This window comes from Amycolatopsis sp. NBC_00438 (assembly GCF_036026695.1).
Lineage (GTDB): Bacteria > Actinomycetota > Actinomycetes > Mycobacteriales > Pseudonocardiaceae > Amycolatopsis.
In genome coordinates, this window is sequence record NZ_CP107923.1 from 3805845 (window position 1) to 4728590 (window position 922746).

The 922746-nt window shown below is 72.1% G+C and carries 772 protein-coding genes, 2 tRNA genes and 13 pseudogenes (2 of these 787 running past the window's edge); 355 read left to right on the plus strand and 432 right to left on the minus strand.

All coding sequences use genetic code 11. The features are described from left to right. On the plus strand, nucleotides 1-238 hold the 3' portion of the coding sequence (locus OG494_RS16885; RefSeq protein WP_328456742.1) for a hypothetical protein. The gene continues 44 nt to the left of window position 1, outside the view; 238 of the gene's 282 nt are visible here — the last part of the coding sequence; its start codon lies off the left edge, out of view; the stop codon is at nucleotides 236-238. Nucleotides 239-441: 203 nt separating this feature from the next. On the opposite strand, the gene OG494_RS16890 is transcribed toward OG494_RS16885, so the two are convergent. The 3 genes from OG494_RS16890 to OG494_RS16900 are packed head-to-tail and all read right to left on the minus strand — an operon-like array spanning nucleotide 442 to nucleotide 2970. Further along, nucleotides 442-888, minus strand: coding sequence for a GNAT family N-acetyltransferase (locus tag OG494_RS16890; RefSeq protein WP_328456744.1), 447 nt, complete (start codon nucleotides 886-888; stop codon nucleotides 442-444). A gap of 1 nt (nucleotide 889) precedes the next feature. Then, nucleotides 890-1894, minus strand: a complete 1005-nt coding sequence (gene ligD, locus OG494_RS16895; protein WP_328456746.1) for a non-homologous end-joining DNA ligase — start codon at nucleotides 1892-1894, stop codon at nucleotides 890-892. Then, nucleotides 1891-2970 (minus strand): ATP-dependent DNA ligase, encoded by a 1080-nt coding sequence (locus tag OG494_RS16900; protein WP_328456748.1) that lies wholly within the window; start codon nucleotides 2968-2970, stop codon nucleotides 1891-1893. Before OG494_RS16900 ends, ligD begins: the two co-directional genes overlap by 4 nt. A 73-nt stretch (nucleotides 2971-3043) precedes the next feature. Between OG494_RS16900 and OG494_RS16905 the strand changes: the two genes are divergently transcribed. Continuing rightward, the gene (locus tag OG494_RS16905; protein WP_328456750.1) at nucleotides 3044-3550 is read left to right on the plus strand and encodes a DinB family protein; all 507 of its coding nucleotides are present in this window, start codon (nucleotides 3044-3046) and stop codon (nucleotides 3548-3550) included. Further along, a complete protein-coding gene (locus OG494_RS16910) occupies nucleotides 3550-4500 on the plus strand; it encodes a squalene cyclase (protein WP_328456752.1) in 951 nt (316 codons plus the stop codon). Before OG494_RS16905 ends, OG494_RS16910 begins: the two co-directional genes overlap by 1 nt. A gap of 48 nt (nucleotides 4501-4548) precedes the next feature. Here OG494_RS16910 and OG494_RS16915 read toward each other — a convergent pair whose 3' ends face one another. Beyond that, a complete protein-coding gene (locus OG494_RS16915; RefSeq protein WP_328456753.1) occupies nucleotides 4549-5709 on the minus strand; it encodes a DUF1015 family protein in 1161 nt (386 codons plus the stop codon). A 125-nt stretch (nucleotides 5710-5834) separates the two neighbouring features. Here OG494_RS16915 and OG494_RS16920 point away from each other — a divergent pair, with 125 nt between their 5' ends. After that, the gene (locus OG494_RS16920; protein ID WP_328456754.1) at nucleotides 5835-7349 is read left to right on the plus strand and encodes an MDR family MFS transporter; all 1515 of its coding nucleotides are present in this window, start codon (nucleotides 5835-5837) and stop codon (nucleotides 7347-7349) included. A 174-nt stretch (nucleotides 7350-7523) separates the two neighbouring features. Here OG494_RS16920 and OG494_RS16925 read toward each other — a convergent pair whose 3' ends face one another. Together OG494_RS16925 and OG494_RS16930 are read right to left on the minus strand one after the other, a co-directional pair. Then, entirely contained in the window at nucleotides 7524-8444 is a 921-nt protein-coding gene (locus OG494_RS16925; RefSeq protein WP_328456756.1) for a TIGR03854 family LLM class F420-dependent oxidoreductase, read from the minus strand. A gap of 63 nt (nucleotides 8445-8507) precedes the next feature. Continuing rightward, a complete protein-coding gene (locus OG494_RS16930; RefSeq protein ID WP_328456758.1) occupies nucleotides 8508-8951 on the minus strand; it encodes a MarR family winged helix-turn-helix transcriptional regulator in 444 nt (147 codons plus the stop codon). Nucleotides 8952-9066: 115 nt separating this feature from the next. Between OG494_RS16930 and OG494_RS16935 the strand changes: the two genes are divergently transcribed. From OG494_RS16935 to OG494_RS48375, 3 genes are all read left to right on the plus strand, one after another. Beyond that, on the plus strand, nucleotides 9067-9459 hold the full coding sequence (locus OG494_RS16935; protein WP_328456760.1) for a DUF5313 domain-containing protein: 393 nt from the start codon (nucleotides 9067-9069) through the stop codon (nucleotides 9457-9459). 16 nt (nucleotides 9460-9475) lie between these two features. Continuing rightward, nucleotides 9476-10414, plus strand: a complete 939-nt coding sequence (locus tag OG494_RS16940; protein WP_328456762.1) for an RluA family pseudouridine synthase — start codon at nucleotides 9476-9478, stop codon at nucleotides 10412-10414. A 249-nt stretch (nucleotides 10415-10663) separates the two neighbouring features. Then, entirely contained in the window at nucleotides 10664-11224 is a 561-nt protein-coding gene (locus OG494_RS48375; RefSeq protein ID WP_442874422.1) for a 3-deoxy-7-phosphoheptulonate synthase, read from the plus strand. Between the two features lie 191 nt (nucleotides 11225-11415). Here the strand turns inward: OG494_RS48375 and OG494_RS16945 are convergent, their stop codons facing one another. Further along, nucleotides 11416-12300: a LysR family transcriptional regulator gene (locus tag OG494_RS16945; RefSeq protein ID WP_328456764.1), complete on the minus strand. Its 885-nt coding sequence runs from the start codon at nucleotides 12298-12300 to the stop codon at nucleotides 11416-11418. 95 nt (nucleotides 12301-12395) lie between these two features. Between OG494_RS16945 and OG494_RS16950 the strand changes: the two genes are divergently transcribed. Continuing rightward, on the plus strand, nucleotides 12396-13229 hold the full coding sequence (locus tag OG494_RS16950) for an EamA family transporter (protein WP_328456766.1): 834 nt from the start codon (nucleotides 12396-12398) through the stop codon (nucleotides 13227-13229). 75 nt (nucleotides 13230-13304) lie between these two features. Next, complete coding sequence (locus tag OG494_RS16955) at nucleotides 13305-14573, plus strand: alpha/beta fold hydrolase (RefSeq protein ID WP_328456768.1); 1269 nt, start codon at nucleotides 13305-13307, stop codon at nucleotides 14571-14573. A 164-nt stretch (nucleotides 14574-14737) separates the two neighbouring features. Here the strand turns inward: OG494_RS16955 and OG494_RS16960 are convergent, their stop codons facing one another. Continuing rightward, nucleotides 14738-15442, minus strand: a complete 705-nt coding sequence (locus OG494_RS16960; protein WP_328456770.1) for a TetR family transcriptional regulator — start codon at nucleotides 15440-15442, stop codon at nucleotides 14738-14740. A gap of 74 nt (nucleotides 15443-15516) precedes the next feature. Between OG494_RS16960 and OG494_RS16965 the strand changes: the two genes are divergently transcribed. Further along, entirely contained in the window at nucleotides 15517-16983 is a 1467-nt protein-coding gene (locus OG494_RS16965) for an FAD-dependent oxidoreductase (RefSeq protein ID WP_328456772.1), read from the plus strand. A 32-nt stretch (nucleotides 16984-17015) separates the two neighbouring features. Beyond that, entirely contained in the window at nucleotides 17016-17465 is a 450-nt protein-coding gene (locus OG494_RS16970) for a DUF6640 family protein (RefSeq protein WP_328456774.1), read from the plus strand. 737 nt (nucleotides 17466-18202) lie between these two features. Here the strand turns inward: OG494_RS16970 and OG494_RS16975 are convergent. Beyond that, on the minus strand, nucleotides 18203-18409 hold the full coding sequence (locus OG494_RS16975; protein ID WP_328456776.1) for a hypothetical protein: 207 nt from the start codon (nucleotides 18407-18409) through the stop codon (nucleotides 18203-18205). A 17-nt stretch (nucleotides 18410-18426) separates the two neighbouring features. On the opposite strand from OG494_RS16975, the gene OG494_RS16980 reads away from it, so the two are divergent. Continuing rightward, nucleotides 18427-18966, plus strand: coding sequence for a YceI family protein (locus OG494_RS16980; protein ID WP_328456778.1), 540 nt, complete (start codon nucleotides 18427-18429; stop codon nucleotides 18964-18966). A 190-nt stretch (nucleotides 18967-19156) separates the two neighbouring features. Here OG494_RS16980 and OG494_RS16985 read toward each other — a convergent pair whose 3' ends face one another. The 5 genes from OG494_RS16985 to OG494_RS17005 all read right to left on the minus strand — a co-directional run bounded on the left by OG494_RS16985 (nucleotide 19157) and on the right by OG494_RS17005 (nucleotide 23321). Further along, nucleotides 19157-19765, minus strand: coding sequence for an MEDS domain-containing protein (locus OG494_RS16985; RefSeq protein ID WP_328456780.1), 609 nt, complete (start codon nucleotides 19763-19765; stop codon nucleotides 19157-19159). Continuing rightward, a complete protein-coding gene (locus OG494_RS16990; RefSeq protein ID WP_328456782.1) occupies nucleotides 19762-20385 on the minus strand; it encodes an MEDS domain-containing protein in 624 nt (207 codons plus the stop codon). The genes OG494_RS16985 and OG494_RS16990 overlap by 4 nt, the downstream gene beginning before the upstream one ends. Before the next feature lie 13 nt (nucleotides 20386-20398). Continuing rightward, nucleotides 20399-22090, minus strand: coding sequence for a PucR family transcriptional regulator (locus tag OG494_RS16995; protein ID WP_328456784.1), 1692 nt, complete (start codon nucleotides 22088-22090; stop codon nucleotides 20399-20401). Between the two features lie 394 nt (nucleotides 22091-22484). Further along, a complete protein-coding gene (locus OG494_RS17000; RefSeq protein WP_328456786.1) occupies nucleotides 22485-22814 on the minus strand; it encodes a helix-turn-helix domain-containing protein in 330 nt (109 codons plus the stop codon). 30 nt (nucleotides 22815-22844) lie between these two features. Next, a complete protein-coding gene (locus OG494_RS17005) occupies nucleotides 22845-23321 on the minus strand; it encodes a MarR family winged helix-turn-helix transcriptional regulator (RefSeq protein ID WP_328456788.1) in 477 nt (158 codons plus the stop codon). Between the two features lie 45 nt (nucleotides 23322-23366). Between OG494_RS17005 and OG494_RS17010 the strand changes: the two genes are divergently transcribed. Next, the gene (locus OG494_RS17010) at nucleotides 23367-24263 is read left to right on the plus strand and encodes an alpha/beta hydrolase (RefSeq protein WP_328456790.1); all 897 of its coding nucleotides are present in this window, start codon (nucleotides 23367-23369) and stop codon (nucleotides 24261-24263) included. Between the two features lie 247 nt (nucleotides 24264-24510). Here OG494_RS17010 and OG494_RS17015 read toward each other — a convergent pair whose 3' ends face one another. Continuing rightward, complete coding sequence (locus tag OG494_RS17015) at nucleotides 24511-25113, minus strand: hypothetical protein (RefSeq protein WP_442874423.1); 603 nt, start codon at nucleotides 25111-25113, stop codon at nucleotides 24511-24513. Between the two features lie 217 nt (nucleotides 25114-25330). Between OG494_RS17015 and OG494_RS17020 the strand changes: the two genes are divergently transcribed. The 3 genes from OG494_RS17020 to OG494_RS17030 all read left to right on the plus strand — a co-directional run bounded on the left by OG494_RS17020 (nucleotide 25331) and on the right by OG494_RS17030 (nucleotide 27827). Further along, nucleotides 25331-25906 carry a dihydrofolate reductase family protein gene (locus OG494_RS17020; RefSeq protein ID WP_328456792.1) on the plus strand — a complete coding sequence of 192 codons (576 nt, stop codon included), beginning with the start codon at nucleotides 25331-25333 and terminating at the stop codon, nucleotides 25904-25906. Between the two features lie 34 nt (nucleotides 25907-25940). After that, nucleotides 25941-26567: an alpha-ketoglutarate-dependent dioxygenase AlkB gene (locus tag OG494_RS17025; protein WP_328456794.1), complete on the plus strand. Its 627-nt coding sequence runs from the start codon at nucleotides 25941-25943 to the stop codon at nucleotides 26565-26567. A gap of 303 nt (nucleotides 26568-26870) precedes the next feature. After that, entirely contained in the window at nucleotides 26871-27827 is a 957-nt protein-coding gene (locus tag OG494_RS17030; protein WP_328456797.1) for a DUF1152 domain-containing protein, read from the plus strand. Between the two features lie 3 nt (nucleotides 27828-27830). On the opposite strand, the gene OG494_RS17035 is transcribed toward OG494_RS17030, so the two are convergent. Further along, a complete protein-coding gene (locus OG494_RS17035) occupies nucleotides 27831-29108 on the minus strand; it encodes a cytochrome P450 (RefSeq protein WP_328456799.1) in 1278 nt (425 codons plus the stop codon). A 204-nt stretch (nucleotides 29109-29312) separates the two neighbouring features. Between OG494_RS17035 and OG494_RS17040 the strand changes: the two genes are divergently transcribed. Next, entirely contained in the window at nucleotides 29313-30101 is a 789-nt protein-coding gene (locus OG494_RS17040) for a class I SAM-dependent methyltransferase (protein ID WP_328456801.1), read from the plus strand. A gap of 3 nt (nucleotides 30102-30104) precedes the next feature. Here the strand turns inward: OG494_RS17040 and OG494_RS17045 are convergent, their stop codons facing one another. Beyond that, on the minus strand, nucleotides 30105-31766 hold the full coding sequence (locus tag OG494_RS17045; protein ID WP_328458957.1) for a peptide-N4-asparagine amidase: 1662 nt from the start codon (nucleotides 31764-31766) through the stop codon (nucleotides 30105-30107). A 133-nt stretch (nucleotides 31767-31899) separates the two neighbouring features. Here OG494_RS17045 and OG494_RS17050 point away from each other — a divergent pair, with 133 nt between their 5' ends. Beyond that, the gene (locus OG494_RS17050) at nucleotides 31900-32895 is read left to right on the plus strand and encodes a LacI family DNA-binding transcriptional regulator (protein WP_328456803.1); all 996 of its coding nucleotides are present in this window, start codon (nucleotides 31900-31902) and stop codon (nucleotides 32893-32895) included. Between the two features lies 1 nt (nucleotide 32896). Here the strand turns inward: OG494_RS17050 and OG494_RS17055 are convergent, their stop codons facing one another. Further along, nucleotides 32897-33739 carry a 1-aminocyclopropane-1-carboxylate deaminase/D-cysteine desulfhydrase gene (locus OG494_RS17055; protein ID WP_328456805.1) on the minus strand — a complete coding sequence of 281 codons (843 nt, stop codon included), beginning with the start codon at nucleotides 33737-33739 and terminating at the stop codon, nucleotides 32897-32899. A gap of 62 nt (nucleotides 33740-33801) precedes the next feature. On the opposite strand from OG494_RS17055, the gene OG494_RS17060 reads away from it, so the two are divergent. Both OG494_RS17060 and OG494_RS17065 read left to right on the plus strand, forming a co-directional pair. Beyond that, entirely contained in the window at nucleotides 33802-35010 is a 1209-nt protein-coding gene (locus tag OG494_RS17060) for an MFS transporter (RefSeq protein WP_328456807.1), read from the plus strand. Continuing rightward, nucleotides 35010-35411 carry a DUF4279 domain-containing protein gene (locus tag OG494_RS17065; protein ID WP_328456809.1) on the plus strand — a complete coding sequence of 134 codons (402 nt, stop codon included), beginning with the start codon at nucleotides 35010-35012 and terminating at the stop codon, nucleotides 35409-35411. Before OG494_RS17060 ends, OG494_RS17065 begins: the two co-directional genes overlap by 1 nt. A gap of 110 nt (nucleotides 35412-35521) precedes the next feature. On the opposite strand, the gene OG494_RS17070 is transcribed toward OG494_RS17065, so the two are convergent. Genes OG494_RS17070 through OG494_RS17080 form a run of 3 tightly spaced genes read right to left on the minus strand, consistent with a single transcriptional unit; the run spans nucleotide 35522 to nucleotide 40745 of the window. Further along, on the minus strand, nucleotides 35522-36415 hold the full coding sequence (locus tag OG494_RS17070) for an ROK family protein (RefSeq protein WP_328456811.1): 894 nt from the start codon (nucleotides 36413-36415) through the stop codon (nucleotides 35522-35524). Then, nucleotides 36412-39306, minus strand: coding sequence for a glycosyl hydrolase 2 galactose-binding domain-containing protein (locus OG494_RS17075; protein WP_328456813.1), 2895 nt, complete (start codon nucleotides 39304-39306; stop codon nucleotides 36412-36414). The genes OG494_RS17070 and OG494_RS17075 overlap by 4 nt, the downstream gene beginning before the upstream one ends. Continuing rightward, nucleotides 39303-40745 (minus strand): APC family permease, encoded by a 1443-nt coding sequence (locus OG494_RS17080; protein WP_328456815.1) that lies wholly within the window; start codon nucleotides 40743-40745, stop codon nucleotides 39303-39305. Before OG494_RS17080 ends, OG494_RS17075 begins: the two co-directional genes overlap by 4 nt. 147 nt (nucleotides 40746-40892) lie before the next feature. Here OG494_RS17080 and OG494_RS17085 point away from each other — a divergent pair, with 147 nt between their 5' ends. Further along, on the plus strand, nucleotides 40893-42065 hold the full coding sequence (locus tag OG494_RS17085; RefSeq protein WP_328458958.1) for an ROK family transcriptional regulator: 1173 nt from the start codon (nucleotides 40893-40895) through the stop codon (nucleotides 42063-42065). Nucleotides 42066-43080: 1015 nt separating this feature from the next. Here the strand turns inward: OG494_RS17085 and OG494_RS17090 are convergent. Further along, nucleotides 43081-43311, minus strand: a complete 231-nt coding sequence (locus OG494_RS17090) for a hypothetical protein (protein ID WP_328456817.1) — start codon at nucleotides 43309-43311, stop codon at nucleotides 43081-43083. 123 nt (nucleotides 43312-43434) lie between these two features. Between OG494_RS17090 and OG494_RS17095 the strand changes: the two genes are divergently transcribed. From OG494_RS17095 to OG494_RS17110, 4 genes are read left to right on the plus strand one after another with little or no spacing between them, the layout of a single operon-like run. Then, nucleotides 43435-44250 carry a class I SAM-dependent methyltransferase gene (locus OG494_RS17095; RefSeq protein WP_328456819.1) on the plus strand — a complete coding sequence of 272 codons (816 nt, stop codon included), beginning with the start codon at nucleotides 43435-43437 and terminating at the stop codon, nucleotides 44248-44250. A 48-nt stretch (nucleotides 44251-44298) separates the two neighbouring features. Beyond that, nucleotides 44299-45783, plus strand: coding sequence for an MFS transporter (locus tag OG494_RS17100; RefSeq protein ID WP_328456821.1), 1485 nt, complete (start codon nucleotides 44299-44301; stop codon nucleotides 45781-45783). Nucleotides 45784-45785: 2 nt separating this feature from the next. Further along, nucleotides 45786-46343, plus strand: a complete 558-nt coding sequence (locus tag OG494_RS17105) for a TetR/AcrR family transcriptional regulator (RefSeq protein ID WP_328456823.1) — start codon at nucleotides 45786-45788, stop codon at nucleotides 46341-46343. 21 nt (nucleotides 46344-46364) lie between these two features. Beyond that, entirely contained in the window at nucleotides 46365-46850 is a 486-nt protein-coding gene (locus OG494_RS17110) for a DUF3592 domain-containing protein (protein WP_328456825.1), read from the plus strand. On the opposite strand, the gene OG494_RS17115 is transcribed toward OG494_RS17110, so the two are convergent. Beyond that, entirely contained in the window at nucleotides 46847-47644 is a 798-nt protein-coding gene (locus OG494_RS17115; protein ID WP_328456827.1) for an FkbM family methyltransferase, read from the minus strand. The genes OG494_RS17110 and OG494_RS17115 overlap by 4 nt on opposite strands. 173 nt (nucleotides 47645-47817) lie before the next feature. Between OG494_RS17115 and OG494_RS17120 the strand changes: the two genes are divergently transcribed. Further along, nucleotides 47818-48903, plus strand: a complete 1086-nt coding sequence (locus OG494_RS17120; RefSeq protein ID WP_328456829.1) for a DUF2235 domain-containing protein — start codon at nucleotides 47818-47820, stop codon at nucleotides 48901-48903. Here OG494_RS17120 and mftD read toward each other — a convergent pair whose 3' ends face one another. The 4 genes from mftD to mftE are packed head-to-tail and all read right to left on the minus strand — an operon-like array spanning nucleotide 48904 to nucleotide 53015. Then, on the minus strand, nucleotides 48904-50079 hold the full coding sequence (mftD, locus tag OG494_RS17125) for a pre-mycofactocin synthase MftD (RefSeq protein WP_328456831.1): 1176 nt from the start codon (nucleotides 50077-50079) through the stop codon (nucleotides 48904-48906). It lies immediately after the preceding gene. Beyond that, nucleotides 50076-51506 (minus strand): mycofactocin biosynthesis glycosyltransferase MftF, encoded by a 1431-nt coding sequence (mftF, locus tag OG494_RS17130; RefSeq protein ID WP_328456833.1) that lies wholly within the window; start codon nucleotides 51504-51506, stop codon nucleotides 50076-50078. The genes mftD and mftF overlap by 4 nt, the downstream gene beginning before the upstream one ends. Beyond that, the gene (locus tag OG494_RS17135) at nucleotides 51503-52288 is read right to left on the minus strand and encodes a mycofactocin-coupled SDR family oxidoreductase (RefSeq protein ID WP_328456834.1); all 786 of its coding nucleotides are present in this window, start codon (nucleotides 52286-52288) and stop codon (nucleotides 51503-51505) included. Before OG494_RS17135 ends, mftF begins: the two co-directional genes overlap by 4 nt. Nucleotides 52289-52325: 37 nt before the next feature. Continuing rightward, complete coding sequence (mftE, locus tag OG494_RS17140; RefSeq protein ID WP_328456835.1) at nucleotides 52326-53015, minus strand: mycofactocin biosynthesis peptidyl-dipeptidase MftE; 690 nt, start codon at nucleotides 53013-53015, stop codon at nucleotides 52326-52328. A 95-nt stretch (nucleotides 53016-53110) separates the two neighbouring features. Here mftE and mftR point away from each other — a divergent pair, with 95 nt between their 5' ends. Further along, the gene (gene mftR / locus OG494_RS17145; RefSeq protein ID WP_328456836.1) at nucleotides 53111-53740 is read left to right on the plus strand and encodes a mycofactocin system transcriptional regulator; all 630 of its coding nucleotides are present in this window, start codon (nucleotides 53111-53113) and stop codon (nucleotides 53738-53740) included. Here mftR and OG494_RS17150 read toward each other — a convergent pair. After that, entirely contained in the window at nucleotides 53726-54400 is a 675-nt protein-coding gene (locus OG494_RS17150) for a GntR family transcriptional regulator (RefSeq protein WP_328456837.1), read from the minus strand. The genes mftR and OG494_RS17150 overlap by 15 nt on opposite strands. A gap of 56 nt (nucleotides 54401-54456) precedes the next feature. Beyond that, nucleotides 54457-55050, minus strand: a complete 594-nt coding sequence (locus tag OG494_RS17155; protein ID WP_328456839.1) for a hypothetical protein — start codon at nucleotides 55048-55050, stop codon at nucleotides 54457-54459. Between the two features lie 290 nt (nucleotides 55051-55340). On the opposite strand from OG494_RS17155, the gene OG494_RS17160 reads away from it, so the two are divergent. From OG494_RS17160 to OG494_RS17205, 10 genes are all read left to right on the plus strand, one after another. Then, on the plus strand, nucleotides 55341-56300 hold the full coding sequence (locus OG494_RS17160) for an ArsR/SmtB family transcription factor (RefSeq protein ID WP_328456841.1): 960 nt from the start codon (nucleotides 55341-55343) through the stop codon (nucleotides 56298-56300). Nucleotides 56301-56349: 49 nt separating this feature from the next. Beyond that, nucleotides 56350-57366 (plus strand): Lrp/AsnC family transcriptional regulator, encoded by a 1017-nt coding sequence (locus tag OG494_RS17165; RefSeq protein ID WP_328456843.1) that lies wholly within the window; start codon nucleotides 56350-56352, stop codon nucleotides 57364-57366. After that, a complete protein-coding gene (locus tag OG494_RS17170; protein WP_328456845.1) occupies nucleotides 57363-58250 on the plus strand; it encodes a polysaccharide deacetylase family protein in 888 nt (295 codons plus the stop codon). Before OG494_RS17165 ends, OG494_RS17170 begins: the two co-directional genes overlap by 4 nt. Next, nucleotides 58247-59536, plus strand: coding sequence for an MFS transporter (locus tag OG494_RS17175; RefSeq protein WP_328456847.1), 1290 nt, complete (start codon nucleotides 58247-58249; stop codon nucleotides 59534-59536). The genes OG494_RS17170 and OG494_RS17175 overlap by 4 nt, the downstream gene beginning before the upstream one ends. After that, nucleotides 59536-60315: an SDR family NAD(P)-dependent oxidoreductase gene (locus OG494_RS17180; RefSeq protein ID WP_328456849.1), complete on the plus strand. Its 780-nt coding sequence runs from the start codon at nucleotides 59536-59538 to the stop codon at nucleotides 60313-60315. The genes OG494_RS17175 and OG494_RS17180 overlap by 1 nt, the downstream gene beginning before the upstream one ends. Further along, nucleotides 60308-61294 carry a ketopantoate reductase family protein gene (locus OG494_RS17185; protein WP_328456851.1) on the plus strand — a complete coding sequence of 329 codons (987 nt, stop codon included), beginning with the start codon at nucleotides 60308-60310 and terminating at the stop codon, nucleotides 61292-61294. The genes OG494_RS17180 and OG494_RS17185 overlap by 8 nt, the downstream gene beginning before the upstream one ends. Beyond that, entirely contained in the window at nucleotides 61291-62460 is a 1170-nt protein-coding gene (locus OG494_RS17190; protein WP_328456853.1) for a M20 family metallopeptidase, read from the plus strand. Before OG494_RS17185 ends, OG494_RS17190 begins: the two co-directional genes overlap by 4 nt. 21 nt (nucleotides 62461-62481) lie before the next feature. Then, a tRNA-Pro gene (locus OG494_RS17195) sits at nucleotides 62482-62556 on the plus strand. 9 nt (nucleotides 62557-62565) lie between these two features. Further along, a tRNA-Asn gene (locus OG494_RS17200) sits at nucleotides 62566-62638 on the plus strand. 25 nt (nucleotides 62639-62663) lie between these two features. After that, entirely contained in the window at nucleotides 62664-64940 is a 2277-nt protein-coding gene (locus tag OG494_RS17205; protein ID WP_328456855.1) for a hypothetical protein, read from the plus strand. Nucleotides 64941-65034: 94 nt separating this feature from the next. Here the strand turns inward: OG494_RS17205 and OG494_RS17210 are convergent, their stop codons facing one another. From OG494_RS17210 to OG494_RS17290, 17 genes and pseudogenes are all read right to left on the minus strand, one after another. Then, the gene (locus tag OG494_RS17210; protein ID WP_328456857.1) at nucleotides 65035-65541 is read right to left on the minus strand and encodes a type VII secretion system-associated protein; all 507 of its coding nucleotides are present in this window, start codon (nucleotides 65539-65541) and stop codon (nucleotides 65035-65037) included. Further along, nucleotides 65531-78652: a hypothetical protein gene (locus tag OG494_RS17215; RefSeq protein ID WP_328456859.1), complete on the minus strand. Its 13122-nt coding sequence runs from the start codon at nucleotides 78650-78652 to the stop codon at nucleotides 65531-65533. Before OG494_RS17215 ends, OG494_RS17210 begins: the two co-directional genes overlap by 11 nt. A 3417-nt stretch (nucleotides 78653-82069) precedes the next feature. Next, a pseudogene (locus OG494_RS48380) lies at nucleotides 82070-82408 on the minus strand (WXG100-like domain-containing protein); the annotation flags it as partial. Nucleotides 82409-82427: 19 nt separating this feature from the next. Then, nucleotides 82428-82799 (minus strand): hypothetical protein, encoded by a 372-nt coding sequence (locus tag OG494_RS17225; RefSeq protein ID WP_328456863.1) that lies wholly within the window; start codon nucleotides 82797-82799, stop codon nucleotides 82428-82430. Then, entirely contained in the window at nucleotides 82792-83193 is a 402-nt protein-coding gene (locus OG494_RS17230; RefSeq protein WP_328456865.1) for a YbaB/EbfC family nucleoid-associated protein, read from the minus strand. Before OG494_RS17230 ends, OG494_RS17225 begins: the two co-directional genes overlap by 8 nt. Before the next feature lie 10 nt (nucleotides 83194-83203). Then, complete coding sequence (locus OG494_RS17235) at nucleotides 83204-86242, minus strand: right-handed parallel beta-helix repeat-containing protein (RefSeq protein WP_328456868.1); 3039 nt, start codon at nucleotides 86240-86242, stop codon at nucleotides 83204-83206. A 16-nt stretch (nucleotides 86243-86258) separates the two neighbouring features. Next, nucleotides 86259-89981: a hypothetical protein gene (locus OG494_RS17240; protein WP_328456870.1), complete on the minus strand. Its 3723-nt coding sequence runs from the start codon at nucleotides 89979-89981 to the stop codon at nucleotides 86259-86261. Between the two features lie 13 nt (nucleotides 89982-89994). After that, the gene (locus OG494_RS17245; RefSeq protein ID WP_247050436.1) at nucleotides 89995-90237 is read right to left on the minus strand and encodes a type VII secretion protein EccB; all 243 of its coding nucleotides are present in this window, start codon (nucleotides 90235-90237) and stop codon (nucleotides 89995-89997) included. A gap of 23 nt (nucleotides 90238-90260) precedes the next feature. Then, nucleotides 90261-91640: a type VII secretion integral membrane protein EccD gene (eccD, locus tag OG494_RS17250; RefSeq protein ID WP_328458959.1), complete on the minus strand. Its 1380-nt coding sequence runs from the start codon at nucleotides 91638-91640 to the stop codon at nucleotides 90261-90263. A gap of 5 nt (nucleotides 91641-91645) precedes the next feature. Then, on the minus strand, nucleotides 91646-95659 hold the full coding sequence (gene eccCa / locus OG494_RS17255; protein ID WP_328456878.1) for a type VII secretion protein EccCa: 4014 nt from the start codon (nucleotides 95657-95659) through the stop codon (nucleotides 91646-91648). Further along, the gene (locus tag OG494_RS17260) at nucleotides 95656-99258 is read right to left on the minus strand and encodes a hypothetical protein (RefSeq protein ID WP_328456880.1); all 3603 of its coding nucleotides are present in this window, start codon (nucleotides 99256-99258) and stop codon (nucleotides 95656-95658) included. Before OG494_RS17260 ends, eccCa begins: the two co-directional genes overlap by 4 nt. Before the next feature lie 57 nt (nucleotides 99259-99315). Continuing rightward, a complete protein-coding gene (locus OG494_RS17265; protein ID WP_328456882.1) occupies nucleotides 99316-99882 on the minus strand; it encodes a hypothetical protein in 567 nt (188 codons plus the stop codon). Between the two features lie 91 nt (nucleotides 99883-99973). Next, nucleotides 99974-100273, minus strand: coding sequence for a WXG100 family type VII secretion target (locus OG494_RS17270; RefSeq protein WP_247050428.1), 300 nt, complete (start codon nucleotides 100271-100273; stop codon nucleotides 99974-99976). 31 nt (nucleotides 100274-100304) lie between these two features. Beyond that, the gene (locus OG494_RS17275; RefSeq protein WP_247050426.1) at nucleotides 100305-100637 is read right to left on the minus strand and encodes a WXG100 family type VII secretion target; all 333 of its coding nucleotides are present in this window, start codon (nucleotides 100635-100637) and stop codon (nucleotides 100305-100307) included. Between the two features lie 547 nt (nucleotides 100638-101184). Continuing rightward, a complete protein-coding gene (locus OG494_RS17280) occupies nucleotides 101185-102672 on the minus strand; it encodes an FAD-dependent oxidoreductase (protein WP_328456885.1) in 1488 nt (495 codons plus the stop codon). A 19-nt stretch (nucleotides 102673-102691) separates the two neighbouring features. After that, nucleotides 102692-103600, minus strand: a complete 909-nt coding sequence (locus OG494_RS17285; RefSeq protein ID WP_328456887.1) for an AurF N-oxygenase family protein — start codon at nucleotides 103598-103600, stop codon at nucleotides 102692-102694. 84 nt (nucleotides 103601-103684) lie between these two features. Next, nucleotides 103685-104449, minus strand: coding sequence for an AraC family transcriptional regulator (locus tag OG494_RS17290; protein ID WP_328456889.1), 765 nt, complete (start codon nucleotides 104447-104449; stop codon nucleotides 103685-103687). Between the two features lie 87 nt (nucleotides 104450-104536). Here OG494_RS17290 and OG494_RS17295 point away from each other — a divergent pair, with 87 nt between their 5' ends. Further along, nucleotides 104537-105277 (plus strand): sulfite exporter TauE/SafE family protein, encoded by a 741-nt coding sequence (locus OG494_RS17295; protein WP_328456891.1) that lies wholly within the window; start codon nucleotides 104537-104539, stop codon nucleotides 105275-105277. Nucleotides 105278-105386: 109 nt separating this feature from the next. Next, a complete protein-coding gene (locus tag OG494_RS17300) occupies nucleotides 105387-106940 on the plus strand; it encodes an adenylate/guanylate cyclase domain-containing protein (protein WP_328456893.1) in 1554 nt (517 codons plus the stop codon). A 117-nt stretch (nucleotides 106941-107057) separates the two neighbouring features. Here OG494_RS17300 and OG494_RS17305 read toward each other — a convergent pair whose 3' ends face one another. Further along, on the minus strand, nucleotides 107058-108587 hold the full coding sequence (locus tag OG494_RS17305; protein WP_328456894.1) for an FAD-dependent monooxygenase: 1530 nt from the start codon (nucleotides 108585-108587) through the stop codon (nucleotides 107058-107060). Between the two features lie 89 nt (nucleotides 108588-108676). Here OG494_RS17305 and OG494_RS17310 point away from each other — a divergent pair, with 89 nt between their 5' ends. Continuing rightward, nucleotides 108677-109396, plus strand: coding sequence for a TetR/AcrR family transcriptional regulator (locus OG494_RS17310; RefSeq protein ID WP_328456896.1), 720 nt, complete (start codon nucleotides 108677-108679; stop codon nucleotides 109394-109396). 3 nt (nucleotides 109397-109399) lie between these two features. Here OG494_RS17310 and OG494_RS17315 read toward each other — a convergent pair whose 3' ends face one another. Further along, the gene (locus OG494_RS17315) at nucleotides 109400-110029 is read right to left on the minus strand and encodes a TetR/AcrR family transcriptional regulator (protein WP_328456898.1); all 630 of its coding nucleotides are present in this window, start codon (nucleotides 110027-110029) and stop codon (nucleotides 109400-109402) included. 76 nt (nucleotides 110030-110105) lie between these two features. Between OG494_RS17315 and OG494_RS17320 the strand changes: the two genes are divergently transcribed. Further along, a complete protein-coding gene (locus OG494_RS17320; RefSeq protein ID WP_328456900.1) occupies nucleotides 110106-110459 on the plus strand; it encodes a hypothetical protein in 354 nt (117 codons plus the stop codon). Between the two features lie 24 nt (nucleotides 110460-110483). Here OG494_RS17320 and OG494_RS17325 read toward each other — a convergent pair whose 3' ends face one another. Beyond that, the gene (locus OG494_RS17325) at nucleotides 110484-112739 is read right to left on the minus strand and encodes an RCC1 domain-containing protein (protein ID WP_328456902.1); all 2256 of its coding nucleotides are present in this window, start codon (nucleotides 112737-112739) and stop codon (nucleotides 110484-110486) included. Nucleotides 112740-112972: 233 nt separating this feature from the next. On the opposite strand from OG494_RS17325, the gene OG494_RS17330 reads away from it, so the two are divergent. Further along, a complete protein-coding gene (locus tag OG494_RS17330; RefSeq protein ID WP_328456904.1) occupies nucleotides 112973-113482 on the plus strand; it encodes a SigE family RNA polymerase sigma factor in 510 nt (169 codons plus the stop codon). Beyond that, nucleotides 113479-114480 (plus strand): hypothetical protein, encoded by a 1002-nt coding sequence (locus OG494_RS17335; RefSeq protein WP_328456906.1) that lies wholly within the window; start codon nucleotides 113479-113481, stop codon nucleotides 114478-114480. Before OG494_RS17330 ends, OG494_RS17335 begins: the two co-directional genes overlap by 4 nt. Nucleotides 114481-114483: 3 nt before the next feature. On the opposite strand, the gene OG494_RS17340 is transcribed toward OG494_RS17335, so the two are convergent. After that, nucleotides 114484-115473: a TerC/Alx family metal homeostasis membrane protein gene (locus OG494_RS17340; RefSeq protein ID WP_328456908.1), complete on the minus strand. Its 990-nt coding sequence runs from the start codon at nucleotides 115471-115473 to the stop codon at nucleotides 114484-114486. A gap of 139 nt (nucleotides 115474-115612) precedes the next feature. On the opposite strand from OG494_RS17340, the gene OG494_RS17345 reads away from it, so the two are divergent. Beyond that, nucleotides 115613-116410 carry an SAM-dependent methyltransferase gene (locus OG494_RS17345; RefSeq protein WP_328456910.1) on the plus strand — a complete coding sequence of 266 codons (798 nt, stop codon included), beginning with the start codon at nucleotides 115613-115615 and terminating at the stop codon, nucleotides 116408-116410. Here the strand turns inward: OG494_RS17345 and OG494_RS17350 are convergent. Together OG494_RS17350 and OG494_RS17355 are read right to left on the minus strand one after the other, a co-directional pair. Then, nucleotides 116407-117393, minus strand: coding sequence for a YihY/virulence factor BrkB family protein (locus OG494_RS17350; RefSeq protein WP_328456912.1), 987 nt, complete (start codon nucleotides 117391-117393; stop codon nucleotides 116407-116409). The genes OG494_RS17345 and OG494_RS17350 overlap by 4 nt on opposite strands. Nucleotides 117394-117457: 64 nt before the next feature. Further along, nucleotides 117458-117859 (minus strand): winged helix-turn-helix transcriptional regulator, encoded by a 402-nt coding sequence (locus OG494_RS17355; RefSeq protein WP_328456913.1) that lies wholly within the window; start codon nucleotides 117857-117859, stop codon nucleotides 117458-117460. A 116-nt stretch (nucleotides 117860-117975) separates the two neighbouring features. On the opposite strand from OG494_RS17355, the gene OG494_RS17360 reads away from it, so the two are divergent. Then, the gene (locus OG494_RS17360; protein WP_328456914.1) at nucleotides 117976-118830 is read left to right on the plus strand and encodes an SDR family oxidoreductase; all 855 of its coding nucleotides are present in this window, start codon (nucleotides 117976-117978) and stop codon (nucleotides 118828-118830) included. Nucleotides 118831-118872: 42 nt separating this feature from the next. On the opposite strand, the gene OG494_RS17365 is transcribed toward OG494_RS17360, so the two are convergent. Next, nucleotides 118873-120447, minus strand: coding sequence for a succinic semialdehyde dehydrogenase (locus tag OG494_RS17365; protein ID WP_328456915.1), 1575 nt, complete (start codon nucleotides 120445-120447; stop codon nucleotides 118873-118875). Nucleotides 120448-120461: 14 nt separating this feature from the next. Then, nucleotides 120462-122090, minus strand: a complete 1629-nt coding sequence (locus OG494_RS17370; protein ID WP_328456916.1) for a GMC family oxidoreductase — start codon at nucleotides 122088-122090, stop codon at nucleotides 120462-120464. A gap of 629 nt (nucleotides 122091-122719) precedes the next feature. Here OG494_RS17370 and OG494_RS17375 point away from each other — a divergent pair. After that, nucleotides 122720-123763, plus strand: a complete 1044-nt coding sequence (locus OG494_RS17375; protein ID WP_328456917.1) for a pyridoxal-phosphate dependent enzyme — start codon at nucleotides 122720-122722, stop codon at nucleotides 123761-123763. A gap of 21 nt (nucleotides 123764-123784) precedes the next feature. Here the strand turns inward: OG494_RS17375 and OG494_RS17380 are convergent, their stop codons facing one another. From OG494_RS17380 to OG494_RS17400, 5 genes are read right to left on the minus strand one after another with little or no spacing between them, the layout of a single operon-like run. Continuing rightward, nucleotides 123785-125104, minus strand: coding sequence for a hypothetical protein (locus tag OG494_RS17380; RefSeq protein ID WP_328456920.1), 1320 nt, complete (start codon nucleotides 125102-125104; stop codon nucleotides 123785-123787). Next, nucleotides 125101-126108, minus strand: a complete 1008-nt coding sequence (locus OG494_RS17385; RefSeq protein WP_328456922.1) for an ATP-grasp domain-containing protein — start codon at nucleotides 126106-126108, stop codon at nucleotides 125101-125103. The genes OG494_RS17380 and OG494_RS17385 overlap by 4 nt, the downstream gene beginning before the upstream one ends. A gap of 25 nt (nucleotides 126109-126133) precedes the next feature. Then, nucleotides 126134-127288 carry an ATP-grasp domain-containing protein gene (locus OG494_RS17390; RefSeq protein WP_328456924.1) on the minus strand — a complete coding sequence of 385 codons (1155 nt, stop codon included), beginning with the start codon at nucleotides 127286-127288 and terminating at the stop codon, nucleotides 126134-126136. Beyond that, the gene (locus OG494_RS17395) at nucleotides 127281-128456 is read right to left on the minus strand and encodes an MFS transporter (RefSeq protein WP_328456926.1); all 1176 of its coding nucleotides are present in this window, start codon (nucleotides 128454-128456) and stop codon (nucleotides 127281-127283) included. The genes OG494_RS17390 and OG494_RS17395 overlap by 8 nt, the downstream gene beginning before the upstream one ends. Further along, on the minus strand, nucleotides 128453-129631 hold the full coding sequence (locus tag OG494_RS17400; RefSeq protein ID WP_328456928.1) for an ATP-grasp domain-containing protein: 1179 nt from the start codon (nucleotides 129629-129631) through the stop codon (nucleotides 128453-128455). Before OG494_RS17400 ends, OG494_RS17395 begins: the two co-directional genes overlap by 4 nt. 187 nt (nucleotides 129632-129818) lie before the next feature. On the opposite strand from OG494_RS17400, the gene OG494_RS17405 reads away from it, so the two are divergent. Further along, nucleotides 129819-130436 carry a hypothetical protein gene (locus OG494_RS17405; RefSeq protein ID WP_328456930.1) on the plus strand — a complete coding sequence of 206 codons (618 nt, stop codon included), beginning with the start codon at nucleotides 129819-129821 and terminating at the stop codon, nucleotides 130434-130436. On the opposite strand, the gene OG494_RS17410 is transcribed toward OG494_RS17405, so the two are convergent. Beyond that, nucleotides 130426-131679 (minus strand): MFS transporter, encoded by a 1254-nt coding sequence (locus tag OG494_RS17410; protein WP_328456932.1) that lies wholly within the window; start codon nucleotides 131677-131679, stop codon nucleotides 130426-130428. The genes OG494_RS17405 and OG494_RS17410 overlap by 11 nt on opposite strands. Before the next feature lie 52 nt (nucleotides 131680-131731). On the opposite strand from OG494_RS17410, the gene OG494_RS17415 reads away from it, so the two are divergent. Next, a complete protein-coding gene (locus tag OG494_RS17415) occupies nucleotides 131732-132457 on the plus strand; it encodes an AraC family transcriptional regulator (RefSeq protein ID WP_328456934.1) in 726 nt (241 codons plus the stop codon). 3 nt (nucleotides 132458-132460) lie between these two features. On the opposite strand, the gene OG494_RS17420 is transcribed toward OG494_RS17415, so the two are convergent. Next, nucleotides 132461-133357: an SDR family oxidoreductase gene (locus OG494_RS17420; RefSeq protein ID WP_328456936.1), complete on the minus strand. Its 897-nt coding sequence runs from the start codon at nucleotides 133355-133357 to the stop codon at nucleotides 132461-132463. 104 nt (nucleotides 133358-133461) lie between these two features. Between OG494_RS17420 and OG494_RS17425 the strand changes: the two genes are divergently transcribed. After that, complete coding sequence (locus OG494_RS17425) at nucleotides 133462-134046, plus strand: TetR family transcriptional regulator (RefSeq protein ID WP_328456938.1); 585 nt, start codon at nucleotides 133462-133464, stop codon at nucleotides 134044-134046. A 4-nt stretch (nucleotides 134047-134050) separates the two neighbouring features. Here OG494_RS17425 and OG494_RS17430 read toward each other — a convergent pair whose 3' ends face one another. After that, on the minus strand, nucleotides 134051-134716 hold the full coding sequence (locus OG494_RS17430) for a TetR/AcrR family transcriptional regulator (protein ID WP_328456940.1): 666 nt from the start codon (nucleotides 134714-134716) through the stop codon (nucleotides 134051-134053). A gap of 133 nt (nucleotides 134717-134849) precedes the next feature. Here OG494_RS17430 and OG494_RS17435 point away from each other — a divergent pair, with 133 nt between their 5' ends. The 7 genes from OG494_RS17435 to OG494_RS17465 all read left to right on the plus strand — a co-directional run bounded on the left by OG494_RS17435 (nucleotide 134850) and on the right by OG494_RS17465 (nucleotide 141844). Next, entirely contained in the window at nucleotides 134850-135758 is a 909-nt protein-coding gene (locus OG494_RS17435) for an SDR family NAD(P)-dependent oxidoreductase (protein WP_328456942.1), read from the plus strand. A gap of 110 nt (nucleotides 135759-135868) precedes the next feature. Further along, the gene (locus OG494_RS17440) at nucleotides 135869-136171 is read left to right on the plus strand and encodes a hypothetical protein (RefSeq protein WP_328456944.1); all 303 of its coding nucleotides are present in this window, start codon (nucleotides 135869-135871) and stop codon (nucleotides 136169-136171) included. A gap of 501 nt (nucleotides 136172-136672) precedes the next feature. Further along, a complete protein-coding gene (locus tag OG494_RS17445; protein WP_328456946.1) occupies nucleotides 136673-137065 on the plus strand; it encodes a nuclear transport factor 2 family protein in 393 nt (130 codons plus the stop codon). A 39-nt stretch (nucleotides 137066-137104) separates the two neighbouring features. After that, nucleotides 137105-137680 (plus strand): PadR family transcriptional regulator, encoded by a 576-nt coding sequence (locus OG494_RS17450; RefSeq protein WP_328456948.1) that lies wholly within the window; start codon nucleotides 137105-137107, stop codon nucleotides 137678-137680. A gap of 925 nt (nucleotides 137681-138605) precedes the next feature. After that, nucleotides 138606-139169, plus strand: a complete 564-nt coding sequence (locus OG494_RS17455; RefSeq protein ID WP_328456951.1) for a TetR/AcrR family transcriptional regulator — start codon at nucleotides 138606-138608, stop codon at nucleotides 139167-139169. 16 nt (nucleotides 139170-139185) lie between these two features. Further along, complete coding sequence (locus OG494_RS17460) at nucleotides 139186-139920, plus strand: (R)-mandelonitrile lyase (protein WP_328456953.1); 735 nt, start codon at nucleotides 139186-139188, stop codon at nucleotides 139918-139920. Between the two features lie 79 nt (nucleotides 139921-139999). Continuing rightward, complete coding sequence (locus tag OG494_RS17465; protein ID WP_328458960.1) at nucleotides 140000-141844, plus strand: glycoside hydrolase family 5 protein; 1845 nt, start codon at nucleotides 140000-140002, stop codon at nucleotides 141842-141844. 28 nt (nucleotides 141845-141872) lie between these two features. On the opposite strand, the gene OG494_RS17470 is transcribed toward OG494_RS17465, so the two are convergent. Continuing rightward, a complete protein-coding gene (locus OG494_RS17470) occupies nucleotides 141873-143078 on the minus strand; it encodes a glycosyltransferase (RefSeq protein WP_328456955.1) in 1206 nt (401 codons plus the stop codon). Between the two features lie 178 nt (nucleotides 143079-143256). Between OG494_RS17470 and OG494_RS17475 the strand changes: the two genes are divergently transcribed. From OG494_RS17475 to OG494_RS17495, 5 genes and pseudogenes are all read left to right on the plus strand, one after another. Then, nucleotides 143257-143961, plus strand: a complete 705-nt coding sequence (locus OG494_RS17475; protein ID WP_328456957.1) for a hypothetical protein — start codon at nucleotides 143257-143259, stop codon at nucleotides 143959-143961. A gap of 121 nt (nucleotides 143962-144082) precedes the next feature. Next, entirely contained in the window at nucleotides 144083-144772 is a 690-nt protein-coding gene (locus tag OG494_RS17480; protein WP_328456959.1) for a response regulator transcription factor, read from the plus strand. Beyond that, the gene (locus OG494_RS17485; RefSeq protein WP_328456961.1) at nucleotides 144769-145020 is read left to right on the plus strand and encodes a hypothetical protein; all 252 of its coding nucleotides are present in this window, start codon (nucleotides 144769-144771) and stop codon (nucleotides 145018-145020) included. Before OG494_RS17480 ends, OG494_RS17485 begins: the two co-directional genes overlap by 4 nt. 16 nt (nucleotides 145021-145036) lie before the next feature. Beyond that, a complete protein-coding gene (locus OG494_RS17490) occupies nucleotides 145037-145486 on the plus strand; it encodes a hypothetical protein (protein WP_328456963.1) in 450 nt (149 codons plus the stop codon). Nucleotides 145487-145561: 75 nt separating this feature from the next. Continuing rightward, nucleotides 145562-145741: pseudogene (locus tag OG494_RS17495) on the plus strand (zinc-binding dehydrogenase); the annotation flags it as partial. Between the two features lie 73 nt (nucleotides 145742-145814). Here the strand turns inward: OG494_RS17495 and OG494_RS17500 are convergent. After that, nucleotides 145815-146387 carry a TetR/AcrR family transcriptional regulator gene (locus OG494_RS17500; RefSeq protein WP_328456965.1) on the minus strand — a complete coding sequence of 191 codons (573 nt, stop codon included), beginning with the start codon at nucleotides 146385-146387 and terminating at the stop codon, nucleotides 145815-145817. Nucleotides 146388-146465: 78 nt separating this feature from the next. On the opposite strand from OG494_RS17500, the gene OG494_RS17505 reads away from it, so the two are divergent. The 3 genes from OG494_RS17505 to OG494_RS17515 are packed head-to-tail and all read left to right on the plus strand — an operon-like array spanning nucleotide 146466 to nucleotide 148714. Beyond that, the gene (locus OG494_RS17505; protein ID WP_328456967.1) at nucleotides 146466-147083 is read left to right on the plus strand and encodes an NAD(P)-dependent oxidoreductase; all 618 of its coding nucleotides are present in this window, start codon (nucleotides 146466-146468) and stop codon (nucleotides 147081-147083) included. Next, on the plus strand, nucleotides 147080-147988 hold the full coding sequence (locus OG494_RS17510) for an SDR family NAD(P)-dependent oxidoreductase (RefSeq protein ID WP_328456969.1): 909 nt from the start codon (nucleotides 147080-147082) through the stop codon (nucleotides 147986-147988). The genes OG494_RS17505 and OG494_RS17510 overlap by 4 nt, the downstream gene beginning before the upstream one ends. Before the next feature lie 30 nt (nucleotides 147989-148018). Beyond that, complete coding sequence (locus tag OG494_RS17515) at nucleotides 148019-148714, plus strand: hypothetical protein (RefSeq protein ID WP_328456971.1); 696 nt, start codon at nucleotides 148019-148021, stop codon at nucleotides 148712-148714. Here the strand turns inward: OG494_RS17515 and OG494_RS17520 are convergent. The 7 genes from OG494_RS17520 to OG494_RS17550 form a co-directional block, all read right to left on the minus strand. Next, nucleotides 148681-148974 carry a hypothetical protein gene (locus OG494_RS17520; protein ID WP_328456973.1) on the minus strand — a complete coding sequence of 98 codons (294 nt, stop codon included), beginning with the start codon at nucleotides 148972-148974 and terminating at the stop codon, nucleotides 148681-148683. The genes OG494_RS17515 and OG494_RS17520 overlap by 34 nt on opposite strands. Beyond that, nucleotides 148971-151103 carry a DUF6351 family protein gene (locus OG494_RS17525; protein ID WP_328456975.1) on the minus strand — a complete coding sequence of 711 codons (2133 nt, stop codon included), beginning with the start codon at nucleotides 151101-151103 and terminating at the stop codon, nucleotides 148971-148973. Before OG494_RS17525 ends, OG494_RS17520 begins: the two co-directional genes overlap by 4 nt. A gap of 203 nt (nucleotides 151104-151306) precedes the next feature. Next, nucleotides 151307-151435 (minus strand): hypothetical protein, encoded by a 129-nt coding sequence (locus OG494_RS17530; protein WP_328456976.1) that lies wholly within the window; start codon nucleotides 151433-151435, stop codon nucleotides 151307-151309. 31 nt (nucleotides 151436-151466) lie between these two features. Next, nucleotides 151467-151883: an alpha/beta hydrolase fold domain-containing protein gene (locus tag OG494_RS17535; protein WP_328456977.1), complete on the minus strand. Its 417-nt coding sequence runs from the start codon at nucleotides 151881-151883 to the stop codon at nucleotides 151467-151469. Nucleotides 151884-152098: 215 nt separating this feature from the next. Then, nucleotides 152099-152788, minus strand: a complete 690-nt coding sequence (locus tag OG494_RS17540; protein WP_328456979.1) for a M15 family metallopeptidase — start codon at nucleotides 152786-152788, stop codon at nucleotides 152099-152101. A 187-nt stretch (nucleotides 152789-152975) separates the two neighbouring features. Continuing rightward, nucleotides 152976-153917: an NADP-dependent oxidoreductase gene (locus OG494_RS17545; protein ID WP_328456981.1), complete on the minus strand. Its 942-nt coding sequence runs from the start codon at nucleotides 153915-153917 to the stop codon at nucleotides 152976-152978. Nucleotides 153918-154067: 150 nt separating this feature from the next. Next, entirely contained in the window at nucleotides 154068-154934 is an 867-nt protein-coding gene (locus OG494_RS17550; protein WP_328456983.1) for a helix-turn-helix domain-containing protein, read from the minus strand. 72 nt (nucleotides 154935-155006) lie between these two features. Here OG494_RS17550 and OG494_RS17555 point away from each other — a divergent pair, with 72 nt between their 5' ends. The 3 genes from OG494_RS17555 to OG494_RS17565 all read left to right on the plus strand — a co-directional run bounded on the left by OG494_RS17555 (nucleotide 155007) and on the right by OG494_RS17565 (nucleotide 157443). Continuing rightward, complete coding sequence (locus tag OG494_RS17555; protein WP_328456985.1) at nucleotides 155007-155507, plus strand: MarR family winged helix-turn-helix transcriptional regulator; 501 nt, start codon at nucleotides 155007-155009, stop codon at nucleotides 155505-155507. 77 nt (nucleotides 155508-155584) lie between these two features. After that, on the plus strand, nucleotides 155585-156409 hold the full coding sequence (locus OG494_RS17560) for a DUF72 domain-containing protein (protein WP_328458961.1): 825 nt from the start codon (nucleotides 155585-155587) through the stop codon (nucleotides 156407-156409). 101 nt (nucleotides 156410-156510) lie between these two features. Further along, a complete protein-coding gene (locus OG494_RS17565; protein WP_328456987.1) occupies nucleotides 156511-157443 on the plus strand; it encodes a DUF3592 domain-containing protein in 933 nt (310 codons plus the stop codon). A gap of 34 nt (nucleotides 157444-157477) precedes the next feature. On the opposite strand, the gene OG494_RS17570 is transcribed toward OG494_RS17565, so the two are convergent. After that, complete coding sequence (locus OG494_RS17570; protein ID WP_328456989.1) at nucleotides 157478-157987, minus strand: hypothetical protein; 510 nt, start codon at nucleotides 157985-157987, stop codon at nucleotides 157478-157480. Between the two features lie 109 nt (nucleotides 157988-158096). Here OG494_RS17570 and OG494_RS17575 point away from each other — a divergent pair, with 109 nt between their 5' ends. Then, nucleotides 158097-158672 carry a dihydrofolate reductase family protein gene (locus tag OG494_RS17575; RefSeq protein WP_328456991.1) on the plus strand — a complete coding sequence of 192 codons (576 nt, stop codon included), beginning with the start codon at nucleotides 158097-158099 and terminating at the stop codon, nucleotides 158670-158672. Nucleotides 158673-158696: 24 nt separating this feature from the next. Here the strand turns inward: OG494_RS17575 and OG494_RS17580 are convergent, their stop codons facing one another. Next, nucleotides 158697-159704: an RNA polymerase subunit sigma-70 gene (locus OG494_RS17580; protein WP_328456993.1), complete on the minus strand. Its 1008-nt coding sequence runs from the start codon at nucleotides 159702-159704 to the stop codon at nucleotides 158697-158699. 150 nt (nucleotides 159705-159854) lie between these two features. Between OG494_RS17580 and OG494_RS17585 the strand changes: the two genes are divergently transcribed. Further along, complete coding sequence (locus OG494_RS17585) at nucleotides 159855-160415, plus strand: phosphoribosyltransferase family protein (RefSeq protein ID WP_328456995.1); 561 nt, start codon at nucleotides 159855-159857, stop codon at nucleotides 160413-160415. A 465-nt stretch (nucleotides 160416-160880) separates the two neighbouring features. Continuing rightward, nucleotides 160881-162440, plus strand: a complete 1560-nt coding sequence (locus OG494_RS17590; RefSeq protein WP_328456997.1) for an alpha/beta hydrolase — start codon at nucleotides 160881-160883, stop codon at nucleotides 162438-162440. 197 nt (nucleotides 162441-162637) lie between these two features. On the opposite strand, the gene OG494_RS17595 is transcribed toward OG494_RS17590, so the two are convergent. The 14 genes from OG494_RS17595 to OG494_RS17660 form a co-directional block, all read right to left on the minus strand. Beyond that, nucleotides 162638-164461 (minus strand): cupredoxin domain-containing protein, encoded by a 1824-nt coding sequence (locus OG494_RS17595; RefSeq protein WP_328456999.1) that lies wholly within the window; start codon nucleotides 164459-164461, stop codon nucleotides 162638-162640. A gap of 57 nt (nucleotides 164462-164518) precedes the next feature. After that, the gene (locus OG494_RS17600; protein WP_328457001.1) at nucleotides 164519-168481 is read right to left on the minus strand and encodes a ThuA domain-containing protein; all 3963 of its coding nucleotides are present in this window, start codon (nucleotides 168479-168481) and stop codon (nucleotides 164519-164521) included. Next, the gene (locus tag OG494_RS17605) at nucleotides 168478-169434 is read right to left on the minus strand and encodes a multicopper oxidase domain-containing protein (protein WP_328457003.1); all 957 of its coding nucleotides are present in this window, start codon (nucleotides 169432-169434) and stop codon (nucleotides 168478-168480) included. Before OG494_RS17605 ends, OG494_RS17600 begins: the two co-directional genes overlap by 4 nt. A 39-nt stretch (nucleotides 169435-169473) precedes the next feature. Next, nucleotides 169474-170328 (minus strand): sugar phosphate isomerase/epimerase family protein, encoded by an 855-nt coding sequence (locus tag OG494_RS17610; RefSeq protein ID WP_328457005.1) that lies wholly within the window; start codon nucleotides 170326-170328, stop codon nucleotides 169474-169476. A gap of 41 nt (nucleotides 170329-170369) precedes the next feature. Beyond that, nucleotides 170370-171512, minus strand: coding sequence for a Gfo/Idh/MocA family protein (locus tag OG494_RS17615; RefSeq protein WP_328457007.1), 1143 nt, complete (start codon nucleotides 171510-171512; stop codon nucleotides 170370-170372). Between the two features lie 29 nt (nucleotides 171513-171541). Beyond that, nucleotides 171542-172597 (minus strand): substrate-binding domain-containing protein, encoded by a 1056-nt coding sequence (locus OG494_RS17620; RefSeq protein WP_328457009.1) that lies wholly within the window; start codon nucleotides 172595-172597, stop codon nucleotides 171542-171544. A 24-nt stretch (nucleotides 172598-172621) separates the two neighbouring features. Next, on the minus strand, nucleotides 172622-173620 hold the full coding sequence (locus OG494_RS17625) for an ABC transporter permease (RefSeq protein ID WP_328457011.1): 999 nt from the start codon (nucleotides 173618-173620) through the stop codon (nucleotides 172622-172624). Next, nucleotides 173617-175119, minus strand: a complete 1503-nt coding sequence (locus OG494_RS17630) for a sugar ABC transporter ATP-binding protein (protein ID WP_328457013.1) — start codon at nucleotides 175117-175119, stop codon at nucleotides 173617-173619. The genes OG494_RS17625 and OG494_RS17630 overlap by 4 nt, the downstream gene beginning before the upstream one ends. Next, nucleotides 175116-176315, minus strand: coding sequence for an ROK family transcriptional regulator (locus tag OG494_RS17635; protein WP_328457015.1), 1200 nt, complete (start codon nucleotides 176313-176315; stop codon nucleotides 175116-175118). The genes OG494_RS17630 and OG494_RS17635 overlap by 4 nt, the downstream gene beginning before the upstream one ends. A gap of 526 nt (nucleotides 176316-176841) precedes the next feature. Beyond that, nucleotides 176842-178014, minus strand: coding sequence for an ROK family transcriptional regulator (locus tag OG494_RS17640; RefSeq protein WP_328458962.1), 1173 nt, complete (start codon nucleotides 178012-178014; stop codon nucleotides 176842-176844). A 150-nt stretch (nucleotides 178015-178164) separates the two neighbouring features. Then, nucleotides 178165-178938, minus strand: coding sequence for a maleylpyruvate isomerase family mycothiol-dependent enzyme (locus tag OG494_RS17645; protein WP_328457017.1), 774 nt, complete (start codon nucleotides 178936-178938; stop codon nucleotides 178165-178167). A gap of 99 nt (nucleotides 178939-179037) precedes the next feature. Continuing rightward, complete coding sequence (locus OG494_RS17650) at nucleotides 179038-181863, minus strand: PQQ-dependent sugar dehydrogenase (RefSeq protein WP_328457019.1); 2826 nt, start codon at nucleotides 181861-181863, stop codon at nucleotides 179038-179040. 256 nt (nucleotides 181864-182119) lie between these two features. Beyond that, the gene (locus OG494_RS17655; RefSeq protein ID WP_328457021.1) at nucleotides 182120-182497 is read right to left on the minus strand and encodes an effector-associated constant component EACC1; all 378 of its coding nucleotides are present in this window, start codon (nucleotides 182495-182497) and stop codon (nucleotides 182120-182122) included. Nucleotides 182498-182506: 9 nt separating this feature from the next. Next, complete coding sequence (locus tag OG494_RS17660) at nucleotides 182507-185983, minus strand: caspase, EACC1-associated type (protein WP_328457023.1); 3477 nt, start codon at nucleotides 185981-185983, stop codon at nucleotides 182507-182509. A gap of 316 nt (nucleotides 185984-186299) precedes the next feature. Here OG494_RS17660 and OG494_RS17665 point away from each other — a divergent pair. From OG494_RS17665 to OG494_RS17675, 3 genes and pseudogenes are all read left to right on the plus strand, one after another. After that, nucleotides 186300-186821, plus strand: a pseudogene (locus OG494_RS17665) (FAD-dependent monooxygenase); the annotation flags it as partial. A 94-nt stretch (nucleotides 186822-186915) separates the two neighbouring features. Then, nucleotides 186916-187449, plus strand: coding sequence for an FAD-dependent monooxygenase (locus OG494_RS17670; protein WP_328457025.1), 534 nt, complete (start codon nucleotides 186916-186918; stop codon nucleotides 187447-187449). A gap of 15 nt (nucleotides 187450-187464) precedes the next feature. Then, a complete protein-coding gene (locus OG494_RS17675) occupies nucleotides 187465-189120 on the plus strand; it encodes a methyltransferase (RefSeq protein ID WP_328457027.1) in 1656 nt (551 codons plus the stop codon). 363 nt (nucleotides 189121-189483) lie between these two features. Here the strand turns inward: OG494_RS17675 and OG494_RS17680 are convergent, their stop codons facing one another. Beyond that, a complete protein-coding gene (locus tag OG494_RS17680) occupies nucleotides 189484-190089 on the minus strand; it encodes a TetR/AcrR family transcriptional regulator (RefSeq protein ID WP_328457029.1) in 606 nt (201 codons plus the stop codon). A gap of 472 nt (nucleotides 190090-190561) precedes the next feature. Between OG494_RS17680 and OG494_RS17685 the strand changes: the two genes are divergently transcribed. From OG494_RS17685 to OG494_RS17695, 3 genes and pseudogenes are all read left to right on the plus strand, one after another. Further along, on the plus strand, nucleotides 190562-191482 hold the full coding sequence (locus OG494_RS17685) for an SDR family NAD(P)-dependent oxidoreductase (protein ID WP_328457031.1): 921 nt from the start codon (nucleotides 190562-190564) through the stop codon (nucleotides 191480-191482). A 114-nt stretch (nucleotides 191483-191596) separates the two neighbouring features. Continuing rightward, nucleotides 191597-192097 (plus strand): annotated as a pseudogene (locus OG494_RS17690) (hypothetical protein); the annotation flags it as partial. A gap of 103 nt (nucleotides 192098-192200) precedes the next feature. Continuing rightward, on the plus strand, nucleotides 192201-192371 hold the full coding sequence (locus tag OG494_RS17695) for a hypothetical protein (RefSeq protein ID WP_328457034.1): 171 nt from the start codon (nucleotides 192201-192203) through the stop codon (nucleotides 192369-192371). Between the two features lie 102 nt (nucleotides 192372-192473). Here OG494_RS17695 and OG494_RS17700 read toward each other — a convergent pair whose 3' ends face one another. After that, on the minus strand, nucleotides 192474-192611 hold the full coding sequence (locus OG494_RS17700; protein ID WP_328457036.1) for a hypothetical protein: 138 nt from the start codon (nucleotides 192609-192611) through the stop codon (nucleotides 192474-192476). A 161-nt stretch (nucleotides 192612-192772) separates the two neighbouring features. On the opposite strand from OG494_RS17700, the gene OG494_RS17705 reads away from it, so the two are divergent. The 4 genes from OG494_RS17705 to OG494_RS17720 are packed head-to-tail and all read left to right on the plus strand — an operon-like array spanning nucleotide 192773 to nucleotide 196172. After that, a complete protein-coding gene (locus OG494_RS17705; RefSeq protein WP_328457037.1) occupies nucleotides 192773-193168 on the plus strand; it encodes a GntR family transcriptional regulator in 396 nt (131 codons plus the stop codon). After that, the gene (locus OG494_RS17710; RefSeq protein ID WP_328457039.1) at nucleotides 193165-194046 is read left to right on the plus strand and encodes an ABC transporter ATP-binding protein; all 882 of its coding nucleotides are present in this window, start codon (nucleotides 193165-193167) and stop codon (nucleotides 194044-194046) included. The genes OG494_RS17705 and OG494_RS17710 overlap by 4 nt, the downstream gene beginning before the upstream one ends. After that, complete coding sequence (locus OG494_RS17715) at nucleotides 194043-195032, plus strand: transporter (RefSeq protein WP_328457041.1); 990 nt, start codon at nucleotides 194043-194045, stop codon at nucleotides 195030-195032. The genes OG494_RS17710 and OG494_RS17715 overlap by 4 nt, the downstream gene beginning before the upstream one ends. A 21-nt stretch (nucleotides 195033-195053) precedes the next feature. Then, nucleotides 195054-196172 (plus strand): alpha/beta hydrolase family protein, encoded by a 1119-nt coding sequence (locus OG494_RS17720; protein ID WP_328457043.1) that lies wholly within the window; start codon nucleotides 195054-195056, stop codon nucleotides 196170-196172. Between the two features lie 51 nt (nucleotides 196173-196223). Here OG494_RS17720 and OG494_RS17725 read toward each other — a convergent pair whose 3' ends face one another. From OG494_RS17725 to OG494_RS17745, 5 genes are all read right to left on the minus strand, one after another. Beyond that, complete coding sequence (locus OG494_RS17725; RefSeq protein WP_328457045.1) at nucleotides 196224-200756, minus strand: RHS repeat-associated core domain-containing protein; 4533 nt, start codon at nucleotides 200754-200756, stop codon at nucleotides 196224-196226. A 349-nt stretch (nucleotides 200757-201105) separates the two neighbouring features. Then, nucleotides 201106-201705, minus strand: coding sequence for a TetR/AcrR family transcriptional regulator (locus OG494_RS17730; RefSeq protein ID WP_328457047.1), 600 nt, complete (start codon nucleotides 201703-201705; stop codon nucleotides 201106-201108). A 27-nt stretch (nucleotides 201706-201732) separates the two neighbouring features. After that, complete coding sequence (locus OG494_RS17735; protein ID WP_328457049.1) at nucleotides 201733-202806, minus strand: hypothetical protein; 1074 nt, start codon at nucleotides 202804-202806, stop codon at nucleotides 201733-201735. Then, nucleotides 202803-204272: a hypothetical protein gene (locus OG494_RS17740; RefSeq protein ID WP_328457051.1), complete on the minus strand. Its 1470-nt coding sequence runs from the start codon at nucleotides 204270-204272 to the stop codon at nucleotides 202803-202805. Before OG494_RS17740 ends, OG494_RS17735 begins: the two co-directional genes overlap by 4 nt. A 66-nt stretch (nucleotides 204273-204338) precedes the next feature. After that, the gene (locus tag OG494_RS17745) at nucleotides 204339-205208 is read right to left on the minus strand and encodes an alpha/beta fold hydrolase (protein ID WP_328457054.1); all 870 of its coding nucleotides are present in this window, start codon (nucleotides 205206-205208) and stop codon (nucleotides 204339-204341) included. 90 nt (nucleotides 205209-205298) lie between these two features. On the opposite strand from OG494_RS17745, the gene OG494_RS17750 reads away from it, so the two are divergent. The 3 genes and pseudogenes from OG494_RS17750 (at nucleotide 205299) to OG494_RS17760 (ending at nucleotide 206839) form a co-directional block, all read left to right on the plus strand. After that, the gene (locus OG494_RS17750; RefSeq protein WP_328457056.1) at nucleotides 205299-205751 is read left to right on the plus strand and encodes a MarR family winged helix-turn-helix transcriptional regulator; all 453 of its coding nucleotides are present in this window, start codon (nucleotides 205299-205301) and stop codon (nucleotides 205749-205751) included. Between the two features lies 1 nt (nucleotide 205752). After that, a pseudogene (locus tag OG494_RS17755) lies at nucleotides 205753-205836 on the plus strand (UDP-N-acetylglucosamine acyltransferase); the annotation flags it as partial. Between the two features lie 187 nt (nucleotides 205837-206023). Continuing rightward, nucleotides 206024-206839, plus strand: a complete 816-nt coding sequence (locus OG494_RS17760) for an IclR family transcriptional regulator (RefSeq protein WP_328457058.1) — start codon at nucleotides 206024-206026, stop codon at nucleotides 206837-206839. Nucleotides 206840-206862: 23 nt separating this feature from the next. Here the strand turns inward: OG494_RS17760 and OG494_RS17765 are convergent, their stop codons facing one another. Genes OG494_RS17765 through OG494_RS17805 form a run of 9 tightly spaced genes read right to left on the minus strand, consistent with a single transcriptional unit; the run spans nucleotide 206863 to nucleotide 216414 of the window. Further along, nucleotides 206863-208332, minus strand: coding sequence for a dihydroorotase (locus OG494_RS17765; RefSeq protein ID WP_328457060.1), 1470 nt, complete (start codon nucleotides 208330-208332; stop codon nucleotides 206863-206865). Nucleotides 208333-208340: 8 nt separating this feature from the next. Continuing rightward, the gene (locus OG494_RS17770) at nucleotides 208341-209720 is read right to left on the minus strand and encodes an FAD-dependent oxidoreductase (RefSeq protein WP_328457062.1); all 1380 of its coding nucleotides are present in this window, start codon (nucleotides 209718-209720) and stop codon (nucleotides 208341-208343) included. Then, entirely contained in the window at nucleotides 209717-210352 is a 636-nt protein-coding gene (locus tag OG494_RS17775; protein WP_328457064.1) for an aspartate/glutamate racemase family protein, read from the minus strand. The genes OG494_RS17770 and OG494_RS17775 overlap by 4 nt, the downstream gene beginning before the upstream one ends. Then, nucleotides 210352-211701, minus strand: a complete 1350-nt coding sequence (locus OG494_RS17780; RefSeq protein WP_328457066.1) for an MmgE/PrpD family protein — start codon at nucleotides 211699-211701, stop codon at nucleotides 210352-210354. The genes OG494_RS17775 and OG494_RS17780 overlap by 1 nt, the downstream gene beginning before the upstream one ends. Then, nucleotides 211698-212399 (minus strand): ABC transporter ATP-binding protein, encoded by a 702-nt coding sequence (locus OG494_RS17785; RefSeq protein ID WP_328457068.1) that lies wholly within the window; start codon nucleotides 212397-212399, stop codon nucleotides 211698-211700. The genes OG494_RS17780 and OG494_RS17785 overlap by 4 nt, the downstream gene beginning before the upstream one ends. Continuing rightward, the gene (locus OG494_RS17790) at nucleotides 212386-213120 is read right to left on the minus strand and encodes an ABC transporter ATP-binding protein (protein ID WP_328457069.1); all 735 of its coding nucleotides are present in this window, start codon (nucleotides 213118-213120) and stop codon (nucleotides 212386-212388) included. Before OG494_RS17790 ends, OG494_RS17785 begins: the two co-directional genes overlap by 14 nt. Beyond that, the gene (locus OG494_RS17795) at nucleotides 213117-214163 is read right to left on the minus strand and encodes a branched-chain amino acid ABC transporter permease (protein ID WP_328457071.1); all 1047 of its coding nucleotides are present in this window, start codon (nucleotides 214161-214163) and stop codon (nucleotides 213117-213119) included. Before OG494_RS17795 ends, OG494_RS17790 begins: the two co-directional genes overlap by 4 nt. After that, on the minus strand, nucleotides 214160-215173 hold the full coding sequence (locus tag OG494_RS17800) for a branched-chain amino acid ABC transporter permease (RefSeq protein WP_328457073.1): 1014 nt from the start codon (nucleotides 215171-215173) through the stop codon (nucleotides 214160-214162). The genes OG494_RS17795 and OG494_RS17800 overlap by 4 nt, the downstream gene beginning before the upstream one ends. Beyond that, nucleotides 215170-216414 carry an ABC transporter substrate-binding protein gene (locus OG494_RS17805; protein WP_328457075.1) on the minus strand — a complete coding sequence of 415 codons (1245 nt, stop codon included), beginning with the start codon at nucleotides 216412-216414 and terminating at the stop codon, nucleotides 215170-215172. Before OG494_RS17805 ends, OG494_RS17800 begins: the two co-directional genes overlap by 4 nt. Nucleotides 216415-216660: 246 nt before the next feature. Between OG494_RS17805 and OG494_RS17810 the strand changes: the two genes are divergently transcribed. The 4 genes from OG494_RS17810 to OG494_RS17825 are packed head-to-tail and all read left to right on the plus strand — an operon-like array spanning nucleotide 216661 to nucleotide 220881. Continuing rightward, nucleotides 216661-217848 (plus strand): CaiB/BaiF CoA transferase family protein, encoded by a 1188-nt coding sequence (locus OG494_RS17810; protein ID WP_328457077.1) that lies wholly within the window; start codon nucleotides 216661-216663, stop codon nucleotides 217846-217848. Next, nucleotides 217845-218663, plus strand: a complete 819-nt coding sequence (locus OG494_RS17815) for an HpcH/HpaI aldolase/citrate lyase family protein (RefSeq protein WP_328457079.1) — start codon at nucleotides 217845-217847, stop codon at nucleotides 218661-218663. Before OG494_RS17810 ends, OG494_RS17815 begins: the two co-directional genes overlap by 4 nt. Beyond that, nucleotides 218660-219481 carry a cyclase family protein gene (locus OG494_RS17820; RefSeq protein WP_328457081.1) on the plus strand — a complete coding sequence of 274 codons (822 nt, stop codon included), beginning with the start codon at nucleotides 218660-218662 and terminating at the stop codon, nucleotides 219479-219481. The genes OG494_RS17815 and OG494_RS17820 overlap by 4 nt, the downstream gene beginning before the upstream one ends. Beyond that, nucleotides 219478-220881, plus strand: a complete 1404-nt coding sequence (locus OG494_RS17825) for an MmgE/PrpD family protein (RefSeq protein ID WP_328457083.1) — start codon at nucleotides 219478-219480, stop codon at nucleotides 220879-220881. Before OG494_RS17820 ends, OG494_RS17825 begins: the two co-directional genes overlap by 4 nt. A gap of 58 nt (nucleotides 220882-220939) precedes the next feature. Here OG494_RS17825 and OG494_RS17830 read toward each other — a convergent pair whose 3' ends face one another. Further along, nucleotides 220940-221962, minus strand: a complete 1023-nt coding sequence (locus OG494_RS17830; RefSeq protein WP_328457085.1) for an LLM class flavin-dependent oxidoreductase — start codon at nucleotides 221960-221962, stop codon at nucleotides 220940-220942. Between the two features lie 54 nt (nucleotides 221963-222016). Here OG494_RS17830 and OG494_RS17835 point away from each other — a divergent pair, with 54 nt between their 5' ends. Then, on the plus strand, nucleotides 222017-222409 hold the full coding sequence (locus OG494_RS17835; RefSeq protein ID WP_328457087.1) for a nuclear transport factor 2 family protein: 393 nt from the start codon (nucleotides 222017-222019) through the stop codon (nucleotides 222407-222409). Here the strand turns inward: OG494_RS17835 and OG494_RS17840 are convergent. Beyond that, the gene (locus OG494_RS17840; protein ID WP_328457089.1) at nucleotides 222368-222982 is read right to left on the minus strand and encodes a helix-turn-helix domain-containing protein; all 615 of its coding nucleotides are present in this window, start codon (nucleotides 222980-222982) and stop codon (nucleotides 222368-222370) included. The genes OG494_RS17835 and OG494_RS17840 overlap by 42 nt on opposite strands. 67 nt (nucleotides 222983-223049) lie before the next feature. Here OG494_RS17840 and OG494_RS17845 point away from each other — a divergent pair, with 67 nt between their 5' ends. From OG494_RS17845 to OG494_RS17855, 3 genes are all read left to right on the plus strand, one after another. Further along, entirely contained in the window at nucleotides 223050-223619 is a 570-nt protein-coding gene (locus OG494_RS17845) for a class I SAM-dependent methyltransferase (protein ID WP_328457091.1), read from the plus strand. After that, nucleotides 223616-224074 carry a DinB family protein gene (locus OG494_RS17850; RefSeq protein WP_328457093.1) on the plus strand — a complete coding sequence of 153 codons (459 nt, stop codon included), beginning with the start codon at nucleotides 223616-223618 and terminating at the stop codon, nucleotides 224072-224074. Before OG494_RS17845 ends, OG494_RS17850 begins: the two co-directional genes overlap by 4 nt. 87 nt (nucleotides 224075-224161) lie before the next feature. Next, nucleotides 224162-225514, plus strand: a complete 1353-nt coding sequence (locus OG494_RS17855; protein ID WP_328457095.1) for an alpha/beta hydrolase — start codon at nucleotides 224162-224164, stop codon at nucleotides 225512-225514. A gap of 4 nt (nucleotides 225515-225518) precedes the next feature. On the opposite strand, the gene OG494_RS17860 is transcribed toward OG494_RS17855, so the two are convergent. Further along, complete coding sequence (locus tag OG494_RS17860) at nucleotides 225519-225884, minus strand: MerR family transcriptional regulator (protein WP_328457097.1); 366 nt, start codon at nucleotides 225882-225884, stop codon at nucleotides 225519-225521. A gap of 105 nt (nucleotides 225885-225989) precedes the next feature. Here OG494_RS17860 and OG494_RS17865 point away from each other — a divergent pair, with 105 nt between their 5' ends. Beyond that, nucleotides 225990-227090 carry an oxidoreductase gene (locus OG494_RS17865; protein WP_328457099.1) on the plus strand — a complete coding sequence of 367 codons (1101 nt, stop codon included), beginning with the start codon at nucleotides 225990-225992 and terminating at the stop codon, nucleotides 227088-227090. Here OG494_RS17865 and OG494_RS17870 read toward each other — a convergent pair. The 3 genes from OG494_RS17870 to OG494_RS17880 all read right to left on the minus strand — a co-directional run bounded on the left by OG494_RS17870 (nucleotide 227087) and on the right by OG494_RS17880 (nucleotide 228589). Continuing rightward, a complete protein-coding gene (locus OG494_RS17870; protein WP_328457101.1) occupies nucleotides 227087-227266 on the minus strand; it encodes a hypothetical protein in 180 nt (59 codons plus the stop codon). The genes OG494_RS17865 and OG494_RS17870 overlap by 4 nt on opposite strands. Before the next feature lie 70 nt (nucleotides 227267-227336). Continuing rightward, nucleotides 227337-227552: a hypothetical protein gene (locus OG494_RS17875; RefSeq protein ID WP_328457103.1), complete on the minus strand. Its 216-nt coding sequence runs from the start codon at nucleotides 227550-227552 to the stop codon at nucleotides 227337-227339. A 197-nt stretch (nucleotides 227553-227749) separates the two neighbouring features. Continuing rightward, the gene (locus tag OG494_RS17880; protein ID WP_328457105.1) at nucleotides 227750-228589 is read right to left on the minus strand and encodes an LLM class F420-dependent oxidoreductase; all 840 of its coding nucleotides are present in this window, start codon (nucleotides 228587-228589) and stop codon (nucleotides 227750-227752) included. A gap of 118 nt (nucleotides 228590-228707) precedes the next feature. On the opposite strand from OG494_RS17880, the gene OG494_RS17885 reads away from it, so the two are divergent. After that, entirely contained in the window at nucleotides 228708-230288 is a 1581-nt protein-coding gene (locus OG494_RS17885; RefSeq protein WP_328457107.1) for an SMI1/KNR4 family protein, read from the plus strand. A gap of 11 nt (nucleotides 230289-230299) precedes the next feature. Next, nucleotides 230300-230434: a hypothetical protein gene (locus tag OG494_RS17890; RefSeq protein WP_328457109.1), complete on the plus strand. Its 135-nt coding sequence runs from the start codon at nucleotides 230300-230302 to the stop codon at nucleotides 230432-230434. 28 nt (nucleotides 230435-230462) lie between these two features. Here the strand turns inward: OG494_RS17890 and OG494_RS17895 are convergent, their stop codons facing one another. From OG494_RS17895 to OG494_RS17905, 3 genes are all read right to left on the minus strand, one after another. Then, nucleotides 230463-231269 (minus strand): polysaccharide lyase family 7 protein, encoded by an 807-nt coding sequence (locus OG494_RS17895; protein WP_328457110.1) that lies wholly within the window; start codon nucleotides 231267-231269, stop codon nucleotides 230463-230465. 178 nt (nucleotides 231270-231447) lie between these two features. After that, a complete protein-coding gene (locus tag OG494_RS17900; protein ID WP_328457112.1) occupies nucleotides 231448-232053 on the minus strand; it encodes a GNAT family N-acetyltransferase in 606 nt (201 codons plus the stop codon). Further along, nucleotides 232050-235376, minus strand: a complete 3327-nt coding sequence (locus OG494_RS17905; protein WP_328457114.1) for an error-prone DNA polymerase — start codon at nucleotides 235374-235376, stop codon at nucleotides 232050-232052. The genes OG494_RS17900 and OG494_RS17905 overlap by 4 nt, the downstream gene beginning before the upstream one ends. A gap of 328 nt (nucleotides 235377-235704) precedes the next feature. Between OG494_RS17905 and crcB the strand changes: the two genes are divergently transcribed. Continuing rightward, nucleotides 235705-236178: a fluoride efflux transporter CrcB gene (gene crcB, locus OG494_RS17910; protein ID WP_328457116.1), complete on the plus strand. Its 474-nt coding sequence runs from the start codon at nucleotides 235705-235707 to the stop codon at nucleotides 236176-236178. Next, nucleotides 236175-236549, plus strand: coding sequence for a fluoride efflux transporter FluC (locus OG494_RS17915; RefSeq protein ID WP_328457118.1), 375 nt, complete (start codon nucleotides 236175-236177; stop codon nucleotides 236547-236549). The genes crcB and OG494_RS17915 overlap by 4 nt, the downstream gene beginning before the upstream one ends. Nucleotides 236550-236579: 30 nt before the next feature. Here OG494_RS17915 and OG494_RS17920 read toward each other — a convergent pair whose 3' ends face one another. The 10 genes and pseudogenes from OG494_RS17920 to OG494_RS17965 form a co-directional block, all read right to left on the minus strand. After that, nucleotides 236580-238142, minus strand: coding sequence for a DNA polymerase Y family protein (locus OG494_RS17920; RefSeq protein ID WP_328457120.1), 1563 nt, complete (start codon nucleotides 238140-238142; stop codon nucleotides 236580-236582). 744 nt (nucleotides 238143-238886) lie between these two features. Beyond that, the gene (locus OG494_RS17925) at nucleotides 238887-239585 is read right to left on the minus strand and encodes a hypothetical protein (protein ID WP_328457122.1); all 699 of its coding nucleotides are present in this window, start codon (nucleotides 239583-239585) and stop codon (nucleotides 238887-238889) included. 118 nt (nucleotides 239586-239703) lie between these two features. Further along, nucleotides 239704-245685 (minus strand): annotated as a pseudogene (locus tag OG494_RS17930) (type I polyketide synthase); the annotation flags it as partial. Between the two features lies 1 nt (nucleotide 245686). After that, complete coding sequence (locus OG494_RS17935) at nucleotides 245687-255775, minus strand: SDR family NAD(P)-dependent oxidoreductase (RefSeq protein WP_328457124.1); 10089 nt, start codon at nucleotides 255773-255775, stop codon at nucleotides 245687-245689. A gap of 7 nt (nucleotides 255776-255782) precedes the next feature. Beyond that, nucleotides 255783-273812 (minus strand): SDR family NAD(P)-dependent oxidoreductase, encoded by an 18030-nt coding sequence (locus OG494_RS17940; RefSeq protein ID WP_328457126.1) that lies wholly within the window; start codon nucleotides 273810-273812, stop codon nucleotides 255783-255785. A gap of 107 nt (nucleotides 273813-273919) precedes the next feature. Next, the gene (locus tag OG494_RS17945; RefSeq protein ID WP_328457128.1) at nucleotides 273920-274468 is read right to left on the minus strand and encodes a cysteine hydrolase family protein; all 549 of its coding nucleotides are present in this window, start codon (nucleotides 274466-274468) and stop codon (nucleotides 273920-273922) included. A 30-nt stretch (nucleotides 274469-274498) separates the two neighbouring features. Further along, complete coding sequence (locus tag OG494_RS17950; protein WP_328457130.1) at nucleotides 274499-275884, minus strand: MFS transporter; 1386 nt, start codon at nucleotides 275882-275884, stop codon at nucleotides 274499-274501. 7 nt (nucleotides 275885-275891) lie between these two features. Continuing rightward, on the minus strand, nucleotides 275892-276332 hold the full coding sequence (locus tag OG494_RS17955; protein ID WP_328457132.1) for a MarR family winged helix-turn-helix transcriptional regulator: 441 nt from the start codon (nucleotides 276330-276332) through the stop codon (nucleotides 275892-275894). Between the two features lie 70 nt (nucleotides 276333-276402). Then, nucleotides 276403-278628 (minus strand): glycoside hydrolase family 3 N-terminal domain-containing protein, encoded by a 2226-nt coding sequence (locus tag OG494_RS17960; protein ID WP_328457134.1) that lies wholly within the window; start codon nucleotides 278626-278628, stop codon nucleotides 276403-276405. A 139-nt stretch (nucleotides 278629-278767) separates the two neighbouring features. Beyond that, a complete protein-coding gene (locus OG494_RS17965) occupies nucleotides 278768-279898 on the minus strand; it encodes a cytochrome P450 (protein WP_328457136.1) in 1131 nt (376 codons plus the stop codon). A 265-nt stretch (nucleotides 279899-280163) separates the two neighbouring features. Between OG494_RS17965 and OG494_RS17970 the strand changes: the two genes are divergently transcribed. Further along, nucleotides 280164-282101, plus strand: a complete 1938-nt coding sequence (locus tag OG494_RS17970) for a glycosyltransferase family 39 protein (RefSeq protein ID WP_328457138.1) — start codon at nucleotides 280164-280166, stop codon at nucleotides 282099-282101. 57 nt (nucleotides 282102-282158) lie between these two features. Here the strand turns inward: OG494_RS17970 and OG494_RS17975 are convergent, their stop codons facing one another. The 3 genes from OG494_RS17975 to OG494_RS17985 all read right to left on the minus strand — a co-directional run bounded on the left by OG494_RS17975 (nucleotide 282159) and on the right by OG494_RS17985 (nucleotide 285858). Then, on the minus strand, nucleotides 282159-283523 hold the full coding sequence (locus OG494_RS17975; RefSeq protein WP_328457140.1) for an NAD-dependent succinate-semialdehyde dehydrogenase: 1365 nt from the start codon (nucleotides 283521-283523) through the stop codon (nucleotides 282159-282161). A 150-nt stretch (nucleotides 283524-283673) separates the two neighbouring features. Beyond that, nucleotides 283674-284072: an STAS domain-containing protein gene (locus OG494_RS17980; protein WP_328457142.1), complete on the minus strand. Its 399-nt coding sequence runs from the start codon at nucleotides 284070-284072 to the stop codon at nucleotides 283674-283676. A gap of 160 nt (nucleotides 284073-284232) precedes the next feature. Further along, entirely contained in the window at nucleotides 284233-285858 is a 1626-nt protein-coding gene (locus OG494_RS17985) for a GAF domain-containing sensor histidine kinase (protein ID WP_328457144.1), read from the minus strand. Nucleotides 285859-286024: 166 nt separating this feature from the next. Between OG494_RS17985 and OG494_RS17990 the strand changes: the two genes are divergently transcribed. Then, on the plus strand, nucleotides 286025-286924 hold the full coding sequence (locus OG494_RS17990) for a hypothetical protein (RefSeq protein ID WP_328457146.1): 900 nt from the start codon (nucleotides 286025-286027) through the stop codon (nucleotides 286922-286924). Here the strand turns inward: OG494_RS17990 and OG494_RS17995 are convergent. Further along, nucleotides 286884-287564 (minus strand): response regulator transcription factor, encoded by a 681-nt coding sequence (locus tag OG494_RS17995; protein ID WP_328457148.1) that lies wholly within the window; start codon nucleotides 287562-287564, stop codon nucleotides 286884-286886. The genes OG494_RS17990 and OG494_RS17995 overlap by 41 nt on opposite strands. A gap of 92 nt (nucleotides 287565-287656) precedes the next feature. On the opposite strand from OG494_RS17995, the gene OG494_RS18000 reads away from it, so the two are divergent. Both OG494_RS18000 and OG494_RS18005 read left to right on the plus strand, forming a co-directional pair. Then, complete coding sequence (locus OG494_RS18000; RefSeq protein ID WP_328457151.1) at nucleotides 287657-288331, plus strand: BON domain-containing protein; 675 nt, start codon at nucleotides 287657-287659, stop codon at nucleotides 288329-288331. A gap of 142 nt (nucleotides 288332-288473) precedes the next feature. After that, nucleotides 288474-288986, plus strand: coding sequence for a GNAT family N-acetyltransferase (locus OG494_RS18005; RefSeq protein ID WP_328457153.1), 513 nt, complete (start codon nucleotides 288474-288476; stop codon nucleotides 288984-288986). A gap of 11 nt (nucleotides 288987-288997) precedes the next feature. Here the strand turns inward: OG494_RS18005 and OG494_RS18010 are convergent, their stop codons facing one another. After that, the gene (locus OG494_RS18010; RefSeq protein ID WP_328457155.1) at nucleotides 288998-289162 is read right to left on the minus strand and encodes a hypothetical protein; all 165 of its coding nucleotides are present in this window, start codon (nucleotides 289160-289162) and stop codon (nucleotides 288998-289000) included. 18 nt (nucleotides 289163-289180) lie between these two features. On the opposite strand from OG494_RS18010, the gene OG494_RS18015 reads away from it, so the two are divergent. Beyond that, nucleotides 289181-289825, plus strand: a complete 645-nt coding sequence (locus tag OG494_RS18015) for a hypothetical protein (protein WP_328457157.1) — start codon at nucleotides 289181-289183, stop codon at nucleotides 289823-289825. Between the two features lie 129 nt (nucleotides 289826-289954). On the opposite strand, the gene OG494_RS18020 is transcribed toward OG494_RS18015, so the two are convergent. Both OG494_RS18020 and OG494_RS18025 read right to left on the minus strand, forming a co-directional pair. Then, on the minus strand, nucleotides 289955-290611 hold the full coding sequence (locus OG494_RS18020; protein WP_328457159.1) for a phosphoribosyltransferase: 657 nt from the start codon (nucleotides 290609-290611) through the stop codon (nucleotides 289955-289957). A gap of 125 nt (nucleotides 290612-290736) precedes the next feature. Beyond that, complete coding sequence (locus OG494_RS18025) at nucleotides 290737-291351, minus strand: hypothetical protein (RefSeq protein ID WP_328458963.1); 615 nt, start codon at nucleotides 291349-291351, stop codon at nucleotides 290737-290739. Between the two features lie 294 nt (nucleotides 291352-291645). Here OG494_RS18025 and OG494_RS18030 point away from each other — a divergent pair, with 294 nt between their 5' ends. Continuing rightward, a complete protein-coding gene (locus tag OG494_RS18030) occupies nucleotides 291646-291978 on the plus strand; it encodes a hypothetical protein (RefSeq protein ID WP_328457162.1) in 333 nt (110 codons plus the stop codon). A gap of 139 nt (nucleotides 291979-292117) precedes the next feature. After that, nucleotides 292118-292360 (plus strand): hypothetical protein, encoded by a 243-nt coding sequence (locus OG494_RS18035; protein ID WP_328457164.1) that lies wholly within the window; start codon nucleotides 292118-292120, stop codon nucleotides 292358-292360. A 6-nt stretch (nucleotides 292361-292366) separates the two neighbouring features. Here OG494_RS18035 and OG494_RS18040 read toward each other — a convergent pair whose 3' ends face one another. The 3 genes from OG494_RS18040 to OG494_RS18050 all read right to left on the minus strand — a co-directional run bounded on the left by OG494_RS18040 (nucleotide 292367) and on the right by OG494_RS18050 (nucleotide 295220). Continuing rightward, entirely contained in the window at nucleotides 292367-292870 is a 504-nt protein-coding gene (locus OG494_RS18040) for an STAS domain-containing protein (RefSeq protein WP_328457166.1), read from the minus strand. Between the two features lie 264 nt (nucleotides 292871-293134). Then, nucleotides 293135-294292 (minus strand): carboxylate-amine ligase, encoded by a 1158-nt coding sequence (locus OG494_RS18045; protein WP_328457169.1) that lies wholly within the window; start codon nucleotides 294290-294292, stop codon nucleotides 293135-293137. Nucleotides 294293-294485: 193 nt separating this feature from the next. Continuing rightward, nucleotides 294486-295220: an iron-containing redox enzyme family protein gene (locus OG494_RS18050; RefSeq protein ID WP_442874430.1), complete on the minus strand. Its 735-nt coding sequence runs from the start codon at nucleotides 295218-295220 to the stop codon at nucleotides 294486-294488. On the opposite strand from OG494_RS18050, the gene OG494_RS18055 reads away from it, so the two are divergent. From OG494_RS18055 to OG494_RS18070, 4 genes are all read left to right on the plus strand, one after another. Further along, on the plus strand, nucleotides 295219-296205 hold the full coding sequence (locus OG494_RS18055; RefSeq protein ID WP_442874431.1) for an AI-2E family transporter: 987 nt from the start codon (nucleotides 295219-295221) through the stop codon (nucleotides 296203-296205). The two genes, OG494_RS18050 and OG494_RS18055, sit on opposite strands and share 2 nt — an antisense overlap. Nucleotides 296206-296383: 178 nt before the next feature. Beyond that, nucleotides 296384-296644 (plus strand): hypothetical protein, encoded by a 261-nt coding sequence (locus OG494_RS18060; protein ID WP_328457175.1) that lies wholly within the window; start codon nucleotides 296384-296386, stop codon nucleotides 296642-296644. Nucleotides 296645-296673: 29 nt separating this feature from the next. After that, nucleotides 296674-296877, plus strand: a complete 204-nt coding sequence (locus OG494_RS18065) for a helix-turn-helix domain-containing protein (RefSeq protein ID WP_328458964.1) — start codon at nucleotides 296674-296676, stop codon at nucleotides 296875-296877. A 128-nt stretch (nucleotides 296878-297005) separates the two neighbouring features. Beyond that, entirely contained in the window at nucleotides 297006-297554 is a 549-nt protein-coding gene (locus OG494_RS18070) for a YceI family protein (protein ID WP_328457177.1), read from the plus strand. A gap of 124 nt (nucleotides 297555-297678) precedes the next feature. Here the strand turns inward: OG494_RS18070 and OG494_RS18075 are convergent, their stop codons facing one another. The 6 genes from OG494_RS18075 to OG494_RS18100 all read right to left on the minus strand — a co-directional run bounded on the left by OG494_RS18075 (nucleotide 297679) and on the right by OG494_RS18100 (nucleotide 303953). Next, on the minus strand, nucleotides 297679-297972 hold the full coding sequence (locus OG494_RS18075) for a 2-oxoglutarate and iron-dependent oxygenase domain-containing protein (protein WP_328458965.1): 294 nt from the start codon (nucleotides 297970-297972) through the stop codon (nucleotides 297679-297681). A gap of 93 nt (nucleotides 297973-298065) precedes the next feature. Continuing rightward, a complete protein-coding gene (locus tag OG494_RS18080; RefSeq protein ID WP_328457179.1) occupies nucleotides 298066-299775 on the minus strand; it encodes an ABC transporter ATP-binding protein in 1710 nt (569 codons plus the stop codon). Next, complete coding sequence (locus tag OG494_RS18085) at nucleotides 299772-301454, minus strand: ABC transporter substrate-binding protein (RefSeq protein ID WP_328457181.1); 1683 nt, start codon at nucleotides 301452-301454, stop codon at nucleotides 299772-299774. Before OG494_RS18085 ends, OG494_RS18080 begins: the two co-directional genes overlap by 4 nt. Before the next feature lie 10 nt (nucleotides 301455-301464). Continuing rightward, a complete protein-coding gene (locus OG494_RS18090; RefSeq protein WP_328457183.1) occupies nucleotides 301465-302460 on the minus strand; it encodes an ABC transporter permease in 996 nt (331 codons plus the stop codon). Next, a complete protein-coding gene (locus OG494_RS18095) occupies nucleotides 302460-303401 on the minus strand; it encodes an ABC transporter permease (protein ID WP_328457185.1) in 942 nt (313 codons plus the stop codon). The genes OG494_RS18090 and OG494_RS18095 overlap by 1 nt, the downstream gene beginning before the upstream one ends. 261 nt (nucleotides 303402-303662) lie before the next feature. After that, entirely contained in the window at nucleotides 303663-303953 is a 291-nt protein-coding gene (locus OG494_RS18100) for a helix-turn-helix domain-containing protein (protein ID WP_328457187.1), read from the minus strand. Nucleotides 303954-304250: 297 nt separating this feature from the next. Between OG494_RS18100 and OG494_RS18105 the strand changes: the two genes are divergently transcribed. After that, nucleotides 304251-304652 carry an ATP-binding protein gene (locus OG494_RS18105; protein ID WP_328457189.1) on the plus strand — a complete coding sequence of 134 codons (402 nt, stop codon included), beginning with the start codon at nucleotides 304251-304253 and terminating at the stop codon, nucleotides 304650-304652. Nucleotides 304653-304676: 24 nt separating this feature from the next. On the opposite strand, the gene OG494_RS18110 is transcribed toward OG494_RS18105, so the two are convergent. Next, nucleotides 304677-305519 (minus strand): TIGR03620 family F420-dependent LLM class oxidoreductase, encoded by an 843-nt coding sequence (locus OG494_RS18110; protein ID WP_328457191.1) that lies wholly within the window; start codon nucleotides 305517-305519, stop codon nucleotides 304677-304679. Between the two features lie 94 nt (nucleotides 305520-305613). On the opposite strand from OG494_RS18110, the gene OG494_RS18115 reads away from it, so the two are divergent. Further along, nucleotides 305614-306486: a LysR family transcriptional regulator gene (locus OG494_RS18115; RefSeq protein WP_328457193.1), complete on the plus strand. Its 873-nt coding sequence runs from the start codon at nucleotides 305614-305616 to the stop codon at nucleotides 306484-306486. 7 nt (nucleotides 306487-306493) lie between these two features. Here OG494_RS18115 and OG494_RS18120 read toward each other — a convergent pair whose 3' ends face one another. The 4 genes from OG494_RS18120 to OG494_RS18135 form a co-directional block, all read right to left on the minus strand. Next, nucleotides 306494-306988, minus strand: a complete 495-nt coding sequence (locus OG494_RS18120) for a polyketide cyclase (RefSeq protein WP_328457195.1) — start codon at nucleotides 306986-306988, stop codon at nucleotides 306494-306496. 90 nt (nucleotides 306989-307078) lie between these two features. Then, nucleotides 307079-307216 (minus strand): hypothetical protein, encoded by a 138-nt coding sequence (locus OG494_RS18125; RefSeq protein ID WP_328457197.1) that lies wholly within the window; start codon nucleotides 307214-307216, stop codon nucleotides 307079-307081. Continuing rightward, nucleotides 307210-307656, minus strand: coding sequence for a hypothetical protein (locus tag OG494_RS18130; RefSeq protein ID WP_328457199.1), 447 nt, complete (start codon nucleotides 307654-307656; stop codon nucleotides 307210-307212). The genes OG494_RS18125 and OG494_RS18130 overlap by 7 nt, the downstream gene beginning before the upstream one ends. A gap of 104 nt (nucleotides 307657-307760) precedes the next feature. Next, nucleotides 307761-308342, minus strand: a complete 582-nt coding sequence (locus OG494_RS18135; protein WP_328457201.1) for a TetR/AcrR family transcriptional regulator — start codon at nucleotides 308340-308342, stop codon at nucleotides 307761-307763. Between the two features lie 78 nt (nucleotides 308343-308420). On the opposite strand from OG494_RS18135, the gene OG494_RS18140 reads away from it, so the two are divergent. Together OG494_RS18140 and OG494_RS18145 are read left to right on the plus strand one after the other, a co-directional pair. Further along, the gene (locus tag OG494_RS18140; RefSeq protein ID WP_328457203.1) at nucleotides 308421-309326 is read left to right on the plus strand and encodes an aldo/keto reductase; all 906 of its coding nucleotides are present in this window, start codon (nucleotides 308421-308423) and stop codon (nucleotides 309324-309326) included. Nucleotides 309327-309412: 86 nt separating this feature from the next. Further along, complete coding sequence (locus OG494_RS18145) at nucleotides 309413-309805, plus strand: hypothetical protein (protein ID WP_328457205.1); 393 nt, start codon at nucleotides 309413-309415, stop codon at nucleotides 309803-309805. A gap of 35 nt (nucleotides 309806-309840) precedes the next feature. Here OG494_RS18145 and OG494_RS18150 read toward each other — a convergent pair whose 3' ends face one another. Beyond that, nucleotides 309841-310533: a TetR/AcrR family transcriptional regulator gene (locus OG494_RS18150; RefSeq protein WP_328457207.1), complete on the minus strand. Its 693-nt coding sequence runs from the start codon at nucleotides 310531-310533 to the stop codon at nucleotides 309841-309843. 75 nt (nucleotides 310534-310608) lie between these two features. On the opposite strand from OG494_RS18150, the gene OG494_RS18155 reads away from it, so the two are divergent. Continuing rightward, nucleotides 310609-311943, plus strand: a complete 1335-nt coding sequence (locus tag OG494_RS18155; protein ID WP_328457209.1) for an MFS transporter — start codon at nucleotides 310609-310611, stop codon at nucleotides 311941-311943. Next, nucleotides 311940-312758: an SGNH/GDSL hydrolase family protein gene (locus OG494_RS18160; protein WP_328457211.1), complete on the plus strand. Its 819-nt coding sequence runs from the start codon at nucleotides 311940-311942 to the stop codon at nucleotides 312756-312758. The genes OG494_RS18155 and OG494_RS18160 overlap by 4 nt, the downstream gene beginning before the upstream one ends. On the opposite strand, the gene OG494_RS18165 is transcribed toward OG494_RS18160, so the two are convergent. Together OG494_RS18165 and OG494_RS18170 are read right to left on the minus strand one after the other, a co-directional pair. Further along, the gene (locus OG494_RS18165; protein ID WP_328457213.1) at nucleotides 312755-313219 is read right to left on the minus strand and encodes a hypothetical protein; all 465 of its coding nucleotides are present in this window, start codon (nucleotides 313217-313219) and stop codon (nucleotides 312755-312757) included. The genes OG494_RS18160 and OG494_RS18165 overlap by 4 nt on opposite strands. Continuing rightward, nucleotides 313216-314460: an MFS transporter gene (locus OG494_RS18170; protein WP_328457215.1), complete on the minus strand. Its 1245-nt coding sequence runs from the start codon at nucleotides 314458-314460 to the stop codon at nucleotides 313216-313218. The genes OG494_RS18165 and OG494_RS18170 overlap by 4 nt, the downstream gene beginning before the upstream one ends. Nucleotides 314461-314519: 59 nt before the next feature. Between OG494_RS18170 and OG494_RS18175 the strand changes: the two genes are divergently transcribed. Then, the gene (locus tag OG494_RS18175; RefSeq protein WP_328457217.1) at nucleotides 314520-315659 is read left to right on the plus strand and encodes an ROK family transcriptional regulator; all 1140 of its coding nucleotides are present in this window, start codon (nucleotides 314520-314522) and stop codon (nucleotides 315657-315659) included. 6 nt (nucleotides 315660-315665) lie between these two features. Here the strand turns inward: OG494_RS18175 and OG494_RS18180 are convergent, their stop codons facing one another. Then, the gene (locus tag OG494_RS18180; RefSeq protein WP_328457219.1) at nucleotides 315666-316160 is read right to left on the minus strand and encodes a GNAT family N-acetyltransferase; all 495 of its coding nucleotides are present in this window, start codon (nucleotides 316158-316160) and stop codon (nucleotides 315666-315668) included. 48 nt (nucleotides 316161-316208) lie between these two features. Between OG494_RS18180 and OG494_RS18185 the strand changes: the two genes are divergently transcribed. Further along, nucleotides 316209-317039, plus strand: a complete 831-nt coding sequence (locus OG494_RS18185) for a helix-turn-helix domain-containing protein (RefSeq protein ID WP_328457221.1) — start codon at nucleotides 316209-316211, stop codon at nucleotides 317037-317039. Between the two features lie 64 nt (nucleotides 317040-317103). Continuing rightward, nucleotides 317104-317736: a dihydrofolate reductase family protein gene (locus tag OG494_RS18190; RefSeq protein ID WP_328457223.1), complete on the plus strand. Its 633-nt coding sequence runs from the start codon at nucleotides 317104-317106 to the stop codon at nucleotides 317734-317736. Here OG494_RS18190 and OG494_RS18195 read toward each other — a convergent pair. After that, nucleotides 317716-320592 (minus strand): AfsR/SARP family transcriptional regulator, encoded by a 2877-nt coding sequence (locus tag OG494_RS18195; protein ID WP_328457224.1) that lies wholly within the window; start codon nucleotides 320590-320592, stop codon nucleotides 317716-317718. The genes OG494_RS18190 and OG494_RS18195 overlap by 21 nt on opposite strands. A 204-nt stretch (nucleotides 320593-320796) precedes the next feature. Between OG494_RS18195 and OG494_RS18200 the strand changes: the two genes are divergently transcribed. After that, nucleotides 320797-321573, plus strand: a complete 777-nt coding sequence (locus tag OG494_RS18200; RefSeq protein ID WP_328457226.1) for an oxidoreductase — start codon at nucleotides 320797-320799, stop codon at nucleotides 321571-321573. Between the two features lie 12 nt (nucleotides 321574-321585). Here the strand turns inward: OG494_RS18200 and OG494_RS18205 are convergent, their stop codons facing one another. Together OG494_RS18205 and OG494_RS18210 are read right to left on the minus strand one after the other, a co-directional pair. After that, nucleotides 321586-322476: a LysR family transcriptional regulator gene (locus tag OG494_RS18205; protein ID WP_328457228.1), complete on the minus strand. Its 891-nt coding sequence runs from the start codon at nucleotides 322474-322476 to the stop codon at nucleotides 321586-321588. Next, nucleotides 322473-323087 (minus strand): TetR/AcrR family transcriptional regulator, encoded by a 615-nt coding sequence (locus OG494_RS18210; RefSeq protein ID WP_328457230.1) that lies wholly within the window; start codon nucleotides 323085-323087, stop codon nucleotides 322473-322475. Before OG494_RS18210 ends, OG494_RS18205 begins: the two co-directional genes overlap by 4 nt. Before the next feature lie 90 nt (nucleotides 323088-323177). Here OG494_RS18210 and OG494_RS18215 point away from each other — a divergent pair, with 90 nt between their 5' ends. The 4 genes from OG494_RS18215 (at nucleotide 323178) to OG494_RS18230 (ending at nucleotide 326929) form a co-directional block, all read left to right on the plus strand. After that, nucleotides 323178-323915, plus strand: a complete 738-nt coding sequence (locus OG494_RS18215; RefSeq protein ID WP_328457232.1) for an SDR family NAD(P)-dependent oxidoreductase — start codon at nucleotides 323178-323180, stop codon at nucleotides 323913-323915. Then, nucleotides 323912-324772, plus strand: coding sequence for an alpha/beta fold hydrolase (locus tag OG494_RS18220; RefSeq protein ID WP_328457234.1), 861 nt, complete (start codon nucleotides 323912-323914; stop codon nucleotides 324770-324772). The genes OG494_RS18215 and OG494_RS18220 overlap by 4 nt, the downstream gene beginning before the upstream one ends. 91 nt (nucleotides 324773-324863) lie before the next feature. Continuing rightward, nucleotides 324864-325409: an NAD-dependent epimerase/dehydratase family protein gene (locus OG494_RS18225; RefSeq protein WP_328457236.1), complete on the plus strand. Its 546-nt coding sequence runs from the start codon at nucleotides 324864-324866 to the stop codon at nucleotides 325407-325409. A gap of 269 nt (nucleotides 325410-325678) precedes the next feature. Next, on the plus strand, nucleotides 325679-326929 hold the full coding sequence (locus tag OG494_RS18230) for an MFS transporter (protein WP_328457238.1): 1251 nt from the start codon (nucleotides 325679-325681) through the stop codon (nucleotides 326927-326929). Nucleotides 326930-327050: 121 nt separating this feature from the next. Here the strand turns inward: OG494_RS18230 and OG494_RS18235 are convergent, their stop codons facing one another. From OG494_RS18235 to OG494_RS18255, 5 genes are all read right to left on the minus strand, one after another. Further along, nucleotides 327051-329882 carry a helix-turn-helix transcriptional regulator gene (locus OG494_RS18235; RefSeq protein ID WP_328457240.1) on the minus strand — a complete coding sequence of 944 codons (2832 nt, stop codon included), beginning with the start codon at nucleotides 329880-329882 and terminating at the stop codon, nucleotides 327051-327053. A gap of 766 nt (nucleotides 329883-330648) precedes the next feature. Beyond that, nucleotides 330649-331212 (minus strand): YbhB/YbcL family Raf kinase inhibitor-like protein, encoded by a 564-nt coding sequence (locus OG494_RS18240; RefSeq protein WP_328457242.1) that lies wholly within the window; start codon nucleotides 331210-331212, stop codon nucleotides 330649-330651. Then, nucleotides 331209-333455, minus strand: coding sequence for an isochorismatase family protein (locus tag OG494_RS18245; protein ID WP_328457244.1), 2247 nt, complete (start codon nucleotides 333453-333455; stop codon nucleotides 331209-331211). Before OG494_RS18245 ends, OG494_RS18240 begins: the two co-directional genes overlap by 4 nt. Before the next feature lie 29 nt (nucleotides 333456-333484). After that, nucleotides 333485-333925, minus strand: coding sequence for a MarR family winged helix-turn-helix transcriptional regulator (locus tag OG494_RS18250; protein WP_328457245.1), 441 nt, complete (start codon nucleotides 333923-333925; stop codon nucleotides 333485-333487). A gap of 105 nt (nucleotides 333926-334030) precedes the next feature. Then, complete coding sequence (locus OG494_RS18255; RefSeq protein WP_328457246.1) at nucleotides 334031-334570, minus strand: helix-turn-helix domain-containing protein; 540 nt, start codon at nucleotides 334568-334570, stop codon at nucleotides 334031-334033. A 77-nt stretch (nucleotides 334571-334647) separates the two neighbouring features. Between OG494_RS18255 and OG494_RS18260 the strand changes: the two genes are divergently transcribed. From OG494_RS18260 to OG494_RS18270, 3 genes are all read left to right on the plus strand, one after another. After that, nucleotides 334648-335556 (plus strand): alpha/beta hydrolase family protein, encoded by a 909-nt coding sequence (locus OG494_RS18260; RefSeq protein ID WP_328457247.1) that lies wholly within the window; start codon nucleotides 334648-334650, stop codon nucleotides 335554-335556. Between the two features lie 58 nt (nucleotides 335557-335614). Further along, nucleotides 335615-336427: a type II CAAX endopeptidase family protein gene (locus tag OG494_RS18265; RefSeq protein ID WP_328457248.1), complete on the plus strand. Its 813-nt coding sequence runs from the start codon at nucleotides 335615-335617 to the stop codon at nucleotides 336425-336427. 151 nt (nucleotides 336428-336578) lie between these two features. Beyond that, complete coding sequence (locus tag OG494_RS18270) at nucleotides 336579-339761, plus strand: family 78 glycoside hydrolase catalytic domain (protein WP_328457250.1); 3183 nt, start codon at nucleotides 336579-336581, stop codon at nucleotides 339759-339761. Between the two features lie 184 nt (nucleotides 339762-339945). Here the strand turns inward: OG494_RS18270 and OG494_RS18275 are convergent, their stop codons facing one another. The 9 genes from OG494_RS18275 to OG494_RS18315 form a co-directional block, all read right to left on the minus strand. Beyond that, nucleotides 339946-340314 (minus strand): STAS domain-containing protein, encoded by a 369-nt coding sequence (locus OG494_RS18275; RefSeq protein WP_328457252.1) that lies wholly within the window; start codon nucleotides 340312-340314, stop codon nucleotides 339946-339948. A 350-nt stretch (nucleotides 340315-340664) separates the two neighbouring features. Further along, on the minus strand, nucleotides 340665-341930 hold the full coding sequence (locus OG494_RS18280; protein WP_328457254.1) for a sialidase family protein: 1266 nt from the start codon (nucleotides 341928-341930) through the stop codon (nucleotides 340665-340667). A gap of 58 nt (nucleotides 341931-341988) precedes the next feature. Next, entirely contained in the window at nucleotides 341989-342864 is an 876-nt protein-coding gene (locus OG494_RS18285; protein ID WP_328457256.1) for an alpha/beta fold hydrolase, read from the minus strand. 104 nt (nucleotides 342865-342968) lie between these two features. Next, nucleotides 342969-345878 (minus strand): glycosyl hydrolase, encoded by a 2910-nt coding sequence (locus OG494_RS18290; RefSeq protein ID WP_328457258.1) that lies wholly within the window; start codon nucleotides 345876-345878, stop codon nucleotides 342969-342971. Further along, nucleotides 345875-349216 carry a glycosyl hydrolase gene (locus OG494_RS18295; protein ID WP_328457260.1) on the minus strand — a complete coding sequence of 1114 codons (3342 nt, stop codon included), beginning with the start codon at nucleotides 349214-349216 and terminating at the stop codon, nucleotides 345875-345877. Before OG494_RS18295 ends, OG494_RS18290 begins: the two co-directional genes overlap by 4 nt. Nucleotides 349217-349227: 11 nt before the next feature. Then, nucleotides 349228-349350, minus strand: coding sequence for a hypothetical protein (locus OG494_RS18300; protein ID WP_328457261.1), 123 nt, complete (start codon nucleotides 349348-349350; stop codon nucleotides 349228-349230). Nucleotides 349351-349492: 142 nt separating this feature from the next. After that, complete coding sequence (locus OG494_RS18305; protein WP_328457262.1) at nucleotides 349493-350107, minus strand: LutC/YkgG family protein; 615 nt, start codon at nucleotides 350105-350107, stop codon at nucleotides 349493-349495. A 46-nt stretch (nucleotides 350108-350153) separates the two neighbouring features. Next, the gene (locus OG494_RS18310) at nucleotides 350154-351593 is read right to left on the minus strand and encodes a lactate utilization protein B (protein WP_328458966.1); all 1440 of its coding nucleotides are present in this window, start codon (nucleotides 351591-351593) and stop codon (nucleotides 350154-350156) included. A 67-nt stretch (nucleotides 351594-351660) separates the two neighbouring features. Continuing rightward, nucleotides 351661-352386, minus strand: a complete 726-nt coding sequence (locus OG494_RS18315; protein ID WP_328457263.1) for a (Fe-S)-binding protein — start codon at nucleotides 352384-352386, stop codon at nucleotides 351661-351663. Nucleotides 352387-352819: 433 nt separating this feature from the next. Here OG494_RS18315 and OG494_RS18320 point away from each other — a divergent pair, with 433 nt between their 5' ends. Continuing rightward, nucleotides 352820-354424, plus strand: coding sequence for a beta-1,3-glucanase family protein (locus OG494_RS18320; RefSeq protein WP_328457264.1), 1605 nt, complete (start codon nucleotides 352820-352822; stop codon nucleotides 354422-354424). A gap of 127 nt (nucleotides 354425-354551) precedes the next feature. Here OG494_RS18320 and OG494_RS18325 read toward each other — a convergent pair whose 3' ends face one another. From OG494_RS18325 to OG494_RS18340, 4 genes are all read right to left on the minus strand, one after another. Further along, a complete protein-coding gene (locus OG494_RS18325; protein ID WP_328457265.1) occupies nucleotides 354552-355208 on the minus strand; it encodes a hypothetical protein in 657 nt (218 codons plus the stop codon). Nucleotides 355209-355246: 38 nt separating this feature from the next. After that, complete coding sequence (locus OG494_RS18330) at nucleotides 355247-355621, minus strand: hypothetical protein (RefSeq protein WP_328457266.1); 375 nt, start codon at nucleotides 355619-355621, stop codon at nucleotides 355247-355249. 62 nt (nucleotides 355622-355683) lie between these two features. Beyond that, nucleotides 355684-356052 carry a roadblock/LC7 domain-containing protein gene (locus tag OG494_RS18335; protein WP_328457267.1) on the minus strand — a complete coding sequence of 123 codons (369 nt, stop codon included), beginning with the start codon at nucleotides 356050-356052 and terminating at the stop codon, nucleotides 355684-355686. Between the two features lie 360 nt (nucleotides 356053-356412). Continuing rightward, complete coding sequence (locus tag OG494_RS18340) at nucleotides 356413-358860, minus strand: DUF7617 domain-containing protein (protein ID WP_328457268.1); 2448 nt, start codon at nucleotides 358858-358860, stop codon at nucleotides 356413-356415. A gap of 352 nt (nucleotides 358861-359212) precedes the next feature. Between OG494_RS18340 and OG494_RS18345 the strand changes: the two genes are divergently transcribed. Further along, nucleotides 359213-359977, plus strand: coding sequence for a dienelactone hydrolase family protein (locus tag OG494_RS18345; protein WP_328457269.1), 765 nt, complete (start codon nucleotides 359213-359215; stop codon nucleotides 359975-359977). A 26-nt stretch (nucleotides 359978-360003) separates the two neighbouring features. Here OG494_RS18345 and OG494_RS18350 read toward each other — a convergent pair whose 3' ends face one another. Continuing rightward, on the minus strand, nucleotides 360004-360921 hold the full coding sequence (locus OG494_RS18350; protein ID WP_328458967.1) for an NADP-dependent oxidoreductase: 918 nt from the start codon (nucleotides 360919-360921) through the stop codon (nucleotides 360004-360006). Nucleotides 360922-361041: 120 nt separating this feature from the next. Here OG494_RS18350 and OG494_RS18355 point away from each other — a divergent pair, with 120 nt between their 5' ends. After that, nucleotides 361042-361896 (plus strand): helix-turn-helix transcriptional regulator, encoded by an 855-nt coding sequence (locus OG494_RS18355; protein ID WP_328457270.1) that lies wholly within the window; start codon nucleotides 361042-361044, stop codon nucleotides 361894-361896. A gap of 750 nt (nucleotides 361897-362646) precedes the next feature. Here OG494_RS18355 and OG494_RS18360 read toward each other — a convergent pair. Then, on the minus strand, nucleotides 362647-362946 hold the full coding sequence (locus OG494_RS18360; protein WP_328457271.1) for a hypothetical protein: 300 nt from the start codon (nucleotides 362944-362946) through the stop codon (nucleotides 362647-362649). Beyond that, on the minus strand, nucleotides 362939-363274 hold the full coding sequence (locus OG494_RS18365; protein ID WP_328457272.1) for a DUF3253 domain-containing protein: 336 nt from the start codon (nucleotides 363272-363274) through the stop codon (nucleotides 362939-362941). The genes OG494_RS18360 and OG494_RS18365 overlap by 8 nt, the downstream gene beginning before the upstream one ends. 93 nt (nucleotides 363275-363367) lie before the next feature. On the opposite strand from OG494_RS18365, the gene OG494_RS18370 reads away from it, so the two are divergent. From OG494_RS18370 to OG494_RS18380, 3 genes are all read left to right on the plus strand, one after another. Continuing rightward, the gene (locus OG494_RS18370; RefSeq protein ID WP_328457273.1) at nucleotides 363368-364441 is read left to right on the plus strand and encodes a LacI family DNA-binding transcriptional regulator; all 1074 of its coding nucleotides are present in this window, start codon (nucleotides 363368-363370) and stop codon (nucleotides 364439-364441) included. 156 nt (nucleotides 364442-364597) lie between these two features. Then, nucleotides 364598-365701 (plus strand): DUF5005 domain-containing protein, encoded by a 1104-nt coding sequence (locus OG494_RS18375; protein WP_328457274.1) that lies wholly within the window; start codon nucleotides 364598-364600, stop codon nucleotides 365699-365701. Between the two features lie 12 nt (nucleotides 365702-365713). Beyond that, nucleotides 365714-369307, plus strand: coding sequence for a discoidin domain-containing protein (locus tag OG494_RS18380; protein WP_328457275.1), 3594 nt, complete (start codon nucleotides 365714-365716; stop codon nucleotides 369305-369307). Here the strand turns inward: OG494_RS18380 and OG494_RS18385 are convergent. Further along, a complete protein-coding gene (locus OG494_RS18385; RefSeq protein WP_328457276.1) occupies nucleotides 369236-369763 on the minus strand; it encodes a MarR family winged helix-turn-helix transcriptional regulator in 528 nt (175 codons plus the stop codon). The genes OG494_RS18380 and OG494_RS18385 overlap by 72 nt on opposite strands. A 57-nt stretch (nucleotides 369764-369820) precedes the next feature. On the opposite strand from OG494_RS18385, the gene OG494_RS18390 reads away from it, so the two are divergent. Continuing rightward, the gene (locus OG494_RS18390) at nucleotides 369821-370753 is read left to right on the plus strand and encodes an amidohydrolase family protein (protein ID WP_328457277.1); all 933 of its coding nucleotides are present in this window, start codon (nucleotides 369821-369823) and stop codon (nucleotides 370751-370753) included. Between the two features lie 3 nt (nucleotides 370754-370756). Here the strand turns inward: OG494_RS18390 and OG494_RS18395 are convergent, their stop codons facing one another. Further along, a complete protein-coding gene (locus OG494_RS18395) occupies nucleotides 370757-371716 on the minus strand; it encodes a GlxA family transcriptional regulator (protein WP_328457278.1) in 960 nt (319 codons plus the stop codon). A 70-nt stretch (nucleotides 371717-371786) separates the two neighbouring features. Between OG494_RS18395 and OG494_RS48385 the strand changes: the two genes are divergently transcribed. From OG494_RS48385 to OG494_RS18410, 3 genes are all read left to right on the plus strand, one after another. Continuing rightward, nucleotides 371787-372701: an HD domain-containing protein gene (locus tag OG494_RS48385; protein ID WP_442874432.1), complete on the plus strand. Its 915-nt coding sequence runs from the start codon at nucleotides 371787-371789 to the stop codon at nucleotides 372699-372701. Nucleotides 372702-372860: 159 nt separating this feature from the next. Further along, nucleotides 372861-373202, plus strand: a complete 342-nt coding sequence (locus OG494_RS18405; RefSeq protein ID WP_328457282.1) for a nuclear transport factor 2 family protein — start codon at nucleotides 372861-372863, stop codon at nucleotides 373200-373202. A 50-nt stretch (nucleotides 373203-373252) separates the two neighbouring features. Beyond that, complete coding sequence (locus OG494_RS18410; RefSeq protein WP_328457284.1) at nucleotides 373253-376108, plus strand: AfsR/SARP family transcriptional regulator; 2856 nt, start codon at nucleotides 373253-373255, stop codon at nucleotides 376106-376108. Nucleotides 376109-376179: 71 nt separating this feature from the next. Here OG494_RS18410 and OG494_RS18415 read toward each other — a convergent pair whose 3' ends face one another. After that, nucleotides 376180-376401 (minus strand): hypothetical protein, encoded by a 222-nt coding sequence (locus OG494_RS18415; RefSeq protein WP_328457286.1) that lies wholly within the window; start codon nucleotides 376399-376401, stop codon nucleotides 376180-376182. Nucleotides 376402-376580: 179 nt separating this feature from the next. Here OG494_RS18415 and OG494_RS18420 point away from each other — a divergent pair, with 179 nt between their 5' ends. After that, entirely contained in the window at nucleotides 376581-377861 is a 1281-nt protein-coding gene (locus OG494_RS18420) for a helix-turn-helix domain-containing protein (protein WP_442874433.1), read from the plus strand. A 45-nt stretch (nucleotides 377862-377906) separates the two neighbouring features. Here OG494_RS18420 and OG494_RS18425 read toward each other — a convergent pair whose 3' ends face one another. The 12 genes from OG494_RS18425 to OG494_RS18480 all read right to left on the minus strand — a co-directional run bounded on the left by OG494_RS18425 (nucleotide 377907) and on the right by OG494_RS18480 (nucleotide 406444). Further along, complete coding sequence (locus OG494_RS18425) at nucleotides 377907-389411, minus strand: non-ribosomal peptide synthetase (protein WP_328457288.1); 11505 nt, start codon at nucleotides 389409-389411, stop codon at nucleotides 377907-377909. 11 nt (nucleotides 389412-389422) lie between these two features. Next, entirely contained in the window at nucleotides 389423-390634 is a 1212-nt protein-coding gene (locus tag OG494_RS18430; RefSeq protein WP_328457290.1) for an MFS transporter, read from the minus strand. 21 nt (nucleotides 390635-390655) lie between these two features. Beyond that, nucleotides 390656-391828 (minus strand): cytochrome P450, encoded by a 1173-nt coding sequence (locus tag OG494_RS18435; RefSeq protein ID WP_328457292.1) that lies wholly within the window; start codon nucleotides 391826-391828, stop codon nucleotides 390656-390658. A 127-nt stretch (nucleotides 391829-391955) separates the two neighbouring features. Further along, a complete protein-coding gene (locus OG494_RS18440) occupies nucleotides 391956-392699 on the minus strand; it encodes a thioesterase II family protein (RefSeq protein WP_328457294.1) in 744 nt (247 codons plus the stop codon). Between the two features lie 5 nt (nucleotides 392700-392704). Then, a complete protein-coding gene (locus OG494_RS18445; RefSeq protein ID WP_328457296.1) occupies nucleotides 392705-392971 on the minus strand; it encodes a phosphopantetheine-binding protein in 267 nt (88 codons plus the stop codon). Nucleotide 392972: 1 nt separating this feature from the next. After that, a complete protein-coding gene (locus tag OG494_RS18450; RefSeq protein ID WP_328457298.1) occupies nucleotides 392973-393167 on the minus strand; it encodes an MbtH family protein in 195 nt (64 codons plus the stop codon). 18 nt (nucleotides 393168-393185) lie between these two features. After that, the gene (locus OG494_RS18455) at nucleotides 393186-397496 is read right to left on the minus strand and encodes an amino acid adenylation domain-containing protein (RefSeq protein ID WP_328457300.1); all 4311 of its coding nucleotides are present in this window, start codon (nucleotides 397494-397496) and stop codon (nucleotides 393186-393188) included. Beyond that, complete coding sequence (locus OG494_RS18460; RefSeq protein ID WP_328457302.1) at nucleotides 397493-402292, minus strand: non-ribosomal peptide synthetase; 4800 nt, start codon at nucleotides 402290-402292, stop codon at nucleotides 397493-397495. Before OG494_RS18460 ends, OG494_RS18455 begins: the two co-directional genes overlap by 4 nt. Before the next feature lie 162 nt (nucleotides 402293-402454). Further along, a complete protein-coding gene (locus OG494_RS18465) occupies nucleotides 402455-403777 on the minus strand; it encodes a glutamate synthase-related protein (protein WP_328457304.1) in 1323 nt (440 codons plus the stop codon). Continuing rightward, nucleotides 403774-404769 (minus strand): asparagine synthetase A, encoded by a 996-nt coding sequence (locus OG494_RS18470; protein WP_328457306.1) that lies wholly within the window; start codon nucleotides 404767-404769, stop codon nucleotides 403774-403776. Before OG494_RS18470 ends, OG494_RS18465 begins: the two co-directional genes overlap by 4 nt. Continuing rightward, nucleotides 404766-406031, minus strand: a complete 1266-nt coding sequence (locus OG494_RS18475) for a methylaspartate mutase (RefSeq protein ID WP_328457308.1) — start codon at nucleotides 406029-406031, stop codon at nucleotides 404766-404768. The genes OG494_RS18470 and OG494_RS18475 overlap by 4 nt, the downstream gene beginning before the upstream one ends. Then, the gene (locus OG494_RS18480) at nucleotides 406028-406444 is read right to left on the minus strand and encodes a cobalamin B12-binding domain-containing protein (protein ID WP_328457310.1); all 417 of its coding nucleotides are present in this window, start codon (nucleotides 406442-406444) and stop codon (nucleotides 406028-406030) included. The genes OG494_RS18475 and OG494_RS18480 overlap by 4 nt, the downstream gene beginning before the upstream one ends. A gap of 206 nt (nucleotides 406445-406650) precedes the next feature. On the opposite strand from OG494_RS18480, the gene OG494_RS18485 reads away from it, so the two are divergent. From OG494_RS18485 to OG494_RS18495, 3 genes are read left to right on the plus strand one after another with little or no spacing between them, the layout of a single operon-like run. Further along, on the plus strand, nucleotides 406651-407679 hold the full coding sequence (locus OG494_RS18485; protein WP_328457312.1) for a TauD/TfdA family dioxygenase: 1029 nt from the start codon (nucleotides 406651-406653) through the stop codon (nucleotides 407677-407679). Continuing rightward, on the plus strand, nucleotides 407679-409331 hold the full coding sequence (locus tag OG494_RS18490; RefSeq protein WP_328457314.1) for a non-ribosomal peptide synthetase: 1653 nt from the start codon (nucleotides 407679-407681) through the stop codon (nucleotides 409329-409331). The genes OG494_RS18485 and OG494_RS18490 overlap by 1 nt, the downstream gene beginning before the upstream one ends. Before the next feature lie 13 nt (nucleotides 409332-409344). Continuing rightward, nucleotides 409345-410112, plus strand: a complete 768-nt coding sequence (locus OG494_RS18495; RefSeq protein WP_328457316.1) for a thioesterase II family protein — start codon at nucleotides 409345-409347, stop codon at nucleotides 410110-410112. Nucleotides 410113-410149: 37 nt separating this feature from the next. Here OG494_RS18495 and OG494_RS18500 read toward each other — a convergent pair whose 3' ends face one another. Further along, nucleotides 410150-410998: a phosphatase PAP2 family protein gene (locus OG494_RS18500; protein WP_328457318.1), complete on the minus strand. Its 849-nt coding sequence runs from the start codon at nucleotides 410996-410998 to the stop codon at nucleotides 410150-410152. Between the two features lie 88 nt (nucleotides 410999-411086). On the opposite strand from OG494_RS18500, the gene OG494_RS18505 reads away from it, so the two are divergent. From OG494_RS18505 to OG494_RS18525, 5 genes are all read left to right on the plus strand, one after another. Further along, complete coding sequence (locus tag OG494_RS18505) at nucleotides 411087-412715, plus strand: FAD-dependent monooxygenase (RefSeq protein ID WP_328457320.1); 1629 nt, start codon at nucleotides 411087-411089, stop codon at nucleotides 412713-412715. Nucleotides 412716-412794: 79 nt separating this feature from the next. Next, the gene (locus OG494_RS18510) at nucleotides 412795-413232 is read left to right on the plus strand and encodes an ATP-binding protein (RefSeq protein WP_328457322.1); all 438 of its coding nucleotides are present in this window, start codon (nucleotides 412795-412797) and stop codon (nucleotides 413230-413232) included. Between the two features lie 145 nt (nucleotides 413233-413377). After that, a complete protein-coding gene (locus OG494_RS18515; protein ID WP_328457324.1) occupies nucleotides 413378-415156 on the plus strand; it encodes a serine/threonine-protein kinase in 1779 nt (592 codons plus the stop codon). Nucleotides 415157-415260: 104 nt separating this feature from the next. Then, nucleotides 415261-416454, plus strand: a complete 1194-nt coding sequence (locus tag OG494_RS18520) for a right-handed parallel beta-helix repeat-containing protein (RefSeq protein ID WP_328457326.1) — start codon at nucleotides 415261-415263, stop codon at nucleotides 416452-416454. 2 nt (nucleotides 416455-416456) lie between these two features. Beyond that, on the plus strand, nucleotides 416457-417245 hold the full coding sequence (locus OG494_RS18525; RefSeq protein WP_328457328.1) for an FHA domain-containing protein: 789 nt from the start codon (nucleotides 416457-416459) through the stop codon (nucleotides 417243-417245). Nucleotides 417246-417284: 39 nt separating this feature from the next. On the opposite strand, the pseudogene OG494_RS18530 reads toward OG494_RS18525, so the two are convergent. From OG494_RS18530 to OG494_RS18555, 6 genes and pseudogenes are all read right to left on the minus strand, one after another. Further along, nucleotides 417285-417401 (minus strand): annotated as a pseudogene (locus OG494_RS18530) (ABC transporter ATP-binding protein); the annotation flags it as partial. A gap of 42 nt (nucleotides 417402-417443) precedes the next feature. Beyond that, the gene (locus OG494_RS18535) at nucleotides 417444-418439 is read right to left on the minus strand and encodes an inorganic phosphate transporter (RefSeq protein WP_328457330.1); all 996 of its coding nucleotides are present in this window, start codon (nucleotides 418437-418439) and stop codon (nucleotides 417444-417446) included. Beyond that, nucleotides 418439-419053, minus strand: coding sequence for a DUF47 domain-containing protein (locus tag OG494_RS18540; protein WP_328457332.1), 615 nt, complete (start codon nucleotides 419051-419053; stop codon nucleotides 418439-418441). The genes OG494_RS18535 and OG494_RS18540 overlap by 1 nt, the downstream gene beginning before the upstream one ends. 114 nt (nucleotides 419054-419167) lie before the next feature. Then, nucleotides 419168-419812, minus strand: coding sequence for a phosphate signaling complex PhoU family protein (locus OG494_RS18545; RefSeq protein WP_328457334.1), 645 nt, complete (start codon nucleotides 419810-419812; stop codon nucleotides 419168-419170). A gap of 11 nt (nucleotides 419813-419823) precedes the next feature. After that, a complete protein-coding gene (locus OG494_RS18550; protein WP_328457336.1) occupies nucleotides 419824-420789 on the minus strand; it encodes a threonine ammonia-lyase in 966 nt (321 codons plus the stop codon). Continuing rightward, nucleotides 420789-421811 (minus strand): LacI family DNA-binding transcriptional regulator, encoded by a 1023-nt coding sequence (locus OG494_RS18555; RefSeq protein WP_328457338.1) that lies wholly within the window; start codon nucleotides 421809-421811, stop codon nucleotides 420789-420791. The genes OG494_RS18550 and OG494_RS18555 overlap by 1 nt, the downstream gene beginning before the upstream one ends. Before the next feature lie 219 nt (nucleotides 421812-422030). Here OG494_RS18555 and OG494_RS18560 point away from each other — a divergent pair, with 219 nt between their 5' ends. Genes OG494_RS18560 through OG494_RS18585 form a run of 6 tightly spaced genes read left to right on the plus strand, consistent with a single transcriptional unit; the run spans nucleotide 422031 to nucleotide 429736 of the window. Then, on the plus strand, nucleotides 422031-423680 hold the full coding sequence (locus tag OG494_RS18560) for an ABC transporter substrate-binding protein (RefSeq protein WP_328457340.1): 1650 nt from the start codon (nucleotides 422031-422033) through the stop codon (nucleotides 423678-423680). Beyond that, a complete protein-coding gene (locus OG494_RS18565) occupies nucleotides 423680-424678 on the plus strand; it encodes an ABC transporter permease (RefSeq protein ID WP_328457342.1) in 999 nt (332 codons plus the stop codon). The genes OG494_RS18560 and OG494_RS18565 overlap by 1 nt, the downstream gene beginning before the upstream one ends. After that, the gene (locus OG494_RS18570) at nucleotides 424675-425571 is read left to right on the plus strand and encodes an ABC transporter permease (protein ID WP_328457344.1); all 897 of its coding nucleotides are present in this window, start codon (nucleotides 424675-424677) and stop codon (nucleotides 425569-425571) included. Before OG494_RS18565 ends, OG494_RS18570 begins: the two co-directional genes overlap by 4 nt. Then, complete coding sequence (locus OG494_RS18575; protein ID WP_328457346.1) at nucleotides 425568-426554, plus strand: ABC transporter ATP-binding protein; 987 nt, start codon at nucleotides 425568-425570, stop codon at nucleotides 426552-426554. Before OG494_RS18570 ends, OG494_RS18575 begins: the two co-directional genes overlap by 4 nt. Next, complete coding sequence (locus OG494_RS18580) at nucleotides 426551-427300, plus strand: ABC transporter ATP-binding protein (protein WP_328457348.1); 750 nt, start codon at nucleotides 426551-426553, stop codon at nucleotides 427298-427300. Before OG494_RS18575 ends, OG494_RS18580 begins: the two co-directional genes overlap by 4 nt. A 30-nt stretch (nucleotides 427301-427330) precedes the next feature. After that, nucleotides 427331-429736 carry a glycoside hydrolase family 2 protein gene (locus OG494_RS18585; protein ID WP_328457350.1) on the plus strand — a complete coding sequence of 802 codons (2406 nt, stop codon included), beginning with the start codon at nucleotides 427331-427333 and terminating at the stop codon, nucleotides 429734-429736. A 3-nt stretch (nucleotides 429737-429739) separates the two neighbouring features. On the opposite strand, the gene OG494_RS18590 is transcribed toward OG494_RS18585, so the two are convergent. Beyond that, nucleotides 429740-430129 carry a hypothetical protein gene (locus OG494_RS18590; protein WP_328457352.1) on the minus strand — a complete coding sequence of 130 codons (390 nt, stop codon included), beginning with the start codon at nucleotides 430127-430129 and terminating at the stop codon, nucleotides 429740-429742. Nucleotides 430130-430357: 228 nt separating this feature from the next. On the opposite strand from OG494_RS18590, the gene OG494_RS18595 reads away from it, so the two are divergent. After that, the gene (locus tag OG494_RS18595) at nucleotides 430358-431089 is read left to right on the plus strand and encodes an alpha/beta hydrolase (protein ID WP_328457354.1); all 732 of its coding nucleotides are present in this window, start codon (nucleotides 430358-430360) and stop codon (nucleotides 431087-431089) included. Between the two features lie 45 nt (nucleotides 431090-431134). Here OG494_RS18595 and OG494_RS18600 read toward each other — a convergent pair whose 3' ends face one another. Further along, nucleotides 431135-432124, minus strand: coding sequence for a glycoside hydrolase family 26 protein (locus OG494_RS18600; protein WP_328457356.1), 990 nt, complete (start codon nucleotides 432122-432124; stop codon nucleotides 431135-431137). Between the two features lie 194 nt (nucleotides 432125-432318). Between OG494_RS18600 and OG494_RS18605 the strand changes: the two genes are divergently transcribed. From OG494_RS18605 to OG494_RS18620, 4 genes are all read left to right on the plus strand, one after another. Next, on the plus strand, nucleotides 432319-433629 hold the full coding sequence (locus OG494_RS18605) for an RICIN domain-containing protein (RefSeq protein WP_328457358.1): 1311 nt from the start codon (nucleotides 432319-432321) through the stop codon (nucleotides 433627-433629). 34 nt (nucleotides 433630-433663) lie between these two features. Beyond that, the gene (locus tag OG494_RS18610) at nucleotides 433664-434293 is read left to right on the plus strand and encodes a helix-turn-helix transcriptional regulator (protein ID WP_328457360.1); all 630 of its coding nucleotides are present in this window, start codon (nucleotides 433664-433666) and stop codon (nucleotides 434291-434293) included. Further along, nucleotides 434277-435404 (plus strand): aminotransferase class I/II-fold pyridoxal phosphate-dependent enzyme, encoded by a 1128-nt coding sequence (locus tag OG494_RS18615; RefSeq protein ID WP_328457362.1) that lies wholly within the window; start codon nucleotides 434277-434279, stop codon nucleotides 435402-435404. The genes OG494_RS18610 and OG494_RS18615 overlap by 17 nt, the downstream gene beginning before the upstream one ends. A 400-nt stretch (nucleotides 435405-435804) precedes the next feature. Beyond that, entirely contained in the window at nucleotides 435805-437484 is a 1680-nt protein-coding gene (locus OG494_RS18620; RefSeq protein WP_328457364.1) for a hypothetical protein, read from the plus strand. A gap of 7 nt (nucleotides 437485-437491) precedes the next feature. Here OG494_RS18620 and OG494_RS18625 read toward each other — a convergent pair whose 3' ends face one another. Beyond that, entirely contained in the window at nucleotides 437492-438421 is a 930-nt protein-coding gene (locus OG494_RS18625; protein ID WP_328457366.1) for an SDR family oxidoreductase, read from the minus strand. Between the two features lie 124 nt (nucleotides 438422-438545). Between OG494_RS18625 and OG494_RS18630 the strand changes: the two genes are divergently transcribed. Beyond that, the gene (locus OG494_RS18630; protein ID WP_328457368.1) at nucleotides 438546-439109 is read left to right on the plus strand and encodes a TetR family transcriptional regulator; all 564 of its coding nucleotides are present in this window, start codon (nucleotides 438546-438548) and stop codon (nucleotides 439107-439109) included. Here OG494_RS18630 and OG494_RS18635 read toward each other — a convergent pair. Together OG494_RS18635 and OG494_RS18640 are read right to left on the minus strand one after the other, a co-directional pair. Then, entirely contained in the window at nucleotides 439103-439396 is a 294-nt protein-coding gene (locus OG494_RS18635; RefSeq protein ID WP_328457370.1) for an STAS domain-containing protein, read from the minus strand. The genes OG494_RS18630 and OG494_RS18635 overlap by 7 nt on opposite strands. Further along, entirely contained in the window at nucleotides 439396-443481 is a 4086-nt protein-coding gene (locus tag OG494_RS18640) for a SpoIIE family protein phosphatase (protein WP_328457372.1), read from the minus strand. Before OG494_RS18640 ends, OG494_RS18635 begins: the two co-directional genes overlap by 1 nt. A 163-nt stretch (nucleotides 443482-443644) precedes the next feature. Between OG494_RS18640 and OG494_RS18645 the strand changes: the two genes are divergently transcribed. Beyond that, nucleotides 443645-444862 (plus strand): SGNH/GDSL hydrolase family protein, encoded by a 1218-nt coding sequence (locus OG494_RS18645; protein WP_328457374.1) that lies wholly within the window; start codon nucleotides 443645-443647, stop codon nucleotides 444860-444862. 4 nt (nucleotides 444863-444866) lie between these two features. Here the strand turns inward: OG494_RS18645 and OG494_RS18650 are convergent, their stop codons facing one another. Both OG494_RS18650 and OG494_RS18655 read right to left on the minus strand, forming a co-directional pair. Then, nucleotides 444867-447473, minus strand: a complete 2607-nt coding sequence (locus tag OG494_RS18650) for a hypothetical protein (protein WP_328457376.1) — start codon at nucleotides 447471-447473, stop codon at nucleotides 444867-444869. Between the two features lie 214 nt (nucleotides 447474-447687). Continuing rightward, the gene (locus OG494_RS18655) at nucleotides 447688-448068 is read right to left on the minus strand and encodes an ATP-binding protein (RefSeq protein WP_328457378.1); all 381 of its coding nucleotides are present in this window, start codon (nucleotides 448066-448068) and stop codon (nucleotides 447688-447690) included. A 189-nt stretch (nucleotides 448069-448257) separates the two neighbouring features. On the opposite strand from OG494_RS18655, the pseudogene OG494_RS18660 reads away from it, so the two are divergent. Further along, nucleotides 448258-448539: pseudogene (locus tag OG494_RS18660) on the plus strand (DUF6292 family protein); the annotation flags it as partial. Nucleotides 448540-448612: 73 nt separating this feature from the next. On the opposite strand, the gene OG494_RS18665 reads toward OG494_RS18660, so the two are convergent. Next, nucleotides 448613-449617 (minus strand): DMT family transporter, encoded by a 1005-nt coding sequence (locus OG494_RS18665; RefSeq protein WP_328457380.1) that lies wholly within the window; start codon nucleotides 449615-449617, stop codon nucleotides 448613-448615. 35 nt (nucleotides 449618-449652) lie between these two features. On the opposite strand from OG494_RS18665, the gene OG494_RS18670 reads away from it, so the two are divergent. Together OG494_RS18670 and OG494_RS18675 are read left to right on the plus strand one after the other, a co-directional pair. Continuing rightward, the gene (locus OG494_RS18670) at nucleotides 449653-450225 is read left to right on the plus strand and encodes a TetR/AcrR family transcriptional regulator (protein ID WP_328457382.1); all 573 of its coding nucleotides are present in this window, start codon (nucleotides 449653-449655) and stop codon (nucleotides 450223-450225) included. An 81-nt stretch (nucleotides 450226-450306) separates the two neighbouring features. Next, the gene (locus tag OG494_RS18675) at nucleotides 450307-451245 is read left to right on the plus strand and encodes a PfkB family carbohydrate kinase (RefSeq protein ID WP_328457384.1); all 939 of its coding nucleotides are present in this window, start codon (nucleotides 450307-450309) and stop codon (nucleotides 451243-451245) included. Nucleotides 451246-452026: 781 nt separating this feature from the next. Here OG494_RS18675 and OG494_RS18680 read toward each other — a convergent pair. Together OG494_RS18680 and OG494_RS18685 are read right to left on the minus strand one after the other, a co-directional pair. Beyond that, nucleotides 452027-452410, minus strand: coding sequence for a VOC family protein (locus OG494_RS18680; protein ID WP_328457386.1), 384 nt, complete (start codon nucleotides 452408-452410; stop codon nucleotides 452027-452029). 32 nt (nucleotides 452411-452442) lie between these two features. Continuing rightward, complete coding sequence (locus OG494_RS18685; protein ID WP_328457388.1) at nucleotides 452443-453408, minus strand: TIGR03557 family F420-dependent LLM class oxidoreductase; 966 nt, start codon at nucleotides 453406-453408, stop codon at nucleotides 452443-452445. 155 nt (nucleotides 453409-453563) lie between these two features. Here OG494_RS18685 and OG494_RS18690 point away from each other — a divergent pair, with 155 nt between their 5' ends. After that, nucleotides 453564-453716, plus strand: a complete 153-nt coding sequence (locus OG494_RS18690) for a hypothetical protein (RefSeq protein WP_328457391.1) — start codon at nucleotides 453564-453566, stop codon at nucleotides 453714-453716. A gap of 2 nt (nucleotides 453717-453718) precedes the next feature. On the opposite strand, the gene OG494_RS18695 is transcribed toward OG494_RS18690, so the two are convergent. Genes OG494_RS18695 through OG494_RS18710 form a run of 4 tightly spaced genes read right to left on the minus strand, consistent with a single transcriptional unit; the run spans nucleotide 453719 to nucleotide 457635 of the window. Next, complete coding sequence (locus OG494_RS18695) at nucleotides 453719-454048, minus strand: DUF4387 domain-containing protein (RefSeq protein WP_328457393.1); 330 nt, start codon at nucleotides 454046-454048, stop codon at nucleotides 453719-453721. After that, nucleotides 454041-455417, minus strand: coding sequence for an acyclic terpene utilization AtuA family protein (locus OG494_RS18700; RefSeq protein ID WP_328457395.1), 1377 nt, complete (start codon nucleotides 455415-455417; stop codon nucleotides 454041-454043). The genes OG494_RS18695 and OG494_RS18700 overlap by 8 nt, the downstream gene beginning before the upstream one ends. Further along, a complete protein-coding gene (locus OG494_RS18705; protein WP_328457397.1) occupies nucleotides 455414-456358 on the minus strand; it encodes an NAD(P)-dependent oxidoreductase in 945 nt (314 codons plus the stop codon). Before OG494_RS18705 ends, OG494_RS18700 begins: the two co-directional genes overlap by 4 nt. Next, the gene (locus OG494_RS18710) at nucleotides 456355-457635 is read right to left on the minus strand and encodes an MFS transporter (protein ID WP_328457399.1); all 1281 of its coding nucleotides are present in this window, start codon (nucleotides 457633-457635) and stop codon (nucleotides 456355-456357) included. Before OG494_RS18710 ends, OG494_RS18705 begins: the two co-directional genes overlap by 4 nt. A 122-nt stretch (nucleotides 457636-457757) precedes the next feature. Here OG494_RS18710 and OG494_RS18715 point away from each other — a divergent pair, with 122 nt between their 5' ends. Beyond that, the gene (locus OG494_RS18715) at nucleotides 457758-458489 is read left to right on the plus strand and encodes a GntR family transcriptional regulator (protein ID WP_328457401.1); all 732 of its coding nucleotides are present in this window, start codon (nucleotides 457758-457760) and stop codon (nucleotides 458487-458489) included. Nucleotides 458490-458925: 436 nt separating this feature from the next. Further along, nucleotides 458926-459330 carry a histone-like nucleoid-structuring protein Lsr2 gene (locus OG494_RS18720; protein WP_328457403.1) on the plus strand — a complete coding sequence of 135 codons (405 nt, stop codon included), beginning with the start codon at nucleotides 458926-458928 and terminating at the stop codon, nucleotides 459328-459330. A 118-nt stretch (nucleotides 459331-459448) separates the two neighbouring features. Here OG494_RS18720 and OG494_RS18725 read toward each other — a convergent pair whose 3' ends face one another. The 4 genes from OG494_RS18725 to OG494_RS18740 form a co-directional block, all read right to left on the minus strand. Continuing rightward, on the minus strand, nucleotides 459449-460720 hold the full coding sequence (locus tag OG494_RS18725; RefSeq protein ID WP_328457405.1) for an MFS transporter: 1272 nt from the start codon (nucleotides 460718-460720) through the stop codon (nucleotides 459449-459451). Continuing rightward, nucleotides 460717-461067, minus strand: coding sequence for a VOC family protein (locus OG494_RS18730; protein WP_328457407.1), 351 nt, complete (start codon nucleotides 461065-461067; stop codon nucleotides 460717-460719). The genes OG494_RS18725 and OG494_RS18730 overlap by 4 nt, the downstream gene beginning before the upstream one ends. Next, a complete protein-coding gene (locus tag OG494_RS18735; RefSeq protein WP_328457409.1) occupies nucleotides 461064-461219 on the minus strand; it encodes a CopG family transcriptional regulator in 156 nt (51 codons plus the stop codon). The genes OG494_RS18730 and OG494_RS18735 overlap by 4 nt, the downstream gene beginning before the upstream one ends. Before the next feature lie 370 nt (nucleotides 461220-461589). Then, complete coding sequence (locus tag OG494_RS18740; protein WP_328457411.1) at nucleotides 461590-462519, minus strand: SDR family NAD(P)-dependent oxidoreductase; 930 nt, start codon at nucleotides 462517-462519, stop codon at nucleotides 461590-461592. Between the two features lie 108 nt (nucleotides 462520-462627). Here OG494_RS18740 and OG494_RS18745 point away from each other — a divergent pair, with 108 nt between their 5' ends. Together OG494_RS18745 and OG494_RS18750 are read left to right on the plus strand one after the other, a co-directional pair. After that, nucleotides 462628-463293, plus strand: coding sequence for a TetR/AcrR family transcriptional regulator (locus OG494_RS18745; protein WP_328457413.1), 666 nt, complete (start codon nucleotides 462628-462630; stop codon nucleotides 463291-463293). 416 nt (nucleotides 463294-463709) lie between these two features. Continuing rightward, nucleotides 463710-464720, plus strand: coding sequence for an ABC transporter substrate-binding protein (locus tag OG494_RS18750; protein ID WP_328458969.1), 1011 nt, complete (start codon nucleotides 463710-463712; stop codon nucleotides 464718-464720). 148 nt (nucleotides 464721-464868) lie between these two features. Here OG494_RS18750 and OG494_RS18755 read toward each other — a convergent pair whose 3' ends face one another. Continuing rightward, nucleotides 464869-465648 carry a class I SAM-dependent methyltransferase gene (locus OG494_RS18755; RefSeq protein WP_328457415.1) on the minus strand — a complete coding sequence of 260 codons (780 nt, stop codon included), beginning with the start codon at nucleotides 465646-465648 and terminating at the stop codon, nucleotides 464869-464871. Between the two features lie 628 nt (nucleotides 465649-466276). Between OG494_RS18755 and OG494_RS18760 the strand changes: the two genes are divergently transcribed. The 4 genes from OG494_RS18760 (at nucleotide 466277) to OG494_RS18775 (ending at nucleotide 470483) form a co-directional block, all read left to right on the plus strand. Next, nucleotides 466277-468019 (plus strand): non-ribosomal peptide synthetase, encoded by a 1743-nt coding sequence (locus OG494_RS18760; protein WP_328457417.1) that lies wholly within the window; start codon nucleotides 466277-466279, stop codon nucleotides 468017-468019. Beyond that, on the plus strand, nucleotides 468016-468723 hold the full coding sequence (locus OG494_RS18765; protein ID WP_328457419.1) for a thioesterase II family protein: 708 nt from the start codon (nucleotides 468016-468018) through the stop codon (nucleotides 468721-468723). Before OG494_RS18760 ends, OG494_RS18765 begins: the two co-directional genes overlap by 4 nt. Then, nucleotides 468723-469904, plus strand: coding sequence for a cytochrome P450 (locus OG494_RS18770; RefSeq protein WP_328458970.1), 1182 nt, complete (start codon nucleotides 468723-468725; stop codon nucleotides 469902-469904). The genes OG494_RS18765 and OG494_RS18770 overlap by 1 nt, the downstream gene beginning before the upstream one ends. Before the next feature lie 123 nt (nucleotides 469905-470027). Continuing rightward, nucleotides 470028-470483 carry a hypothetical protein gene (locus OG494_RS18775; RefSeq protein ID WP_328457421.1) on the plus strand — a complete coding sequence of 152 codons (456 nt, stop codon included), beginning with the start codon at nucleotides 470028-470030 and terminating at the stop codon, nucleotides 470481-470483. 129 nt (nucleotides 470484-470612) lie between these two features. Here the strand turns inward: OG494_RS18775 and OG494_RS18780 are convergent, their stop codons facing one another. The 8 genes from OG494_RS18780 to OG494_RS18815 all read right to left on the minus strand — a co-directional run bounded on the left by OG494_RS18780 (nucleotide 470613) and on the right by OG494_RS18815 (nucleotide 478669). Then, the gene (locus OG494_RS18780) at nucleotides 470613-472883 is read right to left on the minus strand and encodes an FtsX-like permease family protein (protein WP_328457423.1); all 2271 of its coding nucleotides are present in this window, start codon (nucleotides 472881-472883) and stop codon (nucleotides 470613-470615) included. Continuing rightward, entirely contained in the window at nucleotides 472880-473560 is a 681-nt protein-coding gene (locus OG494_RS18785) for an ABC transporter ATP-binding protein (protein WP_328457425.1), read from the minus strand. Before OG494_RS18785 ends, OG494_RS18780 begins: the two co-directional genes overlap by 4 nt. Continuing rightward, nucleotides 473557-474078 carry a PadR family transcriptional regulator gene (locus tag OG494_RS18790; protein WP_328457427.1) on the minus strand — a complete coding sequence of 174 codons (522 nt, stop codon included), beginning with the start codon at nucleotides 474076-474078 and terminating at the stop codon, nucleotides 473557-473559. Before OG494_RS18790 ends, OG494_RS18785 begins: the two co-directional genes overlap by 4 nt. A gap of 34 nt (nucleotides 474079-474112) precedes the next feature. Further along, nucleotides 474113-474316, minus strand: coding sequence for a hypothetical protein (locus OG494_RS18795; RefSeq protein ID WP_328457429.1), 204 nt, complete (start codon nucleotides 474314-474316; stop codon nucleotides 474113-474115). Nucleotides 474317-474515: 199 nt separating this feature from the next. Beyond that, nucleotides 474516-475283 (minus strand): MHYT domain-containing protein, encoded by a 768-nt coding sequence (locus OG494_RS18800; protein ID WP_328457431.1) that lies wholly within the window; start codon nucleotides 475281-475283, stop codon nucleotides 474516-474518. Nucleotides 475284-475314: 31 nt separating this feature from the next. Further along, the gene (locus tag OG494_RS18805; RefSeq protein ID WP_328457433.1) at nucleotides 475315-475704 is read right to left on the minus strand and encodes a DUF742 domain-containing protein; all 390 of its coding nucleotides are present in this window, start codon (nucleotides 475702-475704) and stop codon (nucleotides 475315-475317) included. Then, entirely contained in the window at nucleotides 475701-476207 is a 507-nt protein-coding gene (locus OG494_RS18810; RefSeq protein WP_328458971.1) for a roadblock/LC7 domain-containing protein, read from the minus strand. The genes OG494_RS18805 and OG494_RS18810 overlap by 4 nt, the downstream gene beginning before the upstream one ends. 5 nt (nucleotides 476208-476212) lie before the next feature. Continuing rightward, on the minus strand, nucleotides 476213-478669 hold the full coding sequence (locus OG494_RS18815; RefSeq protein WP_328457435.1) for a sensor histidine kinase: 2457 nt from the start codon (nucleotides 478667-478669) through the stop codon (nucleotides 476213-476215). Between the two features lie 610 nt (nucleotides 478670-479279). Between OG494_RS18815 and OG494_RS18820 the strand changes: the two genes are divergently transcribed. Both OG494_RS18820 and OG494_RS18825 read left to right on the plus strand, forming a co-directional pair. Then, on the plus strand, nucleotides 479280-480155 hold the full coding sequence (locus OG494_RS18820; RefSeq protein ID WP_328457437.1) for an SAM-dependent methyltransferase: 876 nt from the start codon (nucleotides 479280-479282) through the stop codon (nucleotides 480153-480155). Between the two features lie 168 nt (nucleotides 480156-480323). Then, the gene (locus tag OG494_RS18825; RefSeq protein ID WP_328457439.1) at nucleotides 480324-482003 is read left to right on the plus strand and encodes an SIR2 family protein; all 1680 of its coding nucleotides are present in this window, start codon (nucleotides 480324-480326) and stop codon (nucleotides 482001-482003) included. A 1-nt stretch (nucleotide 482004) separates the two neighbouring features. Here OG494_RS18825 and OG494_RS18830 read toward each other — a convergent pair whose 3' ends face one another. The 6 genes from OG494_RS18830 to OG494_RS18855 form a co-directional block, all read right to left on the minus strand. Beyond that, complete coding sequence (locus OG494_RS18830) at nucleotides 482005-482163, minus strand: hypothetical protein (protein WP_328457441.1); 159 nt, start codon at nucleotides 482161-482163, stop codon at nucleotides 482005-482007. 233 nt (nucleotides 482164-482396) lie between these two features. Further along, nucleotides 482397-483221 (minus strand): DUF3592 domain-containing protein, encoded by an 825-nt coding sequence (locus OG494_RS18835; protein WP_328457442.1) that lies wholly within the window; start codon nucleotides 483219-483221, stop codon nucleotides 482397-482399. Nucleotides 483222-483230: 9 nt separating this feature from the next. Further along, nucleotides 483231-483758, minus strand: a complete 528-nt coding sequence (locus tag OG494_RS18840) for a hypothetical protein (RefSeq protein ID WP_328457443.1) — start codon at nucleotides 483756-483758, stop codon at nucleotides 483231-483233. A gap of 53 nt (nucleotides 483759-483811) precedes the next feature. Then, nucleotides 483812-487810, minus strand: a complete 3999-nt coding sequence (locus OG494_RS18845; protein WP_328457445.1) for a hypothetical protein — start codon at nucleotides 487808-487810, stop codon at nucleotides 483812-483814. 1 nt (nucleotide 487811) lies between these two features. After that, entirely contained in the window at nucleotides 487812-488828 is a 1017-nt protein-coding gene (locus OG494_RS18850) for a hypothetical protein (protein WP_328457447.1), read from the minus strand. After that, entirely contained in the window at nucleotides 488825-490957 is a 2133-nt protein-coding gene (locus OG494_RS18855; protein WP_328457449.1) for a hypothetical protein, read from the minus strand. Before OG494_RS18855 ends, OG494_RS18850 begins: the two co-directional genes overlap by 4 nt. 55 nt (nucleotides 490958-491012) lie before the next feature. Between OG494_RS18855 and OG494_RS18860 the strand changes: the two genes are divergently transcribed. The 4 genes from OG494_RS18860 (at nucleotide 491013) to OG494_RS18875 (ending at nucleotide 496876) form a co-directional block, all read left to right on the plus strand. Continuing rightward, nucleotides 491013-492290, plus strand: a complete 1278-nt coding sequence (locus OG494_RS18860; RefSeq protein ID WP_328457451.1) for a low temperature requirement protein A — start codon at nucleotides 491013-491015, stop codon at nucleotides 492288-492290. An 858-nt stretch (nucleotides 492291-493148) separates the two neighbouring features. Beyond that, nucleotides 493149-494732 (plus strand): AMP-binding protein, encoded by a 1584-nt coding sequence (locus tag OG494_RS18865; RefSeq protein ID WP_328457453.1) that lies wholly within the window; start codon nucleotides 493149-493151, stop codon nucleotides 494730-494732. Between the two features lie 447 nt (nucleotides 494733-495179). Further along, complete coding sequence (locus OG494_RS18870; protein ID WP_328457455.1) at nucleotides 495180-496274, plus strand: J domain-containing protein; 1095 nt, start codon at nucleotides 495180-495182, stop codon at nucleotides 496272-496274. Then, on the plus strand, nucleotides 496271-496876 hold the full coding sequence (locus tag OG494_RS18875) for a LysE family translocator (RefSeq protein WP_328457457.1): 606 nt from the start codon (nucleotides 496271-496273) through the stop codon (nucleotides 496874-496876). Before OG494_RS18870 ends, OG494_RS18875 begins: the two co-directional genes overlap by 4 nt. Nucleotides 496877-496932: 56 nt before the next feature. On the opposite strand, the gene OG494_RS18880 is transcribed toward OG494_RS18875, so the two are convergent. After that, nucleotides 496933-499392 carry a M14 family zinc carboxypeptidase gene (locus tag OG494_RS18880; RefSeq protein ID WP_328458972.1) on the minus strand — a complete coding sequence of 820 codons (2460 nt, stop codon included), beginning with the start codon at nucleotides 499390-499392 and terminating at the stop codon, nucleotides 496933-496935. A 210-nt stretch (nucleotides 499393-499602) separates the two neighbouring features. Here OG494_RS18880 and OG494_RS18885 point away from each other — a divergent pair, with 210 nt between their 5' ends. The 3 genes from OG494_RS18885 (at nucleotide 499603) to OG494_RS18895 (ending at nucleotide 501440) form a co-directional block, all read left to right on the plus strand. Continuing rightward, nucleotides 499603-500256, plus strand: a complete 654-nt coding sequence (locus tag OG494_RS18885) for a DUF998 domain-containing protein (protein ID WP_328457459.1) — start codon at nucleotides 499603-499605, stop codon at nucleotides 500254-500256. Between the two features lie 108 nt (nucleotides 500257-500364). Then, a complete protein-coding gene (locus tag OG494_RS18890) occupies nucleotides 500365-501045 on the plus strand; it encodes a hypothetical protein (protein WP_328457461.1) in 681 nt (226 codons plus the stop codon). After that, nucleotides 501042-501440, plus strand: a complete 399-nt coding sequence (locus OG494_RS18895; protein ID WP_328457463.1) for a hypothetical protein — start codon at nucleotides 501042-501044, stop codon at nucleotides 501438-501440. Before OG494_RS18890 ends, OG494_RS18895 begins: the two co-directional genes overlap by 4 nt. 3 nt (nucleotides 501441-501443) lie before the next feature. On the opposite strand, the gene OG494_RS18900 is transcribed toward OG494_RS18895, so the two are convergent. The 7 genes from OG494_RS18900 to OG494_RS18930 all read right to left on the minus strand — a co-directional run bounded on the left by OG494_RS18900 (nucleotide 501444) and on the right by OG494_RS18930 (nucleotide 509426). Next, entirely contained in the window at nucleotides 501444-502097 is a 654-nt protein-coding gene (locus OG494_RS18900; protein ID WP_326951492.1) for a GTP pyrophosphokinase, read from the minus strand. 146 nt (nucleotides 502098-502243) lie between these two features. After that, entirely contained in the window at nucleotides 502244-503647 is a 1404-nt protein-coding gene (locus OG494_RS18905; RefSeq protein ID WP_328457465.1) for a hypothetical protein, read from the minus strand. Nucleotides 503648-503771: 124 nt separating this feature from the next. Then, complete coding sequence (locus tag OG494_RS18910) at nucleotides 503772-504374, minus strand: TetR/AcrR family transcriptional regulator (RefSeq protein WP_328457467.1); 603 nt, start codon at nucleotides 504372-504374, stop codon at nucleotides 503772-503774. Between the two features lie 316 nt (nucleotides 504375-504690). Next, nucleotides 504691-505563: an LLM class F420-dependent oxidoreductase gene (locus OG494_RS18915; protein WP_328457469.1), complete on the minus strand. Its 873-nt coding sequence runs from the start codon at nucleotides 505561-505563 to the stop codon at nucleotides 504691-504693. A 78-nt stretch (nucleotides 505564-505641) separates the two neighbouring features. Then, a complete protein-coding gene (locus OG494_RS18920) occupies nucleotides 505642-506775 on the minus strand; it encodes an adenosylhomocysteinase (RefSeq protein WP_328457471.1) in 1134 nt (377 codons plus the stop codon). Between the two features lie 149 nt (nucleotides 506776-506924). Continuing rightward, nucleotides 506925-508238 (minus strand): alpha/beta hydrolase, encoded by a 1314-nt coding sequence (locus tag OG494_RS18925; RefSeq protein ID WP_328457474.1) that lies wholly within the window; start codon nucleotides 508236-508238, stop codon nucleotides 506925-506927. Between the two features lie 180 nt (nucleotides 508239-508418). Then, entirely contained in the window at nucleotides 508419-509426 is a 1008-nt protein-coding gene (locus tag OG494_RS18930) for a hypothetical protein (protein ID WP_328457476.1), read from the minus strand. 70 nt (nucleotides 509427-509496) lie between these two features. Here OG494_RS18930 and OG494_RS18935 point away from each other — a divergent pair, with 70 nt between their 5' ends. Further along, the gene (locus OG494_RS18935) at nucleotides 509497-510093 is read left to right on the plus strand and encodes a TetR/AcrR family transcriptional regulator (protein ID WP_328457478.1); all 597 of its coding nucleotides are present in this window, start codon (nucleotides 509497-509499) and stop codon (nucleotides 510091-510093) included. Here the strand turns inward: OG494_RS18935 and OG494_RS18940 are convergent. Continuing rightward, nucleotides 510054-510848: a helix-turn-helix transcriptional regulator gene (locus OG494_RS18940; protein WP_328457480.1), complete on the minus strand. Its 795-nt coding sequence runs from the start codon at nucleotides 510846-510848 to the stop codon at nucleotides 510054-510056. The genes OG494_RS18935 and OG494_RS18940 overlap by 40 nt on opposite strands. A gap of 82 nt (nucleotides 510849-510930) precedes the next feature. Between OG494_RS18940 and OG494_RS18945 the strand changes: the two genes are divergently transcribed. From OG494_RS18945 to OG494_RS18970, 6 genes are all read left to right on the plus strand, one after another. Then, entirely contained in the window at nucleotides 510931-512004 is a 1074-nt protein-coding gene (locus OG494_RS18945) for a zinc-binding alcohol dehydrogenase family protein (protein ID WP_328457482.1), read from the plus strand. Nucleotides 512005-512192: 188 nt separating this feature from the next. Further along, nucleotides 512193-512405 carry a hypothetical protein gene (locus OG494_RS18950; RefSeq protein WP_328457484.1) on the plus strand — a complete coding sequence of 71 codons (213 nt, stop codon included), beginning with the start codon at nucleotides 512193-512195 and terminating at the stop codon, nucleotides 512403-512405. Nucleotides 512406-512467: 62 nt separating this feature from the next. After that, nucleotides 512468-513025 carry a PadR family transcriptional regulator gene (locus OG494_RS18955; RefSeq protein ID WP_326948185.1) on the plus strand — a complete coding sequence of 186 codons (558 nt, stop codon included), beginning with the start codon at nucleotides 512468-512470 and terminating at the stop codon, nucleotides 513023-513025. Continuing rightward, nucleotides 513022-514341 (plus strand): NAD(P)/FAD-dependent oxidoreductase, encoded by a 1320-nt coding sequence (locus tag OG494_RS18960; protein ID WP_328457497.1) that lies wholly within the window; start codon nucleotides 513022-513024, stop codon nucleotides 514339-514341. Before OG494_RS18955 ends, OG494_RS18960 begins: the two co-directional genes overlap by 4 nt. A gap of 126 nt (nucleotides 514342-514467) precedes the next feature. After that, on the plus strand, nucleotides 514468-515775 hold the full coding sequence (locus OG494_RS18965) for a lipase family protein (RefSeq protein WP_328457499.1): 1308 nt from the start codon (nucleotides 514468-514470) through the stop codon (nucleotides 515773-515775). A gap of 50 nt (nucleotides 515776-515825) precedes the next feature. Next, complete coding sequence (locus tag OG494_RS18970) at nucleotides 515826-516470, plus strand: TetR/AcrR family transcriptional regulator (RefSeq protein ID WP_328457501.1); 645 nt, start codon at nucleotides 515826-515828, stop codon at nucleotides 516468-516470. On the opposite strand, the gene OG494_RS18975 is transcribed toward OG494_RS18970, so the two are convergent. Next, nucleotides 516460-517332, minus strand: coding sequence for a LysR family transcriptional regulator (locus OG494_RS18975; protein ID WP_328457503.1), 873 nt, complete (start codon nucleotides 517330-517332; stop codon nucleotides 516460-516462). The two genes, OG494_RS18970 and OG494_RS18975, sit on opposite strands and share 11 nt — an antisense overlap. A gap of 102 nt (nucleotides 517333-517434) precedes the next feature. Here OG494_RS18975 and OG494_RS18980 point away from each other — a divergent pair, with 102 nt between their 5' ends. Continuing rightward, nucleotides 517435-518334, plus strand: coding sequence for a TIGR03620 family F420-dependent LLM class oxidoreductase (locus OG494_RS18980; protein WP_328457505.1), 900 nt, complete (start codon nucleotides 517435-517437; stop codon nucleotides 518332-518334). 40 nt (nucleotides 518335-518374) lie between these two features. Here OG494_RS18980 and katG read toward each other — a convergent pair whose 3' ends face one another. The 3 genes from katG to OG494_RS18995 all read right to left on the minus strand — a co-directional run bounded on the left by katG (nucleotide 518375) and on the right by OG494_RS18995 (nucleotide 521600). Beyond that, nucleotides 518375-520594 carry a catalase/peroxidase HPI gene (katG, locus tag OG494_RS18985; RefSeq protein ID WP_328457507.1) on the minus strand — a complete coding sequence of 740 codons (2220 nt, stop codon included), beginning with the start codon at nucleotides 520592-520594 and terminating at the stop codon, nucleotides 518375-518377. A 28-nt stretch (nucleotides 520595-520622) separates the two neighbouring features. Then, entirely contained in the window at nucleotides 520623-521045 is a 423-nt protein-coding gene (locus OG494_RS18990; RefSeq protein WP_328457509.1) for a Fur family transcriptional regulator, read from the minus strand. A gap of 75 nt (nucleotides 521046-521120) precedes the next feature. Continuing rightward, nucleotides 521121-521600: a pyridoxamine 5'-phosphate oxidase family protein gene (locus OG494_RS18995; RefSeq protein ID WP_328457511.1), complete on the minus strand. Its 480-nt coding sequence runs from the start codon at nucleotides 521598-521600 to the stop codon at nucleotides 521121-521123. Nucleotides 521601-521724: 124 nt separating this feature from the next. On the opposite strand from OG494_RS18995, the gene OG494_RS19000 reads away from it, so the two are divergent. After that, complete coding sequence (locus OG494_RS19000; RefSeq protein ID WP_328457513.1) at nucleotides 521725-522060, plus strand: hypothetical protein; 336 nt, start codon at nucleotides 521725-521727, stop codon at nucleotides 522058-522060. Continuing rightward, a complete protein-coding gene (locus OG494_RS19005) occupies nucleotides 522060-522194 on the plus strand; it encodes a hypothetical protein (protein ID WP_328457515.1) in 135 nt (44 codons plus the stop codon). The genes OG494_RS19000 and OG494_RS19005 overlap by 1 nt, the downstream gene beginning before the upstream one ends. 90 nt (nucleotides 522195-522284) lie before the next feature. Here OG494_RS19005 and OG494_RS19010 read toward each other — a convergent pair whose 3' ends face one another. Further along, nucleotides 522285-523103: an IclR family transcriptional regulator gene (locus OG494_RS19010; protein WP_328457518.1), complete on the minus strand. Its 819-nt coding sequence runs from the start codon at nucleotides 523101-523103 to the stop codon at nucleotides 522285-522287. 95 nt (nucleotides 523104-523198) lie between these two features. Between OG494_RS19010 and OG494_RS19015 the strand changes: the two genes are divergently transcribed. From OG494_RS19015 to OG494_RS19035, 5 genes and pseudogenes are all read left to right on the plus strand, one after another. Beyond that, nucleotides 523199-524308: a mandelate racemase/muconate lactonizing enzyme family protein gene (locus tag OG494_RS19015; protein WP_328457520.1), complete on the plus strand. Its 1110-nt coding sequence runs from the start codon at nucleotides 523199-523201 to the stop codon at nucleotides 524306-524308. Further along, nucleotides 524296-525801, plus strand: a complete 1506-nt coding sequence (locus tag OG494_RS19020; protein WP_328457522.1) for an aldehyde dehydrogenase family protein — start codon at nucleotides 524296-524298, stop codon at nucleotides 525799-525801. The genes OG494_RS19015 and OG494_RS19020 overlap by 13 nt, the downstream gene beginning before the upstream one ends. Before the next feature lies 1 nt (nucleotide 525802). Then, a complete protein-coding gene (locus OG494_RS19025) occupies nucleotides 525803-526948 on the plus strand; it encodes an iron-containing alcohol dehydrogenase family protein (RefSeq protein ID WP_328457523.1) in 1146 nt (381 codons plus the stop codon). A gap of 30 nt (nucleotides 526949-526978) precedes the next feature. Then, nucleotides 526979-527299 (plus strand): annotated as a pseudogene (locus OG494_RS19030) (siderophore-interacting protein); the annotation flags it as partial. 96 nt (nucleotides 527300-527395) lie between these two features. Beyond that, entirely contained in the window at nucleotides 527396-527698 is a 303-nt protein-coding gene (locus tag OG494_RS19035) for a siderophore-interacting protein (protein WP_328458973.1), read from the plus strand. On the opposite strand, the gene OG494_RS19040 is transcribed toward OG494_RS19035, so the two are convergent. From OG494_RS19040 to OG494_RS19055, 4 genes are all read right to left on the minus strand, one after another. Next, a complete protein-coding gene (locus OG494_RS19040) occupies nucleotides 527667-528113 on the minus strand; it encodes a VOC family protein (protein ID WP_328457524.1) in 447 nt (148 codons plus the stop codon). The genes OG494_RS19035 and OG494_RS19040 overlap by 32 nt on opposite strands. 42 nt (nucleotides 528114-528155) lie before the next feature. Beyond that, nucleotides 528156-528872 carry an SDR family oxidoreductase gene (locus OG494_RS19045; protein WP_328457525.1) on the minus strand — a complete coding sequence of 239 codons (717 nt, stop codon included), beginning with the start codon at nucleotides 528870-528872 and terminating at the stop codon, nucleotides 528156-528158. An 11-nt stretch (nucleotides 528873-528883) separates the two neighbouring features. Continuing rightward, on the minus strand, nucleotides 528884-529021 hold the full coding sequence (locus OG494_RS19050; protein WP_328457527.1) for a hypothetical protein: 138 nt from the start codon (nucleotides 529019-529021) through the stop codon (nucleotides 528884-528886). Between the two features lie 348 nt (nucleotides 529022-529369). Next, entirely contained in the window at nucleotides 529370-530257 is an 888-nt protein-coding gene (locus OG494_RS19055) for a DUF427 domain-containing protein (protein WP_328457529.1), read from the minus strand. A gap of 102 nt (nucleotides 530258-530359) precedes the next feature. Here OG494_RS19055 and OG494_RS19060 point away from each other — a divergent pair, with 102 nt between their 5' ends. The 4 genes from OG494_RS19060 (at nucleotide 530360) to OG494_RS19075 (ending at nucleotide 534153) form a co-directional block, all read left to right on the plus strand. After that, on the plus strand, nucleotides 530360-530863 hold the full coding sequence (locus OG494_RS19060; RefSeq protein ID WP_328457531.1) for a CGNR zinc finger domain-containing protein: 504 nt from the start codon (nucleotides 530360-530362) through the stop codon (nucleotides 530861-530863). A 4-nt stretch (nucleotides 530864-530867) separates the two neighbouring features. Further along, the gene (locus OG494_RS19065) at nucleotides 530868-532595 is read left to right on the plus strand and encodes an MOSC and FAD-binding oxidoreductase domain-containing protein (protein ID WP_328457533.1); all 1728 of its coding nucleotides are present in this window, start codon (nucleotides 530868-530870) and stop codon (nucleotides 532593-532595) included. 44 nt (nucleotides 532596-532639) lie between these two features. Then, a complete protein-coding gene (locus OG494_RS19070) occupies nucleotides 532640-533101 on the plus strand; it encodes an SRPBCC family protein (RefSeq protein ID WP_328457535.1) in 462 nt (153 codons plus the stop codon). Between the two features lie 86 nt (nucleotides 533102-533187). Then, nucleotides 533188-534153: a LysR family transcriptional regulator gene (locus OG494_RS19075; protein ID WP_328457537.1), complete on the plus strand. Its 966-nt coding sequence runs from the start codon at nucleotides 533188-533190 to the stop codon at nucleotides 534151-534153. Between the two features lie 2 nt (nucleotides 534154-534155). Here OG494_RS19075 and OG494_RS19080 read toward each other — a convergent pair whose 3' ends face one another. Further along, nucleotides 534156-535061: a carbohydrate-binding protein gene (locus OG494_RS19080; RefSeq protein WP_328457539.1), complete on the minus strand. Its 906-nt coding sequence runs from the start codon at nucleotides 535059-535061 to the stop codon at nucleotides 534156-534158. Nucleotides 535062-535419: 358 nt separating this feature from the next. Between OG494_RS19080 and OG494_RS19085 the strand changes: the two genes are divergently transcribed. Further along, complete coding sequence (locus OG494_RS19085) at nucleotides 535420-535908, plus strand: beta-class carbonic anhydrase (RefSeq protein ID WP_328457541.1); 489 nt, start codon at nucleotides 535420-535422, stop codon at nucleotides 535906-535908. Between the two features lie 2 nt (nucleotides 535909-535910). On the opposite strand, the gene OG494_RS19090 is transcribed toward OG494_RS19085, so the two are convergent. After that, nucleotides 535911-536297, minus strand: a complete 387-nt coding sequence (locus tag OG494_RS19090; protein WP_328457543.1) for a DoxX family protein — start codon at nucleotides 536295-536297, stop codon at nucleotides 535911-535913. Between the two features lie 221 nt (nucleotides 536298-536518). Between OG494_RS19090 and OG494_RS19095 the strand changes: the two genes are divergently transcribed. Next, entirely contained in the window at nucleotides 536519-537262 is a 744-nt protein-coding gene (locus OG494_RS19095; protein WP_326948162.1) for a hypothetical protein, read from the plus strand. Nucleotides 537263-537314: 52 nt separating this feature from the next. Here the strand turns inward: OG494_RS19095 and OG494_RS19100 are convergent. Further along, nucleotides 537315-537955: pseudogene (locus tag OG494_RS19100) on the minus strand (Gfo/Idh/MocA family protein); the annotation flags it as partial. A gap of 437 nt (nucleotides 537956-538392) precedes the next feature. Between OG494_RS19100 and OG494_RS19105 the strand changes: the two are divergent. Further along, complete coding sequence (locus tag OG494_RS19105; protein WP_328457546.1) at nucleotides 538393-539646, plus strand: cation:proton antiporter domain-containing protein; 1254 nt, start codon at nucleotides 538393-538395, stop codon at nucleotides 539644-539646. A 39-nt stretch (nucleotides 539647-539685) separates the two neighbouring features. Then, entirely contained in the window at nucleotides 539686-540090 is a 405-nt protein-coding gene (locus OG494_RS19110) for a hypothetical protein (RefSeq protein WP_328457548.1), read from the plus strand. A gap of 1 nt (nucleotide 540091) precedes the next feature. Here the strand turns inward: OG494_RS19110 and OG494_RS19115 are convergent, their stop codons facing one another. After that, complete coding sequence (locus OG494_RS19115) at nucleotides 540092-541195, minus strand: FUSC family protein (protein WP_328457550.1); 1104 nt, start codon at nucleotides 541193-541195, stop codon at nucleotides 540092-540094. A gap of 67 nt (nucleotides 541196-541262) precedes the next feature. Between OG494_RS19115 and OG494_RS19120 the strand changes: the two genes are divergently transcribed. From OG494_RS19120 to OG494_RS19135, 4 genes are all read left to right on the plus strand, one after another. Further along, complete coding sequence (locus OG494_RS19120; protein WP_328457552.1) at nucleotides 541263-542264, plus strand: acyl-CoA dehydrogenase family protein; 1002 nt, start codon at nucleotides 541263-541265, stop codon at nucleotides 542262-542264. Next, on the plus strand, nucleotides 542261-543529 hold the full coding sequence (locus tag OG494_RS19125; RefSeq protein WP_328457554.1) for a bifunctional PIG-L family deacetylase/class I SAM-dependent methyltransferase: 1269 nt from the start codon (nucleotides 542261-542263) through the stop codon (nucleotides 543527-543529). Before OG494_RS19120 ends, OG494_RS19125 begins: the two co-directional genes overlap by 4 nt. Beyond that, nucleotides 543526-544233, plus strand: a complete 708-nt coding sequence (locus OG494_RS19130; RefSeq protein WP_328457556.1) for a glycosyltransferase — start codon at nucleotides 543526-543528, stop codon at nucleotides 544231-544233. Before OG494_RS19125 ends, OG494_RS19130 begins: the two co-directional genes overlap by 4 nt. 137 nt (nucleotides 544234-544370) lie before the next feature. After that, nucleotides 544371-545540 (plus strand): NAD(P)/FAD-dependent oxidoreductase, encoded by a 1170-nt coding sequence (locus OG494_RS19135; RefSeq protein WP_328457559.1) that lies wholly within the window; start codon nucleotides 544371-544373, stop codon nucleotides 545538-545540. Between the two features lie 53 nt (nucleotides 545541-545593). On the opposite strand, the gene OG494_RS19140 is transcribed toward OG494_RS19135, so the two are convergent. From OG494_RS19140 to OG494_RS19150, 3 genes are read right to left on the minus strand one after another with little or no spacing between them, the layout of a single operon-like run. After that, a complete protein-coding gene (locus OG494_RS19140) occupies nucleotides 545594-546226 on the minus strand; it encodes a DUF5947 family protein (protein ID WP_328457561.1) in 633 nt (210 codons plus the stop codon). Then, the gene (locus OG494_RS19145) at nucleotides 546223-546723 is read right to left on the minus strand and encodes a NifU family protein (protein WP_328457563.1); all 501 of its coding nucleotides are present in this window, start codon (nucleotides 546721-546723) and stop codon (nucleotides 546223-546225) included. The genes OG494_RS19140 and OG494_RS19145 overlap by 4 nt, the downstream gene beginning before the upstream one ends. Before the next feature lie 5 nt (nucleotides 546724-546728). Next, on the minus strand, nucleotides 546729-547799 hold the full coding sequence (locus OG494_RS19150) for a hydrogenase expression protein HypE (protein ID WP_328457565.1): 1071 nt from the start codon (nucleotides 547797-547799) through the stop codon (nucleotides 546729-546731). A gap of 424 nt (nucleotides 547800-548223) precedes the next feature. On the opposite strand from OG494_RS19150, the gene OG494_RS19155 reads away from it, so the two are divergent. Continuing rightward, nucleotides 548224-548541 (plus strand): helix-turn-helix domain-containing protein, encoded by a 318-nt coding sequence (locus OG494_RS19155; protein ID WP_328457567.1) that lies wholly within the window; start codon nucleotides 548224-548226, stop codon nucleotides 548539-548541. Between the two features lie 24 nt (nucleotides 548542-548565). Here OG494_RS19155 and OG494_RS19160 read toward each other — a convergent pair whose 3' ends face one another. Together OG494_RS19160 and OG494_RS19165 are read right to left on the minus strand one after the other, a co-directional pair. After that, complete coding sequence (locus tag OG494_RS19160) at nucleotides 548566-549516, minus strand: MEDS domain-containing protein (RefSeq protein WP_328457569.1); 951 nt, start codon at nucleotides 549514-549516, stop codon at nucleotides 548566-548568. Nucleotides 549517-549927: 411 nt separating this feature from the next. Then, nucleotides 549928-551406, minus strand: a complete 1479-nt coding sequence (locus OG494_RS19165) for an FAD-dependent oxidoreductase (protein ID WP_328457571.1) — start codon at nucleotides 551404-551406, stop codon at nucleotides 549928-549930. A 91-nt stretch (nucleotides 551407-551497) separates the two neighbouring features. Between OG494_RS19165 and OG494_RS19170 the strand changes: the two genes are divergently transcribed. Next, entirely contained in the window at nucleotides 551498-552106 is a 609-nt protein-coding gene (locus OG494_RS19170) for a TetR/AcrR family transcriptional regulator (protein WP_328457573.1), read from the plus strand. A 24-nt stretch (nucleotides 552107-552130) separates the two neighbouring features. Here OG494_RS19170 and OG494_RS19175 read toward each other — a convergent pair whose 3' ends face one another. After that, complete coding sequence (locus OG494_RS19175) at nucleotides 552131-553003, minus strand: SDR family NAD(P)-dependent oxidoreductase (protein ID WP_328457575.1); 873 nt, start codon at nucleotides 553001-553003, stop codon at nucleotides 552131-552133. 50 nt (nucleotides 553004-553053) lie between these two features. Here OG494_RS19175 and OG494_RS19180 point away from each other — a divergent pair, with 50 nt between their 5' ends. Continuing rightward, nucleotides 553054-553635, plus strand: coding sequence for a TetR/AcrR family transcriptional regulator (locus OG494_RS19180; protein WP_328457578.1), 582 nt, complete (start codon nucleotides 553054-553056; stop codon nucleotides 553633-553635). Between the two features lie 423 nt (nucleotides 553636-554058). Here the strand turns inward: OG494_RS19180 and OG494_RS19185 are convergent, their stop codons facing one another. Next, a complete protein-coding gene (locus tag OG494_RS19185; protein ID WP_328457580.1) occupies nucleotides 554059-554823 on the minus strand; it encodes a hypothetical protein in 765 nt (254 codons plus the stop codon). Nucleotides 554824-555090: 267 nt separating this feature from the next. Here OG494_RS19185 and OG494_RS48390 point away from each other — a divergent pair, with 267 nt between their 5' ends. From OG494_RS48390 to OG494_RS19220, 8 genes are all read left to right on the plus strand, one after another. Then, a complete protein-coding gene (locus OG494_RS48390) occupies nucleotides 555091-555216 on the plus strand; it encodes a tryptorubin family RiPP precursor (protein ID WP_442874436.1) in 126 nt (41 codons plus the stop codon). Nucleotides 555217-555291: 75 nt separating this feature from the next. Next, nucleotides 555292-556332 (plus strand): cytochrome P450, encoded by a 1041-nt coding sequence (locus OG494_RS19190; RefSeq protein ID WP_328457582.1) that lies wholly within the window; start codon nucleotides 555292-555294, stop codon nucleotides 556330-556332. An 88-nt stretch (nucleotides 556333-556420) separates the two neighbouring features. Further along, nucleotides 556421-557905 carry an acyl-CoA synthetase gene (locus OG494_RS19195; RefSeq protein ID WP_328457584.1) on the plus strand — a complete coding sequence of 495 codons (1485 nt, stop codon included), beginning with the start codon at nucleotides 556421-556423 and terminating at the stop codon, nucleotides 557903-557905. Next, nucleotides 557902-558669, plus strand: a complete 768-nt coding sequence (locus OG494_RS19200; protein ID WP_328457586.1) for a crotonase/enoyl-CoA hydratase family protein — start codon at nucleotides 557902-557904, stop codon at nucleotides 558667-558669. The genes OG494_RS19195 and OG494_RS19200 overlap by 4 nt, the downstream gene beginning before the upstream one ends. Further along, complete coding sequence (locus OG494_RS19205; RefSeq protein WP_328457588.1) at nucleotides 558666-560591, plus strand: acetoacetate--CoA ligase; 1926 nt, start codon at nucleotides 558666-558668, stop codon at nucleotides 560589-560591. Before OG494_RS19200 ends, OG494_RS19205 begins: the two co-directional genes overlap by 4 nt. Beyond that, a complete protein-coding gene (locus OG494_RS19210; RefSeq protein ID WP_328457590.1) occupies nucleotides 560588-561481 on the plus strand; it encodes a 3-hydroxyacyl-CoA dehydrogenase NAD-binding domain-containing protein in 894 nt (297 codons plus the stop codon). The genes OG494_RS19205 and OG494_RS19210 overlap by 4 nt, the downstream gene beginning before the upstream one ends. 28 nt (nucleotides 561482-561509) lie before the next feature. Further along, on the plus strand, nucleotides 561510-562376 hold the full coding sequence (gene couO / locus OG494_RS19215; RefSeq protein WP_328457592.1) for a 4-hydroxyphenyl-beta-ketoacyl-CoA hydrolase: 867 nt from the start codon (nucleotides 561510-561512) through the stop codon (nucleotides 562374-562376). Between the two features lie 4 nt (nucleotides 562377-562380). Next, nucleotides 562381-562854, plus strand: a complete 474-nt coding sequence (locus OG494_RS19220; RefSeq protein ID WP_328457594.1) for a GNAT family N-acetyltransferase — start codon at nucleotides 562381-562383, stop codon at nucleotides 562852-562854. On the opposite strand, the gene OG494_RS19225 is transcribed toward OG494_RS19220, so the two are convergent. After that, the gene (locus OG494_RS19225) at nucleotides 562851-563858 is read right to left on the minus strand and encodes a zinc-dependent alcohol dehydrogenase (protein ID WP_328458974.1); all 1008 of its coding nucleotides are present in this window, start codon (nucleotides 563856-563858) and stop codon (nucleotides 562851-562853) included. The two genes, OG494_RS19220 and OG494_RS19225, sit on opposite strands and share 4 nt — an antisense overlap. A gap of 54 nt (nucleotides 563859-563912) precedes the next feature. Beyond that, nucleotides 563913-564323, minus strand: coding sequence for an STAS domain-containing protein (locus OG494_RS19230; protein WP_328457596.1), 411 nt, complete (start codon nucleotides 564321-564323; stop codon nucleotides 563913-563915). Nucleotides 564324-564841: 518 nt separating this feature from the next. Here OG494_RS19230 and OG494_RS19235 point away from each other — a divergent pair. Then, the gene (locus tag OG494_RS19235) at nucleotides 564842-565552 is read left to right on the plus strand and encodes an HAD family hydrolase (RefSeq protein ID WP_328457599.1); all 711 of its coding nucleotides are present in this window, start codon (nucleotides 564842-564844) and stop codon (nucleotides 565550-565552) included. Here the strand turns inward: OG494_RS19235 and OG494_RS19240 are convergent. Together OG494_RS19240 and OG494_RS19245 are read right to left on the minus strand one after the other, a co-directional pair. Further along, complete coding sequence (locus OG494_RS19240) at nucleotides 565549-566157, minus strand: ATP-binding cassette domain-containing protein (RefSeq protein WP_442874484.1); 609 nt, start codon at nucleotides 566155-566157, stop codon at nucleotides 565549-565551. The two genes, OG494_RS19235 and OG494_RS19240, sit on opposite strands and share 4 nt — an antisense overlap. Nucleotides 566158-566187: 30 nt before the next feature. After that, nucleotides 566188-567021, minus strand: coding sequence for a helix-turn-helix transcriptional regulator (locus tag OG494_RS19245; protein ID WP_328457603.1), 834 nt, complete (start codon nucleotides 567019-567021; stop codon nucleotides 566188-566190). A gap of 124 nt (nucleotides 567022-567145) precedes the next feature. Between OG494_RS19245 and OG494_RS19250 the strand changes: the two genes are divergently transcribed. Both OG494_RS19250 and OG494_RS19255 read left to right on the plus strand, forming a co-directional pair. Then, entirely contained in the window at nucleotides 567146-568042 is an 897-nt protein-coding gene (locus OG494_RS19250) for an MBL fold metallo-hydrolase (RefSeq protein ID WP_328457605.1), read from the plus strand. 11 nt (nucleotides 568043-568053) lie between these two features. After that, on the plus strand, nucleotides 568054-569463 hold the full coding sequence (locus OG494_RS19255; protein WP_328457607.1) for a carboxylesterase/lipase family protein: 1410 nt from the start codon (nucleotides 568054-568056) through the stop codon (nucleotides 569461-569463). Here the strand turns inward: OG494_RS19255 and OG494_RS19260 are convergent. After that, nucleotides 569405-570343 carry a hypothetical protein gene (locus OG494_RS19260; RefSeq protein ID WP_328457609.1) on the minus strand — a complete coding sequence of 313 codons (939 nt, stop codon included), beginning with the start codon at nucleotides 570341-570343 and terminating at the stop codon, nucleotides 569405-569407. The genes OG494_RS19255 and OG494_RS19260 overlap by 59 nt on opposite strands. Nucleotides 570344-570528: 185 nt before the next feature. Between OG494_RS19260 and OG494_RS19265 the strand changes: the two genes are divergently transcribed. The 5 genes from OG494_RS19265 to OG494_RS19285 all read left to right on the plus strand — a co-directional run bounded on the left by OG494_RS19265 (nucleotide 570529) and on the right by OG494_RS19285 (nucleotide 584543). Next, a complete protein-coding gene (locus tag OG494_RS19265) occupies nucleotides 570529-571290 on the plus strand; it encodes a S1 family peptidase (RefSeq protein WP_328457611.1) in 762 nt (253 codons plus the stop codon). 182 nt (nucleotides 571291-571472) lie between these two features. Further along, on the plus strand, nucleotides 571473-571760 hold the full coding sequence (locus OG494_RS19270; protein ID WP_328457613.1) for a hypothetical protein: 288 nt from the start codon (nucleotides 571473-571475) through the stop codon (nucleotides 571758-571760). 177 nt (nucleotides 571761-571937) lie between these two features. Next, nucleotides 571938-573767, plus strand: coding sequence for a PQQ-dependent sugar dehydrogenase (locus OG494_RS19275; RefSeq protein ID WP_328457615.1), 1830 nt, complete (start codon nucleotides 571938-571940; stop codon nucleotides 573765-573767). A gap of 490 nt (nucleotides 573768-574257) precedes the next feature. Then, nucleotides 574258-578340: a LamG-like jellyroll fold domain-containing protein gene (locus OG494_RS19280; RefSeq protein WP_328457617.1), complete on the plus strand. Its 4083-nt coding sequence runs from the start codon at nucleotides 574258-574260 to the stop codon at nucleotides 578338-578340. Between the two features lie 11 nt (nucleotides 578341-578351). Then, a complete protein-coding gene (locus OG494_RS19285; RefSeq protein WP_328457619.1) occupies nucleotides 578352-584543 on the plus strand; it encodes an RHS repeat-associated core domain-containing protein in 6192 nt (2063 codons plus the stop codon). Between the two features lie 67 nt (nucleotides 584544-584610). Here OG494_RS19285 and OG494_RS19290 read toward each other — a convergent pair whose 3' ends face one another. The 4 genes from OG494_RS19290 to OG494_RS19305 are packed head-to-tail and all read right to left on the minus strand — an operon-like array spanning nucleotide 584611 to nucleotide 587776. Further along, nucleotides 584611-585546, minus strand: a complete 936-nt coding sequence (locus OG494_RS19290) for a 2,3-dihydroxyphenylpropionate 1,2-dioxygenase (protein ID WP_328457621.1) — start codon at nucleotides 585544-585546, stop codon at nucleotides 584611-584613. After that, on the minus strand, nucleotides 585546-586472 hold the full coding sequence (locus tag OG494_RS19295; RefSeq protein ID WP_328457623.1) for an alpha/beta fold hydrolase: 927 nt from the start codon (nucleotides 586470-586472) through the stop codon (nucleotides 585546-585548). Before OG494_RS19295 ends, OG494_RS19290 begins: the two co-directional genes overlap by 1 nt. Continuing rightward, the gene (locus tag OG494_RS19300; protein WP_328457625.1) at nucleotides 586469-586963 is read right to left on the minus strand and encodes a cupin domain-containing protein; all 495 of its coding nucleotides are present in this window, start codon (nucleotides 586961-586963) and stop codon (nucleotides 586469-586471) included. Before OG494_RS19300 ends, OG494_RS19295 begins: the two co-directional genes overlap by 4 nt. 27 nt (nucleotides 586964-586990) lie before the next feature. Beyond that, complete coding sequence (locus tag OG494_RS19305; protein ID WP_328457627.1) at nucleotides 586991-587776, minus strand: SDR family oxidoreductase; 786 nt, start codon at nucleotides 587774-587776, stop codon at nucleotides 586991-586993. Between the two features lie 41 nt (nucleotides 587777-587817). Here OG494_RS19305 and OG494_RS19310 point away from each other — a divergent pair, with 41 nt between their 5' ends. The 6 genes from OG494_RS19310 (at nucleotide 587818) to OG494_RS19335 (ending at nucleotide 592614) form a co-directional block, all read left to right on the plus strand. Continuing rightward, nucleotides 587818-588636, plus strand: a complete 819-nt coding sequence (locus OG494_RS19310) for an IclR family transcriptional regulator (protein ID WP_328457629.1) — start codon at nucleotides 587818-587820, stop codon at nucleotides 588634-588636. A 100-nt stretch (nucleotides 588637-588736) separates the two neighbouring features. Then, a complete protein-coding gene (locus OG494_RS19315; protein WP_328457631.1) occupies nucleotides 588737-590221 on the plus strand; it encodes a flavin-containing monooxygenase in 1485 nt (494 codons plus the stop codon). A gap of 9 nt (nucleotides 590222-590230) precedes the next feature. After that, nucleotides 590231-590686 carry a cupin domain-containing protein gene (locus OG494_RS19320; protein WP_328457633.1) on the plus strand — a complete coding sequence of 152 codons (456 nt, stop codon included), beginning with the start codon at nucleotides 590231-590233 and terminating at the stop codon, nucleotides 590684-590686. Next, nucleotides 590683-591045: a nuclear transport factor 2 family protein gene (locus tag OG494_RS19325; protein WP_328457635.1), complete on the plus strand. Its 363-nt coding sequence runs from the start codon at nucleotides 590683-590685 to the stop codon at nucleotides 591043-591045. The genes OG494_RS19320 and OG494_RS19325 overlap by 4 nt, the downstream gene beginning before the upstream one ends. A 107-nt stretch (nucleotides 591046-591152) precedes the next feature. Then, nucleotides 591153-591743, plus strand: a complete 591-nt coding sequence (locus OG494_RS19330) for an RNA polymerase sigma factor (protein ID WP_328457637.1) — start codon at nucleotides 591153-591155, stop codon at nucleotides 591741-591743. Beyond that, a complete protein-coding gene (locus OG494_RS19335; RefSeq protein WP_328457639.1) occupies nucleotides 591736-592614 on the plus strand; it encodes a CU044_5270 family protein in 879 nt (292 codons plus the stop codon). Before OG494_RS19330 ends, OG494_RS19335 begins: the two co-directional genes overlap by 8 nt. Before the next feature lie 65 nt (nucleotides 592615-592679). Here OG494_RS19335 and OG494_RS19340 read toward each other — a convergent pair whose 3' ends face one another. Next, nucleotides 592680-593372, minus strand: a complete 693-nt coding sequence (locus tag OG494_RS19340) for a siderophore-interacting protein (protein ID WP_328457641.1) — start codon at nucleotides 593370-593372, stop codon at nucleotides 592680-592682. 160 nt (nucleotides 593373-593532) lie between these two features. Between OG494_RS19340 and OG494_RS19345 the strand changes: the two genes are divergently transcribed. From OG494_RS19345 to OG494_RS19360, 4 genes are all read left to right on the plus strand, one after another. Next, nucleotides 593533-594699 carry a hypothetical protein gene (locus OG494_RS19345; RefSeq protein WP_328457643.1) on the plus strand — a complete coding sequence of 389 codons (1167 nt, stop codon included), beginning with the start codon at nucleotides 593533-593535 and terminating at the stop codon, nucleotides 594697-594699. A gap of 48 nt (nucleotides 594700-594747) precedes the next feature. Next, the gene (locus OG494_RS19350) at nucleotides 594748-595074 is read left to right on the plus strand and encodes a hypothetical protein (RefSeq protein WP_328457645.1); all 327 of its coding nucleotides are present in this window, start codon (nucleotides 594748-594750) and stop codon (nucleotides 595072-595074) included. Nucleotides 595075-595116: 42 nt separating this feature from the next. Then, nucleotides 595117-595296, plus strand: a complete 180-nt coding sequence (locus OG494_RS19355) for a hypothetical protein (protein ID WP_328457647.1) — start codon at nucleotides 595117-595119, stop codon at nucleotides 595294-595296. Nucleotides 595297-595375: 79 nt separating this feature from the next. Continuing rightward, nucleotides 595376-595549 carry a hypothetical protein gene (locus OG494_RS19360; RefSeq protein ID WP_328457649.1) on the plus strand — a complete coding sequence of 58 codons (174 nt, stop codon included), beginning with the start codon at nucleotides 595376-595378 and terminating at the stop codon, nucleotides 595547-595549. 26 nt (nucleotides 595550-595575) lie between these two features. Here OG494_RS19360 and OG494_RS19365 read toward each other — a convergent pair whose 3' ends face one another. Then, on the minus strand, nucleotides 595576-596751 hold the full coding sequence (locus OG494_RS19365; protein ID WP_328457651.1) for a GAF domain-containing protein: 1176 nt from the start codon (nucleotides 596749-596751) through the stop codon (nucleotides 595576-595578). Nucleotides 596752-596895: 144 nt separating this feature from the next. On the opposite strand from OG494_RS19365, the gene OG494_RS19370 reads away from it, so the two are divergent. From OG494_RS19370 to OG494_RS19380, 3 genes are read left to right on the plus strand one after another with little or no spacing between them, the layout of a single operon-like run. Then, a complete protein-coding gene (locus tag OG494_RS19370) occupies nucleotides 596896-598713 on the plus strand; it encodes a flavin-containing monooxygenase (RefSeq protein WP_328457653.1) in 1818 nt (605 codons plus the stop codon). 31 nt (nucleotides 598714-598744) lie between these two features. Continuing rightward, nucleotides 598745-599302, plus strand: coding sequence for a sigma-70 family RNA polymerase sigma factor (locus tag OG494_RS19375; RefSeq protein ID WP_328457655.1), 558 nt, complete (start codon nucleotides 598745-598747; stop codon nucleotides 599300-599302). A 9-nt stretch (nucleotides 599303-599311) separates the two neighbouring features. Then, complete coding sequence (locus OG494_RS19380; RefSeq protein ID WP_328457657.1) at nucleotides 599312-599545, plus strand: hypothetical protein; 234 nt, start codon at nucleotides 599312-599314, stop codon at nucleotides 599543-599545. Between the two features lie 42 nt (nucleotides 599546-599587). Here the strand turns inward: OG494_RS19380 and OG494_RS19385 are convergent, their stop codons facing one another. Then, nucleotides 599588-600268, minus strand: coding sequence for a DUF5134 domain-containing protein (locus OG494_RS19385; protein WP_328457659.1), 681 nt, complete (start codon nucleotides 600266-600268; stop codon nucleotides 599588-599590). 147 nt (nucleotides 600269-600415) lie between these two features. Here OG494_RS19385 and OG494_RS19390 point away from each other — a divergent pair, with 147 nt between their 5' ends. After that, nucleotides 600416-601252, plus strand: a complete 837-nt coding sequence (locus tag OG494_RS19390; protein ID WP_328457661.1) for an SAM-dependent methyltransferase — start codon at nucleotides 600416-600418, stop codon at nucleotides 601250-601252. On the opposite strand, the gene OG494_RS19395 is transcribed toward OG494_RS19390, so the two are convergent. Next, nucleotides 601253-601966 carry a GNAT family N-acetyltransferase gene (locus OG494_RS19395; RefSeq protein WP_328457663.1) on the minus strand — a complete coding sequence of 238 codons (714 nt, stop codon included), beginning with the start codon at nucleotides 601964-601966 and terminating at the stop codon, nucleotides 601253-601255. It lies immediately after the preceding gene. A gap of 97 nt (nucleotides 601967-602063) precedes the next feature. Between OG494_RS19395 and OG494_RS19400 the strand changes: the two genes are divergently transcribed. Continuing rightward, nucleotides 602064-602234 carry a hypothetical protein gene (locus OG494_RS19400; protein WP_328457665.1) on the plus strand — a complete coding sequence of 57 codons (171 nt, stop codon included), beginning with the start codon at nucleotides 602064-602066 and terminating at the stop codon, nucleotides 602232-602234. 187 nt (nucleotides 602235-602421) lie between these two features. Here OG494_RS19400 and OG494_RS19405 read toward each other — a convergent pair whose 3' ends face one another. Continuing rightward, complete coding sequence (locus OG494_RS19405) at nucleotides 602422-603216, minus strand: SigB/SigF/SigG family RNA polymerase sigma factor (protein ID WP_328458975.1); 795 nt, start codon at nucleotides 603214-603216, stop codon at nucleotides 602422-602424. Between the two features lie 322 nt (nucleotides 603217-603538). Between OG494_RS19405 and OG494_RS19410 the strand changes: the two genes are divergently transcribed. Both OG494_RS19410 and OG494_RS19415 read left to right on the plus strand, forming a co-directional pair. Further along, the gene (locus tag OG494_RS19410; protein WP_328457667.1) at nucleotides 603539-604288 is read left to right on the plus strand and encodes a GAF and ANTAR domain-containing protein; all 750 of its coding nucleotides are present in this window, start codon (nucleotides 603539-603541) and stop codon (nucleotides 604286-604288) included. A gap of 106 nt (nucleotides 604289-604394) precedes the next feature. Further along, nucleotides 604395-604862: a hypothetical protein gene (locus OG494_RS19415; protein WP_328457669.1), complete on the plus strand. Its 468-nt coding sequence runs from the start codon at nucleotides 604395-604397 to the stop codon at nucleotides 604860-604862. Nucleotides 604863-604884: 22 nt separating this feature from the next. Here the strand turns inward: OG494_RS19415 and OG494_RS19420 are convergent, their stop codons facing one another. Further along, nucleotides 604885-605541, minus strand: coding sequence for an FG-GAP repeat domain-containing protein (locus OG494_RS19420; protein ID WP_328457671.1), 657 nt, complete (start codon nucleotides 605539-605541; stop codon nucleotides 604885-604887). A 130-nt stretch (nucleotides 605542-605671) separates the two neighbouring features. Further along, nucleotides 605672-606250 carry a TetR/AcrR family transcriptional regulator gene (locus OG494_RS19425; RefSeq protein ID WP_328457673.1) on the minus strand — a complete coding sequence of 193 codons (579 nt, stop codon included), beginning with the start codon at nucleotides 606248-606250 and terminating at the stop codon, nucleotides 605672-605674. Between the two features lie 86 nt (nucleotides 606251-606336). Here OG494_RS19425 and OG494_RS19430 point away from each other — a divergent pair, with 86 nt between their 5' ends. Both OG494_RS19430 and OG494_RS19435 read left to right on the plus strand, forming a co-directional pair. Then, nucleotides 606337-607218, plus strand: coding sequence for an SDR family oxidoreductase (locus OG494_RS19430; RefSeq protein WP_328457675.1), 882 nt, complete (start codon nucleotides 606337-606339; stop codon nucleotides 607216-607218). A 489-nt stretch (nucleotides 607219-607707) separates the two neighbouring features. Continuing rightward, nucleotides 607708-608628, plus strand: a complete 921-nt coding sequence (locus OG494_RS19435) for an aminoglycoside phosphotransferase family protein (RefSeq protein ID WP_328457677.1) — start codon at nucleotides 607708-607710, stop codon at nucleotides 608626-608628. A 20-nt stretch (nucleotides 608629-608648) separates the two neighbouring features. Here the strand turns inward: OG494_RS19435 and OG494_RS19440 are convergent, their stop codons facing one another. The 7 genes from OG494_RS19440 to OG494_RS19470 form a co-directional block, all read right to left on the minus strand. Then, a complete protein-coding gene (locus OG494_RS19440; RefSeq protein ID WP_328457679.1) occupies nucleotides 608649-609482 on the minus strand; it encodes an SAM-dependent methyltransferase in 834 nt (277 codons plus the stop codon). Nucleotides 609483-609627: 145 nt separating this feature from the next. Further along, the gene (locus tag OG494_RS19445) at nucleotides 609628-610800 is read right to left on the minus strand and encodes a 4-hydroxybenzoate 3-monooxygenase (protein WP_328457681.1); all 1173 of its coding nucleotides are present in this window, start codon (nucleotides 610798-610800) and stop codon (nucleotides 609628-609630) included. Nucleotides 610801-610876: 76 nt separating this feature from the next. Beyond that, the gene (locus OG494_RS19450) at nucleotides 610877-611653 is read right to left on the minus strand and encodes a helix-turn-helix domain-containing protein (RefSeq protein WP_328457683.1); all 777 of its coding nucleotides are present in this window, start codon (nucleotides 611651-611653) and stop codon (nucleotides 610877-610879) included. Nucleotides 611654-611664: 11 nt separating this feature from the next. Continuing rightward, on the minus strand, nucleotides 611665-612054 hold the full coding sequence (locus tag OG494_RS19455) for a hypothetical protein (RefSeq protein ID WP_328457685.1): 390 nt from the start codon (nucleotides 612052-612054) through the stop codon (nucleotides 611665-611667). A 556-nt stretch (nucleotides 612055-612610) separates the two neighbouring features. Continuing rightward, nucleotides 612611-612871: a hypothetical protein gene (locus OG494_RS19460; RefSeq protein WP_328457687.1), complete on the minus strand. Its 261-nt coding sequence runs from the start codon at nucleotides 612869-612871 to the stop codon at nucleotides 612611-612613. Between the two features lie 221 nt (nucleotides 612872-613092). Continuing rightward, on the minus strand, nucleotides 613093-613281 hold the full coding sequence (locus tag OG494_RS19465) for a hypothetical protein (protein ID WP_328457689.1): 189 nt from the start codon (nucleotides 613279-613281) through the stop codon (nucleotides 613093-613095). A 61-nt stretch (nucleotides 613282-613342) separates the two neighbouring features. Further along, nucleotides 613343-616141, minus strand: a complete 2799-nt coding sequence (locus OG494_RS19470) for a glycoside hydrolase family 2 protein (protein WP_328457691.1) — start codon at nucleotides 616139-616141, stop codon at nucleotides 613343-613345. 169 nt (nucleotides 616142-616310) lie between these two features. Between OG494_RS19470 and OG494_RS19475 the strand changes: the two genes are divergently transcribed. After that, the gene (locus OG494_RS19475) at nucleotides 616311-618389 is read left to right on the plus strand and encodes a PQQ-dependent sugar dehydrogenase (RefSeq protein WP_328457693.1); all 2079 of its coding nucleotides are present in this window, start codon (nucleotides 616311-616313) and stop codon (nucleotides 618387-618389) included. Between the two features lie 73 nt (nucleotides 618390-618462). Beyond that, nucleotides 618463-619677, plus strand: a complete 1215-nt coding sequence (locus OG494_RS19480; RefSeq protein ID WP_328457695.1) for a cytochrome P450 — start codon at nucleotides 618463-618465, stop codon at nucleotides 619675-619677. A 120-nt stretch (nucleotides 619678-619797) separates the two neighbouring features. On the opposite strand, the gene OG494_RS19485 is transcribed toward OG494_RS19480, so the two are convergent. From OG494_RS19485 to OG494_RS19505, 5 genes are all read right to left on the minus strand, one after another. Next, entirely contained in the window at nucleotides 619798-621057 is a 1260-nt protein-coding gene (locus OG494_RS19485) for a cytochrome P450 (protein WP_328457696.1), read from the minus strand. Then, nucleotides 621054-621662: a GTP-binding protein gene (locus OG494_RS19490; protein ID WP_442874439.1), complete on the minus strand. Its 609-nt coding sequence runs from the start codon at nucleotides 621660-621662 to the stop codon at nucleotides 621054-621056. Before OG494_RS19490 ends, OG494_RS19485 begins: the two co-directional genes overlap by 4 nt. Continuing rightward, nucleotides 621643-622002 carry a DUF742 domain-containing protein gene (locus OG494_RS19495; RefSeq protein WP_328457698.1) on the minus strand — a complete coding sequence of 120 codons (360 nt, stop codon included), beginning with the start codon at nucleotides 622000-622002 and terminating at the stop codon, nucleotides 621643-621645. Before OG494_RS19495 ends, OG494_RS19490 begins: the two co-directional genes overlap by 20 nt. Further along, nucleotides 621999-622418, minus strand: a complete 420-nt coding sequence (locus OG494_RS19500; protein WP_247049526.1) for a roadblock/LC7 domain-containing protein — start codon at nucleotides 622416-622418, stop codon at nucleotides 621999-622001. The genes OG494_RS19495 and OG494_RS19500 overlap by 4 nt, the downstream gene beginning before the upstream one ends. A gap of 75 nt (nucleotides 622419-622493) precedes the next feature. Further along, nucleotides 622494-623858 carry a sensor histidine kinase gene (locus OG494_RS19505; RefSeq protein ID WP_442874440.1) on the minus strand — a complete coding sequence of 455 codons (1365 nt, stop codon included), beginning with the start codon at nucleotides 623856-623858 and terminating at the stop codon, nucleotides 622494-622496. A gap of 392 nt (nucleotides 623859-624250) precedes the next feature. Here OG494_RS19505 and OG494_RS19510 point away from each other — a divergent pair, with 392 nt between their 5' ends. Then, complete coding sequence (locus OG494_RS19510; RefSeq protein ID WP_328457700.1) at nucleotides 624251-625387, plus strand: FAD-dependent oxidoreductase; 1137 nt, start codon at nucleotides 624251-624253, stop codon at nucleotides 625385-625387. A 42-nt stretch (nucleotides 625388-625429) separates the two neighbouring features. After that, on the plus strand, nucleotides 625430-628465 hold the full coding sequence (locus OG494_RS19515; protein ID WP_328457702.1) for a BTAD domain-containing putative transcriptional regulator: 3036 nt from the start codon (nucleotides 625430-625432) through the stop codon (nucleotides 628463-628465). An 18-nt stretch (nucleotides 628466-628483) separates the two neighbouring features. On the opposite strand, the gene OG494_RS19520 is transcribed toward OG494_RS19515, so the two are convergent. From OG494_RS19520 to OG494_RS19585, 14 genes are all read right to left on the minus strand, one after another. Further along, nucleotides 628484-629254, minus strand: coding sequence for a maleylpyruvate isomerase family mycothiol-dependent enzyme (locus OG494_RS19520; protein WP_328457704.1), 771 nt, complete (start codon nucleotides 629252-629254; stop codon nucleotides 628484-628486). Nucleotides 629255-629324: 70 nt separating this feature from the next. Then, entirely contained in the window at nucleotides 629325-630371 is a 1047-nt protein-coding gene (locus tag OG494_RS19525; RefSeq protein ID WP_328457706.1) for a radical SAM protein, read from the minus strand. Nucleotides 630372-630441: 70 nt separating this feature from the next. Next, nucleotides 630442-630975 (minus strand): flavin reductase family protein, encoded by a 534-nt coding sequence (locus OG494_RS19530; protein ID WP_328457708.1) that lies wholly within the window; start codon nucleotides 630973-630975, stop codon nucleotides 630442-630444. Between the two features lie 52 nt (nucleotides 630976-631027). Next, entirely contained in the window at nucleotides 631028-632383 is a 1356-nt protein-coding gene (locus OG494_RS19535; protein WP_328457710.1) for an FAD-binding oxidoreductase, read from the minus strand. Further along, nucleotides 632380-632730: a hypothetical protein gene (locus OG494_RS19540; protein ID WP_328457712.1), complete on the minus strand. Its 351-nt coding sequence runs from the start codon at nucleotides 632728-632730 to the stop codon at nucleotides 632380-632382. Before OG494_RS19540 ends, OG494_RS19535 begins: the two co-directional genes overlap by 4 nt. Next, nucleotides 632727-634028 (minus strand): ATP-grasp domain-containing protein, encoded by a 1302-nt coding sequence (locus OG494_RS19545; RefSeq protein ID WP_328457714.1) that lies wholly within the window; start codon nucleotides 634026-634028, stop codon nucleotides 632727-632729. Before OG494_RS19545 ends, OG494_RS19540 begins: the two co-directional genes overlap by 4 nt. Before the next feature lie 56 nt (nucleotides 634029-634084). After that, nucleotides 634085-635737 (minus strand): FAD-dependent oxidoreductase, encoded by a 1653-nt coding sequence (locus tag OG494_RS19550; protein ID WP_328457715.1) that lies wholly within the window; start codon nucleotides 635735-635737, stop codon nucleotides 634085-634087. Further along, nucleotides 635734-637281, minus strand: coding sequence for a class I tRNA ligase family protein (locus OG494_RS19555; protein WP_328457717.1), 1548 nt, complete (start codon nucleotides 637279-637281; stop codon nucleotides 635734-635736). Before OG494_RS19555 ends, OG494_RS19550 begins: the two co-directional genes overlap by 4 nt. Then, nucleotides 637278-637649, minus strand: a complete 372-nt coding sequence (locus tag OG494_RS19560) for a cupin domain-containing protein (protein ID WP_328457719.1) — start codon at nucleotides 637647-637649, stop codon at nucleotides 637278-637280. Before OG494_RS19560 ends, OG494_RS19555 begins: the two co-directional genes overlap by 4 nt. Continuing rightward, nucleotides 637646-639001 (minus strand): SidA/IucD/PvdA family monooxygenase, encoded by a 1356-nt coding sequence (locus tag OG494_RS19565; RefSeq protein ID WP_328457721.1) that lies wholly within the window; start codon nucleotides 638999-639001, stop codon nucleotides 637646-637648. Before OG494_RS19565 ends, OG494_RS19560 begins: the two co-directional genes overlap by 4 nt. Nucleotides 639002-639062: 61 nt before the next feature. Next, nucleotides 639063-640730 (minus strand): peptide ABC transporter substrate-binding protein, encoded by a 1668-nt coding sequence (locus OG494_RS19570; RefSeq protein WP_328457723.1) that lies wholly within the window; start codon nucleotides 640728-640730, stop codon nucleotides 639063-639065. Nucleotides 640731-640767: 37 nt separating this feature from the next. After that, on the minus strand, nucleotides 640768-641979 hold the full coding sequence (locus OG494_RS19575; RefSeq protein ID WP_328457725.1) for an acyl-CoA dehydrogenase family protein: 1212 nt from the start codon (nucleotides 641977-641979) through the stop codon (nucleotides 640768-640770). A gap of 209 nt (nucleotides 641980-642188) precedes the next feature. Further along, nucleotides 642189-643019, minus strand: a complete 831-nt coding sequence (locus OG494_RS19580; RefSeq protein WP_328457727.1) for an isocitrate lyase/PEP mutase family protein — start codon at nucleotides 643017-643019, stop codon at nucleotides 642189-642191. A 106-nt stretch (nucleotides 643020-643125) separates the two neighbouring features. Beyond that, nucleotides 643126-644508 carry an AlkA N-terminal domain-containing protein gene (locus tag OG494_RS19585; RefSeq protein ID WP_328457728.1) on the minus strand — a complete coding sequence of 461 codons (1383 nt, stop codon included), beginning with the start codon at nucleotides 644506-644508 and terminating at the stop codon, nucleotides 643126-643128. Between the two features lie 192 nt (nucleotides 644509-644700). Between OG494_RS19585 and OG494_RS19590 the strand changes: the two genes are divergently transcribed. The 6 genes from OG494_RS19590 to OG494_RS19615 all read left to right on the plus strand — a co-directional run bounded on the left by OG494_RS19590 (nucleotide 644701) and on the right by OG494_RS19615 (nucleotide 650309). Next, the gene (locus tag OG494_RS19590; protein WP_328457729.1) at nucleotides 644701-644985 is read left to right on the plus strand and encodes a putative quinol monooxygenase; all 285 of its coding nucleotides are present in this window, start codon (nucleotides 644701-644703) and stop codon (nucleotides 644983-644985) included. 244 nt (nucleotides 644986-645229) lie between these two features. After that, complete coding sequence (locus OG494_RS19595) at nucleotides 645230-646459, plus strand: MFS transporter (protein WP_328457730.1); 1230 nt, start codon at nucleotides 645230-645232, stop codon at nucleotides 646457-646459. A gap of 205 nt (nucleotides 646460-646664) precedes the next feature. Beyond that, a complete protein-coding gene (locus tag OG494_RS19600) occupies nucleotides 646665-647990 on the plus strand; it encodes a helix-turn-helix domain-containing protein (RefSeq protein WP_328457732.1) in 1326 nt (441 codons plus the stop codon). 483 nt (nucleotides 647991-648473) lie between these two features. Beyond that, complete coding sequence (locus OG494_RS19605) at nucleotides 648474-648956, plus strand: hypothetical protein (protein WP_328457734.1); 483 nt, start codon at nucleotides 648474-648476, stop codon at nucleotides 648954-648956. A 197-nt stretch (nucleotides 648957-649153) separates the two neighbouring features. Then, the gene (locus tag OG494_RS19610) at nucleotides 649154-649294 is read left to right on the plus strand and encodes a hypothetical protein (protein WP_247049491.1); all 141 of its coding nucleotides are present in this window, start codon (nucleotides 649154-649156) and stop codon (nucleotides 649292-649294) included. Nucleotides 649295-649457: 163 nt separating this feature from the next. Then, nucleotides 649458-650309 carry a dimethylarginine dimethylaminohydrolase family protein gene (locus tag OG494_RS19615; RefSeq protein WP_328457736.1) on the plus strand — a complete coding sequence of 284 codons (852 nt, stop codon included), beginning with the start codon at nucleotides 649458-649460 and terminating at the stop codon, nucleotides 650307-650309. Nucleotides 650310-650351: 42 nt separating this feature from the next. Here OG494_RS19615 and OG494_RS19620 read toward each other — a convergent pair whose 3' ends face one another. From OG494_RS19620 to OG494_RS19635, 4 genes are read right to left on the minus strand one after another with little or no spacing between them, the layout of a single operon-like run. Beyond that, on the minus strand, nucleotides 650352-651518 hold the full coding sequence (locus tag OG494_RS19620) for an NAD(P)/FAD-dependent oxidoreductase (protein ID WP_328457738.1): 1167 nt from the start codon (nucleotides 651516-651518) through the stop codon (nucleotides 650352-650354). A gap of 1 nt (nucleotide 651519) precedes the next feature. Continuing rightward, complete coding sequence (locus OG494_RS19625) at nucleotides 651520-652296, minus strand: amino acid ABC transporter ATP-binding protein (RefSeq protein WP_328457740.1); 777 nt, start codon at nucleotides 652294-652296, stop codon at nucleotides 651520-651522. Beyond that, the gene (locus OG494_RS19630; RefSeq protein ID WP_328457742.1) at nucleotides 652293-653204 is read right to left on the minus strand and encodes an amino acid ABC transporter permease; all 912 of its coding nucleotides are present in this window, start codon (nucleotides 653202-653204) and stop codon (nucleotides 652293-652295) included. The genes OG494_RS19625 and OG494_RS19630 overlap by 4 nt, the downstream gene beginning before the upstream one ends. Nucleotides 653205-653206: 2 nt before the next feature. Then, nucleotides 653207-654103: an ABC transporter substrate-binding protein gene (locus OG494_RS19635; protein WP_328457744.1), complete on the minus strand. Its 897-nt coding sequence runs from the start codon at nucleotides 654101-654103 to the stop codon at nucleotides 653207-653209. An 89-nt stretch (nucleotides 654104-654192) separates the two neighbouring features. Between OG494_RS19635 and OG494_RS19640 the strand changes: the two genes are divergently transcribed. From OG494_RS19640 to OG494_RS19665, 6 genes are all read left to right on the plus strand, one after another. Continuing rightward, nucleotides 654193-655122, plus strand: coding sequence for a MurR/RpiR family transcriptional regulator (locus OG494_RS19640; protein ID WP_328457746.1), 930 nt, complete (start codon nucleotides 654193-654195; stop codon nucleotides 655120-655122). A 327-nt stretch (nucleotides 655123-655449) separates the two neighbouring features. After that, nucleotides 655450-656466 carry an ABC transporter substrate-binding protein gene (locus OG494_RS19645; protein ID WP_328457748.1) on the plus strand — a complete coding sequence of 339 codons (1017 nt, stop codon included), beginning with the start codon at nucleotides 655450-655452 and terminating at the stop codon, nucleotides 656464-656466. A gap of 316 nt (nucleotides 656467-656782) precedes the next feature. Next, nucleotides 656783-657289 carry a SigE family RNA polymerase sigma factor gene (locus OG494_RS19650; protein ID WP_328457750.1) on the plus strand — a complete coding sequence of 169 codons (507 nt, stop codon included), beginning with the start codon at nucleotides 656783-656785 and terminating at the stop codon, nucleotides 657287-657289. Then, the gene (locus OG494_RS19655; RefSeq protein ID WP_328457752.1) at nucleotides 657286-658500 is read left to right on the plus strand and encodes a hypothetical protein; all 1215 of its coding nucleotides are present in this window, start codon (nucleotides 657286-657288) and stop codon (nucleotides 658498-658500) included. Before OG494_RS19650 ends, OG494_RS19655 begins: the two co-directional genes overlap by 4 nt. A gap of 367 nt (nucleotides 658501-658867) precedes the next feature. Continuing rightward, nucleotides 658868-659614, plus strand: coding sequence for an ANTAR domain-containing response regulator (locus OG494_RS19660; protein WP_328457754.1), 747 nt, complete (start codon nucleotides 658868-658870; stop codon nucleotides 659612-659614). Nucleotides 659615-659901: 287 nt separating this feature from the next. Further along, nucleotides 659902-660312 (plus strand): STAS domain-containing protein, encoded by a 411-nt coding sequence (locus OG494_RS19665; protein WP_328457756.1) that lies wholly within the window; start codon nucleotides 659902-659904, stop codon nucleotides 660310-660312. Between the two features lie 256 nt (nucleotides 660313-660568). Here the strand turns inward: OG494_RS19665 and OG494_RS19670 are convergent, their stop codons facing one another. The 4 genes from OG494_RS19670 to OG494_RS19685 form a co-directional block, all read right to left on the minus strand. Then, nucleotides 660569-661069 carry a hypothetical protein gene (locus OG494_RS19670; RefSeq protein ID WP_328457758.1) on the minus strand — a complete coding sequence of 167 codons (501 nt, stop codon included), beginning with the start codon at nucleotides 661067-661069 and terminating at the stop codon, nucleotides 660569-660571. A gap of 49 nt (nucleotides 661070-661118) precedes the next feature. Continuing rightward, complete coding sequence (locus OG494_RS19675) at nucleotides 661119-661463, minus strand: STAS domain-containing protein (RefSeq protein WP_328457760.1); 345 nt, start codon at nucleotides 661461-661463, stop codon at nucleotides 661119-661121. A 126-nt stretch (nucleotides 661464-661589) separates the two neighbouring features. Continuing rightward, nucleotides 661590-662000: a response regulator gene (locus tag OG494_RS19680; protein ID WP_328457762.1), complete on the minus strand. Its 411-nt coding sequence runs from the start codon at nucleotides 661998-662000 to the stop codon at nucleotides 661590-661592. Then, nucleotides 661997-663724, minus strand: a complete 1728-nt coding sequence (locus OG494_RS19685; RefSeq protein WP_328457765.1) for a PP2C family protein-serine/threonine phosphatase — start codon at nucleotides 663722-663724, stop codon at nucleotides 661997-661999. The genes OG494_RS19680 and OG494_RS19685 overlap by 4 nt, the downstream gene beginning before the upstream one ends. Nucleotides 663725-663832: 108 nt before the next feature. Between OG494_RS19685 and OG494_RS19690 the strand changes: the two genes are divergently transcribed. After that, the gene (locus OG494_RS19690) at nucleotides 663833-666124 is read left to right on the plus strand and encodes an ATP-binding protein (RefSeq protein WP_328457767.1); all 2292 of its coding nucleotides are present in this window, start codon (nucleotides 663833-663835) and stop codon (nucleotides 666122-666124) included. Between the two features lie 171 nt (nucleotides 666125-666295). On the opposite strand, the gene OG494_RS19695 is transcribed toward OG494_RS19690, so the two are convergent. From OG494_RS19695 to OG494_RS19710, 4 genes are all read right to left on the minus strand, one after another. Beyond that, the gene (locus OG494_RS19695) at nucleotides 666296-666841 is read right to left on the minus strand and encodes an EF-hand domain-containing protein (RefSeq protein WP_328457769.1); all 546 of its coding nucleotides are present in this window, start codon (nucleotides 666839-666841) and stop codon (nucleotides 666296-666298) included. 359 nt (nucleotides 666842-667200) lie between these two features. Further along, nucleotides 667201-667788: an Rv1733c family protein gene (locus OG494_RS19700; RefSeq protein ID WP_328457771.1), complete on the minus strand. Its 588-nt coding sequence runs from the start codon at nucleotides 667786-667788 to the stop codon at nucleotides 667201-667203. A 139-nt stretch (nucleotides 667789-667927) separates the two neighbouring features. Continuing rightward, nucleotides 667928-668905, minus strand: a complete 978-nt coding sequence (locus OG494_RS19705; RefSeq protein WP_328457773.1) for an Acg family FMN-binding oxidoreductase — start codon at nucleotides 668903-668905, stop codon at nucleotides 667928-667930. 27 nt (nucleotides 668906-668932) lie between these two features. Beyond that, nucleotides 668933-669394, minus strand: a complete 462-nt coding sequence (locus tag OG494_RS19710; protein WP_328457775.1) for a DUF6292 family protein — start codon at nucleotides 669392-669394, stop codon at nucleotides 668933-668935. A 114-nt stretch (nucleotides 669395-669508) separates the two neighbouring features. Here OG494_RS19710 and OG494_RS19715 point away from each other — a divergent pair, with 114 nt between their 5' ends. The 5 genes from OG494_RS19715 to OG494_RS19735 all read left to right on the plus strand — a co-directional run bounded on the left by OG494_RS19715 (nucleotide 669509) and on the right by OG494_RS19735 (nucleotide 674052). Next, nucleotides 669509-669643, plus strand: a complete 135-nt coding sequence (locus OG494_RS19715; RefSeq protein ID WP_328457777.1) for a hypothetical protein — start codon at nucleotides 669509-669511, stop codon at nucleotides 669641-669643. A gap of 66 nt (nucleotides 669644-669709) precedes the next feature. Then, entirely contained in the window at nucleotides 669710-671266 is a 1557-nt protein-coding gene (locus OG494_RS19720) for a bifunctional aminoglycoside phosphotransferase/ATP-binding protein (protein ID WP_328457779.1), read from the plus strand. Beyond that, entirely contained in the window at nucleotides 671266-672285 is a 1020-nt protein-coding gene (locus OG494_RS19725; RefSeq protein ID WP_328458978.1) for an Acg family FMN-binding oxidoreductase, read from the plus strand. Before OG494_RS19720 ends, OG494_RS19725 begins: the two co-directional genes overlap by 1 nt. Before the next feature lie 13 nt (nucleotides 672286-672298). Next, on the plus strand, nucleotides 672299-672538 hold the full coding sequence (locus OG494_RS19730) for an SHOCT domain-containing protein (RefSeq protein WP_328457781.1): 240 nt from the start codon (nucleotides 672299-672301) through the stop codon (nucleotides 672536-672538). A 149-nt stretch (nucleotides 672539-672687) separates the two neighbouring features. After that, the gene (locus OG494_RS19735) at nucleotides 672688-674052 is read left to right on the plus strand and encodes a wax ester/triacylglycerol synthase family O-acyltransferase (RefSeq protein WP_328457782.1); all 1365 of its coding nucleotides are present in this window, start codon (nucleotides 672688-672690) and stop codon (nucleotides 674050-674052) included. 6 nt (nucleotides 674053-674058) lie between these two features. On the opposite strand, the gene OG494_RS19740 is transcribed toward OG494_RS19735, so the two are convergent. Both OG494_RS19740 and OG494_RS19745 read right to left on the minus strand, forming a co-directional pair. Continuing rightward, a complete protein-coding gene (locus tag OG494_RS19740; RefSeq protein WP_328457784.1) occupies nucleotides 674059-675570 on the minus strand; it encodes a WS/DGAT domain-containing protein in 1512 nt (503 codons plus the stop codon). A gap of 2 nt (nucleotides 675571-675572) precedes the next feature. Further along, nucleotides 675573-675821, minus strand: a complete 249-nt coding sequence (locus OG494_RS19745) for a hypothetical protein (protein WP_328457786.1) — start codon at nucleotides 675819-675821, stop codon at nucleotides 675573-675575. A 157-nt stretch (nucleotides 675822-675978) separates the two neighbouring features. Here OG494_RS19745 and gap point away from each other — a divergent pair, with 157 nt between their 5' ends. From gap to OG494_RS19765, 4 genes are all read left to right on the plus strand, one after another. After that, complete coding sequence (gene gap, locus OG494_RS19750) at nucleotides 675979-676992, plus strand: type I glyceraldehyde-3-phosphate dehydrogenase (protein ID WP_328457788.1); 1014 nt, start codon at nucleotides 675979-675981, stop codon at nucleotides 676990-676992. A gap of 109 nt (nucleotides 676993-677101) precedes the next feature. After that, nucleotides 677102-677560: a PLD nuclease N-terminal domain-containing protein gene (locus tag OG494_RS19755; RefSeq protein WP_328457790.1), complete on the plus strand. Its 459-nt coding sequence runs from the start codon at nucleotides 677102-677104 to the stop codon at nucleotides 677558-677560. 274 nt (nucleotides 677561-677834) lie between these two features. Further along, on the plus strand, nucleotides 677835-678428 hold the full coding sequence (locus tag OG494_RS19760; protein ID WP_328457792.1) for a DoxX family membrane protein: 594 nt from the start codon (nucleotides 677835-677837) through the stop codon (nucleotides 678426-678428). A 73-nt stretch (nucleotides 678429-678501) separates the two neighbouring features. Next, the gene (locus tag OG494_RS19765) at nucleotides 678502-679539 is read left to right on the plus strand and encodes a zinc-dependent alcohol dehydrogenase family protein (RefSeq protein ID WP_328457794.1); all 1038 of its coding nucleotides are present in this window, start codon (nucleotides 678502-678504) and stop codon (nucleotides 679537-679539) included. Between the two features lie 58 nt (nucleotides 679540-679597). Here the strand turns inward: OG494_RS19765 and OG494_RS19770 are convergent, their stop codons facing one another. The 3 genes from OG494_RS19770 to OG494_RS19780 are packed head-to-tail and all read right to left on the minus strand — an operon-like array spanning nucleotide 679598 to nucleotide 681439. Further along, nucleotides 679598-680290, minus strand: a complete 693-nt coding sequence (locus OG494_RS19770; RefSeq protein ID WP_328457796.1) for a CBS domain-containing protein — start codon at nucleotides 680288-680290, stop codon at nucleotides 679598-679600. 11 nt (nucleotides 680291-680301) lie between these two features. Then, nucleotides 680302-680817: a universal stress protein gene (locus tag OG494_RS19775; RefSeq protein WP_328457797.1), complete on the minus strand. Its 516-nt coding sequence runs from the start codon at nucleotides 680815-680817 to the stop codon at nucleotides 680302-680304. Nucleotides 680818-680839: 22 nt separating this feature from the next. Then, nucleotides 680840-681439: an Rv1733c family protein gene (locus OG494_RS19780; protein WP_328457799.1), complete on the minus strand. Its 600-nt coding sequence runs from the start codon at nucleotides 681437-681439 to the stop codon at nucleotides 680840-680842. Nucleotides 681440-681649: 210 nt separating this feature from the next. Here OG494_RS19780 and OG494_RS19785 point away from each other — a divergent pair, with 210 nt between their 5' ends. After that, nucleotides 681650-682057 (plus strand): CBS domain-containing protein, encoded by a 408-nt coding sequence (locus OG494_RS19785; RefSeq protein ID WP_328457801.1) that lies wholly within the window; start codon nucleotides 681650-681652, stop codon nucleotides 682055-682057. 38 nt (nucleotides 682058-682095) lie between these two features. Here OG494_RS19785 and OG494_RS19790 read toward each other — a convergent pair whose 3' ends face one another. Next, the gene (locus tag OG494_RS19790) at nucleotides 682096-683082 is read right to left on the minus strand and encodes an Acg family FMN-binding oxidoreductase (protein WP_328457803.1); all 987 of its coding nucleotides are present in this window, start codon (nucleotides 683080-683082) and stop codon (nucleotides 682096-682098) included. Nucleotides 683083-683189: 107 nt separating this feature from the next. After that, complete coding sequence (locus OG494_RS19795) at nucleotides 683190-683708, minus strand: MBL fold metallo-hydrolase RNA specificity domain-containing protein (protein WP_328457805.1); 519 nt, start codon at nucleotides 683706-683708, stop codon at nucleotides 683190-683192. 667 nt (nucleotides 683709-684375) lie between these two features. On the opposite strand from OG494_RS19795, the gene OG494_RS19800 reads away from it, so the two are divergent. Next, on the plus strand, nucleotides 684376-684831 hold the full coding sequence (locus OG494_RS19800) for a universal stress protein (protein WP_328457807.1): 456 nt from the start codon (nucleotides 684376-684378) through the stop codon (nucleotides 684829-684831). 97 nt (nucleotides 684832-684928) lie between these two features. Here the strand turns inward: OG494_RS19800 and OG494_RS19805 are convergent, their stop codons facing one another. From OG494_RS19805 to OG494_RS19835, 7 genes are all read right to left on the minus strand, one after another. Then, nucleotides 684929-685648, minus strand: a complete 720-nt coding sequence (locus OG494_RS19805) for a G1 family glutamic endopeptidase (protein WP_328457809.1) — start codon at nucleotides 685646-685648, stop codon at nucleotides 684929-684931. A 181-nt stretch (nucleotides 685649-685829) separates the two neighbouring features. Continuing rightward, nucleotides 685830-688502: a cation-translocating P-type ATPase gene (locus tag OG494_RS19810; RefSeq protein WP_328457811.1), complete on the minus strand. Its 2673-nt coding sequence runs from the start codon at nucleotides 688500-688502 to the stop codon at nucleotides 685830-685832. Between the two features lie 2 nt (nucleotides 688503-688504). Next, complete coding sequence (locus OG494_RS19815) at nucleotides 688505-689233, minus strand: hypothetical protein (RefSeq protein ID WP_328457813.1); 729 nt, start codon at nucleotides 689231-689233, stop codon at nucleotides 688505-688507. Then, entirely contained in the window at nucleotides 689230-689613 is a 384-nt protein-coding gene (locus OG494_RS19820; RefSeq protein ID WP_328457815.1) for a hypothetical protein, read from the minus strand. Before OG494_RS19820 ends, OG494_RS19815 begins: the two co-directional genes overlap by 4 nt. 3 nt (nucleotides 689614-689616) lie before the next feature. Next, nucleotides 689617-690702 (minus strand): acetate/propionate family kinase, encoded by a 1086-nt coding sequence (locus tag OG494_RS19825; protein ID WP_328457817.1) that lies wholly within the window; start codon nucleotides 690700-690702, stop codon nucleotides 689617-689619. Between the two features lie 17 nt (nucleotides 690703-690719). After that, on the minus strand, nucleotides 690720-693350 hold the full coding sequence (locus OG494_RS19830; RefSeq protein ID WP_328457819.1) for a GNAT family N-acetyltransferase: 2631 nt from the start codon (nucleotides 693348-693350) through the stop codon (nucleotides 690720-690722). Nucleotides 693351-693419: 69 nt separating this feature from the next. After that, nucleotides 693420-693827, minus strand: a complete 408-nt coding sequence (locus OG494_RS19835) for an Hsp20/alpha crystallin family protein (protein WP_328457821.1) — start codon at nucleotides 693825-693827, stop codon at nucleotides 693420-693422. A 190-nt stretch (nucleotides 693828-694017) separates the two neighbouring features. Here OG494_RS19835 and OG494_RS19840 point away from each other — a divergent pair, with 190 nt between their 5' ends. After that, a complete protein-coding gene (locus OG494_RS19840; RefSeq protein ID WP_328457823.1) occupies nucleotides 694018-694272 on the plus strand; it encodes a dsRBD fold-containing protein in 255 nt (84 codons plus the stop codon). A 5-nt stretch (nucleotides 694273-694277) separates the two neighbouring features. Here the strand turns inward: OG494_RS19840 and OG494_RS19845 are convergent, their stop codons facing one another. Beyond that, nucleotides 694278-695966 (minus strand): GAF domain-containing protein, encoded by a 1689-nt coding sequence (locus OG494_RS19845; RefSeq protein ID WP_328458979.1) that lies wholly within the window; start codon nucleotides 695964-695966, stop codon nucleotides 694278-694280. 176 nt (nucleotides 695967-696142) lie between these two features. Between OG494_RS19845 and OG494_RS19850 the strand changes: the two genes are divergently transcribed. Continuing rightward, the gene (locus OG494_RS19850) at nucleotides 696143-697132 is read left to right on the plus strand and encodes an Acg family FMN-binding oxidoreductase (RefSeq protein ID WP_328457825.1); all 990 of its coding nucleotides are present in this window, start codon (nucleotides 696143-696145) and stop codon (nucleotides 697130-697132) included. Here OG494_RS19850 and OG494_RS19855 read toward each other — a convergent pair. Further along, nucleotides 697129-697767: a response regulator transcription factor gene (locus OG494_RS19855; RefSeq protein ID WP_328457827.1), complete on the minus strand. Its 639-nt coding sequence runs from the start codon at nucleotides 697765-697767 to the stop codon at nucleotides 697129-697131. The genes OG494_RS19850 and OG494_RS19855 overlap by 4 nt on opposite strands. Nucleotides 697768-697987: 220 nt before the next feature. On the opposite strand from OG494_RS19855, the gene OG494_RS19860 reads away from it, so the two are divergent. The 3 genes from OG494_RS19860 to cydD are packed head-to-tail and all read left to right on the plus strand — an operon-like array spanning nucleotide 697988 to nucleotide 703788. Then, on the plus strand, nucleotides 697988-699388 hold the full coding sequence (locus OG494_RS19860; protein ID WP_328457828.1) for a cytochrome ubiquinol oxidase subunit I: 1401 nt from the start codon (nucleotides 697988-697990) through the stop codon (nucleotides 699386-699388). Nucleotides 699389-699403: 15 nt separating this feature from the next. Then, the gene (gene cydB, locus OG494_RS19865; RefSeq protein ID WP_328457829.1) at nucleotides 699404-700423 is read left to right on the plus strand and encodes a cytochrome d ubiquinol oxidase subunit II; all 1020 of its coding nucleotides are present in this window, start codon (nucleotides 699404-699406) and stop codon (nucleotides 700421-700423) included. Further along, nucleotides 700420-703788, plus strand: coding sequence for a thiol reductant ABC exporter subunit CydD (gene cydD, locus OG494_RS19870; RefSeq protein WP_328457830.1), 3369 nt, complete (start codon nucleotides 700420-700422; stop codon nucleotides 703786-703788). The genes cydB and cydD overlap by 4 nt, the downstream gene beginning before the upstream one ends. A 197-nt stretch (nucleotides 703789-703985) precedes the next feature. Here the strand turns inward: cydD and OG494_RS19875 are convergent, their stop codons facing one another. The 6 genes from OG494_RS19875 to OG494_RS19900 form a co-directional block, all read right to left on the minus strand. Beyond that, nucleotides 703986-705698 carry a sensor histidine kinase gene (locus tag OG494_RS19875; RefSeq protein ID WP_328457831.1) on the minus strand — a complete coding sequence of 571 codons (1713 nt, stop codon included), beginning with the start codon at nucleotides 705696-705698 and terminating at the stop codon, nucleotides 703986-703988. A 68-nt stretch (nucleotides 705699-705766) separates the two neighbouring features. Beyond that, the gene (locus OG494_RS19880; protein WP_328457833.1) at nucleotides 705767-706987 is read right to left on the minus strand and encodes a GNAT family N-acetyltransferase; all 1221 of its coding nucleotides are present in this window, start codon (nucleotides 706985-706987) and stop codon (nucleotides 705767-705769) included. Continuing rightward, complete coding sequence (locus OG494_RS19885; protein ID WP_328457836.1) at nucleotides 706984-707322, minus strand: ArsR/SmtB family transcription factor; 339 nt, start codon at nucleotides 707320-707322, stop codon at nucleotides 706984-706986. Before OG494_RS19885 ends, OG494_RS19880 begins: the two co-directional genes overlap by 4 nt. 28 nt (nucleotides 707323-707350) lie before the next feature. Further along, on the minus strand, nucleotides 707351-707758 hold the full coding sequence (locus OG494_RS19890) for an arsenate reductase ArsC (RefSeq protein ID WP_328457838.1): 408 nt from the start codon (nucleotides 707756-707758) through the stop codon (nucleotides 707351-707353). After that, complete coding sequence (gene arsB, locus OG494_RS19895; RefSeq protein WP_328457840.1) at nucleotides 707755-708804, minus strand: ACR3 family arsenite efflux transporter; 1050 nt, start codon at nucleotides 708802-708804, stop codon at nucleotides 707755-707757. Before arsB ends, OG494_RS19890 begins: the two co-directional genes overlap by 4 nt. Beyond that, a complete protein-coding gene (locus tag OG494_RS19900; RefSeq protein ID WP_328457842.1) occupies nucleotides 708801-709163 on the minus strand; it encodes a metalloregulator ArsR/SmtB family transcription factor in 363 nt (120 codons plus the stop codon). Before OG494_RS19900 ends, arsB begins: the two co-directional genes overlap by 4 nt. An 83-nt stretch (nucleotides 709164-709246) precedes the next feature. Here OG494_RS19900 and OG494_RS19905 point away from each other — a divergent pair, with 83 nt between their 5' ends. Then, nucleotides 709247-709708: an ArsI/CadI family heavy metal resistance metalloenzyme gene (locus tag OG494_RS19905; protein WP_328457844.1), complete on the plus strand. Its 462-nt coding sequence runs from the start codon at nucleotides 709247-709249 to the stop codon at nucleotides 709706-709708. A 55-nt stretch (nucleotides 709709-709763) separates the two neighbouring features. Here OG494_RS19905 and OG494_RS19910 read toward each other — a convergent pair whose 3' ends face one another. The 10 genes from OG494_RS19910 to OG494_RS19955 all read right to left on the minus strand — a co-directional run bounded on the left by OG494_RS19910 (nucleotide 709764) and on the right by OG494_RS19955 (nucleotide 719092). Further along, nucleotides 709764-712124 carry a phosphoketolase family protein gene (locus OG494_RS19910; RefSeq protein ID WP_328457846.1) on the minus strand — a complete coding sequence of 787 codons (2361 nt, stop codon included), beginning with the start codon at nucleotides 712122-712124 and terminating at the stop codon, nucleotides 709764-709766. Continuing rightward, complete coding sequence (locus OG494_RS19915; protein ID WP_328457848.1) at nucleotides 712121-713026, minus strand: universal stress protein; 906 nt, start codon at nucleotides 713024-713026, stop codon at nucleotides 712121-712123. Before OG494_RS19915 ends, OG494_RS19910 begins: the two co-directional genes overlap by 4 nt. Then, nucleotides 713023-713634: a CBS domain-containing protein gene (locus OG494_RS19920; protein ID WP_328457850.1), complete on the minus strand. Its 612-nt coding sequence runs from the start codon at nucleotides 713632-713634 to the stop codon at nucleotides 713023-713025. The genes OG494_RS19915 and OG494_RS19920 overlap by 4 nt, the downstream gene beginning before the upstream one ends. A 469-nt stretch (nucleotides 713635-714103) precedes the next feature. Beyond that, on the minus strand, nucleotides 714104-714511 hold the full coding sequence (locus tag OG494_RS19925; protein ID WP_328457852.1) for a hypothetical protein: 408 nt from the start codon (nucleotides 714509-714511) through the stop codon (nucleotides 714104-714106). Next, nucleotides 714508-715419, minus strand: coding sequence for a universal stress protein (locus OG494_RS19930; protein ID WP_328457854.1), 912 nt, complete (start codon nucleotides 715417-715419; stop codon nucleotides 714508-714510). The genes OG494_RS19925 and OG494_RS19930 overlap by 4 nt, the downstream gene beginning before the upstream one ends. After that, nucleotides 715403-715681, minus strand: coding sequence for a DUF1918 domain-containing protein (locus tag OG494_RS19935; RefSeq protein ID WP_328457857.1), 279 nt, complete (start codon nucleotides 715679-715681; stop codon nucleotides 715403-715405). The genes OG494_RS19930 and OG494_RS19935 overlap by 17 nt, the downstream gene beginning before the upstream one ends. A 12-nt stretch (nucleotides 715682-715693) precedes the next feature. Then, entirely contained in the window at nucleotides 715694-717103 is a 1410-nt protein-coding gene (locus tag OG494_RS19940) for a DUF4389 domain-containing protein (RefSeq protein ID WP_328457859.1), read from the minus strand. Beyond that, the gene (locus tag OG494_RS19945) at nucleotides 717100-717624 is read right to left on the minus strand and encodes a flavodoxin domain-containing protein (protein WP_328457860.1); all 525 of its coding nucleotides are present in this window, start codon (nucleotides 717622-717624) and stop codon (nucleotides 717100-717102) included. The genes OG494_RS19940 and OG494_RS19945 overlap by 4 nt, the downstream gene beginning before the upstream one ends. Before the next feature lie 32 nt (nucleotides 717625-717656). Then, entirely contained in the window at nucleotides 717657-718268 is a 612-nt protein-coding gene (locus OG494_RS19950) for a CBS domain-containing protein (RefSeq protein ID WP_328457862.1), read from the minus strand. 14 nt (nucleotides 718269-718282) lie between these two features. Next, complete coding sequence (locus tag OG494_RS19955; protein WP_328457864.1) at nucleotides 718283-719092, minus strand: universal stress protein; 810 nt, start codon at nucleotides 719090-719092, stop codon at nucleotides 718283-718285. Between the two features lie 154 nt (nucleotides 719093-719246). Here OG494_RS19955 and OG494_RS19960 point away from each other — a divergent pair, with 154 nt between their 5' ends. Beyond that, nucleotides 719247-719864 carry a hypothetical protein gene (locus OG494_RS19960; protein WP_328457866.1) on the plus strand — a complete coding sequence of 206 codons (618 nt, stop codon included), beginning with the start codon at nucleotides 719247-719249 and terminating at the stop codon, nucleotides 719862-719864. On the opposite strand, the gene OG494_RS19965 is transcribed toward OG494_RS19960, so the two are convergent. The 4 genes from OG494_RS19965 to OG494_RS19980 form a co-directional block, all read right to left on the minus strand. Further along, nucleotides 719855-720046, minus strand: coding sequence for a hypothetical protein (locus tag OG494_RS19965; protein WP_328457868.1), 192 nt, complete (start codon nucleotides 720044-720046; stop codon nucleotides 719855-719857). The two genes, OG494_RS19960 and OG494_RS19965, sit on opposite strands and share 10 nt — an antisense overlap. Further along, entirely contained in the window at nucleotides 720039-720872 is an 834-nt protein-coding gene (gene ppk2 / locus OG494_RS19970; RefSeq protein ID WP_328457870.1) for a polyphosphate kinase 2, read from the minus strand. The genes OG494_RS19965 and ppk2 overlap by 8 nt, the downstream gene beginning before the upstream one ends. A gap of 97 nt (nucleotides 720873-720969) precedes the next feature. Beyond that, nucleotides 720970-723249: a heavy metal translocating P-type ATPase gene (locus OG494_RS19975; RefSeq protein WP_328457872.1), complete on the minus strand. Its 2280-nt coding sequence runs from the start codon at nucleotides 723247-723249 to the stop codon at nucleotides 720970-720972. Further along, nucleotides 723239-723679, minus strand: a complete 441-nt coding sequence (locus OG494_RS19980) for a DUF2267 domain-containing protein (RefSeq protein ID WP_328457874.1) — start codon at nucleotides 723677-723679, stop codon at nucleotides 723239-723241. The genes OG494_RS19975 and OG494_RS19980 overlap by 11 nt, the downstream gene beginning before the upstream one ends. Before the next feature lie 165 nt (nucleotides 723680-723844). On the opposite strand from OG494_RS19980, the gene OG494_RS19985 reads away from it, so the two are divergent. Next, nucleotides 723845-724852, plus strand: coding sequence for an Acg family FMN-binding oxidoreductase (locus OG494_RS19985; RefSeq protein ID WP_328457876.1), 1008 nt, complete (start codon nucleotides 723845-723847; stop codon nucleotides 724850-724852). Between the two features lie 243 nt (nucleotides 724853-725095). Continuing rightward, nucleotides 725096-725335 carry a DUF2188 domain-containing protein gene (locus OG494_RS19990; RefSeq protein WP_328457878.1) on the plus strand — a complete coding sequence of 80 codons (240 nt, stop codon included), beginning with the start codon at nucleotides 725096-725098 and terminating at the stop codon, nucleotides 725333-725335. Between the two features lie 84 nt (nucleotides 725336-725419). Here the strand turns inward: OG494_RS19990 and OG494_RS19995 are convergent, their stop codons facing one another. Then, nucleotides 725420-726049, minus strand: a complete 630-nt coding sequence (locus tag OG494_RS19995) for a CBS domain-containing protein (protein ID WP_328457880.1) — start codon at nucleotides 726047-726049, stop codon at nucleotides 725420-725422. A 2-nt stretch (nucleotides 726050-726051) separates the two neighbouring features. Next, nucleotides 726052-726936, minus strand: a complete 885-nt coding sequence (locus tag OG494_RS20000) for a universal stress protein (RefSeq protein ID WP_328457882.1) — start codon at nucleotides 726934-726936, stop codon at nucleotides 726052-726054. 445 nt (nucleotides 726937-727381) lie between these two features. Between OG494_RS20000 and OG494_RS20005 the strand changes: the two genes are divergently transcribed. Together OG494_RS20005 and OG494_RS20010 are read left to right on the plus strand one after the other, a co-directional pair. Beyond that, the gene (locus tag OG494_RS20005; RefSeq protein WP_328457884.1) at nucleotides 727382-728242 is read left to right on the plus strand and encodes a universal stress protein; all 861 of its coding nucleotides are present in this window, start codon (nucleotides 727382-727384) and stop codon (nucleotides 728240-728242) included. A gap of 218 nt (nucleotides 728243-728460) precedes the next feature. After that, the gene (locus OG494_RS20010; RefSeq protein ID WP_328457886.1) at nucleotides 728461-728706 is read left to right on the plus strand and encodes a hypothetical protein; all 246 of its coding nucleotides are present in this window, start codon (nucleotides 728461-728463) and stop codon (nucleotides 728704-728706) included. Here the strand turns inward: OG494_RS20010 and OG494_RS20015 are convergent. Genes OG494_RS20015 through OG494_RS20025 form a run of 3 tightly spaced genes read right to left on the minus strand, consistent with a single transcriptional unit; the run spans nucleotide 728666 to nucleotide 732764 of the window. Next, nucleotides 728666-731281 (minus strand): cation-translocating P-type ATPase, encoded by a 2616-nt coding sequence (locus tag OG494_RS20015; RefSeq protein WP_328457888.1) that lies wholly within the window; start codon nucleotides 731279-731281, stop codon nucleotides 728666-728668. The two genes, OG494_RS20010 and OG494_RS20015, sit on opposite strands and share 41 nt — an antisense overlap. After that, complete coding sequence (locus OG494_RS20020) at nucleotides 731278-732378, minus strand: carboxylate-amine ligase (protein ID WP_328457891.1); 1101 nt, start codon at nucleotides 732376-732378, stop codon at nucleotides 731278-731280. Before OG494_RS20020 ends, OG494_RS20015 begins: the two co-directional genes overlap by 4 nt. Before the next feature lie 23 nt (nucleotides 732379-732401). Then, complete coding sequence (locus OG494_RS20025) at nucleotides 732402-732764, minus strand: hypothetical protein (RefSeq protein ID WP_328457893.1); 363 nt, start codon at nucleotides 732762-732764, stop codon at nucleotides 732402-732404. 185 nt (nucleotides 732765-732949) lie between these two features. On the opposite strand from OG494_RS20025, the gene OG494_RS20030 reads away from it, so the two are divergent. Next, entirely contained in the window at nucleotides 732950-733309 is a 360-nt protein-coding gene (locus OG494_RS20030; RefSeq protein WP_328457895.1) for a spore germination protein GerW family protein, read from the plus strand. Between the two features lie 5 nt (nucleotides 733310-733314). Here the strand turns inward: OG494_RS20030 and OG494_RS20035 are convergent, their stop codons facing one another. Then, nucleotides 733315-733818, minus strand: coding sequence for a MarR family winged helix-turn-helix transcriptional regulator (locus OG494_RS20035; protein ID WP_328457897.1), 504 nt, complete (start codon nucleotides 733816-733818; stop codon nucleotides 733315-733317). A gap of 439 nt (nucleotides 733819-734257) precedes the next feature. Here OG494_RS20035 and OG494_RS20040 point away from each other — a divergent pair, with 439 nt between their 5' ends. Then, complete coding sequence (locus OG494_RS20040) at nucleotides 734258-734509, plus strand: hypothetical protein (RefSeq protein ID WP_328457899.1); 252 nt, start codon at nucleotides 734258-734260, stop codon at nucleotides 734507-734509. Here OG494_RS20040 and OG494_RS20045 read toward each other — a convergent pair. The 3 genes from OG494_RS20045 to OG494_RS20055 all read right to left on the minus strand — a co-directional run bounded on the left by OG494_RS20045 (nucleotide 734481) and on the right by OG494_RS20055 (nucleotide 736443). Beyond that, nucleotides 734481-734681 carry a hypothetical protein gene (locus OG494_RS20045; RefSeq protein WP_328457901.1) on the minus strand — a complete coding sequence of 67 codons (201 nt, stop codon included), beginning with the start codon at nucleotides 734679-734681 and terminating at the stop codon, nucleotides 734481-734483. The genes OG494_RS20040 and OG494_RS20045 overlap by 29 nt on opposite strands. Before the next feature lie 112 nt (nucleotides 734682-734793). Then, entirely contained in the window at nucleotides 734794-735468 is a 675-nt protein-coding gene (locus tag OG494_RS20050) for a hypothetical protein (RefSeq protein ID WP_328457902.1), read from the minus strand. A 588-nt stretch (nucleotides 735469-736056) separates the two neighbouring features. Then, nucleotides 736057-736443 carry a hypothetical protein gene (locus tag OG494_RS20055; protein WP_328457904.1) on the minus strand — a complete coding sequence of 129 codons (387 nt, stop codon included), beginning with the start codon at nucleotides 736441-736443 and terminating at the stop codon, nucleotides 736057-736059. A gap of 165 nt (nucleotides 736444-736608) precedes the next feature. On the opposite strand from OG494_RS20055, the gene OG494_RS20060 reads away from it, so the two are divergent. Beyond that, entirely contained in the window at nucleotides 736609-736851 is a 243-nt protein-coding gene (locus OG494_RS20060; RefSeq protein WP_328457905.1) for a hypothetical protein, read from the plus strand. A gap of 141 nt (nucleotides 736852-736992) precedes the next feature. On the opposite strand, the gene OG494_RS20065 is transcribed toward OG494_RS20060, so the two are convergent. Then, a complete protein-coding gene (locus tag OG494_RS20065) occupies nucleotides 736993-737868 on the minus strand; it encodes a slipin family protein (protein ID WP_328457907.1) in 876 nt (291 codons plus the stop codon). A 580-nt stretch (nucleotides 737869-738448) separates the two neighbouring features. On the opposite strand from OG494_RS20065, the gene OG494_RS20070 reads away from it, so the two are divergent. Continuing rightward, nucleotides 738449-739009, plus strand: coding sequence for a hypothetical protein (locus tag OG494_RS20070; protein ID WP_328457909.1), 561 nt, complete (start codon nucleotides 738449-738451; stop codon nucleotides 739007-739009). Between the two features lie 121 nt (nucleotides 739010-739130). Here OG494_RS20070 and OG494_RS20075 read toward each other — a convergent pair whose 3' ends face one another. Further along, nucleotides 739131-740891, minus strand: a complete 1761-nt coding sequence (locus OG494_RS20075) for a sensor histidine kinase (RefSeq protein WP_328457911.1) — start codon at nucleotides 740889-740891, stop codon at nucleotides 739131-739133. Between the two features lie 610 nt (nucleotides 740892-741501). Here OG494_RS20075 and OG494_RS20080 point away from each other — a divergent pair. From OG494_RS20080 to OG494_RS20130, 11 genes are all read left to right on the plus strand, one after another. Further along, a complete protein-coding gene (locus tag OG494_RS20080) occupies nucleotides 741502-742128 on the plus strand; it encodes a hypothetical protein (protein WP_328457913.1) in 627 nt (208 codons plus the stop codon). A gap of 178 nt (nucleotides 742129-742306) precedes the next feature. Beyond that, entirely contained in the window at nucleotides 742307-744982 is a 2676-nt protein-coding gene (gene mgtA, locus OG494_RS20085) for a magnesium-translocating P-type ATPase (protein WP_328457915.1), read from the plus strand. Between the two features lie 25 nt (nucleotides 744983-745007). Then, nucleotides 745008-746108, plus strand: a complete 1101-nt coding sequence (gene nagA / locus OG494_RS20090; protein WP_328457917.1) for an N-acetylglucosamine-6-phosphate deacetylase — start codon at nucleotides 745008-745010, stop codon at nucleotides 746106-746108. A 283-nt stretch (nucleotides 746109-746391) separates the two neighbouring features. After that, a complete protein-coding gene (locus tag OG494_RS20095; protein WP_328457919.1) occupies nucleotides 746392-747081 on the plus strand; it encodes a response regulator transcription factor in 690 nt (229 codons plus the stop codon). Beyond that, on the plus strand, nucleotides 747078-748454 hold the full coding sequence (locus tag OG494_RS20100; RefSeq protein WP_328457921.1) for a HAMP domain-containing sensor histidine kinase: 1377 nt from the start codon (nucleotides 747078-747080) through the stop codon (nucleotides 748452-748454). The genes OG494_RS20095 and OG494_RS20100 overlap by 4 nt, the downstream gene beginning before the upstream one ends. Nucleotides 748455-748505: 51 nt before the next feature. Further along, nucleotides 748506-749897 carry a ferredoxin reductase family protein gene (locus OG494_RS20105; RefSeq protein ID WP_328457923.1) on the plus strand — a complete coding sequence of 464 codons (1392 nt, stop codon included), beginning with the start codon at nucleotides 748506-748508 and terminating at the stop codon, nucleotides 749895-749897. A gap of 13 nt (nucleotides 749898-749910) precedes the next feature. Further along, a complete protein-coding gene (locus OG494_RS20110; RefSeq protein ID WP_328457925.1) occupies nucleotides 749911-750354 on the plus strand; it encodes an FMN-binding protein in 444 nt (147 codons plus the stop codon). Between the two features lie 41 nt (nucleotides 750355-750395). After that, nucleotides 750396-751094 (plus strand): FAD:protein FMN transferase, encoded by a 699-nt coding sequence (locus OG494_RS20115; RefSeq protein ID WP_328457927.1) that lies wholly within the window; start codon nucleotides 750396-750398, stop codon nucleotides 751092-751094. A gap of 48 nt (nucleotides 751095-751142) precedes the next feature. Beyond that, on the plus strand, nucleotides 751143-751712 hold the full coding sequence (locus tag OG494_RS20120; RefSeq protein WP_328457929.1) for a hypothetical protein: 570 nt from the start codon (nucleotides 751143-751145) through the stop codon (nucleotides 751710-751712). A gap of 369 nt (nucleotides 751713-752081) precedes the next feature. Next, nucleotides 752082-752492, plus strand: coding sequence for an ArsR/SmtB family transcription factor (locus tag OG494_RS20125; RefSeq protein ID WP_328457931.1), 411 nt, complete (start codon nucleotides 752082-752084; stop codon nucleotides 752490-752492). Next, nucleotides 752489-754150: a SulP family inorganic anion transporter gene (locus tag OG494_RS20130; RefSeq protein ID WP_328457933.1), complete on the plus strand. Its 1662-nt coding sequence runs from the start codon at nucleotides 752489-752491 to the stop codon at nucleotides 754148-754150. Before OG494_RS20125 ends, OG494_RS20130 begins: the two co-directional genes overlap by 4 nt. Nucleotides 754151-754180: 30 nt before the next feature. On the opposite strand, the gene OG494_RS20135 is transcribed toward OG494_RS20130, so the two are convergent. Then, on the minus strand, nucleotides 754181-754801 hold the full coding sequence (locus OG494_RS20135; protein WP_328457935.1) for a hypothetical protein: 621 nt from the start codon (nucleotides 754799-754801) through the stop codon (nucleotides 754181-754183). 259 nt (nucleotides 754802-755060) lie between these two features. On the opposite strand from OG494_RS20135, the gene OG494_RS20140 reads away from it, so the two are divergent. Next, nucleotides 755061-756728: a CotH kinase family protein gene (locus OG494_RS20140; protein WP_328457937.1), complete on the plus strand. Its 1668-nt coding sequence runs from the start codon at nucleotides 755061-755063 to the stop codon at nucleotides 756726-756728. On the opposite strand, the gene OG494_RS20145 is transcribed toward OG494_RS20140, so the two are convergent. Further along, nucleotides 756729-757670 carry a DUF3616 domain-containing protein gene (locus OG494_RS20145; RefSeq protein WP_328457939.1) on the minus strand — a complete coding sequence of 314 codons (942 nt, stop codon included), beginning with the start codon at nucleotides 757668-757670 and terminating at the stop codon, nucleotides 756729-756731. Nucleotides 757671-757787: 117 nt separating this feature from the next. On the opposite strand from OG494_RS20145, the gene OG494_RS20150 reads away from it, so the two are divergent. Both OG494_RS20150 and OG494_RS20155 read left to right on the plus strand, forming a co-directional pair. After that, nucleotides 757788-758279, plus strand: coding sequence for a hypothetical protein (locus OG494_RS20150; protein WP_328457941.1), 492 nt, complete (start codon nucleotides 757788-757790; stop codon nucleotides 758277-758279). Next, a complete protein-coding gene (locus OG494_RS20155; RefSeq protein WP_328457943.1) occupies nucleotides 758276-761116 on the plus strand; it encodes a M48 family metalloprotease in 2841 nt (946 codons plus the stop codon). Before OG494_RS20150 ends, OG494_RS20155 begins: the two co-directional genes overlap by 4 nt. 60 nt (nucleotides 761117-761176) lie before the next feature. Here OG494_RS20155 and OG494_RS20160 read toward each other — a convergent pair whose 3' ends face one another. Further along, nucleotides 761177-762115, minus strand: a complete 939-nt coding sequence (locus OG494_RS20160) for an alpha/beta fold hydrolase (RefSeq protein ID WP_328457945.1) — start codon at nucleotides 762113-762115, stop codon at nucleotides 761177-761179. Between the two features lie 83 nt (nucleotides 762116-762198). Here OG494_RS20160 and OG494_RS20165 point away from each other — a divergent pair, with 83 nt between their 5' ends. Next, nucleotides 762199-762786, plus strand: coding sequence for a TetR/AcrR family transcriptional regulator (locus OG494_RS20165; RefSeq protein WP_328457947.1), 588 nt, complete (start codon nucleotides 762199-762201; stop codon nucleotides 762784-762786). A gap of 217 nt (nucleotides 762787-763003) precedes the next feature. Here the strand turns inward: OG494_RS20165 and OG494_RS20170 are convergent, their stop codons facing one another. The 5 genes from OG494_RS20170 to OG494_RS20190 all read right to left on the minus strand — a co-directional run bounded on the left by OG494_RS20170 (nucleotide 763004) and on the right by OG494_RS20190 (nucleotide 767988). Beyond that, entirely contained in the window at nucleotides 763004-763864 is an 861-nt protein-coding gene (locus OG494_RS20170) for an FAS1-like dehydratase domain-containing protein (RefSeq protein ID WP_328457949.1), read from the minus strand. Further along, nucleotides 763861-765015 (minus strand): acyl-CoA dehydrogenase family protein, encoded by a 1155-nt coding sequence (locus OG494_RS20175; RefSeq protein WP_328457951.1) that lies wholly within the window; start codon nucleotides 765013-765015, stop codon nucleotides 763861-763863. Before OG494_RS20175 ends, OG494_RS20170 begins: the two co-directional genes overlap by 4 nt. A gap of 23 nt (nucleotides 765016-765038) precedes the next feature. Continuing rightward, complete coding sequence (locus OG494_RS20180) at nucleotides 765039-765191, minus strand: hypothetical protein (protein ID WP_328457952.1); 153 nt, start codon at nucleotides 765189-765191, stop codon at nucleotides 765039-765041. A gap of 125 nt (nucleotides 765192-765316) precedes the next feature. Then, nucleotides 765317-766690, minus strand: coding sequence for an alpha/beta hydrolase (locus tag OG494_RS20185; protein WP_328457954.1), 1374 nt, complete (start codon nucleotides 766688-766690; stop codon nucleotides 765317-765319). Next, nucleotides 766687-767988 carry an MFS transporter gene (locus OG494_RS20190; protein WP_328457956.1) on the minus strand — a complete coding sequence of 434 codons (1302 nt, stop codon included), beginning with the start codon at nucleotides 767986-767988 and terminating at the stop codon, nucleotides 766687-766689. The genes OG494_RS20185 and OG494_RS20190 overlap by 4 nt, the downstream gene beginning before the upstream one ends. Before the next feature lie 119 nt (nucleotides 767989-768107). Between OG494_RS20190 and OG494_RS20195 the strand changes: the two genes are divergently transcribed. Beyond that, nucleotides 768108-768965, plus strand: coding sequence for a PaaX family transcriptional regulator (locus OG494_RS20195; RefSeq protein WP_328457958.1), 858 nt, complete (start codon nucleotides 768108-768110; stop codon nucleotides 768963-768965). A 111-nt stretch (nucleotides 768966-769076) separates the two neighbouring features. On the opposite strand, the gene OG494_RS20200 is transcribed toward OG494_RS20195, so the two are convergent. Further along, nucleotides 769077-770369, minus strand: coding sequence for an MFS transporter (locus OG494_RS20200; protein ID WP_328457959.1), 1293 nt, complete (start codon nucleotides 770367-770369; stop codon nucleotides 769077-769079). A gap of 186 nt (nucleotides 770370-770555) precedes the next feature. Next, nucleotides 770556-771329 carry a hypothetical protein gene (locus OG494_RS20205; protein WP_328457961.1) on the minus strand — a complete coding sequence of 258 codons (774 nt, stop codon included), beginning with the start codon at nucleotides 771327-771329 and terminating at the stop codon, nucleotides 770556-770558. 413 nt (nucleotides 771330-771742) lie between these two features. Between OG494_RS20205 and OG494_RS20210 the strand changes: the two genes are divergently transcribed. From OG494_RS20210 to OG494_RS20220, 3 genes are read left to right on the plus strand one after another with little or no spacing between them, the layout of a single operon-like run. Further along, nucleotides 771743-772660 (plus strand): hypothetical protein, encoded by a 918-nt coding sequence (locus tag OG494_RS20210; protein WP_328457963.1) that lies wholly within the window; start codon nucleotides 771743-771745, stop codon nucleotides 772658-772660. A 5-nt stretch (nucleotides 772661-772665) separates the two neighbouring features. Next, on the plus strand, nucleotides 772666-775623 hold the full coding sequence (locus tag OG494_RS20215; protein ID WP_328457965.1) for a hypothetical protein: 2958 nt from the start codon (nucleotides 772666-772668) through the stop codon (nucleotides 775621-775623). After that, a complete protein-coding gene (locus tag OG494_RS20220; protein ID WP_328457967.1) occupies nucleotides 775620-779177 on the plus strand; it encodes a hypothetical protein in 3558 nt (1185 codons plus the stop codon). Before OG494_RS20215 ends, OG494_RS20220 begins: the two co-directional genes overlap by 4 nt. Before the next feature lie 6 nt (nucleotides 779178-779183). Here OG494_RS20220 and OG494_RS20225 read toward each other — a convergent pair whose 3' ends face one another. From OG494_RS20225 to OG494_RS20235, 3 genes are read right to left on the minus strand one after another with little or no spacing between them, the layout of a single operon-like run. Next, nucleotides 779184-779915: a response regulator transcription factor gene (locus tag OG494_RS20225; protein WP_328457969.1), complete on the minus strand. Its 732-nt coding sequence runs from the start codon at nucleotides 779913-779915 to the stop codon at nucleotides 779184-779186. Continuing rightward, nucleotides 779909-781720, minus strand: a complete 1812-nt coding sequence (locus OG494_RS20230; RefSeq protein WP_328457970.1) for a sensor histidine kinase — start codon at nucleotides 781718-781720, stop codon at nucleotides 779909-779911. The genes OG494_RS20225 and OG494_RS20230 overlap by 7 nt, the downstream gene beginning before the upstream one ends. A gap of 10 nt (nucleotides 781721-781730) precedes the next feature. Further along, nucleotides 781731-782084, minus strand: coding sequence for a response regulator transcription factor (locus OG494_RS20235; protein WP_328457971.1), 354 nt, complete (start codon nucleotides 782082-782084; stop codon nucleotides 781731-781733). Nucleotides 782085-782244: 160 nt separating this feature from the next. Here OG494_RS20235 and OG494_RS20240 point away from each other — a divergent pair, with 160 nt between their 5' ends. Further along, nucleotides 782245-783372, plus strand: coding sequence for a phage tail tip lysozyme (locus tag OG494_RS20240; RefSeq protein WP_328457973.1), 1128 nt, complete (start codon nucleotides 782245-782247; stop codon nucleotides 783370-783372). A 265-nt stretch (nucleotides 783373-783637) separates the two neighbouring features. On the opposite strand, the gene OG494_RS20245 is transcribed toward OG494_RS20240, so the two are convergent. Together OG494_RS20245 and OG494_RS20250 are read right to left on the minus strand one after the other, a co-directional pair. Continuing rightward, entirely contained in the window at nucleotides 783638-784141 is a 504-nt protein-coding gene (locus OG494_RS20245; RefSeq protein WP_328457975.1) for a VOC family protein, read from the minus strand. A gap of 264 nt (nucleotides 784142-784405) precedes the next feature. After that, nucleotides 784406-785185, minus strand: coding sequence for a FadR/GntR family transcriptional regulator (locus OG494_RS20250; RefSeq protein WP_328457977.1), 780 nt, complete (start codon nucleotides 785183-785185; stop codon nucleotides 784406-784408). A 221-nt stretch (nucleotides 785186-785406) separates the two neighbouring features. On the opposite strand from OG494_RS20250, the gene OG494_RS20255 reads away from it, so the two are divergent. The 5 genes from OG494_RS20255 to OG494_RS20275 are packed head-to-tail and all read left to right on the plus strand — an operon-like array spanning nucleotide 785407 to nucleotide 791435. Then, complete coding sequence (locus OG494_RS20255; RefSeq protein WP_328457979.1) at nucleotides 785407-786768, plus strand: ABC transporter substrate-binding protein; 1362 nt, start codon at nucleotides 785407-785409, stop codon at nucleotides 786766-786768. Then, nucleotides 786765-787661, plus strand: a complete 897-nt coding sequence (locus tag OG494_RS20260) for a carbohydrate ABC transporter permease (RefSeq protein ID WP_328457981.1) — start codon at nucleotides 786765-786767, stop codon at nucleotides 787659-787661. Before OG494_RS20255 ends, OG494_RS20260 begins: the two co-directional genes overlap by 4 nt. After that, nucleotides 787651-788592 (plus strand): carbohydrate ABC transporter permease, encoded by a 942-nt coding sequence (locus OG494_RS20265; protein WP_328457984.1) that lies wholly within the window; start codon nucleotides 787651-787653, stop codon nucleotides 788590-788592. The genes OG494_RS20260 and OG494_RS20265 overlap by 11 nt, the downstream gene beginning before the upstream one ends. Nucleotides 788593-788610: 18 nt before the next feature. Then, a complete protein-coding gene (locus OG494_RS20270) occupies nucleotides 788611-790515 on the plus strand; it encodes a hypothetical protein (RefSeq protein ID WP_328457986.1) in 1905 nt (634 codons plus the stop codon). 26 nt (nucleotides 790516-790541) lie between these two features. After that, a complete protein-coding gene (locus OG494_RS20275) occupies nucleotides 790542-791435 on the plus strand; it encodes an amidohydrolase family protein (protein WP_328457988.1) in 894 nt (297 codons plus the stop codon). Nucleotides 791436-791455: 20 nt separating this feature from the next. Here OG494_RS20275 and OG494_RS20280 read toward each other — a convergent pair whose 3' ends face one another. The 4 genes from OG494_RS20280 to OG494_RS20295 all read right to left on the minus strand — a co-directional run bounded on the left by OG494_RS20280 (nucleotide 791456) and on the right by OG494_RS20295 (nucleotide 798770). After that, a complete protein-coding gene (locus OG494_RS20280) occupies nucleotides 791456-792715 on the minus strand; it encodes an endo-1,4-beta-xylanase (protein WP_328458980.1) in 1260 nt (419 codons plus the stop codon). Between the two features lie 184 nt (nucleotides 792716-792899). Beyond that, the gene (locus tag OG494_RS20285) at nucleotides 792900-794360 is read right to left on the minus strand and encodes an arabinofuranosidase catalytic domain-containing protein (RefSeq protein WP_328457990.1); all 1461 of its coding nucleotides are present in this window, start codon (nucleotides 794358-794360) and stop codon (nucleotides 792900-792902) included. A gap of 31 nt (nucleotides 794361-794391) precedes the next feature. After that, the gene (locus OG494_RS20290) at nucleotides 794392-796740 is read right to left on the minus strand and encodes a ricin-type beta-trefoil lectin domain protein (RefSeq protein ID WP_328457992.1); all 2349 of its coding nucleotides are present in this window, start codon (nucleotides 796738-796740) and stop codon (nucleotides 794392-794394) included. 62 nt (nucleotides 796741-796802) lie between these two features. After that, nucleotides 796803-798770 (minus strand): alpha-L-fucosidase, encoded by a 1968-nt coding sequence (locus tag OG494_RS20295; RefSeq protein ID WP_328457994.1) that lies wholly within the window; start codon nucleotides 798768-798770, stop codon nucleotides 796803-796805. 248 nt (nucleotides 798771-799018) lie between these two features. Between OG494_RS20295 and OG494_RS20300 the strand changes: the two genes are divergently transcribed. Both OG494_RS20300 and OG494_RS20305 read left to right on the plus strand, forming a co-directional pair. Beyond that, on the plus strand, nucleotides 799019-800407 hold the full coding sequence (locus tag OG494_RS20300; RefSeq protein WP_328457996.1) for a glycoside hydrolase family 43 protein: 1389 nt from the start codon (nucleotides 799019-799021) through the stop codon (nucleotides 800405-800407). A 32-nt stretch (nucleotides 800408-800439) separates the two neighbouring features. Further along, nucleotides 800440-802074 (plus strand): glycoside hydrolase family 27 protein, encoded by a 1635-nt coding sequence (locus tag OG494_RS20305; RefSeq protein WP_328457998.1) that lies wholly within the window; start codon nucleotides 800440-800442, stop codon nucleotides 802072-802074. A 92-nt stretch (nucleotides 802075-802166) separates the two neighbouring features. On the opposite strand, the pseudogene OG494_RS20310 reads toward OG494_RS20305, so the two are convergent. The 8 genes and pseudogenes from OG494_RS20310 to OG494_RS20345 all read right to left on the minus strand — a co-directional run. After that, nucleotides 802167-802858, minus strand: a pseudogene (locus OG494_RS20310) (IS30 family transposase); the annotation flags it as partial. Between the two features lie 263 nt (nucleotides 802859-803121). Continuing rightward, nucleotides 803122-804579 (minus strand): arabinofuranosidase catalytic domain-containing protein, encoded by a 1458-nt coding sequence (locus OG494_RS20315; protein ID WP_442874442.1) that lies wholly within the window; start codon nucleotides 804577-804579, stop codon nucleotides 803122-803124. Between the two features lie 62 nt (nucleotides 804580-804641). Next, entirely contained in the window at nucleotides 804642-805661 is a 1020-nt protein-coding gene (locus OG494_RS20320; protein WP_328458000.1) for a LacI family DNA-binding transcriptional regulator, read from the minus strand. A 67-nt stretch (nucleotides 805662-805728) separates the two neighbouring features. Beyond that, on the minus strand, nucleotides 805729-807084 hold the full coding sequence (locus OG494_RS20325; protein WP_328458002.1) for an RICIN domain-containing protein: 1356 nt from the start codon (nucleotides 807082-807084) through the stop codon (nucleotides 805729-805731). Between the two features lie 17 nt (nucleotides 807085-807101). Further along, nucleotides 807102-808430, minus strand: a complete 1329-nt coding sequence (locus OG494_RS20330) for an extracellular catalytic domain type 1 short-chain-length polyhydroxyalkanoate depolymerase (protein WP_328458004.1) — start codon at nucleotides 808428-808430, stop codon at nucleotides 807102-807104. After that, a complete protein-coding gene (locus OG494_RS20335) occupies nucleotides 808427-811288 on the minus strand; it encodes a PQQ-dependent sugar dehydrogenase (protein ID WP_328458006.1) in 2862 nt (953 codons plus the stop codon). The genes OG494_RS20330 and OG494_RS20335 overlap by 4 nt, the downstream gene beginning before the upstream one ends. Nucleotides 811289-811320: 32 nt before the next feature. Beyond that, on the minus strand, nucleotides 811321-812505 hold the full coding sequence (locus tag OG494_RS20340) for a ThuA domain-containing protein (RefSeq protein WP_328458008.1): 1185 nt from the start codon (nucleotides 812503-812505) through the stop codon (nucleotides 811321-811323). Between the two features lie 227 nt (nucleotides 812506-812732). Continuing rightward, a complete protein-coding gene (locus OG494_RS20345; protein ID WP_328458010.1) occupies nucleotides 812733-813476 on the minus strand; it encodes a FadR/GntR family transcriptional regulator in 744 nt (247 codons plus the stop codon). A 258-nt stretch (nucleotides 813477-813734) separates the two neighbouring features. Between OG494_RS20345 and OG494_RS48395 the strand changes: the two genes are divergently transcribed. Together OG494_RS48395 and OG494_RS20355 are read left to right on the plus strand one after the other, a co-directional pair. Then, nucleotides 813735-816104 carry an RICIN domain-containing protein gene (locus OG494_RS48395; protein ID WP_442874443.1) on the plus strand — a complete coding sequence of 790 codons (2370 nt, stop codon included), beginning with the start codon at nucleotides 813735-813737 and terminating at the stop codon, nucleotides 816102-816104. Nucleotides 816105-816121: 17 nt separating this feature from the next. Beyond that, nucleotides 816122-817204: an RICIN domain-containing protein gene (locus OG494_RS20355; protein WP_328458012.1), complete on the plus strand. Its 1083-nt coding sequence runs from the start codon at nucleotides 816122-816124 to the stop codon at nucleotides 817202-817204. Nucleotides 817205-817616: 412 nt separating this feature from the next. Here the strand turns inward: OG494_RS20355 and OG494_RS20360 are convergent, their stop codons facing one another. Beyond that, complete coding sequence (locus tag OG494_RS20360; protein ID WP_328458014.1) at nucleotides 817617-820493, minus strand: glycoside hydrolase family 9 protein; 2877 nt, start codon at nucleotides 820491-820493, stop codon at nucleotides 817617-817619. 231 nt (nucleotides 820494-820724) lie between these two features. On the opposite strand from OG494_RS20360, the gene OG494_RS20365 reads away from it, so the two are divergent. From OG494_RS20365 to OG494_RS20385, 5 genes are all read left to right on the plus strand, one after another. Beyond that, a complete protein-coding gene (locus tag OG494_RS20365) occupies nucleotides 820725-821477 on the plus strand; it encodes a GH12 family glycosyl hydrolase domain-containing protein (protein ID WP_328458016.1) in 753 nt (250 codons plus the stop codon). 107 nt (nucleotides 821478-821584) lie between these two features. Beyond that, entirely contained in the window at nucleotides 821585-822955 is a 1371-nt protein-coding gene (locus OG494_RS20370) for an endo-1,4-beta-xylanase (protein WP_328458018.1), read from the plus strand. Nucleotides 822956-823079: 124 nt separating this feature from the next. After that, entirely contained in the window at nucleotides 823080-823433 is a 354-nt protein-coding gene (locus OG494_RS20375) for a RidA family protein (protein WP_328458020.1), read from the plus strand. Beyond that, complete coding sequence (locus OG494_RS20380) at nucleotides 823426-824079, plus strand: helix-turn-helix transcriptional regulator (protein ID WP_328458022.1); 654 nt, start codon at nucleotides 823426-823428, stop codon at nucleotides 824077-824079. The genes OG494_RS20375 and OG494_RS20380 overlap by 8 nt, the downstream gene beginning before the upstream one ends. Continuing rightward, nucleotides 824076-825035, plus strand: coding sequence for a pyridoxal-phosphate dependent enzyme (locus OG494_RS20385; RefSeq protein WP_328458024.1), 960 nt, complete (start codon nucleotides 824076-824078; stop codon nucleotides 825033-825035). The genes OG494_RS20380 and OG494_RS20385 overlap by 4 nt, the downstream gene beginning before the upstream one ends. A 496-nt stretch (nucleotides 825036-825531) precedes the next feature. On the opposite strand, the gene OG494_RS20390 is transcribed toward OG494_RS20385, so the two are convergent. Continuing rightward, nucleotides 825532-825879, minus strand: a complete 348-nt coding sequence (locus OG494_RS20390; protein ID WP_328458026.1) for a putative quinol monooxygenase — start codon at nucleotides 825877-825879, stop codon at nucleotides 825532-825534. Between the two features lie 127 nt (nucleotides 825880-826006). Between OG494_RS20390 and OG494_RS20395 the strand changes: the two genes are divergently transcribed. Beyond that, nucleotides 826007-826927, plus strand: a complete 921-nt coding sequence (locus OG494_RS20395; protein WP_328458028.1) for an AraC family transcriptional regulator — start codon at nucleotides 826007-826009, stop codon at nucleotides 826925-826927. A gap of 139 nt (nucleotides 826928-827066) precedes the next feature. Here the strand turns inward: OG494_RS20395 and OG494_RS20400 are convergent, their stop codons facing one another. After that, complete coding sequence (locus OG494_RS20400; protein ID WP_328458030.1) at nucleotides 827067-832799, minus strand: RHS repeat-associated core domain-containing protein; 5733 nt, start codon at nucleotides 832797-832799, stop codon at nucleotides 827067-827069. A gap of 482 nt (nucleotides 832800-833281) precedes the next feature. Between OG494_RS20400 and OG494_RS48400 the strand changes: the two are divergent. From OG494_RS48400 to OG494_RS20435, 8 genes and pseudogenes are all read left to right on the plus strand, one after another. Then, a pseudogene (locus tag OG494_RS48400) lies at nucleotides 833282-833386 on the plus strand (restriction endonuclease); the annotation flags it as partial. A gap of 286 nt (nucleotides 833387-833672) precedes the next feature. Further along, on the plus strand, nucleotides 833673-834434 hold the full coding sequence (gene fabG / locus OG494_RS20405; protein WP_328458032.1) for a 3-oxoacyl-ACP reductase FabG: 762 nt from the start codon (nucleotides 833673-833675) through the stop codon (nucleotides 834432-834434). 5 nt (nucleotides 834435-834439) lie between these two features. Next, the gene (locus tag OG494_RS20410; RefSeq protein ID WP_328458034.1) at nucleotides 834440-834892 is read left to right on the plus strand and encodes a MaoC family dehydratase; all 453 of its coding nucleotides are present in this window, start codon (nucleotides 834440-834442) and stop codon (nucleotides 834890-834892) included. Between the two features lie 157 nt (nucleotides 834893-835049). Then, complete coding sequence (locus OG494_RS20415) at nucleotides 835050-836072, plus strand: phosphotransferase family protein (protein ID WP_328458036.1); 1023 nt, start codon at nucleotides 835050-835052, stop codon at nucleotides 836070-836072. Beyond that, nucleotides 836072-837295: an acyl-CoA dehydrogenase family protein gene (locus OG494_RS20420; RefSeq protein ID WP_328458038.1), complete on the plus strand. Its 1224-nt coding sequence runs from the start codon at nucleotides 836072-836074 to the stop codon at nucleotides 837293-837295. Before OG494_RS20415 ends, OG494_RS20420 begins: the two co-directional genes overlap by 1 nt. Further along, nucleotides 837292-838476 carry an acyl-CoA dehydrogenase family protein gene (locus OG494_RS20425; RefSeq protein WP_328458040.1) on the plus strand — a complete coding sequence of 395 codons (1185 nt, stop codon included), beginning with the start codon at nucleotides 837292-837294 and terminating at the stop codon, nucleotides 838474-838476. The genes OG494_RS20420 and OG494_RS20425 overlap by 4 nt, the downstream gene beginning before the upstream one ends. Then, the gene (locus OG494_RS20430; RefSeq protein ID WP_328458042.1) at nucleotides 838473-839576 is read left to right on the plus strand and encodes an acyl-CoA dehydrogenase family protein; all 1104 of its coding nucleotides are present in this window, start codon (nucleotides 838473-838475) and stop codon (nucleotides 839574-839576) included. The genes OG494_RS20425 and OG494_RS20430 overlap by 4 nt, the downstream gene beginning before the upstream one ends. Before the next feature lie 524 nt (nucleotides 839577-840100). Continuing rightward, on the plus strand, nucleotides 840101-840988 hold the full coding sequence (locus OG494_RS20435) for an alpha/beta fold hydrolase (protein WP_328458044.1): 888 nt from the start codon (nucleotides 840101-840103) through the stop codon (nucleotides 840986-840988). Here OG494_RS20435 and OG494_RS20440 read toward each other — a convergent pair. Next, complete coding sequence (locus OG494_RS20440; protein ID WP_328458046.1) at nucleotides 840985-842685, minus strand: hypothetical protein; 1701 nt, start codon at nucleotides 842683-842685, stop codon at nucleotides 840985-840987. The genes OG494_RS20435 and OG494_RS20440 overlap by 4 nt on opposite strands. A gap of 61 nt (nucleotides 842686-842746) precedes the next feature. Here OG494_RS20440 and OG494_RS20445 point away from each other — a divergent pair, with 61 nt between their 5' ends. After that, the gene (locus OG494_RS20445; protein WP_328458047.1) at nucleotides 842747-843436 is read left to right on the plus strand and encodes a hypothetical protein; all 690 of its coding nucleotides are present in this window, start codon (nucleotides 842747-842749) and stop codon (nucleotides 843434-843436) included. Here the strand turns inward: OG494_RS20445 and OG494_RS20450 are convergent. The 3 genes from OG494_RS20450 to OG494_RS20460 are packed head-to-tail and all read right to left on the minus strand — an operon-like array spanning nucleotide 843394 to nucleotide 846681. Continuing rightward, nucleotides 843394-844017, minus strand: coding sequence for a TetR/AcrR family transcriptional regulator (locus OG494_RS20450; protein WP_328458049.1), 624 nt, complete (start codon nucleotides 844015-844017; stop codon nucleotides 843394-843396). The genes OG494_RS20445 and OG494_RS20450 overlap by 43 nt on opposite strands. A 55-nt stretch (nucleotides 844018-844072) precedes the next feature. Beyond that, the gene (locus OG494_RS20455; RefSeq protein ID WP_328458051.1) at nucleotides 844073-845041 is read right to left on the minus strand and encodes a phosphotriesterase family protein; all 969 of its coding nucleotides are present in this window, start codon (nucleotides 845039-845041) and stop codon (nucleotides 844073-844075) included. Further along, nucleotides 845041-846681: an AMP-binding protein gene (locus OG494_RS20460; RefSeq protein WP_328458053.1), complete on the minus strand. Its 1641-nt coding sequence runs from the start codon at nucleotides 846679-846681 to the stop codon at nucleotides 845041-845043. The genes OG494_RS20455 and OG494_RS20460 overlap by 1 nt, the downstream gene beginning before the upstream one ends. 275 nt (nucleotides 846682-846956) lie before the next feature. Here OG494_RS20460 and OG494_RS20465 point away from each other — a divergent pair, with 275 nt between their 5' ends. Then, a complete protein-coding gene (locus OG494_RS20465) occupies nucleotides 846957-847739 on the plus strand; it encodes a hypothetical protein (protein WP_328458055.1) in 783 nt (260 codons plus the stop codon). Between the two features lie 11 nt (nucleotides 847740-847750). On the opposite strand, the gene OG494_RS20470 is transcribed toward OG494_RS20465, so the two are convergent. Further along, nucleotides 847751-850807, minus strand: coding sequence for a glycoside hydrolase family 2 TIM barrel-domain containing protein (locus tag OG494_RS20470; RefSeq protein WP_328458057.1), 3057 nt, complete (start codon nucleotides 850805-850807; stop codon nucleotides 847751-847753). Between the two features lie 149 nt (nucleotides 850808-850956). Between OG494_RS20470 and OG494_RS20475 the strand changes: the two genes are divergently transcribed. Further along, the gene (locus OG494_RS20475) at nucleotides 850957-851760 is read left to right on the plus strand and encodes an enoyl-CoA hydratase-related protein (protein WP_328458059.1); all 804 of its coding nucleotides are present in this window, start codon (nucleotides 850957-850959) and stop codon (nucleotides 851758-851760) included. 149 nt (nucleotides 851761-851909) lie between these two features. On the opposite strand, the gene OG494_RS20480 is transcribed toward OG494_RS20475, so the two are convergent. Next, nucleotides 851910-854570 (minus strand): lectin, encoded by a 2661-nt coding sequence (locus OG494_RS20480; RefSeq protein ID WP_328458060.1) that lies wholly within the window; start codon nucleotides 854568-854570, stop codon nucleotides 851910-851912. A 191-nt stretch (nucleotides 854571-854761) separates the two neighbouring features. On the opposite strand from OG494_RS20480, the gene OG494_RS20485 reads away from it, so the two are divergent. Beyond that, nucleotides 854762-855283, plus strand: a complete 522-nt coding sequence (locus tag OG494_RS20485) for a dihydrofolate reductase family protein (protein WP_328458061.1) — start codon at nucleotides 854762-854764, stop codon at nucleotides 855281-855283. Between the two features lie 73 nt (nucleotides 855284-855356). Here the strand turns inward: OG494_RS20485 and OG494_RS20490 are convergent, their stop codons facing one another. The 4 genes from OG494_RS20490 to OG494_RS20505 form a co-directional block, all read right to left on the minus strand. Beyond that, complete coding sequence (locus OG494_RS20490; RefSeq protein ID WP_328458063.1) at nucleotides 855357-856904, minus strand: acyl-CoA carboxylase subunit beta; 1548 nt, start codon at nucleotides 856902-856904, stop codon at nucleotides 855357-855359. Next, nucleotides 856901-857671: an SDR family oxidoreductase gene (locus OG494_RS20495; protein ID WP_328458065.1), complete on the minus strand. Its 771-nt coding sequence runs from the start codon at nucleotides 857669-857671 to the stop codon at nucleotides 856901-856903. The genes OG494_RS20490 and OG494_RS20495 overlap by 4 nt, the downstream gene beginning before the upstream one ends. Then, complete coding sequence (locus OG494_RS20500; protein ID WP_328458067.1) at nucleotides 857668-858420, minus strand: SDR family oxidoreductase; 753 nt, start codon at nucleotides 858418-858420, stop codon at nucleotides 857668-857670. Before OG494_RS20500 ends, OG494_RS20495 begins: the two co-directional genes overlap by 4 nt. Before the next feature lie 112 nt (nucleotides 858421-858532). Continuing rightward, nucleotides 858533-858832, minus strand: coding sequence for an EthD family reductase (locus tag OG494_RS20505; protein WP_328458069.1), 300 nt, complete (start codon nucleotides 858830-858832; stop codon nucleotides 858533-858535). Between the two features lie 560 nt (nucleotides 858833-859392). Between OG494_RS20505 and OG494_RS20510 the strand changes: the two genes are divergently transcribed. Further along, nucleotides 859393-860004, plus strand: a complete 612-nt coding sequence (locus OG494_RS20510; protein ID WP_328458071.1) for a helix-turn-helix transcriptional regulator — start codon at nucleotides 859393-859395, stop codon at nucleotides 860002-860004. 154 nt (nucleotides 860005-860158) lie between these two features. Here OG494_RS20510 and OG494_RS20515 read toward each other — a convergent pair whose 3' ends face one another. The 8 genes from OG494_RS20515 to OG494_RS20550 all read right to left on the minus strand — a co-directional run bounded on the left by OG494_RS20515 (nucleotide 860159) and on the right by OG494_RS20550 (nucleotide 867223). Next, on the minus strand, nucleotides 860159-860344 hold the full coding sequence (locus OG494_RS20515; RefSeq protein ID WP_328458073.1) for a hypothetical protein: 186 nt from the start codon (nucleotides 860342-860344) through the stop codon (nucleotides 860159-860161). A 99-nt stretch (nucleotides 860345-860443) separates the two neighbouring features. Further along, on the minus strand, nucleotides 860444-861427 hold the full coding sequence (yjfF, locus tag OG494_RS20520; protein WP_328458075.1) for a galactofuranose ABC transporter, permease protein YjfF: 984 nt from the start codon (nucleotides 861425-861427) through the stop codon (nucleotides 860444-860446). Next, nucleotides 861424-862479, minus strand: coding sequence for an ABC transporter permease (locus tag OG494_RS20525; protein WP_328458077.1), 1056 nt, complete (start codon nucleotides 862477-862479; stop codon nucleotides 861424-861426). The genes yjfF and OG494_RS20525 overlap by 4 nt, the downstream gene beginning before the upstream one ends. Further along, nucleotides 862476-863990, minus strand: a complete 1515-nt coding sequence (locus OG494_RS20530) for a sugar ABC transporter ATP-binding protein (protein ID WP_328458079.1) — start codon at nucleotides 863988-863990, stop codon at nucleotides 862476-862478. Before OG494_RS20530 ends, OG494_RS20525 begins: the two co-directional genes overlap by 4 nt. An 11-nt stretch (nucleotides 863991-864001) precedes the next feature. Beyond that, on the minus strand, nucleotides 864002-864994 hold the full coding sequence (locus OG494_RS20535) for an ABC transporter substrate-binding protein (protein ID WP_328458081.1): 993 nt from the start codon (nucleotides 864992-864994) through the stop codon (nucleotides 864002-864004). Nucleotides 864995-865298: 304 nt separating this feature from the next. Then, nucleotides 865299-865874, minus strand: a complete 576-nt coding sequence (locus OG494_RS20540; RefSeq protein WP_328458083.1) for a hypothetical protein — start codon at nucleotides 865872-865874, stop codon at nucleotides 865299-865301. Nucleotides 865875-866163: 289 nt separating this feature from the next. Continuing rightward, a complete protein-coding gene (locus OG494_RS20545) occupies nucleotides 866164-866361 on the minus strand; it encodes a hypothetical protein (protein WP_328458085.1) in 198 nt (65 codons plus the stop codon). Between the two features lie 28 nt (nucleotides 866362-866389). Continuing rightward, on the minus strand, nucleotides 866390-867223 hold the full coding sequence (locus OG494_RS20550; RefSeq protein ID WP_328458086.1) for a transporter substrate-binding domain-containing protein: 834 nt from the start codon (nucleotides 867221-867223) through the stop codon (nucleotides 866390-866392). Nucleotides 867224-867793: 570 nt separating this feature from the next. On the opposite strand from OG494_RS20550, the gene OG494_RS20555 reads away from it, so the two are divergent. The 4 genes from OG494_RS20555 (at nucleotide 867794) to OG494_RS20570 (ending at nucleotide 873728) form a co-directional block, all read left to right on the plus strand. Beyond that, entirely contained in the window at nucleotides 867794-869170 is a 1377-nt protein-coding gene (locus tag OG494_RS20555) for an endo-1,4-beta-xylanase (protein ID WP_328458087.1), read from the plus strand. Nucleotides 869171-869328: 158 nt separating this feature from the next. Next, the gene (locus OG494_RS20560; RefSeq protein ID WP_328458089.1) at nucleotides 869329-869643 is read left to right on the plus strand and encodes a hypothetical protein; all 315 of its coding nucleotides are present in this window, start codon (nucleotides 869329-869331) and stop codon (nucleotides 869641-869643) included. 716 nt (nucleotides 869644-870359) lie between these two features. After that, nucleotides 870360-871802 carry a non-reducing end alpha-L-arabinofuranosidase family hydrolase gene (locus tag OG494_RS20565; RefSeq protein ID WP_328458091.1) on the plus strand — a complete coding sequence of 481 codons (1443 nt, stop codon included), beginning with the start codon at nucleotides 870360-870362 and terminating at the stop codon, nucleotides 871800-871802. A gap of 471 nt (nucleotides 871803-872273) precedes the next feature. Next, complete coding sequence (locus tag OG494_RS20570) at nucleotides 872274-873728, plus strand: glycoside hydrolase family 6 protein (protein WP_328458093.1); 1455 nt, start codon at nucleotides 872274-872276, stop codon at nucleotides 873726-873728. A 147-nt stretch (nucleotides 873729-873875) separates the two neighbouring features. Here the strand turns inward: OG494_RS20570 and OG494_RS20575 are convergent, their stop codons facing one another. The 3 genes from OG494_RS20575 to OG494_RS20585 all read right to left on the minus strand — a co-directional run bounded on the left by OG494_RS20575 (nucleotide 873876) and on the right by OG494_RS20585 (nucleotide 875516). Further along, nucleotides 873876-874199, minus strand: a complete 324-nt coding sequence (locus OG494_RS20575) for a hypothetical protein (RefSeq protein WP_328458095.1) — start codon at nucleotides 874197-874199, stop codon at nucleotides 873876-873878. Nucleotides 874200-874395: 196 nt separating this feature from the next. Continuing rightward, complete coding sequence (locus tag OG494_RS20580) at nucleotides 874396-875148, minus strand: alpha/beta fold hydrolase (protein ID WP_328458097.1); 753 nt, start codon at nucleotides 875146-875148, stop codon at nucleotides 874396-874398. After that, entirely contained in the window at nucleotides 875148-875516 is a 369-nt protein-coding gene (locus OG494_RS20585; RefSeq protein WP_328458099.1) for a DUF1330 domain-containing protein, read from the minus strand. Before OG494_RS20585 ends, OG494_RS20580 begins: the two co-directional genes overlap by 1 nt. 83 nt (nucleotides 875517-875599) lie before the next feature. Here OG494_RS20585 and OG494_RS20590 point away from each other — a divergent pair, with 83 nt between their 5' ends. Continuing rightward, a complete protein-coding gene (locus OG494_RS20590) occupies nucleotides 875600-876202 on the plus strand; it encodes a TetR/AcrR family transcriptional regulator (RefSeq protein ID WP_328458101.1) in 603 nt (200 codons plus the stop codon). Nucleotides 876203-876304: 102 nt separating this feature from the next. On the opposite strand, the gene OG494_RS20595 is transcribed toward OG494_RS20590, so the two are convergent. After that, nucleotides 876305-877063: a PIG-L deacetylase family protein gene (locus OG494_RS20595; RefSeq protein ID WP_328458103.1), complete on the minus strand. Its 759-nt coding sequence runs from the start codon at nucleotides 877061-877063 to the stop codon at nucleotides 876305-876307. A 658-nt stretch (nucleotides 877064-877721) separates the two neighbouring features. Here OG494_RS20595 and OG494_RS20600 point away from each other — a divergent pair. Further along, complete coding sequence (locus OG494_RS20600) at nucleotides 877722-878228, plus strand: hypothetical protein (protein ID WP_328458105.1); 507 nt, start codon at nucleotides 877722-877724, stop codon at nucleotides 878226-878228. 289 nt (nucleotides 878229-878517) lie between these two features. Here OG494_RS20600 and OG494_RS20605 read toward each other — a convergent pair whose 3' ends face one another. Continuing rightward, complete coding sequence (locus tag OG494_RS20605) at nucleotides 878518-878811, minus strand: DUF1330 domain-containing protein (protein WP_328458106.1); 294 nt, start codon at nucleotides 878809-878811, stop codon at nucleotides 878518-878520. A gap of 226 nt (nucleotides 878812-879037) precedes the next feature. Then, nucleotides 879038-879487, minus strand: coding sequence for a MarR family winged helix-turn-helix transcriptional regulator (locus OG494_RS20610; RefSeq protein ID WP_328458108.1), 450 nt, complete (start codon nucleotides 879485-879487; stop codon nucleotides 879038-879040). A 91-nt stretch (nucleotides 879488-879578) separates the two neighbouring features. On the opposite strand from OG494_RS20610, the gene OG494_RS20615 reads away from it, so the two are divergent. Further along, nucleotides 879579-880793: an amidohydrolase family protein gene (locus tag OG494_RS20615; RefSeq protein ID WP_328458110.1), complete on the plus strand. Its 1215-nt coding sequence runs from the start codon at nucleotides 879579-879581 to the stop codon at nucleotides 880791-880793. A 423-nt stretch (nucleotides 880794-881216) separates the two neighbouring features. Here the strand turns inward: OG494_RS20615 and OG494_RS20620 are convergent, their stop codons facing one another. The 3 genes from OG494_RS20620 to OG494_RS20630 form a co-directional block, all read right to left on the minus strand. Next, nucleotides 881217-883205, minus strand: coding sequence for a serine/threonine protein kinase (locus OG494_RS20620; RefSeq protein WP_442874485.1), 1989 nt, complete (start codon nucleotides 883203-883205; stop codon nucleotides 881217-881219). 763 nt (nucleotides 883206-883968) lie between these two features. Next, nucleotides 883969-884592 (minus strand): hypothetical protein, encoded by a 624-nt coding sequence (locus OG494_RS20625; RefSeq protein WP_328458114.1) that lies wholly within the window; start codon nucleotides 884590-884592, stop codon nucleotides 883969-883971. An 861-nt stretch (nucleotides 884593-885453) separates the two neighbouring features. Further along, nucleotides 885454-885774, minus strand: coding sequence for an IS3 family transposase (locus tag OG494_RS20630; RefSeq protein WP_328458116.1), 321 nt, complete (start codon nucleotides 885772-885774; stop codon nucleotides 885454-885456). Nucleotides 885775-885995: 221 nt separating this feature from the next. On the opposite strand from OG494_RS20630, the gene OG494_RS20635 reads away from it, so the two are divergent. Beyond that, nucleotides 885996-887636, plus strand: coding sequence for a serine/threonine-protein kinase (locus OG494_RS20635; protein ID WP_328458118.1), 1641 nt, complete (start codon nucleotides 885996-885998; stop codon nucleotides 887634-887636). Between the two features lie 197 nt (nucleotides 887637-887833). Here OG494_RS20635 and OG494_RS20640 read toward each other — a convergent pair whose 3' ends face one another. The 4 genes from OG494_RS20640 to OG494_RS20655 form a co-directional block, all read right to left on the minus strand. Next, the gene (locus OG494_RS20640; protein WP_328458120.1) at nucleotides 887834-888739 is read right to left on the minus strand and encodes a hypothetical protein; all 906 of its coding nucleotides are present in this window, start codon (nucleotides 888737-888739) and stop codon (nucleotides 887834-887836) included. Then, nucleotides 888711-889340, minus strand: coding sequence for a hypothetical protein (locus OG494_RS20645; protein WP_328458122.1), 630 nt, complete (start codon nucleotides 889338-889340; stop codon nucleotides 888711-888713). The genes OG494_RS20640 and OG494_RS20645 overlap by 29 nt, the downstream gene beginning before the upstream one ends. A gap of 324 nt (nucleotides 889341-889664) precedes the next feature. Further along, the gene (locus tag OG494_RS20650; RefSeq protein WP_328458124.1) at nucleotides 889665-890612 is read right to left on the minus strand and encodes an SMP-30/gluconolactonase/LRE family protein; all 948 of its coding nucleotides are present in this window, start codon (nucleotides 890610-890612) and stop codon (nucleotides 889665-889667) included. A 41-nt stretch (nucleotides 890613-890653) separates the two neighbouring features. Then, entirely contained in the window at nucleotides 890654-891514 is an 861-nt protein-coding gene (locus tag OG494_RS20655) for an SDR family oxidoreductase (RefSeq protein WP_328458126.1), read from the minus strand. A 127-nt stretch (nucleotides 891515-891641) separates the two neighbouring features. On the opposite strand from OG494_RS20655, the gene OG494_RS20660 reads away from it, so the two are divergent. Next, nucleotides 891642-892046 (plus strand): winged helix-turn-helix transcriptional regulator, encoded by a 405-nt coding sequence (locus OG494_RS20660; RefSeq protein WP_328458128.1) that lies wholly within the window; start codon nucleotides 891642-891644, stop codon nucleotides 892044-892046. Between the two features lie 183 nt (nucleotides 892047-892229). On the opposite strand, the gene OG494_RS20665 is transcribed toward OG494_RS20660, so the two are convergent. Continuing rightward, nucleotides 892230-893495 (minus strand): FAD-dependent oxidoreductase, encoded by a 1266-nt coding sequence (locus OG494_RS20665; protein WP_328458129.1) that lies wholly within the window; start codon nucleotides 893493-893495, stop codon nucleotides 892230-892232. Nucleotides 893496-894010: 515 nt separating this feature from the next. Here OG494_RS20665 and OG494_RS20670 point away from each other — a divergent pair. Next, entirely contained in the window at nucleotides 894011-894736 is a 726-nt protein-coding gene (locus OG494_RS20670; RefSeq protein WP_328458131.1) for an MIP/aquaporin family protein, read from the plus strand. A 573-nt stretch (nucleotides 894737-895309) separates the two neighbouring features. Here the strand turns inward: OG494_RS20670 and OG494_RS20675 are convergent. Then, complete coding sequence (locus OG494_RS20675; RefSeq protein ID WP_328458132.1) at nucleotides 895310-896173, minus strand: CPBP family intramembrane glutamic endopeptidase; 864 nt, start codon at nucleotides 896171-896173, stop codon at nucleotides 895310-895312. Between the two features lie 399 nt (nucleotides 896174-896572). On the opposite strand from OG494_RS20675, the gene OG494_RS20680 reads away from it, so the two are divergent. Then, on the plus strand, nucleotides 896573-897475 hold the full coding sequence (locus tag OG494_RS20680) for an alpha/beta hydrolase (protein WP_328458134.1): 903 nt from the start codon (nucleotides 896573-896575) through the stop codon (nucleotides 897473-897475). A gap of 75 nt (nucleotides 897476-897550) precedes the next feature. Here the strand turns inward: OG494_RS20680 and OG494_RS20685 are convergent, their stop codons facing one another. Then, nucleotides 897551-898999, minus strand: a complete 1449-nt coding sequence (locus tag OG494_RS20685) for a carboxylesterase/lipase family protein (protein ID WP_328458136.1) — start codon at nucleotides 898997-898999, stop codon at nucleotides 897551-897553. A gap of 79 nt (nucleotides 899000-899078) precedes the next feature. After that, complete coding sequence (locus OG494_RS20690) at nucleotides 899079-900143, minus strand: hypothetical protein (RefSeq protein ID WP_328458138.1); 1065 nt, start codon at nucleotides 900141-900143, stop codon at nucleotides 899079-899081. Nucleotides 900144-900695: 552 nt separating this feature from the next. On the opposite strand from OG494_RS20690, the gene OG494_RS20695 reads away from it, so the two are divergent. From OG494_RS20695 to OG494_RS20710, 4 genes are all read left to right on the plus strand, one after another. Further along, nucleotides 900696-901118 (plus strand): organic hydroperoxide resistance protein, encoded by a 423-nt coding sequence (locus OG494_RS20695; protein WP_328458140.1) that lies wholly within the window; start codon nucleotides 900696-900698, stop codon nucleotides 901116-901118. Nucleotides 901119-901155: 37 nt separating this feature from the next. Then, a complete protein-coding gene (locus tag OG494_RS20700; protein ID WP_328458142.1) occupies nucleotides 901156-902052 on the plus strand; it encodes an MBL fold metallo-hydrolase in 897 nt (298 codons plus the stop codon). An 86-nt stretch (nucleotides 902053-902138) separates the two neighbouring features. Continuing rightward, nucleotides 902139-903056: a helix-turn-helix transcriptional regulator gene (locus OG494_RS20705; RefSeq protein WP_328458143.1), complete on the plus strand. Its 918-nt coding sequence runs from the start codon at nucleotides 902139-902141 to the stop codon at nucleotides 903054-903056. 283 nt (nucleotides 903057-903339) lie between these two features. Then, nucleotides 903340-903669, plus strand: a complete 330-nt coding sequence (locus OG494_RS20710) for an antibiotic biosynthesis monooxygenase family protein (protein WP_328458145.1) — start codon at nucleotides 903340-903342, stop codon at nucleotides 903667-903669. On the opposite strand, the gene OG494_RS20715 is transcribed toward OG494_RS20710, so the two are convergent. Beyond that, nucleotides 903654-904538, minus strand: a complete 885-nt coding sequence (locus tag OG494_RS20715; RefSeq protein WP_328458147.1) for a helix-turn-helix transcriptional regulator — start codon at nucleotides 904536-904538, stop codon at nucleotides 903654-903656. The two genes, OG494_RS20710 and OG494_RS20715, sit on opposite strands and share 16 nt — an antisense overlap. Before the next feature lie 478 nt (nucleotides 904539-905016). On the opposite strand from OG494_RS20715, the gene OG494_RS20720 reads away from it, so the two are divergent. Together OG494_RS20720 and OG494_RS20725 are read left to right on the plus strand one after the other, a co-directional pair. Further along, complete coding sequence (locus tag OG494_RS20720; protein WP_328458149.1) at nucleotides 905017-905625, plus strand: TetR/AcrR family transcriptional regulator; 609 nt, start codon at nucleotides 905017-905019, stop codon at nucleotides 905623-905625. Nucleotides 905626-905720: 95 nt separating this feature from the next. Beyond that, the gene (locus OG494_RS20725; protein ID WP_328458151.1) at nucleotides 905721-906929 is read left to right on the plus strand and encodes a cytochrome P450; all 1209 of its coding nucleotides are present in this window, start codon (nucleotides 905721-905723) and stop codon (nucleotides 906927-906929) included. Nucleotides 906930-907043: 114 nt separating this feature from the next. Here the strand turns inward: OG494_RS20725 and OG494_RS20730 are convergent, their stop codons facing one another. Further along, nucleotides 907044-907304, minus strand: coding sequence for a hypothetical protein (locus OG494_RS20730; RefSeq protein ID WP_328458153.1), 261 nt, complete (start codon nucleotides 907302-907304; stop codon nucleotides 907044-907046). A 206-nt stretch (nucleotides 907305-907510) separates the two neighbouring features. Between OG494_RS20730 and OG494_RS20735 the strand changes: the two genes are divergently transcribed. Together OG494_RS20735 and OG494_RS20740 are read left to right on the plus strand one after the other, a co-directional pair. Further along, entirely contained in the window at nucleotides 907511-907960 is a 450-nt protein-coding gene (locus tag OG494_RS20735) for a hypothetical protein (RefSeq protein ID WP_328458155.1), read from the plus strand. Then, on the plus strand, nucleotides 907957-908907 hold the full coding sequence (locus OG494_RS20740; RefSeq protein ID WP_328458157.1) for a LysR family transcriptional regulator: 951 nt from the start codon (nucleotides 907957-907959) through the stop codon (nucleotides 908905-908907). The genes OG494_RS20735 and OG494_RS20740 overlap by 4 nt, the downstream gene beginning before the upstream one ends. Before the next feature lie 136 nt (nucleotides 908908-909043). Here OG494_RS20740 and OG494_RS20745 read toward each other — a convergent pair whose 3' ends face one another. The 6 genes and pseudogenes from OG494_RS20745 to OG494_RS20770 form a co-directional block, all read right to left on the minus strand. Further along, nucleotides 909044-910540 carry a class II fumarate hydratase gene (locus OG494_RS20745; RefSeq protein ID WP_328458159.1) on the minus strand — a complete coding sequence of 499 codons (1497 nt, stop codon included), beginning with the start codon at nucleotides 910538-910540 and terminating at the stop codon, nucleotides 909044-909046. Next, nucleotides 910540-912207: an NAD-dependent malic enzyme gene (locus OG494_RS20750; protein WP_328458161.1), complete on the minus strand. Its 1668-nt coding sequence runs from the start codon at nucleotides 912205-912207 to the stop codon at nucleotides 910540-910542. Before OG494_RS20750 ends, OG494_RS20745 begins: the two co-directional genes overlap by 1 nt. A 173-nt stretch (nucleotides 912208-912380) precedes the next feature. Further along, complete coding sequence (locus OG494_RS20755) at nucleotides 912381-913289, minus strand: SDR family oxidoreductase (protein WP_328458163.1); 909 nt, start codon at nucleotides 913287-913289, stop codon at nucleotides 912381-912383. 511 nt (nucleotides 913290-913800) lie between these two features. Then, nucleotides 913801-914026 (minus strand): annotated as a pseudogene (locus OG494_RS20760) (transposase family protein); the annotation flags it as partial. A gap of 182 nt (nucleotides 914027-914208) precedes the next feature. Beyond that, nucleotides 914209-914955: an SDR family oxidoreductase gene (locus tag OG494_RS20765; protein ID WP_328458165.1), complete on the minus strand. Its 747-nt coding sequence runs from the start codon at nucleotides 914953-914955 to the stop codon at nucleotides 914209-914211. A gap of 59 nt (nucleotides 914956-915014) precedes the next feature. Further along, nucleotides 915015-915938, minus strand: a complete 924-nt coding sequence (locus OG494_RS20770) for an SDR family NAD(P)-dependent oxidoreductase (protein ID WP_328458167.1) — start codon at nucleotides 915936-915938, stop codon at nucleotides 915015-915017. A gap of 162 nt (nucleotides 915939-916100) precedes the next feature. On the opposite strand from OG494_RS20770, the gene OG494_RS20775 reads away from it, so the two are divergent. The 3 genes from OG494_RS20775 (at nucleotide 916101) to OG494_RS20785 (ending at nucleotide 918981) form a co-directional block, all read left to right on the plus strand. Continuing rightward, nucleotides 916101-916718 carry a TetR/AcrR family transcriptional regulator gene (locus tag OG494_RS20775; RefSeq protein WP_328458169.1) on the plus strand — a complete coding sequence of 206 codons (618 nt, stop codon included), beginning with the start codon at nucleotides 916101-916103 and terminating at the stop codon, nucleotides 916716-916718. Between the two features lie 237 nt (nucleotides 916719-916955). Next, entirely contained in the window at nucleotides 916956-917363 is a 408-nt protein-coding gene (locus OG494_RS20780) for a RidA family protein (protein WP_328458171.1), read from the plus strand. Between the two features lie 382 nt (nucleotides 917364-917745). Then, nucleotides 917746-918981 carry a hypothetical protein gene (locus tag OG494_RS20785; RefSeq protein ID WP_328458173.1) on the plus strand — a complete coding sequence of 412 codons (1236 nt, stop codon included), beginning with the start codon at nucleotides 917746-917748 and terminating at the stop codon, nucleotides 918979-918981. Between the two features lie 209 nt (nucleotides 918982-919190). On the opposite strand, the gene OG494_RS20790 is transcribed toward OG494_RS20785, so the two are convergent. The 3 genes from OG494_RS20790 to OG494_RS20800 all read right to left on the minus strand — a co-directional run. Continuing rightward, entirely contained in the window at nucleotides 919191-920672 is a 1482-nt protein-coding gene (locus OG494_RS20790) for an MFS transporter (protein WP_328458175.1), read from the minus strand. Nucleotides 920673-920747: 75 nt separating this feature from the next. Then, nucleotides 920748-921596, minus strand: coding sequence for an SAM-dependent methyltransferase (locus OG494_RS20795; RefSeq protein ID WP_328458177.1), 849 nt, complete (start codon nucleotides 921594-921596; stop codon nucleotides 920748-920750). Nucleotides 921597-921688: 92 nt separating this feature from the next. Then, on the minus strand, nucleotides 921689-922746 hold the 3' portion of the coding sequence (locus tag OG494_RS20800) for a cytochrome P450 (RefSeq protein ID WP_328458178.1). Its footprint extends 151 nt past the window's final position; the window shows 1058 of its 1209 coding nt (coding positions 152-1209); the start codon falls outside the window, past its right edge; it ends in the stop codon at nucleotides 921689-921691.

Here is a 922746-nt window from a genome sequence, read left to right on the forward strand (position 1 = left end):
CGTGCTGCCCGAAGAAATCCCCCTGGCCCACCTGATGACCCGCTCTGGCGACCTCCGCTACCGCCGGTCCGCGTGCGGCGAGCGCGAGTCGCGCAGCTGGAAGCCGGTCGACATGGCGACATCCGAGGCCGCACCCTGCCCGGCGTGCGTGGCGACACTGCCCGCTCCCCCGGCCGGCTTCCGAGTCGCCCCGGACGGCGCCGACCGCGGCCAGCTCAGCCTCGAGCTGGAGATCTAGCCGCTACCCGGCAAACTGCACCCCGATCCACTGCCCGTGTCGGTCCTTCCGGGCAGCGTGTTGGCCGTTGACGAGCGGCTTGTCGTTCGTGAACAGCGACCATGATCACCGGAACGGCCAGCACGGCGTTGCCGGACACCACTCAGCCGCACGAGGTCCGCCGACGAGACACCCGCGTCCTGTTCAACGGCCCGTATCGGCGGCTACACCAGCGGCTTCTCGAAGCAGACCGACTCCGGGTCCCCCTCGTGCGGCGGGAAGTTCGGCACCCGCCGGTAGCCCGCGCGCTCGTACAGCCGCCTCGCCGCCGGCTGGCGGCGCCCCGTCTCCAGCCGGATGCGGGCCGCGCCTGCTTCGCGGGCCAGGCGCTCGGACTCCGTCACCAGCTCGCCCGACACTCCCGAACCGCGGGCGTCCGGCGCGACGAACATCCGCTTCAGCTCGTACACGCCCGGTTCGACCGGCTCCAGCGCGCAGCAGCCGATCGCCCGCTCGCCGTCCCACGCGAGCAGGTAGCGGGTTCCCGGCCGCAGGGGCGGCGGCTGGGCGTCCACCGGCAGGTCGTAGACCACCACCAGCTCCGCCGTCATCGCGGTGATGAGCGCGATCAGCAGTCCGTCGTCGGGCGCGCACTCCGCGACGGTCGTCAAGTCAGGCCTTCTTCGCCCGGCTCGGCGCGACGCGCGGCGGCTCGTTCGGCATCTTCGGGTAGACCGGCGGCCACGGCGCGTCCATCAGCCCGCCGGCCATGTCGGCTTCCGACATCGCCAGCAGCGGCTCGATCGACTGCGGCCGCTCCCCCGCGCCGGCCCACGGGTCGCCGCGCTCGGCCAGGCGGGCCGGCACCGTGCTCAGCGTGAACGTGTCGGGCTCGACGCCGGCCAGCTCGTCCCACGCGATCGGGGTCGACACCTGGCCGCCGACGCGGGGGCGCACGCACCACGTGCCGAACACGGTCTTGTGCGGCGCGTTCTGGTTGAAGTCGACGAACACGCGCGAGCCGCGTTCCTCCTTCCACCACTGCGCGGTGATCTTCGAGGGGTGCCGCCGTTCCAGCGCCCGCGCCAGCGCGACCGCCGCGGCCCGCACCTGGAAGCTGTCCCAGCGCGGCTCCAGCAGGACGTACAGGTGCAGGCCGCGCGAGCCGGACGTCTTGAGGTGGCCTTCGATGCCGAGCTCACCCAGGAACTCCCTGGTCAGCAGCGCGGCCTCGCACAGGTCCCCGAAGCCGATGCCCGGCGACGGGTCGAGGTCGACACGCAGTTCGTCGGCGACCTCGGGCGTGTCCGCGCGGTACGGCCACACGTGGAAGCCGAGGCAGCCGAGGTTCACCGCCCAGAGGATGTGCGCCAGATCCTTCGCGACCAGGGCGTCGCTCGTGGTGCCGTTCGGTGTCGACACCACCGTGGTGGACAGCCACGGCGGTGCGCCCTGGGGCACGCGTTTCTGGAACCAGTTCTTGCCGCCCGCGCCGTCCGGGTAGCGCTCCAGCAGCAGCGGGCGCCCGCCGAGCCGGGCCAGCAGCGGGCCGGCGACCGCGCGGTAGTACTCGACGAGGTCGAGCTTCGTCTCGCCGCGCTCGGGGAAGTAGACCTTGTCCGGGCTGCTGATCTTCACCTCGACGCCGTCGACGTCCAGCAGTACCGCGCCGCTCATCGCGCCTCCCCGAACAGCTTGGCGAGCTCGGCGGGCGGTGCTTCGTCGAGCTGGGCGTACGTGCAGGACTCCGGGGTGCGGTCGGGCCGGAACCGGACCAGCCGCCCGCCGTGGCGGAAGCGCCCGCCCTGCAGGTGCTCGTAGCGCACCTCGGCCACCCACTCGGTGCGCAGCGGCTCCCAGGCGAGATCCTTGCCGGGCGCCCAGCGGCTGTTCGCGCCCGGCTGGCGGCCCGGCTGGGGCTCGTACTCGGCCCAGGAGCGCCAGGGATGGCCCTCCAGCGCGTTCTCCCGCAGCGGCGCCAGCTCCTCGACCAGCTCCGCCCGCCGCGCCTTCGTGAAGCTGCTGGCCACGCCGACGTGGTGCAGCACGCCTTCGTCGTCGTACAGGCCCAGCAGCAGCGAGCCGACGCCGACGCCGTCCTTGTGCCAGCGGAACCCGGTCACGACGCAGTCCGCGGTGCGCTCGTGCTTGACCTTCCACATGACGCGCTTGTCCTGCTCGTACGGCTGATCGGCGGGCTTGGCCATCACGCCGTCGAAGCCCGCGCCCTCGAACCGGGTGAACCAGTCTTCGGCCTGGTCCGGGTCCTCGCTCAGCGGAGTCAGGTGGACGCGCTGCATCCCTTCGGCGTCGGTCCGCAGGACACTCTCGAGCTGCTTGCGGCGTTCGCGGAACGGCTCGCCCGTGAGATCGGTGTCACCGAGGGCGAGCAGGTCGAACGCGACGAAGCTGGCCGGCGTCTCCTCCGCGAGCTTCCGCACCCGCGAGGCCGCCGGGTGCAGCCGCAGCTGCAGCACCTCGAAGTCGAGGCCGGCCGGGGTGACCAGGACGATCTCGCCGTCGACCACGCACCTCGGCGGCAACGCCGCGGCCAGCAGCTCCACCAGCTCCGGGAAGTACCGGGTGAGCGGGCGATCGTTGCGGGAACCGAGCTCGATCTCGGCACCGTCGCGGAACACGACGCACCGGAAGCCGTCCCACTTGGGCTCGTAGAGCAGGCCCGGCGTGCGCGGCACGTCGTGCACGGCTTTCGCGAGCATCGGCCGCACGGGCGGCATCACGGGCAAGTCCACCGCGCGAGCTTAAAACACGGGTACGACACTTCTTTTGAAAAACGACACAGCCGGGCGTGATACACACGTCCTCGTGACCACCGAACGCCCCGAACCGCCCCTGGTCGGGGGCGAGCGCGAAATGCTGCGCACGTTCCTCGACTTCCACCGCGCCACCCTCGCCATGAAGTGCGACGGACTGTCCGACGAGGACTTGCGCCGCGCCTCCAGCCCACCCTCGACGCTGTCCCTGCTCGGCCTGGTCCGGCACATGGCCGAGGTCGAGCGCACCTGGTTCCGGCGGGTGATCGACGCCGAGGACGTCCCGCTGCGGTGGTCGCCCGACGGCGACTTCCAGGCGGCCTACGACGCGAGCGCCTCGACTCGCGCGGAGGCGTTCGACGCGTGGCAGGCCGAAGTGGAGCACTCGCGCAAGATCGAAGAGGCCGCCGAGTCCCTGGACGTCACCGGGTACCAGGCGCGCTGGGGTGAGCACGTCTCGCTGCGGCTGGTGATGCTCCACATGATCCACGAGTACGCCCGGCACAACGGCCACGCGGACTTCCTCCGCGAAGCCATCGACGGCGTCACGGGCGCCTGATGGACGTACTCGCCTGGCTGTGCGACGCCGATCCGGCCCTGCGCTGGCAGGTCGAGCGCGACCTGCTGGGCGAGCCGCCGCCGGTGTGGGAGGCGACCCGCGCCCGCGTGGCGGCCGAGGGTTTCGGCGCGCGGCTGCGGGAAAAGCAGGACCCGGACGGCCAGTGGGCCGGCGGCGCGTTCTTCCCCGCGGACTTCGACTTCGCGAGCATGAAGACGGCCGGCCAGCCGTGGACGGCGACGACGTGGGTGCTCAACGATCTGAGGGAGTGGGGCCTCGACGCCGCCGCCCTGCGCGGGACGGCGGAGCTGCTCGCCGAGAACTCCCGGTGGGAGTACGAAAATCTGCCGTACTGGGACGGCGAGGTCGACTGCTGCATCAACGCGTGGACTCTCATGAACGGCCGGTGGCTCGGCGCGGACGTCGCCGGGATCGCCGGCTGGTTCGTCGAGCACCGGCTGCCGGACGGCGGCTGGAACTGCGAGTGGGTCGAAGGTTCGACGCGCTCGTCCGTCCACTCGACACTCAACTCGCTCAAGGGCCTGCTGGCGTGGGACACGGCGACCGGCGGCTCACCGGCGACCCGCTCGGCCCGCCGAGCCGGTGAGGAATACCTGCTGGAACGCGGTCTCTTCCGGCGGCTCTCGACCGGTGAGCCGGTGCTGCCGGAGGTGGGCAGCTTTTCGTACCCGTTCCGCTGGCAGTACAACGTGCTCAACGCGGCCGAGTACTTCCGCCTCGCGTCCCTGCTCGACGGCACGCGCCCGGACCCGCGCATGGCGGAGGCGATCGAGCTGATCCGCGCGGCCCGGCAGCCGGACGGCACGTGGCTCCAGGGCCGCCGGCTCCCGGGCCGGGTGTGGTACGAGGTCGACGTCCCGGAAGGCGAGCCGTCGAAGTGGCTGACGCTGTCCGGTACCCGCGTCCTGGCCTGGTGGGACGGGTCGTGAGTGGTCAGGGCGGTTAGAACCGCCCGGACCACTCACGACCACCGGCGGTCAGAGCGCCGCCAGCACCAGGCCACTGCGCGGCTTCGGCGTGAAGTACGTGGCTTTGCGGGGCATCCGGCGGCCCGCCGCGTGCACCGCCAGGACGTCGGCGTAGGCGACCGGGGCGAGCAGGACCACCGCGTCCGCGCCGGCCGGGACCGGGCGGCCGGCCGGGAGCGGCTGGACGTGGGGGCCGTCCGGGTCGATGTCGAGCGCCTCGGCGAACAGGACGCGCTCGACGATCTCGTGGTCGATCACCGGGCCCGGCCAGGCCTGCTTCGGCAGCGGGACCCGCAGCACCGCCGAGCCCGCCCGGACCACCACCTCGCCCCGCACCGGGACCGCGTGGTCGTCGTAGCGGACGTCGAGGCCGGCGGCGGACCAGCGCGACACCAGATCCTCCGGGCCGAAGCCGGTGCCGGTCAGCACCCGGTTGATGGCGCCGATCCGCAGCTGCGGGCCCGCGGTGACCAGCGCGAGGAGCGCGCTGTGGCCGGCCGCCGCGGCCGCGGCCACGCGGTGGTTGCCGTCGGCGACCAGCAGGTCGGCGCCCGCGACGGCGGCCAGCAGCCGGTCCTGCAGCGGCCCGGCGGGCACCACCCACAGGTCGTGCCGGCGGCCGGCGGCGTCCGAAGTGGACAGATCGGGCAGGCCGAGGCCGGCGCAGGCGCGTTCGACCTGCTCGGTCAGCAGGTCGCCGTCCACGGCCGGCACGAGCAGCGCGGCGCTGGTCGCGCAGCCCAGCCCGGCCAGCACGGCGGCCCGCTCGGCGACGACGTCCGGGTAGACGTCCTCGGTGTGGCGCACCCGCGCGGTGCCGTCGTCGGTCACCGCCGCCGGGTCGACCAGGCAGAGCAGGCCGAGCGCGACGCCGTCCGGACCTTCGATCCGGTAGGGCGCGACGAACTGCCGCACCGGGCGGTAGAAGCGCTTGCGGAGCCGTTCGAGCACGGCGCGCGCGATCGGGACGGCGGCGGCCAGGTCCAGCCCGCGGGCCAGCGCCGCCGGCGTGCGATCGGGGTGCTGCACGGCCAGCAGGCCGTCCGCGGCGCCAGGGGCGGCCAGCGCGGCGGTCACGCGGTCGGGCTCGGCGAACTCGTCGACGTCGGGGCCGGGGACGGTGTCGCGGACCACCCAGCCCTGCTCGATCGGTCGGATCCACTCGCTCATCCGACCCATCATCCGCGAAGAAGACTGTGACGGAAATTCACTGGGGTGCGGACCACCGCGATGGAATGCTTAGGACTGCAAAGCAGTTGACTCCGGTCATGGCCACCCCGAGGAGCACGCCACCGATGACGACCCCGGCCCCCACCAGCGTGAAAGGGGTCGGCTTCCGGTCCGAACGCGGCCCGGTGCTGATCGCCGTCATGCTCAGCACGGCGCTGGTCGCGCTGGACAGCACGATCATCGCGACCGCGGTGCCCTCGGTCGTGCGCGACCTCGGCGGGTTCTCGCAGTTCCCGTGGCTGTTCTCGGTCTACCTGCTGACCCAGGCGGTCACCGTCCCGCTCTACGGCAAGTTCGCCGACGTGCTGGGCCGGCGTCCGGTGATGTTCTTCGGGATCGCGGCGTTCCTGGTCGGCTCGGTGCTCTGCGGGGCCGCGTGGAGCATGCCGGTGCTGATCGCCGCCCGCGCGGTGCAGGGCATCGGCGCGGGCGCGATCCAGCCGATGTCGATGACGGTCATCGGCGACCTCTACACGGTGGAGGAACGCGCACGGGTGCAGGGCTACGTCGCGAGCGTGTGGGGCGTCGCGTCGGTCGTCGGGCCGACGCTCGGCGGTGTCTTCGCGGAGTACCTGGACTGGCGCTGGATCTTCTTCATCAACCTGCCGCTCGGCGCGATCGCCGCGCTGATGCTGCACCGGAACTTCGCCGAGCGCGTCGAGCGCAAGGCGCACAAGGTCGACTACACGGGCGCGGGGCTGCTCACGATCGGCTGCTCGCTGGTGATCCTCGGCCTGCTCGAAGGCGGCGTCGCGTGGGGCTGGGGTTCGCTGCCGAGCGTGGCGATCTTCGTGGTCGGCGCGCTGCTGCTGGTGGCGTTCGTCCTGGTGGAGAAGCGCGTCGCGGAGCCGGTGCTGCCGCTGTGGGTGTTCACCCGGCGCGTCCTGGTGGGCGGCAACCTGGTGGCGGTGGTCGTCGGCGCGGTGTTGATGGGCTTGACGTCGTACCTGCCGACGTACGCCCAGGGCGTCCTGGGCGCGGGCGCGCTGGTGGCGGGGTTCGCGGTGGCGGCGCTGACGGTCGGCTGGCCGCTGTCGGCGTCCTTGGCGGGCAAGATCTACCTGAAGATCGGCTTCCGCGACACGGCGCTGATCGGCAGCGCGTTCGTCATCGCGGGCGGAGTGCTGGTGGCGATGCTGAGCGCGACGTCATCGATCTGGGCGGCGGCGTTCGCGGCGTTCGTCCTGGGTATCGGCCTGGGCCTGTCATCGAGCCCGACGCTGGTGGCGGTCCAATCGGTGGTCGGCTGGGACCGGCGTGGCGTGGTGACGGGCACGAACCTGTTCAGCCGGTCACTGGGCAGCGCGGTGGGAGCGGCGGTGTTCGGGGCGATCGCGAACGCGACTTTGGCGTCGCGGTTCGCATCGCCGCCGGCGGAGGTGGCGGGGAAGCTGCCGCCGTCGGTGGACGCGACGAGCCTGGTGCTGGGGAGCCACGAGGACACCCCGGTGACGAGGTTCGTGCGTGGGGCTTTGGCGGACGCCACGCACTACGTGTTCATCGGGCTGCTGGCCGTGGCGGCGCTTTCGGTGGTGGCGCTGCTGCTCATGCCGCGGAAGACGGAGCAGCTGGAGTTCTAGTTCCTCAGCGCGATCTTCGGTGACGTCATCGGTGTGACCGGGACACTCCTGGGCACCTGGGCAGAGCAGTACAGCGTGGCGCCGACGCCGACGAAGCCGCCGAGGCCAGGTCGGCGTGCTGGCTCGCGTACACCCCCCGCATCGTCTTGCAGAAAGGCATGCGCTCGAGTTTGATCAAGTAGCGGACTGGGGAAACCGGGGCCAGCTGGAGTTCTGGTTCTGCAGCGGCACCAGTTCGCTCTGGAACTTCTCCAGGAACTCCTCGAAATCGCCGTGCCCCGGCCGGATCACGAACTTCGACAGCCCCGCCTCGATGTGCTGCTCCACCAGCCGCCGCGCCTCCGGCCAGCTCGTCGCGATCAGGTCCGTCACCGGTACCCCGGGACGACGGCGGGCGGCCATGGACGTCAGCGCGTCGGGGAGGCCCTTGTCCGCCACCACCAGGCTCAACCCGAAGTGGTCCTCCTCGATCTCGCGCCCGGCCTCCGACGCCGCCCGCTGGATGGCCAGACGAGCCGCGAGGGACTCCGATGGCGTGTGGAAGCTGCCCAGCCACCCATCGGCGAGCCGGCCCACCCGGGCCAAGGCCGCCGGGGCGGTTCCGCCCAGCCAGACGTCCAGGGGCTTCGCCGGGCGTGGGCCGAGCGTGGCGCCCGAAACCTGGAAGAACTCGCCCTCGAACGACACGTCGTCCTCGTCGAGCAGACGCCGGAGCAGGACCAGTGACTCGTCGAACACCGCCGCGCGGCGGCCCTCCGGGACCGGGAAGAGGTCGTGCTCCGCGGTTCGGGCCGGGCGCAGGCCGAACACCGGGAGGACCCTCTTCGGGGCCAGGCCGGCCAGCGTCAGCAGCTGCTTGGCGACCAGGACCGGGTGGCGGCCCGGGAGGATCGCGACGCCCGTGCCGACCTTCAGTTTCGACGTCCTCGCCAAGGCGTGGGCCATGCCGATCATCGGGTCGACTTCCGGTGAGTAGACCAGCTCCGACAGCCACAGCGAGTCGACGCCCGCCGCCTCCAGGCGTTCCGCCAGCCCGGCGAACTCCGCGGGTCCGGACCCCTGCGCCGGCGCCACACCCAGCCTGATCTTCAGCACACTGCCCCCTAGCTCGACTGAAGAGCACAACGCGCCGGGACGTCGGGGGCATTCCGCCGAGGCTCAGGCGGTGGCGGCGATGACGCGGCTCAGCGCCGCGTGCAGGGCCTCCAGCTCGGCCACGTCCATGCCGAGCGTCTCGACCACGCGGTACGGGATCTTCTCCGCCTCGGCCCGCAGCGCGCGGCCCTTGGCCGTGAGCTCGACCGTCAGCTGACGCTCGTCCGTCCGGCTGCGGGCGCGCGTGACGTACCCGAGCGCCTCCAGCCGCTTGAGCAGCGGGGACAGCGTCGCCGGCTCGTGGCGCAGCGACGTGCCGAGGTCCTTGACCGATCGCGGCGAGCGCTCCCACAGGGCCAGCATCACCAGGTACTGCGGGTGGGTCAGCCCGTGCGGCTCCAGCAGCGGCCGGTAGATCGCGATCACGCTGCGCGAAGCCACCGACAGCGCGAAACACACCTGCCGGTCCAGCTTCAGCGGGTCCTCCCCCAGGTCGATCTCGGGCACCGACACCTCCAGACGTCGTCGCGAGGCAGCCTACCGTGTCCTCCGCGACACTAATGATTAGTGCACTAACGATTAGTGTACGCTGCAATCAGGACGACAGAGAAGGAGAGCCGACATGGAGCGACCCGGGATCCTGCGCTGGTTCGGCTACGCCGTGGGCGTGCGGCTGCCCGACCGCTACGCGGACTGGGTGCTGCACGACGCGACCTCGAAGCACTGGCGGGCCCGGTACGTGCTCGAGCGGTCGACCGGCATCGTGCCGCTGTGCCTCGTCTGGCTGCTGCTGCCCGGCCCGATCGGGCTCCGGCTCTCGCTGGTCCTGATGGCGGCGCTGGTCGCGTACTTCTACTCCTGCGCGTACATGGAGGAGAGCATCGAGCACCGGCTCGGCCGGCACGGCTTCCCGCACAACACCGGCCGCCGCACCCGCGCCGAAGCGGCCGAGGCCGCCAACGCCGAGGCCACCGCCCGGTACATCGCGCGCTACCGGACGTCCCAGGACGGTTAGTTAGAGTCGGGGCACGATGAGACGCAAGCTCCGGCCCCCGATCCCGCCCCGCCACGGCCTCGACCCCGCCCGGCTGAAACTGCCCGCCGAGGGCGACTGGCCGACCCTGCTGGCCCACCTCGTCGACCGGCTGCCGCGGGAGACGCCGGACCGCATCGAGCAGATGCTGCGCGAAGAACGCATCCACGGCCTAGACGGCCCGCTGGGCGTCGACACGCCGTTCGAGCCCGGCTCGTTCATCTGGTTCCACCGCGATCTGCCCGTCGAGGTGCCGGTGCCGTTCACCATCGACGTCGTGCACCGCGACGAGCACCTGCTGGTCGTCGACAAGCCGCACTTCCTGGCCACCATCCCGCGCGGCAAGCACATCCTCGAGACGACGCTGGTGCGCCTGCGCCGTGACCTCGACCTGCCGCAGCTGATCCCCGCGCACCGGCTGGACCGTGTCACCGCCGGGCTCGTGATGTTCGTGATCACCCCGGAGCTGCGCGGCAAGTACCAGACGCTGTTCCGGGATCGCAAGGTGCACAAGGAATACGAAGCGATCGCGCCGTACGACCCGGCGCTGGAGCTGCCGCGGACCGTGCGGAGCCGGATCCTCAAGGAACGCGGGGTGCTCGCCGCGCGGGAGGTCCCGGGCGAGCCGAACGCCGAGACGTACGTCGAGCTGCTCGACCATCGCGACGGGCTGGGCCGCTACCGGCTCGCGCCGTCGACCGGCCGCACGCACCAGCTGCGCGTGCACCTCAGCGGCCTCGGCATCCCGATCCTCGGCGACGACTTCTACCCCGACCTGGTCGAGAACCCGCTCGACGACTTCACGAAGCCGTTGCAGCTGCTCGCGAAGGTGCTCGATTTCGACGACCCGGTGACCGGCGAGCACCGCCGGTTCACCAGCAGCCGTCGGCTGACCGCCTGGGACGACCTGGACGCGTGGGCGGCACCCCCGGCGTGAACCGGGGGCGCCGAACCCGCTACTTGCGCCAGGACTCAGGACATCGGCCCCCTGCCGCTCCTGTGCGCACACGGCCCACCATGTCCGAGGAGGGCGCTCGCCGGCGGCCCGGCTCCTGGCGGGCCGCACCGACCGCGATGCAACCCAGGTGGCCCGGGAGGTACGACCTGGCGACGATAGCGCGGGACCTCGGCGAGGCCCCCGACCTCGGCGCCGCCACCGAAATCGAGACGCCGGCCGACGGCACGCATGGCGCAACTGCACGAACTCCGGGCCGGGTTGACCGGAAGCCGGGTGCCGGCGGTGGTGATCGGGCGGATCGCCGGTCAATACGCCATACCGAGGTCAGCGGCGTCCCGGCTACTGGTCCGCGGGTCGGGCGTGACGGAAATCGCCGGCTACCGCGGAGACATCGTCAACGACGTATCCCCCGATCCGCTCTCGCGGACGCCCGACCCCCGGTGTCTGCTCCGCGCGTACCACCACGCGGCGGCGACCATGTCGCTGCTGCGAGCGCACGCAGTGGGGCACCCTGGTGTGCGCACAGGCGTTTTCACGTCGCACGAAGCGCTGCTCCTCCGGTACGAAGAGCCACTGACCCGGCTCCGAGGCGGCACGTCGCTCAACACGGGAACCCGCCTGCCCTGGGTCGGCTGGCGGACCGCGGAGCCGTCCGGCGGACACATAGAGCACCTCTCGGGAATCGGAAACCCCGTGGCGGTCAAGGTATCCGCCGGAACAAGCCCGGTCGACGCTCGCCGGCATCTGCCGCCGTCTCGGCCCCGACCGGCCTGCACCTCGAGGCCGTGACCGAGTGCGTCGGCGGCCCGGACCTGGTCGAGGTCGGGCTTCGGCGGCGATGCGGTCTCGGTGTCGAGTGCAGCCGCGCCTTTCGTGAGGACGAGCGCGCCGATCAGCCATTGCCGGGCGTTCCCGCTGCCGATGAAGAAGCAGCAGCCGTCGCCGGCAAGTTTCTGCATGTTCGCACCGCACTCGATCGGTCATGTGCGGTAAAGGTCGGTAAGAAGCTCGAGCACGGTGCGGGTGGCCGGGTGGGGGTCGTCGCGCCACCAGGCCAGTCGTACGTCGACCGGTTCGGCGTCGCGCACCGGCCGGTAGACGATGCCGGGCCTCGGATAGTGGTCGACGACGGACTGCGCCGTGACCCCCACGCAGCGGCCGGTGCCGATGATCGTGAGCCAGTCTTCGATGTCGCGGCTCTCCTGCGTCGCGGGGCGCGCGTTCGCGGGCCACAAATCCGCGGTTGTCGTTCCGGTGCGCTGGTCGACGAGCAGGACCCGGCTGCTGAGATCGGCCAGGTGCACCGAGCGACGCCGCGCCAAGGGGTCGGAGGCGGCCAGCGCGCACCAGCGTGGTTCCTGTCCGACGACAGCGCTCTCGAAGCGACGGTCCTCCAGTGGCCTGCGCAGAACCGCGAGCTCCGCGGTGCCCTCGGCCAGGCCGGCGCTCGGTGTGTTGAGGCGAAGCAGGTGCAGAAGCGTTTCCGGGTGCGCTTCCCGCCACCGGTCCTGAAAGGCGAGTGTGAGCCGGCCGAGTGCCGACCAGGCGTGGCCGATGCGCAGTTCGGCGTGGTCCGACGTCGCTTCCCGCACCAGATTCTCGACCTCGGTCAGCACACGCCGGGCGTGCGCCACGACGCGGAGTCCGATCGCCGTCGGCGAGGTTTCGCGGGACGTACGTCGCAGCAGCCGGACACCGAGGCGCTTCTCGAGCGCCGCGAGTGTGCGGGAGACCGCCGCCTGTGAGACGCCGAGCGCGATCGCGGCGTCGGTGAACGTGCCCTCGTCGACGATCGCGACGAGGCAGCGCAGCTGGCGCAGCTCGACATCCATAACCAAATCGTATAGCCGGCGCGTTGCATGCATTTTGCACACGGTTCACTGCGGCGCAGGATCGATGCGTGCAAGCAGAACCCGACCGCCCGGCAGACCGCGCCGTCTTGCCCGCGAAGCCTCGCGCCGTGCCCAAAGCCGGGGTCTACATGATGCTCACCAGCGGTCTTTCGACCCAGCTCGGCGCCGCGATCGGGTCGCTGGCCTTCCCGGTGCTCGGCCCGGTCGGCGTCGTCGCGGTCCGCCAGTGCGTCGCGGCGGCGGTGCTGCTCATCCTCGGTCGGCCTCGCCTGCGGTCCTTCACGCGGCGCCAGTGGGGGCCGGTGCTGCTGCTCGCGGTGGTCTTCGGTGTGGTGAACCTGTCGCTCTACACCGCGATCGATCGGATCGGTCTCGGCCTGGCGGTGACCTTGGAGTTCCTCGGTCCCCTCACGATTGCGCTGGCCGGCTCCCGCAGGCGGGTGGACCTGGGCTGCGCCGTACTTGCCGTGGCGGGAGTGGTCGTACTGATGCGTCCTCGCCCTACCTCCGATTACCTCGGCATGGGGCTCGCTCTGCTCGCCGCCGCCTGCTGGGCCGCTTACATCCTTCTCAACCGTTCCATCGGGCAGCGCATCCCCGGGGCGCAGGGCACGGCCGCCGCGGTGGGGCTGTCCGCGTTGGTCTACCTGCCCATCGGAGCCGTCGTCGTGGTGCACCACGTGCCTTCCGCCGGCGTGGCCGGTGCGGCTGTCGCGGCCGGGATCCTGTCCTCCGCATTGCCGTTCCTCGCGGACCTGTTCACGCTGCGCCGCGTTCCCGCTGAGGCGTTCGGGTTGTTCATGAGCGTCAACCCGGTGTTCGCCGCCGCAATGGGTGCGCTCGTTCTGAGACAGAATCTCGACGTGGCCGCGTGGTTGGGCATCGTGGCGGTCGTCGCGGCCAACGTCATCAGCGTCCTCGCGAAGCCGAGGCACAAGTGACGCCGCGACAGTGCACAAAGCAGGGCGGAAACGGCGCCGTACCCCGATCACTCCATTGCCACAAAGGAGCTTTCCATGCCCGGTGTCACGCTGACCGATCATTTCTTCTCCGTTCCCCTCGACCATGATCGGCCGGAGGGCGAGCACATCGAGATCTACGCGCGCGAGGTGGTGGCCACCGGACGCGAGCGCGAACGGCTGCCCTGGCTGCTGTTCTTGCAAGGCGGCCCCGGCATGCTGCCGCCGCGCCCGGTCGGCCGGGACTCCTGGCTGGACCGCGCCCTCGACGACTACCGCGTCCTCCTGCTCGACCAGCGCGGCACGGGCCGCTCCAGCCCGATCACCCGGCAAACGCTCCCGGCCCGTGGCGAGCCCGCCGCGCAGGCCGACTACCTCACCCACTTCCGCGCCGACGCCATCGTCCGCGACGCCGAACTGATCAGGCACGAACTGACCGGCGAACCCTGGTCGGTGCTCGGCCAGAGCTTCGGCGGCATGTGCACCGTCACCTACCTCTCGTTCGCACCCGAGGGCCTGCGCGAGGCGATCATCACCGGCGGCCTTCCCGGCTTGCGCGTCACCCCCGACGAGGTCTACCGCGCCGCCTATCCGCGCGTGCACCGCAAGAACACCGCGTACTACCGCCGGTACCCGCAGGACGCCGCCTCGGTCCGCCGCATCGCCGCGCACCTGATCGAGCGCCCGGCACCGATGCCGGACGGATCCCTGCTCACCGTCGAGGCCTTCCAGTCGCTCGGGATGCTGCTCGGCACGAGCGACGGCGCGGAGGTGCTGCACTACCTGCTCGAAGACACCTGGGCCGGAAGCGAGCTGTCCGACAGCTTCCTCGCCCGCGCCGCGGCGTTCCTCGGCTACGCCCAGCTGCCGCTGAAATCGCTCATGCTCGAACTCACCTACGCCCAGCGCGGCACCGGCGCGCCGGACTGGGCAGCTCAGCGGGTGCGCGGCGAGTTCCCCCAGTTCGACGCGCGCAGGGCGGTGGCCGGGGACGACCCGGTGCTGTTCACCGGCGAGACGACCTACCCGTCCCTGTTCGACCAACCCTGTCTCGCGCCCCTGCGCGAGCCGGCCGAGGTGCTGTTCGCCCGCGAGGACTGGCCCGACCTCTACGATCCTCAGCGCTTGGCCGCGAACGACGTCCCCGTGGCCGCCGCCGTCTACCTCGACGACATGTACGTCGATGCCACGTACTCGCTGCAGACCGCCGAGACCATCAGGGGCCTGCGGCTGTGGGCGACCAACGAGCACGAGCACGACGGGCTTCGCGTCAGTAGCGGACGCGTCCTCGACCACCTGCTGCGAATGCTGCACGGCCAGATCTGAAGCGGAGCGCCAACCGCTGAGAACCACCACGTACCGACCCGAATCGGCTCACGCGTAGCGAGGGGGCGAGAAGTCCCGCCTCGCCGACGGCACGGTCATCCCTGGCGATACGTCGTCAGGGAAGTCGCCGACGACGACCAGCAAAGGGTTCCGCGGCCGGAAACTCACCCGTCAATCCACGCTCGAAGGCCGCCGTCGATTACTTGCGCGGCGCGGCGGACTTCCGCCAGGACACGCTCGCGAACCTCGTCCAAGCCGAGGTCGCCGTACAGGTGCTTCTTCACCGCATCGGCCTTCACGTCCCACAGCCCCACCAGCGCGGTCGCGGCAATCCTCGGCTCCGGGGCGTCCGGGCTCAGGCCGATCCGCTCGGCCAGGATCCCCGCCGCGACGGCGACCACCTGATCCCGCGCGTCGCGCTGATGCGCGCGCAGTGCGGCCGTGGCCTCGACCAGATCGGTGAAGCGCCGCATCGTGGCACGAGCCCGCACCGGATCGTCCTGCCCACCGAGCCAGGACAGCAAATCCCCGAGCTCGCCGGCCACGATCCGCTGGACGGCCGTCACGGGCGGTGTCCCGACGTCGGCCAAGCTCGACCGCAGTGACGCGGCCGTGGCGTCCCAGCGGTCCAGGACCAGCGACTCCTTGGTCGGGAAGTAGTTGAACACCGTCTGCTCGGACACGCCGCACGCCTCGGCGACCTCCGATACCCGGACAGCGTCGAAGCCCCGTTGCATGAACATCTCGGTCGCCGTGTCGGACAGCTGCTGACGCATCAACCGCTTCTTCCGCTCACGCAACCCCTCCCGAGCGGGCGCACCCTCCTTCGGGGCACGCGTGGTCGTCCAGGTCACCGATCGCGCTTCCATCACCGCAGCATAGTCTAGCCGCTCAATTTTTCGTGCTACTCTAATTTTTGAGTCACCCAAAAATAGGAGTCGTGATGACCACCACCCCACGCATCGCCATCGTCGGAGCCGGCCCCGGCGGCCTGCTGTGCGCCCGCGTCCTGCAGCGACACGGCCTCCAGGTCGCCGTCTACGACACGGACGCCGGCGTTCACGCCCGCGACGCCGGCGGCACGCTCGACCTGAAGGCCGACTCGGGCCAGATCGCTCTCGAAGACGCCGGCCTCCTTGCGCGGTTCCGCGCCCTCGCCCGCCCCGAAGGCCAGGCGAAGACCAGCCTCGACCAGCACGGCACGGTGCTGTCCGCCTTCGTCCCGGAAGAACAGGACGAGGCCGCGAACGAGATCGACCGCGGACAGCTGCGGGCCCTGCTCGCCGACCACCTCACGGCCGGAACCGTGCGCTGGGGCCACAAGCTGCACACCGCGACCCCGCTCCCCGATGGCACGCACCGCCTCGAGTTCACCAACGGCACCGTCACCGAGGCCGACCTCCTCATCGGCGCCGACGGGGCGTGGTCACGCGTGCGCCCCCTGCTGACCGACGCCACCCCGCACTACAGCGGCATCTCGTTCCTCGACGCCCGCTTCGACGACGTCGACCGCCGGCATCCCCGCGTCGCGAAGCTCGTCGGCACCGGCCACATGTTCGCCACCGACAACGCCGGGCGGGCCCTCATCGGCCAGCGCAACAGCAACGGGCACGTCCGCGGCTACGTCGCCATGCGCACCGACCCGGACTGGTGCGACCAGGCCGGGCTGGACCTCGAGGACCGGGCCGCCACGCAGCGGTTCCTGCGCACGGAGTTCGCCGGCTGGTCCGACGACCTGACGCCGTTCATCACCGACGGCGACGGCGGCTTCGTCAACCGGCCGATCCACGTGCTGCCCGCACCCCTGACATGGGAGCATTGGCCCGGGGTGACCCTGCTGGGCGACGCCGCCCACGTCATGGCGCCGTGGGGCGGGTTCGGCGTGAACCTCGCGATGCTCGACGGCGCGGAACTCGCCCGCGCCGTGGCCGAAGAACCCACGGTCGACGACGCCATCGTGCGCTACGAAACGGTCATGCTCCCCCGCGCCGGCGAGTACGCCGTCGGCGCCAACCAGGCCATGGAAAGATTCTTCGCCACCAAGGACTTCGACCCCGCCGACATCCCCGACCCCGCCGCCGAACACCGCGAGTCGATCGCCGCCGCCGCCGAATACCGCCGCCGCACCCCCTTCGCCGCGAGCTCCACCTGGACACTGCGGTTCCGGACACCGGGCGGGGAAAAGCGGTCCACGCTCGTGTTCGACACCCCAACGGGGACCCTCGACGGCGTCCCGGTCGAAAACCTCCTGCGCACCGGCGACGACCTCACGTTCACCGCCAAGATCACCACCCCTTTCAAACTGAAGATCACCTGCACAGCCACGATCGACGGCGACACGATGACCGGCACCGCGAAGGCCGCGATGATGGCGATCGCGTTCACCGGCACCCGCGGGGCGGCATCGTGACCGACCGCCGACACAGCGGAAGGACCGGTCTCGTGTCCCGATTTCGCGGCCCCGCCCGACATCTGATCGGCAAGGTGCTCATCTCCACCGTGGCCATCGCCGGACCCGCGGGCGCGATAGCGGCCGACTGGAACGAAACCCACGTGTTCAACCCGACGTGGTCACCGCACGCCAAGTTCCACAACGGACAGACGATCACCCTCGGCTTCGAACTCGCCGCGGTGAGCCTGTGGCAGCTGTGGGGCCCGGGAGCCCGGTCCCGAGCGGCGGTGCGGTGGGCGACGTTGTTCGCCGGGTTCTACTCGGCGACGCAGGTCCCCGCGATCCTGTTCCCCGGCACCGCCTTGGTCGACCCCGAATTCGCGGACCGCCTGCCCGTCGTCGCCGGGGTCAGGCTCAACCAGCTCATCCCCGTCTTCGTCGTGCTCGCGCCGCTGCTCGCCGCGGGATACCGGCTCGCGCGGCCTCCCGTCGAGCGGTGAACCACCGGCGGGGTCGGATCCGCGCCCTCGATCCGGCCCCGCAGGGCAACTCGACAGCACCACTCCTGGCGACGAGATCGCCTGTGAAATCGTTGACAAGGTCCTGGAGCGTGTCTTATTTGGCGAGTTTCTTGGAGCAGGATGGCGGCGCCGGTGCCGGTCCGGGGACGCCGTGCTGCGACGGCTGCTGATGACGCGGACGCGCCCGGGCAGATCGACTACCCGGATCTGCGCACCGAGCCGCGGCCATCGATAAGCGATCCCGAAACCGTTCCGACCGTCCGCATGACTCGACGCACTGGTGCAAGGCCCGCGATGGCTTGATCGTTGGCCGATTCGCCAGGGTGATCGGAGTCGGGCAGGGCGGCTGCGGCGCGGCCCCGGCCGCGTTTGTGCTCGTGCTCCATGACGATGCCTGCGGACCCACGGCCGTCGAACATCGTCGTCGAGACGACGAACCGCCCCGCGCAAAATCGACAGCTGGCCACGCCACCAGCTGTCCGACCTTTGTGGATTTGATGGGCTTCGCCCACCGCCGCGGGTGTCATGCAGGCCCGCGCCGCTTGAGCAAACCCTCTACGCCGATCCTGCTCTGCCGGGCCGAGCGTTCCCACGAATTTCGACCTGCCGGGTGCACGCGCGGACCGGGCCGTCCTTGCCACTGTGTGTCGTACCCCGAGGGGCCACCGCGACGGTCTCGATTCTGCCGGTTCCGGAGAACTGACGCCGGGTGCTCATCACGGAAAGGGCACCCAGCTCTGAATGAAAGCCTCGGCGTGGCGGGTCGAGGCGGCCAGGCTGTCGTGGTCTTCCGTGACGTCGTCGCCCCGATGCCCAGGCTCCGCCTGATTCGGGATGTACCAAAGGAATTCGATGCCCTGGACCTGAACTACCTGCCGGCCGGCCTCGGGCAAATCCCGGCGCGTCGAGTCACGACCGCCCACGAACGCAGGAGCACCCCATGACCACCACCGAGATCCCCGGCTACGCCACCGGCACCTGGACCATCGACCCGGTCCACTCCAACGTCACCTTCACCGTGCGCCACCTCGGCGTCTCGAAGGTGCGCGGCCGCTTCGACACCGTCGAAGGCACCATCGTCACCGGCGACACCGTCCACAAGTCCTCCGTCACCGCCACCATCCAGGCCACCGGCGTCAACACCAACAACGAACAGCGCGACGGGCACATCCGCAGCACCGACTTCCTCGACGCCGAGAACCACCCGACGCTCACCTTCACCTCCACCGACGTCCGCGAGGACGACGGCGAGTTCTTCATCGACGGAGACCTCACCCTGCACGGCGTGACCAAGCCTGTGACGCTGAAGGCCGAGATCGGCGGCTTCGGCGACCACCCGTCGGGCAGCAAGGTGCTCGGCGTGTCCGCCAAGACCGAGATCCGCCGCGCCGACTTCGAGGTCGGCCCCACCATCCCGGCCGCGGTCGTCTCCGACAAGATCACGATCGAAATGGACATCGAAGCCGTCCAGCAGGCCTGACCGGAGCATCGCGGACGGCCGAGTGGCGCCGCCCGCGCGCCGCTCGGCCGCCGGACGGCACGCCGAACTCCAGGAAGGTGCGCCGATCCGCGACCTTCCCCGAGTTCCGCACCTCCAGGCCGGAGCACATCAGCATGACCACAATGACGACGCGTCGCCGGCGTCACCCGAGGTGACCGCGGTGCGAGGGCTACACGAGGGTCGCCGGGGGCGAGTAGTACGGGTTCTCCAGCAGCACGCCGCACATCAGCACCTGCGGGTGCGTCTTGAGCAGGTCGAGCACGATGTTCTCGCGGTACCGCGAAATGTCGTACATGCACAGGATCGCCTGCGGGTAGCGGCTGGTGAAGTCGTTCAACGCGGCCTCGTACCGGAACAGCTCGGTCAGCTCGGTCAGCCCGGGCAGCTGCGGGTGCCACCAGCGCGCCTCCGCTCCGAGCCGGACGAACGGGTAGCCCGCGGCCATCGCGGCGGACACGGCCTCGTCCCAGAACGCGATGATCCGGTCCACGGTGAAGTCGTCCGGCGACAGCAGCGTGTCCCCCGCGGCCCGGATGTCCAGTTGCGCCGAGTCGACGCGCGCCTCGACGTCGTCGACGCCCTCGCCGATCCGGTCGACAAAACCGGCGACCTCGTCCTCGTGCACGCCGAACAAGCACTTTTCGCCGGCGAGCAAGCCTTCGCTCAGGAAGGGCAGGAGGATGCGGTCCCGATCCTCCTCGCCCACGTACATCGCGCAGATGTGCTGCCCCGGCTCGATGACGACGCCGGGTGTGCCGAACTTCCGGGAACCGGTCATGACGGGATCCTCCGTGCGAAGTCGGGGTGGTGGCCGTCTTCCGTCGCTGAGAGGTAGTAGGGGTTTTCGACGAGCGTCCCCGCCATCCAGAACTTCGGATGCGACTTGATCATCGGGATGATCACGTCACCGCCGAACAGATCCAGGTCGTAGAGGCACAGAATCACCTGCGGGAAGTCCTCCCCCCACGCGGTGACCGCGATCTCTTCGGCGAGGAGCACGTCGATCAGCGCGGAACTCAGCCGGGGCGCGGCCCAGCTCATGTCGCCGACGATGCGCCCGAAAGTGTGATCACCGGTGACGAGCTTGCGCCGCGACCAGCCGTCCAGCATCGCGAAGAGCTCGTCCGGCGCGAACTCGCCGTCCCGGAGGTGGCCGCTGTCCGGCTCGGTCAGCACTAGGTCGCCCACCTGGCCCAGCCGTTCGCGGAAGATCTCCCGCTCACCCTCGGCCGCCAGGTAGAGCACGGCGTCCCCCGCCCGCAGCCCCTCGGTGAGGAACGGGATCAGGAGGCGGTCCCGCTCGGCTCTCCCCCGGTGGAAGACGCAGAGGTGGTCACCCGGCACCAGCGCGGCTCCGCCGAGTGTCACCTCGCGATCGGTCCGATCCTTCTCCTCCATCGTCCACCTCCGGTCACTGCGATCCCCGCAGCACCTGCCACATCCGGGTGGCGAGGTGCAGGTTCAGCCTGCTGTCCACATCGTTGAGGTCGAGCTCCGTGATCTCCCGGATCCGGCCGAGCCGGTAGCGCAGCGTGCTCCGGTGGATCATGAGCGCGGCGGCCGTGTCGTCGTAGCTGCCGCCGCACTCGAGGTACTGCGCGAGCGTGGCGACCAGCTCGGCGTTGCGCCGGGTGTCGTGGTCGAGCAGTTTCCCGAGCCACTCGCGGACGAACTCGACGACCTCGCCGTGGTTCTGCCCGGTGTCGAGGATGCGGTAGATCCCCAGTTGCTCGAACCTGGTGAACCCGCTCGAGATCTGCGAGCTGCGCCGGATCTCGAGCGCACGCACCGCTTCCGCGTAGGACTTGGGCAACCGCCCCGGGGTGTCGCAGCGGCCGCCGATGCCGATCGCCCCCTCGGCACCGAGACTTTCCGAGAGCGAGGCGTACAGCGCCGCACCGTCGAGCTGCCCGGCGACCAGCAGCACGACCGCGCCCGAGTGGCGCGACACGAGCGAGGCGAGCCCGAGCGTCGTCACGGCGCGTCCCGTGGCCTCGACGACCACGTCCTCGGCGAACTCGCCGGACCACCGCAGCACGACCACGTGGTGCGGGCGGCGCAGATCGTGCCCGATCGCCTCGGCACGGGCGTACACGCTCCCGTCGTCGGTTCCGGTGATGAGGTCGTCCACGAGGTCGCGGCGCAGCCGCAGCTCGGCCTCGGCCAGGCTGCGCTGGTGCGAGAGTTCCAGCGCCAGCACGGTCGAGCCGTACTCGAGAGCGAACACCTCGTACGCGCCGGCGGTCCGCGCGGGGTCGATCAGGGCGAGCACGCCGAGCACCTCGTGCCGCGGCCGCACCAGCGAGATGAGCCGGTCCTTCACGCGGACTGCTTCGGGCAGGGTCGAGAGGTGCCGGAGCAGCTCGTCGCGCCGGCGCACGCCGACCTTCGGGTACGGGTCCGGCCGGCCGGGGCCGCCCCACGAGCGCAGGTTGCCGAACCGGTCCTCGATCGCCACCGGCAGCGCGGTCAGCTGGTGCAGCGCGTGCGCGATGCCCGGCTCGCCGGCCCCGGAAGCCGAGATGGTCGACAGCACGTCATGCACCAGCGTTTGCTGCTTGAGCCGCTCCACCGACGTGGACAGCTGGTCGTTGAGCTCCCGCTGCACCACCGCCAGCCGCCGCTCCCGCATGAACGATGCGGAGTTGGTCAGCGCCGCGGCGGTCTGCTGGCAGAGCGAGCTGAGCAGGAAGAATTCGTCACGTGAGGGAGGTCGCTCGGCCCGGACCACGAGGTTGCCCGTCAGGCCGCGCAGGCCGCGCAGCGCGTAGCACCAGCGCCAGTGGCCGTCGGCCAGCTCGATCCGCCCGCTCTGCCCGTCGAGCTTGCCGACTTCCGCGCCGAGGTCGGGATGCGCTTCCTCCGCACCGTCCTGCGGGGTGACCGCGCCGCCCTCGTCGACGAGGTACGCCGCATCGGTCGTGCAGCCGCTCAGCGACGGCACCGAGGTCGCGGCGAGCCGCATGATGTCCGCCGCCTCACGGCCGTCGAACATCATCATCGAAATCGCGAAAATGCCGTAGAGATTCGACAGCTGGGCACGCCACCAGCTGTCCGTTCTGACTCCCTCGTCCCGTGAGACCGGATCGTCCTCAGGCGTCATTTCCGGCCTCCCCGGCACCGACCTGGTGGTCCCGCACCCTACGCCGTCGGCATCTGTTCCGCCGGGTCGACAAGGCCCCGGAAATTCGTCCTGCCGGACGTACGCGAGCGGTGAACGCCTATGCGACCGTGGACCGCATCGGACAGGCATACCCCGTCGCCGCACACCGGGTGTGGCACACAGGAAAGCCTGCCCGCCGGGCAAACCAACGCGAAATCGGTTCGGATCGGACACTCTTCTTCAGCGATCGGGAATGCCTGCGAACGGGCGCTGGGCGCACGGCACCCCGCACGATGACGATGGAAGCGAAGCGTTTCGCCGCGGTGACGAATTCTTGTCGCGCTCGACCTGCCCGGTATCGGCCCGGACGACGTGTCCGTCGAACGCAATGTCATCAGGGTGTTGACGCTCGGCGAAGGTCGCTGCCAAGACCGCCGCGCGCAGCAGCCCCGAGACGGCCCGCGCCGGATGCCGCCCGGCACGGCCGGGCTCGAGTGCGGGTTGCCAGCAGTTTGCCGCGTGGATCACCGGCGGCCACGGCGGCATCGGCGACGCGCATCGCGTGCGCGAGCTGCTCGTACTTGTCGGCCGGCGCGGCCCACACCAGCTCGGTCTTGTCCGCGAAGTGCCGGTAGCTGCTCGGCGCCGCGACCCCGACCTCTTTCGCCACGGCGCGCATGGTCAGCTTCTCGTGGCTGCCCCACTCGGCCAGCAGCCGGTTCACCGCGTCGAGGATGTCAGCCGGGGATCCACCTCATCCTGTCGGGAGCCCCAGTTGACGTCGTTCCAGGTTCGCGCGCAGGGCGTGGAGAGCCGCTGAAAGCGCCGTCAGCTCATCAGCGGTGACAGCCCCGCCGAGGATCTCCTGGATCGCTGCCCGCCAGGCGGGCTCTGCCCGGGACACGACCGTTTCGCCCGCGGGGGTCAGCATGAGCAAGGACGAGCGGCGGTTGGCCGGATTCGGGCGACGCTCCAGCCAGCCCTGCTTCTCCAGGCGGTCGACGATCTTGCTGGTCGTTCCGACGCCGATCGCGAAAGCGGAGGCGAGATCCGCGACGCGCGCGTCCGGGTGATCGCGAACATGACGCAGCAGCTCGAAGTAGCCTCCCGCGACGCCGGTCTCCGCCTTCACGCGGTCGGTGACCGCGTTGTAAAGCCGCGTCTCCACCCGGACGAGGTCCGTGAACAGCGTGTCGAGCGCCAGAGAACCTGCCGTTGCACTATCTGCCATGGCATATACTGTAGTGGCAGGAACTCCTCGAGGGAAGGCAGGACGATGTCCGCAGTTCAGCGTGAACGCCTGGACGCGCTACTGCGCGGCGCCGGCGTCGGGGCAGAGCAGTCCGTTGCCGAGAGCCGCGAAAACTTCGCGAAGCTGATGGCCCCGATGCCGGTGCCGGAAAGCATCGACGTACGTGAGACATCGCTGGGCGGACGCCCCGCGCTGCACGTCGGCCCGGAGGCCGGACCCGGCTACGGGACCCTGCTCTACCTGCACGGCGGGTCGCACGTGGTCGGCTCTCCCCGCACGGCACTCGGCCTCACCGCCGGCCTGGTGGTCAGAACCGGGATCCCCGCCCTCTCCCTGGACTACCGGCTGGCGCCGGAGCACCCCTTCCCGGCGGACGTCCAGGACGTGGTCGCGGCCTACCGGCAGCTCCTCGAGCAGGGCCGCGCACCCGAGTCGATCGCCTTCGCCGGCGACTCCGCCGGCGGCGGGCTGACGATCACCGGCGCACTCGCGGCGCGCGACGCCGGACTTCCCATGCCCGCGGCGATCGTCGCGTTCTCACCGGGTGTGGACGCGACCCGGACCGGCGAAAGCATCGTGACCAAGGCCGCCGCCGATCCCCTGCTCGACCGCGCGAGCCTCGACCGCATGAGCGGCTTCTACGTCGCCGGCCAGGACCGCCGCCACCCGCTGCTCAGCCCGGCGGTGACCGCCGACCTGACCGGCCTGCCGCCCCTGCTGGTCCAGGTCGGCACGAACGAAATGCTCCTCGACGACGCACGCCGGCTCGCCCTGCGCGCGTCCGACGCGGAGGTCGACGTCGTCCTCGACATCACCGCGAAGGTCCCGCACGTGTTCCAGTCGTTCACCGGCACGCTCGACGAGGCCGACGAAGCACTCGACCGGGCCGCACTCTTCCTGCGTCAGCGCGTCCGCGGCTGACCGCGTGCAGCAGCAGCCGGGTCAGCTGCTCCAGCGCGTCGCGGGCCACCAGGTGACTCGTTCCGGGCACCGCTGCGACACCCCGGACACCCGGTGAGCCACGTCCGGCCCGTCGAGTCATCCCCGGGGCGCGGGAGGCCGCCGACGGGATCTTCAAGCCACGCCACACGAGGGCGGCACGGCTTGAAGATCCCGAGACGGCCTGACCAGATCAACAGCCACAAACAGCAGTTCAGACCTATCTCGCCTACTTGTGCCAGAACTTGACGCCGCTCCACGTCACCGTGATCGGGCCGGCGCCGCTGGATGTCCGGTAGCTGCCGAACTTGTCGTAATAACTGCCGCTCGGGCTCGAGATCGTCTGCTTCAGCGAGCCGTTCAGGTACACCTTGTGCGAGCTGCCGACCTGGTTGATCGTGTTGACCCGCACCGACGTGCCGACGGTCGCGCCGCTGCCCAGTGTCGCCCCGCCTTCCACCGCGTACATCCGGCCGCCCTTCTCGACCGCCAGCAGGAAGTACGGCCCGGCGTCCGAGCCGTCCCGGAAGGTCTGCTTGAGACTGATCCGGGAGCCGGTCATGCTGCTGATCTTGAACGAACCCTCGAACTGGTGGGTGCCGCCCGTGTAGGTGTCGTAGCGGCGTTCCGCGCGCTGCTCACCGCTGCCGCTGGAGCAGGTGAGCTTGAAGGTGAGCCCGGACGTCGAGCCGCAGCCGACGTTCTGCACCTTGTAGCCCGGCGAGTCCGAGGTCCACGTACCGCCTCCGACCTGGGCTTCCGCCGTCGGGGCGAGGATCGCCAGCCCCGCCGCGACCGTCACGAACACTCCCGCACCGCGAAGTCTGCGCACCGTCCAACCTCCTGTGTGACCAGAGGCGGCGGTAACGGGACACAGGTTCAGACCTTTGTCCGGCTGGGGAAGACTGTACGAGCCGGGTGCCCCGCGGACAAGACCCACTTCCGCCCGGACCGGTGCGTCGGAAGTTTTCCGGGTGAGCCGTGTCGAAACCGGCGACCCCCGTTCGACACACTGGTGAAAGCACGCTTGACCAACCGAGGAGCACCGCATGCGCACCCTGATCTCCACCTCGTTCGTCTCGCTCGACGGCGTCGTCGAAGGACCCGGCGGCGAGCCGGGCTACCGCAACTCGGGCTGGACCTTCAAGGACGTCGAGTTCGACCCGGCCGCCTACACGATCAAGGGCACCGAGCAGGAAGAGGCCACGGCGCTGATGCTGGGCCGGGTCAGCTACGAGGCGTTCGCGCCGGTGTGGCCGGGCATGACCGTCGAGTTCGCCGGCTACAACGCGATGCCGAAGTACGTCGTGTCGACCACGCTGAAGGAATCCGACCTGGTGACGAACTGGGGCGAGACCACCATCCTCCGCTCGCTGGACGACGTCGCCGCGCTCAAGGAGACCGAGGGCGGCCCGATCATCGTCAACGGCAGCGCCGCGCTGAACCGCGCGATGGCCGACGCCGGCCTGATCGACCGCTACCACCTGCTGCTCTTCCCGGTCCTGCTCGGCGCGGGCAAGCGGCTGTTCAGCGACACCGACAAGGACAAGCAGAACCTCAAGCTGATCAGCAGCGAGGCCTACGGCAACGGGGTCCAGAAGCTGGTCTACGACGTCGTCAAGTAGAACACGTGTTCGATCTTGGTGTAGGCTGGAGGCCATGAACGCGGGTCTCCAGTCTTCCCTGTTCGGCACCCAGGGCTCGATTTCGCTGCGTCCGCTCGCCCCGGAGCGGACCGACCTCGGAGCGGGCGCGTGGGTGGACATCCACCCCGGCTGGCTCGAGGGTGCCGACGAGCTCTTCGCCGCGCTCGTCGAAGGCGTGCCGTGGCAGGCCGAGAAGCGCAAGATGTACGACCGGGTCGTCGCGGTGCCGCGGCTGCTGAGCTACTACCGCGAGAACGTGCCGCTCCCCCACCCCGCACTCACCGCGGCGCGGGACGTGCTGAGCAAGCACTACCTGCGGGAGCTGCGCGAGCCGTTCCGCACCGCCGGCCTGTGCTACTACCGTGACGGCCGCGACAGCGTGGCGTGGCACGGCGACCGGATCGGCCGGGGCGCCCGCGAGGACACGATGATCGCGATCCTTTCGGTCGGCGCGGCCCGCAACCTCGCCCTGCGCCCGCGCGGAGGCGGCGGCAAGACCCTGGCCCGCCCGCTGGGCCACGGCGACCTGCTCGTGATGGGCGGCAGCTGCCAGCGCACGTGGGAGCACTCGATCCCGAAGACGGCCAAGCCGGTCGGGCCGCGGATCAGCGTGCAGTTCCGGCCGCGCGGGGTGAACTGACCGGGCCCGGCGCCGGCCGCGCAGTGCCGCACCCGCTCACCCGATCTTGTGCTCGGCCGAAGGAGGGTGACGCACCTCCACTGCGGGAGCAAGGTCCGAGCCGGTCACGGTCAGCCGCGAGCCGGCGGCCCTGCCGGCTGGAAGGTCCGGCGCCACCTCGACCACGGCAGCTGCCTCGCCGGCTTGATCGCCATCCCGTCCGGGTACAACCCGGACGTGCCCGGCGCCCGTCCGCGGCGGGCAACCGGGCCTGAACAGCGGCGATCCGCAAAGGCCTGGTGGCGCCTCCGTACGCTGGAAGGCGTGTACACCCTCGCCGAACCGCCGCTGTTCACTCGCCTCCGGCCGGCGAAGCGGGTGCTGATCGCCGGCGCCGGTGGCGGTTTCGACGTCTACGCCGGGCTCCCGCTCGCGACCGCCCTGCGCGCGCAGGGCAAAGAGGTGCACCTGGCCAACCTCGCCTTCAGCGACCTGAACCGGCTCGGCCTGGACGACTGGCTCTCCCCCGACGTCGCGCGGGTGCGGCCCGGCAGCGCGGGTGACGACGCCTACTTCCCGGAACGGACCTTGGCCCGGTGGCTCGCATCGCGCGGCCTCCCGGCCGTGGTCCACGCGTTCCCGCGCGTCGGCGTCCAGCCGGTGCGCGACGCCTACCGGGACCTCGTGGCCCACCTCGGCGTCGACGCCGTCGTGCTCGTCGACGGCGGCACCGACATCCTGCTGCGCGGGGACGAAGCCGGGCTCGGGACGCCCGAAGAGGACATGACGAGCCTCGCCTCGGTGGCCGCGCTCGAAGGGGTCGACCGGCTGGTCGTCAGCCTCGGCTTCGGCATCGACGCGTTCCACGGCGTCTGCCACGCCCACGTGCTGGAGAACCTCGCCGCTCTCGACCGCGAGGGCGGTTACCTGGGCGCGCTGTCGATCCCGGCCGCGTCCCCGGAAGCCGAGGCCTACCTGGACGCCGTCGCGCACGCGCAGCGCACGACCCCGGAGCGGCCGAGTATCGTGCACGGCCAGGTCGCCGCCGCGCTGCGGGGCGAGTTCGGGAACGTGCAGTTCACCAGCCGCACCGCGGGCCAGGAGCTGTTCGTGAACCCGCTGATGGGCGTGTACTTCACCGTTGACCTGGCGATGCTGGCCGCCGGCGTCGGCTACCTGGACGACCTCGCGACGACGAACACCGCCGCCGAAGTCGCGCGGGTCATCGAAGCGCACCGCGACCGCGCGAAGCGGCGGCCGTGGCGGGCCCTGCCGCACTGACCCTCAGTCGACCAGGACCGGCAGTTCGTCCAGACCGTACACAATGGACACCTTGCGGAACGAGAGCTCTTCGGCCGGCACGGCCAGGCGCAGGTCCGGGAACCGGCGCACCAGCGCGGGATACGCCGTGCGCAGCTCCATCCGGGCCAGCTCGGCGCCGATGCAGCGGTGGATGCCGTAGCTGAACGCGAGGTGGGACGTCGGCTCGCGGGTGGCGTCGAAGGTGTCCATGTCCGGGCCCAGCTTGGGGTCGCGGTCCGCGACCGACAGCGACACCAGCACGATGTCGCCCTCGGCGATGTGGACGCCGCCGATCTCCATGTCCTGCTTGGCGAACCGCGGGAACGCCATCTGGACGACGGTCAGGTACCGCAGGAGCTCTTCGACGAAGCGGTGCACGGACTCGTCGTCGCCGCGGACGGCGTCGAACGCCTTCTCGTCGCGCAGCAGCACCAGCGCGCCGAGGGCGAGCATGCTGGCCGTGGTCTCCAGGCCGCCGGTGAGCACGCCGTCGGCGAGCCCGGCCAGCTCGCGGTCGGAGATCTCGTCGCCGTGTTCCTTGATCAGCATGCCCAGCAGGCCGTCGCCGGGCTCTTCGCGCTGCTTCTTCACGATGTCGAGCAGGTAGGTCAGCGACTCCGTCATCGCGCCGAGCGACGCGCTCGCGCCGCCGAAGAGGTCGAAGCGCGCGGTGCTCAGCCGCTGGAAGTCCTCGCGGTCCGCGTAGGGCACGCCGAGCAGCTCGCAGATGGTCAGCGACGGGATCGGCAGCGCGAACGCCTGCCACAGGTCGACCGGGCCGTCGGTGGCGGCCATCGCGTCGAGCTGCTCGGCGACGATCTCGTCGATGCGCGGGGTCAGGCGGTTGAGCCGGCGCATGGTGAACTCGGGCGTGAGCAGCTTGCGCAGCCGGGTGTGCACCGGCGGGTCCGCGAAGCCGAGGCCGCCCGGGTTCTGGTCCTCGGTCACCCCGGCGCTGCCCACCAGGTTGGTGAAGTCGCTGGAGAACTCCGTGACCTTGCCGAGCACGGCCTTCGCCTCGTCGTAGCCCGTGACCAGCCAGGCGTTCATCCCGAACGGCAGGTCGAGCTTGCTGATCGGCACCTCGGCCCGGAGCGCGCCCATCTCCGCGACCGGGTCCAGCCCCACGCGCTTGAGCGGCCGCAGCGCCGAATCCGGCAGGAAGGACGACATCTTCTCGAGGTCGAAGCCTTTTCTCGACTGCCACGCCACATAGCGTCGGCCGACCCAGCCCAGGACCCGTGAGCGGAGACTCCCCATGTCTCCGACAGTACCCCACTAGCCCGATCGGGTGAGCGGGCACGAGACGGGGTTCACGTGACCGAGCCGCGCCGGGCCGGGCCGGGCCGGGCCGGGCCGGGCCGCATGTGTCCGAAATGGACTGCGTATCTCCACGACGTATCTCCACGACGTATCTCCACGACGCGGGTACCCGCACGGTGCCGGCCGGGCCATGCTGGTGTGATGAACCGCTACCTGCTCGACAACGAGCGTCCGGAGGCCGGCGAACGGTTCGCGGCGCTCGCCGAGCTGTTCGACCCGTGGACCTTCCGTCACCTCGACGACCTGGGGCTCGGCGAAGGATGGCGGTGCTGGGAGGTCGGTGCCGGCGGCGTTTCGGTGCCGCGCGGCCTGGCCGGGCGCGTCGGGGCCGGCGGCCGGGTGCTGGCCACGGACATCGACGTGTCGTGGGCCGGGCCCGCGGCCGGCGGCGTGCTCGAGGTGCGCCGGCACGACGTGCTCCGCGACCCGCCGCCGCCGGAGACGTTCGACCTGGTCCACGCCCGGCTGGTCCTGGTCCACCTGAAGGACCGCGCGGCCGCGATGCGGGTCATGGTCGACGCGCTGCGGCCGGGCGGCTGGCTCGTGATCGAGGACGGCGACCCGGCCCTGCAGCCCCTCGCCTGCCCGGACGAACGCGGCCCCGCCGAAGCGCTGGCGAACCGGCTGCGCACCCGGATCCGGACGCTGATGGCCGAGGGCGGGGCGGACCTCGCCTACGGCCGCACGCTGCCCCGGTTGCTGCGCGAGTCGGCCCTGACCGACGTCGGCGCCGAGGCCTACTTCCCCATCGCCTCCCCCGCGTGCGCGGTCCTGGAAGCGGCCACGGTCCGGCACGTGCGCGACCGGCTCCTGGCCGCGGACCTGGCGACGCCCGAGGAGATCGGGACACACCTCGCGAACCTCGCGCGCGGTGACCTGGACCTCATGCTCGCACCGATGATCACCGCGTGGGGCCGCAAACCGGCCTGAGCCTCACCTCCGCGGCGGCAGCTCCCGGTTCTGGGTGATCCGCCCGTGTTCACTCGCGATGTAGTGGAGGTAGGGCCGGCCCAGATCGTCAGGGCCGGTGTAGAGGGTCTGGGACCTCCCGTCGGCTTCGGTGTTGACGCCGTTGGTGCGGGCCAGCACGCCGGACGCGGACAGCCATTCCCGCGACACGCGCACCGGGCGCCAGTTCCGGCCGTCGCCGGTGAGGTCGCCGAGGATCTTGGTCATCTCGGCGGCGCCGGAGATCCGCAGGTTCTGGTCGTCGGTGATGTTCGCGGTGGCGTCGGTGGTCAGCGGGTAGGACCAGGTGTGCCGGTCCGCCGACCGGACCCGGCCGTCCACAGTGGACGTCGAGGTCTGCTGGCCCGAGTCGGCCTGCACGACGTGCTGGGTGAAGCCGCCGCCGGTGACGTCGTCGCTGTTGCGGTAGTCGCGGGTGCGCTCGACGCGGGTGTAGACGCGCCCCGCCGAGGTGTCGACGTAGCCCGCGGTGACGTCGTGGCGCTTCGCCGTGACCGTCGCGTTGACGCCGCCGGAGATGTCCTTCACCGTCGTCTGCCGGACCGGTGCCGCCGCGACGTCGTCCTGGGTGAGCGCGCCGGACGTCCGCGCGGCGTGGTCGTCGGTGTAGAGCAGCAGGGTGGGCACGACGGTCCACTCGCCGCCGATGTCGGGCACGGTGAACGACAGGTCGTGCGCACCACCGTCGACGAGCTTGCCGACGAACGGCGTGACGTCGTAGGTCTCGGCATGGAGACTGAACGTGTCGATCGCCACGATCGGGCGCCACAGCTGCGGCACGATCCCGCCGGAGTAGATGTGCGGGAAGGTGAACGCCGACCCGGCGGCCGTCCCGTCGATCGCGAAGTTCGCCTCGCGGTAGGGCCCGTGGCCGCACATCCCCGCCGCCGGGTACTTCGCCGAGACCTCGTCCGGGACGTCGTCGAACCACTGCTCGTCGCAGGCGTGGCCTTCGAGCGTCACCTCGAGCTGGGCGCGGGTGATGTTGCGCGGCAGGTCCTTCGCGGTGAAGTGGACGGTCGGCGCCGCGGGGGTCGCGTCGGCGTGACCCATCCCCGTGACGTGGTCGGCGACGTCGGGCGCCGGGTGTTTCCGGTCGGCGCGGTAGTAGGTGAGCGTCACGGTCTGGGCGTAGACGCCGGTGTAGATGTCGGAGGTGAAGTTCTCGATGCCGCCGCGGAAGGGCTGCGGTGTGCGCAGCAGCGCGGCATACGGCGTGAGGTCCTTGTCGAAGTGGTAGGTGATCGGGCGGTTGCCCTCGCCGCTGGGCTCTTCGGTGGTCCCCCACCAGACCTCGGCGTCGCCGATCTTCAGGTCGCCGATCCGGTCGTACTGCCGGCCGCTGACCGTGACGGTCTGGTCCATGACGACCTTCGCCCACGGTCCGGCGCAGGACTTCGGCGGCGTGAGCGTGCCTTGGTAGAACTGCGAGGTGCCGTCGGCGGCGTTGGAGCGGAAGGCGTCGGCGAGCGTGACGGTGCAGTGCGGGGTGTCCGGCCGGGTCACCGCGGGCGCGGCCAGTACCGGATCGTCGGTGTCGTGTTCGAGGACGGGATCGGCCGAGGCGATGCCCCCGGACACAGCCGTCATCAGCACCAGTGACAGGACGATCGTGAAGATCCGCACCCGGACTCCTCCCAGTGGCAGGAACGCCGCGTCGAATCCTAGTACCGCGATCATGCGACTTATGGTGGGAAACAGCCTTCAGTGAAACGTTTCATCCGCATGCTAGGATCGGCTTTTCTCCAGAGGGGGTGCGGTGGTCGGCATCAAGGACGTCGCCAAGCAGGCCGGCGTCTCGATCGGCACGGTGTCCAATGTGGTCAACCGGCCGCACGTGGTCGCGACCGCCACCCGCAACCGGGTGCTCTCGGTCATCGAAGAGCTCGGGTACGTCCGTGACGAGTCCGCGCGGCAGCTGCGCGCCGGCAGCAGCCGGATCCTCGGGCTGCTGGTGCTGGACCTCGGGAACCCGTTCTTCGTCGACGTCGCCCGCGGCGCCGAGCAGGCCGCGCACGCCGAGGGCCTCAACATCATCACCTGCAACAGCGGGCAGCGCTCCGACCTCGAAGCGTCGTACCTGGCGATGTTCGCCGAGCAGCGCGTGCGCGGGGTGCTGCTGAGCCCGGTCGGGGCGTCGAGTGAGGCGCTGCACGCGTTCCGGCGCAGTGGCACGCCGTACGTCTTCGTCGACCGCAAGGCCCCGACGTCCGAGGCGAGTTCGGTGGCGGTGGACGACATCGCCGGCGGCGCGCTCGGCGCCCGGCACCTGCTGGAGACCGGCCACGAGCGGATCGCGTTCGTCAACGGCCCGGCCATCCTCGCCCAGTGCCGCGACCGCGAGCAGGGCGTCCGGTCGGTGCTGGGGAGCTCGGCGGCGGAGCTGACGGTGCTGGAGGGGCTCGGCTTGGACGTCGCTTCGGGCCGTGACGCGGGTTCCCGGCTGCTCGGCATGAGTCCCCGGCCGACGGCGGTGTTCTGTGCCAACGACCTGCTCGCGCTGGGTGTGCTGCAGGCGATGGTGGGCGCGGGTGTGCGCGTCCCGGAGGAGATGGCGATCGTCGGGTACGACGACATCGAGTTCGCGGGCGCGGCGGCGGTCCCGCTGACGTCGGTCCGCCAGCCGGCGCAACGCCTCGGGCGCACCGCGGCGGAGCTGCTGCTGGCGGAGACAGCGGACCCGAAGCCGGAACGTCAGGCCGTGGTGTTCACCCCGGAGCTGGTCGTCCGCGAGTCGACCCGGGTGCGCCGCTGAGCTACCCCGCGACGACGGCCACGATCGTCGTCCCGGCCGGGAATTCGCCCCGGCGGACGCGCGCCAGGAGGCCGTACATCATCTTGGCTTCGTAGACCCAGTTGAGCCGGAGGCCGTGCCGGGCCTCGAAACCGTCGATGAACGCGTCGAGTTCCGGGGTGCGGCGGGCGAACCCGCCGAACGCGAAGTCCGGGTCGACCGACCAGTCGCCGCGCCGGCCGCCGTAGGTCGCGGTCTGCAGGCGCGCGACGTCGGCGTCGAGGAAGCCGCCTTTCAGCGCCGGGAAGCCGAGGGCGCGCTGCCCGGGCGCGAGGGCGGCGGCGATCCCGGCCAGCGTCGCGCCGGTGCCGCAGGAGCAGGCGATGACGTCGAACGGGACGTCGATCTCGGCGACCAGCTCCGCGCAGCCGCGCACGCCCGCCGGGTTCGCGCCGCCTTCCGGGATCAGGAAGAACTCGCCCCAGTCGCGGCGCAGGGCCGGAAGGGCGTCGGCCTTCGCGCGGTACGCCGTGCGGTCGAGGTAGGTCAGCTCCATGCCGTGGGCGACGGCCGCGCTCAGGACGTCGTTGAGCGGCCGGTGCTCCTCACCCCGCACGACGCCGACCGTCTCGAAGCCGAAGTGGTGCCCGGCGGCGGCCGTGGCGAGCAGGTGGTTGGAGTAGGCGCCGCCGAAGGTCAGCAGCCTCTTCGCGCCGGCCGCGTCGCGGAGGTTGTGCTTGAGTTTGCGCCACTTGTTGCCGGGCAGCTCGGGGTGGATCAGGTCGTCGCGCTTGAGGTAGACGCGCGCGCCGAGGCCGGGTTCGCGCAGCTCGACCAGCGGTGACGGCACCCGGAGCTGATCCACGGTGATCAGCCTAGAGCGTAAATCGCTTGGGTCGGGCGCGATCGTTAGGCAAGGTAACGATCATGACCAGCAGATGGGTGCGGCTGCAGGCCGTGGCGGTGTCCGGTTCGGCTTGTGAAGGGCTGCTGCTGGCGGCGCTGCCCCTGCTCGCGGTGTCGATCACCACCGATCCGCGCGAGGTGTCGCTGGTCAACGTGGCCGGGCAGGCGCCGTGGCTGCTGTTGTCGCTGTTCGCCGGGGTGCTCATCGACCGCGTCCGGCGGACCACCGTGCTCGCCTGGGCGTACGCCGTGCAGGTCGGGACCGCGCTGGTGCTGGCCGCGATCACCACGGCCGGGGCGCTGACGCTGCCCGCGCTGCTCGTCATCGCGTTCGTCATCACCTCCGCGCAGGTGCTCGGGGACGGCGCGAGCGGCGCGCTCGTGCCCGAACTGGTCGAACCGGACCGGCTGGCCCACGCCAACGCGCGGCTGACGGTGATCGACCGGGGCGTGGTGCAGTTCATCGTGCCGCCGGCGACCGGGTTCCTGATCGCCGTCGGCGCCGGGGCCCCCGCGTGGCTGGCCGCCGCGTTCGCGCTGGTCGCGCTGGTGCTGGCGCGGCGGATCCCGTCCGAGTCGATCGTGGCCGCGCGGACGCACCCGCTGCGTGACCTTTCGGCCGGGCTCACCCACCTGGTCCGGACGCCGCTGCTGCGGTCGATCACGATCAACGTCGCGCTGGGCTCGTTCGCCGCGAGCGCGGGCAACTCCATGTTCGTGCTCTACGCGACGCAGGTGCTGCACGTCGGCTCGGTCGGCTACGGCCTGCTGCTGGCGTGTCTCGCGATCGGCTGGGTGCTGTCGTCGTTCGTGGTGCAGCGGATCGTCGACCGGCTCGGCTACTCGTGGTCGATGCGGCTCGCGCAGGGGCTGGGCGCGGTGTCGCCGCTGCTGCTGGCCGTGCTGCCGCCGTGGCCGCCGCTGATCGGGGCCGTCCTGGTCTTCATGACCTCGACGGTGCTGGTCTGGAACGTGTGTTCGCAGTCGAGCCGCCAGCGCTTCACGCCGGCCCCGCTGCTCGGCCGGGTGCTGACGAGCCACCGCGCGCTGGCCTGGGGATTGACGCCGCTGGGCGCGTTGACCGGCGGCCTGGTCGCGGCCCACTGGAGCCTGCGCGGAGTGTGGGTGATGGTCGCGGCGATCCAGGCGGTGAGCGCGGTGCTGGTGTGGTTCCAGCTGTCGCCGGAGGCGTTCCGCCGCACCGAAGAACTCGCGGCGGCCCAGGCCTGATGTCGACCACAGCCACTTTCCGGCTCTTGGGAGATCGCGCGCGAACGGCCGCCGACGTCACACGCCGCTTGGGTATCGGCCCGACCGCCGCCGGTGAAGCGGGCGAGCCGGTGAGTCCTCGCTCCCGGGCGGTCCGCACGGACTCGCTGTGGTGCTCGTCCTCGTCTCCGGCAGGTACCGATGCCGAACTCGCCACGCACCTGCGGCAACTGCTGGATGTTCTCGAACCCCGGCGAGCCGAGCTGTCGAGTCTCGCGCGCGACGGTTACCGCGCGGACTGGTTCTGCATGGTCGTTTCGCACGCGACCGAGCACGCGGTCGAACTCGACCGCGACCTGCTGAGCCGCTTGCTGACCCTCCCCGGGGAGCTACTGCTCGACGTGTCCGGCGATGACCGCTGAAGGCGGCAGCGGATGCGTGAAAGAGCCGGAGAGCGGCTTGCTCTCTCCGGCTCCTTCGAGGTGATACCGGGTGGTGTGCCGGGTCGGGGCACCGGCACGCCACCCGGTCGTTACTGATCCCCCAGAGCCAGGGCGATCGCGCCGAGCAACGCCGCGTCCTGGTCGAAGCGCGCCGCGACCAGTTCCGGGGGGAACGGGACCGCGTGCGCCAAGCGGGACGCCAGCGCCGGCAGCAACACGTCCGCCGAGCGGACCAGGCCGCCGCCCACCGCGATGCGCTGGGGGTCCACCATGATCGCCAGGTTGGCCACGTGCATCGACAGCTCGTCCAGCGCCGCGGTCACCAGCTCCTTGGCCTCGGCGTTCTCCTTGGCGAGGGCGAACAGCTCGCCCGCGGTGACCGGGCGGCCGAGCAGACCGCTCGCCCGGCCGCCCAGCCCACGCCCACCGACGGCTTCCTCCAGCGGCGCCGCTCCGCTGGCGAAACCCTCGGTGTCCTGCGGCGAGAGCAGGTTGTACCCGATCTCACCCGCAGCTCCGTTGGCGCCGGTCAGCACCCGGCCGCCGACCAGTACCGCCGCGGCGATACCGGTGCCCAGCGAGAGGAACACGGCCGGATCGGTCCCGGCCAGCGCGCCCCACCGCCATTCCGCGAGTGCCGCCGCCTTCGCGTCGGTCCCGACCGAGATCGGGACCGCCGGGAACTCCGCCGCCACCAGCTCCGCCAGGTGCAGCTGCTCCCAGCCCGGCACGTTCGGCGCGAGCAGGATCTCCTCCGGCAGCACGATCCCCGGACTGACGACGCCGATCGCGGTGGGCACTGCGCCCGCCTCGGTCAGGAGCGAACGAGCCCCGGCGAGCGCCCGCACGACCACCTGGTCGGCTCCCGCCTGCGCGTCGGTGTCCAGCCGGCACGTCGCCAGCAGGTTCCCGTCGTCGTCGGCGAGCCCCAGCGCCACTTTCGTGCCGCCGAAGTCGATCCCGAGAATCCGGTTGTCACTCACTCCCTGGTCCCCTCGATCTGCGGCGCCACCGCCGCGTCCCCGTGGTGGCCGTGCCCGCCGGCCGCCCCCACCACGATCCGGCCGGTGTTGAACCCGTCGACGCTGATCAGCGGCGCGGCGCCACGCAGGTCGGCCGCCTTGTAGGTGACGGTCAGCGTCTGCGACTGGCCCGGCCACAGCGTGATGTCGTTGTCGTCCCAGGTCGCGGCCGCGAGCTGGTTGTCACCGCCGGCCTCGTGCCCGTCCGGCGTGCCGCGCCGGACGTCGGCCCGCAGGAAGAACCCGACCGCCGGGGTCTTCGACGTGTTGGTGACGGTGACCGTGGTGACGGTGTCGTCGCCGTTCGGCCCGCGCCCCGGCTTCGTCGAGGCGACGGCACTGACCTGCGACTTCGGCAGGTCCTGCAGCGCCTGCAGGTTGCTGTACTGCGACAGCGTCGCCTGCGGGTTGCCCAGGGTCTTGCCCCAGTCGACGACGTCCTTCTGCGTGGAGAGCCAGTAGACGTTCCGGTCGACGACCTTGCCGCCCTGCTTCACCTGCAGTTCGACGAAATACACCTTCGCGGGAGCCGGCGCCTTCGTCTCGGCGGGCACCTTCGGCTTGAGGACCCCGGTCTTGACGCCCTGCGAGCCCAGCGAGAGCCCGGACGCCGTCTGGTCGTCGAGCACCTTGCCCGCGGTGTCGAGCACGCGGGCCTGCACCGAAAGCCCGGACTGGGTACCCGCGCCGAGGTTGTCGAGGGTGACGGACCCGTTGTCGTAGCCGTAGATCGCGTGCAGCGGCTTGTTGGCCTTCTTGGCGCCGAAGAACGCGCCGGCCTGGTCGCCGTCGTCGTTGTAGAGCGACCACAGCAGCGTCGGCCAGCCCTTGTTCAGCTGCCAGTAGACGACGCCGGTCGCCGGGTTGTCCTTGTCCGTCGAGTGGTGCAGGAACGACTCGAACTGCGAGCGGGTGTTCTCGTAGTTCGCGATGTTCGCCAGGTCCACATAGGACTTGAGCGAGTTCCACTTGCCGTATCGCCGGCTGATCGACTGGTCGAGCGTGTACAGCGTGCCGAACGCGTAACCGCCGTGGCCGGGCTCGAAGTTGGCGTGGTACTGGTTGTACGCCGGGTCCTGCCACAGCTTCGCCTGCTCGGTCGGCGAGAGGAACCGCTTGATCGAGTCGAGCGTCGGCACGGTGTGCCCGGCGCTCTGCTCGCTCGCGAAGCCCCACGAGCCGCCCGCGTTGGTGCGGCTGGAGTCGTCCGCGTCGAAGTGCGACGTGTCGTACCAGTAGGACGGCGGGACCCAGTCGTACGGGCCTTCCTTCTCCCCCGAGTTGCCCAGCGTCGGCGTGCTCTTGTACTCCGCCGAAGCGATCACCGGCACCTGGAAGTCGGCTTCCTCGAACGCCTTGAGCGTCTCCGACTCCTGGCGCGGCACCGGCTCGTTGTCGCTCCAGCCGTAGTTGAACACGCTCGGGTGGCTCCGCTCCATCTGCCCGATGGTGTAAGCCGAGTCGTGCATGATCCGGTAGTCGCGCTCGGTCAGCGTCGAGGCGTCCTCGGGCTGCCAGGCGTCACAGCAGATGAACCCGCCGATCACGAGCAGCCCGGCGCGGTCGGCCTGGTCGTAGAAGTCCTGCGGCATGTCGTGGCCCTCGAGCCGGACGCCGGACAGGCCCATGTTCTTGATCAGCGCGATCTGGTGCGCGGTGTCGGCCTGGTCGTAACGCAGGAACAGGTCCGGCGCGAAGCCGCCGCCGCGGAAGACGAAGTCCTTGCCGTTGATGGAGAACTGCCGCGCGCCGTCGGGTAGCGGCACCGACTTCCCGACCAGCCGCGAGGTCACCGTGCGGATGCCGAAGGTGCTCTTCGACGACGTCGACAGCTTCCCGTTCTGCGAGACCGCCGTGGTCAGCGTGTACAGCGGCTGGTCGCCCATCGAGTAGGGCCACCACACCTTCGGCTTGCTGATCTTCACCGGGGCGAACGTCACCGTCTGCTTGGTGTTCGCCGGGATCGTCGCGCGCTGCTTGACGACGATCGGCGCGCCCGAAGGCGGCGTGATCGTCGCGGCGACGTCGCCGGTCTGCGCGGTGGCCGCGTTGTTGGTGACGTCGACCTTCACCGTCAGCGAGGACCTGGACAGATCAGGGGCGTTGTCCTGCACGACGTGCGCGTTGTCGCCGGTGAGCGCGTCGGAGACCTGCAGGGTCGGCGGGAACTGGATGCCGGTGTTGTTGTCCGGCGGGATCTGGCCCCAGTCGACCTGGTCGAGGGTGTACATCTTCGACGGGTCGTTCGGGTAGACCTTGATCGCCAGGGTGTTCTTGCCCGGCTTCACCAGCTTCGAGACGTCGAACGTGTGCCCGGCGTACGCGCCGCTCACGATGTCCTTCGACGCCACCAGCTTGCCGTTCACCCAGACGTCGCCCTCGCCGACGATGCCCGGGATGGTCAGCTTCGCGCTCTGGCCGGCGTGGAAGTCCGGGGTGAAGTCGGCGCGGTACCACCACGGGTCGGAAAACGGCTTGGTGACGACCGGACCGACGGAGGTGACGTACCCGAAGCACTTGCGCATGTTGTCCGAGACGAAGACGTCCGGGCACTTGCCGTTCTGCACCAGCGCGTTGATCTCGGTGCCGGGCGCGCCGGCGTCGTCCGGCTTCACCGGCAGCCAGCCGCGGGTGGCGTACCCGGGCGTGGAGACCTTGTCGCCGCCGTCCTCGACGCTCGCGGTGGTCAGCACCTGCCAGCCCTGCGCGCCGATGGTGCTCAGGCCGTGCGGCCGGGCCGCTTCCTGCTGAGCGGGTTCCTGAGCCGAGGCCGGCGCGGCCACGCTCAGCACCCCGGGCACCAGGAGCAGCGCCGTGACGGCGGCGATCCTGGCCTTGGGCGAGTTCGTCATGCCTGAGCCCCTTCGGTGTCGGCGAACGCTTCGTTGATCTCCTTGGGCCCGAACGGCCAGGTGTTCTCGGTCTTCGCGTAGATCAGGTACGCGATCCCGCCGACGACGAGCCAGCCCACCGACAGCCCGATCGACAGCCAGGTCGCGGAGACGTAGATGTAGACCCAGCCGACCAGCGCGAGCAGCGTCGGGAACGGGTAGAGCCACTGCCGGTACGGGCGCTTCAGGTTCGGCTGCCGGCGACGCAGCACCCAGATGGCCGCGACCTGGGCCAGCGACTGGATGATCACCAGGGTGGCGACCGCCGCGTTGATCACGTCGGTCAGGGTGAACAGCGAGCCGACGATCGTGATGGCGCCCATCGTGAGCACACCGGCGGTCGGCAGGTTGAGCTTCGGGTGCAGCTTCGCGAACACCGAAAGGAACACCTTGTCGCGCGCCGCTTCGAAGGGGACGCGCGAGCCGCCGAGCAGGCCGGCGAACACCGAGCCGATGGCCGCGATGACGATGAAGACGGTCACGATCTTCGCGGTGGTGGTGCCCCAGGCCTGTTCGAGCACCGTGGAGGCGACCGACGTCGCGTTCTTCAGCTCCTCCAGCGGGATCGAGCCGAGCACGCCCACCTGGAGCAGGAAGTACAGGCTCATGATGCCGACGATCGAGAAGAGGATCGACCGCGGGAGCGTCCGGCCCGGGGAGCGGACTTCGCCGCCGAGGTAGGCGCTGGTGTTGTAACCGAGGTAGTCGTAGATCGCGATGATCAGGCCGGCGCCGAGGCCGCCCCAGAACGTGCCCTGGCCGGCGGAGCTGAACGCGCCGGGCGTGAACGCGAACGCCTGCGACGCGCTGAAGTGCGTCGCGGCCGCGACGATCGTGGTGAGCACCGCGACCAGCATGATCACGAACAGCACCGTGGTCAGCTTGCCGATCTGGCCGATCTTGCGGAACAGCGCCAGCACGATGAGCAGCGTGACGCCGATGCCGATGATCTTGCCCAGCACCGTGACGCCGGCGTCGTCGGTGACGCCCGGGATCAGGTAGCCGAGGTACTGGACCAGCCCGATGATGCCGGTCGACATGATCAGCGGGATGAACAGCACTGCGCTCCAGACGAACAGGAACGGCATCAGCCGGCCGGTGCGGTACTGGAACGCTTCGCGCAGGTAGATGTAGGTGCCGCCGGCGCCCGGCATGGCGGCGCCGAGTTCGGCCCAGATGAGCCCGTCGGCCAGCGCGACGATCGCCCCGATGACCCAGCCGAACATCGCCTGCGGGCCGCCCATGGTGGCGACCATGGCGGGGATCGTGACGAACGGGCCGATACCGCACATCTGGGTCATGTTGATCGCGGTGGCCTGCAGCGGGCCGATCTTGCGCTCAAGGGCGGGCCGCGGGGGAACCGCGGCCCCGGAGTCCCCTGAACGAGTGGGTGAACTCACGACATGCCTCCGTCCGATAGTTAGTAAAGTTTCTTAACATAAAACGCGCGGGGTCGAAAGAGGCCCGTGGGTAAACTTGCGGCAACGCAGACAGGAGATGGGGACTTGGTGGGCCAAAACGGGCCGCAGGTGGGGACTCCGGCCAGCATGCGGGCGCTGAACCAGCGTCTCGTGCTGGAAAGGCTTCGCGCGCACGGGGAAGCGACGCGACCACAGATCGCGGCCGCCACCGGGCTGTCGAAACCGACCGTGGGGCAAGCTCTGCTCGACCTCGAACACCACGGCCTGGTCCGGGCGACCGGGCGCAGCCTGGCCGGCCCCGGGCGGGCGGCCGTCGTCTACCGGGCCGCGCCGGACGCGGGTCACGTCGTCGGCGTCGACATCGGGCGGCGCGTCATCCGCGTCGCCGTCGCCGACCTCGACGGCAGCATCGTCGCGCGGCTCGACGAGCCCAACCGGTGCCGCTCGGCGAGCGCCCTGGTGCGCACGGTGAGCGAAGCCGTCGAACGCGCTGTCGCGTCGGCCGGGCTGCACCCGCACGAGGTCGTCTCGACCGTCGTCGGCACGCCGGGCGTCCCGGACCCGGCCACCGGGACGGTGCACCGCGCGCCCAACCTGCCGGGCTGGGAGCGGCGTGGGCTGCTGAACGAGCTCGTCGCCACGCTGGCCGGAGCCGGCTCGGACGTCGTGGTCGAGAACGACGCGAACCTGTGCGCGGTCGGCGAGCACGCACTCGGCGCCGCGCTCGGCGTCGACGTGCTGGTGTGCCTGACGGTCGGCACCGGCATCGGCATGGGCCTGCTGGTGGACGGCAAGCTGTTCCGCGGCGCGCACGGCGCGGCGGGCGAGATCGCCGACCTGCCGTTCGGCCCCCTGCCGACCGGCGCCGACGCCCGCCGGCCGGGCCCGGTGGAGTCCGCGGCGGCGGGCCAGGCCGTGGTCGACGCGGCCCACGAGCACGGCCTCACGAAGGCGCGTTCGGCGAAGGACGTCTTCCGGCTGGCCCGCGCGGGCGACGAACGGGCCATGCGCGTCGTCGAGGACGAGGCGGAGAAGCTCGCGTACGTGGTGTCGGCGGTGACGGCGGTCCTGGACCCGAGACTGATCGTGCTGGGCGGCGGCATCGGCGGCAACGCCGACCTGCTGGCCGAACCGATGCGGCGGTCCCTGGCCGCGACGATCCCGGTGGTACCGGAGATCGTGGCGGGACAGCTGGGCGAGGACGCGGTCCTGGCGGGCGCGATCGCAACGGCGCTGGGCACGGCCCGGGAGCTGGTGTTCGACCGCCGCGGCCTGCGGCGCGCGGCGGGCGAGGCTTAGGGTCGCGGCCGGTCCTGGTGCCGGGGGGTCGGGCGTCGGCTGCCGGCTGCCGGGTGTCGGATGTCGGGTGCCGGGGGTCGGGTGCCGGGGGTCGGCTGCCGTGGCCACCGGCGATGGCCACGGCATCGGGCGGCAGTCGCGCCATCCGGAGACAGCCGCGACATAGACGGCGCCCGCCACCCGTGGCACAGGCCAGTCACCACATCAGCGGCACCCGCGGCACACCTAAGTCACCACATCAGCAGCACTCACCACCCGCAGCACAGCTCAGTCATCACATCAGCGGCACCCGCCGCACGCGGCAGGGCCAGTCACCACATCAGCAGCACCCACCACCCGAGGCCGGGTCAGTCGCGACATCGGCGACGCCTGCCGTGCGCGGCAGGAGTCAGTCCCGGCATCGGCGGCACCCGCCGCACGCGGCAGGGCCAGTCACGACATCGGCGGCATCCACCGCACGCGTCAGGGATCAGTCACCACATCAGCGGCACCCACCACCTGCAGTACAGGCCAGTCACCACATCAGCGGCACCCGCCGCCCGAGGCCGGGTCAGTCCCGGCATCGGTGGCACCCGCCGCGCGCGGGCCGGCTGCGACAACGGCCCGTCCTGCGGCGATCGCGGTATCCGGCAAGGGTCAAAGCGCTGTCCGGTCCGGGCAGCCGTCCACTTCGGACCGGCGCAGGCGTTCCCGGCGGCCGGTCCGTGTCCGGCAATGCCACGGCTCAAGGTGGTCGCGGCGCGTAAGCCCACCGTGGTGGCCGGTCCGGTCATTGTGTTGGCCACTCCGGGTCCCCGTGTTGGCCACGCCAGCCGCCATGTTGGCGACTCCGGTCGCCGCATCGGCAGTTCCGATAGCCGTCTCGGCCACTCCGGCAACCGTCTCGGCCACTCCGGTCCGCATAGCGGCCGTCCGAGGGCGGCCGCCGGCCGGCGCGGGTGCCCCGCAGGACCAACTCACCGCCCGGGAACAGCCACTACAGCAGGCGGGCAGCCCGTGGTCGCCGGGATCGGTGTCAGTCCGAGCGGCCGCGCAACGTGAGCACCACCCGCAGCACGTGCTCCACCGCTGCCGGGAACGCCGCTCCTCGCAGTTCGCCGCGGTCGGCCAGGTTGCGGGAGGCGAACTCCAGCTCGCGTTCCGGTCCGCCGCGGCGGACCACCAGCGCGGCCAGCTCCTCGAGGTCCAGGTCCGGGTGGTCGAGCCGCGTCAAGGCGAACTCGACGATCAGTTCTTCAGGCGCCACGTCCGCCTCCTTCCGGCTCTTCCCAGCCTACCCGCGCCGCGCGCGGCGGTAGGGCCGTCCGGCCCGGAATGATCAGGCCGTCCGGCCGATCGCGGCCGCCGCCGCGCCGACACAGACTCGGTCATGCGCACCACCCCGATCGACCAGGCGAAACGACTCGCCCGGCACACCGAAGAACTCGTCCAACGGTCCCTTGCGGCCGTGGGCGCCAAGCAGTCCCAGCGCCGGATTTCGGCCGACGCCCAGGACTACTGGCACCGGCCCGCCGACGACCGGTGGCGCGCGAACTCCCATTGGCGGGGCGCCTCGGTCTTCGACGAGAACGACCTCTGGTCGGCGATCGGCCGTGAGCACCTCGAACTGTTCGAGCGCGGCGCCCGGATGACCGGCTTCACCCGGTCGTGGGACCGGATCGTCGACTGGGGCTGCGGTGGCGGCGCCAACGCCGTCGCGTTCGCCCCACGCGCCGAGCACTACATCGGCGTCGACATCTCCGGCGAGACGCTGAAGGAGTGCGAGCGCCAGGTCGCCGGGGCGTGCGAGACGCCGTTCACGCCGGTCTCGATCGACGTCGACGCGCCGGAAGCGGCGCTGCGTCGGATCACCGAGCCGTGCGACGTCTTCCTCAGCTTCTACGTCTTCGAGCTGATCCCCACCCCCGAGTACGGCGAGCGCCTGCTCCGCATCGCGTCCCGGCTGCTCGCGCCCGGCGGCCTGGCGCTGATCCAGATCAAGTACGACCCGGGCAGTTGGTGGACGCGGCCGCGGCGGCGCAACTACCGGTCGGGCCTCGCCGAGATGACGACCTACCCGATCGCGGCGTTCTGGGAGCTCGCCGAGCGCTGCGGCCTCAAGCCCGAGACCGTCCAGCTGGTGCCGCGCAACGCGCTCGACCGGCACTACGCGTACTTCTTCCTCTCGAAGCCCGCCGCGGTGTGACCGGTCTGACCTGGCTTACTATACCGTCCAGCCGGTACAGTAACTGGCATGACCACGTACGCGCCCACCTCCGCGCCCTTGAGCCACCGCCGCCGCTGGGCGGCGCTGAGCGTGCTGGTCGGCGCCGTGCTGCTGCTCGCCGTCGACGGCACGGTGCTCTACCTCGCCGTGCCGTCGCTGACCCGCGAGCTCTCCCCCAGCGCCACCGAGATCCTCTGGATCGGCGACGTCTACTCGCTCGCGCTGGCCGGGCTGCTGGTCACGGCGGGTAATCTCGCCGACCGGTTCGGTCGCAAGAAGGTGCTGCTCATCGGCACCGCGGCGTTCGGGGTGGCGTCCACGCTGGCCGCCTTCTCCCCCACCGCCGGCGTGCTCGTCGCCGCGCGGCTGCTGCTCGGGATCGCGGCGGCGACGATCATGCCCTCGACGCTGTCGATCATCCGCACCCTGTTCACCGACGCCCGTGAGCGCACCCGCGCCATCGCGATCTGGTCGGCGGGCTCCGGTGGCGGCATCGCACTCGGCCCGCTGGTCGGCGGCGTGCTGCTGGAGCACTACTGGTGGGGTTCGGTGTTCCTGATCAACGTGCCGATCGTCGTTGTCTTCCTCATCGCCGGCGCGTGGCTGCTGCCGGAGTCGCGTGACCCGAATCCGGGCCGGTTCGACCTGCTCTCGGCCGCGCTCTCGATGACCACGATCGTGCCGCTGGTCTACGCCGTCAAGCACGCCATCGGTTCCGGCGTCGACGCGCGGGTGGTGCTGACGGCCGCGATCGGGCTGGTCTCGGGCGTCCTGTTCGTCCGGCGGCAGCGCCGGGTGAGCGATCCGCTGATCGACGTGACGCTGTTCCGCAACGGCGCCTTCAGCGGTGCCGTCGTGGCGAACTTCGTCGCGGTCTTCGCGCTGATGGGCCTGCTGTTCTTCTTCTCGCAGTACCTGCAGCTGGTCCGCGGCTTCAGCCCGCTGCAGGCCGGGCTGGCCGAGATGCCGGCGACGCTGGCCTCGATCGTGGTCGTCGCCGCGGTCGGCGTGGTCGTCACGCGGCTCGGCCGGGGACGCGCGGTCGCCGTCAGCCTCGCCGTCACGGCCGTGGGGCTGCTGCTGGTCGCCGTCACCGAGCAGGCGCCGCAGTACGTGTGGCTGGGCCTGACGCTGGTGCCGGTCGGCCTCGGGGTCGGGCTGGCGCTGACGCTGACCGTGGACTCGGTGCTGTCCGCCGTCCCGCGGGACAAGGCGGGCTCCGCGTCGGCGATCTCCGAAACCGCGTACGAACTCGGTGCCGCGCTGGGCATCGCGCTGCTCGGCTCGCTCGTGACACTCGTCTACCGCGGGCTGCTGCCGCCGGCGGTGGCACCCGAGGTCCGGGAGTCGCTGGCGGCCGCGGTGACCGTGCTCGACCCGGCGTCGCCGGCGGCCGAAAGCGCCCGGCAGGCGTTCACCGGCGCGATGCAGGTGACGTCGGTCGCGGCGGCCGTCGTCACCGCCGTCGCCGCGCTGATCGCCTGGCGTACGATCCCGTCCGGAAAGGACTGACGATGCCTCGCAAAGCCGGGCGCAGCCCCGAAGAAACGCGCCGGACCCTGCTCGACGCCGCCGGGAAGACGATCCGGGCGCGCGGGTTCTCCGCGTCGCTGGACGACATCGCCCGCGCGGCCGGGGTGTCGAAAGGCGGGCTGCTGTACCACTTCCCGGCCAAGGACGCGCTGGTGCGCGCGCTCGCCCAGGACCTCCTCGACACGTTCCGGGCCGAGGTGTCCGCCGCGCTCGACCCGGTGGACACCCGGCCCGGCCGGCTGACCCGCGCGTACGTCCGGGCGTCGCTGGACACGTCCCAGGACGAGGTCGCGATCCGCGAGAACATCGCGCTGATCGCCCAGCTGATCTCGATCCCCGAGGTCGCCGAGCTGGCCCGCGCGGACGCCGAGCGGTGGGACCGCGAGCTCCACGCGGACGGCCTTCCGCCCGACGTGGTGACCCTGGTCGTCGCGGCGGCGGACGGCGCGAGCACGGCACCGCTGTGGGGCGTCGGCATCGACGTGCCCGCCGCCCGGCGGCTGGAACGGCAGCTGCTGGACCTGACCCGCGAACCGTGATCCTTCGTCCATACTGGACACATGAGCGAACCCGAGCCGGTCCCCGTCGCCCGGATGCGACGGCGTCGCGAACCCGCCCCGGCCAGGCCACGCCGGGCCGCCGTGTGGGTCCTCGTCCCCGGGCTCGTGCTCGCCGTCGCCGTCGCGCTCGGGGCCGTCGCCGTGCAGCGGACCGAGAGCCGGTTGCGGGCGTCGGGACAGGAAGCGCCGGCCACGGTCACGGCGGTCGTGCCGGCCAGGTCCGGCTACAACGTCGACGTCCGGTTCACGACCGCGGCCGGCCGGGAGATCACCGCCCGGCTCAAGGACTTCCCGCGCGACCCGGGCCTGGCGGCCGGCGACCGGCTCCGCGTCGGCTACGACCCCGAGCGCCCGGACACCACGCTCTGGGACGTCCGGGACCCCCTGGCCTTCACCGGCGCCACGATCTTCCTGGCCGCCCTGTCCGCGGTACTGGCGGCGGCGTCGATCGTGACCTTCGTGCTCCTCCGCCGGCGGCGTGGCTAGCGAACGGCGAACACCATCCCGATGTCCGCGGCCTCCTGCACCGGGTCCTGCTCCGCGCTCACCGTGAACCCCTTCCCCGCGAACACCTCCCGGATCGTGTCCCGGTTGCGCCGCCAGCCCTCGACCTCCACCACCGCCTGCCGGATCAGTGGCCAGTGGCGGTCCTCGATACCGTGCAGGACGTCCAGCTCCGCGCCCTCGACGTCCACCTTCAGCAGGTCGACGCGGTCGATGGCGTGCTCGTCGAGCACCGGCGACAACGGCCTGACGCGGACCCGGTGCGTCTCCAGGTCCCGCATGACCCGAAGCTTGCGGCCGACGATCCCCCGCAGGACCGGCGCCGGCACGCGGCGGGCCGTGGAACCGAGGCCGCCGCGGCGGATCATCTCGACGATGCTCGCCGTGACGCGCTTGCGCTCGGCTTCGACGTTTCCCGCGTCCCGCAAGGAAGACGAGAAGATCGTCGCGGCCGGGAAGTAGCTGAAGGCGAGCTCGTCCTCGGCCGACGACAACCCGAACGGCAGCGCGGTCAGCCGGCCGCCGAAGAATTCGCGGGCGTTGCGCTCCAGCGTCTCGTAGAGCGGTGGCAACGGCTCGAAGGCGAAGATCCGCACGTCGCCGTCGAGGCGCTCGTAGACCGCGGCCGAGAAGACGCCGACGTTCGCACCGACGTCGAGGACCGTGGCGCCGGGTGCGAACTCGATGCCGTGGGCGAAGTAGCCGGCCACCTCCTCCCGCAGGAAGGACACTTCCCACGGGTTGATGCTGTGCAGGGCGATCGCGTCCATCGTCATCCGCGAAGGATTACCAGTCCCGGGGGCCGGCGGTCCAGACCCGGACGTCGGGAACGACCGGCCGCGAGTACGCCATCCGGGTGACGTGCGCGGGGCCCGAGTAACCTGGCCACCGCTCCTGCGACCCCGTGCAAGAAGGGGTCTCCGCCCTCGACGCACCCGGGAGGGCTGCCATGAAACGTCTCGTGATCTGCTGTGACGGCACGTGGAACACACCGGACCAGACCTCCGGGGGAACGCCGAGTCCCACGAACGTCACGAAGCTGGCGCTGGCCGTCGCCGGGAAAGCCGACGGCGTCCCGCAGCTCCTGTACTACCACCGCGGTGTCGGGTCCTACGGCCGGCCGAGGCTGCGTGGCGGCGCGTTCGGGGTCGGCGTGTCCCACGACGTGCTCCGCGCGTACCGGTTCGTCGTCGAGAACTACGAGCCGGGTGACGAGATCTTCCTGTTCGGGTTCAGCCGTGGTGCCTTCACCGCCCGCAGCGTCGCGGGCCTGATCCGGAACGCCGGGGTCCTCAAGGCGGCCGCCATCGAGCGGATCGACGACGCCTACGCGTTGTACCGCGCCCGGGCGATCAGGCCGCGGGACATCGAGTCGGAGCTGTTCCGGCGGTCCTACAGCCACGAGACGGCGGACTTCCACACCCGGATCCGGTTCATCGGCGTGTGGGACACGGTGGGCGCGCTGGGGATCCCGACCATCGGGCCGAAGTTCCTGACGAACTGGATCAACCGGCGCTTCGCCTTCCACGACACCGAGCTGAGCAGCAGGGTCGACGTCGCCGTGCACGCCGTCGCGATCGACGAGCAGCGCAAGGCCTTCAGCCCGGCGCTGTGGACGCGGCACGACGACGCCGGCGACCAGGTGCTCGAGCAGGTCTGGTTCTCCGGGGTGCACAGCGACGTCGGGGGCGGCTACCCGGACTCGTCCCTCTCGGACATCGCGCTCATGTGGCTGGCGGGCCGGGCGGCGAGGCACGGTCTGGGGTTCCGGGACGGTGCGTTCACGACCGACGCCGGGTGGGGCGTGGAGAAACTCCCCGCGGTGCACGCGAACCCCCTCGGCGAGATCCACCAGTCGCGCAAGGGGATCTACTGCCTGCAGCGACGCCTTGAGCGGCTTCGCCTCGACCTGCGCAACGCCGTCGCCATGTCGGTCGCGTCGACCGCCGTGCGCCGGCACGACGCCGACGCCACGTACCGCCCGCCCGGTTTCGAGGGGTTCGTCAACGCCGTCCCGGTCACCGACGTCGGGTGATCAGCCGACGGCGACGCCGAGATCGGCCTCGAACCCCGGGGGCACCAGGACGTCCGACCGGGTGAGGTCGTGCACGCTTTGCTTGCCCAGCGCCAAGAGCGTCGAGTCGATGCCGTTGCGCAGCACGTCGAGGACGTTCTCCACGCCCGCCTGGCCGTCCGCCGCCAGGCCCCACAGGTACGCGCGGCCGATCAGCACGGCGCGGGCGCCCAGGGCCAGCGCCTTGACGACGTCGCTGCCGCGGCGGATCCCGCCGTCCAGCAGCACTTCCACGCGGTCGCCGACCGCCTCGGCGATCGCCGGGAGCGCGCGGATCGTCGCCGGGGTGCCGTCGAGGTTGTTGCCGCCGTGGTTGGACACCGAAATCGCGCTGACGCCGGCGTCGACCGCGCGGCGGGCCTCGTCGACCCGGATGACGCCCTTGAGCAGGAACGGGCCGTCCCACCGCGCCCGCAGCCAGGCCACGTCCTCCCACGACGGCGGCGGCGTCTGCATCCACTGGCCGTACGCGCCGAAGAACGTCGGCGCCGGTTCACCGGGCCGGGCCATGTTCGGCACGCCGAGGTCCGGCAGCGCGCGGGTGCGCACGTAGTCGAGCAGCCACCGCGGGTGTGTCAGGCCTTCCGGGGCGAAGCGCAGCAGCTCGCGGAAGTTCAGCCGTTCCGGGATGTGCGGGCTGCCCCAGTCGCGGCTGTGCGAGAACGACCAGTCCAGGGTCAGGATGATGCCGACGGCCCCGGCCGCGCGGGCGCGCTCGAGGCGGCGCTGGATGTCCTCGCGGGTGCCGGTCCAGTAGACCTGGAAGTAGGTGTTCGGGTTGGCCGCGACGACCTCCTCGATCGGCTTGCTGCCGAACGAGCTGAGCCCGATCGACGTCCCGCGCGCGGCGGCGGCCCGCGCCACCGCCACTTCGCCGTCCGGGTGCACCGCCTGCACGCCCGTCGGGGAGATCAGCACCGGCAGGGCGACGTCGCGGCCGAGCACGTGCGTGCTCAGGTCGCGCTGGCCGAAGTGCCCGGCGGTGCGCGGCGCGAACCGCAGTTCGTCGAACGCGCCGAGGTTGTCGGCCAGCGTCAGGCCCTTTTCGGAGCCGGCGATCAGGGCGGAGTAGACGGAACCGGGGAGACGCTTCTTCGCGCGTCGCCGGGCTTCGGCGACGGACTCGAACCAGGTCATCGTGTTCCCTTCGGGTCGATCTTGAGCGGGCGCCGCACGACGGCCGGGCGGACCGGCACCGTGGTGCGCTGCGCCAGGCAGCCGGCCCAGACGCCGGCGCCGTAGGCGATGTCGTCGGCGATCGCGGCCGCGGTGTAGCGGACGGGATCGAGCTCCGGCCGCCGCTGCGCCCACGCGGTCAGTGGGGGGCCCAGCAGCAGCGAAGCGACGGCAGCGCGGCGGCCCCATCGCCGCCGACCGCCGGGCACCAGCAGCGCGGCCAGGAGCGGGGCCGCGAACTGGGTGCCGTAACGGCCGCACCCGAGCCAGGTCTGGCGGACGGCGGTGGCCATCGCGCGCCCGACCCCGGCGGCCGGGACGTCGTGGGCGCGCAGGAGCCGGACCATGCTGCCCACCGAGCCGCCGAACGCGAGCGCGGCGAGCGCCGGGCGGCGGGCCAGCAGCGCGCCGACGGTCAGCGCGGGCCAGGGGTGCAACGCCAAGGGCGCCAGCGCTTTCGGGTGCCGCAACGCGAGCGCCGCGGCGGACGTGCCGTAGCGCGCCCGGCGTCCCAGCAGGTCACGCCAGGTCTCCGGCTCGTGGTGGCCGACGGCGACGTCCGGGGCGTAGCGGACCCGCAAGCCGGCTTCGTGGATTCGCCAGACCAGGTCGACGTCCTCCCCGACGCGCAGCGCCGGATCGAACACCGAGCCGTCGACCGCGACCGACGTCAAAGCGCTGCGGCGGACCACGAGCGCGGCGGTCGGGACGTACGACACCCGCGTGCCCGGCGCGACCCGCGCGGGCCGGTGGCCGAGGTCGAGGCTGCCCGCGGCGCGGGTGTACCGGCCGGCCCAGGTGTCGGGCGCCAGGGCGCGCACGCGGGGGGCGACGGCGGCGAGCAGCGGGTCGGCGAAGTGCGCGGCGAGGCGGTCGGCCCAGCCGCCGGCCGGGACGCAGTCGCTGTCCAGGAAGGCGATCAGCTCGGTGGACACGTGCTCCAGCGCGGTGTTGCGCGCGGCGCCGGGGCCGCCGTTGACGTCGCGGCGCACCAGCTTCGCGCCGTGCGCGGCGGCCACGGCCGCGACGGCGGCGGGGTCGTCGGAGCCGTCGTCGACGACGAGCACGGGGTGCTTGTGGTCGAGACCGGCCAGGCAGCGGCCGAGCAGCTCCGCGCGGTCGCGGACCGGGACGACGACGGTGACGTCCGCGGGCGCGCCGGGCTCCGGCGGCACGGGGTGCGCGAGACCGGCGTCGGTGAGCCGGCGGGCGAGCGCGCCCGTGGCCGCGGAGGTGACCGGTCCGTCACCGAGCTCCTGCCACGCCTTGCGGCCGGCCCCGGTCAGCCGCAGCACGCGGGCCGGGGACCCGCCGAACCAGAGGCCGTCGGCCAGTTCGCGGGTGTCCTGGTCCAGCGCGACGCGGAACCCGGGCGGCAACGGGGTCACAGGGCGAGCCCTCCGTCCACCGGCACGACCGCGCCGGTCATCGCACGGGCGTCCGTGCCGGCGAGGAACGCCAGCACGGCGGCGACTTCCGCCGGGTCGAGGAGCCGGCCGAGCGGCTGCTGACCGGCGAACGCGGCGGCCTCGGGCAGGTCGTAGAGCCGGGCGCTCTCGGCGAGGATCGGCGTGTCGGTCGAGCCGGGGCTGACGGCGTTGGCGGTGACGCCGGTGCGGCCCAGCTCGGCGCCGAGCGCGCGGATCAGCCCGGCGACACCGGACTTCGCGGCGCAGTAGGCCGCCAGCATCGGCAGGCCGCGGGTCGCGGCTGCCGAGGCGACGGCGAGAAAGCGCCCGGCGCGGGGCTCGGGCCGGCGCAGCAACGCGGGCACGGCGGCCCGGGCGAGGTGGACGACGCCGTTCAGGTTGACCTCGAGCACGGCTTTCTCCTGCGCTTGCGGGACTTCCCAGAGCGGTAGTCCCCCGGCGATCACGCCCGCGGCGGCGATCGCGACGTCGAGCCCGCCCCAGCGACGTTCGGCTTCGGCGACGGCGGCGGCCATGGCTTCGGGATCGCGGACGTCGGCGACGAAGGCCGCGACGTCGCCGCCCGCCTTCTCGACGACGGCGGCCAGCTCGGCCGCGGTGCCCATGGGGTACGGCAGGGCCGGGTCGTCGGCGGTGACGTCGACGGCGAGGACGGCGTAACCCTGTTCCGCCAGGCGGCGGACGGTCGCGGCGCCGATCCCGCGGGCCGCGCCGGTGACGAGGGCGGTGCGCGTGCTCATGCGACCACCGCCGGATCGTCCACAAGAGACACCGGAGTCATCGCGCCGCCACCGGGTGCCAGCGGTCCACCTGGGACACCAGGGCGGCCGTCAGCTCGGCCAGCAGCTCCCGGCCTTCCGCCGCCGTCGCCGATGTCGGATCGCCCAGCACTCCGGTCGCCGTCACGGCCCGGACGCCGCCTTCGCGCAGCAGCGGCAGCACGTCCCCCAGCGGCCGCGTGTCCCCCACGACCGCGCGGTCCATCCGCACCCGGGCAGGCCGCAACGCCAGCTGCAACGCCGTTTCCGGCCGGCCGGCGTGCGGGTCGCCCGGCCACCGCGGCCGGAAGACCTCGACATCGCGCGATTCGGCCCGCAGCCGGGCGACGGCCCGCGCGACCGGGCCCGCGTTGCCGCCGTGGGCGGAGACGAACAGCAGCCGGCCGAACGTCTCGGCCGCGGACCGGCCCAGCTCGACCAGCAGCAGCTCGGTCGCCTCCTGACCGATCGACAGCGTCCCGGCGAAGCCCGCGTGCTCGCCGCTGGAGCCGTACGCGACCGCGGGCGCCACCAGGACATCCGGCCGGGCGGCCGCGAGCCCGTCGCACAGGGCTTGGGCGATGTCGGTGTCGGTGGTCAGCGGCAGGTGCGGGCCGTGCTGCTCGGTCGCGCCGACCGGCACCGCCAGGATCGCCCCGGCCGCCGCGCGCTCGGCGACGTCCGGCGAGGGCAGCTCCGCCAGCCGCATGGTCAGCTCCCTATTTCGACACTCGGTGACGAATATCAGGCAGAGTAATGTCACCCCGTGTCGGAAACAAGGCTCCCGAAGGAAACCGCACTCGGATGACCGAACCGCCCCCCGTCGCCCGCCGCGGCCGCCCGCCGGGCACCAGCGCCCGTGAGCTGGAGGTCATCGCGCTGCGCCTGTTCACCGAACGCGGCTTCCACGAGACGACGGTCGACGAGATCGCCGCGACCGCCGGCGTCAGCCGCCGCACGTTCTTCCGGTACTACGACGCCAAGTCCGACGTCCTGTGGAACGAGTTCGACCGGGAGGTCGAGACGATCCGGAAGCTGCTCGCCGACGCGCCCGGCGACCTGCCCGTGATGGACGCCGTCCGCGAGGCGGTCCTGGCCGCGAACCACTACCGCGCCGAGGACGTCCCCGAGCTGCGGCTGCGGATGAGCCTGCTCAGCTCGGTCCCCGAGCTGGCCGCGAGCGCGACGATCCACTACGACGCCTGGGAACGCGCGGTCAGCGCCTACGTCGGCGCGCGGACCGGCCAGCCCGCGGATTCCCTGTACCCGCTGGCCGTGGGCCGGGCGGTGCTCGCGGCGTGCCGCGCGGCGTACGAACGCTGGTCGGCCCGGGCCGACGCCGACCTGACGGTCTACCTGGACGCGGCGCTGCGGGCGCTGACCGCGGGCTTCGCCGACGCCGCGCTCACGGCCGAGCCGTCACCGGCCGGCTGAGGGTCCCTTGCCGGTGAGGATGTCGAACGCGTGCCGGCGGTGGGTGGCGAACAGCTCCAGCGCCGCCTCGCGGTCACCGGCGCGCAGCGCGGCGGCCAGCCGACGGTGTTCCTCCGGGATGGCGGCGAGGTAGCCGTCGGCCTCGACGCCGACGCGCGTCAGCAGGAACAGGTGCACCTGCGAGCGGATCGCCTGCCACGCCTCGAGCAGCCGCCGATGACCCGCGGCGGCGTAGACGGCGTCGTGGAAACCGATGTCGCAGCGGACCATCTCGTGCTCGTCAGCGGCCCGCGCCATGTGCGCGACAGCGAGGTCGACGGCCGTCAGCCCCTCGGCCGGGGCTCGCTCGATCACCAGCGCGACGGCGAGCTGTTCGAGGGCCGCCCGCAGCGTGTCGAGCTCGGCGACGTCCTGCTCGGACAGGGCCGTCACGGTCGCGCCGCGGTGCCATTCGCTGCGCGCCAGGCCTTCCCGCTCGAGCCGGAGCAGGGCTTCCCGCACCGGCCCGCGGCTGACGCCCAGCGCGGCGGACAGCTCCACCTCGCGCAGCTGGCTGCCGGGCGGGTAGGCGCCGTCGAAGATGGCGTCCCGGATCCGGTCGGCGACCTCGTCGGCCAGCCCCCGGCGCCGCGCGGGCGCGACCCGGCCGGGTTCGCTCATCGCTGTCCTTCCTCCAGGCTTGTCCCAAAGTTAACATCGCCGGCCCAGGACGGCCCTCACAGATCCGAGGCGCGCCGGAAGGCTTGGCCCAGCAGCAGGACGACGCCGAGCCCGAGCAGCCAGCCCAGCAGGAACCCGGCGGTCAGCGGCCACGGCACCGACGTCCGCCACCACCGGTACCCCGCGGCCAGCAGCGCGGCGGCCAGGCTCAGGAAGCCGACACCTTCGAACGCCAGCCTGGTCGGGTGCGCGAAGTTCCAGCCGGTGACGCTGAACCAGCCGCGCGTGGCGGGGGCGGCCAGCGCCGAGGTCCGCCACGACTCCCACCGGACCTGCCCGCCCAGCCGCTCCGCCAGCGACTCGCGCACGTACCGGCGGATCAGCTTGATGTGGAAGTCGTGCAGGATGTAGCGGCAGCCGAGCAGGTACGCCGCGAACGGGATGAGCAGCAGCAGGGCGAAGTTCGACGTCGAGATAGCCACGCTGGAGATCGCGCCCGCGGAGGCCAGCTGGAGGGCGAACACGCTCCACTGGACCGTCGCGCGGCGCTCGGTCTCGGTCCGCAGCGCGCTGTACTCGGCGAGCAGGATCTGGGTGCGGATCGCCGGATCGACCTCGTCGTCGGATCGGGGATCGCCGGGCTGCGCCATGCGACCAGGATCGCACGGCGGGCGCCCCGGCATCGCCGCCTCGGACGTCCCCGCCGGGTGGCCCGCACGCGGCCGCCGTCCCCGGTCACGGGACGTGCCCGCAACCCTCCCCCAGCCGGCTGCGGGCACGTCCCGTCGAGGAGAAACCTCCCAGGTGCGTGCGAGCGGCGTCAACGAACCCGAAAACGTTTCGCACCTGGCCGAAACGAGGCCCGGCGAAGATCACGGCGGCCGCGGCGGAAATCGCGCCCGACCAGCGCTATCCTCGCCGGGAAAGGGGTGCGCCCGGCATGTTGGAGATTCACTTCACGGACGCGGACCTGGCGAAGCTGACCATCGCCGAGGACGCCGACCCGATGTGGGAGCTGCTGATGAGCAGCTACCGGATCCGGCGACCCGAGGGCGAGCCGTTCTTCGGCCGGTGGCGCCGGGGGTCACGCTCCGCGGTCCCCGCGTCGGGGCGGCTGCTCATGTCCGCCGTCCCGCCGTACGGGTACTGCCCCGACTTCCTCACCCCGCCCGGCGCCCCCACGGTCGGCGACGGCATCACGGCGGTGCTCGAAACCCCGGCGCGGCTCCTGGCCGCCGACGTCGCCGAGCTCGCCGCGCAGGGTACCCGCGTGCCGCCGTGGCTGCGCCGCCTCGGCGACGGCGAGACGCGCGAGCTGCGCCGGCTGGGCACGGCGCTGCACGACTACTACCGCCAGTGCCTCGCCCCGGACTGGCCGGCGATCCGCCGCACGGTCGCGCGCGAGCGCCGCCGGCTGCAGTCGAGCCTCGAGCGCGGCGGGCCCCAGCTGCTGCTCTCGACCCTGCACCCGGACATCACGTGGAGCCCGCCGGTGCTGCAGGTCCGGTTCCCGGTCGAGCAGACGCTGCACCTCGACGGCCGCGGCCTCCGGCTGCTCCCGACGTTCTTCGCCCACGGCATGCCGACGACGTACAAGGACCCGGGCCTGCCGCCGGTGCTCGTCTACTCGATCGGCCACACCAGCCTGGACAGCGACGCCGAGCCCGGCCCGTCCCTGGCCGCGCTGCTCGGCCAGACCCGCGCCCGCGCTCTCATGACGGTGGCGATCACCCGCTGCAACACGAGCGAGCTCGCGGAGCTGACCGACATCTCGCTGGCCACGGCCAGCCAGCACGCATCGGTGCTGCGGGCGAGCGGGCTCATCACCAGCACGCGCGTGGGCAAGTCGCAGATCCACGAGATCACCCCTCTGGGCCTGGGCGTCATCCGCGCCAGTTGACTCTTTCTTGCATCAAGACCCCTTGACTTGACGTATTCCTGCATTCAGGATGCGTCTCGTGCAGAATGAAGTCAAAGCGACCGACCTGGACCGGCGCATCGTCGGTGCCCTGCAGCTCAACGGCAGGGCCTCGTGGGGTGCCGTCGCGCGGCACGTCGGCGCGAGTGAGTCCACCGTGCTGCGGCGCGCCGCGCAGCTGACCGAGAGCCGGCAGCTGCGGGTGATCGCCGTGGTCGACGTGTTGCGGTGCGGGCTCGGCGTGCCCGTGCTCGCCCGGCTGCGGTGCCGGCCCGGCACGGCCGCCGGCGTCGCCGAAGCGCTCGCCGCGCGGCCCGAGGTGCGCTACGCGAGCGTGCTGGCCGGCAGCGCCGACTGCTCGGCCGAGTTCGTCCTGCCGTCCTACCGCGACATCGCGCGGCTGCAGCGCGCCGGGTTCCCGGCCGCCGGCGACGTCCACGACGTCGAGACCTTCGCCGTGATGCGCACCTTCACCTCCAACCACGACTGGGACTCCGGCGAGCTGAGCCCGGAAGCCGTCGCCGACCTGCGCGGCGGGGACGTGCGGCCGTTCGAGGAGCAGCACTGGGAGCGCCCGCCCGAGCAGCTCGACGAGGTGGACCTCGCGATCTGCGCGGCCCTGGGCGAAGACGGCCGGCTGCCGTTCAAGGAGGTCTCCCGGCAGATCGGCACCAGCGAGTCCACGGTGGCCCGCCGGGTCGACTCCCTCGTGCGCCGCGGCTGCCTGCGCTTCCGCACCCTCGCCGAGCCCGCGATGTTCGGGTACGCGCTGGAGTTCATGCTCTGGCTCTCGGTCGTCCCCGGCGAGCTCGACCGCGCGGGGCAGCAGCTCGCCGCGCACCCGGGCACCAAGTACCTCTCGGCCACCACCGGCCGGTTCAACCTGGTGGGCCAGATCGTGCTGCGCCACTACGGCGAGCTGTACCGCCACACCACCGACGTCGTCGGCGCGCTGCCCGGGCTCCGGGAGGCCGACGTGACCCTGCAGGTTTCGACGCTCAAGCGCGCGTGGGCCCCGACGCCCGCCGCCGCTTTGGAGGAAGCATGACCGAACAACCCTGGCTGTGGGACGAAACGACGTGGCGAGGGCACGTGGAGCACGTCCGGGCGGGACGCTCACTGCGTCCCGGGTCATGGCCCGGCGGCGCGAAAGTCGCCGTGGCGCTGTCGTTCGACTCCGACCACGAGACGCCCGCGCTGCGCGACGGCGACGTACTGCCCGGCAAGATGGCGCAGGGCGAGTACGGCGCCCGCGTCGGCGTGCCCCGGTTGCTGCGCCTCCTGGAGCGTTACTCGGCACCGTCGTCCTTCTTCGTACCGGCCGTGTCGGCACTTCTGCACGACGGCGAAGTCAAGTCCTATGTGGACGCCGGACACGAAGTCGCGCTGCACGGCTGGATCCACGAGCGCAACACCGCGTTGTCCGAGACCGAAGAGCGTGACCTCGCCTTCCGCGCGGCCGACGTCCTCGAGCGGCTCGCGGGCACCCGGCCGGTCGGCATCCGGACGCCGTCGTGGGACTTCTCCGCGCACACCCTCGCCATCACGCGCGAGCTCGGCCTGAAGTACGACTCGTCGCTGATGGCCGACGACGACTGCTACGAGCTCCTCGAACACGGCGAGCCCACCGGCGTCGTCGAGCTGCCGGTGGAGTGGATCCGCGACGACGCGCCGTACTTCATGATGGACCGCTTCGCGTCGCTGCGGCCCTACACGCCCCCGCGCGGAGTGCTCTCGATCTGGCGCGACGAGTTCGACGCGGCCTACGCCGACGGCGGCCTGTTCCAGCTCACCATGCACCCGCACATCATCGGGCACCGCTCGCGGATCACGATCCTCACCGAACTGCTCGACCACATCGGCGGCCACGACGGCGTCTGGTTCGCCACCCACGCCCAGGTCGTCGCCCACGTCCTCGAGGAGCGGCCATGACGACACTGTCTACAACGGACGTGTCCCACCGGTTGACAGCCCAGCAGCGGAAAGCGATCGTCGCGGGTGCCGTCGGCAACACCGTGGAATGGGTCGACTGGGCCGTCTACGCCACGTTCGCCCCGGTGTTCGCCGGCCAGTTCTTCGCCGGAGGCAACGACACCGCGGCGCTGCTGTCCACTTTGGCCGTGTTCGCAGTCGGGTTCGTCATGCGGCCCATCGGCGGCGCGGTCCTCGGCGCGTACGCGGACCGCCGTGGCCGCAAGAAGGGCCTCACCCTCACCATCTCGCTGATGGCCGGGGCGTCGATCGTGATCGCGGTGTGCCCGACGTACACGCAGATCGGCGTGCTGGCGCCGCTCGTGCTGCTGCTGGCCCGGCTGGTGCAGGGCTTCTCCGCGGGCGGCGAGTTCGGGTCGTCGTCGGCGTTCCTCATCGAGTCGGCTGCGGCCGGGCGGCGCGCGTTCGCCGGGTCCTGGCAGCAGGTCTCGGTGGGCCTCGGCTCCCTGCTCGCGGCGTTGATGGGCACGATCCTGAACTCGACACTGTCCGACGCGGACCTGCACGGCTGGGGCTGGCGGCTGGCGTTCGGCGTCGCCGGGCTGCTCGGCCTGGTCGGGCTCTGGCTGCGGCAGTCGGTGCACGAGACGGAGGCGTTCACCAAGGTCGCCGCGCAGCCGCGCCGGCGCAACCCGGTCGTCGCGATGGTCCGCGACCACCCGGGCGCCGCGCTGCGCGTCGCCGGTATCACCATCGCCGGCACGCTGATCTACTACGTGTGGGTCACCTACATGCCGACGTACGCGCACCTGTCGACCGGCATCCCGCTCAAGACGGCGCTGCTGGCCAACACGCTGGCCATGGTCGTGTTCATCGTGCTGCTGCCCTTCGGCGGCCTGCTGTCGGACCGGCTCGGGCGCAAGCCGACCATGACGGCGTTCGCCGTCGGGTTCGTGGTGTTCGCCTGGCCCGCGTTCCACTTCCTGTCGAACGGGTTCTGGAGTGTGTTCGTCATCGAGCTGATCGGGCTGGTGCTGATCGTCGGGTACTCGGCGAACTGCGCGGTGATCATGGCCGAGCAGTTCCCCGCCGAGGTGCGCACCACCGGGATCGGGCTGCCGTACGCGCTGGCCGTGGCGATCTTCGGCGGGACCGCGCCGTACGTCACGACTTGGCTCAACGCGAACCACCTTGGCAACCTGGTGTGGGTCTACGTCGCGGCCGCCGCCGTGGTCGGCGTCGCGGTGTACCTCACGATGCCCGAGACGAAGGGAAAGGAACTGTAGTGCGCAACGTGCTCGTCACCGGCGCCGGCGGCGGCATCGGCGCCGCGATCGCCGACCGCTTCGCCGCCGCCGGCGACCGCCTGGTGCTGGCCGACCTGCGCCTGGTCGAACTGTCCACAGTGGCCGGACGGCTGCGCGCGGACCACGGCGTCGAGGTCGTCGAACTGCCCGGGGATCTCGCGGACGCGGACCACGCGTCCGGGCTCGTCTCCCAGGCCGGCGCGGTCGACGTCCTGGTCAACGCCGCGGGCATCTACCCCGCCACGCCGCTGCTGGAGATGACGGCGGCGACGTGGGACCGGGTCCAGGACGTGAACGTGCGGGCCGCGCTGCTGACGACTGTCGCGTTCGGACGCGCCGGCCGTCCTGGCGCGGTCGTCAACATCTCCTCCGGCGCGGCGACCCGCGCGCGGCCGGGCGCCGCGCACTACGCGACGTCGAAGGCCGCCCTGGAAATGCTGACCAAGGCGAGCGCGGTCGAACTCGGCGGGCTCGGCATCCGCGTGAACGCCGTCAGCCCGGGGTTCGTCACCGTGGACAGTGACGCGAACCCGGTCACCGAGGAGTACGCGGCGGCGGTGTCGGTGAACCCGCTCGGCCGCCGCGGCGAGCCGCGCGAGATCGCCGACGCGGTGTTCTGGCTCGCCGGACCGGAAGCGGGCTGGATCACCGGCGCGATCCTGCGCGTCGACGGCGGGTCCACCGCGGGCGCGGCCGGGCTGCCACTGCACTGGGCCGGCGGCACCGCCGTCCAAAACGGAGGGGAAACACATGTCTGACCGGCGTTCGTACACCGTGGTCGGCGGCGGCGCGATCGGCGGGACACTCGCCTTCCACCTCGCCCGCGCCGGACACGCCGTGTCCATTGTGGACGCGGACGCTGCGCACGTGGCGGCGATCGTGGACCGCGGTCTCACCCTGCGCCGTCCCGACGGCGACGAAACGGTCGACCTGCCCGCGTTCGTGCCGGACAACGCTCCCCCGGTGCTGGGCCGTGTGCTGCTCGCCGTCAAGGCGCAGGCCACCGAGAACGTGCTGCAGTGGCTGGAGCCGCGGCTCGCGCGCGACGGGTTCGTCGTCTCGTTGCAGAACGGGCTGAACGAGGCGCTGATCGCGTCGTACATCGGCGCGGAACGCACAGTCGGCGCGTTCGTGAACCTGTTCGCCGACGTCGCCGAACCGGGCGTCATCCGCGACGGCGGCCTGGGCGCGCTGGTCGTCGGCGAGCCGGACGGGCGGATCAGCGACCGCGTCGAAGAAGTCGTCGCCGACCTGCAAGCGTGGGGCCCGGCCAAGGCGACGGCCAACGTCGAGGGCTACCTGTGGGCGAAGCTCGGCTTCGGCGCGATGCTGACGACGACGGCGCTGGCCGACGCGCCGATGGCCGACCTGATCGACCGCCACCGCCCGCTGATGCACGCGCTCACCGCCGAGGTGCTCACGGCGGCCGGCGACCGGACGCTGGAGGCGTTCGACCAGTTCGACCCGGCGGCGTACCTGCCCGGCGCGTCCGGCCGCGAGGAGGCGACCGACCGGCTGGTCGCGTGGCTGCGGACCCAGCCGAAGGACCGCAGCGGCATCTGGCGCGACATCGCCGTCCGGCACCGGCCGGTCGAGGTGCACCACCACTACGCGCCCGTACTGGCGGAAGCGGACGTACCGTTGCTGCGGGCGATGCTGGCACGGCTGCGGGACGTCGAAGCCGGCGCCGCCGCGATGTCCGAAGACCACCTGAGCGAACTGGAGCGAAGCCTGTGATCCGGGAGTTGCACGAGTGGGTGCGGGCGCACCGCGACGAGCTGCTGGCCGACGTCGCCGCTTACGTCGGCATCGAAACCCCCAGCGACGACAAGGAATGCCTCGCGCGTGGACTGTCCTGGGTGGACGGCTGGCTGCGCGAGCGCCTGGGCGCGCCTTCGACGGTCCGCGACGTCGACGGCGGCGTCCACGGCGACATCAAGGTCTACGACTTCACCGGCACCGGCACGCCGGTCCTGATCCTGGCCCACTACGACACAGTGTGGCCGCTCGGCACCCTTTCCGACCGGCCGTTCACCGTGGACGGCGACCGCGCGACCGGGCCGGGCATCTTCGACATGAAGTCGGGCCTGGTCCACGCGGTGTGGGCGCTGCGCGCGCTGGACGCGGCCGGCCTCCCCCGCCCGGCCGTCCGGCTGGTCCTCAACGGCGACGAGGAGATCGGCAGCCCGGCGTCCCGGCCGGTGATCGAGGAGGCCGCGGCGGGCACGAGCGCGACACTGGTGTTCGAGGCGAGCGCCGGCGGCGCGGTGAAGACCGCGCGCAAGGGCGTCGGCCTGTTCCGCGTGCGCGCCACCGGCGTCGAATCCCACGCCGGCCTGGACCCGACCAAGGGCGCGAGCGCGATCGACGAACTGGCTCGCGCGATCCTGGCCCTGCACGGCCTGGCCGACCCGGCCGCCGGCACGACGGTCAACGTCGGCGTGATCAGGGGCGGGACCAGGCAGAACGTGATCGCGGGCGCGGCGTCGGGCGAGATCGACGTGCGCGTGTCGAGCGCAGCGGAGGCGGCCCGCGTCGACGCGGGCCTGGCGGCGCTGACGGCCCACGACCCGCGGGCGACGGTCACGGTGGAGGGCGGCTGGAACCGCCCGGTGATGGAACGTTCGGCCGCCATCGCCGAGCTGTACGACCTGGCCCGTTCCGCGGCGGCGGAGCTGGGAGTGACGCTGGCGGAGTGCTCGGTGGGCGGCGCGAGCGACGGCAACTTCGTCGCGGCACTGGGCCACCCGGTGCTGGACGGCTTCGGCGCGGTCGGCGACGGCGCCCACGCACGTCACGAGCACATCAGTGTCGAAGGGATGCTGGAACGAACCGCGCTCGCGGCGGCCGTCCTGCACCGGCTCGGCGAAAAGCCGGTGGCACCAGGCAGTCCCGCGGAATAGGCTTCCCCCCGCGGGCAGCGGCATGGAGTAGCTCAGCGGCAGATCACCCGGCTCGGGACCGGGAGGGCGCGGGTTCGAGTCCCGCCTCCGTGTCCACCCCCGCACCTTGGAGTAGTTCAGCAGGCAGAACACCCGGCTGTTATCCGGGAGGGCGCAGGTTCGAGCCCTGCCTCCAAGTCTCGTGTTCACCAGGGGGAATCCACATGGCCACCGGCTACGCCTACGGGCAGCTCGAACGGGCGCTGCGCACCGCGGCGTCCGCAAAGGACGGTGCGACGCGCGCCCGTGCCCGGGCGAAGGCCGGGCGGTGGCAGGACGTCCTGACCGGGATAACCGACGGCACGCTGCGGATCGGCTCGCGGACGCCGGTCGCCGACACCCCGGCGTGGGTGACCCTCGAGGTCGCGCACGGCGGGTTCGCCACCGGCCGGTACGTCGCCGAAGTCCCGCTGCACCCGGCCGAAGCCGCCCTGCCCGCCGCCGGGCCGGGCACGACCGACCGCGAGCGGCTCAACCTCTGGCACCTCACGGACGCGGGTCTCGCCTCGCTGCGGTCCGCGCTGGCCACCGAGACCTACCGGGTGGAAGTGCCGGAGGACGCCGCGCTGCCGGTCGTCGCCTGGCTGCTGGACCACGGGCACGCCGAAGCCGCGCTCGACCTGGTCGCCGAGCTGCGCCCGCTGCTGCACCGCCTGCGCCTCGCACCCGTGCCGGGCGCCACGCCGCGGCCGGCGGGCGCGCTGGTGCGGCTGAGCACGGTCGGCGAAGTCCGGGAAACGTTGCGCGCGGCCACCACCACGCCTGCGATCGCGGCGATGCTGGAGACGCTGAAGGTGTGGCACCCGCTCTTCGACCGGCTGGTCGCGCTGTGGTGCGACACCGTCGACGGCGACCTGCCGCGGCTGGCCGAGGATGGCTCGGTGAGCGGCAGCTGGCCGTGTCGCGAGTGGCCGGAGGACTGGGCTCGCCGGCGTGCGCGGTGGCTCGCCGATCACGCGACGGCGAGCGCGCGGCACACCGCGTCCACCGCCCACACGCACCCGAAGAGCAACTTCGCGCGGCTGCACCGCGCGCTGCTGGCGTGCGAGCACGACAGTGCCGAGCTGACCGGCCGGGACGTCGGCTGGATCCGCCGTGCCCTGGCGAACACCGTCACCAAGCACGGTGCGCCGGGGTCGGAAGCGCGCGCGGCGGTGCGTGCGGTGCAGGCAGCGGTCGCGGCGCGGCCGACGTACGCCGAGCTGGCGGCCGCGCTGGCCGGACGGCTGGACCACTACCCCGCCGACGGCGGTCTCCCGGAGGTCGAGGAGGTCACCGGAGAGGCTCCCGCGCACCTCGCCGCGAAGGTCGTGCGGGCGTGGGAGGCGCCGATCGAGGAGCTGGTCGCCCGCGACGTGATCACGTCGGCCGACGTGCTGGCGACGGTCCTGCCGCAGATCACCGCGCAGCTGCTGGCCGCCAACCTCGAGGACGACCGGCTCGCGGCGCTGTACGCGCAGACGTACGCGGCGTTCCGGCGCCGTCGCGGGTTGCTGCTGCTCGACCTGGAGCACCAGGTCCGCATCGAGGAGCTGCCGTGGATCCGCGCGCTCGAACCGCTGCGGGCGCACCGTCCGGACGCCGCCCGGGCGGCGCGGCACACGCTGACGCAGACGGTGCTGCTGGCGCTCGGGTCGTGGCCGCAGGCGATCCTGCCGAACACCCTGATCCGGGAGCTGGGCGCGCTGGCGAAGCAGGCCGGAACGCCGATGCCGCTGGTGGAGGAGGTCGCGGCGGACATCTTCACGGGCACGTTCACGGCGAAGTGGCGCGCGGCGGCGGAGATCGCCGGCGGTGCCCTGGCGGGCACGCTCTACGCGCGCTATTACGACCTGCCGGCGACGTGGCCGGCGGCCCCGCGGCCGCGCTGGTCCCGTGCCTTCGGCAAGCAGACCGCGGACGACTTCGCCGCGGTCTGCGTCGCACGCGCGGAGGAGGCGCGGCCGAAGCGCGGGTTCGGTTCGGTGGCCGCCAACGGCACGGTCCTCGAGCAGAGCCAGATCCTCACGACGCAGAACCTCGCCGTCCTGGTGGACACGCTCGCGCTGCGGCCCCGGCTCCGCGCGTCCGCACCCGAGCTGGCCGACGGGGTGTTCACCTGGGTGGTCCGCCGCCTGGCGATGCGCGTCGACAACCACCACGCGGCCCTGCAGACGGTGAAGAACGCCGCCTACGCCTGGCGTCAGGCGCTGTTCTTCTTGAGCTTCTGCGACGAGCCGGCCCAGCGCGCGGCGGTGGACCGGCTCGGCGAGCAGGTGGCGCGGGCGGGCCTGGAGGACCGCTTCGGCCCGGCGGTGGCGGGTCTCGCGCAGGTGGTGGCGGGTGGCCGTTTCACGGAGTCCGGTACCACCGCGGACGGTGCGGGACGGCGGTTCCTCGGCTGGACGACCGGCACGCACTGGTGCCTGCCGGAGCGTGCCGCCGGCCTCCACCAGCGCTGACCCGCCCGCCTGCGACCCGCCCGCCGCCAAGTCCGTGAATGGCACATCGAGGGACTCTGAGTCCCTCGATGTGCCATTCACGGCTTTCGAGGGGCTACGAGCGCGAGGCGAGGTCCCGGACCGTGTCCGCCGGCAGGCGGGTGCAGCCGACCGCGCCCGGGTTGAGCAGCAGGTCCGTGCCCGGACGGGCCGACAGCAGCGCCGCCAGTCCCTTCGCGTCCACGGCGAGCCAGCCCGCCGTCCGGACCCGGCCGCGGTGCGCGGGCGCCGTGGCCACCAACAGGCACGGCACGCCATCAGGCGAAGGCGCCGTCAGCGGCGAGCCGGTCGCGTCCAGGGCCACCGCGGTGGTGACCTGGCGGAACACCGACGCCACCTGCTCGAACTCCGCGTCGCCGACGGACAGCAGGCGCAGCACCGCGTCCAGGGGGTCCGCCGGGCTGTCCGGGCCCGACGGCTCGTACGCCGGGTTCGGCTCGAAGTCCCCGATCGAGCCGTCGGCCAGCGCCGGCCAGCCGCCGACCACGTGGGTCCGGTCGGGCGCCGACGGCTCCGGGGACCAGGCCGGGTCGACCAGCAGCACCCACTTCTCAGCCGTCATCACGCACCCCTCCCACCGCGGCCGTCAACCGGGCCGATCGTTCCGACGCGGCCTCCTCCTGCTCCTGATAGCGTCGCACGCCCTCCGCGATCCGCCACCGGTAGAGCCACGCGAGGTTCGTGACGCGGAACCGCCGCATCAGCCACAGTGCCCGCCGCGTGGCCTCGACGCGCCCTTCCAGCGCCCCGCACACCGCTTCGCGCATGACCTCCACGGGCAGCTCCCCGCCGGCCGGCTCCCGAAGCACCGCCGCGACTTCGCCGGCCCGCGCCTCGAGGTCCGGCGACGACAGGACGGCGTCCACCGCGACGGTCACCAAGCCCGGCCGCAACGCATCGTGCCTGGCCAGGGCGTCGATGGCGGCCGCGGCCGCGCCGACGTCCAGGCCGCCGGCCACCCGGGCCGCGATCGCCAGGACGTCGTCCCGAGTGACGACCGTGTCCGTGACGCCGTGCAGCTGCAGCACCGCGAACTCGGCGGCCAGCCCGGCCGCGGCCGCCGCGTCGGCCGGGCTCGCCGAATCGTCGACCACAAAGGGAGCCGCACCAGGCGGCGTCAACGCGAGCAGTTCGGCTTGGACGTCGGCCGCCAGGACCTCGGGGACGACGGGCGCGGGCAAGCCGTCCCGCACACGCTCCACAATGGACTCGGCGAGCGAGCCGGCCGTGTCCGGAAGCGACACGACCGGACCCAGCGGCCGGTACACCAGCCCGTCCCGCCACTCACCCTTGCCCACGCCCGGGAAGAAGTCCCGAATGGACGGTCCGACCGGCTGCCACTTCCCCGACACCGGGTCGAACCGCCGGTCGACGACGTGAGTAACCCCCGGGAACGCCGAGACCTGCGCCAGCACCGAAGTCCACACCAGACCGGGATCGGCGTGCGCCTCGACGTCGTCGGCGACGCTGTCCAGCCGCACCACCGGCAGACCGGAACGCAGCCGCCCGACGATCTCGCCGACCGCCGGGTCGACACGCAGCCGTGTCGAGGCGAAGGAGATCTCGACGTGCCCGCCGTCGCCGCCGCGGATCTTCACCGGTACGCGCGCCAGGACGTCGTGCCCGAGAGCTTGACCGAGGTGTCCGGCCAAGGCCTTCGCGACCGGACCGGCGCCGGTTCCGGTGACGCTGATGGCGGGCAGCGGACCGTCGCCGGTGTCGGCCACGAGCACCGCCCGCGCGAGTTCGCGGGCGCCGGCGGCCAGGTCCGTGTCCCGGTACCCGAGGTGCCGGTCGACGACCGCGCGGAGGACGTCGGGCTGTTCGTGCTGCGCCAGCACCGGCGCCGGGTCGCGCAGGGCGAGGGTCGTCGCGACGGCTTCCCGCACCACTTCCAGGGTCCGAGCGCGGTCGGCCAGCGGCACCGGCCCCGACGTCGGCTCCGGACGCGCGTACCGCCAGTCCTTGGCCACCGCCTCGGCCAGTTCCGCGACGACCGCACCCGGGTCGGCGGGCTTTCCGAACGTCGTCCAGTGGCCGCCGCGGACGACGGCCGTGAACGCGTCGTCGGTGGCGCCGAACAGCGGCGCCGAGGGCTCGTCGTCACCACGGCGGTTGGCGAGCACCGAGTCCGTCGCGGCGTGCACCGGCAGGCCGGACGCGGCGTGGAAGTCGAACGCGACGCCGCCCGGCCCGCGACGGCGGCCGGCGGCGCACGGGAAGAGCGTCACCGATTCCGGTCGCGCGGCACCGAAAGAAGACGTCACCAGCCGGGCCAGGGTGGCGCCGTCGACGAACACCGCGCGACGCTCGCCGCCGACCTGGGCGAAGACCTTCGCGCGGGTCTCCTCACCGTGTCCGGTGACGAGGAACGTCTTCCCCTGTGCCAGTTCGTCCGCCCATGGCGCCCGCACCAGCACGCCGCCCTCCCCCGGCCCGCGACCGCGCAACGACGGCCGCGAGCCGGCCGCGAAGTCCCGCATCTCGTCCGGCGCGGCTTCCACGATGAGGTTCTCGCCCGTGGTCTGCGTCAGCCAGGCCTGCACCTTCGCCGCCTCGTCCGGCTCGAGGAAACTCACGCCGCGGACGTCGCCGGACGCGTCCCGCAGCGGCGTCGCGGTGAGCGCGTCGAACTCGACGGTCGTCCCCGGATGATCGGCCGGTTCTCCCCTGAACCGCTCGCCGAAGGTCGCGAAGTGCCCGCCGTCGGTCACCGTCGTGAAACCGTGCGTGGCGCCGGTCGCCTGGCCCAAGGTCGCCGACGGGCGGCCGAACAACGCCGGCTCGGTCGGCGCGTGCACCTGCAGCGGCCCGCCGAGGTCGGCCAACGCGCGCTGGAAGTCGTGGGCGACGCCACCCGGGCCGTCGAGCTTGCCGGTGCTGCACGCGATGAGCGTGATCGACGGCCGCCCGGACCCGGCCGCCTGCGCGAACGGCTTCGACGCGGCGAGGATCTTCGCGAACGCCGCGCCGTCGACGCGGACCGTCCGCCCGCCCAGCAGCGTGAGCTTCACCGACTGCGGCCGGCCGTGCGCCATGACGAACAGCGTCCCCGGATCCCACGGCGCGGGGCTCTGCGACGCCCACTCGCCGAACGCGCGCCCGTCGAGCTCCGGCTTCGCGCCGTTCTCCCGGGCGTCACGCAGCAGCGGCGCGGTCCGCTCCGGCGTCGCGCCTTCGGGCAGGGAGCCGACGGTGTCGGCGTGATCGTCCGCCCAGTCGCGCTCGATGCCGGCGGTGTGCTCGGCGGCGGGCAGGAACGACACGGCGACGACCCGGCCGGACCGGTCGGTGACCGGGCGGGCTTCGATCTGGGAGACGTCGAAGTCGTACGGCAGGCCGGTCCCGGTGTCGACGCCGGTGACGGAATCCTGCGCCAGCACGGCATCCACAGTGGACGGATCGAACGCCTCGATCCGCCGGTCCAGTTCCCGTTTGGCGTCCCACCACGCCTGCCGGGCTTCGTCGGCCTGACGCCGGGCGTCGGCGACCTCGTCGAGCGCGGCCTCCCGGCGGGAGATCTGGTCGGCGCGGTCGTTGCGGTGGTCGTCGAGGACCGCGGCGAGACGTTCCGCCCGGTCCTGGGCCGCACCACGCGCCCGGGTCAGGTCCGGCTGCGCGGCCCGGATCGCGGCCGCGTCCTCCAGGGCCTTGCCGTGCGTGGCGAGGAACCCCCGCTGCTCGCCGGAGCCGGGTTCGGCGGCCGCGGCCAGGGTCAGCGCCTGGTCGGCGACGTCGTTGAGCCGCGAGATCTCCGCGTTGCCCGCGCGCAGCCGCGCCCCGGCGTCGCGGGCGTCGGTCTCCGCCACGGCCAGCGCGTCCCGCAGGGCTTGGACGGCGTCGTCCGCGGTGTCGACGCCGAGCGCAGGGCCGTCTTCGGTCAATCGACGCGAGCCTTCACGCTGGTCGAGCCAGCGGTCGTCGGCGCCGCGCTGGGCCTGATCGACGGCCTCCTCGGCGGTGCGCCACGCCTCGGCGGCGTCCTTCACCGCGTCCTGGGCCCGGGTCAGCGGGTCCGGCAGTTGCGCCTTCAGGAACGCCTCGACGTCGGCGTCGGTCATCCGCACCAGCGCCGACGACGGCACCTTCACCTCGACCGCCGCGGTCCGCCCGCCGCCGAGGTCGGCGACCACGCGGTACTCGACGTCGAAGCCGACCAGGCCGGTGCGGCCCTTCGGCTTGCCGGTCACCGACCGGTCGCCGGTGGACGTCGACGACGTCGGGTCGGTGCCGGCGTCGGGTGAGCGGGTGTCGAGGCCGCCCCACGAGTGCGCGTTCTGGGCCGGGTCGGTCACCCCGCCGCCGCCGAGGTTGTGCTGCTGCTCGGAACTCGACGTCGCCTTGGCCTCGCCCGTGAACGTCGCCGTCCCGGTCGCCGAGTGCTCCAGTTTCACGCTGTCGCTCAGCCCGGCGAGCTTCGGGTTGGCAACCCGCGCGTAGACCTTCACGGTGCCGTGGCCGTTGCGCAGCACGGCGCCTTCGTGCAGCTCGGGGACTTCCAGGGGGCCCTTGACCAGGTCCGGCAGGTTCGCCTGGAGCATCTCGTTGGTGACGGCGGACGCCAGGGTGGTGTTGCCGATCAGGCCGTCGCGCGCGCCGGCGGTCCGCAACGCCTGCCGGGCCGCGGCGCGCACCTCGGCGGCGCCGCGCAGGCCTTCGGTCGTCGCCGACGGCGGCAGCGCGCCGTGCCCGCCGTCCTGCCAGGTCTTCAGGTCGGCGTCGCCGAAGTTCTTGACGTTCGTCGCCGCCGCGTTGTGGTCCTTCAGCGCGGACCCGGTGGTGACCTTCTGGTCGTCGGCGGCCGCCCGGACGACGAGATCGGCGTCCTGCGAGGTGACCGGGAACGTCTTGTCGCCGCGGGTGACGACCAGCTCGAATTCCACCTTCGCGCGGTACCGCACCGAGGGGCCGCTCGAGGACGCCGTCTTCGACGTCGTCTTCGTGCCGGTCGCGGTCGTCTGGTCGGTCTTCGTGCGGGTCCCGGACACTCCCTTGTAGACACCGTCGTAGCCGCTGACCTTCGCGTGGCTGTCGGCGAACAGCCCGCGCCCGGCGCCGCGGAACTGGCCGCCGTAGGACGAACCGTGGCCCGCGGTCTCCTTGGCCGTCGCGGTCGCGCTGACGGCGTGGTCGATCTCGCTGCCGTCGTGCGCGACGTCCAGGAACTCGGTCTCGGTGATCCGTGCCTTGAGCAGTACCTGGTAGGTGTCGGTCGTGACGACACCCGGGTCGTGCAGCACCAGGGGCACGCCGCCGTCGAGCGCACCGTCCACAAGGGACGTCACGCTCTCCGGTGACGCCGCGTCCAGCATCCGCTGCAGGTTGTTCATCGAGTCGTCCAGCACGGATTTCGGCAGCAGCCGGTCGCCGGTCTTGCCGAGTGTCGCGCGCGCGTCGCGGATGAGTCCGCTCAGGTCCGGCGCGTCCTCGACGACGGCCGCGCCGAGCGCGCTGGACGTGCCGCCGACCAGCGCCGGCGCGGTGAGCGCGCCGGGCGCCGGGGTGCGCGGCTCGAGTGGCGGGAGCAGGCCCTGCTCGCGGGCCTGGTCTTCGGTCATCCGGACGAACACCGCGCCCGGCAGCTTGACGTCGGCCCCGGCGCGCGACTTGCCGCCGTTGACGACGCTCTCCTGCCGGGTCTCGGCGACGAGCCGCACGTCGGCGTCGTACCGCACGAGGACGGTCCGGCTGTCCGACGGCGCGCGGCGGACGTGGTCGACGTTCGCGCTCAGCTCGGCCGACGTGCCCTTCGTGCGGCTCCACGGGCTCCACTTGGCCGAGGTGTAGAGCTGCCCCTGGCCGTGCGGGTCGCTGCCGTCGGGCCGGATCGTCATGCCGAACTGGACGTTCGCCTCGACCGCCTGCTTGCGGGACTTCTCGTACCCCGCCTTGGCGCCGCCGGCGAACGTCGTGTCGCTGCCGCCCGCCTCGGACGTCATGATCAGCTTCGGGTTGCTCAGCCCGACGTTCATCCCGAGGCCGCCGACGCGGTCGGCGACCCGGCGTTCGTAGCGGAACCCGCCCGAGCGCGCGCCCTGGCGCAGGAAGCGCGGCAGGCCGGAGCGGAACGTCTGCGGCGAGAACATCCGGTCGATCCGCTTGCGCGCTTCCCCGCCGGGCAGGCCGAGGACGCCGTCACCGCCCGCGGCCCGGCCGAGCTGCCGGACCGCTTCGTCGCGCAGGGCTTCGGTGTTCGCGACGGCTTCGACGTGCAGGAACTTCGGCGCCGGCGGCCGGTCGGCTCCGAGCAGCGCGTCGAGCTCGGGCGCGGTCTCCAGGTCGACGGCCGAGGGTTCGCCGGGCGCGAACCGCGTCGGATCGGTCTTCGGCGCCGAGCCGTCGCTGACCCAGAGGTCGACCTGACCGGAGATCTTCGGCAGGCCGTCGCCGGTCTTGGCCACTGTGGACACACGGGGCGTCTGGCGGAACGGCGATCCGGGCGTCAGCTTCTTCACCCACGGGCGGTTCCGGGTGTGGCTGGTGATCTCGACCTCGAACTCGACGTCGTGCTCGAACACCTGCGCGTCCGGGCTGCCGCCGATACCCGTGGTCGTCGTGGCGGTCGGGCCGCCGGAGTTCTTCCACGTCGTGGTGTCGGAGTACTGCACCGGCGTGACGGTCGGGCTGATGCCGAGCGAAGTCAGCGGCGTCGTCTTCGGGATCATCATCCGGCCTTCGAGGCCGACGCTCCAGCCCTTCTCGGTCGTCGTGCTGCTGCTCAGCGTCGGCGACGTCGCGGTGCCGCCCTTGACCGACCGGCCGGTGGCCCGCCCGAGGTGGCGGCCCGGCGACAGCTTCGCCTTCACCGTGACGCTCAGGTACTCGTCGGTGAACAGGCCTCGCCGCTTCAGCTGAGTCGACACGCCCGGCCCGAGCAGATCGTCCATCCTGGATCGCAGCGCGGCCGGCGAGAAGTTCGCGGTGATCTTGCGGAGGTTGCCCAGGCGTTCGGCGGTGTCGGCGCCGGAGCCCTTCGAGACGTCGCGCTGGAACACGTCGAAGCGGGGCAGGAACTTCGCGAAGCCCGGGCGTTCCCGCAGGGTGTTCTCGATCTGGGCCTGGACCTTCGTCGCCGGGGTGAAGGTTCCCGCCCGGACGTGCCCGGCCGCCGCGGCCGCGGCCAGGTACGGCGGCTCGAACCGCTGCTCCCCCGGCGTGACCTTGTCGCGGGTGCCGTCCGGCACCGGCAGCCCCTGCGCTTTCGCTTCCGGCAGTCCCATGCGGACATACGCGGTGGCCGGCACGGTGACGGTCTCACCGCTCGATGTCGTCACCGCCAGGTCCACAGTCACCTTGTACAGCCCGATGTCGCCCTTGGCGTTCAGGTTCGTCTTGGCGGTGACGCTCGTGCCGCTCTGCGACGTCTGCGTGACCTTGGCCGACGCGCTCGCGCTGACCCCGGCGACCCCGCCGACGGCCCCGGGGATGTAGGCGCCGCCGCCGAAGATCCCGTTGATCTCGCCGCCGGACTTGGACGCGGCCGACGTGGTCCCACCGGCGACGGAGGAGTCCGTGAGCTTCAGTTCGGAGTCGCCGGGCACGGTGCCGAGCAGCTCGACGCCGGTCGGCTTCGCCCGCAGCTCGACGGCCTCCCGGTAGCTGCCGTGCGGGCTGGCCAGATCGTTCGACACCACGGGCGAGCCGGACAGCGCGGTGCCGAGCACCTGCCGCAGGCCACCGCTGCTGACGAAGTCGCGCAACGCGGTGCGGCCCGGTGCGCCGAACTTCGTCACCGAGGGGTGCAGCTTGCCGCTGACCTGGTCGAAGAAGGCCTGTTCGTCGAGGAGCACGGCTTCCGGGGCGAGGAACTCGACGCGCTCGGCCCAGTCGTCGCGCGGGGTCGTGTCCTTCGGTTCGTGCGACTCCAGTCCGGCGAGGTCGGTGGGCACCAGGAGACGGACGCTGCCGTCCACTTCGGACCCGGTCTGCCCGCCGGTCTGGGTGGTGACGGTGATCCGGTACTTCACCGGGACGTCGGCGTTCTGGAGGTCACCGGCCGAACGGATCACCCGCTGCTCGGTGCCGGTGCTGGTCGAGGTGTGCTCGATGGCGGGCGCCGCGAGCTGCGCCGACGCGCCGACCGAGGCGTAGGGCCCGGCCGGGAACAGCCAGAACACGGACGTGCCGAGGCTGCCCGTGGTGGTGTCGGCGTTCGGGTCGCCGTGCGTGGTCTCGTTCTTGTTGGTGACGTCGCCGGCCGCGGGCGTCGCGTCGGTGATCCGGTCCGCCGCGACCGAGCGCAGGTCCGGCTCGGCCTGGACGCGGACCTCGAACCACTTCTCCCCCACCCGCACCATCGACGCCTGGCCCGCGCCGAGGAACGACTCGAACCCCCCGCCCGTCAAAGAGCCGGTGATGGCGTCGACGCCCTCGGGCCGGCCGTCGGCCAGCGGGCTCAGCAGCTGCTCGATCCGCGTGCCGACCTCATCGGCACCGCGGACGTCGACCGGGGCGAGGGCGCCGAGGGCACGGCCGTCGCGCGCGTACTCCGGCAGCCGGGCCCGCAGCGGCCGGGTGTCCGGGGTGTCGTCGACCAGGACGTCGTCGCGGTGCGCCGGGTCCCAGCCGGCGATCAGGTGGTCGAAGAACTCGGCGCGTCGCGGCGCGTGCTGCCGCAGTGTGTCCGGGTCCATGAAGTAGTACTTGGCGGTTTCGGCCATGTCCTCGTGGACGTTGGTCGCGCCGTACTTGCTGATCGGGCGTTCGCCGTCGAAGGCCGGGTAGCCGTCGGCGTCCCAGTGTCCGGTGTGGACGTTGAACTCGGCCTGACTGCCCTTCAGCTCCTTGAAGATCCGCTCGGCGGCCTTGCCGGAGAGCTCGTTCTCGAGCCGGGTGAAGACGTCCGGGTTGGCTTGGGCCAGCTGGGTCACGAACTGCGAGCGGCGCGGCGCGCGTGTCGCGAATCCTTCCGGGTCCAGCAGGTGGGACTTCAGGGCGGCCTTGAAGTCGGCGACGTCGTCACGGATCTTCGGGTCGGCCGGCAGTTCGCCGCCGGAACTGCGGTGCGGCGAGCCGTCGGGATTCCAGCTGCCGACGTGCTTGCCGTAGTCGTCGAGGGCGTAGGACAGCAGACCGTGGGCGAGTTCGTGGGTGACCGTGCCCTCGATACCCCGGTGGCCACCGCCGAACTCCTTGTTGATCACGCCCATCGCGTAGAGGTTCACGGTCCCGTGCGAGGCGAGGTACTCCGCGCGAGCCGTCGGCGCGATCTGGCCGCGTTCGACACCGAACGACACCGCGGCGAAGTGCCGGACCTCCTGCTCGGCGTGCGCGCGGCTCGAGCTCGCCCGGCGCTCGCCGAGGATCGGCGCGTAGTGCTCGAGCGCGTCGTCGATCGCGCGGATCTCGTCGGCGCTGAACTCGCGGGGCTTGACGCGGGCCAGCACGGTCGGCTTGGCCTGCGGGTTCGTCTCGTGGACGGCGCGGACACCGCAGGCGGAGTCCCGATCGGTGCCGTCAGGTCCGGGATCGGTGTCCCCGACCAGCACGGTTCCGTCGTGCACGGCGTCGTCGAACAGTTTCGCCAGTTCCCGGTACTTCTGTTCGTACGGCGTCTTCCCGCCGTCGCGGGGCTCGTTCGAGTAGGCGAACCGGTGCTCACCCGGCACCGGGACGTGGTCGCCGTTTTCGACGGCGAGGCCGGTCAGCTTGTCGTAGCCGTCCTGGATCTCGCCGTTGGTGTCGTTGACGAACTTCGCCTGCTGGCTGTAGGAGGAGAAATCGGCTTGGTAGTACTGGTGGAACTCGCGGAACAGGTCGCGGACGTCGGACGCGTTCGGCGGCCGCCCGTCCGCGGTCTTCACGCGGTGGGCGAGGCTGTTGACGAAGGTGTGCACGTCCGTTGCGGACACTCCCATGTCGCGGAAGTAGAAGCCGAACGGGTCGGCGTCGACGAACGCGCGGGCGATCTCGAAGTCGCGCTTGTCCGCCCACAACCCTTCGTGGCGGTTCATGTGCCGGACGGCGCCGCGGTGCTCCGGCTCGCGGTCGTGACTGACCTGGGCGTCGCCGTACTGGTTCTTGGAGTTGACCTTGTCGGCGTCGTGGAACAGGATCGCCTTGGCGATCGCGTCCCGCGGCACGAACCGGCCCGCGTCCTGGTGGCCCTGGGTCAGTTTCAGGTACTGGTTGAGCACCATCTGGGCGTGCTCGCCGAAGGTGTTCGGCTTCGTCTGGCCCGGCGCGCGGTCCGGCCGGCCGTCGCTCTGCGGCTTGACGGTCTCGGCGAACTTGCGCGCCAAGGTGCCGTCGGAGTCCACATCGGACACCAGCTGGTCGACGATCTTCTTCGCGGAGTCCGGTTTCGGGTCGGCCAGGGCGTCTTGGATCGTCGAGGCCAGGTCGCGGCCCGCGGTCTGGTGCCGGGTGAACACGGCGGGGTCGTTCTTCTGGGTGTACCCCCGTGTGTGCTCGGCCTGCCAGCGGCCGAACTCGTTCGCGAACGGCGTCCCCGCGACGCCGTCGTCGGTCAGGTCGGTTTCGCGGGTGTCGAAGTCGGTCTTGATGCGGCGTTCGTCGGTGGCGAGGGCCGAGCCGATCTCCGCCTGGGTCGCGAAGTCGGGCAGCCGGTCCATGAAGGCGTCGGCGTCCTCGCGGCCGGCCGGGTCGAACCGGGCGTCCGCCAGCAGGTCCGGGTGGCGCACCTCGGGGCCGACGGCGTTCACGAGGGTCTTCCGGAAGCCCGGGTCGGCGAGCTTGCCCGCGCTCCTGCGGCTCAGCTCCTTGGCGAGCGCGTCGGCGACGTCGTTCTGCTTGGCCTGGAAGTGGGCGCGGAGGGCGTCGGCGTCGAGGCCGACCAGCGACGTCTTCGTGACCGGGTGCATCGCCTTCGGGACGACCTGGGCCTTGAGCTGCGCGGCGAAGACGTCCGGCGCGATGGTGACGCCCGGTTTGGCGAGCAGCTTCTTGAGGGCGGCGTTCTTGGCGAGGTCGTCGGTGATCCCCTTGGTGAAGGCTTCGCCGCGCGGTCCGCTGAGGTAGCCGCGCTTGCCCTTATTGAGCCCGTCGAGCTGGGTCCCGCGGGCGCCCTTGAGGGCGTCGAAGTGGTCGTGCACGGTCTGGTGGACGATCTTCGCGATGTCGGGTCCGAACGTCCCGGTGTCGCCCAGCTCGGCGGTCAGGCGATCGGTCACGGCCTTGGTGACGGCGTCCGCGGCCCGCGTCGCGATCTGCGGGTCGGCGGTCAGCCCGGCGCGGATGTTGTCGAGGGTGTCGCGCCGGGCGTCCGGGCCGGCTTCGGTGAGCACCTGGCTGGGGACCTGCAGGCTGTCCTTGACCTCGCCGAAGACGGTGTCCTTCAGCTCTTTCGCGCCCACCGGGACGCCGTCGGGGGCGTGCCGGCGGACGGCGGTGTCGATCGCGGCGCCGATCCCGTCGGAGAGCTGCCCGACGGTGGCGCGGCCGGGGCCGTGGGTGTTGAGGAAGACGTTCATGTCCTCGGTGCGGCGCGCTTTGCTGTCCGCGGCTTCCTTGACGGTGACGTCGGGAATGCTGTCGCCGGCCGGGGAGAAGAAGAGGTCGGGCGAGTTCTTCCAGGTGTGGTAGTGGTTTCCGAGCGTCCTGGCGAGACCCCGCAGCGCGGCGGGGTCGTTGCGGAAGTACTTGCGGCCGTCCGGCGTCCAGCTGAACCACGGGTCGTTCTCGCGGCCGAGCGCGGCGGAGTCGAAGTCCGGGCTGATGCCGAGCCGGTGGTAGAGGTCGGCCAGGTCCTCCTGGCGGCCCGCGACGTCGGGCATCTGCCGGTCGTGCCCGCCCGGGGTGTACGTGACGAGCGAGCCCTTGAGCGCGTCCTGCTGGAGCGCGTCGAAGTCCTTTCCGCGCAGGCCGAACTGGTTGGTGTCGCCGTTCTGGTCGACGTTCATCGAGAGGCTGTTGCCCTGCGACCGCGCTTCGACGGTGGCCTGGGTGCTGACCTTGGTGAACGTGCCGATCGGCACGAGGAACGAGCGCAGGACCGGCTGCATTCCGGGCTTGCGGTTGACGTCGTGCTCGTACTTCGCGGTCCACTGCAGAGCCCGCAGGGGCCGGCCGCCGCCGACCCAGAAGACTTTGGAACCTTCTTTGCCGTCGCCGCTGAACGGGTGAACGCCGCCGTCGGCGTCCTGGTGGACGTCCTTGAACTCCGAACCGCGCGCGGCCGGCGTCAGGATCGCGGTGTACAGCCGGACGTAGTGGTTTCCCTTGACCGTCTCGATCTCGAACTCGCCGCGGTGGACGACCTTGCGCCCTTCCCCGGTGCGCAGGACCGTGGAGCCGGGGTAGCTCACTTGTGGACGTCCGATGTGGACGTTCTCCTTGGTACCGAGGTAGGTCGGCTTGCCGTCCACTGTGGTGCGCAGGATGTGGACCGGACGGCCGGTCTCCGGGCCGTGACTGGTCCAGTTCCCCTTGCTGTCCAAGACGTGTACCTGGACGTCGGCGGCCTTGGCGAGGGCGTCGAGGTTCGTTTCGTCCTTGTTCGCGTCGAGCGCGTCGGTGATGCGCGCGTGCTCGTTGGGCGCGTTGTCGTTCAGGCTGGCGGCAACGGCCTCACGGAAGTTGCCGTGCGGCGTGTCCCCGCCGACGAGCACGGGATCCATGCCGTGCACACCGAGGACGGTGTGCTGCGGCGGCGGCAGGACACGCCGGTCGAGGACCTGGCCGGGATGCGGATCGTCGACCTGGACGGAGTTGACGGTGACGGGCGCCCGGGCCGGCGTGTGGTGCTTCGACGGCGCCGGAGTCGTTTCCGCCGTGGGAGGTTCGGGGCGCGGCGCGGGCGTGACGCCGGGGTCACCGAGATGGTGATCGCGGATCGGCGCGGTGTCCGAGATCTCCTGGATCTTGGCGAGGTTCTGATCGGTGAGCGTCGATTCGGTCCAGGCGTCCGGCCCCATCACGCCGGGCTGGTCGGCGCGGCGGAAGAGAAGCCGGTCGTCGTGGTAGCCCTCGCCGAGTCCGAGATAGTGCATGACCTCGTGGGTGAGACCGGTCTTGGCGTCGTGGACGTCCCAGTGCGTCTGATCGGTGGGCCTGCTTCCGTCCACTGTGGAGTCGTGAACGTCGACCGGCACGCCGCGGCTGTGGTCGCTCTGCCAGTCGCCGTCGACCAGCCCTTGTGGAGTCCGGACGTCGACGGTGACGTGCAGCTTGTCCCCGCCGGGCAGGTGGTTGTCCTGGTTGACGGTGGCGTCGAGGTGCCTCTGCAGGTCTTCGGCCAGCTGGGCGCGAGCTTCGGGCGTCACCGAGCCGGAGTTCGAGGTCAGGTCGAGCGGAACGGTGAAGTCCCGGACCCAGCCGCCGCCCTCGGTCTCGTAGCGGCGGACGTCGTAGCGGATCCGGATGATGACGCCGTCGAGTTCACCGTCTTTGAGGCCGTCGCCTTCGAACTGCCGCGCGATGGACTTGGCGGGATCAAAGCGCTCGGAGACCAGCCGCGCGGGCGGCGCGGTGTCCCGGCGGCGGGTGTCTGTTGTCTTCCCGGTCTCCGGTGTGGACAGTCCAGTGTGGACCTTGGGCGGCGCTTGGGCCGGGCTCTGGCGGCCGGTCAGCGCCGGCTTCTTGACGGCGTTCGTCGCCTGCGGATCGCTGTTCGTCCTGGTGACCCCGGGTTTCGCGCCGTCCTTGGCGGTCGCACCCGCTTCAGACGTGACAAAGCGGGGAGCGGAATCCGTCTTGATCGGCGGGGGCGGCACGACCGGACGGGGCCTCGCCGCGCCGGCACCGCTCTTGCTCGGCCCGGTCGCCGCCCCGGGACCTGCCTCGTTCGGCCCGGTTCCGGTCTCCGACCGGAGACCACCCTTGGCCGGCGCAGTCCCGGTCACCGCCCCGCCCGGCTCAGTCCCAATGGCCAGCCCGGTCCCGGTCACCGCCCCACCCGGCTCAGCCCCGAAGGCCGGCTCGGGAACAGGCTTGGCACTTCCCATCTCCGTGGCCGGGTTGACCCCGGTCTTGGCCGATCCAGTCGCCGCGGGGCCGGCGTTCACCGTTCCATGCCCCGTGACCGGCCGGGCATCGCCCTTGCCCGGTCCTGTGCCCGTGGTCGCCTCGGAGCTGACCTTCGCAGTTCCATTCCCGGTGACCGGCCGGGCGTCGGCCTTAACCGGTCCGGTACCAGCAGTCGCCTCGGCACCGACCATCGCCGTTCCATTCCCGGTGACCGGCCGGGCGTCGGCCTTAACCGGTCCGGTACCAGCAGTCGCCTCGGCACCGACCATCGCCGTTCCATTCCCGGTGACCGGCCGGGCATCGTCCCTACCTAGTCCAGTGCCGGTGGTCGGCTCGGCGCCGACCTTCGCCGTTCCATTTCCGCTGACCGGCCGGGCGTCGGCCTTAACCGGTCCGGTACCAGCAGTCGCCTCGACGCCGACCTTCGCCGTTCCATTCCCGGCGGGCGGCTGGGCGTCGGCCTTAACCGGTCCGGTGCCAGTAGTCGACTCGGGTTTGACCGGCCCGGCGGCCGCCATCGGATGCGCATCGACCTTCGCCGGTCCATGACCTGTTGATGGATCGGGGCTGCCCTTGGCCGGCCCGGTTCCCGTAGCCGGCTCGGGACTCGTCTGGGCCGTCCCAGACCCGGGACCGACCTTGGCAGCTCCGGTGTCGGGGGTCGGGTGGGCGTCGGCCGTGGGAGCGCCGTCGGTTCCCGGTCCCGTGTTCGGTTGGGGGCTGGTTGTGGGGCTCAGCGTCGGCGAGCCTGCCGCAGTCACCCCGCCGACGCTTCCCGCCACCGGCGGCGGCGCGGGCGTGGAGGCCTGAGTGTCCGGCTGGGTGAATCCCGACAGTCCGCTTTCGGTGGTGTTCGGGCGCCCGTTCGGGCCGGGTGCGGGATTGCCACCCGCGGTGTTGTTCGCCCCGGTTCCGGGTGAGCCGGCTCCCGGCGGATTTGAGGGAGTGCTGAGACCGTTGTTCCCCGGGCTGCCCGTGACGTAGGAGTTCGCGCCAGTGCCACTCGTACCCAGTCCAGTATCCGGAGCGCTAAAACTCGAACTGCCGGTGACCGACGGGTTCGTGCCTGCGCCGTTCGCACCCGGGCCGGTACCTGGAGCGGTGATACCCGAGTTACCAGGGGCGGGGGTAGTGGTGGTGTCGGATCCCGACGGGCTCGTTCCAGTGCCGGCGGACGTGCCTGGCCCCATGGCACCCGGGTTGGTGGCGGTCTGCGGTGCCGTGCTCGAAGTGCCGTTCTGGTCTTGCGAACCGTTGCTTGGGGCTTCGACGGGCGTCACCGCGCTGGAGCCGTTCGGGCCTAGGCCGGACGGGTTGCCCGGAGTGGTGCCCAAGTTCGCCGGACTGTTTGTGCTGGTGCCCGTGTTCTGGCCGGCACCGGTTGCTTGGCCCGCTGAGCCATTGCCCGTCGTACCGGGACCTTGGCTCGCCGGACTGGTGCCCGCGGTGCCGGTGCCCGGTCCTTGACTCCCGGTGGAGGCTGATCCTGAACCGCCCGCGGGGCCCGAGGACGGTGCGGTCGCACCCTGCTCGACCGCACCCTCCGTGCCCGGGCCGGGACCGCCCGGCGCCGACGGGCCGGAGCCCACCACTCCGGTCGAGCCGGCGCCGCCCGTCGAGGTGCCGGAACCGGACGAGCCCACACCCCCGGACGGCCCGGAACCGCTCGCCACGGCACCGGCGCCCGTCGAGCCCGTTCCGGTTCCCACACCCGAACCACTCGAGCCGACGCTGGCACCGGACCCGCCCGCACCTTGGCCAGTACCGGCAGAGCCGGACCCACTTGGACCGGACCCGGTTCCACCCGCACCAAACTGGCCGGAGTTGGCAACCCCACTCGCGCCGGACTGACCAGAACCCTCGCCGGCCATACCGGACTGACCAGGCCCCACGCCGGTCGAACCTGGCTGACCAGAACCCGCGCCGATCCCGCCCGAACCGGCGCCGGCGCCAACCCCACCGGAACCGGACTGACCGGAACCGGAGCCGACGGTTGCACCCGAGCCTGCCCCGTTCGAATCGGCGCCTGTTCCGCCAAGACCGGACGTACCGGGTCCGACACCCGCACCCGTACCTGCCCCGGAGCCGGATCCGCCCGAACCGGCGCCTGCTCCGCTCGAACCAGACCCGCCGGAACCGTTATCGGCTCCCGGACCGGAACCAGTCCCGCTCGAAGGAGGCGCACCCGTCCCGGCCGAACCCGTCCCCACTCCGCCGGTACCAGGCGCGCCCGAGCCGGACCCACCGGTTCCGGCACCCGTCCCCCCAGTAGCCGGGCCACCGGCACCAACCGAACCCGCGCCGTTCCCGGAACCGGCTCCCGACCCGCCCGAACCGGAGCCGCCCGTCCCGGACCCTGCCCCGCCCAGACCCGGGCCACCCGTCCCCGGACCCGCCCCGCCCGAACCCGGACCACCCGCCGCAGAACCCGCTCCGCCGGAACCCAGACCGCCCGTCCCGGAACCCGCTCCGCCGGAACCATGACCAGCCGAACCCGAACCACCGCTCCCGGAGCCGGCACCCCCGGAGCCCGGCGCCGGGGGTGCGTCGATGGGCCCGATGTTCCCCCTGTCGAACTCCACGTCCCCGACGTCCTTGGGCCCGGCACCTTCAGCCCCCGGCCCACCACCGGTCAGCTTGTCGTGCAACGACTCCCCGGCGTGGTGCGCACCGTGCGTCGCCGCGCCGCTCAGGCCTCCGTTCAGCGCTCCCCAGCCCAGGCTGTCCAGATCGCCGCCGAAGGCCGCGGCTCCGGTGAGGCCGACCACCACCTCCGTCGCCGCCTCGATGCCCGATTCGCCCCAGACGTTCTTCGAGAACTTCGTGCCGAACTTGCCGTCGACCTTGCCGAGACCGTTGCCCGCCACGTGCGCGAACGCGCCGCCGACCGCGCCCAGGGCCGCCGACTGGCCGATGGACTTCCAGTCGAATCCGTGGCGATTGCCCTGCGCTATCTGGATGAACTGCGCCAGCATGTCTTCCGCGACCTCTTCGGCCGCCTCCTGCGCGGCCTCCCGCGCGATCCTGGCCAGCAGGCTCGTCAGGCGCTGCACGAGCGTGCGCTGCACCGTTACCACCGCGGTCCGGCCGGCGGCCATGATCTCCGGGACCAGCGGTGCGGTGAACGGGTTTGTCAACGCCCACAGCACTTCCGCGGCCGTCACGGCGATCGAGATCAGCATGCCGTACTTGGCGTTCTCGACGTTCAGCGCCTGCTCCCGCAACGACGCCGCCTGCGCCCGAGCACGCTGGACGTAGTCCGCGCCCAGCGTGCTCAAATTGCGCGAGAAGTCCGAAAAATTGTGCTGGACGTCGCCACCGACGTTCGCCGTCACGTGCTGCGACAGCTGGTTGAAACCCTGGCCCGCCGCCGCGATGTCGCGCGCGACCTGGTCCCACTCCGCGGCCAGCTCGCGGAGCTTGTCCTCGTCGCCCTGCGGCCAGGCGTCACCCGCGATGATGTAGAAGATCCAGTTCAGGCTGGGATCCACCATCAGGCTCATCGCGAGTAACCTCCCCGGACTACGAAGAAGCCGGCGGCTTCGAGACGTCTTCCTGCAGCTGCAGGAAGTTCTTCTGCAGGTCGCGCGCCATGTCGAACGCGCCCTGATCGGCCTCGCGGAACGAGCCGGCCATGTCGTGGATCGCGTCGGACGTGCCGTCGACGGCCTTCGCCCACAGCCGGACGCCGTCGCGGATCTCGGCGACGGCTTTCATGTGGGTCTGGGCGAACGCGTTGCCGTTCTTGTCGTGGCCCGCGGCCTCGGAGACGCGCCCGGAACTGCCCAGCGCCTGGATGCGCTGAACCAGCGCCTCCAGCTCCGTCGCCTTCTCGCGGTAGCCGTTGCGGCCGGTGTCGAGCCCGTCGGCGTCCACGAAGAACTGATCAGTCATCCTCGGTCCCTCCTTCGAAACCCGGCACGCGGGCGGCGAACAACGCTTCGACGTCGACCTTCCCGGCCATCAGGTCCCGCGCGGAAAACCCCGGCGGCAGCATCGGCGCGAGCTCCTCGGCCGACGCGTCGATCGCCTGCTGCCGCGCCTGCGCGATGGTCCGGACGATCACCCCGGCCAGCTCGGCCGGCGCCATCCGCTTGTACGCGCTGGTCGGGAACGCCAGCTCGGTGACCTCACCGGTGCGGCCGACGGTCGCGGTCACCTCGCGGCGCGCGGACGTCGCCGTGCCGGTGGCCTCGTCGATCCGTTCCTTGGCTGCGGTCAGGTTTTCGCGCTGCCGCTGGTACGCGCCGAGCGCGTCCTCCAGCATCTTCTCGTAAGGCGATGCCATGACTCCTCCTTCAGCCGACCGAAGCCAGTCCCTGCCCGAGCGCCAGTGGTTCGACGTCCGGCGGGCGGACGCCGCGCAGGTCCGCGGCGGCCAGCGTGCGCGACGCCGCCGTGGCCGACAGCGTGCGGGCGAGTTCGTGCGCGGCGTGCACGGTCCGTTCCGACGCTGCCGCCAGCTCGTGCGCGAGCGCGTCGCGGACGTCGTCCGGGACCTCGTGACCACCGCGGACCAGCAGCCGCACGGCGATCTCGCCGAGTTCGTCCACTGTGTACTCCCCCAGCTCCCAGACCGCCGGGAACCGGTCGCGCAGTGACGGCACCAGCCCGGCCAGCGTCCGGACCCGCCGCGGCTCGCCGGTCAGCACGACGACCGGGTCCGCGGGCCGCCGCCCGACGGCTTCCGCCAGTGCCTCGAGAACTTCGTGACCGGGAGTGTGCACACTGGACTCCCAGTCGCCGTCCAGGTCGAGCACGAGGACACCGCCGCTCGCGTCGTCCAGCGCGGTGCGCACCAGGTGCTCGGCCTGTCCCGGCCAGCGCGGCATCAGATCCTCCGCGACGGACCGGCGGACGAGTTGCCCGACGCCGACGAGGCCCAGTTCGGCGAGACCGCGCGCGTACAGCCGCGCGAACTCCGCCCGGCCCGAGCCGCGCTCGCCGCTGAGCACGACGTTGGCCTCCTGGCCGAGTGGCTGCCGGCCGTGCTTGAGCCCGCCGAGCCGGACCAGCAGGCGTTCCGCGTGTTCCCGCACGGCTTTCTGGCCGACGAGCTTGCGCAGCCGGTGCACGCTGTCCGCCGCGCCGACGGCCGCGGCCGGGTCGGTGCCGACGGACACCGCCGCCTGGGCCGCCGCGGGCAGGTTCGCCAGTTCGGCGCGCAGGTCCTCGGCCGTCAGCCGGTTGAGCTCGGAGTCCTTCGACGGCGGCTGCAGCGCGAGGCGCGACGCCTGGTTGTTCACCATGGCCTCGAACAGCTTCCGCGCGACGCGGCCGTTGCCGAACGTCGAGTTCTTCGGCACCCGCTCGAAGTACTCGCGCAGCGTCGTCAGCGCGTCGTCGGTCAGCTCGTAGTAGTGCTTGCGGGTCAGGCCGAGCGTGATGGTGACCAGCTCGTCGACGCTGTAGTTCGGGAATTCGATGGTCCGTGTGAACCGCGAGGCCAGACCCGGGTTGGACTCGAGGAACACGTCCATCTGCTCGGAGTAGCCGGCGACGATCACGACGAGCGAGTCGCGCTGGTCCTCCATGATCTTCATCAGCGCGTCGATGGCTTCCTGGCCGAAGTCCGGCCCGGAGCCGCCGGAACCCGCCGACAGCGTGTACGCCTCGTCGATGAACAGCACCCCGCCGATGGCCTTCTCGACGACCTCGGTCGTCTTGATCGCCGTCGAGCCGATGTACTGGCCGACGAGGTCCTGCCGCGCGACCTCGACCATGTGCCCCTTGGACAGGATGCCCAGCTCGGCCAGGACCGTGCCGTAGAGCCGCGCGACCGTCGTCTTGCCGGTACCGGGCGGGCCCGCGAAGACGAGGTGCCGGCTCATCGGCGGCATCGGCAGCCCCATCCGCTCCCGCATCTGGGACATCCGGATGAGGTTGATCAGCCCGGTGACTTCCTTCTTCACCCCGGCCAGGCCGACCAGTGACTCCAGCTCGCCGAGCGGGCCGTCGAGCACTTCACCCGCGGCGTCGCTCGTGCCCGGTTCGACGGATTCCGCTTGCGGCAGCTCGCGAACGGGTTCGCTCGCCGCACCGTCCACTTCGCACTCGGTGAGCGTCACGTTCGCGCCGTCGTCGGACGAGACGCCGTTGTGCACCCGACAGCGTGACGCGGTGAGCGTGCCACCGGCCTTGACGACGATTTCGTCGGCGATCTCGCAGTCTTGCAGCTCGGCCGTACCGGTGACGCGGACCCCGCTCCCCCGCACGTGGAGGTCGGTGCCGGTCAACCAGGACGATTCGGTGACCTCGACGGCGAGCTCACGTCCGGTCTCGACGGACGCGTCCGTCAGGTCCAATCGCGACTGTCCGGAAAGGACGATGCCGTGGCCTGCGAGGCGCAGCCCCGCGATCCGGACACTCGCGTCGGCGGTGACGAGCACACCGGTCTGCGTCGCGCGGCGGATCGTCGCACGCTCGAAGTTCGGCGTCGCATCGCCGTCGGCCAGGATCAGGACCGGCGAGTCCTCGAAGGTGCAGTCCACGAAATGCGGCGACGCGTTGCCGGTGACCTGCACGGCGTTGCGTTCCGCGCCGGCGAACACGCATTCGCGCAGTACCGGCGCGGCGGACGCGGCGACGTGCACGGCCTGCATCGGTGCGGACAGGAACCGGGAGTCCACAACGGACACCCGGCCTTCGCTGGTCAGGTATAGGTCGACGTTCGCGCTGTCGCGCACGGTCAGGCCGGTGATGGTGGCGCGGCCCTGCTGCTCCACGACCATGGCGGGCTTCTCGGCGCCGGTGATCTCGCACTGCTCGACCACCGCGACGGCCTCGCCGTTCACGCAGACACCGTTGCCTTTCGGCTGCCGCACCGCGCACCGGCGCAACACCACGGACCCGACCTCCGCGACGACGACACCGGATGAGGCAGTACCGGTGATCTCGGTGTCCTCGATGGTGCTCTGCGACGGCGACGCGACGACGATCCCGGCGCCGGCGGCGCTGGTGACGGCGCAGCCGCGCAGGGCCAGGGAGCCTTGGAGGCGCGCGAGGAGCGTCGCCCAGGAGGCGCCGGTGACCCGGCAGCCGTCGAGGGCGGCCTCGCCGCGCACGACGTCGACCGCGACGAGCTTGTCGTCCTGCCCGGTAAGGGTGAAGCCGCGCAGCTGGACGGCTTCGGCGTTGGCCACGAGCACGCTGCCTTCACGCGCGACGATCTCGACGTCACCCTCCGCGACCAGTGAAACCATGCGGTCGACGACGAGGTTCTCCTCGTAGCGTCCGGAGTGGACGGTGATCGTGGCGCCCGGCTGGGCCTGCGCGAGCGCGGCGCCGATCGTGGGGTAGGCGCCTTCGCCGCCGACCGTGAGTACCTGTCGGTTCATCAGTTCCGCCTCTCCCTCACACCAGACCCGGCACGACGCCGAACCGCCCGGCGGCCGCCGGGTCGACCGGTTCGCGGCCGTCCGTCTCGGCCCACACCTCGAGTTCGCGCCGCAGCGACTCGAGCGCCAGTTCGTCGAGCGAGATCCGGTCGGCGGCGACCTTGCCGGTCTCGTCCACCTCGCTCACGGTCAGTTCCCGCAGCAGCACGAGCCCGCGCTTCGTTTCGGCCGGCTCGGTGACCTCGAGGACCTTGAAGCTGGTCCCGGGCACGAACAGCGCCCGGTTCGCCACACCACCTTCGCCCGGCTCCAGAAGCTTCGTCCGGCGGGCGGTGACCGACCAGACGAGGATGTCCGTGTCACCGTCCGATGTGGACATCGGCGTGGTCAGCGCGTGCAGGAAACCCCACTCGGTAAGCACTTTCCGGGTCCGGTAGAGCGCCCACTGCCCGGCGGACGGGCTGGTCGCGAAGGTCGCGGGCCCCCGGTGCGACGGAAGCCGCCCGAGCCCGGCGACGACACACCGTGCGATCGGGACGTGCGGCCCGTTGCGCCCGGCCCGCAACCCGGCGTCGATGGCGGCGCCCTTGGCCGAGAGGTAGAGCTGCACGGCAACGGCATCGGTCAGCACATCGGCCGACGACGCGGCGAGCGCGCCCTGGAAGCCGGGGTGCTCGGACAGGATCCGCGCGGCGGCGTTGGACATGAGGCCGTACTCGGCGCCGAGGGACTTGCGGAGCCACTCACGTTCCTTGTCGACGCCCCGCTTGGGAAGGAGGGCGGTCGCCTCGGCGGCGGGAGTGGGCTGGAGCCGGGCTGGGTTGGTACCGCCGTCCGCGACCTCGAGGGGCGAAGCCGCGGACGGCGGGGTCTGGGGGGCGTTCGTTTCCGCGCCGCGCGGGGCAGGCTCGCCCGGGTTGCCTGTGCGGGTGGTGCCGCCGAGGACCCCGGCGGGCGGAGTGGCCGGGGCGATGGTGCCACTGGTCGGTCCACCCAGGACGCCCGCGGCCGGAGGAGCCGCGGGACCCGTGGCTGTGCCGGGTCCGCCCGGAGTTTGGGCGGCGGGAAGATCCGTGGCCGGGCCGCCGACGACTCCGGCGGGCGGCGGCAGGTTCACGGGTCCGGCCGAGACCATGGGCCCGGCCGCGGCCTCGCGGAGACCGGCGGGAGGAACCGCCGGCGGCGGGAGGGGTGCGGGCTCGGTGGCGGCCGGTGGGATGACCTCGGCCGGGGCCTCGGGTTGCGGGTCGAGCGCAGCGGTGGCCGGGCTGTCCGCCTCGGCGACCGGAACCGCCGATGGCGGGGTCGCCGGACCCGCGGAAGGACCAGCCGCCCCTGCGGACGGTCGGGTCGCCAGACCGGTTGCCCAACCGACCGGTGAACCGGCAGTGCCGGTCGCCGGACCATCAGCATCCGTGGGCGGGACGACCGGCGGCGTGGTCAGGTCGCGGGAAGAGCCGGTCGCCGCACGGTCAACACCTGCGGCTCGAGCCGCAGGCGCGGCGGCCGGGTCGGCGGAAGCGTCGATCACCGAGCCGATCACCGGTCCCTCCACACCGGCCGGCCGAACTGCCCGGGGCGGAGTAGCCGGGCCTGCGGGAGCGGCGGTCACCGGGCCGTCCACGCCCACTGGCGGGGCCGCCGGGCCGCGCGAAGCAAACGACAAATCCGACCTCGCCGCACCGCCGACACCAGCAGCGGCGCCGGTCGCAGAACCAGCGGAGCCGATCACGGGGCCATCCACGCCGACCGGCAGAACCGCCGGAGGCAGGGCCGCCGGACCACGCGAAGCAAACGACAAATCCGACTCCGCCGCACCGCCGACACCAGCAGCGGCGCCGGTCGCAGAACCAGCGGAGCCGATCACGGGGCCATCCACGCCGACCGGCAGAACCGCCGGAGGCAGGGCCGCCGGACCACGCGACGCGAACGACAAATCCGACTCCGCCGCACCGCCGACACCAGCAGCAGCGCCGACCGCAGGAGCGGCGGTCACGGGGCCATCCACGCCGACCGGCGGAACCGCCGGGCCACGGGACGCGAGTGATGAGTGCGGCTTTGCGGCACCGGCTGTCGAAGCAGCGTCTTCGGGTTTCGCGGCGTCGGTCGTCGAGCCGGTCATGCCTGCGGGCGGGGGCGGCAGGATGACCGGGCCACCGGAGACCGCGCTCTGCTCCGCGGCGGGAGCTGGGCCACCAGCGGCCGCCGACGGGCGTGCAGGAGGCTTGACCGACTCCGTGGCCCGCTCCTCCGACCCCAGGGCCGGCATCCGTGGCGGGGCGGCCGTCGTGATGGTTACCGGAGCCAGGGATGCCGCGATCACCGCACCCGGGTCCAGACGCTCCGAGATGCTCAGCAGCGGCGCCTCCGCCGGCGCCGTGCCGCCCACCCTGGCCGGGGCCGCCGCTGGGGGGACTGCCCGTGCCGGGGCGGCGGCCGGTGGGGCGGCCTCGATCTCTGCCAGTGCCCGGCGCGGGATCGTCGTCCGGGCGCGCTCCGCAAGGAGGGCCGCCGCGGGGAGGATGCGGCTGATGCGGCGGGTGTGCTCGTCCAGCCTGGCCAGGACGTCCTCCGCCAGCAGGCGCATGCGCTCGACCGCGTCCGCGCCCTCCTCCGGGACGTCGTACGTCAGGTTGTGGACCGACGTGTCCAGGGTGACCTCGCGCAACGCCTCCACCGTCGGGCCGGCCGACGGCGGACGCAGCAGCAGGCCCGACTGGACGACCTCCAGCACCGCGTCCGGCGAGTACCAGTAGACCGCGGGCTCGATCTCCTTCAAACCCTCGATCGGCAGGCGGTGGTCCAGCATCCGGGGCATCGGCTGCTGCGGGACGTACGCCAGCTCGCGGGCGAACGTCGCCCAGCCGAGGCCGCCGTCGTAGAGGACCGTCCAGACGTCGAGGTCGTGCGGGGTGCCGATCGGGAGTCCACTGTAGAACCCGACTTCGCGGCCCAGCAGGTCGGCGAGGGCCTGGCCCAGGGTCGTGCCGGACGGCACGGACATCGGGCCGTACTGGACGAAACGGGCCTTGTGCCGCACCGGTTCCGGCAGGCGCATCCAGAGGCGGGCCGCGTCGTCCATCGTCAAGGGCGGGCAACCCGGGCAGCCCAGGACGATCGTCATCGTGTCCGGCAACGCCGGCAGCCCGCGGATCAACGCCGAGCGATGGTAGCCGAGCTGGCGGTCGAAGCCGACCGGGCGGATCCACAAGCCGCCGGGCAGCGGCTCGGCCACGCCGCGGGAGCTGGTCGACGTCAGTTCCGCGGTGACGCCCGAATCCCACGAGGGACGCGGGAAGCGCTTCGCCTCCCACTTCGGCGGACGGCCGGGCTGGAACCGGACCCAGCCGCTGCCACGTCCACTGTGGACGAACAGGGCACCGCCCGCGCTCGGGATCACCGAACCGTCCGGGGCCAGCACCGGACGGCCGATGCGCTCGGCCAGCCACTGGCCCGCCAGCGCCGATGTCTCCCGCGAGCGCCCGCCGATGACGAGACGCACTCCGCGACGACGTCGCGGCAGAGCCTTCGCCACCGACTCCCACAGGGAGATCGGCGAGTCCACCGGCAGGTCGACGACGACGAGGTCGTGTTCGGTGTCGGCCGCGACGCCCAGGGCGAGCGCCTGCGCCTCCTCCGTCATCCCGGCGGCCGGGTGGACGACCAGGGCGTTGCCGACCGTCTGGCGACCGAGGTCGGTTTCCGGGCCGCCGCGGCGGCGCACCAGCGAGAGATCCATGGTGACGCTCCTTTCAGGCTCGGCGGACCGGGGGCGGCGTCGCCTGGACGGCGTGCCCGGTGTGGTGGGCGATCAGGCCGAAGACGAAGAACCCCAGCACGATCAGCACCGCCAGCGCGGCACCGACCAGCAGGCCGGTCCAGGTGCGCTTGGCGGGCACGTCGAGGTGGCTCGCGTCGCCGAGCACGAGCGCCGACGTCATCCGCCCGATGAGGAACGAATACGCCTCGACGTGGTCCTTTTGCGTCTGCACCATCTCTCAAAGCACCCCGTCCGTGTTCATGCCGTGAGACCGACGGCCCAGGCGTACGTCCCGAACAGCTGCAGCAGGATCGGCAGGATCGCGACGGCGCTCAACGTCTCCAGCCAGTTGGCCAGGTGGCCCCAGATCGGCAGCAGCCGTCGCGGTGGGGGCCGCAGCATGGCCAGCACCAGCAGGAAGAACACCAGCACGACCCCGGCCGCCGACGCGCCGCGCCAGTCCGGGGTGAGCGGTTCGATCAGCGAGAACGCCAGCAGCACCAAGCCGAGCGCGCCGGCGACGGAGAGGGGCACCCGCTGCCACGCGCCGAGCAGGCTGCGCGAGCGCATCAGCACGGCCGCCGCGAGCAGTCCGGCCAGGATGCCGGGGAACAGGCCTTGGCCGACCAGGAAAGGGAACGAGCACGCGAAAACCACGGCCGACGTGACGCAGGCGATCGTGAGGTAGCCATCGGCGTACGCGGTCTGCGCGACCATTTTCTCCGCCGGCGCGGGCTCGATGTCGTACTGCAGCTCGTCGGCCGTGCGGGGCAGCTGCGGGCCTCGGATGCGCGCGAACCGGATGCCGATCCGGGGCGCGAACACCAGCAGTCCGATGAGGACGGCCGACACCAGGGCGGCCGACTGCACCGGCGAGAACTCCGGGCCGTAGTGCAGCCACAGCGTCACCGCGCCGGCCGCGGCGGTGGCCACGACCGTGCCGAACGGGACGAACGGCGTGACCGGCGCCCACGCCGCGCGGCCGCCGAGCATCAGGCCGCCCGCCAAACCGAAAGCGAGGCAACCGGACAGCAGCGGCGCGGTCTGGAGGTCGAACGCCGGGCCGAGGCCCGCGACGGCGACCGCGCCCGCCACGAACGCGAACCCGCAGCCGCCCAGGCCGAGCAGCGTGATCAACGCCGTGTCCTCGGACCGGACGCCCGAGCCGACGGCCGCGACCAGCAGGCCCAGCGCCACGACCGCGCAGCCGATGGCGGACAGGCCCGTTGCGCCCGGGTAGAGCAGGACGCGGGCCAGCACCAGCAGGCCCGCGATGGCGAAGCCGAGGAACAGGAACCGGTTGAACTCCGGCTTCCAGCGCCCGGACTGGCGGCTGACGGCGGTGGCCATGCCGTCGGCGATGTCGTCGAAGTCCAGTTCCGGCAACGGATCGAGACGAGGGCGGAGGTGGAACTCCTCCCCCTCCTTCCAGTCCAGCGACTCCGGCGTGCCCGCCGGGTCGAGCGGCGCCTCGCCGAGGCGCTGCAGGACCCACGAGTCGCCGAGGTCCTCGTGGCCGCCGGTGTGCCGCAGCAGCACCGGCAGCAGGCTCGTCACCGGGACACCCATCGGCACGGCCAGGTCGGCGCGTCCCTGCGGGCCGTGCACGGTGATCCGGCACAGCTCGCCCTGCTGCATGGCGGTCAACGTCCGCTCCCTTCGAGAGTGCCGAATGTGCTGCCGACGAGCTGCTGGTCGGGCCCGGGCACGAAGCCGGTCTGGACGAGCTTCACGCCACGGCGGGTGACGACCTGGGCACGCCCGGCCGGCAGCTTGCGCGGCGCGGCCTCGCCCAGGAACTTGCCTTCTTCCTTGGGGTAGGAGAAGACGACGCCGGGGCTGCCCAGCTCCCACATCCGGCGGATCACCGGGTCGCTCAGCGCCCGCATCGCGCCGGACGTGCTGCGCGCGACGATCAGGTGCATGCCGATGTAGGCGCCCTGCGCGAGCAGCGACAGCAGCGGCTCGAGCGGCGAGCCCATGCCGCCGGTGAGCAGCTGGTAGTCGTCGACGACGAGGAACAGCCGGGGCCCGGTCCACCAGTCGCGGCGCTTGAGCCGGTCGGCGGTGACGCTCTGGTCCGGCACCCGCGGCGAGAGCGAAACTCCCGTCTGGGTCGCCAGTTCCTGCAACGCCTCGGTGGTCGTCGCGTAGCCGACGCGGTAGGCCTCGGGGACTTCGGCGTCGAGCTGGCGGCTCGGGTCGGCGAGCACGATCTTCGCCTCGCCCGGCCCGTAGCGCGCCAGCACCGAGCGCAGCACCAGCCGCAGCATGTTGGTCTTGCCGGTCTCGTTGTCGCCGAACACCAGCAGGTGCGGCGTGGCGCGGAAGTCGTGCCACACCGGCAGCAGCCGCTGCTCGTCCTGGCCCAGGGCCAGCCGCAGGTCGCCGTCGGGGCGGGGCAGCTCGGACAGCGGCAACGTCGAGGGCAGCAGCCGCACGGCCGGCGCGCGGCGGCCCGGCCAGAACGTGTGCACCTCTTCGGCGACGGCCTTGGTCGCCGCGGCGAGGTCGCCGGTGGCCGCGCTGCCGTCCATCCGGGGCAGGCCCGCGAGGAAGTGCAGACCGTCCGGGGTCAGACCGCGGCCCGGCTGGCTCGGCACGGTCTTCGCCTTGCGCGAGCCGATCTCCGACTCCATCGGGTCGCCGAGGCGCAGCTCGAACCGGGTCTGCAGCAGGTCGCGCAGGTACGGCCGGATCTCCGACCAGCGCGTCGACGCGACCACGACGTGGATGCCGAACGACAGGCCGCGCGAAGCCAGCTCGCCGATCTTCTGCTCCAGCTCGGAGTAGTCGTTCTTGAGCGAGAACCAGCCGTCGACGACCAGGAAGACGTCGCCGAACGGGTCCTCGACCTGGCCGCGGCGGCGCAGCTGCCGGTAGACATCCATCGACTCGACGCCGCGTTCGGAGAAGATGTTCTCGCGGTGCTCCATGATCTGCGAGATCTCTTCGATGGTCCGCACGACGCGGTCGCGCTCGAGGCGCGTGGCGACCGAGCCGACGTGCGGCAGGCCGCTGATCGACATGATCCCGCCGCCGCCGAAGTCGAGGCCGTAGAACTGGACCTCCTCCGGGGTGTGCGTCATGGCCAGGGCCAGCACCAGGGTCCGCAGCAGCGTCGACTTGCCGGTCTGCGGGCCGCCGACGACCGCGACGTGGCCGGCCGCGCCGGACAGGTCCGCCGTCAGCAGCTCACGGACCTGTTCGAACGGCCGGTCGATCATGCCCAGCGGCACACGCAGGCGGCCGCACTGGGCCGGGTCCTGCACAGTCATGCCGCGGACGGCGTCCGGCAGCACGCCCGGCAGCAGCGCGTCCAGGCTGGGCGATTCGGCCAGCGGCGGCAGCCACACCTGACGCGCCGCCGGACCCGCGCCGGTGAGCCGCTCGACGAAGGCGTCCGCCAGGGTCGGCCCGCTCGGCGCGGTTTCGAGGATTTCCTGGGCGGTCTTCGCATCGGCCGCGAGGTCCGGCTCGTCGTCGCGGACGATGAACCGGGTCGGCCGGGTCCGGGTGAAGAACGGGACGACCTCGGCCCCCGCGCGGGCGACGTCGCCCGCGCCGTCGCCGCTGCCGGCCGGGACCGGGCCGGAGACGTAGGCGGCCTTGAAGCGCACCAGGTTCGTGGTGTCGATCTTGAGGTAGCCGTTGCCCGGTTCGGACGGCAGCTCGTACGCGCTGCCGACGCCGATGACGCTGCGGGACTCCATCGAGGAGAACGTCCGCAGCGCGATCCGGTACGACAGGTGGCCTTCGACGCGGTGGATGCGGCCTTCGTCCAGCCGCTGCGAGGCGAGCAGCAGGTGGACGCCGAGGCTGCGGCCCAGCCGGCCGACCGAGACGAACAGCTCCATGAACTCCGGCTTCGCGCTCAGCAGCTCGGAGAACTCGTCCACCACCAGGAAGAGCGTCGGCATCGGCGGCAGCTGCTCGCCGGCCGCGCGGGCCTTCTCGTACTCGAACAGCGACGGGTGGCCGCTCGCGCGCAGCTGCTCCTGGCGGCGCACCATCTCGCCGTTGAGCGAGTCCTGCATCCGGTCGACCAGCGGCAGTTCGTCGGCCAGGTTGGTGATCATCGCCGAGGTGTGCGGCAGCCGGTCCATGCCCAGGAACGTCGCGCCGCCCTTGAAGTCGACGAGGACGAAGTTCAGGATCTCCGACGAGTGCGTCGCGGCCAGGCCGAGCACCAGGGTGCGCAGCAGCTCGGACTTGCCCGAGCCGGTGGCGCCGATGAGCATGCCGTGCGGGCCCATGCCGCCCTGCGCGGACTCCTTGAGGTCCAGCTCGACGATCTCGCCGTCCTCGGTGACGCCGATCGGCACCGACATCCGCGCCCGCTGCACCGCGCGCGGACGCCACTGCGCCGGGATGTCGAAGCTGTGGACGTCGCGGATGCCCAGCAGCGCGGTCAGCCCGAAATCGCTCTCGAGGGGCTGTTCGGTGATCTCCAGGGTGCCGCTGGTGCGCTTCGGCGACAGCAGCCGGGCCAGGCCTTCGATCTGCGTCACGGACAGTTCGTCGCGGATCGCGGAGCCGACGCCGGTGCCGGCCGGGAACTCGACGCGATCGTCCTTTGTGTTCAGCCGCAAGACCTTGGGGCCGCCGGGAAGCGCGCCGGTGACGTCCAGCAGCACGACGTTGCGCAGCCCCGCGCCCAGCAGCCGCGACGACTCGGGGATGGTCGCCAGGTGCGCGACGATCACCACGAACGGTTCGGTCGTGGTCGGGCCGACGGCCTTGTCGTGGTCGTCGCGGTCGGCGACGTCCGGGCCGAGGACGTCCATCAGGTCGTCGTGGTCGGCGGCCAGCAGCCGCAGCGGGCCCGCCGGGTCACGCAGGGTGGCGTGCTGGTTGTGCGGCAGCCACTTCACCCAGTCCCACTGGGACTGCGCGGCTTCGGTGGTGAGCACGGCGATCCGCAGCTCGTCCGGCGAGTGGAACACGACCAGCTGCGCCAGCATCGCCCGCACCAGGCTCGCGGCGGCCTCGGGGTCGCCGTCGAACTCGACGCTGGTGAAGCTGCGCAGGCCGACCGCCGTCGGGATGCCCGACAGCGACCGGTAGGTCTCGGTGAAGCGACGCAAGGAGATCGCCGACAGCGGTTCGAGGTCCTCGATCGGCTTCGTCACCGGCGGGACCAGTTCTAGGGCCGACTGCTGCGAACCGAGGCCGATGCGGACGCGGCCGAAGTCGTCGTGGCTGACCCGCCGTTCCCACAGCCTACGTCCCATCGACAGCGACCACAGCGAGTCCGGCGACGGGTTGTTCCACGCGACCGCCCGCCGCTGCTGCTCGGCCGTCGCCCGCGCCCGGGTGCGGACCTGCGCGATGTAGCGCAGGTAGTCCCGGCGTTCGGCGCGCATCTTGCGCTTGCGCTCCCCCACCGCGCGGGTCAGCTGGCCGACGCTCATGGCCATCATGGACAGGCCCATGCCGCCGCCGAGGACGTAGGTCATCGGCGAGCTGCCGCCGACGCCGGAGAACGACAGCACCATCACCATCGACCCGATGCCCATCGGCAGCATCATCAGCAGCGAGTTGAAGTCCCGCGCCGCCGGTTCGGCGAGCACGGGCGGCTCCTGCAGCTCTTCCTGGCCTTCGGGCAGTTCGGGGCCCGACGCGCGCGGCCCGCGCTTGACGGTTTCCGTGCTCACTCCAGCACCCCCGAAGGACGGCTCGCGGACCGGCCCCAGGCGGAGTCGTCCTGGCTCAGCAGATCCGCCATGGTGCGTTCGGCCTCTTCCTCTTCGCCGGTTTCGGCTTCCGGTTCCGGGGCTTCGGTTTCGGTCTCCATCGCCGGGCCGTCGCCGCAGGTCGGCAGCTCGTCCGGGATGAACTCGCCGTCGCCGACGCGGATCCGCCGGTACGTCTCCCTCGGTTCGTCTTCGACGGGCCGCCACGGTTCGTCACTGCGTTCGACGAGGTCCGTGCTGACGTCCTGCTCCCGCTCGGCAGCGGGCGCGAACGGCAGGAGACCCGGCAGGAACTCGGCGGTGCCGACGTCCCAAGCGGACGTGTCCTCTGTGGACTCGACGGGGCGCACGACCGAGATCCGCACGTCGTCGTCTTGACTGTCCGAAGCGGACTTCCCGACGGGCGCGGTGCCCCAGCCGCTGACCGGCACGGCGGTCGCCCAGCCCCGCGGGGTGCCGGCGCCCGGGTCGGGTTCGCCCGGGGTGGCGGCGGTCGCCCAGGCCGAGGGGTCGCCGCCGAGGAGGCCGGCGGAGTCCGGGCGGTCCGCGGCGGAACCGTTGTCGGGCGGTGTCATCGGCGGCGGCATCATCGGCATGGCGGGCACGCCCGGACCGGCGGCGGTTGCCTCCGGGGTCCGGGGCGCGTCGACGCGCGGGGCGGCCGGGATTCCGCCGCCCACACCACCGGTCACCGCTCCCAGGGACGGGGCCTCGCCACCGGGCACCGCCGGGCTCGCGCCCAGGGACGGGGTTCCGGCACCCGACACCGCCGGGTCCGGCCACGACGCCGCACCGAGCGGCGGGGTCACGCCGGGGCTCGACCACGACGCCGCGCCCAGCGCCGGGGTGTCCCCGGTGGCGCTCGGGTCGCCGACACCGGTGGGGGCGTCCGGCGTCCAGGCCGCGTCGACGCCGCCGAGCAGACCGGCCGAATCCGGCCGCTCCGCACTCGTCGGGTTCGCGCCGCCACCCATGCCACCGGGCGGCATCATCGGCATGCCCGCACCCGGCATGCCCTGCTGCTGACCACCATTCGACGACGACAGACCGCCCGGCGCCGGCACCTGGCTCGCGTCGAGGCCCTTGACACCACCCGGGTCGACGGCGTCCGCGCCGCCGATCCCACCGAGGTCACCGGCACCGCCGCTATCGCCCGGAGGCGCCGACCACGAAGCCGACTGCAGGGCGGGAGTCTCGCCGAACGAGCTCGGGTCGCCGAGGCCGTCCGGCACGTCGGCCGTCCACGGCGCGTCGACGCCGCCCAGCAGACCGGCCGAATCCGGCCGTTCCGCGCCAGTGGGGTTCATGCCACCGCCCATGCCACCCGGCGGCATCATCGGCATCCCCGCTCCCGGCATGCCCTGCTGCTGACCACCGTTCGACGTCGAGAGGCCGCCGGGCGCCGCCAACTGACTGGGGTCCAGGCCCTTGATGCCACCCGGATCCGAAACGCCGGCACCGAGGTCGCCGAGGCCACCCGCACCGCCGATGTCACCGGCACCGCCCGCGCCGCCGACGTCACCCGGAGGCGCCGACCAGGACGCCGACTCCAGCGCCGGGGTCTCGCCGAACGAACTCGGGTCGCCCAGGCCGTCCGGCAACGCCGAATCCCACGGCGCGTCCACGCCGCCGAGCAGACCGGCCGAATCCGGCCGTTCCGCGCCGGTCGGGTTCATGCCACCACCCATGCCACCCGGCGGCATCATCGGCATCCCCGAACCCGGCATGCCCTGCTGCTGACCACCGTTCGACGTCGAGAGGCCGCCGGGCGCCTGCAGCTGGCTCGGGTCGAGGCCCTTGATGCCTCCGGGGTCGGGGACGCCCGCGCCGCCGACGTCGCCGACACCGCCCGCACCGCCGACGTCACCCAGGCCGCCCGCACCACCGACGTCACCGGGAGGCGCGGACCACGAAGCCGACTTCAACGCCGGGGCGTCGGTCAGCGCGCTGGGGTCGCCGAGGCCGTCGGGCAGGCTGCTGGTCCACGGCTTGTCGACGCCGCCGAGCAGGCCGGCCGAGTCCGGGCGCTCCGAGCCGGCGGGGTTCATCCCGCCGCCCATGCCACCCGGCGGCATCATCGGCATGCCACCGCCCATCGGCGAGGTGAAACCGCCACCCGCCTTGGGGTCCTGCAGCGACGACGGCACGTCGGCCGGGTTGAGGGCGTTCGCGCCCAGTCCGTTGAGACCGCCGGCACCCGGCGGGTTGCCCAGCGCCGGCGACTTCAGGTCGCCGAGGCCGTCGAGACCACCCGCGCCACCGCCCGCACCGACGTCACCCGGCGCCGAGTCGAACGAGGGCGACTTGATGTCGCCCAGGCCACCGGCGCCGACGTCGCCCGGCGGGCTGTCGAGCGCGGGCGGCTTGATGTCGCCGAGGCCGCCGGCCTTCGGGCCGTCCTTGCCCCCGGCACCGGACGGCGGCGGGGTCAGGTTCGGCGAGGTCAACGGCGGCAGGGCGCCACCACCCGCGCCGACGTCCCCGGGCGGGCCGTCGAGCGAAGGCGGGTTGATGGCCCCGAGATCACCGGGGCCACCGGTGCCGCTGTCGCCGCCCGCACCGGGCGGCGGCGCGACGGCGAGGTTCTGGAACGGCGGGGGTGTGCCCCCGCCGTCCCCGCCCAGGCCGGAGTCACCGCCGGGTGGCGGCGGGATGTCGGCGCTGGACAACGGCGGCGGATTTCCGCCGCCACCGCCGCCACCCGTGTCGCCGGGCGGGGGCGGGAGCTCGGGAGGCGGCACGTCGCCACCGCCGCCACCGGAACCGCCGGGCGGCGGCGGGATGGCGGGCGGGGGCGGCGCGTCCGCGGGAGGCGGGATGTCCGGGGGCGGCGGGGCCTCGGGCGGCGGAGGCGGCGGCGGGACGTCCACGGGCGGCGGGGTCGCCGGCGGCGGCGCGGTGTAGCTGGCGACGGAGAACGAGTGGTACTTGCCGGACAGCTGGTTGCCGACCTGGCGCATGTCGTTCGTCATCATCTCGACGGCGTCGGGGAACTGCGAGATGTACGCACGCCCGTCGTTGAGCACCTTGCCGCGCGCGATGACCTGCTGGGCGTAGTAGGAGTCGATGTAGCGCAAGGTGTTCTGCGCCCACTGCAGGTACGCGGCCGAGTTGGCGAGCTGGTTCGGGATGTTGCGGCCGCCGCTGCTGCCGTCGCTGATCTGGTGGACGAGGCCTTGGAACTTCGAGGCCATGTCGTTCATCATGCCCTTGAAGTTCGTCGCCGCGGTGCCCTTCCACGGGCCGTCTTCCCCGGCGAGCGCCTCGACCTGCTTCTGGATGGCCTCGGCGACGACGGCGAGGCTCATCTGCGTCGTCTGGAACACGCCGGCGGCGGCTTGCAGGGACTGCCAGTTGACGTTGCCGTAGGCCTGGTCGGCCTGGTCCTGGCCGGGCGCCATCGAGCCGCCGCCGAGGATGGCGGCTTCGATCTGCTTCCAGGTCAGGCCGTCGAAGTCCTTGCCGGGGTCGCCGGTGGAGTTCGTCGGCGTGTTGCTGGAATCCGGCCAGACGCCGTTGTCGTCCTGGGTGAACCCGTGGGTGTTGTTGTCGTCGCCCATCGTCCCTCGCTCGCCCGTTCCCTGGTTCGGCTCAGCCCGCCGGAACCCCGCCCGCGATCAGTGCTGCTTGGACCCCGCGCCGGTGATCTCCGAGCTGAGCTGCCCGAAGTACTGGTTGTAGGCGTCGGTGGTCATCTTGTTGGCCTCGTCGGCGGAGTCGTAGGCGTTGGCCGCCTTGTCGACCGCGTCCGCCGCGTCGTGCATCGCCGTGATGAGGTCCTGCACGGTGGTGCGGGTCGAGTCGCGCAGGCCGCCCTCGCCGACGATCGGCTGGATGAGCTTGTCGTGCGCGGTGGCGAACACACCCGGCTTGATGTTCACGGTGTCGAGCTGGCCCGGCAGCTTGGCCAGCGGGCCGTCGGCGAGCGTGCGCAGGTTCTGCGCGAACGTGTGCATCGCCTGGGTGTTCACCGCGGTGACGCCCTTGCCGGGGTGGTCCGCGCCGCCCGGGACCGGCGGCGCGGTGGAGACGTCACCGACCGGGATGTAGACGTTGCCCTGGTCGCCCGGGTCCTGGTGGCCGGGGCTGTTGAAGGCGCCCTCGGTCGACGGCGGGGTGTCGCTGTGCTGGTTGTTCGGGTTCGCGATCTGGGCGGTTTCGAAGACCACCGGGTCGAAAGCCATGGCGGAGGAGTCCTTTCCGGTCTGTCGCGTTCGGACGAACCGGCCGGGGCGCGGCGGCTGACGGCCGCGCCCCGGCCGGAGCGCGGGGTCCTCAGCGCTGCGCGAACCGCGTCGCGTTGGCGCTCTCGGTGCTCGACGTGCCCTCGTTGACGGTCGCCAGCGTGCGGCCGGCGGCGTCGAGCGACTGCGGCAGCGTCAGCGCCTGCTGGCGGCACCACTCGTAGGTCGACTGGAACTCGTCGGCCGCGCTGCCGAGCCAGTGCTCGCGCTGCGCGGTGATGGTGCGGTTCATCTGGTCGAGCAGCTCGGTGATCTGCTGCGACTGCTGCTGCGCACGCCCGACCGTGGCTTCCATCTGCGCGAAGCTGATGGTGAACTGACCCAGAGCCATGGGGTTTTCCTTTCTCGAAGAGGGAGTCCGGTCAGAAGCCGGGGAGGCCGCCGATGGTCGCGGCCTGCTGGCGCACGTTCGAGGTGTTGTCCTCGTCCTGGCGGTCGTAGTCGTTCGCGCCGGTCGTGACGTGCTGGGAAAGCGTGTTCAGCCGGTCGACGATCGTCTGCACGGTGCGGTCGAACGTGCCCATCGCCTCGTGGAAGACCACGGCCGCGTCCGAGCGCCAGGTGCCCAGCAGCTCCTGCATCGTGGAGTCCACCTGGCGGTTCACGCCCGTGATGCCCTGGCCGGTGTCGGTGATGGTGCTAGCGCCTTGGCGCATGATCCCGGTGTCTACCTTGGCGCCGTTCTGAGCCGCCATTTTCGCCTCCTCGAATCCGTTGTTCTGCCCTGCCTCAACGGGGTCGGGCCGCCTCCGTCCACAAAGGAGTTCCGCGGGCCCCGGCATCGCCCCGCCCGGCACTCTCGACGCCGGAAGACGTGAAAGCCTGACGGAGACAGCACGATGATCGTATGGATGATTTCCGAAGGGCGCGCGACGCGGTTCCCTTAAGGACACAGAGGCGCGAACGGTCGGGCAGAAACGGACATTCCTGGTCAACACCCAGCAGGAGGGCCCCGAAATCCGCCCGCGGCGCCGGGTGGCTGCCCCTCCGGCCACGAATGTCTGCCCGCGAACGCCCGGCGCGTGCGCGAGCAACCCTACGAAAGTCGCGGATTCATTCCACCGGCGAGGAATAATCGCGCCGGAGCCGTGCACGAATACGCGGGTTGTCCGGTGTGGACATTCTTATTTCTTCGGTGCCGAACCGGATTTGGTGCGGTACCGCATCACTCATCCGGGGGATGCCGCGAAGACGAAACCACCCCGGTCTCCGCGGAGACCGGGGTGGTGGACGAACGGGCACTCAGGCGCGGCCGAAGAGCTTCCGGACGCGGCGGCGCACCGGGAACCGGCCCGCGACGGCGTCCTCGAGCAGGGCGCCGATCGTCTCGCGGGCACACGCCCGGTTCGCGCCGATGCCGCCGGACGGGCCGCGCTTGATCCAGCCCGCGACGTACGTGCCCGGGAGGCGCTCGACGCGGCCCTCGACGTTCGGCACCGTTCCGGTCAGCTCGTCGAACGGCAGGCCGGGCACGCCGGTGCCGCGGAACCCGGCGGCCCGGACGACCCGGCCCGCACCGATCTCGACGGCACCCTCGACGCCGGTGACACGCACGCCGCGGACCTCGGTGTCGCCGGTGAACGCCAGTGGCGCCGAGTGGAACCGCAGGACGATGCGGCGGCGGTCATCCGGGGGCGGCGTGGACCAGTCGACGGTCTCCCGGGGCAGGCCGCGCAGCGGTGCCGCCTTGCCCTCCCCCCGGTCGATCGCCGCCGCGACGCGCGGGTCGTGCGCGTCGAGCACGAGGTCGACGCCGGCGCGCTCGGCGAGGGCCAGCAGCTCCGGCCGCGTGTAAGCGGCGGTCTCCGGGCCGCGGCGGGCGAGCAGCACGACCTCGCGCACCTTGCTCGACCGCAGCCGGGCCAGCGCGGCCGGGGCGATCTCCGTGCCCACGAGGGTCTCGGGGTCGGCGGTGAGGATGCGGGCGATGTCGAGGGCGACGTTGCCGGTGCCGACGACGGCCACCCGCTCGGCCGAGAGGTCGACGGCGCCGGGCGCGACGTCCGGATGGCCGTTGTACCAGCCGACGACGGTCGTCGCGGCGAGGCTGCCGGGCAGGTCCTCCCCCGGGACGCCGAGGGGGCGGGCCGCCGTGGCGCCGACCGCGTAGACCACCGCGTCGTACCGCGCGGCCAGCTCCGCCGCGGTGACGTCGCGGCCGATCTCGGTCCCGAGGCGCAGCCGCAGCCGCGGGTGGTCGTGGAACCGCGCGAACGTCTCGCCGATCTTCTTCGTCGAGGGGTGGTCGGGCGCGACGCCGAAGCGGATCAGGCCGCCGGCCACCGGCAGGCGGTCGATCAGGGTGACCCGGGCGTTGGTGTGCAGTAGCAGGTCCTCCACGGCGTACATACCCGCCGGGCCGCTGCCGACGACCGCGACGTCCAGCGGCGCGAAGTCGCTCGGGAGCACCCGGGTGAACGCCGGGGGCGTCCAGCGGTGGAAGTTGGGCGCGGCACTCGCCTCGGCCAGCACGTCCTGGCCCGCGTAGTACTCGGCGTTGATCTCCTCGTAGGCCCGCAGCGGCCCGGTGAGGTCGCCGGCCGGGAAGATCGCGTCGACCGGGCACGCGTCGGCGCAGGCACCGCAGTCGATGCAGGTGGCCGGGTCGACGTAGAGCATCTCGGTGCGGCCGAAGTCCGGCTCGTCCGGCGTCGGGTGGATGCAGTTGACCGGGCAGACCGACACGCAGGACGCGTCGGCGCAGCAGGTCTGCGTGATCGCGAAGGCCATCTCGTCGACTCCGGGGCCGTCAGATCAGGTTCGCGCGCTTGTAGAACCACAGCGCCGGCTTGGTCAGCAGCCCGGCGGAGTGGAGGAACTCCATCAGCCCGGAGCAGCTCGAGCGCAGCATCGACTTGTGGTGCTGGTTGGCCTTCGCCTCGCGCCGGGCGCGCTTACCGTCCAGCCCCGCGTTCTCGTAGACCTGGTGGTTCACCATGCTGGTGACGATGAAGAACGACGCGATCGCGACGACCAGCGCGTTGATCTGCCGCCGCACCCACCCGGCGCCGTCGAGCCGCTGACGGGTTTCCTCGCGCGCGAACTTCATGTGGCGCGACTCTTCGACGACGTGGATGTTGTTGATGGTCCGGACGAACGGGACGACGCGCTCGTCGCGCATCCAGTCGCGCTGCATGACGTCGAGGACCTCTTCGGCGACGAGGATCGCCGCGTAGGCGGCTTCACCGGTCGCGGTGGCCTTGAAGATCCGGCCCATCTCGACGACGAACCGGCGCGGGCGGTAGGCGGGCGCGCCCAGCTTCGCCGCACCGCGGGCGAACATGATCGAGTGCCGGCACTCGTCGGCGATCTCGGTCAGCGCCCACTGGAACGCGGGATCGGTCGGGTCCTTCGCGTAGAAGTCCCGCAGGATCATCTGCTGCAGGATCATCTCGAACCAGATGCCGGTGCTCGCCACCGACGCCGCCTCGTGGCGGGTCAGTTCGCGCTGCTGTTCCGGGGTCATCCCGTCCCAGTAGGACGTCCCGTACAGCGTGCTCCACTCCGGGCTGGCGCCGTGGAAGTCCTTGTCGAGCGGCGTCTCCCAGTCGACCTCCTCGACGGGGTCGTACGAGAGCTGCTCCGACGAGTCCAGCAGCCGGCGCGCGATGGTCTCGCGGTCCGACACCTCCGGCTCGCGTTCGCTGATGCTCGTCATGCTGACCTCCTCGTCAGGTGTTACCACGGTTTACTGTTACCTACCGTAACACATAGATTTTCCGGTGCACACCCGTCCTCGGAGTCAGCGCTCGCGGAACTCGCTGGGTGGCGCGCCGAGCAGGCGGTGGAACATCGTGGTGAACGCGCCCGGGCCCGCGTAGCCGAGGCCGGCGGCCACCTCGGCCACCGGCGCACCCGCCGCGAGCAGCGGCAACGCGTGCAGCACGCAGGCGCGACGCCGCCACGGCGCGAGGCCGAGCCCGGTCTCGGCGCGGAACCGGCGGTGCAGCGTCCGCTCGGCGACGTGCAGGCGGGCCGCCCAGGCCGCCGGCCGGACGTCGATGCGTGGCTCCGCCAGGAAGTCCTGGCACAGCCGGCGCAGCTCCGGGTCGGCGGGCAACGGCAGGTCGAGCGGCAGCGGCGCGGCCCGGCGCAGTTCGTGCAGCGCCAGCTGCAGCAGGACCGCGTCACGTCCGCGGGCGACGTAGCGCGGTTCGACGTCGACCGCCTCCCGCAGCAGTTCGCGCAGCAGCGGCGTCACCTCGACGACCCGGCACCGGGCCGGGAACCACGGCACCGCACGGGGTTCGACGTACAGGCTGCGCGTGCTGACGCCGGTCATCCGGACCGCGTGCGGCGTGCCGGCCGGGATCAGCACGGCCCGGTGCGGCGGGACGGTCCACGCGCCGTCGGCCGTCTCGACGCGCATCGAGCCGGTGACGCCGTAGAGGACCTGGGCGCGGCGGTGCCGGTGTTCGGCGAGGACGTGGCGGGGCGGGTAGTCGGTGCCGATGGCGACGACGTCCCGGTCGAGGTCGTCGACGGTGTCGATGTGGATATTGCGCACGCCGCCGAGCCTAGGTGGCCGGAACTCGGAAGAACTTGGCTGATCATCGAATGCCCGCCAGGCGCGTCCGCCCTAGCGTTCCGGTACGTGCTCCTCTTCGGACTGGGCGTCCTCAGCGGCGTCACCACAGCGCTTTTCGGGTTCGGCGGCGGGTTCGTGACGGTGCCGGTGGTCTACGCCGTGGCGGCGACCGGCCCGGCCGCGATGCACGTCGCGGTCGGGACGTCCGCCGCGGTGATGCTGGTCAACTCGCTCGGCGCGACGCTCACGGTCACCCGGGCGGGCCGGCTGCAGCGGGCGTACGTCTGGCCGCTGGCCGCGTTCATCGCCGTCGGCGCGGGCCTCGGCGCGCTGGCCGCGACGAGCGTCCCGGACGGCGTCCTGCACGCCCTGTTCGCCGCGTACCTGGCGCTGACCATCCTCGACTGTCTCCTGCGGCGCGGGTTCCTCGGCGGCGGCCGGCCGCGCCCGCTGAGCCGGGCCACCGTCACCGCGGGCGGCGTCGGAATCGGGGCGGTGGCGGGGTTTCTGGGGGTCGGCGGCAGCGTCCTGACGGTGCCGTTGCTGCGGCGGCGCGGCCTGCCGATGAGCGACGCGACCGCGCTGGCCAACCCGCTCAGCCTGCCGGTGGCCGTGGCGGCGACCGCCGTGTACCTGGCCACGCCCGGACCGGCGGCGATCGACCTTTCCGCGGCGGCGCTCCTGCTGGCCGGCTCGCTGCCGACGATCGCGCTGCTGCGACGCCGGTCGCCGTCGATCCCGGACCGCGCGCACGCGGTGGCGTATCTGGGACTGCTGGGCGCGGCGCTGGTCACCATGCTGGGGTGAGCCCGGCGCGCGGGCACCAACCCGATCGGGCCTCGGCGTGCCGCCCGTCGATCACCCGCGATTCGGTGTACGGTCGTTCACTCAATCGTGTGTCGATCGGCAGGAACCGGTGCACCCACTCAGCGATTCACCCGCCCCGGCGGGGCCGTTCGGCTCCGGCCTGCTCGGGCCCCTCGACCAGGACGTCGCCACGCTGCGGCGGCGCGTCCAGCTGCTGCTCACCGGGACGCTGGTCGCCACCAACGTCATCGGCGCGCTCGTCGTGGTCGGCCTCGCGGCGCTGCTCATGCCCGCCCCCGGCCTGTCCGGCGACCTCGTGCGGGTCACGGCGGTCGCGGTGCCCGCCTACGTCGTGTCCGCGGTCGTCGTCGGCGCGCTCTGGGGGACTCGCGGCGCCCTGCGGACGCTCCGCTGGGCCGCCGAAGGACGCCGTCCGAGCGACGCCGAACGGGCCGCCAGCCTGCGCGTCCCGCTGCGGCTCACGATGATGCAGGCGATCCTGTGGGGCGTCGCGACCGTGGTGTTCGCCGGGCTGGCCGCGCTGCTGCAGCCGCACGTCGCGCTGACCGTGTTCCTCGTGGTCGCCTTCGCGAGCGTCGTGGTCTGCGCGATCGCCTACCTCTTCGGCGAGTTCGCCCTGCGGCCGTACGCGGCGCGGGCGCTCGCCGGCACGGCTCCGGCGCGGCCGGTCAGCGGGGGCGTCAACCTGCGGATGCTGCTGTTCTGGTGCCTGGGCACCGGGGTACCGGTCGCCGGGCTGGTGGTGACGGCGGTGCTGGCGTGGGTGCGCGGCGACGTCTCCACCACGAAGCTGGCCGTCTCGGTGATCGCGCTCGGGCTGGTGGTGCTGTGTTTCGGCCTGCTGGTCACCGTCTTCACCGCCCGCGCGGTGGTCAACCCGATCCGGTCGGTCCAGGACGCACTGGCCCGGGTGCGCGCCGGTGACTTCGGCGGCGAGATCCCGGTCTACGACGGCACCGAGCTCGGCCTCCTGCAGGCCGGGTTCAACGGGATGGCCGCCGGCCTGCGGGAACGCGAGCGGATGCGGGACCTGTTCGGCCGGCACGTCGGGCACGAGGTCGCGGTGGAGGCGATGCGCGCGCCCGCGGAGCTGGGCGGGACGGTGCGCACGGTGTCGGTGCTGTTCGTCGACCTCGTGGGGTCGACGGCGCTGGCCGCGAGCCGCCCGCCCGAGGAGGTGGTCGGCCTGCTCAACCGGTTCTTCGCCGTCGTCGTCGACGAGGTCGACCGCAACCACGGCCTGGTCAACAAGTTCGTCGGTGACGCGGTCCTGGCGATCTTCGGCGCGCCCACGCCCCTGGCGGACCACGCGACCCGCGCGCTGGCCGCCGCCCGCGCGATCGCCGCCCGGCTGGCGACGGAGGTCCCGGACTGCCCGGCGGGCCTCGGCGTCGCGACGGGTGACGCGGTGGCGGGCAACGTCGGCGACCCGCGCCGGTTCGAGTACACGGTGATCGGTGACCCGGTCAACGAAGCGGCCCGGCTGACGGAGCTGGCGAAGAACGTCGAGGGGCGCCTGGTGGCGTCCTGGACGGCCGTCGAGTCGGCGACGCCGGACGAAGCGGGCCGGTGGTCGGCGACCGAGGAGGTCACCCTGCGCGGCCGCTCCCGCCCGACGACGCTGGCCACCCCGCGACGCTGACTCCTCCCGGCCCGGGTCGCCGAAGTCCGTGAATGGCACATCGAGGGACTCTGAGTCCCTCGATGTGCCATTCACGGACTTCCTTGCGGCTGCGGGGATCCGGGTGGCGGATGGGTGTCAGAGGGGGGTGCCCAGCCAGGTTGTGAGGGCGTCGCGGAGCCCGGGGAGCTCGCCGCCGGTCGCGGCCCAGGCCACGTGGCCGTCCGGGCGGATCAGGGCCGCCAGCCGCTGGTCCGGGAACGCCAGCGGGCTCGAGGTCACCAGCTCGACGCGGTTTTCCCACTCCGCCGCCACCTCCGCCGCGCCCGTACCCGTGTCCAGCAGCACCGCGCGGCCGGAGCGGAAGTGCGGTGCCAGCGTGGTTCCGTCGGACAGGGGCAGGTCGGGCACGCGGTGGCCGATCAGCGGGAAGTCGCCGGGCAGGTCGTAGTGCTGCCAGCCGCCGCCGATCTTCGAGACGACGTACGTGGCGCCGTCCGGGGTGTCGAGCAGGTCCGCCATGACCTCGCGCAACGCGTCCGCGCGCGGGCCGCGCTGGGTGCTCAGCGCCGTCTGCGCCATGCTCCAGCGCTGCACCCACGCGCCGATCGGGTGCCGCTCGGCGGTGTAAGTGTCCAGCAGCGTGTCCGGCGCCGCCCCGCGCGCGACGAGCGCGAGCTTCCAGCCGAGGTTGACCGCGTCGCCGAGGCCCAGGTTCATGCCCTGCCCGCCGGCCGGCGAGTGCACGTGGGCCGCGTCGCCGCACAGCAGCACCCGGTCCCGCCGGTACGTCTCGGCCTGGCGGGTCGTGTCGGCGTAGCGGGTGCCGACGTGCAACCGCGTGACCCGGACGTCGGTGCCGCTCACCCGCCGCAGGCTGGCCTGGATCTCTTCCGCCGTCACCGGCGCGTCCCGGTCGGGCCCGACCTCGTACTCGACAGTGTGCACCCGCGGCGGGCCCGAGCCGTCGTCCCAGCCACCGACCACATAGGACCCGTGCTCGCCCGCCTGCCAGCCGTGCGCGACGAGCTTGCCCGGGTCGTCCAGGTCCACAATGGCCTGGCGGCCGGTGAACACCGGGTCCACGCCGGGGAAGTCGATCCCGGCCAGGCGACGCACGGTACTGCGCCCGCCGTCGGCGCCGACCAGCCAGCCGGCCCGGATCGGACGTCCGACGTGGACGGTAACACCGTCCGGATCGGACTCGAACGCGGTCAGCGAGACCCCGCGCGCCACCTCGACGCCCAGTTCCGCGGCCCGGCGCTCGAAGATCGCCTCCAGATCACCCTGGGCGATCACTCCGGCGCCGAGGAACTCCTCGCCGGGGCCGGGCGGGCGCAGCCGGTCGATGCGGATGCCGATCCCGGCGAAGTGGCCGACGAAGACGTCCGGCCGCTCCCCCGTGTCCCCGGGTTCGAACTCGGGCAGCCCGGCGCCCCCGCCGAGCCACATGGCGGCCGCCCGCTCCACCTCGGGCAGCAGGCCGCGCAGGTGCAGCGCGTGCACCGACGGCGTGTTGACCGCGCGGGCCCCCATCGACCCGAACCGTGAGCGCGGCGTCTGCGTTTCGCGCTCGATGACCAGCACCCGGGCCCCGCCCAGGCGGAGCTCGCAGGCCAGCAACAGGCCGACCGGGCCCGCGCCCGCGACCACCACGTCGTAGTCCATCCGTACCCCCAGGAAACCCGGTAACACCGTTCTCGGTATCGCCACCGTAGCGAACTGGGTACAGTGTTCGCAATATCCGAGGAGGTCCCTTGCCGGCGAACGACCGCCCGCCGCTCTGGCTGCGTCCCGAACACGGGACCCGCGGGCCGAAACCGGCCCACACCCGCCGCGACGTCGCGGCCGCCGGCATCAGGATCGCCGACGCCGAGGGGCTCGACGCCGTCTCGATGCGGCGGATCGCCGCCGAACTGGGCACCGGCACCACTTCGCTCTACCGGTACGTGTCCAAAAAGGACGAGATCCTGCAGCTGATGGGCGACGAGGTCACCGGCGAGCTGCGCGGTACCGTGCTGCCCGCGCAGTGGCGGGACGCCCTGCGCGTCATCGCCCGGTCGATGCGCGCGACGGCCCTGCGGCACCCGTGGTTCCCCGCGCTGGCTTCGGGCCGGCCGAACCACGGCCCGAACAGCCTGTGGTGGACGGAGCTGACGTTCTCGGCGTTCGACGGCCTCGATCTCGGCACCGACGACCTGCTCGCCAACCTCGGCACGCTCTCGTCGTTCGTCCTCGGCCACGTGCAGAGCGAGCTGGGCGATCAGGAAGCGGCGCGGCTCTCGGGGCTCAGCCACGAGCAGTGGATGGAGCGCGAGGGCGAGTACGGCCCGCTGATCATGGACAGCGGGCGCTACCCGCGGTTCACCCGGGTGATCGTCGAAGCCGAGACGCCGCACGCGGCCGACCGCCGGGACCGGTGGTTCGAGGCCGGCCTGGACCGGGTGCTGGCGGGCATCGCCGCCCACCTGCCCTGACGCTCAGACCTTGATCACGCTCAGCGGCACGGCCGGCGGCAGCGGCACACCGGCGTTCTCGGCCCGGAACGAGTTCACCAGGTAGGCGACCAGCCGCTGCGACGCCACCCGCGTGGCCGCCGGCGCGTCCGCGGTCACCCCGTCGTTGGCCATCAGCACCAGCATCAGGTCGGTGAGCGCGAAGTCGGCCCGGAGCTTGCCCGCCGCCTTGGCTCGGTCGACCAGCGCGGCGACGCGGCCCAGCGCCCGGCCCCGTTCCGCGGCGGTGTCGGCCACCTTCGGGAACGCCGAGGAGACGGCGGCGCTGAACCCGCGGTCGCACGCCTGCATCTCCCCCACCTTCTCGACGACGGTGACGAACCCCCGCCACGGGTCCGGGTCGTCCAGCGCGTCGTCCACGACGGCGACGCACAGGTCGAACTGGTGCGAGAACACCTCGCCGACCAGCGCCTCCTTGGTCGGGAACCGGCGGTACAGCGTGGCCATCCCGACGCCGGCGTGCCGGGCGACGGCCGCCATCGGCACGTCGAGGCCGCGGCGCGCGAAGAGCTCGTGGGCCACCTCGACGATGCGCTCGCGGTTGAGCCGGGCATCCCGCCGCAACGGCGCCGGATGAGAAGGGTCGGCACTCATGTTTCTCACTTTACGCCAACCGGACAGGTCTCTCCTCTTGCGCGACTACTTTGGCGGACAAGGAAAAGGAGGTCCGATGAGGACGAACGGCCAGCTGGTCGACCGGGCGGTCGACGGGTTCAACCGCCGGGTGGTGGCCCTGCGCTCGTCACGCCGCTGGGGCGCGGCGGTGCGGCGGCACCTGACGATCGTGACCTACACCGGACGGCGTTCGGGCCGCACGTTCACCATCCCGGTGGGCTACCGGCACACGGGCGGCACGGTCGAGATCGGCGTCCGCATGCCCGGCAAGAAGAACTGGTGGCGCAACTTCACCGGCGAGGGCGGCCCGCTCTCCGTCGAGCTGGACGGCACCATTCGCACCGGGCACGCGATCGCCCGGCAGAGCGCGAAAGGTGGCGTGACGGTGACGGTACGGCTCAAGCCGTAAGGGAAACGACGACTCCCAGCAGGGTCAGCGGCCGACGGCCAGCCCGGAGGCGACGGCCTTGACGCCGCCGACGCCAGGCACCTGGACCGGAACCGTGGTGTAGAAGGGATAGCTCACGACGCTGAGGCCCAGCTCGGAGGACTCGTTGCTGCCCCAGCCCCAGACCGTGCCGTCCGCGCGGACGGCGTAGGCGCCGCCGTTGAACATCCCGATGGCCGTGGCGTCCGTCAGGTCGTGGACGGGGGCGGGCACCGGCGCCGAGCAGTTCGGGCCGGTGCCGCCCGGCGGGCAGTCGACGCCGTTGCCCAGCCCGCCGCGTTCGTTGTTGCCCCAGGAGAAGACGGTGCCGTCGGCGCGCAAGGCCACCGCGCCCGACGAGTCGCCGGTCACGGACTTGACGCCGGTCAGCCCGGACACCGCAACCGGGGTGCGGGAGAGGCACCCGGCGCACGCGACGCCGTTGCCGAGCTGGCCGCTCGTGTTGTCGCCCCAGGCCCAGACGGTGCCGTCGGCCTTGACGGCGTAGCCGGTGTAGCCGTCACCCGCGCCGAGCGACGTCACGCCGGTGAGGCCGGACACGCGCACCGGGGTGGCCGAACTCGCCACCGTGGAACCGTTGCCCAGCTCGCCGCGGGTGTTGCTGCCCCACGCCCACACCGTGCCGTCGGCCTTCAGGGCGTACGCGGTGTCACCGGTGGCGGCGATGGCGGTGACGCCGGCCAGGCCGGTCACCGGCACCGGGGTGTTGACGTCGTGCCCCCAGCGCCACACGGTTCCGTTGGCCCGCAAGGCGTATCCCTTGAAGCTACCGGCTGCGACGGCCGTGACGGAAGTCAGGCCCAGCACCGGGACCGGGGAGTAGGAGGCACTGCCCCACCAGCCGTTGCCGAGCCCGCCCGTCGAGTTGGGGCCCCAGGCCCGGACGGTGCCGTCGGCGCGCAGCGCGTACCCGGCGGCGGCCCGGCCGGCGACGGCCACGACCCCGTCCAGGCCGCTGACCGGACTCGGGATCCTGAGGTCCTCGTGCTGCCGCCACGAGTAGTAGCCCCACGTCGAGACGCAGCCGGACGCGCACCCGGGCCGCGGCAACGTGAAGTAGCCGAACAGGTCGGCCGACACGTCGAGGGAACCGGCGCGGTTGTGCACGTAGGTCCAGCGGTCGGTCTGGGAGAAGGCGGGCGCCGCGCCGGGCGCGGAGACGACCGGCGCGGTCGCCACCGAGATCGTCTGCCCAGCGGGGATGGTCACGCTCGGCTGCGGCTGGCCGGTCGAGGTGGAGTCCCACGCGGTGATGGCCGTGGTCGCGGTCGGCGCGTACCCGGTCAGGTTCATGGCGACGGCGATCGCGTCCGGCGGGATCGGCGGCTGCAACCAGTTCACGAGATCGCTGTTCGGGCCGAGCTTGCGCGCGACGCCGTTCGCGAGACCCAGGCCGGTGCGGCTGTCCAGGATCCGGACCGGGGCGACCGGGGTGAACAGGGCGCCGAAGTCGGTGGCGTAGAAGCCGAGCACGACCGCGTCCACCGTCACGGTCCCGGCCAGGTTGTACAGGTCGATCGAGCGGTCGGCGCCGATCTTCACCGTGACCAGGTTCGACCCCGTGCCGCCCGGGTAGGCGGCCGCGCTGGCCATCGTCGGGCGCGGCGTGCTGTGCGGGAAGGCGCTGACGTAGGTGGCCGCGGTCGGCGCGCTCAGGTTCACGGCGAAGGTCACGGCGGTGGCGGTCGCGGGCACCCGGCCGGTCAGGTCGACCTTGGCCGTCGCCCCGGCGCCGAGGGGGTCCAGCGGCAGCCACGACGGGCTCAGCGGCGTGTACCGCGACTCCGCCGTGGTCGAGTAGTAGCCGAGGATGCTCGCGATCAGGTGGGTCGAGCCGGCCTCGTTGTAGAAGTCCAGCGTCCGGTCGGCGCCGACCTGGACCGTGAGCTGGTTGGCGCGCCGCTTGCCCGCCTGGACCAGCAGGTTCGGCAGCGCGGGCCGGGCCTGGCCGTGGGTGAACACGGTGATCGCGCTGTCGGCCGTCGGGCTCTCGGCCCACAGGTTCACCACGACCGCGGTGGCGCCGGCGGGCGCCAGGGTGCCCGCGCTCGCCGTCACCGTCGTGTGCGGGCCGACCGTGCCGATCGGCACGCCGACACCGCGCACGGTGTCCAGGAACCGGGTCGGCTGCACGGCGGTGAAGCTCGACGCCGGCGAGTCGAGGGCAGCGGGCGCCGCGGCGGCGGTGACCCCGGTGCCGGCGGAGGCCAGTGTGAAGATCCCGGCGGCCAACGCCACCACGCGGGATCTGAGTGTCCACAGTGGACGTGACGTGCTCGCGGCAGCCCGCATGAATCCCCCCGGAAAGCCCCATGACCGGCCGGAGGACTCTAACCCCGCCGGGCAGCCGGCGGGTAGCGGCCGTTCGGCGCAGCGCCCGTGACGGCCACCACATCCGCGTGCGGTGCAACCGTTCGGCGGGCGGGCGGCATCAGAGAGGTGTCCCACCCCCCACGACGAAACGAGGTGGCGCCTTGCCCGCGGATGCCGGGTTCACCGAGTACGTGACGGCACGGGCCCCCTGGCTGCGCAAGGTCGCTTTCCTGCTCTGCGGGGACTGGCACCGGGCCGACGACCTGGTCCAGAGCGCCGTCACGAAGCTCTACACGCACTGGCCCCGCGCCCTGCGGGCCGACAACCTGGACGGTTACGCGCGCCGGACGCTGGTCAACACCTTCCTGGCCGAGCAGCGGACGTCCTGGTGGCGGCTGGTCGACCTGCGGCCGGCCGACCACGACCCGCCGCCCGCGGCCGGCTTCGACGTCGAGACGGCGCTCGACCTGCGCGCCGCGATCGACCGGCTGCCGCCGCGGCAGCGGGCGACCCTGGTGCTCCGCTACTACTGCGACCTGCCGGTGAACGACGTCGCGAAGACGCTCGGCTGTTCCCCGGGCACCGTCAAGAGCCAGACCGCGCGGGCCGTGGACGCGCTGCGCGGCATGCTGCCCACCGAGTCCTTCACCCTCCCGGAGGCGACCGCGTGACCGACGACGAACTGGCCGTGCGCCTGAAGGAACTGACCGACGAGCCCGCCCCGCCGATGGTGCTCGACCTCGACCGGGCCCGCCGGGACGGGGGCCGCCGCCGGCGGCTGCGCACGGTGACGGTGGTCGCGGGGTGCGCCGCGGTCGTGATCGCCGGCGGCCTGACCGCCGCGACGCTCACCCGTGCCCCCGCCCCGGACGCGCCGATCGCCGCGCCGCCGCCCCCGCCGGTGGTCTCGGTCGCGCCGCCGCCGACCGACGATCCCCTGGTGGCCAAGGCGAGCTTCGGCTGGCTGCCCGGCGCCTTCACCGGCGTCGAATACGGCGTCGGCGCCCACGGCGACTACTCGCTGGCGATCGGCCGGGGCGACCTGGCGCCGATGATCTGGCTGGCGGTCTACGACAAGGAACCGCCGCTCGACCGGCTGAACCAAACGGGCGGGCACGCGGTGAGCGTCCCGGCCCGGATCGGCGACCGGACCGGTTACTGGGTCACGACCAACGCCGAGGACCCGCTCAACGGCGGCGACGCCTACCTGCGCTGGCCGACCGGGGACGGCCGCTGGGCCGAGCTGCACGGGTACTACCTCGACTTCCCGGACGTGCAGCGGTCGCTGGTGCGCGTCGCGGACGAAGTCACCTTCGCGAACAAGCCGGTGCCGCTGCCCCTGCACGTCAGCAGCCTGCCGCCGGGCTTCCACCTCAGCGAAGGCCAGCTGTGGCGGCGGCCCGACCAGGACGGCCGGCCGTGGACGCTGCAGCTGTACTACTCGGTGAACGGTGCCGATGTCGTGATCGAGGTCGCGCCGCCCGGCGGGACGCCGTCGAAGACGAACGACGCGGTGTGCGTCACGAAGAACGGCCTGAAGGCGTGCGTCAGGGTCGACCGCCCGGCCGCCGCGGGGCTGGACGCGATCGGCGGGCCCCAGGGCCTGCTGGACCGCATCACCCTGCTCGGCCCGGACGAGAAGAACTGGACCACGCACGTGATCGGCTGAGGGTCACGGTTCGGGATCGGACCCCCGCAGGGATCCCGGGTGCGCTTTCGCATCCGGGTCCCGGCGGGTCTTGAGCAGGCTGGCCACCGTGACCACCGCGAGGATGCCGAGGATCACACCGAGGCTGAGCGGGGTGGGGATCTCCGGGAAGCCCTCGTCGATGTCGACGTGCGCCCAGTGCAGGATCAGCTTCACACCGATGAACGCGAGGATCACCGAGAGCCCGGTCGAGAGGTAGACGAGCCGGTCGAGCAGGCCCTTGACCAGGAAGTACAGCGCGCGCAGGCCCAGCAGCGCGAAGGCGTTCGCGGCGAACACGATGTACGGCTCGTCGGTGACGCCGAAGACCGCCGGGATCGAGTCCAGGGCGAACAGCAGGTCGACGCCGCCGATCGCGACCAGCACCACCACGAGCGGGGTCACCAGCCGGCGGCCCGCGACCCTGGTCGTCAGCCGGCCGCCGTCGTAGTCGTCCGACAGCGGCAGCACCCGGCGGGCCGTGCGGACCACGACGTTGTTCTCGACGTCGGGGTCCTCGTCGCGGTGGCGGAACAGCTGCACGCCGGTGTAGATCAGCAGCAGGCCGAACAGCAGGAACATGAAGGTGAACAGGGACAGCAGGGTCGCGCCGACGATGATGAAGATCCCGCGCATCACCAGGGCCAGCACGATGCCGAAGGTGAGCACCTTGTGCTGGTGCTCCTCCGGGACGGCGAACGTGGTCATGATGATGACGAACACGAACAGGTTGTCGACCGACAGGCTCTTCTCGACGATGTAGCCGGCGAAGTACTCGGTGCCGAACTCGCCGCCGTGCGCCAGCGTCAGCCACATCCCGAACGCCACCGCGACCAGGATGTAGCCCACCGACCACGCGACCGCCTCGCGGAACCCGACCTTGTGCGGCCGGACCGCGGCGAGCACCAGGTCCAGCGCCAGCAGCCCGAGGATCACGGCCAGGGTGACGAGCCACGTGCCGGCCCCGATGTCCATTTCATCCCTCTCGTCTGTTGACGCGATGATAGGGGCGTCGCGGCCGATCCGCACGTGGACTCCACTGTGGACGGACGCCGGGGCGGCCGGATTTCCGGGTATCCTTCGTACCGGGGACGAGAGGGAAACGAGGTGCGCGGTGTCCGTGGGCGAGCGGATCCCGGAGGGCGTCGACATCAAGCTGCCCAGCGCGGCCCGGGTCTACGACTGGCTGCTCGGCGGCAGCCACAACTTCGACGCCGACCGCGTCGTCGGCGAGAAGGTGATGGCGGTCCTACCGTCGGGCCGGCAGGTGGCCGCGTCCAACCGGGCGTTCCTGCGGCGGGCCGTGCGGTACATGATCGACCAGGGTGTCACGCAGTTCCTCGACCTGGGGTCCGGCATCCCCACGGTCGGCAACGTGCACGAGGTCGCGCAGAACCTCGACCCGGCGTGCCGGGTGGTCTACGTGGACCACGACGAGGTCGCCGTCGCCCACAGCCGGCTCATCCTCGAGGGCAACCGCGACGCCGTCGTCGTCGAGGCCGACCTGTGCCGCCCGCGGACCGTGCTGAGCGACCCCGGCGTGCGGGCCCTGCTGGACTTCGACCGGCCGATCGGGCTGCTCATGGTGGCGGTGTTCCACTTCGTCCCCGACGACCTGCGCCCGGCCGAGATCGTCGCCGACTACCGCGCGGCGCTGCCGCCGGGCAGCCACCTCGCGCTGTCGCACCTGACCGCCGACCACGCGCCGCACGAGATGGCGGCGGTCGCGGACGCGATGCGCCGCAGCCGGGACCCGATGTACTTCCGCCCCTACAGCGAGGTCGCGGCCCTGTTCGACGGGCTGGAGCTGGTCGAGCCGGGCGTGGTGAGCGCCCCGCTGTGGCACCCGGAGCGGGGCATCCGCGACGCCGGACCGGACGACGTCTACGCCGGCGTGGGCCGCAAGCCCTAACGCGGCCGTTCGGCTTCGGCGACGTCCTCGACCTCGTCCGCGTCCATCGCCTTCGTGTCCCGCGGCGGCAGGAACGGCTCGTCTTCGCTCTCCTGACCGCCTTCGATACCGCGGCCGCGGGCGAGTTCGGCGTCCAGCTCGGCGCCGAGCAGCACCGCGAGGTTGGAGATCCACAGCCACACCAGGAACACGATGATCCCGGCGAGCGAGCCGTAGGTCTTGTTGTAGGAACCGAAGTTCGCGACGTACACGGCGAACCCGGCCGACGCCGCCGCCCACAGCACGACCGCCAGCAGCCCGCCCGGGGTGAGCCACTTGAAGCCCGGCTGCCGCACGTTCGGGCCCGCCCAGTACAGCAGCGCGAACGCCAAGCTGACCAGGACGGCGATCACCGGCCACTTCGCGATCTCCCACACCTGCACCCCGGTCGGGCCGAGCCCGACGAGGTCGCCGAGCCGGCGCGCGATCGTGCCCGTCGCCACGACCCCCAGCGCGCACGCGGCCAGCAGCGCCACGATGCCGATCGTCAACCCGAGCCGCAGCGGCAGGACCTTCCACAGTGGACGGCCTTCGGGCATGCCGTAGATCGCGTTGCCCGCCCGCATGAACGCGCCGACGTACCCGGACGCCGACCACAGCGCGGCGAGCAGGCCGAACACCGCCACCGGCCCGGCGAGGCCCCGGGAACCCGACAGCTCCTTGATCGCGCCGACCAGGATCTCCCGGCCTTGGCCGGGCACGATCTGGTTGACGTTGTCGATCACGGTCTGCGTCGGGCCGGGGCCGAGCAGGCCCAGCAATGCCGTCAGCACCACCAGGCCGGGGAAGATCGACAGCACGCCGTAGTAGGTGAGCGCGGCCGCCCAGTCGGTCAGGTTGTCCCGGCCGAACTGCCGGACGGTGCGTTTGAGCACTTCCCACCACGAACGCCGCGACAACTCCGTCGGGCCTTCGGGTTGCTTTCCTCGTCTGCGCACCGGCACCAGCTCCTGCCTCGTCGTCGCGGGGTTTACCCGGTCGGCGCGAGGAGAAACCCGGTCGAGTGACTCAACCGTCCTTGCGGGCGTCGTAGGCCTCGTTCGCCGTCACCACGTCCGGCATCTGGCCCTCGACGTCCCGGATCAGGTCCACCAGCAGCGTCGCGGTGCGCCGGCCGCGCGGGGTGAGGCTGTACTCGACCTTCGGCGGGATGGTCGGCTGGGCTTCGCGCAGCACGAAGCCGTCACGCTCCAGCGCCTGCAGGGTCTGGGCCAGCATCTTCTCGCTGACGCCGGTGACGCGGCGGCGCAGGGCGTTGAACCGGAACGTGCCGTCGTACAGCGCGGCCATCGCGAGGATCCCCCAGCGCCCGGTGATGTGCTCGAGCGTGGACCGGGACGTGCACGCCTGCGCGAACACGTCGAACACCACCTGCCCGTGCTCGTCCACCCACTCCGGCGCTTCCGTCATGCCCCCACGGTACCGGGCACACAGCACAATCCCCAGTGATGGTACTCACCATCAGTTTGCACTTTCTCAAAGTTAGTACACTCTCAAGGTAAGCAATCCGACCTGAGGAGTTACGCATGATCGTGGTCACCGGCGCCACCGGACAGCTCGGCCGCCTGGTCGTGGACGGCCTGCTCGAGAAGACCTCGCCCGGCGAGGTAATCGCCGCGGTGCGCGACCCGCGGAAGGCCGACGACCTCGCCGCCCGCGGTGTGCAGGTCCGCGAGGCCGACTACGACCGCCCCGAGACGCTCGCGACCGCCTTCGCGGGCGCGGAGAAGGTGCTGCTGATCTCCAGCAGCACACCCGGCCAGCGGCTCGCGCAGCACCGGGCCGTGATCGACGCCGCCCGGGAAGCGGGCGTGCGTCACCTCGCCTACACCAGCGTCCTGGACGCCGACACCACAAAACTGTTCGTCGCGCCCGACCACAAGGCGACCGAGCGGCTGATCCGCGACGCGGGCACCCCGTTCACGTTCCTGCGCAACGGCTGGTACACCGAGAACTACGCGGCGACCGTGCAGCAGGCGCTGGCCACCGGATCCTTCGCCGGCAGCGCGGGCGAAGGCCGATTGGGCGCCGTCCCGCGGCTCGACTTCGCGGAAGCGGCGGTCGCCGTCCTGACCGGCGAAGGGCACGCGGGGAAGACCTACGAGCTGGCCGGCGACCACCCGTGGAGCTACGCCGACTTCGCCGCGGCGATCACCGAAGCCGCCGGGACTCCCGTTGCGTACCAGGACGTTCCCCCGCAGGAGCACCGGCAGCTGCTCGTCGCGGCGGGCCTGCCCGAGCCGGTGGCCGACATGCTGACCGACGCCGACCGCGGCATCCGCGAGGGCGAGCTGACCAGCACCAGCGGCGACCTGAGCCGGCTGATCGGCCGCCCCACCACGCCCCTGGCCGACGCGGTCGCCGCCCTCGTCAAGAACTGACGTCCCGGCCGTGCCCGCGGCCCGCCGGGGTCGCGCGCACGGTCACCGGATGCGCAGCTTGCGCATCAGCTTCAAGCCCGAAAGCATGCTCTCGACGTACTTCTCGTGGTCCTGACCCGGTCGCGGCCCCATGACCTGCTTCTTGAGCACCGCCATGTTCTGCACGTCGGTGTACTTGAGCAGGCCCTGGTCGCCGTGGCGGGCGCCGACGCCGGAGTTCTTCACCCCGCCGGACGGCGTTCCCTTGGCGGCGAAAGCGGTGGCGAGGATGTCGTTGATGTTGACGTTGCCCGATTCGAGGCGCGCGGCGACCGCGCGGGCGGCGGTGATGTCGCCGCCCCAGACCGAGGCGTTGAGGCCGTAGTCGGTGTCGTTGGCCAGCGCCACCGCTTCGCCGACCGTGCCGTACTTGTGCAGCGCGACAACGGGTCCGAAGGTTTCGGTGACCCCGCAGAGCATGTCCTTCGTGACGCCTTCGAGGATCGTCGGCTCGAAGAACGCCGGACCGAGGTCGGGCCGCGCCTTGCCGCCGCAGAGCACCGTGGCGCCCTTCGCGACGGCGTCGTCGACGTGCTCCTTGACGCGCCGCATGTGGTCGACGGACACCAGCGAGCCCATGTCGGGGCCGAAGTCGTAGGCCGCGCGGACGTCCAGGGCCGCGGTCTTGGCCACGAACGCCTTCGTGAACTCGGCGTAGCGGGACTCCGGCAGGTAGATCCGCTCGATGTGCATGCAGATCTGGCCGGTGTTGCCGAACGCGCCGAAGATCGCACCCTGCGCGGCTTCCCCGAGATCGGCGTCGTCGAGGACGATCATCGGGTTCTTGCCGCCGAGCTCCAGGCAGCAGCCGATGAGGTTGCGGCCGGCCCGCTCGCCGATCACCCGGCCGGTGGCGGTGGAGCCGGTGAACATCACGTAGTCGGCGTGGTCGATGAGCGTGGGGCCGACGTCCGGGCCCTCGCCGCACACCACCTGGAACAGGCCCTTCGGCAGGCCGGCCTCCTCCAGCAGCTGGATGCCGTAGAGCGGCGAGAGCGCCGTCTTGTTGTCGGGCTTCAGGACCACGGCGTTGCCGGCCATCAGCGCCGGGACGGCGTCGGAAATGCCGGTGGCGAACGGGAAGTTCCACGGCGCGATGATGCCGACGACGCCCTTGGGCTGGCGGATCTCGGTCGACGTCGTCAGCAGCGGCACCGGCCCGCCGCGTTTGGTCGGCGCCAGCAGCTTCGCGGCCCGCCGGAGGTAGTGGCTCATCACCATCGCCGGGTCGCAGGTCTCCTCGATCGCCATCCGGCGGTTCTTGCCGCTCTCGACCTGGATGAGGTCGGTGACGACCCGCGCCCGGTCGACGAAGAGCGCGTGCGCCCGCTTGAACACGGCGAGCCGCTGCTTGACCGGGGTCGCGGCCCATTTGCGCTGCGCCTCGCGCGCGAGCGCGAACGCCCGCTCGATGTCGGCCGGCGCCGACTGCGGCAGCTCGACGAGCGTGTCCCCGGTGTAGACCTCGGTCAGCTTCCAGGTGGCGCCGGCCGAGCCCGGCACCCGGGCCACGAGGCCCTTCAGGAACGCGTCCGTCGCCGACGCCGGCCGGGTGATCCCGAGCGGGGTGAGGGTCATGGTCGCACTTCCCGTCAGTTGCCGGAGAGGACGAAGTTCGCGCCCATCTCGCCGATCATGATGCTGGGGGCGTTGGTGTTCCCGCCGGTGATCGACGGCATGATCGAGGCGTCGCACACCCGCAGCGCCTCGACGCCGCGGACCTTGAGGTCGGGGCCGACGACCGCGAGCTCGTCGACGCCCATCCGGCAGGTGCCGACGCCGTGGTAGACCGACGTCGCGCGGTTGAGGATGGCGTCGCGCAGGGCCTGCCCCTTCAGTGCCGGGCCCGGGTGGATCTCTTCCTTGACCGCGCCGTTGAACGCCTTCGAGGCGAAGATCTCGCGCGCCAGCTCCGAACCCTCGCCGAGCACCTCGAGGTCGGCCGGGTCGGCGAGGTACTGGGGGTCGATGACCGGGGCCGCGGCGGGGTCCGCCGACGCGAGCCGCAGCGTGCCGCGGCTCTTCGGGTAGATCAGCGTCGTCAGCACGGTGAGCGCGGTGCGCTTGTCGACGTCGTGCCGGATCGGCGCGTCCTGGTTCGGCGAGACGTACGCCCACGGCAGCAGGTGCAGCTGGAGGTCGGGAATCCTGCCGGCCTGGGACGTCTTGAGGAACGCGACCGCCTCGAACACCGAGTTCGCCAGGAACGTCGTCCCGGGCCGGAGCAGCTCCTTGACCAGGCCGCGCGCGAAGTACGCCGGCGTGCCGGAGTTGCGGCTCGACGTCACGTGGAAGGTCAGCGCGTGGAACATGTGGTCGTGCAGGTTGTCGCCGACCGGCAGGTCCGCGAGCACGTCGATGCCGTGCTCGCGCAGGTGCTCGGCATGGCCGATCCCGGACAGCATGAGCAGCTGCGCGGAGCCGACGAACCCCGCCGAGAGGATGACCTCCTTGCCGGCGCGCAGCGTGCGCAGGCTGCCGTCGGCGTCGACGACTTCGACGCCGACCGCGCGGCCGTGCTCGATGACGACCTTCTTCGCCAGCACCCCGGACTGCAGCTGCAGCGTCGGGGAGGCGAGGTTGTGGAGGTAGCCGCGCGAGGCGCTGTAGCGCAGGCCTTCGGCGGCGTTCTGCTGCATCCGGCTGACGCCTTCTTGCGACTCGGCGTTGTAGTCGTCGAGGATCTTGCAGCCGACGGTGTCGGCGGTGGCCTGGATGAACTGAAGGGTGCCCTCTTCGGGGCTCTTGCCGCGGGTGACCCGGATCGGCCCGCCGGCGCCCCGGAACGTGTTCTCGCCGTCCTCGAAGTCTTCCATCCGCTTGTACGCGGCGTTGACGCTGTCGGCGTCCCAGCCGGTGTTGCCCTCAGCGGCCCAGGAGTCGAAGTTGGCGCGGTTGCCGCGGACGTAGACCATGCCGTTGATGGAGCTGGAGCCGCCGACGACCTTGCCGCGCGGCACCGGCATCCGGCGGTCGAGCGCGTGCTTCTGCGGGACCGAGTAGTAGCCCCAGTCGAAGGGCTTCTTGAGCTGGGGCACGGCATGCATCGGGCCGACCAGGCCCGGCTTCTTGAGCAGGAGCTTCTCGTCGGTCTTGCCGGCCTCGACGACGATCACGCTCGCCCCCGACTGCGCCAGCCGGCCCGCGATCGCGGCCCCCGAACTCCCCGACCCGACGACCACGTAGTCGGCTTCGTCGCCGCGCGGCGCCTTGTTCGCCATGTCCGCTCCTCGGTCCGGCCCGCCACCCAGAAACTATAACCTGTTCTAGTTCTGGCGTCACCGTATAGCGTTCCCGCACGACGCGCAATGTCCCCCGGCCCACCCCGCCCCTCGGTCGCCCGGGTTCCGCGGGCCGATCAGGGCGTCGAGCGTGGCGTCGGGGTCGTGTCGTCGGAGCGGGGCAGCATCTCCCTGAACACCGAAGACGGCTTCGAGCGCTACAAGCCCGGACCAAGCTCCTCAACGACCCCGGCCACAACCGCACCGCATTCGGCGGCCCCGACGCGCCGCTCGCCCCGAGGAAAGCATCCCGGCGGTCGTCGACGCCCTCGAAGCCCACGCGGGCTCCCCCGGTCTCCGGTTCCCGGACCGCCACGGCGAGGTCGTCCCGTGGTGACCCGTCACCTCCCGGCCCGTGCGGTTCTCACGGGTCCGGGTGCGGAGTGCATCTTCCGCAATTCCGGAGAACAACTTCGATAATGCGGAAGAAAGGCTTTCTCCTGCATTGAGGATTCTGCCGCCGAATGGGAGACTCCGGCCCTTTCGCGCCCTACTCTGAGGCCGCACTCAGGGGAGTTCGGCAATCGGGTACGGCAGCGCCGTCCCGGCCGTCAACGGAAGGGCTGCACGTGTACCGGTCATTTTCGGAGAAGCTCGCGGATCCCGATCTCATCGATCTCGGCGAGGGGATCTACGTCCTGCGGTTCGAGGTCATGAAGGTGGCCTCGGTCCGCGCGGCCGTCCAGGACCTGCTGGATCGCGGGGTCATCCGGCCCGGGCAGACGCTCGTCGACAGTTCCAGCGGCATCTACGGGCACGCGCTGGCGCTGGTCTGCCGCGAGTTCGGGCTCAAGTGCCACATCTTCGCGTCGATCTCGGTCGACGCCGGGATCCGCACCCAGCTGACCTACCTCGGGGCCACGTTCCAGCAGGTGCCCTCGTCGGCCAGCCTCAAGCACGACCAGGAGATCCGCGTCCGGCTCGTGCACAAGTACCTGCGCGCGAACCCGGACGCCTACTGGATGCAGCAGTACCACGACGACGTCCACTACATCGGCTACCGCGGTGTGGCGCAGACGGTCGTGGAGGAACTGGGCACCGACGGGCTGACCCTGGTCGGCGGAGTCGGCACCGGGGCGTCCACCAGCGGGATGGGCCGCTACCTGCGGGAAGCCTCCCCGGACGTGCGGGTGGCCGGGATCCAGCCGTTCGGCAGCCGGTCGTTCGGGGCCGAGTCGGCGCCGATGGACTCGTTCATCATCGCCGGCATCGGCAGCGGGATCCGGTTCGCGAACATCGACTACCGGGTCTACGACGCCGTGCACTGGCTGGACTTCGACGTCGCGGCGGCCGGCTGCCGGAACCTGCTCGCGACCACCGGCGTCTTCGCCGGGCTGTCCGGCGGGGCCGGCTGGCAGGTGGCGCGGCACGTGCGCGAGACCGAGCCGGACGGCGGGCCGATCGTCTTCCTCGCCGCCGACCCCGGCCACCGCTACGTGGACCTCGTCTACCCGGTGGAGGCCGCGGACGAGCCCGACCCCGGCTACCGGCCGCGGGAGATCAGCTCACTCGACGACCTGACCGGGCCGTGGTCCACGATGGACTGGGCCCGCCGGCCGTTCCAGGTGCAGGACGACCTGCCCGAGTGGCGGCAGGTCCCCCGGGCCGCGTAGTCCGGCGACCGTGGCGGCCGCTCAGGCCGCCACGGTCAGCACGGCCGCGGCCTGCGCCCCCTGCTTCACGTTGATCGGCGCCGCACCCCGCGGCGGTCCTTCGCGCAGGAAGACGCCGGCCGACCGGCCACCGAAGATGAGCGGTCCCAGCACCACCTCGCTGCCGCCGGTGCCGGACCCGGCCAGCCGCACCACGGCCGGGTGGACCCGCTCCTGGCAGACGAACCGGCCGTGGATCCGCTCGGCCAGCAACCGCCGCCACTCGTCGTCGGTCACCGCGGCGCCGAACACGACGTCCTTGCCGCCGTAGGCCGAGGACGGCTTGCAGACGAACCCTTCCCGCCCGGCGACCGCGACGTCCACTGTGGACTCCGAGAGCCGGAAGGTGGCCGGCACGTGCGCCGCGGCCAGCGCGCGTTCCCCGGCGTCGAGGTACCCGGCGTACCCGGGCGAAGTGACCAGCTCGAGGTTGGCCTTGTCGTCGAACAGGGCCGTCGCGGGCGAGCCGACGAAGTCGACGGCGCGGGCGTCGTCCAGCTCGATCAGCCGCCGGGTCAGCTCCGGCGGCACGAACCGGCGGGTCTCGTCCCAGGTGTACATCGTGATCACGACGTCGACCCGCCGGCCGCCGAAGCGCACCTCGTCGCCGGAGACGTCCAGATCGGACACCAGGCCGCAGCTGATGTCGTAGCCGCCCGAACGCACCAGGTCGACGAAGAACCGGCGGCCGGTGTCGGGGTCGGCCGGGTCCGCCGTCGCCTCGAACACGTGCGGGGGCCGGCCGGACCGCGGTTCGACGAGCGCGCCGAACGCCGCCAGCCACACGGCCGCCGTCACCGGCTCGCGCAGGCTCAGCCCGCGCCCGGCCAGGAACCGGCCGAACGCCGAATCCCCGGTGGCGGCCGAGTAGGCGGGCAGCGTGCTCATGCCGCCCATCGGCGTCGAGACGTTCAGCTCGACCAGCCGCACGCCGTCGGCGGTGACCAGCAGGTCCGGCCGCATGAACGACGTCGACGCCCGCCGCAGGCGCGGGTTGCGCAGCGCCACCCGGAACAGGTCGGCGTCCGGCTCGGGGACGCCGAGGAAGCGCATCCACGCGTCGACGTCGTCGCCGAAGACCCGGCGCGGGACATCGGTGATCAGCGCGGCCAGCCGCTGTCCGACGTCCTCGACACCGGCCGCCGCGTCCGGGGTGAAGAACGGCGGCGGGTAGCGGTGCGGCCAGTTCCCGCGGTGGAGGCGGGTCTCGAACTCCGCGCGGTCGGGCCCGGCCGCCGGGGTGGCCGCGAACTCCTCCCAGGCCGCCAGCACCCGCGGGTCGAGCGACGTCCAGTGCGTCACGGCAGGCGGCCCTGGGCGCGCAGGGCGTTCAGCACGGTGTTGACCGCCTCCGACGACTGGTCGACGCCGGTGGCGCGAAACGAGTAGTTCAGCCCGCCCGGGTTGACCAGGTTGAACTCCATCACGTACGGGTAGGCCAGGTCGATGCCCGAGTAGAAGACGCCGTGTTCCATCAGCCGCTTGCCGAGCCGGCGCACGAACCCGTCCTCCTCCGCCGTCAGCGTCAGGCCCTCGAACTTGGTGCCGAGGGTGACGTTGGCGCGGTCGTCGTGCTCGAAGTGGAACCGGCGGAACCCGCACACCGGGACGTCGCCCGCGATGATCACGCGCTTCTCGTTCTCCCGGACGTTCGGGATGTACTCCTGCACGGCCGTGTACCGCTTGGCCAGGCCGATGATCTCGCGGCTGTACATCTCGTACCGCGGCACGGCGTTGCCGGTGGCCGACTGCAGCAGCGCGGCCCGGTTGCGTTCGGTCTTGGACAGGAAGTAGACGTCGGCGCCGCAGCCCTCGTTGGTCGGCTTGAGCACCCAGGTGCGTTCGGCGTCCGACTCCACCAGCCCGGTCAGGAAGTCGAAGTCGTTCGAGACGTAGGACGCCGGCAGGTTCTCCCGCGGCACGACCGACCCGAGCGTCGTCTTGGAGTTGAGGTAGAACAGCGCGGAAGCCTCGTTGACGAACGGCACCCGCTGGTTGAGCACCCACAGCAGCTGGAAACTGTCCGCCTGCACCTCGGGGTTCGTGCCCGCGAGCACCCACACCAGGTCGAAGTCCTCGGCCGAGGCGTAGCTCTCCGAAAGGGCCGGGAAGTCGTGCCCGGTCAGGTATTCGTCGGAGAGCCGCACCCGGTCGCACACGACGACCGAGTCGTGGACCGACAGGGTGTCGATGTCGCCGATGTACACGTCGTGGCCTTCGCGGTGCAGCGCGCTCGGGATGATCGAGTGGTTGTCGAGCCGGAACTTCGCGACCTCGGAGACCAGGACGAGGATCTTGTAGGGCACGGGTCGGTCCTTTCGGGGAGCGGGTTCACGACCCGCGGGTGAACGCCGTGACAGCGCGGGCGAGGTGGGTTTCGAGCTCTTCGCGGGTGTCGCCGACGGCGACGACGAACCCGTGCCGGTCCCGCGACTGGCGCACCACCGGCGGGCGGTCGCCGGGGACGGCGGACAGGTGGGCTTCCACGACCCCGGGCAGCGCCGAGACCGCGGTCAGGTCGACGGCGGGCACGGGCGTGCCCGGGGGGAACGTGACGTAGCGGATCCCGGCGACGCGCCGGCGTGCCGGGCCGGCCGGCGTGGGCCGGCCGAAGACGACGGCCATGGACTGCTCGAAGACGTCCTCCCCGAGCGCGAGGCCGAGCATGTCGCTGATCCGGTCGCCGCCTGGCCGGCCGTGCGACTCGATCAGCCGCGGCCCGTCCGTGGTCAGCATCACCTCGGTGTGCGAGACGCCGTAGTGGTAGCCCGCGGCGTCGAGCGTCGCCGCGACGAGGTCCGCGATGGCCGTGGCCTGCCCCGGGTCCACCGGCAGGGTGTGCCCGGTCTCGACGAAGTGCGGAGCTCCGGTCGTCGCCTTTTCGGTGATCGCGAGGATCCGGTGGCCGCGCGGCGAACTCATCGCCTCGACGCTGTATTCGCTGCCGTGCAGGAACTCTTCGACGAGGTGGGGCCGGTCGAGCTCGGTGAGGGCCTCGGCGTCGGCCGGGCCGTCCAGCCGGGTCACGCCCGCGCTGCCGGTGCCGTCGACCGGCTTCACGATGCACGGGTACCCGATGCGGGCGATGGCCCGGCCCAGTTCGGCGAGGGTGTCGCAGACCGCGTGCGCGACCGGGACGCCGGCCAGATCGCCGACCGCGGCGCGCAGTTTCGCCTTGTCCCGGAACGTCTCCAGCGCGCCCGGCCGGGTGCCCGGCCAGCCCAGCCGCTCGTTGACCACGGCCGCCGCCGAGCAGCCGAGCTCGCCGAACCCGAAGCAGGCGACCGGACCGGGGAGGTCCAGTTCGCGCAGGCGGGTCACCAGGGCGCCGGGATCGGTCGTCCACGGGCTGCGGAAGACGAGCCCCGGCACGTCGCCGGGGTCGGGCCCGTCGGGCGCGGGGACGACGACCATGCTCAGCCCGAGCCGGCGGGCGGCGTCGATCACCAGGTCGCGGGGGTTGAGCAGGACGACGGTTTCAGGCATGGCGGACCCGCGCTTTCGGCAGGAGGAGGCTGGTGACGGCGGCGATCACGGACACGCCGATCAGCACGAGCCAGACGTCGTTGCCGCTGAGCAGCTGCACGAGGTAGCCACCGAGGCTGGCGCCGGCGAGGCTGCCCACGGCGCCGGCCGCGCTCATCGCGCCGAGCGCGATCCCGGTGCGGCGCACCGAGCTCGCGCGGATCGCCTGCTCGTCGAGGCTCGGCCCGATGAGCATTTCGGCGACGGTGACCGGCAGGGCGAAGACCAGCAGCGAGAACCAACCGGCGTGGGCCAGCAGGACCGCGTACGCGCACGCGAAAGCCAGGAAGCCCAGCGCGAGCAGGGTGCGGTTCGCGGCCCGCGCGAAGACGTGGCGCAGCAACGCGTACTGGCACAGCACGACCAGCACGCCGTTGACCGTGAAGACGACCGCGATCGCCGCCGTGCTGCCGGTCATGGCCAGGGCCGCGATCGGCACGACGACGTTGAGCTGGCTGTAGATCGCCCAGTAGGTCACGCCGAGCCCGAGCAGCGTGAGCCAGTGCGCCCGGCCCCACCGGCCGTCCGGGGGCTCGGGGGCCAGGGTGGCCGGCCGCGGCCGGGCCGCCGCGGCGCCCGGGCGGGCGAGCAGCCGGACGCCGAGGATCAGGTGGGACAGCACGCAGGCAGCGAGGATGTACCGGAAGCCGAGCGGGTAGACGACGGCGCCGAGCGCCGGCCCGGCGACCACGCCGATGTTGACGAACGTCGACCGCAGGGCGAGCATCGCCCGCGGCCCGACGCCGTCCTCGGCGACCAGCCGGGTCTTGATCGCCAGGCCCAGCAGCGAGCCGCCGACCCCGACGGTCACCACCCCGCCGACCAGCGAGGCGGACAGTCCGCCTCCGCCGACGCCGAGCAGGACGTACCCGGCGATCCGCAGCGCGAAGCCGGCGGCCATGACGGCCCGGGGGCCGAAGCGGTCGACCAGGAACCCGGTCAGCAGCGAGAAGGCCTGGCCGGAGAAGGCGAGCAGGCCGACCAGGAACCCGGCCTCCCCCACCGCCACCCCGCGGCCGGTGAGCTCGATCGCCAGCAACGGCAGGAACATGAACGTCGTGAGCCCGGTCAGCAGCACCGTGACCAGCAGGGCCCGCCCGTCCGAGGACGTTTCGCGCCAGGCTGTCACGGCGTGTCCGCCCCGACGTTCGCCGTCAGCCACGTTTCGGTTTCCCACAGCCGGAGTTCGACCTCGGCGGTGTCCCGGCCCTCGACCATCGCCCAGCAGAGGTGGGAGGTGCTGTTCTGCGCGACCGCCCCGGCGGCGAGGGCGGTGTTGACCTCGTACTCGGTGACCCACGGGAACGGCGGCCGCCCGGGCGCGCGCACCGCGTGCCCCGGCGGGACGATCGCGACCGCGCCGTGCAGCCTCGCGGGCGGTCCGCTCGGCGCGTCGGCCACCGGCAGCCCGGTGGACAGCCGCAGCCACACCGTCAGCGGGTCCAGGCCGTAGGTCGCGCGGGTGAGCGCGGGGATCCGGGCTCCGCCGACCCGCGACGCGATCTCGCACAGCAGCAGCTCGCCGCTGGGGGTGCGGAAGACCTCGAGGTGGTAGGCGGACACGGCGGGCGCGTCGAACGCGGCGAGGCAGTCATCGAGGAACGCGGTCAGCTCGATCGCGACCGGGTCGTCCGGGTGCAGCTGCAGGGAACCGTTGTTCTCCCCCGAGAGCACGCCGAGGCAGCTGCGCAGGTACCGCGAGCAGGCCACGAACCGGTACCCGTCCGCGAACACCGCGTCGACGTGGTGGACCTCGCCCTCGACGAACTCCTCGGCCATCAGGTCGTCACGCCAGTGCCGGCGGCTGAACGCGGTCAGGTCGCGGTTGTCCCGCAGCACCGTGATGTCGCGGGAACCGCCCTGCTTCCGGGGCTTCACGACGACCGGGTAGCCGACGTCGCCGATGAAGTCGAGCAGGTCGGCGAAGGTGCCGAGACCGGCGAAGCGCGGCGTGCGGACGCGCTTGCCGGCCACCTCCTTCATGACGACCTTGTCGCGGAAGGACAGTGCGCTTTCCGGCGACTGGCCGGGCACGCCGAGGTGGGCGCGGATCCGGGCCACGCGTTCGAGGTCGTACTCGTTGTCCGTGATCACGTGGTCGAAGACGCGGTCCCGGGCGAGCTCGCGCAGGCGGAGTTCGGCGTACGGCACGAACTCGCAGTCCGGCACGTACTCGTAGTGCGCGAACCCCGCGGTCGCCTCGAGTTCGTTGTGGCTGAAGACGTGCAGCCCGGCCGTGTGTTCGGGCAGCATGGCCGCGTAGTCGTTGAGCCGTCCGTAGTTGACCACCGCGATATTGCCCACCACAACCGCCCCCTCGCCACTCGCACGCCGCTGTCACAGCGATGCTAGGGAGCGGGCCGGGCACCCCTCATCTCCGAAGCGGCGGCATCACCGCACGACAGGACAACTGCGGGCAGCGAAGATCCGCTAACGCACGAAGTGATCCATTCCGCCCCGCGGACCGGAGCCGGCGCGCTAACTTCCCTTCATGGTGCGCTCTCTGCTCTGCCTGGCCCTGCTCGCCGGGGCCACGTCGCTGGCCGGCTGCTCGCCGGGTGACGACCACCAGGTCTCCGTCGACGCGGTCCGGCAGGCCGCTTCCGGTGGCCGGGCGGCGAAGTGCCCGATCGGCTTCGACGTGCCGGGCGCCCTGCGGTCCGCCGGGGTCGATCGCCCGGTCACGCCGGACGCCGTCGACGTCGAGGTGTCCAAGACCGATACGCCGGCGGCCGACCCGATCGCCGCCCAGCAGAACGGGATGTCCGCGCTCGACGCGGCCGCCGGCGCCTACCTCGAGTGCGGCTACCAGGTCGACGGGAAGGCGCTCACGGTCCGGCTGGTCGCCACCCGGGCCAAGGGCGCCATGGCGTTGCTCGCCCCGCAGCTCCAGCGGGACGCCCGCCTGGCGGTCGAGGAGCTGCGGGCCTTCCTGGACGCCGCACCCGGCCCCGGTGAGGTCAAGGTCGTCGGGGGTTCGGTGGCCGTCGGCGCGCTGGCGGCCACCGGCGGGGACGCGGCCCTGATGGTGTCCTCCGAGGCGCCCGAAGTGCGTGACGACGTCTTGCGCACCGTCGCCGGCGAACTCCTCGGCCAGGTCAGGTTCTGAGCGAGTCGTAGCGCCAGAACGGCCGCACGCTCAACGCGGCGGCGAGGACGAGCGCGACGCAGACCAGCGCCGCGCCCGACCAGGCGATCGTCAACGTCGTCGCGGCGGCCATCGCGCCGGCCCGGACGTCGCCCAGGCGCGGGCCGCCGGAGACCACCACCGTGTAGACGCCCTGCAGCCGGCCGCGCATCCGGTCCGGCACGTACGTCTGCAGGATCGTCTGCCGATAGACGACGCTGACCAGGTCGGCCGCGCCGGCGACGACCAGCAGCGCGACGGCGGCCCAGAGGCTGCGCACGAACCCGGCGGCGGCGACGGCGGCCGCCCAGCAGACGACGGCGCACGTCAGCGCGACGCCTTGCCGGCGCACCCGGCCGATCCAGCCGCTCAGTGACCCGGCCAGGATCGAGCCGACGGCGATCGCCGAGTACAGCGGGCCGACGCCGCCGTGGAACCGGGTGGCGGCGGCCTGGGGGAACAGCGCCTCCGGCATCGCCAGCGCCATCGCGGCGATGTCGACGGCGAACGACATCAGCAGGACCGGGTTCCCGCCGAGGAACCGCAGGCCTTCGAGCACCGACCGGAGGCCGGGGCGGCCGGCCGGGGCCGCCGACGGGAACGACGGCAACCGGAAGGCCGCGTACAACGCCGCCGCGAACAGCACGGCGTCGGCGCCGTAAGCCCAGCCGAAACCGCCCGGCAGTCCGATGAGGACACCCGCGACGAGCGGCCCCGCCACCTGACCGACGCTGCCGGCCGTGTAGTTCAGGGCATTGGCGGCGGGGATGTACTCCGCCGGCACCAGCAGCGGGACCATCGCGCTGCGCACGGACGCGGAGACGGCGAACCCGCCCGACTGGGCGGCGACCAGCGCGAGGATCAGCGCCGGCGACCGCAGGCCCAGGACGCTCTGGGCCAGCAGCGCGAGCGTCACCGCCCACGTGACGAACGACGTGAGCAGGTACAGCTTCCGCCGGTCGACGGCGTCGGCGACCGCGCCGCCGTAGAGGCCGAACACGACGATCGGGACGAACCCGACCAGGCCGGCGAGCCCGACGACCAGCGACGACCGCGTCAGGGCGTACAGCTGCACGGGCACGGCGACCGCGGTGACCGTCATGCCGATGACGGCGGTGCTCTGCCCGAGGAACGTCCGCCGGAACGCGGGAACGGCCAGCGGGCGGGTGTCCGCGACGACGCGGCGCAGGCGATCCCGGAACCGGGTCGGCACGACAGGGGGCATGCCTCCACGATGGTCGGCGCCGGCCGGCAGACTTCCGATAATCTGCCACCTTGTGTCGCAAACCCGCCATCGGCATCACCCGGGTGAGGTCATCACCCGGCACCGGCACGAGGACCACCAGCTGATCTACGTCAGCAGCGGCGTCCTCGCCGTCCACACCGACCACGGGACGTGGGCCGCCGGTGCGCACCGCGCCGCCTGGATCCCGGCGCACACCTGGCACGAGCACCGCGTCCACGGGCACGCCGAGGTCCACACCCTCGCGTTCGCGACGCAGGAAGCGCTGCTCCCCGGCGACTCGCCCACGGTCATCGCCGTTTCCGGGCTCCTGCGCGAACTGCTGATCGCGGCCACCGAGCCCGGCCTGCCGCCGGGTGAAGCGCGCCGCCTGCGGGCCGTGATCCACGACCGGGTCCGCCGCGCCCACGTCGCCCCGCTCACGCTCCCCCGCGCCCGCGACCCCCGGCTGGCGCACGCCTGCCGGCTGGTGACCGACGATCTCGCCCACCCGCGGACCATCACCTGGCTCGCCCGCCGGGTCGGCGCCAGCGAACGCCACCTCGCGCGGCTCTTCCGCGGCGAGTTCGGCACGACGTATCCCCAGTGGCGCACCACCACCCGGGTCTTCCAGGCCATGCTCGAGCTCACCGCGGGAAGCAGCGTCACGCAGACCGCGCACCGCTGCGGCTGGGCCACCACGAGCGCGTTCGTCGACACCTTCACCCGGACCATGGGCCAGACCCCCGGCACCTACCGCGCCGCGGCGGCCGGGGGTTAGCGGCTACTTGGTGCCGTACGCGCCCGCGTCGAGGTCCTCGACGAGCGTCGGCCCGCTAGGCGTCCAGCCGAGCAGCTCGCGCGTCTGCGTGCTGGTCGCGGCGAGGTCCATGGCGAAGAACCCGCCGATCCAGCCGTAGTGGTCCTGGACGTCGCCGGCCGCGATGGAGGCGACGGGCAGGTCGTACGCGCGCCCGATGGCCTCCGCGATCTCGCGCGTCGGCACGCCTTCTTCGGCGACGGCGTGCAGGCGGCTGCCCGCGGGCGCCTTCTCCAGGCCGAGGACGGTCATCCGGGCGGCGTCGGTCACGTGCACGGCGGCCCAGCGGTTGGTCCCGTCGCCGGGATAGCCGGAAACGCCCTTCTCGCGGGCGATCGCGGTGAGGACCGCGATGAACCCGTGGTCGGCGGTGCCGTGGACGGTCGGCGAGAACCGCAGGCTCACCGGGTGCACGCCGCGGCCGGCGAACTCGAGCGCGAGGTTCTCACTGCCGCCGCGCGGGCTTTCCAGGCCGTGGAACGGGGACGCGTCGGCCTCGGTGGCGGGCCGGCCCTGGGTGAGCGCGGCGATCCCCGACGCCAGCAGGAACGGGCGGCCGGTGCCGGTGAGCGCGTCGCCGATGGTCTGGACGGCGCCCCGCTCGGCCGCGCTCGACACGGCCGGGTTCGCGAAGTCGTGCTTGTTCGCCAGGTGGATGACGGCTTCGGCGTCCTCGGCGCCGGCCCGGATGCCGTCGAGGTCGTCGAGGTCGCCGCGGCGGACCCGGACCCCCTTGGCCGCCAGCGCGGCGGCGGAGGCGTCGGACCGGGCCAGGCCGGTGACCTCGTGGCCGGTGGTGAGCAGTTCGTCGACGACGGCGGAGCCGATCCAGCCGGAGGCTCCGGTGACGAATACGCGCATGAGGTGAACTCCCTGTGGTCAAACCCTATGTCAGCGACTGACGTCGGTAACTGACATCAACGTACTCTCGAAGTCAGTCGCTGTCATCACCTAGACTCGACGGCATGGTGCGTTGGGAACCGGGGACCCCGGAGCGGCTGCAGCGGGCCGCGCTCGAGCTGTTCGCCACCCGCGGGTTCGAAGAGACGACGGCGGCGGAGATCGCCCAGTCCGTCGGCCTGACCGAGCGCACCTTCTTCCGGCACTTCAGCGACAAGCGCGAAGCCCTCTTCCACGGCCAGGAACGCTTCGCGCAGGCGTTCCTCGCCGGCATGGAGACCGCGCCGCCGGACGCGTCCGCGATCGAGGTCGTCGCCTGCGCGCTGGAGGCCGCGTCGGCCTTCTTCCCGGACGAGCGCCGCCCGCACTCCCGCACCCGGCAGTCCGTGATCGACCGGAATCCCGCGCTGCAGGAACGCGAACTGCACAAGATGGCCACGCTCGCCACCACGCTCGCCGGCGCCTTCCGCGCGCGGGGCGTCGGCGACCCGGCGGCCTCCCTGGCCGCGCAGACGGTCACGGCGGTGTTCGGGATCGCGTTCACCCAGTGGATTCGCGACGGCGAGGACCGGCCGCTCGCCGATATCGCCGACGACGTGCTCGCCGAGCTGCGCACGTTGACCAGCGGCAGCCCGGCACCGGCGGGCTGAGCGGCTAACTCCGCGCCACGGCCCCCGAGATCAGCAGGGCGAGGCCGTGCTCCAGCGAGGCGGCCAGGTCCACTTGCAGCTCGGCGAGCGCCGGGTCCGTCGCGTACGCGGCGAGCGTGCTGGCCGAGGGCCGGCAATGCGTCGAGAGGCCGCCGGCCAGGATCATGGCCAGCAGGCACACCTGCTTCGCCGCGGCCCCGACTTCCGGCACGTGCCGGTCGAAGAGCTCGACCATGGCGTCGAGACCGGCGAGCGCGGATCGCTTGTAGCGCACGACGACGTCGACGGAGACGTTGTGCTCCAGGACGCCGGCCTGCGCGCTGATGAGGTCACACAGCACAGTGCGCTCGGCCAGTGATCTCGCCACGATCGCCGCCAGCCGGTCGCCGCGCTCCCGCACGGACAGGCCGGGATCGACGCCGCCGGCCAGCTCGGCCGCCACGTCGGGCAGCCAGTCCCCCAGCGCTTGGTCCAGCAGCTCGAACAGCACAGCCTCGCGGGATTCGAAGTACCTCAGCACGTTCGACTTGGCCAGCCCGACCCGGCGGCTGAGCTCGTTGAGGCTCACCTCGGCCACCGGCATCTCGTCGAGCATCACCAGCGCCGTGTCGAGGATCTTGCGGCGCCGTTCCTCCCGCTGCTCCGCACTGCGCGCCCGCTGGAACGTCATGCGACACAGGGTAACCGTCTTGCACCCGGAGTTAAAGACCGGCAGTCTCTTGACAATAGACCGACGGTTCCTTAACGTCGACGGCATAACAGACCGCCGGTCCGCAAGGACCTGCCCCGAAGGAGCGACCGCCATGACCGAACACTGGACCGCCCGCGACGTCCCGGACCAGACGGGCCGCGTGGCCGTCGTGACCGGCGCCAACACCGGACTCGGCTTCGAGACCGCCCAGGTGCTCGCCGAGCGCGGCGCGTCGGTGGTGCTGGCCGTGCGCGACGTCGAGAAGGGCAAGCAGGCGGCGGCCCGCTTCGGTGCCGGCGCCGACGTCACCGTGCAGGAGCTGGACCTGGCGTCACTGGAGTCGGTGCGCACCGCCGCGGCCGAGCTGCACACGGCGTTGCCGAAGATCGACCTGCTGATCAACAACGCCGGCGTGATGTACCCGCCGCGGCAGACCACTCGCGAAGGCTTCGAGCTGCAGTTCGGCACGAACCACCTCGGGCACTTCGCGTTCACCGGCCTGCTGCTCGACCTCCTGCTGCCGGTGCCCGGTTCGCGGGTCGTGGCGGTCGCCAGCATCGCCCACCGCCTCCGCGCCGCGATCCACTTCGACGACCTGCAGTGGGAGAACTCCTACGACCGCGTCGCGGCCTACGGCCAGTCCAAGCTCGCCAACCTGATGTTCGGGTACGAGCTGCAGCGCCGGCTCGCGCCGCACGGCACCACGGTCGCCCTCGCCGCCCACCCCGGCGTGGCCCGCACCGAGCTGATGCGCAACTCCCCCGCCGCCCTCCGCGGGGCCTTCGCCGCGGTCGCCCCCCTGTTCACCCAGGACTCCGCGCGCGGCGCGCTGCCGATCCTGCGCGCCGCCACCGACCCCGGCGCGCTCGGCGGCCAGTACTACGGCCCCGACGGCCTGGGCGGTTACCGCGGGCACCCGGAGGTCGTCTCCTCCAGCCCGCAGTCCCACGACCTGGCGCTTCAGCGTCGTCTGTGGGAGGTTTCGGAGGAACTCACGGCCGTCGAGTACCCCGTCGGGTGACCTCTACCCGGTGAATTCATCTCGCACGAGGGTATTTCTACCCTCACGGCTGTAACGAGTCCCGCCGCCGCAGCGACTGTCCAGTATCGCGCGGGAAGGCTGGGGTGCCGATGACCGAACGTCGTGCTAGGCGGGTCGATGTAGCCGCCCAGCCCCGTCATGTCAGTCTCGACCAGGAGGCCGTCGAACCCGTCGATCCCGCCGGCGCGCCGGGTGCCGGGGAACAGTTCGAGTACCCCGGGATCGTGCTCCGCCGCGAGAGCGACGGCGCGCCGCCCGAGGAGACCTGGCTGCCGATGGGCGACGAGCCCAGCGACGAGGACGACGAGCGGCTCATCGCGGCGTTGCACGACGCCTGGCTGTGGACGACCGAGTCGGAACGGGACGCGGACACGGTCAGCGGCACCCTCTGACGGCGGCCCTCTCCCCGGCTGCGTAAGGGAATTCCCGCACGCCGGTGTGCCGAGGGTCTCCGGCTTCGGGTGCTGGTCCGGCGACCGGTGCCGGTGTTCCGCGTCGCGGCGGCGGTCTGCCCGCTCCCCTGGACAGTCCGCCTCGCGCGCACAACCCGACCGGTGCGACACCGGGCGGTGGCGGACGGCCTGGGCCGGGTTCGACCGGACCACCGGCGATTGCTGCGGGCTCCCCGCGTCCGCGGACGAGCCGACCTCGGTGACCGGTCCGCTCTCGGCGTTGGCGCAGCGGGCGGCGATCCGGGTGACGGAGCCGCGGGGAGCTGGAGGCCACGTACCGGGAGCTGCTCGCGTCCCACCGCCACCAGAACCGCCGTCCCGCACTGGGCGCGCGGGAAATCGCGGTGCGGTTCTCCGCGTTCCCCGCCGTCGGACTCCGCGCGTCGCCGACCATCGGCTAGACTCTCGGATACTCAACTAATTGACTACCCGAGGTGCAGTATGAACAGCTTCCGCAAGGCTGTCGAGGCACGCGATCCGGAGGCCATGGCGGCCGCGCTGGCGGAGAACGTGGTGTTCCGGAGCCCGGTGGCGTTCCGGCCGTACCCGGGCAAGGCGATCACCGCCGCGATCCTGCGCGGCGTGCTCCGGGTGTTCGAGGACTTCCGGTACGTGCGCGAACTCGGCGGCGGCGAAGGAAAGGACCACGCGCTCGTCTTCGAGGCCCGGATCGGCGACACCCGGGTCGAGGGCTGCGACTTCCTGCACCTGGACGACAACGGCCTGATCGACGAGTTCACGGTGATGGTGCGTCCGCTCTCGGCCGCCCAGGCCCTGTCGGCCGCGATGGCCGCGCAGTTCGAGCAGATCCAGCGCGAGGCCACGGAAGCCTGACCTAATCACTTCGTTGACTATGACGGAAGAGGTTACGGGGTGGCACTGCGCAACGCGCTGATGGCCGCGCTGCTCGAAGGGGAGGCGTCGGGCTACGACCTCGCGAAGGTGTTCGACGCGTCCGTGGCGAACTTCTGGATGGCCACCCCGCAGCAGCTCTACCGGGAACTGGACCGGATGGCGGCCGACGGCCTGGTGCGAGCCCGGATCGTCCACCAGGAACGGCGGCCGGACAAGCGGCTGTTCTCGCTCACCGAAGCCGGCCTCGAAGCGTTGCACGCGTTCACGGCCGGCCCGCCACGCCCCGGCGTGATCCGCGACGAGCTGATGGTGCAGGTCCAGGCGGTCGACGCGGGCGACCAATCCGCTGTCCGCACCGCGCTCGAGGAGCGGGCGACGGCCGCGGAGGCGAAGATCGCCCGCTACGAGAAGCTCCGCGCGCGCCTGCTGGACGGCCGCTTCGAAGACGACTACCTGGCGGAGGCCGAGCGGATCGGCCCGTACCTCACGCTGATGCGCGGCCTGTCGTTCGAGCGGGAGAACGCCCGCTGGTGCCGGCAAGCCCTCCGGACACTGGACCTCCGCGCACCGGTTCGGCAACCGACGGAGCCCTGACCGCGTTCGCGCCACCCGCGGCGCGGCCGCGGCGACCTCGGTGACACTGCACCAGGCGGCCAGGTGCGATGCCGCGGCCCAGCAGGCACGCACGACGCCACGCCGCCGCTCAGCTCGCGCGAATTCGGCACCTGCCCGCCGGGGCGCCCCCCGTTTCCACGCTACCGGGCAGCACCGACAAGTCCGGGCACAGCGGCGCCACTCCGGCCCTTCCGGCCGCCGTGTCGACCGCTCCGATCGCCGGGCTACCCCTTCCCATCGCCGAATTGGTCCCCACTGCCGCCATGTTGGCCCTTCCCTTCCAGCCAACGTGTTGACCCTTCCAGCCAACGTGTCGGCCGCTCCGGCCACCGTGTTGACCACTCCGGTTGCCGGGTTGGCCCTTCTGGCCACCGTTTCAGTCGCTCAGGCCACCGTGTCGGCCGCCTCGGTCCCCGTGTTGATCGCTCCGGTTGCCGAGTTGGCCCTTCCGTCCACCGTGTCGGCCGATCCGACTATCGAGTCGCCCCTCCGGCCACCATGTCAGCCGCCCCGGCCGCCGTTTTGACCGCTCCGGTTACCGAGTCGACCCTTCCTGCCACCGTGTCGGCCACCCCGGCCACCGTGTCGGCCACCCTGGCCACCGTGTCGGCCGCCCCGACTATCGAGTCGGCCCTTCAGGCCACCGTGTCGGCCGCTCCGGCCACCGTTTTGACCGCTCCGGTCCCCGTGTTGACCGCTCCGGTCCCCGTGTTGACCGCTCCGGTTACCGAGTTGGCCCTTCCCATCGCCGAGTTGGCTGTTCACCGCCGACCGTCTTGTCGCCGACAGCTGACACTTTCGCCGTTCCGGCCTCCACGCGGAGCGGCCAGACACGACGTCCGGCGAATCCGGTCCGGTACGGCGATGTTGATTCTGTACCTACTAGTATGTACAGTCTCGGTCCATGGGGACGAGAGACCAGCTGATCGACAGCACCCGCGAACTGTTGTGGGAGCGGGGTTACGTGGGCACGAGCCCCAAGGCCATCCAGCAGCGGGCGGGTGCCGGGCAGGGCAGCATGTACCACCACTTCGCCGGCAAGCGGGAACTCGCGCTCGCCGCCGTGCAGCGGAGTGCCGACGAGCTGCTCGCCGCCGCCGATGCGCAGCTTCGTGCGCCCGGGAGCGCCGTCGAGCGCGTCACCGCTTACCTGCGTCGTGAACGCGAAGTGCTGCGAGGCTGCCCCATCGGGCGGCTCACGCAGGATCCCGACATCGTCGCCGACCCGGAGCTGCGGGCTCCGGTCGACGAGACCCTGAAGCTCCTGCAGGCAAAACTCGCCGCTGTCCTCGACGAAGGCCGGGCGGCGCACGAACTGCCCGCCGAGCTGGACACCGCCGCGCTCGCCGCCACCGTCGTCGCCGTGCTGCAGGGCGGGTACGTGCTGGCCCGCGCCGCCGCCGCGCCCGAACCCTTCGACCAAGCCGTTTCCGGTGTGCTCGCGCTGCTCGCCGCGCACACCCGCTGAACCCCGGGGAGTTCCCGTGCACGTTCGTCACGTTCCGTCCGCCACCACCCCCGCGCCCGCCGATGTGATCACCGGCAGCGCCTGGGTCACCACCCTCGCCGTCCCCGAGGGTCCGTCGCGCACTCAGGTCGACCGGGTGCAGTTCGCCCCCGGCGCGCGCACGCGCTGGCACCGGCACCCGCTCGGCCAGGTCCTCGTCGTCACCGAGGGCACCGGCTACGTCCAGCTCCGCGGCGGCCCGGCGCAGCTGATCCGGCCCGGGGACACGGTCCGCGTCGCCGCCGGCGAATGGCATTGGCACGGCGCCACCGACACCACTTCGATGACGCACCTGGCCATCGAGGAACTCCCCGAAGACGGGACCACGGCGGAGTTCGCCGAACCGGTGAGCGCCGCCGGGTCCGCGGCCGCGCCCGCCGAACCCGTCACGCGCACGCTGGTGCTGGAGCAGCGCCTCCCGGAACCCCGGGTGGTCGACTACGTCGAGCTGCGCCGCATCACCATCGCGCCGGACTTCGGCGCCGGGCTGCACGTCCACAATGGACCCGTTTTCGGCAGCATCGAAACCGGCTCCGCGGTCTACCAGATCGAAGGCGAGCCGGAGTCGGTGCTCACCCCGGGAGACGTCTTCTACGAGCCGGAGGCGACCCGCATCGCCCGCTTCGACGCGCGGGAGGACGGCGTCACGTTCCTGGCCTGCTTCCCCGTGGGGCCGGGCGAAACCCCCAGCCTGACCCCGCTCGACAGCTGACCCGACGAACGGCGGGCCCGCACCCGGCTGCCGGTATACAACCGGTCGAGACACCCGTTAACCTCCGCGCGTGAGGATCATGGATGTCCTGCTCACCACGCTGCTGACCGCCGGCGTCGTCGCTCCGATCCCCGTCCTGGCGCCGGCTCCCGCCCACGCGGATCCGGCGCCTTGGGCCGGGCCGCTCAGCACCCGCGGCCGCTACATCGTCGACGCGGCGGGCAACCGGTTCAAGCTGAAGGCCGCCAACTGGCACGGCGCGAGCGGCACGTGGACCGGGTCCGGCGCCATCGACGACCCGGCCGACCACCACGCCGGCGAGATCGCCTACCAGACGCCGCTCGGGCTGGACCGCGCGTCGATCGACACCGTGATCGACGGGCTGGCGGGCCTGGGCCTCAACAGTGTCCGGCTGCAGTTCTCCAACGCGATGATCCACGACACGACGCCGGTCCCCGACCTGCCGGCCAACCCGGACCTGCGCGGCAAGACGCCGCTGCAGGTCTACGACCGCGTCGTCGAGCGGCTGACCGCGCGCGGGTTCGCGGTGATCCTCAACAACCACACCACGACCTCGCGCTGGTGCTGCGGTCTCGACGGCAACGAGCGCTGGAACACCGCGCAGTCCGAGCGGCAGTGGCAGGACGACTGGCTGTTCATGGCGCGGCGCTACGCCGCGAACAAGCGGGTGGTCGGCGCCGACCTGTACAACGAGGTCCGCCGCAACACCTTCGACGACCCCAACTGGGGCTGGGGCAACGACAAGGACTGGCAGCGCGCGAGCCAGCAGGTGGCCGACCGCATCCTGACCGAGGCGAACCCGGATCTGCTGATGATCGTCGAGGGCATCAACTGGACCGGCCTGCCGATCGACGGTTTCGCGCACGGCCGTCCCACGCTGGAGCCCGCCCGGACGCTGTCGCACACGCTCGTGGACTCCGGGAAACTGGTCTACTCGGCGCACTTCTACGGCTACACCGGGCCGAACCACTCCGGCGCGACCGGCATCGGCGAGACGCACGACCCGCGCTACCGCGACCTCTCGCCCCAGGACCTGCGCGACACCCTGTACCGGCAGGCGTTCTTCGTCGAACAGGACACCGGCAAGCACTACACCGCGCCGCTGTGGATCAGCGAGTTCGGCGAGGGCCGCAACACGACCGACCCGGCGTCCCGCACGTTCTTCGAGAACTTCGTGGACTACCTCGCCGAGACCGACACGGACTTCGCCTACTGGCCCGCGGTCGGCTTCCAGACCGGCGGCACGGGTGACGGCTGGTCGCTGCTCGCCTGGGACGCCGCCGGGAAACGCATCGACGTCCTCGACGGCCGGGACTGGCGCGGCCCGGCGTGGCAGCGGCTGGTGAACGCGCCGTCGCGCACCGGACAGATCCCGCAGGCCGACCACTGGTCGATGCTCGACCTCGACTACGGCGACTTCCAGGAGTCCCGTTCGGTCCGCACGCTGCCGGACTGGAATTCCGGCGCGCGCAAGGGTGTCTGCCCCGACGGCCAGCGCCTCGCGGGTCTCGCCCACACCGGCAACCGCGGCCTGTGCACGGGCAGCCTGCCGGTTCCGGCCGGGTACGTCGTGGTCCGCGACGAGTCCTTTGTGGACACGGACTGGGCGTCCGGCTACACCAAGCTGCAGTGCCCGGCCGACCACGCGGTGGTCGGCTACAGCGTGACGGGCGCCGCGGTCTCGGCCGTGCTGTGCGGCAGGTCCGCGACACCGCTGGGCCGCACCGGCCGCACGGTCTGGTTCGACCGCGGCGACAACCGCCCAGCCGGCGACCCGAGCGGCGACTTCGCGTCGGGGAGCTACAAGGGCCAGTGCGCACCGGGCGAGTACGTCGCCGGCGTCGCCTACACCGGCCGCATCGGCGCCAACCGGACGCCGGACGCACTGCTCTGCCGGTCCTGAGGCCACCACGGTGGCAAAACGTGCCCGCTCACCGGAGGGCGTCGTACAGCCGGCGCGCGGCCACCTCCGCGCCGTCCGTGCGGAGCCGGGCGGCCAGTGCCGTCGCGCGCGCCCGGGTCTCGGGCGCCAGCGCCGTCGTGAACGCGGCGCCCAAGGAGCGGACGGTCGCGGCCGGGCCGTCGAGGGTCACGCCGAGGCCCAGGTCCGCCACCTGGCCGGCCCAGTACGGGTTGTCCGCCAGTCGCAGCGGTACCACCACTTGCGGCACGCCGGCCCGGGCGGCCGTCATCGTCGTGCCCGCGCCGCCGTGGTGGATCACGGCGGCCACTTCGCCGAAGAGGCGCTGGTGGTTGACTTCGCCGATGGCGAAGCCGTCGCCTCGGTCGTCGACCAGGTCCAGGTCCGCCCAGCCGCGGGAAACGAGCACGCGGTGACCTCGCGCGCGGATCGCCTCGACGGCGTTGGCGGCGATGTCCGGTGCCGGGACGATACTGCCGAAGCCGACGTAGACCGGCGGCGCGCCCGCTTCGAGGAAGCGCACCAGGTCGGCCTGGAGCGGACGTTCGTCCGGCAGGGTCCAGGCACCGGTCTGGACCACGTCGAGTCCCGGGATCTCCCGCCACGGCCCCAGAACCGGGTCGGCCGCCAGCCACGGCCGGTCGGAGTAGACGTGGCCGCGGACGTCGTCGACCGGCGGCAGGCCGAGCCGGGCCCGGTGGCCGTTGAGGGTCTCGCGGAACTGCGCGTTCACGTGCTCGGCGTCCAGCTCCCACCGCGTCCGGTTGTCGCCCGTCCCCGGTTCCGGCCAGCCCGGCCGCGGCGGCGGCGCGTGGTGGGGCGAGGGCAGGTTGACCGCCGAATAGCTCGCGTACACGTAGCGGATGCCCGCGGCCTCGGCCACCGACCGTGCGGCGACCTGCGCCAGGCCGGCCACCACCAGCGCGGCACACCCGTCGGCCGCGCCGGGCAGGACGTCGAACTGCGCGTCGACCAGCTCGGTCCGGTACCGGGACAGGTCCGCGGCCGACGGCGGGGTGCTCCCGCGCATCAACGCCCGCACGGGCGGCCCGACCGGCACCAGCCGGATCCCGGCGCCGGCCAGCCGCGCCGCGAACTCCTCGTCCGGCGGGGCGCACATCCGCACGTCCACGCCGAGGTCCTGCAGGCGCACCGCGAGGGCGACCAGTGGTTCGACGTCGCCCCGCGTACCGTACGTCGACAACAGCACCCGCATTCCGCGTCCTCTTTCGGTCGGTCACCCGGACCACCGCAACGTAGCGAAGTCCCGGGGTACGGGCCATGTCGGCTCCGCCGATCAACGCTCCCCCGCGCCGGGAGCCCGTCCTGACTGACTACGGTGAAACGTCAGCGCGCCTGGTTCCCGAACGTCGGCCCAACCCGAGGACCACCCGATGCCCAGTTCGTCCGTCCCTGCCCCCGACGTTTCGATCATCCTGCCCTGCGCCGGATTCGGGACGCGTTTCGGTGCGCCGTACTCGAAAGAGCTGCATTGCCTTGCTCCCGGCGTAACGGTGCTGGACCGCAGCCTGGAGGCCGCGGTCGAACTGGCCGCGAGCGGTCTGAACGTGCGGCTGGTCGTCGTGTTCCGGACCCACAAACTCGACACGGTGAGCTATCTCGCGCGCTACGCCGAGACCTTCCAGATCGTCTTCCTCTACCAGGACGAGTCGTTGGAACCGGGGCTCGACGGCGCGATCCGGTCCGCCTTGCCGATGACGCAGGGGCCGGTGGTCCTCGTGCTTCCCGACATCGTTGTCACCGGCGCGGGCAGCGCGGGCGTCCTCCTCTCCGCGGTGCGCCGGACCGAGGAGACGGGGTGGAGCGTGGTCGCCGTCGAAGAACAGGATCCCGACACGCTGCGGCAGATGGGCGCGCTGACCGTGGCCGAGCGGGGCCACGACCGGACGGTCGAGGCGGCCGCCGAAAAGCCGGCGGATCCCGCGCCCTTCAACGCGTGCTGGGGCATGGTGGCGGTGACCGCGGCCGAGGCGCACCGGCTGCCCGCGGTGGTGCGCAAGGGCGCGGAGAGCCCCTTGCCCGGCGCGGTGGCGCTCATGGTGGAGCGCATCGTCAACTACAACACCGCCGCCGGCTGACGGCCGGGGCGCTTGGCAAGTGTGACGAAACCGCACGGGTTCGCGACGGTTCCGCCGCGGCTCCGGGCGAAGGCGACAGAGCGCCTTTACGATCGGCGGGCAGTTCGATCTCGGGGGAACCATGTCGCGCATCCTGCTCGTCGAAGACGACGCCGCCCTGGCCGAAGCGCTCACGCTCGCGTTGAAGGCGCTCGGGCACGACGTCGTCGTCGCGCCGACCGGCGAACGGGCGCTGGAGGCCCTGTTCACCGACCAGCTCGAACTCGAGTTCGTGCTGCTCGACGTGATGCTGCCCGGCATGGACGGCTTCGAGGTCTGCCGCCGCATCCGCGCCCGCAGCCGCCTGCCGCTGGTCCTGCTGACCGCGCGCGGCGACCCGATCGACGTCGTCGCCGGGCTGGAATGCGGCGCCGACGACTACGTGGTCAAACCGGCCGAGCCGCGGGTGCTCGACGCGCGGATCAAGGCGATCGGGCGGCGCGCCGTCACCGCGCACGGGCCGTCGGCGGGCCTGCTGCGCATCGGGCGCCTGGAGATCGACGCGGGCGCGATGAGCGTGACCCGCGACGGCGTCGAACTCGCGCTCACCGCGACCGAGATCCGCCTCCTCGTCGAGTTCGCCGACCATCCCAACCAGGTGCTGAGCCGGCAGGTCCTGCTGAAACGCGTCTGGGACTACGGTTACGTCGGCGACTCGCGGATCGTGGACGCGGCGGTCGCGCGGCTGCGGGCCAAGATCGAGGACGACGCGGCGAACCCCGTGGTGCTGAAGACGGTCCGCGGGCTCGGCTACCGGCTGGTGGACCGGTGAGGCGGCCGTCCTTCGGGCTGCGGGCGAAGGTGACGGCCGCGGTCGTGCTGGTCACGACGACGGCGACCGCGGTGATGGCCTTCACGGCGTCGAGACTGCAGGAGGACGACGCCGTCGACGGCTTCGGCTACACCGCGTCGACGTCGTTCGGCGCCTTGTTCGAGCAGTCGTGGCGAGGACTCGAAGCCGTGGCGGGAGGCCGCGCCGGGCTGGACGACTTCGCCAGGGCTGGGATACTTCGCCGGTGATGCGGGAGGGACGTCGATGAGCTCTCAAGCGGGATCGGGGATCGTCCTGCTGGCGATCTGCGCTCTTGTGGCGACGACCGTGTTCGTCGGGGTCCGGCGGCGGGAGAAGACCGGGGGTCTCGGCCAGGTCCCGCCGCCGGCCCCGGAGTACGCGCGCCGGATCACCGCGTTGCGGGACGAGGACTACGACCTCGTCCTGCGGGGCGGGGCCTGGGTCAACGGCATCAACGTGACGTGGCCGTTCGCCAGCTTGCTGATCAGCCGGAACCAGATCGAGCTGCGTGTCCAGGTCCTGATGCCGATCCGGATCGCCCGCGCCGAGGTGACCGGCCTGCGCCGGGTGCGTGGGCCGTTCAGCCGCGGCTTCAAGTTCCGGACCGCGTCGGGCCGGTTGGACAAGGTGACCTTCTGGCCCGTGGGCAAGGCCGGGAACCAACTGACCGAACTCGGCTGGCCCACCCGCTAACGGCCTCGGTCAGGGCGGGCGGCGGTCCGGAGGCCGTCCATCGGCAGGTCCAGCCCGGACGACACCGTGCTGATCGTGCCGGGAGCCAACGGCGCGAACGCCGCTCCCGGCGCCCTGGAGGAGATCGCCCGCCTGGTCGCGGCGGGCCGGCTCCGGGTGCCGATCGCGGCGAGCTTCCCGATCGGGCAGATCCGCCGCGCGGCCGAGCTGCAGGCCGGCCGGCACGTGCACGGCAAGGTCGTCATCGACCTCTAGCCAGGCCGTGCGTCGGGTGTGCGGCGGAAGCGGCGTTCGGCACCACTGTCCCTCTTGTCCGGGTTCCGCGAACTCACCGGTCGGTGGACCAGGTGCCCAGGGCGGCGACGACGGCGTCGATGAGGGCGGAGTCGATCGGCGCGCGCTCGATGGTGCTGCGGTAGTATATCGGCCCGATGGCCATCGCGGCGGCGTTGCGGCTGGTGAGTGTGAGGGTCACTTCGCCGCGCGCCTGGGCTTCGTCGAGGGCGGCCGCGAGCCGGTCGGCGAGGATGCCGGCGAACTGCGCGCGGCGGGCGTCCATGTTCTCGTCCCACAGGGCGGTGTTGGCCAGGGTCGTGGACACGGCGCGGACGTCGTCGAGCTCGAGCTGGCGGGCGATCGCGGTCAGCTCCCGTCGCAGCCACTCCCGGGTGGGAACGGTGGCCTTGTCGAGGAACGGCATCGGGACGGTGGCCATGACCTCGAGGAGGAGCGGTTCGGCCTGGGGCCAGTGGCGGTAGACGGTCGCGCGGCCCACTCCCGCGCGGTCGGCGACCAGCACGTGCGTCACCGCGGTCGGGCCGCTTTCCAGCAGCAGCTCACGGGCGGCGTTCAAGATCGCTTCGCGGCTTCGCACGGATCGGGGATCTGTCTCGCTGGTCACGAACCGATCCTATGAGACAACTTGACTCGCAGCATGACGAGTGTGCATCATGTCGGTATGAGACATCCTGTATCACAGATGACCGTGGCGGTCCTCGGAGCGACCGGTGCCACCGGACGTCACGTGGTGTCCACGGCGCTTGAGCGCGGGCACCACGTGATCGCGCCGGTCCGCCGGGCGGGAACTTTCGCGCCGCGCGAGGGGCTGGACGAAGTGATCTGGCCCGAGGTCACCGACGTCCCGGCCCTCACGCGTGTCCTGCCGGGCACGAGCGTGGTGATCAGCGCGCTGGGCGGGGCCGGCAACGGGCCGACGACGGTGTGCACCGAGGGCATCCGCTCCGCGGTCACCGCGATGAAGGCGGCCGGGGTGGCCCGGCTGATCGCCGTCAGCGCGCACGGTGTGCTGGAGACGCACGACAAGTCGTTGTACTCGGTGGCGGTGTGGGCGAATGTCGCCGACCGCATGCGCGACAAGGAAACGATGGAGCCGCTCATCACCGCTTCCGGTCTGGACTGGACGATCGTGCGGCCGCCGAAGCTCTCGGACCACGACGGGATCGGGAAGTACCGGGCCGGCACCGACGTGCGCATCCGGCTGTGGAGTGCGATCGGCCGCGCCGACCTCGCCGCGTTCCTGGTCGACGAGGCCGAAACCCCGCAGTACACCCACGCCTACCCGCGGATCACCCGGTGACCCCCGCCCTCCCCGACCTGACCGGGAAAGTCGCCGTCGTCACCGGCGCGACCGGCGGCATGGGCCGGATCATCGCCGCCGACCTCGTCCACGCCGGCGCGCACGTGATCACCGTCGCCCGCGATCCCGCTCGCGCGGACGCCTTGCGCGCACGCATCGGCTCACCGGCGGCGAACCGGCTCGAGGTCATCCCCGGGGACCTGTCCCGGCGCGCGGACGTCGTGACCGCGGCGAACACCGTCCTGGACCGGCACGACCGGATCCACCTCCTCGTCAACAACGCCGGCGCGCACTTCGCCGAACACCGCGTCTCGGCCGACGGCGTCGAGATGCACATCGCCCTCGACTACCTCGCCGCCTACGGCCTCACCACCCTGCTGGACGGGCCGCTGCGACGCGGCCGGGCCCGGGTGGTGAACGTCGCCAGCGACACCCTCAACGACACCCGGCAGATCAAGCTCCCCGGCAAGCCACGGCCGGCGACCCTCGACCTGGCCGGTGTCGGCGACCTCGCGGAACTCAATCCCGCCACCGGGTTCGCGCCCTTCGAGGCCTACGCACGCGCCAAGCTCATGACCGTCACCGCCGGCTACGCGCTCGCCCGCGACCTCGCCGCCGACGGCGTGACCGTCAACGCCCTGCACCCGGGGATCGTCGCCACCGACATCATCGACGACCTCGTGCCCCCGCTGCTACGTCCCTTGCGCACGCTGATCCGCCGCAGTCTGCTCACCCCCGCCGAAGGAGCGCAAAGCGCGACACGCATCGCGACCGACCCCGCCCTGGCCGGCGTCACCGGCCGCTACTTCAGCCGTGACACGGAATCGAGCACTCCCCCGGTATCCCACGACCCCACCACCCAGCGGAGACTCCTCGCGCTGAGCCGGACCCACTTCGCCGGCTGACCTGTTCGGGCCGCCTGCTTGGATGTCGGTGTGACCGTGTACGACCTCGCCCGTCGCCTGCCCGCCGTCCCGGACCTGCGCGCGCTGTGCCGTGCCCTGGCCGCGCTGGACGTCGTGCTGAGCCCGGACAGCCAAGACCGGTACCACCTCTACGACACCGCTTGGGCGCCCGGTGCGGAGCTGGCGTCCAAACGGGACGGCGCCGGCAACGAATACTCCGTCGTGTTCACGGCCGCGGGCGCGTACGTGCGTGGTTTCGACCACGAGTCGCCGATGAGCCCCTACGCCACCGACGACGACGAGCCGTGGCCCGGGGTGCTCGACGCCGTGCCCGGAGTGTTCCGGGAGTGGGTGGCGGAACCGGCGTTCTCCGACGAGTTCGGCACGCCGTATGTCACCGTGTGCTTGTGGCGCGAGCACGGCGACACCGCCTGGCGGCACGGCGACATCACCTTCCCCGACCGGGGTGACGACGGGGCCGGCTGGCTGTTCGCCCTGCTGACCGACGGCACCGCCGAGGCGTTCCGGGAGTGGGCGCGGGACTACTACGAAAGGCCGATCGACCTCGACGCGGTGCGCCACCTCTACGCCGGGCGGCCACTGACCGCGGACGTCGTGACCGCGCTCAACCCCGCCACCACCCTGGCGGCCGTCGCGGAGCACGTCGCCGCGACCGGCTACCCGCTCCCCGGTCAGCCGGGCAGCGGGACGTCCAGCCGCCCGTAGCGGTACGCGCGCACGGCCACGACGAACTCGTCCACCGTGAGGCTGCCGTCGAAGTCGATGCGGTCGAAGGCGGCGTCGGACTCGGCCTCGCCGGCTCCGGTGACCAGTCCCGCCGGTACAGCCGCACGACTTCGGCTGACATTTCCCGGCTGCTTCGGGAAGAAGATCGCGTTGGCCGTCCCGGCGGTGTCGATCGCCTCCGGCGGGGTGACCACGGGCAGGTGAGCGCCGGGGTCACCGAGCCGACGGCCTCCGGTCACCGCAGCTTCGTCGGCGGGGTGGTGCCGGTCCGTTCGTCGCCGTAGCTGAGCCAGGTTCCGATCGGGGCACGCTGCCCGACGCCCGGCCGGCCGTAGTCGCACACGCCGCCGGGGAACGCCGCTCGCAGGCGAGTCCGCTCCGCGGCGGTGAAGGCGACCGGGTAGTCGTGGAAGTCCAGCGGCCGGAGGCGGCACTTCAGCACGTCGAGGGACAGGCTCTCCCCCGCCACCAGCCGGGTGTTGGCCGCCACCGGGTACTGCGCGCCGCACTGGCCGCTCGCCGGGTACGTCAGCTTCTCGGTGATCCGCGACGCGGCCGAGAGGTAGCAGCCGTCGCCGAGGTCGCCCGGCCGGTTCGCCAGGACCTTCTGCTGGAGGCTCCGGTGGGAACCGTCGGCGTCGATCGCGGTCAGCCAGCGGTCCATCGCGTCGAGCTCGTAGACACTGGCGGCCGCGGCTTCGGCCGCGGTGGCGTGGTTTTCGATGATGACCTGGTTGCCCGCGGTGCCGTTGGCCCGCAGAAGCCGTTGCCGCATCACATAAGACCACTCGGTGGTGTGAATGTCGTTGCCGAACCCGGCGAGGTCGAGATCGGTCCGCTGGTCGATGATCGGCGTCACCCGCAAGCCCTGCGACGCCGAGTTCACGAGGTCGTCGGCGTACACCGTTTCGAGCGCCTTCGGGTCGGCCGCGATCCGTTGTGCCACGGGCTTTCCGGTGTAGTCGAGGCCGCCGATGGCGGCGTTGAGGTCGACGAACTGCGCCGCGGTGATCGTCCCGGCCTTCAGCGCGGACAGGCCGTACTGCACGCCGGTGGTGTCCAGCGGGCTGCGCACGAACCCGGTCTTCGGGTCCCGCCCGAGCTGGTTGGCCAGCTGCTCGTTCGAGTTGCACTTCACCCCGCGCGGGTTGGTCACCGGATCCCAGCGCGCCGGGACCGGGATGGCCGCGTTGCAGCTGCCGGTCGCGGTGGCGCGGCTGGCGAAGGTCTGGTCCCAGGAGACGCAGGTGTCATAGCTGGCGAAGCCCGCGACGGCCTGCTTCTGCGCCGCGGTGAACGACGCGCCCGGCCCGGCGAAGTACCGGTCCAGCAGACGGCAGTCCGACACCGGGCCGCCGGTGCTCAGCGGGTCCGGGAACGAGACGCCCGGGATGATGCCGTCGACGATGCCGGGGTAGTTCTCGGCGATGTCGTACTGCTGGATCGCCCCGCCCGAGCCACCCCAGCCGATCGTGTGGGCGACCGGGCCGTAGGTCTCGACGAAGTGTTCCTTGACCATCATCGCCGCTTCGGCCGAGATGATCGGGCTGCAGTTGTTGTCGAGCACGTTCAGGCTCGACGACGTCACCGCGTAGCCCTGCGCCAGGAACAGGTCGTTGACGACCCCGCCGGTCGAGTTGCCCTGGTGGTAGCCCGCGTTGCAGCCGCCGCCGAAGGTGTAGACCAGCTTCCCGTTCCAGCTCTTGTCCGGCGCGTCGGGCGACGGCGCGCCGTCGTAGAGCGCCGCCATCTCGTAGACGGCGCGGTCGATCGTGCCTCGTTCGACGCGCACCACGTACGGCACCGGGTGCCCGTTGACCGTGGCCGTCGCGAGGTCCGCGGGCCGCGCCGCTGGGTCCGTCAGCGGCGCGAACGCCCCGGCGGTGTTCTTGTACTGGTAGCTCACCTGGGTCGGCGCGCTGCACAACGGCTGCGACGCGGCGGGCAGGCCGAACGCCTGGGTCTCGCAGTAGAACGGGTGCTGCTGCGAGCCGGAGAAGACCGGCCCGGTGATCGGGTGGTTGGTGACGCGCAGGTTCGCCCGCTGGTCCGCGCCGTGCCCGCCGGCCCGGGCGCTCAGTTCGTTGGCGCCGTTGCGCAGGCCGGTCACCAGGCCGAGCAGGCTGCCGTCCGGCTGGGCGCGGAAGCTGGACGTGACGTCGCGGCCGTTGTCGCTGACCCTGACCTGGCCGGCCGGCGTTCTCCCCGGTGGGACCACCCTGACCAGCACCTGTCCCCCGCTGACGAGCGCGGGCCGCGGGTTCGACACCGTCTCGATCGTCAGCTGCCGCCCTGCCGGCGTGCCGGGAGCGGCCACCGCGGTCGCGGTCCCCAGCAGGAGGACGGGCGCGGTCAGGGCCGCGACCACGATGGATGAGCGTAAAGGACGGTCGGCCACCAGACACTCCGCTCGCTTGTGGCATCGCGTCATCGCGACACCGGGCAGCTGCCGGTATAGCACCTGCGGCCCGGCCGGAACAACAGCCGGTTCCGGGCCGCATCCGTTGTGGAAGAACCGAAACGCCGGATCCTCGGGCACGGCCGAGGTGCGTCCGCGTCCGCCGGGCCGGGTCAGGCGTGCAGGCGGCGGCGCAGGTAGTCGCGCCAGGTCAGCTCGGACGAGCGGGCGAGCGCGGAGGTGGCCGCGAAGCGGTCCCAAGCGTGGAACGCGCGAGCGTAGAGGTGCAGGTCGACCGGCACGCCGGCGGCGGGCAGCCGGTTCGCGAAGCCGCTACGTCGTCGTGCGGCACATCGAACCGGGCAACCGCGACAAAGGTGTCGGCAGGCCGGTGGCCCGTCCGGGCGCGGCGTAGGAGGTGCACGTCGCCGGGTGCCGGCCGGTCACCCAGGACCGCGGCCCAGCCAGGCCGGTGTCCTCACGGGTGCGGACGACTTCGGCGCTGCTCTCGAAGCACGACGTCTCAAGCCGGTCATCCGGCATCGGGCGGAGCAGGGACAGCGAGTTCGGCTGCGGGGCCCGCCGGTCGCGCGCCATGAGCGCGGTGGCCGGTGCCCCGCCGCTGCTGGCCCCGGCCGGCCCGATCCGGAGCTCGGCAGCGTGGCCGGCGAGGTGGGTGTAGGCGAGGTAACCGTCTTCGGCGGCGCCGGGAGCCCGGGTCTCGGGCCCCAGCCGGTACTCCGCACGCATCTCGACCGGGCGTTCACGGATCTCCGGCCAGCCGCGAACTCCCCCAAGTGACGATCAAGCGCTGCCGATCGTGGTCGACCGGCGGCGGTCGTTGTGCCTTGCCCGGAAAGGTGATCACCGCCTCGCGTGAAGTTTCGCGAAGACTGTCCACTGTGGCCACGGCGTCCGGACGTCCGGCGCGAGTGCGGCGGACGTCCGGACGAGACTCGCAGCCGTCAGGGCTTCTCGAAGTGCTGGTAATCGATCGGGGTGTCCCAGGAACCACCCCACGTCCAACCACGAGAAGTGAACGCCCGCTCCGTGGCGTCACCCGCGTGGATCATCCCCGGCACAGCGAGCGTGCGATCCACATACGGCGCCCCGTTGGGCGGATACACCGCACCACTACCGGAGATGTACGGATTCTGCACCGTGTTCACATCGATCGCCCGACCATACGAATGATTCGACCACGCCGTACCACCGGTGATCGCCCGGCAGTTGAACGCCGAGGTGTTGTTCGCCGCCATCGACGCGTCATCGTCCGAGCCGTACTTCTCCACCGTCTCCATCCGCTCGATCGGGAACCGACCCCGATACAGATCAGCGAAGGTGTACGCCACCTCCACCGCCCGATCGGCGTTGACCACCAGCTCACCCCGGTGCACCGCCCCGTCGAAACCGACGAAGTTCACACTCACCAGCCGCAACTGATCGGGCCCGACCGGACAACCCTCGTGCCAGCTCGACCCCAGCCGCTCCGCCGACACCGGCCTGATCAACGCGACATAAGGCGGAAGACCACTCGCCGCCGGCGCGGCGACCTCCACAGTCTGAATCGTGGCCGCCGGCGCCGGCGTCACACCGGCCAAGACCACCGACACCGCGAGCGTAAGGACAGCGAATACCCTGGTTCTCAGTTTCATGACGCCGACACACTTCACCGCGTGGTTCGGCTTAGCCGGAGTCGGATTCGCCACATCCGGGCAACCTCGGGCGCACCCGCTTATCGTGACGCGCGGACCACCCGGTCAGCCGTGCTGGTGCGAAGGGCGGACGTCGCACCGGCGGGCGTCCACAGTAGACACGGCACCCGCCGGATCCGCGCGGACGTCAGGCGGAGACCCGGACGACGACCTTGCCGTGCACCGCGTTCTCGGCGGCCCGTGCGTGCAGCGCCGGCAGCTCGGACAGCGGGACCCGCTCGGCGACGTCGACGCGCAGCTCGCCGCCGTCGATCAGCGCCACGAGCTTCGCCAGCTGTCCGGCGTCGCTGCGGACGAACAGGTCGATGCCGCGCACCCCGCGTTCCTCGTCGGCGGGAGCGGGCATCCACACCGTCGTGTTCACCACGACCCCGCCCGGCCGGACCAGGGTGACCAGCGCGGCCAGCTCCGCCGGCTCGACCGGCGCGAGGTTGAGCACGACGTCGACCGGCTCGGTCACCGCCGCGGTCACCCCGGTCGTGGTGTGGTCGACGACTTCGTCGGCACCGGCCGATTTGACCGCGTCGCCGCTGCGCGGGCTCGCCGTGGCGATCACGTGGGCGCCGGCTCCCTTGGCCAGCTGCACCGCGTATCCCCCGACCGCGCCGCCGGCGCCGTTGATCAGCACCCGCTGCCCGGACCGCAGCTTGCCGTGGTCGAACAGCGCTTGCCACGCGGTCAGCGCGACCACCGGCAGCGCGGCCGCGTCGGCCAGCGGGACGCTCTTGGGCGCCGGCGTCAGGACGTCGGCCGGTGCGAGGACGTACTCGGCGGCCGCGCCGTCGCCGTCCATCGGCAGGAACCCGATGACGTCGGCGCCGACCTCGACACCCGCCACGCCGGCGCCGAGCGCGTCGACCGTGCCGGCGACGTCGAGGCCCGGAGTGTGCGGCAGCTCCACCGGGATGGGGCCGCGCATGAAGCCGCCGCGGATGTTGCCGTCGACGGAGTTGAACGACGTCGCGGCGACGCGGATCCGGACCTGCCCGGCTCCGGGAACCGGCTGGTCCACGTCCTCGTAGCGCAGGACGTCCGGGGCGCCGTACTCGTGGAAACGCACTGCCTTCATCGGAGTTCTCACCTTCGTCGAGCCCATTCGCTTCGAATTCGAAGCAACTGCCCAGCACAGTACTGTTGCTTCGAATGTGAAGCAAGTGATACCGGTCACCGCCGGCTTCCTTGATCCACCCGGACCTCAGGATCGTGGCAACGGGCGCGATCAGCCTGGGCCGGCTTGGCCCACCTTGACCACGGCCGGCCCGCCGGAGGCGCGGACGACCTCGCCGAGCCGGGCCGCGTCGGCCGAGCCCGGCGCCGCGGTGAGGACGACCGCCATCAGGCCGTCACCGGGCACCTCGAGCAGGGCGCCGTCGAGGGCGATGCCGCCACCGTCCGGATGCCGGAACACGGCACGGTTTTCGTAGGCGGAGACCGTTTCCGGCGTGCGCCACAGGGTGTCGAACCGACGGCTGGCGCTCCGCAGCTCGTCGACGAGTCCGGCGAGGGACGCGTCGGCCGGGTAACGCAGGTGCGTGTCGCGCAGCCGGGCGGCCAGGGCGGCCCGGAAACCGGCTTGGTGCTCCTCGCTCCGGCCGATCTCCTCGCGCGCGTCGCAGAACGTGCGCCACGCGACGTTCCAGTCCCGGGCGGTCCCGGCCGGCGTCCCGCCGCCCAGCGCCATCCAGGCGCCGTTGACGGCGATGACGTTCCACGCCGCGTCGGTCAGGAACGCGGGGGTGCCGTCGAACCGTTCCAGCAGCCGCAGTGACGCCGCCCCGGCCTCGCGTGGCACCTGCCCGTCGACCGCGGCGTACCCGGCGAGCGCGCAGAGCCGCTCGTAGTCCGCCCGACCGGCCCGCACCGCGCGGGCGATGGCGGTTACCACGCCGGCCGACGGGTGCCGCCGCCCCTGCTCCAGCCGCCGGATGTAGTCCGCCGACACCCCGGCGAGCTCGGCCAGCTCCTCCCGGCGCAGTCCGCGGACCCGGCGTCCGGTGCCCCGCGCGCCGGCCGGCAGCCCGGCGCCCGCGGGCTCGGTGTGTTCGCGCAACCAGCGGACCGCGGCGCCCAGCTCGGACAACGACATGGCGCCAGTGTGCACCAGCGGGACGGCCGCCTTCGCCGAACCCCTTCGAATTCAAAGCAGTAGACTCCGGTCATGTCTGACGTACCACCGTCGCTCGATCCCGTGCAGCTGGGCGCCTACTTCGACCTCATCGAGGTGACCAGCCTGCTGCGGCACGCGGTCGAGCAGCAGCTGCGCGAAGCCGGCGACCTCAGCTACGTGCAGTTCCAGCTGCTGGCCCGGCTCGGGGACGCGCCGACGGGCAGCCACCGCATGACCGACCTGGCCGACGGCGTCGTCTACAGCCGCAGCGGCCTGACCTACCAGGCGGGCCTGCTCGAGAAGGCGGGCCTGGTCGTGCGCGCCCCCTCCCCGGACGACGAGCGCAGCACCACGGTCACCATCACCGACGCCGGGCGCGCGCGGCTCGCCGACGTGCTGCCCGGGCACGTCGAGGTGGTCGGCGGCCTGCTCTTCGAACCGCTCTCCCGCGACGACGTCGCAACCCTCGCCGGCCTGCTGGCGCCGGTGCGAGACCACATGCGGTCGACTCCCCCTCGCTCGGCGGCACCCCGCCGCCGCACGAAAGGCTGAGGACGCGCCTCGGTACCTTGATTCCCCGACGATCGAGGGGAGCTGACGGAGTGGCGCGTCTTCATGTCGGCTGCGCGATGTGGACCCACAAGGCGTGGCCCGGGCGGTTCCTGCCGCAGTCGCTGCCGGCCAAGGAGCGCCTGCGGGCCTACGCCGGCTGGTGCAACGCGGTCGAGGGCAACACCACCTTCTACGCGACGCCGGCCCGGGACACCGTCGCGACGTGGGCGCAGCAGACCGACCCCGGCTTCCGGTTCGTGCTCAAGCTGCCCAAGGTCGTCACGCACGAGCGCCGGTTCGCCGGCGTCGAGGCCGAGATGCGCGCGTTCCTGGACGCGATCGAACCCCTCGGCGACCGGGCGGTCCTGTGGACCCAGCTGCCGGGCTCGTTCGGCCCGTCGGACGTCGACGCCCTCGGCCGTTTCCTGCGCCGGCTCCCCGCCGGCCGCCGGCGCGCGGTGGAAGTGCGTCACCCCGGGTTCTTCACCGACACCGGCTCGGCGTCGCTGCTGGAGGGAGCGCTCGCCGGCGCGAACGCCGAGTGGGTGCCGTTCGACACCACGGTCTTCTTCCGGAGCCCGCCGACCAGCGAGGCCGAGCAGGAAGCCTGGGCCAAGAAACCCCGGCTGCCGCGGCGAACACGGGCCCTGACCGATCAGCCGATCGTGCGCTACCTGGGCCGGGACTCGGTCGAGGAGACGGTCGAAGGGTGGCGGCCGTGGGCCGAGGCGGTCGCCGGCTGGCTGCGCGAGGGCCGCTCGCCGACGGTTTTCCTGCACACCCCCGACAACAACGACGCGCCGGCCCTCGCCCGCCGCTTCCACGACGACGTCCGGGCGCTGGTGCCCGGCCTCGACGCCCTCCCCGAGCCGGAGCCGGTCGAGCCCGCGACCTTGTTCTGAGCACTGCTCGCTTGCACGCCGGGCGAACCCCGTCGGTTGCCTGCTTCCGGTGTCTGCTTTGTCGCAGGTCGCGGCGGGTTTTCCGGCGCTACGCCCGGCCGATGACGCTGGGGATGGACCGGGGTACGACGACGCACCGCCGGTGGCAGAACACTTTTCCGGCCGGAGCGATCGTCTTCGGCTTTGCCGCGGTCGGGGACGCGGCGGGGGCGGTCTACGCGCTGACCGCCCCCGGATACGTCTTCGAGGACGGCGAGTTCGCGGGCGAGCTCACGGTCTTCGTCCTGGCCGCGGTCCTGATGCTCGGCTGTGTCGCCCTCGGGCGGTGGCACGACCGGCGGCGCGCCGCGCTGGTGGCCGAGCACGAACACTGGCTGCCGGCGCCGACCGGGCACGACGGCCGGGGGGAGGTCGACCTCGACGTCGAGATCGCCCGGTTGCGGCCGTTGATGCTGCGCTCCGCGGGCTTCGTGCTCGTGTGGCTGGCCGTGCTCGCCGGGGTGGTCGCGGGATTCGTCGCGATGAACGCCTCGGCCGAGCACCTGCTGAAGACCGGGACGCGCGTGACCGGCGAGGTGCTGGGCGTCTACCGGCACAGCCGGGCCGACGACATCATTTACGTGGCCTATCCCGTGGGCACCAGCGGCTACCGGTACGCCGACATCGTCTGGGACTCCGGCCGGCCGTACACCGAGGGGCAGCAGATCACGGTCATCTACGACCGGGCCGACCCCGATCGGGTGCGCACGCCGGACGAGACCAACGACGACCAGACCTGGATGTGGGTTCAGGTGATCGGGACGATCGCCGGGGTGAGCGGGCTCGTGCTTTCGCTCATCGCCGCGGTGAACTGGCGGCGCCGCTACCGCGCGGTCCGGGCCACCGGCTGGCGGCTCGCCTCGGTGACCGTCGTGCCGGACTACCCGATCCGCCGGGGCCGGCACCTGCCGGACATCGAGGTCGCCTACGCGGTCCCGGCCTACGCGCTGAACTCGCGTACCGGCGCGAAGAACGCGAGGCTGCGGCCTTCGTGAAAACGCACGTCACTTCGCCCGGATCCGGGCGGTGTCACAAGGCGTCGTACTCGTCGCCGTTTTCGTTGAGCAGCACGTAGCCGGGCGACAGTTCCGTCAGGCACCTGCTCAGCGACACCAGCAGTTCCTCGACGGGGACCTGGTCGAATTCCAGCTCCGCGACGACCTCCGAGCGGAGCTGGTCGATCCGGGGCTCGTCCGCCTTCAGCTCGGCGTAGGAAGCTGCGAAGGAGGCGCGCATCGCGTCGACGTCAGGTGCGCTCGCCACGACGTCGTGCCAGGTCGGCACCCCGACGACCAGGCGGATCACGCCGTCCGGGTCGGCGGCGACGATCCCCGCGCCGCCTTCGGAGTCGGCGTAGAGCACGGGGCCGTCGTCGCACACGAAGAACGTGCCGCCCGAGGCGTCGCCGGCGACCACGCGCAACTCGCCGCCCGAGGCCAGCCGCACCGGTTCGACGGGGTCGAGGCGGGCGACGTCGAAGTCGAACACGTCCGCCAGCAGCGCGGCGGCACGGGCGTTCTCGCGGATCCGATCGAACATGGCGGAACGATAGGCCACGCGTTCGGTCCGGCCGCGGGTCGGGCACCGATGAGGTTCTCGCGCCGCACCCGTCCAAATGTGTGGGATCGACTCACGAGAGGCTGGAACGATGCGGAAACTGATCTTCGGCATGAACCTGACCCTGGACGGCTACATCGCCGCGGCCGGCGACGACATCGGCTGGAGCGGGCCGCCGAGCGACGAGCTGTTCCGGTGGTGGCTCGACCAGGAGCTGGCGAGCGGCGTGACGCTGTACGGGCGCAAGCTGTGGGAGGCGATGAGCTCCCACTGGCCGACCGGCGACCAGCAGCCGGGCGCCACCCCGGCGGTGATCGAGTTCGCGCGGAACTGGCGGGACACGCCGAAGGTGGTGTTCTCCTCGACGCTCGACCGGGTCGACCAGGTCGACGGGAACACCCGCCTGGTCACCGGCGACGCGATCGCCGAGATCACCCGGCTCAAGGCCGAGGACGGCGCCCCGATGCGGGTGGGTGGTGCCACGCTGGCCGGGGCGGCCGTGCGGGCCGGGCTGGTCGACGAGTACCAGATCGTCACCCATCCGGTCCTGGTGGGCGGCGGCACGCCGTTCTTCACGGTGCTGGACAGCTGGGTGAACCTGAACCTCGTGGAGACGCGGACGTTTCCCGGCGGCGCGGTGCTGACCCGGTACGAGCCGAGGCGCTGAGCACGCTCGGCTCGACGTCCGGTCTCACCGTGTCGGGGGCAGGTCCAGCCAGGGCTTGCCCGTGACGTCGAATCCGGTGAGCTCGGCGATCTTCCCGTCGACGACGTGCAGGACCGCGACGGCGAACAGCCGGTGCTCCGGGGCGTCCGGGGTGCGAAGGTACAGCGCGGCGGCGGGCATCCGGTTGACCGTCGTGGTGACACCGCGCCAGTCGTCGTGGCCGCGCCGGAAGAGCCCACCGGAGACCCAGCCGTCCACCGCGTCCCCGGCCGTCCTGGTGACGGTGCCCGGATCGGGCAGCATCGCGAAGCGCAGGTCGTCGCGCAGCAGGGACGTCAGCCCGTCGAGGTCGTTGCGCTCGTGGGCGTCGATGTACGCCTTCACCACGCCGCGCTCGTCCTCCGACAACTCGTGGGTGGCGGGACTCCGCCAGTCGAGGCGGCGGCCGCGCAGCTGCTCGCGCATCGTCACGCGGGCCCGCTGCAGCGCGCTGGTCACCGACGCGACGGTCAGCTCGAGCGCGTCGGCGGCCTTCGACGCCGGCCAGCCGAGGACGTCACGCAGGACGAGCACCGCCCGCTGCCGCGGCGGCAGGTGCTGGACGGCGACGATGAACGCCAGCTCGATCGTCTCCCGCGCCACCACCGATTCCTGCGGGTCCTCGGGGAGCATCCGGTCGGGGTAGGGCTGCAGGTGCGGCACCTCGGCGCCGGGGTCCGGCAGGCCGGAAGGCACGGGGGTGCGGTCATGGCGCTTCTCGAGGAAGTCGAGGCAGGCGTTCGTCGCGATCCGGTACAGCCAGGTCCGCAGCGCGGCGTGGCCCTTGAACGTCTCCCGCTTGTGCCACGCCCGCAGGAACGTCTCCTGCGTCATGTCCTGGGCGTCCTCGTAGTTCGCGAGCATCCGGTAGCAGTGCACCTGCAGCGCACGCCGGTGGCGCTCCGTGACGTGCGCGAACCGCGCCGCATCACCCGAGCGGACCGCCGCGATGAACGCGGCCTCGTCGGTGTCGAGCGGTCGGGCGTCGGTCATGGTCGTGGATCCTTCCACCGGGGCGAGGGGGCTGCCAGAACTGACGACGCGGCGGCGGATTTCTCATCGGTGACGCCGCCGGCCCCGGGCCGCTTCGATGTCGAGGTGAAACCGATTGCCTGCAGAAGCCGGCGAAGCGATCATGAGCCGGTGCCCGGAGACGTGTGGCTGGAAGAGGTGAAGTCCGGGCTCCGTGGCGCCTTCACCTGGCACGGAGACCGCACGGACCGGCATCGTTATGCCGACGTCACGGGCTGGTGGCGCCGGCCCGACCTGCTCGGGCACCTCGGTCCCGCGCTGGCGCACCTGTTCGCCGGCGAGCACCCCACGGTCGTGCTCGGGCCGGAATCCCGTGGCTGCCTCCTGGGACCGCTGGTCGCTCTGCACCTCGGCGTCGGGTTCGTCGAGGTGCGCAAAGACCGCGTGGCGTCCAGCGACAGCGATGCCTGGCTGCGGCGGACCACGCCACCGGACTATCAAGACCGGCACCTCACCCTCGGCTTCCGCAGGAACCTGGTCGGCGGTGGCGATCGGGTGCTGTTCGTCGACGACTGGATCGAGACCGGCGGCCAGGCCCACGGCGCCCACCTCCTCGTCGAGGACGCCGAGGCCACCTGGATCGGCGCCGCGACCGTGGTCGACGCACTGAGCGGCAACCAGGTTCGACGGCACCTGAACGTCCGGTCGTTGCTGCACGTCCGGGAACTCTGACCCCTTCGACGGCGGTTCCGAACGGGTACGGCTGCCCGGTGGCCGGGTCGACGAACATCTTCGGACCGTCGGCGGTGGCCGCGCGGCCGTCGATGGCGGAGATCTTCTTCGTGTGGGCTCGTAGTGGACGACGTAACCGCCGCCGCCGAGCCCGGCGACGTACGGGTCGGTGACCCCTTCGACGGCCGCCCGCCGGTTCCTTCGGCGACGGCCTGCTTCGGCGGCTGGAGTGGTGCGCAACCGGGTGCGGCGGCACCGTCCACAGTGCACTCGATCGGGCCGGCCGGGTGACGTCACGACCCGGTGTCCGGCAGACCGGATCCGGCGTTGTCCCTCCTGCGAGCTACCGGGACTGCTCCCTCCGGGGTGACGTTTCCGCGGCCCCGTTCCCGATAACTTCGGCGCCGTCAACGCGGACGGCGGACCAGAAGGTGCCGCCGGCGCGGAAATCGGAGGGCGAGCACCATGATCACCACACGAGGGTCCGGGTCACCGGGCCACCGGTTCGCCGCGATCCTGGCGGTCGCCGCGCTGACCGTGCTCGGCGTGACCGCTTGTGACGCCGCGGACGACGAAGACCGTCCGGCGCCGGCCGCGGGCGTCACCTGGGGAGCGTGTCCGGCTCCGGCGCCGGGCAGCCCCAGGGATCCCCGGCTGACCTGCGCGAAGGTCGAGGTCCCGCTCGACTACGGCCGGCCGGACGGCCCGTCGATCGAGGTCGCGATCTCCCGCCTGGCCGCCACCGACCCCGCCAAGCGGCACGGCGTCCTGCTGCTGAACCCGGGTGGGCCGGCCCTGCCGGGTCTCGATACGCCCAGCGCGATGGCGCCGACGCTGCCGAAGCCCGTCCTGGACGGTTACGACCTGATCGGTTTCGACCCGCGCGGCGTCGGGACCAGCACCCCGCAGAGCTGCGGTCTCGAAAACCCGAGCGTCGCCGCGCTCTTCCCCTACCCCGCCGCCGACGGCTCGATCGACGCGAACGTCCGAGCCGCCCGCGCCACGGCCGCGAAGTGTGCCGCCCAGGCCGGGGAAAACCTCCGCCACTTCACCACCGCCAACACCGCCCGCGACCTCGACCGCGTCCGGGAAGCCCTGGGCGAAGCCAAGATCTCGTACTGGGGCCAGTCCTACGGCACCTACCTCGGGACCGTCTACAGCACGCTGTACCCGGACAAGACCGACCGCGTGATCCTCGAAGGCAACGTCGATCCGGCGCACGTCTGGGCCGGCGAAGCCGAGAGCTGGGGCAAGGGCATGGCCGAACGGTTCCCCGACGCGGCCGCCGTCGCCGCCGGGCAGGACGCCACCCTCGGGCTCGGCGCGACCCCCGGCGAAGTCACCCGGACCTACCTCGCGCTCGCCGATCGGCTCGACCGCCGGCCGGCGCCGGTCCCGGGCACCCCGCAGTCGTTGACCGGGGCGACGCTGCGCGCCGTCACCTACGCGCTGCTCATCCACAACAACACCCTGCCGGTGCTCGCGCAGGTCTGGAAAGCGGCCGCGGATCTGGCCGACGGGCACGTCACCGACGCCGACGGCCAGGTGCTGCAGCAGGTGTTCGCCGAAACCCCGCCGGCCCCGGGCGTTCCCGCGGACAACCAGGCGACCATGTTCCTGGCCCTCACCTGCGGTGACGCCGAGTGGTCCCACGACGTCGGCAGCTACGCCCGGCGCAGCGCCGCCGACCGCGCGGCCTGGCCCCTGACGGCGGGCATGCCGGCGAACATCTGGCCGTGCGCGTTCTGGCCGCAGCCGGCCGAGAAGCCGGTCACCGTGACCGGCGACGGCCCGCGCACCACCCTGATCCTGCAGAACCGCCGCGACCACGCCACTCCGTGGGACTCGGGTGTCGGGCTGCGCCACGCCCTGGGGAACCGCGCCGCGTTCGTCGGCGTCGACAACGGCGGGCACTACGTCTACCACGAAGGTTCGGCCTGCGCCGACAACGCCGTCGTGAGCTTCCTGGACACCGGCCGGCTGCCGGACCAGGACCTCGACTGCACGGACGTCCCGCGGCACTGACCGGCCGGTTACGGCGCGGTCGGCCTCGGCGAAGGCCGACCGCGCCGCCTCGGCTCCCGACCCGCAGCCGCCCTTCCGGAACGGCCCCCCACACCGCCCGCAGCGGCCAACACGACGACGGGAACGGCCGACACGGCACCTGTCGGCTGCCGTGTCGGCCGGTCCGCGATTTGCCGGGACCCCGCGGTTCTCCGGGGCTACACCCGCTTCTTCACGTCGGGCCCGCGGCCGGCGGCGGTGGGCGTGCCGCCGATGTCGGACTCGATGGCCGCCGTGACGATGCGGTTGCGGTCCCCCGCCGACAGCACGCCGTCGGCGACCAGTTCCTGCGTCACCGCCTTCACGTACTTCACGAACCGGTCGTGGGACGGGTACGCCGCGTTCTCGTCGATGACGTCGTTGAGCGTGCAGCCGTTGCCGATGTCGGTGTTCTCGACCTGGCTGTCGATCCCGCCGATCACCACGGTCTCCCGGGTGTCCGAGTTCGGGCAGGCGTCCGGTGGCGGCGCGGCCGCGACCACCGTGAACGCCCCCGACTGCTCCGCCGAGACGTTCCCGGCGACGTCGGTGGCCCGGAACCGGACCGTGTGCGTGCCGAGCGCGGACACCACCACCGGCGCGGTGTACCGCGTCCACGCCCCGCTGTCCACTTTGTACTCGGCGAAGTCCACACCGGACTCCGCGTCGGTCGCCGTCAGTGTCACCGTCGCCTGGCCGACGTAGGACCAATCGCCACTCTGCTTACCGGTCAACGCCAGGGACACCACCGGCGCGGTCGTGTCACCGCCGGCGACCACGGTGAAGGACACAGTCCCCACCGCGGAAGTGTTGCCGGCGACGTCACGAGCCCGGTAGTCCACCGTGTGCGCGCCGGCCGAAGAAACCTGAACCGGTGCGGCGTAGGCGGTCCACGCGCCACCGTCCACCCGGTACTCCACCGCCGCGACACCGGATCCCGCATCGGACGCCGTGACCGTGACGACCGCCTTGCCGACGTAGTTGCCGTCGGCGTCCTTCGTGCCGGCCACGGAAGCCGTGACGACCGGCGCGGTCGTGTCGCTCTTGACCACGGTGAAGTGGGCCATGCCTTCCGGCGAGGTGTTCCCCGCGACGTCACGAGCGCGGTAGGAGAGCATGTGCATCCCGGCCGCGGTCACCGGAACCGGCGCCGTGTAGGCGGTCCACGCGCCGTCGTCCAGTTTGTACTCCACGGCGGCGACCCCGGAATCGGCGTCGGTCGCGGTGATCGTCGCCGTCGCGACGTCCACGTAGTTGCCCGACGCGTCCTGCGTTCCGGCGAGGGACGCGGTCACCGTCGGCGGGGTGCCGTCCCCCTGGCGTTCGACGATCGTGAAGTGCGCCATGCCTTCGGCGGAGGTGTTCCCGGCGACGTCGGTCGCCCGGTAGCCGAGCATGTGCATGCCCAGCGACGAAACCACGACCGGCGCCGAGTACGGCGTCCAGGTGCCGCCGTCCAGCTGGTACTCGACCGAGGCGACCCCGGAGCCCGCGTCGGTCGCGGTCAGCGCCACGGAAGCCGACCCGAGGTAGTTGCCGGACGGGTCCCGGTCACCCGTCACGGCGGCGGTCACCGTCGGCGCGGTCGTGTCGCCGGTGCCGTCGGACACGACGAACTCCCCCACCATCGACGTGTGGCCGGGGATGGTGCAGAAGTACCGGTACTTGCCCGGTGTGAGCGTCACGACCGCCTCGTGCCGACCGTTCTGCGGGTCGAACGGGTTGGCCAGCACGTTCAGCGTGACGTCGTGGTTGTACCCCGGTGTCGAGGTGTCGAACGTCAGGGTGTGCGACATCCCCGTCGTGTTGCCGGTGGCTTCGCTGTTCTCGAAGACGATCGTGGTCTCGCCGGGCAGCGCGCCCGTCGGCGCGGACGCGTATTCGGTGGTGCTGTTGTTCCCGGTCCAGGTCAGGGTCTGGACCGGCGCCGCCACCGCGGGGGTGGCGAGCCCGAGCAGGGCCAGGAAAGCGGCCAGCAGCACGGCGATCGGGCGTGGGGACATCGCGGGAAACCTTCCTGGGAGGAACGGGGGCCGGGCGTGTGCCCGGCCCCCGTCGCGCTACAGCTGCCGCACCCGGATGTTGCGGAACTCGGTCAGGTCGTTGTCACTGTGGTTCTGCAACCCGATGAACCCGCTGACGAACTGCCGCAGATCGGTCGGCGGATCCCCGGCGCGCGAGGACTGCTGACCCGGCGTGTTGTCGAACTCGTTGATCACCACGCCGTTGCGGATGATCGTGTAGTGCTGGCCGACGACCTTGACCTCGTAGTCGTTCCAGGTCGCCTTCGGCCGCGCCCCCGCCTGGTCCAGCGGGCGCGGGTCGAAGTTGTAGATCGACCCGGTCTTCTGCGGCTCACCGCTATCGCCGTCGTAGATCTGGATCTCGTGACCGCAGTAGATCGCGACCCACGCCTGCGACGTCCGCGCCGAGCCGACCGTCCCGCAGCTGCCCGCCGGCCGCTGCTCCAGCGGCGTCCGCGGATCCGGGAACCGGACGAAGACCCCGGTGTTGGCCCGGTTCGGGTCCGGGGCGATGTCCTTGAACTGCAGTTTCACCGAGAAGTCGCCGAACTGGCGCTGGGCGTACCAGAGCATGCCCAGCCCGCCCGCCGAGCGGATCGACCCGTCGGGCTGGAGCGTGAACTGCCCGGATGGCGCCTGTTCCCAGGCTCGCAGCGACTCGGCGGTGCCGTCGAAGAGCGCTTCGTAGCCGGTGGTCCCCGGCTTCCCGATCGGCGACGCCTCCGCCGCCGCGTTCAGCTCGGCCGCCTCGGCGCCGCTGAGCACCCCGAGCTCGTCGAGCGTCTCGGTGGCCTGCTCGACGTGGTTGACGAACGCGGCGTGCGTGCTCCACGTGCCTTCGTCGTCGATGAAGTCGTCCACCGTGCAGCCACCACCGGCGTTGCGGTTGGGCACCTTCGTGATGGTGTCGCCCAAGGTCACCACCGGACTGGGATCGGCCACCGCACACCCGACGTTCACCGCGGTGCGAGTGGTCACCGCCTCGCCGTTCGCGTACGTCACGGTCAGCTTGGCGGTGAAGATCCCGGTGCGCGGGTAGGTGTGGCGCGGATCGGCCTGGGTCGACACCGAGCCGTCGCCGAACTCCCAGCGGTAGGACACCCCGCCGGACTTCGACCCGGTGAACGCCGCCGTCAGCGCCTTGTTCTGCACCAGCGTCGACGACGCGGCCGGCGCCGGGGTCGGCGCGCCGCCGGTGTAGCTGATCTTGAGCAGCTTCTGGTTGGCGTCCAAGGAGAAGAAGCCGTTGCCGTAGTCGAGCACGTACAGCGCGCCGTCCGGCCCGAACTTGGCGTCCATCCAGCTCTGCACCCGGGTGTCCCCCGCGCCGCCCGGGATGATCTGGCGGAACGTCTCGGCGAACACCGGCGGCTGGTGCGTCGGCACGCCCGCCGGGTCCACGGTCACCGCGACCCGGTTCTGGGAGTTGGACTCGTCGCCGATGAACCACTTGTTGTCCCAGTACCCCGGCCACGCGACTCCGCTGTTCGTGTTGACCAGCGAGCGGTGGTAGGTCGGCCCGGACATGATCGCCTGGCCGCCGCCCCGCAGGTACGGCTGGGTGTAGGTGGCGTCCGCCGCGTTGTAGGTCGGGATGGAACTGTTGGGGCGGTTGGGGAAGACCGGGCCGCCGCCGTCCGGCGAGTACCAGATCATGTTGTCCTTGATCGGCGGCAGGTTGACCAGGCCGGTGTTGCGCGGCGAGGTGTTGATCGGATTGTTGCAGTCGTACCAGCCGGTCAGCTCCGCGGCGTTCGTGCTGCTGCGGTCGCGGTAGGGCTGCCGGTTGCCCATGCAGTAGGGCCAGCCGTGGTTGCCCGCCTCGGTGATGATCGTCGCCGTCTCGTACTTCGCCGGCCCGAGCTCGGGGCTCGGCGACGACGCGTCGGGGCCGACCCAGCCCGCGGTCATCCAGTTGTGCACCGGGTCGATCTGCAACCGCGAGATGTTGCGGACGCCCATCACGTAGATCTCCGGGCGCGTCTTGTCCGCCGGCCCGTTCGGGAACAGGTTGCCCTGCGGGATGGTGTACGTCCCGTTCGCCTCCGGGTGGATGCGCAGGATCTTGCCGCCGAGGTCGTTCGTGTTGCCCGCCGTGCGGCGCGCGTCCTGGAACGAGAGGCCCTTGTAGTCGAGCGTCCAGTTGTTGCCCGAGTAGCCGTTGGAGCCGCCCGAGGAGTTGTTGTCCCCGGAGCCGACGTACAGGTTCCCGTCCTTGTCGAACGCCATGCCGCCGCCCGCGTGGCAGCAGCTGTGGATCTGGACGTCCCAGGACAGCAGGTCCTTCCGGGTCGCCTGGTCGAGCGTCTGCGCGGTGGCGTTGTAGGTGAACCGCGAGATCGTGCGCTTGCCGATCCGCTTGTCGCGGTCGATCGACGCGTGCGGCATCCAGTAGGCGTACATGAACCCGTTCTCGGTGAACTTCGGGTCCAGCGTCAGCCCGAGCAGGCCCTCTTCGTTCTTGACGAGCTCGTCACCGCTGCCGCGGTTGCCCATCACCGGCAACGTCGTGAGCAGCTTGACCTTCTTGGTGGCCGGGTCCCACTGGTGGACCGTGCCGCAGCCGAGGCCGACGTTCGGGTCGTCCCAGCTGACGATCGGCCCGGTCGGGCAGGCCGCCTTGCCGATGTAGAACACCTTGCCGTCCGGGGCGATGGTGAGCCCGTGCGGCTCGCCGATCTGGTCGAGCTGCCCGGCCGCGTTCTTCCCGGTCAGCCGCTCGACCTTGTAGTTGGCGGCGATCCCGGCCTGGCAGTCGCCGCGCACCATCCCGGTCGTCCAGCGCAGGGCGCCGAGCAGGTGCTGCCGGAACTGCGCTTCGCCGTAGGACCCTTCGGTGCGGCCCATGCCGGTGTAGAAGGACCGGCCGCCGTCGTAGTCGCGGCACCACGAGATCGGGTGGAACGCGCCGTTCGCGCCGACCCCCGGGTTGTAGCCCTTCTCCTCCACCTGCGCGACCGTGTGCACGGTGCCGACCGGGTTGGACTCCCAGTTGAGCCACCGGTCGGTGCGCGTCCAGTTCTGCGGCAGCCCGGCGGTCGCCGGGTGCTGGGCGTCGAGGACGTCGACGACGGCCTGCTGCGGCGCGGGCTCGGGCGGCGGCGGGGTCGTCGAGGTGTCCTTGAACAGCTTGAGGTCGGCGAGCTGGATGAGCGGCTCACCCGCGTTCGCGGTGATGTTCAGCCGGTAGTTCGGGTAGACCGTGGTGTTGGCGAAGGTGAACGTCCGGGTCTGGAACCGGTCGGTGAACGCCTCGTTCGTGCGGGTGTCCAGGTCGGTCCAGGCCTGCCCGTCGGCGGACCCCTGCAGGGTCCAGCTCTTCGGGTCGCGGCCGGGGAAGTCGTTCGCCGAGACCAGCGAATAGCTGCTGACCGCGACCGGGGTGGCCATCTTGTAGGCCGCCCAGCCGGTCGTCGCGAACGTCAGCCACTTGGTGTTCTCGTTGTTGTCGGCCAGTTTTTCCTTCGTCTCGTTCGGCGGGTTCTCCGCGCTGGCGGTCACCGACGCCACGGTCTCGGGCGTCGGGCGGGCGCCGACCGGGCGCGCGCCGATCAAGCCGGTGAACCACTGGGACGAGTCCTGCGCGCGAGCGGCGTCGGAGATGCCGAGGAACCCGCCGCCCGCCTTCATGTAGGCCTGCAGCGCGGCTTCCTGCTCCCGCGCGAGCGTCACGCCCTGCGCGGAGAGGAACACCACGCCGCGGTAGCGGGCGAGGTTCGCCGCGGCGAACACAGCGGGGTCGGAGGAGGCCGTGACCGTGATGCCGTTGTCCTGGCCGAGCCGCGCGATCGCGTCCGCCGCGCGCAGCACCGGGTCCTTCTGGCCGTCCGCCGCGCCGTGGAAGACCAGCACGTTCACCGGCACGTTCACCACCGCCGGCGCGGCCTGCGCCACCGGCATCACGAGCAGCGGCGAGCCGGCCGCGAGGACCGACCCGATGGCGAGCACGAGCGCTCCGCGTCTGCCGAACCAACGTCGTTTCATGGCGTCCCTCCTCATGCGTGTGTCCGGCCGTCGGGACTCATGTCGTGCCCGGCGTGGCCGTGCTGCTTGAACCGGTCGATCGCTTCCTGCGCTCCGTCGGGCAAGCTGCCGTCGGGGTTGCGGACCAGGAACAGGCCCACCATCCCGCCGTCGGAGTGCGTCTGGACGTGGCAGTGGTACATCCACACCCCCGGCCCGGCGCCCTCGCCGGCGATCACCTGGAAACCGAACGAGCTGCCGGGGTCGAGGTTCTTGTTGTCGACGATGGCAGCGTTGTCAGCGGCGCCGCCGAGCATCCCGGTGCGGGTGTCGGCCCAGCGGTGCCCGTGCAGGTGGAACGTGTGCGGCAGGCTGCCGTACCCGACGCAGACCCACTCGACGCGCTCGCCGAGGCGGGCCTCGAACATCGGTGTGTCGGGTGCCATCTCGTGGTTGATCATCATCTCGTTGAACACGACGGTGTACTGCTTGGCGGGCAGCAGGTCGCCGCGCTTGCGCACGATCAGCCCGCCGTAGAGCCCGCGGGCGAGGCCGCCGGTGCCGTGGTCGGTACCCATGGCGTGGTCGTGGTAGTGCCAGTAGCCGGCGCTGCCGGGCATCCAGAACCCGCCGCTGGCCTCGTACCGGGCGCGGGTGCGCCAGGTGTAGGTCCGCGTCTCGCGCGGGTTGTTGAACGACGCGTTGAGCGGGGCGCCGTCGGACGCGGTGTCGTAGATGACCCCGTGGGGGTGGATGGACAGCCGCTGGTCGGTGGTGTTGACCAGTTCGATCTCGAGGGTGTCGGCCTCGTAGATCTCCAGCAACGGCCCCGGGATCGTGGCTTTGCCCGGTTCCAGCCCGTAGCCGTACAGGCCGCCCGGCAACGCCTCGGCGTAGATCGTGATCCGGCGGGTCAGACCCGCCGCCGACGCCGAATCGGCGGCGCCGAGGGCGGGCACGAGCACCCCCGCGGCGGTTCCGGCCAGCATCGACCGACGTGACACTCGCATGTGGATTCCCCCGGGGTCTCAGAACCGTACGGTGCGGAGGTATTCGAAGCCGACCTTGGCGGTGTTGAGCGGATCCGCCGGCTGGTCGTGCTCGACGATGTACTCGCTGATGTTGTGGCAGGAGGCGGCGAAGATGCGCGGGAAATCGATCACGCCGGTGCCGGGATCGGTCATCTGCCCGTCCGCGGTCCGGTCCTTGACGTGGTACTGCGTCACGCGCGGATAGTTGCGCCGGAACAGCTCAACCGGGTCCGCGCCGCCGTTGACCGCCCAGAAGAGGTCGATCTCCAGATGCACGTCTCGCTTGTTAGTCTTCGCGGTGAGCACGTCGTAGGGCAGCACGCCGTCGATCGGGTGGAACTCGTGGTCGTGGTTGTGGTAGCCGAGCTTGAGCTTGGCCTTCTTGAACGCCACCGCCGCGGTGTTCATCCGGCCCGCGAAGGCCTCCCACTCGGCGATCGTGGCGAACTGCGCGAACGGCACGACGGCGGAGGAGTTTCCGAGGATCTTCGCGTCGGCGATGGTCTGGTTCAGGTCGCCGTCGATGCCGACGTGCGTCGAGGACGCCTTGAGGTGGCACTTGTCGAGGATGGCGCGGAACTCGGTGGCGCTGCGCCCGTACGTCCCGGCCAGCTCGACCTTCCGGTAGCCGATGTCGGCCAGGGCGGACAGGGTGCCTTCGGGGTCGTTCTGCAGCAGGGAACGCAGGGAGTAGAGCTGGATGCTGATCTTGTCGAGCGGAACGCGCTGCCGGCCTTGGGAGGCGCCCGCCGTGCCGGGCATCACGACCGCCGCCGCTCCGACCGTGAGCGCCGCTGTCGCGACGTTCAGGATCGTCCTTCGGGAGTATTGCTCAGCTTCTTGACCGCACATGGAACTCCCTCATTTCTTGCGCTGACTGGCTGAAACGGGATCTAGTCCTCGATCGCGGTCCACGCCGACCGTGTGGAAGCGCTTTCCTCGACCGCGTGCAGCACGCGCTGGACGCGCAGGCCGGCGTCGAAGCCCGGCTCGGGATCGGTGCCCGCGCCGAGGGCGTCGAGCAGGTCGGCGACCTCGTGGGTGAACGTGTGCTCGTAGCCGAGCAGGTGCCCCGGCGGCCACCACACGCCGACGTACGGGTGCTCCGGTTCGGTGACGAGGATGCGCCGGAACCCTGCTTCGGTGCCGGTGCCCTCGTACCACTGCAGTTCGTTCATCGACTCGAAGTCGAACGCCAGGCTGGCCTTCGATCCGTTGACTTCCAGCCGCATCGCGTTCTTGCGGCCCAGCGCGAACCGGGTCGCCTCGAAGCTCGCCACCGCTCCCCCGGTCAGCCGCGCCAGGAACAACGCGGTGTCGTCGACCGTCACCGCGTCCGTCCCGCCGTTCTCGGCCGGCCGCTCCTTCACGAAGGTGTTCGTCAGCGCGGAAACGCCGGTGATCCGCTGACCGGTGACGAACTGCGCGGCGTCGACGATGTGCGCGCCGAGGTCACCGAGTGCGCCCGAACCGGCGGACTCACGACGCAGCCGCCAGGTCATCGGCGCCTGCGGATCCGACAGCCAGTCCTGCAAGTAGACCGAGCGCACGTGCCGGATCTCGCCCAAAGCCCCGCCGGCCACCAGGTTCCGGGCGTGCGCGAGGGCGGGCACCCGGCGGTAGTTGAACGCGACCATGGCCCGTACCCCGCGTTCACGGGCCCGTCGCGCCGCGTCGGCCATCGCTTCGGCCTCCGCGACCGAGTTGGCCAGGGGTTTCTCGCACAGCACGTGCTTCCCGGCTTCCAGCGCGGCGATCGCGATCTCCGCGTGGCTGTCGCCCGGCGTGCAGATGTCGACCAGGTCGACGTCGTCGCGCGCGATGAGCTTCCGCCAGTCCGTCTCGACGGCGGCCCAGCCGAACCGCTCCGCCGCCGCCTTGGCCCGGGTCTCGTCCCGGCCCGCGAGCACCGCGAGCCTCGGCACCAGCGGTGGGTCGAAGAACCGGTGCACGCTGCGCCAGGCGTGCGAATGCACCGCACCCATGAACGCGTGGCCCACCATGCCGATCCCGATCGTTTCCCGTGCCGGGCTCAATGCCCCTCCTTCGGTTTGGTGAAGCCAGGTCAGGAGTCGAAGCCGACGTCGAGGTACTGGTCGACGTTCTCCTTGGTGACGACGGCGGAGTACGTCGTGATCTCGGCGGGGATGTCGTGCTCGGCGAGGTCGCCGACCCCCTTGTTCTGCCCGAGCAGCCGCGCCAGCGCGATCGCGGTCGAGGCCATCGACGGGCTGTAGAGCACGGTCGCCTTGATCGGCGACGCGTCGGCCTTGATCAGGTTCATCATGTTCTTCGAGCCGGCCCCGCCGACCATGATGAACTCCTTGCGGCCCGCGGTGTCGATCGCGGCGTTGACACCGATGCCCTGGTCGTCGTCGTGGTTCCACAGGGCGTCCAGCTTGGGCGCGCTCTGGAGCAGGTTCGCCGTCTGCTGCTCACCCGACTCCGAGGTGAACTGCGCCGAAACCCGCGGGCCGACCTTGTACCCGGCGCGCGCCAGCGCGTCCGCGAAACCCTTGCTGCGTTCCTGGGTCAGCGGCAGTGAGTCGATCCCGGCGACCTCGCCGATGACCGGGTTGGCGACGTTCTTCGCCTTCAGCTGCTTCGCTATGTAGTCACCGGCGTTGACGCCCATCCGGTAGTTGTCGCCGCCGATCCACGTGCGGTACGCGAGCGGCGTGTCGAAAACGCGGTCCAGGTTGATCACCGGGATCCCGGCGTCCATCGCCTGCTGCCCGACCGAGGTGAGCGCCTTGCCGTCGAAGGGCAGGATCACCAGGACGTTCACCTTGGCGTTGATCAGCGTCTCGACCTGGGAGATCTGCTGGTTGACGTCGTTGGTGCCCTCGGTGGCGCTGAACTTCACCTCGCTGAACTTCTGCGCCTGGGCCTTGGCGTTCTTGGTGATCGCCGCGATCCAGCCGTGGTCGGCGGCGGGCGCGGAGAAGCCGATGGTGACCGGCTTTCCCGGCTCGGCGTTGCTGCCCGCGTTGGCGACCGGCGCGTTCGACTCCGAGTTCGCGGGCGTGTTCGACGTGCAGCCGGCCAGCACCGCGCCGGCGCCGAGGGCGGCGCCGCCGAGGAGGAATCCCCGGCGGGCGAGGAAGGGTTGTTCGGTCATGACGACCTCCAGAGGTGGTGATTACTACGACCCGGTCCTGGCTTTCCTGGCCCGGAACTGCAAGAGCACGGCGAGCACGATGATCACGCCCTTGGCGATGTTCTGGATGTCGGTGTCCAGGTTGTTGAGCGTGAAGAGGTTGGACAGCACCGTGAAGATCAGCACGCCGATCAGGGTGCCGATCAGCGAACCGCGGCCGCCGGTGAGCAGCGTGCCGCCGATGACCACCGCCGCGATCGCGTCGAGCTCGTAGAACATGCCGTTGGTGGACGCGCCCGCCGTCGTCCGCGCGACGACCATGAGCGCGGCGATCCCGCAGCACAGCCCGGCGACGCCGTAGACGAGCGCGAGGTGCCGCTTGACGTTGATCCCGGCCAGCCGCGACGCCTCGATGTTGCCGCCGACCGCGAACGTCCGGCGGCCGAAGGTGGTGCGGTTGAGCACGACCCAGCCGATCGCGAACACCAGCGCGAACAGCCAGATCAGCACCGGGATGCCGAGCAGCGCGCCGCGGAAGAAGGTGAGGAAGTCCTGGTCGGCGACGACCTGCGTGCGGCGGCCGCTGAGCCGCTCGGCGAGCCCGCGGGCCGAGACGTACATCGCCAGCGTCGCGATGAACGGCACGACCTTGCCGTAGGAGACGAGCACGCCGTTGACCAGCCCGCACCCGAGGCCGACGGCGAGTCCACAGAGGACCATCACCCACGGGCCGTAGGACTGGGTGGCCAGCGTCGTCAGCCAGACGCTCGACAACGCGACGATCGAGCCGACGGACAGGTCGATGCCGCCACTGATGATCACGAACGTCATCCCGACGCTGACCACGCCGATCGCCGCGGCCAGCCGCAGGATCGTGGAGATGTTGCTTTCGGTGAAGAACAGCTCGGGCCGGGTGAACTGGCCGACCAGGCACAGCACGACGAGCACGCCGGCCAGGCCCAGCAGCCGCGGGTCGGCACGGAAGGAGAACCGCCGCCCCGGCGCGGACAGCGCTTTCGGTGGTGCCGTTTCGGTGTCGGTCATGCCGCGCTCCCCTCGAGAATCACGTCGAGCACCCCGGCCTCGGTGAGCCCGGCGGACGGCCGGTCGGCGAGGACGCGGCCCTCGCGCAGCACCAGCACCCGGTCGGACAGCCCGAGCACTTCGGGGATCTCGCTGGACACCAGCACGATCGCCACGCCGCTCGCGGCCAGCTCGTCGATCAGCCGGTACAGCTCGGCGCGGGCGCCGACGTCGACGCCGCGGGTCGGCTCGTCGAGCAGCAGCACCCGGCAGCCGCGGACCAGCCAGCGGGCCAGCACCGCCTTCTGCTGGTTGCCGCCCGAGAGCGTGCGGACGATCCGGCGCGGGTCGGCGGGCCGCAGGTCGAGGCGCCGCAGGCTCGCGCCGGAGTCGTCCAGTTCCTTCGCGCGTTCGGTGAACCCGAGCTTCGAGTAGCGGCCAAGGCTCGCCAGGGTCACGTTGTGCGCCACCGAAAGGTCCAGCAGGAGGCCCTGGCTCTTGCGCTCCTCCGGGGCCAGCCCGATCCCCGCCTTGACGGCGGCCCGGACGTTGCCGGAGGTCAGCGCTTTCCCTTGGACGGTCACGGTTCCGCTGTCGGCTTTGCGCGCGCCGAAGATCGTCTCCAGCAGTTCGCTGCGGCCCGAGCCGACCAGGCCGGCGATGCCGACGACCTCGCCCGCGTGGACGGTGAAGCTCACGTCGTCGAACTCCCCGGCCCGGGACAGGCCGCCGACTTCGAGCAGCGGCGTGGTGCGGTCCGCGTGCCCGTCGTGGCGCGGCCCGAACACCGTCTCCACCTTGCGCCCGGCCATCAGCGCGACCAGGTCGGCGGTCGGCGTGGTCTGGGCGGGCAGCCCGGTGCCGACGGTCCGGCCGTCCTTGAGCACGGTCACCCGGTGCCCGATCCGGCGCAGTTCCTCGAGCCGGTGGGAGATGTAGACGACGGCGACGCCGTCGGCGGTCAGCTCGCCGACGATCCGGAAGAGGTTGTCGACCTCCTCGCCGGCCAGCGCGGCGGTGGGTTCGTCCATCACGAGCAGCCGGGCGTCGTGGGCCAGCGCGCGGGCCATCGACACCAGCTGCTGGCCCGCGGCGGACAGCTTGCCGACCTCGTGCCACGGCCGGATGTTCGCGTGGCCCAGCCGGGCCATCAGCCGGGCGGCCTCGTCCCGGGCCTGCGAGATCCGGGTGAACCCGAGCCGGGCGCGCTCGTGGCCGAGGAAGATGTTGTCCGCCACCGAAAGCCCGGGCACGAGGTCGAGCTCCTGGTACATGGTGGCGATGCCCAGGCGCAGCGCGTCGACCGGCGAACCGAGTTCGACGCGGTGTCCCTGCCAGGTGATCTCGCCCGCGTCCGGCCGGTGCGCGCCGGAGAGGACCTTGATCAGCGTCGACTTGCCGGCGCCGTTCTGCCCGAGCAGGCAGTGCACCTCGCCGGGTTCGACGTCGAGGTCGACGCCGTCGAGCGCGCGCACGCCCGGGAAGGACTTCACGATGCCACGCACGGAAAGCAGGCTCATACCGAGGCCTCCTCGGGGCCGGCGACGAGGGTGGGGTCGGCGAAGATCCGGTCGGCCGCCAGGTGGGCGGCACCGCGGAGCGGGGCGCCGAGACCGAGCGCGGACGGCACGACCCGGGCGTGCAGGCCCGGCTGGGTGTGCGCGGCGAGCTCGACGCGGACCGGTTCCACCAGCCACTCCCCCAGCTCCCCGAAGTAGCCGCCGAGCACGACGACGTCCGGGTCCAGCACATCGACCACAGTGGACAGTGCGACGCCGAGCGCGACGCCGAGTTCGTGCACCGCCGTGACCGCGCGCTGGTCGCCGCGGCGCACGCGGTGCTTCAGCAGCGCGACCCGGCCTTCGACGCCGAGAGCGGGATCGTGCAGCGGATCGCCGGGCGCCGCCGCCGCGCGCAGGACCGCGGCCAGGTTCGCCTTGGTCTCCAGGCAGCCCGTCCGGCCGCAGGAACACCGCTCGCCGTGCGGGTCGACGGCGATGTGCCCGACCTCGCCCGCGAAACCGCGCGCGCCGCGCAGGATCGCACCGCCCGCGACGAGTCCCCCGCCGACCGCCGTCCCGCCGCTGAGGTAGAACAGCTCGCGCACCCCGGCGAGCGACTCGGCGAGCGCGCCGAGGTTGGCCTCGTTGTCCACGGCGATCGCCTCGGCGGGCAGGCCAAGCCGGGCGGCCATCAGGCCGGCGATCTCCGCGTCGCGCCAGCGCAGGGCCGGGGCGAACCGCAGCACCGCGGCGGCCGAGTCGACCAGCCCGGGTACCGAGATCGCCACGCCGGCCGGCGGGCCGGACAGCACCCGGTGCGAGAGGTGGGCGAGTTCGTCCATACCGCGCTGGAGCCCGGCCGCGGCGACGTCGACGGTTTCGGACCGCTCGGCCAGGACCCGGCCGGACAGGTCGGTCACCACCGCCGACAGCCGGTCGGCTTCGATGCCCAGGGCCAGCGCGCACGCGCCTTCGCCGTCCAGTTCGACCAGCCGGCTCGGCCGGCCGTTGCCGGGCAGGACCCCGGCGGACCGGACCAGGCCCCGCTCGGCGAGTTCGGCGAGCAAGCCGGGCACCGCCGACTTCGCGACACCGCAGCGGGTGGCCAGCTGCGAGCGGGACAGCGGGCCGGTGCGCAACGCCCGCAGGACCGCGGCCAGGTTCGCCGTACGCGGGCTCGCCGGGTCGGCTCGCCTGGTACCGGTCACGGCCACGATGCCCCCACAGGTGTTGCGCCTTGAACACACTTTGTTACCCAGAGAGCGAAAGTAGGGTGACGGCCATCACCCGTCAAGGTGACGATGGAGCAGTACGTCCGGTTTTCACCCGGATAGACGCGCCAAACCGTACATACTTTCGTATCCAAAGTGCAAAAGCCTGCAGGGTTCGAGCGCTACTGATGGGACACGGACGGGCGCCGAGCGCGCCCAGGCCGGCCGACGTGGGCGCGAGTGCGTCGGTCTGCCAGGGGCACGGCACGAGCTACCGGGTGACACCGACGGCTCCCGTTGCCGGAAAGCCGTGAGGGGCACCTTCAGGGACCCTGGGTCCCTGAAGGTGCCCCTCACGACTTTGGCGAAGCTTGCGCCCGGGCCGGAACCGGCGCCGGCGCCACCCCGACAGGCATCCCCAGGCGTTCAGCGGGAGGTCCCGGCCGGCTCCTGCCGCGGCTTGTCGTGAGTGGTTAGGGCGGTTAGAACCGCCCTGACCACTCACGAGGGCCGCGGCAGACCGCTCGTGTCAGCTGCTGAGGGTGAAGGCGCGGTCGGTCGCGGACCAGGCGGCGCCCGTCACGCCCGCGGTGTCGCCGAGCTCCGACAGCACGATCGGGAGGTTGCCGGTCGCCAGCGGCAGTGAGCGGCGGTACACCGCGCTGCGGACCTCGGCGAGCAGCTGGTGCCCGAGCTGCGCCACCCCGCCACCGATCACCACCATGCCCGGGTTGATGAAGCTGACCAGCGAGGCGACGACGAGGCCGAGCCGCCGGCCGCCGTCGCGGATCAGGTTGACCGCGCCGAAGTCGCCCGCCGCGGCGGCGCGGCCGACGTCGCGGGCGGTGACCGCGCCGCGTTCGGCGGCCGCCTCGGCGAGGTGGGCCGAGCGTCCGCTGCGGGCCAGCGCGAGCCCGTCCCGCGCCAGCGCGGCCCCGCCGAAGTAGGCCTCCAGGCAGCCGACCTCGCCGCAGGCGCAGGTCGGGCCGAAGTCGTCGAGCCGGATGTGCCCGATGTCCCCGGCCGTGCCGGCGACCCCGCGGTACACCTTGCCGCCGAGCACGATCCCGCAGCCGATCCCGGTGCCGATCTTGACGAACATCAGGTCGTCGGTCGAGCGGGCGACCCCGGCGTGCCGCTCCCCGAGCGCCATCGCGTTGACGTCGTTGTCCACCGCCACCGGGCAGCCCCAGAGGCCGCCGAGGTGGTCCCGCACGTTGAACCGGTCCCAGCCGGGCATGATCGGCGGGGCGACCGCCATCCCCTCGGCGAAGCTGACCGGCCCCGGCAGCCCGACGCCGGCCGCGATCAGCCGGCCGGGCGCCTCGTCGCGGACCTTCGCCGCGAGCTCAGCGACCCGGCGCAGGACCGGATGCGGCCCCTGCCGGACGTCACCGTCCTCGACCGTGTGCGCGAGCACCTCGCACGAAGCGTCGGTCACCGCCACGCCGACCGACGTCGCGCCGACGTCCACCGCGAGCACCCGCAGGTCACCCGCCAGCCGCACCAGCGTCGACCGCCGCCCGCCGCGGCTGGCCGAGGGTCCCGCGGTCTCCACGAGCCCGACCTCGCCGAGCCGCGCCACCTCGGCGCCCACCCGGGCGCGCGGCAGTTCCAGCCGCTCCCCCAGCTCGACCCGCGACATCGGGCCTTCGTCCCGGAGCAGCGTGAGCACCCGGGTCTGGTGCCGGGTTTCGACCATCGAGTGCTCCGGAGCCGATGCCGTGGGTTCCCCGCTCATTCGTTCCAGCCTACTGCGTCGGCTGCCGCGGGCCCGGGAACGCCGTCGCGCGAAACCCGGCCCGTCCCGTGTGGACGGACTACCCGGCCGCTCCCGGGCCCGCGGCTCCCGTCAGAAGCCGGGGAACACGCGGCGCAGGTCGTCGAGCGTGATGCTGCCTTCGACGGTGACGCCCTTGTCGTAGGGTGCCTTGAGCCGGCCGCTGATCAGCCGGACGAACGCTTCCGCCGGCCCGTCGAACGTCGCGGACGGCGACTCGAGGTGGTCCACCACCGTGACGGCGTCGTCGATCACCAGGCCGCCGCCGGGGACCGCGAGCGACACCGGGTCCGCGAGCTCGGCCGGCTTCGCGAGGAAGCTCAGCATGAAGCCCACCGGCCCGGCCAGGAGCTCGACCAGCACCGCGGCCGACCCGGCGTCCACGCCCGCTTCCGGGTCGAAGGCCACCCGGACGTCCCACGAGTGGTTGGCCACCTCGTTGAGCCGCATGCCCAGGGCGGTGAGCAGGGGGACCGGCTCCGGCAGGAAGCCGAGGTCGACGGTCAGCGACGAGCGCTGCTCGGGCGTGAGCGCCTCGACCGTTTCGAGCCAGCGGGCGTTGTGCTCCACGAAGCCCTCGGCCTGCGCGCGCGGCGCGGACCCGTCCCAGCGGGCCCAGATCGTCGGGTTGTCTTCGGCCGCCACGGTCTCGCCGGCGGCCCGGGCGATGGGCGCGCGGCCGATCTCCGCGCCGCTGCCGAGGTGGGACAGGGCCTGGGCGACGGTCCAGTCCGCGGCGCCGCTGGTGGTGGCCAGCTGCTCGTCGGTGAGGGTGGCGACGAGGCCGGCGAGCACGTCGTGCTCGGAGCGGAGGGCGGTGATCGTGCGGTCCACGAATTGACTCATGCCACGCTCAACTCCCGGACGGGCGCGTGTGTTCCGCCCGGGCGGGGGTACCCGCGGAGCCGGGCCGGGCCCGGCCCCGCAGGTACCGTCGTGGTGCGGTCACCAGGGGCGGTCGACCGCCCCGCCGGCGAGGGTGAACGTGATGTAGCCGCCCTGGAAGTCGCTGCGGTACACCCCGTTCGTCACGTACTCGTCGGTCCTCGGGTAGTGCAGGTAGGAGTTCTCCCACCCGAGCGCCGCCCAGCGCTTGCGGATCTCGCCCTTCACCGCGTGCGCGCCCGTCGCCACCGTGTAGTAGATCGAGTGGCCGAGGCTGAAGTGGTTGAACCGGCCGAGGCCGTCCGGGGTGCCGGTCTCGTCGGTCGTCGGGTAGCCGAGACCGCGTTCGTAGTCGAGCGCCGCCCACTTCTTGCGGATCTCACCGAAGATCGCGTGCGCGCCGTACGCGCTCGTGTAGTAGATCGACCCGACGTTGGTGCCCTTGACGAAGTGGTTGTACCGGGCGACGCCGTCCGGCGTGCCGGCTTCGTCGGTCGTCGGGTAGCCCAGGCCACGTTCGTAGTCGAGCGCCGCCCACTTCTTGCGGATCTCACCGAAGATCGCGTGCGCGCCGGTCGCGGCGGTGTAGTAGATCGATCCCACGTTCCCGTTGTTGGTGAAGTGGTTGAACTGCGCGACCCCGTCCGGAGTGGACGCGGTGTCGCTCGTCGGCGGGCCGAGGACGCTGTGGCCGCCGAAGGCGAGGTACTTGTCCAGCACCGGGCCGGTGAGGAACTTCGTGCCGCCCACGGCACTCCAGTACAACCGGCCGTTCGTGTAGGTCCGGTAGTGGACCGTGCCGTCGGTGACCTCGGTGCCGGTCGGCGCGCCGAGCTTCGTCCGCAACGCCGGGTCGGCGTCGTAACGCTGGTCGATCGGGGTCGCGTAGTTCGCCGTCAGCGTCATGTCGCCGGCGCCGACGGTGACGATCCACGTGGTGTCCGTGGGCCCGCCCTGCCAGCCGGTGAACTTCGAGACGCCGTCGATGCCCAGCGGCGCGGCCTCGACGTCGAACGTGGCGCCTTCCGCGACCATGGCCGTGCCGACGCCGCCCTCGACCGGGATGCTCAGCGCCGCCGGCTGCGTGCTGACCAAGGTGATCCGGTGCTCACGCGGCCACGCCACGTAGGTCTTCGACGCGGCCACCCCGGCGCTGTCGGTCACCGTGGCGGTGAACTCCTGCCGGGAGTCCGGGTGCTCGGTGAACGGCAGCGCGAAACTCGCCCCGGTCCCGCCGGCGCCCGGGTGCGAGTGGCACGTCGCCTCGCTCGGGCAGTGCCGCACCGCGGAGGTCCAGGTGATCGGCAAGGCGCCGTCTTCGGCGTCCGTCGCGGTACCGCTCAGGCTGACCTGCTGGTTCACCGCGAACGTCGCGGTGTCGCCGGGCGTGGTCAGGGTGAGCTGCGGGGTGTGGTTGCCCGGCGCCACCACGACAGTGGTCGTACCGCTCGCCCCCAGCGGGTCCCGCACGGTCAGCTTCGCGGTGAACGACTCGGTGCCCGCCGCGTAGGCGTGGGTCACCTTCGGGCCGGCGTCGGCGGCGGTCGTGCCGTCCCCGAAGTCCCAGTCGTACTTCAGCAGATCGCCGTCGTAGTCGACGGACGCCGAGCCGTCGAAGGAGACCGTGCGGGTGTCCGGATCCGTGGTCGACGACGCGCTCGCCACCGGCGCCGTGTTGCCGGCGGTGTAGCTCAGCCGGCGCAGCTTCCCGGTCAGGATGTCGGCGTAGACGACGTCGCCGTTGGCCGCGGCCGCGAACTTCGTCGGGCCGCCGATGTCGGTGAAGGCCGGCGGGTTCTGCGGCGCCTGCGTGAGCCTGCCCTGGTCGTCGTACCGCATCGTCCAGATCTTGTGCGTCACGTAGTCGCCGAAGAACAACGATCCGCGGTAGGCGGCCGGGTAACTCGATCCGTTGTAGACGATCCCGCCGGTGACGCTGTTGCCCTGCATCGCGCCGTTCCCGTGCTGGTACTCGAAGATCGGCGCCTGGTTCGCCACGCCGGCGCAGCCCGCGAGGGCGCTGTAGCCCGGCGTCGGGTGGGTGCCCTCCCAGCACGGCCAGCCCTGGTTGGCACCGCGCTGGACAACGTCGACCTCTTCCCAGCTGTTCCAGCCGACGTCCCCGGCGACGGGCAGGCCGAGGTTCGGGTCGATGCTGAACCGGAACGGGTTGCGGAACCCGCGCGCGAACACCTTGCTCGCCGTCGAGGTGGGATTGGCCGCGTCGTAGTACGGGTTCCCCGGCACGCCCTTGCCGTCGGGGGTGAAGTGGAGGACCTTGCCGTAGGGCTGGTTGACGTCCTGGGCCCGCAGCGCGCCCGGGTCCACCTTCGCGAAGTCGGCGTTGTCGCCGATGGACATCCACAGCGTGCCGTCCGCGGCGGCGATGACGCCGTTGATGCCGTGGACGTCGTAGATGCCCGGCACCTCGAACAGCGACTGCTCACCGCCCAGCGCGGCGGGAGCGCCCGCCGCGTCGAGGCCGACCGTGAACCGCGACAGCCGCATGACGAAGCCGCCGGTGACGTTGACCGACCGCGTCAGGTAGACGTTGTGCGACGTCGCGTAGTCGGGCGCGACGGCGACGCCGACCAGCCCGAGGTCGCTGACCGACCGCGTCGGCAGCGTCGCGATCGTCCTGCCGGTCCCGCTCACCGGCAGCCACCGGACCCGGCCGTCCTTGGCGGTGGCGAGGACGGAACCGTCGGGCAGATAGGTGAAGTCGGTCAGCTGGTACTGACCCAATCCGGTGTCGGTGTCCTGCAGCACGAAGCCCGACGGGAGCGCCCCCGCCGCCACCCCGGTCGACACGACGGGCAGTAACGCCCCGGTCAGCACCGCCGCCACCAACGCGTGACGGAGTGCGCGAAGTTTTCCCAAAGCCATACCGGTCCCCTTCCCAGGCGGTCGTGTATCGCCCGAACGGGGATTCCGGTTGCAGTCGGCTTGGGGAAATTAACCGTTTCGTGACCAGTTGCCCGAAGTACCGGACTCGGCGGACAGGCCGTCAGAGACCAACACCCTCGTGTCTCCGGCTCGCAGAACCGATGCCCCCGCCTGCACGACGGATGCGTCTCACGGCTTCGAGCCGTCCGGGCGCCTTGCGCACTCCGTACTTCTGCCGCCGCCTCGCCGGTGGCCGCTACTCGGACCGGACGTCCGGCAACGCGGGCGCCCTCACGATCTTCTCGGTCAGCTCCCGGACCCCGGCCGCGTCGAGGTCTTTCACGTGGGTGGCCTCGAGCGCGAACGTGGTGCCGTCCGGGCGGGTGCCGGTGATCTTCACCGCGCCCGTCCGGTGCCGGATCCAGGTGACGAGCACCGTCGCGATCGCGGTGGCGACGCCGCCGGGCGCGAGGGCGACCGCGAGGGCCTCGGGCAGTCCCGCGGCCAGGGTGCCCGGCGCCCCGGTCCCCCGGAGCACGCGGACGGCGAACCGGTCGTCGGCCGCCAGCCAGTCGTTCAGGGAGCTCAGTTCCCCGACGGGGTCGCCGGCGGTGATCCGGAGGGTCAGGTCCACAGTGGACTCCTATTCGGTGTGGTCGACGCCGATGGTCTGCGGCGGCTGCCCGTCGGCGTAGCGGACGATCGCGATCGTCCGGTGCGCCGGGGTGCCCTGTTCGGTGAAGCCGAGGTCTTCCTCGGCCCCGGGGACCGACAGCGGGCCCTGGAGGTTCGCCAGCTGGGCCGTGACCGCCCGCGCGTCCACGGCCTGCCCGCTCGACCGGGCCGCGGCGATCGCGGTGGTCAGCGTGGCCATCGCGTCGTGCTGGGAGACGGCCTCCCCGGTCGCGGCGCCGGCCTGGTCGAACCCGGCGCGGCCGAAGTCGTCCAGGTAGCGCTGGTAGCGGGCCGGGTTCCCGGGCCGCGGCCCGAGCGCCGACCAGCCCGCCGGGACGAACGCGGTGACCGTGATCCGCGCGGCCGCGAGCCGGGTCCGCCGCGCCGGGTCGAGGAGGCCGTCGCCGGGTTCCGGGGCGAGCACTTCGATCGGGCCGCAGTTGCGCGCGGCGAGCGTGTCGAGGAACCGGGTGAGGTCCTCCTGCTGCCCGGCGAAGAACGCGGAGGCGGGCCGCCCGACGCAGATCCCGTTGACGACGACGCCGAAGGTGGCGGGCACCTTGTTGCGGGAACCCAGGTAGCCGAAGACGTCCATCGACGCCACGTGCGGGCGGACCGCCGCCCGGATGTCGGCCGTCAGCGTCTGGGCGTAGAGGGCGCCGGGCCCGGTGTCGCCGACGAGCATCGCCGGGCGTCGGGTCCCCTGGGCCTGGACGTACCGGGCCATCGCCGCGGCCAGCTGCCGGTTGCTCGGCCGGACCCGGAGCAGGCCCGGGACGACGGGCTGGTCGAAGTTGTCGGCGGTGACGAGCCCGGCCACGACGGGCAGGCCGCGGTCGCTGAGGACGCGGGCACCGTCGAGGGTCTCCGCCGAACTGACACCCATGCCGATCACCCCCACCAGGGGTGCCGGGTCGGCGGTCATGGCGCCCAGCCGGCCGACCACCGGTTCCCACGCGCCTTCCGACGCCCCCTCGTTCGCCAGCACCAGCCGGACGTTCGCGCCGGCGCGGTTCGCCGCGAGCTGGGCCGTGTGGGCACCTTCCAGCTGACGTCGCATCGAGTCCACGGTGAAGATGCCGCCCTCCGCCACCGGGAACGGCGCCAGCAGGGCCACCGTGACGGCCGGGGTGCCGACGCGGTCGTTCTCGTGGGCGATCCGGCCCTCGACCGCGGCCAGTTCCGGCCGGAACACGTACGTTCCCGCCGTCACGCCGACACATTCGTCGCCGAAGGAGACACTGCTGGAGGTCTGCAGCCCGGCCGGGCACCCCTCCTCCGCCTGGAACACGCCCTGGTAGACCACGGCCGACGCACCGGCCACGGCCACGGCGGCGACGGCCACCGCGCGCCGCCGGCGGACCCGGCGGCGCCGGGCCGTGCTCGCGTCGAGGAACGCCCGCGACGGCGCGGGCAGCGGCGTGTCCCCCTGCTCGGCCAGCGCGCCGGCGACGGTCAGCTGGGTGCCCCGGTACAGCAGCCCGCGACGCCGGTTCTCGTCGTGCCACCGCTGCGCCGCCGTGGCCAGCCGCCGGCGCACCAGCAGTGACTGGCGGCCGTCTTCCAGCCACGTCCGCAGCCGCGGCCAGGCGCGCAGGACCGCGCTGTGCGCCAGGCCGACGGCGTCCCCCTCCGCCACCAGCAGTCCGCTCGCGCCCAGCGCGTCCAGGACGCGTCCGGCGGTCGGCCGGTGCTCCGGCGCGACCTCGCCGACCAGCGTGTCCCGCGCCACCAGCCGGCGGGTGATGGCCATGCCCTGCTGCACCGACGCCAGCCGCAGCGCCAGCGCGCGGAGCACCGCGCGACCGGATTCGTCGAGGGCGTCGTGCACCCGCTCGGCCGACGTCTCCACGGCGCGGGCGACGCGGCCGGCGTTCGCGTACCCGGTCACGGTGAGCAGGCGGCCCTGGCGCCGCGCCCAGGTTTCGCGCAACGCGTGCGACAACAGGGGCAGTACCTCACCCTGCTGCAGGTCGAGCTCGGTGCCCTTGTCCGCCGCGAGCGCCTCGGCCTGGTCCCGGACGTCCTGCAGCACGATCTGCGCCAGCCCGGCCTGCAGGGTCAGCCCGGCGGCCGCGGCGGGTGCCTGGACCGCGGTGGCGAGTTCGGCGCCCGAGAGCGGGCCGAGCAGGACCTGGTCGGTCTCGAGCGCGTGCCGCAGCCCGGGGTAGGCCAGGCAGTGCCGGTAGAAGTCGGCCCGCAGGCCGAGCACCACGACCGCGTCGCCCAGCAGCCCGTCGCCACCCGGTCCGGCCGTGAGGGTCTCCACGAAGCTGTCGCGTTCCTGCCGGTCGGCGCATTCGGTGAAGATCTCCTCGAGCTGGTCCACAACCAGCAGCAGGCGTTCGCTCCCGCGGCGGCCGGCCACGGCTTCGTACAGCGCCACCAGCGGCCGCGGCCCCGGCGTGAAGACGACGGGGTCCCGGGGCTCGGCACCCGCGGCGGCACCGGCGACCACCCCGGCGCGCAGGAGCGACGACTTGCCCACGCCCGAGGGCCCGACCAGCGTCAGCGGCGGATCGCCGGGCCGCGCCTTCGCGATCCGGTCGAGCAGCGTGCGCGTCTCGTCGGCGCGGCCGAAGAACCAGGGCGTGTCACGGGTGTCGAACGCGGCGAGCCCGCGGTACGGGCAGACGTCCTCGCCACCGGGGCCGGCCGGACGGGCGTCGGTTTCGGCTTCGGTTTCGGCGAGCCGGTACGCGGGGTTGAGCGCGAGGACGAAGCCGTCGGCCGATTCGGTCGCCAGGCGGCGCGGCCGGGGGAATCCGCGCGCGGGCAGCATTTCCCGCAGGTAGGTGTGCGCGTGCTGCAACGTCAGTTCGCGCGGGCCGTCGGGATCGCCCTCGGTCAGCAGCCGGATCAGCGCGCCGCCGAACGCGGTGTACCGCTCCCCCGGCGGCGCCAGCGCCGCCTCGTTGGCGCCGGCCGCCGTCAGCACGTAACCGCCGTGGATGCGCGAAAGGCCGGTCGCTTCGGGGCCGGCCGTGTCCCCCAGCGTCGCGAACGCGCGTCCGGAGTAGCAGCAGTCCAGGATCACGATCTTCACCCGGGCCGGGCTGGCCAGCACGGCGTTGCGCAGCTGGCCGTACGCGACGGCGGTGTGGGCCAGGTACCCGGCGCGCGTGTCGGTGGCGGCGGTGGCCAGGTACAGCTCGCCGTCGAGGCTGACCAGGCCGTGGCCGCAGAAGAAGACCACCAGCGCGTCCTCCGCGTGCCGGGTCTCCTCGGCCAGCGCGGCCCCGACGTCGAACGGCAGCGCCGGGTCGAGCAGGACCCGGACGTTCCCCGCCGCCATCCCGCACCGCTCGACCAGGACGGCGGCGAGGTCGGTCACCGTCGCCGCCACCGCCGGGACGCCGTCGAGCCCGGCCGCGCCGGAACCACCGGTCGCGCAGCCGGTCCCGATCAGGACGGCCCGCGAGCCCGCCGCGCGCAGCTCGGTCACGGCAGCTCGCGTCGGCTGGTTCGGCGTTCGCTCACGGACAGCTGTATCTGCGATCCGGAACCGCGCGTTACAAAAAAGAATTGCCGGGGACCACGTGTGACAAATTCGCGGGAAAAGCGGATTCGCCGGTCGGACTCGGCGTCGCTGTCCCGGCGGCCCGGGCCGCCGTCCTCTTCGGACGGACGATCCCCGTATGGGTGATCAATCGCGCCACGAGGTCCGACACGCGGGCCGCGCGCGCACGGGCCTGGTTAGGTCTGCCCCCGGGCGGCCCGAGCGGGCCGCCCGTCTTCGGGAAGGAACGGGCCGGGAACTCATGGCCGATCGGACATCGGTGCTCATCGTCGGCGCGGGACCGGCCGGGCTGGTGCTCGCCAACCTGCTGCGCGCCGCCGGGATCGACACGCTCGTCCTCGAACGCGGCGGCCGGGACCGGGTGCAGGCCCGGGCGCGGGCCGGGTTCCTCGGCGCGAACAGCGCGCGGGTGCTTACCGAGCACGGCCTCGGCGCCGGAATGCTGCGCGACGGCAGCACGCACGGCACCTGCGCCTTCCGCGACGACAGCGGCGAATTCGAGCTGCGGTACGACCGGCTCGGCCGCGGCGAGCAGCACACCGTCTACCCGCAGCACCGGCTCGTCACCGATCTCGTCGAGGAATACCTCGCCCGCGGCGGCGAACTGCGCTTCGGCGTGACCGTCACCGACGTCGACACCGAGACGGCGACCGTCCGCTTCCGCGACGACGACGGGCGCACCGGCGAGGTGCGCGCCCGGTTCCTCGCGGGCTGCGACGGCAGCAACGGCGTCACCCGCCGGGCCGTCCCGGCGCCCGCCCGCTGCGCCCGCGACCACGGCATCTCCTGGCTGGCCGTGCTCGCCGAGGCGCCCCAGAGCATGCCGGCGGTCACCTACACGCGGGTTCGCCGGGCACATGGCGCGCAGCCCGTCGGTGACCCGCTACTACCTCCAGGTGCCGCCCGGCGACGACGCCGCGGCCTGGACCGACGAGCGGATCTGGGCCGAACTGGCCGTCCGCATGCGCACCGGGCGGTTCGGCGAGCTGCGGCGAGGACCGGTCACCGAACGCCGGATCGTGCGCCTGCGCTCCGACGTCGTCGACCCGCTGCGGCACGGCAGGCTGTTCCTCGTCGGGGACGCCGCCAGCCTGATCAGCCCGTCGGCCGCCAAGGGCGCCAACCTGGCGATCATGGCGGCCGAGGTGCTGGCCGCCGCGCTCGCGGACGCGCTCCTGCGGGACGACGAGGACGCCCTCGCCGCGTATTCCCGCACCTGCCTGCCCCGCATCTGGCGGGCGCAGGAGTTCTCGCACTGGATGATCGGCCTCCTCCACGACCCGGCCGGCGGCGGGCCCTTCGGGTCCGCCCTGCGCCGCACCCGGCTCGACAACCTGCGCGAATCCCGCGCGCACCAAGACTTCTTCGCCGAGAACTACGTCGGCATCTGAGCAACAGGAGTGCCCATGACCGCGACGCTCGCCCCCGCGCTCGCCCCCGAGGACCTCGACCGCCTCACCACGGCGCGGGACCTCCTCCGCGTCAGCGACACCGCTTCGGTGCTCGCGGCGGCCCTGCCGTCGCTGCCCGCCGCCGAACGCGCGGCGCTGGCCGCGCACGCGCCCTTCTCGCACGTCGGCTTGCTCGTCTTCCCCGGCACGCTGGACGGCCTCGGCGAGGAACTCGCCCGCCACGGCTTCGAAACCGGGCTGATGAGCCACAGCGTCGTCGTCCGGGAGCGGATCGCCCGCCGCCACGGCGTGCCCGCCGAGGACCTGACGGTCGGCATCCTGCGCGCCCCGGTCACCGACCGCGCCGGCCGGCCGTGCGCGCTGGAGATCTTCGTCCTGGTCACCCCGCCGGAACTGGCGCACATCGCCGCCGACGAGCGCCGGCACGGCCGGGAAGACCACTTCGCGCTCGCCGTCCCCCGGGCCGACCCGATCGTCCTCAATGGACTCCGCGCGGCGATCGCCGGGCAGCTGCGCCCGGACGGCGGCGGCTACAACGGCCACGAAGACGCCACCGTGCTCTACTTCCGCGACGCGCACCACCCCGCGCCGGCCTACCGGCGGCTGGAACTGCTTTGCGCGGGCGAGTTCCCGCGGGTGCTCGCCGCGCACCGGCGCGAGTCCGAGCCCGGCACCGAACTGCTCGGGCTGCTGACCGGCGCCTGGGCCACCCAGGCCGTCTCGACGGCCGTCGAGCTGCGCCTGCCGGACCACCTGGCCACGACGGCCGACCTCGGCGCGCTGGCCCTGGCGACCGGCACCGACTCCGAGAGCCTGGGCCGGCTCCTGCGCTACCTGGCCACCCTCGGCGTCGTCCGCGCGACCGCCACGGGCCACGTGCTCACCGAGACGGGCACGCTGCTGCGCTCGGACGTCGAGGGCACCATGGCGGCGCTCGCCCTGATGTACGGCGGTCCGTTCTACCGGTCCTTCGCCGCGCTCACCGAGGCCGTCCGCACCGGCGACGAGTCGTTCGCGAAGGTCTTCGGCGCGCACCACTTCGCCCACCTGGCCGCGAATCCCGAGCTGGCGGACCTGTTCCACCGGTCGATGGCGGCCAGCAACGCGATGTTCGCCGAGCTCACCCGCGTCGTCGACCTCTCGGCCGCGCGTGTCGTCGTCGACGTGGCCGGCGGCAACGGCGCCCTGCTGTCCCGCGTCCTCGACGCCCACCCGGCGGTCACCGGCGTCCTCATGGACCGCCCGGAAGCCCTGGCCGTCGCCGGGCCCGCGCTGGAGAAGCACGCGACGCGCTGCACCCTCGTGCCCGGCGACTTCACCGAAGCCGTCCCCGCCGGCGGCGACGTCTACCTGCTGTCCCGCGTCCTGCACGACTGGGACGACGAGCGCTGCCACACCATCCTCACCACCTGCGCCGAGGGCATGCCCGGCGACGCCGAACTGCTGATCGTCGAGCGCCTGCTGCCCGAGGAGAGCGGGACCGCGTCCCTCGCGGTGCCGTGGGACATCCACATGCTGTGCAACGTCGGCGGCCGCGAACGCACCGAGTCCCACTACCGCGCGCTGCTGGCCGGTGCGGGTTTCGAGCTGACCGACGTCCGCCCGCTGGCGCTGGACGCCTACGTCCTGCGCGCGGGCAGGCTCCGGTGAGCGTCGCCGGGGCGTCGGACGCGGTCCGCTCCCGTCAGGCGGGTGTCAGCACGCCGACCACGACGTGCCCGCACCCCCGTCACGGCGCGTCCACCACCTGGCACGACCGGCCTTTCGGGGCTCTTCGCAGGTGAGGGTGTAGGGCTGGTGGGGGCGTCGGTGGCGGGGTGGCGGCCGAGGTCCTCCGAGGTCGGAAGTGGCTCACGCTGCCGATTTAAAGGACCTCGCCAGTGCACGAAAACTTGAGGTCGCCTGGCCGTGCCGCCAAGTGCCGGGCGCATGGATCTCGCAAGGTGCGTGGGGTCACGGTAGTACTCGGGGCTACTCGTCGGGCTCGAAGCGAGGCGCCGGCCGGGTTCGGGCTCAAGTCTGGACGGCAAGGGCAAGGAGGGTATCGATCGCGGTTTCGAAGGGGCGGCTGTTCCCGACCACCTGGGCGAGGAGAAGTCCACCTTCGAGCGTGGCGAGCAGAGTGATGGCGAGGTCGTCTGGGTCGATGTCGGACTGCAGCTCCCCATCGGCACGAAGGGATCTGAGTCCTTCGGCGATCGTGGCCGACCACTGGTCGAACCCTGCGGCGATCAGCGCTCGGGCTTCGGGGTCGGTCTCGGCGAGTTGACCGACGAGCGAGCCAAGTTGGCAGCCCCCCTTTGCCTTGGTTCTCCTCGCGGCGCTGATCACCATGTTCCGCCAGGCCTCGACTCCGTGCGCGCCGCTGAGCGCGATCCTGTTGCGACCGACGATGGAGTCGGCCTGATAGACGATGACCGCCTGGAGGAGCTCGTTCTTGTCGGGGAAGTAGTGGTACATCTGAGAGCCGCTGACTTCGGCCGCCACCTTGACGTCTTCCAAGGTGGTGTTCGCCACCCCGCGCGCATGGATCAGCGCGGCCGCAGCCTCCACTATCCGCGCCCGGGTGCGTGCCCCCTTGGGGGTCAGCCTCGGCCGGTCGATCGTCTCGTCGTTCATGCGCCCACACTAACAGATTCTGAGTTTGACAACCCAGTCCTGGGTCGGCATAGTGAGTCGTGCAACCCAGTTTCCGCGAGGAGAGGGCCGGGCAACGAGTGACGGACATAAGCGGCAATCTGCTCTGGTCACGGGCTCGACGAGGTGTCTGAGGCAACACCGTTGCCGCCGGCCCCGACACGCGACCGGATGACGGAAGCCGTCTCGGACGGGAGTGGGAAGCAGCCCGCAACGCTCGCGCCAGGAGGTGGCGTAGCCGAGCGTGAGGAACGCGTTGCGGCGGTCGTCTTCCGCGAGAAATATGCCCCTACTGCTGGTCGGACGGCCCACGAGCATGGAGGTGAGGTGATCGCCGCCGGTAAATGGGAAGTCCTGCACGGCGACGGCTCGCTCAGTTCAGGGGTGCTCGTGCGGTTTTCCGACCGTGACACGGCCCTGCACCCACACCCACAGACGAGAAGAAGGAATCCGAATGAGTGCGCTCCAAGGAAAGACGGTGCTCATCACGGGCGCCAACGCCGGACTTGGCAAAGAGGTGGCCCGGCAACTGGCATTACGTCCCGAGACTGCGCGGATCTACCTGGCGTGTCGGAACAAAGATCGGGCGATAGCGGCAAAGGCCGAGCTTGAAGTCGCGACGGGTCGGCGCATCTTCGACGTCGTCATCATGGACGTCGCCGACCTGGGGTCGGTTCGCGTAGGCATCGAGGCCATCGACGGATCCATCGACGCGCTGGTCATGAACGCTGGTGTCATCGGCCCGCAGTCGATGGAACTGACCGCCGACGGGGTCACCACCGTGTTCGCGACGAGCGTCCTTGGCCATGTCGTCCTCCTCGAAGGTCTCTTGGCCGAGGGCCGGCTTGGTGAGGTCGCGGTCTTCGCGGGAAGTGAAGCAATCAGGGGGGTCCCGAAGTTGCGGATGAAGGGACCCTCGTTCGTCTCGACCTCAACCGACGAACTCGCCACCGTCATCGACGGCAGCTACTTCGCCGGCGGGAAGCCCGACTTCAACCTCGCCTTCGGGCAGGCCAAGTACATCGGGGCGCTCTGGATGGGTTACCTGGCCCGCCGGCACCCCGACCACCGCTTCGTCACCGTGAGCCCTGGCAACACCACCGGCACCCAAGCAGCCAGTGACCTCCCATTGCCGATGCGCATAGCGGCCAAATACGTCATGCCCGCCCTGGGTCTCGCGCACAAACTTGACGTGGGTGCGAAGCGACTGGTCGACGGCGTCACCGATCCCGCCCTGTCGAGCGGCGCGTTCTACGCCAGCGCGGCCAACAAGCTGAACGGTCCCATGGTCAACCAAACAGACTTCCTCCCCAACCTGGCCAACCCGTCGTTTCAGGACCACGCCGACGAGGCCATCCACCGGTTCATTTCATGACGACTCGTCGGCCGGGAAACGTTCGACCTGGACCTCGACCGGCAATTCGTGGCCGCTACATCGAGGTCTCCCGCGGATGACGGTTCCTACGCCACCCACACGGAAGACCTCGACGTGCCCGACGCGACCGGTGTCGCTGTCGATGCACGCTTCGGCCATGCCGATCTGACGGCGTTCTGCCGTCTGGACGAGCTCGGGCTCGAAGTCACCGGGCAACACCACGAGTCCGACCGGGCGGTCTTGGCGTGCCGGGTCGTTGAGCCCGCCGACAGCGATGAGCGGTGGTGCCGGCGCCGCGGCTGCTACGTCACGGTGATCATCGACCTGACCGGCATCCGTTCCGGGACCGGGCCCACCCGGCTGCCCCGGCATACCGGCACCGGCCTGCTCGCGGACAAGCAGATCGACCGGCTCACCCGCCTGTTCGCCGACGACCGGCACGTCGAGGTCGAGGCCACCTGGGGAATCCACCAGCGGATGATCGCGGCCTACCGCGAACCAGACCGCGGCAAGGGCCGCCAGCTGATGAGTGCCCTGATCGCCTCCGTCGGTGCCGGCGTCCCCAAGACGCTGACCGAGGTCACCACCTTGGGCCGGACCCTAAAGAAGCGGGCCCCGCGCCGGTGTCACCGCGGCTCACCGATCCCGGGCCGGTCGAGAGGGAATCACCGGACCGAGCGATCGGAGACGGCCGCCCACCTTGGCTACCATGACGATCATGGCTGAGTTCGAGATCGGCGAGACCGTCCGGGTCACCGGCAAGACGATGTCGGGCAACGTCGGCACCGTCGTCCACTTCGACAGCAAACGCGACAAGTACCTGGTACGCGTCAGCGACGTCACCCAGAACTACTTTTCCGCGGCCGAGCTGGAGCGGTTTTCCGGCTGAGGATCGGCAGCGCGACCGGCTCCCGAACCACGTCGGGGCACCTTCTCGTGCGTGGTGATGAGGGTTCCGGTGCCGAGGTGCACCGCCGGTCCGCGTCAGGCCTCACTCCTCCGTGACGTCGTCGATCCGCCAGCCGGCCGGGGCCAGCGCACGCCGTGCGCGTTCCAGGCACACCAGGTGCGTCTCGTCCTCGGCCTGCGGCACGTCGTCCGCCGCCCCGGCCAGGCGAGACCCGTTCATGACGTCCGGCATCCGGCACCCCGTTTCGTTGCGCGGCAAGATCTTCCGATCACAACACAGAGCACCGTAGCGCCCGGGTCTCACTATGAGACACGGGGGCACTGGCGCCGGCGTCTCCTGTTTAGCTATAGTGCTAGTCACCTAGTTAAATGGAGTTGCCGATGATCGAATTCCACCTGGACGCCCGGTCGGGCCTGTCGCCGTACCAGCAGCTGGTCCAGCAGGTGCGGCACGCGCTGCGGCTGGGCCTGCTGAGCGAGGGAGACCAGCTCCCGAAGGTCAAGGACGTGGTCGCGGACCTCGCGATCAACCCCAACACGGTGCTGAAGGCCTACCGCGAGCTGGAGCACGACGGCCTCGTCTCGGCCCGGCCCGGCGTCGGGACGTTCGTGACGGGGACGCTCGGCAACGGCGTGTCGTTCGCGGCGATCGGACCGTTGCGCCGCGACCTCAACCGCTGGCTTTCCCAGGCCCGCAAGGCCGGTCTCGACGAAGAGAGCATCGAGGCCCTGTTGATGTCCACGTTTCGCGACTCCGCAAGAGAGGACATAGCGTGACCGTCCTGCGCGCCCAGGGACTGGGCAAGAAGTACAAGCGCGAGTGGGCGTTGACCGGCTGCACGCTCGAGATCGAAGCCGGCCACGTCACCGGGCTCGTCGGCCCCAACGGCGCCGGCAAGTCGACCCTGCTGAACATCGCCGCCGGCATGCTCGAACCGACCACCGGCACGATCGAGGTGTGCGGCGGGGTGCCCGGCAGCGGGCCGGACCAGCTGGCCAAGGTCGGGTACGTCGCCCAGAACACACCCGTCTACCCGGGTCTGACCATCGACGAGCACCTGCGGTTCGGCGCCCACCTCAACCCGCGCTGGGACGCCGCGCTCGCGACGAAGCGGATCGAGCGGCTCGGGCTGGACCCGAAACAGCCCGCGGGCAAGCTGTCCGGCGGCCAGCGCGCCCAGCTGGCCCTCACCCTCGGCCTCGCGAAGCGTCCCGAGCTGCTGCTGCTCGACGAGCCGGTCGCCGCGCTCGACCCGTTGGCGCGCCGGGAGTTCCTGCAGGTCCTGATGGAGGCGGTCGCGGAGGACGGGCTGTCCGTCGTGATGTCCTCGCACCTGGTCAACGACCTGGAACGGGTCTGCGACCACCTCGTCGTGCTGGTGGCGTCCCAGGTCCGGGTGATGGGTGACGTCGACGAGCTGCTCGCCACGCACCACCGCCTGTCCGGGCCGCTGCGCGACGTCGGCACCCTGCCCGCGGACCAGCACGTCGTCTCCGCGACGCACACCGACCGCCAGACCACGGTGCTCGTCCGCACCGAAGCGCCCATTCTCGATCCCGTGTGGACGGTCGGGCACCTCAGCCTGGAGGACCTCGTCCTCGAGTACATGAGCAACCCGGCCGCCGCTCGTCCCGCCCTGGAGGTGCTCCGATGACCTGGTTGGCCTGGCGCCAGATCCGCGTCCCCGCGCTGGCGGTGTTCGCCGCGCTGCTCCTGATCGCCGTGATCCTCGCGATCACCGGCCCGGACCTGGTGGGCCGCACGAACTTCTCGGACCAGGACACGCTGTTCGGCGGCACGATCCTCGCGCTGTACCTGCTGCCCGCGGCCATCGGCCTCTTCTGGGGCGCGCCGATGATCACGCGCGAGCTGGAGCACGGCACGCACAACCTGGTCTGGAACCAGACGATCACCCGCAAGCGGTGGCTCACGACCAAGCTCGTGGTCGGCGTGCCGGCCGCGATGGTGGCGGCCGGGCTGCTGAGCCTGGCGGTCACGTGGTGGGCGTCCCCGATCGACGCGCTCGCGAGCACGCAGACCGACGGCGAAACGCTGTCCCGCATCTCGCCGGTGGTGTTCGCCGCGCGCGGCATCGTCCCGATCGGATACGCGGTCTTCGCGCTCGTGCTCGGCGTCGCCGTCGGGATGGTGCTGCGGCGGACCGTGGCCGCCATGGCCGTCACCCTCGTCGTGCTCGCCGCCGTGCTGATCGCGGTCCCGTTGTACGTGCGCCCGTACCTGCTGCCCGCGGTGCAGCAGGACGTCTCGATCGCGGACTCGGACATCACGAACATCTCCGGGAACGGCGACGGGGTGGTCGAGGAGATCGGGGTGAAAACCCCGGCCGGCGTCTGGCTGCTGGCCGACGAAACCGTGGACCCGGCCGGGAACGTCGTCACGCCCCTGCCCGACTTCGTGCAGAACTGCATGCCGAGGCCGGGAGGCAAGGGCGGCCCGCCGGACCCCCGCGGCGTCGACGCCTGCATGACGCAGCTGGACACGCACGGCTACCACCAGCGCCTGACCTACCAGCCGGGTTCCCGGTTCTGGCCGCTGCAGTGGCTCGAACTGGCGTTGCTGCTCGCCCTTTCGGCGCTGCTCACCTGGTTCAGCTTCCGGCGCATCCGCCACCTGTCCTGACCCGATCCCACTGGGGGAACCATGCGCACACTCGTTGTCGCCACCGCGTTGGGCCTCGCGTTGTCCGCGGCACCCGCCGCGGCGAGCACGACGCCGCACCTGCCCGGACCGACCGGGTCCCGACCGGTCGGTGTCACCTCACTGTCGCTTGTGGACACGTCACGGCCGGATCCCTGGGTGCCGTCGGTGCCCTACCGGGAGCTGATGGTCTCCGTTTTCTACCCGGCGACCTCGGCACACGGGCCGACGAAGCCGTACATGACCCCGCTGGAGTCCGAACGCAACCTCGAACGCGAAGGCATTCCCGGGCTGCCGCTGGACGTCCTGAGCACCGTGCGGACCAACGCCGTCGTCGACGCGCCGGCGGCCGGCCGGCGCCACAGCCTGCCGATGGTCGTGCTGTCACCGGGCTGGACCCAGCCCCGCGCCGTGCTCAGCGGCCTGGCCGAGGACCTGGCGAGCCACGGCTACGTCGTGACCGTCATCGACCACACCTACGAGAACCGCGCCACCACCTTCCCCGACGGCCACGTCACCGGCTGCGCCGCCTGCGAGGTCGACGACCAGCCGGGGATCTGGGAAAAGGTGGCGGGGACCCGGGCGGCCGACACGTCGTTCGTGCTGGACGAGCTGATCGGCCCGCACCCGAAGTGGCGCGGCAGCGCGCTCGTCGACCCGCAGCGGGTCGGCATGGCCGGGCACTCCGCGGGCGGCGCGAACACCCTGCAGGCGATGCTCGCCGACCCGCGCATCCGGGCCGGGATCGACATCGACGGCTCGACCCACGTCCCGCTGCCCGCGTCCGGGCTCTCCCGGCCGTTCCTGTTCCTGGGCAGCATGGACAACTACACCCCGGGCACGCCGAACCCGTACGACGACTGGGAAACCGACTGGCCGCACCTGACCGGCTGGAAGCGCTGGCTCATGGTGTCGGGCACGGTGCACAGCTCGTTCACCGACCTCGGCGTGCTGGCCGACCAGCTGGGCGTCGACATCGGCGCGTCGATCGAGGGGACCCGCGCGCTGGCGATCACGCGGGCCTACGCCGGGGCGTTCTTCGAGCAGCACCTGCGCTGCCGGACCCAGCCCCTGCTGGCCGCGCCGTCGCCCGCCTACCCGGAGGTGAGCTTCATCCGCTGACGGGAGCGAGGGCCGGCCCCGGGCCTGGGGGCCGGGGCCGGCCCGTCTCCGTCAGCGGATGGGGTTCGGCGTGATGTCCTGGGCGAACAGGCCGCCGTTCGAACTGCCGACGTGCACGTGGTAACCGCGGCCGCCGACGTTCACCGTGATGTGCGGGCGGGGGTCGGCGCCACCGGCCGCGCCGCCCAGGCCGCCCTGGTGGATGCCCGCCGTCTGCTGCCAGCCGCGGCCTTCCTGCATCTGCTTGAGGAGTTCCTTCGCCCGGCGTGAGCCCTCCCCGCGCCCGTTGGCGAGGTTCTCCAGGATGCCGACGAACTTCTTGTCGCTGATCTCGGTGACCGGGACGTTGGCGTTGCCGTGGAACACCGGCTGGCCCGGCCGGTTGTTGGCCAGCACCGGGTTGTTCGCCTTGCCGCCCTTGCACTTCCCGCCCTTGAGGCCGACCGGGTCGAGCCAGCCGGTCGGGTTGCGCACGTAGGCGTGCGGGTTGGTGCCACCGCCCAGCCCGATCGGGTCCGGGCTGATGTAGCGCCCGGTCTCCGGCTCGTAGTACCGGTTCACGTTGTAGTGCAGGCCCGTCTCGGCGTCGAAGTACTGGCCGGGGAACCGCAGCGGGGTCGGCGACGCGCTCGCGGTCCCGACCCCCCACAGCGACTGCGTCGAGTGCCAGGCGAGCTGCCCGGCCTCGTCCACCAGCTCGGCCGGGCTGCCGACGAGGTCGGCGACGACGGCGTGGAACCGCTCGTCGAGCGTGCCGTCCGCGCCGTGCCGGCGGTCCAGCACGCTGACCGGCACCGGCCGGTCCTGCTCCCAGTCCCACGTCGTGGTCCGGGACGGCACACCCGCGGTCGTGACGATCTCCTCGGCCGGCAGCACGCCGTCCCAGACGAAGACGGTCTCGGCGGCCGTCTCGCCGGCCGGGTCGAGCAGGCGCTTGGCGACCCGGCGGCCCAGCGCGTCGTAGGCGTAGCGCCAGACCCACCCGTCCGGCGTCCGCACCTGGACGAGCCGGTCGTCCCCGTTCCAGCCGAACGTCCAGCTGGCCTCGGTGCCGGGCTGCTGCCGCCAGGTCAGGCGGCCGTGCTCGTCGTACCGGTAGCCCACCTCGCCGGCCCGCTGCAGCAGCGTGCCGGCGTACTCGCGGACGCCGCCCGCGGGGTGCGCGCCCCACTCCGCCGCGGTGACGTTGCCGGCCTGGTCGTAGGCGTAGCGCTCGGCGCCGCCGGGCCGGCGCAGGCCGGTGATCCGGCCCAGCCGGTCGAGGTCGAAGTCGGTGCGCCCGGCGAGCAGGTCGTCGACGCCGGCGAGCACGTCGTCCGCCCGGTGCTCGTAGGCGCGCCGCTGCAGCGGGTGGCCGCCCTCGGCCGTGAGGACCTGTTCGACCAGCCGGTCGTTGGCGTCCCACGCCTGGGACAGCGTCGTCCGGCCGAAGACGCGGCCGATCTCCCGGCCGGCGGCGTCGTAGGCGAACCGGATCGACCGGCCGGCCGTGACCAACCCGGTCGGCGCGCTCGCCGCGTCGTAGGTCCAGGTGCTTTCGACGCCCGACGCGGTGCGGCGGGCGGTCCGCAGGCCGCTGCGGTCGTAGGCGGACCGGACTTCCCGCCCGTTGCAGGTCTCGGCCACGACCCGGCCGAGCGCGTCGTAGGTCAGGGTGAGGTCGGCGTCGGCGGTCACCGCGCGCACCAGCCGGCCGGCGGCGTCGTAGGCGTAGGTGGTGACGTCGTCGCCGTACCGCTTGCCGGTCAGCCGGCCCAGCGCGTCCCAGGTGTAGGTGGTGGGTTCGCCGCCCTTGCTGCTCTCGAGCAGCTGCCCGGCCGCGTCCCGGACGTAGGTGACGACCCGGCCGTCGAAGTCCGTCTCCCCGACCACGCGCCCGGCGGCGTCGTAGTCGATCCGCCACTGGGCGCCGCTCGCGTTGGTGACCGAGACGAGGCGCAGTTCGGTGTCGTAGGCGAACCGGGTCCGGCTGCCGTCCGGGGCGATCTCGCACACGGGCAGGTCGAACGGGCCGAAGTCGGTCCGGGTCACCGCGCCCGCGGCGTCGGTCCGCTCGACCGCGTTGATCTCGCCGTCGTAGGTGAAGCGCTCCACAGACCCGTCCGGCGCGACGCGCTTCCACAGCTCGCCCTCGACCGTCCAGGCGAGGTTCGTCGTGTGCCCGGCCGGGTCGGTGATCGACACGACGCGGCCCAGCGGGTCGTAGGCGTAGGCCGTGCGGCCGCCGGCCGGGTCGAGGACCGTCAGCGGCTTGCCGAGCGCGTCGCACTCGACGCCGGTGCGCCGGCCTTCCTCGTCGGTGAACGTCGTGAGCGCGCCGCGCGGGCCGTAGCCGTAGCGGCGGACCCCGCCCGCCGGGTCGGTGGCCGCGACGAGCCGGCCTCCGGCGTCGTAGGCGTACGTCCAGGTCGCGCCGCCGGGTTCGACCGTGGCGGCGGGGCGGCCGCGCCCGTCGTAGCGGACGCCGCGGACGCTCCCGTCCGGCAGGGTTTCCGACGTGCGCAGGCCCTGTTCGTCGTAGCCGTAGCGGGTGACGCGGCCCAGCGCGTCGGTGTAGGCAAGCAGGCGGTCGTGGCGGTCCCACTCGTAGGCCGTGACGCCGCCGAGCGGGTCGGTCTCGCGGACGAGCTGGAACTCCTCGTTGAGCTCGTAGGTGGTGGTGTGCCCGAGCGAGTCGGTCGCGCGGTTGACGCGGTTTTCCTTGTCGTAGGCGAAGGTGTAGCTGAGGAACCCGCGCGGGCCGGTGCCGCGCACGCAGCGGTCGAGCTCGTCGTAGGTGAAGCCGTAACCCCAGCCGTTGCGGTCCTGCCAGCCGGTGATGCGGTCGCTTTCGTCGTAGGCGAACCGGTACGGCCGCCCGGAGGAGTTGACGACCTCGACCAGGTGCGCCCGGTCGTCGTAGCTGAAGCGGGCGAGCGTCACGCCGGCCGAGGCGAACTCGGTGACGCGGCCGTCGACGGTGGTGACGGCGATCCGGTGCCCGGCCGAGTGCCGGACCTCGCGCAGCACGCCGTGCTCGTCGCGATCGAAGTCGATCCGGTTGGCGTCGGCGTCGGAAATCGCGCTCAGCCAGCGGACCGCGCCGCCGGTGGCGAAGTGCAGGGTGCGGCCGCGGTCGGGCTGGGCCAGGAGGTACTCGTCGCCGAGCCGCCGCAGCGGCCACCGCGGGCCCTCCACCGGGGTGACGCCGTCGGCGCCCGGCACCGGGAAGATCAGCAGGGTGCCGTCTTCGGCGGCGAAGTCGACGCGGTCCGCGCCGAACTCCAGGCGCTGGTCGGCGGTCGACGCCCAGGACCGTCCGAAGTGGACACCGCTGCGGTAGCCGGAGAAGTGGCTGCGGTCCAGCACGAGCGCCAGCACGCCGTCGATCTCGACGTCGGTCTGGGCGAGCATCATCCGCCCGGTCGTCATGTCGATCGGGTCACCGCTGCCCGGGCGGCAGTCGATCGGGGTCGAGTTCTCCTTGGGGGCGTTGTTGTCCTTGGACAGCCCGCCGTCCTTCGGCTTGCCGCCGTCGCCCTTCGGTCCGCCGTCCGGGCCCTTGCCGCCGCCGGAGGGTGTGGTGCCGCCGTTGGACGACGGGGTGTCGTCGGGTCCCTTGGACGCCGGGGGCGGGTCCGACTTCGGCGGCGCGTCGGGGCCGCCACCCTTGGCCCCGGAGGTCGAGGTGCCGTCGCCCTTGTCCCCGGAGGGGCTGGTGGAGTCCCCGCCCTTGGGCGGCGGGTCGGTCTTCGGTGGCGGCGCGTCCGGCCCGCCCTTGCCCTTGGGGCCGTCGAGACCCTTCGGGTTGCCCTTGATGTCGATGCTCTTCGGCGGCGGAGCGGCCTTACCCGGCTTGATGTTCCGCAACGCCTTCGCCGCATCCGAGAACAGGTCACCCGCGCGCTTGAGCAACGGCACCAGCGCCTTCAACGCCGTGACGAGCCGCTTGACCAGGTCGGCGATCTTGGACGCCGTTTTCGCCACCGCGCCGATCACCTGCGGGACCACCCACGTCAGGCCGATGCCCAAGGTGAACACGACCTGGAGTGCCCAGCTGATCAGGTGCCCGATCAGCTCGGCGATGATGTCGCGCACCAGGGCGCGTACCGCGGCGACGACTTCACCGGCGGTCTTCACACCACTGGAAGCGCCTTCACAGCCCTTCTGCGCGGTGTTCAGCAACGTCACCGTGTCGTCGGCGCGCTGGCGGTAGCTGTCCCCGGCCGGGCCGGTCCAGGACACGGTGTCGGCCTTGACCATCCCGGTCAGGTCCTCGCCGATGCTCCCCAGCTCCGTCGCGATGTTCTTCCAGGTCTCCGACTGCGCGGCGATTTCGTCGGCGTTGCCCGTGAGCCCGTTGAGGGCCTCCTTGAGCGGACCGACGTGCTCCATCAACCAGCCGACCCCGGCCGCGAGGACCGCGCCGAACGGGTCCATCGCCATCGACAACGCGTCCAGCGCGGTGCCCACCGCGCCCATCGCGACGGAAGCCCAGTCACCCGACTCGATCGCGGACTTCAGGTCGGCCGCCGACTCCAGCAGCGACACGCCCGAATACGCCTTTGTAGAGTCCTTGGTCTCCGCGACCAGCGGATTCGCCACTACACAACCATCCTTGCGCTTCCAGCGGGGTGCCCGGCTCCGGGTGACCCGAGCACGGTACCGGAAGCCGCCAAGGCGTTCGAACACGTCCGGGTGAACCGGTGCCGGACGGGCGCGATCATTGCCCGTTCGACCTTTTCGCTGACGGCACGCACTCGCGCGGGTACTTTCCGGCCGCACCCGACCTCGCGTGGGGGCGTAGCGCCTGCCGCCGCCGGAGGCCGAGACTTCGCACGGCCTGCCGGCTCCGCCCGCGCGACCAAGATCGTCGGCGGATCCAGCGGTCCGGCCGGGCGCCCCACGCCGGGTCCCCGGCGGCCGCGACCACCCGTTCCGGCGTCGGACGGCGCTACCCGCGCAGTGCCGGGCCGAGCCAGCGGCGGACGAGCGCCCGCAGCTCGTCGTCCGTGGGCGCGGACGCCGACGGGTACTGCAGGAACGACAGGAACAGCCGCATCAGGATCTCGGCCAGCCCCTGGAGGTCGTCGTCGGATTCGACGCCGGCGGCCGCCCAGTCGACCGGGACGTTGCGCAGGATCCGCGCACCGGCCGAGAAGGCCGGCTCGGATGTGACGCCGGCGGTGAAGAACTCGCCTTCGCCCGCCTGCAGGAGCAGGCCGAGGTAGGGCTCGTGCGGGACCGTCCGGACCGCGAACACCACCGATTCCACGGCGGCTTCGGCGGCCGTGCCGAACGAAGCCAGGTGCCGTTCCATCCGCCCGGCGAACTCCTCGACGCCGGCCAGGCCCACGGCGCGGAGGATGTCCTTCAGGCCCGGGAAGTACCGGTAGACGGTCTGCCGCGTCACCCCGGCCTCGGCGGCGACGTCGGAGAGGCTGGTCTTGGCGAGCCCGGCCCGGTCGAGGCACGCCGTCGCCGCTTCGACGATCCGGCGGCGCGCCTCGTCCTCGGTGCCGGGCGGGTTGCCCCGCCAGCCGTGGTACCCCATGCGCCCATCTTCCCCGAGCCGGCCGGCTCAGACGGGAGCAGGTCGCCGGGCGCGCCGGAGCACGGCCGGCAGCAGGACCGCCGCCGCGACGAAGCAGGCGAGCGCGTAGAGCCCGCTCCCGATCGGCGTGCCGTCGCGGGTGACGCCGTCGGCCGCGGCGAAGTACGCCGGCAGGGCACGGATCCAGCACACGGCCAAACCGCCCAGGTAGACGGCGGGATAGATCCGCACGAAAGCGGACAGCGGCTCGGGATCCCCTCGCCGGACCGAGAGAATCCAGGCGCCGGCCGCCCACAGCAGAGCCAGCTCGACGCCGAGGACCCAGGCCTGCGCCGGGATGTTCCCGGTGAAGAGGCTCGACGGGAGCCCGCCGAGCGCCATCGTCAACGGCGTCAGGACACCCGCCACGAGAACGCGCCACACCAGCGACCACCCATGTCGCGGGCCGCCGCCGGCCAGCCGCACGACGAGATACGTCAGGCCGCCCATCGAAACCGAGGCGAACAGCAGCATGCTCGTCATCGGCACCGCCGCCAGCGCGGGGTGGTCGACGAGGTTGTTGCCCGGGTTCCACGCCCACCACTTCAGCTGCGGGCCCAGCTGGTCGAAGACCTCGTAGAACACCTGGCACACGAACGCGACGGCCACCGACGCGAGCAGCGGGCCCCGGCGCCGGAAGACCCCGAGCGTCCGCACGAGCTCGTAGGCGAGCTGGCTGATCACCGGGTAGAACGCGATGATGTAGAGCGGCAGCCGGTCCCCCATGAACTGCACGGTGAACAGGTTGTGGGCGAAGATGAAGCCGTACACCTTGTCGAGGCCGAACCACTCCGGGAAGTACAGCGGCGGTTCCGTCACGAAGAGGTAGACCAGCGAAGCCCACCACAGCGCCAGGTTGACCGGGTCACCGGCGCGGTGCCGACGCAGCGCGTGCACCAGCGCGAACACCGCGCCGCCGACGACGAGCACCTCCAGCAGCGGCATCGTCGGATCGGCCAGGTCCCAGGGGAAGCGGACCGAGACCACCGGCGAGACGTCGTGGCAGTCGAAGCCGAGGCCGCGCGTGACGGCCTCCGCGTCCGGCCCGCAGCCGTCGCTCACCGGGCGCCGGCCGGCGCCGCGGCCGGCGAGTAGTCCGTCGCCGGCGGCTCGGCCTGGGGATCGAAGCCGAAGGGCACCCGGTGCCGCCCCAGCGCCGCGCGCAGGCGGTAGCGCGCGAGCCCCGCGAGCACCCGCGGGTTCCGCAGCATCTCCCCCAGCGACTCGTCGAGGTTGAACACCTTGGCGAAGTGCTCGTCGACGACCTCGTACTCGCGGGCGGCCCCGACGATGAGGCTGAACGCCGGCGCGGACAACGCCGCGACGAGCCGGCGTCGCCACTCCGGCGGCTTCTCCGTGCCCACGGCACACGCGTAGCCCTGGTCCCGGGCCATCGCCAGGGACCACGGCACGGCGAGCAGCTTGCGTTGCGCGGCCAGGAACCGCGTCACGAACCCGGCGTCGAGCTCCCGGGCGCGGGAAAGGTGTTCGCGCAGCAGCAACGCCGAGCCCGCCGCGGAGCTGATGCCCTGGGCGTAGAACGGGTTGAACGCGCAGATCGAGTCGCCGACGGACACCAGCCCCTTCGGCGGCGCGGGCAGGCGGTCGTAACGACGCCACTTGTTGCCCGTCGAGCGGGTCAGGTGCACCTCCGAAGTGGGCGCGCAGCGGTCCATCGCGGCGGCGAACAACGGCGTCCGCACGCGGCGGGCCGTCTCGGCGAACGCGTCGGTCGTGCGCGGCATCTCGAGGCCCCACGAGCCCATGCAGGCGATGACGCGGTCGCCTTCGATCGGGAAGAAGTTGACCAGGTAGTCGTGTTCGGCCGGGTGCGCGCCGCGGTCCGGCGTCGGCATGATCACCAGGTGCCGCCACCACCAGGACGCGGGCCGCTCGGCCGGCGCGGGCAGGTCGTACCAGCGTGAGGTGTAGGTGACCTTGGCGTCGAGCGTCCGCACCTCGGCCTCGGGCCAGCCCGCCGCCACCAGCCAGGCGCCGACCGACGAGCCGCGGCCGAGCGCGTCGACCACGAAGTCGGCGTCGAGGCGCTCCTCGCCGCCGGACGTGGTGAAGGTGACGCCGGTGATCGCGCCGTCGCGGCTGGTCAGGCCACGCACCGCGGCGCCTTCGCGGATGACGACGTTCGCCAGGCCGCGCACCTTGTCGCGCAGCACGCGCTCGATGAGGATCCGCGAGCTGTAGATCATCGTCATCGCGCTGCGCTTGCGCGCCGACCAGCCCTCGCCGTCGAGGTAGGCGGCGTCCAGGGACGGCATCAGGTGCAGTCCCCCGGCGGCGACGAGGTCGTCCTCGAAGCCGGGGAACAGCGCCCCGATCGCGCGGCGGCCCGAATTGAGCAGGAAGTGCGGGTGCTTGCTCTGCGGCACGCCGCGGCGGTGCTCCGCCTCGGCCGGCAGTTCGTCGCGTTCCAGCACCAGGACCTGGTCGAAGTACGGGGCGAGCGCCCCGGCGCTGCACAGACCGGCGGCGCTGCCACCGAGGACGACGGCGGTCTTGCCGAGCCGCATGCGGATCAACTCCCAGCGTCATTCATACAAACGGACATCGAATGTATGAATGACGCGAGGCGTGTGTCAAGGGACCGGCGAACCCTCGACGTCGCGGTAGAAGCGCAGCATCGCGTCCGCGAGCCGCCCGGGTGCCGCCATGGCCACGTAGTGCCCGACGCCCTCGAACGCCACGGCCGTCACGTCCGCCGCGACCTGCCGCATCGTCGACGACAAGAACTCGCCCGAGCGTCCGCTGACCGCGAGCACCGGGATCTCGAGCTTCTCTTTCGCCAGCTCACGGATCTCGTCGCCTTCGCGGAGCATCGACCGGTAAAGACCGCTCGCGCCCCGGAACGCGCCGGGCCGGGCGTACGTGCGGGCGAGCTCGTCGATGTCGGCGTCGGTGAACGCCTCCGGCGTGGCGTTGAGCGCCGGAATGGCGTACTCGGCGAGGAATGCCCGCTCGCGCCCGGCCAACAGCAGCTCGGGGATCCCCGGCGCGACGAGCACGCCGATGTGCCAGGCACCGCCGCGGGTGACGTCGGCCAGCGCCTCGACGCCGAACCCGGGCAGGCCGGTCTCGATGGCCGCGTAACTGCGCACCAGCTCCGGACGCGTGGCGGCGAGCCGGAACGTCGTGCCGCCGCTGACGTCCTGGCCGGTCAGGTGGACGGGACCGAGGCCCAGCTCCACGACCAGGGCACCCAGGTCGTTCGCGGCGGTGACGCTGTCGTGGTCGTCACCCGCGACGGCGGAGTCGCCGAACCCGCGCAGGTCCACGGCGATGACCCGATGGTGCGCGGCGAGCAGCGGGATCAGCTTGTGGAAGACCCACCAGGACTCGGGAAAGCCGTGCACGAGGAGGACGGGCGAACCGGTCGCGCCCGCGGCGGCGTAGTGCAGTTCGGTGCCGTTGACGCGCACGCGGTGGTGCTCGACGCCGGGGAGATCCATGAGACTCCTTCATCGGTTGGACAAGTTACTTGTCTAACCTACAGATAGACAAGCCCCTTGTCCATAACGTCGGCTGTCTATGCTTTGCCCATGGAGCGATCCTCGGGTGCCGAGCTGGCGCTCCTGCTGCTGCGCGGGTTCCGGTCGATGGTGGACGACGTCTCGATCGAGCTGGCCGACCACGGGCACCCGAGGGTCCGCCCCGCCGTCGAGTTCGCGCTGCGCGCGGTCGACACGGGCGCCGACACCGCCTCGGAACTGGCCCGGCGGCTGTCGGTCACCAAACAGGCGGCGGCGCAGCGGATCGCCATCCTCGAGGACCTGGGTTACGTCGAGCGCGAAGCCGACCCGGCCGACGCCCGCCGCAAACGCCTGCGGGTCACCCCGCACGGCCACGAGCTGATGCGCATCGGCGGCACCCTGCTGGACCACGTCCGCGACCGCTGGGCGGCCGAGATCGGCCCGGCCCAGCTGGCGACCCTCGAAGCGCACCTGACCCGCCTCACCGCGGGGACGACCCCGGTCGTCGACGCACCCGAGTAGCGGCCCCGGCGCGATGGCCGGGACGGGCGCTGCGGTCCGCCGCGAGGTGGGCGCGTTCACCATCACCCTCGGCAACCCGGCCCGGCGCTGCGCCGGCAATGACCAGAACGCTCCGCCGAGCACACAGAGCCGAGTCGAGGGCGCCGCTCGACCCCAGTCGTCGAAGTTGTATCGCTGACCGGAACGAACGTCGGGTCACGTCCGAAAGTGCTACCATTCCGGTCGAAATCGTTCCTGTCAGCGAAACGATCCGGAATTCGAGGACCACGAGCTTGGCCGTCAACAGTACCGCCGGACGCAAGCCCGCCGCGGCGGACAACACCGGGACCGAGGCCGCCGCGCGGGTGGCCGACGTGCTGCTGCTCTTCACCGGCGGCCCCCGGTACCTGGGTGTCAGCGCGATCAGCCGCGAGCTGGACCTGTCCAAGGCCGTCGTCTACCGGATCCTGCAGTCGCTCGTCTCGCGCGAGATGCTGGCCACCGATCCCGGCGTCGCCGGCTACCGGCTCGGGCCCGCGGCCGTCGCCCTCGGGGCGAGCGCCCTGCGCCGGTTCGACGCCCGCGTCGCCGCCACGCCCGTCCTGCGGCGGCTGCGCGAGCAGACCGGGGAGACGACCACGCTGTCCGGCCTGGTCGGCGACGAACGCGTGTACCTCGACCAGTTCGAGAGCCCGCGCGAGATCAAGATGACCGTGGAGCTGGGCCGCCGGTTCCCGCTGCACGCCGGGTCCTCCGGCAAGGTGATCCTCGCGTCCCTGCCCGAGGACCGCCGGGAAGCCCTGCTGCACCACGAACTCCCCGCGTTGACCGAGCACACGATCACCACCGCCGAGCAGCTGCGCGATGCCCTCGCCGAGGTGGCCCGGGACGGCGTCGCCGTATCGCTCGGCGAACGCCAGCCCGGCGCCGGCTCGGTCGCCGCTCCCCTGTTCGGGCCGGACGGTGAGGTCCACGGCTCGATCAGCATCTGCGGCCCGCAGTACCGCTTCACCCCCGACGCCGTGAGCCGCTACCGCGACCTCGTGCGCGAAGCCGCGGCGGAGATCCGGCAGAGCTGGGCCTGGCTGCGGGAGCCGGGCGGCCGGTAGGGGAACCCACCGGCCGCCCCCGATCACCTGCCGCGCTTGAGGTAGCGGCCCACCGGGTCGCCGGCGATCTTGCCGTCGGCGAACACGTGGTGGCCACGCACGAACGTGTCGGTCACCTTCGCGGTCATGTCGAACCCCTCGAACGGCGTGTACTCCTGCGCCGACTCCGACTCCGCCGCGCGCACCGTCCACCGGACGTCCGGGTCGACCAGCGCGAAGTCGGCGTCGAAACCCTCGGCGATCGTGCCCTTGTTCAGCAGGCCGTAGCGGCGTGCGGGGTTAAGAGACGTCAGCTGCGCGATCCGTTGCAGCGAAAGGCCCCGCTTGGTGCCCTCTCCGACCAGACCGGGCAGCAGGTACTCGGCACCGCCGAAACCGGACTTCGCCAGGAAGACGTCGTCGCGATCCGAACCGAACTTCAGCTCGTCGCGGCAGCACGCGTGGTCGCTGACCACCCAGTCGACGTCGCCGGCGAGCACGTGCCGCCACAGCGCCTCGACGTCGTCGCGCTCGCGCAGCGGCGGGTTGACCTTGCCGCCGATGCCGGACGCGGTGTCGACGTCGGCCAGCAGGTGCCCGATCGTCACCTCGCGCCGGAAGTCGATGTGCGGGAACGCCTTCCCCATCGTCAGCGCGGCCGACAGCGCCTTTTCCGACGACAGGTGCAGCAGGTTGATGTTGGGCAGCCCGGTCTCGTGCGCCAGATAGGACGCGATGGTGACGGCGAGGCCTTCGGAGTGCGGCGGCCGCGACGCGCTGTAGGCCCGCAGGCCCGACAGCGAACCGTCCTGCTCGACCAGTTTTGTGTACGCCGTCATGATTTCCGCCGTCTCGCAGTGCAGCGAGAGCGACAGGTGCGGCGCGTACTCGGTCAGGACCTCGCGCGCCTGCTGGACCCCGCGCATCACGAACTCGAAGTGCGCGATGTCGTAGCGCTCGTCCGGCGGGATCATCAGGAAGTCGCTCTGGCTGGTCGAACGTCCGTGCAGGCCGTGGCTGCCGTAGAACATGAAGATCTTGAACGACGTGACGCCGAATTCCTCGACCAGGTAAGGGATCTCGGCGATGTGCTGCGAGCTCATCGGCGCGAGGTGGAAGGCGTAGTCGACGTAGGCGTTGCCCTCGGACGCGCTGAGCACCTCGGGGAAGAAGTCGCGGTAGCTGCCGCCCTTGTTCAGGTAGTACTGGCCGGTGCGCATGTACGTCAGCGACGTCGTGACGCCGCCCTGCGCGCTGGCGCGGCTCTCGGTGCGGGTGTCGGTGGCCAGCTCGTTGTAGATGCCCCAGTGCTGGTGCGCGTCGACGACACCGGGGAAGGCCAGCAGCCCGCGGCCGTCGACGACCTGGGCGGCGTCGTCGGCGGGCAGGTCCGGGGCGACCCGCGTGATGGTGCCGTCGTTGACGGCGATGTCCAGCAGTTCCGGCTCGGCCCCGTCGGCGTCGTCGGGCCGCACGACCCGGACGTTCTTCACGAGCAGTTCCGTCGTTGCCATTTCTCTCCTCAGCTTGCGGGGTCGGGGGTGCGGCGCCGGGCGATGTCGCCGGCGGCCAGGTAGGCCAGTCCGAAGGCGGGCAGCAGGCCGTTGCCGGGCAGGTAACCGGCGGCGCCGTGGCCGGAGATGCTCGCCGCGGCGCCCCCGGCGGCGTACAGGCCGGGGATCGGGCGGTCCCGGCGGTCGACGACGTTCGCGTGCTCGTCAACCAGCAGCCCGCCCTGGGTGTGGAACAGCGCGGGCACGACACGCACCGCGGCGTAGCGGCCCGACAGCGGACGCTCCCAGTTCGTGCGGCCGTGCTCGTCGTCGCGTTCGCCGCGGGCGATCGCGGCCGCGGTGGCGAATTCTTCGGTCAGCGCTTCCGGCGGCAGGCCGGTCGCCTTCGCGAGCCCGGCGACGTCGTCCGCCCACACCAGCGCGCCGGCGGACACCACGTCCCGGAAGTCCTGGAACGGCTGGCACTGCTCGAAGATCGTCTCGTCGAGCACGATCCAGCCGGTCGAGCCGGGACGCGCGGCCAGCTCGGCGGCGTACTCGGAGTAGCCGCGGATCTCGTTGCCGAAGCGGCGGCCTTCGAGGTCGACCAGGATCGCGCCGTGGATGATCGTCGCCCAGCCGACGAGGGTGCCCGCGTTGGCGGAGACGGCGCCGTGGCCCTGGTAGGCGTCCAGGAACCCGGTGGCGGCGCCCAGTTTCTCGCCGATGCGCAGCGCGTCGCCGAGCGACTGGTCACTCCCCTGGTACAACGCCCCGGCGATCTCCGGGAGGTGCCGTCCGACGAGGTCCGTGTCGGCACCGAAGCCGTTGGTGGCCAGCAGGACCGCCCGGGTCGGGATCTCTTCCTCCGTCCCGTCGGGGTACCGGACGAGAACCGCGCGGACACCGTCTACATCGGACAGGACGTCGACCAGCTTGGCGGGTGCGAGCAGCTCGATGTTCTCGTGCTCGGTCACGCGACGGGCGAGGTGGTCGATGACGCCGGAGCCGTGCCGGCCCGGGATCGAGTGGCACCGGGGCACGGCGTGGCCGGGGTAGGTGAAGTCCGTGACCAGCGACAACGGTAGCCCGGCCGAGTCCGCGAGCCACTCGACCAGCGGCGCGCTCACCTCCGCCAGGGTCCGGGCCAGCCGCGCGTCGGCCTGCCCGTGCGTCTTGGCCATGATGTCGGCGACGAACCGCTCGGGCGAGTCGTCGACGCCGGCCTCGGCCTGCCAGCGGGAGCCGGCGCCGGGGAACATCGCCGTGGACATCGAGGTGTTGTTGCCGCGCCGGAAGTGCTCGCTCGCCTCGACCACGAGGACGGAGAGCCCGAGTTCGGCCGCGCGCAGGGCACCGGCGAGCCCGCCGCCCGCACCGGCGACGACGAGGTCGGGTCCGTCGGTCACGGCTGCTCCTCGACGGCCAGCAGCCGCATCGCCAGCGCCGTCGGGTCGACGATCCGCGCGGCCAGGTCGGCGGGCTCGACGTCGACCGCCGAGCAGCCGTTGAGCACCGCCGTCGCGCCCAGTTCCGCCAGCTCGCGCACGGCCGTCCCGAGCGCCGCGTTCCACGTCCCGGTCTCGGCGATCGCGGAGAACGGCAGGTCCAGCACGCGGATCCCGGCGAGGTACTCGGTCAGCCGGTAGGCGGCGATGCGCTTCGAGAACTCCTCGGCGATCGCCTCGTTGCGCACGACCGCGCCGAACCGCACGCCCTTCGCGGCGAGGTAGGTGGCCGACAGCTTGAGCAGGCCGTGCACCGGCAACGCCGGATCGGCGACGGCGTCGGGCACCGCCGGGTCCAGCACGCAGTCCGGGAAGGCCAGGTCCCAGTCGTCACCGGCCGCTTCGAGCGCGGCGGCGACGGCGTTCTCCGAAACCCGCATGGACTCGTCGGTGTCGAGGGTCTTCGGCGCCGACGGGCCGACGTCCCGCAGCTCGATCTCCAGGCCCGGCGGCGCGAGCCGGTCGTACCGCTCCTGGCGCCGCCGGATCTCCCCGGGCGGCAGGTGGATGGGCGTCACCGCGAGGGCACGCATCAGCTCAGCTCCTTCTCTTCGGTCCCGGCCAGCTCGCGCAGCGTCGCGCCGACGCGGGGCAGGCCGGGCAGGTCGCGCCCCAGCGCCGCGGCGCGGTCCACGACTCTCACGGGCAGCCAGTTCTCGAGCATGCTGACCAGGTCGGACTCGGTCAGCGGGTGGTGGTCGGCGTCGCCGACCGGGTTGGGGACCTCGTGGGTCAGGGACGTGCCGTCGTCGAACGCGATGGTCACGCGGGCGGCGCGCTCGGCCGGGAGGCGCGTGGTGAGGTCGCCGGCTTCGACGAGCCGGACCCGGCCCGCGAGCGCTTGGACGTCCGGGTCGTCGAGCGGGCTGTCCGGCCTGACCTCGCCGGTCAGCGCGGCGGTCGCGACCACGAACGGCGTCGAGAACATCGCCGAGAGCCGGTTCGACCAGTCCACATCGGACAGTCCGGCGCCCAGGACGTGGGTCTCCACCAGGACGTGCGTGATCCCGTCGGCGCGGAACGCCGGGTGCGCGCGCAGTTCGAGCACCGCGTCGGCGGCGGGGTGGGTGAACGAGCACGACGCGTGCCGCTTGAAGTAACCACGCGAGATGTCCCAGCGGGTGCCCAGGTCCGCGGTCAGCTCGTCCGGTTCGAACTCACCGAGCACCGTGCCGAGCGAGAGCGCGGCCGTGCCGGTGGTGCGGGCCATCCCGGCCACCGCCATCCGGGCGGCGGCGAGCCCGGACGTCGCCGAGGCGCCGAGCCACGCGTTGCGCACCGGGTTGCCCTGGGTCGCCGAATTGAAGTGCCCGGCGATGCCCATCCCGGCCGCGGTGTCGATGGCGGCCGCGGCGGCTCCGGGCGGGAGGCCGAGCAACCGGGCGCAGCCGGCCGCCGCGCCGGGGACGCCCCAGCTGCCGTGCGGGTGCGCGCCCGCGCGCAGGGTGGTCGCGCGGCCGAACCGGGCGGCCACCTCGTAGGCGGCCAGCAGCGCCGCCGCCGTGTCCGCACCGGTGCTGTCCAGCTCGGCCGCCAGCGCCAGCACCGCGGGAAACCCGTGCGCGGCGGGGTGACCCTTGGCGTACTTGTGGCCCTCGTCCAGCTCCAGCGAGACGAGCGCCATGCCGTTGAGCCAGGCCGCCGCGTCGGTCGTCACCAGCCGGCCGCCGCCGATCAGCGGCGCCGGTCCCGCAGGCGCGCGCCAGGCGTCGACCAAGGAACGCTGCTCCGGCAAGGAAGCACCCAATGCGGTGACGCCGACGACGTCGAGCAGGACGAGGGAAAGCCGGTCCAGCACCGCGGCCGGGACACCCGTGACGTCCAGTTCGGACACCCACGCACCGAGGTCCGCAGTGGCGGAAGCGGCTCGTTCACGTTTCACAGTCCCAGGTACGCCTTCCTGACCCGGTTGTCGCCAGCGAGCGCGGCGCCCGTGCCCTCCAGCACCGTCGCCCCGCTTTCCAGCACGTACGCCCGGTCCGCGATCGCGAGCGCCTGCTTCGCGTTCTGTTCCACCAGCAGCACCGCCACCCCGCTGTCCCGGATCCGCCGCACCGCCTCCAGCACGGTCCAGGTCAGTTTCGGCGAAAGCCCGGTCGACGGCTCGTCGAGCATCAGCAGCCGCGGCCCGGCCATCAGCGCCCGGCCGATCGCGAGCATCTGCTGCTGCCCGCCGCTGAACGTCTGCGCGGTCTGCGTCCGGCGCTCGGCGAGCACCGGGAACAGCTCGTAGACCTCGGCCAGCGACGTCGCGGCCTGCGCGGGCGTGCGGGTCCACGCGCCCATCCGCAGGTTCTCCTCGACGGTCAGCGTGCCGAACAGCGCCCGGTCCTCGGGCACGTGCACGAGGCCGTCGCGCACCAGCTGGTCCGGGCGGCGCCCGGCCGTCGGCGTGCCGTCGAGCGTGATGGTGCCCGACAGCGGCTTGAGCTGGCCGCAGATGCTGCGCAACGTCGTGGTCTTGCCGGCGCCGTTCGCCCCGACCAGCGCGACGATCTCGCCGGCGTCGAGGCGCAGGTCGACGTCGTGCAGGATCCGCATCCGGCCGTACCCGGCGCACACCTTCTCAAGCGTCAGCATGGGTCGGCTCCTCACCCAGGTAGGCGTCGATGACCCGCGGGTCGCTGGTGACCTCGGCGGGCGAGCCGACGGCCAGCACACGGCCCTGGTCGAGCACGAGCACCCGGTCGGCCAGCCGCATCACCGCGGCCATGATGTGCTCGATGAACACCAGCGTGACGCCCTCCTGCTCGCGCAGGCCGGCGAGCAGGTCGAGCACCGGCTCGCGCTCGGCCGGGACCAGCCCGGCGAGCACCTCGTCGAGCAGCAGGACCTTCGGCCGGGTGGCCAGCGCCCGGGCCAGTTCGAGGCGCTTGAGCCCGGCGGTCGGCAGGTCGGTCGCGGCGCGGTGCGCCCACGGCCCGAGCCCGACCCGCTCGACGACGTCCAGGGAGTGCTCGCGCAGCGCCTTGGCGCCGAGCCGGTGGTGCTGCGCGGCGAGGCCGACGTTCTGCGCCACCGTCATGCTCGCGAACGGCCGCATCAGCTGGAACGTGCGCACCATCCCGGCGCGCGCGATCCGGTCGGGTGCGCGGCCGGTGACGTCGTCGCCCGCCAGCCGCACCCGTCCGGTGTCCGGGGACAGCGCCCCGGAGATCACGTTGAACAGCGTGGTCTTACCCGCGCCGTTGGGCCCGATGACGCCGAGGATCTCGCCCTCGGCGACTTCGACGTCCACATCGGACAGCGCGTGCACCCCGCGGAACGCCTTGCCGACGCCGCTCACTTCCACGATGCTCATCGTCGCCACCTCGCAGCGAGAGTTCCGACGATCCCCTTGGGCAGCAACCGCACGATGAGGATCACGAGCACGGCGTACAGCACGACGTCCAGGCCGCTGCGGCCCTGCAGGAAGCCCAGGAAGCCGGGTGGGGTGCGCAGCAGTGTGGCGGTGACGTCGGTGAGCGAGCCGATGATGATCGCGCCGACCACCGGGCCCCACACCGTGCCGATGCCGCCGATCACGACCGGCACGATCGCCTGGATCGAGATCGCCGAGCCGAACCCGAGATCGGGGTTCACGAACAGGTAGTACTGCGTGTAGAACGCGCCGGCCACGGCGGTGATCGCGGCCGACAGCGCGACCGTCATCAGCTTGTGCCGCAACACCGGGGCCCCGAGTGACGCGGCGGCCAGCTCGTCGTCGCGGATGGCCGTGACGTACCGGCCGGCACGCGAGTGCAGGAAGCCGATGCTGATCGCGACCGCCGCCCCGGCCAGGAACAGCGCCACCCAGAAGTACGCGGGCGAGTCGGCCGGGAACTGGATCTGCCACAGCGACGACCCCTGGATCAGCGGCACGCTGTAGCCGACGGACTTGTTGGCGAACGCGCTGCTCGTGACGATCAGCCGCAGCATCTCCGCGAACGCGAAGGTGGCGAGCGCGAAGTAGGCGCCTTGGAGCTTGTAGCGGAAGGAGAAGTAGCCGATGACCACCGCGACCGCGGCGGCCACCGCCATCCCGGCCAGCATCCCGATCCACGGCGACACGTTGTGCTTCACCAGCAGGTACGCGCTGGTGTCGGCCCCGAGGCCGAAGTAGGCGGCATGGCCGAAGCTGAACATCCCGCCGAACCCGCTCATGATGTTCCAGCCGACGGCCATCAGCAGGAAGATCAGGATCCGCACGGCGACGGCACCCTGGGCGGCGGGCAGGATCAGCGGCAGCGGGATCGCGACCAGCACGAGAATGGCGAGGATCGCGAACTGCCGGTTCTGCGGCCGCAACGGCGGTGCTTTGACGGCGTCCGCATTGCTCGGTGGGGCGATGGTGATGGCACTCATGCGCGCCTCCCGAACAGGCCCTGCGGACGGAGGAAGAGCACCAGCACGAACACCACGAACACGCCCAGCAGTGAGCTCTGGCCGCCGAGGTAGATCGTCGTGAGCTGCTCGACCAGCCCGATCAGCAGGCCGCCGACGAGCGCGCCCGCGACGTTGCCCATCCCGCCGAGCACCACGACCACGAACGCCGTGATGTTGAACTGGTCCCCCAGCGTCGGCGTCACGGTCACGAGCGGGCCGGCGAGCACCGCCGCGGCCCCCGCGCACGCCGTGCCGATCGCGAAGGTCAGCGTGTGCATCCGCCGGACGTTGATGCCGACCAGGGCCGCGCCCGGAGCGTTCGCGGCGACCGCGCGGATCGCCGTGCCCAGCCGGGTGCGCCGCAGCAGCCAGAACAACAAGCCGCCGAGCACGACGGCGCCGAGGAACGCGTACAGCCGTGAACCCGCGACCACCGCGCCCAGCAGCGAAAACTGGAAGTCGCCGGGCAGTGTGATGGTCTTGGGCTCGGCGCCGAAGAACATCAGCAGCCCGTTCTCCAGCAGCAGCGACAGGCCGAGCGTGATGAGCAGCTGGTTCTCCAGCGACCGGCCGCCCGCCCCGGACAGCAGCCCGCGGTGCACGGCCGCGCCGAGCAGGAACAGCACGGGGACGGCCACGACGAGCGTCAGGTACGGGTGCAATCCGGTGGCCTGCACCATGCCGAAGGAGAGGAACATGGCCACCGCGAGGAACGCGCCGTGGGCGAAGTTGACGATGTCGAGCACGCCGAAGATCAGCGTCAGCCCCATCGCGATCAGGCCGTAGAGCCCGCCGGTCAGCAGGCCGGTGACCACCGACTGCCAGACCACCAGGCCGCTGCCGGACTGCAGCAGCGCGACGACGATCGCTACGACGAGGATCGCGGCGACGATGCCGGCGCGGCGGAGGAAACCCTGGTCCACCTTGGCTTTCCGGTCGGGAGGTGCGGTTTCGGGGACGACGGGCGCCCCGGTGTCGAGTTCGGTCATGGGCGCCACGCCACCCTGTAGTCGGGCCGGGATTCGGCTTTTTCGGGGGGATAGACCTGCTGGACGCGCCCGTCCCGGACCTGCATCAGCACCGGGAAGGCGTTGCGGTTGTCACCGTTGGGGGCGAACTGGATCGGTCCGCGACCGACGGTCAGCGGCGCGACTTGAGCGGCGGCGATCGCGTCCCGCACCTTCTCCGGGTCGGTGCTCGCGGCCTGCTCGACGCCGTGCGCGATCACCTGGACCGCGTCGTAGGACAGGACCGCGCCGGTGCGCATCGGGTCGCCGTACTGCTTCTGGTACTTCTCGCGCAACGCGACGGTCTCGGGATTCGTCGCGTCGTAGTGGTAGTTGGCGCTGAAGTAGAGGTTGCCGAGAGCGGCCGCGTCGGCGACGAACTTCGGCTGGTCGTACGCGCCGTTCGAGACGCCCCAGACCGCGTTGAGGTCCGGTTTCACCGAGGCGATCGCCTTGGCCGCCAGGAGGCTGTCGCGGTAGTAGCCGGCGACGGCCAGCACGTCCGCGCCGGACGCCTTGACCTGCGTGACCTGCGCGGTGAGGTCGCTGACGGTGGTGGCGTCGTAACTGATGTTCGGGCCGATCGCGATGCCGAGCTGCTTCGCGGCCGCGTTGAAGGCGTCGGCCGCGCCACTGCCGAAGTCGCTCTGCTCGTGCAGGAACGCGACCTTCCGGACGGGCTTGCCCGCCTGGTCCGACACCGCTTTCAGGTACTGGGCGGCGGCGGTCGCGATCGCTTTGCTGCCCGGCTGCACGCGGAACGAGTACCGGTAGCCGTGGGCGAAGATCGCGTCGGAGGCGGTCACGTCCATCACGAACGGCACCCGGTTGCGTTCGGCCACGACGGCGACGTTGGTGCTCACCGCGCTCTGGTAGGTGCCGACCAGGCTGACCGCGCCGGCCGAGATCAGCCGCTGGGCCTCGCTCTGGCCGATGTCGGCCTTGCCCTGGGTGTCGCCGGTGACCAGCTCGACCTTGCGGCCGCCCAGGGACTTGATGCCGCCGGCGGCGTTGATCGCGTCGACCGCGAGCTGCGCGCCGCGGCGCATCTGCAGGCCGTCGACCGCGTTCGAGCCGCTGACCGGGTGCAGCGCGCCGATCTTCACCGGGCCCTCGTCCCGCCCCGCGGCCGCGCCGCCGGCCCCCATCGGCGCCGAGCCCCCGCACCCGGTCGCGAGCAGGGCGCACGCGCCGAGCGCCGCGACGAGTTTTCGTGCGGACATGTCACCTCTTCCCACTGGAAGGGCTGTCGTTCCGCTAAGCGAAACGCCAGATTTGTTGTCGGCCATCGTGACACCCGGCCCGACGTCAGGTCAACATCTGCGCATAACTTGACGGACGTGCGTGATCAGTGCGAACTTGGGGAACACGGAGAGACGTCACCACGAAACACGACGTTCACAGTTGTTCCCCCCGGCGAAACGGGCATCCGCACTCGGGCCGCCGGACGAGAAAGGCAGGTACGCCCCATGACGGGCGCTTTGTCAGGGATCCGGGTGCTCGACACCGCCACCCTGTTCGCCGGCCCGCTGGCCGCGACGCTGCTGGGCGACTTCGGCGCCGAGGTGATCAAGATCGAGCACCCGAAGGGCGACCCCGTCCGCAGCCACGGCGCACAGCGCGACGGCGTCGGCCTCTGGTGGAAGATGCTCGGCCGCGGCAAGAAGGCGATCACCCTCTACCTCGGCTCCCCCGAGGGCCAGGAGATCTTCAAGAAGCTCGTGGCCGACGCCGACGTCGTCGTGGAGAACTTCCGCCCGGGCACGCTGGAGCGCTGGGGTCTGGGCTACGACGTCCTGCGCGAGATCAACCCCGGCCTGGTGCTCACGCGCGTGACCGGGTTCGGCCAGATCGGCCCGTACGCCAAGCGACCCGGCTTCGGCACGCTCGCCGAGGCGATGAGCGGGTTCGCCGCGATCACCGGCGAACCGGACGGCCCGCCGACGCTGCCGCCGTTCGGCCTCGCCGACGGGATCGCCGCGCTGACCACCGCCTACGCCGTGATGACGGCGCTGCGGGCGCGGGACCAGACCGGGCGCGGGCAGGTCGTCGACCTCGCGATCATCGAGCCGATCCTGACGCTGCTCGGGCCGCAGATCATCGCGTACGACCAGCTCGGCACGCTGCAGCCGCGCACCGGCAACCGGTCCACGAACAACGCGCCGCGCAACACCTACCGCACCCGCGACGGCAGCTGGGTCGCCATCTCCACCAGCGCTCAGTCGATCGCCGAACGCGTCATGCGGCTGGTCGGGCGCCCGGAGCTGATCGACGAGCCGTGGTTCGTCAGCGGCTCGGAGCGCGCGCAGCACGCCGACCTGCTCGACGACGCCGTCGGCTCGTGGATCGCCGACCGCGACCGCGACGACGTCGTCAAGGCGTTCGAGGAGGCCCAGGCCGCCGTCGCGCCGATCTACACCGCCGCCGACGTCATGGCCGACCCGCAGTTCGCCGCGCTGAACAGCATCGCCACCGTCGAAGACGACGAACTCGGGCCGGTGAAGATGCAGAACGTGCTGTTCCGGCTGTCGGAGACGCCCGGGCACCTCACCACGGCCGGGGCGCCGCTCGGCGCGCACACCGCCGAAGTCCTCGGCCGCTACGGCCTCGGCGAGCCGGAACTGGCCGCGCTGCGCGAAAAAGGCGTCATCAAGTGATACGCAGCTGGCTCTACGTCCCGGGTGACCGGCCGGACCGGATCGCGAAAGCACTGGCCGGTCTGGCGGACGCCGTCATCATCGACCTCGAGGACGCCGTCGCCGCGGCCGCGAAGGACGACGCCCGGCGAGGGGTGCTGGACGCGTTGGGCAACGGCGCGACGGCGTTCGTCCGGATCAACGCGCCGGGCACCCCGGCCGGCGAAGCCGACATCGCGGCGCTGGCACCGCTGGCCCCGGCCGGGGTGCGGGTGCCCAAGTGCGAGGACCCGGGCGAGCTGCGCCGTGTCGCCGACGCGCTCGGCGTGCCGGTGTACCCGGTGTTGGAATCGGCGCTGGGCGTCGAGAACGCGCTGGTGATCGCGACGGCGCACCCGCTCGTCGCCGGGATCTCCCTCGGTGAGGCCGACCTCGCCGCGGACCTGCGGGTCGCCGGTGGCGACGCGCTGACCTGGCCGCGGTCCCGGGTGGTCGTCGCCGCGCGGGCGGCCGGACTGCCGAGCCCGGTGCAGAGCGTCTGGACCGCCGTGCGCGACCTCGACGGCCTGCGCGCGAGCACCGAAGCCGGCCGCCGCGCCGGGTTTTTCGGCCGGTCGGTCATCCACCCCGCCCAGATTCCCTTGGTACACGAAGCTTTCGCGCCCGATCCGGCCGAGACGGCGTGGGCGAGCGAGCTGCTCGACCGGCTCTCGACGGACGAATCGGCCGCCTGGATCGACCACAACGGACAGTTCGTCGACGCCGCGATCGTCGCGCGCGCCCGGTGGGTGCTCGCGCACGCGGAGTCCGCAGGAAAGGAAGGCCCGCACTCATGACACGCACCCAGGATCCGCTGCTGGCCGCGATCGCCGGCGGGGTCCGGCTGATCGAGCTCGGGCAGCCGTTCTTCACCGGCATGCCCTGCTCGCCGAACCACCCCGGGTTCCGGATGACGCTGATCCGCCGTCACGGCGACATGCGCCGCCCGGACGGCGGGTCGGCCGCCAACGAGATCATCGTGACCGGCGGGCACGTCGGCACCCACATCGACGCGCTCTCGCACGTCAGCCACGACGGCAAGCTCCACGGCGACGTCGACGCCGCCGAAGCCCAGCAGGGCGGCGTGTTCCGCACGCACGGCGCGGAGCACCTGCCCGGCCTGCTGCGGCGCGCGGTACTCCTCGACGTCGCCGCGGTGCACGACGTCCCCACGCTGGAACCGGGGTACGGCGTCACCGCCGAGGACCTGGACGCGGCCGTGAAGCTCGCCGGTGCCGAGCCCGGCGAAGGCGACGTCGCGCTGATCCGCACCGGCTGGGCGCGGAACTTCGACAACCCGGCGACGTACATGGGCAAGGAGACCGGCGTCCCCGGCGCCACGACGTCGGCGGCGGAGTGGCTGGCGGCCCGCCGGGTCGTCGCGACCGGCGCGGACACCACCGCCTACGAGCAGATCCCCGCCGGGGCCGGGCATGCCGTGCTGCCGGTGCACCGGATCCTGCTCGTCGACTCGGGCATCTTCATCATGGAGCACCTGAACCTGGAGGCTGTCGCGGCCGAAGGGGTGCACGAGTTCGTGTTCGTGCTGGCGCCGCTGCGGATCGTCGGCGGCACCGGCTCCCCCGTGCGTCCCCTCGCGGCGGTGAGCGCATGACCGCCACGATCGTGCAGCAGCTGGCCGCGTTCGCGACGTCGGTGCGGGCGAAGGGACTGCCGCCGGAACTGCGGGACGATGCCGCGCGGCGTGTCCTCGACGTCCTCGGCAACAGCCTGGCCGCCACGTCGGAGCGTCCCGCGGCCGCCGTCGGCGCGCTGGTGCGGGAGTGGGGCGGCACCGGCCGGGCCACCGCGATCGGTACCGGCGATCGGCTGCCCGAGCCGAGCGCGGCCCTGCTGAACGGCACCCTCGCGCACTCGCTCGACTTCGACGACACGCACCTGCCTTCGGTGCTGCACCCGTCGGCGTCGGTGGTGCCCGCCGCGCTCGCCGTCGCGGAGTCCCGGGGCGCGACCGGGGCCCAGCTGCTGGACGCGATCGGCGTCGGCGTCGAGATCACCGTCCGGCTCGGCATGGCCGGTTACGACGAGGAACTGGGCAACTCCGTGTTCTTCGAACGCGGCCTGCACGCGACGGCGATCTGCGGCGCCCTCGGCGCGGCGGCGGCCGCGGCGATGCTGTCCGATGTGGACTCCGAGGGGATCGCCGACGCGCTCGGCATCGCGGCCAGCATGGGCTCGGGCCTGCTGGAGGCGAACCGCACGGGTGGCACGGTGAAGCGGATCCACTGCGGCTGGGCGGCCCACGCGGCGGTCACCGCGGCGGGCTTGGCGCGCCACGGCATCACCGGCCCGCCGACGGTCCTGGAAGGCCGGTTCGGCCTGCTGCAGGCGTTCTGCGGCGATCAGTCCGATGTGGACGCGATCGTCGACGGCCTCGGCGAGCACTGGGAGCTGCCGGGGATCTTCTTCAAACCCTACCCCTGTAACCACTTCACCCACGCGGGCATCGACGCGGCCCGGCGGCTGCGTTCGCTGGGTGTCGACCCGGCGGAGATCGTCGCTCTGGAGCTGGGCGCGCCGACGTCGGTGCTGCGCACGATCGCCGAGCCGCGTGAGGACAAGATCCGCCCGAAGTCGGGGTACCACGCGGCGTTCTCGGGCCCGTACACGGTCGCGGCGGGCCTCCTGGGCGGCGGCGGCCTGGGCGTCTTCCACGACGACTTCACCGACGAGGCCGCGGCGGACCCGGCGCGCCTGGCCCTGGCGGCGAAGGTGACGTGCGTCCCGGACGCCCGGTGCGACGAGATCTTCCCGCACCAGTTCCCGGCAGTCCTGCGCGCGCGGCTACGCGACGGCCGTGAGCTGGAGGAGCGAGTCGACGCCAACCGCGGCGGCCCGCAAAACCCGCTGTCGGCGGAAGAGCTGGCAACGAAGTTCCGCCTGAACGCGGCCCGGGTCCTCCCGGCAGACGTCAGCACGCGCATCACCGAGCTGACGTACGGCCTGGCGGAGCTGGCCGACCTGAGTGAGCTGACCGCACTCCTGCGCACCTGACGGTCGTGAGTGTTCAGGGCGGTTAGAACCGCCCTGAACACTCACGACGGGCCGGGGATCAGCGCCAGCCGAGCGCCGGGGCCACGTGGGTGAGGATGCTCTCCAGCACGTGCGCGTTGTACTCGACGCCGAGCTGGTTCGGGACGGTCAGCAGGAGCGTGTCCGCTGCCTGGATGGCCTCGTCTTCCTTCAGCTCCTGCACCAGTTCGTCCGGCTCGGCGGCGTACGAGCGGCCGAAGATCGCCCGGGTGTTCTCGTCGATCATGCCGACCTGGTCGCGCGAATTCCGGTCGCGGCCGAAGTAGGCGCGGTCCAGGTCGTTGGTCAGCGCGAAGATGCTCCGGCTGACCGACACCCGCGGCTCCCAGTCGTGGCCGGCTTCCTTCCACGCTTCGCGGTAGGCCTCGATCTGCTTGCGCTGCTGGACGTGCAGCGGCTCGCCCGTCTCGTCGTCCTTGAGCGTGGAGCTCTGCAGGTTCATGCCCAGCTTCGCGGCCCAGATGCCGGTCGCGTTCGAGCTCGAGCCCCACCAGATGCGCTCGCGCAGGCCTTCGGAGTGCGGCTCGAGCCGCAGCAGGCCCGGCGGGTTGGCGAACATCGGCCGCGGGTTCGGCTGGGCGAACCCGTCGCCTTCGAGCAGCTTGAGGAAGACTTCGACGCGCTCGCGGGCCATGTCGGCGTCGGTCTCGCCCTCGGCCGGGGCGTACCCGAAGTAGCGCCAGCCTTCGATCACCTGCTCGGGGGATCCCCGGCTCACGCCGAGCTGGAGCCGGCCGCGCGAGATGAGGTCGGCGGCGCCCGCCTCCTCGGCCATGTACAGCGGGTTCTCGTAGCGCATGTCGATCACGCCGGTGCCGATCTCGATCTTCGACGTCCGCGCGCCGATCGCCGAGAGCAGCGGGAACGGGCTGCCCGCCTGCCGCGCGAAGTGGTGCACGCGGAAGTACGCGCCGTCGACACCGAGCTCCTCGGCGGCGACCGCCAGGTCGATCGACTGGTGCAGGAAGTCGGCGGCCGACCGGGTCTCGGAGTGCGCGCTCGCCGACCAGTGGCCGAACGAGAGAAAACCAATCTTCTTCACGCTCCCTCCAGCGTCCGGCGGCCCGGATTGATTCCCCCGGGTAACCTGCGTCGCATGACTCGTGACGCCGGGACCCGCGCCCGGATCGAGGAGCATTGGACGTCGTCCGAGCGCGGGGACGTCGACACCGAGCACGCGATCTACGCCGAGGACGCCGTCCTGGACTACCCCCAGTCCGGTGAACGCTTCCGCGGCCGCGCGAAGATCCGGGCGCAACGCGGCGGTCACCCGGCCGAGCGGCACTTCGCCATCACCCGGATCTCGGGCGGCGGCGACTTCTGGGTGAGCGAGTGCGTGATCACCTACGACGGCGCGCCCACCCATTCGGTGAGCGTCATGGAGTTCGCCGACGGTTTCGTGACGCACGAGACGCAGTACTTCGCCGACCCGTTCCCGGCGGCACCCTCACGGGCCGAGCTGGCCGAGCCCATCCCGGGCCGCGGCTGACGAACGGGCCCGGACGTGGGCGCGTTCACCCTGCGGCCCGAAGAGGACGAGCGTCTCGACGGCCCGGCCGTCGGCCGAGCCGAGCCAGTGCGGCAGCGCCGTGTCGAACTCGGCGGCCTCACCGGCGGGCAGGACCAGGTCCCGGTCGCCGAGCACCAGCCGCAGCCGGCCGTCGAGGACGTAGACCCACTCGTAACCGCCGTGCGTCTGCGGCGTCGGCTCGGCGGGTTCGCCGCGAGCCGGGATGAGCATCTTGAACGCCTGCAGGCCCCCGGCCCGGCGGGTCAGCGGCACGAACGTCATGCCGTGGCGGCGGATCGGGCGCAGGTGGATCCGCGGGTCGCCGGTGCGGGGCGCGCCGACCAGGTCGTCCAGCGGGACGCCGTAGGTGCGCGCCAGCGGCAGGAGCAGCTCCAGGGTGGGCCGGCGGCCACCGCTTTCCAGCCGGGACAACGTGCTCTCCGAGATCCCGGTCACCGCCGCCAGGTCGGCGAGGGTGAACCCGCGTTGCCGGCGCAGCACGCGCAGGCGCGGCCCGACCGCGTCCAGCACCTCGTCGTCGATGTCGGCCACGACCGCCATCTTGCCGGAATGGCAAGTTTCCGTGCTCCCGGCGGCACCGCCGGGTGACGGTGGCGGCATGAACGTACGTTTCTGGGACGACCACTACCGGACCCCGCAGGCGGAGCGCGTGAACCCGCTGCTCGCCGCGATCGCCGGCCCGCTGCCCACCGGGGACGCGCTGGACCTGGGCTGCGGCGCCGGCGGCGACACCCTCTGGCTCGCCCGCCGAGGGTGGCGGGTCACCGCGGTCGACCTGTCCGGCGTCGCGGTCGAGTCGCTGCGGGACCGGGCCGGCGGCCTGCCCGTGACGGCGGTGCGCGCCGACCTCGCCGAGGCGCTCCCCGAGGGCACCTTCGACCTCGTTTCCGCGCAGTACCTGCACACACCGTTCCCGTTGGCGCGCGAGCGGGTGTTCCGCCGGGCGGCCGAAGCGCTGCGGCCCGGCGGCCGGCTGCTGGTCGTCGACCACGGGTCCGCCGCGCCGTGGTCGTGGAGCCGCGAAGCAGGCGTCCCGATCACTCTCGACCTCGATCCGGCACAGTGGTCGGTCGAGCGCGCGGACAGTCCCGAGCGCGTCGCGACCGGGCCCGGCGGCCAGACCGCGACCGTCACCGACCACGTGCTGCTCGTCCGGCGGACACGATGACGCGGGACGCCGGCCCGCCGGCCACCGGGCCCGCGGAAGTCCAGGTGCTCGGCGGTTTCCTCGACTACCTGCGCGCCGCCGTGGCCGCCAAGGCCGAGGGTGTGCCCGAGCCGCGGGTCCGTTCCCCCGGCGTCGCGTCGGGCACGAACCTGCTCGGGCTGGTCAAGCACCTCACGCACGTCGAAGCCCACTGGCTGCTCGGGGCCGCCGTCACCGACTGGCAGGCGACCTTCCGGCCGACTCCGGCCGAGACCGCCGAGGAGATCATCGCCGCCTATCGCGCGACCACCGCGCGGGCGAACGCGGTGATCGCCGGCTGGGACGACCTCGGCGAGCCCGGGCCGCGCCGCGCGTCACGGCGCTGGACGTTGACCCATCTGGTCGAAGAGACCGCCCGCCACGCCGGGCACGCCGACATCCTGCGCGAGCTCGCCGACGGCACGACCGGCCGCTGAGCCTTGTGGTCCGGACCTCGCCACCCCTACGGTCGGAAACCCACCGGCAACTCTGGAGGGTCCGTGCGGGTGTTCGCAGCAGTCCTGATGGCGAGTGCGCTCCTGCTGTCCGGGGCCACGGCGGCGGACGCGAGCCCGTCGCCGATCACCTGGGGCGCCTGCCCCGACGACCCGGACAGCCCGGAGCCGCCGGACGGCGAGTGCGGCACGCTGCGGGTGCCGCTGGACTGGAACCGGCCCCACGGCCCGTCGATCGACCTGGCGGTGGCCCGGCACCGGGCCACCGATCCGGCGCACCGGATCGGCGTGCTGCTGGCCGACGCCGGCGGTCCCGGCTCATCGGGCGCGGAGTTCGCGCTGGCGACGAGCTTCTTCAGCCCGGAGGTCCGGGCGCGGTTCGACACGGTGGGCTTCGACGTCCGGGGCACCGGCCGCAGCGCGTTCATCCGGTGTGACGACACGACCGCCCCGCCCGGCGACGATCCCGCGAACCGGGCGGAGTTCGACGCCCTGCGCCAGTACAGCCGGCAGGAGGTCGCGGACTGCCGGGCCGGCAACCTGCCGGTCTTCGACCACGCCGACACCGCCGTCAACGCCCAGGACATGGACGCGCTCCGCCGGGCGCTCGGCGAGGAGAAGATCAGCTTCCAGGGCATGTCCTACGGCACGCTGCTCGGCCAGCAGTACGCCGAGAAGTACGGCGAGCACGTGCGCGCGCTGGTGCTGGACAGCTCCATCGATCACAGCGTCGACCTCCGGCACTTCGTGGGCGACCGCGCCACCGCCGCGGACGAGCTGTTCGGGCAGTTCACCGCGTGGTGCGACCGGACGGAAACCTGTGCCCTGCACGGCCAGGACGTCCGGGCGACCTGGGAGCGGGCCTTCGCGGGCGCCAGGACATCGTTGCGCGACCTGGTGTTCTCGGACATGTACGGCCCGAACTGGGACGACGCGGCACAGCTGATCGCCGACGCGGCCGCCGGCCGGCCGCCGCTGACCGCCCGGTTCGAGTACAACTACCTGTCGATCCGGCTGGCCGTGGTCTGCCAGGACTTCGACCTCCGGATCCGGGATTTCGCGCAGTACTCGGCGGTGCGCGCCGAAGAGCTGCGCCGGGGGCCGATCATGCGCGGCAGCCCCCTGGGCCACGCGGAGGCGACCGCGTGCCTCGGCGTCGCCGGACCGCCCGCGAACCCGCCGCACCGGCTGGACCTCTCGCGGGCACCCCGGGTCCTGCTGCTGAACTCCCGCTACGACCCGGCGACGCCGTACGCCTGGGCGCGCACCATCCACCGCCAGGCGCCGGCGAACACCACCCTGCTGACCTACGAAGGCCCGGGGCACGTCGTCTACCCGCGCACCACCTGCACGCGGTCGGCGGTGGACGACTACCTGCTGACGCTGAAGACGCCGCGGCACGACGTCAGCTGCCCGGCCTGAGCGCTCATTCCGGGCGGCAGGCGTGGTCGCACGACGTCTCGGCGTTCGCGATGACGGTGTCGAGCTTGTCCCGGGCCTTCGTCAGGTCTCTCAGCTGCCGGTCGATGCGTTCCCGCTCGGCGACGAGCAGGTCGAGCGCCTCCGGCGTCGGCTGCCCGGTCTCGACACACGGCAGGATCGCGAGGATCGACTTGCTGGACAGCCCTGCGGCGTAGAACTGCTGGATCAGCCAGACGAGGTCCGCCCCGCGGTCCGAGTAGTGGCGGTGGCCGCCGGAGCTGCGTTCCGGCACGAGCAGCCCCTGCTCCTCGTAGTACCGCAAGGCCCGGACGCTCACCCCGGACTTCGCCGCCAGTTCCCCGATCCGCATTCGCTGCCGCTTCCTCTCGGAGTGATCTACCGCACTCGCCGTTGAATCTCACGTCCACGTGAGGTTCTAGCGTAACAGGGAACCTCACGAAGGAGAGCGATTCCAGTGACGCACACCCTGTCCCGCCCGCTCGCGCTCGGCGACCTCACCGTCCCGAACCGGGTCGCCATGGCGCCGATGACCCGCGGGCAGTCGCCCGGCGGCGTGCCGACCGAGCAGCTCGCCGCCTACTACGCGCGGCGCGCGGCCGGCGGCACCGGGCTGATCATCACCGAAGCGAGCTACATCGGGCACCCGTCGGCCGGCGAGCACAACCTGGTGTCCCGCCTGTACGGCGACGCGGCGGCGGCCGGCTGGTCCCGGGTCGTCGAAGCCGTCCACGACGCCGGCGGCGTGATCTTCCCGCAGCTCCAGCACGTCGGGATGACCCGCAAGGGGGCCGCGGTGCCGCATCCGGACGCCCCCGCGATCGGCCCGTCCGGCGTGCCCGTGTCCGCGGACGGCAGCCCCGGCGAGCCGGGCCGGACGATGACGCAGAAGGACATCGACGACGTCGTCCGGGCCTTCGCCGAAGCCGCCGTCACCGCCGAACGGCTCGGCTTCGACGGCGTCGAACTGCACGGCGCCCACGGCTACCTCATCGACCAGTTCCTCTGGTCGGGCACGAACCACCGCACCGACGCCTACGGCGGCGACCTGCGCGCCCGGACCCGGTTCGCCGCCGAGGTCGTCGGCGAGATCCGCCGCGCGGTCTCCCCCGGTTTCCCGATCGTCGTGCGGCTGTCGCAGTGGAAGATGAACGACTACACCGCCCGGATCGCCGACACCCCGGAGGAGTTCGGCGTGATCCTGGGCGCGCTGGCCGACGCGGGAGCGGACGCCTTCCACGCGTCGACCCGCCGCTACCGGCAACCGGCCTTCGACGGCTCCGACCTCAACCTCGCGGGCTGGGCCAGGAAGCTGACCGGCAAACCGGCCATCACGGTCGGCTCGATCGGCCTGGACACGGAGTTCACGTCGAGCCTGACCGGCGGCTCGGCTTCCCCGACGGGCCTCGGGGACCTCCTGGACCGCTTGGAGGCCGACGAGTTCGACATGATCGCGCTCGGCCGCCCGTTGCTGGCGGACCCCGAGTGGGCGGCGAAGATCATCACCGGCCGGGAGCCCACACCGTTCACGCCCGCGGCGCTGGGCGTGCTGTATTAGCCGACAAGTGCCCCGATGGTGGTGAAAGTGCTGAGCGTGCCGAGCGTGCCGAGCCCGTCCTTCCGGCCGCGGTGGCCGGTGAGCGCTCGGTTGCGCGCGTCCGGGTCCGGTGCTGCCGAGGTGATCATCGGCGGGCCGATCGGGTCTTCGGTCTCCGTGACGGTGTTCTCGTGCATGACGTTCTCCCCGTGAAGTGACCTTCAGGAACGCCCCGGGCGGACGGCCCGCGGCGTCGAGCGTGCGGCGCTAACCGGCGCGCAGGCTGATCGTGGGCCAGGTGGTGAGCGTGCCGAGCCCGTCGTTGCGGACCCGCCGGCCGGCGAGCGCCTGGTTGCGGGCGTCCGGGTCCGGCACCACCGGGCCGAGCACCGGCGAGCCGACCGGGTCTTCGGCCTCCGGCAACGCGTTGTCGTGCATGACGTCCTGCCCTTCCGGCGTCGCGATCAGGAACGTCTCGCACACGCCGGCGGGCCGCCACCGGTTGAGGCGCCGTCGGCAGCCACACCCGAACGGCGTAAACGCGGGTCGGCGCGCCGAGGGGGAGGGAGCGCGCCGACCCGCGGGCACGACGCTACCGAGTACCGGCGCCGTCCGCGCGCTGTTCGGCCAATTTCGTGGCCGGAAGCCGCTTCGGCTCCTTGTTCGGGAAGTGGATCAGGTCAGCGCAGCGGCTCGAGCGCCTTCGCCAGCGGCTCCAGCACGGCCGGGGTGTGCGGTGGCGGCAAGTAGATGATCGCCAGGTCGAGGCCCACTTCGCCGAGAGCCTCGGCTTCGGCGGCGACCTTGGCGTAGTCGGCGTCCGGGCCGAGGCGGACGTGCGAGGAGAGGGTGATCTCACCCGGATCGCGGCCGACGTCCGCGCAGTGGCGGTGCAGCACCTCACGCTTGTGGGCGAACTCCTCGGGTGTCCCGCCGACGAAGTTCCAGTGCTGGGCGTACTTCGCGGCGGTGCGCAGGGTGCGCTTCTCCCCGCTGCCGCCGATGCAGATCGGCGGGTGCGGCTTCTGCACGCCCTTCGGCTCGTTGCGCGCGTCGCTCAGCTGGTAGTACCGGCCCTGGAACGTCGTGGTCTCCTGGGTCAGCAGCCCGACGAGCACCTCGCAGCCCTCTTCGAACCGGTCGCTGCGCTCCTTGACCGTGCCGAGCTCCATGCCGTACGCGCCGGACTCCTCCTCGTTCCAGCCCGCGCCGATGCCGATCTCCAGCCGGCCGCCGGAGACGATGTCGAGCGTCGCGGCCATGTTCGCGAGCAGCGCCGGGTGGCGGTAGTGGATCCCGCTGACCAGCGTGCCCAGCCGCAGCCGCTTCGTCGCCTGGGCGAGCGCGGTGAGCGTGACCCACCCTTCGAGGCACGGACCGGTCGAATCGGAGAAAATGGGATAGAAGTGGTCGAAGGTCCAGCCGGACTCGAACAGTTCGATCTCATCGGCGGCCTGCCACACGGCGAGCATGTCCGCCCAGACGGTGTCCTGGGGCGAGGTCTTGATGGCGAATCGCATGATCACGAGCGTAACCCTGGAGTTCCTCCAGGGCCGGGTCATCGCCGCCGGTCGCCGCAGGGGGTCGTCGGGAAACCGGTGCCCGGTTTTGTCGGACCCCGTCGCTAGGCTCCGTCGCGTGACGACGGGGGACGCCGGGTACGGCGACATCGCGAAGGACATGGCCGAAGCGCTGCGGGCGGCCGCGGGCGAGTTGTGGTCGGCCGCCACGCTGCAGCTGCGCCACACGGGTGGCTCGGTTTCGTGCACCGCGTGGAGTGACGTGCGGGAGAACCTGCGGGTCGACTACACGTCGATCGCGCGGCGCCTGTTCGAACGGCCGCCGGCGGTGCTGGAGGTCAGGCTGGCCGCCGGCGGCGAGTACGCCTTCACCGCCCGGCCGGACATCGCGGCCGTCTCCCCCGGGCGGCTGGTGTTCGACGAGGCGTTCCGCTACCCCGGGCATCCCTTGCCCGGCCTGCCCCGCCCCGCGACGCCGACCGGGGCACCGACCGATCCGGCCGTGCTCGCCGAGGTCACCCGGCTGGCCGGGGAGTTCGCCGAGCTGTACGCCGGGATCAAGGGCGGTCCCCCGCCGTGGTCACCCGGCCGCACCGAGGCGGACCTGGCCGCCGCCGAGGCCCGGATCGGCGTCCGGCTGCCCGAAGACCTGCGCGCGCTGTACCTGCTTGCGGACGGCGACCTGCAGGAGACCGGGTTGCTGAGCCCGTACTCCTACGACCCCCTCGACCGGCTCGTGGACCACTACACCGAAGGCGATCCCGGGTCGTACGGCTGGGAAGACGACGTGGAGGACGACGGCGTCGTGTTCGAGACGGTGCCGTTCGGCCGGGTGAAACGCCTGTCCCGCAACGACTCGTGGGTCACGTTCGGCGGCGACCGGGCGATGAACTACCTCGCGGTGGACCTCGACCCGGCCGAGCAGGGCCACGCCGGCCAGGTCCTCGAGTACGGCCGGGACATCTACGGCCCGCTGCGGTACGTGTCGACGTCGCTCACCGCCATGCTCACCGAGGTCGTCGAGACGCTGCGGGCCGGGAAGTACGAGGATCCGGGCGAGCAGTACCTGTTCGCCGAGACCAGCCTGCGCGACGGCGGGGAACGCTCCTACAGCGAGGTCATCTCGCGGGCGTCCGAGCTGAGCCTGCCCGCGGTGGTGGCCGGGCTGCGCGACCCCGGGCTGATCCAGGAGGTCTACCTCAACGACCCGGCCGACGTCGACCTGGCGGTGTTCGAGCCGTTGACGTCGCTGCGGCTGCTCAAGGTCAACCGCGCGGCCGCGGTGACCCCGTCGATCGGCGGCCTCAAGGCGCTGGAGTCGCTGCGGATCAGCGGCGGGCGCGTCGACCTCGACGTCCTCGCCGGGCACCCCGTGCTGTGGGACCTCCAGCTGGCGGAGGTCGGCGTGCCGCTCGACCTCACGGTGCTGACCACGCTGCCCCGCCTGACCCGGCTGGATCTGTCGGGCTCGGCGGTACCGGACCTGGGGCAGGTCTGCGACCTGCCGGCGTTGCGAGTGCTCAAACTGGACGGCGACCAGGTGCGCCGCCTGCTCGACGCGGGCCGCCCACTGCCCCGGCTGGCCGCGCTGCTCGTCACCGGCCGCACGACACTGCCGGAAATGGCCGAACTGCGCAAAGCCTTCGGTGGCGGCGACTCGACGGAAACCATCGTCGAGATCTCCGCCGTACTGTCCTGAGTGGACGCTCGATGGTGTCCTCCCACCGGACGACGAACCTCGACTCCGAGCGCCCGCCCGACACGAGGCCACCCACCGACCCGCTCGCCGCGCTGTTCGTCGTCGAAAACCCCGCCACCCGCCCCGAGCGGACGGACACCCGATAGTGTTCGCCCACCCGGGGAACAGAGCCGATCAGCTGTGCGACACGGTCAGCCCGTAGAAGGCGACCTTCGCGCCCTTCGTCGTGCTGTCCGAAGAGGACTGGTTGTAGGAACCGGCTTTGAAGTACTGCTTGTACGCCTTGAACGACGACGGGATGCTGTAGTGCGTGGTGGTGCCGTTCACCGTCAGGTCGATGGTGTTGCCGCCGGAGATGCCGATCGTGTAGGTCCACGTCTTGCCGATGGCCACGTGGCCGACCGTGTGCGGCGTCTGGCCGCCGTCGGGTGAGTTCTCCGTGCCCAGCACGATGTCGCCGTTCGCGTGGTAATACAGCTCGAGCAGCGGTTTCGTCGACGAGCCGCCGGTGCCGAGGTGGACCTGGCCGACGCACACGTTGGAGGTCACCGACACCACGCGCAGGGTGGCGCTCAGCTTGTGCGACCCACTCAACGACCAGTTCGCCGCGGAGCCGCTCTTGTTCATCTCGCGCAGCTCGGATCGGGCGTAATTGGAATTGGGTGTTGTGACGCCCTTTTCCGGCGCCCAGAATGTCATCGCACCGTCACGCGTGTCGGTGTAGAAGTACGAGTCCTGGAATCCGTTCGCGCCCTGCAGCCGGGACGACGAGATCGTCGTCGGGGAACCCGGCGACCCCACCGGCTCCTGCAGCTGCCAGGTCGAGAGGTCGAAGTTGCCACCGGGGGCGACTCCGGGGTCGGCCATGGGGGCCAACGCGATTCCGCTGACTTCGGCACTGGGGAATGCCTCGGCGGAAATCGCGGTCCCGGTCAGCAATGCCGGGATCGCGAGAAAGGTGAGCATAGCGCGCACACGCATGGTGGCGTCCTTTCACGGCAAGAAGCGAAGCGGGGAGAGGACTTCGCTCACGCATTTGTTCACATATGTGTTTGTTCACGTATGTGAATAAATGCGTTTCCGAAAAGAGAGTAACGATGAAGGAGATTAAGTTCGGTGTTGCTCGCTGTCAAGGCAGGGTTCACATTGAGTGGGACACTCACGTCCCGCGGTGGACGCAGAGCGGGCCGGTGCGCGGCAGCGCGATCCGGGCGCGGAAGGCCCGCGCGACCGGGCCGTCCGGCGCCGGCGCCGTCCACGTGTACCCCGGCGCGCGGAAGAGCGTCGCGCTGACGAGCGTGCGGCCGTAACCGAGGCGGCGGTGCCCCGCGTCGACGTGGACGTAGTCCAGGGTGGCCGTGCGACAGGACGCACAGGACGTGAGCGACGCCGTGCCGGTGGCCCGCCCGTCGAGGCGGAGTTCGATCTTCCCCGTCGCCGACCCCGCGGCCGGGGGGACCGCGACGAGCACCAGGCCGTCCGGCGGTGCGGCGCCCGGCGCGTGCTGGACCTGCACGTCGAGGTGCGCCCACTCGGCGAGCCGGCGTTCGCCCGGGTCGGGCGCCTCCTGCTTGCGGCAGGTTTCGCAGAGCGTGGTGTGCAGCCGGTAGCGCGGGCTGTGGCTTTTGACCATCCCGAAGAGCGCGAGGTAGTGGCCGCGCAGGCACACCACCGGCGGCGCCGCGGTCGCCGGGCGCACGGGGAGCAGCTCGCCGTACTCCCCGCGCGTCCCGGACGCCGGCCCGCCGACGGTCGCCCGGCTCACCGGAAGTCACGCGACGGCCCGGTCGCCATCGAGAGGTCGAGCCGCTCCAGCCGGTCCGCGACGAGCGTGACGACGCCTTCGGCCGCCTGCGCCTGCCCGCGGACCAGCAGCGCCGCGCTCGTGCGGGCGACGAGGCGCTGCCGGTTCCAGAGCCCGGGCGAGACGAGGACGTTGGCCATGCCGGTCTCGTCTTCGAGGTTGAAGAACGTGATCCCGCCCGCCGTCGCCGGCCGCTGCCGGTGGGTCACCGCTCCCCCGACCCACACGCGCGTCCCGTCCTTCGCCCGCATCAGCTCGGCGACCGTCAGCGCGCCCCGCTTTTCGAGGTACTCACGCAGGTACTGCACGGGGTGGCTGTCCGGCGAGACGCTGGTGGCCCACAGGTCGGCCGCGGTGACCTCGAACCGGGTCATCCCGGGCAACGCGGGCGCGTCCAGGCCCGGCGCGAGGCCGGGCAGGTGCCCGGGCCGGGTCGCGGCGGCGGCCCCCGCGGCCCACAGCGCCTCACGGCGGTCGGCGGTGAAACAGCTGAACGCGCCGGCCGTGGCCAGGGCCTCGACGGCGGCCTTCTTCAGCTGGACGCGGCGGGTGAGGTCGCCGATGCTCGTGTACGGCCCGTTCGCGACGCGCTCGGCGACGATCGCCTCGGCGGGATCGTCGCCGAGGTGGCGGACGCCGGCGAGACCGAGCCGGATCGCCACGTCGCCGGTGCTGTCCGGTTCGGGTTCGAGGGTGGCGTGGGCGAGACTGGCGTTGATGTCCGGCTCGCGCACCAGGACGCCGTGGCGGCGGGCGTCGGCGACCAGGGACTGCGGGCTGTAGAAGCCCATCGGCTGCGCGCGCAGCAGTCCCGCGCAGAACGCGGCCGGGTAGTAGAGCTTGAACCACGCCGACGCGTAGACCAGCAATGCGAACGACATCGAGTGCGCTTCGGGGAAGCCGTAGCCGGAGAACGCGTGGATCTGCTCGAAGATCCGCGTCGCGAGCTCGCGGTCCAGTCCGTTGGCCTCGCACCCGGCGAAGAACCGCGCCATCAGCGCGTGCATCTTCGCGCTGGACCGCTTGGCGCCCATGGCCCGGCGCAGCTGATCGGCCTCGGCGCCGGTGAACGACGCGACGTCGACGGCCATCTGCATCACCTGCTCCTGGAACAACGGCACGCCCAGCGTCCGGTCGAGGGAGCCGGCCAGCAGCGGGTGCGCGTGCTGCCACTGCTCCTCACCGCGCCGGCGGCGGATGTAGGGGTGCACCGAACCGCCCTGGATCGGGCCGGGCCGGATCAGCGCGACCTCGACGACCAGGTCGTAGAACTTGCGCGGCCGCAGGCGCGGCAGCGTCGCCAGCTGCGCGCGGGACTCCACCTGGAACACCCCGACCGCGTCGGCTTCGCAGAGCATGTCGTAGACGCCCGGGTCGGCCAGATCCAGCTTCCCGATGTCCACAGTGGACCCATGGTGCACCGCGGCGAGGTCGATCATGTAGTGCAGCGCCGAGAGCATGCCGAGACCGAGCAGGTCGAACTTCACCAGGCCGACACTGGCGCAGTCGTCCTTGTCCCACTGCAGGATGCTGCGGTCGGCCATCGTCGCCCACTCGACCGGGACCACTTCGGACACCGGCTGCTTCGAGATCACCATCCCGCCGGAGTGGATGCCGAGGTGGCGCGGGAAGTCCTCGAGCCGCGCCGCCAGGTCGAGGACGTCGTCGGGGATGTCGCCGGTGGCCTGCTGTTTCGTGGCGGTGACGCCGCCCCAGCGGTCGACGAGCTTGCCGTAGGCGTCCTGCTGCCCTTGGCTGTGCCCCAGGGCTTTGGCGGCGTCGCGGATCGCCGACGGCGCCCGGTAGGTGACGACGTTCGCGACCTGCGCGGCGTGCAGCCGCCCGTGTTTGCCGTAGACGTACTGGATGGCTTCCTCACGCCGGTCGGACTCGATGTCGATGTCGATGTCCGGCGGCCCGTCCCGCTCCGGCGCCAGGAACCGCTCGAACAGCAGGTTCCACTTGACCGGGTCGGCGTGGCAGATGCCCAGCGCGTAACAGACCGCGCTGTTCGCCGCGGAGCCGCGGCCCTGGCAGAGGATGTTCGCGTCCTTGCAGAACCGGACGATGTCCCACACCACCAGGAAATACCCCGGAAAATCGAGCTTCTCGATGATGTCGAGCTCGTGGTCGAGCTGGGCGTAGGCCTTCGGATTCTCGTCTCGGCGCCCATAGCGGGTGATCGCGCCGGCCCAGGTCAGCTCGCGCAGGAAGGACATCTCGGTGCTGCCCGCCGGGACGTCGAACGGCGGCAGGTCCGGCGCGACCACCTGCAGGTCGAAGGCGACCTCGACGCCGAGGACGGCGGCCCGCCCGACCGCGCCGGGGTAGCGGTGCTCGAACCGCCGCCGCTGCTCGGCCCCGGACCGCAGGAACGCCTGCCCCGACGGCGGCCGCCAGCCGTCCAGCTCCTCGGCCGACCGCCGCGCCCGCACCGCGGCGAGCGTCTCGGCCACGACGGCGTCGTCCGGGCGGGCGTAGTGCGCGTTGTTCGACACGATCGTCGGCAGCCGCAGGTCTCCGGCCAGCTCGGCGAGGACGTCGTTGGCGGCCGAGTCGTGCGGGAGCCGGTGGTCGATCAGCTCGACGGCGACGTGGTTCCGCCCGAACCAGCCGGCGAGCCGGGTCAGCTCGGCGCGCGCGGCCGCGGGGCCCCGCCGGGCGAGCGCGCGGCGGACGGCGCCTTTGCGGCAGCCGCTCAGCACCACGACGTGCCCGGCCAGCTCGTCGACCAGCTCCTCGACGTCGTAGACCGGGCGGCCCTTCGCACCGCCGGCGAGCTGGGCGCGGGAGATCACCCGGCAGAGCCGGTGGTAACCCTCCTGCCGCCGGGCGATCACGAGCAGGTGCGACCCCGCCGGATCCGGCTCACCCCCTTGCGGCGCCGGGAGTTCGAGCGAGAGCTCGGCCCCGAAGCCGACGCGGACGCCGAGTTCGCGGGCGGCGTCGTTGAACCGGACCGCGCCGTACATCCCGTCGTGGTCGGTCAGCACCAGCGCGTCCAGCTCGAGCCGGGCGGCCTCCTCGACGAGGGCCTCGGGGTGGGAGGCGCCGTCGAGGAAGCTGAAGTTGGAGTGGACGTGCAGCTCCGCGTACGGCGCCCGCAGCCGCTCGCCGCCGTCGTCGCGACCCCGGCGGTCGCGCAGGTCGTCCGGCGCCCCGGCGTAGCCGTCACGCTTGCGCGACCACGCGGGCGAGTCACTGCCGTCCCCCGGGAAAGGGGCGCGCCCGGACGCGACCCGCTCGACCTCGGACCACGGCACGTTCGGGTTGTTGAACGCCAAAGCCAGCTCCCACCGCCACGAGTTCGCTGCGGGGAAGTCAGCGACTACTGTTCGAACACACGTACGACTAGCACCTTGATCCTGGGCCGGGCAGGCCGCGCTGTCAACTCGGCGTGACATCGATAACTGCAGGTAGACGGCCCGGTGAGCCCCGTGACGGAGGGCAGCGGGGCGCTGTTACCCTGAGTTCGCGGCCGCCCTCACCGGGCCGCGCGGCGGTGGGGCCCGCCGTACCCGAACCGCGGCGATCCGGCCGCCAACGGTCCCTACCTGAACCACGCCGCACGAGGCCGCCCTCGTGCCCCGATCAGGTAGGAGCCTGCCCGCCGTGCCCCTGGACCACTCCGAGCCGATCGACCCGGACATCGCCGACGATCCCCCGCCGCCGCGTGATCCGCGACGCCGTCACCGTCAGACCGTCGTCGTGGTCGCGGCCGGCGGAGTGCTCGGGGCCTGCGCCCGCTACGGCGCCACCCTGCTGTGGCCCACCGCCGCCGGCGGATTCCCGTGGACGACGTTCTGGATCAACGTCACCGGCTGCGCGGCCATGGGCGTGCTGATGGCGGTCATCACCGCGATGCCCGCCACCCACCCGCTGGTGCGGCCCTTCCTCGGCACCGGCATCCTCGGCGGCTACACGACGTTCTCCACCTACGCGATCGACGCCCAGCACCTGCTCGACGGCGGCCACGCCCTGACCGCCCTGCTCTACCTCGTGGCCACGGTCGCCGCCGCCCTCGCCGCGGTCTGGGCGACGGCCACGCTCACCCGCCGCACCCTGCGCCTCGGGAGCCGCTCGTGAACTGGCTCATGGTCATCGCCGGCGCCCTGGTCGGCGCCCCGCTGCGCTACCTGACCGACCGCGCGGTCCAGGCCCGCCACGACACCGGCTTCCCGTGGGGCACCTTCACGGTGAACCTCGTGGCCTGCACCGTGCTCGGCTTCCTGACCGGCGCCGCCACCGCGACGACCGTGCCCCAGCCGCTGCAGCACCTGATCGGCCCGGGGTTGTGCGCCACGCTCAGCACGTATTCGACGTTCTCCTACGAAACGCTCCGGCTGGCCGAAACCGGGGCGAAGTTCTTCGCCGCCGCGAACGTCGTCGTGAGCATGCTCGCCGGACTCGGCGCGGCTTATGCCGGCACCGCGGTGGCCCAGGCGGTGTTCGGCTGAGTCCGCCGTGCGCAAGCCCGCCGGTCTCAGTCAGTCGTAACTGCCCTCGATCGTCCACTGTGGAGTATCGCCGACGGTGACGGCCAGCAGCAGGGCGATCTCGTCGCTCTCGTCTTCGAGCACGACCTGCAGCCGGGCCAGGCGCCGGCCGCGGGTCGGCGGGGCCGGGTGGTGCGGCCACGGGCCGGCCCAGGCGAGCACCGGCCGCGGTGACCGGCCCTCGACGGTGACGGTCGCCGGTGGGCCGGTGAGCTCGCCGCGCTCGGTGCAGCCGACGACGTCGCCGCGGTCGTCCAGTACCCGGGCCGGGTGGGCGGCGAGGACGGCCGGGGACGGTGCGGGCAGCCGGCCCGGCCAGGGCGCGTCCGGCGAAACCGGGGTTCGCGGGTCGCCCCACGGGATGAGCCGCACCCGCTCGGCGGGGCCGCGGCCGCCGTCCAGGAGCGGGGTGACGACGGCGTCCGGGCCGAGCAGGCCCTGGATCCGGACCAGCGCGCGGGCCGCTCGTTCGGCCGCGTCGGCGTCGCGGCCCATCGAGCCGAGCTGCAGCTGCAGCGCCTGCCCGCCGACGACCTCCTCCGGGTCGAGGCGCAGCCGGACGATCCCGGCGGTCGGGCGGCCGTCGCGGGCGGTCAGCCAGCCTTCGCACTGCCACCGCACACGATCGGCCGTCGCCCGCGCGGTCAGCGGCTCGGCGCAGCGCCAGACCCGCACCCGCTCCTCGCCCGCCTCGGTCACGGCCACGATCGCCAGCCGCGTGCACGCCAGCCCGTGCCGCGCCAGCCCGGCGAAGAACCGCTCCCCCAGCGTCTTCGCGACGAACGCGGCTTCGTCGACGCGTTCCAGCGGGTGCTCGAACTCCTCGGTGATCGACAGCTCCGGCGGCAACGCCCGCCGCAGCGGCGGGCGCTCGGACAGCCCGCGCGCCAGCCGGTGCGCGGTGATCGCGTCGCGCGGGAAGCGGCCCGCGACGTCCCGTTCCGCCAGTGCGGCGAACGCCCCGAGCGTCCGCAGCCCGAGCCGCTTGAGCAGGCCGACCAGCTCGCCGCGGTCGTCCCCGGGCTGGTTCAGCTCGGCGATCGACAGCGGCGACAGGAACCCGGCCGACCCGCCGACGGGCACCAGCGCGGAGCGGCGGGCGGCCAGCGTCGCGGCGAACAGGCCGTCGGCGATCCCGACCTGGCACTCCACGCCCGCCCCCGCCGACACCTCGTCGAGCAGCAGTTCGGCCAGGGCCTCCTCGCCGCCGAAGTAGCCGGCCGCGCCGGTGACGGGCACGGCGACGATCCCCGGCCGCACGACCTCGACGCCGACGGCCTGCCGTTCGACGGCGGCGGCGACCGGTTCGAACAGCCGCGCGTCCCGTTCCGGATCGTGCTGGTGCACCACGAGATCCGGGCAGCGTGACTGCGCGTCGCGGCGCCGCATCCCCCGCCCGACACCGTGGTGGCGCGCGACCGCGGAGCAGGCCACCACCCGGTTGGCCGAGAACACAGCGGCGGGAGTCAACGGCGGCGTCCCGGCAGCGGCCCCGGCGGCGACGACCGGCCAGTCCGGACACCACAGCACCAGAAGCCGCGGCGCGTCACTCACGCAGCCGGCCTCGAGGCACCGCGGGCCGGGATGGCTGTGGTGCCACCGCCGCGCCGGTCATCCGGCGGCCTCGAACCACCCGCGGACCGGCGCCGGTGCATGATCGCCCCGCTGCCCCCGAAGGACCGGGAGTCATACCCGGCCGAGCCAGCTCACCCCTCGTCCGGCGCGCCTGGATCCCTTGGCCACGCTCACAACTCCACGACTCCGGCCAACCGCCACCCCTCGTCCGGCGACCCCGGATCCCTTGGCCACGCTCACAACACCACGACTCCGGCCGATCGCCGCCCTTCGTCCGGCGCCCCCGAACCGATTGGCCACGCTCACAACACCACGACCCCGGCCGATCGCCACCCTTCGTCCGGCGCCCCTGGATCCCTTGGCCACGCTCACAACACCACGACCCCGGCAGACCGCCACCCGCCCGGCGACCCCGGATCCCTTGACCACAAACACAACACCACGACTCCGGCCGACCGCCACCCCTCGTCCGGCAACCCCGAACCCCTCGACCACACCCACAACACCGCGACTCCGGCCGACCGCCGCCACCCGCCCAACGACCCCGGATCCCTTGACCACAAACACAACACCACGACTCCGGCCGATCACCACCCCTCGTCCGGCGCCCCCGAACCCCTCGACCACGCTCACAACACCACGACCCCGGCCAACCGCCACCCGCCCAGCGACCCCGGATCCCTTGACCACAAACACAACACCGCAACCCCAGCCAGCCGCGGCTCATCCGGCGACCTCGACCAGTCGCCGTCCGGTCGGGGGCTCGCCCGCTGTGGCCGCGCCTCCCGGACCCGGCAGCTGCAGCGCCACCGTCTGGGGCCGGGCCGCCGCGCCTCGGCCTCGGCTGGTCGCCACGATGTCGCGGGCGCGCAGGTGGCCGTGGCCGTCCGCCGTGGCTCCTCGCCAGCGGCGTCCGGAGACGCGCAGTTCCAGGTCCACGGCCGGCCAGGGGCCGATGGTCAGCAGGACCGCGCCCCGGTTGCGGACCCGGCCCGCCAGGCGGCGGGCCACCTGGGGCTGCACGCCGCGGGCGACCACCGGGCCGACCACCACCAGGTCGAAGCCGTCCACCAGCGCCGACAGCACCGCGACCACCTCGGCGCCGGGCCGGGGCACCAGGGCGATCCGGTCGAGGTCGACGCCGAGTTCCGCGGCCGCCGCCAGGCCCAGGTCCGGCAGGCCGGCCACCGCGGCCCACGAGCCGGCGCGCGTCGCCTCGGCCAGCAACGCCAGCACCAGGGACGTCGAGCCCGCCACCGACACGGTGCTGCCGCGTCGTAAGCCGCCGGCCGGGAACAGGCCGGCGAGGGCCGGGGTCAGCGGGAGCGTCTCACCCGAATGGGTGACCTCCGGGTCGGGCTCGCGCAGCTGCGACGCCACCCGGACGCCGGGGATGGACGTGAGCGACTCCGGCACCGCCACCGCTGCTCACCTCCAGCACCACGAACCCGTACCGGAGACACCCGCAAGGGACCCGCGGGCGAACCCAGGACAATCATCGAACACCTGTTCGCATAGTGCGAGAAGGTGGCGACCACTGTCAAGTCGAAGAGATCAGCCACTCGTGCACCGCGCGGGCCACCCGGGCCGCGTTCTCCTGCTCCATCACGTTCATGTGGTGCCCGGGCACCTCGACGGTCTCGTCGGCGAAGGCGATCTCGTGCCGCCAGATCGGGTGATCCGGGCCGACGCCGTCGGCCTCCGTCGGGAGCGGGTCCCGCGCCCGGACGAACAGCATCGGCGCCGCCGTGGCCCGGGGCGTGAACGCGGCGAGCACGCTCAGGTAGCCGCCCATCGCGGTGAGCCGGGCGTGGCCGATGCGGCCGAAGAACTGCTCGCGCGCGAACATCTCGTCCGCCAGGGTCGGTTCGATCAGGGGCAGGTCCTCGTCGAAGAAGTACGTGTCGACCAGGACGACGCCCGCCGGGGTGCGGCCGCGTTCCTCCAGCCGCAGCGCCGCCGCCGTGGCCAGCCAGCCGCCCGCCGAGTAGCCGACCAGCGCGAACGGCTCCCCGCCGGCGGCGCGTTCCACCGACTCCGCCAGGAGGTCGGCCATGGCGTCGAACGACGCCGGCAGCTTCTCCCCCGCGTCGGCGTACCCCGGCAGGTGGACGACCGAGACGTCCCGGACGTCCTGGAGTTCGGCCGCGAACCGCGCGTAGTGCAGCGGGCTCGACGACGCCGCCAGGGTGGGCACGCAGATCAGCCGCGGCCGCGCCGGGCCGGTCGCCAGGCGCACCGGTGGCGGCAGCTCCGCCAGGTACGAGGCGCCGTCGTACTTCGGCCGCAGCCGGGCCGCCGCGCGCAGGAACTCGTTGCCCGCCGCGATTTCCCGCCGTTCCCACGCCTGGCGGTAGAGGGCGTTGACCGTGTCGCCGACGTCCGCCGCGGGCGCGGTGCCCGCGGTCGCCAGCTCCCCGGCGACCCGGCCGGCCAGCGCGGCGGGCGTCGCCAGGTCGAAGACGACCGACGCGGGCAGCCGCACGCCGGTCGCCGCGGTGAGGCGGTTGCGCAGTTCGACGGCCGTGAGCGAGTCGAACCCGGCTTCGAGGAACGGGCGGCCGGGCGTGATCGCGGCCGCGCTCGCGTGGCCGAGGACGAGGGCGGCCTCGTGCCGGACCAGTTCCAGCACGCGGACCCGGCGGTCCTCTTCGGACAGTCCGGTCAGCCGGTCGGCGAACGACGCGGCGGGGGCCGGCTCGCTCGCCGCGGCCCGCCGGACCGGGGCCGGGACCAGCCCGCGCAGCAGCGGGGGCAGCCCGTCGCCGGCGCGCCGCAGCACGGCCCGGTCGAGGCCGATCGGGACGACCACGGCGTCGGCACCCCCCAGCGCCGCGTCGAAGAGCCGCACACCGTCCTCTTCGGACAGTGCGACGACCCCCGCGCGCGCCATCCGGGTCCGCTCGGCGCCGCCGAGGTCGCCCGCCATGCCGCCGTCCTGTGCCCACAGGCCCCAGGCGAGGGACGTGGCGGGCAGGCCGTCGGCCCGGCGCCGCTGCGCCAGCGCGTCGGCGAACGCGTTCGCGGCCGCGTAGCCGGCCTGGCCGGGCGCGCCGAACTGGCCCGCGGCCGAGGAGAACAGGACGAACGCCGCCAGGTCGAGGTCCCGGGTCAGCTCGTGCAGGACGAGCCCGGCGTCCACCTTGGGCCGCAGCACCGCGTCGAGCTGCTCGGGGCGCAAGGCGGTGAGCACGCCGTCGTCGAGGACGCCGGCGGTGTGGATCACGGCCGTGAGCGGGTGCGCGGCGGGCACACCGGCCAGCAATGAGCGGACGGCCTCCCGGTCGGCGACGTCGCACGCCACGACCGTCACGTCGGCGCCCAGCGCGATCAGTTCGGCGGCCGGCGCGGCCGCCCGGTCCGGGCGCCGGGCGGCCAGCAGCAGGTGCCGGACGCCGTGGACGCGGACGAGGTGACGGGCGAGCACACCGGCGAGGTCCCCGGCTCCGCCCGTGATGAGCACGGTCCCGTCGCCGTCCCAGGCGATCGGGTCGGCCGGGGCGGCCGCGATCAGCCGGGGGACGTGGGCCAGCCCGGCGCGGAGCACGAGCTGCGGCTCGCCGGTGGCCAGGGCGTCCGCCAGCGCCCGGGCGGACGCCTCGGTGGCGTCGGTGTCGACGAGCGCGAACCGGTCCGGGTGCTCCGACTGCGCGGACCGCAGCAGCCCCCACAGCGGCGCTTGGGCCAGGTCGGGTGACCCGGCCGCCACCGCGTCCCGGGTGACGAGCACCAGCCGCGAGCCGGCGAACCGCTCGTCGGCGAGCCAGGCCTGGGCGAGGGTGAGGGTCCGGTGGAGGGCGTCATGAACGTCCACGGAGACGACCGACGTCAGCACCACCGGCGGCACCGGCGTGCCCGCGTCGACGGCCCGGCTCAGTTCGGCCAGGTCGCGGTACTTCGCCGAGACGTCCGCGTGCGCGAGCGCCGGGCCGGGCTCGCCGACGACGGGCCACCCCGCCGGGCCGCCCGCGGGCAGAGGCAACCGCGGCCAGTCGAGCCGGAGCAGTTCCCCGGTCCGCGCCCGGCCGGCGAGCTGCGCGGCCGCGACCGGGCGCAGGACCAGGGAGTCCACCGTCAGCACCGGCCGGCCCGCCACGTCGGTCGCGGTCAGCGACACCGCGTCCGCACCGGCCGGCGCGAGCCGCACGCGCAGGGTCGTCGCCCCGGTGGCGTGCAGGCGCACGCCGCTCCAGGTGAACGGCAGCCGCGGCGCGCCCGAGTCCGCCAGGGACCCGAGCCGGGCGGCCGCGTGCAGAGCGGCGTCGAGCAGGGCCGGGTGCACGCCGAAGCCGTCGGCGCCGAGGGGCAGGGTCACCTCGGCGAAGATCTCGTCGCCTGCGCGCCAGGCGGCGCGCAGGCCCTGGAACGCCGGGCCGTAGCCGAGACCGGCGGCCGCCAGGTCGTCGTGGAGGTCCGCGACGGACAGTTCCCCGGCACCCGCCGGCGGCCACGCGGGCGCTTCACCGGGCGCCGGGCCGGCGGCCACACCGACCGAGCCCGTCGCGTGGCGCGTCCACGGACCTTCGCCGGCCTGCGCGTGGAACTCGACTGAGCGCCGGCCGGACGGCTCGGGGGTGCCGAGCACGACCTGGATCCGGGTCGCCTCGGCGTCCGGCAGGACGAGCGGGGCCTCGAGGGTCAGTTCGTCGAGCTGCCCGCACCCGGCTTCGCCGGCGGCACGCAGGACCAGCTCCACCACAGCCGCACCCGGCAGCAGCCGCGTGCCCAGCACTTCGTGGTCGGCCAGCCACGGCTGGGCCGCGGTCGAAAGCCGTCCGGTCAGCACCAGCTCACCGGTAGCCGGCACCGGCACGCACGCGCCGAGCAGCGGGTGGTCGAGCGCGGTGAGCCCGGCGGCCGCGACGTCTCCCGGGCGCGCCGGCTCCCGGAGCCAGAAGTGCTCCCGCTGGAAGGGGTACGTCGGCAGGTCGACCCGGCGGCTCCCCGGGAACAGCGCCGCCCAGTCCGGCGCCAGGGTGGTGAGCGCGCCGAAGAGCGTGTCCGGCTCCGGCCGGCCGGAGCGCAGCGCGGGCACGAACCGGATGTCCCCGGTGCAGGCGGGACCCAGTGCCGAAAGCACGCCGCCGGGTCCCAGTTCCAGGCAGGTCGTCACGCCCTCGGCGCGCAGCACTTCGACCGCGTCCGCGAACCGCACTGTCGCGCGGACGTGCTCCACCCAGTAGTCCACAGTGGCCATGTCGGCCCCGGCGGCGACCGTGGAGCGGATCGGGATCCGCGGCGCGGCGAAGGTGAGTCCCTCGGCGACGCGGCGGAACTGCGCCAGCACCGGTTCCATCAGCGGCGAGTGGAACGCGTGCGACACGGCCAGCGCCTTGGTCCGGCGGCCCTGCCCGGCGAAGACCGCCGCGATCCGCTCGACGTCCGCGCGGGCCCCGGACACCACCACCGCCCGCGGGCCGTTGACGGCGGCGATCCCGGTCGTACCCCCCAGGTGCGGGCGCACTTCGTCCTCGACGGCCTCGATCGCGGTCATCGCGCCGCCCGCGGGCAGGGCCTGCATCAGCGCGCCGCGGGCGGCGACCAGCGCGGCGGCGTCGGCGAGCGAGAGGACGCCGGCCACGTGCGCGGCCGCGATCTCGCCGATCGAGTGCCCGGCCAGCACGTCCGGGCGCAGTCCCCACGACTCCAGCAGGCGGAACAGCGCGACCTCGACGGCGAACAACGCCGGCTGGGTGTATTCGGTGCGGTCCAGGGCCTCGGCGTCGCCGAAGACGACGTCGCGCACCGGCAGCGGGAACAACGAGCACACGGCGTCGAACGCCTCGGCGTAGACCGGGAACCGGTCGTGAAGCCCGCGGCCCATGCCGGCTCGCTGGGCGCCCTGACCGGAGAACAGGAACGCCACCTTGCCCCCGGCGGCCGGCTGCGGCTCCACCCGCGCCAGCGCGGCTACCAGCTCGGCCCGATCCGCACCGGCGACGACGGCCCGGTACTCGAACCGCGACCGGGTGGTGACCAGCGATCGTCCGATGTCCACAGGGGACAGTTCCGGTCGCTCGCCGGCGAAGGCCGCCAGCCGGGCGGCCTGCTCCCGCACCGCCTCGGCGGTCCGGCCGGACAGGACCCAGGGCACCACCACCGACGGACCGGGATCCGGCCGCTCGTCGGCGAAAGGAGCCTGTTCGACGACCACGTGCGCGTTCGTCCCGGACAGCCCGAACGCCGAGACGCCGGCCCGGCGCGGACGGCCGGTCTCCGGCCACGGCACCGGCGAGGTCAGCAGGGAGACGGCGCCCTCGGTCCAGTCCACCTGCGGGGTCGGCTCGTCGACGTGCAGCGTCCGGGGCAGGACGCCGTGGCGCAGCGCCTCGACCATCTTGATCACCCCGGCCACCCCGGCCGCGGCCTGCGTGTGCCCGATGTTGGACTTCACCGACCCCAGCCACAACGGCCGGTCCGCCGGCCGGTCCTGCCCGTAGGTCGCCAGCAGGGCCTGCGCCTCGATCGGGTCGCCCAGTTTGGTGCCGGTGCCGTGCGCTTCGACGACGTCGACGTCCGATGCAGCCAGTCCGGCGTTCGCCAGCGCCGCCCGGATCACGCGTTGCTGGGCCGGGCCGTTCGGCGCGGTCAGCCCGCTGCTCGCGCCGTCGGAGTTGACCGCCGAGCCGCGCACGACGGCGAGCACCGGGTGGCCCAGGCGGCGGGCCTCGGAAAGCCGTTCCAGCAGCAGGATCCCGGCCCCCTCGGCCCAGCCGGTGCCGTCGGCCGCGGCGGCGAAGGGCTTGCACCGGCCGTCGGGGGCGAGGCCGCGCTGGCGGGAGAACTCGAGGAACGCCGCCGGCGTGGCCAGGACGGTGACGCCGCCGGCCAGCGCCAGCGTGCATTCGCCGCGCCGCAGCGACTCGGCCGCCAGGTGCAGCGCGACCAGCGCCGACGAGCACGCCGTGTCCACCGTGATCGCCGGGCCTTCGAGACCGAGGGTGTAGGCGATCCGGCCGGAGGCGATCCCGCCGGCGCTGCCGGTGCCGAGGAAGCCTTCGAGGCCCTCCGGGGCGCGGCCGTTCCAGACGCGAGCGCCGTACTCGGTGTAGATCACCCCGGCGAACACGCCCGTGCGGGTGCCGCGCAGCGACGCCGGGTCGATCCGCGCGCGTTCCACCGCCTCCCAGGCGGTTTCCAGCAGCAGCCGGTGCTGCGGGTCGGTCGCCACCGCCTCGCGCGGGCTGATCCCGAAGAACCCGGCGTCGAATTCGGCGGCGTCGTGGAGGAACGCGCCGGCCGCCGTGGTGGACGTGCCGGGGTGGTCGGGATCGGCGTCGAACAGCCCGCCGAGGTCCCAGCCGCGGTCCTCGGGGAAGCCGCCGACGGCGTCGGTACCGTCGGCGACCAGCCGCCACAGCTGCTCGGGGGTCTCGACCCCGCCGGGGAACCGGCAGGCCGTGCCGATGATCGCGATCGGCTCCCGTGCCCGCTCTTCGAGCTCGCGGTGGCGCTGCCGGGCGTCGCGCGCCTCGGTGACCGCGCGCTTGAGGTAGGTCCGGAGCTGGTCCTCGTCGGCCATGTCACGCCATCCCGAAGTCGTTGTCGATGAGGTCGAAGAGCTCCTCGTCGGACGCCCCGGCCAGGTCGTCCGAGCCGGCGTCGTCCGGCGCGGCGCCGGGATCGGCGACGAGCGCCTGCAGGCGCGTGACGATCCGGGCGCGCGCCTCGGGTCCGGCGGACCGGAGCACCGCGGCCACGCCGTCGAGGCCGGCGAGCGCCGCGGCCGCGGTGTCCTCGCCGTCCCCGGCCAGCCGCGCCGCGGCGAACTCCGCGACCGCGGCGGGCGAGGGGTGGTCGAAGACCAGCGTGCTCGGCAGCTTGACGCCGGTGGCGGCGCTGAGCCGGTTGCGGAACTCCACCGCGATCAGCGAGTCGAAGCCGACCTCCAGGAACCCGCGGTCGTCGCGGACCGCCGCGGCGGACGGGAGCCCCAGCGCGTCCGCGGTCAGCTCCCGCACCAGGCCGAGCACGGCTTCGGCGCGCTCGGCCTGGCTCAAGGCACGCATCCGCCGCGCGAAGCCGTCCGGGTCCGGGCGGTGGACCGGGTCGGCCGCGCGGCGCCGGTGGGGTCCGGCGAGGCCGCGCAGCACCGGCGGCACCCCGGCCTCGGCCGTGCGCAGGACGGCGGTGTCGACCCGCACCGGGACGACGACGGCCTCGTCCACGGTCAGCGCCGCGTCGAACAGCTCGAGGCCCTGCTCCGACGACAGCGGGAGCAGGCCGATGCGGGCGCCGCGGGCGAGGTAGACGTCGCCGAGCCCGCCGCTCATCGCGCTCGGCTCGGCCCACAGGCCCCAGGCCAGCGCCTTCGCCGGCACGCCGTCGGCGCGCAGGCGCTGGGTGTAGGCGTCGAGGAAGGCGTTCGACGCCGCGTACCCGGCTTGCCCGGCCGTGCCGAGCAGGCCCGACGCCGACGAGAACAGCAGGAACGCCGCCAGGTCCCGGTTCTTCGTCACTTCGTGCAGCGCCAGCGCCGCGTCGAGCTTGGGCCGCAGCACCGTTTCGAGCCGGTCGGGGGTCAGGGCCGTGACGACGCCGTCGTCCAGCGCGCCCGCCGAGTGCACGACGGCGGTCAGGTCCGGCAGGCCGGCCACGACGCCGGCCAGGGCGGCCCGGTCCGCGACGTCGCACGCGTGCCAGGTGGCCTCGGTGCCCAGGTCGCCCAAGTCCGCCAGCAGCGCGGCGGCTTCCGGCGTGTCGGCCCCGCGCCGGCCGAGCAGCGCGAGCCGGGTGACGCCGTGGTGGGTGACGAGCCGCCGCGCGACCAGGCCGCCGATCAGGCCGGAGGCGCCGGTGACCAGCACCGTCCCGCCGCCCCACGCCGGGGCGGCGTCGCCGGGGGCCAGGCGGGCGAGCCGCGGGACGCGGAACTCGCCGTCCCGCACCGCCACTTGCGGTTCGCCGAGGGCGAGGGCGGCCCCGAGCGCGTCGCCGGCCGGGTCGTCCACCAGCACGAACCGGCCGGGGTGCTCGGACTGCGCGGAGCGCACCAGGCCCCAGACCGCCGCCTGGGCCGGGTCCGGCAGCTCCCCCGCCCCGGTCGCGACGGCCCCGCGGGTGTGCAGCACGAGCCGGTCGGTCCCGGCGCGGTGCTCGTCGCCGAGGAAGGCCTGCAGGAGTTCCAGCGCCCGCAGCGTGGTCCGGCGGACGGTGGTGGCCGGATCGCCGTCCTCGACGGCGAACCCGGCGACCAGATCACCACTCACTCCGGCGAACTCGTCCACTGTGGACACTTCGGTCCAAGTCGTGGCCGCACCCGGGCCGGGGACGGGCACCCAGGTGAGCCGGTGGAGCCCGTCGGCGGTGGCCGGGCGGGCGAGTTCCGGGGCCGGCCGGGTCACCAGCGCGTCGATCCGGGCGACCGGTTCACCGGTCTCGTCGGCGACGGTCACCGCGATGCCGTCACCGGCCGGGGACAGCCGGACGCGCACCCCGGTGGCCTCGGCCGCGAACCGCGTGTAGCCGGTCCACGAGAACGGCAGGCCGTCCGGGGCGCCCCGGAGCCCGGCGGCGTGCAACGCGGCGTCCAGCAACGCGGGGTGCAGGCCGAAGGACTCGGCGGGGCAGCCGTCCGGGAGGCGGACTTCGGCGTAGACGTCGTCCCCGGCCCGCCAGGCCGCCCGCAGGCCGCGGAAGGCCGGCCCGTAGCCGTAACCGCGGTCGGCGAGGTGGTCGTAGAAGCCGGTCAGGTCCACCGGGACCGCGCCGGGCGGTGGCCACTCGGCCGGTCCGGCGGCCGGCGGCTCGGCCGCCGACAGCACGCCGGTGGCGTGGCGCGTCCACTCCCCGCCCTCGGGCCGGGAGTGGACGGCGACGACCCGACGTCCGGTGTCGTCCGGTTCGCCGACCAGGACCTGCGTCTCGACGGTCCCGGTCGCGGGCAGCACCAGCGGCGCTTCGAGCGTCAGCTCTTCGACGGTCGCGCACCCCGTGCGGTCGCCCGCGGCGCTCGCCAGTTCCAGGAAACCGGTGCCGGGGAACAGGATCGTGCCGTGCACGGCGTGGTCGGCGAGCCACGGCCGGTCCGCGACACCCAGCCGCCCGGCGAAGGCGACCTCCGCCCGGCCGGCGACCGCGACGACGGCTCCCAGCAGCGGGTGCCCGGACGCCGGCGGCCCCGCGGCCGGCGCGCCCCGGTCCAGCCAGAACCGCTCGCGCTCGAACGGGTAAGTCGGCAGCGGGACGCGCCGGGCGTCGGGGAAGAACGACCGCCAGTCGACGGCGACCCCGCGGACGTGCAGGGCGGCCACCGACCCGGCGAACCGGTCCAGGCTGTCGTCACCGCGCCGCAGGGTGCCGGTGACCACGGCGTCCGCGCCACTCGCCTCGACGGTCTCCAGCACCGCCGCCAGCAGCACCGGGTGCGGGCCGACCTCGACGAACGCGGTGTGGCCGGCCTCGGCGAGCCGCTCGACGACCGACTCCAGCAGGACGGTCTGCCGCAGGTTCCGGTACCAGTAGCCGGCGTCGGTCGCGGGGCCGTCGAGCCGCTCGCCGGTGACCGTCGACCAGAACGCGATCCCGGGCACCCGCGGCCGGATCGGGGCCAGCTCGCTCAGCAGCCGGTCCCGGATCCGCTCGACGTGCGCCGAGTGCGACGCGTAGTCCACCGGCACGACCCGGGCACGAACGCCGTCGCTCTCGCAGCGCGCGACGAGTTCTTGCAAGGCTTCGGGGTCGCCCGAGACCACCACGGACGACGGCCCGTTGACCGCGGCGAGCGCGAGCCGGTCGTCCCAGCGGGCCAGCAGGTCGGCCGCCGCGGGTCCGGGCAGGGCCACCGAGACCATCCCGCCCTGGCCGGCCAGTTCGCCCAACGCCTTGCTGCGCAACGCGACCACGCGAGCGGCGTCCGAAAGGGACAGTGCGCCGGCGACGCAGGCGGCGGCGATCTCACCCTGCGAGTGCCCGACGACCGCGGCCGGCTCGACGCCGGCGGACTGCCACAGCCGGGCCAGCGAAACCATCGTCGCGAACAACGCCGGCTGCACGACGTCGACGGCGTCCAGGCCGGGTGCCCCCGGTTCGCCGAGCAGCACGCCCGTCACCGACCAGTCGACGAACTCGCCCAGCGCGGCGTCGCATTCGGCCATCCGCTTCGCGAACACCTCGGACTCGCGCAGCAGCCGCGCGCCCATCCCGGCCCACTGCCCGCCCTGGCCGGGGAAGACGAACACGGTCCGGCCCGCCGCGGTCGCGACGCCCGAGAGCACCGAGGTCGTCCGCCGTCCCGTCGCCAGCGCCTGCAGTGCCGCCCGCGGGTCCACCCCCGGCAGCACCACGGCGCGGTGGTCGAACAGCGGGCGCGCGGCCAGGGACGCGCCCAGATCCGCCCACCGGACGTCGGCACCGTCCACATGGGACAGCAGCCGCGCGGCCTGCGCGGCCAGCGCCGTCCCGGTCTTCGCGGACAGGGCCAGCGGCACGGTCGCGGGCACTGTGGCGGCGCCGGGACGCACGCGGACCGGCGCCTGTTCGAGGACGACGTGCGCGTTGGTCCCGCTCATGCCGAACGACGAGACGCCCGCCCGGCGCGGCCGGTCCCCGGCGGGCCAGTCGACCGCGCCGTCGAGCAGCCGCACCGCACCCGCCGACCAGTCCACGCGGGGTGTCGGCTCGTCCAGGTGCAGCGTGGGCGGCAGGACGCCGTGCCGCAGCGCCTCGACCATCTTGATCACGCCGGCCACCCCCGCCGCGGCCTGCGTGTGCCCGATGTTCGACTTCACCGACCCCAGCCAGAGCGGGCGATCCGCCGGCCGGTCCTGACCGTAGGTCGCCAGCAGTGCTTGCGCTTCGATCGGGTCGCCCAGGGTCGTCCCGGTGCCGTGGGCTTCGACGACGTCGACGTCCGAAGCAGCCAGTCCGGCGTTCGCCAGCGCCGCCCGGATGACGCGTTGCTGCGACGGGCCGTTGGGGGCGGTCAGGCCGTTGCTCGCGCCGTCGGAGTTCACTGCGGACCCGCGGAGCACCGCCAGCACCTCGTGCCCGTGGCGCTCGGCGTCGGAAAGCCGTTCCAGCAGCAGGACACCGGCGCCCTCGCCCCAGGCCGTGCCGTCGGCGGCCGCCGCGAACGGCTTGCACCGCCCGTCCGGCGCCAGCCCCCGCTGGCGGCCGAACTCGACGAACGCGCCGGGGTTGCTCATCACGGTCACGCCGCCGGCCAGCGCCAGCGTGGATTCCCCGCGCCGCAGCGATTCGGCGGCCAGGTGCAGTGCCACCAGCGACGACGAGCAGGACGTGTCCACCGACAGCGCCGGGCCCTCCAGGCCGAAGGTGTAGGCCACCCGCCCGGCGACGACGCTGGAGGCGATGCCGGTGAGCAGGTGCCCCGCCGCGGCGCCGGCGGCGGAGTCCCACGGCGGGCCGTAACCCTGGTGGGTCACCCCGGCGAACACGCCGGTCCGGCTGCCGCGCAGGCGGTGCGGGTCGATGCCGGCGCGTTCGACCGCCTCCCACGACGTCTCCAGCAGCACCCGCTGCTGCGGGTCCATCGCCCGGGCCTCGCGCGGGCTGATGCCGAAGAACGCGGCGTCGAACCCGGCGGCGTCGCCGAGGAACCCGCCGGAGCGGGTGTAGGTCCTGCCGGGCACGCCGGGCTCGGGGTCGTACAGCGCGGCGAGGTCCCAGCCGCGGTCTTCGGGGAAGCCCGAGACGGCGTCGCGGCCGGAGCGCACGAGGTCCCAGAACCGGTCGGGGGTGTCGGCGCCCCCGGGGAACCGGCAGGCGACGCCGATCACGGCGATCGGTTCGTCGGCTCTTTCGGGCGTGGTGGGCGTCTCGTCCGCCACGGTGCCGAGCGCCGCGCGGTGCAGCTCCGCGGCGAGCGCGGTGACGTCCGGGTGGTCGAACACGACGGTCGCGGACAGCCGCAGCCCGGTGTCACCGTTGAGCCGGTCACGCAGGTCGACGGCGGTGAGCGAGTCGAACCCCAGCTCGCGGAAGGCGCGGCCGGGGTCGACGGTGCCCGGCGCGCGGTGGCCGAGCACCGCGGCGACGTGCCGGTGGACCAGTTCGGTGACGAACGGCCGCCGGTCGGCCTCGGGCAGCTCCGCCAGCCGCGCCGCGAGCGTCGTGGTCGCTTTCGCCGCGGACTGGCGGGCTTCGGGCAGGTCCGCCAGCAACCGGCCGCGGCGGCCGGCGGTGAAGGCGGCCCAGTCGACGTCCGCGACGACGACGGCGGTGTCGCCGTGGTCGAGGGCGTGCTGCACCGCGGCCACCGCGCGCCGGGGCGGCATCGCGGCGAGACCGCGGCGGCGCAGGTGCGCTTCGACGCCTTCGCGGGTGGACATGCCGGTTTCGCCCCACGCGCCCCAGGCGATGGCCGTGGCCGGCAGACCCCGGGCGCGGCGGCGCCGCGCGAGCGCGTCGAGGTAGGCGTTCGCGGCGGCGTAGGCCGCTTGACCGTCGGCGCCCCAGACCCCGGAGACCGAGGAGAACAGCACGAAGGCGTCCAGGTCGGTGCCGGCCAGCAGCTCGTCCAGGTGCGCCGCGCCGCGGGCCTTGGCCGCGGCGACCCGGGCCAGCTCGGCGGCGTCCGTGGCGTCGACGGGGGTGAACTGCGCGACGCCGGCGGCGTGCACGACGGCGTTGGGCGGGTGCTCGGCCAGCAGCGCGGCGAGAGCGGCGCGATCGGCGACGTCGCACGCGGCGACGGTCACCCGCACGCCGAGCGCGGTCAGCTCGTCCCGCAGTGCCGGGGCGCCCGGCGCGTCGAGGCCTCGGCGGCTGGTGAGGACGAGGTGCGCCGCGCCGGTTTCGGCGAGCCAGCGGGCGACGTGCGCGCCGAGCGCGCCGGTGCCGCCGGTCACCAGCACCGTGCCGCGCGGACGCCACGGCCGTTCGGGCGCGGTGGCCGGGGCGGTCGCGCGGACCAGCCGGCGGCCGTGGACGCCGTCGCGGCGGACCGCGACCTGGTCCTCGGCATGCGTGCCGAACAGGCCGTCGCGGCCGGCTGCCGGTCGGTGCTCGCCGGCCGCCGGTCGGTGCTCGCCGGCCGCCGGTCGGTGCTCGCCGGCTGCGCCGAGCAGGGCGAGGAACCGGGGCACGGCGTCGGCGGCGACGTCGGCGAGCCGGAGATCGCGGTCCGGTGCTTCGAGGGCGGCCACCTGGCCAAGCCCCCAGATCCGGGCCTGGTCCGGGTCCGGCACCTCGCCCGGGCCGACCGCGACCGCGGATCGCGTGACCAGCCAGCAGGGCGCGTCGACGCGGAGGGCCTGGAGCGCGGTGGTGGTGAGCGCGAGCCCGGCCGGGATCCCGGGGTGCCCGGGGTGCGGCGCGGTGGCGGCGGCCAGGAGCGACAGGACCCCGGCCGGGGTCGTCTCCCCCAGGGCGGCCCGGATCCGCTCGGCGACGGCGTCGCGATCGAGGCCGGGGTCGAGCGTGACGGTGACGACGTCGAGCGCCTCGCGGATGTCGTCCACCCGGGGGTCGCCGTCGGCCGGGACGAGGACCAGCCAGGTGCCCGACGGCGGGGCGGCCGGCCGCTCCGGCAGCGTCGGCCAGGTGATCCGGTAGCGCCACGGGTCGTCGTGCGGCCGGTCGTGCTCCAGCCAGAACCGCTCCCGCTGGAAGGCGTAACCGGGCAGGTCGACGGTCCGGGCGCCGGCGAAGAACCCCGGCCAGTCGGCGTCGCGGACGTGCCCGAGGGCGGCGGCGACGGTGGTCGTTTCCGGCTCCCCCGCCCTCAGGGCCGGGACGAAGGTGAGGTCCGCGCACTCCGCGCCCATCGCCGAGAGCACGGCGTCCGGCCCCAGTTCGACGCAGGTCGTCACGCCCGCCTCGGCCAGCGCGGTGACGGCGTCGGCGAACCGGACGGTCGCGCGCACGTGCTCGACCCAGTAGCCGGGGGTGGCGAGGTCCGCCGACGGCGACACGGTCGAGACGATCGGGATCCGGGGCCGCTCGTAGGTCAGGCTCGCGACGACGGCCCGGAACTCGTCGAGCACCGGCTCCACCAGCGGCGAGTGGAAGGCGTGCGACACGCTCAGCCGCTTGGTCCGGCGGCCCTGTTCGGCGAAGTGCGCCGCGACGGCGGCGACGGCTTCCGCAGCCCCGGAGACGACCACGGACTCGGGCCCGTTGACGGCGGCGATGTCGACGACGCCGGTCAGGTCGTCGCGAACCCCGGCCCCGGCCGCTTGACCGCCGGCAATGTCAGCAGAGTTGTTGCCCGCCACACCATCCAACCGAGCACGAACCCCGACCTCGGCCACTTGACCGGCGGCGACATCAGCCGGCCCGGACCGGACCTCGACCCCGGCAGCCTGGACGGCGGCGATGTCGACGACGCCGGTCAGGTCGGCGCGAACCCCGGCCCCGGCCGCTTGACCGCCGGCAATGTCAGCAGAGTTGTTGCCCGCCACACCATCCAACCGAGCACGAACCCCGACCTCGGCCACTTGACCGGCGGCGACATCGGCCGCCCCGGACCGGACCTCGGCCCCGGCAGCCTGGACGGCGGCGATGCCAGCGGCGTTGTCGGCAGCACCGACCGACCGGACACGGCCCTCGACCCCGGCCGTCTGACCGGCGGCGACGCCCGTGAAGTCCCTGAGCCGAGCGCGGACTTCGGCCTCCGTTGCCTGGATGGCGACCATCGCGCCGGTTTCCGGGAGGGACGCCAGCAGGCGGCCGCGGGCGGCGATGAGCGTTCCGGCGTCGGCCAGCGACAGCACGCCCGCGACGTGGGCCGCCGCCACCTCGCCGATCGAGTGGCCTGCCAGCCGGTCCGGGCGGGCGCCCCATGCCTCGAACAGCCGGTAGAGCGCCACTTCCAGGGCGAAGATCGCCGGCTGGGCCAGGTCCGTGCGGGTCAGGTCCGCGCCGCCGAGCACGAGTTCGCGGTCGAGGCCCGCGGCCGCGCAGGCCTCGTCGAACGCCCGCGCGTAGACCGGGTACCGCTCGTACAGCTCGCGGCCCATCCCGGGGCGCTGGCCGCCCTGGCCGGTGAACAGGAACGCCGGTCTCCCGCCGCCCACCCGGCGTGGCCGCGCGGTTTCGAGCCCGGCGAGCAAAGCCTGCCGGTCGGCGCCCGCGACGACGATCCGGTGGTCCCGGGCCGGCCGGGTGGTCAGCAGCGAAAACCCGATGTCCGATGTGGACAGTTCCGGGCGGGCCGCCGCGAAGGCGCGCAACCGCGCGGCCTGCGCCTGCGCCGCGGCCTCGGTCGCGCCGGTCACCACCCAGGGCACCACGCCCGTGTGCGTGCCCGGCTCGTCGTCGGCCGGCGCCTGCTCCAGGACGACGTGCGCGTTCGTCCCGGAGATCCCGAACGAGGACACCCCGGCCCGGCGCGGCCGGCCCGTCTCCGGCCAGGGCACCGGCTCGGCCAGCAGGGACACCGCGCCGGCGGTCCAGTCCACCTGCGGGGTCGGCTCGTCGAGGTGCAGGGACTTCGGCAGCACGCCGTGCCGCATCGCCTCGACGAGCTTGACGATGCTCGCGATGCCCGCCGCGGCCTGGGTGTGGCCGAGGTTGGACTTCACCGAACCCAGCCACAGCGGCCGGTCGGCGGGACGGTCCTGCCCGTACGTCGCCAGCAGCGCCTGCGCCTCGATCGGGTCGCCCAGCCGCGTGCCGGTGCCGTGGGCCTCGACCGCGTCGACGTCCGATGCGGCCAGTCCGGCGGCCGCCAGCGCGGACCGGATGACCTGCTGCTGCGCCGGGCCGTTCGGGGCGGTCAGGCCGCTGCTCGCGCCGTCCTGGTTGATCGCCGAACCGCGGACGACGGCGAGCACGGGGTGGCCCAGCCGCCGGGCGTCGGACAGCCGCTCGACCAGCAGCATGCCGACACCCTCGCTCAGCGCCGTCCCGTCGGCGCCGGCGGCGAACGAGCGGCACCGCCCGTCGGCCGACAGCGCCCCCTGCCGCGCGAACTCGACGAACATCATCGGCGTCGCCAGCACGGCGACCCCGCCGGCCAGCGCGAGCGTGCATTCACCGCGGCGCAGGGATTCGCAGGCCAGGTGCAGGGCCACCAGCGACGACGAGCACGCCGTGTCGACCGTGACGGCGGGGCCGGCCAAGCCGAGGGTGTAGGAGATCCGGCCCGAGGCGACACTGCCGGAGATCCCGGTGCTGAGGTAACCCTCGAGGTCCTCCGGCGCGCGGCTCAGCCAGGAGCCGTAGTCGTGGTAGACGAGCCCGGCGAACACCCCGGTCTTGCTGCCACGCAAGGAAAGCGGGTCGATCCGGGCGTGCTCGACCGCCTCCCACGACGCCTCCAGCAGCAGCCGCTGCTGCGGGTCCATCGACAACGCCTCGCGCGGGCTGATCCCGAAGAACGCCGGGTCGAAGTCGGCGACGCCGTCGAGGAACCCGCCCGAGCGGGTGTAGGTGGTGCCGGGCCGGTCGCGGTCGGCGCTGTAAAGGGCGTCGAGGTCCCAGCCGCGGTCGGCGGGGAAGCCCGTGACCGCGTCGACGCCGTCGGCCACCACCCGCCACAGGTCCGCCGGTTCCCGGACGCCGCCGGGGAACCGGCAGCTGATCCCGACGATGGCGATCGGCTCGGCGGTCGCGGCCGTGAGCTCCCGGTTGCGGCGTTTGAGGCGCTCGTTCTCCTTCAGCGCGGCGCGGAGAGCTCCGACGATCTGCTCGGAAGAGGTGGTCATCGTCAGCTCACGTTTCGTCGGGGGTTTCGTCGCCCAGCGCCAGCCGGATCAGGTCGGCGACGTCCATCTCGTCGATCTCTTCCCCGGTGGCGGGTTCCCGGGCCAGGTTGAGGACGGTCCGCACCAGCCCGGCCTCCTTCAGCCGGGAGTAGCCGAGGGTGGTCAGGGCGGCGCGGAAGTCCTGTTCTCCGGTGTCCTGCGCCACGGGTTGCCCGCCCGGGTCGAGCAGGGTGGCGAGGTGACCGGCGACGGCCGCCGCCGTCGGGTGGTCGAAGACCAGGGTCGCGGGCAGCCGGAGGCCGGTCAGCTCGCCGAGCCGGGTCCGCAGCTCGACCGCCGTCAGCGAGTCGAAACCGAGCTGGAGCAGGCCGACGTCGTCGCGCACGAGTGCCGGGTTCGCCAGCCCGAGCACGCCGGCGACCTGTTCGCGCACCAGCCCGAGGACGGCCGCCGGCCGCTCCTCGGCGGGCAACGCGGCCAGGCGCTGGTCCCACGTCCGGTCGGCGGCCGCGACGGCTCGCCGGGTGCCGCGCACGAGGGTGCGCAGGAGAGCCGGCACCGGCCCGGACGGCGCCGCGGGCAGGGTGGCCGCCACCAGCCCGGTGGCCTCGCTCCGCAGGACGGCGTCGAGGACTTCGGTGATGGGTGTGCCCGGCGGTGACGTTTGCGGGAGTCCCCACGTGACGGCTTTCGCGAGGTGTCCCTCGGCCCGCCGCCGCACGGCCAGCGCTTCGGCGACGGGCCCGGCGGACGGCCCGGCGAGCAGCACTGTCTCGCCCGGGATCCGGTGCAGGAGATCCACCTCGGCCAGGGGAAGGTGTGCCGTCTCCTCCGCGATGGCCGGTACCTCGGTCTTGTCCCCGATCACCACGATCGTGCCCGTGAACGGCTCCGGTTCCTCCGACGAGACGGGTGCGCGTTCCAGCCGCGGCACGTGCACCGCTCCCGCACGCACCGCCAGCTCCGGCTCGCCGAGCGCCGCGGCTGCTCTGGCCACGGCCTCCGCGTCCGGGGAGCCGTCGAGGTCGGCGAGGACGACCCGGCCCGGGTTTTCCGCTTGGAGGACACGGATCGCGCCCCACACCGCGGCCGCCGCGGGGTCGGGTGACTCGGTGCCGGTCACCGCGATCGCGCCGCGGGTGGCCACGACCACCGTCTTGTCCCCCGCCGCGCCGGCCCATGCGATCGCCTCGGCCGGATCGGTGAACACCTGTAGTTCACCATCCGATGTGGACTGTCCAAGAGGGACCAGATGCCAGCCGATCCGGAAGAGGGTGTCGGTGTGCGGGCGGGTCACCGTCACCGGGCGCAGGACCAGGGAGTCCGCCGAGAGCACCGGCAACCCGTTCTCGTCGGTCAGTTCGACCGCCACCGCGTCGTCGCCCGCCCGGGACAGCCGGACTCGCAACGCCGTCGCGCCGACGGCGTGCAACGAGACCCCCGACCAGGCGAACGGCATCCGGCTCGGCCCGTCGAGCGGGACCAGACCGCCCGGGCCGATCGGCTGCAGGGCCGCGTCCAGCAGTGCCGGGTGGATGCCGTACCGGCCGGCGTCGGCCGCCTCCCGTTCGGGCAGGCGGACCTCGGCGAGCACCTCGTCGCCGTGGCGCCACGCCCGCTCGACGCCGCGGAACGCCGGTCCATAGTGGACACCCGCCGCCTCGAGCACGTCGTGGAGATCGGCGAGATCCAGCGGCTCGGCCGCGGCGGGCGGCCACGGCCCGGTCCGCGGCGGCGGCGTGGCCCCGGCCGTCGCCAGCACCCCCTCGGCGTGCCGGGTCCACGGCCCGTCCGCACCGGGCGGCCCGGTGTACACCCGGAACGCGCGGCGGCCGGCGGCGTCCGGCTCGTCGGCGACCAGCCGCAGCTGGAGGCCGCCCCGCTCGGGCAGGACGACCGGGGCGGCCAGGACCAGGTCGTCGACGCGGTCGCGGCCGAGGTGCTCGCCCGCGCGGAACGCGAGTTCCAGCACCGCGGCCCCCGGCAGCAGTGCCGTGTCGCGCAGGGCGTGCTCGCCGAGCCACGGCTGGGCCGACGCCGCGAGCCGGCCGGTGAACACCACGGCTCCCGAGTCCGGCACCGCGACCGCCCCGCCGAGCAGCGGGTGCCCGAGCGGGCTCACGCCGGCCGTGGACACGTCCGCGGCGGCGGTCCCCGACCGCAGCCAGAACCGCTGCCGCTGGAAGGGATAGGCGGGCAGCGGCACCCGGCGCCCACCCGGCCGGATTCCGTCCCAGCCGACCGGGACGCCCCGGACGTGCAGTTCGGCCGCCGAGGTGAGGAACCGCGCGAGACCGCCCTCGCCGCGGCGGAGCGTGCCGGTCACGATCGGCACCGGAGCGCCCGGTTCGTCGAGGATCTCCCGGATCGCCGCCGGCAGCACCGGGTGCGGGCCGAGCTCGACGAACGTCGTGTGCTTCTGCTCGGCCAGCGCCCGGACGGCCCGGTCGAACCGCACCGGGTGCCGCAGGTTGCGGTACCAGTAACCGGCGTCCAGCTCGCTGCCCTCGAGCGCGTCGCCGGTGACCGTCGAGTAGAAGGCCACCTCGCCCGCGCGGGGCCGGACAGGGGCGAACGCCGCGAGCAGCCGGTCCCGGATCGGTTCCACGGCCGGGGAGTGCGAGGCGAACGCGGCCGGGATCAGCCGGGCCCGCACCCCGCCGGCCTCGCACCGGGCGACGAGCTCGTGCAGCGCGTCGAGGTCCCCGGCGACGGCGACCGAGTTCGGGCCGTTGACCGCGGCGATCGACAGCCGGCCGTCCCAATCGGCGACGAGCTCGGTCGCGGCGGCCTCGCCGAGCGCGACCGGCGCCATGCTGCCGTGTCCGATGAGCACCCGCGAAATGCTGCTGCGCAAGGTGATCACCCGCGCGGCGTCCGAAAGGGACAGTGCGCCCGCGACGCAGGCCGCGGCGATTTCGCCTTGACTGTGGCCGACGACGGCGTCCGGCCGCACCCCCGCGGCCGCCCACAGCGCGGCCAGGGAGACCATGACGGCGAACAGGGCGGGCTGGACCACCTCGACGTCGTCGAGCGAGGGCGCGCCGGGTTCGCCGCGCAGGACGTCGAGCACCGACCAGCCGGTGAACTCCGCGAGCGCGGCGTCGCACTCCCCCATCCGCCGCGCGAAGACGGGTGAACTGCCGAGCAGTTCGACGCCCATGCCGGCCCATTGCCCGCCCTGACCGGGGAACACGAAGACGGTGCGGCCCGGGGTGCCGGCGACACCGCGCACCACGGCCGGGTCGGGACGCCCGTCGGCGAGGTCCGCCAGGGCGGCACCGGCCAGGACGACGGCCCGGTGCTCGAACCGCGGCAGCCGGGCGAGGGTGTGCGCGACGTCCGCGGGTCCGGCGGTCTCCAGCGCGGTGACGACCTGTCGCGCCCGGGCCCGCAGCGCGTCCTCGGTCCGGGCGGAGAGCACAAAGGGAGCCGGTTCGGCGGTCGGTTCGGCGGTCGGTTCGGCGGTCGGTTCGGCCGGTGCGGCCGGTTCCGGAATCCGGTCCCCGGTGCCGGGCGACGGCACCTGGTCCCCGTCGGCGGCCCACGGCGACGCCTGGTCCCCGGTGCCGGGCGACGGCACCTGGCTCCCGCCGTCGGCCCACGGCGACGCCTGGTCCCCAGTGTCGTGACCCGGCGTCTGGTCCCCGTCGGCGTGCCGCGGTGACGCCTGGTTGCCGGTGTCGGATCGCGGCGGCGCTTGTTCCAGGATCAGGTGCGCGTTCGTGCCGCTGATGCCGAACGACGAGACCGCCGCCCGGGGCGCGCGGCCGGTGGCCGGCCACGGGGTGTGCTCGGTGAGCAGCCGCACGGTGCCGGGCGACCAGTCGACGTGCGGGGTGGGCTCGTCGAGGTTGATCGTGCGCGGCAGTTCCCCGTGCCGCAGCGCCAGGACCATCTTGATCACCGCGGCGACGCCCGCCGCCGACTGGGCGTGGCCGATGTTGGCCTTGAGCGAGCCGAGCCACAGCGGGCGGTCGGCGCAGCGGTCCCGGCCGTAGGTGGCCAGCAGGGCCTGCGCCTCGATCGGGTCGCCCAGTTTCGTCCCGGTGCCGTGGGCTTCCACCGCGTCGACGTCCGTTGTGGACAGTCCGGCGTCGGCCAGCGCCGCGCGGATCACGCGTTGCTGCGACGGCCCGTTGGGGGCGGTCAGGCCGTTGCTCGCGCCGTCGGAGTTGACCGCGGACCCGCGGATCACCGCCAGCACCTCGTGCCCGTGGCGCTCGGCGTCGGAAAGCCTTTCCAGCAGCAGCATCCCGACGCCTTCACCCCACGCGGTGCCGTCGGCGGCGGCCGCGAACGGCTTGCACCGCCCGTCCGGTGCCAGCCCGCGCTGCCGGCTCAGTTCGACGAACAGGTCGGTGTTCGCCATGATCGCCGCCCCGCCGGCCAGGGCGGTCGTGCACTCGCCGCGGCGGATCGCCTGCGTCGCCAGGTGCAGCGCCACCAGCGACGACGAACAGGCCGTGTCGATCGTGAGCGCCGGGCCCTCCAGCCCGAAGGTGTAGGCGATCCGGCCCGAGAGGACGCTGGTCGTGCTGCCGGTCAGCCGGTAGCCCTCCAGCTCGCCGGGGAATTCCCGCGAGTCGGTGCCGTAGCCGAGCGACGCCCCGCCGATGAAGACGCCGAGGCGTTGTCCCCGCACCGAATCCGGGTCGACGCCCGCCGCTTCGAAGACCTCCCAGGCCGTCTCGAGCAGCAACCGCTGCTGCGGGTCCATGGCGAGCGCCTCGCGCGGGCTGATCCCGAAGAACGCCGGGTCGAACTCGTCCGCGTCGTGCAGGAACCCGCCGGCCCGCGCGTAGGTCGTGCCGGGGCGGTCGGGGTCCGGGTCGTAGAGGGCGTCGAGGTCCCAGCCGCGGTTCACCGGCGGCCCGGTGACCGCGTCGACGCCGTCGCGCACCAGCTCCCACAGGTCGGCGGGCGACCGGACGCCGCCGGGCAGCCGGCAGCTCATCGCGACGATCGCGACCGGGTCGTCGCCGGTCTCGAGGGCCACCGGCGCCTCGGGGGCACTCGTCCCGGACAGCTCGTCACGCAGGTAGGCCGCCAGGGCCAGCGGGGTCGGCTGGTCGAACACGACGGTGGCGGGCAGCCGCAGGCCGGTGGCCGCCGACAGGACGTTGCGCAGTTCGACCGAGCTCAGCGAGTCGAACCCGAGGTCCTTGAACGCCTTGTCCGGCGCCACCTCCCCGGCGCCGGTGTACCCGAGGACGGCCGCGACCTGGGCCCGGACCAGCTCCAGGAGCCCTTCCGGGCCGGACGGCCGAGCGCGTGAACCCTGCGGCGCCGTCGTCCCGGCCAGGCCGCGCAGCGGCGGTGGGACGTCTTCGCCACCCCGGCGCAGGGCCGCGACGTCCAGGTCCGCGGCGACGACGAACGGCCGGTCGAGCCGGCGCGCGGCGTCGAACAGGGCGAGCCCCCGCTCGTCGGGCAACGCCGCCAGGCCGGCCCGGGCCAGCCGCGCGTGGTCGGCCGCGGCGAGCCGCCCGGTCATGCTGCCCTCGTGCGCCCACGCGCCCCAGGCGATCGACACGGCGGGCAGCCCGGCCGCGCGACGGCGCACCGCGAGCGCGTCGAGGGCCGCGTTGGCGGCCGTGTAGTTGCCCTGCCCGGCCCCGCCGAAGTACGCCGACGCCGAGGAGAACAGCACGAACTCGGCCAGGTCGGTGCCGCGGGTCAGCTCGTCGAGGTGGTGCGCGGCGGTGACCTTCGGCCGGTGCGCCACCTCGAGCCGGTCGGGGGTCAGCGTGGCGACGAGGCCGTCGTCGAGCACCCCCGCGGCATGGATCACCGAGGTCAGGGGGTGCTCGGCCGGGATCGCGGCCAGCAGCGCGGCGAGCGCGTCGCGGTCGGCGACGTCGCACGCGGCGACCGTCACGGACGCGCCCAGCCCGGTCAGGTCCGCGACCAGCTCGGGCACGCCCGGGGCGGTCGCGCCGCGGCGGCCGGCCAGCAGCAGGTGCCGTGCGCCGTGCCCGGCGACCAGGTGCCGGGCGACGAGGCCGCCGAGGGCCCCGGTGCCGCCGGTGATCAGCACGGTGCCGCCGGGGGCCGGGGCCGCCGGCACGGTGAGCACGACCTTGCCGACGTGCTTGGCCTGGCTGACGAACCGGAACGCGTCGACCGCGCGCCGGATGCCCCATGTGGACAGTGGGAGCGGCCGGAGCGCGCCGTCGGCGAACCGGTCCAGCAGCTCGCGGAGCATCTCCTGGATCCGCTCGGCGCCGGGCTCGGTCAGGTCGAACGTCCGATAGGTCACGCCGGCCGGGATCTCGCCGGCCGTCCGCACGTCGGTCTTGCCCAGCTCGACGAACCGCCCGCCCTCGGTCAGCAACCGCAGGGACGCGTCGACGAACTCGCCGGCCAGCGAGTTCAGCACGACGTCGAAGCCGCCGCCGAACGCCGTCTCGAAGTCCAGGGTCCGCGAGGAGGCGATGTGGTCCGCCGGCACGCCCAGGGCACGCAGGACGTCGTGCTTGCCGGGGCTCGCGGTCGCGTAGACCTCGGCACCGAGGTGGCGCGCGAGCTGGATCGCCGCCATCCCGACGCCGCCCGCGCCGGCGTGCACGAGGACCTTCTCCCCCGCCCGCAGCCCGGCCAGGTCCCGCAGCCCGTACCAGGCGGTGAGGAACACGACCGGGACCGCCGCCGCCTCGGCGAACGTCCACTCCGCCGGCACCCGGACCAGCATCCGGTGATCGGTGACGGCGAGCGGCGCGAAGGCGTGGTCCAGCAGGCCCAGTACCCGGTCACCCGGCACGAACGCGGTGACCCCGGGGCCGGTTTCGGTGACGACGCCCGCGCCTTCGATGCCCAGCGGCGGCGCCTCGCCGGGGTAGAGCCCCAGGGTGTTGAGCACGTCGCGGAAGTTGAGGCCCGCCGCGCGCACGGCCACGCGGACCTGCCCGGGCGCCAGGGGCGCGGGCGGGTGCGCGATCGGGGCGAGCCCGTCGAGCTGTCCCTTGTGGACGATGCCGAGCCGCCACGGACCGGCCGGCAGGGTCAGGTCGCCGCCGGTGCTCGCCCGCGTCAGGCGGGGTACCAGGACCTCCCCGGCCCGCACGGCCAGCTGCGGTTCGCCGGTGGCGATCGCCGCGGCCTGCCCGGCGAAGTTGTCGGTGTCGGTGTCGGTGTCGAGCAGCACGAACCGGCCGGGGTGCTCGGTCTGGGCGGCGCGCACGAGCCCCCAGACGGCGGCCTGGGCGGGGTCGGCGGCCGCGTTCCGGGTCCGCACGACCAGCCGCGCGGCGCCGAAGCGGTCGTCGGCCACCCACGCCTGGCACAACGCGAGGGCGCGAGCAGGCTCCCCGGCGGGGACGAGCACGGCCTCGGGCACCGCGCCGGTCAGCTCGGCGAGGTCGTCGACGGCCACCACCCGCGCGCCGGCCTCCGGCGCGGTGACGCGGACCCAGTCCAGCTCCAGCAGGCCGTCCCGGGGCGCCGGAGCGACCGACCGCAGGACGAGCGAGTCCACAGAGGCCACCGGACGGCCGTCGGTGTCCGTGACGTGGATCGACACGGCGTCCCCGGCCAGCGGGGTGAGCCGCACGCGGATGGCCGACGGTCCCGGTGCGGTGACGGAGACCCCGCGCCAGGCGAACGGCACCGGGGTGCCGCCGTCGAGCCGGCCGGTCAGGCCGAGTGCGTGCAGCGCGGAGTCGAGCAACGCGGGGTGCAGCGCGAAGTTCCGGGCGTCGTCCCGGAGTTCCTCCGGCAGGATCGCCTCGGCGTGGACGTCGTCGCCGTGGCGCCACGCCGCGGTGAGGCCGCGGAAGGCGGGCCCGTAGCCGTAACCCGATTCGGCCAGCCGATCGTACAGTCCTTCGACGGCAAGGGGTTCCGCGCCCGCGGGCAGGCGTCCGTCGAACGCTGCGGGTGCGCCGGGACGAACGGCTCCGGTGGCGTGCCGGGTCCACTCGTCCGACCGTCCGGAGTGGACGGAGTGGACGGTCAGGGGGCGGTGGCCGGTCTCGTCGGCCGCGCCGACCCGGACCTGGACGGCCACTTCGCCGTGCTCCGGCAGGACGAGCGGGGTTTCGAGGGTGAGCTCCTCGACGACCGCGCAGCCGGCCGCACCGGCGGCCTGCAGGGCGAGTTCCAGGACGGCGGTGCCGGGCAGCAGCGTCGTCCCGCCGATCGTGTGGTCACCGAGCCAGCCGGGCACGGTCGCGGAGAGCGTGCCGCTGAGCACGGCGCCGTCGCCGTCGGCCAGCCGGACGACCGTGCCGCACAGGGGGTGCCCGGCGCGGTCCGGACCGCGGCCCGGCGCCAGCCAGAAGCTCCGGTGCCGGAACGGGTACGCGGGCAGGTCGGCGAGCCGGCCGCCGGCGCACAGCGGGGCCCAGGCGACGTCGTGGCCGAGGCTGTGCAGGCGGCCGGCGGCCTCAAGCGCCGTCCGCGCGCCGGGCCGGTCGGCCCGCTGCGCCGGGACGAACTCGAGGTCCGGGGCGATCGCCGGGCCGAGGGCCGAAAGCACCCGGTCCGGGCCGATCTCCAGGCACGTCGTGACGCCGTCGGCGGCGAGCCGCCCGGCCGCGTCGGCGAACCGCACGGTGCCGAGCACGTGGTCCACCCAGTAGTCCGCCGTGGCCGGGTTCCCGGCCGCCGCGGGGAAGAGCGGGATGACGGGCTCGGCGAAGTCCAGTCCAGCGACGACGGCGCGGAACCGGTCGACCATCGGCGCCATCAGGGGCGAGTGGAACGCGTGCGAGCCGGCCAGGCGTTTCGTCCGGCGGCCTCGCGCGGCGAACCCCGCGGCGATGGCCTCGACGACGTCTTCGGCGCCCGAGACGACGACGGCGTCCGGGCCGTTGACCGCCGCGACGGCGGCGTCGCCGGTCAACGCGGCGCGCACCTCGTCCTCGGTCGCCTCGATCGCGACCATCGCGCCCCCCGAGGGCAGCTCCTGCATCAGCCACCCGCGCGCCGCGACCAGCGTCGCCGCGTCCACGAGGGACAGGACGCCGGCGACGTGCGCCGCCGCGATCTCCCCGACGGAGTGGCCGACCAGGACGTCGGGGCGCGGGCCCCACGACTCGACGAGCCGGTACAGCGCGACTTCCAGCGCGAAGAGCGCCGGCTGGGCGAACTCCGTGCGGGCGAGCCGGTCGCCGTCGGTCACGACGGCGGGATCGAGCCCCGTCGCGTCACACGCTTCGTCGAAAGCCGCCGCGTACACCGGGAACTGCTCGTAGAGCTCGGTTCCCATCCCGGCGTACTGGCTGCCCTGGCCGGTGAACAGGAACGCCAGTTTGCCGCCGAGTGCCCGGACAGGCCGGACGTCGGCGAGGGCGCCCAGGAGTTCTTCACGGCCGTCGCCGACGACGACGGCGCGGTGGGCGTGCGCGGACCGGAGGGCCAGCGTCCGGGCCACGTCCCGCGCTGTCGGTTCCGGGCGCTGGACGACGTACGACCGCACCCGGGCGGCCAGGTCCTGGACGGCCTCCGGGGTCGCCCCGGTCAGCACCCACGCCACCACGCCCGCCGGTACCGGATCGGGGCCGGGGTCGGCCGGGGCCTGTTCGAGGATCACGTGCGCGTTGGTGCCGGAGATGCCGAACGACGACACGCCGGCCCGCCGTGGCCGCCCGGTCGCCGGCCACGGCGCCGCTTCGGCCAGCAACGCCAGCGCGCCGCGCGTCCAGTCCACATGGGACGACGGCCGCTCGACGTGCAGGGTGCGCGGCAGTTCGCCGTGGCGCAGCGCGAGCACCGTCTTGAGCACGCCCGCGAGGCCGGACACCGCCTGGGTGTGGCCGATGTTCGACTTGACCGTGCCGACCAGGACCGGCCGGTCGTCCGGGCGGTCGCGGCCGTAGGTCTCCTGCAGCGCCAGCGCTTCCACCGGGTCGCCCAGCCGGGTGCCGGTGCCGTGCGCCTCGACGGCGTCGACGTCCGATGTGGACAGTCCGGCGTCGGCGAGGGCCGCGCGGATGACGCGTTGCTGGGCCAGGCCGTTCGGTGCGGTCAGGCCGTTGCTGGCGCCGTCGGAGTTGATCGCCGAGCCGCGCAGCACGGCCAGCACGCGGTGGCCGTGGCGCCGGGCGTCCGAAAGCCGCTCCACGATCAGGGCCGCGACCCCTTCGGCGGCCCCGAACCCGTCGGCGTCGTCCGAGAACGCCTTGCACCGGCCGTCCGCCGCCAGAGCGCGCTGCCGGCTGAGGCTGCGCAGTGCCGCCGGGGTGGTCATCACGGTCGCACCACCGACGATCGCCAGTGAGCACTCCCCCGCGCGCAGCGAGCGCGCCGCCAGGTGCAGCGCGACCAGCGAGGACGAGCACGCGGTGTCCACGGTCATCGCCGGGCCTTCGAGCCCGAAGGTGTAGGCGATCCGGCCCGCCGCGACGCTCGGGGCGCCCGCGGTGACCTGGTAGGCCTCGAGGCCGGCGGGGATCCGGTCCGGCGTCCAGTAGTCCGGCACCTGGATGCCCGCGAACACCGCGGTGCTGCTGCCGGCCAGGGTGCCCGGCGCGATGCCGGCGTGTTCGAGGGCCGTCCACGCGGCTTCGAGCAGCTGCCGCTGCTGCGGGTCCATCACCAGCGCCTCGCGCGGCGCGATGCCGAACAGGTCCGCGTCGAACCGGTCGATCCCGGTCAGGTACCCGCCGCCACGGACGTAGCTGGTGCCGGGCCGGTCCGGGTCGGCGTCGTAGAGCGCCTCGAGGTCCCAGCCGCGATCGGCCGGGAGGGCGCCCACGGCGTCGCCGCCTTCGGCCAGCAACCGCCACAGGTCTTCGGGACTCTCGACGCCGCCGGGCAGCCGGCAGCTCATGCCGACGATCGCCAGGGGCTCGTCGGCGGCCGCGGCCGGCGCCCGGGTTTCGGTCACGCGGGTGCCGAGCGCGGTGTCCCGCAGGTGCGCGGCCAGGGCCGTCGCGGTCGGGTGGTCGAAGACGATCGTGACCGGCAGCGTGAGCTCCGTCGCGGCCGCCAAGCGGTCGCGCAGCTCGACCGCCGTCAGCGAGTCCAGCCCGAGCTCGGAGAACGGCCGGTCCGCGGGGACGGCCGCCGGGCCGTCGTGCCCGAGGACGGCCGCGAGCTGGGTGCGGACCACCGTCCGCAGCAGGTCGTGCTGGCCCGCTTCCGGCAGGCGGCGCAGGCGGTGCCCGAGGGCGGTGGCGACGGGTTCCGGCCCGGTGCTCCGGCGGGCTTCGGCGATCTCGCCGAGCAGCGGGCTCGGGCGCGCCATCGTGAACAACTCGGCGAACCGGGGCCAGTCGACGTCGGCCACGACGGTGGCCGGCGCTCCGCCGCCGACGGCCGCCGCGAGGGCGTCGAGCGCGACGCCGGGGTCGAGCGGGGTGAAGCCGCGGGCGCGCAGGGCCGTCTCGAACTCCGCGGTGACCATGCCGCCGCCGGGCCACGGGCCCCACGCCACGGCCGTCGCCGCCCGGCCCCGGGCGCGGCGCCGGTGGGCGAGCGCGTCGAGGCAGGCGTTCGCGGCGGAGTACGCGCCCTGGTCGGCGCCGCCCCAGACCCCGGCGGCCGAGGAGAACAGCACGAACGCGTCGAGCGGCCGGTCGCCGAGGACGCGGTCGAGGACCTCGGCGCCCAGCACCTTCGCCCGGAACACCTCCGCCAGCTCCGCCGGGCCGAGCCCGGCCAGCCGCCCGAACCGGCTGATGCCGGCCGCGTGCACCACCGCCGTCAGGTCGCCGTCCGGGATCGACGCGACCAGCTCGGCCACGGCGTGGTCGTCGGTGACGTCGCAGGCGACGACGGTGACCCGGTCCGCCCCCAGTTCTTCGGTGATCGCCGCGGCGTCCGGGGCCGCCGGCCCACGCCGCCCGGCCAGCACGACGTGCGCGGCGCCGTCGTCGACGAGCCGGCGCGCGACCCGGCGGCCGAGCGCGCCGGTGCCGCCGGTGACCAGGACGGTGCCCCGCGGCCGCCACGCCGGCCGCGCCGCCGGGGCCGGCCGCACGAGGCGCCGGGCGAAGACGCCGGACGGCCGGACCGCCACCTGGTCCTCGGCGCCGGTCAGCACTTCGACCAGCCGCCGCGCGGACGCCGCGTCCGGCCGCTCGGGCAGGTCGGCGAGCCCGCCCCACCGCTGCGGCTGCTCCAGTGCGGCCACCTGGCCGAGACCCCAGACGGCGGCCTGGCGAGGCGCGCGGACCGGGTCGTCGTCCCCGGTGCCGACGGCCCCCGACGTGACACTCCACATCGGACAGTCGAGGTTCCGCAGCAGCGCCAGGGTTCCGGCGAGGCCGGCGGTGATCGCGGGGTGCTCCGGGTCCGGGTGGTCGTCGAGCGCGAGCAGGGACACGATCCCGGCCGGAGGGGCGTCGCCGGCGTCGACGCCGGCGCCCGCGTCCCTCAGGGCCGCGACGATCAGCGGACGCCACGGCGAATCCTCGCCGCCGACGACGAGCCACGTCCCGGACAGCGTGGCGACGTCGGTCGTCGTGGGCCACCACGCGATCTCGTAACGCAGGCCGGCCGCGGGATCGGCGTCGCGCCGCGCTTCGGCCGGCGGCCGCCACCAGAAGCGCCGGCGGCGGAACGGGTAGGTCGGCAGGTCGGCGCGGCGGGCGCCGGTCCCGGCGAAAGCGGCGTCCCAGCGCACGGCGACCCCGTGCGTGTGGGCCCGGGCCAGCGACCGGAGGAACCGGTCGTGGCCGCCGTCGCCGCGTCGCAGCGTCCCGACGGCGGCCGCGGCCACGCCGGCGTCGTCGAACGTCTCCCGCATCCCGAGCGCGAGCACCGGGTGCGGGCCGACCTCGACGAACACGCGGTGCCCGGCCGCCAGCAACCGCCGCACCCCGGCTTCGAACCGCACCGGTTCGCGCAGGTTGCGGTACCAGTAGCCGGCGTCGAGGCGCGCGTCGCCGACCGGTTCCCCGGTGACGGTCGAGATGAACGGGATCGCCGCCGGCCGGGGGGTGATCGGCGCGAGCGCCGCGACGAGGCGGTCGTGGAGCCGTTCGACGTGCCGGGAGTGCGACGCGTAGTCGATCGGGATCTCGCGGGCCCGCACGTCGCGCAGCGCGCACGCGGCGACGAGCTCGCGCAGCGCGTCCGGGTCCCCGGAGACCGCGACCGAACGCGGGCCGTTGACCGCCGCGACCGACACCCGGTCGCCCCACCCGGCCAGGAGAGCGACGACGTCCGCCTCCGGCAGCGGGACCGAGACCATCCCGGAGAGCCCGGCCAGTTCGGTCAGGAGCCGGCCGCGCAGCGCGACGACCCGGGCGGCGTCCGGCAGCGACAGCGCGCCCGCGACGCACGCCGCGGCGATCTCGCCCTGGCTGTGGCCGATCACCGCGGCCGGCTCGACGCCGTGGGCGCGCCAGAGCGCGGCCAGCGACACCATCACCGCGAACAGCACCGGCTGCACCACGTCGTCCCGGTCCAGCGCCGGGGCCGTGGCCTTCTCGCGCAGGACGTCGGCGGGCGACCACTCCAGGTGCTCCGCCAGCGCCAGTTCGCACTCGGCGAACCGGGCCGCGAACACCGGCGACGAGTCGAGCAGGCCGGCCGCCATCCCCGCCCACTGCGAGCCCTGGCCGGGGAAGACGAACACGGTCCCGCCGTCGAGGGCGGTGCCGCGCACGACGTCGGCGGCGTCACCGCTCGCGACGGCGTCGAGCGCGGCGAGGAGCCCGGTGCGGTCGGTGGAGACGAACGCGGCCCGTTCGGGGAAGTGCGCACGCGTGGTGGCCAGGGAGCAGGCGACGTCCACCGGGGCGACGTCCGGCTCCCGCGTGAGGTGTTCGCGCAGCCGGCCGGCCTGCGCCCGCAGCGCTTCCTCGCTGCGGGCGGAAAGCACGTACGGCACCGGCCGGTCGGCCGGTGTCTCGCGCGCCGGTTCGGCCGGGGCCTGTTCGAGCACGACGTGGGCGTTCGTGCCGCTGATCCCGAACGAGGACACCCCGGCCCGGCGCGGGCGGTCGGCGGCGGGCCACGCGGTCGCTTCGGTGAGCAGCCGGACCCGCCCGGCCGACCAGTCGACGTGCGGGGACGGCTCGGCGGCGTGCAGGGTCGCGGGCAGGACGCCGTGGCGCATCGCCTGCACCACCTTGAGCACCCCGCCGATCCCGGCGGCGGCCTGCGCGTGGCCGATGTTGGACTTCAGGGAACCCAGCCACAGCGGGGTTTCCCGGCCCTGGCCGTAGGTCGCGAGCAGGGCGCCGGCCTCGATCGGGTCACCGAGTGTGGTGCCGGTGCCGTGCGCTTCCACGGCGTCGACGTCCGAAGTGGACAGTCCGGCGTCGGCGAGGGCGGCGCGGATGACGCGTTCCTGGGCCGGCCCGCTCGGGGCGGTCAGGCCGTTGCTGGCGCCATCGGAGTTGATCGCCGAGCCGGCCACCAGGGCGAGCACGGGGTGGCCGTGGCGGCGCGCGTCCGAAAGCCGTTCCAGCAGCACCAGTCCGGCGCCCTCGGCCCAGGCGGTGCCGTCGGCCGCGGCGGCGAACGCCTTGCAGCGCCCGTCCGCGGCCAGGCCGCCCTGCCGGCCGAACTCGAGGAAGATCCCCGGCGTGGCCATGACCGTGACGCCGCCGGCGAGGGCGACCGTGCACTCGCCCTGCCGCAGGGCGCGCGCGGCCAGGTGCAGCGCGACCAGCGACGACGAGCACGCCGTGTCCACGGTCACCGCGGGCCCTTCGAGGCCGAGTGTGTAGGCCACCCGGCCCGACAGCACGCTCGCCGAGCTCCCGGTGAGCACGTGCCCCTCCGCGCCGTGGCCCGGCTCGTGCAGCCGGGGGCCGTAGTCGCTCGCCGTCGCGCCGATGAACACCCCGGCCGGGGTCCCGCGCAGGGCGGCGGGGTCGATGCCCGCCCGTTCCAGCGCTTCCCACGCCGTCTCCAGCACGAGCCGCTGCTGCGGGTCCATCGCCAGCGCTTCGCGCGGGCTGATGCCGAAGAACTCCGGGTCGAACAGGGCGGCGTCGGGCAGGAAACCGCCGCGACGCGGGATCGTCGCGGTACCGAGGTCCCAGCCGCGGTCGCCGGGGAAGCCGGTGACCGCGTCGACGCCGCCGGCCACCAGCCGCCACAGGTCTTCCGGCGACCGGACGCCGCCGGGGAACCGGCAGCTCATGCCGACGATCGCGATCGGCTCGCCCGGCTCGGCGGTGGTCACCGGCGTGACGGTTACCGGCTGCTCGCCGCGCAGGTATTCGGCCAGGGCCAGTGGGGTGGGGTGGTTGAAGGTCAGCGTGGGTGCCAGGTCGAGGCCGGTCGCCGCGGCGAGGCGGTCGCGCAGCTCCACCGCGGCCAGGGAGTCGAAGCCCAGGTCGCGGAAGCTCCGGCGCGGGTCGACGTCGGCGGCGCCGGGGTACCCGAGCACGACCGCGGTGGCGGACCGGACGACGTCGAGCGGGTCGCCGCCGGTCGCGGGCCGTCCGGGTGCCTGTTGGGCGTCCACAGTGGACATATCGAGCCAGTACGGCTTGCGCTGGAAGGCGTACGTCGGCAGCCCGATCGACCGGGCCGGTGCCGGAGCGCCGAGCACCGCGGGCCAGTCGACCGGCGCGCCGTCGGCGAAGGCCTGCGCCACCGCGGAAACCAGGGTGCGCGGCTCGGGGTGTCCCGCGCGCAATACCGCCGTGACACCGGCCGCGGGCAGGGTGTCGCGGACCAGCGCGGCCAGCACCCGGTCCGGGCTCACCTCGACGAACCGGGTGACACCCTGCTCGTGCAGGGTCCGGAGGGTGTCGCCGAACCGGACGGGCTCGCGGATCTGGCGCACCCAGTAGCCGGGGGTGCGCAGGTCGTCGCCGGTGGCGAGCCGGCCGGTGACGTTGCCGACGACCGGGATCGCGAGCTCGCCGTAGGTCAGCCGGTCCGCCGTGCGGGCGAACTCGCCGAGGATCGGGTCGAGCAGCGCGGAATGCCCGGCGAGCCCGATCGCGAGCCGTTTCATGCGGCGGCCCCGGTCGCGCCACCGCGCGGCGACCGCCAGGACCGCGTCCGCCGGCCCGGAGACGACCACGGCCCGCGGGCCGTTGACGGCGGCGACCTCGACGCCGGCCGCGGATTCGAAGACCTCCGCCTCGGCGGCTTCGATCGCGACCATCGCCCCGCCGGTGACCGTCTGCATGAGCCGCCCGCGGGCGGCCACGAGCGCGGCCGCGTCCGGCAGGGAGAGCACGCCCGCGACGTGCGCGGCGACGAGCTCCCCCGCCGAGTGCCCGGCCAGCAGGTCCGGACGCAGGCCCCAGTGCCCGAGCAGCCGGACCAGCGAGACCTGGACGGCGAACATGGCGGGCTGGGTGAACCGCGTCTCGTCCACGAGGGTGCCGCCGTCGAAGACGACGTCCTTGAGGGAGGTGCCGAGCAGCGGATCGAAGGCGGCGCACACCTCGTCGAACGCGGCGGCGTAGACCGGGAAGGCCCGGTACAGCTCGCGCCCCATCCCCGGGCGCTGGCTGCCCTGCCCGGCGAAGAGGAACGCAGTCGCGCCGTCGGAAGCCGTGCCGTGCACGACGTTCCCGGCGTCGGCGCCGGCCGCGAGCGCGGCCAACCCGGCCCGGAGTTCGGTTTCGCCGGTGCCGACGACGACGGCGCGTTCGGGGAAGGCGGTCCGCCCGGCGGCGAGCGCCCCGGCGACCTCGGCGGGGGTACGGCCGGACCCGGTCCACTCCGCCAGCCGGCCGGCTTGGTCTCGCAGGGCTTCGCGGGTGCGGCCGGACACGGTCCAGGCCAGCACGGACGCGGACTCGGCCGGCCCGCTGACCCCGCCGGACTCGGCGGCACCCGCCGGCGGCGCGGCCGGGGTGTGGCCGGACAGGACCAGGTGGCAGTTGGTGCCGCCCATGCCGAACGAACTCACCCCGGCGTAAGGGCTGTCCTCCGGCCACGGCCGGTGCTCGCCGTTGACCTCGAGGTTCAGCGCGGCCAGCGGGATTTCCGGCGGCGGCGCCACGTGGTTGAGGCTCGCCGGGACTTCGCGGTGGTGCAAAGCCAGCACCGCCTTGAGCAGCCCGGCGACGCCGGCCGCCGCGTCGAGGTGGCCGATGTTCGTCTTGACCGAACCCACCAGCAGGGGCCGCCCGGGCGTGCCGAGCACCGCGCCGAGGGCGGCCGCCTCGATCGGGTCGCCCCGGCGGGTGCCGGTGCCGTGCAGTTCGACGTAACCGACGTCCTCGGGGCGGACGCCGGCGCGGGTGTGGGCCGCGCGCAGGACGGCCTGCTGCGCGGCCTCGTCCGGCACGGTCAGGGCCTCGCTCGCGCCGCCGTGGTTCAGCGCGCCGCCGTGCACGACCGCGTAGACCGGGTCGCCGGCCGCTTCGGCGTCGGCCAGCCGTTTGAGGACGACGACCGCGCCGCCCTCGCCGCGGACCGTGCCGTTCGCGCGGGCGTCGAAGACGTAGCAGCGGCCGTCCGGGGACAGCCCGCCGAACTTGGTGAACGCGACGGCGCCGTCCGGCACGAGGGTCAGGTGCACGCCGCCGGCGAGTGCCACCGACGTTTCGCCGCGCCGCAGGCTTTCGCAGGCGAGGTGCACCGCGACCAGTGACGACGACTGCGCGGTGTCGACGGTCAGGCTCGGCCCGTGCAGGCCGAGGAAGTGGGAGACGCGGTTGGCCGCCAGTCCGCGGTGCAGCCCGGCGAACGTGTGCGGGGTGATCGCCGGGAGGCCGGCCCGGTGGGTGAGCAGCGCGTAGTCGTCCCCGCCGGTCGCGAGGAAGACGCCGGTGTCGCTGCCGGAAAGCCGCGCCGGGACGGTGCCGGAGTCCTCCAGCGCCTCCCAGCCGAGTTCGAGGGCGAGGCGCTGCTGCGGATCCAGCGCGGCGGCCGCCCGGGGCGAGATCCCGAAGAAGCCGGGGTCGAAGCCGCGCACGTCGTCGAGGAAACCGCCCCGGGTGGTGGTCGCCGTGCCGGGCGCGGCCGGATCCGGGTCGAGCAGGGCGCCCGCGTCCCAGCGGCCGGCGGGCACCTCGGTGATCGCGTCGGTGCCCGCGCGCAGCAGCCGCCAGAACGCGGCCGGGTCCGCGGCCCCCGGCAGCCGGCACGACAGGCCGACGATCGCGATCCGGCGATCACCCCCGCCGTCGTCCCCCGGTCCCGGCCTCGCGATCGCGGACATCCGGCCTCCCTGTTCGCCCCTGGCCGAGACTCGCACTCCCGCGCGGGCCGTGGCGTCTCCGGCGTTGCGCCGGGTGTGGAGGAATCACCGGACGTGGCGGCCGCGTGTCAGGACACGCTCGACGCCCACTCCCCGACGGTGGCGACACTGCCCCGGCGGGCGAAGATGTGGGTCACGAGAGCGTCGTGCAGTTCGGGACTCGGATCGACGCAGGCGTCGGACAGGACCGTGACGCCGTAGTCGAGGTCGGCGGCCTGCAGGGCGGTCGACAGGACGATGCCGCCGGTGGCGATGCCGGCCAGGACGAGGTGGCCGATGTCCTGGGCCTCGAGGAGCTGCCGCAGGTTGTTGCCGGCGAACGCGCTGACGCGGTTCTTGTAGACGACGAGCTCGCCGTCGAGGGGCGCGACGTCGGGGTGGATGGCGGCGCCCTCGTCGTCGGCGGTGTAGAGGCCGGCCGGCACCGAGCCGAACATCTTGTTGCGGGGGTGGACGTCGGCGTGGTCCGGCCGCAGCCGGAGGGCGACGTGGATGACGGGAACGCCGGCGCGCCGCGCGGTTTCCAGCGCCCGCACGGCGCGCGGCAGGTAGTCCTCCGGGACGCGCGCGAGGTGGGTGTTCTGGAGGTCCATCGCAAGCAGGGCGGTACGGGACACAGTCGGGCCTTTCTTGCGGGACAACGGGAATCAGAGGCGACGCAGGCCGCGACCGGCGATCGTGACCAGCAGGAACAGCACAGCGGCCGCGAGCATCACCCAGGCCAGGGTGTGCATGCCCGCCGTGCTGGCGTGCGGGCCGAAGGCCGCCGCCGTCGTGGCGGACGCGACCATCGAACCGACGTAGGCGAAGGTGCGCAGCAACCCGGCCGACGACCCGGTGCGCTCGGGATCCGCCTGGTGGTAGACGGAGTTCTGCAGGGCCAGGCCGGCCGCCCCCTGCGGGATGCCGAAGACGACGGCGATCAGCAGCAGCATCCACAGTGGACTCGCGGCGGTGAGCACCAGCATCAGCACGCACCCGGCGATCTGCCCGAGCGCGCCGATCAGGAGCTTCCCGCGCACGCCCTTGTGCCGGCCGGTGGTGATCGAGACGACGATCGCCACCAGGAACATCGGGATCTGCACGAGCCCGGCGTGGAACGGCGAGAGGCCGAACCCCTCCTCGGTCCACTGGGTGAAGCCGTAGAGGAAGGCGTAGGAGACGATGTAGGCGACCAGCGCGCGCCCGTAGGTGGCCAGCAGCGGCGCGTTGCCGCCCAGCACCCGCAGGTCGATGAACGGGATCGCGGCCCGCAGCTCCCGCACGGCGAAGGCGGCCCCGGCCACGACGGCGATCACCAGCAGGTACCAGCTGCCCGGGCGCAGGTTCATCAGGAACAGCAGCAGGGCCACCAGCATGGCGGCGAAGAGGCCCATGCCGGGCAGGTCGAGCCGGGCGGTCCAGCGTTCCCGTCTGGACGTCTCCTCCGTGCGGGGCAGCCGCAGCAGCCCGAGCACGACCGCGACCGCGGCCAGCGGCACGTTGAGCGCGAAGGTGGCGCGCCACCCGCCGAGCCCGATCAGCAGGCCGCCGAGCAGCGGGCCGATGACGGCGATGGTCTGGTTGGCCACGGCCAGCGCGGTCAGCACGCCGGCGGGGTTGTCCTGCCCCGTGCGCTTCGCCTCGCTGCGCAGCAACGCCATCGCGGCCGGGTAACCGGCGCACGTGCCGAACCCCAGCAGCACCCGCGACGCGACCAGCACACCGAGGCCCGGGGCCACGGTCCCGAGGACGCCCGCGACGCCGACCAGGCTCGTGCTGATCAGGAAGAGCCGGCGCGGGCCGAAGATGTCGATCAGCCGGCCCACGATCGGCTGGCCGAGCGCGGTGGCCAGGTACAGGGCCGAGACCAGCCACGCGGTCTGCGAGGGCGGGGCCCCGAGCGCCGCGCCGATCGGGACCAGCGCGACGGCCATGATGGTCGAGTTGACCGGGTTCAGGATCGACCCCAGCAGCATCGGCGGGATCAGCCCGCGGTCGAAGCCCGCCTTCGCGGCTCCCGGTGTCCGGTCATCCGCAGTCCGGTCATCCACGGTCCGCTCAGTCATGGACGAGCCGATCCAGCACCGCCATCGCGGCCAGGACGGTCTGCCGTTCCTCCTCCGTGCACTCCTCCTGCAGCCGCGCGGCGAGCCACTCGCCCCGAGCCTGCCGGCCCGCCTCGACGTGCCGGCGTCCCTTGGCCGTGACGGTGACCAGCAGGCGGCGGCCGTCCCGGGGATCCGGCCGCCGCTTGACGAGGCCGAGGTCGAGCAGCGCGGCGACCGTCGAGGTCATCGACTGGTGCCGCACCCCGTCGGCCGCGGCGAGGTCGCTGGTGGTGAGACCGTCGCTGTCGGCCAGCCGGGTCAGCACCGTGGCCTGCGACAGCGTGACGTCCCCGGGGTCCGAGGCACCGGCGATGCCCCGCCGCAGCCGCCGGATGACCGCGCGGACCCGCTGTGACGCCTCGACGGCCGACGGAGACAGTTGATCACCCATGCCCGTCACCGTAACCGCGGCGACGAGAGATGTACAGTCAGCCTGTACAGTTACCTGTATGTCTCGTCGGTCACACCACCGTGAAGCTCGACGTCAGGGTGGCCGCCGAGCTGGTGCCGACGTAGACCTCGATCTTGCCCGGCTCCACCCGGAACCTGGCCGCGTTGTCGTAGAAGCCGACGTCGTCGGGGGTGAGGGTGAACGAAACCGTGGTCGACGCCCCCGCGGCCAAGGTCACCCGCTGGAAGCCGCGCAGCCGCCGGACGGGCTGGACGATCGTGGCGACCGGGTCGCGCACGTACAGCTGGACGACCTCGTCGCCCGCGCGGGTGCCGGTGTTGGTGACCTTCGCGCTCACCTGGATCCGCCCGCCGCGGGCCGGCAGCCGGGTGTCCGACAGGCGCAGGCCCTCGACGCGGAACGTCGTGTACGACAGCCCGAAACCGAACTCGTAGAGCGGGCCGGACTCCAGGTCGAGGTACTTGGACGTGTACTTGTTCGCCGGGTCGGCCGGGCGGCCGGTGTTCTCGTGGTTGTAGTAGATCGGGATCTGCCCGACCGCGCGCGGGAAGCTCACCGGCAGCTTGCCGCCCGGGTTCACCGTGCCGAACAGGACGTCCGCGACCGCGTGCCCGCCCTGCACGCCCGGCGCCCACGCCTCGAGGATGGCGGGGGCGTTGTCGTGCAGGTACGGGATCGTCAGCGGCCGGCCGTTGACCAGCACCACCACGAACGGCTTCCCGGTCGCCTTGATCGCCGCCACCAGCTGCTGCTGGACGCCGGGGAGGTCGATAGTGCTGCGCGCGGCGGCCTCACCGCTCATCGCGGCGGTCTCGCCGACCACCACGACGGTGACGTCGGCCGCGCGGGCCGCCTGTTGCGCGGCGGCGAACCCGCTGGTGTCGGTGCCCTCGACGGTGCAGCCGGCGGCGTAGGTCACCGTGGCGCCGGGCGCCGCGGCCTTGATCCCGTCGACCACGGTCACCGGCGGCGTCGTGGCCGCCCCGGTGCCGAGGCCCGACCAGGTGCCGTTGAGGTCGTAGGTCGCGGTGCCGAGCGGCCCGACGACGGCCACCGAGCCGACCGTCTTCGCCAGCGGCAGCACCGGCCCGTCGTTCTTGAGCAGCACCATGCACCGCCCGGCCGCCTGGCGCGACGCGGCGAGCGCGGCCGGCGACGGCGCCCTGACCTCGCCGGCCTCGTCGGCGTACGGCCGTTCGAACAGGCCCAGCTTGACCTTGATCAGCAGGATCCGGCGGACGGCGTCGTCGATCTGGTCGCGCGTGATCCGCCGTTGCGCCAGCAGCTGCTGCCCGTACCGCACGTAGTTCGTGCTCACCATCTCCATGTCGACACCCGCCGGGAGCGCGGCCGCGGCGGCGTCCGCGCCGTCACCGGCGAGCCCGTGCAGGATCAGCTCCTCGACGCCGGTGTAGTCGCTGACGACGAACCCGCGGAAGCCGTAGGCGCCCTTGAGGACGTCGTGCAGCACGTAGCCGTTGCCGTGCGCGGGCACCCCGCTGATGGTGTTGAAGCTGGCCATCACGGTCGCCACGCCGGCCTCGACGGACGCTTTGAACGGCGGGAGGTAGAAGTTGTGCAGCCGCTGCAGCGAGACGTCGACGGTGTTGTAGTCGCGCCCGCCTTCGGCCCCGCCGTAGGCGACGAAGTGCTTGGCGCAGGCGGCGAGGCGGTCCGGTGACGAGTAGTCGTCACCCTGGTAGCCGCGGACCTTCGAGACGGCGAGTTTCGTGGCCAGGTAAGGATCTTCGCCGTAACCCTCGGCGATGCGCCCCCAGCGCGGCTCGTGGGTGACGTCCATCATCGGCGCGTAGGTCCAGTGGATGCCGCTGCGCCGGGCCTCCTTCGCCGAGACCGACGCGTCGGCGCCCGCCACCGCGGGGTCGAAGCTCGAGCCCTGGGCCAGCGGGATCGGGAAGTTGGTGGTGTACCCGTGGATGACGTCCAGACCGAAGATCAGCGGGATGCGCAGCCGGGTCTGCTCGACGGCGACGCGCTGCAGGGCGTTGAGCTTCGCCGCGCCGACCACCGAGAAGACGCCGCCGAGCTGCCCGGTCGCCAGCGCCGTGCGCGCGTCGGTCTCGTTGCCGAGCAGCTGCAGCTGGCCGAGCTTCTCGGCGAGGGTCATCTGCTTGAGCAGGCCCTCCACCCGGTCGTTGCGCTCCGGCCGGGCGACGGGATCCGCGGCGGCGGGCGAAGCGAGCACGCCGCTCGAGACGACGCCACCGGCGGCGAGCAGGCCGCCGACACCGGCGAGCAGGCTGCGCCGGTTCACTCCGTCTGTCGTGGTCGGACGATCGGCTGGGTGGCTCTCGGTCTGTTCCATGGCGGGGACCCTTTCGCGAGCGAAACCGGCCAATCAGGATAGACACGATCCGCACCCGCCAGGGCCGTCAATTCGGCCGGGTACTTCGTTACCAGGTCACCGGCAGTTCGTACGGCCCGAAGACCGCCGAGTCGTGTTTGAACCGGACGTCGTCCAGCGGCCCGGCGAGCCGCAGGTCCGGGACGCGGCGCAGCAGCGTGGCGAAGTAGACCTCCAGCTCGAGGCGGGCCAGGTTCTGGCCGATGCACTGGTGCGGGCCGAAGCCGAACGCGAGGTGGTGGTGGCGGTTCGGGCGGCCGAGCGCGAACTCGTCCGGGCTCGTGAAGTGCGCGGGATCGCGGTTTCCCGCGTGGCACAGCCCGATCACGCCTTCGCCAGCGCGGATGCGGACGCCGGCGAGGTCCGCGTCGGCGGTCGCGATCCGGGCCGTCGCCACCTCCGCCACCGACAGGTGCCGCAGCAGCTCCTCCACCGCGTCCGGGACGCGCGACGGGTCCGCCGCCAGCTCGGCGTGGATCCGCGGGTTCTCCAGGAGGAAGAGCGTGCCGAGCGCGATCATGTTGGACGTCGTCTCGTGGCCGGCCACGACGAGCAGCACGGCGAGGCTCGCGAGCTCGGCGGCGTTGACGTCCCCGGTGGCGCGGCGCCGCTGCACCTGACGGCTGAGCAGGTCGTCGGCGGGTTCCGCCGCCTTCAGCGCGATCAGGTCGCGGAAGTACGCCTGCAGCTCGTCGACCGTCCGCTGCCGCTGCTCCCGCGTGGTCTGGCGGCGCAGCAACGCCATGCTGCGGGTCTGGAAGAACTCGTGGTCGGCGTAGGGCACGCCCAGCTGGCCGCAGATCACCCGCGACGGGATCGGCAAGGCCACAGTGGACACCAGGTCGGCCGGCCGCGGCCCGGCCAGCAGCGCGTCGAAGCGTTCTTCGACGATCTCGCGGATCCGCGGGCGCAGCCGTTCTAGGCGCCGGATGGTGTACTCGCCCACGAGTTCGTGCCGCGCCGCGGTGTGCTGCGGCGGGTCCATGTTGATGATCGACGGCGTGAAGCTCCGGGGCCCGGAAAGCGGTTCCCGGACGAGGAACGGGAACCCGGGCAGCAGCCGGTCGGAGCTGAACCGCGGGTCGGTGAGCATGGCGCGGATGTCGTCCGCGGCGGTGAGCACCCAGGTCGTGCCGCCCCACGGCAGCCGGACCCGGCCGGCGCGCCCGGATTCCCGCATCCCGCGGTATTCCGGCGGTGGGTCGAAGGGGCACGTGCGGCGCATCGGGAAAGCGGGAAAATCGCCTGCTGACGACACTTCGGCTGTTTCGGACACGGCGCGGACGTCTCCCATCCTCCGGATGGCTTCACGGTAGGAGCGCTCCGGCGGCCGGTTCATCTCACGGCGTGCTGGCTGCGGGCCACAACGACACCGGCGCGGCGGACCCCGTGGTATCCCCGGAAGGTCACACCCCCGGGGGAGCCACCACGACCGAGGAGCGCCCGTGTCGACGACCATCACCGAGGCCCCGGCCCCCGCTCCGCCGGAGGCGGCCGCGAAACCCCGCTGGCAACCCTGGGCGCTGGCCGTGGTGTGCGCCGCCGCGGCCGCGTTGTACCTGTGGCACATCGGGGACGGCCGGATCGGGAACAGCTACTACTCCGCCGCGGTCCGGTCGATGTCGACGGGCATCCGCGACTTCCTGTTCGGCTCGTTCGACGGCCTCGGCGTGGTGACGCTCGACAAGCCCCCGCTCGGCCAGTGGCCCCAGGTGCTGTCCACCGCGCTGTTCGGGTTCCACGGCTGGTCGCTGCTGCTCCCCCAGGCGCTCGAAGGCGTCGCCGCCGTCTTCCTGCTCCACCGCGCGGTGCGGCGCTGGGCCGGGGAGAACACGGCCCTGCTCGCCGCGGCGCTGCTCGCGCTGACGCCGGTGACCGTCGCGGTCGACCGCGACAACAACCCGGACAGCCTGCTCGTGCTCCTGCTCGTCGCCGCGGCTTACGCCCTCACCCGGGCCGTGCGGGCCGAGCGCCCGCGCAGCGCGACGCACTGGCTGCTGGCCTGCGCCGCGCTGCTGGGTTTCGGCTTCACGACGAAGATGCTGCAGGCGTGGATCGTGGTCCCCGGCTTCGCCGTCGCCTACCTGGCCGGCCCCGGCGCGGGCCTGCGTCGCAAAGCCGCGGACCTGCTCGGCGCGGCCGTCGTCCTGGTCGTGACGTCCGGGTGGTGGATCGCGCTGGTCGACCTGTGGCCCGGCACCAAGCCCTACATCGGCGGCAGCACCGACGGCTCGGCGTGGCAGCTCCTGTGGGGCTACAACGGGTTCAGCCGGATCCTGGGCGGCGACGCGACACTGCCCGGCGGCGGGCTGCCCTCGGGCATGGTGCTCCCGCCCGGCGTCCGGCTCCCGCCCGGTGGCCTCGTCAAGGTGTTCGGCGGCGAGCCCGGCGCGGGCCGGCTCTTCGGCGACCTGGCCGGCGGGCAGATCTCCTGGCTGCTGCCCCTGGCCCTGGTCCTGCTGGCCGCGGCGGCCGTCGCCGGCTGCCGCGCGCCGCGGGCCGACCGGGCCCGCACGGCGGGCTGGCTGCTGTGGGGCAGCTGGCTGGTCGTCACCGGCCTGCTGTTCAGCTTCGCGCACGGCACCTGGCACCCGTACTACACCGCCGTGCTGGCACCCCCGATGGCCGCGCTCATCGCGGCCGGCGTCGCGTGGCTGTGGCGGACGCGCGCGCGGTGGCCGGCGCGCGCGGTGCTCGCGGTGGGGTTCCTGCTCACCGGCGGCTGGGCGTTCGTCCTCATCGGACGGACGCCGGGGTACCACGGGTGGACCGCCGCGGCGGCGCTGATCGGCGCGATCGCCGCCGCCGCCGCGGTTTCCGTGCCCCGGCTCGTCCGGCCGGGCGTGGTGCTCGGGCTGGCCGCGGTGGTGCTGACGCCGGCGGTCTGGTCGGTGGCCACGGCAACGGCCGGGACGGACAACGGCCCGCTGCCGACGGCCGGTCCCGCGCTGGGCGGCGCTCCCGCACCCGTCGCGCTTTCCCCGCAGGAGCAACGGATCCTGTCCTACGCGCGGCAGCACAGCGGCGGTACGGCGATCACGCTCCTGATCGACGGCAGCGCCATGTTCACCGCGCCCTACCTGATCACGACCGGCGACCCGGTGGTCGGCGTCGGCGGGTTCCTCGGCACGGACGACGTCCCGACGCCGGCGACCCTGCAGCGCTGGGTCGCCGACGGCACGATCAAGTACGTCCTGAGCTACACCGCGCCCGGCGACCCCGGCCCGACCGGGGTGCAGCGGGCCCGGTCGGCGTGGTTCGACGCGCACTGCACGACGCTGCCGCCGACGGAGTACGGCGCGAAGGCGGCGGAGGTGCAGGGAGCGTCGTCGTTCACCGGCCTGGTCGGCGGCGAGCGGCTGCGCGAGTGCCACAGGTCGTGAGTGTTCAGGGCGGTTAGAACCGCCCTGAACACTCACGACCAGCCGCGGCGGACCCGGTCAGGCGATCCAGACCGTCTTGGCGTTGACGAACGTGCGCGGCCCGAAGGACGCGAGTTCCCGGCCGTAGCCGGAGTTCTTGGCGCCGCCGAACGGGACTTCGGGGGTGGACTGGGTGAATTCGTTGAGGTACATCATCCCGGTCTCGACCTCGGTCACGAACCGCTCCTGCTCCCCCGGGTCCGCCGTCCACGCGCTGCCGCCGAGGCCGAACGGCGAGTCGTTGGCGACGCGGATGGCGTCGTCGGCGTCCCGGACCCGCCAGATCAGGGCCACCGGGCCGAAGAACTCCTCGTGGTGGCCCGGGGACCCGTCCGGGATGTCGGCCAGCACGGTCGGCGGGTAGTAGAACCCCGGGCCGTCCAGGGGTTTCCCGCCGGTGAGCAGCCGGGCGCCGGCCCGGACGGTGTCGCTCACCTGCCGGTGGATCGTCTCGACGGCGTCGGCCGAGGACAGCGGGCCGAGGTCGGTGTCGTCCTTCATCGGGTCGCCGACGGTCAGCGACGCCATCTTGTCGGTGAACTTCCGGGTGAACTCCTCGGCGACGTCCTCGTGGACGATGAACCGCTTGGCGTTGACGCAGGACTGGCCGTTGTTCAGCGTCCGCGAGCCGACGCCGGCTTCGACGGCTTTGTCCAGGTCCGCCGAGGGCATCACGATGAAGGCGTCGGCGCCGCCCAGTTCGAGCACGCTCGCCTTGACGTTCCGGCCCGCGGCGGCCCCGACCTCGCGGCCCGCCGGCTCGCTGCCGGTCAGCGTCACCGCGCGGACGCGCTCGTCGCCGATCACGGCCTCGATCGCCGACGACGGCACGAGCAGCGTCTGGAACACGCCTTCGGGGAAACCGGCGCGGCGCAGGACGTCTTCGATCGCCAACGCGCACTGCGGGACGTTCGACGCGTGCTTGAGCAGGCCGACGTTGCCCGCCAGCAGCGCCGGCGCGGCGAACCGGAAGACCTGCCAGTACGGGAAGTTCCACGGCATCACGGCGAGCACCGGCCCGAGCGGCTCGTACCGGGTGAAGACCTTCGCGCCCTCGACCGGCCACGGTTCGTCGGCGAGCATCTCCTCGCCGTGGTCGGCGTACCAGCGGCACCCCTTCGCCGACTTCCGCACCTCGGCGACCGCGGCGGCGTGGGTCTTGCCCATCTCGAGCGTCGCGAGGCGGCCCAGCTCGTCCGCCTCGGCGTCGAGGATGTCCGCGGCCCGCCGCAGCAGCGCGGCGCGATCGCCGAAGGACGTCTTCCGGTAAGCGCGGAAGGCCTCGGCGGCGAGCTGCAGCTTGCCGTCCAGCTGCTCGTCGGTGAGCGCGTCGAACTCCCGGACCCGCTCGCCCGTCGCCGGGTTGACCGTCGCGATGGCCACAGTGCACTCCTCGCTCGTCGAAAGATCGTTCTCCGAAAGATCGTCGCGCTCCGCGTACCCACGCGAGGAACCCGGGAAACGCAGGTCACCCGCGTGGGCTTGGGCCGATCGGCCCAGCCGGGAGCAGGTCGCGCGAACGGCGGTACCCGCCTACCCGGTGACGCCGACGGTGCCCAGCACCGCCAGCCACTCCCGGGCGGCGGCGAGCGTGCTCTGCACCTGCAGGAGGTGGTCCAGCCCCAGCACGGCGATCGGCCGCAGGACCGCGCGCTGGTCGCTGACCAGCACGCACGGGATGCCGGCGGCGTGCGCGTCGGCCGAAGTCGTGAGCAGCACGCGCAGGACGCGGGCCGAGCAGAAACCCACCCGGCTCAGGTCGATCACCAGGGCTTGCGGCCGCAGGGCGAGCTCGTCGGCGAGGCGGCCGAGCAGGTGCTCGGCGATACCGCCGTCGAGGTCCCCGGTGGCGGCCACGACCGCCGAGTCGTGGGTGGTGGTCACGGTGAGCGTCGATGTGCTGCGGTGGAAGCGGTCCAGGGGATCGCGCATGATGGCTGTCACCTCCGTGGCAGACGGCGACTCCGCGAACCGGGCCGCCGCCGCGAGGCCGGTGCGAGCGCACCGGCGAATGGGACAACGGCTACTCGGCTGAACCGCGGACACCCGGGACATACCCGGATCGGGTGAACTTCATGCATCGTGGAATGGTTCACGGGCGTGCGGGTAGCGGCACCGCCCACACGACGCGGGTGCCCCCTTCGGCCGCGCGCTCCACCCGGAACGACCCGCCGGCTTCCGCCGCGCGCTGTTCGAGGTTGCGCAACCCGCTGCGCACCACGGCTTCCGGCATCCCGATCCCGGTGTCCGAGACCTCGACGACCAGCTCGCCGTCCAGGGACACGGTGATCGCCAGCTCTGCGGCGCGCGCGTGCCGCAGGACGTTGCTGACGGCTTCGCGGACGACGGCCTCCGCGTGCTCGGCCAGTCCCGCGGGCACCCGGTCGAACGCGCCCGACAACCGCACCGTGGTGCGGATCGCGGAGTCGGCCGTCGTGTCGGTGATCGCGTTCTGCAGGCGCGCCCGCAGGCCGTGCGCGGCGCCCGGTTCGGCGTGCAGGTCGAAGATCGCGCCGCGGATCTCCTCGATGACGTCCTGGAGCTGGTCGATGTGCTGGCTGAGCCGGACGGCGACCGCGGGTGAGTCCGTGCGGCGGCGGGTGCCCTCGATCCCGAGGCCGACCGCGAAGAGCCGCTGGATCACCTGGTCGTGCAGGTCGCGGGCGATCCGGACGCGGTCCACGACGACGTCGAGCTCGCGGCGGGCGGCCTGGCTCTCGGCGTCGCGCAGCGCGAGCGCGGCCTGGTCGGCGAAGGCGGAGACGATCTGGAGCTCGTGCTCGTCGAACGCCGCCGCCCCGGGCGCGCGGATCGCCAGCAGCACCCCGGCGGTGGACTCCCCCGACCGCAGCCGCACCGCCAGCGCCGGCCCGAGGTCCACACCCAGGCCGTCGGCCAGGTCGAACGCCAGGCTGGGCACGCTGCGCGGCACGTGGTCGCGCAGCACCGCGCCGGACGTCGACCCGTCGAGCGGGATCCGGCGCCCGGTCAGCGCCTCGGTGTCCGGGCCGGCGCACACCGTGACGACCAGGCCCCCGCCCTCCACGGCGGGCAGCGCGATGAGCGCGTCGCCGGCGCCGGTGAGCTCGGCCGCCCGGCTGGCGATCAGGTGCAGCACCTCGTGGACGTCGGTGCCGCCCAGCAGCTCGGCGGAGATCTCCCCGGTGGCCTCCAGCCACCGCTGCCGGCTGCGGGTCTGTTCGTAGAGCAGCGCGTTGTCGACGGCGATCCCGGCCGCGGCCGCGAGCGCCACGATCGCGCGTTCGTCGTCGGCGGTGAACGGCCGCTCGCCGCTCAGGTACAGCCGGCCGAGCACCGCGCCGCGCACCAGCAGCGGGACGCCGAGGAAGGTCCGCATCGACGGGTGTCCCGGTGGGAACCCGGGGATGCCAGGGATGCCGTCGATGCCTGGGATGCCGAGGTCGGCCAGGCGCACCGGATCCCGGCCCGCCACGAGCGCGCCGAGCGGCCCGTGGCCCTCCGGCGGCGGGCCGATCCGGTCGCGGGTGGCGTCGTCGACCCCGGTGACGGCGAACCCGGTCGTGCGGCCGTCTTCGTCGAGCAGGGCGAGGGCGCCGTACCGGGCGTCGACCAGCCCGGCGGCGGACGCGACGATCCGGCGCAGCGTGGTTTCGAGCTCCAGTCCGGCGGAGAAGGCGAGCACGGCCGCCGGCAGCGCGGCCATCCGGTCCCGGCCCGACACGGTCTCTTCGGGCATGCCCCCACCCTCGCACAGCCCGCGGGCCCTCGACGGGATCCGGCCGAACCGCAACCGACGACCTTCGCCCGGCCACCGGAGGCCGTTCGGCACTTGGCCCGGCCGCGGCCACGGCGGACGGTGTGCGGGAAGCGTCATCCCGGGTACCCACAGTTCGGAGCCGTCCATGAAGACCGGTGTCATGCCCGTCGGGCACCTCAGCGCCAGCCAAGTGCGATCCGTCCTGCTCTCGGCGACGGCTCCCCCGCCGCTGCGGAACTCCCGGCCCTGGCGGTTCCAGTGCACCCCGGACTCCATCGAGCTGTACGCGAACCCGCTGACCGGCCCCGACAGCGACCAGCGCGAACGGCTCCTGGACTGCGGGGCGGCGCTGCTGAACCTCCGGCTGGCGATCAAGGCGCAGGGCAGCCACGCCGACGTCCGGCTGTTCCCGACCTCGGGCCGGCCCGAATTGCTCGCCATCGTCCGGCCGCACGGGTACGAGACGATCTCCCCGCACGACGAGGAGCTCGTGACGGCCATCGACGGCCGGCAGAGCAACCGCCGTCCGTTCACCGCCGCCGTCGTGCCGTCTTCGGTGCAGCGGCAGCTGCGCCGCGGCGCCGAGATGGAACGCGCGTGGCTGGCCACCGTCACCGCCGAGCAGGTGCCGCAGCTGCGCGAGATCATGCGCCGCTCGGAGCTCCCGCCGGCGACACCCGGGCCCGGCAGCGGGACGGACCTCGACGTCGAACCCGAGCGGCTGGTCGTGGTCATCGGCTCGCTGCACGACACGGCCCTCGCGCGCCTCCAGGCCGGCCAGGCCATGCAGCGGGTGCTGCTGACGGCCACCGCCGCCGGGATCTCGGCGTCGATGTCCTCCCAGCCGATGGCGGCACCGGCGACCCGGCGCGAACTGCGGCAGCTGATCGGCGGCGGGCTCTGGCCCCAGATCATGCTGCGCCTCGGCCACGGCACCGCCGTGCCGGTCTCCGCGCACGCGCTCCTCGAAGACGTCGTGATCAGCGACGAGCACCCGTTCGCCGCTAGCCGCCCGGACGACGTTGCGCGCCGTGGAGCCCGGTGACCAGCACCGCGGCCTGCGATCGCCGTTCCAGCCCCAGTTTCGCCAGCAGCCGCGACACGTAGTTCTTGACGGTCTTCTCCGCCAGGAACATCCGCTCGGCGATCTGCCGGTTGGTCAGGCTCTCCCCGAGCAGGTCCAGCAGCACGAGCTCCTGTTCGCTCAACCCGGCCAGCGGGCCCGGTTTCCCGGTCGTGGCCCGCAGTTCGGCGACGAGCGCGGTGACCGCCCGGCCGTCCAGCAGCGTCTCGCCCGACCCGACCCGGCGGATGGCGTCGACCAGCTGCAGCCCCTTGACGTCCTTGATCACGTATCCCTCGGCCCCGGCGAGGACGGCGTCGACCATCGAATCCGCGTCGGTGAAGGAAGTCAGCATCAGGCACCGCAGGCCGGGCAGCGCCGTGCGCAGGTCCCGGCAGAGCCCGACGCCGTTGCCGTCGGGCAGCCGGACGTCCAGCACCGCGACGTCCGGGCGCAGCGCGGGGATCCTGGCCAGGGCTTCGGACACCGAAGAGGCCTGCCCGACGACGGTGAGGTCCGGTTCGTCGTCGACGAGCTCGGCGACGCCGCGCCGCACGAGTTCGTGGTCGTCGACCAGGAAGACGGTGATGACGTGCCGGTCGTGCCCAGTGCGGTCATCCACCGCCCCAGGCTACGCCCGCCCGCGCCGAACGACCCCGCAGGAAAGGTCCGGCGACTCTAGGCCGCGCGGCGCGCGGGGGGAACGCTGGCGGCATGACCCAGATCCAGCACCGGCCCGATCACCAGCTCAAGACCGCGGTCACCGACGAGCTCGCCTGGACCCCGAGTGTCAACGCCGAAGAGATCGGCGTGGCCGTCACCGACGGCGTCGCGACGCTGTCCGGGCACGTCGGCACCTACCCGGAGAAGGAAGAGGCCCTGCGCGCGGCCATCCGCGTCCACGGCGTCACCACGACCGCGGACAAGATCCTGGTGCGGCACGGCGAAAACGTCCCGGAGGACGCGGATCTCGCCCGGGAGGCCATGATCGTCTTCGACCGCCGCACGGTCGTCGTGCCGAAGGACTCGGTCCAGGTCGAGGTGCGCGACCAGGTCGTCACGCTGCGCGGCTCGGTGGACTGGCAGTACCAGCGCGAAGCCGCCCGCAGCGCGGTCGCCTCGCTCCCCGGGATCAGCGGGGTGCGGAACCTGATCACGCTGAAGGCGTCGACGACGGTCCCGCCCGCCGACATCAAGCTGAAGATCACCGCGGCGCTGGCCCGGCACGCGCCGGGGTTCGCGCAGCACGTCGAGGTCGGCATCGACGACGGCCGGGTCACCCTGACCGGCGAAGTCCTCACCCCCGCCGAACGCCGTTCGGCCGAGCAGACCGCCTGGTTCGCACCCGGCGTGACGTCGGTCGACAACCAGGTGAAGCTCTCGGGCTGAGCCACCCGCGGCCGGCACCCCGGACTCCGCAGTGTTCTGTCCGAAAAGGACAGGGCACTGTGGACCCGTGGCCATTGCGACCGCACTGTGACCAGGGCCGGGAAGCCGAGCGGTACCTCGGGCCGGCCCGGGAGGAGACGTCATGACCACCGCGACCCCACCGGCGCGCGCCCTGCTCCCCGACGGCGAGATCGCCTGGGTGCGCCGGCTGGAAGCCGGCGACACCGCCGACGTGCTCGCGCTGCGGAACCGGCTCGCCGGCCGCGACCGGCACCTCGGGTTCTTCGGCATCGGGGCGGCCGGGCTGACCGAACTCGCGACGCAGCTTTCGCGCAGCTCCGGCGTCGGGCACACCGCGATGGGCTGCTTCCTGCACTCCCGGCTGGCCGGCATCGCCCGCTACGACATCCTGACCGACGCCGCCGAGGCGGAGCTCGCGCTGGTCGTCGACGGCGGCACGCGGGCGCTCGGCGTGGCGACGCTGCTGCTCGAACAGCTCGTCGTCTCGGCGGAGCACGAAGGCGTCCGGGCTCTCGTCGTCGATCCCGGCACCGACGGCCCGGAGAACGCGAAGCTGCTCGGCGTCTTCGCGGCGCTGGGCATCCCGTTGCGGCCCGGCCCGCTGTTCACCGACGCCGGGTCCGGCCGCGGCTGACGCCCGGCCCGTCAGTTCTCCGGCACCTCCGGGGTCTCATCGAGACGCGCGTGCAATCGTTCGCGGATCTCGTCCGGGGTGTAGGCGCGCCGCCGGCGCTCCTGCCGCGCGACGAGCACTCCGGTCGCGGCCACTCCGACGAGCCCGGCCAGGCCCACTGTCTTCCACCAGCGCATCGGCCTAGGCTACTGCCCGTGCCGGGCACCGAGCTGGATCTCGACGAAGCAGTAGCCGTGACACGCACCGGCGACCTGTGGCTCTTCCGCGGCCGCTCGGCGGCCGACCGCACCATCCGCGTGGTGACGAACAGCCCGGTCAACCACGTCGGGATGGCCGTGGTGATCGAGGACCTCCCGCCGCTGATGTGGCACGCGGAGCTGGGCCGCTCACTGCCGGACGTCTGGTCGGGCACGCACCAGCGGGGTGCCCAGCTGCACGACCTGAGCCGGGCCGTGCAGGTCTGGGCGGAGAAGTACCACCAGCGGGTCTGGCTGCGCCAGCTCGACCACCCGGTCACCGCGGCGATGGAAGACGCCGCCCTGCGCACGATCGCCCGGCTCGACGGCACCCCGTTCCCGTCGACGGCGCGCCTCGCGTCCCGCTGGCTGGGCGGCCGCGTGCCGTCGTGGAAGCGCGAGGGCCGCGAGCCCCGGGAAGTCGACCTCGAGTCCGGCTACTGCGCGGAGATCGTCGCGGTCACGTACGAGGCGATGGGCCTGCTGCCCAAGGGCCGCCGCCCGAACTGGTACGACCCGGGCCGCTTCTGGAGCGGCGACCACCTGGAGCTCACCGGCGGAGCCGACCTGGGCGACGAGATCGCGGTGAAGCTTCCGGAGTGATCTGCGCTGTCGCTTGTGGACGACGGCGGTATTCGAGGTCCGCGACGCAACTGCAGGCGGCTGGTCTCCACGACCGGGACGACCTTCGGCGCCCGCAGGTGATGCGCGGTAGGACGTCCACAGTGGACCTCAGCGCGGCACCTCGGTCGGCAGGCGAGGCTCCCGGTGCAGCAGCTCCAGCGCCTCGGTCTCGGCGACCGCGCCGAACTTCCGGTAGCTGTTGCGCACCGCGTACACCCACGCCGGCGACCGGAGGCAGACCACCTGGTCCACCTCGCGGGCGAGCCGGTCGAGGACGCGGGCCGGGGCGACCGGGACCGCCAGCACGATGCGGCCGGCCTGGCGGGCGCGCAGCACCCGGATCGCCGTGTGCGCGGTCGTGCCGGTGGCCGCGCCGTCGTCGGCGAGGACGATCGTGCGGCCGGTGATCGGGGCCGGTGCCACGGTGTGGCGGTAGACCGCGACCTGCCGGGCCAGCTCGGAGCGCGCGCCGCCGGCGAGGCGGGTCAGCTCGGCGGCGGTGACGTCGAACCGTTTGATGGCGTCGTGGTCCGAGACGAGCAGGCCGCCCTCCCCGACCGCGCCCAGGGTGGTCGCCGGGGGTCCCGCGAACTCGATCCTGCGGGTCAGCAGGATGTCCAGGGGCGCGCCGAGGACGTCGGCGATCTCGCCGCCGACCACCAGCCCGCCCGCGGACAGGCCGAGCACCACGGCCGGGTGGCCGCGCAGCGGGCGCAGCAGGAGGGCCAGTCGCTCGCCGGCTTCCCGGCGATCGCGGAACCGCATGGTCACTCCCGTCGAAGGCTGTTCCCAGCATCGTCCCGGCGGCCGCCGGGCACGAGGGCCGTTGGTCATCGGGACGCGCGCGTTCGGCACCGGCCGGCCACGATCGTCCACTGAGGACGGTCCGGTCAGCTGCCGGTGGTCAGGTACGGGCCGGGGTCGCCGCCCGCGCGGGCCCCGCTGTCGAGCCAGCGGCGGAACCCGCTGCCGTCCCGGCGTTCGATCTCGTCGAGGAACTCCTGCCGGCGTTGCACGACCAGGCGCCGCGCCGGCTCGTCGGCGGCCAGGACCAGCTGGTAGTAGCTGCGCCGCCAGGCCACGCACAGCTCTTCCGTGCCCATGTCGGTGACCAGCGTCGACGACGCCGGGAGCGTGACGGCGGCGAGGACGTCGCGCGGGTTCGCGACCGGCGTCGCGCGCGCCCGCGGGCGGTAGCGGTTCCCCGCCCACAGCCCGGCGCCGGCGAACAGGAGCAGCGCCGCCGTCGTGAGGCCGCCCCCGAACGCGGCCAGCAGCCCGGCGATCACCAGGCAGAACGTGACGAACGTGGCCGCCGCGGCCACGCCCAGCGGCAGGTCGGGCCCACGCACCCCGACCTGGCGGCCGCGCCGCAGCCGGGGAGCGCCGATCGCGACGAGGATCCCGGCGCCCAGCCCCAGCAGGCTCCAGCCGATCAGGGCGTCCGCCGAGGTGTTCGCCGCACCGACCACGGCCAGGGTGCAGACCGGGACGAGCAGGACCATTCCTGCCACGCGTGCCACCATGATGCGCCTCGCCGTCCGGGTCGGGTGCGGGCCGGCCGGCCCGCGCCGCGGAAGCCGCGATGCCGGGGTCCGGGGCGTCCCCTTCACTATAGCCCCGCGCGCCGAGCCGGACGGGGACCGAGCAATACGCCGAAAAGCCGGTCCGGGCACCAAAAAGCCACTCGCCTGGGCGAACCCCGCCGCCGCCGTCCGCTCTAGGCTGGAAGGCCGCGCCCCGGACCCCGGCGACCGAGGAAGGTGCGCCGCTGCGCACCGCGGCGAAAGCGGGCACCGGTGGACGACGAGCAGACCGAGGCGCACCCGGCGGGGAGCGAGCACCGGGCCTGGCCCACCCGCCACGGCGGTGGTTACCCGCCCGGCTGGCACGTCCGTTACCGCTTCCGCGGCCGGCTCGGCCGCGCCAGGTCGGCGTCGTGCGCGACACCGGTGTGGCACGAGCGCGCCGGCACCGTGACCGGCCACAGCCTGCGCGACGCGCACACCAGCACCACCTGGGTGCCCGTCCGCCCGGACGGTTCCGCCACCGACACGCCGGTCAGCCTGGTGCGGGCCACCGACATCCTCGACGCGCGCCCGCCCGGCCCCACCGCCCGGGCGCGCACCTGAGCTCCAACCCGTTTGCCGCCCCCGCACCCTCGCGGGGAGGACTACATTGGCGGATCCGGGTGCCGGCGAACCGGCCGGCCGCCCGTCACCACCCCGGCCCTTGGCGGCAGCACCCACGTGGTCGATCGAAGGGGTCGTCATGACTGGAACACCGGACGCGCTCGTCGCGGATCCGTTCAACCTCGACGGCGCGCAACGGCGCAAGGCCACCCTCGTGGTCGCGTCGAAAGCGCGCGACGCCGCCGATTGCGGGCTGCTGCTCGCCGTCCTCGGCCTCACCCCCGCCGACGGCCTCCCCGAGGCGGACGTCCCGGCGCAGGCCACCGAAGAGCCGAAGTTCCTCGGCCGGCGGCCGAGCCCCGCGCAACCGCGGAGAAGGTGACGCCGCTCAGCGCACACCTTCGGCCGGCGATCGCGGCGCCGCGATCGCCGCCGCCAGGGACGCGTGGATGACCAGCCGTTCGTGCGTCCTGGTGAGCTGCAACGGCCGCCAGGTCGCGCGGGTCGTGGCCACCAGCCGCAGTTCGGTGTCCGGCCCGGCGGCGCGGTGCGCGTCGAGCAGCACCTCCAGCCCCGCGGTGTTGAGGAACCGGACGCGGGAGAGGTCCACGACGATCCGCCGCGGCGTCCGGCCCAGCGTCTCTTCGAGCGCGTGCCGGAGCATGGGCGCGGTGCTGAGGTCGACGTCGCCGTCCACCGTGACGATCAGCGTCCACCCGGATCGTTCCACGGTGATCGCCAGGTCGTGGTAGCGCGGGGTGGGCGGCTCGGAGCCGTTGAACGCGGTGAAGTTCGCGTGCACGACACGGTTTCCGGTGAGGGGGAGCGACGCCGGCGCGGATTCCGGGAGCGGACGGCGGGGGCGCGGGAAGTCGAAGACGGTGAGTTTCACGATCGGAGCTCCTGACCTGCCGGCCGCGCCTTGCTCGCACCGCGGCCGCTGTTGATGGTGGGACGTCGCGAGGCGGGGACTGGGCGCTCCGGCGCCGACGGTCTCGACGGCCTGCCGGGTGCGCCGTCTTCGTCCATCGTGCGCGCCGGGCCCGGCGCGGCCCAGGGTCACAGGTCCCCGGTTCGGGAGGCGAAGGAACTCTTTCCCCGGCGCGCGACACCCGGCGGCAACCCGCCGCATTGTCCTTTGTGGACACTTCCGGGCTCACGACATGCGGTCACACGGCACCGGTACGTGCTCCGCACTCCGTTCCCCCGCCATCGGTTCCGTCAGCAGTCCCGCCAGCTCGTCGACGACGGCGGTGAGGCCACCCGTGGCGGCGGTCGCGCGCTGCCGGGCGGCGCCACCGGCCAGCACCGGAGGGAGCAGCGCGTCGACCAGCGGCGCGTCCCCGGTGTCCTCGAGCGCCGGGCGGACCCGGCGGACCAGGGCCGCCAGCAGCGCGCGGGCGGGCACCCGCCGGCCGCCGGTCAGCTCGATCCCGTGGCCGTGGATCCCGTAGCGGGCGGCCGACCACAGCGCGCCGGCGGCGAGCTGGCCGTCGACGTCGGGGGCTTCGCGCCCGCGGCCGAGGTCGTCGAGCGCGGCGCGGACCAGCCCGCGGACGAGGGCGGCCTGCAGCAGCGCCCCGTCGGGCGACGCCGCGACGTCGGCGACCCGGACCTCGACCGTCGGGTACCGCGGCGACGGCCGGGCCGCCCAGAACGTCATGCGCTCGTCGATCAGGACGCCGCAGTCGACGAGCCGGTCCAGGCACCGCCGGTAGCCCGCGAAGTCGCCGAAGCGCGGCGGGATCCCGCCGCCGGGGAACCGGGCCTGGTCGATCGTCCGCCAGCTCGCGTACCCGGTGTCGCGGCCGTGGTGGAACGGCGAGTTCGCCGACAGCGCCAGCAAGGTCGGCAGCCACGGGCGGAGGTGGTCGACCACCGCGACGGCGAGATCGTCGCCGGGGACGCCGACGTGGACGTGACAGCCGCAGGCCTCGTAGTCGGCGAACGACCCCTGGTAGGTCCGGGCGACGAGCCGGTACCGGTCACCGCCGGACAGCTCGGGCCGCGGCCCGGCCAGGACCGGGGTGCCGACGCCGACCGCGGCCACTCCCTCCGCCGCCGCTGCCCGCGCGAGCGACGCGCGGTTCGTCACCAGCTCGCGGGCCACGCCGGCCAGGCTCGTCAGCACCGGGGTCACCGCTTCGACCTGCGACTCGTACAGCTCCGGCTTGATCCCGGCATCCGCACCCAGCCGCGCGAGCACCGCGCCCGCCCGCGGCACGGGCCGCCGTGAGCCCACGTCGACGAACAGGAACTCCTCCTCGACGCCGACCGTGACGCCGGCCGCCGGCCCCGGGTCCCGGGCGGTCATCGGGCGCCCGCGGGTCGGACCCCGGCGCGCCGGCGAGGGACCACGAGCCCGCCCCGGCGACCATGACGCCGCGCGAAGACGGGCCGCCGCCGGTCCGCGGCGGTACCGACGTCGCCCCGTGCCGGTGCGGCCGACCGGCCGGGATTCCGTTCCGCGACGGGACGCGCAAGGTGCGCGGCTGCGAACGACGGCCTCACGCCGCACCGGAGAGCGCGCGGGTGCGGGAACCGGCCGCCACCGCGGTCCCGAACCGGGTTTCCCCGGGGTGTTCCGCGGCGAGGTGCCCGAGCGCGGCACGGAGCCGGCGCCGGTTCATCCCGAACAGGGACATCAGGGTGCTCACCGCCAACGTGACGGCCGGCACGTCATCGGCGAAGTGGCCGTAGCCGTCCGATCCTAGTGACCGCAAGGTCGTCCGGAACAGCTCCGAACGCGTGCTTTCCCCGCGCCCGCCGCCGTGTCCGCCGGCCTGGATCCCGACCGGCGCGGCCGTCATCCGCCCGCTCGGGGCGCGGGACGGCCCGGCTGCGCGGCCGGCCTCCGCGCCGTGGCAGGTGCACGACGAACTCACCGAACGCGCGGCGGACGCCTTGCGTCGCAAGAACTTCGCCGGCGGTGGACCGTCGGCGGCGGCGACCCGCCGCCGGCCCGGGTGTGCGACCGTCGCGGGCCGGGTGCGGGCGTGGTTGGATGGGACGCGGTTGAGCCGACAGCCTCCGGCGGGTCGCGCCGGTTCACCGCCCTCAGCGGCGGACACCCAGGAGGTTGTCTTGCCCTCCCCCGAAGACCAGATCCCGCTGGAAGATCCCCGGACGCCCGACGGTTTCGCCGCCGACGAAGCGACCGCCGCCGAGCTCAGCACTCTCGAGGAACCGTTGGGGGCCAGGGGAAAGCCGCTCAACCGGCGCTCGCCGTTCCTGATCGGCATGGCGGCGGCCGCCGGTGTCGCCGTCACCTACGGGCTCGTGCGGATCGTCGTCGGTCTCCAGGACGTCCTGGTCCTCGTCGGCCTCGCCCTGTTCCTCGCGATCGGCCTCGAACCCGCCGTCGCGTGGCTGACCCGGCACCGCTTCCCACGCTGGCTCGCCGTCACGACGGTGTTCGTCGTCGCGCTGCTCGCCATCGGCGGGTTCCTCACCGCCGCGATCCCGGTCGTGGTCGAGCAGGCCGGCCAGTTCATCGGCAAGGCACCGGCGTACCTGCGGGACGCCCAGGACCACAGCACACTGCTCGGCCGGCTCAACGAACGGTTCCACCTGCAGCAGCAGCTCGAGAGCCTGCTCGGCGGGTCGGCCCTGCCCAGCGGGTTGCTGGGGGCCGGCCAGGCGGTGTTCAGCGCGTTGACGAACATCCTGATCCTGGTGGTGCTGACGGTGTACTTCGTCGTGGACCTGCCCCGCATCCGCGCCGGCGCGTACCGGTTGCTGCCGCGCTCGCGGCGGCCGCGGGCCATCCTCATCGGGGACGCGATCTTCACCAAGGTCGGCGGCTACGTCCTCGGCAACCTGGCGATCTCGGTCATCGCGGGCGTGCTCACCTTGGTCTGGCTGCTGATCTTCGACGTCCCCTACCCCGCGCTGCTGGCCATCACCGTCGCCATCCTCGACCTGATCCCGGTGGTCGGTTCCGTCGTCGGCGGCGTGCTGGTCAGCCTCGTCGCCCTGACGGTGTCCCTGCCGGTCTGCCTCGCCACGATCGCCTTCTTCGTCGTGTACCGGCTGGTGGAGGACTACCTCCTGGTGCCCCGCATCATCGGCGGCGCGGTGAAGATCCCGGCCCTGGTCACGGTGGTCGCGGTGATCCTGGGCGGCGCGCTGCTGGGGGTTGTCGGCGCGCTCGTCGCGATCCCGGTCGCCGCGGCGCTCCTGCTGCTCATGCGGGAAGTGCTCTACCCCCGCCTGGACCAGGCCTGAGTTTCGGGGACCACAGTATTTAGCTGACCTTCACGTCGGTCTCGCTGTCTCCCCCGCTCGTGTCGATCCGCGTCCAGCGGACGTCGTCGGCCTGGCCCCTGGCCGCGGCGGGGAGTCAACCGGTTTCACCTGCCGGGCGAACTGGGTTCCACCGCCCTTCGGACCCGACAATCCCCGCATGACGAGCCAGCCCGAACGACCCGCGGCCGCCGAGGTCGTCCACCTGAACATCCGGATCGACCTCACCGACCGGGCGGTCGACACCGCGCTCCTCGCCGCCCGGTTGACCACCGCGCTCGGCGCCGTCGCCGAGGTCGACGTCACCACCGCCCGGCGGGCGCCCGCGTCCGGGCACTCGCTCCGGCTGGTCCCGCGGCCGCTGCTGCACATCGAAAGCGGTGCCCGGCGGGCGATCCTGCGGGCGAGCCGCTCCCGCTGACCCGGCTGGAGTTCGACCTGCTGCACTTCCTGCGCGCGCACCCGGAGCGGGTTTTCAGCAGAGCCGCGTTGAAGGCCGCGCTCTGGCCGCGCCCGGACGGCGGCGGCGACCGCACCGTCGACGTCCACGTCCGGCGGCTCCGCGCGAAGCTGCAACCGCACCTCGATCCCATCACCACGGTCCGCGGCGTCGGCTACCGCTTCGACGGAGGCGGGCTCGTCACGCTGGGCTGAATCGGGCCCGGCGCGCGCGGGGCGTCTCACGGTACAGGATTGATTGAACTCTGAACTACTTTCTTGCTAGTTTTGCTACGAAACCCGGCGCGCCGAGCCCACGACGCCCACGAATCCAGGAGCACCGCATGACCACCTCCACCACCGAGATCCCCGGCTACACCAGCGGCACCTGGGACATCGACCCGGTCCACTCCAACGTCACCTTCACCGTGCGCCACCTCGGCGTCTCCAAGGTCCGCGGCCGCTTCGACGCCGTCGAAGGCACCATCGTCACCGGCGACACCGTCCACAAGTCCTCCGTCACCGCCACCATCCAGGCCACCGGCGTCAACACGAACAACGAACAGCGCGACGGGCACATCCGCAGCGCCGACTTCCTCGACGCCGACACGCACCAGACGCTGACGTTCACCTCCACCGGCGTCCGCGAGGACGACGGCGAGTTCTTCATCGACGGCGACCTCACCCTGCACGGCGTGACGAAGCCGGTGACACTGAAGGCCGAGATCGGCGGCTTCGGCGACCACCCGTCGGGCAGCAAGGTGCTCGGCGTGTCGGCCAAGACGGAGATCAGCCGCGCCGCCTTCGAGGTCGGCCCCACCATCCCGGGCGCGGTCGTCTCGGACAAGATCACCATCGAGCTGGACATCGAAGCCGGTCAGCAGCAGGCCTGACCCGGCGGCCCCGCGAGCCGCCGTCCTCCCGGACGACGGCTCGCGGCCGTCCGCGCCACCCGAGGCACGAGTCGGACGAGGTCGCGCTCCGCCCAGCGGACCGCCGGCGGGACCGCGAGGCCCGTCACCCACCAGCCCGGGTGCCCCACGTGATGCACAGGGCGATCAGCACCGCCGGGCCGAGCGTTACGTCGCGCAGAGCCTCGGCCTGCCGCTCGAGGGTGGTCTCCCGGAGTCCGGGAAGCGCTTCCCGCCACTCCTTGGCCGCGTCGAAAATCCCGGTGGTCAGCCGTTCGGGCACACCGTGGCCGACCACGTAGAAGAACCCCACCTCGTGCGCGGCTCGTCGCAGCTCGGCCAGGAACTCCGCGCGGTCGGCGGCGGGGTCGCGGAAGCGCGCGATGTCGATCAGCGGCAGGGCGACGGCCGCCCGGAGTCCTCGAGCGTCGTCACGTCCGGCAGCCTAAGCCGCCTCGGCCGCCGGGACGGTCGTTCCCCCATCGCGGGCCGCCTAACGCAGCTGCCGCCACGCTTCCCGCCGGACGCGCTGCGCGTCCGGATCGGCCACCGGCGCCGCCGACAGCAACCGCCGCGTGTACGCGTGCGCGGGCGCGGTCAGCACCTCCTTGGTCGGCCCCTGCTCGACGACGTGGCCGCGGTGCATCACCGCGACCCGGTCGGCCAGCTGCTCGATCACCGCGAGGTCGTGGCTGATGAACAGGCACGCGAACCCGAACTCGTGCCGCAGCTCGCGCAGCAGGTCCAGGATCCGGGCCTGGATGGTGACGTCGAGGGCGGACGTCGGCTCGTCGGCGACCAGCAGGTCCGGGCGCAGCGCCAGGGCCCGCGCGATGCAGGCGCGCTGCCGCTGGCCGCCCGAAAGCTCGTGCGGGTAGCGCGTGCGCAGGGTCGGCGAGAGCTGGACCGCCGACAGCAGCCCGGCCACCCGTCCGTCCACTTCGGACGAACGAACCGCCTTGTGCAGCCGCAACGGCGTCGCGACGCTCTCCCCTACCGTCGTGCGCGGGTTGAGCGAGGACAGCGGGTCCTGGAACACGACGCCGATGCGCCGTCGCAGCGCTTTCGCGGCCCGCCCGCGCGCGCGGGTGATGTCGGCGTCGCCGATGCGGACCGACCCCGCCGTCGGCGCCAGCAGGCCGGTGACGGCGCGGGCGACGGTGCTCTTGCCCGAACCGGACTCCCCGACCAGCCCGAGCACCTCCCCCGGCTCGACGTGCAGGCTCACGCCTTCCGCGGCGCGGACCGCCACCGCCCGGAACCGGCCGCGGTAGGTGACGGCGAGATCCTCCACGCGCAGCAGCGGTTTCTCCGCCGGGACGTCCGGCACCGACGCCATCGCCGGGTGTTCGGCGGCCGCGACGTGGCCCGGCGAGACCTCGATGTCGGCCGCCAGCGCCCGCTGGAGGCCGGTCGTCGCCGCGGTGCTGAGCGAGACGACCGAGCCGAGCAGCTGCCGCGTGTACGCCTCGGCGGGCGCGGTGAAGACCGTCCGGACGTCGCCCTGTTCGACGACGACGCCGTCGTGCATCACCACGACCCGGTCGGCGAGGTCGGCGACCACGCCCATGTCGTGCGTGATGAGCAGGATCGCCGTGCCGAGCCGCGAGCGCAGGTCCCGCAGCAGTTCGAGGATCTCGGCCTGGACGGTGACGTCCAGGGCCGTGGTCGGCTCGTCGGCGATCAGCAGCTTCGGGTCGTTCGCCACGGCCATGGCGATGACGACGCGCTGCAGCTGCCCGCCGGACAGCTCGTGCGGGTAGGAGCGGAACCGCTCGCGGGGTGCGGGCAGCCCGACCAGGCCGAACAGCTCGATCGCGCGGTCCCGGGCCGCCGCGGGCGTCAGTTCCTGGTGCGTGCGGATCGCTTCGACGAGCTGGTCGCCGATGGTGAACACCGGGTTGAGCGCGCTCATCGGCTCCTGGAACACCATGCCGACGTCGCCGCCGCGGACCTCCCGCAGCTCGGCCGGCGCCATGGCGTAGAGGTCCCGCCCGGCCAGCTCCGCGCGTCCGGACACCTTCGCCGTGGGCGGGAGCAGGCCGAGCAGGGACATCGCGGTGACCGTCTTGCCCGAGCCGGACTCCCCGACCACCGCGACGACTTCGCCCGCACGGACCTCGTAGCCGACCCCTCGGACGGCTTCGACGTCCCCGAAGGAGACCGCCACGTCGTGCAGCCTGAGGAGCCCGGCTCCGGTCACGAGACGATCCCGAACTTGCGGTAGTCGACGTAGGCCGGGAACTTGCCGATCTGGACGTCACCGACGTTCGACCCGTGCAGGAACGAGTTGCGGTTGTAGAGCAACGGGACCACCGGCGAGTCGGCGAGGATCTTCTTGTCCAGCGCCGCCCACTTCTTGCCGGCCTCGGCCGGGTCGATGGTGGCCTGCGCCTCGGCGATCAGCCGGTCGACGTCGGGGTTGCTGTAGCGCGACTCGTTGTACCCGCCGTTGCCGATCTCGGTCGACTGGAACAGCGGCTGGATGTTCGCGTTGGCCGACGGGATGTCCGGCTGCCACGAGGTGAGCGTCAGGTCGTAGTCCGACAGGCCCTTGGTGTCCACTTCGGACGTGTAGGTGTCCTCGTCGAGCGGCTTGATCGTCACCTTGATGCCGGCCCGCGCCAGCGAGGCCTGGATCGCCGCGGCCTTCTCCGGGTAGCCGTTTTCGTTGTGGGTGGCCAGGACCAGGCCGTCGAGCCCGTTGGGCAGGCCCGCGTCCGCGAGCAGCTGCTTGGCCTTCGCCGGGTCACCGGACGGCGGTGCCGGGTAGAGGTCGTACTGTTCGCGGCCCTGCAGGCCGGGTGTGATCAGCGTCGTGGCGACGTCGCCGGCGAGCTGGGCGTTGCCCGCGCTGGCGACCTGGTAGGCGGCCTTGTCGACGGCGTACTGGAACGCCTGGCGCACCTTGGGGTCCACCAGCTTGCCGCGCTGGGTGTTGAGCGAAAGGTAGGACAGCGCCCCGGATTCCGACGTGACGAGGCGGACCTTGGCCGACGGGCTGCCCTGGATCTGCGCCAGCTGGGCCGGCGAGGCGAAGGACATGCCGAAGGCGTTGCGGTCCTTGCCGGTGTCGTCGATCAGGCGCTTGGAGATGACGCTGGTGTCCTGGCCGAGCTCGAAGTCGACGGTGTCGGCGTTCGCCTTGCGCGTCGGGTCGGTCGCGCGGTCCCAGTTCGGGTTCCGGACCAGCTTCGCGGACTTGCCGCGCTCGTAGGTCTGGATCTGGTACGGGCCGGACGCGATCGAGTGGTCACCGTAGTTCGCCTCGGCGCCCTTGCCCTTCGGCACCGGCGAGAACGCCGGGGTGCTGGCGACCCAGTTCCAGTCGCCGTACGCGCGGGCGAGGTGGAAGACGATCGTCTTGGCGTCGGGCGTCTGGATGGAGTCGAGCTCCTTGCCGCCGTCGAACGGTCCCTTGTAGGCGAGCCCCGGGGAAAGCAGGTCCTTGTGGTAGGACAGGCCGCCGGAGAACGCGGGCGCGAACGAGCGTTCCAGGCCCCACTTGACGTCCTCGGACTTGATCGGCGTGCCGTCGCTGTACTTCAGGCCGTCCTTGAGGGTGAACGTCCACGTCTTGCCGCCGTCGCCGGGGCGCCCGGTGTCGGTGGCCAGGTCCGGTACGACCGTGGTGTCCTTGCCCGGCGCGACGTCCCACGACGTCAGCCGCCGGTGGACCAGCCCGAGCGTGGTCACGACGAGGTTGGAGCTCTTCGCCGGGTCCCAGGTGATCGACGGCGCGTCGTTGAGCAGGACCAGGTCCCCGCCCGGCTTGACGGAACCGCCTTGGGTGGCGGGCGTGTCGTTGGCCCCGCACGCCGTCAACAGCATGACGGTGGCGGTCACCCCCGCGGCGAGCCGCAGCACGTGTCCCCGTTTCATCGTTTCCCCTTCAGACAAGGCGGGCCCGCGGATCGAGCGCGCCATAACAAAGATCGACCAGGAAGTTCAGGAAAGTGACCAGCAGCGCGGAAAACAAGGTCACGCCGAGGAGCACCGGGAGGTTGAGCGACGCGATCGCGTCGACCAGCAGCCGGCCGACGCCGGCCATGCCGAAGATCCGCTCGGTGATCACGGTGCCGGCCAGCAGCGCGCCGAGGTCGACGCCGAACACGGTGACCACCGGCAGCAGGACGTTGCGCAGCGCGTGCCGGCCCACCACCTTGCGCTCGGTGAGGCCCTTCGCCCGCGCGGTGCGGATGTAGTCCTCGCCGAGCGTCTCCAGCATCTGCCCGCGGGTCAGCCGGGCGTAGATCGCGGCGTGCAGGAACGCGAGCACCAGCCACGGCAGCACGAGGTGCCACGCCCACTGCACCGGATCCTCGGTCAGCGGCACGTACCCGTTCTTCGGCACGACGTCGAGGGCGAACGCGAAGATCGTGATGCCGATCATCCCGGCCAGGTAGGCGGGCATGGACACCCCGGCCATCGCGGCGGCCATGGTGATCCGGTCGACGGCGGAGCCGCGGCGCAGCGCCGAAAGCACCCCGAGGCCGACGCCGAGGACGATCCAGATCACGGCCGCGCCCAGCGCCACCGAGAAGCTGACCCCGATCCGGCCGCCGATCTCGCTGAGGACGTCGACGCTGTTCTGGAAGTCGTAGCCGAAACACGGGGCGGTGCAGTGGATCGCGGAGACGCCGGTGCCGAACGTGCGGCCGCCGAAGATGCCGCCGAGGAAGTCGAAGAACTGCTGGTACCAGGGGCTGTTGTAGCCCATGAACTCCCGCGCCATCGCGAGGCTCTCCGGCGAGCACGGGCGGCCGCAGGCCATCCGGGCCGGGTCGGCGGGCAGGACGTAGAAGACCACGAACGTCACGAAGGCAACGACGAACAGGACCAGCAGCATCCCGGCGAACCGGGTCGCGACGAAGCGGGCGGTGCGCATCAGGCCGCACCCCCGGACCGCGGGTCGAGCGCGTCGCGGATGGCGTCGCCGACGACGTTGAACGCCAGCGTGATGAGGAACAGCAGCAGGCCGGGGAAAACGAGGTACATCGGGTCCGTCTCGAAGAAGTCGATGGCCGTGCTGATCGTGCGGCCCCAGCTCGGGGTCGGCGGCAGCACGCCGACCCCGAGGAACGACAGCGCGGCCTCACTGCCGATCATCGACGGGATGGACAGGCTGGCCACGACGATGATCGGCGCCCACAGGTTGGGCAGCAGTTCCTTGGTGAAGACGTGCCACGGCCCGCCGCCCATCACCCGCGCCGCGGCGACGAAGTCGCGCTTGCCGAGGGTGAGGGCCTGGGACCGGACGATGCGCGCGACCCGCGGCCAGCCGAAGAGCCCGAGGACGACGACCAGCGTGAACTGCCGCGGGAAGTCGACCGGCAGCACCGCGCCGAGCGCGATCATGAAGATCAGGTACGGGAAGCCGAGGATGACGTCGGCGGTCCAGGTGACCAGCCGGTCCCACCAGCCGCCGAGGTACCCGGCGCTGACGCCGATCACGACGCCGAGCGCGGTGGCCAGCACGGTGGCGCCGAGCCCGACGAGCAGTGACGTCCGGGCGCCGTGCGCGGCGAGCGCGAAGAGGTCGACGCCGGTCAGCGGCTCGACCCCGAACCAGTGCGCGGCGCTCACGCCGCCGAGCGTCCCGGCGGGCAGCCCGGTCGGCCCGAGGGTGGCGATGTCCGGGTTCAGGCTCTGCCCTTCGGCCAGCACGAACAGGTCGGCCGCGGCGGCGAGCAGCACGATGAGGACGATCAGAACCGCGCAGGTGGACGTCCACCACCCGGAGCGGACGGCACGCCACACCGCGGACGGCAACGAGCGCGCCGCGACGGGCGGGACACCGGTGGTCGGTGTCGGCGGAGGGTTGGCCACAGCACCTTCAAGATTCAGCCGATCGAGTGACGATCAGGGACCTTAAGGAAGTTCGCGGTGATCGCCCCACTGTCTCACGATCTGGACGGGAAGTAACCCGCACTTGCGGTGGTTTCCTGGCGACTTGGGGGTCGATGACCGTTTTTCTGTCCACCACGCGGACGTTGTCAGCCGCGCATCGCGCCGTGTTGGCCGTTCCGGTCGCCGTGTCGGCCGTTCGTGAACCACCGAACGCCCGGCAACGGCCGACACGGGCACGGCTTAAGTCTGTGCCTCGCCGAGCAACGCCCGCCGGGACCGCACTCCCGTCTTCTGCATCGCCCGGGCCACGTGGTGCTCCACCGTCCGCTGGGACAGGTGCAGTGTCTCCGCGATCGCCCGGTTCGTCAGGCCGCCCGCCGCCAGCTCGGCGATCTCGTGCTCCCGCGGGGAAAGACCGTCGTGGTAGGCCGGGCGGCCCCGGTGGCGGTCCGGCGGGACCGAGGCCGCGCGCAGGCGGCCGCGGACGCGGGTGGCGTCCCACGCCGCGCCGAGGCGGGTGAACGTGTCCAAAGCCGGGCCGCCGGGTCGTCCGCGTGGTCGGCCAAGAGGGCCCGAGTCCACAGCAGCGCGGCGGCCGCCGGCGGGTTGTCGTGGCCGCGCAGGCCCCGGCCGAACCGGGCCACGGCCGCGACGGCCCGGTCGTGGTGGCCGGCGGCGAGCCACGCCGGCACGGCCCCCGGGGCGAGGCGGGTACCGCTGGCTGCTGACGTGAGGAAACCGGTTCGGGCACGCCGGACGGACCGGCGTGCTTGAACCGGCCGCGCAGTGGGTACCTCCCGGCGTTGCCGAATCACGAGGGGGACCCGGGTGACGTCCGACGACAGGTACGAAAGCCGACTGACGGCCCAGGCGGCCGTGCACTGCGACATGGGCCTGACCGACCGGGACGACCTGCCGCAGGCGCACCAGTGGACGCGGGCCGTGCTGGAGGGGCAGCTGCCCGGCCTCGACCCCGAACGCGTCTGCGACGTCCTGCTCGTGCTGGACGAGCTCGCCTCGAACGCGCTGATCCACGGCGCCGGCCGCCGCCGGATCGGCCTGACCGTCGACGAGACGCACGCGCTGCTCGAGGTCACCGACGAAAGCCCCCGCCCGGCCATCCCCGACGGCGGCCTGGGCCTGCAGCTGGTCAAGTCGGTCAGCGCGCGCTGGGGACAGCAGGTCCGCGACGGCCGCAAGACCGTGTGGGCGCGGGTCGCGCTGAGCTGATCCCGCTCGCGGCCCTTGCCCGCCTCACCGGACCACGCGAGCCTCCGCCACCGCCTCGGCGACGCGGCGCAGCGTGCCGATCGGGTCGTCGCCGAGGGGGTAGATGCCGACGTGGTCCGCGCCGGCGTCCAGGTGCGCGCGAACGCCCGCGACGACCATGGCCGGACTGCCGTGCAGGACGAGCGCGTCGATCAGGCGATCACTGCCGTGACCGGCGAAGTCGTCGTCGGTGAAGCCGAGCCGGCGGAGGTTGGCGACGTAGTTGGTGACCGCCAGGGCCGTCCCCGGCGGTGCGGAGCGGGCGGTCGCGCGAGCGCGTTCGACGTCGGTGTCCAGGAGCGCGAAGTGCCCGGGCAGCACCAGTTTCCCCGCGCCGAGGACCGCCCGGGCCCGCCGTGTGTGCTCGGTCGTGATCATGCACGGGACGGTCCCGGCGGTGCGATCGCGGGCCAGCCGCAGCATCTTCGGCCCGAGCGCGGCCAGCACCACCCGGTCGGCGGGCACCCCGGCCGCGGTCAAGGTGTCGACATAGGACGCGAGTTTGTCGTACGGTGACGCGTATCCGGCGTCGACCTCGCGGTGCCCGATCCCCACACCGAGCAGGAACCGGTCGGGGTGGCGGGCGGCGATCCGGTGGTAGGAGGCGGCCACGGTCGCCGCGTCGGCGGTCCAGACGTTCACCACGCTCGTCCCGACGGCCAGCCGGGTGGTCGCGTCGAGCAGCCGCTCCACCTGCGTCAGGTCGGCCGGGGGTGACGCGTCCAGCCACAGCGTGCCGTAACCGGCGTCCTCGAGTTCGGCGGCCCGGTCCGGAGAGACTTCGTGGTCGCGCAGGTGGGCGCCGAGCAAACCCAGATCGATACTCATGGGACGACTCCAGCACCGCGCCCCGGTGGCGAACCAGGTCCAGGGCGCCCGCGCAGCGATAAGCTGATCTTATCGTCGCAGGCAGGAGGACCCGGTGGAGCTGAGGGCGTTGCGGTACTTCGTCACGGTCGCGGACGAACTGCACTTCGGCCGCGCCGCCGAGCGGCTGCACATCGCCCAGCCCGCGGTCAGCCAGCAGATCGCCCGGCTGGAACGCGAACTCGGCGTCCGGCTGTTCGACCGCACCCCGCGCCGCGTGCAGCTCACCGCGGCCGGACGCCGCACCCTCGACGCGGCGCGAGCCACCCTGGCGGCCGCCGACCGGGTCCGGCTGGCGGCCGAGACGTCGGCGGGCACCATGCGCATCGGCACGGCCGCCGGCTTCACCACCCGCCTGGAGCGCGGCATCGACTCGTTGCGCGAGGCGGGCTCGCCGTTCGACGTCGTGCTCGTCGACCTGCCGCTCGACGCCCGCCTGAACGCCCTGCGCCAAGGCGAACTGGACGTGGCCCTGACCCGCGGCGTGCTCTCGGCGCCCGGGCTGAAGGTCCTGCCGACCTGGACGGAACCACTGCTGGCGGTGGTCTCCCGGCACCACCCGGTCGCGGACCACACGGTCGTCGCCATCACCGAACTCGCCGACAGCGTCTTGCGGCTCCCCTCCCGGCAGCACGACCCACCCCTGCACGACGCGCTCACGGCCGCGCTGCACGAAGCCGGGGTGCGCCCCCGCCTCGGCCGCCCGGTGGGCACGACCCAGGACACCATCGTCGAGGTGGGTTCCGCCCCGGCGAGCTGGGCGGTCCTCCCGGCCGGCCAGGTCGCGGAGATCAGCTCGACCCGGGTGACCGCGATCCCCCTCGAGCCGGCCATGACGATCACGGGCAGCGTCGTCATCCCCGGCACCCTCCCGACGGAGTGCGCGGCCGCCCACGTCGAGGCCTTCCGCGACGCCGTGACGAGCTGACCGCGAGTCAGGCCGCCACGCGGTGGGTCAGCTCGGCGAGGTGGTGCAGCGAGCCGATCAGGTGCCCGGGGCCGAACGGCGGGAACTCGATGCCGCGCTCGCGGACGAACCCCGGCACGCCCGACCAGTCGTAGGTGAGCGTGACCTCGGTTCCGGCCGGGCCCTGCGGCGCCAGGTCGTAGCGCCAGATCCAGCCGCCGAACTCCGGCTCGCCGTCGCCCGTGTCGTACCCGGTGAGCCAGCCGATGGCACGCGGCGCGTCGAAGACGGCGACCTTGTTGACCACCTGGTAGTCGCCGTCCGGGTGGCCGGCGTGGTGCATGTCCATCCGGAAGAGCTGCCCCACCTCGGTCAACGGCGCCGGTTCGACGGGTTCCCGCACCCAGCCGGTGCCGTCGATCGCGGCGTGCGCCGCCGGGTCGGCCAGCACCGCGAACACCGTCGCGGCGGACTCGGCAAGCGTCAAGGTGGCGCTCACGCGTTCGTGGTTCACGGCGTTCATCGCGGTCCTCCGGTGCATCACGACCGGCCGGTGCCGGTCTCCCACCGTGACTACGAACGGCCCGCGCCCGATCCGACACCCGCCGCGGAATTATTTCGGCCGCGAGGCGGCGACGACCAGATCGAGCAACCGCCCGATCCGCGCCGGGGCGCGGTCCACCGTAGACAGGAAGATCCCGAGCATCCCAACGGCTTCACTTACCAACTCACGCTCTTCCCGCGTCAGCACGGCGCCACAGCACCTTGTGTGCCCACCGGACACCAGCCCGGGTTTTCTCGCAACCATTTCTGTCGAGCTGATTCAACGTCGCGCTGCGTCAAACCGCGTGCGGCATCGACACAGCCGCCGGTCTGGCACTTGACGTTCGTGCCTGGCTCGTAGCACTGGTTCTCGTCTTTCAAACAGGCTGCTTTGCTGTGCGCTTTCGGCGTGGACTTCGGCTTGGGCGCGGGTTTCGGCTTGGATGGTGCGGTCGCCACCGGAGCTATTGACGCAGGCGCGCTCTGGGCCGGGCTGGGAGCCGAGGTTGCCGATGGCTGCGCAACCGTCGTTACGGCGCTCGTGGTCGAAGCCACCACCGGAGCAGGTTGGTTTGCGACGGGAGAGGCACAGGCTGTCGCCATGGCCAGCAGGAAGGCCGAGGAGATCAGCAGCGAAGCGCGCGGCATGCGTTCTCCTTCGAATGAACTCCCGGGATGTCTCGTCGGATACGACGTCGGGAAATTGCCGCAGAGCGTTACGCGGCAACCCATTTGGTATCGCCGCGAAAGAATTATTTCGGCCGCAGGGCGTCGACGACCAGATCGAGCAGCCGCCCGATCCGCGCCGGGTCGCGGTCCTCCACCGTGGACAGGAAGATCCCGAGCACCATCAACGTGACGTCCTCGGGATCGGTGTCGGCCCGAAACACGCCGGCCACCGCCCCCGCGGTGAGGATCTCGCCGATCGCGCCCGTGATGCGCTTGCGGGTCGCCGGCGTTGCGATGCGCCCCGACGCCACGCCCGCGCGGAACACATCGCCCATCCCCCGCTTGGTCTGGAAGAACGCCGCGTAGCGGTCCAGCCAGGCGCGCAGTGCGGCCTGCGGGGGGAGTTTCTCCAGCAGAGCCGGGGCGCTGGTGGCGACTTCGTCGAGTTCGGCGGCGTAGACGGCTTCGACCAGGGCCTCGCGGGTCGGGAAGTGCCGGTAGAGCGTGCCGATCCCGACGCCGGCCTCGCGGGCGATCGCTTCGAGCGCGACCGTTCCGTCGGCGGTGGCGAAGGCGGCCTGGGCGACCGCGACGAGTTTCTCGCGGTTGCGGCGCGCGTCGGAGCGGACCGGGCGGTCGGCGGCGGACGGATCGGGTGACGACAAAGCGGAGGCACCTCCGGTTGTGCTACGGTCGACTTAGCGGAGGTTCCTCCGCTTCTTCATCATCGCACGACTGACGGGATGACCATGCCCCCCATCGAAACCACCGCCCCGCTCGCCGGCCGCACCGTCTCGCGTGTCGGGTACGGGGCGATGCAGCTCGAACGCCTGCACGACGACCGCGACGCGGCCCTCGCCCTCCTGCGTCACGCGCTCGACCTCGGCGTGAACCACCTCGACACGGCCGAGTTCTACGGCAACACCTTCGTCAACGGCGTCATCCGCGACGCGCTCCGGCCCGGGGACGACGTGCTGGTCGTCAGCAAGGTCGGCGCCGACCCCAACCCGGGCGGGCCGATCCCGCTCCGCCCCGCGCAGCGTCCCCACGAGCTGCGCGCGAGCGTCGAGGACAATCTCAGGACGCTCGGCACCGAGCAGATCGGCGTCGTGAACCTGCGCCGCCTGGACACCCGGCCCGGCCTGAAGGCCGAAGGTGACCAGCTGGTCGACCTCGACGACCAGCTCGAGGTCATGACGGCGATGCGCGACGAAGGCAAGATCGGCGCGATCGGGCTCAGCAGCGTGACCCTGGAGATCCTGCGCCGGGCGCTGCCGGCGGGCATCGCCTGCGTGCAGAACGCCTACAGCCTCGTGAGCCGCGAGGACGAGGACCTGCTGGAGCTCTGCGTCGCGGAGGACATCGCCTGGGTGCCGTTCTTCCCGCTCGGCGGCGCGTTCCCCGGCCTGCCGAAGGTGACCGACGAGCCGGCCGTGCACACCGTCGCGGAGTCCCTCGGCGCCACGCCCTCGCAGGTCGGGCTGGCCTGGCTGCTGCACCACGCGCCGAACACCCACCTCATCCCGGGCACCGCGACCGTGGGACACCTCGAAGAAAACGTCGCCGCCGGCTCGATCGTGTTCGACGACGCGACGCTCGCCACGCTCGACGCCGTCCCGTCGCGCTCCCAGGACATGGCGCTCGGCTGAGCCGTCGGTACGTCCGGAGTGCCGGGCCCGGGAGCGGCGTGAGATGCTCGTCCCGCTGAAAGGGTCTTAGGCGAGAGGCGGAGCGGGTGACCACCTGGACCGATGTGATCAACTTTGTCCGGACGCGGTACGAAGTCCTGGAGGAACAGGACGACTGGCTGCGTTTCCGCCTCGCGGGCCCGCAGGACCGGACGCAGCAGGCGACCGTGCACCACCTGCCCGAGCTGGACGGCGGGGCGTGGATCGAGATCTCCTCGCCGGTCGGCTGGGCCGACAAGATCGACCTGCGGCAGCTGCTCGAACTGGCCGGGGCTTCGGCCGCCGGCGGCGCGGCGGTCGTGGACGGCGTCGCGCTGCTCAAGCACACGCTGCCCCTGGAAGACCTCAGCATCGAGCTCGAGTTCGAGCGTCCCCTCAAGACGCTCGTCGCCCGGGCGGACGCCTTCGAGCACGAGCTGACCAAAGCGGACGAGTTCTGATCCCGCCCCGGCGCGGGTAGGCGGCGTGGCCGGGTTCAGCCGGCCAGGCCGCCGATCAGGAGGTCCACGATCCGGCGCGCCAGGGCGCGGATCTCCTCGGCCGGCTGGCCTTCGATCCGGCGGAACCACGTGTCGACCGCGTTGAGGTTGCTCAGCAGGGTCCGGGTGGCCAGCGACCCGTCGACCGCGCGCAGCGAACCGTCGGCGATGCCGGCCTCCACGACTTTCCGGAACAGTTGCTCGTAGTCGCTGCGCAGCTGGTTCAGCTCCCGCAACGCCTGGATCTGACGGGTTTTCAGCGCGGTCGCCACCTGGCCGCGCACCGCCTGGTGGACGACGTGGTGGTAGGCCAGGTCCTGCATCAGGTTCACCACGTGCGCCTCCGACATCGCCGCGAGCCGCTCGCGTCCCGTGCCGTCGCCGTGGGCGAGCACCTCGATCCGCTCGTGGACGCGCCCCATCGCCTCCTCGTACACGGCGAGGAAGATGTCGAACTTCGACCGGAAGTGGTAGTACACCAAGCCTTTTGTCGCGCCGACCTCACGCGCGATGTCGTCGATCGTGGCGTTGGCGAAGCCGGTCGCCATGAAGGCCTCCGCCGCGGCGTCGAGGATCCTGCTCCGCGCACCGGGTTCGACGTCGGGGCTCGCGCTCACCTGGTCGTCCTCCTCGTTCTTCAGGTGCCCATCGTCCCACGTCAGGCTCGGGCTGTTGACACCAACACGCACCGAACCCTACCGTGATACTCCGTAGTATTGCAGGTCAGACGGTACCAGAGTGAGAAGTCACCTGAAGGGCGTCCAATGACGAGCGCACGAGACCTCCTGCACGAACTCGCCACCAAGAAGGCCGTCACCCGGCTGCTGCCGGTGCTCGGCCTCGCCTACTTCATGTCCTACGTGGACCGCACGAACGTCGCCCTCGCCAAGACCTCACTCGCGGCCGACATCGGCCTCAGCGCGGCCGCGTACGGTCTCGGCGCCGGCCTGTTCTTCATCAGCTACGCGCTGCTCGAGGTGCCGAGCAACCTGATCCTCTACCGCGTCGGCGCGCGCCTGTGGATCACGCGCATCGCGATCACCTGGGGCGTTGTCTCCGCCGCGATGATGTTCGTGGGCGACGACGTGTCGTTCTACATCCTGCGGCTGCTGCTGGGCGCCGCCGAGGCGGGCCTGTTCCCGGCGATGATGTACATGGTCACGCAGTGGTTCTCGCAGAAGCACCGCGTCACGATCGTCGGCCTGATCTACGTCGCGCCCTGCGTCGCGGTCATCATCGGCTCCCCCGTCGGCGGCGCCCTGATGGAACTGCAGGGCGTCGCCGGACTGCGCGGCTGGCAGTGGATGTTCCTCGTCGAAGGACTGGTCACCGTCCTCATCGGCGTCGTCGTCTGGTTCACGCTGCCCAGCCGTCCGACGGACGCGAAGTGGCTCACCGCGGACGAAGCGGCGGTGCTTTCCGAGCGGGCCGTCGGCGACACCACGGCGTCCCCGACGCGGGTCCGCGGGAACCTGCGCCGGGCGTTCGGCCACCCGACCGTGCTGCTGCTCGGCGCGATCTACCTGATCAACCAGTCGATCGGCGGCGGGATCGGCTTCAACTTCCCCGCCTACATCCAGTCGCTCGGCCTGCAGAGCCCGTTCCTGATCGGGCTCGTGGCGGGCAGCGGCGGCATCTCGGGGCTGGCCGGTGTGCTGTTCTTCCCGTGGTTCAAGAGCCGGTACGGGCACGAGGTCGTGCTCATCGGCGTGTGCGCTGGTGCCGTGCTGCTGGTCCTGCTGGGCTTCCTCGTTTCGCGGAACCCGGTGTGGAGCATCAGTTTGCTCTTCATCTCGAACTTCTTCGCCTTCGGCACGCTGCCGCTGTTCTGGTCGGTCGCGATGTCACGGCTGTCCGGCCTGATGGCGGCGGCCGGGCTCGCGTTCATCAACATGCTCGGGATCACCGGCGGCTTCGTCGGGCCGTACGTCTACGGCCTCATCGAAAGCTCCACGGACAGCCTCGTCGCGCCGTACTACGTGTTCGCCGCGGCCGCCTGCGTCGCCGTCGCGCTGGTGCCGGTGCTGGGCATGTCGATCCGGCGCGCCGCGGTGAAGGACCGGGCCGTCACGCCGACCGAAGAGCAGCCGGTCCAGTGAGGTACGTGCTGGTGGTGGTGCTGCTGGCCTGTTTGGCCGCCGCACCGGCGGAAGCGGGCGGGCGGATCCGGTACGTGGCGCTCGGTGATTCGTCGGCCGCGGGGCCGCTGATCCCGGACCAGATCGACACGACGTGCCTGCGCTCGGACCGGAACTGGCCGCACGTGCTGGCCACCCGGCTCGGCGCGGCCCTCACCGACGTGACGTGCTCCGGCGCGACGACCGCCGATCTCACCGGGCGGCAGGCCGGGATCGTCGCACCGCAGTTCGACGCGCTGCGCCGCGACACCGACCTCGTCACGCTCGCGATCGCCGCCAACGACATCGTGCTGAGCTCGGCTTTCGTGACGTGCGCGAGCCCGGACGGGCCCGTCGTCCCGTCGTGCCGGGACCAGTACACCAGCGGCGGTGTCGATCGGTTCGCCGCCCGGATCGCCGCCACCGCACCGAAAGTCGGCGCCGCGCTGACCGAGATCCACCGCCGCTCCCCCGCCGCCCGTGTGGTGGTCGTCGGCTACCTGACCTACTGGCCACCGGGCGGCTGTTACCCGGCCGACCCGTACACCGCCGCCGACGCCGGTTACATCCAGGCGACGTTCGACCGCCTGATGGTGATGCTGGCCGACCAGGCCGGGCGGCACCAGGCGTCCTATGTGGACATCCGGGGACCGAGTGCCCGGCACGGGTTGTGCGCCGAACCCGCGTCGCGCTGGCTGGAAGGCGCGGTGCCGGCCTCCCCGGCGTACCCGTATCACCCGAACGCGGCGGGCATGGCCGCGGCGGCCGCGATCATCGCGGCCGCCGGAGTCCGCTAGGAGGTGAGGAGGCCGCGGATCCGGTCGTACTCCGCGGCCATCTCGGGGGTGGCCAGCATGTCGTTCAGATCGGCGCTCACCTGGAAGTCGACGTCCTCGATCGAGCGGATCGCCAGTTCGTAGAGCTCGCCGCGCCGGCGGCCCCGGAGGTAGCTGTTCCAGTGCATCAGGGCGGTCAGCGCGGCGACGATCCCGCGATCGAGGTCGTCGTCGACCAGGACCCCCGCGTCGATCCGCGTGATCAGGGCGCCCACCTCGTCGGCGTCGAGGGTCAGGATCGACTCCCTCGCGGCGGCCAGCGCGGCCCAGGCGTCTTCGGAAAGTTCGTCCGGCATCGCGTCTTCCACGGCGTCTTCCCGGAGCAGCCGGGTGATCGTCGCGGCGCCGAACGCCTCGGCGTTGTCGCCGCTCGCCGCGATGACGAGGTCCAGGATCGCCGCTTCCAGTTCCGGGTACTTCACCCGCCGGACCCTATCCGGTTCTCCTCCGGGACCGCCGCCGGCCGGGCGGAACGCCGGCGCTCCAGCGCCACGCCCGCCGCGGCCAGCGCGAACCCGATCGCGCTCACCACGACCCCGGCCCACGCCGTCGCGCGGTAGCCCAGCCCGGCCGCGATGACCACGCTGCCCAGCGCCGCGCCGATGCTGTTGGCCGCGTTGAAGGCCGACTGGTTGAGGGCCGCCCCCATCAGCTGGGCGCCCGGCGCCACCGCGATCAGCCGTGCCTGCAGGACCGGGCCCAGGAACAGGATCGTCCCGCCGATCAGGAAGGCGCCGGTGAACAACCCGAACGCCGAACCCACCATGAGTCCGAAGTAGACGTTCGCGGCGATCACCGCGGCGAAGCCCGCCACCATGGCCCGGTGCAGGTTCCGGTCGGCGTACCAGCCGCCCAGCACGTTGCCGGCGGTCATGCCCAGCCCGACCGCGACGAGCACCCACGCGACCGAGCCGGGCGAGAGCCCGGTGACCGACGTCGTGATCGGCGCGAGGTAGCTGTCCACCGCGAAGAACCCGGCGATCCCGATCGACGCGGTCGCCACGACCAGCCACACCTGCGGCCGCCGCAACGCCCGCAGTTCGTCGGCCGGCGATCCGCCCGAGGCCGGCGCGTCCGGCACCGTGGCCGCCACGGCCAGCAGCGCGAGCAGGAACACCCCGGCGATGACCAGGTACGCCGTCCGCCAGCCGACGGCCTGCCCGAGCCGCGTGATCACCGGGACGCCCGCCACGTTGGCGACGGTCAGCCCGCTCAGCACCACCGCGAACCCGCGGCCTTCACTGCCCGGCCCCATCAGCGACGCCGCCAGCAGCCCGGCCGCCCCGAAGTACGCGCCGTGCGGCAGCCCGGCGGCGAACCGGGCCGCCAGGACCAGCCCGAACGTCGAGGCGACCGCGGACGCCGCGGTGCCGAGCACGAACAGCACCAGCAACCCGAGCACCAGGCGTTTGCGCCGCAGCCGCGCGGTGATCGTGGCGATCAACGGCGCGCCGACGACCACGCCGAGCGCGTATGCGGTGATCATCCAGCCGGCGTGCGCGACGGCGTCCGGCTCGGAGCGGGTGTACTCGTCCCCGAGCACGCTGCGCGCGATCTCCGGCAGCAGCCCGGCCGGCACGAACTCGGTGAGCCCGATCGCGACCGAGCCGAGGGCCAGTGCGAGCAGCGCGGCCCAGCGGCGCCGGCGGGAGAGGTCGTCCATTCCGGCGACTTTAGCAACGCTGTTGCGTTAGTACCAGAAGGCGGCGGTAAGGTGACGCGGTGCACCTGGCCTTCCTGCGGGACTACCACGAGGCGCTGGTGATCGCGCTGGCCCGGACCCTGCCGACGCTCGAGCGGGGCACGGTCGCCGAGGTCACCGGCCTGACCCCGCAGGCGGTCTCGAAGGTGCTGGCGCGCCTGGTCGAGGAGGGCCTGCTCGCACCGGCGGGCGTGCGGCGCCCGGCGCTCGGCAAACCGGCCGCGGTCTACCGGCTCGTCCCGGAAAGCCGCTGGGCGATCGGCGCACACGTCACCCGCCGCGAGCTGCGCCTGGCCCTGACGGACCTGGCCGGCACCGTCCGCGCGTCCACCGCGACCCCGCTGCCGGACGACTTCACCCCGGAGCAGCTGCTGGTCCGGCTCGCTTCCGGCGTCACGACGATGATCGCCGAGCACCGCCTGACCACGCCGGATCCGGCCCCCGGCGCGGACCCGGCCCGGGTGCTGGCCGGCGTCGGCATCGGCATGATCGGGCCGCTCGACCAGTCGAGCGGCACCGTCCGCGGCGCGCACCGGCTGCGGCACTGGCGCGACGTCCCGCTGGCCGAGCTCGCCGGACAGCGGCTGGGCCTGCCGGTGGTGCTCGACAAGGACGTCACCGCCGGGGTCACCGCCGAGGCCTGGCGACGCGGTCCCGCCTTCCGCGACGCCGCCCTGGTGGTGGTCGACGCCGGGGTCGGCGCCGGCCTCTGGCTGCGCGGCGCCGCGCACCGCGGCGCGCACACCAACGCCAGCGAATTCGGCCACACCGTCGTGCGGCTCGACGGACCGCGGTGCGCCTGCGGCCGGCACGGCTGCCTGGAGGCCGTCCACGAAGCGGCCGCCGATCCCGCCGCGGCCGCGGCGGTGCTCGCGACCGGCGTGGTGAACCTGCTGCAGACCCTCGACCTCGGCCACATCGTCCTCGGCGGCGCCGACCTGCTCCGCCACGGCGACGTCTACCGGGACGCCGTGGAACACGCGGTGCGCACCGAGCTGCCGGGCGCCGACTGGCTGACGGTGGAAGTCTCGTTGACCTCGCTGGGCACCGACGTCGTCGCCGCCGGCGCGGCCATGCAGGTGCTCAACACCCGCTACGGCCTGCCCGACCCCGCCGGCCTGCGGCTGCCGATCGCCGAACCGCTGCTCCTGCGGCAGTGAAGCGCTTCAGCCGGCCGGCGTCCACACGCCGGACCACTGCTCGGCGCCGTACGCCTCGAACCGCTCCACCTCCGCGAAGCCCAGCTTCGCCGCGAGGCGCAACGAGGCGACGTTGGCAGTCTGGGTGAAGAGCGCCACCGGCTCGCCGGGGCGGGCGGTGGCGAACCAGCCGAGTACGGCCGCGCACGCCTCGAAGGCGTATCCGCGGCCCCACGCCGCCGGCAGGAACAGGTAGCCGAGCTCGGTCCTGGCGTCGCGCCGGTCCAGCGTGATCATGCCGATCATCGCCGCGTCGAGCTCGACCACGAAGAGGCCGAAACGCCGCCCGGGCACCTCGGCGACCGTGCGCTCGAGCTCGTCCCGCGGCCGCGGGCCGCCGATGTGGGTGCCGACCTCGGGTGAGGCGAACAGCGCGACGAACGACGCGCGGTCCCGGGCCTCGGACTCGCGCAGCACGAGCCGCTCGGTCTTGATCGGGGCAGGTGGCCAGGGCTCGATCATGGCGGGCAACCTATCGCGCGGCCCGACCCGCGTGGCCACACTGGACTCATGGAGTACGTCGGCCAGGTACCCGCCCCGCCGCTCGACCGGTTCATCGACGACGTCTACTGCCAGAGCGGCGTGCCGAGCCACCGGCTGGTGACCGTCCCGCCGATGCCGTCGGCGCACCTGTTCCTCAACCTGGGCGAGCCCGTCCGCCTGTACGACTCCGATCCCTCGGTGCCGCCGGCGGTGTTCGCCGGCGGGTGGTTCACGGGGATGTGGACCCGGCGCTTCCGCGTCGAGTTCCCCGCGCGGGTACGCCTGGTCGGGGTGCACTTCAAGCCGTGGGGGCTGTCGCCGTTCGTCGGCGTCCCGGCGAGCGAGCTGCGGGACCGGTGCGTGCCGGTCGACGCCGTCTGGCACCGGTCGCCGGACCGCATCCGCGACCGGGTCGGCGAACTCGCCTCGCCCGGCGAGACGCTGCGCGTGGTCGAGGAAGAGCTGCGCTCGCGGCTCGCCGAAGCGCCGGCGCGCGGTCTCGACCTGGTCCGGCACACCGGCGGGCGGCTGGCGACCTCCTACGGCGCGGTCCCGGTCGGGGCGCTGACCGAGGCCGCCGGGGTGAGCGGCAACCACCTGGCCGCGCAGTTCAAGTCCCACGTCGGGATCACCCCGAAACGGGTGGCGCGGATCTACCGCTTCGCGCGGCTGATCCTGTCCGTGGACGCGCAGGGCCCGGCCGGCTGGGCGGAGCTCGCGCACCGCGTGGGCTACTTCGACCAGGCGCATTTCGGCAAGGAGTTCAAGGACTTCACCGGCCACACCCCGACGGAGTTCCTGGCCCTGCGGCGCCGGTTCCCGGCCGAAGGGCCGTTCCCGCCGATCCCCGCCGAGTGATTTTTTACAAGCCCGGCCACGGCCCGGGGCGCCAAGATCGGGCCAGACGACCGGAGGAGGGCCCATGGGCACGGTGATCATGCACAACGTGGTGTCGGTGGACGGCTTCATCGCCGACGAGCACGACGACGTCGGCCCGCTGCACGAGTGGTACTTCTCCGGTGACACCCCGATCACCGGCAGCCCGGGCGACGAGCGGTTCGACCATTCCGGGGCGGGCACCGGCTTCCGGGTCTCGAGCGCGTCGGCGCCGTACGTCCGGGAGATGTGGGACGGCATCGGCGTGATCATCATGGGCCGCACCCTGTTCGACCTGGTGAACGGCTGGGAGGGGCAGCCGCCCGCGGGTGAGCACGTGGTGGTGGTCTCCCACCGGCCCAAGCCCGCGGGCTGGCACCCCGAGGCGTCCTACCACTTCGTCGACGACCCGAAAGCGGCGATCGCCCGGGCCCAGGAGCTGGCCGGCGACCGGACCATCGCGGTGAACGCGGGCGAAGCGGGCAGCCGGATCTTCGCCGCCGGACTCGTGGACGAGGTGGCGATGGACGTCGTGCCGGTCGTGTTCGGGTCGGGCAAGCCGTTCTTCGCCGGCATCGGAGGACAGCACCTGCTGGAGGATCCGCACGTGGTCGTCCAGGGCGACCGGGTGCTGCACCTGAAGTTCAAGGTGCGCCGCTCACCAGCCGGCGGGGCGTAAGTGCGGCAACGACTTCGGGCGCGCCAGACCCAGCCGGGCGGCGATGTCCGCCGCGGACCGCCGGTGTTCCCCGGTCGCGCCGGTGAGCGACCGGGCGAGTTCGGCGTGGGCCTGGGCTTGTTCGTGGAGGTGCTCACCCCGGACCGCGAGGGTCAGGGCGAGCGTGTAGTGCTCGACGGCCTCGGTGCCGTTGCCCAGCGCGTCGAGGGTCCGGCCGAGCTCGATCCGGGCGTGGGCGTGGAGCCGGGCGTCGTCGTCGAGCATGGTCACCGCGGCGCGTTGCGGCGCCAGGGCGTCGTGGGCGCGTCCCGCTGAGCGGTGGGCCGTGCCGATGAGCACCAGGGCCTCGGCTTCGCCTTCCCGGTCCCCGATCCGCTGCCGCAGGTCGTGTGCCTGGTGGAGGTGGCCGAGGGCCTCGTCGACGTCGCCGAGCGTGATGAGGCAGCGGGCCAGCGCGGTGAGGACGTGGTCGTTGGGGCTGAGCCGGCCCAGTTCCTCGCAGCCGGCGTAGGCCGTGCGCAGGAAGTCCAGCGCGGTCTCGTCTTCGCCGCTCAGCCAGCGGACGACGCCGCGGGTCCAGCACGTGATGATCCGGGCGTCGATGCCCAGCGGGGACAGGCGCGCGAGGCCGGCCAGCTCGTCGGCCGCCGCCTGCGCGTGCCGCGCCGCCCGCGGGTGGTCGCCGCGCTGCAGGAGCATCAAACCGAGCAGGGCGAGCGTGTGCGCGTGGGCTTCGGTGTTCTCCGGCTGTTTCGCCGACGCGGTCAGCAGGTCGTAGGCCCGCGAGGTATGGCCGGCGGACCAGTGGGCCAGCGCGAGCAGCGTGCTCAGCAGGCCGTCCCCGCCCTCGGCCGTCTCCTGCGCCGCCGCCAGGCCCTGCTCCAGCAGTTCGATCGGGTCGCTGCCGAGGTCGCGCCCCAGGAAGTGCCAGAACGAGATGGCCAGCTGCCAGGCGTAGTTGCTGTGGCCCTCGACGGCGGCACAGCGGGTCGCGGCCAGGAGGTTGCCGCGCTCGGCCATCAGCCAGGCGTGCGCCGTCCCGGCGTCCGGGCCGCCGGCCTCGAACCGGGCCGCCGCGTCGGTGATGGCGCTCAGGTAGTGCTCGAGCATCCTTTCGACCGGCCGGGGGTCGTCGGACAGCCCGCGGGCGTACTGCCGCACCAGGTCGTGCTGGCGGTACCGGCCCGGCACGGCCTCCTCGGCCAGGTGGACGTCGACCAGCCGCTGCAGCGCGTCGTCGGCCGGGCCCACCGGCGTACCGGTCATCGCCGCGAGGACCGCGGTGTCGGCGTCCGCGCCGGGGTGCCGGGCCAGGGCGTAGAAGAGCTGCTGGTCACCGGGTGACAGGTGCTCGTGGGACAGGCTGAAAGCCGGCGCCACCTCGCGGTCGGCGAACAGCTTCGGCAGCTGCCGCCGCGCGTCGGCCAGCTGCGCGGACAGGTACGCGATCGGCCAGGCCGGGCGGTGCGCGAGCCGGGCCCCGGACAACCGCAGCGCGAGCGGCAGGCCGGCGCACAGGCGGACGATGCCGGCCACGGCCTCGGGCTCGGCGGCCGCCCGGTCGGCGCCCACCAGCCGCGCGAAGAACGCCGTGGCTTCCTCCTCCGGCAGAACGGCCAGGGACACCGGCCGGGCCCCGGCGAGGTCCGGCAGCCGGGCCCGGCTCGTCACGATCACCAGGCTCGGACCGGCGGGCAGCAGCGCCGCCACCTGCGTCTCGTCCACGGCGTTGTCGAACACGACCAGCAGCCGCAGCGCCGCGGTCTTCGCCCGCCACTGCGCCTTGGCGTCCCCGGTCGCCGCGATGCCGAGCTGCCCCAGCAGCACTTCCAGCGCCTCGTCCGCGGTCAGCGGCGTCTTCCCCGCGCTGTGGCCCTGCAGGTCGACGAAGAGGGCGCCGTCGGGAAACCGGCCGGCCAGCAGGTGACCGGCGTGGACGGCGAACGCGGTCTTGCCGACCCCGGCCATCCCGTCGACGGAGTAGACGGCGGCCCGGTCGTCGACGGCGGCGACCAGCCGGGCGAGTTCGCCGTCCCGGCCGGTGAAGTCCGGGAGGTCGCGGGGCAGGCAGGTGCGGCGGACCGGGTCTTCGGGTCGCGCGGGCGGGCTGTCCGGGGGCGGCGGTTCGCGGTCCCGCCCCAGCAGCTGCCGGTGGGTGTCCTTGAGCGCGGCGGTCGGATCGATGCCCAGCTCCCCGGTCAGTCGCGTGTGGACCTCCCGGTAGTGCTGGAGGGCGTCGGCCGTGCGCCCGGCCCGGTGCAGGGCCGTCATGTACTGGCGCGCGATGCGCTCGTCGTACGGGTGCGCGGCGGCCAGGCCGGCGAGCCCGGCGACGAGCCCGGTGCCCTCGCCCAGCCGCAGCCGCGCCTCGGCCAGGTCGAGCTGGGCCGCCAGCCGGGCCCGCTCCAGCCGGTCGCGTTCGGCGTCGGCCCACTCCCCGGCCAGCCCGGTCAGCGCCGGGCCGTGCCACCACGCCAGCGCCTCGGCCAAGGTGGACGCCACCCGCGCGTCGTCGCCCTCCGCGCCGGCCTGCGCGCAGAGGTCCTGGAACCGGTACAGGTCGACCGGGAGCGGTGTGGCGTCCGCGATCAGGGCGTATCCGCCCGATCGCCGCACGACGGCCACTCCGCGCACCGCGCTCAGGGCCCGTCGCAGCCGGGAGATGTAGCTGTGCACGGTTTCGCGGCCGCGCAACGGCACGGCGGTCCCCCACACCCGCTCGGCGAGCCGGTCGATCGGCACGACGCGGCCGCGTTCGACCACCAGCGCGGCCAGCACACAACGCTGTTTCGGGTGCCCCAGGTCCACCGGCGCGCCGTCGACGGACGCGGCCACCTCCCCCAGCAACCGCAGCACCGCACCCACCTCCCGAGAGTCACGGAAACCGGGCACAGCGTATACGCTCAGTCAGCCGCCCGATACCGCCTGCCCAGGGGTTGTCCCGCCGATCGGCCCGTATAGGACTTCCCTATGGCGCCTGCTGACATTTCGTCTTTGCGCCTCGTCCTTTTCCGGACCTACCGTGAAATACACGAACACGGAATCGAAAGGACCGGTGGCATGACCACGATCGGAAACGTCCCGGAAATCCGCGGAATCGCGGGAAAACGGGCCTTGGTCACGGGTGGTTCCCGCGGCATCGGCGCGGCCGTCGTGCGGCGGCTCCTGGACGCGGGCGCCGAGGTGCTCACGACCGCGCGGTCGGCGACGAGCACCGTGCCGGAAGGAGCTTCCTTCGTGGAGGCCGACGTCCGGACCCGGGCCGGCGCGGAAGCGCTCGCCGCGGCCGCGGAGCAGGTGCTCGGCGGGGTGGACGTCCTGGTCCACAACGCGGGCGGGGCGCGACCGTACGCCGATTCCTCGGCCATTCCGGACGAGGGGTGGCAGGACGCGCTGGCGCTGAACTACCTGGCGTCCGTACGGCTGGATTCGTTGCTGGTACCGGGCATGCGGGAACGAGGGTCGGGAACGGTCGTGCACATTTCCTCGGCCGCGGTCCTCACCCCGATCGGACCATTCCTGCACTACACGGCCGCGAAGGCGGCACTGGAGAACTACAGCCGGGGGCTGGCCTTGGAACTGGCCCCGCTCGGCGTCCGCGTCAACGCCGTGTCCCCGGGCCGGACCGCCACGCCCGGCGGTGAGACGACACGCGAGCAGTGGGCGAGCCTGGGTGTGGCGCCGGGAGAGACCAACGCCGAGGACACCACACCGCTGGGGCGGGACGGCCGGCCCGAGGACATCGCCGACGCCGTGTTGTTCCTCGTGTCCGACCGGGCGAGCTGGCTGACCGGGCGGAACCTCATCGTGGACGGCGGGGAATTCCCCATGGGGTGACGCCGAAAGCCCTCAGGACACCGGCGCGGGGGAACCGGACCAGGTCTCCTGGCGCAGGAGTTCGAGCAGGGCCGTCTCCGCCGGGCCCGGACCCTGGCGGAGCACGGCGATGACGGGCTGGGACACGGCCGGGCACACCGGGCGGACGAGGTGCCCGTGGCCGCCGGGCACCGCGGACGCCGGCACGAGCGTCACCCCCAGCCCGTCGGCGGCCCAGCGCACGGCCGTCGCCGTCTGGGACACGCGGGCGACCGTGTCCGGCGTCAAGTCGTTGTCCCGCAGCACGTTCAGCAGCACGGCGTCGAGCGCGCTGTCGCGGTCGAACCGGACCCACGGCTCCCCCGCCAGCTCCGCCAGCCCGACCCGGTCCGCGGCGAGCAGCGGGTGCCCGGCGCCCAGCACCACGACGAACTCCTCGTCGCCGAGGTGGTGGGCGTCGTCGGGGGTCTGCTCGCACGCCGCCATCAGGGCGAGGTCCAGCACGCCCCGGCGGCCGAGCCGGTCCAGCTCGGCGGAGCTCGGTTCCTCGAGGACGGTGACCTCCAGCCGCGGGAAGCGGCGGCGCAGCGCACCCAGCGCGCCCGGCAGCTGGCGGGTGCCGAAGCCCATCTGCACCGCGACCGTCAGCTCGCCCACCAGCTCGTCGGCGCCGGCCCGCGCCGTCGCCCGCGCCCGCCGCGACGCGCGCACCGCGACCGCCGCCTCCCGCAGGAACGCGCGGCCGACCACGGTGGGCACCAGGCCGGTCGGCGTGCGGGCGAACAACTGCACGCCGAGCTCCCGCTCGAGGCCGCGGATCTGCTGGGACACCGAAGGCTGGGCGACGCGCAACCGCTCCGCCGCCGCCGTCACCGAACCCTCTTCGGCCACGGCCAGGGCGTACTCGTACTGGCGGAGGCTCATCGGGCGCTCGCGGCGAACGTCCGGATGTAGGCCAGCGCGGCGTTCATCGACGCCTCGAGCGGCCGCACGTCGAGCATCGTCTGCGAGAGCAGGACGCCGCCTTGCAGGGCGGCCAGCAGCGAGAACGCGAGTTCGTCGAGGTCGGCGTCGGCCCGCAGCTCCCCGCGGTCGCGCATGGCTCGCAGTCCCTCCAGCAGAAGGTCCTTCCAGCGGAGGAAGCCGTCGGCCAGGTCGGTCCGGGACTCCTCGTCGCTGACGCTCAGTTCGCCGGCCAGCGAGCCCAGGTCGCAGTCGCTGCGGCAGTCGTTCTCCCGCAGTCGTTCGATCCCGGCGTCGGCCCAGGCCCGCAGCGCCTCGAAGCTGTCGAGTGCCGAGATCCGCGGCAGGCCCGAGTCCGCTTGCCGGGTGATGACGGCCCGGATCAGCGCCTGCTTGCCGTCGAAGTAGTGGTACAGCTGCGAACCGCTCACGCCGGCCGCGGCCCGCACGTCCTCGATCCCGGTGCCGGCCACGCCGTGGCGGGCGATGAGCTCGGTCGCGGCTTCGATGATGCGGTCCCTGGTGGCGCGGCCCTTCGGAGTCAGGCGACGCGGTTTCGGCGCTTCGGTCACAGCGTCAGCCTACCGCAGGACTGGGTTGCGCAATCCAGAAACCGCCCCTACTGTTCTGGACAGAACAACCCAGAAAGTGAGGCCGACCCCATGTCCCCCACCCGCACCGCCCTCGTGACCGGCGCCACCGCCGGCATCGGCCGGGCCGTCGCGCTCGAACTCGCCGCCCACGGCGTCGACGTGATCGCCCACGGCCGCGACCCCGAGCGAGGAGCCCAGCTCGTCGAGGAGATCACCGCGGAAGGCGGCACCGCGCGCTTCGTCGGCGCGGACCTGACCGATCCCGACGAGGTCGTCGCGCTCGCCGCGGAAGCCGGTGACGTGGACATCCTGATCAACAACGCCGGCAGCTACACGTTCACCAGCACGCCGGACACGACCGCGGACAGCTTCGACCGGCAGTTCGCGCTCAACACCCGCGCGCCGTTCCTGCTGGTCGGCGCGCTCGCGCCGGCCATGGCCGAGCGGGGGCACGGCACGATCGTCAACATCACCTCGACCGCGGCGACCTCGCCGGCGCCGATCGGCGGCGCGTACGGCGCGTCCAAAGCCGCCGTCGAGCTGCTGACCCGCTCGTGGGCCACGGAGTTCGGCGGCCGCGGCGTCCGGGTCAACGGCGTCTCCCCCGGCCCGGTCCGCACCGCGGGCACCACCGCCATGCTCGGTGCGAACGTCGACGTCCTGGGCCGGGCCAATCTCCGCGAGCGCATCGGCGAACCCGAAGAGATCGCCCGGGTCGTCCGGTTCCTCGTCGACGCCGAGAGCAGTTACATCAACGGCACCGTCGTCGTCGCCAACGGCGGCGAGCCGAGCGGACTGCCCGCATGAGCACCTACGAGTGGCTGCCCGACGGCTTCGCCGTCCGCACCGCCGACACCAACGGCGTCCGGCTCTCGGCCGCGGTGGGCGGCCGTGGTCCGCTGCTGGTCCTGCTGCACGGCTGGCCCCAGACCGGGCGCGCCTGGGCCAGGGTCATGCCCGCCCTCGCCGAACACCACACCGTAGTCGTCCCCGACCTGCGCGGCACCGGAGCCAGCGAGCGGCCCGCCGACGGCTACTCGAAGGTCAACCAGGCAGACGACATGCGCGGCCTGCTCACCGCGCTCGGCCTGTCCGGACCCGTGGTGGTCGCCGGGCACGACATCGGCAGCATGATCGCCTTCGCCTGGGCGCTGCACCGGCCTGCCGACGTCGCCGCGGTCGTCCTGCTCGACGCCTTCCTGCCGGGGGTCGACCTCGAGGAGTCGATGAACGTCGTGACCGGCGGCTCGTGGCACTTCGGGTTCTTCATGGCGCCGGAATTCCCCGAAATGCTGCTCGACGGCCACGAGCGTGAATTCATCGAAGCGACCTTCACCGCCCGGAGCACGCCGTCGACGTTCACCGCCGAGGAACTCTCGTTCTACGCCCGGTCCTACGGCGGCCGCGATCGCCTTCGCGGCGGCTTCGAGCACTACCGCACCCTGCTGAAAGACGGCGAAGAGAACCGGAAGGCGCTGGCCGAGGGCGGGCTGAGCGTGCCGGTGCTGTCGATCGGCGGCCGGGATTCCGTGGGTGGCCAGACGACCGGGGCCCTGCGCCCCCACGCCACGGATCTCACCGGCCTCATCGCCCCCACCGGCCATTTTGTCGCCGAGGAAGCGCCGGAATGGTTCGTCCGCACCCTCGCGGAGGCCGGGTGGTGAAGATCCTGGTCATCGGGCGCAACGGGGTTCATCGGCGGGATCGCGCGGGACCTCGCCGGCCGAACGCCTGAGGGGCCACGGCATCACGCCGGTGCGCGGGGACCTGGACGGCGGCCGCGCCGAGGACGCGCTCGCCGGCTCCGAAACGAGCTTCTTGTTCGTCTCCGGCAGTGGCGTGCTCCTCCAGCGCACCGGCGGCGCCTGGAGTGAAGACAGTTTCGCCGAGGACGACCCGTTCACGGTGGAACCCCCGGCCGCGCGCCGGCCGGCCGTCGAGGAGCCGGCGCGGGCCGCGGCCGGCCGGGACGTGCGCGCGATCGTCCTGCGGCCCGGCATGGTCCGGGGGCCGGGCGAACACGGCCACCTGGCGCTGATCCGCAGGTCGGTGGACCGCACCGGCGCCGCGTGTTCCGTCGGCGAAGGCCTCAGCACCTACTCCCACGTGCACCTGGACGACGTCGCGCGGCTCGCCGGGCTCGCGCTGGCCCGGGGCACCGCCGGCGCCCTGGACCACGCGGTCGCGGGCGAGACGCCGACCCGGTGGATCGCCGAAGCCGTGGCCCGGGAACGGGGCTGCGCCACGCGCAGCCTCACCCCGGCCGAGGCCACGACCGTGTGGGGTGCTTCGACGCGCTGATCCTCGCCGCGCCGAGCCGGTGCCGCGCCCCGCGGACCCGCCGGTAACCGGGCTTCGCACCCACGCGGACCGACCTGCTGGGCGACGTCGGCGGACCGCCGTCCGGCCGTGCCGATGCACGCCCGTCCGCAGCCGCCGGAAGCACCGCACCTCGTTGAGGGGCAAGGGAAGCTCGTACATCCGTCAGGTGACGGATGTCTACCGCGGCCCCGACGCGAAGCATTGCTATACGGGGCCCCACGCTCCGACCTCGATACCGAGGAGGAGCGATGTATCGTGCTACCGCCGTATCCACCGCGATGATCTTCGTACTGGCCCTCAACCTGCGCCCGGCCGTCACGAGCCTGGGCGCCGCCCTGCCGGACATCCCGGCTGCCGGAAGCCTGGTCGCCGCCGTGCTCGTGGCCCTGCCCCTGTGGGCGATCGGCCTCGGCGGCTGGGCGACGCCCTGGCTGTGCGGCCGCGCCGGAACCCACCGGACCGTCACCTTCTCCCTGCTCGGGCTGGCCGGGGCGTTGCTCGGGCGGGTCCTCGGCGGCCCGATCCCGCTGCTGGTCGGGACGGCGCTGGCGTGCCTGTCCATCGCCGTGCTCGGCACCGTGCTACCGCTGCTGGCCAAGGGATCCGCGGCCTACCCGCTCGGGCTCGGGCTGGGCAGCACGGCCGGCGCGCTCGTCACGCCCGTCGCCGTGCTGTCGTCGTCGTGGCGGGTCGGCCTGGGCCTGTGGGCGTTCACGGCCCTGCTCGCCCACCAGGCGTGGCGGCGCGCCCCCGGCGAATTCCTGCCCCCGCGGCCGGCCTCCGGCCGGGTCCGGGCCTCCGCGTTGACCCTCCACTTCGGACTCATCTCGACCGTCACCTTCCTGGTCATGGGCTGGCTACCCGGGATCCTGCGCGACGCGGGCGTCCCCCCGGCCACCGCGGGCGCCTGCCTCGCGCTGTCGATGGCCATGGGACTGCCGATGATGTGGCTCGTGCCCGGCTGGACCCGCAGGTGGCGCAACCAGACCCTCCTCGTGCTCGCGCTGGCCACGCCCAACGCCATCGGCGTCGCCGGCCTGCTCCTCGCCCCGGCGGCCGCGCCCTGGCTGTGGGCCGCGACCACCGGCATGGGCATGGGGTCGCTCGCCTTCGTCCTGACCACGATCTCGTTGCGCAGCAAGGACAGCTCGCTCTCGCTGTCGGCCGTGGTCCAGGGCGTGGGGTACGTCATCGCCGGCTTCGGCGTGCTGGCGTGCGGGTGGCTGCACACGCACACGGGCGGCTGGCGGACACCCTTGATGCTGGTGCTGGCGATCCTGATCGGCCAGGTGATCAGCGGGCACTTCACGGTGATGCCCCGGCGGCCGGCCCCGGAGCCGCTCAGCGAGCCCCAGCCGGACGCACCGGAGATCGCTCTCGTCACCCGATCCATCAAGGACGCTCGACGTCACCGGACTTATTCCCTTCTCCCGCAACAAAAACGCGCCCTGGTGGTCTTCACCCGTTCCGGCGATGACATTCGCTCAGACGTTCGATAACGTAGTTCGGGTGACAGCAGCCACCCTCACTCCCGCCGATCGGCCGGGCATCCTCGGCCCGATCGTGGCGACCGTGTTCCGGTGGGTGCGCCGGCGATTCCGGCGCACCTGCCGCCCGGCGTCAGCCCGACGCCGACCGGTGGCGGGCGGCTTCGCGGGCGATGTCGATGCGCGAATGCACGGCAAGCTTGGTCAGGATGTGCGAGACGTGCGTGCCGACCGTGCGCGGGGACAGGTACAGGCGGGCCGCGATCTGCGGGTTCGACAGGCCTTCCACGACCAGCGCGGCGATCTTGCCCTCGGTCGGGGTGAGGCTGTCCCAGCCGTGCGTGATCTGGCGGTGCTTCACCGTCGGGCCGCGCCGGATGCCGAACGCCCGGAACCGCGCGCGCAGCCTGGCCACATCCCAGTGCGCGCCGAGCTCGGCGTAGAGGTCGAGGGCGTGGGTGAAGGCGGCCCGCGCCGAGCCGCGGTCGTCGGACCGGGTTTCGGCGAAGGCGATCGCGGCGGCTTCCAGCGCCTTGGCCCGCGAGAGCGGGCGGCCCGCGTCGCGGTAGCCGTCGGCGGCGCGCAGCAGTGTCGCCGCGTCCAGCTCGAGCAGGCCGTGGCAGTACGAGGCCAGCGCGAGGCGGTGCGGCACGGTGGAGCCGGCGGCGATCTTGCGGACCCGGGCGTCGATCTCCTCCGCGGTGGGCCGGTCGCCGGTCGCCGCGGCCAGCCGGGCGGCGTCGCCGAGCAGGTCCTCGCCCTCGTCTTCACCGGTCAGCGCGTCGGTGAGCGCGGCGAGCGCCCGGCCCGGCTGGCCGTCGTGCTCGAAGGCGAGGCTGCGGGCCCGGGCCAGGGATTCCACGACCCGGCCGCCGATGCGTTCCGAATACGGCGCCGCGACGTCGAGGTGCTTGCGGGCCGCGGGGCCGTCGCCGCGGTGGAAGTGGATGATCGCGGCGACCCCGTGGTCGCAGCACGCCACGCTCGGGTCCTTGAGGTCGTCCGGGACGACGTCCACCTCGGCCAGCGCGTCGTCCCAGCGGCCGGTCCCCAGCAGCAGCTGGCCGAGCGCGCTCTGGGCCTGGGTCAGCCGCACGACACTGCCGGTCCGGTCGGCCAGTTCGCGGGCGCGCGTGGCGGCGGCGAGCGCGTCGGTGTACCGGTCGAGCGCCCCGAAGGTGACCGACTGGTTGATGCGCAGCAGCAGGCCGAGGTCGGTCAGCGCGGGATCACCCTGCGCCTTGGCCATCGCGCGCTCGAACAGCGGCAGCGCCGCGGTCCACTCGCCCCGCATCATCGCCACCAGGCTCAGCACGTGCAACGCCCACCCGGTGGCCCAGCGGTCCTCGACCTGGCCGGCCTCCTCCAGTACCTGGGTGGCGACCCGGCGCGCGGTGTCGACCTGGCCGAGGTCACGGTGCGTGCGCGCGACGAGCACCAGCAACCGGGCCCGGTGCCGGGGCTGCAGGCCCGGCCGGGCCACCGCGTCGTTCAGCGCCGCGAGGGACTCGGCGGAGCGGCCGGTCATCCCGCGGCACTGGGTGACCGTCGTGTGCAGGTCGACGAGCAGGTCGGGGTCGTCGAGGTGCTCCAGGGCGCGGCACGCGATCCGTTCGGCCTGGCCGAAGTTGCCCAGGCGGTAGTGCGCGTCGGCCAGCCGGCAGGTCAGCGCGGCGGTCACGGTGTCACCGGGCCGCGCGTCCCGCACCGCGCGGCGCAGGAGCGCGACGGCGACCGCGGGCGCCTGGCCGATCAACGGCGCGGCCACCTCCAGCAGCCACTGCACGGCCCAGGCCGGGACCGGCACCCGGCTGTCCGTTGTGGACACCATCGGCAGCAGGTGCAGCGCGACCCGCTCGACCGGCGCGCCCGCCTCGGCCAGGGACTGAGCGGCGCCCTGGTGCCAGGCGATCCGGACCGCGATCGGCATCTCGTCGTACAAGGCCTTGCGGATCAACGGGTGCCGGAACGCCAGGTCGTCCCCGGCCGCCACCAGCACTCCGGCGGTCCGGGCCTCGTCCAGGGCGGGCAGCAGGGCGGGGAGCGGGGTGCCGGTCACGGTCACGAGGTCCGCGACCGAGAAGCCGACCCCGAGCAACGCCGCGGCGCGCAGCACCTCCCGCGCCGGTTCCGGCAGGAAGCCCAGCCGGTCCGCGATCGCCTCGGGCAAGGAGTCCGGCGTGTCCCCCTCGGACAGCTGGGCGACACCCGCGTCGTCGACGTCCAGGCACGAGCTCCGGGTCAGGGCGTCGACCAGTTCGGTGAGGTACAACGGGTTCCCGGCGGCGCCGTCGGCCAGCCGCTCCAGCTCGGCACCCGGTCTGCCGCCGGCCAGCGCGGTCACCAGCTCGATCACCGCCGGTTCGGCCAGCCGGGCCAGCCGCACTCGCTCGGCCGGCCCGACGATCCGGAACAGGGAACGCAGGTCGTCGCGGCGCGGCACCGGGCGCAGCACGCCGATCAGGAGCAGCGGGAGCTGCCGCACCGAGCGGGCGAGCCGGCTCCACACGGCCACCGTCGTGCGGTCGGCCCACTGCAGGTCGTCCACGACCAGCACGGCCGGTCCGTCCAGGCAGAGCTCGTCCACCAGCGCCAGCAGCTGCTCGGCGGCCGCGGCGGCGAGGTCGGCGCCCTTGCCCGCGACAGCTCGGCCGTGCAGCAGCCCGGAGATGGCACCACGACGGGAATCCTTCGTGGACGGCGTGATTTGCAACGCATCCAGTAGCGGCAGCAGCGGCAGAGCCTGCCCCAGCTCGTCGCCGGCTCCCCAATAGACCTGGCAGCCGACCCCGGTGGCGGCGGCGCAGCCGGCCCGGACCAGCGCGGACTTGCCGATGCCGGGTTCGCCGTCCACCAGCACGGCGCGACCCCGGCCCGCGACCACGTCATGCACCCAGCCGACCAGCCGGGACAGCTCACTGTCGCGGCCGACCAGCAGCTCGGCACCATCCGTGAGCGGTCGCACAGGGGTGATAGTAGGAGGGAAACTGTTACCCAACAAGATGTACACTGTCGTTGTCCGTAACGTCGAGCGGGGCTGCCGACCCTTCCGCACGGAAAATAACAATTCGGCAATTGCCCGGCTTTGCGGTTCAGCACGATTCCGCCACCTGCCGTTGGGGGGTCATTCACCGTCGGTTGACCACCGATTGCCCCGGCACTGCGATGGTCCTCCGAGACCCAAACCGTCCGTCACGTAACAATTGACCACCGGAGGAATCGATGCGGGTTCACCGTGCGGTCGCCGTCGGCGCCGCAATCGCCCTGAACGTTTTCGCAGTGGCCGTCCTGGGTACCCCCACCTCGGTTGCCGCCCGTGACGAGAGCACGACGGCATCCTCCGTCCGGACGATCAGTCCGGATGAAATGGGGTACAACCGCGTGTCGACCGACGAAATGGGTTACAACTAGGCCCCCCGGCGCCACGGCCGCAGCCGGATCAATTCCCGGCTGCGGCCGTCGCATGTCCGCAGAACAGCCTGTTCGACGATTTCGACGTTTCTCCCGAGCTTCCGTCTCGATTGTCGCGCTCCCCGGACGGGTGAGCCACCGAACCGCGTGCTCGCCATCGGAGATCCTTACCCGGGCGCTCGGAAAATCGGCCGAGGCGATCAGCGGGCGCCACAGGAACGCCCTGTCACGGCGTTGCGCATTCCCCTCACGGCCATCCTCGATATTTGCGCAACGAATTGATTACGGAAACGTTCGGCCACCAGAGTGACCCGGCACCGTCACCGTTCGAAAACACCCGTCAGCCGGCCGCGCGCGAGGACGGGAGCGGCGATGGCGGGCAGCAGGGTGCGGGGCCGCGCCCGGTCCGGTCGCGTCGCGCCGTCCACCGGGGCGGCCAGCGCGAACAGCTGGAAGACGTAGTGGTGGGGCCCGTGGCCCTTGACCGGCGCGGGACCGTGGTAGCCGCGTCCGATGGTGGACCGCAGCACCCGGACCCCGGGTCCCGGCTCTTTCCCCGCCAGCGCACCGGCTTCCAGCTCTCCGGTGGCCGGATCGACCAGCGCGGCGCAGTGCACGGCGGGCTTGCCGACCGGGACGTCGACGTCCTCGACCACCACCAGGAGCTGGGCGGTGCCGGGCGGCAGCCCGGTCCAGGCCAGGTGGGGCGACCGGTCACCGCCGCGGACGTGCTTCGCGCAGTGCTCCAGCGGCATCGGAGCGCCGTCGTCGAAGTTCCGGCTGGTGAGCGTCAGCAGTTCGGGGCCCTGCAGGTTGGGCAGGTTCCACGCCAGGTGGATGTCCCCGGCCCGGCGGTTGCGCAGGAGCCGGCCGAGCAGGGTCATCGGGTCGCCTCGACCCGGCCGACGATCTCGGCGGTGGTGGCGGTTTCGCCGAGCTTGGGGAAGATGCCTTCGACGCTGTGCCGGTGCGCGTCGGCGTCGGGGTCGGTCATGGCGTCGGTGGCCAGCACGACGTGGTAGCCGTGGTCGGAGCCCGAGCGCGCGGTCGACTCGACTCCGGAGCTGGTCGAGATGCCGGCGAGCACGATCTGCGTGACACCCAGGTCCCGCAGCAGCGTGTCGAGGCCGGTGTCGTGGAAGGCGCTGCGCCGCCGCTTGGTGATCAGGTGGTCGGTCGGCTGGACGTCGAGCTCGTCGACGAGGTCGGCCCAGCCGGGCGGCGGTGTGGCGGGGGCCGCGGATCGTCCGGCGTCGGTGCGCCCCGGCGCGCGGCCGGTGACGTTGACCAGGACCACGGGCAGGCCGTGCCGCCGGAACTCCGTGGCCAGGCCGGCCGCTTGCTTGACGGCCGCGGTGACCGCGGGGTCGTGGTGAGCCGCGACGATGCCCTGCTGCAGGTCGATCACGACGAGCGCGGACGTGGGGTCGATCGTGGTCAGTGCCATGGTGCTTTCTCCGGTGGGGGTCGGTTTCCGGGTGCCGCGGAGCAGGGAAGCGATCGCGGCGAGGACCGCGAGAGCGGCGCCGAAAGCGAACACGATGACCAGGCCCGAGTGGAAGGGCCCGGAGATCAGGCTCGGGAAGAACTCGCGTCCGGTCAGGGTCTGCTGCTGGAGCGGGGTCAGGCCGGCGAGGGCGCCGCTGGGTTCGAGCAGGTGCCGGATCGGGTTGACGCCCAGCTGGGCGGCGGACAGCGACGAGACCGGCGGCAGCCCGCCGAGCTGGCCGGCGACACCGGCCGGGACGCCCTGCTGCCGCAGGCCGGCGGTGAGCGTGTGCGGGAGATTGCTCGCCAGTCCGGCGATCATCAGCGAGAAGAAGACGCCGATGGAGACCGCCGTGCCGGAGTTCTGGAAGGTGGCCCGCATGCCCGAGGCCACGCCGCGGAGGTCCGCGGGCACACTGCCCATGATCGACGAGGAGTTGGGAGAGGCGAACATGCCGCCGGCGATCCCGTTGAGCGCGATCAGCACCGCGAAGATCCCGTAGCCGAAGTCGATCGGCAGGAGCATCAGGCCCAGGAAGCTCGCGCCGAACAGCAGCGCCCCGCCGGTGGCCAGGCCCCGGGAGCCGAACCGGTCGGACAGGTAACCGGAAACCGGCCCGGCGGCGAGGAAACCGGCGGTCAGCGGCAGCATGAAGATGCCGGCCCACAGCGGTGTGCTCTCGTAGTCGTACCCGTGCAGGGGCAGCCAGATCCCCTGCAGCCAGATGATCAGCACGAACTGCAGGCCGCCGCGGCCGATCGAGATGGCCAGGCCCGCCAGGTTGCCGAAGGTGAAGGCGCGCAAGCGGAAAAGGCTCAGCTGGATCATCGGCGCGGCGACGCGGTTCTCGATCGCGACGAAGGCCGCCAGCAGGACCAGTCCCCCGGCGATCAGCCACTGGACCAGCGGGTTGGTCCAGCCCATGGTGTGCCCGCCGTAGGGCTGCAGCCCGAACGTGATCGCGATCAGGACGGCGCTCAGGCCGACCGCGAAGGTGACGTTGCCCCACCAGTCGATCCGCCCGCCGCCGCGTTTTCCGGTCTCGCGCAGGGTGCGGTAGGCCCACACCGTGAAAAACACGCCGACCGGCACGTTCACCCAGAACACCGCCCGCCAGTCCCAGGCCGCGAGCAGGCCGCCGGCGACCAGGCCGATGAACATCCCGCCCAGCCCGGCCACCTGGTTGACGCCCAGCGCGAAACCGCGCTGTTCCTGGGGGAAGGCGTCGGTCAGGATCGCGGCGGAGTTCGCGGTCAGCATCGAGCCGCCGACGGCTTGCAGCACCCTCCAGGCGATCAGCCACAGAGCGCCGTTGCCGCCGTCGAAGGGGTCGAAGGACAACAGGATCGAGGCGACGGTGAAGACCGCGAAGCCGGCGTTGTAGATCCGGACCCGGCCGAACATGTCGCCCAGCCGGCCGACGGTGACCACCAGGACGGCTTGGACCAGCCGGTATCCCATGATCATCCACAGCAGGTACGCGATGTTGCCCGGGGCCAGAGGATCCAGGTGCACGCCGGTGAAGATCGCCGGCAGGGCGATCAGCACGATGGATCCGTCGAGCGCGGACATGAAGACCGCGGCGGTCGTGTTGGTCAGCGCCGTCCACTTGTACCGATCGGCGCGCGGTTCGGTCATCGGCTCACCCCCCTGTCCTTCCCGCGGCCTCAGAGGTGCTGGGCCAGCCGCTCCAGCAGCGGCGCGACCGCCGCGAGCCGGTCCAGTTCCACGGGGGTGAACGCGCCGCCGGTCAGGGCCTGGGCGATGAGTTCGGCCCGCGCGTTCCGCTTGTTCTTCAGTGCCTGCCGGCCGGCGTCGGTGACCATCAGCACCGCGCGCCGCCCGTCGTCGGGATCCGGCCGGCGTTCGACCAGGCCGCGGTCCCGCAACGCGCTGAGCGTCGCCCCCATCGCCTGCGCGGTGATCTGCACTTCCCGGGCGAGCGCCGAGGAAGTCGTGGGGCCGGAGCGGTCCAGCAGCGACAGCGCGGTCCGCTCGGGCATCGTGAGCCCGCCCTCGGTGGGTATCTGCCGCACTCGCCGCACCAGCACGCTGACGCTCGCCAGCAGGCCTGCGGCGACCTCGCTCGGATCCGGATCATCGGTCATGTACTAAAGCTACCTTATCAATCTGCCTTAGTAATTTTCGGACGCGCTTACCGCCGGTCGAGCCGCTCGGCGATCACGTCCGGCCGGCCAGGTACCCGGCCGACGTCAGCCGGCGTCCGCCTGGGGCTCGTCCGGGACGACGACCAGGCTGACGACCCGGCGGACGCGGCCTTCCCTGGGGTTTTCGAACCGCGAGACGACCGCCTTCTCGATCTCCTCGACCATCACCTCGAACTCTTCCTCCGTCAGCCACACCGCCGCCTGGCGGTAGACGACGCCGTCCGCGTGCGGGTCGGCGTTCTCGTGGGCGAGGTAGCGGTCGAAGTCGCCCAGCAGCGATGCCGCGAACGTCGTGTACGACCGCAGGTGGTCCTCCTTCGACATCGCCGCGCGCGCCGCGGGGCCGACCACCGCTTCTTCCTTGCGCACCCGGTAGCTGCGCTCGATCGTGCCGCGCACCCGCCGCTCCTGCGCCACCTCCAGCACGCCGGCCTCGGCCAGCACCGCGATCTGCCGGTACATCGTGGCCGGCGCCACGTCGGAGATGCGCTCACGCAGTTGCGCGGTGGTCAGCGGATCGGCGTCGAACAGCGCTTGCAGGATGCGCATCCGGACGGGGTGCAGGAGGAGATCGGCGGTCGCCATGGACCAATGTTCTCACATACGATACTGTTCTCATAGTTGAGAACGTTTGCACGATCGAGAATGATGGGGGACGACTTATGCCGGACGTCGACATGGCGGTCACCGCGGACGACAGACTGCGCCTGGCCGGCACGCTGACCCTGCCCGCGGGCGCCGGGCCGCACCCGGCTGTCCTGCTGCTGCACGGATCCGGCCGGCTGGACCGCGACGCCAACACCGGCCGGGTCCGCACGGGGTACGGACCGCCGCTGGCCGCCGCCCTCGCGGACGCGGGGATCGCCTCGTTGCGCTATGACCGGCGCGGTGTCGGCGCCACTCCCGGCGACTGGCGCGCGACCGGCTTCACCGACAACCGCCGCGACGCGGCCGCCGCCGTACGTGCCCTGGCCGCCCGGCCCGGCATCCGGGCGGACGCCGTCGGCGTGGTCGGGCACAGCGAAGGCGCCGTCCACGCCATGACCCTCGGCGCGCACGCGGACGTCGCGGCGGTGGTGCTGCTGGCCGGGTTCGCCCGCCTCGGCGAGGACGCCCTGCGGCGGCAGGCCGGGATGATCGTCCGCGACCTCCCCGCGTTCGCACGCCCGATGGTGCGGGCCTTGGGCGAGCGGCAGCTGGCCCGGATCAAGAAGTCGGACGCGGACGTCACGCGCGTCGCCGGCGTACCGGTGAACGCCCGGTGGACACGAGAACTGCTCGCCCACGACCCGCGCCCGGACCTCGCGGGCATCCGGGTTCCCGTGCTCGCGATCACCGGCGGCAAGGACGTCCAGGTCGACGCCGCGGACCTCGACGAGATCCGCCGGCTGGTGCCCGGCGAGGCCGAGGTCCACCGGATCGCCGACCTCACGCACCTGTTGCGCCGCGATCCCGGCCGCGCTTCGGTGCGGTCCTATCCCCGGCAGCTGCGCCGGCCGGTCGACTCCGACCTGCTCACCCAGGTGTCCGGCTGGCTCGCCCACCGGCTCCAGGCCTCCGCGCAAGCCTGAACCGAAACGCATTGTTCCCGGGCCCGATGCTGCCCATTTTCCCACGAAAGGCACTCGCGTGACCACCATTTCCCCGGTTCGGCAGAAAAGCGGGCTCACCCTTTTCTGGACCGTCAACTTCACGACGAGCTGGGCGTTCTGGCTCGTCGCGATCCTGCTCGGCGGACCGCCGACCGGCTCCCCCACCGTGATCCCCTACCTGCTGGGCGGCTTCGGCCCGGTGTTCGGCGCGATCGCGGTCCGGGTGCGTCGCGCCCGGCGCGGTGAACCCGCCCCGGACCACGCCGTGCGCTCCCGGCCGAGCGTGCGGTGGTTCTGGATCCTTCCGTTGCTGCTACTGGCATCCGCGACCGTGGTGGCCGCCGTGCTGCTCGCGGACGTCCTCGGCGGTCCCGCACTGAGCTTGACGGCGGGGCAGCACCTGATCACGACCGCCGGCGGGCCGGTCGCCTTCGTCATCAGCATGCTCATCGGCGGCCCGCTGGCCGAGGAGCCCGGCTGGCGTGGCACGGCTTATCCGCGCCTGCGCGCGTCGATGAGCCGCCTTCAGGCCGGCCTGCTGCTCGGTGTCGTGTGGGCGCTGTGGCACGTGCCATTGTTCTTCATTCCCGGCACGGTCCAGGCCTCTTTCGGACTGCTCGGCCTGAGCGGGCTGCTGTTCCTCCTCGGCGTCGTCCCGATGGGACTGCTGACCGTTTTCGCCTACGAACGCGGCGGTGTTCCGGCGTCGATCGCGGTCCATTTCGGCGTCAACACGACCGTCGCGCTGCTGACCGTCGACTCCCCCGTCACCCAAGCGATTGTCTTGGCGGTACAAGCGATTGTCGCGCTCGGACTGCTGAGCCGCGGTCCACGGCCGGCGCACGGCTGACGCGGCAGGAGCCCACCGGCGGTCGCCTCCGAAGGCGACCGCCGGCCTCTTGTCACCGGGGAGAACTTCTGCCTACCATGATCCCGGCACGTGAATTGAAACGATTCATTTCCGGGATCCGCGCCGGCCTGTCGACGACGAGAGGAACGCGATGTCTTCGCGCCTGATGACGGCTTCGCTGGCCCTGCTGACTTTCCTGGTCCTGGGGGTGGCGCCGGCCGGAGCGGTTCCCGCGATCGGCGACGTCCAGGCCGGCGGGCTGCGGGTCGAGCACCGGACCGACCCGCTCGGCGTCGACGTCGCCCGGCCGCGGTTCGGCTGGGCCCTGACCGCGAAGGACGGCGCGCGCCAGTCGGCGTACCGGATCGTGGTGTCCACCGAGCCCACCGGGCCGGCGAACGTGTGGGACAGCGGCGAGGTGCGGTCGTCCCAGTCGTTCGACGTCACCTACGCCGGCCGCGCCCTGAAGGCACGGACCCGCTACTTCTGGCGGGTCCAGGTCTGGGACGCCACCCGGCACGCCTCGCGCTGGAGCGAGCCGGCGTGGTTCGAGACGGCGTTCCTGGCGCCGGGCGAGTTCCAGGGTGACTGGATCGGCGCGCAGACGACCGCGACGCCGCCGTCGCTGACCGGCGCGAGCTGGATCTGGTACCCCGAAGGGAATCCGGCCGACTCCGCACCCGTCGGCACACGGTACTTCCGGCGCGCGTTCGACCTGCCCGCCGGCGATCGGATCACGTCGGCCCAGCTCGAGCTCACGGCCGACGACAGCTTCACCGTGTCCGTCAACGGACAGCAGGTCGCCGCCTCGCCGCACGTCGGCGACTCCTGGCGGACGGCGACCGTCGTCGACGTCTCCGCCGCGCTGCGTCCCGGCCGCAACGTGATCGCGGCCGAGGCGACCAACGCCCAGCCCGGGCCGGCCGGGTTCCTGGGCAAGCTCCGGGTGGAAAGCTCGGGTGCCCCCTTCGAACTCGTCACCGACGCGACCTGGAAGTCCGCGAACGCCGCCGCGACCGGCTGGCAGCAACCGGGCTTCGACGACGCGGCCTGGCCGCAGTCGCTGGTCGCCGCCGCGTACGGGTCCGGCCCGTGGGGCAGCTCGGTCTCCACTCCTCCCCCGCCGGAACCGTTGCTGCGCAACGAGTTCACCCTGGACAAGCCGATCAGGTCCGCTCGCGCGTACATCGCCGGTCTCGGCTACTACAAGCTCTACCTCAACGGCGCCCGGGTCGGCGACCACGAGCTCGACCCCGGGTTCACCGTCTACGACAAGACCGACCTGTACGCGACCTACGACGTCACCGCGGCCCTGCGCACGGGCGGCAACGCGGTGGGGGTGAGCCTCGGCCGCGGGTACTACGCGATGACGAACCCCGACGAGTGGGTGGCGTCCCCGTGGCACAGTGAGCCCAAGCTGAAGCTCGAGCTCGACGTCACCTACCAGGACGGCAGCACCCAGCGGGTGACCAGCGACCGCACCTGGAAGGTCGCCGACGGGCCCACCCGCACGGAATCGCTCTGGTTCGGCGAAACCTACGACGCGCGGCTGGAGCGGCCCGGCTGGACCACCACCGGGTTCGACACCACCGGCTGGCGGCCCGCACTGCCGGTGACCGGGCCCGCCGGGACGCTGCGCGCGGAGGCGTTCCCGCCCATCAAGGTGACCGACGACCTGCCGATCACCGCGGTCACCGCGCCGCGGGACGGTGTGCACGTCTACGACGTCGCCGGCCCGACCGCGGGCTGGGCGCGGGTCGGCCTGCGCGGGCCCGCCGGCGCCCAGGTGACGATCACCTACGGCGAGAAGCTGAACCCGGACGGCACGGTGGACAACGTCGGCGGGTTCGGCATGCAACTGCAGTCGTACACGTACATCCTCAAGGGCGACGGCCTGGAGAGCTACCGGCCCAGCTACAGCTACGCGGGCTTCCGCTACGTCCAGGTCGCCACGCCGGCGGGCGTCACCGTCGAGTCGGTCGACGCCGAGCGCGTCCACACCGCGGTCGACACCACCGGCGACTTCACCAGTTCCAGTCCGCTGCTCAACCGCTACGACGACGCCGAAGCGAACACGATCCTGAACAACCTGCACTCCGTCCCGACCGACACCCCGATGTACGAGAAGCGGCCCTACACCGCGGACGCGCACCTGTCCGCCGACTCCGCGATCGCCCACTTCGACATGCAGGACTTCTACGAGAACTGGATGCGCGAGCACCGCGACGACCAGAACCCGGACGGGTCGATCGGCCAGACCGTGCCCGCGACCGTGGGCGGCAAGCAGGTCAAGGACCCGGTCTGGTCGGCGAGTTTCGTCCTGATCACCTGGGATCTCTACTGGTACTACGGCGACACGCGCGCGCTCGCCGAGAACTACGACGCGATGAAGGCGTGGCTCACCTTCTTCGAGCAGGACATCGCGAAGACCGGGAACATCTACACCGGCTTCAGCTACGGCGACTGGCTCGCCCCCGGCGCCGCGAACCCGCCCGAGGGCACCCGGCTCGCCGGCACCGCCTACATCGACAAGACCGCCACCACCATGGCCAAGATCGCCCGCGCTCTCGGCCACGACGGTGACGCCCAGCATTTCGACGCCTTCGCGGGCACGGTCACGAAGGCGCTCAACACGACGTTCCTCGACAAGGCGTCCGGCGCCTACTACGACGACCGCGCGGCCGGCTACCGCCAGACGTCCAACCTGCTGCCGCTGAGCCTCGGCATCGTCCCCGCGGCGGATCGCCCGGCGGTGCTCGCGAACCTCGTCGGCGACATCAAGGCACGCGGCGTCCACCTGAACACCGGGGCGCTGGGCACGAAGCTCATCCTCCCGGCGCTCACCGACGCCGGTTTCGGCGATCTCGCCTACCAGGTGGCGACGAACCCGACGTATCCCGGCTGGGGCTACTGGTTCACGGGTCTCGGGGCGACGACGATGTGGGAGGAGTGGCCCGCCACCTCGCGCTCGCACGACCACGCCTTCCTCGGCACCGTCGACGACTGGCTCTACCAGCGCGTCGCCGGGATCGAACCCGCGGCGCCCGGCTACACGACGGTCAAGATCCAGCCCTACCCGGTCGGCGACCTCACGAACGCGTCCGCCCACGTCGAGTCCCCGCTCGGCCGGGTGAGCTCGGCCTGGACCCGCGACCACGGCCGTTTCACCCTGCACGCCGGCGTGCCCGCCGGAGCGACGGCCGAGATCTCGGTGCCCGCGCGCGACGTCCGCGCGGTCCAAGCGCCGCCGGGCGCCCGGTTCGAAGGCGCGAAGAACGGCTACGTCACCTTCCGGGTCGGCTCCGGCGACTTCGTTTTCCGCTCCACCACGTGAGAAGCGGCCGGTCCGGGCCGACCCCGAGCGGCGGCGGCACCCGGTCTGCCGCGGCAGATCCTCCGCGTACGTTAAGTCAGTCAGTTGCTTTGAAGTACGGAAGGGCCGGGCCCGCCGGCCGACCCGGCCATCGCCGGCATCGTCCGCCGGCTCCGATGGCCTCCAGGACGCTCCCCCGGTTTCCTCAGCACCCCCGCCCGGCGCCGACGGCGTCCGAGAGCCGTGCGTGGACCGGGACCCGTGTGTCGAGGGCGAACAGGCGCAGCACCCGGACGACCGGCAGCGACCTCGCCACGATGGCGATCCCGCGCCGTTCGGCCCGGGCGCGGGCCGCGGCGCCTTCCAGGACCCGGACGCCGGCGAGGCCCAGGACCGGCACCTCCGACAGGTCGATCACCGTCTTCGCGGGCAGGTCCCGCCAGAGGGCGCGCTGCAGCAGCCACGCCGTGCTCCCGTCGACGGTCCCGGACGCGGTGACGACCAGCACCCCGGCCCGCGCGAGGGTGTGGCGCACCAGCAGCCGCGGCCCGGCGGGCAAGCGTGGCGCGGGCACGTCCCAGCCGGAAGGACTTCCGCCGGAAGGTTGGGCAGGAATCATTGCGCGGTCTCCCGGAAGCAGGGCAAGAACCGTCTGCGCGGGGCCTGGGCGCCGACTTTGACTCAACGGTCACCGTAGTACTCGCGGCGCCGGGCAACAACGCTCACGGCGGACCGGGAGGCAGGTCGACCCGAGCGGCCGACACCGGTTCCCCCACTCGGCTGAAGTGGTGACAGTCAGTGGTTTTCGCGGCCCGGGGCTTCCGGAACCCGGGCCGCGCACCGTCCATTGAGGACCGACGGGTGGTGACGGAAGATCAAGCCCGCGCGGCACCTCTGCACCCGTCGTCCTCTGTGGACGATCGATCAGGAGAGCGTGACGGTGGCGCTCCACAGCCGGTCGTCGGTGGTGTGCGGGTAGGTGTAGGCCCCCGCGCAGCCCCAGCCCGACTGGCAGTTGTCGCCCAGCACCGTGGCGGTGCGCGGCCCGGTGACCGCGACGCCCTGGTAGCCGCTGGAGCCGAGCGTGTCACACGGGTGGACGCCGTAACCGCCGGAGCACCCGGTGGGCAGGTTGTCGTAGAAGCTGTGGGCGGTCGACCAGGTCGTGCCGCCGTCGTAGCTGAACGTGATCTTGTTGCGGGGCCGGCCGAAGACGAGCATCTGCACCCCCTGGTCCATGGTGTGCAGGACCGGGTTCACCCCGCGGACCGCGGTGTCGTCGGCGGCACCGGGCACCTTCAGCGCGTACGCCGCGCCCCAAGTCGCGGCGGCGAGGTCGGCCGCCGAGTTCACCGGAGCCGTGGTGACCCGGCCCAGCAGCCGGCTGTAGGCGTACCCGCCGGACGTCTCGTCGAGGCGGGTCACCATGAGCAGCCGGCCGTCGGCGCGCCGGGCGACCGTGGCCTCGGTGTAGTTGTACGTGCCGGACAGGAAGACGGTCGACGCGCGCTTCCACGCGGTGCCGTCGTGGTTACCCGAGAGCAGGTACGCCGCCGACAGGGTGCCCTGGTGCGCGGCGTAGAACGGCACCACCTGGCTCCCGTCCGGCAGCGTGAGCACACCCTGGAAGAGCCGGCCGGTGCCGGAGCTGATCGTGCCGCCGGTGAAGTCGAAGTAGGCGACGGACCGCTGCCAGCTGACGCCGCCGTCGGCCGAGGTCCACCGGACGGCGTAGCGCTTCCCCGCCGCGTCGACCCGGCCCAGTTCCTCGACCGCGACCAGATCGCCGTTGGTGGCGGTGAAGAGGTTGCCGACCTTCGCGAACTGCGCGTCCGCCGAGTCGAGCAGCGGCCCGCCTGTGCGGGCGTCGAGCGCGGCCTGCCACTTGCCCGCGGCGTCCTGGTACTCGATGCGCAGCTTCACCGCGGGGTCACCGTCGGCGCTGACCTGGAAGCTCCGGACGAACCGGTGCCGGACCACCCCGGCGGCGTCGGTCCAGGTGACGTACTGCAGGGACGGCATGGCCCGGTACTGCCGGTTCGGGTCCTGCGGCTCGACCACCACACTCCCGTAGGCCGGCTGCAACGCCGCGGCCGTGGTCGTCGCCGCCGTGCTCGTGGCGGCCGGACCGGCCCACGCGCCCGCGGTCACCAGCATCCCGAGCAGTGCGACCCGCACCCGTTTTCCCACGTCTTTTCCCCTCGTCGCCGGACATCCGGTAACCACACGCCCCACCGCGCCGGACGGTTTAGCCGGTCACCGGGGCACGGAGGAATTCGCGGATGGCCCGGACCACCTCACCCGGCGCCTGCTCGGCTTGGTGGTGCCCGGAGCGGATTTCCGCGCCGCGCAGCTCCCCGGCGATCCACGGGCGCCAGATCTCGAGGGGGTCGCCGTGGATGTCGATGTCGTCTTCGGTCGCGGCCAGCAGCAGGGTCGGGCACCGCACCTGCCGGCCGGCCGCGCGGTCGGCCTCCTCGTGGGCGCGGTCGACCCGCAGGCCGGCGCGGTAGTCCTCGCACATGCCGTGGACGACGGCGGGATCGCGCAGCGCCGTCCAGACGTCGGAGTGGTTGTCCTCGCCCATCTCGTACGGCAGCGGCGTCCGGTACCAGGCGCCGGGGTCGGCGTTGATGACCCGTTCGGCGGGTTTGGCGGTCTGGGCGAGGAACCACCAGTGCCACCACGAGCGGACGAAGTCCTCGTTGAGCCGTTCGAGGTGCTCGGTGATCGGCAGCCCGTCCATCACGACGAGCCGGTCGATGGTGCCCGGGTGGTCCATCGCGGCCCGGAAGGCCACGAGCGAACCGCGGTCGTGGCCGGCGATCGAGAACCGGTCGTGCCCGAGGTGCCGCATGAGGGCCACGATGTCGCCGGCCATCGCGCGCTTGGACGACTGCGTGTGCCCGGGCTCGTCCGGCGGCAGCGTGGACCGGCCGTACCCGCGCAGGTCGGGGCAGACGACGAAGTGGTCGGCGGCCAGTTCCGGGGCGACCCGGTGCCAGGTGGTGTGCGTCCGGGGGTGGCCGTGGACCAGCACCACCGGGGTGCCCGACCCGCCGTGGCGCACCCGCACCCGCACCGGCCCGACGTCGACGGTCTCCAGCGTGAAACCACTGAACACGCCTGCTCCTCTCGCGCGAAAGACAGCCCGCCCCCGGACCGCAGTCTCGGACTACCCCGGTTCGCCACGCCGTAACGGGCCGAACGCGGTGCACCGGGTGACGTTCACCGGACCTCCCGCTGCCGGTACGGCGTCAGGCGCACCGGGCCGACCAGCCCGTACGCCTGCCGCGACGCGATCGCGAACACCTCGGGACGGCTCACGCGGAGCCGGTTGTTGAGCGTGGTGGCGACCTCCACCTCGATGCTGTTGCGCCCGGACCGCAGCCACGGCCCGACGTCCACCACCGTGTCCAGCACGTCCGACGGCGGCAGCGCGGTGCCGTTCACCCGCACGCGGTAGGTGTCGAACACCTCCCCGAGGTCCAGGTACGCGCCCAGGTCCCGGTCCCACCGGCCCAGGTCGACGGTCGTGCGGTAACGACCCACACCGGAGACGTCCGCCAGCCCGGGGATCGACGGCCAGGCCGCGAGCGCCGTCAGCGAGAACTGCCGCTTCGGCTTGATCGTGGACGTCGGCGTCGCGCCCGGCTGCCAGTCCGCCACCTCCAAGTCCCAAGTGGACAGTGCGATCGGCACCGGCGGGGCGGGCACCACGGTGCGCGCGACACGTCCGGTCGACAACGTCGTCGAGTACGTGCCCGCGGCCGACGAGCGCACCACGAGCTTGCCGTCGAGGTACCGCACTTCGGGCGCGTCCGACGACACCGCGTACGGACCCCGGCCGGCGGCCAGGGCGATGATCACCGACTGCCCCGGGTTCAGCGACACCGACACCCGCACCTTGCCGCCGGAGCGGGTGAACACGCCGAGCCGTTCGGTCTCGCCGGTCCAGGCGTTGTAAACGACCGGCTGCGCGTCACGGTCCTGCGCGGTCAGCCAGACGTCCTGCGTGACGGCGGTGATCTTGCGGTTCTCCGCGTGCCGCGCGTTGCAGAGGTAGTAGTAGTCCGTGTCGCCGTCGACGCGGTGGACGCTCATCACGGTCGACGGGTCGTGCTCCACATCGCGCGTGACGCCCAGCTCGGCGAGCGCGGCCGGGATGCCCGTGGCGTCCGCGACGACGCGGACCGAAGCCTGCGCGAGCAACGCCGCGACCAGCGCGCGAAGCCGGTCGTTCTCCCCCGGCTGCGCGATGCCCTCGGCGTGGACATCGGTCCAGGCGCCGATGACGACCGTCGGCAGGCCCGCCCGCGCGAAATCCAGCAGACGCTGGGCCGCGCGGACGGACAGCGTGTGCTCGCTGCCGTGGAACTGGTCGCCGCCGAGGATCATCGCCTTGTACGCCGGGCCGTCGGGTGCCAGCCGGCCGTGCCGGACGACCGCGCTCGGCAGTTCCAGCACGGCCCCGCTGAGGAAGCCGTGGGTCCAGCCGGCCGGAATGCCGTCGTTGGTCGCCCAGGGCGCGCCGATGCCGGTGGAGGTCCAGCCCTTCTGCCGGAAGAAGGCGATGTCGACTTGTGGTTTTCCGGTGCGCAGCACCAGCTGGGTGCGGGCGAACCAGCCGGCGATGTCCGGCACGTGCCCCCACGTCGGCTGCCGCGGGCCCCACGCCTCGGCGTACCCGATGCCGTTGCCGTTGTACGGCGAGAACGCCGCGAAGCCCGGCCACTGCGCGCCGGGCGCCGTCGCGTAGGCGAAGCCGTGCAACACCGCCTGGTTGACGCCGCCCGCGAACACGCTGCCCATCGTCTGCAGCACCTTGTCCCAGGTGGTGTTGTACGCGCCGTTCGCGTACGCCGCGGACTCGCACGAGAGCAGCTTCCGCCCGCCCATGTCCCGCCCGGACGCGAGGACGCGGTAGTCGTCGAGGTTCTTGAACCCGAGCGACTCGCTCTCCGGCACGTCCAGCAGCGCCGCGCTGCGGATGGCGTCGGTCTGCAGGCCGTAGGGCTGGACGCGCAGCGTCATGCCGAGGCGGTGCGCGAAGTCGCGGACCGGGATCAGGTGGTTCTCGTGGTAGAGGTCCGAGAGCACCTGGTTGTAGTCGTCCCGCACGTGGTTGGACGTGTCCGAGTCGAACGCGAACGGGAACTTGCCCTTGTTCTGCACGACCACCGGCAGGTACGGCAGCAGGTCGTAGCCGGCCCGGCGACGGAATTCGGCGAGGAAGGACGGCGTCCAGATCGTCGCGTCGGTCTCGATCTCCAGGGAGTCCTCGAACAGGTCGCCGCCGACGTCCTGCAGCAGGCTCCGGATGGCGCGGGTGAGGATCGTCGAGTTCCACTCGTCCAGGACGACCTTCGTGCCCGCCGCGCTGAAGTGGTCGACGACGTAGGCGAGCGGCGTGGTGTGCGGGCCCGCCTCCGGCTGCTGCGCCGAGCCGCGGGCCCAGTGCGCGATCAGCACCCACGTGCCCTCGGGCGCGGTCCAGGCGATCTGTCCGTTGTGGACGTCCACGGTCCGCACCGACGCCGGATCGAGCGTCGTCGTGGTCGCGGTGGGCACCCCCACCACCCGGGCGGCCTGGACCGCGATCAGGTCTTGCTCGCCCACGGCGTCCTCGGCGGGCACCACCGCGGCCGGCGGCGGGCCGGTGTAACCGCCGTCGACGGTGACGACGCCGTGCGCGAGTTCCTTGCTCGCCGCGACGTCGTCGGGCGTGATGGTCGGGACCGCGGTCGGCCAGCACGGGCCCATCGCGAGGTCGACGGTCAGGCCGCGCGCCTTCGCCCGGCGCAGCGCCGTCTCCACCGCGGCGAGCCACGCGGGCGTGCCCCAGCCGTAATGCTCGGGATCCATGACGGTCCGGACGCTGTGGTGGACGTCCTGGATCTCGACGCCACCGAAACCGGCGTCGGCGATCTGGTCGACCTCGCGGGCGATTTCGCCGAGGTCGACCAGGCCGTGGGGCCACCACCAGCGGAACTTGGCGGCGGTACTCGCGTCGGGCTTCGCGAACTGCTTCAGGAACGGCTTCCCCGGCGCGGAGAGGGCGGGCGGGGCCCACGAGAGGGCGGCGCCCACGCCGAGCGCGGCGCCGATCGTGAGGACCGTACGTCTGCTGACTGTCATCGGGTGGCCTCCAGCCGGGCGGTGAGGGCGGCCTGCGGGCGCAGCGCGACCGGGCCGGCGAGGCCCGACGCCAGGATCTTGTTGCGCTCGTTGGCCAGGGTGTTGGTGACGCGCACGCTGATCGTGTTGACGCCCGGGTGCAGCGCCTTCGTGGTGTCCACTGTGTACGGGTACCAGAGCGCGGCGGGCAGCTGCGTGCCGTTCACCGTCGCCGTGGCGAGGTCGTGCACCTCGCCGAGGTCGAGCACCAGCTTGCGCTTCGCGAGGTCGGCGGCCGTCAGCGTCACCGTCGTGGTGTAGACGGCGCTGCCGGAGAACGTCGGCGCGAAGGTGGTCCACGAGCCGAGCGGGCGTTCGGTGGCGACGGCGCCGTCCTGTTCCAGCCGGACGGTCCACGGCCCGTTGAGCGCGATCGGCGTCAGCGGGTCGGTGACCCGCACGGTGCCGCGGTAGGTGCGGCCGTTCGCCTGTCCGGCGAGCGTGTAGCTGCCCGGCGTCGTCGCGGTCACCGTGGCCTGAAGGTCGTGCCCGGCCTGGGAAACCGAACTCGCGGGCAGGGTGCCGTCGGTCAGGTGCGCCGTGTCGTGAACGCCCTTGCGGAACACCACGCCCAGCGTCTCGTACGGCTGGAGCGTGACCGGAACACCGGTGGTCGCCCGGCCCGTCGTGTACGCCGTGGCGACCTTCGCCGTGCCGGTGCGCGGGTCCCAGATCTCGGGGGTGCCCTCGACCGGGAACGCCGCCGTGGTGGTGACCACGGCGTCACTCTCGTTGTTCAGCAGGAACGCCGTGTCGGCGCCACGGCCGGTGCGCGACACCCGGACCGCGTCGGCCGCGGGCTGCAGCCGGGCCACGCCGTACCCGGCGTTCTGCGCCAGGCCGGCGATCGTGTTCACGTCGGTCACGAGGGCGACCGCTCCGGCGCCGCGACGGGCCCAGGAAGCACCCGCGTTGCCGAAGAGGTTCCGCAGCTCACGGGCCAGGTCGGCGTCGCGGCCGGTCGCTTCCCGCGTCGGCAGCGGGCCGACGGCGACGACGTGTCCGCCGGTCTGGACGAACTTCGCCAGCGACCGCGCGGTCGCGAGGTCGAGCACCGGTGTGCGCGGCAGCACCGCGAGCTGGTAGTCAGCTTGGCCGACCTGCAGGGTCCCGCCGCGCGAGACGGCCTGGAAGCGCGCGGCCGGGTCGCCGGACAGCGACGAGTCGCTCAGCAGGTCGAAATCGACCTGCCCGCGTTCCAGCGCGTACGCCGTGGCCGAGAAGTCGGCGTCCAGCTGGTGCGACGCGTCGGCGACCCGGGTCTGCTCGGCGGCGCGCTGCGGCTGGACCAGGGCGGTCCGGGCGAGGTCGGTGCCCCGGCCCAGTTCCATCACGCGGCCGATCCACGCGTCGACGTCGGGCATGTCCTCCCAGAACGTGCTGCGCGGCCCGAACGGCGGCGCGAACGTCACCGAGACCTCGTCGGTGTACATCGCGTGCAGGAACGTCAGGTTGACCCCGCGGGTGGCCAGCGCGCCGACGGTGGCGTGCATGTAGTCCGGCGCCACCTGCCAGCCCGCGTTGCCGAACGTCTCCATCAGCGTCCGCGGCGCGCCGCTCTGGTGCGCGGCCGAGGAAGCGTTGCGCCCCAAGGTGGTCTGCCGGCCCGCGGTGTAGTCGGTGGTGATCATGTCGCTGCCGGGCACCTGCGCCCACTGGTTGTCCTTGGCCAGGTCACCGGTGGAGTTCATCCGCTGCTGCGGGCTCTGCTCGTCGAGCAGCGGGTTGGAGATCAGCTTCAGGCCGTGCTGGGCCATCCAATCGGCTTCGCGCTTGTAGTAGCTGGTGGAGAACAGGTTGTCCACGGCCCGCCAGTACGTCCCGGCGGCCTGGTCGGCGACGGCGTCGAGACCGTCGGCCGCCGCGGTGTAGGCGACGCCGGGGGTGCCGCCGGCCGCGCGGACGGCGTCGGCGAGCCCGGGTGAGGACGGCAGGCGCTTGAACGGGTGCGGCTGCGCGGAGGCGAGGAACGGCTCGTCGTCCCAGAACCCGGGCACGACGGTGCCCATCGCCCACGGGAAGCGGCGCGCGTACTCCTCGGGCGCGATGCCCAGGAAGGCGTCCGTCGCCTTCGGGTCGAGCAGGTCGAGGTAGCCGCGGGTGTAGCCGCTGGAGTCGTCCTGCAGCAGGACCTGTGAGTAGACGTCGACCTGCCAGCGGCCCGCGGGTACCTGCCAGGTGCCGCCATCGAGTTCGACGGCGGCGTTCGTGCCGACCGGGCGCGCGGCCGCCGCCGTGACGCCGGCGAGGTTCACGCGGTTCTGCGGGAAGTCGGCGAGCGCGGTGGCGTTGTCGAAGGTCGAGGTCCACAGCTTCGCGCCGTCCGGGGCGGTGACGGTCAGGTCGTCCCACAGCGAGCGTTGCGTGCCCTCGGCCGACACCGCGGCGGCGCCGGCCGGGAAGCTCGCGTCGGTGGCCGCGGGCTGCACGGTGTTGTTGATCTTCGGGGTGATCGTGGTCCCGGAGACCGTGACGTTGATCGTCTGGACGTGGGTCGGGGTGAAGCCCGGGGTGTTGACGCCGGTGGTCAGCCGCGTCCGGTTCGGACCGTCCACTTTGTACACGCTGGCCGCGCCTTTGGCGTCGACGTCCACGAGGTAGCCGTGGGTGCCGTCCGAGCGCACCGCCAGCTGGACGCCGCCCGCGGTCAGCGTGACCTTGCCGCTCACGGTGTAGTCGGTCCAGCCGGTCCCGGGCGTGAGCGGCGCGGCGCCCGGCCGGGTGGCCGGGTCGACGACCAGCTTGCCGGTGTCCACGCTGAGCCCCGACGTCTCGGCGAGCGGCAGCGCCGCCGGCCCGTCGACGATCCGGGTCGAGCGCAGCAGGCCTTTCAGCCGCAGGTCCGGGCGCGCGGGGATGGTGCGGTTGCCCAGGGTGCCGCCGTTGACGACGTAGTTCGCGCCGCGGCCGCTCGGGAAGTTGTTGTCGTTGAACAGCCACATCTTCATGCCGGTGCGCTGCGCCTCGCGCAGCACGTGCCCGACGAGCGTGAACCAGTCCTCACTGAGGAACACCGGTTTCATCGAGTCACCGCCGAGCGGGAAGATCACCGCCTCGTACACGCCCTTGGCGCGCATCCCGGCCATCTGCTGGTCGGTGATGTCGCTGGTGATGGTGTTGTTCCAGTACCAGTAGATCGCCGGGCTGCTGTCCTTCGGCGGGTTCGCGAAGGCGGCCGGGTCGAACCGGGCCAGGTTCGTCGTCGCGGCGGGGCCACGGTCGTGGTCGGCGGTGGCCGGGGTGGCCACGGCGATCGCCATAGCGGCCGCGAGCACCAGGGACGTCAGTGTTCTGCGCATGGGATTCCCCTTCAGCGGCACGGAATGGAGGAACGGAAGGTGTGAGTGCCGACGGCGTGGCCCGCGTCCTCGGGGTCGGACGTGGTGAGTCGCTCGGCGATCAGGCCGGGCTCCCACTCCTTGCGGACGCGCACAGCAGCTCCTGGAAGCGGCCGGGGGGCGCGGCCTGGATTCGAGGGTTGATCGTTTCAATTTCGGGATGACACAGCGGCGGGTTTCGGTTGCCGGTCGGCGGTCAGTACCCTCCTGAACACTCACGGCCCTTCCTCCTCGCGCTCATGACGCGACGACGATGACGTGCAGGGTTCGCGGCCCGTGCACGCCCTCCACCCGGGTCAGCTCGATGTCGCTCGTCGCGCTCGGGCCGCTGATCCACGTCTGCGGGCGCGCCGGGTCGAGGGCCGCCACGGCTTGCGGGACGCCCGGGACGATCCGGTCCTCGCGCAGCACGCACACGTGCACGTCCGGGACCAGGCTCAGCGCGCGGCGGCCCTGGCCGGGGCCGTGGTCCAGGACCAGGGTTCCGGTGGTGGCGATACCCAGGGTCGCCGTGGTGACGACCGCCTCGAACGTGTCCAGGTCCGCCGCGTCACCCGAGCCCGCGCTCGCGCCGGCGACCGCGGCAACCACCGCGCCGGGCACTTCGATCGGGAAACCCGCCGGTACCACCACCTTCCGCGCCGGGCCGAGGGCCTGCCGGATGGCGCCGGGCAGCTCGGCCGGCGTGCAGCGCGTCAGCGCCGCGCGGTAGTCGACCACGCGCTCGGCGAACAGGTCCACGACGTCCGGGGGTGTCGCCGTCCGGTAGCCACGCGGCACCGGCGCTTCCGTGCGGTCCGCTTCGCGCAGCGCCCCGCGGACCGCGGCCAGGATCTCCTCGCGGGCGCTCATCGCCCGCCTCCCGCGAGCGCGGCCGCGACCGCGTCTTCCCGCGCGTTCACGGCCGGCCGCCCTTGCGCCACCACGTGCGGAACGACTCCCGCGGCGGGGCCGGCAGGTCACGGGCGTTCGTCCACGAGGAACCCGGCCACGGCAGGCGTCCCAGGGCCCGGCGGCCGCCCGGCAGCACTCGCCGGCCGAAGCGGGTCAACGCCCGGCCGGCGACCCCCAGGCCGCGTTCGGCCAAGCCGAGCCGTCGCGCGTCCGACAGCAGCCAGGACGCCGACCTCATCGCCACCGCCTCGGGTTTCGGGACGCCCTCGCGGTGCGCGTCGACGACCTTCGAGCGGAGGTGGACCAGGACCTCGGGGATGTCGATGCGCACCGGGCAGGCCTCGAAGCACGCGCCGCACAGGCTGGAGGCGTACGGCAGCGAATCGGTCTGCTCGTCGACGCCGACGCCCTTGAGCAGCGGGTTCAGGATGGCGCCGATCGGTCCCGGGTAGACGGAGCCGTACGCGTGGCCGCCGGTGCGCTCGTACACCGGGCAGACGTTGAGGCACGCCGAGCAGCGGATGCACCGCAGCGCCTGGCGCCCGACCTCGTCGGCCAGCGCGCGCGTGCGGCCGTTGTCCAGCAGCACCACGTGCGTCTCCTGCGGCCCGTCGCCGGGCGTGACGCCCGACCACGTCGAGGTGTAGGGGTTCATCCGCTCCCCCGTGCTGGAGCGCGGCAGCAGCTGCAGGAAGACGTCCAGATCGGACCAGGTCGGCACGATCTTCTCGATGCCGACCACGGAGACCAGGACCTCGGGTAGCGTCAGGCACATCCGGCCGTTGCCCTCGGACTCGACGACGACCAGGGTGCCGCTGTCGGCCACCGCGAAGTTCGCGCCGGACACGGCCATCCGCGCCCGCAGGAACTTCTCCCGCAGGTGCAGCCGCGCGGCGGCGGCCAGCTCGGCGGGCTCGTCCGACAGCCCCGGGGGCGCGTCGGCCATGCCGCGGCGGAAGATCTCGCGGATCTCCGCGCGGTTGCGGTGGATGGCGGGTACCAGGATGTGGCTCGGCAGGTCGTCGCCGAGTTGCACGATCAGCTCCGCGAGGTCGGTCTCCCACGCGGTGACGCCCCGCTCGGCGAGCGCCTCGTTGAGCCCGATCTCCTGCGTGGCCATCGACTTGACCTTCACGACCTCGTCGACGCCGTGCGTGTGCGCGATCTTCGCGACGATCTCGCACGCTTCCGCGGCGTCACGCGCCCAGTGCACGGTCGCGCCGCGCGCCTGCAGCGACGCCTCCAGCTGCGGCAGGTACTCGTCGAGGCGGCGCAGCGTGTTGTCCTTGATGGCCGCGCCGGCCAGCCGCAGCTCCTCCCACTCGTCGACCTCGCCGACGACGGCCGCGCGCTTGGCGCGGATGGTGCCGGTGGCGTGCGCGAGGTTGCGGCGCAGCTGGGTGTCGGCCAGCGCTTTCCGCGCCGCCTCGGGAAAGGCCGGCATGCCGACGAACGTCGCGCTCACGCGTCCTCCTGTGCCGTGCGGGACGCCCGGGCCGGGCGAGGGGCACTCATGCGTCCTGCTCGGTCGAGGCCAGCACGTCGGCCAGGTGCATCACGCGCACGCCGCTGCGTTCGCGCGAAAGCAGGCCGCCGATGTGCAGCAGGCACGAGTTGTCCCCCGCCACCAGCACCTCGGCGCCGGTGCCGCGGACGTGCCGGGCCTTGTCGGCGCCCATGGCGGTCGACGTCTCGGCGTTCTTCACCGCGAACGTGCCGCCGAACCCGCAGCACTCCCCGGCCGCGGGCAGGTCGACGAGGTCCAGCCCGCGCACCTCGCGCAGCAGCCGCAGCGGTTTGTCGCCGACGCCGAGCATCCGCAGCGAGTGGCAGGTCGGGTGGTAGGTGACGCGGTGCGGGAAGTAGGCGTTCACGTCGATCACGCCGAGCACGTCGACCAGGAACTCGCTCAGCTCGTAGACCTTCGGGCCACCCTCGGCCAGCCGGGGCTCCCCCGCCCGGCGCGCGACGATCGAGTGCTGGTGGCGGATGGACCCCGCGCACGAGCCGGACGGCGTGACGATCGCGTCGTACCCCGCGAAGGCGTCGGCGAACGACCGGACCACCGGCACGGCCTCGTCGAGGTAGCCGGTGTTGACCATCGGCTGCGCGCAGCAGGTCTGCCCGGCCGGGAAGTCCGCGTCGACGCCGAGGCGGCGCAGCAGCCGGAACACCGCCTTGCCGGTGCCGGGGAACAGCGCGTCGTTGATGCAGGTGACCAACACGGCGACGTTCACGTGAACAGCCCCTGCCGCCGCACCATCGCGACCTCCGAATTGAAAGGTTTCACAGACTCGACGCGGTGACGCTACTACGGGCTAGAAGTTGAAGTCAACGACCTGCGAAAACCTGGTCCGAGACACCATCCTGACCGGCCAACTCGGATTGTGACGTTTCAACACGCAGCGAAGCGGCCGGCAGGTCAACGGCCACCAGGGCAGCGCCGCTGCACGAGAGACCCGAGATTCGTCTAGACCATTGACCCGATGAGTGGCACAGGCCTACCGTCGCTGACTACTCCGTCGACGATCGTCGGCCCGTGAAACGAGTTCAGCCCGCTCCTGTTCGAGGTGTCCGCGCCCTTCGTGACGGCGCGCGCTGACAACGTCGTCGCGTTCCGCCTTCGAGTTTTCCGATCGGAGTCACCCACCCCGGACAAAGGAGTCGCCGATGCGAACTCGAAGAAAGCTGACCGCGATCATCGCCGCGCTCGCGGCGGTGGTGTCGACGGCCGTGTGGGGCGGCGCCACCCCCGCCGCGGCGTCCGGTCCCGCACTCCTGCCGCTGTCCATCACCAACAACACCGGCCGCGGTGACGCCGTCTACCTGTACGTCCTCGGCGTCAACCTCAGCACCGGCCGGCTCGGTTACGTCAACGCCGGCGGCACCTTCACCGCCTGGAGCGGCGGCGGCAATCCCCCGACCCCGGCACCCGACGTCTCCATCGCCGGCCCGGGCAACGGCGGCAGCACGACGATCCAGATACCCCGCAACATCTCCGGCCGCGTGTACTTCTCGATGGGCCAGCGCCTGAACTTCTACCTCACGCCCGACGGCCTGGTCCAGCCGGCGCCGTGGGCCGGCGGCGACTCGAACCGCGACATCCTCTTCGACTGGAGCGAGTTCACCTACAACGACGCCGGCCTCTGGCTGAACAGCTCGCAGGTGGACATGTTCGCCATCCCGCACACGGTGAGCGTCACGACCGGGGCCGGCGCGGTGAACTCGACCGGCACGCTCGTGGCCAACGGGCGCGACAACGTCATCAACGGCATCAAGGGCCAGTCCGGCTGGGGCGGCTCGGTCTACACCCGCTCGGACGGCACGGTCCTGCGTGTCCTGGCCCCCGGCAAGGCGGCCGACGCGGGCCAGCTCAGCAGCACCTACCTCGACCCGTACATCACCTCCGCCTGGAACGCCTACACCGGCAAGACGCTGACCGTCGTGCCGTTCGGGGATCAGCCGAACACCAAGTACTTCGGCCGCACCTCCGGCAACGTCATGAACTTCACCAACACGGCCGGGCAGCAGGTGGCATCGTTCACTAAGCCGTCTTCGGCCAACGTCTGGGGTTGTGACGGCGCGCTGGCCGCCCCGAACGACCAGGTCGTCGGCCCGATCTCCCGGACGCTGTGCGCCGCGCTCAACCGCGGCACGCTGGGCACGATCGACACCCAGCCGAGCAGCAACGCCGGCGACTTCTACAAGAGCAACCCCACCAACCAGTACGCGCGGCTGGTGCACGCGAACATGGCCGACGGCAAGGCCTACGCGTTCGCCTTCGACGACGTCGGCAACTTCGAGTCCCTGGTGAACGACGGCAGCCCCCGGGCCGCGGGCATCACGCTGAACAGCTTCACCGGCGGTGGCGGGACGACCCCGCCGCCGACGTCCGGCAACCGGCTCATCAGCAACTGGAACGGCAAGTGCGTCGACGTGCCGAGCCAGAACTTCGCCGACGGCGTCCACCTCCAGACCTGGGGCTGCAACAACACCATCGCCCAGAACTGGACCTTCACCGGCGGCACGCTGAAGACGCAGAACAACATGTGCATGGACGTCGCCTGGGGCTCCACGGCGAACGGGGCGGTCATCCAGATCGCCACGTGCAGCGGCAACGCCGCCCAGCAGTTCGTCCTGAGCGCGGCGGGCGACCTCGTCAACCCGCAGGCCAACAAGTGCGTCGACATCCAAGGCTGGAACGGCGACGACGGCGCGCCCCTCGTCCTGTGGGACTGCACCGGCGGCGCGAACCAGAAGTGGCACCAAGGCTGAGCCGATGACGCCGAGCCCGTAATGCTGTGGTGGCCCCGGATCCACCGGGGCCACCACCGTTTCCACCGCCGATTCTTCAGCTCCACCCCGGCACCACGCGGCCGGTACCGCTGAACCCCGCCGCCGTTCAAGGCGGCAGCTCCACCTCGAGGCCCATGATCCGGGCGGTGCGCCGCCGGCGGATCCACCGGCGGGCCGACGTCACCTCCGGCAGCTCGTCGGCGAACGCCTTGCGCTGGGCCGCGGTCGCCGTGCGCCAGCGCATCCCGAGCACCGGGCGGACCGGGCGGACCCAGCCTTTCGCCGTCTCGTGGGCCGCGGCCAGCCGGGCCTCGTAGCCGGCTTCCGGCCGGTAGCCGAGCTCCAGGTCGATCAGCGGCTCGGTGCCGCCCGCGTAGTGGTGACACCGCGACAGCATCCGCGCGATCTCCTCCAGCGCCAGCTTCAGCGCCGTGGGCACCTGGTCCTGCCACCGGCCCCGGTGTGGCGAGGCCGGGTCTTCCGCCGGCACCACGATCACGGCCCGGACCGCGGACCCGGCGAGCTCGACGCGGATCCGGCGGCCACTCGCGTCGACGAAGAACCGCGGCACCAGGCCGGCCACTCCGGTGCCGGACCACTGCTGCACCCACGGCGTCACGCCGCCGGGCGGGTGTTCCGAAAGCACGAACGTGAATTCCAGGTCTTCGCCGGCGAGGTTCAGCCGCACCGGGAACAAGGGCCCGAGGTCGTCCAGGAACGCCGACCCGATGACGAGCGCGGCGCTGGACCCGCCTCCGGTCAACGCCGACTCCTCCTCTGGAAACGCGGGAACGACGGCCGCTATACCTGCAGGTCCGCTTCGATGCGCTTGAGGTAGTGCCGGGCCAGCGCCAGGTTCGCCCGCTCCCGGTCCAGCACCAGGTACAGGAACAGCGACTGCCGCGACGACACCGAGTTCAGCAGCCGAATCAGGTGGTACTGGCGGTGCAGCGTGATCAGGATGTCCTCGATGTTGTCGTTGAGCGCGAGCGAAGACATGACCCGCAGTTTCGCCCGCACGACCTCGGTGTTGCCGGCCGCGGCGACCTCCAGGTCCAGCCATTCTCCGCTGCCGCTGGTGCCGAGCGACATCCCGCTTTCGTAGTCGACCAGCGCGACGCCGACGGCGCCGGCGATCGACATGGCTTCCTTCAATGCGGTGTCGATGTTCGTCATGACGTCACTTCCTTTTGTGGATGGGTGGTCGGCGGCCTCGCGTCCCCGATGTGCGCCGGGCATCACGCGGCCAGGATGGAGCTGATCCGCTCGATGACGGGCCGGCACTCGAACAGGAGCCGCCCGACGTTGAGTCCCTTGTCCCCCAGGACGACCATCAGCGCCAGCCGGCCGATGGCGTAGACGGCCATGTACCCCTCGCTGCTGAACACCACGGTCTGGCTCAGCGTGCCCTGCCCGGTGACCTGCGCGGCCTGGCGGGCGATCCCGAGGTCTGCGGCGGCGAGGGCGGAGATCTTCGCCGGGTCGATGGTGTCCGCCGAATCGGCGATGATGGGTATCCCGTCGACCGCGGCCAGCACGGTGTCGGTCACCCCGGCGACGCTTTCCCGCAGATTTCGCAGTTCGCCGGCCAGTGCGTCGAAGTCCACTGTTCGTTCTTTCTTCCGGAAAATGGCAGACGACTCGGGAGATCAACCATTCGGGTCACTCTTCCGACGGCAGACCCTACCTCCGGCACCACTTCCCGCCTATCGACTTCGGAAAACCACGAGGAGGCTTACACGATCGAGTGAATCAACCCCCGTGTCGTAACAATGGAGTTTCGATCATATCGAAGACGTCGGTGAATCACGCGGACGGCGAATCGTCGGTTTCAAATTCCCGGCCGGGTGCCGTGAAGTGCCGAAATGCCGCCCGTGCGACCGCGGAAACAGACCGCGCCCACGGGCGGCACTTCGATTCACCAACCGTCACTCACCGCGACGGACCATTCCCTTGCTCCGTTGGGCCTATTGGAGAATGCAGAGCAACGAGCACGCCGTCGCCGAAGACCACTCCGTGTACGTCGGCGGCGTCGCCGGCGGGACGTTCACCGGCACATAACCCACCTTCGCGCGGTTGGTGATCGGGAACAGGCTCAGCAGGGCGTAGGTCGAGCAGTACACCTGCTTCGACGCTCCCGCCGCCAGCGTGAACGGGCCCGTCTGGCACGACGGCTCCACGCTGTCCACGACCTGACCGGCCGTGATGGCGACCGGACCCTGGTTCGTCACCGTGATCCGCCAGTACGCCGTCGCGTTCAGCAGGCCCAGCAGACCGACCGGGGCCTGCTTCGCCCACGGCCCCACCCCGCCGGGACCGCACTTCGACGCGGTCGCCGGTACGCAGATCTCCTTCTGCACCGTGACCTTCGGCGTGCACGCCGCGCCCGGCGCGACCGGGAGCGTCACCGTGTTGGAGGTGAACGCGCCCGTCGTGTCGGTGCCGGTGGCCGTGTTCGCCACCGACGACACCGCGCAGTCCGCCGCGATCGTCGTCGAGAAGCACAGCTGCGGCGCGTCGCCCGCGTAGCCGACGATCAGCTGCGGCTGGTTGCCGCCGCCGAAGTCGGCCGCGCTGGTGAGCACCAGCGACGTCGTGACCGTGATCGACGGGTGCGCCGCGGCCGAGACGCCGGTCAGGTCGACCGAGCCGTCCGGGGCGAAGCCGGGTGTCGGGACGACGGTGCCGCTCTGGTCGACGACCGTCACCCGCGACGCGGCGAAGTCCACATTGGACGGCGTGATGCCGGTCAGCCGCGCGGCCGTGTAGCCCTGGACGTGCCCGGTACCGCCGTCGCAGGAGAAGTCACCCGGCTTCAGCGTCACCTGCCCGCCGGACCGGACGCACGGTGTGGCGCCGGTCGCCGGATCCATCGAGAACAGCACACCCGCGTCGCCCAGGCCGATGAGGCAGCCGGTCGGCGGGTCGTAGGTGTAGCCGTAGTCCCGCGTGTTGCCACCGGCGGCGCCCGGGTGCGTGATCGGGCCGGTCAGGCCCGCGCACGCGGCACCGGTCGTCCAGTCGTGGCACAGCGCCGCCCCGGCGAACCCCCCGTTCCAGATCGCGAGGTAGCTGCGCAGGTGCCCGGCCGGGTCGGTGACGACCTCCGGGTTGAAGACCCACACCCCGGCCGGCAGCGCGGCCGCGATCGGCGGGGCCGGGAGGGCCGAGCCGTCGAGTGCGAAGCAGGTGGTGACGTCCGTGGCCCCGCTCGTCGTCGAGCACGCGCCCACCGGGGCACCCGCCGTGCTGAAGAAGGTGTAGGCGTTGTAGGTGTAGTTCCCGGGCGGGCCGGTCGGTTTCGACGCCGCCCAGCCGGTGCACGCCGTCGCCGTCGCGGGGTCGAAGCAGCCCAGCGCGGGCCGGCCGACACCGGGGACGGAGGACGACGCGAACACCTTGCCCGCCACGACGGTCATCGAGCCGTAGATGTGGGCGAGGGTGTTCCCCGGCTGGTTGTTGCTGGGCGGCACGATCGGCGCGTACGGCTGGCCGCCGCAGGCGCTCTTCGTGGCCATGGTCCAGCAGACCACCGCGCCGGTGCTCACGACGCCGTACAGGTTGCCGCCGCTTTCGACGAGGCCCGCGATGCTGTTGACCGCGGACGGGGAACCGCCGGTCGCCGTCAGCGGCCAGTACCCGCAGTTCGCCGCGGCGGCCAGGTCGAGGCAGCCGACCCCGACCGACGTGGCCGTGAGGGCCGGGTAGTAGACCTGCGCGGGCGCGGCCGGGTTCCGGACGTACTGCGGGGTCAGGGTGCTGGCGATGTCGCCGGTGTTGCCGTTGCCGAGCGGGCCGGGCGCGGTGTTGAGCGGCTTCGGCCACGGGCCGCCAGGGCAGCGCTGGCCGGTGCCGACGTCGGTGCACACCAGCTTCTGGTTGACGGTGTTGACGTGGTGGTAGATGTTCCACGCCTGCAGCGTGCCGTCGGGAGTGCGGTTCAGCAGCGGGGTGAATCCGTCGCCGCCGGTCGCGGTCGTGACCGCCTGCACGGGCGGGGTGAGCGAGCCGGACAACGAGGTCGCGTCGGGCCCGGAGCGCGGGTTCGTCGCGCGGACGGCGGTGACGCCGGAAGCGGGTTCGGTGCCGGTGAAGGTGCTGCCGTCGGTGGACCACGACGGCGTCCACCCGGGCGGCGCGTGCAGCGAGCCGGACCGGTAGGACTGCCCCGCGCCGACGACGTCGGTGATGGCCGCGGCGCCGGTGGCGCTCGCGTGGTCGTCGTAGCCGATGACCCAGTTCGCGGTGGCACCGTGGTCCGCCGGGGATCCGGTGTCCTGCACCGATTTCGTCAGAGCCGACGGGGCCGCCGGCGGGGCGGGGTCGGCCGCCGCGGGCAGCGGGAAGGCCGCGGCCACGAGCACGAGGGGCAAGGCTGCCGCCCCCAGGCGGCGCGCACGCATGCGTCTTCGCATGAACGTTCCTCGATTCTTTTTCGCGATTTCTCAGTACCGGAAGAAAAGCGTATGCCGCGCGGGGAAATCGTTGAAGGGACGCCACCCGAGCGCCGATGCCGGTGACTCCGATGGCGCAATTCGTTACCACCACGAAATGACGGCCACCTGGTCCGGCGATGACCGTTTCGCCTCGCCGTCACCTGGACGCACGCACGGCGTCACTCTTCCGAGTTATGCTGTCGGGTATGACTACCGGGCCGGCCTCGCGCCACACACAGACGGGTCACCCGGTACTCTTCTGAGCGCCGCGCGGGCACCGCCGCCGTCGGGTCGATCGCACGCTCCACACCCCGACCACGACCGGAGAACGATGCCCACCAAGACCCTGCACGTACCCACCGCCGACGGCCGGGCCGACGCCTTCGCCGCTTTCCCCGGCGACGGCGCGCGCCACCCGGCGGTGCTGCTGTACTCCGACGCCTTCGGCCTACGGCCCGAGCTCGAACAGAAGGCCGGCGAACTGGCCGGGCACGGGTACTACGTGCTCGTCCCCAACCTCTACTACCGCCACGGCCCGGCGCCGGTGGTCGACCTCCCCGAGCACATCGGCGAGGAGATCCGGCCCGCGATCATCGCCCGGCTGATGCCCCTGCTGGCGGACCACACCACCGAGCGCATCCTGCGCGACGCCGACGCCTACCTGGGGTTCCTCACCACCCAGCCCGAGGTCGGCGCCGGACCGGCCGCGGTGATCGGCTACTGCATCGGCGGCGCCCTGGCGCTGCGCACCGCGGCGGCCCGTCCGGAGCGGGTGGCCGCCGTCGCCGGGTTCCACCCCGGTTTCCTCGTCACCGACGGACCCGACAGCCCGCACCGCCTGCTGGCGAAGCTCACCGCCGAGGTCCACTTCGGGCTGTCCGAAAACGACATGCGGCCCGAGGCGGTCGACGAGCTCAACCGGGCCCTGGACGCCACCGGTGCCGCCTACAGCACCGAGATCTACCCGGGCTCCGTCCACGGTTACACCATGTCCGACACCGACGCGTTCAACCCGGTGGCGCTGCAGCGCCACTGGGATCGGCTGTTCCCGCTCCTCGACCGCACCCTGGCCGGCGGTGAGCTCCCCCGGAGCTGACCACGTCGTGACCGGGGGAAAGGTCGTCACGGCCGGAGCACGATCTTGCCGTGCGTGTGCCCCCGGTCCAGGTCGCGGAAGGCGTCCCGGACCCGCGCCAGGGGGTAGGTCCGGGCGATCGGCACCTCGAGCTGCCCGCGCGCGGCGAGGCGGGCCAGCTCGCCGAGCACGACCGCGCAGGCCGCCGCGCCTTCGCCGGCGGTCCGCGCGCCGATCCCGACCGCGGCCCGCCAGTCGCGGATCGTGTCGATCCGCTCGGGCCGCACGCCCAGCTCCACCGCCAGGGCCACGTAACCGTCGCCGACCGTGTCGATGAACGCGTCGACCTGCCCGCCGGAGGCCTGCCGGATCCGATCGGCCACCCCGTCCCCGTAGCCGACCGGGACGACCCCGTGGCCGGTCAGCCACGCGTGGTTCGGCTCGCTCGCCAGCCCGATCACCGTGGCGCCGGTCCGCCGCGCGAGCTGCACGGCCAGCGACCCGACCCCGCCGGCCGCGCCGGAGACGACGACCGTGTCACCCGGCGCGGGGTCGACCGCGAACACGGTGGCGTAGGCGGTCGTCCCGGCGACGTACAGCGACCCGGCCACGTCCCAGGGCAGCCCCGCCGGTCGCGGCGTCAGCCGGACGTCGTCGACCACGGCGAACTCCGCGTGACTCGCCCGCTCGTGGGTGAAGCCGAGGACCTCGTCGCCGACCGCGACCCCGCGCACCTCGGGACCGGTCTCGACCACGACGCCGGCCAGGTCGCTGCCCTGCCCGGACGGGAACACCGCCGGCCAGCGCTCGTGCCGCGCGCCTTCCCGGATCATCGCCTCACCCGGCTGGATCCCGGCCGCGCGGACCTCGACCAGCACCTGCCCGGGGCCGGGCACCGGGCGCGTCACGTCTTCGACCCGCAGGACGTCGACGCCGCCGTATTCGTGGAACCGCACCGCTTTCATCTTCTTCGTCTCGGTCACCCCACGACCGTGCTCCGATTCCGGCGTCCCGGGAACGGAGCGGTCCGCCTAGGACTCGCGGTCCGATGATCCGCACCGGCGATCGGTGCTATCCATGAGCACATGGGAATGCACCGCGCCGAGCTCGCCGATTTCCTGCGCCGGTCCCGGAGCCGGCTGACCCCGCGGGACGTCGGCCTGGTCGACGGGCCGCGGCGGCGGACGCCGGGCCTGCGCCGCGAGGAGGTCGCGGTGCTCGCCGGGATGTCGGCCGACTACTACATGCGGCTCGAGCAGGCCCGCAGCCCGCAGCCGTCGGAGCAGCTGCTGGCCGCGCTGACCCGGGCGCTGCGGCTGACCACCGACGAGCGGGACCACCTGTACCTGCTCGCCGGGCACCGCCCGCCGGAGGGTGCGCGGGCCGGCGAATACCTGCGCCCGGGCCTGCTGTACCTGCTCGACCGCCTCGACGGCGTGCCGGTCCAGGTGCTGAGCGACCTGGGTGACCTGCTGGCCCAGAACGACCTGGCGCTGGCGTTGTTCGGGTGCGTGTGCACGGTGGCCCGGGAGGACCGCAACATCGTCCTGCGCTGGTTCACCGAGCCGCGCGTCCGCGGCCACTTCGAGGCCGAGGAGCACGAGCAGCACGGCCGCGAACTGGTCGCCGACCTGCGCGCCGCCGTCGCCCGCCGCGGCGACGACGAGGCGTCACGCACGCTGCTCGGGCGGCTGCAAGCGGCCGGTCCCGAGTTCACGCAGCTGTGGGACCGGCACGAGGTCGCGGTCCGCCGGGCCCACCGCTACCGCCTGCGGCACCCGGAACTGGGCGGCATCGAGTTCGACTGCGAGACGCTGGCGACCCCGGCGGCGGACCAGCGGCTGCGGGTCTTCACCCCACCACCCGGCGGCACGGACGCCCTGGAGATGCTGCGCGTCCTCGGGCCGCGACACGAGCACGACCCGGTCGCCGACCGCTGACGTCCCGCGTCCGAGACCCGGCGACCGGGGCCGACGGTTCGGCGGGGCCGGCGGGGCCGATGGTTCGGCGGGACCGGCGGGACCGGCGGGACCGGCGGGGGCGGACGGTTCGGCGGGGCGGGCGGGGCCCGGCGGTTCGGCGCAGCCGGCGGGTTCGGCGCAGCCGGCGGGTTCGGCGCAGCCGGCGGGTTCGGCGCAGCCGGCGGGTTCGGCGCAGCCGGCGGGTTCGGCGCAGCCGGCTGGGTTCGGCGCAGCCGCATGGGTTCGGCGCAGCCGGCATGGGTTCGGCGCAGCCGGCATGGGTTCGGCGCAGCCGCATGGGTTCGGCGCAGCCGCGCGGGTTCGGCGCAGCCGGCGGGTTCGGCGCAGCCGGCGGGTTCGGCGCAGCCGGCGGGTTCGGCGCAGCCGCATGGGTTCGGCGCAGCCGGCGGGTTCGGCGCAGCCGGCGGGTTCGGCGCAGCCGGCGGGTTCGGCGCAGCTGCACGGGTTCGGCGCAGCTGCATGGGTTCGGCGCAGCCGGCGGGTTCGGCGCAGCCGGCGGGTTCGGCGCAGCCGGCGGGTTCGGCGCAGCCGGCGGGTTCGGCGCAGCCGGCGGGTTCGGCGCAGCCGGCGGGTTCGGCGCAGCCGGCGGGTTCGGCGCAGCCGGCGGGTTCGGCGCAGCCGGCGGGCGAGGCTCGTTGCAGCGCCGGACGGCCTGCGATGCGCGGCACTACGACGTGGCGCCGGCCGGGCGCCGGCCTCGGCCGAGGTTCAGTCCAGGACGTCGAGGCCGTGCTGCCAGCGTTGCCGCCGCTGCTCGGCATCCTGGTCCCACCAGGGAGTGCCACGCTCGCCCAAGGCGATCTTCGCCGCATGCACCCGGGACCGGGCCTCCCGTTCCGCGTCGACGTCCCGGCCGCGCCGGGCCGCGCCGACGTCCCGGCGGGCCCGCATCAGCAAGCTGCGCAACCGGGCCGCCGCGTCCTCCGGGATGTCGGGGTCGGTGGCCCGCCAGCGCCGGCCGTCGACGACGACGAAGCGTCCGTCCGGCGTGCGCTCCGGCTCAGCCATCGGCGAGCCGGATCCTGATCGGCCCGCGCCATTCGCCGTCCGGGTCGAGCGTGCGGTCCCCTTGGGTGACCCGCACCTCACCGGCGCGGGCCAGCTCTCGCGCCACGTCCCGGGCCCGCGGCAGCAGCGGACGCCAGTCGTCGGCGACCGCCCGGGCCGCGTCGGACGGGCAGGTGCTGCGGTCCGCGCCCCGTCCGAGGGTCAGGGCGAGCATGGTGGCGCGGAGCCGTTCTTCCGGGGTCTCGGCGGTCAGCGCCGCCCGGGCGTGGCCGGAGCCCGGGCCGTCGCCGTCCCGGATTCGCTCGAGTTCCCGCCGCGGATCGGTCATCCCGCCAGCATCGCACCGACTGGCCCGCGGCGCCGGTTCGCGGTGAATCCTGTTGCCCGACAAAGGCTCCGGGCCTGAGGTAGGGTCGCCGCCGTGACGCGAGCCTCGGATGCGGAGCGGCCGGCGGCCGGCCGGCGTGGCCCGGCGCCCACCGGGCGGCCCACCATGCGCGACGTCGCGTCGGCCGCGTCGGTGAGCGTCAAGACGGTGTCGCGGGTGGTGCACAACTACCCGTTCATCAGCGACGACGTGCGCGGCCGCGTCCAGGCCGAGATCCGCCGGCTCGGGTTCCGGCCGAACAGCAACGCGGTGGGCCTTCGGCGGACCGACCGGCCCGCCGGCGGCATCGGCGTGCTCGCCGCGGACCTGGCCGACCCGTTCTACGCCGGGATGCTCAGCGCGATCGAACAGGTCGCGACGGCGCGGTCGTTCACCACCCTCGTCGCCGGCTCGGACGAGGATCCCGCGCGCGAACGCGGGCTGCTCGGCACGTTCGTCGAGCGCCGCCTCGACGGGCTCATCGTGGTGTCGGCCGACCGCCGGCACGACCACCTGCGCCCGGAACTGGACGTCGGCACGCGGATCGTGTTCGCCGACCGCCCGCCGCGGCGGCTGCCGGTGGACTGCGTGCTGGCCGCCCACGCCGAGGGTGCCGGGCAGGCCGTGACGCACCTGCTCGGCCAGGGCCACCGGGCGATCGCCTACGTCGGCCACTCCCCCGTGATCCACACGGCGCGGGAGCGGCTGCGCGGCTTCCGCGCGGCGCTGGCCGAAGCCGGCCTCGAACCGCACGCGGTCCGCACGGACGCGGTCGACGCGGCGGCGGCCCACCGGTCCGCGGCCGAGCTGCTGGCCGCACCCGACGCCCCGACGGCGCTGTTCGCCGACAACCCGCGGCTGGTCGGCGGCGTCGCCCGGGCCATTGCCGAGTCCGGCGCACCACAGACGGCGTTGGTGGCCTTCGACGACTCGGAGCTGGCCCAGGTGCTGGGCGTCACCGTGGTCGCGCAGGATCCCCGCGAGCTGGGAAAACGGGCGGCGGAGCTGCTGTTCGCCCGCCTCGACGGCGACCGTTCCCGCCCGCGGCGGGTGGTCCTGCCGACCACGCTCGTGCCGCGCGGGTCGGGCGAGGGCCGAGGTGTCGCGCTGCGCCCGGCCGAGCACTGAGCCGACGCCCCCAGCGAGCCCGCGGCCGGTTCGGAAATCCGCACCGGACTGCGGTTCTGTCCGGTCCTGGCCATTGACAACGCTGACAACGCCGACCGAGACTGAGCCGCGTTGCCAACGTTGTCAATCAGCACCAGGACACCTGAGGAGCGACCCGTGAAGTTCCGCCGCACCCTGGCACTGTCCGCCGCCGTCACCGCGTCCCTCGCCATCGCCGGACCCGCCGCCGCGACCGACCGTCCACTTCGGATTCTCGGCGCCACCGCCGACACCGCGCTCACCCAGCGCTGGCAGGACTTCGGCCGCCGCCCCGGCGTCGGCTGGGCCGCGGCCGACGGCACCTACTCGACGCGGCTGCCGTCCGGATTGGACGTCTGGCTGTACAACGACACTTTCTTCGGGCCCGTGCGCGCCGACGACAGCCTGCCGGAGTCGTCGCCGTTCACGCACAACTCGGCCGTACTGTCCACACCGGACGCGAAGCACATCCTCACCACGATCGCACCCGGTCCGCCGGGACACCCGAAGTCCCTCGTCGGCCCGACGCCGAACAGCCCGGGTGAGCCGAACGACTACTGGTACTGGAACGGCGACGGCATCGTCGACGGCGGCAAGCTGCGGGTGATCGAGTTCGAGCAGGCGCCGACCGACGACCCGCCGCCGTTCAACTTCGCCTGGACGAAGACCAAGCTGGCGACGCTCGACCCTTACACGTTCCGCCTGGAGAAGCTCACCGACGTGGCGTCGGTCGGTAACGTCCAGTGGGGCACCGAACTGATGCGCGACGGCGGATGGACCTACATCTACGGCGTCGAGGGTGAAGGCTTCACGAAGTACCTGCACGTCGCCCGCGCCCCGATCGGCCGGCTCGACGGGCCGTGGCAGTTCCGGACCGCGGACGGCTGGTCGGCCGACCCGGCGGCGTCGGCGCGGCTGCTCGGCAACGTCGGCAGCTCGTTCGGTGTCACGCCTATCGGCGGCGAGTACCTGCTCACGACGTTCGGCTCGGGCCTGGAAAGCACCATCCACGCCTACCACGCGAGCAGCCCGATCGGGCCGTTCACCGGCGGCGAGACGATCTACACCGCGCCCGAGGCCGGGAACGGGCGCTACACCTACAACGTCGCGGCGCACCCCGAGATCAGCAGGCCCGGGGAGCTCGTCATCTCCTACAACACCAACAGCGAGAAGCTGGCCGACCTCTACGCGAACATCGACAACAACCGGCCCCGGTTCGTCGATCTCAAGCTCTCCCGATAGGAGCCCCTGGCCGTGAGCGGTCTGTCCCGTCGTAGTTTCCTGCAGTCCAACGCCGTGCTGCTCGCCGCGCTCGGGGTGCCGGCCGCGCTCCCCGCCGCGGCCGAGGCTCAGCAGGCGACCGACCTGGCCCGCTACCGGCCGGTGACGGTGTCCTCCACGGCGTACGCGCCGACGCCGGCGTGGTTCGCCGTGGACGGCCTGGCCGAGACCGGTGTGAAGGGCTCGGGCTGGCGGGCGGGTGCGGGTGATCCCCAGTGGATCGCCGTGGACCTGCAGGCCGCGTGCCGGATCGAGTCGGTGGTGCTGGTCTTCGAGGCGACCGCCGCGGACCCGGTGTTCACCCCGGCGTCCGGGATCAACCCGTTCCTGAACACCACCGGCTGGGAGGTGCTGTCCAGCTGCGCGGTCGCGTTCAGCCTCGACGTCTCGGCCGACGGCCGTACCTGGCAGGGCGTCCACACCGCCACCGACTCCCCCGGCGGCCGCGTCGAAGTCACGCTGGCGAAGCCGGTCACGGCCCGCTGGGTGCGGCTCACCGCGAAGCAGCAGGCGAACGCGAACCCCGTGGGCGTCAACGCTTTCGAGGTGTACGGCCGGTCCGACCACCCGCGGCCGGACGCCACGGGCTGGACCGACTGGGGCAGGCACACCACCCGGCCGCCCGCGCTGGCGACGGCCGCGGACGGCACGGTCGCGCTCGAGTCGGGCTGGACGCTGACGATGGACTCTCGGCTGCCGTCCGCCGACGGCGCCACGCTCGCTCGCGCCGGTGTCGACACGTCGACCTGGCTGCCCGCGACCGTGCCCGGCACCGTGCACACGTCCCTGGTCGAGCGGGGCAAGCTGCCCGAGCCGACGTCCGGGTTCGGCAACATGCGCGCCCCGGAAGCGCTTTCGCGGCACAGCTGGTGGTACCGCCGCGAGTTCACGCTGCCCCGCGGGTTCGACGCCGGCCGCCGCGTCTGGCTGGAGTTCGACGGGATCGACCACCACGCCGAGGTCTGGGTCGACGGGACCGCCGTCGGCTCGCTCACCCACCCGGTCGCGCGGGCCGCCTTCGACGTCACCACGGCGTTGCGCGGGAAGGACGCGCACGCGCTGGCCGTGCGGATCGACCCGATGCCGCACCCGGGCAACCCCGGCGACAAGGGGCCGGACGGCGTCTCGACGTTGAACTCCAACGCCGAGCAGCAGGACCTGCCCGGCTACATCTCGATCAGCGGCTGGGACTGGATGCCCGGCGTCCGCGACCGCGGCGCGGGCATCTGGAACCACGTCCGGCTGCGCTCGACCGGCGACGCCGTGCTCGGCGAACCGCGTGTCGACACCCGGCTGCCGAACCTGCCCGACACGTCGGTCGCCGAGGTGACCCTGGTCGTGCCGGTGCGCAACGCGTCCTCGACGGCCCGGACCGTGACGATCGCCGCCGAGCTGGCGGGCGCCCGGGTCAGCCGCCGCGTCACCCTCGCCGCTGGCGCGTCGACCGACGTCACGTTCAGCCCGGCGACCGACCCGGCGTTGCGGCTGCGGCGCCCGGAACTGTGGTGGCCCAACGGGTACGGCGACCCGAAGCTGCACCCGTTGACGACCACGGCGAGCGTCGGCAGCCAGGTCAGCGACCGCCGGACCGTCCACGTGGGACTGCGGCAGTTCGGCTACACCGCGACCCAGCCGATCGTGATCGACCCGGCCACGGACCACTCGCCGCCCCAGACGGTGGAGTTCGACCGGACCACCGCGCGCTACCTGCGGATCCAGGGCGGGAAGCGCGCCACCGGTTACGGCATCTCGCTGTGGACACTGTCCGTTGTGGATGGTTCCGGGCCGGACCTGGCCCAGGGCAAGACCGCGACGGCGTCGTCGGAGGACAACGGGAACGACCGCGCCCCCAACGCCGTGGACGGACGCGACGACACGCGCTGGTCGTCCGGCTACTCCGACAACCAGTGGATCCAGGTGGACCTGGGCGCCGCGGCGGCGTTCGACCACGTGGTGCTGACCTGGGAGACCGCGTACGCGCTGACCTTCACCGTGCAGGTCTCCGACGACGGCGCGACCTGGACCGACGTCAAGAAGGTGAGCAACTCCGGCACCCCGCTGCAGATCGGCGTCAACGGCGTGCGCGTGCTGGCCAAGGGCGGCAACTGGGGCTTCGACGAGCTGCTGCGCCGGGTGCTCCCCCACCGGATGGCCGACGCCGTCGCGCTGCACCGCGACATGAACTTCACGATGATCCGCAACTGGGTCGGGTCCAGCAACCGCGAGGAGTTCTTCGCCGCCTGCGACGAGAACGGCATCCTGGTGTGGAACGACTTCTGGGCCGGGGACGCGATCTTCCCGCCGGACAACGACGTCTTCCTGGCCATCGCGACGGACACCGTCGTGCGCTACCGGCACCATCCGTCCATTGTGGTCTGGTGCGCCACCAACGAGAGCGACCCGCCCGCCGCGATGGACGCCGGGCTGCGGAAGATGCTCGCGGCCCAGCAGCCGGAGCTGTGGTACCAGGGCAACTCGGCGGGCGGTGTCGTCACCGGGCACGGGCCGTACTCGTGGATCGACCCCGCGCGCTACTTCGACGGTGACACCTACTCGATCGGCAGTTACGGGTTCCACAGCGAGATCGGCCTGCCGACCGTGCCGGTCGCGGAGAGCATGCGGCGCCTGGCCGGCGACCAGCCGTCGTGGCCGATCGGCGACGTCTGGTTCCACCACGACTGGTGCACCCGCGGCGGCCAGAACCCGGACACCTACCGCGGCGCGATCGAGGACCGGTTCGGGCCGGGGACCTCGCTCGACGACTTCTGCGCGAAGGCCCAGCTCGTCAACTACGAGAGCATGCGGGCGATCTTCGAGGCCTACAACGCGGCGTTGTGGGACGACGCGTCGGGCGTGCTGCTGTGGATGTCGCACCCCGCGCACCACAGCACGGTCTGGCAGACCTACGACTACGACCTCGACACCAACGGCAGCTTCCACGGCGCGCGCAAGGGGTGCGAGCCGCTCCACGTGCAGGCGCGGCTGTCGGACTGGCAGGTGCACGCGGTCAACCAGACCGCGCGGAACCTCGACGGCGCGACGGTGCACGCCGAGCTGTTCGACCTGCGCGGGCGCCCACTCGGCACCCCGGTGACCGCTGCCGTCCCGGTGCCCGCGTCCTCGGTCGCGGCGGCCTTCACAGTCCCGTTCACCGACGCCCTGCCGGCCCTGCACCTGCTGCGGCTGCGCCTCGCCGGGCGGGACGGCGCCGAGCTGTCGCGCAACGTCTACTGGCGCTACCGCACCCCGGCGGACGCGCGGGAGCTGACCAAGACCCCGGCCGACGTCTCGCTGCACGCCGGCCCGGTCCGGCGCGACGGCGACCGCGGCGAGGCCGTGGTGACCCTGAAGAACACCGGCCGCGCGGTCACCGCGGGCGCCCGCGTCTCGGCTCGCGACGCCCGCACCGACGAGCGGGTGCTTCCGTTGCGCTGCAGCGAGAACTACCTGTGGCTGCTGCCCGGCGAGACGGCCACGGTGACGGTGTCCTGGCCGTCACACGCTCTCCCGTCGGGCCGGGCGCGCTTCGTCGTGGAGGGGCTGAACGTCCCGCGCCGCACCAGCTGACACGACGTCGATCACCGGCACGAGCTTCCGGAGCAGGAAGGCGAGCTGCTTGCGCTCCGCCGGCGTGAACACGGCGAACGCCGCCGCCTGACGTTCACGCCGGCGGGCCAGCAGCCGCTTCAGGCGCTCGCCGCCGTCCGCCGTCAACGCCACCAGCACCTTGCGCTCGTCCTGGGGTGACCGCCGGCGCACCACCACGCCGGCGCCTTCGAGCTGCTGGAGCATCCGGGTGGCCGTGGGAATGGAGACGTCGGCGGCCGCGGCGAGCCGCCCGACCGGCAGCTCCGGCTCGGTCGCCAGCGGCTCGAGCATGGTGACCTGCGGCAGCGACAGCCCGCCGTCCCGGTCCGCACCCGCCGACCGGGCCTTCCTCATGGCGAAGAACACCGCGTCGGCCGCCTGCACGACCTCGTCGACCTCCGCGGCGGTGGGTGGCTTGTTGCCGGTCGTCGTCATGCGGGCTAGCCTAGCAAAGTAATAGTTAGCAACCTAGCTATTAGGAGGCTAGATATCATGCCCTGCCGGATCGACGTGCACCAGCACCTGCTCCCGCCCCGCTACCTGGCGGCGCTGGAGAACAGCGGCCAGACCGCCGGCGGGTGGCCGATGCCCTCGTGGAGCCCCGGCGCCGCGACCGCGATGATGGACGAAGCCGGGATCACCACCGGAGTGCTGTCCATCAGCGCGCCGGGGGTCCACTTCGGTGACGACGCCGCAGCCCGCGACCTGGCTCGCGAGACCAACGACTTCCAGGCGGAACTGGTCAAGGACACCCCGGACCGCTTCGGGCACTTCGCCGTGCTTCCGTTGCCGGACTTCGACGGCGCAGTCGCCGAAGCCGTCCGCGCCTTGGACGAACTGCACGCCGACGGCGTGGTCCTGCTGTCCAACGTCCGCGGCCGTTACCTGGGCGACCCGGCCTACGAACCACTGTGGACGGAACTGGCCGCCCGCCGCGCCGTGGTGTTCGTCCACCCGGCGGAGCCGCCGATCCCCCGCCTCGACGGCCTGCCCAGCCCGCTGCTGGACTTCCCGTTCGACACCACGCGCACGGCGCTCGACCTGGTGGCCCACGGCGTGTTCGACCGGCACCCGGAACTGCGCGTCATCCTGTCGCACGCCGGCGGTTTCCTGCCGTTCGCCGCGCACCGCTTCACCGGCGCGGCGATGTTCAACCCCGGCACCACGCCGGAGGGCATCCTGGCCGGGCTGCGGAAGTTCTACTTCGACACCGCGCTCTCCGCGACGCCGACCGCCCTGCCCTCGCTGTTCGCCTTCGCCGCGCCCGGACACGTCCTCTACGGCAGCGACTTCCCCTTCGCCCCGAAGGAGTGGCGCGGGCAGTTCGACCAGAACCTCACCGCCTACGACGGGCCGGGCGCCGAGCACTTCACCGACGTCGACCGCGCGGCCGCGGAAGCGCTGTTCCCCCGGCTCGCCGCCTGAGGGTCAGGGGTCCGGCTGCTGGGTGCCGTGGCGGAACAGCGTCCGGTACTCCTGCGGTGACGTGCCGATGTGCCGGTGGAAGGCCGCCCGGACGGACGACGGCGCGCCGAGCCCGGTGCGCCGGCCGATGCGTTCGACCGACAGCGTGGTCGTCTCCAGCAGTTCGCGCGCGCGGTCGACGCGCGCGTCGGCCAGCCAGGCCATCGGCGACGTCCCGGTCTCCTCGCGGAAGCGGCGGATGAGCGTCCGCCGGGACACGAGGGCGTGCCGCGCGAGGACGTCGATGCTGAGGTCCTCCGCGAGGTTGCCGAGCATCCAGCTCCGCAGCGGGGCCAGCCGGTCGCCCGTCGCTTCGGCGCGCAGCTGCTCGACGAACTGCGCCTGCCCGCCGGCGCGCCGCGGCGGAGCGACCAGGAACCGCGCACGGCTGTTGGCGGCCGCCGGTCCCTGGTCGAGCCGCACCAGGTGCAGGCACAGGTCGACGCCCGCGGTCACGCCGGCGGAGGTGAGGATGTCGCCGTCGTCGATGTAGAACCGGTTCGGCCGCACCTCGACGCGCGGGTACAGCCGGCGCAGGACGTCGGCGTACTGCCAGTGCGTGGTCGCGGGACGTCCGTCGAGCAGCCCGGCCGCGGCGAGGGCGAACGCGCCGGTGCAGATGGAGACGAGCCGGGCGCCGCGGCGGTGCGCCGCTCCCAGCGCGGCCAGGACGCCGGCGGCCGGCGGGGTCTCGACGTCCTCGAACCCCGGGACGAGCACGGTGTCGGCGGCGGCCAGCGCGTCGAGGCCGGCCATGGCGGTGACGGTGAAGCCCGCGCCCGGCACCGGCCCGGGGCCGCCGTTCGTGCAGACGGTCATCTCGTAGAACGGATCCATCGCGAAGATCTGCGTCGCGATGCCGAATTCGAGCGCCGGCACGCCGGGCAGCACGAGAACCGCGACCCGGTGCCGCTCCGTCGTCATGGCCCGATCATAGCGCCGAAGGGCACTCGGGCCACTTCCGCAGGTCGCGTCCGGTTCCTACGGTCGAGACATGAACGACGTACTCACCCTGCCCGCCGGCCCGCTCGCCGAGGCGAGCCTCCGCCTGGCCCAGGAGTCGGAGAGCGCCCCGATAGCCGGCCACAGCGTCCGCAGCTTCCTGTTCGCCCGCCTGCTGGCGCGGCGGGAAGGCAGCGTGACCGACGCGGCCTACGACGAAGACCTGCTCTTCGCCGCCTGCGTGCTGCACGACCCTGGGGCTGGGCTCCCGGGCGGCCGGCCGGGCCCGGTTCGAGGTGGAGGGCGCGGACCTGGCCGCCGCGGCGCTGACCGAGCACGGCGTCGCGGCCGCCGACGTCGGCCGCGTCTGGGAGGCGATCGCCCTGCACTCGTCGCTCGGCATCGCCGACCGGTGCGGGCTCCTGACTTCGTTGACCCACCGGGGGGTCTTCACCGACGCGGGCCGTTTCGCCGACGTCGACGCGGACTCCCTGCGGGAGGTCTACGCCGCCTACCCCCGCCCGGCGGACAACCGGTTCCTCCAGGACGCGATCGTCGCGCACGCGGCCCGTTCGACGGCGGCGGCCCCGCCGTACTCGGTCGCCGCGGAACTGCTGCGCCAACGCGGCTGAAGTCGGCGCGGCCGCCGCCCGGATGTCGCCACGTGCGGGCCGCTGATCACCGATCCCGTGTCGCCGCGCACCGGAACGCACGTCCGGCGAGGCACACCGCGCTCACCTCCGCGGTTCGTGAACACCCGCGTCGGCGCCACACCGCTACGCGCCCAGCACGAGGATCACCGGGATACGGCGGGGTGTGCGCAGGGACGGTTTCTCTCCCCGGAGACACCTCCCGGACGTGGCCCAGGCGGATACTGACACGTTGTCCGTCTAACTGGAAAAAACTGCCCTGCGTGCCAACAGGGACGGCTGCCACGATCGGAGTCGCCGGGATAGCCCGCGGATAGCGGCCCGCAAGCCGCCCCGGCCAGACTGGGCGCACCCGCCGGTCCGGTGGCGGGGCCGACCACGGGACGACTCAGTGGAGGGACGCCGAAATGGCGCCTGCGGGAGCAGGGGAACACGCCCGGCCGAGTGCCGGCGCCGTCGCACTCGGAATCGACCACGTGCGGCTCAGCTACCACTACCTCGATATCGAGGACTTCGACGGATACGGTTCCCTTTTCACCGCCGACGCCGTTTTGCACTATCCCGGAATAGCGCCGTTACAGGGTCGCGGCGCCATCGAGCGATTCCGTGCGGCCCGGCCGAACCGGCGACACACCCTGCACAGGGTGACGGTGACGCACGGTGAGGTGGTGACGGTCGGCGACATAACCACGACTGGGCCGAACGGCGGGCGTACAAATACCGCCTTCGTCGACAGCTTCACGCTTTCGGACTATGGGCTTATCACGGTCCAGAAGACAGACTTCCGTTCCGGGGGAAATTCACGAGCGGTCGGGTGAGGCGGGAAGCCCGGCCCTCTCCGGCCACGGAACAGGCATTGAGGAACAGTGTGAGTTCGACGAGCGGGCCGTCCGGCGAGCAGCCCGTCTACCGCATCCTCGGCCCCCTGGAGATCCGGGCCGTCGCCGGCGGTGAGCTCCGCATCCCGCCCGGCCGCCAGCAGATCGTCCTCGCCACGCTGCTGGTCGACGCGAACCGGGTGGTGAGCCTGGACCAGCTCATCGAAGCCATCTGGTACGACGATCCCCCGGCGACGGCGCGGACGCAGGTCCAGATCTGCGTCTCCCGGCTGCGGCGCGCGCTGGCCGACGCCGTCGGCCCCGACACGCTGGTCACCCGCGGCCCCGGCTACGAACTGCTGGTCGCCGAGGGGCAGCTCGACGCCCGGACGTTCGCCGAGCTGGTGTCCGGCTCGGCCGAGCTGACCCGCGCGGGTCAGCTCGAAGACGCGTCCCGGATGCTCGACGCGGCGCTCGCGCTGTGGCGCGGCCCGGCGCTGAGCGGCACCGGCAGCCGGCTGCTGGAGGCCAAGGCCAGCCACCTCGAAGAGCAACGACTCAACGCCCTCGAAGCCCACTTCGAGCTCGGGCTGCGGCTCGGCCGGCACCACCAGCTGATCGGCGAGCTGGCGAGCCAGGTGACCGCGAACCCGCTGCGGGAACGGCTGCGCGGCCAGCTGATGCTCGCGCTCTTCCGGTCCGGGCGCCAGGCCGAGGCGCTGGAGACCTACCGCGCCGGCCGCGAACTGCTCGTCGAGCAGCTGGGCCTCGAGCCCGGCGACGAGCTGCGCCGCCTGGAGTCCGCGATCCTGGCCGACGACGCCGGGCTGCGCCGGAGCCCGGCCCCCGACGCGCCAGCGGCGCCGGCGCACCCGCCGGTGGTGCCGTTCCAGCTGCCGACCGACATCGCCGACTTCACCGCCCGCGACGCGCTCATCGAGCACACCGAACGGCTGCTGCTCGGCCACCCGGGCCGCCGCGCGACCCCGGTGGTGGTGCTGGCGGGCAAGCCCGGCGTCGGCAAGACCGCGCTCGCGGTGCACATCGCGCACCGGATCGCCGACGACCACTGCCCCGACGGCCAGCTCTACTGCGACCTCGGCGGCACCCGCGCCCACCCGGCCGACCCGCTCGACGTGCTCGGCCGGTTCCTGCGCGCCCTCGGCGTCCCCGGCCCGGCCGTGCCCGGCTCGGTCGACGAACGCGCGGAGATGTACCGGCACCGGCTGGCGGGCAAGCGGATGCTCGTGGTGCTCGACGACGCCGGGTCGGAGCGGCAGGTCCGCGACCTGCTGCCGGGCACGGCCAGCTGCGTCGTGCTGGTGACCAGCCGCGTCCGGCTCACCGGGCTGGCCGGCGCCGGCGTGCTGGACGTCGACGTGCTCGAACCCGAGCAGGCGACCCGGATGCTCGCGATGATGATCGGGGCGGACCGGGTGGCCGCCGAACCGGCCGCCGTCGCCGCGCTGGTCCGGCTCGTCGGCGGGCTGCCGCTCGCGCTGCGGATCGTGGCCGCCCGGCTCGCCGCCCGGCCGAGCTGGTCGCTCGCGTGGATGCTGGAACGGCTGTCCGACGAACGGCGGCGGCTCGACGAGCTCGCGCACGGCGAGCTGATGGTGCGGGCCAGCCTCGCGCTGACCTACGACGGCCTGGCCGGCGACGCCCGTCGCCTGCTGCGGCTGCTCAGTGCCCTGGACCGGCTCAGCTTCCCGGTGTGGGTGGCCGCGGCGCTGCTGGAGGTCGACCAGCTGCAGGCCGCCGACCTGCTCGAACGGCTCGTCGACGCGCAGATGCTGGAGATCTCGGCGGTCGAGCGGGACGGCAGCCCGCGCTACCGCTTCCACGACCTCATCCGGCTCTTCGCCCGCGAGCAGCTCGACGAGCACGAGCAGGCGACCGGCCGGCTCGCGGCGCTCGCCCGCGTCGCGAGCGGCTGGCTGGGGCTGGCTTCCGAGGCGCACAACCGGATCTACGGCGGCGACTTCACCGTGCTGCACGGCTCGGCGCCCCGGCTACGGCCGCCCGACGGCGCCGTCGACCGGATCCTGGCGGATCCGCTGGTGTGGTTCGAAGACGAGCAGGACAACCTGTGCTCGATCGTCGCGCTGGCCGCCGAGGCCGGCCTGGACGAGCAGGCCTGGGACCTGGCCGTCACGATGGTCGCGCTGTTCGAGAACCGGTGCTACTTCGACGACTGGGAGCGCACGCACCGCCAGGCCCTGACCGCCGTGCGCGCGGCGGCCAACCGCCGCGGCGAAGCGGCCTTGCTGTGCTCACTGGGTTCCCTGCACCTGAGCCGTTCCCGGCCGGACGCCGCGGCCGAGCCGCTCGCCCGCGCGCTGGCGACGTTCGAAGACCTGGGTGACGCCCACGGCAAGGCGATGGCACACCGCAACCTGGCGCTGGTCGACGAGGCCCGCGGTGCCGAGCCGCAGGCCCAGGCCCGGTTCGAGCGGGCGCTCATCGAGTTCCGGGTGGCCGGGGACCCGGTCGGTGAGGCGTACGTGCTCGGCCGGCTCGCGCAGACCGAGCTGGACGCGGGTGACGAGGAGCGGGCCGGGGCGTACCTGGCCGAGGCGTTGCGGATCTGCGACCGGACGGGGACGGCGCGCGTCGAGGTCCAGCTGCGCTACCGGCTCAGCGGGCTCATGATGCGCCAGGGCCGCCACGACGAAGCGGCGGAAGTGCTGACGGAGCTGCTGACCCGGGCCCGCGCGGCCCGCGACGTCGCCGGCGAAGCCCGCATCCTGCACCGGCTCGGCCTGGTGCACGCCGGCCTCGGCCGCCGGGAGACGGCGGAACGGCTGCTGGTGGAGGCCCTCGAACTGCATGACCGGATCACCGGCGGCGGGCCGGACGACGGGGTGCGGGCCGACCTGGCGGCACTGCAGGGCCTGCCGAGCTGACCGGTTCGCCCGGCTTGCGCGCGGTGCCGGTCGTCGTGGGCGCTCAGGGCGGTGATAAACCGGCTTACCGGTCACGACCACGGGGTGTCGGACGGGGTGTCGGACGGCGTGGCGTTCCACGGGGTGTCCGACGGGGCCGCCCAGGGGGTGTCGGCCGGGGCGGTGCTCCACGGCGTGTCGGTGGCCGTCGCCGGCCACGGGGTGTCCGCGGGCGCCGCCTGGGCCGTGGTGGCGGCGAGGACCGGGAGGAGAACCGCCGTGGCGAGCGCGCCGAGGGCCGAAAGAATACGCACCGTCGTCTCTTTTCGTTTCGTTGACCGATGAATTTCTCCGCTACCTGCCCCACCGACGTTAGGAAAGCCCGGCATCGCGCCGCTATCGCGCGGGTGTCACCGTCGTTATCGTCCGGGTTATCGCCCCCGCGGTGGCTCCGTGATACCGCCGGGATAGCCGCGCTCACGATGCTCGTCCCATGGTGGAAACCGCATCCGGACAGCCGGGCCCCGGGATCGGGAACGGCGCTGACAGGAACGGACGATTCGTGCAGCGGAAATTCGGTGAACTGCTGAAGGCGCATCGCACAAAACGCGGTGCCACTCAGCGTCAATTGGCGGACCTGTCCACGGTGAGCATTCGCGCCATCCGCGACCTCGAGTCCGGGCGGGCCCACCGGCCGCGCCGGGACACCGTGCGGCTGATCGCCGACGGCCTCGGCCTGCGGGGCCGCGAGCGCGCGGACTTCGAGGCCGCGGGCTGCCACGCGGCCGCCGGTGACCTGCGGCTCCGGTGCGCCGACCCGGCGCCGCCGCCCACGCCGTTGAACGCGCTGCTCGGCAGAGACGAAGAGGTCGCGGCCGTCCACGAGCTCCTGGCCGCGGGCAGCCACCGCCTGGTGACCGTGACCGGGCTGGGTGGCGTCGGCAAGAGCCGGCTGGCCCAGGAGGTCGCGGGCGGCGTGCACGAAGCCGGCGGCGTCGTCGTGCTGTGGTCGTCCGTGCGGGAGCCGCTGCTGAGAACCGGCCGGCCCGCCGACCCCGACGAACTCGCCGTGCTCGTCGGCGACCGCCCGGCCCTGCTCGTGCTCGACGGGCACGAACCGGACCGCGTCCGGCTCGACGACCTGGCCGTCCTGCTGCGCGAATGCCGCGGGCTGCGGGTCCTCGCCACCGCCCCGGCGCCGTTCGGCCTGCCCGGCGAGCGGGTCTTCCCGCTGACGCCGCTCGCCGTGCCCGAACCCGGCACCGACGACCCGGCCGCGCTGGCGGCGGTGCCGTCGGTCCGGCTGCTGGTCCGCGAGGTCCGCCAGGTCCGGCCCGGGTTCACCGTGGACCGGGCCAACGCCGCGGACGTCGCCGCGCTCTGCCGTCGCCTCGACGGCATCCCGGCCGCGCTCGAGGCGGCCGCCTGCTGGTTCCTGGTCTACGAACCGGCGGCGGTGCTGGAGCACGTGCGGACCGACCCGTTCGCGCTGACCGCGGACCACCTGCCCGGGCTCCGGGACACCCTCGACTCGGCGGTCCGCGGCCTGGACGCGGCCGAAGTCTCCCTCCTGGCGCGCCTGACGGGGCTCGACGCGGGCTGGTCGGTGGTCGACGTCGCGGGCCTGACCGGCATCCCGGCGGCGGCCGGCGCGAGGTTCGTCCGCCGCCTGGTCCAGCACGGCCTGATCCGCCCGGCGGGCCAGGACCGCACCCGGTTCCGCACCCTGGACCTGGTGAACGCCCTGGGCCTGGACCACCGCCTGGCGGTCTGAGCTTGGGTCGTGAGTGTTTAGGGCGGTTCTAACCGCCCTAAACACTCACGACCGGCCGGCCAGCCGCGCCGCCACCACCGGACCGATTTCGGCCGCCGCTTCCGGCCGCGTCAGCTCCCCGTGCCGGGCGGCAATCTCGTGTATCGCCAACCGCCCCTCGACGTACGGCTCCCACATCGACGGCTCCGGAGAATCGGCGTGTTTCCCTTCCGTGGCACGGAAGAACAGGACGTCACCGGCGAACCCGCCAGGCCGGTGCGCCCGGGCGAGCGCGCTGTTGTGCGCGAACACCTCGGGCAGCGCGTCCACCGCCTGCGGGGAGAGAGCGGCCAGCGGGCTGCCGTCCGCGAGCAGGATCGACCGGAACTCCGGCAGGTCGAGGGGCGCCGAGTCCGGCCGGGCCGACAGGTCGTGCCCGAGCGAGCCCAGCAACGCGGCGAGCGGCTCGTCCGACGGCGCCGGACCGGTCGGCGGGTAGCCGTCCAGCATCGCCAGCAACCCGACCTCTTCCCCCTGTTCCTGCAGTTCAGCTGCCATCGCGTGCGCGACCTGCGCGCCGAACGACCAGCCGAGCAGGTGGTACGGCCCGCGCGGGCGCACCCGGCGGATCTGCTCGAGGTAGTCCTTGACCAGCTCGTCGATGGTGGCCGGCCGGCGGTCGGGCTGGGTCAGGCCGCGCGACTGCAGCGCGTAGACCGGCCGGTCCACGTGCGCCAGCAGCCCGGAGTACACCCAGCCGATGCCCGCCGCGGGGTGGACGCAGAACACCGGCGCCCCCTCGCCGGCCGCCCGCAGCGGCAGCAGGACGGCCAGCTCGTCACGGTCGGTGCCCGTGGCCGTGCCGGTGCCCAGCCGCTGGGCCAGCCCGGCGACGGTCGGGGTTTCGAACAGCACCCGGATGCCCAGCTCGGCGCCCAGTTCGCGGCGGATCAGGCTGATCAGCCGCGCGGCGAGCAGCGAATGCCCGCCGAGGTCGAAGAAACCGTCGTCGACCGACACCTCGGGCACGTCGAGCACCTCGGTGAACAGCCCGCACAGGGCGCGCTCCAAAGCGGTCCGCGGCGCCCGGACCGGCGCGACCGCCCGGACCGGCGCGGGCAACGCCGTGCGGTCGAGCTTCCCGTTCGGCGTGAGCGGGAGAGCATCCAGCACGACGAACGCCGAGGGCACCATGTTCGCGGGCAGGAACGCTTCGGCGTGCGGCCGCGGCTCGGTACCGGCGTCCGCGACGAGATAGGCGACGAGCCGGCCTTCGCGCAGCACCGTCACCGCCTGCCGGACGCCGGGGCAGCGGCCGAGCACGGCGTCGATCTCGCCCAGCTCGATCCGCACCCCGCGCACCTTGACCTGGTGGTCGGCCCGGCCGAGGAAGTCCAGCCGGTTGTCACCCCGCCACCGCACGACGTCGCCGGTGCGGTACATCCGCTCCCCCGGCCCGCCGAACGGATCCGCGACGAACGCGCCCGCGGTCAAGCCCGGCCGGCCGAGATACCCGCGCGCGAGCCCGGACCCGGCCAGGTACAGCTCCCCCGGCACCCCGGCCGGCACCGGGTTCAACCGCCGGTCCAGGACGTACACCCGGGTGTTCGGCACCGCCTCGCCGATGTCCGGCGGGCCGTCGCCGTCCGGCGTGACGTCGCCACCGGTGGCCATCACACTGCACTCGGTCGGCCCGTAGCCGTTGACCAGCCGGAAGCCGTCGCCGGACGACGGCCGACGGCGGAGGCGATCGCCCCCGGCGACGACGACCCGCAGGTCCGGGCCGGCGAACGCGGGTTCGTCGAGCATGAGCTCCAGCCGGGGCGTCGGCAGGAACGCCACGGTGATCCCGGACTCGGCGAGCCATTCGGCGAGCCTGCCGGTGTCGTCGAGCACGCGCTGCGCCGGCAGGTGCACCGACGCGCCCGCGGTGAGCAGCGGCCAGGTCTCGAAGACGGCGGCGTCGAACCCGAGCGCGGCCACGTGCCCGCCCCGATCGGCGGCGGTGACGCCGAATTCGCGGTGGTACCAAGCACAAAGGTGGGCGAGCCCGGTGTGGTCGAGGACCACGCCCTTGGGTGTCCCGGTGGACCCGGAGGTGTAGATGACGTACGCGGCGTCGCGCGGGCTCAGCTCGACCTGCGGAGCGTCGACGAGCTGGGCCGCGATGGCCGCGGCTTCGGTGTCCAGGCACAGGACCCGAGCGGTCCCGGCCACTTGGGCGGCCAGCGCGGTGGTCGTGATGACCACCGGAGCCGCGGCGTCGGCGAGCATGAACGCCAGCCGGTCGGCCGGGTAACCCGGGTCGAGCGGCACGTACGCGCCCCCGGCCCGCATGACGGCGAGCTGCGCGACGAGCAGTTCCGGCCCGCGCGGCAGGCAGACGCCGACCAGCGTGCCGCGGGTGATCCCGAGGTGACGGGCGAGCTGGTTGGCGCGCCGGTTGAGGTCCGCGTAGCCGAGTTCGCCGTCCTCGGTGACGACGGCGACGCCGTCGGTGCGATCCGCGATCCGGTCCGGAACCGCACGCCACGGCCCGAAGTCCACCGGGTCCGGCGCGGCCAGCAGCCGTCGTCGCTCCCCCGGCGCCAGCAGTTCCAGGCCGCCGATCGGGGTGTCCGGCGACGCGACCGCCGCCGTCAGCAGCCGGACCAGCCGCGTCACGAAGCCGTCGACCGTCGAGCGGTCGAACAGGTCGGTGCGGTACGTGAGCCCGCCGCCGATGCCGGACGCCCGGCCGGGGTCCAGCTCGTGCAGCGACAACGCGAGGTCGAACGCCGCGGTCCGCACCGCGACCGGTTCGCCGCTGACGCGCAGGCCGGGCAGGTCGAGGTCGGCGTCGTCGGCGTTCTGCAGCACGAACAGCACCTGGAACAGCGGGTGCCGGGCCAGCGACCGGGCCGGGTTCAGCTCGTGGACGAGCCGCTCGAACGGGACGTCCTGGTGCGCGAACGCGCCCAGGTCGGTCTCGCGGACGCGGCCGAGCAGCTCACGGAACGTCGGCTCCCCCGCTGTGTCCACGCGCAGGACCAGGGTGTTGACGAAGAACCCGACGAGGTCGTCGAGGGCTTCGTCGGTGCGGCCCGCGACCGGGGTGCCGATCGGGATGTCGTCCCCGGCGCCGAGCCGGGTCAGCAGCACGGCGAACGCGGTCTGCAGCACCATGAAGAGCGTGACCCCGCCGTCGCGCGCCAGGTCCCGGAGTCCATTGTGGAGGCCGGCGTCGATCTCGACCGGCACCGAGTCGCCGCGGTGCTCGGCCACGGCGGGCCGCGGCCGGTCGGCCGGCAGCGTGAGTTCCTCCGGGAGCCCGGCGAGGCGCTCGCGCCAGTACGCCAGTTCGGCGCCGAGGATCGAGCCGTCGTCGTCCGGGTCGCCCAGGACGTCGTGCTGCCACAAGGCGTAGTCACGGTACTGGACCGGCAGCGGTGTCCACTTCGGACGCTCACCCGCGCACCGGGCGGTGTAGGCGGCCGAGAGGTCGCGGACCAGCGGGCCCATCGACCAGCCGTCGCTGACGATGTGGTGCTGCACGAGCACCAGCACGTGGTCGTCCTCGCCGAGAGCGAGCAATTCGGGCCGGAACGGGCGGTCGGTGGTGAGGTCGAAGGTCGCGGCCGCCGCCGCGTCGAGTGCTTCGGACAGACCGGACTCGGCGATCGTGCGGACATCCAGGGGAATCTCGGAGACGTCGAGGATCTGCTGGCACGGACGGCCGTCCAGCTCGGGGAAGATCGTGCGCAGGGACTCGTGGCGGCCGGTGACGTCGGCCAGCGCGTCCGCCAGGGCGGTGCGGTCGAGCTGCCCGGTGAGCCGCAGAGCGCAGACGACCGCGTACCCGGCGTCGCGGCCGTGCAGCTGGTTGAGGAACCAGAGCCGGTGCTGGGCGTGGGACAGCGGGATCCGGTCGGGCACCGGACGCGGGCGCAGCGCGGGCCGGACCGGCCGGCCGTGGTCGATCCGGGCCGCGAGCCCGGCTACGGTCGGCGCCTGGAACAGGTCACGGATGCCCAGCTCGACCCCGAGCGCGGACCGGGCCCGGCTGATCAGCCGCGTCGCCAGCAGCGAGTGGCCGCCGAGGTCGAAGAACCCGTCGTCGATCCCGACCCGGCCGGCGCCGAGCAGTTCGGCGTACAGTCCGCAAAGGATCTCTTCGGCCGGGTCCCGGGGCGCGCGATAGGACGTGGTCTCCGCGTCCGGGACCGGCAGCGCCCGGCGGTCGATCTTCCCGTTGGGGGTCAACGGGAACTCGGGCAGGGTGACAACGGCCGCCGGGACCATGAACTCCGGCAGGACGGCCGCGAGATGGCTCCGGACGCCGGTCGCGTCACCGGTGCAGTAGAGGACGAGCCGCCGGTCGCCCGGGACGTCCTCGCGCACGACGGCGACAGCCTGCGTGACACCCGGGTGCCGGGTCGCGGCGCCGGCGACTTCACCCAGCTCCAGACGCTGCCCGCGCAACTTGACCTGGTCGTCCGTGCGGCCGAGGTACTCCAGCTCACCCGTGTGAGTCCAGCGCACCAGGTCTCCCGTGCGATACATCCGGGCCCCCGGGGTACTGGGGTCGGGTACAAACCGTTCGGCGGTCAGGCCGGGGCGGTGCAGGTAGCCGTCGGCGAGCTGGATCCCGGCGAGCCAGAGTTCCCCGGGCACGCCGGGCGGGACCGGGTCGAGCCGCCCGTCGAGCACGTACGCGCGGGTGTTCCACACCGGACGTCCGATGGGGACGGTGGACTCGCCGGGGGTGAACGGGTGGTGGCTCGCTTCCACGGCGAACTCGGTCGGACCGTAGAAATTGGACAGTCGCGCGGACAGGCTTGCCGTGCACCGCTCGGCCAAGGCGGGGGTCAGCGCTTCACCGCCGCAGAAGATCTGCCGCAGCGGAGTCTCGCCGGAGCCGGGTTCGGCGAGGAACGCCTCGAGCATCGCCGGGACGAAGTGCGCCACGGTGACACGTTCGGCGCGGATCACTTCTCGCAGGTAGGCGGGATCGCGGTGCCCGTCCGGCCGCGCGACGACGAGAGCCGCACCGGTCAGCAGCGGCCAGAAGAGTTCCCAGACCGAGACGTCGAACCCGGACGGTGTCTTCTGCAGCACCCGCTCACCGGGGCCGAGGGGGTAGTCGGCCTGCATCCACGCCAGGTGGTTGACGATCCCGGCGTGCGACATCAGCACACCCTTGGGCCGGCCGGTCGACCCGGACGTGTAGATCACGTAGGCCGGGTGGTCCGCAGTGATCGCGGGCAGCGGCCCGTCGCCGGTGAGGCGGGTCTCCCCGGTGAGCACCAATGACGGCCGCGCGTCTTCGAGCATGAAGGCGATCCGGTCGGCCGGGTAACCGGGATCGACCGGCAGGTACGCCGCGCCGGCCCGGTGGACGGCGTGGACCGCGACGACCAGGTCGGGTGAGCGCGGCAGCTGCACCGCGACGACGTCACCGGGCCGGACGCCGTGGCCGCTCAGCGCCCTGGCCAGCCTCTCGACCCGGTCATCGAGGTCGGCGTAGGTCAGCGACTCGCTTTCGAAGACGACCGCGATCGCTTCCGGTGTCCGCGCCACCTGCCGCGAGAACAACTCCGGCAAAGTCCCGGTCGACACCGGCGCGTCGGTCGCCGTCCACTCCGCGAGCGACCGGCGGTCCACATCGGACAGGAGATCGACGCGGTCGAGCGGGGTGTCCGGCTCGGCGACGACCGCGTCGAGGAGCCGGACCAGCCGCCCGGCGAGCGCGAGGGCGGTCGTGTGGTCGAACAGGTCGGCGGCGAACGAGAGCGAACCGGTGATCCCGCCGGTGTGTTCGGCGAGGTTCAAGCCGAGGTCGAACTTCACCGCGTCGGAGTCCAGGACTTCGGGGGTGACGTCGAGCCCGGGCAGCGTCAGGCCGGCGTCACCGGTGTTCTGCAGGACCAGGAACACCTGGAACAGCGGGTGCCGGGCCAGCGACCGGGCCGGGTTCAGCTCGTGGACCAGGCGCTCGAACGGGACGTCCTGCCGCTCGTAGGCGGCCAGGTCGGTTTCGCGGACGCGGCCGAGCAGGTCGCGGAAGCTCGGGGCGCCGCTGGTGTCGGTGCGCAGGACGAGGGTGTTGACGAAGAACCCGATGAGGCCGTCGAGGGCCTCGTCGGTGCGGCCGGCGATGGCCGTGCCGATCGGGACGTCCTCACCCGCGCCAGACCGGGTCAGGACGGTGGCGAGCGCGGCCTGCAGCACCATGAACAACGTCACCTGCGCGGAGGTGGCCAGCTCGCGCAGCCGGTCGCTCAGCTCGGCGCCGATCTCGACCGGCACCGAGTCGCCCCGGTGCGACGCCACCGCGGGGCGCGGCCGGTCGGTCGGCAGCGGCAGCTCGTCCGGGATCCCGGCGAGCTGCTCCCGCCAGTAGCCCAGCTGGGCGGCCAGCGGTGACGCCGGATCGTCGGCGTCGCCGAGCAGGTCGCGTTGCCAGAGCGTGTAGTCGCCGTACTGGACCGGCAGCGGCGCCCACTCCGGCGCGTGGCCGGCCCGGCGCGCGGTGTAGGCCTCGGCGAGGTCGTCGACCAGCGGGCCCAGGGACCAGCCGTCGGCGGCGATGTGGTGCAGCGTCAGCAGGAGCACGTGGTCGTCCGGCGCGTCGGCGACCAGCGACGCGCGGAACGGCGGTTCGCGCGTCAGGTCGAACGGCCGTGTTTCGGGGGCGGTCAGCTCCGGTCGCCACCCGTCCAGGACCACCTGGTGGGGCTCGCCGTCGACGGCCGGGAAGATCGTGCGCAGGACTTCGTGCCGCTCGGCGACGTCGCCGAGGGCCGCGCTCAGCGCGTCCCGATCCAGCTCGCCGCGCAACCGCAGGGCGAGCGGCATGTCATAGGCGCCGGTGTCGTCCCCGAACTGCAGGATGAACCACAGCCGTTGCTGCGCCGGGGAAAGCGGCATCGGTTCCGGACGCGGGAGCGGCCGCAGCGCGGGCCTGGCCGCGTCCGCGGTGGACAGTCGCGGGGCGAGACCGGCGACGGTGGGCGCGTCGAAGAGGTCGCCGATGCCGATCTCCGCGCCGAACGCGGCGCGGATCCGGCTGACCAGTCTGGTGGCGAGCAGGGAGTGGCCGCCGAGGTCGAAGAACCCGTCGTCGATCCCGACCCGCTCGACGCCGAGGACGTCCGCGAAAAGTCCGCAAAGGATCTCTTCGCGAGCGTCGCGGGGCTCTCGCGCCACTCCGGTGACCAGGTCCGGCACCGGAAGAGCGTTCCGGTCGAGCTTGCCGTTCGGGGTCCGCGGCAGCTCGGGCAGCGGCACGAACGCCGACGGCACGAGGTGCCGCGGGACGAACGCCGCGACGTGGTCCCGCAGCGCGGCCGGCTCGGCGTCGCCGACGACGTAGGCGACCAGGCGCTGGTCACCGGGCCGGTCCTCGCGCAGGACGACCGCCGCCTCACGCACGCCCGGGTGTTCCGCGGCGACGGCCGCGATCTCGCCCGGTTCGACGCGCAGGCCGCGCAGCTTGACCTGCTCGTCGGTCCGGCCGAGGTAGTCCAGCTCGCCGCCGGCGGTCCAGCGGACCAGGTCGCCGGTCCGGTACATCCGCTCCCCCGGGCCGCCGAACGGGTCGGCGAGGAACCGGTCCGCGGTCAGGCCGCCGCGGTGCAGGTAGCCGTCCGCGAGCTGCGCGCCGGCGAGGTACAGCTCCCCCGGCACGCCCGGCGGCACCGGGCTCAGCCGGGCGTCCAGCACGTGCGCGCGGGTGTTCCACACCGGCGCGCCGATCGTCACCGGTCCGGCGCCGACGACGTGGGCGGTGGCGTCGACGGCGACCTCGGTCGGGCCGTAGAGGTTGATCAGGTCGGCGGTCAAGGTGCTCGCGCAACGGCCGGCCAGCGCGGCGGTCAGCACTTCGCCGCCGCAGAACACCTTCCGCAGCGTCGGGCAGTCCCCTTCGGACAGTCCGAGGATCCCGTCGAGGATGCCGGGCACCACGTACAGGACGCTGATCCGGTCGGCGCGGATCGTGTCGAGGAGGTAGGCGGGGTCGCGGTGCCCGTCGGGCCGCGCGACGACCAGGGTCGCGCCGGACAGGAGCGGCCGGAAGAACTCGAGGACCGAGACGTCGAAGCTGGACGGCGTCTTCTGCAGCACCCGGTCGCCGCCGGTCAGGGGGTGTTCGGCCTGCATCCAGGCGAGGTGGTTGACGATCCCGGCGTGCGACATCAGCACACCCTTGGGCCGGCCGGTCGAGCCGGACGTGTAGAGCACGTAGGCCGGGTGGTCCGGGGTGATCACGGGCAGCGGTCCGTCGCCGTCCAGGTCCGTGTCGGGCGTGAGGACCAGCGCGGGACGGGCGTCGGCGAGCATGAAGGCCACCCGGTCAGCCGGATAGCCCGGGTCGACGGGCAGGTACGCCGCACCGGCGCGGTGCACGGCGTAGATCGCGACGACGAGTTCGAGCGAGCGCGGCAGCTGCACCGCGACGACGTCACCGGGCCGCACGCGCAGGGCCCGGGCCAGCCGGTCCACCCGGGCGTCGAACTCCGCGTACGTCAGCGACTCACCTTCGAACACGACGGCGGTCGCGTCCGGGGTCCGGGCCACCTGCTGGGCGAACAGCTCCGGCAGCGTCGCCGACGGAACGGTCGCCTTGGTGTCGTTCCACTTCGCCAGCCGGCGGTGGTCCACATCGGACACCAAGTCGACGCTGTCCACCCGCGACTCCGGGTTCGCGGCGACCACCGTCAGGAGCCGCACGAGACGGTCGACGATGTCCTGTGCGGTGGCGCGGTCGAACCGGTCGGTGGCGAACTCGAGGCTGCAGCCGAGCCCGGCGCGGCGGTCCTCGACCGTCAGGCTCAGGTCGAACTTGGCGGTGCCCGACACCGTGTCCCCGGCGGTCACGGTCAGCCCCGGCAGGGTCCACTCGCCACCGGCGGTTTCGCTGCCGAGGAAGGAAAGCAGTACCTGGAACAGCGGGTGGCGGGCGAGCACGCGAGGCGGGTTGAGTTCTTCGACCACGCGCTCGAAGGGCAGGTCCTGGTGGGCGAAGGCGCCGAGGTCGGCGTCGCGGACGCGGGCGAGCAGCTCGCGGAACGCCGGCGCTCCCGACGTGTCCGTGCGCAGGACCAGGGTGTTGACGAAGAACCCGACGAGGTCGTCGAGCACCTCCTCGCCGCGGCCGGCGACGGGCGTGCCGATCGGGACGTCCTCGCCCGCGCCGAGCCGGGTGAGCAGCAGCGCGAACGCCGCCTGCACGACCATGAACAGCGTGGCCTGGTTGTCCCGGGCCAGGGCCTTGAGCGCGGCGTGGGTGGCCGCGTCGACCTCGGCCGAGACGACGTCCTTGCGGTGGCTGGGGTTCGCCGGGCGCGGGCGGTCGGCGGGGAGCGCGAGTTCGTCGGGCAGCCCGGCCAGCGTTTCGGTCCAGTAGGTCAGCTGACGGGCCGCCAGACTGTCCGGGTCGGCCTCGTCACCGAGCAGGTCGGCCTGCCAGAGCGCGTAGTCGGCGTACTGGACCGGCAGCGGCGGCCACGTCGGCGGCTGCCCGGCGAGCCGGGCGGTGTACGCGGTGGTGAGGTCGGCCATCAGCGGCCCGGTCGACCAGCCGTCGGCGGCGATGTGGTGCAGGCAGAGCACGAGGACGGACTCGTCACCGGCGCGGAACAGCCGCGCGCGCAGCGGGATCTCGCGGGCCAGGTCGAACGCGGCACTCCCGGCGGCCTCGGCCAGCGCGGCCAGTTCTCTCGGCGCGCAGTCGACGACTTCCAGCACGTCTGCGGCCGGCAGGACGTCCTGCCACGGTTCGCCGTTCTCGACCGGGAACACCGTCCGCAGGGTTTCGTGGCGGGTGACGACGTCCCGGCAGGCGGCGGAGAGGGCGGCGACGTCGACCGGGCCGGTGAGTCCCAGGGTGAGCGGGATGTTGTACGCGCGGTCCTGGCCGTCGACCCCGGCGAGGAACCACAGCCGCCGTTGCGCGGACGACAGCGGAACGCGGTCCGGGCGCGGTCGCGGGGTGAGCGGCGGGCGAACCGGGCCGGGCGCCTGGGCGTCGAGGGTGGCCAGGATTCCGGCGACGGTCGGCGCGCGGAACAGCGCGCGGACGCCGAGTTCGGCGTTCAACGCGGTGCGGATCCGGCTGATCAGCTGGGTGGCGAGCAGGGAATGGCCGCCGAGGGCGAAGAAGCCGTCGTCGAGGCCGACGGTGTCGAGCCCGAGGACGTCGGCGAACAGCGCACAGAGGATCTCTTCCCGCGCGGTCCGGGCGCCACGGAAGGTCACCGGCGCGATCCCGGGAGCGGTTTCCGTTGTGACGGCTTCGACTTTCGCGAGTTCCAGAGCCCCGAGTGGCCGGTCCGGATCGGCCAGTGCCAGGTCGAGCAGTCGCACCAGCATGGCCGCCATCGCGTCCACAGTGGACTTCTCGAACAGGTCGGCGGCGTACTCGAACTGGCACGAGACGCCGTTCGCGTGCTCGGCGAAGACCACGCTGAGGTCGAGCTTGGCGGTGGCCAGGTCCAGGGGCACGGGCCGGACGTCGAGGCCGGGCAGGGTGAGCGCCGTCCCGTCGTCGTGCTGCAGGACGACCATGACCTGGAACAGCGGGTGCGCGGACCGGCCGGCGCCGAGGCGGTCGACCAGCCGGTCGAAGGGGACGTCCTGGTGGGCGTAGGCGTCGAGGCCGGTGTCGCGGACCCGGGCCAGGAGTTCGGCGAAGCTCGGGTCGCCGCTCAGGTCGGTGCGCAGGACCAGGGTGTTGACGAAGAACCCGACGAGGTCTTCCAGGGCTTCTTCGCCGCGGCCGGCGACGGGCGTGCCGAGCACGATGTCGTCACCCGCGCCCCAGCGGTGCAGCAACGCGGCCAAGGCGGCCTGCAGACCCATGAACGGCGTGCAGCGCGCGGCCCGCGTCACCGCGACGAGCCGGGCGTGCAGGTCAGCGGGAATCTCGATTTCGACGAGCCCTGCGGCGCCGGTCGTGTCACCGGCCCGGTGCGCGGGCAGGACCATCCGCTCGGGGACGCCCGCGAGCCGCTCGGTCCAGTACGCGAGCTGGGCCGAGAGCAGGCTGTCCGGGTCGTCCTCGGTGCCCAGCACCTCGCGCTGCCACTCGCTGAAGTCCACGTACTGCACCGGGAGTGGCTCCCAGTCCGGGGCTTCGCCGTCGAGACGCGCGGTGTAAGCGCTTGCCAGATCGCGACCGAGCGGGCCGAGAGACCAGCCGTCGCAGGCGATGTGGTGCAGTACCAGCAGCAGGATGTGGTCGTCCGGGCCGAGTTCGAACAGGGTGACGCGCAGCGGCAGATCCGCGGCGAGGTCGAAGGGCCGGGCGATCGCCTCCGCGAGGTCGTCGCCGGACCGGACGTCGAAGATCAGCCGTCCGGCCGAGTCCACAGTGGACAGTACCTGCTGGCCGGGGACGCCGCCGTCGACCGGGATGACCGTGCGCAGCACCTCGTGGCGGCCGAGGACGTCGGCGACCGCCTGCCGCAGCGCGCGGCGGTCGAGGCGGCCGCGCAGGCGCAGCGGGAACGGGACGTTGTAGGTGGCGCTGGGGCCTTCCAGCTGGTCCAGGAACCACAGGCGCTGCTGGCCGAACGACAACGGACGCACGGGAAATCCCTTCACTGGGGCAGGCGCAGGGCCCGGGCCGCGAACACCGGGCCGCCGAAGGCGATCACGGCGCTGCAGATCCAGGCGACGACGGGGGTGGTGAAACTGGCGATGGCGCCGGACACCGCGTAGGCCAGCGGCGCGCAGCCGATGCCGGACAGCGACACCATCGACATCGCGACGCCGAGGCGGTCCATCGGCGCCGCCTGCTGGTAGAGCGTCACCGCGGCCGGGCCGTTCTGGCCGGAGCACACGCCCAGCGCGACGGCCATCGCGGCCATCACCCACAACGACGGCACCAGGACCATGCCCAGCAACAGGACGGCGATCCCGATCCCGCTGCCGACGAGCCGCACCGAGATCGGCACGCGGTCGCCGAGCAGCGCGCCGAGCCCGGCCGACACCAGCGCGCCGGCCGCCCAGCAGGCGATGAGCAGGCCGACCGCGGAAACCGCCCAGCCGCGTTCGATGACCACCTCGGGCAGGCCGGGGTTCATCGGCCACGCGAACGCGAAGTCCAGGCACAGCCCGGAAAGGAACAGCAGCCGGAGCCGGCGGTCGGCGCGCAGCAGCTTGAGGCCGTCACCCGAGCGGCGCCACAACGGCACGCTGGACACCGTGCGCGGCGCGTCGATCGCCTTGGTCGCCGGAGCCAGGCAGACCAACGAAACGACACAACCGCCGCAGACGACGGCGAGGGCGACGCCGAGGTGCCCGGTCGCGACCAGCCAGGCGCCGAACGGCGACCCGAGGATCGGCGCGAAGCGCGCGACCATGGTGCGGACCGAGTTCGCCGTGCTCAACCGCTCCTTCGGCACCATGCGCGGCATGAGCGTGCCGAAGGACGGCGACCCGAGCCCGAGCATCGCGCCTTCGAGCGCCGCGACGACGACGAGCAGCGTCACCGACTGCGCGGACAACGCGACCACGACCGAGACGGCCAGCACGGCGATCCGCACGGATGTGGTGCGCAGCAGGACCGAGCGGGGCCCGAAGGCGTCGCAGATGACGCCGCCGAAGATCATCGCGAGCGCGCGCGGGACGGACTCGGCCAGCGTCACCCAGGTGACGGCGGCCGTCCCGCCGAGCTGGGCGGCGGCCCAGACCGCGGCGATGAAGAAGACCTGGTCGCCGATCAGGGAGATGCCCTGGCCGGTGAGCAGCAGTCCGACTTTGCCCCACATCGCGGTGGGTTTTGTCTCGTACACCTGAGCTTGTGTCATGGCTGGTCCGTTCCGTCGCGCTCAGCGGGCCCGCAGGCGCACCGGGAGGTGGTCGAAGCCGAAGTTGATGATCGAGCGGTTGTGCACCGCGTCGCCGGCGGGTTCCAGCACGGCGACCTGATCCAGCAGGGCGGCGTAGATCGCTTTCAGCTCGGCCTTGGCCAGCGGAGCGCCGACGCAGTAGTGCGCGCCGACGCCGAGGGCGAGGTGCCGGTTCGGCGACCGGTCGAGCAGGAGTTCGTCGGGCCGGTCGAACATCGCCGGATCGTGGTCGGCGGACCACGTCCAGACGGCGACCTTGTCGCCCGCCTCGATGACGTGCCCGCCGAGCTCGACCTGGGTCGTGGCGGTGCGCAGGACGTGCAGGCCGACGGAGGTGAACCGCAGCAGCTCGTCGGTGGCGAGGTCGAGGTCGGCGCCCTCGGCCAGCGCTTTCCAGAGATCGGGTCGCCGCATCAGCGCGTGGACGCTCATCGCCGCGGTGTGCCGCACGGTCTGCACCCCGCCGACGACGATGTTGTCGAGGTTGAGCACGACATCCTCGATCGGCAGGCGCCGGCCCTTGATGCGGTGGGTGGCGAGGGTGCTGATGAGGTCGTCGGCCGGGTTCTTACGCCGTTGGACGACCTTCTCGAACAGATACGGCAACAGCTTCTGATGCCCGGCGCGGCGCGCGTCCGGCGTCTGGGCCAGAAACGCTTCGTCGCAGACCGCGACGACCAGATCGCGGTCGTCACCGGGAATGCCGAGCAGATCGCACATCACGACGAGCGGCACGGTGGCGAGGACGTCGACAAGATCGGCTTCACCCTGCTCGACAGCGTCTTCGACGACCCTCTTGGCCAGTTCGGTGATGCTCTGGGCCGCGCCGCGCACGCCCTTGGGCGAGAAGTACGGCAGGACGGGTGCCCGGAGTTCGCGGTGCCGGGGGCCGTCGGAAAGCGCCATCATCTTGCCCGCGCCGGCTGGGGCACCGCCCGTCCCGAGGAGCGAGCCGCCGGTGGAGCTGAAGGTGGTGGCGTCGGTGAGGACACGGGAGCCGAGGTCGTAGCCGAGCACCGACCAGACGGGCCCGTCGAGCGCGGTTTCGGTGCGGTGGACGGGAGCCTGGGCCCGCAGATCGGCGACGATACCGCCGACGTCGGGCCGGGCCCAGAGGCCGGGATCGGTCAGATCGACGGTGGCGGTGGACACGGGTGCCTCCTCGGGCGGGCTTTCGTGTGATGCGGGCTGGTGCAGCAGGCGCGCAGCCGCCGGGGCGGCGTGCGCAGCGGTCCGGCGGTCGTGAGTGGTCGTTCGGGGTGAGAACCCGAATGGCCACTCACGACCGGGCGTGCAAGGTGCGGAGCAGGCCTGCGGGGCCGCTGGTCAGTGGCGTTGCGAGCAGGTGCCCACCAGGCTCGACCGACGCGGTGAAAGCGCCCGTCGTGGCGTCCGCCCAGCCGGCCAGCGTGGCCGGCGGCAGGCCTGCGTCCGACGAGCCGGCAACCGCGTGGATGGGGAAGTCCGGCACGGGGTCGGGGCGGTAGTGGTAGCCGCGGCAGACCGTCAGGTCCGTCCGGATCGCCGCCACCGCCAGTTCGCGGATCGTCTCGTCGGCGGGCAGGGCCGTGGCCAGGCCGCAGCGTTCGAGCAGGTCCGACGCGCCTTCCGAGGTCGGCGGGATCGAGCCCGGCCAGCCTGGCGGCGGGGCCGCGCAAGCCGGGACCACGATTCGCGGGCGAAGCGCCGACGGCAAGGCACGAGCCACTTCGTACGCCAGGAGAGCACCGAAACTCTGGCCGTAGAACAGCGAGCCCGGCCGCAAGTACGCCGAGAGGCCGTCGGCCACCGCGGACACCAGATCCGGGAAGCCGGCCGGCATCGGGTCGCCGAAGCGGCCTCCGCGGCCGGGCAGCCGGATCGCCCACACCTCCAGGTCCGGGGCCAGTGCCGCGGCCAGGCCGGCGAACGCCGTGACGTCGCCGCCCGCGTGCGGGAAGCACACGGCCTGCGGGGTCGCGTCCGGCAGCGGGTGCGGCCGGTAGCACCAGTCCCCCGCGATCGCCGGACGCGGACCGGTCACGAGAGTCACCGGGTTCCCCGGCGGCCGACCAGGGCGACCGTCGGCCGGGCGGGGGCCTGCTGCGCGGACCGCACCGTCTCGACGAAGTCCAGGAGGGTCCGGGCGGCCATCAGGTCGCGCAGCGAGAGGTCCACCGCGAACTCGTCCCGCACCCGGTACACCACCCGCAACGCGGTCAGCGAGTGGCCGCCCAGCTCGAAGAAGCCGTCTTCCGGCCGCACTTCGGTGACGCCCAGTTCCTCGGCCCAAACCGCGGCTATCGTCTCGAGCATCTCAGACGCCCAGCGCGACGCGCAGGCTCTTCGGGCGGATGTCGGTCCAGGTCTTGTCGACCCAGGCGACGCACTCCTCGCGGGTGCCGCTCTTGCCGGCCGGGTGCCAGCCGGCGGGTACGGCCAGCTCGGCCGGCCAGATCGAGTACTGCTCCTCGTCGTTGACGACGACCGTGAAGTCCTTGAACGCGTCCACAGTGGATTCCTTTCTCGGCTAACGGGCGGGGATCGGCGCCGCGAGCGCGGCGAGTTCTTCGGTGTAGGCGGTGACGTAGGCGTCGGCGAGTTCGTCCGGGACGAGGGATCGCAGGTGGTCGACGGCCAGCAGGATCCGGTCCGACGACGGGTCCTGCACCAGTGCGACGCCGAGGGCGAAGTTCGTCGGTTCGTAGCGCATGTCCGGCTCGCAGCCGATCCGGTCGTCGACGATGCTGGTGGCCGAGCCGGCGAGCCGGCCGAGGGCGTGGAATCGCAGGAACGCGAAGCACGTCTCCAGGCGCGGCCCGGCCATGAGCCGGGCGAGTCGGGCGAACGGGACGCGGCGGTGCGGCAGCAGGGCGACCTCGGCCTCGTGCAGTTCGCGGACGAGGTCCGGGGCGGTGCAGTCAACGACCAGCGGAACGGTGTTGAGGAACAGGCCGTACGCCTCGGTGCCGCTGCGTTCTTCGAGACGGCCGTTCACCGACAGGCCGGTGGTGACGCGGTCGCGGCCGGTGATCCGGTGCACCGCCCGCACGTGCGCGGCCAGGGCGGCGGCCTTGATCGGGACCCCGGCCGCCGACGCGATCGCCGCGAGCTGCGCCGGGGCGTCCGGCAGCACGCGCTCGAGCGTGCGCGGGATCTCCGCCGTCGCGGCTTCCGAGCCGCCCTGGGAGGACCAGAGCGCGCCGTCCGCGCCGTCGAGGCGGTCCCGCCAGAAGCGTTCACTCTCCGCTGACTCCACCGCCGCTTGTTCGGCGGCGACGAAATCGCGGAACGTCGACGCCGGCGGCGGGGCGAGCGGGGCGTCCGGGTCGGCGTGCCGTTCCAGGATCTCGGTGAGCAGGGACGTGAAGCTCCAGCCGTCCAGAATGGAGTGGTGCTCGGCGATGGTCAGCTGGAAGACGTCGTCGGCCAGTCGCTGGGCGGCGACCCGGAACAGCGGTGGTGTCCGCAAGTCGAAGCGCATCGCGCAGAACGTGTCGAACACCTCGGTCACGGCGGCCCGCTGGTCTGCTTCGGACCGTCCACTCAGGTCGGCCGTCTCCACCGGGGTCGGGACTTCGGCGTGCACGAGCTGCATCGGCCGGCGGTAGCCGACGACGTCCAGGCTCGTGCGCAACACGGGATGCCGGGTGATGACCGCGGCCACCGCCGCGCGCAGCGCGTCCTCGTCGAGGCGGCCGGCGACGCGGTAGCTGTTGACGTTGTGGTAGCCGCCGGCGTCACCGGACAGCTCCATGTGGTAGATCATCCCGAGCTGCATCGCGGCCATCGGGTAGGCGTCGACGACGTCACCGGGCAGCTTCGCGACGTCCACTTCGGACAGATCGGCGAACGGGGCCACAAAGGTCTTCTCCGTCGCACACGGTCGCAGCAGGGGCGCGAGACGAGCCGGGGTCGGCGCGGCGAACAGGTCCGGCAGGGTGAGCGTCCAACCGCGGTCGCGCAGCTTGCCCGCCAGGTGGACCGCGCGGATCGAGTCCCCGCCGAGGTGGAAGAAGTTGTCGTGCACGCCCGCGTCCGGGACGCCCAGGACGTCCGACCACAGTTCGGCGAGCAGCCGCTCCCCCGGTGTGCTCGGCGCGGTGTACTCGGACGTCGACCGCGCGACCGGCTCGGGCAGCGCCGCCCGGTCGAGCTTGCCGTTGACCGTGACCGGCAGGTCCTCGAGCACGGTCACCGTCGCCGGGATCATGTGCTCCGGCAACGACTTCGCGAGGAACGCCCGCAGTTCGGCGTACTCCGGCACCGCGCCGGTGACGTAGGCGGCGAGCCGGTCGTCGTGCACGGTGACGGCGCACGCGTCGACCGCGGGATGCTCACCCAGGGCGTGTTCGAGCTCGCCGAGTTCGATGCGGAAGCCGCGGATCTTGACCTGGCTGTCGCACCGGCCGACGTACTCCAGGCCGCCGTCGGCGAGCCGGCGCGCGACGTCGCCGGTGCGGTACAGCCGAGCTCCCGGCGTCGCCGAGAACGGGTCGGGGAGGAAGCGCTGGGCGGTGAGCCCGGACCGCCCCCAGTAGCCGTGGGCGAGCGCGCCGCCGCCGATGTACAGCTCCCCCGGCACGCCGACCGGGCACGGCCGCAGCCGGTCGTCGAGCACGTGCGCCGCCAGGTGCGGCAGCGGCGTGCCGATCAGGCTGCGCTCGAAGCGGGTCACGTCGTGGGTGGTGACGTGCACCGTGGTTTCGGTGATGCCGTAGAGGTTGCACAGCGACGCCGAGAGCCCCAGCGCGGACCAGCGGCGCACGACGGCCGGATCGAGGGCTTCGCCGCCGAGCATCACCTGACGCAACGCCGGCAACGCGGGGCCGGTGCGGAGGGTGGGTTCGAGCTGCCGCAACGCCGACGGCGTCTGGCAGAGGCACGTCACGGCTTCATCCGCGAGCAGAGCGGCGAACGCCTCGGGTGACCGGCTGGTCAGGTACGGCACGACGACCAGGCGGCCGCCGTGGTGCAGCGGGCCCCACAGCTCCCAGACCGTCCAGTCGAAGGCGTAGGAGTGGAACAGCGTCCACACGTCGGTTTCGGTGAACCCGAAGTGCGCGCGGCCGGACTCCATCAGCCGTCCGACGTGCTCGTGGGCCACGGCGACACCCTTGGGGCGGCCGGTCGAGCCGGAGGTGAAGATCAGGTAGGCCAGGTCACCGGCCCGGACCGGCACGCCCGGCCGCTCCGCCGAGTACCCGGCGACGTCCCGCGAGAGCAGGTCGAACACGGGCCACGGCCCCGAAGCGGGTCGGTCGGTGACGACCAGCCGGACGCCGGTGTCGCCGAAGACGAACGCGGCGCGGTCGTCCGGGGCCGCCGGATCGACCGGCACGTACGCGGCGCCGGTCTTCAGCACGGCCAGGATCGCGACGACGATCGCGTCGGTGCGGTCCAGCAGCAGGCCGACGCGATCACCGGGGCGGACGCCGTCCGCGATCAGGGCGTGCGCGAGCCGGTTGGCCCGCCGGTCCAGTTCGGCATAGGCCACGGAAACGCCGTCGAAAGTGACGGCAGGCCGGTCCGGGAACCGGTCCACGGCGTCCTCGAAGGACTCGTGCAGGCAACGCGGCCGATACGTCGTGACGTCGGCCGGCCACGTCGGCGCCAGGTCGATCTTCCACAGTGGACTGTCCGGTTCGGACAGGACGACATCCATGAGAGTGCGCCAGTGACCGGTCATCCGGTCCACCGTGGCGGCATCGAACAGGCTGGTGCGGTACTCGACTTCACCGCGCAGCTCACCGTCGTCGAAAGTGGACCAGGTCAGGTCGAACTTGCTGGTGCCGTTGTGGTGCACCCGCCGGGTCGCGGTGACCGAGCCGAACCGCAGCGGCTCGGAGTCCTCGGCGTGCGCGCCGAAGACGACCTGCACCAGCGGCGCGTGCCGGGCCGAACGTTCGAGGGCCAGCGCGTCGACCACGACGTCGAACGGGACGTCCAGGCAGGCGTACGCGTCGAACGCCGTGTCACGCACCTGTTCCACGAGCTCGCGGAAGCTCGCGGCGCGGTCGACGCGCAGTCGCAGCGGCAGGATGTTGACGAAGTAGCCGATCAGATCGGCCAGCTCCGGCCGGTCGCGGGTCGACATCGGGGTGCCGATCACGAGGTCCGCCGCGCCGGTGTAGCGGTTCAGGAGCGCGGCGAACGCGGCCAGCTGGACGATGAACGGCGTCGCGTCCGCGTCGGCGGCCAGTTCGCCGATCCGCCTCGAGAGGCCGGCCGGGAGCGCGAACTCGCGGGTGTCGCCGGCGAAGTCCTGCTGCGCGGGCGGTTCCCGGTCGGTGGGCACCGCAAGCCGCCCGGGCGCGCCGCGCAGCTGCTCACGCCAGTAGTCCAGCTGGTCGTCGTGGGGTTCGGCGGCGCAGTCGGCGTACTGAGTGGACAGTCGCGGCAGGACCGGTTCGCGGCCTTCGACGACGGCCGTGTAGCTCTCCGCCAGCTCGCGTTCGAAGATGCCGGACGACCAGCCGTCCCAGACGATGTGGTGCACAACGAGGACCAGCGTCGTCGCGTCCACCAGGGAGGCGCGCAGCAGCGGACCGGTCTCGAGGTCGAACCCCGCGCTCAGGTCGAGCTCGCCGCGGCGCAGCGGGATCCGGACGTCGTCGTGGACCGTCTGTTGTGGACCGTCCGGACCGAAGGAGAACGTCGTGCGCAGGACTTCGTGGCGCCGGACGATCGCGGCGATGCTGCGTTCGAGGATGTCCGGGTCGACGGGCGCGTCGAAGGTGAACACCCACGGCACGGTGTAGGCGGCGGAACCCGGGTTCCAGCGGTCGAGGAACCACATTCCGCGCTGGAGCCCGGAGACCGGGACGGTGCGGCCGGTCATGCCCGCACCTCCAGCCGCTGCGCCAGGGCGCGGACGGTCTTGGCCGCGAACACCAGCCGCGGCGCGACGCGGGTGCCGGTCTCGGTGGACAGCCGCAGGGCCACGCGGACGGCGGCCAGGGAATTGCCGCCGAGCCGGAAGAAGCTGTCGTCGACGCCGACCGCGTCGAGCCCGAGCACCTCGGCCCAGATCGCCGCGACCAGGTGCTCGGCCGCCGTGACGGCCGGCTCCGCGGGCGCCTCGGACTCGACCGGAGACGGCGCGGGCAGCGCCACTCGGTCGAGCTTTCCGTTGGCGGTCAACGGAAGCGCGTCCAGAACCGTGAGGCTCTCGGGGATCATGTAGTCCGGCAGCAGCGTCGCGAGGTGGTCGCAGACGTCCTGGTAGCCGGGCGGGGTGTCGCGGGCGACGACGTAGGCCGCGAGCCGCGCGTCGTGCGCGACGACGGCGCAGTCCTTGACGCCGGGGTGGCGGGCCAGCGCGGCGGCGACCTCACCGGGTTCGACGCGGAAGCCGCGGATCTTCACCTGGTCGTCGGCGCGGCCGGTGATGGTCAGCGTGCCGTCCGGGGTCCGGCCGCCGACGTCGCCGGTGCGGTACATCCGCGCGCCCGGCGGGCCGAGCGGGTCGGGCAGGAACCGGTCCGCGGTCAGGCCCGGCTGCCCGACGTACCCGAGGGCCAGCCCGGCGCCGGTCGCGTACAGCTCGCCCGCGGCCGACGGCCGGAAGTGGTCGTCGAGCACGCGGATGTCCTTGTGCGCCACGGGGACGCCGATGGGGAGCGCCGGCGCGCTCAGGTCGGCGGGGCCGACGACGTGGCAGGTGGTGAAGCCCATGCTCTCGACCGGCCCGTAGCCGTTGACGATCCGCACGTGCGGGTACCGCTCGACCAGCCGCGCCACGTGCGGCACCGAGGCCCGCTCGCCGCCGGTGAAGACCACGCGCAGGCCGGCGAAGATCGCCGGGAACTCGTCGACGAGGAAGTTGAACAGGCTGGCCGACAGCTGCAGCTGCGTGACGCCGTGGCGGGCGACGAGCGCGGTCATCGTCTCCGGGTCCGGCCGCTGCCCGGGGTGCAGCACGCAGGTGCCGCCGAACAGCAGCGGGCCGTAGACCTCCAGGCCGAAGGCGTCCCACGACACCGGCGAGCACTGCAGCCACACCTCGCCGGGCGCGAAGAGCGCGTAGTCCTGCTCCAGGTAGGTCCCGGTCAGGGCGCGGTGCGACGCCGCGACGCCCTTCGGCCGGCCGGTGGACCCGGACGTGAACATCACGCAGGCGACGGCGTCGGCGCTGACGGGGAGGCCGAGGTCGTCGTCGGGTCCGTCGGCGGTGACCACGAACCCCCGGTCCACGACCAGCCGCGCGTCGGCCGCGGCGACGGCGTCCGCGCGCCGGGCTTCGGGCAGTTCCGGGTCCAGCAGCGTGTAGCCGGCGCCGGCCTTGAGCACGCCCAGCAGTGCGACGACGAGGTCGGCGTCGCGGTCGATCAGGACGGCGACGACGTCGCCCGCGGTCACGCCCTGGTTGCGCAGGCGCCGGGCGACGCGGTTGGCCCGCGCGTTCAGCTCGGCGTAGGTCAGTTCGGCGTCGCCGGAGACCAGTGCGACGGCGTCCGGGGTCCGGGTGACCTGGTGCTCGAACAGCTCGTGCACCGGGACGTCGAGGTCGCCCGGCGCGGCTTCGTCGTGGAGCGGCACGTCCGGGTCGGTGACCAGGTCGGCCACCGCCATCCGCCACCGGTCGCCCAGCGCGGTGAGGGTGGCGGCCTCGAACAGGTCGGTGTCGTACTCGATCCGGCCGCTGAAGCCGGTGCCGTCGTCCTCGACCGACCACGACAGGTCGAACCGGGACAGCTCGTTGACGTGCAGCCGGCGCTCCAGGGCCGCCGGCCCGAACGGCTCGGGGCTCGGGTCGGCGGTGTGCATCTCGAAGACCAGCTGGAACAGCGGGTTGCGGTCGCCGGACCGCTCCCCCAGCACCCGGCTCGTGATCTCTTCGAGGGGCACGCCCTGGTGGCGGTAGCCGTCGAGGGCGACGCCGCGGACGTGCTCGAGGACGTCGCGCAGGGTCGCGTCCTGCTCGATCCGGAACCGCAGCGGGACGAGCGTGATGAAGTAGCCGATGAGCGAGTCCAGCTCCGGGCGTTCCCGGACGCTGACCGGGGTGCCGAACACGAGGTCGTCGGCGTCGCCGGTGCGGTGCACCGCGAGCACGAGCCCGGCCAGGAGCACCATGAACGGCGTGGCGTCGGCGTCCTTCGCGAACTCTCGGACGGCGCCGGCGAGGTCGGCGTCGAACGCGAAGCGGTGGTAACCGCAGCGTTGCGCCGGCTCGGCCGGCCGGGAGCGGTCGGGCGCGAGGGCCGGGCGGTCCGGGACGCCGCGCAGGTGCTCGGCCCAGTAGTCGAGCTGGGCTTCGGCGATGCCGTTGTCCTGCAACCAGTTCGCGTAGTCGGCGTACTGGACGGCGAGTTCCGGCAGCCGCGGCGCGCGGTCTTCGAGCAGGGCGGTGTAGTACTCGCGCAGCTCACGGTCGAGGACGGTGAGGGAGCCTTCGTCCCAGACGATGTGGTGGAAGACGAGGATCAGGCTCGCGGTCGTGGGCGACGTCCGGACCAGGCGGGCGCGCAGCAGCGGGCCGGTTTCGAGGTCGAACGGCGTGCGGGCGTCGACGGCGGTGAACTCGGCCGCGTCCGGTGCTTCGGTGAGGGTGAACGGGACTTCGAGGCGGGGGTGGATCACCTGGCGGGGCAGGGTTCCGGTGACCTCGAACGTCGTGCGCAGCGCCTCGTGGCGGTCGACGACCCGCTGGAGGGCCCGGTTGAGGAGCGTGGCGTCGAGGGGGCCGGTGAAGTCGAACACCCAGGGGACGTTGTAGGTGGACGTGCCCGGCTGCCACGCGTCGAGGAGCCACAGCCCGCGCTGGAACCGCGAAAGCGGAGCTTCGACGGCCGGCACGCGGACCGGGCCGGGACGGTCGTCGCCGGCGCCGTCGTGCATCGCGGCGGCGAACGCGGCGAGCGTCGGCGCGTCGAAGATCTGGTACGGCGAAACGGGTCCGAAGACTTCGAGGACGCGGCCGGCCACACGGACGGCCGTGAGCGAGTCGCCGCCGAGGTGGAAGAAGTTGTCGTCGAGGCCGACGCGCGGCACGCCGAGGACGTCCGCCCAGATCGCGGCGAGCAGCTGCTCGTCCGGGGTGCGCGGGGCGCGGTGGCCGTTGTCGACGCGGGCCGGTTCGGGCAGGGCGGCGCGGTCGACCTTGCCGGCGGCGGTGAGCGGCAGGTGGCCGAGGGGGGTGAGACTCGCCGGGATCAGGTGCTCCGGCAGGGTCTCGGCGAGGAAATCGCGCATGTCCGGGTAACCGAGCGGCTCCTGGGTGACGACGTACGCCGCGAGCTGGGTGCCACTCGCGGAGTCACGGGGCACGACGGCGCAGGCGGTGACGGCGGGATGCGCGGCCAGGGCGTTCTCGATCTCGCCGGGCTCGACGCGGAAGCCGCGGATCTTGACCTGGTCGTCGGCGCGGCCGAGGAACTCCAGTTCGCCGTCGGCGGTGCGGCGGGCGCGGTCGCCGGTGCGGTACATCCGGCCACCGGTGCGGGGGTCGGGCAGGAACTTCTCGGCGGTGCGGCCGCCGTCGCCGAGGTAGCCGGTGGCGAGGAGCGAGCCGCCCAGGTAGAGCTCGCCTTCGTCGACCGGTTCGAGCTTCTCGTCGAGCAGGTACGCGACGCGGTCGCCGACCGGGGTGCCGACGGTGACCGGCTTGCCCGGCCGGACCTCGTGGACGGTCGAGGTGATCACGGTTTCGGTCGGGCCGTAGGCGTTGAAGAGCCGGACGCCGGTGGTGCGGGTCCAGGCGGCGGCCGCGGCCGGGGAGAGCCGGTCGCTGCCGGAGATCATCGTCCTGAGTGTCTTCGGCACGTCCCTTGAGCTGACCAGGTCGTGGAAGTACCCGGCGGCGACGTTCGCGACGGTGACCCGTTCGGCGTCGAGGAGCCGCCAGAACTCGTCGGCGGAAAGGAGTTTCGCCTCGGGGACGACCAGGCACGCGCCGGCGGTGAGGGCGGTGGTGATCTGTTCGATCGAGACGTCCACTGTGGACCGCGCGAAGCAGAGGACGACGTCGTCGGCGTTGATGCCGAAGCGGGCGGAGACGGCCTCGACGTGCGCGGCGAGCGGCCCGTGCGCGACGGCGACGGCTTTGGGTTCGCCGGTGGTGCCGGAGGTGTGGATGAGGTAGGCGAGGTGGTCGCCGGTGACGGGTTCCGGCGTGGTCCGGGCCGGCGCGGGGCGGGGGTGTGCTGTCGGGGCCGGCCGGCCGCCCGCGGCTGGGCCTTCGCCACGGTTCACGGTGGCTGCCGGGTCCGGCAGGCCGCCGGCGTGCTCGGTGTCCAGCAGGTCGCCGCCGTCGAGGATGAGGTGTGCGCCGGCCAGTGCGGTGAGGCGCTCGGTGCGTTCGGCGGGCGCCGCCGGGTCGAGGGCGAGGTGGACGCCCCCGGCCCGCCAGACCGCGAGCAGGCCGGTGATCTGGTCGAAGCGGTCCGTGCCGCGCACCGCGACGACGTCACCCGGCCGGACGCCCGCGCTGGTCAGGCGGGCGGCGAGGTCCGCGGCCAGGTCGTCGAGCCGGCCGTAGGTGAGCACGCGGCCGCCGGAGCGCAGGGCCGGGCGGCCGGGCCACCGGGCGGCGATCCGCGCGATGCGCACCGGCACCGCGACCGGCGGGCCGGTCAGCTCACCGAGGTCGAAGGAGTCGATCGTCACGGCCGGTTTCTCGTCCTGCACCGACATGCTGGGCTCACCCCGAACTGACCACAAAGGACGGACATGGACTGCGGCTGCCCGTCGTGAGTGTTCAGGGCGGTTAGAACCGCCCTAAACACTCACGACCAGCCGCGGCAGCCTCGCGGGGCTGCGGGAGTGCTGGACGCGAACCGCGCCACTGGGGAAAAACTAAGCGGTGGGAACGGCCCGGACCGGCAGGTCGAGCGGCAGTTCACCGGCGGCACCGGCGGCAGCGGCACCGGCGGCAGCGGCGGCACTGGCAGCGGCACCGGCGCCGGCAGCGGCGGCAGCGGCACCGGCACCGGCACCGGGCCAGACGTCGTCGGCGGTCAAGGCCGCCGGGCGGTACTTGCCCAGGGCGCTGATCAGCAGCTTCGCCTCCAACGCCAGCGCCTCCACCAGCCGTACCAGGCCTTCCGCGCGGTCCTCGTCCACGGCGATCAGCGCCGCTCGGCCGAGGGCTGCCGCGCGGGCCCCGAGAGCCAGGGCCTTGACCACCCGGGTGCCCTCCCACATGCGGCCGCCCGCCAGCAGGCAGCCCGGCGGAGGGCCGATCCGGCGCAGGCACTCCGCCAGGGGCAGTCCGACGTGGTCCAGGAACGCCGTCGGCGCCCAGCCCGTGCCGCCTTCCGCGCCGTCGACCGTGACCGCGTCCGCTCCCGCGGCCCAGGCGACTCGGGTGGCCTCCGCGATGTCGCGGCCCGGTGGGAGCTTCACCCAGACGCGGGCGCGCGGGAAGTTGTTGCGCATCAAGCGGATCTGCTGACGCAGGATCTCGCCGGTGAACGTGCCGGGGCTACCGGAACGCAGCACGCGGTCCGCGAAAAGCTCCGTGAGCGCGTACTGGCCGTCGACACGGGCCGCCGTCACGCCGTCCAGCAGGGTCATGCCGCCCAGGCCCGGCTTCGCTCCCTGGCCGACCTTCAGCTCGAAGCCCAGCCGGCCGGTGGAAAGCAGCGGCGCGGACGCCGGGTCGCTGTACACGAGGTTCCAGACTTCGGCGTCGGCGTCCTCGGTGCTCTGCTGCACCACGACGCCGCCGAGCCCGTCCGGCACCTCGTCCGTGTACGCCCGGACGCGGGTGAGCAGGGCGTTCGCGTAGCCCTTGACCGGCACCACGTTCTCGCCGACGACCATCGGGACGCCGAGCCGGCCGGCCTGCCGGGACGCCGCCACCGCCAGTTCGCTCCCGCCGAGCTGCGTCGAGCCGAACGCCGTCAGGAACACCGGCAGCGACGACGCGAAGCCGCCGATCCCGGTGGTCAGGTCGACGTCGGAGAACAGCGGCTCGCGGCCCAGCTCGATCAGCTTCTCCAGCCGCTCCGGGACGAACACCGGGGGCACCAGCCGCGCCCGGTCCAGCTCGTCACCAGGGGAAGACGCGCCGCCGAACACCTCGCCGCCGTACGCGGATTCCGCCGGGAAGACCGCCGCCGAGCCCCGTGCGGCCCGGGCCCGGACCGCCTCCTCGGGGAAGCCGGCCGCCCTCACGGTGCCACCAGCCCGGGCACCTTCGGGTAGGCGTTGACCCGCCACACCGCGTCGAGGCCGGTGAGGAACCGGACGAGCCGCTCCAGACCCAGGCCGAAGCCCGCGCTCGCCGGGATGCCCTCGCGCACCATGTCGAGGTACCAGCCGTACTTCGCCGGGTTCTCCCCCGTCTCGCGCATCCGCGTGACGATCCGGGCGTAGTCGGACTCGCGCTCGCTGCCGCTGGCCAGCTCGCCGAAGCCGCCCGGCGCGAGGAGGTCGAAGTTGCGCAGGATGCCCGGCTCGCTGGTGGCTTCGCGGTCGTAGAAGCCGCGGGAGCCCTTGGGGTAGTCGTCGACGAAGAACGGCTGGGACGCCTTGCGGGACAACAGCTCCTCGCCCTCCCAGTCGATCTCCGCGTCCGGGCTCTGCGGGTGGCCGAGGTCGTGCAGCCGGGTGACGGCGGCGGCGTGCGTCATCCGGCCGAACGCGCCGGCGAGGACGTCGGCCAGGTCCGTGAGGTCGCGGCCCAGCCCGGTCAGCTCGCCGGGGACGGTCGCGAGCACGTGCTTCACGACGTGCGTCACCAGCCGTTCCGCGACGCCCTGGGCCTGCGCCCGGGTCGCGCCGGCCAGCTCGACGTCGATCTGGTGGAACTCCGCGAGGTGCCGCCGCGTCGAGCACGTCTCGACGGGTTCGGCCCGGACGTTCGGCGCGATGTAGAAGATCTTCGAGAAGCCCAGCAGCGACGCCTGCTTGTACAGGATTCCGCTGGTCATGAGCTTGTAGCGGTGGCCGTAGTAGTCGACGTCCAGCTGCTTCGAGCCGCGGACGCCGGGGTCGGTGACCGGGCCGATCACCGGCGGCAGCAGCTCGGTGAAGCCCTCCCCGCCGAGGAACTCCCGCACCGCGACCAGCACCTGGTGCTGCACGCGCAACGCGCTCCGCGTGACGGGTGAGGCGAGGTGCACGGGCAGCGCGGGTGGCAGCTCGCCGTCGTAGGTGTCGGTCATAACGCTCCTCCGGGTCGGGCCCCGGCCCGGACGGCCGGGGGCGTGTCGAACTTCCGTTCCACATGTGAAAGCGCGGCCAGCAGCTCGGCCGAGCCGGTCCGCCGCGGCCGCGCGCCACCGGGTGCCGGGCCGATCGGCAGGCCGCCGGTGTCCGCCCACTGCAGCCGGCCGGCGGGGTCGAGGTAGCTGCGCGCCCGCCCGGCGTTGTCCGGGTGCAGGCAGTAGGGGATGTCGAGCAGGCCGCGGGCGAACGCCGCCGGCAGCGCGCCGGCGAGGTCGTCGTCCAGGTCCAGCACGGCCTCGACCAGCGTCGCGGCTTCGGCGTGGATCCCGGTGTCCTCGACGTCGGCCCCGGCAGGAGTCGCGGCGGCGACGCGGGCCGCGAGTTCGAGCGCGTCGACGTTCTCCTCGACGGTCGGGATCCGGTGCGCCTCCGCGGCCGTCTTCACGATCAGCCGGGCCGCGCCGGAACGCACCGCGAGCCGCGCGGCGGACGTCAGCAGCCGGGCGGCGCCGTCCGGCGTCCGCGGGTAGACGCCCATGTAGGCGTAGAGCACCACGTGCCACTCGACGCCGGGCAGGTAGCGCGCGGCCAGCAGGCGCAGCGCCCGCACCGCCTCCTCGTCCTGCGCCGGGTCGGTCTGCTGCGCGTAGCTCAATGAGACGCTGCGGATGCCTTGCTGGGCGAAGAAGATCGCTTCCAGGACGCTGATCGCGACCAGCATGCCCGGCGGGCAGAGCTGGCCCAGCATGCAGCCGCCGAACGTCTCGAGGTGGACCGGGCCACCCGTGGCGACCAGCGAACCGCAGGCTTCCACCCAGTGCCGCATCGCCGTCCGCAGCGGGGTGCGGCTGTAGGGCAGGCAGTACGACACCGGGCCGCCCTCGGTCGCGTCGAGACCGGCCGCCACCAGCGTCGCGACGATGTCCTGTGGGCGGGCCGAACCGTGCCGCACCTGGACCGGGAAGTCCGGGCCGAGCACGCCGTCCAGCATCGCGCGGGTCGCCTCGGCGCCGTGCGTGACGAGCGGGAAGCCGTTGAGGGGCGCGCCTTCGGCCAGGGCGCGGGCCGCCGCGACGAGGTCGCCGACGCGGGTGTAGCTGTCGAGCGTCAGGGTGCCGACCGTGGTGGCCGCGGCCGCGCGGGTGGCCAGCAGCCCGGCGCGCATGGCCGACGGCGCCGGGAAGCCCATCCGCGGCTGGACGACCAGGCGGCCCGCCGCGTGCTCCCGGGCGACGAACGCCCCGAACGGCACGCTCACGACGCCACCCGCACCGGCAGCTCGGCCAGGTAGCGGCAGAAGGCACCGATGTCACCGTCGCCGAAGACGCGGTCGAAGCCCGCCTCCCGCAGCAGCGACTCGCGGCCGCTGGTGCCGTCGACGCCGAGCTTGCCGCCGATGACCAGCGCCGCGCCGGCCAGTACGGCCCGCAGGCGCGGGGCCAGCCGGAGGCCGTCGGTGTGGCCGTGGCCGTTGACCGTGCTGAGCACCACCAGGTCCGGGTCCAGCCGGCGGCACTCGCGCACCACGAGGTCGTCCGGGACGCACGCGCCGAGGTTCGTCACCGCGAAGCCGTGCTCTTCGAGCAGCAGCTGCAGGTACACGAGGTTCCAGGTGTGCGCGTCGGAGGCCGTGCTGCTGACCACGGCGACCGGGCGGAGTTCCGAAGTCACGCTGCCGAACCTAAGAGCGGAACCGGGGCCGGACCGGCAGTTGCGGCGGCAGGACGGCGGCGACAACCCGGCGCGGGCGGAAACTGCCGCCGCACTGCCGCACCGGCTGCCGCCGCGTGGTCGCGAACCCGCCTAGCGTCGGCGGACGAGCGAACCGGGTGGTTCCACTGTGGACGCCCGCTGCGGGTCAGGCGAAAGGACAAACGATGGGTTCCCTGGGCGTCAAAGAGTTCCTGCCGCTCGACTGGGTGGTCGAGCCCGGCGAGCCGGCGAGTGCCGAGGTCGGCGGTCTGACCGGCCTCGACGACGCGGTGGCGTGGCTGGCCGCGGCGGCGCCGTCGCTGCGGACGGCGTTGCACCGGCACGGCTCCCTGCACCTGCGCGGCCTGCCGATCGCGAGCGTCGACGACTTCGGCGTCGTACGCGACACGCTGATGCCGGCCCGCACGCCGTACCGCGAGAAGGCGACGCCGCGCAGCGACTTCGGCAACGGCGTCTTCTCGTCCACCGACCTGCCCGCCGCGCAGCGGATCCGGATGCACAACGAGAACAGCTACACGCTCACCTTCCCCGGGCTGCTGATGTTCTCCTGCCTGATCGCGCCGCCGGAAGGCGGGGCGACGCCGGTCGCGGACGTCCGGAAGGTGCTCCGCGCGCTGCCGCCGGAGCTGGTGGCGAAGGTCCGCGCGCACGGCTGGCTGCTCAACCGCAGCTACTCCGAGCACATCTCCACCGACTGGCAGACCGCGTTCGCCGCGACCACCCGCGAAGACGTCGAGCGCTACTGCGCCGAGAACCTGATCGCGTGCCGCTGGCTCGACGACGGCCACCTGCGCACCAGCCAGGTGCGCCCGGGCGTCGTCAGCCACCCGGTCACCGGCGAGGAGGTCTGGTTCAACCACCTGGCCTTCTGGAACGAGTGGTCGCTCGACGACGAGCTGCGCGAGACGCTGATCGACGAGTTCGGCCGCGACGACCTGCCGTTCAACACCGCGATCGGCGACGGCTCCCCGCTGACCCGCGACGAGCTGGCCGCGCTCGACGCCGCCTACGACGCCGCGACGGTGCGCAAGCGGTGGCAGCCGGGCGACCTGCTGCTCGTCGACAACATCCTGTCCACGCACGGGCGCGACCCGTTCCGCGGCGATCGCAAGATCGTCGTCGCGATGGGTGAGCCGGTCGACGTCGTGGACTGCGCGCCGACCGTGCCCCCGGCCGCGAACGAGGCGCTCTGATGGCCGGCCTGCTCCCCCGCTTCCGCGACGCGGTCCGCCGCTCGCCGGAGCGGATCGCCGTGCGGGACACCGCGGCCACGCTGACCTTCGCCGAGCTGGACCGCCGGACCGCGGCGCTGGCCGGAGCCTTGCGCGCCCACGGCGTCGGCCGCGGCGACCGGGTCGGCGTCGGCCTCGGGCGTGGCGTTGACCTGGTGGTCGCCCTCCTCGCCGTCTGGCGGACCGGCGCGGCGTACGTCCCCCTCGACCCCACCTACCCGGCCGACCGGCTGGCCTTCATGGCCGGTGACGCGGCGATCCGCGCGCTCGTGTCGACGACCACGCCGGCCTGGCTCCCAGCGGACGCGGTCGTCGTCGACCCCGCCGCCGAGGGCCCGCGCACGGACGACACCGCGGTGTCGGACCTCGATCCCGCCTACGTGATCTACACGTCCGGCTCGACCGGACGGCCCAAGGGCGTCCCGGCGCACCACGGCGCGGTGGCCGCGCTCGTCGCCGCGCTGGAGCAGGCGGGCATGTACGCGGGCGAGCCGCGGGTCGTCGCGTGGAACGCCAGCGTGTCGTTCGACGCGTCGGTGCAGCAGTGGGCGCGGGTGTGCCGGGGTGACAGCGTCGTCGTGCTCGACGACGACCACCGGACCGACCCGGCCCGGCTGGTCGCCTGGCTGGACGAGTGCGCCGTGACCGACCTCGACCTGACGCCGTCGCACTGGACGGCGTTGCGCGAGCACCTGCTCGGCCGCTCGCTGCGGCTGTTCATCGGCGGCGAGCCGATCCCGGAACCGATGTGGCGCGAACTGGCCGAAAGCCCCTTGGAGGCGCTCAACCTCTACGGCCCGACGGAGTCCACTGTGGACGCCACGGCGACCTGGATCGCCGGGCCGGGCGGGCCGCACATCGGCGTGCCGCTGGCCGGGATCCGGGCCCACGTCCTGGACGACGCCCTGCGGCCGGCCGCGGCGGGCGAGCTGTACCTGTCCGGGCCCCGGCTCACCGCCGGGTACCTCGGCCGGCCGGGCCTCACCGCCGAGCGGTTCGTCCCCGATCCCTTCGGTGAACCCGGCACCCGGCTGTACCGGACCGGCGACGAGGTCCGCTGGTCCCCCGGCGGCGCGCTGGAGTTCACCGGCCGGCTCGACCGCCAGGTGAAACTGCGCGGTTACCGGATCGAACTGGGCGAGATCGAAGCGGTGCTGCGGGACGCTCCCGGCGTCACCGCCGCGGCCGTGGTGCTGCGTGAGGACCAGCTGGTGGCCTACCACGTCGGCGGCGAGCGGCCGCAGGTCGCGGCGGCCGGGAAACTGCCGGAGTACATGGTCCCGACCGCGTACGTCCGGCTCGACGCGCTACCTCGCACGCCCAACGGCAAGCTGGACACCGCGGCCCTGCCCGCGCCGGTCGCCGAAGGCGGTGCGGCGCCCAGCGGGCCGGTCGAGGAGCTGATCGCGGACGTCTGGTCCGAGGTGCTCGGCCGCGACGGCGTCGGGGCCGACGACGACTTCTTCGCCCTCGGCGGGCATTCGCTGGTGGCGCTGCGCGTGGTGGCGCGGCTGAAGAAGAACTTCGGCGTCCCGGTGTCCACCAAGGATGTCTACCGGCACCCGCGGCTGGCCGACCTCGCCAAGCACGTCGCGGCGCTCGGCGCGAGCTGAAAGGAGCACGGCGATGGACAACCTCCCCAACACCGTGGTCCGGGCCAGGCCGAACCCGGACGCGACGAAGACGTTGGTGTGCCTCGGTTTCTGCGGCGGCGGCTCCGGCCCGTACCTGCCGTGGGCCGACGTGCTGCCACCCGACGTCGAGCTCGTGACGATCTGCTACCCGGGCCGTGACGGCCGGTTCCTCGACGACTTCGCCCCCGACTGGGACGCGCTCGCCGAGGACACGACCGACGCCGTGACGGCGGCCGCCGCGCCCCGGCCGTACCTGCTGTTCGGGCACAGCATGGGCGGCTGGATGGCGTTCGACGTCGCCAACCGGCTGCAGCGCCGGGGCGGCCCGCTGCCGGAGACGCTCATCGTGTCGTCGGCGAACGCGCCGAGCCGCGGCCTCACCCCGCGGGACATGTTCCCCGCGCAGCAGGACACCGACGAGCAGCTGGTGATGTGGATGCGCACCAACGGCCTGCTGCCGGGGTACGTGCTCGACGACCCGGAGCTGAGCGAGATGGCCCTGGAGCTGATGCGGGCCGACATCCGGGTGCGGGACACGTTCGGCTACACCGAAGGCGCGACGGTCGGCGTCCCGCTGCAGGTGCTCACCGGGGCCGACGACGACGTCATCGTGCCGGAGACGGCCGAGCAGTGGCGGTCGCTGGCCCGCAACGGGTACCAGCACGTCGAGCTGCCCGGCGGGCACTTCTACACGCCGGAGATCTGGCGGACCCTGCCGACGCGGATCCCGGCCCTCGCGCCGGTTCCGGCGGCCCGCTGACGCCGGGGCGGGCGGTCGCGGCCGCCCGCCCCGGTCGTCACGGGATCTCGAGGCGGCGCCAGGTCCCCAGGAACACCAGCGCGGCGGCCACCGACCCGGCCGAGGCGAGCGAACTCGCGGCCAGGTAGACCACCCAGGTGTTGTCGCGCAGGGTCGCGTCGAGGCCGTCCTGGCTGAGCGCCGCCCCGATCAGAAAACCGCCCAAGGCCAGGAAAACCAGCCCGCCCAGGGCGGCGACGACCACGACGAGCACCCGCGGGATCCGGCGCCGGCCCTCGTACCGGCGGACCACGCCGCGGCGGGCGAGCCACCACGACGCCAGGCAGGCGAGCCCGAGGGCGATCGCGTCCGCGGCGAGGGTGTCGGAGAGGCGGTGCCACTTCGCCGTCACCGTGTAGGCGCCGATGCCGACCGCCCAGGACAGCAGCAGGACCATCGTCAGGCCGCGCCAGCGGTAGGGCACGACGAGCAGCGCGGCGAACAGCACCGTCATGGCGATCGTGGTGTGCCCGCTGGGCATGCTGTTGTCCGCGTAGTGGCCGGTGAGCGGCACGAGTGACGGCCGCGGCAGCACGAACCGCTTGAGCCCCTGCGTCACGACCTGGCCGGCGACGATCACTCCCACCGCCGCGACCGCGAGAGCCGGCCGCCGGCGCAGGAACCCGATCACGGCCACCAGCACGACGGCGACGCCGAGGGAGTAGACGGTGATCCGCGACAGGCTCTGGTCGGCCGCGGTCTGGTCGCGGGCGGCGGCCTGGTCGGCCCCGCGCAGGGCCGCGTTCTCCAGCTCCTGACCGGTGACGGTCAGCACCGCGAGGACGTAGACCAGGATCAGCGCGACGAGGCAGGCGGCGGCGACGATCAGCCAGCGGCGAGCGGGCAAGACACCTCCATCGACGACGACCCGCGTTACTCTATATGGAGTAACGGATGCCCGCCGCCGGAAGATCACGCGCTTTTAGACTGCCGGCATGACGAGCAACGCGGAAACGCCCCTCGACGTGGAGACCACGGAGGTCGTCATCGCCGGCGGCGGCCCGGTCGGCCTGACCCTCGCCCACGAACTCGGCGCGCGGGGCATCGGCTGCGTCCTGCTCGAACCGCGGCCGGCGCCGAGCCTGGCGTCGCCGCGGTGCAAGCAGCTGAACCCGCGGTCGATGGAGCTCTTCCGGCGCCTGGGCATCGCCGGCGCCGTCCGGGAAAACGCTCCCCTGCCGTTCGGCTGGTCCGACTCGGCGGTCTTCTGCACCTCGCTCACCGGGCACCGGCTGGAACGCTTCGACGGCGTCTTCGCCCTCGGCGACGTCCAGCGGACGGAACTGGCCGAACCCGCGCTCTGGTGCGCGCAGAACCACGTCGAAGAGGCCTTGCGCGACACCATCACCCGGCGGGAGACGGTCAGCGCGCGCTGGGGCTGGACGTTGAGCGGCCTCGAGCAGGACGCCACCGGCGTCACCGCCACCGCGACGGACGACACGGGGCGCGAGCGCGTGGTGCGGGGCAGCTACCTCGTCGGTGCCGACGGGGCCCGCAGCGCGGTCCGGCGGGCGTGCGGCATCCCGCTGGCCGGGCGGAGCCACGAGATCCGCAACGTCCAGGTCATCTTCGACGCGCCCGGGCTGTCCGCCCGCCACGAGCTCGGCCGCGCCGTGCAGTACTGGGTCGTGAACCCCGAGGTCAACGGCCTGATGGGCACGCTGGACACCGAAGACCTGTGGTGGGCCATCATCATCAACGCGCCGGCAGACGCCGACGCCGCGTGGTGCGCACGGGCGGTCCACCGGATGATCGGCACCGACGCCCCGATCAGCGTGCGGGCGACCGATCCCTGGACGTCCCGGATGCTGGTGGCCGACCACTACCGGGACGGGCGGTGTTTCCTGGCCGGGGACGCCGCGCACCAGAACCCGCCGTGGGGCGGGTTCGGCGCCAACACCGGCATCGGGGACGCCGCCGACCTCGGCTGGAAGCTCGCGGCCGCGCTGCGCGGCTGGGCCGGCCCCGGGCTGCTCGGCTCCTACGAAATCGAACGCCGTCCCATCGCGCAGCGCGCCATCGCCGAGGCCGAACGGAACATGCGGGTGCTGACCGGCGAGCTCGCCGCGCCGGGCCTGGACGACGACGGGCCGGACGGCCGGGCCGCGCGCGCCAAGACCGCGGAGCTGATCCGGCAGGCCAAGACGGCCGAGATGTACACCCTCGGTTTTGTGCTCGGCACCGCGTACCCCGGCTCGCCCGTCATCGTGCCCGACGACGGCCCCGCGCCCGCCTCCACCGGCTCGGAGTACCGGCCGTCCGGCGCTCCGGGCCACCGGCTGCCGCACCAGTGGCTCGACCGGGACCGCTCGCTCCAGGACGAACTCGGCCCCGGTTTCACGCTCCTGGAGGTCGCCGCGCCCCCGGCGCCCGAATGGGAGACCGCCGCGGCCGCGGCCGGCGTTCCGTTGACGCGCTTCCGGCTCAACCGGCCGGATCTGCACGGTCTCTACGCCGCCCGGTACGTGCTGGTCCGGCCCGACGGCTACGTCGCGTGGCGCGGGCAGACGTCCCCCGGTGATCCCGGCGCGGTGCTCGACCACGCCCGGGGATGTGCGGTGTGACCCGCCGGGGCGGTTGAACTCCGCCGGATGGGGGCAGTCAAGAAGCCCGTAGCCGTCTCTTTCCCCGAGGAGACCGATCATGAGCCTCGACGCAAGACCCGCCGATCCCGGTGTCCTCGCCGACGAGAACGAAAGCGTCGAAACCGTGGAAACCACCGTCAAGGCCGACCTCAAGGAGCTGGCGAGGGTCCGCGGCTGGGCCCGCGCCCTGCTGCCCGATCTCACGGCCGAGCTGCTGACCGACATCGTGATGGTGCTCGACGAGCTCGTCTCCAACGCGCTCCGCCACGCCAAGCCGCCGATCCGGGTGCGCCTGCGCCGCGACCGCGGCACGCTCCGGATCGAGATCGACGACAGCTCCCCGGTCGCCGCCATCCCCAAGTCACCGTCGCTCAAGGGCGGCCGCGGGATGTGGATCGTCGAGAAGACCAGCGCCGCCTGGGGCCAGCTGCGCCGTCCCGGCGGGAAGACCGTCTGGGCCGAGCTCGCCCTGACCCGCGCGGGTCACCGTTCGTGAGGTGACGTAGAGGGTTTCCCGTCCGGGGACAGCTCGATGCCGTCCGGCTCCCGGATGGTTTCGCCGGTCAACGGCGGCGGCGTGCGGCGGCGTCCTCCGTGACGTGCGGCGCGCGGGGTGCCAGGCCGTTTCGTAGACTCCGCGGGTGGGCAGTGGTGGTCGCGTCGTAGCCGACCGGTACCGGCTGGAGGAGGAGCTCGGACAGGGCGGCATGGGCGTCGTCTGGCGGGCCTTCGACCTCGAGCTGGGCCGGCAAGTGTCGCTCAAACGATCCCTCGACGCCGACGCCGGGCAGATCCGGCGGGAGGCGCGCATCGGGGCCGGTCTGCTGCACCCGAACGTCGTCACGGTGTTCGACACGGTCGTCGACGACGGCGACGCGCGCTGGCTGGTCACCGAATACCTGGCCGCACGCAGCCTCGAAGAACTCGTCGACGACGGCGGCCCGCTGCCCGGGGACCGGGTCCGGCGGATCGGCGCGCAGCTCGCCGCGGCGCTCGCCGCCATGCACGCCCGCGGCATCGTCCACCGCGACGTCAAACCGGGCAACGTCCTGGTGACCGAGGACGACGTCGCCAAGCTCACCGACCTGGGCATCGCCCGCTGGACCGAGGTCACCCGCACCGGCGGCGCCCAGCTCACCGGGACGCTCGGGTACGTCGCGCCGGAGGTAGCCGGCGGCGGCGAGGCCGGCAGCGCGTCCGACGTCTTCTCCCTGGGCGCCACCCTTTACGCCGCGATCGAAGGCCGGTCGCCGTGGGGGTCCGGCGAGGACGGCCCGTTCGTGCAGATGCGCCGCGCCGCCGGTGGCCGGCCCGCCCCGGCCGAGCGCGCGGGACGGCTCGGCCCGGTCCTCGCCGCGCTGATGGCCCGCCACCCCGCCGACCGGCCCACCGCCGCCGAGGCCGCCGCGATGCTCGAAGGGGACACTCCGAAGCCGCGGCGGCCGCGCCGCCGCCGCCGGCGACGCCTGCTCGCGATGGGTGCGCCGGCCGCGGTGATCGCGCTGGCGGCCGGGTTCCTGCTCACCCGGCCGCCGTCGGCCGCACCGGCGGGCGGGCCGAACACGCTCGGCGCCGACCCGGCCGCGACGGACCCGTGCGCGGCGATCTCGATCAACGCGCTCACCCCGTTCGGCCGGGCCTTCGTGGATCCCGAGCTGAAGAACTTCGGCACCTGCGTGGTCACGACCACCCTCGCCCACGGCACCGGCCAGGTGCAGACGTACCTCGACCTGACCGGCCCGCTGCGCTACCCGACCCGGCCCCCGGAGCCCGGCCGGATGGGCGACATCGAACGCCCCGAGGCCCACGACGGCACCTGCGAGCGCAGCATCTCGCTGGCCGACACCAACCGGATCGACGTCGCCTCGCGCCCGGTGACGCGCGCGGAAGACGCGCCCCTGTGCGCCATCTCCGAGTCGGTGCTGTCCGACGTGCTGCCGATGCTCGCCAACGGGCCCCTGCCGCGGCGGGCCCGGCCGTTCCCGGCGTGGTCGCTCGCCCACGTCGACGCGTGCGGCCTGCTCGACGCCGCGGAGACGACGGGGCTCTTCGGCCGCGCCACCGCCCCGGACCGGGAGTTCGGCGGGTGGGGCTGCACCTGGGAGCACGATCCCCGGACGATCACCGTGCGCTTCACCCGGGAGTGGCCGATCGAGCCGGACACCGACGTGCCCGGCGACCGGATCCGCGTCGGCACCCGCAGCGCCGTCGTCGCGCCGGTGCCGGGCGGCCGGCCCGCGTGCTCGGTGCAGGTGGTGCACCGCTTCTACACCCCGGCGCTGCCGGTGCTGCGCGGCACCGAGCCGAACCGGGAGGAGATCGCCGTCGTCACCCTCGAAGACACCGGGGCGACCGGCGGTGCCGCGCTCTGCGCGAACGCCCGGACGCTGGCGACCGCGGTCGCCGGCCGGCTGCCGTGACCCCGGCTCTCCCGCGGGTCGGCGAGCCGGGACCGGTCCCCGGCGGGCTCGGCTAAAACAGGGCCAGGTCGGCGTCGGCGGACCGGAGGGGACAAGAGGTGGCGATGCGGGGTGTGGCCGGCGTGCTGCTCACGGTGGCGGCCGTGGTCGTTCCGACGGCCGTGGGGGCCGCCGGAGCGGGTCCGCGGACCCTCCACGTCGGGCCCGGCGGCGAGTACCCCACCGTCCAGGCCGCGGCCGACGCGGCCCGCCCGGGTGACACCGTCGCGATCGCGGCGGGCACCTACCCGGGCGGCCTCACCATCCGGCGTGACGGCGGCCCGGGCCGGCCGATCCGGTTCACCGGCGTCGGTGGCCCCGCCGTGCTGACCGGGACCGGCGGCCCCGCCGGGCTGCTGGCCGTGGGCGGGCACTCCTGGCTGGAGTTCACCGGCCTGACCGTCGCCGGGTCGGCCGGGTTCGGGGTCTACGCCGAGGGGGCGCACGACCTCGTGTTCGACCGGTTCGGCGTCGACGGCTCCGGCGACGGCGGGCTCGTCCTGGTCGGCACCCGGCGGGTGCGCGTCACCGCCTGCGACATCCGCGGCACCAACGCCCGCGGCACGTCCGCCGACCACGAGGCGCTCAGCATCGCCTCGGGTTCGTCGGACGTCGAGGTGTCCGGCTGCCGCGTGCACGACAACGGCGAGGAAGGCATCGACGTCAAGTACGACGACGCGGCCCGCGTGAAGATCCACCACAACGTCGTGACCGGCAACCGCGGGCCGAACATCTACGTCGACTCGTCGTCCACAGTGGACGTCTACGCCAACGTCGTGAGCGGGACCCGCAACGCGTCCAAGGCCGGCATCGGGCTCGCCGTCGAGGACTACTCCGAAACCCGGCTGCTCTCGGGCGTCCGGGTCTTCGACAACCTCGCCACCGGCAACGCCCAGGCCGGCCTGGACCTGTGGGTCGAGTCGACCGGGACCATGCGCGACCTCACGATCGTCGGCAACACCTTCGCCGGCAACGCGCACGGCTCGGTGCACGTCGGCGGCGACCGGTTCGCCGGGACGAACATCCTGCGCGACAACGTCTTCGGCGACGGCCCGGTGGCGGCCGGGCCGTTCACCGCCGACCACAACCTCGCCGGCGACCCCGGGTTCACCGACCCGGCCCGCGGCGACTACCACCTCGCGCCGGGCTCGGCCGCCGTCGACACCGGCAGCCCCGTGCTCGCCCCCGCCTTCGACCTCGACGGTGTCCCCCGGCCCTCCGGCGCGGGCTTCGACATCGGCGCCTACGAGCGGAGGTAACCGTGCCCGCCGAACGCCTCGACCCGCACCGCCAGCGCAGCCTGCGCCACGGCGTGGCCGGGTCCGTGCCGGGCACGCTGAGCGCGCTCACCGTCACCGGCGGCGTCGCGGTCCCGCCGACGCCCGGCAGCCGGGTGAGCTTCGGCCGCAACCGGCTCGAGGTCGACGTCTGCGTCGGCGAGGACGACCTGCGGATCAGCCGCGTCCACGGCCTGCTGACCCACGACCGGGACCGCTGGTGGCTGAGCAACACCGGCCGCTCGCCGATCCGGTTGTCCGACAGCGTCCTGCTGCACCGCGACAGCGAACCGCTGCCCCTGGCCGCGGGGTACACCGCGCTGTTCCTGCGTGGGACGCGCGACCGCGAGCACGTGCTGGAGCTGCTCGTCTCCGACGGGGAGGGCACGGCCACGCCCCGGCCGACCCACCCGACGGCCCCGCCGAAACGCTGGCGGCTCACCGCGGAGGAGCACCTCGTGCTGGCCGTGCTCGGGCAGCGCTACCTCGGTTACGACCCGCAGCCGCTGCCCCTGTCCCGGCAGCAGGCGGCGGCCGAGCTCGGCGAGCGGCGGCCGCGCGAGAGCTGGACGGCCAAGCGTGTCGAGCACATCGTTTCCCGGGTCCGGCAACGGCTTTCCGACGCCGGGGTGCACGGGCTGCGGCGCGAGGAGGTGGGCGAGCCGGTGGGCCTGACCCTGACGGTCAACCTGCTCCGGGAGCTGGTGCTCTCGACGACGCTGGTGCCGATGGACCTGGAGTGGCTCGAGCTGCCCGACCCGCCCGTGTCGTAACCCGGGGCCGGTCCCGCCGGCGGGACCGGGCCGCGGTCGCGCGTGCGTCAGCGTCTGCATGAACTCGCGGCGCGCCAACGGATCGAGGCTCGCGATGGGCTCGTCGAGCAGCAGCCGCGGACCCTTGGCCAGGGCGAGCGCCCGCGCTGTCCGGGCCGGCCGGCGCGGCGATCCGCCCGGCGGGCAGCGTCAGCGCGCTCAGGTGAGCGCGCTGATCCCGAAGAACATCGCCGCCGACACCCCGGCGGCGGCCGGGAAGGTCAGCACCCAGCCGAGCACGATGTCGCGTGCGATGCCCCAGCGCACCGCGGAAAGCCGCCGGGTCGCGCCGACGCCCATGATCGCCGCGGTGATCACGTGCGTCGTCGAGATCGGGGCCTTCACCGCGAACGCCGTCACGTACAACACCGACGACGCCACGGACTCCGCGACGAACCCGTGCGGCGGGTCGAGCGGGAAGACGCGGCGCCCGAGCGTCCGCATGATCCGCAGCCCGCCGGAGTACGTCCCGAGCGACAGGGCCGCGGCGCACGCCAGGGTCACCCACAGCGGGACGTCGAACGTCTTCTGCTGGCCCGCGGCGACCAGGGCCAGGACGATCACGCCCATGCCCTTCTGGGCGTCCTGCAGGCCGTGGCCGAGCGCGAGCGCCGACGCGGAGACGATCTGGAAGCGGCGGAACACCCGGCCGCTGCGGTGCGGGTTCGCCCGGCGCAGCAGCCACAGCGCGCCGACCATCGCCAGGTACCCGAGGACCAGCCCGAGCAGCGGGGACGCCACCATCGGGATCAGCACCTTCTCGGCGATGCCGGCCCAGTGCACGGTGCTCGCCGCGGCCAGCGCCGCACCGACCATCCCGCCGATCAGCGAGTGCGAGGACGACGAGGGAAGCCCGAAGTACCAGGTGATCAGGTTCCAGACGGTCGCGCCGACGAGCGCCGCGAAGACCACGGTGAGCGCGTCCGGGCCGACCGGGACGTCGATGATGCCCTTCGCCACCGTCGCGGCGATGCCGGTGGACAGCAGCGCGCCGGCCAGGTTCATCACCGCGGCCAGGATGAGCGCGGCCCGCAGGGTCAGGGCGCGGGTCGACACCGCGCTCGCGATCGCGTTCGCCGCGTCGTGGAAACCGTTGGTGTAGTCGAAGACCAGGGTCAGCACGATGACGGCGACCAGGGCGGCCGTCCCGGTCACTACGACTCCTTGACCGCGATGGTCTGCACCACGTCGGCCACGTGCTCGAAGGCGTCGGCGGCCAGCTCGAACTGCTCGACGACCTCCTTGGTCTTCAGGACTTCGAGGGCGTCGGCGCCGGGTTCGAACAGCTGGGCCAGGACCCGCCGGTAGATCCGGTCGGCCTCGTTCTCCAGCTCGTTGACCTCGATCCAGTACGGCTCGAGCTCGCCCACCTTCGCCAGGCCCGGCATCGCCTCCGCCGTCAGCTCCGCACACCGGCCGAGCGCCTGCACCAGCAGGTCGACGCCGGGCGGGAACGCCTGGATCCGGTAGAGCACGGCCAGGTCGGCGGCGGTGTCCATGAAGTCCAGCACGTCGTCGATCTTCGAGGCGAGCGCCTGGATGTCCTCGCGGTCGAACGGCGTGACGAACGAGCTGTTGAGCTCGACCATGATCGTGTGCATGAGCTCGTCACCCTGGTGTTCGACCTCGTGCAGCCGGCCCGCGATCGACTCCCGGTCGGCGGGCTCCGCGGCGACGAGGTCGCGCAGCAGCGCCGTGGCGGTCACGAGGTTCCTCGCCGCGTCGGTCAGCAGGTCGAAGAACTTCGTGCCCCGTGGGGTGAAGCGCATGGATGAGTCCCTTCTTCAGCGCACCGCGATCATGCCCGCCCACCCGGGCTCTCGCAGGCTCGGGGCGCGACTTCCGGTGGAAAGTGGACACTCGCACCGGTGTACGCGGGCGGTCTAACCGGGGAGATCTCCGGTGTGGGCGAATTCGAGCCGCTTGGCCACGGAGACGGTCTGGTCGGCGAAGCGCTCGTAGAAGCGCGTGGCCAAGGCCGCCGCGACGGCCTCGCCGTGGCCGTGGTCCCAGCCGGCGCCCGTCATGCCGGACAACAGGTCGGCGTGCAGCGAATCGACGGCTTCGTCCGCTTCGCGCAGGTCGCGGTAGCTGCCGCCGGCCCCGGTGCGGATCTGGGTCGCGACGCCCTCGGCCATGCCGGCGGTGAGCTCGCCCATCCGCAGGAACGTCGGGTTCAGCTCCGCGGGCACGGCGTGGTCGGGGTGGGCGTAGCGCGCGCTGTCGGCGACGTGCGCGGCCAGGTCGCCCATCCGCTCGATGCGTTCCGCGCAGTAGACCACCGCCAGGACCTGCCGCAGATCACCGGCGACCGGGGCCTGCAGCGCCAGCAGCGAGTAGGCGTCCTCCTCGCACCGCGAGCGGTGCGCGTCGAGTGCGGAGTCGGCGGCGATGACCTCCTCGGCGACTCTGAGGTCGGCGTTGAGCAAGGCCTCGGTGGCCTGCCGGATCGCCGTCGCCGCCAGGTCGCACATGGTCGCCAGCAGCTCGCTCAGGCGGGCCAGGTCGTCGTGAAATCCTTCTCGCACGACTCGGCAGCCTACGGGAGGCCGTTCCCGAGCCAGCGGTGGTAGGCGGGCAGGTCGACGTTGCCGCCGCAGACGACGACGGCCACGTGCCGGCCGGCGAAGCGGGCGCGGTTCTCGAGCACCGCCGCGACCCCCAGCGCCGCCGACGGTTCGACGACCAGCCCGGCGTGCTCCAGCAGCAGCCGCATCCCGGCGACGATCGACTCCTCCCGCACCAGGACCGCGTCGTCGGCGACGACGAGGAGGTCGTCGAGGACTTCCCGGATCGGCCGCCGTCCGGCGACGCCGTCGGCGATGGTGCTGGTCGACTCCGTCGTGACGACCCGCCGTTCGCGCCAGGAGCGGGTCATCGCCGGTGCGCCCGCCGGCTGGACGCAGACGACTTCGACGCCGGGTGCGCGGGACTTCAGGACGTGGCCGATCCCGGTGGCCATCGCGCCGCCGCCGAGCGCGATCAGGACGGCGTCGAACGGCGTGTCCAGCAGCTCCAGGCCGATCGTCGCCGCGCCTTCGCACGTCTCGAGGTCCAGGCTGTCCTCGACCAGCCGGATCCCGTCGTGCCCGGCGATGGCCACGGCCCGCTCCCGCGCCTCGTCGAAGTCGCCGTCGACCAGCTCCAGCCGGGCGCCCAGCGCGCGGATGCGCTCGAGCTTGACCGCGGGCGCGGACCGGGACGCGACGACGGTGACGGCCACCCCGCGGCCCCGCGCGGACCAGGCGAGAGCCTGGCCGAGGTTGCCCGCGCTGGCGCAGACCGCGGCCGGCCCGCTCAGGCCGCTCACGACGACCTCGGTGCCGCGGCCTTTGAAGCTGCGCACCGGGTTCGCCGTCTCGAGCTTGACGCTCACCCGGCAGCCGAGCGCCTGCCCGAGGGGATCGCAGGGGTAGAGCGGGGTGTCGAGGAAGACGGGGTCGATCACCCGGCGGGCCGCCTCGATGCGGGTGAGGTCGAGACGCGTCCGCGGCACGGTCGTCATCAGCGGTCCGACGGAGCGCGGCCGGTGCTCGCCCGGGGCATCAGGATCGGCGCCGGCGCCTGGACGTGCCCGGCCGCGCCGACGGCCAGGATCTCGTTGAGCGTCTCGATCGCCAGCACGCCGTGCTGGGTGATGTGCCGGTCCAGCGCCGTCACCGCCGGGCGGACTAGCTGGCACAGCGCCGAATCGTCCCAGGACACGATGGACAGCTGCTCGGGCACCGAGACGCCCATCTCCTGGGCCGCGGCCATCGCCGACAGCGCCATCACGTCGTTGTCGAAGATCACCGCCGTCGCCCGGTCGCGCTCCGACAGCAGCCGCCGCGCGGCCCGGGCGCCGCTGTCGCCCGAGTAGTCGCCGTGGACGGTCTTCGACCACTCCAGCCGGTGCGTCCCGGCCGCCTTGGTGAACGCCTCGTCGCGGCGCAGTGTGTGCGCGAACCGGTCCGGGCCGGCGACCCGGGCGATCCGCCGGTGCCCGAGCGCCGCGAGGTAGCCGACCGCCTCCTCCATCGGCGCCGCGTCGTCGGCCCACACGCACGGCACCTCGGCCGACTCCGGGTAGCCGAGCGCGACGGCGGGCAGCCCGATCTCGGCCAGCACGCCGGTGCGGATGTCGTTCTCGTGCAGGTCGACCACGATGACGCCGTCGACGCGCCGCTCGGCCCACCAGCGGCGGTAGGTCTCGATCTCGGCGTCCCGGTCGTCGGTGACGGCCAGCATCAACGCCGTCGACGGGTCCGAGCGCAACGCCATTTCGATGCCGGAGACCAGTTGCATGAAGAACGGCTCGATGCCCAGCACCTGGGCGGGCCGGTCGACGATCAGCCCGATCGCGCCGGAGCGGGACCGGGTCAGCGCGCGGGCGGCGGTGCTGGGCCGCCAGCCCATCCGGTCGGCGATCTCCAGCACGCGCTCGCGCGTGGCCGCCGACACCCCCGGCTTCCCGTTGAGCGCGTAGGACACCGCGCCCGTCGACACCCCGGCCGCGTCCGCGATGTCCGAGATGGTCAGCCGCTTCATCGTGCTCCTCGGATAACTCGCTGACTCAATCGCTTCACCTCGCACGAGGCTACCCCGACATCGTTTCGGTCCATTGACATGACGTGACCGAGGTTACAAGATGTGAAGCGCTTAACCCAGGCTCACCCCCGATCGCCGCCTGACGACACCGAACTCTCCCGGCGCCACGTCAGCGTGGCCGACCGTCAAGTTAACCGCTTAAGCACTCCTGGAGTCCCCATGAAGGCCGGAAGGCACCGTCGCCTGCTCGCCCCCGCCGCCGTCGTCCTCACGCTCGGCCTCGCCCTGAGCTCGTGCTCCAGCACCGTGACCAGCGCCGACGGCGTGATCATCACCGCGAACACCGGCGCGTCGGGCGCGTTCGTCCGCAACTTCAACCCGTTCCTGCCCAACCAGGCCCAGGCGGGGTACGGCGGCACGATCTACGAGTCGCTGCTGTTCTTCGACATGGCCGAGCGGCGCCCGCCGGTGCCGCAGCTGGCCACGGCGGCGACCTTCTCCCCCGACGGCCGGACGCTCACCGTCACCACCCGCGACGGCGTCAAGTGGCAGGACGGCCAGGCGTTCACCGCGCAGGACGTCGCCTTCACGTTCGACGCCATGATCAAGCACCCCGAGCTGAACACCAACGGGCTGACGCTGGCCGCCGCGACCGCGCCGGACGACCACACCGCGAAGATCACCTTCGCCCAGCCGGCGTTCAACCAGCTGTGGGGCGCGGCGGGCCGCACCCTGATCGTGCCGAAGCACATCTGGGAGAAGATCGCGGACCCGGCCACCGAGCTCAACGCGAACCCGGTCGGCACCGGGCCGTTCACCCTCGATGCGTTCTCCCCGCAGACCTTCCTGCTCAAGAAGAACCCGGGCTACTGGGAGCGGGGCAAGCCGGCCATCGACGGCGTGCGGTTCATCTCCTTCAGCGACAACACGAGCGCGAACCAGTCGCTGCTGGCCGGCAAGATCGACTGGGGCAACACCTTCGTGCCCGACCCGGAGAAGAACTGGGTCGCCAAGGACCCGAAGACCCACCTGGTCCCCTCGGCCGGGATCTACCAGACCAGCCTCGTGCCGAACCTGACGACCTGGCCGACGAACGACCTCGCCGTGCGGCAGGCGATGAACCTGGCCCTGGACCGCAAACGCATCGTCGACACCGTCTACTTCGGCATCGCGAAGGTGCCGAGCCCCGAGCTGCTGCAGACCCCGCGGGACGACGGCTTCCGGATCACCGGCCCGGTCACCCGCGACCCCGCCGCCGCGCGGGCCGCCCTGGAGAAGGCCGGTTACACCCGCGGCGCGGACGGCGTCTACGTCGACAAGGGCGGCCGGCGTCTCGAGGTCTCGATCAAGGTCGTCACCGGTTACACCGACTACATCCAGGCCCTGCAGCTGATGCAGCAGCAGCTCGCCGAAGCCGGGATCACCCTGACCGTGCAGCAGGTTTCGAGCGCCCAGTTCAACTCCGACCGCTCCACCGGTACCTTCCAGCTCCTCATCGACGGCCTCGGCGGCAAGCCGGACCCGTACCAGCTCTACAACCAGGTGCTCGCCTCGGCGACGACCGCGCCGATCGGGCAGAAGGCCGCGTCGAACTGGTCGCGCTTCTCCGACCCGCAGGTCGACGCCGCGCTGAGCGCGATGGCCGGGACCGACGACGAGGCCGTGCTCAAGCAGCGTGCCCAGGAGATCGGCCGCGTCATGCTGGACAAGCTGCCCTACGTGCCGATCTTCCAGAACAGCCCGAACGCGACGTTCCTCGCCACGAAGGTCACCGGCTGGCCCACCGACGACAACGCCTACGCGCTCTCGCGCGCGGACAGCTATCCCGACACCGGGTTCGTCGCCAAGAACCTGAAGCCGGTCGGGTAATGCGGTTCCTCGGCAAGAAACTGATGTTCTACGCGGTGGCCCTGCTCGCGGCGCTGTCGCTGAACTTCCTCATCCCCCGCCTCGCGCCGGGCAACCCGGTGGACGCGGTGCTGGCCCGGCAGTCGTCGATGGCGCCGGTCTCCCCGGAGGCCCGGCACTCGCTGGAACTGCTGCTGGGCGTGAACGACCAGCCGCTGTGGCAGCAGTACCTGCGCTACCTCGGGCAGATCTTCTCCGGCGACCTCGGCCGCTCGGTGACGTTCTTCCCGGCGCCGGTCGGCGACATCATCGGCCAGGCCCTGCCGTGGACGCTGGGCCTGGTCGGCGTCGCGACGGTCGTGTCGTTCACGCTCGGCATCTCCCTCGGCGCACTGGCCGGGTGGTTCCGCCGCGGGGTCGTCGACTCGCTCGTCGCGGGGTCGACGATGCTCGCCGCCATCCCGTACTTCTGGCTGGCGCTGGCCGCGCTGTACTTCCTCTCGGCCGGCCTGGGCTGGTTCCCGCTCGGCCTCGGGTACGACGTCGAGATCGAGCCCGGCTGGTCGGGCGAGTTCGTCGGCGACGTCGTCTACCACGCGCTGCTGCCGGCCCTCACGATCGTCGTCAGCTCGCTGGCCGGGTGGCTGCTGGGGATGCGGAACATGATGGTCTCCACGATGGGCGAGGACTACGTCGTCACGGCGCAGGCGAAAGGCCTCAGCCTGCGGCGGGTGATGGTCACCTACGCCGCCCGCAACGCCGTCCTGCCGAGCGTCTCCGGCGTCGCGGTGTCGCTCGGGTTCGTCGTCGGCGGCGCGATCGTCACCGAGGCCGTGTTCTCCTACCCCGGCATCGGGTTCACGCTGCTGCAGGCGGTCCGCAACAGCGACTACCCGCTGATGCAGGGCATCTTCCTGATCATCACCCTCGCGGTGCTCGGCGCGAACCTGCTGGTCGACCTGCTCTACGCGGTCATCGACCCGCGCGTGCGCACCACGGCGAAAGCGGGTGCCCGATGACCCAGGCCGTCATCACCCCCGTCCGCGCCGCCGGACGCGTCTCCGCACTCACCCGGCGGCCGAAGTTCCTGCTCGGCGCGGGCATCGTCGCGCTCTACGCGGCCGTCGCGGTCATCGGGCCGCTGCTGGTCGGCGACCCGCACGCGACCGGCGACGACCTCCTCGCCGGGCCGTCGGCCGCACACCTGCTCGGCACCACCAACAACGGGCAGGACGTCTTCGCCCAGCTGATCGTCGGCTTCCGGTCCTCGCTGCTGGTCGGGCTGCTCGCCGGCACGGTCACGATGCTGCTGGCCGCGCTGGTCGGGGTGGTCGGCGGGTACGCGGGCGGCTGGGCCGACGAGGTGCTCAACCTGATCGGCAACGTCTTCCTGGTCATCCCGGCCCTGCCGCTGATCGTGGTCGCCGCCAGCTACCTGCACTCCAGCGGGATCGCCGTGATCGCGCTGCTGATCGCGGTCACCAGCTGGGCCGCGTCCGCGCGGGTCCTGCGCGCCCAGACGGCGTCGCTGGCCCACCGGGACTACGTCGACGCCGTCCGCGCGTCGGGCGAACGCGCGTGGCGGATCGTCGTCGTCGAGATCCTGCCGAACCTCTACCCCATCCTCATTTCCCAGTTCGTGTTCGCGATGATCGGCGCCATCCTCGGCGAGGCCGGGCTGTCGTTCCTCGGGCTCGGGGACCTCAACTCCGTCACCTGGGGCACGATGCTGTTCTTCGCCCAGAACGGCGAGGCCCTCTCGCAGGGCGCGTGGTGGTGGTTCATCCCGCCGGGCCTGTGCATCGCGGTGCTCGGCGCGGCCCTGACGCTGCTGAACATCGGCGTCGACGAACTGATCAACCCGCGGCTGCGCGTGCAGCGCCGCGGCGGCGCCCAGGGGGACATCCGATGACGCCCGTGCTCCAGGTACGCAACCTGCACGTCGACTACGAAACGGCCGCCGGGCCGGTGCACGCGGTCCGCGGCGTCGACCTGGACGTGCACCGCGGCGAGCTGGTCGGCATCGTCGGCGAAAGCGGTTGCGGCAAAACGACTTTGGCCTACGCGATCACGCGGCTGCTGCGCGCCCCCGCGCACCTGACCGCCGGCAGCGTCACCTTCCAGGGCGTCCACGACACCGCACCCGTCTCGGTGACGGCGTTGACCGGAAGCGCGTTGCGGAAGTTCCGCTGGGACCGGATGTCGATGGTGTTCCAGGGCGCGATGAACGCCCTCAACCCGGTCCAGCGGGTCAGCGCGCAGCTGCAGGACCTCTTCCACGCCCACCGGCCGCAGCTGACCAAGGCCGAGCGCCGGACGCGGGTGGGTGAGCTGCTGGACCTGGTCGGGCTGCCCGAGCGCGTCGCCCGTTCGTACCCGCACCAGCTGTCCGGCGGGATGCGGCAGCGCGTGATGATCGCGATGGCCCTGGCGCTCGATCCGGACGTCGTGGTGATGGACGAGCCCACGACCGCGCTGGACGTCCTCGTGCAGCGCGAGATCCTCGACGCGCTCTCGGAACTGCGGCGACGGCTCGGGTTCGCGGTCGTCTTCATCACCCACGACCTGTCGCTGCTGCTGGAGATCAGCGACCGCATCGCGGTGATGTACGCCGGGCGCGTCGTCGAACTCGGCGACAGCGTGAAGCTGCGGGAGAACCCCCAGCACCCGTACACCGCCGGCCTGCTCGACGCGTTCCCGACCCTGCGCTCGCAGCGGCGCGACCGGCACGGCATCCCCGGCCACCCGCCGGACCTGGCCGCGCCGATCGCCGGGTGCGCGTTCGCCGACCGGTGCGGGTTCGTCCGCCCGGAGTGCGCCACCACCGACGTCACGCTGCGGCCGGTCGGCGGCACCGACGTCGCCTGCCACCTCTACCAGGAGGTCTCGGCATGACCGAGCTGAGTGCGCACGACCTCGTGCGCGACTACTCCGGGTTCCGCGCGGTCGACGGCGTCAGCTTCACCGTGACGTCCGGGCAGACCCTGGCGCTGGTCGGCGCGAGCGGCAGCGGGAAGTCCACCATCGCCCGGATGCTGTGCGGGCTGGACCGGCCCACCTCCGGGACCATCACGATCGACGGCGAACCCCGCCGCCCCGGCTACCGGGCGCTGCGGGAGTACCGCAGGCACGTCCAGCTGGTGTTCCAGGATCCGTTCGCCTCGCTCAACCCGGTCAAGCCGGTGCACCACCAGCTGGCGCGGCCCCTGCGCGTCCACGGGCTCGACGGCGGCCGCCGCGCCGTGCTGGACCTGCTCGACCGCGTCCACCTGCGGCCCGCCGACCAGTTCGCGGACAAGCTGCCGCACGAGCTGTCCGGCGGGCAACGCCAGCGCGTCGCCATCGCGCGGGCCCTCGCGCCCCGGCCGTCGGTGCTGCTGGCCGACGAGCCGGTGTCCATGCTGGACGTCTCGGTCCGGCTGGACATCCTGAACCTGCTGGAAGAACTCAAGCGGGACAACGATCTCGCCGTCCTCTACATCACCCACGACCTCGCCACCGCCCGGCACTTCTCGACCACGACGATGGTGCTGAACGCCGGGCGCGTCGTCGAGATCGGCGACTCCGACCAGGTCATCTTCCACCCGGCCGACGACTACACCCGCCGGCTCGCCGCCGCTGCGCCCGACCCGTGGCGCTGACCCCTCCCATCCACCAGAAGGGACCCATCCGTGCGGATCGACCTCGGCGCCCGCGACTGGACGCTGCGCGCCTGCGGACCTCTGACCCACGTCCCGATCGAGCTGGCCCGCCGGCTCGCCGAGGGGATCCCGGCGACCGTGCCCGGAACGGTGCACACCGACCTGCTCGCCGCCGGGCTCATCCCCGACCCGTACCTCGACCGCAACGAGAACGAGCTGCAGTGGATCGGCCTCACCGGCTGGCGCTACGAGACGACGTTCGACCGCCCGGCCGGGCCCGGCGTGGTCGAGCTGGTCTTCGACGGCCTGGACACCGTCGCCGAGGTCGAGCTGAACCACCACGTCATCGCCACCACCGCGAACATGCACCGCTCCTACCGCGTCCCGGTGACCGACCTGCTGGCCGACGGCAACACCCTCGCCGTCACCTTCGCCTCCGCGGTCCGCTACGCCCGCGACGAACGCCGTCGCCTCGGCGACCTGCCCAACCTCGGCAACGACGAGCCGTCGAACTTCATCCGCAAGATGGCCTGCAACTTCGGCTGGGACTGGGGCCCGAAGCTCGTCACCGCGGGCCTCTGGAAAACCGCGTCCGTCGACGTCTGGGACGTCGGGCGGTTGCGTCAGGTCCGGCCGCTGGTCACCGTCACCCCCGAGGGTGACGGCGTTGTCGGGATCCACGCCGAGGTCGAGGGCGTCGATCTGGTGCTGCGGGCCCGGGTGGGCGGTGCCGAAGTGGCCGGCCCGGCCGGGTCGGCGTTGTCGGTGACCGTCGGACAACCGCGGCTGTGGTGGCCGCACAGCATGGGCGAGCAGCCGCTGTACCCGCTCACCGTCACGCTCGAAACGCCCGACGGGTCCATTGTGGACACGTGGTCGCGCGAGATCGGCTTCCGCACCATCGACCTCGACGACCTGGATGGCGCGTTCACCTTCCGCGTCAACGGCGTCCCGCTGTTCGTCCGCGGCGCCAACTGGATCCCCGACGACTGCTTCCCGCACCGGATCGACGCCGCCCGCTACGACCGCCGCGTCGAACAGGCCACCGAAGCCCGCATCGACCTGCTGCGCGTGTGGGGCGGCGGGCTCTACGAAGGCGACGACTTCTACGCCGCCTGCGACCGGCGGGGAGTGCTGGTGTGGCAGGACTTCCTGTTCGCGTGCGCCGGCTACCCCGAAGACGAGCCCCTGCGCGGTGAGGTCGAGGCCGAGGCCCGCGAGGCCGTCGTCCGGCTCGCCCCGCACCCGTCGCTCGCGTTGTGGTGCGGCAACAACGAAAACTACATGGGCTGGTTCCACTGGGGCTGGCAGAAGGACCTCGCCGACCGCGACTGGGGTGCCGGCTACTACGAGCACCTGCTGCCCGGCGTCGTCGCCGAGCTCGACCCGACCCGGCCGTACATCCCGGGCAGCCCCTGGTCCGGTGACCCGGCACGGGACACCCAGGACGACGACCACGGCTGTGTGCACCTCTGGGACGTCTGGAACGAGCGTGACTTCAGCGGTTACCTCGAGCGCGTCCCGCGGTTCGTCTCGGAGTTCGGCTGGCAGGCCCCGCCCGCCTGGGCCACACTCACCGCGGCTGTCCACGACGCCCCGCTGACGCCGGAGTCACCGGGCGTCCTGCACCACCAGAAAGCCAAGGACGGCAACGGAAAGCTCGCCCGCGGGCTGGCGCACCACTTCGCCGCGCCGACGTCCACGGAGGACTGGCACTACCTCACGCAGGTGACCCAGGCCCGCGCCATCCGGACCGGCATCGAGCACTTCCGCGGCCACCGGCCGCGGTGCATGGGCACGATTGTCTGGCAGCTCAACGACTGCTGGCCGGTGACGTCGTGGAGCGCGATCGACGGCGCCGAGCGGCGCAAGCCGCTGTGGTACGCCCTCCGCGAGGCCTACGCCGACCGCTTGATCACCATCCAGGACCGGGACGGCGCCCCGGCGGCGATCCTGGTCAACGACTCCGCGGCCGCCTGGGAGGCCCCCCTCGAACTGCGCCGGATCACCGTGGACGGCGAGATCCTCGCCAAGACCGCCACGACCGTCCGGGTACCCCCACGCGACACCGTGACGCTGCCGTTCGGCGACGTCGGTGTCGCCGGTGACCCGACGCGGGAACTGCTGGTCGCCGACACCGGCGCCGAGCGCGCGATCCGGTTCCTCGCCGCCGACCTCGACATCGCCTACCCCGAGCCGCGGTTCGACACCGACGTCACCCGGACGGCGACGGGCTACGACATCACCGTCACCGCGCGGTCCCTGGTCCACGAGCTGGCGGTGTTCGCCGACCGGCTGGCCCCCGACGCCGAAGCGGACCAGTGCCTGCTCACGCTGCTGCCCGGGGACCACGCGACGATCCGGGTGACCACGCGCTACCAGCTCGATCCGGCTCGGCTGACCACGCGCCCGGTGTTGCGGTGCGTCAACGACTGAGAGTCAGGAGTCGGTGGTCTTGGCGCACGACACCGGCTGCCCGGGCCCCGGGGAGGTGGCCCGGGCCAGCTCCTTCTGCGCGTCCAGCAGGATGCGGCAGGTGAGGGTGAGCCCACCGGTCGGCGTGGCGGTGATCTCGGCCTTCTGCCCGGCGGCCACCACGACGTCCTGCTTCCACGGCACACCGACCGGCCCCTGGACGCTCTGCTGCGCGATCTCGTCCTGGTAGCGGTCGGGCGAGTTCGCGTAGCCGACCTTCGCCAGCGTCCCGTTGTCCTGGCCGGTCACCTCGTAGGTGATGGCCCACGACTTGCCGGTCGGGTTCGAGCAGCCCGCGACGCCCGCCAGCGCGCCGCAGAGAACCACTGTCCCGAGCACTCCCGTGATCTTCATACCCCGACGGTAGAGCCGGCGCGCGGGCCCGGCATCGCACGGAAGACTGATCCCCGGTAAACCGTTGGTCTTAGCTCCGGTCCCCCTGCTAGCCTCTCGGGAGCCGTGCCGGTGAACGAGGAGGTGGTACCCGTGGACATGACGACGTGGGTGCTCCCCTCCGGGGTCACGGCCGGGCGATAGGTCGTCCGGGAGCGCCGTTCAGCGCACTCCCCGAAAGGCACGACCGTGCACTTCACTTCCGAACACCGCCTCGACGACGACGTCCTCGAGCGCGAATTCACCCTCGGCGAGATCCCCGGCATCTTGTGGACACCCGGAGCCTCTGAAACACCGGCCTCGGTGGTCCTGCTCGGTCACCCCGGCGGGCTGGGGCGGATGCACCCCCGGCTGGTGGCCCGGGCCCAGGCCTGCGTGGCGGCGGGTTACGCCGCGGCCACCATCGAGCTCCCCGGCAGCGGTGACCGGCCCGCGCTCGCCGTCGTCGACGAGGCCCGCGCCGACCTGCGCCGGGCGCTGGCGGCCGGCGAGCCGGTGACCGGCGAGATCGTCGACCGGCTCGTCCTCCCGCTGGTCGAGCGGGCGGTCCCGGAATGGCGGGCCACCCTGGACGCCCTGCTCGCGCTGCCCGGGATCGGCGGCCCGGCCGGGTTCGCCGGCGGGGTGATCGCCATCGGCGTCCGGCTGGCGGTCGTCGAGCCGCGCATCGCGGCCGCGGTGCTGTTCGCCGGGAGTTTTGTGCCCCGCAGCATCATCGAGGAGGCCCGGCGGGTCACCATCCCGCTGCACGTGCTGCTGCAGTGGGACGACGAAGGGAACGACCGGCAGCTGGCGCTGGACCTGTTCGACGCGTTCGGCTCGAAGGAGAAGTCGTTGCACGCGAACATGGGCGGGCACACCGGCGTCCCGCGGTTCGCGGGGGAAGACGGCAACCGGTTCCTCGCCCGGCACCTGAAGTGACGCCGTGGGTGCCGGGAGGCTGCCCGCCTCCCGGCACCCCGGGCCTCAGCCGCGTTGCATCTCGCCGAGCACCAGCACCCGTCCGTCGAAGTAGGTGCGCTGGATGGCCGCGTTGGAGTTGCTGCCCTGCAGGTACTCCGACCACTCCATGAAGTACGTCCACTTCGGCTGCGACGCCAGCAGCTCCGGCGACGGGATCGTCCCGGTCTCGCCGAGAGCGATCGGCTTGCCGTGCGAGACGTTCAGCATCGCCTGGTAGTCCGAAGAGGACGAGTTCGCCTTCATCCAGACGTCCAGCGCCGCGACGTCGACGTAGGCGTCACCCGGGTAGTAGCTCGCGATCGAGCCCATGTTGACGTCCTTGACCGCCCAGTCCCACACGATGCTCGTGAGCCCCTTGCCCACCAGGTAGTCGTGGGTGATCCGGTAGAGGCCGGCGCTGCCGCCGAGGCCCGGGCGCCCGCCCCACCACGCCCAGCTGTCGTTGAGCTCGTGCAGCGGCCGGAACAGCAGCTGGACGCCCGCGCTCTGCAGCTGCTGCAGGTACGGCACGATCTCGTCGAGCCGCGCCTTGTAGCGGTTGTTGAGGTTCGAGCCGTTCGTCATCAGCTCGCTCCACTGGGTGTCGCTGAGCTTGCTCATCACCCCGGACGACCAGTCGCACGAGCTGCCCTGGGTGGGCGGGCACATGTGCCAGGTCATGGTGACGACCGCGCCGTGGCTCCATTCGAGCTTGGCCTGGTCGACGACCTGCTGCCGGTTGGCGACGTCCGAGCCGCCGAAGAAGAAGTCACCACCCCACAGGCCGGGGTACTGGCCGGTGATGTCGTGCGCCTTGCCGGTGTAGAACGACGGCTGGTTCGCGGGTTCCTTGTTGTGCTGCCCGGCGATCGTGTACTGGCCGGAGATCTGCTTGAGGTAGTTGAGCGTGCCACCGGCTCGGGGTGCGGCGACGGCGGCGGGCGCCGCCAAGGCCGTGACGACGAGTGCGGCCGCGGCGAGCGTGGTGCGGGTCTTGCGCAGGTGTGGGGACACAGGCTGACTCCTCCGCGTCGAGGATAGATTAAGCGCTTAAGAATTGCAGTCCGGACATGCACTCTGTCAAGGCATCCCGTGACAATCCACCGAGGCTTGTCCTGCTCGGTGACAATCGTTGACCGGCACTGGCACCGCTGCTCTACTGACGAGACCCGATGCTTAAGCGGTTGATCTCCGGAACGGAGCCCGCCATGTCTCTCAAACTGACCCTCGTCCTCGCCATCGCCGCCACGCTCGGTGCCGCGCCCGCGGCCCACGCGGTGAGCGGGCCCGGCCCGCTCACCGGCCTGGCCGGCAAGTGCGCGACGGTGACCGGTGGCGCGACCGCGAACGGCACCCGGATCCAGCTGCGCGCCTGCGCGGGTTCCGGCGCGCAGAGCTGGACCGTGCAGGACGACGGCACGATCCGCGCGCTCGGGAAGTGCCTCGACGTCCAGGGCGGCTCGGCCGCGAACGGCACGCCGATCCAGCTGTGGGACTGCCTGGGCAACACGCACCAGAAATGGATCTACGACAGCGCTTCCGGCCGGCTGGTCAACCCCGCCACGGCCGGCTGCCTCGACGTCACCGGGCAGTCGGGCGCCGACGGCACCCCGCTGCAGCTCTGGACGTGCAACAACCAGACCAACCAGCAGTGGACGCTGCCCGGTCAGCCGCCGGCCTGCCGGCGCGCACCCGGACAGTCCGTCGTCTCGGTCGGCTTCGCCGGGAAGCGTTATCCCGTCACGGTCCACGTCCCCGCGAGCGCCCCGGCGATCGCGCCGCTGGTGCTCAACCTGCACGGCAGCGGCAGCAGCGGCGCCGGTCAGCTGAGCTACTCGAACATGGCGGCGTCCGCCGACGCGAACGGCTACCTCGCCGCGTTCCCCGAGGGGGCGATCTCCTACCAGGGCGGCCTCTCGTGGACCGTCCCCGGTGTCGGCACCCCGCCGGCCGGGGCGCGCGACGACGTCGGCTTCCTCGACCAGGTCGTCACGACCCTCACCGGCGCGCTGTGCGCCGATCCCCACCGGATCCACCTCACCGGGTACTCCGGCGGCGGCCGGATGGCGTCGGCGTTCGCGTGCGCGCGACCGGAGCGGATCGCCGCGATCGCGCCGGTGGCCGGGTTGCGCGCGGGCCGGCCGGCACCCGGGAACACGTCGGTGCCGGATCCGGCGTCCTGCCGGCCGGGGGTGCCGGTGCCGGTGATCGCGTTCCACGGCAAGCAGGACGCCACCAACCCGTACGACGGCGGCGGCACCGACCTCTGGCAGTACTCGGTCCCGGTGGCGCAGCAACGCTGGGCGGCCATCGACGGGTGCGGCACCGGCCCGGTGAGCACGCAGGTCAGCACGCACGTCACGCGGACGACCTACTGCGACGTGCAGCTCTACACCGTCGCCGACGGCGGGCACACCTGGCCCGGCTCCCCGCAGGCCAAACCGGAGAACGGGAACACCACCCACGAGATCGACGCGAACACGCTCATGTGGCGGTTCTTCGCCGCGCACACGCGGTAGACAGTTCGTCCAGACTGGATGTACCGTCCAGACGATGAGTGACGTGACCGCGCGCTGGGCGCCCGTCTGCGAGGCGATCGTGCGGCTGCTCTCGCCGCACGCGGAGGTCGCGCTGCACGACCCGGTCACCGACCGGGTGCTCGGCATCTGGAACGCGTTCCCGGGCCGCGCCCCCGGCGACCCCTCGCTGCTCGGCGAGCTGGACGAGCTGCCGCCGTCGGGCAAGGACGTCTACGGGCCCTACCCGAAGTCCCTGCCCGACGGGCGGCGGCTGTCCAGCGTGAGCGCCGTCGTCCGCGACGGCGACGGGCGCGCGGAGGTCGTGCTGTGCGTGAACGTCGACCGCACGGCCTTCGACGACGCCGCGCGCCTGCTCTCGGGCTTCGCCGCGCCGACGTCCGGGCAGCCGCAGGTGCTGTTCGAACGCGACTGGACCGAGCGGCTCAACGACCTGGTGGCGGAGTTCGTCCGCGACAGCGGCACGCCCGTCGAGCGGCTGGACAAGGACCAGCGGTGCGCCCTGCTGTCCCGATTGGACGGTGCCGGGGTCTTCTCCCACCGCCGCTCGATGCCGGTCGTCGCGCGGGCGCTGCGGATCTCCCGCTCGGCCACCTACCAGCTGCTCGCCGAGACCCGGAAGGAACCCGATGCCGACGCTCCCTGATTTCCGGCTGGAGACCTACTTCTCCCGCTGGGAGTTCGCGGCCCGCTACCACCTGACCGCGTCCGACGCGCAGACGATGACGCTCACCGAACTGCTGGCCCTGGCCGACGACGACGGGCGCGAGCGGTGGGAGACGCTTTCGCTCGGCTACACCGAGACCTACGGCCTGCCCGCGTTGCGCGAGGCGATCGCCGCGACCCACACCGGCGTCGCCCCCGAGGACGTGCTCTGTTTCGCCGGCGCGGAAGAGGGCCTCTACCTGGCGATGCGGACGCTGCTGGAGCCGGGCGACCACGTCGTGGTCCTCACGCCGAACTACCAGGCGGCGGAGACGATCCCGCTGTCGATCTGCGAGGTGACGGGCGTCGCGCTGCGGCCGGAGGACGGCTGGGCGCTCGACGTCGACGAGCTCGAGCGGCAGCTGCGGCCGAACACCAGGCTGGTGTCGGTCAACTTCCCCAACAACCCGACCGGCGCGGTGCCGGACCGGGAGACGTGGACGCGGCTGGTCCGGCTCTGCGAGGACCGCGGCGTCCTGCTGTTCAGCGACGAGGTCTACCGCGGCCTGGAGGCCGGACCGGCGCTCCCGCAGGCCGCCGACCTCTCCCCCGCCGCGCTCTCGCTGAACGTCATGTCCAAGGCTTACGGGCTGCCCGGCCTGCGCATCGGCTGGATCGCCTGCCGGGACCGGGAAATCCTGAGCCGGCTCGAGCGGGCCAAGCACTACACGTCGATCTGCAACTCCGCGCCCGCCGAGGTGCTGGCGCTGATCGCGGTGCGCGCCCGGCAGCGGATCCTCGACCGCAACCGCGCGATCATCGCGGACAACCTCCCGCGGTTCGACGCGTTCTTCGCGCGCTTCCCGGACCTGTTCGACTGGGCGCCCCCGCGCGGCGGCTGCGTCTGCTTCCCGCGGTACCTGGGCGCCGACGGCGTCGAGGCGATGTGCACGGAGCTCGTCGAGCAGTGCGGAGTTCTGCTGCTCCCGGCGAGCATCTACGGCTCGCGGCTGACGCCGACCCCGCCGGACCGGTTCCGGATCGGCGTCGGCCGGCATGCGCCGGACGAGGCGCTGGAGGTCTGGGCGTCGTGGCTGGAAAGCCGTCGATGACCCTGCCCGCTGGGGCTTCCCGGACGTCGGGGGCGACGGCCACGTCAAGGCGGCCGGCCTGCCCAGCAACAACGGCCTCGTCCTGGCGCTGGACGCCACCACGGGCGTCTGACCCGGGTGTGGGGCCGCCGCCCGGACGCGGCCGGACAAGTCCTGCGTGACGGGGTGCTCCGCGGCGCCGGCCGCTCGATCGCCGACCTGACCGGTGTCCGGCGCGCCGGCGCTTACTTCGCGATTACCTTGAGTTTGGTATACAGGTCCGGCTGACCGGTGACGGCCGGCCGCAGGTCACGCCCGCCCGACAAAGTCCACTGTGGACATTCATGGGCGAATCCGTCTGAACCACTCGGGGTTTTCCGCCGTGTGCCGTGGTGAGGTGGCGACCTGAGAGGAGGGGCTGATGCCCCACTTGCGTACGTCCGGACGACACCGCAAACCGGCGACGATCGGACTCGTCGCACTGCTGGGAGTAGCCGGGGCGACCGCGACAGCGATCGCCCTGAGCAGTCCGGCCAGCAACGCGGCGACGGAGAACTGCACGGGGCTCGACACGGCGTTGCAGAACAACCTGGGTTTCATCGCGAGCCAGCAGATGGCCCCGGACGCCCAATCCGCGGCCCGCATCGCCAACCGCAAAGCGGTGGTCGACCAGATCCAGCAGCGCCGCCAGGACGCGGGCTGCCAGGGAGCGGTAGCGGCCAACCAGGCGGCGGTGAACTGCGCGGCGGTCGCCGGAGCCGCCGACGGCACCGCGGTGGCCGACCAGAAAGGCATGGCCGGCCAGGAAAGCGCGGCCGACCAGAACGGCGCGGCCCAGAACGGCATGGCCGGCAAGAAGAGCGCGGCGGGCAAGAGCGCCGCCGACGAGAACGGCATGGCCGGCCAGGAAAGCACGGCCGATCAGAATGGCGCGGCCAGCAAGAAGAGCGCGGCCGGCAAGAGTGCCGCCCACGAGAACGGCATGGCGGCCGAGAACGATGCCGCCCAGGGCGCCGACCAGCAGGGCATGGCGGGCCAGGACCAGGCCGCTGACGAAAACGGTGCCGCCCAGAACGGCGCGGCGGACCAGTCCGCCGCGGCAGCCGACCAGGCCGCGGCGGCCGATCAGGCGTGCGCGGTCGTGCAGCAGTGCCTGGCCCAGGAAGCCGCGACCGCGGACACCAACGGCATGGCCCAGCAGAACGCGACGACCGGCCAAGCCGGCGCCGAAGACCAGAGCGGCATGGCCCAGCAGAACGGTGCCGCCGGCCAGAACGGCATGGCCGACCAGCAAGGCATGGCCGGCCAGAACGGCATGGCCGAGCAGCAGGGCATGGCGGGCCAGGACCAGACCGCCGACCAGAACGGCGCGGCCCAGAATGGGATGGCGCAGAACGGGATGGCCGACCAGCAGGGCGCGGCAGCTCAGGACGCGTTGGCCCTCCAGAATTGCGCGGCCGTCTTGAGCTGCGTGGCTCAGGCCGATCCCAACGCGGCAGCCGACCAGAACGGCATGGCCACCGGCGAGACCGCCGCGGCCGGCGAGAACGGCATGGCCGAGCAGAACGGCATGGCCCAGCAGGACGGCGCCGCCGGCAAGAACGGCAAGGGCAAGGCCGCCGATCAGAACGGCATGGCGGCCGGCCAGAACGGTGCGGCCGACCAGAAGGGCAAGGCCAAGAACAAGGCCAAGGCCCAGGACGCCGCCGGTCAGGCGGCCGCGGACCAGGCGGCCGCCGTCGCGGTCGACTGCGTCGCCCAGGCCGCGGCAGCCGAGGGCGCCGCTGCCACCGGCACCCAGGCCGCCGGCACGCAGGCCACCGACACCGAAGCCGCCGGCGGTGCGGACTCGGCGGCGACCGTCTGCGCCGGCTCGACCGTCACGCTCTCCGGTGAGGCGGGTACGCCCGCGGCGTCGAGCAACCAGTTCGCCGCCGGCACCATGCTGAAGGTGACGAACCTGGACAACGGCAAGTCCATCACGGTGCCGGTGACCTCGACGTCCGGCAGCTGCGCGCTGCTGAACAACTCGGCGTTCGACCAGATCCACGAGCCGGGCAAGCAGCTCATCCGCAACGCGAAGATCCAGAAGGTCGGCTGACCGGGCCTCAGGGGTGTGCGCCGGCGGAGGGCCGGCGCACACCCGTGAGGTAGTCGCCGTGCGCCAGGTCCTCGAGCAACGTCGGGTGGCTCGGCGACCAGCCGAGCAGGTCCCGGGTGTGCGCACCGGACACCGGCGCGTCGATGCCGTAGACCTCGGCCATGAACGGGCTCGCGAAATGCGTCGCGGCCTCCTCGGGGGTCACGGCGACCGCGGGCAGGCCGAGGCCCCGGGCGATCGTCTCCGCGATGCGCCGGAACGGGACGCCGCTTTCGGCCACCCCGTGCAGCACACTGCCCGCCGGAGCCTTCTCCAACGCCAGGCGGAACAGCACCGCCGCGTCGAGCCGGTGGACGGCGGGCCAGCGGTTGCCGCCGCCGAGGTAGGCCGACTTGCCCGTCGTGCGCGCGGTGTCGACGAGCATGCCGAGGAAGCCGTAGTCGCCGGGGCCGTGGACCGTCGGCGCGAGCCGGACCACGCTCGCCCGCACACCGGACGCGGCGAAGCCCAGGCAGGCCCGTTCGCCCGGAATGCGGAAACCGGCGATGCCGGCCGGGTCGGGCTCGTCCTGTTCGGTGGTCTCGCGGCCGGTGGGCATCACCAGCGTGCCGGACGTGCTGACGAACGGCTTTCCCGTGTGCGCCAACGCTTCGCCGAGTGTCTCGATCGCGGTCCGGTCGCGGCGCATCATGTCGTCGGGGTCGGCGAAGTCGCCGCCGAAGGCCATGTGCAGGACGCCGTCGGCGGCTTCGGCGCCGCGGCGCAGGCTGTCGAGGTCGTCCAGCGAGCCGCGGTGCGGGGTCGCGCCCAGCGACTCCAGCCGGGTGGCTGCGGCGTCCGAGCGCGCCAAGCCGGTGACGGTGTGACCGGCCGCGACGAGCTCGGTGACGACGGCGGGGCCGGTCAGGCCGGACCCGCCGGTGACGAAGACGTGCATGGAACACTCCCAGGTTTACGCCAGTGACTGGCACTAAGTAGCGCCAGTCACTGACTCTACGCGTAGCGCCAGCCACTGGCGCAATGTGGTGTCAGTCACTGGCGCAACGCGGTAAGCTCGCGATGTGCCACGAAGCGGAGCAGAAGCGCGCCGCCGCCTTCAGCAGGCGGCCCTGGAGCTGTACCGGGAACGCGGGTTCGACCGGACCACCACCGCCGAGATCGCCGCGCGGGCCGGCGTCAACGAGCGCACCTTCTTCCGGCACTTCCCGGACAAGCGCGAAGTGCTCTTCGACGGCGAAGCCGCCCTACGCGACACGATGACGGCGGCCGTCGCCGAAGCGCCCGCTGACCTCCAGCCGCTCGACGTGCTGCTGCGCGCCTTCCGGAAGGCGGCCCGGATTCTCGAAGAGAACCGGCCGTTCTCCGAGCCACGGCTGGCGATCATCGCCGTGACGCCGGCCCTGCGCGAGCGCGATCTGGCCAAGGCCGCGTCCCTCGGCGACGCCCTCGCCGAGGCTCTGCGGCAGCGCGGTGTTCCCGGCCGGCTGGCCGGCCTGGCCGCGCAGACCGGCTGGGCCACCTTCCACCACGCGGCCCAGGCCTGGATCGACGACCCGTCACAGAGCCTGGACGCGCACCTCGACCAGGCCTTCGACGATCTCCGCGCCCTGACGCCGGGTCACTGACGAGGCGGGTGGATCGGCACGACGTCGCCGAGGCCGGAAACGGTCAAAACCGGGGCCAGCAACGGAGAAGCGACGAGTTCCAGGTGATCGGCGTGGTCGAACAGCACGGCGATGCCGGCGCTGTCGAGGTACTCGACGGCCGTCAGGTCGAGGACGACCCGCTCGGTGGTCTCTTCGAGCGCCGCGGCGAGGACGGGGGCGTTGCCCATGTCGATCTCGCCGCTGGCGGCCAGCACGGCCGTGCCGTCCGGACGTCGTTGCGGGACAAGCGAAAGCGGAATGGTCATCACACGATCCTGGTCAGCATGTCGACGGTGGTCCCGGTGGCGGTGGTGTTGATGGTGACCTCCTGCATCATCGCGCGCATGAACGTGATGCCGTGGCCGCGGGTGGATCCGGGCGCCGCGTCCACCGCCTTCCACCGGCCGGTGTCCGCGACCGTCAGGCGGAGGCTGTCGGCGAAGGCTTCGGCGCGGAGCCGGACGATCTCGCCCGGGCTGTCGCGGTTGCCGTGCTCGATGGCGTTGGCGCAGGCTTCGCCCGCCGCGACCAGGACGTTCTGCGCCTGCTGGGCGTCGAGCTGGCACTGGCCGAGCCAGGTGCGCAACGTCTTGCGGACGCGGCCGAGCTCGCCCGCCTCGGCCGGGAAGCTCACTTCCAGCGGCCCGGGGTGGCGGTAGAGCAGCAGGGCGACGTCGTCGTCGTAGCCCGTGGTGGGGGCCAGGCGCCGCATGAGGTCGCCGGCCAGGTCCTCGACCGCGTTCACCCGGCCGTCGTGCAGGACCTGCCCGGCCCGCTCGATGCCTTCGTCCAGCGAACGTCTTCGCCGTTCGACGAGGCCGTCGGTGTACAGCAGCAGGGTCGCGCGGGCGGGGATGGTGTGCTCGGCTTCGGGACGCGCGCGGCCGGGGCGGACGCCGAGCGGCACCGACCGGCCTCCTTCGAGCAGGAGCGTCGCGCCGTCGGACAGCGCGAGGATCCCCGGCGGGTGCCCGGCGGTGCTGTAGACCAGCTGGCCGGTCCCGGGATCGAGCACACCGCAGAAGACGGTGGTGCACAACGCGCCGTCGAGCTTGGCCGCGAACTGGTCCAGGGCCATCAGGGTGTGCGCCGGACGCGGGTCCTGCAGCAGGAGCGCGCGGCACGCGCTGCGCAGCTGGCCCATCACGGCGGCCGCGTGCAGCCCACGGCCGACGCAGTCGCCCACGACGATGCCGATGCGCCCGTCCGACAGCGTGACGGTGTCGTACCAGTCGCCGCCGACCTCCAGGGGCCGCGTGGCGGGTTCGTAGCGGACGGCGAACCCGGTGGGCAGGTCGGCGGGGCCGAGGATGGCCCGTTGCAGGGCGACGGCCGTCTCCCGCTGCTGGTCGATCTGGTGGGCGCGGCCCAGGCTCGGCCCGATGTGGCCGGCGAGCAGCGACAGCAGCAGCCGGTCCTCGTCGGTGAACGGACGGCGGTCGCCGAGGTCGATCAGCAGCGCCAGCCGGCCGTGGGGGTGTTCGAGGACGGTCCCGGACCACGTGCGGCCGGAAACCGGGGCCAGCAGCGCTCCTCGCCGCAGCTCGCCGAGCGCGCGACGCTGGTCGCCGGGCAGGTTTTCCCAGGTGACGGGCGGTTCGGCGTAGGTCCGCGTGGGTTCGTCACCGGCGCCGAACACCGAGGCGACGACGGCTTCGGCGCGCCAGAGGTCCTTCAGCTCGCTCAGCGCGCTGGTCATCGCGTCGGTCAGCGTCGTCGCCTCGGCCAGCCGGGTGCTCATCGACGCCAGGGCGCTGTCGCGCTGGATCGCGTAGTGCTCGGCGGTGACGTCGCGGAAGGTGCCGACGATGACGGCCCGCCCGGTGTCCGGGTCCTGCGCCTGGGCGAACGCGGCGCGCGCCCACAGGCGATGGCCGTCCCGGTGGGTGACGGGGATCGTGTAGGTGCCGTGGGTCTTGCCGAGCAAGGTCGCGAACGCCTCGTTGACCGCCCGATGACCTTCGGGATCGGATTCGGCGTCCGGCCACCAGGGGTGGACCGGGTGGTACGGCAGGCCCTCGGTGCTGTAGCCGAGGATGTCGGTGAAGGCGGCGTTGATCTCGATGACCGCGCCGTCGGCGTCGCAGACGAAGAAGGCCTCCTGCAGCGAGTCGACCAGCGCGGTGCGCCACCGGGCCTGGTGCGTGCGCAGCCGCGCGAGCTCGACGTTCGCCCGCACCCGCGCGAGCAGCTCGGCCGCCGCGAACGGCTTGATCAGGTAGTCGTCGGCGCCGGCGCGCAGGCCCTCGATCGACGCCTCCTGCCCGGCACGGGCGGAGAGCAGCAGGGCCGGCATCGACGCCGTGCGCGGGTCGTCGCGCAGCGCCGCGACCAGCTCGAGCCCGCCCAGCCGCGGCATCATGACGTCGCTGACCACGAGGTCGAACGCCGTCGCCCGGGCCGCCTCGAGCGCCTCCTGGCCGTCGGTGACCGCGTCGACCTGGTAACCGGCGTCGCTCAGCAGCCGCGTGAGGTACTCGCGCATGTCGGCGTTGTCGTCGGCGACCAGCACCCGTGTCGGCGCGGTGGGTGCCGAGAGGGCCTGGGAGCGGCGGTCGGCGTCGGGGGTGCTGGGCAGCCAGCGCAGGGCTTCGTGCACGTACGCGGCGGCGTCCGGGGTCGCGGTGTGGCCTCCGGCCGGGATCAGCGCCTCCGGCGGCAGGTGCCCGGCGCCGAACGGCAACCGGATGGTGAAGGTGGTGCCTTCGCCCTCGACGCTGCGTGCGGTGATCGTGCCGCCGTGCAGGTCGACGATCTCCTGGACCAGCGCCAGGCCGATGCCGCTGCCTTCGGTGGACCGGGCGCGGACGTTCTCGATGCGGTGGAACCGCTGGAACAACCGGGGCAGTTCCCCTTCGGGCACACCGATCCCGGTGTCCGCGACGGTGACGGCCGCCTGGTCGCCCTCCGCCCGGGCCGAGACCGCGATGGCGCCGTCGAAGGTGAACTTCAGCGCGTTGGACAGCAGGTTGAAGATCACCTTCTCCCACAGGCCGCGGTCGAGGTACACGGGTTCGCCCAGGGGCGGGCACCCGACGTCCAGGCGCAGGCCGGCCTTGTCGATGGCGGAGCGGAACACCCCGGCGAGCTCGGCGGTGACCTCGGCCAGGTCCACCGGTTCGAACCGGGCCTGCATGCGGCCGGCTTCGAGGCGCGAGACGTCCAGCAGGGTGTTGACCAGCTTGCCCAGCCGCAACCCGTTGCGGTGGATGACTTCCAGCTCCTGGCCGGTGCGCTCGTCGGTGGCGCCGACCCGGGCCCGCAGCTCGTCCAGCGGGCCCATGATCAGGGTGAGCGGGGTGCGGAACTCGTGGCTGATGTTGGAGAAGAACGCCGTCTTGGCCCGGTCGAGCTCGGCCAGTTCCTCCGCCCGCCGCTGCTGGGCGTGGAAGCTGCGGGCGCCGCCGATGCCGGCCGCGAGGTGCCCGGCGACCAGTTCGACGAACCCGCGGTAGGTCTCGTCGAGCGCGCGGTAGCGGTTCAGCCCGGCCACCAGGAAGCCGTAGGGCGCGGCGCCCTGCTGCGCCAGCGGTACCAGCAGCGCCTGGGTGGGTGGTTCCGGCCAGTCGCCGGTCGGCAGCCCGGCGAAGCCGGCCAGCTCGACGAGCACGGACTCGCCGCCGGCCGCCGGCCACACCGCGGCGGGGTCGTCGGCGCCGATCGTGGCGGGGGCCGCCGGGTGGTCCGCGGCGATCCCGGTGGCGCCCGCCCGCCGCGCGACGCCGTCGTCGCCGAAGAGGTAGGTCAGGGTGAAGGGCAGGTCGCGCCGGTTGCGGCCGAGCTGCCGGCCGGCGAAGGCCAGGGTCTGCTGTTCGGTGCGCACGACGGTCGGGTCCGAGCCCAGGTCGCGCAGGGTCGACAGGCGCCGGTCGGCGATGACGCGGTCGGTGTCTTCGCGGACCACGCACAGCATGCCGACCACCACGCCGTCGTCGTCGCGCAGCGGGCTGTAGGAGAACGTGTGGTACGACTCTTCCGGGTAGCCGGAGCGCTCCAGGTAGAGCAGCAGGGCCTCGTCCCAGGTCGCCCGCGCGGTGGCGAGCACGGTGGCGATCCGCGGGCCGATGTCGTCCCAGATCTCGGCCCACACCTCGCTCGCCGGCCGGCCGAGGGCCCACGGGTACTTGCGGCCCAGGGTGTCGCGCCGGTAGGCGGCGTTGCAGAAGAACGTCAGCTCCGGGCCCCAGGCCATCCACATCGAGAACCGCGACGACACGAGGATGTCCACCGCGGTCCGGAGGCTCTGCGGCCACTCGGACGGCGGCCCGAGCGGGGTGGCCGTCCAGTCGACCGCCGCCAGGTCGCGGCCGACGTCGCCCTCGGCGAAGAAAACGTCGTCGGAACCGGCCACGTACGCCCCTCCCTCACGGTGCACCCCGGGCCGGTCGCCGGCCGTCCCCCGAACTCTACGTCGCGACCGGGCCGGGCACGAACCGGTCCCACGCGACCACCGCTGGCCATTTCCGGAAATGCGCGGTAAAACTGTCTTCTCCCACCGAAGAAGGTGATTTCCCGTGACGACCAAAAATGTCCTGCTGGCCACGGTTACCATCATTTCCCTGATTTCGGGCAGCACGAAAACCGCGGCCGCCGAAACCGATTCAGCGACGCCTCGGCGGGTTTCGGCGTGGTCGCCGAGCATGACGATCGGCGGCCCGAACTTCACCGACCGGACGCTGCGGATGGTCGTCCACCCCAGCGTCGGCGGCGACGGCTTACGCGTGCACCTGTCCAACCTGCGCGGCACCACTCCCCTCGCGGTCGGCGCGGTGGGCCTCGCCCTGCAGGCCGACCGCGCGACCGCCGTCGAAGGCTCCCGGCGCGCGGTGACGTTCTCGCACGCGAAGACGCTCACGATCCCGGCGGGCCTTGAGGTCGTCAGCGATCCGGTGCCGCTGTCCGTGCGCGCGGAGCAGAACCTGCTCGTGAGCCTGTACCTGCCGCAGGCGACCAGTTCTGCGACCTGGCACTCCGACGCGTTCGACGTCTCCTACCTCTCGAAGCCGGGCGACCACGCGGCCGACACCGACGACGGGAACTACGTCGCCGCCACGACTTCCTGGTACTACCTGTCCGGTTTGGACGTCGTCTCCCCCACCGCGCGCGGTACCGTGGTGGCCTTCGGCGACTCCATCACCGACGGCTACGACACCCCGGCGAGCGTGTACCGCCGCTGGCCGGACGACCTCGCCCGGCGGCTCGCCGGGCCGCATCCGAGCGCCGTGGTCGACGCCGGGATCGGCGGCAACCGGGTGCTCACCGACGTGCCGAACATCTGGCAGGGGGTCAGCGCCACCAAGCGGTTCGCCCACGACGCCCTGGCCCAGCCGGGCGTGCGGACGGTGATCCTCCTGGAGGGCATCAACGACATCGGGAACAACGCCGGCCCCGGCGGCGTCCCGCTCACCGCGCGGCACCTGATCGACGGTTACCGCGAACTGATCCGGCAGGCGCACGCGGCCGGGGTGCGGATCATCGGCGGGACCATGCTGCCGGACAAGGGGGCCGGCTACTACAGCGGATCCGCCGAGGCGATCCGCCGGGCGGCGAACGCCTGGATCCGCACGAGCGGGGAGTTCGACGGCGTCGCCGACTTCGAGAAGGCGCTGCAAGACCCCTCCGATCCGGAAGCGCTGCAGGCCGGCTTCGACTCGGGTGATCACCTCCACCCGAACGAAGCCGGCATGCAGGCCATGGCCGACGCGGTCGACCTGCGGCTGTTGAACCGCTGAACCCCTACTCGACGCGGAAGCCGTCGACCAGGAAATAGGTTCCGCTCTTCTTGGAAACGGTCAGCGTGTGCCGCCCGGCGGCGAGCCCGGTCACCGAATAAACGGGAAACCGGGTTTGCCGCTGGGCGGTGTTCGCGCTGACGGTTCCCTTGTCGGCGCCGTCGAGCGTGACGCCGATACCCCCTTCGTCGGAATTCGTCTCGGTGAGCAGGCCGATCCCGGTCCCGGTGAAGGTGATCGACGCGGAAGCACCGTCCTGCTGGGTGTAGTGGACGCCGTTCTCGAGGTCGCCGTAGGGGCGCGAGCCGCTCGAGGACCAGCTCCCGGTGTAGGCGATCCGCAGGTCGTCGTCGTCGAGCACCGGGGCGGGCGGGAGGTGCGGCCCGGCGGCGTCGATGATCGCCCGGGCCGCGGGCGGCCAGCGGCCGTCGGTGACCACAGTGGACGGCGTGAGGTCGATGTCCGTGCCGCTGTTGTTGTAGCGGTCGGTGTCGGTGAAGTTACCGTGGATGGTGTCGTCGTGGATGGTCGGCGTCCACAGGTTCAGCCACAGCGAGCCGTTGCCGAACTCCACCACGTTGTCGTGGGTGTCCCAGAGCGAGCTGCCCTCGTCGTGGTAGATCATGTTGCAGCCGTTGACGCATTCGCCGAGCACGTTGCCGGCGAATTCCGACGGCGACGCCTGCCCGCCGAGCGTGTAGACCGGGCCGCCGTCGAAGAGCACGCCCATCACGCTGTGCACGTGGTTGCCGAGCACGTGGTTGCCACCGGCGTAGGTCGTGCCGTGCAGGCACGGGTCGGCCAGGCCCTGCTTGGCCTGCAGCGCGCAGCTCAACGCCCAGCCCCAGCCCCACCCGATCGACACACCCGAGTACGGCGTGTAGCCGATGTCGTTGTGGGACAACGTGGTCCCGCGGCTGTGGCCGACCCAGACGCCGACCGCGTCCTGGTACTCCTGCCCCGGCCGCTGCACGACGTTGCCGGAGACGCTGTTGCCGCTGGTCATCAGCGCGGGCTGGGTCTGGTAGTAGTCGTCGACCTCGCCGACGGTGACCCCACTGCCGCCGATATCGGTGATCGAGCTGCCGGACGCCGTCGAGTCCTGGGTCTGGTCGGCGAGGTCGATCCCGCTGGTCCCGGTGTGCCGCACGGTCACGCCGGTGAACCCGATCCGCGCCCCGCGGTGCACCTGGACGGCGGCCGGAATGCGGGTGGGGGTGCGGGTGGCCGGGTCCCAGAGGATCCCGGCCTGGTTGTCGACGTAGCCCGCGGTGCTCGGGGCGGTCCAGGTCGTGTACGCGAACGTGATGCCCTCGAAGGCGATGTCATGCACCGGCGCGACGACGTCGGGGATGACGGTGAAGCCGTCGACCAGCAGGTAGTCGCCGCCGGCCTTGACCACGCGGACCGTGTGCTTGCCCTTGGCCAGTCCGGTGACCGAGACGACGGCCTGCTGCGCGAGCCGCTCGGCGCTCTTGGCCGACACCGTCTGCTTCTTGACGCCGTCGACGTAGACGTCCATGTCGCCTTCGTCGGTGTTCGTCTCGGTCAGGACCTGAAGACCGGTGCCGGTGAAGGTGTAGCCGAAGGCGTCGCCGTTGTTCCGGGTGTAGTGCACGTCGGCGCCGAGATCACCCAGGTGCCGGCCGTCGGAGTAGCTCCAGCCGCCGGTGTAGGTCGCACGCCAGTCGGTGTCGTCGAGCGGCGCGAGGTGCCCGGGGGTGCCGGAGACGTCGAGCAGTTCCGGCGCGACGGGCAGCTCTACGTCGGCCTTGGCGAGGTCCTCGCCGGGCCGCGGCACGTAGTAGAGGTAACCGGCGTCGCCGTCGAGGTAGAACTGGCCGGGCGTGCCGAGCAGCTGGTACGCGTTTTCGAGCCGGGTCACGCGATCGAGGCTCGGCAGGCCGGCACCGTTGAACGGGAAGCTCGGGTCGGGCACCGAGGTGTGGTTGTTGTTCCAGCACCCGGGGTCGACGGTCAGCGCCGAGCCGCCTGAGGCGCCGGGCGTGATCGAGGCCAGCGGGCAGCGCAGCTGCTTCCAGCCGTTGTCGGCGACGACCTCGACCCGGGCGGCGTTCGTCCAGGACGTGTAGGACGCGTCGGCGGTGGTGAACCCCGTGGCGGACACGGAGAACCCGCCCGGGTCCTGGGCCGTGCGGGCTCGTTGCGCGCGGACGCCGTCGACGAACAGCTCCCGGCTCGCGGTCCCCTTCGGCACCGGCGCGCGGTAGACGTTCTTGGCCGTGTCCGTCTTCCGGAAACCTCCGACCTTCAGCGCGCCGCTGAAAGTCGGGGTCTGGCCGGGGGCGGCGCGGTAGACGACGCGGTGGCCCGGCGTGCCGGAGTCCGGCACGCCCAGCCGCAACGGCGTGGTCAGCGAGTAGGTGCCGCCGCGCAGCTCGACCACGACGTCGCCTCGGGCGTGCGGGACGAGACCGCGGACCCGGTCACGAGCGGTGGTGAGCGCGCACGGGGAGGCGGAATCGCAGGCCGAGCCGTGCCCGTCGGGGGCGGCGTAGAGGACGTCCGGGGGTCTTCCGGGAGTGGCGCCGACAGCCGCGACAACGGCTGCGGCGGTGACCAGGTGCGCGACGGCAGTGGCGATTCGCATCGGGGGGTGCTCCGGCAGGGTCAGAGGACAGACATCTGATGAATATAGCCGGGCTGGATGCTTCGCGGGATACCTCGAGCTGACCAGTTCGAGCAGGTGAACCGGCCACAAACGGCGAAAAGTGCCCTCGATGAGACAAGGCAGGACACGTTACGCCGTCAGTCTTGACAGCGCAGAGTTCCTACCTTTGGGGTGGTCCGCCGGACGTTCGACGTCAGGACGCGACGGGGATTTCGGCCCACACCGTCCGGCCGCCGTCACCGCGGTGGAAGTGGCCTCGGCGCCGGGAGCACGCGGCGACCAGGGTCAGCCCGGTGCCGATCGGTGTCGACAGCGGAACGGCCGGGTCGAACCAGGCGGCACCACCCGCGTCCTCGACGCCGATCCAGACCGTCGAGTCGGACCGCAGCAACCGGACCCGCGCCGGCCCGGTGGCGTGCCGGACGGCGTTGGTGGCCAATTCGTTCATGATCAGCACGATGTCGGTGATCGTGTCGGCCGGCAGATCGCCCGCCGCGACCAGCCGCTCGCGGGCCCACGACCGGACGAGTCTGATTTCCTTCGGGTCCACATCGAAGTCGAAGCTCTCGCGCATCACGTTCTCAACTCCCCCAGAGTGACCGGAACACGCTCTGATTCCCCGGCGTGGGACCGGTTACACGTGGCCCCGCCAACACCGCACGAATGGACGCGTCAGCTCAGGAATGTCGTTCGACGATTTCGCGCATATCCGCCGGGAAAACGGGTAGCCGACCGGCATCGTCGAAGACCAGGCAGGTGAACCGTGAACACCGACTTCTCGGACGAAACCACTCTCCTTCCCTATCTGCGCGCCGTCGCCACCGAACTCGGGTTGCTGATCGAGGACGCCGAAGCCGAGCTCGCCGAGCCGGTGTACGGCCAGATCCGGTTCGCCGGCCGCCCCGCCGACGGGCCCGCGAAGCACGAACTCCTGACCTGGGACCGCCGCCACGGCTGGCAGCTGACCGCGGCCGACGGCAGATCCGGCTCGATGCACGTGGTGGCCACGCTCTCCGGTGATCTCCGGCCGGCCCCGCGGGCGGTCGCGGACTTCACCCTCGAAACCCTGGACGCTCGCGGTGAGCGCCTCATCCGCCGGCAGAGCGACGGCGACCGGCTCAGCGTCCTGCTGGACCGCTACGCCGAACCGCCGTCGAAACGCCGCCCGCGCCGGACGACGGACGTACCGACGCGGTGGACCGGCTCACGTCCGCGGGCGCAGAACACCGCCCGGACGCGTTCCTGACCTTCGCACCCCGGGACACCAGCCAGGTCGCGGCGAGCGCCAGCGCCAGCCCGGTCACCGTCCACCCGCCGAACGGCTCGCCGAACATCAGCGTGCCCCAGATCGTGGTGGCCGCCGGCACCAGGAACATCAGCGTATTCACGCTCGTCACCCCGACGCGGTCCAGCAGCAGCCAATACAGCCCGTATCCGCCGAGCGTGGAGAAAACGATCAGCCACGCCATCGCGATCCAGAACCGGGCCGACGCCGGCGGCTGCACGGCGCCGGTCGCCACCGCCAAAGCCGTGAAGACCACGGCCGAGGTGACGCAGTGGATCGCCACCGCGCGCAGCGGCGACGGGCGCTCCCGGGTGCGCCGGTCGAGGAAGGTCGCCGCGACCAGGCAGCACATCCCGGCGAACGGCACGAGGTAGGCCCACAGCGGGGTCCCGTGCCCCGACGTCGCGTCCGACCAGGTCACCAGGGCCACCCCGGCCACGCCGACGCCCAGGCCGAGCCACTGCCGCCCGGTGACCACGACACCCAGCAGCGGCCCGGCGAGGGCGGCGACGACGAGCGGCTGGATACCGTCGATCAAGGCCGTCGTGCCGGTGTTGACGCCCAGGCCGATGGCCCGGTACACGGTCAGCAGGTACCCGGACTGCGACAGCGCCCCGACCAGGATCTGCCGCCCCAGCCCCGCTTTCCCGCCGACGCCCGAGCGGACGAGAAACGGCACGAGCAGCAGCGCCAGGGGCACGAACCGCCACATCAGGACGGTCGCGACCGGCGCGTCCGCGGACCCGAGCTTCGCGCCGATGAAGCCCGACGACCAGCACGCGACGAACAGCGCGCCGAGCCCGATCGCCGCGCCGGGTATACCGATCTGTTTACTCATTCGCCCGAGACTACACCGATCGGTATACTCGTGGCATGGACGAGGTGATCGAGTGGACGCCCAAGGCGCGCGCGGTGCTGGCGGCGGCGGAAGAGCTGTTCTACGCGCACGGCATCCACGCGGTCGGCGTCGACCTGATCGCCGAGCGCGCCGGTGTCACGAAGAAGACGCTCTACGACCGGTTCGGCTCGAAGGAGCGGCTGGTCGTCGAGTACCTCCGCGAGCGGGACGGGCGGTGGCGCGCGTTCCTCGCCCCGCTGCTGGACGCGGCGGGTGCCGACCCGGCGTCCCGGCTCCGCGCCGTTTTCGACGCCTCCGCCCGGTGGGCCGCCCGGTACAGCGGGAAGGGTTGCAGCATGATCAACGCCCACGCCGAGATCAACGACCCGGCGCACCCCGCCTACCGGGTGATCGTCGACCAGAAGGCGTGGATGCTCGACCTGTTCACGACCATCGCGACCGCGGCCGGGGCCGCCGACCCGCGGTCGGCGGCGCGCACCGTCATGTTGCTGCACGAAGGCGCGCTCGTCACCGACGGGATGCACGTCTTCGAGAACTCCTACGCCCACGCGCGGGACGTCGCGGCGCGGGTGCTCGAGTCCGCTTGAGCCCGGCTCACCTACCCGAACGAGCGGTTTGCCTTGCTCGCGGGGCGGGGTAGCCGGTCTTCGGAGCCGAGGAGGCGCGTGATGCCCAGCGAAGTCGTGGTCGTCGGCCAGGTCGCCCGAGACCTGGTGGTCGAAGTCCCGGACGCGCCCGACGCGGGGTCGTCGGCCGAAGTGCAGCACCGCCAGGAGCGGCTCGGCGGGAAGGGCGCCAACCAGGCCGTGGCGCTGAGCCAGCTGGGCACGTCGGTGTCGCTCGTCGGCGTGGTCGGCGAGGACCTCGTCGGCGACGCCCTGCGAGCGCGGGCGCGGGCCGACCGCATCGGCACCACGCACGTGGTCCGCCGGCGCGGCGCCGAGACGGCGCTGATCGTCGACGTCGTCGACGATCACGGCCGCCGCCGCTACCTCGAGCACATCCCGGCCGCCACCCTGGTGACCGAGTCCGACGTCCTCACCGCCGCCGCGCCGATCTCGGCTGCCTGCTCCCTGATCGTCCAGCTGCAGCAGCCCGCGCCGGCGGCGTTGCTGGCGGCACGGCTGGCGCACACCGCGGGCACCCGCGTCGTGCTCGACGGCGCACCGGCGGACCCGGACCTCACGGACGAACTGCTCGCACTGGCCGACGTCGTGCGCGCCGACGCCCACGAGACCGAAAAGCTCACCGGCCGGCCGGTGGAGGACATCGAAACGGCCGTCCGAGCCGCGGCCGAGCTGCGGCGGCGCGGGCCGGCGCTGGTCGTGCTCGAAGTGTCCGGGCAGGGCAACCTGTTCGCCGGGCCGGACGGCACCTGGTTCGTCCCGCACGTCGAGACCGAAGTCGTCGACACCACCGGCGCCGGGGACGCGCTGATCGCGACCCTCACAGCGGCGCTGACCCGCCGGCGCCCACTGGAGACGGCGGCCTGCCTGGCGGTCGCAGCGGCCGCGGCGACCACCGAGCACGCGGGCGGCCGGCCCTGCCTGAGCCGCCCGGCCCTCGACCGCCTGCGGCCGGAGCGGGCCGAAGAAGTACACGCCTGACCGGTTGATCGCCGGTTCGGGCCGCCGGGCTCGGGTCGCCGGGCCGTCAGTTCACCTGCCGCTCGAGCGAGCCACGACGAGCGCCGCGCAGCGTGCCCTCGGCAGGCCGCGCTCCTGAGCCAGCGCGGCCGAAGCCGCTTGGGCGGCGGTGCGGCTCATGCCGGGGCTGGTCAGGGCCGCCTGGGCGCGGTGCGGCTCAAGCCTGGGCAGGTCGAGCCACCTCAGCGGCGTGCGGCTCAGCCTGAGGCCGGTCAAGCCACCCCGACGGCAGCGCAACTCAAGTCCGGGCCGGACAAACCACCTGGACGACAGAGCGGTCAAGCCTGAGGCCAGTCAAGCCGCCTGGGCGCGGTGCGGCTCAAGCCTGGCAGGTCGAGCCACCTCAGCGGCATGCAGCTCAAGCCTGGACAGGTCGAACCACCTCAGCGGCATGCAGCTCAAGCCTGGACAGGTCGAACCACCTCAGCGGCATGCAGCTCAAGCCTGGACAGGTCGAACCACCTCAGCGGCATGCAGCTCAGCCCGGGGCGGGACAAACCATCTCAGCGGCAGTGCGACTCAAGCCCAGGGCGGCGCGAACATGCCGCGGATCGTCCGCAACTCCGAGCGCACCGGCGACTTCTTCCGGCGCGACGCCGCGGCCATCGGATTCGCCGGCACTTGCAGCACGAGCCGGCGGCAAGGCCGCCGTGCTGCTGCGCGGGACCACCCGCGCGCTCGTCGGCCGGATGGCCGACGGGCCCGGCGCCGTCGGAGTGTCCACTTCGGACCGTCGCGCCGGTCAGGTCACCGGGTCGACGCGGGTCCGCAGCAGGCAGAACTCGTTGCCCTCCGGGTCCTGGAGGACGTGCCAGCTCTCGTCGCCGGTCTGCCCGACGTCGGCCCGTTTCGCGCCCAGTTCCAGCAGCCGCGCGAGTTCGGCGTCCTGGTCCCGGTCGGTGGGGCTGACATCCAGGTGCAGTGGCAGTTTCGCGGCCTTCCCCTGGCCGCCGGTGCCGAGGACGAGGGTCGGCTGCGGGCCGCCGAAGCCGGTGCCGGGCGGGCCGATCTCGATGCCGTCGGGCTCGCGGCGGTACTCGACGTAACCCAGTACGCCGGACCAGAACCTCGCCAGTGTCTCGGGGTCCCGGGCGTCGATGACGATCTCGCTGATGCGGCAGGCCATCACGTCACCCTGTCAGACGCATCCCCCCTTCCTCAATGGAACTCCGGCAGCACGTGCTCCTGCCAGCCGCGGAAGAAGCCGTCGTGGTCGGAGCCGACCTGCTGGACGTAGATCTCGTCCACGCCGGCGTCGACGTACTGGCGCACCCGCTCGGCGTGCGCCTTCGGGTCGTCGCCGCACACGATCGCCTTCCCGACGTCCTCGCGCGGGACGAACGTCGTCGCGGCCTCGAAGTCCTCCGGGCGCGGCAGGATCTGGGCCAGCTGACCGGGCAGGGCGTCGTTGGCCCACAACCGGTGTGCCTGGTCGAGCGCCGCTTCGGCGTCGGCGTCCCAGCTGACCTTCATCCCGGCCTGCACCGGCTTGCCGCCGCCACCGGACTCGCGGAAGGCCCGGACGAGATCGGCGTCGGGCACCACCGTGCAGTAGCCGTCGCCGATGCGCCCGGCCAGCTCGGTGGCCTGCGGTCCGAACCCGGAGACGTAGATCGGCACCGGCTCGGCCGGCACGGTGTAGATCCGCGCGTCCTGCACCTCGTAGTGGTCTCCGTGGTGGCTGACGGCTTCGCCGCGCGCGCCCGCCGAGTGCAGCAGGCGGATGACCTCGACGGCCTCCTCCAGCATCGCCAGCCGTTGCCCGGCCGACGGCCAGGCGTCCCCGAGGATGTGCTCGTTCAGCGCCTCCCCCGAGCCGACGCCCAGCACGAACCGGCCGTCCAGCTGGACGGCGGCGGTGGCCGCGGCCTGCGCGATCACGGCCGGGTGCAGCCGGACGGTCGGGCACGTCACCGCCGTGGTGATCGGCAGCGAGACGGCCTCGGACAGGGCGCCGATCACCGACCAGACGAACGGGCTCTGGCCCTGCGCGTCGTTCCAGGGGTGGAAGTGGTCCGAGATCCAGAGCCGTTCGAAGCCCGCGCGCTCGGCCGCCCGGGCCTGGGCCACCAGCTCGCGCGGACCGTACTGCTCGCAGGACAGGAAATAGCCGATCGACGTCATGGCGGCCGGTTACCCCGGCCGGCCGCCCGGCACACCGGCCGTCGCCCACTCCGGTGAATCGGGTCGCCGCCACTCGGCCGGACGGTGATGCTTCTGCCGAGTGGATCGCCGGGAAGCGGGTACTCCCGCCCCACATCGACCGAGAGGAACGCGTCATGGGACTTATCGTCGGCCTGCTGGTGGTCTGGGCCGTGCTGGTGGTGCTCGGGATCGTCATCAAGGGCCTGTTCTGGCTGATCATCGTCGGCGCGATCCTGTTCGTCGCGACCGGGGTGATCGGTTTCGTGCGGCGCAAGGCCGTGCGCTGAATTCACCCTCCGGCAGCTCGGCCGGGCAGCTCCAGGAGTGCCAACGGCACGTGGTGCTGCCCGGCGTGGATGTCACGGTCGCGCAGGCTGCCCTGGGGAATCGGGCGGGGGAAGGAGATCTTGACGACGTTGAGCGCGGGGATGCGGAAGATCTGCACGCCGCCCGCCGGGACGCCGTACAGCTCCGCGATCACGTTCTCGTTCAGGAACCCCTCGTCGGCGGCGGTGTGGTAACCCGCTGCGTCGCGCAGGAACAGTTCCATGGTGACCCAGAACGGGCCCGCGTTTTTCGAACGCACTTCGATCGCCAGGTCTTGCAAGGTGTCAGGCATGAACGCGGGCCTTCCGGAACTCGGTGCGGAACATCGTGGTCGGGGTTTCGGAATCGACGACGTGGTTCAGGGCGAACTCGTACACCGGCCCCCGCTCGGTCTCGGCCGGCGAGGTCGGGAACGCGAGGCTCGGCAGGTACGGCATGTCCGCCGCCGGCAGGTGCAGCATCAGCGGGTTGGCGATCTTGGCGACGGCGGTCGCGGTGGTCTGGTCGGCGGCGCGCACCAGCAGCATGACGCCGACCTCGCGAGCCGGCGTCGTCGCGGGATCCAGGTCTTCGAGGATCGCGTTGTGGCCGTAGAGCCGGATGTCGAACTCGTAGTCCCCCTCCCCCAGCGCGAGCGTCTGGTGCACGCGATCGACGAGCACCTTCTTCAGCAGCGCGGCCCACTCCTCGATGCCGGCCAGGATGTGCGGGTCGCGAATCGCGGTGAACGACATCGTTTCGTAGCCGGTGAGCCGGGCGCCTTCGAGCTTGATCGTGTGCTGTGCGGCGGGTTCGAACACCGACCCCTCCACGCGCACGATCCGGTCGTCGACTTCGCGGTAGGTGGCGCGCGAGACGTCGAGGGTGCCGGCGGGCTCCCGCATCCGGAACGGGTTCGCGGTCTCGTAGAGCATGTGCGCCGCTACGGACGTCGGCGTGCACGACGCCGCGGGGTCGAGCGGTTCGATCGTGAAGCCGCCCTGGTCGATCCGCGCGAACACCCCACCGGAACGGGGGTTCGTCGTGCACTGGCCGCCGCACTCGACGATCTTGGCCGCGTGCCAGACCGGGCCGGGCGGCATTCCTTTCATCAGCGCGAAAGCGGCCGCGACGGCGGTGTCGGTGGCCCGCCCGGCCAGCACGACGTCCGCCCCCGCGCGCAGCGCCTCCTCGATGGGCTCGTGCCCCATCATCCCGACTACACGCACGCAGCTGTCGAGGGTCGTGCTGTCGAGCGGCCCGAGCGGGGGCAGCGGGTGGATCGCCTGCTCGGCGAGCCGGCGCCGGAGGTAAGCGGGGTCCTGTTCGCTGTAGATGGTGGCGACGGTCAGCTCGAGCCGCTCTTCGGCGAGGATGTCCGCGGTGATGCCCGCGAGCCAGTCGACGCCGCTGTCCGCCCCGCTGGTGCCGCAGGACCCGACGACGAGCGGGATCCGGGCCTTCGCCGCGGCGCGCAGGAGCAGGCGCATGTCGCGGGCGACCGCCGCGGTGGAGGTCTTCGGGGTGCCGGACCCGAGGTAGTAGGGGCCGGAGTCGGTCGAGCCGCCGTCGACGGCGATGACGTCGGCGCCGAGCGCGAGGCCGCGTTCGACCGTTTCCGGGGCGAACCCCGCGCCGATCATGCCCGTGGGCACGAGGACGCCCACTGCCGTGTCGTTCACTGATCTCTCCTAGGTGCTACGGGGGTTCGGGGTTCGCCGCGCAGGGACGCGAGCAGTTCGTGCGCCGCGGCGACCGCGGTGGCCCGCCGGGCTTCGGCGGTCTGGCCGGCGAGGTGCGAGTACACGGTGATGCCGCGGACTCCGCGCAGCGGACTGTCCGGCGGCAGCGGCTCGGCCTCGGTGACGTCGAGGGCCGCACCCGCCAGCTTTGCCGCCGTGACCGCCTCGGCCAGGGCCTTCTCGTCGACGAGGGCGCCGCGCGCGGTGTTGACGAGGATCGCCGTGGGCTTCAGCAGGGCGAGCGCGGCGGCGTCGACGAGGTGGCGGGTCCGCGGGGTCAGCGCGGTGTGCAGCGACACGAAGTCCGCTTCGCGCAACAACTTCGGCAGCTCGACGAACTCGACGTCCGGCGCACCGCCGTCCGGGTGCCCGGTGGCGCAGAGGATCCGCATCCCGAACGCCCGCGCGAGCGGGACGACGGCCCGGGCGGCCGGCCCGTGCCCGACGAGCCCGAGGGTGGCTCCCCGCAACTCGCGGCCACCTTGCCTGGGCCAGCTACCGGCACGCACCCCGCCCGCCGATTCGGCCAGCCCCCGGGCGGCGGCCAGCAGCAGCCCCATCGTGTACTCGGCGACGGCGTTGCTGTTGACCCCCGGCAGGTTGCTCACCCGGATACCGAGGCGGCCGGCGGCATCGAGGTCGACCGAGTCGTACCCGACGCCCGAGCGCACGATCACCCGCAGCAGCGGCGCCCGCCCGAGCACGTCGGCGGTCAACGGGTCGTGGGCGACGATGGCACCGGTCGCGTCCCCGAGGGCCGCGGCGAGTTCGTCGCCGCGCGCTCCGGTGCGGTAGCGGACTTCGTGGCCGGCGGCGGTGAGGATCGCCGCGGCCTCGTCGCCGGGGTGGGAGTAGTCGGTGGTGACCAGGATCGTGCTCACAGCGCGACCTCCGTCTCGCTCGCCGACCGGCGCCGCAGCACCTCGATGCGCACGACGGCACCGAGCGCGAACACCGCCAGCAGGGCGGCGTCGATCGGCATGAGGTTCCAGCCGGTCACGTCGACCATGCCGCCCACCACCGCGGGGCCCAGGAAACCTCCGGTCGCCCAGCCCACCGTGTACAGCGCGGTGTACGTGCCGAGGACCCGGCCGGACGGCGCCAGGTTCCACAGCACCACCGCGCCGTTGATCACGAAGCCGGCGGCGCCGATCGCGGCCACGCACAGCGCGACGATCGTCGCGGCGGCGGTGTGCAGGAGCGTGCCGACCGTCAGGGACACCACAAAAACCGTCGAGCCCAGGGCCATCACCCGGAGCCGGCCGATCCGCTCGGACAGCAGCGCCAGCGGGTACGCCGCGAGCAGGAACGCGACGCCGCTGGGCAACGTGAGCCCGCCGGCGCCGCCGCGGGTCAAACCGAGGGCCTCGATGCCGTAGTTCGTGATCAGCGAGCGGGACGCCGCCCAAGCGGCGCCGAACAGGAGGATCGCCAGGATCACCAGCAGCCGGGTGCGGTCGGCGTCACCGGCGATGTCCCGCAGGATGTCGCGCATGCGCGGTTTGGGCGTGTCCTCCCGCGCCGGCTCCCGGTCCTCCGCCACCGCCTCCTGGTAGGCGCGGGAACTGCTGTCGCGGACCCGCCACACCAGCACCGCGGCCGAGACGAGCATCAGGACCGAGGGCACCGAGAAGGCCAGCTTCGGGTGCGAGTCGACCATGAGCGTGCTGATCAGCGCCGAAACGATGATGGTCAGGCTGGACGCGATCTTCACCGCCGCGTTCGCCCGGCTGCGGCGCTCCGGGCGGATGAAGTCGGGCAGCAGCGCCTCCCCCAGCGGCTTGAAGCTGTTCGCCACCAGGGCGTAGGTGAACATGAGCGCGACGAGCGCCGGCAGCGACGACGCGAGCGGGATCGTGGCGAACAGGACGGCCGCGACCGGCATCCCGGCGGCCAGGTACGGGATCCGCCGGCCCCAGCGGGTGCGGGTGTTGTCCGACCGGTTGCCGATCCAGGGCTGGATGAACAGGCCCAGCACGTTGTCCATGCCCATCAGCAGCCCGATGACGGCGGCGCTGCCGACGTGCTCGCGCAGCAGCGGAGGCACCTGCGCGTCGTAGAAGTTCCACGTCGATTCCTGGGCGAAGACGGCCAGCGCGACGTAGAACGTGATGCGCCGGCCGGTCTTCCGCCCCCTCGGGGTGTCCACTGTGGTCATTCCAAGTCCTCCGGGTGCCGGGCCGCCTCGTCGCGTCGGCGTTGCCGCCACCGTAGGGATGCTATAGCAAAACTGTCAACAGTGGCATAGCGGGTCGCTATGGCCCGGCTAAGATGAGACTCATGAGCCAGCAGTCACCCCCCGCACCGGCGGTGGAGACACTCGCCGACCGCACCTACCGGGCGGTGCAGGACGCGATCGCCGGAGGCGACCTGCGCCCGGGCGAGAAGGTCACCGAACGGGGCCTGGCCCAGCGCTTTTCGGTCAGTCCCACACCCGTGCGCGAGGCGATTCGCCGGCTGGAGCAGGACGGCCTCATCGAGCGCGCCGGGCCGCGGACGGTGGTCGTCGCGAAGATCGGGGACGCCGCGATCCGGGAACTGGCCGAAGTCGAGGTCGCCCTGCGCGGGCTGGTCGCGCGCTTCGCGGCCCGGCACGCGACGAAGGGGCAGCTCACCCGGCTCGACGCGCTTCTCGACACCGCCGACGACCTGGTGATCGTCATGCGCCGGCGGCACGCCGACGGGCAGTTCGTCGGGAACTACGTCGGCACCCTGCTCGACGTCTTCCAGGGGTTCAACGACGCGGTGAGCGAGTGCGCCGGCAACCCGGTGCTCGTGCGGCTGCTGGAACAGAGCCGGGTGTTCTCCCGCGACGAGCGGCGCGACCGCCTGATCGAGCACGTCCTGGCCGACGACTCGTTCGGGCTCGACCGCTACGCCAGCCACCGCGCGCTGGTCCGCGCCCTGCGCGCCGGCGACGCGGCCCTGGCGGAAGAGATCGTCATGAAGGACGCCCGCGGCGGCCTCGACGACCTCCTCCGTTCCCCGAAACCGAGGCGGAGCGACAGCTAGTGCCGCGCACCTGAGGGTCGTTGCCAGGAGCTCCTGAAGTCGTTGCGTCGAGGCGCGATGCACCCGATGTGGCGCGCCGGCTCCGATCTCCCCCGTCGGCATCGCCGGGATCGATTTTTCCACGGCAAACTCGGCGGGCGGCCTTGATCAATGCCACCCGCACGGCCGGTCCGGGCCCCGGACGACATCGCCGGGACCACGTTCTTCCTGGCCGCGCCCGGTGCCACCCCCTTCACCGGGCAGATCCCGCACGTCAGCAGCGGTGCCGTCACCACCCGACAATCGCCCGCGCCCGGGACTGTGACATTTTCACGACGTTCGTTCGCGTTTTCCGGAAATTGCCGTAATACCGGTGGGTATGTATGATCCACAGTGGATCCCGCATATCGCGCGTCCGGTCACCACGGACGCACAGTCAACCGGTTGGAGAATACCCATGGCGCAAAAGGTCCTCGTCGAGATGCTGGACGACCTCGACGGCAGCCCCGCCACCCACACGATTCCCTTCGGTCTCGACGGCGTCAGCTACGAGATCGATCTCTCCGAAGACAACGCGACCGCCCTGCGCGGGGAACTCGCGCGGTTCATCGCCGCGAGCCGCAAGACCGGCGGCCGCAAGGTGCGCGTCGCCACCGGCCAGTCGACGGCGACCACCGCGGACCGTGAGCGTTCGCGCGCGATCCGTGCCTGGGCCGGGGAAAACGGTTACGAGGTCTCCGAGCGGGGCCGGCTTTCCTCGGAGATCGTCAGCGCGTACGACGAGGCCCGGCGACAGGCCGCCGAACCGGCTCCGGCACGCAAGCGCACGCCGCGCAAGAAGGTCGCCGCCGTAAAGAAGTAGGGCATGCCAGCCGTTCAGGGGGCGGCGATGGGCCATTTCGCGTAATCGACACCGTTTCGAGCAGGAAATCGGTCCGGTCGGCGCCGCCCGGATTCACCGATACTCGCCGGAATGCTGTCTACTCGACGCCCGATGCCCGGCTCGCCGCACCCGCGGCCGCGGTCACCGCGAGGGCGAACACCACGTAAGAGACGACCAGCCCGCCGGTGGTGCCGGCCGAGCTCAGGGTGCCGCCGACGACGCGGCCCAGGAGCTGGCCGACGCACTCGGCCGTGATGACCGCGGTGGCCAGTTCCGCGGCCGTGAAGCCGCTCGAGCCCGCGGTCGTCGCGCGGATGTACAGGCCGGGATACGCGAGCCCGACGCCGATCCCGGCCACCGTCCACGCGCCGAGCACGACCCCGAACGACCCGCCGAGGGCGAGCTCGACGGCCGGCACGGCCGTGCCGAAGGCGGTCAGGCTCAGGCCGATGACGGGAAACGCCGATGTGCGGCGCGTGACCAGGAGGCTCGTCACCGCCCACCCCAGCGGGGCGGCGCTCAGGACGATCGCCGCCCGCCCGAGGCTCATCCCGAACCCGCTCGTCAGCAGCACCGTGATCAGGCTGTCCGCGCCGAAGTAACCGACCGCGAACAGCACCATCGCCCCGAGCGCGGCGGGTGTCCCCCGCCGCAGCCGCGCGGTGCCCGCGGGCAGGATCGTGCTCATCCCCGCCACGGTGATCAGCGCGCCGGCGATCGCAAGCGGCCACCACCCCGCGCTCAGCACGACGCACGCCGCACCCACCGGCACCGACAACGTCCGGCCCAGCGGGCGGGGCGCGGCTTCGGCGGCCGGGTCGTCGCGGACGGCGCGCACCACCAGCAACCGTCCGAAAAGGACGAACGGTACCGGCACGAGCAAGCTCCAGCGCCAGCCCACCAGGTGCGCCAGGCCCAGCGTCGCGGCCGGGCCGGCCAGGGCGGGCACGATCCACATCGCCGACGACGCGGCGACCACCCGGATGCGCAGCCGCTCGTCGAGGTGCCGGATCGCGGAGCTGATCCCGAACACCGCCAGCAGCCCGCCGGCCAGGCCACCGGCGAACTGGCCCAGCGCGAACACCCACGCCGCCCGGGCGGACGCGGCCAGCGCGAGGCCGCCGAGGTAGGCAAGCATCCCGGCGGCCAGCGTCCGTCTCGGGCCGAGGCGGCCCAGCACCCGGCTCGCCAGCGGGAGCGCGACGAACAACCCCAGCGTCGAGCCGGCGATCAGGAGCCCGAGCCGACCCCGCGCGTCCAGCTCGACGGCGACGACGGGCAGCAGCGTGGACGCGACGAACCCGGTCACCGCGGCCGCGAACTCGAGCGCGACGATCCCCACCGCGAGCACCGGCGGGGCACCACTCACGTGTACAGCTCTCGGTCGTACCGGTTGATCTGCACCCACACGCCGTCGGGATCCCGGACGCGCACCGAGTGGCCGAAGCCTTCGTCGGTGACCGGCTCCGGCTCGAACCCGGCCGCCCGCAGGCGATCCGCGACGTCTTCGAGGGGCTCGTCGGCTTCGAAGGCCAGCTCGCACCGGCCCACGTCCTCGTCGGATCCGCGGTGCAGGGCCAGCATTCCGCCGTCGGCGGGCAGCTCGATCCAGCCGCCGGGCCGGGACGCCGGCCCGGCCTCCAGGCCGAGCGCCCGGTAGAACCGGGTCAGGGCCTCGACATCCGAGCTGTAGCGGATCGGCATCACGCGCATCATGATCGCTCCTCGGTGCGTCGCAGGTACTCCTCGAGCGCGTGCTCGACGAACGCCGAGAGCGACTCGTCGGCGTCGACGGACGCGTGCTTGACCCGCCTGATGAGCTCGTTCGGCAGGTAGACGCTGAACTGCCGCTTGTCGGGTGGAGGCATGCCCGCATGCTAGCATGCGGGCATGACCGCTTGCGGGCATCGCGTCGGCCCACCGGTGTTCCACAATGGACCGACGGCCGACTCCGTTGCGGCACCGCGCTTTGCGCAGATTCTTGTCTCCTCGTGACGCCCTGGGCACCCCGGCATCAGCCGCACCCTCGACGAGCTCGCCGACCGCGCGCTGCACCTGCTGTTCGGCCCGGCACCGACGGCGGACCAGATCGCGGCCTACTCGCTGATCAGCGACCTGGGCGTGGTCACGCGCCGCCTCGACGCGCTCCCGGACGACGAGCTCCGGGCCGTCCTCACCCGGCTGTGCCTGCGGGTCTTGCGGGACTGAGGCGCGCGGACGGGAAGTGCGCGGCGCGGGCTACTTCGCGCCGGCCGAAGACCCGGCCTGGACGGCGGGGAACCTCACCCCGGTGAGGTCTTCGGAGACGGCCCACAGCCGCTGCTGGACGGCCACCTCGTACGACTCCGGGCTGGAGGTGACCAGCCGGGGGTGCCCCATGATCTCGTTGCGTCCGCCGGGGCCGTAGTACTGGCCGCCGAGCACGGCGGGGTCGGTGGCGGCGCGCAGGGTCGGCAGCGCGCCCATCGCCGGTGTCTGGGTGATCAGCGGCGCGAGCCAGGTGAGCGGAAGCCGGAGGGCCGCGGGGGTGTTGCGGGCCAGCTCGGTGCTGGACATGCCGGGGTGTGCGGCCACCGCGACGGTGGTGCCGCGCGGCGCGAGCCGGCGTTGCAGCTCGTACGTGAACATCAGATTGGCCAGCTTGGACTGGCCGTAGGCGGCGACCCGGCCGTAGGACCGCTCCCACTGCAGGTCGTCGAAGTGGATCGCGGCCCGGATGCGGTGGCCGGTGCTGCTGACCGTCACCACGCGCGAGCCGGGCACCGGCAGCATCAGGTCCAGCAGCAGCCCGGTGAGCGCGAAGTGGCCGAGGTGGTTGGTGCCGAACTGCGTCTCGAAGCCGTCCCGGGTGGTCTGCTTCGGGGTGTACATCACGCCGGCGTTGTTGATCAGCAGGTCGATCCGGTCGAGCCGGGACCGCAGCGCCGCCGCCGCGGTCCGCACGGAGTCGAGCGAGGTCAGGTCCAGCGCCTGCACGGTCACGTCGCCGGTCATGCGGGCCGCGGCCCGCGCACCCCTCTCGACGTCGCGCACGGCGAGCACCACGGACGCCCCTCGCTCGGCGAGCGCCTTGGCGGTCTCGTACCCCAGTCCGGTGTTCGCCCCGGTCACCACGGCCACCCGCCCGCGCTGGCCGGGAATGTTCGCCGTCGTCCACTTCTCGCTCATGTCAGGCTCCCGGTAAATAAAGTACCGAAGGTATCTTTCTCCTCCGACGGTAAAGTACTTCCGGTACGTTGTCAACGTACCGGCGGTACCTAAGTTAGGCTGGCACTCGTGACTTTCCAGCGGGCGCGAACCGAAGAGCAGCGGGAGGCCCGCCGGCGGGCGATCCTCGACGTGGCGTCGGCGATGCTCGACGAGATGCCCGTGGCCGCGGTGACCTTGAACGAGCTCAGCCGCCGGGTCGGCCTGGCGAAGCCGAACGTGCTGCGCTACTTCGAGTCTCGCGAGGCGGTGCTGCTGGACCTGCTGGACCGCTTCCTGCAGGAGTGGCTGACGGCACTGGCGGGCGAGCTGGCCGCCGGCATCGGCGAGAACCCGCCGATGGCCGAGCGAGCGACCGCGGTGGCCGAGATCCTCAGCAGCTCACTCGCCGGGCGGGTGGTGCTGTGCGACCTCTTCGGCGCACAGGGCAGCGTCCTGGAACACAACGTCTCCGTCGAGGTCGTCGCCCGCTACAAGCGCGCGTCCCTCGGCCACCTGACAACCATGACCGCCCTGATCCGGCGGTACCTGCCCGAGCTGGGCGAGAACGCCGAGCTGTTCAGCCTGCAGACCATGGTCATGGCCGGCGCGCTGTCGGCCTACAGCACACCCCCGCCCAGCCTGCGGGCGGCCTACCAGGCCGAGCCCGAGCTGGCCCGCTTCCACTTGGGACTGAAGGACTCCCTGAATCAGGCCCTGACCGCAACCCTCCTGGGCGTGCTACCCCGCCGCTGACCGGCGTTGCACTGTGGACAGGCCGGCCCTCGGGGTTTCTCGCGCTCGGGCGGCAAAGAGGCCGGGGCGCTCCGGGCAACCACTTCGGACTCCGCGTCGACGCTCGTCCCGCACCCGGCGGAACCGGCCGATCGAAGTGGCCGGAGCCGCAGCGAGCACGGCCGGACATCCGAAATTCACGATCTTGGTCTCACCCTGGGTGAACGACTACAGCAAACGGAGCAGCGGGTCTAGGTCAGTGGCCAAAAAAGTGACGTGCGTCATCCTCCCGAGTATTGATCCTACCCGTTGTGAGTGAGCCGTCACGACCTCTACAGTGGCCCCGCGTGGCTCCCGAGAATGAGTCACGCACTCCCATTGGATTCGGTCCCCGAACCGTCACTTTCTTCAAGGAGCAAGCCTTGCTTGGAAACGCCATGAGCGGGGGCGGGGTTCGCACTCGCCGTGCCACGCTCGGGCTCGCCCTCGTCGTCGCGGCCGCCACCGCCCTCACCGGCTGCAGCGCGCTCGGCTCGGACAGCTCGAACGCCTCGTCGACCGGGGGCGGCAGCCTGGAGAAGACCAAGATCAAGGTCGCGATCCTGCCCACCGTCGACACCGTCCCGTTGTGGCTCGCCCAGGAGGGTGGTTACTTCAAGGCCGAGGGCCTCGAGGTGGAAGCCGTCACGGCCGCGAGTGGCCAGGCGGCCATGACCAAGGCGATCTCCGGCGAGGCCGACATCGCGATCTCGAGCTACATGCCGTTCTTCGTCGCGAAGAGCACCGGCGCGGCCGACCTGCAATTCGTCTCGGACGCCACCTCGATCAGCACGAAGTCCGTCGCGATCGTCACCGTGCCCAACTCGCCGGTGAAGAAGATCAACGACCTCGAGGGCAAGCGGATCGCGATGACCGCCAAGAACACCGCGAGCGACCTGCTGGCCAAGTCCCAGATGAAGGACCACGGCGTCAACATCGACAAGGTGACCTGGGTCCAGATGCCGTTCCCGAACGTCGCGGCGGCACTGGCGGCGGGTCAGGTCGACGCGGCCTTGCTGCCCGAGCCGTTCCTCTCGCAGGCCGCCAAGACCGCCGGCGCGATCCCCGTGGTCGACGTCAACACCGGTGCCACCCAGGACTTCCCGCTGTCGGGCTACGCCTCGACCAGGAAGTGGGTGCAGGCCAACCCGAAGACCCTCGCCGCCTTCCAGCGTGCGATGGCGAAGGCCACCAGCGACACGACCAACGACCGGTCCAAGATCGAGCCGATCCTGGTCAAGTACGCCAAGATCGACGAAGGCACCGCGAAGCTGCTCAACCTGCCCGCGTTCGTCGCCAAGCTGGACGCCCGGCGCCTCCAGCGCGTGCCCGACCTGATGCTCCAGATGGGCGCGATCACGACCGCGGTGGACGCCGCGTCGATGATCGCCCCCCAGGTGACCAATTGACGTAGCGGACCCGCTCCGCCGAACAAGGCCGGCCTGGCCGACTTCCTCCCCTCGGGAGGTCGTCGGCCAGGCCGGCTTTTGTCCGTGACGTCATCGCGCCGGCCGGAAGAAGCAATGCCACTCCCCCGCCACCGGAGGGCGGCGGCGCTCAGCTCCGGCGGCCGCGTGCCCCGACGGTCATCCAGCTGTAGTCCACAAAGGACGGCGTCTCGTACACCGCGTACGCCTCGTCGAGCACTTCCCGGGTGACCAGGCCGGTGGCGAGCGCGTGCTCCTCGACCAGCTTCGTCGTGTTCTTGAGCCAGCCCGCCAGTGGCTGCCCGCCCCGCGCCGGCAGGACCACGCCCTCCGCGGCGCAGTCGAGCAGGCCGGCCGCCTCGAGCGGGACCGGCAGGGCGCGGCCCCACTCCGGGGCGGTGCCGACCCGGTCCGCCATGACCCGCGCGAGCGCCGCCATGGTCTGGCGGGTCGCCGGGTGCGACGACAGCTCGGGCAGCGTGACACCGATCTCGACGAGCAGCCACCCACCGGGCTTGAGCCACGACGACAACCGCTCGATCACGGCCTCGCGCTCGGGCAGGTGCTCCAGCACGAACCGGGTGTGGATGACGTCGAACTCCCCGGGCGCGTCGTCCGTGGTGACGTCGTGGTGCAGCACGGTCACCCCGAGGTCGGCGAGCGGGCCGAGGAACGCGAGGCTGAGGTCCGTCGCGACCACGTTCTCCGGGCCGGCCAGCTCGGCCATCCTGGCCGCCACCGAGCCCGCCCCGGCGCCGATCTCCAGGCACCGCCACCCCGGCCGCACCCCGAGGCTTTCGAGCTGCCGGAAGCTGAACGGGTCGAAGCTCTCTTCCAGCAGGCGGAGCCGGCGGCGCTCGGCCTGCGCCTGGGTGTCGACGAAGTTGTTCCAGCCGATGGTCTGTGACATCCGGTGTTTCCTCATTCGATCAGATCGGGCGACGACGCATCGTACGGCTCGCTGCGCCGCGTCCGACAGGGCCTTAACCGCCCTTTTTTGCCCCGTTCCGATAAAGCCGGCCGGACGAACGCACCGGCGATCACAAAAGCCGTCGTCGCGGCCCGGTGACGCCTCTCCGAATTGGACCGACTGGCGTAGTCACCACGGCCGGACGTGACGGGTATCACGGTGCAGCCGGTCTGCGCACTATCCACGCCGGACAAGCAACCGGCGAAATTCACTGCAACCAATCTCCGTCACAGGCAGTCACAAACCCTGGTGCACGAGATGTTGGTAGCCACTTTTCGCAATAGTGTCAAATCATTGGTGACTCTGTCGGCTCCTACGCTAATCGGGTTATCCACCCTGCCACGAACGGTCGCATACCAACGTCGGCCGCGCATTCGGAGCAGTTGCGCTGCGTACAGTCCGACTAGGCGAAGAGGGTCGAACACCTTCGAGCGGTATTGCTTCGGACGCGATCTCACCGTAACTTCTCCCACGATCAGTCGCCCTTGGCCGGTCCTCCCGCATCATCCCCCCGTCGACGACCGCGCCGGGCCACGCCTTTGTCGGTTTCATTGTCGCGTCCGAAAGAATGGATTCCAGCACGATGACGGATCTCGCGTTGCCGGTGAACGCCGCCCGAAGCAGGAGCATCGGGTCGCTGGAGGCCGCTGTCGAGCGGTGGGCGGCCGAGCGGCCCTCCGCCACGGCGTGCTCCGCGCCGGACGGCGTGCTCGACTTCGCCGGCCTGGCCGAGCGGACGACGGCGATCGCCGGGGCGCTGGCGGCCGCCGGAGCGGGGCCGGGCACCACGGTCGCGCTGACCACCGGACGGTCCCGGCTGGCCGTGGCGAGCCTGCTCGCCGTGTGGCGCCTCGGCGCGACGGCGTCTCCGCTGGACGAGCGGCACCCGGCCGCCCGGACCGCCGAGGTGCTCGACGACGCCGGGGTGTCGCTGATCCTCGGCCGGCGGCCTCCGGGCGCGCCCGCCGACCTGCCCGTCCTCGACCCGGAAAGTGCCCGGGGCGGGCCGTTCGCCGCGGCCGGGGGCGAGATCGCCTACCTCATCCACACTTCGGGCAGCGCGGGGCGGCCGAAGGGTGTCGAGGTCACCTACGCGGGCCTGGAAACGGTGCTGGGCGCCATGGGCACCCTCCACATCGGACCGGGCGGCCTCGGGATCAACCCGCTTTCGCCGGCGTTCGACGGCTGGCTCTGGTGCGTGCTGCTGCACCTGCTGAACGGTGTCGGCACGGCGATCCTGGACCTCACCGACGACGGCGAGCACGTCGACCTCGCCGGCCGGATCGCCGCGGTCGCGCCGCGCACCGCCAGCCTCACCCCCTCGCTGCTGGCCTCCTGCGCCGACGCGCTCGCCGGCGCCGAGGTCGTGGTCGTCGCCGGGGAACGCTGCCCGCGCGGGTTGCTCGAGGTGCTGCTGGCCCGGCACCGGGTGCTCAACGTCTACGGCCCCACCGAGGCCACCATCGCCGCGACCTGCGCCGACAGCGCCCGCGGCGACGACGTCACGACCATCGGGCGCCCGCTGCCCGGTTACCTGGCCCGGGTGCTCGACGCCGACCTGCGGCCGGTGCCGGCGGGCACCAGCGGTGAACTGTGCCTCGGCGGCACCGCGCTCGCCAGGGGCTACCGCGGCGACCCGGACCTCACCGCGCGCCGGTTCGTCACGGTGGACGGGGAGCGGCTGTTCCGGACCGGCGACGAGGTGCTCGCCCGTCCGGACGGGCAGCTCGAGTTCCTCGGCCGGCTCGACACCCAGGTCAAGGTGCGCGGGTTCCGGATCGAGCTCGGCGAACTCGAGCGGGTCGTGGAGCAGCTGCCGGCCGTGCTCGCGGCCACGGCGTTCGTGCGGACCGCAGGCGGCACCCTCGGCGTCGCCGCGGTGCTCGCCGACGGGCACGACCCGGTCACCGGCGCCCTGCTCGTGCGCGAGCACTGCCGGACGTTCCTGCCCGAGCACCTGCTTCCGTCCACAGTGGACTTCGTGCCCACGCTGCCCTACACCGACCGTGGCAAGGTCGACCGGGCGGCGCTCGCCCTGGCCGCCGACGCGGCCCGGCCCGCCGGCCGGGCACCGGCCACCGCCCGCGAACACGAGGTCTGCGCCGTCTTCGCCGAGGTGCTGGACCAGCCGGTGGCCGACGTGGCCGCCGACTTCTTCGAGCTCGGCGGGCACTCGCTGCTCGCCGCCCGGATGGTCGCCGCGCTGCGCAAGCGGACCGGGCTGCGGGCGTCGATCCCGTTGCTGCTGGGCAACCCCAACCCGGCCGCGCTGGCCGCGGAGCTGGACCGGCTCGCGGAGGTGTCCGCGTGAGCGGCTGGGTGGTGCCGTGGCACCCGTCCCCCGCCGGCCGCCCGACCCTGGTCTGCGCACCTCCCGGCGGTTCCGGCTGCAACCGTTTCCGCGGCTGGCAGGCCCGGCTCGGGCTGGCCGTTTCGGTCGTCGGCGTGCAGCTACCCGGGCGGGAGAACCGGTTCGCCGAGGAACATCCGGCGACCTTCGCCGACGCCGTCGCCGCGGTCGCCGCGGACCTCGCCGAGCTCCGCGCGGGTGCGCCGCTGGTCATCGTCGGCGAGAGCTTCGGCGGCCTGCTCGCCTACGAGCTCGCGCGGGCGACCGGACCGGACGCGCTGGTGCTCGCCGCGACCGAACCCCCGGGCAACCGGTCGGCCGCCGAGCACCTGGTCATCGACGAGCAGATCCTGCGCGACCTGTTCGTCTCCGGCCCGCCCGAACTCCGCGATCTCGACGAGGACAGCCAGGAGTTCCTGCTCGACGTGCTGCGCCGGGACGACAAGCTCGCCGACACCCACGTGCTCGCCGACAAGTTCCAGGTGGACTGCCCGATCCACGCCTGGTCCGGAGACCTGGACGCCGTGGTGCCCGGGCACCTGCTCGACGGCTGGGCCGGCTACAGCACCGCCGGCACCACCCGGCGGTCCTTCGCCGGGAGCCACACGTTCCTGACCGACCTCGCCGACGAAACCGTGCCCGCACTGGGGAGCCTGCTGTGCTGATGGACCTGACCGACGACCTGAGCTTCGCCGGCACCGAGTTCTGGCCGCACTTCGCGTGGCTGCGCGAGCACGATCCGGTGAGCCGGCACCCCGACGAGCACGGGGGCTTCTGGGTGGTCACCCGGTACGCCGACGTGCTGTCGGTCTACCGCGACGCGGCCGGGTTCAGCTCCCGGCACGGGATGCGGCTGGGCACCAACCGGACCGCGGTGGACGCCGTGACCGGGCAGATGCTGATCGTCTCCGACCAGCCGGACCACGCGCAGCTGAAGACGGTGCTGGCCAAGGGGTTCTCGCCCGCCGCGATCCCGCACGCGGAGGACCTGGTGCGCACCGTCGTGCGCGGTCTGCTCGACGACGCCCTGGCCGCGGGTGAGGTGGACGTCGTGGAGACCGCGCGCCGGCTGCCGACCCGCGTGGTGTGCGCGCTGATGGGCGTGCCGCGCGAGGAATGGGACTGGCTCGGCGGCACGATGAACGACGCCTTCGAGGGCGAGGACGAGCAGAGCAGGCTCGCCGCGCACGCGGAGATCTTCCTGTACTTCTCGGAACTGGTGCTCGACCGCCGGGACAATCCTGGCGACGATTTTGTCAGCCGTATCGCCGCCGACCGGCGGTCCACAGCGGACGGCACGAAGCGGCCGCTGACCGACACCGAAATCGTGGTGAACTGCAACGGTGTCCTCGCGGGTGGCAACGAGACCACCCGCTACTCCGCGGCCGGCGCCGTGCTCGCCCTGATCGAGCACCCGGACCAGTGGGCCGCGCTGCGCGCCGATCGCACGCTGCTGCCGAGCGCGGTCGAGGAGGTCCTGCGCTGGAGCACCCCGGGGGTGCACGTGCTGCGCACCGCGACCGCGCCCACCACGATCGGCGGCGTCGACATCGCCGAGGGCGACCGGGTGACCCTGTGGAACGTCTCGGCCAACCGCGACGACGCCGAGTTCGGCGACGCCGGCCGCTTCCGGGTGGACCGCACCCCCAACCGCCACCTCGCCTTCGGCGGCGGCCGCCACCAGTGCCTGGGGGCACGCCTCGCCCGCATGGAGCTGACGGTGTTCCTGGAGGAACTGCTGAACCGCGTGGCCGCCGTGGACATCGTGGGCGAACCCCGCTACACGGCGTCGAACTTCACCTGGGGCGTACGCGAACTGCCCGTGCGCCTGACCGCACAATTTTGACGAGCCGGAAACCCTTTTCGAAGAAAGTCATCCGAATGGAGGAGTCATTTCCCGGACCGCGGCCGCTCAGCCAAGTCGGCCAACTCTTTGACCGGCCAATACTTTGACCGGCATACTGCAAACATGGAAGCGCAGACATTTCCGGCCAGCCCTGACGCAACCCGGGAGTTTCTCGACGCCCGCCGCGCGGTGTTCCGCGCGATCGACTCCGACCACAAGCGCGGGGTCAGCGCGAACAGGATCGCCGACATGGTCTCGGGCGCCATCAGCAGGCCGATCGTTCTGGCTTACCTGACCGCGGAGCAGCTACGCCGCGACGCGCGCGAAGCCGTTCGTGCGGCCCAACTGGAAGAGAAGGTGAACGTCGGCGCCACGGGCGAAATCGGGCGCGGCGCCCGGGTCGTCTACGTGGCACTGACGGCCGACCCCGGCGATCTCACCGACGAGGATTCCGCTTCCCTGTTCACCCGAGTAGCCGATGCTCTGCGATCGGCCGGCATCGCACTCGCCCGCCCAGGCGACGACGTCACCGCCGAGGCTTTCCGCGACGGCCGGCAGATACCCCTCCGCCGGCTCTAGCGTATTGCGCGCACCGGGCTGCCGATCCCGGATCAGGCCAGTGAAAAGGGCGCCTTCACCCGCGTTGCTCTCGACCGCGGGTGAAGGCGCCGATTCACGGCCCTCCCCGCCGCGCCGGCTTTTCGCCAGTCATTCCTCCCGCAAGTGCTCCAGGCTCGCCGTCCGCCACAGCGCCGGCAGCGTCGCGGCCGTGACGCCCAGGACGGCGACCGCCGCTGTCGCCGTCAGGGCCAGGATCGTCGAGACGTCGACCACCATCGGGCGGCGGACCACCAACGTCAGCAGCAGCCAGTCCAGGACGAGCCCGGCGAGCACCGCGATGACCACCGCCACCGCGACCGGGATCGCCATCTGCCACAGCAGTGACCGGGCCAGCACGCCGCGCCCGACGCCGTTGGCCATCAGCGCGGCCAGGCTGCGGCGCCGTTCCCGCAGCTGCTCCCACGCGGCGATCATCAGGCTGCCCGCGGCGAACAGCAGCACCAGGATCGACCCCACCGACAGTACGCGGGTGATCAGCGCGTAGGTGCCGTCGTCGCCCGTGCCGAGCGAGTAGACGATCCCGTTCCAGCCCAGCGCCCCGACCGCGTTGCGGACCTGCTCCACCAGGTCCGGGCCGGCCGCCGGGATCGTCACGTTCGAGACCAGCCCGACGCTCGTCGCCGTGGCCAGCGCGCCCGGGGTCACGAGCAGCGCCGCCGGCCGTTCCGTTGCCACCGCGTGGAACCGGTCCACCGGGACCGTCCACTGTGGTGCGACCGCCGGGTCCGCGCGCCGGGCGCCGTCGAACCAGGTCCGGTCGCCGGGCGCCGGGTGGTATTCGCCCGCGGAGGGGGTCCCGATGGCGAAGACGTCGCCGTCGCGGCAGTCCCCGGCCGCGCCTTCGGACCGCAGTTCGGCGCAGCTGCCGAGGATGAGCGGGATCTCCGCCCCGGCCGCGTTCGTCAACCGGCCGTGGGTCTCCACCGGCACGTCGCGCGCTCCGGGCAGCTCGCGGAGGGCGGCGGTGAACGCCTGGACGTCGGGGAGGCTCGACGCGAAGTTGCTGCCCACCAACCGGACGGTCCCCGGGTCGGGGCGGTCGGTCTCGGCGCGGGCGTAAACCCCTTGCAGGGCAATCGATCCGGCCAGCACCACGGCGATCCCGCTCACCAGGCGCGCCGCCGTCGCGCCGTCCAGCTGCAGCCGGCGGACGGCGAGCAGCCAGGCGGGCGAGCCACCGCGCAGCCGGGCGGTGATCCGCTCGACCAGCCACGGCAGCACGAGCGGGACGGCGATCAGGATCAGCACCACCCCGGCGACCACCGCCGAGTCCCGGGCGTCGGTCGCCGCGCTTTCACTGCGGGCCACCAGAAGCACGCCACCGACAACCGCGGGCAGGGCACGCCACCACAGCGCCCGCCGGGCCCGGGTCCCGCGGCGCACCACGCCGAGCGGCTCGATGACGACCCGCCGCAGCGCGAACACGGCCACCGCGCACGCCAGTACCGGCAGCAGCACCACGACCGGGAGGCCGAGCCGCCAGTCGGGCACGACGTCACCGCCGAAGACGCCGCCGCGAAACGCGGACACGGTGATCAGCGGGACGAGGGCGCGCACGAGCAGGAACAGGGCCCCGCCGACCACGAGCCCGGCGACGGCGCCGAGCACCGCCTCCCCGGCGGCGATCCGGCCGATCTGACCGCGGTCGGCGCCGACCAGGCGCAGGGCCGCGAGCCGCCGGTCCCGCGACGCCGCGGCGAGCCGGGTGCTCGTGGCCACGAAGACGAACACCGGGACGAGACAGGTCGTCGCCCCCAGCACGACCAGCAGCAGTTCCAGCGAGGTCAGGTCGCGGTGGCCGGCGAGCGTCCCGCCGGTGCGGCTCACCACGACGGCGTTCGGCTGCGCCGCGGCGGTGGCGGACCCGAGGTAGAAGTACAGCTCGTTCGGGCCGGTCAGCCCGGCGTCGCCGACGCCGCCGATCACCCGCTGCGGGAACCGCGGGCGCAGCTCCGCCCCTTCGGGCGACGCCAGCAGGTCGGCGAGCGCCGGCGACAGCACCGCTTCGCCGGGTCGCGGCAGCCGGTCCACGCCCGGGAAAGCGGGCGGGCGCGCCCCGGTCCGCTGCACGAGGAAACCCTGCAGGCCCCGGCCGCGGTACTCGTCCGTCAGCCCGACGAGGTAGACGGGATCGACGCCGGCCGCGGGTGCCGCGTCCGCGAACGCCGCCCGCGCCGCGGCCCGGTCTTCCCGGGCGCCGAGCAGGTGCGGCACCGACGTCGCGGTCAGCAGGACGGCCACGCCCAGGCCGACCCCGGCCGCGGTGAGCGCGAGGCGCACCAGGGCCGTCCGGGCGCCGCCGCCGCTGAGCGCGAGCCGCATCCCCAGCACCAGGTCGTCGCACCAGCGCCGGATCACCCGGTCACCTCGAGCTCGCGGGTGCGGCCGTCGCGGACGACGACCTCCCGGTCCGAGTAGGCCGCGACGCGGGGTTCGTGCGTCACGAGGACGATCGCGGCGTTCCGCTCGCGGGCCGCCGCCGTCAGCAGCTGCATGACCTGTTCGCCGTTGAGCGAGTCCAGGGCGCCGGTCGGTTCGTCGGCGAAGACGACCCGGGGCCCGGTCACCAGCGCGCGGGCCACGGCCACGCGCTGGCCCTGCCCGCCAGACACGTCACCCGGCCGCTTGCCGGCGATCTCCGTCAGCTCGAGCTCGGCCAGCATCTCCCGGGCGCGGCCCGCGGCGACACGGCCGCGCTCGCCGTTCAACCGCAGGGGCAGGGCGACGTTCTCCAGGCAGGTCAGCTCCGGCACGAGCTGGCCGAACTGGAAGACGAACCCGAAGTCGCTGCGGCGCAGGGCGGAGCGGGCGCGGTCGGTCATCCCGGCCAGGTCCGCGCCGTGGTACCGGACCGTCCCGGCGTCGGGCCGGACGATGCCGGCCAGGCAGTGCAGGAGTGTCGACTTGCCGGACCCGGACGGCCCCATCAGCGCGACGACCTCCCCCGCCCGCACCCGCAGGCTCGCCGCCGCGAGCGCTTCCGTCGGGCCGTACGCCTTGCGGAGATCGGTGGCTTCGAGCAGGACGCCGGTCACGCGATCTCCTTCGCCAGCTGGTCGAGCCGGGCGGCGGTCAGCTCCAGCCAGCGGAGGTCGGCCTCGAGGTGGAACAGCGCGTGGTCGCAGATCAGCTGGTCGACGAGGTCGCCGCCGGTCTTGCGGCGGGTCAGCTCGCGCATCGCGTCGAGGTGCGCCGAGCGCTGGACGTCGAGCACCTCCGACGCGGGCCGGCCGGACAGCAGCGCGAGCACGACCTTGGTGTAGAGCGTGTTCTGCAGGTACGCGTCCGGCTTTTCCGCGGTGGCGAGCCAGCCGCCGACGTCGGCGACCCCGGCGTCGGTGATCGCGTACCGCTTCCGCTCGGGCCCGCCGTCGACCTCGACGCCGTCGGCCTCGACGAGCCCCTGCTTGAGGAGCCGCGCGAGGGTCGAATACACCTGCCCGTAGTGGACCTGCCGGTCGTGCCCGAACCGGTCGTCGTAGGCGCGTTTCAGGTCGTAGCCGTGGCGTGGGCCGCCTTCGAGGAGCCCGAGCAGGGTGAGTCCGATCGACATGCGCAGGACTATACACCGCGAGTATATCGCGGGTTTATACACCCGGTTCATAGCGCGCGACGACGACGAACACCACGGTGGTCGTCACGATTTCGCGGACGCACGGCCGGCTGCCGGGGACGCACGCGGTCCCGATCCGGCGCACCGAAACCTCGCGCCAGGACCAGGTCCCGGCCGCGGCCGGGACCGGGACCGGCGTGCCGAGCGCGAGAACGGCCAGGACGGCCGGCAGCAGCACCGTCCCCCGCAGGCCGCGGCGCCGTTCGCGCGTCAGCGGACCGGCGCCCGGCCGGGGGACCCGCCTCGTGCTCGGCTCATCGGAAACCTCCCCGTCCCCGGCTCCGCGGATCGGAGCGCCGGGACAGCGTGCCGGGAGGGCCGTGCAGATTTCTTGCGCGGACCTGCAACGCGCAGGTCAGCGGCTTGGACACCGGCAGCTACACCAGGGCTTTGTCGACCTTGAGCGGCTTCTCGGCGGTCTCGACCGCCGGCGCGATCAGGACCGCGCACAGCGGCACCGCCATCGCGATCGCGGCGAGGACGAACACCGGGAACAGGAACGAGAACACCTCGGTGCCCGCCGGGTCCGGCGCGGACATGTCCATCTGCATCCGGACCGCGGCCATTCCGGTGTAGTGCATGCCGGTGACGGCCACGGCCATCACGAACCCGGCGGCCACCCGCAGCACCAGGCGGTTCAGGACGATCGCGAACCAGAGCGCGGCCGTCGCGGCGACCACGGCGATGACCACCGACAGCACCACCAGCGGCGTGTCGTAGGTGAAGCCGCCCTTCACGCGCAGGGCCGACATGCCCGTGTAGTGCATGACGTTGACCGCGAGCCCGGTGATCAGGCCGCCGAGCAGCAGCCGCCAGCCGATCCGGGCCTGGCTGCCCGCCACCAGCAGGCCGACGAACACCGCGGCGACCGCCAGCAGCGCCGACAGCACCGTGCGGAAGACGTCGTAGCGCACCGGCATCCCCGGCGTGCTGAAGCCGAGCATGGCGACGAAGTGCATCAGCCAGATGCCGACCCCGCCGATCGACACCGACGCGAGGACCAGCCACCGGAGGCGGTGGCGCGGGTCCGCCGCGTGCCGGGCCTGCACGGCGCAGGCGAGGCCGAGCACGCAGCCGACCACCGAGGTGAGGTAGGCGAGCACGAGCAGCCAGCGCCCCAGCGCGAAGTTCTCCGCGTGGTCCATGGTTCAGTCCTTCCTCAGGGGCACGGCGGGGTCAAAGATCCTTCAGACCGTGCAGCACGCGTTCCATCAGGTCGTGGCGCTCGCCCCAGGACGAGGTGTCCGAGAGGGTGTCGCGGACGATGACCAGCCTGTCTTCCATCAGGTCCGCGACGAGCACGCGGACCACCCCGAGCGGCAGCACCAGCAGCGCCGCGATCTCCATCAGCGACCGGGGGCGGAGGCACAGCTCCATGACCTGGGCCAGGGCACTCGTCGACTGGTAGGCCTCGGTCCGGCCCGCGGCCGTCGTCTCCACGAGCGCTTCGACGGCGATTTCGACCACCGGCGCCGTCCGGCCCTCGGTCCACGAGTAGGGCCGCGCGAGCGACGGGGCGTGGCGCGGCTCCTCTCCGGCCGGGCCGAACGGCGGGTAGTCCGTCACAGGCGGTCCTGAGCCACCGGCATCTCACGCGCGGGCACGTCCACCTTCTGCCCGACCCGCTCGACCAGCATCGTCATCTCGTAGCCGACCAGCCCGATGTCGCAGCTGGTCGTGGCGAGGACCACCAGGTTGGAGCCGTCGCCGACGCTCATCAGCAGCAGGAACCCCTGCTCCATCTCGATCACCGACTGCACCACCCGGCCCGCCGTGAACAGCTCTGCGGTGCCGAGCGACAGGCTGGACAGCCCGGCCGCGATGGCCGCCAGCTGGTCCGCGCGTTCGCGGGGCAACGTCTCGTCCGCCGCGACGAGCAACCCGTCGGCGGACACCAGCACGGCGTGCGCCACCCCCGAGACGTCCTGCACGAACCCGTTGACCAGCCAGTTCAGCGTGGCCGTCCGCTCGGGTGGCGGCGGCGAGCCGGGGAAGACCCCCAGGGTGCCACTCAGCGTGCGGGTGGCGGCCTCGGCGCCGGAGGCGCGTCGCTGGTGAACTTCGGGCAGTTCCGTCATCGCGGATCCACTTCGTCCTTTCCGGATTCTTCGGTGCGGGTCGCGGTCTGCCGCCGCGCCGCGCGCATTCCCTGGTAGTGCCGGGACAGGCTGTTCCGGACGGCGGAGGCGTCCCGGAACCCGCCGCCGGGCTCGTCACGCACCCGCGGCACGACCGCGCCGGGCGCGAGCTGCGCGCCGGGCCGCCGGGTCGGCAACCCGGCGTCGGTCAGCTGGGGTGGCACGGCCGGTTCGAGGGCGCTTTCCGCGGCGTGGCGGGCGTGTTCCGCCGCCGGGGTCGCCCACTCCGCGGCCGGTTTCGGCTTCGGGGCCGGCGTCACGGCCGGTTTCGGCGTGGTGGCAGCGGGAGCCGGAGCCGGCGTGGGGGCGGGAGGCGGCGCGGAAGGCGGAGCCGGCACCGGCGGCAGGGCGGGCAGCGGTTCGACCGGCTCGGCGAACCAGCTCGTGACGACCTGTTCGAAGATCGGCGTCGGCGCCTGAGGCGGCACCACCGGGGGCACCAAGGACGGCCGGGAATGCCCGTTGCGGCGCACCATCGGTTCGGCCTGCCGGCCGGCGCCGATCGGCCGGGCCAGGTCGGCGAGGACCAGCGCGCCCGGCACGTGCACGCTCGCGGTGACGCCGCGGTGCCGCCCGCCCGGGCCGGTCGGCCGCAGCCGCACCGTGACGCCGTGCAGCGAGGCGAGCCGGCCGACCACGAACAGGCCCATCCGCCGGGTCGTCTCGGGGCCGACGGAACCCGCGGCGGCGAGCCGGTCGTTGACCGTCTTGATCTCGTCGGGCGTCATCCCCAGGCCCTGGTCGACGACCTCGATGAGCAGGCCGCCGTCGGCGCCGCGGTCGGCGGTCAGCGCGACCTTGTGCTCCGGTGGGGAGAACCGGGTCGCGTTCTCCAGCAGCTCGGCGAGGATGTGCACGACGTCCGCGGCCGCTTCGGGCTGCACCGAGCTGCGGGGTGCGTTGCCCATCGCCACCCGCCGGTAGTCCTTGACCTCGGACGTCGCGGCCCGCAGGAGGTCGCGCGTGGGCACCGGCTCGCGGCCCTGGCGGACCGGCCGGCCGCCGGCGAGCACGTGCAGGTTCTCGCCGTTGCGGCGCAGCCGGGTGGCGATGTGGTCGATCCGGAACAGCTCGTCGAGCCGCTTCGGGTTCTGCTCCCCCGACTCGAGGTCTTCGATGATCGACAGCTGCTGCTCGACCAGCGACTGGCTCCGCCGCGACAGCGTCATGAACATCTCGCTGACCTGCTTGCGCAGCTCGGCCTGTTCGACGGCGAGGCGGACGGCCTGGCGGTGCATGTCGTCGAAGGCGCGTGCCAGCTGCCCGATCTCCTCCTGGGTCTGCACGGGGACCGGCGGCACGGCGCGCCAGTCGACCTCCTGGCCGTCGCGGACCTGTCGGACGGTCTCCGGCAGCTGCTCGTTGGCGGCGTGCAGGGCGGCCGCGCGCAGCCGGCGGACCGGCCCGACGAGCGACCGGACGACCAGCAGGGCGATGGCGAGCGCGCCGAGCAGCGCGCCCAGGACCAGCGCCGTGTCGCGCAGGGAGTCCGCCCGGGCGCGGTCGGCCGCCGACGACACGTTGTCGGCCAGCTGCGTCGCGACGTCGTTCAGCACGCCGGTCACGCCGGGGACTTCCGCGGCGATGGACGGGAGGAAGGACGACAAGGCCGCCGTCCCGGTGCTCTCGGGGTCCTGCAGCGTGCCGAGCCGGTTCGCGGCGGGGCTGGTCGCGGCGGCGAACCGGGTCCGCAGGGCGCCGGTCAGCTGACGAGCGGCCTGCTCGCCGAGCACGGTCTGCTCGGCGGCGGTAAGCACGGCCGCCGGGCGCAGGGTCGCGTCGTCCGGGCTGGCCTGCGCCGCGCGCACGTACGTCTCCTCGGTCGCCAGCTCGCCGCGCAGGTGCACCAGCAGCCGGGCGGTGTCGGCCGCGACGGCGGTTTCGCTGCCGACGTCGGCCGGGACCAGAGCGGGGACGAGGTCGCCGAGCGAGGCGATGATGTCGTTGTAGCCCTCGGCTTTGGTGCGCACGTCGCCGTTCGCGGCGCCGACGGCGCGGATCCCGGCGAGCTTGCCGAGCGCGGTGTTCAGCGAGCGGCCGGTGTCCGCGGCCAGCGGCGCGAACCCGGTTTCGCGCTGGATGGCGGCCACTTTCGCGTCCACCGCGGCGGTCAGGGTGTTCGGCGCCCCGCCCGGCACCGCGACCGCGGCGACCATCTCCTGGCTCAGCGACGCGGTGAGGTCGATCGTGTCGTGCAGGACCGGCAGCCGGTCGCGCGCCGCGCTGAGCGTGGTGGCCCGGTCGAGCTCACCCTGGATCCGGACCACCGCCAGCGCGACGGCGACCAGGACGGGCAGCAGCAGGACGACGCTGATCTTGGTGCGGACGCTCCAGTGCGCCGGCCACCACGGGGCGTCGGCCGGCCGGTGTGGCGTGGAACCTCGTTCAAGCATGGTGGAACCGCTCGATTCCCAGCCGACGCGCGGCTGACGTCGAACCCGGACAGGACGAGATCACCCCAGGGCCGATCACGGAACGTCTCGAACGATCTTGGACACCGGCACCCGAACCGGTGAAATTGCGGCTTCCCAATGACGTGGCGTGACCGAGCCGGGTTGCAGAGAACATCAACTCCCGTGCCCTTGTCAAGCCCGACACCGACGATTTCGACAGCTCGGTGCGAATTCTTTCCCACGTGCCCGCACATATCACGCATCGTGTCCCGCCGACTCCTCCTTGCACACTGTACAAGCAGGTTCGCGCAGCTCCGCGCCTTGCTGAGGCTAGCTCACGATGTTCCCAAAGAGACCTTTTACGGCGTCGGCAGAATTACCCACAACCGTTACCTGGTCGCGACATCGGCACAATTTGACAAAGAGCACCGAGCATTGTTCGTTATTAATTTCCGGCAAGTGCCGCGAGTCCGGCGCACACTTCCGAACATCACAGCCGGTGACGCACACCACACGCCCTGATTCCGGGCAAAACGCTCACGCTGCGCACTCGATCGGTCGCGCAATGCCATGCTGGGGAGACAGACCGCGATCATCGGGAGGGCCACGCATGACCGGGACGCACCAGCAGTGGGACATCGTCACCAGCGTCGGCCTGACCGCGCTCGCGGTCGCGGCGGCACGGGCGATCGCGACGGAATCCGCCGGCGGCCTGGTCGACGACCCGTTCGCGGCCGAGTTCGTCCGCGCGGCGAACCCGCCCAAGCCGCTGCCGACCGGCCCGTCCGACGTGGCCGGCGACGAGATGTGGCGGGCGATGGCCGCGTACATGGGCCTGCGGTCCCGGTTCTTCGACGAAGTGGTCGTGACGTCCGACGCCCCGCAGGTGGTCATCCTCGCCGCCGGCCTCGACGCCCGCGCCTACCGGCTCGACCTGGACGGCCGCGACGTCTACGAGGTCGACCAGCCGCGCGTGCTGGAGTTCAAGCAGCAGGTGCTCGACGACGTCGGCGCGCTGCCCCACGGCCACCGCCACCCCGTCGCGGCGGACCTGCGCGACGACTGGCCCACCGCGCTGGAGGAGGCGGGCTTCGACCGCACCCGCCCGACCGTCTGGCTGGCCGAAGGCCTCCTGCCGTACCTGCCCGCGCGGGCCGAGGAGGAACTGTTCGAACTCGTGCACGCCCGCTCCGCGCCGGGCAGCCGCTTCGGCGTCGAGCAGGTCCCGGGCGGCGACGTCGAGGGCATGAACCGGAGCATGGAGGCGATGCAGGCCGCCGAACGCCTCGGCATCAGCATGGCGGGCCTGCTCAACACCGAGCCCCGCCGCGACCCGGCGTCCTGGCTGGACGGCCAGGGCTGGCGCGTCACCACCGACATCGCCGACGCCCTGGCGGCGCGGTACCGCCGTCCCCTGCCCGCGTTCCTCAACGACACGATGGCGAAAGCGGAGCTGATCCGCGCCGACCTGCCGTATTCGCAGTAGCGGCCCTGGACAAAAGACTGACAAATTCCGCGGACTCCGGGTGACGGCCACTCGGCCATTAGCGTGATCTCTTCGGGACGCGTGACAAGTTCCGCTCCGGACCCCGACCGGGCCGCGGCACGGGTGCCAAGATGGCACCACGGTCCCCCGGAACGCACGAGGTCAGGCATGTCAGAGGAATTCATCTCCAAAATCGTCGAGCCCGGCGCCTTCGACAAAGGGGACACGTTTTCCTTCGAGTCGCAGCCGTACCTCGCGGAGCTGTTCCAGACGGTGCGCGACCGCTCCTGCCCGCTGACCATCGTGGTCGGCGCGGGCGTCTCGATGAATTCGAGCCTGCCGTCATGGTCGTCGCTGATCGAGAAGATGACCGAAGCGATCGAGGACAAGGACATCCGGCGGATCGCGGCGGCGGACAAGTCCGATCCCATGCGCAAGGCCGAGATCGTGCTGCAGCTGATCAAGGAGGCCAACCACAACATCCAGGACCACGAAGTCATCCGGGACGCGCTCTACCAGCGGGATCTGCACGTGACGCCGGGGTCGCTGGCCAAGTCGATCGCCCGGCTGACCTACACCCGGCGGGCCGACAGCCGCCTGCTCACCACGAACTTCGACATCATCCTCGAACAGGCGCTGCAGGCCTACTACGCCAAAGGCCACGTCGATTCCTTCTCGATCCGGCCCGGCGGAAAGGAAGCGTGGAGCGCGTGGAACGAGGATCCCGACCACGTCGGCGTCCTGCACCTGCACGGTCTCGTCCGGCAGGCGCAGAATCCCGAAGAACCGATCATCCTCACCGAATCCCAATTCCTCGAACACGGCGCGCAGGTGCGGTCGATCCTCGCCGAAGCGATGCAGGACTCCTGCACGATCTTCATCGGGCTGAGCGTGTCCGATCCGAACCTCGTGGGCCCGCTCTACGCCAGCGCGGACACGGGAGCCCCGCGGTTCTCCCTGGTGGTGCCCTCGAGCGTCAGCGGCGTCTCACCGACCCTCGCCGCGAAGTACGCCATCAAGTCGGCCCGGCACCTCGAGGAAAAGCTGGGGCTCAAGCCCATCTTCCTGAAGTCGTACTCCCAGCTGAACCAGGCGATCTCCGACCTCGCCCTGGCGGTCGTGGAGCCGGAACGCTACCGGCACGAACAGCCCGCCGAAGACTCCCTGGTCTACAGCCGGCGGTTCACGAAGGCGCTGGACGACTGCTACACGGCCGTCGGCTGCGCTCCCCGGGCCGAGATCCCGGCCGGTCAGGCCGCGGAAGACCTGACGACGAGACTGCACCGCGCCCTGAGCATCCCCGGCGGTCCGCGGGACGTGCTCGGCAAGCTTTCACAGGACTACGAAGACCACGTGCTCGGCGGCAACACGGGTGAGAACTTCGGCCTTTTCCTCTGGCTCCGCAGCCGCGACCTCGAGCACGGCCGCCACCGGTACACCATCAACCTCGTCGGGACTTCCGTTTACACCCACCGCGAAGAATGGTCACTCCGGCACCACATCACGATCGACCCGGATTCGGACTTCGCCGCGGCGCAAGCGGTTTTCACCGGAATTCCGCAGGCCGCGAACCTCACGCCGTCACCGGTCGCGCAGATCTGGCGCGGCATTCTGGCGGCGCCGATCCTGATGTCCGGGACGGGCAGCGAAAAACGCATCGGCCACGACATGGCGGACATTCTGACGGTGGGCGCGATCACCCTGAATTCCACTTACGTCATCCAGGCCAACGGGGAAGACGTGCCCCCGGGGGATCTGTCCCTGATCAGCAAGCTCGACTCGGCGCGGCAGAACCAGGTGCTCGTCAGCCTCCAGCGCGCGGCCACGCACGCCATCAACCTGAGGTGAGCTACTTCTTCTTGTGCGGCTTCGCCCTGATCACCGGCACCGGGCCGGGCACCGAGACGTAAACGGAGTTCCCGACCTTGCGCCGCGGGGACTGGCCGATGATCGGCTCCCCGGGACCGGACGACGAAGTCTCCTCGCGAGCCGCAGTGTCCGTGCTCATGGCGTCAGCACCCTTTCGCGCCGCTTACGGGATCCCTCTGCGGGAACGATGTCACAGCGACCTGGAGGAAAACTCTCCCCGGTTCCGAGGTTACGCCGACCGGGGGACGAATCCGTCCAGGTGCGCATGCGATCACACTCCGCGTCGTGTCACATTCCGCGTCGATGATGCTACGGGTCGTAGTATTGCGCGGCAACCGCTCAATGCCGGAGTCGTCCGGTCCGATTCCGGCGTTACAGAAACGGCGGGTAACGGATCGCGTGGTCGTCCGGGTCCGGTTCCACCAGCACCGCGCCCGGGTCCTGCGGGTCGTAGCGGACCCGGACCTTCGAGCCGCGGGCCGGGGACCGCATGATCGGGGTGACCATCGTCGACACCACCGTGCGCTCGCCCGTCTCCGCCGGGAAGGTGACGTGGACCGTGAAGCGCGGGTTGCCCATCACCCAGACGTTGGTGAACTCGACGTGCGTGACCTGCCCGGTCACCAGGCGGCCGCGCTGGGCCAGGGCCTGCGCGCGGTCGTCCGCCTCCGCCGTGGTCAGGAACGCCCGCAGCAGCACCACGATCAGCACCAGCGCCACCAGCCCGGCCACCGCCGGCACCAGGTACGGCTCGTAGTAGACGACCCAGTCGACGTCGGACCAGGGCTCGGGCGTGCCGTCGAGGAACGGCAGCCGCTGCCCCACCGCCTCCGGCCGGGTCCACGACGGAATCGCCACGCCGCTGCCCAGCGCGACGCCGAGGAACGCGGCCAGCGAGCTCGACTGGAAGCCGACGCCCATCCGGCCCAGGGACACGCCGCCGCTCCACAGCATCGCGAAGCCGAGTGACGACGCCGCCGTGACCGAGAGGCTGAAGAACAGCACCAGGGACGCCGCCGGGCCCGCGTCGGCCCCCCACGCGCCGACGCGGTTCAGCGACATCAGCCGGAACGTGTCCAGCAGCCCGAGGGCGCCCGACCAGCCCGCGACCGCCCAGGCGAGCGTCGTGGGCACCCCGAGCAGCCACAGCCGGCGGCCGGTGCCCCGCGGGTCCTCCGACAACCCGAATGCGAACACGCCCGCCCCCTAGGCGATCGGGCCGAACACGCCGACCTTCGCCGGGTCGGCGGGGTCGACGCGGGCCTCGTGCCGGGTGCCGGGCGCGTACTGCTGGACCGTCGCCTGCGGCGCGATCAGCTGCGCGACCGTCCGGTAGGGGACGCCGCCGGAGCGGGTGACCTCCAGCGTAGCGGTGTACTGGGCCTGCCCGGCGATCGTCCGGCCGGTCGGCTCCAGCGCGCGGACGACCAGGGTGGCCGGCTCGCCCGTGTCGTAGAGCCGCCGCAGCTCGGTGCCGTAGGCCTGCAGTTCCTGCTGCTGGCGCAGCTGCTCCTCCATCGGCAGCGCCAGGAACGCGGCCGTGTCCGGGTCGGCGTTCATGCTCCGGAACGCCTGGGCGGCCGCCTGCGGCGTCGGCAGCTGCGGGGTGATGTCGTAACCCTGGGCCGCGGCCGCCCGCCGGAACTGCTCGGCGTGCTGCTGGAACTCCTGCGCGCCGCGGGCCGCGCCCTGCTGCGTCGCCTCGTTGACCTTGTCGCGGATCTTCTTGAACATCGGGCCCTGCCTTTCGCTGTGCGGTGTGCACCCAGCTTCGGCGGGCCGCGGTGCTACCGAACCCAGGTTTGCCCGTCGGCGGCGGCGTCGAGGCAGGTCAGGGCCGCCCAGAAGGCCGGCGAGCGGGCCGGCTCCGGCCGTTCTCGCCACCGCGCGAGCCGGGTCCGCTGCCACGCGCACAGCTCGGTCACCGGGTCGTCGCCGGCGAGCGCGGTGTCGACGGCGACGACCAGCTCGGCCATCGGGTCCGCGCCGGGCACCGCGGCCGACGTCGGCAGCGCCCAGACGGTCGCGGCGACCAGCCCGGCCCCGGCCGCGACGGCGGCGAGCAACACGCCGAACGGCTCGGCCAGGCCGAAGTCGCTCGCGCTGGCGCAGCCGATCAGCGCCACCCGCGCCGGCATGGTGTCCACTCGCGACAGGGCGAGGTCGGCGGCGGTGAACGGCCGGTGCGCCCCGATCGGTGCGGCCGTGCCGGGCAGCTCGGCCGCGCAGGACAGGTGCAGCGCGGTTTGCGCGCCGTGGTCGTCGCGCACCCGGCTGACGTGCCCGACGAACACCAGCCGTGAACACGGTCCGGACAGGAGTTCGGCGAGCAGCCGCCGGTCGGTGTCGGTCCGCCGCACGAGCTCGAGCCCCTTCGCCGCGGACGGCCGGACGGGACCGGCCTCGAGCTGCGCGTCCAGGTGCCGGATCAGCGGCGAACTCTCGTGCTGCTTGCCGAGCACGGAACCCAGCTCGCCGAAGGCGCTCTGGCCGGGGATCCGCGGATCGAGCAGATAAGCAGGCGGCCCGTCCGGCGCGGACGGCCGGCGCGGAATCCCGGCCGGCGCGAGCAAGGCGACGTCGGCGAGGTCGAGAACGCGGTCGTCGCCGTCGAAACAGGAGTCGATCTCATCGACGGTCCCGCGCGCCGGGCGCCGGTCGGGCAGGGCGAGCAGCCCCCACGGAACGGCGGCGAGACCGGGCGAGGGTTGGACCCGCAGCAACGGCCGCCGCCGCCCGGCCGCGGCGGCGCGCCGAAGCTCGCCGACGAGGTCGGCGGGCAGCAGGTTGAGGGCGAGCACGCGAGCCAGCCGCTGTTCCCCGGCCGCGCCGCCGAGGGCGTCGTCGGCCAGCGACCTTCGCACGGCGTCGGCGACGCTCTCCCCCTCGTGCGGCGTCGGGGACGCAGCGGCCAGGTAACCACGGGCGGTCTCGACGAGCTCGGCGTTGACGGCGTGGGTGTGGACGGTGTCGAGGTCCTCGGTGGTCCGCCAGCTGAGGAAGGTGTGCCCGGCGTCGGTGAAGCGAAGGACGAAGGTCTCACGCTCCGGGGTGGCGGCGGGCCAGGTGGCGACGGTCTCGGTGGCCTGGCGGCGCAGGTGGTACCGCTCGGCGGCGAGGCCGAGCCAGCGGTCCAGCTCCATGGGCCGGCCGGGAGACCACCGCAGGTCGGGCGGCGGGGCGAGGCGGAGGGGCAGGGCGGCGGTGACGGCGCCGAGCGCGGCCAGGGGAAGCCGCTCCTCCGCGGCCCGGGCCGACGCACGGGCATGGCCGGTCAGCGGCGAACCACCGGCGACGGCGAGTTCCCGGGCCTCGGCCCGCTCCTGACCACCAGCGGCAGTTGCCGGGTCGAGCGGCTCGGACCGGTCGGAGTCGCCAGCCACGGCAAGCGACTCCGGCGCCCCAGCCCGTTCCAGACCACCAACGGCAGCTACCGGCTCGAGCGACTCGGGCCGGTCGGAGCCACCAGCGGCAGCAAGCTGCTCGGGTCGCCCCGAACCACCGGCCACGGCAAACGACTCCCGCACCCCGGCCCGCTCCAGCCCACCAACGGCGACTACCGGCTCAAGCGACTCAGGCCGGTCCGAACCGCCAGCCACGGCAAACGACTCCGGCGCCCCAGCCCGTTCCAGACCACCACCGGCAGCTACCGGCTCAAGCGACTCAGGCCGGTCCGAACCGCCAGCCACGGCAAACGACTCCCGCGCCCCAGCCCCCTCCAGACCACCACCGGCAGCCACCGGCTCAAGCGACTCAGGCCGGTCCGAACCGCCAGCCACGGCAAACGACTCCCGCACCCCAACCCCCTCCAGACCACCACCGGCAGCCACCGGCTCAAGCGACTCAGGCCGGTCCGAACCGCCAGCCACGGCAAACGACTCCCGCACCCCAACCCCCTCCAGCCCACCACCGGCAGCCACCGGCTCAAGCGACTCAGGCCGGTCCGAACCGCCAGCCACGGCAAACGACTCCCGCACCCCAACCCCCTCCAGCCCACCACCGGCAGCCACCGGCTCAAGCGACTCAGGCCGGTCCGAACCGCCAGCCACGGCAAACGACTCCCGCACCCCAACCCCCTCCAGCCCACCACCGGCAGCCACCGGCTCAAGCGACTCAGGCCGGTCCGAGCCACGAGCGGCAGCAAGCTGCTCCGGTCGCTCCGGACCACCCACCGCAGCGGCTCGTTCCCGCGCCACAGCAAGCGATTCGGGCTCCGCGCCGGCCGCCGTGAGCCGATCCAGCGTCGGCACCTTGCCGGTCAGGTCGAGGGTGCGGTCCTCCGTGTAGGCCCCGACCGCGCAGGCCCGCTCGATCAGCTCCGCCGTCAGCCGCGTCTCGCCGAGGTGGGTCAGCAGGGTCATCAGCAGCGCCGTCGCCGGGCCCGCGACGCCACTCGCCCAGGCCGTGCGCGCTTCCGGCGAGGCGAACTCGAAGCGGTACTCCTGCGCCGCCAACGCCACCGGCAGCAGAAGTTCCAGCGCCGCCCGCAGGTCGTCGCCGCGGGTGTACTCGATCGTCGCCGTCACGAAGTCGGCGCGCAGGCACTCCAGCCACTCCCCCGACGCCCGCGCCGATTCCTGGGCGCGAGCCGCGTGCGCCTTCGCCGCCGGCCAGTCGCCCTCGGCGGCCGCGCAGCGGGCCAGCGCCAGGTCCAGCCGGCGCGCGCCCGGGGTGTCACCGTTGGCCGTCCACAGTTTTCCCGCGTGCTCGAACTGGGCCCTGGCCTGCGCGACGTCCCCCGCGAGCAGCAGGAGCGTACCCAGCGCGTGGCTCGCCTCCGCGACGTCGCCGGTCAGGCCCACCGCCGCGAGCTCGTCCCGGGCCGCGACGATCGCCGCGATCGCGCCCGGGAAATCCCCGTCGAGGGCCCGGGTTTCCGCCAGCTGGACGTCGAACTTCGCCGCCGTCGGGCCGCCATGGCGCGCGCTCAGGCGCAGCAGGTCCGCCGCCGCGTCCGCCTCTTCGCCGCCCGCCTGCCGGACGCGGGCGCGTTCGGCGCGCGCCATCGCCTGCAGGGACACGACCTGGTCGCGCACTTCGCCGACGTCCGCGATCGCCGCCAGCGCCGCCAGGATCTCCTCGAGCGCGGTCCGCGCGCCGGCCGGATCACCTGCCGCGATCTGCACGCGCACCTCGAGGATCCGCAGTTCCAGCTCGTCGGCGCCGTGCGGGTCGAGCTGTTCGCGCGGGAACTGCCCCGGCTCGGCCGCCTTCCGGAACAACGCGCGGCGGCGCTGGTCCGCGAGCAGCTCGCGCGCCCGCGAGACGTAACCCTCCTCTGTGGACAGTGAGATGAGCACGCGCTCGGCGACCTCGCGCGACCCTTCGATCATCCGCAGCTCGAAGTACTGTCCGAAGTGGACGATGGCCTTGGTGATCACGGCGAAGACGGTCAGCACGGCCTCGGCGCACTGCCGGGCGTTGCGCAGATCGCCGGCGGAGTAGCACACCGTGGCCAGGTCGCTAACCGCGGCGAGTTCGAGGTCGGTCCGGTCGAGCCGGTGCGCGAGCTGCCGCATCCGCGCGTACTGCCGCTGCGCGCCCGCGACGTCCCGCGCGGCGGCGAGCCGCTTGGCTTCACCCTGGACGTCGACGGCTTCGACGAGCAGTCCGTGGTACTCGGCTTCGGTCAGCGAGCACGCGGGAAGCTCGCCGTACCGCGCCGGATTCAAGCCGAAATGTGTGGCGACGCAACGACAGTTGTAACCGTGCGAACTCGACCCGGCCAGTTCGGGTGGCAGCGGCCGGTCCGGCGGGGTGAGCGGAGGCGGGAAGCCGGCGAGCACGTCAGAACTCCTCGGCGGCGTCCCCGGCCGCCGCGCGTTCGGCGAGGGTCCACACCCGCGGCGGCCGCGCCCGCACGAGCGCGACCACGGCCGCCCGGTCCTGCGGCGTCGTCCCCACGACGCCCTCCGCGGCCACGCCCACGACGAGTCCGATGTGGACATCCGGCGTCGCCGCGAGCCGGGTCGCGGCCGGGTCGAGGTCGGCACTTCCGGCGAACTGCCCGGCGCCGAGGTCCAGGGGGACTTCGGCGAACGGCTCGCCGTCGTGGGTCGCGACCGCGGTGAGGACGGCGTCGGCGAACGCACCGGCGACCTCGACCTCGATCCGGCCGGCAGCGACGATCCGCCAGGTCACGGTGTCCTCGGCGGCGTCGAGAACGCCCGGCGGCACGCGTGCCCAGTCGACGCTCGCGCGCCCCTCGGCCAGCACGCCGTCGCCGGGTGCGCCGGAGCCGGTGCCCGCGGCCAAGGCGTAGGCGCGTTGACTTCCGGCGACTTCCAGTCCGGCCGCGGCCTCGGCGCGTTCGACGTCGTCCTGCGCGTCGAACCAGGCCGCCAGCCGGCCGCAGAGGTCGCGGACTTCGCCGGCCGGCCCGGTCAGGGCGCCGCCCGCGACCGCCGCGTCGAAGAGTTCGGCCGGGGTGGCTTCGAAGCTGTCGAGCAGCCCTTCGGCGACGTCCTCGACCGCGGCCGTCGCGGCGGCGGCTTCGAGGTCCAGGAGCGCCGGGTCGAGTGACGGAACGCCGAGCCGCTGACTGGCGGGCCACCAGCGGCGCGCCCAGAGCAGCAGCGCGAGGGTGGCGAGCTCCGACCGGGCCGGGACGTCGGCGTGCCCCCGGTCCAGCGCGATCCGGCTGGCCTCGGCGCCGACGAGCCGGGTCAGCCACGGTTCGGCGGCTCCGGCGTCGGTGAGTTCGATCCGCATGGACGTGGCCGATCCGGCGAGGAGATCGGCGAGGACGAAGCGGACGAGACCGCCGTCCGCGGCGACGACGGGCGTGTGCACCGGGTGCGTCACGACGCGGCCTCCAGCTCCGGCAAGCGGGCGACGAGCGCGCGACGCACCTTCGTCCGCAGGTCGAGCGAGGTCGAGCGGACGACGCCGGTGACGAGGTCGCGGACGTCCCCCGCGTCGGCCGGGGTCTCGCCGCGGACGTCGAAGCCGTGCAGCCGGATCCAGAGGCGGCCGAGGAACTGCTTGGCGAACTCACGCAGCTCGCGCACGAGCTCGGGGTCGGGCCGCGAGGTGAGTGGAGTGCCGCCGGCCAGCGCGCGGCGGGCGTGCAGGACGTAACCCTCGCGCGCGACCTGGGCATTGAGCCGCCGCGCGAACTCGGGCACGGCCGCGGACGTGACGCCATCGAGCGGCCGAAGCGCGGGCGCGACGACAACGCCGAGCGCGAAGCAGCCGGCAAGGGCGGGCAGGCCAAGCCCGAACCCGGCGGCGACCCGGCTGAGCTCGTCGTCGACGAGCTCGGTGACAGGTGCTCGCTCGTCGGCGGGGGTCCGCCGGAGGGTGGCACGAACCCGCCGTTCGACACTGCGTTCGAGAAGCTCGGCGCCGGTCTCATCCCGCCTGCTCAGCGGCGGCACGGTGGTGTGATCGCCGCGCTGCAACCCGAGATCGGGAGTGGTCACGCCGGAGACCTCCTGAACGACCCGGCCGACGGCGGCGGAACCACCGGGCTGCCGGAGAGCCAGGCCGAGCGCATGCCCGGCGGCGGACTTGACGAGGTCACGCCAGGCAGCGTCGGTGAGGGTTTCGACAAAGACGGCGAGCGGCGAGAGGCTGTCGCCCAGGGCGGCATCGGTCCCGTGCGGGAGAGCCGCGACATCCCCACGGCGTGGCATCGCCCGCTCGCTGGCCGGGCCAGCGGTCCCGCCGGCGCTCTCCTCGGCGCGGCCGGCAGTTTCGCCAGCCAGGGCGGCGGCCCCGCTGGCGCTCCTCGCGGTCCGGTCGGCACTTTCGCCGGCCAGGTCGGCGGCCCCGCAGGCGCTCTCCTCAGCCCGGTCGGCAGTTTCGCCAGCCAGGGCGGCGGCCCCGCCGACGCTCCTCGCGGTCCGGCCGGCACTTTCGCCAGCCAGGGCGGCCGCCCCGCCGCCGCTCCCCTCAGCCCAACCGGCACTTTCGCCAGCCAGGGCGGCCGCCCCGCCGACGCTCCCCTCAGCCCAACCGGCACTTTCGCCAGCCAGGGCAGCGGCCCCACCGCCGCTCCCCTCAGCCCAACCGGCACTTTCGCCAGCCAGGGCAGCGGCCCCGCCGCCGCTCTCCTCGGCGCGGCCGGAAGTTTCGCCAGCCAGGGCGGCGCTACCGCCGGCGCTCCTCGCGGTCCGGTCGGAGGTTTCGCCGGCCTGCGCCGCGGCTCCGCCGGTCCAGGCAGCCCGGTCAGCAAGCTCACCGCCCGGCTCGGCAACTCCGCCAGGCCCGACGGCACTCTCAACGACTCGATCAGCGCTTTCGCCGATGTGCGCCGGGACTCCGCCCGGCACAGTGACACCCCCGGCAGCTCGACCAGCAGTCTCGCCGGCCCGCGCCACGACTCCATCCGGCCGGGTCGCACTCTCCGCGCGACTGCGTACCGGCTCAGGACCTTCGCCGGTCCGCGCCGGTGCGTCGCCGGGGGTGGCCGCCGGGGTTGCTGCTTGCCAGCGGCGGTGCAGTTCCCGCGTCAGGTCGGCCGCTACCCGGGGGTCTGCCAGGTAGCCCGTCAGCTCGTCGGCTCCTGTCGCGCCGGCCTCGCCGTGCAGGTCGCGCAACGCTGCCGCTGCTGTCTCGGCTGCTTCCGGGCCTGGGGTGCCGAAGCCTGTTGCCAGCTCGTAGGCCAGCGGGAAGCACACGTCCTGGACGTTGCCCGCCGTGATGCGCAGGGCTCGGCGTTGCTTCTTCAGGTGCGTGAACCACTCCGCCGTCGCTCGGAGGCGGGGCGCGTCGGCCAGGAGCAGCTTCGTCAGCTCCGCCGCCGGTTGCTCGTCCAGGAGGGGGCGGCCCAGGCGGGGGTGGGCCGCCGTGCGGATGACCAGGGGGTCGATGATCTTCTTCACCGTGCGGGTCAGCGGGCCGCCGTCGGGCGCGGACAGGACCGCCACGCCCGGGATCCGCCGCCACGCCTGCGCCAGCACCGCCGACCGCAGCTGTGGCTTCGCCATCACCCTCCCCCTCTCCGATCGCACCTTATCCGAGGCGCAGTGCACAATCTCGGCTGTGACCGAGCAAGCTGTGACCGAAGAGCAGGACACCGCCGGGCGCGGCAGGCGCGTCGGGTGGGTCGAGCTGTACTTCGACCTGATCTTCGTGTTCGCCGTCAGCCAGGTGACGCACGCGATCGTCGCCGAGCCGGAGTGGGCGCACGTCGCCGCCGCGCTGGGCCTGTTCGCGACGCTCTGGTGGACGTGGATCGGCTTCGCGCTGCTCTACAACCGCGTCGGCGACGACACCCGCGTCGCCGACCGGCTGTTCGTGCTCGCCGGGACCGTGCCGTGCGCGATCGCGGCCACCCAGGCGCACCACGCCTTCGACGGGCACCCGGCGGGCTTCGCGGGAGCGCTGGCGGGTGTCCGCCTGATCCTGGCCGCGGCGCACTGGTGGTCCGGCCGGGGCAAGGCCGGGGTCCGCAAGATCACCTGGGGTTACACGGCGTCGGCGGTCCTGTTCACCCTCTCGGCGTTCACCCCGCGGCCGTGGGTGTTCGTGCTGTGGGCGTTCGCGCTGGTCCAGGAAGCGGGCTTCCTGCTGCTGGACGACGGCGGCCAGCGGCGGCGTGGCCGCCGCGGCGGCCACGACACGCCCCGGCCGTCGCGGGCCGCGAAGATGCGCTCGCTGCTCGCGCAGTCGGGCAACCCCGGCCGGGCGGTCGATCCGGGGCACCTGTCCGAGCGGTTCGGGCTCTTCATGATCCTGCTGCTCGGCGAGCTCGTGATCACGGTCGGCGGCGCGGCGCTCGATCGCCCGGACGACGACCTCGGCTACTGGCTCGCCCTGATCGGCGGCCTGGTGCTCGCCGGCGCGCTGTGGTGGGTGTATTTCACGTCGGCGGCGGAGATCTACGAGCGCATGCTCGGACTTTCCGGCGGCAACCCTGCGCTGGCCTACTTCCTGTACGCGGGCGGGCACCTGCTCCCGGCGTTCTCGCTGCTGCTCGTCGCGGCCGGCGTGGACCTTTCGCTGCACGAGTCCCCGCCGGTCGCCGGCGCGTGGTTCATCACGGCCGGCCTGACGGCGTACCTCATGGGCACACGGGTGTTCTCGACGCAGCCCCGGAAGTGGTACATGAACCTGCTCCAGTTCGCGGCCCTCGCCGCCACCGTGAACCTCGCCCTGCTGCGCCACGTGCTTTCGGCGCCCGCCGTGGTGGCGGTGATCGCGGTGTGGGCCGTCGGCAGCGCCGCCGTCTCGGCGAGAGTCCGCAACGGAGTGCTCGAGGACCTCTCGGACAACCCGGCGTCCTTCTTCCGCACCTCGGAACGCGACCCGGAGGCCTGACGCCGACGGGCGGCCCCGGGTCGGGTGGCCCGACCGGCGGCCCGGGTTGGGCGGCCGGCGAGCGCGGTCGACGATCGCCTCGCCTGTTCGGGCGAGGGCGCCCCAGTCGTGCTCATCGCGGGTCTCTCAGGCCGCCCGCTGCGTGACGTGGGCGCTGGGCGAGGGACGCCGGGCGAGGGCGAGGGATGCCAGGTGCAGTGGCACCAGGCACCAGGCACCAGGCGCTGGGCACAGGGCACAGGGCTCGGACGCCGGGCATCGGGCATCGGGCGCTGGGGCACCGGACGCAGTCGCGATCGCTGCCGGCGGTGATCGCGGTGGTTACGACTCACGCCGGCCGTGGGCGCGAAGCGGCGGCCACCGCCCCGTTTTGTCGCCGTAGCTCGCGCGAGCCATGCGCGCCTCATCGCCGCGGGCGTGCCCTCGCCGGACGCGCACCTCGCCGCCGCCGACGTGCCTTCGCCGGGCGCACCTCGCCGCCGTCGACGTGCCCTCGCCGGGCGCACCTCGCCGCCGTCGACGTGCCCTCGCCGGGCGCGCCTCATCGCCGCTGGCGTGCCTCAGCTCGGCGGCGAACAGCCCGACGAGGTCCGGCTGACCCACCCCGCGCAGCGGGGGCCGACCCGCCACACGGTCCTGATGTCCGCCGCCCGGCTCGCCGCAGCCCTCACGAACCCGACCCGCACGTCGGGGTTGGCCCGGCGTTCCCCAGCGCGATCACTGTGCGCGGTCCCCGGTGAACTCAGTGGCATCGCCTTCTTGTCGCCGCCGTCAACGATGCGACATTGCGTCTTCTCGACGGTCGCAACGAGTGCTACTTTTCTCCTGGTGCAGGTCGTTCCGACCCGAGGAGCCGTGATGCCGCTTTCTCCCAGCGCTCACACCGACTCGTTCTGCCGCGATCGGCTGCCGCCCGAGGCGCAGTGGCCGCGGCTCGTGTTCGACCTGCCGGAGCTGCGTTATCCCGACCGGCTCAACGCCGCCACCGTGCTGCTCGACCACACCGTCGCGCGGCTCGGGCCGGATCGGCCGTGCCTGCGGTCGCCGCGCGAGACGTGGACCTACGGGGACGTGCTCGCGCGCGCCAACCGGATCGCGCACGTGCTCACCGCCGATCTCGGCGTCGTGCCCGGCAACCGCGTGCTGCTGCGCGGGAGCAACACGCCGTGGCTCGCGGCGTGCTGGCTGGGCGTGCTCAAGGCCGGGGCGGTCGCCGTCACGACCATGCCGATGCTGCGCCGCGGCGAGCTCGACAAGATCGTCGAACGCGCGGCGCCCACCGTCGCCCTGTGCGACGAGCGCCTGCTCGACGAGCTGCCGCCCGATCTGCCGGTGGTCGCCTACGGCACCGACCTGGCCGGACGCTGCGCACGGCACCCGGCGACCTTCGACGACGTGCCGACGGCCGCCGACGACGTCGGATTGCTCGCCTTCACCTCCGGCACCACCGGGTCACCGAAAGCGACCATGCACTTCCACCGCGACCTGCTCGCCATCGCCGACACATTCTCCCGGCACGTCCTCAAACCGACCGCGGACGACCTGTTCTGCGGCACCCCTCCCCTCGCGTTCACCTTCGGCCTCGGCGGCCTCCTCGTCTTCCCCTTGCACGCCGGCGCGTCCGTGCTCCTGCTCGAGCGCGCCACCCCGAAGGAGCTGGCCGCGACCGTCGCCGAGCAGGCGGTGACCGTGCTTTTCACCGCGCCAACCGCCTACCGCGCGATCCTCGGTGCCGGCGACGGCCCGCTGCTGGCCGGCGTCCGGCGCGCCGTGTCCGCCGGCGAAGCGCTCCCAGCCGCCGTGGCCGAGCAGTACCGGGAGGTCGTCGGACGGCCCCTCATCGACGGCATCGGCAGCACGGAGATGCTGCACGTGTTCATCTCCGCCGCCGACGACGCGGCCCGCCCGGGCTCGACCGGCACCGTCGTGCCCGGGTTCCGCGCCACCGTGCTCGACTTCGACGGCCGCCCGGTCCCCGACGGGACGCCGGGGCTGCTCGCCGTGCAGGGCCCCACCGGCTGCCGCTACCTCGGCGACCCCCGGCAGGCCGACTACGTCCGCGACGGCTGGAACCTGACCGGCGACACCTACGTCCGCGACGCCGACGGCTACTTCCGGTTCGTCGCCCGCAGCGACGACATGATCGTGTCCTCCGGCTACAACATCGCCGCCCCCGAGGTGGAAGAGGTGCTGCTGACCCACCCGGACGTCGCCGAATGCGCGGTGGTCGGCACCCCCGACCCGGAGCGCGGGTCGGTGGTGACCGCCTTCGTCGTGCCCCGGCCGGGTGCCGAGCCGGGGCCGGACCTCGCGCACGCCCTGCAGGAGCACGCCAAAGCCGTTGCCGCGCCGTACAAGTACCCGCGCCGGGTGCGGTTCGTGGACGCGCTGCCGCGCAACGCGAGCGGCAAGCTCCAGCGCTTCCTGCTGCGCGAAGGGTGATGCGGGCGGTGAACGGGGTGACGGGCCCGCTGCCGAGGTGGGGTGGCGGTGGGCCCGTCACGTTCGTGGGGAACCGGGGACATGTGACCATCGTACCCAGAAAATCGAACACCTGTTCGCGTCCAATCGAGTGGATTCCGGCTACGCAAAGTCAGCGCGGCCCGGCAAAACCGCGCCGTTACGCCACTTCCGAGCGACAAAGAGTCCTCAGTGGACACTAATGGAGCACCGGAAACGTGACACGTGCCCCGGACGGGGCCACGTCACGCACCCGGCAACGTCGGCAGCACACCCCGATGACCGCGAAGACGGCGAGCGGTAAAACTCCTGACACCGCCCTGACCTGGCCTCCGGGACCATCACCCTGGCGCGCCGCGGAGGCGGTGACCGGCCCCGCGGCCCGACCCCATAAAGTCTTCGCGCAGCCATCCGGAGGTGAACGCCAGCGTGCCCGAGGTCGACTACTACGAGGTGCTCGGCGTCCGCCGTGACGCCACGGCGTCCGACGTCAAGACGGCCTACCGCAGGCTCGCCAAGACCATGCACCCGGACGCCGGCGGCACGGTCGGCACGTTCCGGCTGCTCCGCGAGGCCTACGACGTCCTGAGCGACCCCGTCAGCCGCGACCGCTACGACGCGGGCGGCGCCACCGTCGTGCCGGTCCCGGTGCGGCCACGGCCACGGCGGCGCTTCGGCGACGAGCCCGGCTTCGTACCCGACCTGCCCGACCTCGACGCCGAAGACCTGACCTGGTGGCACTTCGCGGGCGAGGACACCCGGATGCGGCACGGCCGGCGCCGCGGGCCCGGGCACACGCCCGTCGTCGTCGCGGTGGGCGGCATGGTGCTGGTGCTGCTGCCGCTGGTCAGCGGGGTCGAGTTCTCGCCGCCGGTGCTGGTCGTCTGGCTCATCCTCACCGCCGGCACCGCGTTGCTGGTGCACCGGCTGGCCCGCGGCTACCTGCGCGCGTCCCGCGCCCGGGACGCCTACGCCGAGGAGTTCGGCGGCCGCACCGTCTTCGGCGCTCCCGGCACCGAGCGCGACGAGCTGGCCGAGCGGCTCACCGCCGAGCTCCTGGAGACCTACCTGACCCGGCTGCCCGGCGCCCGGATCTTCCACGGGCTCGCCTGGCCGGGCTCGGTGTTCGCCGACGTCGACCACGCCGTGCTGTGCGGGAAGCGGCTGGTGCTCATCGAGTCGAAGATCTGGCTGCCCGGGCACTACGAAACCGCCGAGGACGGCCGGCTGCTGCGCAACGGGCGGCCGTTCCGCGGCGGCGGCAGCCGGCTCGCCGAAAGCCTCGCCGCCTACCGCGACCTGCTGCCCGGCGTCGCGCTGCGCGGCGCGATGATCGTGTACCCGAGCCGCAGCGGCGAGCTGACCACAGCGGACCCGGACGATCTGCCCGCTCCGCCGATGACGCCGGAGACGTTCCTGCACGAGATCGGCGAATGGCTCGCCGCCGAACCGTCCACTGTGGACCACGACGCGCTGCGAGCCATGCGTGACCAGGTCGTCGGCGGGGGCGGCCGGGCGGCGTGAGCCCCGCTGCCACCCTCGGCACCGTGCTGCTGGCCTACCTCCCCGCGGCCGTCTCCCCCGGCCCCAACTTCGTCCTCATCGCGCACACGGCGGCGGCCGGGACCCGGCGCACCGCGGTGTCGGTCGCACTCGGCGTCGTCGCCGCGGGCGGGTTGCTGGCCGCAGTCGCCGTCTTCGGGCTGGGTGCGGTGCTGGCGCGCACGCCGTGGCTGGCCACGGCTCTGCGCGTCGTCTGCGGCGCTTACCTGGCGTGGCTCGGGATCCGGCTGTGGCTGCGTGCCCGCGCACCGGAATCCGCGCCGCCCGCGGCTCGCGGCAGTGCGTTCCGCCAGGGCGTCGTCAGCAACCTGACCAACCCGAAGGCCGCCGCGTTCTTCGGCAGCGTGCTCACCGCGACGCTCCCGCCGAGCGAACCGGTGGGGATCAAGGTCGCGGCGGTCGCGCTGATCGTCGCCGCGTCGGCCGTCTGGCACCTGTCAGTGGCGCTGCTGTTCTCGGCCCCGGCCACCCAACGCTGGTACGAACACGCGAAACCGGCCCTGAACCGCGTCGTGGGCACGATCCTGGTCGTCCTCGGTGTCGCCCTGGCCGTAACGCCGTGAAGGCCACCTTGAGGGACTCAGAGTCCCTCAAGGAGGCCTTCACGGACCTTCGAGGACTACCGGACGCCGCCCGACGCGCGCTGCTTCTGCGCGTGCGCGGACCGGGTGCAGACTTCACCGACGTCGACCGTCTGGCCGCGGTCGGCGAAGACGTCCGCCACACCGACGAGCTGGCCCTTCGGCGACGTGCAGGTCAGCTGGTAGGCCTCCTTCGTGCCGTAGGTCGGCGGGATCGGCGACGAGAACGAGACGTCCCCGGTCCAGTCGTCGACGGCGTTCGGGTCGGCCTGGTCGTAGTTGACCACCACGGCCTTGTAGTCGCCGGCCGGTGGGTCGAACAGCACGGCGTGCTCGGACGTCGTGCCGCCGTTCGCCGACGAGCTGACCAGGTTGCCGGCCGAGTCGTAGATGAACAGGTCCCAGTCGGTCGACGTGCCGGCCCAGTTGATGTTGACGCTGAACTTCCCGTTGTCCACCTTCGGCAGGCCGTCGACGTGGAAGGTGAACGAGTCACCCGCGGTGTCGGCCGGGTAGTTCTGGTTGATCGGCGGCACCCCGGCCGGGTTCGTCACCGCGTAACCCTGCTGCGCCGGGCCCTGCGGGTCACGCCCGTAGCGGCCGGCGACGTAGGGGCGCGTCGACGGGTTGACCGACCACGCGAACCGCCCACCGGTGGTGGTGAACTTCGAGTTCAGGTCGTCGGTGTAGTAGATCGGCGGCTTGGTGGTGCCGTCGGCCTGGATCACCGGCGACGTCGGCGTCTGGAACGTCTTGTGCAGCTTGAGCTGGTAACCCTTCGGGGCCGAACCGATCAGCGTCGAGTGCTGCTGCGGGTCGGCGGCGTTGCCCAGCTGGTCCAGCAGCGCCTGGCGGTTGCCGCCCTTGCCCGCGCCGGTGGCCGGCGCGAGGCCTTCGTACTCCGCCACCACGCTGTCGGCGTAGGGGCCGTGGAAGCCGTTGCCGCCGACCTCGATGGTGAAGCCCCAGCCGCCGGTGGCCCAGTACGACCAGTCTTCGGTGGTGCCGGTGGTGTCGTAGAGCGCCCAGCTCGGCTCGCTCGTGTAGCCGTTGCGCGACGCCATCTTGTCGCCGAGGGCCTTGTAGGCCGGCTCCTCGAGCGGCGGGCGGACGTCGGCCACACCCGGCGGACGCAGCACCAGCGCGGCGACGGTGTGCATCGTCATCAGGTTGGTCACCTGGCGCGAGGACACGATCGAGCGCACGTTGCGGACCTCGGGCTCGCTGAACGGCGCGGACCCGCGGAAGGTGTCACCGCTCCAGGCCACCTCGGCGCCGTTGCCGCCCCAGAAGCCGCCGTAGTTGCGGTTCGGGTCGGTGCCGCGGATCCGACCGCCCGGGTTGGCCTTGCACACGCCGGTCGCGAACTGCGGCGGCGAGTCGTTGACGTTGCAGTTCTTGCGCTTCATTTCATAGTCGAAGCGGCTGAAGTCACCCTTCGGCTCGGCTTCGCGGGAGATCTCGAAGCCGTCCGGGTTGATGATCGGCACGACGATGTTGCGGGTCTTGCCGACCAGGCTGCGGATCGCGGGGTCGTGCGAGTAGCCGTTGATGAGCTCGTACGCCCACTCCATGACGTGCTCGCCGGCCGGCCACTCCCGGGCGTGGTGCACGCCCATGGTGAAGTTCACCGGCTTGCCGTCGGTGATGTTCTTGACGTCGGTGGCGATCTCGACGCCGACGACGTCGCGGCCTTCCCAGGTCGACTCCGGCATGGTGAACGCCGAGACGAGGCCGGGGTTCTTGCGGGCCAGCTCCTTCATCTCGTAGTTGTAGTCGTAGAGGTGCCGGTAGGCGGTGCGCCCGGAGGGCAGCGCCGAGGCGGCGGTCTTCGCCGCGTACTGGCGGTCGGTCTTCGCGTCCTGCACCGACTTCGCGGACAGGTCGGCGTCGATCACCTTCGAGGTGAAGCCGCTGTCCTTGAGGGTCTTGCGGTCGGAGTCGTTCGCGAGGACGACCTCGACGCCGGTCGCGTCACCCTTCTCGGTGACGTCGAGGCCGAGGCCGGTCAGCTTGTTCTTGTCGGCGCGCGTCGGCGTGTCGACGCGGACCAGCTGCGCTTTCTGCGCGGTGGTCGGCGTGCCCTGCGGGGTCAGCGCCAGGAAGTCGACGCCGAGCTGGACCTGGCCGGCCGAGCCGCCGTAGCGGCAGCCCTGGACGACGAGCTGCTGACCCTTCTTCACGAAGCTTTCGGCGAGTTCGTGGGACCGCAACGCCGTCGAAGCGGCGACGACACCGCCGGTCACCTTGTCGAACACGGCGACGTCCCAGTCACCCTCGGCGCCCGACGTCGCCTTCAGCCGGGCCTGGACCAGACCGTCCACAGTGGACGTTAGGTCGCGGCGATCGGTGCCCGAAGTACCCTTGGGCTGCAGTTTCGCGAAGCACGAGCGGGCGACCGACTTGTCGGCACGCAGGATGTTCTGCGCCGCGCCGGCGGTGCCGGCCGGCAGCGCGACGAACGTGCCGGCCAGCGCGATGGCCGAAGCCAGCAGCACCAGCCGTCTTGGTGAATTCCCCACGGGAAAAGACCTCCTTGACCGAGGCCGGCACAGTAAGGACGTACCGGTAGCGAGTGACCGTAATGGACGAAAACCGGCCGGGGTAACCGCCGTAAGTCGTACTGCTTTCACCCGTTCTTCACACAGACGGCCGCGCAAAAGGACATTTCACCGGGAGTTCAACCACCGATCGGCTACTGTCGGTTCATGGTCACGGTCCCTGCGCGACGGACGTCCGTCGCGGTCTCGCTGGCGGGTGTCGCCGCGCTCGTGATGGGCGCCGCGATGGTGCTGTTGCTGCAGGTCATCCCGCCGACCGACCAGATCAGCGCGACCCGCCGCACGATCAGCGAGTACGGCCTGTCGGATCACAAGTGGGTGTTCGACATCGCGGTGGTCCTGGTGGCGTCCGGCTCGGCCGCGGGGCTCGCGGTGCTGGCCGGCCAACGCCGGCTGCCCGTGGCCGCGGCGATCCTGGGAGCACTGTGGACGATCGGCCTGCTGGTGATCGTGGCGTTCCCGAAGCCGGACTGGGCGACGGTCTCCCGCTCGGACTTCGGCGGCACCCTGCACCGCGTCGCGAGCGTGGTGGCGTTCGTCGCGCTGCCGCTGGCGGTGCTGATCGCTTCGCGCACGGCGTTCCCGGCGTCCTCCGGCCGGCGGTGGGTCGCGCGTGTGCTGGCGATCGCGTCCCTGGGCTGGTTCGCGGTGATCCTGGGCGCGGTCGTGGTGGCCGCGGCCGAGGGCGGGCGGTGGTGGACGCTGATCCCGCTGGGGCTGGTGGAACGCGGGATGGCGGTGACGGAGCTGATCGCGCTGGGCGTGTTGCTGGCGCCGGCGGGCGAGCGCTCACGGGAGTAACCACCGGTCCGGCCCTTGTCCGGTTCCGGCCGGGCGGTGGACAGTGACGAGGTGGACGAAACCGGGCAGCTGTCCCTGACGCCGCGCGAGCTGGCCGGGCGGGAGCGCATGGCCGCCCTGCTTGCTGCCGTGCGCAGCGGTGACACGGCGGCGCGAGCCGAGGTACTGGCCGCTGCCCGGCCCGTCATCGGGGTCGTCGTCCGGGCTTCCGGCCTCGACGACTGGGCTGTCGTCCAGGCCATCGCTGCGGAACTCGCACGGGAGATCGAACGCTTCGACAACGAAGACGCGGTTCTGGACTGGCTCATCGTGGCGGTGGCCCAGGCGAAGTCGCGGCACGAACCAAGGTCGGCGCAGCAGATCCCGCCAGACGACAGCCCCGGCTTACCGTTGTCGAGCCGGGAGAAGCGGTTCCTGAGGGCTTTGACTTCGTCCCGCACCTACGACGCCGTCGCCGAAGAACTCCGGATTCCGGTCGGCAGCATCGGCCCATATCGGGTCCGCGTGTACCGCAAGCTCCGGCGGCTGCTGGAAACCGAACATGTTCCCGAACCCCGCGCCAACCTCGAAGCCGCGCTGCGCAGCCACTCCCCCGCGCCCGCTTCCCGTGCACCACGGCGCGGCCTGCTCCACTTCCTCGGGCTGACGACACCGGCGCCGACACCTCCGACACGCCCCGCTGACCGGACGATCGTGGCAGTCCGGGACGTCACCGGCGCCGGGCGGGACGTGCTTCGTGAACTCGATGTCGTGCTGACCATGACTCGCGAGGGCGAGGGCCTGGCATGACCGAGCAGGCGCCGTCCCTGACCGACGAGTGGCTCGGCATGCAGGTGCTGGGCCACGTCCGCGACCTGTACAAAGACCACCCCGATACGGCCGACCGCGTCCTGGCCCTGGTGGAACTGCGGTTGCAGCAGCGCTTCGACGCCGAGACGGCGGAGAACCGGCACCGGCGCAAGTTGGAGTGGGCGTGGTTCGGGTTCCGCGTGGCGTCCGCGCTTCTCGGCTTCGGAGCGCTCGTGGTCTTCGCGCTCGTCGCCGTGCAGTTCATCGGGCACGGCGCGCCCGTCGAAGCCGGCGTCTCGCTCGGCGCCGGGGCGGTGTCGGTCGTGGCGATCTTCGTCACCGGGCGGGCCGCCGGGCCGCTGTTCGCTCCGCGGACTCCGCCGGACAAGGAGTAACGCTTAGCGGATCCGTTCGTGCAATGCGGCCATCCGGGCGTCCAAGTCCGCCGCGGTCGCAGCGGCCGCCGACAGTTCGCCCGCGAAGTCCGGGGGGACGCTGTCGCGGTACTTGTACGACAGCTTGTGCTCGACCGCCGCCCAGAAGTCCATCGCGATGGTGCGCAACTGGACCTCCACCTTGACCTTCTCGACCCGGTCGGACAGGAATACCGGGATGCGCACGATCAGGTGCAGGCTGCGGTAGCCGTTGGCCTTGGGGCGGGCGATGTAGTCCTTAGTGCGCAGCAGTTCGACGTCGTCCTGGGCGGTCAGCATGCGGGCCACCGCGAAGACGTCGTCGACGAACGGGCAGACCACGCGGATGCCGGCGATGTCGTCGAGCGCGCGGGCGGCGGAGACCCAGTCGCTGCCCAGGCCGCGGCGGTGCACCTTCTCCTTGATCGCCTCCGGCCGCTTGACCCGGCTCGTGATGTGCTCGATCGGGTCGTGCCGGTGGACGAAGTCGAACTCCTCGCTGAGGATCCGCAGTTTCGTCATCAGTTCTTCGATGGCGAACTTGTACATCAGCAGGAAACGCGGGAGCTGCCCGGCGACGGCGAGCTCTTCGGCCGCCTCGCTCAAAGAAGCGTGCTCGGCCGCCGGATCGGTGGTCACTGAACCCTCGTCGTAGGAGTCGTCGGTCATTTCCGCGCATCACATTACTGCGCTTCACCCGATCAACGGGCGGCGACGGGCCGGAGTTCCCGCCGGTCACCGGATCGTGGGGCCCGCCGGGCCCGCGTGGGCCCGGCGGGACGCCGTCAGCGGGGAGCCACCTCGACGCTCCAGTCGCCGTAGCCGTACGGCGGCGTCACGACGTAGACCGTCGTGTCACCCACGGCCGTCCACCCGCCCAGCACGCGGAGCACGTAGTTCCCGACGCCGACCTGCTTGAAGGTCGCGACGCCCTGCGCGTCGGTCTGGGTGATCGCGACGGGGTGGACGCCGTCCTCGGTCAGCACGACCTTGGTCTTCGCCAGGCCCTCCCCCGCGTCGACCCGGCCGTTGTGGTTCTTGTCGGCCCACACCTGGCCCTTGGCGTCGGCCTTCAGCCCGGGCACCTTGGCGTTCGTGAACACGTACGGGGCGCCCAGCGTCTTGCCGTCGTCGAAGTAGCAGTCGAGACCGGTGACGCCGTAGTAGCCGGCCGCCTGCGGCACCTTGCCCGACACCGTCAGGACGACCCGCTGCCCCACCGCCAGCTGCCCGGCCGGGTGCTCGGGGGCGAAGGCGCCCCACTGGGCGTTCGGGACGGCGATCGCCCGGCCGAAACCGCCCGGGTCGCAGCCGGCGAAGAGGCCGGTGAGCGGCCGGTCGCCGGTGTTGGTGAGGGTGACCGTCGCCTTCGCGGTCTCGCCGACCGCGTAACTCGCCTTGTCCAGCACGATGGCCGCCGTCAGGCTCTCGCTGAGCGGGCGGACGCCCTGGACCTCGAGGGCGGTGTTCGCACCACTGCCGTCCAGCCGCAGCGGCGGCAGGTACGGCAGCTGCCAGTTGTCCGGCACCTTCACGAAGTACAGGGAGTAGCCCGGCCCGACCGGCAGCCCGTCGAACGCGAACCGCCCGGCGGCGTCGGTGACCGCGACCAGGTCGTGCGTCATACCGCGGCCGATCAGGTGGGCTTCGACGCCGGCCAGGTCTTCGCCCGGGGACGGCTTCCCGTCCCGGTCGCGGTCGCCGTAGACGTGGCCGGCGACGCGGTCGATCGTGTCCGCCGGCACCACCGGGACGGTGACCACCGTGCGGTTGTCGTTCGAGTCGACGTCTTCGGTGTCGAACACGTCGAACTCCACCACGGCATCGCCCGGGTTGCTGTAGCTGACCGTGGCGGGCAGGTGGTAGGTCCGGGTCTCCCCCGGCGCGAACGTCGTGCGCGGGCCCGAGAACTGCAGGTCGCCCCACGCCTGGTCCGGGATCGAGAGGTACGGCCCGGACTGCTGGGAGGTGGCCGCCCAGACGTCGGTGGCAGGCGCGTCGCCGGTGTTGGTGATCGTCAGGTCGATCGGGACGGTGTCCCCCGGCAGCCAGCGGCCCTGCCCCGCGACCACCGTGATCGCGAGGTTCGGGCCGGTGCCGGCGGCGGCGGGTGTGGCGGCGGCGATGGTGAGCGCCGCGGTCAGCACGCAGGCAGCGCGAGCCGACCGGGCGAATCTGCCCGTTTTCATGGTGGATCCCCCTTTTTCGTCTGTCGAAGCCGAAACTAGGACGCGCCGGGACGGTCCGGCAGCACGGAACATTCCGGGCCGGCGGCGGGACAACCGCGGAGCCCGCTGGGGCGTGATACGGGATTCAGGACGCGCCGAACAGCCGGTCGAGCCGGTAGTCGACGAGCGCCGCGGCCTGCTCGTCCGTGTAGGCGCCGACCAGGATGCCGGAGACGAGGCCCGCGGCCATCGTCGCGAGGGTGTCCGCTTCCCGTTCGGCGTCGAGGTCCGCCGGGACGCCGTTCTTGCCCTGCGCCAAGCGGATCTGGTCCGCGAGGCCTCGAACCAGGTGCGGCAGCAGGGCTTCCTGGTCCGGCTGCCGGCTGCCGCGGGTGACGTCGACGGCGAAGTAGGCGATCTGGACCGCGCAGAGCGTGCGGCTGCGCTCGTCGGACGGCAGCACGCCGGCCAGGTACGCCCGCACGACCGCGCGTTCGTCGCCGGTGCCGAGCGCCGCGACGATCCCGCCCGTGGCGCGCTCGGCGCTCAGCTCGGCCATCCGCTCCCAGGCGAACCGGAGCATGTCCTCCTTGGCCGGGAAGTAGTACTGCACCAGGTTCATCGAGATCCCGGCCTCGGCGGCGACCGCACGCAGCGTCACAGCGGCCAGGCCCCGGGTGGCGGCGATCCGGTACAGCGCTTCCGCGATTTCGCGCCGGCGCTGCTGATGGTCGACGCGTTTCGGCACGCGGTCACTCTCCCACAGGCCACCAGCTCGGCAGTCGCGGGTACCCGCCGTTATCGTGCGCTTGCACCATAAACCTGGGGAGGGTTTGACCGGTCGGGGAGTTCAGGGACCGGAAGACCGGAACGCGGTACCTGGCCGCCTACTTACCACCGCCGGCGCTGTTCACCGACGACGAGCCGCGTGCCGACGAGGCTGCTCTTGGGCGCGCGCAGCGTGATCCACCCCGCGCGCGAGGTCGAGCAGCGGGTGACACGCTCAACCCGCTGCTCGACGTCGAAGTCGTGCCGCGCACGACTGCGGACCGGCGGATGCCGGGCTAGAACTCCGCCAGCTGCGGCACGGCCGGGGCCATGCCGTCGATCCAGGCGGCCGGCGATCCCGTGGTCGGCGTGATGATGGCCGTCTGGATGCCGAGCTTCGCGTAGTCGGCCATGCTGCGGACGAAGTCGTCGCGGGTTTCCGGCGACGGACGCGGGTTGTTGGCGAGGATCGTCTTGCGGATCTCGTCGTAGTCGCGGCCGACGGTGTCGCAGTGCCCGCGCAGCACGTCCAGCTTGTGCGCGACGTCCTCGGGCGAGGACGCGAAGAGGTTGCAGGCGTCGCCGTACTGCGCCACCAGCCGCAGGGTCTTGCGCTCGCCGCTGCCGCCGATGAGCACCTTGGGGCGGTTGATCGGCTGCGGCGAGCAGAGCGTCTCGGCCAGCTGGTAGTGCTTGCCTTCGAACGGCCCGTTGTTCTCCGGGTCCCACATCTGCGCGGCGATGCGCAGGGTCTCCTCCAGCCGCTCGAAGCGCTCGGCGACCGGCGGGTACGGCACGCCCATGCCGTGGTGCTCACGCTCGAACCACGCGGCGCCGATCCCGAGCGCGGCCCGGCCGCCCGAGAGGACGTCGAGGGTGGTGACGATCTTCGCGAGCAGGCCGGGGTGGCGGTAGGTCACGCCGGTGACGAGCAGGCCGAGCTCGATCCGGGACGTGTGGGCGGCGAGGAAGCCGAGGGTCGTGTAGCCCTCGAGCATGTTGGACTCGGCGGGGAGGCCGGTCGGCTCGATCTGGAAGTAGTGGTCCATGAAGGACAACCAGGTCGCACCGGCCTCCTCCGCCGCGGTGCCCACGCGGGCGAGCTCGCCCGCGATAGCGGTCGTCCCGCCTTCGATGTCGAAGATGGGAAGGTGAAAACCGAGCTCCATGAGACTTTTCTCCTGACGTGCGGTCGGCGTACCCGTCACGTTAGGACCTGGAGCGCGCTCCAGGGCAAGTCCCGGGTTTCAGCGGAGCCGTTCGACCAGGTCCGTCGCGATCCGCCGTTCGACGGCCGCCGGGACCGGCTGGACCGCCGGGGCCAGCCCGCCGCCGCACACCGCCGCGAGGCTGCGCACCTGCAGCGTGAGGCCGAGATCCATGGCCTGGATGGAGTTCCCGTTGGCGGCGGTCAGGTTGAGCATCCGGCCGTGGTCGAGGACGACGATCTCGCGGCCATCGGTCAGCACGTGCCCGGTGCGACGGCCGGGTTCGCCGTACTCGATCGTGCGCACGGTCGCCGTCCGCAGCGCCTCGGCGTCGATCTCCCAGGCGAAGTGGCCGACGCCGGCGAGCACCGCGCCGTCGGCCAGCGCGGCCAGCTCGGCCGCGCCGACGACGCCGGGAGCGCCGGTCGCGGTGAAGACCGCTCGGGCGTCTTCGACCACCTCCTCGGCGGTTCCGACGCGATGACCGTCCAAAATGGCCTGAAGCGCCCGCATCGGATCGGTGTCGCACACGGCGACCCGCGCACCGAGCCGCGCGAGGGTGTCCGCGACACCCTTGCCGCACGGCCCGTACCCGAGCACCGCGGCGCGCATCCCCGGCACCATCAGGTTGGTGGCGTTGAGAAACCCCTGCACGACACTCTGGCCGACGCCGAACTCGTTCGCCACCAGGAGTTTCAGCCGCGAGTCGTTGATCACGACGACGGGGTGGGCGACGCCGCGCGGCCGCTCCCGCAGCCGGAGTCCCCCGGTCGTCGTCTCCTCGGTGCCGCCGAGATAGTCCGCGGGCGTCCCGGATTCGAGCCGCGACAAGGTGAGATCGGCGCCGTTGTCGAGGGTGAGGTCCGGCCCGCTTTCGAGGACTTTCGCGACGTTGCGGGCGTGGTCGGCGTCGTCGTCGGCGCGGCGGGTGTGCACCTTCACGCCGATCGCGCGCAGGTCGTCGGCGACGTCGTCGTGGGTCGTGCCGGGCGAGCCGGTGAGGGTGACGTCGACCCCGGCGCGGGCCAGGAGCGTGACGAGCGCGCCGGTCTTGGGCTCGACGTGCAGGCACATCGCGAGCCGCCGCCCGGCGAGCAGCGCCTCGTGGTCCTCGACGGCGGCGGCGGTCAGCGGCATGTGCTTGAGCGCCCAGCCGATGGCAGGCAGAGTCATGGCTTTCCTTACGGTTGACGAAGTTCACCGCCGGAGGCGGTGCGAAGGGCCCGGAGCGGGACCGGTCAACCGTAGAAATCGCAGCGGTAGGAGTGGTCGCCGAAGATCGGCGCCACGAGTTCCCGTCCGCTGCTCACGTCGTCAAGCTATCAGCGCAGGGCGGTGACCAGGAAGTCCGTCACTTCGGCGGGCCCGCCGTCGCCGGTGGTCACCGGGTCGCCCGCCGCGCGCAGGCGGTTCGCGTACTCCGCCGACTTCCGGCCGCCGGCGAGCAGGAACGGCGGGGCGCCCGGGCCCGCGTAGGTCAGCGGGCTCGCCGCGCGCAAGGTGGCCGGCGCCCGGCCCAGGGCGAGCAGGATCGACGCGCGCGTGACCGCGTCCACGCCGGTGAAATCCGTGAAGTCGGCCGGAGCGGCGACCGCTGCCACCGCGTGGACCGTGCTGGGGACCCCGGCGTACTGGCCGGTGTCGAAACCCGGCGCCGTGCCGAGGAGGGCCGCCAGGGTGCCGCCCGTGCCGATCCCCCAGGCCGCGATGCGGGCCGGGTCGAGGTGCAACGCCGTCGCGTTGGCCGTGAGGAAGCGGACCGCGCACTTGGCGTCGGTGAGCGCGGCCGGCCACGGCGCGGCGGGCGCGAGCCGGTAGTCGATCGCGGCGACCGCCACGCCGCGGGCCGTCAGCGCGTCCCGGACGGCGGTGAACCGCGGGCCGTCGAGCAGCGCGCCCGGGCCCGCGGGTTTGCGGTTGCCGAGGAACAGGCCGCCGCCGTGCAGGTAGAGCACCACCGGCGCGGGCGCCGCGGACGTCTTGGGCTGGTAGACGTCCATGGCCAGGGGGATCCCGGCCGGGCGGCAGTACTCGACCGTGCCCGAAGCGCCGTCGAGCAGGGTCGAGGCGTTCGTGCCGGTGACGCCGTCGCCCGCGGCGACCGCCCCGGCCGTGCCGGTCGCGAGGACCAGCAGGAGCACGGGGAACAGCACGATCCACGCCGACACGCGCCGCAGCGCGGACGGCCGCGGGTGCGCCCGCCGCCGGGCGACCACCAGCAGCCCGAACAGGGCGATGACCTGCAGCGCGGCGACCACGTAGTCGGTGAAGCCGACCACCGTGTCCGCCGGCTGCCACGGGTCGAACCGCGCCAGCAGCCCGAGCGGGCGGCTGACCACCCACAGCGCGAGCGCCACGGCCGCGGTCAGGGCCGCGAACCGGGCGGTCTTGCGCGTGGGCCAGCCGACGACGGCGGCCACGGCGACGATTTCGACGGCCGCGAAGACGCCGAACAACATGGCGTAGAGCTGCCAGATCCGCCAGAGCGCGGGCACCGCGGCGGCCGTCGTCACCGCGCCGCTCAAGGCGGCCAGCGAGGCTGTGACCAGCAGCGCACCGCGTCGCAGGGGTGGCGTGGGGTCGTACCGGGCGGTCGCCGACGGCGGACGTGCCCGCTGCCGGTCGACCGCTGTCATGACCCCAGTGTCACCCCGGACGGCGCGCGGCGGCCACCGCACCACTGAACCGTGTCGGCTCTTCGATCACGGGTAATGCCCCTTTGGATCGCCTGTGATCGGAGCGGCATCACGTGTGGTTGGGGGGGTCGACACGCCGGCTTGCGCCGGACCCGTTCTCGCGGACTGTCGAGGCGGGGGTTATGCGTAGCAGGCGGCGAGTGCGCCGAACGCGGCTTTCGGTTCCCACGGCAGGCCCGGGTACGTCTCCCCCGAGCCTTCCTCCAGGACCTTCACCACACCCCAGCTCGCCATGTCGAGGTCTTCGCGGGGCGACGGGCGGTACACCAGGCCGTAACAGACGAAAGTGCACGCGAACGCCGCGTCGACGCCCTCCGTCGTGAACACCTCCAGCAGCTCGCGCAGGTACCTCGCCTGCTCCTCCTCGTCGCGGACGTAGTCGCCGTTCAGCCGGACCGGGACGTCGCCGTCGTATTCGAGGATCGCGCCGCTGCGGGCGCCGAGGTCGGCCGCGCCGCGGTAGGCCGTGCAGCCGAACTCCGTGATGGCCACCGGCTTGCCCGCCGCGACCAGGGTGCGGATGCCTTCCCGGTAGATGTGCTCGACCTCCTTCGAGCGGTGCGCGTCGACCGAGACGATGTCGAACGGCGTCCAGTCGACGCGTTCCAGCGGCACCGACGCGTAGGTGATCCGGCCGCCGAAGCGCGCTCGGACGACCTCGACCGCGCGGGCCAGGAAGTCGTTGACCCGGGCGGGAAGTCCGGCCAGCGCTCGCAGAGATTCCGGGGATCGCGCGAATAATCCCGCGGTGCGTTCCGGGAGGCTGTCGCCCGGCAGGAAGCCGTGGTTGAACAGGCTCAGCTCGGCGCCGGTGACGAACACGATCCCGGCACCTGCCGCGCGGAGGCGCTCGGCCCGCTCGGCGCCGTCGGCGAGCTGCTCGAGGATCTCCTCCGGCTGCCGGTCCCAGGGGAACGGCGAGAACCACACCTCCAGCCCGAGGGCGGCCGCTTCCCGCGCGGCGAACTCGATCCGGTCCAGGTCCGTGCCGAACAGGCGGACGGCCGTGCAGTGCAGGTCGTCGCGGATGATCGTCAGCTCCCGCCGGACCAGCTCGGGTTCGAAGGGACGGCGGATGGTGCCGCCGACCGCCATTCCGGTGTCGTAACCGATGCCGTTGGCTCGCATAGAGGTGCCCTCCAGGAAAAATAGCGTACGGTACGTACCGTACCCTATCGACAAGGTACGGTGAGTGCCGATGACCGAAGCGAAGACCCGGCGACGCGGCGCCGAACTGGAAGACGCGATCCTGCGCGCCGCCGCGGACGAGCTGGCCGAGGCCGGCTACCCGGGCCTGACCATAGAACGCGTCGCGCAGCGGGCCGGCACCAACAAGAACACGATCTACCGCCGCTGGCCGAACCGCGCCGCGCTCGGCGTCGCCGCCTACCGGCACCTGGCCGAGGACAAGCTGCGCCCGCCCGACACGGGCGGCCTCCGCGACGACGCGCTGGCCTTGCTGCGCGCCATCAACTGCGACCGCTCCTCCCCTGCGGCGCAGATCCTCCGCGGCCTGCTGGCCGGTGTGAGCGACGACCCCGAACTGCTGGCCCAGCTGCACGAGCAGGCCCGCGACGGCGGCACCGCCACGTGGCTCACGCTCCTCGAACGCGCGGTGAGCCGCGGCGAAGCACCGCCGGAGTCACTCCACCCCCGCGTCGCGACGGTCGCGCTCACTTTGCTGCGCAACGAATACCTCACGCACGGTCTGACCACAGTGGACGACGACGTCCTCGTGGAGATCGTCGACGAGGTCTACCTGCCGCTGGTCCGCGGGCGCCGGGCCGGCGCGTAGAGCGTCAACCGCAGCGCCGGGTCCTCGTTCGCCTGGAACGTCGCGTACTCGTACTCCACCGGCTCCGGGCGGTACAACGTCTTCCGGCCGGGTCCACTGTGGACGACGTCGTGGCGCTCCCACCAGCCCGCGAACTCGGGGCAGCCCGCGCGCAGGCGGCCGGCCAGCGCGGTGAACGCCGGGTCCGGCGCCCACAGGTCGTACGCGGCGTGGAACTGCGCCACCGTGTGCTCGGCCTGTGCCGCCCAGCCGGGCCCGAACAGCCGCCGTCCCCGCTCGTCGAGCAGCAGGAACACCAGCACGTTGCGGTCCGCCTCGGGCAGCTTGGCGAAGTCGGTGAACAGCGAGACGGCCGCGCGGTTCCAGACCAGCACGTCCCACCGGCGGCCCGTGACGTAGGCGGGCTGCGAAAGGCTCTCGATCAGCCCTCGCGTCGAGTCGGGGACCGACTCGCGGGTGAACGCGGTCCGCGCCGGGTTGCGGGCCAGTTCCCGCAGGTGGACGCGCTCCGCGTCGTCCAGCCGCAGAGCGCCGGCCAACGCCTCGATCGTCTCCGTGGACGGGCTGACTGTGCGGCCCTGTTCGAGCCGGATGTACCAGTCGACGCCGATGCCGGCGAGTTCGGCGACCTCCTCGCGACGCAACCCGGGCGTCCGTCGGCGTCGACGGTCCGGTAGCCCGAGCGTCGCCGGATTCAGCCGTTCCCGCCGGGACCGCAGGAACTCCCCCAGCCCGGCGCGGGCCACGTCCGCCATCGACGACCTCCGGGTAGCACGGATGAATCCCAGGATGATACCAGGCCTGGATACGACTTCCGGGAACGCGGAGGCTGGTCACATGAGAGCTGCTGTCCTCGAAGAATTCGGCACGTTGCCGTCCGTGCGCGAGCTGCCCGACCCGGTGCTGGGCACCGGTGAAGTGGTTGTCGACGTCGTCGCGGCGCCGGTGCTGCCCTACGCCGCGGAGGTGTTCCGCGGCGAGCGGAACTACCTGCTGACACTGCCGGTCGTGCCCGGCGCCGGCGCGGTCGGCCGGGTCCGCGCGACCGGCCCGGACGCGACCCGGCTCAAGCCCGGCGACTGGGTGCTGTGCGACCCGACGATCCGCTCCCGCGACGACGCGCGCACGCCGGACATCACGCTGCAGGGGCTGAGCGCACGCGGCGAAGGCGGCCTGTTCCTGCAGCGCCACTTCGGCCACGGCGCCTACGCCGAGCAGCTCATGGTCCCGACCGAGAACGCCGTCCCGCTCGGCCCCATCGACGCGGCCGACGCCGGTCGGTGGACCGCACTCTCCCTGTGCCTCGTGCCGTACGGCGGCCTGCTCGCGGCCCAGCTCCAGCCGGGCGAAACGGTGCTGGTCAGCGGCGCGACCGGAAACTTCGGCAGCGCGGGCGTGGCGGTCGCCCTCGCGATGGGCGCGGCCTGCGTGGTCGCGCCGGGCCGCAACACCGACGCGCTGGCCGACCTGGAACGCCGGTTCGGCGCGCGCATCCGGACGGTCCGGCTCACCGGGGACGACGACACCGCGCGCATGCGAGCCGCGGCGCCCGGCCCGATCGACGTGGTCCTCGACCTGCTGCCGCCATCGGCGGGAGCGGCCGTCACCCGGACCGCGGCCATGACGGTGCGCGAGTACGGCCGGGTCGTGCTGATGGGCGGCGTCGGCATGCTCGGCGGCGACGACCTCGCGTTGCCCTACCCGTGGCTGATGCGCAACAACATCACCGTGCGCGGCCAGTGGCTGGCCCCGCGCGAGGCGAACAGCAGCCTGATCGCGCTGACCCGCGCCGGCCTGCTCGACCTGGGCGGGTTCGCCGTCACGGAGTTCGGCCTCGACGACATCGCCGACGCCGTGGGCCACGCGGCGAAGGAGCAGGCGCGGTTCGCCCTTACCGTCATCCGGCCGTGAGGGCCGTCGGGGCCTGACCGGACTGCGCGGCGGCCGCGCCGAGGATCCAGTTCCGGAACTCGACCGCGAAGTGCCGCAGGTGACGCGTTGGCGATGGGGACCGACGACGGTGCCGTCCTCGAGCACGAGACGCGGCGACCGCCGGTCGGCGGCTCCGCTCCGGCGTCGCGAAGTCGTCCCACTCACGCATGAAGAACGACCAGACGCGCCCTCCGAGCGTCTCGACGATGTTCATCCGGCCGCCAGCGCGGGGATGCCGTGCGCGCGCAGCGTCGTCGTGCCGGTCGTCTCCCGCCCGGCCGAGAGCCGTCGTCGACGACTTCTACTTCGCGTTGCACGGCGAAAGCCGGAAGACGCCGTATCCGGCGGACGAGATCGCCCAGCTGCTCGGCTCGCTCTGAGTCGACCCCGCGCGGACTACTCGCGTTTGACTAGACCCTAGTACTCGTGTTTGAGTACTCACATGGGAGCAGTTCGGTTGTTCATCCTCGGCGCCTTGGCGCGGGGCGGTCCGATGCACGGGCACCAGATCCGGCGGGCGGCGCAGGTCGACCGCACCGAGCTCTGGGCGGACGTCAAACCCGGCTCGCTCTACGGCGCGCTGCGGCGGATGGCGGACGAGGGCGTCATCGAGGCACTGCGCACCGAACGCGTGGGGAACATGCCCGAACGCACGGTCTACACGATCACCGAGGAGGGCCGGCGCGAGCTTTCCGTGCTGCGCCACACCATCCTCACCACCACCAAGCTGCGCCCGGATCCGGTCGACCTGGCGCTGGCCTACACCGAGGACCTCGACGAGGCGACGCTGCGGGCGCTGGTCGAGGACCGCCGGGCCGCGCTCGTCGCGGAACTCGCGTCCTGGAAACACCTTCAGGAACACGCGGGGCCCTACCTCGACGGCCTGGAGCCGCTGGGGTTCGACCACGTGCTCATCCGCCTCGAAGCCGAGGTGACCTGGCACGACCGGGTGCTGGACAAACTGACGGATCTGCTGGCCAACCGGGGAGAACAGACATGAGAGCACTGATCATCGGCGGCGGGATCGGCGGGCTTGCGATGGCCCAGTCCCTCACCGCGGCCGGCGTCGACGTCCAGGTCCACGAGCGCAACAGCGAGGCAGCCGACTGGCTGCAGGGCTACCGCATCCACCTCAACCGGTTCGGCTGCCGCGCCCTGCGCCGCTGCCTGCCGGGCCCACTGTGGGACGCCTTCGCCGCCACCGCCGGCGATCCGGGCGCGGGCCTGAGCTTCCAGACCCACCGCCTGCGTGAGCTGCTCTTCGTGGAGGAGGAGCTGATGACCGGCGGGACCGGCGACCACCGCGCGGTCAGCCGGATCGCGTTGCGCCGGCTGCTGCTGGCCGGCCTGGGCGAGAACGTCCACTTCGGACGGACGTTCGAGCGTTACGAGACCAACCCGGACGGCACCGTGACGGCACACTTCGCCGGTGGCGCCACCGCGACCGGCGATGTGCTGATCGGTGCGGACGGCGCCAACTCCCGGGTGCGCGCCCAGCTCCTGCCGCACGCGCACCGGGTGCCGACCGGCGCGGTGGGCGTGGCCGGACGGCTGGCCCTGACCGACGAGACCCGCGCCTGGCTGCCGTCGCGGATCCGCGGCGGGATGAACATCGTGCTGCCACCGGCCGGCAGTTTCCTGTTCACCGCGGTCTTCGACGGCCGGACCCGCACCGCGGAAGCAGTCGGCGACGGCATCGACCTGACGGCGTTCGGCTTGACCGGCACCGATCTCCTCGACGACGTCCAGGACTACGTGCTCTGGGCGTTCGCGGCGAGACGCGCCGGTTATCCGGCCGACGTGGAGTCGCTGCCCGGGCCCGCGTTGCAGAACGTCGTGGCCGAGCACATCCGCGGCTGGCACCCGGACCTGCGCCGGCTGGTCACCGGCTCCGACCCGGCGGGCGTGCACGCGATCGCGTTCAAGTCCGCCACCCCGGTCGAGCCCTGGCCGAGCGGCCCGGTGACGCTCATCGGCGACGCCGTGCACAACATGACCCCCGTGATGGGCCTGGGCGCCAACACCGCGCTCCGGGACGCGGCCCTGCTGGCCCACCAGCTCAAGGCCGTGCACCGCGGCGAAGCCGGGCTGACCGACGCGGTCGGCGAGTACGAGCGCCGGATGCTGGCCTACGGCTTCGAAGCCGTGCACACCTCACGCTCGTTCGCCGACCGGTTCACCTCGGACAACGTCCTCGCCCGCCAGGGGATGAAGACCTGGCTCCGGGTGTGCTCCGCCGTCCCGGCCGTGAAGCGGAGCAGCTTCACCGACGAGTGGACCGACGATCTCCCCGCCGCGAGCGCCGCCCTGGTCTGAACTTCCCCGTAGCCGCAGGTCACCTGGGCTCGACCCCGAATGGTGTACGACTCTGTACTTCATTGCTACTGGCTGGTAGGTTACCGATTCACCATTGTGATCCACTTCATGATTCAAAGGGGAGTCATGATCAAGCCTGCCCGCTTGCTGGCCGTCGCCGCGGCCCTCACGCTGACCGTCGCCGCCGCGCCGGCGGCCACCGCGGCACCGGCGGCCGATTCCTTCTACACCTACAGCGGCAGCGAACCGCTGTCGTCGTTCGACCCGGGAACCGTGCTCAAGACCCGGACGCTGAGCTACCACATCGTCGGCATCCCGACGCCGCTGACGGCGATCCAGCTGCTCTACCGGACCACCGACGCGCAGGGGAAGCCCGCCGCCAACGTCACGTCCGTGGTGCGCAGTCCCAACGGGGACAACAAAAAGGCTATTTCGTACCAGTCCGCCTACGACTCGCTCAACCCGGCGGACAGCCCGTCGCGGGCGATCGCCGGCGACGTCACCCTCGGCGGGCTGCTGCCCAACGGGGAGTCCCTGCTCGTCACGCCCGCCCTGCTCCTCGGCTACAACATCGTCATCCCCGACACGGAGGGGCAGGACGCGAACTTCGCCGCGGGGCCGGAGTACGGCACCAACACCCTCGACTCGATCCGCGCCGCGACGAAGGCGGCCGAGACGGGCCTGACCGGCACCACCAAGTTCGGCCTCATCGGCTACTCGGGCGGCGCCATCGCGACCGGGTGGGCGGCCGCGCTCGCTCCGGGCTACGCGCCTGACGTCGACAAGAACCTGGTGGGCTTCACCGAAGGCGGGGTGCTCGTCGCGCCGTCGCACAACCTGAAGTACGTCGCCGGCAGCCCGGTGTGGTCCGGTGTCATCCCGATGGCGCTCGTCGGGGTCGCCCGCGCCTACGACATCGATCTCAAGCCCTACGCGAGCAGCTACGGCCTGAAGGTCCTCCAGGAGGTGGAACAGGCGTCGATCATCAACGCGCTGGGCCGCTACCCGGGGCTGACGTGGCAAAAGCTCGTCAAGCCGCAGTACTCGGACCCGAACTCGGTGCTCCCGTTCGTCGACGCCGTCAACAAGGTGAACATCGGCTCGGCGCCGACGCCGTCGGTCCCCGGCTTCATCGCGCAGGGGAACAACGGGCTGCTGGAAGGCACCTTCGGCAACCCGCCGGGGATCGGGACCGGTGACGGCGTGATGGTCGCCGGCGACGTGCGGGCGCTGGCCCGGCAGTACTGCGCCGGCGGCAACAGCTCGATCAAGTACGCGCAGTACGACCTGCTCAGCCACGTCGGCGGCGCGGTGCGCTGGGCGCCCGACGCGATCGGCTGGCTGAACGACCGGTTCGCCGGGAAGGCCGCGCCGTCCAGCTGCGGGCACATCCCGGCGGGCAACTCGCTCGCTCCGGAAGTCCCCGCTTCCTGACACCGCTGTGCCCGGCCGGGCCTCCCGGCCGGGCACAGTACGGTCTGCACGTGACAGCGCACCGGAAGCTGCCGAAGGGCCCGCACAGCCTCAGCCGTGACGAAGTGGCCGGCACCCAGCGCGCCCGGCTGATCGACGCCGTGCTGGAGAACGTCGGCACCCGCGGCTACCTCGGCACCACGGTCGGGCACATCACGGCGACCGCGGGCGTCTCGCGAACCTCGTTCTACGAGCAGTTCACCGACAAGCAGGACGCCTTCCTGGCCGCGTATCGCGTGCTCAGCAACGACTTCATCGACCGGGGTGTGGCCGTGGCCGCCGCGGCCCCGACCCCGCTCGACGCCGTCGCCGCGTGCGGGGACTTCCTCGTCGACTACGTGCACCGCCGCCCGACGGCCGTCCGCGCCGTCCTGCTCGAGATCTTCGCCCTCGGCGACGCCGGCCTCGAAGCCCGCGAAGAGGTCCTGCGCGCGGGCGAAGCCGTGTTCGACCGGACCGTCCTCTGGCTGCGCAGCACCGATCCCGCGCTGCCGGTGCCGCCGCCGTTCACCGCGCGGGCCGTCGTCGCGGCCACGATCGAGCTCATCACCCAGGCCATCTGGAAGGCCACCGAAGACGCGTACGACCAGGCCCGGGAAGCCATCCGCTACACGTGGCTGCTCGGGATGTCCGGGCACCGGAGCCTCACCCGCTGAGGCACGCCTCCGCACACTTGCGGAACGCCGTCACCAGCCGGCCGCGATCCCCTTCCCTGGTTGCCAGCGCCACGTGGCTGGGCTCGACGTCCTCCAGCGGGACGGTGGTCAGGTCCGGGCGCAGGCCGGTGGGGGTGGCGGACCCGGCCGGGACGATCGCCACCGCCTGACCGCTTGCGACCAGCTCGATCTTGTCCTCGATGGCGTTGATGAACGGCCCGTCCGGCGCCGGTCGGCCGTCGGGACGCGGGTCGACGCGCCAGAACGCGTCCCACTCGGGGTCGGACGCGCGGGGCAGCGGCTCGTCGGCGATGTCGTCGAGCGTCACGGATTCCTTGCCCGCCAAGCGGTGGTCGCTCGGGACCAGCAGCACGCGCGGCTCGTCGCGCAGGACGGTCACGTGCAGCCCGCCGCTCGGCAACGGCAGCCGGACGATCGCCGCGTCCACCCGGTGGTCGAGCAACGCCGCCCGCGCGTCGTCCCACTTCAGGTGCAGCGCCAGGACTTCGGCGTCCGGGTGGCGGTGGCGCAGTTCGCGGACCGCCGGGGTGATGATCAGGTTCCCGGTGTAGCCGACGGTGATCCGGCTGGGCCGGGCGACCGCGCGGGCGTGGGCCGTCGCGCTCACCGCCGACCGCAGGACACCGGCGGCGAGCGGGAGGAACGCCTCGCCGGCCTCGGTCAGCCGGGTACCTTGCGGGGTGCGGTCGAGCAGCCGCGCGCCGACCTGCCGTTCCAGCCGGATGATCTGGCGGCTCAGCGAAGACTGCGTGAGGTGCAGTTCGGCGGCGGCGCGGCCGAAGTGCCGGTGCTCGGCGACGACGGTGAAGCTGCGCACCAACCGGAGATCGAGGTCGTCCACGGCCTCAGTGTATCGCCGTGAGCAGCGGTGATGCACAGATCGCGACACGCGATGCGAAACGTCCGTTGGACGCGGCGCGCGTGGGGGCCCACGGTGGAGGACATGGACCACCTCACCACGGCTCGCACCGCGCTCGGGCCGCTCGGCGTCTACCTGCCGATCTCGTTCACCCGTTCCCCGTCCGCCGACGACCAGCGCGAAGGTGCGCGACGGCTGGAGCGCGCCGGGTACCGCGCCGCCTGGACCAACGAGGTCGTCGGCGGCAAGGACGCCCTGGTGCAGCTCTCGGTGCTGCTGGCCGCGACGGAACGGCTGACGTTCGGCACCGGCATCGCGAACATCTGGGCCCGCGAGCCGCAGACGCTGCACGCGGCCGCGGCGCAGCTCGCCGACGCGTACCCGGACCGGCTCGTGCTCGGCATCGGCGTCGGCCACGCGCCGCAGGCCGCCGGGGCCGGGCGTGAGTACGGCAGCCCGGTGAAGACGCTGCGCGACTACCTGGAGCGGATGACGGCGGAGACGTGGCCGCCCGCGCCGGAGGTGGCCTACCCGCGGATCCTCGGCGCGAACGGCCCGAAGATGCTGGCGCTGGCCGGGGAACTCGCCGACGGCGCCTACCCCGCGAACCTGCCCCCGGCGTACACGACCGAAGCCCGCAAGACGCTGGGCGCGGACAAGCTGCTGGTGGTCGGCCTGACGGTGGTCACCGAGTCCGACCCCGCGCAGGCTCGGGTGGCGGCGAGGGAGAAGGTGGCCAACAGCCTGGGCCTGCCGTGGTACGGGAAAGCCATGGAGCGCCTGGGTTTCGACGTGTCGGATCAGGACGCTCTCGCGGACGCGGTGGTCGCCCACGGCGGCCCGGACGCGATCGCGGCGAAGGCGCGGGAGCACCTGGCGGCGGGCGCGGACCACGTCCTGCTGATGCCCCCGACGACCGACGACTTCCTCGCCGACGTCGCGGCGCTGGAACGACTCGCGCCCGCGTTCGGCACCCTCGGGTGAGGGCGCCGGACGCGGGCGCGGAGCCTGCCTAGAGGTCAGCTCAGACCAGGTCGTACCGGTCGGCGTTCATGACCTTGTGCCACGCGGCCACGAAGTCCTGGACGAACTTCTCCTTGGCGTCGTCGCTCGCGTAGACCTCGGCCAGCGCGCGCAGCTCCGAGTTGGAGCCGAACACCAGGTCGGCGCGGGAGCCGGTCCACTTGACCTCGCCGGTGGCGCGGTCGCGGCCCTCGAAGGTCTCCTGGTCCTCCGACGCCGGCTTCCACTCGGTCTCCATGTCGAGGAGGTTCGCGTAGAAGTCGTTCGTCAGGGCACCCGGCGTCGAGGTCAGCACACCCAGCGACGTCTGCTTGTGGTTCGCCCCCAGCACGCGCAGGCCGCCGATGAGGACGGTCAGCTCCGGCGCGCTCAGGTTCAGCAGGTTCGCGCGGTCGATCAGCAGGAACTCCGACGGCAGGCGGTGGCCCTTGCCGCGGTAGTTGCGGAACCCGTCGATCGTCGGCTCGAGCGGCGCGAAGGACTCCGCGTCGGTCTGCTCCTGCGTCGCGTCGGTGCGGCCCGGGGTGAACGGCACCGTGATGTCGACGCCCGCGTCCTTGGCGGCCTTCTCGACGGCGGCCGCGCCACCGAGCACGATCAGGTCGGCCAGCGAGATCTTCTTGCCACCGGCGGCGAAGGACTCCTGGACGCCCTCCAGCGTGCGCAGCACCTGCGCGAGCTGGTCGGGCTCGTTGACCTCCCAGCCGCGCTGCGGCTCGAGGCGGATCCGGGCGCCGTTCGCGCCGCCGCGCTTGTCGCTGGCGCGGAACGTCGAGGCCGACGCCCACGCGGTCGAGACGAGCTGGGCGACGGTCAGGCCCGAGTCGAGCAGCTTGGCCTTGAGGTCGGCCACGTCCGCGTCGGAGACCAGCTCGTGGTCGACGGCGGGGACGCGGTCCTGCCAGATCAGCGCTTCCTGCGGCACCAGCGGGCCGAGGTAACGCTGGATCGGGCCCATGTCGCGGTGGGTGAGCTTGTACCAGGCGCGGGCGAAAGCGTCCGCGAACTGGTCCGGGTTCTCGTGGAAGCGCTTGGAGATCTGCTCGTAGACCGGGTCGACGCGCAGCGCCAGGTCGGTCGTCAGCATCGTCGGCTTGCGGGCCGGGTCACCGGCCTCCGGGCCGGGGATGGTGTCCTCGGCGTCCTTGGCCACCCACTGGTGGGCGCCGGCCGGGCTCTTCGACAGCTCCCACTCGTAGCCGAACAGGTTGTCGAAGAACTGATTGCTCCACTGCGTCGGCGTCGAGGTCCAGGTGACCTCGAGACCGCTGGTGATGGCGTCGCGGCCCTTGCCGGAACCGAAGGTGTTGTTCCAGCCGAGGCCCTGCTCCTCGAGGCCGGCGCCCTCGGGCTCCGGGCCGACGTGCTCGTCGGGGTCGGCCGCGCCGTGGGTCTTGCCGAAGGTGTGGCCACCGGCGATGAGGGCGACGGTCTCCTCGTCGTTCATCGCCATCCGGCCGAACGTCTCGCGGATGTCGCGGGCCGAGGCCAGCGGGTCCGGGTTGCCGTTCGGGCCTTCGGGGTTGACGTAGATGAGGCCCATCTGGACCGCGGCGAGCGGGTTCTCGAGGTCGCGGTCACCGGTGTAGCGCTCGTCGCCCAGCCAGGTGCGCTCCGGGCCCCAGTACACGTCCTCGTCCGGCTCCCACACGTCGGCGCGGCCGCCGGCGAAGCCGAAGGTCTTGAAGCCCATGGTCTCCAGGGCGCGGTTGCCCGTGAAGATCATCAGGTCGGCCCACGAGATCTTCTGACCGTACTTCTTCTTGACCGGCCACAGCAGGCGGCGGGCCTTGTCGAGGTTCCCGTTGTCCGGCCAGCTGTTCAGCGGCGCGAAGCGCTGCATGCCGGCGCCCGCTCCCCCGCGGCCGTCGTCGATGCGGTAGGTACCGGCGCTGTGCCACGCCATGCGGATCATGAACGGCCCGTAGTGCCCGAAGTCGGCGGGCCACCACTCCTTCGACGTGGTCAGCACCGCGTCGACGTCCGCGGCGAGCGCGTCCAGGTCGACGGTCTTGAACGCGGCGGCGTAGTCGAAGTCCTCACCCAGGGGGTTGGCCACGGCGGGGTGCTTGCGCAGGATCTTCAGGTTGAGCTGGTTCGGCCACCAGTCGCGGTTCCCCGCGCCTTCGGTCGGGTGGTTGCGACGCCCGGCCGAGACCGGGCAGCCGCCCGCGTTCTCCTCGTTCATCTCGCCGACAACGGCGTCAGGACTGTCAGACACAGGAATCCTTCCAGGAATCGAACAGTGTTCAGGAACTCGAGCAGTCGGGGCACAGGCCCCGGTAGACGACCTCGGCCTCGTCGATGACGAACCCGTGGGCGTCGGAGGCGGTCAGGCAGGGCGCGTCGCCGACGGCGCAGTCGACGTCGGCGATGGCTCCGCAGGACCGGCACACGACGTGGTGGTGGTTGTCCCCGACCCGGGCTTCGTAGCGCGCCACCGAACCCGGTGGCTGGATGCGCCGGAGCAGCCCCGCGCCGGTCAGCGCCCGCAGGACGTCGTAGACGGCCTGGTGGGACACTTCGCCGAGGTCGCCGCGCACGACACCGATGATCGAGTCGGTGTCGGCGTGCGGGTGGACGTGCACCGCGGTCAGCACCGCCAGCCGTGGACGCGTGACGCGCAGGGACACCCCGCGCAGCATCCGCTCGAACTCCGAAGTCGTGGGCACGGCGGCGAGTCTGCCCGATAATCTTGAATGAATCAAGATTGAGTCCGCCGAAGCCACCCATCCGGGTCTTGACCGCTACAGCTCGGCCCGGTGGTCGTCGGACCGGCCGTGCCGCGGGCACGGGTGCCCGGCCTCGCGGGGGCAGAGCACCCACATCTCCGACGCCGTGAAGGCGTACAGCCGGTACGGCGACGGCGCCGTGACGTCGTCGAGGCCCACACTCGAGGCGCCGTCGCCGCGGGGGTAGCTCACCAAGGCGCGTTCGAGGTCGTCGCCGGCGAGTTCCCGCGCTTCGCCCGCCGCGTACACCGCGCGGCCGCGGTACGGCGCCACCGTCGAATCGAAGACGACCGCGCTCACCCGCGGGCGTTCGGCGAGGTTGCGGGAGTGGCGGGCGTCGGCGGCCGAGACCCAGACGAACTCCCGGTCGCCCGCGGGGGCGAAGTAGACCGGGGAAAGCCAGGGCGCGCCGTCCGGGCCGGTCGTGCCGAGGGTCAGGTAGCGGTTCGCCTCGATCAGGTCCCGCGCGTGGGCTGTGAGGTCGCTGTCGGTCATCGGAGCATCCAACCGCATTGCCCGATCCGGTGAGACCGAGATCACGAGCGACGGCGTTTACCGGTCTTCTCGCCGGGTAACCGACCGGGGTCCGGGTTGGTTCACTTCTCCCAGGAGTTGTTCGATGACCAGCGTCCTGACCGGTGGCCGCGAAAACGCCCGCCGGGTCCCACTCCAGCAGCGCCGGCCGGACGGGGGCGATCCCTCCGTCGAGCTCGCGAGGCTCGCCGCCCTGGCCGAACTGGCCCGGCGCACGACGCCGCCGATCATGCACCGCGCCATCCTCGCCGGCGCCGACCCGGCGAACGTGGCCGAGGCCGCGAAGCTGAGCGCCGCCCAGGCCCACATCCGCTGGAACGAGTGGGCGGGCACGACGGTCCCCCTCGACGAGTACCTGCGGGTGCACACCGCGTTCGCCGCCGCGATCGGCGCCCACCACGACGTCATCCAGGAGACCTGATGTCCACGACCACCGACACGCCGGGCACCGGATCGACGCTCGCCGAGCTGGCCGCCTTGGGCGAAGCCGCGACGGGCCTCCTGGCGGAGATCACCGAGCACCTCGAGCAGCTGGCCCCGCCCGCGAAGGACTGAGGGCGCCGATCCGCCGATCACCCACGTCCACTGTGGACGTGGGTTTCGTGCTTCGCGCCCTCGGCCGGGCCGATCACGCGCCGGCCAGGCTCAGGTGAGCCGTGTGCGCGGCGGCTGCGGTTTTGTCGCCGCCGGGAAACCGAGGTGCTCCGAAACCTGCGCCGCGGCCTCCGCCGTCCTCGATCCGGCCGCGTCGAGCCGGTCCGCCAGCCTGACCGCGGGGGCGGAGATGTTCAGCGCCGCCACCACCCGGCCGCGGAAGTCGCGGACCGGGGCCGACACGCCGACCAGGCCCTCCTCGAACTCCTCGTGGACGCGGGCGAAGCCGTCGCGGCGGCACTCCTGGATCTTCGCCCACAGCTGCGGCAGCGTGGCGACCTCCGAGCGCGGGTCGTCGGCGTCGAAAGCGGGGAACCGGACGTACAGCTCGTCCGGGCTCGCGTCGAGCAGCAGGACCCGCCCCGCCGACGTGCAGTACGCGGGAACCCCGCGACCCTCCCAGTCGTGGGCGCGGAACGAATGGCCGGACACCGAGAGCAGCGTCAGCACCTCCTGCTCGCGCAGGACGCACAGGTGGCTGGTCTCCTCGAGGTCCGCCGACAGCGCGTGCATCACCGGTTCGGCGGCACGCACCAGCCGGTCCTCGGCCGTGCGGGCGACCAGGGAGAACAGCCGCCAGCCCAGCCGGTAGCCGAGGGTGTCCGGGTCGCGCTCGACGACGCCTTCTTCGGCGAGCGCCTTGAGCGCCCGCGAGACCTGGCTCTTCTCCCGGCCGCTCAGCTGCGCCAGCCGGACGACGCCGAGCCCGCCGGCCCGCTGCGCTTCGGGTGAGGCGAGGGCCTCCAGCAGGTCCAGGTCACGGCGCAGACCGTGGCCCGAAGGCCGGGCCGCGTCGTCCGGGAGCGTCATCTCCGGACGTTAACAGTTGGCCTGAGCGCAACGCGCGTTGCGATGTGCTCACCGGCCCTTGCCGCCGGTTCCGGGCGCTCCTAACGTCGAACCCGATGAAGATCACCGACATCGTCCTGGACCGGCTGCGGCTCGACCTCGACCCGCCGCTGCGCGCGGCGTGGGACCCGCGGCCGCGGCGCCACTTCGACGCGACGATCGTGCGCGTCCACACCGACGAAGGCGTCACCGGCATCGGGTCCGGCGACACGATGGCCGGGTTCGACGCGGTCGAGGACCTGTTCCTCGGCGAAGACCCGCTCGACATCGTGCGGCACGTGAAGGCCATCGAGACGGCCGGCTTCCACGGCGGCCGCTTCTGGCCGCTGGAAGCCGCGCTGTGGGACATCATCGGCAAAGTCGCCGGGCTCCCCGTTTCGACCCTGTTCGGCAACGCGGCCAAGGCGGTCCCGGCGTACGCGTCGTCAGCCGAGCTCAAGCCGCCCGCCGAGCGCGTCGAGACGGCGCTGCGGGCGCGCGAAGCCGGGTTCCAGGCCATGAAGATCCGCATCGACCGCGACCACGTCGCCGACGGGATCGCCGCCGTCACCGCGGTGCGCGACGCGCTCGGGCCCGACTTCGCGATCATGGTCGACCTCAACCAGTCCTGGCGGATGGCCGGGGACACGGCCACCGCGTCGGATCTCGCCAAGACCCGCGGGATCGTGCGGCGGCTGGCCGAGCTGGACGTCTTCTGGGTCGAGGAGCCGCTCCCCTACGAGGACGTCGACGGCTTCCGGACGCTGCGCGCGGAGAACCCCGGCGTCCGGATCGCGGCCGGCGAGATGCACCACTCGGTGCCCGAACTGCTGCGCTACCTGGAACACGATGTCCTCGACGTCTACCAGATGGACGTCGTGCTCGCGGTCGGCATGCACCGCGCGCGCACCCTGGCCGAGGTCGCGCAGCTCAAGCACCGGGCCTTCACCCCGCACAGCTGGACCAACGGCATCGGCGTGCTGGCCAACCTGCACGTGGCGGCCGGGGTCGGCGGCGGGCCGTTCTTCGAGTTCCCGTGGGACCCGCCCGGCTGGACGCCGCGGCGGCGCGACTTCATGCTGGCGGAGCCGCTCATGATCACCCCCGAAGGCACCCTCGAGGTCCCGGCCCGGCCGGGGCTCGGCATCGAACTGGACGAGGAGGCGGTGGCCCGGTGGCGGATCTGACGCACCAGGACTGGCAGGACTTGGCGGACAAGCTGACCTTCGAGACCCGGCCGTTCGTCGGCGGCCGGCCCGTCGAGTCCACTTCGGGCACGACGTTCGCGAGCACTTCCCCGCGCGACGGCCGGGAGCTGACGCGGATCCCGGCCGGCGGCGCCGAAGACGTCGACCGGGCGGTCCACGCGGCGCGGGCGTCCTTCGAGGACGGCCGGTGGCGCGGCCTCGCGCCGCGCGAGCGCAAACGCATTCTCCTGCGCTGGGCCGAGTCCATCGTGGACAACGCGGACGAGCTGGCGCTGCTCGACTCCCTCGAGATGGGCAAGCCGGTCGGCGAGGCGCGGCGGGTCGACGTCACCAAGGCCGCCGAGACGATCGCGTGGTACGCCGAGACGATCGACAAGACCTACGACGAGGTCGCGCCGACCCCCGGCGACGCGCTGGCCTGGATCACCCGGGAGCCGCTCGGCGTGATCGGCGTCGTCGTCCCGTGGAACTACGCGCTGCTCATCACGTCCTGGAAGCTGGGCCCGGCGCTGGCCACCGGCAACTCCGTCGTCGTCAAGCCCGCAGAGCAGACGTCGCTGGCCACGCTGCTGCTGGCCCGGCTGGCGAGCGAGGCCGGGCTGCCGGACGGCGTGCTCAACGTCGTCCCGGGCCGCGGCGAGGTCGTCGGCCAGGCATTGGGGCGCCACCACGACGTCGACAAGATCGCGTTCACCGGCTCGGCCGAGGTCGCGCGGTTGTTCCAGGTCTACGCCGGGGAGTCCAACGGCAAGCAGGTCGCCGTCGAGGCGGGCGGCAAGTCCCCGCAGCTGGTGCTGCCCGGCGCCGACCTCGCGGCAGCGGCACAGGCGGTCGCGTGGGGCATCTTCTACAACGCCGGGCAGACCTGCAACGCGGGTTCGCGCCTGGTCGTGCCCGCGGCGATGAAGGACGAACTGCTGGCCGAGATCGTCTCGATCACGGACTCGACGTTCCGGATCGGCGACCCGCTCGACCCGGCGACCGTGCTCGGCCCGCTCGTCGACGACGTCCAGCTGGACCGCGTCCTGGGTTACCTCGACGGCGCCCGGGCCGACGGCGCGACGATCGCCCACGGCGGCGACCGGGTGCTCACCGAGACCGGCGGGACGTACCTCGCACCGACCATCGTGGACGGCGTGCGGCCCGGGATGACCATCGCCCGCGAGGAGGTCTTCGGGCCGGTGCTGTCGGTGCTCACCTACGACGGCGATGTCGGCGAAGGCGTCCGGCTGGCCAACGACAGCGACTTCGGGCTGGTCGCGTCGGTCTGGACGCGGGACGTCACGACCGCCCACCGCGTCGCGCGGCAGCTGCGCGCCGGGACGGTGTGGATCAACACCTTCGACGCCAGCGACGTGATCACCCCGTTCGGCGGCTTCAAGGCGACCGGCGCCGGTCGCGACAAGTCGTTGCACGCCCTCGACGCCTACACCGCCCTCAAAACCACCTGGCTCGCGCTCCCGGAGGATTAGCGTGCGACTGAGCATCGAACCGACCGGCCGGACGGAGTTCGGCCCGGGTGTGGTCGCCGACCTGCCCGCCTACGTCGACACCTTGGCCCGCACGCGCGCGTTCGTGGTCACCGACCGCGGCCTGCGCGCCACCGGGATCGTCGGGCGCGTCGAGAAGATCCTGGCCGCGGCCGGGCTCGACCACGCCGTCCACGAAGACGTCGGCCCGAACCCGTCGACGGCCGAGCTCGACCGCGGTGCCGCGCGGCTGCGCGAGTTCGGCGACACCGCCGCCGTCGCCGTAGTCGCCCTCGGTGGCGGTTCGGCGCTGGACGCGGCCAAGGGCATCTCGCTGCTCGCCGGCAACCCCGGCGCGGCGGCCGCGGACGCGGATCGGCTGTGGGACGCGGAAGCCGGACCGCCCTTGATCGCCGTGCCGACGACGTCGGGCACCGGCGCCGAGACCAACGGTTTCGGCGTCACGGAAGACCTTTGCGCCCGCCGGAAGGTCTACATCGGACATCCGTCGGTGAAACCGCGGATCGCGGTGCTGGACCCGGAGCTGACCGTCGGCCTGCCGCCGGCCTTGACCGCGGCCACCGGCCTGGACGCGCTCGTGCACGGCATCGAGTCGCTCGCCTCGCGCGGGTCGAGCCCGGTGTCCGCGGCCTACGCGGCCCAGGCGGTCACCTTGGTCGGCCGCTGGCTGCCGGTCGCCCATCGTGACGGCGGCGACCTGGAGGCACGCTCGCAGCTGATGCTCGGCGCCCATTTGGCGGGCCACGCGCTCACACTCTCGGGCCTCGGGCTGGTCCACGGCCTCGGCCACGCCCTGACGGCCCACACGGGCACCCCCCACGGCGTCGCGCTGGCCGCCGTGCTCGAAGAGGTGATGGCCTTCAGCGCGCCGTCCGCCCAGGCCGCGTACGAAGCGGTGGGCCGCGCGCTGCGGGTGACACCCGAACCGGACTGGGCGGAGGCGTCGATCGCGGCGGTCCGCGAGGTCTCGGGCGCGCTCGGGATCAAGCGCCCGCTGCGCGACCTCGGCGTCACCGCGGACCTGATCCCGGCGATCGCCGAGGGAGCGCTGGCCGACGCGGTGACCAGGAACGCCCCGCGGCAGCCCTCGGCGGCGAAGACCGTGGAACTGCTGCGGTCGGTGTACTAAAGTCTCAAGAAAGGGCAGCCGCACTTCGCGCGGGTGACGATCGGGCAGGACGACGTGGAGTCGTTCACATCGATGGGTTTCGACCAGTGGTTCCGGCTGTTCATCCCGGTGGCCGGAGGAACCCTCGACAGGCTGCCGAACAAGCTCAACGCGGTGGCGTACGCCAAGTTCCTGACCATCGCCAGGACGAGCCGGCCGGTGCTGCGGAACTACTCGGTCCGCGCGTACCGGCCCGACGGCCCCGACAGGCCGGAGCTCGACGTCGACTTCGTCCTGCACGGTTCCGCCGAAGACGGCACCGCCGGCCCCGCCGCGACCTGGGCGCGGACCTGCACGCGGGGTGACGCGGTCGCGATCCTCGACGAGGGCATCGGCTTCAACCCGGCCCCCGGCCGCGAGCACCTCGTGCTCGTCGCGGACGAGACCGGCCTGCCGGCGATCGCGGGAGTGCTGGCCTCACTCCCCCGCGACGCGACCGGGCACGCCCTGATCGAACTCCCCGACGCCGAGGATCAGCAGCCTCTCGACGCGCCTCCCGGGGTCGAGGTCACCTGGCTGCCGCGCGGCCGTGGGGGCGTCCCCGGGCGGGCGGTGCTGGCCGCCGCCCAGGACGTGCCTGTGCCGGCGGGTCCGGTGCACGGCTGGGTGGTCGGGGAGTCGGCCATGGCTGTCGCGCTGCGCCGGCATTGGGTGCGGGCCGGGATCCCCAAGAGCGACGTCATGTTCTGCGGTTACTGGAAGGCCCGCTGAACCCGCGTTCCTGGACGACCCAGGTGTTGCCGTCCGGGTCGGCGAAGTCCAGGAAGCTCGCGTAGTCACGCCGCTCCGGGTCGGCTCCGGGCGCGAAATCCCCTTGCCAGTCCACGGATTTCTTGTGCCGGACCTCGCCGACGCGGACACCGCGGCCGGCCAGTTCGCGGTGCGCGGCTTCGATGTCGGCCACCACCAGGTAACCGGCGCGGGCCGAACCGGGGGCCGCGTCGGTCAGGCCGGTGCCGAACTGGATCGAGCACGCCGAACCGGGCGGGGTCAGCTGGACGACGCGGAACCCGTCGTGCGGCCGGTAGTCGACGTCCAGTGTGAAGCCGGCTTGCTCGGCGTAGAACCGGGCCGCCCGGTCGACGTCGGCGACGGGCAGGGTCACGACCTCGATGCGGTAGTCCATCAGGTGCCGTCCTGTGTCGGGGTGGACATGGGTTTTCTCCGTTCAGACAAGGGGTTCGCCGCCGTCGACGCCGAGCGTGACGCCGGTCAGGAAGGTGCTGGTGAGCGCGAAGACGACCGCGTCGGCGATGTCCTCGGGGCGGCCGATGCGCCGCGCGGGGTTCGTGGCCGTGCGGGTGGCGAACAGCTCGGCCTTCTTCTCCGCGCCGAGGCCGTCGTAGGCGCCGGTGTCGATCGTCCCCGGCGAGACCGCGGTGACGCGGATCGGCGCCAGCTCGACGGCGAGGCCGCGGGTCACGACGTCGACGGCCGCGTTGGTCGCGCCCACCGCGAGCATGCCGGCGGCGGGCTTGCGGGCGGACGAGCCCGAGAAGAAGACGAACGAGCCGTCCTCGGGCATGCGTGGGGCGAGGTACTTGGCCAGCAGGATCGGGCCGAGCACCTTGACCTCGAACGACTTCAGCACGGTGTCGTGGTCGAGGTCGCCGACCGCGCCGCGGGCGCGGGCCGAAGCCGTCGACACGACGTGGTCGATCCGGCCGAGCCGCCCGGCCAGCGCGGCGACGCCGGCTTCGTCGGTGAGGTCGGCTCGCTCGGCCGTGACGCCCGGGTCGTCGTAGGCCGCAGCGAGGGCTTCCGGATCACGACCGGCGACGACGACCGCCGCGCCCGCCTCCCGGAGGGCCAGGGTGACAGCGCGGGCGATCCCGCTGCCGCGGCCGACGACGAGCACGCGGCGGTCTTTCAAGGTGGTGGACATGGTCACTCCGTTCAGGTGCGGACGGCCGCGGCGCAGGACCGCAGCTCGTCGGGATCCGGGCCGCGGTCGACGCCGTGCGGTGTCACCGCCTGGCCCGGTTCGAGGGCCGGCTTGCGGTCGTTGAGGCCCGCCGCCGCGGTGGTGGACACGGTCACTCCGTTCAGGTGGGCGACTGCGGTGTGGGACCGCCGCTCGTCCGGATCACGGCCACGGTCGACGCCATGCCGAGTGATGGTCCGGCTCGACCCGAGGCCGACTCGCGGTCGGCGCCGTGCGAGGACACTGCCTGGCCCGGTTCGAGGGCCGGTTTGCGGTCCTTGAGAGCGCGCCGCCGCGGTGGTGGAGACGATCACTTGGTTCAGGTGGGCGACTGCGGCGCGCGACCGCAACTCGCCCGGATCGAAACCCCCGTCGACACCGTGCCGGTCATGGTCGGCTCGAAGCCAACTCGCGGTTGTCGAGGTCAGAGAAGAAGCCCGCCGCAGTGATGGACATGGTCACCGCGCTCCAGCAGGAACGCCTGCGGCGCGCGACCGCAGCTCGTCCGGATCCAAGCCGCGGTCGACGCCGTGGGGGGTCACCGTCTGGCCCGGTTCGAGGGCCAGCTTGCGGTCGTCCAGCCAGACGTCGACGAGGTCCGGTTCGAACGAGACGAACCCGGACACGCGCGCCACCTCGGGCCACGCCTCGGGGTACGACCAGGCGGCGCGCTTGCGGGAGCCGATGTCGAAGTAGCCGGCCAACCCCTTGTAGGGGCAGAAAGTCCGGCCCTCGACCGGCGTCAACGTCGTCTGGTCGATGTCTTCGCGCGGCACGTACCAGCGGGGTGCGAAGCCGGACTCGTAGAGCACGACCGGGCGCCGGGTGTCGGCGATGATGCGGTCTCCGTCACGCACCACCAGGTGCCGGGACGTCTGCCGGATGTCGACGCGGTGGTACGGGTCGGCCGCGTGGCCGAGGATCCGCTCGTCCTCTTCGTAGAACGCGTCCATCGCCCGCCAGGCGAAGGCGACGCGGTCGCGCAGGACGCCGGCGTGGTCCGGGAGCCCGGTGTACTGCCAGGCCGCCCGCGGCGCCTCCTGCTCGCCCGCCCGCACGGTGAACCACGCGGCCGGGCCGAGGTCGCGGTGGGTCGTCGTGCGGGTCTCGGTGCCGAGCACGCCTTCGGCGACGTCGGCGCGCGGGAAGTACGCCACCGGGTAGCGGTTCGGCTCGTGCAGGAGCACGACGTCCTCGCTGTCGGCCACCCACTGCCCGCCGAAGCGGACGCGCATCCGGCGGCGGAGCGGCTCGGCGAACGCCATGCGCTCCGGTAGCGGCTGCGCCACCAGGAAGTGCCCCACCGCCCGCTCCGAGAGCGGTCCTTGCTGCCATGCCAGTCCCATGACCTGCCCCTTTCCGACTAACCCTTTCGATCATCTTTACTGGTTAGACACGAAACCACGCCACGGTGTAACCTGTCAAGGACGAGTTGGGAGGTTAGACCGATGAGCTTCGAGAAGCTGCTGCTCGACCTGCTGAACAGCACCCCCGTGCGCAACGGCGCACCCGAGGACGACCTGGCCGACGAGGCACTCGGCCGCAGCTGGCTCGCCGCCCACGGCCAGCCGGCGTCGGAAGAGGAGCTGCGCGCGCTGCGCGAGGCGCGGGCCGTGCTGCAGCGGATCGTGCGCGGCGAGGCCCCCGCGGCGACGGCCGCACCGTTCATCGAAGACCTGAGCTACCGGGCGCACTTCGCGGACGACGAGATCCAGTGGGAACTCGACCCCGCGCCCGGCCACTCCGCCGCGTCCCGGGCCGTGCTCGCCTGGGCCGACCTCACGAAGGCCGGCGGGAACCGGCTGCGCCCGTGCGCCAACCCGGAGTGCCGGCTGTTCCTGATCGACCACAGCAAACCCAACAGCGCGCGCTGGTGCTCGATGGCGGTCTGCGGCAACCGCATGAAAGCCCGGCGGCACTACCAGCGCTCGCGCGCCGAATCCGCGGAGTGAAACCGTGCCCAGACTGCTGTCGCTCAACGTCGGGAAGCCGAAGGACGTGCCCTGGCAGGGCCGGACCGTCCACACCGGAATCTTCAAGTACCCCGTCGACGGCCCGGTGATGGTCCGCCGGCTCAACATCGACGGTGACGGGCAGGGCGATCTGGGCGGCCACGGCGGCGAGAACCGCGCGGTGCTCGTCTACCAGCGCCAGTCCTACGAGTTCTGGCGCGGCGAACTGGGCCGTGACGACCTCGAATACGGCCAGTTCGGCGAGAACTTCACCGTCGACGGCCTGCCCGACGACGAGGTGCACATCGGTGACCGCTACCGGATCGGGGAGGCCGAGTTCGAAGTCACCCAGCCGCGCGTCACGTGCTTCCGGGTGGGCATGCGCCTCGGCGAGCCGCGGATCCCGGCGCTGCTGGTCGCGCACCACCGGCCCGGCTTCTACCTCCGGGTGATTCGCGAAGGCCGGGTCCGGGCGGGTGACGAGATCGTCCGCACCCGGACCGGGCGCCACGAGATGAGCGTCGCCGCCGTCGACGCGCTGCTCTACCTGCCCGGCCGCGACCCCGCCGATCTCCGCCAGGCCGTCGACATCCCGGCGCTCAGCCCCGGCTGGCTGGGGTCGTTCCGCGACCTGCTCGCCGAAGACGAGCACAAAGGCGAACAAGAGCCCGAAGCCGTGGCCTGGACCGGGTTCCGCGACCTGCGGGTCTCCCGCGTCGTACCGGAGAGCACGACCGTCACGTCGATCCACCTCACCACCCCGGACGGCTCGCCGCTCCCCCGGCCCGCGCCCGGCCAGTTCCTCACGCTCCGCGTCCCCGGGGCCGGCGACCCGGCGCCGGTCCGCAGCTACTCGCTCTCGGCGATGCCGTCGGATTCCGAGTACCGGATCAGCGTCAAACGGGAGACCCCCGGCGCGGTGAGCGGGTTCCTGCACACCCGGCTGGCCGCCGGCGCGATCCTGCCGGTCGCCGCGCCCCGCGGCGACTTCGTCCTGGCCGACGACGACTCCCCGGTGCTGCTGATCTCCGCGGGCATCGGTGTCACGCCGGTCCTGGCGATGCTGCACGCGCTGGCGGCGGCCGGCAGCACCCGCGACATCCGCTGGCTGCACACCACGCATTCGGCCGCCGAACACGCCTTCGCCGGCGAAGCGCGCAAGCTGCTGGCCGGCCTCCCCCACGCCCGCGAGTACGTCCGCTACACGGCGGACACCCCGCCGCCCGACACGCCGGACACCCGGCGCGGCCGCCTCGACCGGGCCACTTTGTCCACTTTGGACCTGCCGGTCGACGCGACCGCATACGTTTGCGGTCCCGGCGGATTCATGACCGCGACGCGGGAAGCGCTCGTCGGGCTCGGGCTGGCACCCGGCCGGGTCCACAGTGAACTGTTCGGCGCCCTGCCGGCGATCAACCCCGGGATCGTCGGCGCCGTCCACGCGACACCCCACCCGCCGGCCACTCCGCCGGGCACCGGGCCCCAGGTCACCTTCGCCCGCAGCGGGCTGAGCGTGCCGTGGAGCGAGGACTACCCGAACGTCCTGGAGTTCGCCGAGGCGTGCGACGTCCCGACCCGCTGGTCCTGCCGGTCCGGCGTCTGCCAGACGTGCGTGACACCGGTGCTCTCGGGCGAGGTCGGGTACGAGCCCGGCCCCCTGGAGGATCCGCCGCCGGGCACGACCCTCGTGTGCTGCGCCCGGCCGCGGTCGGACCTGGTGCTGGACCTGTGACGCCCGGACGGCGCACTCGCGAGAGCCGTGGCAGTCTCGGGACCATGACGTCAGAACGGTTCGAAGTGACCCGCAAGGTCGAGGCGCCGCCGGAAAAGGTGTTCGCCCTGCTGACCGATCCCCAGGGGCACGTCGCCATCGACAGCTCCGGGATGCTGCAGTCCGCGGACGGCGAACCGGTGCGCGGTACCGGTGACGAGTTCGTCGTCCACATGGACCGCGAAGCCCTCAACGACGTGCCGATGGGCAAGTACGACGTCACGGTGGTCATCACGGAGTACGAGCAGGACAGCCGGCTGGAGTGGACGATCTCCGGCACCATCCAGCCGCCGATCCGGCACCTCTACGGCTACCGGCTCGAGGCGGACGGCACCGGCACGCTCGTGACGTCGTACTACGACTGGAGCCGGATCGAACAGCGGTACCGGGACAAGATCGACTTCCCGATCATCCCCGAGACGGCGTTGCGCGCCACCCTCGGCATCCTGGCCCGCACGGTGGAATGACGCCCTGGAGCAGCGCCCGACTCAGGTCGGGTGCCCGAGGTGATCACGCGGACTAAAGTGAAGGCACCCCGACCACCGGAGGGGCCGTGGAGCTGGAACTGCGTCACCTGCGCGCGCTCGTGGCCGTCGCCGATACCCGCAGTGTCACCCGGGCCGCCCGGGTGCTGCGGGTTTCGCAGCCCGCGCTGTCCGGCCTGCTGCGCCGGGTCGAACGGTCGGTCGGCGGTCTGCTGTTCGTCCGCTCCCCCACCGGTTGTGTCCCGACTCCGCTGGGCGCGGACGTCGTCGCCGAGGCGCGCACCGTGCTCGCCGGGGTCTCCGCGCTGACCGAACGGCTCGGCGAACAGCGGGCGCCGGCCGGGCCGTTGCGCGTCGGCGGGTACTGCGGCTTCCTGCACCTGGCCGTTTCGCGATGGCTGCGGGACCAGCCGTGGTGCCACGGGGTGAGCGTGCAGGAGGACCAGGACGAGGCCGTCGCGCTGGCGCGGATCGCCGCGGGCACGCTCGACCTGGCGCTGGTCTACCTGCCGCCGCTGCCGGACGCGGTCGTGCCGGACGGCGTCGAAAGTGTCGTCGTGCACCCGCGCGAGCCGGTGTTCGTGATCCTCGCGCACGACCATCCCCTGGCGCGGGCCCGGACCGTACCGTTCGCCGCGCTCGCCGAGCACCCGTGGGCGGACGACCCGCCGGGCACCACGCGGTGGTCGGCCTACCTGCAACGGGTGTGCCGCCGGTACGGGGTCGCGCTCGACCAGCCGCACCGGCCGCAGTGCCTGGCGACGCTGCTGGACCTCGTCCGGGCGGGCATGGCTGTCGCGCCGGCGCTCGCGACGCGTGAGGAGCTCCCGGCGACCATCGTCGTGCGGGCCATCGAAGGCGCGCCGCTGTGGCAGGAGCTGCGGCTCTGCTACCGGCCGGGCACGCCGGTGGCGGCGCGGATCGGCGAGATCCACGACGCGGTCGTCCGCGCCTACGCCGGCCGGCAGGGCTGCAGTGCCGCGTTCGACCACTGGTGGCGCGAGCGCGGCCGCGAGCTGCTGCCGGCCGGCTGAGCTCAGACGGTGACGCGCCAGGTGCTGTTCGGTGACGGGACCTCGAACCGCAGGGTCGAGCAGTCGTAGTCGGCGGGCCGCGGGTTCGAGGTGGGCCGCAGCGGCGAGTTCGTCGCCGACGCCGCCACCCACTGCCCGGCGACCCGCAGCCGCAGCGAGCTCGACTCGAACACCGCTCCCCGCGCGTCCGCGCAGTAGTAGGCGTTGCCGGTCGCGGGGTTGCGCGTCGAGTAGAGCTCGAAGATGTCCCAGCCCTCGTCGAGCCCGCTCTGGTCGCCGCCGCTCTGGGTGAACAGCGTGTCCCACGCGCCGGTCTTGACGTTGCGGAGCGACGCGGTCCAGCTGTTGGCCGTGGTGTTCGTCCGGACCTCCTGCACGGTGTAGGCCGGGTGCCCGCCGACGGTGCTGGTGTAGTTCGCGAGGAACGCGCTGTCGATCGGCACGACCTTGGCCGGTGACACCGACCGGCACCAGTCCCACGCCCAGACCTGCGCGGCCTGGCCGAGCCCGTAGGCGGTGACCACCTCGACGCACGAATGCCCGGTGGGCTTCATGGTCGGCGCGTAGACGACGTCCGAGGAGTTGGAGATCCGCAGGTTCGGCGTGACGCTCTGGGTCACGACCAGGCCGTCGGCGCTGGTGGCCAGCTGGGGTTCCGGGCCCCAGAAGGTGTGCTTCTGCGCGGCGGCCCGGGGCGCCGCGCGGCCCGCCTGCTCCCGGCGGATCTCGAGGAATCGGTCGGCCGAGGGCCCGGCGGCGGCCGTGGCGGCGGCGCCGGTCAGACCGGGCACGGTCCCGCCCGGCGAGGAAATCGGCACAGCGGCCGGGACCGGGGCGGCGGCGGCCGGCACGGCGACGGCGAGCGCCGCGACCACGGCAGCGCAGAAGACGGTGAACAGGTTCCGCATTTCGGCATCTCCTCGGGGGCGAAGGAAACGCACGGACGGTGGGGGGCGGGGAGGACGCCGTCCGCGGCCACCGGAGGGTAGGCCGGGATTTCCCCTGCGCGGCAGCGACTTTCGGCGGGTCGGACCGGGTCACCGCAGGTCGCGGGGGCCATAGGAATCGCGGCGGGAAGGCGTTATGCCGCCGTTCGGCGCAGGGTCTGTCCCTAGTGGACGGACCCGCGCGTTCGGCGCGGCGGACCGGGTGGATGGGTGCGGCACCCGTTCGGGCGAGTCCGGTCCCAGGTCATGGGCACGGTTGCGGATGGGTGCATCCGAGGGGTCCACTCGGCCCAACCACACCTACCGCGGAAGGACCACCATGTCGGTCACCGACGAGCTCCTGGCCAACAACGCCGAGTACGCCGCGCAGTTCTCCGGGCCGCTGCCGCTGCCGCCCGCCAAGCACGTCGCCGTCCTGGCCTGCATGGACGCCCGCATCAACGTCTACGGTGTCCTCGGCCTCGAAGAAGGCGAAGCCCACGTCATCCGCAACGCGGGCGGGGTCGTCACCGAGGACGAGATCCGGTCGCTCGCCATCAGCCAGCGGCTGCTCGGCACCGAGGAGATCATCCTCATCCACCACACCGACTGCGGCATGCTGACCTTCACCGATGACGACTTCAAGAAGTCGATCCAGGAGGACGTCGGCGTCAAGCCCGCCTGGGCCGCCGAATCCTTCACCGACCTCGACACCGACGTCCGCCAGTCGATCGCGCGGATCAAGAACAGCCCGTACGTCCCCAAGAAGGACTCGGTGCGCGGGTTCGTCTTCGACGTCGCGACCGGGAAGCTCGACGAGGTCGTCTGACCTCAGGCGGGGAACGACGCGGGACCGAAGCGGCCCCACGCGAGGAACGCCGCGAGCGCGAGGTAGGTCAGGTTCAGCGCCACGAACCTGCCGGCACCCTCGTGGCGGAGGTGGGTGATCATCGCCCCGATCATCAGCAGCACCCAGCAGGCGGCGGTGATCGGCACGAGCACCGGCGCGACGCCGACCAGGGCGGGCAGCACCAGGCCGATCGCGGCCAGGAGTTCGAGGACTCCGAGGGTCTTGACGAAGCCGGCACCGAAGTCCCCGGTCCACTGCCCGCCGGGGATCCCGGCCAGTTTTTCCTTCGGCACGAAGGTTTTGCTGACCCCACCGGTCAGCGCGACGAGGGCGAGCAGTGCGGCGACGATCCACAGTGCGAGGTTCACGGGGTTCTCCTGGGGTCTCGGTGATCGACCTGGAGATGCCGCCGGGCCGGCGTTTGTGACACATTGCCGACAGTGAGCGCGCGACTACGACACTGCGGCGATACTGCATCTTTGGAGCGACAAGGGTGATCTACCCCAACAGGGCGTAACAGATCACCCGCTTGGTCGATACTCCGTTCGTGTCCGGGACGCCCGGACCTTCACGAGGGGACCCATCGCTCATGTCTCGACTCCGCCTGGGAGCGCTCATCGCCACCGGGGCCGTCGCCGCCCTGATCTCCGCCGGGTGCTCCAGCACCTCCGGGACCGCCGAGCCGGCCGGCGCGTCCGCCGCTCCCGCCGCCGCCTCCACCTCCGCCGAAGCCAAGGCCGCGTCGCTCGACGCCAAGCAGGCCGGGACCGCCGTGGTCGCCGCCGCGAAGCAGGCCAAGGCCGTGCACGTGCGGGGCACCGTCTCCGAGGGCGGGAACATCAACCTGGACCTGCAGCTCAACCCGGACAGCGCGAGCGGCACCATCGTGAAGGACGGCCTCGAGGTCCCGGTGCTGCGCGTCGGCGACAAGTACTACTTCCGGTTCAGCGAGTCGCTGATCAAGGAGGCCGGGATCCCGGCGTCGCTGAGCAAGCCGCTCAAGGACAAGTGGGTGCCCTCGACGTCCCAGATCGGCGCCGGCATGGGCGAGGCGTTCAAGCAGTTCCTCGACTACAAGACCTTCACCGACAACACCATCGGCGAGATCGACTCGGCGACCTTCTCCGGCGGCGAGCAGACGACCGCGGGCGGCGTCCCGGCCCTGAACTTCACCAGCTCCGACGGCACCGCGACGGTGGCCGCCGCCGAGCCGCACTACCTGCTGCGCATGCAGGAGCCGAAGAGCGGCACGATGGAGTTCAGCGACTGGGACAAGCCGACGACGGTCACCGCGCCGAAGGCCTCGGAGATCTACTCCGGCCCGGGCGCCTGACCCCGACGACACCCGGGCCCGGCAGCGACGCGCTGCCGGGCCCGTTTCGTTTCAGGTCCGGGTCCCACACCGGCTTCGGCGTGACCTCCCGCGGCTGGACGACGCACTTGTGCAGGCCGGCGACCGCGCTCCCCCGCGTGCCGTCCACCTGGAACTCGACCAGCTCGTCGCGGTGCACGCGCACGCACCACGACGAGTTCAGCTGCACCACGATCCCGCCGTCGAGTTCGAAGATCGCGTACGCGGCGTCGTCGGCTGTCGCGTCGTAAGGCAGAACATGTCCACGACGATCCCGCCGCCGTCCTCGGCCCGGTAGTTCCGGCTGGGGCGCTGCGCGCTCTGCCAATCGCCTTCGAAGACCCAGTAGCCGAACTCCCCGCGCACGGACAGGATCCGGCCGAAGAACCCGCTGTCCACCAGCCGCGCGAGCTTGCGCAGGCCGGGTAGGTACAGCTTGTCGTGCACGACGCCGTTCTTCACTCCCGCCGCGGCCGCCTGCCGGGCGAGCGTCAACGCGCCGTCGACGGATTCCGCCAGGGGCTTCTCGGTGTAGATGTGCTTGCCGGCGTCGAGCGCCCGGCCGATCGACTTCTCGCGGACCGACGTCAGCTGCGCGTCGAAGTACAGCGGGAAGCCGCCGTCGGCGAGCGCGGTGTCGAGGTCGGTGGTCCAGCGGGTCAGGCCGTGCCGGCCCACGATGGTCTCGAGCGGTTCGGCGGCCGGGCAGTCCGGCGCGGCGGCGGGAGAGGGCTTGTTTTCGTTTCCGGAAATGCGAAAACGCCCGCGTTTCGGCGAGTACGCAAAATCGGGACACAAAAGAAAGTCCCGCTTCCGCTCGGCGAAGGCTGAGGGGAGGATGCCTGCGAGCGGAAGCGGGAGTTCGAGGCCGGTACGGGGGTCGCCTCGCGGCGAGTGGCGCGACACGGCTCCGGCGGACCGGTGTTCCGTGAAGGCAAGGGGTGAGGCCCGGGGACCCACCCGTACCGACACCCGTTACAACGCTTCGGGGAACACGGTGTTCCCGCAGCTCACGGTGACGTGCGGCACTCGCCACCGGGTTTGCCCGCCCCTGCTCCGGGTATTCCGGCGAACACCACCGACGAAAGAGTTCCCTTGCCCATGCCGAGTTCATGCTGACCGTCCTCTTCGGCGTCGCCGGGCTGCTCGCGCTCGCCGCCGCGGTGCTGCCGAAGCTGGTGGCCGAACGGCCGTTTTCGACCCCGCTCGTGATGCTGATCGCCGGCATCGGCCTCGGGCTCCTGCCGTTGCCCGCGCCCTACGGCGGCGGCTGGACCGACCCGACCGCGCACCTGGAGAGCGTCGAATCGTTCGCCCAGCTGGGCATCCTGGTGTCCCTGGCCGGCGCCGGGCTGTCCGTGGATCGCCCGTTCGGGTTCCGCGCCTGGGCGTCGACCTGGCGGCTGCTCGGGATCACGATGCCCGCCATGATCGTCGTGGTCGCGGTGCTCGGCTGGTGGTGGCTGGCCCTGCCCGCCAGCGCGGCCCTGCTGCTCGGCTCGGTGCTCGCGCCGACCGACCCGGTGCTGGCCGGGGACGTCGGGGTGCCCTCACCCGACGTCGAGCCGGAACTGGCGCGGAACAACGAGATCCGGTTCACCCTGACCACCGAGGCCGGGCTCAACGACGGGCTGACGATGCCGTTCGTCCTGCTGGCGCTGGCGCTCGCCGGGCAACGCGCGGGTGTCGACCTGCGGTGGGTCCTCGTCGACCTCGTGCTGCCGGTCGCGGTCGGCGTGCTCGTCGGGCTGGCCGCCGGGTGGGTGCTGGGCTGGGCGATGTTCCGGGCGCCGTCGTCGCGGCTGCGGCTGGCCGAGTACGCCGACGGGCTCGTGCTGCTCGCCCTGGCGTTCCTGCCGTACGCGGTCGCGGAACTGGTGCACGGCAACGGGTTCGTCGCGGTCTTCGTGGCCGCCGTCGCGGTGCGCACGCAGGAGCGGTCCCACGAGTACCACGGCGTGCTGCACTCGTTCGGGCGACAGCTGGAACGGCTGTTCGTCGCGATCGCGCTGCTCGGGCTCGGCCTGGCCCTCGGCGACGGGCTGCTGCAGGGCATCACGGTCGTCGAGGTGGTGCTGACGGTGGTCGCGGTCCTGGTCGTCCGGCCGGTGCTCGGCTGGCTTTCCCTGCTCGGCTCGTCGGCCGGCCGGCACGCCTCCCCCGCCATCGCGTTCTTCGGCGTGCGCGGGATCGGCACGCTCTTCTACCTCGCCTACGCCCTCGACCGGTTCCCGGTGCCGCGCCCGGACGTCCTGTGGCGGATCGGCGCGCTCGCCGTCGCGCTGTCGGTGGTGGTGCACGGCATCCTCGCCGAGCCGGCGATCCGCCGGATCGAGTCCCTCGGCGGCCACCTCCCGGTCGGCTGACGCCCGTTTGTCCCGGGCTCCCGCGGGTAGCCCTCGTGCATGAGCCCAGACGAGGACGCCGTCGTCCGGCACCGCCTCCACGCGAAGTTCGCCGGCCCGTCCTGGCTGCAGCCGTGGCTCGAACGTCACAGCGGCTTCGACCTCGACGCGACCGGGCTGCACGTCCACCTCGGCCCCTGGTCCGTCTCGACGCCGCTGGCCAACCTCGCCGGCGCCGAGGTCAGCGGGCCGTTCAAGCCCTGGCGCGCGCTCGGCGTGCGGCTGTCCTTGGCCGACCGCGGTCTGACGTTCGGCACGAACGCGGCCCGCGGCCTCTGCGTCCGGTTCCGGGACCCGGTGCCCGGCATCGAGCCGTCCGGGCTGCTGCGGCACCCCTCGCTGACGGCGACGATCGCCGAGCCCGACCTGGTCGCCGACGTCCTCAACCAGGCGATCGGCGCCTGACTCAGCGCCCGGCCAGTCGCTCCAGCAGGTGCCGGACCGGGAGCGTCATCGCGCCCAGGCCCAGCGCCGGCGTCACGCCGTCCTCCGGGGCCGCCAGCCGCCGCTCCAAGTGGGCCAGCAGCTCGCGGCCGCGGTCCAGGTCCACCGGGTGGCCGGTGGTGCCGACGGCGCGGACGACGTCGGCGAGGCTCTCGATGAGCTCGGCCAGCGCGTCGCGGGCGTCGGGCCACGGAAGGACGAACGTCTCCTCGTGCTCCGACGCCGTCCGGACCGCGCCGATCAGCTGCTCCACCGGGGGCCAGAGCGAGATCAGCGTTTCGGTCCGGCGGTCGTGGTCGTGGCCGGAGCGGGGGTGCCGCCGCCGCAGGTTGAGGACGCGCTCCTCCTGGGTCCGGCGGACGGCGTCGGCGGCGGTCGTGACCAGGCTGCGCAGCTCGCGGGCCTCACCGAGCCAGTCCTCGACGTCGCCGGGCGGCTCGGCGGCGCGGATCAGCGCGGCCGTGCCGGCGAGGAACGCGGCCATCGCCTCGGCCAGCCGGCCGGCCGCCGCCGCGATGCGCTGGCCGAACAGCGGCGGGTACACCAGCGCGTTGACGGCCGCGCCGATCGCCGCGCCCAGGGCCGTCTCGATGAGGCGGTCGCCGAGCAGCACTGTCGGCGTCCCGTAGGCGATCAGCAGCATGCCGGTGACGCCGACCCAGACCCCGGAGTCGCCGAAGCGGCGCCACGACCCGGCCAGCAGGCCCAGGAACACCACCAGCCCCAGCGCCACCGCGGGCCACGGGATCAGCTGCCCGGCGATCCCCGCCAGCACGACGCCGGCGGCGACCGCGCCGACCTGCTGCGCCCAGCCCCGCACCGACCGGTAGACCGTGGTCTCCACCAGGAAGACCGCGGCGTAGGGCGCCAGGAACGGCTGCGGCAGGTGCAGCACCGCCGTCGCCAGCAGCCACGCCCTGGTCGCCGCCAGAGTCGCCTTCGCCGCCTGCACGAGGACGTGGCGTTCCCGGCCCGGCACGCGGAACGCGCGCGTCAGCCAGCCCAGCGGCGTCCGGACGCCTTGGCCCAGGATGTCGTCACCGGCCGCCGATGTCGTCTGGTCCACCCGCCGCGACTACCCGCCCCGGCGCCGGATCACGCATGATCGCCCGGAATCCGGGTACCCCGCAGGCATGATCACGTGGGAGGCCAGACCGGCGCACGGTCTGTTGGAAACCGCTCCGCCGAAGCCGCTGCCGCTGCCCCGGTCCACCGCCTCGATCGGGTCGGACCTCCGGACGCTGTACACGGCGGGCGCGCTCGAGCTGCCGCAGCCCGGCACCGGCGGGCTCGTCGGGCGGTGGGCCGCGCTGGCCGCCCTCGGCCGCATCGACCTGACCCTCGCGCGGCTGGCCGAAGGGCACACCGACGCCGTCGCGATCCTCGGTGAAGCCGGCCTGACGCCCGTGCCCGGCGCGCTCTACGGCGTCTGGGCGGCGAAGTCCGGCGGCACCGGCGCGACCCTCGAGGACGGCAGGCTCGGCGGCACCGTCCGGTTCTGCTCGGGACTGTCCCTGCTGGACCGGGCCCTGGTCGCGGCGGGCGACCGGCTGGTCGACGTCGACCTCACCGACCCCGGCGTGCAGCGGCACCCGGACACCTGGCAGGCGGTCGGGATGGACGCCTCCGACAGCGGCGACGTCGTCTTCGACGGCATCCTGGTGTCCGCCGACGCGCTCATCGGCCCGCCGGACTGGTACATCGGGCGGCCCGGCTTCGCCCTGGGCGGTGGCGGGGTCGCCGCCGTCTGGCTCGGCGGGGCGGCCGGCGTTTTCGACGGCGTCCTGGCGTACCTGCGCGAAACCGGCCGCGCCGACGAGCACCAGCTGGCCCACCTGGGCGCGATGCACGCCGCGCTGCGCTCGGCCGAGACGCTGCTGCTGCACGCGGCCGGCACCATCGAACAGGCCGCCGACCCGTGGCACGTCGCGAGCACCTGCCGCGCCGGCGTCGAGCACGCGGTCCGCGAGATCCTCGACCACGCGCCCCGGCTGACCGGCGCGAGCCCGCTGGGCCGCGACCGCCGGTTCGCGCAGCGGCTGGCCGACCTCGGCGTGTACGTCCGCCAGCACCACGCCGAACGCGACCTCGCCGCGCTCGGCCGGCAGGTGCTGGCCACCGTGGAGGACGTGTGATCCCCGAGTCCGCGTGGACCCGGGAGTTTCCCGGGTGGACGGACGACCCGTTCGGCCGCGCGCTGGTCGTCGCCGCTCACCCGGACGACGAAACCCTGGGCGCGAGCGGCCTGCTGCAGCACCTGCACGCCGCGGGCACGGCCGTGACGCTGGTGGTCGCCACCGACGGCGAGGCCGCGTTCCCCGACGCCGGCCCCGGCGAGCGCCGGGAGCTGGGCCGGACCCGGCGCCGGGAACTGCGGGATTCCCTGCGGGAGCAAGGACTTTCCGACGTCGAACCGGTCTGGCTCGGTCTGCCCGACTCCGGGCTCGCCGCGCACGAGGACGTCCTGACCGACGCCTTGCGGGAGCACGCCGAAGGCCGCGACCTCGTGCTGCTGCCGTGGCCGGAGGACCCGCACCCGGACCACCGCGCGGCCGGGCGGGCCGCGCTCGCCGCCGCGCCGGTGTCCGCCCACCGCTGGTCCTACCCGATCTGGCTGTGGCACCGACGGTCCCCTTCGGACACCGGGATCCCGTGGCACCACGCGCGTTCCTACCGGTTGACCGACGCGGAGCGCACCGCGAAGGCCGCCGCCGTCGCGGCGTTCACCTCGCAGCTCAAGCCCGGTCCGCGGGGCGAGGACCCGATCCTGCCGCCGGACGTCCTGGCGCACTTCGACCGGCCGGCCGAGACGTTCTTCCGGGAACCGCCCGCGCGGTCGGCGCCGGTGAGCCGGTTCGCGCAGCTGTACGCCGCCGACGACGACCCGTGGCACGTCGCCGACGGCTGGTACGAGCGGCGCAAGCGGGCAGTGCTGCTCGCTTCGCTGCCGCAGGAGCACTACGGCACGATCGTCGAGCCGGCCTGCGGCCTCGGCCTGCTCACCCGCGACCTGGCACCGCGTTGTGACCGGCTGGACGCCTTCGACCCGGTACCCGACGCCGTCTCCCGGACCGCCGCGACGGTCGCCGGCCTGTCGCATGTGGACGTCCACAGTGGATCTGTCCCGGCCGGGATCCCGGAGGGACCGGTGGATCTGCTGGTGTACAGCGAACTCCTGTACTACCTGGACGACGCCGACCTCACCGCGACCATTGAGGCGTCGGCGGCGGCGCTGCGGCCGGGCGGGGACCTGGTCGCCGTCCACTGGCGGCCGTGGGCCCCGGAGGCGCCCCGCGACGCCGCCGAAGCGCACGCACGGCTGCTCGCGCACCCGGCGTTCGAGCAGGTCGTGGCCCATACGGACGAGGCGTTCCTGCTGCACGTGCTGAGGCGCCGGTGATCACGGCGGTCGGCGTGGTCGTCCCGGCCCGGGACGAGCGGGATCTGATCGAGCCGTGCCTGCGCGCGCTCCGGCGGGCGTTGTGGCGGCTGCCCGCGCGGGTCGAGCGGGCGGTGTGCGTGGTCGCCGACCGGTGCGCGGACGACACCGCGGCCCGCGCCCGCGCGACGTTCGGCGGCTGGGCGACGGGCCGGGTCGTGGTCACCGACCGGCCTCGCACGATCGGCGAAGTCCGCGACCTCGGCGTCCACGCGGTGCGGGCCGGGCTGGCCGGCCACGCGGCGTCGGAGGTACTGCTGCTCAACACCGACGCCGACACGCAGGTCGCCTCGGGTTGGGCGCGCGAGCACCTGCGCCGCGTCGAACGGGGCGCGCACGCGGTCACCGGCCCGGCCGAGCTGGCGGGCCCGTTCCCCGGGTCCCCGCACGCGGCCCGCCGCTACCACGCGGTGGTTTCGGGCGGGGTGAACGTCTACGGCGCCAACCTCGGCGTCCGCGCGGACGCGTTCGACACGGTCGGCGGCTTCGGCGTCTGCCGGACGGGCGAGGACCACGACCTGTGGCGGCGTCTCGGCGAAGCCGGGTTCCGCTGCCGGGTGGAGCCCGCGGCGGTGGTGCGGACCAGCTCGCGCCTCGATGGGCGGGCACCGGACGGGCTGGCCGCGCTGCTGCGGACCACGTTGCGGGAAGAACCCGTCGCCTGAGCGGCCGCGGCCGGTCCGGCCCGCCTTACCGCCGAAAGCCGTGAAGGCCTCCTTGAGGGACTTGGAGTCCCTCAAGGAGGCCTTCACGGACCTGCCGGAAGGACGATTACCCCGGCCCGGCGCGGGTACGCGTAGGCATGACCTCCGAAAGCCTGGTAGTGATCGGCAGCGGCGCGGCCGGGGTGTCGGCCGCCCGCGCGTACCGCGAAGCCGGCGGGAGCGGCGAAGTCCACCTGCTCACCGCCGACACGGATCCGCCGTACGAGCGGCCGCCGCTGTCCAAGGACTTCCTGCGCGGCGAAACCGACGACATCGGCATGGAGAGCGAAGAGTTCTTCGCCGGCCACGACATCGCGGTGGCCCTGGGCGACCCGGTCGTCGAGCTCGGTGACCACCGCGTCCGCACCGCCGCCGGGCAGGAGCACGCCTTCACCCGCTGCGTGCTCGCCACCGGCGCCGAGCCCGTCCGGCCGGACATTCCCGGCGCGGACCACGTCGACGTGCTGGTGCTGCGGTCGGCGAAGTCGTCCCGCGAGCTGAAGAAGGCCGCCGCGGACGCTCGCAGCGCCATCGTCGTCGGCGCCGGGTTCATCGGCTGCGAAGCCGCGGTCTCGCTCGCGCGCCTCGGCGTGCAGGTGACCGTCGTCTGCCCGGAGGACGTCCCGCAGCAGTCCCGCCTCGGCCGCGACGCCGGGATCCGGATCCTGCGGTGGCTCAAGGCGGAAGGTGTCAGCGTGCTGCGCGGCACGACGCTCGAGTCGATCGAGGCCGGCCACCGGATCCGCTCCGACCTCGTGCCGGTGCTCGACGCCGGTCTCGTGCTGCTCGCCACCGGCATCCGGCCCCGCGGCACGCTCGCCGAGAAGGCCGGGCTGAAGATCGAACAGGGCCGGATCCGCACCGACGCCCGGCTGCGCACCAGCGCGGCCGACGTCTTCGCGGCGGGTGACGTCGCCTTCGCGGACAACACCGCCGCGGGCCGCGCGTTGGCCGTCGAGCATTGGGGTGAGGGCCTCGCGATGGGCGCGATCGCCGGCCGCAACGCCGCCGGCGGGTCCGAGACCTGGGACGACGTCCCGGGCTTCTGGTCCGAGATCGGCGACCGGGTGCTGAAGTACGCCGCCTGGGGCGACGGCTTCGACCAGGCCCGCCTGGTCGAACACGACGGCGGCGGCTTCACGGTCTGGTACGAACGCGACGGCGCGGCGGTCGGCGTCCTCACCCACGAAGCCGACGACGACTACGAACGCGGCGAGGAGCTGATCCGCAAGCACGACCCCGCGCCCGCCGGGGGTCAGGCGCGGTGATGGCGTCGAAGCCGCTGACGTCGATGTACCCCGGTGAGCGAAGTGAGGCGGGCTCACGCCTCGGGCAGCGGCCGCACCCGGTCGCGGATCTCCTGGAACAGCTCCCCGACGCGCTCGCGGACGCGGGGACCGCCGTCGGGGCCCGTCCAGTAGCGGCGGACCGTGCCGACCAGGCGGTAGCAGACGTCGATCGGGACCAGGTAGCAGTCCGTGCCGCACCCGGCGTCGTGGAACAGGATGGCCTCGACCTCCGGCTCGGCCGCCGCGAGCAGCGGGTGGCCGGCGGACAGTTCGGTCCAGAGGTCGAGGGTCACCAGGCTTTCGGAGGCCCCCGCCGGCCCCGGGTGGAACGCCGCGACGCCCGTCCCGCGGCGCAGGAAGAACGCGAAGCCCGCCGGGATGCCGAGACCGGCCCAGTCGAGGCCGGTCACCGGGCGGTCCGGGTCCCACAGGTACCGCTCGGGCACCGCGCGGTACCGGGGGTCACCGCGGCGGCTCTCGATGAAGAGCAGGAAGCAGGCCCGGCACGCGCACACCAGGCCACGGCGGCCGGTGTCGACGAGGTGGCCGTGGCGCGACGCGACCGGCGTCCCGCACAGCTCGCACTTCTCCAGCCACGCCGACCGCTGCTCCGGCACCGGGCCCGGCTGGTCCGCGCGGTGCGGGAAGCCGGTGAGAGGACTCATGAAGCCCGCCCCTCCCCGGCCGTCCTCCAGCCGGGCGGCGGGCCCATGCCGATCTGGAACAGCGCCGCGGCCTCGGTCAGCTCGACGCCGCTGAGCTCCGGGGCCGCGTCGAGGACCGCCGTTTCGAGGAGCACGTCGGACGTCGACGAGCCGCACCCGCGGGCGCCCGCCCGCCGCAGGCGTGCCACGCCGTCCTCGACGCCCAGCAGTTCGGCGTCGCCGCCCAGCCGGGCCAGGGCCCGGCGGATCCGGGTGTCCGCGTCGAGCGGGTGCAGGTCGTGCAGCACCAGGAGGCCGGCCAGCAGGCCGTCGCCGGCGAGCTCGTCGAGCAGGGCCGGGTCCCGTACGCGCAGCACGCCGGCGATCCGGGCGAGGCCTTCGCCGTACAGGTTCATCAGCTCCCGCACGATCTCCTCGGCCGGCCCGCGGCCGGGTCCGCCGAGCAGGACGCCCAGCAGCTCTTCGACGCGGTCGCCGACGGCGCGCACGGAAGGCATCGCCGTCACCAGCTGGTGGCCCGTGACGGCGTGCTCTGCGGTTCTTCGACACCCGGCTTGGTCCGGATCTCCCGCAGGATGCGGATCGCGGACCCCGACACGGTGCTCGCCGCGGCCGGGGTGCCGGCGCCCGCCGGGTCCTCCATGAACGGCATGAACTTGTCGGGGAAACCGGGCATGGTGCAGCCGATGCAGATGCCGCCGACGTTCGGGCAGCCGCCGACGCCGTTGATCCAGCCGCGCTTGGGCACGTTGCACTTGACGACCTGACCCCAGCAGCCGAGTTTGACCAGGCACTTCGGGGACCCGTGCTGCTCGGCGAACTCGTCCTGCTCGTAGTACCCGGCCCGGTCGCAGCCTTCGTGGACGGTGTTCTGGAACAGCCACTTCGGGCGCAGTGCCTCGTCGACGTCGATCACCGGTGCCCGGCCGGACGCCTGGAAGAGCAGGTGCAGGATGGTCTCCGAGAGGTTGTCGGGCTGGGCGGGGCAGCCGGGGACGCACACGATCGGCAGGCCGGCCTTGGAGCGCCAGTCCCAGCCGAGGTAGTCGGGCACGCCCATGGCGCCGGTCGGGTTGCCCGCCATCGCGTGGATGCCGCCGTAGGCCGCGCAGGTGCCGACGGCCATGATCGCCATCGCCTTGGGGGCCAGCCGGTCGAGCCATTCGCTGGCGGTCACGGGCTGGCCGGTGAGCGGGTCGTTGCCGAACCCGGACCAGAAGCCCTCGGTCTTGTTCGTCTCGTCGGCTATCGAGCCTTCGATCACCAGGATGAACGGCTCGAGTTCACCCCGATCGGCTTTGTGCCACCACCCGATGAAACTGTCCCGGCTCTGTTCGGGACCGCACTGGAAATCGAGGAACGGCCAGTGCATTTCGATCTTCGGCAACCCGGGAAGCCCGCCGAGGACGATCTCTTCGATACTGGGCTGGCTCGCCGCGGTCAACGCCACCGATTCGCCGTCGCAGCTCAGGCCGCCATTCATCCAGAGAATGTGGACGGTGGGCGGTTCACCGGGTGAATCGTTGACGGGATCGGCCTGCGGGCCGTTGCCGTGCTGCGGGGCCCTGTCCATCGATGCACACCTCTGAGGGTTCGGGAACTTCAGGAAATCCCGCCTCGGGACGGCCCGACGGACGCCCACCGTAGACCTGTCCGGCAGTGGCGGCAAGAGTGTCCTGGGCCGTCCGCGACAGAACTGGCGCGGCTCGCTACTCCGTTCCGGGGTCGGGGAAAATCCCCCGCACGGCTACACTCGGAGGCCACCGGAAGGGGCGTTTCGAGTGGTTGAGTCGGCTGGTCGGTCGCGCGGTGAGGCGATCGAGGTGGTATCGGTCGAGGTCAGCACGAAAGTTTTTCCGGCCCGCCCGTCCGCCGTTCCGCAAATCCGGGAATTCCTCCGCGGCTGTCTCGCGGACTCACCCCTCGCCGAAGCGGAAGATCGCGAACTCGGAAACACGATCCTCCGCACGCTGCTGGCCGCAGCGGGACCGGCGGGAATGATCGAAATCTCGTGCCGGAAATACCCCGGCCGGGTCGAGTTCGACGTCCTGCCCTCGGCCACCGCGCACCTCGACCCCGCCGTGCCGGAAACGCCGGTCCCGGAAGTGCCGGACGTTTCCGGCGAGGCCGCGGCGAGCTTCGCCGACTGGATGGCGGAGGCGCTGCGCCGGACGGGCACCACCCGGGAGGCCGCCGCGCAGCGGCTCGAGGTGTCGGTGAAGACGGTGAACCGGTGGATCGGCGGGCAGACCGAGCCGCGGCTGCGCGAGCTGCGCCGGATCCAGGAGCAGTTCGGCGACGTGCAGCTGCGCTGAGGTGCGGACACAAGTGTCCCGGTGTCAGTTGTCGCTCGCCCACGACCCCGGCGTCGCCAGTTCGATGGTGCACCCCGAGGCGTCGGAGCTGATGTCGAGCCACTCGCAGATCTGGTCGGTCAGCCACAGCCCGGTGTCGGAGCAGCGCAGGTCCGGCGGCCGCGACCCGAAGAACGCGGGCAGGTCGAGCGGCTCGTCGCTGTGCAGCGTGCACACCACGCGCCCGGCGGCCGGCCGGACCCACACGGCCGCCCGGCCGATGCCGTGCTCGGTCAGGTAGGTGATGGCCTCGCCGACGGCGATGCCGAACATGGCCACGGCGTTCTCGGGGTGCAGCAGCGGGCCGGCCTTCTCGAGCACGTATCGCCGCACGGCGACCAGGTCGCCCTCGAAGCGGAAGATGTCGGCCGAGTCACCGGGTGGCGGCGGTGACGCGGGGAAGCCGTCGACCCGCGCGGGCGCGGTGAACTGCGTGGACGGCTCGGCCTTGCCGCCGACGAGCAGCTCCGGGTGCGCCCGCCGGGCGTCTTCGATCGCGCCGGCCTCGAAGATCCTGGTGTCGTACGGGCAGAGCATCCAGATCCCGGTGTCGGCGAGGGCCACGTTGAACCCGGCCTCGGTGTGCCGCCACTCGGCCGCGCCGACGCGGGCCGGTTCGGCGAGCACGCGCACCGCGCCGCCCGGCGCCGTCGACCGGTAGCGCGTCCAGTATCGGTGCAGCGCGGCCGCGAGCTGCGGCGGACGGCGTCCGAAGCAGGCCGGCTCGACGAGGACGATCTTGCCCGCGTCGGCGCCCAGGACGTCGCCAAGCAGCTCCTGGTTGGCCTCGGTCGTGCCGACCAGCACCGGCTCGCCCCGCCGCAGCCCGTCCTGTGCGAAGGGCACCGCCATCGCGAGGAACTCCGCGTCGCTGCTGTAGACGCAGCTCTGGTGCCGAAAGTCTGTCTCGGCGGGGACGGACGTCGGGGTCGCCATGCGCGCTTAACCTCCGGGGACCGGTCTTCGAAGTCGACCGCAAGATGGTTTTGTTCCTCGAACGTTCTACGGAACGAGAGGAGAGTACCCGCGGCGGAGCCTTTTCGGTATGGCAGCCGGAATCCATTCCACCTTTCGGAGTATTCAACCCTGGTCGTTTTGGAACGTCCAGGTACCGCGCCATTTATGTCCCGCGCGTCGATCACCGTCGATGCAGGTCAGCGCCGTGCAGGCCCGAGCCGCTCAGCAGCGTCGTCCATTTATGTCCGAGCGCTCCCGATCGGCGACCACAACTGTCCGGGCGGCGACCGGAAAACACTTTGCGTCAATGCAACGAAGTAGCCGCGTTGTTCGCGAAATACACATCGCCGGAGTCCGGCGGCAAGGCCCGGCGGGCCGGTACATGCCTTTCTAGGCCGTGACGCCGATCGCGGCGAGGTAGTCCGGCACCGCCGCCGCGTCGCCCGCGTCGGAGATCAGCGCGATGTAGCCGTCGGGACGAATCAGCACCAGGGCGTGGCCGTAGGCCTCGGCGAGGTGACCTTCAGTGTCGGCGACGTCGTCGGGGCCGGTCGGTTCTTCGACGACGCGCAGGGTCCGGAGGCCGGGAAACGCCGGTGTGGCAACGAAAGTCAGCACCGTGAAACGCCCGCCGCGGGTCAGGTCGAACAGCCGGCGCTCGCCTTCCGGCGTCGTCAGCCCGGTCGCGTCGGGGGCGCGGTCGCCGGCGCGGAGCGAGGCGGTTTCGTCACGGTCGTCGCGAGCGAGGGCGCAGCCGCGGTAGCCGACGCCGAGCTGCATCGTGCTCGCGTCACTGCGGACGATCAGGCCGTTCTGCTCGATCGCCTGCTTGAGCCGCGCGTTCGACAGCGCGAGCACGCCCGCCGCGACCGGGCGCCGCTCGGCCTCGTAGGTGTCGAGCAACGCCGGCGAGGCGCCGTTCGCGACGGCCGCGAGCTTCCAGCCGAGGTTGTACGAGTCCTGGATGCCGGTGTTCATCCCCTGGCCGCCGGCGGGCGAGTGGATGTGCGCGGCGTCGCCGGCGAGGAACACCCGCCCCTCGCGGTAGCGGTCCACGAGCCGGATGTTGGCGCGCCACAACGACGACCACTCCGGCTCGCGGAGGCGGATGTCGGCGCGGCCGCTCCGCCGGTCGAGGATCGCCTGCATGTTCGCGAGACCGAGGTCCGGGTCCTGTCCCGGCGCGATGCTCGCCTGGTACTGGAAAACGCCGGTGGAGGGCAGCGGGCAGAGGGTGACGAGGCCGTCGGCGTGCCGCCACATGTGCCAGGCGTCGCGATCGAGGCCGTCGACTTCGAGGTCGGCGACGATCATCCGCACCTCGTCCCGGGTCTCCCCCTCGAACACGATGCCGGCCTGCTTGCGGACGACGCTGTGGCCGCCGTCGCAGCCGACCAGCCAGCGCGCGGTGATCGTCTCGGCTTCCCCGCCGCGCACGACGACCGCTGACACGCCTTCGTCCGACTGCGCGAAGCTCTCGAGGGCGGTGCCGAACTCGACGGCGCCGCCGAGTTCGGCCAGCCGCAGCCGGAGCGTTTCCTCGATCCGCCACTCGGGCGTGATCAGGCTCGCCGGGTACGGGACGTCGGGGCGCGCCGCGGGCGGCTCGGTGCCGCCCAGCGTCACCCGGCCGTCGGCGGCGGTCGCCCGGATCGGCATCGCCATCCGGCCGTGGGCCAGCACGCGCCCGACGACGCCGAGGTCGTCGAACACCTCGAGGGTGCGCGGCTGGACACCCTTGCCGCGCGAGCCGGGCCGCGGGCCGGGGGCGGCCTCGACCAGGCGGAAGGGGACGTCGCGGCGGGCGAGCTCGCAGGCCAGCATCAGCCCGGCCGGGCCGGCGCCGGCGATCAGCACTTGCGGGTCCATCGTCTCTCTCCTGACCTCAAGAAAGGAATCTCTTTCTAACGTCAGAGTAGAGCCGCTTGCCAAGAAAGGAAAGCCTTTCTATCGTGGGGTGGTGGTCACCGAGGAGCCCGAACCCGTCCGTCGTCGCCGGCACGGCAAGGAGCTCGAGTCCGCGCTGCTCACCGCCGGCTGGGACGAGCTGGTCGAGGTCGGTTACGCCCGGCTGACGATGGAGTCGATCGCCGTCCGCGCCCGCACCAGCGAGGCCGTGCTCTACCGCCGCTGGACCAACAAGGACCAGCTCGTGCTCGCCGCGATCGAGCACCACCGCAGCACCCACCCGATCGAACTCCCCGACACCGGCGCCCTGCGCAGTGACCTGCTCGCCCAGCTGACAACCATGAGCGAAGCCCTCGCCGCCTTCTTCACCATCGCCGTGGCCACCTCCTTCGCGGGCCTGCTGGCCGACACCGGCCTGTCCCCTTCACAGGTGCGCGACCAGATCATGGGCGATCAGCCGCTCCCGCCCGGACGGGCCCTCTACCAGCGCGCCCACCAGCGCGGCGAGATCGACCTGGCGCGCATCCCGGCCGTGGTGCTCGAAATGCCGTTCGAACTGGTGCGCCACGACCTGCTGATGGACCTCGAACCCCCGGCACCCGCGCGCATCGAGGCGATCGTCGACGACCTGTTCCTGCCGCTCGTGCGGGCGGCGTCGTGACCTCCGGTCGCCGCGAGCCGGACGTCAGGCGGCTTTTCCGGGGAAGTACGGCCGGAGGCTCGCCGCGGCCACCCGGTCCAGGACGCGGTCGGGCAGGACGCGCGTGAGGCGGGTGAGCAGGGCCGCGTCACGGCCGATGGTGTAGCGCGTGCGCGGCCGCCTCGTGGTGGCGGCCTCCGCGACGATGGCGCCGGCTTTCGCCGCCGGCATGCCTTTCCCGGTGAACTTCAGCGAGTGGGTGACGACGGCCTGGACGAGCCCGCCGTAGCGCCGCTGGTGTTCGGGGGTCATCTTCGCGGCGAGATCGGTGGCGGTGGCGGCACCGCGATCCCCCATTTCCGTCCGCACCGCGCCCGGCTCGACGACCACGACCTGGACGCCGTGCGGGGCGAGTTCGCGGCGGAGCGCGTCACTGACCGCCTCGAGCGCGAACTTCGCGCCACCGTAGGCCCCGTAGGTAGCCATCGCGATCTTCCCGCCGACCGAGCTGATGTTCACGATCCGGCCGTGACTGCGGTGGAGGAAGGGCAGCAGCGCCTGGGTGACGGCGACGTGCCCGAACAGGTTGACCTCGAACAGCCGCCGCCACTCGTCGAGCGGCAGGGCTTCGACCGGTGCGTTGACCGAGATGCCCGCGTTGTTGACGAGGGCGCGGAGCGGGCGGCGCTCCGGGTCCGCGGCGATGCGCTCGACGAGGGCCTGGACGTGCTCGGGGCACGTGACGTCGAGGATCACCGGCTCGACACCCTCGGCCCGGATCGCGTCGGCGTCACGGTCGCGCCGGACGCCGGCGAGCACGTGATAACCGCGCGCGGCCAGCTCGCGTGCGGTGGCGGCGCCCATCCCCGTCGAGGCGCCGGAGACGACCATCAGCCCGTTTTCATGTGACGTTGTCATATGAACCACTCTGCGCCGCTCATGTGACACTGTCAAGTAGAATCGGTCCCATGGTGACGCGAACCGAAGCGGCCGCTGCGACCAGGACCGCCCTCGTGCGCGCCGCGTCCGAACTGCTCGACGAAGGCGGCCCCGACGCGGTGACGCTCCGCGCGGTGGGCGCCCGGGCCGGCGTCTCGCGCGGCGCGCCCTACGGGCACTTCGAGGACAAGGCGCACCTGCTGACGCAGCTGGCCGTGGACGCCTGGAACTCGCTGGCCGACGAGGTGGAACAGGTGCGGGCCGCCCCGGGCACCACGCCGGGCGCCCGGCTGGAGACGGCCCTGATGGCCCTCATCGGGCTCGGCCGTCGCCGGCCACACCTGTACGCACTGATGTTCAGCACTCCGGCGGACGCCCCGGACGCCGTCGAGGCCGCGAGCCGCCTGGAGAACCGGTTCCTGGTCATCGTCGCCGACCTGGTCGGCGACGCCGACGCCCGCCCGTACGGCGCCCTGCTGATGTCGAGCGCGCACGGGATCGCGGGCTTGGAACTGAGCGGCCACCTGGCGCCGGAGAAGTGGACGGTCGGCGGCGATCAGCTGGTGCGCATGCTGGTCGACGCGATCCGGTCCGGCGCCGGGAAAAGCTGACCCGGGCGCGGCTCGGCGCAGGTACGCCGCCGGCTCGACACGGGAACCGTCCAGCACGGGAATCGCCGGCTCGGCGGCCCGACTGCGGGAGCGGCGGGACCGTACCTGCGGTTCGTCTTGGTGTGCCTCACGAGCCACACTCGGATCCCGGGTCAGCGGGAAGCCCCCCAGCGGCCCGATCGTGTCGCCGGTGACCGTGCGGACCCAGGCAGCCGGTACCGGCGGAACGCGGCCGTGACGACGGCACCGTCCACTGTGGCCCGGACTTCTTCGACGAGCGTGGCATCGCATTGCCCCGCAGGTGAACGCAAGCGGCTCCGCGACGCACCCGGTGCGTCGCGGGCACTTCGTGCGTGCCCCTTCTCGTGCACACAAAAGGCTCCGCGACACACACCAGGTGCGTCGCGGAGCCTGTTGCGCGTACTACTTCTTCGGGCTGTTCTCCGTGCTCGGCGCGGGCTTCGGCGGAGTCACCGGCGGATTCGGCGGGACAGCCACGGGCTTCGTGCCGCTCGTCGGGGTGGCCGGCGGCTTCGCCGGGGCCGCCGCGTGCTTCGCGCCGTTCTGCGGGGCCGGCGGGGGCGTTGCCGGGGTCACCGGCGGCTTCGGCGCGCTGCCGTTGGCCAGTGCCTGCTCCGCGACCGGGTCGGCCTCGTGGAGCTGCGGCTCCGCCAGCGGGTTGCCCCGCCTCGCGCGCAGCACGGCGGCCGCACCCGCGGCCAGGACGGCCACGCCGATCACCCACGGCCAGCGGTTCTTCTTCGGCCGCTCGCCCCGGGCCGCGCTCTTGGCCTCGGCCAGGGCCGCCGTCAGGTCCTTCTTCGCCGTCGCCACCGTCTTGCGGCGCTTGCGGCCGGAGTCACCCCTCGACCCGACCACGGCGGCGACCGCCTCCGCGGCCTTCCGGCCCGGGTCGCGCATCTTGACCGCGCGGGCCAGCACCTCGTCGCGCGCGGCGACGGAGTTCACCCGCAGCTCACGGCGGGACGCGCGCGTGCCCTTGTCGAAGTCCTTCGTCGCCTTGCGGCCGACCTCGGCGAGCTCGTCCGCCCCCTCGGCCAGCTTCCGGTCGGTGATCTCCACCGCCCGCGCGGCCGCGTCCGCGCCCACTCGCGCGGCCTCGACGGCGAGCTCCCGCACGCCGGCCGCCGCCGTCTTCACTCGTTGCCCGACCGCAGCGTCGCCCATGGCTTCACCTCTCCACTCGTCTCGGCGGACGTCGCCCACCACACCACCCGGCTACCCACCCGAGGGCCGTCTTGAACATGCCGCCGGAGACACGAATGTGAAGAATGAAATACGTGTGTGTAAAACTATTCCTCAGCATCGAACGCAAAATCGATCAATACCGACGTTCGTAGGACATTCCCGCTCACCGGTGACCGGACAAGGAATGGACAATCGAAAGTTCGTTCTTGACCAACCGGTGTGCCGTCCCCGTAATGTGGTCCCCGGATGGTCGCGGCCGCGAGATCCCTTTCACACGAACGAAGGAGGACGTCGGTGAAGCTTGTCCGTCTCGTCAAGAAAGCGCTCCCCGCAAAGAGCCTGAAGGCCTACGCCTGGTACGGCTGGATCTGATCCCCTGACCGGAGGGGCCGGTTCCGGATAATACCGGAACCGGCCCTCCGCTTTCCTCGAAGGAGCGCGAAAAGAGTGGTCATCGCCGCCGGCAACCGGACAAAACGCACTGTCTTCGCGCCCCGGATCGACCAGCTGCTGCGGGAGCACCGCGGCGGCGAGCTCTTCCGGCTCGAACCGGACACCATCGGCGTCGCCGACCCCGATCTGATGAACGCCCTGCTGAAGGCCCGCCCGGCGAACGGCGAGGAACGGCCCACGTTCAAGCCCGTCCTCGGACGCCACGTCACCCGAACGGAGTCCGCGAGCCTGATGCAGGCCGTCGGCGCGGACGTCCGGGCCGCGCTCAAGAAGCCCGCGGGCCACCCCGACCTCACCGGGAAATGGCCCGCCGTACCGCACGACCACCTCCGTGACCTGGTCTTCGGCGCCGAAACCCGCCGGTTCCGGACGCTCGTCGACCGGCGGCTGGAGCTGACCCCGAAGCTCACCTGGTCGGCCGTCACGGCCGGGTCCGCGCTGTTCCCGCCGTCGGCCGCGGGCCGCGAGCTGTCCACGCTCGCGCGGCAGGTCCTCGCGGCGGACGACTTCGCCGAGCGGCGCTTCCGGATGTACCTCTACCGCCGCGTCGCCGCCCCCATCTGCTTCACGGTCGCCGCCCTGGTCACCAACGCGGTCTGGCTCGGCGCGCCGTTCGCCGACGACGTCCCGAACGAGCACGTGATCAACGAGGCCCTGCGGCTGCTGCCGCCGTCGTGGAACATCCTGCGGGTCCGCTCGCCGGAGTACACGGAGGTCGACGCCCGCATCGGCCCCGGTGACGACCTCCTGCTACTGCCGATCGTCAGCCACCGCTCCCCCGCGCTCTGGGACGACCCCGACGAGTTCCTCCCCGAGCGCTGGGCGGACCTGGACGCCGACACCCAGCCGGGCTACCTGCCGTTCGGCCACGTGAGTGAACGCTGCTGGGGCCGTCACATGGTGTTGCCGCTGGCCGGCCGCCTGCTGGACGTCGTCCGCGCCCAGGGCCTGGCACCCGACCCGCGGCAGCTCAAAGCGCACGTCGACCTCGACGGTCTCCTGGAGGTGGCCGACCTGCGGGTCGTACGCCGCTGACAAGGCTGTGTCGGCAACTCTTGACACCCGCCGCGGTACGCGCGCATCCTGAGTCTTATCAGGTTCCCTGATATCAGGAGGCGTGGCGATGAGCGCGGACTTCGGCCTGGGCAGCTGGCCGGCGCGGCGGGCCCGGATCGACCCCGGCCGCACCGCGCTGGTGCAGGACGGCCGCACCCTCACCTACGCCCGGCTCGCCGAGAACGTCGACCGGCTGGCCGGTGAGCTGACCCGGCGCGGCGTGCGGCCGGGCGATCGGGTCGCCTACCTCGGCGTCAACGACATCGCCGTCTTCGAGACGCTCTTCGCCACCGCCCGCTGCGGCGCGATCTTCGTGCCGCTCAACTACCGCCTCTCCCCCGCCGAGATCCGCTACATGCTCGGCGACAGCGGCGCGTCGCTCCTCGTGCACAGCCCGGACGCCGACGACCTCGTCGCGGCGGCCGGCCCCCACGAAATCCAGCTCGTGAAAGCCGGCGAAGCCGGCAGCGGAACACCGCCCGAACCCGAGGTCGGCCTCGACGACCCGTGCCTGCTGCTCTACACCTCCGGCACCACCGGCCGGCCGAAGGCGGCGGTCCTCACCCACGGCAACCTGACCTGGAACACCGTCAACCAGCTCGCCCACCTGGACGTCCTCGGCACCGACAAGGCCCTCTGCATCGCGCCGCTGTTCCACTGCGTCGGCCTGGGCCAGATCACGCTGCCGACGCTGTTCAAAGGCGGCTGCGTCGAGCCGGTCGCCAAGTTCGACGCCGGCACGATCCTCGCCCGCATCGCCGAAGCCGGGATCACCAGCTTCTCCGCCGTCCCCACGATGCTGGAGATGATGTGCCGCCACGAGTCGTGGGCGGCCACCGACCTCAGCTCGCTGACCTGCGTGCTCTACGGCGGCTCGCCGGTCGCCGAACGCGTCGCGCGGGCGTGGCTCGACCGCGGCGTCCGGCTGCTGCAGGGCTACGGCATGACCGAGGCCTCCCCCGGCGTCTTCATGGCCACCCACGACGGCACGCTCGACCACCCGGTCGCTGCGGGCGTGCCGCACTTCTTCACCGACGTCGCCGCCGACGGCGGCAGACCGCTGAGCGCGGAGCCCGCCGAACTGCTCGTCCGCGGCCCGCACGTCTTCACCGGCTACTGGAACCGGCCCGAGGAGACGGCCACGAGCTTCGCCGGCGAGCGCTGGTTCCGCACCGGCGACGTCGTCCGCGTCGAAGACGACGGCTGGGCCCACATCGTCGACCGGGTCAAAGACCTGATCATCTCCGGCGGCGAGAACGTCTACCCCGCCGAGATCGAGGCGATCGCCGTCCAGCTCGACGCCGTCGACGCCTGTGCCGTGGTCGGCGTGCCGGACGAGCGCTGGGGTGAGGTCGGCGCCGCCTACGTCGTCGCCCGTGACGGCGCGGAGCCGGACGAAGCCGCGTTCCGCGCGCACCTGGAACAGCACCTGGCCCGCTACAAGGTGCCGAAGTACGTCCGGTTCGTCGAAGCGTTGCCGCGCAACGCCACCGGCAAGATCCGCCGCGTCGAGCTGCGCAAGCAAGCCGCACAAACCTACGGAGTCCCATGACCAGCACCCTGCACCTCGAACTGCACGACGACGTCGCGGTGCTGCGGCTGTCGCGGCCGAAGAAGCGCAACGCGCTCGACGACGCCACCGTCCTGGCCCTCGAAGCGTTCTTCAGCGCGCCGCCGGCCGAGGTGAAAGCCGTCGTGCTCGACGCCGAAGGCGACCACTTCTCCGCCGGGCTCGACCTGTCGGAGCTCACCGAGCGGGACGCCTTCGAGGGCCTGCAGCACTCGATGATGTGGCACCGCGCCTTCGAGCGGATCGAACGCGGCCGCGTCCCGGTTGTCGCGGTGCTCAAGGGCGCGGTGATCGGCGGCGGCCTCGAACTCGCGTCGGCCACGCACATCCGCGTCGCCGAGTCGACGGCGTTCTACGCCCTGCCGGAGGGCCAGCGCGGCCTGTTCGTCGGCGGCGGCGGTTCGGTGCGGGTGCCGCGGCTGATCGGCGCGCACCGGATGACCGACCTGATGCTGACCGGCCGCGTCCTCGACGCCGACGAGGGGCACGCCGCCGGGCTGTCGCACTACCGCGTCGGGCCGGGCGAGGGCCTGGAGCACGCGCTCGGCCTGGCCCGCAAGATCGCCGCGGCGTCGCCGATCACGACGTTCGCGGTGCTGCAGGCGCTGCCGCGCATCGCCGAGGCCAACCCCGCCGAGGGGTACCTGCTGGAGGCGCTGATGGCGGCCGTCGCCAGTGGCAGCGCCGAGGCCCAGGACCGGATGCGGGCGTTCCTCGACAAGCGCGCGGCGAAGGTCGCCCGATGACGGCGTTGCGCCCGGTCGCCGGCGATGTCCGCGACACCACGGAAATCGGCCGCTACCTCGGCTGGCTGGCCACCCAGCGCGGCCTCGGCTTCGAGGACTACGCGAGCCTGCACCGCTGGTCGGTGACCGACCTCGACGGCTTCTGGTCGTCGATCCGCGACTACTTCGGGGTTCGCTTCCACACCGGCGAAACGGCGGTGGTCCCCGATCCGCGGATGCCGGGCACCGAGTGGTTCCCGGGCGCGACGCTCAACTACGCCGAGCACGCGCTCAGCCACCGGCCCGACGACGAGGTCGCCGTCATCGCGTATTCCCAGACGCGCCCACGCCACGAGCTGACCTGGGCAGAACTGCGCGACCAGGTCGCGAAAGCCCGCGCCGGTCTCAAGCGGCTGGGCGTCGGACGCGGTGACCGGGTCGTGGCCTACCTGCCGAACATCCCCGAGGCGGTCGTCGCGTACCTGGCCGTCGCCGGCCTCGGCGCGGTGTGGGCGTCCTGCGCGCCGGAGTTCGGCGCCCGCGCGGTGCTCGACCGGTTCGGGCAGGTCGAGCCGAAGGTGCTGCTGACCGTCTCGGGATATCGGTACGGCACCAAGGACATCGATCGCCGAAGTGAAGTCGCGGAGATCGTGGCCGGGCTGCCGAGCATCGAGCATGTCGTCCGGGTCGCGTACGGCGACGACGCCACCGGCTGGACGGACCTGCTGGACAATCCGGGTGAGCCGGGGTTCGAGCCGGTCGGGTTCGCGCACCCGCTGTGCGTGCTGTTCTCCTCCGGCACCACGGGAAAACCGAAGCCGATCGTGCACGGCCACGGCGGGCTGCTGCTGGAGCACCTCAAGAACCACGGTCTCAGCTGGGACCTGCGCCCCGGTGACCGGATGCTGTGGTTCTCCACCACCGCCTGGATGATGTGGAACGCGCTGGTGTCCGGCCTGCTCACCGGCGCGTCGATCGTGCTGGTCGACGGCAACCCGCTGCACCCGGACCTGGCCTGGCAGTGGCGGCTCGCCGCCGAAACCCGCGTGACGCTGCTGGGCGCGAGCCCGGGTTTCCTGATGGCGTGCCGGAAAGCGGACCTCGACCCGGCGGCGGACCTGGACCTCTCGGCGCTGCGCCAGATCGGCGCGGCGGGCAGCCCGCTGCCCGCCGAGGGCTACCGGTGGGTCGCCGACCGGTTCCCCGATGTCCTGCTCAACGTCGGCAGCGGCGGCACCGACGTCTGCAGCGGGATCGTCCAGGGCAGCCCCCTGCAACCCGTGTGGGCCGGGGAGATCTCGGGACCCTGCCTGGGCGTCGACGCGCGGGCGTTCGACTCCCGCGGCAAGCCGGTCGTCGGGGAACTGGGCGAGCTCGTGATCACCGCGCCGATGCCGTCCATGCCGGTCGGGTTCTGGGGTGACCTCCCGGTCACGGACCCGGATTCCCGTTACCGCGCAACGTATTTCGCCGACTACCCCGGTGTGTGGCGGCACGGCGACTGGGTGCGCTTCTCGCCGGACGGCGGCTGCGTCATCGCCGGCCGCTCCGACGCCACCCTCAACCGCGGCGGCGTCCGCCTCGGCACCGCCGAGTTCTACACGGTCGTCGAGGAGCTGCCGGAGATCGACGACTCCCTGGTCGTGCACCTCGAAGACCCGGCGGGCGGCAACGGCGACCTTCGCCTCTACGTCGTGCTTCGCGACGGCGCGCTGGACGACGACCTGCGCCGCCGCATCAAGAGCGCGTTGAAGAGCGCGCTGTCGCCGCGGCACGTGCCCGACGAGATCACCGCCGTCCCGGTGATCCCGCGCAACCGCACCGGGAAGAAACTGGAGCTGCCCGTGAAGAAACTCCTGCTCGGCGCCCGCGCGGAAGACGTCGTCGGCCGGGACGTCCTGGCCGATCCCAGCGCCCTCGACCACTTCCGGGCGCGCGCATGAGCACCGTCGCGGTCGTCGGCACCGGCGTGATCGGCGCGAGCTGGGCGAGGCTCTTCCTCGCCCACGGCCTCGACGTCGTCGCCGCCGATCCGGCACCGGACGCCGAAGACCGGTTGCGCGGTGCTCTCGAAGGCACGCCGACGGATCGGCTGCGGTTCGTCGCCGACGCCGGGGAGGCGGCCGCCGCGGCGGACTTCGTGCAGGAGAACGGTCCGGAGCGCGAAGACGTCAAGCACGCGCTGTTCGCCGTCCTCGACGAGGCCGCGCGGCCGGACGTGGTCCTGGCGAGCAGCTCGTCCGGGCTGCTGCCCAGCGTCATCGCCCGCGGCTGCCCGCGCCACCCCGAGCGGGTCGTGATCGGGCACCCGTTCAACCCGCCGCACCTGATCCCGCTCGTCGAGGTCGTGCCCGGCCGCGACACCGCGCCCGAGGTCGTCGACCGGGCGGTGGCGTTCTACACGTCGGTCGGGAAGCGCCCGATCCGGCTGTCGCGGGAGGTCCCCGGCCACATCGCGAACCGGCTGCAGGCCGCGCTGTGGCAGGAGGCGTACTCGCTGGTCGAACGCGGGGTCGCGACGGTCGCCGACATCGACACGGCGATCGCGTACGGGCCCGGGCTGCGCTGGGCGGTGCTCGGCCCGTTCGTCAACCAGCACCTCTCCGGCGGCGCCGGCGGCCTGGCGCACATCCTGCGGCACCTCGGCCCGCCCACCGAGCAGTGGTGGCGCGACCTCGGCCAGGTCCACCTGACGCCGGAGCTCGCCGAGACGCTCGTCGCGGGGGTGGACGCCGAACTGGCCGAAACCGACCAGGCCCGGCTCGTCGCCGCGCGCGACGCCGTCCTCGACCAGCTGCTGGCCGCCAAGGCCGCGCACCCCGACCTGCCCTGACCATCCCGATCCGACGACGGAGATTTCGGTGGACCTTTCCGCACTGACCGCCCTCGACGTCCACACCCACGTCGAGCAGGACGGCCACGGCTGTTTCGCGCTGGACCGGGAGCTGCTCGACGCGTCCGCGAAGTACTTCCGCGCCGACCAGGACCGGACCCCGACCGTGACGGCCATCGCCGAGCACTACCGCGCCCGCAAGATGGCCGCCGTCGTGTTCACGGTCGAGGCGCCGGCCGCCACCGGGCACCCCGCGCTCTCGAGCGAGGAGATCGCCGACGCGGCCGCCGAGCACCCGGACGTGCTCATCCCGTTCGGCTCGGTCGACCCGCACTCCGGCAAGGCGGCCGTGCACCGGGCGCGCCGGCTCGTCGCCGAACACGGCGTCCGCGGGTTCAAGTTCCACCCCAGCCTGCAGGGCTTCGAGCCGAACGACCCGCGGTTCTACCCGCTGTACGAGGCGATCGGCGAGCTCGGCGTCCCGGCGCTGTTCCACACCGGCCAGACCGGGATCGGCGCGGGCCTGCCGGGCGGGCGTGGCATCAAGCTGCGCTACTCGAACCCGATGCTGCTCGACGACGTCGCCGCCGACTTCCCGCACCTGACGATCATCCTGGCGCACCCGTCGGTGCCGTGGCAGGACGAGGCGATCTCGGTGGCGACGCACAAGGCGAACGTCTACATCGACCTGTCCGGCTGGTCCCCGAAGTACTTCCCGCCCCAGCTGGTCCGCGCGGCGAACACGCTGCTGAAGCGCAAGGTCCTGTTCGGCTCGGACTTCCCGGTCATCACGCCGGACCGGTGGCTGGCCGACTTCGCCGAGCTGGACATCAAGGACGAGGTGCGGCCGATGATCCTGAAGGACAACGCGATCCGGCTGCTCGGCCTATCCTGAGCCGGTGGCAGCGATAGCACTCCGGCCGGTCGAAGACGCCGATCTCGACACGCTGTTCGAGCAGCAGCGGGACCCCGAGTCGGTCCGGATGGCCGCGTTCACCCACAAGGACCCCGACGACCGCGACGCGTTCGACGCGCACATGACGAAGGTGCGGTTCTCCGACGGGATCACCCACCGCGCGGTGACCCGCGACGGCGTCCTCGTCGGCAGCATCGCCGCGTTCGTCGTCGAGGGCGACACCGAGATCACGTACTGGATCGACCGGGCGGTGTGGGGGCAGGGCATCGCCGGGCAAGCGCTTGCCCTGCTGCTCGACGCGGTCGAGGTCCGGCCCCTGCACGCGCGGGCGGCCAGCGACAACGCCGGATCGTTGCGAGTCCTGCAGCGGGCGGGCTTCACCGTCGTCGGCACCGACACCGGGTACGCGAACGCCCGGGGCGCAGAGATCGAGGAAACCATCCTGCGGCTCGACTAGCGCCGCGGGTCGACGTGGATCTTCGGGCCGGGACCCGCGGCGTGCTCGCCCGCCAGCACCGCCCCGGCCTCGTCGAGCCCGACGGTCGCCGCGACCAGCGGGCGCGGGTCGACGGCGCCGCTCGCGTAGGCGTCGATCGTGTCGGCCAGACCGGGTGACGCGGACAGGATGCCGACGGCCGTGACGTCCTTCAGGACCAGCTCGCGGGTGTCGATCCGGCTCGGCTGCCCGGCCAGTCCGATGTAGACGACCCGGCCGGCCGGCTCGACCAGGTCGAGGGCCAGCGCGGGCAGCTCGACGGCGTTGGACGCGTCGACGACCGCGTCGAACGGCAGGTCGGGGCGCGTTTCGCGGGTCCAGGCGTGCGCGAAGCCGAGCGTGCGGGCGAAGGCGAGGGTGGGCTCGTCGCGGCCCAGCAGGTGCACCTCGGCGCCGGCCGCGCGCAGGAACATCGCGACGAGCAGCCCGATCGTCCCGGGCCCCAGGACGAGCGCGCGATCACCGGGCCCGACGCCGGCGGCCTGCGCCGCGCGCAGGGCGTTGCCACCCGGCTCGACCAGGGCCCCGAGGACGGCGTCGACGGTGCCGGGCAGCGCGTGCAGCGACCACGCGGGGACGGCGATGCGTTCGGCCAGCGCGCCGGGCCGCCCGCCGCGGATGCCGACTTCCTCGCGGCGCGCGCAGGTGTGCTGGTGCCCTTTGCGGCAGCGGCGGCAGGTCCGGTCGCCGAGCATGGTGTCACCCATGACGCGGCGCCCGAGCCACCCCGGGTCGACGCCGTCGCCGACGGCCGAGACGGTGCCGGCCCACTCGTGCCCGAGCCGCATCGGGTACGCCGAGTGGCCCTGGTGCAGGTAGGCCATTTCGCCGGTGAAGAACTCGACGTCGGTGCCGCAGACGCCGGCGCGTTCGACGTCGACGACCACCTCACCGGGGACGGCTTCGGGCACGGGGACGTCCTGCACCGAGAACTCCCGCGGGCCGGTGAGCACGAAGGCCCGCATCGAGGTGATCACCCGGGAAGTCTCACCCGGGAGCGGGCCGGCGCGCCAGCCGGGTCAGCCGGGGATCTCCGTCGCGCGCTCCCAGCCGGCGGGCAGCGGGCTGACGTTGAGCGCGTGGTCGAGCCCGGTGTCCGACAGCGCCCGGCGCACGACCCGGTTGTCGCCCGGGACGACGCGCAGGGTGGTGCTCTCCCGCTGGGTCCGGAGGTGGATGTCGACCAGGGCGTCCAGGCCGGCCGCGTCCAGGAGGTCGACCTCCGAGAGGTCGAGCACCAGGACGGGGAACTTGCGGTGGGCCCACGTGGCCAGGACCGCATCGAGCTGCCCGGCGCTCTCTTCGTCGAGGGCGCCCCGGATCCGGACCATCACGGCACCGAAGTAGGGGCGGATCACCTTGATATCGAACGCACCGGCGCCCGCGCGGGTCACGGGGATCGCCGTCGCGGGGTGCTGCACTACCAACATCGGCAGACGCCTTCGTTCACAGATTGAAGTGCCGGGCGGGAGTCCCGCTCGGACGCAGACCGGAATGGGGGTAACGGCTGTTGCCTGAACCGTACCCTCGCAGCGTAGCCTCCCGTCCACCCGGCGCAACCCCGCCCAACGGGCGAGCCGCACTCCACCGCCTGTCCCATGGAGGAGGAGTACCCACGCCAACCGCCACGGCCGGGTGAAGTGCGCGGATGCGCGGAGCGGCCCGACAGCGCACTGTCGAAGAAACGGGTCCACAGTGGACAAAAAGGACCCGCTCCCGCTCGGCGAAGGCTGGGGGTACCTGCGAGCGGAAGCGGGAGACACAGGCCGGTACGGGGGTCGCCTCGCGGCGAGTGGCGCTCCACGGCGCCAGCCGGACTGGCACTCCGCGAAGGCATGGGGTGAGGCTCGGGGACACCACCGTACCGACAGTCTGTACAACGCACGGCCTGCGGAAATGTTCCCCGCGTGACGCACGTCGCCATAACGGCTGACGCGACGTTTCGCGGGTGCCCCGCCGGGTACCACCAGAGCGTCGGAAGGAGATCGTCATCGCCACCGCTGTGCTCTTCGACGTCGACGGCACGCTCGTCGACTCCAACTACCTGCACGTCCACGCCTGGCAGCGCGCGTTCCGCGAACTGGACCGGGACGTCGCGTCCTGGCGCGTCCACCGCGCGATCGGCATGGGGTCCGGCAAGCTGCTCGCCGAACTGCTCGGACAAGCCGACGCCGACGAGCTCGGCAGCCGGCTCGAAGACCTCCACCGCCGCTTCTACCTCGAGACGGCCGAGCTGCTCCGGCCCTTCGACCAGGCCGCCGCGCTGATCCGCGTCATCGCCGGGCACGGGGTGCGGGTGCTCCTGGCGACGTCGGCCGGGCCGGACGAGCTCGACCTGCAGCGCAAGGCCCTCGACGTCGACGACGTCGTCGCGGGCATCGTCGCGGGCGACGACGTCGAGGCCACCAAGCCCGACCCGGAACCGGTGTACGCCGCGCTGGAGCGCGCGGGCACCGAGCCGGCGGACACGATCTTCGTCGGGGACTCCGTCTGGGACGTCCTGGCCGCCACCAAAGCGGGCGTGCGCACGGTCGCGGTGCTCTCCGGCGGCGTCGGCGCGGCGGAGCTGACCGAAGCCGGCGCCATCGCGACCTACGACGACGCCGAAGCCCTGCTCGACGGCCTCGACCAGAGCCCGCTGGCGGAGCTGTTCACCTAGTGCCGAACCGCGGCCTGTGGTGGCCGTTCCGGTCGCTGTGGTGACCGTTCCGGTGACCGTGTTGGCCGTTGCGGGCGTGGCCAGCTCGGGCTGGGCCCGGGTCGGGTTCTCCAGCGCCGGCGGCAGGTCCTCACGTCCCGGCACGTCCAGGCCGGCGAACGGCTCGTCCAGCAGGAGCGGCAGCGGATCGGCCAGCAGCGCCCGGGCCGGCCGGATGCGGGCGCGTTCGCCCTGCGAACACACCCGCACCGGCCGGTCACCGAGGCCGGTGCAGCCGACCGCTCGAGGAGCTTCGCCGCGCGGTCACGGATCGTGTCGTCGTAGCGCTCCCACAGCGGCAGCACACTGCCGCTGTACCCGGTCAGCACCACGGTGTGCGCGTAGTGGTTCTCGGCGTCGGGCAGCCGCTGGTTCGCGCCGACGAACCCGATGTGCGTCCGGACGTCCCGCAGGTCGACCGTGCCCATCCGGTGGCCGAGCACCACGGCGGTGCCCGCGCTGGGGAACCGCTGGGTCGAGGCCACGCACAGGATCGTCGACTTCCCGGCGCCGTTGGCCCCGGTGGGGCGTCGGTCATCAGGTCGGCCAGGTCCTCCGCCGCGGATCTGGCCGCGCCCAAGAGGAACCCGGCCGGCTCAGTGCCCTGACCGGGCCAGCAGCTTGAGCGTGTTCTCCGAGGCCGAGCCCTCCGCGGTCGTCACGACGACGACGGTCTGCTCCGGCGACCGCGCGGGCGTCAGGATCTGCTGGGCCACGGTCAGCGGGCCCACCAGCGGGTGCCGCAGGTCGTACGAGTCGGCCTCGCACGGCTTGACCCGGTGATCGCCCCACAGCGCGACGAACTCGGGGCTCTTCATGGTCAGCTCCCCCACCAGCGACGCCAGCAGGGCGTCTTCGGGGTGCCGCCCGGCGACGGCCCGCAGGTTGCCGACGACCGCCCGGGCCTTGCGCGGCCAGTCCGCGTACAGCTCGCGGACGTGCGGGTCGAGGAACAGCATCCGGGCCGTGTTCGGCCGGTCCGCGGGCCTCTCGGGTGCAGTGAAGTCGACGTGCCCGGCCAGCAGCGCGTGGCCCAGCGGGTTCCACGCCAGCACGTCGCTGCGCCGCCCGAGGACCAGCGCGGGCACGTCACCCAGTGAGCGCAGCAGGTCGCGGACCAGCGGGTCGAGCCGTTCCGGCGGCGGGCGGCGTTGCGCGCGCGGGCGTTGCGCGGCCAGCTCACGCAGGTGTTCGCGCTCGTGCTCGTCGAGCCGCAGCGCCCCGGCCAGCGCGTCCAGGATCGCCTCGGACGCGTTGCCGGACTGGCCCTGTTCCAGGCGTGTGTAGTACGACACGCTGACGCCGGCCAGCTGCGCCAGCTCCTCGCGCAGCCCGGCGACGCGCCGCCGTTCGCCGAAGGCGGGCAGGCCGACGTCTTCGGGGCGCAGCAGGGATCGCCGCGCCCGCAGGAACTCGCCGAGAACCGCCATGACCCCAGTGAACACCGGTCCGGCGCGGTGAGCCTGACCCTGCCGGGGGTACGCAACGGCGGGGCTGGTTGCCCGCGGGAACCCGCCGCAGGCTGGGGGAAACACCAGCGACCCCGGAGCGGACATGCAGGAGATTGTGCTGGGCGACGTCACGGTCACCCGGATCACGGAGTACTACGGCTCGGTCGGGATGACACCCGAGACCTTCTTCCCCGAAAGCCCGGAAGGTGCCTGGGACGCGGACTGGCTCGCCCCCGACTTCCTCGACCGGGAGAACCACGTCTGCGTCTCGGCCATCCAGACCTGGCTGCTGCGCAGTGAAGGCAAGACGATCCTCGTCGACACCGGCGTCGGCAACCACAAGGAGCGGCCGTACACGCCGGTGTGGAGCCACCTGGACACCGGCTTCCTCGGCAACCTCGCGGCGGCCGGCGTGCGGCCGGAGGACGTCGACCTGGTGGTCAACACCCACCTGCACGTCGACCACGTCGGCTGGAACACCTACCTCGACGACCGCCGCTGGGTCCCGACGTTCCCGAACGCCACCTACCTGATGCCCAAGGCCGACTTCGACTTCTGGAACCCGGCCAACGGCCACGAGCCGAACCTGGGGCGCGGCAACCAGAACGTCTTCGAGGACAGCGTCGCGCCGGTGCACGAGGCCGGGCAGACCCTGCTGTGGGAGGACAGCCACCGCGTCGACGCGAACCTGACGCTCGACCTGGCGCCGGGGCACACGCCGGGGTCGTCGGTGCTCGCCCTCGACTCGGGCGGCGACCGCGCGCTGTTCGTCGGCGACCTGCTGCACACGGCCCTGCAGCTCGTCGAGCCCGACACCAACAGCTGCTTCTGCGAAGACCCCGCGCAGGCCCGCGCTTCCCGTCGCCGGCTGCTCGGCCAGGCCGCCGACACGAACGCGCTCGTCCTGCCCGCCCACCTCGGCGGCCACGGCGGCGCCGAGGTCGTCCGCGACGGCGACCGGTTCGCCATCAAGGACTGGGCCCCGTTCGGCAAGCTCTGAGGAGAACTGCGTTGATCGTCACCACCACCGCGGGCGACGTCCGCGGCCACGCCGGGGTCTTCCTCGACATCCCTTACGCCGCACCACCGATCGGCGCGGGCCGGTTCGCGCCGCCCCGGCCACCCGAGCCGTGGGAGGGAGTCCGGGACGCGACGCGGCCCGGGCCGACCGCCCCGCAACCCCGCCGGGACGGCTTCGGCGTGCTGGACATGTCGCCGTACTTCGGGACCGGCTGGGTCCGCGGCGACGACTACCTCACGGCCGGTGTCTGGGCCCCGCCGGCGGCCCGGGACTGCCCGGTCATCGTGTTCGTGCACGGCGGCGGGTTCGTCACCGGCTCGAACCGGTCGCCGCTCTACGACGGGACGGCGTTCGCGCGCGACGGCGTGGTGCTGGTGACGGTCAACTACCGCCTCGGTATCCCCGGGTTCCTCGACCTGCCCGGCGCGCCGCGCAACCGCGGGCTCCTGGACGTCATCGCCGCGCTGCGGTGGGTGCGCGAGAACATCGCGGCGTTCGGCGGTGACCCCGGCAACGTCACCCTGGCCGGCCAGTCCGCCGGTGCCACCATCACGGCCGGTGTCCTGGCCACGCCCGAGGCGGCCGGCCTGTTCCGGCGGGCCGTCGTGCAGAGCGGCAACGGCCTGGGCGCGTTCACCCCCGAGCAGGCGGCCCGGGTCACGCACGCGGCGGCTGCCGCGCTGGACGTCGAGCCGACGGTGGCGGCGTTCGGCGAGGTCCCCGACGAGCGGTTCGTCGCCACGCAGCTGGGTGGCCTGGACCTGCGGACCGCGACGGACTTCGATCCGCTGCTCGGGCTGAGCGCGTTCAGCCTGGTGCTGGACCGCCAACCTGCCGAGGCCCTGGCGACCGATGCCGCGCTGCTCATCGGTACCAACGCCGACGAAGGCGCGCTCTACCTGGCACCACAAGGAAATCTGACCACCTCGACGGAAAAAGACCTACTCGAGACGGCCGCGAAGGTGGCCGTCGACCCGGCCGCGCTCGTGGCGGACCACCGCGCCCGACGTCCACATGCGACAGCGGGTGAGCTGCGGTCGGCGATCATGGGTGACGCGTTGTTCGGCACCGGAACCCGTCGGCTCGCCGAAGCCCACGGCGCCGCGTACACCTACGAGTTCGCCTGGCGATCGTCCGCAGTGGACGGTCAGCTGGGCGCGGCCCACACGATGGAACTGCCGTTCGTCTTCGACCGCCTGGATCTCCCGGCCCTGCGCGGTCCACGAGGCCTGCTGGGCACCGGGGAACCGCCCGCCGAGCTGGCGACGCGGATGCACACGGCGTGGGTCAACTTCGCCCGCACCGGCGACCCCGGCTGGACGAGATCGGAAACCTGCCGCTTCACCGAGCGGGCCAGCTCCACCGCATCCCCAGGATCCCCGGCACCACCCCGGTCCTGAAGACGTGCGCGGGCACCACCGGCGACACGACGACCTCGGCCGTCTCGCGCTCGGGGCCGTCCGGGGAGTCCAGCCGATACGCGTGACAGGACGACGGCAGGGCCTTCGCGTCGAAGTGGACCTCCTGGAGGTGCTCGGCGACCGGGTGCCGGAAGCGGCGGTCGTAGCTGGTGTCCGGGACGCCGTCGGTGTAGTCGAACTCGTACTCGAGGATCGCCGTCTCGCCCTCGGCCAGCGATCGGCTCAGCACCAGTTCGCTGACGAGGAAACCGTGCTCCGGCAGCACTTCCGTGCGGCCGGGCCCGCAGTACCGGGTGGCCACCAGCCGCGGCGGTGTGCCCGCGACGCACCCGCGCAGCGTCACCACCCGGGCCTGCACGGGTTCCGCCACGGCCCGCACGACCTCGCGCACCCGCAGCCGGGACAGCGAGCGGTCGGCGCGGACGTGCAGGGACTCGTGCAGGCTCAGCACCACCAGCGCCGGGTCGTCGGCGGCTTCGAACGAGTTCAGCACCGGGACGACGCCGTTGCGGGGACCCCACAGCCGTTCCCACCGCACCAGGCCGACCGGGGAGCGGCCGCCGTCCGGGCGGTCGAGCAGGCCGGTCAGCGAGCCGGCGGGCAGCCCGAGGACGTCTTCCAGCACCGTGACCGCGCGGCGCGACTCGGGGCGCTCGGGCCGGGTGCGGCCGGTGCGCCAGTAGCTGAGCGTGGTCGTGCTGACCGGCGCGCCCGCTGCGGCCAGCCGGTCCTTGAGGCGCGCGAGGCCCAGCCCGCTCTGGTCGACGGCCAGCGACAACGCCCGGCAGAACGGGCCGTCGGCGAGCGCGTGGGCCAGCTGCTCCCGGCGTCCCGGCGAATGCACCGCGAACAACGACATGCGCGTCCTTCGTGCGTAGGTCCGTTCGGTCTAACACCCCGGGTGGCCGGTGTCACCCGACGAACGATCTGTCCTGTTCCGTTGATGGGCCCGGATCTTCGGACGGTTACCCGGACGACCCCGGCCGCTTACTTTCGGTGAGTCCCCACCGGAAGTCCCCACCGGAAGTCCCCGAGGAGTCCCCCATGCGTGAATCCCACGGCCGGTTCGTCCGCGCCGCGGCGCTGCTCGCCGGTTCCTGCGCCGCCCTCGCCACGCTCGCCGCGGCCCCCGCGTCGGCGAGCACCGCGCCGCTCTCCCCCGACGCGGCGCCGTCGATCATCGGCGGCAGCACGGCCCAGAACCCCGGTTACATCACCCGCTTCAACGGCCACGCCAACGGTTACACGTTCTTCTGCACCAGCACGCTGATCGGCGCGCGCTGGGTGCTGACCGCCAAGCACTGCATGTACGACAACAACGGGCAGCGGCTGTCCGACATCGACCTCTACATCGGGTCGAACAGCGCGTCCGGCGGCGTGCACGCGAAGGCGTCGTCGACCTACGTGTGGTCCGGCGGCGACCTCGCCCTGATCAAGCTGAACACCAACGGCGGCACCACGTTCGCCCCGCTCGCCAGCAGCTCCTCGGACGCCGGAGAAGGCGACTCCGCCCGTGTCTACGGCTGGGGCGCGACCCAGGCGACCGACGAGGGCAGCCACCAGTCGAACGTCCTGAAGCGCGCCGACGTCCGGATCTCCGACACCTCGGCGTCCGACAACTACGGCGGCCCGGCGATCTCGGCCTCGACGCCCAACGGCGCGGTCGCGGGCGGCGACTCCGGCGGCCCGATGATCGACGGCGGGGTCCAGGTGGGTGTCTGCTCGACCAGTGACCGGTCCAGCATCACCACCTACGGCAGCGTCGCCGCGGGCCGCGGCTGGATCCGGCAGACCAGCGGCGTCTGAGGCGGCCCGGGGTCGCCGGCCGGCGCGCGGCCGGCCGGCGGCATCCGGTCGGTGATTATCCCCCAAGGGGTTTGCGCGATCAGAGTGCATTTTCTCCCTTGATGTAACACCTTTCGGACTTCTCGCGGCATACGGGACAGCGATCACGCTCGTTCCGGTCCCCGGCGCAAGGAGTTCGTGTGATGGGTTTTCGACGCCCGCTGTTCCCGCGCAAAGCCAGCCGAGCGGTGGCGGCGGGAGTGATCGTGCCCCTGACGGTCGCGCTCGCCACCGCCGTGCCCGCCGCGGCGGCGGTCCCCACCGGCTTCACCGACACCGTGGCGATCGGCGGGCTCAGCTCGCCGACCGCCGCGGCGTTCGCCCCCGACGGGAAGGTGTTCGTCGCCGAGAAGAGCGGCCTGGTCAAGGTCTTCGACTCGCTGTCCGACAGCACCCCGGCGGTGTTCGCCGACCTGCGGACGCAGACCTAGGACTTCTGGGACCGCGGCCTGCTCGGGCTCGCCGTCGACCCGGCGTTCCCCGCTCGGCCGTACGTCTACGTCTCCTACACGCTCGACGCCCTGCCCGGCGGCACCGCCCCTCGCTGGGGTGACACGTGCCCGACGCCGCCGGGCGCGACCGACCAGGGCTGTGTCGTCACCGGCCGCGTGTCGCAGCTGACGATGGGCCCGGCCGGCACCGCCGTCAACGAGAAGCCGCTGGTCACCGGCTGGTGCCAGCAGTTCCCCAGCCATTCGATCGGCTCCCTGGCCTTCGGCCCGGACGGCGCCCTGTACGCGGGCGGCGGTGACGGCGCGAGCTTCAACTTCGCCGACTACGGTCAGGTCGGCAACCCCTGCGCCGACCCGCCGTCACCCGCCGGGACGAACCTCGCGCCGCCGTCGGCCGAGGGTGGCGCGCTGCGGTCGCAGTCCCCGCGCCGCGCGGCCGGGCAACCGGTGCTGCTCAACGGAACCCTGCTGCGCCTGAACCCCGACACCGGCGAGGGCGCGCCCGGCAACCCGTTCGCGAGCAGCGCCGACGCCAACGCGCGTCGCGTGATCGCCTACGGCGCGCGCAACCAGTTCCGCTTCGGGTTCCGCCCGGGCACCGGCGAGCTGTGGGCCGGCGACGTCGGCTGGAACACCTGGGAGGAGATCAACCGCGTCCCGGACGCCGGGGACGCCGTCGCGGAGAACTTCGGCTGGCCCTGCTTCGAAGGCACGGCCAGGCAGGCCGGCTACGACGGTGCGAACCTCGACCGGTGCGAGTCGCTGTACTCCGCGGGCGGGCAGACCGCGCCGTTCTACGCCTACAACCACAACGCGAAGGTCGTCGCGAGCGACCCGTGCCCGACCGGCGGCTCGTCGATCAGCGGGATCGCCTTCGAGTCCGGCAGCAACTACCCGGCCGAGTACGCGGGCGCGCTGTTCTTCGCGGACTCGTCGCGGGGCTGCATCTGGGCGATGCAAACGATTGCGGGCCAGCCGAGCCCCACCAAGCTGGTGCCGTTCGTGACGGGGGTCAACGCGCCGGTCCAGGTCCTGAGCGGCCCGGGCGGCGACCTGTTCTACGTCGCTCTCGGCAGCGGTGAGCTGCACCGCGTCAGCCACCCGGCGGGCACCAACCGCCCGCCGGTCGCGGTCGCCACGGCGACGCCGTCCACCGGCCCGGCGCCGCTCGCCGTCCAGTTCGACGGCACGGGTTCCACCGATCCCGACGCCGGGGATGTCTTGTCCTACGCCTGGGACCTCGACGCGGACGGCGCGTACGACGACTCGACGGGCCCGCGCCCGACGTGGACGTACACGACCGCGGCGGCGGTCGACGCGGGCTTGCGCGTGACGGACTCGCACGGCGCGTCGGCGACCGCGACGGTCCGGGTGACGGTCGGCACTCCCGCGGGCCTGGACCCGGTGCCGGTGATCGACGCGCCGGTTGCGTCGCTGACCTGGTCGGTCGGCCAGACGATCCCGTTCGCCGGCCGGGCGGTCGACGCCCAGGACGGCACCCTCCCGCCGGCGGCGCTGTCCTGGCGGCTGGCGGTCCGCCACTGCGCGGCCAACGGCACGTGCCACACGCACAACGTCCAGGACTTCGCCGGCGTGGCGTCGGGTTCGTTCGTGGCACCGGACCACGAGTACCCGTCGTACCTGCAGCTGACCTTGACGGCGACGGACTCGACGGGCCGATCGGCGTCGAAGACGGTCGAGCTGCAGCCGAAGACGGTGACGCTGAACTTCACGTCGAGCCCGAACCAGGTGCTGCTCACGGTGGGCGGCACCCAGCAGCGGACGCCGTTCTCCCGCACGGTGATCGCCGGGTCGACGAACTCGATCAGCGCGGACAGCCCGCAGAACGTCCCGCCGCTGAACCTGAAGTACGCCTTCTCGAGCTGGGCACATGGCGGGGCGCGGGCGCAGAACGTGGTGGCCCCGGCGACGACCACGACGTACAAGGCGAACTACCGGCTCTGCTGGCTGCTGCAACCCTGCTGAGTGATCCGGCGCGGTAGCACTCCGCCGGCGACGCGGGTGGTCGATCGGTTCAGCGGGTCGACGAACGCGTCGCCGCGGGGTGTGCGGCGCAGGCACACCGCTCCGCTGTGACGTAGGCGATCGTCCACGGACCGGGACTGTCCACTACGGACTGCCAGTGCCGAGTGTCTCTCGCCGGGCAGGTCCGCCGGCTGAAGCTGGACGTGCGACCCCCTGATCACCTCCGTTCCGCACCACACCACCGATCCCGGCGCTGATCAACCCTTTCGGCGATCGCCGAAAGGGGTGGTGCCCGCCGCACGGAGGATCCGATACTTCCCAGTGCCGTGCCTGCGGACCGGACTGGGAGCCCGGTCGCCGCGCCGGTGCCACACCGGGGCCGCACCGACTGGGGATCGGACCGGGCACACATCACCCTCACCCGAACCCGCTCGCGCCGCTCGGCGCCGGGCGTTCCGGGTGCGGAACTCCGCACACCTTTGGAGCCACCGTGCTCGTTGCACGACGTCGTATTCCGCTCATGGTCGCCGTGCTGGCGATCGCGGCCGGGGTGGTCGCGGCCACCCCGGCCGCCCACCACGCCGGCCCGCTCGCGGGACCACCGGGCGACGGTTCCGCCGTGGCCGCGAAGACGATCGCGAAGGCGACCGGCGAGCGGGTGGAGGTGGCGGCGAAGACCACCGAGACCTCGCAGACGTTCGCCAACCCGGACGGCAGTTTCACCCGCGAGCAGCGCGTGACGCCGGTCCGGGTGCGCCGCGGCGCGGGCTGGGTCCCGGTGGACCGGACCCTGCGGCGCGGTGCGGACGGGACGGTGGCCCCGGTGGCCGCCGCGAACCGGGTCACGTTCTCCGGCGGCGGCGACGCGCCGCTGGTCAGGTTCGTCAAGGACAGCAAGGAACTCGCGCTGCGCTGGCCCGCTCCGCTGCCCGCGCCCGCGCTGTCCGGGGATTCGGCGACCTACGCCGACGTGCTGTCCGGAGTGGACCTGCGGGTCACCGCGACGGCCGCCGGCTTCTCGCACGTCCTCGTGGTCAAGACCGCCGCGGCGGCCGGCCGGCTCACGAGAATCCCGTTCGGGCTCGAGACGCGGGGCCTTTCGGTCGAGACGGCCGGCGGCGGCGTGCTGAGAGCGACCGACCCGGCGGGCACCGTGGTGTTCCAGGCCCCGCCCGCCGAGATGTGGGACGCCGGTGCGCGGGCGGCCGACGGACGGCCGCGGCAGCGGGCCGCGTTCCCGGTCGAGGTGTCGGCGAAGCAGCTCGTGCTGGTGCCGGACCGGAAGCTGCTCACCGATCCGGCGACCCGCTTCCCGGTCGAGATCGACCCCAGCTGGGGCGCCGGGCAGAGCGGCTGGGGCCTCGCCTACGACGTGCCCGCCGACTACCGCGGCAACACCTACTGGGGCGGTGACGGCGACGGCCTGGCCAAGGTCGGCTACTCGTCGTGGGAGTCGCCGACGGTCCGGGTCCGGTCCTACTTCCAGTTCGACGTCGGCGACCTGCACGGGAGCCAGATCCTCGACGCGGAGGTCAACTTCTTCGAGGTGTGGGCGCCCTCCTGCACGGCCAAGCGCGTCGACCTCTACTACACCGAACCGACCGGGCCCGGGCTGAGCTGGAACAACCAGCCGCGCTGGAACGCGCTGGCCGGCTCGGTCGACGCGGCGCACGGCTACCCGAACTGCGGCGCGGACTGGGTCGGTTTCGGCGTCGGCGACGAGGTCGCGGACGCGACCGGGCGCGGCCTGCAGACCGCGACGTTCGGCCTGGTCTCCGGCGACGAGTCGGCGAACGCGAACGGGAACGCGTCGTGGAAGAAGTTCGACCCGAACCCGAACCTGATCGTGACCTACAACAACCGCCCGGAACCGCCGGAAGGGCTCGCCTCGGACCCGAAGGGCGGCTGTGACGGCGAGCCGGACGAGCCGTACGTCACCACCGCCACCCCGACCCTCAAGGCGACGCTCACCGACCCCGACGACGACCACCTCAGCGCCGAGTTCGTCTGGGCCAACCGCTCCGGCGCGCAGGTCGGCGCCCAGGACACCGAACGGCAGGAGTCGGGGACGGAGTTCCGGCTGCGCATTCCGGACGGCGCCTTCAAGGACGGCTCGAAGATCGCCTGGCGGGTCCGCGGCAGCGACGAGCACGGCTTCGACGGCGACTATTCGCCGTGGTGCGACATCACCGTCGACCTGTCCGCGCCCGGCAAGCCACCGATCGTGAACTCCCTGGTCTACCCGGAACGCGGGGAAGGCGGCGCACCGGGCCAGACGGCCGAATTCACCTTCGACGCCAACGGGGTCGCCGACGTCGCGGAGTTCAAGTACCGCCTCGACGGCCAGTCGGAGAAGACCGTCAAAGCCGTGAACGGCAAGGCGAGTGCGTTCGTCACGCCACCGACGCGTGATCCGTACACGCTGCACGTGACCAGTGTGGACCGGGCGGGCAACCGCGGCAGCGAAGCCAACACCAAGAACTACGATTTCCGCGTCGCCGTGCCCACTCCCCCGGACGACTACTGGCCCCTGGACGGCCGGCACCTGACGACCACCGTGCCCGACAGCCGGAACGCGGGCCACGACGGCACGTTCCCGCCCGCGAAGGCGGTCTGGACGCCCGGACGGGTCGGCGACGCGCTCCGGTTCGACGGCTCCGCCGGGTCTTCGGTCACCACCGCGGGCGGCCCGAGCGTCAACACCATCGCGAGCTTCTCGGTGAGCGCGTGGGTCCGGCTCGACGGCAACGACGGCAAGACGCGGACGGCGGTCAGCCAGGACGGCACCCGGTTCTCGCGGTTCTCGCTGGGGTACACCGGCGGGGCGGCCAGCTCCTGGGCCTTCACCATGGCCTCCGACGACAACGGCACCGCCGTGTCACGCACCGCCGCGGCCACCGGTGCGCCGCAGCTAGGTGTGTGGACCCACCTGACCGGCGTCTACAGCTCGACCGACAACCGGATGGACCTGTACGTCAACGGCGCGGCGGCCGGGACGAACACCTTCACCACGCCGCGGGCGGCCGTCGGAGCCGTCCAGATCGGCCGCGGGCAGCGGGACGGCGCCGCCGGTGATCCGTGGGTCGGCGCCGTGGACGAGGTCAAGGTCTACAACCGCGCGCTGCCGGACGTGAAGGTCGCCGAGGCCACCGAAATCGACCTCCTGGCCACCCAGCCGGCGGTCGAGGAAGCGGCCTGGCGGCTGGACGAGGGCACCGGCACCACGACCACCGACGCGTCCGGCGGCTACCGGACCGCGACCCTGCAACCGGGGGTGAGCTGGGTGCCGGGGAAGGTCGGCGCGAACGCCGTCCGCACGGACGGCACGGGTTCCGTGGTCGCGGACGGGCCCGCGGTGCGCACGGACAGCAGCTTCACGGCCACCGCCTGGGTGAACGTGGACGACACCACGACGTCCCGCGTGGCGCTGAGCCAGGACGGCGACCGCAACAGCGGCTTCAGCCTGATGTACCAGGCCGCGGCGAAGAAGTGGGTCTTCTCGATGCCGCAGTCCGGTGCCGACACCGCGACCGTGTTCACGGCGGCCGACTCCGCCCCGCCGCTTGTGCAGCGCTGGGTGCACCTGACCGGGGTGTACGACGCCTCGGTGCCCGAGATCCGGTTGTACGTCAACGGCGCGCTGACCGGACGGACCACGGTGCCCGGCGGGATCAAGGCGAACGCGGCGGGCCCGCTGCGCATCGGCCAGGCCAAGGCGAAGGCCCTGATCACCACTCCCTTCAAGGGGATCGTGGACGAGGCGCACCTCTACACCGGGGTGCGGACCGACGCCGAGGTCCGGGACGAGTACCTCAACCCGGTGACCGATCGCCGGTGGTCGGGCTCGCTGACGCGCTACGTCAGCCACAGCTCCGAGCACTTCACGGCCACCGGGCCGCCGCCGCGGGCGTACGCGCTGGAACAGCAGCTCGGCTGGCTGGCCCCGGTGGGCACGCCCGGCACCCAGCCGCTGTACGCCTGCCGGCTCGGGACCGACGAGCTGACGTCCCTCGACCCGGCGTGCGAAACCGGGACGAAACTGGGTGTTCTCGGGGCGGTCTATCCGACGGCGCCCACGGACAAGGCCGGCCGGATGCTCTACCGGTGCGGCACCGGCGGGACGGCGGACGAGCGGTTCGATTCGCCGGACCCGGGGTGTGAGGGACTCACCGTCGAGAAGCAGCTCGGATACGTGCTGAGCTACGCGCAGCTGACCCGCTACGTCAAGATCGAACGCGGGATCGACCGGCGGACCAGCACCACCACCGTGCCGGTGCCCTACCTCCGCGAGGGTCCGTTGTGGGCGGTGTCGCTGCAGGCCGTGCCGGGCACCGTGCCGTTGCTGTCCTGCGTCGAGAACGGCGACAGCTTCACGTCCCTTTCGCCTTCCTGCGAAGGGAAGACGGTCACCGGGCAGCTGGGCTGGATCTGGTCCGCCCCGCCGTCCGGAATGCAGAGCCTGCCGTTGACCCGCTGCGCGCAGCAGGGCTCGGGAGAACGTTTCGACGCGTTGACGTCCGATTGCGACGGGCAGGTCGTCGTGGACGTGCTCGGTTATGTGGTGAGCCCGTGAACTGGGGAGACATGACAAGAACCCGAAGAGATCCGAACAAGTGGCGGTCGGTGGTCGCGCTGACCACCGCGACGGTGCTGACGTGGTCGTTGGCCGTCGCGGTGCCCCCGGCCGCGGGCGCGGCGACGCGCCCGCCCGGTGACCCGGCGCCGTTGACCACCTTCAAGCCCGTGACCGGCAAGCCCGTCGCGACCAAGGCACTGGCGCCGGAACCGGACGCGGAGCGCGCGCTGCGTGCGGCCCCGAAGGTGGCGTGGCCCGCGGCGGGCACCGCCGAAGTCGCCTTCCCGGCCGCGCAGACGCAGGCCAAGCAGGCGGCGCCGGCCGAGACCCTGCCGGTGCGGCTGAGCTCGTCCACAACGGACTCGGCGAAGGCCGCCGCGCCGCAGCCGAAGGTCCGGGTCGAGGTCCTCGACCAGAAAGCCGCCGCCGCGGCGGGCACGCCGGGGATGCTGGTCCGGCTCAGCCGGGCCGACGGCGTGCGCCAGGCCGCACCGGTCACCGCGGAGCTGGACTACTCCGGGTTCCGCTCGGCGTTCGGCGGGGACTGGGCGTCCCGGCTGAAGGTCGTCGCGCTGCCGGCCTGCGCGGCCACCACCCCCGCCCGCGCGGAGTGCCGCACCCAGAAGCCGCTCGAAACGCACAACGACGTCAAGGCGGGCCGCGCGTCCGCCCCGGTGGCGGCGGAACCGGACGGCGCGGTGTTCGCGCTGGCCGCGACCGCCTCCGGCCCGACCGGCGACTATTCGGCCACCCCGCTGGCCCCGGCGGCCTCCTGGGGTGTCGGCACCCAGAGCGGGACCTTCACCTGGCAGTACCCGCTGACGGTGCCGCAGGTGCCCGGCGGGCTCGTGCCCGACCTCGCGATGTCCTACAGCTCCGGTGGTGTCGACGGCCGCGTCGTGTCGACGAACAACCAGGCCTCCTGGATCGGTGAGGGCTGGAACCTGGGCGCCGGGGCCATCTCCTGGCAGTTCAAGGCGTGCGCCGACGACGGCGTCCAGCCCAAGACCGGCGACACGTGCTGGGCCGGCAACTACGCCACCATGGCGTTCGCCGGGCACAGCGGCGAGCTGATCTTCGACGACAACGAGAAGATCTGGCGGCCGAAGAACGACGACGGCACCCGCGTCGAGTACCTGTCCGGCGCCGACAACGGCGACCGGGACGGCAACTTCTGGCGCGTCACCACCGTCGACGGCACGCAGTACTACTTCGGGTCCAAGACCGAGACGAAGTCCACCTGGACGGTCCCGGTGTTCGGCAACGACGCCGGCGAACCCTGCCACGCCGGCGACTACGCCGGTTCGTCCTGCGACCAGGCGTGGTCCTGGAACCTGGACTACGTCGTCGACCGGCACGGGAACACGATCAAGTACTTCTACGACCAGGAGCGCAACGCCTACGGGATCAACCTGGGCCAGCGCAAGGCGGAGTACACCCGCGCCGGCACGCTGCGCCGCATCGAGTACGGCACCAACGAGAAGGTGGGCGGCGCGGCACCGGCCGTGGTCGAGTTCGAGACCGCGGACCGCTGCGTCGAGGGCAAGGACTGTGCCCAGCACACCAAGGAGTCCTATGTGGACACTCCGTGGGACCAGCAGTGCGACGCCGCCACCTGCGAGAAGCTGGCGCCCGCCTTCTTCTCCTCGAAGCGGCTGGCGAAGGTGACCACCAAGCTGCTGGACAAGCCGGTGGACTCGTGGACGCTCTACCAGACCTACCCGGACCCCGGCGACAACACTTCCCCGTCGCTCTGGTTCAAGAACATCACGCACACCGGCCTGGTCGGCGGCAGTGTCGCCGAGCCGCCGGTCGTGTTCAACGGTTCGCTGGCGGCCAACCGGGTCAACAGCGCGGCGGACGGCCTGCCGCCGATGAACAAGTTCCGGATCGGCGGGGTGCGCAACGAGATCGGCGGCGCGGTCCAGGTCGACTGGGCGCCGGTGGACTGCACCCCCTCGACGCTGCCGAAGCCGGAGACGAACCAGCAGCGCTGCTTCCCCGTCCGCTGGGCGTTCCAGCAGGGGCAGCCGAAGGACGACTGGTTCCAGAAGTACGCGGTGGGCCGGATCGTGCAGCTCGACCGGGTCGGTGGCGGCCTCGCGGACGTGACCGGCTACGAGTACCTGGACGGCGCGGCCTGGCACTTCACCGACAACCCGCTCGTCCCGGCCGAACGGCAGACCTGGTCGGAGTGGCGCGGTTACGGCCGCGTTGTCGAGCGCCACGGTGATCCGGCCGCCGATCCCGGCGTCAAGGTGACCAAGAAGGAACTGCGCTACTTCCGCGGCATGAAGGGCGACAAGCTCGACGCCGGCGGCGGCGAGAAGCCCGGCGTGGTCAAGGATTCGCAGGGCGGCGTGGTCGACGACGCGGACGGGCTGGCGGGCTTCGTCCGCGAGGAGAGCACCTTCAACGGCGACACGACCACACAGGTCGGCGGCACCATCACCGATCCGCTGCGCAAGGAGACCGCGAAGCAGGGCGCTCGCGCCGCCTACCTCGTCAAGCCGGAAACCGTGCGCGGCCGCACCGTGCTGGCCGCCGGCGGCGTCCGGCGGACCGAGTCGGCCAGCACCTACACCGACGAGGGCATCCTCACCGCCACCGACGACAAGGGCGACGTCGACGACGCCGCGGACGACCAGTGCCGGACGATCACCTACGCGCGTGACGACGACAAGCAGCTGCTCACGCTGCCGAGCGAGGACAAGGTCGTCGGGGCCGCGTGCGGCACCCCCGCGGTCTTCCCGCGCGACGCGATCTCCGACACCCGCACCTACTACGACGGCGGCGACCTCGGCGCTCCGCCGACGCTGGGCAAGGCCACGGTGACCAAGGTGGCCGGGAGTTATCCCGGCGGTACCGCGAAGTTCGAGGTCGACGCCCAGGCGGGTTTCGACGGCTACGGCCGGGCGGTGACGACCACGGACGCGCTCGATCGGGTGACGAAGGTGGGCTACGAACCGGCCACCGGACCGCCGGCCAAGTCGACCCTGACCGATCCGGCCGGGAACGTCACCACCACGGTCCTCGACCGGCAGCTCGGCAAGCCCACGCAGACGCTCGACGTCAACGGCAGGCACACCGACATCGCCTACGACGCGCTCGGGCGGGTCACCGAACTGTGGCAGCCCGGCCGGTCGAAGGACGCGGGCGAATCCGGCAACGTCCTCTACGACTACACCGTCCGCACCGACGCGATCAGCTCCGTCGCCACGAGGACGTTGAAGGCCAACGAGAACTACACGACCGCGTACACCCTCTACGACGGGCTCGGCCGGGAACGCCAGACCCAGTCCGCCGCGTGGATGATGCCCGGTCAGACCGCCAGGATCGTCGCCGACAAGATCTACGACTCACGCGGTCTCGAGGTGAAGGCCAACAGCGGCTACCTGGCCACCGGTTCGGCGGGCACGGACCTGTTCGCCTCGTCGGCGGGTGACGCCGACGTGCCGTCCCAGACCGTCACCGAGTACGACGGTGCCGGGCGGGCGACCGCCTCGGTGCTGCGCAGCGCGGGCGTCGAACAGTGGCGCAGCACGACCGAATACCGCGGGGACAGCATCGCGCAGACCCCGCCGAAGGGCGGCACGGCGACGACCGCCAGGATCGACGCGCGCGGCCGCACGACCCAGCTCGGCCAGCACCTCGCGGCGACCCCGACCGGTGCCGCCGACACCACGAAGTACAGCTACACCAAGGCGGGACAACCGGAATCGGTGACCGACGCCGCGGGCAACGTCTGGAGCTACGGCTACGACGCCCGCGGCCGGACGACCTCGGCCAAGGACCCCGACAAGGGCGAGTCGACCATGACCTACGACGCCGCCGGGCAGCTGACCGGCAAGAAGGACGCCCGGCAGCAGACCGTCGCCTACAAGTACGACCTGCTGGGCCGCCGGACCGAGACCCACGCGGACTCGGCCGACGGGCCGCTGCTGGCCCAATGGACCTACGACACGGTGCCCGAGGCCGGCGGCAAGGTGATCAAGGGGCAGATCGCGTCGTCGACGCGGTACGTGGGCGGCAACGCCGTCAAGGCGGAGGTCACCGCCTACGACGCCGGCTACCGGCCGACGGCCACGACGCTGACCGTGCCGGCGTCCGAAACCGGGCTCGCGGGCACGTACAAGACGACCGCCGTGTACAACGTGGACGGCACCAAGCGCAGCGAAACGCTGCCGCGGCTCGGAACCAACCTGGCCGAGGAGACCGTCCGTTACGGCTACGACGACTACGGCATGCCCAGCACCATGGCCGGGGCGGACACCTACGTCGGCTACACCCGCTACACCCCGTTCGGGGAGAAGGAGATGGTCCGCCTCGGCACCACGGGCGCGGAGACCTGGGAGCGGCGCGGGTACGAGCTCGCGTCGCACCGGCTGGCCAGGACGGTCGTCGAGCACGCGAAGACGACCGATCTCCAGTCGGACGTCGGGTACGCCTACGAGGCCGCCGGCACGGTGAAGTCGTTGTCCACCAAGGTTCCCGGCGCCGCCGAGGACCGGCAGTGCTTCGGCAACGACTACCTCGGCCGGATCACCGACGCCTGGACGTCGACCGCGAACTGCGCCGGCGCGCCGGGCAGCGCGACCGGCGGCCCGAGCGCCTACTGGTCCACGTTCGGCTACGACCAGATCGGCAACCGCAAGTCGGACACCTCGCACGGCCTCGGCGGCGCGGCGGACGTCGTCCGCAAGTCCGAGTACCCGGCGCCCGGCGCGCCGCAGCCGCACGCGCCGAAGACGGTGACCACCACCGGCCCGGCGCCGGCGAAGGTCGACTCCTACGGCTACACGGCCACCGGCGGCACCACCGGCAGGCCCGCGCCCGCCGGGGGCACCCAGACCCTGGGGTGGGACGCGGAGGACCGGGTCGTCTCGGCGGCCGCGGGTTCGGCGGTCACGACCTACACCTACGACGCCGACGGGAACCGGCTGATCACGCGGGACGCCTCGGGCACCACGCTCACCCTGCCGGACGGCAGTGAACTCCGGTACGACGCGGCGACCAAGGCCGTCACCGGCACCCGGTCCTACTCCGCCGGGGACAGCACGGTCGCGACCCGCCGGACCGGCCAGCTCTCCGGGGTGTCCTGGATGTTCCAGGACCGCTCGGGCAGCGACACGGTGTCGGTCGGCGCGACGTCGTTCCAGGTGACCAGGCGGCTGCTCGACCCGTTCGGCCAGCCGCGTCCCGCGCAGCCGGCGGGGTGGACCGGCAACCGCGGCTTCGCCGGTGGCTCGCCGGACCCGGCGACGGGACTGACCCACCTCGGGGCCCGTGACTACGACACGAAGACCGGCAAGTTCCTTTCCGTGGACCCGATCCTGACGCTGGGGAGCCCGCAGCAGTTCAACGCCTACGCGTACGCGGACAACAACCCGGCCACCAAGTCGGACCCGACCGGCCTGATCGTGCAGAGCTGCCCGGACGGCGAATGCCCCAACGGGCACGGCGCCTACGGCGGGATCAGCGGCAAGAACCCGGCCACCAACGACCCGGTCGGTGGCGGGAAGAGCGTCTTCGACATCCCCGCGGGCGCGGCGATGCCGAGGGCGTGCCAGGGCGGCACCGACCTCCTGGGCACCGGCTCGATCGCGACCTGGTGCCGCGGGGTGGCCGCGTCGAAGGCACCGGCCTGCGACGGGAGTTTCACCTCGCTGCTCAAGGGCGAATGCGCGAAGCAGCGTGAGGAGATCAGGGCGGTCGCGGCCGCCGCGGAAACCGAGCGCGCCCGCCAGTTCGAGCTGGCGAACAAGGAGGATCACGGCGGGTTGGTGATGACCTGCGAAGCACTCACCGGTCGCGCCGCCTACGTCGCGGGTGGCTGGCAGGAATGCACGTCCGAGGCGGATCCGGGTGCTGTGCTGCACGTCGTCAAGGTCGGCGGTGGTTATGGCTCGGGCGTCTCGAACCTCCAGTCGAAGGTCTACGTGATGCACGCGAAGACCCTCGACGACGTCGCCGGCTGGGGCTGGTCCCTGGACGGCGACGCGGCCTACGGCCCGATCGGAGCGAGCGCGGGCGTCGGAGCCCACTTCGCCGGAGAAGCTCATCCCCACGTGGAAGGCGGCGTGTCCCTCGGAGGCGATCTGACCCACCTTTCGAATCTCTCCGACCTGAGGGGCTTCTTCCGCGGAGGGTGGGAGGCGGGTGCCAGCCTGAACATCGAGAAGTCCTGGGTGACCAGGTAGGAAACCGGTACCGAGAAGGCCTCCCGCGCGCCGGTCGCGCGGGAGGGCTTCTTCGTGTCGAGGCTCCTCAGGTGATCGGGAAGGTGGTGCCGATACCCATCCCCGTGATCCACTCCGGGACCGGCTCGTAGCTCGTCCACACCAGCGGCAGCCCCGCCGCCACCTGGCCGATCAGCCAGCAGCGGACCTCGTGGCCGCCCGTTCCCGCGGTGTCCTCCAGTGCTTCGTGGCCGAGTGCCGCCACCGCGTCCGCGTCGCCTGAGGACAGGCGCGACAGGAACCACCGGTCCCACTCCGCGTTCACCCGCGCCCGGGGATCCCCGCCCATTGCGCGGACTCGCGGTTCGCGGGCCGCTGCGAAGGCGTGGACGTCTGCTCGCCCGTGGATCAGCGACTCACGGCGCTCCCCCGCCACCGCCGGGTCGCGCGGGTCGTTCGACGGCAGCCAGTGCGACAGGCCACCGCTCGCCGCGATCAGGACCCGGCCCGGGAAGTCCGCCGACCGCAAGGCCGCTCCGAGTGCGTGGCCCAGGGAGACGCAGCGGCGCAAGGACGGCAGCGGCGGCGCGGCCGTGTTGACGACCAGCGGCACCAGCGGCAGCGACGTCCCGCCGGTGATCATCTCGTAGCTCTGCACGATGCCGTGGTCGACCGTCAGCGAGTACGACAGCGAGATGTCGAACCCCGCCGCGGTCAGGCCGGCGTGCAGCGGCCAGGCCAGCGACGACGCCACCGGCAGCGGACCTTCCGTGCTGCCGTAGTCGCCGAAGCCCGCCGCCTGCTCGACGCCCAGCACGAACGGCGGCATCACGTCGTAGAAGTTGCCGTGGAAGTGGTCCGGGCCGATCACGACGATCGCGTCCGGGGCGAGGTCCTCGACCGCGCGGCGGACGCGCTCGGCGTCACCGAGGAAGCGGCCGCCCGGACCGTCCACCCGCGACGGTGGCAGCAGTGTCGCGAACGGACTGTGGGACATCCCGGCGAAGCCCGCGATCTCGGCCATCAGGACGGCTCCTGCCCGGTCAGCAGCCAGGTGCGGTGGACGTCGAGGAACTCGCCGACCTTCTCCCACTGCGGCCAGTGGCCGGCGTCGTCGATGACGTGCAGCAGCGCGTCGGGCAGCCAGCCGAGCAGCAGGTCGGCCTCGTCGAGCCCGCCCGTCGGGTCGTGGCTCGTCCACAGCAGCAACGTCGGCGCGGTCACCTTCGACACCCACGCCGGGTCCCACGCGAAGTCCTTGCGCACCTGCGGGTCCTGCAGCACGAGCGTGTTGGTGATCGCGCGGACGAACCCGGGCCGGGAGTAGATCCGGCGGCGCAGGTTCACCAGCTCGTCGGTGACCATCTCCTTGTGGTGGAACAGGAATTCGACGCGCCGGCGGACGGTGGCGTCGCTCGGGTCGCGCACCGCCGCCATCGTGCTGTCGCGCATCCGCGCCATCACCTCGGGCTTGTTGGCGATGTTGCCCGGGGTGTTCAGCACGAGCCGGTTTACCCGGTCCGGGTGGTGCGCCGCGACCCAGGCGACAACCCAGCCGCCGAGCGACTCGCCGGACAGGTGCGCCCGGTCGATGCCCAGGACGTCCAAAAGGGACACGAGGTGCGCGGCGAGGACGTCGATCGTGTACGGCCGGTCCGGCAGGTCCGACCAGCCGTGGCCGACCATGTCGTAGACCGTGACGTGGAAGTCACGAGCGAGCCCGGCCAGGTCCCGCGCGTACGCCTCCAGGTGCCCGCCGGTCCCGTGCAGCAGCACGAGTTCCGGCCCGGTCCCGGCCTGCAGCACCCGCGTCCGCACGACCCCGCCGTCCAGCGGGACGTCGACGTAGCGCAGGGTGTGTTCGAGTTCGCCCAGCTCGCCCCAGATGCCGGCGTGCTCGGGGATCGGCGGCCCGGACGGTTCGACGCGGGTTTCGTCCACTGTGGTCACTTGTCCTCCGCCTTCCGGGCTTCTTCCATGGTGGCCGGGCCCGCGCTCTCCCGGCGGCCCAGGCCGAACAGGCCGAGCAGCCTCGAGTTCTCGATGGTCAGGAACTCGACCGGGTGCTCGGCCGAGTCGTTGTGGTGCCGGTGCCAGGTCCACGGCGGGGTGTAGACGAACGAGCCCGTCGTCCAGCTGACGACCTCGTCCTCGATCTCGCTGTGGCCGTCACCGGCGAGCACGAAGTGCACGGTCTCGTGGTGGTGGCGCTGCATGTCCGAGCTCTCGCCGGCCGGGATGACCTGCCGGAACAGCTCGAACGTCGTGGTCGGCAGGGTGCCGGCGACGCGCAGCGACGTCGGGTTCGGCACCGCGCCCGGCGGGATCTCGACGAGGTCCTCGTCGTGCACGACCAGCGGGCGCTGCCCGCCGGGGCGCACGACGTGGGCGATGCTCGCGAGGAAGTCGCTCATCGCGAACTCGGGTCCGGACGTGGACATGGGTCTCCTCCCCTTGCTGACGACCACTCAGGCCGGGCATTCCGTGCGGCCGCCGTCGACCGTCAGCACACTTCCGTTGACGTACCCCGCTTCCGCCGACGCCAGGAACGCCACCGCGGCGGCGATCTCGCCGGGCGCGGCGGCCCGTCCGGCCGGGATGTCGGCGAGGTCCTGGGCCATCGCGGTGGCGACGTCGATGCCCGCGGCGTCGGCCCGCCCGCGCACCACCTCGAGGCGGCGCGGCGTGAGGGTCGCGCCGATCGCGACGCAGTTGACCGTGACACCCCGGTCGGCGTGTTCGCGGGCCGCGAGTTTCACCGCGGACGTCGTCGCCGACCGCAGGACCGTCGACGCGGCGAGCGCGGGCTGCGGCTGCCGCACCGCCGTCGACGTCGTGACGACGACCCGGCCGAAGCCGCGCTCGGCCATCGTGGGCAGCGCGGCCCGCATCAGCGCGAGGGGGCCGAGGAGCAGCAGGTCCAGGTCGTGGTGCCACTGCTCGGCGGGGATGTCGAAGACACCGCCGGGCGCCGGGCCGCCGGTGTTGGCCACGACGACGTCGAGCGAGCCGTACTGCTCACGCACCCGCGTCACGGCCTCGGCCGCGGCGGCGGGCACGGCCAGGTCGCAGACGCGGTAGCCGACGCCGTCGCCGAGCGCCGAAGCCGTCTCGGCCAGGGTTTCTTCGGTCCGGCCGGCGAGCACGACCCGGTGCCCGGTGGCGAGCAACGCGGCCGCGACGGCGGCGCCGATCCCGCCGGCGCCACCGCCGACGAACGCGACCCGGGGACTGGGGTGCTGGTTGGTCTCCATGATGTGTCCTACATTCGGTCCATGAGCGAGACCGGCCAAGGATGAGTCCCACTGCCCGGGACTCCCGATCGGCTGACGACGGGTCGGCGTCGGGCGCGCTCGAACGCGCGGCCGCCATCCTGGACGCTTTCGACGCGACGCACCGCGAGCTGCCGCTGGCCCGGCTGGTCGAGCGTTCGGGGCTGCCGCGCTCGACCGTGCACCGCACGGCGGCCCGGATGATCGAGCTGGGCTGGCTCGACAAGCCCGGGGACAAGTACCGGATCGGCACCCGGCTGTTCGAGCTGGCCGGCCTGGTCCCGGTGCGCCACGAGCTGCGCGAGGCGGTGCTGCCCTACCTGCAGGACCTGTACGCGGCGGCCCGGACCACGGTGCAGCTCGGCGTGCTCGACGGCGTCGACGTGCTGGTCGTCGAGAAGATCACCGGGCACCGGCCGCTGCCGATGCTCTCCCTGGTGGGCGGCCTGATCCCGGCGCACTGCTCCGGCCTGGGCCGGGCGATCCTGGCCTGGTCGGACGCGGCGACCGTCGACGCGGTGGTGGCGGCCGGGCTCACCCGGCGCACCCCCCGCACGATCACCAACCCCGAGGCGCTGGCGCGAGAGCTGGCCACCGTGCACGAGCAGGGCTGGGCCTACGACCGGGAAGAGGGCAACGCCGGCATCAGCTGCGTGGCCGCGCCGATCTTCGACTTCACCGGGAACGTCACGGCCGCGCTGTCGGTCACCGGGCCGAGCGCCGCCGTGCTGCCGGACCGGATCGGGCCCGCCGTCCGGATGGCGGCCGCGGCGGCCAGCCGGGCGTACGCGGCCCGCCGATGGGCGGTGCCGCGGCCCCAGCCCGAGCTGCCGTCCCAGTGACCAGGACTCCCGGTTGGCTCGCCGCGCCGACCTGTTCCACGCTGTGGCCCACGCCGCGCCGGAGCTGCCCGGCACCGGCGCCGGAGGAGGAGAACCAGGCATGCACGTCGCGATCATCGGGGCCGGGCTCGCCGGGCTCACCACGGCCAAGGTGCTGCTGCAGGCGGGCCACGACGTCGCGGTCTTCGACAAGACCCCCGACGTCGGCGGGGTGTGGAGCCGGACCCGCCGCTACCCCGGCCTCACCACGCAGAGCCCCAAGGCCCAGTACTCGTTCTCGGACTTCCCGATGCCGAAGGACTTCCCGGAATGGCCCGGCGGTGCCCAGATCCAGCAGTACCTCGCGGCCTACGCCGACGTCTACGACGTCACCCCGCACCTGCGGCTCGGGACCACGGTGGAGTCCGTCGTCCCCGACGGCGCCCGCTGGGTGGTGACCACGACCTCCGGCGACCCGGAGACGTTCGACCGGGTCGTCGTCGCCAACGGCGTGTTCTGCGAACCGGCGGTCCCGGACTTCCCGGGGCGCGCGGAGTTCGAGGCCGCCGGTGGCCGGGTCCTGGCCGGCAGCGAGTTCACCGACGTCGAAGAGGCACGCGGGAAGCACGCACTGGTCGTCGGCTACGGGAAGTCGGCCTGCGACGTGACCGTGGCGATCAGCGACGTCGCCGAGACGACCGACGTCATCGCCCGGCAGCTGCTGTGGAAGGTGCCGCGCAAGATCGCCGGGTTCCTCAACTTCAAGATGCTGCTGCTGACCCGGATGGGCGAGGCGCTGTTCCGCTACCGGTGGCTGCGCGGGTTCGAGAAGTTCCTGCACGGCCCGGGAAACCGGCTGCGCGCGTCGATGTTGAACTCCGTCGGCTCGGTGTCGGTGCGGCAGTTCCGGTTGCGGCAGCACGATCTCCTGCCGCCGGGGAAGATGGAGGACATCGTCAAGGGCGCGATCGGCCTGGCCACCGAAGGCTTCTTCGAAGGCGTGGCCGACGGCTCGATCCGCGTCCGCCGCGACCAGGTGATCACCCGGCTCTACGGCGGCGACCGGCCGGGCGCCGAATTGGCCGACGGCACGGTGCTGCCCGCCGACCTGGTCGTCTGCGCGACCGGCTTCATCCAGGGCGTGCCGTTCCTGGACGAGACCGTGCGGAAGCAGCTGTTCGACGAACGCGGGAACTTCCTGCTGTACCGCCAGATCCAGCCGCTGCGCGCGCCGGGGCTGTACTTCAACGGCTACAACTCGTCGTTCTTCAGCCCGCTCAACGCCGAGATGGCGGCGCTGTGGATCGCGGCCGACCTGGCCGGCGCGCTCGCGCTGCCGGACGTCGAGACGCGGCACGCGGACGTCGTCGGGCAGCTCGCGTTCCTCGACGTCGCGACCGGGGCGCACCACTGCCGCGGCACGAAGATCATCCCGTTCTCCATCCACAACGTCGACGAGGTGCTCGGCGACCTCGGCCTGCAGATCCCCCGCTTCACCCGGGCGACGCACTGGCTGAACCCGGTTTCCCCGGCGGCGTACCGGAAACTGACACCCGAGCTGCTCGCCCGGCTGGCGAAGACCACCCCCGAACCCGCGGCTCTCTAGGAGGAGTTCATGGACACCGCACCGAAGACCGGCCACCACGTCATCCACCCGGGTGACGGCACGAACCTCGGCGCGATCGGGCTGGGCATCCACGCCCGGCTCACCGGCGCCGACACGAACGGCGCGTACTCGCTGTTCGAGTACGTCGTGCCGCCGGGCCTCGGCGGGCCGCCGACCCACGTCCACAGCCGGGAGGACGAGCTGTTCACCTGCGTCCAGGGGCAGGTCGAGGTCGAACTGGACGGCGAGCGGCACGTCCTCGGCCAGGGCGACTCGCTGCTGATGCCGCGCGGGGTGCCGCACGTGTTCCGCAACCCGTTCGACGAAGAGACCCGGATCGTCGCGGTGGTCTCTCCGCCGGGGCTGGAGAACTACTACAAGGAGCTGAGCGAGTTGCCGCCCGGGCGCGACATGAAGCTGGTGGCGCAGGTGATGACCCGCTACGGCCTTTCGCTGCGGAAATGACCGGCCACGAGGAGATGGTCCGCGCGATGTGCGCGGCGGTCGACGCGGGTGACGCCGAGGCGTTCGGCTCGTGGTTCGCCGACGACGCGACGTACACCTTCGGCAACGACGAAACGCTCGCCGGCCGCGACGCGATCATCGCGGCCACGGCCGGCGCCGCGGGCGCGCTGCCCTGGGTCCGGCACACCGTGGACCAGGTGGCCGTGGCCGGCGATCAGCTGTTCTGCCGCTTCACGATCGAAACGGAGTCGCCGGCGGGCAAGCCGGTCGCCCTGCCGTGCGTCACGGTCATCTGGCTGGACGGCCCGCTGATCGTCGACTACCGCGTCCACATGGACATCTCACCGGCGTTCACCTGAGCCACCCTCGCCCGGCAGTGATCTGGGTCACTTCCGCTCCCGATCCCGGAACCCGTTCCCGGGAGCGGAGAACAGCAGATGACACTGGCCGGAGCGAGAGGCAGGCGATGACCCCCGAGAGCAGTGAAGCCGACGACGACGCGAGCGTGATCGCGCGGTCGCGGGACGAGCCGGGCCTGTTCGCGGTCATCTTCGACCGCCACGCCCGGCACATCCACCGCTACCTGGCCCGGCGCCTGGGTCCGACGGCCGCGGACGACGCGCTCTCGGACACGTTCCTCATCGCGTTCGACAAGCGGGCGAAGTTCGACCTGTCCCGGCCGGACGCCCGGCCCTGGCTCTACGGCATCGCGACGAACCTCGTTTCGCGGCACCGGCGGACGGAAGTGCGCGAGCTGAAACTCCGGATGGCCCTCGGGCCGCCCGCCGCGGAAGACGGCCACGCCCAACGGGTCGCCGACCGGGTGACCGCGCAGGCCCGGGCCGCGGAGCTCGACCGGGCGCTGGCCGCGCTGCGCCCCCGTGAGCGGGACGTCCTGCTGCTCGTCGCCGCCGAAGGGCTGGGCTACCAGGAGGTCGCCGAAGCCCTGGCCATCCCCGTCGGGACCGTGAAGTCGCGGCTCAACCGCGCCCGCGCCCACCTCCGCGCCGAACTCGGCGCGGACGACTTCGTGAAGGAGACCTCGGACCATGGATGAGCTCGAGCTGATCCGCGAGCGCGCGGAGACCGTCGGCTTCGCGACGGCGGACGACCTCGCCGCGGCCCGGGCCCGCTTCCTGGCCGCGACCCGGACCGGCCCCCGCCGCTCCCGGCGCTGGTTCTGGGCCGCCGGCGCCACGACGATCGGCCTGGCCGCGGCGATCACCGCCGTCGTCACCCTGGCCCCGGCCGACCGGATCGGGGTGGGCGCCGGCGTCGCCAACGCCGATCCGGTGAAGGTGCTGACCGAAGCGGCCGGCGCGGCGCTCACGGAACCGGCCACCGCGCCGCGCCCGGACCAGTTCCTCTACGTGAAGACGGCGCTTCCGGAGCACCAGACACGCGAGGTCTGGCTCTCGGTGGACGGCACCCGCGACGGCTTGATCGGCGACACGAAGTCCGCCGGCTGCCGGGACGGCAAGGCGCCCGTCTACGGCGCGAACGACCCGGCGAAGGAGGGCACCCTGGAGGACTGCGTGCCCTACCCCGCCTACCGGGCGGACCTGCCGACGACGGGCGACGCCATGCTCGCCTACCTCGAAGCCCACCACAGCGGCGAAAAGGGCGACACGAACGCGATCGGCAAGGACGTGATCGACCTGGCCTACGAGCAGGCCCTCTCGCCCGCGTCCTACGCGGCGCTGTTCGAGGCGGCGGCGAAGGTGCCGGGCCTCCAGGCCGTAGACCACGTCACCGACGGCGCCGGACGCCCCGGGGTCGGCATCACCTGGCCGGTTTCCCCCGGCTCGTCGCCGGACGCGAAGCCGGAGGTGCTCGTCTTCGACACCACCACGCACCGGTTCCTGGGCACGGACACCACCGCGGTGATGGCGAAGACCTTCGTCGACCAGGCCGGGCAGCGCCCCTGACCCACAGAGTTCCGGCTCCCGGCCCACGCGCCCAAGGTGGCCTTGGGGCGTTCGGGTCCGTTCGGTCAGTCGAGACCGGTGCGGCCCTCGGCCCAGTAGGCCTTGCCCGTCACCGTCCCGGGCGCGTGTGGCCAGGTCCGGCTGTCGCGCCGGACCGCGTGGACCGTCGCCGCGTCGCCGGTGACCACGAGGCGGCCGGGCCCGGCCGTGCGGGCCCGGCTCAGCAATTCGGCGCGGTCGGCGGTCTTCCCGACCACCTGCGCGTCGATGCCCAGACCGGCCAGGACTTCGGTCAGCCCGGCCGGGTCGCGTGCCTCGAAGACGTGCGTCACGTCGCCGGTGACGGTCCGCAGCGCGCAGGCGAGCGCCACGCTGGACTCGTCCCCGACGAAGACCACGGAGCCGTGGGGGGCACTCAGGTCGAGCGACCGGCGCGGCCCGAACACCTCGCACGTGTCGCCCGCCGCGACCTGCCGCAGCCACCGCGCCGCCGGGCCGTCGCCGTGGGTGAAGCCGAGCAGCTCGGTCACCCCGCGCTCGGCGTCCCAGCTGATCGGGGTGTACGTGCGCAGGCCCAACGTGCCCCGCCGCGGCCGGAACTGCAGCTTCGCGCCCGGTACCCAGGTGGCCTTCCGGAAGGCCTCGGCCGCCAGCTCCACGCGCACGAAATCGGCCGGCAACCGGCTCACCCCGGTGACCCGGGCGGTGTCCAGCATCATGCCGCCGGCGAGATCGGCGAGGCGTTCGAGTGCGGTCATCGTGCTCCTTTTCGACGTCCCCATGGACATCTCACGAACTCCGGACAGGCTCGGGTACCGCTTAACGAACGGGTATTGCGGCACTACGGCGACAGTCCTAGCGTGAGCGCCGACCGTTGATCGGACTGGGGGTCCCATGCCACGTAGTCGTAGATTCATCATGCCCATCGGAGCGGTGCTGGCCGCCGGAATGCTGGTCGCGCCACCCGCTGACGCGGCGGCGGGGCCGGCCACCCTGCCCGCGAGCCAGTACACGCTCACGGCCGATTACCACCAGTTCGACGCCGTCGGCACGGCGCTCGTCTCGACGCTGGGCACCGCGGCCGTCCACACCGTGATGGACAACGCGAACCACGACCGGGTCGCGCTTCCGTCGTCGTTCGCTCCCGCCGGCCTGTCCACCGGGTTCCGGTTCGACAGCACCGACAACTCCGACTGCGCGAACTACCCGCAGGGCATCACGACCAGCCGCGACGCGGTCGGCACGGCAGACAGCGGCAACTACGACGGCCACCAGCTGGTGGCCGTCAGCTGGTACACCAAGGCCTCGTGCACCGGCGCGCAGGAGCGCAGCCGGATCACGCTCGTCGACTGGGACGCCACCTATCCCAACAAGTACCGCAAGATCCTGCTGGTGCAGCCCACCGGAACCGCGTCGGCGCCGGACTTCCAGGACATCCCGATCCACGCGGGCGGCGTTTCCTGGTACGGCGACTACCTGTACGTCGCCGACACCGGGCACGGCATGCGCGTGTTCGACATGCGCAAGATCCTCAAGACGAACACCGGCGGCACCGCCGACCAGATCGGCCACCAGAGCGGCAGCACCTACTACGCGCACAACTACGCCTACGTCCTGCCGCAGGTCGGCACGATCACGGCGAACACCACCTCCGGCACCAACCTCGCCTGGTCGTCGATCTCGCTGGACCGGGTGAGCAAGTCGATCGTGATGGCCGAGTACACCTGCTCCTCCGGCTGCACCGACTACCCCAACCGTGCCCCGCGCGCGGTCCGCTTCCCGTTCGCCTCGGGCGCGACGACGTTCGCCGCGACGACGACCGCGAGCCAGGCGCTGCAGCTGCCCTGGTACAAGCTCAACGGCGTCGCCTCGCACAACGGGCGCTGGTGGTTCAACTCGTCCGGGGACAAGAAGCTCTACTACTGGGCCGCGGCGACCGGCTCGGCCACGCACACCTGGGTCGGCAGCGGCGAGAGCCTCTCGTACTGGGAGGACTCCACCAACGCAGACCTGCTGTGGAGCCTGCAGGAAGGCGCCGGCAGCCGGAACGTCTTCGCCGTCACGCAGGCCACCTACGGCGCCTGACCCGAGCACGTAAGCTGGGCGAAACGGACACGCTCGGCGGAGGTGCAGGTGACGAGGCTCAAGCAGCTGCTCGTCGTCCTGCTGATCCTCCTCGGCACGGCGACCGGCGCGACCTCCTGGGACGCGCCGGTCGCCGCCGCCGGGCCGTCGGCGTCCACTCAGGACACCCTGTCCGAGCGGCACGCCGTCCTGCGGGTCGCGGCGACCGCGCCGCACCTGTCCGCGCCGGCGCCGCACACCTGGTGGGCGGTCCACCCGCCTTCTCTCGAAGCGTCCTCGCCGGACCGGACCGGCCGCGTCCTGGACGCGCCCGGCACCCGATCGGCCGTCTCCCTCCCCACCGCGCAGTCCCCTCGGGCCCCGCCCGCCCGGTGAACCGGATTTCCCTGTTCACCACGCTTCAGTGAGGACTGCGTTGTGCCCCTTGTCGTGCCCTTTGCCGTGCTCGTCCTGCTGGCCGCCACGGTCGTGACCGCGCTCGGCCTGCTCGTGAAGATGCTCCGGAACGACGAACCGCTGCTGGGCGGGTTCGCGCTCTGCCTGCTGGTCGGCCCGGGAGCGGTGCTGGCGTTCCTGCACCTGGCCCTGGACGGCTGACCGCCGGCACCGGCCGGCGCCACCCCGGCGCCGGGCGGTGCCGGGGTGGTGGGATGGCCGGCCCGCCTATGCTCATCGGGTGGAAACCGCACTGATCCTCGGCGTTTCGGGTGTAGGCCTGCTGATCTTGCTCCTGCTCACGACGTTCGTGCTGCTCGGCCGCAAAGCTCGTCGCGGCCGCAAGTCCGGGAAGTACACCTACCGCGCCAAGCCGAACGGGACGTACGACAACTCGTCGAGCACCCCGCACTGACGGGATCGAGAGCGGCCGGACCGGCTTCACCCGCCGTGGACCGTCAACTCCACGCCCTCGGCCAGGCGGTACGGCCGGGTGTCCACAATGGCCCCGAGCCACCGCCGCAACCGGGAGACCTCCGCGCGAACGGTCACCAGGTGCCCGGCGTCGCCGTAGAGCGCGCGGCTCAGCGCCTCCGCCGAAAGCCCCGCCGGGCCGGCCGCCCTCAGGCACCCCAGGATCTCCGCGTGCCGCGGGGTCACCGGACGGCACCAGCCCATGTCGCCCGAACGCATCCGCAGCACCGGCGCGCCCGCGAGGTCGAGGTCCAGCCACACCCGGCGCTCGGTGTCGGCCGGGCGCACGAGCCAGCCGTCCGCCAGCCGCTCGGGCAGGCACGCGCCCAGGCCGGGCACCGCCAGCACCTGGCCCTCCGCGGGCGCGGCGATCCGCTCGCCGGGCGCGATGCCCGCGGCGTGGGCGACCCAGCCGTCGTCGTCCACCAGCAGTGCCGGGCCCGACGCCGCGGCCAGCACCGGTTCCGCCGTGCGCCGCAGCCGGTCGAGGCGTTGCTGGTGGTGGCGCCACAGCTCGGACTCGGCCAGCCGGCGGCCGGTCTCCACCAGGGCCCCGATCGCCGGGTGCAGGGTCAGGGCCGGGCCGCTGACGTCGATCACGCCGAGCAGCTCGCCCGTGCGCGGGTCGTGCACCGGCGAGGCCGTGCAGTACCACGGGTGCTGGTTCTGCTCGAAGTGCTCGCCCGCGAGCAGTTCCACCGGGGCGGCCTCGGCGAGCGCGGTACCGATCGCGTTGGTGCCGACGCGGGCCTCCCGCCAGTCGGCGCCCTCGGCGAACCCGAGGGTGTCGGCCTGACGCCGGATGCGGGGCGATCCCTCGCGCCACAGGATGACGCCCTCGGCGTCGGTCACCACCAGGAGCATGTTCGCCGGGTCGAGCACCTGGCCGAGGCCGTCGACGACGTGCCGCAAGGGCGAGGCGCGCCGGCGCCGCGCGACCTCGTCGAGCGGGACCGAGTCGCGGGTGTTGATGCCGTCGGCGGCGAGCCCCAGGCTCAGCGCGCGCGACCACGACCGGGACACCAGCGGCCGCGGCCGGACGCGCGGGCGGCCGCCGCCGATCACGGCCTCGTGCATCCGGACCAGGTCACGCGCGTGCGCCGGCAGGCTGGCACCGGGCGGTAGGGAGCTGTGCACGCCCATGGGCCACCTCCGCACCGTCGCGTCGGTCCACCAGCGTAGATCCGGTCGCCGGGTACGCCAAGGCCGTGCAATGCGGTGCAACCCTTGCCGCGACGGTTCACCCGGGCGTGTGATCGGGGTCATAGCCGACGCTTGGGAGCGCACATGACACAGACGGTGGATCGGACGGCCGCGACGGACACGCCGCAGGCCCGGGTGGACGCCTGGCTGAACCGGTTCGAGACGGCCCTGGCGGCCCGCGACGTCGAAGCCGCCGCCGCGCTCTTCGCCGTCGACAGTTATTGGCGTGACCTGGTCTCCTTCACCTGGACGATCAAGACGGTCGAAGGCCGCGACGGCGTCTCGGGACTCCTGGAAGCCACCCTCGACCGGATCGACCCGTCCGGGTTCCGCACGACCGAGCCGCCGACCGAGGCCGACGGCGTCACCGACGCGTGGCTCGAGTTCGAGACCGCGGCCGGTCGCGCCAAGGGCCACCTGCGGCTGACGGACGAAGGCGCGTGGACGCTGCTGACCAGCCTGCGCGAGCTCAAGGGCTTCGAAGAGCGGCAACGCGACCGTCGCTCGAAGGGCGTCGAACACGGCGTGGTCCGCGGCCGGACGTCCTGGGCCGAGAAGCGGGCCGAGGAGGACGCGCGTCTCGGTTACGAGCAGCAGCCGTACGTCGTGGTCATCGGCGGCGGCCAGGGCGGCATCGCGCTCGGCGCGCGGCTGCGCCAGCTCGACGTCCCGGCGCTGGTCCTGGAGCGCAACGCGCGGGCCGGTGACTCGTGGCGCAAGCGGTACAAGAACCTCTGCCTGCACGACCCCGTCTGGTACGACCACCTCCCCTACCTGCCGTTCCCGGAGAACTGGCCGGTCTTCGCGCCGAAGGACAAGATCGCCGACTGGCTGGAGATGTACACGCGGCTGATGGAGGTGCCGTACTGGACGAGCACCGAGGTGACGTCGGCGAAGTGGGACGCCGACGCGCAGCAGTGGCGGGTGAGGGTCGTCCGTGACGGCGAAGAACTGGTGCTGACGCCGCGGCACGTCGTGTTCGCGACCGGGATGTCCGGCAAGGCGAACGTCCCGTCGTTCCCGGGGATGGACGACTTCGCCGGCGATCAGCACCACTCGTCGCAGCACCCCGGCCCGGACGCCTACGCCGGCAAGAAGGCGGTCGTCGTCGGGTCCAACAACTCCGCGCACGACATCTGCGCGGCGCTGTGGGAGCACGGCGCCGACGTCACGATGATCCAGCGCTCCTCGACCCACATCGTGAAGTCGGATTCGCTGATGGACCTGGGCCTCGGCGACCTGTACTCGGAACGCGCGGTGGCCGCGGGGGTCACCACCGACAAGGCGGACATGATCTTCGCGTCCATCCCGTACCGGATCATGCACGAGTTCCAGATCCCGGTGTACGACGCGATCCGCGAGCGCGACCAGGACTTCTACGAGCGCCTCGAAAAGGCCGGCTTCCGGCACGACTGGGGTGACGACGGGTCCGGCCTGTTCATGAAGTACCTGCGGCGCGGCTCCGGCTACTACATCGACGTCGGCGCGGCCGAGCTGGTCGCCGACGGGAAGATCAAGCTGGCCCACGGCCAGGTCGACCACCTGACGCGCGACGCGGTGGTGCTGGAGGACGGCACCGAACTGGCGGCCGACCTGGTCGTCTACGCCACCGGCTACGGCTCGATGAACGGCTGGGTCGCCGACCTGGTCGGCCAGGAGACCGCGGACCGCGTCGGCAAGTGCTGGGGCCTGGGTTCGGCGACGACCAAGGACCCCGGGCCGTGGGAGGGCGAGCAGCGCAACATGTGGAAGCCCACCCAGCAGGAGGGCCTGTGGTTCCACGGCGGGAACCTGCACCAGTCGCGGCACTACTCGCTCTACCTCGCGCTGCAGCTCAAGGCGCGGTTCGAGGGGATCCCGACGCCGGTGTACGGCCTGCAGGAGGTGCACCACAAGGCGTGAACCGTCCGGGCGTCCCCGACGTGTTCGCGGTGTGAGGTCACGCACCGCGGAAGACGCCGAGATCACGCAGTGGGCCCAGCTCGCCGGCCGCGGCGACCGCCAGGCCCTCGAGGAGTTCCTGCGGGCCACCCAGCCGCACGTCCGGCGGTTCATCGCGAGCCTGAGCGACGTCCAGACCGCGGACGACCTGACGCAGGAGACGTACCTGCGCGCGCTGGGAGGTCTCAGCCGGTTCCGGGCCGAAGCGTCGGCCCGGACCTGGTTGTTCACGATCGCCCGGCGGGTGGTGGCCGACCACATCCGCGGCCTGCGGGTCCGCCCGCGTCAGGCCGCGCTGGACGACTGGCAGTCCGTGGCGGAAGGCGTCACCCCCGCCGTGTTCGAGGAGCGGGTCGTGCTCGGTCACCTGATCGACGCGCTCGAGCCGGACCGGCGGGACGCCTTCGTGCTCACCCAGACCCTCGGACTGTCCTATGTGGACGCCGCCGCGGCGTGCGGCTGCCCGGTCGGCACGATCCGGTCCCGGGTGGCCCGCGCCCGCGACGACCTCACCGCGGCGATGCGGGAAACCCCCGCCCGGTGCGCCTGAAATGGCCGGATGACCCCACTGGCCGGACGTCTCGTCACCGGGACGCTCGGCTACGACGGGGGCCGGCCGGTCACGGCGTACGTTCCCCCGGCGCCGCCCCGGTTCGTCATGTTCGCCGGGGACGGCCCGTCGATCGCCCTCGGGCTGCGCCATCCCGGCGTCTACGGCACGGTCTTCGGCGCGTCCCCGGGCGGCGGGTACCGGCCACCCGCGGTACTGCCGAAGCCGCTCCCGCGCGCGTAGAAGAGTTCCCGCTGATGGTGGCGTGGGCCCTCGCGCTTCGGCTCAGGACCAGCCGGCCATCGCCAGGAGCAGGCCGCCCATCCCGACGCTCGTGAGGATCCGGCACGCGCCCAGCAGCCGCGGTGACCGGTTCCGCTGCGCCGGGCCCTCGGCGACGGCCACCGCGGGCGCGACGACCAGCCGCGCGCCGAGGCGGACCGTGTGCGCCGCGAAGTACCCGGCCAGCACCCACGCGATGATCGGCACCGCGAGGCCCGTCCCGGCCCCCGCCGCGGTGGTCATGCCGGGCATGGTGGTCATTTCGTGCATCCCCGCCATGTCCATCCCGCCCATGTCCATGCCGGCCATGTCGTGGGCGGGCGGGATGCCGAACATCGGCGGCAGCCCGGGCATCGCGACGACCATGTACAGCATCGCCGCGCCGCCGACGACGTGGTGCAGCTCCCCCGCCGGGGCCCGCCGGCGCAGGATGCGCACAGCGAACCACCCGGTGACGCCGGCGAACAGGGCGATCCACACCGGCGCGGGCAGCGGGTCCATCGCCGGCTGGACCATGACGGCCATCCCGGCGCACAGCACGAGGTGCGACGCGTGGGCCGGACCGGCACCCCAGCCGGCCGCGGGCCCGTCACGACGGGAGAGCACCCACCGCCCGGCGTAGTACGCCGCGAGCAGGAGGAACCCGACACCGAGGGCCACGCGCAGCGCGAACGAGCCGGTCATCGCACCACCTTTCCGAGGAGATCCGCGCATTGGTCGGACGGACGGGGCGAAAAGTTCCCGGCGATCGCGCGGCCCGGGGGTAACGTGGCCCACCCAGCTGGTTACGGTGGGTGGGACTTCTCAACCGCGAGCAGGAGGCGCCGGGAAATGCCGTCGAACGATGTGGACCCGTTGAACGCCCCGGTCGGCGTCGATCCGGATCGGGCCAGCGTCGCGCGCGTCTACAACTACCTGCTCGGCGGCAAGGACAACTACGAGATCGACCGCAAGACCGCGGACCAGCTGGCGGCGTCGATGCCGGACGTCGTCGAGGTGGCCCGCGAGAACCGGCTGTTCCTCGTCCGGGCGATCCGGTTCCTGGCCCACCAGACCGGGATCACGCAGTTCCTCGACTGCGGCTCCGGGCTGCCGACCGCGGAGAACGTCCACCAGGTCGCCCAGCGGTTCGACCGCCTGTCCAAGGTCGTCTACGTCGACAACGACCCGGTGGTCACCGCGCACGGCCGGGCGCTACTCGAGGACAACGAGCTGACCCGCTACGTCGAAGGCGACATCTTCGACCCGCGCAGCATCCTCGACCACGAGACGGTGCGCAGCCACCTCGACTGGACTCGGCCGATCGTGTTGTCGCAGGTCGCGACGCTGCACCACCACAAAGGCGACCGTCACGCGCCGGCCGAGGTCATGCGGGCCTACATCGACGCGCTGCCGCCGGGGTCGCACGTGCTCATCTCGCACCTGCTCGACCCGCAGGAACCCGCGGACAGCGACGCGGCGCACCAGCTTTCGGACGTCGTCGCCCGCGGCTCGCTCGGCGGCGCGACCTGGCGCACCCACGACGAGATCGCCGAACTGTTCGACGGCCTCGAGCTGATCGACCCGGGCATCGTGCCGCTCTACCAGTGGTGGCCCGACGGCCCGCGCCTCAAGCCGGTGACGGTCGCGCACCGCATCATCGCCGGCGGCCTCGCCCGCAAGCCCTGATCAGGGTTTTGCCCACGCCGAGCGCCGGTGGAGGCGGAAGCCCGCCCGGCCGAGGTTCGCGGCGCTGACCGACCCCGCACCGGCCGTCGCGACGGCCAGTGCGCAGCCCGCGCCGGCCGCCACCCGCAGCCGGTGCCGCAGCAGCCGCGTCTGGGCGCCCCGCCCCCGGCACTCGGGCAGGGTCGACGCGCCGCCCAGCACGGCGACGCCGTCGTGGACGGTCATCCCCGCGGCGGCGATCGGCGTCCGGCCCTCGACCAGCACAAACCGCCGCATCTGCGGCATCCGGTGCTCCGCGGCGACAAACGCGGCGACCGGCCCGGCCACCTCGTAGCCGGCCAGCAGGACGTCCACGAAACTCCCGGCGTCGGCGTCCGTGACCTCGGGATCGGCCGCGGGCGGTTCCCCCAGCCGGCGCACGGCCATGACGCGCTCCCCCGCCGGCACCAGCCCTTCGGGCACCTCACTGCCGGTCGTGAGCACGGTGGGGTCCCAGCCGGTCAGCAGCCCGTCGAGCGCAGGCAACGTCGCCGGCGTCACCCCGGAGACCGTCGACAGGAACCTCAGCGCGGGGTCGGTGGCCAGCACGGCCAGCAGCCCGCCGTGTTCCCACACCCGGAACCGCCCCGGCAGCCCGGCCGCGGTCGCCGCGGCGCAGGCCAGCCCCATCCGGCGGTGCAGCGCCCGCTCCGCGTCCCTCACCTCAGCCGACACCGCTCCAGCATGCCGGACCAGGCGATCGTTTGACCCGGCCCGCTCGTGGGCAGTGATCACGCGGGGAAGTTTGTACGCGAAAGCCGGTGGTGTGCAGGTGGACAACTCGAAACGGCCGGTCACGGACGCGACCGCCGCCGAACCGGGAGACGCGGCCACGAGCGCCGAAGCCGACGGCGACGAACTGGCGGACGCGCTCGCCGACCTGCACCGCCGGATCACCCGCCACGAACACGCGGTGAACACCCACCTGAACCGCCCGCACTGACCCGCCCCGCGCCGGCCCGGCCCGACGAGGTCGTCAGCGTGACCGTGTTCTTGCTGAAGGTGTTGCCACAGCCCGTGTTCTCCCAGACGTTGTGCACCTGGAAGCCGTCCAGGCACGCGCGTCGACGCCGGCCGCGACGATTTCCTTGCGTGACAAAGGAACCCGCCGATCGGCCGCGGGCCTCCGCTCAGCCGCCGAGCTGGTCGCGCAGCTGGTGCAGGGTCTTGGCCAGCAACCGGGAGATCTGCATCTGCGAGACCCCGACGCGGGCCGCGATCTGGGACTGCGACAGGCCGTCGAAGAACCGCATCCGGACGATCGCCTGCTCCCGCGGCGGCAGCTTCTTCAGCAGCGGGGCGAGCGTCTGGTGGTCTTCGACGAGCCCGATCCCGGCGTCCGGCTCACCCATCACCTCGGCCAGGGAGCTGGTGCCCTCGCCGCTGTTGAGCGGCTGGTCCAGCGACGACGTCTCGTAGCAGTTCGCCGCGAGCAGGCCTTCGCGGACGGTCTCGACGTCGATGCCCAGGTGGCCGGCGAGCTCGCTCGGCGTCGGCGCCCGGCCCAGGCTCTGGGCGAGCTCGGTGGTGCCGCGGGAGAGCCGGCCTTGCAGCTCCTGCAGGCCACGCGGGACGCGCAGCGCCCAGCCGGTGTCCCGGAAGTGCCGGCGGACCTCACCCATGACGGTCGGGACCGCGAAGGACAGGAAGTCCGCGCCGTGGGTGGGATCGAACCGGTCCACCGCCTTCATCACGCCCAGCCGGGCCACCTGGACCAGGTCATCCCGGGGCTGGCCGCGGCCGCCGAAGCGGGTCGCGATGTGCTCGGCGAGCGGGAGGAACTCGAGGATCAGCCGTTCGCGCAGCCGCGCCCGGCCGGCGTGGCCCGCGGGCAGGGCCGCGAGCTCGGCGAACAGCGGCACGCAATGGGAGTAGTCGTCCCGCTTGCGGTCGCGGGTCTTCGGGTGGTCCTGCGTGACCGGCACCGGGACGGCGTCGTCCTGCTCGGTGCGGCCCGCGACCGGCGTGACGGTCGTCAAGGCGACCTCCTGTTCGTCGCGCTGCTAATACCCCCACCGGCGCGCGGCAAACCTCGCCAGGCCGTGACGGACGTCATCGTGACGCCGCGAGTACGGCCGCTCTCCGCCGGTAGTCCACAGTGGACGGGCCGGGCGGGCAGTCCGATCGCTCCCGCCCCCGGCCGGCCACCCGCTAGGATCTCTGCTGATCCGTTGAAACCACAGCGGTTGTCGTGGAGGCGGCGACTTCGGGCCGCCCCCTGCGCCGCAGTGGAGAACGGAGACCCGAATGCCCGACACCGACCCCCTTGAACAGCTCGGCCAGCTCGGCCAGCACGACGAGCTGGCCACCTCGGCCTCGGCCCTCACCCGCGCGCTCGAGTCCGAGGACGGCGAACAGAGCGTCCTCGACACCATCGTCACCGAAGCGGTCAACGCGTTCCCGGACGCCGACATGGCCAGCATCACCGCCATCCACCACGGCGAACCGGAAACCGCCGCGCATTCGGACCAGCGCGCCGTGGACATCGACCGGCACCAGTACGAGGCCGGTGACGGCCCGTGCCTGCAGGCCGCCGCGACCGGGCAGGTCGTCCGCGTCTCCCTGGCCACCGCGACGAAGGAGTGGCCGGCCTTCACCCGGCACGCCACCTCGCTCGGCGTCGGCAGTTACCTCGCCGCGCCGCTGCACGTCGACGACACCCTCGCCGGCGCGCTGAACCTCTTCGGCTTCGGCGACCACGGTTTCGCCGAAGCCGAATCGCACCTGCTCGGCGTCTACACCACGCTCGTCGCGTTCGGGCTGCGCACCGTCCGCCGCTACCGGGTGGCGGTGGAGGAGTGCGAGAACCTCACCACGGCCATGCGTTCGCGCGCGGTGATCGAGCAGGCCAAGGGCATGCTCATGGCCATCCACCGCATCGACGCCGACGACGCCATGCAGCGGCTCGTCCGGCAGTCGCAGCACACCAACGTCAAACTGCGCGACGTCGCGCAGCGGTTCGTCACCACGGTCACCGACCGGGACGGCCCGGCCTGAGGCCGCTCGTACCGGGGTATGAGGAACCCGGCCCGCTCCTCGTCCCCCGGTACGGACTTCCGCTTCCCGCACGGCGGCGGCCCACGGGCCTGCTTACGTTCGCCCCATGGACATCCGAACGGACCACCCCACTCCCCCGGGCACACTGGTCGCCGCGTTCTTCGGCTACCTCGTGTCGACGATCTCCGCGCTGGTCGGCGCCGGGCTGCTGCTCGGCTACCGGGACGAACTGGCGCAGGCGCTGCGCACCGCGAGCGCCGGCGCGTCTTCGGCCCACCTGACCGAGGACCAGATCCAGCGGTCGGCGACGATCGGCCAGGCGGTGGGGATCGGGGTGCTGGTCGTGCTCGCCGTCCTGTACCTGTTCCTGAGCTTCCGGCTCAAGGCCGGCCGGAACTGGGCGCGCATCGTGCTCACGATCGTCACGCTGCTGCAGGTGGCGTCGCTCGTGGCGACGTCGGGCACCGCGGTGAACTACGTCAGCACCGCGGTGTCGGTGCTCGCCCTGGTGCTCTCCTACCTCCCGGCGTCGAACACCTACATCGCGCAGGTGAAACACGGCCGCGCCGGGTGACACCCCCCGACGTCACCGGCGGTCAGGCGCAGCTGCCGGAATCGGTGGCGAGCACCGGGTCCTTCGCGGGACGAGCGCTGAACGGCGTCGTCTCGTAGACGCTCAGGGCACCGTCGCGCAGCGTGTAGACGGTGCGGGTGCCCGAGTACGTCATCTGGTCCACGGGGCGGCCGATGTCGTCGGTCTCGGCGGCGACGGTCGTGAAGGCGCGGCCGCCTTCCAGAGGCGTGCACTGGTAACCCAAGTGGGCCGCGACGCCGCCGCCTTCGGCTACGGAGAACGGCTTGTCGTCGGCGCCGACGACCTGGCTCAGGTTGCGGCCGTCGTAGTGCAGCACGGAGTAGAACGTCGTATTGGCGCCGATGGACTGCGCGACGACCAGCTCGGCCCGGCCGTCACCGTTGAGGTCGGTCACCCGCGGCGCCTCGATGCCGAACTGGCTGTCGGCCGGCAGGTGGATCGACGTGTACGTCCCGTTCACCGTGGCCGAGATCAGCTGGTCGTCGTCGCCGGTCAGCTGCGCGGTGACGGTCTCGATCTCGCCGTCGCCGTTCAGGTCGGCGACGGTGGTGACCGGGTCGGTGGCGGGCGCGGCCAAGGCCGGCGCGGCGGCGGCGAAACCCAGCGCCGCGGCCAGGCCGGCGACGGTGGCGGTGCGGACGAGTCCGGTGCGGTTCATGAGATCTCCCTCCGTCTTCCGGTGATCTTTTCACCGAAAGTGCTCTCATGAAGAAAGACGGCCACAGGTCCGCCGCGTGCACCGCGCGTGCGATGTGCCACACGAACGCAACCTCGGCCCCAAGGCCCGGTCAGCCCAGTGCCGCGCTCGCCGCGCGCAGTTCGTCCAGCGCCGCCAGGGCATACGGCGCGAACTCGCCCGCGGCGTCGCGGTCAGCCTCGGACCACTCGGCGTAGCCCCGCTTGAACGCCAGGACGCCCAGCTCGGCCGCGAGGTGCGCGATCGGGTCGGGCACGCCACGGGCGACGAGCGCGGCCGTCATGGCCGCCGCGAGGCCGACGCTCTTGAGGGCGTCCCGCTCCTGCAGTTCGGTGCTAGCCGCGATGGCGGCCTTCAGGCGCGGGCCGAGCTCGTGGTTCATCGGGCCCATCGTGGTCGACGCGCGTTCGAGACCGGCCGCGACCGCTTCGAGCGGACTGGCCGCCGGGGGCGCCTCGGTGATCCCCTCGGACAGCAGCCGGCTCAGTGTCTCCTGGCCGGCGACCAGCAGGTCGCGCTTGTCGGGGAAGTACCGGAAGAAGGTGCTTCTCGTGACCCCGGCCCGCTCGGCGATCTGCGCAACCGTCGTGGCGTCGTACCCCTGCTGGGTGAAGAGTTCGACGGCAGCCACGACGAGCCGTTCCCGCGCTCCGGGTTCCCATCGTGCCATGGGGCGATCATAGGCGATGGGACTAGTGTCTCATCACTCTGGTAGCGTGATGAGACACTAGTCCCATCACTGGTCAGGAGAGTTCCATGCAGGTTTTTGTCACCGGCGGCACCGGGCTGGTCGGCTCCGCCGTCGTCGCTGAACTGCTCGGCCACGGTCACACCGTGTCGGTCCTCGCCCGCTCCGACGCCTCCGCGCTGGCCGTGGACCGGGCCGGCGCCGAAGCGGTGCGGGGCGGTCTCGCCGACCTGGACACCCTCCGGGCCGGCGCGGCCAAGGCCGACGGCGTGATCCACCTGGCGTTCAGCAACGACTTCAGCACCGCCGAGAGCGTCGCGCGGGCCGTCGCCGAGGAGAGCGCCGCCATCGCGGCCCTGGGCGAGGAACTCGTCGGCAGCGACCGCCCGTTCGTCACCGTCTCGGGGACGCCGTGGGTGCCTGGCCGCACGTCCACCGAAGCCGACCCGGCGCCGACCGACGGCCCGGTCGGCGGCCGCGGCCGCGCGGTGACGGCCGCCCTGGACCTGGCCTCGCGCGGGGTCCGGAGCACCGCCGTGCGCCTGCCGCGCACCGTCCACAACAAGGGTGACGGCGGCTTCGCGGGCCTGCTGACCCGGATCGCGCGCCAGGCGGGCGTGTCCGGCTACCCGGGTGACGGCGCCCAGCGCTGGCCGGCCGTGCACGCCCTCGACGCGGCCGTCCTCTTCCGGCTGGCGCTGGAGGCCGGGCCTGCCGGGACCGCCTGGCACGCGGTGGCCGACGAGGGTGACGCGGTGCGCGACATCGCCGGCGTCATCGGGCGGCGCCTGGGGCTGCCGGTCGAGCCGGTGCCCGAGGAGAACTTCGGCCCGCTGGGCCCGATCTTCGCGATGGACCAGCCGTCGTCCAGCGCGCACACCCGGGAGGCGCTCGGCTGGGAGCCGAAGCACCCGAGCCTGCTCGAGGACCTGGAGAACATCCGGCCCTGACCCCGGCTCATCACCGGAACGGCCAACACAGCGACCGGAGCGGCCAACCGCCGACCGGGCGCGCCCTCGGCGCCGTGTTGACCACTCCAGGCAGCGTGTTGGCCGTTCCGGGACGTGTGTTGGCCACTCCGGGCAGCGTGTTGGCCGTTCCGGGACGTGTGTTGGCCACTCCGGGCAGCGTGTTGGCCGTTCCGGGACGTGTGTTGGCCACTCCGGGCAGCGTGTTGGCCGTTCCGGGACGTGTGTTGGCCACTCCGGGCAGCGTGTTGGCCGTTCCGGGACGTGTGTTGGCCACTCCGGGCAGCGTGTTGGCCGTTCCGGGACGTGTGTTGGCCACTCCGGGCAGCGTGTTGGCGGTTCCGGGCAGCGTGTTGGCCGCTCCGGAGACGTCCGGCGGACGCTTGAAACGACGTTGCCGGAACCCGACCCGGCGGCGAGACCGATTTTATTCGGTCCCGCCGCCGGTAGCCCACGGGCGAAGATGGCCCGGTGAGCACCACACCCACTCTCGGTCCGCCGCCGCGGCGCCGGACCGTCGGCGCGGACCAGGTCCGCCGGCTCGTCGCCGGGCAGTTCCCGCGGTGGGCCGGCCTCCCGGTCCGGCCCGTGTCGAACGGCGGCTGGGACAACCGCACCTTCCACCTGGGCGACGAGATGTCGGCACGGTTGCCCAGCGCGGCCGAATACGCCTTGGCCGTCGCCAAGGAACAGCGCTGGCTCCCCGTGCTGGCCCCGCAGGTGCCGCTGCCGATCCCCGTCCCGCTGGCGGAAGGCCGGCCCGGCGCGGGCTACCCCTTCCCGTGGTCGATCCACCCGTGGCTCGACGGCACACCGGCGAGCGCGGACGGCATCGCCGACCCGGTCCGGTTCGCGACCGGCCTGGCCGGGTTCCTGGCGGCCCTGCGGAAGGTCGACACCACGGGCGCGCCCCGGCCGGGCACGCACAACTGGTTCCGGGGCGCCACCCTGCGCACCTACGACGAGCCGGCCCGGCGCGCGCTCGCGAAGCTGACCGGTCACGCCGACGTCGACCTGGCCGGCGAGATCTGGCAGGTCGCGCTGGACGCCCGCTGGGACGGCGTGGAGAGCTGGTTCCACGGCGACGTCGCCCCGGGAAACCTCCTGCTCCGGAACGGAGAGCTGGCGGCGGTCATCGACTTCGGGACGTGCGGTGCCGGCGACCCGGCCTGCGACGTCGCCATCGCGTGGACGCTGCTGACCCCCGACGGCCGGCGGGCGTTCCGCGAGCGGCTGTCCCTCGACGAGGCGACCTGGGCCCGCGGACGCGGGTGGGCCCTCTGGAAGACGCTCGTCACCTGCGCCCAGACCCTGGACCGCGCCGACCGGGAAGCCACCGAGGCGCAGCGCGTCCTCGCCGAGATCCTCGCCGAATACCGCACCCCCGGCTGACTCCGCGCCCGGCGAGAGTCCTACCGCTTGATGCCGACACCGCCGACCGCGAGCCGCTGCGCGGGACGGGGCACGCGCAGGGCCGGGCCGTCGGGCCACCAGTCCTGCAGGCGCACCAGCCCCGGATCGAGCAGGTCGAACCCCGCGAACAGGCGCTCGACGCCGGTCTCGGTGCGGCAGCGGACGGCCCGGCGGCAGCGGGATTCCCACGTGCGTTCGATCGTGCGCGCCGCCGGGCCCGTCCCGACGGACTCCGGGAGCGACCAGCAGCTCAGGGCGAGCACCGACCCGGGCGGCAGCAGGGCGCGGTAGCCGGCCACCGCCGCGGCCAGGCGGGCGTCGTCCGGTTCGTGCTGCACGCCCGTGGTCATCAGCACGGCGACCGGCCGGGCGAGGTCGAACGCCGTGCAGACCGTCTCGTGGCCGAGCAGGTGCCCGGGTTCCAGGTGGTCGGCGTGCACCACCGCGGTGTTGTCGTTTTCGTCCAGCAACGCACGCTCGTAGCTGAGCACGAGGCGGTCGGTGTCGGTGTAGATGACCTTCGCGTCGGGGTTCTGCCGCTGGGCGGTCTGGTGCGTGTTGTCCTGCGCGGTGGGCAGGCCCGCGGCCAGGTCCAGGAACTGGTCGAGGCCGCGCGCGGCGAGGTGGCGGACGACCCGCACGTGCCACGCCCGGGCCGCGCGCAGCAGGTCGGTGAACCCCGGCGCGGCCTCGTCCAGTTCGCGCAGCGCGGCGCGATCGGTCGCGTAGTTGTCGTGACCGCGCAGGGCCGCGTCACGGATCCGGGCCGGCGAAGCGACGTCGTGGTCCCACGACCAGCCGGAGCGCACCCCCGGGTCAGCTGCGAGAGTCACGCCACCTCCGGATCCGGATCACTTCCCACTTGGGCTGGCAGCCTAACGACTTTGGTAACTCCTGTGACCACATCGGGGGCTACACGAAAGGATGGTTCGTAGCGGGCTGTGCACCACTGGCAGTGGTCACGTCGCCGCCGGGCGGTCACCTGACCGGCTCCACCATGGTCTCGAGGTTCTTGCGGGCGATCCGCTTGCGGAACTCCCCTTCGTAGGAGGCGTCCCCGGCGTCGTGCATCGTCTCGGTCATCCGGACCGCGGCCGCCTGACGCTCCCACGTGTGGCTCAGGCAGGTGTCGGAGTAGGCGTCGAGCAGGCTCGGATCACCCTCCTCGACCTGACGGACGACGGCGCGGGCGAGCACGTCGGCGTCGTGGAGGGCGAGGCTCATCCCCTCCGCGCTCATCGGCGAGATGAGGTGCGCGGCGTCGCCGAGGAGGTGGAGCCGGCCGTGCCGCATCGGGCTGAACACGACCCCGCGAAGCGGTACGACCTGCTTGCCCGTGATCGGCCCCCGCACCGCGGCGGGGGCGCCGAACCGCGCGTCCAGTTCGCTCCAGACGCGCTCGTCCGGCCACTGCTCGGCGGTGTCGGTGAGCGGGCACTGCAGGTAGAGCCGGCTGGCGGCCGGGCCGCGGGTGATCCGCGCGGCGAACCCGCGGGAGTGCACGGCCAGCACGGCCGGGGGATCCGCGGGCACCTCCGCCATGACGGTCAGCCAGGCGTACCCGAACTCGTGGGTGTCGCAGGTGAGGACGTCGGCGGGCACGGCCGTCCGGCTGACGCCGTGGTATCCGTCGCTGCCGGCGACGAAGTCGCAGCCGAGTGCCCTCGCCGTGCCGTCGGCGTCTCGGTAGCGAACCACGGGATGCTCGGTGTCGAGACCTTCCAGGGAGACGTCTTCGGCCTCGAAGCGGAGGTCGCCGCCGTCGCGGAGGAAGACCGCGATGAGGTTCGGGACGAGGATCTGCTGCGGGCAGAACGCACCGTCGGCGTCATCCGCGTCATCGGCGTCGTCCTCGTCCAGCCGCCACTGCCGCCTCTGCCCGTCGAGCAGCAGCGGCACACCCCCACCCGGATCGGCGGAATCGTGGCTGGTGCTGCCTTCCACGACCTCTCCCAGCCCCCACGCCCGCAGCATCCGCACCCCCCGGGCGTCGAGGGAGCCGGCCCGCTGGCGGTGTTCGACGTGGTCACGGCGGTGCTTCTCCAGGATCACGCAGCCGATTCCGCTGTGCAGCAGGAAGTTCCCGAGGGCGAGCCCGGCGACGCCGCCGCCCACGATCACCACGGTGGTGTTCTCGTCCGTCTTGGTCATGGGACCACAGTGGCCGCGGACCCGCGGGCCGACCACCGGTAATCGGACAGCAGATACCGGAAAGCCGCCAAGATGGTCAGGCGCCGTGGTCCTGGAGGCCGGCCTGGTAGCGCCCCGGCGTCTGGCCGACGACGGCGGTGAACGCCTCGATGAAGGTCGACGGGTTGGACCAGCCGCACACGATCGCGGTGTCGGTGACGGACCGGCCGTCGGTGAGGTGCACCAGCGCGTGGTGGATGCGCAGGATGGTGCGCCAGCGGTGGAACCCCATGCCAAGATCGGTGTGGAACAGGCGGCTGAGGGTGCGTTCGCTCGCCCCCGCGGCGCGCCCCAGCTCCGCCAGCGTCGCGGCCTGGCCGGGATCGGCGCGCAGGAGATCGGTGACGACGCGCAGCCGGTCGTCGCGCGGCTCGGGCAGGTGCAAGGACCGCTCGGGGGCCTCGCCGAGTTCGTCGACCACCACACCGCGCAACCGCTTCTCGGCCTCGGGACCTCGCCTGCTCCGGCCGGTCAGCGCCAGGAGGACTTCCCGCAGCAGCGGGCTCACCGCGAACACGCTCGGGTAGGCCACGAGGTCGCCGCACTCGCCGGCCGGGATGACGACGAGCCGGGCGTCGGTCCGGCCGTAGAAGCGGTGGGAGTGCTCGAATCCCGGCGGTGTCCACGTCACCCGGCTGGCCGGCGCCACCCACGTCCCGCGCTCGGTGGTGGTGGCCAGCGCGCCGGCGGCCGCGTACACCAGCTGGCCGTCGGGGTGGGAGTGCGGCTCGAGGTGGTAGCCGTGCGGGAGCCAGCCGCCGCCACGCGGGGTCGGCGAGCCGGGCTTCGGGACGGACTGGCGGGTTTCCGGCATCGGGGGTCGGTTTACCGGCGGTACCACGACTGCGCCTTCAGCCACGTCAGGTAGTCGTCGAAGATCGCCGCCGTCCCGCCCGGCGCCGCCCGCCTCTCGAGGAATTCGTCCAGCAGGGCGAAGAGCAAGTCGACCGCGTGCTGCCGCCCCTCCCCTGCCGCCTCCTCGCGCCACCCCGCGGTGCGGCCGGGAAAGGCCAGGTGCAGCACCAGCGACGTCCACGTCAGGCTGTCGCCGGTGCCCACCCGCGGCACGAGCGACTCGGTGAAGCCGGTGAGCAGCTGCCCGTCGTTGCCCGCGTCCGCACCCAGGAGGAACGTGCAGTAGTCGTGATAACCACCGTCCAGTCCGTACAGGCCGGGGCGCCGGTGGATCTCGGCGAACAGCTTCCGGTAGTCCACAGTGGATGGTCCTCGTCCTCGGTCAGCGGGCCGCCGTCAGGGTAGCCGGGCCGCAGGGCGCGTGGGCGGCCTGCCGCGGCTGGTCGTGAGTGTTTAGGGCGGTTCTAACCGCCCTAAACACTCACGAGAGCCGCGGCAGACTGTGGAGGCGGGGTTCACTCACAGCACCGCGCCACGTCGGCTGGTGGCTGCCGGGCTGGCCGGGCTGCCGGGCTGGCCGGCCGGGGCCAGCTGGCTGGCTGGCTGGCTGGCTGGCTGGCTGGCTGGCTGGCTGGCTGGCTGGCTGGCTGGCTGGCTGGCTGGCTGGCTGGCTGGCTGGCTGGCTGGCTGGCTGGCTGGCTGGCTGGCTGGCTGGCTGGCTGGCTGGCTGGCTGGCTGGCTGGCTGGCTGGCTGGCTGGCTGGCTGGCTGGCTGGCTGGCTGGCTGGCTGGCGAAATCGTCGAACAATGCCGACGCGACTCCGGCACCCTGCCCGCAGGTCACATTTCGAACTCGCCGGTCCCGCACGCCACGAACGGAAATCGCGCCATTTTCTTCGTCGGCGCGATTCCGCGGATCATCTGGGGTCGAGTTCGTCCGTCAGGGCCGCGTCGACCTTCGCCGCGGCCCGGCGCAGTGCCCGGCCGGCCACGGCCAGCAGGGCCACCGCGGCCAGCGTCGCGACCATCACCCAGGCGCTTCCGTCGTCATCGGCCGGGATCACCGCGAACGTGACCAGGGCCAGCAGCAGCCAGCGATTCCGATCGCTCGCCCGAATCCGCGAGCGGTGGAACGCGCGATCGCGTGCGATCGAGAACACCTGCCCAGGAACACCCATGGTCTCTCGGCCTCCCGTCGGTGATCCGACATCCCTCGCGGACGTCACGGATCGAAATCGCTTGACCCTCGAACAGTCGATCTTCCCGACAAAAGAGTTACAGGTTTTCCCGACACTGACTCCACGCAATCATAGATCCACTCGAACGAGTGAATCGTTGAATACGCAATCAACTCCGTTATTCTCTCAAGGTCAAAAACTATTTCACTTTCCGCGGGGAGTCATGCGTCCTCGCGCCCGGCCTCCTCGTCCTCGGGCGGTGCGAGGCCCCGGTCGAGCGGGTGGGTCGAGGTGACCTCGGGCGGCACCGAGGGCGGGGCGAGCCCACGGTCCAAGGTCCGCTCGCCGGTCTCGTTCTCGTCGGGCACGGGCACGGGCACGCGCCCGTGGTCTTCGTGTTCGTTCGTCATGGCCGCGGGGTACCCGGATTCCGCCGCGTTATCCGGGGACCACCCCGCGGACCTGCGACGATCACGCGTCGAAGCGGAGGTACACCGTCCGGTGGTAGTCGCCGGTGGCCGCGTTCGGGCGGCTCTCCGGGCCCAGCGAGGCGACGCCGTGGAACTTGTTGCCGATCGGCGCGATGCCGTCGAGGAACGAGACGCCGCCGGCCGGGTAGGTGACCACCGCGTTCTGCGGGTCGGGTCCCACCGCCGGGGTGAACAACCGCAGGAACAGGCCCTCCTCCGCGGCGACCATCGTGACCGCGCCTTCGGTGGTGTCCAGCACGGCCCAGCACGTCCGGGCGTGGTAACCCTTGAACTCCGGGTAGGCGAACCCGCTCGCCCCGGTCGCGGTGTCGTTGTACGGCTTGCTCCACACGTCCGGTTGCACACCCCGCAGCCGGTTCTTGTAGACGCGGTACGGGCCGTCGCCGAGCCAGGTGAGGCCCCGGACGTTTGCCTCCGGGTAGTCGAAGTTCACGCCGAGGTGGTCGTGGTCGCCGGTGGCGCGGTAGCGGTACTCCAGCGCCAGCCAGCCGTTGGCGTCCAGGCGCCAGCGCACGGACGTCAGGTCTCCGCTGTAGTCGCACTGCACGACCCAGCCGGTGCCGTCGCGGAAGTGGCTGAACGCCGTGAGCGTGGCCGTTCCGCCGGCCGGGGCGGGGCCGTTGGCCAGGGAGACCGGCGAGCCGCCGCAGCGCACGCCGAGCAGCCGGCCGCTCGCCTTGCCGATGGTGATCCGGGTGGCGCCGGCGATGAGCGTCACGTCGCCGGTGGTCTCCGCCGCGATGACACTGCCCGTGGTCGCCGGCCGCACCAGCCGCGCCGCGAGGTCCGGCGCCTTGCGGACGCGCCACGTCCAGCCGGCGACGTCCCGGCCGGTCGGGTCGGTCACGCTCAGCCGCAGCGCGTCGGCGGTGGTCCAGTCGGCGGGCAGGCCGAGCGTCACCGCGCCCGTGGCGCCCGGGGCGACGTCCGGGGCCACGGCCTGACCTTGGGCGAGCACCTGGTGACCGGGGCCCGCACCGGGTGCGGGGAACGCGAGCAGCTGCCAGCCGAACCGGCACGTCCGGAGGTTCGTGAAGTCGTACCGGTTGACGAGCTTCACCGTCTTGTCGAACGACGCCGGGAAAACCGAGTCGTAGTACGCCGGACTGGCCAGCTGGACCGGCGACCAGATGTCCTTGATCGTGAAGAAGCTGGCTTCCTTCTCGCGGTACGGGCCGAGGATCCCGTCGGGGGCCCGGCTGCCGTTGGTGTCGAGGGCGCCGCCGCGGTCGTCGCGCGCGACGCTTTCGTCGACGAGCGCCCAGATGAACCCGCCCGCCGAGCGCTGGGCGCCGCCCATGAGCTTCCAGTAGTCGTTCAGGCCGGCCCCGGCGCCGCCGTCGTAGAGCCCGTGCAGGAACTCGGTCGGCATGAAGATCGTGGTGCCGGCGGCCTTGCTCGCGGTGCTGCTGTAGGTCTGGTAGTGGCTGGTGTCGACGCCGCTGAAGGTCGTCCACGGGTGCAGCACCGCCCGCCGCTGCGGGTCGTACTGGCCGAAGTCGTCGTCCAGCGCGGTGTTCCAGCCACCCTCGTTCCCGTTGTCCCAGAACAGGATCGACGGGTGGTTGACGTCGCGCCGCACCAGGGCCGCGACCAGCGGGGCGCCGACGCCTTCGTCGTAGTGGTGCTGCCAGCCGGTCAGCTCGTCCAGGACGTAGAGCCCGAGCTCGTCGCAGAGGTCGAGGAAAAAACCGTCCGGCGGGTAGTGCGACATCCGCACGGCGTTCATGTTCATGTCCTTCATCAGCCCGATGTCCAGCCGGGCGAGGCGAGGACTCGAAGCGCGGCCGGACGTCGGCCAGAAGGTGTGCCGGTTCGCTCCTTTGAGGACGATCCGCTTCCCGTTGACGTAAACGCCGTCGCCGGCCCGGACCTCGATCGTGCGGAAGCCGAACCGCTCGGTCGTGCTGTGCCACGGCACGCCGCCGGCGTTCGCGAGGGTCAGCTCGACCTGGTACAGGTTCGGCGTTTCGGCCGTCCACAGGGATGGTCGCGCCGCGGTGGTGGTCAGGGTGGCGCCGGTGGCCCCGCTCGCCACGGCGACCGAGAACGCCCCGCCGACGGCCGTGCCGTCGAGCGCGCGCAGCTGCGCGCTCACCCGGGCCGCCGCGGTCACGCCGGCGAGCGTGACCTGGGCGGTGAAGGTCCCGTCCGCGCGGGCGTCGAGCGCGACGCGGTCGATCCGGGCGGCCGGGTGGGCCTCCAGCGACACCGGCCGGAAGAGCCCGCCGAAGTTCCAGAAGTCGCCGCGGCGCTCGGCGTCGTTCACCGAGTTGTCGGCCGATTCCTTGCTGACGGTCGCTTCGAGCAGGTTCGGCTCGCCGAGCCGCAGCAGGGCCGTCACGTCGTAGCGGAAGCGGTAGAAGCCGCCCTGGTGCACCGGTCCGGCCGGGACGCCGTTGACCCGCACGTCGGCGTCGGTCATGGCGGCCTCGAACACCAGGAAGATCCGGCGCCCGGCCCAGGACGCCGGGGGCGTGAACGAGTGCCGGTAGTTGCCCTTCTCCGCCGGGACGAGATCGCCGCCGTAGTGGTAGCTGCCGAAACCGTGGCACTCCCAGCTGGACGGCGTGGGGATCGTCGCCCACTCCCCCGCGCGCCGGCCGGCCGTGACCTGGAAGTCCCAGTCGACGGTGTGGTCGGCGTCGCCGCCGGTGAGCAGCATCGTCTCGGTCACCGGACCGGCTTGGGCCGCCGAAGCGGCTCCCGGCGTCGGCCATCCCGCGGCGGCCACACCGGCCGCGCTGATCGCCAGCGCCTGGCGACGAGTGAGTTCCACCAGGCCTCCAAGGTCCGATCTGATATATGACACACCGTACAACGGCACTCATCGACCGAGTGGACAAGCAGCCGGACAAGTCTTGACGTCCGGACCCGGGCCCACGACAGTGGTGCGGCCCTCCGCCCTCCCGGCGGTGCCCGGCCGATCCACCGTGAAAGGTAGGAGAATGTTCTCCTCGAACATCCGCCGGCGGCTGCGCCTCGGCGCCCTGACCGTGGTGGTCGCCGCCGCCGCGCTGGTCGCGCCCACCGCCACCACCGCGACCGCGGCCACCGGCTCGACCGTGGTCGGCGTCGCCTCCGGGCGGTGCCTGGACGTCGTCGGCAACAGCACCGCGGCGAAGACGCGCGTCAACATCTACGACTGCAACGGGCAGGCCAACCAGGCGTGGACGTTCACGGCGGCGGGCGAGCTGCGGGTGTACGACGGCGCGATGTGCCTCGACGTCGCCGGCGCGAGCACCACGTCGCCGGCCGACGCGCAGATCTACACCTGCAACGGCGGCGCCAACCAGAAGTGGCGGATCAACGCCGACGGTTCCATCAGCGGCGTGCAGTCGGGCCTCTGCCTGGACGTCGCCGCGGCCGGCACCGCGAACAGCACCCTCGTCGGGTTGTGGACCTGCAACAACGGGGGCAACCAGAAGTGGCGGACCACGCTGGCCGCCGACACCCAGCCCCCGGGCGTGCCGGGCAACCCGCGGGTGAGCGACCTGGTCTGCGACGCCGTGACGTTCGCGTGGAACGCCTCCACCGACAACGTGGGCGTCGCGTTCTACGACGTCTACCACGACGGCCAGCTGATGAAGTCGGTGAGCGGGAGCACTCTGTCGACGAGCCTCACCGTGGTCGGCGGCGTGACCTGGGGCCTGTACGTCAACGCGCGGGACGCCGCGGGCAACGTCTCGCAGGCCAGCGCCACCGTGCCGATCACGCCGCCGCAGTGCCAGCCCGACAGCCAGGCGCCGACCGCGCCCACGAAGCTGACCGGCAGCGCGGCCGGCACGACGGTGACCCTGAACTGGACCGCGGCCACCGACAACATCGGCGTCCGGGCCTACGACGTCTACCGCGGCGGCGCCAAGGTCGGCGCCGTCACCGGGACCGCCACCACGCCGCCCGCGACGACCTTCGTCGACAGCGGGCTGGCGGCGAACACGAGCTACCCGTACTACGTCGTCGCGCGCGACGCCCAGGCGAACGTGTCGGCGCCCAGCGCCACCACGACCGTCACCACCGGCGCGGCCTGCGGCGCCTCCGTGTGCGCGGTGACGCAGATCGCCACCGACACCGACATCCCGTGGGGCCTGGTGACGCTGCCGGACGGCACGATCCTCTACACCCGGCGCGACGCCCACGACCTCGTCCACCTGAACCCCGCCACCGGCGCGAAGACGACCGTGGGCACGGTCCCCGGCGTCGACAACACCGACGGTGAAGGCGGCCTGCTCGGCCTCGCCGTCTCGTCCGCGTTCTCCAGTGACCACTGGCTCTACATCATGCACACCTCGCCGTCCGACAACCGGATCGTGCGGATCAAGCTGGAGAACGACAAACTCACCACCAGTACCGAACAGGTCCTGCTCAGCGGGTTGCTGCGCAACAAGTTCCACAACGGCGGCCGGCTGCGCTTCGGGCCCGACGGCAAGCTCTACGCCAGCACCGGCGACGCCCAGAACGGCGACAACGCGCAGAACAAGGCGAGCCTCAACGGCAAGGTCCTGCGGCTCAACCCGGACGGCAGCGTGCCGTCGGACAACCCCTTCGGCAACGCCGTGTGGAGCTACGGCCACCGCAACCCGCAGGGCCTGGCGTTCGACTCCCAGGGCCGGTTGTGGGAGCAGGAGTTCGGCAACGCGGTGATGGACGAGACCAACCTGATCACCAAGGGCGGCAACTACGGCTGGCCGGCGTGCGAAGGCACCTCCGGGACCTGCGGCACCGCCGGCTTCATCGCGCCGAAGCGGACGTACCCGACGGCGGACGGCTCCTGCTCCGGCATCGCCATCGTCCGCGATGTGCTCTACGTCGCCTGCGAACGCGGCACCCGGATGTACCGCGAGGTGATCAGCGGGAGCGACCTGACCGACGTCCAGGCCTACTTCAACGGCACCTACGGGCGGTTGCGCACGGTGGAGCCGGCGCCCGACGGCGGCCTGTGGCTGACGACGACGAACAACGGCGACAAGGACAGTATTCCCGACAACAGCAATGAGAAGATCTTCCACGTCGTTTTGGGTGAATAGCCCACCGGCAACTCTTTCGCAGTGGCAACTATCCCGGCTAGCCTGCTGATCGACCACCGAGAAAAGGAGCCTCGTGACTTCAGCAGGCCATGCGCCGGACCTTCTGTCTCCGGAGTTCGCCGCCGATCCGTACACCGCCTACGACGTCATGCTCGAGCATTCGCCGGTGATCTGGCACGAAGGAATGCAGAGTTACGTCATTTCGCGCTACGAGGACGTGTCCCGCGCCTTCAAGGAGGGTGTGTTCACGACCGAGAACTACGGCTGGCAGCTGGAACCCGTGCACGGCCGGACGATCCTGCAGATGAGCGGCCGGGAGCACTCGATCCGCCGTGCCCTGGTCGCGCCGGCGTTCCGGGGCAACGAGCTGGAGCAGAAGTTCCGCCCGGTGATCGAACGCAACTCCGCACAGCTCATCGACACCTTCCGCGGCCGCGGCTCGGCCGACATCGTCACGGACTACGCGCGGCACTTCCCGATCAACGTCATCGTCGACATGCTGGGCCTGGACCAGAGCGACCACGCGCGGTTCCAGCGCTGGTACGGCGCGATCATCGCGTTCCTCGGCAACCTCAGCCAGGACGAGGTGGTCGCCGCGGCCGGGCTCGAGACCCACGACGAGCTCGCCGCGTACCTGATCCCGGTCATCCGGGACCGCCGCGAAAACCCCGGTGACGACCTGCTTTCGGCGCTGTGCGCCACCGAAGTCGACGGCACCACGATGAGCGACGAGGACATCAAGGCGTTCTGCAGCCTGCTGCTCGCCGCCGGCGGCGAGACCACGGACAAGGCGATCGCCAGCCTGTTCCGGAACCTGCTGGAAAACCCGGACCAGCTCGACGCCGTGCGCGCGGACCGAAGCCTGATCCCGAAGGCGTTCGCCGAAACCCTGCGGCACACCCCGCCGGTGCACATGATCATGCGCCAGCCCGCGGAAGACGTCGAAATCGGCGGCGAGCGGATTCCCGCCGGCAGCACGGTGACCTGCCTGATCGGTGCCGCCAACCGCGACCCGCGCCGGTTCGCGAACCCGGGCGCGTTCGACATCTTCCGCACCGACCTCCCGACCGAGACAGCGTTTTCCGCGGCGGCGAGCCACTTGTCGTTCGCACTGGGCCGGCACTTCTGCGTCGGCGCGCTGCTGGCGAAGACCGAGATCGAGGTCGGCGTCAACCAGCTGCTCGACGCCATGCCGGACCTGCGTCTCGCGGAAGGCGCGGTGACGGCCGAAAAGGGCGTGTTCACCCGAGGCCCGGCGTCGCTGCCGGTGACGTTCACCGCGTCGTAGGCCCCGAAGCGCGCCCCCGGGCCCGCCGTTACCCGACCCCGTTGTCCGTGAAGGCCTCCTTGAGGGACTCTGAGTCCCTCAAGGAGGCCTTCACGGACTTGCGAGTGGGAGCGCTTGCAGTCACCAGGCTCCGGACGCGGCGACGTGCACCGGGGTGAAGACCACCGGCAGGCTCTCCAGTCCCCGCATCCACACCGACGGCCGCCAGACCAGTTCTTCCACCGGAATCGCGAGTTCGACGTCCGGGAGGCGGTCCAGCAGGACTTCGACGGTGGTGCGGGCGATGACCTCGGCCACCTCCGGGGCCGGGTACGGACAACCGTGCTCGCCGTGGCCGAAGGACATGTGCGCGTGGTTGCCCAGGGCGCCCTCCGCCGCGTCCGGGCGGGCGTGCGGGTCGGCGTTGCCCGCCGCCAGACCGAGCACCACCAGGTCACCCTGGCGGACGCGGACGCCGCTCAACACGGTGTCGCGCGTGGCGAAACGGCCGATGAAGTTCTGCGTGGGAGTGTCGTGCCACAGGACTTCGTTGAGGGCCTGGCCGACGCTCCCCCGGCCGCCCGAGAGCGTCATCGCGAACCGGCTGTCGGTCAGCATCAGGCGGATGGTGTTGCCGATCCAGTTCGCCGTCGGCTGCTGCGCCGCGGCCGTCACCACCAGCAGGTCCTGGACGACCTCGTCGTCGGTCAGGTTCGCCGGGTCCTGCATCATCGCCGTGGGCACGTCCGCGCCCGGCTGCTGGTGCTTCACCGCCACCAGCCGCGCCATCGCCTCCTGCACCCGCCCGTACGCGGGCAGCGCCTCGGGGCCGACGTCCAGCGAAAGGGCGACGTCCCGCACCAGCGCCGGGGCCTCCGAGTCGGGCATGCCGTACATCTTCGCGAGCGCGAGCAACGGCGCCTGCTGCGCGAAACCGGCGATCAGGTCGGCTTCGCCACTGCCGGCGAATTCGTCGATGAGCCGGTCCGCGATGCGCTCGCAGTGCGCGCTCAGGTCGAACTGGTCGACGGCGGACAGCGCGTCGCCGATCGCGCCCGCGCGCCGCCGGTGTTCCGCGGCCTCGGTGAACATCACCGACGGGTTGTGCATCACGTACGGCAGCAGCGGCCAGTCTTCGGGGACGTTGCCCCACTGGTTCCACCGGCGGCTGTCGCGGGCGAACAGCTGCGAGTCCTGGCACACCTGGTGGATCTCGCGGTAGCCGGTCAGCAGCCAGGCCGGGATGTCGCCGTCGAGCAGGACCGGGACGACACCGCCGTACTGCCGCCGGATCCGGGCGTAGAGCGCGGCGGGATCCCGCTGGAACTCGGGTCCGTACAACCGGATCCGGTCCGCGGCGGGGATCGTCTCCGCCGGGGTGCTGGTCTGGAAACCGGTCACGATGCGCCCTCCCGGACTTTGGACAGGGTGTAGAGGTGGTCGACGAGCGAGATCAGCACCTGCTTGGACGAGTCGCGGTCGCGGGCGTCGCAGTCGACGATCGGCACGTCGCCGGGCAGGTCCAGCGCGGCGCGGACGTCGTCGAGGCTGTGCTTCGGCGGGCCGAAGTTGTTGCGCGCCACGATGAACGGCGTCCCGTGGTGCTCGAGCCGGTCGATCGCGTACCAGGAGTCGGCCAGCCGCCTGGCGTCCACCAGGACGACCGCGCCGAGGGTGCCGGCGAAGAGGCTGTCCCAGAGGAACCAGAACCGTTCCTGCCCGGGGGCGCCGAACAGGTAGAGGATCAGCTGTTCGTCGAGGCTGATCCGGCCGAAGTCGAACGCCACCGTGGTGGTCGTCTTGGCCTGCACCCCCCGGGTGCTGTCGACGCCGATCCCGGCCTGGGTCATGGTTTCTTCGGTGCTGAGCGGCCGGATCTCGCTGACCGACCGGACCATGGTCGTCTTCCCGACGCCGAAGCCGCCGACGATGACGATCTTCAGGCCGTCGGTCGCGGTGTCGGCCAGGGGCAGCCGTTCGTCTTGTTCAGAGATTACGGAGTCCAACGAGCACCTTCTTGAGGAATTCCGAGTCGGAGGTCCGTCCCGCGGCCTGGGCCGACGACGGGTGTCGGGCGGAAACCTTGCCCGTGGCCAGCAGGTCCGCGAGCAGAATCTTGGTCACACTCACCGGAAGCGCCAGGTAGGACGACAGCTCCACGACCGACGTCGGCTTCGCGGCGATCTCGAGGATCCGGACGTGCTCGGACTGCATGCCCGCCGACGGCTCCGACTCCCGGACGATCAGCGTGACGAGATCGAGGTCGATGTCGTCCGCGCTGCTGCGCCCGCCCGTGACCGTGTAGAGCCGGTCCGGGTCTTCCCCGTCGAGCGCCGAGCGCGTCACGAAGCCGGGTGGTCAGCCGCCGTGAAGCGTGGCGGGGCGGTGAAGACCGAGCCGATCTGTTCCACCAGCTCGTCCATGTTGTGGCCGATCAGGCCCACGTCGGCGTCCTCCGTGGCGATCACGGCCAGGTGCGAGCCGACACCGGCCTCCACGATGAAGAGGATCCCGCCGTGGAACTCGGTCATCGAGTTCCGCACACCGCCGGTGCCGTCACCGAATTCGACCGACGCGCCGTGCGCCAGCGCCTGGACGCCGGCGGCGATCGCGGCCAGCTGGTCGGCGCGGTCGACGGTGAGCCCCTGGGTGTGGCACAGCTTCAGGCCGTCCCGGGACAGCACGAGGGCGTGGCACGCGCCGGCGGTGTTGCCGACGAGGTTTTCGAGGAGCCATTCGAGGCTCTTGTCCGAGTCAGTCATCGAATCCGGGGACCGGCCTGGCGGGTCCCCTCGCTCCAATCTGGCGGGGTGCGGATGTGCGGGCGGAGCGGCGGGTCACGCGTCGTCGCCGGGGTCCGCCGGGGAGGCGGAGTGGCGCGACGACGTAGCGCCGTTGCCGCTGCGCCGCTGCTGGAAGGCGCCGAACCGGGAACCGGTGTCCCGCTCGGCGCGGGTCGTGCTCGGCGTGGGCGACGGCGGCCGGCGCGACGCGGCGGTGAGCGTCTGCCCCCGCGAACGCTTCGGCAGCTCGGACGGCTCGGTCAGGTCGCCGGCGATCTCGTGGCTCGTGTCGGGCCCGGGCCACGCGACGGCGGCGGCCGCGACCGGCTCTTCCGCTTCCGGCAGCGCTTCCGGCCGGGGCTGCGTGATCAGCTGGGTCGGGATGCGCATGACGACTCCGATCCCGCCGCGCGAAGAAGGCCGGAAGAAGACGTGCAGCTGGTGCTTGCGCGCCAGGCAGCCGACCACCGCGAGCCCGAGCCGCGTCCCCGACATCGAGGTCAGGTCGAGCGGCTGGTCGAGGGACACCGCGCGCTCGGCGCGGACGAGGGCCTGCGCCTTCATCCCGAGACCGCCGTCCTCGATGGTGATGACCGCGCCGTTGTGCAGATCTTCCACATAGACGTGCACTTCTTCGGACGGCGCCGAGAACTTCGTGGCGTTGTCCATCAGTTCGGCGAGCGCGTGCATGACGTCTTCGGCGGCGTACCCGACGACGGCCACCCCGCTCGCGGAATGCACCCGGACCCGCTGGTAGGCGCCGATCCGGCCGAGCGCGCCGCGCAGGATGCTCTCCATCCGGATCGGTTTCGTCCAGCGGCGGCCCGAGCGTGCGCCGGTGAGCACCGCGATGCTGTCGGCCAGCCGGCCCGCCTGCGCGGTGCTGTGGTCCACCCTCAGGAGATCCCCGAGCATCGCGTCGGACGACCGGTTTTCCATTTCCCGCAAGTCACCGAGCGTGCTGGTCGACAGCGCCTGCAGCCGGCCCGCGGCGTTCGCGCAGGCGGCCGTCGCGGCCGCGCGCCGGCGTTCCCCGACGGCGATTTCGTCGACCAGCAGCCGCAGGACGCGCTGGTGGAGTTCGTCCTCGGGGCGCCCGACTTCGGCGAGCACGCTGTCCGCGGGGGCACCCCCGCGCAGCCGCCGGACCGCGTCGGGCACCGTCCGGTCGAGCAGCCGGGCCAGTTCGGCGTCACTGAACCGGACGAATTCCCGGGCCCGCCGGGCCTCGTCGAGCGCGGCCTCCGTCTGCCCGGTCGCGTGCGCGACCTGATCGGCGCGGCGCAGCGCGAAGAACACCGCGACACACGCGACGATCCCGGTCAGCCCGCCCGCGATGGCGACGACAATCCCCTGACCACCGGAAACCGACAGGGATATCCACGTCCAGATCGCCGCCACGACGACCGCGGTGACCACTACCCCGATTACGGCCCGGCCGACTGACTCGCGTTCTTCCCGATGCTGTGCGGGCGGTCGTTCCGACATCGCTCCACTTCCTCGAGTCCGATTGGTGCTCGAACAGTACTCGGTTCGCCGACCGAGATCACGGGTCGGTTTCGGTGCGCCTGCAACGGCGAAGACAGTAACGCCGGCACCAGCGGCCGGGCAGCGCGGGTCCGGTTTTCCGGCGACCGCCTGCCCTTACTCGCATTCGGCCCAATCCGCAAGGCTGGAAGCAGCCGAATTCACTCCGGCGACTTCTCGGCGACCACTCCGGGAAAGGGCGTGTCGGCGCCATGTCGGCGTCGTGTCGGCGGGTCCGCGCAGGCTCGGAGGCAATTCCTCCCGCGAACCCCTTAGGAGCACCAATGCCCACTCCGGTCACGATTGTCGGCGCCGGCCTAGGCGGCCTCACCTTGGCCCGCGTCCTGTACCTGCACGGTATTCCGGCCACGGTCCACGAAGCCGAGGCGTCGCCGGCGGCGCGCGCCCAAGGCGGCATGCTCGACATCCACGACCACAACGGCCGGCCCGCCCTCGCGGCGGCCGGCCTGATCGACGAATTCCGCGCCATCGTCCTGCCGGGCCGCGAAGCCCTGCGCGTCGTCGAGACGGACGGGACCGTGTTGTACGACAAGGCCGACGACGGCACCGGTGGCAGTCCCGAGGCGCAGCGCGCGGCGCTGCGGAAGATGCTGCTCGACTCGCTCCCCGCCGGCACCGTCCGGTGGGGCCACCGGGTCGCCGACGTGCGCGCCCTCGGCGAGGGCCGGCACGAAATCACCTTCGCCGACGGCACCACCACCGAGACCGGGCTGCTCGTCGGCGCGGACGGCGCGTGGTCCCGGGTCCGGCCGCTGCTCACCGACGTCACACCCGAGTACGCCGGGAACGCGTCGATCGAGACCTTCCTGTTCGACGCCGGCACCCGGCACCCCACCGTCGCGAAGGCCGTCGGCGACGGGGCGTTGATGGTGTTCGACAAGGCCGCGAGCGGGAAGGTTTTCCTCGTGCACCGGGAAAGCGACGGGAACCTGCACGCCTACCTGTGGCTGGCCCGGCCGCTGGACTGGTTCGGCGACATCGACTTCGCCGATCCCGCCGCGGCGACCGCACGCCTCGCGCGCGAGGTCGACGGCTGGGCTCCCGAGCTGAGCGCGCTGATCACCGCCAGCGACACCGCCCCGGTCCACCGCCGCCACTACACGCTGCCGGTCGCGCACCGCTGGGACCGCGTGCCCGGCGTGACGCTGCTCGGCGACGCCGCCCACCTGCAGCCCCCGAACGGCGAAGGTGCCAACCTGGCCTTGCAGGACGGCGCCGAACTCGGCGCGGCCATCGCGGCGCACCCCGGCGACGTCGAAGCCGCGCTCACCGAGTACGAGCGGGCGATGTTCCCCCGCAGCGCCGCGTCCGCGGCCCGAGGCGTCGCCGACAACGCGATCCTCCTGGGCGACAACGCGGCCCTGAACCTGATCTCCCTCGCCGACCGGTTCGGCGAATAGTCGCCGGGAGCTCGCGCGCGGCGAGTGGGTGATGATGGTCGCGTGCGGATCACGACGCTCGGCCCCCTCGCGGTGGACGGCCGCCCGGTGCGGGGCGACCGGCTGGCCGCGGTGCTCCGGGAACTGCTCGACGCCCGGGGGCGCCCGGTCTCCACCGTCGCTCTGGCCGACGCCGTCTGGCAGGGCACGCCGCCCGAGGACGCCGCGGGCGCGGTGCAGGCCCTGGTCGGCCGGGTGCGCCGGCTCGGCGTGCCGGTCCGCACCGCCGCGGGCGGCTACCGGATCCCGGCCGGCGAGGTCCGGGTCGACGCCGTCACGGCCCGCGGCCTGATCGACCGCGGCCGGCTGGCCCTGGCCGACGGTGACGCGGGAACCGCGCGGGACTGCGCCGACGAGGCGCGGGCGCTGTTCCCGGAGATCCCGGAGCCGACCGGCGACCGGCTCTTCGGCGACGTCGTCACCCTGCGGGCGGAGGCGGCCTTGGCCGGCGGCGGTCCGCTCGACGCGGCGGATCTGCGTCGGCTGGCCACCCGGGTCCCGCCCGACGAGCCGGCCGCCGCGCTGCTCGTGCGGGTCCTCGCGGCCCAGGGACGCGACGCCGAAGCCTTCGAAGTGGTCGAACGGGTGCGCGGCGAGCTCGTCGAGCGGTACGGCGCCGACCCGTCCCCCGTGCTCGCCGAGGCGCACTTGGCCTTGCTGCGCGGGCAGCTGGCCCTCGCGCGGCCGAACGCCGGCACGCTTCCCGCCGCGTGGCGCCGGGCGGTGACACCGCTGGTGGGCCGCGAGCCGGATCTCGCCGCCGTCGGCAAGGCGCTGCTGACGGCTCCGCTGGTGACCGTCGTCGCGACCGGCGGGGCGGGCAAGACCCGGCTGGCCGCCGAGATCGCCCGCTCCGCCGGGCAGGTGCGCGTGGTCGAGCTGGCCGGCCTGCGCTCGCCGGCCGAGGTGCTGCCCGCCGTGCTCGCGGTCCTGGGTGGCCCGGACACCGGCCTGGACACCCCGGCCCCGGATCGTCGCGCCCTGAGCCCGTCGGAACGGTTGCGGGCCATCGGTTCCGGGCTCGACGGGCTGCTCGTGCTCGACAACTGCGAACACGTCCTCGACGCCGCGGCGGCCGTCGTGGCCGAGCTGCTGGCCGTGGCGCCCGAGGTCGGTGTGCTCGCCACCAGCCGGGCGCCGCTGGGCCTGGTCGGCGAGGTCGTCCACCGGCTGCCCGCGCTGCCCGACGACGAGGCGCTCGCCCTGCTCGAAGCGCGCGTCCGGGCCGGGGGCACGGCACCGGCGTGGCCGCGGGACCGGGCGCTGGCCCTCGCGCACCGGCTCGACAACCTGCCGCTCGCGCTCGAACTCGCCGCCGCCCGGCTGCGGGCCATGCCGCTCGAGGACGTCCTGGCCGGGCTCGGCGACCGGTTCGCGCTGCTCGACCACGCGCTGCGCGGGCTGCCCGAACGGCACGCCGGCCTCTGGGCGATGGTCGAGTGGAGCCGCGACCTGCTCGAGCCCGGCGAACGGGACCTGCTGGAACGGCTGGCCGTCATCCCCGCGCCGTTCACCGCGGACCTCGCCGCCGCCGTCGCGGGCACCGACGTCCGCCGGGGTCTGGCGATCCTGGTCGAGCAGTCGCTGCTGCGGCTCGAAGAGGGCGTCCGCTACCGGATGCTGGAGACGGTCCGCGAACACGGCGAGGCCCGTCTCGACGCGGCCGGGCGCGAGACGGCCATAGCCGGGCTGGCCGGCTGGGCCGCGCGGCGGGCGGTCTCGCTGGCTCCCGGCTTCATCGGTCCCGCCCAGCTCGAAGCGCTGGACGCCTGCGCGGCCGACCAGGACAACCTGGTCGCCGCTCTGCGGTGGGCGTGGGACCACGACGACGAACCGGCCGCGGTCGACGTCGCCACCGCCCTGTTCCAGCTGTGGACGGTGCGCGGCCGGCACCTCGAGGCCAGTGCCTGGGCGCGCACGCTGCTGCACCTCGACGACCCGGCCGCCCGGTCGCGGTCGGCGCTCACCCGCGGCCGGGCCAGTGGCCGTCCCCTGCCGCACGCCGACCGGCTCGGGTGGCTGTGCGTGCTGATCGGCGTCAACGCGGGGAACACCGGCCCTCCGCGCCTCACCGTGCTGGCCCGCCGGGCCCTGCGCACCCTGCTCGCGGAGCGACCCGGCGACGTCTCACCGCGCACCGCCGCGCTGGCGGCGGCGATGCCCGGGCTGGAGCAGGCCGTCCCCGACCGGAGCCTGGCCGACGCCGCGGCGCTGATCACCCACCCCGACCCGTACGTCCAGGGGATGGGTCACTTCATCCGGGCCGTCCTGGTCGAGGACGCCGGCACCCGGCGGTCCGCCGACGCCGAGCTGGCCTACCGCCGGTTCGAGGCGATCGGCGACCACTGGGGGATGGGGATGGCCGCCCACGCCGCCGGGCACGCGTCGGGGACCGACGAGTGGCTGCGCCGCAGCGAGCGGCACCTGGCGCTGGTCGGCGCGGCCCAGGACGCCCGGTCGACCCGGGTGCTGCTCGACACGCACCTGGCCCTGGCCGGCGACGCCGAGGCCGAGCGCCGGCTGCGGGAGACCGCCGCCTCGGCCCGCTCCGACGAGACGGACGTCTCCCAGGCCCACCTCGGCCTGGCCCGGCTGGCCTGGCGACGCGAGCGCCCCGACGAGGCCCTGGCCCACGCGGACGCGCTGCTGCGGGCCGGCCCGCCGACCGTCTTCCGGATCGCGGTGGCCGTCCTGCACCTGTGGCTCGGCGCCGGCCCCCGGGCCACCGACACGCTGCGGCAGGTCCGCACCGAGGTGCTGACCGCCCACGACCGCCCGCTGCTGGGCGCGTGGGCGATGGGCGGCGCCGAGCTGGCCGCCCATCGGGGTGCGGCGTCGACCGCGCGCGAGCTGTGGGCGATGGGGACCCGGGTGGGGGCGAACGCGAGCCAGTTCGCCCCGCAAGGCCGCGGCGAGCGCCTCGCGGCGGCCTTGGGTGACCGGGAAAGCCGCGAGTCGCTGCTCGCCGAGGCCGGCGGGCTGACGGGGACCGCGCTTCACGACCGCATCAGGGCGTTGATGGACGAACTGCTCGCGTAGTACCCGGCCTGTCCGGTCCTACTGCTCCGGGTCCCAGTCCACGAGCTGGTCGAAGAGCCCCCGGTTGCCGTCGAATTCGAGGGAGTCCAGCGGAATACGGCCGTAGAAGGAGAGAACCAGCTCGTGAGCCGTGCCACGGGCGGACGCGTCGGACGCCTCGGCGGCGGGGGTCGTCAGGCGGGCGGCCCGGGCGCCGTCGGCGGTGAGCCAGTTGCGCCAGGAGCGCCCCTCGGACGCGTGGTAGTCGACGGCCGCGGGCTCGTGCGGCCAGGCGACCGTCGTCGTGCAAAAGGTGGACAGGAACTCTTCGGCGCCGTCGAGTGCCACCGCGGCCGGCAGCGGCTGCGGCGCTCCCGCGGCGACCTGGGCGTCGTAGGTGTGCACCGCGATCTCGTGGAGCTGGCGCCGGGCGACGCCACCGCAGGTGAGCGGCGACTGCGTCTTGTCCCACCACGCCCAGCACCCGCGATCCGGGCCGGCCTCCCGCAACGCGTCCAGCAGTTCCCGCGTCCCCGCGGCCGACCAGGCCAGCAGGGCCTCCCGCTCCCGGGGCGGGGCCGAGGCGTCCCGCGGTGCGGCCTTGGCCGTGGCGTCCGGCCCAGCGGCGATGGTGGCCGCCCACGCGCGGCGTCCCTCGCCCAGGTGACGCACCAGGTCGAACAGCGTCCACTCGGGGCAGGTCGGCACCTGCGCGTCGAGATCGGGCGCGACGGCGACCGCGGCGCGGAAAGCCGCCGAGCGTTCGTCGATCAGGCCCAGCAGGTCGGGGAAGTCCAGCGTGGTGTGCACCGTGGTGGTCTACCACCGTGCGGCGGCAACCGGCCAGCGATTTTCACGGCCGCGCCAGGGGATCCGGTCCTCAGAAAAGGGACTGCTGCGCCGGTTCCTCCTCCGGCTGCCCGCGCCGGCCGTTGAGGGCGAACTTGTCCTCGATCGCCGCGTCCGGTTCCGGGAAGCCGTACTTCGCTATCAACGGGCGGATCCGCGCGCCGATCTCGTGGCGGTACGACGTCTCCGATCCGGACGAATACAGCTTGGTGTACACCGGAACCAGTTCGGGATGCGCCCCACGCAGCCACGTGAAGAACACCTCCTTCACCGCCGAAGACAGGTAAAGCGGGTGGTACAGCACGCTCGTCGCGCCCGCTTCGGACACCGCGGCCACCAGTTCTTCCAGCTGTGCGGGCGAATCCGTGAGGTGCGGGAGGATCGGCGACAGGAACACCGTGCACTCGAGGCCCGCGTCGCGGATGGCGCGGACCGTGGCCAGGCGCGCGGTCGTCGTCGCGGTGCCGAACTCCACCGACTGCTGCAGCTCTTCGTCCAGGATGGAGAGGGACACGCCGAGGTGCACGGTCGTCGCGCGGCTGGCCTTGACCAGGTTTTCCAGGTCGCGGCGGATCATCGTGCCCTTGGTCAGGATCGAGAACGGGACGCGGTGACCGGCCAGCGCGTCGATGATGCCGGGCATCAGCGCGTAGCGGCCTTCGGCGCGCTGGTAGACGTCGGTGTTGGTGCCGAAAGCCACGCGTGGCGGGAGTTTCCGCTTGCGGGCCAGCTCGCCCCGCAGCACTTCGACGATGTTCGTCTTGACGATGATCTCGTTGTCGAAGTCACCGGCGACGTCCAGTCCGAGCCGGGTGTGCGTGGGACGCGCGAAGCAGTACTGGCACGCGTGCGTGCAGCCGCGGTACGGGTTGATCGTGTACTCGCCGGGCAGCATGCGCGCGTCCGCGGGCACGTGGTTCAACGCGCTTTTCGCGAGCACTTCGTGGAACGTCACGCCGCGGAACTCGGGGGTCCGGACACTGCGCACGAACCCGGTCAGCCGGGCCAGGCCCGGCAGCGTCCCCGCGTCGACGCGGTCGGTGCGCTGGCCGCTCCAGCGCATCGGATCTTCGTTCACCGTCTCGGGTCTCCTCCTGCCGGACCGAGCGCCCAGCATGCCCGACCGGCCGGAGCCGGGCCAGGGCGGTTCACCCCACCGCCTCCCCCCATTGGCCCGGCCCGGAAACCTGCCGCGGATCGGTGACGGAGTGGTAGGTGCCGTGCACAAAGACCAGCGCGGGTGCCTGCCGGTCGTGGCCGGTGGCCAGGACTTCCCCGACGACCAGCGTGTGGTCGCCGAGGTCGATCGGCTGCCGCAGGGTGCACTCCAGCCAGCTCGCGCCGTCGAGGACGAGCGCCCCGGTCCGCTCCCCCGGAGTCGCTTGGAGGAGCGCAATTTCGGAGACCCGCGAGGCGCGGGGGCCGGCGAAGCGGCCGGCCAGTTCCCGCGCGCCCGCCGGCAGGATCGACACCACCCAGGCGCCGGTGGCGAGCAGGTCGGCGAGGAACACCGACTCCTTCCGGAAGGACAGGGAGATCAACGGCGGATCGAGCGAGATCGAGCCCAGCGAGTTGACGGTGACGGCGTCGTGGTGCCGGCCGTCCGGGCTGTCGCGGTAGGTGGTGGCGACGCACACGCCGGTGGCGAAGGTGCGCATCACGCCACGCAGGTCGGGTGACATTCGGCTGCTCCCGGGGTCGGGGCCCGGCCCGCCGGAGCGGGCCGGCCGGTGGTCACACGGCTTGGGGGAACACGAAGAACCGGTCGGGGTCGTACCGGCGCTTGACCTCGGCGAGCCGGGCGGCGTTCGGCCCGTAGTAGGCGCCGCGCCAGTCCTCGAGGTCCGGATCGGTGAAGTTGACGTAGGACGCGTCCGGCGCGAACTCACCCGCTTCGGCGTGCAGGGCGTGGAGCCAGTCCAGGTTCGCCTGGACGACACCCGGCGCGTCGTCCTCGGCCCACGACGTGTCGAGGCTGAGCAGGAACCGGGTGTCCCGGTGCGGGAACGCGGTGTCCCCCACCGGGACGCGGCCGATCGCGCCGCCCCAGGCGAACAGCGCGGCGCCCGCGCCGTCGGGGTTGCCGCTGCCCGGCCACTTGTCGACGGCCCGGACGAGCGCCTCGACGCCGTCGTCGCCGATCGCGTGCGGGGTGCACCGGGTCCGGGCCGCGAACGCGCCGCCCTCGCTGGCGTGGTGCAGGTACGTCGCGGCTTCCCAGAAGTCCCGGTCTTCGATGTCGGCGCGGTCGGGGGCCGCGACGGCGAAGACCGGCGCCAGCAGCTCACGCAGCTCGGAAGCCGGGCCGAGGTGGTGGCCCACCACGGAGACGACGCCGTCCTCGCCCGCCGAACGCGCGATGCCGATCCGGGCCGAGAACGCCTCGGGCGCCGTGAGCATGATCTCCTGCATCGTGGCCAGCACCTCGACCGCGTGCGGCCACGACCAGAGCAGCAGGCAGGTCGAGCCGGCCGGGGCCGGGCGCGCCTGGAACGTGAAGCTGGTGTTGACGCCGAAGTTGCCGCCCCCGCCGCCGCGGCAGGCCCAGAACAGGTCCGGGTGCTCGGTTTCCGACGCGGTGACAACAGTTCCGTCGGCGAGGACGACGTCGGTCGAGACCAGCGCGTCGCACGTGAGGCCGTGCGCGCGGGAGATCGTCGTGACACCGCCGCCGAGGGTCAGGCCGCCGATGCCGACGGTGCCGGAGTTGCCGAGCGGGAAGGTCAGGTCCCACGGCCGCAGCCCGGCGTAGAGCGCCTTCATCTGCGTGCCGCCGCCGACGGTGACCCGCCCGGAGTCGCCGTCGACGCGGATCCCGGACAGCCGCCGCAGGTCCAGCACCAGGCCGGGGTGCGCGGAGTGGCCGGCGTAGCTGTGCCCGCCGCCGCGGGGCACCAGCGGGACCGACGCCGCCCGGGCCCACTCCACGGCGCGGGCGACGTCGCCCGCGTGGGCGGCCGAGAGCACCGCCGCGGGGCGGGTGGCGGCGAACCGCCGGTTCACCGGCGCCGTGGCTTCACCGAAGCCGTGGTCGCCGGGGAGCCGGAGTTCGCCGTCCACCAATCCGCGCAGTGTGCCCCACGCGGTCATCGCGCCGCTCCCGCGAGCTCGGCTTCGAGGACCTCTTCGAGGTAGGACACGCCCTGGGCGGCGTTTTCGCCGTGGCGTTCCCAGACTTCCCGCAGCACCAGGTGCCCGCCGTGCCACTGCGGGGTGTTGACGCTGGTGCCGGCGATCACCTCGCCGGTCGCCAGGACCATCGTGTAGGCCAGCCGCAGCACACCGGTCGGGCCGCAGACGCCGGTGACCGTGCCACGCCGGACGTGCCCGCCCTCGAACGTCGCCCAGACCAGGTCGCCGTGCTGGTGGTACTCGGCGTACGTGCCGTCGCCGCCGCCCAGGGCGCGGAACCGGCGGCCGTCGTAGTCGACGCTCATTCGTCCACGTCCAGGAGTCCGGCCGGCATCGCCAGGGTGGTGCCGACGGGCGGGGGTGCGATCTCTTCGGTGTCCACCTCGACCAGCGAGGCCGCGTGCTCGAGCCGCTGCGAACACGTCTCGCGGTCGGGTGCCCGGCACACGACGAACGAGTGGCGGGCGATGTAGCCGCCCGGCGGCAGCCGCAGCGTGGTGCCCGGCTCGGCCATCGGGGACGCCGTGACCAGCCCGGGGGCCTCGTCCGGCACGGTGATCGCGTGCAGGACGCAGTCGTGGTCCGGGTAGCCGAACCGGATGCCGGCGACGCCCTCACGGCTGTGCGAGACGTCCGGGCGCTGCCCCGTGGCGACGTCGAACAGCACGCTGCCCGGGTCGACGCCGGTCGCGGTCTTGCCGAGGAACGGGATGAGGTCGCCGCCGAGGCGGCCGTTGACCTCGATGATCACCGGGCCGAAGCGGGTCAGGCGGACCTCGGTGTGGGTGATCCCGTTCTCGATGCCGAGCACGTGGTGGGCCTTCGCCAGCACGCCCAGCAGTTCCTCGTCCTTCAGGAGCGGGTCGGCGGAGTCGACGACGTGGCCGGTCTCCTCGAAGAACGGCGGCATGCCGGTGCTCTTGCGGGCGATGAACATCGGCAGGTACTCGCCCTTGTGGACGGCGCCGTCGATGCTGATCTCCGGCCCGTCGGCGTACCCCTCGATGATCGCGCCGCCGCGGTAGGGCTCGTCGCCGACGAGGCTGGCCTCGTGGGCGACGCGGTAGGCGGCGTCGAACTCCGCCGCGTCCCGGGCGAGGGAGACGCCCATGCTGGCGCCGAGTGCCCGCGGCTTGACGACCACCGGGAACCCGATGCGGGCGACCGCCGCGCGGGCGTCGTCGAGGTCGGTGGCCAGGTGGAACCCGGGCTGCGGCAGGCCGGCGGCGGTGAGCCGGACGCGGCAGCTGTGCTTGTCGCGGCAGCCGTGCACGCCGGGGATGCTCAGGCCCGGCACGCCGAACTCGGCCGCCAGTTCGGCCGCGGGCATGACCAGCGGCTCGTCCCAGCACAGCACGCCGGCGATCGTGTACTCGCTCGCCAGCTCGCGGGCGGTTTCGGCGAGCAGCGCGTGGTCGAAGACGTTGACGACGGTGATGTCGTCGAAGTACTCGTGCTGCCAGGTCGGGTTGAGGTTGTTGATCAGCACCAGCCGCAGCCCGCCTTCACGGGCGCGTTCGGCGACGCTGCGGACGAGGTATTCGCGATAGAGCTTGAGCCCGCTGCCGATGACGAGCAGCGCACCCGGGGCGGTCGAGGTCATGGGAGACGTCCTCCGGTCGGGAAGTGTTCAGGGGAAAGGTGGTCAGGCGACAGGGTTCAGACGACGGCGGTGGCCTGGCCGGCCAGTTCGGCGACCATCGCGTCGGCGGCCAGCGGGGCGGTGCGGAAGCCGTCCCCGCCGCTCGCCGGACGCGCCCAGACGGCCGGCCCGACGCGGACGAAGCCGGTGTCACCGTCGTCGGCGGTGGCGTAGTGGCAGTGCTTGACCCGCACGACGTCGTATCCGTCCACATCGGACACGACGCCGGCGGCGAGCACCCGCGCGGCCCAGCCCGCGTCGTCGTCGGGCCCGGACAGCGTGGTCACCTGGCGCCGCACGGCGTCGGTGCTCACCTTGAGCAGGGTGCCCGCCACCGACGGCAGCAGCCACGCCCGCCCGTCGGCGCCGATCCCGCCCACCGTGGGCGTCGCCGCCCACGCGTGGGCGAGCGCGGCCGGCGGGCGCAGGTACACCATCGTCTGGCGGTGCAACGCGACCGGCCGGTCGACCAGCGCCCCGGTCCACGGGCCGGCGGCGACGAGCACGACGTCGCCGGTGACCGTGGTGCCGTCGGCGAGCCGGACGCGGGCGCGGTCGGGGTCGATGCCGACCGCTTCCCGGCCGGGCCGCAGCTCGGCGTCGGGGTGGTGGCGCAGCCAGCGCGCCGCCGCGTGCAGCATCCGGTCGGCCAGCAGCGTCCCGGCGTGCGGTTCGAGCACGGCGCCGCTCCCCCGCGGGAACCCGACGAGCGGGTACGCCGACGGGTGGACGATCCGGATCGGCACGCCCGCGGCCGACGCCGTGGCGACCGCCGCGGGCACCTGGCCGGGGGGCATCGCCTGGAGGACCCCGACCCGCCGGTAGAGGCCGGCACCCGGCAGGTGGTCGCACAGCAGCGCGTCCAGCTCGCGCCAGCGGCGGTGCAGCTCCGCCGCCTGGCGCGTGGCGGGCGTGTCGCCGACGACGAGGGCCCGCAGCGCCCGGTGCTGGTCGAACGACGTGGCGCCCGGGTGCGGCACCGGGCCGCGCTCGAGCAGCACCACGCGGTGCCCGTCCAGGACGCACCGGATCGCGGTGAGCAGCCCGGAGATGCCGCCGCCGACCACCACGACCCGCAGGCCGCCGCGCCGGGTGCCGCCGGTCGACGGCCGGCCGCCCGGCGTGACCGCGACCCGGCCCGCCACGCTGCCGGAGCTCGCACCCGGCAGCACGACCTCCGCGCCGTCCGGCACCGCGCCGGCCGCCGCCGAGCCCTCCAACAGCAACGCCGCAGCACCGTCGCGGGCAACACCGGCCACCGCCGGACCGCCGCCCAGCAACATCGCCGCGGCACCGTCCCGGACCGCACCGGCCACCGCCGGACCCTCGCCCAGCAACATCGCCGCAGCACCATCCCGGACAGCACCGGCCACCGCCGGACCGCCGCCCAGCTGCACCGCCGCAGCACCGTCGCGGGCAACACCGGCCACCGCCGGGCCCTCGCCCAGCAACATCGCCGCAGCACCATCCCGGACAGCACCGGCCACCGCCGGACCCTCGCCCAGCAACATCGCCGCGGCACCGTCCCGGACCGCACCGGCCGCCGCCGGGCCGCCGCCCAGGACGGCCGCCGCCGCACGGGCTCGCTCGCCGTCCGGCCGGGGGCCGGCACCCGGCGGCACGTCCGCGGTCACGCTGCTCCACCCACCCTGCCGGGTGCCGGCGCTCATCGCCCGGCCTCCGCCGGGCTCAGGCGGGGCAGCGCGACCGGCGTGAACGCGTCCACGTCGGCCGGGGCGGCCCCGGTGTTGTCGCCGAACACCTGCGCGGCCAGGTCGACCAGGATCGGCGCGGCACTGCGCAGCAGCCGGTCGACCTCGAAGCAGAAGTCACCGGCGTCGGCGCCGGTCACCTCCCGGCGGTCGAGCCGGGCCAGCTGGTCGGTGATCGTCTCGGCTGCCCGGTTCAGGCTGAACCCGGCCAGCTCGTACGACGCCGCGAACCGCTCGGCCATCCGGGCCGCCCCGCGGCGCGACCGCTCCGACACCGCGAGCGGGCCCAGCCCGACCCACCGGTTCACCTTGCCGGCGACCCGGTTCCAGGGTTCGACCAGCCGCGTGCCGGTGACCCGCGCGAGCGCGTCCCGGCTGAAGCTGGTGCGCTGGTGCTCGGGGCTGGTCGCGGCCAGGTGGAACCGGATCAGGTCCCGCGGCACCTCGGCGGCCAGCTCCCGGCTCCACACCACGTGCCCGCGGCTGGTGGAGAACTTCCGGTGGTCCAGCTCGTAGAACTCGTTGGTGAGGTAGCGCGTCGGCAGGTCGTACTGGCCGTCGAAGGCCAGCAGCATCGCCGGGCCGGCGATCGCGAACGGGTAGATGTTGTCGAACCCTAGGAAGTACACGACCTCCGAACCGGCCCCGGCGAGCCACAGCGCGTCCTCGGTACCGGCCGCGACGCCCCGCCGCTCGGCCGAGAGGGCCGTGCAGTGCATGCTCCACGCCATCGGCTCGGCGTTGGGGTTGACGACCTGCCCGGCGACCTCCGGGAAGGGCACCTTGATGCCCCAGGAGATCGGGTAGGTCACCGGGAAGTCCGGCAGCGGCCGCGAAAGCATCTGCGCCATCGCCTGGGCCATGTGCGGCCGCAGCCCGGCGGCGTTCGCCTCGAAGTGCGCCCGCAGCTGCGAGCGGTACCGCTCGACCGGCAGCACGAGGACGTCGGCCTCGCGCAGCACCACCGGGTCCTCGGGGTCCAAAGTGGACCGGACGCCGAGCAGTTCCCCCGCCGCCACCAGGGCTCCGCAGCTCTCGCAGAGCCCGGCGCAGCTTTCGGCGAGGCATTCCGGGCAGCCGCCGGCCGCGAAGCCGTCCAGCAGGAACTCCCCGGACCGCTGCGAGTACGGGAACTTCATGGTGCGCAGTTCCAGCTTGCCCGCCGAGTACAGCCGGCCGACGAAGTCGACGACCCACTTGGTGAACCGGTCGTCGTCGCCGGTGTAGCCGTCGACGCCGATGCCCATCGCGGCGAGGCTGGCTTCGATCTGCGCGGCCGAGGTGGCCACCAGCTCCGCCGGGGTGACGCCGCGGTGGTGCGCGGTCGTCACGACGAACGTCGACGTGTCCTGGAATCCGGTGCCCAGCAACACTTCCCGGCCCTGCGACCGGGCGTAGCGGGTGTGCACGTCCGCGGCCAGGAACGGCCCGGCGATGTGGCCGAGGTGCAGGTCCCCGTTGGCCGTCGGCGCCGGGGAGATGACCACGGTCCGCGCGTTCATGAGACGCTCGCTTGGTGGCGGGCCGCGAACTGGGCCGACATCTCGGCGTCCCACCAGACGCCGTAGTACTCGAAGTCCGCGTCGCCTTCGTTGGTGACGCAGTGGGTCGAACCCGGCGGCAGCCGGACGACGTCGCCGGCGGTGAACGGGTGCGGCTCGCCGTCGACGATCAGGGTGGCGGCGCCGAGCACGGCGATGAAGATCTCGTACTCGTGGTGGGCGTGCGGGGTGGACGTGGTGCCGGGGCGCAGGACGCACCAGGCACCTTCGAACGGCGCGTTGAGCTCCGGCCAGGGCAGCAGGCGCTGCGAGTCGAGCCCGTAGGCGCGTTCCAGGTTCTCGCGGTCGAGGCGGTGGACGTCGATCATGCCGCCACCACCACGGACTCGACGGACTCGCCGGACGTGCGCCGGCCACCGTCGGGGCCCGCGCCCGTCGCGCGGCGGTCGACGATGTCCCGGACGATGTCGGCCGAGCGCTGGGCGAGCACGCTGATCAGCGAGTCGGAGATGCCGTGGGTGGCTTCGTTGACGCCCTGCAGGTACAGCGCGCCGTGGGCCTCCCGGCCGAGTTCGGCGCGGTACTGCCGGTTGACGGTGACGGTCTCCAGGCCGACCGCTTCGGCCAGGCCGCGGACCATCGAGGGCATCCGCGAGTCGAAACCGGTGCCCAGGAACACCGCGTCGCAGCGGATCTGCTCGATCCCGCCGTGCTTGAGGTCGCGGACGTCGAGCAGGAGCTCCTCGCCGCCGCCGTCGAGCGACGCCGCGCGGGCGCCGACGACCTCGCTGAGCCCGCGGATGGTGGAGACCGGCTGGCCGAGCATCTTCTGCCGGTAGATCATCGTGTACAGCTCTTCGAGGAACGGCGCGGCGAGGCCGGCGTAGTTGGTCAGGTGCATCTCTTCGAGCACCTTCGCCCGGGCTTCGTCGGTCATCGCGAAGAACTCGTCCACGAAGGACGGGAAGAACAGCTCGTTGACGAACTTGCTGGTCTGGTAGTCCTTGAGGCCGATGGCGCGGACCAGCATCGTCGGGGACGAGCCCGGCGCGTGCTCGTGCAGGGCCATGAACATCTCGGCGGCGCTCTGCGCCCCGCCGACCACGACCGGCCGCAGCGGCTTGCCCGGGCGGGCCAGCTCCACCGTGGCGGCGACGCGGGTGCTGTACTCGGTGCTGTGCACGACCCGCTCGGCGGGCAGCCCGCGGAAGATCTCCGGGACGTGGGCGTCGCGGCCGCCGCCGACGACCAGGTCGCGGCAGAGGACCGTGTCGCCGTCGGACAGCGGGACGGTGAAGCCGAGCACCGCGCCCGACTCGGAGTGGATCGGCAGGATCCGCTCGGCGCGGGCGTTGTAGCGCACCCGGACGCGCTCGAGCGAGTCGGCGACCCACTGCAGATACGCCGAGACCTGCCAGCGGAACGGGTTGAAGGTGCCGAGGTTGACGAACTCGTCGAGCTCACCGCGCTCGTGCATGAAGTTGAGGAAGGAGAACCGGCTGCGCGGGTTGCGCAAGGTGACCAGGTCCTTCACGTAGGACACCTGGCTGCGGGCCCAGGGCAGCATCAGGTTGCGCTGCCACTTCACGTCTTCGTGCTGCTCCAGGATCATGGCGCCGCCGGCCAGATCGGACCGGCCGCACTCCTCGATGGCCACGGCCAGCGCGAGGTTCGCCGGGCCGGCCCCGATCATCAGGACATCCACCTCGTGGACGGTCATAACGTGCCTGCTTTCCATCTCGGGGTGCGGCGCGCCGGGTCCCGGCGCGCCGCACCGGGAACTACTTGCCGACGGTCACGCTGAAGAGGTCGAGCTCGCGGAACTGGGTGGGCTGGACGTCGTGCAGCCGGGTCGACCAGGCCGCGGTGCCGGACTGCCACCAGATCGGGATGGTCGGCATGTCCTGCAGGACGAGCTTTTCGGCCTGCTGGTACAGGGCCTGGCCCTGCTGCTGCGACGGCGCGGCGTCGGCTTCCTTGAGCAGCTCGTCGACCTTCGGGTTCGAGTACTGGCCGACGTTCGAGGCGGCACCGGTGCGGAACAGCGGGTTGAGGAAGTTCTCGATCGACGGGTAGTCCGCGACCCACGCCGAGCGGTAGATGCCGGTGACGGTCCGGTTGTTCAGCTGCTTGCGGAAGTCGCCGAGGGTGGTCTGCGGGGTGAACTTGCAGGTGCGGCCCAGCGAGGCCTGGATCTGCTTGCAGATGACCTCCATCCACTCCTGGTTGCCGGAGTCGATGTTGGACGTCAGCTCGATGTCACCGGTGAACCCGGAGGCGTCGAACAGCTGCTTGGCCTTCGACGGCTCGTAGGTGCACAGCTCGCCGCACTGGTTGTCCAGGTGGCCCTGGACGTTCGGGGCGACCAGGCCGTCGGCCGGGGTGCGGCCGCCGTTGAAGACCTGCTGGATCAGGGCCTTCCGGTCGATCGCCATGGAGATCGCCTGGCGGAACTGCGGGCTCTCGTAGCGCTTGTCGAACAGCGGGAACGCGATGGCCTGGTAGCCGAGGTAGGTGTAGGTCTTGCGCCGGTTGTCGGGCAGGTCCTTCTTGATCTTGCCGCCTTGGGTGGAGGTCCACGGCGTGAAGGACAGGAAGTCGAGCTTGTTGGCCAGGACGTCGGCGTAGGCCTTGTCGAGGTCGGTGTAGAAGCGGAAGTCGATGCCGCCGATGTTCACCTTCTGCGCGCCGGCGAAGCCGTCGAACCGCTTGACGACGAGGTCCTTGCCCGGCGTGTAGGACTCGAACTTGAACGGCCCGTCACCGATCGGGTGGGCCTCGAAACCCTTGCGGTCGGCGAAGAAGCTCGCGGGCAGCGGGAAGAACGCCGCGTAACCGAGCTGGACGCCGAACTCCGAGAACGGCGCGTCGAGGGCGACGGTGAACGTGCTGTCGTCGACCAGCTTCAGGCCCGAGAGCTCCTTGCTCGCCGGCAGGGTCGCCGGCTGCTTGCCGTCCGCGGTGGCGTTGTTGACCTGTGCGAAGCCCTGGACGTGGGAGAAGTAGCTGGCGCCCGCCATCAGGTTCGGGGAATAGGCGGTGTAGTTCCACGCGTCGACGAAGCTCTTCGCGGTGACCGGGGTGCCGTCGTGGAACGTCCAGCCGGACTTGAGCTTGATCGTCCAGGTCTTCGAGTCGGTCGTGCTGATCGAGTCGGCGACGGCGTTGTGCGGCGCCGCCGTCTTGGCGTCGTACTCGATCAGGCCGCGGAACAGCGTGCCCAGCACGCTGATCCCGCCGACCTCGGTGGTGTTGCCGGGCACGAGCGGGCCGGCCGGCTCGGTCTCGCTGTAGCTCACGACCGCGTCGCGGTCGATGTTCGCGGTGGCGGCCGCGGGAGCGGCGGCACCGTCGGGGGTGGCGGTGGTGGTGCCGCCCGGGGTGCTGCACGCGGTGAGCGTGACAGCGAGGGCGGCGGCCGCGCAGACGGCGACCTTGAGCTTTCGCATCGGTTTTTTCCTTCGGTGGAGGGCGGATCGGGGTGGTTCAGCGCCGGCTGGAGGTGATTCCCAGGGCCAGCGGGAAGGCGGGCCGGCCGCCGAGCAGGTGGGCGCCGGCGGTCTGCAGGATCCGGTCCTGCGCCACGATGTGCTGGCACATGGTGGTGGTGTCGCGCAGCCAGCGGTCCAGCGGCGACGGCCGGTAGATCGCGCTGGTCTGCACCAGGTCGTAGAGCCGGGTGACGATCGAGCGAGCCGTGCGGAACGCGTGCCGCCGCGACAGCGGGAGCGCGGCGCGCTCGGACGGCGTCAGGTCGTCGAGGCTGCCGCCCGCGGCCAGGACTTCGTGCTGGCGGCGCAGGGCGCCGTAGACGCCTTCGCGGGTGGCGTTGAAGTCGGCTTCGCAGTCGGCCAGGGTGACCTGCGTGCGGTAGTCGTCCGCCCGGCCGGCGGCGACGGAGAGGTCCCGGGTGTGGTCCAGCGCGGCGCGGGCGACGCCGAGCGCGACGCCCGGCATGTTCCGCATGTGCACCTCGGGCTGGGCCAGCGGGCCCGTCCCGCTGCGGACGTCCGCGAAGACGAGCGTGTGCGCCGCGGGCACGAAGACGTCGGTGATCGTGTAGTCGCAGCTGCCGCTGCCCGCCAGGCCGGTGGTGTGCCAGGTGTCGACGACCTCGACGTCGGACTTCGGCACCATGAGCAGGATCGAGTCGTGCGGTGAGCCGTCGGCGCCGGGCTCGGGCTCGCCGTCGCGGTAGAGGAAGGCGCCCGAGACGACCCAGTCGGCGTGGGTGACGCCGCTGCCGAACTGCCAGCGGCCGGTGAGGCGGTAGCCGCCGGGCACGATCTCCGCGCGGCCGTTGGGGAACAGCAGGCCCGCGGTCGCCATGTCGAGGCTCGGGAACATCTCGTCGGCGACTTCGCGGTCCAGGAAGGACGCGTAGAGGCCGGTGTCCGACCCGATCATCGCGCACCAGCCGGCGCCGGTGTCACCGTAGGCGAGGGCCTCGATCACGGCGGTCTGCTCGGCCGAGGTGAGCTCGGGGCCACCCCGGTCCTTGGCGAACCCCATCCGGAAGACGCCGGTGCCACGCACCAGTTCCACGACGTCCGCGGGCAGCCGCCGGGCCCGCTCGATCTCCTCGGCGCGCTCTCGGAGCACGGGGGCGAGCGCCTCGGCACGGGCGAGGATCTCCGCGGCGGTATCGGGCGGTCTGACGTCACCCTCGTGCACGGGCAGCGGCTCGACAACGGTCATCTCATCACTTCCTCGGGGCTCCAACTGCTGGTCGCGGACTCGGTCCGGCCGCGTTGGAAGTGATTCAAGGCTTCCGTTTAATTGATGGAAACCATTGGCCACCAAGGAAAATCAATACTGTGTGATTTGAGGTTGACGAGTGGGTAACGGCGGCGGGCCGCGAGGAGACCCGGAGGTCCCGTCGCGGCCCGCCGGACGGCCGGTGTCGCTCAGCCGGTGACGGCGCTGTTGACGGCGCCGAAGTCGAGGCCGCCTTCCAGTGCGCCGTAGGTGCCGTGCTCGAGCAGTTCCACCGCCGCGTTGCGGGCGACGGCGTACGCCGACTGGGCGATCGCGGTGCCGACGCTGATCCGGCGGACGCCGACGGCTTCCAGCTCCGCGACGGTCGGGGCGCCCGGCCACACCATCACGTTCACCGGCAGCGGGCTCTCCTTCACCAGGAGGCCGAGGGTCTCCAGGTCGATCAGGCCGGGCACGAACAGGCTGTCGGCGCCGGCCGCGGCGTAGGCGCCGGCCCGGGTCAGCACGTCGTCGAAGCGGCCTTCGGGCTCGCCGACGCCGAACAGGTAGACGTCGGTGCGGATGTTGATCCACAGCTCGGGCAGGCCGGCCGCGGTCGCCGCGTCGCGGGCCGCGCGGACCCGCCCGACCTGCGCGGGGACGTCGAACAGCGGCCCGCCGGGCGCGGTCGAGTCCTCCAGGTTGACGCCGACGGCGCCGGCCTCGACGATCGCGCGCACGGTCGCCGCGACGTCGTCGGCGGACGGGCCGTAACCGCCTTCGATGTCGGCCGTCACCGGGACGTCGACGACCTGCACGATCCGCGCGACCAGGGCGGCCATTTCCGCTCGCGTGAGGCCGTGCCCGTCGGGCCGCCCGGCGGACCAGGCGACGCCGCCGCTGGTGGTGGCGATCGCCGGGGCGCCTGCCTGCGCGATGAGGGCCGCGCTGGCGGCGTCCCAGGCGTTCGGCAGCACCAGCGTGCGGTCGTGGTGCAGGGCACGCAGTGTCTCGGCGAGCCCTCGCTGGACGCTGTCCATGGACATTCTCCTACTTCCTTCGGTTACTTCGGTGGGTCTGCCGCGGCTCTCGTGAGTGTTTAGGGCGGTTCTAACCGCCCTAAACACTCACGACCGCACGGTGAGGTCAGGCCGCCAGTGTGGGGACGCCGGCGGCGATCAGGTGGGTCGCGGCGAACGCGCGCCACGGGTGCCAGGCCGTCGCCAGTCCGTCGCTGTCGTCGAGGATGTCGTTCGCCAGCAACGTCGTGCAGATGGTCCGGTCGGCGCCGGGGAAGGCGTCCGCGTAGCCCAGCCGCAGCGCGATCTGCTGGGCGGCGCACTCGCCGAGGCCGGGCAACGCCGTCAGCGCGGCGGTGAACTCCGCCAGGCTCGCGCCGCCGTCGAGCAGGGTCTCGTCGGCGGCGACGGCGGCGGCGAACCCGCGCACCGTCTTCGCGGTGGTCGCGGGCAGCACGCCCGCCAGGTCCGCGTGCGCGAGCGTCTCGGCCGAGGGGAAGAGGTGGGTCAGCCCGTCCTCCAGGCCGGGCACCGCCGTCCCGGCCGCCTCGACCAGCGCGGCCAGCTGCCGCCGGACCTGCGGCCGGGCACACCGCTGACTCAGCAGCGCCTCCACCGCGATCTCGAAGGACCCCCAGGCCCCGGGGACGCGGACGCCGGGACGCGCGCGCAGCAGCGGCCCCAGCACCGGGTCGTCGCGCAGGGCGGCTTCGGCCGGCGCCGTGTCGGCGTCGACGCCGAACATCCGCCCGACCCGGTCGACGACGTGGATGAGGCCCTCCCAGAACGGCATGTGCGCGATCAGCAGCAGGTGGTCGTCCCCGCCGCGGCGCACCTCGATGACGCCCGCCTCGCCGTCGAGGCTGATCGTGCGGCGGTAGACGCCGTCGAGCACCGACTCGACGCCCGGCACCGCGCGCTCGCCGAGGAACGTGCTCAGCGCGTCCCAGTGCAGCGGCGGCGCGAACGGCAGCCGCATGGCCAGGCCGCCGTCCGCGGCGAGCCGGTCGGCGCGCCGGCGCCGGTTGCGCAGCTCGACCGGGGACGCGCGGAAGACCAGCTTCATGTCCCGGTTGAACTGGCGGAGGCTGCCGAACCCGGAGGCGAAGGCGACGTCGGCGACCGTCAGGTCGGAGTCGTCGAGCAGCCGCCGGGCGAAGTGCGCGCGCCGCGAGCGGGCGAGCTGGTCGGGTGTCACGCCGAGGTGGTCGTGGAAGAGCCGGCGCAGGTGCCGCGGGGACACCGCCAGGCGCTCGCCCAGGGCCGCCTCCGTCCCGGTGTCCAGCGCCCCGGCGATGATCAGCTGGACCGCGCGGCAGACGAGTTCGGGCGCGTCGGCGCCGACCGGCCCCGCCACCCGGTACGGGCGGCAGCGCAGGCAGGCCCGGAACCCGGCCGCCTCGGCCTCGGCCGCCAGCTCGAACGTCTTCACGTTCTCCGCGAGCGGCTTCGCGCCACACCCGGGCCGGCAGTAGATGCCGGTGGTGACCACGGCCGAAAAAGTCGTCATACCCCAGGTGTAGGGGATCCCGCGCCGCGAAGCTAGCCACATCCGGACATGCCGCACGGCGGCGTATCCCGGCCGCGGCGATCGTGTCCGGATCTGACCAGACTCGCTCCGGCGGACCCGGCAGAGTCGTCCCCGACAGCGGCGCGCCGGACGCGCACCGCACTACCGAGAGGCTTTCCGATGCTCGCGAAGGTGTTCCCCATCCCCCTCAAGCCGGGCAAGCAGGCCGAGGCCGAGAAGCTCGTGCACGAGTTCGCGCCCCTGGGTCCCGGGCAGGAGGAGGGCACCGTGTCCTTCCGCGTGTACCGCGACCCCGCCAAGACGGACTACCTGCTGTTCGTCGAGCACTTCGCGGACCAGGCGGCCTACGACACCCACACCGGGTCGCCCGCCTACCAGAAGCTGATCGCCGGCCAGTTCGCCGACCTGATTCTGGAATTCGTCGAAATCGATCACGAACTGATCGTCGGACTCTGATTTTCCGCACACCCGGCCGGATGCAGCAACCGCTGCGTCCGGCCGGGTGCATGTCACCCTGATTGCGCGACGAATGGGTCACGCTCCGAATTCTCGCGCGGGTGGATCGCCCCCGAGTTGATTTTCCGGCGGGGACAACTCTGCCGGTCAACTCGCCTGGCGGCTGGAATGTGTACGCCGCACCTCGGCTTGACGTCGACTCCGGTGCGGCGCACCCGTTCGCGAGCCCCTTGGAGGCACCACCGTGACCCCGATCACCGACCAACCCACCGGCGTACTGGCCGTCCTGCGCCGGACGCCGACGCCGGTGCGGTACCTGCTCGGCGGCGTGCTCGTGAACCAGCTCGGCGCGTTCGTCCAGACGTTCATGGTGCTGTACCTGGTTTTCCGCGGTTTCTCCGCGGGACAGGCCGGCCTCGCCATCGCCGCGTACAGCATCGGTTCGGTCCTCGGCGGGCTGGCCGGCGGGGAGCTGGTGCACCGCATCGGCCCGCGCGCCACCATCTTCGCCGCCATGCTCGGCTCGGCCGCGGTCCTCGCCGTCGTCCCCCTGTTCGCCAGTCCCGGGATGTTCGTGGCGCTGCTCGTCGCGCTGCTGCTCGCCGGCCTCGCGACCCAGAGCTACCGGCCCGCGGCGGCGGTCCTGCTGAGCGAGCTGATGCCCGCAGACGATCGGGTGATGGGCTTCTCGATGATGCGCACCGCCCTCAACCTCGGCGCGTCGCTCAGCCCGCTGATCGCCGCCGGGCTGATCCTGCTGGACTGGAACCTGCTGCTGTGGTTCGACTCGGCCACCGCGGTGCTCTACGCGTTCCTGGCGATCCGGCTGCTGCCCGACCACCGCGTCGAGCGCGAGGCACCGGCGGAGCGGGCCGATACCGGCACCCGGGCGGCGTACGCGACTTTGCTGCGGGACGGGCGTTTCTGGTTCTTCCTGGCGTCGGTGCTGATCGGCTCGATCGTCTACGTCCAATACACCGTCGCCCTGCCGCTCAAGATCAACTCCGAAGGCCACCCGACGTGGCTCTACAGCGTCGTGCTCGTGACCGCGTCGGCCGTGCTCATCCTGTGCGAGCTGAAGATCACGTCGTTCGTCACCCGCTGGCCGGGGCGCGTCGCCGCCACGGCCGGCACCGCGCTGATGGGGCTCGGGGTCGCCGGCTTCGGCGTCAGCGGCGGCTCGGCCGTCGCGCTCATCGTGTGTACGGTGGTGTTCGTCTTCGGCATCATGATCAACGGCCCGACGATGTTCGCCTACCCCTCGTCCTTCCCGTCGGCCGTCAAGGCGCGCTACATCAGCGCCCACCAAGCGACTTTCGGTCTCGGGATGGCGCTCGGCCCCCTGTTCGGCGTCGCCACGTGGGTCGCGCTGGGCAACGGCGTCTGGTGGCTGTGCGGTGTGCTCGGCCTGGTGGCGGCACTGTGCGCGCTGCTCGGCATGAGCGCGCCGCGCCGCCGGCCGGCCACGGTCTGACCGCGCCGGCAGCGCCTCGGCCGCCCGCCTCGCGCGGGCGGCCGTCGAGCGTTCGCACAATTCACGCGATCGCCGTAAAAAATCACCGGAATTGGCCGGAAAATCAACCACAAAATACACGAACGGGCCAACGACACCGCCATGCAGCGGAAGAGATACCAGCCGCCGTCCGCGACGCTGAGTGAGTAAGGGGAAGGGGATTCACATGGGCAGACCGGAAAAGCCCGTCAACACGTCCGGCGGCGTCGCCACCCAGTTCGCCCGGGAATTGCGCGAGCTGCGAGCACGAGCCGGAAACCCGACATACCGGGAAATGGCCCGGTCGGCGATGTACTCGTCGTCCGTGCTGTCGAGCGCCGCCAGCGGCAACAGGATGCCGTCCCTCCAGGTGACGCTCGCGTTCGTCGCGGCGTGCGGCGGCGACAACGAGGCGTGGCGGCGGCACTGGCACGTCGCCACGGGCGGTTATACCCAGCCCTCGATCGGGGGGCGCACCAGAAGACCGGCGCTGTTCCAGCGGCGCGGCGGCGTGCCGGCGCACCCGGCCCAGCTACCCCAGCGGCCACGGGGGTTCACCGGCCGCACGACCGAGCTGGCGTGGCTGCGTTCACCCGGCGACACCCCGATGGTCGTCAGCGGGCCGGCCGGGGTCGGCAAGAGCGATCTCGCGCTGTACTACGCCCATTCGGTCGCGCCCGACCTGACCGACGGGCAGCTCTACGCCGACCTCGGCGGCCTGCGCCACGGGGGCGGCGCGCCGGCCACGCCGGAAGCGGGCGACATCCTCGACGGCTTCCTGCGAGCGCTCGGCGTCGAGGACCTGTCCGGCAGCGTCGACCACCGCGCGGGCCTGTACCGCTCGCTCCTGGCCGACCGCCGGCTCCTGGTGCTGCTGGACAACGTCCAGGACGAGCAGCAGGTGCGCCCGCTGCTCGCCGAGACCACCACGAGCACCACGCTGCTGGTCAGCCGCAAACGGCTGCTGGGCCTGCGCGACGTCGACCGGCTGCAGGTGACCCCGCTCTCGCGCGGCGACTCGATCGCGATGATCACCGCGGCGCTCCCGCACCTCGCCGTCACCGCGGGGCCGGACTGCGCCCGGCTCGCCGAGCTGTGCGGGGACCTGCCGCTCGCGCTCGACCTGGCCATCCGCAAGATCGCCTCGCGACCGCACCTGACCCTGCGCCGCGTCGTCGAAGAATGGCGCCTGAACGACAACACCGTCGACTGGCTGAGCGTCGGGGACCTGTCCCTGCGGTACTCCCTGGAGTCCGCCTACCGCACCCTCAGCCCACCCGCCCGCGAACTGCTGCACCAGCTCGCCCGGACCCCGGCCGGCACGCCGGGCTCCCTGCCTCCGGGCGAAGACGAGCTGGCCGAGGAGATCGCCGACGCCGGCCTGCTCACCCACGCCGACCCGTACCTCGACGGCCGCGGCCTGCCGCCGCCCATGCGCGCTTTTGTGCTCAGCGCCATCGAGCAGCAGCACGGACACGACTACCGGGCCATGGCGGGCCCCGTGTCCGCCTGACGCGGCACCGGACGGCCCGGCAACGGCGCCCGCCGTCCTGTGACGCGCCTCCCGCCCCGGGGCCGGGGCACCCATCCGGTCGCGGGTAATCGCGCCGCGCGTCGGCATTCGCCGTACCTATACCACTTTGTCCCTCGTGCGCGCCCGCGGGAAGGCCGCATTGATTGTCCTTTCCGGACAACGCTCCCAGCCAAGTCCGCCATGGCCTGTAATCAGCGGGGAACCGGCGTTGCTTTCCACACGCCGACGCCGGCAGGACCTCGCACCGGGCCCGGCCCCTTCACGGCCTTTCCACGGAAGGACAAGGACATGCTCGACAACGGCATCCCCGTTCGGATCCCGGAGCCCGACAGGGCCGCCCGGGCCGCCGAGCTCCGCCGGCCGGCCGGTACCCCGATCCGCCCGCGCCGCCCGCCGGCGGGTGAACTTCCTGTCAGGGCGGCGAAGCGGACCGATTTCCGACCCTACAGGGCCTCTCTCGCGATGGCTGCTTCGATCATGCTGCTCGTCGCCGCGATCTGGGTGTCGGCCGTCGTGCACCCGAGCGCGGGGTGGCACGACATCGCGTTGTTCGCGCACCTGGCGTCCCTCGTCCTCGGTCTCGGCGCGGTCCTGGTCGCCGACTACTTCTTCGCCCTGTGGGTGCTCGGCCGCACGAGTTTCGCCGAGGCCGTCCGCAGCACGTCCCGGCTGCACCTGTTGGTGTGGGCCGGGTTGACCGGCCTGGTCGGCAGCGGCGCGCTGCTCGAACCGAACCTCCACGCGGGACCCACGGTGGTGAAACTGGTGCTGGTGGCCATTCTCACCGTCAACGGCGTCCAGGTCATGGTGCTGGGCAAGCGGATGGCCGACGTGGACGGCCCGGTGCCGCGGCGCCTGCTCGTCCGCGGCGGCCTGACCACGGCGATCTCGCAGCTGTGCTGGTGGGGCGCCGTCGTGATCGGGTTCCTGAACGCCAACCGCTGAGTCCCCCTTTCGTGTCCGCGCCCGGCGCGGCTCTTCGACCAAGATCGGGATCCGTCACGTGTTTTCCCCCCTTGCCGCCGCCGGCGCGGCGAAGCTGTCCGGATCTGGCCAGACCCGTGGCCACGCTCGCGGGCACTCTGATGACGCCGGGCCGGAGCGCGGAAATCCGGCCGGGGAAAGAATCGAATGGAGAAGTGATGATCACCAAACTGGTGCGCGCGGTGTCCTCGGCGATGCGGCCGGCCACCTCGGCCACGACGATCGCCCAGCGCCTCGACGCGGCCCGGGCGCAGCACCTCATGACGATCGAGCTGTTCCGCCTGCGCGGTCTGGGCTGACCCGCGCCGCTCGTTTCGCCGGCACCGGCCGGCCGCCTTCGGACGTCCACCGTCGTACGTCCGGACGCGGCGAACCCGCGGTACAGCAGCGATCCGGCCGGGCGCCCCCACCCGAGGGTGCCCCGCCCGTGTCCGTACCGCCCGCCCGACGAAACGAGTGACCATGACCAGCACCGTCCCCCGCGTTTCCCCGGCCCCCACCGAGGACGCCCCGATCGGCCACCGCCGGTTGCTGATGTGCGCCGCGGACTACTTCCGGATCGACTACGAGATCAACCCGTATATGCACGTCGGGGTCCAGCCCGACGTCGCGGCCGCGGTCGCCGAGCACGACCGCATCGTCGCGGCGCACCTGGCCGCCGGCCGCAAGGTGGAGTTCGTCGACGCCGACCCCGGCTGCCCCGACATGACGTACACGGCCAACGCGGCAGTAGTCCGCGGCGACCGCGCGGTGCTGGCCACCCTCCCGCCGGAGCGGGCCGCGGAGACGCCCCACCACCGGGCCTGGCTTGCGGAAAACGGGTTCGACGTCGCGGAGACGCCGTACGCCTTCAGCGGCCAGGGTGACGCCCTGGCCTGCGGCGACCTGCTGCTCGCCGCGCACGGGCAGCGCACCGACGTCCGGGCGCACCGGACGCTCGCGCGGCACCTCGGTTACGAGGTCGTCGGCCTCCGCACCACGAGCCCCCAGTGGTACGACCTCGACCTGGCCGTCGCGGTGATCCACCCCGGCCGGGTGCTGGCCTACAACCCGGAGGCACTCGACGCCCCGAGCCTGCGCACGCTGCGCGGGCTCGGCATGGACCTCATCGAGGTGGCCCCCGCCGAGGCCGCGGCGTTCGCGTTGAACCTGATCAGCGACGGCCGCACGGTCACCATGACCAGCGGCGCCCCCGGCCTGGCCGCCGACCTGCGGGCACTGGGCCTGACGGTGGTCGAGCTGGACACGACCGAGCTGCGCAAGGGCGGCGGCGGCATCCGCTGCACGGCCCTGACGCTCGACAACCCGGCCTGACGCCCGTGCCTGGCGAGCCGCGGGCTCGCCAGGCACGGCGGTTCACCTTCGCGAGCCGACACCCAGCCGGTCGAAGGTGAAGGGCCGCAGCGTGTCCGGGCGTTCGCCGTCGAGCGCCCACGTCGTCAGCGCTTCGCCGACGGCCGGGACGAGGGCGAAGCCGTGGCCGCTCCACCCGGTGCCGACGAACACGCGGTCGAAGCCGGGCACGGTGTCGACGACCGGGATGAGGTCGATCGTGCTGGTGTCGGCCCGGCCGGCGTCGACGGCGAGCACCTCGGCGCCGGCCAGGGCCGGGATCGTCGCGGCGACGTCGGCCAGGCTGGCGCGCAGGACGTCCGGATCGGGCCGGCCGACCCCGGTCCCGGGGTCCCAGCCGCCGGGACGGCCGCCGGACAGCATCACGTGCCCCTCGTCGGTCATCTTGACCGACAGCGAGCGCCGCGTGTGGCCGACCTGGTGGTTGAGCGAGAACCCCGGCGGCGGCGCCACGAACGTGACCTGGGTGGCCTTCTCCCACAGGGGGAGGCTCAGCCCGAAGGAGTCCGCGAGGAGCCGGGGCGTCGACCGGTTGGCCAGGACGATCACGCCTCGGGTCGCGCGCAGGGCGTCCCCCTCGGCCGGCCGCAGGACGACCGCACCGTCGGGCTGCGGCACCAGCTCGGTCACCTCGGTGTGCTCGAGAACGCGCGCCCCCAGTTCGCCGGCGGCCTTGGCGAACGCCCGGGTGGTCGCGGGGTGGTCGGCGGTGCCGTCCTCCGGGGTGAAGAGCGCGCACCGGATGTCCTCGGCGAGACCCGGCTGCCGCTCGTCCAGCTCCTCGCGCTCGACGACGCCGCACGGGATCCCGGCCGCCTGCTGGGCTTGCGCCCGGGCCGGCAGGCTCTGCCGGCCCGAAACGCCGGCGACCTCGACGTCGTAGAGGCTGAGCAGGCCGTTGCGCCGGTAGCCGGTCGGCGCGCCCAGCGCGGAATCCAGCTCCGGCCACAGGTCCAGGGCGCGCCGCGCCAACGGCAGCTCCCTCAGGTCCCGTCCCCCGGCGCGGACGCCCCGGCGCCCCGGGCCGCCCGAGGCGCCGGACGCGAGTTCGGCCGCCTCCAGCAGAACGACTTCCGCGCCGCGGCGGGCGAGGTGCCACGCGGTGGCGGCCCCCATGGCGCCGCCGCCGACGACGGCGTACTCGACGGAGCGCACGTGTGCTTCCTCCATTTCAGCCGACCCTTTCCAGGAACCGCCGGGTGCGGTCCTCGCGAGGGGAGTCGAGGACCTGGCCGGCGGGACCGCGTTCGACGATCCGGCCCTGGTCCATGACGACGATGGTGTCCGCGACCTGGCGGGCGAAGCCCATCTCGTGGGTGACGATGACCATGGTCAGGTCGTCCCGGGCCAGGTCGCGCAGGACGTCGAGGACCTCCCCCACGAGCTCGGGGTCCAGCGCGCTGGTGGGTTCGTCGAACAACATGAGCTTCGGCCGCATGCACAGGGCGCGGGCGATGGCGACGCGCTGCTGCTGCCCGCCGGACAGCTGCGCCGGGTAGCTCGCGTGCTTCTCGGCCAGGCCGACCTTGGCGAGCAGCTCTTCGGCCTGCCGCACCGCTTCGCGCCGGGGCACGCCGAGCACGCGGACCGGCGCCTCGATCAGGTTCTGCAGCACCGTGAGGTGGGAGAACAGGTTGAACTGCTGGAACACCATCCCGATGTCCCGCCGGGCCCGGCGGGCCTGCCGCGGCGAGGTCTCCTGGAGGTCGGTGCCGGCCCACCGGTAGCCGACCAGGCCGCCGTCCACGAGGATCGCCCCCGCCTGGATCTTCTCGAGGTTGTTGATGCAGCGCAGAAGCGTGCTCTTCCCGGAGCCCGACGGCCCGATCAGGCAGACGACCTCGCCGGGCCGGACGACCAGGTCGACGTCGTGGAGGACGTGGAGCGCGCCGTACAGCTTGTGCACGCTCCGGACCTCCACCGCGGGGACATCGGCAGCTGTGCTCACAGTCCCGCCTCCAAGGCCGTCCGGGAGAGTTTCCTTTCCGCGGCCGCGGAAAGGACCGCCTCGCCGCGGTTGAAGTACCGTTCGACGCGGCGCTGGGCGACGGTGAGCACCGCGGTGAGGACCAGGTACCAGAACGTCACGACCAGCAGCAGCGGGATCGTCTCGTAGGTGCGCGCGTAGATGATCTGCGCGCTGTAGAGCAGTTCGGGCATGGCGATCACGCTGACGATCGACGTCGTCTTCACGACGTTGACGAACTGGTTGGTCAGCGGCGGCACGATGGCCCGCATGGCTTGCGGCAGCACGATGCGGCGCAGGGCCAGCGTCCCCGGCATGCCGAGCGCCTCGGCCGCTTCGCGCTGACCGCGTCCCACCGAGATCAGGCCGGCGCGGAAGATCTCCGCGCAGTACGCCGCCTCGTGCAGGGTCAGCCCGATGATCGCGGCACCCGCGACCGTGATGACGGTGTTCGTGTCCAGCGCGAACAGGTCGGGCCCGGAGGGCACCCCGAGCGAGAGCTTCGGGTACAGCGCGGCCAGGTTGTAGAGCAGGAGCAACAGCACGAGCAGCGGAGTCGCGCGGAAGAACCAGATGTAGGCGCCCGCGGCCGTGGTGAGCACCTTGTTGGCCGACTGGCGCATCATGGCCAGGACGACCCCGGCGACGATCGACAGCACCATCGCCATCACCGCCAGCTCGACGGTGTGCCCCAGGCCGAGCAGGATCGACGGGCTGAAGAGGTAGTGCCCGAACGCCGGCCAGGAGAAGTTCTCGTTGGTGAAGGCCGAGGTGAGGACCAGCGCGACGAGCGCGGCGGCGAGCACGCCGGCGACCCACGTGCCGTACTTCTTCCGCCCGATTATCCGCACGGGAAACGCCGCGCCCGTTCCGGCGGTGTCGGTGACCATGCTCATGACCTGCCTTTCAGAATCTCGGTGCCGTCGAGGGAGTTCTCCTGCAGCCCCCACTTGGCCAGGATCGTGCGGTAGGTGCCGTCGGCCATCAGGCGCTGCACGGCTTCGTGGACCGCGCCGGTCAGCGGCGAGTCCCGGGCGAGCCCCAACGCCACGACGGCCCGCTTGTACCGCCCGGCCAGCCGGAACAGCGCCGGCGACTTGCTCGCGACGTACTGCGTCAGGGAGATCGAGAAGTACAGGACGTCGACGCGGTCGCTGCGCAGGGCGAGCACGGCGGCGCTGCCGTTCGGGAACAGGCTGAGCCGCCAAGCGGGCCGGCCCGCCTCGGCGCAGGTGCCGGTCGCCTCCTCCAGCTGGCTCTGCTGGACCGACCCGACCACCACGGCGACCGCGCGGCCGCACAGGTCCGCGTACGAGTTCACCGGGAAATCGGTGCTGCGCGAGGCGAGGAAGCCTTGCCCGCCGTTGTAGTAGGTGACGAAGTCGGCCCGCTTGCGCCGCTCGCCAGTGGGGCCGAGCGAGGCGAGCACCATGTCGTAACGCCCGGCGGCGAGGCCGGGCACGACGGCGTCGACGTTCGTCGGGACCGGGTCGGTGCCGACGCAGAACACGTCCGCGACGGCCTGGCTCATGTCGCGGTCGAAGCCGACGATCGTCGCGTCGTCCTCGGCGTAGTACGCCATGGGCGGCGTGTCCGGCACCATCGCGACCCGGAAGGCACCGCGCCGGCGGATCGGCTCGGGAAGGGCCGCGTTCACGGCCGGGTCGCAGCGGCCGTGCGGGCGGGCCACCAGCGCGGGATCCGCGGCGCCCGCCGTGCCGAGCCCGCAGCCGGCCAGGCCCGATCCCAGGAGCACCACCGCGGCCACCAGCCGTGGAGTTCGGTGCATGTCACTACCTCCGCCCGTCAGGGGTGTGTCGCGGAGCGACGTGATGTAGTGTGTACTTCATGAAATCCAGAATGTCTAGTGGTCACTAGATGGAGCCGACCCTCACGAAACGCATCGCCCAGGTCCGGGAGCAGCTCAGCGCCGGCGGGCTCCGGGTGGTGGACTTCTTCGCCGCCCACCCCGCCGAAGCGTCGGTCTTCTCGGCCCAGGAGATCGCCCGCCGCGCGGAAGTCAGCGACGCGACGGTCATCCGGACGGTCAAGCAGCTGGGTTTCGGCGGCCTCGGCGAACTGCGCCGCGCGGCCGCGGCCATGCTGAACCCCGTCCGCGACCCCGAGCAGACCCTCGCCGAGCACCTGACCCGGTCGGACGACAGCGGCCGGCTCCTGGCCAAGATCAGCCTGGACGCCGTCGAGCTCGTGCGCGCCCTCCCCCAGTCCGTCCCGGCGGAGACGTTCGAAGCCGCGGTCGGCATCCTCGCCGCGGCGTCGAACACGCTGGTGGTCGGCTACGGATCCGCGCTCCCGGTGGCCGAATCACTGTCACTCGGCCTCCGGCGCATCAGCCGGACCGCCAGTGCGACCGGCCTGACGGGCTACAACTTCGCCGACGAGCTCAGCCAGCTCAAGCCGACGTCCGCTTTGGTTCTCGTCGCACCGTTGCGGCACGTGCGCGAGCACGACGTGGCGATCAGCGAAGCCCTCCGGATCGGCTGCCCGATCGTCCTGATCACCGAGGTGCTGGCCAGCCACTTCGCGGACCGCGTGGAGACCGTGCTCGTCACCCCGTCGACGGAGAAGTTGTTGCCCAGCAACCTCATCGCGCACCTGCTGCTGGTGGACGCCCTGCTGCTGGCGGTTTCGGCGCTCGCCCCGGAGCGAGCACTGGACGGGTGGAAGACCACCAACCGGCTGCGCACCGAACTCGTCGAAGGCAGCCTCGACGTCCCGCTGACCCCGTCGATCGCCGCGAAGTTTCCGTTGCCGGGCAGCGCATCCGGCACTCCGCCGGTAGGGTGACGCTCTGTCAGCAGGCCTCGAGCGGCGGACACCACCGTCCGCCGCTCGAATCCGTGATCCCGGCACCCGCCCGTCCGGGAAATCGGCAGCTTTTCCGCGTTCGGCCGCTGTGATTCGTAGAAATCCGCGGCCCGCAGCCTTGATCAAATGAAGATCGTCGATCAAGAATACGCACCGCCATTGTGGTGAAATCCCGATTCAGGGGCACTCCGACGCATTGCCAGCTGATGCCGGGGTCCCTACAGTCACCTGCCTGACTCCGGGAATCATTAACACATCTTCTTCGGACTCGGTACATCAACCGTCACCTCCGTCAAGGAGCAGGCCTTGTTTGGAATCGCCAGGAGCAGCCGGGTCCGCGCCCGTCACGCCGCACTCGCTCTCGCGGCCGTCGCGGTCCTCGCAGCCGTCACCGGCTGCGGCGCACTCGGTACGGGCACCTCGAACGCTTCGTCGGGCGGCAGCGGCCCGGAAAAGCCGACGCTGAAGGTCTCCATCCTGCCCACCACGGACCTCGGGCCGTTCTGGCTGGCCCAGGACAGCGGCTACTTCAAGGCCGAAGGACTCAACGTCGACGCCGTGATCGCCTCCAGCGGCCAGGCCTCGCTGGCGAAAGCGATCTCCGGTGACGCCGACATCGCGTTCTCGACCTATCCCCCGTTCTTCACCGCGAAGAGCACCGGTGCCGCCGACATGGAACTGGTCGCCGACGCGACCTCGGTCAACGCGAAGTCCAATGCGATCGTCACGGTCCCGAATTCGCCGGTCAAAACGATTTTCGACCTGGCGGGCAGTAAGATCGCGATCACGGCCAAGAACACCGCGTCGGATCTTCTCACCCGCTCGGTGATGCAAGATCACGGCGTGAGTTACGACAAGGTCAAATGGGTGCAGATCCCGCTGCCGAACATCGCGTCCGCACTGCAGCAGGGCCAGGCCGACGCCGCGTACCTGCCGGAGCCCTACATCACGCAGGCCGCCAAGACGGCGGGCGCGATCCCGGTGGTCGACATCAACTCCGGCGCGACCCAGGGCTTCCCCCTGACCGGCTACGGCGCGACGAAGAAGTGGGTGCGGGACAACCCGAAGACCCTGGCCGCGTTCCAGCGCGCGATGCAGAAGGCCACCCACGAAGCCACGAACGACCGCGCCAAGGTCGAGCCGCTCCTGGTCCGCTTCGCCAAGATCGACGAAGACACGGCCAAGCTCCTCACACTGCCGGGCTACGGCTCGACCCTGGACGCGCGACGCCTGCAACGAGTCCCGGACCTCCTCCTGCAACTCGGCGCCATCCCGTCCCCGATCGATGTGAACTCGATGATCGGCCCCCAGACGGGCAAGTAACCTCCCGACGGCGACCGGAGACCCTCCGACACAGACCGCCGAAGCCCGCTGGTCGGTCCGGACCACCCGGCCCCTGGCCCGGACCGACCAGCGCCATCGACGAAGAACGACGCGGGTTCGCGAGCCTTCCGGCGGGTTCGGCGTCCGGTTTCTGACCGGGCGCGTCGTTCGCACCGCGAAGAGGCTGGAACCGTCCCAAATGGACCGAGGAGAATCAGGCCGCGCCGACCCCGTGCCGGGCAGTCACCCAAAGTTACAGGCAACGTCCGCCGATCGGACGCCGTATAGGGGGTGACGGAGTGAAGGGCGGTGTCGGGTGCACGATCGGGACCGGGAGTTCCGGGCGTACTTCGAGGCGCGGGCGGCCGTGGTGCGGCGGACCGCTTTCCTGCTGTGCGGTGACTGGCACTGGGCCGAGGACCTGGCGCAGAGCGCGCTGGCCAAGGTCTACCAGCACTGGGGGCGGCTGGACCGGAACGGGCAGGTCGACGCGTACGTGCGCAAGGTGCTCGTGCGGACCCTCATCGACGAGTCGCGACGGCGGAAGAGACGGCCGGAGACGGTCGTCGACGTCGTGCCCGAGATCGCCGGGACGGTGACGGGCCTCGAAGAGGCCATGGACGTCCGGCACGCGCTGGCGGCGCTGCCGCCGAAGCAGCGGGCCGCGGTCGTGCTGCGGTACTGGGAAGACCTGCCGGTCGCGGAGACGGCGGCGGCGTTGGGGTGCAGCGAAGGAACGGTCAAAAGCCAGGTGTCCAAAGCCTTGGGAGCGTTGCGGCGAACGCTGGCCGCGCGGCGGACCGCGGTGCGGGAGGGCTCGTGAGCGACGAGGTGCGAGACATGATCCGGTCGGCGCTCGCGGACGAACCGGCGCTCGGGCTGGAGTTCGACCAGGTCGTCGCGGACGGGCGCAGGCGCCGGACGCGGCAGCGGGTGGGCGCGCTGACGGTGACGGCGGCGGGGATCGTCACAGTCGTCGCGGCGGCCGCGACGCTGAGCGGGCTGCCGGACCGCACGCCCGCGCAACCCGCCGGCCCGGCGTCCACCGCCGCGCCGGCGAACCCGGGGTGTGTGCTGCCCGCCTCGGCGGACAGCTACCCCGACCAGCCGCGCGGCACCGCGAGCCCGGCCGAGCTGAGCGAGTCCGGCCGGCTGACCGAGGCGTTCCGGCAGCTCGCCCTGCCGCTGCCCGCCGGGGTCGAGGCGAGCCCGCGGCAGCTGTGCGTGATCCGGGACAGCTGGGGCGGCAGCTTCACGCTCACCGGTGACCGGACGGTCTCCGTCTACCTCCGGTCCCGCGGTGACCGGCCGCCGGGCGGGTGCGTGACCCACCAGGACACCGAGTGCTCGATCCGGGCCCTCCCGGACGGCTCGACCGCGCGCGTCACCGTGACCTCGCCGGCCGCCACGCAGGTCGACGTCGACGTGTGGCGCGTGGACGGCACGTACGTGAGGGTGCTGGAGATCGGCGGCCACGGCTCGAAGAAACGGGTACTCGGTGACGACGCGCTGATCACCATCGCGACGGCGCCGCAGCTCAAGGTCGACCTGAGCGGGCCGGCGGTGCCCTCGGCACCGTCCGACCGGCGCGCGGCCGAACTGGACGCCGTGATCGCCACGGCCCTGCCCGCCGGCATGACCACCAAGCCGGCACCGGGCGCCGACCGCGGCTGGCGGTTCCAGGTCAGCCAGGGCGGTTACAAGATCTCCACCACGCTCGTCGACGCCCAGGGCAAGGGCAGGGCGCTGGTCTACCTCGAGCCACCGGCCGAGGGCGCGGTGACGTGCGGCGACCAGCCGGGCTGCGAGCCGATCGACCTGGACGGCGGGCGCAAAGCCACGTTGACCACGACTCGGTCGCCGGGCGGGGTGACCGTTTTGGCGCTCGGCGCCAAGGCCGCCGACGGCACGTCGATCACCATCCGCACCTCCGACGACGCCGGGACGGGCGCCGACACCCGGACCCGCCCCACCCCGCCGTTGTCCAAGACGGACCTGGTGCGGATCGCCGAGCTGCCCGGCCTGCACTGGTGACCACGTCTCCGGGGGAGCCCACAGCTCCCCCGGAGTTCGGGGAGCTGTCCCGTCGAAGGTGCCGGAACACCGGCAGGTTCGGAGCACCACGTCGCCCACGCGCCGGCCGCGACATCGGGCGGCAGCTCGCTGGACGACGACCGCAGGGTGACGATGGTGGACCTCCGTCGGTGAGCGCCGGCATGAGTCCGCGCGCGGAAGCCGATGAGATCAGGGCACCTCCACGGCAACGAGTCAGCTCCAGCGCTGCCGGGCCGCGCGGCGACGCCTACTGTCACCTTCAGGAAGCCTGCCCACGACCTGGTCTTCGGCGCCCTCGCACCCCGATCACCGCGACGCCGGACGCATCGCCCCGAAGGAGCACCGCATGGACGAGAACCTGCTTGACGAGCGGGACGCCGCACGGCGAGTGGACGACGTCACCACCGCACTGGACCGCCTGGCCGGCACCTTCCAAGAGGAAGAGGAACTGCCGGTCGTCCTGCAACGGGTATGCCAGCAAGTCGTACACACCGTTCCGGACTCGGAACTCGCCAGCATCACCCTGCTACGCGACGGCACCCCCTACACGGCGACAGCCACCGGCGACAGCGCGTACCGCATCGACCAGGCCCAATACGACACCGGGCAAGGCCCCTGCCTCGAAGCCGCCCGGACCGGCGAACTCCAGCGGGTCAAAGTCGCCGAAGCGGCACAGCGATGGCCCGAGTTCGCCGCGGCCGCGGCCGAATCCGCGGTGCTCGGCTACCTCTCCGCCCCTTTGTTCATCGACCACGAATACCACGGCTCGCTCAACCTGTACGACACCGGCGGAAACAGCTTCAGCACCCTCGACGGAGCCCTGCTGGAGCTCTACACCACCGCCGCCGAAGCGGCCCTGCGCAGCACCCGCCGGCACCAGACCGCCCGCGAAACGATGGAACAGCTGCGCGCCGCACTGACCTCCCGCGCGGTGATCGACCAGGCGAAGGGCATCCTGATGGCCCTGCACCGCATCCCTTCCGACGACGCCTTCGCCCTGCTCGTCAAGGCATCACAAGAACAGAACGTGAAGCTGCGCGACGTCGCCCAGGACTTCGTCGCCGCGGCCCTGGCCGCCCCGGACCGGCCCTGAGCACCTGGTCGCTTTCCGTTCTCCCGCACCACGATCGTCTCGGCCTCGCCGGGGAGTCCACTGTGGAATAAGGGCTCGGCTTGCGCACTCTCCGGAACCAGGAGGTCACAATCAGGTGCGCGGCCGCGATGAGCCGGGACATCATCACGGAAATGTCGGTACCGGCGCGTAAGATTCGTCGTGGAGAGGTTCAACAGCCAGCTTCTCAGTCCGCCGGATGCGGCGCCGGCTCCGCCTCACGGGCCGGGCGCACGGAACTGACCTGCTGTTCTGGAGTTGACCCTCTTATGCCCTTCTCGTCTGGACTACCCGTCCCCGGCAGTCCCGCGTTCAGCATCGACACCGTCGACCGCGGTGAAGTGGTGATCATCCACGCGCGCGGCGAGCTGGACCTGGCCGCGGACCCGCTGCTCGGCGCGAGCCTGGCGCTGGCCGATGCCGCGGCCAAACCGGTCGTGGTCGATCTGACCGAGGTGACGTTCTGCGGCTCGTGCGTCCTCGGGCAGCTGCTGGCCGCCGGACGGCGGATCACCGGCGACGGCCGGCAGCTGCTGGTGGCCACCAGCCAGTACGTGGTGCTGCGACCGTTGACCCTGCTGCAGCTGGACCGCGACATCAAGATCATGCCGGACGTCGAGACAGCCGTGCGCCGGCTCACCCGCTCCGCCGCGGCGGACGCCACACCCGAGACGGCCTGAAGCCCGGCCGCGCACGCCGCCGATGACGATGGCGCCGGCTCGCTGCTGAACCGACGCCATCGACGAATCCCGCCAAGCACGGAGGGACTCAGAACCGCGAATACCCCGCTCTCGCGATCTCTGAACACGGATCGACACGCTCTCGGTCCGGGTTCGGAGATCACGACGATCTGCGCCGTTCACGGGCCTCGAGCCGGCCGGGCCCCGCACCGGCGTGATCACCACCGGCGCCACCCCGTAGCCGCATCGCGCGGGATCACCACGTCCGCTGCTGCGGCGCCGTCGCCGGGTGCGGGACCGGGAGGGAACGGCTCGCGCACCAGCGGCCCGTGCTCGGCAGCGCGGCCAGCACCGCGGCAGCCATCGCCGGGAGCACCATCACCGGCCCGAACACGAGGAACGTGACCGCGCCCCTCGCATCCCAGTCGAACCCGCCGTTGAGGATGAAGAAGATCAGCACGCTCACCGCCGCCTGGACCGCGACCAGCACCCCGCCGGCCAGGATCAGCCACCGTCCCGCACCCCGGCGCGCCACCAGCAATCCGGCACCCAGCCCCAGCACGCCGAGCTCGACGGCGCAGAAGAACGCGTACACGACCAACGCCCAATCGAACGCTTGATCGGGAACCGCGACGAGCAGGTACAGGTTCTGCCCGATCCCCCACAACGTCCACAGAGCACACACCAGAGCCAGGACCAGCGCGGCGATCGCCGTACCTCCGGCAGGCCGATCACCAGGTCGTCGAGTGTCGATCATGCGGCGACGGTATCCCACCCGGAACGCCCGCGTACCACGTTCGGCGCGATCACGGAGATCGTCGGCCGGGCGGCTGCAAGGGAACGAAGGAATCCAGGCCCAGCAAGACCAATTTCCGCCGGACGTAGCTCGAAGCCACGATCAGCAGGGCCTTGCCTTCCGCGGCACACCGTTCGACGAGAGCCAGCAGCGGGACCACGGCTTCCGGTGTCAGGAACGTCACCGCCGACAGGTCCAGTACGACGGCGGTGCCGGGCGGCACGGCCAACGCCGGGGCGAAAGTCCGTTCCGCCTCGTCGGTGCCCGCCAGCTCGGGCGCGGATCGGAGCGTGAGGACGTCCGCCGCGACGCCGGGCGCGGTGGACCGGTTCGACGAGGGGCCGCGTGTGCCCATCCGCCCACCTCACTCCGTCACCTGTCGCAGGGCCGTCCGCCCAGGTCATTCGGAGCGTGAACCCGTCCGGATTGCCGGCGTCGGCGGTGACGGCATCCGGACGGGTGCGGGGATGACCGGCGGACGTCAGCCCGTACCGGCCTGCCAGTAGTCGACCGCGCCCTGCAGGACGGTCCGGAAGAGGTGGAAGTTGACCGGCTTGTAGACGTAGCTGTCCGCCCCGAGGGCGTAGCAGCGTTCGATGTCGGCCGACGTGGTCGACGACGTGAAGACGATGATCGTCAGCCCGGCCAGGTCCGGGTTCGCGCGCAGGTCGGCCAGGACCTGGTAGCCGTCGCGGCCCGGCAGGTTGAGGTCCAGCAACAGGAGCCCGGGCCGGTCGGGGCCGGGGTCGGTGAGACGCGCGATCGCCGCGTCGCCGTCCGGGGCGAACTCCAGTTCCAGCTCCGGGTGGGTGCGGGTCAGCGCGCGCTGGATGGCTTCGCGGTCTTCGGCGCTGTCCTCGACCACCAGGACGAGCCGCTCGTCGGGGGTCATGCCGCCGCTCCCGTGTGCCGGATCGCCAGGACCGCGGCGTCGTCGCCGACCTGGAACCGGCCGCCGCCGGTGACGAGGGCTTCGAGCAGCTCCGGCAGCGGCAGGCCGCGCAGCCCGGCCAGCGTCGGCGCGAGGTCCGCCTCGAAGAACCGGCCCGCGTCGTCCCGGGCCTCGGTGAGCCCGTCGGTGTAGAGCACCAGCGTGTCCCCCGGGGTGAGCCGCTCGGTCGCCGCCCGCAGCCGCAGCTCCGGCAGGACGCCGACCAGCCGCCCCGAGCACGGCGGCTGCCCCACGGCCCCGTCCCGCCGCAGCACCAGCGGTGGTGGGTGCCCGGCGGTGAGCAGGGTCAGCCCGACGCCGGACGGCTCCGCGGGCTCGAAGGTCGCCGTCGCGAGGGTGAGGAACCGGCCGGGGTCGTTGCGCAGCAGCTTCGCGTTGAGCCCCACCAGCGCGTGCTCGGCGGAGCTGCCCTCCTCCAGCGCCGTCTCCAGGGTGTGGCGGGCCAGGCCGGTCAGCGCGGCCGCGGGCGCTCCGCGGCCGCAGACGTCCCCGATCAGCGCGGTGGCGCGGCCGTCGGGCTGCGGGACCAGGCCGTAGAAGTCGCCGCCGACCTCCAGGCTGTGGTCGGCGACGTTGTAGGTGGCGGCGAACTCCAGTCCCGGCACGTCCGGCAGCACCGCGGGCAGCAGGTGCTGCTGCAGGGAAAGGACGTCACGGCGCCGCCGCTCGTAGAGCGTGGCGTTGTCGATCGCCAAGGCCGCCCGCCCGGCCAGGTTGCGCAGGAAGGTCCGATCGGGGCGGCGCCGCGAGCCTTCGCGGTGGAAGAACGTCAGCAGGCCGACGTCGCGGCCGTGGGCCCGCAGCACGCTGATCGTCATCTGCGGCAGCCTGGCCTCCTCCGGCAGGCCCGAGGGCCGCGGGTGCTCGTCCCAGGACGCCGGGTCCGTGCCCCGGACGACCTGCTCGCCCGCCCACTGCCCGGCCCGCAGGGACGCGGCCAGGGTCGGCTCGCGGTGGGCGTCGACGTGGGCGAGGGCGATCGGCACCATCCGCCCGTCGCGGTGGACGTGGATCGCCGCGCCGTCGGCGAGGCCGGGCACCGCGATCCGGACCACGGCACGCAGCGTGTCGTCGATGTCGAGGGAGGCGCCCATCTGCAGCGACGCTTCGGCGAGGATCGCGTCCTGGGCCTGCAGGTCGTCCAGCTCGCGCAGCTGGCTGGCGTGCTGGTCGGTGGCCACGACGACCTCGGCGACCTGGTGCAGCGCGGCGACGACGGAGGCGTCCGCGGGCAGGCCAGCGGACGTGCCCAGCCCCAGCAGGCCCCGCTCCCCCGCCGCGACCCCGAAGTCCAGGACCAGGAACTCCGTCGCCCCGGCCGCCCGCAGCCGCTCGGCCAACGCCGGGGCGGCCTCGGCCACCTCGGCGAGTGAGTGCTCCCCGACGACCGGCTCTCCGGCCGGCGACCGGCCCGCCCGCCAGGCCCACACGTCCGCCACCAGGCCGGCGGGCTGGGTGCGAAGCCCGTCGTGGTCGGCCCAGCGTGTCACCGACGCGGTCCCGTCGGCGGCCAGGCGGGCCCCGAGCACCGCGCGGACCGCCGGCAGCGTGAGCAGGCCCGAGTAGAGCTCGTCGGACAGGCCCCTGGTGGTCACGGCCTCGAACGCGGCCCGCCACAGGGCGTGCAGCCGGGCCGTCCACGGGTCGTGGGGGGTGGTGGACACGTCGTACCGCTCCGCTCGTCGAGGTGCCGCGTTCGCGACGACGCCCACTGTAAGGTTCGGCTTCGGCCGTGGCCGGACACGACCGCACCGCACAGCACGAGGAGTGGCATGACCGACACCGGCGCGGCGTTCGACCCCGCCGAGCGCGACCGGGCGGCGGAAGCCGCGGCCGGACCGGCGTTCGACTTCTCCGTGTGCATGACCGAGCCGATCCACCGGCTCGGCGGCATCCAGTCCTACGGCGCCCTGCTGGCCGTGGCCGACGACGGCCGCGTCGAGGTCGCCAGCTCCACCACCACCCGGCTGCTCGGCCGCACCCCCGAGGAGCTGATCGGCACGCCGGTCGCGGACCTGCTCGGCGAAGACGGCGTCGCCGCGGTCCGCCAGACCCTCGACGCCCCGACCGGCGACCGCGGCCTGCTCGCCCTGCGCGTCCCCGAGGACGGGCCGGAGTTCGACGTCACCGTCTACCGCGCCGACGGCCGGCTCGTCCTGGAACTGGAGCCCGCGACCACGCACCGGCCGTTCCGGTTTTCGCAGTTCTACCCCTCGGTGCGCACCGCACTGACCCGGCTGCAGCACGGCCGCACGGTGGTCGACGTCTGCGCGGCCGCCGTCGCCGAGATCCGGGCGATCACCGGCTACGACCGGGTCGTCGCCTACCGCTTCGAAGGCCGGGCCGGACCCGGCGAAGTGATCGCCGAGGCGATCGCGGACGGCCTGGAGCCGTGGGTCGGGTTGTGGTTCCCGGCCACCGACATCCCGCCGCAGGCGCGCCGGCTCTACGAACGCAACTGGATCCGGGTGATCAACGACGTCGACGACGCGACCTCCGCCCTCCACCCGCAGGCCCTGCCCGGCAGCAGCGAGCCGCTGGACCTGTCCGACTCGACGTTGCGCACCGTGTCGTCGTTCCACCTCGAGTACCTGCGCAACATCGGCGTGGGCTCGTCGATGTCGGTGTCCCTGCTGCACGAGGGCGCCCTGTGGGGCCTGATCGCCTGCCACGGCATGGCACCCCGGCGGCTGGATCCGGAAGTGCGCGCGGCGTGCGAGTTCTTCGGCGTCACCCTTTCGCTGCAGCTCGCGGCGCTGCAGGAGGCCGAGACGGCCCGTGCGCGCCAGGAGACCCGGACGGCGCTGTCCGAGTTGGTCAGCACGCTCGAGACGGATCCCGCGCGGTCCCTGCCCGGCAGCGGCGGGCTGCTCGCCGAGCTGGTCCGCTCCGACGCCGTCGTGCTCCGGCTCGACGGCGTCGCCTCGACCATGGCCGGCGAGGTCGAGCCGGCCGCGCTGACGGCGTTGTGGCCGGCGCTGCCGGACCTCACCGCGGGTGCGGTCTGGGCCAGCGAGTGCCTGACCGAGCACGCGCCCGCGCTCGCCCCGCACGCCGACGACCTGAGCGGAGTGCTGGTGCTGGCCCTCGGTGACGGTGATCTGGTCGCCTGGACCCGGCGCGAACGCCGCGCCGACCGGACCTGGGCCGCCGACCCCGCCCAGCCGGTGCAGCTCGGCCCGCACGGCGAACGGCTCACCCCGCGCGGCTCGTCCGCCGTCTACCGGGCCGTGGTCCGCGGACACAGCCTGCCGTGGACCGCCGCCGACGAGGCCGTCGCGGCGGACCTGGGCCGGGCCATGACCACGATCACCCTGCGGCAGGCAGCCCACCTCGCCGGGCTGAACACCCAGCTGCGGCGGGCCAACCAGGACCTCGACACCTTCGCCCACGCCGCGGCGCACGAGATGAAGGAACCGCTGCGCGGCATCGCCGCCACCGTCGCCTTCATCGGCGAGGACGCCGGCGAAACCCTCGACGCGACCACCCTGCGCCGGCTGGAGACCGTCGAAAGCCTGGCCAACCGGATGGACGAGCTCGTCAACTCCCTGCTGCACTTCGCCCAGCTCGGCCAGGCCGACCTGCGGCGGGAACCGGTCAGCCTGCACACCGCGACCACCCGTGCGCTGGAGATCGCCGGCGCCCGGCTGGCGGAAAACGACGTCCGGCCGACGCTGCCCGACGCCGGCGTCACGGTGGACGCCGATCCCGCCCGGCTCGAAGAGATCCTGGTCAACCTCCTGGTGAACGCGGCGAAGTACGCACGCGCCGGGAACCCACGCACGGTCGAAGTCGGGCTGCGCCCCGCGGACACCGACCGCGCGCCCGCGGTGTTCGTGCGGGACAACGGAATCGGCATCCCCGAGGTCCACCAGCAGGACGTCCTGCGCCTGTTCCGCCGCCTGCACGCCCGCGACGCCTACGGCGGCGGCCACGGCGCGGGCCTCGCGATCGTCGACCGCATCGTCCAGCGCCACGGCGGCCGTCTCTGGCTGGACTCGGTCCCCGGCGAAGGCACCACCGTGTGGTTCACCCTGGAAGCCGACCCCGGACCGCAGAGCTGACACCGGCTCCCAGACGGAACGACATCCGCGAGGACATCTCGCCGACGAGCTCGACGTCCGGCTCGGAGACCGGGAAATGACGGCCGCGACCGCCGGGGGCGGCCACCCGGAAGACACGTGTCTCGCTGAGGTAGCGCCGGCCGCCGAGGGGGTCGGCGCTACCTCAGTTCGTCAGGCGAGCGGGCCGTACAGGCTGTTGCCCGGTGCCTCGGCGTCGGTGCTGGTGAAGTACTGCCGGGTGGCGGCCGAGATCTCGTCGCGCGAGAGGTAACCGCTGCCGTCGGTGTCGAGCAGGCCGAACGTGTACTCCGCATCGGTCTCCGGGGTGCCGTAGCCGACCTGCAGGCGCACCCACTCCGGCCGGCTCAGCTGCCCGTCGCCGTCGGCGTCACCCATCGCCAGCAGGGCGTCGATCGCCGGCTGGAACAGGTCCTGGTAGCGGTCCTCGTCGGCGAACACCGTCATGCCGCCGGTGAACTCCTCGCGCGACACCCGCCCGTCGCCATCGGTGTCGAGGTTGCCCACCAAGGATTCCCAGACCCGCTGGAAGCCCGAGGTGACGGCCTGTGCCGCGGGCGTCTCGGTGGCGTACCCGAACGCCGCGGCCACCTGCGCGCCACGCTGCACGAAGTCCTCGTGCTCGATGAAGCCGTTGCCGTCGGCGTCGAAGTGCCGGAAGAAGTTCGACCACTTGCGTTCGAGGAGGTCCTGGGACATGGAGGTCCTTTCGTCGGGAAGAGCTGGCGCGTCACGGTAATCGGGGGGCACCGACCCTGGACGAGAACGGTGATCGCCACTCTCCGCAACAAAACGGTGCGTCATTTCACGCCGGACTGCCCGATGGGGAAAGGAACCGACGCGACCGGCTGACGGCCCTTGTCCCCGGTGTGGTCCGTCGTGGGTGTCCGGGTGGCAGATCCCGCAGGTCTCCAGCCGCACCGGCGGCTGCCGCGGGCCGGGCTCCGGGACGGGACCTCCCGCAGTTGCGGCGGGGACGAGAAGTCGGTGACGACGGCTGCCTTCACGCTCACTCCGTTGAGGACGGTGGAGTCGAGCACGACCGCTGCGGTCACCGGTCACGAACCGGCGGGACTTCGGTCATCCCGCCGGGGACGGCTTACGTGGAGCCATTCCTGCTGCCAGGCGGCAAGACGGACCCGGTCCAGCAGGAGGACCGCACCGCGATAGGCCAGCCACAGGAGGAAAATCACCGCCGCGCAGCTGCCCGCCGCGATCGCCGCCGCGTCGACGGCCGCCGCGAACGGGGTGAGGGGACGCTCGACCGGCGCTCCCGCGGCGTCCAGCCAGATCGGCACCACGCTGCCCGCCACCGTTCCCGCCAGGGCGTCGACCTCGCCGGTGTGCCGTTGGCCCTCGCGCGTCACCCAGGTCGCCCTCGCCGGCCCGGGCTCCCCCACCGTGCCGCTGCGGCCGACCGTGCCGGGCGCGGGCCCGTCGCTCAGCAGCACCGCCGTCGTGGCATAGCGCGAGGCCGCCTGCTCACCGGACCGGGCCGTCTCACTCGCGTGCATCCCGATCCCGAGCAGGACCGCGCCCGCCGCGGCCGCGAGCGACAGCAGGAGCAGCAGGTGCCGCAGTGCGGCCTGGATCCGGTCCGGACGCCGGGCCACCGTGTCGCGGCCCGGCAGACGCGTGTGCCGCATTCTGCTGAACCGCGTGGACGTGAGCATCACTTCCGCCTCCCTGTTCGCCCCGAACGCCGGGTGCGATCAGGATCGCCGAGAAGGGGACCGCGTCGGAGAGCATTAGGTACCGCGGTAGGGGGCAATCGGTCCCCGGCGTTCAGGACCGGCGCACAACCTCTTCGACCGCCCGGCGCGGTCCGGCCAGGTCGATGTCGGTGCTGTAGCCGACGCGCATGAGGACCTGCGGGAACCCGCTCAGCGTCAGGTCCACGCACAGAGCGGAACGGGCCGGTTCGAGGTGCAGCGGTTGTGTGAGCACGGCGGCCGACAGCCCGACGTCGACAGCGGTCAGCCAGGCCCGCTCCATCGCGTACCCGGCCCGGAGGTGGTCGAGGCGCGTGTCGTCGGCGGTGACGAAGACGAACAGGGACTCCGTGGCCAGCCGCGCTTCGACGTCGGCGGGTTCGGGGAGTTCCGTGGCGCTGCGGACCAGGCCGGCCCACGGGACCGACCCGGCCGGGACCCGGCTGGCGGGCAAGCCCACGCCGTACCGGTGGGACCGCTCGTCGCGGATCGTCCACAGGGACAGCTCCCGCTGGTAGCCGCCGTCGCTCCGGTACTGCTCCGCGGCGAAGCGCAGAACGCGCGCCACCTGCGCGACCTCCCGGCCGGGGCTGACCAGCCGGGCCTCGACGCCCGGCGCCGCCCCCGTTTCGCCGATCCGCCGCAGCGCGGCGGCCGGGACCGGGGCGTCCTCGAAGGGGGCGCGATGGCTGGCCCGGCGGGCGATCGCGCCGTAGCGGTGCAGTTCCGCGCCGGTCGGCGGCGAGGCGGCCGTGGCGGCGATGCGGGCCACGACGTCCGGGCGGGCCGGGTCGGGCAGGAACTCGACGTCCGCGGCCCGGCCGAGGGTCCGGACGGCGATCTCGAGGTTGGCGACAGCGGCGCCGCACGACGCGGCGCGGTCGCGGCCGAGCGGGTCGTGGTGCGGCAGGCGCAGTTCGGTGCGCTCGCGCACCAGGAGCTCGTCCGGGCCGACGTCGAGCAGCCACGGCTGGAGGTTGTGCACCGACGGCGCGCTCATCAGCGACCGCGCCAGCACTTCGGTCTCGGCCTTCGTCCAGTCCTCGGTCATCACGTTCCCTCCACTGTGGACGAACGGTCAGCCCACCTGGTGCAGGAACGACGCGCCGGTCGTCCACGAGTCCCGGCGGTACCGCGCCAAGCGGGAAAGCAGGCCGCCTCCGCCGTCACGCAGGTCAGGCGGAACAGGAGCGGCGAACGGGCCGCCGAAGGACCGGGCCGCGGCCACGAACCCGCGGACGCGGGGCGGCTCGGGGACGAGCTCGACCCCGAGGTAGGCGAGCACCAGCAGGTCCTCGCCGGAGTGGGTCTCCACCCCGAACGACCACCCGTGCCGCTCTTCCCACAGGAGCGCGACGTCCCGGCCCGGGTAGCGGGTCAGCCGTCCGTCGAGGGCGATGTAAGCCGACACGGGCACATCGACGTCCAGCGTGCAGGACTCGTCGCCCACCCCCACCGCGGCGCCGACCGCGGTGAGGTAGCCGGTCAGCCCGCGCAGCAGTCCGTGTTCACGGTCGATTCCGGTCAGCAGGGGAATCACCTTCCCGTCGGTCCGGTCCGGCCGGCCTTCACGTCGGTGCGGGCCGGCCGTCTCCCGACGCTAGCTGTGGCGGCCGGAACGCGCTGTCGGCCTTCGTCCCCTCGGCGAGGGACTTTGGTCCCCGCAGCCCAAGGCGTGCGCCGGCGCAAGGTGGCCGCGCCCAGCAGCAGGGCCGGCACGGCGCAGCCGGCGATGATCGCGATGGTGCGGACCAGCGTGCCGTCGATCGCCGCCGAGCGGGTCACGTGACTTCCGCCGCGAAGCCGGGGACCTAACGCCCTTCGCCGCGCTCGGCCGGCGGCAGATCCTCGGAGCATGGACGCACCTTGGGCCGCTGTGCACGAGACCCACATCGGCGTCGTCTTCCTCCTCGGAGACCTCGCCTACAAGCTCAAGAAGCCGGTCGACCTCGGTTTTCTCGACTTCTCCGCACGCGAGACCCGCGAACGCGTGTGCCACCGCGAGGTGGAACTCAACCGGCGGCTCGCGCCCGACGTCTACCTCGGCGTCTCCGACGTCACCGGACCCGACGGCGTCGTGTGCGACCACCTGATCGTCATGCGCCGGATGCCGGAGGACCGCCGCCTCTCCACGCTCGTCCGGCGAGGCGTGCCTCTGCACACGACGATCCGGCGGCTGGCCCGGCAGCTCGCCGGCTTCCACGCCCGTGCCGACCGCGGACCCGCGATCGACGCCGACGAGACCCGCGACGCCGTCCGGGCCCGCTGGCGCGACAGCTTCGAGCAGGTCCGGCCCTTCCACGGCACGGTGCTCGACGCGGCCACGGCGATCGAGATCGAAGCGCTGGCCGAGGACTTCCTCGCCGGCCGGAAGGCTTTGTTCGACCGGCGGATCGCCGAGGGGCACGTCGTCGACGGGCACGGTGACCTGCTGGCCGACGACATCTTCTGCCTCGACGACGGCCCGCGCGTGCTCGACTGCCTGGAGTTCGACGACCACCTGCGCCACGTCGACGTGCTCGACGACGTCGCCTTCCTCGCGATGGACCTCGAACGGCTCGGCGCCCCGGAACTGGCCGACCAGCTCGTGGCCGACTGCCGCGAGTTCGCCGGCGACCCCGCTCCCCCGGCGCTGCTGCACCACTACCTGGCCTACCGCGCGTTCGTCCGGGTCAAGGTCGCCTGCCTGCGCTCCGCCCAAGGTGACGCCGAGGCCGCCGAGCTGGCTCGCGAGTACGCCGGTGTCGCGTTGCGGCACCTGCGGCTCGGCCGGGTCCGGCTGGTCCTCGTCGGCGGCGCACCCGGCACCGGCAAGTCCACGATCGCCGGCGGGCTGGCCGACTGGCTCGGCGCCACGCTGCTGCAGTCGGACCGGCTGCGCAAGGAACTCGCCGGGGTCGACCCGGCACCGCGATCCGCTGAGCCCTACCGGCAGGGCCTCTACGACGCCACCCACACGGAAACGACCTACGCCGAGCTCGTGCGCCGCGCGGGCGTGCTGCTGGCGCTGGGCGAGACCGTCGTGCTGGACGCGTCGTGGTCCTTCGCCCGGCACCGCCGGCTCGCCGACGACGTCGCGGAGCTCGCGACCAGCCCGGTCGTGGCCGTGTGCTGCGAGGTGCCGGAAGCCGTTGCGGCACAACGGATCGAGACCCGGCGGGCCGCGCTGTCGGACGCCACCCCGGAGATCGCGCACCGGCTGGCCGCCGACGCCGACCCGTGGCCCGAGGCGCACCCGCTGACCACCACCGGGACCCCGCGGGAGTCGATCGCCCGGGCGGTGGGGTGTCTGGCGCCCGAGCACCGAAAGTCCCCCGCCCAGAGGCACTCCGGCCCTCCCGGTGCGGACGGCGCCGGTGCGAGGGTCGAACAGCCAGAGCAACCCGACACCGATCGCGAGGCAGGCCGATGATGGACCGAGGGTTCCCGGACGAGTTCACGGTGAAGACCGCGGTGGCGATGGCGGTCCGCGCGCCGTCCGTGCACAACTCCCAGCCGTGGTTCTGGCGAATCGGCCACAGCTCGCTGCACCTCTACGCCGATCCGGCCCGGCAGCTGCGCGAAACCGACCCGGACGGGCGTGACCTGCTGCTCAGTTGCGGCGCGGCGTTGCACCACCTCCGTGTCGGCTTCGCCGCCCTCGGCTGGACCGCCGAGGTGCACCGGCTGCCCAACCCGGACGAACCGGACCACCTCGCGGCCGTCACCTTCCACCAGCACGAGCCGTCCCAGGACGAGGTCGCGATGGCCGCGGCCATCCCTCGACGACGCACCGACCGGCGCCGCCACAGCTCGTGGACCGTGCCGCGGGGGCACGTCGAAGCGATGGCCCGAGCAGCGGCGCCCGAGGGCACGGTGCTGTGGGCGGCCGGGAACTCGGCCCGCTACCACCTCGCGACCGCGATCGAAGAGGCGTCCCGGCGCCACGCCGGGGACCCCGCCTACCGCACCGAACTCGCGGCCTGGAGCGGGCGCCACGTCGCACCCGACGGCGTCCCGTCGCGCAACACCCCGGCACCGGACGACACCCCGGGCGCGCTGCGGGCGCGGGCGTTCGCCGACCCGACGCTGACCCAGCCGGCCGACGCCAAGGCCGAGGACGACGAGACCGTGCTCCTGGTGCTCAGCACCGCCTCCGACGACCGGATGTCGCGGCTGCGCGCGGGCGAGGCGACGAGCGCGGTCCTGCTGACCGCCGCCGCCTTCGGGCTGTCCTCCTGCCCGCTCACCGAGCCGCTGGAGATCGCCGACGTCCGCGAGTCCGTCACCGAGAAGGTCACCGGCGGCTCGTACCCGCAGATGGTGCTGCGCATCGGCTGGGCGCCGGCCAACGCCGACCCGCTGCCGGCGACACCGCGGCGCGACCTCGCCGACGTCTTCCAGCCGCTGGAAGCCCCGCCGCAGCACCAGTTCCGCTACCAGAGCCACTAGAAGGGAATCCGTCATGCCGTACTGGAACCACATGGGCAACCTCGGTTGGGCCGGCGGCCTCGGCATGCTCGTGCTGATGGTGCTCCTGGTGACCGCCGTCATCGTCGTCGCGGTGGTCCTGGGCCGCCGGTGGCGGCAAGCACCCACCTCCGACGACGCCGCCCGGCGGATCCTCGACGAGCGCTTCGCGCGCGGGGAGATCGACCAGGAAGAGTACGAGAGCCGCCGCGACGCGCTGACCCGATCGAGGTAGTCGTGCCATCGCTACGCCCCGGTCGAGATCACCGACCCGAAGGGCGACCTCCGGCCCGTCCCGGGTGGTGCCGCGCTCGAGGTCGTCGTCCGGGCGCCCCCGACCGGATCCGCCGGGTGGTCGTCGACATCGCGCACTGAAAGGACGTCATGGACCGGCTCAGCCCGCTCGACGCCGCCTTCCTCGAAATCGAGGACGAGGACCCCCACGCGTCGCTCGCCATCGCCTCGGTGGCCGTCGTCGAGGGGCCCGCACCTGCGCAGGAGGAGTTCGTCGCCGCCGTCACCGGCCGGCTGGACGCGATCCCGCGCTACCACCAGAAGATCCGCACGGTCCCGTTCGACCTCGGGGCGCCGGTCTGGGTGGACGACCCGGCCTTCGACCCCGCCGCGCACTTCGGCCGGATCGCCCTCCCGCCACCGCACGACGAAGCGGCCCTCTGCGACCTCGTCGCGCTGCTCATGGGCGAACGCCTCGAGCGCGACCGGCCGCTGTGGGAGTTCTGGGTCGTCGAAGGACTGCCCGACGGCCGCTGGGCGATCCTGTCCAAGGTGCACCACGCGCTGGCGGACGGGCTGGCGGCGACCGAGCTGCAGACCATCCTGTTCGGGGACCCGCCCGCCGGGCCGCCGGCTCCGTTCGAAGAAGCCGTCGACCCCGGTGCCGCGAAGCTGCTGCTCGGCTCGGTCGGCACGCTGCTCCGGACCCCGTGGGACCAGGCCGGCCTGCTGGCGAAGCAGCTGCTGCACCCGAACGTGCTGGCCCGCCGCGTGAGCGACGCCGCCCGCGGGCTCGCCGCCCTGACCTCGGCCCTCATGCCCGCCTCCTCGACGCCGCTGACCGGGCCGCTCGGCCACGACCGCCGCTACTCGATCGCGTCGGTCGCGCTGACCGACGTCAAGACGACGGCCGTCGGGTTCGGCGTCACGGTGAACGACGTGCTGCTCGCCGCGATCACCGGCGGGTACCGGGAACTGCTGCTGCACCGCGGCGAGGTCCCCGCCGCGGACAGCGTGCGGACGCTGGTGCCCGTGTCGGTGCGCACCGGGTCCGCGGTGGACAACGAGGTGTCGCTCCTGCTGCCGTTGCTGCCGGTCGACGTCCCCGATCCGGTGCAGCGGCTGGTCCGCGTGCATGAACGGCTCGTCGCCCTCAAGGAGGGCAAGGAGGCCGACGCGGGCGCCTTGCTCACCGCGTCGGCCGCGCACGAGCCGTTCGCGCCGATCGCCTGGGCGATCCGGGCCGCCGCGCACCTGCCGCAGCGCAACGTCGTCACCGTGACGACGAACGTCCGCGGCCCGTCCGCGCCGCTTTCCGTGCTGGGCCGGGAGATCGTCGCGATGTACCCCTACGTCCCGATCGCGCTGCGGGTCCGGACCGGTGTGGCGATGCTCAGCTACGCCGGCCGCCTGTCGTTCGGGATCACCGCCGACGCGGACACCGTCCCGGAGACCGGGTTCTTGGCCAAGGCGATCGAGCGGGAAGTCCTGACACTGCGCGACGCGGTGAAGTGAACCGGCTCACCGGGCCGCCGCGAACTCCGCGGCGAGCCCGGCGACCAGAGCGTCCGGGTCGGGGATCAGCTTGCGATCGGTGCCGAACCCGAAGCGCACCTGACCGGCGTAGCTGAACACGCAGATCGTGATCGCCTGGCGCCCGCTGCAGGGCGCCCAGCCGACGATGCCCTCGACCGGCGCGCCGGCCAGGGTCATCGCCGCCCGTGGGCCGGGCACGTTGGTGAGCACCCCGACGCCCTTCCCCGCGAAGTACCGGCTCATGGCCCGGCCCAGCGGCGCCGGGCTCTGCGCGATGACGTACTGCACGCCGAAGGTCAGCACCGGCTCGTAGGAGTCGCGGATCCGGGCGACGCGGCGGTGCACCTCGGCCAGGCGCTCGGCGAAGCTCCGGCGCCCGAGCGGCAGCTGGGCCAGCACGAGCGAAAAGTGGTTGCCGAGGTCGGCGGGCAGCTCGTCGTCGAAGGACGACAGGCTGACCGGGATGAGCCAGCCGAGGTCGGACGGCTCGGGGCGCGCGGTGCCGTGCGCCGCGAAGTACCGGTCGAGCGCGCCGGCCACGAGCGCGGTGCAGACGTCGTTGACGGTCGTGCCGGTCTCGTGGCCGATCCGGGCGAGGTCGGCGAGCGGGACGGGGTCGCCCCACGCGGCGGTCTTCTCGACGCCGACTTCGCCGTCCCACAGCCCGGTCGCGCTCGAGGGGCCCAGGAGGTCGCCGACACCGGTGGTGCTGTGCCAGACGGTCGTGGCGGCGCCGGCGAGGGTGTCGACGACGCGGCGCGGGCCACCGCTCAGGGCCGCGCTCACGAACCCGGCGGCCGCCCCCGTGGCGCCCACCGCCGCGGTCGTGCCGAGGACGGGCAGCGCGACGGCGGTCTCGAGCACGGGGTGCACCCGGCCGGCCCGCTGCTGGACCTTCGCCCCGGTGTCACCGAGCGCCCGCAGCAGGGCCGCGCCCAGCCGGACCACCGGCTGAGCCACGGTTTCCCGACGCGGGGACGCGCCGCCGACCTTCGCGTGGGGCGAAGCGTCTTCGCCGTCGGCGGGATCGAGCAGGCTGAAGAGCACCTGCGTCAACCGGATCCCGTCGGCCATCGAGTGGTGGGTCCGGACGACGAGCGCGCTGCCGACGCCGTAACCCTGCAGCAAGTCGATCATCCATAATGGACGACCGGGGTCGAGGGGTTCGCTCCGCCGCGCGGCGACGAACTCTTCCAGCGTCGCCCGGGTTCCCGGGGCGGGAAGGTCCCGCACCACGAGGTGCTTGCCGAGGTCGAACCCGCGATCGGTCTCCCAGCTGAAGTCGCCGCCGTGGCGGACGGCCTTCTGGAGGTACACCGGGTACCGCGCGAGCAACCGGTCGGACACCACCGACCGCAGCCGCGCCGGATCGACCGGCGTGCGGGTCCACAGCACCGACGTCACGACCATCAGGTTCTCCGGCCGGTCGAGGTGCAGCCACAGGCTGTCCTGGGCCGGCATCCGCCGGTGCGGGCCCACGAGCTTCCGCGAGTTCATCGTCAGGTCCGCTTCGCGACGGCTTCGCCGTTGGCCGCCGGCTTCACCACGGGGACGGCGGCGGCCGCCTCGCGGGCCAGGAAGGAGCCGAGCTCACCGATGGTGCTCATCAACGGAGCGGGGAACTCCGCGGTCGTGTTCTTGTCCACGCCGGGTTCCACCAGGCTCCGCAGCTGCACCACCTTCAGTCCGGTCAGGGTGTCGGCGGGGTCGCCGTCCGGCGCCGAACTGCGCACGGTGAGTCCTGTCATCGGTGGTCCTTCCGGCGGTTTCCCTCGGTTTCCAGGAAACACCTCCGGGCCGTGTGGGGGACCTGGCGTTGTGCCCGAGCCGCGAGGCACTTGGTCCCTATGACCGCGAGCTCGCGACGCGAACCATCGGAGGAACGGACAAGACAGGGAGAAACCCATGACGGTACGGCTCGGGATCAACGGCTTCGGCAGGATCGGGCGGGACATCCTCCGGCACATCCTCCAGACGCCGGACAGCCCGATCGAAGTGGTCGCGGTCAACGACATCACCTCGCCGGAGATGCTCGCGCACCTGCTGGCGTTCGACTCGACTTACGGCAGGCTGCACACCCCGGTCGACGTCGTCGACGGCGAGGCGCTGCGAGTGGGCGACCATCTGATCCAGGTCACCGCGCAGACCGACCCCGCCGAGCTGCCCTGGGGTGAGTACGGCGTCGACGTCGTGGTCGAGTCGACCGGCAAGTTCCGCACCCGCGAGGCCGCCGGCGCGCACCTGGCCGCGGGCGCCAGGAAGGTCGTGATCTCCGCGCCCGGCAAGGGCGTCGACGCGACGATCGTGCTCGGGGTCAACGAGGACACCTACGACCCCGCGAAGCACCACATCGTCTCGAACGCCTCGTGCACCACCAACTGCGTCGCGCCGATGGTGAAGGTGCTGCACGCGACGTTCGGTATCCGCCGCGGCATGCTCACCACGATCCACAGCTACACCGGCGACCAGGCGCTGCTCGACCGGCCGCACAAGGACCCGCGCCGCGCCCGGTCCGCCGCGGTCAACGTGGTGCCCACCAGCACCGGCGCGGCGAAGGCGATCGGGCTGGTGCTGCCGGAGCTCGCGGGCAAGCTCGACGGGGTCGCCGTCCGCGTTCCGGTCGAGGACGGCTCCTTGACCGACCTCACGGTGGAGCTGGAGCGCCCGGTGACGGCCGAGCAGGTCAACCACGCGTTCGCCGAGGCGGCCGACGGGGATCTCAAGGGAATCCTGCGCTACAGCGAAGGTCCCCTGGTCTCCCGCGACATCATCGGGGACCCCGCGTCGTGCGTGTTCGACGCGCCCCTGACGAAGGCCGACTCGCACCTGGCGAAGGTCTTCGGCTGGTACGACAACGAATGGGGCTACGCCGCCCGCACGGTCGAGCTCGTCGAGCTGATCGGTCGTTCCCTGACGTGACCGGGAGCCCGTGCCTCGGGTGCCCGCCGGTGACCGAGCCCGGCGGGCACTCGTGCCTCAGCACGGCGAAGCGAACCGCCGGGAGGCTCCCGCGGGAGGAGGAGCGCACATGACCCGCCGCGAATGGCGTGACGTGCCGTCGTCGCGACGCGCCGCGATCGCCGTCGCGGGTACCGTCCAGGTCGCGCTCGCCGCGAGTGCGTGGTGGGACTTGAGCCGACGGCCCGCCGATCAGGTCTGCGGGCCGAAGTGGTTGTGGTCCTTGGTGATCGCGGTGAACTTCGCCGGCCCGATCGCCTACTTCACCGCCGGCCGCGTGCCGCCGCGCGCGACCGACGCCGGGCAAAGCGGGCAGGACACCTCGCCGGACGCCACCGCGATCGCGTCCGCGCTCGCCGGGGTGCCGTCGACGCCGGCGGACCACCGGCCCTTCGGCGGCGGCTCGCCTTTGTTGGTGTGCGGGCGGTTCTGGGCAACCGTGCTCTCCGCGGGTGACCGTCGACTGCCCGGCTTTTCCGGGCGGAGCACGCCTTCGGAGTCGGGCCCGCGCGCCCCGGCCGGTTCGTAACGCTCTTCGAAGCTCCTGCCGGCGTGCGCAGTAGGCCACCGGCAGTTCTTCCGAGGCGCGCACCACGCCTGAACCGCAGCGACACGGCGGCACGCGCGCCCAGCGGACCGCCGTCCACGCCGCGGCCCCGCGAGCGCCCGTCTCCGGTGGGGTGACTTTCCGCCCGGTCCCGTGAACGGGCGCCCAAGGACCTTCCGGCCGGGGACCTTCGGCCCCAGAAACCGTTGCGGCACCGGCACAGACTGAGCCCATCACCGAAAGAACGGAGGTTCCCATGTCCATCAAGCCGCAAGAGAACACCGGTCCCGTCCAGCGGTCCACCGAACCGGCGCCGATCCCCGATTTCGTCGCCGGGTCCCCGGTCGCCGGAAAGATCCTGGCCGTCCTGCGGATCGTCACCGGGTTCGTGTTCCTGTGGGCGTTCCTCGACAAGCTGTTCGGACTGGGTTACGCGACCCCGTCGAAGGGCGCCTGGATCAGCGGCGGCTCCCCCACCAAGGGCTTCCTGAGCAGCGTGCACGTCGGCCCGTTCGAGTCGATGTTCCACGCCTGGGCCGGCACCTGGTGGGCCGACACGCTGTTCATGCTCGGCCTGGGCGCCGTCGGCATCGCCGTGATCGCCGGGGTCGGGCTGCGCCTCAGCGCCATCGCCGGCTCGCTCATGATGCTGATGATGTGGGCCGCCGAATGGCCGTTCGCCCAGAGCATGAGCACCGGCGAGGCGACGCACTCCACCAACCCGATCATCGACTACCACATCATCTACGCGCTGATCCTCATCCTGGTGGCCGCCGCGGCCGGCGGACACACCTGGGGCCTCGGCCGCAGGTGGGCCGAGCTCACCGGCGACCGCAAGTGGCTGCGCTGATCCCCGCGTCCCTGGGCGCCCGCCAACCGGCGGGCGCCTTTCGCGCTGTCCGAAACAACTCGAGGAGAAACCGATGAAGGCACTCGTCTACGACGGTCCCGGCCGGCGCAGCTGGACCGACCACGCCGACCCCGGAATCACCGCGCCGACCGACGCGGTCGTCCGGATCGACGCCGTCACCATCTGCGGCACCGACCTGCACATTCTCAAGGGTGACGTGCCCACCGTGGACCGCGGCCGGATCCTCGGCCACGAGGCGGTCGGCACGATCGTCGAAGCCGGTTCCGCCGTGACCACCGTGAAGCCCGGCGACCGGGTGCTGGTCTCGTGCATCAGCGCCTGCGGCCGGTGTGAGTACTGCCGCGTCGCGGCCTACGGCCAGTGCCTCGGTGGCGGCGGCTGGATCCTCGGCCACCGGATCGACGGCGTGCAGGCCGAGTTCGCGCGGATCCCGTTCGCCGACACCTCGACCTACGTGCTGCCGGCCGGGGTGAGCGACGAGTCGGCGCTGATGCTGGCCGACATCATGCCGACGTCGTTCGAGGTCGGTGTGCGCAACGGCACGGTCAAGCCGGGCGACACCGTCGCGATCGTCGGGGCCGGGCCGATCGGGCTGGCCGCGATCACCACCGCGCAGCTGTTCAGCCCGAGCTCGATCATCGTGGTGGACAAGGAACCCGCCCGCCTGGACGCCGCGAAGTCGTTCGGCGCGGACGTGCTCGTCCAGCCCGGCGAAGCCGCCACCGCGGTCACCGAGGCCACTGGCGGCCTCGGCGCGGACGTCGTGATCGAGGCGGTCGGCATCCCGGAGACCTTCGAGCTGTGCACAGAACTTGTCCGGCCGGGCGGGCACGTCGCCAACGTCGGTGTGCACGGCGCGCCGGCGACACTGCACCTCGAGGACCTGTGGATCCGCAACGTCACGATCACCACCGGCCTGGTGGACACGTCCAGCACACCGATGCTGCTGCGGATGCTCGCCGCCGGGCGGCTGGACACGAGCCGGTTCATCACCCACCGGTTCGGCCTCGACGAGATGGACGAGGCCTACGACGTCTTCGCCCACCCGCAGGACAGCAACGCCCTGAAGGTCGCCCTGTTCCGCTCCTGAGCGACGACGAAGCGGCCACTGTCCGGATCGGACAGTGGCCGCTTCTTCTTACCGGGTTTCAGTTGTGCGGCTTGTGCTTGCTCAGCACGCCCACCTGCCCCGGCGGGACCGGGGAGATCCCGCGGTCGTCGAGGCGGGCGGTGAGGGTCTGGCGCACCTCGACGACGCCGTCGACCCGGCGGATCAGGGCCACGAGCACCGGGATCATGGATTCCCGCTCGACGGCGCCGTTGAGCGTCACGATGCCGTTGTACACGGCGACGTAGAGCGAAGCCGGATCCATGGCCATCTCCCGCAGGATGACCTCGTCACGGACCTCGTCCTGGATCTCCCGGTCGGTGCGCAGGAACACCCGGAGCAGGTCGGACCGCGACACGACGCCGACGAGCACGCCGTCTCCGTCGACCACGGGCAGGCGGTGGAAGTGGTGCTCCTCCAGCAGTTTGGCGGCCACGACGACGTCGTCGCCGGCGTGCACGACGACCGCGGGCGCGGTCATCAGGTCGGCGGCGAACACCGCGTCCGCCTTGTGCTTGGCCTGCCGGGAAGCCAGCCGACCGTGCGGGGCCTCGTGCTGCAGCAGGTCACCCTGGGACACCACGCCGAGCACGCGCCGGTCTTCGTCGACCACCGGTGCCCCGCTGATGTTCCACGACGCCAGCTGGACGGCGATGGCCTTGAACGGGGTGTCCGGGGCGACGGTGAGGACGTCGGCCTTCATGACCCCGCCCACCTTGCGACGGCTCGGCATCTGGATCTCCTTCACAGCAGCGGTCCCGGGTAGTAGGTGCCTTCCAGGTCAGCGGGGACCTTCTCGTGGGCCTTCTCGGGCTCCGGGACGGTGCGCGCCGGGATGACGACGACCGGGCAGCTCGCCTCGCGCAGGCAGTGCTCGGCGACCGAGCCGACGAGCATGGTCAGCAGGCGGCCGCGGCCGTGGCTGCCGAGCACGATCATCGCGGCGGTCCGCGAGGCGTCCTCGAGCGCGACCGTCGGCGAGTGCTCGACCAGCCGGCCCTCGATCTCCACCTGCGGCTTGTCCCGCTTCACCTGCGCGATGACGTCGTCGAGTTCGCGCCGCTGGATCCCTTCGGCCGCCTGCGGTGTGCCCGCGACGGCCGCGCCGAGGTCGTAGACCGGCTCGAACGTCCACGCCCGCAGCGCGACGACCCGGCGGCCGCTCGTGGCGGCCTCGTCGACCGCCCAGCGCAGGGCGGCGACGCTGACCGCCGAATGGTCGACGCCGACGACGATGTCGCGTCCGCGTTCCGTGGTCATGGTGATCACCTTCTCCTCATTTTCACGAGTGGGTCTTGCGGTCTTGTTCCTGGAACCACTCCTGCTGCCAGCGGGCGAGGCGGAAGCGGTCGAGGGTGCGCGCGGTCAGGTAGCAGGCCAGGGCGAGCAGGCCGGCGGCGCCGAGCCACAGGCCGAGCGCGCTCACGACCGCCTCGATGACGACCGCGGCGCCGGTCAGCGGCGGCCGGCTCGGGTTCCCGTTCCCGTCCACCCAGACGGGAAGCCGGTCGCCTTTCACCGCGCCCTGGTCGGCGACGACCTTGCCGGCGCGGGAGGTGCCGTCGGCGAGCGTCCAGGTCGCGTCCGCCGGCTCGCCGCTGCCGGCGACGCCGCTGCGCGTGTTCGCCTTGAGCGCCGGCCCGTCGGCGAGCAGCGTCGCGACGACCTGGGTGCGGGTCCGGAGCTGCTCGGCGGACTGCTGTTGCTGCCGCACGTAGGTTTCCGAACCGAAACTGGCGGCGAAAGGCAGCACGGCGAGCGCCAGCATGACGGCGACGGCCAGCAGGGCGCCCTGGACCCGGTCCGAGGGGCGCGCCACCGAACCGCGGCGGGGCAGGACGGTGTGCCACATCCTCGCGATGCGGTTCGACGACGTGTCCATGACTTTCGCCTTTCGGGACCGGGGAACGTTGCCGGTTTCCAGGATCGGCTTTCGCGGTGTCCGCTCGAAGAGGCGTAGGACCCCGGAGCGCGGGGACCGGTACGCCCCGATCACGAGGCCCTCCGATGGCCGGGTGAGGACTTAGGACCCTGTCCCCGCGCGGCGTCCGGGCCGCATCGTCGGAGTTCCGCGACCGGACAGGAGAACACCATGCGCGCCCGCGACATCATGACCACCCGCACCGTCGCCGTAACGCCCTCGGCGACCCTCGAAGAAGCCGCCGAAGTGATGGCGGGACGCGGGTTCACGACGCTGCCGGTCATCGACGGCGACGGCAGGCTGCTCGGCCTGCTGTCCGAAGTGGACATCCTGTGCGCGACCCGCGGCCCGGCCGACCCGGACAGCGGTGTGCTGCTCGACCGGCAGGTGCGCACGGCCGGCGCGGCGATGCGCACGCCGGGTGTCGGGGCGCACCCCGACGCCGAGGTGGCCGCGCTCGCCCGCCGGATGGCCGGCGCGGGCGTGCGGTCGCTGCCCGTGCTGGTGGAGGGCCGGGTGGTCGGCATGGTCACCTTCCAGGACGCGCTCCGGAGTCTGGGCGACACCGAACCGGGCTGACGTCCGCCGCGGCCGGCCGGGTCCGCGGACCCGGCCGGTCAGTTCGCCGTGACGTCCGGTGCGGTGCGGTGGGTCAGCACGTCGGTGACCGCGCGCCGGGCCGTCAGCCTCGTCGGGTAGCCGTAGCCGATGCGCAGCAACGTGTGCGGCTGCCCCAGGCCCGTGAAGATGTGGTCCAGGGACTCACGGGTCCACGGCGTCTCGAACGGCTGCGACAGGAACGACGCGGCGAGGCCCTCGGCCGTCGCGGTGAGCAGCACCCGCTGCATCGCCATCCCGGCGCGGACCTCCGCGTGCGGCCCCCGGTCGCGGGTGAGCACCGCGGCGAGAAGCGGTTCCTGCTCGTATTCGCGAACCGGCAGGTCTTCGTCTTCGTGCGAGGCGCGCAACGTGACCACGCCGTGGTGGTCCGGGGGCGGGCCGGCCGCCACCTTCGGCACCCCGTCGGGGCTCTCCGGCGGGCGGTGGGTCCAGAACGCCGCCTCCGCCTGGAACGCCGAGTCACCGGCCTGCAGCGCCTCGGCCTGCCGGACCAGCGACGCCACCGTCGAGTACCGGCCCGACGCGTCGAGGTACTCGACCTGCCCGCCCTCCTGCAGTGCCGCGGACTTCAGCGCGGCGCGCACCACGGGCGGCACGTCCTTGTCCAGGAACGGGCGCCGGTTGGTGTGCCGCCGGAACACCGCCTCCGCGAGCTGGCGTTCGGCCCGGAGGGCCTTCTGGTTGCCGTCGAGGCGGATGACGGCCACCAGGTCCGGCTCGGCCGGGTCGGGCAGCATCCGCACCACCACCGCGAGGCCGTTGGACCGCAGGCTGATGACGAGGTTGAACGCGGCCGCGCCGCACGCCAGCCGGGCTTCCCGCCCGTGCGCGTCGGCGATCGGCAGGACGCGCCCACGGTCCAGCCAGACCTCGATCACGTCCCCTTCCACGACGAACCGCCACGGCTGGGTGTTGTGCGGGGACGGCGCGCGCACGGCCGCGGCGAGGGCCTGGTCGAACACGGTCGGAAGGGGTCGGCTCATCGGTGGCTCCGGGCTCTGGAGGGTGACGATCCCCTTCAGCATCACCGCGCGACCGGCGCCGGGACGACGGTCGCGCGTCACGAGCCGGGGTGACCAAAGACCCTCGGTCAGAGCAGCACACGCTCGCCGTCGGCGGGCACGACCGCGCACCAGCCCGCCTCGGCGTGCAACGCCTTCGCCGTCACGAGGGCCGTGTCGGGCTCGCCCTCGACGAGGAACACGGTCTCGGGCGGGGCCCCGGCGGTGGCCCAGTCCCGGACCGCGGCCTCGTCCGCGTACTCGCCGAAGTCCGCGAAGCGGGTGATCTCGGCGCGTACCGGCACGTACCGGCCGCGGATCTTCAAGTGCCGTTGCCCGTCCGCGAGCTCCGCCGACCACGTGCCGGGCAGCCGCTGCCCGGCCACGACGACGGCGTTGCGCGCGTCGGGCAGGAGCCGGGCGAGGTGGTCCAGCGCCCGTCCCGGCCCGGCCGTCTCGGGCCCGGCCAGGACGATCGACGGGCCGTCGTCCCACCAGCCGGCGTCGTCCCGCCGCGGGTGGACGAAGAGGTCCTCGGGCAGGCGCAGGGACCGGGGCCCGGCCTGTTCGTAAGCGGCAACGGCCTGCAGCCCGGCCGGGCCGTCCATCTTCGGGGACGCCGTCGCCGGTCACGCTCGTGTGGGCCGTCCACACCGCCGGCTCCCGCTGGTAGCCGCGGTCTTCGCGGAGCACGCGGGTGGCGAAGCCGAGCAGCCCGGCGAGCTTGGCCAGATGCGCGGGCGCCACCACGTGCACGCCGGTCGTCTCCCGGCCGCGACCAGCGCGGCGCGGACGCCGGCGGCACGCGGCCGGGGAAGAAGGCGTGCCGGTGACTGCGGCGGCGGCCGATCGCGTGATACAGCGCGAAGTCCCGCGCGGAGACCGCGAGGTTGGTGAGCGCGGCGCCGCAGGACAGCAGCCGGTCCCGGCCGAACGGATCGTGCCGGCGCAGCGCGACGTCCCGGCGCTCGAGCAGATCCACCTCGGTCCCGCGGACGAGCAGCTGCCACGGCTGGCTGTTGTGCACCGAAGGCGCGCGGCTCACGGCGCGGGCGAGCGCGCCGATCTGCTCGGACGTCAGTGCTGCCGGTGCGGTGGCGGTCATCGCGGTCACTCCCGGGCGCGGAGTCGGGCGCTCCGCTCCAGCCATGGTCGCCATGTCCCCGGGCGTGGCACCGGAGCACAAAGTCCCTTGCTCCGGCGGAATTCGTCCCCTACCGATGCCCGGCCGTCGGTCGCACGATCGGGGGAACGTTCAAGAGAAAGAAGGAAGCCATGGTTGCGCCCACAGGTCGTGTCCTCGTCGTCGGCACGGACGCCTCGCCCCGGGGCGACGCGGCCCTGAGGTGGGCCCTGGAGGTGGGCGCGCACGCCGGCGACGTCGTCCGCGCGATCCTCGTCCGCCCCCGCGACGCGCTGCTGCCGGGAGCGTCGTTCACGATCCAGCCGCACGGCCGCGTCCCGTCGCGCGACTTTTCCCTGGAGGACCACGTCGCCGGCCTGGGTGTGACGTCCGAGGCCACGGTGGAGACCCGCACGGTCCACGGCGACCCGGCGACGGAACTGGTGACGGCGTCTGCGGACGCCGACCTGGTGGTGCTGGGCACCCACCGCGGCGGCGCGGTGTCGGACCTGGTGCTGGGGAGCGTCGGACGGGAGTGCGTCAGGTTTTCCCGCTGCCCGGTGGTGGTCATCACCCCGGAGGCGGCGAACCGTCTCGCCTCGGTCTGAGTCCGCCGGGGCCGGTCGTGGGTGTTCAAGAGGTCAGGGCGGATGTGGTCCGGTCACCTCGACAACCGGACCACATCACTGGCCGCGGGCCGGCGTGTCACGGCCCGGTGTAGGAGACCGAGAACGAGTTGCCGCCGGAGGGATCGGAGGGCGTCGAGTAGGTGACGCCGTTCTGCACCAGCGTGATCTTGTCGTTCGCGGTGAGGCCGGGGTTGGCGCCGTTGGCCGTGGCGCCGGTGAAGCTGAACGTCGTGAACGGCGGCGGCGGGCCCACGGCACCGTTGACCGTGGGCGTTTCCTCGATCCACTCCACCGACGCGTCCGGGCCGGCGTAGTCGAGGGCGCCGCGGAAGGCTTCGCCGGTGGTGTCGTCGGTGAGCGTGATGCGCCAGGCGGTGCTGGTGTGGCTCTTGGTCAGCGTGGCGGTCATCGCGTCGCCGCCGTGGATCGTCAGCGGAAGCCGGGATTCGGCGGCCGGGAGGATCTCCCACCAAGCGTGGTAGGTCGCCCTGCCGTTCTCGACGTAGGCCGCGGTACCGGTTTGCAGCAGGTTCGCATTGGCGAACCCGTCGATACCGACCCACTGCGACGAGTAGTGGTTTCCGGAACCGGAGACCGTCGGCACGGTCCAGTGCCCGGTCATGGCGGTGTAGGTCCCGGTGAGCGCGTACCCGGACCAGTTCGTGGACGTGGACGCGTTGTGGGCGTGCGCGAAGGCGGCGTTCGCGACACCTCCGGCGGCCGGAGCCACGGCGAACGCGACACCGGCCGCGGCGACCGCCACGACCGCGAAAGCACGCAGGACTTTGCTGGACATCGGACCCTCTCCCCTGGGTTTCCGCCTCTCGGCGCCTCTGGTGAGGGGACCATCGTGATACCGGCCGTCGACAATCCGTCGACAGTGCCGCCGTCACCGCCGACCGGGGCCAAGCATGCGGCAGGGGCTGCCCCGGCGGCTGCTCCTGAACACTCACGCCCCGGCCCCGGCGTCCTGCGTTTCAGCCCCGGCGGGTGGCCCGGCGGAACAGTTCGTCCGCGCCCCACACCAACACCGGCATCGGCAGCATCAGCGCGATCACCCAGGCCGGCAACGCGGCCGTGCCGAACATGTCCTGCAGCGGCGGCAAGTAGATCAATGCCGCCGCGAAGACCAGCTCGAACGCGATTCCCCCCAGCAGCAGACGGTTTGTCGTCAAGCCCACCGCTCGCAGCGAGACGCGCTCGGTGCGGGACGCGAACGCCGTACCGATCTGGCAGAACACGATCGCCGCGAAGCTCGCCGTCGTCGCCTGGAGGTAGGCGTGGTGCAAGGGCGCTCCCGCCGTGACGTCCGCGCCCGCGTGCCAGCCCGCCGCGTACAGCACCGCGAAGAACGCGCCCAGCACCAGGATCCCCGACAGCAGGCCCATGATCCCCCACGCGCGCAGCAGCATCCGGCCCGTGACCACGCCCTCCGACCGGCGACGCGGGCCGCGGGCCATCAGGCCGGGCTCCGCCGGTTCGCGGCCCAGCGCCAGCGCCGGCAGCGTCTCCGTGCCGAGGTCGATGGCCAGGATCTGCAGCACCGTCAGCGGCAGCGGGATCATCCCGCCGGACACCGCGAACAGCAGGAACGGCAGCACTTCCGGCACCGCGTGCGCGAAGATGTAGAGCACGAACTTGCGGACGTTGTCGAAGACCCGCCGCCCCTCGCGCACGCCGGCGACGATCGTCGCGAAGTTGTCGTCGGTGAGCACCACGGTCGCCGCTTCCTTCGCGACGTCCGTGCCGCCGACGCCCATCGCCACGCCGATGTCGGCCCGGCGCAGGGCCGGCGCGTCGTTGACGCCGTCGCCGGTCATCGCCACGACCTCGCCGCAGTCGCGCAGCGCGTCGGCGATGCGCAGCTTGTCCTCCGGTGCCGCGCGGGCGAACACGATCTCGCCGCCGGCTTTGAGCGCCTCGTCGAGGGCCGGTTCCGGCATCCGGGCCAGCTCGTCGCCGCTGATCACGCGGTCGGCGCCGATCCCGACGCGGCGGGCGATCTCCGCCGCGGTCCGGCCGTTGTCGCCGGTCACGACGTGGACGGTGATCCCCGCCGAATGGCAGTTCGCGACGGCGGCGGCGACCTCGGGACGTGGCGGGTCGACGAGCCCCACCAGACCCAGCAGGCACAGATCCGACTCGGCTTCCTCGCGGCTCCCGGGCACCGCGGACACGCCGCGGCGGGCGACAGCCAGCACCCGCAGGGCCCGGCCCGCCATCTCGTCGACGCGCTCGACGAGCCGCTCCCGCAGCGCGGGCGTCAGCGGGACCTCGGCGCCGGACGCGTCCAGCACCGACTCGCACCGCGGTAGGACCTGTTCGGGCGCGCCCTTGGTGGCCACGAACAGGGATCCACCGACGGAGTCCACAGTGGACATCCGTTTGAGCCGGGGGTCGAACGAGTACAGGGTTCTCCGCCCGGTCTCCCGGGCGGGAGGGTCGAGCGCGGCGCCGTGGCCGGCCGCGTAGCCCAGCAACGCCAGCTCGGTCGGATCGCCGCTCTCCGAAGAGAGATCCGCGGTGCTGCACCGGGCGAGCGACGCGGCCAGCACGCGCGCGTCGTCCGCGGGAGAGCCCAGCCCGTCCCGGACCTCCTCGACGTGCATCGCGTTGCGGGTCAGGGTCCCGGTCTTGTCGGTGCAGATCACCGTCGTCGAGCCCAGTGTCTCCACCGCCGAGAGCCGCTTGACGAGCGCGCCTTCCTTGGCCATCGACCGCACCCCGGCGGCCAGCGCCAGGGTGATCGTCGGCAGCAGCCCCTCGGGGACGTTCGCCACGAGCAGGCCGATCGCGAACACGAACGCGGCCGACCACGACAGCCCGGCGAGCCAGCCCAGCGGCAGGAACCCGATGCCGACCACGACGGCGACCCCGGCGATCAGCCACGCGACGCGCCGCACCTGCCGCTCCAGCGGGCTCTCCTCCCGGCCCACCCGGGCCGACAGCGACGCGATCCGGCCGATCTCGGTGTGCCGCCCGGTGGCGTGCACGACCGCGTGCGCGGCGCCGGCGACGCACACCGTGCCGCTGAACACGAGCACGGGTGACTCGAGTGGCCGGGAAGCGTCGTCGGGGACGTCGGCCATCCGCGTCACCGGCGCCGACTCCCCCGTCAGCATCGAGGCGTCGACGTCGAGGGTGCCCTCCACCAGCCGGGCGTCGGCCGGGACACGGTCACCCTCGGCGAGCACCAGCACGTCGCCCGGCACGACCTCGGTCGCGGGGACGTGGCACACGCTGCCGTCGCGCAGCACCGAGGCACGGTCGGGCAGGTAGCGGCCGAGCGCTTCGACGGCCTTCTCCGCCTGCTGCTCCTGGACGAACGCCAGCACGCCGTTGAGCAGGATGACGCCGACGATGGCGATCGCGAGGTTGGTCGTCCCGGCGAACCAGGCGAGCCCGGCCGCGACCCACAGCAACAGCGCGAGCGGGTGGATCAGCTGCCGCAGCAGGGCCAGCGGCCAGGTCGCCCCGCGGTGGGACGGCAGCGCGTTGGGACCGCTCACCTGGAGACGGCGAGCGGCTTCGCGGGCGCTCAGGCCGGTGACGCCGGTGCGCAGGTCCCGCAGCAGCAGGGCGACGGGCTCGCGCGCGTCGACCTCCGGGGCCGCGTCGGCCTCGGGCTTCGCTCGCAGGTGCGTGGTCATCGTCAGGAGTTCCTTCGCTTCGGGGTGGCGAGGCCGGCCAGGAGCACGGCTTGCGGGACGCCGGGCAGCAACGCCTCCGCGGCGTACCGGGCCCGCTCCGCGGGCGCCCAGATCGGCAGCACCCGGGAGGAGAAACCGCGGGTGGCCGCGGCGAGCCGGGTCGAGTGCAGTGCGGCGCCGGCCAGGATGTGGTGCCGGCGGTTGTCGCCGGGCGTGGTGACCAGCAACGACGAGTGCCCGGTGACGTCGGCGCCGAGGTGCGCGAGCGTCGGCGCCCAGTCCGGGCGGACGATCCGCACGGCCGTGTCCGGCCAGAAGTCGTCCGCGGCCAGCGTGCCCAGGACGGCGAGGCTGACCGGCTGCAGCTTCACGCCGTGGCCGGGCTCACCGATCTTGCGCAGCGCGTCGTACCGCGCCCATTCGCTGTCCGACGCGCTGTGCGCGTCACCGACCCGGACGACGGCCGCGACGTCGGGCCGGTCCGGGTCCTGTGGGAAGGACACCTCCGGCTCGAGGCCCAGCACCCGCAGGACGGTCCAGATCGTCGAAAGGGCAGCACCGCATTCGAGGAGGGCGGCCGTCCCCGCCCGTTCGCGCCGGGCGGGCGGCTCGGTCAGCAGGACCGCGTCCGGCCGGACCTCGGCGACGCAGCGGTTCGGGCCCAGCCGCATCAGCGCGTCGGCGAGCACGGCTCTCGACGACCGTTCCCAGCGGAACCCCACGGAGGTCATCGGCCGACGTGTCTCGAGGCGGCCCGGCAGGTGGCGAGCAACCCCTCGACGTCGATCACGGTGACCCGGTTTTCGAGCCCGTCCGGGATCTCCGCCTTCACGTCAGGGTCCGGCGAGACCAGCGCGATCGGCACGTGGTCACGGATCGCGCAGACCACACCGTACTCGCGAGCGGTCAGCTCCCGGCCCCGGCCGCGGACGTCGACGACCATGTCCGGCTGGGCGAAGGACTCGTCGAGCGGGCAGCAGCAGCCCGGCGCGAGGGCCCGGCAGAGCCCGGCGCGGCTGTGGCACCGGCTGACCAGGCAGCCGGTGTCGCGCAGGGGCTGGACGAGGAAATCGGCGTCTCCGAACGAAGCTTCGGTCAGGAGGACGTGCATGGCTCACCTCACGGCCAGTCGGGCGAGCGCTTCTTCGGCGCCACTCGCGAGTTCGAGGTCTTCCCGGGGCCGGACGATCAGGGCGGGCACCGGCGAGTCCGCCGCGGTGACGATCCGGTCGACGTCGGTGTGCGGGACGCCGCCGGCGCGCAGCCCGAGCACGCCCAGCCCGTCGAGGACCGACGTGATCACCTCCGGCTGGTACTCGGCGACGCCGCCGGTGAACACCACGGCGTCCAGCTTCGACAGGCTCGTCGCGGCGGCGCCGATCTCGCGGCGGAGCCGGTGCCGGTAGACGTCCAGGGCGACTTCGGCGTCGCGTTTCCCGTGGGCCGCCGCGGCCAGCACGCTGCGCAGGTCGCCGTTGGTGCCGCTCATCCCGGCCAGTCCGGAGCGGTGGAACAGGGCGTCGGCCATCTCGGCCGGGCTCATCGGCGCGGTCTGCATCACGTGCAGCAGCAGGCCCGGGTCGACCGAGCCGGACCGGGTCGCCATCATGGCGCCCTCCAGCGGTGTGAAGCCCATGCTGGTGTCGACGCCGTGGCCGTCGCGGATCGCCGTCACCGACACCCCGGCCCCGACGTGCGCGCAGACCAGCTGCAGCTCGTCGGGCGCCCGGCCGAGCAGCTCGGCGGTGCGGTGCAAGGCGTACTGGCACGACAGGCCGTGGAAACCGTAGCGGCGCAAGCGCTTCTGCACGGTCCACGACCGCGGCAGCGGATACCGCGACGCGGCTTCGGGCATGTCGGCGTGGAACGCCGTGTCGAAGCAGGCCACCACCGGGATGTCCGGCAGCAGCCGGCGCACCTCCCGCGTCACCTCCAGCGACAGCGGCTGGTGGTTGGGCGCGAGGGACGTGAGCCGTTCGAGGTTCGCGAGCAGCGCGTCGTCGACCACGGCCGGGACCTTCTGCGATCCGCCGTGCACGAAGCGGACCGCGACGACGTCCACGTCGGACCACCGGCGGATCGCCTGGGCGACCGCGCCGGGGTCGGCCAGGTCCCAGGCGGTCCAGCCGACGGCGACGCCGTCGGCGATCAGCGAGACCTTCATGCTCGACGAACCCGGGTTCAGGGTCAGCACACGCACGGCTTTCCTCCGGTGCTTCAGTCCCGCAAGTGACGCAGGAACGGGTCGGTGGCGACGGGCCGTTCGAACCGGGCACGGACGTCGAGCGCCACGCAGCCATCGGCTCGGACCCGCACCGGGTTGAGGTCCAGCTCGCTGAGCTCGGGCACCAGCTCGGCGAGCCGGCTGACCTTCAGCAGCAGTTCCCGCACGGCCGCGCGGTCGAGCTGCCCCGACCAGAGCGCCTTCGACGCGCGCAGGCCGTCGAGCAGCTGATCGGCGTCGGCGCCGGTGAGCGGGGCGAGGCGGGCGGCGTGGTCGGCGATCAGGTCGGTGTCGACACCGCCGAGGCCGAACACGACCAGCGGCCCGAACACCGGGTCCGACCGCACGCCGAGCAGCACCTCGCGGCCGGGCTCGGCCATCGGCTGGACGGTGACCCCGCGCAGGGCGGAGCCGAAGCGGGCCCGGAAGGTGCGGAACGCGTCGAGGATGCGGTCGGCGCCGCGCACGTCCAGCAGCACGCCCCCGCCCGCGGACTTGTGCAACAGCCCGTCGGCGTCGGCCTTCAGCACGACCGGGGTGCCCGGGTCGGCGGCCGCGGCGTCCATCGAGTCGCCCGCTTCGACGTAGGTGGTCTCCACCATCGGGATGCCGGCCAGGCGAAGCAATTCGACCGCGTCCGCGGGCGACAACCAGCCTTCCCGCCCGGTGGCGAACACTCGTAGCGCGTCGAGATCTTCCAGCGGCGCAAGGGAATCGTCGGTTTCGGGCCGGTTCAGCCACTGTTCGTAGCGGACGAGCCGGGCCAGCACGGCGGCGGCCGCGGCCGGGTCGTCGTAACACGCGGTCACGCCGGTACCGGGCACCAGCGGGGCGACGCGGGCGCGCTGCCCGGGGCGCACCGCGAAGACGGTCTTGTACTCGGGCGGCACCACGGTGGCAAGGGCGGTGCCCGGGTCACCGACCGCGGTGGGCACGGTCGCCGCGATCACGGCGTCGACGCCGTCGTCGGCGAGCACGGCGCGCAGGGCGTCGGCGAACACCTCCGCGGGAACGGCCGCGGTCGTGTCGACCGGGTTCCGCACGGCGGCTTCGCGCGGCAGCAGCTTCGCGAGGCGCTCCCTGGTGTCGTCGGACAGCTCCGCCATCACCAGGCCTTCGCGCTCGCAGGCGTCCGCGGCCAGCACCCCGGCGCCGCCGGCGTTGCTGACCACGGCCACCCGCGGGCCACCCGGCAGCAGCTGCCAGGACAGCCCGGCGATGACGTCGACCAGCTCGGCAACGGTGTCGACGGCGATGATCCCGGCCTGCTCGAACAGCGCGTCCCGGGTGACGGCGGGCGTCGCCGCGGCGGCGGTGTGCGAGGCGGCGGCGCGCTGCGCGGTGTCGCCGCTGCCCGACCGGACGGCGAGCACCGGGCGCGTGCGGGCCAGCTGCCGCGCCACGCGGCTGAACTTGCGGGGGTTGCCGAACGATTCGAGGTAGAGCACGGCGATTTCGGTCCGGCGGTCGGCCGTCCACCACATCAGCAGGTCGTTGCCGCTGACGTCGTACTTGTCGCCGGTCGAGACCAGGCTCGACATGCCGAGACCGAGATCGCCGAGGGATTCCGCGAGCGCGATCCCCACGCCGCCGGACTGGGTCACCACGCCGATGTTGCCGGGACGCACGGTCGTGCCCAGGAAGGTCAGGTCGAAGGGCCGGTCCGGGTCCGTGGAGACGACCCCCAGGCAGTTCGGGCCCACCAGCCGCATGCCGTAGTCGCGCACCGCCGCGTGCACCCGGGTCCCGGCCTCGGTGCCGGTCAGCCCCGAGGAGATGATGACGATCGCCCGGACGCCGCGCTTCCCGCACGCTTCGACGGCGTCCGCGGCGGCGGGCGCGGGCAGGCAGACCACAGCGAGTTCGGGAGTACGGCTCAAGTCCGCGACAGTCGCCACGGCCGGCACGCCGAGGATCTCCTCGGCGTGCGGGTTCACCACCTCGACCGGGCCCGGGTAGCCGGACGCGACCAGGTTGGCCAGGACGGCGTGCCCGACCGAACCGGGCCGCCGTCCCGCGCCGATCACAGCGATCGAGGCCGGCTTGAGCACATGGGCCAGGCTGGCCGCGTCGGAGACGGAGTCGCGCTTCAGGACGGCGTCCAGGTAGGTGGCATCCTCCTCGAGGACCATCACGACGTCGCGCTCGGGGCCGCCGACGCTCGCCTCGAACCGCAGGCCGAGGTCGGCGAAGACGTGGAGCACCTTGGAGTTCTCGGCGAGCACCTCGGCGACGAAGCGCTTCAAGCCGGTTTTCCGGGCGTGGGAGACGAGGTGTTCCATCAGCAGGGTCGCGACGCCCTGGGTGCGCAAAGAGGCATCGACGACCAGCGCGACTTCGGCGTCGGCGGTGTCGCTCAGCTGTTCGTAGTTCGCCACGCCGACGAGCTCGCCGCGCAGGTAACAGCCCACGGCGTAGTGGCCGGGGTCGGTTTCGGCGGTCATGTCCGCGGCGAGTTTGTCCACCATGGACGGACGGGCGCCGAAGAACCGGAAGTAGGTGTCCTGCTGGGTGAGCCGGGTGTGCAGGCTCAGCACCTCGGCGGTGTCGGCCGGGTGCAACGGGCGCACGAGCACCACGTCACCGTCGGCGAGCAGGGCCCGGGAGCCCGCCTCCACGCTCATCGTTTCTCCTTGCACACCTGAGGGTGGGCGCGACCGGCCAAGGGGCCGCGCCCACCGTGGGATGGTCACCTAGTCCTTGGTGACCTGGATCTTCACGTGCTTGTCACGCGGGTGCTCCGAGACCGGCATCGAGATCTCGAGGATGCCGTCGGTGTAGGCGGCCTTGACCTTCGCCGGGTCGGCCCCTGCCTGCAGGCTGACCGTGCGGCTGAAGGTGCCGTAGTAGAACTCACTGCGGCCCTCCGCGATCTCCTTCGCCTCCCGCTCGGCGGCGATGGTCAGCAGACCGTTGTGCGTCGTCACGGAGATGTGCTTCTCCGGGTCGAAGCCGGGCAGCTCCGCGCGGACGAGGTACTTTCCGTCCTCTGTGGACTCCTCGATCCGCATGGGGTTGTGCTCGGCGAACGGCCAGGGGTTGTCCAGCCACGCCGCGATGCTCGGCAACGCCAGGCGTGAACCCGGCACCAAGGCAGTCATCGTGTTTCTCCTTCCCGCGGCGACGGGCGCCGCACCACAAGGAGACCGCGGCCGGTGGGTTCGGCGACGCGGCCGGACTACCCGAACCGCGAGGACCTTCGTCACCGAAGCCCGCCCGGGGGACCTAAGCCCCTGTGCGCCATCCGGCGGCGCTGTCACCGTCGGCGGACCGGGGAGGAGCGGAGGAGACATGGACCAGCCTGCGGAAACCTGGAGCCTCGACGTCGCGGTCGAGCACGGGCCGGACCGGACCCGGGCGCAGATCGTGCTGCGCACCCCGGAAGGGCACGAGTTCTCCGGCGTCGGCCTCGCCCACCGGAGCGGACCCGCGCCGATCGCGGGCTACCTCGCGCTGGGCCGCGCCATGTCCGACCTCACGGAGGAGCTGGTCGAGGCGGCGACCACCGAACTGGAAGCCGAGGCCGCCGGTAGGTGGCGCACCTGAGCCGCTCAGCGCAGCGGCGCGGACCACTCCAGCTTCACACCGCCCCCGGGACCGGGCTCGAGGGCGAACCGGCCGCCCACCGCCTCCGCGCGTTCGCCCAGGTTGCCGAGTCCGCTCGGCGAGACGTCGGCGGGGATCCCCTTGCCGTCGTCGACCACGACGATGCGCAGCTGTTCGTCCTTGACCGCGACCGACACCGACAGCGTCGAGGCCTCCGCGTGCCGGACCGCGTTGCTGACCGCTTCGCGCACCACAGCCTCGACGTGCTCGGCCAGCTGGGTGGGCACCGTGTCGATCGGGCCGGACATGCTGATCGTCGGGTGCACCGGCGCGTCGTCGGTGAGCTCGGCGATCGCGTCGTGCAGGCGGTGCCGCAGCCGGGTCTCCCCCGCCGCGCCGCCGTGCAGGTCGAAGATGGCCGTCCGGATCTCCTGCACGATCTCGTGCATCTGCTGGATGCTGTCCCCGAGCCGCTTCTGCAGCTCCGGCGACTTCGTCCGCCGCTGGGTGCTCTGCATCGACAGGCCGACCGCGAACAGCCGCTGGATGACGTGGTCGTGCAGGTCGCGGGCGATCCGGTCGCGGTCGCCGAGCACGTCCAGCTCACGGGCGGCCCGCTGCTGCGCCGCCAGCTGCAGGGCCAGCGCGGCCTGGTCGGCGAAAGAGGCCACGACCGACAGCTGGGCCGACTCGAACGACCCCGCGCCGGGTTCCCGGACGGTGATGAGCACGCCGGTCGTGCGGTCGCCGGCGCGCAGCGGCACCACCAGGGCCGGCCCGAAGCCGAACTCCCGCAGGGCCAGCTCCGGCACGCTGCGGGGCGTCCGGTCCCGGTAGACCGCGCCGGGCACGCTGCCGTCGAGGGCGATGTGCAGGCCCGACAGCTCGGCCGCCCGGGCCCCGGCGCAGACGGTGACGGTGAGGTCGTCGACGTCGTCGCCCCAGTCCTCGTCGACGTCGAGGCGTCCGGAGTTCGGCAGGGCCAGCATGGTGACGTCGGAGCCGGTCAGCTCGAGCGCGCGGCTCGCGATGATGTTGAGCGCCTCGGCCGGGTCCGTGCCGCCCAGCAGCTCGGTCGTCACCTCGCTGGTCGCGGCCAGCCACTGCTGCCGCACCCGCGCCTGCTCGTAGAGGTGCGCGTTCTCGATGGCGATGCCGGCCGCGGCGGCCAGCGCCTGCACGACGACCTCGTCGTCGTCGGTGAACGGCTCGCCGTTCTTCTTCTCGGTCAGGTACAGCCGGCCGAACACCTCGTCGCGCACCCGGACCGGCACCCCGAGGAACGAGTGCATCGGCGGGTGATGAGCGGGGAACCCGACCGACGCCGGGTGGGCCGAAATCTCCTCCAGCCGCAACGGTTTCGCCTCGTCGATGACCACGCCGAGGACGCCGTGGCCCTCCGGCAGGTGACCGATCAGGCGGCGGGCTTCGTCGTCGATGCCGAGGTAGATGAACTCCGACAGGGACCCGTCTTCGGCGAGCACACCGAGCGCGCCGTATTTGGCCTCGCCGAGCTCGATCGCGGCCTGCACGATGCGCCGCAGCGTCGCGTCCAGTTCGAGTCCGGACGCGACGGCCAGCACCGCGTCGAGCAGGCCGTCCATCTTGTCGCGGGTGCCGATCAGCAGCTCGATCCGGTCCTGCAGGTCACGCAGTACCTCCCGCAGCCGCAGGCCGGAGAGCGTCCCCGCCATCCGCCTCGGGCCGTCCTCACGGTGCTGCCCGGCCTCGTCCACGGACACACCACACCGCCCTTTCCGGCCTCGCTCCTGGTGACTTTCTCCCCTTTCGGCGGCTTTGCCGAGCGAGAGATCGTCATTCGAAGCATTCCAGGACCACAGTGTGCCGCGCTGCGGCGCCAGGGGGAAACATGACACTACCCATCACCTCGGTCGGCCTGCTCGACCCCGATCAGGTGAAGTCCGTGCTCGGCGCGGCGGTGCTCGCGCCGTCGACGCACAACACCCAGCCGTGGCGGTTCCGCTGCACACCGGCGGGCCTCGAGCTGCACGCCGATCCGGACCGCGCGCTGCCGGTGGCCGACGCCGACCGGCGGGAGCTGCTGCTCTCGTGCGGCGCCGCACTGTTCAACCTGCGCACGGCGATCCACGCGCTGGGCGCGCACCCGGCCACGACGTTGCTGCCCCGGCGGGACGACCCGACGCTGCTCGCCGTGGTCCGGCCGTTTTCGGCCCGCAAGCCGGACCAGCGGCTCGTCCGGCTGGCCGACGCCATCCCCCGCCGCCACACCAACCGCACCCCGTTCGACGCGGCCGTCATCCCGGACGCGGTGGTCGCCGAGCTGCGCCACGCCGCCGAGGTCGAGCAGGCCTGGCTGCCCCGGCTGGACCCGACGCAGCTCGAGCAGCTTCGTGAACTGGTGCACAAGGGCCACCAGGCCCAGGTGTCGGACCCCGCGTTCCTCGCCGAGTGGCGGCACTGGACCGCGCGCTCCCGGGACAGCCGCGACGGCGTCCCCGAGTACGCCGCCGGCGCGATGCCCTCGGCGGACGGCGGCTGGATCCTGCGCGACTTCGGCTCAAGCCGGCGCGGCCGGGTCGACGACTCCGAGCCCGTCGTCGTGGTCATCGGTTCGTTCGACGACCGGAAGGCCGACCGGATCCGCGCGGGTCAAGCGATGCAACGCGTCCTTCTCACGGCGACGGCAGCGGGCTTCGACGCGTCGTTCATCTCGCAGCCGGTCGAGGTCCCCGCGGCGCGGGCGGAACTGCGCACGCTGCTCGGCGGCGGGCTGTGGCCGCAGATCGTGCTGCGCCTCGGGCACGGCGCGCCAGTGCCGTGGACACCGCGCCGGTCGCTGGACGACGTCTTGCTGGAGCCGGATCGGCTGAGCGCTTAGTTCCCGTGCTGGCGAAGCTCGGTGGCGAGGACGGCGGCCTGGGTGCGCCGCTCCATGCCCAGCTTGGTCAGCAGGCGCGAGACGTAGTTCTTGACGGTCTTCTCGGCCAGGAACATCCGCTCGGAGATCTGCCGGTTGGTCAGCCCCTCGCCGATCAGCTCGAGAAGCTTGCGCTCCTGGTCCGTCAGGTCCGACAGCGGGCCCTTCTTGGCCTGGCTGTCACGCAGCTTCCCCATCAGGGCGGCCGCCGCGTGCGCGTCGAGCAGGGACTTGCCCGCGCCGACGTCCTTCACGGCCGAGACCAGGTCCATGCCCTTGATGTCCTTGATGACGAACCCGCTCGCGCCGGCCATCACCGCGTCGAGCATCGCCTGCTCATCGGTGTAGGACGTCAGCATCAGGATCTTGAGCTCCGGCAGCTTCGAGCGCAGCTCGCGGGCCAGCTCGATGCCGTTGCCGTCGGGCAGCCGCACGTCGAGCACGGCGACATCGGGGTTGAGGGCCGGAATCCGGGCGAGGGCCTGCGAGACGCTGCCGGCCTGGCCGATCACCGTCAGCTCCTCGTCCTCGTCCAGCATGTCGGCGACTCCACGACGGACGACCTCGTGGTCATCGACGAGAAACACGCGGAGCATCTCCGACCTCCTGTGACAGCGAAAGCACGACGGGGATCAGCCTACGACCACAAGGCCTCCGGTGGTGGTGACCAAAGTCCCCGGCTCCCGGCCGGAGGTCACGTTCCGGCCCGGAGGGGACCGGGGGCCGTCGAGGAAGTGACCAAGGACCCTCTCGCCGGAGGGCCCGCGGAACGGATGCTGCCCCGGTCGGCAAGAACCAGCGAGCAGGAGAATCCGGATGAGCACCCTGGACCTGGCGCGGTGGCAGTTCGGGATCACCACCGTGTACCACTTCATCTTCGTCCCGTTGACCATCGGGCTGTCCTTCCTGGTCGCCGGGATGCAGACGGCGTGGGTGCGCACCGGCAACGACAAGTACCGCCGGATGACGAAGTTCTGGGGGAAACTGTTCCTCATCAACTTCGCCATGGGCGTGGCGACCGGGATCGTGCAGGAGTTCCAGTTCGGGATGAACTGGTCGGACTACAGCACGTTCGTCGGCGACATCTTCGGCGCGCCGCTGGCCATCGAAGGGCTGCTCGCGTTCTTCCTCGAGTCGACGTTCCTGGGCCTGTGGATCTTCGGCTGGGACAAGCTCCCGAAGAAGCTCCACCTGGCCACGATCTGGATCGCCGCGACCGGCACGCTGCTTTCGGCGTACTTCATCCTCGCCGCGAACTCCTGGATGCAGCACCCGGTCGGCTCGGTGGTCAACCCCGCCACCGGCCGCGCGGAGCTCAAGGACTTCGGTGCCGTGCTCACCAACTCGACCGCCGTCGGCGCGTTCGCCCACACCATCACGGCCTGCTTCCTCACCGGCGGCGTGTTCGTGGTCGGGATCAGCGCCTGGCAGCTGCGCAAGAACCGCAACGCCGACGTGTTCCGGCCGTCGATGAAGCTCGCGCTGGTCACCGTCATGATCGCCAGCCTCGGTGTCATCGTCACCGGTGACCTGCAGGCCCGGCTGATGACCGAGCAGCAGCCGATGAAGATGGCCGCCGCCGAGGCGCTCTACGACACCGTCGCGCCCGCGTCGTTCTCGCTGTTCACCATCGGCTCGCTCGACGGCTCGCAGGAGAAGTTCTCCATCCGCGTCCCCGGGGTGCTCTCGTTCATGGCCACCGGCACCTTCGACGGCAAGGTCGAGGGCATCAACAACCTCCAGGCCGCCGAACAGCAGGCCTACGGCCCCGGCGAGTACCGGCCGGACGTCCCGGTCACCTACTGGACGTTCCGCCTGATGATCGGCTTCGGCTTCCTCTGCCTGCTGCTCTCGGCGGTCGGTCTGTGGCTGTTCCGCCGCGGCCGCACTCCGCGCGCCAGGTGGTTCTTCCCGGCCGCCACCGCGGCGATCGCCCTGCCGTTCCTGGCCAACAGCGTCGGCTGGATCTTCACCGAGATGGGCCGGCAGCCGTGGTCGGTGTTCGGCGTGCTCAAGACCGCCGACTCGGTGTCGCCCACGGTGCCCGCGAGCAGCGTGCTGACCTCGCTGATCGTCTTCACCTTGCTCTACGGCGTGCTCGCGGTCGTCGACGGCGTCCTGATGGTCCGCTACGCCAAGGCCGGTCCCCCACCGCCCGAGGCACCCAGGGACGAAACCGATTCCGACGAGCCGCGGCCCGCGGCCTTCGCCTACTAAGCGCCGGAGACCGTCATGGCCCTCACCGACATCTGGTTCCTGCTCATCGCGGTCCTGTGGACCGGCTACTTCGTCCTCGAAGGTTTCGACTTCGGCGTCGGCATGCTGCTGCGGATCCTCGGCCGCGACGACACCGATCGCCGCGTGCTGATCAACACGATCGGCCCGGTCTGGGACGGCAACGAGGTCTGGCTGCTCGTCGCCGGCGGCGCCACCTTCGCCGCGTTCCCGCTCTGGTACTCGAGCCTGTTCTCCGGGTTCTACCTGGCGCTGCTGCTGGTGCTGGTCGCCCTCATCCTGCGCGGGGTGGCGTTCGAGTTCCGCGGCAAGATCGACAGTCCGCGCTGGCGCAACACCTGGGACTGGATCATGGTGTTCGCCTCGGCCGGCCCGGCCCTGCTGTGGGGTGTCGCGTTCGGCAACATCGTGCACGGCGTCCCGCTCGACGCGAAGCACCACTTCACCGGCACGTTCTTCACCCTGCTCAACCCGTACGCGCTGCTCGGCGGACTGGCCACGCTCACGCTGTTCGCCTTCCACGGCGCGGTCTTCCTGACGCTGAAGACGACCGGCGAGATCCGCGGCCGGGCCCGGTCGCTAAGCCGCGTGCTCGGCGGCGCGGCGATCGTGTTCGGCGGCGTCTTCCTCGGCTACACCGCGATCGAGCACGGCGGCTGGTCCTGGCTGACGTCGCTGATCGCCGCGCTGCTGCTGGCCGCGGGCGTGCTGTTCGCCGCCGGTGACCGCGACGGGCTCGCCTTCGCGAGCACGGCCGGCGCGATCGTCGCCGTCACCGTGACGCTGTTCTGGTCGCTGTACCCGAACGTGCTGCCTTCGACGTCCGACCCGGCGTTCGGCCTGACCACGACGAACGCGTCTTCGACGCACTACACGCTGCAGATCATGACCTGGGTCGCCGTCGCGTTCACCCCGATCGTGCTGGCCTACCAGGCCTGGACGTACTGGGTGTTCCGCAAGCGCCTCGGCCGGGACTCGATCCCGGCCGGCGGCGGGCTCCCCGCGGGCCGGCGGTGAGGCCCCTCGACCCGCGGCTGCTCCGCCACGCGAGCGCGGTCCGGCCGTTCGTCCTCGCCTGCGCCGCCCTGGGCGGGCTGACCGCGCTGCTGGTGCTCGCCCAGGCGGAGCTGCTGGCGAAGACGATCACGTGGGCCTTCCTCGGCGGCGCCGCCCTGCGGAACCTGCTGGTCCCGGTCGGCATGCTGCTCCTGGTGGTGCTCGCCCGGTCCGGAATCGCCTGGCTGTCGGAGACGACCGCGCACCGCGCCGCCGCGCGGGCGCTCTCCCAGCTGCGGGAGACCGTCATCGGGGCGGCGCTGCGGATCGGGCCCCGGCAGGCGGACCGCTCCCCCGCCGAGGTCGCGTCCTTGGCGACGCACGGCGTCGACCGGCTGGAGGGCTACTTCGCGCGGTACTTGCCGCAGCTGCTGATCGCCTCGGTCGTGCCGCTGGTGGTCGGGGTGCGGATCCTGCTCGCCGACTGGGTGGCCGCGGTGATCGTCGGCCTCACCGTGCCGCTGATCCCGCTCTTCATGATCCTCATCGGGCTCTACACCCAGCGCGACGTCCGGCGGCAGTGGAAGACGCTTTCGTTGCTGGGCAACCACTTCCTCGACCTGGTCGCCGGGCTGGCCGAGCTGACCGCGTTCGGCCGGGCCCGCGCCCAGCTGCGCTCGCTGCGGGAGATCACCGAGAAGTACCGCACGCAGACCCTGAAGACGCTGCGCGTCGCGTTCCTGTCCGCGCTCGCCCTCGAGCTGCTGGCGACGCTGTCGGTCGCGGTCGTCGCCGTCTCGATCGGCCTGCGGCTGCTGGCCGGCGACCTCGACCTGCACACCGCGCTCGTCGTGCTGATCCTCGCGCCCGAGGTCTACCTGCCGCTGCGCGCGGTCGGCGCCCGGTTCCACGACAGCGCCGAAGGCCTGGCCGCGGCCGAGGAGATCATCGCGCTCGCCGACACGCCCGCCGGCGACACCGGCACCGCCACCGTTCCCGACCTGACCCGGGTGGCCCTGCGCTGCGAGGACGTCACCGTCGAGGGCCGGTCCGGGCCGATCCTGGACGGGTTCAGCCTGCGCGTGCCGCCCGGCGAGGTGGTCGGGGTGACCGGGCCGAGCGGGGCGGGCAAGTCGACGCTGCTCGACGTCCTGCTCGGCTGGCGGCGGCCCGATTCCGGGCGGGTACTGGCCGGCGACACCGATCTCGCCGACGTCGGCCGCGCGACCTGGCACCGGCACATCGCCTGGGTTCCGCAGCAGCCGCACCTGGTCGCCGGGACCGTGGCGGAGAACATCCGGCTGGGTTCTCCGGACGCGTCCGACGACGAGGTCCTCGCGGCCGCCGACGTCGCCGCGCTCGACGTCGCGTTGGACACCACGGTCGGCGAGCTGGGTGCCGGGCTGTCCACCGGCCAGCGCCGCCGGGTCGCGCTCGCCCGCGCGGTTCTGCTGGACCGGCCGCTCATCCTGCTCGACGAGCCCACCGAAGGCGTCGACGCCGAGACCGAGGCCGCCATCCTGGACCGGCTGCCCAAGGTCCTCGCCGGGCGGACCGCGGTGATCATCAGCCAGCACCCCGCGGTGCTGGCCGGGTGCGACCGGGTCGTCACCCTCGGCGGCCCGGCGTCGGCCGTGGCTCCTTCACCGGACGCGGTCCCGGCGTCGGCCGCGCCGGCTCGCCCGGTCACCCTCGCACCGGCTGTCGACTTGTCCACTGTGGAGGGTTCGCGGTCGAAGTGGCGGCCGTTGCTGGACGCCGTGCGGCCGCACCGGTGGCGCCTCGCCCTCGCCTGCCTCGCCGCCACGGCCGCCCTCGGCTGCGGGGTCGCGCTGACGGCGACGTCGTCGTGGCTGATCGCCGGCGCCGCGCTGCACCCGCCGGTGCTGAGCCTGATGGTGGCGATCGTCGCGGTGCGCACGTTCGGCCTGGCCAAGGGCGTTCTGCGGTACATCGAAAGGCTGCTGTCGCACGACGTCGCCCTGCGCGCACTGACAGAACTGCGCGTCCGGGTGTGGGCCCAGCTGGTCCGGATCGGCCCGGCCCGCACGGCCCGGCTGCGCCGCGGCGACCTCCTGAACCGCCTGGTGTCCGATGTGGACAGCCAGCAGGACGTCCTGGTCCGCGGCCTGGTGCCGGGGATCTCGACGTTCGCGGTCCTCGCCGGGACGGCGCTCACCCTAGGCGTGATCCTGCCCGGCGCCGGCTTCGCGGCCGCCATCGGCCTGTTCGCCGCCGGGGTGCTCGCCCCGCTCGTCGCCGCGTTGACGGCCCGGCGAGCCCAGCGCGACACCGCGCGGCTGCGCACGGACCTGGTCGCGGGCACCGTCGAGCTGCTGCAGGCGTCGGCCGACCTGATCGCGCACGACGCGGCCGGGCGTCGCCACTCCCGCCTGCGTGCCCTCGACGCCGCGCTGACCGCGTCGGCTCGCCGGTCCGCGGTGCGGCGTGGGCTCGGCTCCGGGATCGCGACGCTCGGGGTCGGCCTGACTTCCTCGGCCTGCCTCGCACTCGGCATCGTGGCGGTGCGCGCGGGCACGATCCCCGGTCCCGCGCTGGCCGTGCTGGCGCTGCTGCCGCTCGCGACCGCCGAACTGGTGGCCGGTCTGCCGGAGGCGGCCCAGCGGCTGCTCGGAGCCGGGCACGCGGCGGGCCGGCTCGCGGACCTGGACGCCCTCCCGGCCCCGCAGACCGAGCCCGCGGCCGCCGAACCGGTGCCCGCCGGCGGCGAGCTCGCGGCCGAGCACCTGTCGGTCCGCTGGCCGGACGCCCGCCGGGACGCGGTCCAGGACGTGGACCTGCGGATCGGCCACGGCCGCCGGCTGGCGCTGACCGGCCGGTCCGGCGCGGGCAAGAGCACGGTGCTCGCGGCCCTGATGCGCTACCTCGACCCGTCCGGTGGGCGGGTGCTGCTCGACGACGTCGACACCCGGCGCCACACCGGCGGCGCGGTGCGAGACCGGATCGCGTGGTGCGGCCCGGAAGCGCACCTGTTCGACAGCACCCTGCGCGAGAACCTGCGCCTGGCCCGCCCGGCCGCCACGGACGACGAGCTCCGTTCCGCTCTCGCCCTCGCCCGCCTGGGTGCCTGGCTGAACCGCCTGCCCGACGGCCTGGACACCGCGCTGGGCACCCACGGCACCCCGGTGTCCGGCGGCGAGCGCCAGCGCATCGGCGTGGCCAGGGCGCTGCTCTCGGACCGCCCGATCCTGCTCCTGGACGAGCCGACGGCCCACCTGGACGCGCCCACGGCGGCGGCCTTGGCGGCCGACGTCCTGGCCTCAACCGAAGGCCGCTCGACGCTGGTGGTCACCCATCGGCCGGCGGACTTCGCGAACCTGCCCACGGTCGACCTGACGGCGGCTCGTTCGGTCGCCGCGGCTTGACGGTCGTGCGTGGGAATCGGTGTCAGGGCGGACCAATTATTTGTCACCCCCTGACTCGGATCCGCGGCCCAGTTGCGGCGAGGTCGCCACCCGTGGACCGCAACGGCGTGTCGGCTGTACCAAGGGCCGCGACCAGCACGGGGCGTAGGTCGGCAAATGCAGCTTCGCCGGAATCGTCTTTCCCGCTCACGACCGGGTCAGGACAGCGGGACCCACCAGGTCAGCGCGCCTTCGTTGACCTCCGAGACCCCGCCCCGGCGGTGGGCCGGCTCGGCGAGCCGGGCCAGCTCGGCGTCCGGCAGCTCGGCGAGCACGCTGCTGCCGTCGTGGGCGACGACCACGGTCAGCCGTTCCGCGCCCGAGCGCACCGCGACCTGGACCGAGCCCGCCCCCGTGTGCCGGGCGATGAGCCGCAGGCCTTCGCGCAGCGCCGTCACCAGCTCGTCGGCCAGCTCTTCCGGCTCGATCGCGTCGAGCTTGCCGGAGAACTCCGTCGACGCGGTGAGCCCGAGCTCGGCGCCGACCTCCGAGAGCACCTCCAGCACCCGGTCGTGCACCGCGGCCGCGGAACGGGGCAGCACGTCGTCCAGCTGGAAGACCGTCTCGCGGATCTGGGCGATCACCGTGTCGAGGTCCGCAATCGCCGTCCGCACCCGGCGCGAGACCACTTCCGAACGGGCCGCTCCGGCGGTCGTCTGCAAGGACAGGCCGATCGCGTACAGCCGCTGCACCACCTGGCTGTGCAGCTCGGCCGCGATCCGGTCGCGCTCGTCGTAGAGCTCGTTGCGCTGCTGCTCGGCGCGGGCGTCGGCCAGCTCGATCGCCACCGACGCCTGGCTCGCGAACCCGGCCGCCATCTCGAGGTCGTCCGCGGTGAAGCCCGGCCGGCCGATCTTGCGGGCCGCGGTCAGCACGCCGTTCACCTGCCCGGCCCCGGTCAGCGGCACCACCAGCACCGCGTCGAGGTCCGGCCGCAGCGACGCGGGCGCGGCCAGCTGGGCCTGGCGGTCCACCCACGAGCCCACCACCGGCTCGCCGCTGGTGAAGACCTGCCCGGACAGGGTGTCCTCGAGGCCGATCGGGCTCCCGGCGAGATCGGCCGCGCCATCGCCGACGGCGACCTCGACCCGCAGCTCGTCACCGTCCTCAGCCGGGCGGACGACGGTGACCAGGTCGGCGTCCGCCAGGTCACGGGTGTACTCGGCGATCAGCCGCAGCGGCCCCGAACGGGCCGAGAGCAGCTCGCGCATGATCGCCGCCGACGCCCGGAGCCACTCCTGCTGCTTGCGCGCGGTCTCGTAGAGCCGGGCTTTGTCGATGGCCTGCCCGGCGGTCGCCGCCAGGGCCAGCGCGAGCTGCTCGTCCTCGGCGCTGAACTCGCCGTGCGTGCACTCGGTGAGGTAGAGGTTGCCGAACACGACCCCGCGCACGCGGATCGGCACGCCGAGGAAGCTCCCCATCGGCGGGTGCTCGCCGGGGAACCCGGACGAGCGCGGGTCGTGGGCGATGTCCGCCAGCCGGATCGGGCGCGGATCCTCCACCGCGGCGCCGAGCAGCCCTTTGCCTTCCGGCAGCCGCCCGACCCGGGCCACCGTCTCGGCGTCCATGCCGGCGTGGACGAACTCGGCGAGCTGGCCGTCGGGCCCGATCACCCCGAGCGCCGCGTACCGGGCGCCCAGCAGTTCCCGGGACGCCTCGACGATCCGGCGCAGCAACGTCGGCAGGTCGAGGTCGCCGGTCACCATCTGGGTCGCGCGCAGCAGGCCGCGCAACCGGCCTTGGGTCCCGATGACCTCCTGGGCCCGTTCGACGAGCTGGCCCAGCAGCTGGTCCAGTTCCATCCGCGGCAGGTCCGGGAACGTCAGCCGTTCCGGGTCCGCCTGTCCTCGTCCTTCACCTGCCCAGCTCACGTCGACCAGTCTCCTGCTTCCGGCCCCGTAGCGGTCAAGCCAGCATGTGGTGGTTTCCGGTCAGATATTCACGGGACACCCACGACCGTGCTGCGACGCTCGATCATCAGGACGTCGCGCCAGCGGCCGCGATGCCGGCCGACGGCCCGCCGGACCCCGAGTTCGCGGAACCCGTTTCGGGCGTGCAGCTGCCTGCTCGCGTGGTTTTCGGCGAAGACGCCGCTCTGGATCGTCCAGATCCCGGCGGCCTCGGTCGACGCGATCAACGCGGTCAGGAGAGCGTCGCCGACCCGCCGGCCGCGCGCCTCGGGGCAGACGTACACGCTGTGCTCGACGACCCCGGCGTAGACGCATCGCGAAGACACCGCCGTGACCGCGGTCCAGCCGAGCACCCGGCCGGCCGGGTCGAGGGCCACCAGGCGGTGCGCCGGGAGGTGGACGGCGTCCCAGCCGGCCCAGTCCGGGGCGATCGTCTCGAAACTCGCGTCACCGGTGTCGAGCCCGGCCTGGTAGATCGCCAGGACCTGGTCCCCGTGCCCGGCGGTCATCGCGGCGATGTGCATCGAAACCGGTGTGGCGGCGCGGATGATCGCCGAGTGCAGCTTGTCGCCGACCTCGTGCGTAACCCGCACCTCGATGCCGACGAATCCGGCGTCACGCAGCAGAGTCCGGTACCGCTCGGCGGTGAGCGCGCCGCCGAGGCACTCGACCGCGCCGGCGCGGGACGCGCGTTCGGCGTCGGTGAGCGTGTCGCCCGCCAGGATGTCGGTGATGCCGAGACGGCCGCCGGGACGCAGGACCCGGGCGATCTCGGCGAACACGGCCGGTTTGTCCGGCGAGAGCGCGATGACGCAGTTGGAGATGACGACGTCGACCGAGGCGGCCGGCAGCGGGATCCGTTCGATGGTGCCCTTGACGAACTCGGCGTTGATCACGCCGGCCTGCGCGGCGTGCCGGCGGGCGAGGGTGAGCATGTCGTCGGTCATGTCGAGGCCGATGGCGCGCCCGGCCGAGCCGACCCGGCGGGCGGAGAGCAGGACGTCGAGGCCACCACCCGAGCCGAGGTCGAGCACGGTTTCGCCGGGGTGCAGCTCGGCGACGGCCAGCGGGTTGCCGCAGCCGAGGCTGGTCGCGGACACCTCCGCCGGGATCTCCTCCGCCGCGTAGTGGACGGCGCCCAGCCGGTCGGCGTCGCCCTCGCCGGTGAGCAGGCCGGTTCCTTCGCCCGCGAGGGCTTGCCGGGCCGCGGCGGCGTACCGGTCGTGGACGGCGTCGCGGTCCGGGCTCATCGGCCGGCCTCGCACGAGGTGAACGCGACGGCGTCGCGACCCATGACGACGTCCGCGGCACTGGGGAAGCAGGACACGCACGCCTGGTTGACCCGGTAGAGCCGGGCGGTGCCGCGCGGTTCGACGAGCACGAACCGGGTGTCGGTGAGGATCTTCAGGTGCGCCGACACGGTGGACTGGCCCACGCTCACCCGCTCGACGATCTCGCCGACCGTCACCGGGCCGCCGGCGGCGATCAGGTTGAGGATCTGCACCCGGGTCGGGTCCGCGAGCGCGCGGAACCACCCGGCGTAGGTCTCGGCGGTGGCGCGATCGAGCACGGCGACCCCTTTCATCGTCCATCGACGATAGACGATGAAGGGCTCAGGCGGAAGCGGGCACCAGCTCGGCGAGCAGGGCCCGGACGCGGCGGTCGATCTCGTCGCGGATCAGGCGGACCTGCTCGACGGGGAGGCCGGCCGGGTCGTCGAGCTGCCAGTCGAGGTAGCGCTTGCCGGGGAAGACCGGGCAGGCGTCGCCGCAGCCCATGGTGATCACGACGTCGGCGGCCTCGACCGCGTCGGTCGTCAGGCGCTTCGGGAACTCGCGGGAGACGTCGATGCCGAGCTCGGCCATGACCGCGACGACGGCCGGGTTGACCTCGTCCGCCGGGGCCGAGCCCGCGGAGCGGACGGTGACGCGGCCGGCGGCGTGGTGGTGCAGCAGGGCGGCGGCCATCTGGGAGCGGCCGGCGTTGTGGACGCAGACGAACAGCACTTCCGGGGTGTTCACGCGGCGACCTCCAGGCGACGGCGGCGGCGCAGAGCGAGGGAGACGTAGACGAGGGCGACGAGCACGGGGACTTCGATCAGCGGTCCGACGACCCCGGCCAGGGCCTGCCCGCTGGTGGCCCCGAACGTCGCGATCGCGACCGCGATGGCGAGTTCGAAGTTGTTGCCCGCGGCCGTGAAGGCGAGCGTCGTGGTGCGTTCGTACGACAGGCCCACGGCGGTGCCGAACGCGAAGGAGCCGGCCCACATCAGGCCGAAGTAGACCAGCAGCGGCACCGCGATCCGGACGACGTCCAGCGGCCTCGCGGTGATCTGCTCTCCTTGCAGGGCAAAGAGGATCACGATGGTGAACAGCAGGCCGCAGAGCGCGGCGGGACCGATCTTCGGCAGGAACCGCGTCTCGTACCAGTCCCGGCCCTTCGCGCGTTCGCCGAGCCGGCGGGTCAGGTAGCCCGCCACGAGCGGGATGCCGAGGAAGATGAGCACGCTCTTGGCGATCTGCCACCCGGACACCGCCAGATCGGCCTGCGGCAATCCCAGCCGGCCCGGCAGGACCGAGAGGTAGAACCAGCCGAGCAGCCCGAACGCGAGCACCTGGAACACCGAGTTCAGCGCGACCAGCACGGCGGCGGCTTCGCGGTCGCCGCAGGCGAGGTCGTTCCAGATGATCACCATGGCGATGCAGCGGGCAAGACCGACGATGATCAGCCCGGTCCGGTACTCCGGCAGGTCCGGCAGCAGCAGCCAGGCCAGTGCGAACATCAGCGCCGGGCCGATCAGCCAGTTCAGCACCAGCGACGGCCACAGCAGCCGCCGATCGCGGGTGACCGTGCCGAGCCGGTCGTAACGGACCTTCGCCAGCACCGGGTACATCATCACCAGCAGCCCGAGGGCGATCGGCAGCGAGATCCCGTCCACCTGCACCGCGGACAGCGCGGTGTTCAGACCGGGAACCCAGCGGCCGGCGAGCAGTCCCACGGCCATCGCGGCCGCGATCCACACCGGCAGGAAACGGTCCAGTGTGGACAGCCGGCGGGGCGTCGTCACGCCGGGACGACCGCGTCGCCGGGGACCAGCACGGCCGCGAGCCGGGCCAGCACCTCGGGGTGGACGCGGTAGTACACCCAGGTCCCGCGTCGTTCGCCGGTGATCAGGCCGGATTCCCGCAGCACTTTGAGGTGATGGGAGATGGTCGGGCCGGTCAGGTCGAACGCGTCGGTCAGGTCGCACACGCACGCCTCGCCCCCGGCGTGGGAGGCGATCAGCGACAGCAGCCGCAGGCGCACGGGGTCGGCCATCGCCTTGAACAGCTTCGACAGTTCCACGGCCTGCGGTTCCGTCAGCGGCTCGCGGGCCAGCGGCGAGCAGCACGCGTCCATCGCGACGAGCGGGAGCTGTTTCGGCATGCGTCTATGTTGACACACGTCTATCTAGAGAGCAATCTAAGTCCCGTTGCTGTTTTGATGAACGTCTATCCAAGGAGAACGGGATGTCACGCGTACAGCTCGCGCTGCGGGTCGGGGACCTCGCCGGCTCGATCGACTTCTACTCGAAGCTGTTCGGCACCGAGCCCGCCAAGCTCCGCCCCGGCTACGCCAACTTCGCCATCACCGAGCCCGCGCTCAAGCTCGTGCTCCTGGAGGGCGAGCCCGGCCAGGCCACGGTCATGGACCACCTCGGCGTCGAAGTCGAGTCCACCGAGCAGGTCAGCGAAGCCAGCAAGCGTCTCACCGGCGAAGGCCTGGAAACGCTGACCGAGGACGACACCACCTGCTGCTACGCCGTGCAGGACAAGGTGTGGGTGCACGGCCCCGGCCAGGAGCCGTGGGAGGTCTACACCGTCAAGGCCGACTCCCAGAGCTACGGAGCCGACAGCGCCGCGCTGGTCACGCCGGCGACGTGCTGCACAGCCGACGCCGCCCCGGCTCAGCCCGAAGGCTGCTGCTCCTGACCGCGACGGCCCGGGACGACGTGACCGCCGCGGGCGCACCCGCGGCGGTCACGGCTCAGCCCTCCCACGCCCAGTTCAGGATCTCCGGCAGGTCCTCACCGTGCGCCAGGATCCAGCGGCGATGACGGCCCTGGGCCTCGGTCATCCGCTGCCGCAGCACACCCGCCGTCGCGACCAGCCCCGGCACGCGGTCGATCACGTCGATCACCAGCTGGAAGCGGTCCATGTGGTTGAGCACCAGCATGTCGAACGGCGTGGTCGTGGTGCCGTGCTCGGTGTAACCGCGCACGTGCATGTCTTGGTGGTTGGTCCGGCGGTAAGCCAGGCGGTGGATCAGCCACGGATACCCGTGGTAGGCGAAGATCACCGGCCGGTCCGGGGTGAACAACGCGTCGAACTCCCGGTCACCGAGCCCGTGCGGGTGCTCGATTTCCGGCTGCAGGCGCATCAGGTCCACCACGTTCACCACGCGCACCGCCAGGTCCGGCAGCTCCGCGCACAGGATCTGCGCGGCCGCGAGCACCTCCAGGGTCGGGGCGTCGCCCGCGCAGCCGAGAACCACGTCCGGTTCGCGGTCGGTGTGCGTGCTCGCCCACTCCCAGATGCTCACACCCCGGGCGCAGTGCAACGCGGCCTGCTCGGCGTCGAGCCAGTTCGGGCTGTCGTTCTTGCCCGCCACCACGACGTTCACGTAGTCCCGGCTGCGCAGGCAGTGCGCCGCGACCTCGAGCAGCGTGTTGGTGTCGGGCGGGAAGTAGATCCGCACGACCTCCGAGCTCTTGTTGGCGATGTGGTCGACAAACCCCGGATCCTGGTGGGAGAAGCCGTTGTGGTCCTGCCGCCACACGTGCGAGGTCAGCAGGTAGTTCAGCGACGCGACCGGGCGTCGCCACGGGATCTGGCGGTGCACCCGCAGCCACTTGATGTGCTGGTTCACCATCGAGTCGACGATGTGCACGAAGGCCTCGTAGCAGTTGAACAGCCCGTGCCGGCCCGAGAGCAGGTAGCCCTCGAGCCAGCCCTGGCACAGGTGCTCGGAGAGCACCTCCAGCACGCGGCCGTCGTGGGACAGGTGCTCGTCGACCGGTTCGAGGCCGGCCTGCCACTGCTTGGCGGTGACGTCGTACACCGCGTCGAGCCGGTTGGACGCCGTCTCGTCGGGGCCGAAGAGCCGGAAGTTGGCCCGGTCGGCGTTGAGCGCGAAGACGTCCCGCAGGAACCGGCCCAGCGCCCGGGTCGGCTCGGCCGACGTCGTTCCCGGCGCGGGCACGGCGACCGCGTGGGCCGCGATGTCCGGCAGCGTCAGCGGCTGCAGGAGCACGCCGCCGTTGGCGTGCGGGCTGGAGCCCATCCGCCGCTCCCCCGCCGGGATCATCGCCGTGACGTCGGCGACCGGGCGGCCGCGGGAGTCGAACAGCTCCTCCGGACGGTAGGAGCGCAGCCACTGCTCCAGCTGGCGCAGGTGCTCCGGGTTCTGCCGGACCTGCGACAGCGGCACCTGGTGCGCGCGCCACGTGCCCTCGACCGGCAAACCGTCCACAATGGCCGGTCCGGTCCAGCCCTTGGGGCTGCGCAACACGATCATCGGCCACGCCGGACGGCCGGTGCCGCGGTGGATCACCGCGAGGTCGGCGACGGCCGAGTCGAGCGCGGCGGCCATCGCCTGGTGCATCGTCTCCGGGTCGCTGCCCTCGACGTAGATGGGCTCGTAGCCGTACCCGCGCAGCAGCGCGTCGAGTTCGGCCGGGGCGATCCGGGACAGCACGGTCGGGTTGGCGATCTTGTAGCCGTTGAGGTGCAGGATCGGCAGGACGGCGCCGTCGCGGACCGGGTCGAGGAACTTGTTGGCGTGCCAGGACGTCGCCAGCGGACCGGTCTCGGCCTCGCCGTCCCCGACCACGCAGGCGACGATGAGGCCCGGGTTGTCGAACGCCGCGCCGAAGGCGTGCGCGAGCGAATAGCCCAGTTCCCCACCTTCGTGGATCGAACCGGGGACCTGGGGTGCGACGTGGCTGGGCACGCCGCCGGGGAAGGAGAACTGCTTGAACAGCTCGCGCATCCCCTCGGCGTCCTGGGTGACCTCGGGCCACGCCTCGGTGTAGCTGCCTTCGAGCCAGGTGTTGGCCAGCAGGGCCGGGCCGCCGTGGCCCGGGCCGGTGACGAACATGGCGTTCAGGTCGTGCGTCAGGATGGCCCGGTTGAGGTGGGCGTAGACGAAGTTGAGGCCGGGTGAGGTCCCCCAGTGCCCGAGCAGTCTCGGCTTGATCTGCTCGGGGCGCAGCGGTTCGCGCAGCAGCGGGTTGGCCATCAGGTAGATCTGGCCGGCCGCGAGGTAATTCGCGGCCCGCCAGAGGGCGTCCACCTGGGCCAGTTCGGTGCGGCCGAGCACCGCGGGCCGGGCGTCGAGGGCGGTCATCCCTTTCGCTCCGGGCGCACCACGATGACCGGGCATTCCGAGTGCTGCACCAGGGCCTGGCTGGTCGAGCCCATCAGCATGCCGCCGAACCCGCCGCGGCCGTGGCTGCCGACCACCACCACCTGGGCGGTCGTGCTCGCGTCGAGCAGCGCGTGCCGCGGCCGGTCGCGCATCAGCAGGCGACTCACCTCGACATCCGGGTACTTCTCCTGCCAGCCCGCGAGCCGTTGGCCGAGCAGCCGTTCACCCTCTTCTTCAAGAGCCTCGGGCTGCGTCCGGATCCGCACGGTGCCGCGCGTGTCCTCGTAGGTGACGTCTTTCCAGGCGTGCACCGCGACCAGCGACACGCCGCGCAAGGAAGCCTCCTCGAACGCGACGGCGATCGCCTGCTCGCTGTTGGGGCTGCCGTCGATGCCGACCACGACCGGTCCCGAGTCCGGGACGAACGTGGTGCCGTGGCGGCCGCGGACGACGGCGACCGGGCAGTGCGCGTGACTGGCGACGGTGCCGGCGGTGCCGCCGATCAGCATGCCGGTGAACCCTCCGGTCCCGGTCCGGGCGACCACGAGCAGCCGCGCGTGGCGGGACTCGTCGATCAGCATCGGTACCGGCGGGTCGTTCAGCAGTTCCGTCGTGATGACGAGATCCTTGCCGATGGACGCGGCGAGGCTGCGAGCGTCGGCGACGATCCGCTCGCCGTCGGCCCGGATCGCGTCGGTCATCACCTCGATCCCCGCTCCGGGCAGCCCGCCGCCGTAGTAGAGGCCGCTGAGCTGCAGCCCGTACACGATCCTGAGCTGCAGGTGCCGCAGGGACGCGATCTTCGCGGCCCAGGCGACGGCGGCGGTGGAACCGGCGGAGCCGTCCACACCCACGGTGATCCTCGGGTCGATGGTGCTCATCGGGTCTGCTCCTCACCCGCGTAGGCGGTGTCGGCGGCGACGACGCCGGGAGCGGCGAGCGCCAGCAGCTGGGCGACGTGCCGGTCGGAGTCGTCGTCGAACTGGTCGACGATGTGGACGCTGCCGTCGTGGACGTCGATCTTCCAGCGGCCATCCCCGCCGTAGATCTCCAGCCGGTGCTTGACGTCCTTCGCGATCTCGGCGTCGTTCCGGGCAAGCACGCGGACGATGTCGCCGCGGGTCACGATGCCGACGACCGTCGAACCGTCGACGATCGGGACCGCGCGGATCCGGTCGTCGACCAGCGTCTGGCAGAGGTCGGCGACGTCGGTGCCGGTGCTCATCGCGGTGACGGGGCTGGTCATCAGGTCACCGACGGTCCTGGCCGCGGTGGCGGCGTGCTTGTGCAGGTGGGTGTACCGCGGGTCGGCGGGGATCTGGTCGCGGATCAGATCGGCCTCGGTGACGATGCCGATCAGGCGCTCGTCGTCGTCGACCACGGGGAGGGCGGTGAAGCCGTGCGTGGACAGCAGCTCGGCCGCCTCCTTGGCGGACGACCACGGTTGCACGGCGATCACCGGCGAGGTCATCACGTCGCGTGCTCGCATCGGGTGTTCCTGCCTTTCGTGTCGCTTCCCAACCTAGGAACGCGGCAACCGGGGCACCGCTGGCGTCGGTCACCGGTCGTGAGGACTTACGTCCCTTCGGCCGGTCACGTCCACAAAGGACGAAGGTCACCGCGGAGTTCGTGCCACGCCGCGGGGAGCTCGGCCGAGCTGCGCGCGGCCGTGGCCGCTTCGGCGTCCTGGAATTCGCCGAGCAGGTCCTGGAACGCCCGCAGTTCCGGCTTGGCGGCCTTCCGACGTCGTGTACGGCCTGGTCGCGCGCCGGTCCGGCGGGCAAGGCCGCCACCCGGGCCACGCGTCCGTCCACCACGCGAGCCTGGCCCGGCAGTAAGCAGGCCGACGCAGTGCCGGGCCTCCATCACCGGGAGGTAGCCGATCCGGTGACGGATCATCAGGTCCCGGGCCGCGTCCAGGGGCAGCTGCGGCGGAATCCCGGGGACTTTGGCGGGTTTCACGACGTCGCCGGCCGGTGCCGGGCCAGCAACGCGAGTCCGAGCAGGACGGCCAGCAGTCCGACGGTCACCCACTGGACGGGCGCGCGGACGCCGATCACGCCGAACTGGATCGCCAGCCAGCCGGTCAGGACCCCGCACGCGGCCAGTGCCGCCGCCGGCGCGCGGAGGTCGGCCCGCCAGGCGAACACCGACGCCCAGGCCAGGGTGCCGCCGATGCCGAGCGCGAGGGCGATTCCCGGCAGCACCCAGCTGGTCAGCCCGAGCGGCGCCAGCCACTCGACGGGCATCGGGAACCCCGGCGCGCCGACGATCAGCGAGATCCCGCCGTACACCGCGCTCGCGGCGAACAACGCCTCGAACGTGGCCAGCACGCGCATCGTCGCCCGGGTCCGCAGAGTGCTCACGACCCGGGCCCCGTCCGCTGGGGCCGGACGACGGCCACCGGGCACGGCGAGTGCGCGATGAGCGCCTGGCTCGTCGAACCGAGCAGCATGCCGGTGAACCCGCCGCGGCCGCGGCAGCCGACCACGATCAGCTGGGCGTGCTCGCCCCGCGCGAGCAGGGTGCGGACCGGGCGGCCGCGGGTGACCTCGAACTCGATCTCCAGGTCCGGGTACTTCCGCTGCCAGCCCACGACCTGCTCGGCGAGTTTGGCGCGCTCCTCGGCCGCGATCTCGACCGGGTTCTCCTGCAGCGGGTGCGGCCGCAGCACGCCGTCGGCGAGGACGTCGCTCCAGGTGTGCACCGCGATGAGCCCGGTGCCGCGCAGCCGCGCCTCCTCGCAGGCGAACGCCAGGGCGGCGTCGCTGTCGGGTGAGCCGTCGGCTCCGACGAGCACCGGCCCGGTGGCCGGCGGCGGGTCGTGCGGTGTCCGGCCGCGGACCACGACGATCGGGCAGTGCGCGTGCGCCACCACCGACACGGCCGTGGAGCCGACGAGCAGGCCGGTGAACCCGCCCAGCCCGCGCGAGCCCAGCACGACCAGCTCGGCGTGCTGCGATTCCTGCGTCAGCGCGGTGACCGGGCTCCATTCCCGGGCGGCTGTGGTGATCTCGAGGCCCGGGTGCTCGGCGAGCACCGCGGCCCGCGCTTCGGCGAGCCACTCTCCGGCCCGCTGCGCCAAGCCCTCGCGGACCTGGTCCGGCGAACCGAAGCCTCCTGGGACGCTCACCTGCGGCAGGGTGTAGATCTGCACCAGCCGCAGCGGGCGGCCTCGGCGGGCGGCCTCGGCTCCGGCCCAGAGGGCTGCCTGCACCGCCGAGGTGGAGCCGTCGATCCCGGCGACGACCGCGCCGTCAGTGAACCCGTGCATGACCGTCCTCCTCGTGGATGAACCGCTGCACCCGGGCGTACCGGGTGCGGGCCTGTTCCCCGGCGGCCCGTTCTTCGTCGGCGGTCAGCACGATCGCGTCGGGGCCGGGGAAGACCGTCGACACGTGGTCGTCGGCCGTCCAGCGGACGACGTACGGCGGAGTGCCGTCGGCCGAGTGGACCTCCAGGATCCGGCCGCGCTGCCCGGGTGCGTCGACCCGCGGGCCCTTGACGACGAGCCAGTCGCCCGGCTGTGCGTGCATCGGTCTTCCTTCTCACATGTCCACAGTGGATGGTTCGGGGGTACGAGGGGCTTCCGGGCGCCGCGACGCGCGGTGCGCGCCGAACCCGATGAGCAGGGCGCCGCCGGCCAGGAACACGGCTCCGGCGATCAGCAGGCCGAGGGCGACCCAGCCGAGGGCGGGCACGGTGGCTCCGGCCTCGGCGCGCACGGAGATCCCGCGCGAGCCGTCGGCGTTCATCACCACGGCGGTCCACTCCCCGTCGTTCGCCGGCCAGGCGACGCTCTGCGTGCCGTCGCCGGAGGCCTTCGCGGCCCACACCCCGGCGTCACCCGGTGAGGTCGCGGGGGCACCACCGGGGTGCACCCGGTCGCCGGAGCGGTTGCCGGACACGCCACCCAATGTCGTGTACTCGGCCGCGGCCAGGTAGCCGGCGACGTCGGCGGAACGGCCGATGCCCACGAAGACCGGGCGGCCGTCGGTGGTGGTCGCGCGGAGCCGGACGTCACCGACGGCCGCGAAGACGTCCGGCGCCCCGGTCACCTGCACCGGATCCGTCGCGACGGCGTAGCCGCTCGCGACGACCGTGGCCGACGCCGTGAGGTAGCCGTCGGCGTCACGCTGCGTGCGATCGGCCCACAGCAGCGTGCCGCCGCCGGTCAGCAGGCCCGCCGCGCCGAGCACCAGCACCGCGCCGGAGACCACGGCGACGATCCGCCCGGCGGTCCAGTTCCCCGCCCGGACCGGGTGCGGCTGCGGGTGCGGCGGCTCGACGCCGGCCTCGGTGCCGCCCATGTCGAGCCGGAACGGCGGGTACTCGTCGGTCATCAGCGACACGTAGGCCGCGACGCGCAGCACCCAGCGGTCCATGCCGAGCACGAAGTCGAAGATCGGCCGCGGGTAGCGGCCGGTGAACAGCAGCACCACCCCGGCGACCAGCACCAGCACGCCGACGAGACCGCCGGCGGCCCAGTCGAAGCCATCGTCGTTGCCGTTGCCGAAGGCCAGCCAGCTGCCGCCGCCGGCGAACAGGCCGATGATCACGAAGTGCGGGAGGGCCAGCAGCCACCACTTCACGAGCACCAGGCCGCGCGAAAGCTTTTCGGGGTAGGCGATTTCGAGCCGGGCCGGGTAGTCCGGGACGTCGGCGAAGGTGAACGGCGGATACCGGTCGGTCCCCAGCGCGGCGTAGGAGTAGAACTGCACCCGCCAGCTCCAGCGCAGCACACCCGAGGTAAAGGCGAAGAGCAGGCGGGGATAACGGCCGGTCACCAGGATCGCGAAGAACGCCGCGATGGTGACGAACGGGTAGGCGAACCACAGGAACGCGAGCACGACGTAGTGCGGGATCGCCAGCAGCCACTTGACCAGCCACAGGCCGCGCGACAGCGGTTCGTCCAAGGTCGCTTCGACCCGGACCGGATAGGCGCGCGGGGCGGTCACGACGCGCTCCCGGCGACTTCGGTCACCGCGAGGGTCGCGCCGATTTCCCGGCCCCAGGCCCGGATCGACGGCCAGTCGCGGTAGTCGCCGTCCTTGACCCGCAGCGCGGCGACCATCGCCCGCTCCGGCAGGTGCAGCGTGTGGCGGTCGATCTTGCCGCCGAAGAGCCGGTGCCCCCGGGCCCCGAGCCGCATCACCGTGTCGGCGGCGTTGCCCGGTTCGTCGGCCGGGTGGTCACCGACCGGGCCGCTGGAGAACACCCAGACCGGCAGGGCACGCAGCTCGTCGATGAATTTGCCGGCGAACTCGGTGGCGGCGTCCAGCCAGTGTCCCATGTAGACGGCCGAGCCGAGGACCACGGCGTCGAAGCCGTCGACCGAAGTCACCAGGCTCGCGTCACGGACTTCGATCTGGGACGCCACCCCGGCGTCGGTCAGCGCGGAGCCGGCCGTGGCGGCGATGGTCTCGGCGATTTCCCTGGTGGCACCATGCCGGGTGGCCACCGTCACGAGGATTTTCATGCTTCCAGCCTCACGCGGGCGGGGCCCCCGGCTTAGGGGCCAACGACCCCGGGAGTCCCGCCGAAAGTCACCGAGGTCTCTTCCCACAGCTCGACGTCGAGCACCCCGTGGACCGTCTTCGCGAGAGCGGTCACCACCCGGCGCTCGGCCTCGTCGGAGAAGGCGCCGCGGATGGTCACCATTCCGCCGGTGACCGAGATCGTCCAGCGGTCGCGGTGACCCGAGTAGTCGGTGAGCAGCGCGTTGAGGTGCGAGGCGATCGAGTCGTCCTGGCGCACCAGCGGGGTGAGCATGTCGCGGCGGCTGATGATCCCGACGAGCACCCCGTCGTCCACCACCGGGATGCTGCGCAGCCGGTCGCCCAGCATGCGCCGGGCGATCTCGCCGACGTCGGTGTCGAGCCCGACGGTCTCGGCGGGCACGGTCATCGCCGAGCACACCAGGACGTCGGGCTCGGGGCCCTTTCCGGCGACACCGCTGCGGAGCGCGTCCGCCTCGGTGAACATGCCGAGCACCGCGTCGTCGGTACCCACCACCGGCAGCGCCGCGACGCAGTGCTCGGTGAGCAGCACGATGGCCTCGCGCACCGGCGTTCCCGGGCCGACCCGCACGACCGGCCGCGTCATGATGTCCTGTGCCTTCACGGCGTTCCTCTCGTTCAGTGCACGACCGCGACCGGGCAGGCCGCGTGCGAGAGCAGGGCGTTGCCGGTCGAGCCGAGCAGCCCGCCCGCGACCGGACCGCGGCCGCGCGTGCCGACGACGATCAGCTGGGCCGCGGGTGCCGCGTGCAGCAGCGCGTGCGAGGGGTTGTGCTCCCGCACGGCGCGCGAGGAGATCGTCAGCGCCGGGTACTTCCGGGCCCAGCTCGCGACCCGCGCTTCCAGGCCCCGCTGTTCGGTGGGCTCGGTGCCGTCGGTGAAGGCGTGCACGACGAGCACGGGCGCGTGGCGCGCCGCCGCCTCGTCGAGGGCGAACCGCAGCGCGTGCTCGCTCGACCCGGTCGCGTCCAGGCCGACGACCACGGGGCCGCGTGGGTCGGCGTGCCCCCGCACGACCACGACCGGGCACGCCGCCCCGGCCGCGATCCGCAGGGCCACCGAGCCGATCAAGGCGCCACGCAGGCCGCCGAGGCCGTGGGAGCCGAGGACGACGACCGCCGCGTCGGCCGACCCGGCGAGCAGCAGGTCGACGGCGAGCCCGACTTCGAGGGAGACCTCGACCCGGACACCCGGCGCCGCCTCGCGGGCGATCCCGGCACCGCGCCGGAGCCAGCGGCCGGTGTGCTCGAGGAGCAGGTCCGAGTCGCCGCCCGCCAGCGGGGCCCGGCCTTCGAGGATGCAGGCGTGCACCAGCCGCAGCGTGGAGTCACGGCGACGGGCTTCCTGCGCCGCCCAGCGGATCGCGGGGACCGACGCCGTCGAGGCGTCCACCCCGGCGACCACCGGCCGGTTCGCGGTTGCGGTCATCGGTTTCCTCCTGTGGTCACGGTTCTCGCGCCCAGCATGGCGCGTCGCGTACTCGCCGGTCAGAGCACGAAGTCCCTTCCGCCGGGGACCAAATCCGCCGGGTACCGGACTTCCGCTTCCTGCCGCGGGCGGCGCCGTCACCGACGCTGGGGTGATGACCGGACGAGACCTCTTGATCGACCGCTACCTGCCGCACCCGCACTTCTCGCTGGTGCGCAACACCATCGTCGACGCGCCGGTGAAGGAGACCTACGCGGCGGCGCGCGCACTCGACTTCACCGACGTCCGCGGCGGGGTGGTGTCCGTCGCCGGGTGGCTGCGCATGCTCCCCGAGCGCCGGCACAACCGACGGCACGGCCCGCCGCGTCACCCCACCCGCCTCACCGCCGACGACCTCGACGCCGGTTCACCGTGGGCCCTGCTCGGCGACGAACCGGGCCGGGAGTTCGCGCTCGGCGTCGCAGGCAAGTTCTGGCGGCCGGTGGTCCAGTGGCGCCGGGTCGAGGCCGAGGACTTCGCGGCGTTCGAAGAGCCCGGCTACGGCAAGATCGTCATGGCTGTGTCCACCTTCGCCTACGGCCCGCACCGCACGCTGCTCACCGTGCACACCCGGGTGGCGCTGACCGACCCGGAAAGCTGGGTGAAGTTCCGCCGGTACTGGCGGATCGCGTACCCGGCCATCGCCTCGGTGCACACCGCCCTGGTACGCACGATGGCCGCGAACGCCCGGCAGCGGGCGCTCACGGCCTACGCGCGAACCGATCAAGCCTGACGTTCCCCCGCCGGCCGCCGCGGCTCCTCGGCGGCGGCCGGGACGACGTCCTGCTCGTTCTCCTTGATCGCGTGGTGTTCCACCGCGTGCAGGTACGGGACCAGCTTCAGGCCGTGGCGCCCGCGTTCGGCGATGTCCCGTCGCGCTTCGGCCTCGATGGCGGCCTTTTCCTTGTCATCCATGGTTTCCTCCTCCGGTTGGGCGCAGCAGGGTCGCCGCGTGGTCGGGAACGTAGGTCTGCAGCCGGCGGTCCGGCCGGAAGTAGCCGGTCGGCTCCGGTCGCGGCGGCAGCGAAACCGCCTGCCGGGAAACCTCGTGATAGGGCACGCTCGCGAGCAGGTCCGCGATCATGTTCAGCCGACCGCGCCGCTTCTCTTCGCTTTCCACCACGTGCCAAGGGGATTCGGCGGTGTCGGTGTGCACGAACATGTCGTCCTTCGCCCGCGAGTAGTCCTCCCAGTGCGTCACGGACCGCAGATCGATGGTCGAGAGCTTCCAGCGGCGCATCGGGTCGTCGATGCGCGCGGAGAACCGGCGCTCCTGTTCGTCGAGGCTGACCGAGAACCAGTACTTGCGCAGCAGGATGCCGTCGTCGATCAGCAGGCGCTCGAAGATCGGGCACTGCTGGAGGAACCGGCGGTGCTCTTCGGGAGTGCAGAACCCCATCACCCGCTCGACGCCGGCGCGGTTGTACCAGCTGCGGTCGAACAACACGATCTCGCCGGCCGCGGGCAGGTGCTCGATGTAGCGCTGGAAGTACCACTGGGTCCGCTCGCGCTCGGTCGGACTCGGCAGCGCGGCGATCCGCACCACCCGTGGGTTGAGGTGCTCGGTGACGCGCTTGATCGTGCTGCCCTTGCCGGCGGCGTCCCGGCCTTCGAACACCACGACCAGGCGGGCGCCTTCGTGGCGCACCCACTCCTGGAGCTTGACCAGTTCGGCCTGCAGCCGCAGCAGCTCCCGCTCGTAGAGCTCGCGCGGTATGCGCGCCTTCTTCTTTCCCGCCATGCCCCCGACGCTACGAAACCCACCCGCCGGCGGTCTGTGGCCGGACGTCGGCGCGGCATGGGTCTTTGGTCCTTTTCCTCGAAGCGCTGCCGGGCGGTCACCGCGACGGGAGCGTGAAATACGCTTCCTCTTCCTGCGCGAAGTGCAGTGTCAGCACGGCGTCCAGGCCGTAGAGCGTGGCGCGCAGGTCGTCGACCTGGTCGGGCTGGATGCCGTCCGGGGCCTCGGCCAGGTGCCGCTCCAAGCGGCGCGCGAGCCGGCCGATCTCGGCGTGCTCGCGGCTCATCGTGACCGTGCCCTCCGGACCACCCAGCGCGGGGGCGAGCGCCGGGTACAGCTCGGCCTCCTCGGCGTGCTCGTGCGGCAGCAGCTGCTCGGCCAGCAACCGCGCGGCGGTGCGGGCGGCGTCGTCGGCTTGGGCGGTCGCCCCCTCGGCGAGCGCGTCGGCGGCCTGCCGGACCGCGGCCCGTGCGGGCAGCAGGTGTTCGTGCTCGGCCTCGAACCGCCGCACCAGCTCGGCGGGCGCCGGGCCGCCGGGTTTCCGGCCGCCCAGGGCGCGTAGCGCGTTCAGGATCACGACGACGTCGATGGCCTCCTGCACCACGGCCCCGGCGACCGGCACCAGGTACCCCGCGGCGGCCGCGAGCATGGCCACCACCGACAGCAGCGTCCCCGCGACGGCGCTCTGCACCGCCAGCCGGTGCGACCGCCGCGCGATCTCGGCGGCGTCGGCGAGGCGGTCGAGCCGGTCGTCGAGGATCACCGCGTCGGCGGCCTGGGCGGCCGCGGTCGCCCCGCGGGAGCCGAGCGCGACACCGACGTCCGCGGCGGCCAGCGCGGGCGCGTCGTTGACGCCGTCGCCGGTCATCACCGTCACGCCGCGCGCCCTCGCGGCCTCGACCGCGCGGACCTTCTCCGCGGGCGTCACTTCGGCACGGACTTCGTCCAGCCCCAGCATGGCGGCGACCTCGCGGGCGTTGCCGACCCGGTCGCCGGTGAGCAGCTGGACGTGGGTGATCCCGGCTGCGCGCAGCCGGCGCATCGTGCGGGCCGCGTCCGGCCGGACGGGGTCCTTCGCGAGCAACGCGGCGACGGGCTCGCCGTCGGCCTCGACCCACAGCACGGACGCGAGGTCCAAGCGGCTCCGGCGGGCGGCACCGCGCGCCCAGTCCGGCAGTCCGCTCCCGCCGGGCGGCCGTCCGACGCGGATCTCACGGCCGCGCACCCGTCCCGCGACACCCGAACCGGGCTGCTCGGTGACGTCCTCGGCGTCAGCCGGTTCGACACCGGCCGACGCCGCCGCGCGGACCACGGCCGCGGCCAGCACGTGCGGCGAGTACTGCTCCACCCCGGCGGCGAGGGCGAGGACCTCCGCCGCGTCGTGGCCGGGCGCGCAGACGACGTCGGTGACCTCGGGACGGCCCCGCGTCACCGTGCCGGTCTTGTCCATCAGCAGCACCGTGGCCCGGCCGAGGGCTTCGAGCGCGGCGCCGTCCTTGACGACCACCCCGGCCTTCGAGGCCCGGGACATGCCGCCGGTGATCGCGATCGGGACGGCCAGCAGCAGCGGGCACGGCGTCGCGGTGACCAGCACCGCGACCGCGCGGACGGCCTCGCCGGTCAGCGCCCAGGCCAGGCCCGCGATCAGCAGGGAGGCCGGCAGGAACCAGATGGCGACCCGGTCGGCGAGCCGCGCCAGCCGCGCGGTGCGGGCGGCGGCCTGTTCGGCGAGCCGGACGACGCCGGCGTAGGCGCTGTCCGCGGCGGTCGCGCGGGCCAGGACATCGACAGCCGCGCCGGCGTTGACGACTCCACTGTGGACGGTCTCGCCCGCCTGCCGCGACACGGGCAGGGGCTCGCCGGTGAGGGCGGACTCGTCGAAGAGCCCGCCGTCGGGCAGGCTCCCGTCCACCGGCACGACCTCGCCCGGCAGCACGACGACCAGCTGCCCGGCGCGCACGGCGTCGACCGGGACGGTCTCGTGGCCGGTCGCGGTGCGCAGGTGCGCCACCCGGGGCGCGCGGTCCAGCAGCGCGGTGAGGTTCCGGCTCGCGCGCCGCTGGGCGCCGGCTTCGAGCACCCGCCCGGTGGCGACCATGGCCGCGACGATCGCGCCGGCCAGGTACTCCCCGACCGACACGGTGGCGGCCAGGGCCAGCACGGCGAGCAGGTCGGCACCCCACCGCCGGGCCCGCAGGTCGGCGGCGACCCAGACGACGGCCGGCACGAGGGTGACGACGTCGGCGGCCGCCCACACGACGTTCGCGGCGACGCCCGCGCCCGCCCACCAGGCCACTCCCCCGGCGGCCAGCAGCGCCACGACGCCGGTGAGCAACCCGATCTCCCGCACCCGTGACGGGCTGTCCTCAGCCGGCACGCCGCACCTCGCCCCCGGACAGCAGGGCGACCAACGGCTCCGGCAGCAGGTTGAGCACGTGGCCGAGCTGCCCCGGTGAGCAGAGCTCGCCGAGCGCCGACGTCACGGCCGCGGCCGCCGCGGGCACCTCGGCCCGGCTGATGCCCGCAGAACCGGCGAACCGCGCGACGAACCCGGACACGCCGTAGCGCGTCGGCACGTGAGCCGGGTTCCAGCCCTCGGAGAAGACGCCGCGGAGCAGGTCGGGCAGCTGGGCGGCGAAGTGCGCCGCCACCTGGACGGTCAACCGGTCGCGGACCACGTGCAACCAGGCGCGGAGCAGGCGGTACGCGGTGTGCCGGTCGGCGGCGGCGACGCGGTCGCGCACAACGGAAAGCCAGGCGCTCGCCGTGCCTTCCGCCTGGGCAAGGGGATCGGTCGGGTGCGGCACGGCTTCCTCCCGGCGGATGGCTCGGACGTCCAGGGTCGGCCGCCCGCCGTCACCGGGAAAGGGTCCAAGGGCCTCAACCCGGGCCCGCGGTGGAAGCACTTCGGCCCTGGGGACCCGCGGCCGCCGCGACAAGCATGGGGTGCAGACCGACCCGAGGAGGAAGCGATGAACCAGTACCTGCCCGACGCGTACACGGTGAGGGCGGCCATCGCGCTCGCGGTACGCGCACCGTCGGTGCACAACACGCAGCCTTGGGAATGGCGGTTCAGCGGCCGCACGGTCGAGCTGCGCGCCGACGCCCGGCGCCACCTGCGGCACACCGACCCCGACGGCCGGGACCTGCTCGTCAGCTGCGGGTGCGTGCTGCACCACTTCACCGTCGCGGCCGCCGCGCTCGGCTGGGCCGCTCGGATCGAGCGGCTGCCCGAGCCGGGCCTGCTGGCCCGGATCACGCTGGTCCCCCACGACACCCGCGACGGCGACATCGCGCTCGCCGCGGCGATCCCCCGGCGCCGGTCCGACCGACGCCCGTTCGCCGAGCGCCCCCTGTTGGTGCGCGACGAGGTGTTCCTCGCGAAGAGCGCGACCGACCACGGCGCGCTGCTGCGTTTCCTCGACGATGCCCCGCAGCTCTCGGCGTTGACCGGCGCGTCCTTGGCGGCTCGGGAACTCCACCGCGCCGACACGGACTACGGCATCGAACTCGCGGCGTGGAGCGGACGCCGTTACGCCCCTGACGGCGTCCCCGCGCAGAACGCGGTCCACGCGACCGAGGCCCCGCGGGTCCGTGATTTCGCCGACGCACAGCTCGCCGACACCGCCGAACCGGACGGCGCGGCCCTGACCGTGCTGGCCACCAGGGGCGACGAACCGGCCGACCGCCTCCGCGCGGGCGAAGCGGCCAGCGCGGTGCTGCTGACCGCGACCCGGCTGAACCTCGCGTCCTGCCTGGTCACCGAGCCCCTGGAGCTGACGAGCACGCGCGCCCTGGTCCGCGACTGCGTCCTCGACGGCAAGCTGGAGCCCCAGCTGGTCGTGCGGGTCGGTTACCTCCCGGAGGGCGCGGCGCCCCTCCCGGCGACCCCGCGGCGGCCGATCGGCGAGGTCGTGCGGCCCTTCGGGCACGGGTACGGCGTCGGGCTGCCGATCCCGGCTCAGCTGCGCCGGCACTGAGTCACCCGGCCACGGTCCTCCGGCGCACACCGCACCGGAGGGCCTTTCGCGTTGCCGTGCAAGCTCCCTGCACCTATCGGCCGTCCACGATGAACAGGAAAGCTGAAGGAACGCCGGCCGCTTACCGCTCCAGCTGAGCCTGTCAGCGGAAATGAGTGGTGATCACGATCGCTGCGGTGATTTGATCGAAGCAATGGTTTAGGTCGCAGCACGTAGGACTGACAGGAAAGGATCACAACCGGGATGAATGACAAGGACCGGCACGTTGTGCCCAACCCGCAGGGTGGTTGGGACGTCAAGAAGCCGGGGGCGAACCGATCGAGCGCCCACACACAGACTCAAGCGGAAGCCACGACGCGCGCTCGCGGGATCACCGCGAACACCGGCGGCGAAACCGTCGTCCACGGCCGAGACGGCCAGATCCGAAGCAAGGACACTTCTCCGAAGGGGCACGACCCGAATCCGCCACGCGACAAGCACTGATTGCGGAATGCGAGGCTCACAAAATCTGTGGGCCACACGCGAAGGTGTTCTTCGCGGTGGCCCACAGATTTTGTGTGCTGGCGATCAGGACCCGTCGTTCCAGACGTAGTCCAGGCGGTTGCGGACTTCGACCACGCCCGACAGCTCGCGGACCAGCCGCGTCACCGGGTCGATGTCGCTGCGGCGCTCCACGCGGCCGACGATCGTCACGACGCCCGCCCGCACCTCCACCCGGACCCGGTCCGGCCCGAGGTCCAGCTTCTCGCGCAGGACTCCCTGGGTGACCTCACGCTCGAGGTCGGCGTCGCCGCGGCAGAACACCCCGACCAGGTCGCGGCGGGACAGCACCCCGACGACCCGGCTCCCGGAAAGCACGAACAGCCGCCGCACGCCGGAGTGCGCGAACCGCGCGGCGGCCGCGGCCAGGGTCGCGCCGGCCTCGATCGTGACGGCCGGGCTCGTCATCAGGTCCTTCGCCACGCACGCGGTGGCCTTGCGAGCCAGCCGGCGGTCGCGCAGGCGGGGCTTCGCGTCCTCCCACAGGTGCGGGAGCAGGTCGGCCTCCGAGACGACGCCGACGAGGGCGCCGGTCTTGTCCAGGACGCCCACCGCGCTGATCCCATTTCCGGTGAGCAGCTCGGCGATGTCCTTGAACGGCGTCTGCAGCGAGACGGTGATCGGGTCGGTGGTCATCACCGAGGACACGGCGTTCATGGTCACTTCTCCTTCTCGGTGCGGACGACCATCACGGGGCAGGCCGCGTGGTGCAGGAGGGCCTGGCTGGTCGAGCCGAGCACCAGGCCGGTGAAGCCGCCGCGGCCCCGGCTGCCGACCACGACCAGCTGCGCGTCGCGGCTCATCTCGAGCAGGCGGTCGCGCGGCTTGTCGTGCTCGACGCGGCGCTCGACCTGGACGTCCGGGTACTTCTCCGGCCAGCCCGCCAGCCGCTGCGCGAGCAGGCGTTCGCCCGAATCCTCCAAGGACTCGCCCTGGAACGCGACGTTACCGTCCTGGAAGAGGCCGGCGCTGTCGCCGTCGTGCCAGGTGTAGAGGGCGACGAGCGGGGCGTTGCGGATCGCGGCCTCCTCGAAGGCCCAGCCGATCGCCGCCTCGCTGAGCGGGCTGCCGTCGGCTCCGACGACCACGGGGCCGTCCACGTTCTCCGAACCACGCACGACCACGACCGGGCAGTGCGCCTTCGCGGCGAGGTCGACGTCCGGAGAGCCGCTGAACAGGCCGGCGATCACGCCGACGGGCTCGCCCGTGACCAGGAGCCGCGCCCGCTCCGAGACCTCCAGCAGCGCCGGGACGGGCCCGCGGTCACTGGCCTCGGTGACGATCTCCAGGCCCGGTACGGCAGCTTCGAGGGTGGCCCGCGTCTGCCGCAGCAAGTGGTCCGCCTCGGCTTCCTTGACGGCGAGCCAGTCCGACGGCGGGTACATCTTGCCGCCGTATGCGGCGTCCTCGTAGCCGTACGCGGTGAAGACGAGCAGGGAGGCATGCCGGCGGGCTGCTTCCCCGGCCGCCCACAGCGCGGCCGCGGCGGCGGTTTCCGAGCCGTCCACGGCCACGACGATCGGCGGGTTTCCGGTTGCGCTCATGACGTTTTCCTCCGGTTGCGGGCTGCTGAACCGAAGGTAGGCCGCGCCGGTGCCCGGCGGATGCGGCCGTTCGTCCTCGCCCCCGGGGACCAAGGTCAGCGTCCGGCGGAAAGGACTTTCGGCCCCCGGCACGGAGTCCTGGCCGCTCCCGGACGCGAGCACATCGTGATCCGACGCGACGGCGGAACTGGTGGTGTTCGGCGAAGCCTCGACCGGGGTGGCGAACGAAGACCACGCTGCTGCGGCGGCACCGCCGGGCGTTCGACGCCCTGGCCGGTCAGGTGCGGGGACATGAGACCGTCGACGGCGCCGTCGTGCCGGCGGCGCTGCGCGACGAGACCGGCGTGGTGGCCGGAAGTCCTTCCCCGCAAGGACTTCCGGCCGCAGCCGGCAGTTCACCGGCGGGCCTACGGTCGGGGCACGACAACCACGTCAGGAGCCGCCGATGACCGCCGCAGCCGTACCGCCGATCGTCACCGGAGTGGACGGATCCGTCGAATCGCTCGACGCCGTCCGCTGGGCCGCCCGCGCCGCGCGACTGCGCGGTGCGCCCCTGGAGATCGTGCACGCCCTCGACTTTCCCGCCCTGCTCGCCGGCGGGGTCGTCCCGCCACCCGAAGAGATGAAGGACGTGCTGCGCGCCCGCGGGCGCCGGTACCTGCGCGCCGCCGCGGAGCTCGCGGCCGCGCAAGGCGTGCCGGACGCGGCGACCCGGCTCGATCCGGACCGTGCCGCCCAGGCCCTCATCGAAGCGTCCCGCACGGCCGCGCTGCTCGTGGTCGGCTCGTCCGGTCACGGCAAGCTCACCGGTCTCCTCGCCGGCTCGGTCGCCTCGGCCCTGGCCGGGCACGCATCCTCCGACACCGTCGTCGTCCGCGGCGACACCTGGGACGAGCCCGGCGGGGCGGACCGGCCGGTCGTCGCCGGCATCGACGGCGGCGAGGCGAGCGAACGGATTCTCACGACCGCCCTCGCCGAGGCCCGGGCCCGCAAGGCCCCGCTGGCCGTGGTGCACGCGGCGGACGAAACCGAACACAGCCGAGCGGGCCACGAGGCCCGCACCGACGCCGGGCACCGGCTGCTGACCGACCGGCTCCACGCCCACGACACCGAAGGCGTCACCGTCGACGAGGTCGTGGTCGCGGCCCACCCGCGGCGCGCGCTGATCGAGCGCAGCGCCGCCGCCCAGCTCGTCGTGCTCGGCAACCGCGGCCGCGGGGGCTTCCCGGGCCTGTTGCTGGGGTCCACCGGCCAGGCTCTGCTGCACAACGCGGCCTGCCCGGTCTACCTCGTCCGCGTCGGCTGAGCTGACGGAAGTCCGCACCTCGACGAGCCTCGGGCCTACCGGATCCGGGGCGCCGGACCTCCCGGGCCGGGACGGTCCGGCTCTCCCCGCCCGGTCCCGCGCGGCGGAGTCCGGGATCCGACGAAAGTGAAGCACACCAGGGAAACCCACTTCGCTCCGGCGACGATCGCCGAGCCGCCGTCCGAGACCACCGCCCCGCGCCGCGGCCGGCCGACTTCGTGGCCCCGCGCTACTCGGACGTCGCCGACCGGCGCCCGGCCCGCACGCTGAGCGCGGCAGATCAGTCCGAAAAGGACGGTCCGGACCCGCTGGAGCGCGTCACGTGCCGGCGCCGGCAGCTGTGGCGGCCCGGGCAGAACGCGTTCACCACGAGCGCGATCGGTGTCCTCGGCGGGCTGCCGATGGCGGCGACCACCTCGGCCGTCACCGCGCTCGCGCTTCGCCGCCTACCCGGGCCGCGCTGAGCGACCGCCGGGCCGCGATCCGGTGCCAGAGCAGCTTGTCCGCCTCCACCACCACGAACCCGGCCGCCGCGGCGGCCAGCACCCACAGCCAAGAACCGACGCCGACGGGCGCGGTGTGGAACCACGTGTTCAGCACCGGGACGTAGGTCAGCATCAACTGGAGCCCGGCGGTGAGCCCGAGGCCCAGGGCGAGCATCCGGCTGTGGCCCGGCCACGCCAGGAGCACCGGCCGCTCCAGCGACCGGCAGCTGAGCAGGTACGCGGCCTGGACGCCGACGAACACGTTGATCGCGGTCGTGCGCGCCTGGGCGATCGACAGTCCCGAAGCCAGCTCCGCCCGGTAGGCGAAGAACGCCGCCACGACGAGCAGCAGCGAAACGAGCAGGACCCGGCGCAGCAGGGCGGCCGTGAACAACGGGCGGCCGGGTGGCCGCGGCGGGCGCCGCATGACGTCCCGCTCGGTCGGCTCGAACGCCATCGTCAGACCGAGGAACACCGCCGTCGTCATGTTGATCCACAGGATCTGCACCGGCACGATCGGCAGCGTCGCGCCGAGCACGATCGCCACCAGCACGACCATGCCCTCGCCGATGTTGGCCGGCAGCGTCCAGGCGATGAACTTCCGGAGGTTGTCGAAGACGCTCCGGCCTTCCTGCACCGCCGCCTGGATCGAGGCGAAGTCGTCGTCGGTCAGCACCATGTCCGCGGCCTGCCGGGCGGCGTCCGTGCCACCCGAGCCCATCGCGACACCGATGTCCGCCCGGCGCAGCGCGGGTGCGTCGTTGACGCCGTCGCCGGTCATCGCGACCACCTGCCCACCCCGCTGCAACGCGTGCACCAGCTGGAGTTTCTGCCCCGGCGACACCCGGGCGAAGACCTGCGTACCCGCCACCGCGTCGTCGAACCGCTCCTCGGGCAGTGCCGTCAGCTCGACGCCGGTGAGCACCCGCGCCGAGGACGCGGTGTCGACCAGCCCGACCGCGGCGGCGATCGCGCGCGCCGTCCCCGCGTGGTCGCCGGTGATCATCTTGACGTCGATACCCGCGTCCCGGCACGCCGCGACCGCCGCGATCGCCTCCGGCCGCGGCGGGTCGTGCATCGCCTGCAGGCCCAGCAACGTCGGCGCCGAACCGGGGGTGAACCGGGCGAACGCCAGCACCCGCAGTCCCCGCGCGGTCAGCGTCTCCTGCAGCTCCTCCAGCGCGGCCACGTCGAGCGGGCGGACGCCGCCGGCGGTGACCTCGTCCGCGCACCGGGCCGCCACTTCTTCGACGGCGCCCTTGAGGTAGCCGACGTCGCCGTGCACCGTGGTCATGGTGCGGGTCTCGGATTCGAACGGCACCGTGTGCGTGCGCGGCGCGCCGGCGCGGATCGCTTCGGGATCCAGCCCGGCCTCGACGGCCGATTCGAGCAGCGCGATCTCCGTCGGGTCACCTTCCCCGGGCTGCGCGTCGTTGCAGAGGACCCCCGCGACCAGGCACTCCCGCTGGAGGGCACCGGCCTCGGCCGGCGGGACCAGCCGCCCGGCCACCGCGAGTGTCGTCACGGTCATCCGGTTCTGCGTGAGCGTGCCGGTCTTGTCGGTGCAGATCACCGTGGTGCCGCCGAGGGTCTCGGCCGCGGGCAGGTTCCGCACGATCGCGCCGCGCCGCGACATCCGGACCACGCCGATCGCCAGCACGATCGCCACCGCCGCCGGCAGCCCCTCGGGGATCGCCCCGACGGCCAGCGCGACCACCGCCGTGAACATCTCGGGCACGGGCGTCCCGCGGACGACGCCGAGCGCGAACGCCCCGGCGGCGACCACGACGATGGCGACGCTCAGCTGCCGGGAGAACCGGGCGAGCTTGCGGGTGAGCGGGGTGGCGACCACCTCCGCGGTGGCCACCAGGTGCTGGATGCCGCCCAGCTCGGTCCGCCCGCCGGTCGCGGTGACCACCGCCCGGGCCCAGCCGCGCGTCACCAGCGTCCCGGAGTAGGCGCAGCCGGCCCGGTCGGCGACCACGGCCTCCTCGGCCACGGCGTCGGCGGACTTGCGCACCGGCACCGACTCACCGGTCAGGGCGGATTCGTCGACCTCCGTCAGCCGGACTTCGACGAGCCGGACGTCGGCGGGCACGCGGTCCCCCGCGGCGAGTTCGACGACGTCGCCCGGGACGAGCCGGTCCGCCGGGATCCGCCGAGTGACGCCGTCGCGGAGCACGGTCGCGTCGGCCGGCAGCATCTTGGACAGCGCGTCGAGCGCCCGCTGCGCCCGCGACTCCTGCACGAACCCGACGATCGCGTTCAGCGCCACGACTCCGCCGATGACCCCGGCGTCGACGTAACCGCCGAACAACCCGGTCACCACGCCGGCGAGCAGGAGGACGTAGATGAGCGGGTCGTGGAACTGCCGCAGCAGCCGGACCACCGGCCCCGGCCCGGACGGCGCGGGCACCTTGTTGGGGCCGAACCGTTCGAGCCGCGCAGCGGCTTCCCCGGTGCCGAGACCCGTCTGCGGGTCGACCCCGAGCTGTTCGGCGACGGCGGTCGCGGGCCGGGCGTGGAACGCCTCGCGGTGGGCGGTGGTCTTCACTGTGCTGCCTTCCGTTCCAGGTCTTCGCCACGGGTCGTGGCGGCCAGCCGGGCGACGAAGTCCGCCGGTGTGCCCGACCCGGCGCGCAGGGCGCGCTGCCGCTCCGAGCCGCCACCCCGTGCCGTGAGCGCCCCCAGGCCGGACCGGACGTCCTCGAGATCGCCCGTCGCCCGCAGGGCGGGCCGGACGTGGGCCAGAAGGTCCTCGGCCAGGCGTTCGTGCGCCACGGGTACGCCGGTCAGGACGTCGACGCCCGGGCCGCCCAAGCCGTGCCGGGCGGCCGCCCGCAGCGACCGCTCGACCAGCACGTCCGGCACGTGCGGTGGCGGCACGCCGTTGCGTTCTTCGGCCAGCGCGGTGCCGACCAGGCCGCGCACGAGGCCGGCGAGCAGCACCGCGTCGTCCACGTCGAGGCAGACGTCGGCGATCCGCACCTCGACCGTCGGGTGCCGCGGGGACAGGCGGGCGTGGAAATGGACGCTGCGGGCGTCGATCGCCTTCCCACCCCGGATGGCGCCGTCGACCGCCGCGTCGTAGCCCGCGGTGTCGTGCCACGCGCTGGGCGGGCGGACCGTCGGCCAGCGCGACCACAGCGGGTACCGGGTACTCGCCCACCCGGAGTCCAGGCCGTCGACGTACGGCGAGTTCGCGCTGATCGCCAGCACCGTGGCGAGCCACGGCCGCAGCCGGGCCAGCACCCGCACGCCGACTGCGCGCGACGGGACGCCGACGTGGACGTGGCAGCCGCACGTACCCGCTTCGCCGATGAGCCGCGGAAACCGGTCCGCCAGCCGGCGGTAGCGCGGATCGTCGGTGACCGGCGACGCCCTCGCGAACGGGGCGACGGCGGTGGCCAGGGCGACACAGCCCGCGTCCTCGGCGGCCTCGGCCACCCGGCCCCGCAGCCGCGTCAGGTCCGCGCGCACCTCGGACAGCGAGCGGCAGACACCGGTCACGGACTCCACCTGGTACCGCAGGAACTCCGCCACCACCCCCGGTTCGTCCTTCAGGAGTTCGAGGACTCGCGGTGCCTCCGCGGCCGTGACCCCCGATCGCGGGTCCACGAGCACGAACTCCTCCTCGACCCCGACCGTCACTCCCCCGTGGTCCACGGCCGGGCTCAGGAGACGGTGCGGCGCACGGCCGCACCGAGTGCCGTGCCCCAGGCCCGGGCGCGGCCGGCTTTCCCGCCCCTGCCCTCGATGGCCGAACCGCGCGAGTAGGCCCAGACGATGAGGGGCATCCCGAGCCGGACCGCGTCCTCGACGCTGCCGTGCAGCGAGGAAAAGGCCTCGGCGTCCGGCGGGATCTCGCCCGCGGCCGGGTTGGCGAAGAAGTCCCGTGGCCCGTGCTCCGGTCCGTGGTCGTAGGGCAGGAAGAACGCGGTCCCGTTGCGCAGGCCGTGTTCGTGCAGGATGCGGTGCAGGCGCGTCTTCTTGCCCGTGCTCAGCCCGAGTTCGGCCAGTGCGGGACGGTGAGCCATGGCGGCCTCCGGTTCGCGGATTCGTGGTGTGCCCAGCAGATCGCGCGAGGGCCACCGCCCGCAGCAGCCGAACGCCCCCGGCACCCGAGGCGGCGGTCCGGAAGTCCGGGGACCTTGGACCCTTGCGGCTCCCGGCCCCCCGGCGGCGAGACTCTGCCCAGGGGGAACTCACCCGGGAGGTCGTCGTGAAGATCGATGAACTGCTCGCCAAGGCCAAGGACGGGCTCGAGACCAAGCTGGTCTACGGCGAGCCGTACGAGACCGACGGGGTCACCGTGATCGTGGCCTCGACCGTCAGCAGCGGCGGCGGTGGCGGCGACGGCCGCGACGAGAACGGCCGCTCCGGTGAGGGCGGCGGGTTCGGCCTGTCCGCCAAGCCGGTCGGCGCGTACGTCATCAAGGACGGCAAGCTCCACTGGGAACCGGCGGTGGACGTCAACCGCCTGCTGGCCATGGCCGGGGCGATCGCCCTCGCAGCGCTCTTCCTGGCGACGCGCCTGGCGAAGCTCAAGTACCGAGCCGGGGAGCCGGCCGGCGAGTCCTGAGCGCGCTACCCGGCGCCCGGCTCCTCCCGGCCGGCCGAGCTCGCGTCCCGCACCCGTTCGGTGAGCGTGGCCGTGATCCCGGTGGACTGCGCGGCCCGGGCCCGCAGCGACTCCGCGATCTTGGCCAGCACGACGGTGAACTCGCGGATGTGCATCGGCTCCGACCGCTCGACGGCCGCGTAGACGTCGTCACCGAAGATGGCGAACATGGCGTCGATGGCGGCGTGCCCGGCCGGGGTGAGCGTCACCAGGACGCTGCGCCGGTCGGTCGGGTGGCGCTCTCGCCGGGCCAACCCGGCCAGCTCGAGCCGGTCCAGCAGCGCGGTGACGCTCGCCGAGGCGATGCCCAGGCGCTTCACCAGCGCCGAGGGCGGCAACGGCCCCTGGTGCAGCAGTTCGCCCAGCGCGGCGGCCTCGTGCACCCCCACGCCGAGAGCGGACGCCATCGCCCGCCGGTACTCGTCGGTGGCCACGATCACCGCTCGCAGCTGCTCAGCCAGTCGTTCCATCCACGCTCACCACAAAGATCGGACGCCAGGTACCTAGATAAACTAGATACTAGACCAGCTAGAGTTGTCCGTGCGGCGATTCGCCGTCACGCCGGGCGAAAATAAAGCAGAAATATCGAAAATTCCGCGCCCGCCACGCCGACGAGGAAATCGGCCACGCACCACCGAGTCCAGGCGGCGCGGAGATTCTCGGTTTCCGAGAAAGACCGGATCCGAGAAGAGAGACAGCGTCGCACCGCGACCACCGGCCGGCCCGGCATCGGCGGACCCCGGCCCCACGTCGAAAAATTTCCGACGAAAACAAAACCGTGCCGCAATTCGACGTCGAGATCTTTGCATTTCGAGAATCTCGGGCCCACTACTCCGGGACCAATCCGCAAAATTGCCGGAAGCGCGGTTACCATGGGCGGAAGAGGCCGTTTTCCGAGGAGATCCGCCAATGCCGGAGAGACTGTTTTCCGAACCCGTCATGCCGCAGCCGGAGGTCGCAGCCCTTCGCCGTGAGCGGAACCGCTGGCTGCGCCGGGAGGCGAACCTGGTCCTCGGCCACGAGGGAGCGGACGAGGCCGCGACCCAGGAGGCCCGGACCGCGCAGCTCGTGCTCACGTACGCCCTCGCGGTCATCGAGCAGCGGCCGGCGGTGGTCGGCTCGTTCCAGGACCTCACCCGGCAACGCTGCGGCCAGGACTGAGGTCCCGCCGCGGCACCTCGGCCCGCTCACCCCGCGCCGAGGGGTAACGCAAGTACACGACGGTGATGTCGTCACGCGCGGGCATGAGGCCGTCGCAGAGTTCGCCGGGGCTCCGGCGGGCGTGCTCGGCCGCCGCCGCGACCAGCTCGGCGCACACCTCCTCCGCGGGCAACCGGTTCTGCTCGATCAGCCCGTCGGGGTAGCAGTCCAGCTGGTCATGGTCACCGGTCCGGTGTCGGCCCGGACCGGGGGCCGACGCTGTCCGCCCGACCCGGCGACCGGCGTCACCCGGCGTCGTCGGCTCCGGGCTCGACGAGACCGTGGCCGGTCCCGATGAACCGGCCAGGATCGCCACCCGCCCGCGCGCCACTGGCCAGCCAGCGGCGGAAGCCCGCCGGGTCGCGTCGTTCCAGCTCGTCCAGGCAGGCCCGCCGGACCAGCACCAGCTGCTCGCGGGTGTCGCTGTCCCCGAGGCACTGCAGCTGCGCATAGCTGTACTGCCACGCCTGGCAGAGCTCCGCCACGTCCAGCCCCGGGACCGCCGCCGGCGTCAGCTCGGCCGGCTGCCGGTCACCGCTGCGCACTCCCGCGGACGGCGGTTCGCCCGCGCGCCGGCGCCGTGATGCCCGCAGCCGGGCCTGGTAACCGGCCAGCGCCAGGGCCGTCAGGATTCCGGCACCACCACCGAACCCGAACGCCGAAACGGTTTCGGCGGCCAGGACGCCCGCGAGGAACAACGCCAGGGACGAGGCCGCGGCCACCTGCGCCGGCGGCCGGCCACCCCGCCGGACCCGAACCGTCCTGGGGGACTCGTCGACCTGCTGCCAGACGATCAGGCCGAGCATCGCACTCATGACCGCCCAGACGACCAGGGCGTACAACGGAAAGGACGCGAGACCGGTCAGGACGAGCAGCATCGAACTGAAGCACGCGAGAAGGACGGTCGCTCTGGTCAGCACTGCACACCTCGGGCAGCTCAAGCTTCGGCACGGACAAGGGACAAAAGCCGCGGTCCGGCGAGCGTAGCCGCGCGCCGGGCGTTTCCGGCAGGGTGCAAGGGCCCGCGGCCGAGGGTCCTTTTCCCCTGTCCGGTTCCACGGTTCCGGCTTATTCACCGTGGGGCCGCCACCGGCTGGTGGAGCCGCGGTCGGGCGCCTTCGGGCGCACCTGGTTCCCCGAACGGGACACGGTCTTCGCCGCGGCTCGGCCCGCGAAGGGTTCCTGCTGGCGAACCTCTTCCGGTCCGCCGAGGAAAGCGCGCTCGAGGCCTGGAGACCGGCCTGCGCCAGGACACCCGCTCGGTGACGGCCGTGGCCGGCGCCGAACGGGCCGGGTTGGGTGCGTCGAACGCACCCAACGCCACATCGGGTGCGCCACCCCTCACCGCAGCGACACCCAGAACCCCGGCAGTCACAACGACAACACGCCGGCCCGAGCCACGAGACCGTTCACGATCGGCGACCCCGGCCCGGCCAAGGCGATGAGACGCAACCAAAGCCGCCTCGGGGCGCGGCCGGCCCCTGCCAACGAGCCTCGGACGCGCGACCCTAGCCGCCGTCCTCGGGCAGGTCGGTCTCCGGCGGGTACACCGATGTGATGGCCAGTGCGCCCAGGCCGCGAGCGACCAGGTCCTGCCGGATCTGGTGGGTGGTGCAGCCGCCGTAGATCAGGTGGGTCAGCCGCATCGTCTCGGTGTCACGCATGGGCATGGCGATCATCGTGAGGACGCCGTCGCCGCACGAGTGGTGCTCGACCCGCTCGCCGTCGCCGGCGTACTCCGCCGCGATCATGGTCTCGTAATACCGGCGTCCCTTCTCCGACAGCGTCTCGTACAGCTCGTCGACGAGGGCCTTCACCTGCGGCGGGTGGTCCCGGTGATGGGTGATCAGGGTGCTCCGCCGCCAGCTTTCGTCGTCAGGTGCTCTCCAGGACACGCTCTCTCCTTCGTCTGTCGCGGTACGCGTGGCCGCCGGATGACAAGAAAACAGCCTGCGGCCCCCGGCGCCGGGTCGTTGTGCCATCGCCACGACGGACCTCCGCCTCTCGTACCGCACGGGCCGGTGCCGAACGATAGGGCGTGAACCCGAGGAGGCGACGTCATGTCGGTGTCGGAAATCAGTCCAGCGGTCCGTGGTGGCTTTCCGACGGGCCGGCGGGTGCGCGTGACCGGCGGACCGTATCGCGACGACCGCGGGAGCGTGGTGGACCGGGCGCCCGACCTGCGTCCCGGTTCCGTCTGGGTCGACCTGGTCACCGCCGGGGTCCACCTCGTCCCCGGCTACCGCCTCACCCCGCTCGAGGACGGCCCCGGAAGCGTGCCGGGCACGACACGAATCCGGTGACAGCCCGGGCTGTCCGGCTTCACCGACAGCCGCGATACCCGGTGCCGCGGGAACGTCTCGGCGGCTGTTTCGTTTCCCATGACCACCTCAGCGGATCTTCTCGGGATTTCCTCGAGCGTCCGCGGCAGCCGCGCTGGACGGCTACGCCGACGCCGGAACCGGGCCGCCGTTGGCCGGCGTCTCCTGCCGGGGCACGGCCGGCGCGGGCGCGGTCACCACCGCGTCCGGCTGAGCCGGAACCACCGCGGTGGCCGACGCGGCCTCACGGGCGAGGAACGAGCCGAGCTCGCCGATGGTGCTCATCAGCGGAGCGGGGAACACCACAGTCGTGTTCTTGTCCACACCGATCTCCACCAGGCTCTGCAGGTTCCGCAACTGCAACGCCAACGGGTGCGCCATCATCGTGTCGGACGCGTCACCCAACGCCGCCGCGGCCTGCGACTCGCCTTCGGCGTTGATGATCTTGGCCCGCTTCTCCCGCTCGGCTTCGGCCTGCCTCGCCATCGCCCGCTTCATCGACTCCGGCAGCTGGATGTCCTTCAGCTCCACCAACGTGACCTCCACACCCCACTCGGCCGTGGTGACATCGAGGATCTGGCGGATGTCGGTGTTGATGGCGTCCGTCTCGGACAGCGTCTCGTCCAGCGTGTGCTGGCCGACGACCTTCCGCAGCGTCGTCTGCGCGATCTGGTCGATCGCGGAGTACACGTTCTCGATGGCCACGACCGACTTCGTCGCGTCCACCACCCGGAAGTACGCCACCGCCGACACGTCCACGCTCACGTTGTCGCGCGTGATGATGCCCTGCGACTGGATCGGCATCGTCACGATCCGCAGCGACACCTGCCGCAGCACGTCCACGATCGGGATGATCAGCCGCAACCCCGGCTCGCGCACCCCGATCACCCGGCCCAGCCGGAACAGCACACCCTTCTCGTACTGCTTCACGATCCTGACCGCCAAGGCCAGCACGAGCAGTACGGCCACGACGATCGCGGCGATGATCCAGCCATTCATGACGAATGTCCCGTCTCTGGGTAACCCGGCCGCCGAAAGTCTTCCGACGGCTCCTGACGTGTCCGCGCCGCGGGCCGCACCACGTCCGTCCGGCTCACCAGCCGAGAATTCACCTGGTGGCCCGATGACACCGCCGTCGACCGGCACCGGTCGGCGCACCCGCGGTGCACCGGCCCGAGCAGGGTCTTGGCTCGGCCGATCAAAGCCCGGTGACGACGTGCCGGCGGGGGCCGGCGTGCTCGTCCCGGAGTCCAGGCGGACGGCCGCCGTCCGGCGGCCATGATCCAAGTCAAGCGTCCAGGCCGCGGCACAGCTACGGCCGGAAGTCACCGTTGCCCAGGACCTCAGGCCCTCGGACCGAGGCCCGGGCGTTCCGTTGCGTTTCCCACCTCCTACCGGGTGAACGGCCACTGCTTCCCGTCGACACCACGCTCAAGGGCGTAGACCCGCCACCGCGACGGGGCTACCGTCGAGGGACCTTCACCACGGCACCTGACCTCCCGGTCACCGGCTGGTCATCCCACCACGTCGCCCCGGACCCCGGCGCTCCAGCGATCCCCGCACACGGAGGACGGCGACCATGCCCGGGCCCGGCGACAACTCCGCCTCGACGACGATCGGCACGCCCGGCGGCACACCGGCGCCGGGCCCCCGCTGCGAACACTGCGGAAACCCCTGCCGCGCCGCGAACGCCCACGGCGCGCTGGTCGCCGATTCTTCGGCCGTCGACCCGGTGGACCGCTCCCAGGACGGCCGGAGATACGTCGTCGCGTGCGGCGCCGGGCACCTGAAATCGTTGGTCGACAAGGCCCGGGCGGCGTGGACCACCGAAGAACTCTGGTTCGGGCAGCTGTGCCGGGCGAGCCGCCAGCACGGTATGAGGGACGCGGAGGTCCGTGAAATCGGGCTTCGCGCACGGCTGTCCGCGGCGGACGTCCGGTCGGCGCTCGCCTGGAACGCCACCCAGGACCAGCCGACGCTGGTCCTGCCCGGCGGTCAGATCGTGCCGCTGCTGCCCATCCAGCCCGCCGACCGCCCGCGGAAGCGATCACCGGGTACCCGGGGGTCTCCTTCCCCGCCGGTGGCGACCACCGTCAAGTGGACGAGCCCGCGGCCCGAGACTCCGGTTCCCGACCGGTAGTGGGTGCTGCAGCGGGGACAAACCGCCTCGGCAGTCATCGACCAGCCGCTACGACTCCGCAGCTGCGGTGCGGCGCGGCACCGGTGCGAACTGATCGCTCTCGGTTCCAGCCCTGTTCCTGCTACGGACGGGCCACTCCGACGACGGGGGGAAGCTCCTTGTCATCGCGCCGTGGCAGGGGAACAGTCCAGGTCAAGTGGGTGGCGCCGTCCGCGCCTGTGCTGTGCCCGAGCGTGCCGGCCCCGGACCGGCACCCGCTCGGCGCCGATTCGGCCGCACCCATCGCCGGGCCGTTGTCGATGACCTCGAGGCTGAGCAGTTCGGACAGGACGCTGATCCGGATCTCGACGGCGGTGACGCCCGCCTCCCGGATGATCACGGACAGCGCCTCCTCGACGATCGCCACCGCGTCGTCGATGATGCCGATCGGGACTGCCGCCAGGTTCCCGGTGAAGCTGGTCTCCACCGGGAACCCGAGCACCGAAGCCGCCTCGTCGATCACCGTCAGGAGCCGCTCCCCCAGGTTCTCCGTTTCCCGCGAGCGGGGGTCGAAGTCGTAGACCGTGGCCTGGATCCGCCCGACCGTGTCGTCGAGGACGGCGATGTAGGACTTGAGCCGCTCGCGCACCGCCGGGCGGGTACTCGCGCTCGCCAGGCCCTGCAGCCCGGTCGCGACAGCGTGGAGTTTCCCGCTCACGTGCTCGTTGAGCGAGGACCCGATCCGGTCGTGCTCGTCGACGATCCGCAGCGCCTGCTTCTCGGTCCGGGCCCGCTGCAGTTCGATCGCGACCCCGGCGTGGCTGGCGAACCCGGCGAGATGCCCCATGTCCGCGTCGGTGAAGCCACGCCGCCCGGCCACCCGCCCCACGCTCAGCGCGCCGATGGCCTGGTCGCCGGCCGACAGCGGAACCACGACGACGGACCCGATCGGCACGGGAAGCTCGGCGAAGCCGGCGGCGGCGTAGTCGTCGATCAGGCTGCACACCCCGGACCGCACGACCTGCCCGGCGAGACTGCCGTCCAGGTCCGCCACGGTGCCGAGCACGTGCTCGGCCAGCACCCCGATCGCCGCGGTGACTTCCAGCCGCCCGGACTCCGCGAGCAGCGCCAGCGTCGCGAAATCGGCGGACGCGCCCTCCTGGGCGTGCCGCAGCACCAGGTCGAGCGGCTGGGCGTCGTCCCCGGCGAACAGCCGCTGGGTGATGTCCGTGGACGCGGTCAGCCACCGGCGGCGCTGCTCGGACTCGTCGAACCGGCGCGCGTTGTCGATCGCCACCCCCGCCGTCGCCGCCAGCGCCACCACCAGCTGCTCGTCCTCTTCGCTGAACTCCCCGTTCACGCTGCCGGTGAGGTAGAGGTTGCCGAAGATCCGATCGCGGATCCGGACCGGCACCCCGAGGAAACTGTCCATCGGCGGGTGGCCCGGCGGGAAACCCGCCGCGTCGGGATGGCTGTTCAGATCGGCCAGCCGGATCGGCTCCGGCCGGCGGGTCAGCAGCCCCAGGATCCCCCGGCCCCGCGGCAGTTCACCGATGCGCTCGATCAGCCCGGCGTCCATCCCGATGTGCACGAACTCGTCCAGCAGCCCGTGCTCGCCGAGCACGCCCAAGGCCGCGTAACGGGACTCGACCAGGTCTCGGGCCGCGGTCACGATGTGCTGGAGCACGACCTGCAGGCTCAGATCACTGGCGACCATGGCGTGGGCGCGCAGCAACGCCCGCAGCCGTCCCTGGGTCCCGAGCACGTCCTGCGCGCGGGCGGCGACGTCGCCGAGGAGCTTCTCCAGCTCCAGCCGCGGCAGCTCCGGGAACGGCAGCGTCAGCGGGCCGAAGTCGTCCAGCCGCTGGGAGTCTCGTGCACCAGTGGCGAGAATCTCGCTCATGCCTGCTCGCATCCCGTCGACGATCTCGCGTCAGCAGGGTCCGGACCGACGTCACCAGCACCGATGTGGCCGGTCGACCGGCCGCGGCTTCAACCTACGCCGTTGCGCTGGGCGAGGGAACGCGACTGTGACGTCGGCGTTTGCCGGGTCGGTACGCCTGCGTGGGCCTCTCGGACGACGAGCGCGGTCACGCCGAGTGCGGCGATCACCAGGCCGATGCCCGAGAGCCACCACCAGCCGGGCCGGACCCGGTCGCCGAGCAGGACGGCGGCTCGGTCCTCGCGGTCCGTGCGCTGCTGCTGCGGCCGGGAGCGGCGAAGCCGAACGCGATCGCGACATCCCCGGTCACCTCCGCACCGGGCCCGGTGCCGCCGACCGGGTGTTCTTTCCGGCGTGCCGCCACGGTGGGCCTGGCTCACCGTGGCGGCAAGGAACGTGCGCCCTTCGACCAAGGGACCGAAGACCCCGGATAACCGGCGCCGGAAGGGATACAATCGTGCGGACGTTCCGCTGATTCCGGCGCCCGAGACCCTGGTGCGTTTTCCCTTGCCCTCTCGGTGTGCCGTGTGCCGGCCGCCGTATCGGATGCACTCCCGAAGGCCGAGGCACCATGATGCCCCCACGTCCCGCGCGAACCGCGCTGCTCGTCTTCTGCTTCGTGTTCGGCGCGATCGGAGTGGCGACGTCTCCGGCGGCGGCGTTGATCTGCTGGTGCCTGCTGGGGTTGCTGGTCGGCGTCTGCGGGTGGCTCGGTGCCGGCGAGCTGCCCGCCGGCGTGCTCGCCGGACCGGCCCCTTCCGGCATGCGGTGTGCCGCGGTGGCCGCCGGCGCCACCGTCACGATCTGCCTCACGATCGAAGGGCTCGTGACCGTCGTCGGCGCGGCAGCGGCAACGGCCGTGGTGTTCGGCGTCGTGGTGACGTGGGCGTACTGGCGGGCCCGGCTCGCGTCCGCTGCTCGCCGGGCACCCGTTCGCACGATCCGGCGATCCGCACCGGTGCCGGCGCTGCCGGCCGCGGCGAGCATGTCCACCGCGGAGCTGTGCGTGGCGTGGCAGCGCAGCTACGTCGCGCTGCAGAAGGCCGACGAGGCGGCCACCTGGCACGAAGTGGTGCGCCGGCGGCAGGAATACCTCGACGAGCTCGAACACCGCAATCGCGACGGCTTCGCCCGCTGGCTGGCCAGCGGCGCCCGCGCGGGCGGGGACCCGCAGCGCTACCTGACCGCCGGCGGCTGAGCCCCCGGTCCGGTCCTTCGGCCCGCGGGCTGTGGACCTAAGACCCCTGGCACCGCCCCGACCGGCGTGGATGCTCGACGCAGGATCACGACCGGCAGATCGGACGATCGATGGCACCGCAGGAACCCACCGGGATGTCCACATCGGACGGCCCGGCCCCGGCCGCCGGTCGCAAGCCGTGAAAAGCGCACCGACGGCGCCGAATCCCGCTCGCGCGGCCCCCCACGACCTCGAGATAGGTGCCGCGGGAGCGCTGACGGCCGAGGGAGTGCTGCACGAACTCGGCGTCACCCTCGACGGGCTCACCACCGCGGAGGTCGCCGGACGGTCGGCGCGGTACGGGCCGAACGCGGTGTCGTCCCACCGGGCACGGCTGGTCCCGGTGCTGTGGCACCAGCTGCGCTCTCCCTTGCTGGTGCTGCTGATGGTCGCCGCCGTCGCGTCCTCCTTCGTCGGCGAACGCGGCGACGCGGTCATCATCGGGGTGATCGTCGCGGTCTCGGTCGGGCTCGGGTTCGTCAACGAGTACCGCGCGGAGAAGGCCGCGGAAGCCCTGCATTCCCGGATCCGCCACGAGACCGTGGTGATCCGTGACGGTCACCCGCGCTCGACGGATGTCACCGAACTCGTGCCTGGCGACGTGGTCGAGCTGAAGCTGGGTGACGTCGTCCCGGCCGATCTGCGGCTGCTGGACGTCACCGGCCTGGAGTGCGACGAATCGGTGCTGACCGGGGAATCACTGCCGCAGGAGAAGGACACCGCGGCCGTCCCCGAGGGCGCCGCGCCGGCCGAGCTGTCCGGGTGCGCGCTGATGGGCACCGTCGTGCACGCGGGCAGCGCCACCGGCGTCGTGGTGTCGACCGGCGCCCGCACCGGGTTCGGGGCGATCGCGGCCGGGTTGAGCACCCACCAGCTCGACACGGAGTTCCAGGTCGGGCTGCGGAAGTTCTCGATGCTGCTGGTGTACGTCGCCGGCGCGCTGACGACGTCGATCTTCGCCGTGAACGTGGTGCTGCACAAGCCGATCCTCGACGCGCTGCTGTTCTCGCTCGCCATCGCCGTCGGCATCACCCCGCAGCTGCTCCCGGCCGTCGTGTCCACGAGCCTCGCCGCCGGGTCGCGGCGGATGAGCCGGCGCAAGGTGCTCGTCAAGCGGCTGGTGTGCATCGAGGACCTGGGCAACGTCGACGTGCTGTTCACCGACAAGACCGGCACCCTCACCCTCGGCCGCGTCGACTACATGCGGGCCGTCCCGGCGCCCGGCGGTGATCCCGACGACGTGCTCCGCCGGGGCCTGCTCTGCACCGAAACCACCGCCGCCGTCGGCGGCAACCCGCTGGACCGGGCGCTGTGGACGTCACCGGGCTCGGTGGCGCAACGAGCCGCGCTGGCCGGCCACACCACGCTGGGCGTGCTGCCCTTCGACCACGAGCGGCGGATGGTCTCCGTGGTCGTCCGCGACCCGGCGGGCCACACCGTCCTGGTCACCAAGGGCGCCCCGGAGACCGTGCTGGACCGCTGCACCGGCGTCCCGCCCGAGGCGCGCACCGCCTTGGCCGCCGAGTTCGCCGCGGGAAACCGGGTCGTCGCCGTGGCCACGCGGCCGTTCCCCGGCGGGCCGCCGGCGCCCGCGGACGAACAAGGCTTGACGCTGCTGGGTTTCCTGGTGTTCCTCGATCCTCCCAAGCACGACGCCGCGCGGTCCCTGCGGCGGCTGGGCGATCTCGGCATCGCGGTCAAGGTCGTCACCGGCGACAACCCCGCGGTCGCCGCCAAGGTGTGCCACGACCTCGGGCTCGGCGACGGCGCCGCGCTGACCGGCACCGAACTCGACGCCCTCGACGATGCCCGGCTCGCCGACGCGATCACGCGGACCACGGTGTTCGCCCGGGTGAGTCCGGAACACAAGGCCCGCATCGTGCGCGTCCAGCGGCAAAGCGGCGGCGGGGTGGCGTTCCTCGGCGACGGCGTCAACGACGCGCTCGCCCTGCACGCGGCGGACGTCGGCATCTCGGTGGACTCGGCCACCGACGTCGCCAAGGACGCCGCCGACGTGATCCTGCTCGAGAAGGACCTCGACGTGCTCGCCGACGGCGTCACCGAAGGGCGGCGGATCTTCGCCAACACCATCAAGTACGTGCTGATGGGCACCTCCAGCAACTTCGGCAACATGTTCTCGGCCGCGGGCGCGTCACTGTTCCTGACGTTCCTGCCGATGCTGCCTTCGCAGATCCTGCTCAACAACCTGCTCTACGACACCGGCCAGCTCACCATCCCCACCGACAACGTCGACGAGGAGCAGCTCCGCCGGCCGTCCCACTGGGACATCGGGTTCATCCGCCGGTTCATGATCTTCTTCGGCCCCTTGAGTTCGGTGTTCGACTTCGTCACCTTCGGCGTCATGCTGTGGGTGTTCCACTCCGGCCCGGACCAGTTCCGCTCCGGCTGGTTCGTCGAGTCCCTGGCCACCCAGACGCTGGTGATCTTCGCCATCCGCACCCGGCGGATCCCCTTCTTCCGCAGCCATCCGAGCCTGCCGCTGACCCTGGGCGCGCTCGGCGTCGTCACCGTCGGCGCGCTGCTGCCCGCGACACCTCTCGCGGCCGCGCTGGGGTTTTCGCCGCTGCCGGGTGGGTTCTTCGCCGCGCTGGCCGGGATGGTGCTGGGCTACCTCGCCCTGATCGAGGCGGGCAAGCGGATCTTCTACCGCACCGCGGGCGCGCCGCCGACCGGGCCGAGGCCCTACAGCCACCGCCGGCACCTGCGCCGCCGGGCCGCGTACTTCAGCACCGTCGAGCGGGCCGGGGCACCTCCGGAGCACGACACCGGCGGCCGGCCGACCACCGCGACCTGAACACCATCGGAAAAGGAGACCTGTCATGCGGTTGGGAGTCGCGGGTGCGCTCGTCGGTGGCGTGTACCGCAAAGGCGACGTCGAGCTGGACCGGGAAACCGGGCGGGTGAGCGCGGTCGGGGTCGCGGGCCCGGGCTCCGGGCTGGCCGTGCCCGGCCTGATCGACCTGCAGGTCAACGGGTTCGGCGGGGCCGACTTCCTCACCGCGGACGTCGACGGCTACCGGCACGCGGGTGCCGAGCTCGCCCGCACCGGCGTGGTGGCCTACCAGCCCACCTTGATCACCAGTGAACCCGGCCAGACCGTCACCGCGATCGCGACGGCGGACAAGGCCCGGTCGTGCCCTGGTGGCGCCCGGATCCTCGGTGTCCACCTGGAAGGGCCGTTCCTCTCGCCGCGGCGGTCCGGCACCCATCCGGCGGAGCTGCTGCGCGCCCCGGACGTCGAGCTGACCAAGCGGCTCCTGGCGGCCGGGCCCGTCACCCAGGTGACGCTGGCGGCCGAACTGCCCGGTGCACCGGAGCTGGTCTCCTTCCTGGTGCGAAGCGGAGTCCGCGTGTCCTGCGGGCACAGCGACGCGACGGCCGCCGAGGCGAACGCCGCGTTCGACCGGGGTGCCCGGCTGGTCACCCACCTCTTCGACGCCATGCGGCCCTTCACCCACCGCGACCCCGGCATCGTGGGCGCGGCGCTGACCCGCGACGACGTCGCCGTCGGGGTGATCGCCGATTTCAGCCACCTCTCCCCCGAAGCGATCCGCCTCGCCTTCCGCGCCGCGCGTGACCGGGTCGTCCTCGTCACCGACGACCTGGCCGCCGGCGGCTGCCCGGACGGGACCTACCGCATGGGCGCGGTCGAATTCACCGTCACCGGCGGTATCGCCCGTCGCGGGGACGGCACCCTGGCGGGCACGACGATCACGCTCATCGAGGCGATCCGCAACGCCTGTACCGCGGGGATCGGCTGGGAATCCGCGGTCAACGCGGCGACCAGCACGCCGGCCGGCCTCTTGCCCGGCGAGGACGTCGGCCTCCTGCGGCCGGGCGACCGGGCCGACGCGCTCGTCCTCGACGACTCGCTGAACGTCCACGACGTCCTCCAGCACGCCCACTCCGCCGACGGTTGAACCCGGCCCGCCAGTGGCCGGCCGTGGTCTGCCGCAAGCTCGGTACTGCTCACCCCGAGGTGAACCGGACCTGGCCCGACACAGGACGAGGAGACCACGGTGGGAAGCCACGGATCCCGCACACTCAGGACGAGTCCGACCGTCGGCGCGCTCCTGGCCACGGCCGTCTGCCGCCCGCGGACGGAGACCGCCGCCGCGGCGGGAGAACCGACCAGGTCAGCCGGGTGACCCTGCGCTCGCCGGCTGGACGGCCCGGCCGAGGGCCGCGGGGCATGATGGCGGCATGCCGCACCGTGTCCTGCTCGCCGACGACGACCGCGCCATCCGGGAGTCACTCGTGCGTGCCCTCGATCTCGAGGGCTACCACGTCACCGAGGTGACCGACGGCGTCAGCGCGCTGGCCACGGCCCGGAAAGACGACTTCGACGTGCTGATCCTCGACGTCATGATGCCCGGCGTCGACGGCCTCGGCGTCTGCCGCGTCCTGCGCGCCGAAGGCGGCCAGACGCCGATCCTCATGCTCACCGCGCGCGTCGAAACCGCCGACCGGGTCGCCGGGCTCGACGCCGGTGCCGACGACTACCTCCCCAAGCCCTTCGAGCTCGACGAACTGCTCGCCCGGCTGCGGGCGCTGCTGCGCCGCACCTCCGCCGACGCCGGGTCCGCTCCCCTGCGGACCCTGCGCCTCGGCGAACTCGCCGTCGACCCGGCGGCCCGGCGCGTCTGGTGGCGCAGCACCGAGATCACCCTGTCCAAGACCGAGTTCGACCTGCTGGAACTGCTGGTGCGCAACGCCGGGATCGTGCTCGACCGCACCACGATCTACCAGCGGATCTGGGGCTACGAATTCGGCTCCGAGTCCAAGAACCTCGCCGTCTACATCGGTTACCTGCGCCGCAAGCTCGACCAGGCCGGCGCGACCGAACTGATCCACACCGTCCGCGGCGTCGGCTATTCGGTGCGCCCGGCATGAACCTGCGCAGCAAGCTCGCGATCGCCTTCGCCGGCGTCGGTGCGGCGGCGGCGATCCTGGTCGGCGTCTTCAGCTACCAGGCCGCGTCGCAGCGGATCAGCGCCGAACTCGACCGCTCACTGCTGACGACGTCGGCCGAGGTCGCGGCCGGGGCGACGCAGGTGCTCGCGCCCAGCCCGGTCACCCGCGGACCCGATGACGACGACCACGACGAAGCCCAGCCCATGGTCGCCCAGTCGATCGCCCCGGACGGCACGATCCGGCCCGTCGGCGGCCGTCCCGTCCGGCTCGCCGTCGACGACGAAGACCGGGCCCTGGCCGCGACCGGCTCCTTCGGGGACCGCCGCTACGACGACTTCACCATCCCGCCGGACGACTACCGGGTCATCACGGTGGCCCTCGGCGGCGGCCGCGGGGCGCTCCAGCTCGGCATCGACGTCGACGAGTCCCGGCACGTGCTCGGCGAGTTGGCCGCCCGCATCACCGGCGTCAGCGCCCTCGTCCTCGCCGGTGCGGCGCTGGCCGGCTGGCTGCTGGCCCGGCAGATCACCCGCCGGCTGGTCCGGCTGACCCAGGCCACCGAGCAGGTCAGCGACGGCCGCCTCGCCGACGTCGCGGTCCCGGCCGGCGGGCGCGACGAGGTCGGGCGGCTCGCGACGTCGTTCGACCGGATGCTCGGCCGGCTCGCCGACGCCCGCGCCGACCAGGAACGCCTGGTCCAGGACGCCGCGCACGAGCTGCGGACCCCGCTGACCAGCCTGCGCACCAACGCCAGCGTCCTGCGCCGGTTCGCCGAGCTCGCCCCCGGCGACCGGGCCCGGCTGCTCGACGACGTCGACGGCGAGGCCCGCGAGCTGACCCACCTGATCGACGAGCTCGTCGAGCTGGCGACCCGTCGCTACGAGACCGAGGAGCCGGCGCCGGTCGAGCTGGGTGAGGTCGTCGAGCGCGCCACCGACCGGGTACGACGCCGTTCGGGCCGCGCCATCACGGTCGAGACCGACGCCACGGCGCTGACCGGCCAGGCCAAGGCGCTCGAACGCGCGGTGTCGAACCTGCTGGAGAACGCCGTGAAGTTCGCACCCGATGGAGTGATCGACGTCGTGGCCCGTGACGGCCGCGTGCAGGTGCTCGACCGCGGTCCCGGCATCGGCGACGACGCGGCGCGGGTGTTCGACCGGTTCCACCGGGCCGACGGCGCCCGCGGCCTGCCCGGCTCCGGGCTCGGGCTGGCCATCGTCCGCGAAATCGCGCTGGCCCACGGCGGCAGCGTGTTCGCCGAGCCCCGCCCCGGCGGCGGCGCCGTGGTCGGGTTCACCGTCGGAGCCGATCTTCTCTTACCGGATTCTCACCCTCGTCACGTCCACGGCTAACCGCGCGCCGGAAGGGTGGTCCGCAAGGATCACCACATCCAGGAGTGCCCGATGACCACCACCCTCGCCCCGCCCGGCAGCGCGCTCCGGCGCCCCGTCCGCGCGTGGTGGCGGGACGCCGCGGGCCTGGCCACCTGGCTGAGCGTCCTGTTCGTCGTCGCGCTGTGGGTGTCGGGCCGTGGCCTGCAGGATCTCGGCTCGGACTTCTTCACCTCGACCGGGCGCCTGACCGGCCTGGTGTCGGCCGACCTCCTGCTGCTGCAACTGCTGCTGATGGCCCGGATCCCGTGGGTGGAACGCAGCTACGGCCAGGACGAGCTGGCCCGCCGGCACCGGCTGATCGGGTTCACCTCGATCACGCTGCTGGCCGCGCACATCGTGCTGATCAGCCTCGGCTACGCCGCCACCGACCGGTCCGGTCTCCTCGGCGAGGTCTGGACGCTCGTGACCACCTACGCGGGCATGCTCCTGGCCACCGCGGGAACGCTCGCGTTGATCATGGTCGCGGTGACGTCGGTGCGCGCGGCCCGCCGCCGGCTGCGGTACGAGTCCTGGCACCTGCTGCACCTCTACGCCTACCTCGGCGCCGGCCTCGCGCTGCCGCACCAGCTGTGGACCGGCGCCGACTTCACCGCCTCCCCGGTGGCGACCGTGTTCTGGTGGACCGCCTACGCGACCGCCGCGGGCGCGGTGCTGGTGTTCCGGCTGGGGCTGCCGATCTGGCTCAACGTGCGCCACCACCTCGTCGTCGAGCAGGTCGTGCGGGAAGCTCCCGGCGTCGTCTCGGTGTACCTGCGCGGCCGCCGGCTCGACCGGCTTCCCGTGGTGGCCGGGCAGTTCTTCGTCTGGCGATTCCGGTCCGGCCCGGGCTGGACGCGCGGCAAGCCGTTCTCCCTCTCGGCCGTCCCGGACACCCACGGCAACCGGCTCCGGATCACCGCCAAGGACCTCGGACCGGGCAGCCGCAGACTGGCCCGGCTGCGGCCGGGCACCCGCGCCCTGTTCGAAGGCCCCTACGGCCGGCTCACCGGAACCGTCCGAAAAGGACCCAAGCTGGCGATGTTCGCCTCCGGCATCGGGATCACGCCGCTGCGAGCGCTGCTCGCCGAACTGCCCTACCTCCCCGGGGAAGCCGTGCTGTTCCTCCGCGCCGGCCGGCACGCGGACCTGCTGTTCCGGCGCGAGCTGGACGAGCTCGCCACGCGCCGCGGCCTCCGGATCCACTACCTGCTCGGCCGCCGGTCCCGCGACCGCGCGTCGTGGCTCCCCGAGAACTACGCCCCCGTACCCGACGAGCAGGTGCTGCGCCACCTCGTCCCCGACATCGCCGAGCACGACGTCTACGTCTGCGGCCCGGACGCCTGGACCGCGGCCGTGCTCGACACGGCACGTCGCGCGGGCGTCCCCGCCGACCGCGTCCACTCCGAACGATTCGGCTGGTAGGAAAGGACTTCCGATGCGCAGGATCGCCATCACCTTCGCCGCGACCGTCTCGGTCGTGGTGCTGCTGTTCAGCTACCGCACCAGCACCGATTCGACCCCGGTCGCCGTCGGCCGTCCCCTCGGCACCGGCACCCAGCCGACCCGCACCACGAGCCCCGCCACCCCGGCGCCGGCCGGGGGCGGCGGCACCTTCACCGGTGAGGCCGCCGACACCCGCTACGGCCCCGTCCAGGTGCAGATCACCGTGGCCGGCGGCAAGATCACCGACGCCCAGGCCGTCCAGTACCCCCAGGAAAGCGGCCGCGACGTCCGGATCAACTCCGCCGCCGTCCCGGAGCTGAACCAGGAGGCACTGCAGGCGCAGAGCGCGCAGATCGACACCGTCAGCGGCGCCACCTACACCTCCGAGGGCTACCAGCAGTCCCTGCAGTCCGCGATCGACGCGGCCCACGGGTGAGCGCCGCGCCCCGGCAACGCCGGTCCTGGACCCGGGCCGTCATGGGCACCCAGGTCAGCCTCCACCTGCGCGGCCACCGCGTCGACACCGACCCCGCCGTCGAACCGGCCGTCGCCGCGGTGTTCGGGCACCTGCGCACCGCCGACGAACTGTTCAGCACCTACCGGCCCGACAGCCAGGTCAGCGCCATCCGTCGCGACGAACTGCCCCGCGACCGGTGGCACCCGTGGGTCACCGAAGTCGTGGCGCTGTGCGAAGAAGCCCGCGAACGCACCGACGGCTACTTCGACCCGTGGCGCCTGCCCGGCGGCTTCGACCCCTCCGGGCTCGTGAAGGGCTGGGCCGTCGAGAACGCCGCGGCCCACCTGGCCCGGTTGTGCGGCTACGACCACTACCTCAACGCGGGCGGCGACATCGCCGCCCGCGTCCACACTGCCCGCGCCCCGGCGTGGCGCGTCGGCGTCGAAGACCCCGGCGACCCGGCCGCCTTCCTCGCCGTCCTCGACCTGCGCACCGGCGGCCTCGCGACATCGGGCACCGCCGCCCGCGGCGCGCACATCGTCGACCCGCACACCGGCCGCCACACCAGCAACCTCCTGTCGGTGACGGTCACCGGCCCGACGCTGCTGTGGGCCGACGTCTTCGCCACCGCGGCGTTCGCCCGTGGCGGCAACGTCACCCGCTGGATAACCGCGCTCGCCCCCGGCTACGAAGTCGCCGCCCTCGCCCGCGCCCCCTGAGCCCATCCCACCCCGAGCTCCCGCCACCCGCACTCCACAAAGGACACCATGACCACCGTCAACGGCCTGCCCGCCCACATCCTGCTCGTGCACGCCATCGTCGTCCTGCTGCCATTGGCCGCGCTCCTGCTGGTGCTGAGCGCGCTCTGGCCCGCGGCCCGCGCCAAACTGGCCGGCCCGAACGCGATCCTGGCCGTCCTCGTCGTGGTTCTCGTGCCGATCACCACCGACGCCGGGGAATGGCTCGAACGCCGGGTCGCCTCGACGCCCGCGGTGCGCACCCACACCGAACTCGGCGACACGGCCCTCTGGGTCGCGCTCCCCGTCGCGGTGCTCGCCGTCGTGGTGTGGTGGCGTCGGCGCGAAAGCCTCCAAGACCAAGCGGCCGACACGACGAGCGCCGGCTCGACGAGCGCCGGCTCGACCGCGGTCGCGACCCGCCGCCGGACCTTCCTCGCCCCGGCCTCGACCGCGGTGACCACGGTGCTCTCGGTCCTGTCGATCGCGGCCGCGGGAGCGACGTTCTACGACATCTACCGCATCGGCGACTCCGGCGCCCAGGCCAGCTGGCAGGGCCAGTTCAGCGCCACACCCACCCCCCGCGGCCCCGGTCACTGAGACGCCGGACGCCGGTACAGCCGGAAACGGTCCCGGCTGTACCGGCGTGGCGATGCCTCCGGACGCGTCGGCGAGGTCGTGCGGGTCCGCCGTCAGGACACGGTTTCCCCGGCGGTCCGCACGGCGGCTACCGCCGAAAACCGGCCGGTGACCCTGATCGCCGCCCGCATCGTGTCCAGTTCGGCGGCAAGGTGGTGCCCGGCGGCCGGTCGGCGTCTCGGCCACCGGCGCGTCCTCGCCGACCGGGCGACACAGCCGGCTACCCGGCCGCCGAGACCGCCATCCGGCCGAACCTCGCCGATGCCGCAGGGGCACCTCCTCCGGACACGGATTGATGGATTGATAGAGTCATCAATCCAGGAGGTGCCCATGCCCGCGAGGTCCCGGACGGCCGAGCCGCTCTACCGGATCAAGGCCGACCTGTTCAAGTGTCTCGCCCACCCGAACCGGATCCAGGTCCTGGAGGTGCTCGCCGCCGCCGGTGACGAGGGCGCATCGGTGACCCGGCTGCTCGAGGTCACCGGCTGCGAAGCCTCCCAGCTGTCCCAGCACCTCGCCGTCCTGCGCCGCACCGGGGTCGTCGTGTCCAGCCGCACCGGCAACGCCGTCGAATACTGGCTCGCGCAGCCTTTGGTGGCCGAACTCCTCGTGGTGGCACGGGCGTTCCTGCTGTCGAGTCTGCACCCCGGTTCGGACCGGCTGGCCGCCGCCCGCGAGCTGCCTCCGCTGCCCGGCGCGAGTCCCCAGGCCGTGCTCGACGCGATCGCGCCCAGGGTATGAGTGTCCTCGCGCCGGCCCGGGAGCTGCTCCCCGGCCGGGACGACTACGACTTCCGTACCCCGGTACTGCGGGCGGACCTGCTCGCCGGAGTCACCGTCGGCGTCGTGGCCCTGCCGCTGGCGCTGGCGTTCGGCGTCAGCTCGGGCGCCGGTCCCGCGGCCGGACTCGCCACCGCCGTCGTGGCCGGGATCGTGGCCGCGGTGTTCGGCGGGTCCCCGGTCCAGGTGTCCGGGCCGACCGGGGCGATGGCCGTCGTACTGGCACCGATCGTCGCCGTCCACGGCGCGTCCTCGGTGGCCGTTGTCGCCGTCCTCGCCGGGCTGGTCGTGCTCGTGGCCGGCATCGCCCGGCTCGGCCGGCTGGTCGCCTACCTTCCCTGGCCGGTCGTCGAAGGCTTCACGGTCGGGATCGCCTGCATCATCTTCCTGCAGCAAGTCCCTTCGTCCGTCGGTGCGACCGCGCCACCGGGCAAGAACCCGCTGCTGGCCGCGGTCGCCGCGGTCACGCACGCCGCGACCGGGGCCACCGCGGCCTGGTCGATAGCCGTTGTGGCCCTGGTCGCGGTGCTCATGCTCGGGCTGCCGAAGCTGCACCGCGGAACACCGGCGTCCCTGGTCGCGGTCACGGTGGCGACCGTCGCCGCCGAGATCCTGCACGCGCCCCTCCCCCGGATCGGCAGCCTGCCGAGCGTGCTGGCCCCCGCCCTGCCGTCGGTCACCCCCGGCGCGATCCGTGACCTCGCCGGAGCCGTCGTCGCGGTGGCCGCGCTGGCGGCGATCGAATCCCTGCTCTCCGCCCGAGTGGCCGTGACGATGACCCGCGGCGGGCCACCGGTCGGCCCGACCCGTCCGGACCGCGAGCTCGTCGGCCAGGGCATCGCTTCGATCGCCAGCGGCCTCTTCGGGGGCATGCCCGCCACCGGCGCGATCGCCCGCACCGCGGTCAACGTCCGCTCCGGCGCCCGGACCCGATTCTCGGCCATCACCCACGCCCTGGTCATCCTGGCGGTGATCTACGCCGCGACCGGGCTCGTGTCCCGGATCCCGCTGGCCGCGCTGGCCGGCGTGCTCATGGTCACCAGCTTCCGGATGGTGTCGCTCGCCACGATCCGCGAAGTCGTCCGCGCGAGCCGCGCCAGCGCGATCACCTTCGGCGCGACCGCCCTCGTGACCATCGCGGCCGACCTGATCCTCGCCGTCGAGATCGGCCTGCTCGTCGCCGCCTTCTTCGCCCTGCGGCACCTTGCCGGCGCCGCGCACGCCCAGCGCGAACCCGTACCGGGCCCCGCCACCGCCGGCGACGAGCACATCGCGGTGTTCCGGTTCGAAGGCGCCATGTTCTGGGGCGCGTCCGAACGTCTCCTCTCCGAAATCGCCGGCGCGGTCGCCGCCGACGACATCGACATCGTCGTCCTGCGCCTGTCCGGACTGCACACCCTCGACGCGACGGGCGCGAAAGCACTCGGCGACACCATCGAGGAACTCGAGGCCGGCGGGGTCACCGTCCTGGTCAAAGTCGTCCGGCACCACCACCGGCACCTGCTGAGCGCCACCGGCGCCCTCGGCAAGCTCCGCCACGGCAACCACGTCTTCACCACGCTCGAGGACGCGCTGACGCACGCCCGATCCCACGTGCGCCGCACGGATCGCGCTCAGTAGCTCCGCCACCGCGTGGCCGTGGCCTGCCCGTCAGGACACGAGCTGGCGCAGCGGCCCGTTGTCATCGGCGAAGGTGCGGGTGCTCATGGCCTGGACTCCGGCGCGGTGTTCGCCGTTGAACGGAGTGACCGTGCCGGGGCACCCTGCTTTGACAGCGTCTTCGGGCGAGTTGAACCAGAAGCCGACGTGGAAGGTGTGGATCGGGGCGAACGCGGGATTGCTCGCCGCGTCCGCCGGGTGGACCACTGGCGCCGGTGCGGTGTTCGGTGCCACCGCGAAGGTTTCGACGTTGAACCGGCCGACCACGGCGACCGACGCGGTGCCGTCGGCACCGGATTCCAGGTCGCTCTGGTACCACGACACGCCGAACGGCGCGTTCGGCACCTGGGTGATGAACAGGTCGAAGTCCGTGTCGGCCGGCAGACCGGTCGCGCGCAAGGTCATGGTTTCGTTCTGCCCGTGCGTCACCACCCGCACCTTGGCTGCGGCCGCCGCGAGGCAGTTGGCGTTGGCGGCCACGCCGGAGCGGACCATCGCGAAACTGATGCTGCTGTCCGCGGCGTCCGCCTGGGTGGTGACCAACGCTCCGGTGCCGAGCACGGTCACCGCGCCGACGGCCGTGGCCGCGAGGGGAATTCTCCGGAATTTCACGGTTGTCCTCCGAATCGTGGGTTACTTGCTGTGTCGCTCTCCCCGGTGACGGTGCCGGCCGCCGTCGACAATCCGTCGACAGTGCGGGATCCGGCCAAGTCCGCCCCGGCCGTCGAGACGTCCGAAAATCACCGTCTTCGAAACCGGAAAACGATCAGTGTCACGCTGAAAATTCCGCCGCACCGCACGGTCGAAACCCGTCGTACACTCCGAACGCGAGGGCATTCCCGGCCTTCGCCCACCGAGGGGTGATGCGGCGATGAGCGACCAGGAGCAACAAGCACTCGATCGCCTCTACGAGATCGACAACGTGCTGACGATCGACATCGTGCTACCACAATCCGACTGGGACGCCGTGCGCACCGAACAGCCGGCCGGTGGGGCGTGCAACTTCGATTGGGCCGGCGGCAGCCGGTTCACGTGGCGGAAGGCGACATCGGTCGAGATCTCCGGGACGAAGTTCCCCGACCGGACGACGTTCCCCGACGTGGGGATCAAGAAGAAATCCTTCTGCGGCTCGTTGAACAGCGACAAGCCCTGCCTGCACATCGACTTCGCCAAGTTCCTCGACACCAACAAATCCCTGATCCGCGCCCTGATCGGTTCGCAGTACCTGACCCTCAACAACTCGGTCCAGGACGCGTCCTACCTCCGGCAGCCTCTCGGCTACAAACTGTTCGAACTCGCCGGGCTCCCCCACTCGAGGTGCAACTTCGCCCGGGTACTCGTGAACGGCGTATCTGTCGGCCAAGGGGTCGCGGGGGTCAACGGTCCCGGGATCTTCGTGAACGCGGAACCGATCATGCCGCGCTACATCGAACGCAACTTCGGCAACACCAAGGGGAACCTCTACGAACTCGAACACAAGGACGACTTCGTCGACGCCAGGTTCGACCTCATCGGCGTCGAGTCGCTGTCGGCGTTCGAGGACAAGGCCGATCTGCGGTTCGCCATCGACCACATCGCCGCGCACGGGCTGGCCGGAGCGAGCCAGGTCTTCGACCTCGACCAGTTCGTCAAGCTGTACGCGATGGAGTTCTTCCTCAAGCACTGGGACGGCTACACCAGGAACACCAACAACACCTACGTCTACAACGACGTCACCGCCGTCGCGGCGCCGGGCGTGGACGACATCGACTTCAAGATGATCCCGTGGGGCCTCGACCAGACACTGCAGCCCGGGCGGCACTTCAAGATCGACACGAACGGCCTGCTCGCCAAGCTCGTGCGCGACGACGCGGGCCGCCGCGCGCAACTCGTCGAGCGGATCCGCGGCTACCGGGACACCGTTTTCGATCGCAAGACCCAGCAAACGGTGCTGAAGCCGCTGCTCGAACAGATGGGCGCCTTGCTGACCGGCCTCGGAGCGCCCGACATGCCGGCGCAGGTCACCGCGGTACGAAAGCAGCTCCGGCTCGCGGTGTCCGCCGGCTACCTCTTCGGCGGCCTGCCGGGCACCGAGGGCGCCTACGTTCGCGACGACGTCACCAACGACTGCATGCACGCCAGCACCACCGAAACCATCCCCGCGGCTGCCCCCGGCCCGGCGAACTCCGAGGTCATCCACCGGCCACGGCCCGGCAACGTCGACGACACGGATCTGTGGTGCTTCGGCGACCTCGGCCCGGGAAAGTCGGTCGGCAACAAGGCCTCCGGCAAGTTCCTCCACGCGAGCACGACGACTTCGAGTCAGGGCCACGAACTGCTGTGCACGTCCGAGGCGGACAACACCGACCACGCCGACGAGTTCGCGGTCACCCCGGCCGATCCCGTCAACCCGCCCGACGACAACTTCACCTTCAGCGGATACTTCACGCTGACGAGCAGCCGAACCACGCTGGGCGCGGCTTTCGGTGCCGACACCACACCGGGCGGAAGACCCCGGGTCCATCAGGATCCCGCGCCGTCGAAGTTGTACTTCTCCTGATCACAAAACCGCATAACCGCCGGAGTCGTCGACGACGAGGATCTTGTGCTCACCGCCGATCGAGAACGTCGTGACGCCCTCCGGCTTCGCGGTCCGGTGGAAGACGGTGTCGAGAACCTGGACGCTGTCGCTCCCCCGGGTCCACCTGCCGAGCCGGAACGGCTCGTCGTCCCGGCTGGTCGAACGACCGAGCAGAAGGAGGAAGTCCCCGGTTCGCGCATCGTGGGAAATATCGCGGATCCCCACCGCCGTGGCCGATCGAGGCACCCGGACGTGCACCATTGCGGGAGAACCCAGCGACGCCGTCGTCCAGCCGGCGCCACCGGCGTCATCGGCGTGGATGGGGACCTGAACCACCGAGACCCGTCCGGGGCCGGCCGGTCCGCGCAGACCGAACACGAGCGCGTTCGCACGTGGGTCCCAGGCGAGACCCTCGACGTTCAGCCCGCCGTCGTCCGGCGCCTGCAGACCGGCTTCGGCGAGCGTGGGCTCGTTCGCGAGCAACCAGGCGCGGAATCCGTCCATCGCCTCGGCGTGCAGGTCACCCTCAGGACGATAGCGAACACGCACCAGACCGTCGTCGATCCGGCCTTTTCCCGATCGGCAGAGGGAGGAGGAGACGACGAGAAAAGTCTCTCCGTTCACGTCGACCCGGGTCAAGCCTTCGGGATCCCGCAACGCTCCCTCGCCCAAGCCGGTCAGCCGGCGCCGGTGAATCCGCTCGACCACTTCGACGTTCGCATCAAACGTCATCTCGAACAAAGCGGTGGGGTCTTTGTTGTCGATGAAGACGAATCGCCGCGAGCCGACTGCCACCACCCCGGACGCGTTGAAGGGCACTTTGCCGTTCTTTTCGGGGAACGGAGTCGGCTTGACCACGCAGGGAGTGTATTCCTCGTTTCCGGTGTGCGTGCCGGCCGGCACGACTTCCTCGCCGCGCACTTGCGACCACCAGGTGAAGTTCGGACGTCGCTGTAACTCCCGGCACACGTGCGACGACTGACGCCCCGTGCTGTTCCCGGCGCGTCGGCGAGTGGATCGGATGAACGGATGACAGAAATGGCCCGTCCGGAGGACGTCGGTCGCGAAGGGCGGACACGACCGCCCCGGATCGCGATCGACTTCGCAGACCTGGCACGGGAAGTCGTCGCCGAGGTAGCTCCCCAGCAGTTGCCCTACCTCGCGCTGGTGACCGCCGAGTGGACGAAGGGGAAGGACCCCCGCAAGCCCTCGGCCGGCTGGTCCGGCGGCGAGGTCCGCTTCGGCGGACAAGGCTTTTCGGCGCTCGGCGACGTCATCCTCCCGTTGCTGACCGGGACCGCCGCGCAGGTGCTGGGCGCGGCGGGGTTCGCCGGCCTGCAGCGCCGGCGGTGGTGGCGCCGGCGCCCGCGGCCGGCCCAGCTCGTCCTGGACGTCGACCGGATCGGCGAGATCCGCGACGCGTGCCTCGAACACGGCGTGACACTCGGCCTGAACACGGCCGAGGCCACGCTGCTGAGCGACGCCGTGCTCGGTGTCCTGCGCCGGGCGGCGGACGGCGGACGCGGGTGAGCGCCCTCGTCCTGCCGGCCCCGGACGAGGCCGGGCACCGCCTGCGCGCCGTGCCTGCCCCGTCCCGCCTGTGGTGGGTCTACGTCCTGGTCACGCTCGCGCTGGCCGCCACCGGCGCGGGCGCTGCCGAGGCCCTGTTCGTCACGCACGACTTCGGCGACTACACCGCGGCGCAGACGTGCCTGGAGGACAACGGGATTTCGGTGTCGGCCGCGAGGCCGCCGGTTTCGGCCGGCCCGATCTACGACGCCTGCACACGCGACTACGACCGGCGGCTCGCGTTCAGCAGCCTCGGCGGAGCCGCCGTGCTGCCCGTCGCCGCATGGCTGCTGATGGTCTCCGGTGGCCTGGGCACCCGACGGCGGCTGCGATCGCGGCGGCTCGCCGTCGTGCCGCCGGTCGACCTGGACCGGCTGACCGCGCGCTTCACGACGTTGTGCGGCAGCCAGGGCTTGACCGGACGCCGACGGCCGCGGCTGGTGCTGGCCCCGCCCGCGACGGCCGTCACGGACGCGTTCACCACCGGCCTTCCGGGCGGCCGGCCGTGGGTCGTCGTGCCGCTGGCCTACGCCTACGCCGATCAGGCCGCGTTCGACGCCGTCGCGCTCCACGAACTGGGCCACGTCCGCAGCCGGGACGTGCTGTGGGCTTCGGCCGTCTGGTGGGCCGGCTGGCTGACCCTGCCCGCGCTGGTCCTGGCGCTGCTCCCGATCCTGGGCCTGCCCGCGGAGATGTGGGACTTCTACGGCGGATCACTGATCATCGCCGCAGTCACCGCCGTCTCGCTGCTCGTCGTCCGCGCCGCGCTGCTGCGCCGGCGCGAACTCGCCGCCGACCGGCACGCGGCGGACGTGCTGAGCGATCCGGCCGCCACGGCCGTCGCCCTCGGCACCGGTGCCCGCCCGGTTTCGTGGGCGAGCCGGGTGTTCGCCACGCACCCGCCGGCGTCGGACCGGCTCAAGCCCGACGGGCGCGACGGGCGGTGGGAGGGCGGTTTCGTCTTCACCGCCGCCGCCGGCATCGTGGCGATGCTGACCTACCACGGCGTGTACGCCGTGCTCGCCAACCTGCTCGGCTTCGTCGACTCGGACCCGCGGCTGTCCGCCGACGTGGCGCTGGCCGTGGCGGCGCTGCTCTGGACCTCGGTCGTGCTTCCCGCGTGGACCCGCCGGGCGGCGCTGCCCGAGCTCGGCTGGGCGGGCTCCCGGGCCGGCGCGGTGCTCGGGCTGGTCGCCGGATTCTGCCTGCAGGCGCCGGGTGCGAGCGCGGCGATCACCGACTTCTTCGCGCCGCAACGGCCGGTGCTGGTCCTCGCCATGACGCTGGCCGTGTTCGCGGTCAGCGTGCTGGCCTCCGCGGTCGCGACTCGCCTCGCCGTACCCGAGGACAGCGCCCCGCGCCGGCGGCTGAGCAGGTTCGGCGCCTCCCTCGCCGTGGTGGTCGCCACGACCGCGGCCGTCAGCGGGACGGCGTCTTCGGTGACGACCTATCTCCTCTTCCCCGATCCGGCGACGGCTCGCGGTTACGTCGCGGGGCTCGGAAGCGATCGTGCGTGGCAGTACGCCCCGGCGCTGATCCTGGCCGGGCTCGCGCTCCTCACCCTGCGGCAGCGGTGGCGCCGGCCCCGGCCGGTGGTCGTGGCGGTGATCGTGGTGACGGCGGTGGCCGGCGGAGCCGCCGCGGCGCTGTCCTGGCTCCTGCGCGTGCAGGACGGCCAAGCCGACGGGGTCCGGTACCTCCTGGCCTACCAGCGGTGGTGGATCTGCGCGTTCGCCGGCCTGGTCGCATCCGTGGCCGTCGTGCTCGCGAACCGGCGTCGCGGCGCGACCCTGGCCGGGGTGCCGGCGGCGCTGGTGAGCGGGCTGCTGGCCACCACCGGCGCCGGTGCGCTCCAGTACACGACCGTCCGGGTCGCCGGGTACGCCAAGGAGTCGACGCTCTTCGAGCAGTCCGTGCAGCTGCCCGGCTGGCTCCTGCTGGTCACCCTGATCGGCACGCTCCCGCTGACCTCGCTGCTCGTGTTCGCCTGGGCTCGCCGGACACCCCGGCGCGGAACGGCGCCGTGGGCCGTGAGCGCCGGGGCCGCCACCGTCCTGCTCGCCGCACTCCTGGTCGACGGGAGACTCACGGCGGTGACCGTCGCGGAGCAGGACTACGAAGCCGGCCAGGCCGTCCTCGCCCTGGCCGCACCGCCGCCGGCTCCGGTCGCACCGGCGACCGCGGCGGACCACGGCCGCCCGCTGGACGAACCGGCCGCCACGTCGGCGCTCCCCCGGCTGAAGGCCGTTCTCCCGCCCGACGCGGAGCTCGAGGACAACACGCCTTCGACGTCACCGACGCTGACCCCACCGGCGTGCGACGCCGCGGCCAAGAAGCTCAGCACCACCGAGAAGGCCCTGCCCCGGACCGCCGACGTCGAGCGCACCTACAAGTTCGCGGCGGCCGGCACGGTCGGCGGCGGGCACGTGACGGCGTCGGTCACCTCCTACACCGGCGTCGAGGACCTGTTCTCCGAGACGGACGACGAACTGCGCGCGTGCGGGCATTACCGCACCCCGCAGGAGAACTACGACGGCGGGCACCTGGACGGCGTCATCACGGCGGGACCGGTACCCCCGCTGCCCTACCCCGCTCGCAAGCGCGAATACGCACTGACCGGGCGGTTCCACGGGAAGCCCGCGACCGTCGTCATCCGGGACTGCGTCGTCCACATCGGACACAACGTCCTCGGCGTCCAGGTCTTCGGGGGCTACCTCCGGAATCCGTCGCAGGCCGAACTGGAGCGCTTCGACCGGCTCCTGACGGGCCTGGTGACCGAACTCGCCGGAGCGCTCTGAGCACGAGCGGCGCAACCTCGGGACGGCCCCCTCGCCCGGCGAGACTCCCCTGTGAGTCTGTCAGCCGTGCGACGCGCCCGCTTCCGGTTTGCCGGCGAGGAAGTCCTCCAGGATCTCGGTGAACCGTGCCGGCTGCTCCTCGGCGACGTAGTGCCCGCAGTCGTCGAGGACCACCCCGGTGACGTCGTCGGCCGCCAGCCGCATCGTCTCGGCGGCCAGCGTGCCGCTGTACTGCGCGCCGCCGATGGCGAGCACCGGCAGCGTCAGCCGGGTCTTCTTGCGCTGCTCGTTCTGCGCGATCGTCTCGTCCAGTGCCCGGTAGTACGCGAAGCTCGCCCGCAGCCCGCGAGGATCCGAGACGATCGCGTCGACGTAGACGTCGACCGCGTAGGCGGGGATCGCGGCCGGGGTGGCGCCCTTGGTGGCGAACTGGTGGCCGAAGAAGAGCGGCTCCCGCCCCCGGACCAGCTCCTCGTTGAGGCCGGTGAGCCGGTTGAAGCCGAAGTGCCAGAGCCGCTGGTTGACCGCGGCCGTGCTGAAGACCGACGGGGTCGGCGTGAGACCGGGGATGATCGCGTCGACGACGGAGAGCCGGCCCACCCGCTCGGGGTGATCGGCGGCGAGGGCGTAGCCGGTCCACATGCCGATGTCGTGTCCGACCACGTCGAACCGGTCGTGCCCGAGCGCGGCCATCAGCGCGACCAGATCGGCGGCCAGCGTGCCGGCGTCGTACCCGTCGCCGGGTTTGTCGGACAGCCCGGCGCCGCGCGAGTCGACGGCGACGACGGTGTGCGCACGGGCGAGCGCGGGCATCACCTCACGCCAGGCGTACCAGGTCTGCGGCCAGCCGCCGACCAGCAGCAGCGGCGGGCCGTCCCCGCCGGTGACCGCGTGCAGCCGCAGCCCGTCCAGCTCCACGAGCCGGCTGGTGAAGACGTCGGTGAACCCTTCGGGCAGCCGCAGCGAGCTCAAGTGTGTCGTGCCGGCGGCCGGGCTCATCTTGGAACGATCGGTGCAACTTGTCATGCCGGCCACCATACGCATCTTGAAACGATCGGTGCAAGATGTGTAGGCTGCCGGACATGGCGGGCCGCAAGCAATTCGACGTGGACGAGGCGTTGCGCCGCGCGATGCACGTTTTCTGGCGCTGGGGCTATTCGGAGGCCTCGATCGACCGCCTGACCGAAGGCACGGGCCTGGGCCGCAGCTCGCTGTACAGCACGTTCGGCGACAAGAGCACCCTCTTCCGGGAGGCCCTCCAGCGGTACGCGCAGACCTACCACCCGCTGTACGACCGGGCGCTGTCCGGCCCCCACCCGAGCCCGAGCGCCGTCGTGGCCGCCTACCTGCGGGTCACCCTGAACCGCATCGCCGACCCGGCGGTCCCGGACGGCTGCCTGCTCACGATGTCGGCAGCGCAGTTCCCGGCCCTCGACGCGGAGGGCCAGGCCATGGTCCGCGCCATGATCGACGGCCTGCGGGCGATGCTGGAGCAGGCGTTGCTGGCGGCGGGAGCCGACGAGCAGGAGGCGGCGGAGCTGGCGTTGTGCGCGCTGGCGACGAACAAATCCCTGGCGGTGCTGAGCCGCGCCGGCTTCTCGAACGACGACCTGGCAACGGTTGCCGCAGGCGCCGCTCGCATCCCCGGGAGCCCACACCCGCTCCCTTGAGCAACACGACCGACGCCCTCCCCCGCACCCGGCGACGCTCACCCCGAGCAGCATCACGCGGATGACCGCCAGTCGCGGGAACTGCGCTTGGTTGTCCACCGTCGCCGACGGCGGCGCACCCCGGTGGCTGACTCGGCCGGAGTGGTCGCCGCCGTCGGCGACGGTGTCGCCATTTCCGCGTCGGCGACCGCGTCACCTCGCACTTCTACGTTTCCTCCTACGCGAGAGCCGCGCTGCCGGTGATCGCCCTGGCTCCGCCGTCGACCGTGCCGGAGAGAGCGAGCTCGTCGCCCTCGCGGCGGCCGTGGGTCAGGACGGTCGCGCCCGAGAACACCGGACTGGAGAGGCGGTAGTCGAACGAGGCCACCGGCCGGTCGGTGTGGCGGCGGGGGATCTCCAGCAGCAGCAAGGCGAGCAGCGGGCCGTGCACGACCAGGCCGGGATAGCCCTCGACCTCGGTGACGTAAGGCTGGTCGTAGTGGATCCGGTGGGTGTTGTAGGTCAGCGCGCTGAACCGGAACAACTGCCGCGGCCCGGTCGGGGTGCTGATCTTCCAGTCGTGGGGCGGCTCGCCGGCGGGTACCGGCGTCGCCAGCTGCCGCTGCTGCCCGGCGGGCTGGGAGCGGTAGACGACGTCCTGGTGCTCGGTGAGCAGGAGCTCGTCGCCGCGCCGGTATTCGTGCCGGACGGTCACGAACACCATCTGCCCGCTTCGGCCGTCCTTGACCGCGACCCCGGCCAGTTCACTGCGGCGGTCGATCCGGTCGCCGACGAGGATCGGCGAGTGCACCTGGAGCCGTCCGCCGGCGATCATGCGGCGCCGGTGCGGGATCGGTGGCATGAACCGCCCTTCGGCCGGGTGCCCGTCCTCGCCGAGCGCGGACTGGGCGGTCGGCTCGAGGAAGTGGAACCAGTGCCACAGCGGGGGCAACGGTTCGTGCGGCCGCGCTGCGGGGCCGGGAAGATCGAGCAGCGCGGAAAACGCCGCCGCCGGCCACGGACCGATCACCTCGGAGGTTTCCGCGGGCTCGGGCTGCCACCCCGCGACCGCCGCGGCGAGGTCCGCCGTCGTCGTCACCGCAGGCCCCCACGGGAGACGAGCTGCCGGACGATGACGTTCTGCTGGATCTCGTTGGTGCCTTCGCCGACGATCATCAGCGGGGCGTCGCGGAAGTAGCGTTCGACGTCGAATTCGGTGGAGTAGCCGTACCCGCCGTGGACGCGGATCGCGTCCAGCGCGACCTCCATCGCGGTTTCGGAGCAGAACAGCTTCGCCATCCCGGCTTCCAGGTCGGCGCGCTCGCCGGCGTCGTACCGGCGGGCCGCGTGCAGGAGCAGCTGGCGCGCGGCGGTCAGTTTGGTGGCCATCGTGGCGAGGTGGTTGCCGACGGACTGGTGCTTCCAGATCGGCTCGCCGAACGACTCGCGTTCCTGCGCGTAGCGCAGGGCGTCGTCGAACGCGGCCCGGGCGACCCCGGTGGCGCGGGCGGCGACCTGGATGCGGCCGACCTCCAGTCCGCGCATCATCTGCGCGAACCCCTGGCCTTCGGTTTCGCCCAGCAGCGCGGTTTCGGGCACGTGGCAGTCGTCGAAGGTGATCTCGCAGCTTTCGACGCCCTTGTAGCCGAGCTTGGGCAGGTCCTTGGAGACGGTGAAGCCGGGGACCTTCTCCACCAGCAGGATGCTGATGCCCTTGTGGGTGGGCTCGGCCTGCGGATCGGTCTTGCACAGCAGGGCGACGAGGCCGGAGCGGCGGGCGTTGCTGATCCAGGTCTTGGTGCCGTTGATGACGTACTCGCCGTTGTCCTTGCGCGCGGTGGTGCGCAGGGCCTGCAGGTCCGAGCCGCCCCCGGGTTCGGTCAGGGCCATGGTCGCGCGGAGCTCGCCGGTGGCCATGCGCGGCAGGTAGCGCTGCTTCTGGTCCTCGGTACCGTAAGTGAGGATCAGCTTCGCCACGACGGTGTGGCCGCCCATGGCGCCGGCGAGGCTCATCCACCCGCGGGCCAGCTCTTCGGTGACCATCGCGTAGCACTGGGTGGAGACCTGCAGGTCGCCGTAGGGTTCGGGGATGGCCAGCCCGTAGACGCCGAGCTGCTTCATCTGCTCGATGAGCTGCTCGGGGTAGGTGTCGGCGTGTTCGAGCTCGCGCGCGGTGGGGCGCACGTCACGGTCGACGAAGTCGCGGACGGTGTCCACGATGGCCTGCTCGACGTCATCCAGCTGGTCCATGGCTTTCTCCTCTGGCTTTCTCCTCAGTGGTGGGTTTCGAGCCGCCGGCGGGCGCGGTCGACGACGGGCTTGTCGCCCCCGACCTCACCCTGCGCACGGAACCCGCGCACCAGGAAGCCTTCGTCCACCAGGAAAACACCCGGACGGTGGGCCAGCGGAACCCCGGTCGAGGTCACGGTCGGTGCCCCGTTCGCCTGGGCCGCCGAGCAGCAGCGTCCACCGTACGTCGAGTTCGCCGTTTCGCTGACCTGAACCCACCCGCGAGCCACCCAGGCCGATGGCGATGCCCTCGTCGGGACACTCACCCGTCTCGGCGTCCGCCCTCGATGCCACTTCCACGGACCTTGGCGTTGCTGACCGCGCCGACGAGATGAGGAACCTCGAACCGCACGTAGCGCCCGGTTCCAGCGGCCGCGTTGAGCCGCTCGGGTTCGGCACCACCGCCCCAGCGGCCGGTCGAGACGCGGGCTTCGAGCGCGTGTAACGCGGCGATCGTCTCCGCGGGCTGGAACGCGCAGTGCCCGGTGCCCTGGACGAACGCCTGCCGCAGCAGGTGCCCGGTCCCCGCCGCGGCCACCCGCCGCGCGTACCAGTTCTCCTGTTCCACGGGCACAAGCTGGTCCGCGACGGTGTGGATGGCCAGCTCGGGCACCCGCAGGCGTCCGGTCGGCACGGACGTCCGGGCGAGCGCGGCCACGGCACCCGGGTCGGCCGTGATGTCCGCGTCACGGCTCAGCTTCGCCAGGTCGGCATCGAGGTTCAACCCCGCACGCCGGTAGAGCGTCCGAACCTGCTGGGCGTGGCTGCTGCCGCCGAACAGCGCCCGGTAGTCGGTGCCGCGGGTCGCCGCGCTGTTCCCGCCCGCGGCGAGCTCGATCTGGTAGCGGCCCGTCATGACGAAGCCGAGCACGAACCCGGCCAGCGTTCGTTCTTGCTGTGCCTCTTGGGTTTCGTAGTCCCGGGGCGCGGGCGGCGCGGCGCCGGTGTACCAGGTGGGCACGTTCATCAACGCGGCGGCGAGCGCGATCCGGGCCCGGCCGGCCGGGGTGGCCTGGGCGTCGCTCGTGACCTCCGACAGGGTCGCGGCCGCGGCGGCGGCCTCGTCCTGGCTGCCGTAGCGGACCAGCTTGATCGCCTGCTCGGGAGCGAGCAGGTGCGACAGGGCGTACTCGCCGTGGAGCTGGTAGTCGTCGAGGTTGAGCGCACCCGCGACCAGCCCGCAGGTCGTCAGCGCGCCGTCGATCCGGCGGTGGGGGTCCTCCGCCTCCCGGGCGCTGACCAGTCCGCCCATCGACGTCCCCCACGCGATGGTGCGCTCCGCCGCGCCGATTTTCGCCTCGAGCGCGGCCAGCGCGCCGAACTGGTCGCCGACCGCGGACTCCAGCGCCCACCACGACGGCCCCGAGTAGGACGAGCCGACGAGGGCGTAGCCGCCGGCCAGGAGTGCCGTCGCGGTCGCCGCGTCCGGCGCGTCCTGCGCGACGAGCGGCCCGAAACCGTGGCTGTAGAGGATGATCGTGCCGTTCCACGACTCCGGTACGTCCGCCACCCAGGTCGCGCCGCCGGGCAGCTGTCCGGTGTGGTGCCCGGCTTCGGTGGCGTCCGCGGCCGGCGCCAGGCCCACCACCAGGAGCGTCGTGATCGTCAAGGAGACCAAACCGGAACGCCACTTCATCGTTCGGCCCCCACCGCTCCCGCCTCGGCCGGATCGGCCAGGTCGACCCGGTTGCTTTCGCGCAGTACCAGCACGCACAGCACCGTGACGAGGCAGCAGGCCGCGATCACCGCGGAGATCACGCCGGTGCCCGTGCCGGCCAGAGCCGCGAACACCACGGGCGCGATGCCCGCGCCGAGCCCGGCGATCTGGTAGCCGAGCGACGCGCCGGTGTAGCGGGTGCGGGTGGAGAACAGCTCCGTGCACAGGGCGGCCAGCGGCCCGTACATCGCCGGGTGCGCGACCGATTGGCCGAGCACGACCGCGAGGGTCAGCAGAACCGCCGAGCCGCTGTCGATCAGGGGGAAGAGCAGGAACCCGACGATGCCGGTGGCCACCGCCCCGGCGATGACGACCGGGCGGCGTCCGACGCGGTCGGACAGCGCCGAGTAGCCGACGATGGCGAACACCGCGCCGACCGAGGACACCGTGATCGCGTTGAGCACGGTCTGGCGCGAGAATCCCGCGTGGACGGCGTAGGCAAGCACGTATGTGGTGAGCGTGCCTTGGGCGACGAAGGCACCGAAGCCCACGCCGATCGCCAGCAGCAGGTTCTTCGGGTGGCGGCGCAACACCTCGAGCAGCGGGGTGCCTGCCCGCCTGGAGGAGGCGGCGAAGACCGGGGTCTCGTCCACCTTCAGCCGGACGAACAGGCCGATGGCCAGCAGGACGACGCTGAGCAGGAACGGCACGCGCCAGCCCCACGCGAGGAACTGCGCGTCGGTGGTCACCGCGCCCATGAGGGTGAGCAGCAGGGTGGAGACCACCATCCCGCTGGGCGCGCCGGCGTTGGTGAAGCCGGCCCACAGCCCGCGGCGGCTGGTCGCGTGCTCGGCCGACATCAGCACCGCGCCACCCCACTCGCCGCCGACGGCGATGCCCTGCAGCACGCGCAGCACGATCAGCAGCACCGGCGCCCACACGCCGATCTGCGCGTAGGTGGGCAGGACGCCGATCAGCGTGCTGGCGACGCCCATCATCGTCATCGTGATCACGAGCATCCGCTTGCGCCCCAGCAGATCACCGAAGTGCCCGAAGACGATCCCCCCGATCGGGCGCGCCAGGTAGCCGGTGGTGAAGGTGCCCAGGCTGGCGATCGTGCCGATCGCCGGATCCAGGTTCGAGAAGAAGACCTTGTTGAACACCACCGCCGAGGCGGTGGCGTAGAGCAGGAAGTCGTAGTACTCGATCACGCTGCCGAAGTAGCTGGAGAACACCGCGCGGCGCAGCTGCGCGCGCGACCGGAGGTTTTCTGCCATCGCGTGTCCTGCCTCGTCGCCGACCCGCGTGACCCGCGTCACGCCGCGACGAACGTTAAGCACTTCGGTAACTACCGTCAATACTCTGCCCAACATCAAGCCGGGCTTATGCTCACGAAGTGACCGACCTGGCCATCCCCGCCGCCGCCGAAGAGCTCGGCGCCGACGCACCGCGTCCCCAGACGCTGCTGCTCACCTTCTTCGGCGGCCACATCCTCGACCGCGGGATCCACGTCGCCACCTCGAGCGTGCTCGACGTGCTGGAGCGTGCCGGGATCTCCGAGCACGCCACCCGCTCCACGCTCAGCCGCATGGCCCGGCGCGGCCTGCTGCACCGGGTGCGCCGCGGCCGGCACGTCTACGTCGGGCTGACCGACCGGTCGCGGGCGATCCTGCACGACGGCGAGCAGCGCATCTGGCGGGCCGGGGCGGTCAACCGGCAGTGGGACGGCACCTGGACCCTGCTCGGGTTCTCGATGCCCGAGTCCTGGCAGCGCCAGCGGCACGCCCTGCGCTCACGCCTGCTCTGGGCGGGGTTCGGCAGCTTGCAGGGCGGGTTGTGGATCGCACCGGGGCACGTCGACACGGTCCCGCTGCTCGACGGCCTCGACGCCCACGGCCACGTGCGGGTGTTCCAGGCCCGCACGCTGCCGCCCACCGAGGTCGCCGAGATCGTCCGGGAAGCCTGGGACACCGACCGGCTGGCCGAGCACTACCGGGCCTTCCTGTCCCGCTGGCAGGACCCGGAAGCCCAGGCGCCGGACAGCCTCGCCCGCGACCTGCTCCTGGAGTCCGACTGGCTGCAGACCATCCGCGCCGACCCGCGCCTGCCCCGCGAGCACCTGCCCGGCGACTGGCCGGCCGAATCCGCGCAGGAGCTGTTCTACGCTCTGAGCGCCGAGCTGAAGCCCGCCGCTCGCGCCATCGCGGCCGGCCTCCTCGACACGATCACCGACAAACAGGCCGACGAGCACTGACCCCGCCAAGGTTGGCCGACGGACCGCCTGTCCATCCATGTGACGCAGAGTCCTGAGTAGACGCATTGGTCGACCGCCGCCGGGGAACGGTACACCGCGTTCGGCGGGACGTCAGTTGTCCGCTGCTGCAGGTTCGCCGGACTGCAGTGGTGCGCGGTTCATGGTCCGCATGGCGGGCAACAAGACCGGCGCAGTGGTGGCGGCCAGGAAGATCACCGCGAAGGCGAGAAGAGTGGTGCGCAGGCCGGTGGCTTCGATGAGACTGCCCGCCAGGAGCGGGCCGACGGGAGTGCCGATCCAGGCGCCGGCCTTGAGGGCACCGAGTGTGCGGGCGCGCAGCTGAGGCGGGATGCGTTCGTAGAGCACGGCGTTGAGGATCGGATTGAGTCCTCCGGTGCCGAGCCCGGCGATGAACGCGACGATCAGCGCGAGTGGCAGCGTGTGGGTCAGGGCGAGGACGAGGGACAGCGGGGCACCGGCGATGAGTACCCCGATCGTGAACACAACCCGTCTGGGAAGTCTCGGCCCCAGCCAGGCGGCGACGAGTGCGCCGATGATGGCGCCGGCACCGAGCGCGCCGGCGATCAGGCCGAGTGCCTGGGGCCGGTGCAGGTGATCGCGGACCCAGACCGGTATGAGGACGGCGTTGATGCCCTGGTCGAGCAGGTTGGTCACCGCGATCATGGCGGCGAGCGCGAGCAGCAACCGGCTGGTGCGGATGAACCGCACACCCTCGTTGAGGTCTGCCAGGTACTGCCGTGTGCTCAGTCGCCGTTGCAGCTGTTGCGGCTGAGCGGCTACGGGGACGAGCAGGGCGACGAGTGCCGCGGCGAGCGCGAAGCTGATGCCGTCGACGAGCACGACCGTCGGTGCGCCGAGGACGGTGACCAGGATCCCGGCCGCCGAGGCGCCCACGAACAGGCCGGTCTGGCTCACGCTGCCGTGCAGCCCGGCGGCACGTTCCAGGGGTACTGCCCCGAGACCCGCGGTGCCGGGCACCAGGACCTGCCCCGCGCAGTCGGCGAGGCCCCGGACCGCCCCGGCGGCGGCCACCAAGCCGGCGAGCGCACCCAAAGGGAGAAGGTCGATGGCGTAAAGCGCCGGAATGGCGCAGATCGCGACGGCTGCCGCGGCGTTGCCCAGCACGTAGATCCGCCGGGCGCCGACTCGATCGACCAGCGGTCCGCCGAGCGCCTGCATCGCAACATACGGTGCCATCTCGGCGAAGGCGATCATGCCGGTGCGGGTGGCACTGCCGGTCGAGGTGAGCACCAGCCACGGGATCGCCAACGCCGACATCGACGTGCCCAGCACCGAGATGAGCTGAGCGGCCAACAGGCCGGTCAACGGCCGCCGCGACAGGCTCTCCGCCATGACCTCGCGACGATGAAACTCCGGATCCATCAGATCCCCCCTGGCTACGGACGTCGACTTTACTGAAGGGCGAGAGAAGCCGGTTCGGGCCGGCCTTCACCAATGCCCGACCTCTTCGAACGCGTGCAGCAAGTCGTCGACGCCCTTTTCGCGAACGCCCTCATCCGGCCCGCGACAGCCAACCGACGATCGCCGGCCGTGAACGGACCCAGGTCCTCACAACGAAGGGGCGAGGGCCTGGCAAAGGGAGGTGGGGAACTTCGGCTCGACGGCCAGGATTTCGCCGCAGCCGCCGCCGTTCGCCGAGGCGAAACTCGCCCACCCGTTACCCGCCCAGCGGTAGGCGACCCGATTCGCGGCCTGGCCGGCGTGCCGCTGCAGGTCGTGGATCAGCCAGTTCTGGTCGCACGCCCGCGTGGTGCCCGGGTACTCGGCCTCCGCGCTGAACTCCGCCTGCGCGACCCACGCCGGGTCGCAGTGGTCCGCGGGCGGTTCGCAACCGAGGATCTTGTCGCACTTCTTCCAGCCGCCGGCCACCAGCCCCCAGGCGTCCCCGACGTTGACGATCACCGGACGCTTCCCGATCGGTGCCGCCGTCTTCATCGGGAAATCGGCCGAGACCTGTTTGCAGTCCGGATCGTCCTTGGGCCGGAACAGGACATCGGCGTCGATCCTGTTGGCGGTCTCTTCGACCTGGATGTGCGGTCCGACGGCACAACCGGGCAGGTCGACGTGCAGTACCGCACTGTGGTCGTCCGGGCCCGGCCGGACGTCGGTGACCCACGCCGACATGTCCGCCGGAGGAGCCGGCACGGGCGGCGAGTCCGGAGTGGTGGCCGGCGGCGTGGTGTCCGGGGTGGTCACCGGCGTGGTTTCCGGGGTGGCGGCGCTGCGGTAGGGGATGTTCAGCGCCAACAGCAGCCAGAACCCGAGCCCACCGACGGCGAGCAACCCGAAGGTCCAGAGGACGGGCCTAACGAATCTCGACATCGAACGACGTTCTCCCACCATCGGCTGTACCGCCATCGTCGAACTCGCACGCTGGTGGGTCAACCCATTCGGCTATTGCTGAAACCGGACGCCGACGCCGGTATCAATCACGCTTCCCCGTGCGAATTCGGCCTGACAGCACCGAGCTCGAGACCGAACGGACGTGCCCCGGCCGGATCTCTGCTCCTCGGATCGCGGTCGCGTCGCGAGGTGCTACCGGCCCGGCACCCGCGTGCCGGCCGCACTGCAACCCGGCAGCTCAAGCGGAAGACGGCCAAGGTCACCGCGGCCATCGAGCTGTAAGTGCCAGCGGCCGGACTTGCGACCCGGTCATCAGGGCTGGCCCTGATGACCGGGTCGCTTCCGCGGACCACGCTGATGCCCATGGTTCACCGGGTCGAAGGAGCGCGACGATGTCCCCTGGCTACCTGACCGGTGCCGACTTCCGGTTCCTCGGGCAACCCATGCGGCCCGGCCAAGGGGTCAACCCCGTGCTGGCCGAAGTGCTGACCGCGGTCGAGGCCGATCTGGCCGGCAGCGACAGCTCGCTGACCGAATCGATCGTCGGCTGGCGCTCCAGGAACGGCCTTCACGCCTCCGGCTCCGCCGTGGACCTCAACGTCACCCAGATCCCCTACATCGTCACGCGCACCGGATCGACGCTCGGCGGGGAAGCCGCCGCCGAAGGGCAGCAGGCGATGCGACAACGCGCTGTCGAGGTGTACGACCGCGCGGTCGCGTTCTTCATCGGGACCGGGCAACGGGCCGACGTGAGCATCCGGGTGCACGACAGCATCGAGGTCACCTACGACCGGTTCCGGCTGGTGTCCGACGCACTCGTGTTCTACCTGTCGTGGGCGGTGTCGGCCGTACCGGTCGAGGTGAACCGGCCCCCGATACCCGGCGTCGAAACCCTGGGCGACTTCGACCCGGCGTTCGACCGGATCGATCCCGCCCGCGAACTGGCGCGGCCCCGTGACGAGGCGATCGCGGGGATCGCCGCTCTGTTCGCCGACCCGGACTGGGCGGCGCTGCACTCCGGCCTGCCGACACCGGAGGCACAGTACTTCCAGATGCTGTGCGACTACGAACTCGTCCGCATCCCGATGCTGTACGGCAACCCCGCGAACCCGGTCACCAAAACCCGCAACCCCGCTCACGGTTTCCTGCAGCTCAGCCGCGAACTGGTCTGCTCGATGATCAACACCGGCAACCGGGTGCTGGGAAAACGCGGCAAGATGCGCTGGGGAGCGAGCGACTTCGAGGCCCACCAAAGCGGCGACGTGATGCACTTCGACCTCGGCACGCACGCCGGCTTCGCCCCGGAGTGACCACAATGGACGCGAAATTCCTCCTGATCCGCGGAACCGACCACGTGGTGCTCGGAGTGTCGTGGCGCGGCCTCGACCTCGTCGACGGCCCCGCGCTCGAAGCCGGCCCGGACGCCGAGCTCACCTTGACGTTCCCACCCCAGCACATCGCCGAGCAGGTCGTCGACGACGCTCCACCGCCCTGGTACGGGTTCTACGACCACCTCGGCGCCCGCCTGGCCGACCCGAGCCAGGTGACCGTCGAGATCACGCGTTCCGCCCTGATCCCCCTGACCGCGGAAGGGATCCTGGAGGCGGTGCGCGGCGCGAAGGTCGCGTCCGCCGAGACCAGGATCGAGATGCCGTGGCGGCTGGTCCTGAGCCCCGAAGCGGGAGCCGGACGGGTCACCTGCGAGCACGACTCTTCCGCGCCGGGCGATCGAGCCGGGATGTGGCGGACCTCGTTGGAGGGCGACGTGGTGGTGCTGCGATCGCTCGACCAGGCTGCCGCCGAGAGCCCTGACCCGAACTTCCGGCCGTCGCTGGCGCAGTACCAGCGCAGCCAGATCCACCGATACGCATCCGCGACGCCCGCGCGGTGCCACCAGCTCGAGCTGAGCAGCCTCGGCGGCTCGTTGTCGGTCAACTCGACGTGGCCGGCATTGGGCTGGGAACACCTGGTCCACCTCGGACGAGACGTGCGGGTGCGGACCGTGTCGTCCTGCTACCTCTATCCCTTCGGACATCGGGTCGACTACCTCGAGGTGACCGAACGGGCCTACCTGCCGTGGACACCGTCGATCATGGCGCTCAGGCAGACCCGGACGATCGTGGTCACCGAGCCGGTCCGGAAACGGCCCGCCGACCCGCAGCTCGCACGGCTGTTTCCGTTCTCCGAAGTCGAAATCGTCGAGCGAATCGTGAGCGGCCTGGACCCTGCTGCCACCACGACCATTCCACGGCCGGGCCCAGGGCACGACGCGCTGGCCGCGGACCTCGCCCGGAAGACGGCGGAATTCGCGGCCGCCGAACAAGCCGCCATCGATGCGCTGTACGGGCCCGGCCTCACCGCCGGGGACTTCGCTCCGGCCGGCATCGACGAAGTCCTGCACATCGGCGAAATCGGGCCGGACGGCCCGATCGAGCCCATCGCCCAGGTCCAGGTCTGGCTGGGACTGCGCGACGACATCGGCTATCTGCAGGAACTGCTGGACGGCGCCACGCAGCAGGTGCCGTTGTACTTCTGGCCGACCCGAGCCGGGGGCACCACCCCGTACCTCTTCCACATCCGCTGCTGGGGCGGCCAGGGCGATCTCCACCTGCGGATGCCGCTCATGGTGGTCTTCGACGATCAGTACAGCGAGGACGCGGCACTTCCGGCTTTCCACACGGTGACCTCCACGGAGGCTCTGGTCGCGCTGGAACGGGCGTGGGCGGCGGCGAAGGCCGGAGAGGTCACGCTGCCCGGCGTACCCGTCGACTTGCTGGGCGAAGGTGTCGCGACGGACGCGCACGAAGTGATCCGGCTGAATGTGACGGGCTCCGGTTACCGGTCGTCGTTCGCCCCCGCACTCGGCCCGGTCGCGGCGTCCGCCGCGGACGCCTGGGCAGCGGAGGTCCGGCTACCTGCCGTCCGCGCGTTGCTCGGCGACGACACGAGGACCTTCTTGGCCTACAGTGCCGAGTTCCGTCAGCTCGGCGCCGCGACCGACATCGCGTTGCGGATCGTACCCGGCTCCCCGGGCGTGAAGGTCGATTTCGACGGACGCAGTTCGGACTCCGGTGGTCTCATCGCGCCGCAGCTGGCGGCGGACGCGATCTCCCGCAAGCACGGCTTGGTGCAGAGCGCAGCGGTCGTGGCAGGCGGGTTCGTCCCCAGCCGGGTCATGGGCGCCGATGCGACGTTGCTCGGTGTCCCGCTCACCACGCTGCTCGACGACCGGACCAGCCTGAGCGCTCCGCCGGCCATCACCCAGGCCCTGGTCGACGGCCAACCTCCCCAGGTGCGGCTGGAGTGGCTGGGCGTGCCGCTGAAGACGTCGGCGCCGTTCGTGTCCGCCGGCACCACCCTGAACCTGTCGGTTGTCCACGGGTACGGCGAGACCACCACTACATGCTCGCTGACCGCATTCGAACTGCACCTTCCGGCCACCGGCGAGACGCTGCTCGAGCTCGGCTTCACCTCCCTCGGGTTCACCCGGCGACCGGAACGCGAGCCCGCCCTCGACGTCGGCCGGATCACGGCGAAGTTCACCGGTCTGCTCTCCCTGCTGCAAGAACTGCAGAACAAAGTGCGGCTGGGTGATGCCACACCCCGGGTGACCGTGACCCCGGCGAGCATCGTCGCCGGCTTCAGCCTCCCCGTGCCTTCGGTGGCGTGCGGAGTGTTCGCGTTGCGCAACATCGTTTTCGCCGCCGCGGTCGAGGTGCCGTTCGACGGCCGTCCCGTCGCCATGACACTGGCGTTCGCCAGCCGGGCGAATCCGTTCAACCTCAGCGTGCTGATGTTCGGTGGCGGCGGTTACCTCGAGATGACCGTGGACAGCCGCGGGCTGCAGCGTTTGGAGGCGTCCCTGGAGTTCGGCGCGTCGCTCGCCGTCGACTTCGGCATCGCCTCGGCCGAGGTGCACGCGATGGGCGGCGTCCGGTACCTGATGGACGCCGCCGGGGTGCACCTGACCGGTTTCCTGCGCCTCGGCGGCTCGATGGACCTGCTCGGCCTGATCTCCGTCTCGGTCGAGGTCCGGCTGGAGCTGACCTACGACATCGGCCGCAACCGGATGGTGGGCCGGGCGAGTCTGGTGATCGAGATCGATCTCACGTTCTATTCCGACTCCGTCCAGCTGGACAGCGGCGAATGGGAGTTCATCGGCGGCGGCGATCCCGCACGAAAACCCTCGGCCTTGTTCGCGGCCGCACCGCGAGAGCCCGCTGCCGAGACCTGGCGCCGGTACCGCGCGAAGTTCGCCGGGGTGACCCGATGAGCGAACTGATCTTCATCGCCGTGCCGGGCGCCCGGCCGGGCAAGCTGCGCGTCGTGGTCCTCCCCCGGCTGCAGGAGCCGCCGGCGCACAACGGGATGAGTGACTGGCCGAAGTCGGCCGCCGAGGCGGTGTTCACCGTCGAAGTGCAGCTGCCGACCGGGCAGGTCCGGACCATCCGGCACACCAAGACCGCCACGGGGCAGTCCGACGTCTGGCGATCCGCGTTCGCCGATGCCGCCGTCACCGCCCCGGCCCCGCCGCCGGTCTACGACCCGCCCACGGTCATCCCGACATCGCGCGACGCGGCCAAGGTCGTGACGTCGTTCGCGGCGTCGGCCGAAGCGCTCTCGACACCCGGGGACGAGGCACAGACCGCCGTACAGCAGACGATCCGGACCTGGGACGATCCTGAACCGGTCCCCCCGCCGGCTCCGGTGGACGGCTCAGCGCCACAGCGGACTTCGCCGACGCTGGATTTCCACCGCACGATCGACCACCTGCGTGAACACCCGACGGTCTTGCGGGCGCTGGGACTGATCCTCGAACTCGACCTCGCGGTCGATCCGGCCGACACCGGCTCCTTGCCGCGCTCGGCCCGGCAGAACCCGTGTCTGATCAGGGTGACTTGGCCCCAGCCGCTCGTCGTCCCGGCGATCACGTCACCGTGGACGGCCTACGAGTTCGACGGCGACCTGTTCGTCCCGCACGCCGCCGGTGACATCCGCGACGGGCTGCTGGACCTCGCCGGTGCACCGGCGTCGGCCCCGTCCGGTGCCGGCGGCGAACACGCCTGGGAGTTCGCGACCTTCGACGTGGACGGCGGCGCGGGCAAGCTGCGGGACGCGGCCAGGGCGTCGACCGGGCAAAATGGCGCCGCCACGATGCCGAGCTTGCGGTCGGCCGGGCTGGTGCTGCTGCACCGCGACCGCGCGGCCCACTTCGATCGGCGGGTCCGCAACGCTCGCGCCAACGCCGGCCTGGGCACCCTCGCCGACGGGACCCCGTTGACGGCCGAGGACCTCGTCCTGGGCTACCGGGTGGACGTCAAACCCCACGGCGAAGGCGACTGGTGGTCGCTGTCGCAGCGCACCGGGACCTACCTGCTCGCGGACCAGGTGATCGAACCGGAGGGCGGCGTCGAGGAGGGCCACCTCAAGGCGAACGCAGCCACCATCGACGACACGCGGCCGGGTGCCGCCGGCACCACCCCGCACCTGCGGACCGACGAGGTCGTGGCGCGGTGGAACGGGTGGAGCCTCGTCACGCCGAGGCCGTCCATGGACCGGTCCGGTGATCGGCAGGACCTGCGCCGCGCCCGGTCGCTGCCGTTCACCTTCGACTGGGACCTCCGCCCGCCGGACGGCTCACTGCCGCCCCTGCGCTTCGGCGCGGACTACCGGATACGCGTGCGTGTCGCCGACCTCGGCGGCGGCGGCATCGAAGCCGGCGCCGGGGACAACGACGGCGCGTCGGACCTGATCGGGTACGCACGTTTCGAGCCCGTGCCACCGCCGCGGATGCCGCCCCCTCCCGGGCTCGTCGACGATGACGGCGTCGTCGACTCCTCGCTGCTCGGTCACGGAGGCGCCATCGACGTCTTGGTCGTGCGCAGCGATCCGGCCGGCACGGGGGGCGCCGGCCGGGTGTACCCGGTCGACGACGAACGCGAGCTCCTCCCACCCGCGACCACGTTCGAGATCGCCGAACAGCACGGCACACTGGACGAAGCCGACGACGCGACCTGGGAACGGGCCGCGCGCGCGATGCACCTGACTCCGGACGGTGTTCCCGCCATCGAGTCGGACGAGCCCGTCGAGCCGTTGCCCGACCCCGCCGCCGCAGGGGTTTCGGTGTTCCTCCACGACATCGACGCCCCGGCAGGTGAAGGACAGCTCGCGGACGAAACGTGGGGAGTGTGGCCCACCGCCGAGGTGAAGCGGCTCAAGCTCGTCGCCGGGAACCCGGGAGGGGAACCGGAACTGGCGTTCGACGACGGCGTGGCGGTCGTGACGTTGCCGCCCGCGGGGGAAGCGACCGTCGAGGTGTCGTCGTACGTGAAGCGCGACGACCTGTCCGACTTCGCGATCAAGACCTACCTGCCCTCCGTCGGTGAGGACCTGGCCGTCCGGGGTCGCCATCCCATGCTCACCCCGGCCCGGACCGTCAAGCTCGTGCACGCGGTTCGGCGGCCGCTGCGCGCCCCCGCCGGGGAGATCACCGTGTCGCGGGCCGCGAGCGAGACCGGCGCCGTGGTGGTGCCTCCCCCCGGCGCGGCGCTGCTGGGGATCGATCCCGCGAGCACCGCACAGCTCGACGTCTACGCGACCTGGTCGGAGCTCGTCGACAACCCCGCCAACAGCGAGCCCTCCGAGGAAGACCGCGTCGTGCTCGTCCGATCGGTGGTGATCGGGCGCACCGACACCGGCCTTCCTCAGCTCCGGCACGACTTCGGGGACACCAAACACCGCGTGGTCACGTACCGGGTGACGGCCACGAGCAGGTTCGTCCGGTACTACGACGAGCCGGACGCCCACGCCGGGTTCGTCGCGGAGTCGACACTGCCGCAGCCTGCGGTGCGGAGTACGGCCCGGCCGTCGCCACCCACTGTGCTCAGCGTGCTCCCGGCGTTCTCGTGGGAGGGACGGGACGTCGAGGTGCTCGGCCGCGAACCGGGTTCGCAACTGACGCGGAAGCGGCTGGGCGGCCGGGTGCGGATCGAGCTGGGCCGGCCGTGGTTCTCCAGCGGCCGTGACGAGATGCTTGCGGTGCTCACCCGCCCGGACGCGCCGGCGGGTGACCCGTCCGCGAACCTTCAGCCGTACTACACGGAAATGGCCCGCGACCCCATCTACGACGCCCTGCTGCGGGGCTTCACCACGTCCGACCCCATAGCGGAGGCCCATTGGCTGCCGGCGCAGTCCGTCGTGGACGCGGACCGGCCGCCGGCGCCGGTCCGGCTGACCGAGGTGACCGGCGCGGGTGCCGTGGCCGTGCCCTACGCGGTGCGGTACGAGAACTCGACGTGCTTCGCGGACATCGTCCTCAACGGGATCAACACGCAGACGTACTCCCCGATGATCCGGCTGGCCCTGGCCCGTTACCAGGCGGCCAGCCTCGCCGGACTCGAGCTGTCAGCCGTGGTGAAAACGGACCCGGTACCGGTGCTGCCCGACCGCTCGCTGACGATCGAGCGGCTGCTCACCGGTGTCCGGGTGACGCTTTCGGGACTGGGCCCGGCGAACGGCTTCGGCCGGACGAACCGTGTCGATGCGGTTCTCGAACGCCGGGCCCCGGCGCCCGGCCGGGTCGACCTCGCCGCGATCGGGGCGGACTCGGCAGGCGTTCCGGCCTGGGTGCGGGTGCACACCGTGACCGGCGGCCTGGACACCGCGCTGCCCGTGCTCCCGGTTCCCGACGACGTCGGCATGTACCGGGTGTACATCCGCGAGGTGGAACGGTTCTTCATCGACGACAGCGGCATCGTGCGAGAACCACACCCGGGCGGCGAACTGAGCGAACGCGTGGTCTTCGCGGACACGGTCGCATTGCGGTAGGCGGCTTTACCGGTGCCGCGACTCGGACGTATTCGAATGTTTTCCGCCGAAGTCCTGAGCCGGCAGCGAAACACGGTACGCCTGCTCGCTCCACGGCCGCAGGTATTCGAGCACGGCCAGCACGCGGCGGTGGTCGTCGGGCTCCGTCGGCAGGTCGAGCCGAAGCAGAATGCTCCGGACGTGCGACTCCACGGTCTTCTTCGTCAGCACCAGTTTCGCGCAGATCGCCTGGTTGGACCGGCCCTCGGCGATCAGGGACAGGATTTCCCGCTCCCGCTCCGTCAGCCGGCCGATCCGGTCGTCACTCTGCTCTGCGCGCGTCATGCGGCTGACGACCTCCGGGTCGAACGCGCAGCCCCCGGCGGCCACCTCGAACGCGGCGCTGACGAAGTCGCCGATCCCGCTCACCCGTTCTTTGAGCAGGTAGCCCACGCCGCGGGCGGAGTCACCCACCAGCTGCCTGAGCAGCCGGGTCTCCAGGTGCTGGGAGAGCACGAGCACCCCGACGCCGGGGTGGGCGCGCCGGATCTCCACCGCGGCGACCAGTCCCTCGAGCTGGTGCGTCGGCGGGAGCCGGATGTCGATCACGACGAGGTCGGGCCCGGTCGCGTCGATGGCGCCGGGCACCGAACGGGCGTCGCCCACCTGGGCGCAGACCTCGAACCCCGCACCGGTCAGCACGCTCGCCAGCGCTTCGCGGAACAGCACCGCGTCATCGGCGATGACGACCTTCACCACGGCTGTGCCACCTCCGCCACCGGGATCTCGGCGCGCACCGCGGTGCCGGTTCCGGTCTCGCTGCGCACGGTCAGCTCGCCGTCGAGTGCACTGACGCGCTCGGACAGCCCACGGAGGCCGGTGCCGTCGGCGGACACGTCGTAGCCGACCCCGTCGTCGGAGACCGTGACGACCAGTCGTCCGTCGCCGGCGGACAAGCCGATGTGGACGGTCGTCGCGCACGCGTGCCGCAACGCGTTGGTGACCGCCTCGGCCACGACGAAGTAGGCGGTCGCCTCGACCGGCCCGGGGAACCGGGGCAGGCCGGCCGCGGCCGACGTGATCCGCATCGGCGTGCGATCGACCAGCGCCGCGACCGCGGGGCCCAGCCCTTCCTGGGTGAGGACCGCCGGGTGGATTCCCCGGGCCAGCTCCCGTAGCTCGGCGATCGCGGTCTCCAACCCCCTGGCGCTCGAATCCAGCACGGCCGCCAGTTCGGGCTCGACGCGGCCGTCCAGCTGCTGCTGGGCCAGCCGCAGCCCGATGGCGACGGTGACGAGGTGTTGCTGCGCACCGTCGTGCAGGTCGCGTTCGACCCGCTGCCGCTCGATGTCGGCCAGTTCGACCAGCCGGACCCGGGATCGCCGGGACTCGGCGGCCTGCGCGCGCACCCGGGCACCCAGCTGCCGGTTCCCGGCGATCAGACCGGCGATCCTGCCCGCCGCCCGGATGACCCGCGGGTCGTCCCAGGTCGTGTCGCGGCGCATGATCGCGGCGACCGGGTGCCCGTCGTGCCCGGACAGGATCACGGTCCGCTCGCCGGGCGCGGGCGTGACGAGTTCGCCTTCCTCGTCGTGGAACCGATGGGTCTTCGGATCCCACTCCCCCAGCCGCAGCGACGGATCGTGCAACGCCCGCGCGAGCAAGTCGCGCAGTTCCGCCGCGGTGCAGGGCTCGCGCAACGCCACCAGCAGGTCGGTGATCCGAGCCGCACGGGGCGAAAACCGGAGCACACCGGCCAGGAACGCCAGCGGCCAGAGGCAGAAGACGATCCGGCCGCACGTGACGGCGACCGGATAGCCCGGATGAGCCGAGCCGAGCCCGCTCGCGACGGCCGTACTCGCGGCGCCGGCCAGGGCGACCACCAGGACCGGGAGCGCTGCCTGCCGGGAGCTCGGCGCGCCGGTCGTCACCCGCACGACGAGGACGACCAGGACGGCGACGCTGATCAGCAGGCTCGAGAGGTCGAAGGCTTGGACGACGACGTCGCTGACGGCCCGGAGGTCCGCGATGAGCAGCAGGTTCTCAGGCTTTCCCGGGTAGCGCCCCGCCCAGTCGACGAACGGCGTGCCCAAACCCGAGACGACGAACGCGGTGACGTAGACGGCGGCCACGAGCGCCTTCGCCGGGCGTCCGGTCACCCGCCCGTCCGGGAAGGCCAGGACGAGGTGCGCGATCAGCGGCGCCGAGGCGTGCGCGAGCACGAGCCCGGCGGTGAACACCACGGAAGAGCGGGCCAGCTGCAGGTCCTCGGCGAACAGGGCGAGCCCGACGAGCACCATCAGCAAACCGCTGCGGTTGGCGGGCGCACGCCGATCGGCGAACACCCCGGCGGCGAGGAACAGCACCCCGGCGGCGGACGAGAGGATCACGTCGGGCGCCGGATGGGACCCGTCGCGCAGCTTCAAGGTCGCCGCGACCGCACCGAGCGCCGACGCCGCGACGGCGATAGCGGGAACCACGGCGCACCGGATCCGCTGCACACCCCCACCGCCCTCGACGAACGCGATGCCGACGCCGGGGAAGTCGAAAGACGGGTGCGGCACGTTACTGCATTCAGCCGTCCGGGGCATCGCGGAGAAGGCGGACCAGCCGGGCGGCCGACAGGTGTTCCTTGGCGATGAAACCCCATGCGCCGCACGCGGCCGCTCGACCTGCGTGGTCCCGCACCGAGCACAGCACGACGGGAATCCCGGACGTCCGCAGCTCGCGGCACACGGCGAACCCGTCGGTGTCGGGCAGCTGCACGTCCAACAGCACGACGTCCGGTCGCTGCGAGACCGCGACAGTCACGGCCTGCGCACCGCTCGCGGCCTCGCCGACCACCACCAGCCCACCGGCTTCGAGGAGTCTCCTCGCCGCCAAGCGGAACGCGGTGCTGTCGTCGACGATCACCACGGTGCAGGTCATCGCTCGATCGTCCGGGCCGCCGCGCCGGCCGGCATCGGGGCGCGCCCTGAACTCGTCGCGCCTGGCCCACGATCAGGGTGGGCCCTGATGATTTCCCCGGCGCGCCGGGCAACGCTGGGACCATCCCCGGCACGACCATCCGGCGCGGAGGTTCCCGACGATGACGACCGAAGCCGAATTCGACCAATGGGCGGCCCAGCTCGCCGCGGGCGGGTTCGACCCGGGCCCCGCGGTGGGTCCGGTCCAGTCCGCCGGCGCCGGGGACTTCCGCTTCCACCGGTTCGCGCTGCTCACCGCCCACCCCACGGCCGGCCTGCACGAAGTGCACGGCCTGATCGGCGAACGCTACGTCCGGACGGGTGGCCCGGCCGGCTACCTCGGCTATCCGACCACCGACGAGACCGGCGCCGGCGCCGGCCGGTTCAACCGTTTCGAGTTCCAGGGTGCCGCGCTGACCTGGCACCCGGTGTTCGGCGTGCACGAGGTGCGGGGCCGGATCGGTGAGGTCTACCGGGACTCGGGGGGTCCCGGCGGGCCGTGGGGGTACCCGATCACCGACGAGTACCCGGACGGCGCCGTCAACCGGAGTTCCGACTTCGAGGGCGGCACCTTGGCCTGGACACCGGCCGAGGACGTGCTCGAGATCTTCGCACCGGCTCCCGGCACGCTCACCCCGGCCGCCGGGGACTGGCCGCGCGTGCCGACCGACGAACGCCTGCGCTACGCCGTCGGGCAGCTGGTGTTGCGCTACGGGTTCCCGCTGAACGGGGCCGCCGGCGTCGTGGGCAACCTGTGGGCGGAGTCCGGGGTGATACCGCCGAGGATCGAGGGCAGCTCGGAAGGGCAGCCCCAGCGAGCGCAGGACTTCTCCGGTGTGGTCACCGACTTCACCCCCGACCAGGTCATGCTGCGGCCGAACCCGGGCGGCCCCAGGCTGCCGGGAGTCGGTCTCGCGCAATGGACCTCGGCCGCCCGGCGCGCCGGCGTCTTCACCCACGTGTACCAGGGGCGCCCGCACGGCGCGGAAGCCCTGCGCAGCATGGACGCCCAGCTGGACTACCTCACCGGCGAACTCGCCGCGAGCTACCCCGGTGTCTCCGCCGTGGTCATGAACCCCGCCGTGACGGTCGAGCAGGCCAGCGACGAAGTGGTCTACACCTTCGAGGTCCCCGGCGCGATCCTCAGCGGCGGCCGGAAGCTCCCGCGCACCGATCCCGCCGTGCAGGCCGTGTTCACCCAGCGGCGGGCGCCGTCTCGCCGGGCGCGCGTGGCGTTCGCCGGGCCCTGATGGTCCTTTCCGGAGACCCGGCCGCGTCAAGGCGGCCGCACATCCGGGTCACCACTCGACGATGTCGGCGAACACGACCCGGTAGTCGAGCTCGCCGCCGGGGCCGGCGTGTTCGGCGGGGCCGGGTCGAAGGTCTCCACCTCCCTCACCCGCGGGCCGGCTCCGCCACCGTGGTGCACCGCGACGGGCGTCGTCGTTAGAGCATTCTCCGCGCCCTCCGCGATCGCCCGTGCCGGATCGTCAGGCGCAGCGCCGATGACTCCGGTCACCCGCCCTGGGTCAGGCCGAAGACCCAGGTGACACCGAACCGGTCGGTCACCATGCCGTACACGGGCGCGAACGGGGCCGGACCGAGATCCGCGATCACCGCGCCGCCCTCGGCCAGCCCCTTCCACAGCGGAGTCAGCTCGTCAAGGGATTCGCCGTTGAGCAGCACGTAAAACGGTTCCGTGTGGGTGACGCCCCGCGCCCGGGGCGCGGCCGGACCCGACGGTGCGGCAACGCCCCCGCCCGCGGCTCCGATGACGTCGTAGGCGGCGATGCGAAAACCGTTCTCGGCCACCACCATGCCGAACGCGACGCGGTCGGCGTCGGGATCGTCGGCGGCCATCGGCACGTACCCGGTGTCACGGTCGGCTCCGGAGCCGCCGTCCAGCGGCGTTCCGTGCGTCATGACCATGAGCTGTCCACCGAACACCGACTGGTAGAACTCCAGCGCCGGGCGGGCGTCGCCGGTGAAGTTGATGTGGGTGAGCGTGCTGACCGACATGGGATCTCCTCTGAGTTCGCTCCGGGGGTGATCACCACGATGCCGGGAGAAGCGGTCAGTTCGCGGCCGCTACCCGACGCCGCCGAGTGTGACCTGGCTCGCAAGCGACTCGGCGAGGGACACGTTCGCTCTCCCCGGACGTCGTTGTCTTCTGTTTCCCGTCGGGAATCCCCACCGCCTCGAGCGGCGACTCGATCACCGGTGGCGCGGTGTGGATCTTCCCCAGCCGGAATCATCCGGGGAGGTCACCGCCCAGCGGTGAGCTCAGCCGAAAACCCGCCGCTGGATCTCGCGGCGGTAGTCCTCCAGGGTGTTGTCCAGGTGGACGGCGGCGGCGCGCGCGGCCGCCTCCGGGTCGCCGTCGCGGATTGCCTGGTAGATCGCGTCGTGCTCCTCGACCGCTTCCGCCGCGTGTCCGCCGACGGTGCCGTGCAGGCCGATCGTGCTGGACTGGTGTTGCAGCCGCCGAGCCTCGCGCACGGCGGCCAGCAGGAACTGGTTGTGGGACGCGGCCGCGATGCCGAGGTGGAACTCGTCGTCGCCGCGGTCGAACAAAGCCGCGTCGCCGGTGAGGTGGCCCTGCCGGCAGGTTTCCGCCGCCGCTTCGATCACCCGCAGCTCGCCCGGCGTGGCCCGGGTCGCCGCCAGCCGGCCGGCGGTCATCTCCTGGACCCGGCGGAACTCGAACAGCATGTAGACGTGCTCGAGGTCCGTCGGCAGGAACAGGCTGCCCCAGTGCGCCGAGCCGAGCATCCCCTCGTCATCGGCGACGTACAGGCCCCGTCCCTTCTGCGCGCGTACCCTGCCGATCGCCGAGAGGATCTTCACCGCCTCCCGCACCATGGTGCGGGAGCTGCCCAGCCGCGAGGCCAGCTCGTTCTCGGTGGGCATGCGGTCGCCCGGCCGCAGCCGCAGCTCGGTGATGAGCCGGAGGATCCGCTCGGCGACGAGCTCGTAACCGGGCCGGTACGACGTCGGCGATCGGGTCTCCGGCGCGTCGCCGCGGGCCGGACCGGGGTCGATCGACGCGTGCCCGCCGTCCACCACTCGCACCTCCCGCTCACCGTCGGTGTGAAGCATACATTCGGATCGATGATCCGCAGATAAGTCTTACCAATTTTTGGGTCCGCTCCCTCTTGACTACGGACTTCTGACGGACTCTCATGGAAACCGCATCCAGCAACGCGAGATGTGTACGACACATGGCCGTATGCCGTTGTCTGATCAGTTCGGCTTGCGGGCCCCACGATGGAGTGGAGTAGCTCATGACAGCCCCAGCCCCCGGAGCCAGAAGATCAGGTCAGCGCCGCCGGCGGTCCGCCGGACTGGTGCTCGGCGTCGCGGCCGTCCTCGCCGCGGTCACGGCGTGCGGGAACGGCGGCAGCGGCACCGGCGCCGAGTCCGGGTTCCAGCCCGTCCAGCAGACCGGCGGACCGCTCACCGTGTGGGTCGACTCGACGCGGCTGCCCGCCGCGCAGCTCTACCAGAAGCAGCACCCGGCGACGAAGCTGAACATCGTCACCTACGACGGTGACGCCAACGGCTCCAACTACCTGCAGACGAAGGTCAGTCTGTTCAACCGCACCCGCAGCGGCTGGCCGGACGTCGTGTTCAGCACCCAGAACAACGAGACCTCGTGGGCGGTGCAGGCCGGCTTCACCGCGCCCCTGAACAAGGGGCAGATCCCTGACGCGACGCTGAGCGGCTGGGCCCCCGGCGCCAACGACCCGTGCACCGTGGACGGCACGCTCTACTGCCTGCGCAACGACCTCGCCCAGACCGTGCTCTGGTACAACGCTTCGCTGATGCAGCAGTGGAACTACCAGGTGCCCAAGACCTGGGAGGAGTACCAGGCGCTGGGTCAGCGCGTCGCCACCGAGCACCCCGGTTACCTGGTCGGCACGGCCGGGGACAACTTCACCCCGGAGATCTACCTGTGGGCCGCCAAGTGCGGCGCCAACGAGATCACCGGCCCCAAAGCGGTGAAGGTCAACACCACAAGTCCGGCGTGCACCCGGATGGCCACCCTGCTCGACACCCTCGTCGCGAACCGCTCGATGTCCACCAGCAGCGTGTTCAGCTCGGACTTCGACAAGAACTCCGGCGACAAGATCCTCATGCTGCCGGGGCCGTCCTGGTTCGGCGGGTCGATCTTCCAGGAGTCCCTGAAGACACCCAAGGGCCAGATCGGCGTCGCGCCGATGCCGCAGTGGGCCGGCGAAACCGCCCCGTCGGTCGGCAACGTCGGCGGGGGCACCTGGCTGCTGTCCGCCCACAGCGCCAACCTCAAGGACGCCACCGACTTCCTCACCTGGGTGACCACCGCGCCCGACTACCAGGGCCAGGTCGCACCGGGCTACCCGGCGAACACGGGCGCGGCGAAGGCCTGGCTGGCGAAGCAGACGGCCAGCGGGTACTACGCCGGCGACATCACCGGGCCGCTGCAGACGGCCGCCGCACAGGTGTGGCCGGGCTGGGGCTACGGGCAGTTCAGCCAGGAGGCGATCTGGGCCGCCACCGTCACCACCGGCCAGACCGCCGGGAAGACGATCGTCTCCCTGCTGCCCGACTGGCAGAAAGCGATCACCGACTACGCGAAGTCCAACGGGTACGAGGTCAGCCAGTGACCACGGCCACCCGGCCGTCCCGGCGACGGACCCGTTGGCCGGGCCGGGCCGGCCACCTCTTCGTCGCCGCCTACGTCGTCCTGCTCGTCGCGTTCGGGGTCGTGCCCACGGTGTACGCGATCTACTTCGCGTTCACCGACGCGGGCGACCGCTTCGCCGGTGTGGCGAACTTCGTCGAGGCCGCGGCCGACTTCCGATACTTCTCCGCCGTCGGGCACGTGGCGCTCTACCTGCTGTGCTGGCTGGTGTCGCTGGTGGTGTTCGTCGTCGGGCTGGCCCTGGTGCTGCACCGGCTGACCTCCCGCGCGGCCGGCACCGCCCTGCGGTTCCTCTACTACATCCCCGGGGCGCTGGCCGGTGCGGCCAGCGTGCTGGTCTGGCTGTTCATGCTGGACCCGTCGGTGAGCCCGGTGAGCTTCCTGCTGCGGGCGTCGGGTTTCGACACCTTCGGCGAGGTCGTCGCACCCGGGCATCTGCCGGTCCTGTTCACCATGATCGCCTTCTGGACCGGGGCGGGCGGCTGGATCGTCGTGATGTACGGCGCGCTGAACACCATCTCCCCCGACCTGCTGGAAGCGGCGCGGATCGACGGCGCGGGCACGTGGCAGACGGCGTGGCGCATCCAGATCCCCCTGCTGCGCAAGTGGATCGTCTACATGGTGATCCTCGCCTTCGCCGGCGGAACCCAGCTGTTCGTCGAACCTCAGCTGCTCTCGCAGGCGAGCGTGGGGGTCGCCGGCCGCGACTACTCGCTCAACCAGCTCTCCTACGACTTCGCCTTCCAGAACGACAACGTGAACACGGCCGCGGCCATCTCGGTGGAGCTGCTGGTGATCGGGGTGGTCGTCGCCGGCGTGTTCGTCGCCCGATCGGGGTTCTTCGATGCCGACTGACACCCGCACTCCCCCGCGCGTGGGCGCGTCGACCCGAGCCGCCCACGCCGGCTCGCCCCGGCGGAGCCGCGCGCGGAAGCTGCCGAACCCGCTTTCGGTGCTGGTGCTCGCCCTGTTCGCGGTCTTCTTCGTGCTTCCGGTGCTGTGGCTGCTGCTGGCCGCGACCAAGACCGACGACCAGCTCGTGCACGGCAACCCGCTGTCGTTCGGCTCGTGGGACGCACTCGGGGACAACTGGTCCGCGCTGACCACGTTCGGGGACGGCGCGATCTTCCGGTGGCTGGGCAACTCCGCGCTGTACTCGTTCATCGCGCTCGCGATCACGCTGTGCGTGGCGATCCCGGCCGGCTACGCCCTCGCGATGACCGAGTTCCGCGGCCGGCGCACGCTGCTCGTCGCGACACTGGTGGTCATGCTGATGCCGAACGCGACGCTGGTGGTCCCGCTGTTCCTCGAAGTCAACGCCGTCCACCTGATCGGCTCGATGTGGTCGATCATCCTGCCGTACTCGTTCTACCCGTTCGGCGTGTACCTGACCTACATCTACTTCTCAACGGCACTCCCCCGCGACCTGATCGACGCGGCGAAGCTCGACGGCTGCTCGCAGTTCGGCGTGTTCAGCCACATCGCCCTGCCCCTGGCCGCACCGATCGTCGCCCTCGTCGGCTTCTTCAGCTTCGTCGCCAACTGGACCAACTACTTCCTGCCGTACGTTCTGCTCCCGGAAAGCGGCCAGTTCCCCGTCCAGGTCGGCCTGGGCACCCTCCTCGACGCCGTCCCGCAGTTCAACCCGACCGCCGGCACCGCGGCGGTCGAGCGCCCGGAACTGGCGCTGGCCACCCTGCTCGCGATCACCCCGGTGCTCGTCGTCTTCCTCTTCTCCCAACGTTTCCTGGTCGCCGGGATGCTCGCCGGCGCAACCAAGGAGTGACCTCCATGGAGAACTTTGATGCCTCCCGTCATCACCGCCTCGGTACCTCTGCTCGAACCGCCGGGCTGGGCGATCGCGCAGCGCGAGCTGTTCTCCCTGCTCGACCGGGCGTGGCGCCGGTTCGCCCGTGATTTCACCGGCCCGGACGGACGGCTGCGGTACGAGGGCGAGCTCACCACCCGCGACGGCGTGGACGACTTCTACGAGACGTTCTTCAACTGGCCCCAGCTCTACCTGCTCGGTGGCGCCGACGACCTGCTCACCGAGTCCGAGCACCACTGGGAGGGCGTCACCCGGCAGCTGACCGAGCTGGGCATGCTGCACGACGAATACGAACGCGGCTACGACTGGTTCCACCAAGGCGAAAGCCTTTTGCTGCTGTACTTCCTGTCCATGGCCACGCCCGGGCGGTGGCGGGACCGGGCGCTGCGGTTCGCGGAGCTCTACGTCGATCCCGCGCACGGCAACTACGATCCCGTCCACCGCATCATCCGGCGTCCCCACAACGGCAGTGACCCGGCGCGCGAAGGGCTCTTCGACGGCGGCGCGTACCCATGGCTGCCCCGGGAAGCCATGACGTACGGCTTCCCGCTGGAGTGGCTGCCGCCGGACGACTCCGCGCTGGGCGAGCAGATGCGGCAGCGGATGGGGTCAGGCGACACCGCCGTCAACCTCGCGGCGTCCGGGCTGGTCCTCAACGCCCTGCTGCTGTCGGGCGAGGGGCGCTACCGCGACTGGCTCGCCGAGTACGTGGGCGCCTGGCGCGAGCGCGCGGCCGCCAACGGCGGCATCCTGCCCGACAACGTCGCTCCCGACGGCACCGTGGGCGGGCTGCTGGAGGGTCGCTGGTACGGCGGGCACTACGGCTGGTCGTGGCCGCACGGCTGGTACAGCGTCGGGCACGCCGCCGTCGTCGGCGCGCTGGCGGCCGCGCTCGCCACGGGCGACGACACGTTCACCGACCTGGTGCGCCCGGCCCTGGACGAGATCATCGCCCAGGGCAAGGTGATGGCCTTCACCGAAGCGGACTCCAGCCTCGGCTCCAAGTGGTCGGTCCAGCTGCGCGAAGACGTGCGCACGCCTACGCTGCACGTTCCCTTCCGCCACGACGACCGGGGCTGGTTCGACTACAACCCGATGCTGATGGGCGTCCCGGTCGCCCTGTGGCACCACTCCGCCTCGGCCGGCGACCGGGACCGCCTCGACCGGCTGCGGACAGCGAGCGGCTACGACTGGCGTACCGTGCGGCCTTTCCGCAGCAAGGAAGAAGCCGGTCACGAAGAGCCCTGGTTCGCCTACCTCGCCGGCGACGACCCCGGCTACCCGGAGCGGATCCTGGCCGCGGCGCAGGCCCAGGTGCGCCACCGGCTGACCCGCATGGAGCGCTACCGCGACCGGGACGTCCCCGAAGCCGACATCCACCTGTGGCAGCAGTCCAACCCGGTGGTCACCGAGGCGCTGGTGCAGCTCACCTGGGGCGCTCCGCAGGTCGTCTACAACGGCGGCCTGCAGCAGGCCCGCGTGCGCTACTACGACGCCCAGGCGCGGCGCCCGGGCCTGCCGCCGTCGGTGTCGGCCCTGGTTTCCGGCATCGACCCGGACGCGACCGTGCTCGACCTGGTCAACCTCGACCCGGAGGAGCGGCGGACGGTGATCGTGCAGGCCGGTGCGTTCGCCGAGCACCACATCCGCACCGCCCGCCACAGCGTCTGCGACGACCCGTCGTGGATCGGCGATCTCTACGACTACGGCCACGGCGAGCCGGCGGTGACGTCCGCGTCGATCGACGTCGAAGGCCCGTGGCTGGAGGTGGAGCTGCCCCGCTCCACCCGCGTCCGCCTGACCCTGCGGCTCGCCCTGCGCGCCCGTCCGCCGTCCTACGCCACCCCGTTCGACGAGCAGGCCTCCGCAGGTGCTCCGTGAAGCGGCCAACGCCCGGGAGCGCCGGTGTGACCGGGGTCCTCGACGCGCACGTGCACTTCTGGGACCCGCGGAAGCTGCGCTACCCCTGGCTCGACGGCATCGCGGCCCTGAACCGGCCGTTCACCCCCGGCGACTTCCCGGGACGTCTCCGGAGCGACGTCATCGTCGTCGAGGCGGGACGAGCGCCCGCGGATGCCGCCGGCGAGATCGGGTGGCTGCGGGAGGAAGCGCGGCGGCGGTCGTGGATCCGCGGCATGGTCGCGCACGTCGACGTCGAAAGCCCGGCAGCGACGAACCGGTTCCTCGCCGGGTACGGCGGTGATCCGTTCGTGGTCGGGGTCCGGCGCAACGTGCAGGACGAAGCGCCCGGTTTCCTCCGCGACCGCGGGTTCCGGGCGGGTGTGCGGCTGCTGGGCGAGGCGGGGTTGCCGTTCGACGCGTGCGTCCGCGCCCACCAGGTGCCCGAGCTGACCGAACTGGCGGCCGCCTGCCCGCGGACCACGATCGTCCTGGACCACCTCGGCAAGCCCACGCCGGGCGGCCCCGGGTACGAGCGGTGGCGCCGGGACCTGCGCCGGCTGGCCCGGCACGCCACCGTCCTGTGCAAGCTGTCCGGCCTGGCCACCGAGGCCACCCCGGGCACCCCTCGCCCGGTCGTGGTCGACGCGGTGCGCGAAGCCCTGGACACGTTCGGCCCCGGCCGGTGCCTGTACGGCAGCGACTGGCCCGTCCTGACCCTGGCCACGGATCCCGGGGCGTGGCTGGACCTGATCGGCGACGCGCTCGCCACCCACCCCGCCGCGGCCGCCGAAGCGGTTTTCCACCACAACGCCGCCCGGACCTACCGGGCGCACCACCCGGGAGCCCGAAAGGACCTGGACCCCCGGGTGGTGCGCCACCCGCCTCATCCACGCGGATGAGTGCCGGGTGACGATCTGAGTCACCCACCGGCCCACTGCTGGTTGGTCCCACCGTTGCAGGTCCAGACGATCACCGCGGTTCCGTTGCCGGTCGCCGCGCCGGTGACGTCCAAGCACAGGCCCGACTGGCCGTTCGTGAGGGTGCCGTTGGAGTTCGACGTCCACTTCTGGCCGTTGCCGCCGGTGCAGTTCGCGATCACCGCCGCGGTGCCGGCGGCGGTCCCGCCGGCCGCGGTGTCCAGGCACCGCTGCGAACTTCCGGAGTAGACGGTCAGCGCCCCGGCGCTCGTGCGGGTCCACTGCTGGTTCGTGCCGCCGTGACAGTCCCAGATCGCCAGCGCGGTACCGGCGGTGGTCGACGAACTGGGCACGTCCAGGCACCGGTTCGCGGCCACGGCGCGCACCGCGCCATCACCGCCACTGCCGCCGCCGCCGTTGAGCACGTCGAGGACGGCCGTGTAGGCCTGCTTCTTGCCGTAGTTGCCGTCGAACAGCAGCGGTGTGTCGCCCGAACGCCACGAATACTTGTCCGTGACGCCCCAGACGGTGATGCCGGTGCAGCGTGAGACCGCCATACAGGCCTGCGCGACCTGCCGGTACACGTTCGCCTGACCGGACCCCGAACCGCCGACGTCCAGCTCGGTGATCTGCACGTCGACGCCGAGGTCGGCGAAGCGCTGGAGGTTCGCCTGGTAGCTGCCGAGGTTGGAGTTCGAGCCGAGGTGGCTCTGGAAGCCCACGCAGTCGATCGGCACGCCCCGGCTCTTGAAGTCCCGGACCATGTTGTAGATCCCGGTGCTCTTCGCGTTGACGCCGTCGGTGTTGTAGTCGTTGTAGCAGAGCTTGGCGTTCGGGTCGGCCGTGCGAGCCGCGCGGAACGCGTCCTCGATGTAGCCGTCACCGAGCTTCTGCTGGAACACCGACTGCCGGCGGCTGCCGTTCTCCTCGAACGCCTCGTTGACGACGTCCCACGCGTAGAGCTGGCCCTTCCAGTGGCCGGCCACCTGGCTGATGTGGTTCAGCATCGCCGAGCGCAGGTTGCTCGCGTCCAGCCCGCTCACCCACCCGGCCAGCTGCCCGTGCCACACCAGCGTGTGCCCGCGGATCTTCATCCCTTTGCCGCGGCCCTGGCTGACGATCTGCTCCCCCGGCCCGAAGTTGAACTGGTTGCGGTTCGGCTCGACCGTGGCCCACTTCATCTCGTTTTCCGGGGTGACGCCGTTGTGCTCCGCCGTCCACGTGTTCACGTAGGCCGATTCGCCGAGGTGGCTCGTGGAGATCGCGGCGCCGAAGTACCTCCCGCTCTGCGCCGCCGCGGCGCCGAGCGTGCTCGCCGCACTGGCGGTGCCGGGGGAACAACACCAGGGCGCTTGCCGCGAGACCGGCGGTCGCGGTGGTGGCGAGCGCGGTACGCCACCGGGATGGGCTGGTAGTCATGACAACCTCGTTCCTTCGTCGAAGGTCCTAACCCAGCGTCCACTGCTGGTTGCTGCCGCCGTTGCAGGTCCACAGCTCGACCAGCGCGCCGTTGGCCGTGGACGCGCTCGTCACGTCCAGGCACAGACCGGACTGCCCGCCGGTGACCGTGCCGTTCGAGTTGACGGTCCACTGCTGGTTGGCCCCGCCGTTGCAGGACCAGGTCACCACCTTCGTCCCGGCACTGGTCCCGTTGCCCGAGGCGTCCAGGCAGAGCGTCTGCCCGCCGACGGTGGCCGTCAGCTGGTTCGACGACGTGCGGGTCCAGGTCTGGTTCGCCTGGCCGCTGCAGCTGTAGATCTGCAGCTGGGTGCCGGCCGTCGTGGTGGATCCCGGGATGTCGAGGCACTTGCCGGCGCCCACCGCGTGCAGCGGCCCGGTGGTGGTGCCGCTGCCGCCGGTGCCGTACCCGGCGGCGGTGATGTTGGCCTGCACGGCGTTCTCGGTGGCGTCCGACGGGTAGCCCGACGTCATCACGCCTTCGTAGAAGGTGCCCGCGGACCCGATGCTGTTGTCACCACCGGTGCCGAGGATGATCGCGCCTTCCTTCCGCATCGGGTTGTACCCCGACACGTTGGGGCGGGCACCGTCGTAGAAAGTGGACAGACCACCGGACTGCGCGTTGCCGCCGCGGATGGCCCAGTGGTTGGACTCGCCCTTGACGATCGCTGTGAGGTAGCGGTGGCTGATGCTGGGGTCGTTGGCGTTGTAGCGCTGGTTGATTCCGGAGAACAGGCCGTTCTCCAGGTCGGACATGATCCACGGGCCGTTTCCGGCGCCGTAGCCCCAGACCTTGATGTTGCCGAAGTAGATGGCCTCCATGGTGCCGTTGCCGTTGTCCCGGCTGTTGCGCTCGGCGTTGCCGTAGTCGAAGCAGCAGCCGCCGTTGTAGTGCGTGCCGTCGAAGATCGCGTACATGCCCTCCGGCTGGTCGCCGGTCGCGGTGCCGGTGGCGTTGTTGTTGCGGTAGCCGGTTCCGGGGGCCACGAACACGCCGTAGGCCTTCTGGCCGCCGACGGTGATCGGGGCGGCGGCCGCGTTGGCCAGGTTGTCGTACCCGCCGGCCGCCGGGCCGGAGAACCCGCCGGGCGGCGCCTGCGTGAGGTGGTTGCCGCGGCCGGACTGGTCGTAGATGACGGTGATCAGGCACGTCGTGCCCGCGCAGAACGAATCCTGGGTCGCGGCGTTCGCGACACCGCCGGCGCTCAGGACGCCGACGTCCCGCGTCGCGTTGTCGGAGGACCGCCGGACCTGGTACAGGGCACCGTTGTACGAGCCGTACAGGGCGCGGGTGGTGGAATGCGCGGCGACGCAGGGCGTGCCGCCGGCGGCGTAGAGGTCGCACGGCCCCTGCGTCGCGGCCTGCGCAGGTACGGCCGGGCCGGCCAGCGCGCCGGCGGTGAGCACCACCGCCGCGCCCACGGTCTGAAGCAGCCTTCGTGGGGTCATGAGCGAACTCCTTTGTCCGGACGAGATGCTGCTAGCTTCGGGCCCACTTCTGGGCATCGCCGCCCGTGCAGGCCTGCAGGGTCACCGGTGCGCTGTTCCCGGTGCCGCTCGGGCCGACGCACAGTCCTGATTGGACGCCGGTGATCGTGCCGTCGGTGGCGGCGTTCCACTGCTGGTTGGTGCCACCCGTGCAGTCCCAGATGATCACCCGGGTGCCCGCCGCCGTGCTCGCCCCCTCGGCGTCGAGGCACTTGGCGCCGTACACCTGCAGCTGCTTGCCGGAGGTGAGCGTCCACTGCTGGTTGCCGCCGCCGTTGCAGTCCCACAACGTCACCTGGGTGCCGTTGGTCTGCGACGCGCTCGGGACGTCGAGGCACCGGCTCGAAGCGGTGTTGCGCAGCACGGAGGTCGATCCGCCGCCCGAGCCCGTCACGGCGAGGTTGTCGAACTGGGCGGTCTCCCCCGTGCTCGTGCCGATCCCGGCCTGGCCGGCCGGGAAGGTGCTGTCGGTGACCGTGCCGAGCACGGCGCCGTCGACCGAAGCGGTGATGGTACTGCCGGAGAAGCCCAGGGACAGCTTGTGCCAGCTGTTGGTGCCCAGCCCGGTCGTCGTGCCGCTGCGCAGGGTGGTGACCTGCTGGCTGGTGTTGTTGCGCCGGATCGACCACGCGCCGGTGTCGCTGACCCGCAGGTAGTAGGCGTTCACCGCGCCCTGGTTGCCCGTGTCCTGCGAGCCGACCCGGCCGAGCAGCTCGACGTACCCCGACTTCTCCAGCAGCGCGTCCACGTCGACCGTGTAGTTGCTCCAGGCCACGTTGCCCAGCAACGCGTACGGATCGACGAACTTCTTCCAGGGGATCGTCTTCTGCGGCGCGGCCTGGCGCACGCACGTGCCGGAGCGGCCGGCGCCACACGACGACGTCTCGAAGGCGCCCTCCATGTCCATCAGGTACTTGGCTTCCTTGCCCTTCGCGTACCCGTCGAAGTTGTCGCTGTAGGGCAGGTTCAGCGACCCCTGCGACGGGCTGGCCGCGGTGCCCTTGCCCTGTCCGGTGGTGGTCGTGATCGTGTACTGGTAGCCGGGTTGGGCGGTCAGGGAGAAGGCTCCGCCGGACGGCGTGATGTCGGTCGTGTGCACGAAGTGGTCCGCGGGGTTGTTCGAGTTCAGGTTGGACGCCCACACGTGCACCTGGCCGGTGGACAGGCCGCCGGTGACGTTCAGGTTCAGCGTCTGGGCCGAAGTGGCGTCCATGGTTTCGATGATCGTGCTGTAGTCGGTGGTGCTCGGGGACTTCAGCGAGACGTAGCTGCCGTTGGCGCGGTTGCCGCCGAGGTAGCCGCTGGAGGCGTCGAGGTACTTCCAGCCGGGTGCGGTGAACTGGGTGGTGTGCGCCAGGGCCCAGGCGTCCTTGCCGACCGAGTAGTAGCCCGACCACGGCTGGTTGGCCAGCACCAGGCCCACGGTCGGCCAGGGGATGTTCGGCGTGGTGGCGGCGATGAGGTCCCAGTTGAGGTAGGCGGTCATCTTGCCGTCGAGGTAGACGCGGTTGATGCCGCGGGCCAGCGGCTTGGCGCCGTCGTTGTAGTCCTGGGAACCGTTCTCGCTGGACCACAAGGTCTTACCCGTGTTGGTGACGCTGGACGGGACACTGCAGGACGTCTGCGCGCTGAGGTAGCCGCACGTGTAGTGGGCGCTGAGCACATCGGTGGCGTTGCGGTAGGCCGTGTTCGTCGAGATCGCGCTCGCGGGTCCCCAGTCCCCCGGCCACGAGTCACCGGAGATGAGCTTGACGGCGCTGTACCCGTTGGCGTTGAGCGCGTTGCGGATCGTGACGGTCCAGTCGGCGCTCCACTGCTTCTCGTTCTGGACGGTCGTGAGGTAGTCCATCGTCAGCCCGTGCTGCTTGGCGCACCCGAGCCACGAAAGGTAGTAGTCGGTCAAGTCGTTGGAGAAGAAGGTGCCGTTGCCGATCCAGCCCGGCGCGCCCCAGGGCAGGCCCACGAGCTTGATGCCGGGGTTGCGTGCCTTGGCCTGCTCCATGAGCCACCACTCGTACCCGCGGTTGCAGTCCAGATCGCCGCGGAAGTGCGCGTGGCTAGGCTCCGCGCCGCTGGTGGAGTTGGTGTCCCCGCCCATCTCCACCTTGAGGATCTGCAGCGCGGCGCCGTAGCCCGGCTTGAACAGGTAGTCGAGGATCTGGCCGCGCTGGGGTTCGGGGTAGTCGATCAGCAGGCGGCTGTTCCCGCCCCCGCCGCTGACCGCGCCGACGCCGTCGAACGTGCGGCCGGCCGATCCGCCGTTGATCGTGATCGAGGTGGCGGCCTCGGCCGGCGCGGCCCCGGCCACCACACCGCCGGCCAGGACGACGACGGCGACCATCGAGGCTCGCACCCTCCGGAGCAGGGTTGGGGGCATGAGAGTTCTCGCTTCCGACGAAGGGTTCAGACGGCCGTGACGGTCCACTGGTTGTTGGTGCTGCTGTTCGGCGCCCACAGGACCACCGGGGAGCCGGCCGTGGTGGTGCCCGCGCCGTCGAGCGCGGTGCCGGTGCCCCGGTTGACGATCTGGCAGCGGCCGTTCCCGAGCCCGGCCAGCCGCCACTGCTGGTTGTCGCTCCCGGTCCAGGCCGCCTGCACCGCGTTGACGCCGTTGCCCGTCCGGCCGCCGCTGTCGGCGACCATGCCGTTGGTGCGGTTGACGATCCGGTGGTACCCGGTGCCCAGGTCCACCAGCTGCCAGTGCAGGTTGGCCGAACCGTCGTAGGACCACTGCTTGAGCACCGATCCGGCCGCGACGTTCCCGCCGCTGTCGAGCACGAGACCGGTCGTGACGTTCGCGATCCGGGCCCAGCTCGTGGGGAGCGGACCGGACCCCGGCGCCGGGATCTGGCCGGCGAAGGTCAGCTTCACCACGTACGCCGGGGCGTTGAACGGCGCCGACGGCAGCCGGATGTGCAGCCCGGAGCCGTCCTGGGTGCGGTCGGGCAGGTCGGTGTAGGACCCGGCGGTGGTGCCGAGCAGCTGCACGGTCCGCAGCGAACCGAGGTCGATCCGGCCCGAGCCGAGCGTCCCGATGTCCAGTGTGCTGCCCGGCCAGCCCAGGACCGTGGCGTAGAGGACGGTGTTGTCCTTGCTGCGGGTGAACCGGATGTCGCGGCTGGTGCCCTCGCGCGGCGTCGTGAAAGAGCCGCCGCCCATCTGCGTCGGGCCTTCGCCGTAGGCCGACCAGGCGCGGGTCGCGTAGATGGATTCCCCGAAGCGGGCGAGGTAGTCGCCGATACCGAGCAGGATCGTCCGCTGTCCCGAAGGGATGGTGCCGTCGGCCATCGGCGCGATGTTCAGCAGCATGGTGCCGTTCTTGCTGACGCGGTCGATCAGCGAGTGCAGCATCGCCTTCATCGAGTAGTAGCCGATTCCGCTCGTGTAGCACCAGCTGGAGCTGGAGATGCTGTCGTCGGTCAGCCAGTACGGGTTCTGGATGTCGGCCGGTCCGCCGCGCTCGAAGTCGAACACCTCACCACGGTTGTCGAAGCCGTCTTTGTAGGTCGCGACGACGTCCTTGTTCCACGCGACGGCCTTGTTGTAGTAGTAGGAAAGGAAGTTCAACCGCCGTGACTCGTCGACCCGGGGCAGGTTGAAGTCCTGCCAGACCAGATCCGGCTGGTAGCCGTCGACGACTTCGGCCAGCTTGTCGTACCAGAGCTGGTTCTCCGCCGTCGAACCCAGCTGGCCGTAGAGCTTGCGCAGGCTGGAGTCCGACTGCGAAGGCACGTGGTCGTAGTAGCCGGTGAAGTGGTAGGCGTGGTGCAGCGACACCATGAACTTGAGGCCCCGGGCGCGGATCGCGTCGGCGTGCAGCCGGACCAGGTCCAGCCGCGGCCCCTTGGCGACCGAGTTCCACTCGTTGACGGCGCTGTTCCACATCGAGAAACCGTCGTGGTGCTCGGCGACGGGTCCGGCGAACTTGGCGCCGGCGTCGGCGAACAGCTGCGCCCACTCCGCCGGGTCGAAGTTCCCGCCCGCGGACTTGAGTTTCGGCGCGAACTGCACGAAGTTGCCGGCCTTGTCGCGGGCCCCGTTGACGAAGTTGTGGTAGGGCCACGCCGACGGATCGCCGTACACGGCCTTGTGGTGGTTGTTCTCCGCCGAGCCCCCGACGTACATGTTCCGCGGGTACCACTCGTTGCCGAACGCCGGGACGCTGAAGACACCCCAGTGGAAGTAGATGCCGAACTTGGCGTCCTGGAACCATTCCGCCGCGGGCGGGTGCTGGTCGACCGACGACCACGAGGGCGTGTAGCTGCCCGGCCCGGCGGTGGCCCACGCGGCCCCGCCACGCAGGAGGCCGGCCGTCGCCGCGCCGCTCACCGTGATCAGACCCAGCATCGTGCGGCGGCTGAACTCGGGCATGGCGGGAATGCCTCCTCGGATCCGGAACGTTAGCGTTAACACTGTTTAGGCTCAGGGGAAGCCGAGGGTCAACCCCAGCGCCGAAACCAATCGCGAAACGCGGCGAAACCCCAGCGTGGACCGTGCGGGCAAAGTGAAACTTTCATGCGCCGTGGCGAATACTTGTGAGCGTGAACAGCACCGTGCCACACTGCATCTCGCCTGGCTCTGGAGCGCGAGCAACGGTGACCACAACCCAAGGAGCACCCGTGAAAGTCGCGTCCTCACCTTCGGCGATCTTCAAACCCCGGCGTGGACTCGCGCTGATCGCCGGACTGCTGTGCCTTCTCGGGCTGTTCCCGGCGCTGGCCCGGGCGGACAACCCGATCGTCCAGACCATCTACACCGCCGACCCGGCGCCGCTGGTGTACAACGGCCGTGTCTACCTCTACACCGGACACGACGAAGACGGCTCGACGTACTTCACCATGAAGGAATGGCGGGTGTGGTCGTCGGCGGACATGGTGAACTGGACCGACCACGGCTCCCCCCTGAACCTCGCCAGTTTCACCTGGGCGAGCGCCAACGCCTGGGCGGGCCAGACCGTCTACCGCAACGGCAAGTTCTACTGGTACGTCCCCATGACGGTCCGGGCGACCGGCGCGATGGCGATCGGCGTGGCCGTGGCGGACAGCCCCACCGGGCCGTTCCACGACGCTCTCGGGCACCCGCTCGTCGGCAACGGCGAGATCGACCCCACGGTGTTCGTCGACGACGACGGGCAGGCGTACCTGTACTGGGGCAACCCGCACCTGTGGTACGTGAAGCTCAACGCCGACATGATCTCCTACTCGAGCGGACCGACGCAGATCCCCCTGACGACCGCCGGGTTCGGCACGCGCACGGGCAACGCGAGCCGGCCGACCCTGTTCGAGGAAGGGCCGTGGGTCTACAAGCGCAACGGCTTGTACTACAACGTGTTCGCGGCGAAGTGCTGCTCGGAGTTCATCGGCTACTCGACCGCTCCCGGCCCCACCGGGCCGTGGACCTACCGCGGCACGGTCATGCCCACCCAGGGCGGCAGTTTCACCAACCACCCGGGCGTGATCGACTTCAACGGGAACTCCTACTTCTTCTACCACAACGGCGCGTTGCCGGGCGGCGGTGGCTACACGCGCTCGGTCGCCGTGGAGAAGTTCACGTACAACTCCGACGGCACGATCCCGACCATCACCATGACTTCAACGGGCGCACCGCAGGTGGGCACGCTGAACCCGTTTACCCGGCAGGAAGCGGAAACGACAGCCGGGGAATCCGGCGTCGAAACCGAGCCGTCCACCGAGGGTGGGATGAACGTCGGCTACCTCGAAAACGGTGACTGGATCAAGGTCAAGGGCGCCGCGTTCGGTTCCGGTGCCCGGTCCTTCACCGCACGAGTGGCCTCCGCGGCCGCCGGCGGCCGGATCGAAGTCCGGCTGGACAGCACGGGAGGCACGCTGGCGGGAACCTGCACCGTGCCGGGGACGGGCGGCTGGCAGACCTGGACGAGCGTGTCCTGCCCGGTGGCCGGGGCGACCGGCACACACGACCTGTACCTCCGGTTCACCGGCGGCAGCGGCTACCTGTTCAACGTGAACTGGTGGCAGTTCGCCGCCTGACATCGCGCCTCCACAAACGGAAAGGGGCGACGATGCCCGTTCGACCGCGTCACCGCATCCTGCATCTCCTCACTGCCCTGGCCTTGGCCACCGTGACACCGGCCGCGCCGGCCGCCGTGGCCGCGCCCGGCAGCCCGGCGCTCACCCCGCCGCTGGGCTGGAACAGCTGGAACAGCTTCGGCTGCGGCGTCAACGAGACCGCCATCCGCCAAGCGGCGGACGCGATGGTCGCGTCCGGGATGAAGGACGCGGGCTACCAGTACGTCGTCGTCGACGACTGCTGGTTCGACCCGCAACGCGACTCCCAAGGCGCCCTGCGCGCCAACGCGTCGAAGTTCCCGAGCGGCATGAAGGCGCTGGGCGACTACATCCACGGCCGCGGCCTGAAGTTCGGCATCTACCAGGTGCCGACCGACCGCACCTGCGCGCAGCGGACCGGCACCTACCCCGGTTCCACCGGCAGCGCGGGGCACGAGGTCCAGGACGCCACCACGTTCGCGTCGTGGGGCGTGGACTACCTCAAGTACGACTGGTGCTCCCCCGCCGGCACGCGCGACGAGCAGGTGGCCCGGTTCACGGTGATGCGTGACGCGGTGCGGGCCACCGGGCGCCCGATCGTTTACAGCATCAACCCCAACAGCTACCACGCCATCACCGGGGACAAGTACGACTGGGGCCAGGTCGCGGACCTCTGGCGCACCACCGAAGACCTGCTGGACATCTGGCAGAACGGCAACACCAACAGCTACCCGATGGGCGTGGGCAACGTCCTCGACGTCACCGCGCCGCTGGCCGCGCAGGCCGGCCCGGGGCACTGGAACGACCCGGACATGCTCGTGGTCGGCCGGCCCGGGCTGTCGCTGACCGAGTCCCGCGCCCACTTCGCCCTGTGGGCGCTCATGGCCGCGCCGTTGATGGCGGGCAACGACATCCGCACGATGTCCGCCGACATCAGCGCCGTGCTGCGGAACCCGCGCCTGCTGGCGATCGACCAGGACCGGCTCGGCGCCGGCGGCCGCCGGGTGCGCGACGACGGCAACACCGAGGTCTTCGCCAAACCGCTGGCCGACGGGTCGGTCGCGGTCGGGCTGCTCAACCGCGGGAGCGCCACGACCACCGTGAGCACGACCGCCGCGCAGATCGGGCTCTCCGGTACGGCGTTCACCCTGACCGACGTGTGGACCGGCGCGACGTCCACGACCGGCGGCCCGATCAGCGCGAGCGTGCCCGCCCACGGCGTCGCGGCGTACCGCGTGTCCGGCGGTTCCCCGCTGGCCGCCACGACGTCCCGGCTGCGCGGCACGGGATCCGGGCGCTGCCTGGACGTCGACAACGCCTCGACGGCCGCCGGAGCGGGCACGCTGATCCGGGACTGCCAGACCGCGGCGAACCAGCTCTGGACCACCTGGGAGAACGGCGAGGTCCGCGTGTTCGGCGACAAGTGCCTCGACGCCGACCACCAGGGCACCACCAACGGCACCCGGGTGATCAGCTGGCCGTGCAGCGGTCAGGACAACCAGAAGTGGACGATCGGCCAGGACGGCTCGGTCCGGAACGTCCATTCCGGACTGTGCCTGGACGCGGAAGGCGCGGGCACCGCCAACGGGACCCACGCGATCCTCTGGAGCTGCAACGGGCAGCCGAACCAGCGGTGGAGCCGCGTCTGAACCACCCGCCGCACCGCGCGGGGCGCCTTCCATGCAGTGAATGACTCGTTCCGGTCGCCGGATGACCGGAACGAGTCGTTCACTGGGCGGATTCATGCGGTGGTTGCAACACCCGGTGTCTGCCGATCGAACAGTAACGCGGTGAGGGCCTCGGCCGGCGTCCGCCGGCCGAGGGTCTCCCGCGGACGCCCGTTCAACTCCTCCGCCACCCGCTCCAGCTCCGCTGCGGTGTGCCGGGCCAGGTCGGTGCCCTTGGAGAAGTACTGACGGAGCAGACCGTTGGTACAGCGCCCCGATCGCGGAGGCGTTGTTGCTGCCCAGGATCAGGTCACCTTCCCAATGCCCCGGGACCGCCCGGTCGGCGACCTCGGCGGGCCGCACGGCGATGTTGACCATGTCCTGGATCCGGCCGACGGGCGTTCCCGCCGGGCCTGGGCCTGCCGCCCGGGCATCCGCAACGCCCACCCGGTCCGCAACGCCGCCGTCAGTTCACGGCGCAACGCGCCTCGGCTTTGGACGTAGAGGGACTGGTAGATCGTTTCGTGTGACACCCGCATCTCCGGCCGGTCGGGGAAGTCGAGGACCAGTCTCTCGGAGATCTGCCGAGGGGACCATTTGCGGTCCAGTCCGGCCTGCACCACCGCCCGCAGCGCCGGGTCGGCGGCCAGCTTCGCCGCTTTGGGTCGTGTCGTGCGGTGTTCAGGGCGCTGCTGGCTCGGTAGTGGCCGGTCAGACTGGTGTTGCGGGCCAGTTCCCGTGACACCGTCGAGGCCGAGCGGCCGATTGTCCTGCCGATGGCGCGGGGCCGTGGCCTGCGGCGGTGAGGCAGGCGATCTCGTCCCGTTCGGTCAGGCTCAACCGGGCAGGGCCGGTCCGGCGGGGTGCGTTGCCGGACTGATCGGGATAGCCATCGGTGTACTCGGATCATCGGCAATTCCACCTTTCGTTGAGGTGGTGTTGCAACGACCCCATGACTCCAAACCGCATCGCGGCCGAACGCCCGAGCCGTCGCGGCTCGGGCGTTCGGTTTCTCCCCGGAATGAAGCCTCAGCGGTAACCGGCCGCCACGATGTTGGCCTGCACCGCGTTCTCGGTCGCGTCGGACGGATAACCCGCGACCATCGCCCCTTCGTAGAACGTGCCGGCGCTCAGGTTGGCGCCGCCGCCGGGCTTGCAGCAGTCACCGCCGCTGCCCAGCACGATCGCGCCCTGCTTCTTCATCGGGCTGTACCCGCTCGGGAGCCCGCCGTCCCACAGCGTCGTCAGGCTGCCGGACTGGGCGTCACTGCCCTTGATGGCGAACCGGGACGTCCCGTTGTTCTTCAGCACCGCCGTGACGAACTTGCTGGTGAACGCGCGCTGGTTCGGGTTCCACGTCTGGCTGCCGCCGGGGTAGAGCCCCCACTCGAGGTCGGCCTGCACCCACGGGCCGCTGCCGGAGCACCCGCCGAACCAGCACTGCTTGCCGAAGTTGAGCGCGTCCATCGCGCCGGCCGCGTCGGCCTTCCTGGTCGTCTCGCTGTTGCCGTAGTCGAAGCAGCAGCCGCTGTTGACGTGCGTCCCGCTGGTCACCATGTACATGCCCTCGGGGGCGCTGCCGGTGGGCACGCCGGTCGAGTGACCGTCCCGCCAGTAGCTGTTGCCGGGGTTGATGTACAGGGAATACGCCTTCCGGCTGCCGACCGTGAGCGATTCCGTGGTCGCCTTCGCCGGACTGCTCTGACTGGACCCGGGCACCACGCTCGATCCCTGGTACCACAGGTCGTTCCCGCGCCCGGACTGGTCGTAGACCACCGTGGTGACGCAGGAAGTGCCGGAGCAGAAGGAATCCTGGGCCCCGGCGTCGGCCGCGCCGCCCGCCGCCACGACGCCGACGTTCCGGGTCGTGTTGTCGGACGCTCGCCGGACCTGGTACAGATTTCCGTTGTAGGAGCCGTAGAGGGCGCGGACCGTGCTGTGCGCGGCGACGCACGGCGTGCCGCCCGACGCGTAGATGTCGCACGGGCCCGCACCGGTCGGTGGCGGGGTGTTCGCGGTCCACCGCTGGTTGCTCTGGCCGTGGCACGTCCAGAGGATGACCGCGGTGCCGTTGGCCGTGCCGGCCCCGTTCACGTCCAGGCACAAGCCCGACTGGACGCCGGTGATCGACCCGTCGGAGTTCTGCCGCCACTGCTGGTTCGCCCCGCCGGTGCAGGACCAGATGATCACCGCCGTGCCGGGTGCCGTCTGGTTGCCGTAGGCGTCCACGCACCGCGTCCCGCTCGACGCCCGGAGCTCCCCGGCGGAGCTGAACTCGAAGGCCTGGCTCGCCTGGCCGGTGCAGTCCCGGATCTCCAGCGCCGTGCCCGGCGTGTCGACGCCGCCCGTCACGTTCAGGCACCGCCCCGACGCCGCGCTCGTGAGGGACGTCGACGCCGCGGACGCCGGTGGCGCGCCGGCCAGCACGGCCGCCAGCATCGTGGCCAGCACCAGGACGGCGCGCACCGGCTTGACTCGAGTGGTCACGAATCCTCCTTCGAGCGCTGCGGATCTCCGCAGGCTGGGTGTTAGCGCTAACACATTGGGAGTCATGCCGTCGCACGCAGGACGAGCTTGGTGTCCAGCACGGCACAGCGAGGAGTGGCCGAGCCGCCGAGCATCGCGAGCAGCTCGCCCGTCATCCGGGCGCCCATCTCTTCGATCGGCTGGCGCACGGTGGTGAGCGGCGGATCCGTGCGGCGGCCGATCGGCAGGTCGTCGAACCCGATGACCGCCACGTCACCGGGCACCCGCCGCCCCGCGCGGTGCAGGGCTCGCATCGCGCCGACCGCCATCATGTCGGACGCGGCGAAGATGGCGTCGACGTGCGGCCGGCGGTCCATCAGGCGGACGGTGGCGTGCTCGCCGGAGGCCTGACCGAAGTCGCCGAACACCACCAGCCCGCGGTCGCCGCGCCCGGCACCCGCCACCGCCTGGCGGTAGCCGAGCAGCCGGTCCACACCCGCGGTCATGTCCTGCGGTCCGGCGATGGTCGCCACGGTCCGCCGGCCCGCGTCGATGAGTCGCTGGGTGGCCCGCTGCGCCCCACCCCGGTTGTCCACGTCGACGTAGGACGAGCAGTCCCCTTCGCGGACCGGCCGCCCGCCGAACACCACCGGGATGCCGAGCCAGTCCAGATCGAGCGGGCGGCGGCCGTGCATGCCGACGACGAGAGCGCCGTCGACGTGGCCGCCGTCGAGGTAGCGCACCACCGGGGCCTGGTAGTTCTCCGTCGCGGGCACGGTGAGCAGGACGAGCTGCAGGCCCGCCTCGGTCAGCTCCTTCCCGGCGCCGGCGGAGATGCGGGCGAAGTAGGGGTCGGCGAACAGCCGCAGCACCTCCTCGCACACGACCAGCGCGACCGATCCGGTGCGCCCCGCCGTCGCCCGCGCGGCTCTCTGCCGGGCGTAACCCAGAGCCGACATCGCCGACTCCACCTGCTTGCGCGTTTTCGGCCGGACCCGCGGAAAGCCGTTGAGCACGCGGGACGCGGTGGCGGTGGACACCCCGGCCGCCCGCGCGACGTCGGCCAGGGTCGGACGGAGCTGGGGCAACTCGACGGACGACACGTTCGCTCTCCCAAGACGTCTTTGTCTCTGCAGGGCTCACTGAGAATACCGCCGGGTAACGGGCGGTTCAGGCGCGTTGGACCCGGAATCTCTGGTTGGCGCCACCGGTGGCGCTCCACTGGGAGATCCGCGCGCCGTCGGCGGTCGAAGCTCCCCACACGTCCATGGACAGGCCGCTCAGCCGGTTGACCAGGCCGACGACCCCGCCGCCCAGGTCGGCCACGCGCCACTGCTGGGCGGCGGCGCCGGAGTCCGGTTGCTGGCTGATGTCCGCGCCGGTGGCGGTGCCGGCCACCTGGAGCACGAGGCCGCTGTGGCGGGCCCGGACGCGGTAGTAGCCGTCGCCGGAGTCGAGGAAGTCGAACTGCTGGTTCTGCCCGCCGGTGGCCGGCCACTGCTGCAGCAGGGCACCGGCCGCGGTGGAGACGCCACTGATGTCCAGGAGCTTGCCGCTGTGCTCGGCGGCCAGGGTGTAGTTCACTCCGACCTGCACGGGCGACCCGGCCGGCGGGGTCGACGAATCGAACTGCGTGAGGAACTTCCACACCTCGCCGGACGTCCAGGTCTGCCAGCCGCTGCAGGTGCACCCGTCGCGCGGGCCGGGGTCGTGGCCGCCGTCGAACGCGGCCCAGACCACCGGGTAGCCGGTCCGGCAGCCGGAGTAGGCGGTGACGATGTGGGTGTGGCTGCCGCTCGAGGGCTCCGGCGGGTTCTGCGCGGTGCAGCCGTTGTTCCGGACGAACTGGTCGCGCAGCGAACGGCCGGAAGCGATGGGCAGGACGTTGTCCCCGATGCCGTGCATCCCGATGTAGGCGACCGGCTGGGTGCCGCCGTTGCACCCGCTGAGGTTCGCCCCGGAGTAGACGGCGACCGCGCGGAAGACCGTCGGCCGCGCGCAGGCGAGCGCGTAGCTCATGGCGCCGCCGTAGCTGAACCCGCCCGCGAAGACCTGCGAGGTGTCGATGCACAGCGCCGCCTCGAGCTGCCGCAGCAGGTCGTCGACGAAGGTGACGTCCTGGCCGCCGGGGTTGGCCCAGCCGTTGCCGTTGCCCTGGGGCGCGACGAAGATCGTGTTGTTGCCCGCGCTGTCCGCGAGCCGCCGGAGCCCGTAGTAGGACCAGTTGTACCCGTCGGTCCCGCCGGAGTCGACGTCGTTGGCCGTGCCGCCGCGCCAGTGCAGCCCCACGAACAGCCGGTAGGAGTGGGAGTTGTCGTAGTTGGCCGGGACCCGCAGGATGTAGCTGCGGTTCTGGCCGCCGCTGGAGATCGTGTGGCTGCCGCTCGCCAGCCCGGGAGCGGACCCGCAGCCCGCGGTGGCCGCCGACGTCGACGCCTCCCCGGGCACAGCGGCTTCGGCGTTCCCGGCCATGGCCAGCAGCGCCCCGATCGCGACGGTCACGAACAGCCGTCTGAACTTCGCCATGATGCGGTCCCCTCCGGTCAGTTCCGGGTCCATAACTGGGTGGTGGCGTGGGTGCAGGTCCCGAGCCGCACGGCGGTGCCGTTCGCGGTCGAGCCCGCGAGCTCGAGGCAGAGGCCCGACTGCGCCGAGGTGACGGTGCCGTCGGAGTTGGCCAGCCACTTCTGGTTGGCCCCGCCGTGGCAGGCCCAGATGATCGCGGCCGTGCCCGGTGCGGTGCTGCCGCCCTCCGCGTCCAGGCAACGCAGTGCGCCACCGGAGTAGACGGTCAGCTCCCCGGCCGCGGTGGTCGTCCACGTCTGGTTCGTGCCGCCGTGGCAGTCCCAGACCTGGGTGCGCGTGCCCTGGGTGGTCGACTGGCCCGGCACGTCGAGACACCGGCCCGCGGCCACCGAGCGCACCGGGCCGCCGGTGGTCGTCCCGCCACCACCGCTGTCGAGGCCGAGGAAGGAGATGGCGTACGCGATCATCCCGGCCTGCGGCAGGGTGTGTCCGGTCCCCGCGATCGTGATGCCCTCGACGGCGGCCTGGGTTCCGGTGCCGCCGTAGCGGTTGCGCGTCCAGGACGACTGCGGGTGGTCGGTGAAGGACGGCGTCTGGCTCAGCCCGCGCAGGGCCGTCCACTGCTTGATCTCCTCGCCGTAGTTCGGATACGCCAGGGTGGTGTCCTGGTTCCCGTGCCACAGCTGCATCCGGGGGTAGGTGCCGGCGTAACCGGGGTACATGGCGTGGGCCTGATCGGCCCATTGCTGCGCGGACTTGACGACGTTGCCGCCCGCGCACTGGCTGTTCCAGAGCGAGCCGTCGGTGGTGGCGAAACACCCCGCCGGCACGCCCGAAAACGCCGATCCGGCGGCGAAGACGTCCGGGTACTGCGCGGCCAGGACGTTCGTCATCATGGCGCCCGAGGAGAAGCCGCTGACCACGATCCGGCCCGGGTCCACGTTGTAGTGCTGGCGGGTCCAGGCGACCATCGCCATGATGCCGGTGGTGTCGCTGCCGCCGTCGCGGGTCAGGCCCGCTTTCGTCGACACGTCGAAGCAGTGGCCGTCCCGGGTCGCCTCGGGCACGACGACGAGGTAGCCGTAGCGATCGGCGGCCGTCGCGTAGTCGTGCCCGTTGCCGTTGAAGATCGCGCTCGCCGAACCGCTGCAGTAGTGCACCAGCACGAGCAACGCCGGCTTGGGCGCCACGGCGTCCGGCACGTACAGGTACATGCCGAGGTTGGTCGGGTTGGCGCCGAAGCCGGTGACGCGGGTCAGCGCGGCGGCCGCGGCCGGACCGGCGGTCAAGACCACCCCGGCGACGGCGAGGGGCAGCAGGAGGAGGAACGCGAGCAGACGTTTCACCGCAGGCTCCATTGCTGGTTGGCCTGGCCGCCGCAGGACCAGAGGATGACCTTCGTACCGTTCGCCGTGCCTTGGGCGTTCGCGTCGACGCACAACCCGGACTGGACGCCGGTGATCGTGCCGTTCGTGTTGACGTTCCACTGCTGGTTCACCTGGTTGTGGCAGTCCCAGATGATCACCTGCGTACCGTTGGCGGTGCCCTGGCCGGACGCGTCCAGGCACTTGTTGCCGTAGACCATCAGCTGCTTGGTGCTGGTGTAGGTCCACTGCTGGTTGGCGGCCTGGCTGCCGCAGTCCCGCAGCTGCACCTGGGTCCCGTTGGCCGTCGACGAGTTCGGCACCTCCACGCACCGGCCGGACGGCGTCCCCACGATCTGCTTGCCGGACGGCGTCGTGCCGGGTTGGCCGACGCCGGCGCCGGTGAAGTGGACCCAGTTGACGTTGAACAGGTAGGCGGCGCCGCTCTGGCCGGAGGGGTTGCGGGCCACGAAGTAGAGCTTCCCGGTGCCGGTGGGCGGGTTCGGCAGGCTGACCGCGAAGTCCTGCCAGGTCTGCCAGCCGCCGGTGCCGGTGATCGGCACCGAGGTGACCAGGGCGCCGTCCGGCGCGTTGCGGCGCACTTCCAGGGTGCCGCCGGAGCCACCCGAAGACGCCCGGACGTGCAGACCGGTGATGTTGTCCAGGGCGAGCGGGTCGAAGGACCACCAGTCGCCGTCCTGGACGAACGCCGCGCTGCTGCCGCCGCCCATCGGGTCCGTGGCGGTTTCCACGGTGACGCCCGCGGTGTCGGTGCCCTTCCCGTCGCTGGTGCGGCCGGTCGCGCTGAAGAACTCGGCCTGCTTCATCTTGGGCTGCAGGATCACCTGGGCGCGGCCGGTGACCGGGCCGGCTCCCCCGGCCCCGCCCTTGTCGGTGTAGGACGCCTCCACGACGTAGAAGAGGTTGTCGTTCTCGCTGTGCCCCGACGAAAGCGTGGTCTGCACCTGGGCGGTGCAGCCGTGGTACTGCTCGAGCGGGTGCCCGTGTTCGTCGTGGCCGAGGTAGGCCTGGACGGTCACCTGCGAGCAGTCGATCGTCCCGTCTTCCGGGTCGCTGACCGTGACGGCGAAGTCCACCTTGTCGCCCCACTCGAACAGCCCGCCGGTCGGTGGGGTGGTGACGGTGAGCGTCGGTGCGGTGTTACCCGAGGTGACGGCGACGCTCGCGGTGGCGGTGGCGCCGGCCGTGTTCGTCACGGTGAGCACGGCGGTGTAGTTGCCGGCGGCGTAGGTGTGGCTGGGGTTCGCCGCGGTGGACGTCGTGCCGTCCCCGAAGTTCCAGCTGTACCGCAGCGTGGAGCCGCCCGGGTCGGTCGAGCCGGCGCTGGAGAAGGCCACGGTGAGCGGCGCGGGCCCGCTGGTGCGGTCCGCGGCGGCCTTCGCGACCGGCGCGGCCGAGCCGCCGCCGAGGTAGTCGACCCGGACGATGGCCGCGTCGCTGTTGCCGCCGCCGTACCCGGTGCCCCACTCGACGACGTAGAGCGCGCCGTCCGGGCCGAACTTGAAGTCCATCGGCCGGTTGAACTTCACCGACGGCAGCAGCCGGTCGATCGAGGTGACGTTCGTGCCGCCGCTGTCGAGCTGGAAGGTGTACATCGAGCTGGTGTTCCACTCGGCGAAGACCGCGCGGCCGTCGAAGTCCACCGGCCACTTGCGGGTGGACGCGAGGTTCGCGTCGTACCGGTAGACCGGGCCGGCCATCGGCGCCCCGCCCGACAGCTGCGGGAAGTGCGCCGAGTCGGCCTGGTAGTGGTAGTACACCTGGGCCGGGATGGCCGGCGGCAGCTTGGTCAGGCCGGTGTTGTTGGGCGAGCTGTTGGTGGGCCCGCCGGCGCAGTCGAACTGAGCGCCGGACGCGCCGGTGGCGAAGTTGTACTGGTTGTAGGCCAGGTTCGGGCCGACGCAGAAGGGCCAGCCGGCGTTGCCGGGCTTGCTGACGACGTCCCATTCCACGGTGTTCTGCGGGCCGCGGCTCGAGCTGGCGTTCGGCGCGTCCGGGCCGTAGTTGGCGACCAGGGGGTAGCCGGTCTTCGGGTCGAGACCCATCCGGAACGGGTTGCGCTCACCCATCGTGTAGATCTCCGGGCGCGTGTTCGCCGTGCCGGGCGAGAACAGGTTGCCCGAGGGGATCGTGTAGGTGCCGTTCGTCTCGGGGTGGATCCGCAGGACCTTGCCGGACAGGCTGTTGGTGTTTCCGGCGGTGCGTTCGGCGTCCCAGTACGCGCGCCCGGAACGCTGATCGAGCGGGCTGTAGCCGTCCGAGGCGAAGGGGTTGGTGTTGTCCCCCAGCGACAACCACAGGTTCCCGTTCTTCTTGTCCATGACCAGGCCCGCGCCGTGGTGGCAGCATTCGGCGCGCTGCACCGGCACGTCCAGCACGACCTTCTCGGTCGACTGGTCGATCGTGTCGCCGCTGACGGTGAACCGGCTCAGCCGGTCGACGTTGCCGGCGCTGTTCGGCGAGTAGTAGACGTAGACCCATTGGTTGGTCGCGAAGCCCGGGTCGACCGCGATGTTGAGCCCGCCGGACTCGTTGGCGGTGAAGACGTTCAGGTGCGTCGAGAGGACCGCGGTGCCGTTGGGCTTGACGACCTTCACGTCCCCGAGCCGGTCGATGTAGAACACCCGGCCGTCCGGGGCCACGTCCAGCGCCATCGGGTTGGACGTCTCGGTGTGCAGGGTGACCTTCTGGAACTTCGAGTCCGGCGGCAGCGCCGCCGCGGCCGGGCTCGCGGGGGCCGCGAGCACGGGAACCAGCGCGGCGGCCAGGACCGCGGCCACCGCCAGCGCGCCGCGGCGCAGCGCGGAAAATCCGGACATGACGGGTCTCCTCGATGCGGACGGTGGACGGTTCACCGCAGGGTCCACTGCTGGTTGGCCTGCCCGCCGCAGGACCACAGGATGATCTTCGTGCCGTTGGCCGTACCGCGGCCGGACGCGTCCACGCACAGGTTCGACTGGACGCCGGTGATCGTGTTCGCGTTAACATTCCACTGCTGATTGGGCTGTCCGGTGCAGTCCCAGATGATCACCGGCGTGCCGTTGGCCGTTCCCCGGCCCGAAGCGTCCAGGCACTTGTTCCCGTAAACCGTCAGCTGCTTGCCGCTGGTGTAGGTCCACGTCTGGTTCGCTTGGCCCGCCACGCAGTCGCGCAGCTGCACCTGCGTCCCGTTCGCCGTCGAGGCGTTCGGCACCTCCACGCACCGGCCCGACTGCGTACCCACGACCTGTTTCCCCGACGGCGGCGGCGTGGTGGTGGTGACCGAGCAGTCCGCGGAGACCGCCCCGGCCGCGGTCCGGATCCCGCCCAGCAGCAGGTGCAGGAAGTTCGGTTCGCCGAAGCTCTCGTTGGTGTGGCCCATGCCGGTGTACCAGGCGCGGCCGCCGTCGAAGTCGTGGCACCACGTGGTCGGGTGGTCCGCGCCCATCGTGGCGCCCGAGTAGCTGGATTCGTCCACAGTGGTCAGCACGTGCACGGCCGAACGCGGGTTGGCCCGGAAGTCGTACCACTCGTCGTAATGGGTGTACTGGGCCGGCAGCCCTTGAGTGGAAGGGTGGTTCAGGTCTTCGACCTTGACAAGTGCGTTCTGCTGCGCCGGGTGCTGCTTGAAGTAGGCGCCGACGAGCTGGCCGTACCAGGCCCAGTCGTAACCGCTGTCGGACGCGGCGTGGATGCCGGCGAACCCGCCGCCGTGCTCGATGTACCGCCGGAAGGCGTCCTTCCCGGCCTGCGTGCCGACCGGGTCGCCGGTCGTGGACAGGAAGACCACGGCGGCGTACGGGGCCAGGCCGGCGTCGGTGAACACCGCGTCGTCCTCGGTGGCGTCGACCGCGAAGTCGTTCTGCTGCCCCAGTTGCCGGATCGCGGCGATCCCGGCGGGGATGGAGTCGTGGCGGAAGCCGGTGGTCTTGGAGAACACCAGGACCTTGAAGGCCGCCGCGGGCGACGCGACAGCGGTGGACACGGGGGCCGCGAACCCCAGGACCACGGCGGCGACCAGGACAACCACGCGGAGAGTACGGGACAGCGTCGTCACGGGTACTCCTCTTCAGGAGTGGAAAGGAGGGCGCGGGATGCGCGCTCCGAAATCGCTCGGTTACCGAACCTGAAGCCAAGATAGGAGTGCGCGGCGGCAAAGGTCAATGCGCGGTGAAACTTACTCACCCGCAACGCATCGCGCCCGTCCCTCGACCACGGGGTCCACAAAGGAATGAGCGCAGGACTGCGTACCCGAAGCCGGGCCCCGGGTACGCACTCCCGCGCTCACTGGTCGAAGAGCCGCCGCTGGATCTCGCGCCGGTAGTCCTCCAGGGTGTTGTCGAGGTGGACGGCGACCGCCCGGGCCGCTTCCTCCGGGTCGCCGTCCCGGATCGCCCGGTAGATCGCCGCGTGCTCGTCGATCGCGCTCGCGGCGTGTCCGCCGACCGCGCCGGACATCCCGATGATGTTCGTCTGGCGTTGCAGGCGGCGGGCTTCGCGCACGGCCGCGACGAGGAACTGGTTGTGGGACGCGGTCGCGACACGCAGGTGGAAGTCGTCGTCGCCGCGGTCGAACAGCGCGCTGCGCCCGGTCAGGTGACCCTGCCGGCAGGTCTCGGCGGCGGTCTCGATCGCGCGCAGTTCGGCCGGGGTGGCGTTCGCCGCCGCCAGCCGGCCGGCCGCGGTCTCCTGGACCCGGCGGAACTCGAAGAGCATGTAGACGTGGTCGAGATCGGTGGGCAGGAAGAAACCACCCCAGCGGGAAGCGCCGAGCATGCCTTCGTCGTCGGACACATAGAGCCCACGTCCCTTGTGCGCGCGTACCCGGCCGATCGCCGAGAGGATCTTGACGGCCTCCCGCACCACGGTCCGGCTGGTTCCCATCCGCGCCGCCAGCTCGACCTCGGTCGGCATCCGGTCACCGGGCCGCAGCTCCAGCTCGGCGATCAGGTGCAGGATCTGCTCGGCCACCACTTCGTAGCCGGGCCGGTACGGCGCGGGCGGTGCGGCTTCCTCGTTGCGGGTCACCCGATGAGTATGACTCAGTGGGCGCCGGCCAGTGACTGTACCTCGCGCCCCGGCGGTCCGGTCAACAGTGCCGCGGCGCGGAATGAAACTTACATACGTTCCCCCAGGTGGAAAGATCGAACGGCGGCGATGCCTCCTTTCGTCTCTTGACGACGGCCCCACCTTGGCCTCGTATGAGTCGTACACATCCTCGCCGGCCCCTCGGTCCATTGTGGACACCCGGCGCCCGATGTCCCCCGTTCCCGGAGAGGTACAGCCATGCCGCCGCGCACCGGATCCGTGGCCGCCGCGCTCGTCACCGCCCTCGTGGTGACCGCGTTCGCCGCGCCGCCCGCCCACGCCGCGACCGTCACCATCGCCGTGGCGCCCACCGGCGACGACGCCAACCCCGGCACGCTCGACCAGCCGGTGGCCACCCCCGCCAGGGCGCAGCAGCTGGCCCGCAACCGGTCGGCCGCCAACGACGTCGTCGTGCAGCTCGCGGGCGGCTCCTACCGGCTCTCCGCCCCGCTGACGTTCACCAGCGCCGACTCCGGGCAGAACGGCCACACCGTCTCCTGGCAGGCCGCGTCCGGCCAGACACCGATCCTTTCCGGCGGCTCGCAGGTCACCGGCTGGGCGGTGCAGGACCCGGGCCAGAACATCTGGGCGGCGTCCGTGCCGCAGGGCGCCGACTCGCGGCAGCTGTTCGTGGACGGGGCGCCGGCGCCACGCGCGTCGATCCCGATCTCCCGCGGCGACGTGCAGATCACGACGTCCGGCATGACCATCGTCAACTCCGCGCTGAACTACCTCGCGACGTTGCCGCAGCAGAACCGGATCGAGGTAGAGAGCCAGAACTCCTTCACCGACCGCTACTCCCCCGTCGATCACGTCAGCGGCACGTCGATCGTCATGCAGCAACCCGCGTGGAACAACAACAACTGGGGCTACGACACCCTCGCCAAGCCCTTCGGCGGCGGCCAGCTGTTCCTCGAGAACTCCTACTCGTTCCTCAAGAACACCGGCCAGTGGTACCTGGACCCGCAGGCCGGGAAGCTCTACTACAAGGCGCCGAGCGGCTGGGTGCCCGGCAGCCACGACGTCGAGCTGCCGCGGCTGACGTCGCTGCTGCGGATCAGCGGCAGCTACGACAACCCCGTGCGCGGCCTCACCTTCAGCGGCCTGCACTTCGAGCACACCACCTGGCTCACGCCGGGCACGTCGGTCGGCTACGCCAACCAGCAGAGCGGCACCTTCCTCCCGGCCGCGGCGAGCATGCCGGGCGACTTCCTGAGCTCCTGTCAGTCCGGCTGCCCGTTGTTCGAGGGTGCCCGCAACAGCTGGGCGCAGGCGCCGGCCGCCGTCCAGGTCTCGGCCGCCACCGGCATCACGTTCAGCGGCAACACCTTCACCCACCTCGGCCAGGTCGCGCTGGGCATCGGCAACGACGCGAACGCGCACGCGTCCGGGGTCGGCCTCGGGGCGTCGTCGATCACCGTGGACCGCAACATCTTCACCGAGGACTCGGGCGCGGGCCTCGTCGTCGGGGGTGTGCGGCCGGACGCCCACCACCCGTCGAACCCGGCGATGACCAACCGCGACATCACGCTGTCGAACAACACGGTGAGCCGGGTCGCCCTGGACTACCGGGAGATGGCCGGCATCCTGTCGACCTACGTCACGCATGCAGTGATCACCCACAACGACGTCTCCAACCTGACCTACGACGGCATCGACGTCGGCTGGGGCTGGGGCGCGAACGACCCGGGCGGCAGCCAGGACTACCGCAACCGCGGCCTGTACAACTACCAGCCCGTCTACTCCACGGCGACGACGCTGCGGGACACCGTCGTCAGCTACAACCGGGTGCACGGCACGAAGAAGCTCATGCACGACGGCGGCAGCATCTACAACCTCTCCGCCAACCCGGGCAGCTCCATCGACCACAACCACGTGTACGACAACAACCGCACGGTCGGCCTGTACCTGGACGAAGGCTCCCGCTACGTTTCCCTGTCGGCCAACGTGATCCAGGACTCCGGGGTCTGGGCCTTCACCAACGCGAGCGGCACCAACAACACCAACGACAGCACCTTCAGCGGCAACTGGTACAACGGCGGCGCGACGAACGTGGCCACCGGGTCGCCGCACAACAACGTCCTGAGCGGCAACGTTCAGGTGAGCGGCACCAGCTGGCCGTCGGGCGCCCAGCAGGTCATCGCCGCCGCGGGCCCGGGCGGCACCGGGCCGGCCGCGAGCCCCGTGCGCGCGGCCGGCGCGGGCAGGTGCCTGGACGTCAACGGCGTCAGCACCACCCCCGGCGCCCAGGTGCAGATCTGGGACTGCACCGGCGGCGCCAACCAGGCCTGGACCCGTACGACCGCCGGGGAACTGACCGTTTACAGCGGGGACAGCACCCGATGCCTGGACGCATCCGGGCAGGGCACCACGCCGGGCACCAAGGTCGTCATCTGGACCTGCAACGGCGGAGCCAACCAGCGCTGGCAGGTCACCTCGGCCGGCACCGTCACCGGTGTCCAATCCGGACTGTGCCTGGACGTGACCGGCAGCGCCACGGCCAACGGCACCGCCGTCCGGCTCTGGACCTGCACCGGCCAGGCCAACCAGAAGTGGACCTTCGGCTGAACGATCGAGGAGAACCCATGAGAATCCGGCTCATCGCGGCCGCCGCGGCCTTGTTCCTGAGCGCGTTCCTCCCCGGCACCCCGGCGGCCGCCGAATCCAACGGCGGCGTCCGGGTCATGCCGCTGGGCGACTCCATCACCGAAGGCACGCAGGTGCCCGGCGGGTACCGGATCGGGCTGTGGCAGCGCCTCGGCGCGGGCGGCTACCAGGTCGACTTCACCGGCTCGCAGTACAACGGCCCGGCCGCCCTCGGTGACCACGACCACGAGGGCCACCCGGGCTGGCGCATCGACCAGATCGACGCGAACGTCGTCACCTGGCTGCGGAACACCGGCTCGCACACGGTCCTGCTGCACCTCGGCACCAACGACGTCCTGCAGAACTACGACGTCGGCCGCGCGCCCGCCCGGCTGTCCGGGCTGATCGACCACATCACCGCGACGGCACCGGACGCCGAGGTGTTCGTCGCGACGATCATCCCGCTCGCCAACTCCGGGCAGGAGTCCGCCGTCCGCACGTTCAACTCGGCGATCCCCGGCATCGTGCAGAGCAACCGGAACGCCGGAAAGCGCGTGCACCTGGTCGACATGCACGCCGCGTTGACCGCCGCCGACCTGACCGACGGCATCCACCCCACCGCCACCGGGTACGACAAGATGGCCGCCACCTGGTTCGGGGCCCTGCAGTCCGTGTCCGGGAGCATCGGCACCCCCGGGACGTCCACGGCCCGGCAGATCGTCGGCACGCAGTCAGGCCGCTGCCTCGACGCCGCGAGTGCGGCCAACGGCACCCAGGTTCGGCTGCAGGACTGCGGCGCGCAGGCCGGTCAGGCGTGGACCCGTACCGGCCAGGAGCTGACCGTCGGCGGGACCAAGTGCCTCGACGCGTCCGGCCAGGGCACGGCCAACGGCACTCCGGTGATCGTCTGGGACTGCCACGGCCAGGCCAACCAGCAGTGGACCGTCAACGCCGACGGCACGATCACCGGGGTCCAGTCGAACCTCTGCCTCGACGCGTACGGGCAGGGCACGGCCAACGGCACCCAGCTGATCCTCTGGGCCTGCGGCGGGCAGGCGAACCAGCGGTGGACGCTGCGCTGAAAGCGTCCCTCCCGCCGGCCCTCCCCCGGTCGCAGCACGCTCCCGGTCCCTCGACGCCGACGACGCTTGTGGCACACGATGAGAGCGGCGAAACAGGTCCGCGTTCCGCGGCCACCACCCGCCCGGCTCGCGGACGACAGATCTCCGCCACGCCCCCGGCTTTCCGACGGGGCCCGGGGAACAGCCCGGCCTCGCCGGGCTGCCCGCCGTGTCCGAGCTGGGACGTCGCCGGAACCGAGGGGTGCCCGTCACCCTCGAGACCCGGGGCCGGGTACTCGCCGAGGCACGACGGCGGATTCCGCGCGATCGTGCTGTGCTCGGGCGGACGATCCAGCTGTCGGTGCGCGGCCTGCTCACGGACGGACAACACCCGCTCGCCGGATCCTCGGGACTCCGGCGAGCGGGCCGGTCGTCAGCCGCACGCCCTTCCGTCGACCGCGAATGCCGACGGATTCGGATTGCTCCCCACGTAACTGCCGTTGAACCCGATCGCGACCGACTGCCCCGGACCCACCGAGGCGTTCCACGGCATGGCCGTGGCGGTCACGTCGGCGCCGGACTGCGCCCAGGTCGCCGACCACCCCTGCGTCACCTTCTGGGTGCCCGGGAAGGTGAAGCCCAGCTTCCAGGTCGTCCACGCGGTCGTGCCGGTGTTCTTCAGCGTGACGGTGGCCGTGAAGCCGCCGTTCCACGTGTTCGCCGCGTACGTCACCTGGCACCCGCCCGCCGGGGTGGCCGGCCGGGTGGTGAACTGCGCGGCAGGTGAGTCCGCGCTCCCCAGGCCCGCGCCGTTGCGCGCCACCACGACCACGGTGTAGGCGGTCGACGGCGAGAGGCCCGTCACCGTCGCCGTCGTTCCGGTGACGGTGGTGAGGACCGTGCGGGCCGAGCCGGTCACCCGGACGACGTCGTAGCCTCGGACACCGCTCTCCGGGTCTTCGGCCGCCGTCCACGTAAGCGTCGCACCGCCGCTGGAGATCGCGGACACGACCGGGGTGCCCGGGGCCGTCGGAGCCGTCGTGTCCACTGTGGAGGACGACTTCTCGGCGGTCCAGCCGGCCAGCCAGGCCAGCGCCGAGTTCCAGTTGATCGCGACCTCGTTGACCGAGTACGCCTGGATGTCGTCGACGAAGCACCGCTGGGGCGCGCAGCCGGCCAGCAGCCGCGCCGCGGTCGGGTCCTGCAGGCCGCTGTTGGGACCGCCCGACAGCGCGCCGGGCGGGGCGGTCGGCAGCGACGCGTCCAGCTGGTGCGCCCAGAACCGGTGGTGCACGTTCGTCACCGGCTGGTCACCGTGGCCGGAGACGTAGGAGTAGTTCGCCGGGTTGCGGCCCAGCAGGTAGTCCATCGCCGCGAACGCGCCGTCCCGGTACTTGTCCTGCTTCGTGAAGTCGTACGCCAGGGCGAGCACCACGCCGTTGTTGGCGACCAGACCGTTGGAACCCCACTCGTACGAGCCGTCGGCCGTGCGGTAGGGCGCCGGGTACCCCATCGACGCCATCTGCGCCAGGTGACTGTCGGCGGTCGTGGTGACCGCCGTCCTGATCGCCGTGACGTCCGCCGCCGGCAGGTCGGTGGGTACCACCGCGAGCGTGATGTCCCCCAGCGCGCCCGTCGAAGCCCAGTCGAAGCCGTGCGTGGTGAAGCTCTTCCCGCGGTAGAGGGAAGACCCGGTGACGTCGGCGCGGTAGCCGCTCTTCCCGGTGGTCGTGAACAGCTCGGCGGCGGCCCAGTAGAACTCGTCGCTCACGGTGTTGTCGCTGTAGGTGCCGCCGCCGGTGCCGTCGTTCGGGTCGGCCAGGACGTTCGGGTTGGCCTTCGCCGCCGCGTACGCCTTCTCGGCCGCGGCGAGCAGCTTCGCCGAGTACGCCGGATCGATGGTCCGCCACAGCCGGGACGCCTGCGCCGCGACGGCCGCCGTGTTCAGGGTCGCCGCGGTGCTCGGCGGTGACAGCCGGCGCGGCTGGCTGTCCTGGTCGGGCCGGGTGGGCAGGGACGTCCACTGCGCGTCGTGGATCTTGTGGTGCACCATGCCCGCCTGAGGTTTGCCGTCCGGCACCTGCATCTCCAGCAGGAAGTCGACCTCCCAGCGGGCTTCGTCGAGGATGTCGGGCACGCCGTTGGCCCGTTCCGGGATCGCCAGCTTGCCGTCACCCAGCGCGCTCGCGTCCCCCAGCCGCAGCGCCCGCTCGTACTCGTCGAGCAGTTCCCAGGCCGCGATGCCGCCGTTGACGACGTACTTGCCGTGGTCACCCGCGTCGTACCAGCCGCCCCGCACGTCGAGGGTGTAGCCGCAGTTCAGGTCCGACCGGCAGGGGACGTTGTCGTCACCCTGGTTCGGCGCGACGTTCACGTGCCCCGCCGGGCGCGCGTAGGCGGCCCCGACGTACGCGGCGTCGATCGCGATCCCGCTGCGCTGGTGGTAGAAGAACGCCAGCGAGTCCTGACGCAGCTTCTGCAGCGCGTCGGCGGAGATGGCGAACGGGAAGCTCGTCTCGGCCCCGGCGCTCAGCGTGTAGCCCGTGCCCGCGGTGTCGTAGGCGGAGAAGTCGATTTCGTGCACGTTCTCACCGGAGGCCGCGTCCGCGCCCCGCGGTGTGGTCCGGCCGGTGGCCACCGCGCTGCCGGCGGCGTTCTTCAACGTCCACGTCAGTGGCGAGGTCGAGTCGCTGATCAGCGTCGCCCGCTTGGGCAGTCCGGGCACGTAGCTCTCCTGGTTCACCCGGATGCCGCTCGTCGGCGGCAGGCCGCCGGGCGGCACGACGCCGCCGACGAGGGAGATGTTGTCCAGGCACACGGTGTTGGCGGCGGCCTGACCGCCGAACCAGAACGCCAGCTGGCCGTTACCGGCGGCCGGGAAGTCCAAAGTGGACGAGAAGGTGACCGTGAAGTGCTGCGTCGACGGCGTCACCGTCAGGTCGGTCCGCGAGATCTGCCGGTAGGGCGACACGGCCTCGCCCGCGACGGCGGAGATCTGCTGGGTGGTCGTCGCGTGCGCGTCGAAGCTCAGGGTGTACGGCTGTCCCGCCTCGAACGGCACCCCGTTCTGGCCCGCCAGCGCGTCGTAACCGTTGGCGGTGCCGCCGGGTACGTCCGTGCAGAACTCCCCGCCGGTCACCCGGCCGGTCGTCCCCGCCCCGGCCCACCACGGGTCGAGGGTGCCACCTGAAAAGGTCCCGTTGAGCACGCGCTCGTAGTCCGCGGCCGCCGCGGGCACGGCGGCCGCCGTCACCCCGAGCGCCACCGCGGCCAGCAGGGCCAGACCGGCCCGCGACATCGTTGCCCGCATACGCCATCTCCTCGTCTTCGTCGGCGTCGATGGTGATCCGGACTGGGAGCGCTCCCAGCACGGTAACCGCCACCCGGGCCCCCTGGCAATCACCGGCGAAACTTTCGTCGGGAAAAAGGAAAATTGATCACGGGTGAACTCTTTGCTCACCGGTTCCCCTGTGGTTTCATCGGAAGCGGCCCGCCTGAGAGCGCTCCCAGGCACACTCCCACGACGAGGTGGAGGCGGCACGTGAAACTGAAGCACGCTCTGTCCGCGGTAGTACTGGCCACGACCGGGCTCATGGCTCCGGCCCTCGCCACGGCACCGGCCGCGCACGCGGACACGCTGATCTGCGACCAGTACGGGACGACCACGATCGGTGGCCGGTACGTCGTCATGAACAACCGATGGGGCAGCAGCGCCCAGCAGTGCATCAACGTCACCGGCAGCGGTTTCCGGATCCAGACCCAGCAGGGATCCACCAGCGGCGGCGCACCCTTGTCGTACCCGGCGGTCTACGCCGGTTGCCACTACGGGAACTGCTCCCCCGGTACGAACCTGCCGCGCCAGCTGAACCGGATCGGCAGCGCCCCGTCTTCGATCTCCTACACCTACGTCGGCGGGTCCACCTTCGACGCCTCCTACGACATCTGGATGGACCCGACCGCGAAGACCACGGGGGTCAACCAGATGGAACTGATGATCTGGTTCAACCGCACCGGATCGGTGCAACCGGTCGGCGGCCGGGTGGGCACCACCAGTCTCGGCGGCCGGGGCTGGGAAGTGTGGCAGGGCAACAACGGCGGCAACGACGTGGTCTCCTACGTCGCCCAGTCCCCGATCGCGGGCTGGTCGTTCAACGTCATAGACTTCGTCAACGACGTCGACGCCCGCACCCGCGTCGATCGTTCCTGGTACCTGACCAGCGTCCAAGCCGGCTTCGAGCCGTGGAGCGGCGGAGTCGGCCTGGCGGTCAACTCGTTCTCGGCCAACGTCAACTGAAGCCGCAAGGCGGCGCGAGGGAAGCCCCCTTGCGCCGTCCTCGGTGTCAACGCGAACAAGCCCTGCTCGCCCCACCTGGCCCCAGGTGCACTCCGGAAGGTGTGAACATGAAGATGACATCGCGGTCATTGTCCCGCGCGGCACTGGCTTCGGCGTTCCTGGCGACGTCACTCGGGGTTTCCCTGGTGCTCGCCACCTCGGCCGGCGCCGCCACGACACTGGGCGCGTCGGCCGCCCAGACCGGCCGGTACTTCGGCACCGCCGTCTCGGCCGGGAAGCTCGGTGACGCGACCTACGCCGGCATCCTGAACCGCGAATTCACCATGGTCACCGCGGAAAACGAGATGAAGTGGGACGCCACCGAGCCGAACCAGAACCAGTTCAGCTACAGCGGCGGCGACCGCATCCTCAACCAAGCGGTGAGCAACGGCCAGCGCGTCCGCGGGCACGCGTTGCTGTGGCACCAGCAGCAACCCGGCTGGGCCCAGGGCCTCAGCGGCTCCGCCCTGCGCCAAGCCGCCATCAACCACGTCACGCAGGTCGCCACCCACTACAAAGGCAAGGTCTACTCGTGGGACGTCGTCAACGAGGCCTTCGCCGACGGCGGCGGCGGTGGCCGGCGTGACTCGAACCTGCAGCGCACCGGCAACGACTGGATCGAAGCCGCCTTCCGCGCCGCGCGGGCCGCCGATCCCGGCGCGAAGCTCTGCTACAACGACTACAACACCGACGGGGTCAACGCCAAGAGCACCGGAATCTACAACATGGTGCAGGACTTCAAGTCCCGCGGCGTCCCGATCGACTGCGTCGGCTTCCAGTCCCACCTGTCCAACTCCGCTCCGGGCGACTACCAGGCCAACCTGCAGCGGTTCGCCAATCTCGGCGTCGAAGTCCAGATCACCGAACTGGACATCTCCGGCTCCAACCAGGCAAGCGTCTACGGCACCGTCACGCGCGCCTGCATGGCCGTCGCCCGCTGCGCCGGCATCACCGTCTGGGGCATCCGCGACAGCGACTCCTGGCGCACGGGTGAAAACCCGCTCCTGTTCGACAACAACGGGAACAAGAAGGCCGCCTACACGAGTGTCCTCGACGCCCTGAACGCCGGCGGCGCGACCACCACGCCGACGACACCGACCACCCCGACGACTCCCACCACACCCACGACGACGACCACCCCCCAGCCCGGCGGCTGCAGCGCCTCGGTCTCCCTCAACTCGTGGAACGGCGGGTTCGTGGCGACGGTCAAGGTCACCGCGGGAACGACCGCCCTCAGCGGCTGGACCGTGACGACGAACCTGCCCTCCGGCGCGACCGTCACCAACGGCTGGAGCGCCGGCAACAGCGGCACCAGCGGCACGGTGAACTGGACCAACGTCAGCTACAACGGCAGCGTCGCGGCCGGGCAGTCCACCGAATTCGGCTTCCAGGGAACCGGAAGCGCCAACGGCGTCACGGCGGCCTGCGCCGCGGCCTGATCCGCTCGACGTCGGGGCCCGGCACCACGAGCCGGTGCCGGGCCCCATCGACGCCGGAGCGTACGTGCGACCGGCGTGACGCAGGCCATCTGGACAGTCCGTCCAATCGATATACGCTAAGTCCATGACCAACGAGCACCCCTACCCGCCGGCCTTCCGCAGCGGCGACCTCGTTTCGGTGTCCGGGCGGCTGGGCGTGACCGGGACCGGCGAGCTGGTGCCGGGCGGGTTCGACGCCGAATGCGCGCAGGCCTTCACGAACCTCGACGCCGCACTGCGGTCGGTGGGCGCGAGCCGGGCCGACGTGGTGAAGGTCGTGGCCTACCTGACCGCCATCGCCGACCGGCCCGGCCTCAACGCCGTCTACGAGGAGTTCTTCACCGAGCCTCGGCCCGCGCGCACCTGCGTCGGGGTGGCGTCTCTGCCCTACGGCGCCGTTGTCGAGGTCGAGGCGCTCGCCCGGGTGCGGGATGCCTGAGGTTCCCGAGCGGGACGCGATCCTCGCGGCGCTCGCCCCGGTCGCCGACGGCATCGCCGCGACCCTCGGCTCGTTCTGCGAGGTCGTCGTGCACGACTTCCGGCAGCCGGACAGCTCGGTCGTCGCGATCGCCGGATCGGTCACCGAGCGCACCGTCGGCGGCTCGATGAGCGAGATCGGCATGGGCCTGCTCGCCCAGGGCGACGACGCCGAGGACCAGCTGAACTACGTCACCCGCACCGCGTCCGGCAAGCTGGTGAAGTCCTCGACGATGCTGGTGCGCGACAGCGGCGGCGCGGTGTTCGGCGCGCTCTGTGTGAACCTCGACGTCACCGCGCTGAGCCAGCTGCGGACCCTCGTCGGCGAACTGGCCGACGTCGGCACGACCGCGGAACCACCGACGACCACCTTCGGCGACGACATCGACGCCGTGGTCGACGCGATCGTCGACGAACACCAGTTGCGCCTGAACAAACCCTGGGCCGCCCTCAGCCGCGACGAGCGGCTGGACCTGTTCCGCAGCTTGCACGCCCGCGGCGTGTTCGCCGTACGGCGGGCGGTCCCGCAGGTCGCCGCCCGGATCGGCATCTCCCGCGCCTCCGCCTACAACTACCTCTCCGACATCCGCGCCCAAGGAGCACCATGACCGCGCCCGTGACCCTCGACGACATCCGCGACGCCGCCGCCCGCCTGGCCGGCGTCGCGCACCGGACCCCGGTGGTGCGCTCGCGCACCCTCGACGACCTCGTCGGCGCCGAAGTGTTGCTCAAGTGCGAGAACCTGCAGCGCATCGGGGCTTTCAAGTTCCGCGGCGCGTACAACGCCGTCTCGCGGCTCACGCCGGAGCAGCTGGCCAAGGGTGTCGCCGCCTACTCCTCGGGCAACCACGCCCAGGCCGTCGCGCTCGCCGCGCGGGAACTCGGGAGCAGCGCGGTGATCCTGGTCCCCGAAGACACCCCGAAGTCCAAAGTGGACGCGACCAGAGGCTACGGCGCCGAGATCGTCACCTACGACCGCTACACCGGCGACCGGGTCGCGATCGGGCAGGCGCTCGCCGCCGAGCGCGGGCTCGCGCTGATCCCGCCCTACGAGCACCCCCACGTCATCGCCGGGCAGGGCACCGCGGCCCTGGAACTGCTGGAGGAAGCGGGTTCCCTGGACACGCTGGTCGTCCCGGTCGGCGGTGGTGGCCTCATCGCGGGCAGTTCCACGGCCGCGAAAGCGCTGCAGTCCGGCATCCGGGTCATCGGCGTCGAGCCGGCCGCGGGTGACGACACCAAGCGCTCGCTGGCGGCCGGCGAACGCGTCACGATCCCCGTACCCCGCACGATCGCCGACGGCCAGGCCGCCGAGATCCCCGGCGAGCTCACGTTCTCGATCAACCGGCACCTCGTCGACGAGATCGCGCTGGTCACCGACGACGCCATCCGGGACGCGATGCGGTTCGCCTTCGAGCGGCTGAAGCTCGTCCTCGAGCCGAGCGGGGCGACCGGGATCGCCGCACTGCTGAGCGGCCAGGTCACCACGCCCGGCAAGGTCGGCGTGATCATCAGCGGCGGCAACATCAGCCCGGAGCGCTTCGCCGAACTGCTCAACGACTGACCCGGCGGGCATCCTCCGCCGGAAGTGTGCCCGGTCGGGTTGTCCAGGTTGCACACCCGACGCACCGGGCCCGCACCGAACGGGGCACCCTCGATGTCGTCTTCGCCCAGACCGCCGGCTGACCAGGGTGGAGATCGCCCGCCGGACAGGATTGCCGAAGACGACCGTGAACGCCGCCGTCGAACGCCAGGGCTCCTGGCCCCGGCGGGAACGGACCGGCCATCAGGGCCGCGTCGCGACCTTCGTACCGGCCCCGGCCATCGGGTCGAACACGAACTCTCCCACCGTCAGGGAGGGGGTCACGGGCCTCGAGCTCCCGAAGTCACGAGCGTCAATGAATAGAGCGTTATACGCCATAGACCGTCCTCACGCCACCGCCAGTCCCGGCACCGCCTCACCTGACGCGCTGGCGGCACCCGCACCCCGCACCCCGCACCCCGCGCCCGGCCTCACCGGCGGCCCGGGCGGACCACCGCCCGGGCCGGCAAGGGCGCGTTCAGAGGGGCGAGCTCCATCCGGGCGCGTCGGCGCCGGGCGCCACGAGACCGGGGACCTGCCCGAAGTACTCGGCCATGAACGGCTGCTGAACGTGCTTCACGACCGAAGCTCCGTTCTCCCACTCCTCGTAGATGAGATAGGTCGAGGCGTCCTCGTGCGAGCGGTTGACCGTGTAGTGGACGTTCCCGTCCTCCTGCCGGATCTTCGGCAGGATCGACCGGACCAGCCTTTCGAACTCGGCTTCCTTCCCCGGGAGGATCCGGGCTTGACCGACCAGGGCGACCGGGCCGGTCGAGGTCGCGATGTCGACCGGTAGCGGACCTTCAGCCACGTCAGTGTCACTCATTCGTTGTGCCTTTCGCCAGTTGGCCGTGAAACCTGCTACCACGAGCCTAGACAGCAGATCTGGGCCGAACAATGACACAATGGAGCGCAAACTTGTCCGTTTGACCCATCCGCTCTAGGGTGGAGGCATGGACGTCCTGTCCGAAGTGCTCGCCGCGGCCGGCATCACGGCAAGCTCGGGACTGCGCATCGTCGCGGGCGGCGACTGGGGCATGATGCGACCCGAGTGGACGGACGCCGCGCTCTACGGGGTCGTCTCCGGGGAAGGAGTTCTCCTCACCCGGGAAGACGGCCTACGTCCGTTCGCCGCGGGCGATGTCCTGCTGCTCACCTCCGGTATCGCGCACGTCATCGCCTCCTCCCCGTCCGCCGAGGCCGCGATCTGCGATGGCCGGGCCGTCGCCGAGGCGCAGCACAGCGGTGACTTCATGACGCTCGGCACCGGCGACGCCACCGTCCAGCTGGTCGCCGCGTCCTATTCCCGCGACATGATCGCGCCGCTGCCGTGGCTTCAGCAGCTCCCTGAGGTGATCCACATTCGCGCCGAAACCACCGACGCGCGCACGGTGACGACCCTGCACTTGCTCGACCTCGAGCTGACCGAGCCCGGCGCGGGTTCACGGGTCATCATCGATCGGCTCGTCGACGTGCTCCTGGCCTGCGCGCTGCGCTCCTGGGCGAACGGCGAAACGGACTGCGAATCAAGCCTGTGGCGCACGCTCCGCGACCCCGCCGTCGTCTCCGCTGTGGCAGCGATTCACCGCGACCCGTCCCACGCCTGGACCGCCGCCACGCTCGCGAAGGAAGCGGCCGTGTCGCGCACGACACTCAATAGGCGGTTCGAAGCAGCGACCGGCGACGGTCCCGCCACCTACCTCACGCGCTGGCGGATGCACCTCGCGGCACGCCGTCTCCGCGACAGCGACGACACCGTCGAGCACATAGCCGCCGAAAGCGGATACACGTCGGTCGCGGCCTTCAGCCGCGCGTTCCGCCGCGAACTGAACACACCGCCGGCACAGTTCCGGCGCGACTCCCGCGTCACCTGACTGCCTTCTTCGGTGCCGTCGACGTCGAAGTCCCACCGGTCGCTGTGCCGTCGCGTCGCGACAGCGCTGAACGGCGATCGACTCGACCTGGATCAAGAACCGAGTCGATCACCAAGACCGCGTTCGCGGGCGCGGGCCGTCAGGAGAACGGCGAACGGCCGACGGAATTCCCGATGACGCCGGGCGCCGGCGGGGGGTCGTCGATGACGTTGACGTAGCGGTACGCCTGGTAGTTGTCGTTCGCGTGGCTGTCGAGGGTGGGGTCGTTGATGTTGGCTGTGGCGCGCTTCACCGGGGTCGCGCCGAACGAGTAGTACTCGAAGTTCCCCTTGTCGTCGAGCCACTTGTGGAAGAGCAGGACGTGTTCGGTGGTCGAGTTCAGGATGTCCCCGGCCTGGAGCTGGGAGCGGTCGATCTTCTCTCCGTAGTAGGGCAGGGTGTACGTGCTCGCGCTCCAGCTGAGGTGGAAGGCCATCGAGACGTATCCGGAGCAGTCGCGGCGGTAGACGCGTCCGTCACCCGGTCCGGGTGAGAAACCGTTGTCACCGGGGGCGAAGTTGTCCGGGTCGTAGTACGGCCCGGGTTTGTGGTCGACCCAGTACTGCGCCCGGGCGATGATCTCCGACCGGGTGATCTTGGGTTCGTTCTCGGGGTCGCACTTGTTGCCGTCCGCCTTCTGGCAGGAGAGGCCGGTGCGGTCGACCTGGTTCACCGGGTCGTTCGCGGCGTAGGCGTACCGGTTGAGGCCGATGGAGTCTTCGCCGTCGATGGTGGGGTCGGGCGAGATGAACCGGCCGAGCTGCGGGTCGTAGTAGCGGGCGTTGAGGTACACCAGCCCGGTCGAGTCCTGGCGTTCGGCGATGAAGCCGCGCGACTCGAAGGGCAGCGACCCACCGGCCGACAGGACCTCGCCGAAGGGCCGGTACTTCTTGCGGTGGACCTCCACCCCCGCCGCGTCGGTCTCGGCCTGCACCGAGCCCTGGATGTCGGTGTGCACCCAGTACTTCGTCCCGCCGTCGACCCGGGCCACCGGCGTGCCCTCGATCGAGACGTACTTGGTGGTCGTGCCGGCGGTGACGTTCACCTCGTAGTCGACGCCGAGGTAGCGGCGGGTGACCCCGCCCTCGACCTGCTGGAGCCGGGTGTCGTCGGCGTCGTAGGTGAACGTGGACGTGACACCGCCCTTGACGACCGAAGCGAGCAGCCCGTCACCGTTCCAGGTGAGGGTGCGGCCGGCGCCGGAGGTCATGTTGCCCGCCGCGTCGTAGGTGTAGGCGTTCCCTCCGGCGGTGCTCACCGCGTGCGGGTGCGCCGGGTCGTAGGCGTAGGCGCCGGTCCGGGAGTTCGAGGCGATGTTGCCCGCCGCGTCGTAGGTGAGGGACTGGTTGTTCGCCGGGCCGGCGTCGTCGGTCGCGCTGGTGAGCCGGCCGCCGTCGTCGTAGGTGTAGCTCCAGCTCTCGTCGGGGAACGGGCTGGTGACCTTCGTGATGTTGCCGCTCGCGTCGCGGGTGAACTTGTTGTCCTGCACGACGTTCGCGCCCGACTTCGTCTCGATGCCGGTGAGCCAGCCGCGTTCCGCGTCGTGCGGGCGGGTGGTCGTGGTGCCGTTGGCGTTCGCGATCCGGGTCACCTTGCCGTCGGCGTTGTAGGTCGCCGAGGTGACGTAGCCGGGGATCGCCGTGAGCCGGCCCGCGCTGTCGTAGCGCAACGGCGCCGCCGCGGTGCCCTGGGTGTCCCCGTCGGGGTAGGTCGTCCACAGCTTGCGGTCGCCCGCGTCGAAGCCGTACCGGAACTCGTAGCTCGCGGCGCCCACGGTCCGCACGGTCTTGACGGTGTGGCCGAGGGCGTCGTAGTCGAACGTCCGGGTGCCGGCCGCGTCCGTGTTCGCGGTGACCTTGCCGACGTTGGCGTAGCCGGCGCGGACCTGGTCGTAGGCCCAGGACACCGTTGCGGCGGACGCGGTGCCCGCGTTGGTCGTCTTGCCGGTCTTGCGCCCCAGCTTGTCGTTGGTGAACGTCGTGCGCTGGTTGTTCGCGTCGGTCTGCGCGACCGCGCGGCCGGCGTCGTCCCACTCGTAGGCGGTGACTCCCTTGTCCGGGTCCGCCACCTTCGTCTGCCGCCCGAACGAGTCCGTGGTGTAGGCGATGACGGCCCCGGACGGGTCGGTGGACTTCGCGAGGTTGCCCCGCAGGTCGTAGTCGTACCGCGCGGTCACGGCCTTGCCGCCGACCGTCTCCTGGCGCTCGGCGCGCTTGCCGTAGGCGTCCAGGCGGTCGGTCGTGGCGTGGCCGTTCTCGTCGGTGCTGGTGGTCGACCACGGGCCGTAGCTCTTGGTCTGGACCGCACCACCCGGCAGCGTGGTCTTGACCACCCGGTCGAGCCCGTCGTAGGCGGTGAGCGTCGGGTACGTCACCGGCTGCGCGGTGCCCGCCACCCAGTAGTAGGGCGCGGTCTTCGACGCGACCTGACCGCGGGCGTTGTACGCCGAGTCGACGTAGATGTCCCCGGTCGCCGCGTCCGGGCCCTTGGCCGCGGTGCGGTACGGGCGCTGCAGCCCGTCCACGTAGCGGCGGCTCCACTGCGGGGCGCCCGTCCCGTCCGCGGCCGGCTTCTCGACCTGCTCGTACTGCTTGGCCGGATCGCCGACGTCCACCCACTTGTGGCGTTCGAACTTGCCGCCGGGCTGGGTGGTTTCGGCCGCCCGGCACAGCGGGTCGTAGGTGACCGTGGTCGCCTGCTGGTTGAGGTCGTTCACCCGGGTCGGCGTGCCGCAGACGGGATCCCACGTCGCGTCGACCGTCTGGGACAGCGCGTTGGTCTCCGAGGTCTGGAAACTGTGGTACGTCGGGTCGTAGCCGAGTGTGGTGCGCCCGCCGAGCGCGTCGATCTCGGCGGTGAGGTTGCCCCACGCGTCGTACTCCTTGCCGGTCCCGACGAACGCGTCCCGGGTCGAAAGCCACTGGGCCGACGACGTCGCGTAACCGGTCGCGGGAGCCTGGTCCCACGCCGCGCCGTCGTACCCGGTGCGGGTCTCGCTGAGCTTCGTACCCCCGGCGCCGACACCGGCCACGACCTTCACCGCGGCCGGCTTGTCCACGATGTAGGCGCCCGTGTTGGGCACGAATGTGGTCACGGTCGTGCGCTCGTCGCCCGCCTGCTCGTTGTCGCCGTTCTCGATCTGGGTCACCACTTCGCCGTAGGCGTTGTACGCCCGGCTCGTGTAGGTGCGCTTGCAGTCCGCTCCGGGGCACACCGCGCTCTTGCCGGTGTACGCGGTCTCCATCGTGCCAGTCGGCAGCGCCGTCCTCGGCACGGTCGTGCCGTTGGTGAGGTAGTCGGTGGCCGTCGAGCTCAGCAGCGCGCCGTCGCCGCCGTGGTTCTCGGCGCGCTCCGGCTGGCCGATCGCGGCGAGGTCCTGGCGGAACGTCGTGTCGACGTACGGGCACTGCGTCTCGCCCGCGTTGCACGGCTTGGTCTCCCGCTGCGTGCGGAACCCGAGGAACGTGCGCTCCGGGTGGTGGTACGCCCCGCCGGAGTAGCTGTAGTCCGTGGTCGCGGCGCCACCCGGGCCGGCGTCGTCGGTCACGGCGGACACCGTCTGGGTCAGCGGCGGGTTGTTCGTGTTCACCCACGCCGACGACGGCTTGTAGCTGACCGACGTCTTGTCGCCCCACTCGTTGGTGCGGGAGGTCAGCACGTCGGTGGCCGCGCCGCCCATGTTCCAGATGTGGCGCCCCTTGTTGAGGCCGAAGTTGGTGTTGTAGAGCTCCACCATCTCCGTACGCATGTCGCCGTTGACGTCCATTTCGAGGAAGTCGCTGGTGCAGGTGCCCTTGCTGCAGGAGTAGGTGCCCATCGTCGGGTCGCTCGCGCCGGGCGTGAAGCCGGAGCCGGTGGACAGCCAGATGTCGCGTTTCGTCGACGCCCCCAGGAATCCCGGGGAGAGGGCGACCATGTCCATCCGGTGGTCGCCGTTGACGTCCATCACGAGCTGCTTGGACGTCTCGGCGTAGGCCATGCTCGTGTCGGTGGCGCCCAGTTTGTAGCTGTAGCCGGTGGAGAGCCACGTCCGGCGGGTGTACGTGCCGAACAGCGGGTAGAGCTCGACCATGTCGACTTTGTCGTCGTCGTTGACGTCCATCATCAGGAACCGGCTGCCGGCGCCTTCCGCGTTCGGCGCGCTCCAGGAGATGCCGGAGTCGGCCGCCCCGGAGACGAAGCCGGTTCCGGTGGACAGCCAGACGTGCCGGTTGCCGGCGCCGAAGAGCGCGGGCGACAGTTCGACGAAGTCGGTCTTGCCGTCGCCGTTGACGTCGGCGGGCTCGAACTGCCGATTCGCGTCGTAGGCGATGCCGGCGTCGTTGGAGGCGAGGGTGAAGGTGGTGCCGTCCGAAAGCCACGTCGCGCGGCAGTAGTTCACCGGGAAGATCCCGCAGGAATACAGTTCCAGGACGTCGGTCTTGCCGTCGCCGTTGACGTCCATCGGGAGGAAGCGCGCGTTCGCGTCGTTGCGGCCCTGGGCCGCACCGGTCGAACCCGCCGTGAAGCCGGTGCCGGTGGACACCCACAGCTGCCGCGCCAAACCCAGGCCGGAGGGGGAGAACTCCAGCAGGTCGGACTTCCCGTCACCGGTGAAGTCACCCGGCAGGTAGCGCGCGTTCTCGTTGAGCGACGTCGCGCCCTCCGCCGACGCGAGCGTGAAGTCGGTGCCGTTGGACAGCCACGTCTTGCGTTGGTAGGTGCCGAAGTTCGGCCACAGCTCCAGCATGTCGGTCTTGCCGTCGCCGTTGATGTCCATCGGGAAGTCTTTGGCGCTGTTGTTGTTGCCGGTGAACGCCGGGTTGTTGTTGCCGGAGACGAACGCGGGCGCGCCGGCCTGGTAGGTCGCCGTCACGGGTGGCATCGCGGTGCCGCCGGTGACGGTGCCGGCGGCGTCCAGGACGGCGTCGGTGCCGAACTGCTGCACGGCCGACAGGAGTGACCGTCCCGTCGCGTCACTGGTGGCGTAGGTCAGCTTGTACGCGCGGACCCGGCTGCCACTCACGCCCACGTCGATGGTCTTGATGCGGCCCTGGACGGTCCGGATGCCGCCGTTGCCCATCGCCCGCAGGTCGGTGTCGGTGCGCTGCTCGTAGGTGAACTTGATCGTGGTCCCGTTGTAGGTGACCGAATCGAGGTACTCCCAGCAGCACGCGAACTGGTTGGCCGCCCAGTTGTAGGTGACCGTGTTGCCCTTCGTGTCGACAACCTGGCTCAGGCCCCACCGGTAGACGAGATCGGTCCCGGCCGACAGCACCGGCGCGTAGACGCGCTTGACGCCGTCCTTCGCGGTCAGGGTCCACCGGCTGGCGGCCCCGGTTCCGGTCAGCGCGAACTTCCGGAAGGACTCGTTCTTGGTCGAGTGCGTGCCACCGGAGGTACAGCTCGGGCTCACGCTGCCGGCGACGCAGGGCACGAGCTCCTCGCCGTCCGCGAGGTAGACGTCCGAGCCGTCGTAGCGGGGGGCGCCCTTGCCGGTGCCGGCCCGTTCGATCTCGCTGAGGCCGCTCAGCGTCCAGCCGACCCCGGCCAGCCCGTTGAGGGCGGACGAATCGTAGGCCAGCGAGAACTGCGGGGTGATGTCGTGGAAGGCCGGGACCCGGATCGCGATCGAGTCGGTGAACGTCCCGTTCCCGTCGACCTGCCACGACTTGTCGGGCACCTGCGGCTCCGGCGTCTTGGCGACGTCGGCGAGCGAGGTGCGCTCCTTGTCCTTGGCCGGCTGGCCATCGGCGGGCGCGGTCACCGCCCCCGCCGTGCCCACACTGCCGGCAAGCAGCACGACAACGACCAGAAAACCGCGCAGCGCGCGGCCGACTCCTACCGACCCCATGGCCTGACCCCTCGGCACTCTCGGAGTGGACGGGCACACCGTCCAGGGCGACTGTGCCGTCCGGCCTTGATCCGTCGGCGTGATCGAACCGATGGTACATCGCAGTCCGTGCACGTGAAAGGGCCTGAGTCACGACGGAGTTACGGATCGCTACCTCGCCCGTGCTACCTCGATCACGCACAGTCAGCAATCCGCACCTCGACCACCTGCGACTCGCCGTGACGCCGCACTTGCGTGACGTAGTCGAACAGCCGCGGCCCCACAGGCTGTCCACGGGACGCCCGAACAGGGTCTTGAGTACGTCGTTTCGGTTCGACACAGGTATTCGCGTGACGGCGTCACAACCGTAACAACCGACATACGCTTGAGCAGGCGGCCTTTCTGCCGTCACACGCCCAGCGGCAGCGTGCCGCGAGTTCGAAGAAGCGTTGCTCCGCACCCGCGACGGGTGCACCGCCCGGTCGCCGGGTGGGGTCAAGATCGTGCTGCAGGCCAAGCGGTACGCCACCACGAACAAGGTCACCAGCCCGCAGCTGCAGCGCTTCGGCGGCACCTGCTTCGCCGTTCACCACGCACGCGTCGCCGCCCTTTCGACCACCTCGACGTTCACCGAAGCCGCCCACGGCTGCGCCAGGCACACCGGGATCCGGCCGTTCGACGCCTTCGCCGGCAAGCCGCACCGTGCCGGCGCCCTGGGAGGCGCCCCAGGCGGGTGTGACGTAGGCCACCGGGCGGGTTCGACCAGGCAGGAGGCCGGAAACCTGCGTAACTTTGGCAGCGAAATAGCGGGCGCTGTCCGTAGCCTCGGTGACCGACCGCTTAGTAGGCTCGCGAGCGGCAACCAACCGCTTCTCAACGACGAGGAGGTCCTCCGTGACCGATTCCCCTTCCCGTGTCGCCGTGGTCACCGGGGCCGGCCGTGGCATCGGGGCCGCTGTCGCCGCCCGGCTGGCCGCCGATGGCTTCGCCGTCGGGCTGCTCGACCTGGACGAGGCCGGCGTCAAGCAGGGTGCCGACGCGATCATCGCCCAGGGCGGCAAGGCCGTCGGCGTGACGCTGGACGTCAGTGACGCCGAGCAGGTCGACGCCGCCGTCGCGCGGGTGGCCGAGGAGCTCGGCGCGCCGACCGTGTTGATCAACAACGCCGGCATCACCCGCGACAACCTCATCTTCAAGATGACCGAGCAGGACTGGGACTCCGTGCTCGGCGTCCACCTCAAAGGCTCGTTCCTGATGACCCGCGCGGTCCAGAAGCACATGACCGCCGAGAAGTGGGGCCGGATCGTCAACCTGTCCAGCACCTCGGCGCTCGGCAACCGCGGCCAGGTCAACTACTCGGCGGCCAAGGCCGGCATGCAGGGCTTCACCAAGACCCTCGCGATCGAGCTGGGCAAGTTCAACGTCACGGCGAACGCGATCGCCCCCGGCTTCATCGCCACCGACATGACCGCGGCCACGGCCGAGCGGGTCGGCATGTCGTTCGACGACTTCAAGGCGGCCGCAGCGTCGCAGATCCCGGTGCAGCGCGTCGGCACCCCGGACGACATCGCCAACCTGGCGTCGTTCCTGGTGAGCGACGGCGCTGGATTCATCTCGGGCCAGGTCATCTACGTCGCCGGCGGACCGAAGGACTGAGGCGGATGCGCGAATTCGAGAACCTCGACGCCTTCGCCGCCGCGGTCGGCGAACACCTGGGCTACAGCGACTGGTACACGATCACGCAGGAGCGGGTGAACCAGTTCGCCGAGGCCACCGACGACCACCAGTGGATCCACGTCGACGAGGCGATGGCGGCCGCGGGCCCGTTCGGCGGCACCATCGCCCACGGCTTCCTGACGCTCTCGCTGCTGTCGGCGTTCGGGCCGAAGATCTACAAGGTCAACGGCATCAAGATGGGCATCAACTACGGCCTCAACAAGGTCCGCTTCCCGCAGCCGGTGAAGGTCGGCTCGAAGGTGCGCGCCGGGGCCGAGCTGGTCGAGATCTCCGACATCGAAGGCGGCAAGCAGGCGGTCTCGCGGTGGACCGTGGAGATCGAAGGTGCGACGAAGCCCGCGTGCGTCGCCGAATGGGTGACGCGCTTCCTCGCGTGACCCTCCGTCACGACGACGTCACTTTCCTAGGGAAAGATGCGTCCAAGGCCCCTCAAACGCATCTTTCCCTAGGAAAGTGAGAGTTTACCGGGTCTACTTTTCAGGGCATACCGACTAGTCGGTATCATTCGATGGTGTCAGAGCTTGAGGAGGCTGGATGAGCACCGATCCGCCGGGTCTCGACCTGGGCAAACTGCGGGCTCACCTGGACGCGCACCGGCCCGGGCTCGTCACCGGGGAGCTGACCGCGGACGTCGTCGAGGGCGGCCGGTCGAACCTCACCTACGTGGTGGGCGACGGCCGGTCGCGCTGGGTGGTGCGCCGCCCGCCGCTCGGGCACGTGCTCCCCACCGCGCACGACATGACCCGCGAGTTCCGGGTGATCTCCGGGCTGCGCGACACCCCCGTGCCGGTGCCCGAAGCGCTCCTGCTGTGCGAAGACGCGGGCGTCATCGGCGCGAACTTCTACGTCATGAGCTTCGTCGAGGGCACGCCGTACCGGACCGCGGACGAGCTGGCCGCGCTCGGCGCCGGGCGCACCCGGGCCATCGCCGACGCGCTGGTCGACACGCTCGTCGACCTGCACGCGGTGGACCCGGCCGCGGCCGGGCTGGGCGACTTCGGCCGCCCGGAAGGTTTCCTGGAGCGGCAGCTGCGGCGGTGGAAGAAGCAGCTCGACGCGTCCCGCAGCCGCGACCTGCCCGGCATCGAGGAGCTGCACGACCGGCTCGCCGAAGCCGTGCCGACGTCGGGGAAGCCGTCGATCATCCACGGCGACTACCGGCTCGACAACGTCCTCGTCGACGGCGACGACAAGATCTCCGCCGTGCTGGACTGGGAGATGTCGACGCTGGGCGACCCGCTGACCGACCTCGCGCTGCTGGTGGCCTACGCCGAGCGGGACAAGGTGTCGCTGCCGTTCGTGTCGAACGCCAGCTCGGCGCCGGGCTACCCGGCCACCGACGAGGTCGTCGCCCGCTACGCCGAACGCTCGGGGCGCGACGTCTCGCAGCTCGACTGGTACGTCAGCTTCGCCTTCTTCAAGCTGGCCGTGATCCTGGAAGGCATCTACTACCGCTACAGCAAGGGCCAGACGGTCGGCGCCGGCTTCGAAGGCGTCGGAGCCGGGGTCGCGCCGCTCATCTCGCACGGCAACGAGATTCTCAAAGAGGAGAAGTAATGGACTTCGCGTTCGACGCCAAAACCGAGGAGCTGCGCGCGAAGCTCCTCGAGTTCATGGATTCCCACGTCTACCCGGCCGAGGCGGTGTTCGAGCAGCAGCTCGCCGAGCGCGACGACCCGTGGGCCATCCCGCCGGTCATGGACGAGCTCAAGGCCGAGGCGCGCAAGCGCGGCCTGTGGAACTTCTTCCTCCCCGGCGACCACGGCGCGGGCCTGACGAACCTGCAGTACGCGCCGCTCGCCGAGATCACCGGCCGCAGCATCCGGCTGGCCCCGACCGCGGTCAACTGCGCCGCGCCCGACACCGGGAACATGGAAGTGCTCTCCATGTTCGGCACCGACGAGCAGCAGAAGCAGTGGCTGGAACCGTTGCTGAACGGCGAGATCCGCTCCGCGTTCGCGATGACCGAGCCGGACGTCGCCTCCTCCGACGCCCGCAACATCGAGACCAGCATCCGCCGCGACGGCGACGAGTACGTCGTCAACGGCCGCAAGTGGTACATCTCCGGCGCGATGAACCCGGCCTGCAAGATCTTCATCGTGATGGGCAAGACCGACACCGAAGCCGCGCCGCACAAGCAGCAGAGCATGATCCTGGTCCCGCGCGACGCCCCGGGCCTGACGGTCAAGCGCGGCATGCACGTGTTCGGCTACGACGACAGCGACCACGGCGGCCACGCCGAGGTGCTCTTCGAGGACGTCCGCGTGCCGGTCGAGAACCTCATCGCCGGCGAGGGTGACGGCTTCGCGATCGCCCAGGCGCGGCTCGGGCCGGGCCGGATCCACCACTGCATGCGCGCCATCGGGATGGCCGAGCGCGCGCTGGAGCTGATGTGCCGCCGCGCGATCTCGCGTGAGGCGTTCGGCAAGCCGATCGCGCAGCAGGGTGTCGTGCAGGACTGGATCGCCGAGTCCCGGGTGCGCATCGAGCAGCAGCGGCTGCTGGTGCTCAAGACCGCGTGGCTGATGGACACCGTCGGCAACCAGGGCGCGCACACCGAGATCCAGGCGATCAAGATCTCGACGCCGTCGGCCGTCGAGTGGATCCTGGACAAGGCCGTGCAGGTGCACGGCGCCGGCGGCGTCAGCCAGGACTTCCCGCTGGCCGCGATGTGGGCGGGCAACCGCACGCTGCGCCTGGCCGACGGGCCGGACGAGGTCCACAAGCGGTCCCTGGCCCGCCGTGAGCTGAAGAAGTACCTGTCGGAGGGCGCGAAGTGACTGTCACCGCCGAAGAACTGACCGGCCAGGTCACCGAGTTCCTGGCCGCGCACGACCCGAAGACGACGGATCGGATGGAGTTCCTGCGGGCCCGCTACGACGCGGGTCTCGCTTGGATCCACTTCCCCGCCGGGCTCGGCGGCCAGGACGCGCCCCGCGCCCTGCAGTCCGTTGTGGACGGTCTCTTTACCGACGCCGGCGCGCCGGACAACAACCCGCGCCGGATCGGCATCGGCCTGGGCATGGCCGCGCCGACGATCCTCGCCTTCGGCACGCCGGAGCAGCGCGAGCGCTTCCTGCGTCCACTGTGGACCGGCGACGAGGTGTGGTGCCAGCTGTTCAGCGAGCCGGGCGCCGGCTCCGACCTGGCCGCGCTGGGCACCCGCGCGGTGCGCGACGGCGACGACTGGATCGTCACCGGCCAGAAGGTGTGGACGTCGGGCGCGCACGAGTCGCAGTGGGCGATCCTGGTCACCCGCACCGACCCCGACGTCCCGAAGCACCAGGGCATGACGTACTTCATGTGCGACATGACCGCGCCGGGCGTCGAGGTCCGGCCGCTGCGCCAGATCACCGGCGAGGCCGAGTTCAACGAGGTGTTCCTGACCGAGGTCCGCATCCCGGACACGCAGCGCCTCGGCGCCGTCGGCGAAGGCTGGAAGGTCGCGCAGACGACCCTGATGAACGAGCGCGTCGCGATCGGCGGGCACGTGCAGCCGCGCGAGGGCGGGCTGGTCGGGATCGTCGCCAAGACCTGGCGCGAGCGTCCCGAGCTGCGCACGCCGGAGCTGCGGGACCGGCTCGTGCAGCGCTGGGTCGAGGCGGAGTCGCTGCGGCTGGCCGGCACGCGGCTGCGTCAGCAGCTCACCGCCGGTGCGCCCGGTCCCGAGGGCTCGGCCATGAAGGTCGCGTTCTCGGAGCTGAACCAGGCGCTCACCGGCCTGGAGGTCGAGCTGCTCGGCGAAGAGGGCCTGGCCTACGACGACTGGTCGTTCCGGCGCCCGGCGATCGTCGACTTCACCGGCCGCGAGGCGGGGTACCGCTACCTGCGCGCCAAGGGGAACTCCATCGAGGGCGGCACCTCGGAGGTCCTGCGCAACATCATCGCCGAGCGCGTGCTGGGTCTCCCGTCGGAGCCGCGCGTCGACAAGGACGTCGCTTGGAAGGACCTGCCCCGATGAGTCAGACACAGCCTGATCTGCTGTATTCCGAGGTCGAGGAAGACCTCCGGGCTTCGGTCCGGGACCTGCTCAAGGCCAAGGCCGACGCGGCCACACTGCTGGCACGGGTCGAGACGGCCGAGGGGTACGACCTGAAGCTGTGGCGCACCCTGGCCGCCGACCTCGGGGTCGCCGGGCTGGCGGTGCCGGAGGAGCGCGGCGGGCACGGCGCGTCGGCCCGCGAGGTCGCCGTCGTGGCCGAGGAGCTGGGCCGCAGCGTGGCGCCGGTGCCGTTCCTGGGCAGCGTCGTGCTGGCGACGACGGCGTTGCTGCACACCGACGACGGCGAGTTCGTCGGCCGGCTGGCCGCGGGCGAGGCGATCGGCGCGCTGGCCGTGCCGCTGTCGACGACCCCGGGGGCGGGTTTCCCGTCGTCGGTGACCGCGTCCGGCGGGACGCTGACCGGCCGCGTGGGCACGGTCGCCGACGCGTCGGTGGCGGACCTGCTGGTCGTCCCGGCCGCCGGCCCGGACGGTCCCGCGCTGTACGTCGTCGAGGCGTCGGCGGCGACGATCACGGAACTGGTGTCCTTCGACCTGACGCGGCGCGTGGCCGACGTCGTGCTGGAGAACGCGCCGGCGACGCTGGTGGCCTCGGGTGAGCAGGCCGCGGCCGCGTTGGAGCAGGCGCTGCTCGCCGGCGCGGGCATCCTGGCGTCGGAGCAGACCGGGATCGCCGAGTGGGCGCTCACCGAGACGGTGCGCTACCTCAAGGGCCGGTACCAGTTCGGCCGCCCGGTCGGCGGCTTCCAGTCGCTCAAGCACCGGCTGGCGAACCTCTACACGGACCTGGTGCTGGCCCGCGCGACCGCCCGCAACGCGGCCGACGCGCTGGCTTCAGGCGTCGACGTGCCGATCGCGGTGTCGGTGGCCCAGGCCCGCAACGCGCCGATCGCGGTCAAGGCGACCGAGGAGGCCATCCAGCTGCACGGCGGCATCGGGATGACGTGGGAACACCCGGCGCACCTCTACCTGAAGCGCGCCAAGGCGGACGAAATCGCGCTCGGCACCCCGGGCCGGCACCGCGCCCGCTTGGCCGACCTGGTCGACCTGCCCGCCTGAGCCGGCCCTTCCTGCTCCCGGTCCGGTCCGTGAAGGCCTCCTTGAGGGACTCAGAGTCCCTCAAGGAGGCCTTCACGGACTTGCTCTGCGGTGGCCGAGCGCGGGCCGGGCGGCGCACTGGCCGGGCGCGGAGCGGCGCACGCGGCGTCGTGCGCCAGGGCCTGCCTGGGCCTGCCTGGGCCTGCCTGGGCGTCGTGCGGGCGTCGGCGTGCGGCACGCGGGCGGCCCCCCGAACACGCGACCGCACCAGCTGTCACACGTGCCCCAGGACTACTGCTCGTGAGTGTTTAGGGCGGTTCTAACCGCCCTAAACACTCACGACCGGCCGCGGCAGACCTCCCGGGCCGGACGCGGCGCACATGGGCTCACGGCGGCGGATTTTGTGAATAGTATTCATATGTTTTCGTCTTTTCGCTCAGATGAGCGAAAATTATGTGAGCCACGCCACTGCGCGGGCAAAAGTGTGGCAAAAGTGCCCTTCTTCCCATGGTTCGACCCCGCACGGGCGATCTAGCCTGGGCGCCATGGAATTCGCCGTCGCGCCGACGGAAGCCGGGCCGCCCGGTGCGCTCGAGGAAGTGGACGTCGCCGTCGGCGACCACCACCACAGCGCGCTCGCGGCCGGTCCCGCGTCCGGCGAATTCGTCCTGCTGCTGCACGGCTGGCCCGAGTTCGCCGACGCCTGGACCGAGCAGCTGCACGCCCTCGGCGAGGCCGGCTACCGGGCGGTGGCCGTCGACCAGCGCGGGTACGCGGTGGGCGCGCGGCCGGCGGACATCGGGGCCTACACCATCGAGCACCTGGTCGAGGACGCCCTCGCCTTCGCCGACAGCCAGGGTGCCGACCGGTTCCACCTCATCGCCCGCGACTGGGGCGCCATGGTGGCGTGGACGCTCGCGACGACCCATCCGCACCGGCTGCGGTCCCTCGCCGTGCTCTCCACGCCGCACCCGTCGGCCCTGCAGCACGCGGCCGCGACCGACGATGGCCAGTTCCACGACCTCGGCTACATCCGGTTCTTCCGCGCCGCGGTCGGCAAAGCGGAGAATTACCTCCTCCGGGACGAAGCGGCGCAGTTGCGCGCGGTTTACGACAACCGCATTCCCGTCGAATTCGTCGAGCGCAACATCGCGCGCCTTTCCGCACCGGGCGCCCTGACCGCGACCCTGAACTGGTACCGCGGCGCGACGACCGACGCCTTCGACATCCCGGCGGGCCGGATCGCCGTGCCGACGCTCTACCTCTGGGGCAGCGAGGACCCGTGGCTCGGCCGCGGCGCCGCCGAGCTGACGGTGCACCACATAGACGCCGAGTACCGCTTCCAGATCATCGAGGGCGCCGGCCAGCTGCTGGCTTCGGAGACGGCGGACGAGGTGATCGAGCTGTTGCTGGACCACGTCGGCCGGCACTAGCCCGTCTTGCGGACCAGCCCCGTGTAGCCGACCAGGGCGAGCGTCGCCAGGGCCCAGATCGCGGCCTGGACCAGCCAGATCGCCACGGTGAACACCTGCCCGGAGCCGATCCCGGTGTTGAGGTCGCACCGGCCGCGCACCCCGGGCGACAGCGGCAGCCCGCGATCCAGCCCGACGCCGACGAGCTCGACGGTCGTGCACGGCGTCCCTGCCTTCGCGGTGAGCTCGGACGTCCGCTCGGCCGCGCGGTGGCCGCCCTCGCTCACGTGCCCGGCCCACAGCCCCAGCAGTCCGGCCGCGACCACGGCGAACACCAGCGCGGCGGCCGTCCGCCGGGCGCGGTAGCCGTAACCCGCGAAGGCGCCCCACAGCCAGTGGAACCACCGGGCGAGCCGGCCACCGACCGCCTCGGGCGCGCGGCGCCGCAGGTCCCGCTGCTGGGTGATGAGGACGTGCCGGACGTTGCCGTCGTGCCCGGCGGCCCGTTCCGCGGCGGCGAGCCGCTGGTACGGCCCGGGCCGGTAGCCGGCGGTGTGGTTCCGGATCAGGTCCAGCCACTCCCGCCAGGTGACGTCGGCGAGCGCGCCGAACCGGAACCCCTCGAGGTGGACCAGGCCGCCGGTACCCGCCAGCTCGGCGGGAAAGAAAACCGGCCCCTCGACGACGACGTCTTCGAGGCTCACCAGCGTCCCGCCGGCCGGGTGCACCACCGACGCGCCCGTGAAGGACAGCTGCCCGCCGACCCGGGCGCCGAGCAGCTCGACGACGGCCTGCTCCCCCGCACCGGTCGCCCGCACCCCGATCAGGGCGAAGGTCTCCCGGACCTGGCACCGGGAAGCGGACAGGGCCGGCCCCGCCGTGTTGGTGAGCTCGGCGCTGTCGAAGCCGAGCCTGCCGTCGACCCGGGCGCCGAACAGGCTCACCGCGCCGATCTCCGACGTACAGGTGGCCTTCAGGCCGCCCAGATCGAGAGAGGTGCCGACCCGCGTCTCGTCGGCACTGAAAGCGGGACCGGCTGCGTTGGTGATCTCGGCGCCGCCCACGAGGACCTGCCCGGTGACCTCGGCGCCGTGCACCCGGATCGCGCCCTCGTCGCCGGCGCCGGAAGCGCGCACGCCGGTGAGGTGCAGGTCGCCGACCCGCAGGCCGTCCGCGTACCACGCCGGGCCGGAGCCGGAGGCGAACCGGGCGCCCGTGAACTTCGCCTGGCCGTCGATCCGGGCGCCGAGCAGGCGGAACGCGCCCGTCGCCGTCAGGTCCTCGGCGTACAGGTTGCCTTCGATCCGAAGCCGGTCGCCGCTGAACGCCGCCCCCGTGTCGTTGGTGAGCTCGGCGTCGTCCAGGTGGACATTGCCGCCGACGGACGCGCCGATCAGGCAGAGCACCCCGAACTCCCCCGACCCGGTCGCGCGCAGACCGACCGCGTGGACGCCGCCCTCGACCCGCATCCCGTCGGCGCTCAGCGCGCTGCCGCGGCCGTCGGCGAGCACGGCGTCGCCGAGGTTGACCTGGCCGTCGATCCGGGCGCCGCGCAAGGTGATCGCGCCCCTCACGGTGACGCCGGTGCCGTACAGCCCGCCGGCCCGGAGCCGGTCGGCACCGACCGCCGGGCCGCTCTCGTTGGTCAGCTCGGCGTCGCCGAGGTCGAGCTGACCGCCGACCCGGGCGCCGAGGAGCCGGAGCGCGCCCCTCGTCACCGGAGCCGGTCACGGTGGCCGCGGCCAGCCTCAGGTCACCGTCGACGACCACGCCGTCGGCGTGCACCGCCGGCCCGGACTCGTTGGTGAGCACCGCGTCGTCGAAGACGACCTGCCCGGACACGTGGGCCCCGGGCAGGCGGATCGCCCCGCTGTCGCCGACGCCGGTCGCCCGCAGGCCGAGGCCCTTGAGCCCGCGGCTTTCGAGAGCGTCGAGGTACAGCGCCGGGCCGTCGCCGCTGCGGATCTCCGCACGCGCGAGCACGGTCAGGCCGTCGACGCGCGCGTCCCGCAGGCAGATCACCCCGAACTCCCCGGCACCGGTCGCCCGCACCCCGGTGAGGTCGAGGTCGTGGCCGATCCGGACGCCGCTGCCGTCGAACCCGGCGATCCGGCTGCCGGACAGGTCGAGCCACGGGAGCCGGGCCCGGCGCGCGCTGATCGGGTTCACGAGCACGCAGCCGGCCAGCGCGAGACCCACGCTCGCCTCGGCGTGATCCAGGTCCAGCGTCCCGGCGATCCGGGCGCCTTCGACGCGGACGCCCCGCGGGTCCACCGGACCGCGCAGGCCCAGCAGCAGCTCGCGCAGCACCACGGCCCGCACCGGGGCGTCGGTCACCAGAGCGAGGCCGCGACGGGCCGCGTCGACCAGTTCTCGTTCCGCTCCGGTCAGTTTGTCGACAACGGGCAGCGGCGGGAAGTCGGTCATCAACCAGGCGGGCGCAGGGCGTCCAGCAGCAGGTCCGCGTAGTGGTCGCCGATCTGGCGGGCCGAGAGGGAGCCGCTGCGGTGGTACCAGGAACCCAGGTGGTGCACCGAACCGAAGTAGAAGTCGACGACGACGTCGGCCGGCTTGTCCGTGCGGAACTCGCCCGTCGCCTGGCCTTCTTCGACCAGGCCGCGGAACCGCTCGTGGTACTTGCGGCGCTCGGCGCGCACCGCCTTCTGCTTGTCCGGCGACAGCTGGTGCATCGACTGCAGGAAGATCGTGTTGTCGTCCAGGTTGTCGATGCTGGACACGACGACGTCGGACGCGGCCGCGGCCAGGCGCTCGCGCAGCGGCGCGCCCGAGGAGGCGACGCTCTCCAGCTGCCGCGTCTGCTCGCGCAGCACCCGGGCGTAGATCTCGTAGAGCAGGTCGTCCTTCGAGCCGAAGTAGTGGTACATCGCGCCCTTGGTGACGCCTGCGGCTTCGACGATCTCCTGGACGGACGTGCGGTCGAAGCCCTTTTTCGCGAAGAGCTTCGTGGCCTGCTCCAGCAGGCGCCGCGGTACGGCGGCCTGCTCGTCGCCGGCCGCCTCACCCGGTTTGCGGGCACTTGCTCGTGTCATGGCAAGACCCCTCTGTCGAGTTCGGACGCCACTTCGGACGCCACAGGATAACGGCTCAGCCGGTCGAGGCCAGGAACCGGCGCGGTACGTCCACGAGCATCGTGGTGATGTCCGCGTCACTCATCCCACGCTCGCGCAACGCGGGCAGCACGTCGCGCGTGATGTGCAGGTAGTGCCAGTTCGGCGTGAGCACCGGCAGCTGGTCCGCGGGCAGCCAGTCGATGTAGCAGGACGCGTCGTGCGAGAGCACCATGCTGCCCGCGTAGCCGCGTTCGCACAGCGCCACGACCGTGTTCACCCGCTCCTCGAACGGCAGCAGCAGGTCGAGCCCGAAGCGGTCCATGCCGAGGATCGAGCCGCGGTCGGCCAGCTCGGTGAGGTACCCGAGGTCGGTGGTGTCGCCCGAATGCCCGATCAGCACGCGGCTCAGGTCGACGCCTTCGTCCTCGAAGATCGCCTGCTGCTCCAGCCCGCGCCGGCTGACGGCGTGGGAGTGCGTCATGATCGGTGTCCCGGTCTCGACATGCGCCTTCGCCACCGCGCGCAGCACGCGTTCGACGCCCGGGGTCACGCCGGGCTCGTCGGTGGCGCACTTGAGCAGCCCGGCTTTGACGCCGGTACCGGCGATGCCGTCGCGGATGTCCCCGACGAACATCCCGACGAGCGGGTCTTCGCCCTGCAGCATCGTGCCGGGCCCGCGGAAGTGCAGGTAGTGCGGCACGTCGTTGTAGGTGTAGAGCCCGGTGGCGACGACGATGTTGACGTCGACCTCGGCGGCGACCCGCTGCACGCGCGGGATGTAGCGGCCGAGCCCGATCACCGTCGGGTCGACGATCGTGTCGATCCCGGCGTCCTTCAGCTCCTTGAGCCGCCGGATCGCCTCGGGGACGTGCTCTTCCTCCCGGAACCCTTCGTGCTCGGGGTAGTTCTCGACGAATTCGGGGCTCAGCACGAAGAGGTGCTCGTGCATCAGGACCTTGCCCAGCGCTTCCGGCGCGATCGCGCCGCGGACCGTCTCGACCATCAGCCCCTCGCCCGCAGTTCGCGGCGCAGGATCTTGCCGCTGGTGGTCTTCGGCAGCTCGTCGAGCACTTCGATGGTGCGCGGGTACTTGTAGGCCGCGAGCCGTTCCTTGCACCAGGCCACCAGTTCCGCCGGATCGGCGGTCACGCCGGGCGCGGGACTGACGTACGCCTTGACCGTCTCGCCGCGGTATTCGTCGGCGATGCCGACCACGGCGGCCTCGCGGACCGCCGGGTGCGTGTAGAGGACGTCTTCGACCTCGCGCGGCCAGACCTTGAAGCCGGACGCGTTGATCATGTCCTTCTTGCGGTCGACGACGTAGACCCAGCCGCGCTCGTCCATGAACCCGATGTCGCCGGTGAGCAGCCGCCCGCCGGGAATCGACTCGGCCGTGGCGTCCGGGCGGTTCCAGTAGCCGGACACGACCATCGGGCCTTCGACGGTGATCTCGCCGGCCTGCCCGAACGGCAGCTCTTCGCCGTTCTCGCCGAGGATGCGGATGATCGTGTCGGGCACCGGCAGGCCGATCGAGATGGTGCCGGACGCCGGATCGATCGGCGCTTCGAGATCACCGGGGACGACGACGCAGCCGGCCGTGGTCTCGGTGAGGCCGTAGCCGTTGTGGATGTAGTGCCCGGTCTTCGCGCGGAATGCCTCGACGACGGCGGGCGGCAGCGCGGCGCCGCCGGAGTAGAGCAGCGCGAACGACGCGAAGTGCTCGCGGCTGAAGGACGGGTGGGCCATCAGCGCCATGTAGGCCGTCGACGGCCCGACCGTGTACGACGGCTCGTGCTCGAGGAAGGCGTCGAGCACGACGCCGGCCTCGAAGCGGTAGGCCAGCGCGAGCGTGCCTTCGATGTCGATCGCGGAGCCGATTTCGCAGACCATGCCGGTGATGTGGAACAGCGGCGCGAGCCCGAACAGCGTCGAGCCGGCGGGAAGGCCGCTGAAGGAGCCGAGCGCGGCGGCGTTGGTGCCGATGTTGCCGTGGGTGTTGGTGGCGCCCTTCGGCGTGCCGCTGGTGCCGGAGGTGTAGCTGATGAGGGCGACGTCGTCGAGTGCGAACGCGGGCTCCGGCGGCTTCGGCCCGGGTGTCTTCGCGGCTTCGAGGAGTTCGGTGGCGCCGGGGGTGTCCTCTCGCGTGACCTTGCCCAGCACGCGCTCGTCGTCGCGGGTCTGGAACTCCAGTTCGCTGGTGGTGAGGGCGATCGGGAGGTCGCTCGCCGTCTTGCCGATGTAGGCGTTCCAGCCGCGCTGCGAGCAGACGATCGCCTTCACGCCGGCGTCGGTGAGCACGTGGGTCAGCTCGCGCTCGCGGTACATCGGGTTGACCGGCACGACGATCCCGCCGGCCTTCCACGCGCCGAGCAGCGCGATGACGAACTGCGGGATGTTCTGCAGCACCAGGGCGAGCCGGTCGCCGCGCCCGAAGCCGTTGTGCGTGAGGTAGCGGGCGACGCCGTCGGAGAGCTCGTCGAGCTGCCGGTAGGTGAGCCGGCCGTCGAAGTAGACGATGGCGTCCCGGTCGGGCACGTGGTCCGCGGCCCGGCGGAAGCTCTCGGGCAGCGTCGTCGCCTCGACCGGTTCCACGGACCGTTCGCCGTAGCTCGCCAGCCACGGCTTCTCGTCGTACCAGCTCATCCAGTGACCTCCCTTGGACACCGACCGGTCGGTATGCCGACGCTAGGAGGCCGCGCCGGTCCGCGTCAAGACCCGGGAATCGCGCCGCGGGCTTCCGGCGATTTCCGGAATACGCAGACGCCGTGCTTCACCCAGGAATACGGCTCCCGGTTCGACCTGGTTCAGATTTTCTTTTTCCGACAGATTCTCCTGGACAACCACCTGGTCAAGAAGACATCATGGCGCCTGGCCGCGCATATGTTCCCGTTAACCAGCACCGAACATGGGAGCCATTCATGCCTACTACCGGTGGACGACACCGCATTTCCCGGCGCACGAAACTCGCGACAGCGGCACTCGGCCTCGCACTCGCCGCCGGCGCCCTGGTGATCGCGACGACGACCGGCCAGACCGGCCAGGCCAGCGCGGCGAGCGCCCAGCAGATCACGTGCCCCGACGTCGCCGGGCAGCTGCCCGCGATCCCCGCCCAGGCCCAGGCCGAGGTCCAGCGCAACCTCGCCCTGCTCGACACCCAGCTCGCCGAGGCGAACAACCGCCTCGTCACCAGCGCCGGCCAGGGCGGCGCGAACTTCGTCCAGAACGCCATCCTCGGCCCGCTGAAGGACAAGCGGGCCAGCACGATCGACCGCATCGCGATCGCCATCGGCCGCGTCGCCGAGAAGCCCCAGGGCCTCGGCGGGCTCGCGGCCTGCACCCTCGGCGGGCAGCCGGCCGCCACGACGACCGCGGCCGCACCGGCCGCCACGGAACCGAGCGCGGCGGAACCGGCGTCCGGGCAGATCACCTGCCCCGACGTCGAGAGCCGGCTCCCGGCGATTCCCGCCCAGGCCCAGGCCGAGGTCCAGCGCAACCTCGACTTGCTCGACACCCAGGTCGCCGAGGCCAACAACCGCCTGGTGACCAGCGCGGGTGAGGGTGGCGCGAACTTCGTCCAGAACGCCATCCTCGGCCCGCTGGAGGACAAGCGGATCGCCACGATCAACCGGATCGCCACGGCCATCGGCCGCAACGCGGACAAGCCGCAGGGCCTCGACGCACTCGCTCCCTGCAGCCGGTGAATTCCCGCGGGTCAGCGGGCCGTGAGCGCGCTGACCCGCAGGAATCCCCGCGGCGGGCCGGTCATCGTGAGCCGCAGTTCGCCGGTGACGACCGAGCCGAACGTGAGGGTCGCCAGGTCGCCCGCCCAGGTGATCCGCAGGTCCCGCACCGGCTCGAAGCCCCGCGCCGTCCGGCAGGCGACGTCGATCGCGGCCGGGCGGGCCAGCGCGCCGGACACGACGAACTGCGCCGTGGCGACGCCGATCCGCCGGGGCGCGGGCCAGGTGAGTGAGACCCAGTCTCCGGGCCGCGGCCGGCTCACGGCACCGAGCGTCGCCGTCGCCGGCTTGACGTAGTAGTTCGACCAGCCGGTCGCCGGATCACCGTCGAGCATCGCCGCCGGCAGCGTGTCCGGCGCGCCCGAATAGCTCGCGTCGGCCGATGGACCGGCGGCGAGGCCACCGGCCGTCTCACGGGCCCGCGCACCCGGACCGTTGCGCTGTCCGGGGCTCGTCCCCGGCAACACGATCTTCGCGGTCTTCAGGCCCGGCGCGGTCGCCGTGACGGTGATCGTCCCGCGCCCGGTCGCCGCGATCACGGCGACGGCCTGGCCGTGGAACGCCGGGATCGTCGGCTGCTGGTAGCTCTGGGCGAGCTCCTGCCGGCCGTTGTCCACCCCGGCGACGCGTCCCGGCCCGCGCACGGCGAACCGGAGCACCGGCTCGGCGCCGGGCACGACGGTGCCGTGCGCGTCCACGACGGTCGCCGTCACGAACGACATCACGCCCTCGGAGCGCGCTTCGGTGGTCAGCGTGAGGGCGTGCGGCGGACCGGCGGTGACGAGCCGGTCGCGCGCCACCTCACGCCCGCCCGCCGTGGCGATCGCGGTCAGGGTGCCGGGTTCGAACGGCACCGTCCAGGTCAGGTGCAGCTTGCCACTGCTGCCGTTCGGGCTGGTGTAGCTGCCGGAGGGATCGTGCTTGTCGTCGCCGGCGGGTTCGGTCGTCTCCAGGTACCCTCGTCCGTCCACAGTGGTCTTGCGGTCGAACTTCTTCACTCCCAGCGACTTCCCGTTGAGCACCAGCTCGACGGTGTCCACAGTGGAGTAGACCCACACGGCGACCGGCTCGCCCGAGCGGTGGTCCGTCCAGTCCATCGGGACCAGGTGCACCATCGGCCGGGTGGTCCACTGGCTGCGGAACAGGTGGAAGGCGTCCTTCGGCAGGCCCGCGCTGTCCACCGCGCCGAAGAAGGACGTCTTGACCGGGAAGACGTCGTACGGCGTCGGCTCGCCGAGGTAGTCCTGCCCGGCCCACAGGAACTGGCCCTGGCAGAACTTCCGGTCGCGGTCCTTCTTCAGCGAGTACTCCCCGCTGAAGGTCCACGAGGCGAGGTTGTTGTCGTAGGACGACGTCGACCGGCGGCCGGGCGTGTGGTTCTCCCCCGTGTTCAGCAGGTCCGGGTCCTGGTAGACGCCGCGCGTCGAGGTCTCCGACGACGATTCCGACTCGAAGAAGAACTTGTCCGGGTAGGTCGTGTGCAGCCCGTCGATCGACTGAGCGGTGTTGTAGTTGACGCCGAGGCCGTCGAGCTGCCGCAGGATCAGGTCCTGGGGCGAGCCGGGCGCGGGCACGCTGCGGTAGCGGTCGGAGCCCATGATGACCGGCCGGGTGGTGTCGATCGCGCGGACCGCGGCGATCAGCGACGCGGCGATCTCCGGACCGCCGGCCATCGAGGCGTCCGGGACCTCGTTGCCGATCGACCAGAGCACGACCGCGGGCGAGTTCTTGGCCGCGTGGACCATCTCGGCGATGTCGCGCGCGCTCCACTCGTCGAAGTCGAGGTGGTAGTCGTAGGCGACCTTGCCGATGCGCCAGCAGTCGAACGCCTCGACCATCATGAGGATGCCGAGCCGCTCGCAGACCGTGACCAGCTCCGGGGCGGGCGGGTTGTGCGCGGTCCGCAGCGCGTTGACGCCCATCGCCTGCATCAGCCGCATCTGGCGCTCCAGCGCGGCGGAGTCGATCACGGCGCCGAGCGCGCCCTGGCTCGCGTGCAGGTTGACGCCGCGCAGCTTCATCGGCTCGCCGTTGAGCGAAAACCCGTGGTCGGGGTGGAACTCGAAGGTGCGGATGCCGAAGTCCGTCGTGGTCGTGTCGAGCACGCGCCCGGCCACGACCACGTCGGTGCGCAGCCGGTACAGCGCGGGGCGTTCGGTCGACCACAGCCGAGGGCGCTCGACCGGCAGGTCGGTGCTCGCCTGCCGCGTCCGGCCGGCGGGCAGCGGAATGGTCGTCGAGCCCCGCGCCACGACGCGGCCGGCCGGGTCGGTGACGGTGGTGCGCACCTCGGCGGCGACCGCCCCGCCGGCGTCGTTCACGACATCCGTGGTCACACGCACGGTCGCGTGGCCGGCCGTGACGCCCGGGGTCGTGACGAAGGTGCCGTGCCGGGCGAGGTGCACCGGGTCGGTGACGACCAGCCGGACGCGGCGGTAGATGCCGCTGCCGGAGTACCAGCGGCTGCTCGGCAGCCGGTTCGTCGCGCGCACCGCGAGCACGTTCGGGGTGCGGCTGTCGGTGTGCAGCTTGCCGGTGAGGTCAAAGCTCCAGCCGGTGTAGGCGTACGGGTGCCGGCCGAGCAGTTCGCCGTTGAGGTGGACGTGCGCGTCCGAGTAGACGCCGTCGAACTCGACCGAGACACGCCGGCCCGCGAGCGCGGGCGGCAGCGTGAAGGTCTTCCGGTACCAGCCGAGGCCGCCGCGGAAGAAGCCGGACGCGCTGCTGGTGGCGCCCTGGTCGACGGGCGGGAGTTCGATGCTCCAGTCGTGCGGGAGGTCGACGGCCTGCCAGGCCGAGTCGTCGAAGCCCGGGTCCGCGTAGTGGTCTTCAGGGCCGGTGACGTCGTCGGCGTTCACCAGGACGAACCGCCAGCCGTCGTCCAGGTCCGTCGCCCGGCCGGTGACGGTGAGGCCCGGCCGGGTGAGCGCCTCGGCGGCCTGCGCGACGGGGGTGAACGCCGACACGAGCGCGGCCGCGCCGACCCCGCCGAGCACCTGCCGCCTGCTGGGACCCGGATCGTTCGGCATGGGGCGTTCCCTTCCCGGCGACGGTGCTCGGTGGCGCGAAAGCACTATTGCACAGGATTTTCCCGCCGGACAAAGGCTTCGATCATTTCGAACCGTGACAGCGGGCCAAGCGACCGCTTAGTATGGGGACCGACCCCGAGGAGGCGGCCATGACCGAGTCCATTGTGGACGGCGTACGGTACGAACGGGACGGCGCGGTCGCCACCGTCACGTTCGACAAGCCCGAGCGCAGCAACGCGATGGACGTGCCGATGCAGGCCCGCTACGGCGCGGCCCTGCGGGAGGCGGAAGCGGACCCGGAGGTCCGCGCGGTCGTCGTCACCGGCGCGGGCAAGGCGTTCTGCCCGGGCGCCGACCTGGGGTTGCTGGACGGCATCGCCGCCGCCCCGCCGGCGGCCGGCGGCGGCCACGAGAACTTCCGCGACGTCCTCGCCGCGGCCACGGTGGACGTCCCGGTGATAGCGGCGATCAACGGCGGCTGCGCGGGGCTGGGGTTCGTGATCGCGTGCGCGGCGGACGTCCGCTTCGCGGCGGCGGGCGCCAAGTTCACCACGGCGTTCGCCCGCCGGGGCCTGATCGCCGAGTACGGCATCGCGAAGCTCCTCCCGGAGCTGATCGGCCCGGGCCGCGCCCGCGACCTGCTGCTCTCGGGCCGCACGTTCACCGCCGAGCAGGCGTTGGAGTACGGCTTGGTCCAGGAAGTCGTCCCGGCGGGCGAGCTGGCCCTGCGCGCCAACGCATACGCGACGGAACTGGCGACGCACAGCGCGCCGAGGTCCATGGCGGTGATGAAACAGCAGTTCACGCGGGAAGCGGCCCTGTCCTTGACGGAGTCGGCCCGCGAGGCGACGGCGTTGATGATCGACTCGTTCGGCCGTCCGGAGCTGGCCGAGGGGCTGGCGAGCTGGAACGAGCGCCGCGCCCCGAACTTCCCGCCCCACCCGGCGGGCTAGGCCGCCCGGTTTGCCTCGCAGCGCTTGAACAGGTAGTAGCCCACGACCTCGCCCTTGACTGCGGCTCACCACCTCCCGAAGTCCGTGAAGGCCTCCTTGAGGGACTCTATGTCCCTCAAGGAGGCCTTCACGGACTTTCGCTCAGGGTGTCAGCCGCGGGTCCAGCTCTGGGCCGTGCTCTGGTTGCAGTCGTAGATCTGCAGTTGCGTCCCGTCCACCGCGGTGCTGTTCGGGTCGTCCAGGCACCTGCCGGACTGCGGGTTCACCAGGGCTCCCGCCGCGCCCGCCTGCCACTTCTGGGCGCCCGAGCCGTTGCACTGCCACAGCTGGACCTTCGTGCCGTTCGCCGCGCCGCTGTTGCTGACGTCCAGGCAGCCGCCCTGGGCCTGCAGCGAACCGTCCGCTCCGGAGAACCACTTCTGCGCGCCGCTCGAGTTGCACGTGTACAGCTGCGCGTGCGTCCCGTTCGCCGTGCCGCTCGTGGCGACGTCCAGGCACTTGCCCGCGACACCCGAGGACACCGGGCCGATGTGCGGCAGCGTGCCCGAGTACGACGGCGGCGGGTTCGACGCCGCCCACGCCGTGTTCGCCGACGTCCCGAGGGTGAAGGCCAGCGTGCCGCCCGAAGTGATCGCCGACGTCGGGGCGTACGCGTTGTTCCACGCCCCGCCGTTCCACGTCGCGCTCTGGACGTACGGCGCGTTGTCCGCCGCCGCCGGGGCGTTCACCGTCAGTGTGTTGCCACTCGGCAGGCTGACCACCGCCTGGGTGAACAGCGGGCTCCCCAGCGCGAGGTCGGGCGTCCCCGGTGTCATCGGGTAGAAGCCCAGCGCGGAGAAGACGTACCACGCGCTCATCGCGCCGAGGTCGTCGTTGCCGGCCAGCCCGCCCGGCGCGTCCGTCCAGATCTGGTCCTGGACCTGGCGCACGACCTTCTGCGTCTTGTACGGCTGCCCGACGTAGTCGTACTCCCACGGCAGCTCGAGGCTCGGCTCGTTGCCGAGGTCGGCCTGGCTGCCGCCGCTGCCGTGGAACCCGGCCAGCACGCTGTCGAGGTAGCTGATCAGCGAGGCGTTGCCACCCCGTGCCGCGGCGAGCCCGGCGACGTTGAACGGCACCATGCCGGTGTACTGCCACGACGTGCCCTCGACGAAGTTCGAGCCGCTCGCCGGGTTGAAGCCGGCGGTCCAGCCGCCGCCGGCGTCCTTGGGCTGCATGAACCCGGTGGCCGGGTTGAAGGTGTTCTTCCAGTTCTGCGCGCGGCCGGCGTAGACGGCCTGGTTCGCGGTGTCCCCCAGCGCCCCGGCGAACGCCGAGAGCGCGAAGTCCGCCGTGTTGTACTCCAGCTGCGTCGAGACCGGGCCGTAGAAGTTGCAGCACTGGTAGGTGCCGTTGGCCGGCAGGTACCCCGGCGCGTTCAGGGCGTTGAGCCCGGGCCGGACGTTGTTGGCCGCGCTCGCCTCGTGCAACATCGCCTGCAACGCCGCCGACGTGTCGAAGTTCTTCGCGCCGAAGGCGTAGTAGCTCGCGAGGATCGCCGTGCCGGGGTCGCCCACCATCACGTACGTCTCGCCGTTGTTCTGCGCCCACTTCGGCAATCCGCCGCCCTGGGCGTAGTCGGCGATCATCGACTGCGCAATGTCACCGGTCTGCGCCGGTGCCACCAACGCGGTCAGTTGCGCTTGTGTCCGGTAGATGTCCCAGCCGGAGAAGTTGGCGTACTGCGCCGAGTGTCCACTCGCGACGGTGTGGACCTGGTTGTCGAAGCCGATGTACTGGCCGTTGCTGTCGGAGAAGACGTTGGGGTGCAACAGTGAGTGGTACAGCGCGGTGTAGAAGACGCGCTGCTGCGCCGTCGTGCCGCCGGCGACCTGGATCTTGCCGAGCATCGCGTTCCACGCGTTGTGCGCGGCGGTGTGGGTGGCGTTGAAGTCGAACGCGGGGATGTCCGCGGCCCGGTTCGCGACGGCGTTGGCCACCGAGACGTAGGAGACGCCGACCTTGGCCTGCACGGTCCGGTTGGTCGTCGTGTCGAACCGGACGTACGCGCTGCCCGGACCCGCCGCAGGGGCTGCGGCCGCGGCCTTCGGCTCGGCGCCGTGCAGCTTGTCCGGCGACACCTTGGGCGTCACGGCGGGCGCGGCGGCGGTGCCGCTGGTGCTGAACGGCCGGTCGAAGACCAGGTCGAAGTAGAGCGTGTAGGTGAACCCGGCGCCGCAGAAGTGACCGGACGTGACCGAACCGGACACCTCGGTCGGGCTGACCACGGTCCACGTCTGGTTCGAGGTGCCGTTCTGGCTGCCGTTGAGCTTGAAGAGCAGGTTCGCCTGGGACGTCGAGGGGAACGTGAACCGGCTGATCCCGGACCGCAGCGCGGTGGTCAGCTCGGTCTTGACACCGTTGTCGAGGCCCACGGAGTAGTACCCCGCGTCGGCGGTTTCGTTCGCGTGGGAAAAGGAGTCCGTCGCGCCGGTGTCGACCGCGCCGACCGTCGGCAGAATGGGGACGTCACCGTCGGCACCACAGCCCGGACCGGACAAATGCGTCAGACTGAAACCGGTGATCGAGGAATCCTTGTATTCGTACCCGCCGCCGTCCGGGCGGCTGGGTGTGTCGGGACTCCACTGCACCATGCCGAACGGCACGTCGGCGCCGGGGAAGTCGTCGGCGGCGTTGGACGTGCCGATGAAGGGATTCACCACGGACGCGGGATCGGCGACCAGCGTCGCCGCGGAAGCGGAAATCGGGATCAAGCCGGCCATGGCCAGCACGGAAGCGGCGGATAACCGCACGAGGGAACGCAAGACCATGTCACTTGTCCTTCGCCGTTGAGCACAAGTACTTGAGCTATGCGTTTCGAAACGGTCCTCGCGGGCTGACACCGTTGTCAACGGTCCGTGGTGATCCTGTCGCGTTCCGGACACGAGCGGGTGAAGCCGATGACTTTTCCGGCCGCGGGCCGTCAGTACCGAAGTCCGCGAAACCACCTGAAGGAGACAACATGGCGAAACTGCTCTACGGCTTCAGCATGTCGCTCGACGGCTTCCTCGCCGGTCCCGGCGGCGACATGTCCTGGCTGACCCCGTACCTGCGCCCCGACCCGGTGGTCGACGAGCTGATCCCGCGCATCGGCTCCCTGCTGGTCGGCCGGCGGACGTTCGGGGGCGACGACCCCCACCGCGGCGACCCGGAACGCGAGGGCAAGGCCTTCGGCGGCGGCTGGGAAGGGCCGCAGTTCGTGCTCACCCACCGGCCGGCCGCGCCGGTCCCGGACGTCACCTTCGTCGGTGACCTGCACGAAGCCGTCGACGCGGCGAAGGCGGCCGCGGGCGACAAGTACGTCAACGTCCTCGGCGCCGACGTCGCGCGCCAGTGCCTCGAAGCCGGGCTCCTGGACGAAATCCTGGCGATGCCCGTGCCGGTCCTGCTCGGCGACGGCGTCCGGATCTTCGACCACCCCGGCGGCACGACCGTCCCGCTCGAGGTGCTGGCGCCGAACTGGTACCGGGTCGTGAGTGTTTAGGGCGGTTAGAACCGCCCTAAACACTCACGACAAGCTGCGGCAGACCATCCACCGCGGCGTACCGGGTGGTCCGCTAGGGCCGCGTGCCGAAGGACGGGCGGCCCAGCAGCTTCGGGAGCACGGCGTAGGCGTCCGGCACCCAGTCGCACAGCCGGGCGCGGGTCTCGCGGGGGTCGATGACGTCCTCCACCGAGAACCGCTCGGCCGTGCGGAACGGCGAGCGGACGGCGTCGAGGCGGGCGCGGATCTCCTCGATCCGCGCCTCCCGGTCGTCGGCCGCGTCGAGTTCGGCGCGGTAGGCGGCTTCGATGCCGCCCTCGACGGGCAGCGAACCCCAGTCACCCGAGGGCCACGCCCAGCGCCGGACCAGGCGGTGCCGGTTGGTCTGGCCCGCGCCGCCGACGCCGAACACACGCCGCACGATCACCTCGGCCATCGGCACCCGCGCCTGGTAGACGGCGGTCACCGCGCGGGCGCCGTGGCGGATCGCGCCCGCGCGTTCGGCCGCCGCGCCGATCACCATGCCGGCCTGGTCGGTCAGCGAAACCAGCGGCAGGTGGAACGTCTCGCAGAGGTCGACCAGGCGCGTCATGACGTCGGCGCCCTCGGGCGTCAGCGTCGCGCCGCGGTACGGGTCGGTGGCCAGCACGCCGACCGGATGTCCGTTCAACCGCGCCAATCCCGCGTACGCCGAGCCGCCCGACACGGCGTAGTCGAACACCGAGCCGTCGTCGAAGACGCCCTCCAGCAACGGCCGCAGCCGGTACGGCTGACGCCGGTTGCGCGGGACGAGCGAGAGCAGCGCTTCGTCGCGCCGGCCCACCGGGTCCGAAGTGGACGTCACCGGTGGCAAGGAGTCCACAGAGGACGGCAAATATGACAGGAACTGCTTCAGCACCGCGAAAGCTTCGGCCTCGGACGACACGATCCGGTCCACCGCGCCGCTGCGACGGTGCACATCGGAACCGCCCAGTTCCTCCTTCGTGAGGTCCTCGCCCGTCGCGTGCTTCACGACCGGCGGCCCGGCGACGAACAGCTGCCCGGCCTCCTCGACGAGCACGCACAGGTGTGACATCACGGCCCGCGCGGCACCCAGCCCGGCCACCGGGCCGAGGCACGCCGCGACGACCGGCACCGTGGACAGGTTGTCCACCACCAGGTCCCAGCCCGGGTTGACCGGGACGTAGGTGAACCCGTGCTGCTCCAGCATCTTGACGCTGCCGCCACCGCCGGTGCCCTCGATCAGCCGCACCATCGGCAGGCGCAGCTCGTTCGCGAGCCGCTCGGCGTAGACCTGCTTCTCCATGATCGCCGCGTCGGCCGCGCCGCCCCGCACGGTGAAGTCGTCGCCGCCGATCGCGACGCGGCGCCCGTCGAGCCGAGCGGTGCCGATGATGAAGTTGGCCGGCGTGAACGACTCCAGCTCGCCGTCCACATAGGACGCCGTCCCGGCGAGCGCGCCGATCTCGTCGAAGGTGCCGGGGTCGGCGAGCGCCGCGATGCGTTCACGGACCGTGGAGCGCCCGGCCGCGTGCTGGCGGGCCACCTTCTCCGGCCCGCCCATCCGCTCGGCCAGCTCGCGCCGCCGCGCGATCTCGCCGACCTCCGGCTCCCAGGTCATGCGTCGCCGAGCGCCTGCTCGACCTTGCGCTGCAGCTTGTTCATCCCGCCGAGCCACCGGTCGGTCTCGGTGGCACGCGCGGCGTAGTAGCCGGCGACCTCGGGGTGCGGCAGCACCAGGAAGCGGTTCTCCTCGATCGCCTCGAACAGCGCGTCGGCGACCTGCTCGGGCTCGATCGCCGACGCGCCCATGAGCAGCTGCCCGGCGGTGCCGGTGCTCTCCAGCATCGCCGTGCGCACGCCCTGCGGGCAGATCGCCTGCACGGTGAGGCCGCGGTGGCGGTAGGTCGCCGACAGGTACTCGGCGAACGCCAGCGCGCCGTGCTTGGTCACCGAGTACGGCGCCGAGCCGAGGCTGGTGAGCAGCCCGGCGGCGGAGACTGTCGCGATGAAGTGGCCCTTGCCGCGCTCGAGCCAAGCGGGCAGCAGCAGGTTGGCCGCGCGGACGTGCGCCATCACGTTGACGTCCCAGGTGCGCGCCCAGACCTCCTCGGGGCTTTCCGCGCCGCCGAAGGGCGCGATCCCGGCGTTGGCGCAGAAGATGTCGATCTCGCCGAGGGTCTCCCGCGCGCTCTCGACCAGCTTCGCGACGCCGTCGACGCTCGCGACGTCGCCGACGAACGCCGTCGCGCCGATCTCGGCCGCGACCTCGGTGACCTTGTCGCCGTCGAGGTCCGCGACGACGACCTGGGCGCCGTCGGCGACGAACCGGCGGGCCAGCGTGGCCCCGATACCGCCGCCGCCCCCGGTGACGACAACGCCGGTCACAGGCCACCACCCAGGGTGACGCCGCCGTCGAGGACCACGGTCTGGCCGGTGATCCAGCTCGCGTCGTCGGACAGCAGGAACGCCACCGCGCCCGCGATGTCGGACGGCAGGCCGAGCCGCTTCATCGGGTACGCCGAGGCGACCTCCTCCTCGCGGCCTTCGTACAGGGCGGTCGCGAACTTGGTCTTGACGACGGCCGGGGCGACGGCGTTGACCCGGATCTTCGGGCCCAGCTCGGCGCCGAGCTCGACGGTCAGCCGGATCAGCGCGGCCTTGCTCACGCCGTACATCCCGATGCCCGGCGAGGCGCCGAGGCCGGCGACGGAAGCGACGTTGACGACGGCGCCGCCGTGCTCGCCCATCCACGCGTCGCGGGCGCGCTTGGTCCAGCCGAGCGGCGCGAGCACGTTGACCCCGAGGATCTTGGCCGCGGCGCCCGGGTCGATGTCGAGCGTCGGGCCGTAGACCGGGTTGATGCCGGTGTTGTTGACCAGGTAGTCGAGCCGGCCGAAGGTCTCGATCGTCTTCGCGACGGCCTCGTCCTGGTGGTCGGTGTCGTCGGACTTGCCGGGCACGAACATGGCGACGTCCGGGCCACCCAGGGAGCTGACCGCCTCTTCCAGGGCTTCGGGCTTGCGCGCGGTGATGCAGACCTTGGCCCCGCGCTCGACGAGCGTCTTCGCGATGCCGAGGCCGATGCCCCGGCTGGCCCCGGTGACGATCGCGACGCGATCCTTGAACGAGTTCACGGCAGGGTGTCTCCTTCGACGGTTGCCCGGAACATACTAAGCGGTCGGTTGCTGGTGCCATTATGCGCGATCCGCCCGCGGCCTCAAGACCGCGCGCGTCACACGCGGGGCGTCAGCTCAGCTCGTAGTGCACCAGTTGCGCGCCGCCGGTCGCGTAGTTGGCGACGTCCGCGGAGACCGCCTTGCCTTCCTCCGACCCCAGGGCGGCGGCCATGGCCTCGGCCGACTCGAAGTCGCCGTGGAAGACCGCGAAGTACGGGCTGGCCCCGCCCAGGCCCTCGACGTCGAAGGCGTGCTGCATCCGGACGAGCCCGGGGAGCTTCGCCGCCAGCGGCAGGTGGACGCGGACGTAGTGGTCCCGGAAGTGCGCGGGATCGGTGGGAGCGGGGTAGAGCACGGTGAGCCGGTGCACGAGCAGTCCTTTCGGCGACGACGAGGCGGTCCGCCGAGCGGGACCCGCGACCGGACCGTCTCCCGGACAGTAGCGGAGGACCACCCACCGGGCCCGCCGGTTCCCGTCGTCGCCGAGCGATCGATCCGGCACCCCTGGCGCGGCCCGCGGTCATCGGACCGCTTCCGGCTCGCCGCGTGTACCGATCGGGCCCCCTGGCGCGGCCCCACGTCATGCCGCCAAGCCGGCGTTCGCCCGAGCTTCTACTCCGGCTGCTCGGACCGTCTACAGCGGACTCGGTCCGACATCGCCGAACGCGCCCCCGCGGCAAGAACATCGTCCGGCACGTCCTGGTGTCGACCGCGGCCGGGACCCGGGTGGGTTCTCCCGCACCGTCTCGGTAGTCATGCCGGTAGGTATTCACCGATAAGTCGCTGGTGTGCAACGGCTCTGCCAGTACCTCGCCACCATCCCGCCTCACCCTCACGGGTGGCTGCACAGGCGAGCGCCGTGACGTAGGGTGCCTTTCACCATGATCGAATAACCACATCGCCAGCAGACTCCGAGTGCGGTGAGCCCTTATGCAGCAAGCCATTCTCATCGGCCCGGACACCATCAACCGCGCGGCGGTCGCCGCACTGCTCGCCCGTGCCTACGACTTCGACCCGCATCGGGTGTTCGACTTCGAGCAGATCCCTCTCGCCCGCGCCGCACTCACCGACCGGGACACGCTCGTCTTCGTCCTCTACCCCGCCGAAACCGACCGCCACTGCCGGCCGGAGCCCGGCGATTCCGAAGCGATCGAGCACCACAACCTGATCTTCCTCGTGACGTCCTTGTCCAGTCACGACGCCCAGAACATTCTTTCCCACAAACCACGGGGCGTGGTCTTCCTGGACGAAGGCGTCACCCACCTCCACGACGTCATCGACACCGTCGAAGAGGGACGCCGAGCCGTCAGCAACAGCCTGGCCCTGTCCGCCTGGGCGGCCAAAGAGTGTCCGCTGACCCCGCGGGAACGTGAGGTACTGACCGCTGCCGCCGCCGGAAGCCCGCCCAAAGAGGTCGCCACCGCACTCGGGCTGGCGACCGGGACCGTCCGCAACCACCTGGCCGCGATCCAGAGCAAACTGCGCACCCGTTCTCTCGTGGACAGCATCCGCGTGGCACAGGACGCGGGCTGGATCACCTGACTCGCCCACGACCGACGCACGGGGGACAACGCCGGGACCTCGGGGCGTCGCACGCGTGGATCGCCTGCGGCACAAAGCTCTCGATCGCCGCTCTCCGCACGGACCGGCCTCGCACCGAGGCCCGTTGCGCCTCTCGGCAGAGCAATTCCCGGCGTTACAGCGCCTCGGCAGGCCAGGACCGTGGCGCGGTCGCCGGCAACGTCGGGGTGGAGAGGCCACGGTCTCCGGGGCCGGCCGGGCGTAGCCGGTTGGCCCGGCCCACCACCACCGCCGACACCAACGCGACCAACGTCACCACCACCAGTAACACCACCAAGGACCAGCGGTATTCGGTCGTCATCGAGTCTCACCCCCCGGGAGACGTCCAGCCTACGCCGGTCGCACTCACCACCGGGCCGGCAGACCGGACCGGGTTCGGGTGAGCGGGCCGCCGCCCGGGCTACCGGGTTCTGCGGGTGACGAGCCGCTGCAGGACGATGAAGACGAACAGGAGGGCCCCGGTGATGATCGAGGTCCACCAGGAGTTGAGGGTGCCGTCGAAGGTGATCAGCGTCTGGATGATGCCCAGGACCATGATCCCGAGCACGGTGCCCAGCACGTAACCGGAGCCGCCGGTCAGGATGGTGCCGCCGATGACCACCGCGGCGATCGCCGTGAGCTCCAGGCCGACTCCGTTGAGCGGGTCGCCGGAAGACTTGTACAGCACCAGCAGCAGCCCGCCGAGCGCCGAGCAGAAGCCGCTGATCGTGTACACCGCGATCTTCGTGCGGCCGGTCTTGAGACCCATCAGCATCGCGGACTGCGCGTTGCCGCCGATCGAGTAGACGGTGCGCCCGAAGCGGGTGAACGCCAGCACGTAGACCGCGACCGCGACGACGACCAGGGCCACGACCACGCTGATCGAGATGTGCAGCTCCCCGCCCAAGGGGATCTGCGTCTGGGCGAGGGTGGCGATCGTCGGGTTGTCGATCGAGTACGCCTCCGTGCTGATCGTGTAGCAGAGCCCGCGGGCGAAGAACATCCCGATCAGCGTCGCGATGAACGGCTGGATCTCGAAGAAGTGGATGAGCGCGCCCATTCCGGCGCCGAGCAGCGCGCCGACCACCAGCACCACCGCGATCGCCGCGTACGCGGGCCACCCGTGCTTCTGCATCAGGTCGCCGGAGACCACTGTGGACAGTGCGACCACGGACCCGACGGACAGGTCGATGCCGCCGGTGAGGATCACGAACGTCATCCCGACGGCGACCACGAGCAGGAAGGCGTTGTTGATGAACAGGTCGAGCACGACCTGCCCGGACCCGAACGCCTCGTAGCTCGACGCGCCGAAGACGTAGGCCCCGACGAGCAGCGCCATCGTGGCGAGGATCGGCAGGTGCCGTTGCTTCGGCCGGTAACCGCGGACACGGTCCAGGGTCGTCATGCCGTGACCTCCACCTTCTCCGGAGCGGGTGCGGGGGCCGGCTGCCCGGGCCGGGGTGTCCGGCGGCGCCGGAGCTTGCGGCGGAACGCGGGCGATTGCAGCAGGCACACCGCGAGCACGACCACGGCCTTGAACAGCATGATCGCCTCGGGCGGGATGCCGAGGGCGTAGACGGTGGTGGTGAGCGTCTGGATGAGCAGGGCGCCGATCACCGCGCCGCCCACGGAGAACCGGCCCCCGGTCAGCTGGGTGCCGCCGACGACGACGGCGAGGATCGCGTCGAGCTCGATGAACAGCCCGGCGTGGTTGGCGTCGGCGCTGTGCACGTTCGCGCTGATCATCAGCCCGGCGATGCCCGCGCACAGCGCGCAGAAGACGTAGACGAGCCAGGTCAGCCGGGCCGAGCGGAGGCCGGCCAGCCGGCTGGCCTCCGGGTTGCCGCCGACGGCCTCGACGAGCAGGCCGAGAGCCGAGCGGCGGACCAGCAGCGACGCGAGCACGAACACGGCCAGCGCGATGAGGATCGCGCTCGGCAGGGTCAGCACGAACCCGCTGCCGATCCATTCGTACGGCGCCGAGGTGATGGTGATGATCTGGCCGCCGGAGATCAGCTGCGCGATCCCCCGCCCGGCGACCATCAGGATGAGCGTGGCGATGATCGGCTGGATGCCCAGGGCGGCGACGAGCCAGCCGTTCCACGCCCCGAGCACCAGCGACAGCCCGAGCGCGAGGCCGACCGCGACGAGTGTCGCGCCCACGCCGCCGGGGTGCTCGGCGATCCACAGGCAGGCGAGCGAACCGCTGATCGCGACGACCGCGCCCACCGAGAGGTCGATGCCGCGGGTGGCGATGACGAGCGTCATGCCGATCGCGATGAGGATCAGCGGGGCGCCGTTCTTCAGGATGTCGATGAGGTTCCCGTAGAGGTGACCGTCGCGCAGTTCGATCGAGAAGAACGCCGGGCTCGCGACGAGGTCGCCTGCCAGCAGGGCCAGCAACGCCACGACGGGCCAGAAGAGCCGGCGTTTCGCCAATCCGGTCAACGCGGTCATGCCTGCACCCCTTCGGCCATCGTGGCCATGACGTCGTCGGCGGTGAGCCCTTGGTTTTCCCGTTGCGCCACCACTTTCCGATCGCGCAGCACCACGACGCGGTGGCTCAGCCGGAGCACCTCGTCCAGCTCGGCGGAGATGTACACGAGGGCCATCCCGTCGGCCGAGAGCTGGGTGACCAGCCGCTGGATCTCGGTCTTGGCGCCGATGTCGATGCCGCGGGTCGGCTCGTCGAGGATGAGCAGCCGCGGCTCGGTGACGAGCCAGCGGGCCAGCAGCACCTTCTGCTGGTTGCCGCCGGACAGCGTGCCGACCAGCGCCTCGGGGTCGGCGGGGCGGATGTCGAGCGTTTCGATGTACTTCCGGGCGATCTCGTCCTGGCGGCGCCGGGTCAGCGGCCGCGCCCAGCCGCGGGAGGCCTGCAGCGCGAGGACGACGTTCTCCCGGACGGTCAGGTCCTCGACCAGGCCTTCGGTCTTGCGGTTCTCCGAGCAGAACGCGATCCGGTGGTCGAGACCGGCACGCGGGGTCCGCAGCGGGGTGACGCGGCCGTCGATCTTCACCGAACCGCTGTCGGCGTGGTCGGCGCCGAAGAGCAGCCGGGCGAGCTCGGTGCGCCCGGAGCCGAGCAGCCCGGCCAGCCCGACGACCTCGCCGGCGTGGATGTCCAGCGTGAACGGCTCGACGCCCCCTTGGCGGCCGAGGTCTTCGGCCGCCAGCAGCACCGGCGCGTCCGCGACTTCGGCCCGGCTCGGCCCGGAGTCCTCGAGCGTTTCGAGGACCCGCAGCTCCTTGCCGATCATCTTGGTGACCAGCTCGACGGGCGTGATCTCCGCGGTGCGGTACTCGCCGATCAGCTTTCCGTTGCGCAGCACGGTCATCCGGTCGGCGATCGCGAAGACCTGATCGATGAAGTGGGAGACGAACAGGATCGCCATGCCTTCGGCGCGCAGCGAGCGCACCACCGTCAGCAGCCGTTCGACCTCGCCGGCGTCCAGACTGGACGTCGGCTCGTCGAGCACCAGGATCCGCGCTTCGACGTCGAGGGCGCGGGCGATCGCGACGAGCTGCTGCACGGCGATCGAGCAGGTGCTCAGCTCGGCCGAGACGTCCACGTGGACGTCCAGCCGCGCGAGGAGCTCCTCGGCCCGCCGCCGCATCGGGCCCCACTGGATGCGGCCGAAGCGGCGGGGTTCCCGGCCGAGGCAGACGTTCTCCGCCACCGACAGGTTCGGGCAGAGGTTGACCTCCTGGTAGACCGTGCTGACGCCGGCCCGCTGGGCCTCGCCGGGGCCGCCGAAGGAGACAGCGGTCCCGGCGAGCGTGATCGAGCCCGCGTCCACCCCGTGCACGCCGGTGAGCACCTTGATCAGCGTCGACTTCCCGGCGCCGTTCTCCCCCATCAGCGCGTGGACCTCGCCCGGGAACAGGCGGAAGCCGACGTCGTCGAGGGCGGTGACACCGGGGAACTCCTTGCGGATCCCGGTCATGACGAGGATTTCGGCGGGCATCGCGACACCCCTCAGTACTGGCGCTGCGGCAGCGCGGCCTTCGCCGACGCCTGGTCGAACTCGGTCTCCTGGGTCTCGATCCGCTCGGGCACCTGCTCCCCCGCGTTGACCTTCTTGACCAGGTCCATCAGCTGCGGGCCGAGCAGCGGGTTGCACTCGACGACGTGGTTGATCTTGCCGTCGGCCAGCGCCTGGAGGGCGTCCTTCACGCCGTCGACCGAGACGATCTTGATGTCCTTGCCCGGCACCTTGCCCGCCGCCTGAATGGCCTCGATGGCACCGAGGGCCATGTCGTCGTTGTGCGCGTAGAGCACGTCGATCTTCGGCTGGGACTTGAGGAAGGCCTCCATGACCTCCTTGCCCTTCGCGCGGGTGAACTCACCGGTCTGCGAGGCGACGATCTTGTACTTCGGGTCGGCGGCGATGACGTCCCCGAAACCCTTCTTGCGGTCGTTGGCCGGGGCCGAGCCGGTGGTGCCCTGCAGCTCGACGATGTTCACCTGGCCGGTGGCGCTGCCGTACTCCTTGGTCAGCCACTCCCCCGCCTTCTTGCCCTCGGCGATGAAGTCCGAGCCGAGGAAGGTCTTGTAGAGCGTCTTGTCCGGCGAGTCGATCGCCCGGTCGGTGAGGATGACCGGGATCTTCGCCGTCTTCGCCTCCTTGAGCACGGTCTCCCACCCCGACTCGACCACCGGCGAGAAGGCGATGACCTTGACCTTCTGCTGGATGTACGAGCGGATCGCGGCGATCTGGTTCTCCTGCTTCTGCTGCGCGTCGGAGAACTTGAGCTCGATCCCGGCGGTCTTGGCCGACTCCTGGATGGACTTGGTGTTCGCGGTCCGCCAGCCGCTCTCGGCGCCCACCTGGGCGAAGCCGAGCGTGACGGCCCCGCCGGTGGTTCCCGTGCCGCTACCGCTGCCGCTACCGCCACCGCAGGCGGTGAGCAGGACCAGTCCGGCCGCCGCGGCCGCCGCGGCGGCCCATCGCTTCTTCAGCACGTGCACTCCTCGATCGACAGTGATCTTTGCTGTTAGCGTTAACAGTCTGCGAGACGAAGACCCGCTGGCGCGGAGCCGTCGGCCCGGCCGGCCACCCTCATTGGGCCGGCCGGTGGAGATGCCTCCGCCACCAAGCAGTCTCTCCCTGCATTCACGTGACCCCCATCACTCTTTCGGGTGGCGACGGGGAGTCAGTGTTAGCGATAACACCAATCCGGTCAAGTCCGGCCGCGGTAACGGTCTCGTCACATACCACCGCGGCTGCCGCACCTGGCCGAACCCGAGACGGGCCCGCCCGCTCGAACCGGGATCAGCGGCCGGCGGGATGCTTGCGGTTGAAGTGCGGAGGTGCGTAGCTCAGGTAGCGGCCCGCGGTTCCGTCCGCGGCCGACGCCAGCCGGTTGAGCGTGCCCGGCGAGGTGTCGGGCCAGTACCCGGTCCGCGGCCGGTCGATCGCCACCTGCTGCTCACCCGCGGTGTAGGTGCAATGCCCCGCGGTCTGGACGTACGTCTGCCGCAGCAGCGACTCATCACCCGACCGGCGGACCAGAGCGCCGTAGGACTGCCGCTGAGCCACGGTCGAGATCTGGTCACCCGTGCCCGTTGACCGTGAGCACCGGGACCCGCAGATCTCCGGTGGACACGATGCCCGCTCCAGGTACACGACGGCCGCGGGATCGGCGGCCACGCGAGGCTCGGCAGCGAGCCGGCCCAGGTCGGCACGCAAGTCCAGGCCCGCCCGCCGGTACAGCCGCCCGGCGTTCTGCTGGCTCGGCGCCGCCATCGAGAGCTGACGCGCGTAGTCCACCCCCGTGTTCCACGACGGGCTGCCACCGGCTACCTGCTCGATCGCCCACCGGCTGCTGACCGCCAGCGCCAAGAACATCCGTGCACACCGTGTCGACCTTCTGGTTCGACTGACCCACTGCACCGCCGAGACCGCCGCACATCGGGACGGCCGCGTCGAACCGGCCCGGATGCACCTGCGCCACCCCCGGCCGCGACCATTCCGCCCATCGAGCGGCCTCCGGCGATCGCGTACCGGGCCCGGCCGAACGCGGCTTCGAAGCGGTCCAGCGCGGCGGTCTGGTTGTCGATGGTCCGCGCGATGTTCCAGCCGGTGACCGTGCGGGTGGTGCCGCCCACCGCGTAACCGCGGGCCAGGAGGCCCGCCGTCAGCGGGTTCGCCAGGACGACCGCGGCGAAGTCGCGAGGGTGTACGGCGTGCCGTCGGTCAACTGCCCGTCGACGCACCTCGCCGCGTCCGGGCAGGGCGTTCCGGGCTCCGCCGCCCGGGCCTCCGCCGCCCGGGCGGTCACGGGTAAGGCGGCGGAGACCACAGTCGTGGCCGCCATGGTGATCCTGGTACCCATGAACCGCTCCTGTCAGAGGCGACGCGCGTTACCGCGGCGTGGCCGAGTTGAAGACCGGCTTCGGCACCGACACCTGGTTGAGGCCCCAGCGGGACATGATCCCGACGTACGTGCCGTCCTGGAAGAGCTCTTCGAACACCTGCTGCAGCACCGGGCCCAGCTTCGAGGACTTGGGGACGTACAACGCCAGGTCGTCTTTCGACGCCCCCTGCGCTTCGGTCTGGGTGACGTACTTGGTCCCGCCCTGCTTCTGCGTCACGTCGATCGCCGCGGCCTCCGTCATGCCCGCGGCGTCGGCGCGGCCCGAGCGGGTGGCCAGCAGCGTGGCGTTGGTGTCGTCGAGACCGACGGTCTGCGTGGCCTGGTGTTTGCCCTGCGTGCAGAAGTGGGACAGCTTGTTCAGCTGCTCCTCCACGACGCTGGCGGTCACCACCGCGATGCGCTTGCCGCAGAGGTCTTCGACCCGCGCGATCCCCGCTGTCGAATCCGCGGGGAACACGTAGGCCGTCCGGGTGGTCATCCAGGTGATCGTGTCGAACTGCTTCTCGCGCTCGGCGGTGGCCTTGACCGGGCCGTTGAACGCGTCGTACCGGTCGCTCAGCATGCCCTGCAGCGCGGCCGGCAACCCGTTGACGATCACGGTCTGCGTCCGGACGCCGAGCACCTGCCCGATCGCGGCCTGGAAGTCGGCGTCGATCCCGGTGACCGTCCCGTCCGGCGCGACCGTGCGATAGGGCGGGTGGGAGTCACCGGCGAACCGGATCACCCCGGCGTCCTTGATCGCCTGCGGCAGCGCGTCGTGCAGGGACTGCACCACCGCGAGGTTCGTCGCGGTCGCCAGGCTCGGGGAGCTGCTTCCCACCGTGCATCCGGTGGTGACCAGCCCGAGAGCGGCGATCGCGAGGATCGTTCTTCGGCTTCTTCGGCTTCGTCGGCGAAGGGGTGATCGCATAGGACGTCTTCCTTGGCAGTGATCGGCTCTCGAACTCGCGTCCGGGGACGAGACCCCGGACACAATAGGTTGCTGACGCGGCGGCGATCGTTGCATAATCTGTCGCCTTGTTCAACCCCGCCCCGTCACGGCAGCGACATCGGCGGTAGCGATCCGGCCGCCGTGTTCCCCTTCGAGGGTGGAATGCCAACTCCCTGCCGGACGATCGTGCACAAAACTGGACCCGATGAGGTCCGGCTGCCGGGTGGACGCACGCGGCGCGGCCAAGTCGGGACGAACGAAGACCTGTCGCAATCGGGTGAACTCCTGCACCCACCCGCCGTCCACCGCCACGCGAGTCGAAACTCGACCGAAACTCTTTGCCCCACAACAAACAACCGTGTTCTCCTGCACCCAACGGACGAACATCATCAGCACGTCCAGGTCACCGGCGACTTGGTCCCCGGCTCCCCTGGGCGCACGCCCGGAAGGAGACCACCGATGACACACACCACAGCAACCCCACCCCACAAGCGATGGTGGCGCACACCCACCAGCCGACTGCTCACCGCAGCAGCCACCCTCACCGCCACCGCCGCCGTCCTCATAACCGCACCCGGCGCCGACGCCGCAGCCGGCACCCTCGGCGCCGCCGCCGCCCAATCCGGCCGCTACTTCGGCACCGCCATCGCCGCCGGCAAACTCGGCAACACCGCCTACACCACCCTCGCCGCACGCGAATTCACCATGGTCACGCCCGAAAACGAGATGAAACCCGACGCGACCGAACCCAACCAGAACCAATTCAGCTTCTCCGCCGGCGACCAGATCTACAACTGGGCCACCAGCCACGGCGCCCAAGTCCGCGGCCACACCCTCGCCTGGCACGCCCAGCAACCCGGCTGGATGCAGAACATGGGCGGCAGCACCCTCCGCAACGCCATGATCAACCACATCCAGAAAGTCATGGCCCACTACCAAGGCAAACTCGCCTACTGGGACGTCGTCAACGAAGCCTTCAACGAAGACGGCAGCCGCCGCTCCTCCAACCTGCAAAGCACCGGCAACGACTGGATCGAAGTCGCCTTCAAAACCGCCCGCGCCGCCGACCCCACCACCAAACTCTGCTACAACGACTACAACATCGACAACTGGAACTACGCCAAAACCCAAGGCGTCTACACCATGATCCGCGACTTCAAATCCCGCGGCGTCCCCATCGACTGCGTCGGCCTCCAAGCCCACTTCACCGGCGGCAGCTCCGTCCCCAGCACCCTCCAGACCACCATCTCCAGCTTCGCCGCCCTCGGCGTCGACGTCGCCCTCACCGAAGTCGACGTCACCAACGCATCCACCACCCAATACGCGGCCCTCACCCAAGCCTGCATCAACGTCGCACGCTGCGTCGGCATCACCGTCTGGGGCGTACGCGACAGCGACTCCTGGCGCTCCAGCGAAAACCCGCTCCTCTTCGACGGCAACGGCAACAAAAAATCCGCCTACAACTCCGTGCTGAACGTCCTCAACTCCGGCGGCGGCACAACCACCACACCCACCACCACCCCGACCGGCCCCACCACCCCCACCACCCCGACCACCACACCAGGCGGCGGCAGCTGCACCGCTTCGCTGTCGGCGGGACAGTCCTGGAACGACCGGTACAACCTTAACGTCTCGGTCAGCGGGTCCAGTACGTGGACGGTCACGATGACCGTGCCCAGCCCGGCGAAGATCAGCGCTACCTGGAACATCAACGCGACTTGGCCGAGTAGTCAGGTGCTCGTCGCGACACCCAACGGAAACGGCAACAACTGGGGTGTCACCATCCAGCACAACGGAAACTGGAACTGGCCCAGCGTCAGCTGCAGCACCTCCTGAGGCCCGGTAAGACAAAGTCACCAGCTCGTCCACGAAGGCACAGCTTCGTGGGCGAGCTGGTGACGTCCTTGACTCTCAAGCCGCAGGGAAGAGCCCTACCCCACCCTGCCCGACTCGGCCGGCACGCACCTGCGACTGGTCGAAGACCAGCTACGGCAGTGCGGGACTTCCACCACCGCACCACACCGGACATGCCGCCCCGCGCCGATACCCACCGCAAGCTCCTGCTCGAAGCGCGAGCAGCCCGGCAAGCCGGGCTGGCCGCGAACTCCCCGCAGGCCCGGGAACTCGCCGAACGCGCGGCCGCCGGCTCGGCCGGCCTTGTCGCCGCCATGACCGGGAAACACGACCCCGAAAATGCCCGGCGCGCCATCACCGAATCCGGCCGCACCGGCAAAGCCGCGCAGTGGCCGGCCAAGTCGGCCGGCGTGAAGCTGCTGACCCGGACAAGGCAGCGGCACTCCCGCGAGTAGATCGCCGCAGCAGCGCTGCGTTGACGGAACATCACATGTCTCGGCAACTCAGGAGCACCACGGCGAGGTCTCGGACGACGAGACGATCGACCGGATCCGGGAGTTCATCCGGTCCTGGCGGTCCCCGTGGGCTCCGCCCGAGCACGAACTGGCCGCCGAACCGGGGATTTCCCGCAGTCCGACGCGAGAAGCGGGAACTGAAGCCCCACGGGGACATCACGTTCGACGGGCGGTCGTCGGACACTCATTGGCCGAGCCGGCTTTGCCCGAAGCCGATGCCGGAGTTCACACCGGTCACCACCGCCGTGCACCCGCGCCTGCCGGGTGTGTCGGCGGCGGTCCTGGTCACGTTCGCTCCTCGACGCGAGGGCGCCGCACCGGAGTTTTCCGGCCGGCACGAGGAGAATGACGCGGGCGATCAGCGGGCGGCCGAGTCCCCCTGCCGAGGACATCGGCGGTGGCTCGCGCCGGGACACGTGCCTCGCCGATCCGAACCGGTCCGCGGGGTGCCTCGGCGATCGGAAATGTAACTTTCATCGCCCGCCTGTCCTTTGTGGACCTGCCTCGACGGCCGTGAGGTGGCCAGTAGGCCCGGCCCGGCGGCCGGGTGCCCGAAGACCCGGCCGCCCGGATTGACATTCCTTCTCCCGGAAGCCCAGGGTGACGCACCGCATGTTAGCGATAACACTCGTCTCGCTCGCCGGGAGAAGGTCGCCATGAACAGAGGAACTACCAGCCGCAGGATCCAAACCCTGATCGGTGTGCTCACCGCCGCGTCGACCGTGGCGCTGGCGGTGATGCTGGGGTCCGGCGCCGCCGCGGCCGACGTCACCGGCGCGCTGCGCGGTGCCGGTTCGGGCCGGTGCCTGGACGTCTCGAACGCCAGCCAGGCCGACGGCGCCCTCCTGCAGATCTACGACTGCTCGGGCGGGGCGAACCAGCAGTGGACGTCGACGTCCGCCGGCCAGCTGACGGTGTACGGCGGCAAGTGCCTCGACGTGCCCGGCAGCGCGACCGCCGGTACCCGGGTGCAGATCTGGACCTGTCACGGCGGGGCCAACCAGCAGTGGCGGGTGAACTCCGACGGCACGATCGCCGGGGTGCAGTCCGGGCTCTGCCTGGACGTCACCGGCGCCGCGACGGCCAACGGCACCGCCGTGGAGCTCTGGACGTGCAACGGCGGCGGCAACCAGAAGTGGACCGGCCTGTCGACCACGACCACGCCGACCACGACCACGACCGGCGGCGGCACCAGCTGCTCCCTCCCCTCGACCTACCGCTGGAGCTCGAGCGGGGTGCTGGCGACACCGAAGAACGGGTGGGTCTCGCTCAAGGACTTCACCAACGTCGTCTACAACGGCAAGCACCTCGTCTACGCCTCGAACGTCTCGGGATCGACCTACGGCTCGATGGCCTTCAGCCCCTTCGCGAACTGGTCCGACATGGCCTCGGCCGGCCAGAACGGGATGAGCTCGGCCGCGGTGGCGCCCACGCTGTTCTACTTCGCGCCGAAGAACATCTGGGTGCTGGCCTACCAGTGGGGCGCCTGGCCCTTCATCTACCGCACGTCGAGCGATCCCACCAACCCCAACGGCTGGTCCTCGCCGCAGCCGCTGTTCACCGGCAGCATCTCCGGCTCCGGCACCGGCCCGATCGACCAGACCCTGATCGCCGACGGCTCGAACATGTACCTGTTCTTCGCCGGTGACAACGGCAAGATCTACCGGGCGAGCATGCCGATCGGGAACTTCCCGGGCAGCTTCGGCTCGTCGTACACGACCGTCTTGAGCGATTCGACGAACAACCTGTTCGAGGCGGTCCAGGTCTACAAAGTGCAGGGCCAGAGCCAATACCTCATGATCGTCGAGGCGATCGGCGCGAACGGGCGCTACTTCCGCTCGTTCACGGCGAGCAGCCTGAACGGCTCGTGGACCCCGCAGGCCGCCGGCGAAAGCAATCCCTTCGCGGGCAAGGCCAACAGCGGCGCCGGATGGACCAACGACATCAGCCACGGTGACCTGGTCCGCACCAATCCGGACCAGACCATGACCGTCGACGCCTGCAACCTGCAGCTGCTCTACCAGGGCAAGTCCCCCAGCGCGAGCGGCCCGTACGACCAGCTGCCGTGGCGGCCGGGCGTCCTGACGCTGCAGCGCTAGCCACGTCCGTCCTTTCGGGGAGGAACCCGGCCGGGTTCCTCCCCGAAAGGACGGCATCATCCCGAGGAGCGCGCGACGAGCCGTGACTCGGCGAATGACGCAGTCCACAAAGGACTGAGCGGTCGGCTCCCGGAGAGGCGGCGCTCGTCGATCGCGCCGAACCTCCTGATGAAGTTCGATTGGCGCTGCAGGTGACAGCCTCGCGCACGGCCGCGAGGCGGTGGCGATGCCGAGGGGGAAGTCGACGTCACCGCGGTCGAACCGGCCGGCTCACACCCGGCCGGTCGCCGAGAGGATCTTGCCGGCCTCCCGCACCACGGTCCGGCCGGTTCCCCTCCGCGCCGTGGCTTCCTGCCCGCCCGGAAGACAGCCGGGACCGAAGGACCCCTTTCCCGTCCGCCTCACGCCGGTTACAGTGGGCCGATATGGGAGCGCTCCCAGTCGCCAACGCCGACGACGCTGTGAGGACTCATGAGAGCGACGAAACAGGTACGCGTTCCCCACGGACGCACCACCCATCCGGCCGCGCGAGACGGCCGGCCGGACCGGATCCCCGGCGGGCCCGGGAAGAGAAGCACCAAGTTCGCCGTCGCGGCCCTCGGCGCGACGCTCCTCGCCGGCGCCACCGCACTCACGGTGGGTGGCAGCGCCCAGGCCGCCTCCTCGCCGTTCTACGTCGACCCGGGCACGAACGCGGCCCGGTGGGTCGCCGCGAACCCCGGCGACTCGCGGACACCGATGATCCGGGACCGCGTCGCCGCCACCCCGCAGGGAAGGTGGTTCACCACCACCAACACCTCGACGGTGCGCGCCGAGGTCGACGCCTACGTCGGCACCGCCGCGGCCGCGGGCAAGGTCCCGATCATGGTCGTCTACGACATCCCGAACCGCGACTGCGGTGGGGCCAGTGGCGGCGGCGCGCCGTCCCACGACGCCTACCGGGCGTGGATCGACCAGGTGGCCGCCGGCATCGCGGGCCGCCCCGCGGCGATCGTGCTGGAGCCCGACGTGCTCGCGCTGATGTCGAACTGCCAGTCGGCCGACCAGCAGAACCAGACCAAGGCGTCGGTGGCCTACGCGGGCAAGAAGCTCAAGTCCGGTTCGACGCAGACGAAGGTGTACTTCGACATCGGCCACTCCGCGTGGCTCTCACCCGCCGAGGCCGCGTCGCGGGTGCGCGCCGCGGACATCTCGAACAGCGCCGACGGCATCGCCACCAACGTGTCCAACTACCGCTCGACCGGCGACGAGGCGGGCTTCGCCAAGGCGGTGCTGAACGCGGTGGGCGACGGGCGGCTGCGCGCGGTGATCGACACGAGCCGCAACGGCAACGGGCCGCTGGGCAGCGAGTGGTGCGACCCGGCGGGACGGGCCATCGGCACGCCCAGCACCGACGCCACGGGTGACGCGCAGATCGCCGCGTACCTCTGGGTCAAACCACCGGGCGAAGCCGACGGCTGCCTCGCCGCGGCCGGGCAGTTCGTCCCGCAGCGGGCCTACGACCTGGCGGCCGCCGGTGCGCCGCCGGCCAGCACCACGCCGACGAGCGCCACCACGACCGCGACAACCCCGACGACGCCAACAACGCCGACGACCCCGACGACCCCGACGGGCAACGGCTCGTGCACGGTGACGCACCGCGTCGTCAGCTCGTGGCAGAACGGTTACACCGGCGAGGTCGTCATCGAGAACCGGGGAACGCCCCTCGACGGCTGGACACTGACGTTCTCCGCGCCGGGGGTGACCGTCGGCCAGGGCTGGAACGCGACCTGGACCGACACCGGCGACACCGTACGGGTCGTCAACGCCTCGTGGAACGGCAAGCTCGGCACCGGTGGCACCGCGACCGTCGGCTACAACGCGGACTACAGCGGCGGCACCCCGCCCTTCCTGTCCCCCACGCTGAACGGAGTGTCCTGCTCCTGAGCCCCACCGCCACCGGACGACCACGGCCCACGCCGGGCCGTGATCGTCCGGTGGCGGACGAGGATCAGCCGAAACGCGGGAGGCGACGATTACAGCTGAGCCGAGCGACGCGTCGAGCGGCCGGGAAAGCCGCGAAGGCGGTTCAGGTCAGCGAGGCAACGGCCTCCCCGACGAGATCGCGACCACACACCGGCAGGTACCGGCCACGTGGGTGACCCGCACCCGATCGGCCGGCGAAAACTCCCCGTGCCCCTCGGCCCCGAATCCGATCCTGATGGTGTCGGGGGAAAGCGGGGCGAGCACCGTTCCACGCCGCACTCGCCGGCTGCCGGTCGCCGGGTCGGGCGCGCCGAACACCAGCACCCGGTCACCCGCGGCGAAATGGTTCCGACAACCGCCGTCGAGGGTGTTCCAGGCGGCCGTGAACGCCTGCTGGACCGCCGGGAAATCCGCACCCAGCGCCGCCGCCAACCGCAGCAGAACGGACTCCGGCGGGGGCGCGGTCGGAGGGCCGGTCATCTCCGGCGTGACCCACGACTGCAAGAACCGGGCGGGCATTCCGGCACTGTCGGAGATCGCTTGAACCGACCACTCCGGCCGGTAGCGTTCGAAGAGCTCCGCGACACGCGACTCGGACTTCACAACTCCTCCTGTCCCGGGTCCGCGCTCACCGGACCGTGGCCCAGAAGCCGGTCAGGACCGCGGCGCCACGGGCCGGGTCTTCGGTCATCCACCAGTGGCCCAAGCCTTCGAGAACTTCCACCCGGGCACCCGCGCGGCCGGCAGCTCGTCGACGCTGCCCGTCGGTGCCGACGGCCTGGTCCGCGGTGGCCAGGATCGCCAGCCCCGGACGCGCCGCCGCGCGCTCCAGGTCCAGCCCGAGCCCGAGCGTGCCCGGATCGGCGGCCGAGCGGTACAGCGCGAGGACCGCCCGTCCCATCGCAGCGTCCTGCCCGGCCGCGACGCGAGCCGCGACTCGCCTGCTCACCCCCCGCTCCGCCAGCACCTCCGCGCGCTCCTCGGCCGTACCGCCGAACCGCGCGGCGACGTCGGCCTCGCCGGCACCCGGTGTCTGCCACCGGCGGGCCGGCTCGTGCCACCGGTAGCCGGGGTCGTAGATCCCGAGCACGTCGCTGACCCAGCTGCGGACGAGGTCCGGACGGCTCAGCACCACGTTCACGACGTGCCCGCCGCCCCAGTCGTGCCCGACCAGGTCCACGGGCTCGTCCAGCGCCGTCAGCTCCTCGACGAGCCAGTCCCGGTAGTCCGCCTGGGTGGCGCCGAACCCGGCGGGCAGCGGCGCGCCGAAACCGGGTGGTGACAAGCAGATCAGGTCGGACCGGACGCCCGCGAGCTCGGCCAGCAGCGGCTCCCAGACCGCCGTCGTCTCCGGGTTTCCGTGGACGAAGACCGCGGGCATCAGACGGCGAACGGCGTGGTGGGCTGCAGCACCGATTCCACCAGCGCCGCGCTGCGCAGGTGGGCGACCGCCTGGTAGTCGGGGTCGCGGATCATGGCGGCGAACGCCTGCCGGTCCGGGTAGCGCACGAGCACCACCATGTCCCAGGCCTGTCCGTCCTCGGCGACCAGCGCCCGGCCGCCGTCACCCAGGTACTCCAGGCTCAGGCCGTAGCGGGCGTTGATCGTCCGGCTGAGCGCCTCCGCGTAGCGCTGGTAACTCTCACGGCCGCCGTCTGGGCGGAATCGCAGCAGGTTGAGCATCACCACCGGGCCGCCCGGGTCGTCGACGAGCAGGGTCTCGAGTGCGCGGTCGTCGATTTCGATCATCAGGACCTCCTGGAGTCGGTACGCCGGTCACTTTACACATACTTGTTGGTCGACACGCAAGTTACTTTGCTAGACTCCGGGGCATGGCCACTACCCGCCGCACCCAGCAGGAACGCCGAGACCAGGCCGAAGCCGCGCTGCTGACCGCCGCCGCCGAACTGGTCGTCGAGCACGGCGTTCGCTCACTGACGCTGGCGCGGGTCGGGGAACGCGCCGGCTACAGCCGCGGCATCGTCACCCACCATTTCGGCGGCAAGCAGGCACTGGTGGAACGGCTCGCCCGGACGACGCAGGCGGGGTTCGTGCCGGGCCTCGACGACCTGCCGCCCGGGCTGGACCGTCTCCTGCGGCTGGTCGACGGCTACCTCGGTGAACTCGCCCGCCTCGACGTGTTCAACCAAGCCTTCCTGCTGCTGTGGGCCGAGGCCGCCACCCAACCCGACTTGGCCACGATCTTCCGCGAGCGCGACGACGCCTTCCGCGCCGACCTGCGCGACGACATCGAGGCCGGCATCGCGGACGGTCTCGCCGACCCCGGTCTGCGGCCCGGGGACGTCGCGGTCGCCATCGTCGGACAGCTACGCGGGATCGCCCTGCAGCGACTGCTGGACCCGAGCGGTGTCGACGTCGAGCAGGTCCGCCGCAGCGTCACGGGCTACTGGCGCCGGGCACTCGCCCCGGCATAGGCCGCCGCGCGTCTACCAACGTCCTGTCATGCCGATGCGAGGGCAACCCGAGGCGACGCAGAGCAGACAGGGTCTCGGTCGCGTTCACGGCTCGGTGAACGCTCAGTCCGGCACGGTTTCGGTGGAGAGCTGCGGTGGCGCCTGCAGGTCGTGGGCGCGGAACAGGACGGCGTGCTCGACACCCATGGCCTTGCCGCTCATCGCGGTGAACTTCGGGATGAAGTCTTCCGGGGCCGGGTGGTCCGGGAGCGCGGCCAGGTACGCGGCGTGCGCTTCGAGCGAGGCGATGCCGCGGCGCAGCGGCTCACCCGTGACCTCGACGCCGTGCGTCGCGAGGCCGGCGAGACCGGGGCGGATGAACCAGCGCACCGAGTGCGGTTCGAGGTCCTCGTCGTCGACCTGCTCCGGGAAGACCCACCGGTTGCCCGCGTCGCGCACCGCGTCGAGCGTCGCGAGTCCGGCCGCGCGGTGGTCGGCCTGGTCGAAGCCATAGGGCGTCTCGATCTCGTATCCGGTGCCGAGGACGACGTCGGGCTTGAACCGGCGGATCTCCCGGCAGATGTCCCGGCGCAGGTCGAGGCCGTAGACGAGCACGCCGTCCGGGTGTTCGAGGACGGTCAGGTGCGTGACACCGACGACAGCACAGGCGGCCTGCTGCTCGGCGACACGCAGGCGCGCGGTCTCCTCGGGAGGGTTCGGCATGCCGGCCTCGCCGCGGGTGAGCAGGAGGTAGCCGACCTCGATGCCGCGCGCGGTCCAGCGAGCGACCGCCGCGGATGCGCCGTACTCCATGTCGTCAGGGTGCGCGACAACGCAGAGCACGCGGTGGAAGGACTCCTCGGGCAGGGCCGGCAGTGTCATGTCGCCAACCTTCCACACCTCGGAACCCGCCGCCCGCCGTTCGGCCACGCGGACGTTCCGCGGTTACCGGTAAGCGCTCGGGAACCACGACACCTCCCGTCGAGGCGTGAGCTCCCCGGACCCGGCCCGGCTCGAACGGTCTGTCGGCATGGTTTCCGCGGATCCGTTACGCGCGTTGGGAAGTCGGCTCAGGACAACTCGACGGAAGGCCGGTGACGCGGGAGTGGATGAAACACCAACGCCGCGGCCAGGCCACCGAGCGTCCGGGCCGGACGGTCGCCGGCTTGCCACCGGCCGACGTCACCTGGGAACTGTGCGACGAGCAGGACACCGGCCATCGCCCACCGGCACGATCGTGCTCCCCACCGAAATCCCCATCCCCCGACCTATCACGTGACGCCCGAGCATCCGGCCACGGCGCGGTCGACACCAGCACGGTACCCACGCAAGCCGATAAACGGATGTTCGGCGGCATCAGACCGCACGGTCGCGGCTTCAGGTCGATCGCGCATCGGAGCCGACTCTCCGGGACATCCTCCCGCACCGCCGGCAGATGACGCGGGTCCGCCGGATCGGCGATGCCCCGGTTCCGGCGCACGCCTGATCGGAGCGCTCGCGCGTACCGTGTCAGGAGGAGGCCGACCTGGGGAGGCGCCGGATGCGTGGACGTTATTGGCTGCCGCTGTCGTACTTCCTGCTGGCGACCGGGCTGTGGCTCTGGACGGACTACTGGCCGTGGCTGCTCTGGGCGTTCCCGATCGCGCTCGTCTTCACGTTCCTGGTCGTCGTGTCCGGGTACAGCATGGAGTTCACGATCCGGCGGCGGTGGCGCGAGATGCGGAAACTAGCCGCGCAGATCGGCGCCCGCGACGGCGAGCTGGTGCGTGAGAGACGGCGGCGGTGGGCGGTCATCGGCCACCAGGCTTCGATGTACCTGCAGACCATCCGCCCCGGCACGGAGGCCGAGGTCCGGCGGGCGCTCGCCGGGCGGATCAGGGCTGCCGGCTACATGTCCCGCTCCAACGGCTACTGGTGGGCCAGGACCGGCAAGATCACGCTCACCGCCACCTTCGCGACCAAGCACCCCTTCCACGTCATCCCCGAGGGCTACGTCTTCACCGAAATCCACATGGAGGAGGAGCTCGGCGGAGTTCGTAGCGGCTGAGACGGCTTGGTGACGTCGTCGACCTGAGGACCCACCGCCGGATCACCTGACTCGCAAGGAAGATCAGGCGCGTCATCGGCACCACGTCAAGACGCGGGCTCATACCGATGAGCGAGCACAGGGCCGGCGACGGCGCCCGACATCGGCGGGACCCTGGCCTCATTCGGTGGCCAGGCAGAAGACGGCCCCCGAAGAACGCTTCGACCGAGCCCTGATCGCACCACTCTGTGCCGCGGCGCGGTGATCCCGGCAGTCGGCTTCGTGTTCGTCGCCGACGCGGCGTCGATCGTCAGTCGAGGCCCTCGACAATGCGGAAGTCGCGCTCGACGCCGTCGTCGAGTGCGGCCAGCGCCTCCTGGTAGGCCGCACTCGCACGTGCGGCGACCGCCTGTTCGAAGCTGTCGAACTCGATCAGGATGGTGCGCTCGGCGACTCCGGCGTCGTGTGCCACGACCCGGCCGTCGCGGACGAAGGTCCGACCGCCCGCGGCTCTGACGGCCGGACCGGCCAGTTTGTTGTAGGCAGCCAGCTTCTCGGGGTCCGAAATGGTGCGGTAGACGCTGACCCAGTAGCCCTTGGGCATGGAACCTCCAGTGTTGGGATGAGTGCATTTTGACTTACGGGCTGGTCCCGGACGAGCGCCGGCGGGGCGATGTGGTGGTTCAGGACGGGCACTGCCGGGTTCCGAGATCGAGGCCTTCGAGTCGGTGGGCCCGTCCGAGGTGTTCGGTGTGGAACTGGTGGCCGAGGTGCGACCGAGTCTTCCTCCAGCTTCATCCCGGCGGTTCGGTCATCGTTGGAAGCTGCCTTTACTCGCCGCCCGAGGCTCGGCGGCGAGACCAGGCGCCGGCGTCTGTGGCGTAGCGGACGAGGAGCCGCGCGAACTGGGTGCGTTCCTCCGGCGCCCAGGCGGCTGTGATGTCCTCGAAGGCCGCGCGCTGATCGGTGGCGAAGCGGATGCGCTCGGCCTCACCACGATCGGTGAGCTCGAGCACGGTCCGGCGGCCGTCGGCCTGGGAGGCCGCCCGCCGCAGCAGGCCCTCGGCGATGCAAGCCGCGACCGTCCGGCTGGCCACCGGCTGCGCAACGCCCATCTCCGCGGCCAGCCCCCCGACGGTCATCTCGCCCGGGGCGTCGGCGACCACGTTCAGCACCAGGTTGCGAGACACGTCACGACTCGTGGCCGGGGTGCGCCGGCGCAGCCGGGACAGGGCCGGGCCGATCTGGTCCAGCAGGGCGTCTTCGGCGGAACTGCTCACCTCACAGATCGTAGTACTCCGCACATTTGCATACCAGTCATAAAGTGCATAGCATCAGGTATGTAACTGCGAGCGAGAAAGCGAGGCCGCCATGGCCACCACCGCCATCACCGGAGCCCGGGTCTTCGACGGGGAGAAGACACTGGGGGTACAGACCGTCGTCCTCGACGGCCGGAAGATCCGCCAGGTCGGCGGCGAGGTACCGGACGGCGCCGAGGTCGTCGACGGCCGGGGCGCGACCCTGCTGCCCGGACTGATCGACGCGCACGTCCACTCCGCGCCCGGCTCCCAGGCACTGGCCCTGCGCTTCGGCGTCACCACCGAACTCGAGATGCAGGGCCTCAACACCCGCGAGAACCGGGCGCACATCACCGAGGACGACACGGTGGCCGACATCCGGTCATCCGGCTTCGCCATCACTCCGCCCGGCGGCCACCCCAGCGAACTGATGCCCGAAGGGTTCCGGCCGGCCGGCGACCTGCCGCCGGTCATGCCGCTGATGCCGTTCTCCACCACCCCGGACCAGGCCGCCGCGTTCGTCCCACAGCTCCTGGCGCGGGGCTCGGACTACATCAAGTTCATGATCGACGACGGCAGCGTCGAAGGGCATCCGGGGCTGCCGATGCTCGACCAGGCCACGCTCGACGCGGGTGTCGCCGAGGCCAAGAAGCACGGCGCCCTCACGGTGGCGCACACGCTGACCCTCGACGCCACCCGGATGGCCGCCGAAGCCGGCATCGACGGCGTCGTCCACGTGTTCATGGACCGGCCGCACACCGCGGAGCTCGTGGACCTGATCGCCGAAGCGGGCATGTTCGTCGTGCCGTGCGTCTGCCTCGACGCGTCGATGATGGGCATCACCGGGAGCGACCTCGCCGACGACCCCCGCGTCGCCCGGCGCCTCGACGGCAAGTGGGAGGAAACCCTGCGGTCCAGCTACAACCGCTATCCGCAGGGCAAGCTCGAAGACGTCCTGGAAACCGTCCGGGCACTGGCCGACGCGGGAGTCGACGTCCTGGCCGGCACCGACGCTTCCATGGCCGAGACGTTCTTCGGCGGCCTGGCACACGGAGCCAGCCTGCACCACGAGCTGCAGTACCTCGTAGCGGCCGGACTGACACCCGCGCAGGCGCTGCGCGCCGCGACAGCGACCACGGCCCGCCGCTTCGGGCTCGGCGACCGGGGCCGGATCGCCGAAGGACTCCGCGCCGACCTCGTGCTCGTCGACGGCGACCCGACGACGACCATCGGCGACACGCTCAACACCCGCGCGGTCTGGCGACGTGGCGCCCGGCTCGAGCAGTAGTGCTCCGCTTTGCCAGCTGACGGCGCTCGCGTTGAGGACATCCCCACACGGAACACGCGAAACATGACCGTCCACTTGCAGGCGACTACTCACTGTCTTCGCTCGTGCAGGTGGCGACGTGAGCGATCGATTTGTCACACCTCTGGCCCAGCCCGCGGTCATCGGACCGCTCAGCGGGTGCGCGGCGAGTTCCCCCCGTTCGACGCGCTCAGGGCGGCGGCCGGGGACAACCCGGCCCTGTTCACCGGCGAGACGACCTACCCGTCCCTCTTCGACCAACCCTGAAGCGGAGCGCGCTCGGCCCGCGGCTCCGACTGTGCGCACCGGCCCGCGATCCCCTCATGCACCCGATTCAGCCGATCCGTCACCACATCGACCCAGCAAGGACGATCTACCACACGCCATCCAAATGCCGTTGCAGAACTAATGCGTCAGGTAGCAGAACTTCGGTACGTTCGCCAACGGGTCAGCGCCGAAGACTGAGGCCGTACAGGGGGTGCCGCCACTGAAGGTTCGATACAGATAGGTGCCATTCGCGCCGAAGGCCACCGTTTCCTCGTTGGCGAACGAACAATTCTTGGTCTCCTCAGCGCACTCGACGGGAAATCCGGCCGGCGGCCCAGTCCGGGAGTAACATTGCTTTTCTGTGCCGTAAATTGGATCGTTTCCGAACGTGCTGACGTCGCAGAAGGTGGCACCGTTTGACGTGCCGAAGGTGTAAGCTCCGCTTGCGCCATAGGCAACCGGCTGCGCACCCGTGACGGCACATGAGCCATTCTGTGATGCGCATTGAGTCCAGGTGCCCGGCGGACCGTTCGGAGCTGTATAACAATTCTTCGGAACGCCGACCAGTGGATCGCCGCCGAATGCGGTCGCGATGCAGTCGGTCTCGCCGGTTATGGTCTTGAAACGGAAGGCGCCGTTGGCGCCGAAGGCCACCTCCCGCGTTCCATCGACAGTGCAGGTGGTCTTATCAGTCGCGCAGGACGTGTACCCGCCGGGACCACCGAGCGGCGCCAGATAACACGACTTCAGGATTCCCGGGGCCGGATCACGATCGCCGAAGGTGGCCGACGAGCACAAGGCCGGACCGGTGATCACCTGGTACGAGTATGTACCCGCGCCGAAGGCGATCACCTGGGTACCGCTCGGCGAGCAATTTTGCCCTTCGGGAGCACACAACGTATACCCGGGAGGCAGCTCGCCGTCCCACAGCGACGGCGCGAAGATCGATTTCGATGCGGCTGGTGGCGTTTCGGTGCTGCGGCCTGACGCGGGAGGCTGTGTCGTGCCGGCCGTGTTCCTTGGGCCGGCAGCAGCCGGGTCAGTTGTGCCGCCATAGCTGTAGCCCAGGATCACTGCCGCTACCAGAATGGCGACAGCGGCTACGCCCCCAGCTGCAATAGGCCAGCGCCGGCGGCCGGGTCGCCACCGGGGCGCGGGTGTGGTAGTCGGACTGGCTGCCTGCAGTGTCGAGGTAAGGGGCGATGGCACATTCTCCAACAGGGTGTGTCCGTCACCGGCCCCCGTGAGCAGCCGCCGAAGGTCAGCTTGCTGTCGCGTGACGAGTTCGTGCATCGCGGGCGGCCAAGCCGACTCCGACGGCAGGACCTCCCCGATCAACGTCAGCAGCCGGGCCGCGGTGGGCCGCTGCTCCGGGTCTTTGTCCAGGCACCTGCGGACGACCTCACGTAGTCGCAGCGGGATCGCGCTGAGGTCTGGTTCGGAGTGCACAACGTTGTACAGGGTCTGCAGGGCAGAGGCGCCACTGAACGGATCATGCCCGGTACAGGCCAAAAACAGCACCGCACCCAAGCAGAACACGTCGCTGGCCGGGGTTGTCGGCTGCCCCCTGACCTGTTCCGGCGACATGTATCCGGGCGAACCGACTACCTGACCGGAGCCGGTCAACGTGCTGCCGTTGCCATCGGCGGCCCGCGCGATGCCGAAGTCGATCACCCTCGGGCCATCCGCGGCGAGCAGAACGTTTGTCGGCTTGAGATCGCGATGTATCAAGCCGACACGGTGGATCTCGATCAGCGCGGCAGCAAGTCCCGCAGCCAAGCGAAAGGTTGATTCTTCCGGCAGCGGGCCGATCGCGTCCACCATCGCGCGCAGTGACGGCCCGGGCACGAACACCGAAACGAGATAAGGTGCTTGCACGTCAAGATCTGCGTCGATCACCGCAGCGGTATAGGCGCCGGACACCTTGCGGGAAGCCGCCACTTCGCGACGGAACCGTGACCGGTACTCGTCATCCTGGACGAACCGTGAATGCACCTGCTTGAGCGCGACCAGCCGTCCATCCGGAGCGGCACACAGCAACACCCGGCCCATTCCCCCCTGGCCCAGTTCGGCAATCGTCCGGTACGGTCCGACCTTCGCGGGGTCGGACGTCCCCAACGGTCTCATCTCACCCTCACGATCAGTCGAACTGTGGACCAGATGTTCCGTTCCCGGGAGTACGGCCTTGTGGAAGGCATCCACCTGGCAGACAAGAAGAAAAGCGACTTCGAACTCGAATGGACGTTCCGTTCACCTTCTCTGCAAGGATACTCACGTTGGTTCGGGCGGCCAAGTCAGCACCGCCTGGGTTGCCCTCGGACATGGGGTGCTGCCGGCGCGCCTGCCCGTTGCGGCGAAGGAACCGCAGTACGTGACGGGAGCCGAGGCTTGCGAGCCTGCGCAAGCTGAGAGGTAAAAGCCGATATCGGCCAGGCTCACCGGGGTGGACCATCGGGTTCCGACGAGAGCAACTCGCCGAGGACATCCTGGATGCGTACCGCCGACGATCGATGGCCGCGGTGGCGTAGACCGACGGGGACCGCGAGACGCTTCGACGGTGGACACGGCGGCCGGAATCGTCGCAGGCATTGGCGCAGCCGCGCGGATCGTGCTCGGGTGCGCGAACGGCGGCTCCAAGCAGGATGTGGCCCGGATCGGGGGATCTTGCCGCAGACGTGGGCAAGTGGCGGCTGTTCCCGGACGAGCCACGTCCGGGCGCCTGCGCACGATCGCCGACGAGCAGGTCGAGGAGGGTGCTGGTGGCCAAGCTGGAACGGACCCCTGTCGACGCCACGCACTCGTCGCGGTCCGCGGTGGCGGCCGAGAGCGGACTGTCCACATTGACGGTCGGCGGATCCGCCCTCAGGCGGCCCCGGTGAAGGAACCGCCGTCAGATATGAATGTTCATGTCGCCCACGTACCACACGTCTTCCTTCTTCTTCACCCTCAAAGCAAGGGTGAACGAGCTCGTATCACCCGATGAGCCGATCAGCTCGAGGTCACGCAGCGTCTTGTCACCGATCTTGATCGAAGTGTCCGACACCGAGGCGGAATCGCCCTGTACGTCGACGTCGTCGACTTCGACGTTCACCTCGGGCGGCAGCGGAATGCCCGGCTTGGCCCACGAGTCGTGGAGCTGCTTCATCGCGGTGACAGCGTCACCGTCGCTCGCGCACATCTTCGCCGGGTCTCCGGCCTCTGGCGGCGCCACGGCCGCACTCGACTGGCAGGCCTTGGCATAGTCCTCGTTGAGGACCTGGGTGACCCACTTGACCACCGCGAGGCCGGCAGTATGACCGCCACTCGGGATGCTCGCGCTTTCCGAGGTCGTCGACGGCACAGAAGCGGCGACCTGACCCTGCGCCGGAGAAACCGGCACCGCAGTCCCGTTCTCCGAACCGAGTTTCCCGTTGCACGCGGTCAGCCCCAGCGAAAGACCGATTCCCACCGCCGCCAGGATTCCTGCACGAGACACGCGGCCAAGACCCACGGCACCAGACCGTTCGTTTTCCACAAGTACTCCTAGTCGACTGTCCACTGTCACCACACTCACCCTGTTCTCGTTCCTGCATTCGGTTGTCCGCCCGTCCGCGCCGCCATTGCCGACGCGCCGCCGGCCCGACAGGAGCAGCGCCACAGCCACGAAGAACCGAGGACGACGACTACCGGGCAGACCGGGTTTCCCGGGCACGAACCCGAAGGTGAGACGTGGCCCATGGCACATCGCTTCACCAAGCACGATCGAGTCACCCCCGCGTACCGAGCCCTTCCGAGAGAACCCAGATCACACTGTTGCCTCGGATGCGCCGTACGTAGGTCCGGAGCTCGGCGGCATGCCCTGATCCAGGAGGTCAGTGCCGGGGTGGCGGGCATTTGCCGGTCCGGGCACCAATCGAATTGATCTCCGCGTTCGAACGCGGATCCCCCGCGTAGTCAAGCTGGTCCGGGCATGACCCAGCCTGCGTCGCCGCGACCGGTGCTCCCCTCCAGAGCCACCGACCGGAGAACCGGGCGGGCTACCCGAACACCCGGTCAGTACATCCCCAGGAGTGCCGTTCCGGTCACCACCGGCATCCCCATGCGCTTTCCGCCGGTCACCAGCGCTACCGACCTGTTCGAACCGAAGGGATTCTCCATGGGTTTCGCCTCCTGGGTTTGTCCTGAACACCCGTAAAGACGTGCTGTCGCATGCGCCGTTGCCTCATTGCCCGATCGTGCAACGAGCGACGCCCCTTCGTACTCCTCTTGGTCGAGGATCGCGCAGATCAGTTGATGGCGCTGTGGCAGGCAAGCGTCGGTGGTTTCGCAGGCTGGCCAGGGTGGCGCTTGGAACCGGGTGCGGGCTGGCAGGCCCCGGGGTTTGACGGAGACTGGATCAACTGGTCTCCAGGGATGCGGCAACCGGGTAAGCCATCGCGTGTCGTGCTTCGTACTCGGCGGGCGGGACGTGTCCGAGTTCGCTGTGCAGGCGCTGGGTGTTGTACCAGCCGATGTACTCGACGGTCGCGATTTCCAGGTCGTCGAGACCGCACCAGGGACCCTTGTTGTGGACGAGTTCGGCTTTGTAGAGCGAGTCGAACGCCTCGGCCATCGCACTGTCGCAGGAGTCGCCGGTGGATCCGCCCGAGGTGACCCCGCCGGTCTCGGCGAGCCGCTGGGTGTAACGGATGGCCCGGTATTGCGCCGCTGTCCGCATGCTGTTCCTCACGGTGTTCGGCTGGGCACTCGGCGTCCTCGGCGTCATCGGCGGCCGGCTCGGGACCAGCTCGTCCACCTGCCCCCACGTCAGCCACGACCGCGGCTACCCGGGTGCGCGCGTTTCTGGCGGTGGAGGAGGATGCGGCAGTGGCCTCCGCCGACCTGGGTACCGCGCCTGACCAGCCCGATGACGCTGGGCAAGCTCCGTCAGCGCCGCGGGTGATCGGCGGGCGTTACCGGTTGGGCGCGATGCTCGGGCGCGGCTCGATGGGCACGGTGTGGGCGGCCTACGACGAACTGTTGCGGCGGGACGTGGCCGTGAAGGAAGTCCTGCTGCCGCCGGGAATGCCCGACGGCGCGGCCATGGAGTTGCGGGAACGGGCCATGCGGGAGGCTCGCGCGATCGCCGCGCTGTCGCATCCGAATCTGGTGACCGTGCACGACGTGGTCCGTCAGGACGACGAGCCGTTCGTGGTGATGGAACTGGTTCCCTCGGTCAGCCTGGCTGCGCTGATCGCCAAGCGTGGTCCACTGGACCAGGTGCGGGCCGCCGCGGTCGCGGACGCGGTGGCCGCGGCGCTGCAGGCGGCCCACCGGCGCGGTATCACCCACCGCGACGTGAAGCCGGGCAACGTGCTGCTCGGCGAGGACGGGCTCGTCAAGCTCACCGACTTCGGCTTGGCCCGCAGCGTCTCCGAGACCACCCTCACCCACGCCGGGCTGATGATGGGCACGCCGGCCTACATCGCTCCGGAGCTGGCCAGCGGCCAGCCCACCACTCCGGCGGCGGACCTGTGGGAGCTCGGCGCCACCCTGTTCGCCGCCTTGGCGGGCCGGCCGCCCTACGACGTGAACGGCGACCCGCTGGCCACCGTGCACGCGGTCGTGCACGGTGACGTGCCGAGATTGGCAGCGACCGGGCCACTGCGCGCGGTTGTCGCCGGGCTGATGGTCAAGGACCCGGCAGCGCGGATGCCACTGACCGAGGTGCGCAGGCTGGTGCGGCCCGTGCTGCCCGACCCCGGCCAGTCGCTCTGGGACATTCCCCCGGCCACGGGCGACGCCCGGGCGCTCCCCCGCGATTCCCCGCAGGGTGGAGCGTTCGCCTCGGCCGGCGGGGCCGTGTCGGCGAGCGAGCCCACTCCGTTGGCCTCCGGCCCTGGACCGCTGCCGTTCGCGGAGCCACGCGCCTCCCCGGCCGCGGAGTCCCACCACCGGCCTCGAGGCCGCGCCCTCGGGTTGGCCGCCGCTGCGCTGGCGGTCACGGCACTGGCCGTCGGCGGGATCATCGTCTTCCGGCCGACCGGCGAGAACCCTCCTGCCCCGGCCTCGACTCCCGCCCGCAGTCCTTCACCGACCCCGTCCCCGAAAGCGAACTTCGTCGACCACACCGGCACCATGAGAGTGGGTGACGAGCCGGGTACGGCCTTCACTCTCAAGGTCCCCGAGACGTGGGTCGAGTACGCCGATCCACACACGAGTGATGGCCCGCCGCCGCACGTCGGCACCGTCAACTACGTCTCCCCGGACGCCCGCCAGGAGATCAGGGTCGAACGCCTGGCAGGCTTCTACGACATCAATCCCAGCACCGAGGATTACGTCGACAACCTGCTGATACTGCCGGGAGTGGTACACGACGGCGCCCAGGTGACCACGGCTGAACCGTCCTCACCTGCGACTGTGGACGTGTTCTACCGCAGCCGCGACCTCGGACCGGCCCCTGGCCGCAGCACCAAGCTCCGTGCGCTGCCCCACGGCCGGGACCTGTGGACGGTGGCGATCACCGTCCCCATCGACCACGAGCCGGACCTGCCTCGACTGTTCGCCGAGGTCGCACCCAGCTTCACACCGTCCGGCTGAAGCCCGGTGGATCCGGGCCTGATCCGACATCGACATCGTCCTGGATCCGGGGGCGAATTCGGCGCAGGGATCACGTGAGCGGTGACCCCGCAGGCTGTACTCAGCGACGCACGGGCTCCCTCGCCGACCCAATTTCCGCCGGCCCGAAACCCGGCAGCCGGGCGAATTCCCGGCTGCCGGGTTTCGATTTCCTGGAATCAGGGGTGATAGATCTCCTTGACCGTGGCGATCTGGTCGTCGCCGTTCACGCTGATCTGCGCGAGCACCGGGTTGCCGTCCTTCAGCTGCTGGAGCAGCCGGTCCTGGCCGCACGGCCCGTTGCCGTAACCCTGGTCGTCGATGGTGACCGAATTGCCCGGGCACAGGGTGGCCGCGCTGAGCACCTTGCCGCCCTTCTGCAGCGGAAGCCGGTAGGTCTTGCCCTCGAGCGGCACGTAGTGGCCGCCGTCCGGACCGCCCTCCTGGCGGGTGACCAGCTGGAAGCGGACCATCTGCGCACCGGCGTCGTACCCGGCGAACTGCACCGCTTGGGTGGTGTTCGGGAACAGCCGGACCTGTCGGACAGGCGTCTTGCCGGCGCCGGTCGAGGGCCGGGTCTCCAACTGCAGGGAGCTGTTGGGCACGCCACAGACCACCGCACCCTGACTGCCGCCTGCGGAGTCCGTCTGACGGGCGCAGGTCCACTTTCCCCCGACGTCGAGAACCCGCTCGCCCGGGCCTTCGGCTTGCGGCAGTTTCTGGTAGTACTCGGTGATCACGGTGAACGCCTCGGTGCAGCCTGGCGTGGTTCCGTCGGTGGCGGCCACTGCGATCAGGTCCATCTTCGGCCGTCCCGGCGCGCCGACCTGGCCGCCGTGCTGGCTGCAGTTGACGTCGCCGTTGGGCGCGGTGCCGGAATCCGCGGCGCTGGAACCTCCGGTGGCGGCCCCCTGGCCGCCGCCGTCGGGCACCTGCTCCACGGCCGCCGCCGGCGCCGGCGTGTTCGCCGCCGGAGAACTAGTGCCCGCGGCATTGTTCCCGGTGCACGCGGAAAGCAGAGCGGTGGCAGTGAATGCTCCGGCAACCATGGCGATTTTAATTGTCTTCTTCGCGGTGAATTCCATCTCGGCGCCCCTCTTGCAGCTTTTTTGAAGCTTTGTCTCCGAAGACGTCGGAAACGGAATCACGTTGCTCCTGGGGGCCGGCAGACCGCAGGGTTGCCCGAAAGTCCAGCTGTCCGGTCTCAACGGGCAGTACTCGGCCGGGTTCGCAACCTGGGTGCCACCCACTGAACATCCTCGGCCCCGGGTACGCATGTGCCGTCGCCGGTCGGAGTTCGGAGTGCAGGTCGGGAACCGGGCGCGGCGTCTCCACGAACTCCGTCGCGCCGTGCTCGTGCGCGGGGACGGGCGGCACCGGGGCCGGCAACGCGCCGTAGCCCCGGAAGAAGTCGACGAAGTTCTGCTCCGGCGCCGAGATGCGCACCGGTTCGACGATCACGCCGGTACTCTGCAACGCCTCGGCGGCGGCTTGCACGGTGGCGGCGACCTCGGGGTCGACGGGACAGAAGCCCGGCTCGACCAGCCACCCCACTCGTAGCGGCCGCTCCAGGACTCGGCCGACACCAGGCTCAGCGGGCTGGTGGGTGTGCTCGGCGGCGTCGGTGACACGCAAGACCAGTTTGGTCAGCAGGCGGCGGATCTCCGGTAGCGTGAATCCGATCATCGGTGCGCGCGTCGGCCGCGGACACGGGCATCGTCGCACCGAAGCCGACGTCTGAGCCTGGTCATCCTTCCGCCGCCGACGACAACACCAAGCCCGCCTCAGCCACCACAAACGACGTGGCTACCCACTCACCTGACTGCCGTTGCAGTACTGAGCCGCCGGGGTGTCTTCACACCGGACAGCTACACCTCCGCCTGTCCCTGGCAGAACAGCAAGGTCGAACGCCTCAACCGCTCGCTGCAGACCGAATGGGCCTACCGCCAGCCGTTCGCCGGCAACACCGAACGTCGACTTTGGCCGGTTTTACAGCAAACGGCACCGTCCTCATCGGAGCGGCAGGCTTTCGAGGGTGAACACCGGGCTGGTCAGCGGGGTGCCGTACAGGTAGGTGTCCATCTGGGAATTGGTCACCAGCAGCCGATCGCCGCTCGCGGCGACGCCGGTCGTGGTGTCGGCGCCCGGGTAGGTGCGTTCGGAGACGACGGTGGCCCGGGTGCTGTCGCCGGAGAGCCGCACGGTGTCGACCTTGTTGTCGACCGAGCGGGCGATGTAGAGAGTGTTCCCCCGTAGCGCGATGCCGTCGGCGCTGGGCAGGGCCGGTGCGGTGATCTTGCGGACTTCGCCGGTGGCGAGGGTGATGCGGTAGAGCGCGCCGCTGTACCAGTAGCCGATGATCAGGGACTTGCCGTCGGGGGTGGCGACGATGCCGTTGCCGTTGGATTGGCCGGCCACGTAGTCCGGGAGGCGGTAGGCCACCTGCAGGGTCCGGTGGGTGCCGGTGGCGGGGGCGTTCACCTCGGCGGCCGGGATCCGGTAGACCACGGCGCGGAAAGAGTCGGTGATGTAGACGTCCCCGCCGGAGGTGACGGCGGCGTCGTTGACGAGGGTCGGTTCGCCCGTTTCCGGGACGGTATAAGCGGAAACGAGCCTCCCGGTGGCGGTGTAGGTGAAGAACCGGCCGGTGAAGGCGCCGGCGACCAGGAGGCGGTCGCCGGCGATCTTGATCCCGGTGGCCTGGGTGCGGCCGTCCCGACCGGCGGGCAGGAACGGGTCAAGGGTCTTCGCCCCGGTGCGGCCGCGGTAGACGGTGCCGTCGCCGATGCTGGTGGTGTAGACGTACTGGTGGTCGGCGGCGACGCTTTCGGGGAAGGCGTCGGTGCCGTTGATCGTGACCGGGTGGGCCCCGCCCTCGTGGGCGGTGGCGGGAGCGGCGAGCGCGACCAGGGCGACAGCCGTCGCGACGAGGGTGAGCAGGGTGGTGCGCGTGGACATCGTGGGGTTTTCCTTTCTGGTGCGGGGAAGTGTGGCCGGGGTCAGCGCAGCGCTTCGGCGACCGCGGTGGCCAGGGACGTGGTCGGGCGGCCGATCAGGCGGCTCAGGTCGCCGGACTCGGTGAACAGTTCGCCGCGACCCAGGCCCAGGTCGGCGTCGGCGAGGACATTCGCCAGCTCGGCCGGCAGCCCCGCGCCGAGCAGCGCCGCGGCGAGTTCGTCCGCCGGCAGGTCGGTGTAGGTGATGGGCTTCCCGGTGGCGGCCGAGACCGTCGCCGCGAGCTCGGCCAAGGTGAACGCCTCGTCGCCACCCAGCTCGTACACCGCGCCGGTGTGGCCTTCAGCGGTCAGCACGACGGCCGCGGCCTCGGCGTAGTCGGCGCGGGTCGCGGCGCTGACTTTCCCCCGGCCCGCGGCTCCGATGACCGCGCCGTGCCTGCGGACCGTGGGCAGGGTGGCGGTGTAGTTCTCCAGGTACCAGCTGTTGCGCAGCACTACATGGGGGACGTCACGCTGCCGCAGGTACTCCTCGGTGGCGCGATGGGGCGCGGCGAGGATCGTGGTGGCCGTGTCGGCGTGCGTCATGCTCGTGTACACCACTGAGGACACTCCCGCGGCCAGCGCGGCGTCGATGGCACGCCGATGGTGGGCGAAGCGCTCGTCCACGGGGAACGAAGCCGAGATCAGCAGCAGTTTCCCGGCACCGGCGAAGGCATCCGCGAGGCTGTCCGGGTCGGCGAAGTCGGCCCGGCGCGTCACGACGCCGCAGTCGGCCAGGTCCTTGAGCGCCTCGAGGTCCCGGCCGGTCGCGACGATCGCCGAGGCGGGAACCCCGCGCCGCAGCAATGCCTCGACGGTGAGCCGGCCCAGCTGGCCGGTGGCTCCGGTGACGACGATGGACACGTGCGATCCTCTTTTCCGCCGCGGCCCTCCCGCGGCACGGGTCCACGATGACTCCATGGCTTACCGTCGGGAAGTAGCCACCATTTGGTAAGGTAGCCACCTGTCGGAAAGCAAAGAGGTGGGCGTGGTGACGACCAGCAAGGCTGTGACCGAGAAGACAACGTCGTGGGACCCGTATGCGCGCGGCTGCCCCTCACGGGATCTGCTCGACCGGATCGGCGACAAATGGTCGATCCTGGTGCTGGGCGAGCTCGGCAAGCAAGGGCCGAGCCGGTTCACCCAGCTGCGCAACCGGCTCTCGGGCGTGAGCGAGAAGATGCTCACCCAAACACTGCGCGCCCTCGAGCGCGACGGCCTGGTCTGGCGGACGGTCCACCCGGCGGTGCCGGTGCGCGTCGAGTACGGGCTGACTCCGCTGGGCGAAACCCTGCGGGTGCCGCTGAAGGCGCTCACGGAGTGGTCGGTGCAGCACCTGCCGGAGGTTCTCGCCGCCCACGACGCCTACGACGACCGCGACAAGCACGCCGGCTGACGTGTCGCGCGGCGAGCCGGCCGACGAGGTAGTCCCGGCCGGCCGCGAGGTTCGAGACGGACACCTACCTCGAGCGTGAGAGTGAGCAGCCGAAGCCGCGGCGCCCTTCGACCTACTGCCCGATCGCGAGGAGCGTCCTCCATAGTGGACGGTCGTATTGGTGCGCTCGACACCGGCGGCGCATCAGGACGGCGTCGGCGCACGGCGGGCGAACGCCGGTGCACGCTCCGGCCGAAATCCGACTCCGATGAGATAAGCGCCCAACGCCTGCAAGATCGGGAACCGCCGGACCGCGGCGAGCATCGGTCCCGGCGGGCCGGCCAACGTTCCGGTTCGGAGCGGGCCGGCGAGATCTGCGTGCATGATCCGCTGCAACGCCTGAACCAGCAACGTCGCCGGCAACCGACGTCGACGCACGCCCGCGAGGTCCCTGCCACTGACTCTGCCGCGACGAAGCCGCTCAGCCAGTAGTGTCGCGGTCGCCACCGCATCCTGGATGGCCAGGTTGACACCCATACCGCCGACCGGCGACATCGCATGTGCGGCGTCACCAATGCACAACAGCCCATCGACGTGCCACTGGCGGAGCCGGTTGAACTGGACATCCAGGTGCTTGACATCGTCCATCGAGACCAGCTCGCCGACCCGATCGGCGTATTCCGGGACGAGTTCGGCGACCTCGGCCCGGAACGCCGCGATGCCACGGGCCCGCAACTGCTCATCGGTCCCTTTTGGCGCGACGTAACCGATCTGGAAGTAGTCCTGCCGCGGAATGACCACCGCGAAGCTCCCCAGACCGGCCTTGCGGGTCAGCGCGCCACTCTGTTCACCTTTCCGGCGCGTAAGTCGAAACCACCAGGTGTCGAACGGAACTTCGAACTCCCTCACCGGCAGGCCCGACGCCGCACGCAGAACAGAACGACGGCCATCGCAGGCGACCGTGAGATCGGCCCGGATCTCCCCCTCGACCTGGGTACCGACACCGGACGCCGACCGATACCGGACGCCGACGACACGACCGTGCGCCCGGACGACCGAGGTCGCCTCGGCACCCATCCGCAACCGGAACGCCGGCTCCTCCCGCCCAGCGGCGGCGAGCAGATCGAGCAGATCCCATTGAGGAACGACCGTCATGTACGGATGACGGACACCAAGCCTGCTCAACAAACCGAAATCGCCGATTCGCTGCAGCCCGCCGCCTTCCGCGGGCAAAACGACCTCAGTGACCTGAGAGCGCGGCAGCGCCGCGAACCGCGCGCCCAAGCCCAGGTCGTCGAGCAGGTCCAGAGTTGCCGGGTGGACCGTATCGCCTCGGAAGTCGTCCAAGAAGTCCTGATGCTTCTCCAGCACTGTAACGGAAACACCGGCACGGGCAAGCAGCAACCCGAGCATCATCCCGGCCGGGCCGCCGCCGACCACACAACACGTCGTCCGCTCCAACGGAACCATCCCCTCCCCTGCCTTCCGATCCGCCGGCACCCCCGGCTGAGAGCGGAAAACGTGCCACCTTAACGCGATCGCGCCACCAACAGTGGCCACATTGCCGGGTTGCGTCGGAGTCGGGCAACCTGCGCCGACGGCAACCCGCTCGTGCAGCCGGCCCGAGGCGCCAGATCGCGGCGGTCCCGAAGTCGCGGGCCACGGGTGCCAGGTGCGGTCAAAGCTCGTGGGCGCGGCGAGCGGGATTGTGGGAGTGGATCCTTGCGCACCGGCCACGCCGGAGGGGCCGCCCGGCACATTACGGAGTTGTGACGGACCGGACCGGACGAGCCGCACCGTCATCACCGGCTGTGGACGCAGCCGGCGGATGGTTCCCGGCCACTGAGCAGCGTTGCCGTGTAAGGGATCCGTAAGGCTTTTGACGAGGTTCGGCGGTATGCCGCGATATCGGCTCGCGGCAAGTTGGAGACGCAAGCACGTCCGTTGGGCCACGTTGCGGCCCCGGTAAGGGAGGACTCCTCACTGTGCATGTCGCACTGGTTCGCCGTCTGTTCGCGGAGCTGGCCGGCACCGCAATCTTGTGCACATTCGGTATCGGCGCAGCCGTGGCGGTCACTGCCGCCTCGGCCGGCGGCGGAGGTCTGCTGATCGTCGCGCTGGCGCACGGTCTCGCGCTCGCCGTGGCCATCTACGCCTTCGGCGCGACATCCGGCGGCCATTTCAATCCCACGGTCACCCTCGCCCTGGCCGCACGCGGCAAGTTCGCCTGGCGCGAGGTTCCCGCTTACCTGGTGGCTCAGCTTCTCGGCGGATTCCTCGCCGCGGGACTGGTCTATGCGGCGTACACGAGCACCGCACTCGACGCCGGCCTCGGCGCGACATCCTTCGGGCCGAGCGTCTCCGTTGCGCAGGCCATGCTCGCCGAAGCCGTGGGCGCCTTCATCCTGGTCATCGCCGTGTTCGCGTTGGCCGTCTCGCCGGACGCACCACGGGGCGTGCACGGGTTCGGCATCGGCTTGGCGTTGGCGACCCAGATCATGGTGTTCGGACCGCTCACCGGCGCATCGGTCAATCTGGCCCGCACCCTCGGCCCGGACGTCGTGCTGTCTCTGGCCGGCCGGAGCGTGCCCTGGTCCCAACTGGCCGCATACCTCGTCGCGCCCCTCGTGGGTGGCCTGGCCGCGGCGTTCCTGCACGATCTCGTGACACGTCGAGCATCAGCGAAAACCGTTACCACGGAACAGGTATGACTCGCCATGGCCCACAACCCGCCGCCCGCGACCTCGTCGTCACAGTCAAGGACCGACCTCGAAGCACACCTGATCTGTGCACGCACCTGCCAAGCGGCGGCTCAAGGCTGGCTGATCGACGGCATGTCGGTGACCTTCTCGAGTCACCGACCGGCTGAAGGTGAACACCTGAGCGTCCAACCCGACCAGGACAGGGCCGCGGTTGGGCTGGTGGCGCCGGAAAACACGACCTGAGCCGGTTTCGCCTCCCGGATCTCGCCGGCGAGGTGCGCCGCGGTCGAAGCCGTGCCGAGCCGGACCGCCGGCTCGGTGTCGTCGATCCCGTCGTCCGCCCTGATGAGTGCTGAACGAGAAGCCGGAGGGCGAACTGATCACGATGTCTACGCTGCTCCTGAAGGCCATATCGTGGGCGTTCATCCGTTGCCGGGCCGCGCCGGCGGACCTGACCGCCGGCCGCGGGATCGGCGAGGTCCGCGGCAACGCCGAGCCGGATCGGCGGACTCGCGCCATATGGCGTCGCCCTGCTCGCTACCTCGGGTCGAGGGCGGCGAGCAGAGCGATCTGATGTTTTGCTCATGCGTGGGAGGCGCGGGTGCGGATGTAGCCGCGCCGGTGGGCCATGCGCAGGAAGAACAGCGTGGGCACGAGGCAGATGAGAATGGTCACCAGACTGGCCTCCGGACCGAACGCGCCACCCGTGAGGATGGCCGGGCCGTCGGAGACGCTCTGGAACAGGCTGGCGTAGGCGTGGTCGCCACCTGAGGCGGTACCGCCGAACACGCCGACCTGGACGAAGTTCCAGCCGAAGTGCAGGCCGATCGGCGCCCAGAGGGTCCGGGTCGCGGCGTAGGCGGCGCCGAGCATCAGGCCGGCCTCGATGGCGATGGAGATCGCGCCCCACAGCGTCGCGTGGGGATTGAGCAGATGGATGACGCCGAACAGAGCACCGGAGATCGCCAGCGCGCCCCAGGTCCCGAGCAGGTTCTCGACGATGCGGAACAACACACCCCGGAAAAGCAGCTCTTCGGCGATCGAGACCGAAGCCATCAACCCGAAAATCGACAACATGCCACCAAACGAACCCCACCCCGTGATGGTGTACCCGCCGAACACCGCGATCAACGCGACGACGACAGCGAACATCCCGGCTCCGAGCGCGAAACCCTTGCCGCCCGGACCTTTCACATCCTGTAGCGACAGTTCGTCCGCCTCCCGGTGCTCGACCTTCCGGACGACGAACCGGTAGAACCACACGATCCCCGCCGCGGCGATGAACCCGGTGAAGAGCCCGAGTACCGGCACCGTGCCCGCCGCCCCGTTCACCAAGCCGTTCACCAAGACCACACCGAAGAAGACCACACCCAGCAGAACCAAGCGAAGCAGAGAGGACTTGACCGGGATGTTCCGGGTCGTCGAATCGTTCGGCAAGAGCGGCATGACACGTCCTTTGGTCGCACACAATGACTTCGTGCCACAAAGTTACGGTCACCGGCGCCCCCGGACGTCACCTCCCGGTGGACACTCGTTGTCCCCCGAGAGAGCTACAACTCCACCCCTGTCGGTCGTGAGGCGATGACGTGGCCGCCCCGACTACCCGCAAGAGCGGCGCGGCGGCGCAGAGAGCGGCCGTCCGGGAGAGCATGGACTGTCCAGGTCGGACGGACAGCGGTTCCCGGTCAAGCAAGTCGGCTGTGGCGAGGCGTGGGCTCTACCGTGTACGCTTGACAACGCCATCGTCAATGGCAAATTCTTGATAAGCACCCTAAGAACCATGGCTGCCGGCCGGTCGCATCAGGGACCTTCGGTGAACGGCCAGTGCGGACAGGAGCCTCCGTCATGCTCGATCCACAAGCCGCCGAATTCCTTCGAATGGTCGCGGGATCGCCACCGCTGGACAGCATCCCCGTCGAAGTCGCTCGTGCCGCCGCCGGTGACGTCGCTCAGCTGGCAGGAACGCAACCTGAAGGCGTTACCGCTAAAGATCTCACTATCGCGGAGGTCCCCGTCAGGTTGCACCTGCCGAGTTCAGAACCCGGACTCCCGGCAACCATTTACCTCCACGGTGGCGGCTGGGTCCTGGGCGATCTCGACAGCCACCATGCGGTGTCGGCGGATCTGGCCCGCTGGTCCAGGGCCTCTATAGTCGCAGTGGATTACCGGCGCGCCCCCGAGGATCCATTCCCTGCTGCTCTCGATGATGTGATCGCGGTTGTGGAGGAGTTGCTCGGCAACGGCGACAAGTACGGCATTGATCGCACGAGGGTCGCTATCGCCGGCGACAGTGCCGGCGGAAATCTGGCAACTGTCGTCGCGCTGCGGTTCCACGAATTGGTACACCAGGCGCTGATCTTCCCGGTCACGGACGCAGCAAGTGTCGGCTCGACGGAGAGTTACCGCAAGTTCGGGGAGGGACACTTCCTGACGACTCGTGACATGGAATTCTTCGTCGACTCCTACGCCGGGAAGACAGACCCGTCGGATCCGAGGATTTCCCCGCTGCGTGCTCCTGACCTGGCCGGGTCTCCGCCGGCGACCGTGGTGACGGCCGAATACGATCCATTGCGCGACGAGGGTGAAGCCTATGCGGCCCGGCTCGCGGATGCCGGCGTGCCGGTAGAGCTCCGTCGTTTCGACGGGCAGGTTCATCCCTTCATCGCCCTCGGCGGCTTGATCGAGGACGCGAATGTCGCCCGTCGTTGGATCGGGGAACGTCTCGCGGCGGCCTTCCGCACCCACTGACACAGCCCACCGCTCAGGCCGCGATTCGCACAACGCCGCGCAGAACTACCCCATCAGACCCATGGCCGGACGTCGTCACCGGCGAGGTTTGTCTTGTTCCCCGAAGAAGCGCCAGATGTTCGGTGCCCAGCCGGGATGACCGGTCTTGACGAACCTGATCCAGGCGCCATGAGTCTCGTCTGCCAGTGCGAAGTCCGGTTCTCCGGCGCCGAGCAGACTGCGCGGTCCACGCAGGGAACGCAGATCGAGCCGGTCGAACACGAAGGGCAGCTCGACGCCGTGACACGCTCCCAGCCGGCCCTCGTAGGCGCTGGAGGCCCACCGGAACTCGTAGGAGAACGTGTGGCCTTGTGAACGAGCGATATGTGCTGCGGCCAGCCGGCGGCTGCCCCCGGTGAACGCGTCGGTGATGACCCTGGACAGCAGCTGACCTGGGGACTTGTCCGGGAACAGCTCGCGGTAGCCGTCCAGGCGGGCTTCCGGGTCGGGAAAGCGGCGTCGCGCCGCGGCCAGCAGATCAGCTTCACCGGCGCTCTCGCTCAGGCCGTTCGGGACGGTGTAGAGGTTGGCCTCGTCGGCGGTACTGCCGATCAAGAGATCGGTGCCGAGCCCGAGGCGAAGCGTGTCGGCCGGTTGACCGGTCAGCAGCACGCCGTCAATCACCGGTTTGAACGGGCTGGCCCCCACCGCGGTGTCGAGGAAGCCGTGTGCGGCGTGGTCGAGGGGCGGTAGCGCGGTGGCCAGCTCGATGAGCCGGTCATCGCCCAGGTCACTCAAGGACGCCGCGGTGGCGTCCCGGCCCAGCAGCGACGAGATTCCTCGCGTGGCCAAGGCCGCTTGGCCGGGCTCGAACGCGCAGTCCCCGCTGCCGCTTTGGCTGATCGCCCGCTGGAACAGCCCTTCGGCCGCGGGGCAAGCCAGCAGTGCGGCGACGATCATCGCGCCGGCGGACTGGCCCGCGACCGTCACGCGGGCCGCGTCACCACCGAAGGATGCGATGTTCTCGGCCACCCAGCGCAGGCCGGCGAGCACATCGAGGAGCCCCCGGTTGGCGGGGGCGTCGGGGACGTCGAGCCAGCCGCTCACGCCGAGCCGGTAGTTCAGCGTGACCAGCACGACGCCGTCTCGGGTGAAGGAGCTTCCGTCGTACACCTCGGCGGACCCGGTACCCGCGGTCAGGCCGCCGCCGTGGACGAACACCAGCACCGGCAGGCCACCGGCGTGAGGATCGGGCGTGCTGACCGTCGCCGTGAGGTAGTCGTCGCCGGTGTGCCGGCCCGTGCCGAGGATCGGGGCGAGGTCCAGGGTGCCGAAGGACCGGCGCGGCGCGGGGGCGCTCGGCCCGGCCGCGGAGGCGTCACGAACCCCCGTCCAGGGCGCGGCGGCCGCGGGTGGCGCGAATCGCCGGGGGCCGGCGGGTGGTGCCGCGTAGGGAATCGAGTGGAAGACGACACCGGTCGGGGTGGCGGCTCCCCGCACCAGCCCGCCGGTGACTCGTGTGGTCAGGGAGATGCGCGTGGTCACAGAGCCTCCATGGTGGATCCGATGCGGGATGCCGCCGGCCGGGCGGGTGGGTTCCGCCCGGCCGGCGTACGGGCGCGAGTCAGCTGACGCGGACCTGGCGCAGGGTGAAGCCCGTGTTGGGTTGGTGCTGGAGCAGGTCCGCGAGGCCGCCGCTGACGGTGTAGGTGGAACCGTACGGCCCGGCGGTGATGCCGCTGGTGATCGGGTCGGGCACCGTGTCGGTCACGGTGACCTTCGCGCTGCGCCAGGAGCTGTCGGGACGAACGCGTTGCACCACCGCCGGCTTCTGGGTGAGCAGGCCGCTGCTGACCGCGGCGATCGAACCGTCCGGCAGGACCCGCAGCGACGCCGCGAGCGGGACCAGGCCGGTGTCGAGCTTGACGACGGAAGCCTGGCCAGGGTGCTGGATCGGCACCCGGACCAGGGTGCCGTCACCCTTGGCGACGATGAGCAGGTTCCCGGGCACCAGCGCGATAGAGCTGGCGGCGATGTCGGGCAGGACGCCCGGGACGCCGAGGCCGGGAGTACCCGCCAGGAGCGGGCTGGTCAGCAGGACGGACGCCCGGCCGGTGCGGGAGACGCGGAACAGGGTGGGGCTCTGGGTGTCGACGACGTAGGCGGTGCCGTCGGCGTCGACCACCACGTCGGCCGCCAGGTGCGAGGTGCTCGTGGGGGCGACCGCGGCCAGGTCGGTGTACCACTGCCGCCGGCCGGTGCGCAGGTCGTAGCTGCCGACCCCCGCCACCTTCAGCGGCCCGGCCGCGCTAGTGGTGTCGGCGGTGCCGAGGTCCACGTTGGTGACCAGCACCCGGTTGCGCTCGCGGTCGATGCGGACGCCCTGGACGGACACCAGCGTCGGGTCGTTCACGAGGGTGCGTGCGGTTCCGTCACGGCCGACGACGGTGACTGTGCCTTTCTTGAGCGACCCCACCAGGAAACTGCCGGTGCAGGGGTCGTAGTCGGCGGAGTGCGGGAAGACGTCGGGCGCTTTGACGGCGATCGTCGCGAGCGGAGACCGCGTGGTCTGGTGGGTCCCGGTGAGCTGTTCGGCGGGCCCGGCGTAGGCGACGGATCCCAGCAGCAACGGGGCGGCGAGCACTGCGGCGGCGAAGACGCCCCTCATGCCGGAGAAACGCAGATTCATCGGTGACCTCTCACTCGGTACAAAGCTGTCGATGTCGTTGCGGCCGCTGAATTCGCGCACCAGGATGCGTGGCGATTCCTGGGTTCGGGCCGGCGCGGATCGTGCGGCGCGCTGAGCCGATAGTGCGTCACCCGGCCGCGGATAGCCTGACCCTGGCGGGATCACCTTCGACCCGGCAGGCTTTCCGGGCTGCCCTACACTCGCAGGGTCAGGCAGCCACCCGCGGCGCCGATCCATACTCGACTCCATGACCGGCGAACGGAGCTCGGACAGTTCTTGTCCGGTGCGGCCGCACCGGCCATCACAGCGGCAGTCACTTTCACGTCCGTTCCCGCCGAGGCGGCACCACACCCCCCGGCCCGTATCGACGCCCGCCGCAGCCCGCCGATGGTGGCGTCAACACCTCGGCCCTGCACTTCCCGGCCACCATGGGCACTCGACGCGGCGTACGTCACCCAGATCGACCCCCACCTGCTGACCGCACGCTTGCGCGACCTGCGCTGATCGGCAACCCCGGAAATCCGTCCACAGTAGACACCGAAGGAGAAGAACATGTCCGCGCTCTACACCACCGAGGCGATCTCGACCGGCGACGGCCGCAACGGCGAGGTCCGCACCACCGACGGCGTGCTCGACGAGGTGCTCGCGATCCCCAAGGAGATGGGCGGTCCCGGCGGCGACAAGACCAACCCCGAGCAGTTGTTCGCGGCCGGGTACGCCGCGTGCTTCCACAATGGGCTGCGGGTGATCGCCCGCGAGGAGAAGGTCACCGTCGCCGGGTCGACCGTGACGTCCACGGTGAGCCTGCTGGCCCTGGACACCGGCGGCTTCACACTCGCGGTCGGGCTGGCGGTGCACCTGCCCGGGCTGGAGCAGGCCACGGCCGACAAGCTCGTCGCGGCCACCCACCAGGTGTGCCCGTACTCCAACGCCACCCGAGGCAACATCGACGTGACCCTGACCGCGACGGTGTGAGCCCGAGCGCGGCCGGAACTTCACGAAGGGTAACCGCATGAATCAGACTTTGACGCTGGGATCGGTCGACGTGACCCGGGTCCTGGAGTACACCGGCGCGACCCGGCCGCCGGAGGCGATGTTCCCGGGACTCGACCGCGCCACCTGGCGAGCGCACGAGGACTGGCTGGCGCCGGCCTTCTGGAACCCGGCCACCGACCTGCTCCAGACCTGCGTGCAGACCTGGGTCTTACGCACCGCCGACGAGACGATCCTCATCGACACCGGCGTCGGCAACCACAAGCGGCGACCGGGGGCACCCGCGTTCGACCGGCTCGACACCGATTTCCTCACCCGGCTGCGGGCCGCCGGCACCGAACCGGAAGACGTGACCACCGTCGTTCTCACGCACCTGCACGCCGATCACGTCGGCTGGAACACCCGCCTCGTCGGCGGCGACTGGGTGCCGACGTTCCCGAACGCCACCTACCTGCTGACCCGGGCGGACTTCGAGTACTGGCACCCGGAAGGCGGTCACCGGCCGCGTCTCGCCGCGGCCAACGAGGGCGTCTTCGACGACAGCATCCGGCCGGTCGAGAGGGCCGGGCAGCTTCGGCTGTGGGAGGACGTACTCGAACTGGGTCACGGGCTGCGCCTCGAGGCCGCGCCCGGCCACACACCCGGCTCCGCGATCCTGTCCCTCACCTCCGGCCGGGACCACGCCCTGTTCGTCGGTGACCTGCTGCACAACCCGATTCAGATCGTGGCGCCGGACCTGAGCAGCTGCTTCTGCGAGGACCCCTCGGCCGCGAGCACGACCCGGCGGCGCACCCTCGCCAGGGCAGCAGGGCAGCACGCGCTGGTGTTCCCCGCGCACCTGGGCGGCGGCCTCGCGGTGGAGGTCACCGAGGCCGGCCCGGGCTTCGCCGTGCGGCGCTGGGGCTTCGGGCAGTGACGGACCGAAGGCGGCTCGGCGGCCGGGACCTGCCCTACACCAGCAGGGGCAGGCAAACACCGCGGCACCGATCCATACTCGACTCCATGGCCACCAAGTCGGAGCTCGGACGGTTCCTGCAGACACGCCGGGCGCAGCTGCAGCCCGCGGACGTCGGACTGCCGATGTACGACGAGCGGCGGCGGGTGCCGGGCCTGCGTCGCGACGAACTCGCCCAGCTGGCGGGGGTGAGCGAGTCGTACTACACCCGACTCGAGCAGGGCCAGTCGCTCAACGCGTCACCCGAGGTGCTGGACGCGCTTGCCCGCGCGCTGCGGCTGGACGAAACCGAACGGCGCCACCTGCACGACCTCGCCGGCACCGCGCGGCAGAGCGGCAAGGGCCGGACTCGCCGGCCGGCACCGGAACGGGTGAACGCGGCCACCCGGCAACTGCTCGACTCCCTCGGCGACACCCCGGCCGTCGTCCTCGGCCGCTACAGCGACATGCTCGCCTGGAACCCCCTCGAACACGCGTTGTTCGCCGGCCACCTCGACCCGCGCAGCCCCGACCAGCCGGGCCGGCGCCCGAACAGCGCGCGCATGGTGTTCCTCGACGCCCACGTCCGCGACCTCTACGACGACTGGCCGAAAAAAGCCCGCGACGTGGTGGGGAAGCTGCGCTTCGCCGTCGGCCAGTACCCGGACGACCCGGTGCTGGCCGAGCTGATCGGCGAACTGGTCATGCACAGCAAGGAGTTCACCACCCTGTGGTCGGAGCACCGGGTCCGGGACTGGGACATCGCGACGCACCGGATGCACCATCCCCTGGTCGGCCCGGTGGACGTTCTCCAGCAGGCGATGCCGCTCCCGGACGGGCGCGGGCAGCGGATCGTCATCGTCACCACCGAGCCGGACTCCGCCTCGCGCGCGGCGCTCACCCTCCTGGCCCAGCTCACCACCTCCGAAGCCGACGAGCGGGAATCGAACCCCAGGCCGGTCGCCGGTCAAAGCCCCCGGCGATAGTCGGGTCTGCCCAAGGTCTGGTTGACACCTCGCGTGTGAGCTTCGATCTCTAGGGCTTCGGTCAGGTGCGGGAAGGGGGTCGATGCCCGCAAGTGCGGGCCGCCGGCCGGTCGCAGCCGGCAGACCCGAGGAACGGCTCGATCAGGGTCGGCCGCGATCTGGTGGGTGGTCTCGGTCAGCTGGTCCCCTGGGCCGCGGTGGCCCGATCCGAGACGCCAGCCTCGTACTGACAGTCAGTGGCTAAGGGCGGGATCAGGGCGTTTTCCGTCGCTATATTCGGCCCATGCTTGACGACAGCACAGACAACTACGACGGCCCGGTAACCGTGATCGGCCTCTTCCCGGTCGCGGCGGCCGAACAGGACGAGCTCGTGAAGGCGATCGGCGATACCGGGCAGATCATGCGGGCACAGCGGGGATTCCTCGGGTCGGAGGTCTTCGCCAGCCTGGACGGTACCCGCGTCTTCATCTGCTCGCGATGGACCAGCGTCACCGAACTCCACGCCGCCCGCGAGGACCCGGTGGGTAGGGAACACGCCGATCGCATGTTCGCGATCGCGACGCCGGACCCGACCGTGTGCGTCCTCCGGTCGGAGCTTCAGCCGTCGCTCTGACCGCCGGTCAGCGACTCAGCGAGAAGCCGCAGTCGCTCGCGGGTGCCGGTGCCGGGGATGGCGTGCAGGGTGATGAGCCGCTGGCGCGACAGTGCGCCGATAGCGACGGCGCAGTCGAACTCCAGGCGGCCGACGCGGCCGTCCTGAACGTCCAGGGTCGAGCAGGCCGGGGCCGACACCCGGTGCTCGTCCCACATCCGGGCGAATTCGGCGGAGGCCTCTCGCAACGAACGCACGAGCACCACGGCGGCTGAACCACGGTCGTGGTCGGCGATGATCGCGCGCAGGTCCGCGACGTACGCCTGACCGGTCATCTCGTGTTGGGCCGCCGGGCTGAGTGCCGCCCGCCAGCCGGGTGCGGTGAACCAGCGCCAGATCATGTTCCGCTCCCAGCCGGGCCGGCCGGCGAAGGAGCCGAACAATGCGACGTGCAGCTCGTTCTGCGCCAGCACGGAGCCGAGATCATCGGTGATGAACGCGGGGCACAGGGCGTCCACCGCCGCGAGTAGCGACCGCAGCCCCTCGTCGACGTCCACCGCGTCACCGGACCGCTGTAGACGAGGGGCGACGTGCCCGGCCAGCCGGTACAGGTAGTCCCGCTCGGCGGCGTCGAGCCGGAGCGCCTCGGCCAGGCCGCCGAGGATGGCGGTCGACGGCTGCGGCCCGCACCCGCGCTCCAGCCGCTCGTAGTAGTTCGCCGACATGTTCGCCAGCTGCGCGACCTCGTCCCGGCGCAGTCCTGGGGTGCGGCGGCGCCGGCCGGGTGCCAATCCGACCCGCGCGGGAGACAGCGCCGCCCGCCGGCTGCGCAGAAAGTCCCCCAGGTCGTCACGCTTGGCCGACGCATGGCTGGTGGATCGCTGCCCCATGAATTGTTGCCCGGTGGATGCCATGGCCATTGAACGATCATCGCACACCCGGAACGGTGGAAGTCTCCATGCGGCCGGGCCGCCGGCAGGAGACTCCGGAATCAAGGTATCGCCGGGGAGGTGTCCATGGCTGGACGCGGATTGTGTTCGGCACCAACGGATCGCGGGGTTCGGTCGCCGCGTTGCGATGAGCAGCCGACGAGTTCGGTGGCGGCCGGGCTCCGCGGTGGGTGATCGTCGGCCACCACCGGAAGCCGGGGCGCCGCCGTTGTGTACGAGGCGGCGGGCAGGCCTGTCCGGCCGTGGCCGGCCTCGACGTGACCGGAATCGAGCGCGGATCGATCGGCCGACGACGAGGGTGCCGCACGTGCGCGTCGGCGGCGTGTAACCGCACACCGTTCTGCGGCTGAGACGTACGCCAAGGTCACTGATCGTCCGGGGTTGCGATGCCGATGAGCCACCGGGGATGCTGTCGGCCATGACTGACACGCCCGGACCGGCGCCAGGCCTGCGGGCCGACGCGCGCCGCAACCAGGAGCGGATCCTCGACGCGGCGCGTGCGGTGATCAGCGAACAGGGGTCCGAGTTCGGGGTCAACGACGTCGCGCTTCGGGCCGATGTCGGGCTGCGCACGGTTTACCGGCGCTTCGCCGGGCGTGAAGACTTGATCAGCGCAGTATTCGAGCAGTACGTCACCGCCGAGGTGCAGCCCGTCGTCGAGGCCGCGACTGCCCATCCGGACCCGTGGCGGGCGCTGGCCGACGGCCTGGAGGCCACAGTCGTCACCGTAGCGGCCAACTCCGCGCTGCTGACCGCGGCGCGGGACACCGCGCTGGTCACCCGGGCCACGGCCGAGGGTTTCGTCAAGCCGTTGAGCCGGGCGCTGGAGCGGGCGCAGGCGGCCGGGGTCGCGCGCCCGGACCTGGACTCGAGCGACTTTCCGTCGCTCATCGCCATGGTCGTGGCGACGATGCTCGCCGTGCCCGACCTGGAGACCGCGCAGCCCGCGCGCTGGCGCCGGTACCTCGCGCTGCTCCTGGAGGGATGTCGGGCGAGCGAGGTCGGCGGTGTGCTTCCTCTGCTCTGACTGCCGCATGCACGACAAGGAAGCTAAGTGACATGCGCGTGCCACTTAGCGCTAGGCTGCCGGAGGTCAGCAAGAGCCACCTCTGGGAGTTGCCCGTGACGACCGACACCGCGGACCTGCCCCGACTGCCGTTCGACCGCCCGGCGGTCCTCGACGTCGGCCCCGTCTGGACGGACCTGCGGGCCCGGCACCCGATCACCCGCGCGCTGACGCCCGCCGGGGACCCGGCCTGGCTGGTCACCGGCTACGCCGAAGCCAGGGCGCTGTTCAACGATCCGCGACTGGGCCGCTCCCACCGCGAACCGGAAACAGCTCCCCGGATCTCCAATTCGGGGTTCAACGGCGGACCGGTCGGCGAGTTCGACGCCGAGCCCGCCTTCAACGCCCGCCTGCGCCGGGTCCTGGTGCCGTCGTTCTCCGCGCGCCGGATGCGACACCTCGAGGACGGGATGCAGCAGCTGGCCGACTCCCTGCTCGACGACATGATCGCCGCGGGCGGGGCCGGCCAGGTCGTCGACCTGCACGAAGCCCTGTCCCTGCCGCTGCCCATCTTCGTCATCTGCCAGTTGCTCGGAGTGCCCTACAGCGACCGCGACCACTTCAAGGACCTGTCCGAACGCTCCGCGACCATGACCGGCGACGACCCCTTCACCGCGATCGTCGAACTGCTCGCCTACGCCGGCGAGCTCGCCGACGTCAAGCGACGGGACCCCGGCCCGGACGTCATCACCGATCTCGTCCAGGCCCAGCGCGACGATCCCGCGTTCACCGATGCCGAGCTGACCCACGTGGTCGCCGGCGTTCTCTTCGCGGGACACGAGACCACCGTCAACCGGATCAGCATCGGCGCTCTGTTGCTGCTGGAGAACCCCGAGGTACGCCGGCGGCTGGTCGACGACCCGGCGAGCCGCCCGCACATCGTCGAGGAGATCCTGCGTCTGGCCGCGCCGGAGAACTTCGGCTTGGCCCGCTACGCCCGCGAGGACATCACCGTCGGCGACGTCGAGATCGCTGCCGGGGACGCGGTCATCATCGCCACGCTGGCCGGAAACCGCGATGAGGCGGCTTTCCCGGACCCCGAGGCCTTCGACCCCGACCGGCCCGCCGGCGCGGCCCATCTGAGCTTCGGGCACGGGGCGCACTACTGCATCGGCGCGAGCCTGGCGCGCACCGAACTCAAGGTGGCGCTGACCACGCTGTTCACCCGCCTGCCCGATCTCCGGCTCGCGGTCGACGCCAGCCGGCTGCGCCTGCACACCGAGCGGCTCACCGGCGGTCTGCACGACCTGCCGGTCACCTGGTGACCCCAGCCCCGTCTCATCCGTCCACAAGGGAGGGTCGATGACCGCCACCCACGAGTTGTCCGCCGGCGGCCTGCGGGCCGCCCCCTAAGACGCGGCGGAATGCCCTCGGTCACCTCAAGGGTCGAACTGATCACCCCCCGATACCCAGTCCGTTAAGGCGATCGGCCCCCACCCGGTCTCGTCCTGCTTCACTTCGGCCGTTCCCCTCATCGCCAGTGCTGCCGCGTCCGCCGCCGGCAATCCGGCCGGTCGATGGGTGATCAGCGGGGTGTCCGCCTCGAAGACCGCGAACCCGGCGAGCGAACCGGTGCTCGGCGACGGCCGGCTGGCACTGACCACCACGCGCATGGCGCTGGGTACCGCTTCGCCGAACACCTCATCCCCCGCCCGGCAGGCGGATGTCGGTCGGATTCAGCGACGCGGCGGAAATCCGGACCTGGATCTGCCCCGGCGCCCCCCGGGTTCGCGGCACCCGGGGGTCAGCGCAAGGCGTTGGCGACCGCGGTGGCCAGGGAGGTGGTCGGGTGGCCGATCAGGAGGCTTGGGTCGCCGGATGCAGTCAGTCGGCCTAGCCTGGGTTGATGTCCGCCAATCCACGAAGGATCCACCCGACGAGCTCCGTATCTCCCGGTCCCGTGCCAATTCCCGGCCTGAACCGCGACGATCACGAACACCCCGGGTTCGTCATGCATTGCGAGGACAACACTCCCGGCCACAAGACGTACTACATCCACCTCGAGGCCAAGCCGGGCCGGGAAGACGCGCTTCAGGAGTTCCTGTCCGACACCAACGCCGGTGTCGAGCCTGAGCCGCTCACCGCCCCATTGTTCGCACCACGCTTCCCGAAGACGACATTCGGCACCTTCGGGGCGTTCCCACACGCCAACGCCCGCTACACCCAGGCCTACCCCGCCCAGCTATACCGCCAGGACGTGCCGCACAGGAAGTACGACGACGTCCTCGGACACCAGCCGGCCCCGGTCGGCGCCCTCGCGCAGCAAAACCCGCACCGGCCGGCGGCTCCCGCGTGACCTCGCACATCCACGGCAGGGACGTGCGTGCCGACGACCTCCGCTTTTTGGCTGCCTTGGCTGACACGGGCCGCCTGATGACCGCCGCGAAGCTTCTCCGCGTCGATCACACCACGGTCTCGCGGCGCCTTCGCGCCTTGGAGAACGCACTCGGTTCGCGCCTTTTCGACCGTGGCCTCGAAGGGTGGGAGCTGACCGAGACCGGTCGCGCTGTGGTGGAGCACGCCCGAACTGTCCAGAAGGCGGTGGACCGTGCGATTCGTGCCGTGGCCGGCACCGAGGCCGACGCCCTCACCGGCACCGTTCGGGTGACCGCCGCAGACGGTTTCGGAACCCGGTTCGTCGTTCCGGCCATTGCCCGAGTGCAGGCAAAACACCCGGACCTGAACGTGGAACTCATCACCGGTGCACGTGAACTCGCCTTGCGCGAGTCGACCTTCGATCTCGGCATCACGCTCGGACAACCGCCGGTCACGAGATTGGTCACCGAGAAACTCTGTGATTACGATTCTGGGTTCTTTGCGAGCGAGACGTACCTGACGGAGCACGGCGATCCGGTCTCGTTCGAGGAGCTCGAGCGCCATCCGCTCATCTTCTTCGTCGATGCCATGCAGAGGGTAAGAGAGGTGGACCTGGGCAGATACCTCCCGAACGCCGTAGTGCGGTTCAGCTCGACGAATATTTTCGCTCAGCTCGAAGCAACCAGGCGTGGTGTCGGGATAGCGCTGCTGTCGAAGTTCATGGCCGGCACCGCGCCGGACTTACGTCCCATCGCTGCTGCGGTGCCGCTCCCGCGGGTGCCGGTCACGCTGGCCGCGCGGCGAGAAGCGTTGACTCGGCGGGAGGTGCGGGTGGTGCGCGAGGCGCTGCTCCGGGAGGTTCACAACCGCCAGGACGAGCTTATTTGGCACGCTGACCCGCCGGCGGCCATGACCGCGGACGTGTAACCGTCCCGTTCAACGCCCCTCACCCCACCGCCGTTTCCCCTGGATTGGGTGGACGCCGCATGGCTCGTCGTTCACGGGGCGTCGGCGCGATGCCGTGGGTTAGCGGCCAGTACTGGCGGCTGCGCACCGAAGGCTGTCATGCGTTCACAGAAGGTGGCATCAAGCTCGTCTCGCTGATCGCAAGATCACGACGTGGGTCGCCGACCATCAACTTCGGGTCGACCACCCGGTCGAACTCGTCCGCGTCCACACCTTCGGCGAGGGCGGCCTCCCGTAGCGTGCTGCCTTCGTCATTGGCCTTGTGCGCGATGGCGGAGGCCTTGTCGTAACCGATGACGGGAGAAAGGGCGGTGACGAGCATGAGTGATGCGCCGACGAACCGGTCGATCTGCTCGCGGTCGAGTTCGGTGCCCTCCACGCTGTACTCGCGCAGCTTGTCGCAGGCGTCGCCGAGGACGGTGGCGCAGTGCAGGACGTTGTTGATGATGATGGGACGCATGGCGTTGAGTTCGAAGTTGCCTTGGGATCCGGCGGCGGCGACGATGCCGTCTTCGCCGATGACCTGCAGGCACACCATGACCATGGCCTCCTGCTGGGTCGGGTTGACCTTGCCGGGCATGATCGAGGACCCGGGTTCGTTCTCGGGGAGTTTCAGTTCGTGCAGCCCGGCGCGAGGTCCCGACGCCAACCACCGCATGTCGTTGGCGACCTTCATCAGGGCGACGGCGACGCCACGCAGGCCCGCCGAGACCGCGACCATCGCGTCCAGGGACCCTTGCGCCGCGAACTTCGACGGCGCCGTCCGCAGCGGCGCGTCCGTCAGTTCGGCCAGCTTTGCGGCCATCTCTTCGGCGAACCCGTCGGGGGCGTTCAGCCCGGTTCCGACCGCGGTTCCACCTGCCGCCAGATCGCAAAGCCCTCCGAGACTCTGCGCGAGACGGTCGGCGGCCTGCCGGAGCTGAACCGCCCAGCCGGACCATTCCTGACCGACGGTGACGGGGGTGGCGTCCTGAAGGTGGGTGCGGCCTGTCTTGACGACATCGACCCACAACTGTGCCTTGACCATGATGGCGTCGGCGAGCGCCCGAATCTGCGGCAGCGTACTGCCGCGGATCTTGAGCATCGTCGCGATGTGCATCGCCGTGGGGAACGTGTCGTTCGAGGACTGGCCCAGGTTGACGTGGTCGTTGGGGTGCACCGGTGTCTTCGTGCCGAGTTCCCCGCCCAGCAGCTGACTGGCGCGGTTGGCGAGCACCTCGTTGATGTTCATGTTCGACTGGGTACCGGAGCCGGTTTGCCAGACGTAGAGCGGGAAGTGGGCGTCGAGATGGCCCGCGATCGCCTCGTCGGCAGCCTGCACGATGGCGTCCTTGCGCGCGTCGTCGATGCGGCCGGCGGCGTGATTGACCAGCGCGGCGGCTTTCTTGACGTAGCCGTAGGCGTGGTAGACGGCCTTGGGCATGTGGTCGTCACCGATGGAGAAGTGAATCAACGACCGCTGGGTCTGCGCGCCCCAGTACCGGTTGGCGGGGACCTCGATGGCGCCCATCGAATCGGTCTCGGTGCGCTTGCCGGTGGAGCCGGTACCGATGGGGACTTCCCGCAGGGTGAGCTCCTCGCTCTTGCGCGCCATCAGACGTCCTGCTCGTTCGAGTAGACGGGCTGCCACATCGCGTCCTGCACGGCTTGGGTGAGGTCGTCGTGCTCCTGGGTGGCCACACCGTCGCGGACGGCGGCTTGGGCGACGGCGTAGGCGACGGTCGCCGACGAGGCACGCAGGTTCTCCACCGGAGGCAGCAGTGAGGCGCCGAGCGCTGTCGGGTCGACCTGCGACGCGACCGCTTCGGCCGCGGCGAGCAGCATGCCGTCGGTGACGTGGGTGGCACCGGAAACCACGGCGCCCAGGCCGAGACCGGGGTACAGGAGCGCGTTGTTCGCCTGTCCGATCGTGAAGGTGGTGCCGTTGTGTTCGATGGCGTCGGCCGGGATCCCGGTCGCGACGAGCGCTTTGCCGTCGGACCACCGGATCGCGGCCTGGGGCATCACCTCGATGCGTTCGGTCGGGTTCGACAGCGGCAGCAGTATCGGTCGCTCGACCCCGTCGCACAACGCGCTCACGACCTCTTCGGTGAACGCACCGTGCACCGTGGAGGTTCCGATGAGGATCGTCGGCTTGACCTGTTGCACCACGGTGAGCAGATCGATCCGGCCGTCCGTCCTGGTCCAGTCGCTCACCTCGGCGGCGGGGCGGGCGTACACCTGCTGGTAGTTCGGCAAGTCCGGCATGTCGTCGATGATCAGGCCCTGCTTGTCGATGAGCCAGACCCGCTTCTTGGCCTCTTCTTCGGACAACCCGTCGCGGACCATGCCGGCCGAAAGCTGGTCGGCCATCCCCGAGCCGGCTGTGCCCGCGCCGAAGACGACCAGTCGCTGGTCGGCGAATCCCTGGTGGGTGACCTTCATCCCGGACAACACGGAGGCCACCACGATGGCGCCGGTGCCCTGCATGTCGTCGTTGAAGATCCGGTACTCGTCGCGGTACTCGTCCAGGATGCGTCGGGCGTTCTCCGGGCCGAAGTCTTCGAAGTGCAGGATTGCCTTCGGAAACAGCTCGGCCGCGTGCTTGACGTAGTCGTCGACGAACTGGTCGTAGCGTTCACCGGCCACCCGCGAATGACGGTTGCCCAGGTAGGTCGGGTCGTTGAGCAGCGCCGTATTGTTCGTTCCGCAATCGAGGTTGACCGCGATGACCCGGCCTGGGTGAATGCCGGCGGCTGCGACGTAGACGGCGAGCTTGCCGAGAGAGATGTCGACACCGTTGACACCCCAGTCGCCGATGCCCAAGATCTCTTCGGCGTCACTGCAGACGATGAGGTCGACGTCTTCGGCACCCAATCCGAAGGACTGCAAGGATTCGCGAATGTCATCCACGCGGTCCACAGAGAGGAAGACGGCCTGCGAGACGCGGTAGTCGCGGCTCCAATCCTTGATCGCCTCGCCGACCGTTGGGTCGTACACGACCGGAAGAAGCTCGGCGAGATGGTCGGTCAAGATCTTGAAGTACAGGACTTCGTTGCGGTCGTGCAGCATGTCGAGGTAGATGAATTTGTCCATGGCCGTCGGCCTGCGCGACAGCTGCTCGTAGCAGCGGCCTGCCTGCTCGTCGAGCGATTCGATCGCAGACGGGAGCCGGCCGACGAGACCGAGGGCACGGCGCTGCTCCTCGCTGAATGCGGTTCCGCGGTTGCGCAGCGAGTCGCGCAGAACCATCTGGGCTTTATCGGCGGCATGAGCGTTCATGGAAACCTCGAGACTCTGGACTGTTGGGACCCTTTGGTAGCTGGGCGGATCGTCGATGTCACCGGCCTTGGCCTCGAGATGGATGTGGCAGGCCGTTGGGCCGGGCGCGTTGTCCTCGCCGCTTCAGGTCGGGAATTGGCGCGGGCCGGGAGACGGAGTGCTCATCGGGTGGCTCAGTCGTCGATTGGCCGAGACGGCAGCGCGGGGATGGGTTCCTGATCGTCTCGAAGTTGTTCGGGAGTCATGTCGAACGCCTTCTGGATGCCGTCGTTGCGTTCTCCGAGACCGTCGGTGGTCTTCTTGCTCCACGGTGCGTCGATCAAGCTCTTCGTTTCTTCGAGCATCGACTTGGGCTCGAGGTTGCGGTAGCTGTCTATCTCGCCTGCTGCGAGCGCCGTGAGCGTCGTGTACACCGGCTCCGGGTTGAATTGCGCGCGTGGGAAGGCGAGCTTCGCGTAGTCGAAGAGGCGCTGTGACGGGTCGTCTTCCCAACCCTCCCAGGTCTGGAAGATCCGGTCGTTGAACCCGGTCAGGAACGGCCCCGGATTCATGGTCGCAACCTCAACGCCGAACTCCTGCAACTCGTCCTTCATACTCTCGGCGATAGCCTCGACTGCGTGCTTCGATGCGGCGTAGATGCCGGTGAAGGGGTTCACGTTCAGCCCCTCGCGCGAGGACACCCAGATGATGCGGCCGGTGCCGCGCTTGGCCATCTGCTTGGCGATGCCCTGGGTGAGCAGCAGCGGCCCGGTGACGTTGACCTCGAACTGGTGGCGGATGTTCCAGGCAGGAATGTCCACGGTGGACCCACCCTCGCCGATACCGGCGTTGTTGACGAGGATCTCGATGCCCCAGTCCAGCGCCTTGCGTCGATCCCCGTCGTTGGTGACGTCGAGCTTCTCGACCTGCAACGTGACGCCTCGCTCAGCTGCCTGTCGCTTGAGGGTTTGCACCTGACCGTAGATCTCGACCGCGGCCACGACGTCGAAACCCTTCTCGGCCAGGCGCATGGCCACCTCGTATCCGAAGCCTGTTCCGGCTCCCGTGATCAGGACCTTCTTCAGCGAAGTAGAGGTGGTCATGCGTTTGGTTCCCTTCGTAGGTCCTCGGCTTGCGAGCGCCGGGTACGAGGTCAGGCGGGTGGGGCGACCTTGTGCTGCACGCCTGACGTTGCCGGCCACCCACCTGTTCGCGAAGTCGACGACACGCAACCCGCAGCACATCGGTCGATGAGCCATACGTGGCCTTGCGCCCGAACCCGGCTGGCCCAGTAGCGGGTTCGGATACCACGCTAGGTGGTTGCGGGTCAGCCCGGAAGGAGGCAGATCGGCAGGCCGAGCTTGCAGATCTGCACAGCAGACGATGGCGCTCTCTCCGCGTCATCGACCACGTCCACGGGTTCGGCGGCCAGCGCTGCTGACATTCTGAACTCCGCTACAGGCTCGCCAAGCACCCCTGGAATCCACTGACCTCACGCGGCACTGCTCCTCGCGCGGGACTTGCTCCCAGCTATCCGCACTGCGGCGCAGGTCCGCTGAAGTGACAATCGTGAGCAACCGGTCGTTCATGTCCAGTCGCGGAGCGAGCGTGCCGTCAGATGTCGGCGAGCGTGCCGGCGGCGCGGCGGTGGTCGCGGAGGGTCTTGAAGTTCTTCATCCGGGCCAGGACATGTTCGACGCGAGCGCGGACCTTGCGGTGGGTGGCGTTGAGATCCTCTTGCCAGTCTGGGAGTTCACTGCCGTCGCGAGGTTTGCGGTAGGGTATGACGGACCGCGGGGTTGCCTTGATAGCCGCCGTCGGCCAGCACCGGGGCGGTGGCCGCTGCCGTGAGTCCGGATTCCGAGTCAACCCACGGATGCCGAGAACGCCATCGCGGAGCCTCACACCGAACTCGAGCAACCTGATCAGTTACCTTTGCATGTCGGCCTCTCCCCGATCGCGTCCGATGGCGATCACACGCCCTCTCTCCGAAGGCGTGTGCCGCCGCCGGCCGAGGCAGCCTCAGAGTTGCGACCAGCCCCCGTCGACCGGAAGTTCGAGGCCGGTGATGAAGGTCGCGTCGAAAGCGAGGAAGAGGACAGCCGTGGCGAGTTCCTCCGCCGTTCCGAAGCGCTTCATCGGATTGGCTTCACGCAGCTGCGCGGTGACCTGGGCTTCCAGATCTTTGTCGGGCATCGATTTGCCGGCGATCGGCGTGTCGGTAGGGCCGGGTGATACCGCGTTGACGCGAATCCCCCGGGGAAGAAGCTCGGCAGCGAACATCCGAGCGAAGTTTCGCAGCGCAGCCTTGGCCCCTCCGTATGCGGCGAGCAGGGGCATCCCTTTGACGTTTGCGGTCGAGGTCGTGAGGACAATGGAACCGCCGTCGGTGATCAGCGGCGAAAGTTTCTGCACCGCGAAAAACGGGCCCTTGGCGTTCAGGTTGAACATCTCGTCGAAGGTCGCCTCGGTCGTTTGCCCGAGGGGGGCGAAGAGGCTGAACCCGGCGTTGACGAAGAGCAGGTCCAAGGTGCCGAACTCCGCCTTCGCCCGATCGGCGAGAGCGTCGAGGTCCGCCAGCGAACGCGCGTCGCTCGAAACCACGATGGCGTCCTTTCCGATCTCCTCCTGGGCCGAATCCAGGCCTGCCTGCGAGCGCCCGGTCACCAGAACGCGCGCACCTCCGTCGAGGAGCATCTTCGCCGTTGCGAGCCCTATGCCGCTGGTGCCGCCGATGATGACAACCTTTTTACCTTCGTACCGATCCATGGTTTTCTCCTTGCGACACCGGGGCGTCCAGTTGGTTTCAGACCATTGCGCGAATGTCTTTAGGCGATAAAGCGGTGGATGGCCTCGTCAGCGTGATCCTGAAAGGACGGGTTGGCCAGGTCGGGGAAGATGTCCGCCTGGTCAACGAGGGGACCGGTGGTCGTGTTGGCGGCGCTGGCGTAGAAAACACCACTCGACAGGGTGGGATCGGTGACACCGTCGACCAGTCGCCCTGCGCCCACCTCAAGTTTGTGGGAGATCTTCAGGACTGGCATGACGTATCTGGCCGCCAGGCGCAGTGGGAGGCCCATATCGTCGGGTCCTTCAGTGCCGGACGTGTTACCAGGGCTCATGGTGATGAATCGTCGGCCGGGGTATTGGCGGGCCAGGTAGGCCATCCACAGGGCCGCGATGTACTTGACCTGCCCGTGGGCCAGGTTGCGGTCGGGCTTTCTGCCCGCGAAGTAGCTGCCGTTGATGACGGTCGCGAGTTCATCGGCGGAGGTCGAGACGAACGATGGCCGTTTCATCCCGAACTTCGGGACTCCCCTGGCCGCTTCGCTTCCGGCGTAGACCGCCACCTCGCCGAGCCGGTCCTCGGCCAGGAGCGTCTCGAGCAGGACGGCGTGCCCCAGAACGTTCACCGCGAAGACTGTGGTGACCCCGTCGGCGGTCAAAGCCGTCGGCGTCCGGCCGCCGACTCCGCCGGCGTTCATGACCAGCGCGTCGAGGGATCCGTTGATGCCTGCCAAGGCGGCGCGGACCGAACCCGGGTCGGCGACGTCCATGAGGACGATCTCGAAGATGTTCCGGCCGGTCTTCGCTTCGAGTTCGGCCTTGGCCTCGCTCGCCCGATCCCGGTTCCGGCACGCCAGGTAGATCCGCGCCATCTCAGGGCGCAATGCCAGCTGCCGGGCCACATCCTTGCCGATTCCGGCGTTGGCGCCCGTGATCAGCACGGTCCTCACCGGGACCGCGCTCATCGTGATGCCCTCGCACCTTCCGCGGGCCCAGCCAGGCTGATCACAGCCTTCTTACGTGCGTACCGGCTCATGGGCGCCCTCCGTAGTTAGTCAGTCAACTAACACACTAGCCGGACACGACGGCATCGTCTACAGTAAGTTAGGTGACTGACACACAGCCTGGTGCCGAGCGAGGTGACTGACGCGATGACCGAGGGCGGATCACGAGCTCAGGAGCGCCGAGGGAAGCGAGACCGACTGATCGCCGGCGCTTCTCAGGTGTTCTACGAACAGGGAGTGGAGCGGACGACGATCGCCGACATCTCTGCTGCTTCCGGCGTTCCCTTGGGCAACGTGTACTACTACTTCAAGGCGAAGGACGACATCGTCGATGCTGTCGTCTCCATGCGGACCGCAGAGATCGAGTCAACGTATGCGGCTTTGGCCGAGCAGTATGACGCTCCGGCCGATCGACTCAAGGCACTGTTCAGATCGCTGTCGGAGGAAGCCGAGATGATTGCGCAGCGCGGCTGTCCCATCGGCTCTCTCTGCACCGAGCTCTCCAAGCGCGTGACGGGCCCAGAGCCGCATTCGGCCAAGCTGATGCAAGCCCTCGTCGACGGGGCCGAGCAGCAGTTCCGGGAAATGGGACGCAGCGACGCTCATGAGCTCGCCGTCGAGATGATCACCGCCTACCAGGGGACCGCGGTCGTCTCCCATGCCACGGCCTCCCCGGAGCTCTTGAGACGCGAAGCTGATCGCGTCGACCGCTGGATCGATGAAGTTCAGCCAGGCCCCTGACGGCGGTGCGCGACTTCGCACCACGTCATCGCCGGCATCGAGTTGGCGCTGGTGCTCTCGGTCGCCGTAATCCGAGTCCTCAAACGCCTGCGTCATCCGAGCCCGCGCCGGCCGTCACCACCACAGCTGGCGGGACGGCGTTGCAAGCGGGCTCACCTGCGGGCCCGCCGTTCCGCAGCGGCAATGCCGTCACCGCAGCCTGCAGCTCGTGCGCCCCACTACAGATTGGCGAAAGACATGACCATCAGCTTGATCGACCCCAAGGAACTGCCGAAGGTGGGCTTTTTCCGGCAGGTCTCAATAGCCACCGGATCGAAACTTGTGTTCATGGCCGGCCAGGTCGCCTGGAACGCGGACGGAACCTTGGTGGGCGAAGGTGACCTCGCCGCACAGGTTGAGCAATGCTTTCTCAACGTCGGCGCGGCGCTCGCCGAAGCGGGCGGCTCGTTCGACAACGTCGCGAAGCTGACCACCTATGTCACTGATTGGAGCATGGACAAAATGAAATTGGTTACCGAGGGTCGTGATCGGGCCCTCGCGAAACTCGGCGTTACGCTCCACGCGCCAGGAACGCTGATAGGCGTCGCCGCCTTGTACTCCCCCGATCTTTTGGTCGAAGTCGAAGCCATCGCCGTGATTGACTAGGGGCGGCACGTGCCGCCGTAGCGGGTGGCCTCGTCGGCCGGATCGTCATCGAACCCGACCAGCACGTCCAGCTCGGCCGACGCCTCGTCGCCGACATGCGTTCGACCGGCGCGAGCCGGTCGAACGGGACAGTGAGCTGCGCGCGCAGTGTCTGCGACCGACCCCTGACGGGTCGCTCGGCAACTGCTACCAGCCGTTGACCGGCGAACCGCTGGGTCCCGCCGGCAGTCGTGGACCCCGATCATGGTGTCGGACCGACTGCATACGGGGTAGCACGACTCGGCCGATCGGGTTATCTGTCCGGACGGCAGTTAACGGAAGCGCGGTCCCCGGCGATTCCGTGACGGCTGACCGGCACGTGGCGACGAGGAGCGGACCATAGATGTTGATCAAAGGCTCGGCGTGGGGCAAGGGCATCCAGGACGGCGACAAGGCCAGGTTCGCGGCCCTGGTGACGACCGGCGAGCAGAAGATGGTCGACGGCGTCATGGTCATGCAGTACCTGGCGTCCACGTCGGATCTGTCCGTCCCCCACTTGACCGAGCTGCGCGGCATCCTCGGTCGCGGCCGGGCGCCGTGGGTGGAGGACGTCGCGCTCAAGGACATGGACGTCGTCCTCCAGCAGCGCAACGACCCCCGCTGGATCGCCGAGCAGAAGGAGAAGGCCGAGCAGCGTGCGGCCGTGCAGGCGGCCACCGAGGCCGAACTGCTCCGGCTGGGCCGGTCGAAGCTGGGCGGCGCCGGCGACACGTGGGCCGAACGCAAGCACGAGATCGACGCGTGGTGGTCGCGGGTGCGCGACGCCGAGGCGGCCGAGACCTGGCAGACCGCGTTCGCGCAGAACCGGATGTCGGCGCGGCAGATCGGGTCGACGTCGGTCATGGGCGGCACGTTCACCGTGCAGAACAAGTTCGACCGGCGGAACGCGGCGCGCAGCCGCGAGATCGTGCTGGACCGGGGCGCCGGCGGCATCCTGGCGCGGCTGGAGCCCACGAACTTCTTCGACCCCGAGACCGGCCGCCGCCGCAAGTACGAACTCGGCCTGCACGACCTGAGCGCGACGCTGCTGGACAGCACGAAAGAGCCGCTGACCGTTCTTGGCCAGCTCAAACCGTACAAAGACTCCATCGTGGTGTTCATGCCGGTGCCCACCGAGGACGACGCGCAGATCTTCCACGCGATCACGACCCTGCGCGATCCGGATGGCACCGACCTGGGCATCAAGCGCAGTTCGTTCACCCACCTCCGGTTCGCCCAGGGCAGTGACATGCACACGACGCTGGTCGACGTGAGCCAGCGGCCGGAGGACCCGCCGAAGATCCGCTACGGCGTCACCGGCCGGGTCCAGCGGGCGCGCGGCGAGGACGAGGTGATGGCGGACGACACCGACCTCGCCGCCCGGCGGACCAACGCGCTGCAGCACAGCGTGATCCTCGGTGCGGGCGCCGTGCAGAAGGTGAACGAGATCGTGGTGGCCTACCGCGCACACCGCTCCGCGCTGTTTCCGTTGTTCGCGAAGTGGGACGGGAACACGAAGCGGTTCAACGCCCTTGCCAGGACGACGTTGCGGCCCACCGGCGCCTACCTCACCGAGAGCGGCGAGTGGCGCGACCGCTGACCGGTCGGCAGGAGGTCATGGCAGCGGACTCGCCCGTCGCCGAGTCGTCCATGGCGACGGCGTGGCTGAGCACCACGACGAAGCCACGGCGCCGGCATCGTTTGTGCTGCAGGTCGCGCCAAGGGGCCCCGCGGTCAGCGCCGCAGCGGTAACGGCCGGCCGAACCCGCCAGTGACGGTCCACTGTGGACCGTCACCGGCGGGTTCGGCTCAGGCGGTGACGCGCGGCGTCTTCGGCAGCGCCCGGACGAACGCGCAGACCAGCACCGCGCTCGCCACCAGCAGCACCGCGCTGACCGCGAACGCCACGTGGTAACCGTGCATCGTGGCCGCCACCGCGTCGCCCGGTGTGGTGGCGAGGTAGGACGCGACCGACGTCGTGAAGATCGTGTTGAGCAGCGCCGTGCCCAGTGAACCGCCGATCTGCTGCGACGTGTTCACCAGCGCGCTCGCGACACCCGCGTCGGCGTAGTCGATCCCGCTCAGCGCGACGTTGTTCATCGGCGTGTACACCAGCCCCATGCCGACGCTCATCACGACCAGCACCGGCAGGATCAGGCCGAAGTACGACGAATCCGGCTCCAGCAGGGTCAGCGCCAGCACGGCCACCGCGGCCAGCGCCGCACCCAGCGTCATCAGCGCCCGCGCCCCGAACCGGGGCAGGAGTTTCGCGGTGTAGGTCGCGGTCAGGACCACGCAGATCGGGAACGGCAGGAAGACGATCCCGGCCTGCAGCGCCGAGTACCCCAGCGTCTGCTGGACGTAGTACATCATGAACAGGAACATGCCCATGCTGCCGACGCCGAGCAGGACCGACGTCAGGTAGGCGGTGCCGCGGTCGCGGTCGAGCACCACCCGCAGCGGCAGCAGCGGGGCGCGCACCTTCGCCTCGACCACGACGAACGCGGCCAGCAGCACCAGCGCGAACGCGATCAGGCCGAGCGTCAGGCCGGAGCCCCAGCCCTCACCGGCCGCCGTGGTGAAGCCGTAGACCAGGGCGATCAGGCCGACCGTGCCGAGCAGCGCGCCCGCGACGTCGTACCGCGCGCGGCCTTCGATCCTGCTCTCCCGCATGTTCGGCACCGCGAAGGCGAAGGCGATGGCCACCACCGGGATGTTGAAGAACAGGCACCAGCGCCAGCTGGCGTACTCGGTGAGCACGCCGCCGACGAGCGCGCCGACCGCGGCACCGGCGCCGCTGACCGCGCCGAAGATGCCGAACGCCTTGGCCCGCTCCCCCATCTCGGTGAAGGTGACCGTGATCAGGGACAGCGCGGCGGGGGCGAGCAGCGCGCCGAACACCCCCTGCAGCCCGCGGCCGACGAACAGCATCCACCCGGTCGTCGCCGCGCCGCTCAGGGCGGACGCCACCGCGAAGCCGGCCAGGCCGATCAGGAACACGCGCTTGCGGCCCGCGTAGTCCGCAACGCGCCCGCCGAGCAGCAGCAGCCCGCCGAAGGTGAGCGTGTACGCGGTGATGACCCACTGCCGGTCCGCGTCGGAGATGTGCAGCGCGTTCTGCGCGGACGGCAGCGCGATGTTGATCACCGTGGCGTCCAGCACCACCAGCAGCTGCGCGGTGACCACCACGGCCAGCAGCACCCAGCGCCGGGGGTCCGGGGCCGGCGGCGCGGACACCTCCTGGGTGTCGGCGACAGCGCGGGCGGCGCGGGCGGCGCGGTCCTCGGACATGTGCGTCTTCCTTTCTGTGGTCTTGCCGCGAGCCGGCTGGAGGCCGGAAAGCCCGGCCTCCAGCCGGAAAGCGTCCTAGGCGGGGTTGCGCAGGACGATCAGGAGCACGCCGACCGAGGGGGCGCCGTCGCTCATCGCCTTCAGTTCCTCCGGGCTGGGCGCGATCTCCAGCACCTGCGTGATCTCCGGCGGGACGTCGTGGGTCGCGGCGTACTCGCGCAGCGGCCCGTAGAACCGCTCCTCGGTGTACTTGGTGTTGAGGGTGATGTCGGTGACCTCGACGACCTCCAGGCCCGCGGCGGCGGCGAACGTCTCGTAGTCCGCCTCGGTGACCAGCGGCGCGGTGTGCCACGACTCGCCGACCGCTTCCAGGTCCTTCTTCTTCTGCGCGTTGGCCGCGGCGTCGCGGTCGCTGAAGTCGGTGAGCGCGACGAACCCGCCCGGCTTGATCACCCGCGCGATCTGCTTGAGCGCCTGGACGCGGTCCGGCACGCAGACGATCGACTCGAGCGCGAAGACGTGGTCGAAGGAGTTGTCTTCGAAGGGCAGTTCCATGGCGTCGGCGCGCTGGAAACGCACCCGGTCGGCGACGCCCTCGCGCTCGGCGCGGGCGTTCGAGACCTCGACGTCCCGGGCGCTGATCGAGATGCCGGTCAGGTCCGCGCCGGTGCGGACCGCCGTGCGCACGCCCGGGTTGCCCTGGCCGCAGCCGACGTCGAGGATCTTCTCGCCCGCCGTCGCGCCGAGCTTGCCGGTCAGGATGTCGGTGAGCCGGTCGGCCGCCTGCTCGAACGTGCTGTCGTCGTCCGGGCCGGTCCAGTAGCCGTAGTGCGTGCTCCCACCCAGGAACTGGGTCATCAGGTCGTTGGTCGCGTCGTAGAAGGTGCCGACTTCTTCGGGCTTGGGCAGCGACTCGGTGGTCATGAAGCTCTCCTTGACGTGTGGTGCGGTCGGATACACGGGCTGTGCCTGGAAGTTCTCGGAAGTTGCGTGACTCCTCCCGTCGTAGGAGCCGCTCAGCTGGAGACGGCGAGCGGCAGCGTGTGCGCGTTGAACATCTGGTCGGTGCGGATGAACCGCGGCGGTTCATCGGGAATCGTGGCCAGGTGGGGGAAGCGGTCCAGGAGCGTGTTCAGGGCGACACGCCCCTCCAGCCGGCCCAGCCCGGCGCCGACGCAGAAGTGGATGCCGCGCGAGAACGTCAGGTGCGGGTTGGGGTGGCGCTCCGGGCGGAACTCCGCCGGCGCGTCGAACACGCGGGGATCGCGGTTGGCCGTGGCCATCCACACCATCACCAGCTGGTCGGCCGGGATCGTCTCGCCGCCGAGCTCCGTCTCGACCGCGGTCACCCGGGAGGTCACCGAGAAGGGCGGCAGGTAGCGCAGCGACTCCTCGACGACGCCCGGCAGCCGGGACCGGTCCTCGCGGGTACGCCGGAACTCCTCCGGGTGCGCGTCCAGGCACAAGATGGTGTTGCTGAGCATCATCGTGGTGTTGAGGTGCCCGGCGAGCAGCAGCGTGTCGACGAGGCTCGCGACTTCCTTGCCGGTCAGGCGTTCCCCGTCGACCTCGGCGTGCACGAGCCCGCTCAGCAGGTCTTCGCGCGGCTTCTTCCGCCGGTCGTCGACGAACTGCTGCAGGTACTCGGCGAACTCCCGGTGCCGCTGGATGACCGTCTTCGTGACCTCTTCCTGGCCCTCGAACCGGCCGACCAGCTGGACGTCGTCCGAAGTGGACGGCATCAGCGACTCGGCCTGCTTGCGGAACAGGTCGCGGTCACCGGCCGGGATGCCGAGCAGCTCGCAGATCACGGTGACCGGCAGCGGGTAGGCCAGCTCGCTCACCAGCTCGAGCCGGTCCGAGGACTGGACCTCGTCGAGCAGTTCGTGCGTCAGGGCCGCGATCTTCGGCTCCAGGTCGGCCACGACCTTGGCCGTGAACGCGTGGCTGACGAGCTTGCGCAACCGGGTGTGGTCCGGCGGGTCCATGTAGAGCAGCTCGTCGTAGGTCTCCTCCGGGTTGTCGCCGCCGATCTCGGCGCCCATCACCCGCTGCAGGTTCGAGGAGAACACCT

Bases quoted from the DNA above. Each gene is read 5' to 3' on its own strand.
- OG494_RS20335 (WP_328458006.1), bottom strand. From the start codon at position 811,288: ATGTCCGGATTTTCCGCGCTGCGCCGCGGCGCGCTGGCGGTGGCCGCG.
- OG494_RS18110 (WP_328457191.1), bottom strand. From the start codon at position 305,519: ATGAGTATCGATCTGGGTTTGCTCGGCGCCCACCTGCGCGACCACGAA.
- OG494_RS17355 (WP_328456913.1), bottom strand. From the start codon at position 117,859: ATGACGGAAGCGCCGGAGTGGGTGGACGAGCACGGGCAGGTGGTGTTC.
- OG494_RS18670 (WP_328457382.1), top strand. From the start codon at position 449,653: ATGGACGAGGTGATCGAGTGGACGCCCAAGGCGCGCGCGGTGCTGGCG.
- OG494_RS18430 (WP_328457290.1), bottom strand. From the start codon at position 390,634: ATGACACAAGCTCAGGTGTACGAGACAAAACCCACCGCGATGTGGGGC.
- OG494_RS18185 (WP_328457221.1), top strand. From the start codon at position 316,209: ATGGAGTACGTCGGCCAGGTACCCGCCCCGCCGCTCGACCGGTTCATC.
- OG494_RS17890 (WP_328457109.1), top strand. From the start codon at position 230,300: ATGGTGTCCTCCCACCGGACGACGAACCTCGACTCCGAGCGCCCGCCC.
- OG494_RS17225 (WP_328456863.1), bottom strand. From the start codon at position 82,799: ATGACTGATCAGTTCTTCGTGGACGCCGACGGGCTCGACACCGGCCGC.
- OG494_RS19565 (WP_328457721.1), bottom strand. From the start codon at position 639,001: ATGACCGTCCACGAGGTGGATGTCCTGATGATCGGGGCCGGCCCGGCG.
- OG494_RS17990 (WP_328457146.1), top strand. From the start codon at position 286,025: ATGAAGACCGGTGTCATGCCCGTCGGGCACCTCAGCGCCAGCCAAGTG.
- OG494_RS19855 (WP_328457827.1), bottom strand. From the start codon at position 697,767: ATGCTCCGCGTGTTTCTCGTCGATGACCACGAGGTCGTCCGTCGTGGA.
- OG494_RS19285 (WP_328457619.1), top strand. From the start codon at position 578,352: ATGACAAGAACCCGAAGAGATCCGAACAAGTGGCGGTCGGTGGTCGCG.
- OG494_RS20255 (WP_328457979.1), top strand. From the start codon at position 785,407: ATGACAGCCCCAGCCCCCGGAGCCAGAAGATCAGGTCAGCGCCGCCGG.
- OG494_RS17065 (WP_328456809.1), top strand. From the start codon at position 35,010: ATGTCGACCACAGCCACTTTCCGGCTCTTGGGAGATCGCGCGCGAACG.
- OG494_RS18560 (WP_328457340.1), top strand. From the start codon at position 422,031: ATGAAGGCCGGAAGGCACCGTCGCCTGCTCGCCCCCGCCGCCGTCGTC.
- OG494_RS17940 (WP_328457126.1), bottom strand. From the start codon at position 273,812: ATGTCCGCGATCGCGAGGCCGGGACCGGGGGACGACGGCGGGGGTGAT.
- OG494_RS19805 (WP_328457809.1), bottom strand. From the start codon at position 685,648: ATGTCCAGCAAAGTCCTGCGTGCTTTCGCGGTCGTGGCGGTCGCCGCG.
- OG494_RS18340 (WP_328457268.1), bottom strand. From the start codon at position 358,860: ATGCGAAGACGCATGCGTGCGCGCCGCCTGGGGGCGGCAGCCTTGCCC.
- OG494_RS18820 (WP_328457437.1), top strand. From the start codon at position 479,280: ATGACCGGGACGCACCAGCAGTGGGACATCGTCACCAGCGTCGGCCTG.
- OG494_RS20400 (WP_328458030.1), bottom strand. From the start codon at position 832,799: ATGGGGTCGGTAGGAGTCGGCCGCGCGCTGCGCGGTTTTCTGGTCGTT.
- OG494_RS19860 (WP_328457828.1), top strand. From the start codon at position 697,988: ATGAGCACCCTGGACCTGGCGCGGTGGCAGTTCGGGATCACCACCGTG.
- OG494_RS19960 (WP_328457866.1), top strand. From the start codon at position 719,247: ATGACCGGACGAGACCTCTTGATCGACCGCTACCTGCCGCACCCGCAC.
- OG494_RS17980 (WP_328457142.1), bottom strand. From the start codon at position 284,072: ATGCGCGATCCCCTGGACCGCTTCCACCGCAGCACATCGACGCTCACC.
- OG494_RS19010 (WP_328457518.1), bottom strand. From the start codon at position 523,103: ATGACGCTCCCGGACGACGCGGCCCGGCCTTCGGGCCACGGTCTGCGC.
- OG494_RS48385 (WP_442874432.1), top strand. From the start codon at position 371,787: ATGAACGACGTACTCACCCTGCCCGCCGGCCCGCTCGCCGAGGCGAGC.
- OG494_RS19330 (WP_328457637.1), top strand. From the start codon at position 591,153: ATGACCCCCGAGAGCAGTGAAGCCGACGACGACGCGAGCGTGATCGCG.
- OG494_RS19850 (WP_328457825.1), top strand. From the start codon at position 696,143: ATGACACTACCCATCACCTCGGTCGGCCTGCTCGACCCCGATCAGGTG.
- OG494_RS17820 (WP_328457081.1), top strand. From the start codon at position 218,660: ATGACACGCACCCAGGATCCGCTGCTGGCCGCGATCGCCGGCGGGGTC.
- OG494_RS20515 (WP_328458073.1), bottom strand. From the start codon at position 860,344: ATGACGACCGAATACCGCTGGTCCTTGGTGGTGTTACTGGTGGTGGTG.
- OG494_RS20710 (WP_328458145.1), top strand. From the start codon at position 903,340: ATGCTTGACGACAGCACAGACAACTACGACGGCCCGGTAACCGTGATC.
- OG494_RS18980 (WP_328457505.1), top strand. From the start codon at position 517,435: ATGGACCACCTCACCACGGCTCGCACCGCGCTCGGGCCGCTCGGCGTC.
- OG494_RS17810 (WP_328457077.1), top strand. From the start codon at position 216,661: ATGACGGGCGCTTTGTCAGGGATCCGGGTGCTCGACACCGCCACCCTG.
- OG494_RS18320 (WP_328457264.1), top strand. From the start codon at position 352,820: ATGCGAACTCGAAGAAAGCTGACCGCGATCATCGCCGCGCTCGCGGCG.
- OG494_RS18240 (WP_328457242.1), bottom strand. From the start codon at position 331,212: ATGACCCTGCTCGGCCGGCTCCTGCGCAACCGCCGGGCCGGGGACATC.
- OG494_RS19265 (WP_328457611.1), top strand. From the start codon at position 570,529: ATGCGTGAATCCCACGGCCGGTTCGTCCGCGCCGCGGCGCTGCTCGCC.
- OG494_RS16980 (WP_328456778.1), top strand. From the start codon at position 18,427: ATGACCACCACCGAGATCCCCGGCTACGCCACCGGCACCTGGACCATC.
- OG494_RS20000 (WP_328457882.1), bottom strand. From the start codon at position 726,936: ATGAGCGCAACCGGAAACCCGCCGATCGTCGTGGCCGTGGACGGCTCG.
- OG494_RS18060 (WP_328457175.1), top strand. From the start codon at position 296,384: ATGACGAGCCAGCCCGAACGACCCGCGGCCGCCGAGGTCGTCCACCTG.
- OG494_RS17115 (WP_328456827.1), bottom strand. From the start codon at position 47,644: ATGACGATGGACGCGATCGCCCTGCACAGCATCAACCCGTGGGAAGTG.
- gap (WP_328457788.1), top strand. From the start codon at position 675,979: ATGACGGTACGGCTCGGGATCAACGGCTTCGGCAGGATCGGGCGGGAC.
- OG494_RS19560 (WP_328457719.1), bottom strand. From the start codon at position 637,649: ATGATCGACGTCCACCGCCTCGACCGCGAGAACCTGGAACGCGCCTAC.
- OG494_RS19260 (WP_328457609.1), bottom strand. From the start codon at position 570,343: ATGTCGTTGTTCGCGGTGCATTCGCCGGGACGCCGGGAGCAGCTGGCC.
- OG494_RS18815 (WP_328457435.1), bottom strand. From the start codon at position 478,669: ATGCTTGAACGAGGTTCCACGCCACACCGGCCGGCCGACGCCCCGTGG.
- OG494_RS17715 (WP_328457041.1), top strand. From the start codon at position 194,043: ATGACCTGGTTGGCCTGGCGCCAGATCCGCGTCCCCGCGCTGGCGGTG.
- OG494_RS18945 (WP_328457482.1), top strand. From the start codon at position 510,931: ATGAGAGCTGCTGTCCTCGAAGAATTCGGCACGTTGCCGTCCGTGCGC.
- OG494_RS20640 (WP_328458120.1), bottom strand. From the start codon at position 888,739: ATGGAATTCACCGCGAAGAAGACAATTAAAATCGCCATGGTTGCCGGA.
- OG494_RS17265 (WP_328456882.1), bottom strand. From the start codon at position 99,882: ATGGCTTTCGACCCGGTGGTCTTCGAAACCGCCCAGATCGCGAACCCG.
- OG494_RS20205 (WP_328457961.1), bottom strand. From the start codon at position 771,329: ATGTCGAGATTCGTTAGGCCCGTCCTCTGGACCTTCGGGTTGCTCGCC.
- OG494_RS19230 (WP_328457596.1), bottom strand. From the start codon at position 564,323: ATGTTGGTAGTGCAGCACCCCGCGACGGCGATCCCCGTGACCCGCGCG.
- OG494_RS17580 (WP_328456993.1), bottom strand. From the start codon at position 159,704: ATGACCGACGCCCGACCGCTCGACACCGACGAGGCCGCGTTCATCGCG.
- OG494_RS19135 (WP_328457559.1), top strand. From the start codon at position 544,371: ATGACCTCCGAAAGCCTGGTAGTGATCGGCAGCGGCGCGGCCGGGGTG.
- OG494_RS19415 (WP_328457669.1), top strand. From the start codon at position 604,395: ATGGACATCCGAACGGACCACCCCACTCCCCCGGGCACACTGGTCGCC.
- OG494_RS19635 (WP_328457744.1), bottom strand. From the start codon at position 654,103: ATGCACCGAACTCCACGGCTGGTGGCCGCGGTGGTGCTCCTGGGATCG.
- OG494_RS20295 (WP_328457994.1), bottom strand. From the start codon at position 798,770: ATGCCCGAGTTCAGCCGCCGCACGATGCTGGGTCTGATCACGGTGAGC.
- OG494_RS20385 (WP_328458024.1), top strand. From the start codon at position 824,076: ATGACCGCGCCCGTGACCCTCGACGACATCCGCGACGCCGCCGCCCGC.
- OG494_RS18775 (WP_328457421.1), top strand. From the start codon at position 470,028: ATGGAAGCGCAGACATTTCCGGCCAGCCCTGACGCAACCCGGGAGTTT.
- OG494_RS17165 (WP_328456843.1), top strand. From the start codon at position 56,350: ATGCGTCTCGTGCAGAATGAAGTCAAAGCGACCGACCTGGACCGGCGC.
- OG494_RS20415 (WP_328458036.1), top strand. From the start codon at position 835,050: ATGAGCACCGATCCGCCGGGTCTCGACCTGGGCAAACTGCGGGCTCAC.
- OG494_RS20720 (WP_328458149.1), top strand. From the start codon at position 905,017: ATGACTGACACGCCCGGACCGGCGCCAGGCCTGCGGGCCGACGCGCGC.
- OG494_RS19210 (WP_328457590.1), top strand. From the start codon at position 560,588: ATGAGCACCGTCGCGGTCGTCGGCACCGGCGTGATCGGCGCGAGCTGG.
- OG494_RS20715 (WP_328458147.1), bottom strand. From the start codon at position 904,538: ATGGGGCAGCGATCCACCAGCCATGCGTCGGCCAAGCGTGACGACCTG.
- OG494_RS17695 (WP_328457034.1), top strand. From the start codon at position 192,201: ATGGCTGAGTTCGAGATCGGCGAGACCGTCCGGGTCACCGGCAAGACG.
- OG494_RS18120 (WP_328457195.1), bottom strand. From the start codon at position 306,988: ATGAACGCCGTGAACCACGAACGCGTGAGCGCCACCTTGACGCTTGCC.
- OG494_RS20370 (WP_328458018.1), top strand. From the start codon at position 821,585: ATGAAGATGACATCGCGGTCATTGTCCCGCGCGGCACTGGCTTCGGCG.
- OG494_RS20375 (WP_328458020.1), top strand. From the start codon at position 823,080: ATGACCAACGAGCACCCCTACCCGCCGGCCTTCCGCAGCGGCGACCTC.
- OG494_RS20235 (WP_328457971.1), bottom strand. From the start codon at position 782,084: ATGACCTGCACCGTGGTGATCGTCGACGACAGCACCGCGTTCCGCTTG.
- OG494_RS17790 (WP_328457069.1), bottom strand. From the start codon at position 213,120: ATGAGCATCGTGGAAGTGAGCGGCGTCGGCAAGGCGTTCCGCGGGGTG.
- OG494_RS17750 (WP_328457056.1), top strand. From the start codon at position 205,299: ATGGAGCGATCCTCGGGTGCCGAGCTGGCGCTCCTGCTGCTGCGCGGG.
- OG494_RS17360 (WP_328456914.1), top strand. From the start codon at position 117,976: ATGATCGTGGTCACCGGCGCCACCGGACAGCTCGGCCGCCTGGTCGTG.
- OG494_RS19680 (WP_328457762.1), bottom strand. From the start codon at position 662,000: ATGACCCCCGACGAGCGGCTCGTCCTGGTGGTCGAGGACAGCGCCGAA.
- OG494_RS18055 (WP_442874431.1), top strand. From the start codon at position 295,219: ATGGCGGCGGCCGCCGGTGTCGCCGTCACCTACGGGCTCGTGCGGATC.
- OG494_RS19780 (WP_328457799.1), bottom strand. From the start codon at position 681,439: ATGGACACGTCGTCGAACCGCATCGCGAGGATGTGGCACACCGTCCTG.
- OG494_RS17435 (WP_328456942.1), top strand. From the start codon at position 134,850: ATGACCGAACACTGGACCGCCCGCGACGTCCCGGACCAGACGGGCCGC.
- OG494_RS17480 (WP_328456959.1), top strand. From the start codon at position 144,083: ATGTCGCGCATCCTGCTCGTCGAAGACGACGCCGCCCTGGCCGAAGCG.
- OG494_RS17765 (WP_328457060.1), bottom strand. From the start codon at position 208,332: ATGGCAACGACGGAACTGCTCGTGAAGAACGTCCGGGTCGTGCGGCCC.
- OG494_RS19320 (WP_328457633.1), top strand. From the start codon at position 590,231: ATGGACACCGCACCGAAGACCGGCCACCACGTCATCCACCCGGGTGAC.
- OG494_RS17235 (WP_328456868.1), bottom strand. From the start codon at position 86,242: ATGAACCGACAGGTACTCACGGTCGGCGGCGAAGGCGCCTACCCCACG.
- OG494_RS18305 (WP_328457262.1), bottom strand. From the start codon at position 350,107: ATGAGCGCCCGCGAGGAGATCCTGGCCGCGGTCCGCGGGGCGCTGCGC.
- OG494_RS20005 (WP_328457884.1), top strand. From the start codon at position 727,382: ATGACCGCCGCAGCCGTACCGCCGATCGTCACCGGAGTGGACGGATCC.
- OG494_RS19585 (WP_328457728.1), bottom strand. From the start codon at position 644,508: ATGACGACTTTTTCGGCCGTGGTCACCACCGGCATCTACTGCCGGCCC.
- OG494_RS19545 (WP_328457714.1), bottom strand. From the start codon at position 634,028: ATGACCTCGACCGCCCCGGGTGCGCTGCTCGTCATCGGCAGCGGGCTC.
- OG494_RS18995 (WP_328457511.1), bottom strand. From the start codon at position 521,600: ATGACCGACAGCGACCTCACAGCCCACGCGCGGGACCTGATCGAGGCG.
- OG494_RS17105 (WP_328456823.1), top strand. From the start codon at position 45,786: ATGCCTCGCAAAGCCGGGCGCAGCCCCGAAGAAACGCGCCGGACCCTG.
- OG494_RS20595 (WP_328458103.1), bottom strand. From the start codon at position 877,063: ATGACACTGCCGGCCCTGCCCGAGGAGTCCTTCCACCGCGTGCTCTGC.
- OG494_RS18250 (WP_328457245.1), bottom strand. From the start codon at position 333,925: ATGACCGATGATCCGGATCCGAGCGAGGTCGCCGCAGGCCTGCTGGCG.
- OG494_RS19140 (WP_328457561.1), bottom strand. From the start codon at position 546,226: ATGAGTCCTCTCACCGGCTTCCCGCACCGCGCGGACCAGCCGGGCCCG.
- OG494_RS20355 (WP_328458012.1), top strand. From the start codon at position 816,122: ATGAGAATCCGGCTCATCGCGGCCGCCGCGGCCTTGTTCCTGAGCGCG.
- OG494_RS19900 (WP_328457842.1), bottom strand. From the start codon at position 709,163: ATGCCGAAACAGCTCCCGCTCGTCGCGATGGACGCGTGCTGCTCGCCG.
- OG494_RS19000 (WP_328457513.1), top strand. From the start codon at position 521,725: ATGACCAGCGTCCTGACCGGTGGCCGCGAAAACGCCCGCCGGGTCCCA.
- OG494_RS19425 (WP_328457673.1), bottom strand. From the start codon at position 606,250: ATGGCACGATGGGAACCCGGAGCGCGGGAACGGCTCGTCGTGGCTGCC.
- OG494_RS19540 (WP_328457712.1), bottom strand. From the start codon at position 632,730: ATGAGCGTCGACTACGACGGCCGCCGGTTCCGCGCCCTGGGCGGCGGC.
- OG494_RS17305 (WP_328456894.1), bottom strand. From the start codon at position 108,587: ATGGACTACGACGTGGTGGTCGCGGGCGCGGGCCCGGTCGGCCTGTTG.
- OG494_RS20590 (WP_328458101.1), top strand. From the start codon at position 875,600: ATGGCCACTACCCGCCGCACCCAGCAGGAACGCCGAGACCAGGCCGAA.
- OG494_RS18170 (WP_328457215.1), bottom strand. From the start codon at position 314,460: ATGGACGACCTCTCCCGCCGGCGCCGCTGGGCCGCGCTGCTCGCACTG.
- OG494_RS20410 (WP_328458034.1), top strand. From the start codon at position 834,440: ATGCGCGAATTCGAGAACCTCGACGCCTTCGCCGCCGCGGTCGGCGAA.
- OG494_RS18760 (WP_328457417.1), top strand. From the start codon at position 466,277: ATGGATTCCAGCACGATGACGGATCTCGCGTTGCCGGTGAACGCCGCC.
- OG494_RS20115 (WP_328457927.1), top strand. From the start codon at position 750,396: ATGGGCACCCAGGTCAGCCTCCACCTGCGCGGCCACCGCGTCGACACC.
- mftD (WP_328456831.1), bottom strand. From the start codon at position 50,079: ATGACCTGGTTCGAGTCCGTCGCCGAAGCCCGGCGACGCGCGAAGAAG.
- OG494_RS19185 (WP_328457580.1), bottom strand. From the start codon at position 554,823: ATGGGCGACGCTGCGGTCGGGCAACGAGTGAAGACGGCGGCGGCCGGC.
- OG494_RS18025 (WP_328458963.1), bottom strand. From the start codon at position 291,351: ATGGTCCTGCTCGTCCCGGTCTGCACCCTGGCCGTGGTCGGTGCGGCG.
- OG494_RS19530 (WP_328457708.1), bottom strand. From the start codon at position 630,975: ATGTCACCCGACCTGCGTGGCGTGATGCGCACCTTCGCCACCGGCGTG.
- OG494_RS19535 (WP_328457710.1), bottom strand. From the start codon at position 632,383: ATGACCGCGTGGGGCACACTGCGCGGATTGGTGGACGGCGAACTCCGG.
- OG494_RS19690 (WP_328457767.1), top strand. From the start codon at position 663,833: ATGACCGACACCGGCGCGGCGTTCGACCCCGCCGAGCGCGACCGGGCG.
- OG494_RS18445 (WP_328457296.1), bottom strand. From the start codon at position 392,971: ATGCTCGAGACGATAGCCGCGGTTTGGGCCGAGGAACTGGGCGTCACC.
- OG494_RS17745 (WP_328457054.1), bottom strand. From the start codon at position 205,208: ATGGATCTCCCCGGCGTCGAGCACCACCGCGTGCGCGTCAACGGCACC.
- OG494_RS19795 (WP_328457805.1), bottom strand. From the start codon at position 683,708: ATGGACGGCCCGGCCGGGCTGCAGGCCGTTGCCGCTTACGAACAGGCC.
- OG494_RS20765 (WP_328458165.1), bottom strand. From the start codon at position 914,955: ATGGATCGGTACGAAGGTAAAAAGGTTGTCATCATCGGCGGCACCAGC.
- OG494_RS17420 (WP_328456936.1), bottom strand. From the start codon at position 133,357: ATGCGCGTATTCGTCACCGGAGCCTCCGGCTGGATCGGCTCCGCCGTC.
- OG494_RS18650 (WP_328457376.1), bottom strand. From the start codon at position 447,473: ATGCGAATCGCCACTGCCGTCGCGCACCTGGTCACCGCCGCAGCCGTT.
- OG494_RS18005 (WP_328457153.1), top strand. From the start codon at position 288,474: ATGACCACCGCGACCCCACCGGCGCGCGCCCTGCTCCCCGACGGCGAG.
- OG494_RS20285 (WP_328457990.1), bottom strand. From the start codon at position 794,360: ATGACCCCACGAAGGCTGCTTCAGACCGTGGGCGCGGCGGTGGTGCTC.
- OG494_RS19450 (WP_328457683.1), bottom strand. From the start codon at position 611,653: ATGCCGGAAACCCGCCAGTCCGTCCCGAAGCCCGGCTCGCCGACCCCG.
- OG494_RS17390 (WP_328456924.1), bottom strand. From the start codon at position 127,288: ATGCCTGAAACCGTCGTCCTGCTCAACCCCCGCGACCTGGTGATCGAC.
- cydB (WP_328457829.1), top strand. From the start codon at position 699,404: ATGGCCCTCACCGACATCTGGTTCCTGCTCATCGCGGTCCTGTGGACC.
- OG494_RS19145 (WP_328457563.1), bottom strand. From the start codon at position 546,723: ATGCCTTCCGTGCGCGCCGTCGGCGACCGCGTCGAAGAGCTGCTGGGC.
- OG494_RS19475 (WP_328457693.1), top strand. From the start codon at position 616,311: ATGTTCTCCTCGAACATCCGCCGGCGGCTGCGCCTCGGCGCCCTGACC.
- OG494_RS17740 (WP_328457051.1), bottom strand. From the start codon at position 204,272: ATGCGGCTCGGCAAGACCGCCGTCGTCCTCGGTGGCAGCGCCGCCGGT.
- ppk2 (WP_328457870.1), bottom strand. From the start codon at position 720,872: ATGGCGGGAAAGAAGAAGGCGCGCATACCGCGCGAGCTCTACGAGCGG.
- OG494_RS19270 (WP_328457613.1), top strand. From the start codon at position 571,473: ATGGGTTTTCGACGCCCGCTGTTCCCGCGCAAAGCCAGCCGAGCGGTG.
- OG494_RS17560 (WP_328458961.1), top strand. From the start codon at position 155,585: ATGTGGACCCACAAGGCGTGGCCCGGGCGGTTCCTGCCGCAGTCGCTG.
- OG494_RS18010 (WP_328457155.1), bottom strand. From the start codon at position 289,162: ATGCGCTGGTGGAAGACAGTGGGCCTGGCCGGGCTCGTCGGAGTGGCC.
- OG494_RS18245 (WP_328457244.1), bottom strand. From the start codon at position 333,455: ATGACCGAACCGCGCGCCGATCGGTACAAGTGGACGGCGCTGACCAAC.
- OG494_RS16945 (WP_328456764.1), bottom strand. From the start codon at position 12,300: ATGCATGCAACGCGCCGGCTATACGATTTGGTTATGGATGTCGAGCTG.
- OG494_RS17675 (WP_328457027.1), top strand. From the start codon at position 187,465: ATGACCGCGACGCTCGCCCCCGCGCTCGCCCCCGAGGACCTCGACCGC.
- OG494_RS48395 (WP_442874443.1), top strand. From the start codon at position 813,735: ATGCCGCCGCGCACCGGATCCGTGGCCGCCGCGCTCGTCACCGCCCTC.
- OG494_RS20105 (WP_328457923.1), top strand. From the start codon at position 748,506: ATGACCACCACCCTCGCCCCGCCCGGCAGCGCGCTCCGGCGCCCCGTC.
- OG494_RS18295 (WP_328457260.1), bottom strand. From the start codon at position 349,216: ATGCGCAGAACACTGACGTCCCTGGTGCTCGCGGCCGCTATGGCGATC.
- OG494_RS20480 (WP_328458060.1), bottom strand. From the start codon at position 854,570: ATGGTCTTGCGTTCCCTCGTGCGGTTATCCGCCGCTTCCGTGCTGGCC.
- OG494_RS20580 (WP_328458097.1), bottom strand. From the start codon at position 875,148: ATGCCCGCGGTCTTCGTCCACGGAAACCCGGAGACGACGGCGGTCTGG.
- OG494_RS19815 (WP_328457813.1), bottom strand. From the start codon at position 689,233: ATGACCTCCGTGGGGTTCCGCTGGGAACGGTCGTCGAGAGCCGTGCTC.
- OG494_RS18905 (WP_328457465.1), bottom strand. From the start codon at position 503,647: ATGAAAACGGGCAGATTCGCCCGGTCGGCTCGCGCTGCCTGCGTGCTG.
- OG494_RS19640 (WP_328457746.1), top strand. From the start codon at position 654,193: ATGGAGCCGACCCTCACGAAACGCATCGCCCAGGTCCGGGAGCAGCTC.
- OG494_RS20605 (WP_328458106.1), bottom strand. From the start codon at position 878,811: ATGCCCAAGGGCTACTGGGTCAGCGTCTACCGCACCATTTCGGACCCC.
- OG494_RS19345 (WP_328457643.1), top strand. From the start codon at position 593,533: ATGCCCATCGGAGCGGTGCTGGCCGCCGGAATGCTGGTCGCGCCACCC.
- OG494_RS19665 (WP_328457756.1), top strand. From the start codon at position 659,902: ATGCCCTTCTCGTCTGGACTACCCGTCCCCGGCAGTCCCGCGTTCAGC.
- OG494_RS20095 (WP_328457919.1), top strand. From the start codon at position 746,392: ATGCCGCACCGTGTCCTGCTCGCCGACGACGACCGCGCCATCCGGGAG.
- OG494_RS18580 (WP_328457348.1), top strand. From the start codon at position 426,551: ATGACCGAGCTGAGTGCGCACGACCTCGTGCGCGACTACTCCGGGTTC.
- OG494_RS19725 (WP_328458978.1), top strand. From the start codon at position 671,266: ATGGACCGAGGGTTCCCGGACGAGTTCACGGTGAAGACCGCGGTGGCG.
- OG494_RS17340 (WP_328456908.1), bottom strand. From the start codon at position 115,473: ATGGACATCGGGGCCGGCACGTGGCTCGTCACCCTGGCCGTGATCCTC.
- OG494_RS20220 (WP_328457967.1), top strand. From the start codon at position 775,620: ATGAGCGAACTGATCTTCATCGCCGTGCCGGGCGCCCGGCCGGGCAAG.
- OG494_RS19055 (WP_328457529.1), bottom strand. From the start codon at position 530,257: ATGGGACTGGCATGGCAGCAAGGACCGCTCTCGGAGCGGGCGGTGGGG.
- OG494_RS18685 (WP_328457388.1), bottom strand. From the start codon at position 453,408: ATGACGTCGATCGGCTATTTCCTGTCCTGCGAGCAGTACGGTCCGCGC.
- OG494_RS17860 (WP_328457097.1), bottom strand. From the start codon at position 225,884: ATGCGGATCGGGGAACTGGCGGCGAAGTCCGGGGTGAGCGTCCGGGCC.
- OG494_RS19670 (WP_328457758.1), bottom strand. From the start codon at position 661,069: ATGATCGACACTCGACGACCTGGTGATCGGCCTGCCGGAGGTACGGCG.
- OG494_RS19845 (WP_328458979.1), bottom strand. From the start codon at position 695,966: ATGGCGGGGACGCTCTCCGGCCTGCGGCTGCGGGAGGTACTGCGTGAC.
- OG494_RS20060 (WP_328457905.1), top strand. From the start codon at position 736,609: ATGTCGGTGTCGGAAATCAGTCCAGCGGTCCGTGGTGGCTTTCCGACG.
- OG494_RS19430 (WP_328457675.1), top strand. From the start codon at position 606,337: ATGCAGGTTTTTGTCACCGGCGGCACCGGGCTGGTCGGCTCCGCCGTC.
- OG494_RS19930 (WP_328457854.1), bottom strand. From the start codon at position 715,419: ATGCACGGGTTCACTGACGGCGCGGTCGTCGCCGGGATCGACGGCTCC.
- OG494_RS19225 (WP_328458974.1), bottom strand. From the start codon at position 563,858: ATGCGGGCCTTCGTGCTCACCGGCCCGCGGGAGTTCTCGGTGCAGGAC.
- OG494_RS17590 (WP_328456997.1), top strand. From the start codon at position 160,881: ATGATCACCACACGAGGGTCCGGGTCACCGGGCCACCGGTTCGCCGCG.
- OG494_RS18140 (WP_328457203.1), top strand. From the start codon at position 308,421: ATGACCATGCCCCCCATCGAAACCACCGCCCCGCTCGCCGGCCGCACC.
- OG494_RS19465 (WP_328457689.1), bottom strand. From the start codon at position 613,281: ATGACGAACGAACACGAAGACCACGGGCGCGTGCCCGTGCCCGTGCCC.
- OG494_RS19765 (WP_328457794.1), top strand. From the start codon at position 678,502: ATGAAGGCACTCGTCTACGACGGTCCCGGCCGGCGCAGCTGGACCGAC.
- OG494_RS19175 (WP_328457575.1), bottom strand. From the start codon at position 553,003: ATGACAACGTCACATGAAAACGGGCTGATGGTCGTCTCCGGCGCCTCG.
- OG494_RS19445 (WP_328457681.1), bottom strand. From the start codon at position 610,800: ATGACCAAGACGGACGAGAACACCACCGTGGTGATCGTGGGCGGCGGC.
- OG494_RS19180 (WP_328457578.1), top strand. From the start codon at position 553,054: ATGGTGACGCGAACCGAAGCGGCCGCTGCGACCAGGACCGCCCTCGTG.
- OG494_RS19580 (WP_328457727.1), bottom strand. From the start codon at position 643,019: ATGGACAGCGTCCAGCGAGGGCTCGCCGAGACACTGCGTGCCCTGCAC.
- OG494_RS19935 (WP_328457857.1), bottom strand. From the start codon at position 715,681: ATGCACGCACAGCCGGGCGACTGGCTCGTCGTCAAGGGCCCGCGGGTC.
- OG494_RS17280 (WP_328456885.1), bottom strand. From the start codon at position 102,672: ATGGCCTTCGCGATCACGCAGACCTGCTGCGCCGACGCGTCCTGCGTG.
- OG494_RS19700 (WP_328457771.1), bottom strand. From the start codon at position 667,788: ATGCGGCACACGCGTCTGCCGGGCCGCGACACGGTGGCCCGGCGTCCG.
- OG494_RS17490 (WP_328456963.1), top strand. From the start codon at position 145,037: ATGAGCTCTCAAGCGGGATCGGGGATCGTCCTGCTGGCGATCTGCGCT.
- OG494_RS20790 (WP_328458175.1), bottom strand. From the start codon at position 920,672: ATGTCCGAGGACCGCGCCGCCCGCGCCGCCCGCGCTGTCGCCGACACC.
- OG494_RS18550 (WP_328457336.1), bottom strand. From the start codon at position 420,789: ATGACGACCGTGCCGCGGACGCGTCTCGACCTCACCCGCATCGAGGCG.
- OG494_RS20630 (WP_328458116.1), bottom strand. From the start codon at position 885,774: ATGCGGACAGCGGCGCAATACCGGGCCATCCGTTACACCCAGCGGCTC.
- OG494_RS19410 (WP_328457667.1), top strand. From the start codon at position 603,539: ATGCCCGACACCGACCCCCTTGAACAGCTCGGCCAGCTCGGCCAGCAC.
- OG494_RS20215 (WP_328457965.1), top strand. From the start codon at position 772,666: ATGGACGCGAAATTCCTCCTGATCCGCGGAACCGACCACGTGGTGCTC.
- OG494_RS18180 (WP_328457219.1), bottom strand. From the start codon at position 316,160: ATGATCGAGCCCTGGCCACCTGCCCCGATCAAGACCGAGCGGCTCGTG.
- OG494_RS18355 (WP_328457270.1), top strand. From the start codon at position 361,042: ATGGGAATGCACCGCGCCGAGCTCGCCGATTTCCTGCGCCGGTCCCGG.
- OG494_RS17705 (WP_328457037.1), top strand. From the start codon at position 192,773: ATGATCGAATTCCACCTGGACGCCCGGTCGGGCCTGTCGCCGTACCAG.
- OG494_RS19615 (WP_328457736.1), top strand. From the start codon at position 649,458: ATGACCAGCACCGTCCCCCGCGTTTCCCCGGCCCCCACCGAGGACGCC.
- OG494_RS17630 (WP_328457013.1), bottom strand. From the start codon at position 175,119: ATGAGCCTGCTTTCCGTGCGTGGCATCGTGAAGTCCTTCCCGGGCGTG.
- OG494_RS18035 (WP_328457164.1), top strand. From the start codon at position 292,118: ATGACTGGAACACCGGACGCGCTCGTCGCGGATCCGTTCAACCTCGAC.
- OG494_RS18735 (WP_328457409.1), bottom strand. From the start codon at position 461,219: ATGCCTCCACCCGACAAGCGGCAGTTCAGCGTCTACCTGCCGAACGAG.
- OG494_RS16995 (WP_328456784.1), bottom strand. From the start codon at position 22,090: ATGACGCCTGAGGACGATCCGGTCTCACGGGACGAGGGAGTCAGAACG.
- OG494_RS19370 (WP_328457653.1), top strand. From the start codon at position 596,896: ATGACACAGACGGTGGATCGGACGGCCGCGACGGACACGCCGCAGGCC.
- OG494_RS18605 (WP_328457358.1), top strand. From the start codon at position 432,319: ATGTCTCTCAAACTGACCCTCGTCCTCGCCATCGCCGCCACGCTCGGT.
- OG494_RS17150 (WP_328456837.1), bottom strand. From the start codon at position 54,400: ATGAGCGAACCCGGCCGGGTCGCGCCCGCGCGGCGCCGGGGGCTGGCC.
- OG494_RS18960 (WP_328457497.1), top strand. From the start codon at position 513,022: ATGAGAGCACTGATCATCGGCGGCGGGATCGGCGGGCTTGCGATGGCC.
- OG494_RS17685 (WP_328457031.1), top strand. From the start codon at position 190,562: ATGAGTGCGCTCCAAGGAAAGACGGTGCTCATCACGGGCGCCAACGCC.
- OG494_RS20140 (WP_328457937.1), top strand. From the start codon at position 755,061: ATGAGCGACCAGGAGCAACAAGCACTCGATCGCCTCTACGAGATCGAC.
- OG494_RS20265 (WP_328457984.1), top strand. From the start codon at position 787,651: ATGCCGACTGACACCCGCACTCCCCCGCGCGTGGGCGCGTCGACCCGA.
- OG494_RS17545 (WP_328456981.1), bottom strand. From the start codon at position 153,917: ATGAAGGCAGTGCGTTTCCACGAGTACGGCGCCCCGGACGTCCTGCGC.
- OG494_RS18395 (WP_328457278.1), bottom strand. From the start codon at position 371,716: ATGACGACGGAGCGGCACCGGGTCGCGGTTCTCGTGCTGCCCGGCGTG.
- OG494_RS18270 (WP_328457250.1), top strand. From the start codon at position 336,579: ATGTCTTCGCGCCTGATGACGGCTTCGCTGGCCCTGCTGACTTTCCTG.
- OG494_RS19995 (WP_328457880.1), bottom strand. From the start codon at position 726,049: ATGAACGCCGTGTCCTCGGTGATGACCACCGACCCGATCACCGTCTCG.
- OG494_RS17575 (WP_328456991.1), top strand. From the start codon at position 158,097: ATGCGGAAACTGATCTTCGGCATGAACCTGACCCTGGACGGCTACATC.
- OG494_RS20175 (WP_328457951.1), bottom strand. From the start codon at position 765,015: ATGGACCAGCTGGATGACGTCGAGCAGGCCATCGTGGACACCGTCCGC.
- OG494_RS17540 (WP_328456979.1), bottom strand. From the start codon at position 152,788: ATGAAACTGAGAACCAGGGTATTCGCTGTCCTTACGCTCGCGGTGTCG.
- OG494_RS20245 (WP_328457975.1), bottom strand. From the start codon at position 784,141: ATGTCGGTCAGCACGCTCACCCACATCAACTTCACCGGCGACGCCCGC.
- OG494_RS19620 (WP_328457738.1), bottom strand. From the start codon at position 651,518: ATGGAGGAAGCACACGTGCGCTCCGTCGAGTACGCCGTCGTCGGCGGC.
- OG494_RS19820 (WP_328457815.1), bottom strand. From the start codon at position 689,613: ATGCACGTCCTCCTGACCGAAGCTTCGTTCGGAGACGCCGATTTCCTC.
- OG494_RS20395 (WP_328458028.1), top strand. From the start codon at position 826,007: ATGGACGTCCTGTCCGAAGTGCTCGCCGCGGCCGGCATCACGGCAAGC.
- OG494_RS18620 (WP_328457364.1), top strand. From the start codon at position 435,805: ATGCCCCACTTGCGTACGTCCGGACGACACCGCAAACCGGCGACGATC.
- OG494_RS18085 (WP_328457181.1), bottom strand. From the start codon at position 301,454: ATGAAACGGGGACACGTGCTGCGGCTCGCCGCGGGGGTGACCGCCACC.
- OG494_RS19325 (WP_328457635.1), top strand. From the start codon at position 590,683: ATGACCGGCCACGAGGAGATGGTCCGCGCGATGTGCGCGGCGGTCGAC.
- OG494_RS19460 (WP_328457687.1), bottom strand. From the start codon at position 612,871: ATGGGTGTTCCTGGGCAGGTGTTCTCGATCGCACGCGATCGCGCGTTC.
- OG494_RS20470 (WP_328458057.1), bottom strand. From the start codon at position 850,807: ATGCCGAACGATCCGGGTCCCAGCAGGCGGCAGGTGCTCGGCGGGGTC.
- OG494_RS19630 (WP_328457742.1), bottom strand. From the start codon at position 653,204: ATGGTCACCGACACCGCCGGAACGGGCGCGGCGTTTCCCGTGCGGATA.
- OG494_RS17620 (WP_328457009.1), bottom strand. From the start codon at position 172,597: ATGACCGAACAACCCTTCCTCGCCCGCCGGGGATTCCTCCTCGGCGGC.
- OG494_RS18130 (WP_328457199.1), bottom strand. From the start codon at position 307,656: ATGCCGCGCGCTTCGCTGCTGATCTCCTCGGCCTTCCTGCTGGCCATG.
- OG494_RS20770 (WP_328458167.1), bottom strand. From the start codon at position 915,938: ATGAGCGCGGTCCCGGTGAGGACCGTGCTGATCACGGGCGCCAACGCC.
- OG494_RS16960 (WP_328456770.1), bottom strand. From the start codon at position 15,442: ATGGAAGCGCGATCGGTGACCTGGACGACCACGCGTGCCCCGAAGGAG.
- OG494_RS17600 (WP_328457001.1), bottom strand. From the start codon at position 168,481: ATGAGGAGGGACGCCATGAAACGACGTTGGTTCGGCAGACGCGGAGCG.
- OG494_RS17650 (WP_328457019.1), bottom strand. From the start codon at position 181,863: ATGGCTTTGGGAAAACTTCGCGCACTCCGTCACGCGTTGGTGGCGGCG.
- OG494_RS20680 (WP_328458134.1), top strand. From the start codon at position 896,573: ATGCTCGATCCACAAGCCGCCGAATTCCTTCGAATGGTCGCGGGATCG.
- OG494_RS19290 (WP_328457621.1), bottom strand. From the start codon at position 585,546: ATGGCCGAGATCGCGGGCTTCGCCGGGATGTCCCACAGTCCGTTCGCG.
- OG494_RS19555 (WP_328457717.1), bottom strand. From the start codon at position 637,281: ATGAACGCGCGGACCGTGGTCATCTCCCCGGCGCCGACGGCCAACGGG.
- OG494_RS17470 (WP_328456955.1), bottom strand. From the start codon at position 143,078: ATGCGGGTGCTGTTGTCGACGTACGGTACGCGGGGCGACGTCGAACCA.
- OG494_RS20785 (WP_328458173.1), top strand. From the start codon at position 917,746: ATGTTGATCAAAGGCTCGGCGTGGGGCAAGGGCATCCAGGACGGCGAC.
- OG494_RS19155 (WP_328457567.1), top strand. From the start codon at position 548,224: ATGATCGAAATCTCGTGCCGGAAATACCCCGGCCGGGTCGAGTTCGAC.
- OG494_RS17475 (WP_328456957.1), top strand. From the start codon at position 143,257: ATGCCCAGTTCGTCCGTCCCTGCCCCCGACGTTTCGATCATCCTGCCC.
- OG494_RS20100 (WP_328457921.1), top strand. From the start codon at position 747,078: ATGAACCTGCGCAGCAAGCTCGCGATCGCCTTCGCCGGCGTCGGTGCG.
- OG494_RS20125 (WP_328457931.1), top strand. From the start codon at position 752,082: ATGCCCGCGAGGTCCCGGACGGCCGAGCCGCTCTACCGGATCAAGGCC.
- OG494_RS16990 (WP_328456782.1), bottom strand. From the start codon at position 20,385: ATGGAGGAGAAGGATCGGACCGATCGCGAGGTGACACTCGGCGGAGCC.
- OG494_RS19085 (WP_328457541.1), top strand. From the start codon at position 535,420: ATGTCGGTCACCGACGAGCTCCTGGCCAACAACGCCGAGTACGCCGCG.
- OG494_RS17405 (WP_328456930.1), top strand. From the start codon at position 129,819: ATGGTGCGCTCTCTGCTCTGCCTGGCCCTGCTCGCCGGGGCCACGTCG.
- OG494_RS19335 (WP_328457639.1), top strand. From the start codon at position 591,736: ATGGATGAGCTCGAGCTGATCCGCGAGCGCGCGGAGACCGTCGGCTTC.
- OG494_RS17245 (WP_247050436.1), bottom strand. From the start codon at position 90,237: ATGGTGCAGACGCAAAAGGACCACGTCGAGGCGTATTCGTTCCTCATC.
- OG494_RS18360 (WP_328457271.1), bottom strand. From the start codon at position 362,946: ATGGCTGAGCCGGAGCGCACGCCGGACGGACGCTTCGTCGTCGTCGAC.
- OG494_RS18455 (WP_328457300.1), bottom strand. From the start codon at position 397,496: ATGACCGGCCGCACCGTCCCGGTCTCCGGGCTCCAGCGCGGAATGTGG.
- OG494_RS18665 (WP_328457380.1), bottom strand. From the start codon at position 449,617: ATGAGTAAACAGATCGGTATACCCGGCGCGGCGATCGGGCTCGGCGCG.
- OG494_RS19160 (WP_328457569.1), bottom strand. From the start codon at position 549,516: ATGGCGACCCCGACGTCCGTCCCCGCCGAGACAGACTTTCGGCACCAG.
- OG494_RS19015 (WP_328457520.1), top strand. From the start codon at position 523,199: ATGAAGATCACCGACATCGTCCTGGACCGGCTGCGGCTCGACCTCGAC.
- OG494_RS20450 (WP_328458049.1), bottom strand. From the start codon at position 844,017: ATGACACGAGCAAGTGCCCGCAAACCGGGTGAGGCGGCCGGCGACGAG.
- OG494_RS16920 (WP_328456754.1), top strand. From the start codon at position 5,835: ATGACGACCCCGGCCCCCACCAGCGTGAAAGGGGTCGGCTTCCGGTCC.
- OG494_RS18890 (WP_328457461.1), top strand. From the start codon at position 500,365: ATGGCCGCCCTGCTTGCTGCCGTGCGCAGCGGTGACACGGCGGCGCGA.
- OG494_RS20075 (WP_328457911.1), bottom strand. From the start codon at position 740,891: ATGAGCGAGATTCTCGCCACTGGTGCACGAGACTCCCAGCGGCTGGAC.
- OG494_RS17205 (WP_328456855.1), top strand. From the start codon at position 62,664: ATGGCCACCGGCTACGCCTACGGGCAGCTCGAACGGGCGCTGCGCACC.
- OG494_RS19600 (WP_328457732.1), top strand. From the start codon at position 646,665: ATGGGCAGACCGGAAAAGCCCGTCAACACGTCCGGCGGCGTCGCCACC.
- OG494_RS19955 (WP_328457864.1), bottom strand. From the start codon at position 719,092: ATGACCGCAACCGCGAACCGGCCGGTGGTCGCCGGGGTGGACGCCTCG.
- OG494_RS20585 (WP_328458099.1), bottom strand. From the start codon at position 875,516: ATGATCGAAATCGACGACCGCGCACTCGAGACCCTGCTCGTCGACGAC.
- OG494_RS20645 (WP_328458122.1), bottom strand. From the start codon at position 889,340: ATGATCGGATTCACGCTACCGGAGATCCGCCGCCTGCTGACCAAACTG.
- OG494_RS17965 (WP_328457136.1), bottom strand. From the start codon at position 279,898: ATGCGGGAATCCGGGCGCGCCGGCCGGGTCCGGCTGCCGTGGGGCGGC.
- OG494_RS20705 (WP_328458143.1), top strand. From the start codon at position 902,139: ATGGCCACCAAGTCGGAGCTCGGACGGTTCCTGCAGACACGCCGGGCG.
- OG494_RS20490 (WP_328458063.1), bottom strand. From the start codon at position 856,904: ATGACCTGGGAGCCGGAGGTCGGCGAGATCGCGCGGCGGCGCGAGCTG.
- OG494_RS20360 (WP_328458014.1), bottom strand. From the start codon at position 820,493: ATGCGGGCAACGATGTCGCGGGCCGGTCTGGCCCTGCTGGCCGCGGTG.
- OG494_RS19305 (WP_328457627.1), bottom strand. From the start codon at position 587,776: ATGGAGACCAACCAGCACCCCAGTCCCCGGGTCGCGTTCGTCGGCGGT.
- OG494_RS19965 (WP_328457868.1), bottom strand. From the start codon at position 720,046: ATGGATGACAAGGAAAAGGCCGCCATCGAGGCCGAAGCGCGACGGGAC.
- OG494_RS18915 (WP_328457469.1), bottom strand. From the start codon at position 505,563: ATGGAGCTCGGTTTTCACCTTCCCATCTTCGACATCGAAGGCGGGACG.
- OG494_RS19720 (WP_328457779.1), top strand. From the start codon at position 669,710: ATGGACGCACCTTGGGCCGCTGTGCACGAGACCCACATCGGCGTCGTC.
- OG494_RS18345 (WP_328457269.1), top strand. From the start codon at position 359,213: ATGCCCACCAAGACCCTGCACGTACCCACCGCCGACGGCCGGGCCGAC.
- OG494_RS20380 (WP_328458022.1), top strand. From the start codon at position 823,426: ATGCCTGAGGTTCCCGAGCGGGACGCGATCCTCGCGGCGCTCGCCCCG.
- OG494_RS18205 (WP_328457228.1), bottom strand. From the start codon at position 322,476: ATGAGCCTCCGCCAGTACGAGTACGCCCTGGCCGTGGCCGAAGAGGGT.
- OG494_RS17100 (WP_328456821.1), top strand. From the start codon at position 44,299: ATGACCACGTACGCGCCCACCTCCGCGCCCTTGAGCCACCGCCGCCGC.
- OG494_RS18050 (WP_442874430.1), bottom strand. From the start codon at position 295,220: ATGCCGATCAGGAACGGCGAGCGCCGGTTGAGCGGCTTTCCCCTGGCC.
- OG494_RS17010 (WP_328456790.1), top strand. From the start codon at position 23,367: ATGTCCGCAGTTCAGCGTGAACGCCTGGACGCGCTACTGCGCGGCGCC.
- OG494_RS19745 (WP_328457786.1), bottom strand. From the start codon at position 675,821: ATGACAGGACTCACCGTGCGCAGTTCGGCGCCGGACGGCGACCCCGCC.
- OG494_RS18155 (WP_328457209.1), top strand. From the start codon at position 310,609: ATGACGAGCGCACGAGACCTCCTGCACGAACTCGCCACCAAGAAGGCC.
- OG494_RS18755 (WP_328457415.1), bottom strand. From the start codon at position 465,648: ATGTCACAGACCATCGGCTGGAACAACTTCGTCGACACCCAGGCGCAG.
- OG494_RS18690 (WP_328457391.1), top strand. From the start codon at position 453,564: ATGGGACTTATCGTCGGCCTGCTGGTGGTCTGGGCCGTGCTGGTGGTG.
- OG494_RS18680 (WP_328457386.1), bottom strand. From the start codon at position 452,410: ATGGCCTGCCGCATCAGCGAGATCGTCATCGACGCCCGGGACCCCGAG.
- OG494_RS17110 (WP_328456825.1), top strand. From the start codon at position 46,365: ATGAGCGAACCCGAGCCGGTCCCCGTCGCCCGGATGCGACGGCGTCGC.
- OG494_RS18070 (WP_328457177.1), top strand. From the start codon at position 297,006: ATGACCACCTCCACCACCGAGATCCCCGGCTACACCAGCGGCACCTGG.
- OG494_RS17425 (WP_328456938.1), top strand. From the start codon at position 133,462: ATGGTGCGTTGGGAACCGGGGACCCCGGAGCGGCTGCAGCGGGCCGCG.
- OG494_RS18730 (WP_328457407.1), bottom strand. From the start codon at position 461,067: ATGATGCGCGTGATGCCGATCCGCTACAGCTCGGATGTCGAGGCCCTG.
- OG494_RS17535 (WP_328456977.1), bottom strand. From the start codon at position 151,883: ATGCGTGCGGAGTACCGGCTGGGGCCCGAGACCCGGGCTCCCGGCGCC.
- OG494_RS17895 (WP_328457110.1), bottom strand. From the start codon at position 231,269: ATGCGTGTGCGCGCTATGCTCACCTTTCTCGCGATCCCGGCATTGCTG.
- OG494_RS17185 (WP_328456851.1), top strand. From the start codon at position 60,308: ATGTCTGACCGGCGTTCGTACACCGTGGTCGGCGGCGGCGCGATCGGC.
- OG494_RS17445 (WP_328456946.1), top strand. From the start codon at position 136,673: ATGAACAGCTTCCGCAAGGCTGTCGAGGCACGCGATCCGGAGGCCATG.
- OG494_RS19570 (WP_328457723.1), bottom strand. From the start codon at position 640,730: ATGCGAAAGCTCAAGGTCGCCGTCTGCGCGGCCGCCGCCCTCGCTGTC.
- OG494_RS19150 (WP_328457565.1), bottom strand. From the start codon at position 547,799: ATGGACAGGGCCCCGCAGCACGGCAACGGCCCGCAGGCCGATCCCGTC.
- OG494_RS20750 (WP_328458161.1), bottom strand. From the start codon at position 912,207: ATGAACGCTCATGCCGCCGATAAAGCCCAGATGGTTCTGCGCGACTCG.
- OG494_RS17785 (WP_328457068.1), bottom strand. From the start codon at position 212,399: ATGCTGACGCTTGAGAAGGTGTGCGCCGGGTACGGCCGGATGCGGATC.
- OG494_RS17850 (WP_328457093.1), top strand. From the start codon at position 223,616: ATGACGCGGGACGCCGGCCCGCCGGCCACCGGGCCCGCGGAAGTCCAG.
- OG494_RS20545 (WP_328458085.1), bottom strand. From the start codon at position 866,361: ATGGGTACCAGGATCACCATGGCGGCCACGACTGTGGTCTCCGCCGCC.
- OG494_RS19390 (WP_328457661.1), top strand. From the start codon at position 600,416: ATGCCGTCGAACGATGTGGACCCGTTGAACGCCCCGGTCGGCGTCGAT.
- OG494_RS17800 (WP_328457073.1), bottom strand. From the start codon at position 215,173: ATGACCGAACTCGACACCGGGGCGCCCGTCGTCCCCGAAACCGCACCT.
- OG494_RS18495 (WP_328457316.1), top strand. From the start codon at position 409,345: ATGGACAACCTCCCCAACACCGTGGTCCGGGCCAGGCCGAACCCGGAC.
- OG494_RS20485 (WP_328458061.1), top strand. From the start codon at position 854,762: ATGGCGAAACTGCTCTACGGCTTCAGCATGTCGCTCGACGGCTTCCTC.
- OG494_RS20615 (WP_328458110.1), top strand. From the start codon at position 879,579: ATGGCCACCACCGCCATCACCGGAGCCCGGGTCTTCGACGGGGAGAAG.
- OG494_RS17095 (WP_328456819.1), top strand. From the start codon at position 43,435: ATGCGCACCACCCCGATCGACCAGGCGAAACGACTCGCCCGGCACACC.
- OG494_RS17565 (WP_328456987.1), top strand. From the start codon at position 156,511: ATGACGCTGGGGATGGACCGGGGTACGACGACGCACCGCCGGTGGCAG.
- OG494_RS18000 (WP_328457151.1), top strand. From the start codon at position 287,657: ATGACCCAGATCCAGCACCGGCCCGATCACCAGCTCAAGACCGCGGTC.
- OG494_RS20620 (WP_442874485.1), bottom strand. From the start codon at position 883,205: ATGAGACCGTTGGGGACGTCCGACCCCGCGAAGGTCGGACCGTACCGG.
- OG494_RS19605 (WP_328457734.1), top strand. From the start codon at position 648,474: ATGGCTGCTTCGATCATGCTGCTCGTCGCCGCGATCTGGGTGTCGGCC.
- OG494_RS19245 (WP_328457603.1), bottom strand. From the start codon at position 567,021: ATGGCGGTTCTCGGCGAGTTCCTGCGGGCGCGGCGATCCCTGCTGCGC.
- OG494_RS19905 (WP_328457844.1), top strand. From the start codon at position 709,247: ATGTCACGCGTACAGCTCGCGCTGCGGGTCGGGGACCTCGCCGGCTCG.
- OG494_RS20755 (WP_328458163.1), bottom strand. From the start codon at position 913,289: ATGACCACCTCTACTTCGCTGAAGAAGGTCCTGATCACGGGAGCCGGA.
- OG494_RS19080 (WP_328457539.1), bottom strand. From the start codon at position 535,061: ATGCGGAACCTGTTCACCGTCTTCTGCGCTGCCGTGGTCGCGGCGCTC.
- OG494_RS18840 (WP_328457443.1), bottom strand. From the start codon at position 483,758: ATGTTCAAGAAGATCCGCGACAAGGTCAACGAGGCGACGCAGCAGGGC.
- OG494_RS16935 (WP_328456760.1), top strand. From the start codon at position 9,067: ATGGAGCGACCCGGGATCCTGCGCTGGTTCGGCTACGCCGTGGGCGTG.
- OG494_RS19830 (WP_328457819.1), bottom strand. From the start codon at position 693,350: ATGAGCGTGGAGGCGGGCTCCCGGGCCCTGCTCGCCGACGGTGACGTG.
- OG494_RS19990 (WP_328457878.1), top strand. From the start codon at position 725,096: ATGAATGACAAGGACCGGCACGTTGTGCCCAACCCGCAGGGTGGTTGG.
- OG494_RS18610 (WP_328457360.1), top strand. From the start codon at position 433,664: ATGAGTGACGTGACCGCGCGCTGGGCGCCCGTCTGCGAGGCGATCGTG.
- eccD (WP_328458959.1), bottom strand. From the start codon at position 91,640: ATGCAGCAGGGCGAGCTGTGCCGGATCACCGTGCACGGCCCGCAGGGA.
- OG494_RS18740 (WP_328457411.1), bottom strand. From the start codon at position 462,519: ATGAGCGAGAAGTGGACGACGGCGAACATTCCCGGCCAGCGCGGGCGG.
- OG494_RS19250 (WP_328457605.1), top strand. From the start codon at position 567,146: ATGCAGGAGATTGTGCTGGGCGACGTCACGGTCACCCGGATCACGGAG.
- OG494_RS19810 (WP_328457811.1), bottom strand. From the start codon at position 688,502: ATGACCACGCACCTGCGAGCGAAGCCCGAGGCCGACGCGGCCCCGGAG.
- OG494_RS20665 (WP_328458129.1), bottom strand. From the start codon at position 893,495: ATGGTTCCGTTGGAGCGGACGACGTGTTGTGTGGTCGGCGGCGGCCCG.
- OG494_RS20190 (WP_328457956.1), bottom strand. From the start codon at position 767,988: ATGGCAGAAAACCTCCGGTCGCGCGCGCAGCTGCGCCGCGCGGTGTTC.
- OG494_RS19675 (WP_328457760.1), bottom strand. From the start codon at position 661,463: ATGGGCACACGCGGCCCCTCGTCGAACCGGTCCACCGCGCCCGGCGTC.
- OG494_RS19070 (WP_328457535.1), top strand. From the start codon at position 532,640: ATGACGTCAGAACGGTTCGAAGTGACCCGCAAGGTCGAGGCGCCGCCG.
- OG494_RS18825 (WP_328457439.1), top strand. From the start codon at position 480,324: ATGTCAGAGGAATTCATCTCCAAAATCGTCGAGCCCGGCGCCTTCGAC.
- OG494_RS19095 (WP_326948162.1), top strand. From the start codon at position 536,519: ATGTCTCGACTCCGCCTGGGAGCGCTCATCGCCACCGGGGCCGTCGCC.
- OG494_RS19915 (WP_328457848.1), bottom strand. From the start codon at position 713,026: ATGAGCACCATCGACCCGAGGATCACCGTGGGTGTGGACGGCTCCGCC.
- OG494_RS17210 (WP_328456857.1), bottom strand. From the start codon at position 65,541: ATGACGGCTGAGAAGTGGGTGCTGCTGGTCGACCCGGCCTGGTCCCCG.
- OG494_RS20305 (WP_328457998.1), top strand. From the start codon at position 800,440: ATGCCCGTTCGACCGCGTCACCGCATCCTGCATCTCCTCACTGCCCTG.
- OG494_RS17775 (WP_328457064.1), bottom strand. From the start codon at position 210,352: ATGCGTGCCCTCGCGGTGACGCCCATCCACCTGCCGCCCGGGGAGATC.
- OG494_RS18540 (WP_328457332.1), bottom strand. From the start codon at position 419,053: ATGCGCTTCACCCCACGGGGCACGAAGTTCTTCGACCTGCTGACCGAC.
- OG494_RS19340 (WP_328457641.1), bottom strand. From the start codon at position 593,372: ATGACCGCACTCGAACGCCTCGCCGATCTCGCCGGCGGCATGATGCTG.
- OG494_RS20700 (WP_328458142.1), top strand. From the start codon at position 901,156: ATGAATCAGACTTTGACGCTGGGATCGGTCGACGTGACCCGGGTCCTG.
- OG494_RS17025 (WP_328456794.1), top strand. From the start codon at position 25,941: ATGAACGCGGGTCTCCAGTCTTCCCTGTTCGGCACCCAGGGCTCGATT.
- OG494_RS18290 (WP_328457258.1), bottom strand. From the start codon at position 345,878: ATGACAGTCAGCAGACGTACGGTCCTCACGATCGGCGCCGCGCTCGGC.
- OG494_RS19105 (WP_328457546.1), top strand. From the start codon at position 538,393: ATGCTGACCGTCCTCTTCGGCGTCGCCGGGCTGCTCGCGCTCGCCGCC.
- OG494_RS19910 (WP_328457846.1), bottom strand. From the start codon at position 712,124: ATGACCGCCCTCGACGCCCGGCCCGCGGTGCTCGGCCGCACCGAACTG.
- OG494_RS18675 (WP_328457384.1), top strand. From the start codon at position 450,307: ATGCCCAGCGAAGTCGTGGTCGTCGGCCAGGTCGCCCGAGACCTGGTG.
- OG494_RS16985 (WP_328456780.1), bottom strand. From the start codon at position 19,765: ATGACCGGTTCCCGGAAGTTCGGCACACCCGGCGTCGTCATCGAGCCG.
- OG494_RS48390 (WP_442874436.1), top strand. From the start codon at position 555,091: ATGGTCGCGGCCGCGAGATCCCTTTCACACGAACGAAGGAGGACGTCG.
- OG494_RS20745 (WP_328458159.1), bottom strand. From the start codon at position 910,540: ATGGCGCGCAAGAGCGAGGAGCTCACCCTGCGGGAAGTCCCCATCGGT.
- OG494_RS17410 (WP_328456932.1), bottom strand. From the start codon at position 131,679: ATGCCCCCTGTCGTGCCGACCCGGTTCCGGGATCGCCTGCGCCGCGTC.
- OG494_RS20795 (WP_328458177.1), bottom strand. From the start codon at position 921,596: ATGACCACCGAGTCGCTGCCCAAGCCCGAAGAAGTCGGCACCTTCTAC.
- OG494_RS19800 (WP_328457807.1), top strand. From the start codon at position 684,376: ATGGTTGCGCCCACAGGTCGTGTCCTCGTCGTCGGCACGGACGCCTCG.
- mftE (WP_328456835.1), bottom strand. From the start codon at position 53,015: ATGCGGCTGGCGGAGCTGCCCTCGCCGGACGTCGCCGAGCGCGCGGCG.
- OG494_RS17285 (WP_328456887.1), bottom strand. From the start codon at position 103,600: ATGACGAGCATCAGCGAACGCGAGCCGGAGGTGTCGGACCGCGAGACC.
- OG494_RS18800 (WP_328457431.1), bottom strand. From the start codon at position 475,283: ATGGACCACGCGGAGAACTTCGCGCTGGGGCGCTGGCTGCTCGTGCTC.
- OG494_RS17625 (WP_328457011.1), bottom strand. From the start codon at position 173,620: ATGACCGACACCGAAACGGCACCACCGAAAGCGCTGTCCGCGCCGGGG.
- OG494_RS17550 (WP_328456983.1), bottom strand. From the start codon at position 154,934: ATGTCGTTGTCCGAGCTGGGCGCCGCGGTCCGCTGGTTGCGCGAACAC.
- OG494_RS18830 (WP_328457441.1), bottom strand. From the start codon at position 482,163: ATGAGCACGGACACTGCGGCTCGCGAGGAGACTTCGTCGTCCGGTCCC.
- OG494_RS20200 (WP_328457959.1), bottom strand. From the start codon at position 770,369: ATGGATCCGGAGTTTCATCGTCGCGAGGTCATGGCGGAGAGCCTGTCG.
- OG494_RS18385 (WP_328457276.1), bottom strand. From the start codon at position 369,763: ATGACGACGACCGGCAACAAGCCACCCACCGCCGCGGAGGTCGACGAG.
- OG494_RS20735 (WP_328458155.1), top strand. From the start codon at position 907,511: ATGTCCGCCAATCCACGAAGGATCCACCCGACGAGCTCCGTATCTCCC.
- OG494_RS17610 (WP_328457005.1), bottom strand. From the start codon at position 170,328: ATGTGCGGTCAAGAAGCTGAGCAATACTCCCGAAGGACGATCCTGAAC.
- OG494_RS19735 (WP_328457782.1), top strand. From the start codon at position 672,688: ATGGACCGGCTCAGCCCGCTCGACGCCGCCTTCCTCGAAATCGAGGAC.
- OG494_RS20120 (WP_328457929.1), top strand. From the start codon at position 751,143: ATGACCACCGTCAACGGCCTGCCCGCCCACATCCTGCTCGTGCACGCC.
- OG494_RS20430 (WP_328458042.1), top strand. From the start codon at position 838,473: ATGAGTCAGACACAGCCTGATCTGCTGTATTCCGAGGTCGAGGAAGAC.
- OG494_RS18460 (WP_328457302.1), bottom strand. From the start codon at position 402,292: ATGTCGGTGCAGGACGAGAAACCGGCCGTGACGATCGACTCCTTCGAC.
- OG494_RS19880 (WP_328457833.1), bottom strand. From the start codon at position 706,987: ATGAGCCCGGACCGCGACGCCGTCCACGACCGGTACGCCGCCGCGGCC.
- OG494_RS18490 (WP_328457314.1), top strand. From the start codon at position 407,679: ATGGCCGGCCTGCTCCCCCGCTTCCGCGACGCGGTCCGCCGCTCGCCG.
- OG494_RS17605 (WP_328457003.1), bottom strand. From the start codon at position 169,434: ATGCTGGCCGGAACCGCCGCGGGGGTGCTCGTGCCCGCCCTCGGCGCC.
- OG494_RS19005 (WP_328457515.1), top strand. From the start codon at position 522,060: ATGTCCACGACCACCGACACGCCGGGCACCGGATCGACGCTCGCCGAG.
- OG494_RS20270 (WP_328457986.1), top strand. From the start codon at position 788,611: ATGCCTCCCGTCATCACCGCCTCGGTACCTCTGCTCGAACCGCCGGGC.
- OG494_RS19195 (WP_328457584.1), top strand. From the start codon at position 556,421: ATGAGCGCGGACTTCGGCCTGGGCAGCTGGCCGGCGCGGCGGGCCCGG.
- OG494_RS18955 (WP_326948185.1), top strand. From the start codon at position 512,468: ATGGGAGCAGTTCGGTTGTTCATCCTCGGCGCCTTGGCGCGGGGCGGT.
- OG494_RS18965 (WP_328457499.1), top strand. From the start codon at position 514,468: ATGATCAAGCCTGCCCGCTTGCTGGCCGTCGCCGCGGCCCTCACGCTG.
- OG494_RS20570 (WP_328458093.1), top strand. From the start codon at position 872,274: ATGAGAGCGACGAAACAGGTACGCGTTCCCCACGGACGCACCACCCAT.
- OG494_RS19040 (WP_328457524.1), bottom strand. From the start codon at position 528,113: ATGGACTACCGCATCGAGGTCGTGACCCTGCCCGTCGCCGACGTCGAC.
- OG494_RS48375 (WP_442874422.1), top strand. From the start codon at position 10,664: ATGGCGCAACTGCACGAACTCCGGGCCGGGTTGACCGGAAGCCGGGTG.
- OG494_RS18330 (WP_328457266.1), bottom strand. From the start codon at position 355,621: ATGACGAACATCGACACCGCATTGAAGGAAGCCATGTCGATCGCCGGC.
- OG494_RS19755 (WP_328457790.1), top strand. From the start codon at position 677,102: ATGACCCGCCGCGAATGGCGTGACGTGCCGTCGTCGCGACGCGCCGCG.
- OG494_RS20210 (WP_328457963.1), top strand. From the start codon at position 771,743: ATGTCCCCTGGCTACCTGACCGGTGCCGACTTCCGGTTCCTCGGGCAA.
- OG494_RS20130 (WP_328457933.1), top strand. From the start codon at position 752,489: ATGAGTGTCCTCGCGCCGGCCCGGGAGCTGCTCCCCGGCCGGGACGAC.
- OG494_RS17845 (WP_328457091.1), top strand. From the start codon at position 223,050: ATGAACGTACGTTTCTGGGACGACCACTACCGGACCCCGCAGGCGGAG.
- OG494_RS19835 (WP_328457821.1), bottom strand. From the start codon at position 693,827: ATGACTGCCTTGGTGCCGGGTTCACGCCTGGCGTTGCCGAGCATCGCG.
- OG494_RS18920 (WP_328457471.1), bottom strand. From the start codon at position 506,775: ATGACTCTGCCTGCCATCGGCTGGGCGCTCAAGCACATGCCGCTGACC.
- OG494_RS17040 (WP_328456801.1), top strand. From the start codon at position 29,313: ATGAACCGCTACCTGCTCGACAACGAGCGTCCGGAGGCCGGCGAACGG.
- OG494_RS20240 (WP_328457973.1), top strand. From the start codon at position 782,245: ATGACGACCGAAGCCGAATTCGACCAATGGGCGGCCCAGCTCGCCGCG.
- OG494_RS17315 (WP_328456898.1), bottom strand. From the start codon at position 110,029: ATGAGTGCCGACCCTTCTCATCCGGCGCCGTTGCGGCGGGATGCCCGG.
- yjfF (WP_328458075.1), bottom strand. From the start codon at position 861,427: ATGACGACCCTGGACCGTGTCCGCGGTTACCGGCCGAAGCAACGGCAC.
- OG494_RS18885 (WP_328457459.1), top strand. From the start codon at position 499,603: ATGGTCACGGTCCCTGCGCGACGGACGTCCGTCGCGGTCTCGCTGGCG.
- OG494_RS19785 (WP_328457801.1), top strand. From the start codon at position 681,650: ATGCGCGCCCGCGACATCATGACCACCCGCACCGTCGCCGTAACGCCC.
- OG494_RS17985 (WP_328457144.1), bottom strand. From the start codon at position 285,858: ATGCCCGAAGAGACCGTGTCGGGCCGGGACCGGATGGCCGCGCTGCCG.
- OG494_RS18365 (WP_328457272.1), bottom strand. From the start codon at position 363,274: ATGACCGATCCGCGGCGGGAACTCGAGCGAATCCGGGACGGCGACGGC.
- OG494_RS18635 (WP_328457370.1), bottom strand. From the start codon at position 439,396: ATGACCATTCCGCTTTCGCTTGTCCCGCAACGACGTCCGGACGGCACG.
- OG494_RS16915 (WP_328456753.1), bottom strand. From the start codon at position 5,709: ATGAGCGAGTGGATCCGACCGATCGAGCAGGGCTGGGTGGTCCGCGAC.
- OG494_RS19575 (WP_328457725.1), bottom strand. From the start codon at position 641,979: ATGACCGTTGTCGAGCCGCTGCCCGTGCACGAGGGTGACGTCAGACCG.
- OG494_RS20325 (WP_328458002.1), bottom strand. From the start codon at position 807,084: ATGGCGAAGTTCAGACGGCTGTTCGTGACCGTCGCGATCGGGGCGCTG.
- OG494_RS20650 (WP_328458124.1), bottom strand. From the start codon at position 890,612: ATGTCCACGCGCACCACCCTGCTCACCCTCGTCGCGACGGCTGTCGCC.
- OG494_RS19705 (WP_328457773.1), bottom strand. From the start codon at position 668,905: ATGACCGAGGACTGGACGAAGGCCGAGACCGAAGTGCTGGCGCGGTCG.
- OG494_RS19380 (WP_328457657.1), top strand. From the start codon at position 599,312: ATGACCCCACTGGCCGGACGTCTCGTCACCGGGACGCTCGGCTACGAC.
- OG494_RS16955 (WP_328456768.1), top strand. From the start codon at position 13,305: ATGCCCGGTGTCACGCTGACCGATCATTTCTTCTCCGTTCCCCTCGAC.
- OG494_RS18570 (WP_328457344.1), top strand. From the start codon at position 424,675: ATGACCCAGGCCGTCATCACCCCCGTCCGCGCCGCCGGACGCGTCTCC.
- OG494_RS18350 (WP_328458967.1), bottom strand. From the start codon at position 360,921: ATGAAAGCGGTGCGGTTCCACGAATACGGCGGCGTCGACGTCCTGCGG.
- OG494_RS17160 (WP_328456841.1), top strand. From the start codon at position 55,341: ATGTTGGAGATTCACTTCACGGACGCGGACCTGGCGAAGCTGACCATC.
- OG494_RS19550 (WP_328457715.1), bottom strand. From the start codon at position 635,737: ATGAGCGCCGGCACCCGGCAGGGTGGGTGGAGCAGCGTGACCGCGGAC.
- OG494_RS20435 (WP_328458044.1), top strand. From the start codon at position 840,101: ATGGAATTCGCCGTCGCGCCGACGGAAGCCGGGCCGCCCGGTGCGCTC.
- OG494_RS19500 (WP_247049526.1), bottom strand. From the start codon at position 622,418: ATGACTGACTCGGACAAGAGCCTCGAATGGCTCCTCGAAAACCTCGTC.
- OG494_RS20040 (WP_328457899.1), top strand. From the start codon at position 734,258: ATGCCGGAGAGACTGTTTTCCGAACCCGTCATGCCGCAGCCGGAGGTC.
- OG494_RS18420 (WP_442874433.1), top strand. From the start codon at position 376,581: ATGGTGGAAACCGCATCCGGACAGCCGGGCCCCGGGATCGGGAACGGC.
- OG494_RS18790 (WP_328457427.1), bottom strand. From the start codon at position 474,078: ATGTCGATCGGACTCACCCTGCTCGGGCTCCTCGAAGGCGGCCCACGC.
- OG494_RS19200 (WP_328457586.1), top strand. From the start codon at position 557,902: ATGACCAGCACCCTGCACCTCGAACTGCACGACGACGTCGCGGTGCTG.
- OG494_RS18935 (WP_328457478.1), top strand. From the start codon at position 509,497: ATGACCGAAGCGAAGACCCGGCGACGCGGCGCCGAACTGGAAGACGCG.
- OG494_RS18020 (WP_328457159.1), bottom strand. From the start codon at position 290,611: ATGCGGTTCCGCGATCGCCGGGAAGCCGGCGAGCGACTGGCCCTCCTG.
- OG494_RS20695 (WP_328458140.1), top strand. From the start codon at position 900,696: ATGTCCGCGCTCTACACCACCGAGGCGATCTCGACCGGCGACGGCCGC.
- OG494_RS19660 (WP_328457754.1), top strand. From the start codon at position 658,868: ATGGACGAGAACCTGCTTGACGAGCGGGACGCCGCACGGCGAGTGGAC.
- OG494_RS17075 (WP_328456813.1), bottom strand. From the start codon at position 39,306: ATGACGAACTCGCCCAAGGCCAGGATCGCCGCCGTCACGGCGCTGCTC.
- ligD (WP_328456746.1), bottom strand. From the start codon at position 1,894: ATGAGCGGCGCGGTACTGCTGGACGTCGACGGCGTCGAGGTGAAGATC.
- OG494_RS19920 (WP_328457850.1), bottom strand. From the start codon at position 713,634: ATGCGAGCACGCGACGTGATGACCTCGCCGGTGATCGCCGTGCAACCG.
- OG494_RS19775 (WP_328457797.1), bottom strand. From the start codon at position 680,817: ATGACCACGGAACGCGGACGCGACATCGTCGTCGGCGTCGACCATTCG.
- OG494_RS18045 (WP_328457169.1), bottom strand. From the start codon at position 294,292: ATGACCGCCCGGGACCCGGGGCCGGCGGCCGGCGTCACGGTCGGCGTC.
- OG494_RS17120 (WP_328456829.1), top strand. From the start codon at position 47,818: ATGAAACGTCTCGTGATCTGCTGTGACGGCACGTGGAACACACCGGAC.
- OG494_RS20035 (WP_328457897.1), bottom strand. From the start codon at position 733,818: ATGGAACGACTGGCTGAGCAGCTGCGAGCGGTGATCGTGGCCACCGAC.
- OG494_RS17855 (WP_328457095.1), top strand. From the start codon at position 224,162: ATGGCGAGTGCGCTCCTGCTGTCCGGGGCCACGGCGGCGGACGCGAGC.
- OG494_RS20185 (WP_328457954.1), bottom strand. From the start codon at position 766,690: ATGAAGTGGCGTTCCGGTTTGGTCTCCTTGACGATCACGACGCTCCTG.
- OG494_RS18695 (WP_328457393.1), bottom strand. From the start codon at position 454,048: ATGCCTGACACCTTGCAAGACCTGGCGATCGAAGTGCGTTCGAAAAAC.
- OG494_RS20555 (WP_328458087.1), top strand. From the start codon at position 867,794: ATGACACACACCACAGCAACCCCACCCCACAAGCGATGGTGGCGCACA.
- OG494_RS18925 (WP_328457474.1), bottom strand. From the start codon at position 508,238: ATGACAGCGGTCGACCGGCAGCGGGCACGTCCGCCGTCGGCGACCGCC.
- mftR (WP_328456836.1), top strand. From the start codon at position 53,111: ATGACCGAACCGCCCCCCGTCGCCCGCCGCGGCCGCCCGCCGGGCACC.
- OG494_RS17175 (WP_328456847.1), top strand. From the start codon at position 58,247: ATGACGACACTGTCTACAACGGACGTGTCCCACCGGTTGACAGCCCAG.
- OG494_RS18940 (WP_328457480.1), bottom strand. From the start codon at position 510,848: ATGGCGGACGTGGCCCGCGCCGGGCTGGGGGAGTTCCTGCGGTCCCGG.
- OG494_RS18255 (WP_328457246.1), bottom strand. From the start codon at position 334,570: ATGGCGACCGCCGATCTCCTCCTGCACCCCGTCCGGATGCGCATCCTG.
- OG494_RS17730 (WP_328457047.1), bottom strand. From the start codon at position 201,705: ATGGGGTACCACGGCTGGCGGGGCAACCCGCCCGGCACCGAGGACGAG.
- OG494_RS20465 (WP_328458055.1), top strand. From the start codon at position 846,957: ATGCCTACTACCGGTGGACGACACCGCATTTCCCGGCGCACGAAACTC.
- OG494_RS17170 (WP_328456845.1), top strand. From the start codon at position 57,363: ATGACCGAACAACCCTGGCTGTGGGACGAAACGACGTGGCGAGGGCAC.
- OG494_RS18750 (WP_328458969.1), top strand. From the start codon at position 463,710: ATGAGCGGGGGCGGGGTTCGCACTCGCCGTGCCACGCTCGGGCTCGCC.
- OG494_RS20510 (WP_328458071.1), top strand. From the start codon at position 859,393: ATGCAGCAAGCCATTCTCATCGGCCCGGACACCATCAACCGCGCGGCG.
- OG494_RS19315 (WP_328457631.1), top strand. From the start codon at position 588,737: ATGCACGTCGCGATCATCGGGGCCGGGCTCGCCGGGCTCACCACGGCC.
- OG494_RS18715 (WP_328457401.1), top strand. From the start codon at position 457,758: ATGAGCCAGCAGTCACCCCCCGCACCGGCGGTGGAGACACTCGCCGAC.
- OG494_RS17320 (WP_328456900.1), top strand. From the start codon at position 110,106: ATGAGGACGAACGGCCAGCTGGTCGACCGGGCGGTCGACGGGTTCAAC.
- OG494_RS18215 (WP_328457232.1), top strand. From the start codon at position 323,178: ATGTCCCCCACCCGCACCGCCCTCGTGACCGGCGCCACCGCCGGCATC.
- OG494_RS18655 (WP_328457378.1), bottom strand. From the start codon at position 448,068: ATGCGCGAGAGCTTCGACTTCGATGTGGACCCGAAGGAAATCAGACTC.
- nagA (WP_328457917.1), top strand. From the start codon at position 745,008: ATGCGGTTGGGAGTCGCGGGTGCGCTCGTCGGTGGCGTGTACCGCAAA.
- OG494_RS17505 (WP_328456967.1), top strand. From the start codon at position 146,466: ATGACCGTGGCGGTCCTCGGAGCGACCGGTGCCACCGGACGTCACGTG.
- OG494_RS17680 (WP_328457029.1), bottom strand. From the start codon at position 190,089: ATGAACGACGAGACGATCGACCGGCCGAGGCTGACCCCCAAGGGGGCA.
- OG494_RS18720 (WP_328457403.1), top strand. From the start codon at position 458,926: ATGGCGCAAAAGGTCCTCGTCGAGATGCTGGACGACCTCGACGGCAGC.
- OG494_RS17370 (WP_328456916.1), bottom strand. From the start codon at position 122,090: ATGGCGAACAAGGCGCCGCGCGGCGACGAAGCCGACTACGTGGTCGTC.
- OG494_RS19730 (WP_328457781.1), top strand. From the start codon at position 672,299: ATGCCGTACTGGAACCACATGGGCAACCTCGGTTGGGCCGGCGGCCTC.
- OG494_RS17005 (WP_328456788.1), bottom strand. From the start codon at position 23,321: ATGGCAGATAGTGCAACGGCAGGTTCTCTGGCGCTCGACACGCTGTTC.
- OG494_RS17270 (WP_247050428.1), bottom strand. From the start codon at position 100,273: ATGGCTCTGGGTCAGTTCACCATCAGCTTCGCGCAGATGGAAGCCACG.
- OG494_RS17155 (WP_328456839.1), bottom strand. From the start codon at position 55,050: ATGGCGCAGCCCGGCGATCCCCGATCCGACGACGAGGTCGATCCGGCG.
- OG494_RS19300 (WP_328457625.1), bottom strand. From the start codon at position 586,963: ATGTCCACGTCCGGACCCGAGTTCGCGATGAGCGACTTCCTCGCGAGC.
- OG494_RS19510 (WP_328457700.1), top strand. From the start codon at position 624,251: ATGCCCACTCCGGTCACGATTGTCGGCGCCGGCCTAGGCGGCCTCACC.
- OG494_RS19885 (WP_328457836.1), bottom strand. From the start codon at position 707,322: ATGAAAGGGGTCGCCGTGCTCGATCGCGCCACCGCCGAGACCTACGCC.
- OG494_RS17260 (WP_328456880.1), bottom strand. From the start codon at position 99,258: ATGGGCGACGACAACAACACCCACGGGTTCACCCAGGACGACAACGGC.
- OG494_RS18505 (WP_328457320.1), top strand. From the start codon at position 411,087: ATGACGAGCAACGCGGAAACGCCCCTCGACGTGGAGACCACGGAGGTC.
- OG494_RS17060 (WP_328456807.1), top strand. From the start codon at position 33,802: ATGACCAGCAGATGGGTGCGGCTGCAGGCCGTGGCGGTGTCCGGTTCG.
- OG494_RS16910 (WP_328456752.1), top strand. From the start codon at position 3,550: ATGGACGTACTCGCCTGGCTGTGCGACGCCGATCCGGCCCTGCGCTGG.
- OG494_RS18625 (WP_328457366.1), bottom strand. From the start codon at position 438,421: ATGCACGTCTTCGTCACCGGCGGGTCCGGCCTGACCGGCCCCGCCGTC.
- OG494_RS20065 (WP_328457907.1), bottom strand. From the start codon at position 737,868: ATGAATGGCTGGATCATCGCCGCGATCGTCGTGGCCGTACTGCTCGTG.
- OG494_RS18930 (WP_328457476.1), bottom strand. From the start codon at position 509,426: ATGCGAGCCAACGGCATCGGTTACGACACCGGAATGGCGGTCGGCGGC.
- OG494_RS20110 (WP_328457925.1), top strand. From the start codon at position 749,911: ATGCGCAGGATCGCCATCACCTTCGCCGCGACCGTCTCGGTCGTGGTG.
- OG494_RS17020 (WP_328456792.1), top strand. From the start codon at position 25,331: ATGCGCACCCTGATCTCCACCTCGTTCGTCTCGCTCGACGGCGTCGTC.
- OG494_RS16940 (WP_328456762.1), top strand. From the start codon at position 9,476: ATGAGACGCAAGCTCCGGCCCCCGATCCCGCCCCGCCACGGCCTCGAC.
- OG494_RS18555 (WP_328457338.1), bottom strand. From the start codon at position 421,811: ATGAAGCGGCTGACCATCTCGGACATCGCGGACGCGGCCGGGGTGTCG.
- OG494_RS17935 (WP_328457124.1), bottom strand. From the start codon at position 255,775: ATGACCACCTCTTCCGAGCAGATCGTCGGAGCTCTCCGCGCCGCGCTG.
- OG494_RS20420 (WP_328458038.1), top strand. From the start codon at position 836,072: ATGGACTTCGCGTTCGACGCCAAAACCGAGGAGCTGCGCGCGAAGCTC.
- OG494_RS18190 (WP_328457223.1), top strand. From the start codon at position 317,104: ATGGGCACGGTGATCATGCACAACGTGGTGTCGGTGGACGGCTTCATC.
- OG494_RS19165 (WP_328457571.1), bottom strand. From the start codon at position 551,406: ATGGACCCGCAAGTGCTGATCGCCGGCGCCGGCCCGGCCGGGCTGATG.
- OG494_RS19120 (WP_328457552.1), top strand. From the start codon at position 541,263: ATGATCACGTGGGAGGCCAGACCGGCGCACGGTCTGTTGGAAACCGCT.
- OG494_RS17240 (WP_328456870.1), bottom strand. From the start codon at position 89,981: ATGGATCTCTCGCTGGTGCGCCGCCGCGGCGGCCCGGAAACCGACCTC.
- OG494_RS19045 (WP_328457525.1), bottom strand. From the start codon at position 528,872: ATGTCCACCACCTTGAAAGACCGCCGCGTGCTCGTCGTCGGCCGCGGC.
- OG494_RS19205 (WP_328457588.1), top strand. From the start codon at position 558,666: ATGACGGCGTTGCGCCCGGTCGCCGGCGATGTCCGCGACACCACGGAA.
- OG494_RS19790 (WP_328457803.1), bottom strand. From the start codon at position 683,082: ATGAGCCGACCCCTTCCGACCGTGTTCGACCAGGCCCTCGCCGCGGCC.
- OG494_RS20070 (WP_328457909.1), top strand. From the start codon at position 738,449: ATGCCCGGGCCCGGCGACAACTCCGCCTCGACGACGATCGGCACGCCC.
- OG494_RS17795 (WP_328457071.1), bottom strand. From the start codon at position 214,163: ATGAGTGCCATCACCATCGCCCCACCGAGCAATGCGGACGCCGTCAAA.
- OG494_RS17365 (WP_328456915.1), bottom strand. From the start codon at position 120,447: ATGACCCTCACCCCGCTCGGGATCACCCGGCCGGCGTCGGCGACGGAC.
- OG494_RS18615 (WP_328457362.1), top strand. From the start codon at position 434,277: ATGCCGACGCTCCCTGATTTCCGGCTGGAGACCTACTTCTCCCGCTGG.
- OG494_RS17440 (WP_328456944.1), top strand. From the start codon at position 135,869: ATGACCGAACGTCGTGCTAGGCGGGTCGATGTAGCCGCCCAGCCCCGT.
- OG494_RS20565 (WP_328458091.1), top strand. From the start codon at position 870,360: ATGAACAGAGGAACTACCAGCCGCAGGATCCAAACCCTGATCGGTGTG.
- OG494_RS18310 (WP_328458966.1), bottom strand. From the start codon at position 351,593: ATGCCGGCCTTTCCCGAGGCGGCGCGGAAAGCGCTGGCCGACACCCAG.
- OG494_RS18520 (WP_328457326.1), top strand. From the start codon at position 415,261: ATGCGGGGTGTGGCCGGCGTGCTGCTCACGGTGGCGGCCGTGGTCGTT.
- OG494_RS18710 (WP_328457399.1), bottom strand. From the start codon at position 457,635: ATGACCACAGTGGACACCCCGAGGGGGCGGAAGACCGGCCGGCGCATC.
- OG494_RS17825 (WP_328457083.1), top strand. From the start codon at position 219,478: ATGACCGCCACGATCGTGCAGCAGCTGGCCGCGTTCGCGACGTCGGTG.
- OG494_RS17430 (WP_328456940.1), bottom strand. From the start codon at position 134,716: ATGACGTTCCAGCGGGCGCGCAGTGCGGAGCAGCGGGAGGAACGGCGC.
- OG494_RS17595 (WP_328456999.1), bottom strand. From the start codon at position 164,461: ATGTCCCCACGCCCGATCGCCGTGCTGCTGGCCGCTTTCCTGGCCCTG.
- OG494_RS20390 (WP_328458026.1), bottom strand. From the start codon at position 825,879: ATGAGTGACACTGACGTGGCTGAAGGTCCGCTACCGGTCGACATCGCG.
- OG494_RS20690 (WP_328458138.1), bottom strand. From the start codon at position 900,143: ATGAATCTGCGTTTCTCCGGCATGAGGGGCGTCTTCGCCGCCGCAGTG.
- OG494_RS20525 (WP_328458077.1), bottom strand. From the start codon at position 862,479: ATGACCGCGTTGACCGGATTGGCGAAACGCCGGCTCTTCTGGCCCGTC.
- OG494_RS20780 (WP_328458171.1), top strand. From the start codon at position 916,956: ATGACCATCAGCTTGATCGACCCCAAGGAACTGCCGAAGGTGGGCTTT.
- OG494_RS17670 (WP_328457025.1), top strand. From the start codon at position 186,916: ATGGCGCGCAGCCCGTCGGTGACCCGCTACTACCTCCAGGTGCCGCCC.
- OG494_RS18565 (WP_328457342.1), top strand. From the start codon at position 423,680: ATGCGGTTCCTCGGCAAGAAACTGATGTTCTACGCGGTGGCCCTGCTC.
- OG494_RS19310 (WP_328457629.1), top strand. From the start codon at position 587,818: ATGAGTCCCACTGCCCGGGACTCCCGATCGGCTGACGACGGGTCGGCG.
- OG494_RS17465 (WP_328458960.1), top strand. From the start codon at position 140,000: ATGGATGTCCTGCTCACCACGCTGCTGACCGCCGGCGTCGTCGCTCCG.
- OG494_RS19760 (WP_328457792.1), top strand. From the start codon at position 677,835: ATGTCCATCAAGCCGCAAGAGAACACCGGTCCCGTCCAGCGGTCCACC.
- OG494_RS19695 (WP_328457769.1), bottom strand. From the start codon at position 666,841: ATGTCCCAGGACCTCCTCGAACGCAAGTGGTCGAACTTCTTCCGGCAC.
- OG494_RS18200 (WP_328457226.1), top strand. From the start codon at position 320,797: ATGACCACGATCGGAAACGTCCCGGAAATCCGCGGAATCGCGGGAAAA.
- OG494_RS19365 (WP_328457651.1), bottom strand. From the start codon at position 596,751: ATGGGCGTGCACAGCTCCCTACCGCCCGGTGCCAGCCTGCCGGCGCAC.
- OG494_RS18895 (WP_328457463.1), top strand. From the start codon at position 501,042: ATGACCGAGCAGGCGCCGTCCCTGACCGACGAGTGGCTCGGCATGCAG.
- OG494_RS20160 (WP_328457945.1), bottom strand. From the start codon at position 762,115: ATGAGCCCGGCCGCCGGCACGACACACTTGAGCTCGCTGCGGCTGCCC.
- OG494_RS18260 (WP_328457247.1), top strand. From the start codon at position 334,648: ATGCCGGACGTCGACATGGCGGTCACCGCGGACGACAGACTGCGCCTG.
- OG494_RS17720 (WP_328457043.1), top strand. From the start codon at position 195,054: ATGCGCACACTCGTTGTCGCCACCGCGTTGGGCCTCGCGTTGTCCGCG.
- OG494_RS17870 (WP_328457101.1), bottom strand. From the start codon at position 227,266: ATGCACGAGAACACCGTCACGGAGACCGAAGACCCGATCGGCCCGCCG.
- OG494_RS17805 (WP_328457075.1), bottom strand. From the start codon at position 216,414: ATGTCCGCACGAAAACTCGTCGCGGCGCTCGGCGCGTGCGCCCTGCTC.
- OG494_RS17570 (WP_328456989.1), bottom strand. From the start codon at position 157,987: ATGTTCGATCGGATCCGCGAGAACGCCCGTGCCGCCGCGCTGCTGGCG.
- OG494_RS20150 (WP_328457941.1), top strand. From the start codon at position 757,788: ATGGCCCGTCCGGAGGACGTCGGTCGCGAAGGGCGGACACGACCGCCC.
- OG494_RS17640 (WP_328458962.1), bottom strand. From the start codon at position 178,014: ATGGTCGAAACCCGGCACCAGACCCGGGTGCTCACGCTGCTCCGGGAC.
- OG494_RS20475 (WP_328458059.1), top strand. From the start codon at position 850,957: ATGACCGAGTCCATTGTGGACGGCGTACGGTACGAACGGGACGGCGCG.
- OG494_RS20080 (WP_328457913.1), top strand. From the start codon at position 741,502: ATGATGCCCCCACGTCCCGCGCGAACCGCGCTGCTCGTCTTCTGCTTC.
- OG494_RS18950 (WP_328457484.1), top strand. From the start codon at position 512,193: ATGAAGAACGACCAGACGCGCCCTCCGAGCGTCTCGACGATGTTCATC.
- OG494_RS19385 (WP_328457659.1), bottom strand. From the start codon at position 600,268: ATGACCGGCTCGTTCGCGCTGCGCGTGGCCCTCGGTGTCGGGTTCCTC.
- OG494_RS20675 (WP_328458132.1), bottom strand. From the start codon at position 896,173: ATGCCGCTCTTGCCGAACGATTCGACGACCCGGAACATCCCGGTCAAG.
- OG494_RS17035 (WP_328456799.1), bottom strand. From the start codon at position 29,108: ATGGGGAGTCTCCGCTCACGGGTCCTGGGCTGGGTCGGCCGACGCTAT.
- OG494_RS17955 (WP_328457132.1), bottom strand. From the start codon at position 276,332: ATGGGTGATCAACTGTCTCCGTCGGCCGTCGAGGCGTCACAGCGGGTC.
- OG494_RS17555 (WP_328456985.1), top strand. From the start codon at position 155,007: ATGTCTGACGTACCACCGTCGCTCGATCCCGTGCAGCTGGGCGCCTAC.
- OG494_RS17645 (WP_328457017.1), bottom strand. From the start codon at position 178,938: ATGAGTCAATTCGTGGACCGCACGATCACCGCCCTCCGCTCCGAGCAC.
- OG494_RS19945 (WP_328457860.1), bottom strand. From the start codon at position 717,624: ATGAAAATCCTCGTGACGGTGGCCACCCGGCATGGTGCCACCAGGGAA.
- OG494_RS20600 (WP_328458105.1), top strand. From the start codon at position 877,722: ATGCGTGGACGTTATTGGCTGCCGCTGTCGTACTTCCTGCTGGCGACC.
- OG494_RS20290 (WP_328457992.1), bottom strand. From the start codon at position 796,740: ATGGTCGCCGTCGTCGTCCTGGCCGGCGGTGTGGTGGCCGGGGCCGCG.
- OG494_RS16965 (WP_328456772.1), top strand. From the start codon at position 15,517: ATGACCACCACCCCACGCATCGCCATCGTCGGAGCCGGCCCCGGCGGC.
- OG494_RS18770 (WP_328458970.1), top strand. From the start codon at position 468,723: ATGGACCTGACCGACGACCTGAGCTTCGCCGGCACCGAGTTCTGGCCG.
- OG494_RS17230 (WP_328456865.1), bottom strand. From the start codon at position 83,193: ATGGCATCGCCTTACGAGAAGATGCTGGAGGACGCGCTCGGCGCGTAC.
- OG494_RS17135 (WP_328456834.1), bottom strand. From the start codon at position 52,288: ATGAGCACGCGCACCGCCCTCGTCACCGGCGCGGCCCGCGGGATCGGC.
- OG494_RS20455 (WP_328458051.1), bottom strand. From the start codon at position 845,041: ATGGTCGAGACGGTCCGCGGCGCGATCGCGCCGGAAGCGCTGGGCAAG.
- OG494_RS18855 (WP_328457449.1), bottom strand. From the start codon at position 490,957: ATGGCGAAGCCACAGCTGCGGTCGGCGGTGCTGGCGCAGGCGTGGCGG.
- OG494_RS19420 (WP_328457671.1), bottom strand. From the start codon at position 605,541: ATGAACCGCACCGGACTCGTCCGCACCGCCACCGTCGCCGGCCTGGCC.
- OG494_RS17085 (WP_328458958.1), top strand. From the start codon at position 40,893: ATGCGGGCGCTGAACCAGCGTCTCGTGCTGGAAAGGCTTCGCGCGCAC.
- OG494_RS20530 (WP_328458079.1), bottom strand. From the start codon at position 863,990: ATGCCCGCCGAAATCCTCGTCATGACCGGGATCCGCAAGGAGTTCCCC.
- OG494_RS19060 (WP_328457531.1), top strand. From the start codon at position 530,360: ATGAGCTTCGAGAAGCTGCTGCTCGACCTGCTGAACAGCACCCCCGTG.
- OG494_RS17700 (WP_328457036.1), bottom strand. From the start codon at position 192,611: ATGAACGGGTCTCGCCTGGCCGGGGCGGCGGACGACGTGCCGCAGGCC.
- OG494_RS18485 (WP_328457312.1), top strand. From the start codon at position 406,651: ATGGGTTCCCTGGGCGTCAAAGAGTTCCTGCCGCTCGACTGGGTGGTC.
- OG494_RS17275 (WP_247050426.1), bottom strand. From the start codon at position 100,637: ATGGCGGCTCAGAACGGCGCCAAGGTAGACACCGGGATCATGCGCCAA.
- OG494_RS18865 (WP_328457453.1), top strand. From the start codon at position 493,149: ATGCCGCTTTCTCCCAGCGCTCACACCGACTCGTTCTGCCGCGATCGG.
- OG494_RS18090 (WP_328457183.1), bottom strand. From the start codon at position 302,460: ATGCGCACCGCCCGCTTCGTCGCGACCCGGTTCGCCGGGATGCTGCTG.
- OG494_RS19740 (WP_328457784.1), bottom strand. From the start codon at position 675,570: ATGAACTCGCGGAAGCTCGTGGGCCCGCACCGGCGGATGCCGGCCCAG.
- OG494_RS17835 (WP_328457087.1), top strand. From the start codon at position 222,017: ATGACTCGTGACGCCGGGACCCGCGCCCGGATCGAGGAGCATTGGACG.
- OG494_RS20540 (WP_328458083.1), bottom strand. From the start codon at position 865,874: ATGTTCTTGGCGCTGGCGGTCAGCAGCCGGTGGGCGATCGAGCAGGTA.
- OG494_RS19985 (WP_328457876.1), top strand. From the start codon at position 723,845: ATGAACCAGTACCTGCCCGACGCGTACACGGTGAGGGCGGCCATCGCG.
- OG494_RS18590 (WP_328457352.1), bottom strand. From the start codon at position 430,129: ATGAAGATCACGGGAGTGCTCGGGACAGTGGTTCTCTGCGGCGCGCTG.
- OG494_RS18510 (WP_328457322.1), top strand. From the start codon at position 412,795: ATGAGCCTCGACGCAAGACCCGCCGATCCCGGTGTCCTCGCCGACGAG.
- OG494_RS18390 (WP_328457277.1), top strand. From the start codon at position 369,821: ATGCCCTGCCGGATCGACGTGCACCAGCACCTGCTCCCGCCCCGCTAC.
- OG494_RS20025 (WP_328457893.1), bottom strand. From the start codon at position 732,764: ATGGCTCACCGTCCCGCACTGGCCGAACTCGGGCTGAGCACGGGCAAG.
- OG494_RS18230 (WP_328457238.1), top strand. From the start codon at position 325,679: ATGTATCGTGCTACCGCCGTATCCACCGCGATGATCTTCGTACTGGCC.
- OG494_RS18575 (WP_328457346.1), top strand. From the start codon at position 425,568: ATGACGCCCGTGCTCCAGGTACGCAACCTGCACGTCGACTACGAAACG.
- OG494_RS20165 (WP_328457947.1), top strand. From the start codon at position 762,199: ATGGCGGGCCGCAAGCAATTCGACGTGGACGAGGCGTTGCGCCGCGCG.
- OG494_RS17455 (WP_328456951.1), top strand. From the start codon at position 138,606: ATGGGGACGAGAGACCAGCTGATCGACAGCACCCGCGAACTGTTGTGG.
- OG494_RS19610 (WP_247049491.1), top strand. From the start codon at position 649,154: ATGATCACCAAACTGGTGCGCGCGGTGTCCTCGGCGATGCGGCCGGCC.
- OG494_RS19110 (WP_328457548.1), top strand. From the start codon at position 539,686: ATGAGCCCAGACGAGGACGCCGTCGTCCGGCACCGCCTCCACGCGAAG.
- OG494_RS17880 (WP_328457105.1), bottom strand. From the start codon at position 228,589: ATGCGATTCGCCATCAAGACCTCGCCCCAGGACACCGTCTGGGCGGAC.
- OG494_RS18470 (WP_328457306.1), bottom strand. From the start codon at position 404,769: ATGACCGACACCTACGACGGCGAGCTGCCACCCGCGCTGCCCGTGCAC.
- OG494_RS18220 (WP_328457234.1), top strand. From the start codon at position 323,912: ATGAGCACCTACGAGTGGCTGCCCGACGGCTTCGCCGTCCGCACCGCC.
- OG494_RS19770 (WP_328457796.1), bottom strand. From the start codon at position 680,290: ATGCCGAGCCGTCGCAAGGTGGGCGGGGTCATGAAGGCCGACGTCCTC.
- OG494_RS20460 (WP_328458053.1), bottom strand. From the start codon at position 846,681: ATGAGCTGGTACGACGAGAAGCCGTGGCTGGCGAGCTACGGCGAACGG.
- OG494_RS19840 (WP_328457823.1), top strand. From the start codon at position 694,018: ATGGACCAGCCTGCGGAAACCTGGAGCCTCGACGTCGCGGTCGAGCAC.